This window comes from Methylovulum psychrotolerans, from assembly GCF_002209385.1.
GTDB lineage: Bacteria > Pseudomonadota > Gammaproteobacteria > Methylococcales > Methylomonadaceae > Methylovulum > Methylovulum psychrotolerans.
The window spans coordinates 2,653,067-3,575,812 of sequence record NZ_CP022129.1; the positions used below are offsets into that span (position 1 = coordinate 2,653,067).

829 protein-coding genes, 7 tRNA genes, 1 rRNA gene, 1 other RNA gene, 7 pseudogenes and 1 riboswitch (2 of these 846 only partly in view) are annotated in these 922,746 nt (G+C 51.5%); of the genes and pseudogenes, 375 read left to right on the top strand and 470 right to left on the bottom strand.

Features of this window, described 5'->3' with window-relative positions:
* Window positions 1-337, top strand: partial view of a zinc-dependent metalloprotease family protein gene (locus CEK71_RS12040; RefSeq protein ID WP_157679173.1) — the 3' end only. It extends 1,127 nt beyond the left edge of the window; 337 of the gene's 1,464 nt are visible here — the last part of the coding sequence; its start codon lies off the left edge, out of view; the stop codon is at window positions 335-337.
* A 531-nt stretch (window positions 338-868) separates the two neighbouring features.
* On the opposite strand, the gene CEK71_RS12050 is transcribed toward CEK71_RS12040, so the two are convergent.
* The 3 genes from CEK71_RS12050 to nadC all read right to left on the bottom strand — a co-directional run bounded on the left by CEK71_RS12050 (window position 869) and on the right by nadC (window position 2,393).
* Window positions 869-955 (bottom strand) — tRNA-Leu (locus tag CEK71_RS12050).
* 114 nt (window positions 956-1,069) lie between these two features.
* Window positions 1,070-1,558 (bottom strand): flavin reductase family protein, encoded by a 489-nt coding sequence (locus CEK71_RS12055; protein ID WP_088619620.1) that lies wholly within the window; start codon window positions 1,556-1,558, stop codon window positions 1,070-1,072.
* Window positions 1,551-2,393, bottom strand: coding sequence for a carboxylating nicotinate-nucleotide diphosphorylase (gene nadC / locus CEK71_RS12060; protein WP_088619621.1), 843 nt, complete (start codon window positions 2,391-2,393; stop codon window positions 1,551-1,553). Before nadC ends, CEK71_RS12055 begins: the two co-directional genes overlap by 8 nt.
* A gap of 185 nt (window positions 2,394-2,578) precedes the next feature.
* Here nadC and CEK71_RS12065 point away from each other — a divergent pair, with 185 nt between their 5' ends.
* From CEK71_RS12065 to CEK71_RS12075, 3 genes are all read left to right on the top strand, one after another.
* Window positions 2,579-3,979 (top strand): mannose-1-phosphate guanylyltransferase/mannose-6-phosphate isomerase, encoded by a 1,401-nt coding sequence (locus CEK71_RS12065; RefSeq protein WP_088619622.1) that lies wholly within the window; start codon window positions 2,579-2,581, stop codon window positions 3,977-3,979.
* A gap of 59 nt (window positions 3,980-4,038) precedes the next feature.
* Window positions 4,039-4,932, top strand: a complete 894-nt coding sequence (gene galU / locus CEK71_RS12070) for a UTP--glucose-1-phosphate uridylyltransferase GalU (protein ID WP_088619623.1) — start codon at window positions 4,039-4,041, stop codon at window positions 4,930-4,932.
* A gap of 584 nt (window positions 4,933-5,516) precedes the next feature.
* A complete protein-coding gene (locus CEK71_RS12075) occupies window positions 5,517-6,257 on the top strand; it encodes a PEP-CTERM/exosortase system-associated acyltransferase (RefSeq protein ID WP_157679176.1) in 741 nt (246 codons plus the stop codon).
* Between the two features lie 334 nt (window positions 6,258-6,591).
* Here the strand turns inward: CEK71_RS12075 and bamE are convergent, their stop codons facing one another.
* From bamE to CEK71_RS12090, 3 genes are all read right to left on the bottom strand, one after another.
* Entirely contained in the window at window positions 6,592-6,942 is a 351-nt protein-coding gene (gene bamE / locus CEK71_RS12080; RefSeq protein WP_088619625.1) for an outer membrane protein assembly factor BamE domain-containing protein, read from the bottom strand.
* A gap of 156 nt (window positions 6,943-7,098) precedes the next feature.
* The gene (locus CEK71_RS12085; protein WP_088619626.1) at window positions 7,099-7,806 is read right to left on the bottom strand and encodes a TIGR00266 family protein; all 708 of its coding nucleotides are present in this window, start codon (window positions 7,804-7,806) and stop codon (window positions 7,099-7,101) included.
* 92 nt (window positions 7,807-7,898) lie between these two features.
* Window positions 7,899-8,816, bottom strand: coding sequence for an AEC family transporter (locus tag CEK71_RS12090; protein ID WP_088619627.1), 918 nt, complete (start codon window positions 8,814-8,816; stop codon window positions 7,899-7,901).
* 165 nt (window positions 8,817-8,981) lie between these two features.
* Between CEK71_RS12090 and CEK71_RS12095 the strand changes: the two genes are divergently transcribed.
* Window positions 8,982-9,386: a rhodanese-like domain-containing protein gene (locus tag CEK71_RS12095; RefSeq protein WP_088619628.1), complete on the top strand. Its 405-nt coding sequence runs from the start codon at window positions 8,982-8,984 to the stop codon at window positions 9,384-9,386.
* Between the two features lie 37 nt (window positions 9,387-9,423).
* Here CEK71_RS12095 and CEK71_RS12100 read toward each other — a convergent pair whose 3' ends face one another.
* The 5 genes from CEK71_RS12100 to CEK71_RS12120 all read right to left on the bottom strand — a co-directional run bounded on the left by CEK71_RS12100 (window position 9,424) and on the right by CEK71_RS12120 (window position 12,996).
* Complete coding sequence (locus tag CEK71_RS12100) at window positions 9,424-9,771, bottom strand: hypothetical protein (protein ID WP_088619629.1); 348 nt, start codon at window positions 9,769-9,771, stop codon at window positions 9,424-9,426.
* A gap of 427 nt (window positions 9,772-10,198) precedes the next feature.
* Complete coding sequence (scpB, locus tag CEK71_RS12105) at window positions 10,199-10,756, bottom strand: SMC-Scp complex subunit ScpB (RefSeq protein ID WP_088619630.1); 558 nt, start codon at window positions 10,754-10,756, stop codon at window positions 10,199-10,201.
* Window positions 10,757-10,772: 16 nt separating this feature from the next.
* Entirely contained in the window at window positions 10,773-11,591 is an 819-nt protein-coding gene (locus CEK71_RS12110) for a segregation and condensation protein A (protein WP_088619631.1), read from the bottom strand.
* Between the two features lie 113 nt (window positions 11,592-11,704).
* Window positions 11,705-12,358 (bottom strand): site-2 protease family protein, encoded by a 654-nt coding sequence (locus tag CEK71_RS12115; RefSeq protein ID WP_088619632.1) that lies wholly within the window; start codon window positions 12,356-12,358, stop codon window positions 11,705-11,707.
* A gap of 14 nt (window positions 12,359-12,372) precedes the next feature.
* The gene (locus CEK71_RS12120; RefSeq protein WP_088619633.1) at window positions 12,373-12,996 is read right to left on the bottom strand and encodes an L-threonylcarbamoyladenylate synthase; all 624 of its coding nucleotides are present in this window, start codon (window positions 12,994-12,996) and stop codon (window positions 12,373-12,375) included.
* Between the two features lie 577 nt (window positions 12,997-13,573).
* Here CEK71_RS12120 and CEK71_RS12125 point away from each other — a divergent pair.
* The 3 genes from CEK71_RS12125 to CEK71_RS12135 all read left to right on the top strand — a co-directional run bounded on the left by CEK71_RS12125 (window position 13,574) and on the right by CEK71_RS12135 (window position 15,520).
* Window positions 13,574-14,188: a GTP-binding protein gene (locus tag CEK71_RS12125; protein ID WP_088619634.1), complete on the top strand. Its 615-nt coding sequence runs from the start codon at window positions 13,574-13,576 to the stop codon at window positions 14,186-14,188.
* Between the two features lie 271 nt (window positions 14,189-14,459).
* Window positions 14,460-14,990, top strand: coding sequence for a hypothetical protein (locus CEK71_RS12130; protein WP_088619635.1), 531 nt, complete (start codon window positions 14,460-14,462; stop codon window positions 14,988-14,990).
* Window positions 14,987-15,520 (top strand): hypothetical protein, encoded by a 534-nt coding sequence (locus tag CEK71_RS12135; RefSeq protein ID WP_088619636.1) that lies wholly within the window; start codon window positions 14,987-14,989, stop codon window positions 15,518-15,520. Before CEK71_RS12130 ends, CEK71_RS12135 begins: the two co-directional genes overlap by 4 nt.
* A 59-nt stretch (window positions 15,521-15,579) precedes the next feature.
* On the opposite strand, the gene CEK71_RS12140 is transcribed toward CEK71_RS12135, so the two are convergent.
* Window positions 15,580-15,873, bottom strand: a complete 294-nt coding sequence (locus CEK71_RS12140; RefSeq protein WP_088621595.1) for an HU family DNA-binding protein — start codon at window positions 15,871-15,873, stop codon at window positions 15,580-15,582.
* Between the two features lie 408 nt (window positions 15,874-16,281).
* Here CEK71_RS12140 and pqqD point away from each other — a divergent pair, with 408 nt between their 5' ends.
* The 3 genes from pqqD (at window position 16,282) to CEK71_RS23195 (ending at window position 18,584) form a co-directional block, all read left to right on the top strand.
* Window positions 16,282-16,551, top strand: coding sequence for a pyrroloquinoline quinone biosynthesis peptide chaperone PqqD (pqqD, locus tag CEK71_RS12145; protein WP_088619637.1), 270 nt, complete (start codon window positions 16,282-16,284; stop codon window positions 16,549-16,551).
* Window positions 16,532-17,665, top strand: a complete 1,134-nt coding sequence (gene pqqE / locus CEK71_RS12150) for a pyrroloquinoline quinone biosynthesis protein PqqE (RefSeq protein WP_088619638.1) — start codon at window positions 16,532-16,534, stop codon at window positions 17,663-17,665. The genes pqqD and pqqE overlap by 20 nt, the downstream gene beginning before the upstream one ends.
* Before the next feature lie 142 nt (window positions 17,666-17,807).
* Window positions 17,808-18,584: a hypothetical protein gene (locus CEK71_RS23195; RefSeq protein WP_088619639.1), complete on the top strand. Its 777-nt coding sequence runs from the start codon at window positions 17,808-17,810 to the stop codon at window positions 18,582-18,584.
* A gap of 97 nt (window positions 18,585-18,681) precedes the next feature.
* On the opposite strand, the gene CEK71_RS12160 is transcribed toward CEK71_RS23195, so the two are convergent.
* From CEK71_RS12160 to ygfZ, 4 genes are all read right to left on the bottom strand, one after another.
* Window positions 18,682-19,701, bottom strand: coding sequence for a COX15/CtaA family protein (locus CEK71_RS12160; RefSeq protein ID WP_088619640.1), 1,020 nt, complete (start codon window positions 19,699-19,701; stop codon window positions 18,682-18,684).
* A 155-nt stretch (window positions 19,702-19,856) separates the two neighbouring features.
* On the bottom strand, window positions 19,857-20,993 hold the full coding sequence (locus CEK71_RS12165; RefSeq protein ID WP_088619641.1) for a DNA cytosine methyltransferase: 1,137 nt from the start codon (window positions 20,991-20,993) through the stop codon (window positions 19,857-19,859).
* Window positions 20,990-21,637 (bottom strand): Eco29kI family restriction endonuclease, encoded by a 648-nt coding sequence (locus CEK71_RS12170; RefSeq protein ID WP_088619642.1) that lies wholly within the window; start codon window positions 21,635-21,637, stop codon window positions 20,990-20,992. The genes CEK71_RS12165 and CEK71_RS12170 overlap by 4 nt, the downstream gene beginning before the upstream one ends.
* A 78-nt stretch (window positions 21,638-21,715) precedes the next feature.
* The gene (ygfZ, locus tag CEK71_RS12175) at window positions 21,716-22,678 is read right to left on the bottom strand and encodes a CAF17-like 4Fe-4S cluster assembly/insertion protein YgfZ (protein ID WP_088619643.1); all 963 of its coding nucleotides are present in this window, start codon (window positions 22,676-22,678) and stop codon (window positions 21,716-21,718) included.
* A gap of 680 nt (window positions 22,679-23,358) precedes the next feature.
* On the opposite strand from ygfZ, the gene CEK71_RS12180 reads away from it, so the two are divergent.
* Window positions 23,359-23,802, top strand: coding sequence for a hypothetical protein (locus tag CEK71_RS12180; protein WP_088619644.1), 444 nt, complete (start codon window positions 23,359-23,361; stop codon window positions 23,800-23,802).
* Window positions 23,803-23,861: 59 nt separating this feature from the next.
* On the opposite strand, the gene rnd is transcribed toward CEK71_RS12180, so the two are convergent.
* From rnd to CEK71_RS12200, 4 genes are all read right to left on the bottom strand, one after another.
* A complete protein-coding gene (rnd, locus tag CEK71_RS12185; RefSeq protein WP_088619645.1) occupies window positions 23,862-25,025 on the bottom strand; it encodes a ribonuclease D in 1,164 nt (387 codons plus the stop codon).
* Between the two features lie 57 nt (window positions 25,026-25,082).
* Window positions 25,083-25,640: a DbpA RNA binding domain-containing protein gene (locus tag CEK71_RS12190; RefSeq protein WP_088619646.1), complete on the bottom strand. Its 558-nt coding sequence runs from the start codon at window positions 25,638-25,640 to the stop codon at window positions 25,083-25,085.
* Window positions 25,641-25,751: 111 nt separating this feature from the next.
* On the bottom strand, window positions 25,752-27,050 hold the full coding sequence (locus tag CEK71_RS12195) for a peptidylprolyl isomerase (protein WP_088619647.1): 1,299 nt from the start codon (window positions 27,048-27,050) through the stop codon (window positions 25,752-25,754).
* Entirely contained in the window at window positions 27,047-29,758 is a 2,712-nt protein-coding gene (locus tag CEK71_RS12200; RefSeq protein ID WP_088619648.1) for an LPS-assembly protein LptD, read from the bottom strand. Before CEK71_RS12200 ends, CEK71_RS12195 begins: the two co-directional genes overlap by 4 nt.
* 119 nt (window positions 29,759-29,877) lie before the next feature.
* Here CEK71_RS12200 and CEK71_RS12205 point away from each other — a divergent pair, with 119 nt between their 5' ends.
* The 4 genes from CEK71_RS12205 to CEK71_RS12220 all read left to right on the top strand — a co-directional run bounded on the left by CEK71_RS12205 (window position 29,878) and on the right by CEK71_RS12220 (window position 32,489).
* Window positions 29,878-30,885: an aminoglycoside phosphotransferase family protein gene (locus CEK71_RS12205; protein ID WP_088619649.1), complete on the top strand. Its 1,008-nt coding sequence runs from the start codon at window positions 29,878-29,880 to the stop codon at window positions 30,883-30,885.
* Complete coding sequence (murU, locus tag CEK71_RS12210; protein WP_088619650.1) at window positions 30,885-31,556, top strand: N-acetylmuramate alpha-1-phosphate uridylyltransferase MurU; 672 nt, start codon at window positions 30,885-30,887, stop codon at window positions 31,554-31,556. The genes CEK71_RS12205 and murU overlap by 1 nt, the downstream gene beginning before the upstream one ends.
* Window positions 31,557-31,619: 63 nt before the next feature.
* Window positions 31,620-31,706: transfer RNA gene (locus CEK71_RS12215), tRNA-Leu, on the top strand.
* Between the two features lie 93 nt (window positions 31,707-31,799).
* Window positions 31,800-32,489 (top strand): O-methyltransferase, encoded by a 690-nt coding sequence (locus CEK71_RS12220; RefSeq protein WP_088619651.1) that lies wholly within the window; start codon window positions 31,800-31,802, stop codon window positions 32,487-32,489.
* A gap of 87 nt (window positions 32,490-32,576) precedes the next feature.
* Here the strand turns inward: CEK71_RS12220 and CEK71_RS12225 are convergent, their stop codons facing one another.
* The 4 genes from CEK71_RS12225 to CEK71_RS22620 all read right to left on the bottom strand — a co-directional run bounded on the left by CEK71_RS12225 (window position 32,577) and on the right by CEK71_RS22620 (window position 36,605).
* The gene (locus CEK71_RS12225; protein WP_088619652.1) at window positions 32,577-33,890 is read right to left on the bottom strand and encodes a metallophosphoesterase family protein; all 1,314 of its coding nucleotides are present in this window, start codon (window positions 33,888-33,890) and stop codon (window positions 32,577-32,579) included.
* 456 nt (window positions 33,891-34,346) lie between these two features.
* Entirely contained in the window at window positions 34,347-35,330 is a 984-nt protein-coding gene (locus CEK71_RS12230; protein ID WP_088619653.1) for a GTP pyrophosphokinase, read from the bottom strand.
* Window positions 35,327-36,382, bottom strand: a complete 1,056-nt coding sequence (locus tag CEK71_RS12235) for a nucleoid-associated protein (protein ID WP_088619654.1) — start codon at window positions 36,380-36,382, stop codon at window positions 35,327-35,329. Before CEK71_RS12235 ends, CEK71_RS12230 begins: the two co-directional genes overlap by 4 nt.
* A gap of 70 nt (window positions 36,383-36,452) precedes the next feature.
* Window positions 36,453-36,605 carry a hypothetical protein gene (locus CEK71_RS22620; RefSeq protein WP_157679179.1) on the bottom strand — a complete coding sequence of 51 codons (153 nt, stop codon included), beginning with the start codon at window positions 36,603-36,605 and terminating at the stop codon, window positions 36,453-36,455.
* A gap of 521 nt (window positions 36,606-37,126) precedes the next feature.
* Here CEK71_RS22620 and dusA point away from each other — a divergent pair.
* The 3 genes from dusA to hemH are packed head-to-tail and all read left to right on the top strand — an operon-like array spanning window position 37,127 to window position 39,651.
* Window positions 37,127-38,104, top strand: a complete 978-nt coding sequence (gene dusA, locus CEK71_RS12240; protein WP_332455508.1) for a tRNA dihydrouridine(20/20a) synthase DusA — start codon at window positions 37,127-37,129, stop codon at window positions 38,102-38,104.
* Window positions 38,105-38,133: 29 nt separating this feature from the next.
* The gene (gene folE / locus CEK71_RS12245; RefSeq protein WP_088619656.1) at window positions 38,134-38,676 is read left to right on the top strand and encodes a GTP cyclohydrolase I FolE; all 543 of its coding nucleotides are present in this window, start codon (window positions 38,134-38,136) and stop codon (window positions 38,674-38,676) included.
* A gap of 9 nt (window positions 38,677-38,685) precedes the next feature.
* Complete coding sequence (gene hemH, locus CEK71_RS12250; RefSeq protein WP_088619657.1) at window positions 38,686-39,651, top strand: ferrochelatase; 966 nt, start codon at window positions 38,686-38,688, stop codon at window positions 39,649-39,651.
* A gap of 78 nt (window positions 39,652-39,729) precedes the next feature.
* Here hemH and CEK71_RS12255 read toward each other — a convergent pair whose 3' ends face one another.
* The 7 genes from CEK71_RS12255 to CEK71_RS12280 all read right to left on the bottom strand — a co-directional run bounded on the left by CEK71_RS12255 (window position 39,730) and on the right by CEK71_RS12280 (window position 45,931).
* Window positions 39,730-40,203 (bottom strand): YchJ family protein, encoded by a 474-nt coding sequence (locus tag CEK71_RS12255; RefSeq protein ID WP_088621596.1) that lies wholly within the window; start codon window positions 40,201-40,203, stop codon window positions 39,730-39,732.
* 384 nt (window positions 40,204-40,587) lie between these two features.
* Window positions 40,588-41,373, bottom strand: coding sequence for a hypothetical protein (locus CEK71_RS12260; RefSeq protein WP_157679181.1), 786 nt, complete (start codon window positions 41,371-41,373; stop codon window positions 40,588-40,590).
* Window positions 41,374-41,526: 153 nt separating this feature from the next.
* A complete protein-coding gene (locus CEK71_RS12265; RefSeq protein ID WP_088619659.1) occupies window positions 41,527-42,675 on the bottom strand; it encodes an NAD(P)/FAD-dependent oxidoreductase in 1,149 nt (382 codons plus the stop codon).
* Complete coding sequence (locus CEK71_RS12270) at window positions 42,641-44,590, bottom strand: LodA/GoxA family CTQ-dependent oxidase (RefSeq protein ID WP_088619660.1); 1,950 nt, start codon at window positions 44,588-44,590, stop codon at window positions 42,641-42,643. Before CEK71_RS12270 ends, CEK71_RS12265 begins: the two co-directional genes overlap by 35 nt.
* Window positions 44,591-45,076: 486 nt before the next feature.
* Window positions 45,077-45,454 carry a hypothetical protein gene (locus tag CEK71_RS12275; protein WP_232463630.1) on the bottom strand — a complete coding sequence of 126 codons (378 nt, stop codon included), beginning with the start codon at window positions 45,452-45,454 and terminating at the stop codon, window positions 45,077-45,079.
* An 18-nt stretch (window positions 45,455-45,472) separates the two neighbouring features.
* Window positions 45,473-45,646, bottom strand: a complete 174-nt coding sequence (locus CEK71_RS23200) for a hypothetical protein (protein WP_170065136.1) — start codon at window positions 45,644-45,646, stop codon at window positions 45,473-45,475.
* A gap of 45 nt (window positions 45,647-45,691) precedes the next feature.
* Complete coding sequence (locus CEK71_RS12280; protein ID WP_198328198.1) at window positions 45,692-45,931, bottom strand: thioredoxin family protein; 240 nt, start codon at window positions 45,929-45,931, stop codon at window positions 45,692-45,694.
* Between the two features lie 320 nt (window positions 45,932-46,251).
* Here CEK71_RS12280 and zwf point away from each other — a divergent pair, with 320 nt between their 5' ends.
* From zwf to CEK71_RS12320, 8 genes are all read left to right on the top strand, one after another.
* Window positions 46,252-47,721: a glucose-6-phosphate dehydrogenase gene (gene zwf, locus CEK71_RS12285; RefSeq protein ID WP_088619663.1), complete on the top strand. Its 1,470-nt coding sequence runs from the start codon at window positions 46,252-46,254 to the stop codon at window positions 47,719-47,721.
* Between the two features lie 59 nt (window positions 47,722-47,780).
* Window positions 47,781-49,601, top strand: coding sequence for a phosphogluconate dehydratase (gene edd, locus CEK71_RS12290; RefSeq protein WP_088619664.1), 1,821 nt, complete (start codon window positions 47,781-47,783; stop codon window positions 49,599-49,601).
* Window positions 49,594-50,205 carry a DUF1287 domain-containing protein gene (locus tag CEK71_RS12295; RefSeq protein ID WP_198328201.1) on the top strand — a complete coding sequence of 204 codons (612 nt, stop codon included), beginning with the start codon at window positions 49,594-49,596 and terminating at the stop codon, window positions 50,203-50,205. Before edd ends, CEK71_RS12295 begins: the two co-directional genes overlap by 8 nt.
* Window positions 50,206-50,501: 296 nt before the next feature.
* A complete protein-coding gene (locus CEK71_RS12300) occupies window positions 50,502-51,155 on the top strand; it encodes a bifunctional 4-hydroxy-2-oxoglutarate aldolase/2-dehydro-3-deoxy-phosphogluconate aldolase (RefSeq protein ID WP_088619665.1) in 654 nt (217 codons plus the stop codon).
* A 171-nt stretch (window positions 51,156-51,326) separates the two neighbouring features.
* Entirely contained in the window at window positions 51,327-52,628 is a 1,302-nt protein-coding gene (gltA, locus tag CEK71_RS12305; RefSeq protein ID WP_088619666.1) for a citrate synthase, read from the top strand.
* Window positions 52,629-52,672: 44 nt separating this feature from the next.
* Entirely contained in the window at window positions 52,673-52,924 is a 252-nt protein-coding gene (locus tag CEK71_RS12310) for a type II toxin-antitoxin system RelE/ParE family toxin (RefSeq protein WP_157679187.1), read from the top strand.
* An 88-nt stretch (window positions 52,925-53,012) separates the two neighbouring features.
* On the top strand, window positions 53,013-53,255 hold the full coding sequence (locus CEK71_RS12315) for a hypothetical protein (RefSeq protein ID WP_088619668.1): 243 nt from the start codon (window positions 53,013-53,015) through the stop codon (window positions 53,253-53,255).
* Window positions 53,252-53,653: a type II toxin-antitoxin system VapC family toxin gene (locus CEK71_RS12320; protein ID WP_088619669.1), complete on the top strand. Its 402-nt coding sequence runs from the start codon at window positions 53,252-53,254 to the stop codon at window positions 53,651-53,653. Before CEK71_RS12315 ends, CEK71_RS12320 begins: the two co-directional genes overlap by 4 nt.
* Window positions 53,654-53,861: 208 nt before the next feature.
* Here the strand turns inward: CEK71_RS12320 and CEK71_RS12325 are convergent, their stop codons facing one another.
* Complete coding sequence (locus CEK71_RS12325; protein ID WP_198328203.1) at window positions 53,862-56,510, bottom strand: ABC transporter substrate-binding protein; 2,649 nt, start codon at window positions 56,508-56,510, stop codon at window positions 53,862-53,864.
* Window positions 56,511-57,002: 492 nt separating this feature from the next.
* On the opposite strand from CEK71_RS12325, the gene CEK71_RS12330 reads away from it, so the two are divergent.
* The 3 genes from CEK71_RS12330 to CEK71_RS12340 all read left to right on the top strand — a co-directional run bounded on the left by CEK71_RS12330 (window position 57,003) and on the right by CEK71_RS12340 (window position 62,043).
* Window positions 57,003-58,742 carry a multicopper oxidase domain-containing protein gene (locus CEK71_RS12330; RefSeq protein WP_088619671.1) on the top strand — a complete coding sequence of 580 codons (1,740 nt, stop codon included), beginning with the start codon at window positions 57,003-57,005 and terminating at the stop codon, window positions 58,740-58,742.
* A gap of 240 nt (window positions 58,743-58,982) precedes the next feature.
* Window positions 58,983-60,656 carry a DUF1800 domain-containing protein gene (locus CEK71_RS12335; RefSeq protein WP_088619672.1) on the top strand — a complete coding sequence of 558 codons (1,674 nt, stop codon included), beginning with the start codon at window positions 58,983-58,985 and terminating at the stop codon, window positions 60,654-60,656.
* A gap of 13 nt (window positions 60,657-60,669) precedes the next feature.
* Entirely contained in the window at window positions 60,670-62,043 is a 1,374-nt protein-coding gene (locus CEK71_RS12340) for a DUF1501 domain-containing protein (RefSeq protein ID WP_088619673.1), read from the top strand.
* Window positions 62,044-62,207: 164 nt separating this feature from the next.
* On the opposite strand, the gene CEK71_RS12345 is transcribed toward CEK71_RS12340, so the two are convergent.
* Window positions 62,208-62,717, bottom strand: a complete 510-nt coding sequence (locus tag CEK71_RS12345) for a hypothetical protein (protein WP_088619674.1) — start codon at window positions 62,715-62,717, stop codon at window positions 62,208-62,210.
* Between the two features lie 263 nt (window positions 62,718-62,980).
* On the opposite strand from CEK71_RS12345, the gene CEK71_RS12350 reads away from it, so the two are divergent.
* Window positions 62,981-63,586 (top strand): peroxiredoxin, encoded by a 606-nt coding sequence (locus CEK71_RS12350; protein ID WP_088619675.1) that lies wholly within the window; start codon window positions 62,981-62,983, stop codon window positions 63,584-63,586.
* Window positions 63,587-63,749: 163 nt separating this feature from the next.
* Here the strand turns inward: CEK71_RS12350 and pepN are convergent, their stop codons facing one another.
* The 4 genes from pepN to CEK71_RS12370 form a co-directional block, all read right to left on the bottom strand.
* The gene (pepN, locus tag CEK71_RS12355; protein WP_088619676.1) at window positions 63,750-66,401 is read right to left on the bottom strand and encodes an aminopeptidase N; all 2,652 of its coding nucleotides are present in this window, start codon (window positions 66,399-66,401) and stop codon (window positions 63,750-63,752) included.
* A complete protein-coding gene (locus CEK71_RS12360; protein ID WP_088619677.1) occupies window positions 66,401-66,817 on the bottom strand; it encodes a DUF423 domain-containing protein in 417 nt (138 codons plus the stop codon). The genes pepN and CEK71_RS12360 overlap by 1 nt, the downstream gene beginning before the upstream one ends.
* Window positions 66,817-67,338, bottom strand: a complete 522-nt coding sequence (moaB, locus tag CEK71_RS12365; protein ID WP_088619678.1) for a molybdenum cofactor biosynthesis protein B — start codon at window positions 67,336-67,338, stop codon at window positions 66,817-66,819. The genes CEK71_RS12360 and moaB overlap by 1 nt, the downstream gene beginning before the upstream one ends.
* 282 nt (window positions 67,339-67,620) lie before the next feature.
* Entirely contained in the window at window positions 67,621-68,976 is a 1,356-nt protein-coding gene (locus tag CEK71_RS12370) for a DegQ family serine endoprotease (RefSeq protein ID WP_088619679.1), read from the bottom strand.
* A gap of 418 nt (window positions 68,977-69,394) precedes the next feature.
* On the opposite strand from CEK71_RS12370, the gene CEK71_RS12380 reads away from it, so the two are divergent.
* The 10 genes from CEK71_RS12380 to CEK71_RS12425 all read left to right on the top strand — a co-directional run bounded on the left by CEK71_RS12380 (window position 69,395) and on the right by CEK71_RS12425 (window position 77,409).
* Window positions 69,395-69,694 carry a DUF6763 family protein gene (locus CEK71_RS12380; RefSeq protein WP_088619681.1) on the top strand — a complete coding sequence of 100 codons (300 nt, stop codon included), beginning with the start codon at window positions 69,395-69,397 and terminating at the stop codon, window positions 69,692-69,694.
* Between the two features lie 15 nt (window positions 69,695-69,709).
* Complete coding sequence (locus tag CEK71_RS12385; protein ID WP_088619682.1) at window positions 69,710-70,555, top strand: P-loop NTPase family protein; 846 nt, start codon at window positions 69,710-69,712, stop codon at window positions 70,553-70,555.
* A 21-nt stretch (window positions 70,556-70,576) separates the two neighbouring features.
* On the top strand, window positions 70,577-71,641 hold the full coding sequence (gene metA, locus CEK71_RS12390; protein ID WP_088619683.1) for a homoserine O-succinyltransferase MetA: 1,065 nt from the start codon (window positions 70,577-70,579) through the stop codon (window positions 71,639-71,641).
* 827 nt (window positions 71,642-72,468) lie between these two features.
* Window positions 72,469-73,272 carry an ABC transporter permease gene (locus CEK71_RS12400; protein ID WP_232463631.1) on the top strand — a complete coding sequence of 268 codons (804 nt, stop codon included), beginning with the start codon at window positions 72,469-72,471 and terminating at the stop codon, window positions 73,270-73,272.
* Window positions 73,269-73,934, top strand: a complete 666-nt coding sequence (locus CEK71_RS12405) for an ABC transporter ATP-binding protein (RefSeq protein WP_088619685.1) — start codon at window positions 73,269-73,271, stop codon at window positions 73,932-73,934. The genes CEK71_RS12400 and CEK71_RS12405 overlap by 4 nt, the downstream gene beginning before the upstream one ends.
* Window positions 73,931-74,068 carry a hypothetical protein gene (locus CEK71_RS22625; protein ID WP_157679190.1) on the top strand — a complete coding sequence of 46 codons (138 nt, stop codon included), beginning with the start codon at window positions 73,931-73,933 and terminating at the stop codon, window positions 74,066-74,068. Before CEK71_RS12405 ends, CEK71_RS22625 begins: the two co-directional genes overlap by 4 nt.
* A 26-nt stretch (window positions 74,069-74,094) precedes the next feature.
* A complete protein-coding gene (locus CEK71_RS12410) occupies window positions 74,095-74,487 on the top strand; it encodes a hypothetical protein (RefSeq protein WP_088619686.1) in 393 nt (130 codons plus the stop codon).
* Window positions 74,488-74,589: 102 nt separating this feature from the next.
* Window positions 74,590-75,117 carry a hypothetical protein gene (locus CEK71_RS12415; protein WP_088619687.1) on the top strand — a complete coding sequence of 176 codons (528 nt, stop codon included), beginning with the start codon at window positions 74,590-74,592 and terminating at the stop codon, window positions 75,115-75,117.
* Between the two features lie 27 nt (window positions 75,118-75,144).
* Complete coding sequence (locus tag CEK71_RS12420) at window positions 75,145-76,743, top strand: protein adenylyltransferase SelO (protein ID WP_088619688.1); 1,599 nt, start codon at window positions 75,145-75,147, stop codon at window positions 76,741-76,743.
* Between the two features lie 135 nt (window positions 76,744-76,878).
* Window positions 76,879-77,409 (top strand): SRPBCC family protein, encoded by a 531-nt coding sequence (locus tag CEK71_RS12425; protein ID WP_088619689.1) that lies wholly within the window; start codon window positions 76,879-76,881, stop codon window positions 77,407-77,409.
* A 52-nt stretch (window positions 77,410-77,461) separates the two neighbouring features.
* On the opposite strand, the gene CEK71_RS12430 is transcribed toward CEK71_RS12425, so the two are convergent.
* Entirely contained in the window at window positions 77,462-78,121 is a 660-nt protein-coding gene (locus CEK71_RS12430; RefSeq protein ID WP_088619690.1) for a response regulator, read from the bottom strand.
* Between the two features lie 373 nt (window positions 78,122-78,494).
* On the opposite strand from CEK71_RS12430, the gene CEK71_RS12435 reads away from it, so the two are divergent.
* From CEK71_RS12435 to CEK71_RS23925, 16 genes are all read left to right on the top strand, one after another.
* Complete coding sequence (locus tag CEK71_RS12435) at window positions 78,495-80,303, top strand: methanol/ethanol family PQQ-dependent dehydrogenase (protein ID WP_088619691.1); 1,809 nt, start codon at window positions 78,495-78,497, stop codon at window positions 80,301-80,303.
* 66 nt (window positions 80,304-80,369) lie between these two features.
* Window positions 80,370-81,212 (top strand): methanol oxidation system protein MoxJ, encoded by an 843-nt coding sequence (gene moxJ, locus CEK71_RS12440; RefSeq protein WP_088619692.1) that lies wholly within the window; start codon window positions 80,370-80,372, stop codon window positions 81,210-81,212.
* 15 nt (window positions 81,213-81,227) lie between these two features.
* Window positions 81,228-81,704: a cytochrome c(L), periplasmic gene (gene moxG, locus CEK71_RS12445; protein ID WP_088619693.1), complete on the top strand. Its 477-nt coding sequence runs from the start codon at window positions 81,228-81,230 to the stop codon at window positions 81,702-81,704.
* A gap of 13 nt (window positions 81,705-81,717) precedes the next feature.
* Window positions 81,718-82,005 carry a methanol dehydrogenase [cytochrome c] subunit gene (locus CEK71_RS12450; protein WP_088619694.1) on the top strand — a complete coding sequence of 96 codons (288 nt, stop codon included), beginning with the start codon at window positions 81,718-81,720 and terminating at the stop codon, window positions 82,003-82,005.
* 234 nt (window positions 82,006-82,239) lie between these two features.
* Window positions 82,240-83,256 carry an AAA family ATPase gene (locus tag CEK71_RS12455; RefSeq protein ID WP_088619695.1) on the top strand — a complete coding sequence of 339 codons (1,017 nt, stop codon included), beginning with the start codon at window positions 82,240-82,242 and terminating at the stop codon, window positions 83,254-83,256.
* Window positions 83,257-83,309: 53 nt separating this feature from the next.
* Complete coding sequence (locus CEK71_RS12460; RefSeq protein ID WP_088619696.1) at window positions 83,310-83,912, top strand: hypothetical protein; 603 nt, start codon at window positions 83,310-83,312, stop codon at window positions 83,910-83,912.
* A gap of 9 nt (window positions 83,913-83,921) precedes the next feature.
* Window positions 83,922-84,776: a DUF58 domain-containing protein gene (locus CEK71_RS12465; RefSeq protein WP_088619697.1), complete on the top strand. Its 855-nt coding sequence runs from the start codon at window positions 83,922-83,924 to the stop codon at window positions 84,774-84,776.
* Window positions 84,773-85,720, top strand: coding sequence for a nonribosomal peptide synthetase MxaA (locus tag CEK71_RS12470; protein WP_232463632.1), 948 nt, complete (start codon window positions 84,773-84,775; stop codon window positions 85,718-85,720). The genes CEK71_RS12465 and CEK71_RS12470 overlap by 4 nt, the downstream gene beginning before the upstream one ends.
* Window positions 85,717-86,697, top strand: a complete 981-nt coding sequence (locus tag CEK71_RS12475; protein ID WP_088619698.1) for a vWA domain-containing protein — start codon at window positions 85,717-85,719, stop codon at window positions 86,695-86,697. The genes CEK71_RS12470 and CEK71_RS12475 overlap by 4 nt, the downstream gene beginning before the upstream one ends.
* A complete protein-coding gene (locus tag CEK71_RS12480) occupies window positions 86,694-87,254 on the top strand; it encodes an MxaK protein (RefSeq protein WP_088619699.1) in 561 nt (186 codons plus the stop codon). Before CEK71_RS12475 ends, CEK71_RS12480 begins: the two co-directional genes overlap by 4 nt.
* Window positions 87,255-87,272: 18 nt before the next feature.
* Window positions 87,273-88,280, top strand: a complete 1,008-nt coding sequence (locus CEK71_RS12485) for a vWA domain-containing protein (RefSeq protein ID WP_332455513.1) — start codon at window positions 87,273-87,275, stop codon at window positions 88,278-88,280.
* 224 nt (window positions 88,281-88,504) lie between these two features.
* Window positions 88,505-88,645 (top strand): hypothetical protein, encoded by a 141-nt coding sequence (locus CEK71_RS22630; RefSeq protein ID WP_157679193.1) that lies wholly within the window; start codon window positions 88,505-88,507, stop codon window positions 88,643-88,645.
* Window positions 88,642-90,225 (top strand): calcium-binding protein, encoded by a 1,584-nt coding sequence (locus CEK71_RS12490; protein WP_088619700.1) that lies wholly within the window; start codon window positions 88,642-88,644, stop codon window positions 90,223-90,225. The genes CEK71_RS22630 and CEK71_RS12490 overlap by 4 nt, the downstream gene beginning before the upstream one ends.
* Before the next feature lie 494 nt (window positions 90,226-90,719).
* Window positions 90,720-94,637 carry a beta strand repeat-containing protein gene (locus CEK71_RS12505; protein WP_088619703.1) on the top strand — a complete coding sequence of 1,306 codons (3,918 nt, stop codon included), beginning with the start codon at window positions 90,720-90,722 and terminating at the stop codon, window positions 94,635-94,637.
* A gap of 352 nt (window positions 94,638-94,989) precedes the next feature.
* Window positions 94,990-95,130 carry a hypothetical protein gene (locus tag CEK71_RS22635; protein ID WP_157679196.1) on the top strand — a complete coding sequence of 47 codons (141 nt, stop codon included), beginning with the start codon at window positions 94,990-94,992 and terminating at the stop codon, window positions 95,128-95,130.
* Complete coding sequence (locus CEK71_RS23925; protein ID WP_088619704.1) at window positions 95,127-97,283, top strand: beta strand repeat-containing protein; 2,157 nt, start codon at window positions 95,127-95,129, stop codon at window positions 97,281-97,283. The genes CEK71_RS22635 and CEK71_RS23925 overlap by 4 nt, the downstream gene beginning before the upstream one ends.
* A gap of 46 nt (window positions 97,284-97,329) precedes the next feature.
* On the opposite strand, the gene mobA is transcribed toward CEK71_RS23925, so the two are convergent.
* Complete coding sequence (gene mobA / locus CEK71_RS12515) at window positions 97,330-97,920, bottom strand: molybdenum cofactor guanylyltransferase MobA (RefSeq protein ID WP_088619705.1); 591 nt, start codon at window positions 97,918-97,920, stop codon at window positions 97,330-97,332.
* Between the two features lie 303 nt (window positions 97,921-98,223).
* Between mobA and CEK71_RS12520 the strand changes: the two genes are divergently transcribed.
* Together CEK71_RS12520 and nhaD (CEK71_RS12525) are read left to right on the top strand one after the other, a co-directional pair.
* Window positions 98,224-98,619, top strand: a complete 396-nt coding sequence (locus tag CEK71_RS12520) for a hypothetical protein (RefSeq protein ID WP_088619706.1) — start codon at window positions 98,224-98,226, stop codon at window positions 98,617-98,619.
* Between the two features lie 185 nt (window positions 98,620-98,804).
* Window positions 98,805-100,241: a sodium:proton antiporter NhaD gene (nhaD, locus tag CEK71_RS12525; protein ID WP_088619707.1), complete on the top strand. Its 1,437-nt coding sequence runs from the start codon at window positions 98,805-98,807 to the stop codon at window positions 100,239-100,241.
* 46 nt (window positions 100,242-100,287) lie between these two features.
* Here the strand turns inward: nhaD (CEK71_RS12525) and CEK71_RS12530 are convergent, their stop codons facing one another.
* Window positions 100,288-100,740, bottom strand: a complete 453-nt coding sequence (locus tag CEK71_RS12530) for an ATP-dependent zinc protease family protein (RefSeq protein ID WP_088619708.1) — start codon at window positions 100,738-100,740, stop codon at window positions 100,288-100,290.
* Window positions 100,741-100,764: 24 nt separating this feature from the next.
* On the opposite strand from CEK71_RS12530, the gene CEK71_RS12535 reads away from it, so the two are divergent.
* Entirely contained in the window at window positions 100,765-101,070 is a 306-nt protein-coding gene (locus tag CEK71_RS12535; RefSeq protein ID WP_088619709.1) for a GIY-YIG nuclease family protein, read from the top strand.
* Window positions 101,071-101,274: 204 nt separating this feature from the next.
* Here CEK71_RS12535 and ttcA read toward each other — a convergent pair whose 3' ends face one another.
* From ttcA to CEK71_RS12560, 5 genes are all read right to left on the bottom strand, one after another.
* Window positions 101,275-102,138 (bottom strand): tRNA 2-thiocytidine(32) synthetase TtcA, encoded by an 864-nt coding sequence (ttcA, locus tag CEK71_RS12540; RefSeq protein WP_088619710.1) that lies wholly within the window; start codon window positions 102,136-102,138, stop codon window positions 101,275-101,277.
* A 93-nt stretch (window positions 102,139-102,231) separates the two neighbouring features.
* Complete coding sequence (gene fabB / locus CEK71_RS12545) at window positions 102,232-103,452, bottom strand: beta-ketoacyl-ACP synthase I (protein WP_088619711.1); 1,221 nt, start codon at window positions 103,450-103,452, stop codon at window positions 102,232-102,234.
* A gap of 11 nt (window positions 103,453-103,463) precedes the next feature.
* Window positions 103,464-103,979, bottom strand: a complete 516-nt coding sequence (fabA, locus tag CEK71_RS12550; RefSeq protein WP_088619712.1) for a 3-hydroxyacyl-[acyl-carrier-protein] dehydratase FabA — start codon at window positions 103,977-103,979, stop codon at window positions 103,464-103,466.
* A gap of 87 nt (window positions 103,980-104,066) precedes the next feature.
* A complete protein-coding gene (locus CEK71_RS12555; protein ID WP_232463633.1) occupies window positions 104,067-105,998 on the bottom strand; it encodes a transglycosylase SLT domain-containing protein in 1,932 nt (643 codons plus the stop codon).
* A 109-nt stretch (window positions 105,999-106,107) separates the two neighbouring features.
* Complete coding sequence (locus tag CEK71_RS12560; protein WP_088619713.1) at window positions 106,108-107,469, bottom strand: adenosylmethionine--8-amino-7-oxononanoate transaminase; 1,362 nt, start codon at window positions 107,467-107,469, stop codon at window positions 106,108-106,110.
* Window positions 107,470-107,572: 103 nt separating this feature from the next.
* Between CEK71_RS12560 and CEK71_RS12565 the strand changes: the two genes are divergently transcribed.
* Window positions 107,573-108,808, top strand: coding sequence for an AAA family ATPase (locus CEK71_RS12565; protein WP_088619714.1), 1,236 nt, complete (start codon window positions 107,573-107,575; stop codon window positions 108,806-108,808).
* A 3-nt stretch (window positions 108,809-108,811) separates the two neighbouring features.
* Window positions 108,812-109,498, top strand: coding sequence for a hypothetical protein (locus CEK71_RS12570; protein WP_088619715.1), 687 nt, complete (start codon window positions 108,812-108,814; stop codon window positions 109,496-109,498).
* 188 nt (window positions 109,499-109,686) lie between these two features.
* On the opposite strand, the gene CEK71_RS12575 is transcribed toward CEK71_RS12570, so the two are convergent.
* The 8 genes from CEK71_RS12575 to CEK71_RS12610 form a co-directional block, all read right to left on the bottom strand.
* Window positions 109,687-110,883 carry an efflux RND transporter periplasmic adaptor subunit gene (locus tag CEK71_RS12575; RefSeq protein ID WP_088619716.1) on the bottom strand — a complete coding sequence of 399 codons (1,197 nt, stop codon included), beginning with the start codon at window positions 110,881-110,883 and terminating at the stop codon, window positions 109,687-109,689.
* 22 nt (window positions 110,884-110,905) lie between these two features.
* Window positions 110,906-112,345, bottom strand: a complete 1,440-nt coding sequence (locus CEK71_RS12580; protein ID WP_088619717.1) for an efflux transporter outer membrane subunit — start codon at window positions 112,343-112,345, stop codon at window positions 110,906-110,908.
* A 2-nt stretch (window positions 112,346-112,347) separates the two neighbouring features.
* The gene (locus CEK71_RS12585) at window positions 112,348-114,003 is read right to left on the bottom strand and encodes a DHA2 family efflux MFS transporter permease subunit (protein ID WP_088619718.1); all 1,656 of its coding nucleotides are present in this window, start codon (window positions 114,001-114,003) and stop codon (window positions 112,348-112,350) included.
* 191 nt (window positions 114,004-114,194) lie between these two features.
* Window positions 114,195-116,015 carry a sigma 54-interacting transcriptional regulator gene (locus CEK71_RS12590; RefSeq protein ID WP_088619719.1) on the bottom strand — a complete coding sequence of 607 codons (1,821 nt, stop codon included), beginning with the start codon at window positions 116,013-116,015 and terminating at the stop codon, window positions 114,195-114,197.
* Complete coding sequence (locus tag CEK71_RS12595) at window positions 116,012-116,788, bottom strand: M90 family metallopeptidase (protein ID WP_088619720.1); 777 nt, start codon at window positions 116,786-116,788, stop codon at window positions 116,012-116,014. The genes CEK71_RS12590 and CEK71_RS12595 overlap by 4 nt, the downstream gene beginning before the upstream one ends.
* Window positions 116,789-116,928: 140 nt before the next feature.
* Window positions 116,929-117,717, bottom strand: coding sequence for an SWIM zinc finger family protein (locus tag CEK71_RS12600; protein ID WP_232463634.1), 789 nt, complete (start codon window positions 117,715-117,717; stop codon window positions 116,929-116,931).
* A gap of 40 nt (window positions 117,718-117,757) precedes the next feature.
* Window positions 117,758-118,534 carry a DEAD/DEAH box helicase gene (locus CEK71_RS12605; protein WP_232463635.1) on the bottom strand — a complete coding sequence of 259 codons (777 nt, stop codon included), beginning with the start codon at window positions 118,532-118,534 and terminating at the stop codon, window positions 117,758-117,760.
* The gene (locus CEK71_RS12610) at window positions 118,531-118,731 is read right to left on the bottom strand and encodes a hypothetical protein (RefSeq protein ID WP_198328205.1); all 201 of its coding nucleotides are present in this window, start codon (window positions 118,729-118,731) and stop codon (window positions 118,531-118,533) included. Before CEK71_RS12610 ends, CEK71_RS12605 begins: the two co-directional genes overlap by 4 nt.
* A gap of 82 nt (window positions 118,732-118,813) precedes the next feature.
* Here CEK71_RS12610 and CEK71_RS12615 point away from each other — a divergent pair, with 82 nt between their 5' ends.
* The 5 genes from CEK71_RS12615 to CEK71_RS12635 all read left to right on the top strand — a co-directional run bounded on the left by CEK71_RS12615 (window position 118,814) and on the right by CEK71_RS12635 (window position 125,256).
* Window positions 118,814-120,475: a tyrosine-type recombinase/integrase gene (locus tag CEK71_RS12615; protein WP_088619722.1), complete on the top strand. Its 1,662-nt coding sequence runs from the start codon at window positions 118,814-118,816 to the stop codon at window positions 120,473-120,475.
* A 275-nt stretch (window positions 120,476-120,750) separates the two neighbouring features.
* A complete protein-coding gene (locus CEK71_RS12620) occupies window positions 120,751-122,346 on the top strand; it encodes an alkaline phosphatase (RefSeq protein ID WP_088619723.1) in 1,596 nt (531 codons plus the stop codon).
* Between the two features lie 131 nt (window positions 122,347-122,477).
* Window positions 122,478-123,188, top strand: a complete 711-nt coding sequence (locus CEK71_RS12625) for a hypothetical protein (protein ID WP_088619724.1) — start codon at window positions 122,478-122,480, stop codon at window positions 123,186-123,188.
* Window positions 123,189-123,344: 156 nt separating this feature from the next.
* Window positions 123,345-124,124, top strand: a complete 780-nt coding sequence (locus tag CEK71_RS12630; protein WP_088619725.1) for a pentapeptide repeat-containing protein — start codon at window positions 123,345-123,347, stop codon at window positions 124,122-124,124.
* A 10-nt stretch (window positions 124,125-124,134) separates the two neighbouring features.
* Window positions 124,135-125,256, top strand: coding sequence for a methyltransferase domain-containing protein (locus tag CEK71_RS12635; RefSeq protein ID WP_088619726.1), 1,122 nt, complete (start codon window positions 124,135-124,137; stop codon window positions 125,254-125,256).
* 173 nt (window positions 125,257-125,429) lie between these two features.
* On the opposite strand, the gene CEK71_RS12640 is transcribed toward CEK71_RS12635, so the two are convergent.
* The 5 genes from CEK71_RS12640 to CEK71_RS12660 form a co-directional block, all read right to left on the bottom strand.
* Window positions 125,430-125,930, bottom strand: a complete 501-nt coding sequence (locus CEK71_RS12640; RefSeq protein WP_088619727.1) for a hypothetical protein — start codon at window positions 125,928-125,930, stop codon at window positions 125,430-125,432.
* Between the two features lie 411 nt (window positions 125,931-126,341).
* Entirely contained in the window at window positions 126,342-128,255 is a 1,914-nt protein-coding gene (locus CEK71_RS12645; protein ID WP_198328206.1) for an adenylate/guanylate cyclase domain-containing protein, read from the bottom strand.
* Complete coding sequence (locus tag CEK71_RS12650) at window positions 128,242-128,892, bottom strand: methylamine utilization protein (RefSeq protein WP_232463636.1); 651 nt, start codon at window positions 128,890-128,892, stop codon at window positions 128,242-128,244. The genes CEK71_RS12645 and CEK71_RS12650 overlap by 14 nt, the downstream gene beginning before the upstream one ends.
* Window positions 128,893-128,904: 12 nt before the next feature.
* A complete protein-coding gene (locus CEK71_RS12655) occupies window positions 128,905-129,798 on the bottom strand; it encodes a hypothetical protein (RefSeq protein ID WP_088619729.1) in 894 nt (297 codons plus the stop codon).
* 127 nt (window positions 129,799-129,925) lie between these two features.
* Window positions 129,926-131,395: a sigma-54-dependent transcriptional regulator gene (locus CEK71_RS12660; protein ID WP_088619730.1), complete on the bottom strand. Its 1,470-nt coding sequence runs from the start codon at window positions 131,393-131,395 to the stop codon at window positions 129,926-129,928.
* 145 nt (window positions 131,396-131,540) lie between these two features.
* Here CEK71_RS12660 and CEK71_RS12665 point away from each other — a divergent pair, with 145 nt between their 5' ends.
* Both CEK71_RS12665 and CEK71_RS12670 read left to right on the top strand, forming a co-directional pair.
* The gene (locus tag CEK71_RS12665; protein ID WP_088619731.1) at window positions 131,541-132,221 is read left to right on the top strand and encodes a PspA/IM30 family protein; all 681 of its coding nucleotides are present in this window, start codon (window positions 131,541-131,543) and stop codon (window positions 132,219-132,221) included.
* Window position 132,222: 1 nt separating this feature from the next.
* Window positions 132,223-133,533 (top strand): hypothetical protein, encoded by a 1,311-nt coding sequence (locus tag CEK71_RS12670; protein ID WP_198328208.1) that lies wholly within the window; start codon window positions 132,223-132,225, stop codon window positions 133,531-133,533.
* A 171-nt stretch (window positions 133,534-133,704) separates the two neighbouring features.
* Here the strand turns inward: CEK71_RS12670 and CEK71_RS12675 are convergent, their stop codons facing one another.
* The 7 genes from CEK71_RS12675 to CEK71_RS12705 all read right to left on the bottom strand — a co-directional run bounded on the left by CEK71_RS12675 (window position 133,705) and on the right by CEK71_RS12705 (window position 139,224).
* The gene (locus CEK71_RS12675; protein WP_198328210.1) at window positions 133,705-134,289 is read right to left on the bottom strand and encodes an AAA family ATPase; all 585 of its coding nucleotides are present in this window, start codon (window positions 134,287-134,289) and stop codon (window positions 133,705-133,707) included.
* 346 nt (window positions 134,290-134,635) lie between these two features.
* Entirely contained in the window at window positions 134,636-135,406 is a 771-nt protein-coding gene (locus CEK71_RS12680; RefSeq protein ID WP_088619732.1) for a Crp/Fnr family transcriptional regulator, read from the bottom strand.
* 590 nt (window positions 135,407-135,996) lie between these two features.
* Entirely contained in the window at window positions 135,997-136,152 is a 156-nt protein-coding gene (locus tag CEK71_RS22645) for a hypothetical protein (protein ID WP_157679205.1), read from the bottom strand.
* 132 nt (window positions 136,153-136,284) lie between these two features.
* Complete coding sequence (locus tag CEK71_RS12690) at window positions 136,285-137,715, bottom strand: FAD-binding oxidoreductase (protein ID WP_198328213.1); 1,431 nt, start codon at window positions 137,713-137,715, stop codon at window positions 136,285-136,287.
* Window positions 137,675-138,250: a BON domain-containing protein gene (locus CEK71_RS12695; protein WP_088619734.1), complete on the bottom strand. Its 576-nt coding sequence runs from the start codon at window positions 138,248-138,250 to the stop codon at window positions 137,675-137,677. The genes CEK71_RS12690 and CEK71_RS12695 overlap by 41 nt, the downstream gene beginning before the upstream one ends.
* A 9-nt stretch (window positions 138,251-138,259) precedes the next feature.
* Window positions 138,260-138,844: an SIS domain-containing protein gene (locus tag CEK71_RS12700; RefSeq protein ID WP_088619735.1), complete on the bottom strand. Its 585-nt coding sequence runs from the start codon at window positions 138,842-138,844 to the stop codon at window positions 138,260-138,262.
* Window positions 138,845-138,858: 14 nt separating this feature from the next.
* The gene (locus CEK71_RS12705; protein WP_088619736.1) at window positions 138,859-139,224 is read right to left on the bottom strand and encodes a YraN family protein; all 366 of its coding nucleotides are present in this window, start codon (window positions 139,222-139,224) and stop codon (window positions 138,859-138,861) included.
* Between the two features lie 139 nt (window positions 139,225-139,363).
* Between CEK71_RS12705 and rsmI the strand changes: the two genes are divergently transcribed.
* The 18 genes and pseudogenes from rsmI (at window position 139,364) to ftsZ (ending at window position 158,875) form a co-directional block, all read left to right on the top strand.
* The gene (rsmI, locus tag CEK71_RS12710) at window positions 139,364-140,218 is read left to right on the top strand and encodes a 16S rRNA (cytidine(1402)-2'-O)-methyltransferase (protein ID WP_088619737.1); all 855 of its coding nucleotides are present in this window, start codon (window positions 139,364-139,366) and stop codon (window positions 140,216-140,218) included.
* Window positions 140,219-140,534: 316 nt separating this feature from the next.
* An RNA gene (rnpB, locus tag CEK71_RS12715) (RNase P RNA component class A) lies at window positions 140,535-140,883 on the top strand.
* Between the two features lie 384 nt (window positions 140,884-141,267).
* Window positions 141,268-141,735: a division/cell wall cluster transcriptional repressor MraZ gene (gene mraZ, locus CEK71_RS12720; protein WP_088619738.1), complete on the top strand. Its 468-nt coding sequence runs from the start codon at window positions 141,268-141,270 to the stop codon at window positions 141,733-141,735.
* Between the two features lie 13 nt (window positions 141,736-141,748).
* Window positions 141,749-142,675, top strand: a complete 927-nt coding sequence (rsmH, locus tag CEK71_RS12725; RefSeq protein ID WP_232463637.1) for a 16S rRNA (cytosine(1402)-N(4))-methyltransferase RsmH — start codon at window positions 141,749-141,751, stop codon at window positions 142,673-142,675.
* Window positions 142,676-142,948, top strand: coding sequence for a cell division protein FtsL (gene ftsL, locus CEK71_RS12730; RefSeq protein ID WP_088619740.1), 273 nt, complete (start codon window positions 142,676-142,678; stop codon window positions 142,946-142,948).
* Window positions 142,949-142,955: 7 nt separating this feature from the next.
* A complete protein-coding gene (locus tag CEK71_RS12735; RefSeq protein ID WP_170065190.1) occupies window positions 142,956-144,806 on the top strand; it encodes a peptidoglycan D,D-transpeptidase FtsI family protein in 1,851 nt (616 codons plus the stop codon).
* A gap of 10 nt (window positions 144,807-144,816) precedes the next feature.
* Complete coding sequence (locus tag CEK71_RS12740; RefSeq protein ID WP_088619741.1) at window positions 144,817-146,301, top strand: UDP-N-acetylmuramoyl-L-alanyl-D-glutamate--2,6-diaminopimelate ligase; 1,485 nt, start codon at window positions 144,817-144,819, stop codon at window positions 146,299-146,301.
* Window positions 146,298-147,647 (top strand): UDP-N-acetylmuramoyl-tripeptide--D-alanyl-D-alanine ligase, encoded by a 1,350-nt coding sequence (locus CEK71_RS12745; RefSeq protein ID WP_088619742.1) that lies wholly within the window; start codon window positions 146,298-146,300, stop codon window positions 147,645-147,647. The genes CEK71_RS12740 and CEK71_RS12745 overlap by 4 nt, the downstream gene beginning before the upstream one ends.
* Before the next feature lie 27 nt (window positions 147,648-147,674).
* The gene (mraY, locus tag CEK71_RS12750; RefSeq protein WP_088619743.1) at window positions 147,675-148,757 is read left to right on the top strand and encodes a phospho-N-acetylmuramoyl-pentapeptide-transferase; all 1,083 of its coding nucleotides are present in this window, start codon (window positions 147,675-147,677) and stop codon (window positions 148,755-148,757) included.
* Between the two features lie 5 nt (window positions 148,758-148,762).
* A complete protein-coding gene (gene murD, locus CEK71_RS12755; RefSeq protein WP_088619744.1) occupies window positions 148,763-150,136 on the top strand; it encodes a UDP-N-acetylmuramoyl-L-alanine--D-glutamate ligase in 1,374 nt (457 codons plus the stop codon).
* Window positions 150,133-151,329 (top strand): putative lipid II flippase FtsW, encoded by a 1,197-nt coding sequence (gene ftsW, locus CEK71_RS12760; RefSeq protein WP_088619745.1) that lies wholly within the window; start codon window positions 150,133-150,135, stop codon window positions 151,327-151,329. Before murD ends, ftsW begins: the two co-directional genes overlap by 4 nt.
* Window positions 151,326-152,375, top strand: a complete 1,050-nt coding sequence (gene murG, locus CEK71_RS12765; protein WP_088619746.1) for an undecaprenyldiphospho-muramoylpentapeptide beta-N-acetylglucosaminyltransferase — start codon at window positions 151,326-151,328, stop codon at window positions 152,373-152,375. Before ftsW ends, murG begins: the two co-directional genes overlap by 4 nt.
* An 11-nt stretch (window positions 152,376-152,386) precedes the next feature.
* Window positions 152,387-153,808, top strand: a complete 1,422-nt coding sequence (gene murC / locus CEK71_RS12770) for a UDP-N-acetylmuramate--L-alanine ligase (protein ID WP_408630489.1) — start codon at window positions 152,387-152,389, stop codon at window positions 153,806-153,808.
* Window positions 153,809-153,811: 3 nt separating this feature from the next.
* Window positions 153,812-154,684, top strand: a pseudogene (murB, locus tag CEK71_RS12775) (UDP-N-acetylmuramate dehydrogenase); the annotation flags it as partial.
* Window positions 154,685-154,687: 3 nt separating this feature from the next.
* Window positions 154,688-155,626 (top strand): D-alanine--D-alanine ligase, encoded by a 939-nt coding sequence (locus CEK71_RS12780; RefSeq protein ID WP_088621605.1) that lies wholly within the window; start codon window positions 154,688-154,690, stop codon window positions 155,624-155,626.
* Complete coding sequence (locus CEK71_RS12785; protein WP_088619748.1) at window positions 155,626-156,402, top strand: cell division protein FtsQ/DivIB; 777 nt, start codon at window positions 155,626-155,628, stop codon at window positions 156,400-156,402. The genes CEK71_RS12780 and CEK71_RS12785 overlap by 1 nt, the downstream gene beginning before the upstream one ends.
* A 36-nt stretch (window positions 156,403-156,438) precedes the next feature.
* Window positions 156,439-157,665, top strand: a complete 1,227-nt coding sequence (gene ftsA, locus CEK71_RS12790; protein ID WP_088619749.1) for a cell division protein FtsA — start codon at window positions 156,439-156,441, stop codon at window positions 157,663-157,665.
* 40 nt (window positions 157,666-157,705) lie between these two features.
* Window positions 157,706-158,875 carry a cell division protein FtsZ gene (gene ftsZ / locus CEK71_RS12795; protein WP_088621606.1) on the top strand — a complete coding sequence of 390 codons (1,170 nt, stop codon included), beginning with the start codon at window positions 157,706-157,708 and terminating at the stop codon, window positions 158,873-158,875.
* Between the two features lie 100 nt (window positions 158,876-158,975).
* Here the strand turns inward: ftsZ and CEK71_RS12800 are convergent, their stop codons facing one another.
* Entirely contained in the window at window positions 158,976-159,668 is a 693-nt protein-coding gene (locus CEK71_RS12800) for a hypothetical protein (protein WP_088619750.1), read from the bottom strand.
* Window positions 159,669-160,208: 540 nt separating this feature from the next.
* On the opposite strand from CEK71_RS12800, the gene CEK71_RS12805 reads away from it, so the two are divergent.
* Window positions 160,209-160,421, top strand: a complete 213-nt coding sequence (locus CEK71_RS12805) for a hypothetical protein (RefSeq protein ID WP_088619751.1) — start codon at window positions 160,209-160,211, stop codon at window positions 160,419-160,421.
* Window positions 160,422-160,762: 341 nt separating this feature from the next.
* On the opposite strand, the gene CEK71_RS12810 is transcribed toward CEK71_RS12805, so the two are convergent.
* From CEK71_RS12810 to CEK71_RS12855, 10 genes are all read right to left on the bottom strand, one after another.
* Window positions 160,763-161,332, bottom strand: coding sequence for an amino acid kinase family protein (locus tag CEK71_RS12810; protein ID WP_088619752.1), 570 nt, complete (start codon window positions 161,330-161,332; stop codon window positions 160,763-160,765).
* The gene (gene pabB / locus CEK71_RS12815) at window positions 161,319-162,713 is read right to left on the bottom strand and encodes an aminodeoxychorismate synthase component I (protein ID WP_088619753.1); all 1,395 of its coding nucleotides are present in this window, start codon (window positions 162,711-162,713) and stop codon (window positions 161,319-161,321) included. Before pabB ends, CEK71_RS12810 begins: the two co-directional genes overlap by 14 nt.
* A 460-nt stretch (window positions 162,714-163,173) precedes the next feature.
* The gene (locus CEK71_RS12820; RefSeq protein WP_088619754.1) at window positions 163,174-163,536 is read right to left on the bottom strand and encodes a hypothetical protein; all 363 of its coding nucleotides are present in this window, start codon (window positions 163,534-163,536) and stop codon (window positions 163,174-163,176) included.
* A gap of 435 nt (window positions 163,537-163,971) precedes the next feature.
* On the bottom strand, window positions 163,972-164,382 hold the full coding sequence (locus tag CEK71_RS12825) for a hypothetical protein (protein WP_088619755.1): 411 nt from the start codon (window positions 164,380-164,382) through the stop codon (window positions 163,972-163,974).
* 49 nt (window positions 164,383-164,431) lie between these two features.
* The gene (locus CEK71_RS12830; protein WP_088619756.1) at window positions 164,432-167,557 is read right to left on the bottom strand and encodes an efflux RND transporter permease subunit; all 3,126 of its coding nucleotides are present in this window, start codon (window positions 167,555-167,557) and stop codon (window positions 164,432-164,434) included.
* Window positions 167,554-168,696 (bottom strand): efflux RND transporter periplasmic adaptor subunit, encoded by a 1,143-nt coding sequence (locus CEK71_RS12835; protein WP_088619757.1) that lies wholly within the window; start codon window positions 168,694-168,696, stop codon window positions 167,554-167,556. The genes CEK71_RS12830 and CEK71_RS12835 overlap by 4 nt, the downstream gene beginning before the upstream one ends.
* Window positions 168,693-170,063: a TolC family protein gene (locus tag CEK71_RS12840; protein WP_232463638.1), complete on the bottom strand. Its 1,371-nt coding sequence runs from the start codon at window positions 170,061-170,063 to the stop codon at window positions 168,693-168,695. The genes CEK71_RS12835 and CEK71_RS12840 overlap by 4 nt, the downstream gene beginning before the upstream one ends.
* 444 nt (window positions 170,064-170,507) lie before the next feature.
* Window positions 170,508-170,960: a single-stranded DNA-binding protein gene (locus CEK71_RS12845; protein WP_088619759.1), complete on the bottom strand. Its 453-nt coding sequence runs from the start codon at window positions 170,958-170,960 to the stop codon at window positions 170,508-170,510.
* Window positions 170,961-171,034: 74 nt separating this feature from the next.
* Window positions 171,035-172,042: a DUF475 domain-containing protein gene (locus CEK71_RS12850; protein ID WP_088619760.1), complete on the bottom strand. Its 1,008-nt coding sequence runs from the start codon at window positions 172,040-172,042 to the stop codon at window positions 171,035-171,037.
* Between the two features lie 191 nt (window positions 172,043-172,233).
* Window positions 172,234-172,968, bottom strand: a complete 735-nt coding sequence (locus CEK71_RS12855) for an SIMPL domain-containing protein (protein WP_088619761.1) — start codon at window positions 172,966-172,968, stop codon at window positions 172,234-172,236.
* Between the two features lie 476 nt (window positions 172,969-173,444).
* Between CEK71_RS12855 and CEK71_RS23205 the strand changes: the two genes are divergently transcribed.
* The 4 genes from CEK71_RS23205 (at window position 173,445) to CEK71_RS12870 (ending at window position 176,487) form a co-directional block, all read left to right on the top strand.
* Complete coding sequence (locus CEK71_RS23205; RefSeq protein WP_170065191.1) at window positions 173,445-173,588, top strand: hypothetical protein; 144 nt, start codon at window positions 173,445-173,447, stop codon at window positions 173,586-173,588.
* 72 nt (window positions 173,589-173,660) lie between these two features.
* Window positions 173,661-174,188, top strand: coding sequence for a cupredoxin domain-containing protein (locus tag CEK71_RS12860; RefSeq protein ID WP_408630490.1), 528 nt, complete (start codon window positions 173,661-173,663; stop codon window positions 174,186-174,188).
* Complete coding sequence (locus CEK71_RS12865; RefSeq protein WP_088619762.1) at window positions 174,185-175,810, top strand: b(o/a)3-type cytochrome-c oxidase subunit 1; 1,626 nt, start codon at window positions 174,185-174,187, stop codon at window positions 175,808-175,810. Before CEK71_RS12860 ends, CEK71_RS12865 begins: the two co-directional genes overlap by 4 nt.
* 2 nt (window positions 175,811-175,812) lie before the next feature.
* Window positions 175,813-176,487: a c-type cytochrome gene (locus tag CEK71_RS12870; RefSeq protein WP_088619763.1), complete on the top strand. Its 675-nt coding sequence runs from the start codon at window positions 175,813-175,815 to the stop codon at window positions 176,485-176,487.
* Between the two features lie 84 nt (window positions 176,488-176,571).
* Here CEK71_RS12870 and CEK71_RS12875 read toward each other — a convergent pair whose 3' ends face one another.
* A complete protein-coding gene (locus tag CEK71_RS12875; protein ID WP_088619764.1) occupies window positions 176,572-176,778 on the bottom strand; it encodes a hypothetical protein in 207 nt (68 codons plus the stop codon).
* A 519-nt stretch (window positions 176,779-177,297) separates the two neighbouring features.
* On the opposite strand from CEK71_RS12875, the gene CEK71_RS12880 reads away from it, so the two are divergent.
* From CEK71_RS12880 to CEK71_RS23210, 11 genes are all read left to right on the top strand, one after another.
* Complete coding sequence (locus tag CEK71_RS12880; protein WP_088619765.1) at window positions 177,298-180,114, top strand: SpoIIE family protein phosphatase; 2,817 nt, start codon at window positions 177,298-177,300, stop codon at window positions 180,112-180,114.
* Window positions 180,114-181,277 carry a PhnD/SsuA/transferrin family substrate-binding protein gene (locus tag CEK71_RS12885; RefSeq protein ID WP_088619766.1) on the top strand — a complete coding sequence of 388 codons (1,164 nt, stop codon included), beginning with the start codon at window positions 180,114-180,116 and terminating at the stop codon, window positions 181,275-181,277. Before CEK71_RS12880 ends, CEK71_RS12885 begins: the two co-directional genes overlap by 1 nt.
* A 201-nt stretch (window positions 181,278-181,478) precedes the next feature.
* Window positions 181,479-181,757 carry a hypothetical protein gene (locus CEK71_RS12890; protein WP_088619767.1) on the top strand — a complete coding sequence of 93 codons (279 nt, stop codon included), beginning with the start codon at window positions 181,479-181,481 and terminating at the stop codon, window positions 181,755-181,757.
* Between the two features lie 226 nt (window positions 181,758-181,983).
* Entirely contained in the window at window positions 181,984-185,679 is a 3,696-nt protein-coding gene (locus CEK71_RS12895) for a pyridine nucleotide-disulfide oxidoreductase (RefSeq protein ID WP_088619768.1), read from the top strand.
* A gap of 87 nt (window positions 185,680-185,766) precedes the next feature.
* Entirely contained in the window at window positions 185,767-187,086 is a 1,320-nt protein-coding gene (locus CEK71_RS12900; RefSeq protein ID WP_088619769.1) for an AAA family ATPase, read from the top strand.
* Between the two features lies 1 nt (window position 187,087).
* Window positions 187,088-187,648 (top strand): hypothetical protein, encoded by a 561-nt coding sequence (locus CEK71_RS12905; protein ID WP_157679211.1) that lies wholly within the window; start codon window positions 187,088-187,090, stop codon window positions 187,646-187,648.
* Between the two features lie 21 nt (window positions 187,649-187,669).
* The gene (locus tag CEK71_RS12910) at window positions 187,670-188,830 is read left to right on the top strand and encodes a glycosyltransferase 61 family protein (protein ID WP_232463639.1); all 1,161 of its coding nucleotides are present in this window, start codon (window positions 187,670-187,672) and stop codon (window positions 188,828-188,830) included.
* Window positions 188,831-188,948: 118 nt separating this feature from the next.
* The gene (locus tag CEK71_RS12915; RefSeq protein ID WP_088619771.1) at window positions 188,949-191,339 is read left to right on the top strand and encodes a Lon protease family protein; all 2,391 of its coding nucleotides are present in this window, start codon (window positions 188,949-188,951) and stop codon (window positions 191,337-191,339) included.
* Window positions 191,340-191,410: 71 nt separating this feature from the next.
* Window positions 191,411-191,935 carry a YhfG family protein gene (locus tag CEK71_RS12920; RefSeq protein WP_088619772.1) on the top strand — a complete coding sequence of 175 codons (525 nt, stop codon included), beginning with the start codon at window positions 191,411-191,413 and terminating at the stop codon, window positions 191,933-191,935.
* A gap of 87 nt (window positions 191,936-192,022) precedes the next feature.
* Window positions 192,023-192,607 carry a Uma2 family endonuclease gene (locus CEK71_RS12925; RefSeq protein WP_088619773.1) on the top strand — a complete coding sequence of 195 codons (585 nt, stop codon included), beginning with the start codon at window positions 192,023-192,025 and terminating at the stop codon, window positions 192,605-192,607.
* Window positions 192,608-192,731: 124 nt separating this feature from the next.
* Window positions 192,732-194,558 (top strand): pentapeptide repeat-containing protein, encoded by a 1,827-nt coding sequence (locus tag CEK71_RS23210; RefSeq protein ID WP_198328218.1) that lies wholly within the window; start codon window positions 192,732-192,734, stop codon window positions 194,556-194,558.
* Between the two features lie 130 nt (window positions 194,559-194,688).
* Here CEK71_RS23210 and CEK71_RS12935 read toward each other — a convergent pair.
* The 3 genes and pseudogenes from CEK71_RS12935 to CEK71_RS12940 all read right to left on the bottom strand — a co-directional run bounded on the left by CEK71_RS12935 (window position 194,689) and on the right by CEK71_RS12940 (window position 197,871).
* A pseudogene (locus CEK71_RS12935) lies at window positions 194,689-195,751 on the bottom strand (IS701 family transposase).
* A gap of 282 nt (window positions 195,752-196,033) precedes the next feature.
* Window positions 196,034-196,156 (bottom strand): hypothetical protein, encoded by a 123-nt coding sequence (locus CEK71_RS23930; RefSeq protein WP_269766548.1) that lies wholly within the window; start codon window positions 196,154-196,156, stop codon window positions 196,034-196,036.
* 158 nt (window positions 196,157-196,314) lie between these two features.
* Window positions 196,315-197,871 carry a complex I subunit 4 family protein gene (locus CEK71_RS12940; protein WP_088619774.1) on the bottom strand — a complete coding sequence of 519 codons (1,557 nt, stop codon included), beginning with the start codon at window positions 197,869-197,871 and terminating at the stop codon, window positions 196,315-196,317.
* A 677-nt stretch (window positions 197,872-198,548) separates the two neighbouring features.
* Here CEK71_RS12940 and CEK71_RS12950 point away from each other — a divergent pair.
* On the top strand, window positions 198,549-198,827 hold the full coding sequence (locus CEK71_RS12950; protein ID WP_088619776.1) for a PepSY domain-containing protein: 279 nt from the start codon (window positions 198,549-198,551) through the stop codon (window positions 198,825-198,827).
* A 344-nt stretch (window positions 198,828-199,171) separates the two neighbouring features.
* Here CEK71_RS12950 and CEK71_RS12955 read toward each other — a convergent pair whose 3' ends face one another.
* From CEK71_RS12955 to corA, 3 genes are all read right to left on the bottom strand, one after another.
* Complete coding sequence (locus CEK71_RS12955; RefSeq protein WP_088619777.1) at window positions 199,172-199,879, bottom strand: hypothetical protein; 708 nt, start codon at window positions 199,877-199,879, stop codon at window positions 199,172-199,174.
* Between the two features lie 180 nt (window positions 199,880-200,059).
* The gene (locus tag CEK71_RS23935) at window positions 200,060-202,177 is read right to left on the bottom strand and encodes a cytochrome-c peroxidase (protein ID WP_088619778.1); all 2,118 of its coding nucleotides are present in this window, start codon (window positions 202,175-202,177) and stop codon (window positions 200,060-200,062) included.
* 184 nt (window positions 202,178-202,361) lie between these two features.
* Window positions 202,362-203,003 (bottom strand): copper(I)-binding protein CorA, encoded by a 642-nt coding sequence (gene corA, locus CEK71_RS12965; protein ID WP_088619779.1) that lies wholly within the window; start codon window positions 203,001-203,003, stop codon window positions 202,362-202,364.
* An 823-nt stretch (window positions 203,004-203,826) separates the two neighbouring features.
* On the opposite strand from corA, the gene CEK71_RS12970 reads away from it, so the two are divergent.
* The 13 genes from CEK71_RS12970 to CEK71_RS13030 all read left to right on the top strand — a co-directional run bounded on the left by CEK71_RS12970 (window position 203,827) and on the right by CEK71_RS13030 (window position 212,574).
* The gene (locus tag CEK71_RS12970; RefSeq protein ID WP_088621610.1) at window positions 203,827-205,425 is read left to right on the top strand and encodes a nitrite reductase; all 1,599 of its coding nucleotides are present in this window, start codon (window positions 203,827-203,829) and stop codon (window positions 205,423-205,425) included.
* Entirely contained in the window at window positions 205,425-205,727 is a 303-nt protein-coding gene (locus CEK71_RS12975; protein WP_088619780.1) for a c-type cytochrome, read from the top strand. Before CEK71_RS12970 ends, CEK71_RS12975 begins: the two co-directional genes overlap by 1 nt.
* A complete protein-coding gene (locus CEK71_RS12980) occupies window positions 205,724-206,074 on the top strand; it encodes a c-type cytochrome (protein WP_232463640.1) in 351 nt (116 codons plus the stop codon). The genes CEK71_RS12975 and CEK71_RS12980 overlap by 4 nt, the downstream gene beginning before the upstream one ends.
* A 259-nt stretch (window positions 206,075-206,333) precedes the next feature.
* A complete protein-coding gene (locus CEK71_RS12985) occupies window positions 206,334-206,750 on the top strand; it encodes a HEAT repeat domain-containing protein (RefSeq protein ID WP_088619782.1) in 417 nt (138 codons plus the stop codon).
* Window positions 206,751-206,756: 6 nt separating this feature from the next.
* A complete protein-coding gene (locus CEK71_RS12990; RefSeq protein WP_088619783.1) occupies window positions 206,757-207,299 on the top strand; it encodes a DUF2380 domain-containing protein in 543 nt (180 codons plus the stop codon).
* Window positions 207,300-207,306: 7 nt separating this feature from the next.
* The gene (locus tag CEK71_RS12995; RefSeq protein WP_157679214.1) at window positions 207,307-207,849 is read left to right on the top strand and encodes an Imm42 family immunity protein; all 543 of its coding nucleotides are present in this window, start codon (window positions 207,307-207,309) and stop codon (window positions 207,847-207,849) included.
* A 20-nt stretch (window positions 207,850-207,869) separates the two neighbouring features.
* On the top strand, window positions 207,870-208,193 hold the full coding sequence (locus tag CEK71_RS13000) for a hypothetical protein (protein ID WP_088619785.1): 324 nt from the start codon (window positions 207,870-207,872) through the stop codon (window positions 208,191-208,193).
* A gap of 149 nt (window positions 208,194-208,342) precedes the next feature.
* Window positions 208,343-209,509: a cytochrome D1 domain-containing protein gene (locus CEK71_RS13005; RefSeq protein ID WP_088619786.1), complete on the top strand. Its 1,167-nt coding sequence runs from the start codon at window positions 208,343-208,345 to the stop codon at window positions 209,507-209,509.
* A 3-nt stretch (window positions 209,510-209,512) separates the two neighbouring features.
* Window positions 209,513-210,562: a siroheme decarboxylase subunit beta gene (ahbB, locus tag CEK71_RS23630; protein ID WP_232463641.1), complete on the top strand. Its 1,050-nt coding sequence runs from the start codon at window positions 209,513-209,515 to the stop codon at window positions 210,560-210,562.
* Window positions 210,562-211,005, top strand: a complete 444-nt coding sequence (locus tag CEK71_RS13015; RefSeq protein ID WP_088619787.1) for an AsnC family transcriptional regulator — start codon at window positions 210,562-210,564, stop codon at window positions 211,003-211,005. Before ahbB (CEK71_RS23630) ends, CEK71_RS13015 begins: the two co-directional genes overlap by 1 nt.
* Window position 211,006: 1 nt before the next feature.
* A complete protein-coding gene (ahbB, locus tag CEK71_RS13020) occupies window positions 211,007-211,480 on the top strand; it encodes a siroheme decarboxylase subunit beta (RefSeq protein ID WP_088619788.1) in 474 nt (157 codons plus the stop codon).
* A 120-nt stretch (window positions 211,481-211,600) separates the two neighbouring features.
* Window positions 211,601-212,095, top strand: coding sequence for a hypothetical protein (locus CEK71_RS13025; protein WP_157679217.1), 495 nt, complete (start codon window positions 211,601-211,603; stop codon window positions 212,093-212,095).
* A 17-nt stretch (window positions 212,096-212,112) separates the two neighbouring features.
* Window positions 212,113-212,574, top strand: coding sequence for a hypothetical protein (locus tag CEK71_RS13030; RefSeq protein ID WP_088619790.1), 462 nt, complete (start codon window positions 212,113-212,115; stop codon window positions 212,572-212,574).
* 62 nt (window positions 212,575-212,636) lie between these two features.
* Here the strand turns inward: CEK71_RS13030 and CEK71_RS13035 are convergent, their stop codons facing one another.
* Genes CEK71_RS13035 through CEK71_RS13045 form a run of 3 tightly spaced genes read right to left on the bottom strand, consistent with a single transcriptional unit; the run spans window position 212,637 to window position 218,419 of the window.
* Window positions 212,637-214,097, bottom strand: a complete 1,461-nt coding sequence (locus CEK71_RS13035) for an efflux transporter outer membrane subunit (RefSeq protein WP_088619791.1) — start codon at window positions 214,095-214,097, stop codon at window positions 212,637-212,639.
* Window positions 214,094-217,267 carry an efflux RND transporter permease subunit gene (locus CEK71_RS13040; RefSeq protein ID WP_088619792.1) on the bottom strand — a complete coding sequence of 1,058 codons (3,174 nt, stop codon included), beginning with the start codon at window positions 217,265-217,267 and terminating at the stop codon, window positions 214,094-214,096. Before CEK71_RS13040 ends, CEK71_RS13035 begins: the two co-directional genes overlap by 4 nt.
* Window positions 217,268-217,270: 3 nt before the next feature.
* Window positions 217,271-218,419: an efflux RND transporter periplasmic adaptor subunit gene (locus CEK71_RS13045; RefSeq protein WP_088619793.1), complete on the bottom strand. Its 1,149-nt coding sequence runs from the start codon at window positions 218,417-218,419 to the stop codon at window positions 217,271-217,273.
* A gap of 162 nt (window positions 218,420-218,581) precedes the next feature.
* On the opposite strand from CEK71_RS13045, the gene CEK71_RS13050 reads away from it, so the two are divergent.
* The 3 genes from CEK71_RS13050 to CEK71_RS13060 all read left to right on the top strand — a co-directional run bounded on the left by CEK71_RS13050 (window position 218,582) and on the right by CEK71_RS13060 (window position 226,069).
* Window positions 218,582-219,280 (top strand): TetR/AcrR family transcriptional regulator, encoded by a 699-nt coding sequence (locus CEK71_RS13050; protein ID WP_088619794.1) that lies wholly within the window; start codon window positions 218,582-218,584, stop codon window positions 219,278-219,280.
* Window positions 219,281-219,506: 226 nt separating this feature from the next.
* Entirely contained in the window at window positions 219,507-221,909 is a 2,403-nt protein-coding gene (locus tag CEK71_RS13055) for a calcium-binding protein (RefSeq protein ID WP_088619795.1), read from the top strand.
* A gap of 221 nt (window positions 221,910-222,130) precedes the next feature.
* Window positions 222,131-226,069, top strand: coding sequence for a beta strand repeat-containing protein (locus CEK71_RS13060; RefSeq protein WP_088619796.1), 3,939 nt, complete (start codon window positions 222,131-222,133; stop codon window positions 226,067-226,069).
* 152 nt (window positions 226,070-226,221) lie between these two features.
* Here the strand turns inward: CEK71_RS13060 and CEK71_RS13065 are convergent, their stop codons facing one another.
* The 3 genes from CEK71_RS13065 to CEK71_RS13075 are packed head-to-tail and all read right to left on the bottom strand — an operon-like array spanning window position 226,222 to window position 230,348.
* A complete protein-coding gene (locus tag CEK71_RS13065) occupies window positions 226,222-229,542 on the bottom strand; it encodes an NAD-glutamate dehydrogenase domain-containing protein (RefSeq protein WP_088619797.1) in 3,321 nt (1,106 codons plus the stop codon).
* Complete coding sequence (locus CEK71_RS13070; protein ID WP_088619798.1) at window positions 229,539-229,988, bottom strand: ATP-binding protein; 450 nt, start codon at window positions 229,986-229,988, stop codon at window positions 229,539-229,541. Before CEK71_RS13070 ends, CEK71_RS13065 begins: the two co-directional genes overlap by 4 nt.
* Window positions 229,989-230,009: 21 nt before the next feature.
* Complete coding sequence (locus tag CEK71_RS13075) at window positions 230,010-230,348, bottom strand: STAS domain-containing protein (protein ID WP_088619799.1); 339 nt, start codon at window positions 230,346-230,348, stop codon at window positions 230,010-230,012.
* Window positions 230,349-230,869: 521 nt separating this feature from the next.
* Here CEK71_RS13075 and CEK71_RS13080 point away from each other — a divergent pair.
* On the top strand, window positions 230,870-231,652 hold the full coding sequence (locus CEK71_RS13080; protein ID WP_088619800.1) for a methyltransferase domain-containing protein: 783 nt from the start codon (window positions 230,870-230,872) through the stop codon (window positions 231,650-231,652).
* 62 nt (window positions 231,653-231,714) lie between these two features.
* Here CEK71_RS13080 and CEK71_RS13085 read toward each other — a convergent pair whose 3' ends face one another.
* The 9 genes from CEK71_RS13085 to guaB form a co-directional block, all read right to left on the bottom strand.
* Window positions 231,715-233,856, bottom strand: coding sequence for a TonB-dependent receptor plug domain-containing protein (locus CEK71_RS13085; protein WP_088619801.1), 2,142 nt, complete (start codon window positions 233,854-233,856; stop codon window positions 231,715-231,717).
* Window positions 233,857-233,862: 6 nt separating this feature from the next.
* Window positions 233,863-236,259 (bottom strand): EAL domain-containing protein, encoded by a 2,397-nt coding sequence (locus CEK71_RS13090; RefSeq protein WP_088621612.1) that lies wholly within the window; start codon window positions 236,257-236,259, stop codon window positions 233,863-233,865.
* Entirely contained in the window at window positions 236,252-236,767 is a 516-nt protein-coding gene (locus CEK71_RS13095) for a YfiR family protein (RefSeq protein WP_157679220.1), read from the bottom strand. The genes CEK71_RS13090 and CEK71_RS13095 overlap by 8 nt, the downstream gene beginning before the upstream one ends.
* Before the next feature lie 122 nt (window positions 236,768-236,889).
* A complete protein-coding gene (locus CEK71_RS13100; RefSeq protein WP_088619803.1) occupies window positions 236,890-238,191 on the bottom strand; it encodes a M18 family aminopeptidase in 1,302 nt (433 codons plus the stop codon).
* On the bottom strand, window positions 238,188-238,574 hold the full coding sequence (gene msrB / locus CEK71_RS13105; protein WP_088619804.1) for a peptide-methionine (R)-S-oxide reductase MsrB: 387 nt from the start codon (window positions 238,572-238,574) through the stop codon (window positions 238,188-238,190). Before msrB ends, CEK71_RS13100 begins: the two co-directional genes overlap by 4 nt.
* Before the next feature lie 245 nt (window positions 238,575-238,819).
* Entirely contained in the window at window positions 238,820-240,736 is a 1,917-nt protein-coding gene (locus tag CEK71_RS13110) for a putative inorganic carbon transporter subunit DabA (protein ID WP_088619805.1), read from the bottom strand.
* A gap of 5 nt (window positions 240,737-240,741) precedes the next feature.
* On the bottom strand, window positions 240,742-242,205 hold the full coding sequence (locus CEK71_RS13115; RefSeq protein ID WP_088619806.1) for a complex I subunit 4 family protein: 1,464 nt from the start codon (window positions 242,203-242,205) through the stop codon (window positions 240,742-240,744).
* A 325-nt stretch (window positions 242,206-242,530) separates the two neighbouring features.
* Window positions 242,531-243,313 (bottom strand): Stf0 family sulfotransferase, encoded by a 783-nt coding sequence (locus CEK71_RS13120; RefSeq protein WP_157679224.1) that lies wholly within the window; start codon window positions 243,311-243,313, stop codon window positions 242,531-242,533.
* A gap of 312 nt (window positions 243,314-243,625) precedes the next feature.
* Window positions 243,626-245,092 (bottom strand): IMP dehydrogenase, encoded by a 1,467-nt coding sequence (guaB, locus tag CEK71_RS13125; RefSeq protein WP_088619808.1) that lies wholly within the window; start codon window positions 245,090-245,092, stop codon window positions 243,626-243,628.
* Between the two features lie 352 nt (window positions 245,093-245,444).
* On the opposite strand from guaB, the gene CEK71_RS13130 reads away from it, so the two are divergent.
* The 7 genes from CEK71_RS13130 to tadA all read left to right on the top strand — a co-directional run bounded on the left by CEK71_RS13130 (window position 245,445) and on the right by tadA (window position 251,437).
* On the top strand, window positions 245,445-245,924 hold the full coding sequence (locus CEK71_RS13130) for a hypothetical protein (protein WP_088619809.1): 480 nt from the start codon (window positions 245,445-245,447) through the stop codon (window positions 245,922-245,924).
* A 10-nt stretch (window positions 245,925-245,934) separates the two neighbouring features.
* Window positions 245,935-246,951, top strand: coding sequence for an anthranilate phosphoribosyltransferase (trpD, locus tag CEK71_RS13135; RefSeq protein WP_088619810.1), 1,017 nt, complete (start codon window positions 245,935-245,937; stop codon window positions 246,949-246,951).
* A gap of 287 nt (window positions 246,952-247,238) precedes the next feature.
* On the top strand, window positions 247,239-248,039 hold the full coding sequence (trpC, locus tag CEK71_RS13140) for an indole-3-glycerol phosphate synthase TrpC (RefSeq protein ID WP_088619811.1): 801 nt from the start codon (window positions 247,239-247,241) through the stop codon (window positions 248,037-248,039).
* 54 nt (window positions 248,040-248,093) lie between these two features.
* Entirely contained in the window at window positions 248,094-248,762 is a 669-nt protein-coding gene (locus CEK71_RS13145; protein ID WP_088619812.1) for a DUF2914 domain-containing protein, read from the top strand.
* Window positions 248,763-248,905: 143 nt separating this feature from the next.
* The gene (locus CEK71_RS13150) at window positions 248,906-249,301 is read left to right on the top strand and encodes a hypothetical protein (RefSeq protein ID WP_088619813.1); all 396 of its coding nucleotides are present in this window, start codon (window positions 248,906-248,908) and stop codon (window positions 249,299-249,301) included.
* A gap of 81 nt (window positions 249,302-249,382) precedes the next feature.
* The gene (guaA, locus tag CEK71_RS13155) at window positions 249,383-250,969 is read left to right on the top strand and encodes a glutamine-hydrolyzing GMP synthase (RefSeq protein ID WP_088619814.1); all 1,587 of its coding nucleotides are present in this window, start codon (window positions 249,383-249,385) and stop codon (window positions 250,967-250,969) included.
* Between the two features lie 3 nt (window positions 250,970-250,972).
* Window positions 250,973-251,437 carry a tRNA adenosine(34) deaminase TadA gene (tadA, locus tag CEK71_RS13160; protein ID WP_088619815.1) on the top strand — a complete coding sequence of 155 codons (465 nt, stop codon included), beginning with the start codon at window positions 250,973-250,975 and terminating at the stop codon, window positions 251,435-251,437.
* Window positions 251,438-251,462: 25 nt separating this feature from the next.
* Here the strand turns inward: tadA and CEK71_RS13165 are convergent, their stop codons facing one another.
* Entirely contained in the window at window positions 251,463-252,572 is a 1,110-nt protein-coding gene (locus tag CEK71_RS13165; protein WP_088619816.1) for an AAA family ATPase, read from the bottom strand.
* A gap of 353 nt (window positions 252,573-252,925) precedes the next feature.
* Between CEK71_RS13165 and CEK71_RS22650 the strand changes: the two genes are divergently transcribed.
* Window positions 252,926-253,072, top strand: coding sequence for a hypothetical protein (locus tag CEK71_RS22650; RefSeq protein ID WP_157679227.1), 147 nt, complete (start codon window positions 252,926-252,928; stop codon window positions 253,070-253,072).
* Between the two features lie 319 nt (window positions 253,073-253,391).
* Here CEK71_RS22650 and CEK71_RS13170 read toward each other — a convergent pair whose 3' ends face one another.
* The 9 genes from CEK71_RS13170 to purH all read right to left on the bottom strand — a co-directional run bounded on the left by CEK71_RS13170 (window position 253,392) and on the right by purH (window position 262,554).
* A complete protein-coding gene (locus CEK71_RS13170; RefSeq protein WP_088619817.1) occupies window positions 253,392-253,559 on the bottom strand; it encodes a type II toxin-antitoxin system CcdA family antitoxin in 168 nt (55 codons plus the stop codon).
* A gap of 56 nt (window positions 253,560-253,615) precedes the next feature.
* Window positions 253,616-254,845: an NAD(P)/FAD-dependent oxidoreductase gene (locus tag CEK71_RS13175; RefSeq protein WP_332455516.1), complete on the bottom strand. Its 1,230-nt coding sequence runs from the start codon at window positions 254,843-254,845 to the stop codon at window positions 253,616-253,618.
* A 43-nt stretch (window positions 254,846-254,888) separates the two neighbouring features.
* Entirely contained in the window at window positions 254,889-255,812 is a 924-nt protein-coding gene (locus CEK71_RS13180) for a PhzF family phenazine biosynthesis protein (RefSeq protein WP_088619818.1), read from the bottom strand.
* A complete protein-coding gene (nirD, locus tag CEK71_RS13185) occupies window positions 255,809-256,150 on the bottom strand; it encodes a nitrite reductase small subunit NirD (protein ID WP_088619819.1) in 342 nt (113 codons plus the stop codon). The genes CEK71_RS13180 and nirD overlap by 4 nt, the downstream gene beginning before the upstream one ends.
* Window positions 256,151-258,682 carry a nitrite reductase large subunit NirB gene (nirB, locus tag CEK71_RS13190; RefSeq protein WP_088619820.1) on the bottom strand — a complete coding sequence of 844 codons (2,532 nt, stop codon included), beginning with the start codon at window positions 258,680-258,682 and terminating at the stop codon, window positions 256,151-256,153. It lies immediately after the preceding gene.
* 392 nt (window positions 258,683-259,074) lie between these two features.
* Window positions 259,075-259,254 (bottom strand): AbrB/MazE/SpoVT family DNA-binding domain-containing protein, encoded by a 180-nt coding sequence (locus tag CEK71_RS13195; RefSeq protein ID WP_088619821.1) that lies wholly within the window; start codon window positions 259,252-259,254, stop codon window positions 259,075-259,077.
* Between the two features lie 16 nt (window positions 259,255-259,270).
* Window positions 259,271-260,548: a phosphoribosylamine--glycine ligase gene (gene purD, locus CEK71_RS13200; protein ID WP_088619822.1), complete on the bottom strand. Its 1,278-nt coding sequence runs from the start codon at window positions 260,546-260,548 to the stop codon at window positions 259,271-259,273.
* 287 nt (window positions 260,549-260,835) lie between these two features.
* Complete coding sequence (locus CEK71_RS23940; RefSeq protein WP_269766549.1) at window positions 260,836-260,961, bottom strand: hypothetical protein; 126 nt, start codon at window positions 260,959-260,961, stop codon at window positions 260,836-260,838.
* A gap of 33 nt (window positions 260,962-260,994) precedes the next feature.
* The gene (gene purH, locus CEK71_RS13205) at window positions 260,995-262,554 is read right to left on the bottom strand and encodes a bifunctional phosphoribosylaminoimidazolecarboxamide formyltransferase/IMP cyclohydrolase (protein ID WP_088619823.1); all 1,560 of its coding nucleotides are present in this window, start codon (window positions 262,552-262,554) and stop codon (window positions 260,995-260,997) included.
* Between the two features lie 281 nt (window positions 262,555-262,835).
* Between purH and CEK71_RS13210 the strand changes: the two genes are divergently transcribed.
* From CEK71_RS13210 to lysA, 4 genes are all read left to right on the top strand, one after another.
* Window positions 262,836-264,074, top strand: coding sequence for an ATP-binding protein (locus CEK71_RS13210; protein WP_088619824.1), 1,239 nt, complete (start codon window positions 262,836-262,838; stop codon window positions 264,072-264,074).
* Window positions 264,071-267,418 (top strand): tetratricopeptide repeat protein, encoded by a 3,348-nt coding sequence (locus tag CEK71_RS13215; RefSeq protein ID WP_088619825.1) that lies wholly within the window; start codon window positions 264,071-264,073, stop codon window positions 267,416-267,418. The genes CEK71_RS13210 and CEK71_RS13215 overlap by 4 nt, the downstream gene beginning before the upstream one ends.
* 102 nt (window positions 267,419-267,520) lie before the next feature.
* Window positions 267,521-267,646 carry an LPS translocon maturation chaperone LptM gene (lptM, locus tag CEK71_RS23650; protein ID WP_103973786.1) on the top strand — a complete coding sequence of 42 codons (126 nt, stop codon included), beginning with the start codon at window positions 267,521-267,523 and terminating at the stop codon, window positions 267,644-267,646.
* 6 nt (window positions 267,647-267,652) lie between these two features.
* On the top strand, window positions 267,653-268,900 hold the full coding sequence (lysA, locus tag CEK71_RS13220; protein WP_088619826.1) for a diaminopimelate decarboxylase: 1,248 nt from the start codon (window positions 267,653-267,655) through the stop codon (window positions 268,898-268,900).
* A gap of 468 nt (window positions 268,901-269,368) precedes the next feature.
* Here the strand turns inward: lysA and CEK71_RS13225 are convergent, their stop codons facing one another.
* From CEK71_RS13225 to CEK71_RS13245, 5 genes are all read right to left on the bottom strand, one after another.
* Window positions 269,369-270,694: an alginate export family protein gene (locus CEK71_RS13225; RefSeq protein ID WP_088619827.1), complete on the bottom strand. Its 1,326-nt coding sequence runs from the start codon at window positions 270,692-270,694 to the stop codon at window positions 269,369-269,371.
* A gap of 163 nt (window positions 270,695-270,857) precedes the next feature.
* Window positions 270,858-272,573, bottom strand: a complete 1,716-nt coding sequence (locus CEK71_RS13230; RefSeq protein ID WP_408630491.1) for an ABC transporter ATP-binding protein — start codon at window positions 272,571-272,573, stop codon at window positions 270,858-270,860.
* A gap of 54 nt (window positions 272,574-272,627) precedes the next feature.
* Complete coding sequence (locus CEK71_RS13235) at window positions 272,628-273,644, bottom strand: ABC transporter permease (protein WP_088619828.1); 1,017 nt, start codon at window positions 273,642-273,644, stop codon at window positions 272,628-272,630.
* A gap of 361 nt (window positions 273,645-274,005) precedes the next feature.
* Complete coding sequence (locus CEK71_RS13240; RefSeq protein WP_088619829.1) at window positions 274,006-275,397, bottom strand: CmpA/NrtA family ABC transporter substrate-binding protein; 1,392 nt, start codon at window positions 275,395-275,397, stop codon at window positions 274,006-274,008.
* Between the two features lie 425 nt (window positions 275,398-275,822).
* Window positions 275,823-276,716: a LysR substrate-binding domain-containing protein gene (locus tag CEK71_RS13245; protein WP_088619830.1), complete on the bottom strand. Its 894-nt coding sequence runs from the start codon at window positions 276,714-276,716 to the stop codon at window positions 275,823-275,825.
* Window positions 276,717-276,923: 207 nt separating this feature from the next.
* Between CEK71_RS13245 and CEK71_RS13250 the strand changes: the two genes are divergently transcribed.
* Window positions 276,924-277,760: an EAL domain-containing protein gene (locus tag CEK71_RS13250; protein WP_088619831.1), complete on the top strand. Its 837-nt coding sequence runs from the start codon at window positions 276,924-276,926 to the stop codon at window positions 277,758-277,760.
* Window positions 277,761-277,972: 212 nt separating this feature from the next.
* On the opposite strand, the gene CEK71_RS13255 is transcribed toward CEK71_RS13250, so the two are convergent.
* The 8 genes from CEK71_RS13255 to CEK71_RS13290 form a co-directional block, all read right to left on the bottom strand.
* Window positions 277,973-279,016 carry a sulfate/molybdate ABC transporter ATP-binding protein gene (locus CEK71_RS13255; protein WP_088621615.1) on the bottom strand — a complete coding sequence of 348 codons (1,044 nt, stop codon included), beginning with the start codon at window positions 279,014-279,016 and terminating at the stop codon, window positions 277,973-277,975.
* Between the two features lie 38 nt (window positions 279,017-279,054).
* Window positions 279,055-279,900, bottom strand: coding sequence for a sulfate ABC transporter permease subunit CysW (cysW, locus tag CEK71_RS13260; protein ID WP_088619832.1), 846 nt, complete (start codon window positions 279,898-279,900; stop codon window positions 279,055-279,057).
* A gap of 12 nt (window positions 279,901-279,912) precedes the next feature.
* Window positions 279,913-280,740 carry a sulfate ABC transporter permease subunit CysT gene (gene cysT / locus CEK71_RS13265; protein WP_088619833.1) on the bottom strand — a complete coding sequence of 276 codons (828 nt, stop codon included), beginning with the start codon at window positions 280,738-280,740 and terminating at the stop codon, window positions 279,913-279,915.
* A gap of 160 nt (window positions 280,741-280,900) precedes the next feature.
* Complete coding sequence (locus tag CEK71_RS13270) at window positions 280,901-281,905, bottom strand: sulfate ABC transporter substrate-binding protein (RefSeq protein WP_088619834.1); 1,005 nt, start codon at window positions 281,903-281,905, stop codon at window positions 280,901-280,903.
* Between the two features lie 29 nt (window positions 281,906-281,934).
* A complete protein-coding gene (locus tag CEK71_RS13275) occupies window positions 281,935-283,455 on the bottom strand; it encodes an OprO/OprP family phosphate-selective porin (RefSeq protein ID WP_157679230.1) in 1,521 nt (506 codons plus the stop codon).
* 114 nt (window positions 283,456-283,569) lie between these two features.
* The gene (locus CEK71_RS13280; RefSeq protein ID WP_088619836.1) at window positions 283,570-283,740 is read right to left on the bottom strand and encodes a YezD family protein; all 171 of its coding nucleotides are present in this window, start codon (window positions 283,738-283,740) and stop codon (window positions 283,570-283,572) included.
* Window positions 283,741-284,137: 397 nt separating this feature from the next.
* Window positions 284,138-285,847 carry an LruC domain-containing protein gene (locus CEK71_RS13285; RefSeq protein ID WP_088619837.1) on the bottom strand — a complete coding sequence of 570 codons (1,710 nt, stop codon included), beginning with the start codon at window positions 285,845-285,847 and terminating at the stop codon, window positions 284,138-284,140.
* Between the two features lie 114 nt (window positions 285,848-285,961).
* Complete coding sequence (locus CEK71_RS13290; protein WP_088619838.1) at window positions 285,962-286,339, bottom strand: hypothetical protein; 378 nt, start codon at window positions 286,337-286,339, stop codon at window positions 285,962-285,964.
* Between the two features lie 332 nt (window positions 286,340-286,671).
* Here CEK71_RS13290 and CEK71_RS13295 point away from each other — a divergent pair, with 332 nt between their 5' ends.
* The 3 genes from CEK71_RS13295 to CEK71_RS13305 all read left to right on the top strand — a co-directional run bounded on the left by CEK71_RS13295 (window position 286,672) and on the right by CEK71_RS13305 (window position 289,312).
* A complete protein-coding gene (locus CEK71_RS13295; protein WP_088619839.1) occupies window positions 286,672-287,001 on the top strand; it encodes an Hpt domain-containing protein in 330 nt (109 codons plus the stop codon).
* A 34-nt stretch (window positions 287,002-287,035) separates the two neighbouring features.
* Window positions 287,036-288,454: a sigma-54-dependent transcriptional regulator gene (locus tag CEK71_RS13300; RefSeq protein WP_088619840.1), complete on the top strand. Its 1,419-nt coding sequence runs from the start codon at window positions 287,036-287,038 to the stop codon at window positions 288,452-288,454.
* Window positions 288,455-288,538: 84 nt separating this feature from the next.
* Window positions 288,539-289,312: a TatD family hydrolase gene (locus CEK71_RS13305; protein WP_088619841.1), complete on the top strand. Its 774-nt coding sequence runs from the start codon at window positions 288,539-288,541 to the stop codon at window positions 289,310-289,312.
* 16 nt (window positions 289,313-289,328) lie between these two features.
* Here the strand turns inward: CEK71_RS13305 and CEK71_RS13310 are convergent, their stop codons facing one another.
* From CEK71_RS13310 to CEK71_RS13335, 6 genes are read right to left on the bottom strand one after another with little or no spacing between them, the layout of a single operon-like run.
* Window positions 289,329-290,384 (bottom strand): NAD(P)/FAD-dependent oxidoreductase, encoded by a 1,056-nt coding sequence (locus CEK71_RS13310; RefSeq protein ID WP_088619842.1) that lies wholly within the window; start codon window positions 290,382-290,384, stop codon window positions 289,329-289,331.
* A 4-nt stretch (window positions 290,385-290,388) separates the two neighbouring features.
* The gene (locus CEK71_RS13315) at window positions 290,389-290,952 is read right to left on the bottom strand and encodes a hypothetical protein (RefSeq protein WP_088619843.1); all 564 of its coding nucleotides are present in this window, start codon (window positions 290,950-290,952) and stop codon (window positions 290,389-290,391) included.
* On the bottom strand, window positions 290,953-291,912 hold the full coding sequence (locus CEK71_RS13320) for an AAA family ATPase (protein WP_088619844.1): 960 nt from the start codon (window positions 291,910-291,912) through the stop codon (window positions 290,953-290,955).
* Between the two features lie 35 nt (window positions 291,913-291,947).
* Window positions 291,948-293,093 carry a lipopolysaccharide heptosyltransferase I gene (gene waaC / locus CEK71_RS13325; RefSeq protein ID WP_088619845.1) on the bottom strand — a complete coding sequence of 382 codons (1,146 nt, stop codon included), beginning with the start codon at window positions 293,091-293,093 and terminating at the stop codon, window positions 291,948-291,950.
* Entirely contained in the window at window positions 293,090-294,106 is a 1,017-nt protein-coding gene (gene waaF, locus CEK71_RS13330) for a lipopolysaccharide heptosyltransferase II (protein WP_269766550.1), read from the bottom strand. Before waaF ends, waaC begins: the two co-directional genes overlap by 4 nt.
* On the bottom strand, window positions 294,099-295,022 hold the full coding sequence (locus tag CEK71_RS13335) for a branched-chain amino acid transaminase (protein ID WP_088619847.1): 924 nt from the start codon (window positions 295,020-295,022) through the stop codon (window positions 294,099-294,101). Before CEK71_RS13335 ends, waaF begins: the two co-directional genes overlap by 8 nt.
* 640 nt (window positions 295,023-295,662) lie before the next feature.
* Between CEK71_RS13335 and CEK71_RS13340 the strand changes: the two genes are divergently transcribed.
* Window positions 295,663-296,658, top strand: coding sequence for a sterol desaturase family protein (locus tag CEK71_RS13340; RefSeq protein WP_088619848.1), 996 nt, complete (start codon window positions 295,663-295,665; stop codon window positions 296,656-296,658).
* Between the two features lie 147 nt (window positions 296,659-296,805).
* Here the strand turns inward: CEK71_RS13340 and CEK71_RS13345 are convergent, their stop codons facing one another.
* From CEK71_RS13345 to grxC, 4 genes are all read right to left on the bottom strand, one after another.
* Window positions 296,806-299,232 (bottom strand): fatty acid cis/trans isomerase, encoded by a 2,427-nt coding sequence (locus CEK71_RS13345; protein ID WP_088619849.1) that lies wholly within the window; start codon window positions 299,230-299,232, stop codon window positions 296,806-296,808.
* A gap of 62 nt (window positions 299,233-299,294) precedes the next feature.
* Complete coding sequence (locus CEK71_RS13350) at window positions 299,295-299,894, bottom strand: MBL fold metallo-hydrolase (protein WP_088619850.1); 600 nt, start codon at window positions 299,892-299,894, stop codon at window positions 299,295-299,297.
* A 45-nt stretch (window positions 299,895-299,939) separates the two neighbouring features.
* Entirely contained in the window at window positions 299,940-300,173 is a 234-nt protein-coding gene (locus CEK71_RS13355) for a DUF1289 domain-containing protein (protein WP_088619851.1), read from the bottom strand.
* Between the two features lie 4 nt (window positions 300,174-300,177).
* The gene (grxC, locus tag CEK71_RS13360) at window positions 300,178-300,438 is read right to left on the bottom strand and encodes a glutaredoxin 3 (protein WP_088619852.1); all 261 of its coding nucleotides are present in this window, start codon (window positions 300,436-300,438) and stop codon (window positions 300,178-300,180) included.
* Between the two features lie 505 nt (window positions 300,439-300,943).
* Here grxC and gcvH point away from each other — a divergent pair.
* From gcvH to mazG, 4 genes are all read left to right on the top strand, one after another.
* Window positions 300,944-301,324: a glycine cleavage system protein GcvH gene (gcvH, locus tag CEK71_RS13365; protein WP_088619853.1), complete on the top strand. Its 381-nt coding sequence runs from the start codon at window positions 300,944-300,946 to the stop codon at window positions 301,322-301,324.
* Window positions 301,325-301,399: 75 nt separating this feature from the next.
* Window positions 301,400-301,759, top strand: a complete 360-nt coding sequence (locus CEK71_RS13370) for a diacylglycerol kinase (protein ID WP_088619854.1) — start codon at window positions 301,400-301,402, stop codon at window positions 301,757-301,759.
* Window positions 301,760-301,770: 11 nt separating this feature from the next.
* Window positions 301,771-302,706, top strand: a complete 936-nt coding sequence (locus CEK71_RS13375; protein ID WP_088619855.1) for a carbohydrate kinase family protein — start codon at window positions 301,771-301,773, stop codon at window positions 302,704-302,706.
* Window positions 302,707-302,719: 13 nt separating this feature from the next.
* Complete coding sequence (gene mazG / locus CEK71_RS13380) at window positions 302,720-303,511, top strand: nucleoside triphosphate pyrophosphohydrolase (RefSeq protein ID WP_198328225.1); 792 nt, start codon at window positions 302,720-302,722, stop codon at window positions 303,509-303,511.
* Between the two features lie 223 nt (window positions 303,512-303,734).
* Here mazG and CEK71_RS13385 read toward each other — a convergent pair whose 3' ends face one another.
* Complete coding sequence (locus tag CEK71_RS13385; RefSeq protein WP_088619856.1) at window positions 303,735-304,868, bottom strand: ISAs1 family transposase; 1,134 nt, start codon at window positions 304,866-304,868, stop codon at window positions 303,735-303,737.
* Window positions 304,869-305,032: 164 nt separating this feature from the next.
* Between CEK71_RS13385 and CEK71_RS13390 the strand changes: the two genes are divergently transcribed.
* From CEK71_RS13390 to CEK71_RS13405, 5 genes and pseudogenes are all read left to right on the top strand, one after another.
* A complete protein-coding gene (locus CEK71_RS13390) occupies window positions 305,033-305,842 on the top strand; it encodes a hypothetical protein (RefSeq protein ID WP_157679233.1) in 810 nt (269 codons plus the stop codon).
* Between the two features lie 308 nt (window positions 305,843-306,150).
* Window positions 306,151-306,543: pseudogene (locus CEK71_RS24315) on the top strand (RHS repeat-associated core domain-containing protein); the annotation flags it as partial.
* An 18-nt stretch (window positions 306,544-306,561) separates the two neighbouring features.
* Entirely contained in the window at window positions 306,562-307,167 is a 606-nt protein-coding gene (locus CEK71_RS23220; RefSeq protein WP_198328227.1) for a hypothetical protein, read from the top strand.
* A gap of 250 nt (window positions 307,168-307,417) precedes the next feature.
* Window positions 307,418-307,631 (top strand): annotated as a pseudogene (locus CEK71_RS13400) (efflux RND transporter permease subunit); the annotation flags it as partial.
* A 145-nt stretch (window positions 307,632-307,776) separates the two neighbouring features.
* Entirely contained in the window at window positions 307,777-310,899 is a 3,123-nt protein-coding gene (locus CEK71_RS13405) for a calcium-binding protein (protein ID WP_088619859.1), read from the top strand.
* Window positions 310,900-311,002: 103 nt separating this feature from the next.
* Here the strand turns inward: CEK71_RS13405 and CEK71_RS13410 are convergent, their stop codons facing one another.
* The 46 genes and pseudogenes from CEK71_RS13410 to CEK71_RS13625 form a co-directional block, all read right to left on the bottom strand.
* Window positions 311,003-312,205 carry an NAD-dependent formate dehydrogenase gene (locus CEK71_RS13410; RefSeq protein ID WP_088619860.1) on the bottom strand — a complete coding sequence of 401 codons (1,203 nt, stop codon included), beginning with the start codon at window positions 312,203-312,205 and terminating at the stop codon, window positions 311,003-311,005.
* A gap of 159 nt (window positions 312,206-312,364) precedes the next feature.
* Window positions 312,365-312,817 (bottom strand): hypothetical protein, encoded by a 453-nt coding sequence (locus CEK71_RS13415; protein ID WP_088619861.1) that lies wholly within the window; start codon window positions 312,815-312,817, stop codon window positions 312,365-312,367.
* 359 nt (window positions 312,818-313,176) lie between these two features.
* The gene (locus CEK71_RS13420; RefSeq protein WP_198328233.1) at window positions 313,177-313,995 is read right to left on the bottom strand and encodes a DNA adenine methylase; all 819 of its coding nucleotides are present in this window, start codon (window positions 313,993-313,995) and stop codon (window positions 313,177-313,179) included.
* A 60-nt stretch (window positions 313,996-314,055) separates the two neighbouring features.
* Window positions 314,056-315,558 carry a hypothetical protein gene (locus CEK71_RS13425; RefSeq protein WP_088619862.1) on the bottom strand — a complete coding sequence of 501 codons (1,503 nt, stop codon included), beginning with the start codon at window positions 315,556-315,558 and terminating at the stop codon, window positions 314,056-314,058.
* Window position 315,559: 1 nt separating this feature from the next.
* Entirely contained in the window at window positions 315,560-317,806 is a 2,247-nt protein-coding gene (locus CEK71_RS13430) for a phage tail protein (protein WP_088619863.1), read from the bottom strand.
* Window positions 317,803-318,249 (bottom strand): NlpC/P60 family protein, encoded by a 447-nt coding sequence (locus CEK71_RS13435; protein WP_088619864.1) that lies wholly within the window; start codon window positions 318,247-318,249, stop codon window positions 317,803-317,805. Before CEK71_RS13435 ends, CEK71_RS13430 begins: the two co-directional genes overlap by 4 nt.
* The gene (locus CEK71_RS13440; RefSeq protein ID WP_088619865.1) at window positions 318,246-319,112 is read right to left on the bottom strand and encodes a baseplate hub domain-containing protein; all 867 of its coding nucleotides are present in this window, start codon (window positions 319,110-319,112) and stop codon (window positions 318,246-318,248) included. Before CEK71_RS13440 ends, CEK71_RS13435 begins: the two co-directional genes overlap by 4 nt.
* Window positions 319,109-319,717, bottom strand: a complete 609-nt coding sequence (locus CEK71_RS13445; protein ID WP_088619866.1) for a DUF2460 domain-containing protein — start codon at window positions 319,715-319,717, stop codon at window positions 319,109-319,111. The genes CEK71_RS13440 and CEK71_RS13445 overlap by 4 nt, the downstream gene beginning before the upstream one ends.
* Window positions 319,714-324,741 carry a tape measure protein gene (locus CEK71_RS13450; protein WP_088619867.1) on the bottom strand — a complete coding sequence of 1,676 codons (5,028 nt, stop codon included), beginning with the start codon at window positions 324,739-324,741 and terminating at the stop codon, window positions 319,714-319,716. The genes CEK71_RS13445 and CEK71_RS13450 overlap by 4 nt, the downstream gene beginning before the upstream one ends.
* 21 nt (window positions 324,742-324,762) lie before the next feature.
* A complete protein-coding gene (locus CEK71_RS13455) occupies window positions 324,763-325,281 on the bottom strand; it encodes a hypothetical protein (protein WP_088619868.1) in 519 nt (172 codons plus the stop codon).
* Between the two features lies 1 nt (window position 325,282).
* Complete coding sequence (locus CEK71_RS13460) at window positions 325,283-326,821, bottom strand: hypothetical protein (RefSeq protein ID WP_088619869.1); 1,539 nt, start codon at window positions 326,819-326,821, stop codon at window positions 325,283-325,285.
* A 28-nt stretch (window positions 326,822-326,849) separates the two neighbouring features.
* Window positions 326,850-327,221: a hypothetical protein gene (locus CEK71_RS13465; RefSeq protein WP_088619870.1), complete on the bottom strand. Its 372-nt coding sequence runs from the start codon at window positions 327,219-327,221 to the stop codon at window positions 326,850-326,852.
* 2 nt (window positions 327,222-327,223) lie between these two features.
* The gene (locus CEK71_RS13470; RefSeq protein WP_088619871.1) at window positions 327,224-327,646 is read right to left on the bottom strand and encodes a hypothetical protein; all 423 of its coding nucleotides are present in this window, start codon (window positions 327,644-327,646) and stop codon (window positions 327,224-327,226) included.
* Window positions 327,646-328,002 (bottom strand): hypothetical protein, encoded by a 357-nt coding sequence (locus CEK71_RS13475; protein ID WP_088619872.1) that lies wholly within the window; start codon window positions 328,000-328,002, stop codon window positions 327,646-327,648. The genes CEK71_RS13470 and CEK71_RS13475 overlap by 1 nt, the downstream gene beginning before the upstream one ends.
* Window positions 327,995-328,453 (bottom strand): hypothetical protein, encoded by a 459-nt coding sequence (locus CEK71_RS13480; RefSeq protein ID WP_198328235.1) that lies wholly within the window; start codon window positions 328,451-328,453, stop codon window positions 327,995-327,997. The genes CEK71_RS13475 and CEK71_RS13480 overlap by 8 nt, the downstream gene beginning before the upstream one ends.
* Window positions 328,453-328,842, bottom strand: coding sequence for a hypothetical protein (locus tag CEK71_RS13485; protein ID WP_157679242.1), 390 nt, complete (start codon window positions 328,840-328,842; stop codon window positions 328,453-328,455). The genes CEK71_RS13480 and CEK71_RS13485 overlap by 1 nt, the downstream gene beginning before the upstream one ends.
* A gap of 3 nt (window positions 328,843-328,845) precedes the next feature.
* Complete coding sequence (locus tag CEK71_RS13490; RefSeq protein ID WP_088619874.1) at window positions 328,846-329,982, bottom strand: SU10 major capsid protein; 1,137 nt, start codon at window positions 329,980-329,982, stop codon at window positions 328,846-328,848.
* Window positions 329,982-330,590 carry a hypothetical protein gene (locus CEK71_RS13495; protein ID WP_088619875.1) on the bottom strand — a complete coding sequence of 203 codons (609 nt, stop codon included), beginning with the start codon at window positions 330,588-330,590 and terminating at the stop codon, window positions 329,982-329,984. The genes CEK71_RS13490 and CEK71_RS13495 overlap by 1 nt, the downstream gene beginning before the upstream one ends.
* A gap of 349 nt (window positions 330,591-330,939) precedes the next feature.
* Window positions 330,940-331,212: a hypothetical protein gene (locus CEK71_RS13500; RefSeq protein WP_088619876.1), complete on the bottom strand. Its 273-nt coding sequence runs from the start codon at window positions 331,210-331,212 to the stop codon at window positions 330,940-330,942.
* Entirely contained in the window at window positions 331,209-332,915 is a 1,707-nt protein-coding gene (locus tag CEK71_RS13505; RefSeq protein ID WP_088619877.1) for a hypothetical protein, read from the bottom strand. Before CEK71_RS13505 ends, CEK71_RS13500 begins: the two co-directional genes overlap by 4 nt.
* A gap of 127 nt (window positions 332,916-333,042) precedes the next feature.
* Window positions 333,043-333,258, bottom strand: a complete 216-nt coding sequence (locus CEK71_RS13510; protein WP_088619878.1) for a hypothetical protein — start codon at window positions 333,256-333,258, stop codon at window positions 333,043-333,045.
* A 2-nt stretch (window positions 333,259-333,260) separates the two neighbouring features.
* Complete coding sequence (locus tag CEK71_RS22665; RefSeq protein ID WP_157679245.1) at window positions 333,261-333,434, bottom strand: hypothetical protein; 174 nt, start codon at window positions 333,432-333,434, stop codon at window positions 333,261-333,263.
* Entirely contained in the window at window positions 333,434-334,801 is a 1,368-nt protein-coding gene (locus CEK71_RS13515; RefSeq protein ID WP_088619879.1) for a phage portal protein, read from the bottom strand. Before CEK71_RS13515 ends, CEK71_RS22665 begins: the two co-directional genes overlap by 1 nt.
* Window positions 334,798-336,387: a hypothetical protein gene (locus CEK71_RS13520; RefSeq protein WP_088619880.1), complete on the bottom strand. Its 1,590-nt coding sequence runs from the start codon at window positions 336,385-336,387 to the stop codon at window positions 334,798-334,800. Before CEK71_RS13520 ends, CEK71_RS13515 begins: the two co-directional genes overlap by 4 nt.
* Complete coding sequence (locus tag CEK71_RS13525; protein WP_088619881.1) at window positions 336,387-336,974, bottom strand: DUF3486 family protein; 588 nt, start codon at window positions 336,972-336,974, stop codon at window positions 336,387-336,389. Before CEK71_RS13525 ends, CEK71_RS13520 begins: the two co-directional genes overlap by 1 nt.
* Window positions 336,975-337,044: 70 nt before the next feature.
* Window positions 337,045-337,275: pseudogene (locus CEK71_RS13530) on the bottom strand (hypothetical protein); the annotation flags it as partial.
* Window positions 337,276-337,290: 15 nt separating this feature from the next.
* Complete coding sequence (locus CEK71_RS13535) at window positions 337,291-337,623, bottom strand: hypothetical protein (RefSeq protein WP_157679250.1); 333 nt, start codon at window positions 337,621-337,623, stop codon at window positions 337,291-337,293.
* Window positions 337,624-337,708: 85 nt separating this feature from the next.
* On the bottom strand, window positions 337,709-338,128 hold the full coding sequence (locus CEK71_RS13540) for a M15 family metallopeptidase (RefSeq protein WP_088619884.1): 420 nt from the start codon (window positions 338,126-338,128) through the stop codon (window positions 337,709-337,711).
* A gap of 65 nt (window positions 338,129-338,193) precedes the next feature.
* Window positions 338,194-338,520, bottom strand: coding sequence for a hypothetical protein (locus CEK71_RS13545; RefSeq protein WP_088619885.1), 327 nt, complete (start codon window positions 338,518-338,520; stop codon window positions 338,194-338,196).
* An 83-nt stretch (window positions 338,521-338,603) separates the two neighbouring features.
* A complete protein-coding gene (locus CEK71_RS13550) occupies window positions 338,604-338,843 on the bottom strand; it encodes a hypothetical protein (RefSeq protein ID WP_088619886.1) in 240 nt (79 codons plus the stop codon).
* A complete protein-coding gene (locus CEK71_RS13555; protein WP_088619887.1) occupies window positions 338,840-339,538 on the bottom strand; it encodes a BRO family protein in 699 nt (232 codons plus the stop codon). Before CEK71_RS13555 ends, CEK71_RS13550 begins: the two co-directional genes overlap by 4 nt.
* A 266-nt stretch (window positions 339,539-339,804) precedes the next feature.
* Complete coding sequence (locus CEK71_RS13560; protein WP_157679252.1) at window positions 339,805-340,506, bottom strand: hypothetical protein; 702 nt, start codon at window positions 340,504-340,506, stop codon at window positions 339,805-339,807.
* 3 nt (window positions 340,507-340,509) lie between these two features.
* Window positions 340,510-340,908 carry an HNH endonuclease signature motif containing protein gene (locus tag CEK71_RS13565; protein WP_198328237.1) on the bottom strand — a complete coding sequence of 133 codons (399 nt, stop codon included), beginning with the start codon at window positions 340,906-340,908 and terminating at the stop codon, window positions 340,510-340,512.
* A 92-nt stretch (window positions 340,909-341,000) separates the two neighbouring features.
* Complete coding sequence (locus CEK71_RS13570) at window positions 341,001-341,441, bottom strand: Mor transcription activator family protein (protein WP_088619889.1); 441 nt, start codon at window positions 341,439-341,441, stop codon at window positions 341,001-341,003.
* Complete coding sequence (locus CEK71_RS13575; protein WP_088619890.1) at window positions 341,422-342,018, bottom strand: hypothetical protein; 597 nt, start codon at window positions 342,016-342,018, stop codon at window positions 341,422-341,424. The genes CEK71_RS13570 and CEK71_RS13575 overlap by 20 nt, the downstream gene beginning before the upstream one ends.
* Complete coding sequence (locus tag CEK71_RS13580; protein WP_157679254.1) at window positions 342,015-342,299, bottom strand: hypothetical protein; 285 nt, start codon at window positions 342,297-342,299, stop codon at window positions 342,015-342,017. The genes CEK71_RS13575 and CEK71_RS13580 overlap by 4 nt, the downstream gene beginning before the upstream one ends.
* A 3-nt stretch (window positions 342,300-342,302) precedes the next feature.
* Window positions 342,303-342,629 (bottom strand): hypothetical protein, encoded by a 327-nt coding sequence (locus CEK71_RS13585; RefSeq protein WP_088619892.1) that lies wholly within the window; start codon window positions 342,627-342,629, stop codon window positions 342,303-342,305.
* A gap of 14 nt (window positions 342,630-342,643) precedes the next feature.
* On the bottom strand, window positions 342,644-342,835 hold the full coding sequence (locus CEK71_RS13590; RefSeq protein WP_088619893.1) for a hypothetical protein: 192 nt from the start codon (window positions 342,833-342,835) through the stop codon (window positions 342,644-342,646).
* Window positions 342,836-342,837: 2 nt separating this feature from the next.
* Window positions 342,838-343,566, bottom strand: coding sequence for a DUF3164 family protein (locus tag CEK71_RS13595; RefSeq protein WP_088619894.1), 729 nt, complete (start codon window positions 343,564-343,566; stop codon window positions 342,838-342,840).
* Window positions 343,553-343,771, bottom strand: a complete 219-nt coding sequence (locus CEK71_RS13600) for a hypothetical protein (RefSeq protein ID WP_088619895.1) — start codon at window positions 343,769-343,771, stop codon at window positions 343,553-343,555. Before CEK71_RS13600 ends, CEK71_RS13595 begins: the two co-directional genes overlap by 14 nt.
* Window positions 343,771-344,490 carry a DUF2786 domain-containing protein gene (locus CEK71_RS13605; protein WP_157679256.1) on the bottom strand — a complete coding sequence of 240 codons (720 nt, stop codon included), beginning with the start codon at window positions 344,488-344,490 and terminating at the stop codon, window positions 343,771-343,773. Before CEK71_RS13605 ends, CEK71_RS13600 begins: the two co-directional genes overlap by 1 nt.
* The gene (locus CEK71_RS22670; protein ID WP_157679258.1) at window positions 344,471-344,758 is read right to left on the bottom strand and encodes a hypothetical protein; all 288 of its coding nucleotides are present in this window, start codon (window positions 344,756-344,758) and stop codon (window positions 344,471-344,473) included. Before CEK71_RS22670 ends, CEK71_RS13605 begins: the two co-directional genes overlap by 20 nt.
* Window positions 344,759-344,763: 5 nt before the next feature.
* Window positions 344,764-345,384 carry an ATP-binding protein gene (locus CEK71_RS13610; protein WP_088619897.1) on the bottom strand — a complete coding sequence of 207 codons (621 nt, stop codon included), beginning with the start codon at window positions 345,382-345,384 and terminating at the stop codon, window positions 344,764-344,766.
* Between the two features lie 21 nt (window positions 345,385-345,405).
* Window positions 345,406-347,559: a hypothetical protein gene (locus tag CEK71_RS13615; RefSeq protein WP_088619898.1), complete on the bottom strand. Its 2,154-nt coding sequence runs from the start codon at window positions 347,557-347,559 to the stop codon at window positions 345,406-345,408.
* A 28-nt stretch (window positions 347,560-347,587) separates the two neighbouring features.
* Window positions 347,588-347,827, bottom strand: coding sequence for a hypothetical protein (locus CEK71_RS13620; RefSeq protein WP_088619899.1), 240 nt, complete (start codon window positions 347,825-347,827; stop codon window positions 347,588-347,590).
* A gap of 25 nt (window positions 347,828-347,852) precedes the next feature.
* Entirely contained in the window at window positions 347,853-348,650 is a 798-nt protein-coding gene (locus tag CEK71_RS13625; RefSeq protein WP_088619900.1) for a hypothetical protein, read from the bottom strand.
* Between the two features lie 123 nt (window positions 348,651-348,773).
* Here CEK71_RS13625 and CEK71_RS13630 point away from each other — a divergent pair, with 123 nt between their 5' ends.
* Window positions 348,774-349,160 carry a helix-turn-helix domain-containing protein gene (locus tag CEK71_RS13630; protein ID WP_088619901.1) on the top strand — a complete coding sequence of 129 codons (387 nt, stop codon included), beginning with the start codon at window positions 348,774-348,776 and terminating at the stop codon, window positions 349,158-349,160.
* 489 nt (window positions 349,161-349,649) lie between these two features.
* Window positions 349,650-350,588 carry a helix-turn-helix domain-containing protein gene (locus tag CEK71_RS13635; protein ID WP_232463642.1) on the top strand — a complete coding sequence of 313 codons (939 nt, stop codon included), beginning with the start codon at window positions 349,650-349,652 and terminating at the stop codon, window positions 350,586-350,588.
* A gap of 56 nt (window positions 350,589-350,644) precedes the next feature.
* Here the strand turns inward: CEK71_RS13635 and msrA are convergent, their stop codons facing one another.
* The 6 genes from msrA to CEK71_RS13665 all read right to left on the bottom strand — a co-directional run bounded on the left by msrA (window position 350,645) and on the right by CEK71_RS13665 (window position 356,809).
* The gene (gene msrA, locus CEK71_RS13640; RefSeq protein ID WP_088619903.1) at window positions 350,645-351,679 is read right to left on the bottom strand and encodes a peptide-methionine (S)-S-oxide reductase MsrA; all 1,035 of its coding nucleotides are present in this window, start codon (window positions 351,677-351,679) and stop codon (window positions 350,645-350,647) included.
* Between the two features lie 25 nt (window positions 351,680-351,704).
* On the bottom strand, window positions 351,705-352,643 hold the full coding sequence (locus CEK71_RS13645) for a LysR family transcriptional regulator (protein WP_088619904.1): 939 nt from the start codon (window positions 352,641-352,643) through the stop codon (window positions 351,705-351,707).
* 241 nt (window positions 352,644-352,884) lie between these two features.
* Window positions 352,885-355,008, bottom strand: a complete 2,124-nt coding sequence (locus CEK71_RS13650; RefSeq protein WP_088619905.1) for a molybdopterin-containing oxidoreductase family protein — start codon at window positions 355,006-355,008, stop codon at window positions 352,885-352,887.
* Window positions 355,009-355,082: 74 nt separating this feature from the next.
* On the bottom strand, window positions 355,083-355,766 hold the full coding sequence (locus tag CEK71_RS13655; RefSeq protein WP_088619906.1) for an SAM-dependent methyltransferase: 684 nt from the start codon (window positions 355,764-355,766) through the stop codon (window positions 355,083-355,085).
* Between the two features lie 93 nt (window positions 355,767-355,859).
* Window positions 355,860-356,363, bottom strand: coding sequence for a DUF2380 domain-containing protein (locus tag CEK71_RS13660; protein WP_088619907.1), 504 nt, complete (start codon window positions 356,361-356,363; stop codon window positions 355,860-355,862).
* Window positions 356,360-356,809 carry a cupin domain-containing protein gene (locus CEK71_RS13665; protein ID WP_088621619.1) on the bottom strand — a complete coding sequence of 150 codons (450 nt, stop codon included), beginning with the start codon at window positions 356,807-356,809 and terminating at the stop codon, window positions 356,360-356,362. Before CEK71_RS13665 ends, CEK71_RS13660 begins: the two co-directional genes overlap by 4 nt.
* Window positions 356,810-356,988: 179 nt before the next feature.
* Here CEK71_RS13665 and CEK71_RS13670 point away from each other — a divergent pair, with 179 nt between their 5' ends.
* Both CEK71_RS13670 and CEK71_RS13675 read left to right on the top strand, forming a co-directional pair.
* A complete protein-coding gene (locus CEK71_RS13670) occupies window positions 356,989-358,350 on the top strand; it encodes a sensor histidine kinase (protein WP_088619908.1) in 1,362 nt (453 codons plus the stop codon).
* Complete coding sequence (locus CEK71_RS13675; protein WP_088619909.1) at window positions 358,347-359,015, top strand: response regulator; 669 nt, start codon at window positions 358,347-358,349, stop codon at window positions 359,013-359,015. Before CEK71_RS13670 ends, CEK71_RS13675 begins: the two co-directional genes overlap by 4 nt.
* A 166-nt stretch (window positions 359,016-359,181) precedes the next feature.
* On the opposite strand, the gene CEK71_RS13680 is transcribed toward CEK71_RS13675, so the two are convergent.
* Window positions 359,182-360,408, bottom strand: coding sequence for a hypothetical protein (locus tag CEK71_RS13680; protein ID WP_088619910.1), 1,227 nt, complete (start codon window positions 360,406-360,408; stop codon window positions 359,182-359,184).
* Window positions 360,409-360,839: 431 nt separating this feature from the next.
* Between CEK71_RS13680 and CEK71_RS13685 the strand changes: the two genes are divergently transcribed.
* Both CEK71_RS13685 and CEK71_RS13690 read left to right on the top strand, forming a co-directional pair.
* Window positions 360,840-361,052 carry a hypothetical protein gene (locus tag CEK71_RS13685; RefSeq protein WP_088619911.1) on the top strand — a complete coding sequence of 71 codons (213 nt, stop codon included), beginning with the start codon at window positions 360,840-360,842 and terminating at the stop codon, window positions 361,050-361,052.
* A 145-nt stretch (window positions 361,053-361,197) separates the two neighbouring features.
* Window positions 361,198-363,837, top strand: coding sequence for a nitrate reductase (locus tag CEK71_RS13690; RefSeq protein WP_088619912.1), 2,640 nt, complete (start codon window positions 361,198-361,200; stop codon window positions 363,835-363,837).
* A gap of 135 nt (window positions 363,838-363,972) precedes the next feature.
* On the opposite strand, the gene CEK71_RS13695 is transcribed toward CEK71_RS13690, so the two are convergent.
* From CEK71_RS13695 to CEK71_RS13710, 4 genes are all read right to left on the bottom strand, one after another.
* A complete protein-coding gene (locus CEK71_RS13695) occupies window positions 363,973-364,317 on the bottom strand; it encodes a hypothetical protein (RefSeq protein ID WP_088619913.1) in 345 nt (114 codons plus the stop codon).
* Between the two features lie 94 nt (window positions 364,318-364,411).
* Window positions 364,412-364,984, bottom strand: a complete 573-nt coding sequence (locus tag CEK71_RS13700) for a hypothetical protein (RefSeq protein WP_088619914.1) — start codon at window positions 364,982-364,984, stop codon at window positions 364,412-364,414.
* A gap of 168 nt (window positions 364,985-365,152) precedes the next feature.
* A complete protein-coding gene (gene nadA, locus CEK71_RS13705) occupies window positions 365,153-366,241 on the bottom strand; it encodes a quinolinate synthase NadA (protein WP_088619915.1) in 1,089 nt (362 codons plus the stop codon).
* 89 nt (window positions 366,242-366,330) lie between these two features.
* Window positions 366,331-367,671, bottom strand: a complete 1,341-nt coding sequence (locus CEK71_RS13710; RefSeq protein ID WP_088619916.1) for a sigma-54 interaction domain-containing protein — start codon at window positions 367,669-367,671, stop codon at window positions 366,331-366,333.
* A 287-nt stretch (window positions 367,672-367,958) separates the two neighbouring features.
* Here CEK71_RS13710 and CEK71_RS13715 point away from each other — a divergent pair, with 287 nt between their 5' ends.
* A complete protein-coding gene (locus CEK71_RS13715) occupies window positions 367,959-368,465 on the top strand; it encodes a disulfide bond formation protein B (RefSeq protein ID WP_088619917.1) in 507 nt (168 codons plus the stop codon).
* An 89-nt stretch (window positions 368,466-368,554) separates the two neighbouring features.
* Here the strand turns inward: CEK71_RS13715 and CEK71_RS13720 are convergent, their stop codons facing one another.
* The 7 genes from CEK71_RS13720 to CEK71_RS13750 form a co-directional block, all read right to left on the bottom strand.
* Window positions 368,555-369,625 carry an aminoglycoside phosphotransferase family protein gene (locus CEK71_RS13720; protein ID WP_198328239.1) on the bottom strand — a complete coding sequence of 357 codons (1,071 nt, stop codon included), beginning with the start codon at window positions 369,623-369,625 and terminating at the stop codon, window positions 368,555-368,557.
* A gap of 67 nt (window positions 369,626-369,692) precedes the next feature.
* Window positions 369,693-370,565 carry a DUF3226 domain-containing protein gene (locus CEK71_RS13725; protein WP_088619918.1) on the bottom strand — a complete coding sequence of 291 codons (873 nt, stop codon included), beginning with the start codon at window positions 370,563-370,565 and terminating at the stop codon, window positions 369,693-369,695.
* The gene (locus tag CEK71_RS13730; protein ID WP_088619919.1) at window positions 370,565-371,929 is read right to left on the bottom strand and encodes an AAA family ATPase; all 1,365 of its coding nucleotides are present in this window, start codon (window positions 371,927-371,929) and stop codon (window positions 370,565-370,567) included. The genes CEK71_RS13725 and CEK71_RS13730 overlap by 1 nt, the downstream gene beginning before the upstream one ends.
* Before the next feature lie 15 nt (window positions 371,930-371,944).
* Window positions 371,945-374,260, bottom strand: coding sequence for a type I DNA topoisomerase (topA, locus tag CEK71_RS13735; protein WP_088619920.1), 2,316 nt, complete (start codon window positions 374,258-374,260; stop codon window positions 371,945-371,947).
* A gap of 82 nt (window positions 374,261-374,342) precedes the next feature.
* Window positions 374,343-374,810 carry a DUF494 family protein gene (locus CEK71_RS13740; protein WP_088619921.1) on the bottom strand — a complete coding sequence of 156 codons (468 nt, stop codon included), beginning with the start codon at window positions 374,808-374,810 and terminating at the stop codon, window positions 374,343-374,345.
* A 19-nt stretch (window positions 374,811-374,829) separates the two neighbouring features.
* Window positions 374,830-375,882, bottom strand: coding sequence for a DNA-processing protein DprA (gene dprA, locus CEK71_RS13745; RefSeq protein ID WP_088619922.1), 1,053 nt, complete (start codon window positions 375,880-375,882; stop codon window positions 374,830-374,832).
* A gap of 53 nt (window positions 375,883-375,935) precedes the next feature.
* Complete coding sequence (locus CEK71_RS13750) at window positions 375,936-377,072, bottom strand: LysM peptidoglycan-binding domain-containing protein (protein ID WP_088619923.1); 1,137 nt, start codon at window positions 377,070-377,072, stop codon at window positions 375,936-375,938.
* 98 nt (window positions 377,073-377,170) lie between these two features.
* Between CEK71_RS13750 and def the strand changes: the two genes are divergently transcribed.
* From def to rpsI, 8 genes are all read left to right on the top strand, one after another.
* Entirely contained in the window at window positions 377,171-377,677 is a 507-nt protein-coding gene (gene def / locus CEK71_RS13755; protein ID WP_088619924.1) for a peptide deformylase, read from the top strand.
* Between the two features lie 2 nt (window positions 377,678-377,679).
* The gene (gene fmt, locus CEK71_RS13760; protein WP_088619925.1) at window positions 377,680-378,606 is read left to right on the top strand and encodes a methionyl-tRNA formyltransferase; all 927 of its coding nucleotides are present in this window, start codon (window positions 377,680-377,682) and stop codon (window positions 378,604-378,606) included.
* A complete protein-coding gene (gene rsmB / locus CEK71_RS13765) occupies window positions 378,603-379,889 on the top strand; it encodes a 16S rRNA (cytosine(967)-C(5))-methyltransferase RsmB (protein WP_088619926.1) in 1,287 nt (428 codons plus the stop codon). Before fmt ends, rsmB begins: the two co-directional genes overlap by 4 nt.
* Window positions 379,867-380,439 (top strand): DUF4390 domain-containing protein, encoded by a 573-nt coding sequence (locus CEK71_RS13770; protein WP_088621621.1) that lies wholly within the window; start codon window positions 379,867-379,869, stop codon window positions 380,437-380,439. The genes rsmB and CEK71_RS13770 overlap by 23 nt, the downstream gene beginning before the upstream one ends.
* A complete protein-coding gene (locus CEK71_RS13775) occupies window positions 380,421-382,574 on the top strand; it encodes a sensor histidine kinase (RefSeq protein WP_088619927.1) in 2,154 nt (717 codons plus the stop codon). The genes CEK71_RS13770 and CEK71_RS13775 overlap by 19 nt, the downstream gene beginning before the upstream one ends.
* 13 nt (window positions 382,575-382,587) lie before the next feature.
* Window positions 382,588-383,952: a sigma-54-dependent transcriptional regulator gene (locus CEK71_RS13780; RefSeq protein ID WP_088619928.1), complete on the top strand. Its 1,365-nt coding sequence runs from the start codon at window positions 382,588-382,590 to the stop codon at window positions 383,950-383,952.
* Window positions 383,953-384,071: 119 nt separating this feature from the next.
* Window positions 384,072-384,500 (top strand): 50S ribosomal protein L13, encoded by a 429-nt coding sequence (rplM, locus tag CEK71_RS13785; RefSeq protein ID WP_088619929.1) that lies wholly within the window; start codon window positions 384,072-384,074, stop codon window positions 384,498-384,500.
* An 11-nt stretch (window positions 384,501-384,511) separates the two neighbouring features.
* Window positions 384,512-384,904, top strand: a complete 393-nt coding sequence (gene rpsI, locus CEK71_RS13790) for a 30S ribosomal protein S9 (RefSeq protein ID WP_088619930.1) — start codon at window positions 384,512-384,514, stop codon at window positions 384,902-384,904.
* A 162-nt stretch (window positions 384,905-385,066) separates the two neighbouring features.
* Here the strand turns inward: rpsI and CEK71_RS13795 are convergent, their stop codons facing one another.
* From CEK71_RS13795 to CEK71_RS13810, 4 genes are all read right to left on the bottom strand, one after another.
* Entirely contained in the window at window positions 385,067-385,909 is an 843-nt protein-coding gene (locus CEK71_RS13795) for a 23S rRNA (adenine(2030)-N(6))-methyltransferase RlmJ (protein ID WP_088619931.1), read from the bottom strand.
* A gap of 41 nt (window positions 385,910-385,950) precedes the next feature.
* Window positions 385,951-386,700 carry a YdcF family protein gene (locus CEK71_RS13800; RefSeq protein WP_198328242.1) on the bottom strand — a complete coding sequence of 250 codons (750 nt, stop codon included), beginning with the start codon at window positions 386,698-386,700 and terminating at the stop codon, window positions 385,951-385,953.
* A gap of 13 nt (window positions 386,701-386,713) precedes the next feature.
* Complete coding sequence (locus tag CEK71_RS13805; RefSeq protein ID WP_088619932.1) at window positions 386,714-387,508, bottom strand: RMD1 family protein; 795 nt, start codon at window positions 387,506-387,508, stop codon at window positions 386,714-386,716.
* Between the two features lie 218 nt (window positions 387,509-387,726).
* Window positions 387,727-388,137, bottom strand: a complete 411-nt coding sequence (locus CEK71_RS13810) for a hypothetical protein (protein WP_088619933.1) — start codon at window positions 388,135-388,137, stop codon at window positions 387,727-387,729.
* A gap of 290 nt (window positions 388,138-388,427) precedes the next feature.
* Between CEK71_RS13810 and CEK71_RS13815 the strand changes: the two genes are divergently transcribed.
* The 4 genes from CEK71_RS13815 to CEK71_RS13830 all read left to right on the top strand — a co-directional run bounded on the left by CEK71_RS13815 (window position 388,428) and on the right by CEK71_RS13830 (window position 395,944).
* On the top strand, window positions 388,428-390,281 hold the full coding sequence (locus CEK71_RS13815; protein WP_088619934.1) for an alkaline phosphatase family protein: 1,854 nt from the start codon (window positions 388,428-388,430) through the stop codon (window positions 390,279-390,281).
* A 157-nt stretch (window positions 390,282-390,438) separates the two neighbouring features.
* On the top strand, window positions 390,439-390,933 hold the full coding sequence (locus tag CEK71_RS13820) for a transcriptional repressor (RefSeq protein ID WP_088619935.1): 495 nt from the start codon (window positions 390,439-390,441) through the stop codon (window positions 390,931-390,933).
* Between the two features lie 110 nt (window positions 390,934-391,043).
* Complete coding sequence (locus CEK71_RS13825; RefSeq protein ID WP_088619936.1) at window positions 391,044-395,111, top strand: hypothetical protein; 4,068 nt, start codon at window positions 391,044-391,046, stop codon at window positions 395,109-395,111.
* Window positions 395,112-395,209: 98 nt separating this feature from the next.
* Complete coding sequence (locus CEK71_RS13830; protein ID WP_088619937.1) at window positions 395,210-395,944, top strand: M48 family metallopeptidase; 735 nt, start codon at window positions 395,210-395,212, stop codon at window positions 395,942-395,944.
* A gap of 21 nt (window positions 395,945-395,965) precedes the next feature.
* Here CEK71_RS13830 and CEK71_RS13835 read toward each other — a convergent pair whose 3' ends face one another.
* The 4 genes from CEK71_RS13835 to CEK71_RS13850 form a co-directional block, all read right to left on the bottom strand.
* Window positions 395,966-397,855, bottom strand: a complete 1,890-nt coding sequence (locus CEK71_RS13835) for a potassium transporter Kup (protein WP_088619938.1) — start codon at window positions 397,853-397,855, stop codon at window positions 395,966-395,968.
* Window positions 397,856-398,015: 160 nt separating this feature from the next.
* A complete protein-coding gene (gene cpdA, locus CEK71_RS13840) occupies window positions 398,016-398,822 on the bottom strand; it encodes a 3',5'-cyclic-AMP phosphodiesterase (protein WP_332455518.1) in 807 nt (268 codons plus the stop codon).
* Window positions 398,823-398,827: 5 nt separating this feature from the next.
* Entirely contained in the window at window positions 398,828-400,141 is a 1,314-nt protein-coding gene (argA, locus tag CEK71_RS13845) for an amino-acid N-acetyltransferase (protein WP_088619940.1), read from the bottom strand.
* A 226-nt stretch (window positions 400,142-400,367) separates the two neighbouring features.
* Window positions 400,368-401,192: an ABC transporter ATP-binding protein gene (locus tag CEK71_RS13850; RefSeq protein WP_088619941.1), complete on the bottom strand. Its 825-nt coding sequence runs from the start codon at window positions 401,190-401,192 to the stop codon at window positions 400,368-400,370.
* A gap of 333 nt (window positions 401,193-401,525) precedes the next feature.
* On the opposite strand from CEK71_RS13850, the gene CEK71_RS13855 reads away from it, so the two are divergent.
* The 8 genes from CEK71_RS13855 to rapZ all read left to right on the top strand — a co-directional run bounded on the left by CEK71_RS13855 (window position 401,526) and on the right by rapZ (window position 407,659).
* Entirely contained in the window at window positions 401,526-402,503 is a 978-nt protein-coding gene (locus CEK71_RS13855; RefSeq protein ID WP_088619942.1) for a KpsF/GutQ family sugar-phosphate isomerase, read from the top strand.
* On the top strand, window positions 402,503-403,027 hold the full coding sequence (gene kdsC / locus CEK71_RS13860; protein ID WP_088619943.1) for a 3-deoxy-manno-octulosonate-8-phosphatase KdsC: 525 nt from the start codon (window positions 402,503-402,505) through the stop codon (window positions 403,025-403,027). The genes CEK71_RS13855 and kdsC overlap by 1 nt, the downstream gene beginning before the upstream one ends.
* Before the next feature lie 15 nt (window positions 403,028-403,042).
* A complete protein-coding gene (lptC, locus tag CEK71_RS13865) occupies window positions 403,043-403,615 on the top strand; it encodes an LPS export ABC transporter periplasmic protein LptC (protein WP_088619944.1) in 573 nt (190 codons plus the stop codon).
* Complete coding sequence (gene lptA, locus CEK71_RS13870; RefSeq protein ID WP_088619945.1) at window positions 403,599-404,171, top strand: lipopolysaccharide transport periplasmic protein LptA; 573 nt, start codon at window positions 403,599-403,601, stop codon at window positions 404,169-404,171. Before lptC ends, lptA begins: the two co-directional genes overlap by 17 nt.
* Window positions 404,172-404,174: 3 nt before the next feature.
* Complete coding sequence (lptB, locus tag CEK71_RS13875; RefSeq protein WP_088619946.1) at window positions 404,175-404,900, top strand: LPS export ABC transporter ATP-binding protein; 726 nt, start codon at window positions 404,175-404,177, stop codon at window positions 404,898-404,900.
* A gap of 19 nt (window positions 404,901-404,919) precedes the next feature.
* Window positions 404,920-406,371 carry an RNA polymerase factor sigma-54 gene (locus CEK71_RS13880; RefSeq protein WP_088619947.1) on the top strand — a complete coding sequence of 484 codons (1,452 nt, stop codon included), beginning with the start codon at window positions 404,920-404,922 and terminating at the stop codon, window positions 406,369-406,371.
* Window positions 406,372-406,438: 67 nt separating this feature from the next.
* The gene (gene hpf / locus CEK71_RS13885; protein ID WP_088619948.1) at window positions 406,439-406,729 is read left to right on the top strand and encodes a ribosome hibernation-promoting factor, HPF/YfiA family; all 291 of its coding nucleotides are present in this window, start codon (window positions 406,439-406,441) and stop codon (window positions 406,727-406,729) included.
* Window positions 406,730-406,792: 63 nt separating this feature from the next.
* Window positions 406,793-407,659, top strand: coding sequence for an RNase adapter RapZ (rapZ, locus tag CEK71_RS13890; protein WP_088619949.1), 867 nt, complete (start codon window positions 406,793-406,795; stop codon window positions 407,657-407,659).
* A gap of 120 nt (window positions 407,660-407,779) precedes the next feature.
* Here rapZ and CEK71_RS13895 read toward each other — a convergent pair whose 3' ends face one another.
* The 4 genes from CEK71_RS13895 to minC are packed head-to-tail and all read right to left on the bottom strand — an operon-like array spanning window position 407,780 to window position 409,848.
* Window positions 407,780-407,977, bottom strand: coding sequence for a winged helix-turn-helix domain-containing protein (locus tag CEK71_RS13895; protein ID WP_088619950.1), 198 nt, complete (start codon window positions 407,975-407,977; stop codon window positions 407,780-407,782).
* Window positions 407,978-408,006: 29 nt separating this feature from the next.
* Window positions 408,007-408,273: a cell division topological specificity factor MinE gene (gene minE, locus CEK71_RS13900; protein ID WP_088619951.1), complete on the bottom strand. Its 267-nt coding sequence runs from the start codon at window positions 408,271-408,273 to the stop codon at window positions 408,007-408,009.
* Window positions 408,273-409,082: a septum site-determining protein MinD gene (gene minD / locus CEK71_RS13905; protein WP_088619952.1), complete on the bottom strand. Its 810-nt coding sequence runs from the start codon at window positions 409,080-409,082 to the stop codon at window positions 408,273-408,275. The genes minE and minD overlap by 1 nt, the downstream gene beginning before the upstream one ends.
* A gap of 22 nt (window positions 409,083-409,104) precedes the next feature.
* Entirely contained in the window at window positions 409,105-409,848 is a 744-nt protein-coding gene (gene minC / locus CEK71_RS13910) for a septum site-determining protein MinC (RefSeq protein WP_088619953.1), read from the bottom strand.
* 690 nt (window positions 409,849-410,538) lie between these two features.
* On the opposite strand from minC, the gene CEK71_RS13915 reads away from it, so the two are divergent.
* The gene (locus CEK71_RS13915) at window positions 410,539-411,255 is read left to right on the top strand and encodes a hypothetical protein (protein ID WP_088619954.1); all 717 of its coding nucleotides are present in this window, start codon (window positions 410,539-410,541) and stop codon (window positions 411,253-411,255) included.
* Window positions 411,256-411,333: 78 nt separating this feature from the next.
* Here the strand turns inward: CEK71_RS13915 and CEK71_RS13920 are convergent, their stop codons facing one another.
* Window positions 411,334-412,854 carry an MGH1-like glycoside hydrolase domain-containing protein gene (locus CEK71_RS13920; RefSeq protein WP_198328244.1) on the bottom strand — a complete coding sequence of 507 codons (1,521 nt, stop codon included), beginning with the start codon at window positions 412,852-412,854 and terminating at the stop codon, window positions 411,334-411,336.
* Window positions 412,855-412,911: 57 nt separating this feature from the next.
* Between CEK71_RS13920 and CEK71_RS22675 the strand changes: the two genes are divergently transcribed.
* Entirely contained in the window at window positions 412,912-413,157 is a 246-nt protein-coding gene (locus CEK71_RS22675; protein ID WP_157679260.1) for a hypothetical protein, read from the top strand.
* Window positions 413,158-413,865: 708 nt separating this feature from the next.
* Here the strand turns inward: CEK71_RS22675 and CEK71_RS13925 are convergent.
* From CEK71_RS13925 to CEK71_RS13945, 6 genes are all read right to left on the bottom strand, one after another.
* Window positions 413,866-414,015: an entericidin A/B family lipoprotein gene (locus CEK71_RS13925; protein ID WP_088619955.1), complete on the bottom strand. Its 150-nt coding sequence runs from the start codon at window positions 414,013-414,015 to the stop codon at window positions 413,866-413,868.
* A gap of 176 nt (window positions 414,016-414,191) precedes the next feature.
* Window positions 414,192-414,395, bottom strand: coding sequence for a hypothetical protein (locus tag CEK71_RS13930; protein ID WP_232463643.1), 204 nt, complete (start codon window positions 414,393-414,395; stop codon window positions 414,192-414,194).
* A 128-nt stretch (window positions 414,396-414,523) separates the two neighbouring features.
* Window positions 414,524-414,670, bottom strand: a complete 147-nt coding sequence (locus CEK71_RS22680) for a lmo0937 family membrane protein (RefSeq protein ID WP_103974740.1) — start codon at window positions 414,668-414,670, stop codon at window positions 414,524-414,526.
* Between the two features lie 207 nt (window positions 414,671-414,877).
* Window positions 414,878-415,057, bottom strand: a complete 180-nt coding sequence (locus CEK71_RS13935) for a CsbD family protein (RefSeq protein WP_088619957.1) — start codon at window positions 415,055-415,057, stop codon at window positions 414,878-414,880.
* A gap of 199 nt (window positions 415,058-415,256) precedes the next feature.
* Window positions 415,257-415,574: a small metal-binding protein SmbP gene (gene smbP / locus CEK71_RS13940; RefSeq protein ID WP_088619958.1), complete on the bottom strand. Its 318-nt coding sequence runs from the start codon at window positions 415,572-415,574 to the stop codon at window positions 415,257-415,259.
* A gap of 64 nt (window positions 415,575-415,638) precedes the next feature.
* A complete protein-coding gene (locus tag CEK71_RS13945) occupies window positions 415,639-415,815 on the bottom strand; it encodes a CsbD family protein (RefSeq protein WP_088619959.1) in 177 nt (58 codons plus the stop codon).
* A 340-nt stretch (window positions 415,816-416,155) separates the two neighbouring features.
* On the opposite strand from CEK71_RS13945, the gene CEK71_RS13950 reads away from it, so the two are divergent.
* The 6 genes from CEK71_RS13950 to CEK71_RS13975 all read left to right on the top strand — a co-directional run bounded on the left by CEK71_RS13950 (window position 416,156) and on the right by CEK71_RS13975 (window position 421,144).
* Window positions 416,156-416,575: a hypothetical protein gene (locus tag CEK71_RS13950; protein ID WP_157679262.1), complete on the top strand. Its 420-nt coding sequence runs from the start codon at window positions 416,156-416,158 to the stop codon at window positions 416,573-416,575.
* Between the two features lie 129 nt (window positions 416,576-416,704).
* A complete protein-coding gene (locus CEK71_RS13955) occupies window positions 416,705-417,583 on the top strand; it encodes an ADP-polyphosphate phosphotransferase (protein WP_088619961.1) in 879 nt (292 codons plus the stop codon).
* A gap of 39 nt (window positions 417,584-417,622) precedes the next feature.
* On the top strand, window positions 417,623-418,759 hold the full coding sequence (locus CEK71_RS13960) for an MlaE family ABC transporter permease (protein ID WP_088621623.1): 1,137 nt from the start codon (window positions 417,623-417,625) through the stop codon (window positions 418,757-418,759).
* 2 nt (window positions 418,760-418,761) lie between these two features.
* Window positions 418,762-419,550, top strand: coding sequence for an ABC transporter ATP-binding protein (locus CEK71_RS13965; RefSeq protein WP_088619962.1), 789 nt, complete (start codon window positions 418,762-418,764; stop codon window positions 419,548-419,550).
* Between the two features lie 4 nt (window positions 419,551-419,554).
* The gene (locus CEK71_RS13970; protein WP_088619963.1) at window positions 419,555-420,553 is read left to right on the top strand and encodes an MlaD family protein; all 999 of its coding nucleotides are present in this window, start codon (window positions 419,555-419,557) and stop codon (window positions 420,551-420,553) included.
* A 6-nt stretch (window positions 420,554-420,559) separates the two neighbouring features.
* Complete coding sequence (locus CEK71_RS13975; RefSeq protein ID WP_088619964.1) at window positions 420,560-421,144, top strand: PqiC family protein; 585 nt, start codon at window positions 420,560-420,562, stop codon at window positions 421,142-421,144.
* Between the two features lie 307 nt (window positions 421,145-421,451).
* Here the strand turns inward: CEK71_RS13975 and CEK71_RS13980 are convergent, their stop codons facing one another.
* A complete protein-coding gene (locus CEK71_RS13980) occupies window positions 421,452-422,528 on the bottom strand; it encodes a replication initiation protein (protein ID WP_088619965.1) in 1,077 nt (358 codons plus the stop codon).
* A 749-nt stretch (window positions 422,529-423,277) separates the two neighbouring features.
* Between CEK71_RS13980 and CEK71_RS13990 the strand changes: the two genes are divergently transcribed.
* The gene (locus CEK71_RS13990) at window positions 423,278-424,780 is read left to right on the top strand and encodes a phenylacetate--CoA ligase family protein (RefSeq protein WP_088619967.1); all 1,503 of its coding nucleotides are present in this window, start codon (window positions 423,278-423,280) and stop codon (window positions 424,778-424,780) included.
* Between the two features lie 958 nt (window positions 424,781-425,738).
* Window positions 425,739-426,881: a DEAD/DEAH box helicase gene (locus tag CEK71_RS13995; RefSeq protein ID WP_088619968.1), complete on the top strand. Its 1,143-nt coding sequence runs from the start codon at window positions 425,739-425,741 to the stop codon at window positions 426,879-426,881.
* Between the two features lie 128 nt (window positions 426,882-427,009).
* Here the strand turns inward: CEK71_RS13995 and phoU are convergent, their stop codons facing one another.
* Window positions 427,010-427,723, bottom strand: a complete 714-nt coding sequence (gene phoU, locus CEK71_RS14000; RefSeq protein WP_088619969.1) for a phosphate signaling complex protein PhoU — start codon at window positions 427,721-427,723, stop codon at window positions 427,010-427,012.
* 777 nt (window positions 427,724-428,500) lie between these two features.
* On the opposite strand from phoU, the gene CEK71_RS22685 reads away from it, so the two are divergent.
* Together CEK71_RS22685 and CEK71_RS14015 are read left to right on the top strand one after the other, a co-directional pair.
* Window positions 428,501-428,692, top strand: a complete 192-nt coding sequence (locus tag CEK71_RS22685; RefSeq protein ID WP_146054612.1) for a hypothetical protein — start codon at window positions 428,501-428,503, stop codon at window positions 428,690-428,692.
* Window positions 428,693-428,934: 242 nt separating this feature from the next.
* A complete protein-coding gene (locus tag CEK71_RS14015; RefSeq protein WP_088619972.1) occupies window positions 428,935-429,492 on the top strand; it encodes a DUF1003 domain-containing protein in 558 nt (185 codons plus the stop codon).
* Window positions 429,493-429,593: 101 nt separating this feature from the next.
* Here CEK71_RS14015 and CEK71_RS14020 read toward each other — a convergent pair whose 3' ends face one another.
* The 14 genes from CEK71_RS14020 to CEK71_RS14085 all read right to left on the bottom strand — a co-directional run bounded on the left by CEK71_RS14020 (window position 429,594) and on the right by CEK71_RS14085 (window position 443,963).
* Window positions 429,594-430,139, bottom strand: a complete 546-nt coding sequence (locus CEK71_RS14020) for a general stress protein (protein WP_088619973.1) — start codon at window positions 430,137-430,139, stop codon at window positions 429,594-429,596.
* Window positions 430,140-430,306: 167 nt separating this feature from the next.
* The gene (locus CEK71_RS14025; RefSeq protein ID WP_088619974.1) at window positions 430,307-430,654 is read right to left on the bottom strand and encodes a hypothetical protein; all 348 of its coding nucleotides are present in this window, start codon (window positions 430,652-430,654) and stop codon (window positions 430,307-430,309) included.
* 222 nt (window positions 430,655-430,876) lie between these two features.
* Entirely contained in the window at window positions 430,877-431,248 is a 372-nt protein-coding gene (locus tag CEK71_RS14030) for a hypothetical protein (RefSeq protein WP_088619975.1), read from the bottom strand.
* Between the two features lie 374 nt (window positions 431,249-431,622).
* On the bottom strand, window positions 431,623-432,066 hold the full coding sequence (locus CEK71_RS14035; RefSeq protein WP_088619976.1) for a host attachment protein: 444 nt from the start codon (window positions 432,064-432,066) through the stop codon (window positions 431,623-431,625).
* 108 nt (window positions 432,067-432,174) lie between these two features.
* Complete coding sequence (locus CEK71_RS14040; RefSeq protein ID WP_088619977.1) at window positions 432,175-432,492, bottom strand: chaperone modulator CbpM; 318 nt, start codon at window positions 432,490-432,492, stop codon at window positions 432,175-432,177.
* 6 nt (window positions 432,493-432,498) lie between these two features.
* Window positions 432,499-433,440 carry a DnaJ C-terminal domain-containing protein gene (locus tag CEK71_RS14045; protein ID WP_088619978.1) on the bottom strand — a complete coding sequence of 314 codons (942 nt, stop codon included), beginning with the start codon at window positions 433,438-433,440 and terminating at the stop codon, window positions 432,499-432,501.
* 167 nt (window positions 433,441-433,607) lie between these two features.
* Window positions 433,608-434,450: a response regulator gene (locus tag CEK71_RS14050; protein WP_088621624.1), complete on the bottom strand. Its 843-nt coding sequence runs from the start codon at window positions 434,448-434,450 to the stop codon at window positions 433,608-433,610.
* Window positions 434,443-436,860 (bottom strand): PAS domain S-box protein, encoded by a 2,418-nt coding sequence (locus tag CEK71_RS14055; protein WP_157679264.1) that lies wholly within the window; start codon window positions 436,858-436,860, stop codon window positions 434,443-434,445. Before CEK71_RS14055 ends, CEK71_RS14050 begins: the two co-directional genes overlap by 8 nt.
* 79 nt (window positions 436,861-436,939) lie before the next feature.
* Window positions 436,940-440,893: a PAS domain S-box protein gene (locus CEK71_RS14060; protein ID WP_198328246.1), complete on the bottom strand. Its 3,954-nt coding sequence runs from the start codon at window positions 440,891-440,893 to the stop codon at window positions 436,940-436,942.
* Between the two features lie 127 nt (window positions 440,894-441,020).
* The gene (locus CEK71_RS14065; protein ID WP_198328248.1) at window positions 441,021-441,767 is read right to left on the bottom strand and encodes a Crp/Fnr family transcriptional regulator; all 747 of its coding nucleotides are present in this window, start codon (window positions 441,765-441,767) and stop codon (window positions 441,021-441,023) included.
* Window positions 441,768-442,231: 464 nt separating this feature from the next.
* On the bottom strand, window positions 442,232-442,666 hold the full coding sequence (locus CEK71_RS14070) for a ferritin family protein (RefSeq protein ID WP_088621627.1): 435 nt from the start codon (window positions 442,664-442,666) through the stop codon (window positions 442,232-442,234).
* A 56-nt stretch (window positions 442,667-442,722) separates the two neighbouring features.
* Window positions 442,723-443,244, bottom strand: coding sequence for a hypothetical protein (locus CEK71_RS14075; RefSeq protein WP_088619980.1), 522 nt, complete (start codon window positions 443,242-443,244; stop codon window positions 442,723-442,725).
* 16 nt (window positions 443,245-443,260) lie between these two features.
* Window positions 443,261-443,665, bottom strand: coding sequence for a BON domain-containing protein (locus CEK71_RS14080; RefSeq protein WP_088619981.1), 405 nt, complete (start codon window positions 443,663-443,665; stop codon window positions 443,261-443,263).
* A gap of 70 nt (window positions 443,666-443,735) precedes the next feature.
* Window positions 443,736-443,963, bottom strand: a complete 228-nt coding sequence (locus CEK71_RS14085) for a DUF883 domain-containing protein (protein ID WP_088619982.1) — start codon at window positions 443,961-443,963, stop codon at window positions 443,736-443,738.
* A 442-nt stretch (window positions 443,964-444,405) separates the two neighbouring features.
* Between CEK71_RS14085 and CEK71_RS14090 the strand changes: the two genes are divergently transcribed.
* From CEK71_RS14090 to tmpT, 4 genes are all read left to right on the top strand, one after another.
* Entirely contained in the window at window positions 444,406-444,693 is a 288-nt protein-coding gene (locus CEK71_RS14090; protein WP_088619983.1) for a sll1863 family stress response protein, read from the top strand.
* A gap of 155 nt (window positions 444,694-444,848) precedes the next feature.
* Entirely contained in the window at window positions 444,849-445,007 is a 159-nt protein-coding gene (locus tag CEK71_RS14095; RefSeq protein WP_088619984.1) for a DUF3309 domain-containing protein, read from the top strand.
* A gap of 279 nt (window positions 445,008-445,286) precedes the next feature.
* On the top strand, window positions 445,287-453,968 hold the full coding sequence (locus CEK71_RS14100; RefSeq protein ID WP_088621628.1) for a GH36-type glycosyl hydrolase domain-containing protein: 8,682 nt from the start codon (window positions 445,287-445,289) through the stop codon (window positions 453,966-453,968).
* 118 nt (window positions 453,969-454,086) lie between these two features.
* Window positions 454,087-454,737: a thiopurine S-methyltransferase gene (gene tmpT, locus CEK71_RS14105; protein WP_088621629.1), complete on the top strand. Its 651-nt coding sequence runs from the start codon at window positions 454,087-454,089 to the stop codon at window positions 454,735-454,737.
* 47 nt (window positions 454,738-454,784) lie between these two features.
* Here tmpT and CEK71_RS14110 read toward each other — a convergent pair whose 3' ends face one another.
* The 10 genes from CEK71_RS14110 to atpD all read right to left on the bottom strand — a co-directional run bounded on the left by CEK71_RS14110 (window position 454,785) and on the right by atpD (window position 462,864).
* Complete coding sequence (locus tag CEK71_RS14110) at window positions 454,785-456,074, bottom strand: YhjD/YihY/BrkB family envelope integrity protein (protein WP_088619985.1); 1,290 nt, start codon at window positions 456,072-456,074, stop codon at window positions 454,785-454,787.
* 92 nt (window positions 456,075-456,166) lie between these two features.
* Entirely contained in the window at window positions 456,167-457,051 is an 885-nt protein-coding gene (locus tag CEK71_RS14115; protein WP_088619986.1) for a F0F1 ATP synthase subunit gamma, read from the bottom strand.
* Window positions 457,048-458,604 (bottom strand): alternate F1F0 ATPase, F1 subunit alpha, encoded by a 1,557-nt coding sequence (locus CEK71_RS14120; RefSeq protein ID WP_088619987.1) that lies wholly within the window; start codon window positions 458,602-458,604, stop codon window positions 457,048-457,050. Before CEK71_RS14120 ends, CEK71_RS14115 begins: the two co-directional genes overlap by 4 nt.
* Window positions 458,588-459,394, bottom strand: coding sequence for a F0F1 ATP synthase subunit B family protein (locus CEK71_RS14125; RefSeq protein WP_088619988.1), 807 nt, complete (start codon window positions 459,392-459,394; stop codon window positions 458,588-458,590). Before CEK71_RS14125 ends, CEK71_RS14120 begins: the two co-directional genes overlap by 17 nt.
* A gap of 3 nt (window positions 459,395-459,397) precedes the next feature.
* Window positions 459,398-459,679, bottom strand: a complete 282-nt coding sequence (locus tag CEK71_RS14130; protein ID WP_088619989.1) for a F0F1 ATP synthase subunit C — start codon at window positions 459,677-459,679, stop codon at window positions 459,398-459,400.
* Between the two features lie 28 nt (window positions 459,680-459,707).
* The gene (locus tag CEK71_RS14135; RefSeq protein WP_088619990.1) at window positions 459,708-460,415 is read right to left on the bottom strand and encodes a F0F1 ATP synthase subunit A; all 708 of its coding nucleotides are present in this window, start codon (window positions 460,413-460,415) and stop codon (window positions 459,708-459,710) included.
* The gene (locus CEK71_RS14140) at window positions 460,399-460,707 is read right to left on the bottom strand and encodes an ATP synthase subunit I (protein ID WP_232463644.1); all 309 of its coding nucleotides are present in this window, start codon (window positions 460,705-460,707) and stop codon (window positions 460,399-460,401) included. The genes CEK71_RS14135 and CEK71_RS14140 overlap by 17 nt, the downstream gene beginning before the upstream one ends.
* Complete coding sequence (locus CEK71_RS14145) at window positions 460,697-461,041, bottom strand: AtpZ/AtpI family protein (RefSeq protein WP_088619992.1); 345 nt, start codon at window positions 461,039-461,041, stop codon at window positions 460,697-460,699. Before CEK71_RS14145 ends, CEK71_RS14140 begins: the two co-directional genes overlap by 11 nt.
* On the bottom strand, window positions 461,034-461,426 hold the full coding sequence (locus CEK71_RS14150; protein ID WP_232463645.1) for a F0F1 ATP synthase subunit epsilon: 393 nt from the start codon (window positions 461,424-461,426) through the stop codon (window positions 461,034-461,036). Before CEK71_RS14150 ends, CEK71_RS14145 begins: the two co-directional genes overlap by 8 nt.
* Window positions 461,410-462,864, bottom strand: a complete 1,455-nt coding sequence (gene atpD, locus CEK71_RS14155) for a F0F1 ATP synthase subunit beta (RefSeq protein WP_088619993.1) — start codon at window positions 462,862-462,864, stop codon at window positions 461,410-461,412. The genes CEK71_RS14150 and atpD overlap by 17 nt, the downstream gene beginning before the upstream one ends.
* 520 nt (window positions 462,865-463,384) lie before the next feature.
* On the opposite strand from atpD, the gene CEK71_RS23225 reads away from it, so the two are divergent.
* On the top strand, window positions 463,385-463,675 hold the full coding sequence (locus tag CEK71_RS23225; protein WP_198328250.1) for a hypothetical protein: 291 nt from the start codon (window positions 463,385-463,387) through the stop codon (window positions 463,673-463,675).
* Window positions 463,676-463,725: 50 nt separating this feature from the next.
* Here CEK71_RS23225 and CEK71_RS14160 read toward each other — a convergent pair whose 3' ends face one another.
* The 10 genes from CEK71_RS14160 to argH form a co-directional block, all read right to left on the bottom strand.
* Window positions 463,726-464,355 carry a Crp/Fnr family transcriptional regulator gene (locus CEK71_RS14160; protein ID WP_088619994.1) on the bottom strand — a complete coding sequence of 210 codons (630 nt, stop codon included), beginning with the start codon at window positions 464,353-464,355 and terminating at the stop codon, window positions 463,726-463,728.
* 336 nt (window positions 464,356-464,691) lie between these two features.
* Window positions 464,692-465,078 carry a hypothetical protein gene (locus CEK71_RS14165; protein WP_088619995.1) on the bottom strand — a complete coding sequence of 129 codons (387 nt, stop codon included), beginning with the start codon at window positions 465,076-465,078 and terminating at the stop codon, window positions 464,692-464,694.
* 220 nt (window positions 465,079-465,298) lie between these two features.
* Window positions 465,299-465,688, bottom strand: coding sequence for a hypothetical protein (locus CEK71_RS14170; protein ID WP_088619996.1), 390 nt, complete (start codon window positions 465,686-465,688; stop codon window positions 465,299-465,301).
* A 286-nt stretch (window positions 465,689-465,974) separates the two neighbouring features.
* Window positions 465,975-466,050: transfer RNA gene (locus tag CEK71_RS14175), tRNA-Glu, on the bottom strand.
* 39 nt (window positions 466,051-466,089) lie between these two features.
* Window positions 466,090-466,165 (bottom strand) — tRNA-Glu (locus tag CEK71_RS14180).
* A gap of 29 nt (window positions 466,166-466,194) precedes the next feature.
* Window positions 466,195-466,270, bottom strand: a tRNA-Ala gene (locus CEK71_RS14185).
* A gap of 48 nt (window positions 466,271-466,318) precedes the next feature.
* Window positions 466,319-467,722 (bottom strand): glutamate--tRNA ligase, encoded by a 1,404-nt coding sequence (gene gltX, locus CEK71_RS14190; protein WP_088619997.1) that lies wholly within the window; start codon window positions 467,720-467,722, stop codon window positions 466,319-466,321.
* A gap of 4 nt (window positions 467,723-467,726) precedes the next feature.
* Window positions 467,727-468,194, bottom strand: a complete 468-nt coding sequence (locus tag CEK71_RS14195; protein WP_232463646.1) for a tetratricopeptide repeat protein — start codon at window positions 468,192-468,194, stop codon at window positions 467,727-467,729.
* 49 nt (window positions 468,195-468,243) lie between these two features.
* Window positions 468,244-469,521 (bottom strand): serine--tRNA ligase, encoded by a 1,278-nt coding sequence (serS, locus tag CEK71_RS14200; RefSeq protein WP_088619999.1) that lies wholly within the window; start codon window positions 469,519-469,521, stop codon window positions 468,244-468,246.
* Window positions 469,522-469,669: 148 nt separating this feature from the next.
* Window positions 469,670-471,058, bottom strand: coding sequence for an argininosuccinate lyase (gene argH / locus CEK71_RS14205; RefSeq protein WP_088621631.1), 1,389 nt, complete (start codon window positions 471,056-471,058; stop codon window positions 469,670-469,672).
* Between the two features lie 333 nt (window positions 471,059-471,391).
* On the opposite strand from argH, the gene CEK71_RS14210 reads away from it, so the two are divergent.
* A complete protein-coding gene (locus CEK71_RS14210) occupies window positions 471,392-472,213 on the top strand; it encodes a UDP-2,3-diacylglucosamine diphosphatase (protein ID WP_088620000.1) in 822 nt (273 codons plus the stop codon).
* 92 nt (window positions 472,214-472,305) lie between these two features.
* Here the strand turns inward: CEK71_RS14210 and CEK71_RS14215 are convergent, their stop codons facing one another.
* Both CEK71_RS14215 and CEK71_RS14220 read right to left on the bottom strand, forming a co-directional pair.
* The gene (locus CEK71_RS14215; RefSeq protein ID WP_088620001.1) at window positions 472,306-473,355 is read right to left on the bottom strand and encodes an MJ1255/VC2487 family glycosyltransferase; all 1,050 of its coding nucleotides are present in this window, start codon (window positions 473,353-473,355) and stop codon (window positions 472,306-472,308) included.
* Entirely contained in the window at window positions 473,355-473,876 is a 522-nt protein-coding gene (locus CEK71_RS14220) for a phosphatase PAP2 family protein (RefSeq protein ID WP_088620002.1), read from the bottom strand. Before CEK71_RS14220 ends, CEK71_RS14215 begins: the two co-directional genes overlap by 1 nt.
* A gap of 398 nt (window positions 473,877-474,274) precedes the next feature.
* Between CEK71_RS14220 and CEK71_RS14225 the strand changes: the two genes are divergently transcribed.
* Window positions 474,275-475,663 carry a DUF2252 domain-containing protein gene (locus CEK71_RS14225; protein ID WP_088620003.1) on the top strand — a complete coding sequence of 463 codons (1,389 nt, stop codon included), beginning with the start codon at window positions 474,275-474,277 and terminating at the stop codon, window positions 475,661-475,663.
* A 171-nt stretch (window positions 475,664-475,834) separates the two neighbouring features.
* Here CEK71_RS14225 and CEK71_RS14230 read toward each other — a convergent pair whose 3' ends face one another.
* Together CEK71_RS14230 and CEK71_RS14235 are read right to left on the bottom strand one after the other, a co-directional pair.
* Complete coding sequence (locus tag CEK71_RS14230; protein ID WP_088620004.1) at window positions 475,835-478,630, bottom strand: NACHT domain-containing protein; 2,796 nt, start codon at window positions 478,628-478,630, stop codon at window positions 475,835-475,837.
* Between the two features lie 83 nt (window positions 478,631-478,713).
* On the bottom strand, window positions 478,714-479,430 hold the full coding sequence (locus tag CEK71_RS14235; protein ID WP_088620005.1) for a PmeII family type II restriction endonuclease: 717 nt from the start codon (window positions 479,428-479,430) through the stop codon (window positions 478,714-478,716).
* Window positions 479,431-479,542: 112 nt separating this feature from the next.
* Between CEK71_RS14235 and dcm the strand changes: the two genes are divergently transcribed.
* Window positions 479,543-480,772, top strand: coding sequence for a DNA (cytosine-5-)-methyltransferase (dcm, locus tag CEK71_RS14240; protein ID WP_088620006.1), 1,230 nt, complete (start codon window positions 479,543-479,545; stop codon window positions 480,770-480,772).
* A gap of 183 nt (window positions 480,773-480,955) precedes the next feature.
* Window positions 480,956-482,209, top strand: a complete 1,254-nt coding sequence (locus tag CEK71_RS14245) for a glutaredoxin family protein (RefSeq protein WP_157679266.1) — start codon at window positions 480,956-480,958, stop codon at window positions 482,207-482,209.
* Between the two features lie 60 nt (window positions 482,210-482,269).
* Here CEK71_RS14245 and CEK71_RS14250 read toward each other — a convergent pair whose 3' ends face one another.
* Window positions 482,270-484,312: a TonB-dependent receptor gene (locus tag CEK71_RS14250; protein WP_088620007.1), complete on the bottom strand. Its 2,043-nt coding sequence runs from the start codon at window positions 484,310-484,312 to the stop codon at window positions 482,270-482,272.
* A gap of 338 nt (window positions 484,313-484,650) precedes the next feature.
* On the opposite strand from CEK71_RS14250, the gene CEK71_RS14255 reads away from it, so the two are divergent.
* Complete coding sequence (locus CEK71_RS14255) at window positions 484,651-485,301, top strand: FlgO family outer membrane protein (RefSeq protein WP_088620008.1); 651 nt, start codon at window positions 484,651-484,653, stop codon at window positions 485,299-485,301.
* A gap of 71 nt (window positions 485,302-485,372) precedes the next feature.
* Here the strand turns inward: CEK71_RS14255 and CEK71_RS14260 are convergent, their stop codons facing one another.
* From CEK71_RS14260 to CEK71_RS22690, 3 genes are all read right to left on the bottom strand, one after another.
* The gene (locus tag CEK71_RS14260; RefSeq protein ID WP_088620009.1) at window positions 485,373-486,317 is read right to left on the bottom strand and encodes a formylglycine-generating enzyme family protein; all 945 of its coding nucleotides are present in this window, start codon (window positions 486,315-486,317) and stop codon (window positions 485,373-485,375) included.
* Window positions 486,318-486,380: 63 nt separating this feature from the next.
* A complete protein-coding gene (locus CEK71_RS14265; RefSeq protein ID WP_088620010.1) occupies window positions 486,381-487,166 on the bottom strand; it encodes a Stf0 family sulfotransferase in 786 nt (261 codons plus the stop codon).
* Between the two features lie 37 nt (window positions 487,167-487,203).
* Complete coding sequence (locus tag CEK71_RS22690) at window positions 487,204-487,359, bottom strand: hypothetical protein (protein WP_157679268.1); 156 nt, start codon at window positions 487,357-487,359, stop codon at window positions 487,204-487,206.
* Between CEK71_RS22690 and glnE the strand changes: the two genes are divergently transcribed.
* A complete protein-coding gene (glnE, locus tag CEK71_RS14270; protein WP_088620011.1) occupies window positions 487,358-490,231 on the top strand; it encodes a bifunctional [glutamate--ammonia ligase]-adenylyl-L-tyrosine phosphorylase/[glutamate--ammonia-ligase] adenylyltransferase in 2,874 nt (957 codons plus the stop codon). The genes CEK71_RS22690 and glnE overlap by 2 nt on opposite strands.
* A gap of 76 nt (window positions 490,232-490,307) precedes the next feature.
* Here the strand turns inward: glnE and CEK71_RS14275 are convergent, their stop codons facing one another.
* The 9 genes from CEK71_RS14275 to CEK71_RS14305 all read right to left on the bottom strand — a co-directional run bounded on the left by CEK71_RS14275 (window position 490,308) and on the right by CEK71_RS14305 (window position 496,941).
* Window positions 490,308-491,396: a HupE/UreJ family protein gene (locus CEK71_RS14275; protein WP_088620012.1), complete on the bottom strand. Its 1,089-nt coding sequence runs from the start codon at window positions 491,394-491,396 to the stop codon at window positions 490,308-490,310.
* The gene (locus CEK71_RS14280) at window positions 491,393-492,604 is read right to left on the bottom strand and encodes a tetratricopeptide repeat protein (RefSeq protein WP_088620013.1); all 1,212 of its coding nucleotides are present in this window, start codon (window positions 492,602-492,604) and stop codon (window positions 491,393-491,395) included. Before CEK71_RS14280 ends, CEK71_RS14275 begins: the two co-directional genes overlap by 4 nt.
* Window positions 492,585-493,793: a DUF4331 family protein gene (locus CEK71_RS14285; RefSeq protein WP_088620014.1), complete on the bottom strand. Its 1,209-nt coding sequence runs from the start codon at window positions 493,791-493,793 to the stop codon at window positions 492,585-492,587. Before CEK71_RS14285 ends, CEK71_RS14280 begins: the two co-directional genes overlap by 20 nt.
* Window positions 493,794-493,966: 173 nt before the next feature.
* Window positions 493,967-494,503 carry a hypothetical protein gene (locus tag CEK71_RS14290; RefSeq protein ID WP_088620015.1) on the bottom strand — a complete coding sequence of 179 codons (537 nt, stop codon included), beginning with the start codon at window positions 494,501-494,503 and terminating at the stop codon, window positions 493,967-493,969.
* Window positions 494,504-494,579: 76 nt separating this feature from the next.
* A complete protein-coding gene (locus tag CEK71_RS22695; RefSeq protein WP_157679270.1) occupies window positions 494,580-494,756 on the bottom strand; it encodes a hypothetical protein in 177 nt (58 codons plus the stop codon).
* Window positions 494,757-495,251, bottom strand: a complete 495-nt coding sequence (locus tag CEK71_RS14295; protein ID WP_198328252.1) for a DUF3782 domain-containing protein — start codon at window positions 495,249-495,251, stop codon at window positions 494,757-494,759.
* A gap of 337 nt (window positions 495,252-495,588) precedes the next feature.
* Entirely contained in the window at window positions 495,589-496,050 is a 462-nt protein-coding gene (locus CEK71_RS14300; RefSeq protein ID WP_088620017.1) for a hypothetical protein, read from the bottom strand.
* On the bottom strand, window positions 496,010-496,336 hold the full coding sequence (locus CEK71_RS22700; protein ID WP_157679272.1) for a hypothetical protein: 327 nt from the start codon (window positions 496,334-496,336) through the stop codon (window positions 496,010-496,012). The genes CEK71_RS14300 and CEK71_RS22700 overlap by 41 nt, the downstream gene beginning before the upstream one ends.
* Window positions 496,337-496,626: 290 nt before the next feature.
* Window positions 496,627-496,941 (bottom strand): response regulator transcription factor, encoded by a 315-nt coding sequence (locus CEK71_RS14305; protein WP_088620018.1) that lies wholly within the window; start codon window positions 496,939-496,941, stop codon window positions 496,627-496,629.
* A gap of 433 nt (window positions 496,942-497,374) precedes the next feature.
* Between CEK71_RS14305 and CEK71_RS22705 the strand changes: the two genes are divergently transcribed.
* Window positions 497,375-497,767, top strand: a complete 393-nt coding sequence (locus CEK71_RS22705; protein ID WP_157679274.1) for a hypothetical protein — start codon at window positions 497,375-497,377, stop codon at window positions 497,765-497,767.
* Between the two features lie 44 nt (window positions 497,768-497,811).
* Window positions 497,812-499,500 (top strand): NHL repeat-containing protein, encoded by a 1,689-nt coding sequence (locus CEK71_RS14315; RefSeq protein WP_088620020.1) that lies wholly within the window; start codon window positions 497,812-497,814, stop codon window positions 499,498-499,500.
* A gap of 145 nt (window positions 499,501-499,645) precedes the next feature.
* Here the strand turns inward: CEK71_RS14315 and CEK71_RS14325 are convergent, their stop codons facing one another.
* The 6 genes from CEK71_RS14325 to CEK71_RS14350 form a co-directional block, all read right to left on the bottom strand.
* Entirely contained in the window at window positions 499,646-499,846 is a 201-nt protein-coding gene (locus tag CEK71_RS14325; protein ID WP_088620021.1) for a hypothetical protein, read from the bottom strand.
* A gap of 88 nt (window positions 499,847-499,934) precedes the next feature.
* Window positions 499,935-500,123, bottom strand: coding sequence for a hypothetical protein (locus tag CEK71_RS14330; protein WP_088620022.1), 189 nt, complete (start codon window positions 500,121-500,123; stop codon window positions 499,935-499,937).
* 17 nt (window positions 500,124-500,140) lie between these two features.
* Entirely contained in the window at window positions 500,141-500,944 is an 804-nt protein-coding gene (locus tag CEK71_RS14335; RefSeq protein WP_088620023.1) for a hypothetical protein, read from the bottom strand.
* Window positions 500,945-501,427: 483 nt separating this feature from the next.
* The gene (locus CEK71_RS14340; RefSeq protein WP_088620024.1) at window positions 501,428-502,069 is read right to left on the bottom strand and encodes a response regulator; all 642 of its coding nucleotides are present in this window, start codon (window positions 502,067-502,069) and stop codon (window positions 501,428-501,430) included.
* Window positions 502,066-503,373: an ATP-binding protein gene (locus tag CEK71_RS14345; RefSeq protein ID WP_088621633.1), complete on the bottom strand. Its 1,308-nt coding sequence runs from the start codon at window positions 503,371-503,373 to the stop codon at window positions 502,066-502,068. Before CEK71_RS14345 ends, CEK71_RS14340 begins: the two co-directional genes overlap by 4 nt.
* Window positions 503,374-503,389: 16 nt before the next feature.
* Window positions 503,390-504,064 (bottom strand): metal-dependent hydrolase, encoded by a 675-nt coding sequence (locus CEK71_RS14350; RefSeq protein WP_088620025.1) that lies wholly within the window; start codon window positions 504,062-504,064, stop codon window positions 503,390-503,392.
* Between the two features lie 106 nt (window positions 504,065-504,170).
* Between CEK71_RS14350 and CEK71_RS14355 the strand changes: the two genes are divergently transcribed.
* The 3 genes from CEK71_RS14355 to CEK71_RS14365 all read left to right on the top strand — a co-directional run bounded on the left by CEK71_RS14355 (window position 504,171) and on the right by CEK71_RS14365 (window position 507,626).
* Window positions 504,171-505,541: a phosphohexomutase domain-containing protein gene (locus tag CEK71_RS14355; protein ID WP_088620026.1), complete on the top strand. Its 1,371-nt coding sequence runs from the start codon at window positions 504,171-504,173 to the stop codon at window positions 505,539-505,541.
* An 80-nt stretch (window positions 505,542-505,621) separates the two neighbouring features.
* Window positions 505,622-506,410 (top strand): hypothetical protein, encoded by a 789-nt coding sequence (locus CEK71_RS14360; protein WP_157679276.1) that lies wholly within the window; start codon window positions 505,622-505,624, stop codon window positions 506,408-506,410.
* A 202-nt stretch (window positions 506,411-506,612) separates the two neighbouring features.
* Entirely contained in the window at window positions 506,613-507,626 is a 1,014-nt protein-coding gene (locus CEK71_RS14365) for a tryptophan--tRNA ligase (RefSeq protein WP_198328254.1), read from the top strand.
* A 176-nt stretch (window positions 507,627-507,802) separates the two neighbouring features.
* Here CEK71_RS14365 and CEK71_RS14370 read toward each other — a convergent pair whose 3' ends face one another.
* From CEK71_RS14370 to rlmE, 9 genes are all read right to left on the bottom strand, one after another.
* A complete protein-coding gene (locus CEK71_RS14370) occupies window positions 507,803-508,099 on the bottom strand; it encodes a transposase family protein (RefSeq protein WP_232463647.1) in 297 nt (98 codons plus the stop codon).
* A gap of 60 nt (window positions 508,100-508,159) precedes the next feature.
* Complete coding sequence (locus CEK71_RS14375; protein WP_088620029.1) at window positions 508,160-509,197, bottom strand: CHAT domain-containing protein; 1,038 nt, start codon at window positions 509,195-509,197, stop codon at window positions 508,160-508,162.
* 14 nt (window positions 509,198-509,211) lie between these two features.
* The gene (locus CEK71_RS14380) at window positions 509,212-509,589 is read right to left on the bottom strand and encodes a hypothetical protein (RefSeq protein ID WP_088620030.1); all 378 of its coding nucleotides are present in this window, start codon (window positions 509,587-509,589) and stop codon (window positions 509,212-509,214) included.
* Window positions 509,590-510,036: 447 nt separating this feature from the next.
* Window positions 510,037-510,121 (bottom strand) — tRNA-Leu (locus CEK71_RS14385).
* A gap of 5 nt (window positions 510,122-510,126) precedes the next feature.
* Window positions 510,127-510,879 (bottom strand): preprotein translocase subunit SecG, encoded by a 753-nt coding sequence (gene secG / locus CEK71_RS14390; RefSeq protein ID WP_088620031.1) that lies wholly within the window; start codon window positions 510,877-510,879, stop codon window positions 510,127-510,129.
* Window positions 510,880-510,895: 16 nt separating this feature from the next.
* Entirely contained in the window at window positions 510,896-511,642 is a 747-nt protein-coding gene (tpiA, locus tag CEK71_RS14395) for a triose-phosphate isomerase (protein WP_088620032.1), read from the bottom strand.
* Window positions 511,643-511,696: 54 nt separating this feature from the next.
* On the bottom strand, window positions 511,697-513,040 hold the full coding sequence (glmM, locus tag CEK71_RS14400) for a phosphoglucosamine mutase (RefSeq protein ID WP_088620033.1): 1,344 nt from the start codon (window positions 513,038-513,040) through the stop codon (window positions 511,697-511,699).
* A gap of 134 nt (window positions 513,041-513,174) precedes the next feature.
* Window positions 513,175-515,076 carry an ATP-dependent zinc metalloprotease FtsH gene (gene ftsH, locus CEK71_RS14405; protein WP_088621634.1) on the bottom strand — a complete coding sequence of 634 codons (1,902 nt, stop codon included), beginning with the start codon at window positions 515,074-515,076 and terminating at the stop codon, window positions 513,175-513,177.
* Window positions 515,077-515,213: 137 nt separating this feature from the next.
* Window positions 515,214-515,831 (bottom strand): 23S rRNA (uridine(2552)-2'-O)-methyltransferase RlmE, encoded by a 618-nt coding sequence (rlmE, locus tag CEK71_RS14410; RefSeq protein WP_088620034.1) that lies wholly within the window; start codon window positions 515,829-515,831, stop codon window positions 515,214-515,216.
* Between the two features lie 50 nt (window positions 515,832-515,881).
* Here rlmE and yhbY point away from each other — a divergent pair, with 50 nt between their 5' ends.
* Window positions 515,882-516,148 (top strand): ribosome assembly RNA-binding protein YhbY, encoded by a 267-nt coding sequence (yhbY, locus tag CEK71_RS14415; RefSeq protein WP_088620035.1) that lies wholly within the window; start codon window positions 515,882-515,884, stop codon window positions 516,146-516,148.
* Window positions 516,149-516,305: 157 nt separating this feature from the next.
* Here yhbY and greA read toward each other — a convergent pair whose 3' ends face one another.
* The 5 genes from greA to carA form a co-directional block, all read right to left on the bottom strand.
* Window positions 516,306-516,782 (bottom strand): transcription elongation factor GreA, encoded by a 477-nt coding sequence (greA, locus tag CEK71_RS14420; protein ID WP_088620036.1) that lies wholly within the window; start codon window positions 516,780-516,782, stop codon window positions 516,306-516,308.
* 57 nt (window positions 516,783-516,839) lie between these two features.
* Window positions 516,840-520,058, bottom strand: a complete 3,219-nt coding sequence (gene carB / locus CEK71_RS14425; protein ID WP_088620037.1) for a carbamoyl-phosphate synthase large subunit — start codon at window positions 520,056-520,058, stop codon at window positions 516,840-516,842.
* Between the two features lie 45 nt (window positions 520,059-520,103).
* Window positions 520,104-520,478 (bottom strand): type II toxin-antitoxin system VapC family toxin, encoded by a 375-nt coding sequence (locus tag CEK71_RS14430; RefSeq protein ID WP_088620038.1) that lies wholly within the window; start codon window positions 520,476-520,478, stop codon window positions 520,104-520,106.
* Window positions 520,475-520,708 (bottom strand): hypothetical protein, encoded by a 234-nt coding sequence (locus CEK71_RS14435; RefSeq protein ID WP_088620039.1) that lies wholly within the window; start codon window positions 520,706-520,708, stop codon window positions 520,475-520,477. Before CEK71_RS14435 ends, CEK71_RS14430 begins: the two co-directional genes overlap by 4 nt.
* Window positions 520,709-521,022: 314 nt before the next feature.
* Window positions 521,023-522,147 (bottom strand): glutamine-hydrolyzing carbamoyl-phosphate synthase small subunit, encoded by a 1,125-nt coding sequence (carA, locus tag CEK71_RS14440; RefSeq protein WP_088620040.1) that lies wholly within the window; start codon window positions 522,145-522,147, stop codon window positions 521,023-521,025.
* 272 nt (window positions 522,148-522,419) lie between these two features.
* Between carA and mtnA the strand changes: the two genes are divergently transcribed.
* From mtnA to CEK71_RS14485, 9 genes are all read left to right on the top strand, one after another.
* Window positions 522,420-523,445 carry an S-methyl-5-thioribose-1-phosphate isomerase gene (mtnA, locus tag CEK71_RS14445; RefSeq protein WP_088620041.1) on the top strand — a complete coding sequence of 342 codons (1,026 nt, stop codon included), beginning with the start codon at window positions 522,420-522,422 and terminating at the stop codon, window positions 523,443-523,445.
* Entirely contained in the window at window positions 523,442-524,164 is a 723-nt protein-coding gene (cysZ, locus tag CEK71_RS14450) for a sulfate transporter CysZ (RefSeq protein WP_088620042.1), read from the top strand. The genes mtnA and cysZ overlap by 4 nt, the downstream gene beginning before the upstream one ends.
* A 167-nt stretch (window positions 524,165-524,331) precedes the next feature.
* A complete protein-coding gene (locus tag CEK71_RS14455) occupies window positions 524,332-524,820 on the top strand; it encodes a protein YgfX (protein ID WP_088620043.1) in 489 nt (162 codons plus the stop codon).
* 99 nt (window positions 524,821-524,919) lie between these two features.
* The gene (gene hfq, locus CEK71_RS14460) at window positions 524,920-525,162 is read left to right on the top strand and encodes an RNA chaperone Hfq (RefSeq protein ID WP_088620044.1); all 243 of its coding nucleotides are present in this window, start codon (window positions 524,920-524,922) and stop codon (window positions 525,160-525,162) included.
* Window positions 525,163-525,218: 56 nt separating this feature from the next.
* Window positions 525,219-526,484, top strand: coding sequence for a ribosome rescue GTPase HflX (gene hflX, locus CEK71_RS14465; protein WP_088620045.1), 1,266 nt, complete (start codon window positions 525,219-525,221; stop codon window positions 526,482-526,484).
* A gap of 227 nt (window positions 526,485-526,711) precedes the next feature.
* Window positions 526,712-527,941: an FtsH protease activity modulator HflK gene (gene hflK / locus CEK71_RS14470; RefSeq protein ID WP_088620046.1), complete on the top strand. Its 1,230-nt coding sequence runs from the start codon at window positions 526,712-526,714 to the stop codon at window positions 527,939-527,941.
* Window positions 527,938-528,798 carry a protease modulator HflC gene (gene hflC / locus CEK71_RS14475; RefSeq protein WP_088620047.1) on the top strand — a complete coding sequence of 287 codons (861 nt, stop codon included), beginning with the start codon at window positions 527,938-527,940 and terminating at the stop codon, window positions 528,796-528,798. Before hflK ends, hflC begins: the two co-directional genes overlap by 4 nt.
* Window positions 528,799-528,884: 86 nt before the next feature.
* Complete coding sequence (locus CEK71_RS14480; RefSeq protein WP_088620048.1) at window positions 528,885-530,087, top strand: ATP phosphoribosyltransferase regulatory subunit; 1,203 nt, start codon at window positions 528,885-528,887, stop codon at window positions 530,085-530,087.
* Between the two features lie 48 nt (window positions 530,088-530,135).
* Window positions 530,136-531,428: an adenylosuccinate synthase gene (locus CEK71_RS14485; RefSeq protein ID WP_088620049.1), complete on the top strand. Its 1,293-nt coding sequence runs from the start codon at window positions 530,136-530,138 to the stop codon at window positions 531,426-531,428.
* A gap of 157 nt (window positions 531,429-531,585) precedes the next feature.
* Here CEK71_RS14485 and pnp read toward each other — a convergent pair whose 3' ends face one another.
* From pnp to CEK71_RS14535, 10 genes are all read right to left on the bottom strand, one after another.
* Window positions 531,586-533,664 (bottom strand): polyribonucleotide nucleotidyltransferase, encoded by a 2,079-nt coding sequence (gene pnp / locus CEK71_RS14490; protein ID WP_088620050.1) that lies wholly within the window; start codon window positions 533,662-533,664, stop codon window positions 531,586-531,588.
* A gap of 81 nt (window positions 533,665-533,745) precedes the next feature.
* Window positions 533,746-534,015, bottom strand: coding sequence for a 30S ribosomal protein S15 (gene rpsO / locus CEK71_RS14495; protein WP_088620051.1), 270 nt, complete (start codon window positions 534,013-534,015; stop codon window positions 533,746-533,748).
* Window positions 534,016-534,165: 150 nt separating this feature from the next.
* Window positions 534,166-535,068, bottom strand: coding sequence for a tRNA pseudouridine(55) synthase TruB (gene truB / locus CEK71_RS14500; protein WP_088620052.1), 903 nt, complete (start codon window positions 535,066-535,068; stop codon window positions 534,166-534,168).
* Window positions 535,069-535,110: 42 nt separating this feature from the next.
* Complete coding sequence (locus tag CEK71_RS14505) at window positions 535,111-535,392, bottom strand: hypothetical protein (protein ID WP_088620053.1); 282 nt, start codon at window positions 535,390-535,392, stop codon at window positions 535,111-535,113.
* On the bottom strand, window positions 535,364-535,750 hold the full coding sequence (gene rbfA, locus CEK71_RS14510) for a 30S ribosome-binding factor RbfA (protein WP_088620054.1): 387 nt from the start codon (window positions 535,748-535,750) through the stop codon (window positions 535,364-535,366). The genes CEK71_RS14505 and rbfA overlap by 29 nt, the downstream gene beginning before the upstream one ends.
* Window positions 535,751-535,753: 3 nt before the next feature.
* Window positions 535,754-538,525: a translation initiation factor IF-2 gene (infB, locus tag CEK71_RS14515; RefSeq protein ID WP_088620055.1), complete on the bottom strand. Its 2,772-nt coding sequence runs from the start codon at window positions 538,523-538,525 to the stop codon at window positions 535,754-535,756.
* Between the two features lie 12 nt (window positions 538,526-538,537).
* Window positions 538,538-540,052: a transcription termination factor NusA gene (gene nusA, locus CEK71_RS14520; RefSeq protein WP_088620056.1), complete on the bottom strand. Its 1,515-nt coding sequence runs from the start codon at window positions 540,050-540,052 to the stop codon at window positions 538,538-538,540.
* On the bottom strand, window positions 540,042-540,542 hold the full coding sequence (gene rimP / locus CEK71_RS14525) for a ribosome maturation factor RimP (RefSeq protein WP_088620057.1): 501 nt from the start codon (window positions 540,540-540,542) through the stop codon (window positions 540,042-540,044). The genes nusA and rimP overlap by 11 nt, the downstream gene beginning before the upstream one ends.
* A 124-nt stretch (window positions 540,543-540,666) precedes the next feature.
* Window positions 540,667-540,743: transfer RNA gene (locus tag CEK71_RS14530), tRNA-Met, on the bottom strand.
* A gap of 109 nt (window positions 540,744-540,852) precedes the next feature.
* Window positions 540,853-541,497, bottom strand: coding sequence for a uracil-DNA glycosylase (locus CEK71_RS14535; protein WP_088620058.1), 645 nt, complete (start codon window positions 541,495-541,497; stop codon window positions 540,853-540,855).
* 198 nt (window positions 541,498-541,695) lie between these two features.
* Between CEK71_RS14535 and CEK71_RS14540 the strand changes: the two genes are divergently transcribed.
* Window positions 541,696-543,918, top strand: a complete 2,223-nt coding sequence (locus CEK71_RS14540; protein WP_088620059.1) for a CHASE2 domain-containing protein — start codon at window positions 541,696-541,698, stop codon at window positions 543,916-543,918.
* Window positions 543,919-544,013: 95 nt separating this feature from the next.
* Here CEK71_RS14540 and CEK71_RS14545 read toward each other — a convergent pair whose 3' ends face one another.
* Window positions 544,014-545,240 (bottom strand): aspartate kinase, encoded by a 1,227-nt coding sequence (locus tag CEK71_RS14545; protein WP_088620060.1) that lies wholly within the window; start codon window positions 545,238-545,240, stop codon window positions 544,014-544,016.
* A 189-nt stretch (window positions 545,241-545,429) separates the two neighbouring features.
* Window positions 545,430-546,095, bottom strand: coding sequence for a thiopurine S-methyltransferase (locus tag CEK71_RS14550; protein ID WP_088620061.1), 666 nt, complete (start codon window positions 546,093-546,095; stop codon window positions 545,430-545,432).
* 644 nt (window positions 546,096-546,739) lie between these two features.
* On the opposite strand from CEK71_RS14550, the gene CEK71_RS14555 reads away from it, so the two are divergent.
* On the top strand, window positions 546,740-547,129 hold the full coding sequence (locus CEK71_RS14555) for a glycine zipper family protein (RefSeq protein WP_088620062.1): 390 nt from the start codon (window positions 546,740-546,742) through the stop codon (window positions 547,127-547,129).
* Window positions 547,130-547,312: 183 nt separating this feature from the next.
* Here CEK71_RS14555 and CEK71_RS14560 read toward each other — a convergent pair whose 3' ends face one another.
* Window positions 547,313-548,026 carry an NUDIX hydrolase gene (locus CEK71_RS14560; RefSeq protein ID WP_088620063.1) on the bottom strand — a complete coding sequence of 238 codons (714 nt, stop codon included), beginning with the start codon at window positions 548,024-548,026 and terminating at the stop codon, window positions 547,313-547,315.
* Window positions 548,027-548,185: 159 nt separating this feature from the next.
* Between CEK71_RS14560 and CEK71_RS14565 the strand changes: the two genes are divergently transcribed.
* Complete coding sequence (locus CEK71_RS14565) at window positions 548,186-549,208, top strand: SPFH domain-containing protein (protein WP_088620064.1); 1,023 nt, start codon at window positions 548,186-548,188, stop codon at window positions 549,206-549,208.
* A complete protein-coding gene (locus CEK71_RS14570; protein WP_088620065.1) occupies window positions 549,205-550,128 on the top strand; it encodes a diacylglycerol kinase catalytic domain-containing protein in 924 nt (307 codons plus the stop codon). The genes CEK71_RS14565 and CEK71_RS14570 overlap by 4 nt, the downstream gene beginning before the upstream one ends.
* A 51-nt stretch (window positions 550,129-550,179) precedes the next feature.
* On the opposite strand, the gene CEK71_RS14575 is transcribed toward CEK71_RS14570, so the two are convergent.
* The 7 genes and pseudogenes from CEK71_RS14575 to CEK71_RS14605 form a co-directional block, all read right to left on the bottom strand.
* Window positions 550,180-550,827: a phospholipase D family protein gene (locus CEK71_RS14575; RefSeq protein WP_088620066.1), complete on the bottom strand. Its 648-nt coding sequence runs from the start codon at window positions 550,825-550,827 to the stop codon at window positions 550,180-550,182.
* Between the two features lie 45 nt (window positions 550,828-550,872).
* Window positions 550,873-550,992: pseudogene (locus CEK71_RS24320) on the bottom strand (IS701 family transposase); the annotation flags it as partial.
* Between the two features lie 129 nt (window positions 550,993-551,121).
* Window positions 551,122-551,331, bottom strand: a complete 210-nt coding sequence (locus CEK71_RS14585) for a hypothetical protein (RefSeq protein WP_232463648.1) — start codon at window positions 551,329-551,331, stop codon at window positions 551,122-551,124.
* 400 nt (window positions 551,332-551,731) lie between these two features.
* Window positions 551,732-552,466: a response regulator transcription factor gene (locus CEK71_RS14590; RefSeq protein ID WP_232463649.1), complete on the bottom strand. Its 735-nt coding sequence runs from the start codon at window positions 552,464-552,466 to the stop codon at window positions 551,732-551,734.
* Window positions 552,447-554,066: a sensor histidine kinase gene (locus tag CEK71_RS14595; RefSeq protein WP_088620068.1), complete on the bottom strand. Its 1,620-nt coding sequence runs from the start codon at window positions 554,064-554,066 to the stop codon at window positions 552,447-552,449. The genes CEK71_RS14590 and CEK71_RS14595 overlap by 20 nt, the downstream gene beginning before the upstream one ends.
* A gap of 5 nt (window positions 554,067-554,071) precedes the next feature.
* Window positions 554,072-554,671, bottom strand: coding sequence for a hypothetical protein (locus CEK71_RS14600; protein ID WP_088620069.1), 600 nt, complete (start codon window positions 554,669-554,671; stop codon window positions 554,072-554,074).
* Window positions 554,672-554,678: 7 nt separating this feature from the next.
* A complete protein-coding gene (locus CEK71_RS14605; protein ID WP_088620070.1) occupies window positions 554,679-556,133 on the bottom strand; it encodes a sensor histidine kinase in 1,455 nt (484 codons plus the stop codon).
* A gap of 548 nt (window positions 556,134-556,681) precedes the next feature.
* On the opposite strand from CEK71_RS14605, the gene CEK71_RS14610 reads away from it, so the two are divergent.
* The 8 genes from CEK71_RS14610 (at window position 556,682) to CEK71_RS14645 (ending at window position 568,444) form a co-directional block, all read left to right on the top strand.
* Window positions 556,682-558,502 carry a diguanylate cyclase domain-containing protein gene (locus CEK71_RS14610; RefSeq protein WP_232463650.1) on the top strand — a complete coding sequence of 607 codons (1,821 nt, stop codon included), beginning with the start codon at window positions 556,682-556,684 and terminating at the stop codon, window positions 558,500-558,502.
* Between the two features lie 46 nt (window positions 558,503-558,548).
* Window positions 558,549-559,538, top strand: a complete 990-nt coding sequence (locus CEK71_RS14615; protein WP_088620071.1) for a M23 family metallopeptidase — start codon at window positions 558,549-558,551, stop codon at window positions 559,536-559,538.
* A 186-nt stretch (window positions 559,539-559,724) separates the two neighbouring features.
* Entirely contained in the window at window positions 559,725-561,353 is a 1,629-nt protein-coding gene (rmuC, locus tag CEK71_RS14620) for a DNA recombination protein RmuC (protein WP_088620072.1), read from the top strand.
* A gap of 766 nt (window positions 561,354-562,119) precedes the next feature.
* The gene (locus CEK71_RS14625) at window positions 562,120-563,724 is read left to right on the top strand and encodes an NAD-binding protein (RefSeq protein WP_088620073.1); all 1,605 of its coding nucleotides are present in this window, start codon (window positions 562,120-562,122) and stop codon (window positions 563,722-563,724) included.
* Complete coding sequence (locus CEK71_RS14630) at window positions 563,721-564,416, top strand: potassium channel family protein (protein WP_088620074.1); 696 nt, start codon at window positions 563,721-563,723, stop codon at window positions 564,414-564,416. The genes CEK71_RS14625 and CEK71_RS14630 overlap by 4 nt, the downstream gene beginning before the upstream one ends.
* A gap of 334 nt (window positions 564,417-564,750) precedes the next feature.
* Window positions 564,751-566,121, top strand: coding sequence for a sodium:proton antiporter NhaD (nhaD, locus tag CEK71_RS14635; RefSeq protein WP_232463651.1), 1,371 nt, complete (start codon window positions 564,751-564,753; stop codon window positions 566,119-566,121).
* Between the two features lie 41 nt (window positions 566,122-566,162).
* On the top strand, window positions 566,163-567,734 hold the full coding sequence (locus CEK71_RS14640) for a DUF4118 domain-containing protein (RefSeq protein ID WP_088621637.1): 1,572 nt from the start codon (window positions 566,163-566,165) through the stop codon (window positions 567,732-567,734).
* Window positions 567,734-568,444 carry a response regulator gene (locus CEK71_RS14645; RefSeq protein ID WP_088620076.1) on the top strand — a complete coding sequence of 237 codons (711 nt, stop codon included), beginning with the start codon at window positions 567,734-567,736 and terminating at the stop codon, window positions 568,442-568,444. The genes CEK71_RS14640 and CEK71_RS14645 overlap by 1 nt, the downstream gene beginning before the upstream one ends.
* Before the next feature lie 176 nt (window positions 568,445-568,620).
* Here CEK71_RS14645 and CEK71_RS23945 read toward each other — a convergent pair whose 3' ends face one another.
* A complete protein-coding gene (locus tag CEK71_RS23945) occupies window positions 568,621-568,755 on the bottom strand; it encodes a hypothetical protein (protein ID WP_269766554.1) in 135 nt (44 codons plus the stop codon).
* A 90-nt stretch (window positions 568,756-568,845) separates the two neighbouring features.
* Here CEK71_RS23945 and CEK71_RS14650 point away from each other — a divergent pair, with 90 nt between their 5' ends.
* Both CEK71_RS14650 and CEK71_RS14655 read left to right on the top strand, forming a co-directional pair.
* Complete coding sequence (locus CEK71_RS14650; protein WP_088620077.1) at window positions 568,846-569,121, top strand: cupin domain-containing protein; 276 nt, start codon at window positions 568,846-568,848, stop codon at window positions 569,119-569,121.
* Between the two features lie 207 nt (window positions 569,122-569,328).
* Complete coding sequence (locus tag CEK71_RS14655) at window positions 569,329-571,020, top strand: multicopper oxidase family protein (RefSeq protein ID WP_088620078.1); 1,692 nt, start codon at window positions 569,329-569,331, stop codon at window positions 571,018-571,020.
* A gap of 16 nt (window positions 571,021-571,036) precedes the next feature.
* Here CEK71_RS14655 and CEK71_RS14660 read toward each other — a convergent pair whose 3' ends face one another.
* From CEK71_RS14660 to CEK71_RS14685, 6 genes are all read right to left on the bottom strand, one after another.
* Window positions 571,037-572,269, bottom strand: coding sequence for a (Fe-S)-binding protein (locus CEK71_RS14660; protein WP_088620079.1), 1,233 nt, complete (start codon window positions 572,267-572,269; stop codon window positions 571,037-571,039).
* Window position 572,270: 1 nt separating this feature from the next.
* Entirely contained in the window at window positions 572,271-572,714 is a 444-nt protein-coding gene (locus CEK71_RS14665) for a hypothetical protein (protein ID WP_088620080.1), read from the bottom strand.
* A 7-nt stretch (window positions 572,715-572,721) separates the two neighbouring features.
* A complete protein-coding gene (locus CEK71_RS14670; protein WP_088620081.1) occupies window positions 572,722-573,681 on the bottom strand; it encodes a DUF364 domain-containing protein in 960 nt (319 codons plus the stop codon).
* A 20-nt stretch (window positions 573,682-573,701) separates the two neighbouring features.
* Window positions 573,702-574,565 carry an SIR2 family protein gene (locus CEK71_RS14675; protein ID WP_088620082.1) on the bottom strand — a complete coding sequence of 288 codons (864 nt, stop codon included), beginning with the start codon at window positions 574,563-574,565 and terminating at the stop codon, window positions 573,702-573,704.
* 755 nt (window positions 574,566-575,320) lie between these two features.
* Window positions 575,321-575,740 carry a transcriptional regulator gene (locus tag CEK71_RS14680; protein ID WP_088620083.1) on the bottom strand — a complete coding sequence of 140 codons (420 nt, stop codon included), beginning with the start codon at window positions 575,738-575,740 and terminating at the stop codon, window positions 575,321-575,323.
* 239 nt (window positions 575,741-575,979) lie between these two features.
* A complete protein-coding gene (locus CEK71_RS14685; protein ID WP_088620084.1) occupies window positions 575,980-577,113 on the bottom strand; it encodes a replication protein in 1,134 nt (377 codons plus the stop codon).
* Window positions 577,114-577,379: 266 nt separating this feature from the next.
* Here CEK71_RS14685 and CEK71_RS14690 point away from each other — a divergent pair, with 266 nt between their 5' ends.
* From CEK71_RS14690 to CEK71_RS14700, 3 genes are all read left to right on the top strand, one after another.
* A complete protein-coding gene (locus tag CEK71_RS14690) occupies window positions 577,380-577,925 on the top strand; it encodes a carboxymuconolactone decarboxylase family protein (protein ID WP_088620085.1) in 546 nt (181 codons plus the stop codon).
* Between the two features lie 60 nt (window positions 577,926-577,985).
* Entirely contained in the window at window positions 577,986-578,618 is a 633-nt protein-coding gene (locus CEK71_RS14695) for a pyridoxamine 5'-phosphate oxidase family protein (protein ID WP_088620086.1), read from the top strand.
* Window positions 578,619-578,887: 269 nt separating this feature from the next.
* On the top strand, window positions 578,888-579,229 hold the full coding sequence (locus tag CEK71_RS14700; protein WP_088620087.1) for a zinc ribbon domain-containing protein YjdM: 342 nt from the start codon (window positions 578,888-578,890) through the stop codon (window positions 579,227-579,229).
* Between the two features lie 143 nt (window positions 579,230-579,372).
* Here CEK71_RS14700 and CEK71_RS14705 read toward each other — a convergent pair whose 3' ends face one another.
* From CEK71_RS14705 to nifB, 7 genes are all read right to left on the bottom strand, one after another.
* Window positions 579,373-579,948 carry a nitrogen fixation protein NifQ gene (locus CEK71_RS14705; protein WP_088620088.1) on the bottom strand — a complete coding sequence of 192 codons (576 nt, stop codon included), beginning with the start codon at window positions 579,946-579,948 and terminating at the stop codon, window positions 579,373-579,375.
* Between the two features lie 2 nt (window positions 579,949-579,950).
* Window positions 579,951-580,301: a 2Fe-2S iron-sulfur cluster-binding protein gene (locus CEK71_RS14710; RefSeq protein ID WP_088620089.1), complete on the bottom strand. Its 351-nt coding sequence runs from the start codon at window positions 580,299-580,301 to the stop codon at window positions 579,951-579,953.
* A 25-nt stretch (window positions 580,302-580,326) separates the two neighbouring features.
* Complete coding sequence (locus CEK71_RS14715) at window positions 580,327-580,614, bottom strand: 2Fe-2S iron-sulfur cluster-binding protein (protein ID WP_088620090.1); 288 nt, start codon at window positions 580,612-580,614, stop codon at window positions 580,327-580,329.
* Between the two features lie 39 nt (window positions 580,615-580,653).
* On the bottom strand, window positions 580,654-581,937 hold the full coding sequence (locus tag CEK71_RS14720; protein ID WP_088620091.1) for an FprA family A-type flavoprotein: 1,284 nt from the start codon (window positions 581,935-581,937) through the stop codon (window positions 580,654-580,656).
* Window positions 581,930-582,352: an ArsC/Spx/MgsR family protein gene (locus CEK71_RS14725; protein ID WP_088620092.1), complete on the bottom strand. Its 423-nt coding sequence runs from the start codon at window positions 582,350-582,352 to the stop codon at window positions 581,930-581,932. Before CEK71_RS14725 ends, CEK71_RS14720 begins: the two co-directional genes overlap by 8 nt.
* 10 nt (window positions 582,353-582,362) lie before the next feature.
* Window positions 582,363-582,641: a 4Fe-4S dicluster domain-containing protein gene (locus CEK71_RS14730; protein WP_088620093.1), complete on the bottom strand. Its 279-nt coding sequence runs from the start codon at window positions 582,639-582,641 to the stop codon at window positions 582,363-582,365.
* Between the two features lie 114 nt (window positions 582,642-582,755).
* Window positions 582,756-584,246: a nitrogenase cofactor biosynthesis protein NifB gene (gene nifB, locus CEK71_RS14735; protein WP_088620094.1), complete on the bottom strand. Its 1,491-nt coding sequence runs from the start codon at window positions 584,244-584,246 to the stop codon at window positions 582,756-582,758.
* Between the two features lie 577 nt (window positions 584,247-584,823).
* On the opposite strand from nifB, the gene CEK71_RS14740 reads away from it, so the two are divergent.
* Complete coding sequence (locus CEK71_RS14740; protein ID WP_088620095.1) at window positions 584,824-586,068, top strand: HD-GYP domain-containing protein; 1,245 nt, start codon at window positions 584,824-584,826, stop codon at window positions 586,066-586,068.
* Between the two features lie 140 nt (window positions 586,069-586,208).
* On the opposite strand, the gene CEK71_RS14745 is transcribed toward CEK71_RS14740, so the two are convergent.
* Window positions 586,209-586,457 (bottom strand): hypothetical protein, encoded by a 249-nt coding sequence (locus CEK71_RS14745; protein ID WP_088620096.1) that lies wholly within the window; start codon window positions 586,455-586,457, stop codon window positions 586,209-586,211.
* Window positions 586,458-586,733: 276 nt separating this feature from the next.
* Here CEK71_RS14745 and CEK71_RS14750 point away from each other — a divergent pair, with 276 nt between their 5' ends.
* From CEK71_RS14750 to CEK71_RS14760, 3 genes are all read left to right on the top strand, one after another.
* Window positions 586,734-587,108 carry a lysozyme inhibitor LprI family protein gene (locus tag CEK71_RS14750; RefSeq protein WP_088620097.1) on the top strand — a complete coding sequence of 125 codons (375 nt, stop codon included), beginning with the start codon at window positions 586,734-586,736 and terminating at the stop codon, window positions 587,106-587,108.
* Between the two features lie 12 nt (window positions 587,109-587,120).
* Window positions 587,121-587,858 (top strand): N-acetylmuramoyl-L-alanine amidase family protein, encoded by a 738-nt coding sequence (locus CEK71_RS14755; RefSeq protein WP_088620098.1) that lies wholly within the window; start codon window positions 587,121-587,123, stop codon window positions 587,856-587,858.
* 128 nt (window positions 587,859-587,986) lie between these two features.
* A complete protein-coding gene (locus tag CEK71_RS14760; RefSeq protein WP_088620099.1) occupies window positions 587,987-588,481 on the top strand; it encodes a hypothetical protein in 495 nt (164 codons plus the stop codon).
* Window positions 588,482-588,587: 106 nt separating this feature from the next.
* Here CEK71_RS14760 and CEK71_RS14765 read toward each other — a convergent pair whose 3' ends face one another.
* Window positions 588,588-588,923 (bottom strand): ArsR/SmtB family transcription factor, encoded by a 336-nt coding sequence (locus tag CEK71_RS14765; protein WP_088620100.1) that lies wholly within the window; start codon window positions 588,921-588,923, stop codon window positions 588,588-588,590.
* A 112-nt stretch (window positions 588,924-589,035) separates the two neighbouring features.
* On the opposite strand from CEK71_RS14765, the gene CEK71_RS14770 reads away from it, so the two are divergent.
* A complete protein-coding gene (locus tag CEK71_RS14770; RefSeq protein ID WP_088620101.1) occupies window positions 589,036-589,785 on the top strand; it encodes a glucose 1-dehydrogenase in 750 nt (249 codons plus the stop codon).
* Between the two features lie 363 nt (window positions 589,786-590,148).
* Here the strand turns inward: CEK71_RS14770 and CEK71_RS24165 are convergent, their stop codons facing one another.
* Window positions 590,149-590,487 carry a transposase gene (locus CEK71_RS24165; protein ID WP_088620102.1) on the bottom strand — a complete coding sequence of 113 codons (339 nt, stop codon included), beginning with the start codon at window positions 590,485-590,487 and terminating at the stop codon, window positions 590,149-590,151.
* 407 nt (window positions 590,488-590,894) lie between these two features.
* On the opposite strand from CEK71_RS24165, the gene CEK71_RS14780 reads away from it, so the two are divergent.
* The 5 genes from CEK71_RS14780 to CEK71_RS14800 are packed head-to-tail and all read left to right on the top strand — an operon-like array spanning window position 590,895 to window position 593,913.
* A complete protein-coding gene (locus CEK71_RS14780) occupies window positions 590,895-591,140 on the top strand; it encodes a hypothetical protein (RefSeq protein ID WP_157679278.1) in 246 nt (81 codons plus the stop codon).
* A gap of 37 nt (window positions 591,141-591,177) precedes the next feature.
* A complete protein-coding gene (pyrF, locus tag CEK71_RS14785; RefSeq protein WP_088620104.1) occupies window positions 591,178-591,915 on the top strand; it encodes an orotidine-5'-phosphate decarboxylase in 738 nt (245 codons plus the stop codon).
* 49 nt (window positions 591,916-591,964) lie between these two features.
* Window positions 591,965-592,693, top strand: coding sequence for a sulfite exporter TauE/SafE family protein (locus tag CEK71_RS14790; RefSeq protein WP_088620105.1), 729 nt, complete (start codon window positions 591,965-591,967; stop codon window positions 592,691-592,693).
* 8 nt (window positions 592,694-592,701) lie between these two features.
* Window positions 592,702-593,664, top strand: coding sequence for a sigma-54 interaction domain-containing protein (locus CEK71_RS14795; RefSeq protein ID WP_088620106.1), 963 nt, complete (start codon window positions 592,702-592,704; stop codon window positions 593,662-593,664).
* Between the two features lie 57 nt (window positions 593,665-593,721).
* Entirely contained in the window at window positions 593,722-593,913 is a 192-nt protein-coding gene (locus CEK71_RS14800) for a CPXCG motif-containing cysteine-rich protein (protein WP_088620107.1), read from the top strand.
* Window positions 593,914-594,023: 110 nt separating this feature from the next.
* Here CEK71_RS14800 and CEK71_RS14805 read toward each other — a convergent pair whose 3' ends face one another.
* The 4 genes from CEK71_RS14805 to CEK71_RS14820 form a co-directional block, all read right to left on the bottom strand.
* Window positions 594,024-595,529 carry a phytoene desaturase family protein gene (locus CEK71_RS14805; protein WP_088620108.1) on the bottom strand — a complete coding sequence of 502 codons (1,506 nt, stop codon included), beginning with the start codon at window positions 595,527-595,529 and terminating at the stop codon, window positions 594,024-594,026.
* Between the two features lie 414 nt (window positions 595,530-595,943).
* Complete coding sequence (locus tag CEK71_RS14810; protein WP_088620109.1) at window positions 595,944-597,536, bottom strand: aldehyde dehydrogenase family protein; 1,593 nt, start codon at window positions 597,534-597,536, stop codon at window positions 595,944-595,946.
* A complete protein-coding gene (locus tag CEK71_RS14815; RefSeq protein WP_088620110.1) occupies window positions 597,533-599,038 on the bottom strand; it encodes a phytoene desaturase family protein in 1,506 nt (501 codons plus the stop codon). Before CEK71_RS14815 ends, CEK71_RS14810 begins: the two co-directional genes overlap by 4 nt.
* Window positions 599,039-599,101: 63 nt before the next feature.
* On the bottom strand, window positions 599,102-599,674 hold the full coding sequence (locus CEK71_RS14820; protein WP_088620111.1) for a methyltransferase family protein: 573 nt from the start codon (window positions 599,672-599,674) through the stop codon (window positions 599,102-599,104).
* Between the two features lie 486 nt (window positions 599,675-600,160).
* Here CEK71_RS14820 and CEK71_RS14830 point away from each other — a divergent pair, with 486 nt between their 5' ends.
* Entirely contained in the window at window positions 600,161-600,874 is a 714-nt protein-coding gene (locus CEK71_RS14830) for an ABC transporter ATP-binding protein (protein ID WP_088620112.1), read from the top strand.
* Window positions 600,865-603,315 carry an FtsX-like permease family protein gene (locus CEK71_RS14835; RefSeq protein ID WP_088620113.1) on the top strand — a complete coding sequence of 817 codons (2,451 nt, stop codon included), beginning with the start codon at window positions 600,865-600,867 and terminating at the stop codon, window positions 603,313-603,315. Before CEK71_RS14830 ends, CEK71_RS14835 begins: the two co-directional genes overlap by 10 nt.
* A gap of 198 nt (window positions 603,316-603,513) precedes the next feature.
* Here the strand turns inward: CEK71_RS14835 and CEK71_RS14840 are convergent, their stop codons facing one another.
* The 6 genes from CEK71_RS14840 to CEK71_RS14870 form a co-directional block, all read right to left on the bottom strand.
* Window positions 603,514-604,224, bottom strand: a complete 711-nt coding sequence (locus CEK71_RS14840) for a hypothetical protein (RefSeq protein ID WP_088620114.1) — start codon at window positions 604,222-604,224, stop codon at window positions 603,514-603,516.
* Between the two features lie 648 nt (window positions 604,225-604,872).
* Window positions 604,873-605,079 carry a type II toxin-antitoxin system RelE/ParE family toxin gene (locus CEK71_RS14850; protein ID WP_088620116.1) on the bottom strand — a complete coding sequence of 69 codons (207 nt, stop codon included), beginning with the start codon at window positions 605,077-605,079 and terminating at the stop codon, window positions 604,873-604,875.
* Window positions 605,079-605,336, bottom strand: a complete 258-nt coding sequence (locus tag CEK71_RS14855) for a type II toxin-antitoxin system ParD family antitoxin (protein WP_088620117.1) — start codon at window positions 605,334-605,336, stop codon at window positions 605,079-605,081. The genes CEK71_RS14850 and CEK71_RS14855 overlap by 1 nt, the downstream gene beginning before the upstream one ends.
* Before the next feature lie 193 nt (window positions 605,337-605,529).
* On the bottom strand, window positions 605,530-605,820 hold the full coding sequence (locus tag CEK71_RS14860) for a type II toxin-antitoxin system RelE/ParE family toxin (RefSeq protein WP_088620118.1): 291 nt from the start codon (window positions 605,818-605,820) through the stop codon (window positions 605,530-605,532).
* Between the two features lie 2 nt (window positions 605,821-605,822).
* A complete protein-coding gene (locus CEK71_RS14865; protein WP_088620119.1) occupies window positions 605,823-606,281 on the bottom strand; it encodes a hypothetical protein in 459 nt (152 codons plus the stop codon).
* A gap of 227 nt (window positions 606,282-606,508) precedes the next feature.
* Window positions 606,509-608,212, bottom strand: coding sequence for a glycoside hydrolase family 17 protein (locus CEK71_RS14870; RefSeq protein WP_232463653.1), 1,704 nt, complete (start codon window positions 608,210-608,212; stop codon window positions 606,509-606,511).
* Between the two features lie 567 nt (window positions 608,213-608,779).
* Between CEK71_RS14870 and CEK71_RS14875 the strand changes: the two genes are divergently transcribed.
* From CEK71_RS14875 to CEK71_RS14885, 3 genes are all read left to right on the top strand, one after another.
* Window positions 608,780-611,020 carry a glycoside hydrolase family 3 N-terminal domain-containing protein gene (locus CEK71_RS14875; RefSeq protein ID WP_232463654.1) on the top strand — a complete coding sequence of 747 codons (2,241 nt, stop codon included), beginning with the start codon at window positions 608,780-608,782 and terminating at the stop codon, window positions 611,018-611,020.
* 18 nt (window positions 611,021-611,038) lie between these two features.
* Complete coding sequence (locus tag CEK71_RS14880) at window positions 611,039-612,307, top strand: sugar MFS transporter (protein ID WP_088620121.1); 1,269 nt, start codon at window positions 611,039-611,041, stop codon at window positions 612,305-612,307.
* Window positions 612,308-612,581: 274 nt separating this feature from the next.
* Window positions 612,582-613,172: a Uma2 family endonuclease gene (locus CEK71_RS14885; RefSeq protein WP_088620122.1), complete on the top strand. Its 591-nt coding sequence runs from the start codon at window positions 612,582-612,584 to the stop codon at window positions 613,170-613,172.
* A gap of 54 nt (window positions 613,173-613,226) precedes the next feature.
* Here the strand turns inward: CEK71_RS14885 and CEK71_RS14890 are convergent, their stop codons facing one another.
* From CEK71_RS14890 to CEK71_RS14925, 8 genes are all read right to left on the bottom strand, one after another.
* Window positions 613,227-613,880, bottom strand: coding sequence for a hypothetical protein (locus CEK71_RS14890; protein WP_157679280.1), 654 nt, complete (start codon window positions 613,878-613,880; stop codon window positions 613,227-613,229).
* A gap of 217 nt (window positions 613,881-614,097) precedes the next feature.
* Window positions 614,098-614,574: a hypothetical protein gene (locus CEK71_RS14895; RefSeq protein WP_088620124.1), complete on the bottom strand. Its 477-nt coding sequence runs from the start codon at window positions 614,572-614,574 to the stop codon at window positions 614,098-614,100.
* Entirely contained in the window at window positions 614,571-614,978 is a 408-nt protein-coding gene (locus tag CEK71_RS14900) for a GFA family protein (RefSeq protein ID WP_088620125.1), read from the bottom strand. The genes CEK71_RS14895 and CEK71_RS14900 overlap by 4 nt, the downstream gene beginning before the upstream one ends.
* 202 nt (window positions 614,979-615,180) lie before the next feature.
* Window positions 615,181-615,552: a hypothetical protein gene (locus tag CEK71_RS14905; RefSeq protein WP_088620126.1), complete on the bottom strand. Its 372-nt coding sequence runs from the start codon at window positions 615,550-615,552 to the stop codon at window positions 615,181-615,183.
* Between the two features lie 220 nt (window positions 615,553-615,772).
* Entirely contained in the window at window positions 615,773-616,306 is a 534-nt protein-coding gene (locus tag CEK71_RS14910; protein ID WP_088620127.1) for a hypothetical protein, read from the bottom strand.
* A gap of 179 nt (window positions 616,307-616,485) precedes the next feature.
* Window positions 616,486-617,385: a LamG domain-containing protein gene (locus CEK71_RS14915; RefSeq protein WP_157679282.1), complete on the bottom strand. Its 900-nt coding sequence runs from the start codon at window positions 617,383-617,385 to the stop codon at window positions 616,486-616,488.
* A gap of 189 nt (window positions 617,386-617,574) precedes the next feature.
* Complete coding sequence (locus tag CEK71_RS14920) at window positions 617,575-618,675, bottom strand: FG-GAP repeat domain-containing protein (RefSeq protein ID WP_088620129.1); 1,101 nt, start codon at window positions 618,673-618,675, stop codon at window positions 617,575-617,577.
* Between the two features lie 239 nt (window positions 618,676-618,914).
* Window positions 618,915-619,802 carry a toll/interleukin-1 receptor domain-containing protein gene (locus tag CEK71_RS14925; RefSeq protein ID WP_088620130.1) on the bottom strand — a complete coding sequence of 296 codons (888 nt, stop codon included), beginning with the start codon at window positions 619,800-619,802 and terminating at the stop codon, window positions 618,915-618,917.
* A gap of 165 nt (window positions 619,803-619,967) precedes the next feature.
* Between CEK71_RS14925 and CEK71_RS14930 the strand changes: the two genes are divergently transcribed.
* The 3 genes from CEK71_RS14930 to CEK71_RS14935 all read left to right on the top strand — a co-directional run bounded on the left by CEK71_RS14930 (window position 619,968) and on the right by CEK71_RS14935 (window position 621,459).
* Window positions 619,968-620,156 carry a phage integrase N-terminal SAM-like domain-containing protein gene (locus CEK71_RS14930; protein ID WP_232463655.1) on the top strand — a complete coding sequence of 63 codons (189 nt, stop codon included), beginning with the start codon at window positions 619,968-619,970 and terminating at the stop codon, window positions 620,154-620,156.
* Between the two features lie 23 nt (window positions 620,157-620,179).
* The gene (locus tag CEK71_RS23950) at window positions 620,180-620,311 is read left to right on the top strand and encodes a hypothetical protein (protein WP_269766556.1); all 132 of its coding nucleotides are present in this window, start codon (window positions 620,180-620,182) and stop codon (window positions 620,309-620,311) included.
* Between the two features lie 146 nt (window positions 620,312-620,457).
* The gene (locus CEK71_RS14935) at window positions 620,458-621,459 is read left to right on the top strand and encodes a serine/threonine protein kinase (RefSeq protein WP_088620131.1); all 1,002 of its coding nucleotides are present in this window, start codon (window positions 620,458-620,460) and stop codon (window positions 621,457-621,459) included.
* Here the strand turns inward: CEK71_RS14935 and rnhB are convergent.
* The 7 genes from rnhB to efp form a co-directional block, all read right to left on the bottom strand.
* Window positions 621,440-622,045 (bottom strand): ribonuclease HII, encoded by a 606-nt coding sequence (gene rnhB, locus CEK71_RS14940; protein ID WP_088620132.1) that lies wholly within the window; start codon window positions 622,043-622,045, stop codon window positions 621,440-621,442. The genes CEK71_RS14935 and rnhB overlap by 20 nt on opposite strands.
* A 7-nt stretch (window positions 622,046-622,052) precedes the next feature.
* Window positions 622,053-622,823, bottom strand: a complete 771-nt coding sequence (gene lpxA, locus CEK71_RS14945) for an acyl-ACP--UDP-N-acetylglucosamine O-acyltransferase (protein WP_088620133.1) — start codon at window positions 622,821-622,823, stop codon at window positions 622,053-622,055.
* A 2-nt stretch (window positions 622,824-622,825) separates the two neighbouring features.
* The gene (gene fabZ, locus CEK71_RS14950) at window positions 622,826-623,269 is read right to left on the bottom strand and encodes a 3-hydroxyacyl-ACP dehydratase FabZ (RefSeq protein ID WP_088620134.1); all 444 of its coding nucleotides are present in this window, start codon (window positions 623,267-623,269) and stop codon (window positions 622,826-622,828) included.
* A gap of 47 nt (window positions 623,270-623,316) precedes the next feature.
* Window positions 623,317-623,823 (bottom strand): OmpH family outer membrane protein, encoded by a 507-nt coding sequence (locus CEK71_RS14955; RefSeq protein WP_088620135.1) that lies wholly within the window; start codon window positions 623,821-623,823, stop codon window positions 623,317-623,319.
* Window positions 623,824-623,919: 96 nt separating this feature from the next.
* Entirely contained in the window at window positions 623,920-626,235 is a 2,316-nt protein-coding gene (bamA, locus tag CEK71_RS14960; protein ID WP_088620136.1) for an outer membrane protein assembly factor BamA, read from the bottom strand.
* A 78-nt stretch (window positions 626,236-626,313) separates the two neighbouring features.
* Window positions 626,314-627,294, bottom strand: coding sequence for an EF-P lysine aminoacylase EpmA (gene epmA / locus CEK71_RS14965; protein ID WP_088620137.1), 981 nt, complete (start codon window positions 627,292-627,294; stop codon window positions 626,314-626,316).
* Window positions 627,295-627,864 (bottom strand): elongation factor P, encoded by a 570-nt coding sequence (gene efp, locus CEK71_RS14970; protein ID WP_088620138.1) that lies wholly within the window; start codon window positions 627,862-627,864, stop codon window positions 627,295-627,297.
* An 83-nt stretch (window positions 627,865-627,947) separates the two neighbouring features.
* On the opposite strand from efp, the gene epmB reads away from it, so the two are divergent.
* Window positions 627,948-628,967, top strand: coding sequence for an EF-P beta-lysylation protein EpmB (gene epmB / locus CEK71_RS14975; protein WP_088620139.1), 1,020 nt, complete (start codon window positions 627,948-627,950; stop codon window positions 628,965-628,967).
* A gap of 225 nt (window positions 628,968-629,192) precedes the next feature.
* Window positions 629,193-629,504, top strand: a complete 312-nt coding sequence (locus CEK71_RS14980; RefSeq protein WP_088620140.1) for a ComEA family DNA-binding protein — start codon at window positions 629,193-629,195, stop codon at window positions 629,502-629,504.
* A gap of 199 nt (window positions 629,505-629,703) precedes the next feature.
* On the opposite strand, the gene CEK71_RS23665 is transcribed toward CEK71_RS14980, so the two are convergent.
* The gene (locus CEK71_RS23665; RefSeq protein WP_232463656.1) at window positions 629,704-631,146 is read right to left on the bottom strand and encodes an HD domain-containing phosphohydrolase; all 1,443 of its coding nucleotides are present in this window, start codon (window positions 631,144-631,146) and stop codon (window positions 629,704-629,706) included.
* Complete coding sequence (locus tag CEK71_RS14990) at window positions 631,118-631,978, bottom strand: hypothetical protein (protein ID WP_088620141.1); 861 nt, start codon at window positions 631,976-631,978, stop codon at window positions 631,118-631,120. Before CEK71_RS14990 ends, CEK71_RS23665 begins: the two co-directional genes overlap by 29 nt.
* Window positions 631,979-632,211: 233 nt before the next feature.
* On the opposite strand from CEK71_RS14990, the gene CEK71_RS14995 reads away from it, so the two are divergent.
* A complete protein-coding gene (locus tag CEK71_RS14995) occupies window positions 632,212-633,345 on the top strand; it encodes a hypothetical protein (protein ID WP_088620142.1) in 1,134 nt (377 codons plus the stop codon).
* 9 nt (window positions 633,346-633,354) lie between these two features.
* Here the strand turns inward: CEK71_RS14995 and CEK71_RS15000 are convergent, their stop codons facing one another.
* Window positions 633,355-634,035, bottom strand: coding sequence for a hypothetical protein (locus tag CEK71_RS15000; protein WP_088620143.1), 681 nt, complete (start codon window positions 634,033-634,035; stop codon window positions 633,355-633,357).
* 515 nt (window positions 634,036-634,550) lie between these two features.
* Here CEK71_RS15000 and CEK71_RS22715 point away from each other — a divergent pair.
* The 3 genes from CEK71_RS22715 to radA all read left to right on the top strand — a co-directional run bounded on the left by CEK71_RS22715 (window position 634,551) and on the right by radA (window position 638,041).
* A complete protein-coding gene (locus CEK71_RS22715) occupies window positions 634,551-635,198 on the top strand; it encodes a hypothetical protein (RefSeq protein ID WP_157679286.1) in 648 nt (215 codons plus the stop codon).
* 639 nt (window positions 635,199-635,837) lie between these two features.
* The gene (locus CEK71_RS15010; protein ID WP_088620145.1) at window positions 635,838-636,665 is read left to right on the top strand and encodes an NAD-dependent epimerase/dehydratase family protein; all 828 of its coding nucleotides are present in this window, start codon (window positions 635,838-635,840) and stop codon (window positions 636,663-636,665) included.
* Window positions 636,662-638,041: a DNA repair protein RadA gene (gene radA / locus CEK71_RS15015; RefSeq protein ID WP_088620146.1), complete on the top strand. Its 1,380-nt coding sequence runs from the start codon at window positions 636,662-636,664 to the stop codon at window positions 638,039-638,041. Before CEK71_RS15010 ends, radA begins: the two co-directional genes overlap by 4 nt.
* On the opposite strand, the gene CEK71_RS15020 is transcribed toward radA, so the two are convergent.
* Together CEK71_RS15020 and CEK71_RS15025 are read right to left on the bottom strand one after the other, a co-directional pair.
* The gene (locus tag CEK71_RS15020) at window positions 638,038-638,682 is read right to left on the bottom strand and encodes an FHA domain-containing protein (protein ID WP_088620147.1); all 645 of its coding nucleotides are present in this window, start codon (window positions 638,680-638,682) and stop codon (window positions 638,038-638,040) included. The genes radA and CEK71_RS15020 overlap by 4 nt on opposite strands.
* Before the next feature lie 107 nt (window positions 638,683-638,789).
* Complete coding sequence (locus CEK71_RS15025) at window positions 638,790-640,043, bottom strand: HlyC/CorC family transporter (protein WP_232463657.1); 1,254 nt, start codon at window positions 640,041-640,043, stop codon at window positions 638,790-638,792.
* Window positions 640,044-640,286: 243 nt separating this feature from the next.
* Between CEK71_RS15025 and rpsF the strand changes: the two genes are divergently transcribed.
* The 18 genes from rpsF to CEK71_RS15115 all read left to right on the top strand — a co-directional run bounded on the left by rpsF (window position 640,287) and on the right by CEK71_RS15115 (window position 658,374).
* Complete coding sequence (gene rpsF, locus CEK71_RS15030) at window positions 640,287-640,727, top strand: 30S ribosomal protein S6 (protein WP_088620149.1); 441 nt, start codon at window positions 640,287-640,289, stop codon at window positions 640,725-640,727.
* A 28-nt stretch (window positions 640,728-640,755) separates the two neighbouring features.
* The gene (gene rpsR, locus CEK71_RS15035; RefSeq protein WP_088620150.1) at window positions 640,756-640,980 is read left to right on the top strand and encodes a 30S ribosomal protein S18; all 225 of its coding nucleotides are present in this window, start codon (window positions 640,756-640,758) and stop codon (window positions 640,978-640,980) included.
* 60 nt (window positions 640,981-641,040) lie between these two features.
* Window positions 641,041-641,910, top strand: a complete 870-nt coding sequence (locus CEK71_RS15040; RefSeq protein WP_232463658.1) for a DUF2232 domain-containing protein — start codon at window positions 641,041-641,043, stop codon at window positions 641,908-641,910.
* Between the two features lie 37 nt (window positions 641,911-641,947).
* Window positions 641,948-642,397 carry a 50S ribosomal protein L9 gene (gene rplI / locus CEK71_RS15045; protein WP_088620152.1) on the top strand — a complete coding sequence of 150 codons (450 nt, stop codon included), beginning with the start codon at window positions 641,948-641,950 and terminating at the stop codon, window positions 642,395-642,397.
* Window positions 642,398-642,499: 102 nt separating this feature from the next.
* Window positions 642,500-643,780 (top strand): lipid IV(A) 3-deoxy-D-manno-octulosonic acid transferase, encoded by a 1,281-nt coding sequence (waaA, locus tag CEK71_RS15050; protein WP_088620153.1) that lies wholly within the window; start codon window positions 642,500-642,502, stop codon window positions 643,778-643,780.
* A 132-nt stretch (window positions 643,781-643,912) separates the two neighbouring features.
* Window positions 643,913-645,295 (top strand): MFS transporter, encoded by a 1,383-nt coding sequence (locus CEK71_RS15055; protein ID WP_232463659.1) that lies wholly within the window; start codon window positions 643,913-643,915, stop codon window positions 645,293-645,295.
* 89 nt (window positions 645,296-645,384) lie between these two features.
* On the top strand, window positions 645,385-645,984 hold the full coding sequence (locus tag CEK71_RS15060) for a GNAT family N-acetyltransferase (protein WP_088620154.1): 600 nt from the start codon (window positions 645,385-645,387) through the stop codon (window positions 645,982-645,984).
* Window positions 645,974-646,849: a carbon-nitrogen hydrolase family protein gene (locus tag CEK71_RS15065; protein ID WP_088620155.1), complete on the top strand. Its 876-nt coding sequence runs from the start codon at window positions 645,974-645,976 to the stop codon at window positions 646,847-646,849. Before CEK71_RS15060 ends, CEK71_RS15065 begins: the two co-directional genes overlap by 11 nt.
* Before the next feature lie 166 nt (window positions 646,850-647,015).
* Entirely contained in the window at window positions 647,016-649,121 is a 2,106-nt protein-coding gene (locus tag CEK71_RS15070) for a tetratricopeptide repeat protein (protein WP_088620156.1), read from the top strand.
* A 363-nt stretch (window positions 649,122-649,484) separates the two neighbouring features.
* The gene (locus CEK71_RS15075; protein WP_232463660.1) at window positions 649,485-650,795 is read left to right on the top strand and encodes a TolC family protein; all 1,311 of its coding nucleotides are present in this window, start codon (window positions 649,485-649,487) and stop codon (window positions 650,793-650,795) included.
* A 35-nt stretch (window positions 650,796-650,830) separates the two neighbouring features.
* Window positions 650,831-651,976 (top strand): efflux RND transporter periplasmic adaptor subunit, encoded by a 1,146-nt coding sequence (locus CEK71_RS15080; protein ID WP_232463661.1) that lies wholly within the window; start codon window positions 650,831-650,833, stop codon window positions 651,974-651,976.
* The gene (locus tag CEK71_RS15085; protein WP_088620158.1) at window positions 651,976-655,029 is read left to right on the top strand and encodes an efflux RND transporter permease subunit; all 3,054 of its coding nucleotides are present in this window, start codon (window positions 651,976-651,978) and stop codon (window positions 655,027-655,029) included. Before CEK71_RS15080 ends, CEK71_RS15085 begins: the two co-directional genes overlap by 1 nt.
* A 217-nt stretch (window positions 655,030-655,246) precedes the next feature.
* On the top strand, window positions 655,247-655,486 hold the full coding sequence (locus CEK71_RS15090; RefSeq protein ID WP_088620159.1) for a hypothetical protein: 240 nt from the start codon (window positions 655,247-655,249) through the stop codon (window positions 655,484-655,486).
* On the top strand, window positions 655,474-655,887 hold the full coding sequence (locus CEK71_RS15095; protein WP_088620160.1) for a type II toxin-antitoxin system VapC family toxin: 414 nt from the start codon (window positions 655,474-655,476) through the stop codon (window positions 655,885-655,887). The genes CEK71_RS15090 and CEK71_RS15095 overlap by 13 nt, the downstream gene beginning before the upstream one ends.
* A 171-nt stretch (window positions 655,888-656,058) precedes the next feature.
* Window positions 656,059-656,346 carry a type II toxin-antitoxin system TacA family antitoxin gene (locus CEK71_RS15100; protein WP_088620161.1) on the top strand — a complete coding sequence of 96 codons (288 nt, stop codon included), beginning with the start codon at window positions 656,059-656,061 and terminating at the stop codon, window positions 656,344-656,346.
* Entirely contained in the window at window positions 656,346-656,834 is a 489-nt protein-coding gene (locus CEK71_RS15105) for a GNAT family N-acetyltransferase (protein ID WP_088620162.1), read from the top strand. Before CEK71_RS15100 ends, CEK71_RS15105 begins: the two co-directional genes overlap by 1 nt.
* Before the next feature lie 62 nt (window positions 656,835-656,896).
* A complete protein-coding gene (locus CEK71_RS15110; protein ID WP_088620163.1) occupies window positions 656,897-657,403 on the top strand; it encodes a hypothetical protein in 507 nt (168 codons plus the stop codon).
* 20 nt (window positions 657,404-657,423) lie between these two features.
* Complete coding sequence (locus CEK71_RS15115) at window positions 657,424-658,374, top strand: Fic family protein (protein ID WP_198328256.1); 951 nt, start codon at window positions 657,424-657,426, stop codon at window positions 658,372-658,374.
* A 91-nt stretch (window positions 658,375-658,465) separates the two neighbouring features.
* Here CEK71_RS15115 and CEK71_RS15120 read toward each other — a convergent pair whose 3' ends face one another.
* The 4 genes from CEK71_RS15120 to CEK71_RS15135 all read right to left on the bottom strand — a co-directional run bounded on the left by CEK71_RS15120 (window position 658,466) and on the right by CEK71_RS15135 (window position 661,055).
* Window positions 658,466-658,642: a DUF2281 domain-containing protein gene (locus CEK71_RS15120; protein WP_232463662.1), complete on the bottom strand. Its 177-nt coding sequence runs from the start codon at window positions 658,640-658,642 to the stop codon at window positions 658,466-658,468.
* Between the two features lie 19 nt (window positions 658,643-658,661).
* Entirely contained in the window at window positions 658,662-659,009 is a 348-nt protein-coding gene (locus CEK71_RS15125) for a hypothetical protein (protein WP_157679288.1), read from the bottom strand.
* Window positions 659,010-659,083: 74 nt separating this feature from the next.
* Window positions 659,084-659,293 (bottom strand): hypothetical protein, encoded by a 210-nt coding sequence (locus tag CEK71_RS15130; RefSeq protein WP_157679290.1) that lies wholly within the window; start codon window positions 659,291-659,293, stop codon window positions 659,084-659,086.
* A 151-nt stretch (window positions 659,294-659,444) separates the two neighbouring features.
* Window positions 659,445-661,055, bottom strand: coding sequence for a tetratricopeptide repeat protein (locus CEK71_RS15135; RefSeq protein ID WP_088620167.1), 1,611 nt, complete (start codon window positions 661,053-661,055; stop codon window positions 659,445-659,447).
* 306 nt (window positions 661,056-661,361) lie between these two features.
* On the opposite strand from CEK71_RS15135, the gene CEK71_RS15140 reads away from it, so the two are divergent.
* Complete coding sequence (locus CEK71_RS15140; protein WP_088621643.1) at window positions 661,362-661,667, top strand: DUF3240 family protein; 306 nt, start codon at window positions 661,362-661,364, stop codon at window positions 661,665-661,667.
* Window positions 661,668-661,775: 108 nt separating this feature from the next.
* Here the strand turns inward: CEK71_RS15140 and CEK71_RS15145 are convergent, their stop codons facing one another.
* The 3 genes from CEK71_RS15145 to CEK71_RS15155 all read right to left on the bottom strand — a co-directional run bounded on the left by CEK71_RS15145 (window position 661,776) and on the right by CEK71_RS15155 (window position 664,911).
* Entirely contained in the window at window positions 661,776-662,822 is a 1,047-nt protein-coding gene (locus CEK71_RS15145; RefSeq protein WP_088620168.1) for an NAD(P)-dependent alcohol dehydrogenase, read from the bottom strand.
* A gap of 145 nt (window positions 662,823-662,967) precedes the next feature.
* On the bottom strand, window positions 662,968-663,945 hold the full coding sequence (gene cmoB / locus CEK71_RS15150) for a tRNA 5-methoxyuridine(34)/uridine 5-oxyacetic acid(34) synthase CmoB (protein ID WP_088620169.1): 978 nt from the start codon (window positions 663,943-663,945) through the stop codon (window positions 662,968-662,970).
* A gap of 321 nt (window positions 663,946-664,266) precedes the next feature.
* The gene (locus tag CEK71_RS15155; protein ID WP_088620170.1) at window positions 664,267-664,911 is read right to left on the bottom strand and encodes an MlaC/ttg2D family ABC transporter substrate-binding protein; all 645 of its coding nucleotides are present in this window, start codon (window positions 664,909-664,911) and stop codon (window positions 664,267-664,269) included.
* A gap of 242 nt (window positions 664,912-665,153) precedes the next feature.
* On the opposite strand from CEK71_RS15155, the gene hemB reads away from it, so the two are divergent.
* Genes hemB through CEK71_RS15170 form a run of 3 tightly spaced genes read left to right on the top strand, consistent with a single transcriptional unit; the run spans window position 665,154 to window position 667,479 of the window.
* Window positions 665,154-666,161 carry a porphobilinogen synthase gene (gene hemB, locus CEK71_RS15160; protein WP_088620171.1) on the top strand — a complete coding sequence of 336 codons (1,008 nt, stop codon included), beginning with the start codon at window positions 665,154-665,156 and terminating at the stop codon, window positions 666,159-666,161.
* Window positions 666,158-666,988 carry a shikimate dehydrogenase gene (gene aroE / locus CEK71_RS15165; RefSeq protein ID WP_088620172.1) on the top strand — a complete coding sequence of 277 codons (831 nt, stop codon included), beginning with the start codon at window positions 666,158-666,160 and terminating at the stop codon, window positions 666,986-666,988. The genes hemB and aroE overlap by 4 nt, the downstream gene beginning before the upstream one ends.
* Complete coding sequence (locus CEK71_RS15170; protein ID WP_088620173.1) at window positions 666,985-667,479, top strand: SixA phosphatase family protein; 495 nt, start codon at window positions 666,985-666,987, stop codon at window positions 667,477-667,479. The genes aroE and CEK71_RS15170 overlap by 4 nt, the downstream gene beginning before the upstream one ends.
* A gap of 344 nt (window positions 667,480-667,823) precedes the next feature.
* Here CEK71_RS15170 and CEK71_RS15175 read toward each other — a convergent pair whose 3' ends face one another.
* Window positions 667,824-668,540, bottom strand: a complete 717-nt coding sequence (locus CEK71_RS15175) for a YebC/PmpR family DNA-binding transcriptional regulator (RefSeq protein WP_088620174.1) — start codon at window positions 668,538-668,540, stop codon at window positions 667,824-667,826.
* A 349-nt stretch (window positions 668,541-668,889) separates the two neighbouring features.
* On the opposite strand from CEK71_RS15175, the gene CEK71_RS22720 reads away from it, so the two are divergent.
* The 9 genes from CEK71_RS22720 to CEK71_RS15215 all read left to right on the top strand — a co-directional run bounded on the left by CEK71_RS22720 (window position 668,890) and on the right by CEK71_RS15215 (window position 679,999).
* On the top strand, window positions 668,890-669,030 hold the full coding sequence (locus CEK71_RS22720) for a hypothetical protein (protein ID WP_157679292.1): 141 nt from the start codon (window positions 668,890-668,892) through the stop codon (window positions 669,028-669,030).
* A 660-nt stretch (window positions 669,031-669,690) separates the two neighbouring features.
* On the top strand, window positions 669,691-670,872 hold the full coding sequence (locus CEK71_RS15180; protein ID WP_088620175.1) for an acyl-CoA dehydrogenase family protein: 1,182 nt from the start codon (window positions 669,691-669,693) through the stop codon (window positions 670,870-670,872).
* Between the two features lie 122 nt (window positions 670,873-670,994).
* Window positions 670,995-672,221, top strand: coding sequence for a bifunctional 3,4-dihydroxy-2-butanone-4-phosphate synthase/GTP cyclohydrolase II (locus tag CEK71_RS15185; protein WP_088620176.1), 1,227 nt, complete (start codon window positions 670,995-670,997; stop codon window positions 672,219-672,221).
* A 441-nt stretch (window positions 672,222-672,662) separates the two neighbouring features.
* Window positions 672,663-674,057, top strand: a complete 1,395-nt coding sequence (locus tag CEK71_RS15190) for an FAD/NAD(P)-binding protein (protein WP_232463663.1) — start codon at window positions 672,663-672,665, stop codon at window positions 674,055-674,057.
* A 748-nt stretch (window positions 674,058-674,805) separates the two neighbouring features.
* On the top strand, window positions 674,806-675,048 hold the full coding sequence (locus CEK71_RS15195; protein ID WP_088620177.1) for a glycine zipper 2TM domain-containing protein: 243 nt from the start codon (window positions 674,806-674,808) through the stop codon (window positions 675,046-675,048).
* 101 nt (window positions 675,049-675,149) lie between these two features.
* The gene (locus tag CEK71_RS15200; protein ID WP_088620178.1) at window positions 675,150-677,021 is read left to right on the top strand and encodes an intermembrane phospholipid transport protein YdbH family protein; all 1,872 of its coding nucleotides are present in this window, start codon (window positions 675,150-675,152) and stop codon (window positions 677,019-677,021) included.
* On the top strand, window positions 677,021-677,218 hold the full coding sequence (locus tag CEK71_RS15205) for a YnbE family lipoprotein (protein ID WP_088620179.1): 198 nt from the start codon (window positions 677,021-677,023) through the stop codon (window positions 677,216-677,218). Before CEK71_RS15200 ends, CEK71_RS15205 begins: the two co-directional genes overlap by 1 nt.
* Before the next feature lie 9 nt (window positions 677,219-677,227).
* Window positions 677,228-677,566 carry a YdbL family protein gene (locus CEK71_RS15210; protein ID WP_088620180.1) on the top strand — a complete coding sequence of 113 codons (339 nt, stop codon included), beginning with the start codon at window positions 677,228-677,230 and terminating at the stop codon, window positions 677,564-677,566.
* A gap of 96 nt (window positions 677,567-677,662) precedes the next feature.
* Window positions 677,663-679,999: a fatty acid cis/trans isomerase gene (locus tag CEK71_RS15215; RefSeq protein WP_088620181.1), complete on the top strand. Its 2,337-nt coding sequence runs from the start codon at window positions 677,663-677,665 to the stop codon at window positions 679,997-679,999.
* A 51-nt stretch (window positions 680,000-680,050) separates the two neighbouring features.
* Here the strand turns inward: CEK71_RS15215 and CEK71_RS15220 are convergent, their stop codons facing one another.
* From CEK71_RS15220 to gpmI, 3 genes are all read right to left on the bottom strand, one after another.
* Window positions 680,051-680,851 (bottom strand): OmpA family protein, encoded by an 801-nt coding sequence (locus CEK71_RS15220; protein ID WP_088620182.1) that lies wholly within the window; start codon window positions 680,849-680,851, stop codon window positions 680,051-680,053.
* An 18-nt stretch (window positions 680,852-680,869) separates the two neighbouring features.
* The gene (locus CEK71_RS15225) at window positions 680,870-681,250 is read right to left on the bottom strand and encodes a DUF4398 domain-containing protein (protein ID WP_088620183.1); all 381 of its coding nucleotides are present in this window, start codon (window positions 681,248-681,250) and stop codon (window positions 680,870-680,872) included.
* Between the two features lie 427 nt (window positions 681,251-681,677).
* Entirely contained in the window at window positions 681,678-683,330 is a 1,653-nt protein-coding gene (gpmI, locus tag CEK71_RS15230; protein WP_088620184.1) for a 2,3-bisphosphoglycerate-independent phosphoglycerate mutase, read from the bottom strand.
* Between the two features lie 421 nt (window positions 683,331-683,751).
* On the opposite strand from gpmI, the gene CEK71_RS15235 reads away from it, so the two are divergent.
* Window positions 683,752-684,561: a ParA family protein gene (locus CEK71_RS15235; protein ID WP_088620185.1), complete on the top strand. Its 810-nt coding sequence runs from the start codon at window positions 683,752-683,754 to the stop codon at window positions 684,559-684,561.
* On the top strand, window positions 684,558-685,463 hold the full coding sequence (locus CEK71_RS15240; protein WP_088620186.1) for a ParB/RepB/Spo0J family partition protein: 906 nt from the start codon (window positions 684,558-684,560) through the stop codon (window positions 685,461-685,463). The genes CEK71_RS15235 and CEK71_RS15240 overlap by 4 nt, the downstream gene beginning before the upstream one ends.
* A gap of 434 nt (window positions 685,464-685,897) precedes the next feature.
* Here CEK71_RS15240 and CEK71_RS15245 read toward each other — a convergent pair whose 3' ends face one another.
* From CEK71_RS15245 to CEK71_RS23670, 6 genes are all read right to left on the bottom strand, one after another.
* On the bottom strand, window positions 685,898-687,121 hold the full coding sequence (locus CEK71_RS15245; RefSeq protein WP_198328258.1) for an ABC transporter permease: 1,224 nt from the start codon (window positions 687,119-687,121) through the stop codon (window positions 685,898-685,900).
* Entirely contained in the window at window positions 687,118-687,798 is a 681-nt protein-coding gene (locus CEK71_RS15250) for an ABC transporter ATP-binding protein (RefSeq protein ID WP_088620187.1), read from the bottom strand. The genes CEK71_RS15245 and CEK71_RS15250 overlap by 4 nt, the downstream gene beginning before the upstream one ends.
* Window positions 687,798-688,946 (bottom strand): efflux RND transporter periplasmic adaptor subunit, encoded by a 1,149-nt coding sequence (locus CEK71_RS15255; protein ID WP_088620188.1) that lies wholly within the window; start codon window positions 688,944-688,946, stop codon window positions 687,798-687,800. Before CEK71_RS15255 ends, CEK71_RS15250 begins: the two co-directional genes overlap by 1 nt.
* Window positions 688,947-688,949: 3 nt before the next feature.
* Entirely contained in the window at window positions 688,950-690,392 is a 1,443-nt protein-coding gene (locus CEK71_RS15260; protein ID WP_088620189.1) for a TolC family protein, read from the bottom strand.
* Window positions 690,389-690,571 carry a hypothetical protein gene (locus CEK71_RS15265; protein WP_088620190.1) on the bottom strand — a complete coding sequence of 61 codons (183 nt, stop codon included), beginning with the start codon at window positions 690,569-690,571 and terminating at the stop codon, window positions 690,389-690,391. Before CEK71_RS15265 ends, CEK71_RS15260 begins: the two co-directional genes overlap by 4 nt.
* A 365-nt stretch (window positions 690,572-690,936) precedes the next feature.
* Window positions 690,937-691,530 (bottom strand): hypothetical protein, encoded by a 594-nt coding sequence (locus CEK71_RS23670; RefSeq protein WP_232463664.1) that lies wholly within the window; start codon window positions 691,528-691,530, stop codon window positions 690,937-690,939.
* Here CEK71_RS23670 and CEK71_RS23675 point away from each other — a divergent pair.
* The 3 genes from CEK71_RS23675 (at window position 691,477) to CEK71_RS15290 (ending at window position 693,201) form a co-directional block, all read left to right on the top strand.
* Window positions 691,477-692,139 carry an RHS repeat-associated core domain-containing protein gene (locus CEK71_RS23675; protein ID WP_232463832.1) on the top strand — a complete coding sequence of 221 codons (663 nt, stop codon included), beginning with the start codon at window positions 691,477-691,479 and terminating at the stop codon, window positions 692,137-692,139. The two genes, CEK71_RS23670 and CEK71_RS23675, sit on opposite strands and share 54 nt — an antisense overlap.
* An 18-nt stretch (window positions 692,140-692,157) precedes the next feature.
* On the top strand, window positions 692,158-692,631 hold the full coding sequence (locus tag CEK71_RS15285; RefSeq protein ID WP_088620192.1) for a hypothetical protein: 474 nt from the start codon (window positions 692,158-692,160) through the stop codon (window positions 692,629-692,631).
* Between the two features lie 138 nt (window positions 692,632-692,769).
* The gene (locus CEK71_RS15290) at window positions 692,770-693,201 is read left to right on the top strand and encodes a hypothetical protein (RefSeq protein ID WP_088620193.1); all 432 of its coding nucleotides are present in this window, start codon (window positions 692,770-692,772) and stop codon (window positions 693,199-693,201) included.
* A 93-nt stretch (window positions 693,202-693,294) separates the two neighbouring features.
* Here CEK71_RS15290 and CEK71_RS15295 read toward each other — a convergent pair whose 3' ends face one another.
* From CEK71_RS15295 to CEK71_RS15310, 4 genes are all read right to left on the bottom strand, one after another.
* Window positions 693,295-694,245, bottom strand: a complete 951-nt coding sequence (locus tag CEK71_RS15295; protein WP_088620194.1) for a PAS domain-containing protein — start codon at window positions 694,243-694,245, stop codon at window positions 693,295-693,297.
* Window positions 694,242-697,202 carry a chemotaxis protein CheB gene (locus tag CEK71_RS15300; protein ID WP_232463665.1) on the bottom strand — a complete coding sequence of 987 codons (2,961 nt, stop codon included), beginning with the start codon at window positions 697,200-697,202 and terminating at the stop codon, window positions 694,242-694,244. The genes CEK71_RS15295 and CEK71_RS15300 overlap by 4 nt, the downstream gene beginning before the upstream one ends.
* Window positions 697,203-697,397: 195 nt before the next feature.
* Complete coding sequence (locus CEK71_RS15305) at window positions 697,398-698,042, bottom strand: MarC family protein (protein ID WP_088621648.1); 645 nt, start codon at window positions 698,040-698,042, stop codon at window positions 697,398-697,400.
* Between the two features lie 88 nt (window positions 698,043-698,130).
* Window positions 698,131-700,221 (bottom strand): catalase, encoded by a 2,091-nt coding sequence (locus CEK71_RS15310; RefSeq protein ID WP_232463666.1) that lies wholly within the window; start codon window positions 700,219-700,221, stop codon window positions 698,131-698,133.
* 276 nt (window positions 700,222-700,497) lie between these two features.
* Here CEK71_RS15310 and CEK71_RS15320 point away from each other — a divergent pair, with 276 nt between their 5' ends.
* The 7 genes from CEK71_RS15320 (at window position 700,498) to CEK71_RS15350 (ending at window position 707,685) form a co-directional block, all read left to right on the top strand.
* The gene (locus CEK71_RS15320) at window positions 700,498-700,848 is read left to right on the top strand and encodes a four-helix bundle copper-binding protein (protein ID WP_088620197.1); all 351 of its coding nucleotides are present in this window, start codon (window positions 700,498-700,500) and stop codon (window positions 700,846-700,848) included.
* 19 nt (window positions 700,849-700,867) lie between these two features.
* Window positions 700,868-702,196, top strand: coding sequence for a PQQ-dependent sugar dehydrogenase (locus CEK71_RS15325; RefSeq protein ID WP_232463667.1), 1,329 nt, complete (start codon window positions 700,868-700,870; stop codon window positions 702,194-702,196).
* Between the two features lie 24 nt (window positions 702,197-702,220).
* A complete protein-coding gene (locus CEK71_RS15330; RefSeq protein ID WP_088620198.1) occupies window positions 702,221-703,042 on the top strand; it encodes an alpha/beta fold hydrolase in 822 nt (273 codons plus the stop codon).
* Between the two features lie 343 nt (window positions 703,043-703,385).
* On the top strand, window positions 703,386-703,637 hold the full coding sequence (locus CEK71_RS15335; RefSeq protein WP_232463668.1) for a DUF2171 domain-containing protein: 252 nt from the start codon (window positions 703,386-703,388) through the stop codon (window positions 703,635-703,637).
* An 85-nt stretch (window positions 703,638-703,722) separates the two neighbouring features.
* Window positions 703,723-704,292, top strand: coding sequence for an EF-hand domain-containing protein (locus CEK71_RS23680; protein WP_232463669.1), 570 nt, complete (start codon window positions 703,723-703,725; stop codon window positions 704,290-704,292).
* Between the two features lie 366 nt (window positions 704,293-704,658).
* Window positions 704,659-706,755 (top strand): hypothetical protein, encoded by a 2,097-nt coding sequence (locus CEK71_RS15345; RefSeq protein WP_088620200.1) that lies wholly within the window; start codon window positions 704,659-704,661, stop codon window positions 706,753-706,755.
* A gap of 621 nt (window positions 706,756-707,376) precedes the next feature.
* On the top strand, window positions 707,377-707,685 hold the full coding sequence (locus CEK71_RS15350) for a hypothetical protein (RefSeq protein WP_232463670.1): 309 nt from the start codon (window positions 707,377-707,379) through the stop codon (window positions 707,683-707,685).
* Window positions 707,686-707,741: 56 nt separating this feature from the next.
* On the opposite strand, the gene glgC is transcribed toward CEK71_RS15350, so the two are convergent.
* From glgC to mfd, 8 genes are all read right to left on the bottom strand, one after another.
* A complete protein-coding gene (glgC, locus tag CEK71_RS15355; protein ID WP_088620201.1) occupies window positions 707,742-708,965 on the bottom strand; it encodes a glucose-1-phosphate adenylyltransferase in 1,224 nt (407 codons plus the stop codon).
* A 198-nt stretch (window positions 708,966-709,163) separates the two neighbouring features.
* On the bottom strand, window positions 709,164-709,742 hold the full coding sequence (locus CEK71_RS15360; protein ID WP_088620202.1) for a hypothetical protein: 579 nt from the start codon (window positions 709,740-709,742) through the stop codon (window positions 709,164-709,166).
* Between the two features lie 5 nt (window positions 709,743-709,747).
* Window positions 709,748-711,124 (bottom strand): AAA family ATPase, encoded by a 1,377-nt coding sequence (locus CEK71_RS15365; RefSeq protein ID WP_088620203.1) that lies wholly within the window; start codon window positions 711,122-711,124, stop codon window positions 709,748-709,750.
* Between the two features lie 41 nt (window positions 711,125-711,165).
* Entirely contained in the window at window positions 711,166-713,442 is a 2,277-nt protein-coding gene (gene rnr / locus CEK71_RS15370) for a ribonuclease R (protein WP_088620204.1), read from the bottom strand.
* A gap of 457 nt (window positions 713,443-713,899) precedes the next feature.
* On the bottom strand, window positions 713,900-715,201 hold the full coding sequence (locus CEK71_RS15375; RefSeq protein ID WP_088620205.1) for a DEAD/DEAH box helicase: 1,302 nt from the start codon (window positions 715,199-715,201) through the stop codon (window positions 713,900-713,902).
* Window positions 715,202-715,420: 219 nt separating this feature from the next.
* On the bottom strand, window positions 715,421-716,428 hold the full coding sequence (moaA, locus tag CEK71_RS15380) for a GTP 3',8-cyclase MoaA (protein WP_088620206.1): 1,008 nt from the start codon (window positions 716,426-716,428) through the stop codon (window positions 715,421-715,423).
* A 205-nt stretch (window positions 716,429-716,633) separates the two neighbouring features.
* On the bottom strand, window positions 716,634-717,191 hold the full coding sequence (locus CEK71_RS15385; protein ID WP_088620207.1) for a DUF2058 domain-containing protein: 558 nt from the start codon (window positions 717,189-717,191) through the stop codon (window positions 716,634-716,636).
* Window positions 717,192-717,214: 23 nt separating this feature from the next.
* Window positions 717,215-720,670: a transcription-repair coupling factor gene (gene mfd / locus CEK71_RS15390; protein WP_088620208.1), complete on the bottom strand. Its 3,456-nt coding sequence runs from the start codon at window positions 720,668-720,670 to the stop codon at window positions 717,215-717,217.
* A 488-nt stretch (window positions 720,671-721,158) separates the two neighbouring features.
* On the opposite strand from mfd, the gene CEK71_RS15395 reads away from it, so the two are divergent.
* A complete protein-coding gene (locus CEK71_RS15395) occupies window positions 721,159-721,545 on the top strand; it encodes a Rho termination factor N-terminal domain-containing protein (protein ID WP_088620209.1) in 387 nt (128 codons plus the stop codon).
* 43 nt (window positions 721,546-721,588) lie between these two features.
* Here the strand turns inward: CEK71_RS15395 and CEK71_RS15400 are convergent, their stop codons facing one another.
* Window positions 721,589-722,806 (bottom strand): hypothetical protein, encoded by a 1,218-nt coding sequence (locus CEK71_RS15400; RefSeq protein ID WP_103975015.1) that lies wholly within the window; start codon window positions 722,804-722,806, stop codon window positions 721,589-721,591.
* Window positions 722,807-723,064: 258 nt separating this feature from the next.
* Here CEK71_RS15400 and CEK71_RS15405 point away from each other — a divergent pair, with 258 nt between their 5' ends.
* The 9 genes from CEK71_RS15405 to CEK71_RS15445 all read left to right on the top strand — a co-directional run bounded on the left by CEK71_RS15405 (window position 723,065) and on the right by CEK71_RS15445 (window position 734,635).
* Window positions 723,065-725,266: a hypothetical protein gene (locus CEK71_RS15405; protein WP_170065142.1), complete on the top strand. Its 2,202-nt coding sequence runs from the start codon at window positions 723,065-723,067 to the stop codon at window positions 725,264-725,266.
* Window positions 725,267-725,418: 152 nt separating this feature from the next.
* Window positions 725,419-725,673, top strand: a complete 255-nt coding sequence (locus CEK71_RS15410; RefSeq protein WP_088621650.1) for an exodeoxyribonuclease VII small subunit — start codon at window positions 725,419-725,421, stop codon at window positions 725,671-725,673.
* Window positions 725,645-726,541 (top strand): (2E,6E)-farnesyl diphosphate synthase, encoded by an 897-nt coding sequence (gene ispA, locus CEK71_RS15415; RefSeq protein ID WP_088620212.1) that lies wholly within the window; start codon window positions 725,645-725,647, stop codon window positions 726,539-726,541. The genes CEK71_RS15410 and ispA overlap by 29 nt, the downstream gene beginning before the upstream one ends.
* A 318-nt stretch (window positions 726,542-726,859) precedes the next feature.
* Window positions 726,860-727,477: a GspH/FimT family pseudopilin gene (locus CEK71_RS15420; protein ID WP_088620213.1), complete on the top strand. Its 618-nt coding sequence runs from the start codon at window positions 726,860-726,862 to the stop codon at window positions 727,475-727,477.
* Window positions 727,474-728,010 carry a type IV pilus modification protein PilV gene (gene pilV, locus CEK71_RS15425; RefSeq protein WP_232463671.1) on the top strand — a complete coding sequence of 179 codons (537 nt, stop codon included), beginning with the start codon at window positions 727,474-727,476 and terminating at the stop codon, window positions 728,008-728,010. Before CEK71_RS15420 ends, pilV begins: the two co-directional genes overlap by 4 nt.
* The gene (locus CEK71_RS15430; RefSeq protein ID WP_088621652.1) at window positions 728,007-728,780 is read left to right on the top strand and encodes a PilW family protein; all 774 of its coding nucleotides are present in this window, start codon (window positions 728,007-728,009) and stop codon (window positions 728,778-728,780) included. Before pilV ends, CEK71_RS15430 begins: the two co-directional genes overlap by 4 nt.
* A gap of 2 nt (window positions 728,781-728,782) precedes the next feature.
* Window positions 728,783-729,379 (top strand): pilus assembly PilX family protein, encoded by a 597-nt coding sequence (locus tag CEK71_RS22725; RefSeq protein WP_157679294.1) that lies wholly within the window; start codon window positions 728,783-728,785, stop codon window positions 729,377-729,379.
* Between the two features lie 185 nt (window positions 729,380-729,564).
* Window positions 729,565-734,229 (top strand): pilus assembly protein, encoded by a 4,665-nt coding sequence (locus CEK71_RS15440; protein WP_157679296.1) that lies wholly within the window; start codon window positions 729,565-729,567, stop codon window positions 734,227-734,229.
* Between the two features lie 10 nt (window positions 734,230-734,239).
* Window positions 734,240-734,635: a type IV pilin protein gene (locus CEK71_RS15445; RefSeq protein ID WP_088620215.1), complete on the top strand. Its 396-nt coding sequence runs from the start codon at window positions 734,240-734,242 to the stop codon at window positions 734,633-734,635.
* Between the two features lie 251 nt (window positions 734,636-734,886).
* Here CEK71_RS15445 and CEK71_RS22730 read toward each other — a convergent pair whose 3' ends face one another.
* Both CEK71_RS22730 and CEK71_RS15450 read right to left on the bottom strand, forming a co-directional pair.
* Window positions 734,887-735,060 carry a hypothetical protein gene (locus CEK71_RS22730; protein WP_157679298.1) on the bottom strand — a complete coding sequence of 58 codons (174 nt, stop codon included), beginning with the start codon at window positions 735,058-735,060 and terminating at the stop codon, window positions 734,887-734,889.
* Between the two features lie 325 nt (window positions 735,061-735,385).
* Window positions 735,386-736,429, bottom strand: a complete 1,044-nt coding sequence (locus CEK71_RS15450; RefSeq protein ID WP_088620216.1) for a hypothetical protein — start codon at window positions 736,427-736,429, stop codon at window positions 735,386-735,388.
* A gap of 353 nt (window positions 736,430-736,782) precedes the next feature.
* Here CEK71_RS15450 and smc point away from each other — a divergent pair, with 353 nt between their 5' ends.
* The 3 genes from smc to CEK71_RS15465 all read left to right on the top strand — a co-directional run bounded on the left by smc (window position 736,783) and on the right by CEK71_RS15465 (window position 741,872).
* Window positions 736,783-740,310: a chromosome segregation protein SMC gene (gene smc / locus CEK71_RS15455; protein ID WP_088620217.1), complete on the top strand. Its 3,528-nt coding sequence runs from the start codon at window positions 736,783-736,785 to the stop codon at window positions 740,308-740,310.
* The gene (locus tag CEK71_RS15460) at window positions 740,310-741,176 is read left to right on the top strand and encodes a cell division protein ZipA C-terminal FtsZ-binding domain-containing protein (protein WP_088620218.1); all 867 of its coding nucleotides are present in this window, start codon (window positions 740,310-740,312) and stop codon (window positions 741,174-741,176) included. Before smc ends, CEK71_RS15460 begins: the two co-directional genes overlap by 1 nt.
* Before the next feature lie 246 nt (window positions 741,177-741,422).
* Window positions 741,423-741,872, top strand: a complete 450-nt coding sequence (locus tag CEK71_RS15465; protein ID WP_088620219.1) for an ankyrin repeat domain-containing protein — start codon at window positions 741,423-741,425, stop codon at window positions 741,870-741,872.
* A gap of 117 nt (window positions 741,873-741,989) precedes the next feature.
* Here CEK71_RS15465 and CEK71_RS15470 read toward each other — a convergent pair whose 3' ends face one another.
* Window positions 741,990-743,381 (bottom strand): ammonium transporter, encoded by a 1,392-nt coding sequence (locus tag CEK71_RS15470; protein ID WP_088620220.1) that lies wholly within the window; start codon window positions 743,379-743,381, stop codon window positions 741,990-741,992.
* Between the two features lie 356 nt (window positions 743,382-743,737).
* Here CEK71_RS15470 and CEK71_RS15475 point away from each other — a divergent pair, with 356 nt between their 5' ends.
* Window positions 743,738-744,919: a hypothetical protein gene (locus CEK71_RS15475; RefSeq protein WP_088620221.1), complete on the top strand. Its 1,182-nt coding sequence runs from the start codon at window positions 743,738-743,740 to the stop codon at window positions 744,917-744,919.
* 574 nt (window positions 744,920-745,493) lie between these two features.
* Here the strand turns inward: CEK71_RS15475 and CEK71_RS15480 are convergent.
* Window positions 745,494-746,846 carry a leucine-rich repeat-containing protein kinase family protein gene (locus CEK71_RS15480; protein ID WP_088620222.1) on the bottom strand — a complete coding sequence of 451 codons (1,353 nt, stop codon included), beginning with the start codon at window positions 746,844-746,846 and terminating at the stop codon, window positions 745,494-745,496.
* 567 nt (window positions 746,847-747,413) lie between these two features.
* Here CEK71_RS15480 and cobS point away from each other — a divergent pair.
* Genes cobS through CEK71_RS15495 form a run of 3 tightly spaced genes read left to right on the top strand, consistent with a single transcriptional unit; the run spans window position 747,414 to window position 749,211 of the window.
* The gene (cobS, locus tag CEK71_RS15485; protein ID WP_088620223.1) at window positions 747,414-748,160 is read left to right on the top strand and encodes an adenosylcobinamide-GDP ribazoletransferase; all 747 of its coding nucleotides are present in this window, start codon (window positions 747,414-747,416) and stop codon (window positions 748,158-748,160) included.
* The gene (cobC, locus tag CEK71_RS15490) at window positions 748,145-748,708 is read left to right on the top strand and encodes an alpha-ribazole phosphatase family protein (protein ID WP_088620224.1); all 564 of its coding nucleotides are present in this window, start codon (window positions 748,145-748,147) and stop codon (window positions 748,706-748,708) included. Before cobS ends, cobC begins: the two co-directional genes overlap by 16 nt.
* A gap of 5 nt (window positions 748,709-748,713) precedes the next feature.
* Window positions 748,714-749,211 carry a bifunctional adenosylcobinamide kinase/adenosylcobinamide-phosphate guanylyltransferase gene (locus CEK71_RS15495; RefSeq protein WP_088620225.1) on the top strand — a complete coding sequence of 166 codons (498 nt, stop codon included), beginning with the start codon at window positions 748,714-748,716 and terminating at the stop codon, window positions 749,209-749,211.
* Between the two features lie 5 nt (window positions 749,212-749,216).
* Here CEK71_RS15495 and CEK71_RS15500 read toward each other — a convergent pair whose 3' ends face one another.
* On the bottom strand, window positions 749,217-749,849 hold the full coding sequence (locus CEK71_RS15500) for a glutathione S-transferase (RefSeq protein ID WP_088620226.1): 633 nt from the start codon (window positions 749,847-749,849) through the stop codon (window positions 749,217-749,219).
* 123 nt (window positions 749,850-749,972) lie between these two features.
* A riboswitch (cobalamin riboswitch) is annotated at window positions 749,973-750,173 on the top strand.
* A 120-nt stretch (window positions 750,174-750,293) separates the two neighbouring features.
* Here CEK71_RS15500 and CEK71_RS15505 point away from each other — a divergent pair.
* Complete coding sequence (locus CEK71_RS15505; RefSeq protein ID WP_088620227.1) at window positions 750,294-752,141, top strand: TonB-dependent receptor domain-containing protein; 1,848 nt, start codon at window positions 750,294-750,296, stop codon at window positions 752,139-752,141.
* A gap of 108 nt (window positions 752,142-752,249) precedes the next feature.
* Window positions 752,250-752,816, top strand: a complete 567-nt coding sequence (locus CEK71_RS15510; protein WP_088620228.1) for a hypothetical protein — start codon at window positions 752,250-752,252, stop codon at window positions 752,814-752,816.
* Between the two features lie 58 nt (window positions 752,817-752,874).
* Here the strand turns inward: CEK71_RS15510 and CEK71_RS15515 are convergent, their stop codons facing one another.
* Together CEK71_RS15515 and CEK71_RS23240 are read right to left on the bottom strand one after the other, a co-directional pair.
* Window positions 752,875-755,319 carry a beta strand repeat-containing protein gene (locus tag CEK71_RS15515; protein WP_088620229.1) on the bottom strand — a complete coding sequence of 815 codons (2,445 nt, stop codon included), beginning with the start codon at window positions 755,317-755,319 and terminating at the stop codon, window positions 752,875-752,877.
* Between the two features lie 25 nt (window positions 755,320-755,344).
* Window positions 755,345-755,482, bottom strand: coding sequence for a hypothetical protein (locus CEK71_RS23240; protein ID WP_198328260.1), 138 nt, complete (start codon window positions 755,480-755,482; stop codon window positions 755,345-755,347).
* 22 nt (window positions 755,483-755,504) lie between these two features.
* Here CEK71_RS23240 and CEK71_RS15520 point away from each other — a divergent pair, with 22 nt between their 5' ends.
* The 4 genes from CEK71_RS15520 to uvrB all read left to right on the top strand — a co-directional run bounded on the left by CEK71_RS15520 (window position 755,505) and on the right by uvrB (window position 760,720).
* Window positions 755,505-758,009: a glycogen/starch/alpha-glucan phosphorylase gene (locus CEK71_RS15520; RefSeq protein WP_088620230.1), complete on the top strand. Its 2,505-nt coding sequence runs from the start codon at window positions 755,505-755,507 to the stop codon at window positions 758,007-758,009.
* A gap of 2 nt (window positions 758,010-758,011) precedes the next feature.
* On the top strand, window positions 758,012-758,482 hold the full coding sequence (gene trmL, locus CEK71_RS15525; RefSeq protein ID WP_088620231.1) for a tRNA (uridine(34)/cytosine(34)/5-carboxymethylaminomethyluridine(34)-2'-O)-methyltransferase TrmL: 471 nt from the start codon (window positions 758,012-758,014) through the stop codon (window positions 758,480-758,482).
* Window positions 758,483-758,543: 61 nt separating this feature from the next.
* Window positions 758,544-758,681, top strand: a complete 138-nt coding sequence (locus tag CEK71_RS23245) for a hypothetical protein (protein WP_198328261.1) — start codon at window positions 758,544-758,546, stop codon at window positions 758,679-758,681.
* Between the two features lie 35 nt (window positions 758,682-758,716).
* Window positions 758,717-760,720, top strand: a complete 2,004-nt coding sequence (uvrB, locus tag CEK71_RS15530; protein WP_088620232.1) for an excinuclease ABC subunit UvrB — start codon at window positions 758,717-758,719, stop codon at window positions 760,718-760,720.
* Window positions 760,721-760,722: 2 nt separating this feature from the next.
* Here uvrB and CEK71_RS15535 read toward each other — a convergent pair whose 3' ends face one another.
* Window positions 760,723-761,133, bottom strand: a complete 411-nt coding sequence (locus CEK71_RS15535; protein ID WP_088620233.1) for a thiol-disulfide oxidoreductase DCC family protein — start codon at window positions 761,131-761,133, stop codon at window positions 760,723-760,725.
* A gap of 86 nt (window positions 761,134-761,219) precedes the next feature.
* Between CEK71_RS15535 and mepA the strand changes: the two genes are divergently transcribed.
* Together mepA and CEK71_RS15545 are read left to right on the top strand one after the other, a co-directional pair.
* Window positions 761,220-762,050, top strand: a complete 831-nt coding sequence (mepA, locus tag CEK71_RS15540) for a penicillin-insensitive murein endopeptidase (RefSeq protein WP_088620234.1) — start codon at window positions 761,220-761,222, stop codon at window positions 762,048-762,050.
* A gap of 135 nt (window positions 762,051-762,185) precedes the next feature.
* Entirely contained in the window at window positions 762,186-763,112 is a 927-nt protein-coding gene (locus CEK71_RS15545) for a choice-of-anchor A family protein (protein WP_088620235.1), read from the top strand.
* Between the two features lie 86 nt (window positions 763,113-763,198).
* Here CEK71_RS15545 and CEK71_RS15550 read toward each other — a convergent pair whose 3' ends face one another.
* From CEK71_RS15550 to CEK71_RS15615, 14 genes are all read right to left on the bottom strand, one after another.
* A complete protein-coding gene (locus CEK71_RS15550) occupies window positions 763,199-764,548 on the bottom strand; it encodes an esterase-like activity of phytase family protein (RefSeq protein WP_088620236.1) in 1,350 nt (449 codons plus the stop codon).
* 284 nt (window positions 764,549-764,832) lie between these two features.
* Window positions 764,833-766,281 (bottom strand): pyruvate kinase, encoded by a 1,449-nt coding sequence (gene pyk / locus CEK71_RS15555; protein ID WP_088621653.1) that lies wholly within the window; start codon window positions 766,279-766,281, stop codon window positions 764,833-764,835.
* Window positions 766,282-766,285: 4 nt separating this feature from the next.
* On the bottom strand, window positions 766,286-767,299 hold the full coding sequence (gene gap, locus CEK71_RS15560; RefSeq protein WP_088620237.1) for a type I glyceraldehyde-3-phosphate dehydrogenase: 1,014 nt from the start codon (window positions 767,297-767,299) through the stop codon (window positions 766,286-766,288).
* 251 nt (window positions 767,300-767,550) lie between these two features.
* Entirely contained in the window at window positions 767,551-769,800 is a 2,250-nt protein-coding gene (locus CEK71_RS15565) for a methyl-accepting chemotaxis protein (RefSeq protein WP_088620238.1), read from the bottom strand.
* Between the two features lie 69 nt (window positions 769,801-769,869).
* A complete protein-coding gene (locus CEK71_RS15570; RefSeq protein WP_088620239.1) occupies window positions 769,870-773,082 on the bottom strand; it encodes a hybrid sensor histidine kinase/response regulator in 3,213 nt (1,070 codons plus the stop codon).
* Between the two features lie 20 nt (window positions 773,083-773,102).
* Window positions 773,103-773,600 carry a chemotaxis protein CheW gene (locus CEK71_RS15575; protein WP_088620240.1) on the bottom strand — a complete coding sequence of 166 codons (498 nt, stop codon included), beginning with the start codon at window positions 773,598-773,600 and terminating at the stop codon, window positions 773,103-773,105.
* Window positions 773,601-773,616: 16 nt separating this feature from the next.
* Window positions 773,617-773,979: a response regulator gene (locus CEK71_RS15580; protein WP_088620241.1), complete on the bottom strand. Its 363-nt coding sequence runs from the start codon at window positions 773,977-773,979 to the stop codon at window positions 773,617-773,619.
* 70 nt (window positions 773,980-774,049) lie between these two features.
* Window positions 774,050-774,979 carry a response regulator gene (locus CEK71_RS15585; protein WP_088620242.1) on the bottom strand — a complete coding sequence of 310 codons (930 nt, stop codon included), beginning with the start codon at window positions 774,977-774,979 and terminating at the stop codon, window positions 774,050-774,052.
* 704 nt (window positions 774,980-775,683) lie between these two features.
* Complete coding sequence (locus CEK71_RS15590; RefSeq protein ID WP_088620243.1) at window positions 775,684-777,834, bottom strand: RelA/SpoT family protein; 2,151 nt, start codon at window positions 777,832-777,834, stop codon at window positions 775,684-775,686.
* Window positions 777,835-777,847: 13 nt separating this feature from the next.
* Window positions 777,848-778,087, bottom strand: coding sequence for a DNA-directed RNA polymerase subunit omega (gene rpoZ, locus CEK71_RS15595; protein ID WP_088621654.1), 240 nt, complete (start codon window positions 778,085-778,087; stop codon window positions 777,848-777,850).
* 155 nt (window positions 778,088-778,242) lie between these two features.
* Window positions 778,243-779,415: a phosphoglycerate kinase gene (locus CEK71_RS15600; protein WP_088620244.1), complete on the bottom strand. Its 1,173-nt coding sequence runs from the start codon at window positions 779,413-779,415 to the stop codon at window positions 778,243-778,245.
* Between the two features lie 30 nt (window positions 779,416-779,445).
* Entirely contained in the window at window positions 779,446-780,003 is a 558-nt protein-coding gene (locus CEK71_RS15605; RefSeq protein ID WP_088620245.1) for a thioredoxin family protein, read from the bottom strand.
* Window positions 780,004-780,012: 9 nt separating this feature from the next.
* Window positions 780,013-780,996, bottom strand: a complete 984-nt coding sequence (gene mch / locus CEK71_RS15610) for a methenyltetrahydromethanopterin cyclohydrolase (RefSeq protein WP_088620246.1) — start codon at window positions 780,994-780,996, stop codon at window positions 780,013-780,015.
* A gap of 38 nt (window positions 780,997-781,034) precedes the next feature.
* A complete protein-coding gene (locus tag CEK71_RS15615; protein ID WP_088620247.1) occupies window positions 781,035-782,126 on the bottom strand; it encodes an ATP-grasp domain-containing protein in 1,092 nt (363 codons plus the stop codon).
* A gap of 412 nt (window positions 782,127-782,538) precedes the next feature.
* On the opposite strand from CEK71_RS15615, the gene CEK71_RS15620 reads away from it, so the two are divergent.
* The 6 genes from CEK71_RS15620 to CEK71_RS15645 all read left to right on the top strand — a co-directional run bounded on the left by CEK71_RS15620 (window position 782,539) and on the right by CEK71_RS15645 (window position 787,975).
* Window positions 782,539-783,024 carry a flavin reductase family protein gene (locus CEK71_RS15620; RefSeq protein ID WP_088620248.1) on the top strand — a complete coding sequence of 162 codons (486 nt, stop codon included), beginning with the start codon at window positions 782,539-782,541 and terminating at the stop codon, window positions 783,022-783,024.
* 434 nt (window positions 783,025-783,458) lie between these two features.
* The gene (locus CEK71_RS15625; protein WP_088620249.1) at window positions 783,459-783,848 is read left to right on the top strand and encodes a hypothetical protein; all 390 of its coding nucleotides are present in this window, start codon (window positions 783,459-783,461) and stop codon (window positions 783,846-783,848) included.
* A 17-nt stretch (window positions 783,849-783,865) separates the two neighbouring features.
* The gene (locus CEK71_RS15630) at window positions 783,866-784,546 is read left to right on the top strand and encodes a DUF2760 domain-containing protein (protein WP_088620250.1); all 681 of its coding nucleotides are present in this window, start codon (window positions 783,866-783,868) and stop codon (window positions 784,544-784,546) included.
* Window positions 784,543-786,687 carry an Hsp70 family protein gene (locus CEK71_RS15635; protein WP_232463672.1) on the top strand — a complete coding sequence of 715 codons (2,145 nt, stop codon included), beginning with the start codon at window positions 784,543-784,545 and terminating at the stop codon, window positions 786,685-786,687. Before CEK71_RS15630 ends, CEK71_RS15635 begins: the two co-directional genes overlap by 4 nt.
* Before the next feature lie 149 nt (window positions 786,688-786,836).
* Window positions 786,837-787,451 (top strand): hypothetical protein, encoded by a 615-nt coding sequence (locus CEK71_RS15640; RefSeq protein WP_157679302.1) that lies wholly within the window; start codon window positions 786,837-786,839, stop codon window positions 787,449-787,451.
* A 26-nt stretch (window positions 787,452-787,477) separates the two neighbouring features.
* Complete coding sequence (locus tag CEK71_RS15645) at window positions 787,478-787,975, top strand: pentapeptide repeat-containing protein (RefSeq protein ID WP_157679304.1); 498 nt, start codon at window positions 787,478-787,480, stop codon at window positions 787,973-787,975.
* 567 nt (window positions 787,976-788,542) lie between these two features.
* Here the strand turns inward: CEK71_RS15645 and CEK71_RS15655 are convergent.
* A complete protein-coding gene (locus tag CEK71_RS15655; protein WP_088620254.1) occupies window positions 788,543-789,223 on the bottom strand; it encodes a helix-turn-helix transcriptional regulator in 681 nt (226 codons plus the stop codon).
* 53 nt (window positions 789,224-789,276) lie between these two features.
* Entirely contained in the window at window positions 789,277-789,651 is a 375-nt protein-coding gene (locus CEK71_RS15660) for a VOC family protein (protein WP_088620255.1), read from the bottom strand.
* 292 nt (window positions 789,652-789,943) lie between these two features.
* On the opposite strand from CEK71_RS15660, the gene CEK71_RS15665 reads away from it, so the two are divergent.
* Window positions 789,944-790,183 (top strand): helix-turn-helix transcriptional regulator, encoded by a 240-nt coding sequence (locus tag CEK71_RS15665; RefSeq protein WP_088620256.1) that lies wholly within the window; start codon window positions 789,944-789,946, stop codon window positions 790,181-790,183.
* Window positions 790,184-790,309: 126 nt separating this feature from the next.
* Here the strand turns inward: CEK71_RS15665 and CEK71_RS15670 are convergent, their stop codons facing one another.
* The 6 genes from CEK71_RS15670 to CEK71_RS15695 all read right to left on the bottom strand — a co-directional run bounded on the left by CEK71_RS15670 (window position 790,310) and on the right by CEK71_RS15695 (window position 799,898).
* The gene (locus CEK71_RS15670; protein WP_088620257.1) at window positions 790,310-792,565 is read right to left on the bottom strand and encodes a methyl-accepting chemotaxis protein; all 2,256 of its coding nucleotides are present in this window, start codon (window positions 792,563-792,565) and stop codon (window positions 790,310-790,312) included.
* Window positions 792,566-792,606: 41 nt separating this feature from the next.
* Complete coding sequence (locus CEK71_RS15675) at window positions 792,607-795,528, bottom strand: hybrid sensor histidine kinase/response regulator (protein WP_088620258.1); 2,922 nt, start codon at window positions 795,526-795,528, stop codon at window positions 792,607-792,609.
* Window positions 795,525-796,028: a chemotaxis protein CheW gene (locus CEK71_RS15680; RefSeq protein ID WP_198328262.1), complete on the bottom strand. Its 504-nt coding sequence runs from the start codon at window positions 796,026-796,028 to the stop codon at window positions 795,525-795,527. The genes CEK71_RS15675 and CEK71_RS15680 overlap by 4 nt, the downstream gene beginning before the upstream one ends.
* A gap of 146 nt (window positions 796,029-796,174) precedes the next feature.
* Window positions 796,175-797,056: a response regulator gene (locus CEK71_RS15685; protein ID WP_088620260.1), complete on the bottom strand. Its 882-nt coding sequence runs from the start codon at window positions 797,054-797,056 to the stop codon at window positions 796,175-796,177.
* Window positions 797,057-797,107: 51 nt separating this feature from the next.
* Window positions 797,108-798,133, bottom strand: coding sequence for a sulfate ABC transporter substrate-binding protein (locus tag CEK71_RS15690; protein WP_088620261.1), 1,026 nt, complete (start codon window positions 798,131-798,133; stop codon window positions 797,108-797,110).
* Between the two features lie 157 nt (window positions 798,134-798,290).
* Window positions 798,291-799,898, bottom strand: a complete 1,608-nt coding sequence (locus CEK71_RS15695; RefSeq protein WP_088620262.1) for a vanadium-dependent haloperoxidase — start codon at window positions 799,896-799,898, stop codon at window positions 798,291-798,293.
* A 162-nt stretch (window positions 799,899-800,060) separates the two neighbouring features.
* Here CEK71_RS15695 and CEK71_RS23955 point away from each other — a divergent pair, with 162 nt between their 5' ends.
* Window positions 800,061-800,189, top strand: a complete 129-nt coding sequence (locus CEK71_RS23955; RefSeq protein ID WP_269766558.1) for a hypothetical protein — start codon at window positions 800,061-800,063, stop codon at window positions 800,187-800,189.
* Here the strand turns inward: CEK71_RS23955 and CEK71_RS15700 are convergent.
* The gene (locus tag CEK71_RS15700; RefSeq protein ID WP_088620263.1) at window positions 800,170-801,246 is read right to left on the bottom strand and encodes a glycosyltransferase family 9 protein; all 1,077 of its coding nucleotides are present in this window, start codon (window positions 801,244-801,246) and stop codon (window positions 800,170-800,172) included. The two genes, CEK71_RS23955 and CEK71_RS15700, sit on opposite strands and share 20 nt — an antisense overlap.
* Before the next feature lie 163 nt (window positions 801,247-801,409).
* Here CEK71_RS15700 and ssb point away from each other — a divergent pair, with 163 nt between their 5' ends.
* The 5 genes from ssb to ettA all read left to right on the top strand — a co-directional run bounded on the left by ssb (window position 801,410) and on the right by ettA (window position 807,066).
* Window positions 801,410-801,910, top strand: a complete 501-nt coding sequence (gene ssb, locus CEK71_RS15705) for a single-stranded DNA-binding protein (RefSeq protein ID WP_088621656.1) — start codon at window positions 801,410-801,412, stop codon at window positions 801,908-801,910.
* Between the two features lie 158 nt (window positions 801,911-802,068).
* Entirely contained in the window at window positions 802,069-802,968 is a 900-nt protein-coding gene (locus CEK71_RS15710; RefSeq protein WP_088620264.1) for a hypothetical protein, read from the top strand.
* Between the two features lie 181 nt (window positions 802,969-803,149).
* Entirely contained in the window at window positions 803,150-804,082 is a 933-nt protein-coding gene (prmB, locus tag CEK71_RS15715; RefSeq protein ID WP_088621657.1) for a 50S ribosomal protein L3 N(5)-glutamine methyltransferase, read from the top strand.
* Between the two features lies 1 nt (window position 804,083).
* Window positions 804,084-805,172: a chorismate synthase gene (aroC, locus tag CEK71_RS15720; protein ID WP_088620265.1), complete on the top strand. Its 1,089-nt coding sequence runs from the start codon at window positions 804,084-804,086 to the stop codon at window positions 805,170-805,172.
* A 229-nt stretch (window positions 805,173-805,401) separates the two neighbouring features.
* Complete coding sequence (gene ettA / locus CEK71_RS15725) at window positions 805,402-807,066, top strand: energy-dependent translational throttle protein EttA (RefSeq protein ID WP_088620266.1); 1,665 nt, start codon at window positions 805,402-805,404, stop codon at window positions 807,064-807,066.
* A gap of 122 nt (window positions 807,067-807,188) precedes the next feature.
* Here ettA and CEK71_RS15730 read toward each other — a convergent pair whose 3' ends face one another.
* Window positions 807,189-807,902, bottom strand: coding sequence for a PEP-CTERM sorting domain-containing protein (locus tag CEK71_RS15730; protein ID WP_088620267.1), 714 nt, complete (start codon window positions 807,900-807,902; stop codon window positions 807,189-807,191).
* 807 nt (window positions 807,903-808,709) lie between these two features.
* Between CEK71_RS15730 and CEK71_RS15735 the strand changes: the two genes are divergently transcribed.
* The 9 genes from CEK71_RS15735 (at window position 808,710) to xrtA (ending at window position 819,662) form a co-directional block, all read left to right on the top strand.
* Window positions 808,710-810,290 (top strand): peptide chain release factor 3, encoded by a 1,581-nt coding sequence (locus CEK71_RS15735; RefSeq protein ID WP_088621658.1) that lies wholly within the window; start codon window positions 808,710-808,712, stop codon window positions 810,288-810,290.
* 237 nt (window positions 810,291-810,527) lie between these two features.
* Window positions 810,528-811,514: an AAA family ATPase gene (locus CEK71_RS15740; RefSeq protein ID WP_088620268.1), complete on the top strand. Its 987-nt coding sequence runs from the start codon at window positions 810,528-810,530 to the stop codon at window positions 811,512-811,514.
* Window positions 811,514-812,419, top strand: a complete 906-nt coding sequence (locus tag CEK71_RS15745; protein WP_088620269.1) for a DUF58 domain-containing protein — start codon at window positions 811,514-811,516, stop codon at window positions 812,417-812,419. Before CEK71_RS15740 ends, CEK71_RS15745 begins: the two co-directional genes overlap by 1 nt.
* Window positions 812,420-812,449: 30 nt before the next feature.
* Window positions 812,450-812,956, top strand: a complete 507-nt coding sequence (locus tag CEK71_RS15750) for a DUF4381 domain-containing protein (RefSeq protein WP_088620270.1) — start codon at window positions 812,450-812,452, stop codon at window positions 812,954-812,956.
* A complete protein-coding gene (locus tag CEK71_RS15755) occupies window positions 812,953-813,927 on the top strand; it encodes a vWA domain-containing protein (protein WP_088620271.1) in 975 nt (324 codons plus the stop codon). The genes CEK71_RS15750 and CEK71_RS15755 overlap by 4 nt, the downstream gene beginning before the upstream one ends.
* Window positions 813,927-815,774 (top strand): VWA domain-containing protein, encoded by a 1,848-nt coding sequence (locus tag CEK71_RS15760; RefSeq protein WP_088620272.1) that lies wholly within the window; start codon window positions 813,927-813,929, stop codon window positions 815,772-815,774. Before CEK71_RS15755 ends, CEK71_RS15760 begins: the two co-directional genes overlap by 1 nt.
* 182 nt (window positions 815,775-815,956) lie before the next feature.
* Entirely contained in the window at window positions 815,957-816,724 is a 768-nt protein-coding gene (locus tag CEK71_RS15765; RefSeq protein ID WP_088621659.1) for a S1 family peptidase, read from the top strand.
* 36 nt (window positions 816,725-816,760) lie between these two features.
* On the top strand, window positions 816,761-818,152 hold the full coding sequence (locus CEK71_RS15770; RefSeq protein ID WP_088620273.1) for a TIGR03013 family XrtA/PEP-CTERM system glycosyltransferase: 1,392 nt from the start codon (window positions 816,761-816,763) through the stop codon (window positions 818,150-818,152).
* The gene (gene xrtA / locus CEK71_RS15775; protein ID WP_088620274.1) at window positions 818,067-819,662 is read left to right on the top strand and encodes an exosortase A; all 1,596 of its coding nucleotides are present in this window, start codon (window positions 818,067-818,069) and stop codon (window positions 819,660-819,662) included. Before CEK71_RS15770 ends, xrtA begins: the two co-directional genes overlap by 86 nt.
* 298 nt (window positions 819,663-819,960) lie before the next feature.
* On the opposite strand, the gene tnpB is transcribed toward xrtA, so the two are convergent.
* Complete coding sequence (gene tnpB, locus CEK71_RS15780) at window positions 819,961-820,209, bottom strand: IS66 family insertion sequence element accessory protein TnpB (protein WP_157679306.1); 249 nt, start codon at window positions 820,207-820,209, stop codon at window positions 819,961-819,963.
* Complete coding sequence (gene tnpA / locus CEK71_RS15785; RefSeq protein WP_088620275.1) at window positions 820,197-820,487, bottom strand: IS66 family insertion sequence element accessory protein TnpA; 291 nt, start codon at window positions 820,485-820,487, stop codon at window positions 820,197-820,199. Before tnpA ends, tnpB begins: the two co-directional genes overlap by 13 nt.
* 228 nt (window positions 820,488-820,715) lie before the next feature.
* Here tnpA and CEK71_RS15790 point away from each other — a divergent pair, with 228 nt between their 5' ends.
* The 11 genes from CEK71_RS15790 to CEK71_RS15840 all read left to right on the top strand — a co-directional run bounded on the left by CEK71_RS15790 (window position 820,716) and on the right by CEK71_RS15840 (window position 835,765).
* The gene (locus CEK71_RS15790; protein ID WP_088620276.1) at window positions 820,716-822,365 is read left to right on the top strand and encodes a cyclic peptide export ABC transporter; all 1,650 of its coding nucleotides are present in this window, start codon (window positions 820,716-820,718) and stop codon (window positions 822,363-822,365) included.
* Window positions 822,365-824,749, top strand: a complete 2,385-nt coding sequence (locus CEK71_RS15795) for a penicillin acylase family protein (RefSeq protein ID WP_088620277.1) — start codon at window positions 822,365-822,367, stop codon at window positions 824,747-824,749. The genes CEK71_RS15790 and CEK71_RS15795 overlap by 1 nt, the downstream gene beginning before the upstream one ends.
* A gap of 349 nt (window positions 824,750-825,098) precedes the next feature.
* Window positions 825,099-826,151, top strand: a complete 1,053-nt coding sequence (locus CEK71_RS15800; protein WP_157679308.1) for an efflux RND transporter periplasmic adaptor subunit — start codon at window positions 825,099-825,101, stop codon at window positions 826,149-826,151.
* 3 nt (window positions 826,152-826,154) lie between these two features.
* Window positions 826,155-829,220 (top strand): efflux RND transporter permease subunit, encoded by a 3,066-nt coding sequence (locus tag CEK71_RS15805; RefSeq protein ID WP_088620279.1) that lies wholly within the window; start codon window positions 826,155-826,157, stop codon window positions 829,218-829,220.
* Window positions 829,217-830,563 carry a TolC family outer membrane protein gene (locus CEK71_RS15810; RefSeq protein WP_157679310.1) on the top strand — a complete coding sequence of 449 codons (1,347 nt, stop codon included), beginning with the start codon at window positions 829,217-829,219 and terminating at the stop codon, window positions 830,561-830,563. Before CEK71_RS15805 ends, CEK71_RS15810 begins: the two co-directional genes overlap by 4 nt.
* Before the next feature lie 516 nt (window positions 830,564-831,079).
* The gene (locus tag CEK71_RS15815) at window positions 831,080-832,342 is read left to right on the top strand and encodes an SBBP repeat-containing protein (protein ID WP_088620281.1); all 1,263 of its coding nucleotides are present in this window, start codon (window positions 831,080-831,082) and stop codon (window positions 832,340-832,342) included.
* A 552-nt stretch (window positions 832,343-832,894) separates the two neighbouring features.
* Window positions 832,895-833,122: a hypothetical protein gene (locus CEK71_RS15820; RefSeq protein WP_088620282.1), complete on the top strand. Its 228-nt coding sequence runs from the start codon at window positions 832,895-832,897 to the stop codon at window positions 833,120-833,122.
* Window positions 833,119-833,910, top strand: a complete 792-nt coding sequence (locus tag CEK71_RS15825) for an energy transducer TonB (RefSeq protein ID WP_088620283.1) — start codon at window positions 833,119-833,121, stop codon at window positions 833,908-833,910. The genes CEK71_RS15820 and CEK71_RS15825 overlap by 4 nt, the downstream gene beginning before the upstream one ends.
* A 95-nt stretch (window positions 833,911-834,005) precedes the next feature.
* A complete protein-coding gene (locus tag CEK71_RS15830) occupies window positions 834,006-834,680 on the top strand; it encodes a MotA/TolQ/ExbB proton channel family protein (RefSeq protein ID WP_088621660.1) in 675 nt (224 codons plus the stop codon).
* Entirely contained in the window at window positions 834,658-835,068 is a 411-nt protein-coding gene (locus CEK71_RS15835) for an ExbD/TolR family protein (protein ID WP_088620284.1), read from the top strand. The genes CEK71_RS15830 and CEK71_RS15835 overlap by 23 nt, the downstream gene beginning before the upstream one ends.
* A gap of 352 nt (window positions 835,069-835,420) precedes the next feature.
* Entirely contained in the window at window positions 835,421-835,765 is a 345-nt protein-coding gene (locus CEK71_RS15840; protein WP_088621661.1) for a FecR/PupR family sigma factor regulator, read from the top strand.
* A 56-nt stretch (window positions 835,766-835,821) separates the two neighbouring features.
* Here the strand turns inward: CEK71_RS15840 and CEK71_RS15845 are convergent, their stop codons facing one another.
* The 4 genes from CEK71_RS15845 to CEK71_RS15865 all read right to left on the bottom strand — a co-directional run bounded on the left by CEK71_RS15845 (window position 835,822) and on the right by CEK71_RS15865 (window position 840,624).
* Window positions 835,822-836,043: an MbtH family protein gene (locus tag CEK71_RS15845; protein ID WP_088620285.1), complete on the bottom strand. Its 222-nt coding sequence runs from the start codon at window positions 836,041-836,043 to the stop codon at window positions 835,822-835,824.
* A 132-nt stretch (window positions 836,044-836,175) separates the two neighbouring features.
* Window positions 836,176-836,682 (bottom strand): RNA polymerase sigma factor, encoded by a 507-nt coding sequence (locus CEK71_RS15850; RefSeq protein ID WP_088620286.1) that lies wholly within the window; start codon window positions 836,680-836,682, stop codon window positions 836,176-836,178.
* Between the two features lie 741 nt (window positions 836,683-837,423).
* Window positions 837,424-838,836 (bottom strand): class I SAM-dependent methyltransferase, encoded by a 1,413-nt coding sequence (locus CEK71_RS15860; protein WP_088620288.1) that lies wholly within the window; start codon window positions 838,834-838,836, stop codon window positions 837,424-837,426.
* Between the two features lie 573 nt (window positions 838,837-839,409).
* Window positions 839,410-840,624 carry an argininosuccinate synthase gene (locus CEK71_RS15865; protein ID WP_088620289.1) on the bottom strand — a complete coding sequence of 405 codons (1,215 nt, stop codon included), beginning with the start codon at window positions 840,622-840,624 and terminating at the stop codon, window positions 839,410-839,412.
* A 148-nt stretch (window positions 840,625-840,772) separates the two neighbouring features.
* Between CEK71_RS15865 and CEK71_RS15870 the strand changes: the two genes are divergently transcribed.
* The gene (locus CEK71_RS15870; RefSeq protein ID WP_088620290.1) at window positions 840,773-841,003 is read left to right on the top strand and encodes a transcriptional regulator, XRE family protein; all 231 of its coding nucleotides are present in this window, start codon (window positions 840,773-840,775) and stop codon (window positions 841,001-841,003) included.
* A 43-nt stretch (window positions 841,004-841,046) separates the two neighbouring features.
* Here the strand turns inward: CEK71_RS15870 and CEK71_RS15875 are convergent, their stop codons facing one another.
* Window positions 841,047-844,154 carry an HD domain-containing protein gene (locus CEK71_RS15875; RefSeq protein ID WP_088620291.1) on the bottom strand — a complete coding sequence of 1,036 codons (3,108 nt, stop codon included), beginning with the start codon at window positions 844,152-844,154 and terminating at the stop codon, window positions 841,047-841,049.
* Between the two features lie 250 nt (window positions 844,155-844,404).
* Between CEK71_RS15875 and CEK71_RS15880 the strand changes: the two genes are divergently transcribed.
* Window positions 844,405-845,283 carry an Rpn family recombination-promoting nuclease/putative transposase gene (locus CEK71_RS15880; RefSeq protein WP_088620292.1) on the top strand — a complete coding sequence of 293 codons (879 nt, stop codon included), beginning with the start codon at window positions 844,405-844,407 and terminating at the stop codon, window positions 845,281-845,283.
* A 426-nt stretch (window positions 845,284-845,709) separates the two neighbouring features.
* Here the strand turns inward: CEK71_RS15880 and CEK71_RS15885 are convergent, their stop codons facing one another.
* The 5 genes from CEK71_RS15885 to CEK71_RS15905 all read right to left on the bottom strand — a co-directional run bounded on the left by CEK71_RS15885 (window position 845,710) and on the right by CEK71_RS15905 (window position 852,177).
* Window positions 845,710-846,840 (bottom strand): PhnD/SsuA/transferrin family substrate-binding protein, encoded by a 1,131-nt coding sequence (locus CEK71_RS15885; protein ID WP_088620293.1) that lies wholly within the window; start codon window positions 846,838-846,840, stop codon window positions 845,710-845,712.
* Between the two features lie 4 nt (window positions 846,841-846,844).
* On the bottom strand, window positions 846,845-849,541 hold the full coding sequence (locus CEK71_RS15890; RefSeq protein ID WP_088620294.1) for a SpoIIE family protein phosphatase: 2,697 nt from the start codon (window positions 849,539-849,541) through the stop codon (window positions 846,845-846,847).
* A 576-nt stretch (window positions 849,542-850,117) separates the two neighbouring features.
* Complete coding sequence (locus CEK71_RS15895) at window positions 850,118-850,597, bottom strand: FKBP-type peptidyl-prolyl cis-trans isomerase (protein ID WP_088620295.1); 480 nt, start codon at window positions 850,595-850,597, stop codon at window positions 850,118-850,120.
* A gap of 81 nt (window positions 850,598-850,678) precedes the next feature.
* Window positions 850,679-851,005, bottom strand: coding sequence for a rhodanese-like domain-containing protein (locus CEK71_RS15900; protein ID WP_088620296.1), 327 nt, complete (start codon window positions 851,003-851,005; stop codon window positions 850,679-850,681).
* Between the two features lie 5 nt (window positions 851,006-851,010).
* Entirely contained in the window at window positions 851,011-852,177 is a 1,167-nt protein-coding gene (locus CEK71_RS15905; RefSeq protein ID WP_088620297.1) for a pyridoxal phosphate-dependent aminotransferase, read from the bottom strand.
* A gap of 107 nt (window positions 852,178-852,284) precedes the next feature.
* Between CEK71_RS15905 and dksA the strand changes: the two genes are divergently transcribed.
* From dksA to CEK71_RS15935, 6 genes are all read left to right on the top strand, one after another.
* On the top strand, window positions 852,285-852,719 hold the full coding sequence (dksA, locus tag CEK71_RS15910; RefSeq protein WP_088620298.1) for an RNA polymerase-binding protein DksA: 435 nt from the start codon (window positions 852,285-852,287) through the stop codon (window positions 852,717-852,719).
* 54 nt (window positions 852,720-852,773) lie between these two features.
* Complete coding sequence (locus tag CEK71_RS15915; RefSeq protein ID WP_088620299.1) at window positions 852,774-853,211, top strand: SRPBCC family protein; 438 nt, start codon at window positions 852,774-852,776, stop codon at window positions 853,209-853,211.
* Between the two features lie 24 nt (window positions 853,212-853,235).
* On the top strand, window positions 853,236-854,114 hold the full coding sequence (gene gluQRS, locus CEK71_RS15920) for a tRNA glutamyl-Q(34) synthetase GluQRS (protein ID WP_088620300.1): 879 nt from the start codon (window positions 853,236-853,238) through the stop codon (window positions 854,112-854,114).
* A 2-nt stretch (window positions 854,115-854,116) separates the two neighbouring features.
* Window positions 854,117-854,683: a metal-dependent hydrolase gene (locus tag CEK71_RS15925; RefSeq protein ID WP_088620301.1), complete on the top strand. Its 567-nt coding sequence runs from the start codon at window positions 854,117-854,119 to the stop codon at window positions 854,681-854,683.
* Window positions 854,684-854,754: 71 nt separating this feature from the next.
* Window positions 854,755-855,339: a DUF4303 domain-containing protein gene (locus tag CEK71_RS15930; protein ID WP_088620302.1), complete on the top strand. Its 585-nt coding sequence runs from the start codon at window positions 854,755-854,757 to the stop codon at window positions 855,337-855,339.
* Between the two features lie 597 nt (window positions 855,340-855,936).
* Window positions 855,937-858,054, top strand: coding sequence for a TonB-dependent receptor (locus CEK71_RS15935; RefSeq protein WP_088620303.1), 2,118 nt, complete (start codon window positions 855,937-855,939; stop codon window positions 858,052-858,054).
* 13 nt (window positions 858,055-858,067) lie between these two features.
* Here the strand turns inward: CEK71_RS15935 and CEK71_RS15940 are convergent, their stop codons facing one another.
* The 11 genes from CEK71_RS15940 to CEK71_RS15985 form a co-directional block, all read right to left on the bottom strand.
* Window positions 858,068-858,433: a hypothetical protein gene (locus CEK71_RS15940; RefSeq protein ID WP_146054676.1), complete on the bottom strand. Its 366-nt coding sequence runs from the start codon at window positions 858,431-858,433 to the stop codon at window positions 858,068-858,070.
* Window positions 858,434-858,673: 240 nt separating this feature from the next.
* Window positions 858,674-859,156: a hypothetical protein gene (locus CEK71_RS15945; protein ID WP_157679312.1), complete on the bottom strand. Its 483-nt coding sequence runs from the start codon at window positions 859,154-859,156 to the stop codon at window positions 858,674-858,676.
* Between the two features lie 207 nt (window positions 859,157-859,363).
* Window positions 859,364-859,741: a hypothetical protein gene (locus CEK71_RS15950; RefSeq protein WP_157679314.1), complete on the bottom strand. Its 378-nt coding sequence runs from the start codon at window positions 859,739-859,741 to the stop codon at window positions 859,364-859,366.
* A gap of 104 nt (window positions 859,742-859,845) precedes the next feature.
* On the bottom strand, window positions 859,846-860,067 hold the full coding sequence (locus tag CEK71_RS15955) for a hypothetical protein (protein WP_088620307.1): 222 nt from the start codon (window positions 860,065-860,067) through the stop codon (window positions 859,846-859,848).
* 69 nt (window positions 860,068-860,136) lie between these two features.
* The gene (locus CEK71_RS15960; RefSeq protein ID WP_157679316.1) at window positions 860,137-860,526 is read right to left on the bottom strand and encodes a hypothetical protein; all 390 of its coding nucleotides are present in this window, start codon (window positions 860,524-860,526) and stop codon (window positions 860,137-860,139) included.
* A gap of 136 nt (window positions 860,527-860,662) precedes the next feature.
* The gene (locus CEK71_RS15965; protein WP_088620309.1) at window positions 860,663-861,253 is read right to left on the bottom strand and encodes a hypothetical protein; all 591 of its coding nucleotides are present in this window, start codon (window positions 861,251-861,253) and stop codon (window positions 860,663-860,665) included.
* A 47-nt stretch (window positions 861,254-861,300) separates the two neighbouring features.
* Window positions 861,301-861,939 (bottom strand): RHS repeat-associated core domain-containing protein, encoded by a 639-nt coding sequence (locus CEK71_RS15970; RefSeq protein ID WP_232463673.1) that lies wholly within the window; start codon window positions 861,937-861,939, stop codon window positions 861,301-861,303.
* Between the two features lie 222 nt (window positions 861,940-862,161).
* Entirely contained in the window at window positions 862,162-862,566 is a 405-nt protein-coding gene (locus CEK71_RS15975) for a hypothetical protein (RefSeq protein WP_088620311.1), read from the bottom strand.
* The gene (locus CEK71_RS15980; RefSeq protein ID WP_157679318.1) at window positions 862,563-862,952 is read right to left on the bottom strand and encodes a hypothetical protein; all 390 of its coding nucleotides are present in this window, start codon (window positions 862,950-862,952) and stop codon (window positions 862,563-862,565) included. The genes CEK71_RS15975 and CEK71_RS15980 overlap by 4 nt, the downstream gene beginning before the upstream one ends.
* Before the next feature lie 166 nt (window positions 862,953-863,118).
* Window positions 863,119-863,292: a hypothetical protein gene (locus CEK71_RS22735; protein WP_157679320.1), complete on the bottom strand. Its 174-nt coding sequence runs from the start codon at window positions 863,290-863,292 to the stop codon at window positions 863,119-863,121.
* A 134-nt stretch (window positions 863,293-863,426) separates the two neighbouring features.
* Window positions 863,427-863,684 carry a DUF7660 family protein gene (locus CEK71_RS15985; RefSeq protein WP_198328263.1) on the bottom strand — a complete coding sequence of 86 codons (258 nt, stop codon included), beginning with the start codon at window positions 863,682-863,684 and terminating at the stop codon, window positions 863,427-863,429.
* A 461-nt stretch (window positions 863,685-864,145) separates the two neighbouring features.
* On the opposite strand from CEK71_RS15985, the gene CEK71_RS15990 reads away from it, so the two are divergent.
* From CEK71_RS15990 to CEK71_RS16005, 4 genes are read left to right on the top strand one after another with little or no spacing between them, the layout of a single operon-like run.
* A complete protein-coding gene (locus tag CEK71_RS15990) occupies window positions 864,146-865,228 on the top strand; it encodes a substrate-binding domain-containing protein (RefSeq protein WP_198328265.1) in 1,083 nt (360 codons plus the stop codon).
* 23 nt (window positions 865,229-865,251) lie between these two features.
* Window positions 865,252-866,409 carry a toxic anion resistance protein gene (locus CEK71_RS15995; RefSeq protein WP_088620314.1) on the top strand — a complete coding sequence of 386 codons (1,158 nt, stop codon included), beginning with the start codon at window positions 865,252-865,254 and terminating at the stop codon, window positions 866,407-866,409.
* Between the two features lie 31 nt (window positions 866,410-866,440).
* Window positions 866,441-868,015, top strand: a complete 1,575-nt coding sequence (locus CEK71_RS16000; RefSeq protein WP_088620315.1) for a VWA domain-containing protein — start codon at window positions 866,441-866,443, stop codon at window positions 868,013-868,015.
* 2 nt (window positions 868,016-868,017) lie between these two features.
* Window positions 868,018-868,626 (top strand): hypothetical protein, encoded by a 609-nt coding sequence (locus tag CEK71_RS16005; protein ID WP_088620316.1) that lies wholly within the window; start codon window positions 868,018-868,020, stop codon window positions 868,624-868,626.
* On the opposite strand, the gene aroQ is transcribed toward CEK71_RS16005, so the two are convergent.
* The 16 genes from aroQ to gyrA all read right to left on the bottom strand — a co-directional run bounded on the left by aroQ (window position 868,627) and on the right by gyrA (window position 887,158).
* Entirely contained in the window at window positions 868,627-869,172 is a 546-nt protein-coding gene (gene aroQ, locus CEK71_RS16010) for a gamma subclass chorismate mutase AroQ (protein ID WP_088620317.1), read from the bottom strand.
* Between the two features lie 44 nt (window positions 869,173-869,216).
* The gene (gene gloB / locus CEK71_RS16015) at window positions 869,217-869,981 is read right to left on the bottom strand and encodes a hydroxyacylglutathione hydrolase (RefSeq protein WP_088620318.1); all 765 of its coding nucleotides are present in this window, start codon (window positions 869,979-869,981) and stop codon (window positions 869,217-869,219) included.
* A 29-nt stretch (window positions 869,982-870,010) separates the two neighbouring features.
* Window positions 870,011-871,750, bottom strand: coding sequence for a BatD family protein (locus CEK71_RS16020; protein WP_088620319.1), 1,740 nt, complete (start codon window positions 871,748-871,750; stop codon window positions 870,011-870,013).
* A 156-nt stretch (window positions 871,751-871,906) separates the two neighbouring features.
* Window positions 871,907-872,131: a FeoC-like transcriptional regulator gene (locus tag CEK71_RS16025; protein WP_088620320.1), complete on the bottom strand. Its 225-nt coding sequence runs from the start codon at window positions 872,129-872,131 to the stop codon at window positions 871,907-871,909.
* A 2-nt stretch (window positions 872,132-872,133) separates the two neighbouring features.
* Window positions 872,134-874,461 (bottom strand): Fe(2+) transporter permease subunit FeoB, encoded by a 2,328-nt coding sequence (gene feoB, locus CEK71_RS16030; protein ID WP_088620321.1) that lies wholly within the window; start codon window positions 874,459-874,461, stop codon window positions 872,134-872,136.
* Window positions 874,461-874,694 (bottom strand): FeoA family protein, encoded by a 234-nt coding sequence (locus CEK71_RS16035; protein WP_088620322.1) that lies wholly within the window; start codon window positions 874,692-874,694, stop codon window positions 874,461-874,463. Before CEK71_RS16035 ends, feoB begins: the two co-directional genes overlap by 1 nt.
* A 478-nt stretch (window positions 874,695-875,172) precedes the next feature.
* Complete coding sequence (locus CEK71_RS16045) at window positions 875,173-875,478, bottom strand: integration host factor subunit beta (protein ID WP_088620324.1); 306 nt, start codon at window positions 875,476-875,478, stop codon at window positions 875,173-875,175.
* A gap of 233 nt (window positions 875,479-875,711) precedes the next feature.
* Window positions 875,712-877,373 (bottom strand): 30S ribosomal protein S1, encoded by a 1,662-nt coding sequence (gene rpsA, locus CEK71_RS16050; protein WP_088620325.1) that lies wholly within the window; start codon window positions 877,371-877,373, stop codon window positions 875,712-875,714.
* An 86-nt stretch (window positions 877,374-877,459) separates the two neighbouring features.
* Window positions 877,460-878,116: a (d)CMP kinase gene (cmk, locus tag CEK71_RS16055; protein WP_088620326.1), complete on the bottom strand. Its 657-nt coding sequence runs from the start codon at window positions 878,114-878,116 to the stop codon at window positions 877,460-877,462.
* A gap of 2 nt (window positions 878,117-878,118) precedes the next feature.
* Entirely contained in the window at window positions 878,119-879,441 is a 1,323-nt protein-coding gene (aroA, locus tag CEK71_RS23250; protein ID WP_198328267.1) for a 3-phosphoshikimate 1-carboxyvinyltransferase, read from the bottom strand.
* Window positions 879,442-879,543: 102 nt separating this feature from the next.
* Window positions 879,544-880,425 carry a prephenate dehydrogenase gene (locus CEK71_RS23255; RefSeq protein WP_198328596.1) on the bottom strand — a complete coding sequence of 294 codons (882 nt, stop codon included), beginning with the start codon at window positions 880,423-880,425 and terminating at the stop codon, window positions 879,544-879,546.
* Window positions 880,425-881,528, bottom strand: a complete 1,104-nt coding sequence (hisC, locus tag CEK71_RS16065; protein WP_088620327.1) for a histidinol-phosphate transaminase — start codon at window positions 881,526-881,528, stop codon at window positions 880,425-880,427. Before hisC ends, CEK71_RS23255 begins: the two co-directional genes overlap by 1 nt.
* A 28-nt stretch (window positions 881,529-881,556) precedes the next feature.
* Window positions 881,557-882,162 (bottom strand): Uma2 family endonuclease, encoded by a 606-nt coding sequence (locus CEK71_RS16070; RefSeq protein ID WP_088620328.1) that lies wholly within the window; start codon window positions 882,160-882,162, stop codon window positions 881,557-881,559.
* A 4-nt stretch (window positions 882,163-882,166) separates the two neighbouring features.
* Complete coding sequence (gene pheA / locus CEK71_RS16075) at window positions 882,167-883,252, bottom strand: prephenate dehydratase (RefSeq protein ID WP_088621663.1); 1,086 nt, start codon at window positions 883,250-883,252, stop codon at window positions 882,167-882,169.
* A 22-nt stretch (window positions 883,253-883,274) separates the two neighbouring features.
* Window positions 883,275-884,354 (bottom strand): 3-phosphoserine/phosphohydroxythreonine transaminase, encoded by a 1,080-nt coding sequence (serC, locus tag CEK71_RS16080; RefSeq protein WP_088620329.1) that lies wholly within the window; start codon window positions 884,352-884,354, stop codon window positions 883,275-883,277.
* 164 nt (window positions 884,355-884,518) lie between these two features.
* Window positions 884,519-887,158 carry a DNA gyrase subunit A gene (gyrA, locus tag CEK71_RS16085; RefSeq protein ID WP_088620330.1) on the bottom strand — a complete coding sequence of 880 codons (2,640 nt, stop codon included), beginning with the start codon at window positions 887,156-887,158 and terminating at the stop codon, window positions 884,519-884,521.
* A 232-nt stretch (window positions 887,159-887,390) separates the two neighbouring features.
* Here gyrA and CEK71_RS16090 point away from each other — a divergent pair, with 232 nt between their 5' ends.
* A complete protein-coding gene (locus tag CEK71_RS16090; RefSeq protein WP_088620331.1) occupies window positions 887,391-887,753 on the top strand; it encodes a DUF6164 family protein in 363 nt (120 codons plus the stop codon).
* Window positions 887,754-887,974: 221 nt separating this feature from the next.
* Here the strand turns inward: CEK71_RS16090 and rrf are convergent.
* From rrf to hslV, 11 genes are all read right to left on the bottom strand, one after another.
* A 5S ribosomal RNA gene (gene rrf, locus CEK71_RS16095) occupies window positions 887,975-888,090 on the bottom strand.
* Window positions 888,091-888,220: 130 nt separating this feature from the next.
* Entirely contained in the window at window positions 888,221-890,245 is a 2,025-nt protein-coding gene (locus CEK71_RS23960) for a calcium-binding protein (RefSeq protein ID WP_088620332.1), read from the bottom strand.
* A 534-nt stretch (window positions 890,246-890,779) separates the two neighbouring features.
* Complete coding sequence (ubiB, locus tag CEK71_RS16105; RefSeq protein WP_088621664.1) at window positions 890,780-892,339, bottom strand: ubiquinone biosynthesis regulatory protein kinase UbiB; 1,560 nt, start codon at window positions 892,337-892,339, stop codon at window positions 890,780-890,782.
* A 69-nt stretch (window positions 892,340-892,408) separates the two neighbouring features.
* Window positions 892,409-893,026, bottom strand: a complete 618-nt coding sequence (locus tag CEK71_RS16110) for a ubiquinone biosynthesis accessory factor UbiJ (RefSeq protein ID WP_088621665.1) — start codon at window positions 893,024-893,026, stop codon at window positions 892,409-892,411.
* 30 nt (window positions 893,027-893,056) lie between these two features.
* The gene (locus CEK71_RS16115; protein ID WP_088620333.1) at window positions 893,057-893,974 is read right to left on the bottom strand and encodes a DUF4435 domain-containing protein; all 918 of its coding nucleotides are present in this window, start codon (window positions 893,972-893,974) and stop codon (window positions 893,057-893,059) included.
* A 1-nt stretch (window position 893,975) separates the two neighbouring features.
* Window positions 893,976-895,226: an AAA family ATPase gene (locus tag CEK71_RS16120; RefSeq protein WP_088620334.1), complete on the bottom strand. Its 1,251-nt coding sequence runs from the start codon at window positions 895,224-895,226 to the stop codon at window positions 893,976-893,978.
* Window positions 895,227-895,268: 42 nt separating this feature from the next.
* Complete coding sequence (gene ubiE / locus CEK71_RS16125) at window positions 895,269-896,018, bottom strand: bifunctional demethylmenaquinone methyltransferase/2-methoxy-6-polyprenyl-1,4-benzoquinol methylase UbiE (RefSeq protein ID WP_088620335.1); 750 nt, start codon at window positions 896,016-896,018, stop codon at window positions 895,269-895,271.
* Window positions 896,019-896,033: 15 nt separating this feature from the next.
* A complete protein-coding gene (locus tag CEK71_RS16130; protein ID WP_088620336.1) occupies window positions 896,034-896,429 on the bottom strand; it encodes a gamma-butyrobetaine hydroxylase-like domain-containing protein in 396 nt (131 codons plus the stop codon).
* A 129-nt stretch (window positions 896,430-896,558) separates the two neighbouring features.
* Entirely contained in the window at window positions 896,559-896,840 is a 282-nt protein-coding gene (locus CEK71_RS16135; protein ID WP_088620337.1) for an antibiotic biosynthesis monooxygenase, read from the bottom strand.
* A gap of 161 nt (window positions 896,841-897,001) precedes the next feature.
* Window positions 897,002-898,333 (bottom strand): ATP-dependent protease ATPase subunit HslU, encoded by a 1,332-nt coding sequence (gene hslU / locus CEK71_RS16140; protein WP_088620338.1) that lies wholly within the window; start codon window positions 898,331-898,333, stop codon window positions 897,002-897,004.
* A gap of 17 nt (window positions 898,334-898,350) precedes the next feature.
* The gene (gene hslV, locus CEK71_RS16145) at window positions 898,351-898,896 is read right to left on the bottom strand and encodes an ATP-dependent protease subunit HslV (RefSeq protein ID WP_088620339.1); all 546 of its coding nucleotides are present in this window, start codon (window positions 898,894-898,896) and stop codon (window positions 898,351-898,353) included.
* A gap of 313 nt (window positions 898,897-899,209) precedes the next feature.
* On the opposite strand from hslV, the gene CEK71_RS16150 reads away from it, so the two are divergent.
* Complete coding sequence (locus tag CEK71_RS16150; RefSeq protein WP_088620340.1) at window positions 899,210-899,731, top strand: DUF1097 domain-containing protein; 522 nt, start codon at window positions 899,210-899,212, stop codon at window positions 899,729-899,731.
* Window positions 899,732-899,871: 140 nt separating this feature from the next.
* Here the strand turns inward: CEK71_RS16150 and CEK71_RS16155 are convergent, their stop codons facing one another.
* Together CEK71_RS16155 and CEK71_RS16160 are read right to left on the bottom strand one after the other, a co-directional pair.
* The gene (locus tag CEK71_RS16155; RefSeq protein ID WP_088620341.1) at window positions 899,872-903,858 is read right to left on the bottom strand and encodes a non-ribosomal peptide synthetase; all 3,987 of its coding nucleotides are present in this window, start codon (window positions 903,856-903,858) and stop codon (window positions 899,872-899,874) included.
* Complete coding sequence (locus CEK71_RS16160; protein ID WP_088620342.1) at window positions 903,855-907,133, bottom strand: non-ribosomal peptide synthetase; 3,279 nt, start codon at window positions 907,131-907,133, stop codon at window positions 903,855-903,857. The genes CEK71_RS16155 and CEK71_RS16160 overlap by 4 nt, the downstream gene beginning before the upstream one ends.
* A 208-nt stretch (window positions 907,134-907,341) precedes the next feature.
* Between CEK71_RS16160 and CEK71_RS16165 the strand changes: the two genes are divergently transcribed.
* The 4 genes from CEK71_RS16165 (at window position 907,342) to CEK71_RS16180 (ending at window position 920,084) form a co-directional block, all read left to right on the top strand.
* Window positions 907,342-913,221, top strand: coding sequence for an alpha-2-macroglobulin family protein (locus tag CEK71_RS16165; RefSeq protein ID WP_088620343.1), 5,880 nt, complete (start codon window positions 907,342-907,344; stop codon window positions 913,219-913,221).
* Window positions 913,222-913,241: 20 nt separating this feature from the next.
* The gene (pbpC, locus tag CEK71_RS16170) at window positions 913,242-915,539 is read left to right on the top strand and encodes a penicillin-binding protein 1C (RefSeq protein ID WP_088620344.1); all 2,298 of its coding nucleotides are present in this window, start codon (window positions 913,242-913,244) and stop codon (window positions 915,537-915,539) included.
* 83 nt (window positions 915,540-915,622) lie between these two features.
* Window positions 915,623-916,681: a heparan-alpha-glucosaminide N-acetyltransferase domain-containing protein gene (locus CEK71_RS16175; RefSeq protein ID WP_088620345.1), complete on the top strand. Its 1,059-nt coding sequence runs from the start codon at window positions 915,623-915,625 to the stop codon at window positions 916,679-916,681.
* A gap of 46 nt (window positions 916,682-916,727) precedes the next feature.
* Window positions 916,728-920,084 (top strand): tetratricopeptide repeat protein, encoded by a 3,357-nt coding sequence (locus tag CEK71_RS16180; protein ID WP_088620346.1) that lies wholly within the window; start codon window positions 916,728-916,730, stop codon window positions 920,082-920,084.
* Window positions 920,085-920,314: 230 nt separating this feature from the next.
* On the opposite strand, the pseudogene CEK71_RS24325 reads toward CEK71_RS16180, so the two are convergent.
* Window positions 920,315-920,434: pseudogene (locus CEK71_RS24325) on the bottom strand (IS701 family transposase); the annotation flags it as partial.
* A 634-nt stretch (window positions 920,435-921,068) separates the two neighbouring features.
* Between CEK71_RS24325 and CEK71_RS16185 the strand changes: the two are divergent.
* The 3 genes from CEK71_RS16185 to CEK71_RS16195 all read left to right on the top strand — a co-directional run.
* The gene (locus CEK71_RS16185) at window positions 921,069-921,284 is read left to right on the top strand and encodes a YgaP family membrane protein (RefSeq protein ID WP_088620347.1); all 216 of its coding nucleotides are present in this window, start codon (window positions 921,069-921,071) and stop codon (window positions 921,282-921,284) included.
* 30 nt (window positions 921,285-921,314) lie between these two features.
* Window positions 921,315-922,592 (top strand): NAD(P)/FAD-dependent oxidoreductase, encoded by a 1,278-nt coding sequence (locus tag CEK71_RS16190; RefSeq protein ID WP_088620348.1) that lies wholly within the window; start codon window positions 921,315-921,317, stop codon window positions 922,590-922,592.
* A gap of 77 nt (window positions 922,593-922,669) precedes the next feature.
* Window positions 922,670-922,746: the 5' portion of a TolC family protein gene (locus tag CEK71_RS16195; protein ID WP_088620349.1), read on the top strand. Its footprint extends 1,258 nt past the window's final position; the window shows 77 of its 1,335 coding nt (coding positions 1-77); its start codon is at window positions 922,670-922,672; the stop codon falls past the right edge of the window.

Below are 922,746 nucleotides of genomic sequence, written 5' to 3' on the forward strand. Positions count from 1 at the left end.
CAATAAAGGCGTTATCGGCAAGCTGAATGATGTCGATATGTTTACGTTTTATGCCGGGGCGGGTGCGGTGAACATCACCGTGACCCCCGCCTGGGATGCGTTTTACCATAACAACCAACGCGGGGCCAATCTTGACATTAAGGCCACCTTGTATGACTGGAATGGCAAAGTGGTGCAGGCAATCGATCCTTTAGATGAAACCAAAGCGGTGTTGAGCGCCACGGTGCCTGCGGGACAATATTATTTGTCCGTCAAAGGCGTAGGCAATAGCGTCACTCCGTATTCCACCTACGATAGCTTAGGCCAGTATTTTATCAGAGGCACCGTTACGCCTTAAAGGTAAAGAGATTTAAAGGCAGGGCGGCGCTGCACTGCCGCCCTTGTTCCGGTCTGTTGGAGCAAACGGGGCGGCAAAGCGTCTGGCCTATCCGTTTATAAAATAGCGGCAGACTAATCCCCGCAGTGAATTTTTGGAAAATCAATATGGATAACGCAATTAAAGCTTCCTCCCCAGCCGTTTTTTTGGCCAGTTTAACCGCTCTCACGCAATTTATATTCGGCCTTAGTAGCAAGCCAGCCCCCTAAAGTAGGCCGATAAGGCAATCCACCTAGTATGCTTTTTATTGCCTTTTTTCCTGCAAATCGGCAAATGAACCGCCACGTTTTAACGCCGCTGAATTTTACAAGCAAGGGTAAGACTCGCCTTTTTATTGAGTTTCTCAGCTGCGGCTTACTTTAGCCCGTATCACGATTTGTATCACGCATTTGGGTGCATTGTGTGGGATTTTGTGTTTCATTGGGCAATAAAAAACCCGCCAAGCCTTGCAGCTTGCGGGTTTTGTAATTCTGTAACGCTTAAAGCAGCTTATGGTACCGAGGAAAGGACTTGAACCTTCACGAGCTTGCGCCCACTAGCACCTGAAGCTAGCGTGTCTACCAATTTCACCACCTCGGCAAAGGTTGCTGTAAAGCTATAGTGAGGGCGCATTATACTGACTGGGGCCGGATTTATCAACCCTAATTCTAAAAAATTGCTGTTCAGCTTAGGTTGCACAACGTTCGGGTAAGCTTATGGCGAAGGGTAAAGCTTGCTGCTGCCGTCCATATCGCCGGTTTGCCCATAGAGCATCGGTTTGCCGTCGTGCAGTTTTTGCGCCGCGACGACCTCGCAAAAGACCAGTTTATGGTCGCCTGCGTCGGCGTAATGGCTGACGCGGCAATCGAAATACGCTAAGGCGGAGGCGAGGATGGGTGCGCCGGTGCGGTCTTGTTGCCAAACAAAGCCGGCCATTTTATCGGGTAAATCGGTGCGGCCAAAATGCTCGGCAACCGCCAGTTGCTGGTGGTTTAGGACATTGACCGAACACACTCCGCCCGCTTGCAGTAATTGGTAGGAATGGTTGTGCGGGTTGACGCTGATGGCCAGCAACGGTGGCCGGAACGACACTTGCATGACCCACGCGGCGGTAAACGCGTGTTGCTGCTCGCCATTACTGACACCGATGATGTAAACGCCGGAGTTAATGTGTTTTAATAAGGCGGATAACGGTTCATTCATGGCAAAGCTCCAAATCAATACGCATGGACAAGTCGATGGCCTTGAGGTTTTTGGTCAAAGCTCCGATGGAGATATAGTCTACGCCGGTTTCGGCGACGCTTCTGATATTTGTTAAGGTGATATTGCCGGAGGCCTCCAATTCGGTGCGGCCTGCGGTTAAAGCCACGGCGCTGTGCAGGTCGGCCAGCGTGAAGTTGTCGAGCATGATGCGCTCAGGCCGGGCGGCTAGGGCTTCGGACAATTCCGCTAAAGACTCCACTTCGACTTCAATAGGGGCGGCGGTCTGTTGCCGTGCCGCCTGTACGGCTTGGGCGATGGAACCGGCGGCGATGATATGGTTTTCTTTGATTAAGACACCGTCATAAAGGCCCTGCCGATGATTATGGCAACCGCCGCAAATAACCGCGTATTTTTGGGCTTTTCTTAGCCCTGGCAGGGTTTTGCGGGTGTCCAGCACCTTGCAGCCTGTGCCTGCGATGGCTTCGGCGTAACGGCTGGCGATGGTGGCGGTGGCGGATAGGGTTTGCAGCAAGTTTAGGGCGGTGCGCTCGCCGGTCAGCAAGGCTCTGGCGTTACCGCTTAAGGTGCAGAGCAGGGTGTCGGGGGCGACTTGCGCCCCTTCGGCGACGTGCCAAACAATGTCAATATCCGGGGCTAGGGCGTTAAAAATGGCATTAAACCAAGCCTGTCCGCACAGTGTCGCGGCCTCGCGGGTAATCACCTGCGCATGGGCGGTTTGCCCGCTTGGGATGATGTTGGCGGTCAGATCGCCCGCCCCGATGTCTTCGGCAAGAAAAGCTTGGATGTCGGCGGTGCTGATAGGGTTAGGTATCATAGGTAGCTTGGGGGTTGGGGTGTAAACGCGACGGCTGCTGCTGCCGACAGTAAGGGCATTATGATAAGATGTTTTGTAGGTTCAGCCTATATGGTAGACTCACTTTATGAAAAGGGCTTCTGTTGCCCTTGGCACAATGCTGTAAATGTTAACCCCTTTTTACTGGTCTTTGTAAGGAAAATAGTATGATCCCCGTTGTTTTGTCAGGCGGTTCGGGTACACGGCTGTGGCCTTTATCGCGCGGGCACTATCCTAAACAGTTTTTGCCTTTGGTCACCAAACAAACGATGGTGCAGGAAACTTTACTCAGGTTAAGCGGTCTTAAAGGCCTAAAAGCCCCTATTGCGGTGTGTAATGAAAGCCACCGCTTTATGATGGCGGAGCAGCTCTGGGAAATCGGCATTAAACCTGCGGCTATTATTCTCGAACCGGTCGGAAAAAACACCGCCCCGGCGGTGGCAATGGCGGCACTGTCGGCCACCTCGCCGGATGATGTCCTGCTGGTGTTGCCTGCCGACCATGTGATCGCCAATATCCCTGCGTTCCATCTGGCCGTCAGCCAGGCCAAAGAATTGGCGCAACAAGGCTTTTTGGTCACCTTCGGGATTGTTGCCAGTACGCCGGAAACAGGCTATGGTTATATCAAACGCTCTGATACCGCGCACGGGGCGGCGTTTGCTGTCGAGGCGTTTGTCGAAAAGCCGGATCTGGCGACGGCTACCGATTATGTGCAAAGCGGCGCGTATTTTTGGAATAGCGGCATGTTTGCTTTTACGGCGGGGAGTTTTCTGGCCGAGTTGGCGGCGTTTAATCCGGCCATGCTGGCGGTGTGCCGCCAAGCCTTAGCCGCCGCCAAAACCGATTTGGATTTCACCCGTGTCGATAAGGCCTTGTTCAGTACCTGCCCGTCCGACTCGATTGACTATGCCGTTATGGAAAAAACCACCAAAGCAGTGGTCATTCCGCTGGATGCGGGCTGGAACGATGTCGGCTCTTGGTCGGCCTTATGGGAAGTGACCGATAAGGACGCGTTCGGCAACGCCATCAGTGGCGACGTACTGACCGTTGACAGCCACAACTCGTATATCCATGCCGGCAATAAATTGGTTGCGGCCATCGGTGTTGATAACTTGGTGATTGTCGAGACCGATGACGCGGTGATGATCGCGCCTAAAGACCGGGTGCAGGAAGTGAAAGATATTGTCGCCCAGTTAAAGGCGGCGCGGCGTAGCGAAGCCGATATCCACCGCAAGGTGTACCGCCCGTGGGGGCATTATCAGGCGGTGGATGAGGGCACACGCCATCAGACCAAGCGCATGGTGGTCAAGCCGGGTGGCAAATTATCGGTACAAAAGCACCACCACCGCGCCGAACATTGGGTGGTGGTCAAAGGCACGGCTCTGGTCACTAAAGGCGACGAGCAACTGTTGCTGACCGAAAACGAATCGACTTATATTCCGTTAGGTGTTGTCCATTGCCTGGAAAATCCCGGCGTCATTCCGCTGGAAATTGTCGAAGTGCAGTCCGGCAGTTATTTGGGCGAAGATGATATTGTGCGTTTTAATGATATGTACGGACGAGTTTAACCCCTCCTGCTACGCTCTGACGGTGTAGTGTTTATTGTGAATGCTGAAAGGAAAAATAAATGAGTAAAATAATTACCAAGGCCGTTTTCCCAGTGGCCGGTTTAGGTACACGCTTTTTGCCTGCCACCAAAGCCAGCCCGAAAGAAATGCTGCCGATAGTCGATAAGCCACTGATCCAATATGCCGTCGAAGAAGCGGTGGCGGCAGGTATCGACACCATGGTTTTTATCACAGGCCGTAGTAAAAATGCCATTACCGACCATTTCGACAAAGCTTATGAGCTGGAAAAAGAGCTGGAAGCAAAAGGTAAGAATGAATTGTTAAGCATTTTGCGCGGTATTGTGCCGCCGCATGTGTCGTGTATTTTTATCCGTCAGGCCGAAGCGTTAGGATTGGGCCATGCGGTGTATTGTGCCCGTCCTGTTGTCGGTGACGAGCCGTTCGCGGTGATTTTGGCGGACGACCTGATTGAAGATGCCGACCGTGGCTGTATGGCGCAGATGGTCAAGGTTTATCAGGAAACCCATAGCTCGGTGTTGGGGGTTGAACGTATTAATCCGGCTGACACCGGCAGTTATGGTATTGTTAAGACCGCTGATTTTGTCGGCGCGTGCGGCGTGGTCGAAACCATCGTCGAAAAGCCCAAGCCCGAAGACGCGCCGTCTAACTTGGCGGTGGTGGGCCGTTATATCTTAACCCCAGCGATTTTTGATAAGATTAAAACCACTGGCCGAGGCGCAGGCGGCGAAATCCAACTGACCGACGCTATTGCCGCACTGATGAACGACGAGCAGGTTTTGGCATACGAGTTTGAAGGCCGCCGTTATGATTGTGGCTCTAAGCTGGGTTTCTTAATCGCTACGGTTGAACATGGATTGCTGCATAAAGATCTGAAAGATGATTTTTTGCTGTATCTGAAAAAATTGGTTAAGACCCAAAAAATTGCTTCTTAACGGCTAAGCCGTTTTGTTAGGGATGGGCGGCCTATTTTTACCGCCCATTTCCTCCCCCGCATTTTCTACGCGCTGATAAACAACCGCCAGTCAGCCAGTCAAAAGCCCGCTCTTTAAAGACAAATAGCCATCCTGCAATCAGATTGGAAAATCAGACCCATTGTCGGCTAGTCACCACAATGAGCGGTTTTTATCCCTATTTTGAAATTATTCCTGCCGTTCCTGAAGAACTAAAGCAAGCAATTGATAAATGCGCGTTATCCAGACATGTTGCTTCGAAATGAATACCTGTCTGTGTGCCGAAAAACGTTCAAATAAGCCTGATACCACAGAGGCTATCAGTGAGACAGCACAGGGCGAATACTGCCAATGCGCAAAGTGGGGATGTGGAAGCAGATACAATGGGATCGTCAGGTACTGTCGCTCCCGCGTAATGGCGGTAGCTAAAACGTTACCGCGTCGCGAACTATTGCCCTTAGTCCGCTCAATTGTCAATGGCTTGACTTTTAAAAAAACAGTGTTTTTAACCAAGACAAGATATTGAATGAAATTCTTTAAAAATGGGGAAACCAAGGGTTATTAGTATGACAGATATGATGGATGTTTTTAATCAGTTTTTCGAAATGGTGCCGGCGGTTTCAGCAGAGCTTAAAGATGAAGCCTATAAATTGCGTTATCAAGTTTATTGTGTCGAAGTTACGGGGTTTAGCAACCCCGACGACTTTCCTGACAAACGGGAATACGATGAATATGATGAAAACGCCGTCCATTATTTAATCCGGCACCGCAAATCTGGGGAGTATGCGGCTACGACCCGGCTGATACTGCCCGATAGGGCTTGTCCGGCACGGCCATTTCCGCTAGAGGCTTTTTGTGACCTTGATGAGACGTTAGTGCCGCAAAGCATTAATCGGACAAAACTAGCGGAAGCTTCACGGTTTTGCATATCAAAAGCGTTTAAACAACGCAAAAATGATGCGCAGACCTTAACGGCAATTGATTCTGCCAATTGCGATAGCCAAGCTTATTTTACCCTCGCGGAGCGGCGGGTTTTTCCGCATCTGAGTTTCGCGCTGATTGCCTGTTTAATAAAAGGCTGCTGTGAAAATAATATCGATCATTTTTATGGCACACTAGAACCTGCTTGGTTTCGGTTTTTGTCATCAGCGGGTATCCATTTTACTAAAATAGGGCCGCTAGCAGATTATCACGGTTTACGTTGGCCGGGTGTTATAAAAGTCACCGATTTGCTGGAGGGTGTGGCGCAGAAAGATCAGCAACTCTGGAATTTATTGACGGACAAAGGCCGTTTTATTGGCGCTTAGGAACGCGCATGAAATAAAATCTGTTTTACAGGTGAAAACATCCCCCCCTTCCAGTCTCCCCTTGCCCAGGGCATAAGCCCTCTACACAACGCCCCCCAAAATTGCTTGGCGGTGGCCTTGAAACCGTCCAACTCCTTTTAGGAGTAAGCATCCATGATTGTAGGCATGGCCAGAAAAAACCACCGGCCCGCCAATAGGGCGGGATTGCTGAACGCCCGTTTATGACGCATTTGCTTGCCGCTTTCAATACCACAAAAATGGCTGCATAACGTCAGTGAAGCGTTACGGAAATTACAGGCTGCGTAATATCAGTCAGTAAGCTTCTACGCTCGCCTTATTTAGCCCGCTTAGTCGAGTTATAGTTAAACGAACTCACCACGCCGCGCTTATCAAACTTAATCACCAAGTCTTCGGTTTGGCTTTCGGAGAAGGCACTGTACTGATAATTGCCGTACGTCCACGTTTTCAGACCATTTTCAATACCTGTGCGCCACGGTGTGCCAAAGGTATTGGCGATGTCGGTTTGGGTAGTTTCGCCGATGCGGATGCTTTGCACTTGCCCGGCCGGAAATTCATGTCCCATTGATGCGCAAGCGGCGGTGGCCAGCACTAAGCCTACGCTTACGCCACGGCCTGTCCACCGCAGCATCTCAGAAAATACGGTATAGCCCATAGTAGATTTCATAACGGATTGTCCTATAAAAAGAATTACCCCGATTGTACATCAGGTTACTGGTAAATTTAAAAAAGCCTTTCTGTCTAAGCCGCTCTTGAACCGCTCTTAGAGCGTTTCTTAGGGCCGTTTCTTAGGACATTTTAAGGCCGCGCCTTTATCGTTAAATCAACTATCATTGCCAGGCAGCATTTTCAGCAGCCAACTGGCAAAGTTTTCCCGGTTGCGCGAGCAAATAATGACCTTGCCGCGTCCGGAAAATTTCAGCACCATGCCTTCGCCGCTGGTGACGCTGTTGACTAGCGAGCCGAAAAAACCGCCGCCGCTGGTGGCAACCGAAATCTCATGTTGTAAACGGCTATCCCAAGCGATCACATGGGCGTTATCAATAATAACGTCCTTGCCGGGCTCCACATCAATGACAAAACTGGAGCCAAAACCGGATACGGCCAGCTTGCCGGTGCCTGTCGCTTCCATGATAAAAAATCCGCCCGTACCGCCAAATAACGCCGAACCGACATTTTGGGTGCGGACTGTGAGGTTAACGCCTGTTTCCGCAGCAACAAATGCGCCATCGGTCAGCTTATAGCCCGCACTGCTGTTAACATCTAATACCTCAACCGCCCCGGGCAAGGTAGGCGAGAGCAGGCAATCGCCGTCGCCGCGCACCGCTTCGATATGTTCTTGGAAAAACGATTCGCCATTGGCAAAGCGGCGCATCAGCGCCGCGCCGATGCCGCCGGTCATTTTGCCTTTTAAATCTAACGTGGCCTCCATCATGACCATCGCATTGGCTTCGCAGTAGATTTTCTCGCCACGTTTTAGGCTGATATGTAAGAATGGGTCAACATCACCCGTAACGGTAAAAGTGGCCATGATTTTTGCTCCTTAAGAGGGTTTATAGGATTAAACAAAAGGCCAACAGGACAAAGCCGCCCCTTTATTGGCCCCAAAATAAAGGCTGCCGCTTAACTATGCACCAAAAAGCCATGCCACAGCGGTAACGCCAACAGACTGGCAAAGGTGGTGACCGTTACCGCCATCGCATAAAGCGGGCTGTCTAAGCGGAAGCGGTCACAAAAGACAATACCCAGTAACATGCTGGGCATGGCCAGATCCAAGACGGCGGCAGCCTGATGCGGCGCGTCCAAAGCCAAATGACTGGCCAAAAACCAAGCGCCAAACGGCATGGCGAGCATTTTTATCAGTAGAACAGGCAGCATATAGGGCATATTCCGCCAACTTACCGTCCGCCAATCCAGGGCTAAACCTAAGGAAAAAATCATCAGCGGCGCGGCGGCCGCGGACAGTTTTTGCAAAGCCCCGACCAACCAATCCGGTGCGGGTACGCCGCCCATATTCAGTGCTATTGCCAGCGCCGCCGTCCAAAATGGCGGCGCGTTCAACGCCAGCCACGGCGAGCGCGGTTTCTCTTCATCACCATAGTGGCGGGCAATCAGCAGGCCAACCGTAAACAGATAAGGCGCGGCGGAAATGACATCCATCTGGATCACTACTGACCGCGCCCAAGGGCCAAACGTTTGCTCGATAATCGGTAGCCCCAAATAAGTGACATTGGGGAAAGCACTGGCGAGGATGACCGTGCCGAGCCGCTTATTATCAAACCGGAACAACCATCCGATCAGCCAAGCGCAAACAACGGCAAAGCTCAGGCTACCCCAACCGAGCAGGGTGTATTGCAAAGAATGGATACCCATATCCGTTTGCCACAACACGTCCAAAATCATCGCGGGCATGAGCAGGTAATAGACTACACTGGTCAGTACCACGCGGGTTTGCATAGCGGACAGCCCGGCGGGCTGTAACAGCCGCCAGACCACACCGCAAGCCGTGAGCAGGGTCATTTGGATCAGGGTTGAATTCATGGCGCAGAGATAATTAGGTTAAGCAAATGGCGGTTTAATCAGGCTGTTAGGCGGCTTAGATTCGGGCTGGTCGGCATTAAATCAGACTTTGGCTTATTTTAACATTCACCAGGGCGACAAGTTCCGGTAATATAGGCACATTTAACCGTAAATTCCGGGGGTTCTATGCGTAATCTTGTAAAGTATTGTGGCTCAGGCGTTTTCGCCGCTTTGTTATGGGCTTTGACCAGTGTCGCGGTGCAGGCGGGCACGGGTGTCGCCGTGGTCGTGTCACCGCAACAGGCCGCTACCCTGCGGTCTAACCAAAAAGCCATTATTATTGACGTGCGCGAAGAGAGCGAATGGCAAGAGCAGCATATCCCCGGCGCTTTGCACATCCCGCTTGGCCAATTGGCCAACCGTTTAGGTGAATTGGATGCATATAAACATAAGCCGATTATTATGCAATGCCGAAGCGGCAAACGCTCCGCCGCCGCCCAAGCCAGCTTAAAAGCGGCGGGCTTTACCGAGGTGTATAATATGGAGGGTGGCCTGATGGCTTGGCAAGCGCAAGGCCTTGCCACCGAATAACCCCTTCCTTTCCGTTTTTACTTTTAAAAATATAGCGTTACGAAGTAACGCGTTTTATCCCGTTTGCCGCGCCGAGCATCGCAGGTTTTGTCGGGATCAGCCCGAAGGGGCGCGGCAGGGATGCCGCGCGTCGGCAGGAGGGCAGGAGCCCTCTCTGCCGACCCCCGACAAAACCGAGAAGCGCACGCAACCTTTCACGCAGCGTGTTGTACTTTTTCCCCAGCAGCGGCGACAACACGTCGGCCACGGCGGTCAGGCTGCATGAACGCGCGACGACCATGCCAAAACTCCACAACGCCAAGCCCAATGCCTGTGGCTTGCTGAGGGACGGAAAATGCATGGCAATCGTGTCGATCCATTGGTATAGTTCTGGATGGCGGGGCATGGCGGCACCTTCGGTAAACGGATGTTGATGACACTCATCAATTTACTCTCAACGCTTTGCCCCGTCACTTTTTAAAAACCTACACTTGTAAGCTCCCCCTGCCCCCTTCGGCTCCGCCTAGGCGAAGAGGCACTGCCATTAAGTTAAGAATTTTTTCTTTATATTTCAATAATGTAGAGATTTGGCTAATCCGCTCGTGGTGAGCCCTTCGGCAAGCTCAGGAGAGCTCTGTCGAACCATGGACGGATTAACCGCCCACCCTTCGACGACCATCAGAAGTCCCTGTGGGACAAGCTCAGAGCGAACGGTCAATCCTACTTGGCGTTATATCAAGATATAACATACTGATTAATAATACCAAACCCTTAACTTAATGGTAGTGAGGAGAGGGGGCTACCGTACTTTCGCCTGTACAACAAATTTTATTTCATGCGCGTTCTTTACTATTTTCGGTAATAGGCGGCAAATCCAGTTCTTGCAAGGCCTGTAAGGTCGGCAATTCGTTTAAGGTCGACAAGTTAAAATAATCCAAAAACAGCTTGGTCGTGCCGTACAGGGCGGGGCGGCCTGGGGCTTCTTTATAGCCCAATACCCTGATCCACTCGCGCTCCTGTAAGGTTTGGATCATGTTAGAACTGACGCTGACCCCACGGATGTCTTCAATATCACCGCGCGTGACCGGTTGCCGATAAGCGATAATCGCCAAGGTTTCCAGTAAGGCTTTTGAGTATTTCGGCGGTTTTTCCTCAAACAGCCGCGCCACCCAACGTGACAAATCCGAGCGCACCTGAAAACGGTAGCCGCTGGCGACTTTCACCAAGGCGATGCCGCGCGGCTGGTAAGCTTCTACCAAACCATCCAAGGCCGCTTGAATGTCCGCCAAATCGGGCTGTTCCAGCTCAGGAAACACCTCCTGTACCTGTTTGCAGGTCAAGGGCCGTTTCGCGGCAAATAAAATGGCTTCGATAATGCGCTGGAGTTCCACGTTGGCAGACGGTGCGTCAGGTAGCGTTGAAGGCAGCGCGGGTGGCTCGGACTCGCAGCTCGGCGAAGGGTTCGGCTTGGCTGATTTCGATGAGCCCTTCTTTGCCCAATTCAAGTATAGCAAGAAAGGCGACCACCACGCCGGATCGGCCTTCACGGTGGCTGAATAATTCTGTAAATAATCGGCTATCTGTGCCTTTAAGGTTTTCCAATATCGTAGACATGCGTTCACGGACTGATAATGCTTCTTTGGTTATGGCGTGGTGGCTAAGTTGTTCGGCGCGTTTTAGGATGCCCTTAAAAGCCAGCAACAGCTCGCTTAACTGCACATCCGGCAACGCTTGTACTACGTCTATCATGGAGGTGTCCACCTCGACGCTAAAAAAATCGCGTTCCATGCGCGGCAGTTCTTCCAAGGCTTCGGCGGCATATTTTATCGCCTCATACTCTTGCAGGCGACGGATTAAGGTCGCACGCGGGTCTTCTTCCTCATCTTCGGCATCCGGTGGACGCGGCAACAACATCCGTGATTTGATTTCCGCCAGCCATGCCGCCATCACCAGATAATCCGCCGCCAATTCGATTTTCAAATCGCCCATGAGCTGAATATACACCATATATTGGCGGGTGATTTGGGCGATAGGGATAGCGATAATATCCACGTTTTGCCGCCGGATCAGGTACAGCAACAAATCTAAAGGTCCGGTAAACAGCTCCAAAAAGACTTCCAGCGCGTCCGGCGGAATATACAGGTCATCAGGGATTTGCGTAAACGGCGCACCGTTGACCATCGCCAGGGCGATTGTGTCGGGGAGGGTCTCAGGTGTTTCGGTCATGTTTTTGATAGTGTCGGCAAGGCCAATGAGGTGTTAAGCAAACGGTGGGCTAAATGTCGGCACTCTCGGTTAAGCCCGTGCAATGGCCAAAGGCCCTTGCACGGGGTTCGGCGTTATAATCCCGCCAACGAAAAAAACAGCTTTTGGGCGATATACAAAGGGTACTGCAAAATGGCATCCAACACGCCCGTGTACAGTAGTGCCAAGAGGATAATAAAACCATACCGTTCAAGCTGGTTATACGGTACGGCTAAACGGTAAGGTAACACAGCGGTCATGATGCGGCTACCGTCCAAAGGCGGAATAGGCAGCAAGTTTATCAACAGCAAAGAGGTGTTGATAGACATCCCGGCAACCCCCATGTAAATTAACGGCATAGAAATCGCTTCAATACCGACCATAACGCCTAGCCGTGCCAGCAAAGCCCAGGCTACCGCCATCAGCAGATTCGCCCCAGGGCCTGCGGCGGCGACCAAGGCCATATCCCGCAAAGGTTTTTTAAAATACCGGCCATCGACCGGCACTGGTTTCGCCCAACCAAACACAAAACCCGTCCCGGTCAACAACAACAGGCCGGGCAAAATCAGCGTCCCCAGCGGATCAATATGCTTGAGCGGGTTTAAGGTCAAACGTCCGAGCATATAGGCGGTGTTGTCGCCGCATTTTTTCGCCATCCAGCCATGGGCGGCTTCGTGGCCGGTGATGGCAAAAATCACGGGCAAAATCCAGACAATAATGCGTTGGATTTGAGTCAAATCGTCCATCATAAGAATGGCCTCCTTTATTGGGTCAGCAAGGTGGCGATGCCTTTGCCTTGTCTGACGATGACGGGCCCGGTACGGGTAAATTCAATCATAGTGGTCGGCTCAAAGTGAATGATACCCGCATCGATAATCAAGTCCAGCTCATGGTCGAGTTTTTCCCTAATGTCATAAGGGTCGCTGAGCGGTTCGCTGTCGCCCGGCAAGGTTAAGGTGGTGCTGAATAAGGCCTCGCCCAACTCCTGCACCAGCATTTGCGCAATGGGATGATCGGGGATACGGATACCGATGGTCTTTTTCTTCGGGTGCTGCAAGCGACGCGGCACTTCTTTGGTGGCATCCAGAATGAACGTAAACGCTCCGGGGGTCAGGGCCTTAATCAGGCGAAAGGCATCATTGCCGATTTTGGTAAACATCGACACTTGCGTCAAATCTTTACAGACCAAAGTAAAATCATGCTTATCATCCAATTGCCGGATGCGGCGGATATTGTCCATCGCCTGTTTATCGCCGACATGGCAAGCCAACGCGTAAGAGGAGTCGGTAGGGTAAGCAATGACACCGCCTTGCTGGATAACGGCCACGGCCCGTTGGATCAGGCGCGGCTGCGGGTTTGCGTGATGAATTTCAAGATACTGTGCCATAGCGTTCTTATCAGGTTGGAATCTGGCTATTATAGCCCAGATCGCCCTAAGCTTGCAGATTGGCGGTGGCTGGCGGGTTTATCGAATGAATTTAGGCTGTGTGCCGAAGGTTTTTAACAGCAGATGTCGGGCCATTACAAAAACAAACATCATCTTAAATACTAGGATACAAATTCCGTCTATTGTCTGTGGCGTGTTAGCAATACGACCTAAGCGGCCAAGCCATACTGAGGCAGACAGCCGAGCCAACTCACATTCATCTTAATATAAAACAATAAGTTACTACTAAAAATAAAAACATCGGCAAGACTATTAGGTTTGGCAAAAATTTTGCTTAATTTTTGCCAAACCTAACTTTTAAATTTAGGATAGGGCGCATTACCCTTAGATAACATGAACGCTTATGCCCACACTGACACACACTATTCATGCCAAAAACACGAAAATAAAAGCCTTATGTTGTTAACAAACTATTTTTCGTTATTAGCTTGCATATAGCGCAAAAATTAACTACCTTACTTCACAAAAGGTAACGTTTAGCTATCATTTAAGTTCGTCGGCAATTTAGGAATTTACAATGGATATCCACCCGCATAAACAACACTTATCGGTTACTAATAACCCGCTAAAAATCATTATTGTCGGCAATGTCGGCTCAGGCAAAACTACCGCCATCTCCGCCGTCAGCGAAGTGCCGGTTATCGGCTCGGAAGCTAAAGCGACCGAACAGGCAGCCTTGCACCGCAAAGCCACCACCACGGTCGCCATGGAATACGGAGCTATCCATATTGACAAAACCAAGGTGCATATTTATGGCACCCCCGGCCAACGGCGTTTTGAATTTATGGCGGATATTGTCTGCAAAGGCGCGGCCGGCATGATTGTCATGATTGATAACGGCCACCACCAACCGCTGACCGAAGTCGATTATTTTCTCCAACTCCATAAAGACTACCTAAAAAAGCATCCGGCCATTATCGCCATTACCCATTACGATGATAACGCCACCAATACCCATCTGATCGAATACCACAGCTACATACGCAAACATGGCCTGCCCTGTGCCATTATGTGTGTCGATGCCCGCGAAAAAAACCAAGTCAGGCGGGTGATTGAAAAGCTCTATACGGAAATTAAAAGACGTCCTGCCTTAACTGCCCATGCACCAACCCTGACAAATCAGGCGGCATAGGCTTGTGAAGCCTAACCATATGTTTTTGCAGTCAAAATGACAAAATACTCAAGAGGGGCATTATGATAGCCATTTGCCGATATAATGTGACACACACGCCCTGTTAATGCTAGCCGTTGGGCATTCGGCTATAGCCCGAAGACAGGAAAGGCCTCCCCTTTTGGGGCAAATTCCGCACTAAAAATAGGCTTATGCCGTTTTTTAGGCAAATCGCCCCGCCGCCCTGGCATTTCTGTACAATAGCGGCTTTATTGTCTGCTTTCTATCCGTTGTGATTATCCGAATTTTCTTGCTGCTACTGGCCTGTGCGGTGCTGGCCTTTATCGCTGGCGATGTCTTGCTGCGGCTCAGGTTGCCGCTGCTACCCGAACTGGTTACCCAACTGGGCTTGGCGGTATTATTGCTCGCCTTCGGCTTATTGGTCATCAGCGGCTTGGTATTGCTCGGCAAACGTATCGGCTTGGCGGTGGCCGAGTATTTCTCGCAACCGCAAACGCATTTACGGCGGCTATGGTTCAAGCAAAACCAACAGTTGGCCATTGCGCAACGCTTCCGCCTGCAAAAGCTCAAGCTGCATTTTGGCTTTGAAAACCAACGCCAACGCTTGCTCAAAGCCGATAACCAACGGCAAATAAACCGCTTGGCAAAAGCCGTCGGCGACGAACTGCGCCGCCAGAAAAAACACCTGCCCAAACCTCTATATCGGCAATGGCGGCAAGAACTGCTATCCTGCCAGCACCGACAGGATGGCGCGGGCCTGTTAAAATTACAGCAAACCATCACCGCTTGGATGCCGACATGACGCGATTACACAACGCTTTTTTGTCCTTGCTACACATTTGGCAAGGGCTAAAAGACGAGAACCTGCACTGGCAAAGCAACCGCCACGCACAACAGGCGCGGCTACGCCACGCCCAAGCCTTGGCCGACCAAGCGCTGACAGCGGAGTTGGCGCAAAAAACGGCCCAATTGGCGCATGACCTCGCCCTATTGAAAACCCAACACGACACCGAACTGGAATTGCTGAAAACCCGTTGCCAGCAGGATATTAAAGATTATCGGCACTATTTAAAGTCCCTAGACCAACTCAAGCAGTCCATCGCCGCCAGTTATCGGCACTTACCCGAAGCGGTAGTTTTTACCATCCACCACCACGCCAAGCAACTGCTCAACCAGATGTGGGAATGCGACGATTTCCAGCAAAAAATGCACTATGAAATGCAGTTGCTGCACTTTATGACCACCGTCCATGACGAAGCGCGGCTACATAAAGAAGGCCAAGGCCAAAGCCGCCTACCCGAAAAAACCCTCAGCCTGCTCCAACAGGATTAGCGGCAAGAATGCTGTCACTTATCGGGCAGGGGTTGCCCGACAAGTGACTGCCCATACTTTTAAGCCTGCTTTGCCGAATCGGCGATGCGTTCGCGCAATTGCTTGCCCGCCTTAAAATGCGCGGTATAACGCGGCGGCACATGCAGCGTTTCGCCGGAAATAAAATCGCGGCCTTTGCGGGAAATGCGGTAATGTACCGAGAACACGCCAAAATTACGGATCTCCACCCGCTCTTTTGCAACTAAGGCCTCGGCAATATGGTCTAGGATACAGTTGACCGCTTCTTCGACGGCTTTTTTACGCAAATGCGGGCGTTTTTGGGCGAGGGTTTTAATCAGTTGGTTTTTCGTCATCGCAAATTTTCCTGTTAAAGTGCTTGCCATGTAGAGGCCGGTACGGGTCAGCAGACGTACGTAACCGCGTATCTGGGCCAATAACTGCGGCATATCACACAGTCACTAGGTGATATGCCACAGTGATTCTGCGCCGCTCTGTATAAAACACGGCAAGCTTATTGTTTTTAATGGTTTTTTCTTTCTCAACAGGCAATAAGTGCAATTGTGATACCAGTTTGGCAATACGCGGGGTGGAGGCGGGATTAAAAAGCTCAGGAGAAGGCAGAAAACACGCAGGCCGACACCCGTTCCGCCCGCATTTTACCCATAGCCAAAACTACTGCTTATAAAAACCGCTGATTTTGCGTAAAATTACGCCCTGCGCCAGGCCGTTTTAAAACGGCTATTAACCCAACCAAACTGCTTATGACTATAAACCCGCAACTGCCCCTCTCGTTTTCCCGCACCCATCGTCTGCAATGGGAAGAAGCCCAGCAAAAATTTGTCATCCTGTATCCTGAAGGCATGGTCGAGCTTAACCAGAGTTCGGCGGAAATTTTAAAATGTTGCGATGGTGTGCGGACGCTGGCTGATGTCGTCAGTGCCTTGGAAGAAAAATTTGCCACCACCGGCCTGCATCACGATATTAACGCTTTTTTGGAGGTCGCCTTAACCAATGGCTGGATACAACAATAATTCTGTAAACATCACCCCGCCGCGTTGGTTACTGGCAGAACTGACCTACGCTTGCCCTTTGCAATGCCCGTATTGCTCTAATCCCTTGGATTATGCAAGCTATAAAACCGAGTTGAGCACCGACGACTGGAAGCGGGTGTTAAGCCAAGCGCGGCAAATGGGTGCGGTGCAGTTGGGCTTTTCCGGCGGCGAACCGCTGACCCGCCAAGACTTGCCCGACTTGGTCAAACATGCGCGGGAGTTGGGCTATTATTCCAACCTGATCACCTCAGGTTACGGCATGACCGAAGAGAAAATCGTCCAACTGAAAGAGGCGGGGCTGGACCATATCCAAGTCAGCATCCAAGCCAGCAGCCAAGAGCTCAACGACCATATCGCAGGCACTGCCTCGTTTGCACACAAACAAGAAGTCGCCCGCCTGGTCAAAAAGCACGGCTACCCGATGGTGCTGTGCGTGGTGCTGCATAGGGAAAATATCCACCAAATGCCGGAGATTCTGGCAATGGCGAAGGACTTGGGCGCGGATTATCTGGAGCTGGCCAATACCCAATATTACGGCTGGGCGCATCTGAACCGGGATTTATTGCTGCCGACCAAGGCGCAATTTGAGCAGGCCGAAGCCATTGCCCAAGCTTTTAAGGAAACCGTCGCGGGGACAATGAAAATCTACTATGTCGTGCCGGACTTTTACGAAGACCGTCCCAAAGCCTGTATGAACGGCTGGGGCACGACTTTCTTGACCATCGCCCCCGACGGGGTGGCTTTGCCCTGCCATTCCGCCCGGCAATTGCCGGGGCTGGACTGCCCGAATGTCAACGACTTCAGCGTCCAAGAGATTTGGCACGAATCCAAAGCCTTTAATTTTTTCCGGGGCGATGACTGGATGCAGGAGCCGTGCCGCAGTTGCGACGAAAAAGCCAAAGACTTTGGCGGTTGCCATTGCCAAGCCTATTTATTGACGGGGGATATGTACGCCGCCGATCCGGTATGCAGTAAGTCGCCCCAGCATGGCGTGATACAGGAGGCTATTGATGCCGCGCAAGCGGCGACGGTAGCGGCAGAGGAAAAGCCTTTGGTGTTTAGGAACAGCAAGAATTCTAAGCTGTTTGTTTGAGGGTTATCCGCATGGGTTGCTTTAGGGGTGGGCAGGGAATTATTTCAACCCCATCCCTTTTATGGTTAGCCAGAGTATTCATAGTATATTCAGCTTACGGCCCTTATTATAAAAACAAAATAACTTTCATCGGATAAGGGATATGGGTGCTTTAGCCAAAACGTTGTGTTTAACCGCGATAGGGTTTTTGGCGGCTTGTGCGGTTAATGACCCTTACCGTTACAATAACTATTCTTCCTATTCTTATTCAAGACAATACTACCCATCAGGCGGTACTTATTGGACAACAGGGAGAACTTATCAGCAACCCGCTTATGGCGTGCCGAATAACGGCTATGACTATTATGAATACAGGGATAATCGCCAAGACTACTACCCAAATGGCGTAGACCGTGATGGGCGCGGCTATCAATGGGAAAATTATCAGCGCGGCGAAGCAGGCCGCGACCACGACCACAGGCACGAGGGAAGGGCTGACCGGGACGACGGCCCGCATGATAATGGCCATTCAGGTACGGGCGCTAACGGTTGGCAGCATTCCCAGCACCCGCCTTCGCCGCACGGCGATGGCAGAGGGGAACACCCAGAACCGATGCACCCTGAGCCCCCGGCCTTCCATGCCCAACCGCATCATAATGCCCCTATTCCCCGCCCCGAACCTGCGCCCATGCCGCAGCATGAAGTGCCAGCTTTCCGCCCCGAACCCGCGCCCATGCCGCAGCATGAAGAGCCGGCGTTCCGTCCCGAACCCGCGCCTATGCCACAGCATCAAGCACCAGCCTTCCGTCCCGAACCTGCGCCTATGCCGCAGCATCAAGCGCCAGCCTTCCGTCCCGAACCTGCACCCATGCCACAGCATCAAGCGCCCGCATCTTCACCTTCTGTGCGTCATCCAGGCCAACATCATGAGCATCAGTAGGTTAAGCTAGCGATAAGCACCAGCAAAAGCCCCGCTATCTGCGCGCTAGGCTCTGGCTTGCCAATAATTTTCCGACGCTGCTGAAGCAAGATACGGGTTAATAGGCGCTCTCTTCCTTTTGGGTAAAATTCCCGCCCACATCCCGGCGTTGCGCATAGCCTAAGCACATAAACAGGAAAAACTGGCAGCCGAAGATCATATTCGCCATCAGCAAATGGATGGGTTGGACGACAGCGGGCATCCCTAAACGGTCAAGGCAGACCCCCGCCAAAATGGCGGTGACGATCAGTCCGGCCAACGCATAACCCGTGCGCAATAACAGCGAGCCTGGGGCGACGTTTTTACGCAATTGCCAAACAACCCATAAATTCGTGAACAAAATCAGTGAAGAAAACGAGCGGTGGACATAAAAAATGATCGGGAAATCGTCGCGCCAGTATTGGCGTTCGATATAGCTGTGTTCATGGGCGATAAAATCCACCGCCTCACGCACTTGCGTACCCATCGCCACTTGCACCAACGTCATCGCCATCGCCACTTTTAGGACAGTCCGCACGGCTCTGGATACGTTGCTGCCGTCTAGCTGGCCGATCACGTCACGTTGCGAACGGGTAATGGTGTAAATGAGCAACGCGACAATGCCTAAGGCCAGCAACATGTGCAGGGTAATCATAATCGGCTTGAGGTTACTGGCCACTACTGTGGAGCCTAGCCAGCCCTGAAAGCCCACCAGAAAAAAGCTGCTTAAAGCCAAGTAAAAAATAGTTTTGTCGGTGCGTAAAAAAATCCGCGACGACCACGCGGTCAGGAAAATCAAAAAGCCGATACTCACCCCGACTAGGCGGTTGGTGTATTCTGTCCAGGTTTTCACCGGATTGAACTGGGTGCTTTCATAGCCGCGTTGGGCGTAGATTTCGTGGTAGTTGGCGGGCAACTGCGCTTCTTCGGTGGGTGGCACCCATTGCCCGAAACAGGTCGGCCAATCCGGGCAACCCATCCCCGCCCCCGATGCGCGGACAATGCCGCCGACGAGGATAACCAGATAAACCGCAAAGATAGTCAACGTACCTAAGCGGCGGAAACGGGCAATGGCTTGAGGGTCTAAAGATAGGGACATAGCAATAGGCAAAAATAAGGCGGCAGGTCAGGCAGTTGCCGACCGATGCCACGGTTAATGAAAGTTTGGTGTTCAGGTTTTGGCGTGACGGTAAATAACAGTACTTTGTGAGCTTTAGCGAAGCGGCTTGTTAGGCCGGAGCTTAACGACAAAAACTACTGCACTATTTTATTCGCCAATTCAGCACCTATTTTTTCAGCCAACAACACAGGCACCGCATTGCCGATCTGGCGCATAGCCTCGCCCCACGCGCCTTTAATAACAAAGTCATCAGGGAAGGTTTGTATCCGTTTCGCCTCAAAAGCGGTGAAATAACGGACGCTACCGTCATTGAAGCGGATCATATTTTCTCCGCCCGGAACACCATGCCCTCCGGCTTTGATGGTTTTTGACGGCCAATCAAAATGGCTGCCTGTATGTCCTGAATAGGTGCGTGCGCCAGCACGAAAAATATGGTCAATTATGCCGTGATTTGATGTCGGGTCCGGCACATCATACAAGGCATCGCGTATGGTTTGCCAAGGTAACAATTCCGGTTCAAACAGGCCATACCTATTCGATAACCGGGTTATTTTCTCTTTAAGTGCCCCCTTTAAAACAGGCCGTAATGCGGTAGGGATCTTATGGCGTTCCCAGTATTCCCCTGTTATGTACATATCCCAAAGCAACCTATCTTCTGAATGGGTTGCTGGCGGAAACGTCCATGATACGCCAAGGTCAGTCCGAATACCGACAATAACCACCCGCTCGCGGGTTTGTGGCACACCATAATCGGCGGCATTCATTAATTTGAACGTAACCGCGTATTTTTTCTGTGTGTAAGCAGACTGACTAATATGCCGCAGTTCATGAAGATGCTGCTCCCAATTTGAGCTGTCGGCCATAGCAAAATCGGGGTAACTTAACCTTAAGATAATATAGTCGAAATAATCGGCAAAACTTTGCCGCAGCAACCCCTTTACATTTTCAAAGACAAACGCTTTAGGGGCGAGCCGTTCAATGGCCCGTATAGCGTAGGGAAACATATCCCGGCTATCTTGATTGGCTTGATGTTTACCGCCCAGCGAAAAGGGTTGGCAAGGCGGCCCGCCAGCGACCACGTCAATTTGTTCAAGACTGTCCAAATCAAAATTTTTAATATCGCCAAAAAAAACCCTTTCTGGATCAAAATTTTCAGCGAGTGAATCACAGGCGTGCTTATTAAACTCCACAAAAGCGGCGTGCTTAAACCCCGATAACTCTAAACCTTTCGCTAAACCACCAGCACCTGAAAAAATTTCCAGCGTTTTCATAGTGAGAAGCCAGTATTTTGCAAATGACGCAAGATATTGGCAACAATGACGTTTTTCTCAGTAGGTACGCCGTTGCATTTATTCGCCCAAGCCCTCCCTTCGTGAATAACATCCCAATCTGACTTTGCCTGCCCGTATCGGCCACTGCCGGGATCATGGTTGCCAAAGCCATCAACAACCGTATTCCAAAGCGGCGTATTCAATCTGATTAAAGCCGCTTCGATTGTGCCGATCATATCAGAGCCGTCTGCTTCGAAAATGACGAAACGGCACATAAAGTCCTCAAGTGCCAGTTCCGCGCCCACACTGATGCTCCTACCATGTTCCCGAAGATGGCCAGCAAGTTCGCGGGACTGGTTTAAAAGATTATCAGAAGTACGGGCTTGTCTCCAGCCTTTAGGTACGGCCTTACCGACGTATATAGGATAGCTATAGGCAAGACGGTTCAATTCTGCATATTTTGTGTATAACGGATTTTTTCCTGTGTAATAGAGGGCATATACCCCGGTTCCCAAGAAGGATTCGGCTGGGGGAATGGGATGGACAGGCGTTCCGTTAAAAAATCTAACTGCATCTTTGACCAATTCTGCAAATGCTTCATTTCTATAGAGGTGTTTACTGCGATCAAACGGTTGTAACTTCATAGCGTCAATAGATCCTTCGTCAAGCGTTGTATCTTCTCATACTGGAATGCTTAATGCACTTTACGCCTAACCGCCACACTACACCCGCCAAGCCATACCGTCAGACGGCATAACCGCCATAAGACGGCCATCCGCTAAGGTTAACGGATACACCCCCGTTTCGGACAATTGCACTACCACCAACAGCTTGCAAACTGCCCCGTCCGCTTGCGCCGCCAGCACCTGCCCGACCGTCTCGCCTGCGCTATTGAGTACCGCACTGTTAGGCTCAGGCAAGTTGCCGTGGCTTTCGGCTAACAGCATACCGCGCTTACTTTTGCCTAAGTAATGGGTGCGGGCAATAATCTCTTGGCCGGTATAACAGCCTTTTTTAAAACTGATGCCGCCGAGCTTATCCAGATGGAACATTTGCGGCACAAAGGCTTCCGAGGTGGCGGGGCTAAGCCAGGGAAGGCCGCAATACAGGTCGCGTAGCCGCCAATGTGCCGAAGGGCTGGCCTGATAGCCTTGTCCGGTATAGGCCGTCCAACAGGCAATGGCGGCTTCGGGCGCGGCCAGGATAAGGACGCGGTTATCCAATTGGATCTGGCAGACCTCATCTGCCTGGCGCGTCGCCAACCAAGGCGCAGCTTCTTCGGTATCAGCCCCCAACAAGGCATAATGGTCGGTATTATCAGTAAACGTGACCGAAGAGCGGAGCACAAACAGGCTTAAGCGTTTTTTCAGGGTGTCCAGTAAGGCCAGCGGGACGATTAAATGGAATACTTCGGCTTGCCGGACAATTAAAAACGTGGCGATGGCACGGCCTTTTGGGTTACAAATCGCCGCCAAGCTGCTCTGGGTTTCGCTCAGGTCGTTAATATTGCAAGTGATTTGCCCCTGCAATAAAGTCGCCGCATCTTTGCCGCCTACCGTCAGTATCCCAAAATGCGCCAAAGGGTATAGGCATTGGCGGCCTTGGGAGCGGATAGGGAAAGTAATGTCGGTAGCGGTGAATTCGGCGTGAGCAGAGTGCAGGAAATTTTGCCAGATAGGGTTCATAGTTGTATTTAAGGGCTATTTTTATGGCCAATGGGGGCGGCTTTGGCTAAGGTTCGGGTACACACCCACCGGCCAGTGCGGTGCTATTTGCTCCGCCCCATTTAGGGCAAGCCAATTTATACCCAGAACAGTCAAGTTTCCGGTTAATCCTAAAACCGAAAACTTGACCGTTTAAAGTATATAGGGAATGCAAAGGCCTAGGACAGCTAAGCCTTTACTCTTTTTCCCTGCCTGTTCCTTGGCGTTTATCGGAGTATTTTAACATGGCAAGGTTTGAGCTTGATCGCCTATCGCTTAACAATTGCCATCTTATTCGGAAAAAAAATAAAGGCCACCGTGTTTTAAAACAAACAAAGCCCACTCCTCTCACTACTAAAATATTTTCAATAAAATCAAATTGTTAATATTTTATCTAATTTGTAAAGGTAAATAAGTCACTGTTAAGCGGTGAATATAACATAACCCTAATATTTATATGTGATTAAACTGGCAATCGACCAGAGCCATGGCGCATAAGTAACCGCTCATTGATCATTTAAAAATAGATGCACACTTACTTATAATCCTCGCATAATCAGATCGCTTGCACCATTGACCGCTGGTATTTTACAACCGAATCAAAGCAATCATCACTTAGCAGACCAATATTACGCTAACAAATTGATTCTTAGGATATATCTATGGAAGCTCCGGCCACTAAAACAACTCAACTTGCCTATAGCGATTTTTATTTTTTGGGCAGTTTTGCAAAAAACCCTGACTTTCAAGGCAATGCGTCATCCGCTATGGTTCGCTTAAATGTGGATAACCCTAACGAAGGTGAGGGCAGCCCATTTTGGAATATATGGGTTATCGGTTTTGATCATTGCGGTTGGCAAAAGGCCAATATTTCCATTGCCGCGCGCTTGGCACAAGTCAGCCACCTGACTGGTATCATCACCATTATTGCGGTATTTGCCTACGACGCTAACAAATCGGGCGGGCGCGGGGCGGAACAGCTTGTCGAACTTAATTTTTCTTTTGATTTTCAGCAAAATGCTTATTTTATCGAGCTGGAATTGTTAAATGCCCCCATTATCAGCAGACCGGACATTACCTATAGGGTCAGCCTGCTCACTATTTGAGCAGCCTTTGACCCTAAGCCTTAACTAACACACCGTAGCATTCATGGGCTAGCTGACTTTTAAGGCCGTGCCTGGATAATCGCCAGCTTATCCGCTTGTATCCCCAACAGCAATTCACCTTTTAACAGGCCAAGCAATTCTTCGCCTGCCATCGCATAACGCCAGCCGTGCAACAGCGGACAGTCGTTATCGTCCTCCAGCAGCAACAAGTCTTCCAAGTCTTTACGCGAGGCGAGGATGCTGGGGTTGAGGAGGTTTTCCTCGGCACGGATTCTGACTAAGGCGGTAAGAATATCCAAGATCGCCTCTTGCTGTTGGGTTTTCTTCGCCGCCCGCCCGTCATTGTGTAAGGGTATCGGCGGCTGATTTTTGGCGGCACTGATGAGTTGGCAGAGTTCTTTGCCATAGCGGCGCACGACATTTTCATTAATGCCGCGTACCGCCGCCAAATCGGCACTGGTTTCCGGTTGCAACTTGGCAATGTCAAACAGCAACTCGTCCCGCAATAGCCAGCTTTTCGGGCGGTCTTCTTGCTGGGCCATTTTCTCGCGCCATTCGCTAATGGCCTGAATGATGGCAAGCTGGCGGCCAGACAATTTGTTTTTGCCCTTAATTTTTAGCCACGCTTTGGCCGGGTCAACCGCATAAACGTCGGGATTGGACAACTCGGCAAAATCCTGTTTCAACCAATCGGCACGACCCAGTTCAGCCAACTTTTGCAACATGATCTGGTAAATCTGGCACAGATAAATCACGTCATCGGCGGCGTATTCGATTTGCGCTTCGGTCAACGGGCGCTTGCTCCAATCGGCGCGGGTGTGGGCTTTGCTAAGATTGATATTGAGCAAACTGGACACCAGCATGGCATAACCGGGATTATCCTGATAACCCAGTAACGGCGCGGCGACTTGGGTGTCAAAAATTGGCGCGGGCAGCTTGCCGCGCAATTGGTAAAAAATTTCCAGATCCTGACGGCAAGAATGAAATACCTTAACAATAGCAGGGTTTTCAAGCGCCGTAAACAATTCATCCAAATCCGGCAAGGCCAAAGGGTCTATGCAAGCCACCCACTCAGGGGTGGCTATCTGTAACAGGCAGAACTTCGGATAGTAGGTTTTTTCCCGCAAAAATTCGGTGTCCAAGGCCAGCCAAGCACTGTCGCGTATCAACGCACACACAGCGGTAAGTTTATCAGGGGTGTTGATATAGTTGATCGTGGTCATACAAGTTCAGAGGGATGATAAAAAAGCCGCCGGGGCAGCCGTGTGCAGGTGGCGGCATCAGTCCGTGCCGGTTTCTTCGGTGGCTTTGCTCATTTTGGGTGCGGACGGCTTGCCCCGGCGGCGGTGCAAATTACTGCGTTTTTTGTAACGCGGTTTAATGCGTTTTATCGCCAGTGGCCGCCCGTCGATTTCGACGGTTTTCAAATGCAGGAATATATCCGCCGGCATGGCATCAGGCAAATCAATTAAGGTATACAGGCCACGGACAGAAATATTGTGGATATTGTTCTTATCCACGCCCGATTCTTCGACCAACACCCGTTTGAGGGTATCGATACAAACTTGGTGCAGATGCCCTACATCCAAGCGGTAGCGCACCATTTTTAGGGTTTCGGCGGGCTCGGTCGGCAACAGGATAGCGGCGGGTGGCGGCGGTTGGATAAGATGCAGCAAAGCCGCCGCACATGACAGCAAGTCGGTGTCCAAGTCGGCGGCAAGACTTTTCAGGCGGACGCGGTCTTTAGCAAGCGGCACGGCCGCCAGAATCTGCTGTAAACGCGCCTTCAATAGCTCTGGGGTCAGGCTAGGCTCAAGGGCTTGATGGCTATTGTTCATCGTTGGCAACTAGTTATTTTAATGAGAGCACGTCAGGCTGACACGGCTGGGCTAGCGCAATACAAGGCGATACCGCCCGACACGTCAGCAACGCGGCTTTCAGGCTTGCCGTCAAAGCCTGGCCGGATTAATCTCCACATACGCTTCGTCACGGACGCGGCGTATCCATAACTCCGTTTCTTCTTCAATCTTGCGCTTTCTCAGCGCGTCCCGAACTTGGTTGCGGTGGTATTCGACGCTGTTATCCTTGCTTTCGCGGTCCAGCACCTGAATCAAATGCCAGCCAAATTGCGATTGCACAGGGTCGCTGACCTGCTTGATGTCCAAGTGGTTCATCGCCTCTTCAAATGGCTTGACCAGATCGCCGGGCGATACCCAATCTAACGAACCGCCTTTTAACGCCGAGCCTTTATCATCCGAATGCGACCGCGCCAGCACGGCAAAATCATCGCCGTCGAGCACCCGTGCCTTGAGGCCAAACAACCGCTTTTGCGCTTCGGCATCGTCAATCAGCTCATTGGTCTTAATCAAAATATGCCGGACTTTGGTTTTGGTGATGACGTGGTTATCGAGGCCCTTATTTTCAAACATTTTGATAATATGGAAACCGCTGGGGCTACGGATCGGCTCGCTGACCTCACCCGTGTGCATCTGGCTGACCCCGCCGCTAAAGACGGTCGGTAAAGTGCTGGCGGTGCGCCAACCTAAATCGCCGCCTTTTAAGGCATTGGCATCATCCGAATGGCTGATGGCGGCTTGGGCAAACTCTGCCCCGCCGCGTAATTTGGCGACCAGCTCATTGGCTTCGCGCTGGGCTTTTTGAATGTCATCGGCGGACGCGCCTTCTTTAATGGCGATCAGGATATGCCCCAGATGGTATTGGATAGTATCATCTGTTCCGACCTTACCTTGGGTTTCCAGATAATGGTCAACCTCCTGCTCAGTCACCTTAATACGCCCGCCAATTTCCCGGCCACGCAATTGGTTGACGGCAATCTCATCGCGCATATTGTCCAAAAAAGCCTTGTAGGTCATACCCTGCTTTTCCAACTCGCCCCGAAATTGTTCCAAGGTCATATTATTGCGCTGGGCAATATCTGCCGCCGAACTGTTGAGCTGGTCATCGCTGACGCTGATGCCCGCCCGTTCCGCCATTTGCCGTTGCAGCTTATCGACAATCATTTTTTCCAGCACTTGTTTGCGCAGCACCGATTCGGGCGGCATTTGCGTCTTACTGGCGGCAATACGCTGCATGATAACCGTCGTTTCTTTTTGCAGTTCCTGCTCCAAAATGACATCGTCCTCGACCACGGCGACAATGCCGTCCAAGGTTTCGGCATGCAGGCCCAAGCCCGTGCCCAGCACAAGCGCCAGTAAAGCAGCGGCGGTGATATGTGTGTGTCTACTCATTTGCCAGGTTTCCGGTAACCATAAATACTCTTCACGAAGAAATCATCCAATTGTTCGCCGACCCCCGTCAAGCCTTTCAGCTCAATCTGAAAGAAGATACCTGTGGTGGCCGTGCCTTCGACGGTATTGTTGCTAAGGACATCAGTGTTGTTAATGACATTGATGCTGTTGAGGTACTGGCGGCCAATAATACGGAAACGCCAGCAACAGTTTTCTTTCTCCAAACCGATAAAACCGTCTTGGGTACTATTATACAGCCAGGAATACTGCCAGCGTCCGACCATTGACCAGTTACTGTAAATCGGCCAGTGGAACGACATGTCGCTTTGGGTAATGTCGTTGCTACGGTTGGGGATTAGCGGGTTAAGCCGATACAGATAGCCCAAGTTAATCACTTCCCCCGGCTCTCCGGTCAGATGGATAGTCGCCTTGCCCCGGACAATCTTATTGCTGTGCGGGTCCCATTGTATACCCGAATCAATGGCGACATGGCGGTTAAATTGCGACGACATTTCTGTCACCAACGGCGAACTGCTCTGAGTTTCCACCGGACTGACCGCACATAAAACCGACGGATAGTCGCCGCATAAGGTCACATCGCGGTTACGGAAATAAAAAATCTCCCCGATGCTCAATTTCAGGCGCTCCAGCCCCGTGGCCGGATCGACCACCCGTGTGGTGAGAGCGGTAGTGACTTGGTTGGCATCTTGGATACGGTCCGAACCACTGAAACGGTTTTCGCGGAACATCGAACTGTACCAAAAGTCATATACCGACGTATCAAACAGCGGTATCTGGTTTTGGTTCACTTTCGGAATGTACAAGTAAAATAGCCGTGGCTCCAAGGTATGAACCAAGGTTTTATCGGCAAACTGAAAGTTCTTCTCCAAAAACAACCCGGTATCCGCCGACATAATCGGCACGGTGCGCGACACTTCCTTAGACAAACCTGCGGTGGCCTGATTGGTCAGCACATAATCGGTGTGCTGCAAAGAGACCTTAGGGGTCAGATAAGCACTGGCGGTTTGCATGGGGAAACTGACCGAGGGCTTGAAATTAAAGCGCTGGCCATTGACCAAGCTATCATGCTGAAAATAGACCGATTCGTTTTCCAACTGCACATCCAAGGGGACGACGGCATTAAACGAATGCGCCAAATTAAGGTTAATTTGCGGCAAACGGCGGTAAGGAATTTGGCTACCCGATAAGGTCGGGTCAATGGTCTGATAGTTTTCGGCCCGTGCGGTCAGCGCCACACCTTCGCGGATATAATTGATGTCCGCTTGGCTTTTGACAAAACTGAAGTTAGGAAAGTTTAAGGCATTGCCCAATTCGGCAAAGTAGTTTTTATCAGAAACGTAATTCAAGTCCAGATTAGCGCTGATATTGGGCGAAAACTGGGTGCTGTTTTTTATCGAGCCTTGATAACGGGCGCGGCTCAGCACCTCATCATTGGGCATATACTCCAATAAGACTTTGCCGCGCGAGGTTTCGGTCAGGTAGCGGAAATCACTGCCCAGCATATAACCGCGCTTGGAGAAATATTTCGGCTTAAGGATGACATCGTAATTCGGGGCCAGATTCCAGTAATACGGCGTAGACAAATGAAAGCCGCCCGTTTGGGTGTTGCCGAACACAGGCGCTAAAAAGCCCGACAAGCGTCGGTTATCTATCGGGAAGCTCAGATAAGGCGAATAGAATACGGGAGCCCCCTTAAATTCCAACCACGCATGTTTCGCAGAGCCCTTGCCTTTAAATTTGTTCAGTTTCAGCTCGGAAGCATGGATCGCCCAATCCTGATTACCGGGGCGGCAACTGGTGTAAGTGACGTTTTGGTAATGCGACAGGCTTTTGTCATCCCGATACACCGCTTCGGCATAACCGCGTAACGGGGTCGCCGGATACACGAACAAGGTATCACGCAGTTTGGCCTGGTCGGTCGCCAATTTTATGTTGGCGGAATCGCTGTGCAACGCCAGTTCGTCGTCGCTGTAATAGACATCACCGTGCAAATCCAAGGTTTCCGACACGCTGTCATAATTGGCGGCATGGGACTGGGCATGTTGGTCGGCGCGGTTCATCTCCACCTCACCCGAATAATTGCCGATTTCATTATCCAATATTTCCGAATAATTGGCTTTGACATCCATCGGGAAGCGCTCGCGCAGCCGTTCAACCGGGGTGAAGTTTTTTTGCGTCCCCACCGCCGCCATACAATTGGCCCAAGGGTCTCTAGGAAATTGTGCCGCCAAGGTATGCAGCACCTGCTCTTGCTGAACGCTAAAGGCCGGATCAAGCAAGCGGATATGCCAACCCTGCACATCGTCCTCACGGCTATCCGCACTGCATTGGGGGTCACTGGCGCAGGGCTTAATGGCAGGCCTGACCACAGGCTCCGGCACTTTCAACACCCGCGCCGTAGGCGGCGGTACGGCTACCGCTACAGGTGCGGGCAAGGGAGCCGCTACGGCAGGCGCGACCGGAGGCGGAAGCGGCGGAGCGATGGCAGGCGGCACTACCGTCAGCGGTGCAATCGGCTTGGGCGGCGTACTGGCAGCGGCCTCTGGAATTGCAGCCGGGCTGGCATCATCCAAACACACCCACTCATTGGTGTCCTTATCCTGCTGGCAAGCCCATGCTGAGGTGTCAGCATGGCCGTTCGAGGCGGTCAGTGAAGGTAAAAAAACCAGAAACAAGCGACGTAGCATAGGCGGCATCAAGTTTATTAGCGTGAGAGTCGGTAAATCGAATAGAATGCAGAATACGCATTCTACCTCAATTCTATTACTGTCAGATAACTAATCTGCCCTATTACCTAAGCCCGAACATGTCCGAAGACCTAAGAACCCTGACCTTACGCGATTGGCTGGAAAATGACCTGTTACTGGAGGTCACCGCTTTCCGACCTGCCTCCAGCGATGCCAGTTTCCGCCGCTACTTTCGCATCACCACCCCCGATGCCGTGCTGATTGCCATGGATGCGCCCCCTGCCACCGAAAACCTGCCCGCCTTCATTAAAGTTGCGGGCTTGCTGGCGGCAACCGGGCTGCAAGTGCCCACCATTCTCGGGCAAAACTTGGAAGACGGCTTTTTACTGCTGGAAGATTTCGGTAGCCAAGCCTTTTTGGACACCGTGGCTAAGGTCGGCCCCGAACCCTACTACCCACAAGCCTTGGCTAATCTGCTTAGCCTCCAGACCCACACCGACAGCCGCCATTTCGACTTGCCGCGTTATGACGAAGCCCTGCTCAAACGGGAGCTTGCCATTTTTAACGACTGGTTCGTCGGGCAATGGCTGGACATCGAGCTGCCCGCCGCCGTCATGGCCGACCTGGAACGGGTGCTGATTAGCTCCGCCTTGGCGCAACCCGTGGTCTGTGTGCACCGGGACTACCATTCCCGCAACCTGATGGTGCTGGCTGACGGTACCTTGGGGGTCTTGGATTTTCAAGATGCCGTCTTAGGCCCCATCACTTACGACGCGGTGTCCTTATTGCGTGATTGCTACATCACTTGGCCGCCTGAGCAGATTGCGCACTGGCTGGCAGACTACCATCAGCACCTGCAACAAGCCGGACAGTTAACCGCCAGCTTAGCGGAATTTACCCGCTGGTTTGATTTAATGGGTCTGCAACGGCATCTGAAAGCCATCGGCATTTTCACGCGCCTGCATTTACGCGACGGCAAATCCGGCTACCTGAACGACATCCCCCGCACCTTAGGCTATGTCCAAGCCGTCACCGCCGCTTACCCGGAATTGGCGGCTTTCGACCAACTGCTGCACAGCCAATTACTGCCCGCTTACCGCCAAGCTGCCCAGAGGATAACCGCCTGATGAAAGCCATGATACTCGCCGCCGGACGCGGCGAACGGATGCGCCCGTTAACAGACCATACCCCCAAACCGCTGCTCAAAGCCGCCGATAAGCCATTGCTGGAACATACCCTCAGGCAACTGGTCAGTGCCGGATTTACCGAGATTGTCATCAACTACGCCCATTTGGGGCAACAAATTGCCGACTATTTTGGTACGGGTGCGGCTTGGGGGGCAAGCATCCGCTACTCGCCGGAAGGCGATTACGGCTTGGAAACCGCAGGCGGCATCATTAATGCCCTGCCCTTATTGGGCGACGGGGTGTTTCTGGTCGTCAACGGCGATGTCGCCACCGACTTCCCTTTCGCCAGCCTGCACCAGCAAGCCGTCGATTTGGCACATCTGGTACTGATTGACAACCCGCCACACCATCCGGCGGGCGATTTTGCTTTAAGCCCTGACGGTAAAGTCAGCGAACACGGCGCAACTAAACACACCTTTAGCGGCATCGGCCTGTACCGCCCCGAACTGTTCCGAGGCCAAGCCCCCGGCATCAGCAAACTCGCCCCCCTACTCCGCAGAGCCATGACCGCCGGACAGGTCAGCGGCCAGTATTATGGCGGCTTTTGGATGGACATCGGCACGCCGGAACGGCTGGCGTTTTTGGATGGCTATTATCGGCAGGGAGCCTGAACGCATAAAAAATTAAAAATCCCTTGCCCTTTTCAAAAAGTCGCCCTATAATAGCTCATCTTTGCCGGGGTGGCGGAACTGGTAGACGCGCCGGATTCAAAATCCGGTGATGGTGACATCGTGCCGGTTCGATTCCGGCCCTCGGTACCAAAGAATACAAAAGGCTTGACAAGAAATTGTCAGGCCTTTTTTATTGCCTGCTATAATCCCAGCCGTTTCCAACCCACTACAAGGAACGGCGCCATGAGCGAACCGCAACCCCCTACCGCCAACAACCCTAGCGTACTGATTCCCGTCAATCCCGCTATCGAAGCCTACCAACACGGCCTGCTGCACCCTACCGACCATCCGGTCTTAGCGGACATGGAAGCCTTGGCGGAAAAAAACAATTTCCCGATCGTTGGCCGTCTCGTCGGCGCGTTTCTGGCAACCCAAGCCAAAATGATCGGCGCTAAGCGGGTTTTTGAATTTGGCAGCGGCTACGGCTATTCCGCCTACTGGTTCGCCCAAGCGGTCGGCGCACAAGGCCAAGTCATCTGCTCCGAAGCCGACTTCCTTAACCAAGAAAAAGCCCAAATGTATCTCAGTACCGCCGGATTATGGGATAGGATAGAATTTAAAGTCGGCATGGCGCAGGAACAATTCGCCAAAACCGAAGGCCTGTTTGACATTTGCTATAACGATGTCGACAAAGGCGACTACCCCGACATCTGGCAAATGGCCAAAGACCGTATCCGCCCAGGCGGGCTGTACATTGCCGACAATGTCTTATGGCGCGGGCGGGTAGCGTTGGAACAGTACACCGACGTGTTCAGCGGCTGGACTGAGGCCATCAAAGAACACAATCGGCAAGTCTTCAACGACCCCGAATTTGACGCTTTTATCAACCCGACCCGTGACGGGGTCTTGGTGGCGCGGAAGAAAACGCCATAATGGAGAGCGCCGCCAAGAACGGCGGCACCGAAACAACTATAAAGCGTTGCGGCAGGGCTTAAGCCCGCCACAACCGCCGGGTAACGCTTAAGGCAGGCGGATACTGCTGTCTAAACGGACAACCGGATCAACCATGGTATCGTCAAAACCATAAGTGTTCATATAGACTTTGCCGTCTTGCAAAATGCTGATCTTCGCCCATGAATACATACGGTCTTTAGGGTTGCCGGTCGCGACAGACGTTTCAAACGGTGAACCACCGGAGCCGACCAACACTTGGTAAGCAGAACCGGCTTGGCTGAAACCGTTGATTTTTTGCAGGCTGTAAATATGCTCATGGCCGCAGAAATAAGTGGCTTGGTACTTCACCATAATATCCCAGAACACATGTGCCGCCGCAGAATCCTTGTCATTCAAAGAAGACGTGCTGGACGGCGCTGAACCTAAATAGTTATAGAAGAAAGCTGGTTTATGGCCGAACGCGAAGAAATGCGCAGCGCCTCTAGCTTTTGCGGCACTGAAATCATTTTCCAACCAAGCATTGGGCGCGTAACCGTCTTTACCCACCGCATCGGTATTGATGACGGCAAAATGTGACGTGCCAATATCAAAAGAGTAAGTCAATTGCGACTGGTCTGTCGTCACGCCATCAGGGTTGACCGCATAAGGTGCTGGCGTAGTCGCCAACGTGGCCGGATCATAGTAAGGGTTATTGTACGGATTGAAGTTAGTTACCGTCAGGCCTAATTTAGTCAGACGGTTGCCGTCCATAATCAAATCGCCCATATTGTCTTTCCAAGCCGTTTCGTTCTCGGCTTGGGCAGATTTACCGCAACGTTTACACTGCACTTCATGGTTGCCGGGCACAGGCACCACATAAGTGCCGGTCTCCATCAGATTAGCGATCATACCGCGCCAAAACCCATACTGCTTATAAAACTGCATCAAATCCGAATTGGCGACATCCGTCACCGTCGGGCTAGTAATCGCCGCTTCACCGACACCGTTTGAGGTTCTGGCCACAGGCACGCCCGCTTTACCATAACCCATAATCATATCGCCGTTAAAAAACATTAGATTGGTTTTTTGGGCTTGGATAGCGCTTAAAATCCGCGCCCACGCTTTAGAATTTTGCAGCCATTTGCAATCTTGTCCTGACAAACCAGGGTTAGGCGTAATACCTGTGCCGGATGGGGTTTGGCAATAACCTTGGCCGACCAAGCTGGCGTTTTTAACACTAGGGTCTAAATTGACAGGGTCTTGACGTGAGTCGCCCACCGTCGAAAAGCTTAACACTACCGGATTAGAAGCGGCATGGGCAGGTGCGCTGACCAGCAAGGCGGTAAACAACGCAGCAGACAAGGTTTTTAAGGCAGGTGCAAACAGCTTAGGGGTAATCATTAAAAAGTCTCCAGTCTTGGAATGATTCAGATTGAACCGTAAAGCTTAGTGCATAATTGTGACTGCTTGATTAAGGGGCGGCAGAGTGCCCTCCCTACCTTTATGCCCTTTGGGGTACACCTACCGCGCCCCCAGAGGAAGAACACCTTAATTATAAGGACTATTTGCCGATGCCTTTTTATGCGCATTGCTGAAATGAGGCATAAAAGCACTTCCTATAACGCATTATTTGCCATATTATGCGTTATAGAAACAGGAGCTATAACTTATGAAATGGAACTGGCCGTATTTAATTCAGCTTAGGCACGGATACCCCCATGAGCATAACCCAAGCCGACTATGCGCAGATTGATGCCCCCAAATGCCCACGCAAAAACACTTTTATTAAGACATCAGAAGCGTTGGGCATTACGCTTAAGCAATTGGCGTATTAAGAAAAAACCTGTTATCGGCAAGCTAATCAGCCCAAGTGCTTATCCCTAAATCAACAGCGAATGATTCTAGCGAGCTTTTAGAGAGAGGCCAATCACTGAGTAAGCGTTGTTTTTTCTTTTTTAATAACCAATATATAAAAAGCGCAGTGCTCTGCTGATATAACGAATGTTCAGAATAGCGGCTTTTGATAGTTTCGGATAAGAATGGATTATTATCTAGCAGTTTTTGAATACTATCTATAAGGGAATCATCAATAAATTGCTCAAACACATCCCAAATGACAAGGGATGACTTTTGCATACAGGAAGTGAGTCCAGTAAAAACAAAATACAGGTTATCAAGTTTTTTTAAAATGGCATGTTTTTCTAACGGGCCATCATTAAGCTGATGAGTAACATCGGTAAAAAAACCATCTGTCGTTTCAATAAGAGCCATACTTTTGGCAACCGTCCGATGCACTATAGGCTGTATAATTCTTTTGGCCTTATAAATGGCATCATGGGTTAGTTCGGCATGGGCGTGCTGTAGAAGCGTCCTAATTTGCACCTCACATGATGTAGATTCGGGGATAGTTACGCCTTCGCTATTGATGTCTTTTTTGGGCCTCAAAATGTAGTGGACAGATTGATAAGTAAACAGTAACGGGGATGTTTCCTTATCCTTATCGAAGTGCTTACAGGCATCAAAATCCCAGTCGTCTACATTTTGGATGATTTCGCAAATTTCCGTAATGTCATCTAAAAGCAGAACAATAAATCTAACCCCAACTTTATCCTCGATTTGACGGTAGGGGTCAGAATAGCTTTTACCTGGGCGATAAAAAGCCTTGTCGATGAGTGAATTATCATCTTTTAACCGATGTTTGGCAGGTGTTTTCAGAAAAGAATCCAGATTTTTACCTTTCTTTAATAATTCTTGGGTTGTTTTTAGTATAACATAACCTCCCCAAGCATTATATGCAGGCTTTTCGCTCTCCCATAACCTCCTGAATTCTGATTCTGTCATTCTTGCCGAGTTATTCTGTCTTTTATTATTACCCTTGTCCATTCAGCTGGAGTTCCTGATTCGTCAGGATCACCCTCCATGTACTCAATGCTAACCAAATTTCTAAATATTTCTGAGGGTGCCGTTATATTGACATTCTTACTAAAACTTATCTTCCTAAACTTCAAGTGCTTATCAATATAGATTGTGTCTTTTGTAAATGCGGCAGTTGGTAATCCAGACTCTTCCATATATTCAGCAAATACGTCTTGAGTATCCACGTCAAAGTATTTCGAAGCAAAATCTGACGAGCTAATTGTAGAGGATGTATCAACTTTTAAATAGATGGTTAGAGCATTAAACAGATCGTTTTTATCCGTTGCGGCAATATCAAGCTTGGCTATGAAAGAGCTGGCAGATTCATAAAACTTTTTTGTTGTTCTTGCACTGGTTTGAAGGTAGCCGCAACCAAGAAAATCTGCATAGAAATACTGCGCAGCAGCTTTGCCTTCCGCTTGGCTAATTTGGTAGTCAGATACCATGACCGTCCATTTTTTATTCAAATCTGTACTTGTTTCATCATAACTGGCTTTTTCAAAGAAGCCAGCAGTTTTATAAAGACGGGTTCCTGGCGTAAGCAAGGCTTCTTCGATATATTTTAGAGAAATCTCGTTTGTTTTCTTATTTAGCTCTTTTTCATAAGCGCTATGAATTTCTGCTTTGATAATCCCCAGAAATTTCTTTAGTGGATGGCCTTGTTTACCATAAAATATAACGATTATCCCGCCTGGAATTGATTTTCGTTGTTGGGCATCTGTAAGTTTTTTCGCAATATCACAGGCGCGCCAGGATTTTTCGCGAAAGCTAAAATGGGATCCATCCGATTTTAGCGGCGAAAAATTTTCCTGGCGATTATTGCCTTCGGCTGCCCGCCTTCGTCCTGCTCCGGCCGCGATACACAACTCCCCTTCGGTACGCTGTGCACCACTGGCCTGCGCAAATGACTTGACGCCGTTTCGGGATGGCCTTGCATGTTGACTACGCTTCCGCTTGCGCTCCAACTCCGTCAACACGCCCGGCCCCTACGGCTACGCGGGGGGCGTCGTACACCGCTCCACTTCCGTTTCGCTTCCTGTACTCCTTCTAAGAAGATACAGCAAACGCATCTCTTTCCTGAACAATCATTTGATCAACTAGTTTTGGCAAGTCGCCTTGCTCTTGATTAACAATCTCCATTTGAACAGCTTTAGAGCCTTCACCTAATGCATCTTTGACGCGAGATTTAAACGTTTCCATTGCATTGTGGTCGAAATTTGTATATTCGTGGCTCTGTGTAGGAGCAACTTTGTTCCCGTCTTGGTCTCGTTGATATATTTAATGAATAATAATTCGATCAATAGAAAGATTGAGTAACTGCATTTACGATCCTAATTGTTGAATATTTTAGAGTGTAGAAAAGTTTTATATGATTGACTTAATTACTGAACTATTAACTATCTGTTTTTTTGCCATTAAGACATCTGTCCTTTCCGATATAGCTCATGATTTACCGCCGCCTAACTTACAGCTAAGCTTCCCCGAACAAGCAGCGCGAGTTTAACAACATAAAACATACCTTGCTATGAACTATTACCATTTTTTTAAAATAATCGAAAGTTTTTTAAAACGGGTAAGTAACCAAATTTTGGGTTTTTTAGCACAGATTGTGGAATATTGGAGAACTGTACAGCCATATAGGTTTGTTTGTTCCGGAATGTGGCTGACTTGGGTACTATATGCAACTAGACTATAGAACAGTAACTAACTTAATGAATAACATGCCCTCCCCCCGCACCCTCTGCATAGCACCGATGATGGATTGGACAGACCGGCACTGCCGCTATTTCCATCGCCTACTCTCCAAAAACGCTTTTTTATATACCGAAATGGTTACTACCGGGGCGTTGATCCACGGCGATCATCACCGCTTTTTGCACTACCACGCCGCCGAGCATCCGGTGGCTTTGCAATTGGGCGGCAGCAATCCGCGTGAATTGGCGATTTGCGCGAAAATGGCCGAAGATTATGGCTATGACGAAGTCAACCTCAATGTCGGTTGCCCCAGTGACCGAGTCCAGAACGGGCGGTTCGGCGCGTGTTTGATGGCGGAGCCGGAGCTGGTCGCCGAGTGTGTGGCGGCAATGGCGGCGGCGGTAACGATTCCGGTCACGGTCAAATCGCGCATCGGCATTGATGATAAGGACTCTTACGAAGAATTGGTGCATTTTGTCGGCACGGTGGCAGCGGCGGGTTGCCGGACGTTTATTGTTCATGCGCGGAAAGCGTGGTTAAGCGGCCTGTCGCCGAAAGAAAACCGCGAAATCCCGCCTTTGCGTTATGATGTGGTCTACCAACTTAAAATTGACTTTCCGCACTTGGAAATTATATTGAATGGCGGTGTGACTTCTTTAGCGCAAGCCGAAACCATTTTGGAGCAGGTTGACGGGGTGATGATCGGGCGTGAGGCCTACCAAAACCCGTTTATCTTGGCGGAAGCCGACCAACGCCTGTTTGCCGATAACCGCGCCAGTTTAACCCGGAGCGAAGCCATCCATGCCCTACTGCCATATATCAGCGGCCAACTGGCATTAGGGTTACGCCTGCACAGCGTCACCCGACATATTTTAGGCTTGTTCCATGAGCAATACGGGGCGCGGGGCTGGCGGCGTTACCTGAGCGAACACGCCAATAAACCCGGCGCGGACGAGGCGGTGCTGTTGCAGGCATTAAAATTTACCATTCCTGATGTATACTGATCGGCTTTTTTATAACGGGACCAAATAACGTGGAAGAACATTTCGCCAAAATTATCGAAGCGGTTGGGGAAGATTTAAGCCGTGAAGGTTTAATCGATACCCCTAAACGAGCCGCCAAGGCGTTTAAATTTTTAAATAACGGTTATGAAAAAACCTTAGAAGAAGTCCTGAACGGGGCAATTTTTTCTGCCGATACCGAAGATATGGTCATTGTTAAGGATATTGAACTGTATTCCTTATGCGAACACCATTTATTGCCGTTCATCGGCAAATGCCATGTCGGCTATCTGCCCCAAGGCAAAGTGATGGGGCTGTCGAAAGTCGCGCGTATTGTCGATATGTACGCCCGCCGTTTGCAAATCCAAGAAAAACTCACCAAACAAATTGCCGATGCCATTGAGCAAGCGACCGGCGCGCGCGGCGTGGCGGTGGTCATTGAAGCCAAGCATTTGTGCATGATGATGCGCGGCGTAGAAAAACAAAACTCGGTGATGACCACCTCGGTGATGACCGGAATTTTCCGCCAACACATCAGCACGCGTACCGAGTTCTTAAACTTGATTAACCGATAGAGGATACTGATGCCCGCCCCAAAGACTGCGATTATCCTGGCGAACCTAGGCTCGCCCAGTGCACCCACCGTGCCTGCCGTGCGGCGGTTTCTGAAAGAATTTCTTTGGGATCCACGGGTGGTTAACTTACCCAGGCCGCTGTGGTGGCTGATCTTACACGGGGTGGTCTTGCCGTTCCGTCCGGGCAAATCCACCAAAGCCTACCAAAAAATCTGGGATGCCGACAAAGGCTCACCGCTGACCTTTTTCACCCGCCAATTAAGCGCCGAACTGGCCGCGCAACTGGCTGGGCGGGACATAACCGTCACTTATGCGATGCGCTATGGCGAGCCATCCATCGCCAGCCAATTGCGCGTACTTAAGGAACAGGGTATAGAAGAGGTGCTGGTCTTGCCCTTATATCCGCAATATTCCTCGACCACCACCGCATCCATTTATGATGATTTGGTGAAAGAACTGGACCAATGGCGGCACTTGCCCAGTTTCCGCTTCATCAGCGATTATCACCAACACCCGGCCTACATTGCCGCCGTCGCCGACAGCATCCGCCAAGCGTGGCGCGAACAGCCGAAAAACGCCTTGCTGGTGATGTCTTTCCACGGCTTGCCGGAGCAATTGACCAAATGGGGCGACCCGTATTTCCACCACTGCCATAAAACTGCCGCCCTACTGGCCGAGCAGTTAGGCTTAAGCGAGCAGGATTGGAAAATCGTCTTCCAATCGCGTTTTGGTAAGGCCGAATGGCTGAAACCCTATTGCGTGGACACCCTGCAAGCCCTACCCGGATTAGGCGTTACCACCGTCGATATGGTCTGCCCCGGCTTTGCCGTCGATTGCCTGGAGACCTTAGAAGAAATCGCCATGGAAAACCGAGCCATATTCATGGAAGCAGGCGGCGAAGCCTACCGCTATATCGGCTGCTTAAATGACAGCGCTGCCCATGCCCAGGCCTTGCTTGCGGTGCTGGGTCTTTAGGCTAACGCCGAAAAGCTGCTCGTGGTGAACCTGTCGAATCACTAACAGCTTTTGGCTGCTTGGGGCTGGGTAAAAACCTCAGCCACAACAGCGCTTAAACTTCTTACCGCTCCCACATGGACACAAGCCGTTCTTGCTAGGTGCTGCCGCCGTTTTCGCCGTATCGGCCACCACCCCATCGACATAAAACCAGCGGTTGGCGACTTTGCGAAACCGGCTAGTTTCGGCCATCACCGCGTCTTTACCATGTTGTCTGTAATAGGCATTAAAGCTCACTTGGCCTTTACTGTCGCTTACCCCCCCTTTTTTCGTGCCGACAATCTCCAAGCGCAACCACTGGCTGGGGTCATTTGCCAAATCCAACCCAACCGGGCGGGTACTGACATCCCACGTCGCCAACAGATACGCGCTGTGCTGCAAGGCAAAAGCACTAAACCGCGAACGCATCAGAGCCTCGGCAGTGGGCGGGATGGTGCCGCCGTTATGGAAAGGGGCGCAACAGTCGGCGTAACTCAGGGCAGAACAGCAAGGGCAAAGAGTGGGTGGGATCATGGGCATTATCGGTTAATAGCTTTTAAACTGGAGGCGTTAGCCAGTGGAGGCATCCTACAAGGCTAAGCAGTTCAGGTTGCAGAAATGGCTACCGACAATGGTACGCGCGTCTTTGCTTAATGCCAACCAAACCGCTTACTTTTTCAAGACGGTAACAAACTGCCATCCGCTATTCTGGCGACAGCATCTTTCCCAAACAAGCCCTAACTTTAAGTCAGTTAGGTTTGGGCGGGGCAAGCCTCCACCGACTCAACCACAACTCGCCGATGCCATGCGCGAGCATAACTACAGCTTGCAATACTGGCTATACTTAGTGGTGCAAAAGTCTTTTTGCAAATGAGCTGTTATATCCTGTCACGGTTCTTACTTGGGCTGAAGTTCACATCAATTAAGTTGGAGAATCTCCTTTATGCAGACTGCTTCAAATAGGGAAAACTCATACGGATCGACAGACTGTAGCATTTGCTCGCCTTGCTCAGGTGTCATATCAAATTGATAGGCATAGCCCTTGGCGAAGAAGCCTAAGTCGAGTTCACTCTGATACTGCTGATGTTTGTGAATAGCCGAGAGACGGGCCATCTTTTTTATGTAGGCGTTTTTTCTGAGTTGAAGGCGGGCATCAAGCGTGGCCGTAATGGCATTCTGTACATTCAAGGCAAAAAACGCTGAGCCGAGATGGGAGAAATATAAAAAAAGGTAACTGACGGCTAAACCGATTGAAAGTTGAAGTAGCACAACTTTGTGCGGCTCTAAATTTAACTGGCCACTACCATTAACCAATGTAAGTAACCAGATGACTAAAGGGACAAGCATGAGAATAAGCAACCTTCCCCCTACATCTGAATACAGGGCCACCAACTCTTGCACAACGTTTCTGCCAGGGCTTCTCTGTTTCTGTGCTAATTTGACCAGCAAAGTTACGATGGCGATTGCCGGAAACATTTGATAAGCCACTTCATTAACGAACGCTGAACGCTGCGGATAACCCAAAGTTACAGAAGAAACAAAGTTACCTACAATGAGTAATAATAAAGTCGCGATTGAGATTAGGTTGTCATATTGGGCTAATATGACATTGCCGCACGAAATACATTGGATTGTGTTTTCTGGGTTTTCGGTAGCGCATTTGGTGCAGCGATTAGATTTATGTGTCGGTTTGTGCTTTGGCATAACTGTGTTCGGATCTAAGTATATGTAGTTGAGGCCTAATTACGGGCAGGGGCATACCGCTTGACAGGCTTTAGCGAAGCCGCTTGCCGTCATTATAAGCTGATTTTCAAAGCCGCCAACAGGCAGCGCGATATTATTGGGCACTTCGGCGCATCAACCCGTTAAGGCCGTTACCACACCCCGCCGCCGCCAAAACGGCAGCTCTGCCCAACGGTTTTCCAAGCCATAATAATAATGGCGGTTTTGTAAATACGCTTGGTATATGTCGCCCAGATGCCGTGCGTAGGCGGCGGGGGCGGCGGGGTTGCCGTTTAAGGCGGCGGTGATGGCTTGGCCTGCTTGTATGCCAGTATACAACGCGTTGGCGATGCCTTGGGAAGACAGCGGGTCGAACGACAGGGCGGCATCGCCGACGGCTAGCCATTGCCTGCCGATAAACTGGTCCAGGCGGCCACTGGAAGCGTCCACGCCCTGCGGTTTGGTGCAGACGGCATAGCGGTATTGGGCGCATAAAGCCGATAAATGCCGGGTTTGCGCCAAATGTCCGGTAAATCCGGCGACGGACAGCAGTTGCCGCTTATCGGCCAAATCCAAATCGGTCAGATAGGCGACTAAACGCCCGCCTGTAGGCAGCAACGCGCTATACCACCAACCCGCTGGGGTGGCTTCAAGCCAAGTACGCCCGTCATAGTCGCCCGCTTCCGTCGTTTGTAACACACTGTAAAAAGCGGCCAGACGGTCGGCAGCGACGCGGGTACTGCCTTGACCACGCGCAATGCGGCTACGTCTGCCGCCCGCATCGACCAGCCAGCGGCACTGGAGCGGTACGGTTAAGCCGGACTGGTGGGCGTTTAACGCAAAATCTTGCCCAGGCGGGTGCGCTAAGACCTCTATACGCGTGTCTTGGCGCAACTCGGCCCCTGCCGCACAGGCAGCAACCCATAACAACTGCTCGAAGCGCCGCCTATCCAATTGGTAGCCTTGGCCTTGCAAGTGCCGGAAGAAATCTTGGCAGTGCAATTGCGCCGATCCCCAAGCGGATAAACTGCCGTGACTGAGCCGATGCCCATCCGCCAAGAAACCTTCCAAGACCCCCAACTCGCGTAACAGCGAACGCGCCGACGGCGGCAAGCCTTCGCCAATACGGAAGGCTTTGCTTGCCGCATCGGCGAGTAAAACCCGCTGGCCCGCTTTGGCTAGGGTCAGGGCGGTGGCCGCGCCTGCCGGCCCCGCCCCGACGATGACCGCATCAAATCGCTGCACGCGCTTATTTTTTGGTGTGGCGGACAGGTAACGGCGCATCTTGGGCTTCTTGAGCCGTAAAATTCGCGCCTTTGGACGCTTTTGTCCGGGGCGTGGCCATTAAGGTGACGGCTTGCGGTGTCAAGGTATCCGCTGGGGCGACATCCGGCCCGTAAGAAGCCACCAACATCACAGCGGGAAAGTCGGGGTCATCCGGCAAACCAATCCGTTCTTCCAATAAGCCCATAGAACCAAAAATACGCACCATTTGCTCCATTTGTTGGGCGGTGCTGCCCTGTAACGGCTGGTTCCAATTGGTGCGGTTAGCAAAAGCCTCTTGGCGGACTGCTGGGCTTTGGCCGGGATCGGTGACGATAGCATAATCGCTGTCGCTCAGCACTTGGTTGGGAACGCGGGCCGGCCAGAAAGTGGGTTGGAAAGGGTCATAAGCAGTATCATAACCGGCACGGCAATAGGCGGTGTCAGCTTGCCAAGGCAAGCCCATCCAACGGCCTATGTCGCCGGGGCCTTGCAGGTACAACGGGCCGTCAGCCGCTAAGGCTTGTTGTTGGTCTAACGTCGGCCCGTAATTGGGTTCGGGGACATCAGCGGGGCGTTCTTTTATCCGAAACGGCAGCTTGTATAGCGTCAAATGGCGCATCGGCCACGTCATTTCGCAGCCAGGGTGAAAGGCATCCGCCAAACAGAAGTCCAGCGCCGCCCGGTCTAGCATCGCGGGCTGCTCCGACAAGGGCACGTCGTCTAGGCTAGCAGGTGGCAAAATCATGCCCCAATCGGCGATAAAAGCGCCCGCCACCCACTGTTGCAAGATGCCGTATTGGGTAGCGGTAATGGTGGCGTTCTGGCGGGGGCTATCACCGGCAGGCACATCCATCGCATCGCCATAGACCCAAGGCCACGGCAATTGGTTGCTGTCTGTCTTAATGGGGCTACGGAAACTGTTAAAAATTTGGCGGCGCAGTTCTTGGTATAAATCGTATTCGCCAGGGGCGGGTTGCCACGTCAATTTGGCGATGTACTCAGGGTCTTCAAAATCATTCTGCCCGCCAAAACCAAATTGGGTGGCAAAACCTTGGTTAACCCATTGCAAGCCTGACAATCGCTGCAAAATCGGATAGACATCCTGCGTAAAGGAAATGGGCGACGGGGCGGTTAACCAGCCCGCTTGCACATACAAATCATAGAGCAGGTCATACAAAGTACGTTCGGCCTTAAGCTGCGGCGCGTAATCCGGCGGTGCGGTCACGACCCAAGCCGATTCTACTGGGATGGGGCGGCCCGCAATACTGACCGTGGCGCTGACCGGGCCATCGGACATATCATCATACCAACCGTCGGCATTGATAAAGCTGTTCGGATCACTATCAATATAGATAGGGCTGCCAGTCGGGGAAGCGGACACGCCATGCCCGCCCAAAAACAACAAACGCCCTGCGTCATCGGTACGCAATTCGCCCAAATAGACCGGAACACCTGTAAACATGCCCTCAAACACAGCCCCGGCGGCGTTTTTGCCGCCGACCGACTGCACCCCGCCATCAATCACCAAGCTTTCGCGGGCGGCAGGGTCGGTTATTGTGGCATTGCGTAACGGCAATACCGTGGTGGCGGCTTCGGGAATATCCATAGCAATTTGCCATTGGTACCATGCAGCTTTGCGGTTGGCGACATGGGCAGTCCATTGGATGTCCGCCGAATCGGCGGTCAATTCGCCGACGACTTCGCCAGCGGCGTTATAGCCGTAAATGCGGAACTGCGCGGCTTGGCGTTTGAGCGCCCCTTGAGGATCACGGTAAAACCCCAACGGTGCCGCTGGCGGTTCCGTTACTTGTGGGCCGATAAAAAATTCGTCCGCACTGTTACCGACCCGCGCAATACCGATAGCGGGATGGATAGCAGCCCGCACAATTTCAGTGTCTGTTGCCGTCGCTGGTGAATTCGCTTTTTCTGACATATCTTATCCTCAGGTTATGGGGCCTGAGGCAATATTTTCTGCCGAAACACGGCCAAGAAAAGGTTGCCTAGGCTATTATTAGGGTGAGTCGTATCAGCTAAGGACGTAAATAACAACAGTCCAGCAGCTTCCACTACCATAGCAATAAAAACAATCCATTAATATTAACTACTACCTAAAAAATGGTGAATCTTTCACCAAAAAACCCAATGCGACTATATGCTTTTGATTTACATGCAGTTTTTTTAAGAAGAAATTCACCCTGTAAATCAGGCAGGCAAAAAAAAGCCGAAGCCCGCATAAGCTATTCGGCTAAAAGGCCAGGAGGATGGCTGGAAATGGCAGGATGATAGGCGTTGACACGAGAACGTGTAGGCAAAAAACGGTTTTTTGGCTACAAACTCAACGCATCGCCTAAGCAGGGGCAATAAGGGATAGCACGCGTAACAAGATGCTATCCCTGGCATAGCCCGTCAGGGTACAAGCTTAGCTTTTGCCCGGCAGCATCCCTACCGAACCCGGCTTGATACGCTTGCAGGTCACCACCACATCTTCAAGATGGCATTGTTTTTTACCTGCATTAACGCCGCCGCAGTCTTGGCAAACGGCTTTGCCGTTATCCTTAATCGCCTCGACATGCCAACCATAGCCTTGCGATTGGCAAAACTTCTTGCTGTATTTATTCAGGTTAAACGGTTTATTGGCATGGGCAATCGCTTCGGGCTCGGCGGCACAGCCGGGGGCGGGCAAGGTGTTAGCCATTAAATCCCGATACACATACTCGGTCGCAGAGGCCGGCCCTGCCAAACCCAATCCCGCACCCAGCACTATTGCGGCCCAAAAGGCCATTCTCTTGGTTGTCATTAGCATCTCCAGCCGCCGTTAATTTAAGACCCGAATGTTCATTTGGGCATTTTCTTCTTCCACTTGCTGCTTAATCGGCGCGAATTTCTCATTTTCGCTTTGTTTGATAATGGCGATGCCTGTCACTATCGCCAATACCGTCCCGCCGACATACAGCCAGAACCTGTCTTGCTTAGTTTCTTCCCCGTTCATAATCTCTACCCCGTTATTATTGTTTTAAGTCGCTGTTGCTTTAAATCACGCTGGTTTTAAATCACCTAAGGCCGCCCCAAAATTGATATGGAACGCTTGGCCGTTCAACAGCAGCGCGGGTACTGACTGCACCCCTGCTGCGGCCGCTTCTGCAATACGTTCGGGCTGTTCGCCCAGATGCACAACTTCCACCGTATATTTTTGGTGGTCAATGGCATCGGCGACCAATTGCTCGGCCCCTACACAAACAGGGCAACCCGCGTGGTAAAAAATGGCTGTACTCATTATTTGCTCCTTAATAAATTAGTATCGAGTCGATACTATATGGCAATGCTTATATCCTGTCAATTATTAAAAGCACTTAATTTAACGGTCGCCCCACTTTATCGCGCTTACTAGACCAGCGCCTCAAGCACCCGCTTACCCGCCCTATGGCAAACCAATTAACGCACCATTATGGTACTTTTGTGGCCCGGCAAAAAGCCCGCAAGCACTAATCAATACAGCATCCTGAAACAATTTCTGAGATAATAAGGCCTAGTTATGCACGGCATATTAATTGCTCACTTCCCACATCGGCCTTCCTATTTACCCGGCGACTCGTAATGACAGACAAAAAAGCCTTTAAACCTTGTGATTTGGTGCTCTTCGGTGCGCTTGGCGACTTATCGCGCCGTAAGCTCCTCATCTCTTTATATCGGTTGGAAAATGCCAATCTGATAGAACCAGACACCCGTATTATTGGTGTTGACCGCCATGAACATGACAATGCGCAATTTGTGGCGATTGCCTATAAGAGCTTGCAAGAATTTTTAACTGACGAATTGGATGATGCGATTTGGCAACGCTTTTCGGCCCGCTTGGCGTATTTGCAAATCGACTTGACCCAAGCCGAGCAATACAAAAAGCTGAAAACCGTTACCGACAGCAAAACCCGTGTTCTAGTCAATTATTTTGCCGTGTCGCCGTTCCTGTTTAAAAGCATTTGCCAAGGCCTGCACCAGTCGGGCATTTTGACCCCCGAATCGCGGATGGTCATGGAAAAACCGATTGGCCATAACCTAAAATCGTCTAAGGATATCAACGATGAAGTCGCCAAGGTGTTTAATGAAGACCAAGTGTTCCGTATCGACCATTATTTAGGTAAAGAAACGGTCTTAAACTTGCTGGCGTTACGGTTTGCCAACTCGATTTTCACCACCAATTGGAACCACAATACCATTGACCACATTCAGATTACGGTCGCGGAAGAGGTGGGTATTGAAGGGCGTTGGGAATATTTCGATAAGACCGGGCAGTTGCGTGATATGGTGCAAAACCACTTATTGCAGATCCTGACCTTTATTGCGATGGAGCCGCCCGTTAATCTGGAAGCCGAAAGCATCCATAACGAAAAAATCAAGGTTCTAAAAGCCTTGCGGCCCATTACCGTCAATAATGTCGAAGAAAAGACCGTGCGCGGCCAATATACTTCCGGCTACCTAAAAGGCAACGCCGTGCCGGGCTATCTGGAAGAAGAAGGCGCCAACACCGAAAGCACCACCGAAAGCTTCGTCGCCCTGCGCGTCGATATTGACAACTGGCGCTGGGCGGGCGTGCCGTTTTACCTGCGCACCGGCAAACGCATGTTCGGTAAACGCACAGAAATTGTGGTGTATTTTAAGCAATTGCCGCACAATATTTTCAAAGACAGTTTCCGCGACTTGCCGCCCAATAAGCTGATTATCCATTTGCAGCCGAATGAGGGCGTAGAAATTGAGATGCTCAATAAAATTCCGGGTATTGACGAGCATATCAAACTGAAAAAAACCAAGCTGGATTTAAGCTTTTCCGAAGCCTTTAAGCAAAGCCGGATTTTCGGCGGCTATGAAAAACTGGTGCTGGAGGCCATGCGCGGCAATCCGACCTTATTCTTAAGCCGAGCGGAAATTGAACAGGCTTGGGCATGGATCGATTCGATCCAAGATGCGTGGCGGCATTCCAATTCCGCGCCGAAATCGTATCCGGCGGGCTCTTGGGGGCCGGTCGCTTCGGTCGCGCTGGTCGCCCGGGACGGCAGGGCCTGGGAAGAGTAAACGCCCTCCCCTGATTGCAACCCTTTTCAAACTTTCGCAGTGATACAGTAGGATTATCCATGCACCCATTATTAGAAAAAGTCACCAAAGAAGTTATTGACCGTAGCCATAGAAGCCGTGAAGCCTATTTGGCGCGGATAGACAACGCCATCGGCCAAGGCCCGCACCGTGGTATTTTAGGTTGCGGTAATCTGGCGCACGGTTTCGCCGCCTGTGGCGCGGGCGAAAAGCTGGATTTGGCGGGCGATAAAAAAGCCAATATCGCCATCATCTCCTCTTATAACGATATGTTGTCGGCGCATGAGCCGTACAAAGACGCGCCAGCCCTAATTAAGGCCGCCATCAGCGCGGCGGGCGGGGTCGCCCAATTTGCCGGCGGTGTGCCCGCCATGTGTGACGGTATCACCCAAGGCCTGCCCGGCATGGAGTTGTCGCTGTTCAGCCGTGACGTGATCGCCATGTCCACCGCTATCGGCTTAAGCCATAATATGTTCGATGGCGCGTTATACCTGGGTGTATGCGACAAAATTGTCCCGGGGCTATTGATGGGCGCCTTAAGCTTTGGCCATTTGCCCGCCGTGTTTGTCCCTGCCGGCCCTATGCCCAGCGGCATCACCAATAAAGAAAAGGCACGGGCCAGACAACAATACGCCGAAGGCAAAATTGGCCGCGCCGAGTTGTTGGAATCCGAATCCAAATCCTACCATAGCCCCGGCACCTGTACCTTCTACGGTACGGCCAACAGCAACCAGATGATGGTGGAAATGATGGGCCTGCATTTACCGGGCAGTTCCTTCGTCAACCCCTATACGCCTTTGCGTGATGAGCTGACCAAAAGAGCCGCCGAGCAAGTCCTCAAATTCACCGCCTTAGGCCAAGATTTCCGCCCTATCGGCCATGCCATTAACGAAAAGGCTATCTTAAACGCCTTGATTGGCCTTTTAGCGACAGGTGGCTCGACCAACCACACCATGCACTTGGTCGCTATTGCCCGCATGGCAGGTATTATCATCAACTGGAATGACTTTGATAACCTGTCCAAAGCCATCCCGCTGATCACCAAAATTTACCCTAATGGTCCGGCTGACGTTAACCATTTCCAAGCCGCTGGCGGTATGGGCGTACTGATAGGCGAACTGCTCAAGCACGGCATGATGCACGAAGACATTTTGACGATTGGCGACGGGCGGGGCATGAGCCAATACACCCAAGAGCCAAAAGTCATTGACGGCAAATTGGTTTGGGAAACCGGCCCTGCGGCTTCGCTAGATCCCGAAGTGATCGCCACGGTGGAAAAACCCTTTGCCGCAGGCGGTGGCATCCATTTGATACGCGGCAACTTAGGGCGCGGCATTTCCAAAGTCTCCGCCGTCTCCGAAGACCACCAAGTGGTCGAAGCCCCTGCCGTGGTGTTTGACGACCAAGACGAAATGATGGCGGCCTTTAAGCGCGGCGAACTGAACCACGATTTCGTCGCGGTGCTGCGCTTCCAAGGCCCGCGCTCCAACGGGATGCCGGAACTGCACAAACTGACCCCCGCCTTAGGCCTGCTCCAAGACAAAGGCTACAAAGTCGCCTTGTTGACCGACGGGCGCATGTCCGGCGCGTCCGGCAAAGTGCCGTCCGCTATCCACATGTACCCCGAATGTATCAACGGCGGGCCATTGGCGAAAGTGCGCAACGGCGACATCATTTATCTGAACATTAAAACGGGCGAAGTGAATGTCTTAGTGGACGAAACCGAATTTAATGGCCGTTTGCCTGAAGAAAATTCCGCCAAAAACCATCATTTTGGTATGGGGCGGGAGATGTTCGGCGGTTTCCGGCAAGGGGCGACCACCGCCGAAACCGGGGCAAGCAATTTGTTTGTGATTGACTAAAAGCAAGGGACAGACGGTGGCTTATAAAGCGGCTTTACGTTTTGTCGCCTTGCTAGCCTTGCCCTTAGTAACCCGTGCCGAGCCGCACTATAGCCCGCTGGGCTTGGTGCAGGCGGCGCGGGCGCAAATCGGTGTGACCGTCACTTATGATCCGGCCTACCGCACCTTACGCTATCCTAACGGCGATGTGCCGATGGCGGGGGGCGTGTGTACCGATGTGGTCATCCGCGCTTTGCGTAGCAGCGCGGGTCTGGATTTACAGCAAGCCGTCCATGAGGATATGCAGGCGCATTTTGCCCGTTACCCTAAGCAATGGCGGTTACACAGCACCGATAAAAATATCGACCACCGCCGCGTCCTGAACCTGCAAACCTATTTTCAGCGTCGAGGCTATGCCCTGCCCCTGTCAACAGTGGCGGCAGATTTTCAGGCCGGGGATTTGGTGACGGCGACCATACCGCCTAACTTGCCGCATATTATGGTCGTCAGTACGAAAACCACGCGCACTGGCCGACCTTTTGTAATACACAATATCGGTAATGGCGTACAGGAAGAAGACCGCTTGTTTGAGTTTAAAATAACCGGACATTATCGGCTGCATTGATCGCCGGACAGCCTGTTGCGCGTTTTTGGCAAACCTTGGCAATCCCTAAGGAACGCGCAGAAAATAAAATCTGTTGTACAGGCGAAAGTACAGCAACCCCCTCCCAGCCTCCCCTTTGCCAAGGGGAGGGGCTTTTCCCCTGACTTTCGTCTGTACGGACGGGAAAGGCATAAGCTCCCTCCCCTGTGAAGGGGAGGGCTAGGGTGGGGTTTAACGTGCACAGATACCATAGAACGCCAACTTAAGGTTATGCGCGTTCCTAAACCCACACTTTAAAAATAACTTTTGGTAACGACATGACGACCCAAACCCACTGGAAAATTTCCCCTAAAGACGTATTAAACGCCGGCCCTGTGATGCCCGTCATGGTCATCCAAAATCTGGACGATGCCGTGCCCTTAGCGCAAGCCTTAGTCGCGGGCGGCATTCGGGTGTTGGAAATTACCCTACGCACCCCTATCGCCTTACAGGCCATCAAGCTGATTAGCGATAACGTCAAAGATGCTATCGTCGGTGCCGGCACCATCACCACCCCCGAACAGCTGAAAGCCGCCGAAGATGCAGGCGCCGTGTTTGCCATTAGCCCCGGCCTGACCCCTAAGCTGTTGGCGGCGGCGCAAAGCAGCACTATCGCGCTGATTCCCGGTATCGCCAGCTTGTCCGAACTGATGTTGGGCATGGAATATGGCTTGGACCATTTCAAGTTTTTCCCTGCCGAAGCCGCAGGCGGCATTCCGATGTTAAAAGCCATTGCCGGCCCCGTACCTTATGTGACCTTCTGCCCGACTGGCGGCATTTCGCCAGAAAATTATCAGGCGTACCTGGCCTTAAGCAATGTCGCTTGTGTCGGCGGCTCTTGGTTGGCCCCTGCCGACGTGGTCAAAGCCAAAGACTGGGCGAAAGTGACCGAACTGGCACAAGCTGCCATTGCCAATGCTAAAACGGCTTAAAGAAACCCTGCCGGACGCTTGCCGTCCTGCCGTACAGGAGGTTTAGGCGGATGCTCTAAGCACCGCCTAACTATAACAGAGAGAAAATCCATCACCGCGCAGTTCAGGCGGGTGGCCGCACTTAACGTTCACTGCCGTATAGGTAGCTTAGCAATAAAAGAGAGAGAAACCATGACCCAACCACGCAGTCTTGCCTTAAATGAGAACGGCCAAGCCGTCTGTGAATTACCCATCCTAACCGGCAGCACAGGCCCTAACGTCGTTGATGTCCAGTCTTTGTATAAACACACGGGCATGTTCACTTATGATCCGGGCTTTAACTCCACCGCGAGTTGCCGTTCGACGATCACATTTATTGATGGTGAAGAAGGGGTGCTGCTGTATCGCGGCTATCCTATCGAACAGCTTGCCGAACAATGTAATTTTCTCGAAGTTTGCTATCTGATCCTGAACGGCGAACTGCCCACCGACGACGAACTGTCCACTTTCCAATACAACATCACCATGCACACCATGGTGCATGACCAATTGAACAACTTTTTCAAAGGCTTCCGCCGTGACGCGCACCCGATGGCGATTATGGTCGGGGTTGTCGGTGCCCTGTCGGCGTTCTACCATGACGCGCTGGACATCCGCTCCAAAAGCGACCGCGAAATGTGCGCCATCCGCCTAATCGCTAAAGTACCGACCATTGTCGCCATGTGTCATAAATACAGCATCGGTATGCCATTTATGTATCCGCAAAACAAACTCAGTTATGTGGAAAACTTTTTGCGCATGATGCACGCCACGCCTTGCGATGACTATGTGGCTAATCCGGTACTGGTGCGTGCTTTAGACCGCATCCTGATCTTACATGCCGACCACGAACAAAACGCCTCCACCTCCACCGTGCGGCTGGCAGGCTCTAGCGGCGCCAATCCGTTTGCCTGCATCACGGCAGGTATCGCCTGTTTATGGGGCGCGGCACATGGCGGTGCCAATGAAGCGGTCTTGAACATGCTGGAAAAAATCGGCGATAAGTCGCGCATCCCCGAATTTATCAAAAAAGCCAAAGACAAAAACGACCCGTTCCGCCTGATGGGCTTTGGCCATCGGGTCTATAAAAACCACGACCCCCGCGCCAAACTGATGCGCACCACTTGCCATGAAGTCTTGAACGAGCTGGGTCTGCACGATAACAAACTGTTTGAATTGGCGTTGGAACTGGAACGCATCGCCTTAGAAGACGAATATTTCATCGAGAAAAAACTGTACCCGAATGTCGATTTCTACTCCGGCATTGTCTTACATGCCCTAGGCATCCCGACCAATATGTTTACCGCCATGTTCGCCATGGGCCGGACAGTCGGTTGGATAGCGCACTGGGATGAAATGATCGCCGACCCGGAACAAAAAATCGGCCGCCCCAGACAGCTATACACCGGCGCAACCCGCCGCGACGTACCCGCCGGACACCGTAAGTCCAATTAACCGGACGGGGGCGGCTCGCGCCCCTGCGGTTTTGAGCCACGCTATTGCTATTGCTTCATGGGCAATGGCGTGTTGGTGCTTGCCCTAAACATTGCTGCTTTGTCGTGCGCTTCTTAACGGTTATCTACGCCATTCATGCTTTCCAAAAGAAAAGCGAACAAGGGATAGCGACCTCTAAAAATGAAATTGAGTTAATTGGCCAGCGTTTAAGAAAAGCAAAAGAGCCCCAGATCAATCTTTTACTCGAAGAACGTGGTTTGAAACAACGGGAAGCGGCGGAATTGCACAGTTTTTGAACACACCCCATAATCCGGTACAATCGGTTTAAGTTAATATTTATGCTTAGTGGTACATTGTCACATCATTTTCTTAGGAGATAAAACTATGTATGCCCACAGAACTATTCAGCATCTTAATGGCCTGCACGTTCAACTTGAACTTCCCTCCGAATTTGCCGATTGCCAAGAAGCGGAAATCATTGTGCTACCCATTATAGCCACTCAAACCAGCCCCGAAAGCTGGGCAGCCCGCGTGTTAGCCATAGCGGGGTCGCTCAGTGACGATTTTCCAGACGATATTGACAGCTCTGATTTAGGTCAAGACGTGCCTAGAGCCGAGTTCGAATGAGCCGTTATTTATTGGACACCAATATCTGTATCGCGTGGTTAAAAAATGACGTGGCTATCGTGCAACGCATCATCGCGGCAGGTGAGCATAACATCACTCTTTGCGCACCGGTGAAAGCGGAGCTATGGTACGGGGCGTGTAAAAGTCAGAAAGTTGCTGAAAATCAGGCCAGTTTAGCTCGGTTATTCAACGACTTCCCCAGTCTGCCGTTTGACGATAAAGCGGCGCTCAAGCAGGGGGATATTCGCGCCCAATTAGCAAAACAAGGTACTCCCATAGGCCCTTATGATATGCAAATTGCCGCCATCGCCCTTGCACACGGCTTAACCGTTGTGACTCATAACACCCGCGAGTTTGCCAGAGTGCCCGGTTTGGTGCTGGAAGATTGGCTGTCCTGATCGTTACGCACTCAAAACGCCAATTCGGAAAGTATCCAGCTTACTTTTGCCAGACCCTTACGGAACCCATTTTTTTAGTTTGTGCATAGGACATGGCAATTCTCCTCTATGTATCTGATAAACATACGTTATTGTATAGAACATTGCAATACAGATAACGATGCGGCAACCAAGGTTTTCCCAAACAACCCTCCCCTATTCCCGCCAATTATACACGGTGCTTCGCTAAGGTTTTACTGACCAAGGCGATCAGTTCTGCGACATCGAAAGGCTTGGTCAGGTAGGCGAGAAACCCGGCCTGTAAACCTTCTTTGATGACGTTCGGCATAGCGGCGGCACTGACCGCAATCACAGGGATAGTGGCGGTGGCGGGATTGGCTTTAAGCAAATGCAAAGCTTCCAAGCCACTCATGCCGGGTAAATTAATGTCCATCAAAATCAAATCTGGCCGATACTGACAGATTTGCGCCAAGCCGCTTTCGGCATCCTCCCTAATCAGCAATTCCACATCAGGCAGCCTACGGAACACATGGCGCATGACATTGGTATTGATTACACAATCATCGATATAAATGACCTGGCCGCTGATTTTTTCAGGGCGGCTTGGCGAAAACGCGCTTATCTGCACCACAGGTAAACTCTCGGCTACCTTTTCTCCTACAGCTATGGGTAAATCAACCCAGAAATGGCTACCGACACCTATCGTGCTGTTAAAATGGATACTGCCTTGCATCGCTTCAATCAGGCGCTTGCAGACAACCAAGCCAATGCCAGTCCCTTCGATGCCTTTTTTTTCCGCCCCCAAACGTTGGAAGGGTTGGAATAAAGCTGCTTGATCCGCTGCCGCTATCCCTAAGCCAGAATCCACAACGGAAATACGCACAACATCGCCATCAATAACGCAAAATAAATTCACCGTACCGCCATCGCGGTTATATTTGATGGCGTTGGACAGCAAGTTCAACAAGACTTGCCGGAGCCGCGAAAAATCAGCCCGTACCGCGATGTCGCTGTAGCAACCTTGGCTAAGGGTAAGGCCGCGTTCCGCCGCAGTCGGCGACATCAGCGCGACGGTTTCGTCCAGCAACGGCGATAAGGTGAAAGTTTCCAAGCACAGTTCAAATTGGTCACTTTCAATACGGGACAAGTCCAGAATTTCATTAATCAGGCCCAGCAACTGCTTGCCGCTGGTCATAATATGGCCAACGGCCATTTTTTGCTCTTCCGCCGCCGCCAATCCACCCATCGCCAAAAGCTGCGAAAAACCAAGAATGGTGTGGAGCGGGGTACGCAGTTCATGGCTGACATTGGTCAGGAATTCAGATTTGGCACGGCTGGCGAATTCCGCCGCTTCTTTAGCTAATAACAGTTCCTGTTGGGCTTTTTTGCTGGCGGTAATGTCTTCGATCAATGCCCAGGACACTTTCCGCCCGGTGTGGTCATGCAAAATAAAGCCGTTGACCAGCACCGACACACGGCTACCATCTTTGCGTATATATTCCTTCTCAAAAGGGCCAAAACGTCCGGTGCTCCCCATCAATTCAGCCTGAACCAGATTTTGTTGCACATATTCCGGGGCAGTTATGTCCAGATAGGTCATGGTCAAGAACTCATCACGCGTATAGCCGATGATGTCTTGCATCGCTTGGTTAACATCAATAAACTGGCGGCTGGCAAAATCCGTATAGGCCATGCCCGTGGGGGAAAGCTGGAATAGGGTGCTGAGCTTTTCTTCGTTGAGCTGTAACCTGGCTTCCATTTGCTTACGGCGGCGGATTTCACGTTGCAAATGGTAATTGAAGGCCAACAGGGCAAAAATGAAAAAAGCCAAAACGGCAGCCAAAGCAATGGCGACATAAAGGTAACGGTAAAATCTGCTGATTTCTACGGTCGGGTTCGGGTCATAGACAAAACCGGACAAGGCATAATTCGGCTTGAGCAGGCCTAAATGCACATAGGTATCGGCAATGTTCCGCCAGCGCCCCTGGTTGCTATGGCCGAGCGGCACCAGCGTAGGCAAGAGCAAATCTTGCATCGCCTGATATTCAAAGTATAAATGGCCGTCGGAATGTTTGGAGCCGGCGTTTTTGATGACGGCAATGGTCTCATCAGGATGCGCCATCGCATAAGCCCAACCTTTGAGGCTGGCGCGTAAAAAGGCTTGCGCCCGTTCTGGATGCGTAGCGATTTCCTGTTCGCTAGTGAACAGGTTGTCACCGTAAAAATCAATCCCGTAATTGATTGGCTTAAGTTCGGTGATAGGGAAGCCCCGTTGTTGGAAATAATAGGGCTGTTCGGTGCTGTAAACGGCAATGGCGGCAAATTTGCCGACCATCAGGCCATCAAGGTCATTGGTCTGATCCAAAAAATCAAAATGCGCCAAAGAACCCGTTTCATTGAGTAACATGGCCAAGACCGCCGGAGTCTGGTTATTTTGTTTGACCATGATTTTTTTGCCCACCAACTGCTGAGGAGACATGATACCGGCCGATTTTGCCACCGCCAGAATATCGGGCGCGTGTTGGAAAATCACCGACAACAACACCACAGGTTTGCCTTGCTGCCTGTCAATCAGCAAACTGGGGGTGCCTGTGGCATAGTGCGCCCGGTTGCCGACCACTTCAGCGACATAGTCAACACCAGGGCCACCTTCGCGCAGTTCAACAGCAAGCCCTTCATCACGGTAATAGCCTAAGGCTTGCGCCATATAATAACCGGCAAACTGATAGGAATGCTCCCATTTCAATTGCAAGACAACCGCATCCAACGCCCAGACAGGGTTGGCCACCGACCAGAAAAGGACAGCGCAAGCCCAGCGTCTTAGCGATATACCGCCGCGAATGCTTGTTTTCAGCATGAATGGCAAGCTATTCTTAAATTCACTCATGAGTCTTTGGCAATGGCAAGGAAAGACATATTATTATAAGTAGGTGTGCCGCTATTTTTTTAATATTTTTGAGCAGGCACCGTTAAACCGCGTCGCACCCAAATGACCGGGATGTACGCCCATACTGACGGCCTGCTCATTTTTCGGATCCGCTTACAGCCTACGCCTGTTTTATCTATTGCACCGACATTCTGCAAACTCACGCTGTGCACCTGCACACCCAGCCATTGACACTTGCCATAATGCCGTTACGTTAGGCACACGCCCTGCATTTGCCAGACCCGCCAGCGGTCCGGGGCGGCTTTGCACCCTAGTGGGGGCGGCCTATCAGGACGGGAATTACCGCTCTAACGATATGGGAAAGACTTAGCGCCCTTATTGCGTTAAAATAGGGGGTTAGTCTGTATCTGTTTACCTTAGCGGCGTTTATTTTCGTCAATCGTGTGTTTTTGAGGACATCTTATGCGTAAAAAACTTCTTACCTACACCGGGGGCGCGGTATTGCTCCTGACCCATTCCTTAAGCCAGGCGACCACTGACTTGCCGCCGACGGCGAAAGTGGAGATGGGAAAACCAGAAGAGGTCTGTTCAAACTTTACTGCACCCGAATGGCGCAAAGAACAGGTCATTGACGGCGTGACCATCCAAGCCTCCAATTTGTGTAACCCAGACAACCCGGCTGATATTGCCGCCTTTGTCAAAGGCACCAACAATATCTCTATGGACACCCTGATGGCGACCCAACTCGCCGCCGATGCGATTACGATGTCCGACGATATGGACGGCGACGGCGACCCGGACAAAATCATTATCAAGCTGGAAATCGTCGAGTTGAATGGCCGCTCCCCTGACGTGAAAAGCCCCATTACCACCTTCGACATCGCCCCCGGCATCCAGCCCACCTTTTGGGTTTATGCCCCTAAAACCCGCGATATGTCAACCTTAAGCCTCTACGAGCCGGAAGCCAACCCGCTGTTGCGGGTACCTTCCCCGGTCATCCGGGTCGAGCAGGACGATACCGTCTGGATAGTGCTGGAAAACACCCATTACCTGCCGCATTCCATCCATTTACACGGTATCGACCATCCGTTTATGGACCATTCGGGTAGCGGTAACGACGGCGTGGGGCAAACCAGCAATATGGACACCATGCCCGGTGAAACCAAGACTTATGTGATTAAGCCACGCCAACCCGGCACCATGTACTACCATTGCCATGTCCAACCACACACCCATATCCCTATGGGCTTGCAGGGTATTTTTATTGTTGAAGAAAACCGTCCGAATAACTGGGTGCAAACCCTGAATGTCGGCGCAGGGCAAGTGCGCCATCCGTCCGTTGCTGTGCTGGAAAAATACGCCCGCGAATATGACCTGCATTACCAATCGGCAGATAAGGAACTGCATGAAGTGGTCGCCCGTTCCGCGAACGACCCGCGCCTGATCGCCAAGCACATGAATATGGAATATGACATCACCGATGCCACCGACGATTATTTCATGCTCAATGGCCGCTCCTTCCCGTATACCCTGCGTGAATCGCTGATTGAGATGGAGCAGGACAAAAAAGTCAAATTGCGGGTCTTAAACGGCCATACCGAAGACTTGGCGCTGCATATCCACGGCCATAAACCGACCATTACCCATTATGACGGTGTCGACAACGGCCCTAGCTCTTACATCACGCGTGATGTCCACGGCATGACCCCCGCGCAACGTATCGACTTGGAACTGAGCGGTGTTGACGACGGCCTGCACAGCTTCGGCCAAGGCATCTGGATGTTCCATGACCATGTCGAAAAATCCTTTACCACTAACGGCAACGGTGAAGGCGGCGACATTAGTTTAGTCGTTTATAAAGATTTCTTAGATGAACGCGGCATCCCCAAAGCGCACGGCATGAGCTTGGAGCCGTATTTCACCAAAGGCTTTTGGCAACGCAACTACCCTATCTGGCAAGATTATGACGCGTGGCGCAGCTTAGGCCTACCCGACTTGAACGCCGATTATAAACCCGGCAAAGTGGCGGTGCAGAACGCTCCGGCCAAATCCAGCGCCGACGCGCCAGCCGAAACAAGTTCAGCGTTCGGCAAATTGCTGCAAGGCCTGCTCTTGGGTCTGTTAAGTTATGCGGCAGTGGTCAAACGGCAGGTGATCCAAGCGTATGCCATGCAACTACTGAAAAAAACCTCGGCCAAATAACGCTATTCTGGGGGTGTGGCCAACACGACCACGCCCCCAGAAGAAGACCGGGGCGTTGTCCACAAAACGCATGTCTGTTATCTGATAAATACAGGCAGATCCAGAAAAACCAGCCTTACGCCCTCTGCCAATCTGCCTTGACACTTCCCTAAAGTACACTAGACTTGTTCACTGAGCCTGCGTTTTCGTCTCTTTGGGACGCGGTTGATTTGATTTGCCACACTAACGGAAGGATTGCCAATGAAAAGCCTAAACAGCCGCCAGGTTGCGGCAAACACCCTCAAGCTAGGGCTATTGCTCAGCCTATTATTGCCAGGTATCGCCCAAGCCGATGCCTTGGCCGACTGTTTCGATCCGCTAGCGGCACCGGTTTATCCGACCACCCCGAATGTACCCGCCGTTACCACCCAACCGGCAGCGGTACGCTTTTTAAATATGGCGACTTTCGGTGCGTCACCACAAGATGTTAACCATCTGAGCAAAATGACCTTTCAAGCGTGGGTAGACGAGCAATTGGCGATGAAAGCGTCTTGTCATTTGGCTACCCTCAACGAAACCCAAGACAATAACCAACGCGAAAACCGCATCGAAGTATGGTTCCGCCATGCGGTAACGGCTCCCGACCAATTACGCCAACGGGTCGCTTTCGCCCTTTCGGAAGTCTTCGTCGTATCCGATGTCGGCTCCGGTATCAGCACCAATGCCCTGGCCGTTTATTATGACATTCTGGTGCGCAACGCCTTCGGCAATTTCCGCGACATCCTCGAACAAGTGACCTTATCGCCCGCTATGGGCAAGTATTTGTCCACCCTGCATAACCAAAAAGCTGACCGTAAACTCGGCATCCGCGCCGACGAAAACTATGCGCGGGAAGTCATGCAGTTGTTCACTATCGGCCTGGTGCAATTGGACACGACCGGAACGCCAGTCTTACAAAATGGCATAACCGTACCGACGTATACCCAAACCGATGTCGAAAATTCCGCAAAAGTCCTGACTGGTTGGGGGCTGGCCGACTCGGTGTCGTTTTTTGACGGTATCGAATGGCGGCAAAGCATGGTATCTTTTGAAGGTTATCATGACCATAGCGCGAAAACCCTGCTGACCAATGTCGCCGTTCCGGCGGCTGGTAAAGCCCCGGCAGATTTAAAAATCCTGCTCGACACCCTATTTAACCACCCTAACGTCGGGCCGTTTATAGGCCGCCGCTTGATCCAACGCTTAGTCACCAGCAACCCTTCACCCGCCTATATCCAACGGGTCGCCGAGGCCTTTAACGATAACGGCGCGGGGGTCAGAGGCGATATGAAAGCGGTCATCAGTGCCGTGTTGCTGGACCCGGAAGCGGTGGGCGGCGCGAAAGTCAATCCCAAGTTCGGCAAATTGCGCGAACCGTTACTGGTTTTAACCCATTTATGGCGGGTCTTAGGCGGCAAAGCCCACGACGGGCGCTTGCCGTATTATTATCCCGAATCGTCTATCGGCCAAGCCCCCTTATCATCGGGCAGCGTCTTCAATTTCTTCCGCCCCGATTACGCCCCCAGCGGTAAAATTAATGACCAAGGCCTGTTCGCACCCGAATTCCAATTAGTCAACGATGCCAACAATACCCGTTTTTATAACGAGTTGTTCAGCCTGACCCACTGGCACTATGTCGGTTATCAATGGGCCGACCAGTCCAGTGTACTAATTAACATCAACAATCTCGCCAAACGTGCGCAAACCCCGTCCAACTTGGTCAATTATTTAAATCTGGTGTTTACCGGCAATAAATTGCCCGCTACGGTGACAACGCCGCTTATCGCCTATCTGCGTGACCTTAGTTTTAAAGATAATGCGGGTAACGGTGTCAACCGCTCTTTAGAAGCGTTGTATCTCGTTTTGAGCTCACCCAATTACCTTATCCAACGTTAAGCAAGGAATTACTATGTCTGCATCTAAAGATTGGTCACGCCGTCATTTTCTGCAAAGTGCGGCGGCAACGGCGGCAGGGTTAGCAAACCGGAACGCCGCGCTGGGTTTGTTAGCGGGCGCACAGGCCGCCGCCACACAAGCCGCCACCGAAGATTACCGCGCCTTGGTGTGCATTTTTCTGGCGGGCGGCAATGACGGTTTTAACGTCTTGATACCCTCCGACACCACCCGTTACCAAACCTATAAAACGGCACGGGGCAATTTGGCGTTCAGCACCGACCAATTGCTGGCCTTAAATGCCTCAACCAGTAAAACTTATGCGGTTTCGACCAGTGCCCCAGGTTTCCAAGCGCTCTATAATAAAGGCCAGTTAGCTTTTTTAGCCAATGTCGGCACACTGTTAGAACCTACCAGCAAAAAAGCTTATCTGGCAGGCACTAACTTGCCGCCACAGCTTTACTCCCATAGCGACCAGTCCGACCAGGGTATGGCCAACGAATTGGATGCCTTGCAAAAACTGGGTTGGGGCGGGCGTATCGCCGATTTGCTTAGCCCCCTTAACGGCACCAGCACTTTACCGTTGGGTGTGTCGATTGGCGGCAATAATTTGTTTCAAATCGGCTCTACCGCCGTGCCGTATTATATGGGCACTTCTGGAGTCAGCAATTTTTATGTGACATCTAACGGCAACACCGACCCCCGCACCAGAGCCTTTAACAAAATGCTCGCCGCCTCGGTAGCGAACGGCGGTTTATTGGAACAAGAATTTGGCCAATCGGTGCAAAAAACCCTCGGCCTCAGCCAGACCCTGATTGCGGCACTGGCAAAAAGCTCGGTCGGATCAGGCATTTGGCCCGGCAGTTACTTAGCGCAACAATTGCAGATGGTCGCGCGGATGATTAGCGTCCGCAACACCTTCGGCGTCAAACGCCAGGTGTTTTATGTGGTACAGGGCGGTTATGATACTCATGATGACCAACCAAACCGCCATAATGCCTTAATCAACGATTTATCGGCGGCGGTGGCGGCCTTCCATAGCACAATGGATGAGTTTGGCATCGGCAACGGGGTAACAAGCTTTACCTTATCTGATTTTGGCCGCACCCTCACCTCTAATGGTGACGGCAGCGACCATGCTTGGGGTAATGTGCAGATGGTTGCAGGCGGTTCGGTGTTAGGCGGTAATGTCTACGGGACTTTCCCCAACCAAACGATTGATGGGCCGGACGATGCCAGTTATGGCCGCCTAATCCCGACCACATCCATCGACCAGTATGGGGCGACCTTAGCGCGGTGGTTTGGGGCTAACGACACCGACTTGGCGACCATTTTCCCGCACCTTAGCCGCTTTAACAGTGCGGATGTGGGCTTTATGAGTCTGGCCTAACAACCTAGTGGGAAAGCTTAGCCAAGGAAAGGGCTTGTAAAAGCGGGATCAGTAGAAATATTACAGAGCAGCTAGCCCCCAAACGTATTGCCGATACAGGTTTGTTAATTTGGCAATGCGTGTCGTCTATATCGGGGCTAGCCTTGCGGGTTTAACGGTTAGGCCTAAACCACGTCGAGATTTTCGTCGTCATAAAGGCGGGTTTTTTTCCAGCCTAAAAACTTTTCGTCGCGAAATTCCAGGTCGTTATCAATGGCAAACTCATAACAACTTCTGAACAGGCGGGCGGTGCGGAAGGCGTGCAGTTCGTCGTCGGCGGTGACGCGCTCGACATTACCGACTTGAAAGGTTTTGTTTCTGGCCTTGCCGTTGCAGACCCAGAAAACGGTGTAGCACAAATAGCTTTTGTCTTTGCGGTGGTCGAATTTGATGGTTCGGGATACGCCGGTCAAGCCGGTGGTGGTCTTGTTTTTCGGCGGTTTGAGGAAGCGGGTCTTACTGCCTTTTAAAACCACCAGCATTTGGTCGCGCCAAGTAATGGCAGCTTGTAGGGACTTATTGCGGTTGCCCCACAATTTATGCGAAAAATAACGGCTGCTCTCTTTACCACGCCTGACGATGCGGACTTGATACCCGAACACATCAGGTTCGGTGATATGTTTATTTTTTTCCATGGAAATGCCCTTCCCCAATTATAGTTATGTTTACGCACTTAGCGGCAAGGCTATGCCGCCTTTTGCGCATAGTTTTAAAAAATCGTTAACTTATCTGTAACGATACTGTAATAAATTATCGCTAAAGCCTGTACAAATGCAAGCAATAATTTCAACACTGGACAAATCTTGACTGATCTAGTGTAGAATAAGCCCCACGCCACTTTGACAGTGGCTAATCAAACCCAATAAAACTTTATTTTTCAAAAACTTGGAGATAAGCAATGAGCGTATTAGTTGGTAAGCAAGCCCCTGATTTTACCGTACCTGCCGTTTTAGGTGACGGTCAGATAGTTGATTCTTTCAGCTTTTCTGAAGCGACTAAAGGCAAATATGCCGTCGTATTTTTCTATCCGTTGGATTTTACTTTTGTTTGCCCTAGCGAGCTGATCGCCCTTGACCACCGCATGGAAGAGTTCACCAAGCGTGGTGTTGAAGTGATCGCGGTTTCTATCGACTCCCATTTCACCCACAACGCTTGGCGCAACACGCCGATTAACAAAGGCGGCATTGGCCCTGTGCGTTACACGATGGCGGCCGATTTGGCGCACAGCATTTGTAAAGCCTACGATGTGGAAGCCGCTGCCCCTGCGGTCGCTTACCGTGGCACGTTCCTGATCGACCAAAGCGGCCTGGTGCGTTACCAAGTGGTTAACGACCTGCCATTAGGCCGTAATATGGACGAATTGTTGCGTATGGTTGACGCGCTGCAATTCCATGAGGAGCATGGCGAAGTGTGCCCAGCGGGTTGGACTAAAGGTGATGCAGGTATGAACGCCAGCCCTGCCGGTGTGGCCGAATACCTGGATAAAAACGCTGACAAGCTGTAAACAGCCAGCGCCACTAAACAAGGCGGGGTGCTTAAGCACCCCGCCTTTTTTTATGGGTTTGCCATTTCCACCACTAAGGAACGTGCGTGGCTAAAATAAGTTCGGCAAATCTTATCGTGAGGCTGGAGCGCAGGCAAGATGCCCGCGCTCCAACTACCCCTTCTTAAGCTAAGCTCTTACTGGCAATTTCATAGACATCTTTAGAGATCGCTTCGGTAGACATAATCCGCTCCAGTTGCGCCGTCATCAGAGCTTGGCGGCCGGCATCGTAGCGCCGCCACGAGGTCAACGCACTGATCATGCGCGAAGCGACTTGCGGGTTTAAGGTATTAAGGGCAATGATTTGGTCGGCTAAAAATTGGTAGCCTTGGCCGTTGGCGGCGTGGAAATGCAGCGGGTTGGCTTGGCTAAACGCACCGATTAACGCGCGTATCCGGTTAGGCGTACCTAAATCAAAGGCCGGATGCGCCATCAACGCCTGTACCGTGGCGAAGGTATCAGGGGCGGGGCTAGCCGCTTGCAGGGCGAACCATTTGTCGATCACCAAGGCTTCATGTTGCCACTGTTGGTAAAACTCCGCCAAGCATTGCCGTCTGGCGTAATGCGGGTTATTGACCATCACCGTTAAGGCCGCCATTTGGTCGGTCATATTTTTGGCGGTTTTAAATTGCTGGTGCGCCCAGTTTTTCAGCGCCGGATCGTCTAAAGCGCACAAATAATTCAGGCAGGTGTTTTTAATGCGGCGGCGGCCTATCGCCCCGGCATCAAAGCACCCCGATTCGTCACGGTGGTTATTCAGGTACAAGGTCTGCAAGGCGTTTTGTAACTGTTCGGCAAGGGTAAGTTTGACAAACTCCCGCGCGGTATGGATGGCGACCACATCGATAACCGGCATTTGTTCGGCCAGATAGGTTTCCGACGGCAAGCTCAATAACAGGGAGAAATACGACAAATCCTCCCAAGGCTGTGCCAGAACCTGCCGGAAGGCCTCGATGATAATCGGGTCTAGCCGGAGTTCGCGGTTATTTTGGACATCGGCAATCAGGCCAGTAATGGCTTGGCCGATTAATTGCTGCCCGGCCTCCCAACGGTTAAAGGTATCGCTGTCATGGCTTAACAGAAACGCCAATTCCGTCAGGCTACGTTCCATAACCAGCTTCACGGGCGCGGAAAAGCCCCTTAACACCGATACCGCCGGTTCGCTGCTCAGACCCGTAAAGACAAAATCCTGTGCCGCTTCGGTCAACGCTAAAATCACTTCCTCGGCACTGTCAGCGCTGCCCTGTAATTGGCAAGGGGCAATAGTGCCATCAGGATAAATCAGCCCCACCTTCACGGGGATATGCAGTGGCTCTTTAACGGCTTGCCCAGGGGTAGGCGGGCACTCTTGGCTGATGCTTAAAGTCAACGTCTGGGCTTGGCTGTCGTAGCGGCGGCTGACCGTCAATACCGGGGTGCCGGCTTGGCTGTACCAGCGGCGGAACTGCACCAAACCGACCCCATTGGCCGCTTCCATCGCCTTGACAAAATCCTCACAAGTGACGGCTTGGCCGTCATGGCGGGCAAAATATAAATCGCTGCCTGTACGGAACCCCTCCGCACCTAGCAAGGTATGCAACATCCGCACAACTTCCGCGCCTTTTTCATAAATGGTCACGGTGTAGAAGTTATTGATTTCAATATAAGCCTCAGGGCGGATCGGATGCGCCAAGGGGCCGGCATCTTCGGCAAATTGGCGGGTACGCAACATGGTGACATCTTCAATGCGTTTGACGGCTTTGGAGGTGCGGTCGCCCGTAAATTCTTGGTCGCGGAACACGGTAAAGCCTTCCTTAAGGCTAAGCTGGAACCAATCGCGGCAAGTGATGCGGTTACCTGTCCAGTTATGGAAATATTCGTGGGCAATCACCCCCTCGATATGCTCATAATCGGAATCGGTGGCGGTATCGGGGCGGGCCAGAACAAATTTGGTGTTAAAGACATTCAGGCCTTTATTCTCCATCGCGCCCATATTGAAATGGCTGACCGCGACAATCATATATAAATCCAGATCGTATTCGCAGCCATAAACCTCTTCATCCCAACGCATGGCATTTTGCAAAGACTGCATGGCATGGGCGCATTTATCGACATCCTGCGGTTCGACAAAAATCTGGAGGCTAATGTCGCGCCCCGATTGGGTAGTGAAATGATCTTCGATGCACTCCAGTTGCCCGGCCACCAGCGCGAACAGATAGCAAGGCTTGGTGAACGGATCTTCCCACGTCACCCAATGGCGGTTAGCTTCCAACTCGCCGTGGGCAATTTTGTTGCCGTTAGACAGCAACACCGGATAACGGCTTTTATCCCCGACTAGGGTGGTGGTAAAAGTCGCCATAACATCCGGGCGGTCGAGGAAATAAGTGATTTTACGGAAGCCTTCCGCCTCGCATTGGGTGCATAACATGCCGTTGGACAAATACAGCCCTTCCAGGGCGGTATTGATTTTCGGGTTGATGGTATTCTCAATCGTCAGCACAAACGGCTGCTGTTGCGGCACGTTGTAAATGGTCAGGCTATCTGCGGCCTGCACATAATCGGCCGCCGCCAGTTCCTCGCCGTCATTGAGGATAATGCGTTGTAGCGTAAGGTTTTCCCCGGCCAACACTAAAGCCGCTGACATCGACAGGCTAGCCGGGTTGCGGCTGAGGGTCAGCCGTGCCGTCACTTCGGTGCGCTCTTCGTCTAAGACAAAATGTAAGGCAACCTTATGGATAAGATAATCGGGGACGGTGTAATCTTTTAAATAAGTCGTTTGAGGGCTGGCGTCGCGCATTAGTTGTACCTGCTGTGTTTCTTGGGAGCGGCGAAAGTGGAAGGGTTCTTATTGAAGGCGAATAGGGCAAGCAATAACCAGGCAAGCAGAAAACAAACCCCGCCAAAGGGTGTCACCATGCCCAGTACCTTTTCATCCGTTACCGCCAATAGATATAAGCTACCCGAAAATAGTAAAATGCCAACAAACATTAACCAACCTGCCCAAACTAAGCGCTTAGCGGTCGGAGTCTGTTGGTGGAGCAGACCAATGGCCAGCAGGCCCAAGGCGTGCCACATTTGGTAAGTCACCCCTGTTTGGTAAACCGCTAGCAATTCGGGGCTAAGGATGGCCTTTAGGCCATGTGCGCCAAACGCCCCGAAACCGACCCCTAAAAAGGCGCACACGGCACCGAGCGCTAAAAATACGGAAGGCATTATCGTTCCTTTAGGCGCGGCATCAGCTGCACGAGGTTACAGGGACGGGTGCGGTGGTCGAGTTGCTCTTTGATCAGGCTGTCCCAGGCCGTGCGGCACGCCCCGGCGGAACCGGGCAGGCAAAACACATAAATGCCGTTAGCCACCCCCGCAACCGCCCGCGATTGGATGGTGGAGGTTTTAATCTCTTGGTAAGACAGCATCCTAAAGGTTTCGCCAAACCCCTCCAAGACCTTATCCAACAACGGCAGCACCGCTTCAGGTGTGCCGTCACGCCCGGTCACGCCCGTACCGCCCGTACTGATGATGACGTTAACCGCCCCGTCAATCAGCCAATTGGCGACGGCGGCGCGGATATGGTAAATATTATCCGGCACTATTTTTTTGGCGATAATGCTATGACCCGCCAGCGTGGCCAGTTCCGCCAAAGTGTTGCCGGAAACGTCATCGGCCTCGGTGCGCGTATCGGAGACCACCAAAATGGCGAGGTTGAGGGGGATAAAGTGTTTTTCGGGGTGCATGGGTGTACCGCTAGTGGTTTAAGGGGTAGGCGACTCTGGCTGACACAATAAGCCGTTACAAATCCCTACTATACCAATAAGCCCCATAAGATTGTATCCTTAAATGACGGCACTTAACCCTAATCCGGCAAAACGCTGGCATTTGGGTTAAAAGACCACCGCATTGCGCCCGACTCAAGCCCGCTTAACCCCGCTTTTAGGTGTAAAGCCCTAGCCGCCTTATACGGTCGGCTAAGGGCTTCCCATCGGTCAAATTGCCCACTCGCTTATTAAGGTACTGTGTTACTGCAACACCACAAAAAAGCCTTCTTGCCCGCGTTGGATGTTAATCAGCAAAGAGCCGTTAGCACTGATGACTTGCTTTAACTCATCCAAGTTACGGATGCGGTAACGGTTGGCCGACACAATCACATCACCTGGCCGTAAGCCGACCCGCCAAATTTCGGAAGATTGGTCGATTTTTTCAATCAGCACCCCTTCTATTTGGTTTTTGTCGGTGGAACTTAAGATCGTGCCGCGTAATTTCCGGTGCAGCTTATCACCTGCCAATTGCGGCCGCTCCGGCTTACCTATGGTGGCGGTGGTATGTTTTTTATCATTGCCATGATAATAATCGATATCGACATTATCACCGATTTGCATCAGGCCGATAATATTGCGGATGTCGTGGCTGTCTTTAACAGGCCTGCTGTTGGCGGCGACGATAATATCACCCGGCTCCAGCCCGGCCTTTTCCGCAGGCGAGCCGCTTTCAATACGGCTAATGACCGCGCCGTGCTTGTTTTCCAAATTAAAGGCATTGACCAGTTCCGGGGTCAAGTCTTGGGTCGTCACCCCCAACAGCCCGCGCCGTATTTCGCCATGCTTAAGCAGCGATTCTTTAATCGCCATGACCATATTGGCCGGGATGGCGAAGCCGATGCCGACATTGCCGCCGTTAGGCGCAAGGATGGCGGTGTTCATACCGACAAACTCGCCGCGCAAATTGACCAAAGCCCCGCCGGAATTGCCGGGGTTAATCGATGCGTCGGTTTGGATAAAATCTTCGTAACCCTCGATGCCCAAACCGGAGCGGCCTAAGGCGCTGACAATGCCCGACGTGACGGTTTGCCCTAAACCAAACGGGTTGCCGATAGCCACAACAAAATCACCAACCCTAAGATTGCCGGAATCGGCGATAGGCAATTGCGTCAGATGGTCGGCGGGGATGCGGATAATGGCCACATCCGCTTCCGGGTCGGTGCCGACCAGTTCGGCATTGAGTTGGCGGCCATCATTTAAGGTGACGCTGATTTTATCCGCTTTATCAATGACATGGTTATTGGTCAGTACCAAGCCTTGGGCACTGTCGATAATCACCCCTGAGCCTAAACTGTTTTTTTGTTCTTGTTGGCGGCGCGGCTGGCTGGGCAAATTATAAAAATGCCGGAAAAAGGGGTCTTGCAACAACGGGTTTTGGCTGACTTCGATATGGGTCGACGTGGAGATGTTGACCACGGCAGGCATACTGCGCTCCAGCATGGGAGCGAGCGACGGTAAGGCCTGACCTTCGGCAAACAGGGGTAAAGCGCAGTAGCTTGCTGAAGACAAGCCCAAATACAGCGGCACCAGGGCTAATAATAACAAACGTGATTTCATGGGATACAGTCCAGTGAGTTGTCAAAAAATTAAACAGACCTGATAGACAATATAGGTTTAAAAATGTTTAATACAAGGGGCAAGAAGGCTAGGTTTTTAGGCGGACGGCCTGCCAAGGCAACAATCAGGTAAAGGCGCGTGATAACATCCGCCCTTTAAGTACGGCGTTTAGCCCTAAAACAGGGCAGCTTCGCCAACAGCTAAAACACGTATTCCAAGCCTGTTTTTGCATTGCCAAGTACCTGCCGCCCCAAACCGAGGCCTAAGTTCCGCTCCCTGCATGGCCCGGCCAAATACCCCTTCTGCCCCCGCGCTTAAGAAAATGTTTTGGCATTTTCTTAAGCGATACTCATAATATTGCCATTGCCGTCGCCTAAGTGGCGGCGGCAGCCATTTAAAACCCCCTGAGGCAATCGACATGACCACCGTAGCAGACCCCATTATTGGCAGTTGGTACAAAGACCTGGAAAACAACCTTACCTTTAAGGTCGTCAACATTGAAGAGAATGACGACTCCATTACAGTACAATATCTTAACGGCGATATAGGCGAATATGATCATGATAGCTGGTATAACTCAACCTTCGATTACATCGAAGACCCGGAGGACTGGAGCGCCCCGTTCGACGATATTGAAACCGATGACCTGGGCTACTCGGATACCGATAGGCATGAGCCCAACCCCGAAGACATGGACATCGACGACTATCTGGATTAATGGGGAAACGACCAAATGAAAATGCTTCCACAGGAATTCCTGGACTGGCAATCGAAGCGCATCACCTTATTGGCGATGTCCGGTGCAGGCAAAACCACGCTAGCCAATAAACTGCCCAAAACCAAATGGTTCCATTATTCCGGCGACTACCGGATCGGCACCAAATATTTGGAAGAACCCATTCTTGACAATATCAAACGCCACGCCATGAGTGTGCCGTTCCTGCGGGATTTGCTGCGCTCCGACTCCATTTACATGAGCAGCAAAATCACCGTCGATAACTTGGCGGCGGTATCGAGTTTTTTAGGTAAGCTCGGTAACCCCGCGCTGGGCGGCCTGTCCTTGGCGGAATTTAAGCGCCGCCAAAAACTTCACCATCAGGCGGAACTTGCCGCCATGAACGATGTCCCGGAGTTTATTCACAAAGCTGAGGACATTTACGGCTATAAGCATTTTATCAACGATGCCGGCGGCAGCGTTTGCGAATTGGATAGCCCTGAAGTGCTGGAGACCTTGGCGCAACACACCTTGATCATTTATATCAAGATTCCTGACAGCCTTGAGCAAACCATTATCGAACGCGCCAAATCTGACCCGAAACCCTTGTATTACCGGGAAGCCTTTCTGGACGAAAAACTGACGGACTTTATGGCCTTCAAAGGCTATGGCAGCCCTAACGACATACCGCCGGATGAATTTGTCTCGTGGGTATTCCCTGAACTGTTCAAATCCAGATTGCCGCGTTACGAGGCCATTGCGGCCCAATACGGCTATACCGTCAATGCCGATGAAATCGCCACCGTAAAAACCGAAGACGATTTTATCCGGCTGGTTGCCGATGCCATTGCCAGACAGCAATAATGAATAACGAGTACCGCTTACATGCCCTTAGTTGCCCACACTGATCTACCCACTTTCCAACGGCTGCGCGAAGAAGGCGAAGAAGTCGTTGATGCTGAACGCGCCAAACATCAGGATATCCGCGAAATGCACATCGGTTTGCTCAATATGATGCCCGATGCCGCGTTAGAGGCGACCGAGCGGCAGTTTTTCCGGTTGGTGGGGGCGTGTAATCAAATCGTCCAATTCCACATCCACCCTTTTACCATCGACGGCCTTAAACGCAGTGCCGAAGCCCAAGCCCATATCGACAAATATTATGAGCCGTTTGCCAAAATCCGCGCCGACGGCTTAGATGCCTTAATTATCAGCGGCGCGAATGTGACCCGGGAAAGCTTACCGGAAGAGGAATTTTGGCTACCCCTCACCGAAGTCTTTTCGTGGGCACGGGAAAATGTCGCCTCGGTGCTATGTTCGTGCTTGGCGACCCATGCCGTCATCCAATACCGCTACGGCATTGCCAGAACCCGCTTGCCCGCCAAGCGTTGGGGCGTGTTCCCGCATAAGGTGATTGACCGCAGCCACCCGCTGGTCGCGGAAATCAACACCCGTTTTGATGTGCCGCATTCGCGCTATAATGAAATTTTCCAAAGTGACATGGAGCGGCACGGCCTGAAAATTTTGGCTGCCAGCGCCACTGCCGGAGTCCATCTGGCGGTTAGCGAAGACGGCTTCCGCACCGTCTTTTTCCAAGGCCATCCCGAATATGACGATATTAGCTTATTAAAAGAATACAAACGCGAGGTCATGCGCTTTTTCCGCGCCGAGACCGATGAGTACCCGCCGTTTCCGGAAAACTACTTTAACGCCGAGGCACAAGCCCTATTTCACGGCTACGAACGGCACGTCCGCACTGTGCGGATTACTGGGCAGGCTTTGGCGGCGTTTCCTGAGCAAGCCGTCTTGGCGCATTTGGACAATACATGGCGTGACACCGCCAAAGCGGTGTTTAATAACTGGCTGGGCAAAGTTTACCAACTCACCAACCAAGACCGGCGTTTGCCGTTTATGGCCGGGGTTGATCCGAATAATCCGCTGGGCTTATGATTCGACGGGCACTTGCCAATCGCCACAATTAAACCTCTAAGTCACGCTGTAGCACATCCTAAACGCTTAGGCTGATGGTTTGGCAGGGCTAAATATAGGCCATGGCAGGCAAGCCTTTCCGGCTTTTTATGCCTGAACCGTAGATAAAAAAATGCAGACGCGGACTTATTTTCTGCCTTTTACTTAACCGTACGCCATTAAATTCGCTTATAAAGTTTGCATTAACCTTAAGATGTGCTAAATTTTTCCGCACGGCATGATAACATTGGCTATATAAAATGTCGGTAAAGGGCATCCTGATGTCGCCAGTTTATCCAGACTTTAAAGAGCTTCACCTTTTTGTCATATAAAGCGGCTACAATAACAAGATGCCCTAATGGCCGAAAATAAGCCATCTACCACAAGAACACCTTGGTTTACAAAGCTTTTATTCGGCGGAGAGGGTGTGTCATCTGCCAATAATGGCCTTTACATAATGGATGTCAGACCCGATATCCTCTATAATCAGCCGACGGCCTGTCTAAAAAGACGGATCAGCAAAAATCAGAGGCTCCAACAGGTTAAGGATTTCTGACCATCGCGAAAGGCTTTTAGTCTGTTCCAAGCGCTTAAAGGTCTTGTAAGCCTTACGTCTCTTCCCTATGTTATCGGCCTGACTTGCCTATGCTGCATTTTCCGGTTAGGCACAGGGGTAAGCCTTAACCGGCACTTTTATCCCCTGCCCATTCCTTTGGCGGCGCTCTCCCTTTGCAACACTTGGCCGCTCCGATTCTGCCGCGCCTGCACCGGCCTTAAGCCAATCACTATTAGCCAACCTTACATCCGCAATGACAACTTATCCTGATAAGCCATTAAGAACCCCACTGCTGGTCACGATTTCCGTCTGGCAGGCACTGTTTCTACGCGAAGCGAACACCCGCTTGTCTTCGGGGCGTGGCTCGACGGTATGGTTATTGGGGGAACCCATTCTCCATACCGTCATCATGTTGCTGTTATTTACCTTCCTGCGTGTCAAAGTGGTAGGAGGCATTGACGTGCTGGCGTGGCTAATTATTGGCCTGACCTTCTTTAAAGTATTTAAAAATCCGGGTACGCAAGGACAAAATGCTATCAGCGCCAATAAGGTTCTGTTTACCTACCGCCAAGTCAAACCCGTGGATACGGTATTGGTGCGGGTTTTTCTGGAAGGTTTTTTGGTCTTGCTGGTAATCCTTATTATTGCCAGCGCCGCCATTGGTTTATTCAATGTCGCCTTGTGGCCTGATGATATGGGAATGGTGGTCTTGGCATTTTTTGGGCTTTGGCTGATGGGCTTAGGCTACGCACTGATCACTTCGGTCGCCATCGATCTGATACCTGAACTAGGGAAAATCTTTAATATCATGATGACCCCCTTGTATATGGGGTCAGGTGCGATTATCCCGCTCTCTGGCATTTCCGAGCCCTACCGTAGCTGGCTCATGTATAACCCTATGGCGCATGGCCTAGAAGTGGCGCGGGCCGGCGTATCCTCATCTTATCATGTGATACTTGGCACTAATATTGCTTATCTTTACGAATGTGCCCTAGTGGCGATTTTTTTTGGCTTGGCCTTACATCTCCGTTTCCAAACTAAACTGTTGACCCAATGATTATTGTCGATAATATTTATAAGCGTTACCAATCTAGCCATGGCCCGGGCAAATGGGTTTTGGAAGATGTCTCCTTTGTAATCCCGCGTAATGTCAGTGTCGCGCTGATAGGGCGTAATGGCGCAGGAAAATCGACCTTACTGCGTCTGGTCGGCGGTGTCGATAAACCTAACCGCGGGACGGTCGAGCACCGTTGCCGGGTATCTTGGCCTATGGGGTTTGGTGGAGGTCTACAGCCTTCCCTGACCGGGCGGCAAAACGCCAAGTTTATCTGCCGTATCCATGGCCATGAAGACGATATCCCTGACCGCATAGCGTATATCCAAGATTTTGCCGAAATTGGCGACTCCTTTGATGAGCCGGTCAGAACGTATTCCGCCGGCATGAAATCCCGCTTACAATTCGGGCTATCGTTAGCGTTTGACTTTGATGTCTATATTTCCGACGAAGTGACTTCAACAGGTGATGCCAGTTTTAAAAAAAAGGCTAACGCGGCGTTCAAAGACTTGGTCGGCAGATCTAGCTTAATTATGGCGTCCCATGGGGAGGGAACGCTAAAAGACTTTTGTTCAGCAGGTATATGGTTGGACAAAGGCCACGCCCACTGGTTCGACAATGTGGACGATGCCCTAAAAGCCTACAAGGACAGCCTTAAATTATGAAAAAGACCCACAAAACCGGCCCGCTGGCCGCGCTCAAAAAACATCCGGTGCTGGCCGCCGCCGTGGCGGGGGCCGTGCTGGCCGGGGGGTACTGGGGCTTTCCAACCCCGCCCAAGCCCCTAGCCCCGCCCTGACCGCCAGCGAGCAAAAACAATGGCAAGTGATTTGGAAACAATGGCAAGGCCTGCTGGCAAAAGCCATCAATGGCTTAGGGAAAGACCAACAAAACCAAGCCTTACAAACCACTTTAACGGCTATGTTACACGAGTCCAACACCGCTTTCCAAGCAGGTTTGACCGCCAAAAACACCACCGATAACGATCCTGTGCGCGAGTTTTTCAGCCACTCATGGACGACCCTAACCCCGCAACTGAAAGCCTTCAGCCAAGATCTGCCCGGCTTAGAGGGCTTTAACTATCTCGGCGCTATCGCCGCTACGGATGTGCTGTATGAGCTGGACACTAAAGCCGCGCCCTTAGGCATTACCTTATCATCGGATGGCTTACGGAAACTGGCACGGTTATTGATTGCCGGAAAGCAACAACGGACTTAAGCAGGGGCTGTTGCCGCTCAGCGATGCGTTACTACAGGATATAACCTGGGGCGGTTGTGCCGCCCCTATCATAAGTTTATGACATGAGAGGACGGAGACACCATGAACAAAAACATGTTACTGTTGCTGGTTCTGAACACAGCCCTGCCCACTGCCGCCCAAGCCGAAGAAGTCTTTAAATGCGTAGTTGATAACAAAACCGTTTATCAATTTGACCCTTGCCCGACCAATGCGGCGAAAAAAGTGGAAATTGACATCAAACAGGAAGATCCGGCTAAAGAAGCCGAGGCACAAGCCAAATTACAAACGTGGGAACAAGAGTTTAAAAAACGCGAAGCGGCGGAACAGCAAGCCCAAAGAGAACGCCAAGCCGAATTGGATAGGCAAGCCGCCATTGCCGCGCTAAACCGTAACGCCATCGCCCAAGAAGAATTGGCTGCCGCCGCCCGCCAACGCAATATTTATGGGCAACCGCTTTATGGTGGCGGGTATCGCCCGCCTTATTATAATAATCTGTATCCGGGCGGTTTATTTACGGGCGGCTTTGGCTATCCCATACATCAAGAACCGGTACAGCAGCATACGCATGAACAGCACCAAGAACCGGCCCGCCGTGCGCTTGCCCGCTAGCTTTTTTATCCAACCCCAACCTTAGCCATGACCACAAAACTCCGCCTAAACTTTGATAACGCTTTCATCCGCACCTTACCCGGCGATCCTGAACCGCTGAACTTCCGCCGCCAAGTCTTAGGTGCGTGTTATTCTAAAGTGCTGCCGACACCTGTTAGCCAGCCGCAGTTAGTCGTGTATGCTTGGGAAGTGGCGCAATTAGTGGATTTGCCCGTATCCGCCTGTGACAGTGCAGAGTTTGCCCAAGTATTTGCGGGCAATGCCTTAGCAGACGGCATGGAACCTTATGCGCTATGCTATGGTGGCCACCAATTCGGTAGTTGGGCGGGGCAGTTAGGCGACGGACGCGCCATTAATCTGGGTGAAGCTGTCAATGCCGCTGGCGAGCGGTGGACATTGCAACTGAAAGGCGCAGGCCCCACCCCCTATTCGCGCTCGGCGGACGGCTTGGCCGTGTTGCGCTCCTCGGTACGCGAATTTTTATGCAGCGAAGCCATGCACCACTTAGGTATCCCAACCACCCGCGCCTTAAGCTTGGTGCTGACAGGCGATACCGTCATCCGCGATATGTTTTACGACGGCCACCCCAAAGCTGAACCCGGTGCAGTGGTCTGCCGAGTCGCCCCCTCGTTCACCCGCTTTGGCAGCTTCCAACTGTTTGCCGCACGGGGCGACTTAACAGCACTTAAGCAACTGGTGGATTACACCATCACCACCGACTTTCCGCACTTAGGCGCACCCTGCCCGGCCGTTTATCTGCAATGGTATACCGAAGTCTGCCGCCGTACCGCCGAAATGATAATACATTGGCAACGGGTCGGCTTTGTCCATGGTGTGATGAACACCGACAACATGTCTATTTTGGGTTTGACCATAGACTACGGCCCTTATGGTTGGCTGGAAAATTTCGATCTGAACTGGACTCCCAACACCACCGATGCCAGTGGTCGCCGCTACCGTTTCGGCAACCAACCGTCAATTGCTTTTTGGAACCTAGGGCAATTGGCAAACGCCATTTTCCCTTTACTGGAAACCGACGACATCAGCCCTTTGCAAGCGGCGCTGAATAGCTACCAGCAACACTTTGCCGAAGGTTGGCAAGCCATGATGGCCAGCAAACTGGGTCTACAGCAATTTGACCCGGCAAGTGATTATGATCTCTGCACAGACTTATTGACCCTGTTACAAAGCGTCGAAACCGATATGACAATCTTCTTCCGCCGCCTGGCCTTACTGGACAGCCATGCCGACACAAGCGACGACGTGCAACTGATGGCCCCACTGTTAGAGGCCTATTACCTGCCCGAACAGCTTACCCCCGCCTACCAAGCCCAATTGGGCGCATGGTTGCGGGCCTACCTCCAGCGCCTGCGCCGCGACAGCTTGCCGGAAGCACAACGCCGCCAAAACATGAACGCGGTCAACCCCAACTATGTGCTGCGCAACTACCTCGCCCAACTCGCCATAGACCAAGCCGAGCAAGGCGATTTCAGCAAAATCCATGAACTGTTGGAACTGTTGCGCCACCCTTACGACGAACAGCCGGATAAAAGACACTTTGCCGCCAAACGTCCCGACTGGGCCAGACAGCGGGCGGGATGCTCTATGTTATCGTGCAGTTCTTGAGGAGGCGGGCTGGTCAGCCGTTAAATTTCAGCCCGTTGTCAGGCGAAAAATAGGAATTTACCCTGCCAATATCAGGAAATTTGCCCAATATTTTTCAGCTAAAATTATCAATAATAGGCTTTTTGGTTATTGATTATGAACAAATCTGCTTACGCCTGTTTAAGCTTGCTCTGCTTACCCCTACTTAGCTTCGCCCATGGCCCTACCCCGCAAAAAGCCAAGGAAAGCATCACCATTAACGCCCCGGTCGCAAAGGTTTGGGATACCGTCAAACAGTTTTCCGATATTGCCCATTGGCATCCCGATGTAAAGCAAAGCACAGGGGACGGCAAACATGAATCAGGCGGAACCCGTACCCTAACCTTACAAAACGACGGGCAATTAGTTGAGGAACTGGATTTTTATAGCGATAAAGACCACGAATACAGCTACCGCTTAAAAACCGAAAATGCCCAAGCCTTTCCGGTCAGCTCTTATTCCATCACCGTGCAAGTGCTGGCCGGCGATACCGCCAATAACAGCACCGTCTTGATGAAAAGCCGCTTTTATCGCGGCGACACCAGTAACACGCCACCCGCCAACCTGACTGACGAAGCCGCTGTCAACGCAATGGTCAGTTTTTTCAAAAACGGTTTAACCGGCTTAAAAGGCACGGTAGAAAAATAACCGTCCCGTCCATGCGCAACCACCGTCTGTTACGCGTGGACAGTCATTACCCTTACAAAACCTCCTGCGCCGTAATCAAGCCTTGCCGTGTCGCCAATAAGGTCAGCTCGGCAAGCGTTTCCACGCCCAATTTTTCCTTAATCGCCGTACCGTGGTTACACACGGTCTTATAACTCAAACACAGCTTTTCTGCCGCTTTGTGGGTGGTGTAACCATTGGCAAGCAAACAGAACACATCAAATTCCCTAGGCGAAAGCTGTTTGATACGCTCAGAACTGTCCAGCCCCGAAGTCATGGTAATCGCCAATTGCTGGGCAAGTTCGGAGTCGACAAATGTGCCGCCTTGAGCGATTTTACCGACAGCAGTCACCAGAATATCAGGGCTGCTGTTTTTGGTGATATAACCTTTCGCGCCCGCCTGTAAGGCACGGGTAACGTAAACCAATTCGTTATGGATACTGAACACCAATATTTTCGCATGGTTGTCACGGTTAATCAGCCGCCGGATGGTTTCAAAACCACCGATACCGGGCATGGACAAATCCAAAACCACTAAATCCGGCTGATGTTGATTGTATAACTGGCAAGCAGTTTCGCCACGGTCTGCCTCATACACTTGGCCGATATTTTCCGCTAAGGATAAATAGGTTTTATAGCCTGCCCGGACTACAGCATGATCATCCACCAATAACACACTAATTTTTGCCGACACCCTGAAACCCCACTAAGAAAACAATCCGCCTATCATGCCGACTTTTATCGGCGGCGGCTATGGGAGGATTTCCTTTTCTTCGTGCGGTAGCCAAGCCCAGGAGCGCGGGCAAGCTGACAGTCACACTTAATGATTTGCCTTAACGGCATAACGGAATTTTTCCTACCCATTTTCCGTTCTTTTCCCCGTATTTTTACAGGCTTATTCCGTAACGGCAAGACACCTGCCTCCCGTATCATGCCCGTCCAGCATAGCCTGATGTCCGAACAACCCAACAACCCTCCGCTTTGATCAAGTAAGCCAATGGCTTTTGGGTTCTCCGGGCAGAAGGCTAGGCCTTATTGAATAACATAAATAATATTCTGGAGGAATTATGCAGATTTTGAAATTGGCGGTTCTGGTGGGGCGAACCGCATTGGCAACGGGGATTCTCGTGGCGTTAGCGCAACCCGCCCAAGCCAATAAGGAGCTGGACAAACTGTCACGGCAAAACACCAACTGGGTTATGCAGACGAAAGACTACAGCGCCACGCACTTTAGCGAACTCTATGACATCAATGTCACCAACGTCAAAAATCTGAAAGTGGCTTGGTCATTTTCGACAGGTGTCTTAAACGGCCATGAAGGCGGCCCTTTAGTCGTTAACGGCATCATGTATGTCCATACCCCTTACCCCAACAATATTTTTGCTATCGACCTCAACGAGCCGGACAAAATTTTATGGGAATACAAGCCGAAACAAAATCCGGCGGCACGGGCGGTCGCCTGCTGCGACGTGGTTAACCGCGGCCTGGCCTATGCGCCCGAAGGTAACGGCTATCCGGCGACTATTTTCCAAAACCAATTGGACGGGCATATCGTCGCCATTAACGCCAAAACCGGCGAAGTGCTTTGGAAAATGGAAAACTCCGATATTGCTATGGGCTCAACCCTAACCGCTGCCCCGTTTGTGGTGAAAGATAAAGTCATCGTCGGCAGTTCCGGCGCGGAGCTGGGGGTACGCGGTTATGCGACCGCTTACAGCATTAAAGATGGTAAACAACAATGGCGGGTCTATGCTACCGGCCCTGACGAAGACATCAAACTAGCCAAAGATTTCAATAAAGCCAACCCCCATTACGGGCAATTCGGTTTAGGCCTAAAAACCTGGGAAGGCGATGCTTGGAAAATCGGCGGCGGCACCAACTGGGGTTGGTATGCGTTCGACCCTGACCTCGACATGCTCTATTACGGTTCCGGTAATCCTGCCCCATGGAACGAAACTATGCGCCCTGGCGATAACAAATGGACGATGACTATTTGGGGACGCGATGTCAACACGGGCGAAGCCAAGTTCGGCTACCAAAAAACCCCGCATGATGAATGGGATTATGCGGGAGTCAACTATATGGGCTTATCCGAACAAGTCGTCGATGGCAAAAAAACCAAATTACTGACCCATCCTGACCGCAACGGTTTGGTGTACACCTTAAACCGCGAAAACGGCGATCTGGTCAACGCCTTCAAAATTGACGACACCGTTAACTGGGTGAAAAAAGTCGATTTAAAGACCGGCTTGCCCGTCCGTGACCCTGAATACTCAACCCACATGGATCATGAAGCCAAAGGCATTTGCCCATCGGCAATGGGCTACCACAACCAAGGCATCGAATCTTACGACCCTGCCAAAAAGCTGTTCTTCATGGGCATCAACCATATCTGTATGGACTGGGAACCGTTTATGTTGCCCTACCGTGCCGGACAATTCTTTGTCGGTGCCACCTTAAACATGTACCCCGGCCCTAAAGGCACTTTAGGCCAAGTCAAAGCCATGAACTCGGTCACAGGCGAATTTGAATGGGAAGTGAAGGAAAAGTTTGCCGTATGGGGCGGTACAACCGCCACCGCTGGCGACCTGCTGTTCTACGGCACCTTAGACGGTTACATCAAAGCCTTAAATTCCAAAACAGGCGAAGAATTATGGAAATTCAAACTGCCGTCCGGCGTTATCGGCCACCCCATCACCTACCTGCATAACGGTAAGCAATATGTCGCCATTTATTATGGCGTAGGCGGCTGGCCCGGTGTTGGCTTGGTGTTTGACCTGAAAGACCCAACGGCTGGTTTAGGTGCGGTAGGTGCGTTTAAAGAGTTGGCGCATTACACGCAAATGGGCGGCGGGGTCATGGTGTTTGCACTATAACCGTTTAACGGCGTACCGTGGGCAGCCTACTTGGCCGCCCCGATACCCATCAGAAGAGAACCCGAAATGCCATTTAACCTAAAAACCCCTAGCTTACTGTGTTGTCTAGGTTTAGCCATGTCAGTCGCCCATGCCCAAGACAATGCGCTAAAAGTCTGTGCGGCGGAAGATGAGATGCCTTATTCCAACCGTAAAGGCGAAGGCTTTGAGAACAAGCTGGCGCAATGGCTAGGTAGCGAGTTGCATAAAAAAGTGACGTTTGTCTATTGGACAGACCCGCGCTATTACCTGCGCGACACCCTCGATAAAGGCTTATGCGATGTCGCCATCGGTGTCGATACCGATGACCCGCGCGTAGCCACCACTGCCGCCTATTACCGCTCCGGCTATGTATTTATCGCCCGGCAAAGCGACCAGTTAGATTTGTCTAATTGGCATAGCGAAGCCTTGACCAAAGCGCAACGCATCGCCTTTGTGCCGGGTTCGCCCGCCGAAACCATGTTGCGGGCGATTGGGCGTTATAACGACTTGTTCAATTATTCGCAAGAACTGGTCGGCTTCCGCTCCAAGCGCAACCAATACATTAAGTACGAAGCGGAGAAATTGGTCAACGAAGTGTCGTCAGGCCACGCCGAACTTGCCGTCTTGTGGGGGCCATCAGCCGGACGTTATGTCAAAGCGTCGGCAACGCCTTTGACCATGACGGTTATTCCTGACAACAACACCCGCGCCGACGGTGCCAAAGTACCCCACCATTACAGCACGTCAATGGCGGTACGCAAAGGCGATACTGCCTTACTGGCACAATTGGACGGGTTGATCAAAACCCACCCACAGGACATCAAGCAATTGTTAATGGCAGAAGGCATCCCTTTACTGACCGAACAAGGCTTTGCCGTCGTTCCGTAACCCTATAGGACAACCATGACTTTCAAAAGAACCTGCTTGGCGGCATTCGTATTAGGCGCACTGCTGCTGCCTACCGCCCAAGCCGATATTACCCTACACAACGCCATAACGGGCGAAGCGTTGGATTTGAGCTTCGCCAAAAAAGGCGGCAATACCGAAGCCTTCAAGCAATTTATGCAAGACGGCAAAAACCCTTACAACGGCAACCAAGACGCTGTAGCAAAAGGCAAAAGCCTATATATGACCGGCTGTTCCGGTTGCCACGGCCACGAAGCCGAAGGCAAATTAGGCCCCGGCCTAGCGGATGATTACTGGACATATCCGCGCAACGCCACCGACCACGGCTTGTTCGAACTGCTGTTTGGCGGTGCGAACGGCATGATGGGGCCGCAATATGTCAATTTCAACACCGATGAAATGTTACAAATTATGGCCTTCATTCGCGACATTTATAACGGCGACCCAAAAAAGGCCAAATGGCTTAATAAATAACAAGGAGACAACCATGAAACACTTGCTTTTATCCGTGGCGATTCTGGCGGCAGCTAGCGTGCCCTTTTCGGCATCGGCTTATGACGGTACCAATTGTAAAGAACCGGGCGTTTGCTGGGAACCCAAACCCGGCTATCCCGATAAAGTCGCGGGCAGTAAATACGACCCAAAACACGATGTTAACGAACTGAACAAACAAGTGCAATCCGTTAAAGAAATGGAGGCGCGTAACCAAAAACGCCAACAGTATTTCAGCAAAAGCGGCAAATTTGTTTATGACGTAGACGAAATACCCCAGTGATTTGCTAATAACTTGCTAATGCGTTACCCGGCATAAAACCCCAGCCGTACCTTATGCCAATGCTTGAAACAATGCGCCAGCCAATTGCCAAATAACGTGAATTTAGCAACCGGGCGCGTTGTCCCGCCCATTATCGGTACGGGGTTTGCGATAACAGGCATCCATCCTTGGCTTTATGTTGACTAATATAACTCATACGCCGGAAAGTCTTCTTGCCGGCGTTTTTTTACCACTATGACAGATCATCTACTTAACGGCTGGCGCGACAAAGCGTTACAGTTTGAAGACCAGCTCGGAACCCTTGTCATCGGTCAGGCCGACGCTATCCGCCATAGCATCCTAGCGGTGTTTGCGCGTGGGCATGTCCTGCTGGAAGGCAATGTCGGAGTGGGAAAAACCACCTTACTCAGGGCGTTGGCCCAAGGCTTAGGCGGTGCGTACCAACGGATCGAAGGCACTATAGATTTAATGCCCTCCGACCTGATTTACTACACTTATCTCGATAACAACGGCAAACCGCAAGTGGATGCCGGCCCATTATTGAAACAGGGCGAACAGTTAGCGACTTTCTTTTTTAACGAAATTAACCGCGCCCGTCCGCAAGTCCACGCCTTACTGTTACGCACCATGGCAGAGCGGAGCGTACAGGCCTTTAACCGGACGTATCACTTACCCCATTTGCTGGTGTTCGCCGACCGTAACCGTGTCGAAAAAGACGAAACCTTTGAACTGCCCGCAGCGGCAAAAGATCGGTTTATGTTTGAGATCACCATCGACACACCGACGGACGACACCGTTTTACAAGACCTGATGTTTAACCCGCGTTACCACGACACCGACCGTTTATTGGCAACGCTGCCGAGCGGACAGTTGCAATTTGACGCACTCAACGGTATCGCCGAATTAATCCAAAGCCACATCCAAAGCACCGCCGCCCTCAAAGCCTACGCCCTAACCTTATGGAAAGCCTCGCACCGGCCCGCCGAATACGGCATCCGTATAGACGATGTGGACATGGCGGAATTGATCCACGCCGGTGCCAGCCCGCGCGGCATGGCTTATTTCATCCGTGCGGCCAAGGTTCGGGCTTGGCTGGCGGGGCGCGACAACCTGTTACCCGAAGACTTACGCGCGGTTTACCCCGCCACAATGGCACACCGTATCTTTTTCAACCCGATTTATGCCTACCGTAACGACACGCTTATGCCCGCTTTTATCAGCCACATCCTGCAACACATCGCCGCCCCGTGAGCATAGCTAGCATACGCCGCCGCCAACCCCAATAGCCTTTATCATCCGTCTGTATGAACAACAAAATAGCCACCAGCACCGCCACCGCATTCGCCTTAAGCAGCTTAAGTTATGCAGGCTTAGGCTTATTTTTGACTCTTATTGCCGAAGGTTTGGATAACCGCGAACCCGAACCTTACGCTGCCTATTATGTCGGCGCCATCAATGAAGCCATCAGCCCGAAATTTTGGGATTTATTGGTTGTCACCAGCTTGTTACTGCTATGCCTGACCCTGCCCGCCATGTATCTGTCCAAACATAAGCCCGCGTGGTTAAAGCCCGCCCGCTATTTATGCCCAGCCACTTATCGGCTACTGAGCTTAACGTTTATTTTAGGCGCGACCGCTTGGGGCATTTTAGCGGCACAGCTTATCCTTAATCTGGCGGGCGGCCTCTATCCGCAAGCGTGGGGCAACCTGTTCTTAGGCTGTAGCGGTTGGCTAGTCTTATTGATATTGCCATTCCTCAATGCCGCCGTGTGGCTGGTAGGACAAGCCGTCACTCAAGTGGCTAATCCCTTGGCGGATAAATTATTTGCCCATTTAGGCCGTTATCGTTGGCCTGCTTACAGTGTGTTCACAGGCTTGGTTGTGCTGCTCATCGTCAACCAACAATAAGCGGCACAGATGAACCCACGGCCCCCTCAATTATTCCAATACCGCCTGTCTGTGCCTAGCCATCGGCTATTCCCTGGCGGGCATCGCGGCCTTCGCACCAATAACGGCCAATTGTTTAACCGCCATGAACCCTTAATGGCGCATCCCGACCCCAGACGCATTGATTTACGGGCAAGTGTGTTGGATGTGTCCGGCACTTACAAAGTGCGGGCCTATCGGCAACCTAGCGTCTTTGACGTAGTGGTGTTGGCGGATATGTCGGCCTCTATGGGCCAAACCGGCCAAACGCCCCAGCAAACCATCATGCTGGACGGCATCCGCTCCATCGCCCAATCGGCATTCAGTTACGGCGACCGCTTTAGCTTTATCGGCTGCGGGGCAAGCACGGAAAAGCCTTGGTTGCTGGGCAATTGCCGACATCTAGGCAGGCTGCAAGCCTTCGTCCGGCAATGGCAACAGCACCGTTTGACAGCAACCAGCCTGTGCTGGCAACCAGCCCTACCCCATTTACCCCTACAGCGTTCTTTAGTGTTTATCCTCTCTGACTTCCACTTTAACGCTGCCCAGCTAAAAACGCTATTGCAAGCCTTAGCCCGCCATGATGTCGTGCCATTGGTGTTATGGCAGGCTGAGGATTACCTTAACTTACCGAATTGGGGGCTGGTCAATTACCAAGATGCTGAAAGCGGCTCAATGCGGACACTGTTCATGCGCCCAGTCTTACGGCAAAAAATCCTCCAGGCTTTTGCGCAAAGGCGGCAGGACTTGCAACAGCTTTGCCGTAGTTACGGCAACGAGCCGTTATTTCTTACCGACAGTTTTAACCCCATGCAACTACAACGTTATTTTCTGAGCAAGGCATGATGATGCGCTTTAAAATCCGCAGCCAAAGCCTGCTCCAATCTTACCTACCCGCTAGGCTTACCGCCCGCCTGTTGCTGCCGCTATGCTTAGCCACAGCCTGCACGGGTACAACACCGTCGCACAATAACGTTACCTTGCTAGCCCCGCGCCCGTTCGGCTATGTCATCGGCGACACCATCCGCCACCGCCTGATTATTGACACCCACAACGGTGTACAACTACAGCGTAACAGCCTGCCCAAACTAGGCCCTATTAACTATTGGCTGGACTTAACAGACCTGACAGTAAACGCCCAACCCCGCAACGGCGGCTTCCATTACGAAATTGACCTGCTCTACCAAGTCTTTTACGCCCCGCTGGAAGTCAAAATGTTAAGCATACCCAGCTTTAACCTGCCTTTAGCGCAAGGCAGCAATACCGCCACACAAACCGTTCCCGCTTGGCATTTCACCGTATCGCCGTTACGCGAATTGGCGGTCAGAAAAGATAATGGCGGCGACTATATGCGCCCGGATACACCCGCCCCGTTTCTCGACAACACCGTACTGTTACAAGGCTTGTTACTGAGCACGCTGACCGTACTGGCTAGCGCCGCCTATTTGGCCTATCTCTACGGGTATGTGCCGGGCTTTCCAAAACGCTCCCTCTTCAAACAAACGGGCAAAAAACTGGTTAAATTAACGGACGCACAAATCGGCGAAGCCTTAAGCCTATTCCATCAGGCTTTAAACACCCTCAATGGCACACCCGTCTTTCAAGCAGGATTGACGGAATTTTACCGCCAGCATCCGCCTTATCGGCTAGCCGAAGAGCCGTTAGCAACGTTTTTCCAAATGTCAAACCAACATTTTTTTGCCGACGGCATCGCCAACCCCATCGGAGCCTTACATGCCTTACGGCAATTGTGTAACTTATGTTTAGCCATTGAACGGGGACAACGATGAGCTTGGCATTTACCACACCTTGGCTATTGGCAGGTTTAGGCTTAGCGCTATTGCCCTTAACCAACCCTGGCATACGCCCCACTCCTTACGCGTGGCTGGAAATGTTGCCCGCCGACCCGCTCTCGGGCCTAATCGCCGCCGCCTTACGGTTATGCGCGGTGCTGGCATTGACGGCATTAATCTTAGGCTTGGCAGGCCTGCACCGCACAGAGCAAAGCCGCGAGCGTATCGGTCACGGGGCCAATATCGTCCTGTTGCTAGACCGCAGCAACAGCATGGACAACACCTTTGCGGGCAAAGCCCCGGACGGTTCCGAAGAATCCAAAGCGACGGCAGCGCGACGCTTGCTCAGTGACTTCAGCCAACAACGCCCGCACGACTTATTCGGCATCGCCGCCTACAGCACTGCCCCGCTCTTTGTCTTACCGTTGACCGCCAATAAACCGGCGCTACAAGCGGCGATCAACGCCACGGCCACCCCTGCCCTAGCGTATACCCATGTCAGCAAAGGTCTGGCAATGGCCTTAGATTTTTTTGCTCAACCCAACCTGACGGGGTCGCGTATCGTGCTGTTGGTTTCGGACGGGGCGGCAGCCATAGACCCTGACAGCGAATTGCGCTTGCGCCAGTATTTCAAACAACAACAAATCCGGTTGTACTGGCTATTTTTGCGTACCGCCAACAGTCCGGGCATTTTCGACCTACCCCAAGAGGCGCGTGACGATAACGCTCAAGCCATGCCGGAACGCCATCTGCACTTGTTTTTTAGTAGCTTAGGCATCCCGTATCAGGCTTACCAAGCCGAAAATCCCGATGCCATGCGCCAAGCCATTGCCGACATTAACCGCCTGGAACACGCTCCCCTGCATTACCGCGAACGTATCCCCCAACAGGATTTGTCCGGCCTATGCTATCTCTGGGCAACAGGCTTGTTGGCCCTATTGTTAACCGCTAAATTTTGTGAGGCACAACGGTGATAAGACCCCTAACACATAAGCTCTTAATCGGCGTGCTGCTCATTAGCGGCGGGGTAATGGCGGCACAATTAGGCGCATTATTAAGTATCGCCCACAGCAATGGCCTGATTGCCGATTTCAATGCCGGACACACCAACAAACTGAGCAGCTTCGGCACTGCCGCCCCGGAAGTCCGTCTGGCACAAGCCGTATCTTGGCAAAAACAGCGGCGTTACGAAGAAGCCTTGGCCTGCCTGAACGGATTGCTTGATACCCCAGACCCGGCGTTGCAGGCCACGGTACGCTACAACCTCGGCAACCTATATCTGGCTCAAGCCGTTGCCAAAACTGAAGCCGCCGCATTTAATGACGCAATCCCTTTAGCCAGTTTAGCGAAACAGGCTTACCGTCAGGCTTTAGCCTTAGATAGCCATTATTGGGATGCCAAATATAATCTGGAGGTCGCCATGCGTTTATTGCCGGAAATGGCGAGGATTAATAGCGAGGATGACCGCCCCTTTAACCAAACCTCACAGCTTTGGACGACTGTGCCAGGGTTCCCCAGAGGCTTACCGTAAAGCCGCTACCCCTACATTATGCCCGCTTTTTATCCGCACAATACCCTGTTAACCGACAAACTGCCCATGTTTTCAAGCAAAACTTATCAAGATTACCGCTTTTTCTGTCTCGCCTTCGCTGTGCTGGCCATGCTGGCCTTATGGGTACGCCCCACGCAAGACCAAGCACGACCCGTCTATAACTACACCTTCATCATTGACATTACCCGGAGCATGAACGCCACCGATTATAAAATCGGCGACCAACCCGTCAGCCGCTTGCAGTATGTGCAATACAGCCTGCGCGGCCTATTGGCAAAACTACCCTGCCAGTCGAAAATTGGCTTAGGACTGTTTACCGAACGCAGGGCAACGTTATTGTTTGAGCCTATCGAAGTCTGCCAAGGCTTTAATGAAATCGACACGGCACTAGCCAAAGTGGATTGGCGCATGGCTTGGGCCGCCGACAGCCGTATCGCCAGCGGCTTGCTCAACAGCCTGACCCTGCTGCAACAGCGTGACACTAATCTAGTATTTATGACCGATGGCCAAGAAGCCCCACCCGTCAACCCACGCTACCGTAGCGACTTTTCCGCCCTGAAAGGCAAAGTGCCGGGCATGATTGTCGGGGTCGGCGGCCTGCAAGCCGTGCCTATCCCAAAGTTTAACGCACGGGGCGAACCGGATGGTTTCTACCGCGCCGATGATGTCCCCCAGCGTTCGACATTTGGCGAAGCGGATCTGAATCCTGAAAAAATCCCCGGTTATAACGCCCGCAACGCCCCGTTCGGCGACGCAACCGCTGTTGGCAACGAACACCTGTCCGTCTTACAAGAAAGCTACCTCCAAGACTTAAGCTTGGCAACCGGGCTATATTACCAGCGTTTAACCAGTGCGGACGCGTGGGCGGATGCCCTGCAAAGCCCGACTTTCGCCAAGCAACAAAGGCTTCACGTCGATGTGCGCTGGCAAGCAGCAAGTGTGGCTTTATTCTGCTGCCTGCTAGTGTATGTGCCGCTTGGCAAGATGCGGTTAAAAGCCGTTTAGTAGCCAGTTTATAAAGCCCCCATCATCTCACCGTAATAAATCTACCCTTCTTATAGCCCGCTCCATAACAGCGCCGTTAATTTATAGCTATTTAACTGTGTTAGCCAACACACGGAATATCCCTAAAAAAAGCGGATACTGGGCAAACGATTTATAGCGCTTGTATGGGTCATGTATTCACAAGCAACGCGCTATACGCGTTAAATCCTTATTAGGAGAGAAAAATGACTGTTACTACCTTCAATACCCTACCGCAAGCTTATAGGGCTGACAGCAATCCCAAACGTGCGCCAGTTACCCCACTATCTGTTGTTTTATCCACACCAATAAAGAACCCTAACTTAGGACAGGAAAAATCATTATGAGCACTTATACACTGACTAACAACTCGGACAATTTTGTTGGCAAATTGGCCGATGACGCGTTTAAGGGAACTTATAATGATGGCGGTACCGGCACCTGGACTGCTCTTGACAGTCTCAATGGCGGTGCGGGTTTTGATTCCCTAAGCATAACCCCGTTAGGCGTTGCCGCGATTACTATTGATGATGGCTATTGGAGCCATGTCAGCAATATCGAAAAAGTGCTGATCGGCAGCACCGGCCCCGGGGCGCAAACGTTAACCACGGGCGCACTTTTTGAAACCGCCTTTGCGGTTGCAGGGCTTACCTTAAAGACGAATTCGGATGCAGGCGCGGTTTCGGTGAATATGGGTTCGTTTACCGGCGACACTTCGCTCACCGTCACTTCTACGGCGGGCGCACAGGCTATTATCATGGGTACGGGCACTAATACAGTGATTGCGGATTCTTCGGGCGGGGCGCAAACCATTACCAGTAACGGTGCTAACGCGATCACCATGGCGGTAAAATCAATGGCGGGGGTGCAGACCATTTCAACGGCGGATGGTGCGGATGTGATAACGGCTACCACCACAGCGGCCACCAACACCATCAGTACGGGTGCTGGAGACGATACTGTCCATATCTTAGCCGCAGCTACGGGTGGCTATATCATTAACGCGGGTACAGGTGATGATTTAATCAGTGGTGGCGGCGGGAATGACTCAATAGACGGAAGCGATGGCAATGATAAGCTGAACGGTGGTACGGGAAATGACATACTGGTCGGCGGTCTTGGCACAGATGTCCTGAACGGCGGTACAGGCGCTGATACGCTGACAGGCGGTGATGGTTCCGACCTCTACGTTATCGACAACGCCAGTGACATCATCATCGAAACTAATGCCGATGCCAGCGTGGGTGGTATTGACCGGGTGTATAGTTATTTGAACGCTTACACGCTGGCCACCAATCTGGAAAATGGCATACTGCTGTCCACGGGTGCAGCTGACCTGACGGGCAACGGTCTTGACAATAGGCTGTTTGCGGGTGCAGGTGACAATGTCCTTGATGGTGGCCTAGGTACCGACACCATTTTTTACCTTTACGCCGCCAGTGCCGTTAGTGTCAGTTTAGCGGTGGCGGGTAGCCAAAACACCCTGGGGTCCGGCTCGGACACCCTCATCGGCATTGAAAACCTGACGGGCAGCAACTATAGTGACACGCTGACGGGCGATGCGGGAGCCAATATATTGGTTGGGCGTGCGGGGTTTGATACTCTGACGGGCGGTGGCGGCAATGATATTTTTGGCTTCAACGCCTTATCCGATATGGGTACGCTTAGCGGCGCAACTGATGTCATCACCGACTTCGTGAGCGGCCAAGACAAAATCGACCTCTCCACCTTAGATGCCAATACCGCCACGGTCGCCAATAATGCTTTCTCCGGTTTTATCGACAATACGGCCAGTTTCACGGCGGCCGGCCAGCTGATGTTTTTGGACGGTGTGTTATACGGCAACACCAATGCCGACAGCTCGGCAGAGTTCGCCATCCAATTGACCGGGGTAACCACACTGGCTACTGGCGACATCCTATTGTAACGGCTTTTTGGTAAACCTTATTCAGCCCAAAGCCTATAGCCTTGACCAGCATTCGCCCCGAAAGATCCTTCTTTTCGGGGCAAATCCCCTCTATCCACCCAAAACCCATTAGCCTTTGGTTTATCGGCTGATACCCAAGCCTTTTACTACAGGCTTCTGGATATTTTCTATCTTCCAAACCGTAGACTATCTGCCGAAAAAGCCAACGCATTATGTTGACTAACGCACAGAATCCCCCTGAAAAAAGCAGATACTGGACAGACGATTTATAGCGTTTGTATGAGTCATGTATTCACGGGCAACATGCTATATGCGTTAAAACCTCATCAGGAGAGCACAATGGGCATGACTATGACTACCCGCACCGCAGGACAACAGGCTTATATGGCTTGTATCAATAGCAAAGACAATTTTGCATGTATAAGGATAGCCTATCCGCTATCGGTTTTTACGTCCACAGTGGCGACGGACAATAACTTAGGAGCAAAACTAGTATGACTACTTATACACTGACTAACAATGTGGACAATTTTGTCGGCGGGCTTGGCGATGACACTTTTGCAGGAACTTATAATGACGGGGCGACCGGCACTTGGGGTATTCTTGATTCCCTTGATGGCGGCGCGGGTTTTGATACCTTAAGCGTAACGCCTATTGGCACTGCCGCGATCACTCCGAATGACAGTTATTGGAGCCATATCAGCCATATTGAAAAAGTGGTGATCAACACCACCGGCCCCGGGGCGCAAACCTTGACCACAGGGGCTTTTTTTGAAGCCGCTTTTGCGGGAGGAGTTGCCTTAGATACAAGCTCAGGCGCTGGTGCAATTACGGTGGACATGAGTTCGTTTACCGGAGCCGCCACACTCACCACCACCTCTACGGGCGGGGCGCAGGCTATTGTTATGGGTATGGGCCCTGCCACAGTAATGGCAACATCCGATGCCGGCGCCTTGACTATCAGCGGTGTAGGCCTGACTTCGGTACAGGCCACTACCACAGGGGCGGGGGCGCAGACGATAGGGGATAGCAGCGGCGGTGGTGCGCAACTGGTCATGGTGACGGCGGCGGACATTGGCGGAGCGCAGACCATTACCAGCACCAGTACCAATGCGGTCAAGGTGATTGCCACCTCAACGGCGGGGGTACAGACTATTTCAACGGGTGCGGGTGCGGATGTGATAAACGCCGCAACCACCGCTGCCATCAACACCATATCCACAGGAGCAGGTAACGATACCGTTAACATTTCGGCGGCGGCGACAGGTGGCTATACCATTAATGCGGGTATAGGTGATGACTTCGTAAACGGTGGGGCGGGGAATGACGCTATCAATGGGGGCGACGGCAATGATAAGGTGCGTGGTGGCGCAGGTAACGACACGCTGACGGGCGGTTTGGGTGATGATACCCTGAACGGTGGGGCTGGTGCCGATACCATGACAGGCGGTGACGGCTCTGACAACTACAATGTTGATAATGCCGGTGATATCGTTATCGAAACTAACGCCAACATTGGCACCGGAGGTGTAGATATAGTCAACAGTTCCATTAACGCCTATACCCTAACCGCCAATGTGGAGACGGGGCGGGTGCTAGCGGCGGGGGCAGCCAATATGACCGGTAATGGCCTTGCTAACCTGCTTTATGCGGGTGCGGGCGACAATGTCCTTGACGGTGGCCTAGGCGTTGACACCGCCTCTTACCTTTATGCCGCCAGTGCCGTCACGGTCAGTTTGGCGGTGGCGGGCAGCCAAAACACCCTGGGGGCCGGCTCGGACACCCTTATCGGCATCGAAAACCTCAATGGCGGCAACTATAACGACACGCTGACGGGCAACGCGGGGGCTAATGTCCTGAATGGCGATGCCGGTGCCGACACCATGACAGGCGGTGACGGTGCCGACACTTATTATGTCGATAATATTGGTGATGTGGTCACGGAAACCAACGCCGCCAGCACGGGCGGCATCGACATGGTATACAGCAGCCTTAACGCCTATACCCTAACCGCCAATGTGGAGACGGGGCGGGTGCTGGCGGCGGGGGCAGCCAATATGACGGGCAATAGCCTTAATAACCTGCTTTATGCGGGCGCGGGCGACAATGTCCTTGACGGCGGCCTGGGCGTTGACACCGTCTCTTACCTTTACGCCGCCAGTGCCGTCACGGTCAGTTTGGCGGCGGCGGGCAGCCAAAACACCCTGGGTTCCGGCTCGGACACCCTCATCAGCATTGAGAAATTGAATGGCAGCAACTATAACGACACACTGACGGGCAACGCGGGGGCTAATGCCCTGAGCGGTGGGCTCGGTGCGGACACTCTGGTGGGCGGCGACGGCTCTGACAGCTATACTGTCGATAACGCCGGTGACGTGGTCACAGAAACCAACGCCGCCAACGCGGGCGGCATCGACACCGTGAACAGTAGCCTTAACGCCTATACCCTAACCGCCAATGTCGAGACGGGGCGGGTGCTGTCGGCTGGGACGGCTAACCTGACAGGTAATAACCTTGATAACCTGCTTTATGCGGGCGCGGGCGACAATGTCCTTGACGGCGGCCTGGGCGTTGACACCGCCTCTTACCTTTACGCCGCCAGTGCCGTCACGGTCAGTTTGGCGGTGGCGGGCAGCCAAAATACCCTAGGGGCCGGCTCGGATACCCTTATCGGCATCGAAAACCTCAACGGCGGTAACTATAACGACACACTGACGGGCAACGCGGGGGCTAATGTCCTAAATGGCGATGCCGGTGCCGACACCATGGCAGGGGGTGACGGTGCCGATGCTTATTATGTCGACAATATCGGGGATGTGGTCACGGAAACCAACGCCGCCAGCACAGGCGGCATTGACACCGTGTACAGCAGCCTTAACGCCTATACCCTAACCGCCAATGTGGAAACGGGGCGGGTGCTGTCGGCGGGGGCGGCCAATATGACGGGCAATAGCCTTGCTAACCTGCTCTATGCGGGCGCGGGCGACAATGTCCTTGACGGCGGCTTGGGCGTTGACACCGTCTCTTACCTTTACGCCGCCAGTGCCGTCACGGTCAGTTTGGCGGTGGCGGGCAGCCAAAACACCCTGGGGTCTGGCTCGGACACCCTTATCGGCATCGAAAACCTCGATGGCGGTAACTATAACGACACGCTGACGGGCAACGCGGGGGCTAATGCCCTGAGCGGTGGGCTCGGTGCGGACACTCTGGTGGGGGGCGACGGTTCTGACAGCTATACTGTCGATAACGCCGGGGATGTGGTTACAGAAACCAACGCCGCCAGCACAGGCGGCATTGACACCGTGTACAGTAGCCTTAACGCCTATACCCTAACCGCCAATGTGGAGAACGGTCAACTGCTGTCGTCGGGGGCGGCCAATATGACGGGCAATAGCCTTAATAACCTGCTTTATGCGGGTGCGGGCGACAATGTCCTTGACGGCGGCTTGGGCGTTGACACCGTCTCTTACCTTTACGCCGCCAGTGCCGTCACGGTCAGTTTGGCGGTGGCGGGCAGCCAAAACACCCTGGGTTCCGGCTCGGACACCCTCATCGGCATTGAGAAATTGAATGGCAGCAACTATAACGACACGCTGACGGGCAACGCGGGAGCTAATGACCTGAACGGGAGCGGCGGAGCAGACACTATGGCGGGTGGAAATGGCTCTGACTACTATTATGTTGATAATGCCAGTGATGTGGTCACGGAAACTAACGCCGCCAGCACGGGCGGCATCGACACGGTTTTCAGCTACCTTAACGCCTATACCCTAACCGCCAATGTGGAAACGGGGCGGGTGCTGTCGGCGGGAGCGGCCAATATGACGGGCAATAGCCTTGCTAACCTGCTCTATGCGGGTGCGGGCGACAATGTCCTTGACGGCGGCTTGGGCGTTGACACCGTCTCTTACCTTTACGCCGCCAGTGCCGTCACGGTCAGTTTGGCGGCGGCGGGCAGCCAAAACACCCTGGGGTCCGGCTCGGACACCCTCATCGGCATTGAGAACCTGACGGGCAGCAACTATAACGACACGCTGACGGGCGACGCGGGAGCCAATATATTGCTTGGGGGTTCGGGGTTTGATACCCTGACGGGCGGTGGCGGCAATAACATTTTTGACTTCAACGCCTTATCCGAGATGGGTACGCTTAGCGGCGCAACTGATGTCATCACCGACTTCGTGAGCGGCCAAGACAAAATCGACCTCTCCACCTTAGATGCCAATACCGCCACGGTCGCCAATAATGCTTTCTCCTCATTTATCGACAATACGGCCAGCTTCACGGCAGCCGGCCAGCTGATGTTTTTGGACGGTGTGTTATACGGCAACACCAATGCCGACAGCTCGGCAGAGTTCGCCATCCAATTGACAGGGGTAACCACACTGGCCATCAGTGACATCATATTGTAACGGCTTGCTGTAAAACCCTACCCAACCTAAAACCCGTAGCTTGACAAGGCATTCGCCCCGAAAGAGTCTTCTCTTTGTGGCGAATGCCCTCCATCTACCATGAAACCTATAGCTTAAAGTCCATTATCTACAATTTTTGGTTAACTTGGAGTTATCCGATACCCCGAAAAGTCTTTTACTACAGACTGCCGTACACCCTCACCTTCCGAAAGAGCCAACGCATTATGTTGACTAACGCACAGAATACCCCTGAAAAAAAGTGGATACTGGACAGACGATTTATAGCGCTTGTATGAGTCATGTATTCACGGGCAACGCGCTATACACGTTAAATCCTTATCAGGAGAGAATAATGGCTGTTACTACCCTCAATACCCCACAGCAGACTTATAGAGCTTGCCTTAATTCCGAATGTGTACAAATAACCCTATTTTTGGTGTGTATAACCGCACTGGCGATGGACAATAACCTAAACCAAGGAGAAGCCCTATGACCACTTATACCTTAACCACCAATACCGACAATTTTGTCGGCGGTCTTGGCAAGGACGCTTTTAAGGGGACTTATAATGACGGGGCAACCGGTACCTGGGGGCTGCTTGACACCCTTAACGGCGGTGCGGGTTTTGACACCTTAAGCATAAACCCCATTGGCACTGCCGCAATCACTCCTGATGACCGTTATTGGAGCCATGTCAGCCATATCGAAAAAGTGGTGATCAACACCACCGGCCCTGGGGCGCAAACCCTGACCACAGGGGCGTTTTTTGAAGCGGCCTTTGCGGGTGCAGGGGTTGTCTTAAAGACGACTTCGGGCGGGGGTGCAATTACGGTGGATATGAGTTCGTTTACTGGCACCACCACCCTAACCACCGTAACTACAGGTGGCGCACAAGCCCTCACTATGGGTACAGGACCTGCCACCGTGACGGCAAAATCCGGCGCGGGGGCATTGACCATCAACGGCGCAGGCCTGACCTCGGTACTGGCTATCACCACAGGGGCAGGTGCCCAAACCTTAGGGGATGGCAGTGGCGGCGGCGCACATCTGGTCACGGTGACGGCAACGTCTATTGGCGGCGCACAGACGATTACCAGTACCAGCACCCACGCAGTCACAGTGCAAGCACATTCGACAGCGGGTGTGCAGACCATTCTAACAGGTGCAGGGGCGGATATGATTAACGCGGCCACCACAGCCGCCATTAACACCATTGCTACGGGTGAAGGCGATGATACCGTCAATATCGCAGCGACGGCCACAGGTGGTTATAACATCAACGGCGGTCTAGGTAATGACATAATAAACGGCGGGGCCGGCAACGACTCAATTGCCGGCGGCGACGGCGACGATAAACTAGACGGCGGGGCGGGTAATGACACCCTGACAGGCGGCTTGGGCGATGATGTCCTAAACGGTGGAACGGGTGTTGACAGTATGACGGGAGGCAACGGCTCCGACCTCTACGTTGTCGACAATGCCAGTGATATTATCATCGAAAGCAACGCCGATGCCAGTATGGGTGGTATTGATCGGGTCTATAGCTACTTGGGGGCATACACGTTAGTGGCTAATCTGGAAAATGGTTTGATCATGTCCACAGATGCGGCTAACCTGACGGGTAACAACCTCGATAACCTGCTGTATGCAGGGGCGGGTGATAATGTCCTGGATGGCCGTCAAGGTTCTGATACGGTCCTATACACTTATGCAGGCAGTGCCGTTACGGTCAACTTAGCGGTGACGGGTAGCCAAAACACCCTAGGCTCTGGCCTGGATACCCTTATCTCTATCGAGAACCTGTTGGGAAGCGACTATAACGACACGCTGACGGGTAATGCCGGAGGCAATATACTCAATGGCGGGCTTGGTGCCGATACTCTGATAGGCGGCGACGGTAACGACCGCTACACGGCCGACAATAGCCGCGATGTCATCATTGAAACCAACGCTACCAAAGCAGGGGGCATCGATATTGTGTACAGCGATTTGAGTGCTTACACTTTGGGGACGAATATCGAAAATGGCCGGGTGAACGCCACGGATGCGGCTAACTTGACCGGCAACAGCCTGAATAATGTGCTATATGCGGGGGTGGGCGACAACGTCCTTAACGGTGGCCTAGGCATCGACACGGCTTCTTATCTTTACGCCAGCAGTGCCGTTACCGTTAGTTTAGCCGTAACCTCCACCCAAAATACCCTAGGTTCCGGTTCAGATACCTTAATCGGCATTGAACGCTTAACAGGCAGCGACTATAACGACACCCTGACAGGGAATGCCAAAGTTAATGTCTTGACGGGAGGGATGGGAGCAGACACCCTAACGGGTGGCGGCGGCAAAGACATTTTTGATTTTAACGCCTTATCCGACATGGGCGCACTTAGCGGCAATGCCGACATCATCACCGACTTCGTCTGCGGACAGGACAAAATTGACCTTTCCACGCTTGATGCCAATACCGCCACTACCGCCAACGACGGGTTTAGCGGATTTATAGACAACACCACCAGCTTTAGCGCGGCGGGACAATTGATGTTTTTAGACGGTGTGTTATACGGTAGCACCAATACTGACAGCTCGGCAGAATTTGCTATCCAATTGACCGGCATAACGGCGTTAGATAATAGCGATATCCGTTTATAATGGGCTGATTGCCGGACAGAACCAACCTGTCCGGCATGAAACCCTATCACCTAACCCGCTCCAACCCCTCCAACTCCGCCATAGTATTCACATTGCTGAACAGCTCCGGCTGAGCGCCAAAATCCACTGTCACCGTGGCGTATTGCGCCAACCAAGTCTCCACTTTCCGTTGCCCACTGGCCAAATACGCTTGCAAATCCGTTTTTAATGCGGTCTTAACCGCCAAAAACACCGGATGCCAACGCCCCCCTTCAACCGCCACCGCCACATCGGCATTTTGCGCACGGCGGCAATCCACCAGCCTTTGCAAGTGTGCGGCCTGCATCAACGGCGCGTCGCAAGGCATAACCAACAGCGTATCCGCCTGGCTGTGCAGCATCGCCGTCAGGATACCTGCTAAAGGGCCATCAAAACTGTCGGTCAGGTCGCTGATAACAGGCCAGCCAAATTGCTGATAGGCTTCAATATTGCGGTTAGCATTAATCAGCAATTCCGTCACCACCGGACGCATGGCGGCAATGGCATAACTGACTAAAGGTTGCCCCTGAAAAAGGATCAAGCCCTTATCCTGATGCCCCATACGCCTAGCCAAGCCACCTGCCAGAATCACACCGGTTATCGCGTCTTTATTTTTCATAAAAATCGGTTATATCCTCATAAAGCCTTATTAATAATAACGTCGCCGCACTTTGTACCGTTAACGTTGCCTGCCAAGTATAGGCTTATTGCCATCTCACCTGAGAATCCTGAACGGATTTCAGTTAAAATGCCCCTATAGCCTAAAGGGGCTTAATCCTTAGGCAGGGGCATAAAATAATTCGGCATTGACCAGTCTGGCCTTCCGGTCTTTAAGAAACCTGAACAGTCTTCCGTTTATTTTATCTCCAGCCCTTACTTTACCGCCCCGTGTAGGGGCCTTTTATTCTGTCAGGCATTATCCATGAAAGCATCACCCCTATCGTTTATTGTCACCCTCGCCTTGATCGCCGTAACCTCGGCTTGCTCGACGACACCTGAACCAGCCCCCGCCGCCGCTACGGAGACGGTTCGCATTAACGACTTCCCTACCCGTGACCGTGTCGAGTATGTCCTCAACTGTGTCGCCCAACATGGCGGCTTAAGCTACATCAACCAGTACGCCTGTGGCTGCAAAATCGACAAAATTGCCGAAAAACTCAGTTTCAGCGATTATGAATCGGCAAAGACCTTTAGCTATCTGAAAGGCACACCCGGCGAAAGCGGCGGGGTATTCCGTGATCCTAAACAATCTAAAGACTTACGCGCCCAACTGAAAGAAGCCGAAGCATTAGCGGAAAAAAGCTGTTTTGTGAAATAACGCCGCTTTGTCCGTCCGTCAAGTAGGGAGAAACAACACTCCCTACCCTTTAAACCCCACCTTGCCCAGACGGCCAAACTTTTGCAAAATGCCTTGCAGAAGTTGATTTCCCTGCATTTTTGCTAGCAGTACCCCGCTTATTGCAGTAAAGTGTGCCTCATTCATTAGCTTATTTTTAAACTTGTATGGTCAGACGTTTTCTCCAAATCCTGTTATCTTGCCTCGTCATCGTCGGCTACCCGGCTTTTGCCTTAGCCGATGAAGCGGGCAGTGCGGCCTTAACGCCGCTCAACCTTACCGGACACTGGGTCGGTTATCTTGCTATTGCCATTTTTGCTTTCGCCTATGTGCTGGCAATGCTCGAAGAAGTTACGGAACTGCGCAAATCCAAACCGATGGTACTCGCCGCCAGCTTAATTTGGGCGTTTATTTCCGTCATTTACGTCGCCGACGGGATGAGCGCGTTATCTGGACAGGCTTTCCGTACCGCCCTAGAAGGCTTTGCCGAACTGTTTTTGTTCATCATGGTGTCTATGGCCTATCTTAATGCCATGGAAGACCGGGGCATTTTTGAAAACCTACGGATCTGGCTATTAAGCAAAAGCTTTAGCTATCGGCAACTGTTCTGGATCACCGGCTGGATGTCGTTCTTTTTATCCTCGGTATGCAACAACCTGACCACAGCACTGTTGATGGGCGCGGTTGTCTTGGCAATGGGAAAAAGCAATAAACGCTTTGTCAGCATCGCCTGTGTCAATATCGTCGTCGCCACCAATGCGGGCGGCTCGTTTAGTCCTTTTGGCGACATTACCACGCTGTTGGTCTGGCAAAAAGGGGTCGTACCGTTCGGCAGCTTCTATTCATTATTAGTGCCTGCTATGGTGAATTTTGCCTTGCCAGCGGCGTTGATGCACTTTTGGGTCCCCAAAGAACAACCCGCCGCCGCCATTGAAGAACCACAAATGAAGCGCGGCGGTATTACCATGATCGTGCTGTTTTTACTGACCATCATCACAGCGGTGTGCTTTGAAAACTTCCTGCATCTGCCACCGGCAGCGGGCATGTTAATGGGCTTGACTTACCTGAAATTTTTCAGCTACTACCTGCAAAAAACCCCGGGGCAAACGGCATTGCTCAATGCCGATGACATCGACATGCCGCCCGATTTAATTAAAAAGCAAGATTTTGATGTCTTTGAAAAAGTCGCCCACTTAGAATGGGATACCCTGTTGTTTTTCTATGGCGTAATGATGAGCGTCGCCGGTTTAAGCTTTATCGGCTATCTGGGCTTCGCGTCAAACTTTTTATACGACCAAATCGACCCGACCGTCGCCAATATCCTGGTCGGCATTTTCTCGGCGTTTATTGATAACGGCACAATTATGTATGCCGTACTGACCATGCACCCCGACATTTCCCAAGGTCAATGGTTGTTAGTGACCTTAACCGCCGGGGTTGGCGGCAGTTTGCTGGCGATTGGTTCGGCGGCGGGCGTAGGGTTGATGGGACAAGCCAAAGGCCTGTATACCTTTAGCAGCCATTTAAAATGGATGCCGGTGATTTTAGTCGGCTATTTTGGCAGTATCGGCATACATTTCTTGCTTAACCAGCGCTTCTTTTAAGGATTTAAAGCGGTGGGCTAATGGCGGCACACCCACCGCCATTAGCCTATTCCGAGCGGGGCTTGCCTTGCAAATAAGACGCGCCAGGGGCGACTTGAAAGTGCGCGGCCATTGCCGTGCGGCCTATGAGCATCCGAAACAGCATACTGTCACGGTTGGTCAAGGTCATTTCAGCCGTGATGACTGACGTGCCTATAATCAACTGCGTGTCGATCACATAACGGCGCTGCTTATGGCCACCCGAATCCGATACCATCCGCCTGTCCTTAACCGGTGCGTGGCATTCTATGGCAAGCTCGGTATTTTTTTGGCGCGGATGAATGGCAAACATCACCCACGGCGCCCCATCCTTAAGATACGGTTCAATGGTAAACGCATGTAAAGCCGACGACCTGGCCCCCGTATCAATTTTGGCTTTAATCTGCATAATGTTCAGCTCAGGCAAAGCCACCCATTCCCGCCAGCCTAGCATAGGCTTATCTGTTATTATTTCCGACATGATTTCCCCCACCTATCCATAGCTATGAATTGGTCTGTTTATATTATTTTATGTAGTGATGATTCGCTTTATACAGGCATTACAACCGATGTACCCAGACGCTTTACGCAACACGCCAACCGGCAAGGTGCGAAATATTTTCGGGGACGGCATCCCAAGCAACTGCTGTATGTTGAACATAACCATAACCGCAGTTCCGCCAGCCGCCGCGAAAGCATGATTAAGAAATTATCTCGAATGGAAAAGTGGCAATTGATTCAGTCCGGGGCAACACAGCCCGCCTCAGACAGTGAAAAATTACCACAAGATGGCGAAAAAAACGACTTTTAAATAGTAGGGAGGTAAAATATGTGCGAGAAAATGCAATCTTTTGATAATCCAACCAAGCCTCTTCAAAGGGGCTTGGCTGGGGATACTGAGGAAGAGCGGCGATAACCGCTTAAATACAAGCCTGAGGACGGGGTTTAGAAAAGTCGACTACAACGGCTACGTCATTCTGAGCCTGTTTGCAGATCTCATGCCCGCACCCTAAACCTATTGCGCCAATACGCCCAAGCCACTATCCAACTCGTCCATAGCTTCTTCCGACACGGCTTCACGCCCTAACTTCAAGTCCATAAAATTAAATAGCCTAGGATCGGCCAATTGTGAGGGGGCGACGTTTTGCAAGCTGGTGAAGATGGTCTCCAAGCGTCCGGGAAACTGCTTGTCCCAGCCTTTTAGCATCACCTTCATGGCTTTGCGCTGCAAGTTCTCTTGCGAGCCGCACAAGTTACAAGGAATAATCGGATATTTTCTAAACGCGCTATAGCGTTCAATATCCTTTTCACGGCAATACGCCAAGGGCCTGATAACAATATTTTTCTTATCGTCGCTCAACAACTTAGGCGGCATGGCCTTAAGTTTGCCGCCATAGAAAATATTCAGGAAAAAAGTCTCCAAAATATCGTCACGATGATGGCCTAAGGCAATTTTTGTCACCCCGTTCGCTTCGGCATAACCGTATAACGTACCGCGCCGCAAACGCGAACATAAGCCGCAAGTGGTCTGGCCTTCGGGGATGACGCGCTTAACGACGCTATAAGTGTCTTTCTCAATGATATGGTAAGGCACACCCAGTGCTTGCAGATACTCAGGCAGAACATGCTCAGGAAATCCCGGCTGTTTTTGGTCGAGGTTAACGGCAATCACTTCAAAGTCAACCGGGGCGGTTTTCTGCAAATTGAGCAGAATATCCAACAGCGTATAAGAATCTTTACCGCCGGACAGGCACACCATGACCTTATCACCGTTTTCGATCATCTTATAGTCGGCAATGGCATCGCCGACATAATGCCGCAAACGTTTCTGTAATTTATTAAACTGGGTTCTGGATTTTTGCGAAAAGTCGTCTGACATGGTCAGAAAATAAAAGTTAGGGGGATAAACTGCGAAAGGGGTTCTTGGCGGCTACCCGGCTTGGCGTTGCCGCCTAGCCGGGTAGCATCTAGGCTAGCCGTTAAAACGTTCAAAAATCAGCGTGGCGTTAGTGCCGCCAAAACCGAAACTATTGGACATAATGGTATTCAGGGTCACATTATCCTGACGCTCAAGCACAATAGGGATGCCCTCAGCCGCCGGATCCAACTGACTGATATTGGCGGACGCGCTCAGGAAATTCTCCTGCATCATCAGCAACGAGTAAATCGCCTCGTTGACACCCGCCGCACCTAAGGCATGGCCCGTCAAGGATTTGGTGGAACTGACCCAAGGCATGTCTGCACCGTCGAACACAGTGCGTAACGCACCCAGTTCTTTGGTATCACCTACGGGCGTACTGGTGCCATGCGCATTGATATAGTCAATCTTATTATGTACGGTCGCCATCGCTTGCTGCATACAGCGCACCGCCCCTTCACCCGAAGGCTGCACCATGTCGTAACCGTCGGAGGTCGCGCCATAGCCCGTCAATTCGGCATAGATTTTCGCACCCCGTGCCTTGGCATGCTCCAACTCTTCAAGCACCAATACGCCGCCACCGCCGGAAATGACAAAGCCGTCACGGGTCTGGTCGTAAGGTCTGGAGGCCGTGGTCGGCGTGTCGTTATATTTGCCGGACATCGCGCCCATTGCATCAAACAACACCGACATCGTCCAATGCACTTCTTCACCGCCGCCCGCAAACACCACATCTTGCTTGCCCATTTGGATAAGCTCCATCGCATGGCCGATACAATGCGCACTGGTCGCACACGCGGAGGTGATAGAGTAATTAACCCCTTTAATTTTATAAGGCGTTGCCAAACACGCGGTGTTGGTGCTAGACATGGCTCTAGGCACCATATAAGGCCCGACTTTTTTCACGCCTTTGCTGCGCAGAATATCGGCGGCCTCAACCAGATTAGAGGTGGACGGACCACCGGAACCCATCACCAAACCTGTCCGGTAGTTGGACACTTCCGTTTCTTCCAAACCGGAATCGGCAATGGCTTGCTGCATGGCGATATAGTTAAACGCCGCACCGTCACCCATAAAACGCTTAATTTTACGGTCGATAAACGCATCTAAATCAATGTTAATCGCCCCATGAATTTGGCTTCTGAAGCCCAATTCCTTATAAACGTCCGCAAATACGATTCCAGAACGGCCTTCCCGCAGGGAACCGATAACCTCAGTTGGGGTGTTGCCGATACTGGAAACAATTCCCAAACCAGTTACCACGACTCTTCTCATTGTTATAGCCTCTAGAAATCTTCTGTAGATGTAAACAAGCCGACCCGTAAATCGGTCGCCTCATAAATTTTCTTGCCGTCAACTTCCATGGTCGCATCGGCGATGCCCATCACTAACTTGCGCATAATAAGACGTTTTAAACTGACCCGATAAGTCACTTTTTTCGCCGTCGGCAGCACTTGCCCGGTAAACTTCACCTCACCGACCCCCAGTGCCCGACCTTTGCCGGGACCGCCCATCCAGCACAAATAAAAACCCACCAACTGCCACATGGCATCCAAGCCCAAACAGCCCGGCATAACCGGATCGCCTTGAAAATGGCAGGCAAAAAACCATAAATCAGGGGTTATATCCAATTCCGCGATCATCTCGCCCTTGCCATATAAGCCGCCTTCATCGGTGATCAACGTAATCCGATCCATCATCAGCATATTAGGTAGAGGTAATTGCGCGTTTTTGGGGCCATATAATTCCCCCCGTCCCGACATCAACAATTCTTCGCGCGTAAAACTATGCTGTTTCCCCATTTTTATACCTTATGCCTCTAATGATGATTATTCTTATTATGGAACCGTATATTATCTAACATAGCTCAAGAAAAATCAGCTCAAATTTTAATTGCCAGACAGTTCCGCCAACATATTTTGCAATTTCAGACCATTAGTCTGCAAACGGTACTGATAAATAATCGCGTAAGACAACACCGATGTCACATATTTGCGGGTTTCTTTATACGGGATGGTCTCAACCCACATATCGGCAGACATCTGCCGATTCGGCAACCATTTCGCCACCCGTCCGGGGCCTGCATTATAAGCCGCCGTCGCCAAAGCAAAATGGCCGTTAAAACGCCGTAACAGTTCGGCATAATAATAACTGCCATAACGGATATTCACCTCAGGCTTAAACAACTGCGCCTCACCCTGCCATGTTTCACCAAGCTTAGCCGCCATCTCCGCGCCAGTATCGGGCATCATCTGCATCAGGCCTTTCGCACCGACCGGCGATAGGGCTTGGCTGTCGAGCATACTTTCTTGGCGCATCAGCGCGAACACCACCGCCGGATCCAAGCCCCGCTGCTGGGCATTAGCCCGCACTTCCGGCACATACAGCAAGGGGAAGCGCAAGGCCAAATCGTCCCAATAATCGGCCTTGACCAAGGTCATAATGGCAATTTGCCGCCATTGCCATTGCTCCGCCTGTTTAGCGGCAATCCTAAGCCGCTCTTGATCCAGACCTTCCACCGCAAACCGCCATTGCCGCTGCGCCTCTGCCTCGCGCCGCATCGTCCGCCATTCTTGTACGGCCTTAAATTCCGGCTGCGCCAATAAACTGGCAAATTGCCCTTCGGCGACCACAACGGGACTATCCCCCATAGTATAGCCGTTACCCAGAATATCTGTGGCTAAAAATCCATAAAAATTGCGTTGCGCCGATAATTTTAAGTAAACGGCTTGCGCTTCCTGCCCTTGCCCGGTCGCCGCCAACATCCGCGCCCGCCAATATTGCCAAGCGGGTTCCTGCAACACTGCCCAAGGCAACGCCGCCAGCGCATCACGGACATGCTGCCAATCCTGCTCCCACAACGCCGCCCTAATCCTGGCTTCGCGGATTTTTTCATCGGGTTGGCGGATTTGTTGCAAACGGCGGTAAGCGCGGCTATCCCTATGCAGATACAAAACCATCGCCAACTTGCTTTCAACCTTATCCAGCACTTCCTTATCCACCATCAGATATTGCTTGCGCCCATCCCAAAGCACGATAGCCGCGTCAATATCCACCGCCGCCAATTTAGCGACCCCTTCGGCAAAAATGCGGCTAGTTAAGGCATCGTTACTGACCCATAAGCCGCTATCCTTCACCATATACGGCTTTTTATACACTTGCAACCACAGTTCGGCGGTTTTTTGCTCAGACTTATCCAGCAAGCGCCGCAAATATTCGACCAGCAAAGCGTTGCCCTGATTCACCGCTAACTCAAAACGTTGCCATACTAAGGCTTGGGTAAAGTCCGGCGATTGCATGAACACTGCGAACAAAGGGTCACAGGCTGACGGCTGGCTAGTGCCGCTTAACCATAAACGCTTTGCTTCAAGCAAGGCCTTATCTTTATTGCCCGTCTCATGCACCGCCCAATAATACAGACATTCCCGTGCGGTATTGCCCGTGTCCTGATAGAATTCGGCAAACTCCTGCCACCGCTCATGCTTGGCCAGATAATCCAGCCATTTGCCGCGCAATAACGGCGCGTAACGGGTCTTATCATACTGCTGCAAAAATTCCGTGACCTTATCGGTTTTTTGCAAATGCTTTTTTAACCATTCATATTGTAAATGCGGATACAACGGATAATCGGCAAGACTGTCACTCAAAGCCGAAAACGCCGCATCATCGCCTTGCTCAAGAAACTTTTCCGCGCGTAAGAACACCGTGCGTTGCTCTTCCATAGCAGGTTGGGGCCGCCAGTTTAGCCAAACAAACAGCGCAATGGCTGCGGCTATGGCTAGGGTACCTGCCGCAGCCTTATAGAAATAGTTAACAGCCATGTTGCTCCCAACCCGCTTATCCGTACCCACAAGGGGACCCACTCAAAATATCGGTATTTTGGCAGGAAAACCGTAATGGTGCATTAGAAAATGCGTATAACCGCGTAGGCTAGCCCTTAACGGCATAAGCTATTCCCTGCCAAGCCACCTCCGCGAGCAATTCCAGTTCGGCGGCGGTAATGACATAAGGCGGCATAAAATAAATGACATTCCCCAAAGGCCGTAACAGCACCCCCTTCGTTAACGCATACTGATACACCCTAAGCCCGCGCCGCTCCTGCCACGGAAACGGCTCACGGGTCGCTTTGTTCTTAACCAACTCTATCGCCACAATCATACCCGTCTGGCGCACTTCGGCAACCTGCGGATGGTCATTAAAACGCGCTGTCACCCTAGCCAAATCGGCAATCCGTTGCCGATTTTGGCCGATAACATCCTGTTGCCGGAAAATCTCCAGCGTCGCCAACGCCGCCCGACACGCCAAAGCATTGCCCGTGTAACTGTGCGAATGTAAAAACGCCGTCAGCTTACTGTAATCGGCATAAAACGCCTGATAGACCTTATCGGTGGTCAACACCGCCGACAACGGTAAATACCCCCCCGTCAGGCCTTTAGACAAACACAAAAAATCCGGGCTAATCCCCGCCTGCTCACACGCAAATAACGTCCCCGTCCGCCCAAAGCCCACGGCAATTTCATCGGCGATCAAATGCACCCCATAGCGGTCGCAAGCCGCCCGCAACAAGCTTAAATACACCGGATCATACATGCGCATACCACCCGCGCACTGCACCAAGGGCTCGACAATCACCGCACAGACACTGTCCGCGTGTTGCTGCAACGCCGCCTCCAATAAGGCAAAGCGGCGGCTAGAGTAATCCGCCAACGACTCGCCCGCCTCACGGAAATAACAATCCGGCCCCGGCACTGTAATGACTTCCATCAACAACGGCGCGTAAGTCTCCTTATACAGCGCGACATTGCCCACCGCCAACGCCCCTAAAGTCTCGCCGTGATAACTGTTCTCCAATGTAATGAACTTAGTCTTCTGGGTTTGCCCGCTGTTGCGCCAATAATGGAAGCTCATCTTTAACGCCACCTCCACCGCCGCCGAACCGTTATCGGCAAAAAAACACCGTTCCAAACCCGTCGGAGTCACCGCCACCAACTGCTCGGCCAGCTTAATGCCCGTCTCATGGGTAAAGCCCGCGAAAATCACATGCTCTAAGGTATCCAGTTGGTCTTTTAAAGCCGCATTAATCGCCGGATTGGCATGACCAAACAAATTCACCCACCACGAACTGATCGCGTCCAGATAACGCTTACCGTCAAAATCCTCCAGCCACACCCCCTGCCCCGATTTGATCGGAATCATCGGCAGATTCTCATGGTCTTTCATTTGCGTACACGGATGCCACAACACCGCAAGGTCACGTTGGGCTAGGGTTTGGTTATTTGGGGTCGGGTTCATAAGCTCGGTAAGTCGCAGGCTAACGCCATTGCAGATTAGTTTATTGTCATTCTTGCTATGTTATGATGAAAGCCATTCTTGTCAACAGCCAAAACCTTAACGCATGATCCGCCAACTGCATATCAACAATTACAAATCCCTGTTTGACCTGACTTTAGAGGTCGGGCGATTTAACGTCTTGATTGGCGAAAATGGTTGTGGGAAAAGCAATATCTTAGAAGCGATAGCCTTGGCAGGAGCAGCGTCGGCGGATAAATTGGACAATGAATTTTTGGTGTCGCGGGGGATTCGGGTAACTGACCCGCAATTGATGCGGTCGGCTTTTAATGAGGAAAGCGAGAGGAAACCTATAGGAATACACATAGATTTTCAGGAGTTAGATATATTAGCAAGATATATTTTAACCAATGACAATCAGCCTTATTCGAAATGGACGTGGCTAGAATTTGAATTGGCCTCTTTATGGTTTGCCATTAACGAACAAAAACAAAAATTAATCCTATTCACTAATGGAATTAAAGAAGAAACGCACACAACAATCCCAATTAATGAAATACAAGACGAGCTTGCTGCTTCGGAAAAAAGGGTATTGGATATAGCTACGAGAGCATTTTGCACAACTATTGATGGAGCAAAAAAAGACCTTGACCACCAGATTTATACTAAATCCGGAGAAAATAAATTAAAAACTTTCCTAATCTACTCCCCAGAAAACACCGCCCTAAGAAACTTCGCCAAAGAAGGCCAAATCGAACCCCTAGGCATCAACGGTGAAGGCCTGCTGAAACTATTAAAAGTTATCCAAAGCAAATCGCCTGAGCAACGCGAAGAAATCCACGCCACGCTACAGCTTTTCGATTGGTACGATAATATCGGCATCCCCAAAGACCTCGCGTCCATCGAGGACAAAGTCACTCTCACCGACCGTTATTTAAGCCGGGAGTTTGACCAACGCAGCGCCAACGAAGGCTTTTTGTTCGTGCTGTTTTATATCGCCCTGATGGTCTCGGACGACACCCCGAAAATCTTCGCCATTGATAATATAGATGTCGCGCTCAACCCCAAACTGTGTACCCAACTCATCAAAGAACTGGTGCGCTTAGCCAAGCAATACGATAAACAAGTGTTTGTCACCACCCACAATCCCGCGATTTTGGACGGTATCGACCTAGGCGACGACGAGCAACGCCTGTTAGTGGTGTCACGCAACAAACAAGGCCACACCCGCGTAAAACGCATCACCGTAGACGATAAGCCCCGCTCATCCGGCAACGAAGACCTGAAATTATCCGAAGCGTTTTTACGCGGCTACTTAGGCGGCTTGCCGAAAGGGTTTTAAGCCATGCTATTTGGCTTAGCCTGTGAAGGCGTGACCGATCAAATCACCTTAGAAAATATCCTCTGCGGCTATTTCGGCATTGCTGATTTAGACCAAGAGATCACCCGACTACAGCCGCCGTTTGACGAAACCACCCAAAAACAAAAAGCCGATGGCCTAGGCGGCGGCTGGACGGCATTACTCCAACATTATCTCAACAGCCAACGCTTTCGCGACGATGTCCTTAACACCCGCTTTATCGTCATCCAAGTCGATACTGACGTATCCGAACGCCGTGGCTTTGACGTGCCGCAAACCGACACCCACCAGCAACCACTCAGCCCAGAGCAACTGATAAACCAAGTCATCATCAAACTCACCGCCATTATCAACAGCGGCGAAGCAGGTTTTTATGAACAACACGCCGACAAAATCATTTTCAGCATCAGCGTCCATTCCTTAGAATGCTGGCTGTTCGCCCACCATAAACCAGCCCCCTTAGCTCACACCGAATTGTCCGGCTGTTACGATGCCTTAAAAGCCATCGAACCGCGCCTAAGCAAAAACTACCGCTGCTACAACAACCTTAGCAGCCAAATATTCCGTAACCGCCCAGCCATTCAATCGGTAGCCGCCAAAGATCCCAGCTTCCGCGTCTTCATCCGCTCTTTGGCAAGCCTTGAACCGCAGATATTAGCTGCACTGGCTTAAGTTTTGCCAATTGAAATAAAGTGGAGCGCGGGCATCTTGCCCGCAAAAGGCCGACAAGCTAACAAATGCCGTCACAAATTGAGCGACCTAAAGCGGAGTGCAAAGGTCTTTAGCCTTTGCACGATGGCTTATAACCGTGTGTACCCGTTCCGCCCCGGCACTCCGCTTAACAAAACCATAAACCCCACCTACCCCCTCACCTGCCGATTTTCCCCAATAATCTTCTTCACCAAAGCCTCCGCCCCCTGCAACTGATGGTCATAAACCTCAGTCTTATAAGCGGCGGGCAAACCCGTCAAAGGCTGCGGGATAGGCTTACCAGGCTGGCGGGTATCAATACGCACAGTCGCCGACAAACCGGGGCGTAACGGATGGGCTTGCAACTCTTCGGCCCGTAAGCCGATACGCACCGGCACCCGCTCAACAATATGGATATAGTTGCCCGTGGCATTATCCGGCGGCAACAGCCCAAACACGCTGCCCGTACCCGCCTCCAAACCCAGCACCTCACCGTGATACACCACCTCAGAACCGTATAAATCAACGCTAATCTGCACAGGTTGGCCGGGCTGGACATGAGCCAGCTCATTTTCGAGAAAATTAGCCTCTACCCATAAATAATCCAACGGCACAATCGCCAATAACGGCGTATCAGGGCGCACTTGCTCACCCGGCTGGATACTGCGCTTAGCGACAAAACCCGACAAGGGCGCGACAATATCTTGCCGGACATTATCCAAATACGCTTGTTTGAGTTCGGCAATCGCCTGCAAAACTGTCGGATTATCGGCGACCGTCGTGTTCTGCACCAAAGCCTTCGCACCCGCCAATTCAGCCGCAATTTGCCAAACATCCGCTTCTTGCTCGCGGATCAGGAACTCGCTGTCCTCAAGCTGTTGCGCCGAAACCGCACCATCGTGGGCGACGCTACGGTAACGCGCCAGATCATGCCGGCTACGCCCCAGTACCGCCTCTTTGCCCGCCAGTTTTTGCCGGAACATCTCGGCATGGTTGAACAAGGTTTCAATCTGGCGCACCCTGTCCGCCAAATTCGCTTCGGCCCGCTCCAAGGCAACTTGGGTTTGCAAGCCGTCAAGACGCACCAGCACATCGCCTTGGCGGACATACTGGGTGTTATCGGTACGCACATCAACTACCGTGCCGCTGGTTTGCGCCTTGAGCGGCACAATGTTGCCAGCAATATAGGCATCGTTAGTCTCAACACCAGCACTGCCGACCTGCCGCGCATACAAGCCATAGCCCAAGCCGACCAACAACCCGACTAGTGTGACTAACCACAGCCGCCAGCGGCGATGCTGTTGGCGTTGCGGGACACTAAAGTGGCGCTGAGGTTTGGGGGCTTGTTTATCATCTAAATCCGTCATGGTCGTTTACTCCTACCGGACATTAAGGGGTGGGCATTTGATAGCCGCCGCCTAGGGCTTCTATCAATCCGACTGCCGCCAGCAAATGGGCGGCGCGGCGTTCGCTACTGAGCAACCGTTGCCGGAGCAATGCCGATTCAGCGACAAGCACGCCATCACGGGGGCTAAGCCCCGCCTGATAACGTTGGTCGGCCAATTGTGCTGCCCGCTTTGCCGCCTCTAAGGCGCGTGCTTGGGAAGCGTCGTGGGCGACGGTTTGCCGCCATTCGGACACGCTATCGGCGACTTGCTGCACAGCCGCCAACAGCGTGCCGTTGTAGGTTTCGGCGGCAATATCGTAAGCGGCCTGCTGGTTTTTTAACGCCGCCGCCAAGCGTCCGCCTTCAAAAATCGGCAGGCTCAAGGTCGGCCCTACGCCATAGGCTACACTGGCACCATTGGATAAAAACAAATCTTTCAGGTTAAGGCTACGCAAACCGGCAAAACCGACTAAATTAATGTCAGGGTAGAAACGGGTCTGCGCCACTTTAATCAGCTTAGCCGCCGCCTGCACTTGCCAAAGGGCCGCCGCCACATCCGGGCGATGCACCAACAACCCCAACGCCACCGCATCGGGCGGCGGCAGTGTGCCCGCTATCGCGCCGATTTCCGGGTGGATGCCCTCCCCCCAATCCGGGCCTTGTCCGGCCAGCCCCGCAAGCCGATGACGCAGTATGTGGGCTTGGTTGCGGATACTGGCCTCCTGTTGCCGCGCCGCCTCCACTTGCTGCCCACTGGCATATACGGGATCTTGGCTAGTCAGCCCACGTTGCCAACGCACTTGCGCCAATTGCTGTTGCCCTTCGGCTTGCCCGGTCAGCTCATGGTACAAATCAAGGTCTTCTTGTGCCGCGCACAACCGGATATAAGTGCGGGTGATGGCCGTGCTTAACAGCAGACGCGCCATGGCCAGTTCCGCCGCCTGAGCGTGTTCTTTACCTAACATGGCTTCCAACGTGGCCTTATCCTTACCCCATAAATCAATGTGGTAACGGAATACAATAGGGTCGATGTAGGCACCAGTAAAAACTTTGCCACCATTCGGGCCGTAAAAATCCGTACCTGAAAACTGCCGTTGATGCAGATCAACGTTAGCATTAACGCTAGGCAGTAACTCTGCTGCCTGAGAATCACTCAGGGCTTCGGCCTGAGCGACACGGGCGGTCGCCGTGTGCAGGCTGGGATTATGTTGTAAAGCCTCGGTGAGCAAACGGTTTAGCTCGGCATTGTGTAACACCAGCCACCATTGCGCGTTAGGCCATGCCCGAACAATTTGCTCGGCTTGGGCATCACCACCTAAACTAGAGCTGACGCTGGGCATAGCCAGCAACTTAGCGCGACTAGTTGCTTTGGGCAATAATGCGCACGCTGTCAATAACGGCACACTGACCAACAAAAGCAACAGGTTCTTCAACACCTTCATGGCTAGGGTTCCTCCATCAAATCTTCTAACTCGGTCTGGCGCTGGTCTTCCTTACGGCTCAGCTGCGGTTTCGGTTGCACCGGAACGGCCAACCAAACCAACCCCGCCAAGCCCAAAAACAGCCACGCCGATAACCTAAACGTATCATCCAAACCCAGCACCGCCGCATGTTGCCCGGCCAATGCCGCCAATTTAGCGGTAGCTATCTGACCATGCAGGCCGGCTTGGTCTAAACGCGCCAGAAGCGCCATTGACCCGCTATCGTGCAAGGAAAGGCTGTCAATTAAACGGCTTTGATGAAAGGCACTCCGTCGCTCCCAAAACACACCAAACAGCGGCGATGCCGCACTGCCGCCCAGTACGCGTAACATGCCACCCAACTCTACGGCTTGAGTCTGGCGTTGCGGCGGCAGATCCGATAAAAACACAGCCGTCAACGGCACAAACAACCCGCCTAAGCAAAAACCTTCCAGGATTTGCGACCACAAGGGCTGGCTAAAAAAACCGCCACGGCCAAAAAAATCGTAGCGGCTTGTCCACCAGCAATACCCGGCAAAAGCCAGCATATTGATACACGCCAACAGCCGGGCATCGAAACGGTGGACGATACGGTGCATGATGCTCGCCATCGGCTTTGCTAAAAACACCAACGGCAACAATACGCTGCCCGCCAAAAAAGAGGTATACCCGGCAATCACTTGCAAACGCACCAGCAATACCGACAACAGGCCGTACATCACCATAAAGCCGATGCTCAGCATCAGGCTCCCGATGACGAAGTTGCGGCTGGCTAACAGGCGCAAGTCCAGCAACGGCACAGGTTCTGCCAATTCCCAAACCACAAAATAAGCCAGCATCAGCAATCCCACCAATAATATCCCGATCAGGCGTGGCGAATTAAACCAATCCGCATCCTGGCCTTGGTTTAGCACGGTCTGCAAACACAGTAATGCGGCGGCCAATAACAGCAAACCCACACCATCAAACGGCAGCTTGCGTAACGGTACCTGGCGGTCAGACAGCAATGCCCACGCCAGTGCCGCCGCCAATAACGGCAGTGGGATATTCAAATAAAACAACCATCGCCAGCCCAAATGGTCGGCGATCCAACCGCCAGCGGCGGGGCCTAAGGTAAACGGGCTAAGCGCGGCAATACTCCAAAGCGACACCGCAAAGGCTTTGGCGGATTCAGGATATTCGCGCATCAACAGGGTTTGCGATAAAGGAATGGTCAAGCCACCAAAAAAACCCTGCAACGCCCTGCCCTCCAAAAACCAAAACACATCCCCGGTGACGGCGCACAGCAACGAAGCCAAGACCATGCCGACCATGGCCAAAATATATAACCTGACTTCGCCGACCGTCGCCGCCAGCCAAGAACTGACCGGCAAGGCCAGAGCTAAGCTAACGAAATAATAAGTTTGCATCCAGCTTGCGTGGCTAGGGCTGACCCCCAAATCTCCTGTAGCATGGAGGCTGACGGAGGCAAACGCGCCCGTATTGAACAGCACGAGAATATTGCCCAGCAACAGGCCAAGGTTAAGAAAGAAAAACGACACCCCAATCAATGGGCTTTTACCTGCTTGAGCCGTGTTAAGGCTATCGTGGGTTAAGGTCGCCCAAGCGGCACGAGCGGTTTTATCAGTGTTTTGGGTCATGACTTAGGCATCTTTTTAAGCGAAGTTACCTAGTCAAATGCAAAGCCTATGCCGACACACAAAAATACAAATAAAATCAATATAATCAAATGACTATAAAAATAAATTTAAGAAGGAAAGAGAAGGGATATATTGAAAAATACTAAATATCGTAAAATAACGAAATATCGTGATTTCACTAATGACTTAATTTAACCGTGGCTCTTCACAATACCGAGCTTTTGCATCCGTGAGCGCAAGGTATTCGGATTCATCGCCAAGATTGCCGCCGCGCCTTTGCTGCCCGAAATCACCCAATCCGTTGCCGCCAAAGTACGCAGAATATGTTCGCGTTCGACCGCTTCCAAGGTGCGTAATGGCTGGACTAGGGCACTTGCGTGGACGCGCGGCGATACCAACGGAGCTATCTCCAGCCACGGCCCCGACGACAAGATGACCGCCCGCTCGATAACATTCTGTAATTCGCGGACATTGCCGGGCCACTGATACTGGCGTAACTGCTCCAAACCCGCTGGGTCAATGTCGGTCAATGGCTTAGCGAATTTCTTAGCGTATTTGCCCAAAAAGAAACGCGCCAATAGCGGAATATCCACCAGCCGCTGCCGTAAGGGCGGTACGTCGATAGGGAAGACATTCAGGCGATAGTACAAGTCGGCGCGAAACCGCCCCGCCGCCACCTCCTCGGCCAGATTGCGGTGGGTGGCGGCTATCACGCGCACATCCACTTTTAGCGTTTCACTGCCGCCCACCCGCTCAAACTCCTGCTCCTGCAACACACGCAACAATTTTGCCTGCGCCGACAAAGACAACTCCCCCAGCTCATCAAGAAATAAACTGCCCTTGTCAGCCAGCTCGAAACGGCCTTTACGCTGTTGGATAGCCCCGGTAAACGCGCCTTTCTCATGGCCAAACAACTCGCTTTCAAGCAAGTCGGCAGGCAAAGCCGCGCAATTGACCTTAACTAAAATCGCTGTGCTACGGTCGCTGGACTCATGCACAGCGCGGGCCAACAATTCTTTGCCTGTCCCCGTTTCACCCAACAACAGCACAGGGGTATCGGTACGCGCCACCCTGCGCACCTGCGCCATGACCGCCCGCATTTCTTTAGAACCACTGACAAAATCGCCCGGATTATGGTCATCGTTAATGACCTCCTGAAGATAACCTTTTTCCTCCTGCAAACGCTGCAACTTTTCTTCCGCTAAATAACGGTCGTTCACATCCCGCAAAATGATCGTACAAAGTTTTTGCCCGCCCGCTTCCAATGGCGAAAATGTCGCCTCAATCGGAAACTCCTCACCATCCGCACGACGGGCACTAAGGCCTTCGGGAACCCAAGCCTGGTTTTTTGCGGCGGTGCTATCAAAAGCAATAAATTGTTTGAACAAGGGATAGCAAGCAGGGGCGACAAAGCGTTCAATCGGCTGGCCGATAGCAAAATCGGCGGCACAGCGGAAGATTCTGGCCGCCGCCGCATTAAACAAAGTGATCGTCTGCTGCGGGCCGATAGTGACAATCGCATCCATAGCCGAACCGAGGATAGTAGAAATCCGTTGTTCGCTTTCGCTCAAAGACTGCATCATCAGCCGCTGTTCGGTACGGTCGCGTTGGGTTTCCACCACCGCCACTACCTCGCCTTGCGCGTTGCGGATCGCCCCTGCGTCAATCACCAGATACAGTCGCCGCCCATCCGGCATCAGACACCAATTTTCGGTGTGGCAAATATCCGTGCCAGCACTAAAAGCGCTGGCTTGCTCATACAAGTCGCTGATGTTGCCCAGGGTGCTGTCCAACAGCAAATCCGCCAGACACGGTCGGGGTTCCGTGTAAAAACCGCGCCAATGTTGCTTGGTGCCGACCATGGTTTCCGCTTTCAGCTCGGTCAACTGCTCGCAGGCTTTATTCCAAATCATGACCTGATGCTGAGCATCCAATACGAAGGTAGATACTGGGGTATGCTGCAATAAATGCTCGGCGAAGCGGTTGTCGGCTAATAAGGGAGTCTGGATCATGCTGCACTGAGCCTCAAAAACGGGTCTTGGCGATAATATAAACACAGTTGCCGATAAACGCCGTGAAAATGCCCATGCACAATGTCCGGGGCACAAAAGAAATACTCGCTAAACACCGCGAAAAACTCGGCGGGGCTGGTCGCCGCGTAAGGGTTCACGCAGGTCGGATGGTGATGGTTTAACCGTCGGTTCAATTCCTCATAAGCGGCACTGAGCGTCGTTGACCATTCGGGGATGGGCATAGTGACATGCAGCGGCGGCATACCATTAGCGGTACCGTTCAGCATATCCAGCTTATGGGCAATTTCGTGGATAATCACATTATGCCCCGGTAAGCCCTGGACACTATCGCGCTCAACCTCATCCCACGCGACAATCACCGGCCCACGGCCCCACGATTCGCCGCTTAATACCCGCTCTTCATGATGGACTACCCCCGCCGCATCAGTTTCATCCCGGCTCACCCGAAATACGCTCGGATAAACGACAATATCCGTCCATTCGGCAAATAGGCTGATACCTAAATGCAGGATCGGCAGGCACGCCGTAGCAGCCACCAACACCCGCATCTCTTCGGTGAGCAGTAAGCCTTGGACACCAAAGATGCGTTTACCGTGCAGCAACAAGGTGCTAAGCTCACGCAGATGGGCTTTTTCAACCGCCGTCAGCCCGACCAACAACACCAGTTTGCTGGTAACAGCCTCCCATATCTCATGCTTAATGGCATAGCGGTGCAGCACATAACGGATGTAAGCGCGTTTAAAAAATCGCATTGCTAAAATCCTGTTGGCTTTCTGACAAGAAAGCGGGCTCAAAATAACGTAGACCCTTTCCCTTCCATTCAGGCAGATTAACGGTAATGGCGGGCAAGATGCCCGCACTCCACGATAAGGGCGATACAGTCATAGCCGCTTCAAAATGTTTTTACGCATCCTAAATAAAAATCCTCCATAACCTCAATAAAGGAGCTTTGTTTTTGCCAAAAGCCAGGGAAATCACCGCCTTTCTTAACCAGCATGGCAGGAATAATCGCTACATGGCTGGCTTCTAGGCTTTTAGGTAAAGGCTGTTGGCCTTGCCAGAAACTTGTTAGGCTGGTTGCTTCAGGCAAGTTGATAGGGATAGGGCGGGTGTAAAAGCTGTCCACTGGCGGCAATTCAACCGCCCCGCCCGTTTTGGCCTCGCTCAGCACCTTGCCCAAGGGCGAATCGGCTAAAGCCTGGGCCAACTGTTCCGCAGTCAAGCCGCGCATGGCAAATAACAAAAATGGGTCTTGGTCGAACTGCGCCGCCAAACGGTAACAAACCCCAGCAATGTGTTTACACGGTACGGCATAATCAGGGCAATTGCAGGAAACCTTAAAATCTTGATAACTGTTCGGCAGCAAATGCACACCCACATCGGCAAAGACACTTTCTATGTTTTCGGGGATTTCATTCAGCAACAGCTTAGCGATAAAATCCGCCCGGCGCGTCAGACGTTGGATAACCGCCTGCCATTGCGCCCCCGTCAAATGCGTCATTTCGACATGGACGTTATAAGTCGGTTCCTTGTAAACGCCAAAATACGGGTTAATGTTGCCGCGCAGCTTGGCATCCACCCCACCCTGCTGTAGTAACCAGTGTTTAATGCGGTTATCGGTCGAGTAAGAGCGCCCGCGCTGCAAGCGTCCGCTATCGGTAAAATCTTCCAGGGCCGCCATAAAACGTTGCCCCCACCAAGTTTTTGCCCGCCTGCTCATATTAGCCTTCCATAATCGTTTGTTTATTCAGGGCAATCAGTTCCTTAAATGCCTGATTGTCGAGCTTGGTCAACCAGCTTTCATCATTACCGACAATACTCTCGGCCATTTTTTGCTTATCGCTGATCATTTGGTCAATACGTTCCTCCAATGTCCCCAAGGTAACAAACTTATGTACGAAGACATTCTTTTGCTGGCCGATACGGAAAGCCCGGTCGGTGGCTTGGTTTTCCACCGCCGGATTCCACCAACGGTCAAAATGAAAGACATGGTTGGCTTGCGTTAAAGTGATACCGACCCCGCCCGCTTTCAGAGACAGGATAAACACCGCCGAGCCGTTGTCGGGATTTTGGAAATCGGCAACCATCTGCTCACGCTTGCTACGCTGGGTACCGCCATGCAGATAATAGGTCTTATAGTGCTTTTCACGGCTCAAATAACGGTTTAACTGCCCGCCTATTTCGGTGAACTGGGTAAATACCAGCACACTGTCGCCCTCCGCCATCGCCTCTTCGAGCATTTCGCCGATACGCTCCAGCTTATGCGAACGCTCCGGCGTAAACGCACTGCCGTCCTGCAAAAACTGCATGGGGTGGTTGCAGATTTGTTTCAGCTTCAGCAAGGTCGATAACATCAATCCTTGGCGTTGGATGCCTTCGGCCTCGTCCAATTGCTTGACCACATCCTTAACGACCGCCTCATACAAAGAAGCCTGCTCCTTGCTTTGGACAAAGTCTTGAGTGTCTTTAGGTAGCCACATACCATGTATTATGTTCATACCAGACACCACTTCTTCTTATATTTGTTGCCGTTACTGCCAGTAAAAACGGCGTTTTTGGCTGGGTAATTATTCATTTTAGGAACCGAATGCGCATGAGTCTCTAATGTTCTTCTGTCGTCTTCATTATCGCCCATAATAAACAGCGACTGTTTGTTATAGGGATGACTTTTTAAAGTGTCGCGCCAGTTTCTCATTATCTCCCAAGCCTGCTGTAACTGGACATCCCCAGAGATAAACCACATAATCTTAACATGCCCTATCCCCTATTCTACCGTTATGACCCAAGCCTTATTAAACCTAGACGAATTGGCCTTGCTACGCGGCTGGCTACACGGCTTGCCGATGGAAGCTTTAGCAGATTTTTGCGGCGGCGACTCCCCCGCCCCCATTATAGAAGAATGCCGCACCCGACTCATCCTAAAAGCCCGCCGCCTCCAGATGGCTTGGGGAACTGGCTGGCTGGAACGTGGCTTACCCGCTGACCCGCTAGCGTTGGCCTTAAGGCGGATAGATGTAGTGCAGGCAGCAGAGGACATCGTACCGGGCACCGCCCAGCCCTTGGCCTACTGGTTGCGCGATAACTGGTTGGACAAACTCGCCCCGCTCAACCTCGTGACCGTCGCCGATTGGCAACAAGCCTATCAAGCAGCGGTCGGCAAAACCTGGTGGGATGACATCGCAGGCCTAGGCTCAGTCACCGCCAAAGCCATAGAGACGGAACTGGCGGGGCATTTCCTAGGGCTATTGGTAAAAGCCAAACCACCCGTGGCGGTGATTGCCTACCAAACCGCCATTGTGCCTTTGGCGCACTTTCTCGTCCCTGGAGCCATGGACGGCAGCGCAGGCAATAACCGTTCGCCCCACAGCCCGTTCATCCCCGCCAGCGACGATTACCAAGCCCTACAATGCTGGCTGGCACGGCTGGCACCGGACAGCCACACCCACCGCAGCTATCGGCGCGAGGCCGAACGCTTACTGTTATGGACGGTACTGGTCAAACACAAAGCTTTATCGTCACTAGACATGGTCGATATGGGCGACTACCGCTTATTCTTAGCCGACCCGCAACCTGCCCACTTGTGGGTCGGCGCACCGCAAAAAAAAGGCCACGGGGCTTGGAAGCCTTTCACCGGCCCGCTATCGTTGCGCAGCCGCCGCCTGAGCGAAACTATCCTCAATAGCCTGTTCACCTTTTTAGTCAACCAACATTATTTACTGCATAACCCTTTGCAGGCCTTGCCGAAACTGAAAAACCCCAACAGCAACCGTCCCCTCGACATCCACCGCTCGTTTACTGAAGAACAATGGCAGTTGCTGAGCGGTTTTCTTGACCGCAGCCAAGCCCTTAGTGACGGTACGGAACAATTGAAATGGCTGCGTACCCGCCTGCTGGTGCAATTGGCCTACACGACCGGACTGCGCCTACATGAATTGGCCAACGTCACCCTCGGTGATATTGAAATCCGCCAACGCCAAGGTCAGACCCAATACTGGCTTACCGTACTGGGTAAAGGCCAAAAACTGCGCGAAGTCCCGCTACCCTTATCATTATATAGCTTAATGCTCGACACTTATCGGCAACTCACCGGCACCCCCTTAGGCCGCGCGGCCCCAGACAGCCCACTCATCCCACCCTTACGCGGCCCAGACAGTAACTGCCTGACCCCGTTGGCAATCCATAAAATTGTCAAAGAAGCCTTTACCTTAGCCGCCGACCATCTGGCGGCAGCACACCCCGAAACGGCGGAAAAACTGCGCCAAGCCAGCACTCACTGGCTACGGCACACGCACGGCTCCCTCGCCGTCGACAGGAACATCCCGCTGACCATGATCCGCGATAATTTAGGCCACAGCAACATCGCCACTACTTCCTACTATGTCCATGCCGACGACGATGCCCGGCACGGCGCTTTTGCCGAAGGCTTCGGGGCAGATTAGTGCTTTTACCCGCCCAGTTAAAGCTTAATAAACCCCGTCCATATTGAAAGCCGTAGTTTCAATGGACAGTCGAGGATTAACCTGCAACGCCCTTAAGTTAAACTACAGATTTCAAAATGGACAGGGTATATCCCGCTTTTTAAATGGGTAGACGGTAAATTGTCACAAAATTTTAACCATCCCTTAATATTTCCTACTTGTTAAGTTCCTACAATGGGCAATGGAAGGCCATAGCTGCCTGCCTACATACCATACTTAAAACACTGGGAAAACTTATGAAACTGAAAATCTCTACATTAGCCGTTGCCGCTGTATTGTCAGCCGGCACTTCGCTGGTTAGCCATGCCGCAACGCCTAATTCGTTCCCTGCTCCAGCGTCAGACCGTACCACTTGGTTTAACGCCGGTAAAGCGACTGTCGATAAAATTGCCGCGCAAAAACCATTGCCAGGTAAAGCGAAAAACGTCATTCTGTTTGTTGGCGACGGCATGGGCATCTCCACCATCACCGCAGCGCGTATTTTGGCAGGCCAACAGCCTAACATCATTGATGCCACTAACACGACCCCAGGCAGCAGCGGCGAAGAAAATTCCTTAAGCTTCGAGTTATTCCCTAACTTGGCTTTATCAAAAACATACAGCGCCAACCAACAAACGCCTGATTCCGCGCCGACTATGACCGCTATGGTCACTGGCGTAAAAACACTGGACGGCGTATTATCGCTAGACCAAGATGTTACCCGCGGCAACTGCGCCACTGATACCAGCACCCACAAACTGCAAACCGTTTTAGAAATCGCCGAGAAATACGGCAAAGCTACCGGTATCGTTTCTACTGCGCGTATCACCCACGCCACCCCAGCGGCCAACTACGCCCACACCCCAGAACGTAACTGGGAAGCTGACGCTAACCAACCAGCGGGTTGCGCAGTACCTGACATTGCCCGCCAATTGATCGAATTCAACACTGGCAACGGTATCGAAGTCGTTTTAGGTGGTGGCCGCGATTATTTTAGACCTAACACCTCTGTTGACCCTGAATATTCAACAGCCAAAGGCAAACGTAAAGATGGCCGTGACCTGACCGCTGAATGGACAGCCAAATACGGCGCCAACAGCAGCTACATCTGGAACCAAAGCCAATTCAACAACATTAACACCACCACTACCACCCATTTGTTGGGCTTGTTTGAACGTTCGCACATGCAATATGAAGCCGACCGTTTAGCTGACACCGCAGGCGAACCTAGCTTAGCGGAAATGACCGACAAAGCGATCGGCATTTTGTCAAACAACAGCAAAGGCTTCTTCCTGCAAGTTGAAGGTGGCCGTGTTGACCACGCCCACCATGCCGGCAACGCTTACCGCGCTTTGACTGACGCAATTGCCTTGTCAAACGCTGTGCAAAAAGCCGTTGATACCCTGACTGCCAGCGGCGAAATCGACAACACCCTGATTATCGTTACCGCTGACCACAGCCATGTATTCACAATCGGCGGTTACCCACAACGTGGTAACAACATTTTGGGTAAAGTGATCGATCCAGGCGCGTCTGCTTATACTTTGGCTTCTGACAGCGCCCCTTACACCACCCTGTCTTATGCTAACGGCTTAGGCTACCACGTTGGCGTAGCAGGCGACGACGTTTACAGCACCCCCGTACAAATTGGCCGTTTCACCAATATGAGCGCGGTTGACACCACTGATGCCAACTTCCACCAAGAAGCCACTGTACCATTGGCAGGCGGCGAAACCCACGCGGGTGAAGACGTTGCCATTTTCGCCAAAGGTCCAGGCGCTAACCTGTTCCAAGGTATTGTTGAGCAAAACGTGATCTTCCACGTCATCAACAAAAAAATGAAATTGCAATAAAATCCCCTCCCTAGCAAGGCATCATGCCTTACATTTAAGGATATAATTTAGCTGGATGCCCTACGGGGGTGCGCAATGCACCCCCCGTTTGTTTCTGGCATCCGCCTTTTCAATGCGCTCAGGAACTTGTTATGAAAAAACTGCTCATCCCCTCCTCACTCCTTTTGCTGACCGCCTGCGCCAGCACCGCCCCTACCTTGCCGGACGGACTCGCCGCCCTCACCAACCCCAGCACCTTAAGCTGCCGCTTCACCAAGCAAAGCGACGCCGACCCAAAAACCCCTGCAACTAACTGGTACTTTTGGCGACAAGCGCAACGCACCGAAACCCGCGACGAACGCTCTAACCAAGGCGAAATCTGGCAAAAAATCAAGGGTGAACAATTCTTTTACACCCGCCTTTTTTACAATGAACAAGTTGCCCTAGACTTCATGCCAAGCGACTTAGCCGCCATCGGCAACAAAGTATCCTGGTCGCAGCTGACCTCGTTAGTCGATCCCGACAGCTTAGGCAAAACCTTAGCCCTGCAAAACAAAGCCACCGTTAACGGCATGGCCGTCGAATCCTATAGCGGCACAATCAACGGTGTCGGCACCGAAGTCGATTGGTTACCCGCCCTCAAACTACCCGCACGGCTTGTTAAAAAACAAGCGCAAGGCACACTCTCACTGACCTTGGCGGAATGCTCGCCAACGCCGCAACAAACCGTAAAACCCATTAGCGAAAACGAACTGAACGCTATGCGCCATTTGGACTATACCGATTTGGGCGATATGGAAACCGATCCTATGGCACAACACCTTGAGCAACTCATGGGCGACCACCACCACGATCACCATTAGCCCCCCATCACCAAGCATTGGTTTGCCCGCGCGTCTGTGCAAGCCTGCGCCGACAAACCAAACTCGCCTGCCCAATCTATTGCAATAATCCAGAACTGGGGCTAAAGTTCAATGTCTATCCACTGGCATTCAACCGATTAACCTGGAGCATTGTGCATGAAGATTACCCCTTATTGGCTGGGTTTGGCCTTAGCCATCATCGCCCTCCCTGCCACAGCCGCCGACCTGAGCCGCGCCGAAGTCGAACAACGGCTGGCCAAAGCCGACCCGCAACACCCTGCCGACTTGCGCCGCAAAGACCTGACGGGCGTGGACTTATCCAACCTTAACTTCACCCACGCCGACTTATGGGGCGCCGACTTACGCCGCGCCAACTTCAGCAACAGCGACCTGTCCGGCCTCAACCTGGATTTAAGCGTCATGTCTAAAATCAACCTGTCCGGGGCTAATCTTGCTAATACCAGCATCTTCGGAGTCCATATCGGCGGCGCCGATTTAAGCCACGCCAATTTAAGCGGTAGCCGCTTCATCGCCAACCTCGACCGCTCCAATTTAAGTTACGCCAACCTCAGCCATGCCAACTGGGGCGTGGATATGCAAAACCAGCCGATGGGCTTAATGCGGGTCAGCCTAAACAATGTCAACTTAACCGGGGCTAACCTCAGCCATGCCAATCTGAACCGCGCCCTGATGCGTTATGCCAATTTACAAGGCGCGACCCTGAGCAACGCTAACCTGTCCGGCGTGGATTTATCCGGCGCAGATTTAAGCAACGCCAATCTGACGGGCGCGGATTTGTCCAGTTGCCTATTGGAAGACACCAATTTTTCCGGTGCCGATTTGGCAGGGACACATTTTTCGGGTATGACAGATAAAAACCGCCTCAAAGGCTTTAGCACCAGCAAACACGCTGACGCGGCCATCTTTAAAGATTAAGGACACCACCATGACGATAGAAACCAGCGTCTTAGAACGGTACTCTGCCGGGGCGCAAAGCGTCCAAGCTGACTTATGCTGTCCGGTCGATTACGACCGCAGCTTATTGGCACTGTTGCCTCAGGAAATCATCGACAAAGATTACGGCTGCGGCGATCCCTCGCGTTATGTCAAAGCGGGCGATGTGGTACTGGACTTAGGCTCCGGTTCCGGCAAAATTTGCTACATAGCGGCGCAATTAGTGGGCGATACAGGCAGGGTTATCGGTGTCGATATGAACGACGACATGCTGGCGCTGGCGCGTCAATACCAAGCCGAAATGGCCGAAAAACTGGGGTCTGACCGGGTGACGTTCCTCAAAGGCCAAATCCAAGACCTCGCCTCCGACTGGGCGGCACTCAACACCTATCTGTCGCAACATCCGGTCAGCAGTGCCGAAGACCTGCTCAGCCTACGCGCTTGGCAAAGCCAACAACGCCAAACCGCACCGTTGATTAAAGACAACTCCGTAGATTTAGTGGTCTCCAACTGCGTACTGAACCTGGTACACGACAGCGACAAAGCCCAACTAATCCGCGAAATATTCCGCGTCGTCAAACCCGGCGGACGGGTGGCGATCTCCGACATTATCAGCGACGAACGCGTCCCCGCACATCTGCAACAAGACCCGCACCTATGGAGCGGCTGCATCTCCGGGGCATTACAAGAACACGACTTTTTGGAAGCCTTCATCAAAGCCGGATTTATCGCCGTCAGTTACGACAAATGGGAAAGCCAACCCTGGCAAGTGGTCGAAGGCATAGAATTCCGCGCCGCCACCATCACCGCCATCAAACCGGCGGGCAATGTCTGCACCGACAAAGGCCACGCCGTCCTCTACCGTGGCCCCTATTCAGAAGTCTACGATGACGAAGGCCATGTCTATTACCGGGGCCAACGCATGGCAGTGTGTGAGCGCAACTACCAACTCCTGACCAGCGGCGCCTACGGCAGCGACTTTATCGGCATAAGCCCCGCGCAAGAACAACCCGGCAAACCCTGGGACTGCGCCACCGGCACCCTACGCCCCGTCAGCGCAACTAAAAACGGTGTACATGAGGATAAATGCGCACCTGGGGGCGGCTGTTGTTAATGCCAAAGCTCTCAGTATAAAACCTACAACCATTAGCAAAATCAAGGCAAAAAAAGGGGTACGCCAACATGGAATACCCCGTTATGCACAGAAAATCTGGGCATCTTCGCTACAATACCTTAAAGCCTGTGGCGATTAACTGGCCGCATAACGCGGCTGGCAGGGAGGTTAGCCTAAATGCGGTTATTAAAGAACTGCACGACCAATCTAGGCTGAAACGCATAACTGCCATCGCCAGCATACTCATGCCATCCCACTAAACGATAATTAACCGTTTGCCCCGCTGTACAAGCATCAACACGTTGTATAAAAGACGGTATGGCCGAATTATGGGTTGTAACGTTGAATACGATACTGTTGTAATGGTTAGGGTCAGCGGCATAAGGCGCTGTGTTATCCAGAGTGATACTGATGCCGCCTTGGACGACACCCAGCGTGTCCCCGGCTTTAGGGGTCAACAGAATACCGGCACTACCCGCTGCAACCAAATAACCGGCTTCCGGGCAAGTGACAGTAACTTTGCCTAAGTTTGTGGTGTTTGAAAAGTCCGTGGTCGTGATCGGCACGGATTTTGTTGATTGGTAGTAATCAAAATCGCCCGCTAAAAGCGATTGGCTAATGCCCAAACCCAAACAAAGGGCAGAAAATAATACAGTGTGTTTAGTCAGTTTCATGGTCGTTTTCCTCTTAGAGATAAAATAGTTATTCTTCAATATGAACAATATTTGCTCTTCAAATATCGAAAATAATAATAACCTGTTGATACTCCATAAAAAAGTAAATACCGCACAGCACCCCCAGCAATTATGACCCTACCCTAATGCGTAAACAACACAACGAAGGCACAGGGTTTAAGTATTGCCGATAAACCTTACAGTAGCTATAGTAATCGGGCAGAGATAGCTTTAGTCGCTTTTTAGTAACCAGGACTTCTTTTGTGAGTCATATTCCTATACCTATACTATTTAATATACTTAAGTTTTTTCAATCTCTAACGCTTCACTCACAAATTTATAGGTGAATTTAACTAACGCCCACATATCAAAAACGGCAAGTATCCACCAGAAAAAGAACCCCATTACTTCTCACTTAGCCAAATCATAAACCCCATCAAACCCCACCCTGCCCCCATCGCTTACCAACTCCGCAATCCGCCGCAAATACAACGCACTAGCCGCATCCTGATACTGCTCAACCAATGCACCAAACATCACCTGCGCCTGTTGGAACTGTTGCCCACGAAAAGCCGCCAAAGCCTCGGCGAACCCCGAACACAACTGCCGTTGCCGGACGCTTAATTGCTTATGCTCGGCGATCACCTCATAAACGGCGACGGGCTGTTGTTTGCCCTGTACCCTGACCTTATCCAATTCCCGACAGGCGAACAGGCTGCTGACATGCTGGTAGGTGAATTCGGAAATCAAAATCCCGCTGCCGTAGTATTTGTTCGCCCCTTCCAAACGTGCCGCCAAATTGACCGTATCGCCGATCATCGTGTAATCCAAGCGGTCAATAGAACCGATATTGCCGACTACCGCCGGCCCCGTGTTGATGCCGACGCGCATAAACAGCAAGGGCAAGCCGCGCCGTTGCCAGTCCTCGCGCAAATCCTGCAAAATCCGCTGCATGGCTAACGCGCAAGCCACGGCTTGCTGGGCGTGGGCGGTATCGGTGACGGGTGCGCCCCAAAACGCGACGATGGCATCGCCGATGAATTTGTCTAGCACCCCGGCATGGGCACTGATGGCGGCACTCATTTCAGTCAGGTAGCCGTTCAGCAAGGCCACCAAGTCTTGCGGCGACAGTTGTTCGGAAATATTAGTAAACCCCGCCAAATCGGTGAACAGCGCAGTGATTTCGCGGGTTTCGCCACCCAGCACCAGTTCATGGTTAAGCAATTCTTGGGCAACCACGGGCGAGACTACTTTACCCAACAAAGTGCGGATTTTTTCCTTTTCCAACAATTGCGTGCCCATTGAATTAAAAGCCAAACCCAATTGTCCTATTTCATCGGTGCTGTCAATTTGCACTTGATGGCGGTAATCGCCCTGGCCGATGGCTTGCACCCCCTGCGCCAAAATCTGTACTGGCTTGCTGACGGATTTGGCCAACCACGCCGCCGCCAAACTGGCCAAGCCGATGCTAAATAAGGCAATGACCAACAATAGCCACTGCAAGCGGTAAAAGTTTTCTAGGGCTTTAGACCAGGGGCGTTCAATCAAGGCGACTAATTTACCGTCGGCTTGCTGCTCTAAAGTCACCAATCGGCTGAGATAGCGTTCTTGCCCGGTATGCCAAAAAAAGCCGTCGCTCTGGACAGGGTATAAGGGCAGTTGTTGTGGTGTCGGGGCGGGTAAGGTGGTCGCGTGGACTTGCAGGGTTTGGCCGTGTTCGCTTAACAAACTGATTTCCACTTGAGTCAATTGCTTAAGCTGCGCCAAGACTGGGTTATCAACCAAAAACCCCAGGCACAGCCAAGCAATCGGCTCAGGGGCTAATATCGGCACCACAATCACTTGGTAAGGCTTTCGCCCGACCAGCATCAAGCGGCTGGCCATGCCCTCGCTTTCGGCCTGCTCCAGCAACGCCGGAGAGAAAAAAGCCTGTCCGGCCTGTTCCGGCCTTAAGGTGTCGATTTTTACGGTATGGTCCAACGCCACCAAAAAAGCGGCATCGGCTTGGGCGCGGGCACTTAAATTGATTAACGCCGAGGTGATGGTGTCATGGTCTTGGGTAGCGATCACCCGCTTAAACGCATAATCGCTGGCTAAAGCCGTAGCCTGTTGGCTTAAATCTTGGCTGCGTTCACTCAGCAGCCGCAAAAACACCCGCTCCGTCACCACTAACTCATGGCGGATAGTTTCTTCCGTGTTTTGCCGGAAAATATGGTTAACCACCGCAAACACCCCCGCCAACACTAGCAGCAACAAGCCGATGATGTAAAACAACAAGCGGCTGCGGAAGCGGGTAAAGTGCCGGAACCGCTTAACGGTAGCCAATATTAAGGCCGAGTTCCGTCGGCAAGCGGATCGCCCGGACATTTTTTTTCAAATTCATGGTCAGCGTTAGTCCGGCATTATGGGGGGTATTGGCCGCAATAGTTAAGGTATCGGGAGTGAGGCTTTTTAACTGCGGATGCCAAGCGGACAACACATAATCAGCACCATCAGGCAATTCAAGCCTGGCGATGCCGTGGCTGTCGGTCAGCGCAAAAAAGGGGCTGTCCACCACCAACACATAAGCCGACATCCAATCATGGATATTGCAGCCTAAGTTGACGACCCCGGCCTTGTCAAACACCACCGGTTTGGCGGGCGAGCCTTGGTAAAGCGGCAGCTCAAAAACTTTAGCCGCCGAAAAAGAATAGACATGGTGGCGGATTTTGTCATGATTGGGGAATGACACGGGGGTTCCCGTCCTGACCACCGTCAAATGGTTGACAAATTCCTTGTCAATCTGGTCAATGATAATCTCTTTAGGCTTGGCAGGTTTAGGGGGCGACGTTTGCGAACTGACATACACCGCCGCCTGGGCAATCGGGTCGCCGTCATTATCGGTTACCTTAACCTGCCAAGTTTCTGCTTGGGCCACGCCCCACAATAAACCTAAAATCACCAGCAGCCGTTGGGTTTGCATAAGTCACTCGCCTCAATAACTGTAATGGATGCTGAATTGGACTTTATGGTTAGCATAACTCGCCCCTAAAGCTTGCGTCTCTATATAACTGTAATTTAACGCAGTCGCCGCATGTCCGCCCAATAAGGCATAACTTAGCCCCACATTATAAGTGTCGGTGTTGCCGTAGGCGCGATAAATCCAACCGGGCAGCGCGTCATCATCGCCAATGCTGCGCACTTGATCCAACACGGCGGGCGAGAAACTGCTCTCCGAATTATTGCTGACAATGTCGCCCCAGCGGTGGTTATAACCCAAATTCAATTGCATCCGCCCATTAACGGCAATATTACTGCCCAGTTCAACAGTATGCCCTTTGATGTCAAAAACGGAATGAGGGTAATCCTTACGCCTGATATTGGCCCTGGCGGCGTTGCGGTCATCGAAACGGTAGCCCATATAAAGTTGCTGGAATTCGCCGTGCCAAAAAGACAGGCGCAGCCCCGCCGTCAACTGGTTGCCGGAGCGCAATTGGCTGTCGGAAAAAATTTCCCCATCCGCCACATCTAAGCGCAACATTGGGGCTTGCTGGCCTAAGCCAAACTTATGGGTCAGCACGCCTTTGCCGCCGACACTGTATTGGTTAAGCTTCTGGAAGTTCTCGTGAGTCTCGCCGTTCCATTCCAACGTGGTATATAGCCGTGAATAGTTATCTAACTGATAAGCCCGGCCACCCGATAACAAGCCTTTGCCAATAAAATCGTCCAATTGCGAGGCGGTAAAAAAAGACTGGTTGATATTGCTGTCAAACTCGCCCACCGCCGCCGCATCGGCCAACCACTCTACCCATTCGGCGCGGCCAGCCGGGGTATGTAAGGCGGTGGCAGATAATATGATGGCAAAGATCAGCGGCGGTATTTTACGCATGGAAGAAGCCCGTTAATGTCAGTCTGCTAACGTTATATCATAAAAACACCCGCCTTTGAACGCTTCTTTACAACGGTATTTCTGCCTGATAAGACGCACTGCCCGACCTGCCCTTTGCCAAAACACCTTACCCATCCGATTCCATATATTTCTTTACCGTCCGCCTATCAAGCCCGGCAATTCTAGCGACCGCCTCAAAGCTATCCAACTGGCCGTATAAAAATCGGCAGTAGTTTTGCATCAACTGCTGTGCCGAAAGGTATCCGCCATCGGCTGCCCGAAACCCGGCCTCAGCGGCACTAACCGCCGCCGCTAATGGCGTGGCCTGATACGTCCCGGTCAGGCATATACGCCGTACACATTGCTCCAATTCCCTGACGTTACCCGGCCAAGGATAATCCGCCGGTACGGTTGCACGGATTTTGCTTTCAATATGGGCGACCAGCCCGTCATCGGGTGTAGGTATGACACGCCGTAACAAACGAGCGATCAGCCCCGGCAATTCGTTAGGGTTTTCGCGTATCCGCTGGCTTAAGGAAGGCAAGATAATGACATCGGAACACAGGCGGTAATAGAGGTCGGCCCGAAACAAGCCTTGTTCCAATAACTGCCCGATAGGGCGGTTGGTCGCGCTAATCACCCGCCCTTCAAAACGGTGTTTTTCGTGGCTACCCACCGGACTGTAGACCCGCTCTTGGATAACATTCAATAGCTTGACTTGAATCGTGGCATCAATATCGCCGATTTCATCAATAAACACCGAACCATGCTTGCTGCATTTGGCGAACAAGCCCGGATGGTTGTCAATCGCCCCAGTAAACGCGCCTTTCTTATGCCCAAACAATTCCGATTCCAGCAAACCCGTGGCATATTCCGATAAATTGATGGCCTTAAAAGAGGCGGAAAAACTTTCGACAAACCGCCACGCCGCCAGATCAAAAGGGATATAACCCGAACACCCCACCGCTTTCGCCACCAAACTCTTACCCGTTCCGGTCTCGCCCAACAACAGCAAAGAAAAATCTTCCATGCGGCCACAAAGATAATTCAGATACCACGCCGGATTAAAAGTAAAAATGTTATTCCACAGCCGCATCCGCAATTCATAAAGTGCCGGGCAATCGCCTGAAACCGTTTCATCAATAAACGTAAAAGCCCGCTGCACCTGAAACAACAAGGCGATATAGTGCGCGGTTTCGGGCGGATTAAACCCCGCTTGCTCAAATTCGCCCATCAACTCACGCGCAAACGCCAGCTCAATCGCCTTATCCCCCGCTTGTTTTTGGGCGTTAATATGCCCGTTGAAACGCTGCCGATAACGGTGGAAGACATAAAACAACCACGCCAAGCGCAGGTTTTCTTCGGTTTTACCCTGATAATGGCGAATATCAAAAACCGCTTGCCGCTCCAGCGCTTTAAATTCCCTGTCCAGCTTGGCCTCAATCAACTGAAGGCGGTCGGCAAACCCCAAGCCTTCCGGTGCTAGCCCTAACACTTCCCAATCGGCTTTTTCCCGCTCCAACCCAAACGGGTTCAAAAATACCAGCCCGGCAACTTTCGCAAAAAAAGCTGCCTGTTCCGCTGTTAATATGTACATTTTTTGTTTTCCATGTCAGCATATTTTGTAAAAAAATTATAGCCAAAGCCAATAAAAAAATCTATCCAATTGTTTTTTAATAACTAAAAACATGGCATCTGTCTTGCTTTAAGCATTACAACCCCAAATGTAACAGGAACACACCATGAACAGCTTAAAGCGACTTTTTATCTCCTTGAAATCCCAAGTCGACGTTATTGTCGATGACTTTGAAAACCATGAGGCCGTAGCGGGCGTAGCCATTAAAGAGTTGGAAGAATGGCGGGGTAAAACCCGCATCCATCAACACCGCCTGCAAACCCTGATCGGGCAATTCGAGGCAAGTTTAGCCGAACTGCATAAAGAAGCCGACACTTGGGCGGCGCGGGCAATCAAAACCAAAGAGACAGACCAGCCAAAAGCCTTAGAATGCGTCAAGCGTATGGTCAGTGCCCAGCAACAAATCAAAACCTTGGAAACCCAACTCCAGAACGCCCAAAGCCAACACGCCCAATTAGCCGCCGACCTCAACACCGTCCAAACCCGCTTACAGACGCTGAATACCCAAAAAGCCGTATTTGCCGCCCGACAAAACCGCCTCCACTTACAAACCGCCTTAAAAAGCGGCGACAGCAATCCGCTCGCGGAAGCACAAAAAGTTTTTAACCGCTGGGAAGAAGCCATCACCGGGGCGGAATGCGGCTACCCCGATCCCATCAGCCAAGACCATTTTGCCGATGCCTTCGTCCAAGCCGAGGAAACTCTAGAGCTGAACAGAATTTTAGCGGCATTAGCCGCCCAAACCACCCCATCTGCCCCTAAAGCCGATGCCGGACAGGAGCATTAACATGTACGCCTATAAACTTGACAGCAACCCAGAACCTATTTCGGACACGGCAACCCACCCGCCCGCGCTTGCGACACAAATCATCGGCTACCTACGCTGGGCAGGCACCGGGCTGATCGTCATTTCCGCCATTGGCTTTATGCTGCAAAGCCGCGCCGATTTGTTGCCCGCTTACCGCTATTGGATAGGCTTAGGCCTCACCTTACTATTGTGCGCGGGCGGTATGATCTGCCGTTACGGACTTAAAGAAACGACCGGGGCGAGGATTTTCTTTGCCTTAGGCGTGGCGTTTTTACCCGTGCAAGTGTCGCAAGTCAGCGCCATGCTCTATGCCTTTAGCCAAGGCAGCTTGGCATTGCAACTGCCCTACCATTGGCTACAATTTGGCAATGTCAGCCCCTTTTTAATCGCGGCCGATTTTATCATCACCGTTTTGTTATTGGTGTTGGTCGGTTACGCGGGCTTTGCCATGCTGGCGAGGCGACAAGTCAAACGCTTGCTACAGGCCTTATTATTGGGCAGCTTTTTGTTACTGTTGCCCGTTCGGGATGCTTATTGGCCACCCATACTCATCACCCTGTTATTCTTCGCGCTCCGGGCAGTAGAACAGCAATTAAGACAAGACAGTACCCTGCGGTTAGGTGAAGGCCTAACGGCGCGGGTTCTGCTAAGCCTGCCGTTATTGATCTTGATCGGGCGCAGCCTGCTGCACCCGGCTTCCTGTTTACTGGGCATCGTGCTGGCGTTTATCACAGCGGTCATCTGTATCCTTGACCTTAAACACTATACCAAGTCCGCCAGCATTATCGACGCTGGCCAATTTGTCGGCACCTTAGCCGCCTTACTGGCTTGGCTCAACGTCACCGACACACTGCTCGGTTTAGGCTACCAGCACTACGGATTATTGTTACCCGCCGCCTTGCTGCTCTTCATTCTGTCGATGTATGTCGACCGCTATTCTGCCACCTACCGCCTCTTGGGTGCGGTATTGGCTTGCGGTTTAATCACGGGCAGCTTATTGGACGGGCAAGCCTTCGCGCCCTTATTAGCCTTAGCGACAGGCCTCAGCCTCAGCGTGGTAGGCTTAAGATACCACGAAAAAGTACCGTTTTTCGCCGGGCATCTGTGTTGTTTAGGCGGGGTGTTATTTTATTGCGGTTATGCCATCGACGCTTACCAGCAAGCCCCGTGGTTAAGCACCATCGGCTTAGGCCTGGCCGTACTACTGGCGGCATCGTATTTGGAAAAACGCCAACAGCATATTATCAGAAAAGTGGACGCTTACTGGCATGAGCTGCAAAGCTGGGGGTAAATGCGGGAGCGGGTCGCCATGCTTCTGTGCTGGCTTGGTAATCCGCTTGTAAGGCAAAAATAGCTATAAAGGCAAACGACAGGCTATTGTGCAATGGCTGAAGACCATTGCACTCCGTTCGGCGCGGCCTCTCTGGTGGAGTGCAAAGGTCTTTAGCCTTTGCCGAGGGCTTTAGAAATACCTACCCTTACCATTCAGGACGGCCTCTCCGATCAGGTTTTTCGACCAAATCTCCCCCATGCCATAATTGTCAAACCAATGCTCGAGCGCCTTTTTATCAGGCCTTTTAAACGTAGACACGCCTTTTTGTTGATCCACGACAATAAAATCTTCGGGTTCAAACTGATTGGCAAAGGCTGCCGATTGCGTCGAACAAATGACCTGGCTTGTCTTTGCCGCAGCTTTGACCATTTCAGCCAGCACATTCAAAGCCGCAGGATGCAAACCCAATTCCGGTTCATCAAGGACAATCGTTTTGGGTTGGGACATTATTGGCTGAAGAAATAATACTGCCAGACAAATGAAACGGGCCGTACCATCTGAAAGCTGATTCGCAGAAAAAGGCGTATCATAGTCAACATGAGTCCATCGCAATAAAAGGAATTCGTCGCCTTTCTCGCCCCTAGGTTCAAGGTAGAAGTCATGAAAAAACGGGGCAACCGTTTTAATGGCTGAAATAATCTCTTGATAACGGGTCGAGAAATGTTTTCTCAGATACAGAAGGAATGGCGCTAAATTGCTGGCATCCGCATCCAAATAAGTAACTGTGAACGGCCAAGTATTCGGCTTTTACAATTCACCGTAGGGTACGCTGTACCCTACCAAAAAACCGAAAACTTGACCGTTTGAAGTATACATCCGTTCTTGACGCGGATTTACTGAGCAGACTCGCCTCATTGACGGTATATTGTCAAATATCAATCCTGGGCAATTTTAATGGTAAGTACAGACTAATGACTGAAATAGGCCAATTGCGGACAGCTACGTTACCGTCATGAGTGACTGCACTTAAACGGATAGCTGCCTGACAGTTTGCTAAATATGCTTTTTCAAAATCTGCACCCTTTGTCCTTAAGTACACTTTTTATTGATGTTTCACTGCCTACAGCGTTGGAAGCGTCGCAGTGGGGATGGCATCGGTATTCGTAATCACTCGGCGCTGCGGCAGGTAATCAAGGAGCAAATCTGTTTCCTTCTTGACCACGCTATAACACTCGCAACTCAGAGCTTCAAGCTTTGGTCGGTCAAGCACCTTGATCAATCCGCGCGAATATGAAATCACGCCTAGCTGCTGCAATTTTAATGCGGCTTGGGTAACACCTTCGCGGCGAACGCCGAGCATGTGGCTGATGAATTCCTGAGTCATGGTCAAGTGATTGTGAGACAGGCGATCTATGGAAAGCAGGAGCCAACGGCAGAGCTGCTGGTCGATAGAATGGTGCCGATTGCACACTGCGGTCTGAGAGATTTGCGTGATCAAGGCCTGAGTGTACCGGAGCATTAGCATCAGCAACTGGCCGTGGCGGTTAAACTCCTCTTTCACCCGCAGTCTGGGGAGTCGATATGCGTAACCGGCGCTCTGTACCATCGACCGGCTCGGAGTGCTCTCGCCGCCCAAAAACAAAGTGATACCTAGCAACCCCTCATTGCCCACCACAGAGATCGCGGTCGATGCCCCGTTTTCCATCATATACTGCAACGAAACTATGGAGTCGGTGGGAAAGTAAACATGGCGCATGGGACGCCGGGATTCATATAGGAGCGCACGCAAAGGCAGTGGCACCAGTTCCAGGTACGGGAACAAGCGGCTTTGAACGTCAGGCGACAAAGCCGCCAAAAGATGATTGTGTTGCGGCTGTGGTTTGACGGACATTTCGGCGTTTTTGGAACGGAGTAGTTAACAGGCTGTTAAGATTCGATACAGGATGGTATAAGTATAGCTAATCCGATATAAAAAGATGTCCTGTAACCGCCCCAGTGAAGAGGTCGTCAACGGAACATCGTGCTTGGTTGCGGATGGATTTAAGCTGTGCCCATTTGTGTTCGATAGGGTTAAGGTCTGCCTTGCTTGGAACGAAAGCACCGTAACCCGCCCAGACAAAAGACATCGGCAAGGGGGTTGCTGAACTTCCATAAAAGGAAGAAAAAACATTGTTTCTGAACAGAATTTCCTTAACTTAATGGCAGTGAGGGTACAGCGTACCCTACCAAAAAAACCGAAAACCTGGCCGTTTGAAGTATATTTACTCCGCCCGCATCGCCCAACCAAAACCAAGCGTTTCAATTCTGCCTTCAAAATCGCCCAGGCTGGAATTTTGTGGCAGGCTGCAAGCTGGCTTGGGCATCATGCAGGCCGAGGCTTGACGCAAAAACTGTCAGTCTTGATAGGCGTGGTTTTTGACAAACTCCAGCAACAGCGCGTAGCCTTCCTGTTGGTGGTGGTATACCGAGAAGATCAGGCGGTCACGCTGGTTTAACCGCGCCCGAGACAAATTGTCCCCAAACTTTTTTCACTTCCGCCGATTTAAAATCATCGTCCTCCTCCTCCAAGTATTTTTTCAGCTTGGCAAAGCCTGGGATGGTTTTGGGGTTGAGTTCGTTGTAGATCAGGACTTTCATGGGCGTGTTTTTCTGTAAACGGCTATGCGCTGGATAATGATTAGGTTAACAGCGTTTATCATTGCAAGTTATTTAATGATAAGGAGTAAACGCCCCGTTTGTTTTTCTGGATAACATCAAGTTTCAACCTTCCTATCCTAAAGGCAACATTTTCCCCGCATTCAATATCCCCTTAGGGTCAAACTGCCGCTTAATCGCCCGCATCAGTTCTAGGGAGTTGGCATCCAGCTCCCTATCGACAAAATCACGTTTTTCCAAGCCCACACCATGTTCGCCGGATAGTGTGCCGTTGAGTTTTAGTACCAGCGAAAAGACTTCATCCAAACACTGGTGTGCCCTCGCACTTTGTTCGGGGTCGTCGGGGTTGAGCAGGAGGTTGACGTGGATGTTGCCGTTGCCGGCATGGCCGAAGTTGATGATGGGCAGTTGGTATTGTTTAGACAATTCATCCAAGCCTGCTATCAGGGTGGGGATTTCGGTGACGGGAACGACCACGTCTTCGTTGATTTTTTTCGGGGCGACTTTGCGCAGGGCAGGGGAGAGGGCTTTGCGGGTTTGCCACAAGGCTTGCACTTCTTCGCGGGTTTGCGCGACGCGGATGTCTAACAGGCCGTCATTCTTGGCACTGTCGGCGACTTTTTGCGCGGCGCTGTCCAGACCTTCGCGTTGCCCGTCGACTTCTATCATTAAAATTGCCCCGGCATTTTCGGGCAGGTCGCAAGTGGAGTATTGGCGGATCATGTTAATGGCGTTGCCGTCGATAAATTCCAAGGCGCAAGGCACGACGGGTTGGGCCATGATGGCGGCGACGGCTTTGGCGGCGGCGAATACGTCTTGATACACGGCGCGGAGGGTTTTGGTGGCTTCGGGCAGTGGCGTAAGCTTTAGGGTGGCTTCGGTGATGATGGCTAACGTGCCTTCCGAGCCGATAATCAGCCGGGTCAAGTCGTAACCCACCACGCCTTTGCTGGTGAACACGCCGACGCGCAGGTCTTTGCCTGCCCCAGTGACGGCGCGTAGGCCTAGGGTGTTTTCCCTGGGGGTTCCGTATTTGACGGCTTTAGGGCCGGCGGAGTTGTAGGCGAGGTTGCCGCCGATGCTGCAAAATGCCGCGCTGGTCGGGTCGGGGGGCCAGAAGAAGCCGTGGGCTTTGACGATGTCCTGTACTTGTTGGTTGGTGATGCCGGTCTGGACGCGGATGTAGCGGTTGTCGGGCGAGAATTCCAGTACTTGGTTCATGCGCTCCAGCGATAATACCAAGCCGCCTTGCAGCGGCACGGTGGCACCGGTGGTGCCGGTGCCACGCCCGCGTGCAGTTAGCGGGATATTGAACTGGTTGCAGGCTAACACGGTGGCAACGACTTGCTCGTGGCTGGTCGCAAAGGCCACGGCTTGCGGCAGGACATGGCGGCGGCTGTTGTCGTAGCCATACGTCCAGCAGTCGGCGGGGGCGGTGAGCAATTCGGCGGCGGTAAAAATGTCCGCTAAGGCCGCCAGAAAGCTGGCGGGTAACGGCGCTTGCTCAGTCGAGGTATTCAAAGACGGTGATGATTTGTTTGACATTGGGTTGGTATCTGACCAAGTTGATGACGACTGTCCCTTCGTTGCGGTGGACTTTGCCCATGAGGTAAACCACGCCTTGTTCGGTGTAGGCTTTGACCATCGTAGGGCTAAAGCCGTTGAGGGTGCGGATTTTGTCCAGGGCGGCGCGGACGTTTGCCGCCAATTGCGCATCATTGGCCCGCGAGCTTAAGTCGCTGGGCGGGGCAATGGTGATTTTGTTATAGACGATTTTTACGTCGTCCACTGAGCGGACAAGGTTGACGGCTTTGGCCCTAAGGGCTTCGCTGGGGGCTTCGCCTGTCAGTAAGGCCGCGCCGTTGAAGGCGTGGACGTTGATATGGGTTTGCGCCAGCAGTTCTTTATCGCCACTGAGTTCGTCGAGGCTATCGGCTTCGATGCTGCGGTCGGTGATAATTTGCGCCCGGCTACGTCGGCCTTGGGCGAGTTCGCGGGTGATTTCGCTTTCGTCAATCGGGGCGGTGACGCAGCCGTTCAGGATCAGCAGTCCGGTCAGTAACAGGAGGTATTTGTTCATGGTTGCTCCTTAGCCAAATAATTGCTGGTCGATTAAATCGCACAGGCAATGGGTGATCAGAATGTGGATTTCTTGGATGTGGGCGCGTGAGCTGGAGGGGACGCGGATTTCTATGTCCAACTCGTGCAGTAGCGGCGACACCATGCCGCCGTTGTGGCCTGTTAAGGCCAGCACCGAGATGTCTTTGTCATGCGCCACGGCAATGGCTTTACCAAGGTTGGCGGCGTTATGGCTGTCGCAGTAGACGACCAGAATGTCGCCGCTTTGCCCTAGGGCACGCAGTTGTTTGGCGAAGATTTCGTCAAAATGGTGGTCGTTGGCGATGCCGGTTAAGGTGACGGCATCGCTGCTCAGGGCGATGACGGGTAAAGACGGGCGGTCGCGCTCATATTGGTTGAGCAGGGCCGAGGACAGCAGTTGCGCACTGGCGGAGGAGCGGCCATTGCCGCAGGTGAAAATTTTTCTGTCATTCAATAGGCTGGACACTAGCCGCTGCGAGGCGTATTCGATCAGTTCGCAGAGGTTGCCCATGGTGTCTTGCTGGGCTTGGATACTGTCCGAGAAATGGTTGATGATTCTGTCTTGTAAGCTCATGGAATTCTGTTGGGTTAAAAAGCGTTTTTTATCCAGTCCAACTGCCCGTCACCGGACAGGGCGACCACATCAAAGCGGAGTGGGCAATTACTTTTGTGGGTCGCTAAATAGACGTGTGTTGCCGCTATTATACGCGATTGCTTGGCGGTTGTGACGCTCTCTAGGGCACTGCCGTAGCGGGCATTTTTGCGGAAGCGGACTTCGGCAATCACCAGGGTGTCCCGGTCGGTCATGACTAAGTCCAGCTCGCCGTAGCGGCAACGGAAATTACGGCAGACCAGTTGCAGGCCGTGTTGTTGCAGATGCGCTAAGGCTTGCTGTTCGGCCTGTTCGCCGCGCAATAGATGCGGGGCTTTGGTCTTGCCGAGATTAAACAGCATGGCAAACCACCAGCGAAGTCCGGCAGATGGCGGTGATGCTGTTATAATCGCCTGTTAGGCCGTGCGGATATGGCTTGTTATCATTGCGGCGCGTAGTCATAACGTAGGTGGCGTGCCTTGAAAAAGTGGAGAATTGCGAATGGTCAATCAATGCGGCAAATTATACGTTGTTGCGACACCGATAGGTAATTTAGGCGACATCAGTTTTCGGGCCGTCGAGACCCTCAAGCAGGTCGATCTGATCGCAGCGGAAGATACCCGCCATGTCGGCATGTTATTGCAGCATTATGGGATTAGCAATAAGCGGGTGTCTTTGCATCAGCACAATGAGGACAAGGCTTCGCAAGTGTTGTTGGAAAAGCTACAAGCGGGGCTGTCCATTGCCTTGGTGTCAGATGCCGGAACGCCGTTGCTAAGCGATCCGGGGATGCCGTTAGTAAAATTGGTGAAGGAGGCGGGGCTAGACGTTGTGCCTATCCCTGGCGCGTGTGCCTTGATTGCGGCGCTGTCGGCGGCGGGTTTGCCGGTCAGCCAATTTACGTTTGAAGGCTTCACACCCCGAACTTCATCGGCACGGAAAACGTTTTTTAGCGAACGGGCTTTAAGCCCGGTCACCTGGGTGGTTTATGAATCCAGCCACCGTATCTTGGCCTGTTTGCAAGATATGGCGGCGGTGTTGCCTTTGGATAGGGAGATTGTTATTGCCAGGGAGTTGACCAAGCTGCATGAGACGATTGTCAAAACCACATTGGCGAAGGCGTTGGCGTTGGTCGAAAGCGACGAGAATATGCGCAAGGGCGAGTTTGTGGTGATTGTTGATGGGGCGGTGATCGACAAATCTGAGCAAGAGCTGAGTCCTGAGCACTTGCGGATATTGGCTGTTTTGCTGAAGGAATGCTCGATTAAGACTGCCGTGGCGTTGGCGGTTGAGATTACCGGGGTGCGGAAGAAATTGTTGTATCAAGCGGCGTTGGCTATGCAGGGAGAAGCTTAAGCTGAAGGCTTTGCCCCGCGCGTAGCCGTTTTGTATCGGGCTTTATCGGCACTTATTTGCGTTTGCAGTAGGAAGCATTGCGCGTTTTCGATAACTTAATCCGTACTGAATTGTTATCCACCGAACAGGGGCAAGCGATGGAACTGACGACCAGATGGAAAGAAGAGGGTGTTCAACTTGGCATCCGACAAGGCGAAAACCTGTTGTTTAAACGGCGGTAGGTGGCGGAGGCCAGCGGTAAAAATAAATGCAGATTTGTATTTTGTTGAAGTTAGGTAACATTCAGAGAAACAAATATGCTATACTGGTGGATGGAAGAGTCGACTGAGCAGTCGCTGTTTTATCCTTGTGATGAAATGGAGGAAAGTCCGGGCTCCACTGGGCAGGGTGCCAGGTAACGCCTGGGAGGTGTGAACCTACGGAAAGTGCCGCAGAAAATAAACCGCCCGTCATCAGACGGGTAAGGGTGAAAAGGTGCGGTAAGAGCGCACCGCGCAACTGGTAACAGGTGTGGCAGGGTAAACCCCACCCGGAGCAAGATCAAATAGAGGGACAGACGCGTGGCCCGCGCGGTTCCTGGGTAGATTGCTTGAGCTGTAAGGTGACTTGCAGCCTAGATGAATGGCTGTTCTCGACAGAACCCGGCTTACAGGTCGACTCTTTCTTCCTACTAGATATTTCCCGTGTTTTGCATAGGTGATTTGTGAATTAATACCACTCCTTAGTTGTACAGGCCTTTCTTTATATGACAAGGCCGTGACAAGGGAATGTTAAGCCCCGCTAGCCCCTCCTTTTATAGGCTCTTTATAAGCTCCTATCTTTTTGCACTAAATCGGTTCATTTTATTGATAAATCTTGATATTTAGGATTGCCTCCGGCAATTTCCCTCGTCTTTTCATTAAGGGTTTGTAAGTTATTGTCATGAAAGCAAGATTTCAAGCCAAAATCATTCTTGACTAACGGTCGAATGAAATCTATAGTGCGCTTAATCGTGGGTAAAAGTGGTATAAACGGGTGAAAAATGGATTTTTTGGGGCTTTGGGTGATTTTTGTTCCGTGGCATCAGCACAATCAATCTTGACGACAAAGGGCGTATGGCGATGCCCACCCGTTATCGGGAAGCGTTGCAGCACTGTTGCCAGCGGCAACTGATTGTCACGGTCGCCGTCAATGAGCGGTGTACGGGCGAGAGCGGGTGTTTGTGGCTTTATCCGTTACCCGAATGGGAAAAACTCGAAAATACTATCAGGCAGTTACCTACCTTAAATAAAGCCGCCGGCAAGCTCCGGCGCTTTCTGATCGGCAACGCTTCAGAATGTGAAATGGATTCCCAAGGCCGCGTATTGTTACCCGAAAAATTGCGCTCGTTTGCCGGTATGGACAAGAAAGTGATTTTGGTCGGGCAACTCGATAAGTTTGAAATCTGGCATGAGGCCGCTTGGAATGCCAAAGAGCAGGAGTGGATAGACAGCACCGATAATGAAGGTGTGGAGGATTTGGGGCATTTATCATTTTAAAGGGGATAAACAAGTGGAACATTCGCCCGTCATGCTGGCGGAAGCATTGGAGCAATTGGCAATACAAACGGACGGATTGTATATCGATTGTACGTTTGGCCGTGGCGGGCATAGCCAAGGTATTTTAAGGCAATTGGGCGGCGGCGGACGTTTATGGGCATTGGATAGGGATTTGCAGGCCATCCGCTCGGAAATTGCCGGACAGTTACAAAACGATCAGCGCTTCACGCTAAGTCACGCGTGTTTTTCCCAACTGCACACGCTCGCCGCCACCGCCGATATGGTTGGCCAAGTTGACGGCATTTTAATGGATTTGGGGGTGTCTTCGCCCCAACTGGACAATCCCGAACGCGGTTTCAGTTTTTTGCACGATGGCCCTTTAGATATGCGCATGGATGCCTCGGCAGGCCTGTCCGCCGCGCAATGGTTGGCTCAAGTGCCGGAAGCGGAATTGGTGCGGGTTTTGTTTGAATACGGTGAAGAGCGGTTTGCCCGCCGTATTGCCCACGCCGTTATTGAACAACGCCAACAAATACCCCTAACGACCACCCGGCAACTGGCCAAGCTCATCGAAGGGGCTGTGCCGTTTAGGGATAAGCATAAACATCCGGCCACCCGTTCTTTTCAGGCGATACGGATTGCCGTTAATCAGGAACTGGACGAACTGCAACAGGTATTGGGACACGCCTTGGCCGTGTTAAAGCCGGGTGGCCGATTGGTGGTGATTTCTTTTCATTCCCTTGAAGACAGAATGGTCAAACGCTTTTTTCGCGCTGAAGCGGGCGCAAAATATAATCCCGGCAAATTTCCCATCAGAGAAGCTGACATTGCTAAAGGCTTGTTAAAAAAAGGCGGTAAGGCGATTAAGGCCAGTCCTGAAGAAATCGCCCATAATCCCCGTTCACGGAGTGCCGTTATGCGTGTGGCGGAGAAAGCCTAAATGGCGGGCTGGCGTGTTTTGGGTATGGGGTCGTTGTTTGTAGCCTTATTGGTGTCGGCGATAGCGGTGGTCTATTATCAGTATCGGGCACGTTTGGTGTTTATTGAGATTCAGCAACAGCAGGCGGCACTTGACCAATATGAGATTGAGTGGGGGCAAATGCAGTTGGAGATCACTATGCTCTTGGAGGAAAACCGGGTCGAGTCTGCCGCGCTTAATCAACTGAAGCTTATTTTGCCTAAGCGCGAAGAAACCATTTATCTAAAACCTTAATAGCCGAATGATCGACTTTCGCTTGAAAAAAAAGGCTCCTGAGCCGAATACCGATTTTACGGGCAGAAGACGGGTTTTGCTGGCCTTCATGATGCTGTGCATGGTGGCGTTGGTGGGGAGGGCGGTGTATCTCCAGTTAGTCTATCAATATGACAGTAAATTGGAGAATGTTTACGAGCATGTCGGAACTCAGGCCATTATGGCTTCACGGGGCATGATTCGGGACCGTAACGGTGCGCCTTTGGCGGTCAGTACGCCGGTGCATTCCATTATCATTAACGCCTATGAAGTAAAAAAAACCGATGAGGCGCGGCTTAAGCAAATGGAAAAGGCTTTCCGTAAGCAGAAAAAAGACCAGCTACATCTGGAAAAAGAGATGAAGATGACTGAAGACGAAAAGCTTCAGGTGCTTAACAGCTATAACAAGGAAAAAGACCAAAAGCTTGCCCAGATCGAAACACTGCTAGGCCTGAAAGCGGGTAAGGTGGCGGATTTGGTTAAAGCCGATAAGCCTCGCCAGTTTGTCTATTTAGCGCGGCGCATAGCCCCGTCGATTGGCGACCAAATTAAGGCGTTAAAGCTGGCGGGGCTGTTTGTCGAACCGGAATATAAGCGTTTTTACCCTACCCGTGAGGTGGCGGCACATTTGTTGGGCTTTACCGATGCCAAGGATGTCGGTCAGGAAGGTGTCGAGGCAGGTTATGAGAAGGTCTTGCAAGGCATTCCCGGCAGTAAGCGGGTCATTAGGGACGGGCAAGGCCATGTTGTTGCCGTGACCGATATGAAAGAAGCGGTCAAAGGTAAGGATGTCGAATTAAGTATTGATGAGCGCATCCAATACCTTGCTTATCGGGAGTTGGAACGGGCGGTGGCGGAAAATAAAGCCAAGACCGGGGTGTTGGTGATTTTGGATGCCAAAACTGGTGAATTGTTGGCGGCGGCGAACCAACCTTCTTTTAATCCCAATACCAAACAAAAAAGTTCATACCGTAACCGTGCCATTAACGATGTCTTTGAGCCGGGTTCGACAATCAAGCCCTTTGTGGTCGCTGCGGGCCTTGAAGGCGGTTATGTCCACCCGAACGATATGTTTTATACCACCGGCAGTTTTGCCATAGGCCGCCGCACGGTTAAGGATGTGCATAATTACGGCACAATGGATTTGACCAAAGTCATTAAAAAATCCAGTAATATTGCCGTCAGCCAAATGGCCTTGCGGATGCCGCCTAAATATTTTTGGGGCGTGTACCGTAAATTGGGGCTGGGCAGTTCGGCGAAAATCGGTTTTCCTGGCGAAGCCAACGGTAGCCTAATCGATTATCACCGCCTCAATGATTTTGCCCGGGCTACTTTATCGTTTGGTTACGGGCTGAGCACGTCGGCTTTGCAATTGGCTAGGGCGTACACGGCTTTGGCTGATGATGGGGTGTTGCATTCGGTCACTTTGCTCAAACGGGACGAAGATGATGAGGCGCAGCGGGTGTTTTCGGTAAAGACCGCGCGTAGTGTCAGGGCAATGATGGAGCAGGTCATTACTAAAGACGGTACGGCTTATGAAGCGCGGGTCGATGGCTATACGGTGGCGGGTAAGACAGGGACGGTAAAAAAATCCGGTGGCCGCGGCGGTTATATCGACAAGAAATATTTTTCCGTGTTTGCCGGTATGGCACCGGCAAAAGACCCGCGTTTGGTGATGGTCGTCATGATTGACGAGCCGTCGGCAGGCCAATACTACGGCGGTCTGGTTTCAGCTCCGGTGTTTTCCAGGGTGATGACCGGGGCGTTACGGATACTGGATATCGCGCCTGACAAGCTCGATACCATGCCTATTTTATTAACCCAACAACAACTCCAGTAAATCCGTGCCGATGAACCTGCATGTCTTATTAGATGGACTCGCTCCCCCTCCGCCTGATCATGAGCTGGCTATGCTCACGGTGGGCGGATTGGTGTTGGACAGCCGTCAGGTGCAGACGGGAGATGCGTTTGTCGCTTTGCAGGGTAGCCAGCAACATGGCTTACATCACGCGGCGCAAGCTATTGCCCAAGGTGCGGCAGTTATCCTTTATGACCCCGCTGGTGAGGGTGCGGCCTTAGCCGCCGCCATTAGCGCCGTGCCGATTTGGGCTCTTGACGGTTTGGACGTGCGCTTGGGTGAGATTGCCGCCCGCTTTTATGGGCAGCCTTCGCGGCAGATGGCGGTGATCGGCATTACCGGCACGAACGGTAAAACCTCATGCAGCCAGTTCTTGGCGCAACTCCTGACAGACTGCGGCATTATCGGCACTTTAGGCTGGGGAAGTTGGGGGCAGTTGTTGGCGACCGCCAATACCACCCCCGATGCTTTAGCCGTGCAACGGATGTTGGCCAGTTTACAGCACCAAGGTAAGCAGGCAGTGGCGATGGAAGTTTCTTCGCATGGTTTGGCGCAAGGACGGGTGAACGGGGTGGCTTTTACAGGGGCGGTATTTACTAATATCACCCGTGACCATCTGGATTATCACGGCACGATGGCGGCCTATTTGGACGCTAAGCTGTTGTTGTTGAAACAGCCGGGTTTGGCGTTTGCGGTCATTAATTTGGATGCAGAGGGCAGTACACGGATGTTGGCCGAAACGCCGGAAGGGGTGGTCCGTTGGGGGGTCACACGGCAAGCCAGTCGCTTGGCGGCAGACGAGACTTTACAGGTATTGGACAGCCATACCCATAGTGCCGGCTTGGCGTTGACGGTGGCTTGGCGGACTTTCAGAACAACGGTCAATATTCCCTTATATGGCGACTTTAATGCCGAAAATGTCGCCTTGGTGTTGGCGGTGCTGTTGGCGATGGGCGAGCCGTTTGGGCAAGCCGTCGCTAAACTGGCGAGCCTACAGGCAGTTGCCGGACGGATGGAATGTTTCGGCGGCGGTGCTAAGCAGCCCCTCGTGTTTGTCGATTATGCCCATACCCCCGATGCCTTGGACAATGTGTTGCGCAGTGCGCGGGGACATTGCCGCCAGGCTTTATGGGCGGTGTTCGGTTGCGGCGGCAACCGTGATGCGGGTAAGCGGCCACTTATGGGTGCGAGTGCCGGACAATGGGCGGATCATGTGCTGGTGACGGACGACAATCCCCGTTTTGAAGACAGCGCCGCTATTATTGCCGATATTCTGGTGGGTTGTAAGGCCGGAAACACGCAGGTGCTGGCCAACCGGGAGCAGGCCATACGCCATGCGATAAGCCATGCCAGTCCATTGGACTGTATTGTTGTGGCGGGTAAAGGCCATGAAGATTATCAAGAAATTAAAGGGGTGCGTTATCCGTTTAGTGATCGGCAAATTGTGCTGGCGGCGTTGGCGGAGCGGGAGTTATGAAGATGTTATTAAGTGAAATCGCCGCCATGGTCGGCGGGCAACACCACGGCGCGGATGTCGCTATCGCTTCGGTGAGTATTGATACCCGTACCTTAAGTGCCGGAGCCTTGTATGTGGCAATTAAAGGTGAGCGTTTTGACGGTAATGATTTTGTCGGCCAAGCGGCACAGATGGGGGCAGGGGCCGCGATTGTCCACGCTGGGGTAGTGACGGAACTGCCGCATATTGTTGTTGCCGACAGCCGTTTGGCGTTGGCGGAATTGGCGGGGGCCTGGCGGCGTAAAGCGTCTGTGCAGGTTGTCGGCGTGACTGGCAGTAACGGTAAGACGACGGTTAAGGAAATGACCGCCGCCGTTTTAAGCGTGGCGGGTGAAACCCTGTTTACCCAAGGTAATTTGAATAATGATATTGGCGTACCGCTGACCTTATTGCGCATTAATGACATCCACCGCTTTGCGGTTATTGAAATGGGCGCGAATCACCCTGGGGAAATTGCGTATACCAGCCGCTATGCGCAGGCCAATGTGGTGGTTTTAAATAACGCCGGGGCGGCCCATTTGGAAGGTTTCGGCGATTTGGACGGGGTGGCGCGGGCTAAGGGCGAGATTATCGAAACCCTGCAAGCCGACGGGATTGCCGTTCTGAACCGCGATGACCGTTATTTTTCGTATTGGCAAGCTGTGGCCGGGGCTAGGAAGGTTTTGACGTTCGGCTTGCATGGGCAGGCTGATGTTTCTGCCGATGGCATCCATACCGAATTGTTCGGGCAAGGTTTCCGCACGGTATTCCGTGTACACACCCCGCAAGGGACAGCCGATGCAGTGCTGAATCTGGCTGGCCGCCATAATGTCTTGAACGCTTTGGCGGCGACGGCGGCAGGTTTGGCCTTAGGTTTGGAATTGGCGCAAATCGTTACGGGCTTAGCACAAGTGCAGCCAGTGAAAGGCCGTTTGCAGCCCTTATGCGGGCCGTTGGGCAACCGGATTATTGATGACACTTATAACGCCAATGCGTCGTCCTTAAAAGTAGGCTTGGACGTGCTGATGGAATGCGGTGGTGTGCCTTGGTTGGTTTTGGGGGCGTTTGGCGAGTTGGGGTCTGATAGCGAGGCCCTGCACGCCGACATTGGCAGGTTGATTAAGGCTAGCGGCGTGGAGAGGGTATGGGCTACGGGTGAACATGCCCGTTTTGCCGTAGACAGTTTTGGGGCTGGGGCGGCGTTTTTCCCTGCCCAAGCCGATTTAATCGCCGCTGTGCGGCAGGCGTTGCACAGTGAGGCAAGCATTTTAGTTAAGGGTTCACGGGCGCAGCACATGGAGCATGTCGTTGCTGCTTTAATTGGATAATTTGGAAATTAGGCTAGGAATTAAGCAATGTTACTTTATCTGGCGGATTATTTATTGAGCGTCGACGGTGGTTTTCGGGTTTTCCATTACCTGACCTTCCGCGCCATTTTGGGCGTGTTGACCTCCTTATTAATCTCATTGATTATCGGTCCTTGGATGATACGCCGTTTGCGCGGCAATAAGATAGGCCAAAGCATCCGGGAATTGGGGCCGCAATCGCATTATGAAAAAGCCGGTACGCCAACAATGGGCGGCACGTTAATTTTGGTCGCCATTGCGGTCAGCACTTTGTTGTGGGCAGATTTGGGCAACCGATATATCTGGGTGATTTTATTGGTGACGATGGGTTACGGGGTCATTGGCTTTATTGACGATTACCGTAAGGTCATTAAGCGTAACAGCGATGGCCTGTCGGCGAAAGCTAAATATTTAGGGCAGTCGGTCATTGGTCTGACCGCCGCCATTTTTCTGTACAAAACGGCTTCGATCCCGGCCGAGACGCAATTTTTTATCCCGTTTTTTAAGGATGTGATGTTGGATATGGGGCCGATGTATGTTGTCCTCAGCTATTTCGTCATTGTCGGGACCAGTAACGCGGTCAATCTGACGGACGGCTTAGACGGCCTGGCGATTATGCCGACGGTGATGGTGGCGGCGGGTTTGGGCGTGTTTGCTTATGTGTCGGGCCATGCCACCTTTTCGCAATATCTGGCCATCCCTTACTTGCCCAATGCCGGTGAGCTGATTATTTTTTGTGCCGCCATTATTGGGGCAGGTTTGGGATTTTTATGGTTTAACACCTATCCTGCTATGGTTTTCATGGGTGATGTCGGCGCGTTGGCGTTGGGCGGTGCCTTGGGCGTATTGGCAGTGCTGGTCAGACAAGAAATTGTCTTGGTCATTATGGGCGGGGTGTTTGTGATGGAAACGCTGTCGGTCATTATCCAGGTCGCCTCTTTTAAGATGACCGGCAAGCGGGTGTTCCGTATGGCGCCGATACACCACCATTTTGAATTGAAAGGCTGGCCGGAGCCACGGGTGATTGTCCGTTTTTGGATAATCACCGTGATTCTGGTTTTGATTGGCTTGGCGACCTTAAAATTGAGATAAGTCCCATGCAAACGCAAGCAGTGACCGACGCATTAAACACCCATTTTGCCCTAGACCCGCTCAGTTCGAAAATATTGGTGGTCGGGCTTGGCAATACCGGCTTGTCGGTGGCGCGGTATTTACAGAAATTACAGTACCGTTTTGCCATTATTGACAGCCGCGACAAGCCGCCAATGATTGATGAGTTTCTTGAGCAAATGCCCGACACGCCGCTATTTACCGGCGGGTTTGACGATGCGGCCTTTCAGGTGGCGACGCATCTGGTGGTCAGTCCCGGTTTGTCGCTCAATGAAAAGGCCATCATGAAGGCCATTGCCAACGGTTCGCAAATTGTCAGTGACATTGATTTGTTCGCCTGCTCAGTGACTGCGCCGATTATTGCCATTACGGGATCTAATGGTAAAAGCACAGTGACGACCATGGTCGGCGATATGGCGAAAGCGGCGGGTAAGCAGGTTGCGGTTGGCGGTAACTTAGGTGTGCCCGCTTTGGATTTGCTGGACAGTTCGGTAGATTTATATGTGTTGGAACTGTCCAGTTTCCAATTGGAGCGGACAGCGGTATTAAATGCGGCGGCGGCGACAGTGTTGAATGTGAGTGCCGACCATCTTGACCGCCATGCCGACATGGCCGAATACGCCCAGGAAAAACAGCGGGTGTTTCGTGGTGACGGGGCGATGGTGCTTAATTTGGACGACCCGGTCGTTGCTGACATGCAGGACGCTAGCCGCGTGACCCATACTTTTTCGATTAGGACACACGCCGATTTTTATTTGGCAGGCCCTGAAGGCGAGGAATATCTCATGCACCATGACGAGCGTTTGCTGGCTTTGGCGGATTTGCCGCTGGAAGGCCGCCACAATGCCGCGAATGCGTTGGCGGCGCTGGCTTTAGGTGTTTCGGTGGGCTTGGACAAAACGGCTATGTGCAAGGCCTTGCGCACCTTTAAAGGGCTAGAGCACCGGATGCAGCGGGTTGCCGAAATTCGCGGCGTGACGTGGGTCAACGACTCTAAAGCCACCAATATCGGCGCTTGTGTCGCCGCTTTGCAAGGCTATGCGCGTAAGGTGATTCTGATTGCGGGCGGACAGGCTAAAGGTGCAGACATGAATGAGTTGACACCAGTCATTAAGGAAAAGGCTAAAGGCGTGGTATTGATGGGCAAGGATGCGCCGCTAATAGAAGCGGCTTTGCAAGGTTCTTGTGTACCCGTGTATTCGGCGGAAAATATCACCCAAGCCGTGCAGATTGCCGCCAGCTTGGCGAGTAGCGGTGATAGCGTCTTGTTGTCGCCCGCCTGTGCTAGTCTCGACCAGTTTAAAAACTATCAGGATCGGGGCAATAAATTTACTAAGGCTGTGTTGGCATTGGTGCCATGAGTAAAAAGGGCAAAAAACCGGCGGCTGAACCGTTTCATTATGATGCCAATTTGGTGGCGGTATGTGCGTGCTTATTGCTGATCGGTTATGTGATGGTTACGTCATCGTCTTTGCATTTGGACACCAAAGCGTCATTGAGCGCCAGTACCTTTACGGTGTGGGGGTATCCGCTTAAGCAGCTTATCCATATTTCTTTGGGGCTAATTATGGCGCGGTATATTGTCATGATACCGATGCGTAATTGGCAGAAAATGGCGCAGTGGCTGTTTATAGCGGGTTTAGTGCTATTGGTGGTGGTGCTGTTGCCGGGCATTGGGGTCAATGTTAACGGCAGTACCCGTTGGTTGCAATTGGCGGGGATCAGGATCCAAGTCTCCGAGTTGGTCAAGTTTGCCGCCGTAGTTTATATGGCCCGTTATGTTAACCGCCATCAGCAGGAGTTGCGGGAATCGGCGTTTGGTTTGCTCAAACCGTTGCTGGTGTTTTCGGTCGCCAGCCTGTTATTGTTGTTGGAGCCGGATTTCGGTTCGGCAGTGGTAATTTTGATGATCGCTATGGGCATGATGTTTTTGGCGGGTGCACGGGTCTTACAATTTGGTTTGTTGTTCGGTGGCCTGATCATTTCGGGGGCTCTGCTGGTGTATTTTGAGCCGTACCGCATGAAGCGGGTGACGAGCTTTCTTAACCCTTGGGAAGACCCGCGTAATACCGGCTTCCAGTTAATCCAGGCCTTAGTGTCGTTTGAGCGCGGTGAGTTGACGGGGGTAGGTTTAGGCGGCGGTTTGCAAAAATTATATTATTTGCCGGAAGCGCACACCGACTTTTTGTTTTCGGTGATCGCCGAAGAGTTAGGTTTATTGGGTGTGGTGGCAGTGATTGGCCTGTTCGCGTTATTGGTGTGCCGGGCTTTTTCGATAGCGGTGGCGGCGGAAAAGGCGGGTGAGCAGTTCTCGGCATTTATTGCCTACGGCTTAGGTATTTGGTTTGGATTTCAGGCTTTTGTCAATATGGGTGTCAATATGGGGATTCTCCCTACCAAGGGACTGACTTTGCCGCTGATGAGTTACGGTGGCGGCAGTATGATGATTATGTGTTGCGCGGTGGCACTGTTGTTTCGGGTGCATAGCGAAGTGACCGAAATTAATGCCAATACTTTGCCCGAACCGCGTGTTAAAGCGAAGGCGAAAGCATGAAGCGGATTGTTATTATGGCGGGCGGTACCGGCGGGCATGTGTTTCCGGCCTTAGCGGTGGCGCAGTCTTTGCGTGCTAAAGGCTGGCAAGTCAGTTGGTTAGGTACGCAAAAAGGCTTGGAAAGTCGGGTGGTGCCTGAACAGGGTATTGATATTGATTGGCTGGCAGTGGCGGGGGTACGTGGCAAGGGTTTGTTGTCCAAGTTGGCCGCCCTGTTTAAGTTAGTGGCGGCCTGTGTGCAGGCCGCGCGTATCTTACGGCAACGCAAACCTGATGTGGTGTTGGGTATGGGCGGTTTTGTTGCAGGGCCTGGTGGCCTTATGGCGCGGGTGTTGGGTATTCCTCTGGTCATCCATGAGCAAAACCGTGTGCCAGGGACGACTAACCGTCTGTTGGCCAAAATGGCCAGTCAGGTTTTGGAGGCGTTTCCGGGCAGTTTCCCGAAAAAAAACCAAGCCCAGTGTACCGGCAATCCCTTACGGTCAGCGTTTGTACAGCATCTGGCTGCAAAACCGGCCGCTAGTGACCCCCTGCATATTTTCGTGGTGGGCGGTAGCTTAGGGGCACAGATATTAAACGAAATCGTTCCTGAAGCCATGGCATTATTGTCACAGGTGCGCATAAAACACCAAACAGGTGCGGTTATGTGCCAACAAGTGACCGAACATTACCGCCATCTCGGTATTGACGCTGAAGTGAGCCCTTTTATTGACGACATGGCGGCGGCTTATCTCTGGGCGGATTTGGTGGTTTGCCGGGCAGGAGCCATGACGGTCAGTGAAGTTTCGGCGATGGGGGTGCCGGCGATTTTTATCCCCTTACCCGGTGCGATTGATGACCATCAGACCGCTAATGCCCGTTATTTGACCGAAGCCCAAGCAGGATTATTATTAATGCAGAAAGACTTGACTGCCAGCCGTTTGGCGGAAAATATCACCGAAGCCCGTCAGCATTTGGCGGCTATGAGCCAAGCGGCCCGCCAATGCGCCCGTTTGGATGCGACTGAAGTTGTGGCGGAAATTTGTATGGCGGAAGCAAAGCCATGAGTTTCCGACAAATCCGCACGATGGTGCAGGCGCTGGGCAATATTGAACGGATTCATTTTGTCGGTATTGGCGGTACGGGCATGAGCGGCATTGCCGAAGTGCTGTTTAATTTAGGCTACCAAGTGTCCGGTTCGGACATTAAGGAAAGCCCCGTCACCCAACGTTTGGCGGGCTTGGGCGTGAAGATTTTGATCGGCCATAGCCGTGAAAATATTCTCAATACTGATGTGGTGGTGGTGTCCAGTGCTATAGACCGCAGCAATGCCGAAGTTGACGAAGCCTATGTCAACCGCATTCCGGTAATCCCGCGTGCGGAAATGTTGGCGGAGCTGATGCGTTTCCGCTTCGGCATCGCCGTGGCCGGCACCCATGGCAAAACCACTACCACCAGTCTGACCGCCAGCATTTTGGCAGAGGGTGGGTTAGACCCGACTTTTGTGATCGGCGGGCGTTTGAACAGTGCGGGTACTAATGCCAAGCTGGGCTTGGGGCATTATCTGGTGGCGGAAGCGGACGAGAGCGACGCGTCGTTTTTGTATTTGCAGCCGATGATCTCGATAGTCACCAATATCGACCAAGACCACATGGCGACCTACCAAAACAGTTACCAGCGCCTGAAAGAGACGTTTATAGAATTTTTGCATCACCTGCCATTTTACGGTTTGGCGGTGTTATGTTTGGACGATGACGGCATCAGGGAAATCCTCCCCGAGATTTCCAAGCCAGTCGTGACTTACGGAGTCAATGAAGAGGCGGATGTCCGCGCCGTCGATATTGAGCAAGATGGGATGCTTACCCGCTTTACCGTCATACGGCGCGGCGGTCATCCTGAGTTGGCGGTCACGTTGAATATGCCGGGTTGGCATAATATGCTCAACGCCTTGGCGGCGATTGCCGTAGCGACTAAACTTAAAGTGGATGATGCCGCTATCGTCAAAAGCCTGTCGGCATTTAAAGGGGTCGGCAGACGTTTTCAGATCAATGGCGATATTGCCTTAGGGCAAGGCAAGTTGACCTTGGTTGACGATTACGGCCACCATCCGCGTGAAATTGCCGCCACCTTGGAAGCCTTACGGCAAGCGTGGCCGGCACGGCGTTCGGTGGTGGTGTTCCAGCCGCACCGTTATACCCGCACCCGGGATTTATTTGAAGATTTTGTCCAAGTACTGTCGACAGTCGATGTGCTGATTTTAATGGAAGTGTATGCCGCTGGCGAGACCGCCATTCCGGGAGCCGATGGCCGGGCGTTAAGCCGGGCGATACGGGTGCGTGGCCAGGTCGATCCGGTATTTGTCGAGCATTGGGAAGAATTGCCGTCCATTTTGGCGGGTATCGTCCATGCGGATGATGTCGTTTTAACGATGGGGGCGGGCAATGTCGGTGCTGTGGCCGCGCAATTGCCGCAACTGTTAACGGCTGTGTTGGCAGGCTAAGCGATGCAAGGACGTTTATTATTGGCTGAGCCGCTGGCGAAGTATACCAGTTGGCGGGTTGGCGGCAGTGCTGACCGCCTGTATATCCCTCACGATAAGGCCGATCTGATTGCTTTTATAAAAGGTTTGCCCGCCACCGAACCGCTGTTTTGGTTAGGCCTGGGCAGTAATTTGTTAATCCGTGACGGCGGTATCCGTGGCACGGTGATTAACACTAAAAACCGCCTGAAAGAAATGCGATTGACCGCCGAGGGTGGGTTGTATGTCGAAGCGGGCGTACCTTGTGCTTTAGTGGCAAGGTTTGCTGCCGAACACGGCTTATTGGGCGCGGAATTTTTGGCGGGCATTCCGGGTACGATGGGCGGAGCCTTGAAGATGAATGCCGGGGCGTTTGGCGGCGAAACCTGGCCAATTGTCCGCCAAGTGGAAATGCTCAGCCGCGACGGCGAGATTACCCTGCGTGGCCCACAAGATTTTGCCATTGCTTACCGTAGCGTCAAAGGCGCGGCTGGCGAATGGTTTTTATCGGCTTGGCTGCAATTGCTGCCTGGCGATACCGCTAGCAGCCAGCAAAAAATTAAGGCGTTATTGGAGCAACGGGCGAAAACCCAGCCGACTAACCAACCGAGTTGCGGTTCGGTGTTTGTCAATCCGGTCGGCGATTATGCGGCCCGGCTGATCGAACAGGCTGGCCTGAAAGGCTTTCGGTTGGGAGGGGCACAAGTGTCTGAAAAACACGCTAATTTTATCGTCAACACCGATAATGCCACGGCGGCGGATATAGAAAAATTAATTGGGCTGGTGCAACGTAAGGTTGCGCAGCAGCATGGTGTGCTTTTAAAGACAGAGGTTTGCATGGTAGGCGAAGAAACGGCAGTAATGGATACCCCGGCGCACCGGTATGGCAATCCTGAAAAGTTTGGTCGGGTGGCGGTGTTAATGGGCGGTTCGGCGGCGGAACGGGCAGTATCGCTCAGAAGCGGCGCAGCGGTGTTTGCGGCCTTGCAAGAGGCGGGGGTCGATGCGGTGGCAGTAGATGTGACGGCTAGCCCTATTGATGCCTTAGCGGGCCTACAAGTGGATAGGGTATTTAACATCATCCACGGGCGCGGCGGTGAAGACGGCGTGTTGCAAGCGGTCTTGGAAGTTCTGGGCATCCCTTATACGGGTAGCGGGGTGTTAGCTTCGGCCTTGGCAATGGATAAGCTACGCACCAAACTGTGTTGGCAAGGTTACGGTTTGGTAACGCCGAGATGGCAATTGCTGCAAAGCGTGGCGGATATTGATGGCTGTATCGAAAAATTAGGTTTTCCGGTTATCGTTAAGCCTGCCCAGGAAGGTTCCAGTATCGGTATGAGCAAAGCCCATAATCGGGAAGAACTGGTCGGCGCTTTGCAAACGGCTTCGGCGTTTAATTGCGATGTTTATGCCGAACAATGGGTGACGGGGCAGGAGTATACGGTGGGGATTTTAAACGACGAGGCGTTGCCCGTTATCCGTTTGGAAACGCCGCACAGTTTTTACGATTATGAAGCCAAGTATCACGCCAACACCACCCAATACCATTGCCCGTGCGGGTTGCCTGTTGACCAAGAGCAAGCCTTGCAACAAGTGTCGGTGACCGCCAGTAAGGTGGTCGGCATTAAGGGCTGGGCACGGGTTGATGTGTTTATCGACGGCGACGGCCAATACCAGCTTATAGAAATCAACACCGTGCCGGGCATGACCGACCACAGTCTGGTGCCGATGGCGGCACGGCAGGCGGGGATGGATTTTAAAGCCTTAGTTTGGCAGGTGTTGGAAACCAGTCTGGCGTAATGAGCAGAATTGGCGTAAAACTCTTATTGGTCGCGTTATTGTTAGGGTCTGGAGGGCTTTGGCTGGGAATCCACACGGGTAAGATCAAGTGGTCGTTGAAAATGGCCTCTTTACCCATAAAATATGTCAGGATTGAAGGGGTTTTTCAATATTTAAGCAAGGACGACATTAAAACGGTCTTGGAGCCGTTAGCGACCACGAGTTTTTTGGAAGCCAATATGCAGGCGCTACACCTTGCCGTGGCGGCTTTACCCTGGGTGGATAGCGTCGCCGTCCAGCGTATCTGGCCGGACACCATCGACATTAAAGTGACCGAGAAAAAACCCTATCTGCGCTGGGGCAAGGATAGCCTGATTACCGAAAAAGGGGTGATTTTTACTCCGAAAAGTTTGGCTCAGCACCAGCATCTGATGGTGGTCACGGCACCGGAAGCACGTCGGCTGGAAGTGCTGGAAATTATGAAGGGTTTGAAAACCGCCTTAGCCGATGAATCGTTGGAACTGGCGGAGTTTACTATTAACAGCCGTTGGTCATGGACGATCAAATTGACGACAGGATTAGAAATCTTATTGGGGCGGGAAGATCAGCTTAAAAAATTGCAACGGTTTTTACGGACGATACCGCTGTTAGGTAAACAACAAATTGATGCGATGGCGGTGGTGGATTTGCGTTATCCTAATGGTTATGCCGTTTCTTGGAAAGCGCAAGCCCCTCCTGCTATTGACTGGGAAAATATGTATGCCCCAGAAGCAACGGGCGTTGCCGAACAACAATGACATAAACAGGCATACTAAAAATCGACAGAGTAAACAATGGCAAGAAAATCAGAACGTAATTTAATCGTTGGTCTGGATATTGGCACTTCCAAAGTCGCGGCTATTGTCGGCGAGTTGAGCAGTGACGGTAGCATTGAAGTTATCGGTATCGGCACGACAGCCTCGCGCGGCCTTAAAAAAGGCGTGGTGGTCAATCTGGAATCGACCGTGCAATCGATACAACGCGCCATTGAAGAAGCCGAACTGATGGCGGGTTGCCAAATTAAATCGGTTTTTGCGGGGATTGCCGGTAGCCACATCAAAAGTTTGAACTCGCATGGCATTGTGGCGATTAAAGATAAGGAAGTGACCCAATATGATATTGACCGCGTAATCGATTCCGCCCGCGCGGTGGCGATTCCGGCCGACCAAAAAATCTTGCATATTTTGCCGCAGGAATTTGTCATTGATTTGCAGGACGGTATTAAAGAGCCTATCGGCATGTCCGGCATCCGGTTGGAGGCGAAAGTCCACATGGTTACGGGCAGTGTCAGCGCTTCGCAGAACATTGTCAAATGTATCCGTAAATGTGGCTTGGAGGTTGAAGATATTGTTTTGGAGCAATTGGCCTCCTGCAATTCGGTGCTGACCGAAGACGAAAAGGAATTAGGTGTATGCCTGATTGATATGGGCGGCGGCACCACCGACATCGCCATTTTTGTCGAAGGGGCGATTAAACACACCGCCGTGATACCCATAGCAGGCGATCAGGTCACTAATGATATTGCCGTGGCCTTGCGGACACCGACCGTCAATGCCGAAGAAATTAAGCGCAAGTACGCTTGCGCCTTAACGCAATTGGCCAGTGTCGATGGCGTGATCGAAGTGCCGAGCATCGGCGACCGGGCCCCGCGCAAAATCTCCACGCAGAATTTGGCCGAGATTATCGAGCCCCGTTATGAAGAGCTGATGTTATTGGTACAGGCGGAAATCCGCCGGAGCGGTAACGAAGAATCGATTGCCGCAGGTATCGTCCTGACGGGCGGCAGCGCGAAGGTTAGGGGTCTGATTGAGCTGGCCGAGGAGATTTTTCACATGCCGGTGCGCATGGGAGGCCCCGAAAATGTGACGGGGTTGGCAGAAGTGATAAAAAACCCTATTTATTCTACAGGCGTGGGCTTGCTAATGTATGGCAAAGAGCATCAGAATATCGTCAGAAGCACCGATTCAGAGCAAGACGGGTGGTTTGCAAAAATGAAGAGCTGGTTTCAGGGCAATTTTTAAAGAATAACTTTGTAAAAATTTTTTGTTAATGGGTGGTTTTATGAAATATGAATTGGTCGATATGTATAATGAAACTGCCGTCATCAAAGTTATTGGTGTCGGCGGCGGCGGCGGCAACGCCGTCAATCACATGGTCGGTTGTCAGATTGAGGGCGTAGAATTTATTTGTGCCAACACTGATGCACAGGCGTTACGGAAGTTAAACGTCGGCACCATCATCCAGTTGGGTGTGGAACTGACCAAAGGTTTGGGCGCGGGTACGAACCCCGAAATCGGCAAACATGCCGCGCAAGAAAATAAAGACCGTATCAAAGAAGTGCTGCAAGGTGCGGATATGGTATTCCTGACCGCCGGTATGGGCGGTGGTACGGGTACAGGAGCGATTCCGGTCATCGCCGAAATTGCCCGCGACATGGGTATTTTGACTATCGCCGTCGTCACTAAGCCGTTTTTGTTCGAAGGCAAAAAGAAACAGGCTGTTGCTGAACAAGGTATTTTGGAACTGGAAAAATATGTCGATTCTTTAATCACTATCCCTAACCAAAAACTGTTGCCGGTTTTAGGCACTAATGTGTCTTTAATGACTGCTTTTAAAGCCGCCAACGATGTCCTGTTGGATGCCGTGCAAGGCATTACCGAGCTGATTGTCCACCCTGGCATGATTAACGTCGACTTTGCCGACGTGCGTACCGTCATGTCCGGCATGGGCGCGGCGATTATGGGCAGCGGCTCTGCCTCCGGCGAACATCGGGCGCGGGAAGCGGCCGAAAAAGCCATTGCCTGCCCGCTGTTGGAAGACATTAACTTGCAAGGCGCACGCGGTATTTTGGTGAACATTTCCGCTTCCGACATGGGCATCGCCGAATTTGACGAAGTCGGTAACATTGTCCATGAATTCGCCTCCGAAGATGCCATCATCAAAATCGGTATGGCGGTCGACGCGTCTTTAGGCGATGAGCTGAAAGTGACTGTAGTTGCCACAGGCATGGGGCAAACGGCGGCTATGGCGGCCAGCAAGTCCAATGTCAAGCCGCTGCATAAACCCAGCAGCAACCCTTACGACGATCTGGACAAACCGACCGTTATGCGTAACAAGGGCGACCATAAAGCCGAAGGCCGCGAAACCCGTTTTGGCGCGCAACCTGCCAAAAAAGAAACCGATCTCGATTATCTGGACATCCCCGCGTTTTTAAGACGGCAAGCGGACTAAGCTGCCCGTTTGTTGTTCCCCGCCATACCAGCAGGATGGGGTTTTTAACCCCGTCCTTCGCTTTTTTCCGCACTGTATTTGCTTCACTTTTTTGCTGAAGTTAACGCCCTTCAGGCTGAATGCTATAAGAGTTAGGCTTTATGAGCGCCGCGCCTGTTTTGCCGTCGTAGATGTAAACGGTGGCAGAGGCGGTCGGCAAATGCCGCTCTACAAATTGGTAAGTAAATAACGTTACTGCCAACTCTTCAGTGCCGTTAGCATTCATGTCCGGCACAATCGCTGTGCCTTTTAGGCTGCTGTCGGTTGCAAAAACTTTTACCCAAGGCGTATTGCCTGCCTTAGACACATCCGCTGCATACAGATAGGCGTTGTCATTCATATAATCTGTAGCACCAATACGTTTATAAGTGCTTTTAACCGCCATCACCACGGTATTGCCAAGGCGTTTGAAATCGACGGATTTATCATAATCGCTTAAGGAAGAATCTTGTATGGCAACCCCCACCAGATACATTTTGAAAAAATAGTCAGGAGTAGAGAATAACTTTGTGCCTGTAGTCAACGCGTAAACATCAAAATGGGTTTTTTCGCCATCGAATAAACGCGTATTGAACGGGTTAGTGTTGGAGTTAAAAGGCTGCCAATAGGGCACCAGAATTTCCAAGCCGGGGTTACTGGCGACATATTCCCCCGTTAGTGCAGCCGTGTTAATGAAATTATTATCCCGCGCCTTGGCGGGTGCGATACTGAACACGCAAAGGGCGGCGGCAAACAAGCATCGGCTGGTAGGCATAGGATGTCCTTGGTAGGTGAAAATTGTCTCAGAACAGCCTATTCTGTGAGGCTTTTGTCTGTTGTTCAAGCTTTTTTAGGCGGGCGTGTCGGAGCGGTGGATCTTAAAATGACATTAGAAAATAGGCATTTTTTTTAACATATCCATCAGGTGCGGTTAAACCTAAATAACCGCGTTGACTAACCGCCAGTTTTCTTGGCTAACCCCGCTGTCAAACGGCAAAAAGTGCGCCTTATCCCCACCCCGCCTAAAACCACCCGCCTAGCCACATCCAGACAATTCCTAAGAAGCTAACGTAAAAAATAATTATTTTTCTGAAAACTAACGCGATTAATAATCTTTTAATAAAAAAGCAACTCATTATAAAAGTTACTAACGTCTTTTATGATTATTATTTTGCTTGACCTAACATATTTTCTCATGATAAAAATAGGCCGTTGTTTTAGCGACAGAAAACAACCGGCCCGCCATTCGAGCCGCTCCCTTAGAGGAAGGGGAAATAACAACTATTAATTTCAATGACCAAGAGAGGACTTTAAAATGAGCGAAACAGTAAAAGAAGACAATTCTTTGTGGTATATCGTTGGCGGTTGTATCGTCGCCATGATTGCGATTGTTATTTTCCTGAGAGGCGAAAAATCAGAACATTTGAAAAGCGGTGCGGTTGCGCAATTGCAAGCTGAAACGTTTGCTAACATTGAAAAAAGACACACGCAAAACAACGTGACCGAAGCCCAAAAAGCCGGCAAGTAAGACACATAAACCTCTCCGCAGCTTCAGGTAGCGGAGGGGTTTTTGCCCGTTACCCAGCGGCCATCAGAAGTCGGGTAGGGCACTAAAAAACAGCGATTAGCAAAAAACAGCACGGATTCTTGCGCCTTAGTCGGCTTATTTTAAAAGTTAGTCTCCACCATTTAAGCGCAACTTGGCAGTCCCAAGAAGTGGCTTGTTAAGTGTGGTATCGGGATAGCGTGTAACCGGATCAACCCCAAGGCGTTTTTACTACCTTCAGCCGGTAGGGTGGGCAAAGTGCTTTTTGCCCACTATTTTTTTGCGCCTGACGTTAAAGTCCGTCGCCTAGTAGCCTCAAGCCTTTAAAACGCAGCGCATTGGAATTGCGCGGCACTGATAATGTGGATAGGGTAAGCCGCCACAGCGGCAAAACCAGGAAAAGCCTTATCGACAACCCCCCGCACTGCCAACTCCCGCCAACTTAACTTTGCGTCTACCGTTATGGATTTGACCAGCACCAAGGCCTCGGCGGCTAGGGTATTGGCTAGCCAAGCGGCTAGGCTGTCTGAGGTAATGTCCCAACTGGCCGGAATGCCCGCCCGGTCGAGTTCGGCGACATCGGGTGACCAAATGAGGGTGCGCGGAGAGGGATTGGCTTGGCGGAGGCTGGCTAAGGAACCCGTCAGCGCGAATTCAGGTTTCAGGTCATGGCACAGCAAGGCCATTTGCTGCATGGCTAACAGCGCCATCGCATGGGCGGCAGTCTCGCTGAAGTGCCAGATTTGTTGGCTTAAACGCACTTGCTCGGCGAAATCGCCGCCGCCCGGCACCACCACCACCGCTTGGTTAGGAAAGTTTGTGGCTATGCTATCCAAACAGCCGCGCAAGTGCTGCGCCTGCGCCAAACTGCCGCCCAGCTTAACGACAATCATCGCCGCTAAATTGCCGTAAAACGCTTAACAAGGCGGCGGCTTTATCGAAACATTCTTGATATTCTTCTTCCAACACCGAATCGTTGACAATGCCGCCCCCCGCCCAATAACGGATGGTATCGCCGGACTGCACGAGGGTTCTAATGGCGATATTGCTGTCCATATTGCCGTCAAAACCGATATAGGCAATGGCGCCGCAATAAATGCCGCGCCGCTGCGGCTCCAATTCTTCTATCACTTCCATTGCGCGGATTTTCGGCGCACCGGTAATGGAGCCGCCGGGAAAGCAGCTTTTTAATAAATCCAGCGCGTGTTGGTCGGCGGCCAAAGTGCCGGTGATGGTGCTGACCAAATGATGCACGGTGGCATAGCTCTCCACCGCAAACAAGGTCGGCACTTTGACCGAGCCGATAGTGCAGGTTTTACCAATATCATTACGCAATAAATCGACAATCATCAGATTTTCGGCGCGGTCTTTCGGGCTATTTTCCAAGAGCACGATTTGTTGGCGGTCTGCGTCGGCATCGGCTTTGCGCGGGCGTGTGCCTTTTATAGGCTTAGTTTCGACGCTACCCTGTTGCAATTTTAAAAACCGCTCCGGCGACGAGCTTAAGATGCGCACTTCGGGCAGGTTAAGATAGGCGCTGAACGGGGCGGCATTAACTTGCCGCAACAGCTGATACGCCGTCCATGGGTCGCCCTCGCAACGGGCGGCGAAGCGCTGGGTCAGATTGACCTGATAACAATCGCCTTCTTTCAGATACTGCTTAATGCGCCGGAAAGCTTGGGCGTAGTAGGCACTGTCCATATTGGGTGAAATGTCGCCCAGCACTGCAAACGGGCGGGGGAGGGTGGTATCGGGCAAGGTACTAAAACGTGCCAATAAACGCTCACAGTCGGGCAGATCCAGGCCTTGGGCAACCAAAACGCTTTGCTGTTGTTGATGGTCGACAATCACCGCCCACTGGTAAATGCCCACCGCCATTTCGGCAATATGCTCGGCATCTTCGGCAATGACGGGCAACTGTTCCAAACGCCGCGCCAGATCATAAGAAAAATAGCCGATAGCCCCGCCATTAAACGGCAGCACCGGTATATTTAGCGCCCGCCCCGCCCAAGCTTGCAACTGTTGTTTGACCAACAGGAAAGGATCGGCCCCGCTATAACTGACCCCTTGGGGTGTGCTGATGGCCGTGGTTTCGCCATGTGTCAACAGGGTGCACAGCGGTTCGGCGGCAATAATATCATAGCGGCCCTGTTGGCTGGATGGAGAGCCGCTATCGAGAAAAACCGCCCAAGGCTGGTCTGCCCACGCTGAAAACAGCGCGGCACTGTCTGCAAAATACGGCAGCGGAAAAGTGTTTGGAAGTGATACCGACATTAAAAAGGCGTGTAATGGGGGAATGAAGGTTGTGCCGAAACGCAAGCGGTAGCTTGCCGGACGGCAAAGCCAATAAGAAAACGGACGAAAAACGCTGAGCCTATGGGTAAGGTTTTGCTAGGAGTGCTGGCATTAATAGGCACAAGCAATTTAGCAGACCGTTTCAAAAACGTCTACAGCAAGCAATGAATTGCTTGGCAATCTTAGCCTATTGTAACACTATTTCCCGCCAAACTGTCCGCGATGACGCAATCGGTTCTGGAATGTGCTTATAAGCCTAGCCGTGAATAAAGCATAAGCCCATTTAACTGGCAGTTTTACCAGCCCGGTAAGCTAAAATTTAGCCACAAAAAAGCCCCGTGCCGTAAACGGCACGGGGCTTTTGCTCAGCCGTCGGCAGATTATACTTTATTTTAAAAACCAATCCCTTGATAATCTGTCGGCGGCAATAGGAAACATTTTACAAAACTAACTTCGCTTCCAATGCCATAACGCTACGGCGAGCCAGCGCCAAATTGCTTTTTGCCTTATCCAGTACCACATAAAGGAACACGCCTTCATATTTTTCAGTCGGGCGGATGATGTGGTATTGCTTGCCCAGTGTCAGCAAAATATCTTCAATGTCGTCTTTCAAACCCAATGCTTTCATTGTTTTTAGCTTTGAGCGCACGACTTCGGAGTTGCCTGCTGCCGCCAACTCTACGTCAAGACCCGTTCCAGCGGATGCTAACAACATGCCGCTGTTACCGTCAACCACCGCAGCGACTATTGCGCCGTCAATAGATGTAACCAATTCTTCTACCGTTTCTTTGATGTTACTCATTATTTTTCCTCGCAACGTATCCACGAAAAGACTATAACCGCTAGCCAACAGGCAGCCGCAATAGGCGGATACAAATTAAAATATATAAAGGGGTTGGTTTTTGTAGGCTTGGCGAGTCGTTTTGCAGGGCAAGGTTAAAACAAACTTTGAAAAGCCGCTTTAGCCATACTCGGTATTTTCAGCAATTATCGCGCCAAAAACAGAGGTCTACCGGCAAAATACAAATAAAAAGCATAAGACGTTGAATGGTAAGCTTATTTTTATTCTTGATAAGAAAAAGCAAAACTTGATAGGTGCTGCAATCACTATAATTGGTTTAAATAAACCAATTATAGTGTGCATTTGCCCACATTGCGGTGGATTTGCACCAATTAAGGCTTTGGGGAACTTAAGCAACTGATCTGGTGTTTTTATATAAAGACAAAAGTTTATAAGTTAATCTGTCGTTTGCCCATGATAATTAAGCTTGGCCAGCAAGCGCAGATCAATGGCATGGGTATCCATGTCCAAGCGTTTGACTATCGCGCTGATCGGCAAACACCGTAAGGATTCTATTGGCCCAAAGCGCAAAGCGAACAGGCGGTTTTGTTTTTGCGGGGGATAACGCCCCATAATCGCAGCGCAATGGGTATCAATCAGCCCCCTCGCTTTGTGCAATTCGGTACGGCAAGCAGGGCTTAAGGCAGTATCGACAGGCGCCACAACAGGCGGGGCGGCAACGGGGGCGGTAATACCGCGTGCCTTATCGCGCAACGCCGCCAACTTACGGCTTTGGCTGGGGGCAACTAAGGTGCTGGCTTCTTGTACGGTGACGCGTTGGCGTGGGGCAGTGGGTTTATCGGTCATACAGTTTTGCTGGTGTTAAAAAAACGGTTATGGCATATAAGCCAATAATTTACCCCTGCCGAATGTCCACTTCATCCAACTCTTGGTCATCCAAGTTCGGTAAAGCGACGCGGGGCGCAAACAAGCGGTACAAAACCGGGACTAACAAAACCGTCATCACCGTTGCACTAAACAGCCCCCAGACAATCACTGTCGCCAACGGCCTTTGCACATCCGAACCCAAGCCGGTCGCTAACGAAGCCGGCACCAACCCTAAAATCGCTACCAAAGACGCGACTAAGATAGGCCGGACGCAGCGCACCGCCCCTTCGACAATCGCCTGTTCCAAGGCAATGCCCGCCAAGCGCAATTCGGTGATGGTGCGGACAATCAACACCCCGTTCATAATCGACACGCCAAACACGGCGGCAAAGCCGACTCCAGAGGAGACGTTCAAATTCATATCGCGCAAATACAGCGCGGTAATGCCGCCGACAAAGGCGAACGGAATCGCCAGCAACAGCACTAACGCCGCCCTGACCGAGCCGAACGTCACCAGCAACAGGGTAAAAATCACCCCGATACTGGCAGGCACCAACACTTTAAAATGCTCCGCTGCCCGCGCCAGATTCTCAAACATGCCTAACCACGCGACACGGTAGCCGTCCGGCACGGTAATCTGCTGACCAAACAGCCGCTGTGCTTCGGCGACAAAACTGCCTTGGTCGCGCCCGACAATATCCGTCCGCACTGTCAGCCGTCGCCGCCCGTCATCCCTGGCAATCAGGGTCTGGCCGTCGATAATGTCAATATGGGCGACTTGCGCCAAGGGGATGGGGATACCTTCGGCATTGTACACGGGCAAACGCCCGATGGCGGCAGGAGAGCGCAAATGTTCTTTGGCAAACCGGGCGACAATATCAATGCGCCGCTCACCCTCAAATAAATTACCGATAGGCGAGCCGCCGATGGCGACATCAATCAGCCGCGTCACATCCTCAACGCTGACATTATAGCGGGCGCACAACGAGCGTTCAGGGCTGATGACCAATTGTGGCTGCGGGCCTTCCTGTTCGATACTGACATCGGTAGCCCCCGGCACTTGGCTGAGCAAGTCTTTGGTTTTCCGCGCCAACCCCAATAACACCGCCGAATCAGTGCCGGAAAATTCGACCGCCAAATTCGCGGACGTGCCATTGGCATCTTCGGTGACACTATCAATAATCGGTTGGGTGAAATTAAAGCGGGTGGTCGGAAACTCCGAACGGAAACTGTTGCCTAACGCCGCCACCAATTCCTGCTTACGCTGGAACTGCACCCATTCGTCACGCGATTTCGGGCCGATCAGCATTTCCAAACGGCTGGGCGGGAACGGGTCGGTACCGCTGTCGCCACGCCCGGCCTGCACCACCATAAAATCAATATCAGGATATTTCAACGCAATTTCGCGCAAGCGTTGGCCGAACTTCGACGTTTGCTGTAAAGACGTGCCTTCCGGGAAATTGGCGCGTACCCAAATCACCCCTTCATCCATATACGGCAAAAACTCGCTGCCGAGCTTGGGCAAAATCACCACCAACACCGCCACCAACACTGCGACGGAACTGCCGAGCGCCAGCCAGCGGAAGCGCAGCAAACGCGCCAGCAACGCCGCATAGCGCGGATACGCCCACGTTAACAGCGGATTTTCCCAATCGCTATAGCCTTTTCTAAACAGATAACTGGCAAAAGTCGGCACGATAAACAGAGCGTAAATCATCGCCCCGACTAAAGCGAACAAAATGGTCAACGCCATGGGGCGAAACAGCAAACCCTCAATATGGGTCAGCGTCAACAACGGCAAAAACGCCCCGACAATCATTAAAATCGAAAAAAACACTGGCCGTTCGACCTGTAACGAAGCCTGCAAAACGGTTTTGGCAACCCCGGTCTTATCCTGCCTGAGCTTGGCCTCATGCAGCTTATGGGCGATATTTTCCGCCATAATCACCGAGCCATCGACGATAATGCCAAAATCTATCGCCCCAATAGACAGCAAACCAATAGGGATACCGAACGCCTTCATCATCACCAAGGCAAATAACAACGAAAACGGGATGGTCAAGGCCACCAACAAAGCCAGCGACGGCCGGCCTAAAAAAAACAACAGCACCAACGTGACCAGCGACACCCCTAACAGGACACTGTGTCCCACCGTATGCAAGGTATTGCTGACCAACTGCGAGCGGTCATAAAACGGCTCGACACTGACCCCTTCCGGCAAATCGACCTCATTCAGCGCGGTAATGACCGTCTTGACATTCTTTAACGTGTCCGAGGTATTCTCACCCCGGCGCATCAGCACAATCCCTTCAATGGCTTGGTCGGTTTGGTCCTTGCTTAAAATACCCGCCGGAATCTTGGCATCCACCTCGACGTCGGCGACATCATGGACATAAATCGGCGTGCCGCCGAAAGATTTAATATAAATATTGCCGATTTCCCCGACACTTTGCAGCGAGCCCTTGCCCCGGATCACAAACGACATGCTGCCGCGCGACAACACGCTGCCGCCCGCGCTTTCATTATTGGTTTGGATGGCATCGACGACATCATTGAGCGACAACCCGAAGCGCTGCAATTGCGACGGGTTCATCAGCACTGCATATTGTTTCTCAAAACCGCCAAAATTCGAGACATCGGCCACCCCGGCGGCGCGTAACAAATGCGGAATCACTACCCAATCATTGATAGAGCGCAATTCGGTCAGATCATAGCGGCCATCCGAGACCAATTCATAGCGCAAAATTTCCCCATACGCCGTCGCCAACGGCCCCAATTGCGCGGAGGCTCCAGTCGGTAAATCGACATTCGCCAACTTCTCTTGGACACGCTGCCGCGCCCAATAACTTTCCGAGCCTTCTTCAAACGTCAATTGCACCACCGACAGACCGAAAATCGTCCGCGAGCGTATCGTCTGCACTTTCGGCACGTTACGCATTTCGATTTCCATCGGCACGGTCACTTGCCGCTCCACCTCCTCGGGGGCGCGGCCCGGATACACCGTGATGATCTGTACCATCTGCGAGGATATGTCAGGATAGGCATCAATCTGCATATTCAGAAACGACCACAAACCCAGCAAAATTACCGCGACCGTACCGCCCAACACCATCAGGCGGTGGTGCATGGCTTTGCTCAGCAGTTGCGGGATCATAACTTGGCTCCAGACAAAGGCCGCCGATTATCCGCCTCTTCGTTTTGCAGCGACTGCACCAGCATAGGCTTTAACAGAATCGCGCCATTACCGATAATACGCTCGCCTTCGCGCACCCCTTTCAGGATTTCGATACGGTCATCAATACTTTCGCCGACGCTCACTTCGGTGATGCGCCATAAACCCTCTTGCGCACCAATTAACACATAATCGGAATTGCCGCTGTGCAGCACCCCGTCGGTAGGCACTAAAATGGCATCGCGCGGGTCGGTGCCTAGGCCAATTTCGGCATACATGCCGGGTTTAAATTGGTCAGCGGCATCGTTCAGCTCAAAAAACACCCGCAAAGTATGGCGTTCCGCCGATAAGGTCGGCGCTAAGCTGCGCACCTTACCCGCAAACACCTGATCTGGCAAACCGTAAAAACGCGCCGCACACGCTTGCCCCACCGCCACCAAACTGATGCGCAATTCGGGCACGTCGGCCATAATCAGCGACACCCCAGGGCTGGAGCTTTCCAGCAATACAGGATCAACCCCTTCCTGTAACAGCTTGCGCTCTAACGCCGCCCGGCTACGGCTGGAGACGGTCAGCGCCGTTTCCGCCTCATAAACATCTTTTTGCCCGCCCAGTTGTACTTCCATCAGCGTCGCCTCGGCGGCGGTCAAATCCCTAATCGCCTCCGTCCCCGTGGCGACCAGTTTTCTCAGCCTGTCCACCGCCAGCTTTTGCGAATTATATTGCGCGGCGGTCAGCTCGCGGATTTTTTCCAGCCGCTTGGCATTAAAATCCTTTTCCGCTTGCGCCCGTTGCCAATCGGCATACACCCCCGATAATTCAATGCTATTGAATTGCCAACGGTCTTCTTTAGGCGCGGAACCGACGGGTAAGCGTGCCACCACTGCCCCGGTCACCACCAATAAAGGCGTGGTTATGCGCTGCTTTTGGACGCTGGTGATGCTGAATTTTTGCTCCAACAAACTGCCCGCCTTGACGCGGATCAAACGGTTGCCCGCCAACTCAACCACAGGTGACGAAACCACCGTTTCGGGCTTGGTATCCGCCCCGGCATTCAGGCTAAGCAGCGCCAACACAGCCACACCTACCCTTAAGCGGCGGCATAAGAATAACCCCATCATCGTACTATTTCCTTACCCATCGCAGCGTTAAGCTGATACAAAGAATGCCAATAACTGGAGCGCCCGCTGATATGGACGCGGTAAGTCTCCAGATAAGCCCGTTGTGCGTCCAGCACCTCAATCAGCGTTTTACCGCCTAGCTCATAAGCTTGGGTGATTTTATCGCGGACATTTTTGGCCGCTTCCAATTGCCCCGGATCGTCGCTGGTTAAAAATTGGTAGGCTGACGCGAAAGTCTGCACCGCTTGGTCTATTTCGGCACGCAAATCGACCAATTGGGCTTGCAAATTCAGTTGGGTTTGGTTGTACACCGACTTGGCCTTACCGATATTGCCCTGGTTACGGTCAAACAGCGGCACACTGACGCTCACCCCCGCCATCCAGGAATCGGCATCGGGATAGCCAATGGCCTGTTGCTGGAACTGGCGGGTATAACCGACGCTGGGCGTAATGGCCGGATAAGCCTTGGTTTCCTCCCACTTAATGTCGGCATTGGCCTTAGCCAACTGCTCACGCAACGAAGCCAAATCAGGGCGGTTTTCTGCCGCCCATTGCAAGGCCGATTCGATACTGATGGGTTTCGCCAAGTTGCCGACTTCCAAACTGCCCTTCACCTTAATCGGCGTGGCTTCGGCGATACCTAACAACGCCCGGAAACGGTTACGCGCCGCCGCCAAATCCAACTCCCGCGCATGGACATCCCGGCGGCTACTGAAAATGGACAAACGGATACGGTCGGTCTCGATAGTGCCGACCCCGCCAAACGCCACCCGGTTACGGATGATATTTTCCATTTTAGCCAGATTGTCTAAGTTTTCCTGCGCCAGCTCCAACATCGCCTGCATTTCCAGCACATCGTAAAACGCCGAAATGGTCGCGGCAATCCTGACCCTAACGGTATTGGCAAAATCCGCCTCGGCAACATCCACCCCCTTTGCTCCCGAAACCATCGCCGCCGCCCGTTTGCCAAACACAAACCAATCAATCGGCATAGCAACGCTAATGTCAAACTGCGGCGGCCCGCCTTGCCGCGTCACGGTAAACGTCCGTGTCAACGGCATAAGCTGGATGTCGGTACTGACTTGGGGATTGGGCAATAATCCGGCGGTGAGTAAATCGGCTTGCGCCTGATTAATGCCTTCAAACGCGGCGGCGATGCGCGGATCAGCTTGTAAAGCCGTCTGTACCGCTTGGTTTAAGGTAAATTCTTGGGTTTCGCTGGCTAGCTTAGGTTTAATCGCTGCTGGCGTAGTACCTGCCGCCTCAAGAAAATGCCCGGCATTCAGGTGTGCATCCTGACGATAAACCGACAACGGTGTCGGTGCGTAGGCTTGACTGGCACAACCGCACAGCAGCAGCCACGCCACGCGGCATGACCCGAATAAAAAAACCTTTATTAATCGGGGGGTAGTGTTATTCAAATCAGTCATAGATATTTAGGCGGTTGCTTAACTCAAAACGCCCCACTAGGGTAACATCCTGAGTGGGGCGCTTAGCAGGGAGACGCTTATCCTAGGGGCGCGGGCAGCTTGCCCGCAAAAGTTTATGGCTCTTGCCAAACTTAGCCATGGGCGTACCTTAGGAACGTGCATGACATAAAATCTGTTGAACAGGCGAAAGTACAACAACCCCCTCCCAGCCTCCCCCTTGGCAGGGGGAGGGGCTTTTTCCCCTGATTTTCGCCTGTACTAAGGGGAGGGCTGGGGTGGGGTTTAACACGCTGAGGTGCAATGGAACGCTTACTTAATTTTATGCACACGCCTTATCTCATGCCCGTGCCTTATTATAAAGCACAATAACCAAGCCCATTATTAAAACGGGATGTCATCATCATAAGGCTCGTCAAAATTATCATGGCTGGCGGTTTGCGGCTGTGGCGCATTACCCCGCGCTGACGGTGCCGGACTGCCATAACCTGTCCCTGCTGAGGTCGCAGGCGCACCGCCCTCATTGCGTTTACCGACCAAATCGAGGATGTTCGCGTTCAATTCCAACGAAGTCCGCATCGTACCGTCATTGGCTTTATACTCGCTTTGTGACAACTCCCCGGACACAAACACCTGCTGGCCTTTTTTCAGATAATTCTGCAAATTGCCCTCAGCGCGTTTGCCGAACACCGCCACCCGAATCCACAAGGTTTGCTGCTTATCACCAAAACCAATATTATTGGCGACGTTAACATTCAACACAGCCATACCCGCCGGGGTATAGCGCACTTCGGCATCACGGCCTACCGTGCCGGTAAAACTAAATACATTACTCATAACAATCTCTGGGGGGGTTAATAATTCATCTATTATCGGCGGCTTTGCAGTACATCGCCAATAGTGCGGATAGTTTAATCGTTTTCGGCCTGTTTATAGCGTATCGACGAAAACACCGACAAGCCAATCAGCACCGCACCGATCAAGCCAGTGACAATTTCAGGAATTTCATGGGTCATACTCACCAACATAATCGCCGCTAAGCTACCTATCGCATAATGGGCGCCATGCTCCAAAAACACATACTCGTCCAAGGTTCCCTTGCGCACTAAAAACACCGTTAGACTTCTGACAAACATTGCACCTATCGCCAAACCCAGCATGATGATGACCACGTCTTGGGTAATCGCGAACGCGCCGATCACACCGTCAAAAGAAAACGACGCATCCAATACTTCCAGATACAAAAAGCTCATGACGCTGCCTTTTTTCAGCACTTCCGCCAGCTCTTCACCTTCTTCCTCGTCCTCAAACAGGGCTGACATGCTATCAACAACGACAAACAGCATCACCCCGAAAACACCGGACACCAACGCCTCGTGGCGGATCGCTTCGGGCAATAAATACTGGGTCGTCATCAACACGCCCAACGCTAAAATAATTTCCAGCGACTCCAACTTGCCAAAATCCGACAGTTTCTTTTCGATATAGCCCAGCCAATGCAGTTCCTTACCCGTATCAAAAATAAACGAAAAGAACACCATCAACAAAAACATCCCGCCGAAAGCGGCAATCTGGACATGCGACTCGGTCAAATGCTTGGCATACGTTTCAGGATCATGCAGCGCCATTTGCGTCACGCCGATAAAATCAATCCCCGTCGCCATCGCCACAATAGCGATAGGGAACAATAAGCGCATCCCAAACACTGCGATTAAAATCCCCCACGTCAGGAAGTATTGCTGCCAGCGCTCATCCATTTTTTTCAGGATAGAGGCGTTGACCACCGCGTTGTCAAAAGACAAGCTGACCTCCAGCACACCCAAAATCAAAGCAATCGCCGCCCCCGTAGGCCCGCCCCAATAAAAAGCAATCGCCAGACACACGATGGTGATAATAATAGAAAGTCGAAAATGCTGCATAGAATATCCTTAACTGAATGGTTTAACCCGCAACTATAAGACCATTTTCGGTAAAATCAATCATTAAATGGTGGCAAACGTTGAGGGCGAAATAGAGAGTATTGTATTGTTTTTTTAGAGGAGGTGAGAATGGTTAAGGCGATAAAATTATATTTTCACAATCGGGAATGACAGATCAATGCACGCTTAGTCTACTTTGTTTCAAGCTTGAAAATAACATTAACCCTCTTTTCGATCTTAATCGTCGCAGGAATAAATATTATCTCCCCTCCGCTAGCCATCATAGATTTTTTGAACATACTGTCTAAAACGTCGCGCGTATTAGACATACCAAATTGATCCTCCATGCTATTAAAGCCCCGGTCTGATATGGCATACACAGATCCTAGTTTAGCACCTATACCGCTAGCCATATTTTCAGCCTGCATTTTGGCGTTAGCGCAAGCGTCTGCCGTCAAAGCGGTTTCCAACGCTTTACGTTGGGCTACCTCGAATTGGACATTGATGTTAGTGACATTCCTATATTTCAATAATTTTTCGATTAATGCCGAATATTGGCTAAGCCCATGTAATTTTATGGAAAATTTTTGCTTAACCTCATATCCGAGGATTTTTAACTGCACATAATCTTTTTCTTGGCGAACCGCCCTCTTATCAATCTCGTAAGTTTCGATATCGTTTGTCGGAATTGCCATGATTTTGAATAAGCCGATCAATTCGATGCTCCGCTTTGTCAGTATGTCGAGAGATTTTTCTGGATTCTCATCGAACGCTTCCACATCAAAAGTAATGGTCGCCAAATCGGGAGGTACTTCTTTAATCGCCGTACCCACGGCAAAAAGAAAAGGAAAATCAGGCCACTGAGATGCGGCGGCAATATTCCATTGCAACATCAATACAGCCATAACAATCATGTGTTTTTTCATATTGCCGATTCCTGTGCAGGGGAGGTTGTGGTCACATAAAATATGCTGACTGTTATTTTACCTTAACTATAGCGTAACACCTGAAAATAACGGTGTTGCAAACTTCTTTCATTTTGAAGCCTATGGTTTAAAAAACCATTACCGCTAAGGCTTTCGGCATAGTTTGAGAATTAAGGCGATAACCCAACATCTAATAAACCCTATCGAAACAATCCTTTTTGCCAATGTAAACAAGTTTTAAGCGAAAGTAACGCCATCCGTTATCCAAACTTAAAGGTAAGCTAAGCCGCATCAGTCAAAAAAACAAAAACCCTACATTAAAACAGACAAAGCTAATATTTCCCCCTATAATTACCCCATCACTAATAATGATTTTGCAACACCATAAATGATGCTGTGCAAGCTTGGCCATCCTGCCTAAAGCCTGATAGCAATCCTGCTTTGCCCGGCATCGGTTAATCTAAAGAGAGGATAATATGCAGTCTATAAGTGAAGAAGAGCGCCAACAGATTCTAGAAAGTTCGCCGGTCGGCACTTTTGCCCTCATGTCAGCGGTGATCGGCGGTATGGTCGTGGCTTGGCTGTTTTTGTATTACGGCGTATTTTTGCCGCGCGGCTAGGGGGAGATGATGCAAGTAGACACCGCAAAAATCCTCGCCCAGCTACGCACTTGGTGCACCGAATTTAACGCCATCCATATCGACCCCTTAGAAAAGAAATGGATCGCCATTTCCTTGGCCGTGGTCGGCCTGTTCGTCGCCATCATTACCCTAGATGCCTTGTTCCACGGCATTAACCCGCCCAGCAAGGTGGAGACCATCGACTCGGCCAGCTTGCACCTTAGCACCGAGTTTGCCGAAGACAAGCTCGGCGTACAAACCGATGCCCAAGGCGTTATCACTGTCCGCATGGTCGCTGGCCGCTATTCGTTTTTCCCTAAGCACATCACCGTACCCGCCGAAACCCCGCTGACTTTCCGTTGGGTCAGCATGGATGTGCTGCACGGCGTACATATCCCCATGACCAATATGAGCACGATGATCGTGCCGGGCTATGTCGCGGAAATCACGACTACTTTTCCTAAACCGGGCGAATATCCTTTGCTGTGCAATGAGTATTGCGGTTTAGGCCATAACCACATGTGGAGCAACATTTCGGTCATTGCCAAAGAAGATTGGCAAGCGTCGGTTAAATCACCTGCCCAAGGAGAACAAAAATGACGACTGCGGCGACTAAAAAACTCGCGTTAAGCCATTTATGGGTGGCGTTTGCCGCTTTTATAGTGGCTTGTTTTATGGGCGAATACCAAGTGCTGGAGCGGAGCGGCTTTATTTCCGCCTTAGATTCCGCCCCGGTCTATTTCGCATCGGTCAGTACCCACGGGGTGCTGATGGCGTTTGTCCTGACCACTTTTTTTATCATGGGCTTTGGTTATTACATTGCCACTACCACCTTAAAGCAACCGTTATGGAACCTGCCGCTGGCTTGGGGCGGTTTCTGGCTGGCTTTATTCGGCGTGGTGTTGGCGGCGGTGCCCTTACTGACGGGTAAGGCATCGGTGTTGTATACGTTTTACCCGCCTATTGTCGCCCATGCCGCGTTTTATATCGGCGCTACTTTGTTGGTGGTCGGCTCGTGGGTTTGGTGCGCCATCATGCTGGTGATGTTTAGCCAGTGGAAAAAAGCCAACCCCGGCCAAACTGTGCCGCTGGCGATGTTCGCCACCGCCGCCAATGCCATGTTATGGCTGTGGACTAGCGCGGGCGTGGCCTTAGAAGTTTTGTTCCAGTTAATCCCGTTGTCGTTGGGCTGGATAGATACTATAGACCCCGGCCTCGCCAGAACCCTGTTCGCGTGGACTTTACACCCTATCGTGTATTTTTGGCTTATCCCCGCTTACACGGCGTTTTATGTGTTCGTCCCCAAACAAGCGGGCGGTTATTTATTCAGCGACGAAATGGCGCGGATTGCTTTTATCGTTTTGGCGGTGTTTGCCTTGCCGATAGGTTTCCACCATTTATATATGGACCCTGAGCAAGCCAAAGGCTGGAAGTTGCTGCACGGCATCGGCACGTTTGTAGTGGCTTTACCAACCCTAGTGACTGGCTTTACGGTGATTGCTTCGTTGGAAATCGCCGGACGCTTGCGCGGCGGCAAAGGCCTGTTTGGCTGGATAGGCACCTTACCGTGGACCAACACCATGGTGCTGTCGGTTATTTTGGCCTTATTGATGCTGATTTTTGGCGGCTTTGGCGGTATCGTCAATGCCAGTTACGCCATGAATGCGATGATCCATAACACCGCTTGGGTGCCTGGACATTTTCATCTGATTTTCGGCGGCACGACCATTATTATGTATTTCGCCATTGCCTATTATCTCTGGCCTATCTTAAGCGGCAAGCCGCTGTATTCGAATGAAATGGCCTTAACGCAATTATGGTTATGGTTTATCGGTATGGCAATTTTAACGACCCCGTGGCATGTTTTAGGCCTGTTAGGCCAACCGCGCCGGATTTCCAGCGTGGTTTATAACAATCTGCTGACCTTGGCCTGGAAACCTTACGAATTGGCGATGATCTTTGGCGGCTTAGTCCTGCTCGGCTCCGCTTGTTTGTTTATCTACAATCTGGTTAAAACCCAGTTAAACCCGACTGCCGAAGCCTTTACCGAAGAGTTGGAATTTGCCGAGCCTATCCATGCCGTCACCGCCCTGCCTGAGTACCTGAATAGCCTGACGCTGTGGAACAAGGTGATTGCCGTGTTAATGGTGATCAGCTTCGGTTATCCGATTTTGCAGTTCTTTATTATGAAAACCTTTGGCTCTAGCGCGTGGGGATATTAATCATGAAACAGCTCTTCTTAACGCTCGCCTTACTGGCCCCGTTAGCGCTCCAAGCCGAACCTGCGTCTAAAATCGCCTGGACACCCGACACCCTGAACTTCGTCAAAAAAGGCGACCCTAAACAAGGCAAGGTGTTGGCGGAATCGTGCCAAAGCTGCCACGGACAAAACGGCGAAGGCTTAGCCGCCGAAACCCGCGACGGTGAAACCCTGCCCGCTATCCCGGCATTGGCCGGGCAAACCGCCACTTATACCTATAAGCAATTGCGCGATTATTTTAACGATAGCCGCAGCAACGACTCTATGACGGGTATTGCCAAAGGCTTAAGCGAACAAAACGCCGCCGATCTGGCGGCGTGGTTCGCCTCATTACCGATGCCGGAACACAAAGCCACCAAAGCCGCGTCGGCCAAGGCGGAAAAACTGGTCTCCGAAGGCGACGGCAAACGCATCCTCCCCCCTTGCTCAACCTGCCACGGCAGCCAAGGCCAAGGCGAGAAGATGGACATCCCGGCACTGGCAGGGCAACAGGCGGATTACTTCGCCAACACCCTACTCGCCTATAAAAAAGGCGAACGCCATAACGACATCTACAGCCGGATGCGCTTAATCTCGCAACAATTGACGGAAACGGAAATTAGGGAATTGGCGGATTATTATGAGGGCTTGAAGAAATAAGGCTGGCGTAAATTCGCCGGGAAAGGCCTTTCGGGTTTTTAAAGCCTGAAAGGCCTGCTTCGCCATAGGCTTAGAAATATAACATCAGCAAAAGTCACCATAACCGTATACGCCAGAAAAATAATCGGCTACCGTTACGTCTTGCTCTCCGCGCTTTAACACAACGATATTAGCCTGCTCTGCCGCTTGCACAATTAGCGGACTGTGTACGCTGACGATAAACTGGGTGTCAATAAAACGCTCACTCAAATACCACCATGATGGTGCGTTACCACTGGCATAGCCACTCATTGGTGTGTAAAGGCTTTTTTACCTTGCATTTAATCCCCCACAAGATGGCAGTTTTAACTGGCCTATCCAAATCATCTTAAAAAACATTATAAATTATAAGGCTTTGTAATGCCCTCCTATAAGTAATATGACGTATTGCGGAACTGCTTCACAAAATTAATAATGTCCCCGTCTACACCGAAACGCACACCTTGCCGAAGAGGTGTTAAACCCAACGCTTGCATTTAACCCATTACCCCCAAGCTTAAAACAACTTCAAACCCTCATCGTTGTGCAATTATCCAACCTTATCTCCTCATCCTTATTAAGGGGCGGAGCCTACAGGAATGGCCGAAACAGCGGCTCAAAAAACGTCCGATTGTTTGCCAGCATCTGACCTGACAGTGACTAAAAGCCCGTTAGGATTAACGTTATCTTATAAAGCAACGGGTTGATTTTTCTTGGGATACAAAAGACGCTCAAATTATTGTTAACAATTTGAATACTCCGTAATAGCCACCTCACCTTGAGGAAAATGCCATGAATACCACCGTGCAATTAGCTGAAAGCCCACAACCGCCTAGGCAAAAAGACAAACCCAAAATCAATTTTTTATTGGTCAATATGTGGGGACGCTACACCTTGGCCTTGTTATTGATTGCGGGTCTTACGACCTCAGCCTTTTTCATTATGAGCGATTTGCTTAAGATTAACGAAAAAAGCGGTGCGATAGTGAATGTTAGCGGTCGGCAGCGGATGCTCTCGCAACGGGGCGCTTTGCTCGCCTTGCGGTTGATTGCCGAACAAAACCCGGTCATTAAAGCCCATGTGCGTGATGAATTGACGCAAATGACCGAACTAATGTTGAAATCCCACGAGGGGCTGGTGAAAGGCAGTGAGGAAATGGACTTGCCGTCGACAATGTCCGACGCGATGCACAACATGTATTTTAACCCGCCGAAAGCCCTAGACTTGCAAGTACGCAATTTCATCACAATGCTCCAGACGCTGATTAGCGACTCTTACCAGCCGAACACCACACTGGACAACCCGCATCTGCAATACATCTTAAAAGAAGCACCGAACCGCCGCTTGTTAAAGACACTGGATGAAGCCGTTAACCAATACGAAGCGGAGGCTGCCAGCGAAATCCAAAAAGCCATGCGCTGGGAAGAATATGTTTTCATTACGACTTTACTGACCCTGTTCTTTGAAGGTTTGTTAATTTTTAGGCCGATTATCAAACGGGTCAAGATTGCCACCAACGCTCTGATGAAGGAAAAACAATTCAGCGAAAACATCATCAATACCTCGCAAGCGTTGATTATTGCCGTAGACCAACGCGGTGATATTGTCCTGTTCAATCAGTACAGCCAAGAGCTGTCGGGTTGGCAAGCGCAAGAGGTGGTCGGCAAAAACTTTTTCGAACTGCTGATCCCTGAAAGCGATCAAGAACAGTTACGCACAACATTCCACGCCATGTTTGCAGGTCAATCCGCCAGCCAATTGGAATCGCCGTTAATCATCCGCAGCGGCCAGCAATTGCTGGTCGAATGGTCGAACACCTTGATTAAGGATCCCATCACCCGCCAACCTGCCTTGCTAATTGCCACCGGGATTGATGTGACTGCCCGCCACCTGGCATTGACCGAGCTGTCGTCCGCTTTGACTAAATCGGCGGCTTTAAGCAACCGCTTACAAGAGGAAGTCTCACACGCGGGCCTATTGCAAAAAGCCATGATGCCGCCGCCAGTGTTCCAACTGCCGGGCGTTCACGGCCAAGTCAAACTGACTACGTCCACGGAAGTGGGCGGCGACTATTACGACTATTACGAGGTGGACGGTTGCCATGCCGTGTTTTTGGTCGGCGATGTCAGTGGTCATGGCGTGGCGGCAGGTACGCTGGTCAGTGCGGCGAAAATGAGTGTGCATCAATTGGTTAACCAAGGCGAGACCGACCCCGCCGCCATGCTGGAGCATATCAACAACGCTTTGTTGGCAGTTAAGCACGAAAGCATGTTCATGACGATGATGTGCTTTAGCTTGGATAGCCGCAACGGCCATTTACGCATTGCTAATGCTGGGCATGTGTTTCCGTATTTATGGGTTGCTGCCGAAAAAGATTGGTGTGCCATCGAAGCGGAAGGCTTGCCGTTAGGTAAAGTTGAAGAGCCCGGCTATACCGAAATGAGCTTAACCCTACAGCCAAATGACCGCTTGTTTATCTTTACGGACGGTATTGTTGAAGAAGAGTCGCCGACAGGTGCCGCCTTTGGGTTTGATGCGATTGAAGACTTGCTTTACCAAGCGTTGGACGCGCCCATGGAAGACATTCTGGAACTGTTTTTTGGGCAATTACAGACCCATTGCCAAAAAGATACCTTTAGCGACGATGTCACGCTGATGCTGATCGAACACACCCAACGCATCGCCTATTCCACGCCAACCCCGGCTCATACGCCTGATAAGCAAGAACTCATGCAAATCAGCGGCACGGATTTCTTAAATGACCCCAATATTGGTAGCCAAATTTCCCGCCAACATATCTTGGTTCTTTTTGATGACCAACAATTGCTGGAACTGTTGCCCTTTTTATGTATTGAAGGGGTGCGCCGGGTGTTGCCCGCCCAGCACGCCTTTTTACGCGAATTGGGTTGGCAAAAACTCTTGCAACAACACGCCATAATAGCGGGTGACGATATATTCCAATGGCTGCCCCATCCTGAATTGCAACGGCAGTTTATTTTGTCGCACAGTGATGATAAGCAATTTGTCTTGCAGGAAATGACCGGCTTGCTGCAAGAAGAAACCAAAATCCCTGAAGAGTTACGCGAGATTATCATTTTGCTCGCCGACGAGTTATTGGAAAACAGCCTGTACGGTGCCCCTAGGGATAGCCAAAACCAGCCGTTGTATCCTAAGGGAACAGAACGGGATGTTAGCCCCGCTGAGGGCATACGCATTGATTTGGTAAAAGATGACAAATGTCTGGGGATTATGGTCACTGACCACTGGGGCACTTTTACGCCCGTTATCTTCCTGAAACGGCTGTTGCTGAACAGTGCCCAAGCTGGGTTGGAAGCGGGAATCGGCGGGGCAGGCCTGTATCTGATCTGGCGGATTTGTGATTATTTGCAAGTGCGCGTCTTCCCGAACCAAAAAACCCAAATCACTTTGTTATGGTCGCTCACTCACGAATCTGATCATGATAACGATAGCGGCTTCCAATTTTTCTATCATAACGAGATCAACGAAGTCATGGCGGAGGCCGATGTTTTGGAGCATTTTGAAAGCTATAGCGAAGACCTGCCCCATCCGGTAGCCGCTAATCCGAACCCAACAACTGGAGAGATGTGATGGTCCAAGCCCCCAATTTAACGATTGCCACGGTACATAGCGATGACACGCTGCACGAATTTAAATTGTCCGGCCAAATTGATGTCACTGCCGCCCCGGTCATCGACACACTGGCCAGCCGTAAGCTTGCGGCAGCGAGCCGGGTAATTTTGGATTTCGCCGATATTGACCGCATTAATTCTATGGGGCTGGCGCAGCTTATGAGGGTGTTGGAGCAATGGCGTGGTCAAGCAATCCGCATAGAAGTGCGGAACTTAAACCGTGTCGTCAGCATGTTATTCAAAATGACGGGCTTAAACCGTTATTTTAGCGACACGCCAGAAGCGGGTGACGCAGTAAAACCCGCCGCAAGCAACGATAATGCGGCCAAGTTACGCTCGGTGAAACGCATACGCCCCGTGGCCGAACCCGTCAACAGCAATCGGCTGGATTTTTCGGTCAGTTTGCAAAATAGCCAACAATTGGCGGGCTGGTATGTTTTTAATACATTTTTGCAACGGCATCTGGAAAAAGCCATTCATCTGGATGTCAAGCAACCGGGCATCAACCAACCTTTACACCAAAACGCTTTGGTTTTCGCCAAACCGTTCGATGCTTGTATCCTGATGGCTAAACACCAGTTTATTCCTATTGCCAAGCCCCTAGACGAAACCGACGAAGTCAGCATTATCGTGCGCAACGATATGCCGCCTAAAAGCATTGCGGAATTTTTGGCCGCCTCGGTCGTGACCGCCAGCGCAACGGATTTTATTTATGTCTTGGGGCAGTTTTTATGCGACGAATGCGGTTTAGCGTCAACTGGCTTAAGCTATACCTTTACCGGCAACGACATCAAAGCCTTGCAAACCTTGTTAAAAGGCCAAGCGGATTTGTTGTTTATGACCAAACGGAATTACCACCAATTATCGCGCCTAAGCCGCGAAGGCACCCGCTTGCTGGAAGAAAGCGAAACGGCTATGGCTTATCCTATGCTGTTGCTCTCACCCAGCTATGCCAGTTTGCAAAACACCCTCGCCGACACCCTGCTGGCCATGCAGGACGATGACAAAAGCCGCCAAATCTTAGGCGATCTGGGCTTAGCTGGCTGGTGCCTGCCTGAGCAGACCGAGTTGGATATGTTGTTGATGCTTTATAACCGTTATGCCAAGGCAAGTGTGGCATAACGCAAGGCAGCGCTTGCGCGGCCCTGTTGGTGTTTAGGGTCTGGCTGGGGGAAAAAATGGCTTAAATACGTTGCCGCCAAAAGGTGTTTAAATTATTTTTAGGTTAATTATCAAAAGGCTATTTGATGTGCTGCCTGTTTTGTGGGATATTCACGTTTTTAGCAGCGACCTTGTTTTCTTTGTGGCGGTTTAGTTATACTTATGGATAACCTACTGATAATCGCATTCATTCTGTTAATTGTCCTCGCCAATGCGCTGGTGTCATTCGCTGTTGTGTGTGGCGACGCTTTTGAGCCTAGGCAAAAATCTTTCCAATTGCTTTTGATTTGGTTAGTACCCGTTTTCGGTGCGGCTTTTTTATGGGCGGTATTGCGTGAAGAACGGCCTTTTAAGTTTAAAAAGGGTTATGGCACAGATGTCGATGATGATCTGGGTTATCTGCCTTTACGGCAGCATGGTGATTCAGATGTTGATGATTGAGGTTTGGGCCGGTGCGCTTTGTTGCATAACCATCAGGGTTTGTCGCTAACCTGAACCCCGTCAAAATGCTTCCCATTCCCGCTCCCCAGCCATTAGCGGTGGCAAAATCCGCCATAATTCCTTACAATATAGCCATTTCCCTTTCTCTTTCAGCCAGTCCATCAGTGCAAATTTTGCCGCGTGATAGCTAAGTTGCACATTAATGAGACTCTCAGACCCCAACTCTATGGAACACAACACTTTTACACTTGGAATCCCTGACTTTACTTATGCTGACTTGTACGATGCCAACCGCCTGAAAGATTTGGCGGGGGTGTTTGACGCTTCTGTGCAACGCCATGATGCCGAGCTGTTCGGGCAGTTTGCCGCGTATCGGCAAGCGCAAGGCGAAGGGTTTGCGCCGGAGGCGGTTTCTGAACTGTTGGTCAATATGGCCCCTTATGTCGGCCAGTTTGTCGCGAAGTTATTCAATGTGACCGAGCAGCACGATGCGCAAAGGGCGACGATTGCCGATGAAGTTGAGACTATTTTCACTTATAAGAATGAAGTGGTCGAAAAGCTCGGCGTGTATTTTAAAGGCCAAACGCTTGATGGTTGGGATCTTGCCGCGCTGGATGCCCAGTTAGAAAGCCTGACGCTGGCGGGTTTTCCCGAAGCGGCGGCGGATACTGACCCAGAGCGCCGCGTGGCGCGGGTTGGGGCGGTGATTGGGTCGCTGTCGGCGCATTATAAGGCGGTGGCTAAGGGTAAAGATGGCGGTTACGAAAATGCCGATTTGGCGGTGCAAAGTCTGCGCGAACGCTTGGCGGCGGATGCGCAAGCGGCGGTGTGGTTTGCCGACAGTTTGGCGCAACCGGAAGCGGCCGATTTTGTCGCGGGGCTGATGGATTGCGTACAGCGCTGGAGTTTTGCCGCAAGCCATAATAGTGCCATTGCCGATCACTGGTTGAGTTTTAAATTTCCCGAAAAGCGCGATTTTGATGATTTGGTTGCGCATGATACGGTGGATAAGGGTTTGTTTAGCGCGTGGATGGGTGAGCATCGCCGCCGCCGTGATGGCTTTAAATTGACCGATCCGCGATATGGCCAGCGTCAGGTGTTGTCGGAAGTTAACCATTGCATTTATTGCCATGAGCGCGATACTGATTCTTGCTCTAAAGGGATGCGCAATAAAAAGACCAATACTTATAAGGTCGATCCGCTGGGCGAAACCACAACGGGTTGCCCGTTGGATGAAAAAATCTCGGAAATGCACTTGGTGAAACGCCGTGGCGACAATATCGGCGCGTTGGCGATTATTGTCGTGGATAATCCGATGTGTCCGGGCACGGGGCATCGGATTTGTAACGAGTGTATGAAGGGCTGTATTTACCAAAAAACCGATCCGGTTAATATTCCGCAAATCGAAACCAATGTGCTGACCGATGTGCTGTTCATGCCTTATGGGTTTGAGATTTACAGCTTTTTAACGCGCTGGAACCCGCTCAACATTAAGCGTCCGTATATGTTGCCGTACAATGGCAAAAATGCGCTAGTGGTGGGTTTGGGGCCGGCGGGTTATACCATGAGCCATTATTTGCTGAATGAAGGTTTTGCGGTGGCGGGTATCGACGGTTTGAAATTGGAGCCGTTGCCTGTGGAACTGACGGGCGATGCTGATCATCTGCCGACACCGATTGCTGATTTTAAAGACTTGTACGAAGATTTGGACAAGCGGATTTTGGCGGGCTTCGGCGGTGTCGCCGAGTATGGCATTACCGTGCGTTGGGATAAGAATTTCTTAAAAGTCATTTATCTGACTTTGCAACGCCGCGCGGCCTTCCGCAGTTACGGCGGTGTCCGTTTCGGCGGTACATTGACCATTGAAGATGCGTGGCAAATGGGCTTTGACCATATTTGTATCGCGTCTGGCGCGGGGCAACCGACGATTATTGATTTGAAAAATAATCTGATGCGCGGTATCCGTAAGGCTTCGGATTTCTTGATGGCCTTGCAATTGACTGGGGCGGCAAAATCGTCGTCTTTGGCTAATTTGCAAGTGCGTTTGCCAGCGGGGGTTATCGGCGGCGGTCTGACCGCGATTGATACCTCAACCGAGCTGATGGCGTATTATCCGGTACAGGTAGAAAAAATCTTGCACCGTTATGAAATCTTGGTGGCGATGTATGGCGAAGAGACGGTGCGCCGCCGTTATGATGCCGAAGAAATTTTGATTTTGGATGAGTTTTTAACGCACGGTAAGGCGATTAAGGCCGAGCGTGACCGCGCGGTAGCGGCGGGTGAGTTGCCTAATTTCCAACCGTTAGTGGAAAGCTGGGGCGGGGTGACGTTGTTCTACCGTAAGGGTATGAAAGACGCGCCAGCGTATCGGCAAAACCATGAAGAAATTGCCGAAGCCTTGGAAGAGGGTATTGCGTTGGCGGAGGGCATGAGTCCGGTTAGTGCGCACGGCGATGAGTTTGGGCATTTAAACGCGGTCGAATTTGACAAGTTGACGTTGGAGAATGGCCGTTGGCAAAATGTCGGGCAAACAGTCACCGTACCGTTGCGGAGTTTGTATATTGCTGCGGGTACGTCGCCCAATACCATTTATCAAAGCGAATACCCCGACACCTTTGTCATGGATAAGTGGTTCTTCCAACGTTATGAGCCGCAATGGAGCGAGGGCGGCGAAGTGGAGTTGGTCGCCATGCACGACACCACCGCGCCCAAGTTGGGCAAGCCTGCGCCGCTGACTTCGTACCAAAAAGACGGCAAGTTCATCAGTTTCTACGGCGATAACCACCCGGTATATGCGGGTAACGTGGTAAAGGCGATGGCCAGCGCGAAAAACGGTTATCCTTACGTCGTGCAATTGTTTGCTAAAGAACTGGCTGGCCTTGACCCTGCCCAACAGCCTGCGCGTGATGCGGCAATGGCGGACTTGTTCGCACGTTTGGATGATGCGTTTAAGGCGACTATTGTCGCCATTAACCGCCTGACCCCGACCATTATCGAGGTGATAGTCAAAGCCCCGCTGGCGGCGGAAAAATTCCACCCTGGCCAATTCTACCGGGTACAAAACTACGAGGCCTACGCGCCTGTGGTCGAAGGCACGGTCTTGGCGGCGGAAGGTTTGGCGCTGACAGGGGCGGAAGTCGATAAGGAAAACGGCACGATTTCGTTAATCGCCTTGGAAATGGGTTCTTCGTCCAGACAATGCGCCCATTGGCAAGTCGGCGATCCGTTGGTCATTATGGGCGTAACGGGTACGCCGACCGACATACCGACCGGACAAACCGTGTTGCTGTTAGGCGGCGGTTTGGGTAATGCGGTATTGTTCTCCATCGGTAAGGCTTTACGCGCGGCGGGCAATCGGGTGGTGTACTTTGCCGGTTATAAGTTTGCCCATGACCGTTTCAAAGTCGAAGATGTTGAAGCCGCTGCGGATTTAATTATCTGGTCGGTTGATAATGGCGAGGGTGTCCAGCCCATCCAACCTAGCCGTCCGCAAGATAAAACCTTTGTCGGCAATATTCTGGAAGCGATATTGGCTTACGCGACAGGTGAGTTGGGCGAGCAGCCGATTGCCTTGGCGGATGTCGACCATTTAGTGGTGATTGGCTCTGACCGGATGATGTCGGCGGTGAAAGAAGCCCGTTATAACGTCCTGAAACCGTACTTAGGCAAGGTGCAACATGCCATAGGCTCGATCAACTCGCCGATGCAGTGCATGATGAAAGGTATCTGTGCGCAGTGTTTGTGTAAGCATGTCGATGCTGAATCGGGTAAGGAGTATTTTGTTTATTCCTGCTATAACCAAGACCAAGATTTGGATAAGGTGGACTTCCCACATCTGAACGCGCGGTTACGGCAAAACAGTGTGCAGGAGAAATTGTCTAACCTGTGGTTGGATTATTTGCTGGTGAAGCAACAGGCGTAGATGCTACGTTTGTGAGGTGAAAAGAGGCGTGGCAAGGTTGCTTGTTACGCCTTTTTTTATGAATGGATATAATTTAAGGCCTTGGCTATGCGGATAACAATTGAAAATTTTGGCCCGGTTAAGCATTTTGAGTTTGATACCGAAAAGGATTTGTTCTTGATTTTTGGTAAGAACAGTGTCGGGAAGTCTTATGCTATTTCTTTGGTGTATTTGTTGTTGAAGGAGTTTAAGGAGCCTCGTTCTGGTGAGTCGGACGCTCTTTTGTTAGTAATAAGAGATGTCAAGGCATTAGGCCTGGATAAGGAAATCCCTTCAAAAAAAGAGCTTGCTACCAATATTAATGCCCATTTGGTTGCATTTTTTAATGAGTCTTTTGTTGGCAGTTTAAACCGTTCGTTAGTTAATAGCTTCAATCAAATAAATAATCTACAAAGCCAGTTAACCGATGATAAACTGAAAATAACTTTAGGATTCCCTAGGTTAAGGGTTGAACTGATTATGGGGCTAAAAACAAGTGCGGTTCCTATGGTAATGGAAATTAGTAGCTGCCAATTTCAACAGCATTGTATTGATAATAATATAAATAAACTCGTGGAGAATGGTCATGGATATTTAATGGTATTTACTAACATGGCCGCTAGTTTTTATAACGAACTGCCGGACATTAGCGAGGTTTATTATTTACCCGCCTCCCGTTCGGGTTTATATCAAGGGTTAGCGGCTTTTTCGCCTATTATCGCCGAGCTTTCAAAATTCAGAAATCTTATTTCAAAGCCGATTAATTTACCCGCCATTTCCGAACCCGTAGCAGATTATTTTTTACGCTTGTCTGAAATAGATAGCCAAAAGCACAGCGGGCTAGATGCGTATACCGACACCATCGAAAACACTATCTTGCAGGGCAAGGTGGAGTTTAACGATGATAGCAAACGCTTGGCTTTTAAACCTAACGGTCTGCCGCTACAGTTAGATTTATTGTCGGTTTCCTCTATGGTGTCGGAAATAGCCCCCATTGTTTCTTACTTAAAATATATTGTGCCGAATGCGGAAGCGTCCGGTAGCCAAGCCAAGCCCTTGCTCTTCATTGAAGAACCTGAAGCCCATTTGCACCCAGAAACCCAAGTTAAGCTAATGGAAGTGTTTGCCCGTTTGGTTAATGACGGCAAAATTAAGTTGGTCATGACTTCCCATAGTAACTATATATTTAATAAAGCCAGTAACTTAGTGATGGATGGTAAAATCCCCCTCGATAAATTTGAGGCGCTTTTATTCAGGATGACCGAGGCGGGCAGTGTCGCCGAAAAAATGCCCACCGATGCCTATGGCATAGACGATGATAATTTTATCGACACCGCCGAAAGCCTGTATGAAGAAAAGTTAGCCATTATCAATAAGATGAATGGCTGATATGTTCGCTAAAATTCATAACGAACCGGATTTGTACGGCATCATTTGCCACAGCGGTTGCGAAGAAAATAACGCGCTTGTCGAATTTGCCGATGATCTGAAATGTGCAGGTGAGCTAGATGAGGAGCGGGTGCTGATTTTAAAGCCTGATGCGTTTTATAGCTCGAAGCGTATGCACAATCCGCCGCCCGCCCCCGATTGTTTGGTGTTGGTCAAGTGTGCGGCGGCGGGGCATTATGCGTTGTATTTAATTGAATTAAAAGATGTTAATTCGACTACATCGTTGAAGTACAAGGAAATTGTCAGAAAGTTCGAAACCATGATTGAGCTATTTTTCGGGCAGTTTGCCGCTATTTTCGCTGGCTATACTTATACGGCGATTAAGTTTTACTTGGTGTCAACGTATCCCAAAGGCGGCGAAGGGCTGTCGGAAGCGGAATACCGCAAGAAAATACTCGGTTGCCATTTGGATACTTATGCCAGTGCCAAGCCGTTGGTTTTGTTTGGCAAAGCGGTGTTAATCGAGCCAAAACCTTCACCGCTGACGTTATCGGCTTGTTAATTCATTTTGTCATGGGCGTTAATGATGCAGATAAGCACTAAAAAATCCGCGCTGGTCGTACCGCAAACGTTCGCTAATGATTTCGGCAAAGGCGGGTTGAATTTTGCCCACGGGGTGGTGCGCAGCGAGGGTGATCCGGTGTATTTTTCCCATATGCGTAAGGGCAAACCTTTGCTGAATGCGGCGTTGCAAGCGTCGTTGCTTGACGCGGAACCCGCCAAGCTGGCGGGTAAATGGTTGTATCTGGGTGGGGTGTACAATCATTTTGGGCATTTTGTTGCCGAGTCCATCCATCGGGCTTGGGCGTGGCGGCAGTATGGGCAGGATTGTTGTGGGGTAGTGATGTTACCGAAGCTAAAACGCTTCCAAACCCGCTACCGTATGCCTGACTATGCAAAAGATTTGCTCGGTTTATTTGGGCTTGAAGAACGGCATCTGCACTTTGTCACCGAATTGACCGAGGTTGAGGAATTGCTGATCCCGGAACCCGGTTCCCAGTTATTTTTGCTGCCGTCTGAGGAATATATACGCTTTTTAGCGAGCTTGGACTTGCCCCGGCACTTGGCGGCTCAGCCATTACCCGAAGGTTTTACCCCTAAGGTAATGGTGTCTCGCCAACATTACCGCCTGTATGGAGCGATTGCCGGCTTAGGTGCATTGGAACAGCGTTTGGCGCAGGAGGGTTATTTTATCTTTTGCCCAGAGCAATACCCGGTCGCCACACAGCTAAAAGTGTATTTGCAAGCCGAACGGCTGATTTTTGAAGAAGGCTCGGCACTGCATTTGCTGGAGCTGCTTGCTGAAATTAAAGCCGAGGTGTTGGTTATCGAGCGTCGCCTGAATGCTAAGGCTAGCCCTTTTGATAGCGTTTTGGCTATGCGGGCACCGCATTACCGCAAATACAGCCAAGCAGTGGCTTTGCCGCCGCTGTCTACCGCAAAGTTTGCCGGTGCTAATACTTTATCCGTCCTCGATCTGACTGCCTTGGCCGAGTTTTTGGTACAGCACGGTTTTGCCTCCCCCGCGTTGCTTCAAGGCTTTACTTGGCAGCCCCAAGCGAAAAACGATGTGCTGGATTATTTGTTGGTGCGCTCTAACCCGCCCGCGCCTGGATTTGATGGGTGTGTATTGGGGTATTTGCAGAGTGTGCAGGAGATTTTTAAAAATTTGGCGGAGAAATAGCTTAAGCGGCTATCGTCAATCCTGCGCTTAAGCATTTAGGCCGAGATACCCATATCAACCACCCCCCTAAAAATGGTAAAATCAACGGTTTAATTATTATCCGGCTGCTATTTTACTCATGACTTCTACCGAAAAACTGCCCATAACCGCGTTAAAGCTCCCTGTTGATCTGGACGGTGTGGATTTTCCAGCCCTTGCGCCAGTGCCGTCGGGCATTTTAGGGCAAGACCGGGCGCGGGCGGCGTTGGCTTTTGGTATTGCCATGCCACAGTCCGGCTACCATATTTTTGTTATGGGCGAGCCGGGTATGGGGCGTTTGACTATGATTAACCAGCATCTGGACAGTTTGGCGGCGGCATTGCCTACCCCGGCTTCGTTCGCTTATGTCGATAATTTTGAGAATTCCCGTGAGCCGGTGGCGTTGGAGTTGCCTGCCGAGTCTGGGCAGCCGTTCCGCAAAGACATTGAAGCGTTGCTGGATAATCTGTTGCACATCTTCCCCGCCGCATTTGAAAGCCCGGCTTATCAGCAAAAAAAGACCGCGATAGAGCGGCAGTTTAATCATGATTATCATCGGGTTATTGATAGTGTCGATAAAAAGGCGCGGAGCATGGCCATTGCCCTGTTCAGGGAAGATGACAATATTACCTTTGCGCCGATTCGGGATAATAAGACCCTAAATGAAAAGCAGTTTAACCAATTGCCGGAAGCGGAGCGGGAGACCTTTCACCGCCAAGTGGAAGAGCTGGAAGACTTTCTGAGTGACGGGCTGTTAGAGTTGCCGTCATGGCGGCGGGCGGTGTTGGAAAAGTTTAAGCAATTGGATAACGACACTATCGGCCAAGCTTTGCAACCGTTATTGGCCGAACTGCATGACAAGTATTTGGCGATTGACGATGTTATCAGCTACTTATCGGCTTTAGAGCAAGAGCTGTACACGACTATCGGCGATTATCTGATGCCCGTTCGGGGCGAAGTGTTATCAATGGCGGCGAAACGCGCCCGCTTGCTTGAGCAATACGCCCCGCATATCTTAGTAGACCATTCGCAAGACAGCGGTGCGCCAGTCATTTACGAAGCCCACCCGACGTATCAAAATTTATTCGGGCGTATCGAATACGCCAGCGACCAAGGCTTGTGGGTAACGCACTACCAGCGTATATGCAAGGGTTCGTTGCATAAGGCTAACGGCGGTTATCTGATTTTGGACGCGGAAAAGCTGGTCGATTACCCGTTTGTTTGGGACGCACTAAAACGGGCATTAAAATCCGGTTATATTGATATTGAGTCGCCGTATTCGGAAATGGGCATCAATACCATGAGCCTAAAACCGGAAGTGATTCCGCTGAACGTAAAAATTATTCTGGTCGGTTCCAGCGACATTTATTATCTGCTGGAAGAGTTGGATAATGAGTTTAACGAAATGTTTAAGGTGTTGGCGGATTTTGATGATGATATTCCCATTACTTCCGCCACCCGCGCCCATTTTGCCGCGTTGATGCAAAAACAAGCAGCCGATTCGGGGGCAAGGCCGTTGACGGCGGCGGCGGTGGCCTGCCTGATGGAGCATAGTTGCCGTTTGGCCGAAAATCAGCACCGTTTTTCGGCGCGTATTAATGATACGTTAGAGCTGATCGGCGAGGCGAACCTGTTCGCCAAGCACAGCGCGTCGGCTTTGTTGGAACGCGCCCATATCGAGCAAGCTTTAGCGGCGCGGGAGTACCGCAATGGCGGGCTGTCGCAACGTATTCTTGATGATATGCTCGACGGCACTATCTTGATTGATAGCCACGGCGAGGCGATAGGCAAAATTAATGGCCTGACGGTGCTGACTTTGGGGGGCAGCAGTTTCGGCGCACCCGCCCGTATCACCGCGACGGTTTATCCCGGCTCGCGTGGGATTGTCGATATTGAGCGCGAGGCCGAATTAGGCCAAGCGATACATTCTAAAGGCGTGATGATTTTGACAGGGTATCTGGGGCATTATTACGCCCAGCAATTCCCTTTGGCGATTTCCGCCAGCATCGCCATCGAGCAGTCTTACAGTGCGATTGACGGCGACAGCGCGTCGCTGGCGGAACTGTGCTGTTTGATTTCGGCGCTGACCCGCACCCCGATTAACCAAGCTTTTGCGGTGACGGGTTCGATTAACCAATACGGGGAAGTGCAGGCCATTGGCGGGGTGAACGAAAAAATCGAAGGCTTTTTCCGGCTCTGCCAAGCACGGGGTCTGACCGGACAGCAAGCGGCGATTATTCCGGCGGCGAATAAACGTAACCTGATGTTAAAGCAGGAGGTGATTGATGCCGTGGCACAAGGGCTATTTGCTGTGTACGCCGTCTCCACCGTTGATGAAACCTTGGAACTGTTGACCGGACACCTGGCCGGAGAACCTGATGCCGAGGGCAATTATCCTGAGGGCAGTATCAACTATAAAGCCATTTCCAGATTGAAGGAGATTTCGGAAATGACAGGGGATGATGATGACAAGGAAGAAGGGGAATCGTAAGCTTTATAGGCAGTTAGGGGGATTATGATAGAATCAAGCCTATGGTACACACGCATCATGAGGGGCTTTTAATGGTTATTGATCTAACTGATTTGAGCAGCATTGGGCAGCTAAAAGCTCAGGGTGATTTTAGGTCTGTAAAAAGCTTGGTAGCAAAAGCCTTGGGCTTCGCCATAAAGGCCAATAGCTGGGACGGCTTGTATGGACAACTCTGTAAAATACGCGCTGCAATCATAGAAAACCATCAGCAGTTGTGCGTATTAGCGAATAATGACGCGGCTATTAGGGCTTGGGGCTTCGATAAAGCAAAAAAAGCCTTATCTGTCCTGCTGGGCGTTAAGCTACCCGCCGAAAACTGGCCGCAACTGCTTAGCAGGTTTCAACAGGTCATGTCGGCATTTCTACCTAATGAGACCTTAAACGGCAATAGCCCGCTTTATACCCATGAAGAAAAAGTGCGGAAATTTGACCAAATAAAATTTCAAAATTTTGTCAACAGTTCAAAGTTAGAAGGGATAGACGTTACTAAAAGCCATTTAAGCATGGCTGAATTAGTAAAAAAATATACGGAAATTGGTAAAAACGTGCATGGTTGATAAATATGGGGCAGATGCGTCCTGTTTCACATCGTACCCCTGTCAATTCGCCGCCATAGTACCCTAGTCCTAATCAAGAGACTACCCATGCCTGCTGTTATCCAGCCAACCCGCTACACCGCCGATGAGTATTTGGCCCTCGAGCGTCACGCACCGTATAAAAGCGAATTTCATAACGGGCAATTGTTTGCCATGACCGGAGCCAGCCGCAAACATAATCTGATTGCGGTTAATATTGCGCGTGAATTAAGCCTCCAGCTTAAAAAACGCCCGTGTGAAGCCTATATTAACGCTATGCGCATCCAAGCCGCCGAGGCGCGGCATTATTATTACCCTGATGTCGCGGTGGTCTGTGGCCCTGCGCAATTTGCCGACAGCCAGCTTGATACCTTATTGAACCCGACGGTACTGATTGAGGTGCTGTCGCCTTCTACCGAAGCTTTTGACCGTGGCGGCAAGTTTAGTGATTACCGGAAAATCCCCAGCCTGTGCCAATATGTGTTGGTGGCGCAAGACCAGCCGTCTATCGAATGTTTTACCCGTCAGGATAAGGGTTGGGTATTGACCGAAGTGGTAGGGCTGGAGGCGGTTATGCCATTGGTAAGCATCGCTTGCTCGCTGAGTTTGCGGGAGGTTTATGATAAGGTGTTCGAGGATATACACGGGTTATAGCTTATCCTCATCTATCCAGGTTTTTTAACTACATTTAGTTAGGAAATAAGGCGGTTTGGTATAGAATGCAAGAAAAAAACGGGGGTGGATATGCAGGTTTATTGGCTTTGCTACGGGGGAGAACATGGCTGAATCGACACAAAATAACGCGCCGCCAGACCCTTCCTTAATTAAGGTTTTAGATGCTTTAAAACGCCATGCTTGGCTAATAGCCGTTTTATTCGGCGTGCTGTTTATCATTGCTATAATTATTTTAGCGATTGCTTTTCCTAAGCCAACTTCATTTCAATATCTTGTATTTAGGGTTGTTTTGTCATTGGCAGCGGCAGGTGTTGCCGCTGTCATTCCTGGCATGATTAAAATCAAAGCAGAACCTAACACTAAATTTTTTATTCATGCTGGCGGTGCGGTGGCAGTCTTTTTGATTGTATACGCATTATCACCTGCTGGATTATTGGCTAATCCCAAAGAGGAAACGACTTCCGTACCGAAATTATTGCTAGATAATGTCGATGATTCGCAAGGCGATGATTACGTCATTAGCTTAACGCCTTCTAAGCGCGTCCACTTAGCTCGTTTGGTTAACCCTAGTGACGGGCAAATACGCATTGAGGTGGCTAAATTTCCAGAAAATTTTCTTTATACTAGTTTGAGTCATGAATCAACGCTAATCAAGCCCCAAGAAGAAAGACAATTTAGTGTTGTATTTATTCAAGCTTTCCCTAATGCTTCTGACTACTTTTTTAATATAAAAAACGACAAAAACCAAGAATTTCATATCAATGTTAAAATGGAAGGCAACTGGCAAAAACATTATCAAGAATTGAGCCAAGCTTTTAACCAAAAGCTTTCGCAACTTAAGAATGCAACGCCAAAGCAAATTTATCTGGTGGCGCAAGCAATTACCTATAGCGATTATGGTAGCGTGGAGAGTGGCATTGATAAGGCGCTGATAGCACACTTTTTGCTCAGTGAGCAACAGATTCAAGCCGCTGCTTATGCCTATGCACAAGCCGAACAAAGCAATCCTGGAATTGTTAAGCAAATGGCAGGGCAAGCACCAACTGAAGTTATGGTGGCGTTGGCCGATATTCATGCCGCTGATAACCAATACCGACAAGCCACCGATTGGTATAACACTGCCGCTCTATTGGGCAATGCCGATGCACGATATGCTTTGGCACAGCTTTATGAAACTGGCCGAAGTGTTCAGGCTGATACTGGAGCCAAACAAGGACATATAGAGGCTGTGCAGAAATTAGATGGGGGCGTTGCGCCAGTGCAACCTTCACCACAAACACAATTAGGCTTGAATGTCATCCCTCAAGACGTATTGAAATTTTTACGGCAAAAGGGCAATTGTCCTCATTGTATCTTACCAAAGCTGTCTGTCATATTAGCCAAAATCCCTATTGACAGTATGGATAAAGCTGTGGTTGAGAACCGATTGGTGCTTGCTAAATATAAACGTAATTCTAAAGGTAACTATAGTCACTTTTCTAAAGAGATTACTTATTTTTTAGCCATGTTTCAATATAGCACAAAGGATACGGCTAACTTTTTGTTGGTGGAAATAGAAGAGGCGGTTGAAGGTTTAGATTTGCTTGTGCTTACGGATGATAACCTCCGATGGGCTGACCTCCGATGGATTGACCTTCGATGGGCTGACCTCCAAGGGGCTAACTTTCAAGTGGCTGACCTTCAAGAGGCTAACCTCCAAGGGGCTAACCTCCAAGGAGCTAACCTCCAAGGGGCTGACCTCCAAGTGGCTAACCTCCTAGGGGCTGACCTCCAAGGGGCTAACCTTCAAGAGGGTAACTTCCGATGGGCTGACCTCGAAAAGGCTGACCTCGAAAAGGCTAACTTTACAAACGCTAAAATCTCTAAATATCAATTATCTATGGCAAAGAACTATAATAAAGCAATTCTAAAAAACCTCAATCCACCCTAAAAATAAATCTCGGCTCTATATGGGGTTTAGGGTCTTTTTACCGTTAATAAATATAACGACTATAAATCTACCCGTCATTCCGGCAATCCCTGCCGAAATGACGGGTATTTTGGAAGTTGCCAAGTAGAAGTTACGCATTGACGACAGGCTGAAATTCTGGGTTGAGATGCGCCATGGTCGGCATCAACGTGCCGATGAAGCCCGCGACGACTTCATTAAACAGGTTGCGTTGGACGCTATAACAGTTGTCTATCAAGGACATGGCACTGAGTTTCTGGAACTGGACATAACCGCAAAGGGCGGCGAACAGGTGGTTTTTGACGGCGGTTTTGGTGCGCACCTGGAAACGCTCGATATTGCAGACCTGCTTGATGGCGCGGTGGTACTGTTCAATATGCCAGTGCTTGCCGTGTTGCCCAAGGAACTCTTTCCGTCCAAAGGACGCAAGCTGTTCTTCATCCGCCAAATAAACGGCGTAATGGCGCGGCTGGTCTTTCAGCCATGTCCTGAACAGCTTCACGTTGCCGAAATCCTTGAGCCAAACGGCCAGCCCGTCATCGGGGATGTCCAGCTTTTGCACCTGCACCCAGCGGCCTTTGTCCACGGAGACGGTGCGGTTGCTTTCCACGGCGAACAGCCAACTTAGCCGGTGGTTTTTTACCCGCTTCAGGTTGTCAATGCCGCTGTACCAACTGTCCCCGGTCACAAATACCCACAAGGGGCACTAGGGCCGGTTCCAGACCCCAAGCCACGACATCTTCCAGCATCTCGCGGAAATAGTCGTTTTTGGTCTTGCCTTCCGATTTGTCGTAGACGCGGAAGTTGATGGGCAGGTGCTGCCCGTCGGTGTCCGAATAGTAGAGCGTGATCAGGTTGATGCCCTTCACCGAACGGTGGTGCTTGCCCGACCAGAAATGGCCGACAAACGCCAAATATTGGCTGTAAGGCTTGTCCAGCACGCTGTCGTCAACGCTCAATGTGCCGCCTTTCAGGTTCAGCAAGGGTACGGATTCGTTATACAAATCCTTGCCTTCGTAGCGTTCCCGTTGCAGGAAGCGGGTCGCGCTATCGTGGGAAATGTCCATGACTTCCGCCAGACGGCGGCAACTGCCGTATTTGGGTTCGCCCAACAAGAAACCGATGTACATCGGCAGGGTGCAACGGGCTGAGGTGGGACGGGTGATTGTCCTTATCATGATCTGCTCTTCTGCTGGCAATTGTATGTGACTTTTTAAAAGGCATATAGCCAAGCCAATATAATTTGATATGATAATAGGCTATTGTAAAAACGATCATCTTGAATGGAAAACGAATGGCTTATCCAGCGGCATTCAGAAAAAAACTGCTTTCAGTGATGAAAGAACAGGGCCTGACCATCCCGGAAGCCGCTTTTCCCCCAAGTTCTGAGGCAATGCTTAAGGGCATTGAATTCTCGAAGCCGCCTACGATGCAATCTCTCGATTCTTGTGCGCGGTTTACCGTAAAGCGGTGTCCCAATAGCCGTAGCCTCCGCCATAGCCGCCAGCCGGATACACGGCACACGCACTCAGCGTACACAACAACAATAACAAAAAACCTTTTTTAATGAACGTAGCCATGATGAAATCCTTAAATAGGATGAAGTTTGTAACATCATCTGCTTATCTGGCTGAATAGGATATGAATACTTTGGCTGTGGGGGATTTATTTATGTTGCAGGCCGGATCCGGCGGCTTTCTCAACTAAAAAGTGGGTTTAGTCGCCGTTAAAGCCCACCCTACGGTGCTTTAGGCGTTGCGCCGCTGGCTTCGTCGCGTTGCGACTGGTGTATCGGAAACGCCTGTACCCACACCGTCACTTCGGCACTGATATAATTCAGCCACGGGGTGGTGTAAAAGCCACTGGTGACCAACAGTAAGGCCAGCACTAAGGTGATCAGGCGTTCTTTGGGGGCCGGTTGCGGGACGCGGCTGTAAGGTTGCGGGTGGCGTTTGGCGGTGGCGATAAACATTTGCTGGAAGGCACGGAGCAATAACGCCGCCGCCAGGACATTGCCCAACAGCACCACAATCGCCACCGCCCAGCCATATTCTTCGATAATCCCCTCGGTCAACAAATGCGCCGAATCAAAACCCGGCGTACCCGGCATGACCATGGTGCTGAATGCGGACAGTAAAAACAGCACGCCGATGGTGGTGTGTTTGTCTAACAGGCCGCCCAAGCGCGGCAGGTAGGCGGTGCGGGTGCGCTGGTAAATCAGCCCAACGCTGAAAAACATCCCGGCACTGGCCAGCCCGTACGCAATTGCCAACAGCAAGCTGCCCTGCAACCCGAAGGCATTAAAACAAAACACGCCGATAATCAGCAAGCCGCTATGGCTAAGGGCGACAAACGCCAGCAAGCGGCGGACGTTGATTTGCATCATCGCCAACAAAGCCCCGTAGACGACACTAATGAGGCCTAAAATCAGCACAAACGGCGCCCATTGCTCAGCCACGCCGGGTAAAATCGGCAAGATGAAGCGGATTAAGGCGTACAGCCCCAATTTTAAGCCGACCACAAACACCCCCGCCGTAGCAACCGTACCCTGTTCGGCCAGTAGCGGTAACCAACCGTGGAACGGGAACAGCGGCATCCGTATCGCGTAGCCGAAGAACAGCAGGATAAAAATCAGCACTTCGTCGTGCAGATAGGCGTTGTTTTCTTTAAGGATCAGCCAATCAAACGTCAAATCATGGTCGGAGCCGACCAGCCCGAAGGCCAAGAACAAAAAGCCCGCCAAGACCATCAGCAAGCTACTGCCCCAATATTGCAGCAACAGCGTCACCACCCAACGGCGGTTCTGCCCCGTGCCGGCCCAGACGGTCAACAACATCAGCGGCAATAGTTCCAACGCCGACCACAACCAGAATTGCATCAGGTTTAAGGCCGCAAACGCACCGATCAGAATCGTCTCATAAGCCAGCAGGCAGGCGACAAAGGCTTTGTTGTTGACGTGGCGGGTAATGACCGTGTACACCAAAGTCAAAAACGCCAGCACGGCGGTGAGCGGGATAAACAGGATATTCATGCCGTCCACGCCGACGCTGTAACTCAGCCAGCCGACATGGACGCTCTCCAGCAACTGCACCCCCGCCGCGCGGTGGTCGAACACCAGCAGCAGGTAAATGCTCAGGGCGACGTTTAATAAGGTGCCGACAAAGCCAAACCGTAGCGAGGCCTTAGGCGAATGCGACAGTAAAATCGCAATCATCGCCAGCAGGGGGATGAGCGTCAGGGTGGTCAGCACCGGAAACGCGGCGCTGTGTGACCAGAGGGTTTGTGGGGCTGTCATGGGCTTGGGCGGTTGGGTTTGGGCAAGTTTATGCCATGCCGGGAAGGGCTATTTTAAGCGTAAAAGGCTTGGGAGCACAGGGAATTGCTATGCTTGTCTGGCGCGGCAATTTAAAAGCCGCTGTTACCGTAGTGTGTGGTTTGGGGATGGGGGGGGCGAAAAGCCTCAGCAAATTACCTGTATGGTGTTGGCTTCATGATCCTCAGGTATCTTTTTATGGATAGATCTAAAAAAAGAGATTCATCACCTGATTCTGTCTTAGTAAAGGTTAAAGCCTTTGGTCTCCAACGCATCCATAGGCTTTCAGTTTTGACAAAAATCATCAGTAGCCATTAACCCCGCAAAAGATGTTGCAGGCACAACAGTATTTGCGGGGTTAAAGGAAGCCTAAATAAAAGTAAGTTATGATATAGAACATTGATAATAAATAACTATTTTTTATTTAAAAAGTGGCTTGGTAGTTGCATTAGTCAGGTTAAGGACATTTCGCTAGGGCTGGCGGGCATCAATAAGCCCGTAAACGGTAACGCTAAACGTTCTTACCTTATAGCCGATGTTATATACGCGGGCAGTTGTTTGGCAAATCGCGGTTAAGCTCCCTTGGTAAAAAAGCTTGGCTTTTAGATGGGCTGTATGGCGTTGGTTATTCACTGTATCCCTAAACCAGGAATTCTATTATGAAAACGTTAAACGCCTTAATCGCCAGTGTGTTGATGTTCGTGTCGTTGCAAGCCAGCGCCGCTGTGATTAACAAAACCCAAGCCGAAACGATTGCCGAGACCGCCGTACAAGGCGGCACGGTTTTACAGGCGCACTTTGATCGCCGTGACCATGGTATTCCCGCCCATTGGGACATTGATATTGCCAACCCAGGTGCAAACCCCACGATGGAAGCGGCGGTATGGGTTGATGCCAGCACAGGTACGGTTATCAAAATTATTTATCAAAAATTGTAAAGGCTGGCGGTTGCCGGGCGGGTATTGGTGTGCCTTGCCCGGCTTTGATGCCGAAGGCTTCCTATAGCTAGCAATCCGCTTCCCCCCCTCGTTGGATTGTTAGCGCCTCTCCCTTCGTCAACCCACCTATAGTTATGAGTACTTGTACCCATGGGTGTAGATGGTGTTGATCCCGCCCTATCTCTGTTGGGTGTATGTCTTACTGTTCCGTGTTATGTCGGCAAATCGGCGGTAACACGGGTATTTTTAAGGCAGATGCCCAATGGCTTGCCCTGCGCGTTGCAAAACCGCCTTTTATCCGCCATCTTGGCGTGGCGATTTACCAGACTAATTCCGGCTCCCCGCTAAATACTGCCCGCCGTATCAACTTTTGGCGCGGCCTTAACAATAGTCACTTGATATTCAATATCCTGCACCATCTTACCGTAACTCGTCCCGGGGTTATGGTATTCGGCCCGAAACTTTATTTTATGTGTGCCTAGAGGCAAGGGCTTTAGCATTACCCAGTAGCCGTCGGTGGCGGATGGGTACATTTTCGCGGCCATGGCGCTGTTGGGTGCGAACGCCAATAAATCGAAGCAGTCGGGTGAGCTGTACCGATGGAAAGCGGGGTTAAGGCTTTTTTCCTTATCTACGGTGACGGTGAAGGCGCGTAAATAATCGTTATTCATGGCGGCGTTTTTTTGCACTTCGCCGCACGTCGGGAGCGGTTGGCCTTGGGGCGGATAGTAGAGCATGTTTATGACCGGAAAGAAGATATAGTGGTCACTGGGTATTGTACAGGTGCGGGTAATCTTGGAAGAGCCATAGCCGCCCGCCAGAAACCAGACCCGCCCCACTTGGTTGATATGACACTGGCTACCCGTGCGGTCTACCACGGGACTGTCTTCTTGCGGCATAGAATTGGCCCATTGCCACCAATTATTGGCATATTCGCCTAGGGATTTTCCATAAACTTTGGCATCGGGCGCGACCATAAGGCCGGAACTGGTTGCCGCGCTGGCGGCACTGGCTGAAGCGATCAGCAATAAGAGGCGGGCAGAGTTTTTCATGGAGTGGCATGGCGAAAGCGGTTGATGGTACTTGCGATGTTAGCAAGTTTTGGGCAGTCGCGCATCTGCTAGAGGAAGGTTTTTCGGCAATAGCTTGGGGGGCTAATCAAACCTTTCGCCACGGAGGCTGCACAGGCTCCGTGGCGAAAGGCAGATGAGTTTAGCCGCTGAGCTTAAGCCTCAAGGCTTAAGATAATTCGCCAGCGGCTTTAATGGCCCTAATGCTGCATCCCGGCCATTTTTACCGACCGCCGGGATAACCAGGTGCAAGTCCGCCGCCTGTTCGGGGTGGTGGGGGTCGGCGGTGGTTTGCTGGCCGTGCGGTACGGTGAGTTGGGGATGGTCGAAGGGGGCGCGTTCCCAGCGGACACGTTCGTCGGTCAGGGATTTTAAAAACGCCACCAAATCGGCTTTTTCCGAGTCAAAAATGCCTTGTGGGAAGACCAAGGTGGCAAAGTGGTGGGGGTTGTTGAAATTGCCGCCCCGGAAGTAAAAGTCCACCACTTGTTCCAAGGTCAGCAAACTGCCGTTGTGCATATAAGGGCCGGTCAGTTCGATATTGCGCAACGACGGCACTTTAAACGCCCCGTTTACCGCCACCATAGCGCGGCCTTGGCGGCGTTTTTGCAGTTCCGCTTCCAACACCAGCGGGGTCGGTATTTTGGCATAGACGGAACGGGTGTAGCAGCTGCCTGTGATGTAAGGGTCGTCCAGCAGTTCGCTTTTGAGATAATCTTCGGCAAAGGTGTTGTCCATATCGCAGGAATTGACGATGATCGGGTCTACCAGCGGTGTGCCGTCGCGGAGTTTTTGCAGATATTGCCGACTAAACGACAACGGGTTGCCGTACGGGTCTTTACCGCCTAGCCCGATGTCGGTTTCGGTAGGGGCGACGCTGGTATTGAAATAGCCTTCATCCAGCATACCGTTGACCACGCCGTTACCCGTTACCGAGCCGTTGATGGTTTTGCGGTTGACCAGGCGCAACGAGGCGAAGTTATTGGCGGGGGTGACGACCTTAGGATGGGCGGCGGTAGATAAGGTCGGGCCGGCGTGGCAGATAGCGCAATGGGCGTTCAGGAAAATGACCAAGCCGCGTTTTTGTTTGGCATTGAGGGCTTCCGGCATTTGCGGGTAGCTGCCGGGGATGCGCAGGCTATCGAAAGGCGTTTGGTCGGAGACCAAGGTTTGTTGGTACAGTTGTAAGGCCAAGCCAAAAAAGAAGGAGAAGTTAGCTTCCAGTTGCGAGTAGGCGGGTTGGCCAACTTCGCCCGTACCTGCCCAATAGCGCGGGGCAAAGGCGGACTTGATCAGGGCGGCATAAGTGGTGTTTAAGCCTTTGCCGGAGCTGTTGCGCAAGCCAGCCAAAACGCTGTCTTCGGCATGGACGGCTTGAGTGGCGAGGGGCTGGCGGGGCAGCAGTTTGCGGCCAATCTCAGGGAACGCCCGTTGTTGGCAGGACATTTCTGAGCTGTTGACGGCAGGAGCCACCGCTTGCGAGGCTAAGGCGGCGTTTTCCAGTTGGATGGCCTGTGGGCTGACCGTGCCGTCGGCCTGTTGGACCCAAATCCGCGCATCAGGGTCGCGTAAGCCGAAGGGCGAAACGCCGTTGAAAATATTATTGGCCCGACCATCCCAGAAGTTACGGAAATTAAAGCCCGAATTAATCACACTGGGGGCTTGGCGGTTCTGGACTTGGCGGGTGTTGCCGGCCTGCGCATGGAAAATAGTGTCGGTGGTCGGGGTGCAGTTATCCTTAGGGCTTTTCACTGGCCCTAAGTTGGCAAAATTGGCGCTAAATGTTCCTGCCGAGGACACGACATCATCGGTGTTAAATAACACGGCGGACTTACGGTCTTTTGGGTCGGCCAGTTGGTACAGCGGGAAATCGCTACGTTTAAGGGTGTAATTGGGGCCACCGGATGCGCCTGAGGCGGTGTTTTCGAAGGTTAAGCCGCTGGCGGCATTGCTATGCAGCTTGCCGGGTGCCAGTTGGTTTTTATAGCGTCCGTCCACCCCGGCGTGGAAATGGCAAGAACCGCAGGCCATGCCGTCGCTGCCGACTTGGGTATCCCAGAACAGGGCTTTGCCTAATTGGATGGCGATGGTTTTATCGGTCACGATGGGGCTGTCGCCATCCAGCAAACCGGGAGTTGTGGGCATGGCGACACCTTGCAAGGACGGCGGCGTATCACCATGGGCGCTCACCTTATGACTGAGCAAGAGGCCGAGCAGCAAGGCCAGACCGGGCAAAAAATAAGGGGCCGGTAAACTATCGGCGCGTTGGCTTGTGTTCATAAAATGACCTGTTGCTGGTTTTTTGCGGTTAGCGGCTTATTTAAGGATGGACGGGTTAGGGACGGGCATGAAGTAAATTCGTCAGATACTGGTAGAGCGTGGGCATCTTGCCCGCAAGAGTGGCCAAGATGCCCGCCCCCTACCAGCATTGGCGGGGTTATTTCATGCCTATCCCTGAATACCGTTAGGGGGTTGTAACGGTAACGGTGGTGTCGATGTTAAACGATTTGATGGTGGGGTCGACAGTCGCGTCAGGGTTAAAGCCACCGACCACAAACATATAGCTGCCAGTGTGGCTAGCCGTAAAGGTCATTTGCAACTGGCCGGGTACGCCGTCTTTTTTGCCGTTAATGCCTTTGACGTGTTGGGTATTGCCGTCTAAGTCATAACCAAACTTTTGGATGCGCATGACAATATCGCCAATGCTGGCACCGGTTGATTCGTCGGTCGCGCCGAATTTGGTAAAGTTGGCTTGTTGCGGATAAAAATGGTCGACCACATAGCTGTTTGGGGCAGTATCGTCTTTGCCACGGAACCAGATGGAAATGCCCGGATGGATGCCTGCGGTTTCCGAGATCAGGGTAATGGTAACGGTTTGGCCTTTTTTCGCGGTGAAGCTGCCCCAGTCCGATTTATGCGTCCAGCCCATATCGCCGAAAGCAGGATCACGCCAGCCTTTACTGGAGACGGTGAAAACGTCGTAGGTCAGAGTATCGGTAAAGGCGGTGACACTGCCGGGTTGGGTTGCCGCATAGCTTGCCGAGGTAGCGAGCAGGGCAGAGGTGAATAAGAGGGTGCGGGTTAACGGTTTAACAATGAATGGCATCGAAGTGTTCCTGTTTATAGTTAGTGTCAGCCTATCGGCCAAGCCTAATCACCATGTTGAGGGGGAGGTGTGGGCAAGGTTTTGATAAAGCCAATGGATAAGCGTGTACCGTTAGCGTTGTCGCCCAGAAGACCTGTTAAGCCAGTCTAAGCCCGTCAGAGAAAACAGTACAAAAGTACCAAAAGCATGAACTATGCCAGTATAAAAATATGAATTAAATTAATAGATTGGTGATTGTTAAAACAGTGGAATAGGTCAAATGCCCTATTTTTTGTAAGGAATAAGGGATATGCCGCAATTTATGGGTCTGGCGCAGGGTTTTTGGCCGGACAAAGGCAGAGGATATTCGGTAACGCCTTATATTTAATATATTATTATTTAATGATATATGTTATTTAACCTAGTTTAATTAGAGGGCAGGAATTTATGCTGTTGGCCTTGTCCGCTGAACACCGGGAAACAAAAAGGGCGGATTATGCCACTACGGCGGCTGTTGGCGAGCGTGCGTTCGGGTAGGCTGTCTATTGCCCACCGTGTATAAAAACCTAGTCTATTGATAATTAAGTTATTTTAATTTTATTAAAAAGTATATAGCCGTGCAACGAAAACCCATAAACCCATGCCGCATAAAGGCTTTAGTCTCTACGCCCCGCGAATAATTTGCATCTTCTTAGCAGTCATTGCTACTATCTCGCACCCGCTGGGGTTTTATCTTAAACCCACCCAACGATTTTCCCTTAAAAAGCCACCATCGCATCATAATACTTGAGCTTTGGGCAAAAATTATATAGTATTGACTCGATACCAACAGGAGCTCTTGATGATGAAAAAATTGACTACAAGCCCTTATTTAGCCGCACTGGCCGGATTAACCGCGTTGTTGCTACCCTTAGGCGCGTCCGCCGAACTGGATGCCGCCGCTGCCCACACGCTGTATGAAAACAATTGCGCCAGTTGCCACGGCTCCGACCACGGCGGCTTTCTCGCCCCGGCACTCAATGCTGAGACCCTGAAAGGCCGTAGCCCCACCGCGTTGCGCACTATCGTCATGGCGGGCAGTTTCGACACCTTGATGCCGCCGTTCTACGGCAAGCTGAATGACGACCAGATCCGTGGGGTCATCAAGCACCTGCAAACCACTCCCAAGCTGCCTAATCCGGCCTGGACTATCGACGATATGAAAGCGTCGTTAAAAGTTTATGTCAAAGACGAAAGCACCTTACCTGCCAAGCCCACTTATGCCATTGACTCGATAGACGATGTGATCGGCGTGGCGGCGCGGGGCAAGTACGGGCGCGGCGAAGGGGCCAAAGCCGTCTTCATCAACAGCAAAACCCACCAACAAATCGGCGAAGTACCGACGGGTACGGCGGCGCACATTATCGACTACAACCCAGCCAACCCCCGTTGGGCTTACATCAAAACCGACACCGCCGAAATCTTCAAAGTCGATTTATACTCCATGCAAGCCGTGCGCAGTATCAAGACGGGCTTTAACGGCCCCGGTTTAGGCGTATCACGCGACGGCAAATACATCATGGCCGGCTCGTTTGTGCCGCATAACGCCGTGATCTTAAACGCCGACACTTTAGAGCCGTTAAAAACCTTTGAGTTGGAAGGTATAGACCCCGACGGCAAACAAGTCAGCTCCGACTCCGGCATGATTATCGGCACACCGTTTGCCGACATTTTTGCTATTGCCTTGGAAAACGCCGGACAAGTCTGGGTAGTTGACCTGACAGAAGGCTTCCCCGTCACCCGCATCACCGATGTGGGCCGCCATTTGCATGATGCCTTCCTGACCCACGGCGGCAGCAAGCTGATGATCGCTTCTTACGATGACAGCATTGTCGCGGCGATTGATTTGAAAGAGCGGAAAATCATCAAAAAACTCGAAGCCGGTTGTGTGCCGCATGTCGGTGGCGGTTCTGCCGTAGTGGTTGATGGCCGTACCTTAGGCTTTGGCACCAACTTTGGCGATTGCGACAAAACCGTGGTCAGCGTTTGGGATCTGGACAAAATGGAAGTGGTCAAACAAATCCCCGTTGCAGGTGGCACCGAATCCCCCGCCGCCCATGCCAACGCGCCTTATGTCGCCGTAGATATTATTTCCAAAGACCGCCGCGCCCGCACCATCCAATTGATTGATAAGAAAACTCTGGAAGTCGTTAAGACATTGGATGTCGGCGGTCACGCTTACTTCCCCGAATACAGCGCCGACGGCAAATTCCTCTACGTCAGCGCAGGTTACAGCGGTGATGAAGTGGTCGTGTATGACGCGGTCACCTTAGCCAAAGTCGCCTCTATCGGCATGGAAAGCCCGGCGGGGATTTTCTCGCATGGCCGCGTCAGATACATGACCCGTGGCCTGTCGCCTGATGATCTGGCGGCCCGCGATGGCGGCCTGCAAGGAGCCAAATAATGAAACGCTGGCTACTGACAGGCGGCTTACTGTTGGCGGCACACGCCACCCATGCCACCAACCTCTACGCCGGACAAAGCCGGGCGGCGGCGGTCTGTTCACAATGCCACGGCATTAGGACACCCTCCGCCGACGCGCCTTTTCCGACCTTGGCCGGACGCGATGCCGAGTACCTGCAAACGGCACTGAAACAATACCGCGACAAAACCCGCAAATCCGACATCATGAACGCCATTGCAGGCTCGTTAACCGACGAGGATATTGCCAATGTCGTTGCGTATTACGCGAAGCTGAAACCTTGAAACCTTATTGGTACAGGGTGATGTTGACCGCCAAGCCAGCGGCATTGTCCGCTGGCTTGGCGGTGGGCTTGCTGTTGCCTTGCATCGGCACAGCAGACCCCACGCCCGCCCGGCAAACCGAACTGCGGAACTTGCTGAAAAACGACTGCGGCGCGTGTCATGGCCTGACCCTACAAGGCGGCATGGGGCCGACCTTATTGCCTGAGCGCTTGGCGGGCAAGCCGGATGACTTGTTGGTGACGACGATTTTGGAGGGACGCAAGGGGACGGCTATGCCGCCTTGGCAGCCGTTTATGAGTAGGGATGAGGCGGAGTGGTTGGTGGGGGTTTTGCGTAAAAATAAATAGTTGCGTAGGTCGGGCACGCTTTTCTGCCCGACAGAAACCGCTCAGTTTACCGCCCCTTTTACTAAGCCATAAGCCGTAAAGCGGGTGTTTTTAAGCAGGCGATAGTGGTAAATGTCGGGCAGAAAAGCGTGCCCGACCTACCCGAAACCTGCGGGCTTCGTTGTTTTTATTAATGACAAGCAATTGATTATTAAATAATATTTATTATATTTATGGTAGTGATGGCTATCATGGCATCATTGCTCCGCCCGTACCTAGGATGACAATAACGGAACTGATTGGCGAGTATTTGCAGTGTTTTCGCCAAGGCGATAGTGAAATGGCTTTTTTCGGGTTACTTGATATAGGCTGTGAGGCGTTACCCGAACTGGTTTTACAATTCCAACAGGAACAAGATAACGCTATCCGTGAATTTTTGGTTGAAGTTATTTGGCAATATCGGCAGGCATCCGCTATCCCGTTTCTTGCCGAACGGCTTTACGACCCAGCCCCTGCTATCCGTAGGCAAGCGCTCAATGGTTTAGTGACGTTGGCTTCCCCGCAGGTGCTTGAGGTATTGACGGTAGCAAAAGCACATTGGCGGTTACAAGCAAAAGATACTGAGGCATTTGCTGATTGGCTTGATGAAGCTATCGGGCAGGTTGAATCCACGCAAGATAACATCTCTATTAAGTGAAGCATAATGAAACCCCTCTATTTTTTACTCTTACTCGCCCTATCCATCGCCCACGCCGAAACCCGTATCGCCGTTTTAGATTTTGAGCTAAACGATATGACCATGAAGCCGGGGATAGCGGAAGAAGTCGCCCGCACGGCAAGCATTAAGCCGTTGCTGGAGGGGGAGTTAAAAAGCGCGGGGTATGCGGTTATTGCCGTGCCGTTAGCCGCGCAACAACAGGCTAACAGTGGTTTTGGCTATTTGTTCGACCATGACGAAGTGGCGGCGGCTTTAGGTAAAACGCTAGGGGCGGATTATGTCTTGGTGGGGCGGTTACATAAGCCCAGCTTTTTATTCGCTTATTTAATGGGGCATTTAATCCGCGTTAAAGACGGGCAGTTGCTGGGCAATTATATTTCCGAGACCAAAGGCGGCGATAAAAAACTGACGCTTAAGGCGGTTGAAAGCCTGACGGTTAAGATGGATGCGGATTTGGATAAACGCTATACACCGCCGCCGCCAGTACGGAAAGGCACTTTGTCTTTGCCAAATCCTGAACACATTTAGGTTAATTATGCTGATCGGCAATCCTCTTTCTTTCGCCATCGAGTGCTATCACGAACCCTTAAATACCCGGCACGTTTTTGGGCGCATGTGTCTTTGGGTTGCGGGTAACAGGTTAGGAGATATTACCGAGCCTGATTGTATGCTAAATCCAACAGCAGCGAATTTATCAAGATTGCTGGAGCGATTATCAACCCTGAATGATCCGGCTTTATTGCAACTGAGTGACCGTGAAGCGTTCGATTTTCTTAATCAAGTCCTGTATTTAGATGACGACAGAACCAATGATGAAATACAGCAAGATGCAGAACGGTATTGTAAATTTCATTTTTTAACTCTTGGTGGCGAATCATTTGAGAGGACAAAGTCGTTTATTGTACTGGTTGGCGAAGAGGTTGCCTTGTTATTCACGGATAATGTGGATATTTTTCACAGTGCGCATTTACCTAAAAGCGAATTTATCGACGTTGTCGAGCAGTTTTATAGCTGGTTTAAGAATGAAGAGCTAAGCAGATTCGCTAAATGCGGAGGCACTAGAATAGACAAATTATAAGAATTTAGGGGATATGGCTTATGTTTAAAACCGATACGATTTGGGTCGAAATTGAAGCAGGAATTACGAATTATCGAGTCCGCACTTTTAGAGGCAAAGCTTCATCGAAAGATGTAGAGCGATTGACCGCAGGGCATGGTATTGAATTTATTCAGTTGCTCGACTGCTACTGGTATAACGATGCGGATGATGAATCTGAAACAGGTAAACCTCAAGGTACATTTGAGCATCTTGGGCAAGGGCCTTATGCTAATTTCACTGGGGAAATATTCCTCCGTTGCTCAACGATATTAAATGTCGCCATATTAAAAGCAGGCTTTGAAGGTGAGACTGTCAACTCTTAAGAATACGTTAACTTTTTCGATAAGGAAGCTTCCATGCTAAGCACAGGAACCGATTTTTGACTACAACGCCACGGAAATGGCCGAAATTTTTGCAGATGTGCAAAAGTTGCCTTGAACGTTTGAATAATTAAAACAAAAAAACCAAACCCATGAACAAACTCCTCCCCACCCTAGCCCTAACCCTCTTCGCCCTCAGCGCCCAAGCCGATCCCCGTGCCACGGGGGATTTAGGCCTGGTTATCGAACGCGAAGACAGCGCCGCCCTTATCATCAACACCTCCGAGCCTAAGCAGTTGGCGAAAATCGACGGCTTGGGGGATTTATCCCATGCCTCGGTGGTGTTCTCGCGCGGCCAGCGTTATGCGTATGTGTTTGGCCGTGATGGCGGCTTAAGCAAGATTGACTTGCTACAGGATAAGCTCGATAAGCGCATTATCCAAGCGGGTAACAGTATCGGCGGGGCGATTTCCCAAGACGGTAAGCTGATTGCGGTGTCCAATTACGAGCCGGGCGGGGTGAAGGTGTTCGCCGCCGATACCTTGGCCTTGGTGGCTGACATTCCCGCTGAGTACGCGCCGGGCAAACGTTCGAAAGTGGTCGGCTTGGTCGATGCGCCGGGGCAGAAGTTTGTCTTTAGCCTATTCGATGCGGGCGAGATTTGGACGCTGGACATGAAAAATCCCCAAAAGCCCGTGGTCGAAAAATTCAAAAACATCGGCAAAGAACCCTACGATGCCTTGATGTCGCCGGAAGGGCGGTTTTATATCGCCGGATTGTTTGGCGAAAGCGGTCTGGCCTTATTGGATTTATGGGATACCGCCGCTGGCGTGAAGCGCATTTTGCCGACTTACGGTAAAGACGACCCTAAGCTGCCGGTCTATAAAATGCCGCACTTAGAAGGCTGGGCGATGGCGGGGGATTTGTTGTTCGCCCCGGCGGTCGGCAAGCATGAGGTGTTGGTGGTGGACAAGCGCACTTGGACTTTGCTGAAAGCCATTCCGGTGGCCGGGCAACCCGTGTTTGTCATGGCGCGGCCTGATGCCCGGCAGGTCTGGGTCAATTTTGCCATGCCCGATAACAACCAGTTACAAATCATTGATACCAAAGACTTGACGGTCAGCACCACCTTAAGCCCCGGCAAGGCGGTGCTGCACATGGAATTTACCCCACGCGGTGAGCAAGTTTGGGTGGCATTGCGCGATGATAACCAAGTGGTGGTCTACGATACCGCGACCTTGCGGGAAGTCACGCGCTTGCCTGCCCGTCACCCTAACGGGATATTTTTTAGCGCTAGGGCGCATAAGATCGGTTTTTAAGCCATGCAAATAACGCTGACGGAGTTACATAAGCGCTTATTAAACGATTTCCAACGCGATTTCCCTTTAACACCCAGCCCTTACCGCGCCCTTGCCGGGCATTTGGGCGTGGACGAGGCGGCGGTGTTGGCGGCGTTTGCCGAATTGGACCGGCAGCAATTGGTTAGCCGAATCGGCGCGATTATCCCACCCAACCATATCGGTGCCAGCACCTTGGTGGCGATGGCGATACCGCCCGGACAATTGCAGGCGGTGGCGGATAGGATCAGTGCCTTTCCTGAGGTTAACCATAATTATGAGCGCGAAAACCGCTTTAATCTATGGTTTGTCGCGGCCGCCTCCAGTGCAAAGCAGTTACAGACGGTACTGGCCGCAATTGAACAGGCGACGGGGTTCGCGGCCTTGCGCTTGCCCTTGGTCGATGATTTTTTTATTGATTTGGGTTTTCAGTTAGAGTTTTGCCAGTCCAGCACCCTCCCGCCTACGGTGAGCCTATCGAATCCGCTTGCGGTGAGCCTGTCGAATCCGCCTGTGGCTCGACAAACTCAGTACAAACCTGATACGCAGGATTTGGCATTATTGGCGCAAATTGCCGATGGATTGCCCTTGTGTCCCCGGCCTTATGCGCAGCTTGGTCTCCAAATCAGTATGGACGAGGTGGAGGTTATCCACCGTTTAACGGTGTTAAAAGCCCAAGGGCTGATTAAGCGCCTAGGGGTGATCGTCAAGCACCGCCCCTTAGGCTACCGCGCCAATGCGATGGTGGTCTGGGATGTCCCCGATGCGCAGGTCAAGCAATTGGGCGGGCAAATCAGCCAATTTAATTTTGTCACCTTATGTTACCAACGCCCTCGCCATGCCGAATGGCCTTATAATCTGTACTGCATGATCCACGGTAAAAACCGCGCCACGGTGTTGGCGCAATTGGCACAGTTAAGCCAAGCCTGTGGCTTGGGCGAGTTTGCGCGGCAAGTATTGTTCAGCCGCCGCTGTTTTAAACAACGCGGGGCGGTTTACCAAGCCCCACCGACTTCGGTAACGGCTAACGGCTAATGGATGATCTCGACCGCGCCATCATTAACACCCTGCAAGACGGTTTTCCTATCAGTGACGCGCCTTACGCGCAAGTGGCGGCAAGCTTGGCTATCAGTGCTGAGGCATTGCTGGCGCGTCTGCAAGCTCTGTTGGCGGACGGTACGCTAACCCGCTTCGGGCCCTTATATAATGCCGAGCAAGCGGGCGGGGCGTTGACCTTGGCGGCGGTGCAAGTGCCGGAAGCGCGGTTTGACGAAGTCACCGCGATCATCAACGCCTTCCCCGAAGTCGCCCATAATTACGCCCGCAGCCACACGCTGAATATGTGGTTTGTCTTGGCGACCGAAACCCCGCAACAACAGCAGCACACCCTCGCCGCCATTGCCGGACAAACAGGCTTGCAGGTTTATAACATGCCCAAGCTGAAAGAGTATTTCGTTAATCTGAAATTGGAAGCCTGACATGGATGCAACCGACCGCCGCCTAATGCACGCCACCCAAGCCGGCTTGCCGTTGACTTTGGAGCCGTACCAAACCCTTGCCGAACAACTAGGCTTAAGTAAAGAAGAAGTCATGCAGCGTTTGAGCGCCATGCAAGCGGGCGGCATCATCCGCCGCATTGGCGCAGTGCCGAACCATTATAAACTGGGCTACCGTTTTAATGGCATGACGGTGTGGGATGTGCCGGATGAGCAAATAGACAGGCTGGGCCAACAAGTCGGGCAACTGCCTTTCGTCAGCCACTGCTACCACCGCCCCCGACATTTACCCGACTGGCCTTACAACTTGTTTGCAATGGTACATGGCAAGCACCAGCAAGATGTGGACGCGCAAATCCAACACATCGCCGCTGTGCTGGGCGAGTGGTGTCGCGGCAGGGAAGTGCTGTACAGCACGAAAATCTTGAAAAAGACTGGGTTCCGTAGCGGCCAGTAGCTTGCAAGCTAGTTTATACGGATACCGTCGTTACACAGTACCATAGATGACTGAGTGTATTCGCTTCAGCTGCAAGCAACAAATAAAAAGCCGATTTTCTGGTTTTAATGAAGCAAAACGTTGGATTTCGAAAGGCTATCAACCATGGCATTTGTTAACGAAGCGATCTCAGAAGACAATAAGCGCAAGCTCCGCGCGGAAGTCAGTTTTACCGAGTTTGGGCTTAAGGCGGGAATGATACCTAAATTTTCCCGTGTACCTTCTTGGTGGACGGTAGACCGTGAGCGGGGCGTTTATTTGTTTCAATTAGACGGCTACGGCGAAGGGCCGCAGTTAACTTTTTGTGTTTTAGGGGTGGACGGCCAAACCGTTGTGTTTGGTATGGGCCAAAAAGGTTCGGGTGACGATGAAATAGGTTTGCATCTTACCTATAACATACATCAGTTGTTCATCCCCCCGGCTTTAGAGCTGCGCCACGCTCAAATAAAGCAGCTAATTTGTGAAAGCTTGGAAGAAGATGCCTATTTTAGGCCTTATGCAGACGGCGGCACGGTAGCTCTGCCAAATACCACAGCGCGAGGAAATATCCTCTCTTTTAACGTTGAATTTAAATAATTTTTAAGCTATCGGTCATGGTATTTGTTAACGAAGCAATATCCGAAGACGATCAACGTAAGCTCGCCGCTGAGGTCAGCTATGCCGGACTGAAACCTAGGCAATGGATACCTCCATTTACCCGACCTTATTGGTGGGCGATAGACCGTGAGCGTGGGGTCTATCTATTTGCTTTAAATGGCAAATATTATGAACAATTGCCTTTTTATGTGCTGGGGATTGCCGGACAGACTGTTGTGTTTAGTGCGGAAAGGAAAAGCCAGGGCGAATTTGCGAAAGGCATCCATTGTTTTTATGCAATTGATGAGCTGCTTATCCCGGCCAGTCTGGAGCCGCGTCGGGATGAAATCAAACAACTCATTTGTGAAAGCTTAAAAGAAAAAACGCATTTTCAACCCTTCGCAAACGGCGGTACTGCTGACCGACCAAATACAACCGACCGCATAACCATTTTCTCTTTTAAAGTCGAATTTAGGTAATTCATGAATTTAACGCCCCCGTTCAATTCCAGGAATCGTTGCCAATTGGCCGCTTTATAACATCAAGGTTTTTTCTCTTCCGCGCTAGCCATTTCCCAGCCACCGCCCAAGGCTTTATACAAGGCGACCAAGGCCGTTGCGGTGTTGGTTTCGCCTTGGGCGCGTTGGTTTTCATCTTGTAACAGGCGTTGTTCGCTATCCAGTACGGTCAAAAAATCGGCTATCCCTTCCTGATAACGCAGCCGCGCCAAGTCGCGGGCTTTTTTGCTGGCTTGTGCCGCCGAGACCAGCCAGGCTTGCCGCGTCCGTTGTTTGTTATAGGCGACTAAGGTGTTTTCGGTTTCTTCCAAGGCGTTTAAGACCGTTTGCTGGTACTGGGCGAGGCTGGCTTCGGCGTGGGCATCGGCGGCTTTGATGCGGGCGTAGACGCGGCCTAAATCGAACGCCGCCCAACTGATTTTCGGGCCTATGGAATAGGAATCGGAGCCTGCGCCCGTGAAGCTGGACATATTGTAGCCTTCCAGGGCGATAGAGCCGACAAAGCTCACGCGCGGGAACAAGTCGGCGGTGGCGACCCCGATCCGCGCGGTGGAGGCGGCTAAAGTCCGTTCCGCCAGACGGATGTCGGGTCGGCGGCGCAGTAGGTCGGTTGGGCTACCGATACGGATGGTTTTTGGGATGGCGGGTAACGGCACGGGTTGCGACAGTTTGCCGATTAACGCGCCGGGCAATTGTCCGGTCAGTACGCCCAGCCGGTGTATGGCTTGGTCAATGCTGCTTTGCAGCGGCGGCACGGTGGCGCGGGTGGCATCGAGTTGGGCTTGCGCACGGGTAGTGTCCAGTTCGGTGCCGCGCCCCAGCTCGAATTTGGCGGTGGTGATTGCCGCTGTTTCGGTTTGGTTGGCGATGTTTTTCTCGATGACCGCCAATTGGTTCTGCAAGCCGCGCAGTTCAAAATAATTTCTGGCGACTTCGGCGATCAGGCTGACGCTGAGGTCGCGCAGGGTGGCTTCTTGGGCTTGGGTTTCGTCATTGCTGGCCTCGACATCGCGGCGGACGCGGCCAAATAAGTCGAGTTCCCAAAAGGCATCAAAACCGGAATTGTACAGTTTCAGTTCGCGCGGCACGAAATTGCGGTTATTCAGGGCGCTGATACTGCGTTTTTGCTCGGTATAATTGGCGTGGGCGGTCACGGTCGGCGCTAGGTTTAAGCCCGCTTCGATATACAGCACCCGTGCTTCGCGCAGGTTGGCGCGGGCCGTTTGCAGGTCATAGTTATGCTGTAGCGTTTGCCTGACCAATTCGGTCAACTCTTTATCATGGAACAATTGCCACCAAGCGAAATCGACGTTTTGCGCCGAGAATTCGGGGTGTGTGCTCTGGGTGAAGTTGCCCGGCGTGGCAGTGGCGGGGGCTTTATAATCAGGGCCGACCGCACACGCGCTCAGTAGACCTGCGCAGCCAACCGCCGCGCCGATCAGGCGGGCGGCTTGGGTTAAGGTGAAGCGTGTCGGCGCTCTCATGGTATCACCTCGGCAGGGGAGGGTTGGGCGGGTGGCCGTAAGCGCTGGGCGATGGCTTGTACCACGACATAAAAGACCGGGGTGAGTAACAGGCCGAATAAGGTCACGCCCAACATGCCGCTGAATACGGCAGTGCCTAACAGCCGCCGCGATTCCGCCCCCGCACCTTCGGCGACCACCAGCGGAAACACCCCCATGATGAACGCGAAGGAGGTCATCAGAATAGGCCGCAGGCGGATACGCGAGGCTTCCAGCACGGCTTGGAAGCGGTCGAGGCCACTTTCTTGGCGTTGCTTGGCGAATTCGACGATCAAAATCGCATTCTTGCTGGCTAGCCCCACCAAAACGATGAAGCCGATTTGGGTGAAGATGTTATTGTCCATATTGCTGATCCAGAGACCCGCCATTGACGACAGGATGCACATCGGCACGATCAGGATCACCGCAAACGGTAATGACCAGCTTTCGTACTGTGCCGCCAAGGCCAAAAATACGAAAATGACGCTGAGCGGGAACACCAATAAGGCGACATTGCCCGCCAACACCTGTTGCAGGCTCAGCTCGGTCCATTCAAAATCGAAGCCGGGCGGCAACTCGGTAGCCATGAGCTGATTCATCATCGTGATGGCTTGGCCGGAACTGACATCGGGTAAGGTGCTGCCGTTGATTTCGGCGGCCGGATACATATTGTAGCGGGTGATTTTATCCGGCCCGGTGATTTCCTCCACGTTAACCAGCGAACTTAGCGGCACCATGCCGCCTTGGCTGTTGCGGGTCTTCAGTTGGGTGATGTCTTCGGGTTTCATGCGGAAGGGCGCGTCGGCTTGCGCCACCACTTGGTAGGTGCGCCCGAATTGGTTAAAGTCGTTGACGTACAGCGAGCCGAGATAAATTTGCAAGGTGTCGAACACGTCTGACAGCGGTACGCCCATCGCCTTGACGCGGGTACGGTCAACATCGACAAACAACTGCGGCACGCTGGTGCGGAAGGTGGTGAACAAGCCGACTAAGCCCGGTTGTTGGTTGCCTTTGCTGACCAGTTCGGCATTGGTGCGTTGTAGTGCGGCAATCCCGGCATTGGTCCGGTCTTGGATTTGCAGCTTGAAGCCGCCCACCGACCCCATGCCCCGGATCGGCGGCGGCGCAAACACGGCGATAGTCGCACCTTCAACCGCCGCGAGGCGTTGCTGGAGCTTTTTGATGACGGCATTGGCGTGCAGCTCAGGGTGGCTGGCGCGGTTGTCGAAACTGTCCAAGCGGGCAAACAGCGTGGCGACATTGGATTGGCTGGAGCCGCTCAAAATCGAAAACCCGGCGTAGGCGTTGACATGTTTGACCCCCTCGGTATCGAGGATAATGCGCGAGGCCTGTTGGACGACGGCTTGGGTACGGCCTAACGAAGCGGCATCGGGCAATTGCGCATACAAAATCAAATAGCCTTGGTCTTGTTGCGGGATAAAGCCAGTCGGCACTTTATCAAAGGCCACGAAATTTAGGCCGTTCAGCCCCAGATACAGCACCAGCACCACGGTCGCCATGCGGATCAGCCTGCCGACCAAGCGCGTGTAGCCGGTGCCGAACCAGTCGAAACAGCGGTTAAAGCCACGAAAAAACCAGCCGAACAGGCCATCAATCAGCCGCGTCAGCTTATCTTTTTCGCCGTGGCCGCCGAGCATTAAGGCGCATAAGGCCGGGCTTAAGGTCAGTGAGTTGAAGGCGGAGATGGCCGTGGACACGGCGATGGTCAGGGCAAATTGTTTGTAGAACGCCCCGGAAACCCCGGTGATGAAGGCGGTCGGCACAAACACGGCGGCCAGTACCAAGGCGGTGGCGATAATGGGGCCGACCACCTCGTCCATCGCCAAGCGGGTCGCGTCGCGCGGCGACAAGCCTTCGGCGATATGGCGCTCGACGTTTTCGACCACGACAATCGCGTCATCGACGACAATGCCGATGGCCAGTACCAAACCGAATAACGATAAGGTGTTTAATGACAGGCCCAGTGCCGCCATGACCGCGAAAGTGCCGATTAGCGACACCGGCACGGCGAGCAAGGGGATTAAGGTCGCCCGCCAATTTTGCAGGAACACCACCACGACCAGCACCACCAGCAACAGGGCTTCAAACAAGGTCTTGATCACCGCGTCGATAGATTGCTGCACGAACACCACGGTGTCATAGACCATGTTATAGTCCAAACCTTCGGGGAAGCGGGTTTTTAGGTGTTCCATCGCTTCCACCACGGCTTTTTTGGTGTCCAGCGCGTTGGAGCCGGGCAACTGGAAGATCGCCAAACCGACGCTAGGCTCGCCGTCCAAAAACAGCCCGGAGTTGTAATCCTTAGCGGCCAGTTCAATACGGGCGACATCTTTCAGGCGGGTCACTTGCCCGTCCGCGCCTTGTTTGATGACAATATCAGCAAATTGTTCAGGCTGCATCAGCCGCCCTAGGGTACTGACCGTGTATTGGAAATCCGCGTCTTGGGGTGTCGGTTGCTGGCCGACCACGCCCGCCGCCACTTGGACATTCTGTTCGCGGATAGCGTTGACCACATCGCTGGCGGTCAGGCTGCGGGTGGCGATCTGTTCGGGGTTCAGCCACAGGCGCATACTGTAATCACGCGCCCCAAACACCAGAATATCGCCTACCCCCGGCAACCGCGCCAGTGTGTCCTTGATTTGCAGCAAGGCGTAATTGCTCATATAAATGCTGTCGTAGCGTTTATCGGGGGAGAGCAGGTTTACGACCAAGCTTAAATCGGGGCTGCGTTTTTTGACGCTGATGCCTTGCCGCCGGACTTCTTCGGGCAAGCGCGGTTCAGCCAAGGCGACCCGGTTTTGCACCAGCACTTGGGCTTTATCCAGATTAGTCCCGGATTTGAAGGTGATGGTCAGCACCATATTGCCGTTATTGGTCGACTGCGAAGACATGTACAACATATCTTCGACCCCGTTCACCTCCTGCTCGATAGGGGTCGCCACCGTTTCGGCGACCACTTGGGCGTTGGCCCCGGAATAGCTGGCGCTGATGACCACCGTAGGCGGGGCGATTTCAGGATATTGCGCGATCGGCAAGGCAAGCAAGGCCAAGCCGCCGACCAACAAGATGAGGATGGATAACACCGCCGCGAAAATGGGGCGGTCAATAAAAAAGTGGGCGAATCGGTTCATGGCTTATTGCCCCGTCTGGTTGGCCGGGATGGCGGTGCGTTCCGGTGTGACGGTGATGCCGGGCTTGAGTTTTTGCAAGCCTTCGACCACCACCCAATCGCCGGGCTGTAAGCCGTCGGTGATGACCCGCGTTTGGCCGATAGCCGTACCCAGCCCGACTTTGCGGTACTCGGTTTGGTTGGCGGCATTGATGACCCAAACAAAGCGTTGCGCCTGATCGGTGGCGATGGCCTTATCGGGCAATAACAGTGCCGGGTAAGGCAGACTGCCGCGCACCCGCAGCCGCGCGAAAAAACCGGGGCTGAGCAAGCCGTCCGGGTTGGCGAATACGCCGCGCAAGCTCACTGTACCGGTCGCACTGTCTGCACGCGGGGCCAAGTAATCGAGCTTGCCCTGATGGGGGTAACCGGTCTCATCGGCGACCGCCAGTTGCAGCAGCATTTGCCCGATAGCCATGCCGCCTTGGGCGAGCAATCGCCGGTATTTCAGCGCCGAACGCTCATCGGCATCGGCATACAGATACACCGGATCGGTGGAGACCATAAACGTTAAGCGCGTTGCATCGGTTCCGTCCCCGCTGACCAGATTGCCTACCGTCACCAGTTCGCGGCCAATCCGCCCATCTATCGGCGCATAGACTTGGGTGTAGTCCAGATTAATCCGCGCCGTATAGACATTGGCTTCCGCCGACTTGACCGCAGCGGCAGCCTCATGCAGGCCGGTGCGGCGCGTATCATACTCTTCCGTGGCGATGGCTTTGGCCTGGAATAGCCGCTCGGCACGTCGCCAATCGTTTTGCGCCTGCTCCCACCGCGCTTGCGCCCGTTCCCGCTCGGCTTCAGCATAATTTAACTGCGCTTGGTAGGGCTTAGGGTCGATGACAAACAGCAGGTCGCCTTTTTTTACTTTAGTCCCGGCGGTGAAGTTGACCTTTTCCAGATAGCCGCTGACCCGCGCCCGCACATCAACCGCCCCGACCGCTTCAATATGGCCAGTAAATTCGTCCCATTCGGTGACGGTTTGTGCTAAAGGTTGGGCGATTTTGACAGTGGGGGGCGCTGCTTGGGGGGCTTTGCCGGGTTCCGCCTTGTTATTGCAGGCACTGAGCAGCGCCACTGCCAGTACGGCCAGCCAGCAAGTGTGTTTTTTCATCCTGTTTGCACCCCAGGGTCAAGTCAGATTAAATGATAATACATATTACCATTTAATTTCAGATAAAATCTATATCTGAACGCCGTAGGCCTTAAAATTCATAATTTGAAAAGCCTCGGATACGAAGTGAGGGGATATTTCATTTAGCAGGCAAATAACACAATGATTAAATGCGGAAGGCCGCGTAAGGGCGAAGAAACTCTCAGTCGGGACAGGTTAGTGGACAGCGCCTCCCAACTTTTTCTTGAATATGGCTATGGCAACCTGTGCTTGGAAACCGTCGCCAAAGAGGCCAGGGTGTCGATGCGGACGATTTACAGCCAGTTCGGCGGTAAGGCCGGGCTGTTCGGGGCGGTGATCAAGCGCTGTAGCGACCGTTTTGTGACGGTCTTGGCGGAGAACAATGTCTTGGAAGGCCAGCCGGAAGCGGCCTTGCTCGATTTCGCCAAACACTTTCTATACGGTATCACTAGGCCCGATGCCGTGCGTCTACGCACCATCCTGTTAGGCGAAGCCTTGCGTTTCCCCGATCTCGCCACCCAGTTTTATGAGCAAGGGCCAGGACGCACCCAAGTGCATTTGGCGCAATTTTTTGCCCGCCAACAGCAGGCGGGGCATTTTCTCGGCACCGACCCGCAAGTGCTGGCCGATTATTTTTTAGGGGCGTTCCGTAGCGAACGCTTCCAAAAACTCCAACTCGGTTTAGCCCCGACCCCTGACGAGGCTGAAATTGAGGCTTGGGCGCGGCAAACCACCACTTTGTTTTTGTATGGCAGTTTGAAAGCTGGGGTGGATGGGAATGGCAATAAGGCGGGTATGGATGAAGAAAGGGGGGAAAGAAATAATTCAGACAACCGCTAAAGGCTACGCGCTTTGGAGCGCGGGCATCTTGCCCGCACTCCCAGAAGCAGACGGCTTTACGATAAGACTTGCCGTGGTTATTTTTAGCCCACTGCTAACCCACTGTTAAAAAACGGCAAAATTTTTATCCGCTTGTGACATATTTACTCGTTTTACGTTTTTGTACGGTTTACACTCTAGTTTCGGGTATTGGTTTTTTTCAGCACACAAGCTAAGGCGGTAAACAATGGCAACTTATGTCGGTAGTATCTATGGTGATTATTTTTTCGCCTCGAATGCGGACGATAGTCTTTATGGCTATGGTGGTAATGATACGCTGTATGGAAACGGCGGCAATGACATGCTCAGCGGTGGGATAGGCAATGATTATCTGAATGGCGGGTTGGGTAACGACACCTATCTGTTCGCCCCTTATGACGGTACGGATGCGATTATTGATGATGGCGGTACGGATACCGTCACGTTCAGCGATGTCGCGTCTACAAGCGTTAGCGTCAGCCGGACGAACGGCGGTTATAATTTACAACTGAATTATAGCGGTAGTGTCAGCCAGTTGACGGTTTGGAGTTATTTTGGCTCGGCCGACTCCCGCATTGAGCAATTTAAGTTTAGTGATGGGGTGGTGTGGAGTTGGACGGATATTAAGGCGCATATCCACCAAACCCCCACTAGCGGCGATGACTTTTTATATGGCTATGACGACAGCAACGACACGCTGAATGGCTTGGCGGGCACTGATTCGCTGTATGGCTATGGCGGTAACGACACGCTGAAAGGCGGTGCGGGCAATGATAATATGGACGGCGGCTTGGGTGACGACACTTATCTGATCGCTAAAACCGACGGGTCGGATTGGCTGAGCGATTATGGCGGCACCGATGTCCTTAAGTTCACCAATGTGACGGTCGCCGACCTGACCACGGTCAGCCGCACCAATTTCAACGATTTGCTGCTGGGTTATGGTGGCGGCAACGAAGTGCGGTTAGCGGATTATTTTGCCTCGGCCTCTTACCGCGTCGAACAAATCCAGTTTAGTGACGGGACGGTGTGGGGTTGGGATGACATTAAGGACAAAGTGTTGCAGGCGACGGCGGGCGATGATGCCCTGTATGGCTATGACGGCAACGACACGTTAAGCGGACTGGCCGGTGCCGATCTGTTGTTCGGTTTTGGCGGCGACGATAGCCTGAACGGCGATGACGGCGGCGACTGGCTGTATGGCGGTGACGGCAATGACACCCTGAATGGCGGGGCGGGTAATGATACGCTGAATGGCGATACAGGCAACGATATACTGAATGGCGGGACGGGCAATGATATACTGAATGGCGGGTCAGGGGATGACACTTATCTGTTCGCCAGTAACGACGGGCAAGATGGGCTGGGTGATTACGGCGGCGGTATGGATACTGTCAAATTTACGGATGTCACCGCAGCAGACGTTACCGTGAGCCGCGATCCCTATAATAATTTGGTATTTGCCTACGGTAACGGTAGCCATCTAACGGTCGGGGCTTATTTTTATAAGGACAGCTACCGTATCGAGCAATTCCAATTCAGCGACGGGACGGTATGGGGTTCGGACGACATTAAGGCGAAAGTTTTACAGGCGACGGACGGTAATGATTTTTTGGTCGGCGATGACAGCAACAATGTCCTGAACGGTTTGGCGGGCAATGATACCTTGATCGGCTACGGCGGCAACGATACTCTGGACGGCGGCATAGGCGATGATACGATGTACGGCGGCACAGGCGATGATACTTATTGGGTCGATAGCCCCTTAGATGTCGTGTTTGAATATGCTAACCAAGGTAACGACAGCATCTTCAGTTCGGTGGACTTTAGTTTATCGGGGGCGGGGGTGTTCAATGTGGAGAACCTTAGCTTACTGGCAGGTGCGACGGCAGCGAAAACGGCGGTCGGTAACCAGTTGGACAATGCCTTAACGGGTAACGCCAATAATAATAATTTGTTTGGCGGCGACGGCAACGACACCCTCTATGGTAATGACGGCAACGACAGTCTGATGGGCGGGGCGGGCACTGATATTTTGCTTGGCGGTAATGGTATCGACATTGCCCAATACTACACCGCCACGGCGGGCGTGACCGTCAACTTGGCGATAACAACCGCGCAAGGCACGGGCGGCGCGGGGGTGGATACCCTAAGCGATATTGAAGTTGTCAACGGCAGCGCCTATAACGACACCCTGATGGGCGATGCCAACAACAACACCTTACTGGGCGGTGCGGGTAACGACGTGCTGGACGGCGGTTTGGGCGCCGATGTGCTGAAAGGCGGCTTAGGCCAAGACACTTTTGTTTTTGGCAGTGCCTTAGGCGCGGGTAATAAAGATGTTATCACCGACTTTAGCGTCACCGACGATGCTATCCGCTTAGACCACAGCGTCTTTACCGCCCTGACGGGTACGGGCGCGTTGGCGGCGGCGGAATTTAACGTCATCGGTAACGGTAGCGTCGCGGACAGCACCGACCGTGTCCTCTACAACACCGTGTCCGGCGGCCTATTTTACGATGCCGACGGCAGCGGCGCGGGCGCGGCGGTGCTGGTCGCGCTGTTAGGCAAAGGCTTGGCGATGACGGCGGCGGATTTTATGGTGGCCTAGGGTTTGTGCCAATCAGCCCGGTGCGCAGGGTAAAAACACCAGATGTTGTTATGGCCTAACAGGGGCGGCTTCTAACGGGGCCGCCCCTGTTGTTTTTTGGGGGCGGCGGATAAAAGCACCCCGTTGATAAAGCCGTTTCTCGCCATTGTCATCAATATAGTCTATATTTATTGCCATAGTAGTTGGTTTTTTCTAACGGCAAACCTCACGGTGAAAGGCAAATGGCGATTTATAACGGCGATAACAGTAGCAATTATTATACAGGCACGACGGGCGATGATGAGATTAATGGCTTTGGCGGTGACGACACCCTGTCTGGTGGGGATGGTAACGACATTCTGAACGGCGGTGCGGGCAATGATACGCTGACTGGCGGAGCGGGTAATGACGTTTTGAATGGCGGAACGGATTTTGATTATCTCTATGGCGGGTTGGGTAACGACACATACCTAATCAGTAAAAATAGCTTAGGAGCGCTTATTTCGGATGACTGGGGTACTGATGCGCTCAAGTTTACCGACCTTGCCGCCGCCGACATTACGGGGGTTAGCCGGACGAATTACGGTGCCGATTTGGTGTTGACTTATGGCGTTAATGGCATATTGACAATCGGGTATTATTTTTGGTCCGCATACGGCAGTATCGAGAAATTCAAGTTTAGTGACGGAACCGTTTGGGGCTGGGCGGACATCAAAGCAAAAATAGTCCAGACCCCTACCAGCGGTAATGACGATTTATACGGTTATGATGACAGCAACGACACGCTGAACGGCTTGGCGGGCAATGATGCGCTGCATGGCTATGGCGGCAACGACACGCTGAACGGCGGGCAGGGCAATGATTATTTGGAAGGCGGGTCTGGTGACGACACTTACCTGATCGCCAAAAATGACGGCCAAGACACTATCTTAGATTATAGTGCCATAGACTCTAACGGCGTGCCTCAAAAAGACAACGATACCGTCCAATTTAGCGATGTCGCCAGCACCGACATTAGCCAAGTCAGCCGCATCAATAATGGTAATGATTTGTTATTGGCCTATCCAGGGGGCCAATTGACCCTAACAGATTATTTTTCTTTGGTAAACGCGCTTATTGAACAGTTCCGCTTCAGCGACGGTGTGGTGTGGGGTTGGACAGATGTCAAGGCGCAGATCATCCAGATACCTACCAGCGGTAATGACACTTTATATGGCTATGATGACAGCAACGACACGCTGAACGGTTTGGCGGGTAATGATACCCTCATCGGTGAGGGCGGTAATGATACCCTGAACGGCGGCTTGGGTAATGATACCCTGAATGGCGGGTATGGCAACCATAACACCTATTTGATCGCCAAAAATGATGGCCAGGATACGCTTGCTGATCCTAACGGTAACTATACCGTCAAATTTACCGATATGACCGCCGCCGACATCACCCAAGTCAGCCGGGTAGGTAGCTCAAGCGCCAGTTTGCTGCTCAAATATGGCAGTAACAGCCAATTGACGATTCAAAGGTATTTTGTAAATCCTTTTGCGTTAAATGACCGTACCGAACATTTCCAGTTTAGCGACGGCACGGTTTGGGGGTGGGAAGACATCAAAGCCAAAACTCTGCCCCCAGCCACTGCCGGTAATGACTCTTTATTAGGCGCTGATGGCAGCGACGACACGCTGAACGGTTTGGCAGGCAATGACAGTTTAAGCGGTTATGGCGGTAACGATAGCCTGATTGGCGGGCTGGGTAACGATGGGTTGTATGGTGGGGACGGCAATGATACCTTGGACGGCGGTTTAGGTAATGATTGGTTGGACGGCGGGGACGGCAACGATACCTTAAACGGCGGTTTAGGTAATGATTACCTAACTGGCGGCTTGGGGGATGACACGTTTCTCATTGCCAAAAACGACGGCCAAGACACGCTTGTCGACACTGGCGGTAACGATACCGTCCAATTTACCGATATGGTCGCCGCAGACATTAGCCACGTCAGCAGAGTGGGCTACTATGGCACTGATTTGCAACTAAACTATGGTAATGGCGGTCAATTGACGGTGAGTTTTTATTACTACGCCGCTAGCATCACAGAGGATTTTCGTATCGAGAAAATCCAGTTTAGTGACGGGGTGGTGTGGGATTGGGCGACTGTAAAAACTAAAGTGATCCAGCAGACCGCTGGCGATGACACGATATACGGCTATAGCGATAGCGACGACGTGTTGGACGGCTTGGCGGGCAATGATTCGCTGATGGGCTTTGCCGGCAATGATACCCTGAAGGGTGGTGCGGGTAACGATTATCTGTCCGGCGGGAACGGCAATGATAGTCTTAATGGCGGTCAGGGTAATGATCACTTATCGGGTGATGCAGGCGATGATACCTATTTGATCGCCAAACATGATGGCCAAGATACGATTAGCGATTATGGCAGCGGCAATGTGCTGAAGTTCACCGATGTCGCTACTACTGACCTCGTGCGGGTAAGCCGCGTTAGCTATGATTTGGTGTTGAATTATGGCGGCGGCAACCAAGTGACGGTCACCGATTTTTATTATGCTGCGCCCGGTATCGGCCAATTCCAGTTTAGTGATGGCATTGTTTGGGATGTGGCGGCCGTGAACGCTAAAGTATTGCAAGGTACAGCGTGGAATGATGTCCTTTATGGTTATGCCGGGCAAAATAATACCTTGGACGGTTTGGCGGGCAATGACCGTTTGCTGGGCGATAACGGTAACGACACCCTAAATGGCGGAGCGGGCAACGATACCCTGAATGGCGGGTCTGGCAACGATAGCTTGAATGGCGGTACAGGCAACGACACGATGGATGGCGGCTATGGTGACGACACCTATCTCATTGCCAAAAATGACGGGCAAGATATTATTTTCAGCTATAGCGGCCACGATGTGGTTAAGTTTACCGATAGGGTTGCTGCCGATATTGCTTCTGTCAGCCGTGTGAATAACGATTTGATACTGGGTTTTGGCAATAGTAACAGCTTGGTTCTCAGTGATTATTTTTATAGCAATAACTACCATCAGGAGCAGTTCCAATTTAGCGACGGCACACTGTGGGCTTGGGCCGACATTGAGCCAAAAGTGTTACATGCGACGGCGGGCAATGACACTTTGCGCGGCTATGACGACAGCGATGACACGCTAAATGGCTTAGCGGGTAATGATGTGTTATTGGGTGGTGCCGGCAACGACACCCTAAACGGCGGGGATGGCAACGATGCCTTATATGGTGGGTATGGCGATGATGTCTTGAATGGCGGCGCAGGCAACGACACGATGCAGGGTGAGTACGGAGATGACACTTACTGGGTAGACAGTGCGTTAGACTCTATTTATGAAGACAGCAATAGGGGTAATGATAGCGTCTATAGTTCGGTGAATTTCAACCTACAGACTTCTGATCATTACGCATTGGAAAACCTCATTTTATTGACTGGAGCGCAGACGGCTATCGGTAACCAACTGGATAACGTCCTGACGGGTAATGCCGCCGATAACACCTTGTTTGGATATGTCGGTAACGACACCCTCAATGGCAATGACGGCAACGACAGCTTGGTGGGCGGGGCGGGTGACGACACTCTTAACGGCGGTAATGGCATCGATATTGCCCAATACTACGGCGCGACGGCGGGCGTGACCGTCGACTTGGCGATAACAGCGGCGCAAAATACGGGCGGGGAGGGCGTGGATACCCTAAGCGGCATTGAAGTCGTCAACGGCAGTGCCTATAACGACACCCTGACGGGCGATGCCAACAACAACACCTTGTTGGGCGGTGCGGGCAACGACGTGCTGGACGGCGGCTTGGGTAGTGACGTGCTGCAAGGCGGCTTAGGCCAAGACACCTTTGTCTTTGGCAGCGCCTTAGGTGCGGCCAATAAAGACACCATCACCGACTTTAACGTCGCCGACGACACCCTACGCTTCAACCACAGCGTCTTCACCGCCCTGACGGGTACGGGCGCATTAACGGCGGCGGAATTTAAAATCATTGGCAACGGCACTGTTGTGGACAGCACCGACCATATCCTCTACAACACCGTGTCCGGCGGCCTGTTTTATGATGCCGACGGCAGCGGCGCGGGCGCAGCGGTGTTGGTCGCATTGCTGGGCAAAGGCTTGGCGATGACGGCGGCGGATTTTATGGTGGTTTAAGGCCCGCTTACATAAACCTAAGTCCTGTTGCGGGGAGGTTTTTTCTCTCCGCAAGCGCGGGCAAGATGCCCATCCCTAAGTGAGGGTTGAGAACGGATAATATCTGTAACCGCAAAGCCATCATGGTTCTACGCGCCATGATGGCCCTGACCTCACCCTGCCACCAATTTCGCCAAGGCCTTAGCCAACACCACCAGCGGCAATAAATCCAGCGGTGGGGCGTTGCTGACTTCTTGATAAACCCGCCGATACTTTTCCAATAAAGGTGTGTTGGCGGCTAGGGCGAAATAGCCGGCGCAACTGGAGGCCGGGCTGGCTTGGATGGTTTGGCTCAGCCTGCCGACCGTCTGTTTCAGTTCGGCTTTCAGGTCGGTGGCGACAGTGCGCTCCCACGCATCGTGGCAGGGTACGCCCGCTAGGCGTTCGAGCATCTTGCTAACGCCCAAATACTCGGCGGTGTCATTGTAGCGTTGCAGCATCACGCTGATAGCTTGGTTGTCCGCTAGGGCGACCAGTAAGGGGAAATCATCCAGACAGGCCAACAGGGCGATGGCTTCCGCCAAATCGGCGGGAATGCCTTGTTGCAAATAGGTTTGGCGCAATTGCACTAACACTGGCGGCGGCTGTTGCCGTAGGCAGTCAAAATAGTCTTGCAGATAGCCACGGTAGCGGCTGATGGTGGCGCTGTCGGGGCGTAAGGGCTGAGTTGCCAACGTCCATTGGCAGGCGGTCAGCAGGGTGGTTTCCAGTTGCAGCCATAAGGCGTATTGGCTGGCCGTGGGAATATGATTATCCAGGGCGGCAATGGCGGCGCGTAAGGCATCGGCGTTGAAGATCCGGTCAAAACTCAAATAACAAGCTACCGCCTCCAGGACATTGTCGGCTTCGGCGGTGAGGTTTAAAAAGCCACAACCTGCTTGGTTGATGATCTTATTGCTGATCATCGTCGCCTTAATCTCTTTGGCTAAGGGGTGGTTGCGCAAATGGGCGGCGTAATGCCCGGACAATTGCGCCGGAAAATACCCCTGCAAATAACAGCCGCAGCATTCGTCGTTGAGCAACTCGGCTTGCTGGTGGATGCGCCATGTCAGATAGCGTTTGCTGGCCGCCAGCAGCACTGCCCATTCGGGGCGGGTGAGGCTTTGTCCGGGGCGTTGCAACAAGACCTTATTGGGCGGGAACGACTCGACCGCCTTATCGAGGAAGCCCGCCGCTTCCAAGCGTTCGGCCAGATGCAGATAAGCTTCGATAGCCCCTGCCCCGCGCAGTTGCTCCAACGACAGGCAGCCGCTTTGGCCGATATTGTTGGCTAAGACCAGATGGCAAACCGCTTCGGTCATATCGGTGAATAAGGCTTGATAATCGTTGATGACGGCTTTTTTCTGCAAGCCCGTCAGAAGGATTTTTAAATTGACCTCATGGTCGGAGGTGTCCACCCCCGCCGAATTGTCCACGGCATCGGTATTGATGCGCCCGCCGCGCAAGGCAAATTCAATCCGCGCCTTTTGGGTAAAGCCTAAATTCGCGCCTTCGCCGACCACCGCTGCCTGTAAATCACAGGCGTTAATACGGACATTATCATTGCTGCGGTCGCCGACTTCCTCGGTCTTTTCGCTGCTGGCCTTAACGTAAGTACCGATGCCGCCCAGCCATAACAAATCCACCCGTGCCGCCAATAAGGCGCGGATCAGGGCTTCGCCGTCCAAGACCTTATAGCGCAAGCCCAGCCACTCGCGCACGGCGGGGGAGATGGGAATGTCCTTATCCGCCCGCGCATACACGCCGCCGCCTGCGGAAATCAGGCCACGGTTATAGCAATCCCAGGTTGAGCCGGGCAAGTCAAACAGGCGTTGGCGCTCGTTAAAGGCACTGCCGTCAGTGGGAGGGTTCGGGTCGATAAAAATATGCTGGCCACTGAACGCCGCCAATAAACGGATATGCGGCGACAATAACATGCCGTTGCCAAACACATCGCCGTCCATACTGCCGATACCGACCACCGTAAAGGCTTCTTGTTGGATGTCTTTGCCAAGTTCCCGGAAATGCCGTTTGACGCATTCCCATGCACCCCGTGCGGTAATGCCTAAGGCTTTGTGGTCGTAGCCGTAGGAGCCGCCGCTAGCGAAGGCATCGCCCAACCAGAAATGGTAGTCGGCGGCGACACCGTTGGCAATATCGGAAAATTGCGCTGTGCCTTTATCCGCCGCCACCACCAGATAAGGGTCGGGGTCGTCATAAGTGACCAGGTTGGGCGGGGCGACGATTTGCCCGTCCACATAATTGTCGGTCAAATCCAACAGGCCGTGCATCAGTTTAAGGTAAGCTTTTTTCCCCGCCGCTTTCACATCCAGCTTGCCGCCGTTCTTTTTCACGACAAAGCCGCCCTTGGCTCCGGTCGGGATAATCAGCGCGTTCTTGCTGATTTGGGTTTGCATCAGGCCTAAAATTTCGGTGCGGAAATCATCCTGGCGATCCGACCAGCGGATGCCGCCGCGTGAGATTTTGCCGCCGCGCAAATGGATGCCCTCCATATCGACGGCATGGACATAAATTTCATATTGCGGCTTCGGCATGGGCATATCAATCACGCCTAAGCTATTAACCTTAAAAGCAATAAAATAATCGTCTAACTGGCGGCGGACATGGAAGTTACTGCGCATAGTCGAATCCAGCAGATTAAACAGTGTCCGCAAAATGCGGTCATCGTTCATGTCCGCCACCGCTTGGAGGCTTTTCAGCAACTGCAAACGCAAAGGGAACAGGGCCAACTCTTCACGGCGCATGGCGGATTGCCAAGCCGGATTGGGGCGGAACCGCGCCTCAAAATAATTGAACAGGCTATGCGCCACACTGGCATTATTAATCAAGGCATGGTTAACGCTGGTGCGGCTGGTGTGGTGGTCGAGCTGCAAGAAGTAGTTGCGGTAGGCGCGGAGCAGGTCAATATCCTGCCAGGCCAGTCCGGTCAGCACACACAGTTTATTGAGGGGGTCGTTCTCAATCTTGCCGTCCATCACCGCCTGCAAACAGGCCAACAGCCGGGGCCGCAACAGCCTAAAATCCGCCTGTTGCCCACGCGCGGCCTTAATGGTAAAACTTTTGATAAAAAACAGCTTAGCGTCCATTACCACCTTAAACTGCACCTGATCCAGCACCCGCAAGCCGACATGTTCTAACAGCGGGATATATTCATCCAAAAAGCGTTCTTGCTGGCTGTAAAAATGCAGCCGAAACTCGCCGACGTTTTGGCAAGGCCGTAACAGGCTGACGCTGTGGGCTTCGTCGTCCGCTAAGCGTTCCAGATGCAGCATATCTTGCAGTGCGAAACGCGGCGATACCAAGGCCTGATAGTCGCCGCCCAATAAGGGCGGGTAGGTTTGGCTAAGCCGCGCCGCCGTGGCCGACCCCAAGGCGCGTGCCGCCAAGTGCTGAAAGTGCTGATGCCAAGCTAATGAGAGTGCGTCCGTATTCATAAAAATTTAATTATCTCCAGCACGTTACCGTCGGCCTGTTGGGTATAAGTGACCGAGTCCATAAAGGTTTTAATAAAAAACAAGCCCATGCCGTGGTCTTGGGGGTTGTCGAAATCAGGTGCCGCCACCGTTTCCAAATCAAAGCCTTGACCATGGTCATAGACCTTAATGGTCAGTTGCTTGTCTTCGATGTGGATACAAATCCTGACCGTATCCTTGGCCTCTTTAGTGTCTTTAAGCTCTTGGCTATTTTTATCATGGGCGTGCTTAATGGCGTTGGCCGTCGCTTCGGTCAAGACCAGGTTAAGGTGGTAGGCCAGCGCCGTCCGGTCGCCCGTATAATTGTCCAATTCTTTGGCGATATGTCCGCCGATACTGCCGATCAGATCCAAATAACGGGTTTGGGTCGGGATAATGACATCGACCTGAATAATCGCCGGACTCATCGCATTTCTCCAAAGTAAGGGCTAGGCTTGCGCGGTAAGCGCTTCGTCAAGGTCGGTGTAAATTTCAAACACCCGGTTTAGGCGGGTGATTTCAAACATCGACAATACCGGCGGCTGAATGTTGACCAATACCAATTTGCCGCCGTGCAGCGCCGCCTGTTTATGGCCCGATAATAACGCCCCCAAACCGGAGCTATCGATAAAGCGCACCTGCGCCAATTGCACTATCAGCGTCCCGCCGCCTTGCTCAAGCTGCTGTAACAGCTCGGTTTTTAAGGCGATAGAATTATGCGCGTCAATCCGTTCCTCTTGGACGGACAAGACCTGACAGCCGTTATGGTGTTCCAGCGTAAAATTCATGGTGATTTCCCTTAAGGTTTTAGTGATTGTTATACCACTGGCGGTGACTTAAGCAAACTAAACAATGGCAGTAAGGTATTGGTGCATGGGAAGCCGGACAAGTTCAATGCGGAGGATTGTGCGGTTACAATAAAATAACTAAACGTATGGCAGGATGTGGCAGGCAGATTGTTTGGAAAGATTCTATTGTAAATAGGGCGATTGCAGCTAATATTATAGGCAGGGGATGTTTTGTCTGCGAGGTGCCTTGAAGGCTTTTGAATGGGGTAAAGCCCATCATTTTAAAGCCTAACCTTATAGGGGTTTTGCGGTTTCTTTACCATTAATGAATATAAGGTCTATAACTCCCCGTCATGTCGGCAATCCCTTTATGCGCCTGAGGGTATGCCGGAATGGCGATGCTTTCTATGCACTTATAATACGAATTCGCCAGACTTTTCAAACTACTTATGTTATTATTTTAAAATCACCGCGCTTTAAGCGAAGGGATTACTTATTGTTAATATTAAAAAGGATAGATAATGCCCTTACCGAAAGGCTATATAGATAGCGATGCCCTCGATAAAATTGCCGAATTGCTCGGAGACATCAAGCAATCCAGCTATGCCGCTATGGATATCCAACCAAGCCATAAGGTTTTTGATTTAGGTTGCGGGCCAGGTACCGACACCATTCCGCTCGCTTCGCTTGTCGGTAGGGAAGGGCTGGTGGTCGGGGTTGATTATGATGCCGATATGCTGGTACACGCCCAGCAACGTGCCGAACAGGCGGGGGTTGCTACTTGGGTCAGGCATGAGCAAGCCGATGCAATGGCTTTGCCGTTTGCAGACAATTATTTTGATTCTGCACGCAGTGAGCGGGTTTTCCAGCATTTACCGGAACCTACACAGGCCTTGTCCGAACTGGTGAGGGTAACCAAGCCCCAAGGTTGGGTGGTTATTATCGATCCCGACTGGGGGAGTTTCTCTATTGATAGCGAGGACACCGACATAGAACGGCGGATAGCCCGTTATGCGGCGTCACCGGCGTTGAATAACGGTTATTCAGGCCGCACCTTGAACCGTTTGTTTAAGCAACAAGGCTTAACGGACATCCGTGTCCAAACCTTTCCCGTTACGGTCACTAGCAATGCCTTCCTGCGTTTGTCGATACAGGCGGATAGGAACGAACAGGCCATGCTCGAAGCCGGCCTGCTTAGCCCGGAAGAGCTTCAGCAATGGCGGAGCAGCCAAGCCCAAGCAGATGCCGAAGGGGTGTATTTTGCCGCCGTTAATATCATACTGTGTGTAGGCAGAAAACCTTAGGAAGGGCTACGCAATAACAATGCGTTAATTTTTAAGACAAGCTTTAGGGATAGCCTAAACATTTAAAAATCAATAGAAGCCTCAAAATAAAAGCTCCGGCCTGCTAAAGGCAAGTTTTGTGGGAACGATGAAACGGCGGGTTCGAGCGGGTGTACGCCAAACGCATTGCGCAAGGAGGCGGAAAAGTTAAGGTGTTTCAATAGCTTTTTACCGCGCAGGGTCAAGTCCACCGTTTCGTAATCGTTCAGCGGGCGGAAATCGCCTATGGCGCTAGTCCTGCCGCCTATCCAGTTAATTTGGGGTTGTAAATGCCACTGGGGGGAGAATCGCCAACCCAAAGCGGCGTAAACATGGTGCTCAGGTACGCCAGTGACGCGCAGGTTGGTCGCTTCGTTAATGGCATGTTGCCACGCATAGTTGCCTTTAAGTTGCCATTGTTGGCTTAATTGCCAATCCCATTCAAATTCCGACCCATAGCCGTTTTGGTTGCCGATGTTTTGGTATTGCGGGGTGGAGGCATCGCTTTTTGCCACCGCTAAGATCAGATTGTTGATTTCGTAATAATATAAGTTTACCGTTGTCCGTAAAGCCGACCAAGGCCGATAGTCAAAAGACAATTCTGTGGTGTTGATGGTTTCCGGCTTTAGGTTTCTGTTACCCAAGACAAAAGGATTGTTTTGGGTGCCCAATTCAGAAAAATTAGGGGCGCGGAAGGCCCGTCCATAAAGCAGTTTGCTGGTCATCTGCTCGGTCATATCCCAAACCAAAGCGACCCGCGGGTTTACCGTGCCGCCAAAATCGGAATAATTGTCGTAACGCACCCCTGAAGTCAGTTGCCAGTCGCGGGCTATTTGCCATTCGTCTTGGGCGACCAAAGAGCCGACGGAGCGGCTGGTATCTGCCAAGTAGATATAGGGCGTACCCGTGAGGTTGGTCAATTGCCCGTCTATGGCCGTTTGCGCGGTGTTAGTGATAACGCCTGGGCCAAAGTTTTTGCTTTCCGTTGCAGAAAATTGCTCGTAACGGTAAGCCGTATTGGCGCGTAAGATGTGCTTGTCCAGGCCACGGTAAATAGAGGTAAACTCCAGTGACGGGATATTCTCCACCCGGCCAACGTTAGCATTGACACCGTTAGGAAAATTGATTAATGCCACCGGATCCGTGGTATTAATATTGCCGTCAGCACCAATTGGCAGGCGGGCGTTATTAGGGAACAGTTGCAGTTGCGCGAGAAAATCAGAGTGCAGATAACTGGTATGGGCGATAAACTCCCAGTCAGTAAATTCATCTTCTGTCGAATAACGCACATCACCCAGATATTGTTCGCCATTGGCTAGCCCATTAGGGTCTAATGCCGAGGCATTGCCGCCCCTTACGCCGTCATTAATCGAATTGAACGTCCAAAAGCCGATGTCCCAATGCTTGCGTTCTAGGTTCAGATGCGCGTTTAAGGTTTCGTTATGGGTGCTTAAGGCCCCGGGCGCGAGGGAGGCATGGGTGCCAAAGGCATTGTCTAAGGTGGTCTGCACATCCTGATGGATAATCCGGCCATTATCGCCTTGGCTATGTTGGTATTGCAGGCTGGTGGCGACTTTCCAACCGCCCCATTCGCCGCCATGTTGCGCCCAAGCGTTTTGGCTATCCCAATTGCCGGCCCGTACCCCGACTTTGGTGCCGTTAATGTCATCGGCTTTTTTGGTGATGATATTGATGACCCCGGCAAACGCATCCGCCCCATAAAGGGCCGAACCGGGGCCGCGGATCACTTCCACGCGCTGGATGGCGGCCAGCGGCAATTCTGTGGTGGTCATCAGGGAGCCGCCAAACGGGGTAGTGATGCGGGTGCCGTTCAAAAGGATCAGCACTTCTGAGTTATTGCTGTTACTGATGCCGCGTATGCTATAGCTATAATCGTAATCGCCGGGTTTCAAGGTGGCATGGACACCCGGCACGGTTTCCATCACTTCATGCAGTTCGGTAGCACCCATAGCCTTAATCTGGTCGGCAGTGATGACACTGGTGATCGCTGCCGATTGGAAAATAGGCTTAGGGGTTCCGGTGGCGATGGAGACAGGTATATTGGCCAATTCCGCAGGCGACAAGGCAAAATAATCGTCAACTTCAGCTTTTGCGCAAACCTTGTTGGGGCTGGTGCAAAAAGCAAACAGTAGAAAACTCGCGGAAGTGATGGCCTTGATGTTCATTAACGGTCACATGGAAAAGGGGATTATCAGTTTTAACTCATTCAAAGGCACTGGTTTGCCAATACCGTAGCCTTGAGCATAATCTACACCTAACTCTTTAAGCAAGTTAAATATTTTTTCGTTCTCAACAAATTCTGCAACCGTTTTTTTACCCATCATTTGTCCGACTTCGTTAATGGCTTTGACCATGGCGAGGTCTATCTTATCGTCCAAAATGTCTTTGACAAATAAGCCGTCGATCTTTAAAAAATCCACCGGCAGATTTTTTAGGTAGGCGAAAGACGATAGGCCGCTGCCAAAATCATCCAAAGAGAACGAGCAACCTTTATCACGCAATTGCTGGATAAATTTGGTCGCACTGGTCAGATTGGCGATGGCGGCGGTTTCGGTGATTTCAAAACAGATTTTATGGGTGGGGATTTCCCAGACCGCAAACTGCTCAAGGATAAATTTAAACAAGGTTTCATCCGAGAGGGATAGCCCTGATAAGTTGACTGAGCATAAGGCCAGTCGGTTAAGAAAGCCGGGGGTGGTGGCAATCCATTCGAAGAGGTTTTTAATGACCCAGCGGTCCATCAGCGGGGCGAGGTTATAGCGCTCGGCGGCAGGTAAAAAGGCCCCCGGCGGGATAATCAGGCCTTGGGTATCGCGGTATCTGATCAGGGTTTCAAAATGCAGTTTTTCATCACGGTGGGCGATACTGGCAATCGGTTGCCCATACAGGCAAAACAAGTTTTGTTCCAAGCCTTGTTCGATACGTTGCACCCACTGCATTTCGCCGTGGCGCAGGGCCAACTCCTTATCGTCAGGGCGGTAGACATGCACGCGGTTACGGCCCTTGTCTTTGGCCGCGTAACAGGCGGCATCGGCTTCTTTCAGCAGGTTGACGGCATTGCCGCTGGTGTCGGTGATGGAGGCGATGCCGATGCTGACCCCGACCGAAAAGCGTCGGTCATCCCAGGCAAAATGAAAGTCGCGGACAAAATCGCGGATTTTCTCGCTGGCGGCAATGGCTTGATCGACGCTACAGTTATACATCAGGACACCAAATTCGTCGCCGCCTAAGCGGGCGATGAAGTCGTTCCGGCGCAGTTGTTTTTTCAGTAAGTCGCTCAGTTGCCGGAGCAATTCGTCACCCGCCATGTGGCCGCAGGTGTCGTTAACAATTTTGAACTGATCAAGGTCCAGATAACACAAGGCATGTTCGGAGTTGTCGGTATGGGCCAAGGCGATGGCTTCTTTGATGGCTTTGTCGAATTCACTGCGGTTAGCCAGTCCGGTTAGGGCATCATGGCTGGCTTGGTAGGCGATTTGCTGGCTGAGGTTATAGGCTTCGGTGACATCTTCGCACACTAACAGCAGGCTGTTCTGCTGCTTATCGTAGGCGACTAACCGGGCTGTGGCCCTGACCCAAATAATCCGCCCGTTTTGGCAAACTTGCCTGAGCTCTTGTTTATGGACGATGGATGGGGACGTAAGGCACTGCTGCATCAGTTCGTGCATCAGCGCCAAATCGGCAGGATGGACAAAATCCAGAATCGAGCAGTCTTCTAAGGCACTGACCGCCGCGCCCAAATAATGGGCGCCCGTCAGGTTGGCCGACATGATCTGCCCCTGCTCACTGAGGTTAAAAATCATCGTGGGGTTATCGTCGTACAGGGCCAAGTAACGGTCTTTGGCGCGGGTCAGCGCCTGATTTTGGGTCTCCACCTTATCGATCAGTTCGTTAAAGGCATCGACCAGCAAACCCAGTTCATCTTGGTAGTGCTTGTTGGCGCGTAAAGAATAGTCTTTGGTCTCGCTGATGGTTTTGACGGTGGTCACCAACTGTTTTACAGGTAAGGCAATCAGTTTAATGAACGGGGCGGTCAAAAAGAACGCCAAGACCGAACCGCACACCAAAACGAGAAACACCACGACGGTGAACTCTATTTTATGCCAGTAGGCTTCGGCATAATTGGCATGGACGAGGATACTCCCTTGCGGGCCGTCTTTATCGGTAATGGGTTCCGTCACCCACAGCAGGCTATGCTCATAATGGCTAGATAGCCCGGCACTGGTAGGCGGGCAATGCCAAGCAGTAGGTTCTGATGCTTTGATAAAATCGGCAAACAATAGCCCTTGTTTGTTATAGACGCAGGCGGCCTGCACGGCGGGTTGGAAATTCAGGGCCGCCAAGTTTTCTTCCGCTAAGCCAGGGTCGCCGAACATCAGCGCGGCGGTGCTGCGGTTGCCGATGACGGTCGCTAAGGTGGTCAGGTCGTTCTGGGCGACTTTTTTAAATTCTACCGTCTCCAGCATCAATAAAAAGAACCCCGCCAAGAACAAGGAGATGATACTAGGGAATAAGACCGTCAGCAGCAGTTTGCCGTGGATGGACAAGTTGCGGATTTGATTAATCATGGCCATCACCGTCAATAACGTCGGCAACTTCAAAGAGTTTGGCACTGACTTTCAAGTCGCTACGCCTTAGTGCCTGCCGATTGATTTGTAATTTAATCCGGCCATCTTCATTGACAAAGCCAATCATGCCGCCTTGCAGCGCAAAATTTTCGCTCTCACCGACAATTAAAACATTTTTTGCGTCTTGCACGGGGATATGCTCAATGGCCGAACTGATAAAGAGAATATGGCATATTGTGGATTTGCTGATGCTGACCAGTGCTTCGGCGCTGTCTAAACGGATCACTTTAATCGCTTTGTCGAACGCTTGGTGCTGTTGGATAGGGTCTATTAGGCCGCCAAACGGATCTTTGCCAAAGATGCACAGATTAAACTTGGCGGAGGTGTCCGGTGGCCAAGTGATAAATTTAGTGAAATTATAAAGATAACCTGCCTTAACTTTATATTCGACATCATCGGCACACACAGGTGGCGACAATAATAGCCCACCAAAAACCAGACACAGCACTGGAGATCTTACGGTTTTTATTATCGTACCTAGCAAACGCTGGTGGCAGTAAGAGAAAAGGGGGTGCAAAAGGCCGGCCTACAAATAGAATTAATTGGGGTGCTCTAAGTATAGTTGCATTATTAGCCACAAAAGAATCTTTTCAGAGCCAAAATCATATAATTGTGATCCAGTACCCCTGCGCTTTCGCGGAGGCTGTGCATGGCCCACATAGGATTACCGACATCGACACAACGGATGCCCAGTTTTGCCGAAGCAATAGGGCCTATGGTGCTGCCGCAAGGCAGGTCACAGCGGTGGGAATAGTATTGGTAAGGTACCCCCGCTTCTTGGCAATAATGGGCGAACAGGGCTTCCGAGCCGCTTTCGCTGCTGTAGCGGCGGCTGGCGTTAACCTTAATGACCGGGCCGTTATTGACAATGGCTTTGTGTTCGGGTTCGTAAGCCAACGGGAAATTAGGGTGGTAGGCGTGCGCCATATCGGCGCTGACCATCAGGCTACGCGCCAAGGCTTGGTGGTAGGCTTCGGGGGAGGTGCCGGTGGCGAGGGCGATGCGGTTGAGGACATCGGGCAAAAAACTGCCCGCCGCGCCTTTATGGCTTTCGCTGCCGATTTCTTCATGGTCAAAAAAAGCGCAGACGACGGTATTGCCGCTGTCTAAGACGCTCGCGTCCAAGAAAGCAGTCAGGCCGGCATGGCAAGAGGCCAGGTTGTCTAATTGGCTGTCGGCATAAAATTCTTGGTTAGCCCCCCAAAACGCGCCGGGCTGGGTATCATAGACCGCCAAATCCCACGCTAGGATTTGTTCGGCGCTACTGTCCAATTGTTCTTGGAGCAGGCAGGTAAAATAATCCGGCGGCAGTTGTGCCTCCGTCCATTTGCTTAACAGTAAGGGCAGCTCGTTTTGTTTTTGCAGCTTGAGCCCGTCGTCGTTGACCCCCCGGTTTAAGTGGATAGCCAAATTGGGTAATCTGAGCAGGGCCTGTTCAAAGCGCAACAAACCACTGGCGATTTGCCCGTCGGCGGTTTTGTAGCTGACCCGTCCGGCCAAGCTCAAATCGCGGTCGGTAAAGGTCGCCAGAATCGGCCCGCCATAAATTTCCACGCCCAAGCGCACAAAGCCTTCTAAGCAACTGCCGGCATTAGGGCGGATCCGCAGGCCCGGCGAGTCGGTGTGGGCGCCCAGGATTCTAAAGCCGGTGTCATCAAGCGGCTGCTCGCCTAAGGCAAAGAAAATGATCGAAGAATCGTCACGGACGACATAATAATGTCCGCCCGCCCGCAATTGCCAAGGGGCCGTTTCGTCTAAGGCAACAAAGCCGAGGTTTTCTAAGCGTTCGGTCAGGTTAGCCACCACATGCCAAGGGCTGGGGCTGGCATCAATAAAGGCCAAAAGTTCTTGGGTGTGGTGATGGGCGTTCATAAGGCCTCTTGCAAATTAAGTGCCGCAGAGTTAATGCAGTAACGCAACCCGGTCGGGGCCGGGCCGTCGGTAAAGACGTGGCCCAAATGGGCGGCGCAACGCCCGCAGGTGACTTCGACACGGCGCATACCATAAGTGGTGTCGCTGTGTTCGGCAACGCTGTCGGGGCTGAGCACCTCCCAAAAACTGGGCCAGCCGGAACCGGAATCATATTTAGTAGACGAGGCAAACAAGGCGTTGCCGCAGCAGACACAATGATAAGTGCCGACTTTTTTGCAGTCGACATATTTGCCGGTAAACGGCGGCTCCGTGCCTTTTAAACGGCAAATGCTGTATTGTTCGGGAGTGAGGGTGGTTTCATCTGGGGGTTGGCGATCAGTCATCAACGGCTTCCTGAGAGTGTGGCAACGCTTGGCGGTCGGTCGGTTAGTGGCTTATCCGCGCCGTGCCTGAATTAATGAAAGGTGTTCAGTTAAGGTGTAATGCCGCTTCGGCGGCGTTATTGCACTTGACTTTTGAGTTAGCGTTATACTACCAGATAATGGCTTTTTGTACAGATAAGCTATTGTATAACAACATTATTCGTAGTGTTTATAGTGAATGGCAGCAGGTGTCCGAACGGCCAAGCTTAAACAAGGCTTGCCAAGGTTTCTAGGCCATGCCAAGCCAGCAGGCCAGTCATTGTGTCATAACTGGCCACTAAAAACCAAGTGTCGGCACTGAGAAAAATGCCCCGCGCTTGTAACAGGTGACGCGTTTCTAGCCGGTTGAGCTGTGTTACCAACAGCTTAAGGCGATGTGTTTCCTCTGGGCTGTCGGCATTGGCAGTGAGCAGCAGGATTTTATTGGCCGTTGTCTGCGCCAAACCTTGGGCGGTTAACCACTGGGCTAAACGGTCGATGTCCGCCTCTGTGCTAACTGATAACAACGGGTTGGGCAGTACACCTAAGCATTCTGCCAAAAGCTGTGCCAAGACTAGCGGTGCGGCCAGCATCGCGCTCAGATAGCGGCCTATTCCGTGCGCCAAGCCAGCCCGGCCAAGTAGGGTGGAACTGGCGGCAGCGGGTCGGATCAGCGTTGCCAAGAGGCCATTGGCATAGTTAGCGCTATGAATAATATGCAGCGGCGCTAATGCCGTACACGGGAGATTAGGCTGTGTCGCCAAGGCTTGCTGGTAATGGTGGCGGTCGGCAGCTTGCCAGAGCCTTGCGCGTACGCTTAAAGGCAGGGCATCCAACAGCGCCAGCAATTCCAGCAGGTCGGTTTTTGGCCAATCTAGCACCTGTCTGGCCGTCAGGCCTAGATGTTGGCAGAGCCGGAATAAGCGCCAAACACTATCGCCTGGCGCGGGGCTACGGGCCAGGCGGCGTTGCCTCAGTACCAGCACATCGGCCAGATGCTGCCAATCAGGGCGGCATTGGCGTTCTGAACCGGAACGGATAATCAGGGCTTCGGCCTGTTGGCTAAGATATTCCGGCAAGCCGCCTTGGTATAGGTGCAGGCGTACCCAAAATTCCGATAAGTTTTTTTGGAAATAGCTCTGTAGGGCATGGGCGTTGGCTTCAATTTTCCATAAGTCATGGCACACTTGGTTGAGCCATAGCCTGTCCAGCGTCAGGCGAATGGCCAAGGTGTCCGCCAAGACGGTGGCGGATGCAGGGTTAAGTCCAGGCAAAAGCGGCAACTCTTGGCTTAAATGGCGCAAATAGGCCGCCCATTGGCCGGGCGGTATATCGAGGCTGTGCAGTTGCCAGACGATGGCCGTTATCGCCGTGTCCGGCAGTTGGGCAATAATGTCTTGCCAGTCCGGCAATTGCTGTAAAAACAGTCCGGCATCTTGGCGGGCGAGGAGCCGCCACGTTCCGTACCCGTCCGCCACTTGGCCGTGTGCGCCCCAAGCACTGGGCGCGGCCGCCAGCGCGGTGCAGATTTGCCGCAAATGGCCATCCACCAAGGTCTTCAGATCCGTGCCGCTGAGCGCTTGAACAACATCGCGTAAACTTGCGGCGCTACCTAAGGTGGCCAGTAAACGGGTCAGTTCGGTATCGGCCAGTTGCCTTAATTCGGTATGTATAAAGCCGCCTGCCCCCTCGTCACGCGTGTCGGGGTCTGTAGCCCCGTCAGGTATCTCCAGCATCTCTACCAAGGCCGCCCATAGGGCTTGCAGCATTGGGGCTTCGGGTTCCGCCGCCAATAATTGGCGGCGTACGGCTGCCGGCACATCCGCTTGAATATGCCGGAACGCCGCGCGTTCTTCAATATGCCAAGCCAATTGGCAAGGGTTAAGGGCAGATAAGTCAAAGAGTAGGGCAATCCGGCAGACGGCTTGGCGGGTGGGGGCAGATGCCGATAGGGGGGCGGTTTGGCAACCCAAATCAGTGCCGAAGGCGGCCGCGAGGTCGTCATCGGTAATGCGGCCTTGCCAGTACAGTTCGCGGTAACGGGCTTCGGGTAAGGTGTCGCCAGAAGGGAGCGCGGCTGTTGCCGCTAACGCGTGGAGTAGTGCCTGGACGTGGGCGGCATCGTTTGGGCTAGGCGTACGCATCGGTTCTAAGGCTCCCTGAAGGCCTGTTGCCAGTGTGCGGTAGTGCTGGCGGACAAGTCCAGCAAACCGTTGGGTTGTAGGCCTAAAGCCAGCAACGTGGCGACCAGCACCCCGGCCGCCAGTTGTTCGGCAGGGCGCAGATCCGCCCAGGTTGCACGGTCGGGCTGGGTGCTGATAAACAGTAGGCTGAGGGTGCGGATAAGGTAAGCGGCGGTGATTAACAGGCTCAGTGCCACGGCCAGCCATAACCAGCCCGCTTGTTGGTAAAAAGCCGTCAGGGTCTGCACCTCGGCGACAAACCCTAAAGTACCCGGTATGCCCATGGCGGCGAACAGACTGAACGCCATCAGTGCCGACCAGCGTGGCATAGCCTGCACCAAGTTACCGTAATCTTGGCTATGGCGGTTATGGGTGCGTTGGTACAGTTGCTCGCCTAGCAGCAACAAGGCCGCGACGGTCAGGCTATGGGTGACCATTTGCAGTAGGGCGCTGTCGGCTCCGGCTTGGTTCAGGCCGCTGATACCCAGCAAGACCATACCCATTTGGCTGATCGAGGCATACGCGGTCATGGCTTTTAAATGGCTTTGCCGCCAAGCCAGCAAGCTACCGTAGAGCATTCCTATCAAGGCCAATAAAACCAGCAGCGGTTGCAGGATACGCGCGGCATCGGGCAAGATGGGCAAGACCCTGAGCAAACCATAAGCCGCCATTTTTAACAGCACCCCGGCAATAAGGATGCTGACGGCGACCGGGGCTTGGATATAAGCGGACGGCAACCAGCCGTGGGCGGGGAAAATCGGCACTTTGATGCCAAAACCCAGCAAAAACCCCAACAATACCCAGATTTGCTGTTGCACGGGCATAGCTTTGGCCGAATGTCCCAAGGCGGTCATCAGCGAACCGTTGGCGGCAAGATGGTATTGGCTGAGCGCCAAGAAACTCAGCAGCAAAAACACCGAGCCGGTTAAGGTATAGAACACGAAGCTAAGGCTGGCTGTGTGGCGGCGTTTGCCGCCCCAACGGCTGATCAGAAAAAATAGCGGAAATAAAGTGACTTCCCAAAAGATATAAAACAGCACCCAGTCTTGGGCAAGCAAGACCCCCAACATGCCAAACTCTAACAGCAACAGGCACAGATGATAGGCTTTGGCTTGGTTGTCTACGCTTGCGGAGGCCAACAAGGCCACTGACGTCAGCAGGGTGCAGAGCACCAACAAGGGCATGGATAAGCCGTCTACGCCTAGGGAATAAGCGCTGCCTGATGTTGGGTTGACGGCGACATATTCGGTCAACTGTAAAGCGGCGTTATGGGGGTCGTAATGGCCCAACAGCCACAGGCTGAGCAGCAAGGTCACGGCGGCGACCCCTTGGGCTGCGGTACGCACCCAATGCGGCTTATCGCCAGGCAAGCCCGCCAGTAAAAGACTGCCCAGTGCCGGAGTCCAGAGCAGTAGACTGAGTATCCCCATGATATTAGGCCTTTCAATCTGATGCGATCAGGTAGTTTGTTTAGATAAAGGCGATGCCCTATTCGGTCGGCAGATTGTCCGGGCCATCGGCAAAGGCCTGTGCGCTCAGTTTATAAGGGTGGTATGGTTGTTGTGCTACATCCCACCTGTCCCGAAAGCCATAGCCTAAAGCGTCCCGTCATGGCATTTACGGCGCATCACCCGCCGATTTTTGCTGAACGCTACGTTTGTCGTGGGCGGGGAGGCGTGTTGCAATAAACTACGGCTTTCAGTATGGTTTTGCTCTATAATTAATGCTATATTTACTTATAGCGATTTATTCGGGTTAGGCATGTTTGTTCAACGACAGCTCAATGGCAAAGCGCCGTGTCCATTGGTCATTGCGCTGGTCACTGATTTTTTTGATAATCGAGCCTTGGACCGGCATATAGACCGTGTTGGGGTTGGCCGCGACGTAGGCGGCAATGCGTTGCAGCACTTTAACCACATTCTCGGCAATGTCTTCGTAACTAATGCACAGCGGGTAAATGCTGTTTTCATAAAAATAGCTTTGCCAACCCTTTTCTTGGACGACGATATGGTCATACCAATATTTGATAGTGGCGTAATCATACTCTAAATCGTGCAGCTTCGCCAAAGCCTCAGGGCTATGTTCGGTGTCGGTGTGGAACACCCCGGTCGCCGTGGCTTTATATAACGACACGGCCTGCGCGGCCAAATTACGGCGGGTCAGGTAGATATATTTAAACCCCGCCAAATAAACCCGGTCATCCATGTAGCCGGTAAAGTTTTCAAACTGGAACCAGCTAGTTTTTAAGCCGGACACACCGTTATCCGTTTGGCGGTTGCGCAGGATGTGACGGAGATATTCGTCAGGCGTACGCCCCGGCGCATCCTTAATGTGCTTGGCCAAACCATCTTGGTTAAGCAATTCGTTAGGTTGGCCAAATCGGCTGATACTGCTCATTAAGTCACAGAGGTAAGTGCTGCCTGAGCGTGGGGTCATGGCGATAACATAGCGGCTGGCCGGATCCGCTTGCGCTTGCAGGGCGTTTAAGCGTTTTATGTCAATAGTGGGGTTATAAAAAATTTCCGCAATTTTGTTCATTATGACCTTTTTTATAATTGTAAATGCGTCAGTGGGTGGGGGCTGTCGGCGCCGGAATTTGCTTGTCGTCAGCAAATAGCTTGGCGGTTGACAGTCTCCGGTCATCCGTCAATATAAGCAGCGGTAAAAATTCACATATTCTAACGTATAAAGCCACAATTATTAATCGTATATGACAAAAATATGAAAAAATCCATAATTTTTTAACGATTAGCCACTCAGGTGGTCGCTAAAGGCACGGGAGATGCGGTCATAACCCTTGCTGTGCCCTTAGGCCCCTGCCCAACGTGCGCCTGTTCCCGGCACTAAGGCCTATTCCGTGCGGTAGTTAGGCGCTTCTTTGGTAATGGTGACATCATGGACATGGCTTTCGCGCATTCCGGCACTGGTCACCCGCACAAACTGCGCTTTCTCGTGCAGGGAGTCGATGCTATGGCTGCCGGTATACCCCATGCTGGCGCGGATGCCGCCGAGCAATTGGTGGATGACCGCCAATAAGCTGCCTTTGTAAGGGACGCGGCCCTCAATGCCTTCGGGGACCAGTTTTTCGACCGAATCGGCTTCTTCCTGAAAATAACGGTCACTGGAGCCTTGCTGCTGCGACATTGCGCCCAATGACCCCATACCGCGGTAAGATTTGTACGAGCGGCCTTGGAACAGCTCAACCTCGCCGGGGGCTTCTTCCGTACCGGCAAACAGGCCGCCCAGCATTACCGCATACGCGCCTGCCGCCAAGGCTTTGGCGACATCGCCCGAATAGCGGATACCGCCATCGGCAATCAACGGTACGCCTGTGCCTTTGAGCGCGTCGGCGACATCACTGACGGCGGTGATTTGCGGCACACCAACCCCGGCGATGATGCGCGTGGTGCAGATTGAGCCAGGGCCGATACCGACCTTAACCCCGTCCGCCCCGGCTTCAACCAAAGCCAACGCGGCGGCGGCGGTGGCGATATTGCCGCCGATCACTTGCACATCGGGGTAGTGTTGCTTAACCCAGCGGACTTTATCCAACACGCCTTGGGAATGCCCATGGGCGGTGTCGACGACAATCACATCCACCCCGGCGGCGACCAATGCGGCGACCCGCTCTTCGGTGTCATAACCGGTGCCGACTGCCGCCCCGACCCGTAAGCGTTCTTGGCTGTCTTTGCAGGCTTGCGGATAGTCTTTGGCTTTTTGGATGTCCTTAACGGTAATCATGCCGCGCAAATGGAAGCCGTCGTCAACGACCAGGACTTTTTCGATGCGGTGTTTGTGCAGCAACGCCACCGCCTCTTTCGGGTCGGCGTGTTCGCTGACGGTAATCAGCCGCTCCTTAGGGGTCATCACTTTCGAGACCGCTTCGTCAAAACGCGTTTCAAAACGTAAGTCGCGGCTGGTGACGATGCCGACCAGTTGGTCGCCGACCACGACCGGCACCCCGGAGATGTTTTTGGCGCGGGTCAACTTAATGACATCGCGGATACTGGTGTCCGGCGACACGGTAATCGGGTCTTTAATCACGCCGCTTTCATATTTTTTCACATGGCGGACTTCCCGCGCCTGTTGCTCGACCGTCATATTTTTATGGATGATGCCGATGCCGCCCTCTTGCGCCATGGCTATCGCCAAACGGGCTTCGGTCACCGTGTCCATCGCCGCCGAGACCAGCGGGATATTGAGCGTGATTTCGCGGGTCAATTGGGTTTTCAGTTCTACGTCACGGGGCAGCACAGTCGAGTGCGCCGGAACCAATAAAACATCATCAAACGTGAGTGCTTCCTGAATAATTTGCATAAACCACACCTAAACAAGCAGTAAAATAACTCTCTATTATACGGCTACCCCGTGTATTTAGTAACCTTAAAGATAGCCCGATAAGCCAATTGCCCCACAAATGCGCAATAGACTAGAATGCGCGTGAATAAAATGCTAAAGTTTGGGGCTTTCGCATGTCACTCGGTGTCCCCGTTTTTCGTGGCCCAGCCCCGATGGGGCGGGTTAAGTGGCCGGCCCGCTTTAGGGTTTACCGCTGGTTGAAAACCTGGGCATAGAGTATGAGTCACTGGCTTTAGACCCATCAAGCCCGTGCCCCGTTCAACTGTCCGCAAGCCGTGCGCCCTTTAACCTTGCCAACTTGTTAACGCTTATGAAGACTTTAACCTTACCAAAAACCGTGTTTGCCGCCCTGTTGTGCGGCGTAGTGGCCTTAACCGTCACCGCCTGTTCCGACGACAAACCGGAAAAACCGACCGCCAGTGCCAGTGCCGCCGCACCTGCCAAACCGACCCATAACCCTAATCCGTTCGACCATTCCGGTGACATTAAAGTGACCGACAGCGAAAAACAAAAATTTGAACAAGAATTTGCTGCCCAATGCGTCGCGCGGGAAGTGCATAACTCAGGTAACCCTGAAGACAAAGCCCGTTTTGACAAACCATGCACTTGTATCGCGACTTTTTTAATGAAAGACCTGACTTATCAAGAGGCCGAAAAGTTCTTGACCGAGCATGAAAACCCCCAGTCGCTGCGTATCAAATACGAAAACGCCGCCTACCATTGCTTGCAAGAAAAAACGCCGCCCAAAGAGCCGGACTTTTCCCGCCCAGCCCCCGCTGCCGTACAGTAATACGGGCAAGATGGATATTAAAGCCGCCCTCCAGACCGTTTTAGAGCGCCAAGACCTCAGCCTTGCGCAAATGCGCACGGTGATGCGCCTGATTATGTCCGGCCAAGTGACCGATGCCCAACTGGGCGGGTTTTTAATCGCCCTGCGTTGCAAAGGCGAAACGGTTGATGAAATTACGGCGGCGGCGCAGGTGATGCGGGAGTTGGCCGAACCGGTCCATATCAGCGGTGCCCATGTCATCGACACCTGCGGCACGGGCGGCGACGGGGCCAACACCTTTAACATTTCCACCACTTGCGCGTTTGTCGTTGCGGCGGCGGGCGGGCAGGTCGCCAAACACGGTAACCGTTCGGTGTCCAGCAGTTCCGGCAGTGCCGACGTGCTGGAAGCGGCGGGCCTTAACCTCAACCTGAACGCCGAACAAGTGGCCTTATGCGTCAACACCTTAGGGGTGGGCTTTCTGTTCGCCCCTAACCACCACGGGGCGATGCAGCATACTCGCCAAGTGCGTAGGGATATGGGGGTGCGGACGCTGTTTAATGTCTTGGGGCCGTTGGTCAATCCCGCCGCCGCCCCCAACCAGCTGATCGGCGTATTTGCCAAAGACTGGCTGGTGCCCTTGGCGGAAGTGCTCAAACAGCTCGGTAGCCAGCATGTGCTGGTTGTCCATGCCGACGACGGCCTGGACGAGCTGAGCATCGCCTGCGCTTCCAGTGTCGCCGAACTGAAAAACGGCCAAGTGTCCACCTATACGGTCAGCCCCGAACAGTTTGGCCTGCAACGCGCCAGTTTAGACAGCTTGGCGGTGGCCGATGCCGCCGCCAGCTTGGTCATGGTCAAGGCGGTGCTGGACGGACGGCTAGGGCCTGCCCGCGATATTGTCCTGCTCAACGCCGGGGCGGCTTTATATGCCGCCAACGTCGCCACCGATTTGGGCGCGGGTATCACCTTGGCACGGCAAGCGATTGATAGCGGTGCGGCCCGCACAAAAATGGCGGCTTTGGTCGAGTTTAGCCAGCGTTTTTAAGCCTGCCGCCGCCCCACGCCGAAGCGGCCATTACTGCCGCCTATTCGCGCAAATTCATATAATTGCCTAAATAATCAATTGGTTATATAATTAACAAAGGCCTTTTCGGTCGTATAGGTTTGAGCCTATGCCAATAGCCTTAGGAAATAAGCCGGGGTTTAGGATAAACGCGGTGCAGGCTCTGTTTTACCGGGTGGCCTGTGGTCGGTTTGATTTTGCAACCCCACGGCCCGTCCGCCTCCTTTCCATTTTTTGCCCCTTACTGATACCCTTAGGATACCCCCAAGATGAGCAACGAACCTGATATTTTACAAAAAATCCTGAGCCAAAAAGTCATCGAAATCGCCACGCGCAAGCAAGCCATGACGATTGCCAACTTGGAGGACATGGCGGAATCCGTCGCCAGTCCGCGCGGCTTCGCCTATGCCCTACAGCGGCAAGTGCAGGCGAAAAAACCCGCCATTATTGCCGAAATTAAAAAAGCCTCGCCCAGCCAAGGGGTCATCCGCGAAAACTTTGAACCGGTCAGCATTGCGCGTGATTATGCTATGAGTGGGGCGACCTGTTTGTCGGTGCTGACCGACAAGGCATTTTTCCAAGGTTCCGAAGTGTATCTGCAAATGGTCAGGGAGCGCTGCCCGTTGCCGGTGCTGCGCAAAGATTTTATGATTGACGTTTATCAAGTCTACGAAGCGCGGGCCTTAGGGGCCGACTGCATTCTGCTGATTGTCGCGGCGCTGACCGACGGGCAAATGCACGAACTGGAAGATGTCGCCAACCAATTGGGCATGGATGTGTTGGTGGAAGTCCATAACGCCGACGAGCTGACCCGCGCCCTGACCTTAAAGACCCGCTTGTTGGGCATCAACAACCGCAATTTGCGCACCTTTGAGACTTCCTTACAAACCACCTTAACATTGCAGGCGGCCATCCCTAGCGACCGCATCATCATCACCGAAAGCGGCATCCATAGCCATGACGATGTACAATTGATGCTCGATAACGGCATTTATGGCTTTTTAGTCGGCGAAGCGTTTATGCGTGCCGACAGCCCCGGACAAAAAATGCGTGACTTGTTCGCGCTCTAATGGCTTTGTCTGACCAAGCTGTGCTCTTGCATTTAACTGACCGTGGGTGATTTTATGGCTGAGAAAAAAAATCTGACAATTAAGGTCAAATATCCGACTGCCGCCAAAACCAGTAAGGCCTTATCGCCCAGTGCCGCCGTGATTACCGTTTGGAATGTCCAACGGATCGGCTTGGCGGCGGCATTGCTGGGGTTTTTGCTGCTGATCGTGTATGCGTTCAGCGATGATGATACGCCACCGCCCGCCGTAGTGGCGGACAGCCCTAGCGCCCAAGCTGCACCCGCAGTGCCTGCCGCGCCTAAAACGCCCGCCGCACAACCACCGGTAGTAACGCCTGTGCCTGTCGCGGCAAACCCGTCGGTGGCCGCTGCGTTGCCGCATGAGCAAGCACGGATACGGCGGGCAGTGCTGGCGGCGCGTATCACCGATAAAGAACCGGCAGACGAAATTGTCCGGGGCGTGACCGTGCCGCCAGGACAATTGAAAACCGCCTATTACTTCAACGAATTGCGTGGCATGACCGGAAAAATACTCTATCATGAATGGCTCCGTGATGGGGTTTCGGTCATGAAAGAGCCTTTGCAGGTCGGTGCCGACCGTTGGCGGGTCAGCTCGCATAAAACCTTTGATGATAAGGCCGCTGGGCAATGGACGGTAAGGCTTTTGGACGATACCGGCAAGCTGTTGGACGAAAAAACGTTTGCTGTCAGTGTCGGGCAGTAAGTAAAAATAACGGCAACTTGAACTCCCCGCCGCGGCCTTCTGTCTTACGCGTAGTTTCCCGCTGTCGGCACTGTTCAGATTTTATTCATGAAGGCTTTAGTAGACTGAAGCCAATTTTATAACCAACCCATGCAGGACATTTTATGAACAAACTCTCCATCTGTATCGCCCTTACCGGAGCCGTGTTACTGTCTGGTTGTGCGAGCCAGACGGGCTGGACCCCCACCGTTGATACCTATAACGACCCTAGAGCTTCCCGTCTTAACCAAGATATGCAAGAATGTCAGCAACTGGCGGCACAGGCTTCCGGCGGCACGGCTAAGGAAGCGGCGATTGGCGGTGGTGTCGGTGCCGTGGCCGGTGCGGCGGGCGGTGCTATGCTCGGCGCTATTGCCGGTAATGCCGGCACCGGCGCAGCCTTAGGCGCGGTGGTCGGCGGTCTTGGCGGTGCTGGCCAACAAGGCCTTGAATCCGACAAACGCTATAAAAGCGCCTATAACAACTGCCTCAGTGGCCGCGGCCATCGGGTCATCCGCTAAAGCGTTTTGCCAACACCGTATTTTAGGGGGGCTGCGTGCCCCCCTTTTTATTGACGAACCTTTCATCTGACGAGTATCACTGTGACGCAAACAGCAACCGACATCCACGCCCATAAAATCCTGATTTTAGATTTCGGCTCCCAATACACCCAACTGATCGCCCGCCGCATCCGCGAAATCGGCGTGTATTGCGAAATTTATTCCTGCGAATGTAGTGCGGCGGAAGTGGCAAATTTCGCGCCTAACGGCATCATCTTGTCCGGCGGCCCGGAAACCGTCACCAGCGCCGACACGCCCCGCGCCCCGCAAATCGTCTTCGAATTGGGCGTACCCGTATTGGGGATTTGCTACGGTATGCAGACCATGGCGGAACAACTGGGCGGCAAAGTCGAAAGCTCCAGCCACCGCGAATTTGGTTATGCGCAAATCCGGGCGCGGGGCCATTCCAAACTGCTCAACGGCATCGAAGACCATCTGTCACCCGAAGGCTTCGGCCTGCTCGATGTCTGGATGAGCCACGGCGACCGCGTGAGCGTCCTGCCCGAAGGCTTTAGCCTGATCGCCAGTTCCGAAGGCGCACCGATTGCCGGTATCGCCAACGAAGCCCAAGGCTTTTACGCCGTGCAATTCCATCCCGAAGTGACCCACACCCACCAGGGCGGGCGTATCCTATCGCGCTTTGTCTTGGACATTTGCGGCTGTGAGGCCTTATGGACAGCCGGACATATCATTAATGACAGCATCCAAGCGGTACGCGCCAAAGTCGGTAGCGATGCGGTGGTTTTAGGCCTGTCCGGTGGGGTCGATTCCTCCGTGGTCGCGGCCTTGCTGCATAAAGCCATCGGTACGCAACTGACTTGCGTGTTCGTCGATACTGGCCTGTTGCGCCTGCACGAAGGCGACCAAGTGATGGCGATTTTTGCCGAACATCTGGGCGTTAAAGTCATCCGCGTCAATGCCGAAGCCCGCTATCTCGCCGCCTTGGCAGGGGTCAGCGATCCTGAGCAAAAGCGCAAGGTTATCGGCAACCTGTTTGTCGACATCTTCGACGAAGAAGCGGCGAAATTGACCGATGCCCGCTGGCTGGCACAAGGCACCATTTATCCCGATGTTATCGAATCCGCCGGGGCGAAAAGCGGCAAAGCGCATTTGATCAAATCCCACCACAATGTCGGCGGCCTGCCGGAAAACATGACCCTAAAACTGGTCGAGCCGTTGCGCGAGCTGTTTAAGGACGAAGTGCGCAAAATCGGCTTGGAATTGGGCCTGCCCGCCGAAATGGTGTTCCGCCACCCCTTCCCAGGCCCCGGCCTAGGGGTGCGGATCTTAGGCGAAGTCAAAAAAGCCTATGCCGACCTGCTGCGCCAAGCCGATGCGATATTTATCGAAGAATTGTATCGCCATGACCTGTACCACAAAGTCAGCCAAGCCTTTGCCGTGTTCCTGCCCGTCAAATCAGTTGGGGTAATGGGCGACGGGCGGCGTTATGATTACGTCATCGCCATCCGCGCCGTCGAAACCATCGACTTTATGACCGCACGGTGGGCGCACTTGCCTTACGAGTTCTTGGACCTGATCTCCCGCCGCATCATCAACGAAGTGGCGGGCATTTCCCGCGTCACCTACGACATCTCCGGCAAACCGCCCGCGACCATCGAATGGGAATAAGGCATGGGGATAAGTGCCAGCCCCGACGATGAAGCTTGGCTGCGTTATGCCATTCGCTTGGCACAACGCGCCGAAGCCCAAGGCGAAGTCCCGGTCGGCGCGGTGGTGGTCAAGGATGGCCTCTGCATCGCCGAAGGCTGGAACGCCCCCATCGCCCAACACGACCCCACCGCCCACGCCGAAATCATCGCCCTACGCCAAGCGGGCTTGGCGGTGCAAAACTACCGCCTGACCGATGCCACCCTGTACGTCACCTTAGAGCCGTGCGTGATGTGCATGGGCGCAATCAGCCACGCCCGCATTAAACGCTTGGTGTTCGGCGCTTTCGACCCCAAACGCGGCGCAGTCTGCCACGCCCTCAGCCTGACCGACGCGGCGTTTTTAAATCACCGGGTCGAATGGCAAGGCGGGGTGCTGGAGGAGACGTGTGGGGAGTTGTTGCGGGAGTTTTTTCGGGCTAGGCGGTAGGGTGTTGTTAATGTCGGTGCTTGCCTTAACGTAACTCAATATTGGTTTGGGTCAGGTTATACAGCTGTTCCTTATCAAAAACCGTGGCGATGATTTGCCCCTGATTGCTTTTTAGCGCACTTTTGCCCATCCGAAACAACACACCTTCGGTGTCCGTACTGGCAATAGCGACTTTGGCAAAACTGTCGATACAATCCCAATTATGGGTAGTGGCGAACACCTGAATATCCAGCCGCTCGGCCATTGTGAACAGCCATGACCAGATTTTTTCTTGGGTGCTGTAATGCAGGCCATTTTCAAACTCGTCAATCAACAAAAAGCCGCCTTGGGCGGAAACCAATTTAATGGCGATTTGCAGTATCCTGACCATGCCGTCGCCTAAGCTTTTGAGCGGCACGGGGCGGGGTAAGCCTGCAAGTTTGACTTTGGCGATGTGCTGCGGTTTACCCGCCGCATTGGCGCGTTCGTTGGCGACAAACACCAGATGCTCGTAATCCGGCAGGATGATTTTTAATGCCTCAGTGATGGTTTGTTCATGTTCGGTGTAGACAATGGCATCCCATTCATTGGCAAGTTCGTCCACGGGGATGAAATGGGTAGGAACGAGACTACAATTTACTAATTCAAATGGCGATTCATGATAAATATCTTGCCTGATAAAATGCCACTTCCCAGGTTTTTCTGCAACTAAGGCTTGCCCAATAATCCTTGTTTGAGGTTTTTTATTTAACCAATCTTCATTGAATTCAGAAAACAGCGTTTTACCCATGAGATCATCTTGCACAATAAACACACGATAGACAGAAAGAGTGTGTTGATTGTCGATAGATTCGCCAATAATAAATTTTACTAATTTTTTGTTGGAGGGTTGCCGACCTGTAAATAGCTCCTCATAAGGAAAGTGGACATTTGATTCTTGATCATTTGCCTCGGCTAACGGAAATTTCTCATCATGGCTTTCGGCTATCTCTTTCAATAAATTAAAATTAGCCCCACCCGCATAAATCCGCAACGCCTCAAGCACGGTGCTTTTCCCTGAATTATTTTTTCCGACAATCAAATTAAGCCGCCCCAGCTTTTCTACGGAAAAATCTTCCAGCATCCGAAAATTGTTAATGACCAGTGAATTTAACATGATGATGTTTTATAAAAGATAAAAGGTGTATTCCGGTGACCAAAACTTGTTTTTCTTTGGTATACTTGATGCCGATTTGCCCTAAGTTTATAAGAGAGACAAGTCCAAGTCACGCTGAACTATTACAGGTATAAATTTTCATTGGTTTTAGCCGTATCTCTTAGTAGCCTAACAAGCCAGTCAAAGGGCTATCCGTCATTCCCGCTTGCGAAGTTTTTAGTTTTTACAGGTAAACGGCTTTGCTGTAGGCCATCGGGGGGGCTTACAAGTGTAGGTTTTTAAAAAGTGACGGGGCAAAGCGTTGAGGGTAAATTGATGAGTGTCATCAACATCCGTTTACCGAAGGTGCCGCCATGCCCCGCCATCCAGAACTATACCAATGGATCGACACGATTGCCACGCATTTTCCGTCCCTCAGCAAGCCACAGGCATTGGGCGGCCTTGATGTCTATTTTTGCCAATATAGGATTGCCTTTATTGACCTAAAGGCCCCACAATAACCCGAAAAAACCGTCACCCATGTCCCCGAACATGTGTTACCTATGTCCCACGTCCATACACTCCCCCTTGCCAGGGGGAGGGGCTTTTTCCCCCATTTTCGCCTGTTCGACGGGGAATATGCTCCCTCCCCTGCGAAGGAGAGCCCTTCGGCTTCGCTCAGGAGGGGCGGGGTTTAATTCGCGAATGTTAAAAGATATATGCACACCTACTTAATTGCCGGGTGAGGGCAGTGGCGGTGTGCTATTTGGGTGTCCAGTAAAAAAGGGATTAAGCGTTTGGTTTTGGGGTTTTGATTTTCGTAGACATCAAACTGAGCCATTAGAAACGCCGTATATCATCAGAAAATACCCCGTGTTCATCAACATGCCGATTATAGTTGGCGATAGCGGCTTGGTTGTCGGCTAGCCAGTTGGCCACCTGTTTGAGCTCGATTTGTTCGGCTGGCTTTTGCTCCAAAGCGGCTGATGTATCATATAGTGCTTGCATGGCTATAATGTTCCTGTGGGTTTATGCTGGGTATAGTATATGCGCCTATAATAGACTTATCCAATCCCAACATATTGTTTACCAAACACTAAGCCTTCGCGTATTCCGGCAATATCCTGGCCTTGTTCCAATAATTCCTGATACCAAGAGCCATCTGCCGTGTCACCATACAATACCGCCCCGACCAGTTTGCCCGCTTTAATGACCAGTTTTTTATAAACACCTAAGGTTGCGTCAGTAAAATGAATGGTTTCGCTATGGGCATCGCCGAGAAAATTGCCGACGGAAAATAAGTTGATGCCTGTCACCTTCAATTTAGTGGCGGTGGGCAAGGTCAGGTAATGTGCCGTACCGTCCGCGCTCAGGTGGTTGGCGCAGACTTTGGCCTGCTCAAATAAGGGCGCGACCAAGCCAAAGGTATCGCCGCGATGCTGGATACATTCGCCGACGGCATAGATGCTGGGATCATAGCTTTGCAGGGTGTCATTAACGACAATGCCCCGCTCGCAATACAGGCCGGCTTGTTGCGCTAGGCTGATATTAGGGCGTACCCCGACCGCCATCACGAAAATATCACAAGGCAGTTCGCTGCCGTCGGTAAAGCTGACGGCGCGGATATGGCCTTGGGCATCACTTAATAAGGCTTGGGTTTGCGCGGCCATTTTGAAATGGATGCCGCGCTTGACCAAGGCCGCTTGCAAGAGCTTGGCGGCGGGTTTGTCCAACTGGCGGTTAAGTAAAACTTCGTTGTTATGGACGACAGTCACATCCATGCCGCGTTGCACCAAGCCATTGGCGGCTTCCAGCCCTAAGAGGCCGCCGCCTAAAACCACCGCTTTGCTATGGCTGCGGCTGTAGGCGAGCATGGTTTTTACATCGGCAATATCCCGAAAACTGACCACCCCCGCCAAATCATTGCCCGGCAAGGCGGGTTTGACGGCATTGGAACCCGTGGCGATTAACAGGCGGTCATAAGCGGCGCTGGTGCCGTCTTGGGCGTGGACTTGTTTCTTGGCGCGGTCAATGCGTACGACGGCTTTGGTTTCGCCAGCATGAAGGCGGATACCGTGGTGGTCGTACCATTCGCGGTCATTAATGACAATATCGCCGAGATTTTTTTCCCCGCACAACACCGATGACAACAGGATGCGATTGTAATTGCCGTAAGGTTCGGCACCAAATACGGTAATCTCGTATTGGTCTGGTGCGGCGGCGAGCAGTTCCTCCACCGTCCGCATTCCCGCCATGCCATTACCGATCACAACTAAGCGTTTTTTCACATTCATTCCTTGCTAAATCACTTTAGGGCTGACCTTGCTTAAAGGATGCTTAGGGCAGGTCAGGGATGGTCATTGTCCCTTTAGCGACCAGTACCGCTTCGCCGCCGACGCGTAAGGTCAGGCTGTCCATGCCTTTATGGTCCATTTCCAGATTCACTACACTACGGCGGTGCTTGTCTTCGCCACGGTCTACTGAAAAGGTGTAGGTGCCTTTTTGCATGAAATCAAACGAACACAAGTAGGCGGCAAAAGCCGACATGGCACTGCCGATGGGCGGGTCTTCGTAGATGCCAATGCGTGACCCTAATAAACGGGTATGGAAATTGGCATCAAGGTGCATAGTTTTTGGCGCAAACAGCAATATTTCTTGGGCGGCGGTTTGCGGGGCACTCGATTGGCTCCACGCCATCGGGTTAAAGCGGGCTTTCCTGACGGTTTCGTAAGCAAATACCGGAACGATCAAGTAGGGAAAGCCGCAAGAAACTAACCGTGCCGTGTATTTTTTGGTATCAAAATCCGCCGTCCGTAAAGACAGAAAACTGGCCAGTTCTTCGGTGCTGGGGGCGAAACGGTCAACAATCGGCGTAACGTTACGCGAAAACTGCACAAGGGTCGGCTTACCTTGATAAGCGGAAATGTTCACTTCGACACTGCCGGCGTTTTGCTCAAAGATCACAGGCGTGGTGGTCTCAGTGAGCTTAATATCGCCGATGCTTGCCAAGATGTAGGCGGTGGCGATAATTGGGTGGCCGGCAAAATCCAGCTCCCGTTGCGGCGAAAATACCTGCATCACGCGCCTGCCTGTGCGCTTGTCGCGTTTTCTCACGAACACCGTTTCCGACAGGTTCATTTCGTTGGCGACTTTTTGCATTTGTTGCCGGGTCAGGTTTTCGGCATAAGGAAACACCGCAATTTGCGCCCCGCTAAAAATCTGCCGAGTAAAGACATCGGCAATATAGTAATGGTATTTCATACGCTGGGCTCCGGAATGCCGACCGAGACGCGGGCATTATCTATACGCACGGGATAGGCGGGGATACGGACACTGCTATCCTCGAGACACTCGCCTGTCGTAAGGTGGAAATGCTGTTTATATAAAGGCGAAGCGACCATGGGCTGGCCGCCAATATCACCGATTAGCCCCCGCGCCAAAACATTGGCTAGTCCGAACGGGTCGAAATTATGCACCGCATACACCGATTCGGTTGCGGGCAGGTAAAAAAGGGCGATTTGTTGGTTTTGTACCAGTACACACACGCCGGAATTGGGTTGTAGATCTTCTACCGCACAGACATCAAACCAGATTGTCATTTACGCTACCTCCACTAATTGAAAATGGCGACGTTCTTCGGGATTAGCAGGGCGGATTTGGCCGCGCTCCTCGACAAATACGATATTGTCGTCCGTTTGGTCGCTGTTGATGAAGTGACGGAAGCGTTTCAGCTTATCGGCATCTTCCAGCGTAGTCTTCCACTCGCATTGATAAGTGTCAATAACATGGGACATTTGCTGCTCCAGTTCGGCACACAGCCCCAGCTTATCGTCAATGACCACCGCTTTAAGGTAATCCAGTCCGCCCGCCAAATTTTCCAGCCATACCGAAGTGCGTTGCAGGCGGTCAGCGGTACGGATGTAAAAAATCAGCACCCGGTCGATGTAAGCGATAAGGGTGTCTTTATCCAATCCGGTGGCGAACAAGTCGGCATGGCGCGGTTTCATGCCGCCATTGCCGCAGACATACAGACTCCAGCCGTTTTCGGTGGCGATCACACCGATGTCTTTGCCTTGGGCTTCGGCACACTCGCGGGTGCAGCCAGACACGGCAAATTTGATCTTATGCGGCGAGCGTAAGCCTTTGTAACGGTTTTCTAAGGCAATCGCCAAGCCGACGCTGTCATCCACGCCATAGCGGCACCAAGTGCTACCGACACAGGATTTGACGGTGCGTAGGGATTTGCCGTAAGCATGGCCGGATTCAAAACCGGCATCCACTAATTCTTTCCATATAGCAGGCAGTTCCTCAAGCCTTGCACCGAACAGGTCAACCCGCTGACCGCCAGTGATTTTAGTGTACAGATTATATTTTTTGCCGACTTGCCCCAGCACAATCAGCATATCGGGGCTAATTTCCCCGCCCGGAATCCGTGGTACGACCGAATAAGTGCCGTCTTTTTGCATATTGGCAAGAAAGGTGTCGTTAGTGTCTTGCAAGCCGACATGTTCGGTTTTAAGAATGTAATCGTTCCAGTGCGAAGCTAGGATTGACGCGACGGCAGGCTTGCAAATCTCACAACCTAAGCCCCGGCCATGCTTTGCCAGCAAGGCATCGAACGTCCTAATGCCTTCGACTTTAATCAGGTTGTATAAGTCTTGGCGGGTATAGGCGAAATGTTCGCACAAATCGGTATTGACTTCGTAGCCTTGCTTGGCCAATTCGCAATTCAATACCGACTTTAACAAGGGTACGCAGCCACCGCAGCCTGTGCCCGCTTTGGTTTCGGCTTTTAGGGCATTGACCGTAGTGCAGCCTGCTTTAATTGCCGAACAGATAGTGCCTTTGCTGACTTCGTAGCAAGAGCAGATTTGTGCGGAAGCGGGCAGGGCATCAGGACCTAGACCCACCGCTTCGCCGGCGTTGCGCGGCAAGATCAGGCTATCGGGGTGTTCGGGCAGGGCTATACCGTTTTGGCAATATTGCAGTAGCGTGCCGTATTCGTTGGCATCGCCAACCAGCACCGCCCCTAGCAGGCGGGTTTTGTCTTCACTGACTACCAGGCGTTTATACACATCGCTGCCACCGTTTTGATAGGTAAAAATTAATGCGCCTTGGGTTCTGGCATGGGCGTCGCCGATACTGGCGACATCCACGCCCATCAGTTTGAGCTTGGTGCTCATATCCGCGCCAGTGAACAGGGCTTCGCTGCCGTTCAGATCGGCAATAACGGTACGCGCCATCGCATAACCGGGAGCGACCAGCCCAAAAATCATGCCGTTCCATAAGGCACATTCGCCAATGGCGTAAATGTCAGGGTCAGAGGTTTTGCAGTGGTTATCAATGACAATGCCGCCGCGTTGGCCGATGTCTAAGCCGCAACCTTTGGCAATATCGTCACGCGGACGGATACCTGCCGAAAACAGCACTACATCCGTCTCTAGCTCTTCACCGTCGGCAAAGCACATCTTGTTCACGCAGGTATCACCGTCGATAATTTGGCTGGTGTTCTTATTAGTGTGGACAGTGACACCTAAGGCTTCGATTTTCCGCCGTAACATCGCGCCGCCGCCTTCGTCGATCTGTACCGCCATCAGGCGCGGGGCAAACTCCACGACGTGGGTGTCCAAACCCAAATCTTTTAAGGCTTTAGCCGCTTCCAAGCCGAGCAAGCCACCGCCGACCACGGTACCGACTTTACCTGTCCGTGCCGCCGCCGTCATTGCTTCCAAATCTTCAATGGTACGGTAGACTAAGCAGTTTTTACGGTCGTGGCCGGGTACGGGCGGCACAAAAGGATAAGAGCCAGTCGCCAGCACCAATTTGTCGTAACGGATACTGACACCTTTGGCGGAAGTGACGGTTTTATGCTCGCGGTCAATTGTCGCTGCCCGGTCGCCCAAGTGTAGGGTGATGCCGTTATCGGCAAAAAAGCCTTCGGGGATCAACGACAGGTCTTCGGCGGTTTTGCCTGAGAAAAACTCAGACAGATGGACGCGGTCATACGCTGGCCTGGGTTCTTCGCAAAAAGTTACGATGTCGTATTGGTCTTTTCCGGTGCTGGCCGCCAGCCCTGCCAAAAAATGTTGGCCGACCATGCCGTTACCGATAACCACTAATGTTTGTTTCATAACAACCTCTACAGGAATTGTCAGGCAAAAAAAAAGGTGTCTTCGCGCATAAGCCATGCTTATGTGCGAAAGACACCTTTGTCTGGTCAGTTCAGCTTTGAACTGTGATTGTTTACTCCTGCTTTGGAGTTTGAATAACAATAAGCAATTCGTGTGCCTACTTTTATGAGGAGCTTGTTTGCCTTGTTAATGCTGGGTTTTGGGGAATTTTAGCCGCTAAGAAAGCGGCTTTAGGCTGATTTTTCGCGCTATTCTGGTGCAGTAAACTGTTTTTTTAGTGCGGGTGCTGAGGGTTAAAATGGGGGGTAGAGCGGAGTGCAAAGGTCTTTAGCCTTTGCACGATGGCCTATAACCGTGTGTACCAACGTTCGGCCTAACATCGGATCCTATAGCTAAAGTTGCTCCTGTCTCTGTAGTTTACCAACATCTAATTCGTTATGCCGATTGCTGTCAGTAATGCCGTCAAGCAACGTCGCCAATATAAAAACGGGGTTTGCCGATTCGATAATGATACGCCCGTTCTCGGCACAAACTTCTATGCCTTGCTCTATATTTAATTGGGTGGCTTGCATGTTCTTACCGCAGGCCCTAAGCCTTAATCGCCTTAAAGCCAATATCGGTGCGGTAATAAATGCCATTCCAGTCGATTTTCGCCGCCAGTTCGTAAGCTTTGCGTTGTGCGGTGGCGATGTCTTCGCCTAAGGCACAAGCGCATAATACCCGCCCGCCTGCGGTAACGATGTCGTCGCCGACTTGCGCTGTACCCGCATGAAAAACTTTGCTGTCGTTGGCATCTTCACCCGGCAGGCCGGAAATGACCGCGCCTTTTTGGTAATGGTCAGGGTAGCCGCCCGCCGCCAACACGACACCTAAAGCCGCCCGTGCGTCCCATTCGCTGGTGGTGGTATTCAACTCGCCTGCCAAAGCCGCTAGGCACAACGCCACTAAATCGCTGTTCAGGCGCATCATAATCGGTTGGGTTTCGGGGTCGCCGAAGCGGCAGTTGAATTCCAAGACCTTAACCGAACCGTCCGGGGCGATCATCAGCCCGGCGTATAAAAAGCCTGTGTACGGAAGGCCGTCTGCCGCCATACCGTTTAAGGTTGCGGCGATGACTTCGCGCATGACGCGGTCGTGGATTTCGGGGGTGACGACCGGGGCGGGCGAATACGCGCCCATCCCGCCCGTGTTAGGGCCTTGGTCGCCGTTATCGCGGGCTTTATGGTCTTGCGAGGTCGCCATCGGCAGGGCGTGTTTGCCGTCGGCGATGACGATAAAGCTGGCTTCTTCGCCTTGCAGGAATTCTTCGATAACGACACGGTGTCCGGCTTCGCCAAACGCGTTGCCCGCCAGCATGTCTTCAACGGCATTCACCGCTTCTTGCTCGGTTTGCGCGACAATCACGCCTTTGCCCGCCGCCAGCCCGTCGGCTTTAACGACAATCGGCGCACCGTGTTGCTTGATGTAAGCAATGGCTTGGGCTTTATCGGTAAAGCTTTGGTAAGCGGCGGTCGGGATGTTATGGCGGCTTAAAAAGTCTTTACAAAACGATTTGGAGCCTTCCAATTGCGCCGCTTGTGCCGTAGGGCCAAAGCATTTCAGCCCGGCGGCGTGGAATTGGTCGACAATGCCCAGCACCAACGGCACTTCAGGGCCGATAATAGTCAGGCCTATCGCGTTGTCTTGGGCGAAAAACAGTAAGGCCGGAATGTTATCGACGGCAATATCGACATTTTCAATGCCGCTTTCCAATGCCGTGCCGGGATTGCCGGGGGCAACAAAGACTTTTTTGACCAGCGGGGATTGGCTGGCTTTCCAAGCAAGGGCGTGTTCGCGTCCGCCGCTGCCGACGATGAGGATATTCATAATGGATGGTCTCGGGTTTTAGCTGGATGTGGGGTCTGTGGGCTGGAGCATCACGGCCCTCAGTTACTCACAGTGGTGTTATTAATATGGCTAAGTAACGTGCATAAAATTAAGTCGGCGTTGCATTGCACCTCAGCGTGTTAAACCCCACCCCAGCCCTCCCCTTGGCAGGGGAGGGAGCTTATGGCTTCCCCATCATACAGGCGAAAATCAGGGGAAAAAAGCTCCTCCCCTGACAAGGGGGAGGCTGGGAGGGGGTTGCCGTACTTTCGCCTGTTCAACAGGTTTTATTTCATGTCCGCGCCTTTCAAAACGTCGCGCAATGCCTTGGCATCAGATTTTTTCGCTGCAAGCACAGCCAAACCCTCTTGAAGGCCAGTGGCAGATTGTGGCTTGGCGGTATCTTCGGGCATGGGGTTTCCTTTGTGACCGTACAAGGCAATGGATTAATGCCGGAAATGCCGCATTCCCGTAAACACCATCGCAATCCCATGTTCATCGGCGGCGGCGATGACTTCGCCGTCGCGCATGGAGCCGCCTGGATGGATGATGGCGGTCACGCCCGCTGCGGCGGCGGCATCAATACCGTCGCGGAACGGGAAGAAGGCATCGGAGGCCATGGCCGAACCGGACACCACTAAACCCTCATCAGCGGCTTTAATGCCCGCGATTTTCGCCGAATAGACGCGGCTCATTTGCCCCGCGCCCACGCCGATGGTCTGGCTGTTTTTGCAATACACAATGGCATTGGATTTGACAAACTTGGCGACTTTCCACGCAAACAGCATATCACGCAGTTCTTGCTCGGTCGGTGCGCGTTGGCTGACGACTTTCAGGTCGGCGGCGGTGATGGCACCTTGGTCTTTATCCTGTACCAGCAAACCGCCCGCGACGCGTTTAAAGTCCAATGACGTGCCTTCTTGCTCAGGCCATGCCCCGCACTCCAAAACGCGGATATTCTGCTTAGCGGCAAGCACGGTTTGTGCCGCTGGGCTGATGACCGGGGCGATAATCACCTCGACAAACTGGCGGCCTATAATTTCAGCAGCGGTTTCGGCATCGAGTTCGCGGTTAAAGGCGATAATGCCGCCGAACGCCGAAGTCGGATCGGTTTGGTAGGCCAGATTATACGCGCCCAGATTGTCGTCCGCTTGCGCCACGCCGCAGGGGTTGGCATGTTTAACAATCACACAGGTCGGCAAATCGGTAAAGGCTTTGACGCATTCTAACGCGGCATCGGCATCGGCGATATTGTTATAAGACAGCTCTTTGCCTTGCAGTTGCTTGGCGGCGGCCAGCGTACCGGAAGCGGGGGCTTTTTCACGGTAGAAGGCCGCGTTTTGGTGCGGGTTTTCGCCATAGCGCAAGGCTTGGTGATGCTCAAATTGTAAGTTTAAAGTCTCAGGGAAGGTCGTGCCGTTGAGCTTGCCCAAATAGTCGGCGATTTGCGTGTCATAATTGGCGGTATGGGCAAAGCATTTGACCGCCAACTGAAAACGCGTCTGACCGCCCAATTGGTTGGCATTGGCGCTCAGCTCGGCAAGGATAGTCGCGTAGTCTTCTGGGTTGACCACCACCGCCACATCGGCATGGTTTTTCGCCGCCGCGCGTAACATGGTAGGGCCACCGATGTCGATGTTTTCAATCGCCGTCTCAAAATCACAACCGGGTTTGGCGATGGTCGCCGCAAACGGGTACAGGTTAACCACCACCATATCAATCGGCAAAATGCCGTTCGCCGCCATAACCGCCTCATCAATGCCCCGACGGCCTAAAATGCCGCCATGCACTTTCGGGTGCAAGGTTTTAACGCGCCCGTCCATCATTTCTGGAAAGGCCGTGTAATCCGACACTTCCGTCACGGGTATTTGGTGTTCCGCCAAGGTTTTGGCCGTACCGCCCGTCGAGAGGATTTCAATCCCCAACTGGTTCAGTGTCCGGCAAAAATCAACGATGCCGGATTTATCGGAAACGCTGATTAACGCCCGTGTGATTGTTTTGTTCATGTCTGCCTTAATTATTAAAGAGTGTACAAAGGTTGGGGGCGGCTTTATAAAGCCGCTGCTGGATGTATTATAAACGGCTAGGGCATTCCTTCAATGGCTGATTCTTAGTGGCCGATGACTTTCTTATCAAAAGGGTCAAACAGACAGAAACCATTCGGGAAGCTTTTTAATGTTGAAATACAGATTGATCTCTCTATTTTTAAAAATATAGCAAACTTCCTATACAATTTATTTTAACTATAGCATAATTGCTATATATTAAATTTACTATAGTGAATATCATGAATATTGAAGCTGAAAATACCAACCTTAACGACTTTCCAAGTAAGATTACACCTCATATTGGCACCGAAGTGACGGGTGATAAATTTTTCCCGCGCAAAGCCTTGGCCGAAGAATTTGATAGTACAATGACCCGTACTAATGGTGCCAAGCTATTCGGTTTGCGTCGGATTGGCAAATCCAGCGAAGCGGCGGCGTGTTGCGAGCGCTTACAAGAAAAGGGTTTTGTCGTGGTTAAAGAAGATGCGCAAGGCATGGCCACTGAAGTTGATTTGTTACTTGCCATTTTACGAAAATTGCCAACTGACGGCTTATATGCACGGGCAATAAAACTGGTTGCTGACAATAATGCCATCACTAAAACGGTTTGTGACATGATTTCCAAAGCTACCATTGGAAAAACCGAAGATATATTGGCCTATATCGGCCCCATCATGGCCGCGGTTGAGCAAGCGATAGACCGCAATGAGCGGGTGGTTTTGGTGATTGATGAATTCCCATGGCTGTGCCGGAGCATTTTGCAAAGTGATGAGGCTAAAGGCATGGCTAGGGTCGATATGCTGTTGGCGGCTTTGCGCCGCTGGCGTAACAAAGGGATGTGCATGATGTTGATGGGTTCAATAGGCATGGTTGCTTTGGGTCGTCAATATAATTTGGATTTAAGCCACTTGAACGATTTGAGTCCGCTTAATACCCCGCCTTTTGAACCAGATGAAGCCAAGGCATTGATAGATGCGTTGGCTGTTGGGGGCAACATTCAAGATTGGACAGCAGATCATACCGCCACCTTACTTGCTGAAACAGTCGCTTTTTATCCGGCTATTTTGCAAAAAGGTTTCGAGCAAACGACTCTAGGCGGCAAAGCCGTCAGCGTTGGCCGCTTTGCTGATTTATTTGCTGATAAAGTCCGCCCGGATTTTGACGACACTTATTACCAGCAATTCGACAAACGGCTTAAGTTTTACCGTGAGTTACCCGCCCCGCTGCCTGGTTTGCTCAATGCTGTTTTGCTTGCGGTGATGAAAAACAACGGGGCAATTGGGCGTGATTCCGTGCATGAGATGCTTGCCCAAGCAACCGAAGTGTCTGATGCTGACTTAGGTGATGCCCTGAATATCTTGCGTGAAGACGGATTTTTGGCGGTTCGGGCGCATCGTGATGGTAGCCAGCAATGGCGGCCCGCTTCGGATTTGATGCGGGCTTGGTGGCAACAGCGTCGTGGCGGTATACAACGATGAAACACGAACGTTTGATTGAAACTTTTAATACCCACCGCATGTCGGCGGCGGTTGTGCAAGCGGTCGCCACTGCCCGTGATATGGAACTGGAGGAGGTGATGCAAGCCGTGCGCCGTGCCGCAAATCAGCCGCAACAGATTCCGCAACATCTCATTGTTTACGGCGAGCGCGGTTCCGGTAAATCATTTTTGATGCGCATGGTCGAAATTGCCATTGAGCGGCTAGTGCAGGAAGAAAACCTGCCCGTTGTCGCGGCCCTATTGCCCGAAGAACAATACAACATCCGCACCGCCCCGCAACTACTGTTAGCCATTGCCGCCAAAGTACGCGGTGCGGGATGGCAAGACTCTGCATTCACCTTAGATTTCCGCCCGCTACAAGAAGCCTGGGAAGCAGCCGTCAGCGAACTCGAAGCCGCGTTAGATCAGCGTTTTGGTCAAGGTTTTGGCATCGTGGTCGCTATGATAGAAAATTTCGACACGCTCACCCGTAACTTATTTGGCAGCAGTAACGCCACCCAGAAAAAAACCGCTAGCACCCGTGCCATCGAGCAAAGCTCAGCCGAGCAATTGTTGCGTAAATTGATGAACACCAAAGGCTCGCGCTTGATGTTGGTCGCTGCCGCTACTGGCACGGTCGATCAAGATTATGAACGCCCGCTGTTTCAGGCGTTTAAAACCGTGGATTTGCGGATCTGGACTAGTGATGATTGCATCGCTTATTTCAACCGCCGCCGTGACTTGGAGCAACAAGCCCACTTATCCCTTCCAGAGGAAGCCCGCGCCCGAGCCATTGCCGAATTCATTGGTGGCAATCCGCGTCTTGCGCAATTGTTGGGTGAAGTGCTGGCGACCTCTGATGCGCATGGCATCGCCGCCACATTGGATGCGTTAAGTGACCACCTTGCTGACTACTACCGCCGCCGCCTTGATGACCTGCCGCCACAAGCCGCCGCTTTGCTGGATGCCCTAATCCGTAAAGGCGAACCCTGTACCCAAACCGAATTGGCGGCACGGGTTGGGGCCAATTCCCAAGCGCAAATTGCCGATGCCTTTAGTTACCTGCTGTCCAGCCGATTGTTGGTTGCTGGGGCGGATAAGCGCGGGGCGGGTAGGCTATACCGTTTGCAGGATCGGTTGTTTGTGCATTTCTATCGCCGCCGTTATGGTGAGCCGGAAAACGCGCAAGGGCTGGCGCCCATTGCTGAGTTGTTGGAAAGCTTTTTTACGCGAAACGAGCGCGAGCAGCAAGCGCGGCGGCATTTGGAAGCCGGGGAGTGGGCCAATGCGAGGCTGTTTGTAATCAATAACCCGATGGCGAAATTGCCGTCCGATGGCTTTTGTCCGTATCGGGATGAGGCCACAATCGGGATGCCATCGGAATTGTTCCAATTGGCTGGTTTAAATGCGGATGAAGCGATTAGGGCGCAAACCGAGTTAAAAGCACATCCCGATTTGGCCGTTAAGTATTGGCACGATAAGGCTAATGGTGCGGGTTCTGCCTTAAGCAGAGCAGCGTCCTGGCTGTTGGAGGCGAATGCGCTCTGCCGCTGCCTGATGGATAGCCAAGCCGAAGAGGTATTGGTTAAAGCATTACACCTATCTGAGGCAAATGGCGATAGCGATGCGCAAATTTTAGCATTAAGCGAAATGGCGACATTTTATGTGCATCGGCTAAAAGATCAGGATAAAGCTTTAGGTTTAGCCGCCAAAGCAGGGGAGTTAGCCGGGCAAGCACAAAATAACTGTGTCCGCGCAAAAGCTCTCCATTGCAAGGCTTGGAGTGTTTCGACAGCCGAAATGGGGGGGGGGCTTGAAGCTATTGGAATATTAGATGCGGCCTATGGTTTGGCATCGGATAGGGGGTTACAAGTCCATATCCTACTTCTTAAGTCGCAGGTGCTTGATAAGCTTCAGCGTTACGGTGAAGCTCTCGCCGTATTAATACAAGTCGTGGATTTGGCGTTAATAACAGGTTTGGTTTATATTCGAATTGAAGCACTGGCATCAATGGGTGTTGCGCTATTTAATCAAAAAGACTACGAAAAATCCGAGGCGGTCTGTAACCAAGCCTTACAACTGGCTGTTGATATAAGCGATCAAAGAAGCCAATGCCGCCTATTATGCTTGCAAGCGGGTAACCTGCGTGAACTGAAACGCTTGGATGAAGCGTGTGATATTGCCCGTAAAGCGGCCAAACTTGCCAAAACACTTGGTGATTTGGAAGCTCAGGGGGTGGCATTATTAATTGTCGGCTTTGTGTTGATTTGTCATGGCAAATTTAAAGAGGCCAATAGCGAACTTGAACAAGCGGAGAGTCTAGCGAAAAAAGTGGGTAAGGTTCATCTACAATTGAAGGCTATAATTGATAGGGCTTGGTGTTTGGCACTGGACAATCAATACGAACCCGCAATTAAGCTGGCTCAGATGGCTATCGATACGGCGATCCAAACAATGGCCCATGCCGATCAACATGCTGATGCGCTCAGGTTGACAGCTTGGTGTCTTGGCAAGCTAGGCCGTACAGACGAAGCATTGGGTACATTTGTTGCAGCTTTCGATATGGCTAAGGTAGCGGGTCAAAAACAACTGCTCATCGCAATTTTAGAAGACCAGTTCGATAGCTTAGGATGGCAAGCATTAGCCCTTGCAAGAGTGACCATCGCCGAATTGCTCAATACCGCTTTTATTAATGACTTATGGGCTGCCCGCCAGATTTTCTTTGAATCCGCGATGTTGGAGCAAGCCGCTGATGTTGTGGATGTTTTTGCCACTTGCCTAGTTGACGTTAATAGCGATGACAAAGCACAATTGTTGCAGGCCCTGCTTGATGAAGTTCAAGGGGCGGTTGCCTATAATGATTGCTGGGAGGCGTTCACCGCTTGCTTGCTACAGCATCCACAAGCCCTATCGCTCTTGACGGCGTGGCAGGGTTTTGAGGGGGTAGGCTGGGTGTGGGGCTGGCAAGTCAAAAACCAAGGCCGGGCAGAAACCTACGCGCTAGTTGTGCGCCAATTGTCCGCTATCGAACGGCTTATAGAGATATTACCTGTAGAAAAAGCTCTCAATCATTATTTGGGCGAGTTGGTCAACGGGTTGGTGAACAGTTGCGATGATGCGGGTTTTCTGCAAGATTTTGCCGAATTGTTGGAAGGGCGTTTTGACGGCCAAACGGTTTCCGCCGAAGTGCAACGGCTCCGCGCTTTTGCACAAGTCCATGCGGCTAAGGATAAAGAGCAAGTCCTCCAACGCCTAGATCCAGACTTGGCTCTCGCTATTCGTCTGATTTTAGGTTTACCTGAACCCGATGATGTGCAGATGAAAGGTCGGAAGAAAGGGCGTTAAATGAAGTCGGAGGGTAGTTTGTATATCCGATATTTATTTCCCCAATGTCGTTTAGATTTACGCTACTATAAGCCATTACCCACACTTGCGAACGCCAAGAACATGTCTAGCCCTAAAATAATCTTATTTTTACTGTTAAACTTATTGCTTACCGCTTGCGGTCAACCTGGGCCGCTTTATCTGCCGGATAAAGCCCCACCTACCCCTACACAACCGGACAAAAAATAACAAACTATGGACTATTTTAATTATCAAAACAATGAGCTGTTTGCCGAAGCGGTGGCCGTGCAGGATATTGTTTATCAATTTGGCAGCCCTTGCTATATCTATTCGCGTGCGACGCTGGAGCGGCATTGGCGGGCGTTTGATAGCGCGTTTGGTGCTATACCGCATTTGGTGTGTTATGCGGTTAAGGCTAATTCTAATTTAGGCGTGTTGAATGTGCTGGCGCGGTTGGGGTCGGGGTTTGATATTGTCTCGTTGGGGGAAATGGAACGGGTTTTGGCGGCGGGTGGTGATGCGAAAAAAATCGTCTTTTCCGGGGTCGGTAAGCGTGAGGATGAAATTCTGGCCGCGTTAAAAGCGGGTATCCGTTGTTTTAATATTGAAGTTAGCGGTGAGTTGGACCGGATCAATAATCTGGCCGGACAATTGGGCGTGGTCGCGCCCGTGTCGTTTCGGGTGAATCCCGATGTCGATGCCAAAACCCATCCGTATATCTCGACAGGCCTGAAAGAAAATAAATTCGGTATCGACATTGATACGGCCATCGCCGAGTACCGCCGTGCCGCCGCCCTGCCGTATATTAAGGTGGTGGGTATTGATTGCCATATCGGTTCGCAATTGACCGAAACGCGGCCTTTTTTGGATGCGTTGGATAAGTTGCTGGACTTGGTGGCGACCTTGCGGGAAGAGGGTATCCATCTGCACCATTTAGATTTAGGCGGCGGTTTGGGCATTTGTTATAAGGATGAGCAGCCACCCCAGCCTGCACAATATATCCAAGCGGTGTTGGAACGTTTGGGGCAGCACAGTTATGAGATTCTTTTGGAACCGGGGCGCGCGATTGTCGGTAATGCGGGGATTTTGGTCACGCAAGTGGAGTATCTGAAACCGACCGCTAATAAGAATTTTGCCATTGTCGATGCGGCGATGAATGATTTGTTGCGCCCGTCGCTGTACGGGGCGTGGCAGGAAATTATTCCGGTCAGTCCGCATGATGATGCGCCGTTAGTGCATTGGGATATTGTCGGCCCAGTGTGCGAAACCGGGGATTTTTTGGGTAAAGAGCGGTTGCTGAAACTGGCGGTCGGCGATTTGCTGGCGGTGCGCTCGGCGGGGGCTTATGGTTTTAGTATGAGTTCCAATTACAATTCTAGGCCACGGGTCGCCGAGGTGATGGTTGACGGGGCGCAATGCCATTTGGTGAGGGCTAGGGAAACCTTGGCGCAATTGTGGGCGGGGGAGAGCTTGTTGCCGTAGTAGGGTCTGGATATTTTGCTTTTGCTATCAATTTCTTAGCGTAGGTCGGGCAAGCGGTTCTGCCCAACATTTCCCACTATCGCCAGTTGCAAAATATCCGCTTTAAGGTAAATGCTTAACGATAAGACACGCCAAGCCGCACGGCTTGTGTCGGGCAGAACCGCTTGCCCGACCTACGCGAAATAGGTCGGTTTATTTTTTAATGCATTGATTGCCAACGCCGATAAAGCGGGCATGGATGTTGATGCCATTGCCGCCATTGTCCAGTTAGATGCTGCTGAGGTCGCGGCGATTTTGGCAAGCTGTGCCGATAAGGCGCAGTAGCGGGGGGGGGGAGCCGAAGGAGGAGGCAGGAAAAATGCGCGGTGCTTCGTTTGGCCGCTTTCCCATTCCCGCCCCTGAAGTGAAGGGTGGGAACGGGGGCAGAAAACGGATGCCTAGCTGTATTGGCTTGTCGGCACAGGCGGTTTAAAAGCTGATGTTGCCTTGCAGCCAGATTTTTTGGGTATCGGTGCTTTTAAAGGTCGGGTCGAGGTTGTCGCCGGCGTGGTAGTAAGCGTATTTTGCCAGCAAGCTATAATGCTTGCCGAACTTTTGCACGGCTTGGAAATTCCACTCGTCGCCGTAATCATAGCGGCCACCGTCATCGGTATAGGCATGGTAAATGCCGCTGACCACTAAGTCGCCGCGTTGGAACGGAACCATCACGGTACCGAAGACATCGCGGATACCGTTGCTAGGCGTGGTTAGGAACAAATCCGCCCAGCCTTGGAAGGCGTGGTTAGTGCCTAAAGGGGTGTCAAAGGTTTTGTTCAGGCCGGAACCGTCCAGTTGTTCCATGGCCCCTTGGAACATGATGTTATAGGCGCTTAAGCCGCCCATGACGTTGTAGCGTTCGGCTTCGTACCCGGTCGGGCCATTGCCGTAGTTGCTTTGATGGCTCCATTCCGCGGTGTAAGCCAAGCCAAAGTGGTCGCTGATTTTGTACGAGTCTAGCGGTTTGACGCAGCAAGTGGCGCGTAAGCCGTAAGTTTGGCTGGATTTTTCGTAGTTGGCTTTTTCGGTGTAGTCTAACAAGTAACCATAACCAATCAGGTTGCCGTAATCGCCCATTTTGTAGTTCAGGTTTAGGATCGGGGCTTGGACGTTATCGGTGGTGCCGGTAAAGGTTTGTACGTTGGCGATATAGCCCGCGTTCACGACCAAACCGAACAGGGTTTGGTTGTTATGGGTCAGCAGTACCGAATCGTAAGTTTGTTCCATTTGCCGCCAGCCGACGTTACCGATAAAGCGGTCATCGTCCAATTTGATGCGCTGTCTGCCGAGTTTAATGAGGTTGTCGGGGATGCCGGAGTAGGCCAGCCAGAATTGGTTCAGCTCGCTGCGGTCAGGGTCGGCGACTCTTGAATATAACGGGTTGCCGTTGGGCAAGGTGTTGTTATATTCGTCTTCTATCGCTAAATTACCTTCATATTCGGCGTAGGCTTGTAAGCCTACGAAGGTCGGGGTGAGGTAGCCTAAACGCAGGCGGGCGGTATTGGCGTTGGCGGTTAACGGTTGCTTGGCGGCGGGCAACACCGTGCCGGTCGGGGCAAAGCGGTTGTCTTCGTTAACGTTTTCATAACGGTAGTTCAAGTCGAACTTAATCGCGCCATTATGGCCGTAGTGGTAAAAGTTAAGCGCGTCCTCGATTTGTTGGGTCAATCCCGCCGAGGCAGGTAGGCTGACGACAGATAGTGACAAGAGTAGGGCCGAGATGGAACCCGACAGTTTCTTTTGTTGTTGCTTAGGCATAAAGCCTCCCTTTGTTGGTAATGAAAAAGATATTGGTGGGATAATGGGTCGATGTTCCCATCAGCCCATCACGTCTTGGGTTTACCGAAAGACGGGATGGGTTTTCCGTTCATACTATATAGCTAGCTTAGGTAAAGCTCTTGTGAGGTCTCGCTATGGCGGCTTAATGGGTGTGGTCGCACTCGGTTAAAAAGGTCAGAATGCTTTCGCGGTAGTGGTAATAGTCGTTATGGGTCAATAAGGCTTTACGGGTGCGCGGGCGGGGCAAATCAATCTCTTGGATTTTGCCGATTTTGGCATGGGGGCCGTTGGTCATCATGATCACGCGGTCGGCCAGCAGAATCGCCTCGTCGACATCATGGGTCACGACAATGGCGGTCACATGGGTGCGCTCCCAAACTTCCATCAGCACTTCTTGCAATTCCCAGCGGGTTAAGGAGTCGAGCATCCCGAACGGCTCGTCTAAGAGCAACAATTTGGGCGATAGGGCGAAAGCACGGGCAATGCCGACCCGTTGGCGCATACCGTTGGACATGTCGCCGGCTTTTTTGCGCAGGGCATCGCCTAGGCCGACGCGGGTCAGATAATACTCAACAATGTCTTCCCGTTCCGATTTGCTGGCATGGGGATAAACTTTATCGACACCGAGCATGACGTTTTCAAACGCGGTCAACCACGGGAACAGGCTAGGGGCTTGGAAGACTACGCCTTTATCAGGGCCGGCACTGTCCACTTCGCGGTTGTCGAGGATAATGCCGCCCTCGGAAATTGAAGTCAAACCTGCCGCCATCGATAATACGGTGGATTTGCCGCAGCCGGAATGGCCGATAATGGAGATGAATTCGCCTTTTTTCATTTTCAGGTCAAAACCATCAACCACTTTTACCGTACCGTTACCGTTGGCTTTAGGGTAGATTTTCGACAATTGCGAAAACTCCAAGTAGCGGGGCCTGCCCAGATTATCCTGTTCTGGCTTTAAGGTCGGTGCGCCAGATTTCCAATCGTTGCTGGTATTCGGGCGGACATTGGGCAGGACGATCTTGTCGCCTGGGGTGTCTTGGGTTTTTGCCATGCCGATAGCCATCAAGTATTGGGTGATTTCCGCCCGCAAACGTTTGAATTCTTCGTTATGGTTTAAGGCCGTGCGGTCACGCGGGCGCTCAATCGTCACCGGAAAATCGGGGCCGAAAGTGGCATCAGGGCCTAGATTGAGCGGAATGACGCGGTCTGCCATATAAATGGCCTCATCGACATCATTGGTGATGAGGATGACGGTTTTCTTTTCTTGCTCCCAGATGGACAGGATCTCATCTTGCAAGTTACCGCGTGTCAAAGCGTCTAAGGCGCTGAGCGGTTCGTCCAATAACAAAATGTCCGGGTTTGCCGCCAAAGCCCGCGCCACGTTGACACGTTGGCGCATCCCGCCGGACAGTTCGGCGGGTTTTTTATCCATGGCCGCGCCTAGATTCACCATGCGCACATATTTTTCGGTATGGGCTTTACGTTGCTCGACCGTCCAGTCCTTAAAAATTTCATCGACCGCTAAGGCGACGTTTTCAAACACAGTCAACCACGGCATCAGCGAATAGTTTTGGAACACCACGCCGCGATCGGGCCCAGGGCCAGTAATGGGTTTGCCTTGTTTTAACACCTGACCGCTATCGGCTTGAATTAAACCCGCCAAGGTAGAGATTAACGTAGTTTTTCCGCTACCCGAAAAGCCGACAATAGCAATAAACTCGCCGTCTTTAATTGACAGGTTGATATTCTTTAAGATCGAGGTTTTGTCTTTGCCGTCACCGTACGATTTACAGACATTAATCAATTCGACCAGCGGCAATTCCGGGTCATTGGAAGGCGTGTTAGGGATTGATGACATAGCAGTGTTAACAAGTTTAAGTTTTGCGGCTGCGCTCATGGCGGGCTCCGGGGGTTACAGTGATCGGCCAAAAGAGAAGACTTTTTGGAAAGACTGCATGATACGGTCGAGAATGAAGCCGATAATGCCAATGGTGAATACGGCGACCATAATGCGGCCTAGCGAGTTGGAGCTGCCGTTTTGGAATTCGTCCCAGACGAACTTGCCCAAACCGGGGTTTTGCGCCAACATTTCGGCGGCGATCAACACCATCCAGCCCACGCCCAGCGACAGTCTCATGCCAGTAAAAATATACGGCAATGCCGAAGGCAAGATGATTTTTTGGATTTGGGTCACATAGTTCAAGCGCAACACTTTGCCGACGTTGACTAAATCCTTGTCAATGGAGGATACGCCCACCGCCGTGTTAATCAGGGTCGGCCATAGCGAACACAGGGTGACAGTAATGGCGGAGGTCAGGAAGGATTTTTCAAACCACGAGTCATCGGTACTCACATACACAGAACTGACGATGAGGGTAACTATCGGTAGCCAGGCCAGCGGGGATACAGGCTTAAAAATTTGTATGATCGGGTTGAGGGCAGTGTTGATGATACTGCTCATACCGCAGAGGATGCCTAAGGGAATGGCGACCAGCGTCGCAATGATAAAGCCCGCAAATACGGTGCGCAGGCTAGTCAAAATTTGGTCAAGATAAGTCGGTTTGCCGGTATAAGGGCGTTTTTTCACTTCGGCGTTAGGGTTTTCCGCGAGCATTTTATCGTCACGCGCTTGTTGGCGTTGGTAAAATTCGACTTCTTTTTGGCGTTCGGCGTAATGCGCCTCCAGTAAGCCGCCCGCTTCCTCCCAAACGGCTGAAGGGCCTGGAATCGCACCTAAGCTGGTATGGACTTTAGAGGCGGAGAAGCTCCACATCCCTAAAAACAGCATGAAGGCAATAATGGGGATACCCATAATCAGCCATAATTCGCGCAGTTGTTGGCTGGGGTTTTCGCCCGTCGCCAGTTTTACCAGCGGGACAAACCATGTCAGCCCGGCGATATTGAGAAATTTGATTAATTGATGGCTCATAATGACCCCTAGCAGGCGTGCGCCGCTGATAAAAATAGAATGTGTCGTAAAAAAAAGTGCATCCTTGCACTAAACCTAACCGCCTTGTCTAACCAGGAACACTCACTTACGAGTTGGATGATGCTGTAACATATACTTCAAACGGCCAGGTTTTCGGTTTTTTTGGTAGGGTACGCTGTACCCTCAGGGGCATAAATGCGTACCTTTAAAAAATCCTCATAAAAATCAGTGTAAAAGGTACGCGCAGCGTACCCTACGGTGAATTGTAAAAGCCGAAAACTTGGCCGTTCACAGTATAGTTGCTTTTTAGGGGTGGGGATTCCTAACGTGCGGGCAAGATGCCCGCGCTCCCTGCTAGGGGTTAGTCAACCACTTTACCGCCGACCACTTTTTGTTTGCCTTTCAGGCCAATCGGGAATTGTTCCAAATAGGCGTTAGGCTTGTTGGCATCAAAGGCCATTTTGTCGATAAAGAAGTTTTGCGAAGGTTTGATGCTGGTGTCGGCAGGAAAATCGGCCGCCTGGGCTTTGCCTTCGGCAACCAGTTCTTTGGCGGCAGCTAAGTAAATGTCCGGGCGATAGACTTTTTTCGCGGTTTCCATGTACCAGTTATCAGGCTTAAATTCGCTGATCATGCCCCAACGGCGTAACTGGGTGAGGTACCATACCGCGCTGCTGTAAGAGGGGTAGCTGGCACCGTTACGGAAGAAGGTGTTAAAGTCGGGTAAGGGGCGTTTGTCGCCTTTTTCATATTCAAAGGTGCCGGTCATACTGTTGGCTAAGACTTCGTAGTCCGCGCCCACATACTGTTTTTGCGCCAACATCTCAATGGCTTCTTTGCGGTTTTTGTTGTTGTCGGCATCCAACCAGATAGCGGCGCGGATTAAGGCTTTAACCACGGCCAAATGGGTGTTGGGGTTTTTGTCCGCCCACGCTTTGGTCACGCCAAAAACTTTTTCCGGGGTGTCTTTCCAGAGTTCGTCATCGGTGACGACGGGAACACCTATGCCTTTAAACACGGCTTGTTGGTTCCAAGGTTCGCCGACGCAATAGCCGTTAATAGTGCCGGATTCCAAGGTCGCAGGCATTTGTGGCGGTGGGGTGACGGAGAGCAGGGCATCGGCATCCAATTGCCCGGAGGTGTCTTGGGGTGGGGCATAAAAGCCCGGTTTAATGCCGCCTGCCGCCAACCAATAGCGTAGTTTTAGGTTATGGCTACCAATTGGGAAGGTCATCGCCATATTGAATGGCTTGCCCGCACTTTTGAATTTGTCGACTACAGGCTTTAGGGCATCGGCTTTAATGGGATGTACGGGTTTGCCGCCTCCCATCGGTACGTTCGGTTTCATTTGTTGCCAAACGTCATTGGATACGGTGATGGCGCTGCCGTTAAAACCCATGCTGAACGCGGTGACGATGTCGGCTTGCGCACCAAAGCCGACGCTCATGCCCAAGGGGGCGGGGGCTAGCATGTGCGAGCCGTCCAATTCGCCGCTGACCACGCGGTCCATGACCACTTTCCAGTTGGCTTGCGCTTCTAATTGGACAAACAGGCCTTCGTCTTCAAAGAAGCCTTTTTCAAAAGCGACCGCGAGCGGGGCCATGTCGGTCAGTTTAATGAAACCGAATTTAAGGTTTTCTTTTTCAATGTTGGCTACGGCAATGGCATCAGAAGCAAAAGCCAAAGTCGTCAAGGCGGTAACGGCAGAAAGTGCAGTTACCCATTTTTTGAGGGTCAGTCCGGTTTTTTTCATGGTGGCTTTTCCTGTATGGAATTTCGGGCAAAAAAAAAGGCGTCTCCAAATCGTAGGTCTACATGAGACCATTCGATTTTTCGACGCCTTTGTCAAATACTCAACAGTGAGCTAAGGTTTTGGTTCCGTCTTTAGAACCATTGCAAATAATAAAGCAGGACTTGTGCCAAATTTTTTTATTTGGAAGGTGCGGTAAGTTTTTTAATATAAAACAATACCTTGTTTTTCTATGTCAACAGTTTGGCAGGAGGGTAATGGGCTGAAAAGCGACAATAAGTGCTGTTTTCGCTTCAATTTCGTGCGGTTATGTAGGGTTTCTGCACCAATCCCGAACGGTTGCAGGGCTGTTGGCTAAAGCTCGATGATGGAGTGAAAGGTCTGACCCGTGCAGATGGCCCAATTATTTTCTGCCTGTTCTATAAACGTTAATAGTCCTTACCCGCCAACAGCAGTTCTTCAATAAAATGCTGGCTGTAGAGCGGCAGATAATTTTGTTTTAAATAAGCGATTTTGGTGCTGGACAGGGGAATCAGGTGTGACAGGTCACGGGCGCACAGGTCTTGGTCGATGTCGGCATCGTAAGCCATGCCGGCGATAAGGCCTACGCCCATACCTAAGCGGACGTAGGTTTTTATCACATCGGTATCGGCTGCGGCTAAGATAATGTCCAGTTCATAACCCGATTGCTTAAAGGCGGACTCAATATTGGAACGCCCGGTAAAGCCGAAGCTGTAGGTGAGTATCGGTTGCGCCGCCAAGCGTGCGTAAGTCAGTTCGCCTTCGCAGAGCGGGTGGCCTTTGGGCATGACCACGCTATGGTGCCATTCGTAGCAAGGTAACGTGACTAAGGCAATATCAGTAGCGACCCTTTCGGTGCAGATGGCAATGTCAGCCTTATGCACATGCAGTTGGTGGATCAGTTGTTCGGGCGAGGCTTGCACCATGTAAATCCGTACGCCTGGATATTTTTTTCGGAACCGTTGGATGGGTTTGGGCAAAAAATATTTGGCTTGGGTGTGGGTGGTGGCGACATGGATAGTGCCTTGGTTGCTGTCGAGAAAATCGGCGGCAATCGTTTGGATGTTAAGCTTGGCCTGGCAGATGGTGGTGACTTCCGACATCACCCGTTTGCCTAAGGGGGTTAAGGCCATTAATTTTTTGCCGCTACGCTCAAATAGCGGCGAGCCTAATTCTTCCTCAAAGAGCTGTAATTGCCGGCTGACGGCCGATTGGACGACATGCATTTTGTCGGCGGCTTTAGACAAGTTCAGTTGGGTTTCCTGCAAAATGCGCAGCAGTTCGATTTGGCTTAAGTTCATGGTTTTTCAAAGGTCGTCTGAGTGTGGCGGTTAACGCAGGTTTATTATATCTGTTTATTCGATATAAAAATCTAAACATATCGTTTTGTTAAAAATAAAGATGACTTTATTATGTTGACCAACAGCAAAAAGACGGCACTATGGTACGCTTATAAACGTCTTGCCAGTCCGGCTTAGACAACACAACATTATAATTAGGAGAAAAAAATGCCTTTACAACAGCTTGTTAATCATTTCAATGAGCGTTTCGCTAACGAACACCATTCCGACCTGCACCCTTTTATTTTGGAAAACAACCGCGTTAGCGGTCTGTTTGGGCCTATCCGTATCAGCAGCACCTTTACGCCTGTCCGTTCCGGCGACAACCACGAAGTGCTGACCGGACATATCGCCCAATTATCGGTGGCACCTTATGATGGTTTCCAACATGCGTCGCACGACGGCAAAAAAAATGCGGCGGATTTTCAATCCATCATCAACCTTGACCGTTTGTCCAGAACTGTCCACATGCTGAATTATCTGCCGTTTTCCCATTTGGGTGGGGTTTTGTTCTTAGATGTGGATCCCCGCCACGTTTTGGGGGTCAGCAGTAACCATGGCGCGTATTTTGAAGAAGTGATCGCCAAATGCGGCTTGGCAACAAAAAATGTCGTGATTTCCATCGCGGTTAATAATTTTTATGCCTTGCACCATGATGAACTGTTGGAAGGCCTGCAAAATTATCGCCAGCGCGGTTATAAAATCGCTTTGAATATCGGCCATTTATATGCCGCTAATGGTTTGGTGGATCTGATTTCTAAGCTTTCTCCCGATTATCTGCGGGTCAACGCGCCAGGTTCAGGCCAGGGCGATTTGGATGTACAAATTACTTGGCCTTCGGCGTTAAGCTCGTTAAAAGAACTCATTGACTTGCTGGGAGGACAAACGGTTCTGCAACAAGTGGATGAAAAAGAGCAGGCGTTCATCGTATCCTCAGTTGGTTTTAATTTAGTGCAAGGCCGTTATTATGATCTGTTGGCGGTCGATCACTTAAGATGCTTGTAAAGTCTCCATGTGGGCAATATGATTGCCCCCGCCCTCTAAACCCTCTTCTTCGTGAAGGGGGTTCTTTTTTTCTCCGCTATTTTACTCACCGCCATGCTCTGTAAGGCGGTTCACCGTCTCTGATCACCGTCATATCCTAAAAGTAACACTCTCCCTAAGCTATCGGCAAAGACTGAAAGCCTTTGCCGATAGCAACCATCTTCTGTCGGCGTTTAATGGAACCAATGCGCATTACGGATGCGTAAATTAACTTTATCGCCGCGTTGCAAATCTAAGCGTCTGAACTGTTCGTTAGGCATTTCTGCATAGACGGTCGCTTGTTCGCCTTGGGCGGCATTCTTAACCAATTCAACACGGATCAGCGCCCCTAAATGTTGCCAGTCTTTTAAGACCGCATGGGCTGCCGTGCTGTCGTCGGCTTTTTGTACCTCAATATCATGGGGGCGGACATGGGCGGTTTTGCCGGATTTATCGGCAATCGGCAAGCCTGAGCTGTGCAACCAGATGGCATCGTGGTCATCCGGCGCAAAGATGTTGGTCTGGCCGATAAAACGCGAGACAAAGGCATTGGCGGGATGGTCATAAATGTCGCTGGGCGCACCTTGCTGTTCAATCCGGCCTTGGTTAAGCACCACCACTTGGCTGGCGACTTCCATTGCCTCTTCTTGGTCATGGGTAACAAAAATACTGGTGACGTTTAGCTCATGGTGCAGGTTTCTTAGCCATTGCCGTAAGTCTTTACGGACACTGGCATCTAAAGCCCCAAACGGTTCATCCAACAACAACACTTCCGGCTCTACCGCTAAGGCCCGCGCTAAGGCGATACGTTGGCGTTGGCCACCGGACAATTGGTCGGGGAAGCGGTCATGCAGCCAGTCCAGTTGCACCAAATTCAATAAGGCATGGACTTTTTTGGCGATGTCGGCTTCACTGGGGCGGTGTTGTTTCGGTTTGACCCGCAAGCCGAAGGCGATATTGTCAAACACGGTCATGTGCCGGAACAGGGCGTAATGTTGGAACACAAAACCGATGCCGCGATGGCTGACGTGCTGCTCGGTCTTGTCTTCACCATTAAGTACCACCCGCCCGGAATCGGCTTGTTCCAAACCGGCGATGATGCGTAATAGGGTGGTTTTGCCGCAACCGGAAGGCCCGAGCAGGGCGACCAATTCGCCTTCGGGGATTTCAAGGTCAATATTGTTCAGGGCGGCGAATTGCCCGAAGTTTTTGGTGATATTAGACAGTATGATGCTCATAATAAGTTGCCCGCAAATAAGGTGTAAAAGACGGCGGCTTATTTGCCTTGCCGCCATTCCAAAATGGATTTCAGAACCAAGGTGACAATCGCCAACCCTGCCAGTATTGAAGCGCTGGCGAAAGCGCCGACAAAATCGTATTCGTTATAGCTGACTTCGACATGTAAGGGCAGGGTATTGGTCAGGCCACGGATATGGCCAGACACCACTGAAACCGCGCCAAACTCGCCCATTGCCCGCGCATTACATAGCAATACGCCGTACAGCAACGCCCATTTGATGTTCGGTAAGGTGATTTGGAAGAACATTTGCCAGCCGCTCGCGCCTAAAGACAGCGCGGCTTCCTCTTCTTCGCTGCCCATTTCCTGCATCAGCGGGATCAGTTCGCGGGCGACAAACGGGAAGGTGATGAACAAGGTCGCTAAAACAATCCCCGGCACGGCGAAAATAATCTTGATGTCATGATCGGAGAACCAATGGCCGAACCAGCCTTGGGCACCGAACATCAACACGAAAATCAGGCCGGAAATGACTGGCGACACCGAAAACGGCAAGTCAATCAAGGTGGTCAACAGGCTTTTACCTTTAAATTCAAAGCGCGTGATCGCCCAAGCCGCACAAACCCCTAATACCGTATTTAGCGGCACGGTGATAAAAGCGGTCAGTAAGGTCAGGCGCAGTGCCGCCAACGCGTCGGGTTGTGCCAAAGCGCTGATGTAGGCTGTCCAGCCTTTGGCGAAAGCTTCACTGATGACTATCCAGAGCGGCAGGCATAAAAATAGCAGGATAAAGCCGAGGGCGGTGGCGATTAGCCCCCATTTGAGCCAAGCCGGATCATGTAAAGCCCGTTTGGTCATAGTTTGGGTGTGGGTAACGGCATTCATTAGCGCATCTCCTTATAATTGCCCGGAACGTTTGCGTACCCAGAGCTGCAATAAATTAATCACCAGTAACATGATGAAAGAAATCACCAGCATGGTGAGGGCAATCGCGGTCGCACCGGGAATATCGTATTGCTCCAGCTTGGTAACAATCATCAGCGGGACAATTTCGGAGACGTAAGGCAGGTTCCCGGCGATAAAAATGACCGAACCGTATTCGCCGATACCCCGCGCGAACGCCAGCGCGAAGCCGGTTAGCAGGGCGGGGAAAATGTTCGGGAAAATGATTTTGACAAACACTTGCAAGCGGGTTGCCCCCAAGCTGGCGGCGGCTTCTTCCATAGATGAGTCAAATTCCTGCAAGACCGGTTCTACAGTACGCACGACAAACGGCAAGCTGATGAAGATTAATGCGACGACGATACCTAAGGGCTTGTAGGCAACTTGTATGCCGAAGCTGTGCATCAGCCATTGGCCGATCAGGCCGTTAGGTTGGTAAATGGTTGCCAAGACGATACCCGCCACGGCGGTGGGCAAGGCAAATGGCAAATCGATCAACGCGTCAAAAAAACGCTTGCCGGGAAAGGAGTAACGTACAAACGACCAAGCAATGATAAAGCCAAACAGGCTGGCAATGCTGGCGGCCGCAAAGGCGGTGCTGAAACTGACCCGGAAAGAGGCCAGCACACGGTCATGGGTAATGATTTTATAAAAATCCGCCGCACTGAGTTCAAAACTTTTGAAAATCAGGGTACTGAGCGGAATCAGCACGATCAGGCATAAATACACTATCGTAAAACCCAGCGTGGGGCGAAAGCCCGGCATAATGTTACTTTGTCTCATGGTTAACCTTCGTTTTTGTGGTCAGGTTATGGGGTTCTGATGCCGGAAACGGCTGACCTGCAAACCGTTGTTCTGGTTTAAACGGCCTTAGCCACGCAGGGCTTGCGCCCTGCGCCGCTAAGATTTTAATGTTGCCGGATAGCAGACAAAATCGGCGGGTTTAAGGCGCGTAAATCTGGTCAAAAATGCCGTTATCGTCAAAATGCTCTTGTTGCACGGCTTCCCAGCTACCGAAACGGTCTTTGATGGTGAACAGCTCCAGTTTTGGGAATACGGCCAGATCGGCAGGGTCGGCGTATTTAGGCTCAATCGGACGATAATAATGTTTCGCCGCCAACTTTTGTCCGGCTGGCGTGTACAGGTAGTTTAAGTACGCTTCGGCCAAATCTTTCGTGCCGTGCTTGTTGACGACGGTATCGACGACCGCTACAGGCGTTTCGGCAAGGATACTGGCAGGCGGCGCGACGATTTCAACTTGGTCGCCGCCCATTTCTTTAATCGCTAACAGGGCTTCGTTTTCCCAGGCCAACAGCACGTCACCGATGCCGCGTTGCAAGAAGGTTGTGGTCGCACCGCGTGCGCCGGAATCCAGTACGGGGACGTTTTTATAGAGTTTTTTGATAAACTCTTTTGCCGCTTCTTTACCGCCATATTGCTTTTCCGCGAACGCCCAAGCCGCCAGATAGTTGTAACGGGCACCGCCTGAGGTTTTCGGGTTAGGTGTCACTACGGACACGCCTTCTTTAACCAGGTCATCCCAGTTTTTGATGCCTTTGGGGTTGCCTTTACGCACTAAGAAGACAATAGTCGAGGTATACGGGATGCTGTTGTTCGGCAGGCGGCTTTGCCAGTCTTTCGGCAATAGCTTGGCTTTGTCGGCAATTTTGTCGATGTCGTAAGTGATCGCCAGCGTCAAAACATCGGCATCCAAGCCGTCAATTACCGCGCGCGCCTGTTTGCCGGCACCGCCATGGGATTGTTGGATGGCAACGGTTTCGCCGGATTTTTCTTTCCAATATTTAATAAATTCTTTGTTAAAGTCTTGGTAGAGCTCACGGGTGGGGTCATAAGAGACGTTTAATAGGGTGCGGTCGGCAAATGCTACCGTGCCTAGGCTTAAGCTAACGGCAAGTACCGCCAATTTTAGGGTGGCTGTAAGGTTCATGTCATGTCCTGGGTAAGGCTTTAAAGGGATTAAAATACGAACTGTAGACGGGTCGCAAAGGCTTTTTCTTCAGGACGGTTACCGCCTGAAGCGGCCCCACCCGTAAAGCGGGTATCTTCATAATCCGCCATCAAGCGGGTGTTATTGTTCAGATACCAGTTGAAGCCGACCGCCCAAGCGGTCGCTTGGCTGACCGAATTGCTGGCGCTTAACAGTTGAAAAGTGTTTTTGTCGACTGACAATTCGCTCCAACGGGCGGCGAACTGCAACGCGCCCCATTGGCCTTTTGAGGGGTTAAATGCCGCGCGTGGCTTGACGCTTTGGAAAGTATTGTTTTCGCCAGTCAGGACATAAGAGGCTTGGATTTGCCAAGCGGAATTGTCTTGTTTGATGTGGGTGCGGCCTGCATCGCCCGTTAACTGTTGCGAAGACAGGACATATTCGCCCATCAGGCCGTAAGGCCCCTTATACCAGTAGGCTTGCGGATAAATACGGTAATGTTCGCCATCGGCAGCAATACCGCTGACTCCGGTTTTCAGTTTGGTATAATCGACAATGGTGTTTTGGCCAATGGCGCTTTTTAAGTTAAGGGCGCCGCTGGCGAATGATAGGCTGTCGTTTTGGGGCTGGACATAACTGGCCGCGACACCCGCGCCGAAGCCCTCCAGCGCATTGATGCCGGAATTTTGGAACGGATGCAGCCACAAACGCCCTGCCACCTCTTTATTGTCGGCGACAGCTTTGTAGGAGTCTTCTGCCCCGTTATCGCCGCCGCCGTTAAAGACACCGACTTCATAAGTGGCAAAGTTTTTGAAATCAATAGGGCCTGCGTATTCGGTCTTTTGGCCGGGCGCACCAAAACTGCCGTGCAATTTAATGCCGTTGTCACGGTTGCTGGCAAGGTAAGTCGGGTAAGCGCGTTCGACAAAGGTGCCATCAGTGTCGCCTTGCAGACGCTCTAAGCTCAGTGGGGTTTTTTGTCTGCCCACCGTCAAAGCCGCGCTATTCCAGTAATGCAAATCAATATAGGCATCCGCCAATAGGGTTTTGCCATTGCCAAAATCGGGCATGAGTTTAAAATCGTTGTATTTCCAAAACCGTCCTTCTAGCCATAAACGCGCTTGTCTGAGATCAAAACGGTTATTTAGTGCCGAACCTGAAGGATCGTCTATAAAAAAGCGTTCGTCGCCTTGTATTGAGCCGCGCAGACGCACGGAATGGTCGCCATCCGCCGAGGTAAAGCTGATGCCTTTGTTGCTCACGTCCAGCTTAGGTGCGGTTTTCGACGCTTCCAAGGCGATTTCTTTGTTCACTTCGTTTTGGCGTTCAAGGATTTTGACTTTTTGGTCTAAGGCTTGGACGACAGGGTCGGGTTTGCTGGGGGCATTAAGGTTAGGGGTAACGTTTAAGCGCTCTTCTAACAGCCGCAGACGTTTTTCCAGCAGGTCGATTTTTTGATCTTTCGCATCGGCGAAAGCCGTGTCCAGGCTGGCGGCGGCCAATAGGCCATGAATAGCCGCCGTGAGCAGCAAACGGTTTGGGTTTTTCATAAGTTCACCTTGTGGGTAATTTCCGGTTATCCGGTCTGTTTTATTGACTTTCATGATGACAATCCTCGGTTATCCGCTAGATTTAAGCCAATGGCTTGAGGTGAGGATGGGGTTTTATAATGCGTCTGGGCGTAGTTTCTCTTTGCGTTCAATTTGGACAATTTTGCTGTCGTGGATAACGATTTCCACTGAGCCAAACCGTATGCTTTCCAGCATCTGCATGATCTGCCGGGCAATTTCAGCATTCCGCTGTTTTTGGTGGTGGTTGCTCTCAGTAGTTGCCATATTGCTAATCTTAATGTGGTTCGATCAGTGTAAATATCGGGCTAAAACGTCTGTTTAGTGGTTTCGGAAACAGGATAAGCAAATTTTTGCCGATAAGAAAATGACCAAATTCGATGAATTTATCTGCTTTTTAGATACACTGGGCGGGGCGGCGGGCGGAGCTTGAAAGAAGGGTGGGAATAGGCAAGACAGGAAATGAAAAACAGCCGTTGTAAGGTCGGATAGAGCGAATGGGGAGAGGGCTTGCTATATCCTAATCACACGCCTTAAAAGACGGTGTGGTTAAGACGCTTTATGCTCTGGATTTTCAGGCAGGGCGGCGAAGTCAAACGCGCTAATCAGCAGGGGATGCTAAAAAGCGCGCAAGCTTTTCTAGGGAGGGACTGTTGAATCAGCGTTATTTGCCGATATACAGATAATTCTTATTGGTAGGATGTAAATACCAATCGGTATTCTGTACCCCGCTGCTTTCCGCCCAAGAGCCAAAAAAGCCGTAAGCGGTGGTCACATCTTGGGTTTCTAGCGGATACTGCCAAGTGTCAGGAATATCCAAAGCCCAAGGCAAATTATTGGCTGTCCGATAATAATGGCCTTTGCTAGGATCGGACGCATCATCCCCCGTGCCAAACAGGCTACGGTCAGCTAATGCGGTCGGTTGCATATCAACCAAATGGGTTTCTTTGCCGCGGTTAATCGCCGAGAAAATGAACGGGTTATAAGGCGGTGCAGTCAGGTTAGCCTTAGGTTTAGTGAAGGTGATATGCGCGGTGTAGCGCGGGCCTTGCACCGTTGGGCATTGGCTCCAGGTGTTAAAGTAACTGCATGGAAACGTCTGGCTGGGCAACGTTCCCGGTTTCAGGTTTGGGGAAATGATCAACACCGCTTCGGGTTGGTTAGCCTCAGGTACTAAGGCGACCGGAGTCCCGTTATTGGTCATTAGTGTTGCAGCGGGGCTACCGTCGGCATTTTTTAGCACAATATCACTACTGGCCACACCCGGAAAATGCAGGCCGAAACCACGGTCATATACACCGCCCCGTGCCATCACTTGATAAATGGAATCCACATCAGTGACTTGTCCCGCCGCATTCAGGGTTTCGATAATACGGTAATTCATCACCACATCATTCATATCGTAATCGCCTCTCAGTGGCCATTGGTCTTCAAAAGCCAATTTGCCATAGCCAGTCGAACTGGGATAAAAGCGTTGCGCAGAACGGGTCGGATCGTTGGGGAATGCGTCCAGATAATCCGGGACGGTGTCCTTGTCGGTATCAATCAAGTTCAAATCGGCCTTAGGGGTCAGGCTATTGAGCTGGCTGGTATCAACCGCACTGAACGGTGTCACATGGATAGCAATGACCACATCGTTAAAATCATTGTCGCTGCCTTGGCCGGGGGTGCGGTTCATGTCCTCAAAACCCAAGACCAACAGCCCGTCGGAAGGGTTGGATAACAGCACGGTATGTGCTTTATAATTGTTAGTACCGACATTCACTTCTGGATTCAGCTTTTGGAGGGTGCGGAAAATGGCGTTGGCGGATTGGTTAGGATTGTCCGCACCTAAGCTTGGAACCCAGCCATTGCCTAATAAGGTGAAGCCCAGCGCGTCGCCGGCATGGAAAGTGCCTAAGTCCAGGGCGTTGCCGTATTTTAAAAAAGCGGTGGACGGGTTATAAATGGCTGATGTGCTGCTGGGGAACAAAATCTTGTCTTGCACTTGAGTGGTTTTGGTCGGCATATTTTCGGCGCTGAATTTGAAAAAACCCAAGCCGTTATGGTAGCCCGCACCGCTATAGACAAACGCGACCTTAACTTCTGCGTCACGGACTAAGAAAATGTTCGCCCCTTGGTCGTCGGTGAGCAATTTCTCGGAATTTTTGTTGATATTCTGCCCTTCCGGCAATTTACGGAGTACGCGTGACAGCAAATCCGATGGTAAGCTCTTGCTCATATCGAAGATGGCGTTTGGCACGCCTGTGGTCTTGTTGTACGGGCCAAAATATTGCCAATCGGTTTTCGCATTAGCGTGGCTACTGATGCCAAACGGCCCGGCCAACAGTAAGGTGGCGAATTTTAGCCATGATGTTTTTGATGTCTGTGCCATAAATTTCTCTCTGTGCAAATCTGGTTGATAGTGTCATTTGCGGCTTGAATCCGCTCTGTTTTTTCTTATGCTTCCGGCACTGTGTTTGGCCATTTTGGCATTGTGTCCGCTGTATTAGAAGTTATCAATGACGGTATTGACTTTGTTTTTAGTAATAGATACTTTGACTTCTTTAAACGAATCTAACCAACGTGATCTGACGACGATTGTTTTTAACGAAGCGGGAATCCGCAATTTGCCGTTGTAATGGCCTGAACTGTCCACCATGCGTGAATCCAGCAAACGTAAGCCGCCTGCGCCTTGGCTATAAAAGCTTAAACCACTTTCTTCATTAGCCCCAGTATTAATCTGAATATCGACGGCCACGGTTTTTTGGGTTTTATAGGCAAACGAGTCGCCGACATTGAGGCTATTCATATCGGCAAATACAGCGCCTGATGCCAAGGATGATAAGAGGATCAATCCGTTCAGCAAGTTAGTATAGGTAGTCATAAAATAAATCCTGTATTATAAAATAATTTTTAGGTTACTGAGTCTATAGCAAACGGTGTGCCATAAATTTATTTATTAATTATCAATTGCTTATGTGGATTTTTCTGGGTGACTGTCCTGATAGTTTCGCAAAATGCAAATAACCAAACTGCAAAATGCGAAAAACGGCGCGGCTGTTGCAATTTGAAAATGCGAAAAAGTCAGAAGGATGGTTTCAACGGGCATTATCAACAGTAAGAAAGGCTAAATTTGCGGCTTTAATAACAACGCTATACACTGGTCGGTGTGGAAATTTCTGGCCGAAAGCTCCCTTAACTCGTGAGGTAAATGTTATGCCTATTATCGACTTTGCCGTATTGGCGCATTTGCAGGCAGAGTTGCCTGAGGATTTGTACCAAGAACTGCTGGCGCTCTTTCTGGAACAAGGCGGACAGCGGGTCATGGCGATTGAACAGGCCATTGCAGAACAGAATTTTGCGGTGTTGGCGCATGAGATCCATGCTTGCGTCAGCGAGGCGGCGACTTTTGGCGCGATGCAGTTGGCGGCTTTAGCCAGCCATAGTAATGGCCTTTGCCGTCAAGGAGAAAAGGCACAGGCCTTTGCGGCGGCGGCCACAATCAAGCCAGCTTGGCTGTTAGTTTATGCCGAACTGAACAAGTAGTCGTGGTAACTTAACCTAATCCTATACTGACATTATGCCGACAACGTCCTTGCCTACTGTCTTACTGATTGAAGATAGCCCAACCTTGAGCTTGTTATATAAGGGGTATCTGCGCCATGAAGATATTCAGCTCTGCCATAGCAGCACAGGGGCGGAGGGCTTGGCGTTCATCGACGGGCAATGTCCTGACGTGGTGGTGCTGGATTTGAATTTGCCGGACATGGAAGGTATGGATATCCTCAAGGTCATCCAAAAGCAAAACCTGCCCTGCGCCGCCATTGTCATAACGGCTTATGGTAGTATTGATGTTGCCGTTGATGCCATGCGTTACGGTGCGTTTGATTTCATCGAAAAGCCTTTTTCCGGCAAAAGGTTATTGGTCACTTTACGCAATGCCTTAAACAGCCGCTCTTTGCAGCGGCAAATCGAGCAACTTAGCCAAGATTTCCGCCCTAATTATCATGGTTTTATTGGATCATCCTTGGCGATGCAGAGGGTTTACCGCATTATTGACAGTGCCGCGCCCAGTAAGGCGACCGTGTTTATCACCGGAGAAAGCGGGACAGGCAAAGAAGTCTGTGCGGAAGCGATCCACCAACAAAGCCCGCGCAGCAAGCAGCCGTTTATTGCCTTGAACTGTGCCGCCATACCGCGCGATTTGATGGAAAGCGAAATTTTTGGCCATGTCAAAGGCGCGTTCACTGGCGCGTCAGGCGAGCGCAAAGGCGCGGCAGAGCAGGCGGATGGCGGCACGTTTTTTTTGGATGAAATTTGCGAAATGGACATTGACCTACAAGCTAAATTGCTACGATTCATCCAGACCGGAAAAATACAAAAAGTCGGTGGGACAGGTACAAAAACCGTCGATTTGCGCTTTATCTGCGCCACTAACCGTAATCCGTTGGATGAGGTGGCTGCTGGGCGCTTTCGGGAAGATTTGTTTTACCGCTTGCACGTCATCCCCCTGCATTTGCCGCCCTTGCGGGAACGCTCGGAAGATGTGCTGCTGATTGCCCGCCAGTTTTTGCAGACTTACAGCACCGAAGAGCATAAGGAATTTGTCGGTTTGTCGCCAGAATGCGAAGCCATTTTTACCGCCTACCCTTGGCTGGGCAATATCCGTGAATTGCAAAATGTCATGCGCAATATTGTTGTCTTAAACCAGGGCCAATGGGTGGAAGCCGAGATGTTGCCGGAGCCGTTAAGATCGGTACGTCCACAACCACAGCAGCTATTGAAACCGCACAAAACCGCCCAACCGGACACACCACCCCCACCGCAGGAGATTTTGCCTTTATGGCAGGTGGAAAAAACCGCGATAGAAAATGCGCTGCGTTATTGCCAGGACAATATACCTAACGCCGCCGCGTTGCTGGAGGTCAGCCCGTCAACGATTTACCGAAAGATTCAGGGTTGGCAGAAAAACGGGCAGGACACTAAGACAAAGCCATAAGAGAAAGTCAGTTAAAGGCGTTGGCGATATGCGTAAAACTTGCTACAGTGCTGGTATCTATTTTTTACAGACGTAGGCTAGCCCATGTTGATTGACTCCCATTGCCATCTTGACCGTATCGACCTTAAACCCTACCAAAATGATTTTGGTTGCTTTATGCAAAAAGTAACCGATAGCCAAATCGAATATCTGCTGTGCATCGCCATCGACTTGGAAGCTTATCCCGCCATGTTGGCCAAGGTTGCCGATTACCCGCAAATCTCGGTCAGTGTCGGGGTGCATCCTAACGAGCATGAAGGCCACGACCCTAGTGTCGAAGAATTGATTGAACTGGGGCAAAACCCCAAAGTGATCGCCATAGGTGAAACGGGCTTGGATTATTTCCGTTCGGAAGGCGATTTAAGCTGGCAGCACCAACGTTTCCGCACCCACATTGCCGCAGCAAAAGCGTTGAAAAAACCGTTGATTATCCATACCCGCGAAGCGAAGGATGATACTTTGAAGATTTTGGCGGAGGAGGGCGCGGCAGATGTCGGCGGTATTATCCACTGCTTCACCGAAGATTGGGAATTCGCCCAACGGGCGATGGATTTGAACTTTTATATCTCTTTTTCCGGCATCGTCACTTTTAACAACGCCACGGCTATTAAAGATGTCGCCCAACGCATCCCAGCCGACCGTTTCCTGATAGAAACCGATTCGCCTTATCTAGCCCCCGTACCGTTTCGCGGCAAAACCAACTACCCGCTCTACGTCCGCCACGTCGCCGAACATATTGCCCAATTGCGCGGCACAACGTTTGAAGAGGTGGCGCAGTTGTCTAGGGATAATTTTTATCGGTTGTTTGGGATGGCTTGAGTAGCGGTGGGTATATTTAGGCAGGGTAATGCGCGGCATAGTGGCGGCTGATGGCGCAGGGTGCGGGGGTGTTGTTCAGCAGGCTGTCGGCAAAGCGTTGGCTGTACCAAGGTATCTGTAAGCTGCCTTTGGCTCCGAAGCCGTTAAAAATCGCCAGTTGCGGGTGTTGGGGGTGGTAGCCGAGGAAAGGCTGCTTATCTAAGGTGCAAGGGCGGATGTTGGCGTGGTGGGCGGTCAGTTCGGCTTGTGCTAGGTCGGCGGACAGAGCGGCAAGTCCGGCCAGCAGTTGCTGCCGCCCTTGTGCGGTCGGTTCGGTATCGGTGGCGTTATGGGTAAAGGTTGCGCCGATACGGCTGTGCTGGCTGTTTAAGGGCAATAGCCAATGGCCGTAATTGAGCAAGGCATCGGGTAGGAACTGGTGGTGCGCTAAGGTCAGGATTTCGCCTTTGGCGGGTTGGAAGGGTAGCCAGCTAAACCAAGGGTTATGCTGGGCGTGGTAGCCTTCGCAAAAAATCAGCCGCTTCGGCTTAATGTCTTGCCAGCGTAAGGGGTTTAGGTGGAGGTCGTCAGGGTGGAAAGCCGCTTGCCGATAGCTGTTTTGGGCAAGCAAAAATCCGCGTAGGCAGGCTAACAGCGGGCGGGTGAGCAGGTAGCCGGTTTGTTGCTGTACTACTGCGCCGTCTGGGTTGCTTAGGCCGTAGGCTGAGGTGTTGGGCGGGTAAAGGGTGGCTAGGTAGGCTTGGTAAGCATCATCGCGCAGGCGTTTTTCGGCTTGCTGGTATTGGGCTGGGCTATGCAAAAGCCGCAGCATGGGTTTTTCGATATAAAACGGTTGCCCGAAGACGCTGGCAAGCTGTTGGTAGCAGTGTTTGGCAACGGGTAGTAGGGTGTCCGCTTCGGTGGATTTGACCAAACGCAGTCCAGTGACGGGGTTGATCAGCCCGGCGGCGATTTGCGAAGCGTTTTCTTGGCCGTTATCGACGACCAGCACCGAGCTGCCGCGTTGGATGAGTTCCCAAGCCAATAGGCTACCCGCTAGGCCTTGGCCGATGATGAGGAAATCGACGGGCATGGCTTTAAGTAAACAGGTAGGTCAGGGCGGATTTTAAGCCGTCAAAATGCGGGTGTCCGAAATTGTAGGGGGCGTTAGGGTAGGCGGTTTTATAAATTTGGTGCAGAATGGCTTTGTGGTTTTCTTTGGATTGAAAGCTGGAGCAGTTTAGAAAGTGTTGGATGCACTGCCGTTCTGTAGGGGATATGCTGGATAAAATCAACGATTCCAAATAGCCTGTACCCGTTTCTGGGTCGCACATAATATAGGTTTGGCTGATGTCCTGAAAGCCCAAGTCGGCTATCATCGCGGTAAGTGCGGCTTGAGCGTTGGCTCGGCCACCGTATTTGCTGTCGTTTGTCGGGTCATCCGCATCGACAATAAACAATATTTTTTCAATTTGGTCGGTCTGTGCAGCTTGTTTTAAGAAAGAATAGCTGTCGGTTTTGAAAAAATTGCTTTTCGAACCCATGCCCCGAAACTCAATTAATGCTGTTGCTAGCCCTAAGTGTTCCAGCAATAAGCGGATGAGTTCATTATCGGCGGTTTTTTTAGCGCCGCCTTCGTGGACGATAAAAATCGACTGCATTTATCGCACCTCATACCCTTGTGTCATGCTGTCTAGGAGCATGTCATAATCTAAGGAAATGGTTTTGACTTCTGCTTGTTTGTTTTTTACCAGAATCGTGTAGCTAATGTCTGAGTCAGCTTGTTTTTGTGCCGCCCGCACCAACGCTTCCAGCATTTCTTTGGAGTGGGTGGTGGCAAACACTTGGCAGTGATTTTGTTTGGATAGGCTTAGGATGATGTCCCATAAGCGGTCTAATTGGCTGTAATAAATGCCGTTATCGATTTCGTCTATGAGCAAATAGCCCTTTTCACATTCATACAAGGCGCAGATAATGGAAATGTAATGCCTTAAACCATCACCAAATTCGCTGATGTCGCGGTATACACCGTTTGTTTTACATTGGGGTTTGTCACCGATGACTTTAAAGTTTTCGATGCTGTCGTCAAAAGCCCGAACGTAAGCGTTCAGTTCGCTTTCTTTATCTTGTTTTTGGATGGCTTGAAAAGCGCTAATCAGTTGATGATCTGCCCAACCATAGTTATCGATAAACTCAATATTGCTGATACGCTTATTGGTTATATTTAAGTCTTTGCCATTAATGGTGGTCAATACACCTTGAAAGATAAAATGATATTCTTTTATGCCATTTTCTTCCAGGATAGAAAATGCGGTATCGCTCACATTAGACTTAGCCGAATAGTTTCGCGTCGTGTCTATTAGCTGTTGGGCATTGGATTCGCTAGCTTTACTGGCCAGGAGGTTTAAGTTTTCGCGGGCAAATTTAATGTCATAGATCGCCATTATCATCGTATCAATGCTCTTCGAATGGACATTGATATAACAAGCCTCCAACAATGCGGTTTTGCCGATATTATTCTTGCCGCCAATCAAATTGACGCGCTTAAACCCCGATGCCTGAAAATCGCTGAAACATTTAAATTGCTTAATGGCAATATCGGTTAAAAAATGTCCGTCCATTTAACGCTCTCCAGTACCGGGGCTTTTCCCTGTTATCAATCAATATCAATCGAGAAAAAATCGTCAGAATCAATATTCTCCAAAGAGTTGGCGATGTCGTCCAAGTCCTTGTCATTAATGTCGCGTATCGGCAGGGCTTGTTTGCCGATGATGGCGGCACGGCTTTGGGTGGAGGCGGGCGGCAGGTGTGCCAATAAGTCTTGGGCGATGGTGATAATTTCTTGCGGGTTGATGTCCCGGATAGAAAAATCCTGCTTATCAAGCTTATGCGGGTTAACCGCTGAGGACGATTTAACCACCTTATTAATGTCAGTCTGATAGACGCGGCTGATGGGGGTGGGGCCAAAAATGGTGATGGAGGGGCGGTTCAGCCCCCAAGCCATGTGGGTGGGGCCACTGTCATTGCCGATGACCAAATCCGCATGGGCAATCAGGGCTTTTAGGCTGTTTAAATCCAGTTTGGGCATAATCTGCACGTTATCGGATTGGTCGCACATCCATTCGGCATTTTTACGCTCTTGATCAGTCCCCCAGACAATCAGGCAGTTTTGTTTCAAGGCATCGGCAATCTTAACGTATTTTTCAATTGGGTAGTTACGGCTTTCCCAGGTCGAACCGATGACTAAGACGATATTTTTTAAATTTTTGTGCAGGTAGAGTTCTAGGCGTTCGTCTTGGTCTTTAAAGAACAAAAAGGGTTTTTTCGCTAAAATTTGTTCGCGGCTAATCTCTATGCCTAGGGGTTGGGTCAGGACAGTGGCGTTGCGGTCGATGGTGTTGGCATCGTAGGGGATGGCCACTTTGACGTTATATAACCAAGAGGCGAATTTTTCGCGGGCGGAATCGGCATCAAAGCCGGATACCCGGCTACCCAGCAAACGTGCGGTGATGGAGGATTTGAGCAGGCCTTGGGCATCAATGACCAAGTCATAATGCTTGGCGGCGTAGCGGCGCAGGCGTTTGATTTCGCGTAACAGCGAAGTTTTGTCGTTTTTTAGGGCTTTAAGGTTGACGGTCAGGACATTATCCAGATCGGGCTGGTATTGCAGCACTTCGGCAAAGCGATGTTCGACAATCCAGTCGATTTGTGCATCCGGCTGATGCGCTTTTATAAATTGCAAGGCGACCATTGCATGAACGATATCACCGAGCGCGGACAATTTGACAATGGCAATTTTCATGGTGGCAGTAACTCCTGCACTTGTTCGGGCCTGATACCTTGCAAACAAGCGGTATGGCCGAGCGGACAGACACGTTTGAAGCAAGGCGCACAAGCCAAATTGAGGGAAATAATCTGGGCTTTCGCAGTCAGTGGCGGTGTAAAGCCTGGATCGGATGAGCCGTAAATGGCAATAACGGGTTTATCCAGCGCGGCGGCAACGTGCATTAGGCCGGAATCGTTGCTGACTACGGCATCGGTCAGGGATAATAAATCGACAGCTTCGGCCAGCGAGGTTTTGCCCGTAAAATCAAGGCAAGCGTTTAGGGTTGCCCGGTTAATGTCGGCAGCGACAGTTTGGTCTTTGGCCGAGCCAAACAGCCAAACTTGCCAGCCTTGCTTAAGCTGATGACGGGCCAATTCGGCGTAATGTTCCGTGGGCCAGCGTTTGGCTTCGCCGTATTCGGCACCCGGACACAAGGCGAGAATCTTCTGGGCGGCTAAGCCCTCGGCGTTGAGTTTAAATTGCACTTGTACCGCGTGTTGTTGTGCCGGACTGATGGCCAAGCGGGGCAACGGGTAGGGCGTTGGCAAGTGAGCACCCTTAGGATGGCCTAGCGCGGCAAAGCGTTGCACGGTCATGGGCAGTTGTTGTTTGTTGAGCTGCCGGGCATCATTGAGCAAGCCCCAACGGCATTCACCGACATAACCGGTGCGTTGCGGGATGTCGGCAAAAAACGGCGTTAACGCGGATTTCCACGAATTGGGTAAGACGATTGCTTGCTGATAAGCATTTGCGCGTAACTGCTTGCCCAGCGTGACGCGTTCCCATAAGCCCAGTTGCCCATGCCCTAAGGGCATGGTAATCGCGCGGTTGACTTCCGGCATCCGCTCCAGCAAGCCGAATGTCCATGCTGGTGCCAGCACGTCAATCAGACAGTCGGGCGCGTTAGCTTGTAACGTTAAGAACAAGCTTTGCGCCATCACCATGTCGCCGACCCAAGACGGGCCGACGACGAGTATTTTCCTAGGCAACGTAAGTCAACCAGTCGGCATGGCTATCGCCACGGCCATGGACGGCATCGAAATACAGGGCTTGCAACTGTTCGGTGACAGGCCCCCGGCTACCGCTGCCAATAGTGCGGTTGTCCAGTTCCCTAATCGGCGTGACTTCGGCGGCGGAGCCGGTGAAAAAAGCTTCGTCGGCGACATAAATCTCATCACGCGTAATGCGTTTTTCCACTACTTGATAACCTTGCTCGCGGGCGATGGTCATGACGGTATCGCGGGTAATGCCTTCTAACGCCGAGGTGGTTTCTGGCGTATAAATTTTGCCGTCCCGGACGATGAACAGGTTTTCCGCACTGCCTTCGGCGGCAAAGCCTTCATGATCCAGCATCAGGGCTTCATCGTAACCGTTCGACAGGGCTTCTTGCAAGGCCAAAATGGAGTTGATGTAGTTACCGTTGGCTTTGGCTTTGCACATGGTGCTGTTGTGGTGGTTACGCGTATAAGACGAGGTGCGGATGCGGATGCCTTTTTCGATGCTTTCCGCGCCCAAATACGCGCCCCAAGGCCAAGCCGCGACCATAACGTGTACTTTCAGGTTATCGGCACGCAAGCCCATGCCTTCTGAGCCATAAAAGCACATGGTACGGATGTAGGCGCTGTCCAGTTGGTTTTTGACCAGCGCGTCGCGTTGCGCTTGGTTTATTTCGTCTTTCGTGAACGGCATTTTCATGTTCATGATATGCGCGGAACGGAACAGGCGGTCAGTGTGCTCCTGCATTCTGAACACCGCTGTGCCTTGGGTGGCGTGATAGGCGCGGATACCTTCAAACACGCCCAAGCCGTAGTGCAGGGTATGTGTCAACACATGGACTTTCGCTTCACGCCACTCAACCCATTGTCCATCCAGCCAAATAACGCCGTCTCTATCGTCCATCGTCATCGTTTTTTCTCCACCTAGCAGTAGTCTGAGTTATAAATGGTCTAGTTTACTATAAACTCCATGACAGCAATACCGCGTTTATTGCTTAAAATGCGTTATTGTGGGCAATGGCTAATGATAAACGGAGAATAGCCTTTTTAGCTATAGGGGAATTGGAGTTTTGGGCGATAGGTGGGGCGGTATTCTGCCGTAGCACCTAGGCGCTTGAAGCTGTCCCACTGCCCGTTCCCTGTTGCTAGGCAGGCATTGCCGTGCCATTTCGATAACAATATGTATTTAATTGGTTGACAATTACGGTATTGTTACGGTTTTTTGGTGCTATTTGGCGCATAATTGCACCTGTATGATACATTCCCTCGTACGAATTCATGAAATGTCCGGCAAAAAAACCGTTATGGTCAAGATTATTTGCGGGCGGCTTCGCATTTTTTCCTAAAAATACGCCTAAATCGGTTGAAAAATAGATATTGGCTCATATATTGCTGGGTATTAACTAAAGTCTGTTACGCATCCTGCGTATTTTTGCTTGCTGGTTCGGCCTGAACCGTAGGGCGTTGTCCCTGTCATACCATTGTCACCTAGCCCTTTTATGCTGATGTTCGGGTCTTGAATGCTTGCATCCGTTTTAATGGAGGTTCCCATGTTAGAATTAATGACGTTCTTAGACACTTTTAATTGGCCTACTACGCTGTCAGGCGAGGGTGTGGCGGTTATCCTGCTGGCTTTTTTCGGCGTGTGTTACGGTCTGGAACAACTTTTTCCGCACCGTAAGCCGATTAAGCGGCGCGGCTCTTATGGCACTAACCTTGGCTTGTTTGCCGTTAACAACACAGTACTGTCGTTATTGTCGGTGTCGTCGCTGTTTCTGCTCGCCCAGCATTATGCCGAGCAAGGTTTGCTGCGCTATATCAATCATCCTGCTGCGCAAATGATCGTCGCCTTTTTGGTGCTGGATTTACTGTTATACCTGTGGCATCGGGCTTGCCATAGTTTTGATGGCTTGTGGTTGTTCCACCGCGTCCATCATAACGACCCGTATCTGAACACCTCAACGGCGTTGCGGATACACATTTTGGAACTGCTCATCACTAACTTGCTAAAAGCGGGGTATGTTGTGCTGCTAGGTGTCGACCAACTGATGATGATGGTTAACGAGATGCTGATTACTTTGTTGACCTTGTTCCACCATACCAATATTGCCTTTAAAGGTGAGCAATGGCTGGGTAAGTTGTTGATTATGCCGTATCTGCACCGTGCCCACCACTCTACCGAGCGTTACGAGCATGACAGCAATTACGGGGCGGCCTTATCTGTCTGGGATCGTCTGTTCGGTACGCTTAACGAGCGCGAGCCTGAGGCTATCGGCCTTAACGGCCATCAACCACAGGAGCTTATCAGTTTGTTTAAACTCGGCTTTAATATCGCAACCCCGGCTTCTGTGCCACAAAGCTTACCTGTCGAATTGGAAATGATGATTGCCGAAGCGGCTTATTACCGCGCCGAAAAGCGCGATTTTTCGCCGGGCTATGAATTGCTGGATTGGTTGGAGGCTAAAAATGATATTTTTAAACTCGTCTATGGCCATGAACCCAACCAAAAAAAGCAGGGTAAGTATGGTTTGCTGGTATTGGGTTAGCTTTGGTGGCTGACCGTATCTTGTTGTCGGGACGTTGCTCTGCAACGTCCCGCTGCCTAATAGCGTAATGGTGATAAGGGAGGGCATAAACGCTTTTCTGTGGCTCATCAGGAACGGCTTTTATGCCCTGTTATACCGTGTATCCCCCTACCGCCGTCCGTAGCGGCTCAAGTCAAATATCCCCCCATTTTCGGGTCGTCCGTCGCGGTGTTTTTGGTTAAAGCCGTCATAGCTTGCCCAAAATTGCGGATCGTTACGCGCCACGCCATACTTATTATAAAACTGCGCCATTGCCGTATCGGTTTGGGCTTGCTTTAACTGGTTGGCAAAGTCGGGCAATTGTTCGCTGGCGACTTTAAAAAATTGGTTGGGGTAGCTGCCTACCAAGCCAGGCAATACCGTCAGGGTGTCTTTGTCCGCTTGCCAACCTTGGCCGTCATCAAACATTACGCCGACATGGCTTAAATAGCGGTTGCGGATTAAGGTGTATACCGGGTCTTGGTCGGGGGTGGCGGTGGTGATACGCAAAAACGACACTTCGGGTAAGGCGGTGATTTCCGAGCCCTTTAGCGCGTTTAATTGGGCGATAAAGCCGTCGAATTGCGGGTCGGGCAAGGGGGTGGGCACTGGTACGGCCACGATCGGTTCGGGGACGCTGGCTTGGGTGCAGGGTTCTTGTGGGCACGGTGCGGGCAGGGCAGGCGGATTAGCGGCCGCTATGGGCAGAGGCGCGACGATTTTGGGCAGCTTGCCGAGCAGTTCGTGCGGATAATCTTGGCTTTGGTAACTGACGGCAGATTCGCTTTGGTTGGCAAAGTCCGGTGTGCTAAAAACGCCTAGCCATCGGTTGCCCAAAGCTGGATACCAACTGGCATGAACGGTAGGGCGGACGGCTTTGGGCAGAAAGTGCAGGAAATTATTTTCCGCTTCGCTACGCAGCAGGCCTAAGGTTAGGCGGGTGTTGAGGTGGTGGGCGCTGTCGCCGTAGAGATTAAAGTCCGCCACCAGCAAATAGTACAGACGCTCGAACAGCGGGTAGTCGATGACCCAAGCGGTGTCCGGGGTCTTGCCCTGTAGGCCTTTGACAACGGACGCGTTGTCGTTATGGCGGAACAGGGTCAGCAAAGCGTTATCGTTACTGCCGCCGCCATCCCACAGTTGTTTGAGGTCAATGGCTTGGTTATTGAGCAGGACGGTTTCGGTAAAAGTCGCTTTATTGGCGAGATACTGTTGCTGTAAGGATTTTAGTTCAAACCATTCGGCAAAGCCGCCGCTCTCACCGCTTGCGGTCGGCAGGCGTAAGAAAGGCGCGTTGGCGCTTAAAAATTGGTTGGTTTGGGCATTCAGCTCGGTGCGCGGTTGCCAAAACGCTATCCAGACCTGATCGCGGAAGCCGTTTGCGCCCTCTTGGCTGTTAAGCGCGGGGCTTTTGAGCATGGTTGAGAGAAAATAGTGGGCATCGTCGAGCAAAAATTGGTAACGGGCGGCAACGGGCAAATCCTTAAAACTGCTGAACGGCTGGGCATAAGGGGAGGTAGCGTAGTCGGGCGGTTGCGCCACGGTGGTTGCCGGGCTTAAAAACAGCTCTTTGAGCCGCGCCATTTTGCCGTCGCTGAGTTCGTAAACGGCATGGGTTTTGTCGGCCAGCGTTTCGGTGACGGGGCGCAGGCGATAGTAAAACTGGCCAATCGCCGGGGCGGTGAAGGGATGCAGGTTATCCAGCTCTTCAATGGCCTGTCCGGGCGGCGTTTTGGCACGGACGAGCCGGTAAAATTCGTTGGCGGCTTGGTCTTTAATATGCAAATGCCCTGTGAACAGATGCTCGTAAAGATACCGTGCGGTCAGTTGCATGGCGGGGGTAGTGTCGTTTAAAAATTGCTCCCATTTGCCGATTTCCGCTAAGGCAGGCTCAGATAATACTGGGGGCAGGCTATTTTTCGCGCCGTCTTGTAGCCAGTTTAATAAAGTTTCCTGCTCACTAGGGTTTAGATTAGGCAGGGTGTAAGGCATTCCTGCAAAGGGTTGGGTGTGCTGGAAATCGGCAAACTCCGCAAGAGTGGGGCAGTCGTCGCTGTGGTCAGGGTCGAGTGCGTTGCCGTTGTCCGGCAAGGGCGGATTGCGCTTTAAGACCAGTAATTTCGCCATCAGCGAATTGTTGAGGTTAAGTTCAGGGAAGTTGGCTTTTTCGTTTAATACTGCAAAAAAGCCCTGTTTACGCCAATCCTCGGTGCTTTTGCCGTCAATGAACAAGCGGCTGGGGGGGATGGCGTGCAGGCGGGTTTCATAAAGCGGTTGTTTGCTGGCACCGCGTTGCAGGCCTTCATAAGAAGTAAGTTGTAGTTGGCAGGGCGCGTCAAAGCCAGCATGGCAGGAAGCGCAGCGCGATTCCAGCAAGGGCTGTACCGAGGCATAATTGAGCCTGCCTGGCTTGTGCTTGGAATTGATCGGAATGAAAGTGGCTTTGCCCGCATCCTTGTCTGCCATAAGGCTACTGAGGCTAATGCCTTTGTAATAGGCAATGCCGGTAGCCGCTAAGGCCAGCAGTAACAGAGAACTAAACTGTAGTTTACGCATATTTCGGTTAAGGTGTCGTGCAGAACATCAGCCGTCCGCCGTGGCAGACGGCTAGATGAAGGTTAAAGTGAACGGGCAAGATGATGCAGCACTTCGCTGCCATGGCTAAATACTGGCCAGCCATCCCCGGTCAGCACAGCTTGTAGGCCGGGTAGGCTGGCGAGGCGTTTGACCGATTGGATGGCCAGTTTGCGGTCAGCCAGCTTGCCATCCGGTAATAGGCACAATTCGCCACCGACATGACAACGGATCAGGTCGCCCGTAATCAGCGTGGTGTGTTCTACTAATAAGGCCAATTCGCCAGGGGTCTTGGAGCCGTTGAGCGTGTAGGCGTTAAGGCCAGGGACGATTTCATCGCCATCATATAACCAGCGGTTACAGATAATAGGGAAGGTGTCCTGCTCCGCCGCAGGCCCTAGCAGCACCGCCCCGGTTTGGCTGGCGAGTTGCTCGCTGGCGCGGCAATGGTCGCTGTTAGTGATGACGATAAAGCCCACCCCGCCCAATTTTTGCAGATGCTGGTGGTCGTGGCCAGATAAGGGCAGGGGGTCAATGACGACATTGCCGCCCTCGCGTACCCACACATAGCTATGGAAGTCTATATCGCGCTCTTCGTTAAAGACAGACCAAGCGAATAAATCTTTTCGGTGTAATGCTTTCATCGGCGACCTTGTTGATTATGATTATAATGGGCTTGCCTACCCCGGTTATGCGTGGCCTTCATACGCTTGTCGGCGTTGCTTGGCATTGGTTAAAATCGCTTGGCGGGTGTGGTTGTCTATCTGGGTCCATTGGGTGATTTCTTGTAGTGACCGGAAACAGCCCAAGCAGATGTCATTATCGTCCAAGCAACAGATACGGATGCACGGGGACGCTATAGGCGCGTTGATATGCTGATAATCGCTGGCTGGCCGTGGGTCGCCCTGGTGGGTATTGCGCATAACGCTAACCTCCGTCTACGAGTAAAGGATCCAGTTTTTTCTGCTGCTCTAGGGCGTACAGGTCATCAAAACCGCCGACATGCAGCTCGCCGATATAAATTTGCGGTACTGTCCGCCGCCGCGTTTTTGTCATCATGGCTTCGCGTAGCCCAGGTTCAGCATCGACATTAATTTCAGTATAGGCCGCGCCCTTTTTGTCGAGCAGACGTTTTGCCATAATACAGTAAGGGCAAATGCGGGTGGTGTAGATGAGTATCTCAGGCATAGGCGGATAATGTTTGTTAAACTATACGGGCATTCTATCGGTAAAGGTATTGTTATTCAATGTCGATAGGTGGCGGCATGGGCGCTCGGCCTGCCGCCATCGGGTCAGAATGGAACGCAATTACTAACTGGCGTTACGCAGTAACGTGCTTTACCCCCGTTTGCCGCGCCGAGCATCGCAGGTTTTGTCGGGATAAGCCCGAAGGGGCGCGGCATGGATGCCGCGCGTCGGCAGGTGCACCCAAGGGCATAAAGGCAGGAGCCCACTCTGCCGACCCCCGACAAAACCGAGAAGCGCAGGATCAAGCGGCAATTGGGCCGCCTTTTCTTTGGATACTTTCTTTTGGCGGAGCAAAAGAAAGTATCTCGCCTTCGGGTGCGAGAACCCGATTAAAAAAACGTCGCGACAGCGACTCATCGCTACATTTTTCAATATCGAAAAATAACTGCGTAACATCAGTTACTAACGCTTAGGCACGTCAACACCCGCGAGATGAGAAATTAACATGAACGATTTACCCGAAAATTTAAAATATGCCCGCACCCACGAATGGGCGTTATGGCAAGAAGACGGCGTTGTCCGTGTCGGCATTACCGATTTTGCCCAACAACAATTGGGCGATTTGGTGTTTATCGGCCTGCCTGATGTGGGGCGTAACGTGGCGGCAGGCGAGCAATGCGCGGTGGTGGAGTCGGTCAAAACCGCTTCCGACTTGCACAGTCCGGTCACTGGTGAAATTGTCGACATCAACACCAGCTTGCAGGACGAACCTGAGCAAATTAACGACAGTCCGTATCAGGCTTGGATATTTGCGGTGCGGGCGGCGGATGCCGCTGAGTTGGACGCGCTGTTAGATGCGGCGGCTTATGAAAACACCTTGGATTAATGCCCTAAAAGTGGCGGCAAGATAGCGTAGTATGCCGCTTTTCCACCTTATATATAGCAAACACCCTAATAAAACATGGCTAACCAAAATGCAAAAGGCCTAAAGCGCCTCGTTAATGCGTGCTTTTTTTCCGCCGCCGGATTTAAGGCGACTTGGCAACACGAAGAGGCGTTCCGGCAAGAAGTGATCTTATTTGTGGTAAGCACCCCGGTCGCCATCTGGCTGGGTGAAACCGTGATTGAAAAGCTGCTGTTGATTGGCAGCATGGTTTTAGTGATGCTGGTCGAGCTGCTCAACACCGCCGTTGAATCGGTGGTAGATCGGGTCGGCTTTGAGCATCATGAGCTGTCAGGACGCGCCAAAGACATCGGTTCGGCGGCGGTGATGATGTCGTTGGCCTGGGCGGCGGTCACTTGGGCTTTAATTTTACTGTAAAGGACAAAACAATGAGTGCGTTAATCTGCGGTTCTATGGCTTACGACACCATCATGGTGTTTCATGACAAATTTAAAAACCACATCCTGCCGGAAAAAGTCCATATCCTTAATGTGTCTTTCTTAGTGCCTGTATTGCGCCGCGAGTACGGCGGCTGTGCCGGCAACATCGCCTATAACTTAAACTTGTTGGGCGAGGAAGCTTTGATTATGGCGGTGGTCGGGCATGATTTTGAGCCCTACAGCTACTGGTTGAGCCAGCATGGCCTATCGAGCGACTATATTAAAATCCTCGACAGCCAGTATACCGGACAGGCCTATATCACCACCGATGAAGAAGGCAATCAAATCACCGCTTTCCATCCGGGAGCGATGGGGGCCTCACATCTGAATGTTGTACCCGCCGACCGCGATGACATTACCATCGGCATCGTTTCGCCCGACGGTAAAGACGGGATGCAGCAACATGCCGCCCAATTCGTCGAGCAGGAAATCCCGTTTATTTTCGACCCCGGCCAAGGTATGCCGATGTTTGATGGCGCGGAACTGCTCACCTTCATTGACCAAGCTACTTGGGTGACGCTGAACGATTATGAGTCTGAGCTGATGCAAGAGCGCACTGGCTTGTCGTTAGAAGCCATTGCCGACCGTGTGGAAGCCTTGGTCGTCACCTTAGGGTCGCACGGCTCGAAAGTCTATACTGGAGGCAGTTGCATCACCATCCCGCCCGCCCAACCGCACGCGCTTAATGATCCGACCGGTTGCGGCGACGCTTACCGCGCCGGGTTGCTGTATGGCCTGATGAACGATCTCGATTGGCCGACCACCGGACGTATCGCTTCCTTAATGGGCGCGATTAAAATCGAGCATCACGGCACCCAAAACCACCGCTTCGACATGGCAAGTTTTAAGCAACGCTACCATGAAAATTTTGGCATTTCCTTCTAAAACGGGCTAGACCATGCTGAACAACACCCAACAATTGCTGGACTTAATGGTACAGTTGCGTGACCCAAAGCAAGGTTGCCCCTGGGATCTCAAACAGGACTTCACTACCTTAATCCCTTACGTCATTGAAGAAGCTTATGAGGTGGTGGATGCCATCGAGCGTAATGATTATGACGACTTGCGCGGCGAGCTGGGCGATTTGCTGCTGCAAGTGGTGTTCCAGGCGCAAATCGCCAAAGAACGCGGCCTGTTTGATTTTGAAGACGTTGCTGGCAGCATCAGCAATAAACTGATACGCCGCCATCCCCACGTTTTCGCCGATGCGGTGTTTGCCAACGACGAGCAACGCCACCAAGCCTGGGAACATGCCAAGGCTTTAGAGCGGCAAGAAAAACAACCGGACACCAGCAGTGCCTTATCCGGCATTGCCGCCAGTTTGCCCGCCTTAATGGCGGCGGAGAAAATCCAAGACCGTGCCGCCCGGCAAGGCTTTGACTGGCCTGAGGCGGAACCCGTTTTCGCCAAGGTGGAAGAGGAGTTGGACGAAGTGCGGGGGGCTTGGGAATCCGGCGATTTGGCGCATATTCAGGAAGAGATTGGCGACTTATTGTTCGTCGCCGTCAATCTGGCGCGGCATTTAAAAGTCAACCCCGAAGTCGCCCTTAAACAAAGTATCCAGAAATTCACCAAACGTTTCCAGTACATCGAGCAACAAGTCGCCGTCTCAGGGCGCGGCATGACTGACTGCGAACTGGCGGAGCTGGATGCCTTGTGGGATGAGGCTAAGGTCGTTTTGGCCAAGTAGGATGGGGGAGTAAGGGCTTTCGGCTTTTGCCGAAAGCCTTAAGGCATGGGTGTGGCCAGTAAAATAGCTAAAGCCCGCCCCCGCCAACCCGCTTTAAAACAGAGTGCAAAGGTCTTTAGCCTTTGCCAGTGGCTTTAGGGCGCAGCGCAAACCTATAAATACTATACTCCCAACCGCTTTACTTAAAGCCCTGCTAGCCATTCAGGGGAAGCGCATAAAAATGTCATAAGGAAAAAACCACTTTTTCCCTAAATTTATCGCTTATGGCGGACATAAAACGTTTTCGTTTGACGCTTAATTTCGATGCCTCGTTTTTTAGCAGGTTGATGGCGACTTGGCGGACACTATTAAAGTTTTCAGGGGCATAACCTTTGCGGATGCGCGAGTCGTCCTCCCTAAAAGTCACGTCCAAAACCCAATGCAGGGAGTTTTCTATCCCCTTTATGCCCCTGAGGGTACAATGCCCCCGTACCGCATGGGCGAAAGGTTTCACCTCCGCCAGCGAGCAGATGTAATGCCGCCGTTCAGTGGTCATTTTGCCATTGACGAAACGTTCGCTTTCGACCATCCCGATACCTTTCAGCCCCTTCCATTTTCCGGTATCGGGCAGGGTGTCCAGGCAAGTGGACAGGTAGAACCGCCGGGTCTCGATGCGCCCATGCCCGGCATAAGTTTCGGTATGGGCCTGTAATTGGCACAACTCCGGTTTGTCGGCGGTTATCGCCTGCGCGAAATAATCGGTGATGGCCTCATAGAGATACTTTTGGTTGCCCTTCACCGCAATGGCGTAATCGGCCTGTTTTTCAATGATTTTTTCCGTAATGCCGGTTTGGCAGCCGATCGCGTCGATAGTGATGATGCAGCCTTTGACTTCGAGCAAGTCCAGCAGGGCGGGGATGGCGGTAATTTCGTTGGACTTCGCCCCAGTCTTGACTTGGCCCGGCGAGATACCGGCTTGGTTCGCCCACGCGCTGACCCTATGGATGGCCCCCAGCTTGTTCTTCCGGTCGGAGGAACGGCGGGCGGTCTTGCCGTCAATGGCGACGACTTCGCCCAGGGAGAGTTCGGCCACGCTTTGCGCCCAAGCGATGAAACATCCGGTCAATTGCTCGGGCACGATCCGTGAGACCACCCGTGCGATGCAGTCGTGCGAGGGGATGCCGTTCGCCAAAGGGATCCATTGGCGGAGCCAAGCCTGCTTTTCTTGACCGAATGTTTCAATGGCCTCCCAGCCTTCCGCGCCGCTGATGACCGCGCACACCGTCAAAATCAAGATATCCACGAGCTGGTGCCGTTTGTGCCGTTCGATACGCGGGTCTTCCAACGTAGAAAAGGCTTCCTGTAAACTCAAGGCCATGCTTTCTTCCCAAAAAGCCTAGTATCTCATTTTTTAAGTCAATTTATATGCGCTTGCCCTGCTTGATAATGCGGGTGGTGGTGATCTTCTTGAAATGATATCCCACGAGGGTATTCATTGGGATATGGAGACAAAAGGTAAGTCTGATAGTCATGATAATCAAGATGTTAACGGAAAAGGGTATCCCTATGATCAAGGTAGGGAACGGACTAAAAAGAAGGTTAGAAATGACTTTAATAACTATAGAAAGCAACGGTGTGGTTGTGAATAACAGTCCTCTATTGATGGCTAAACTAGGTATTGTTTGTTTTTACTTAACATTATGGCAAGAAAGCTTTGCAGATTCGGCAACGTCTTGTATTAGTTTTGACAATTATAGGCAATATGTTACTGATGCTTGGTGGGTATCGGATGCTGCTCTTCGTGAGCATAAGCAGCATCAAGGTATTAAGTCACAAGTATTGGTAAATAAAAAACCAAAGCTATCGGATGACCTGTTTCCAATTACCGGACACGCATTAACAAAAGGTGATGGCGATGTGCTTATATTTCAAAGGCTTTTTAAAGGTTGGGCAGGTATATCAGATACCGCCTATTTAACGCGAATAACTATAGCGGTTCCGTATCATTTGAAGGGGAAGGGTAGTATTCAAATTAAAAAAAACTCTGATGTAACCGTTTTTGTAATAGATGGAATGCCGTCTTTTCGTGAGTTTTGTATGGGGTATGCTTTAAAAGGGACTATAGAGTATGTCGTTTATCCTTCTGAAAAACCGTCTTCTGATCCGAGTGATGATGTTTTTTTCTCAAGATTATTGCATATAGATAGGGGCATCAAGGCACAGATTTCTTTAACTGCATCACTTGTCGACTCGATGGGGTCATTAGAAAGCAAATGCGGAAGTTGCGTATTTAATGCAGACTTAGTGTTTAATCATGGTAATATGGATTTGATTAACAATGAGATAAAGTAAAAGTTATTGTGTTTTTGTTAGGGTGAGGATTCATAACCAATACAATCCCTACCGCAGGCGCGGCGGCAACAGCCCGCTATGACGACCAAGACCGTCTGCTCGATTACCCTTCGACAAGCTCAGGGCAGGCCTCTTTATATAGCTACACCGCCAACGGCGAGTTGCAAAGCAAGACCAAAAACGGGCAAACCACCCAATACGCCTACGATGTCCTGGGCAACCTCAAACACGTCACCCTGCCCGACACCACCGCCATCGGTTACCTTACCGACGGGCAAAACCGCCGTATCGGCAAAACAGTCAACGGCGTGTTGGTACAGGGTTTCCTCTACCAAAACCAACTCAACCCCATCGCCGAACTGGACGGCAACAACCAAATCGTCAGCCGCTTCGTCTACGCCAGCAAAGCCAACGTGCCGGACTACCTGACCAAAAACGGCGCAACCTACCGCATCATCAGCGACCACCTCGGCAGCCCCCGTTTGGTCATCAACACCGCTAACGGCAGCGTCGCCCAACGCATCGACTACGATGTCTGGGGCAACATCACCCAAGACACCAACCCCGGCTTCCAGCCCTTCGGCTACGCGGGTGGCCTGTACGACCGGCACACCAAACTTGTCTGCTTCGGCGCAAGGGATTATGATGCCGAAACCGGACGCTGGACGGCGAAAGACCCGATCGGGTTTGGGGGAGGGGACAGTAACCTTTATGGGTATGTGGTCGGGGATCCGGTTAATTTTATTGATCCTCTAGGATTATGTAAGAATGACGAGTGGCCTAAGTATCCTGAATATGATGGAAATCCTGACGACCCTATTGAGCCATTACATCCCGAATGCTCAATTCCCGCATTAAGAGTTGTATGTACTTTGGCAGGGGAAGGCTCTAATAGACGAGGAGCTACCCGAACCACAAATCCTAAACACCATCCAAATGCAAAAAGTCCTGAACCACCAAATGCAAAAGATCTTTTTGATAAATCTATTACCGACAAAAAAGGTAGGCGTTGGGCTATAGACAAAGATGGCATAATACATAGATTCTCTAAGCCAAGTAATGGGGAAACTCATTGGAATGGCTCTACTGGTGGAGACAAACCCATCCGAATGGAAGATATTCCTAATGATATAACTGATGTTACGCACCCCATCCCAAAAAGAGTATCATTGACGGATGGAAAAAGAAAAAATAGAACTCTACACAGACTACCTGATCTGCAATCAAGGCTTTGCAACGGCGACGGGCTTGTCGGCGACAGCCCTCCCCATCAGGGGAGGGAGCCGGATTCCATTGCAACTTGTTGTTTTAAATTAATTTGTTAAAACTTTCAATACCCAGTAGCTGAACTATTTATCCGAATGTTAAAAACTTGATGATCGAGTTTCAGGTTTTAAAAATCTGAAAGGCCTTATGGAATCAGGTGTTAAGCAAACGACAGGCTAAAAGTTGGCCTTTAAACTCAACAGCCTGTGTTGCTTAATGGGCGACGGTCTCTATGAACACTGCATTCCTACCCTGAAACTAAACGCTTGCCGTTAGCCTTTCTTAATATTTAGCCGATTCTTCCTGGAAGCCATCCGCCAAGGTTGCGCCCAACGCCCGCCCCGTCATGATGACCGCCACCATCGCCCTGCTCGGCCTCGTACCCTTCCTGTTCGCCAACGGCCCAGGTTCGGAGGTGCAAAAAACCCTAGCCATCGTGGTCATCGGTGGCCTAATCACCTCAACATTACTGACCTTGGTGATGCTGCCAACGCTGTATCGGTGGTTTGAGGAAAAGCGGTGATATAAGCCGCACCAATATCACCGCCATACCAGAATAAATGCCAAAAAAATCTGAAAAACATTGCAATGTACCTTGGTTATTAATATACTAACAATAAAAATCACCAAAGACCTATCAGAACCCCATAAAACTCTGGAGATAAGCGATGGCAACGTATAACGGCGACAATACTAATAACATTTATATCGGTACAAATACGGATGATACTATTTATGGCAACGGCGGGGATGATAGCCTTAATGGTGTGGATGGCAACGATCAAATCTATGGTGGTGACGGCAATGACATCCTGAATGGCGGCCTAGGCAATGATTACCTGCAAGGCGATAACGGGGCGGACACTTACTTGATCGCCAAAGCGGACGGACAAGATGAAATTGGCAATTACCACTCCGACAACAGTATGGATGTGGTCACGTTCACCGATATGGCCAGCTCCGACATCACTTCCGTCACCCGTGCCCAAGACGGAAGCGACAACTTGATTCTGACCTACGGCACGGGCGGGCAACTGACCGTGGACAATTACTTTTCCGATGCAGCCTACCAAATTGACACGTTCCAGTTCACCGACAGCGTTTGGGGGTTAGCGGACATCATTGCCCGCGCCTCGGCCATCACCGGTACCGCGGATAGTGATTTCTTGTCTGGTTTTAATGACTGGTCAAACACGCTTTTGGGGTTGGGCGGCGACGATTACCTGTTTGGCGGCATCGGTGATGATGTGCTTATCGGTGGTGACGGCAACGATTGGCTACAAGGCATGGAAGGCAACGACACTCTGATAGGCGGCACGGGTAATGATATAGTGAGCGGCGGATACGGGATTGACACCTACCTGATCGCCAAAGCTGATGGACAGGATGAGATTGACGACACCCTAGATGACAGTGCCGATGTAGTCATTTTCACCGATATGACCCGCGCTGACATCACTTCCGTCACCCACTCCCAAGATGGGAGAAATAGTTTGGTCTTAACCTATGGTACAGATGGGCAACTGACCGTGGATGGCTATTTTAACGATACGCCTTACCGAATCAACACATTCCAGTTCACCGATGGCACTTGGACGTTGACAGACATCCTCATCCGCACCTCAGTCATCACTGGCACTGCAAATGATGACCTATTGTTTGGGTTTGATGCCTGGTCAAGCACCATTTCCGGGCTGGGCGGCAACGACACCCTGTATGGCGGCAGCCTTGCCGATACGCTTATCGGCGGTGACGGCAACGACATCCTAAATGGTGGCTTCAGCAACGACTACCTGGAAGGCGATAATGGGGCGGACACCTACCTTATCGCCAAGGCCGACGGGCAGGATGAGATTAACAATTACGACACCGATGGCAGTGTGGATGTGGTCACGTTCACCGATGTGGCTTTAAGTGATTTGGCGGGTATCAACACAAATGGCACCAACCTATACCTTAATTATGGCACCGCTAGCCAGTTGGTGGTGGACAATTATTTTTACGGCGACGCTTATCAAGTCAACCAATTTCAATTTGCTGGCGGCGATGTGCTGGCCAATTTTATCATCGGTACAGACAGTAGCAACGATACCCTGACCGGCACTAACGCCAATGATGCGATAAGTGGCCTTGGCGGTGCTGACACAATGGCCGGTGGCTTAGGCAATGACCTTTATTTTGTCGATAATGCTGGCGATGTCGTGACGGAAGCCAGTAGCGCGGGTACGGATACTCTACTGTCCAGCATCAGTTATACCTTAGCTGCAAATGCCGAAAACCTCATCCTTACCGGCAGTAATGCCATCAATGGCACAGGCAACGACCTTGCCAACATGCTCACGGGCAATGCGGCAGCAAATGTCTTGGCCGGCGGCTTAGGCAATGACACTTATATCGTTGACAATGCCGCCGACAATGCCATCGAAAACAGTGGCGAAGGCAGCGATACCGTACAAGCGTCAATCACTTACAGCTTGGGGGCCAATGTCGAAAATCTCACCCTGACCGGAACGGCAACCATCAACGGCACAGGCAATGGCCTTACCAATACCTTGATCGGTAACAGTGCCAACAATACCTTAGATGGCGGCATGGGTGCAGACACTTTGGTAGGCGGTTGGGGTGACGATCTCTATGTCGTTGACAATGCCGGGGATGTGGTCATGGAAGATACGGACGGAGGCATCGACATCGTGCAAAGCTCCATCTCCTGGACGCTGGGCGCAAATTTGGAAAACCTGACCCTGACAGGCACCGCCGCCATTTACGGCATCGGCAACAGCCTTGCCAATACACTGATCGGCAATACGGGAGCAAACCTCCTTGATGGTGGTGCCGGCGCGGATAATCTAAAAGGCGGTTTGGGTAATGACCAGTATAGGGTGGACAATATTGGCGACAAAGTATTTGAAAATGCGGGGGAAGGCACAGATACTGTACAAAGTTTGGTCAGTTACAGCTTGGTCGCCAATGTCGAAAACCTCATCCTCCTCAATGCTCCGGGAGCCATCAACGGCACGGGCAACGAATTGGCTAATATGCTGACGGGCAACACGGCCGCCAATGTCTTGGATGGCGGTGCCGGAGCGGACACGCTGACAGGGGGGTTAGGCAACGACTCCTTTATCGTGGACAATGTCGCTGATAGCGTGGTCGAAAACAGCGGTGAAGGCACCGACACCGTGCAAGCTTCGGTTTCTTACATCTTGGCGGCCAATGTCGAAAATCTGACCCTGACAGGCTCCGCTACCCTCAACGGCACCGGTAACACATTGGCTAACGTGCTGACGGGGAACAGCGCGATGAACATCCTCAACGGCGGCGCGGGGGCGGACACCCTGACAGGGGGTGCTGGCAGCGATATTTTCGTGTTCGGGACAGTGACGGGCGGTGCGGACAAGGTGCTGGATTTTGTCTCCGGCACCGACAAATTACAAGTGTTGGACGGGGTGGCTGGCTTATCGATAGGCAACGGCGATCATAGCATCAACAATGCCGCGCTCATTAATGGCCACGGCAGTTTTTCCACATTATCCGAGCTGGTGGTGGTCACTCCCAACATCATCGGCGCTATCACGGCCGCCAATGCCGCCACCGACATCGGCAACGCCACCAGCAACTATGCCGTGGGCAATACCCGCCTGTTCGCCGTTGACAACGGCGTGGACAGTGTCCTGTACTTGTTCAAATCAGCGGGTGCGGATGCCGTGGTCAGTGCCGGTGAACTGACCTTACTGGGCACATTGCAAGGCACGGCACAAACGGCTTTGGCAGATTATTCATTTGCTTGATAGATAGATATGGCGTTTCTTCGCATTTAAAAAAGTACGTCCATCGCGTTAAAGGGCTGCGGGGCTAACCCCGCAGCTTGACTTTCAGCTCAAGTGCCTGCCATCAATCCTTCTTAAATTTCGCCGCTTCTTCGGAGCCGCCTGTGGCATTGCCTTTGCTGTAGGAATGCGCACCGACCCCCGCCAGTTGCCCGCCCTGCACGACCAAATATTCATCACGGATAGGGCGACCTTCAAAATAACATTCCAATATCTCGCGGGTTCCTGCCGCATAACGGGTCTGTGCCGACAGGCTAGTGCCGGAGATATGCGGGGTCATGCCGTGGTTGGGCATGGTGCGCCAAGGGTGGTCGTTCGGAGCCGGTTGCGGGAACCAGACATCGCCTGCATAACCCGCCAGCTGGCCGTTTTCCAGCGCGTTGACTATCGCGTCGCGGTCACACAATTTGCCACGGGCCGTATTAATCAAATAAGCCCCACGTTTGAAATTCTTTAGGGTCTGTTCGTTAATCATGTGTTCGGTTTCTGGATGCAGCGGACAGTTCAAGGTCACGACATCACAGACTTGGGTCAGGCTTTCCAAACTGGCGTGGTAAGTCAGATTAAGTTCCTGCTCGATGGCTTCCGGCAAACGGTGGCGATCCAGATAATGCAGCTTCACGTCAAAAGGTTTCAGCAAGCGCAAAACCCGCAGGCCTATCCGGCCAGCGGCGACTGTGCCGACATTCATCGCTTCCAAATCGTAAGACCGCGCCACACAGTCGGCGATATTCCAGCCGCCTTTCATCACCCAATTATAAGACGGGATATAATTGCGCACCAATGCCAGCGTCATCATCACCACATGTTCGGCAACGCTGTTGCTGTTGCAGTAGGTCACTTCGGCAACGGTGATGCCGCGCTCCATAGCTGCTTGTAGGTCGGTATGGTCGGAGCCGATACCTGCCGTCACAATCATTTTCAGGTTTTTGGCCTTAGCGATACGCTCGGCAGTCATATAAGCAGGCCAGAACGGTTGGGAAATGACGATTTCCGCGTCATGCAGTTCTTGGTCGAGGACGCTGTCGACCCCGTCTTTGCTGGAAGTCACCACTAACTGGTGACCGTTCGCTTCCAGATAACGCCGTAAACCTAACTCACCGGACACGCTACCCAGCAATGCCCCAGGTTTAAAATCTATCGCCTTAGGGGTAGGCAGTGTTTGCCCGTCCGGGTAACGTTCCGGTTGCGGCAAATCATCACGCGCATAAGCAGTGGGATAGCCGTCGATAGGGTCGTCGTAAAGCACACAAACAATTTTAGCCATTTTATAGCACCTTGATTTTTATTGGATGACTGGACATATCCTGATAAGGGTATGCCCAGAAGTATCCCGGCCGGGTGCGGCTATTGTCTGCTTTAGGGTGGCGGTGCGTCTAATCGTTTCGAAGTATGGCTTGATAACCTACAGCTATGGCTGTTACGGTCAACCTGCCTGCCCGTCCGGTAAATCTCTAAAAGTGGACAATAACACCACCACCGCCGCCCGTCCGAAACCATAGCTGGTGATCAGCAGGCTTGCCAGCAGATATACACGAAATACCCCCGGAAAAAACCCTTCCGCCGGAGTCGGGCTATCTAATGACGGAAACATCGCCTGCAACATAAACAAACTGGAATTGGTAAAGGCACCGACCACCATGCACCAGCGCACCGGAGAGGGCAACGGCACTTTTGCCGCATAAAACCCGAACAGCAACGCGCTCATCAATAAAAAATCCAGATGCGCTTGAAGTACACGGGTAAACTTGCCCGGAAAAATCAGCTTGATTAGCGTTAGGTCAAACTTCAAAAAAACCAAGCACCAGGCCAGGCACAAAGCCATTAATAGCCATAAGGTAGCCCCTCTGAGCAGCAGCACGTTTGTATTTTGGTTCATTAGCCCCTCTCTTGGATTAAAACCGTTCAGCCTTTAAGATTGCCTACTATAAAGTAGCTGGGCTGATTGATCTTGCCTGAAGCGGAATAATAGCTTGACTGTGGCGGCACTATCACCTGACAACATGCTATATTGCTATAGGGTTAATTACGTTTTTTGGAGTGGGCAATGAACACTGACTGATTGCTGAGAGTATTCTTTCACGCTTGGCGGCTAAACGTCATTTTTCACAAAATAACGTAACATATTGATTTTAATTGTTTTTATAAAAAACAGTGAAAAATCATTTCTTGCAAATACTTTCACGCTTTTAATTTTAAAGTGACTATATTTTTAGCAAAATTTGCAAATACTTTTCGCTAAAAATTCTTAATCAGCAGCTCTTCAGACTCTTTTCTAACCCCGCCTTTCCCGATATTTCCGCATGAATATTTGATGGTGAGCATCTCTATATTTAGCCCATCGAATACTTGCTGCATCTTCTCGTGGTTATTTACCGAGATTATTATTTTACCTTTCATACTCTTTGCCAGTTGCGCCATTTGCACATATTCATCAATGCCGAACTTCATGCCATAGCCTGCTGTTTGCCAATAAGGCGGATCGCAATAAGCCAATGTATCGGCACTATCGTATCTGCCTATGCAATCCGCCCACGGCAGATTTTCGATATAAACCTTATCCAGCCTTGCCGTTAATAGCTCTATATCTTGTTTGAATCTAGCTGCTGATAGACCCGGAGCCGTTGACCTGCCATAACCAAATGACGGGGCGGTCATCCGGCCACCGAAAGCCATCCTGTTAATTGCGTAAAATCTGGCAGCTCTTTGAATATCCGTAAGCTCGCCTGGGTTTTGTGATTTGAGCTTGTCAAACAGCCATCTGCTATGCAGCATTCCGATTGCCTGTTTGCTTAGTTCATCTGGGTGAACTTGAATGCAGCGATATAGGTTAATCAAGTCGCCATTGAAGTCATTGATCACCTCGGCTTTTGAGCGGGGCTTTTTTAGAAAAACTGCGGCACCGCCGCAAAATGGTTCAACATAGCAGGTATGCTTAGGGAATTTCTCGATTATTTCGGTGGCTAATTTACTTTTCCCACCCATCCAGCGCAAAATTGGCTTTAATTGTTTGTTGCCTTTCATTAAAAATTTCATAATAGTTGATTGGCTAATCATTGTCGCTCTAGCAGTAGTGCATAGCAAGTGCTAAACAAAAAACAATATAAAAATCAATTATTAATTAACTTTTAATACCTCAAAAACAAGCCAACAAGCAGAAGAACTTGTATTAAAGCTTGTTCCGGCTACCGTTCCATCTCCTACCCCATTCCCGTTTATGTATAAATTTGTAGTTCCGCTAAGGGTTAATAGAAAAGTGCCTACTAAATTTGTTGGGACACTAGAAGTTGGAGTACCTCCTTGCTGTACTTTCTGATGTAAACTGGCGCTTACAATTGTCAACATATTATGGTCAGCAATTACAAAGTTAAAATTAATGCCCCCATTCGATAGCTGTCCTGTTGCTTTAATTATAAAAGTGCCGACGGGCAGCGTAAAAACTCCATGATTATTGGCTGGAGACGACGAAGATGCAGGAGGAGGAGAGAATCCGGTTAGATTACTCCAATTACTTAAACTCTGAACATAAGTCAAAACAGTTGAACTGCCCGTAGTATTTTGAAAATTCATATTAAAGAGGGCGTACCCTAGTATAATAGAACTTCCTGCTGAAACCGTAGACCATTGAACGTTATAATCAGTAGAATTTATTTTACTTAAAACTTGCCCGGTAGTGCCGCCTGAAGGTAGCCCCCTATCCCCGGATGCAACATCTGCCGAAGTTGCCCCCACACTTTTCCCCGCCGCATTACCCAGCAACTGTAAAACAAAAGTCGACCCATTGCCGACAATCGCATAACCGTTAGTCGCCGCCAGCGCGGCAATGGCGCTCAATTTAGCGTTTATGGGTTGATAAACCGAATTGGCCCACGATACCAAGATCGCCCATACCGGATATTTAGACGTACTAGCAATATCACCAGTAGAATTTGATTTGTTGCTGATATTTTCAGGAACATAACCAAATGCCCCCTCAAGCACAGCCCAATTTGCTGCCGTTTGCCCCGGCGTATCAGTCAGCGCACGGATTGACGTGTGCGACTCATAATAAACTCCACCTAGCGTACCGCCTACAGACAGATACCATACATCACCCTTTAAAATAGCTCCGCTTGTGCCTGATCCGCCAGATGATGGCCAAATGTTGCCAGAAGCGTCATAAGTACCGCAATCTTGCAAAAGCCCAGTAGTCGCTGTATCTGTATAAGTTTTTGCCGCTGACAAAACCGCTGCATCTGCCAAAGTCGCAAACTCGGTGGTGGCAATCTGCATGGTTGACGTGAGGGTAGGTGCTGTCGGAGCAGTCGGCGTACCCGTCAATGCAGGGCTATCAATCGTTGCCCGTAGCGATATTTGCGCCTGCAACTTACCAAGCGCGACCAACGCATTATCAGTCGCCACAATAAGGGCTGAGCTGGCAAAGCCAATCCCGGTCAACATCATGGAAGATAAGCTAGGCGCAGACAGCCCACTAACTAAATCCAAAACCGCCTGAATAGCTTGCTTGATAGACGTAAAATTATTCCGCACCGAACTGATGGTAGGAATAGTTCCGGCAACTTCATCAAAATCCTGAGGCTTTGACGGGTCGATAGCATCTATATAATCCTGAGCGGCCATATCAGTTCCCCCACTGCCAGAAAATTTCACCAGCCCGCGTGCCTTGCAGCGGTGTAGACAAAACAATCGAATAACGCACGGCATCGGCTAGACTTTGCAAGCCCTGGCCATACTGGTTGTAACTCAAAAATTTTAGATTCAGGGTGCTGCCAATATCTTTGGCTTGATATGGGATTTTAAATATCCGGCTATCACAGCGTACAAACGCCGCCCCCGCTGCCGCGCCCCGGCTTGACCCGTACAGCCCGCGCCGCAAATACGGCAAAGCCTGTAAAGTAAACACATCAGTGCGGTCAGGCATGGCGGGGAAGGCCGCGCAATGGATAGTCTTCGTATTAGCCTCAGTATCATAGACGTATGTTGAGATAGTGCGCGATACGCCTGCATTAATGCCCGCCGTACACATTATCGCACCGCCATCATAGTAGCCAGTATCCCGCCCTAAAGCATCAAACTGTATCTCCCCAGCCGACACGACAGCCGTGGCGATAGCCCCCGTTAAAGTGGCAGGGTTTGGCGTGGTCAAATCATAATAAGAACCGACCAACTTAGCGTCCGTATACGACACAAACTCAGTGCCGGCCAAGCATAAAGACCGGAAATTCTTTGCGTCGTCATGTGACGCACCGGCTAATTTTCCGCTAGACAAAGCGACCTTTAAAAGATGGGAGCCATCATAATCAGGATCACTGCCGCTGGCGAAATCGGCAGTTAACGACCCGATTGTCGATGACCCGTTCATGGCCCCCATCAATTGATAATTGTCATCCGAAAACGATGCCCATACCTGACAGCCGCCATACCTTTCGTCCGGATGGGCAATGGCCACCCAAACCTCATAACCATTTTTAGCCAATACACCAGGCGCATGAAACAGCACGGGCGGGTCAATGTCACCGACCCCGACATTCCACGGTATGCGGGTATCAAAAACATCATCAGCCGCATAGCCGACCGTATGGCCCAGGCCGTCAGGCAGCTCTTCAAAAGTTATCGCTAAAGTATCATCATTATCGGAAACGGACGTAATCAATACAGGCACATCATCCAAGCCCAGACCCTCATCGATAATATAAACCACGTCCATCGGCTCAAGGTAAGCATACTGCCATCCAGTCAACGTGCCATCATAGCTGTCAATAACGTATATTGACCGCTGTACTTGGTTTTGCGCTACCGTTTGTGCAACTGACATTAGGGTTATCTCATCGGCGACAAACACTTGCCCAGGCCGGTAGTTAGACGAATCAATATCTGCCGTTTCACGGTATTCGGGCGTTTTCATTTTGTTGTACTCTTTTGCCCGTGACTTAAATTCAACAGTAAGCGCATTAAACGTATCGGCTTGATTGGTCTGAGAGCAAACAATCGGATCGGTATCGCCATCGACTAAAAAATCATCATCCGTCAGATGTATATCTAACGGGGCCACCGGCAAATAAGTGCGTCCATTAGCCGTATGGCTGGTTTGCGAATAAGGGACAAATTTCAATGCCCCGCCAGTACCCTCAGCATTTTCCGTCCACACGATTGCTGAATTGGCAATCGTCGCCCATTTGGTCATCAGTTCATGGGCGGCGATCTGTTCAGTAAGGGCGGGGCTGATAACGATGCCGTAGCTTTGGCAATAATCGTCAAGCAAGCTTAGTGACAGCAAGCGGGCGGCACCAAAATCACAACCCCACTGGGCATTCAATAACAGCCCAGTGATGGCATTGGCCACGGTCGCATCGCCGCCCGGTTCGGTGCTGTAAAACCCGCCCACCTCAACGCTGTGGTTGCCCAGGCTCGCTGAATTGGTCAGCTCATAATCATGCGCTGCGAGATAAGCAAAACCTTTATAAGCCAGGGCATGGGTAGGGTGCTTGCCCTCCATATACGTCCACGGCTCTTGGCCATCCGCCCCGTCAAATTCCGCAAACCCTTTCAAATCAGGCGTGGCATAAACATCCTTATTAACCCACAAACGATTATAATTAACGCCATAGCCGCCGCCTTCACCGACAAGCAACAATACCGTCGCATAATAAGTGTAGTTAGCCGCCGCACTGCCGCCGCCGCCCTTACCGCCTTGAGATGATGGGTGCGAAACAGAGTAAAAATCCATATAGTCAATCAGGATGAGGTTGCCACGGTTCGTGCCGATATAAACCGGCGACGTCACCCCGTAACCCTGACTCATGACTTTAAATGAGCCGATCTTAGTTTCGGTCGTATTGGCTCCGCCGCCGCCGCCAAACAGACTCATAGTTGCCCCTTAGCAAAATAACTGTAAAACGCCCTTTCACGCCGCTTTAAATCTGCCTGAAGCGCATTGTCATAAACCACGCCCGCCTTCTCGCCCCGCAAAGCATGGATGATTTTGGGGTAATCAACGACAATGCCGCCATGCGAAAATGTCCGGCCATACTTGAATACGACCAAATCTGCCTGTTGGGGCGATTCAACCCGCACACAATACCGCTCGACGATCTGCAAATACCGCTCTTCGTTGCGGTGCAGCGCCCAATCGATTGGATAATCATCAATAGATTCGCGTCCAATCAGCCCGCAAGCGATATAAACTTCCAACGGAAATTGGCCGCAATCCACGCCCATGCCTTTAATTGCTTGATTGTGCGCCCACGGCGTATTAAGCCAAGTTTCAGCTTCGGTAATCACCGCTTGGCGTTGCCCTTGCTCAACACTCATAAATTTTCCTCATACACCGGCACAAATTTAAAGGTACGGCGATGGGCAAGATTATCAAATGTACCCCCGCAGACCGCTTCAGACAAATCGCAACCTGCCACGGCAATAAAGCTATCACCAGGGCCAGGCGTATAGTCAAACGCCTTAGCAAAAACAAAATGACCAACGCTATACGCCTGCACAGTGCGCATAGCCCCTGCATTTTGCCCACTGGTAAAAGTCACCGTGCCAAAGCGGTAATAGTTATCGGGCTGGCTTAAGCCACAAACCAAGGCCTTTTTACTGGCGGTTGTGACCGTGCCGGTATGGCTAAAGTCCGCCTTATTTTTTCCGCACCGACCGTCAAAGAGGATATTTAAGCAACTGGGTGTAATCGTATTCAGCGGTACCATCTTATTGAGCAGCTCGGTATCGGCCACAACATTGAACGCTACTTGTGTGCGCGATGGCTTCGGTTCGGCAACCCGACCCTCGAAACTGTAAATCACCCCCGTTGCCGCCACATTGACATTACCGCCATTATTGACCGCAAAATAGGCCCGTTGAATTAACATCCTCGCGCCCCGAAACCCACCTATGCGGACAAAATGCGGGAGCGGCAAGCCCTGTAGCGTTTTGTCCCGTCTTGTGGTCAGCGTCACACTGACATTATCGACCTCAATACCGATGGCCTGCTTAATGGTGTCGCGCTCTACGGCAAAAGAGTCATGTATAAAAGCATGGCCATCCCAAACTGCATCAAAATCGGGGGCGGATGTCAGGCGGATGGCGGTGCCGTCCAGCAAGGTCAACGTATAAAGGTTAGCCGTGATAAAGCGGCCACTGGCCAGCAAGGATTGCAAAGGTGCCGAAACAGATTTCATAGTTTGTTAACTGGGCTACCAATAAAAGAAAAATCGGCATAATCGAACACGCCAACCGCAGATTCGTTAAAATCAGGGATAGCCGCATCAAAACGGCAGCGGTGATAATAGCCCCCTGACCACTCGACCCGTGCGCCATCGGGCGGCGCACTGTCAAACGTCACCAGCCCGGTGCCGTCAATGCTGTAACCGCCCGTTTGCAGCTCACCGCCGACAAACAGGCTGACATCGTCTTTGGGGTTGTTGACCAATTCAATAAAGCCATAATTTTGCTCAATAACCCGCAACTGGAAAGTCGTCCTGGAACCATCGCCATTACCCAAAAACATAGATTCAACAAAGTTATAACGTGGGCAGTCATACAGCCAAGTGTCTTCTTGGCCACCATGCGCGATAATAAAGCCCATCAGCTGATTAAGCTCACCATACCCCAAGTCGTTTTGCAGGAAACTGATCGGCACGGTGAAATGCCATAAGGGATATGCGCTGAAGCGTTGGCGAATTTCCCGACCGCTGGCCGTAGTTTTCATGACCGTGGCAAATTCAGGGTTGCGCTTCCTGTCCATTGCAAAGCCGATAAAATTCGGCAAAATTAAATCACTCATTTTGCAGTCCTCGGCACTTTTGCGCCCTTGACTTTTTCACGGACGACTTTAGCTATCGTATCGCTATTGCGGTGCAGCAGCTTCGCGACACTGGCATCATCGACAGCGTCAATATACAAATGAATATCGCCCTCATGGTTATGGGTGACGGATGATGGCTCAGGAGCCGCCTGGGTGGCTGTTAAATTTGTCGCCTTTTGTCCGGCAGATTGCCCATTTTTAACGATTTGCCCAGCCGATTCGGCGGCTTGGTGGGCGATGCCCGTCACAGAGGCGGGCAGTGCCCAGTTGCCGTGCAGTTGGCCGCTGTCAACCAAGCCGCTTACCACGGACGATAATTGTGATGATTTGTCCGGCAAACCCCGTTCCTGAACGAACGAAACGACTTTGCGGAAATTATCAGCAACCCCAGCAGGTAATACTGATTCTTTTTCATGTAGGATATAAGGGCTGCCGTCTTCCCTAACTTGCCACTCGCCGCCCTTTGCCGACCCCAATGCCAATGTCCCCGCAAATGCAGCCATCCCAGCAATAGGAGCCAACACGACATTAAAAGGGAATGGCACCATTTCCATAACTGAAGCGAACGCGCCCTTGGCGGCCTTCCAAGCCGAGCCTAGTGCCGATTCTGCGTTGGCCGTCTTTTCAATGGCAGCGCGTTCCACGTTGCCTTCAGTAGTCGCGACGGTCTGCAATTGCTCACCGACAACTTTAACCCCGACCTTGGTGGCTTCTTTGCCGCTAAATCCCATGGCTTCCCATAACCACTGGCCAGCCATTTCAGCTTGCTTAGCCGCCCACAGCATCCCATCCCACGCCTTACTTGCCCAAGAAATGGATTTTTTCTTGTTTTCTTTCGCTGCAAATCCCAGCGTTTCCCATGCCCACTGCCCGGCAAGCATTGCCTTTTCTTTAGCCCATAACAATCCTGCCCAAATCACATCACCGTTTTTAAGGGCTTTTTCTTGTGCGCTGTTAGCCTTAAGCTTGGTTAATTTCCACGCCCATTGCGCGGCATCCATTGCCCGCTCTTGCATAAACGTTGAGGCGTAACTTACCAAGATCGAGTTTGCCATATTGCGCACGGCATTGCCGATGGTTTGCTGTCCGGTCAGCACCCCGTTGGTCATTTGCGACATGGCATTTTTAAGCGGAGTGACCATGCCCTCAAACATCGCCTTGCGGTTTTTCTCTTCGGTCTGGGCTATCTGTAGGCGTTCCGCCATCGCCGTCCGTTCCGCTGCTGCGCGTTCATTCAGGTTTTGTGCAACTGCCAGCTTGTCGCTATCCAACAGCTTGCGCTTTTCGTCGAGCAGTTTTTGCTCAATCGCTAGCCGTTCATCAGCAAACCCGCGCAATTGCTCAAGATGTTCGCCCTCGGTGATATTGCCCAGGTCAAGTTCCTGCTGGGCCGCAGACTCACGCAACGCCAGTTCGTCCAAGGCCGCAGCGCGGTCAGCGTTAAGCTGCTCGCTGGCTAATGCCTTTTTATCGGTATCCTCCTTTTTCTTGATGTCTATCGCAACGGCGGACTGTTCAAGCTGAGCCGCTTGGGCATCCAGCCCTAGGCTTTTAAGTTTGGCTTGGGTATCAGCTTCCTGTGCAACTTGTTGGCTTTCTAACTGGGCTATTTTGGCATTGGCGGCTTGTCGCTCTTCAACGGAGCTGTTGGCACCGGACACAGTAGCGGCCATACCAGTTGGGCTTGCTGATAAGGCAGATGTATAGGCGGCTTGATGACCCATGCCGGTGTTAATATTTTGCTGGTACTGGTCACGGGCCGCATTCAATGCCGCCTGTATTTGCGGCGTGGTCATCGTTGCCGCATTACCGCCCTTGCCCTTATGGTAGCTCTCACCCGTATTAGGATTAGGCACAACTGCCTGCTCTTTTGCCAAGTCAAGTTGCGCCGCATTAATATCGGTACTTTTTCCGGTGATGAAATTTTGTAGGGCGGGGCGTTTTGCGGCCACCAGATATTCGGTAAAAATCTTTTCTTGGGTGGCGGCATCGAATTTTGTATCGGCACTTAATTTAAGTTCCGCCACCGCCGATTTCAGCGTATCAGCAATGACTTGATATTTGCCTGCCGCGCCGATCCGGTCTTTATTGGCGATAGACAGGGCTTGCCGAGCCTGAATCTCGGCAATGGTCATAGACTCCAAATCAAGTGGTTTTTCGCTAGGCAGGGTAGTGTTTTTGATGGTGCCGCGATTATAGACATTATAGTCGCCGCCGCTTTCGCCACCCGCCACCAATCCGGCCAAGGAACTTGATGTGGCAGTTGATTTTGATAAGGCCGCCATTTCAGCTTTTGCAACCTTGAGCTGTTCATCAAGCGAGGCCTTTTGCAAGGTATCGGATTCCAAAATAAAGGCGCGTTCAATTTCCTGTTTTTTGGTTTCCTTTATTTTGGTCAGCTCAAGCGACTTTTGTTGATATTCGATTTCATCAATCTCATCAGCATTAAGTGATCTTTTTAACGCCAGTTCCTTATCTTTATAAGTATTTTCAAGGTCTTTTAATTGGCCATCATGGGTATTTTGCAGGGCATCTTGCAGGTTTTTTGCGGCATTCAGGTTAATATCCAAATCCGCACGGATTGCCGCTTTGGTATCGTCCGCCGCCTGTTTTTGTTCATCAGCCCTGAATTTGACACGGGCAGCTTCAGCGTCAGACAAGGCTTGAGCTTTCTGATTATCAATAATCGCTAGCTTGGCGGTCAGCTCCGGCCCCTTGGTCGCTTTTGACGAAGCCGCGCTTGTTTTTGTCAGTGCGGCGGCTTCGGCATCAAGACGCTCAAGCGTCAGCTTTAGCGCCTGTTCATTATAGGCTTTATCTATTGCCAGTTTTTTGGCGGCATTATTACCGGCCATAGCAAGCGCGGATTCATAGGCATTTTTTGCCAATTGCTCCCTGAGTTTAAAGCTGCTCTCAACTATTTCTTGATCTGCTTTTGCCTGGGCTTCCTCCATTTTTGCATTGGTCTTGCCTGAGCCTGCCGCTTCTTTTTCTTTAATGGCGGCTTGAATAGCCGATAATTTTGCTTGGTAAGCATTTAGCCTCAGCAAATCTGCATTGATGGCCTCGCTCCCAATCAAGCCCTCTTGCACTTGTTTTTGCAGCGGCGCTATTTTATCGCCAATAGCTTTTATCGTTGCCTGGGTATCGTTTAAAGCAGCATTAAGCTCATCTGAAGATAATGCAGAAGCGTCAAAATTGGTTATCTTGTCAATTTTCTGGGCTTCCAGCTGCTTCATTCTTTGCTCTAGCACATCCAATGCTTGCAGCAAGTTATCGCGCTGTGTGGCAACTCCACCTACATTTAACAATTTTCCAAAACTGAATGTTTCCAGTTCTTTTATTTTTGCTTTCAGCGCGTCGATGCTCGCACTGGTTTTAGTAAAATCAATATCAACTTCAAGTGCAGACAGTTTTTTTACTTCCACCGCCGACAAGGCAAGCGCGTCAGTTAATGCTTTAGCCCTTATTTCCGCCTTTCTTTCTGAGCCAGTGATTTTTTCAAGGATGCTATAAAGCCCATACAACGCAATGACTGCTACGCCGACCCAGCCACCAATAAACGCAAAGGCCGCTTTTCCGGCAGCGGCAAAGCGGGTCATTGCCACGCCTGACATATTAGTGGCCTCAGTCAATGCGGCAGTGGCCACAGTCTGTGCGCCCGTTGCTTGTGTAACTTGCTGAGATATGGCGGCTTGTTGTCTGCCCAAAACTGCCATATTAGCGAGTATTTGAGAGCGTTTAATCTCTTCAGCCGATAAGGCCGCTGTTGCCCTTCTAAGTAAATAAGTGACTGATGTTGTCTGTACCGTTGCTTGCAGCGCGGCTATTTCTGCGCGTGTCTGGGCAATGGTGGTATTGGTTAAAGCCAATTTAGCCGCTTCTGCGGCAATATCTGCTTGGACCAAGGCCAGATTAGACTCATTTAAGGCAAGATTGGTTGATATGACATTCAGGTTGCGCTGTGCATATTCGATGAGCGCGGCGATATGCGCCCGCTCAACCGCTATGGCATCGCCTTTCATGGCAATATAAGCAACAAATGAACTTAAAACTTTTCCGGTTAACGTAGCGGCTATTAATGATAAGGTGGCAACAATGCCATCCCCGTTGTCTTTTATCCACCCATATGCGGACTTTCCAGAATCAACCAACCCCAGCAAGCCGCTGGCTATAGGCTTTTCCAGCTTCTTGGCCATCTTGACGTATTCGTTTGCCAAATCAGCGTATGATGCAGAAATATTTCCCGCCGTTGCTGCCGCCGCCCCTTCGTAAGATTTTAGGGCGGTAACAAACTTATTGCCAAATTCTTCTGACGTGACCGTGCCGGTCCCGATTAATTTACGCAGTGCACCAACTGACATGCCAAATGCCTTGGCAATCTCATTGGCAAGCCCCGGCATTGGCTCGGTAATTTGCTTAAACTCCTCCATAGCCACAATACCGGTTCCCAGTGCTTGGGCTAAACCATATACTGATTGCGCTATCTGGGCTTGGGATGCGCCAACTTTTGATCCCGCGTTACTAAACCCCTCCAAAAGCTGTGTTGATTGCTGGCGGGTAATAATACCGCTTTGCTCCAATGCCAAAAAAGCAGCATACGACTCGGTCAGCATTGATACGTTTTTATGATGCCGACCTGCCAAATCAACTAAATAGGCTTCTGATGCCGCGTAATCTGTATTGCCATGGGTTAGCCCCATTAGCCGGGTTCGCAGGTCTTGGGCAATCCTAACGGCATCCGCTAGTCCGTGGACAAAAGCAAGGAGGGCAGCGAACGAAAAAGCATAGGCAATTTGTGCCCCAATACCCGAAAGCATTTTTTTCAAACCTGAAAGCGATGTCTCGGTTTGATTAACGCCCCGCTGAAATTTGTTAAGGCTGGCGTCGGCTGTTTGTGAGCTATTGCGGAATTGGTTCAGTTGATTTTCAGCCGCCCGTGCAGCACCATTAAACTGATCGGTAATAAATCGCAATATTAGCCTAAGCGTCAAGTCTCTCATTTTCTATTCTCTAAAATTGCATTAATGCCGGGTAGGGTGCGGTTTACCGGCCATAGCCCGCATCTTGTCAAAAAAGGCTTGGGGGGCATTGTGTTGCGGGCCTTCATAGCCCAGATAAGCGGCGACCAATAAATGGGTGGCGGGGTGCATTTCCATATAACCCTGCATTTCCTTGATTTGGCTCATTTTGATATGCCGATCTATATAATCGTATGTCCAGCCGAACGACGCGCTCAAATGCGCATACAAATACCCCCAATCGGTCGGCTTGCCGCTGCTTTTGCTGGTGGCCTGCTCTAAACCGCAAGCGATCGGCACCGCCAATAAAAAAGCCGTCAGCTCATCCGCAGATATACGGTTAAGTGACGGCGCGGCCTGGCCAAAAAAAAGGCCCAGCAAATGGGTGATATGTCGGCCTTGGTCAGCGGGGGTTTGGCAAGCCGCCAAGGCGTTATAGGTAGTGATGATAAGTTTCAGATCATGCAGCACCGGCTCCTCCATGAGCCGTTGTTGCTTGGCCAGTATGACGGAGACGGGCATATTATGAGGACGTGCTGATCGACCCCACAACGCCCGTTGTCCGGTCGGCAAACATTTGGATGTCAAACTTCATTGCGGTTGGGTCTTGTTTCAACGGGATGCCGGTGCCCAAACATTTGCAATTGCGGTAGGTCACCGTGATGGACTCGCCGTCCATTTCATTTTGCAGTACCAGCATGAAAGTTGGGCTTTTGCCCATCAGCTCATTATTGATGGCGATAAAATTGCCGCCTTGTTCTTCCACCAGTGCATCAATAAAAACAGTGTCGCCGCCATTGGTGTAATCAAAATAGTAGACCCCCGCCGCTTCATTGACATAGTATTGGTCGGTGGCAATTGATAGCGGGCTGCTTTGGGCAATACGCTGAAATGGCAAGCCGCCTTGTGTGCGCACCCCCAAATCTTCCAGATAATCTGCACCATCCGGCAGGGACAACACAATTGAGAAATAATCGAGGACATATTGTATGCGTACAACATCGCCGACGTCGGCGGCGGCAAAAGTATAGAACCCTAAGCCATCCGACAGCGCTTGGCCTGATGTCGGTGTACCCGTACTAACAACGGCCAATGCTTCCCCGACACCGATACCCGTCATTGCCGTACCGCTATTTGTCACTAAGAATACGCCGTCATCACTGATATAGAGCGAGTCACCGGGCGCATCGACATAAAGGTCGTAACCCGCGTCCGGTAACGTACCTTTCATGGCCGTGACAGTTTGGCCATCACAATAATACTGGAAGGTCATTTTTTGGCCTGCCGAACCAACCGTTTCCGCTGGGTTTAAAATAATAGCCCCCCAAGGCGAAGCCATAAAATGACCGGTTGCAGGCACTGCACTGTTAGTAAAAGTTGACCGTATCATCGCCACACCATCCGTCCAACCGGATGCCTGCTTCTTAACCGCGTACGTTGTTGAAGCCACTTTCGTCACATTAAAAGCCAGCGATGGCGGGATTTTGCCTTGCACTGTAACCGTAGTGCCATTGCTGTCAAACGCAATGGCAAATGTCTTATTGACATCGGCGGCGGCAAATGTGTATTTGCCTGCCGATACAAGATAATGCCCCGCTACCGGAGTGCCGGACGTGTCCTTGGTTGCCGACGTGCCATTGATGGCCACAGACGTGTCGCTATCCCACCGCGACAAATTCAGGGTGATAACGTTTTGGATTTTAGCTTGCAAATTGGCATGATCGGGGATGGCATGACCGACATTGTCGATTAGGGCGCGTTGCTGCTTGGCCTGGGTTTCCGCGCCGTAATACAAGTTGTTAAGCAGTGCGCCCGTGAACGCATCAACCGTAAATGACAGGCTTAATTTTTTCTTACCGCCGCGCAATGAGATGGCGTATTGCCCAGCACCATTGCTTTCTTTGATGTCCATCTTGTCGTCAATTGAGTCAATGCCCACAAAAGCGGGTATTTTCATCGTTTGCGGTGGATTAAGCGCAGCCCCATCCTTGTCTGTCATCAATTTAATAAAGCCGTTAGACCCACCGGACGGGGTCAATTGTGGTGTCGTTGCGTCGCTCATAATTTGTCCTCAGTGATGTTTAAATTGTTTATTTAGCCTGGACGGCAAGTGACGACATGTCTTCAGCTACGGCAGCGGTTTTACGGTCGCGGCTGACAACAACAGGCTTATCGGCAGCGCTGGCCACCGGCAACGCTGCTTCGGTCACTGCGGCCACCAGCGGCGAATTATTCGTGGCATTAACAACGGCCTGCCCTTCGCCTTCTGGATTAGTGGCTTTGGCTGCCTCGCGGGCAAGGTGTTGCTCATACCCCTTTGATGATACCCAGCCACGGCCAAACACTTCGCTGCTAAACCCCGCCTTAGGGATATGGATGATGCCGTTTTCATCGGCGGTGTAAGTGACCCCCAGCACGGTGACTGAGTTTTCGCCTTCTTTAATGATCCCGATCATGGTCATGGTCATGCCCTGTAATAATAGTTAAATACGACTTCAATTTCGTAAAACGGATGCTGTGTACCCAGGTCGGTGACAACCCCAAAATCTGAAAAGCCATCCGACACCGGGCTTTTCTTCAAAAAATCTATCAGCAGCCGCGCCGCCTGGTCGGCAACCACAACACCATCACGCACCCCGTCGGTAGTCTCTTTTTCAATGACCTGGATGACGATGCTGCCCTGCGCCAGCACCCGCGATGTTGTCTTGTTGTATTTTTGCCGGGCGGCGATATAACAAAACAACGGCCTGTCCTTGGCGTTCGGGCTACCCTTGTCATAGCCGATCAGATGGCCTAGGGGCTTGCCATAGCGACCCGTAAAAAAATCGGTGATGGCTGCATCGGCGGCAATGGCGTCACGCACCCGCACCAATAGGGCGGCTGACATTACGCCCTGCCTATTTCAAAAAACACCTGGCTTTCGGTTGTCGGGTAAGCCAAGCCCACCGCCTCGCGGGTCAGGCTGGACAACAACCCATCAATGGTGCGCTGGTATTCTCTGGCTTTGGCGATCAGCGGCGAAGTGGTGTCCGAGCCGACCGACTGCTCAATGGCCGCCATCCGCGAAGCCATGAGGACGGCCAATTCGGTCAACAGCGGCTGCGGTAGGGTGATGTCCGCCGGACTGATGCTGCGTTTTACCAGTTCGCCATCAATATAAATGTCCGCCCTGGACAAATGCGCCTCGTCAACAGTCAACGCGGCATCGTCCGGCAAATCAGTCAATTGTGCATATTTAGGCATACTCAATAACTCCCGCTAAGACAGAAAGGGCGCGTTCGCCCATGCGCTGTTCGCGCCCTGCGCCGTCGGCAAAAAAGAACGGCATCGGGGCGGTGCCGGGGTGGTTGACCTTACGGCGCAAAATGTAACCGCCGCCGCCCGATGTCGGGATTTTCAACGCCCTGCCGTTTTTGGGCAAGATCACATGGGGGCGTGTGCCTTCTTCGACATACAAGGCGTATTCGGCATTGGCATAAATCTCGGCACTACCATCGCCCAAAGGCCGCCAGCCGACGGACTGCTCCAACTGGCCTGTACGGCTGGTAAAGCTTTTGCCTTCAGCAACCCAGTCCAGTGTGTCGTCGGTATAGCTTTCGGCGGCAGCATTGGCGATCAGCTGGGCGTTGGCCGGATTACGCAAAGCAGCCAGCACCGAGGGCGTATCGCCTAAATCCAGCCCAATGGTCAGCATTAGCTACCTTCCGCCGTGTCGGCCTTAGTTTTTTTGTCCTTGTCCTTGTCCGCACTGCCGCCCGCCGTCGCTTTCGCGCTATCGGCCACTGCCGCTCCTTTGGTTTCCGCGCCATCACCTTCAGCCGCTGCACTGCCGCTGTCGGCACCGCTGCCGGCATCGTCGTTAATGCCTGGACCACCAGCACCTGGCGTTTTGTCTTCAGGCTCCCCGCCGTCTTCTGTTAGCGTATAGCCCGGCAGACCACCTTGAGCAATACGCTCTTCGATAAAAAGCAATTTACGGCCACTAATAGTGGCTTCGCCGTTGCGGTTAAGCTGTATCAGACCTAGTGGGGTGCTGATTTGCGATAACGCAAGACCGACTAACTTGCCCGTTCGTCTCATCATGGCTTATTCCTCCAAATTATCGATAATGGCGTGGGCGGCACCGCCGTTTAACAGTTCCAGTGTATACTCGCCTAAAATGCGCCGCGAAATATTGTCCGCGCCGGGCAGGGTTGCATCCCACTCACCCAAGCTGCGCCCGCTCATCGGCTCAAGATACATTTTTTCAGTATCCAGAAAAGCAATTTTGGTGCGCGGAAAACTTGGCTCGACAACAATCGTTGATATTGCACCCATCGGCAAATCGGATTGGAATTGGCTGACTGACGACCCAATTGTATTGTCAGCCCTTAGCACAAACATTTTTGCTTCTTGAAAAGCGGTGATACGCCGCGCCTGATTTGTATTGCAGACAATGGCGTTGGGTGTGCCGCCGCTCTTAAAGATAGCTTCCACAGCGTCATTCATCGTCGCCGATTCCAGCGCAACCCCGGCAGCGTTAATGCGGTTAGTGACCAGTTGCAATATGCCGCCCATCGTGCCTTTTTCTGTCGCCGACCGCTGTACCCTGCGCCCATAAATCGTTGCATTATTCATGCGCCGGATAACTTTCAGCATAGATTGCTGTAAGTTAGTGTCAACCACATCCGACATACCGCCTAAGCCTGTATTGACCAGCGTGTTCGAAACCATAAAGGTATCGTCGAAAATTTCGGTATAGTTATAGTTGACGGCGGGAGGCGTGTTTGCGTTAGGGTCTGGGTTTGACCCTTCCGGGCGCGGACGGCTGACAACACGGATCAGGATATTATCAGCCAAAGCCGCAGCCGTACTGCCGCCGTAGCCACGCACCACAGTCAGATTGTTACCGGATACCGCCGTGACCTTCATGACTTCATCCGTGCCTTCAAAAGCCAATATCATGTCGGCAACAAAGCCAGTAGCATCGACCAACGCCAGCGTGGTTACGCTGTTGGTATGTGTCCCTGACACATAACCCAGTTCCGGGGTCATAGTAAGCTCCGTCCATTCATGCTTATTTTGCGTCACCGGGGTGCGGCTATTAAGCGTCACCAAGCCGCTGGCCAAACGCCGGACGGCTAGCGATAAGAGGGCGGGGGAATTTGCTATCAACACCGCCAGCTCATTGTCAAACGAGCGTAACCGATTATTAAAATCGAATGAATTCTGCTGTGTCGCCATTATTGTTTGACTCCGTTATTGATTTTTAACATACCCAACACATCGCCTCTTTTTGCCGCGTCTTGATAGGCCTGCTGGGTTTTTTCGCCATCCGCCAGCGGCTGGTGCGGCGGCGCACCGGAACCCGGTTGGCCTTGGGGCTTCGCCCAATGCGGTTTGCTGGCCAGCAAGTCTTTCACGGCATCGGCAGGTGATTTGCCGCCAATCGTGACAACGCCATTGGTATCAACCTTACCTTGCCCAGACAGCAGGGCGGCAACGTCGCTAGGGTCGATTGCATCGGCGGCATGGCTTAAGATCGCATTGCTTATCAGCGTTTGGTGATACTGGCCTTTAACCACCTCCAGCTCTTGGGTTTTGGTGTCCGCCAGTTCTTGCAACTTGCCTTCGCTTTTCAGCTTAGCTTCCTTAAAGGCTTCTGGGCTATCATAGCCCGTGGCTTCTTTAAATTGCGCCGACGCCTCAGCCCGTGCTTTTGCGGTCGCCGCTTGCTCAATGGCGGACGGATCAATAGCCGCAGCGGGTGCGGGTGCGGCAGGATTTTGCGGGTTGGCGGCGGCGGGATTAACTGCCCCTCCTGATGGGTTTGCGGGGTCTTCTGTGCTCATACGGAGTCCTATGCCAGATAAAAAATCTAGGCTAAAGAGTACCGGATTTTAGGTGCAAAATTAACGCTGAACAGGTTCGGCGCAGGCTTGTTGACGGGGTTGTTTTGAAGGGGTTTACAGGGTAAAAGCGGCTTATTTAAACAGTGTTTAAATAAAAAGTATTGACATATTTAAAAAGCATAAATCCTTAGCTGTTTGCGATTTCAGGCGTTTTTTATCTTATCCTTATCCTGATATTACTTTTTTATTATCTCGATTCTAATTTTAAATCAAAATCTTATGGGGTAAATTTTGGCCGTTTCTTTTCCGGTTTTCTAGCATAAAAAATACGGCGCGGCATTATTTGCGGCTATGCGGCCAATTTTTTTTCTTCTGTAAAATAGGTTTTTGTATCGGGAAATAACCGCAAAAAACCCGCCTTATCCAGCTCCAAACTGTCATAACTGTATACGGCATCTAGCGGAAAAGTACGCGTCCGGCCTGACAATGCAATGGCACCTGACACGCCATTTTTACCCTCATCGATATAGACGACAGCGCACCCGCCAACATCAAAAAATTGCATATCCTGGCCTGCCAAATCGCCCGGATTTAACTTAATTTCTTCTGGTACAAACGTCATTGTTCACTTGCCTTGCGGTAGATTTCCCGCATTTGTTTGTTGATTGCCGATACTTCTTTACGCTGCTCCGCCGACAATTTATTGCCCGCCGACCTCGTGATAGCCTGGCGCTGTTCGTACAGGCCATGCACCGATTCTTTTGCCGCGACCATTGCCTGGGTGTGTATTTGCACCTCGGCAACAATGCCGTGGGTGCGCACTTCCAGCATCGCGTCAAAATAGCCGTCGCTAGAATTAACGGCAGTTGCATAACCGTTGCGCATCCTGCCCGCCACCGGGAAGCTATCTTTGACCAATTGAAAGGCCTTGTCAACTTCCTTGGCATTATTGACAATAATACTGCCGCGCAACACATCGCGTATCTGCGAAGCGTCACCGTCATACAAGGCATTAATTTTTGCCAATGCTCTGGCCTTATCCTTTATCGGTGTCAGTTGCGCAATGCCGCCCGATTCTTTCGCCAACCGCTCTAACTCCGAATCAAACCCTGGCTTGGCTTCAGCTGCCTTGGCATAGATTTCGTCTAGTGTCAGCTTGGGCTTGTAATGCCCCAGTCCGATGGCCTCTTGCTTAGACAGCAGCCCGGCTCCGTCCGTGCGCACAAGTTTCTCCAAAGGCGTACCATCTGCCATTGCTTGTTGCGCCCATTTTGGCAAAAGCTGGCCGCGTTGCTCAGGCGTGACCTTGCCGATGAAATCGGCGTAATTGTGGCTGCCCGGCTGCTTGATCGGCGTTACCCGTGGCACCAGCAGGCACATACAGTGCGGGTGGGCTTTGTGCCTCGGCACAGCATCTTTGGTAAAAATTCCTTTACCCAGCCCCATGTCGATATTGGCGTAATAGTCGCAAATGTCCGGCACTTTGTGCGAACTGGAGACCCGCCACTGATAGCCGATTATGGTAGGGTCGGACTCGGTCGTATTGATGACGGCGTTATGCCCCGCGTCCGCCATCTCTGTCCGCGAAATACGCTTGAGGTTGTAAAGCTGCTTATCGTAGATTTTCCAGTGGACAGCGCGGTCTATGGCGGCATAACGGCCATTGTCCACGGCAGTTTTAATCTGCGACAAAAGCCGCTGCGCGTCGTGGCGGGTACCGGTGACCGCCAGCCCGTTGATGTAGGCCTCAGTATCCGCTACCACCTTATCCCATTCTGCGCGGTCGAAAGGTTCGTTGATCAGCTCGCGTCCGGCATCAGCCAGCTTATGCACCCAATCGGCCTTATGGGCGCTGACTATGGCAAACCTGTCGCCAGCGGTACGCTCGATTTCTCTCTGCATCGCATACAGCACTTTACCTGTAGCGTGACCTTGCCGGACACCCGCCTTAAGCACATCGGATACGGCGGCTTGGGTGTCGGTGCGCCAATGCCATAGCCGCGTGGACAAATTTAGCCCATCCGGCCACTTGGCGACAAAAGCCTGCTCCGCCGCCGCCATAACAGCCGGGGATTGCAAACTGGCCGCCGTTAACGGTTTTGCCGACCCGACCACTACAGCCCTGGCAATGGAGGTCTTAATGGTGCCGTCAATGCCGCCCAGATAATCGGCCAATACTTGCTCGGCATCGCCTTGCAACTGATAGCCTTCCGCCTTTAGCTTTTCGGCCAGGCGCAGGGCGAAGGCCTGCGCCCCGTCTGCCAACTTGCCGTCGGCACTGACAATCTCTTGGGCAAGGCGCTTGTAAAGCTGGTCGTAATCCATTATTTCCTAACGGGCAACGTGCTGTTATGTACCCACTTACTCAGCTCAAACAATCCCAGCAAAAGCAGTATCTGCATGGCAGGGTGGGCTATGATATTGTGGACAGTCCAGTTTTTATATAAGCCTTTCATTTTTTAGGCTCCGGTATATTTGCCCGTACCGCACAGTCTTTTGCCTCAAGCAGTTTTCGCATTGCCACATCCTTTTCCTCACAATCCGGCAATAACGCATCCATACCCTTGGCTAGGCTATGAAACGGTTTTGATATTTTCTGTAACCCTTCAGGCAGATGCGCATAGGCAAAAAATCTTATTAATTTATGCTCTTTGTAATCACCACTCACAATTATCCCCAACCATTAAATTTAATATTTGTCGAACTAACGACCAGCACAGCTGCGATCAGATACCACCCGCAGCCATGAACCCGTTTGTACATCAAAAAAGCCGCCGCCAACATAATTGACGTAGGCCCCGCAACGCCGATAAAGAAAATAAATGTTTCAAGTAAATAAGGCATTATGCCCCCGCTTGTTGCGCCATCCGGTTGCCGTAAATATCCCCCCCGGCATCAATCTCATCGTCAATCTCTTTCATGACAGTCGGTGAAGTGTCATTACCCAGTATTTGTTTAGCCGTGCGTTTTTTAATGGCTTTATCAAACTTACTGCCCATGCCGAGCGTCACTGAATCCATCGCCACCGCAATGGCCTGCGCCAAATCGGTTAAGTTAAAATCATTGGCGTAACTGATATTGCCCTCAAACACCTGCGCCATCCATAAATACACCAGGATGGCAACTTCGCATTCAGCCGACTCGCACATTTCTGCCATGCCCCGCAGCGAACTGTTGGCCTCCTGAAAATGAAAAGATAAGGCAACACCGGACTGCTGCACCCCACCAACAAATTCCAGATTAGCCACGCGGTAAAGGTCATCGATGACTGCCGCTATGCGATTCATGTAGTGTGCGGTCGGCTCGGAAGGCGGCGATATGAATTCAGGCTTACCGCCGCCCGTGGGATTGTAAGGCAGGCCGTTTTCGGTGCCGATGGTCAGATTTTTTAACGCCGCCCGTTCAGCATCACTCACGACGGGCATAGCTAAGATGGCGAAAGTCTGGCCGCGCTCCAAATCCCTCAGCTCAGAGCGCAAGTTAAACAATTCCCAGTTCAGCATCACCAGATCATAAACCCATGATTGGCTAAACGAATCGCTAGGATTAAGCGGCTTGGCGATATGCAGCCGAACCACCGGCACCCTGCCCAAGTTATGGACTCCCTGGGCGACAACATCCATGCCTTCCTTATCGCGGCTAACTTTCCATTCTGTACGGGTAAAATTCCGGTAGCGCAGCTCGTCGTTATCCAACTCGCTAAAGGTGATGCTGGTCAGCCCCTGGACATCGCTTTGCTCATCGACCAGCTGGCTTTTCATGCGCAAGACCAGATAAGGCAAAGTCTGATCGGCACGGGTTTGTGCGGGTACCGACGAACGGTCAACGATAATAAAAACCGTCCCCAGAATCATCGCCAGCCGCTGGAAGCTAGACAGTACGGTATCCAACTTGCCGCCCTTGCCGTCGGCATTTTTCATGAACTGGGCATATAAGTCGTCAGTAGTGCGGTTCGGCGAGTTGCGCCATAAAAAGCCCATGAACACATCGACAATCTTGCGGGTAAAATTTGGGTACACCGCACCCTGCCGCCGCCGCTTAAATTTATCGTCGCTTTCGCGCGGATGCCTATCCAAATACAGTCCGGTAACAAATCCGCCCTTGCCGGAATAACCGTCCAATAAAAATTGGTCGGTCTGCTTATAATTCCCGAAGCCGTATTGGTCGCTAAACTGATAAGGGTTTGTGGTAGTGTCGGTAGGGGCTGTCATGATATAAACCTAAAGTGCATGTTTCCGTAAGCGGCCAACACGGGCTTGTTTGTCCGCGCCGCAAAATCCGCCAAAGCTAAGCCGATGGCATAGTCGCCGTGGCGCTCGACCCCCTCTTCGTTTTCGGTAGTGGTGTCCGGCAATTTGATGATACCGTCAATCCTCTCCAGGTCCCGCAGGTCTGATTCATGCTCCAAGTCTCTGGGAATGTCGATCATGTCATCATCAAACAACTGCACAAACGCCCCCATATTGTCCCGATACCACGCATTTGACAGCGTGACCTCAATCACCAGATTCCATTGATCCCATGTCTCTTCCGCTAAGTTTTGACCTGGTCCGGTCGCATCCATCGCCCCGCCGCTGAAATTGGGCAGCAACGGGATAAGATGCCAAAGGATTTGCTTTTGCTGGGCAATCGGGCAATTGTGCAGCTCGATGACAAACGGCACCCGGCGGCGTAGGTCGCCCATCTTAATCAACGGCACAATCACCGACAAATGCCCCTTCCGGGCAAAGTCCATGCCGAAATAATGGGTTTCCTGCTTTTTTAAGTAAGCGATGCACGGGTCAAGCTGCTTTCTTATCCACGCATCAATCTCTTTAGCACGGCTATGGACAGGCCAATACTTAAACTCATCATCCAGCGACAGGCGCAAGATTGGCCGTACTTCTTTCATCGCCCGCTCGATCAGCAGCCCAGGGATGGCCGAGCCGTCACCGTCACGCGGCACAGCATCCAGCTCTTCACGCATGGCGCTTTTTCTGGGGCCGTAGGCTTTGCGGATGCGCATATACCAGTCTTTTTTGCCTTCTTCAGTGCAAGGCTTGTTCTGCATAAAACACACCCGCTCGTACAACCCATTGGCGACGCATTCATCAAAAGTGATTTTAAAGACCGCTGCCGCCGCACCGTATTGGCCGTTACGCACATCGGCAATCAATTGGTTAAAGGGATTTTTAACGCCACGGTGGGTAGAGATAATCCGAATCTTACCGCCCCAGATTAACAGCGCGGTCGCGGACTCGATCACTTTGCGCACATCTTTATGTAGGGCCGCCTCGTCGATATTGACAATGCCTTGCAGTCCGTGGACGTTTTCGGGGCGGCTGGACAAGGCGACAATCCGAAATCCCGATGCGAAACGCACCCGAAAAGCGGTGATCTCCTGGGTAGCCTCGCCGCGCTTGGCTTGGTCGGTGAAGATAAATTCCTCAATGGCCGACACGCCGCCACCCTGTGCGGCCACAATCACCCGCGCGAACTTGGCGACGTAGCCGATAAACTCCATGCCTTTTTCACGGGTGTCGCCGATATAAAAGACGTTGGAGCCGCCTGCCGCTTTGCTTGATGCGGCAGTGATGGTGTCGTCCAACGCGGTCGCTAAGGTAATGCCGGAGCGGCGGCATTTTTCGGCGATGGCAAGGTCAACCGAATGGATAAGCTGCACCCATTCGGTTTGGTGCTTCATGAACACGCCGCTGTCCAGCGGATTAAAGTTCTCAGGAATGGTGCGGACACTTTCCGGCAACTCGTCCCATTCGACAATGCGCTGCGTGTCGCCTAAAGCTGCCAGTGCCGCCATTAAACGCCGCCCTGTAGGACTTTAGCGCGTAAGAATCGGGCGGTGTCTTCGGTCAGACCCAGCATCTTAACGGCTTCGTCAGTATTGGCCGCCGCCTCTTCACGCGCCTTCTGAGCCGCCGCGCTTTCGATTTGCATAATACGCCGCTGGCTCAGGCTTGCGGACTGCTCAAGCTGCTGCTGACTGGTCGTTAGGCCCTTGATCATATCAACCACCAATTTCATCTCTTTAGTGTCAATATTATCCTTAGCCATCGCGCCGCGCACTAGCGGCATGAACTTCATAATCATGACGCGCAGCAGCTCCGCCGTCACTTGCCCAACTTCACTCTGATTGCTGATTTTAAGCTCTGCCATCATCAGCGAGGCCATCCGATCGGTTTCGACCAGTTCCGCTGTCATTTCTTCAAACGTCTGAGCATAACGATTAACCGCCGATCTGCTGATTTTAGAATGACCTTCCTCTTCCAAAATAGCGTTAATTCGCTGTGTGGCCTCCAGTTGACTACAGCGCGGATCAAGCAACAGAGCCTGCAATTGACTCAGAATGTCAGGTGGCAATCGCTCGACTGTAGAAGGACGACCCATGCCGCTACTCCGGTTGCGCACGGGCAATGCCCGGTACTACTGACGTGCCACTGGCAACATCCACACCCTCATTACGCAATAAGGCAATGGTCATGCCGCTATGCTCCGTAGTGGACACTAAGCCCAATTGCTCCAGCCATGCCAAATCAGCTTTGATGACAGATGTCGGGGCGGCATCGCCCATATTTTGCAATGCCATTTTTAATAAATCAGCACTGGCACGGTAGCCAGATGCAACCTGTAACGTTTTTAATAAGTGCAGGCGACGGATTTCAGCGGCCAAATCAATTTGCTTAGTCATTTTTGCCTCATCGGATTATCCAAAAAACCAGTTCCGCCAGCGGCTCCGGCTCAATTCTTTTGTCTGCCCCAGCAACTCGCCCAGCAGCAGGTTATTTTGACGGCTTGTCTCCATAATCTCATCAATGCGCTCATGAATGCGCGTCAGCTCATCACGCGTCGGCAGGCCTTTTTGTTCGCCTTCCAGCCGGGCAATCCTCTGGCATTTTTCTTCAATCTTTTTGTTAAGGTCGTCGATGGATTTTGTTGTTGCCCGCTGCCTGTTGCCCGAAAACGTATAAAACGCTAACCCCAACGTAGTCAGCCACTGTAGCCCCATCAGGCTGTTTCTTATAAATTCCCCGTCCACGCACGACTCCCTAGGCGTAAAGTATTTGCAAATAATCGCCAAAAACTAGCTATAAAGGCCAGTTTCTGGCAAATAGTTTCACGCCTTAGATAGGCTTTTTGCCCGCTTGCAGATCGCGCAGCGTCAGGCCGTTGGTAAACTGGCAGTGCGCATATTCTTTAAACGTTTTCCAGTCGCCCGCCCATTCCAACCCTACTGATTTGGCAATGGCACCGCACCGCTTAAACGTCGCAATATCGGTATACTGCGCCTTACCATGCACAATAGGTACAAAATCAAATGCCACTCCATAGTTGTGGAATGATTTGCCGCCACTGGCATTGGTCACGATCTTGCCGGGGTTGCCATTACGGCCTTGGGCGTACAGGGCATCTTGCTTTTCTTTGTCGCGGTAAGTGCTGGTGATGATTATGTCAATACCGGCTCCTCGGCACTTTTCGATAAACGCCCGGCATCTCTTTTCGGTTTCCGGGGTCAGGTCTTCCAGTTTTCTGCTCTCAATCATGGTGCACAATCTCTCTGCTAAAAAAGGTGGGGAGTTTCCGCGTTTCAAACGCAAAAGGGCAAAACTTACTTAATGGTATGGGTGGCGGTCATACGGGCGGCAATCGCCCCCACCACCCCGATGCAAGTCATGATGTCACCGGAGTACGGTGCGACCTGCGCCCAATCGTAGCCCAGCAAATGCGCCACTGCAGGCAAGGCGGCGGTGATGGCGGCGATGATGGTCTTGGACTGCCACCACGGCTTGGTCATATCGGCGGCAAAGTCAGCGGCCAAGTCGGCGGAAAAGGTGACGGATTTATCAGGCGGTAATGGGGCAGTTTTGGTGTTATCGGTGTCGCTAGGCATGGCGGTGGCTCCGGCAAAGGCTAGGTTAATAGGCAGTGCCAGCATAAACCATCAGGCAAAAAAAAGCCGCGCTGAACAAGTTCGGCGCGGCTTCGGGGTGGTAATACAGGCCTTTTAAGCCATTGCCCTTATCGGCTTGGGATCAGCCCGCCGACCACTTGGGCGAACACTGCCAAGGCCTCGCGGTTGATGCTCCCGCACGGTGCCGTCAAGTCTGATTGGCTCAAGTCCTCGACCAGTTGCAGCATTTTCTTAGCTTGGTAGAGTTGGGTCTCTTCGTCGTCGGTCAGCACCACTGCGCCGGACTGGCCGGAGTGGCTTAAGCGGTGGCCGCTGCGAATGGGGAAAGGTAGGACTCGCGCGTTCATGCCGCACCGCCTTGGCGTTGGCGTTTCATCTGAGAATTGACGCTGTGCACCGTCCGCCCCAGTTGCCGGGCAATACGATCATAGCCATAGCCTTCAGCACACATCTGCATTAGTACATCATGTTCTTCGGTTGTCCAAGTACGGCCAGCCCTGTCGGTTAGGGGTTTTTTTTCAGCATACTTTGGCACGGTCGCTGCCTTGCCCATCGCCAAATAATCGGCGGCGGAGATAATCAGGGGTGTGGCGCTGAGGATGTCGGCCACTAGGTCTTCTATACCGGCTTGCAGGGCGGTGCGGTAGTTTTGGAATTCGGTCAGGGTCAGCGGGGTGGTGATGGGGGTCAGCAGGGGATGTGGGGGCTGTGCGCCGTAGCCGCCTGTCTTGCGGATGGCAGGGAGGACTTCGGCGGTCAGCCATTTCTTGACAGCTTTGGCCTCAGATTTAGTGCTTCTGAGTACCGATGACCATAAGCCTGATTCGTTGATAATTATTGTTCCCTTATTGTTAAATCCAGAACCGCTAATTTGGCGGTTCTGGATTTCATCTTCATCCAGCTTTAATGTCATTTTATGAGCATCGCTATATTCCAGAATCTTAGCGACCTCCATAGCGATAAACCACGGATCGCCATGTTCATCAGTAAGGACGGTTAATTGATGAGATTGAAACTGGAAGATTTGTAATTCGGTATTCATGATAGTCACCTAAATAAATCCAAGAAAGACCACCGAACAACACTCTCACATGTTAGGCGGCGGACGTAAGCGAAGTGTGAGAGACCGTTACTTAGGTGAAAAACGGCGAGCGTTAGCTCCAACGCCTACGCCCACCAAAACTGGTAGGCATAAAAAAAGCGCGAAGTGCGCTTATACGCACCTAAGAATAATCAGGCTCTCACACCCGACCGCCACAATGTGGTGACGGCAGGGAAAATTTAGACCTGATTCGCGCTTTTGTCAAACTATTTAGAAAATTCGTTTTTATAAGCCCTTATTTCAAAAAGATGCCCATATCCAGACCTCTCCAAATCATCTATTAAATCGAGCGCTACTTCTTTTTTCCCGCTCAATTTATATAACAGTAACAATCTATCCAAGGGCTTGCATGAACTCATATCTACTGACAATTTTCTATTCCTGAAAAGCCCAACAATATAGAGCGCATATTTTTCAATTTGTTGAAGCTCGGCATTATGTATCCCAAGCTCACGAATAGTTTTTGCCCCTGAGTAGCCTTTATCCCAGTATAATTCGATGGCGGTACTCAATACATCAAACAAGGCCTCATCAGAATCACTTCGGGTTGCCCTATCTATCCATTCATCTAGCACTAACTGGCAAAGTTCGTAATCTCTTTTTTTTGTCAGATCAAAAAGCTGCTTAAGAAGTGGCGGCACATCAGTATATGCCGATAAATATTTATCTATAATTGGGCGATGTACCTCATAAGGCCCTTCAATCAACTCTTTTTTCCTCCATGACTGCATCATTCCATTGGTTGTTTTTGCCACTTCATTATTGATTTTTAGCAATTTGGTTTGATATTTAGACGGCAAACCTAAAAACCATTCCTTTAAATCGTAAGCGCCCATCATGCCTTCATTGCTTGTAAACCATATTTCTTCTTTTCTGCCATTAAACATTGTTCCAATTCGTCTTGGCATAACTTACCCCCTGCAAAACGAATGGGCCACATACCGCTTTTTACCACCAGCAATAAGGGTGTAGCACCCACCACGCGGCCCGGTATAATATCCATTGTTTTGCGTGGGAGCCGAATGGGGTTGCCCCACTTGGCAACCCTTTCTTTCCCACTTGTCCTTAGCCTTACCTTCGGTCTCGGTCTGCCACTGCATATTTTCCGGGGCATCTTTACCGCCACAGGCAAGCGGCTCAACATGGTCAATTACATAGCCTGGGCATGATCCGTGGTCATTGCCGTTACTGGGGCAAGGGTGCGACCGCTTGAACAGGTCTTTTGCCGCCTGACTGCGCTCTTGCTTGGCCTCAACCGCTGATGCCGCCAAGGCAAGTATGATAAATATGGATATAAGTAGCTTTTTCATAAGACCCTCTTTTATTTAAGAGCAAAAAGTATAGCCAATAGCCCACCATAATTATATTAACTATTACCTTTTTTGGCCTTTACGGGATTTTTTCACAACCCGCCAAACAAATCCCCCTGCCGCCAGTCCGCCGCCAGCTTGGTGGACGGCTGCATTTCTATCTTTTCGATACTTCGCAAGGCTTTGCAGATGCCGCGCTCAGTCATTTTGTACTTTAACGCCAACGCACTATCAGTAAACCCGTCACGCCTGTCCTTAAGCATGGCGGCATTGCGTAACAGTAGTCTAATCTTGTCGCAGCGCGGTAAAGGAATAAACTCCATATCGCTATAATGGTTGCACAGTTTTTCGGCATCGGCTTGGCCGATAACATCAACCAACCAATGCCCGTCAAGCGACTTGGGTATCCAAAACCGTGTGCCGCCCTTGCTGCCGACCAGGGCAATTACCGCCTCCAGGCTAACCACGGTCAACATCGTTTTGATGCTGTCCGGCAGATGCTCTTCCAAAAAGCTAAACGGATGGTTTTCCATTATTCACCTTACTGTCTCTGGCCTCACGAATGGCGTTTTCAATTTTGGTAATTTGCGGCAATAGGGCTTCATCCTGGCTTTGCTGATAAAGCTTTTTGATATGCACCAAGTCAGCACTCAGCTTGCCGATGACTGTGTCTATTGCGTTTTTAGCCGCTTGCGGCGGGCCTTGGTGGTCTTTCCAGCGTTGCTCAAACAACCAGCCTTGGGCATATTTGCGCGACTGCCCCGGGACCAGCTCCCGCCGCGCCTCCTTACCCGCCGCCTCAATGATTTTCTGGTATTGCTCATCGCTCAAGTCGCCCAACTGCTGCCAATTCCGCGCCGCCTCGTTTCGCCCGGTCTTCAAAGCAAAAGCCTGCCAGAAGGCGTTAAAAAACCGCTTCTGACGGTCGTTTAGGGCTTCGTACCAGTCTTGGCTCTTGCGAGCCTTCGGCTGATCCGGTTTAGGATCTCCGTAACCGGCTTTGGTCAGCTCCGCCCACAGCCACTCGGCATGGGCGATCGCGGGTGCAAACTTGTCTTGGCCTGGACAGGTTCTGATAATCATTTCCTGGACAAATTGCACTTTGTTCATTGGATTTTCCGTATTTCCGCACCGCTTGGCAGCCATATACGGTTAACGCCTAACGGACGATGCCACTCAGGATGTTTCAATATCCCGCCACCAGAGGCTACGATTAAAGCATTGCGTATTTTCTCATGGTCGCCGCAGCTAATCGCCGACTCGTCAATCTGAAAATCATGCTTGCCAGTTGGTTCCACTTCTAGCGGCACAAGCAGCACATCAGCAGGCCACCAGCGATAAGGCGTACCAATTATTTCCGCCTGAGTCATATCCAGCATATAGGTTGCCATAAGTTACCGCCCCAAAAAATCCGCAGGCTCATCAGTGGCAGAAGCCGAACACTTATCAAATAGGTCTTTTTCTATCTGCACAAAAGCTTCGTGACCAGTCAGTTGTATGCTTTTAACTGGCTTGCCAAGTGCCTTGGATACGGCATCCATATAACGCCCCAACTCTACCTCGCTCAGCTTTAAAATGTGCAGCCCGTCAGGATGGCATTGCGCCATTACCGCCCCGCCGCCATTGCCTTTAAACAGCGCCGGATAAATCTCTTTTTTTTGCGCATCAGACCAAGGCATAAAGCCAGTGCGCCCACTTTCACCCATCACAAATTCAGACATAGCATCCCCTCAATTTATTGGTTTTCCAGTTCCCAGTCTTTACAACACTGGGCATTACACCAGCGACGGCCAGGCTCTACGGGTTCATCACAAAACAGGCATTTGCCGGTGGCCACCGCATTTGGTTCATCGCGGTGGCTACCGTACAAGGCTATTTTTTGCTCAAACTCGGCCTTGCTTGTCACTAAATCAACGTCATCAGCCATGATTACAGTCTCGCAATATCCAGTGGGATACTGATCCATTCGGCCTCTGGCGTGTCGCGGTACCAGAATTGCAGGTAAGACTTGCTGCCGACAACCTGAATGCTGTCGGCAATGTCTTCCATTGCTGATTTCCAGATAGGATTCTTAATTTTGTAGCGCCGTAACTCCAGCACTTTTTTAGCGTCAATATAGCCAGTTTTGTCAACTTCAAAGGTCTCATTAATCAACACCTTAATCACTTCGTCTACGTCACTGCTATGATCTTTGATTAGGCCTTTAAGCTTTTGCATGGCGCAGTTCAGTTTTTCGGTAAAAGCAATCCTATCCTGAATGCGTAAATTGATTTTTTGCGTGGAGCTGTAATTAATTAGCTGAATATTGCCCTTCCAAGGCTTTTTGTCCTTTTCGCTAATGCCTATTTTGGCCCCGTGTTCGTTGTTGCTGATTTCAACAAAGGCCTCTATATCCGAAAACACTTCCTGCTTGAACGCTTCAATCAGGGCGGACAACTCCAAGGCTTTTTTAATATGCTGGCCAGTCAGATCGTGGCGGGCGAGATCAACGGCACCAATAATGTCTAGCGGACACTGCCTACCTTTGGCATCAAGCAAAAAGGTGATGGCGACAGCTTCCGTGCGCTGTTGTTCGGCTTGTTTTTTTTGCTGCATCACGGCGGAATAAATGCCGCGTATGGCGGCAAGGCTGGATGAAATGGGGTTAGTGGTTTTCATGGGTTTCCTCAATAATCATAGAATCGTGTTTTATGCCGATATGCTTAAGCGTTTCCGCTAAGCTGCATATCAGATAGTCTGTTTTTGTCACCAAAGAAGATGCGGTAAAGTTGCCGATGATCCGGTAGCCGACTTGCTTTTCTCCAGTCACCGGGGCTGGTAGTTCGTAAAGTTCAATGATGTATTTAGGGGTAGATGCAGACATCAGAACAACTCCGCTTGACGTTGGTCAGTCAAGGCGGGTTTTTTGGCCGCTTTGGCCTGCACGGGTTTATGCAGCTTTACATCCGCTGCGGCATTAATCCCGGCAGCAATGGCATTATGGTCGCTGGTTTTTTTGGGTTGTGCGCCGGCCCTGTTGTCGATCTTTAGCTTATCGCCCCATTTGTTAGTTTTATAGGCGGCGATGGCGGTCTTTTCTTGCTCGGTACCGGAAAAATCAGCCACCTGCTCCGATATGCGCCATACCCACGCCTCACAAAACAGCGCGGCCATGCGGGTTCTGTTAGCAGGTTTATAGCGTTTTAGGGTGGCGGTATAGTCTGTCTTGGCTTTATTAAGCAGTCTGCGCAGCACGTCAAACGTGTAAGCCGCCAAGTCGGGCTTTGCGCCAATACCAATAAATACAGTAGTGCTGGCTGAATAGCCGCCGCCCGACTTGAAAACCCAACCGCAACCAAAGCTCTTGGCGATGATGGCAGCTAGGCTGCACAAGTAAGTGGGTGGCTTATATTTGCCGCCTGACTTACTGAGCGTTTCTTTAACAGAGGCCGCATCGACATCCGCCGCCGTCAGATTGTATTTTTCCAGCAGTTTTTGGGCTTGACGCTTAGCGGCTTCGGCCTCTCCTGAGTTACTTGAATTTGCCAAGGCTAGGCAGGCGGCTATTTTTCTGGCGATTTTTTTAAGTTCGGCTTCGGTCATTGCGGACTCCTTTTTGTTTAACGGATAGCGCGGCCATTTGGCGAAGCGAACGCAAGGCCGATAAGGTATCAAATGGCCGCACCTTACAGAGAAAGGCATCTATTTCTTCGCGATCCCAGTATCGCGTCGTGCCTTTATCCCCCAACAGCACAGGCTGCGGCGCATCGGCACGGCGGGCAAGCTGGAAAAAACCCTGCAATGACATCATGTGGCGGTCAGTGATTTGCACGGAGTTTTCCAAGTTTTGGGTGGGTTGTATTTTTGCCATAGCACCTACTCTATAAATTTCATCACGGTGTCAATGCCCACCGTAGTGATGTTGTTGGCCTTGATGTAATCGCGGCAATTTTTGATGTGGCTCATCATTTCGCGCATGTCGAAACTTGAGCCGTAAATGATGCTGAACGCATCAGGGTCAAAGTCGTCCGAAACAAGCTTAAACATGTCGCCCTCAGTCAATGGCTCCAACTTGATATGGGTCAGTCGACTTTTTACGTCCGGGTGGCGGTCTTTCAGCGCATCGAACAGTTCCGGCAGGCCTGCCAAGATAATGCTGCTGCCCGCGTCCATGACGATCTTTAGATAGGGATAAATCGCATGGGGCAAGTCCTGGGCCTCATCAATAATAATGGTGGCCGGATGCTCGCAGCGGTAATCAAGATAGCGGTCTTTGTGACGTGGATTGGCATCCTTAACCCCTGCAATCCTGGCCAGCAGCTGATAAAGGCTGCCCAGCGAACGCACCCTGACCGTGGTCGAGGTATTTTTCATCTGCTTAAGCAATGCGGTTTTTCCACAGCCATAGTTAGCGGTGATCAGCAGACTGTCCTTGCGGTCAATATGGCTCCTAATCGCACCCAGGCAATGCGCCCTGGCTTCATCGGTCACAAACATAATATTTCCTTTTTTCTAGGGTTATCCTGCATACGGCAGGATTTTGGTGGGGTTAGTCTCATCCAGATACCGCTTGACAGCCGACGAAAACAATCTGAACCCAATCACAGTGCCGGGAGCCATCGCATACTTGCCGGACTCTTTGTCCAGCAGCTCATTGGCTATCGTCAGGGTCAGGCCTTTTTTGACGTATTCGTTGAGCATCTTTTGGTCAACCAACATTTCAAAACCATCTTCTTTACTGCTTAACCGGCTGGCGATGCGGGTGGCTTCGGACTCCGAGTCGATCTTGTCTATTTTGGCCTTGCGGCTATCCGCTAATTTGGCCGATTTGGTGGGCGACACTAACGGATAGGCTTCGCCCAGAAATTTGCCGTCTTTGTCGCGGTTAAAAATCGCCAGCTTGTTATCGATCAAGCTGATTGTTATGTCGGTGCTGTCTTGGTTGCTCCACAATTGGCGGTCGTCAACGTAATACTTACCGGTGCGGAACGTGATGACCCCCTTCTTGCTGATGGTGGCGGTATGTTTTTCGTAGCCATAGCGGGTGCTGGCTTCTATATCTTTGGCGGCGAAAATGAAGGTGCTGCCTTCATACGCTCGTAAATACTCACTCCAACGCTCGTTGGGTATCCACTTGGCAGGCTTGCCGTTTTCGGTAAAGCGGTGTTGGCGGCTGTTGTGCAGGTGCATGTAATGCTCGGTCAGGCCGCTGGCGTTCAGTTCTTCCAGAGATATAGCCAGATAGTGCATGTCCTTTTCCTCCATCTTGTCGCCGTTTTTACACATCACCCGCTCGACTTTCGACACCCTGTCTTTAAAACGGTCAATAATGATCATTTCAAAGTCGTGGAAACGTTTGTGCGATGCCTCCAGGTGCGCTTTGTCACGCGGCTCACCTGCCCGTGCGTAATCGTCGATGAATTTAAAGCCGTCCGGGTAGGAATAGCCGGTTGTCCATTGCGAGCCGGTGTTCAGTTCATTCATGGGGCGGCGTAGGTTTAAAAATCCGCCCGCATTATCTGGCCTCAAAGCCATCGGCTTTTTCACAAACGTATTGCCGGCCAAAAACCGCTTGAAGATGTCGATGGAGTTCTCGCTGCTTTCTGACAAATAGGCCCGCATCGCCAACATCACCCGACTGCCCATGTCAAAAAACTCGATGTACACCACGGTTTTCCACTTGCCCTCATGGAGGATTTTGAAGAAATGCGACTTGACCCCGTCCATCATCACCAATGCGCCCACGTCTTCAGCCTCCCAAAAGCTCGGCGGCTTGACATCGGCATCATCGTCGGCACCGCCTTTCAGGTAATGCTTAAGGTCATGCGCCCTCACCACTGACCGCAGTTGGCTTTCGGTGATCGCGCAATCGAACTCTTGCTCCAACAGCAGCTGGAAAACCCCAATGCGGCGGCGCTTGCGGGTGATAAACTCACTGCTTTGGCGGTTACAGGCATTTTTTACCCGTTCGATAAAGCGGGTGATAACCGCTTCCGGCAGGCTGCTTTTCTTGCCAGCACAAGCCCTGCCGTCCATACCCTGATGCTTGTCCAGTAAGGCTCTGGGTATCACGCCCAGCTCGGCATAGCGTTTGCGGTAATACAGCGCTAAGGCGCGTTTGTTATCGCCTGTCTTACCCAGCAACTTGCGGTGCAGCAGGGTTTCAAAATCAGCGGACTCTACGGGGTCCAGTTGCCCCTGCATGATCTCGCCCGTTTGTGCGTCAACCAACCTGCCGCCGACCAATACGGTTTCTACACCCATATCTTTTCGCGGAAGTATTGCAGTTGCTTGCGTTTGTAACAGAAGGTCTGGTGGTGGCGTAAGGTTGGCCGTACTACTTTCCGCCATGCCGACCACCACAGCGGCGGACAGCAGGTCTTCAAGGCCTGTAGCGGCGGGTGGCGGGGACTTAAGCCCAACAAAGGACTCAGGCGCACCAGCACCGCAATTGACCATAACGCGCCGATCAGGCTGCATAAGTGTGGGGATGACAACTTCAACATTTTCTAATCCTTCCGCTTCTTCTTGTGTGGCGGGTTTATTGTTGGTTACGTCCCAAAGGATAAGGTAAGCGGGCTTGCCTTTGTTTTGGGTGCTTTGGCGGATGACAAGGGCTTGTCTTTTGTAGCACTTGGCCGCAATGGCTCTTCTAAGGCTTGTATGAGACATTGCTGTCATCCGCATCAACTCTTTCACGCTAAGCCACCTGACGCTCATCTTCGCAATCCTTATCGGTGGCAGGCTGGGCATTGGATGCTTCTATCAGTTTAGCAACCAGCTCCAGACCGTTAGAGCCGTTAGTTATCCCCATCAACACCCGACGGGCATAGCTGGGGTCTACGCCCGTATCCAGGCAATACCGATTAAACGATGTGCCTTTAAGGACAAAGCCTGCCCGAACTGCATCAACAAGGGGCTTGCCTGTGGTGACTTGCATGGTAAATCTCCCTGTTTATCAGTGTTTATCGGTAAGCTGGGCCAACAAAAATATTGTCCAGCGTAGGCTCTGAGGCATCCACTTCAACCAGCCTAATGCCGTGCTGGCCAATCAAAGGCGGCAACAAGGTAAATCCTCCGGTCAAGAAGTAGGTCAAGGCGTTGCGGTTATACAGCTCAAACCGCAAGATAATGTCGGTAAGCGCTTGCAGGGCGCAGGTAAACAGGCCTGTTTCTTCGATGTAATCATCGGTCAGACCATTGCAGGGGTATTGTCGGCAAGCGGCGATAATTTGGCTCAGGTACTCTTCTGTTAATAGGCTTGTGTCCAACTCATACACCACATGGCCGACGTTTTCCCACTCGACCATACGATATTGCTTGGCGGGTTCTGTAGTGGGAGGTACAAAATTATCGGCAGGTATGGCCTTATAGAAGCGCATGGCGGCATCTATAAGGGGTGATGGGTCAAGGGCGAAAATACCGTTGTCGACGGCGTATTGCTCCAGGGCGGCAAGGGCTTCTTCCTTGGCTTCACCTAAAAATAAATGCAGGCTAGGCGATGCGGCAAGGTCATTCAGTATCCAGCCTGATTTTTTCCCCAGCTCAAAATCAACAAACCGGGTTATGCCTGCCCCGGCCTTCGTTACCACAACGGCATCACGCAATATGTCAAAGCGCTGTTCTCTTTTAAGCAAGTCGGCAACTTGCAATTTAAGCCGATCGTCTTCGCTTTGGCTTATTTCGGTAATGTCTTTTTCGCGCAGGGTTACTGGGTTTTTTGGTGGCGCAGGAAGGGTGACTCGGGCGGTTTCTGTGATCATAAAATCCTCGGCTTTGATTTGTTGGCTGGTTTTCGCTATTGTTTGTCCGGCTAGTCTATTTTTTAGACTAGCTTGGAAACATATTAATTCGTAACTACGAACAAATCAACAGGAAAATTCGGAATGACAACATTAAACGAAAGAATTCTAAAGGTAAGAAAAGACAAGTCTCTGAAGCAAAATGAATTTGCTGAATTAATAGGGGTTTCAAGAAGTACGCTTTCGGAGGTTGAAAGCGGAAAAACAAAGCCATCTACAGACATTATTGTCGGAATTGCGAACAGCTTTGATGATGTAAATACAGACTGGCTTTTGACGGGAAAGGGGGATATGTACAGAATTAAACAGCCGCTAACTCCGATATCGGAGCATCAGGCGCAAGTGATTGTGCAATTGTACGGAGACTTAAACAAAGAACAGCAACAAGAGATTTTATCAGCTATACAAAAAGAAAAACGACTGAACGAACTAGCTGAAACAGTTAGCCAGTTACAAAAAAAGGTAGGTTGAAGGGGCGGTGGTTGACAGGCAAGTCACATAAGCAAATAATTAGCAGGAGGTATTTATTTTTGAATATTTGCATGATAACCGCCCCAATACAAAAACAAAAGTATAGTAGCTAGGCGATACTATCTTACCGGTCCTCTAGCTCTTGGCTTATACTTGCGGTGCTGCCAAAAATACGAATCGGCTTTGCGCTCAAGTCATGCGCAAATATGCCGGTGCATGGCTATTTAGGAATGGCTATTTAGGAATGGCTATTTAGGAATGGCTATTTAGGAATGGCTATTTAGGAATGGCTATTTAGGAATGGCTATTTACAGAATTTATAAGTTAATGAAATTAAACCGATAAATTCCGTAAATACCCACAAAATCCCATAAAAACGTGAAAGAATTAGCGCAACAATGCCAAAATACCCGTAAAGAATACTCTCAGCAATCAACTGACACGAGGTTTTTGCACAGCTTAAAGGAAGCAATGCCGTCAACACGGGGCGTGAAATATTCAACCGAAGATTTTGCGCCGCCTGAGCGGCTAGACTGGTTGCGCGAAGTGATAGGCCGGGAATATGCCAATGTTGAGATTACGCCGCCCGATGCCGGGGTGTTTAACGAGATGGTTATTTATGCTTGGGAGCAACTCCGTTTGTCGGTCATCCGCTCCGATGCCATTACCCTGCAACGCTTGCCGCGCGAGCCGGATTTGATCAGCCAGGATGCCTATTTCGCCGTCATCCATTTGTCCGGCTGCTACCGCTTATTGCAAAATGGCCGGGAAGTTTTTTTACAGCCCGGCGACATGACCTTATACGATGCCACGCTACCGCATCACATCGTTTGTCCGCAGCCCTTCTCAAAACTGCTGGTTTCCATTCCGCGCCCCTTGCTCAGGGAACGGGTTGCAGGCATCGAACACTGCACGGCATTGCACATTCCGGGGCGGCTGGGGATCGGGTCGGTAGCGGCTGGCTTTATCCGCTCTTGCGCCCATCAAGCCGAACAATTACAGGCGGGGGAGTTTTCCCTGCTCTCCGAACACGCGCTGGATTTGTTGGTGCTGGCACTGGCCACCGTGCGGCCTAGCCATTTCAAGCTGTCCAAAAGCCGCGCTATGGCACTGCACCGGGTTAAGGCGTTTATAGAAAATAATTTGTCTTGCCCAAGCTTAAACCCCGCCGCTGTCAGTGCAGGTACAGGCCTGTCGCCTAGGTATATCAGCCTACTGTTTAAAGAAGAGGACAATTCACTGATGCGTTATGTTTGGCAACGCAGGCTGGAAAGTTGCCGGAAAGAGCTGTTAAACCCTATCCATGCCGGACACCGCATCTGTGACATCGCCTTTCGCTGGGGCTTTAACGATTTGTCTCATTTTAGCCGCCTGTTTAAGCAGCACTTCGGGTGTTCGCCTAGCGACTACCGGGAAGGCCATAAATAGGCATCTGCCAAGCTCATAATTGGGTAGGCAGTAAAGCAGCCCCCTGCCCTTTTCGCCTACTTGGCCGTTGCCTCACTTAACCATTGCCAAAATGGTTGCGCACCTTGATAGCCCGTATAGCGGGCCACTTCATGTTGTTTTTGAAACAAAACCATGGTGGGGGTGGCGAATAATGCCTGATTAAGTGTCCAGCCCTTAGGCGGTGCGGTCAGATAGGTGGCGACAATGGGCAAGGGGTTGTGCCAAACCGACAACACGTCTTTGTCGAATCGCTTGCAATAGCCGCAGTCAACGCTTTCAAAGACAATCAGTTGCTCTTGGCTGTTAAGCACGATGGCTTGCCAACTTTGCCCAGCGCCGCCAGGGTTTGCGGCTAGTTGTGCGCTCTGGGCATGTCCGCCCTGCATGGGCTTATTGGGGTCGGCATAGGCGATGCCGGTCCCGCCCAAACCGCAATAGCCCAGCGGGTTTTTCTCTAAATAATCCTGATGATAGCTTTCGGCGGAGGTATAGTTTTTTAAGGGGGCAATTTCAGTGGTAATGGGCAGGGCAATGCCTGCCGCTGCTAAATTGTTTTGGTAGATGGCGCGGGTTTGCTCTGCCCAGTGGCGTTCTTCATCGGTACGGTAAAAGATCGCGCTACGGTAGTTGCTGCCAATATCGTTGCCTTGGCGATTGCCTTGGGCGGGGTTGTGGTTTTCCCAAAACTGGATCAAGACTTGTTCAAGGCTGGTTTGTTTGGGGTCGTAATAAACTTTAACCACTTCGGCATGGTTGGTTATGGCCTTACCTTCCTGTATGGCGGCTTCGGTGTCATGGAGCGTTTGGTAACTGGGTTGGACAAGGTCGCCGCCCGCATAACCCGCCTCAACATCCAATACGCCCGCTAAAGCTTGCATACGTTTTTCAGCCCCCCAAAAACAGCCCATGCCTAAGACGATATAAGGGGTATCGGCATTGACAGCCGCTTTATTCAAGGAAGGATTACGGCTTTTGCCCTCCAGCAAGCCCGGATTCAGAAACACCCAAACCGCGACGGCTAAAACACCTATCATAAGCAAAGACCCTAGGGCGCGATACCGTCTGTTCATAAATCTGTCCTGCTTTGAAGGTAAGTTACGTTAAAAATTGCGATGGCTGCTTCCCTATAGCGATCAATGAATCAAACCGCTGTTGCAAATCTAACTGTTGGGCTATGCGCCAAGCGGCATCCTGTATGGGGGACAGCAAATCCTGACGGCGGACAATCAGCCCTACTTCCCTTGCTAGCTCAGGCGTTAGCGCTAGTGCGGTGACTTCCTGATGAAGCTCAAACTGGCTTAACAGGCTGTGCGGCACGACACTGTAAAGGCCTGCACTGCGGACGTGGGCGTAGAGCGCGAAGATGGAATCTGTTTCCAACATGACATTGGGGGTGACATTGGCTTCGCGGAACGCGGCATCAATCAGGCGGCGGTTTTGCATATTTTGGGTCAACAAACATAAGGGGAATCCGGCAATATCGCCCCACCCCAAAGGCTTGTTAAGCAAACTGGGGGCAGGATTACGCGCCAGCACCACATACCGCTCCCGGTATAGCGGTAAGGTTTTAAAGCCCTTGAGCCTGTGGTCTTCCAGATAGGTTAACCCTAAATCCAGTTCAAAGCTATCGAGTTGGCGCATCAATTCTTCTGCGCACAGTGATACCAGTTTGATGGCGATGCCGGGATATTCGGCTTGCCAGGGGCCGGTTAACAGCGGAGTGACGGCCAGCGTGGTCGGAATGGCGCCGATCCGTAAAACCCCGGTCAGTTGTTGGCTATACTGGGCAGCCGCTTGGCGCATCCCTTCCCAATTCTGGGCTAAAATACGCGCCCATTGCAAAACCCGCTCACCTTCTTCGGTAAAACCTTGATAACGCTGGCCGCGCTTAATAATGGTAATGCCCAGTTCTTCTTCAAGGTGCTGTATCGCGGTAGACAAGGCGGGTTGGGAAACATGGCTAATTTCAGCCGCGCGTCCGAAATGGCCAGTTTTGGCGAGTGCGAGTAGGTAATGGATTTGCCGGATAAACATGTGGGGTATGCTGTATTGTTATATAGTTAATTATATAACGCAATTGGTAATGCTACGGCATTGTATTGAGGATTTGCTGATGGCGAACGGCAAGCGAAGGAATAAGTGGGAAATAATTCGGGCAAACGGAGCGCGGGCAAGATGCCCGCGCTCCAAAAACATTGTCTATGCCTATCGTGCAATGGCTAAAGGCCATTGCACTCCATTCTGTGTATATTGACCAACTTTTTTCTGCCCGTCGCTAAGCCACCGCCTCCAATTGCACCAAATTATCCGAAAAAGACGGGGCGTTGCCCATATTGACCAATTCAGCCGAGCTGATACTGTTCACCGTGCCGGTGTTTAATTGCCGCCAATAGCCCAAGGTCGCCACAATCAAACCCGGATTAACATCAGCCGTGATTCTGGCATCGCCTTCAAACGCGCCCCTATCATTAAAAACCCGTACCTTATCGCCGTGCTTAATGCCGCGCTCGTCAGCATCAAGGGCGTTGACCAGGACAAATTGCTCGCCTTGGCCTTGGATTTTCTGCGCCATATTAGCGTAGCAGGAGTTAAGGAAACCGTGGCTTTTCGGTGACACGATACTTAAGGGGAATTTTTTGGCCAGTTCAGGGTTGGTGGCGGGAGTTTCCCGCGACGGCACATAATCGGGTAAGGGATCTAACAGCTCACCTGACTGGAAGCCGTCGTACATTTGCCGGAACGGGCCGGCGACAAAGTTGGTCGCCCCTTCGGCTTTGAGTTGGCATTTGCCGGACGGGGTCGGGAAGTTACCCGATTTATGGGGGGCGCGGTCATCTTTGGTACCGACCTTCAGGCGGGCAAAGCCGTGTTCGCGCAAATACGCCAGATCAATGCCTTCACAAGCGGGGGCATTCCAATCGACGTAATTCTCCAAACATTCGCTATCAGACCAGCGGAAATTTTCTTCCTGATACCCTAAACGGGCCGCGAGGCGGCGGAAAATTTCGTTATTGGGAATGGCCTCGCCAGGGGCTTCCACGCATTTGGCGTTATAGGTCAGGTATAAATGCCCCCATGACAGAATCATGTCTTCCATTTCCGCGCCCATCGCGGCGGGCAGCAGAATATCGGCATACGCGGCGGTATCGGAAATGAAATGTTCTGCCGACACTAAGAACAGGTCTTCATTCAATAAGCCTTGGACAATCTTATCGGTTTCCGGGGCTTGGGTAACGGGGTTGGCATTCCAACACATCATGGCTTTAATCGGTGCGCCAGCGGGTGGTTGGTCGGTCAAGGCGCGGCCTAACTGTAAGGCGTTAATGACGCGGGTGCCTTCGGGGATTAAGTCCGGGCGGCAAATCACGTCAAATTTATACGGATGCTCCCAGACCGGAAATTGCAAGGCCCCGCCACCGACATAACGCCACGCGCCAGTCAATGCGGGTAGGCAACTGACGGCGCGGATGGTCTGCCCGCCGCCTTTATGCCGCTCTAAGGCTACACCTAAGCGGATCGCCGCTGGCTGGGTGCTGGCATATTCGCGGGCTAAGGTACGGATAGTAGCGGCGGGTATGCCAGTAATGGTTTCCGCCCATTCGGGGGTGCGGGTTTGGGCGCGTTCTTTCAGTTCGTCAAAACCAACGGTATAGTTATCGACATAATCCTGATCGAGCAAGCCTTCTTCGATGATGGTATGGATCATCGCCATAGCTAATGCCCCATCCGTACCCGGTTTGGGGGCGATATGCCAATCGGCTTCTTTGGCAGTTTTTGAGGCGTAAGCATCAATCACCACCACTTTCGCGCCTTTTTTCTGGGCTTCTTTGACGATATGCCAATGGTGCAAATTGGTGCTGACCGAGTTGCAAGCCCAAATAATAATGTATTTGGCATGGATGAAGCTTTCGGGGTCTACGCCTGCTGTTGGGCCTACGGTCAGTAACCACGCGGTACTGGAGCCTTCGCCGCAAAAGGTGCGCTCGGTGACGGTCGCACCCATGCGGTTAAAAAACGCATCGCCGCCGTTCAGGCCATGCACCAAGCCTTGGTTGCCCAAATAGCTGTACGGCACAATCGCTTGTGGGCCGTGTTCGGCAATAATGGCTTGCCAGCGGCTGACTATTTCATCTAACGCCTCATCCCAACTGATACGCGTAAACTGTTTGCTGCCTTTAGGGCCAGTACGGCGCATTGGGTATAACAAGCGGTCGGGATGATAATGGCGTTTTTCGTAATCCTTTAACTTAACGCATAAACCACCCCGCGTCATCGGATGCTCGGCATTACCCTTAACGCCAGTCAATTTGCCGTCGGTCACTTCAAACACCATAGAGCAGGTGTCAGGACAATCATGCGGACAACCGCCATGATGGGTGGTTTTTACTGCGTTAGCCATGTTTTTATTCCTTTCAGGTTAAAAGTGTGCGGATAATAGCGCAACCGGGTTGCTTGCACCAATTTAATACATTTTCAAGAGGGTTTTAGCACCCATAGTGTGTTGCCACCACGTTGAAATTCATAATCAACCCGTCTTTCTTCACTGTTAAACCCTTGTTCAGCAAGCTTAGCCTTGACTATCGGCAAATGCGGGGAAGGCGAACCATTTAATGACAATAATGGAAATACCCGCACTTCTTTGGCGACCCGTAACATGTCCAATAAGGCTTGGATATGGAATTCCGCCGACAAATGGTCACTGTACAAAAACAGAAAATGCGACGATAAGGCAAGCCCAAAACTTTGGTCGGGAAACGGTAACGACGGCAGTTCCCCGGTGACATACCGCCCCGCCTGTTGGCCAGCCTCGAAATCGGCAAGAAATAGCGCCATCGCCGACATTCTGATTTGCCCCAACTGCTCTACCGAAGTGATGCTGTCCCAGACAAAATTGTCTTGGTTTTTGAACGTTTGCGCCATGACCACCGGATAGGTTTCGGCAATACGGGTCTGAATTTGGGCGCGGCCAAACGCATAAATCGGATCCAGCGAAACCACATCGCCGCCACGTTCGGTCAATTGCGCGTTAAAACTGGCGGGGCCGTCGCCACAGCCCAGTATCCGCTGTTGCAGGTCGGCCTCGCCCAGCGCAAACATATTGACATATTCGTGATATGACCGTCCCCACGGTACTATTTTATCGAGTGTAAAGCCCATCGTTATCTGTTGGCCTGTTAGGTTAAGCTAAAACCGGTTAAGATAACGCTAGCCCAGCAGTGGCACAAGGTTTTTATCTGCCTCGTGTTGTCATTATTTGCCAATAATTGCGCTGATTTTTTTCGCCAACGCGCTAACCGCGTGTTCGCTGACGCTTGGGTGGCTACCTTTCAGTTCAATATCGACACTGGCGGCCAGCGTTTGCGTTTTGGCGTTGACAATATGCACCTTGAGATAGGAATACAAAAAACTGGGCTTGCTGTGTTGGCCGACAATAACCCAATCGGCATTATCTTGATGGCCTAATTGGGCGGCAAGATCAGAGAAATGGAACAAATACCCGAACCCGCCGTTAGCGGCGGCTTGGCGTTCTGGGCTAATGGTTACCACGTCATAAGCGTTATCGGCTTGCTGTAATGCCGCCTCTAACAAAGGCCGGAACCCCGCCGTGCGCTGTTGCTCTTGCGGGGTATTGGGTAAAGAGCTGATGTCGTCCAGTTCAAACGCCAAAACCGCAATGCGTTGGTTGGCTGCGCTACAAGGGCTGAAAAGTGCGGACACTGCCCAAAAAATTGCCGCGACGGTAAAAGGCTTCATGATACGGCTCCTAAGGCAGGTTGGTTTTGGTACAGGCTGATAAAATCGGCCATACTGAGACTGGCGACAGTCTGTTGGTCGTCATCAAGAATTTCGTATAGCACACCTGTGCTGCCGCGTATGCTAAAAAAGACTACCGTATCGGTAGGCCCGCCACCTTCACGGTGCGGGTCGTTGCTAGGCGGGCTGACGGTATAACTGCCCAAGCCCCTCACTTCTTTCAGCGTACCGTCTGGCCGATACAGCCGATGCTCGCCTTGGATAACAAAAGTATGGTTTAAGGCTTTATGCCGATGCAAGACAATCTGTTGTTGGGCGGTAAACTTAAACAACACGTCAATCGTGGTGTTCGCTTCGTCAATATTCAGGATGTAATAGGCTAAATGGGCAAAGCCGTCAAGGGTTTGCCAGTTGATAAGAGTATCGTCAAATAAATGCGTTGCCATAGGTGGGTTGCTCACGGTTAGGTTTAGGACAAGCGCAGTGTAAAGGCTTAGCCCGCCGCCGTAAGCCGAGATTTGCCCGAAAAACACGGGCAATTTGCCCGCCGTTACTCCCCCCGCTTTCCAGATCACCGCCCTACCCTTAGAATGGTGGCTTGTCTGGGCTGCTGGGTTTTCTCCTCATGAACTTACTCCATCATTTGTTATCGCGAATTGTCGCCGTCGCCTTACTGTGCTTATTGGCCAGTACGGCTTATGTGTTGGCTGACAATGACCGCACCGCCAAACAGGCGACTTGGCGTATTACCGAAGCCTTGGCTAAGCAACTGAGCTTCCAGCAATTGCAAATCAGCAGCGGTTTTACTGGCGCGTCGCCATTCCCTGATTTTAGCTTGTGGAAACAGACCCGCCCAATCGCGGGGCTTTGTGTCAAATTTACCGCCGCTAATAGCCAACAGGCACACAGTTTATGCACGGGCGAAGAGCTTGCCAGCCCCGCTGTGCCGCCTTATTTTACCACCCTGTACCGCTGGTTTTTTACCCCCGGCTTGGCAATGACGCAAACCATTACCTTGAATGGCCGGACTTATGGCCTATTGACGGTAACACCCAGTGCCGATTTGGAAGTCACCCAAGCCTGGGAGAATAGCCGCCGTTTGCTGGGGCTGTCGGTAACGACGGTGTTTGCTGTGTGCGTGTTGGTGTATCTGAGCATCCGCCGCGCCCTGTATCCGGCACAGACCATTGTGCAAGGCTTGGCGGCTCTGGAACGGGGTGAGTTGGCCTACCGCTTGCCGCCGTTTGCCTTAGCTGAATGGCAACGCATTGCCGAAGCCATTAACCAACTGGCGGCCAGCCAAGCGCAATTGCTCGGCGAACGCCAACGGCTAGCAGTGCAATTGCTGAATCTGCAAGAAGAAGAGCGGCGTTATTTGGCGCAGGAACTGCATGATGAATTTGGCCAATGTTTGGCCGCTATTAATGCGGTGACGGCTTCCATTGCCCAAACGGCGGCGCAACACTGCCCGGAAATCTTGGCCGACACCGGACACATCAGCCAAATCACCGGACACATGCTCAACAGCGTCCGTAGCTTATTGGCTCGCTTACGCCCCGCCGAACTTGACGAACTGGGTTTAGCCGCCAGTTTGCAGGGCTTAATTGCCAATTGGAATGCCCATAGCGGCACTAAAACCCAGTATCGGCTGACCATCAGCGGCGCTTGCGGATGCTTGCCCGAAGCCTTGGCGCTGACCCTGTTCCGTATCAGCCAAGAATGCCTGACCAATATCGCCAAACATGCCGCCGCCACCACCGCCGACCTGACGCTGGCTGTCGGTATGGATACGGTCGATTTAACCGTTACCGATAACGGCAGCAGTAGCCACCTGCCCTTGCCGCCAACGAACGGCATCGGTTTGCTGGGTATCCGTGAGCGGGTCACGGCCTTGCAGGGGCAGTTAAGCTTCCGGCTTAACCAACCGCAAGGCTTGCAAGTCGCCATTAGCCTACCTTTGCAGACAACCACCGGAGCCGCCTTATGAGTATCCGCATCTTATTAGTGGACGACCATGCCATTGTCCGCGCCGGCTATCTGGCGTTGTTGGCAAAGCAAAGCGATTTGCAGGTGGTCGCCGAAGCCGCTGACGGCAACCAAGCGTACCAAGCCTTCAAGGCACATAGCCCGGATGTGGTCATCACTGATTTGTCGTTGCCGGGTATCAGCGGTTTGGAAGTGATCGCGCGTATCAAACAGCGTGATGCCAAAGCCAAAATACTGGTGTTCAGTATGCACCAACAACCCAGCTTTGCCTTACAAGCCACCCGCGCGGGAGCGTTAGGCTATATCACCAAAAGCAGCCCGCCAGAGGAATTATTGCGGGCTATCCACGATGTTTATGCGGGCCACCCTACCCTCAGTGCCGATATTGCCCAGGCGTTAGCCTTGGCGCAAGTGGGCGGCGAACGCATGGCCTTAGAGTCCTTAACCGTGCGCGAGTTTGAGATCCTACGCTTGCTGGTCGAAGCCAAAAGTGCCGAAGAGATTGCCCAAATCCTGAACATCAGTGCAAAAACTGTCTGTAACAGCCATTATCTGATTAAGCGCAAGCTGGGCGTGGACAGTGACATAGCCTTGACCCGCTTAGCCTTACGCTTAAATGTGGTCAGTTTATTGGACGTATCGGCTATGGCGACACATTCCCCATAGTACAGAGCCGAATCTGCACCCTTCCCGCCACCCGCCAGCGGCGGGGACTATCGCGGCTAAGCCCGCTTCGTTATGGTCGGTTAAAGCGGCCAGTTGTGGGCATCGTCTATCACTTGTAAATGCGCGTAAGCCTGAACAACTGCGTAATTCCAATATGATTGGGCTACTATTTTATTGAGCTGGCAGATGCTTTAATCTCACTGTAGGTGTAGGTAAAGCTAGGGTCGTAATAGGTGTTGTTCCATACCGTCACCGCCCGTCCGGTTGCCGCCGCCACCGCTGTGGGGCTGGGTTCGGTGTAAGTGCCGGTCATATCGCCATCCAAGGTGGTATTTACCCAAGCCGTTGTGCCTGCCATAAGCACCGATACGCCCATGCTTGAGCCGAGTACACCTAATGGCAGGGTCGGGAAGTTGTCAACCCAACCGACGACAAAGGAACCGGCGGGTGTGGCGGCTATCTGAAAACTGCCTATATTGCCTGACGGGTCGGTGATGTAAGGGGCTACAGGGTCTATTTTCCAAATGTTGCTACCTGCCTTTAAGGTGGCGGCTTGTAGGGGGGCGGGGCCGACAACAGGATAATAGCTATTATAAACCGCTACCGCCGCGCCTTTGGCCGACATGGCGATGCCCGTAGGCACGGCTGGAACGCCGCCGTCGATAGTCGCTTTTGCTGTCCAACTCCCATCGGTCGGCGACCGGCGTGACCACTGCACACCCAACAAGGCATCGCTGAACACTGCGATGGCGGCACCGTTATCTGGAATGGCAACGACGGGAGGGGTGCCATAGGTCAGCGAACCCAAATCAGTCAAACCCGTCCAGACCCCGGCGGTATTCCGGCTGGTAACAATGGCCGGACTGCCGCCCCGGATGGCTCTAGACGGAGCGCCCAGCGCGACTGCCGCCTCTCCGCGCTTATTCACCGCAAGTTGGATAAAGGTATAGCAACCCTCGCCTATTTTTTGGGGGGTATCCCAGCCGCCCGCCGCTTTGCCCAGTGCCGTCATGATGGCACACGAGGCCGTCGTGCTGGTGGTGGTTTTTTCAACCCAAACCAAGGTTGCGGTCGGCGTTGCCGGGAGTGTGGTCTGGTCGTCGTAACGCACCTGGGCATTCAATACGGTTGTTCCCGTTGTCGCGGGAATTGCGGCCGGTACGCTCCACTGGCCGTTACGGTAAAAGCTGGCTTGAACATCGGCTAACGCTGCGGCATTTGGCTGTACCGAAAATAATGCCACTGCTTCACCGAGTGACGACTGTGCCAAAGCCAATACATTAGCGGTCTGGCCTGTTACCGACGGCACTAAGGTAACGGCGTTCAGCCATTTGTTGTTCAGCCTGACGCGGGCCTGCACGGCAGTTGTGCCTTTTAGGGGTACAGCCGACATACGTGTAAAAATAGGACATAGCAGCTATCCTAAGCCGCATTGCAGAGGCCATGCAAAATTCAATTGCAACCGGCTATCTTTCCATCCCGTCGACGATATTAATTTTTACGACGAATTGTCGGCACAAGGCGCGGATGTTCGCCCCTTCTTGGCAGGCCAATAGGACAAATTCTTTTCGGGCTGACATTAGGGTGACCTCTTTCCAAGGCATGAACTTTTTCCGGTAGGTTAAAATTCACGCATTCTAAAGTGTTACCCATGTCCCCGAACATGTGTTACCTATGTCTCCAGTCCATACAGGGGAGGCTGGGAGGGGGTTACAGAGATACCAATATTAAATGTTAAAAGATATATGCACTCCCTCTTAACGCGTTACGCTCCGAAACCAAGATATTCCGGCACAAACCTTACACGACAGGAAGGAAGCAACCATGCAAGCCATTGAATTTGAAGCAACCGCAGTCAACCATACTATCCATTTGCCGGATTCCGTACCTGATGGTGTGAATTTGCGGGTTTTAGTGTTATTAGACGAAATAGCCGCACCCCACAATACAGACCTTAAAACCTTATTGGCAGGTATCACCGAAGGCTTAACAGATGAGGATTTGACGCGTCCGTATGATGTAGGTAGGGAGCTTTAAGTGGGCTATTTACTAGATACCAACGTCATTTCAGAATTGCAAAAAGGCAAACGGACTCCCCCCAGCGTAAGCCATTGGTATAGCAGTACGGCTGACGCGCGTACGCTTTTCCCCAAAACAAAATACGAATGACTAAACTTTTATTATGACCCAAACCATCAACACCACCTGCCCCTACTGCGGCGTAGGCTGCGGCGTTAACGCAACAGTTAGCGCCAGTAACCGCCACATCCAGATTAAAGGTGACCAAAGCCATCCCGCCAATTTTGGCAGGCTTTGCTCTAAGGGTTCGGCACTGGGTGAGACCGTCGGGCTGGCGGAGCGCTTGCTGGAGCCGCGCATCAACGGGCAAACCGCCAGTTGGGAAGCGGCTTTGGATCTGGTCGCCGACACCTTACTCAAAACCATAGCGGCACACGGTAAAGACAGTGTCGCCATTTACGGCTCAGGGCAGTTACTGACCGAAGACTACTATGTCGCCAATAAGCTGATGAAAGGCTTTATCGGTAACGCCAACATCGACACCAATAGCCGCTTGTGCATGTCCTCTTCAGTGGCGGGGCATAAACGCGCCTTCGGTTCCGATACCGTACCCGGCTGCTACGCCGATTTCGAACACGCCGACCTTATTGTCCTGATCGGCTCCAACACCGCTTGGTGCCATCCGGTCAGTTTCCAACGTATCCGCACCGCCAAAGAAGCCAATCCGCGCTTAAAAATCGTCGTCATCGATCCGCGCCGCACCGCCACCTGCGATATTGCCGACCTGCACCTCCCCTTGGCGGCGGGTTCCGACACCACGCTGTTTAACGGCCTGCTCACGCATTTGTCAGCCTCGGCCTTGGCGGACGGCTATATCCGACAACACACCCAAGGCTTTGCTGAAGCTCTAACCGCCGCCAGCAGCGCCGATATGGCGCAAGTGGCGGCCGATTGCCTGCTCAATCCTGCCGATGTGGCCTTATTTTTCGCTTGGTTTACCGCCACCGAAAAAGTCATGAGCCTCTACAGCCAAGGGGTTAACCAATCCACGTCGGGGACTGATAAAGTCAACGCCATCATCAACTGCCATTTGGCGACCGGACGCATCGGCAAACCGGGCATGGGGCCATTTTCCCTGACCGGACAACCCAATGCCATGGGCGGGCGCGAAGTCGGCGGCTTATCGCACCAACTGGCGGCACACATGGATTTTGCCACCCCTGGCGATATTGACCGGGTGGCGCGGTTTTGGCAAACCGATAATATCCCAGCCCAAGGCGGCTTACCGGCGGTAGCCCTATTCGATGCCATCTACGAAGGGAAAGTGAAAGCTGTCTGGATTATGGGCACCAATCCGGTGGTCAGCCTGCCCAATGCCGATAAAGTCAAACAAGCTCTGCAAGGCTGTGATTTTGTCGTGGTCTCCGATTGTATCGCCGACACCGACACCACCGCCCTAGCGCATGTATTACTGCCTGCCCAAGGTTGGAGCGAAAAAAACGGCACAGTGACCAACTCCGAGCGGCGGATTTCCCGGCAACGCAATCTATTTAACGGCGCGGGTAACGCCAAACCGGATTGGTGGATTATTTGCCAAGTCGCCCAACGCATGGGCTTTGGCAACGCCTTCGCCTTCCAACATCCGGCAGAGATTTTCCGCGAACACGCCGCCCTGTCCGGCTTTGAAAACCATGGCAGCCGCGATTTTGACATCTCTGCGTTCGCGGACATCAGCTTAACCGATTACGATAACTTCCAACCCATGCAATGGCCCGTCAATGCCGAAAACCCACAAGGCACGGCGCGGCTGTTTGCCGACGGGCGGTTTTTCACCCCCTCCGGCAAAGCCCAATTTATCGCCATAACCCCTAGACCACCCGCCAACCTGCCCGATACCGATTATCCGCTGATCTTAAATACGGGCCGCCTGCGAGACCAATGGCACACCATGACCCGCACCGCCCTTGCCAGCAAACTTAACCAGCACAAACCGGAACCGTTTGTCGAAGTACATCCCACCGATGCCGAACGCTTCGGGCTGGCACACAACAGCTTGGCGACGCTAGACAGCCGCTGGGGCAGCATGACGGCACGGGTACACATTACCGACGGCCAAAAACTCGGCAACCTATTTGTCCCTATGCACTGGACGGCACAATATGCCAGCCACGGGCGCATGGGGGCGTTAGTCAATCCGGCGGTCGACCCGGTCTCCAAACAACCGGAATGCAAACACACCCCCGCGCGGATCCGTACTTACCCAGCGGCGTGGTACGGGTTTATCTTAGCGCGACAACCGTTAACCCTTAGCGGTACGGCGTATTGGGTAAAAGTAAAGGGCGAGCAATTTTACCGCTATGAACTGGCCGGCGAACACCTGCCGACCACTTGGCAAGCCTGGGCGCAAAACCAGCTTGGCGAAGACGGTACGGGGCAATGGCAGGAATATCAAGATGCCAGCAACGGCAATTACCGCGCCGCCCGGCTAGTCGGCCAGCAATTAGATTGCGTGGTCTTTATCGCCACCCACCCCAACCTGCCCGAACGCAACTGGCTGACCAGCCTGTTTGTCAAAGCCGCCTTAAGCGATGCCGAGCGGCGGGCTTTGTTGACCGGCAAGCCGCCCTTAGGCGTTGCCGATGTCGGCACGATAGTCTGCGCCTGTTTTAATGTCGGCGAAAAAACCATCCGCACCGCCATACAGGAACAAGGCCTGAAAACGCCACAAGAAGTCGGGCGGTGCTTAAAAGCGGGGACTAACTGCGGCTCTTGTGTGCCGGAGATTAAGACCTTGCTGGGATAGGCCTAGGAGCGCGGGCATCTTGCCCGCGCCCCATCGATGAAAACGCTGCACGATAATAACTATGCCGATATTATTTTTTATGCGCCACAAAAAACACGACATTCTAGAATTTTCAGCTTAGCCAAAAGCCCCCCCCTAAGGTTGGCCACCACTCCAATGGAAATTCTGCCCATCCTTATCAGCCGCCCCAGGAACGACATGCCCGCCTTTTTTCACAGGCACTTCGGGCAACACCACCTGATAACCGTTACGCGACATACAGTCTGCATACAAGTAAGAGTTATTACCCAGCGGAATATCCACCTTAATCACCCCACCTGGCTTCGCACCGCCAGGCACCTGCGTAGACACTTTCTGTTGGTTAGACTCGTCATAACACTGCCTAGCCTGCTCTTTATAAGCCGCCGACTGAGGGTCATCCGTTGTGCTGCAAGCCAACAAACACGGGATAATCCCTATCAAAAAAACGCCTTGTTTCATAATACCGTCCTGATTGAAGAAAAAAAGCCGATATGAACAAGCTATACCTACGCGGAAAGTGCCAACCGAGTAGCCACAACCCCTCAAACCGCCGTTAACGCGGCAAATACTTATATTTATCAATCAACGACTTGACCTGACGCTGATCAATCCCTGCCCGTTTCGTAAACACCCCTAAGGTATCCACTTCGGCTTGGGTTTCCAGAAAGCTTAAAACGACATGGTAATGTGGGCGGTTCCAAAAATCATGGATGAGGATTTTGCAGTGTTCCGGCGTGTTTAAAATGGTGTTCAGCGTACAGGCGACCCGGAAACGCCCATCTATCAACACCAGATCATGCTCGCTTTTTTGCCGGAAAATGCGGAAGGAATAATCCGGCCAGACATGTTTTTTGCAAAAACTCGCCGGATAGCCCCAATAAAAAGTCTTGCCTATGTCAATGATATGGAACAACAAGCGTCCGGCGCTGAGGGCTTCGGAAATCACCGGATTGGGCTTAAGGTTTTCGTCAACAAACTCAGCAGACGACTCCACCGAGTCTATTTGCCGGATAGACGGCACACTGGCCGCATACAAGGTGCTGGCTCCTGCGCCAAATTCCAAAAAGTTGCTGGCCGAATCAATATGGCTGTGCAGGACGTTAAGTTCGGCGACGGTCATGGTCATGGCTTACCCCCCTGACGGGCTAACACGGCGGAGGCTTGTGCTGTTGACGGAATTCTGTCGTTTCTTTTTATAAAAATCATAATTTCCAACCCGTTATAATAGTTTAATTATCCCTATCCCAAGTTTTTCCAGTACCGCTATGCCGCCAAACCCTGCTTGGCGAAAAGACTAACTCGCCACCAACATCGCATCCAAGGCCTTTTTGGCAAACTGGGCAACATCGGCAGGGACGGCAATCTGATTAATGACCTCACCCGCCGCCAAATTCTCCAACACCCATGCCAAATGTTGCGGGTCGGTGCGGAACATGGTCGAACACATGCACAAGGTCGGCGACATAAAATGGACGTTTTTGCCCTCGCCTTTGCATTCTTCATGCAGGCGGTTGACCAAGTTCAATTCTGTCGCCACCAGCCAGCGCGTATCCGGTGCGGCGGCGCGGACAGTCTTTAAAATATATTCGGTAGAACCGACATAATCGGCTTTTTGGCACACCTCAAAACACGCTTCGGGGTGGGCAATGACCTGGGTTTCGGGATAACGCGCCAGAAAATTGTCGATTTGCTCCGGCTTAAAGGCCTGATGTACCGAGCAATGGCCATTCCACAAAATGATTTTGGCGTTGAGGATTTGCGCCTCAGTCAGACCACCCATCGGTTTGTTAAAATCCCAAGTGACCATTTCCTCCAACGGAATGCCCATCCGGTAGCCCGTGTTGCGCCCTAAATGCTGGTCAGGGAAAAACAGCACTTTCGGTTTTTGGGCAAAACTCCATTCGAGGATTTTTTGCGCATTCGACGAGGTACAAACAATCCCGTCATGCTGGCCGCAAAAAGCCTTTAAATCCGCCGCAGAATTGATATAGGTAATCGGCGTAATTTGGCTATCCACATCCAGCACTTGCGCCAATTCCGCCCAGCACTTTTGCACTTTCAGCAAATTAGCCATATCCGCCATTGAGCAGCCCGCCGCCAAATCCGGCAAAATGGCAATTTGTTCGGGGCGCGATAAAATATCCGCCACTTCCGCCATAAAATGCACCCCGCAGAACACGATATATTCCGCCGCCGAGTTTGCCGCATCCCTAGACAGCTTTAACGAATCGCCGGAGAAATCGGCATGTTTAAACACCTCATCGCGTTGATAATGATGGCCGAGTATCACACAGCGCGACCCTAACTGCGCTTTAGCGGCGGCAATCCGCACATCGCATTCGTCATCATCGAGTAAGGCGTAATCTTGAATGGGTAAAGACATTGTAAATGATTCTCAAAAAAATAATTCTATGTAACGCCATTTTAAAAGTTTCTGGCGCGGATGACCAATCTGATTGCCTAACTCCCCTCTCATAAGCCATAGCGCTTGCGCTTACGCCATAAGGTCGCACGGCTCATACCCAGCAAATCCCCAGCATGGCCTAGCGAGCCGTTACTTTGTTGCAAGGCTTGGCGAATAGCGACGGCCTCCTCTTCGGCAGACAAACGCAACTTATTCGTCAGCGGGGCAATGGCTGGGGATTCGGTGCTGGTGGGTTCGCGAAATTCCGGCGGCAATTCGGCCACTTTCAAGATAGAACCGCGTCCGACCGCAAACGCATATTCAATGACATTATGCAGTTCACGGACATTGCCCGGCCAAGCGTAATCCAATAACAAGCGCATCGCCAAAGGATCTATTTTGTCAATTTTGCGCAGATTTTCCCCATTGTGCACTTGGATAAAATGCCAAAGCAACAAACTGATGTCCTCGCGGCGTTCGCGTAAGGGCGGCAAAAAAATCGGCACGACCCGCAAGCGGTACATCAAATCTTCGCGGAACTCGCCTTTTTTGACCTGCTCGCGCAATGAGCGGTGCGAAGCGGCGACCAGACGCACATCCACGCTCACCGAACGGTCACCGCCGACCGGAATAAAATTGCGCTCCTGTATCACCCGCAACAGCTTAGCCTGTAAATCCAGCGGCAACTCGGCAACCTCATCCAAAAACAAAGTGCCGCCATGCGCCCGCTGGAACATGCCATGATGATCCTTAACCGCCCCCGTAAACGCCCCGCGCACATGACCAAACAATTCGCTTTCCAACAAACTGCTCGATAAGGCGGCGCAATTGATCGCCAAAAATGGCGCGTTACGCCGCGCACTGAGCTGATGGATAGCCCGCGCCACCAATTCCTTGCCCGCGCCGCTTTCGCCCCTGACCAGCACGGTCGCCGTAGTTTCGGCGGCGTTCTCGATAATCTGGAACACTGCCTGCATGGCCGGGGAGCGGCTGATGATACCGTAAAAATTTTGCTTGGTGGTTTTTTGGATGCTCGGCACGGCCTCCTTCGCCAACGCTTGCCCACACGCGTTTAACAAGCCTAAGCCGCCGCTGACTGCCCCATACTGGTCATATACCATCTGCACGGATTTTTTCAGGCAAACCGTCTGCCCGTCTTTATTGATTAAACTAAGCACCTGCCCGTCTTCCTCGGTGGTGATGGCATATTCCGGCGCACACCGCTTAGCCACCACATCGCAAGCGGGCAAGCCCGTCAATTGCGCCATCGCCTCACTCCAATACAGGATATGCTGTCCCTTATCGACACAATACACGGGACTGCCCGCCACTAAGGCCAATAAGGAAGCCAGAAGTTCATTATGGTCAAAATGGGCTAATAAAGGTGAAAACGCGGGAATTTGTTTCATAAAAAAGGTTCAGAGTGTGGCAAATAAGCAAAGCGGCCGGAAGTTACCCGCCTATTGTACTGGCAAAGCCCGCCGCTGCGGCCAAGCCGACAGGTTTTCTTCCTTAAGCCAGCCGATGTTACACTATTTGCTTTTTTATACAATCTTGCCCTAACTAGGCATAAAAGAGGGTTAACAGCAAGCAAGGGTTTACCCAGTGGAGACTCCCTTCCCTACCGCAACGGTAGCCGCTTCTGCCACAACGCAGTATTTTAATTTATTCAATCTAAAAATCAGGTGAATGTCACATGTTGGAGTCATTAAAGTTTAACCCCCGGATCTGGTTTCTGCTGGGTTTTTTGGGCTGCGTGTTTTTGCTGAGTATGGGTGCGTATTTTCAATTGGTTGATGGCTTAGAACCCTGCCCTTTGTGCATTTCCCAACGTATTGCCATTGCGGCGACCGGGCTGTGTTTTTTGGTCGCCGCCCTGCATAACCCCAGCCGCAAAGGCGTAAAAATCTATAGCTTGATCGGCGCGACACTGGCCTTGTGCGGCGCGGCGGTATCTGCCCGCCATGTTTGGATACAGCATTTACCGCCCGACAAAGTCCCCGAATGTGAACCGCCCTTGGAATATGTGTTCAATAATTTCCCGCTGACGAAAACGCTGAAACTGATGCTGAACGGCACAGGCGACTGCGCCGAAGTCAACTGGCAACTGTTAGGCCTGAGTATGCCCGCCTGGACATTAGTGGCGTTCTTGCTACTGGCGACCTTAAGCGTGCTGCAAATTTGGAATAACAAAGCGGAGTGATAGGCAAGCATTGGGAGCGCGGGCATCTTGCCCGCAAGAGCGGGCAAGATGCCCGCGCTCCAAGCCTCCCTTCCCAAGCGATAAGCCGCCTATATCGGCAACGCCGCAAACGCATCCAAATCCTCAACCGCCGTCGCCGTGCGGCGGATCAATTCCAGATTACTGGCGGTCGGCATCATATCGCCCACCGCCAAGGTCACCACCATCGCCTCAAACGCATACACCAAATGCGCCCGATAGCGCCCGTTAAGCTGTCCGATATCGACATCGGTGATGCCGTGGCTGTGCAATTGCCGGGCATAACGGGCCAACAGCCCGGTTTCGCATAAGCGGCGCTGCTCAGGTTCTAAAGCCGTCGCCAAAAAATACGCGACATCGCTGACCCCTTCGCCGATACGCACCAACTGCCAATCTAACAGCCCCGCCTGATGCTGCTGCCAAAACAAATTGCCCGGATGGCAATCATGATGCACCAGCGTTTGCGGTAAGGCCGACAAAAAACGCATGGCGCGGCGGCGGTTGCGGGCGTAATGCAACGCCGCCTGATGCAGCCCGACCGGCACCGCCGCACCAGAACGCCGTAAGCCCTGTTGCATCAGCGGCACCGCCAGCACCGTCCCTAAATGGTCTTCCACCTGCCGCACCCTACCCGCCAACCAACGGTAACGCGGCACCGTGCCGTGCTGATGCCAAAAACGCGCATGAAACCGCGCCAGACCATCAACCACCAAGCCCGCCTGCGCCGCCGACAACACATCATGCGGATCGCCCGGCAACGCCCCGTGTTCCTCAATATCGGCCAGCACCAAGATAGAACCCAAGCCCCAACGGCTTTGCGCCGCCAAACACACAGGCAAAGCAATCGGCACCGCTTTGGCAAGTTCTTGGTAAAAACGGATTTCGGTTTCGAGCAACTGCGGCAACGCGGTGATAAACCGCGCCCGCCATGCTAAAGACGGCAATTTGACAAACCAACGGCGCGGCAACGCCGTCTCAGCTTGATAGGTGACAGCCAAACGTATCCGCGTGGTCGTACCCACCTCGACAGAGACGCGGTCAACCTGGGTCACTAGGGTATGGGGTTCGTGCAACTTAACAACACGCTGCGCCCAAGCCACCGTCAGGTCTTCGGGTTGGCTAACAACAATGTTTTGTGGCATTTTAAAAGAAAAATCCGATGTGGCTTGATAGACTCAGGAATACGGCTTAGGCTTCAGGGTACTACGCTTATGTAAGAGCCATGAATTTTTTCATAAAATCGGCAAATAAAGCAACAGCGGCATTATTTGCAAAGGTAGAATCGGTAATCAATTTAGCTTGATCAAGAATGGCACTCATCGGGCTACCCGGTTTTTTACGCTGTCCGGCACAGGTGATAATGGCTTTTTTGCGTTTGCCCATTTCAGCGATAGGGTCTTTTTTACCCCTCCCATCTACATCCCATTGAAACGCACTATCAACAAACGCGCCAGCATCTGCCATTAACTGCTGGCAGTCAACTTCAAACATAGGCAACAACACATCTTCAAGCGTTCCTTGATGCGCACTTGCCCCCCAAATATAGGCGGCTTTATCACCCGCAACGGCACCAAACGGATTGTTTGGCAAAACGTCCCATTCACCAAAAGTCCATGACGGTTCGTCATCAATAACCGCAAAATCCTGCTTTATTTTTTTGAACCATGCTGCCGCCCCCACATCATCGGCATCATACAAAAATAAATAGCTTGCTTGCCTGACCACAGCCGTGGCTTGCCCCGGAAAAACTTGGCACTGTTTAAACAAGGTCAAAAATTTACCCAGCAACTCTTTCACCTTAGCAACTTGCGTGCTGCCGCCGCTATTAAAAAGCAGTATCATGTCCTGGTCTTTTTGCCAGACACTATCCGGCAAAAAGAATTTACGGGCCATATCCAAACTCAAATCTTGTGCCGCATAGTTTTTCACACTGGTGCTAAACAATTGGTTAAACGGCGCCGGATGCTCGCTAAATTTCCATTGTGTCCGGGTAAACCCCAAGCAGACTTTAAGAACCTGCTGCACAAAGGCAATATCATGCGCCCCTTCACAAAACACCAGCAGGGCGTTCACTTCGCCCATTATTTAGCTCTCCGCAAATCCACATCGCCTGCCTCCAAGAGCTTTTTAAATTCCGGGCCAGTAAACTCCCTAGCGACAATATCAGCGCCTTGGCACACTAGGGTATGAAAAGCAAAGTCCTGAATATCAGGCACATTTTCCACAAACGCATCCACACATTCTTTGCTATGGCTGGTCAGAAAAACCTGGACGTTAAATTCTATCGACAAAGTATGGATAAATTGGCAAAACTTGCCAATCAGCTCAACATGAATGGCATTTTCAAACTCATCAATTAAGACAATACCATTTTGGGCAGAAGCAAACAGCAAAGAAATAAAGAAAATACGTTGCAAACCCTCGCCATATTCCATCAAATCCAAAGCATTGTCATAAGCGCTATCCGTCACCAAAAAACGTTGCCATTCATCGACCAAACGAATATCACTGATACCCGGCACAACATCACGCCGGATAAATTCAAAAATCTTCGGCAAAGCTTTGGATTGGGTGCTTTTATGGTAAAAAGCCGCATACCGGGACGGTTCGTTAAGGAAAAAAGGGCTGCTAAATACTGCCGGACACAATAATTTGATTGATGTGGCCTTAGATTCCCTATCACGCCCCTTAAAGAGGCGCGTTGATGATGCCTGATGAATATCTGCAAAAATAGCGGTTAATTCCACGCTTTGTAAATAACGGGACCGGTCGATTTCCAGACTGTCTTCTTCGTAATGGCGCATCACGACAGACGTATCCTGATTATCAAAACGGGCTTTTAGCGCAAAGGATTCGGGCAATTGCTGCAAAAACCATTCAGGATTCAACTTATCTTCCGAGACTTTTCCGCGCCGACGGATAACTTCCAATAAACCGCCAAAATCATTTTGCTTAGACAGTAAGTAAACCGCTTCCAACAAAGTGGTTTTTCCTGAATTGTTAATCCCTGTAAAGAGATTGATACGCGCTATTTTGGTGATTTTAAGGTTATGGAATTTTTTATAATGGCACAATTCCAATTCCGTAAAATGCCGATCAATTCGGCCATGAAAAACCGTTTTTTGCTCAACCCCAGAAAAACCAGCCACTGTAGACTTATCGATAATACCTTGTAAACGGTTTAAGGCATTTTCCAATTCGGGCAAGTTTTGAGGCTGAATAGCCATTTGCGCCAATACATCGACATTTTTGGTTATTATCTGAATAAGGGCTTCTTGTACATCGCTAAAACCCAAATCACTAATCGGAAGAGCCTTACCATCTATGTCTAACTGGTGCAGTTGATCAAGACCACTGGCTAGATTGCTGATAACAATACGTTGGTGCAACCGCTCGAACTGACCAGCTACCCGGTGTAAAAGCGTACCTATTGAGAAACTGGGCATAATTTATACCCCCCCTCACTTAGGCCCCTCAGCATCCGCCGGATCCCCCTCATAAGGCGTGGCATATTTACAATCCTTTTGCGGACAAACCTTTTCCGCGCCATTGCGCTTAGTCACTTTCACCGTCAAAATCGGCCATTCGCAAGTCGGGCAGCTTTCCTTAAGCGGCGCGTTCCACAACGCGTAGCTGCATTTAGGATAACCCGAACAAGAATAAAACACTTTACCGTTACGCGATTTGCGTTTCAGCAAACTGCCTGTTTTACATTGTGGGCATTCGACATGGGTATCTAAAGGCTTTTCCAGCGGCTCGATGTGGCGGCATTTCGGATACCCGCTACAGCCGATAAACTTGCCATATTTTCCGGCTTTCAGCACCAAAGGCGAGGCGCATTCAGGGCAAACCCGACCTTCGACCACCTCAGCGGCCTTCTCGGTGCTATCCCCGTCATCACCCAAATTGCGGGTGTACGAACATTCGGGATACTGGGTGCAACCGATAAACCGTCCGTTGCGGCCTAGGCGTATTGACAGCGGGCTAGCGCAGTCGGGGCATTTTTCGTCAATGGCTTCTTGGGTAATGTCTTTGCGCTGGACGCTGCCCTCTTTTTCGGTGATTAAGGACGTAAACGGCTGCCAAAATGCCCGCATCAGCGGAATCCAGTCTTTTTCCCCGCGTGACACCGCATCCAACTCATCTTCCAGATTGGCGGTAAAGTCGTAATCGACGTATTTGGTGAAATGCTCGGTCAAAAAACGGTTGACGATACGCCCGACATCGGTCGGATAAAAGCGCTTAGTGTCTAAGGTGACATATTCGCGGTTTTGCAGCGTCGAGATAATCGTCGAATAGGTAGAAGGCCGGCCTATGCCGTACTCTTCCAAGGATTTAACAAGGCTGGCCTCGCCGTAGCGCGGCGGCGGCTCGGTAAAGTGCTGGTCAGCAATCACATCGTTAAGCGGCACGGGGCGGCCTTCCTGCATAGTCGGCAGAAAGCTTTCCTTGTCGTCGCCTTCGTTGCTGTCGTCCTTGCCTTCCAGATAAACGGTCATAAACCCAGGGATGGCGATAGACGAACCCGTCGCCCGAAAAACATGCTGGCCCGCCGCACAGCTCAAATCCACGGCAATGCGATTCAGCGTGGCATGGATCATCTGGCAAGCAATGGTGCGCTTCCAAATCAGCTCATACAGCTTAAACTGCTCGGCATTCAGATAATTTTTTATCGACGCGGGCAAACGGCGGCTAGAGGTAGGGCGGATCGCCTCGTGGGCTTCTTGGGCGTTTTTCGATTTGGTCTTAAATAGCCGGGGTTCCGGCGGCACATTGTCCGCGCCATAGTTTTCGGCAATCAAAGCGCGGATGTCTTGCACGGCATCTTCGGACAAATTGACCGAATCGGTACGCATGTAAGTAATCAGCCCCTCGGTGTCGCCGCCGATGTCGATACCCTCATAAAGCTGCTGGGCGACCATCATGGTGCGCTTGGTGGTAAAGCCCAGTTTCCGCGCCGCTTCCTGTTGCAATGTCGAAGTGATGAACGGCGGGGCTGGGTGGCGTTTTTGTTGCTTTTTTTCCAGTTTGGTAACTAACAACTGCCCGTCAGCGGCCTCTATCAGCACTTGCCTTACCTGCTCGGCGCGGTCTTGGTCGGTGATGCTGAATTGGCTGATTTTCTCGCCGCCAAACTGGATCAATTTGGCCTTAAAGTGCTGCTCGTCGGCAGTCAGCGCGGCGTTCAGCGTCCAATACTCGCGGCTTTTGAAAGCCTCAATCTCCAGTTCACGCTCGACAATCAGCCGTAACGCCGGGCTTTGCACACGGCCTGCCGATAGCCCCCGGCGGATTTTTTTCCACAATAACGGTGACAAATTAAAGCCGACCAGATAATCCAAAGCGCGGCGGGCTTGCTGGGCATTAATCAGATTAGTCGCCAGTTTACCCGGATGGGCAATGGCTTCGGTCACGGCCTTTTTGGTGATCTCATGGAACACCACCCGATGCACGGGTTTGTCTTTAAGCAATTTTTTATCGTTGAGCAGTTCATATAAATGCCAAGAAATGGCCTCACCTTCCCTATCCGGGTCAGTCGCCAGATACAGAGTGTCGGCGGCTTTTAAGGCCTTGCTGATCGCCAAAACATGCTTCTGGTTACGCTCAATGACTTCGTATTTCATGGCAAAGTCATGTTCTGGGTCAACAGCGCCCTCTTTAGGCACCAGATCGCGGACATGACCATAAGAAGCCAAGACGTGAAAATCCTTGCCCAAGTATTTTTCAATGGTCTTTGCTTTAGCGGGCGATTCTACGATGACAAGATGCTTGCTCATTTAATTAAAATCTACAGTAAAAGGGGTCGTATCCTCTAGGCCAAGAGGTTGGGATAAGGCAGGCGGATTTGACTAAGCGCGTTTAGTGCAGATAAGTCGGCACTAAGTCATAGACAATATCTTCCATTCGGGAAAAAGCAATTTCTTCGTTCGGTTGGCTAAGCAATACCATCAGCACAATCCACTTGAGCTTTTCCATTGAAATTTCCTCATTTTCCAAGGCCATCGCCCTATCAATGACAATCTCGCGGTTAGCCGGGGTCAAAATGCCGTTATGTTCTAAGAACATAATCAGATTGCGGCACTCAATATCCAGCTTGGCTTGCTCTTCGGCGCAGAAAATGCGGAACGCCACCGACGCGCTCGGCTTAATCGCCCGTTGCAGACTGAGCGACTCCAGCCAATCAAACGCCTTGCTCACCTCACAGGATTCAAAGCCCGCTTCCTCAAGTTCGACTTTGATGACATCGCTATCAGGAAGAATTTCTACTTCATCTTCCATATAGTTCTCAAATAAATACATCAGGACATCAAAAATATTTTCTTTCATGGTTCGCTTAAGGTTTGGATTATTTTATTCTTGTATAGAAACCGCCAGCGGTCGCTTCTACATATCCTTGCAGTTCTAAAATGAGTAGCATTGAGGAGATAATTTCAACCGATAAACCTGCATTTTCGACTAGATTATCAATGGAAGTTGGGCTGAACATGACTAGATTCAATAATGTTTGTTGCTCCAGGTCAAGCATTGTTTGTGGTTGGACTTGTGAATAATTCACATCTTGTTGAATATATTGATGTAATTCTTCAAGAATATCTTGCGTTGTTTCGACAAGCTTTGCACCTTGACGGATCAGGGCATTGCAGCCCCGCGCCAAAGGATTATGGATGGATCCGGGGATGGCGAAAACCTCACGGTTTTGTTCCAAGGCCATTCTGGCCGTAATTAACGAGCCGCTTTGTTTGGCCGCCTCCACCACCAGCAAACCTTGGCACAAACCGCTGATGATACGGTTACGGCGCGGAAAATGGTTGGCCATTGCCGTCGTGCCGGGCGGAAACTCCGACACCATCGCCCCGGTGTTGACAATCTGGGTTGCCAAATCCTTATGCTTAGCGGGATAAACCCTATCCAAACCCGTACCCGCCACCGCAATGGTATAGCCTTGGGCGTGCAAAGCCCCTTCGTGGCTAGCGGCATCAATCCCCAAAGCCAAGCCGCTGGTGACGACAAAACCGGCTTGGCACAGGGCTTTGGCGAATTCAAAAGCGGTGGCTTTGCCCAATTGCGACGGGTTGCGGCTACCCACTATCGCTAATTGCGGCAACGCCAACAGTTCCGGCTTACCGCGCACGAACAGCAACGGCGGCGGGTCGGCAATTTCTTGCAATTGCGCCGGATAGCCGGCATCCGCCAAGGTCAAGACGCTGTTATTAGGTTGGGCCAGCCAAGCCAAATCTTGCTCGACCACCGCCCAATCCGGCTTTCTGATCGCATCAACCACACTGTTTTTTAAGCCCAGCGCCGACAACGCTTGGTAAGACTCGGCAAATACCTGCTCTGGCGTGTGGGTCGCCAATAACTTAAGGTACGTCCGGCAACCCACCCCCGGCACACGCAACAGCGCCAGCCAGTAGCGGATACCGTCATCATCAGTGGGTGCGCTTAGCAGGCTCAGGGGGTCTTCGCTTTGTCTAAGACATGGATGGCCTGGGTGGCTTTCATCACCAAGGCATAGCTGACGCGGTCAAAAGCCCGGAACACCATCAGCACCCCGGCTTTTTCATCAGGCAACTTCACCGTATCGTTTTTAATCGGGCTAAGGGCATCGACTATCACCTTACCCCTTTGGTAAATCTCCAACTCATGCCCCACTTGCAAACCGTCTTTCTCGCCCTTGTCAATGACCACCGTATTATACAGGCCGATTTGTGTCACCCCACCTTGGACACTAATGATATTGGTGCTAATCTTTTTTGAGGGTGGCCTAGGGAAATAATTTAAGGCGATATCCGCTTCGGGATTCGGCATCAAGCGGTCGCCATAGCGAATCTCTGTGTTCATCCGTTTAATCATCAACGTAGCGGGATCACCTGCCTGTAACAAATCGGTATCGGCGACATATTGCGCCTCATAGCCCAAAATCTCACCTGTTTCGGGGTTTTTATAAACCTCGCCAGGGCGGTAAATGGTATAACCCATTTGCGTACCTTTCGGAATCGAACGGACATAGACTTTATCACCCACCCCCGCGACCAGATGCTCGCCTGCCACATCAATCACATAAGGGGAACCAGCCAGTTCATCCATACCGACTACCCGTGGTGTCGTCAGGTATTGCATAATCTTACTGTTCGGGATGAGCTTAATGGCCTGCGCCAGATTAGTGGCGCGAATGCACGGCATCAGCTTACCGTCAGCAGTGACCGGAAATTGGGTACGCCCTTGTTTAGGGTCATCTTCGTTCAGGACACAGGTCGACTGGATATTCAACTCGCCGCCAGACTGGCCGGGATCAATATAATCGGGGCCTCTGACTAGATTGACCTGCGGCGCGCCATTGACCATGGCAAAATAAATGGTATCTCCAGGATAGATAAGGTCAGGATTGCGGATTTGGCTATTGTAACGCCATAATTCGGGCCATTGCGACGGATGCTGTAAGAATTTGCCGGATATATCCCATAAGGTATCGCCATGCACGACGGTATATTGGTCAGGATGGGCGGGATTGATTTGTAACTGATCGGCGCACACATTCATGCTGATAATCGCCGTAAGAAACAATCCTGAAAATTTACGATAAGCCATAGTGGTTCCTGCGGGAGTCTTTTTTAGTGTGTTTGAATTCAAAGTTTAGATGAATTCGGATAGAATTCCAGTATTCAATTATTATAGTGGAGAGTTTGTTGAGTATTCTAACTATTCTCGAGTTTCCCGACGAGCGTTTACGCAAAAAAGCGGCGCTTGTCGGGAAAATCGACCAAAACATCAAAAAACTTGTCGATGACATGTTAGAGACCATGTATGCAGCGAAAGGGATCGGCTTGGCCGCCACCCAAGTCAATGTGCATCAACGGGTCATCGTCATAGACCTGAGTGAAGAAAAAAATGCCCCCCTCTGCCTGATTAACCCGCAGATTATCGAAAAAAACGGGGTTGAGGAATCGGAAGAAGGCTGTTTGTCCGTGCCGAGCTTTTACGAAAAAGTCCAACGCGCCGAGCATATTATCGTCAGAGCCTTAGACCGCGAAGGCCGCGAGTTTACGCTGGAAGCCCGCGAACTGCTGGCGGTGTGCATACAGCACGAAATGGACCATCTCGAAGGCAAGCTTTTCGTCGACTACCTATCGCCGTTAAAACGCCAACGAATTAAAAAGAAACTGGAAAAGCTTCATAAACTGGAAAAAACTTAAGCATGAAAATTATTTTTGCCGGAACCCCCGACTTTGCCGTGCCCAGCCTGCAAATGCTGCTCACTTCGGGGCATGAAGTCTGCGCCGTCTACACACAGCCGGACCGCCCGGCAGGCCGTGGCCGCCACCTCCAACCCAGCCCCGTCAAACAAGTAGCGGTGACCGCCGACATTCCGGTGTTGCAACCCTTAAACTTTAAAGCAGACGCCGACCTGCAACAGCTACGCCGTTTTAACGCCGATCTGATGGTCGTGGTCGCCTACGGCATCATTTTGCCGCAGACCGTGCTGGATGCGCCGAAATGGGGTTGCCTGAATGTCCACGGCTCCTTATTGCCGCGCTGGCGCGGCGCGGCCCCTATCCAACGCGCCGTCATGGCGGGCGACGGGGAAACCGGAGTGACCATCATTAAGCTTGTCCTTAAACTGGACGCAGGCGACATGCTGCATAAAGAAGTCTGCACCATTAGCGAGGCCGACACCTCCAGCGACCTCCACGACCGTTTAGCGGCCTTGGGTGCGGTGGGGCTGGGCAAAGTCTTGGCACAACTCGAACAAGGCACGGTACTCGCCGAGCCGCAAGACGAAGCCTTGGTCACTTATGCCGAAAAACTCGACAAAAGCGAAGCGCTCATTGATTGGACGCAGGCCGCTACCGCCATCGCCTGTAAAGTGCGCGGCCTGAACGCTTGGCCCGTGGCGCAAACCCTATACCGTGGCGAAATGCTGCGCATCTGGCGTGCCGAAGCCCTTGAGGACAATACCGGCACCGCCCTTCCGGGCGCGGTCGTCTGCGCCCACAAACAATTGGACATCATGACCGGAAACGGTAAATTACGTTTGTTAGAAGTGCAGTTGCCGGGTGGCAAACGCATGGCTGTTGAGGCCTTTCTCAACGCGCATGATCTTAACGGGGTAATACTGGGTTGAGTACCAATACACGCGCCATCGCCGCACGGGTGCTTGCCAATGTCATGGACAACGGACAGTCATTAACGGTAAGCCTTGATAATACCTTAGCCAGCGTCGCGTCGCACCAAGACCGCGCCTTTATCCAAATGCTCTGCTACGGGGTCTGTAGGCATTACCACCAACTCGATGCCCTCTTAGACGAACTGGCGACCAAACCCCTAAAAGACGTGGAAATTAAAGCCCTGGCCCTCATCGGCCTATACCAGCTTAAATTTATGCGCGTCAAGCCCCATGCCGCCGTTTCCGAGACCGTCTATGCCATCCGCAAGAAAACATGGGCCAAGGGCTTAATTAACGCCTTGCTGAGGACATACCTGCGCGAGACCGAACGCCTGGAAGCGCTCACCGCCGATAAGGCGCACAGCCACCCCGACTGGCTGCTTAAGCGCATCCGCCAAGATTGGCCGGAGCAAGCCGAACAGATACTCTTGGCGAACAACCAGCAAGCCCCAATGGCACTGCGCATCAACCGCCTTAAGACCGACAGCGACACCTACCAACAGCACTTGGCAGAACGCGGCCTCGCTGCCGACACCGTCAGCTTTTGCCCTTCCGCCCTGGTACTGGACAAAGCCGTGGCGGTTGACGAATTGCCCGACTTTGCCAGCGGCGCCGTGTCGGTGCAAGACACCGCCGCACAATTGGCGGCAGGCTTATTAGACCTCCAGCCTGGGCAACGGGCATTGGATGTCTGCGCCGCCCCTGGCGGTAAAACCGCGCATATCCTCGAACAGCAGCCGCAACTGCAAGCCCTGACCGCCGTCGACATTGATGCCGCCCGTTTACAACGGGTCGCCGCCAACCTGCACCGCCTCGGCTTATCGGCAACCTTGGTAAGCGGCGATGCCGCCCATCCGCAGAGCTGGTGGAACGGGCAACCGTTTGACCGTATCCTATTGGACGCGCCCTGCTCGGCAACAGGCGTCATCCGCCGCCACCCTGACATTAAGCTATTGCGCCGCGCCGAAGACATTAGCGCCTTGCAAACCCTGCAACAGCGCATCCTTAACGCCATCTGGCCGTTACTGGCTCAGGGCGGGCTGTTGCTTTATGCCACCTGCTCGGTGCTCAAGCAAGAAAACGAACAGCAAATCCAAGCCTTCCTCGCCAGCCATGCGGATGCCGAAGAACTGCCCTGCCCTGAAGACGGCTGGGGCATAGCGGCCAGTGTCGGGCGGCAAATCTTAACTGGTGAGTCAGGCATGGACGGCTTTTATTATGCCCGCTTGCGTAAGATTTAGGGGCTGGCTGGCATGGCTAGCCCTGCTGTGCTTGGTATCGCCGCCGCTTTGGGCAGACTGTTGCTCCGCCAGCGTCAAAAACGCCGAGCTGATCCGTCATGGCCAAAGCTACCTGCTCAACGCCGAAGTTAACTACCAACTCAGCGCCAAGGCCTTGGAAGCCCTGCAAAACGGCGTACCGTTATTTTGGGAAATCGAGCTGCAAATCCGACAACCCCGCGCTTTCCTCTGGGCAAAAACGGTGGCGCAAGCGCAGATCCGCTACCGCCTGCAATACCACGCCTTACTCAACCTCTACCGTGTCGATAACGAAAGCGCCGGCGTGGTGGCGAATGTCTCCTCATTAGCCGCCGCTTTTGACTTAATGGCCAATGTGACCAACTTCCACCTTACCGACAATGCCGACTTTGCCCCAACACCGGACACCGTCGCGGCCATTAAAATCGTGTTTGACCGCAATGCCCTGCCCCTGCCTTTACGGCCAGTGGCTTACCTCAATCAGCAATGGTACTTATCCAGTGATTGGACCTTATGGCCGCTAAAAAACTGAAACTACCGCTCAACCTGTCGGCCTTCGTCATGTCCGGGCTGATTTTGCTGTCTTTACAACTGATGAGTTCGGCCACCCAAGAATCTTCGCAACTGGGCGAAATGTATTCTTGGCTACTGCTGATGAACGCCATCGGCTCAGCGGCCTTGCTGTCGCTGGTCGGGGCGAATATCTACACCCTGACCAAGCAACTGAAAAAACGCGAGGCCGGCTCTAGGCTGACCACGCGCATGGTGTCCTTGTTTGTGCTGCTGGCCCTAGCCCCGGCCGCCATCGTGTTTTATTTCTCCATGCAGTTCCTCCATCAAGGCATAGACAGTTGGTTTAACGTCGAAATCGACCGTGCGATGGAAGACTCGCTGGAACTCAGCCAAGCCTCCTTGGACCAACGGATGCGCTGGCATTTGAAACAAACCCAACAACTGGTGCCGTCGCTGGAATTTTCGCCCAACCACCAATTGACCACCGAAATAGACCATTTACGCGAACTGTCGGGGGCGGCGGAAATGACCCTGTTCTCGCAACCCGGCACCATCCTCGCCTCCAGCAGCAACAGCCCCAGCGACATTCTGCCCAGCTTGCCCGATAAATACATCTGGATACAATTGCGCCAACAGCATTCCGATTTTGTCGCCGTTACCCCTATCCGCGACGACGAACTGATGATCCGCGTCATCGTCAAAATCCAAGCCGCGCAACCGCTGTACCTGCAAGCACTGTATCCCGTACCCGTACGCATTGCCGATTTGGCCGACTCGGTGGAGTTTGCCTTTGTCCGCTACCAGGAAATGAGTTTCTTACGGCACTCCCTAAAACTCAGTTTTTCGCTGGCCTTATCGCTGGTGCTGTTAATGAGCTTGCTGGCGGCGATTTGGGTCGCCTTCATCAGCATCCGCCATATTACCGCCCCCGTCAAAGCCTTGGTAAAAGGCACCAAAGCGGTCGCCTTGGGCAATTATGACCAACAGCTGCCCGTTATGGCACAAGACGACTTGGGCTTTTTGGTCGAATCTTTTAACGACATGACCCAACGCATCGCCCGTGCCAGCTACGAAACCCGCATGGCGGGCTTTGAAGTGGAAAACCAACGCGCCTACCTGGAAACCATCCTCGCCAACCTGACCGCCGGCGTCATCAGCTTTGATGCCGACTTTAAAATCCGCACCGCCAACCAAGCCGCGTACCGTATTTTCCGTATCCAAGTCAACTACTGCATAGGCTACACCTTGCTGGAACTGGCCGACACCAGCGCCGAACTGGCCGAACCGCTCAAATCCATCCAACGCCTATTGGGACAGGCCGACGACATTTGGGAGCAACGCCTCGCCTTTTTAGGCGCTAATGGCCGCCAAGAATTGCTCTGCCGGGGTACGCCGCTGTTTAGCCAAGACGGCTTACGCGTCGGCGCGGTCGTGGTGTTCGATGATGTCACCGACCTGATCCAAGCGCAAAAAAATGCCGCTTGGGGCGAAGTGGCGCGGCGTTTGGCGCACGAAATCAAAAATCCGCTCACCCCTATCCAATTGTCGGCGGAACGCCTCCAGCATAAGCTGGCGGACAAATTGTCCGAAAGCGACGCCACTATTTTAAAACGATCCACCACTACCATTGTCCAACAGGTCGAGGCCATGAAAGAAATGGTCGATGATTTTTCCGAATACGCCAAACCCTCCAAAAAACAGACCGTCGCCATTGACCTGCCGCGCCTAGTACAAGAAGTGTTGGCCTTGTATGTCCTTAAATCTGGCGTAAAATTCAAAGCCAACTATGAAGCGGCGGAAGGCTTGTTTATCGAAGGCGACCCCATCAGTATCCGGCAAGTGCTGCACAACCTGATCAAAAATGCCCTAGAGGCCATAGAGACACAAGGCCTGATTGAAATTAACCTGCACCGCGTACAAAAAAACAGTGCCGATTTTATCGAAATCGCCCTGTATGATGACGGCCCAGGCATAAAAGAAGAACAAATCGAGAAGATTTTTGAGCCTTACGTCACCACCAAAGCCAAAGGTACCGGCTTAGGGTTGGCAATCGTCAAAAAAATTATCGAAGAACACGGTGGCGCGATCTGGATAGATACGCGCCGAAAAGTGGGCGCAGGATTTATCATCCAACTGCCAGCCTGTAACGCATAAAAAGAAGGTCATGATGGACATACAGACACCCCGTTTATTAGTCGTCGACGACGAACCGGAGATCCGCCGCCTCGTTAGCGAAATCCTTGAAGATGAAGGCTACGAAGTTACTATGGCGGAAGATGCCGGCACCGCCCGGCAACTTAAGGCCGCCACCAACCCTGACCTGATCCTGCTGGACATTTGGATGCCCGACACCGACGGCATTACCCTGCTCAAAGAATGGGTGGCAGAAGACACCCTCACCTGCCCCGTGGTGATGATGTCCGGGCACGGTTCGGTGGAGTCCGCCGTCGAAGCGACCCGCTTGGGTGCTTATGACTACCTGGAAAAGCCCCTGTCCATGGCAAAACTGCTGCTGATCGTCGAACGCGCCTTAGAAGCAGGCTATTTGCAACACGAAAACGCCGGGCTTAGACAGGGCGCGGCCATAGACATAGAACCCGTCGGCAGAAGCGCCGCCGTCGCCCGCACCAAAGACCAACTGAAACGCTTGGCGCAACATGATGCCCGCGTCCTGTTCGTCGGCGAAGCGGGGACAGGCAAAGAGCTGTACGCCCGTTTTCTGCACAATAACAGCGCCCACCGCGACGGCCCGTTTATTGATGTCGCGGTAGGCAGCATCTCGCCGGAAAACTCTGCTGTCGAATTTTTTGGCAAAGAGTGCGGCGGCAAAGTTTATCCGGGCTTATTGGAACGCGCCCACAAAGGCACCTTGTTCTTGGGCGAAATTGCCGGCATGGACAAAGAAACCCAATTGCGCCTGCTCAGTGCCCTAGAGTCCAGTTCTTTCCTGCGGGTCGGCGGCAGCGAAGCCGTACGCGTCGATGTCCGGGTCGTCGCCTCCACCCGCATCAGCCTGGATGAAGAGGTTAAATCTGGCCGCTTCCGGCAAGACCTCTACTATCTGCTGAACGAAGTCACCATCGAAATCCCGCCGCTGCGCACCCACAGTGAAGACGTACCCGCCCTGCTGGGCTTTTACGTCGATTATTTCGTCAACCAAGACAAGCTCGCGTTCCGGCGTTTTTCGATGGCCGCGCAAAACTTCTTGCGTAATTACGGCTGGCGCGGTAATGTGCGCGAACTAAAGAACTTGGTGCAACGGCTAATGATATTAGGCGTTGGTGAAGATATTGAATTGGAAGAGGTCAAATCTGCCCTAGGCACGGTCATGGGTGACATCGGCGGCACCGCCTCGTCAGTGCCGGACTTTTTCAACCTGCCGCTGAAAGAAGCCCGCGACCATTTTGAAAAAGCCTATCTGGAATACCACTTCGAGCGCACTGGCGGCAGCGTCGCCAAACTCTCTGCCGCCGTCGGCATGGAGCGCACCCATCTCTACCGCAAACTTCATTCCTTAAACATCAAACTCTAGGAACCACGGCTGATTAAACGTAGCTGGACTTATTTTTACAAATAAACGTTGTAAATACCCGTAATGTCCAGTAAAATTGTCAGTCTTTTATTGAGGCTTTACAGAAAGACTAAGTAACGATGAAAACATTCAGTGCAAAACCAGCAGAAGTAAAACGCGATTGGTACGTAGTCGATGCAGAAGGAAAGACGCTAGGTCGCCTTGCTTCTGAGATTGCACGTCGTCTTCGCGGCAAACATAAACCAGAATTCACACCCCATGTCGATACCGGCGATTATATCATCGTCGTCAATGTCGAAAAGATAGGTGTCACCGGAACTAAAGAAAAAGATAAGCTGTATCAGCATCATACAGGCTATATCGGCAATCTTAAGACCGTCAGCTTAGGTAAGTTAAGAAAAACATTCCCAGACCGCATTCTTACGACTGCCGTTAAAGGCATGTTACCTAAAAATCCACTAGGCCGCGCAATGTTCAAAAAGCTTAAAGTTTACGCAGGCCCAGAACATGAACATCAGGCACAACAGCCTAAAGTTTTAGAATTATAAGCGAGTAAACCATGGCAGCAGCTCAGTATTACGGAACAGGTCGTCGTAAAAGTGCCGTAGCGCGCGTTTACGCAACAAAAGGTACCGGAAAAATCACCGTCAACGCTAAAGCGATTGAAGAATACTTTGGCCGTAAAACCGACCAGATGGTATCCCGTCAACCTTTAGAGTGCGTTGATATGGTCGGCAATTTTGACATCAACGTCCTTGTTAAAGGCGGTGGTCCATCAGGCCAGGCAGGTGCTATCCGTCAAGGCTTGACACGCGCCTTAATGGAATACGACGAAACCTTACGCCCAGCCTTACGCAAAGCAGGTTATGTAACCCGCGACTCGCGTGTTGTTGAACGTAAAAAAGTCGGCTTGCACAAAGCGAGAAAACGTCCACAGTACTCAAAACGTTAATCTTAACCCCGGTTACGGTAACGTTGAAAAAGCCCGCATTATTGATAATGCGGGCTTTTTTTATGGGCAGGGTTTTACCGATGCGTAAAACCATAAGTTGGGCTGCCCGTGGTTTGAACCGCCCAACATAAGAACCTAGCAACACTCTGTTAGCTTTTTGCACTACGCCCCAGCCAAAACCTCCACCCGATACCCGCCTGCCCCATCATCCCCCAGCATCTGCGCCAACCAAGGCACAGCCTCGGCCATATTCGCGGCCAATGTCCACGGCGGATTAATGACAATCATACCGCAAGCCGTCATACCCGGCGTTTCCGAATCCGGTTTTACCGCCAGTTCAAACAAGTGCATATCGGCAATGCCCGTGCGTTGTAATGCCCGCTCTAAAAGCTGGTTGCGGCGGCGGCTGACGACCGGATACCACAGCGCGTAAGTGCCTGTGGCAAAACGCTTGTGCATTTTCACTAAAGTATCCACCACTTGCTCGTAGTCGGTTTTTAGCTCATAAGACGGGTCGATCAACACCAAACCGCGCCGTTCGTGCGGCGGCAACAGACCGTAGGCGAGTTTTAAGCCATCGTCCGGGTAGACGGTGATGCGGCGGTCTTTGCTGGTCGTCTTCTGCAAAATACGCTGTTCGGTGGGGTGCAACTCGTACAGGCACAGGCGGTCTTGGGGACGCAACAGGGTTTTGGCGAACCACGGCGAGCCAGGATAGTGGGTCAGTGCGGGGCTGGTGTTGTATTGCTTGACCAACTGCACATAATCAGTGATACAGGCGGGATAATTACTGCCCTGCCATAAGCGGCCTATGCCGTCGTCGAATTCGCGGTTTTGCTGGGCATAATCGCTGGTTAAGGTATAGTCACCCGGCCCCGCGTGGGTATCGATATAGCAAAAAGCTTTGTCTTTTTGTCCCAAATAACGTAGGCAGTGGACTAAAACAGTATGTTTGAGGACATCGGCAAAATTGCCGGCATGGAAGGCGTGGCGGTAGCTAAGCATGATTAGGGATAAGCAAAAGGGCTAAGTGGAAAAAAGGGCGGTCAACTGAGCCGATACCATAACAGCCCCAACAGTTCATGCAGCACCAGACACGAGTGTTCAAAGGCTTTGGCTGAGGGGACGTAGCTGAGTACCGACGCTTGCACAGTATGACCGATAAAGGCCGTCGGGGCGGCTAAGACTTGGAAACCCGCTTCGGTAAACGCACGGACAGCACGGGGCGTATGGTAGGCTTGGGTAACTAAGAGGATTTTGTCTATGCCCTGAGCTTGCAACAACGCCCGGCTATACAAGGCGTTTTCGGCGGTGTTATGGCTGGTGGTTTCTTGCCAAGCTACAGGCACATTGAATTCGTTTTGCAAAACTGCCGCCATGCTGTGCGCTTCCGAAGCGGATTCGCTAAAGACCTTGCCCCCTGCCACCAAAATCGGTAACTGGGTCGCCCGCGCCAGTTTCGCGGCATAGCGCAGGCGTAACAAGGTCGGGGCATTCACCGTTTCCGGCTGCTGGTATTCCGCCCCCCAATGGCTACCGCCCCCCAGCACGACAATGGCCTGCGGCTGAAAAGCCTTCAGTGCATCGGTGCTTAACACCGGATAGCTTTCCACAGCATCAGCAAGCAGCTTACTGACCATGGGTAAACTTAACAGCGTCAGCAACACCAAGCTAAGCACCGTCAACGGCATACCGAGACGGTAATGGCGCAAGCACAGCCCAGCCGCCGCCATTAACAACAAGCTGGCAGGCGGCAACAGCAGCCGTTTCAGTAAATAAACCAGGGTTATGTCCACGCTTGGCAAGCTATTAAAAAAGCTTCCCTAGCAAGGTCATAACAATCTCAAACGCAATCAAGCCGATCACAATCAATTCCAATATCGACGAATGGCGGTGTTTTTGTTCATCGGCAAGCATCTCAAACAGTTCATGGATGGTTTCCAGTTTTTTCGACAAGACTCTCGTGCGCGGGGCAATTTCCAGATATTTGGCGGTGATGCTGTAATATTCCTCGTATTCAGGGTATTCCCAAAAGAAATCCGGGGTGTCCAGCAAATCATAATTGAGGATGATGTCACTTTTGGTCAAAAACAACTGGCCACGGATTTTGGCGATTTTATGGCGGCTGAGTTTGATGCTGCCGTTTTCCGCCAAGGATTTGGGGATGTAGTTGGTGTTGTTAATGGTGGTGATGGCATTGGTCTCGAACGAAGCCAGCTTAATGGATTGCGCCATGCCTTGCGAGAGCGAAAACAGCAGGATAGGGTCGGAAGACTCGACTTCGATATGGTCTTCGATAATGCGGGTGCTAGGGCATTCCAATTCAAAGGTAAAATTATCCTCTTCCACCGCCTGCAAGGGGTTTTCGGCATTGTTTAACAGCAGATGGTGCAGCTTGCTTTGTTGCTCATTGCTGACATTCCAATGCACCACCGCACCATAAGAAAACACCACCGACCACGAGTGGTTGTCTTCAATTAGCAAAGCCCCTTTAATGATGCGGATCAGGGTGGTTTCCGAAATCACTTTCGCCAACGCGCTAATATCAAAAGATTGGGCGAGACAAAAAGCGGCACATTGCTTAAATGCGGGTTGTTCGGACATAAGACGCTCGTAGGTAAAGTCAGGATGCGCTATTTTACGGCGTGTGCGCTAATTGCGGCGGATTTTTTGCCGATTTGCGGATTGTTTCCGGTTTTTGAGGAAAAGTAGGCGTTCGCCCGTTTAAAGCCGCCGCCCCACCCTAAGTTCGGCCAAGGCTGAAGACTATTGCAGTCCGCTGTAAGCCTGCACGGTATCCGTACCCGCGCAGGCCTTGCACCTTATTCGGAGATTTTCACCAGCCACCCGGCAGTATTTTCGCAATGCGGCGATTTAGCGTTAACTTTAACATTGATACGCGCGACGGTGTTACGCAAGCTGGCAGGCAACTTGGCTTTGACCAGATAGAACGGGTCTTTAAATTCCGCCTGCGCCTCCACTTCAATGCCTTTAATAGTGACTTCAATCTGGTCAGGGTGATTGATGTTAATCACCACAAAAGAAATTTCGCTTTCCGGTGCCGCCGTGGCCATGTTCTCAGGAAAAAATTTCGCCAGCTTAGGCTTCATACAAGCCCCGCCGCCGCCACCGCCACCCATAGCACCGCCGCCATGACCACTGTGATGTTCGGTGGCCTGGGCAGTGCCCATCGCCAATAAAGCCATAAAGGCGACTGTCATCATTTTGTACATAACTTATCCTCTCTCTAGTGTCCGTAGCCCGCTGAATCTACGTTAATTATTTTAAATAGCGGCTTATAAATCATCTGTCCGCACCCGAACGATGCGCGGTTGCCAAGTGCTTAATATAGCGATACCAGCAAAAAACACCAGCTTTATGGCCGCGATGCCCAAGTGCTGATGCGCCTAGAGCAGCCGCTGTCATTAGCGGGTAACAAATGCCTGTCATCCTTATTGGGATTACCAATAGACGTGTAATCCAACTATCCGTCTTTCAACCTAACTGATAAGGGCTTATTTTAATGAACGGTAAGAACGCATTTTTTTATTCGGCGTTGGCGCTAGGGGTAGCTGCCGCGATCAACAGCGGGGCCGCGTTAGCCGCCGCACCTGTGACACCTATCCAACACGTTATTGTCGTGGTCGGCGAGAATGTCACGTTTGATGCTTTGTTTGGCGCTTATAAGCCAGCCAAAGGCCAAACCATAAAAAACTTATTGTCACGCGGCATTATTAACGCTGACGGCACCCCCGGCCCAAACTTTGCCAAGGCGATGCAGCTCCAAGCCAGCAACCCTAGCGACCACTATACCGCCAGACCTGTGCAAGGGGCGCCTTATGCGACCTTACCGCAACCCTACCAAACCGGCATCCTGGATCCGGCAACCTTACAAAACGTCGCGCCCATTGCCGATGCCCGTTTTCCCGCCGACTTGCCTAACGGCCCGTTCCAAATCACCAAATACGTCCCTTACGGTTCTGCCGGGTCGGCAACAGGCGACCCAGTGCATCGCTTTTTCCAAATGTGGCAACAAACTGGCGGCACTAACCGCAGCCACAGCCTGTTCACTTGGGTAGCCAACACCGTCGGCCTAGGTGGCGACAACGGCGCAGGCGGCCCCACTGCCGCTGACTCCCAACAAGGCGGCGAGCTGATGGGCTTTTTTAACATGTCGCAAGGCGACGCGCCGATCTTTAAGCAACTGGCGCAAAACTACGCCTTAAGCGATAACTACCACCAAGCGATTATGGGCGGCACAGGAGCGAACTTTTTCTCCATCGCGACTGCCGACGTAGCGGTTTACAACACCAACGGCGTGTTAACCGCACCACCTGCCAACCAAATCGAAAACCCCAACCCACAAGCGGGTACGGACAATTTCTATACCCAAGACGGCTATGCAGGCGGCTCTTACGTTAATTGCTCCGATGCCAACCAACCTGGGGTCAAATCCATTTTGCGGATCTTAAACGCCCATAACCGCGCCAGCAATTGCGCGAACGGCGCGTATTATCTGGTCAATAACTATGACGTACCGTATAACGTCGATGGCACCGCCAAAGCCTTGGGTGCGGATAAATTTGTGTATCCGCCGCAAACTGTGCCGACTATCGGCGAAGCCTTATCCGCCAAGGATGTCAGTTGGAAATGGTATACCGCAGGCCGTGATGCCAACGACTTGCTGAATGACGACCTGTACCCCACCATCCATGCTTACGTTAACTCTTTAGTGCCGACTTATATTCCTGAGCCGACCCGCACCCAAATTGTTGACAGCAAAACCCTGGATACCATGCGTGCAGTAGTTTATAACAGCATTGGCGACCCGCACAACGCTTCTGCCAATGTGGTTAATACCCCAGCCTTGCGGGCACATCTGCAAGGTATGGACAGCTTTTTAGCCGATATCGACCAAGAAACCTTACCCGCCGTGTCGTTCGTGGTGCCGAAAAACTTGGTCAGCGGCCATCCCGGCTATTCTGCGCCCGTGCGTTATGAATTGTTTATCAACGATTTAGTAGCGGCAGTCCAAGCCAAACCCGCCTTGTGGGCAAACACGGCGATTATCGTCACCACCGATGAAGGTGGCGGTTATTTCGACAGCGGCGTGATCCAAAACCTGGATTTCTTCGGCGACGGCCCGCGGATTCCTTTGTTAGTGGTATCGCCTTATGCGAAAAAAGGCTATGTCGACCATGTTTATCACGACCATGCGTCAATTTTGAAATTTATCGAATATAACTGGAGCCTAAGCCCTTTGTCCGCGCGTAGCCGTGACAACCTGCCTAACCCAGTCGCCGGTCCAAACCCTTACCTGCCTGCCAACCAACCCGCTGTTGGCGACTTGACCAGCTTATTTAACTTCCCTAAATAAGCCGCTTATCGGTACTGCCGTGGGCGGCAGGCCATTATGGCCTGCCGCCCACGCTTTCGCCTATCCCCTTCCCCGCAAAGCTTTTTCCCGCCTGTCATAGACGGCGTGTGCCATCAGTTATATTATAACATCTGTCCTTTAACTGCTTGCCGTACCCATGACCATACCTGCCGAACCGCCTCCCCATACTGATACGCTTGCCCATAACCACCAGCAATGTGTCGATGATGCCCTAAAAATTGCCGACCAATTATGCACCGAGCGGGGCGTACAATTGACGGCCATCCGCCAACAGGTCTTGGCTTTGATTTGGGAAAGCCATAAGGCGGTCAAAGCTTATGAGCTGCTAGACCGGATCAAACCCTTACAAGCCGCCGCCAAACCGGCGACCATCTACCGCGCCTTGGATTTTTTGCTCGCCCAAGGCCTTATCCATCGGGTCGAAAGCCTAAACGCCTTTGTCGGTTGCAGTTGTTCGGGGCATCAGCATGAACAGTTGTTATTAATCTGCAAACAATGTGAGCAAGTTGAAGAACGTATGGCAGCGGGGGTTATGCAGGTCTTGGCCGAAGAATTCCGGCAAGCGGGCTTTTCCGCCCATAGCAAAGCCATTGAAGTACACGGCCTCTGCCGCCGTTGTAGCCAGTTATAAACGTCTTGCCTGCCATTTGGGCAATCCCGCTAACGCCCACAATCCCCATCTTTTGTACAAGCCCGGCACTTCGTGGTATTGTTGGGCACTATTACTTTCGGGAGCAACCCATGCAACGGCTAGTCTGGTTAATCTGTCTCAGTCTCGGTTTATCTGCCGCTTTGGTTAGCGCCAAGCCGCTCAGCCACGAGCAAGTCCCTGATCCCCTCAAGCCCTGGATAGCGTGGGTCTCGGAGCCTAACCCCGAAGGTAACTGCCCGTTTTTATATACCGATCCCGAACAAAAACGCTGCCTGTGGCCGACCGCCATCCAGTTTGATTTATCCGCCCAAAAAGGCCAATTCACCAGCACTTGGCAGGTCTATAAAGACGTTTGGGTGGGTTTACCCGGCGATGCCGCACATTGGCCGCAAAACGTCATGGTCAATAAGCAAACCGCTTTGGTGATGGATAGGGAAGGCATCCCTAGCATCAAATTATTGGCAGGCGCACAGCCGCCGTCCACTTATCAGATTACTGGCGAGTTTTTCTGGGAGCGCATCCCCGACAACCTAAGCCTACCTGCCGATACGGGCTTAATTCAGCTCAGCATTAACGGCGAGGCCATTAACACCCCAACCCTACGCGAAGGCCAATTATGGCTAAAAGACAGCGAAAGCGGGCAGAAAAAGCCTGATAACGTCCAGAATAGCCTCGACATCCAAGTCTTCCGCCACTTTACCGACAGTGTGCCTATGCAAGCTATTACCCGTATCATCTTAGATGTGGCGGGCGAACAGCGCGAGTTAAAACTACCTAAGCCTCTGCTTGACGGCTTTATCCCACTGACCTTAGACAGTCCCCTGCCTGCACGGCTGGAAGCGGACGGGCAGTTATTGCTGCAACTACGCCCCGGACACTGGCAAATTGACCTGACCGCGCGTAGCGTCAGCGAACTGACTAACTTGCCCCTCCCCGCCATCGGCGCCGACTGGCCCGCCTCAGAAATTTGGCTATTCCAAGCTGACCCAGAGGTGCGGGTGGTCGAAATAGAGCAATTGCCCGCCATAGACACCCGCCAAAACAATGTACCGGAAGAATGGCAGCATTTGCCCGCCTATAGCATTAAAGCCGGACAAGCGATGGGGGTTAAAGTCATCCGGCGCGGCGACCCAGAACCCGATGCCAACCAATTGGTTATCAAACGGAAATTATGGCTGGATTTTGATGGCGGCGGCTATACCGCCCATGATACGATCATAGGCACGATGGCGCGGGACTGGCGCTTAAACACCTTAGCGTCCAACCAGCTTGGCAAAGCCACGCTAAACCATCAAGACCTATTAATTACCCGCCAAGCAGGCAGCGATAAACAAGGCGTGGAAGTGCGCCCAGGTGGGATTGATCTGCAAGCCGACAGCCGGATTATCGGCAATATTGGCGAGTTGGGCGCAGTCGGTTGGGAACAAGACTTTCAACAGGCCGAAGCCGAACTGAACCTGCCGCCCGGTTGGCGGCTATTAGCGGCTTTTGGTGTTGATAATGTGCCGGACTGCTGGCTATGGCGTTGGACGCTATTGGATTGGTTCTTGGTGCTGTGCGCGGCAGTGGCGGTCGGCAAACTGTGGCAACCTTATTGGGGGGCATTGGCCTTAGTGGCCTTGGTGCTGATTTGGCAAGAACCCCACGCGCCGCAATTCGTTTGGCTGCATATCTTGGCGGCAACGGCCTTGCTTAAGGCCTTGCCCGAAGATAAATTCTTAAACTTTCGGCGGGTGCTACAAGGCTACCGCCTGATAGGCTGGCTGGCTTTAGTGTTACAAGCCTTGCCATTTATGACCGAACAAGTCCATAACGGCTGGTACCCGCAATTGGAAGCCCATGGACAAACGGTTGAAATGCTAGCCTCCCCCAAATCGGCCGCCACCCCTTCTCCAGTACAAGAAAGCTTAAGTCGGTACGATACGATGTACAAAAAACCCATGATGGCGGATGCCGCACCCCCATCTGCCCTACCCCCTTTCGAACGTGTAGATTCCACCGCCAAAGTGCAAACCGGCCCCGGCCTGCCGCAATGGCAATGGCATACCGTGCATTTGTCATGGAACGGTGCGGTCACTAGCCAACAACAGCTCAGCTTATGGTATTTGTCGCCGCGCCAAACCGCCTTGCTGAATTTTTTACGCGTCTTATTCGTCGCGGTACTGGCCTTGCTGATGTTCGGGGTCGCCGATAAAATCCTCCCCAAACCACCCCGCTGGCGGACACTGTCGCCCGCTGGCGTAGGCTTGCTGCTATTGTTGCTATTAGGGAGCCATTCGCCTGACAGCTATGCCGACTACCCCAGTGACGCGCTGTTGCAGCAATTAAAAACCCGTTTGGAAGCGGTAGACAAACCCGATTGCTTGCCCAATTGTGCCGATATTCCGCAGATGCAGATGCGTCTGGACGAAGAACACCTGGAGATCACCTTACAAATCCACACCGCCGCTTCGGTGCTGTTGCCGCTGCCCGCCGACTATGGTCAATGGTTCCCGCATGAGGTTTTAGATAACGGCGCACCTGCCACTGCCCTGTACCGGGATAACAACAGCCTATGGATGCACTTAAACGCGGGCGGGCATCGGGTCGTGTTACGCGGCACACCGCCCTTGTTAAGCCAATTCACCTTGCCCTTGCCGTTAAAACCCAAACGGGTCGTGCTGGACAAATCGGGTTGGGAAGTGGTCGGCCTCCAAGACGACGGCGTAGCGGACAGCCAGTTACAATTTAGCCGTACCGCCCCGCAACGCACCGACGGGAAAACTCACCCCCTCGAAACCGGCCCCTTACCCGCATTTATCCGCGTCGAACGGACAGTGCAACTGGGCTTGGATTGGCGTGTTGAGACCCGCGTCGTCCGCGAGTCACCGCCCGGCAGTGCTGTACTGTTAAAAATCGGCCTGTTACCCGGAGAAGCGGTCAGCAGTGCCGGCATACACGTTAAAGACAATGCCGTCGAAGTCAATATGGCGGCGCAAGACAGCGAACTGACGTGGCAATCGACTTTAGCGCGTATCCCGACCCTGATGCTGACCGCACCCGCCACCGAGCAATGGACAGAAGTTTGGCGCGTCGATGCCAGCCCCATCTGGCATTTGGAAAGCCAGGGTATCGCCCCTATCCATAGCGCCTTCATTGACCAATGGCAACCGGAATGGCGGCCTTGGCCGGGCGAAACCGTCACCTTGCGCATTACCCGCCCCGAAGCCGTCAATGGCCAAACCTTAACCATCGACGACAGCCAATTAGATCTTACCCCTGGGCAACGGCAACAGACAGTGACGTTACGTTTGCGCCTAAAAAGCTCACAAGGCGGACAGCACACGCTAACCTTACCTGAAACGGCGGCTTTACAATCTGTAACCATCAACGGGCAAAGCCAACCCTTACGCTCACAAGGCCGTAAATTAACCCTACCGATCACCCCAGGCCAGCAAGAGGTCGAACTGCATTGGCAAGCCGAACAACCGCTAGGCATTATCACTAAAACACCATCGGTAGATTTAGGCCTGCCCAGCGTCAACAGCCGCTTGACCGTTAACTTAGGTGCCGAGCGGTGGGTATTATGGGTAGCCGGCCCCACCTTAGGGCCGGCGGTGTTATTTTGGGGCGTGTTGTTGGTTATCCTTATGGTGGCATTAGGCTTGGATAAAATCCGCCTAACGCCCTTGCGGCATTGGCAATGGTTTTTGTTATTGCTCGGCCTCAGCCAAGTGCCGATGGCAACCGCAGGCATCGTCATCGCCTGGCTGGTATTGCTGGGTTGGCGGCACGGGCAAACAACGCAAACACGATACTTTAACGCCGTGCAAGTGCTAGTGGTGCTCACCACGCTAGTGGCCTTAGCCGTCTTGTTCGGCGCGGTCGCGCAAGGCTTGTTAAACTCACCCGATATGCGTATCACCGGCAACGGCTCCACTGCCACTAACCTCAATTGGTACCAAGACCGCAGTGCCGCGCAAGTACCGCAAGCTTCTATCGTCTCCTTACCGCTTATCGCCTACCGCCTGCTGATGTTAGCCTGGTCGTTATGGCTGGCAATGTCCTTGGTAAACTGGCTAAAATGGGGCTGGGGCTGTTTTGCCAGTAATGGCTTATGGCGCAAAGCCCCTGCCGCCCCCGTTGCAGTAGAGCCGCCCAAAGACGGAGCGGCGTAAGAACGCGGACACCGTTTCCCAAGCTTCGGCTTTGGGAAACGGCGGCAATATTAACGTAATGGCAGCAGGCCAATAGCCACCGACAACCCTATACCACTATGGCAAACTTACCTTTTTCCTACAGCATCCGCCGTAGCCCACGGGTCAGCCGGATGCGCATTACCGTCACCCCTGACAAAATCGAAGTGGTCGCGCCGCCCAAAGTTGCCGAAGCCCTGCTGCACCAGTTCGTCAACGACAAACAACAGTGGATTCTACAAGCCCGGCAAAAAGTCGCAGGTAACAACCGCCCTGCCGCCTTTCCGTTACCCGCCACCTACGGCGAAGGCACACCTATCCCCTATCGGGGCGGCCAATACCCGCTCCGCCTTGTCCGTTACCCCAATAAGCGCGTCAAAATCAGCTTCAACGGCGAATTGACCGCGCAAATCCCCGCCCACTTACCGCCAGAAGCCCATAGCGCCGCCTTAAAACCCGCCTTAGTGGCATGGCTCAAACAACAAGCCCGCCAACACGTCGGCCAAGCACTAGAGCGCCATACCGCCACCCAACAGCTCATCCCGCAGTCAGTATTGATTAAAACCCAAAAAAGCCGCTGGGGCAGTTGCGGCATACACAACGACATCAACATCAACTGGCTGCTGATTATGGCCCCACCGGAGGTGCTGGAATATGTTGTCGTCCACGAACTGTGCCATATCCAAATCCGCAACCACTCGGCGCAGTTTTGGGCCTTAGTCGCCGAACACCTGCCCGGCTACCAAAGCCAACGACAATGGCTAAAACAGCAAGGCGGGGAGTTGTTGCGCTATGGATTTGGGTTGATGGGATAAGCGTTGTCAGCAAAAACTACCCTACACCTCAAACTGCACCCCTAACTCAACCACCCTCTCCGGTGGGATTTTAAAGAACTGAATAGGCGAAGAAGCGTTACGGAACATGAACAGGAATATTTTCTCCTGCCAAGGGTTCAGGTCGGCCTTATCCGAAGGGATGAGGGTTTCTTTACCGATAAAAAATGAGGCACTGGCCATGTCAATGTCCAAACCAAGCAGACGGCATAAACCGAGAATTTTCGGTACGTTAGGGGTTTCCATAAAACCATGCCGGGCGGTCACGCGATAAAAGCCCTGCGCCAATGCGTCAATGTCGACGCGTTCCTTGTCCAAGAGGGTCGGCACATCCTCGGTGGCGATGGTCAACAGCACAATCCGTTCATGCAGGACTTGGTTGTGGGCATAGTTAATTTGCAAAGCATGGGGCATACTCAGGTTACGCGCACTCATATACACCGCCGTACCGGGTACACGCGCCAGCGGCGGCTTGGCGCTGAGGCTGTCAATAAACTTGGTTAAGGACATGGCGGCTTTTTGCAAGTGATAAGTAACCACCTCACGGCCTTGCCGCCAAGTGGACATCAGCAAAAACAACACCCCGCCAATTAGCAAGGGAAACCAACCGCCTTGGGGGATTTTCAAGACATTGGCCCCCAGATAGGCACTGTCTATCACTAAAAATACTGCTACCAGCGGATAGACCCATTTAGGCTGCCATTGCCAACTATCTAGGGCGACAATCAGCGTCAGCAAGGTGGTGATCATCATGGTGCCCGTCACCGCCAAACCATAAGCGGCGGCGAGGTTGCCGGAAGAGCCAAAACCCAGCACCGTACAAATGACCAATAGCAACAGTGTCCGGTTCATGGTCGGCACATAAATTTGCCCGATGGCTTCGGTTGAGGTATGTACCCGCTGCATACGTGGGATATAGTCCATTTGCATGGCTTGGCTAGTAATGGAAAACGCCCCCGAAATGACCGCTTGCGAGGCGATGACGGTGGCGCAAGTCGCCAAACCGATCAAAGGATACATTGCCCAAGATGGGGCTAACAGGTAAAACGGGTTAAGGATGGCGGTCGGGTCACGCAAGATCAAAGCACCTTGGCCAAAATAATTGACCGCCAAGGCGGGTAAAATCAGCGAGAACCAGGCCAATTGAATCGGACGCTTGCCGAAATGCCCCATATCGGCATACAACGCTTCCGCGCCAGTTAAGGCCAACACCACCGCACCCAAGGCAATAAAGGCGTGCCAGCCGTGTTCAAGAAAAAAATGCAGCCCGTACAAGGGGTTTAAGGCTTCCAGCACCGCCGGGTTTTGGCTGATGCTCAGGCCACCCATGACGGCCAGCACGCCAAACCACACCAACATAATCGGCCCGAATAACAGGCCGACTTTTTCAGTGCCATAGCTTTGGAACATAAACAAACCGATCAGTACAATAATGGTAATAGGCAAAACATAGGCTTCTAAACCCGGAGCGGCAACCTGTAGGCCTTCCACCGCACTCAACACGGAAATCGCCGGCGTGATAATGCCGTCGCCATAAAACAACGCCGTACCGAACAACCCCAGGGCAATAATGACATTGCGCTGGCGTTGCTGGTTACGGTGGCGTAAAGCCAAGGCCATCAGCGCCATAATGCCGCCTTCGCCACGGTTGTTGGCGCGCATGACAAACAGCACATATTTAATTGAAATCACCATAATCAGCGACCAGAAAATCAGCGACAAGATGCCGAGGATATTCTCCGGTGTGGCCGCTACTGCATGGGGGCCGTTAAAAATTTCTTTCATGGTGTACAAGGGGCTAGTGCCGACATCACCGTACACCACCCCGATAGCCCCCAACATCAGGGCCATCAGCCCGTTAGAAGGTTGGTGTTCATGGGTTTGGCTGCTCATGTTGTCCTTTATGTAAAAATTATAGATAAGGCCATTGTCGCATTGATGCGGATAAATACGGTATTTATCAACTTATGGCTCTGTTAAATCCAATGAATAAACCCTACCAAACGTCCTTTTTTGGCAAGGCCATCAATACGTCCGATGGGATTGGTTGGCTTTAATAGCCATGCGGGGTATGTTGCAAGCCGACCAAGGCTTCGGGGAGACGCTTGACTTGGGTGGCGATGCGGCCATCCGTGTAGAGCTGCAAATGGCGGTAGGCGGGAGACGTTTCATCTAGGGCGAAACCTAGGCTTTTTGGCTTAAATTGGAAACAGGTCGAAGGCGTGCCGAGGATACGCACATTGGCTATTTGCGCCTCCATCTCTTGATGGATATGGCCGTTTACCAGTGCCTTAACTTGCCGATGGCTTTTGAGGATTGCCCAAAAAGCGTCGCTATTGCTAATCATCATAGTATCCATCCAATAGCTTTCGGTGGGCAAGCTATGGTGGTGGACGGCAACTAAGGCATGACGGTCAGGATATGCCTTAAGGCTTGCCGACAAAAAACTTAGTTCTCCGGCATCTAAATAGCCGCCTTCTTCACCGATGATTTGGCTGTTCAGATTAATGATTTGCCAATTGCCCAACAGCACCTGTTTACGGCAACTGACCAGTTCAGTATTGAGAACGCGCTGCATCAGGGCGTAATCGTCGTGGTTGCCCGGCAAGCATACCGTGGGGACACCGTACTGGCTGATATGCTGTAAAAGATATTGGTAGCTGGGGCTGATGGGGTCTTGCGCCAAATCCCCCGTAAGCATAATCAGATCAAAGCGGGGATGGTCGGCAAAAGCCCGCGCCAAAACCGCCCGAAAATAATATGCCGTATCCACGCCCAGCAACGTCGCATCGGAACTGGCAAGGATATGGGTGTCGGATAATTGCAATATTGACAGGCATTCGGTGGCTAATGTCATCATTAGAGCTATTCAAGGTCTTTACAAAGAACTTTGGAATTTCTTTGCGGGTTATAAAGCGCCTTAAGCGGCTCAGGCAGGCTATCAACATCCGAAGCCGTAAAGCCCCGTTCGATAAACCAATGTGCAGTCTGAGTCGATAAGACGAATAAGGTTTTTAAGTGCAACTGCTTGGCTTTGCGGCAAGCATAGTCTAACAGACGGTTAGCGCGGGCTGAACGCTGGTATTCCGGGTGTACGGCCAGACAAGCCAGCACCCCAAAATGGCGTTGCAGATGCGCATGTAAGGCAATACAGCCAATGACTAGGCCATCGCGTTCGATGATCAGATAATCGCCGATTTCCATCTCGATTTTTTCTCTGGAACGTTTTGCCAAAATACCTTGTTGTTCGAGCGGTTTGATCAGCTCTAAAATGCCGCCGATGTCATTCAGTGTGGCCGGGCGCAATTCCTCAAACGGGGTCGAGCTGATGAGCGTACCGATACCGTCACGCGTAAACAATTCCAGCAACAAGGCGCCGTTTTGGAAACGGTTAATCAGATGTACCCGCGCAATGCCCGATTGGCAAGCATGGCGGGCGGCCCTCAGCGGCTGGCTGATGGTTTCGGGTAGGTCAGGATGCCGCTCCAGCAATCCTGACACTTCAGAGCTGGTCAATTGTTGGAGCTGTTCGCCGCTATCGGGACTAACGCAGTTCTGTTCGGTCAAAAAAATCAGTTTTTCGGCTTTTAAGGCAATCGCCACCGCCGTCGCCACCTGTTCGGCGGATAAGTTAAAGATTTCCCCGCTAGGCGAATAGCCAATCGGCGAAATCAGCACCACATTGTCTTGGTCGAGTTGCTGGTGGATGGCCTCACTGTCAATCCGGCGCACCTCTCCGGTGTGGCAATAATCGATGCCGTCAATAACCCCTAGCGGTTTGGCGGTCACAAAATTGCCGGAGGCCACCTTAATTTTTGCCCCTGCCATCGGCGAATTCGCCAAGCCCAAGGACAGCAACGCTTCAATCTCGACCCGCACTAAGCCTGCCGCCTCTTTGACGCACTGTAAAGCCGGCCCGTCAGTGATGCGCAGATGCTTATGGAAACGCGGTGGCGGACCGTCCTTTAGACGCTGATCAATTTGCGGGCGGATACCATGCACCAATACTAGGCGGATACCTAAACTGTTAAGCAAAGCAAAATCATGGACATGATCTTGGAAATCGTCCGCCAGCACGGCTTCGCCACCAAACGCAACCACAAACGTTTTGTTGCGGTGGGCGTGGATATAAGGCGATGAGGCTCTGAACCAATTGACGTAATGGTTTTTTTGTTCCATGTAGGGCTAGCGGTTTGTATTAAGGGCTGGTTAGCTAAAAGCTGAGGGCTAGCGGCTGGGGTAACGGCTTAAGGCCTACAGGGTTTGTTTTGTTAGCAAAAGTGGCTATGGGGTAAATTCGGGGCAACGTTGATCTCAGGCAACTACCCACCTGCTAAAGAAGAATCCGGCAACGCCAGACCCTTCCCTTAAAAAACAGCTCAACTTACGCCGCCGCCCTTCCGGCCTAATGCCCGCGCATTGCCAGCAAATCCTCGACATAATCCGCCGCCGGATAATGAAAATGCACCGGTCCGTCAGCAGCCCCGGCCATAAACTGCCGCGTCCATTCCGAGGACGATTGCCGGATCTCGGCAGGACTGCCTTGATCAACCACTTTGCCCTCGGAAATCACATAAATGTAATCGGCAATTTGTGCGGTCTCAGCCACATCGTGCGAGACAATAATGCTGGTCAGCCCTAAGGCGGTATTCAAGGCTTTAATCAAATGCACCAAAACCCCCATAGCAATCGGGTCTTGCCCAGTAAAAGGCTCGTCATACAGTATCATCATCGGATCTAAGGCAATTGCCCTAGCTAAGGCGACGCGACGCGCCATCCCCCCGGAGAGTTCATTAGGCATCAAGTGGCGGGCCCCGCGCAAGCCCACCGCTTGCAGCTTCATCAGCACCAGGGTGCGGATCATCGACTCCGGCAAGCGGGTATGTTCGCGTAACGGAAAAGCCACATTATCGTAAACCGTCATATCGGTCAATAACGCACCACTTTGGAACAACATACCCATGCGCTTACGCAATGCATAAAGCTCTTTACGGCGCAACTGGTGAACGTTTTCGCCCGCCACCGTTATTGACCCTTGAGCCGGACACAATTGCCCCCCTATCAGCTTTAGCAAGGTCGTTTTACCCGTGCCGCTAGGCCCCATAATGGCCGTTACCTTACCGCGCTGGAAATCCAGAGAAATGTCATCAAAGATTTTTTTATCACCGCGTAAAAATGACAAATGCCGGACGCAAACCAAGCTGTTTTCGGAATAATCGCTGTTAGCCATATTGCTTAAAGACTGCTCTAGGGAATTTTAAAGGTGTTATTTTGTCTGACTATGCTTTATGAAGTCAATTTATAAAACACACTTGGGGGAAAATACGCAAAAACCTTGTTCTGCAATGGTTTTTACACCCGTGCTATGGGGCTAAAATAAGATTATTAGTTTCTCATGCAGCACGAAAAATATAAGCATGGCATAATAGCACTATTTTGACGCAGACTTATCGCCATAAGGCTTAAAAAAAGCCGCCAGAGGCTTTAACAACTATCCATCAAACTGTTTTTTTATGGAGTTTTTTGTCATCATCACATTAATGCACACGCTGGGAGGCAGAAAATGAAATTAAACGATTACAAACTCTGTGAGCTAGGCAAAGCCGTTATTCAAGTAGAGGCACAAGCCATTGCCGACTTGGAAGTGCAAATCAACGAAAACTTTGTTATGGCCTGTAAACTGTTGTTTGCTTGCACAGGACGGGTAGTCGTGATTGGTATGGGCAAATCGGGGCATATTGCCAGCAAAATCGCCGCAACGCTTGCCAGTACCGGCACACCGGCTTTTTTTGTCCATCCGGGCGAAGCCAGCCATGGTGATTTGGGCATGATCACGAAAGATGATGTTGTGGTGGCTTTATCCAATTCGGGCGAAACCGAGGAAGTGCTGACTATCCTGCCGATCATCAAACGGCTCGGCGTACCGCTAGTGGCGATTACCGGCAACCCCAATTCAACTTTAGCCAAATGCGCGACCACCTACTTGAATGTCGCAGTCAAGCAAGAAGCTTGCCCTTTAGGCTTAGCCCCCACTTCCAGCAGCACTGCCGCTTTAGTGATGGGCGACGCGCTGGCGGTATCGTTACTGGAAGCACGCGGCTTTACCCGTGACGACTTCGCCTTGGCGCATCCGGGCGGTAGCTTAGGCAAACGCCTTTTGCTGCGGGTCAGAGATATTATGCACGTCGGTGTCGCCATGCCGTCCGTACCCGAATCGGCGTTAATTAGCCATGCCCTATTGGAAATGACCGAAAAGCAACTGGGGATGACCGCCGTCGTCGAAGCCAATAACCGTGTTATTGGGATTTTTACCGACGGTGATTTGCGGCGGATGCTGGGTAAAAACCTGGACATCAACAGCACGTCGATCACAGAAGTGATGACCCCGCATTGCGCGACTATCACCGCCGATGTCTTGGCCGCCGAAGCCATGCAAATTATGGAGCAGAAAAAAATTAACGCATTGATTGTCGTAGACGCGCAGCAATGCGCCATTGGCGCCTTAAATATGCACGATTTGATACAAGCGGGTATCGTCTGATGGAACAGGCCGTTACCAAAGCAGCAGCCATCCGGCTGCTGATTCTTGATGTTGACGGGGTCTTGACCGACGGTAAACTGTTCTTTGACCAGCAGGGTAATGAATACAAAAGCTTTCATGCCCAAGACGGCCACGGCATTAAGCTGTTGCGCCGCACCGGCGTGGAAGTGGCGGTTATTTCAGGACGTTCCTCGCCGATTGTCAGCCTGCGTATGAACGCTTTGGGCATTAGCCATGTCTATCAGGGACACGAAGACAAACGCGCCGCCTTTGCCGAACTGTTGGCAAAACTGGCGTTAACGCCCGAACAAGTCGCTTATGTCGGCGATGATTTATTAGATTTGCCCATTATGTCGCAAGTGGGCTTGGCAGTGGCCGTCCACGATGCCGTGGCGACCGTCAAAGACCTGGCGCACTGGCACACCAGCCGATGTGGCGGGTGCGGGGCGGTACGCGAAGTGTGCGACCTGATCATGCAAGCGCAAGGGCACTATGATGCCATTGTTGACACTTATCTGACCTAAAGTGCCCCGCCCGTCATGAACACATTGAAAGAGCAATCTGGCTATTTCTATCTGGTATTTGCTGCACTGGCCAGTTGGCTATTAGCTAATCTGATCGAGGTCGAAGATACCGGCAACCGTTTGTCGCCGCCCCACAGCCCTAACTTTTTCAGTAGCGGTTACCAGAAATGGACAATGTCTGCTGACGGCAACCCCGACAACCACTTATCAGCAGCCCATATAAGCCATTACAGCGACGACAAGACCACCCATCTGCAACAGCCGTTGCTGACCTTCCAACAGCCCGACCAGCCGCCGTGGCTTATCCAAGCTGAAGCAGGATTGGTCTCGGCGGATGGCAAAGAGGTTATTCTGGAAGGACGGGCGACCATTAGCCGTGAGGCTTATGGCAATAATAAGGCCTTAAAAATTATCACTTCTAATCTTAAAGTTAAGCCAGACATTCATTACGCAGAAACTGCCGACCACGCAGTGTTGCAAAGCTTGCCCCATACCACCTCAGGGACTGGCATGAAATTGGTTTTTAAGCAGCCGATTCATATTGAATTACTGGCCCATGTGCAAGGGAAATATGAAACCAAACCATAAACAACGCTTTTTTTTCCGCGCTATCTTGTTGTTGGCCTGCCACTACCTGCCTACTGCTGCGGCCTTGGAGAGCGATGCCGATCAGCCCATCGCCATTGACTCCAACACCGCCACTTACGACGAGGCCAGCAAAACCAGCACCTATACAGGCAATGTGATATCCGTCCAAGGCAGCATCCGCGTCAATTCCGACAAATTGGTCGCCTATCAAAAAAATGGCGAAATTGACAAGCTGGTGTTTACCGGCAACCCCGCCAAATTTAAGCAAACCCCTTCCGCCGGCGGTGAAGATATTCTTGGCAACGCCATGATTGGCGAATATTATCCGAAGAAAAACCTGCTGGTCTTACAAAACCAAGCGGTCGTCGTCAATGGCAATGCCACTTACGCCAGTAACTTGATAGAATACGATATTAAAAGCTCACTGGTAAAAGCAGGTGAAAAATCATCCGATACCAAACGTGTCCATGTTATATTAAAGCCTAAACCTAAAGATAAGCCGGAATCGGACAAGCCCGAAACAGAAACTAACCCGCCCCCCACAGACAAGCCTTAAATTATGGCAACATTAGTAGCCGATAATCTGTTTAAAGCCTACCATAAACGCCAAGTCGTCAATGGTGTGTCCTTGGTGATCCATACAGGCGAAGTGGTGGGCTTATTAGGCCCCAATGGGGCGGGCAAAACCACCAGTTTCTATATGCTAGTCGGCCTGATTAAAGCCGATGCCGGAACCATCCGCCTAGGCGATAAAGCCATTACCGATTACCCTATGCACCGTCGGGCGCGTTTAGGTGTCGGCTATTTGCCTCAGGAGCCATCGGTATTCCGTAAACTAAGCGTCGCCGATAATTTACGCGCCGTTTTACAGATCCGTGGCGATTTAAGCGCCAGCCAAACAGAACTGGTGATTGATGATTTATTGCAGGAATTTAACATCCTGCATTTACGCGACCAACAAGCCTTGAGCTTGTCCGGCGGCGAGCGGCGGCGGGTGGAGATTGCCCGCGCCTTGGCGACCCAGCCACAATTCATCTTATTGGATGAGCCTTTTGCGGGTGTTGACCCTATTTCGGTGGATGATATAAAAAAAATCATTGTCCATTTGAAAGAACGCGGCATTGGCGTTCTGATTACCGAGCATAATGTGCGGGAAACGTTAGGCATTTGTGATCGGGCGTATATCCTCAACGAGGGGCGGGTCATCGCCGAAGGGGGCGCGGCGGCTATTGTTGCCAATGAAGAAGTGCGCAAGGTTTATTTGGGTCAAAATTTTAGTCTTTAAGCCACAGTATTAAACAGCAATGAAACAATCCTTACATCTCAGGCAAGGCCTGCAACTGACTATGACGCCGCAATTGCAGCAGGCGATTAAGTTGTTGCAGATGTCAACCTTGGATTTGCAGCAGGAAATCCAGCAAGCGCTTGAATCCAACATGATGCTGGAGATCAGCGACGACGACAACAATAACACCGGTGCGGCCAGTGAGTTGCCGACTGAGAAAAAAACCGAGCAATCCGACACCCAAACCAGCGAAGGGTCGCAAACCGACATTCCTGACGAGTTGCCGGTAGATTCCTCATGGGAAGACATTTACGACACGGTGATGGAGTCTGGCAGCCACAACAACGAACAGGTGGAGTTTGAGACCCAACGCAGCAACAGCGCGACCCTGCTCGACCATCTGTTATGGCAAATGGAACTGACCCGCTTTTCCGAGCGCGACCATGCCATCGCCATCGCCATCATTGACTCCATCAACGAAGACGGCTACCTGACCAGCAACCCCGAAGAAATTTTCCAAGGCCTGCAATCGCAATTAGACGACCTCGATGTCGAAGAAGTCACCGCCGTCCTGCACCGCATCCAAAACTTCGACCCGGCCGGCGTGGCCGCGCTGGACTTAAGCGACTGCCTACGCCTGCAACTGTTGCAACTGCCCGAATCCACCCCCTACCGCGCCGAAGCCTTGGTCATCGTGTCGCAGTATTTGGATTTGCTGGCGACCCACGAGCAAACCAAGCTCATGCGCAAACTGGGGCTGACGGAACGGCAACTGGACTTAGTGGTCGCCCTAATCAGAACTTTGGAGCCTAAACCCGGTTCACGCATCCAAGAACATGATTCCGAATACGTCATTCCCGATGTCTATGTCGTCAAGCAAAACGGGGTCTGGCAGGTCAACCTCAACCCTGAAATCGCCCCGAAGCTACGGATTAACCCGTTCTATTCGGCGATGATCAAACGCGCCGACAACAGCAAAGACAATGCCTGTATGAAAGACCATCTGCAAGAAGCCAGATGGTTTATCAAAAGCCTGCACAGCCGTAATGACACCCTATTGCGCGTCGCCCGTTCGATCATCGAAAAACAGACCGCTTTCTTAGAACATGGCTCGGTCGCCATGCGCCCGATGGTGCTGCGTGACATTGCCGAAGAACTGGAATTGCACGAATCGACCATCTCACGGGTGACCACGCAAAAATACATGCACACCCCGAACGGCATTTTTGAATTTAAACACTTTTTTTCCAGCCACGTTTCGACCGACGGTGGCGGCGAATGCTCATCCACCGCCATCCGGGCGATTATTAAAGAATTAATCAGCAATGAAGATCCAGCCAAACCGCTAAGTGATAGTAAAATTGCCGATTTTTTAAACGAAAAAGGCATCCATGTCGCAAGAAGGACAATTGCCAAGTATCGTGAAGCGATGTTTATCGCATCATCAAGCCAGAGAAAACGGATTCTATAACTCCACCATATTAAAGAAAAAATCCGCCCTCAGGCTTAAAACCATCAATTCATAAAGGAGTTTTACCATGCAAGTTATAATAACAGGTCATCATCTTGAAATAACAGAAGCGCTAAGAGCCAATATTGACGCAAAATTTGCCAAATTGGCGCGTCATTTTGACAACGTCACTGATGTGCATGTTATTTTAAGTGTAGAAAAGCTGGTGCAAAAAGCCGAAGCCACTCTGCAATTGAGCGGGGCCAAGTTATTTGCTGAAGACCATCAGGACGACATGTATTCGGCAATTGATAATATGGTCGACAAACTCGACCGCCAAATCACCAAACACAAAGAAAAAACCAATAACCATCGGTAAGCTTTCGGTGCAAGATGGTGGCGGACAACTTCCTTACATTCACAGCATCTTGCACCTGATTTTATGAAACTACTCATTGTTAGCGGCCTATCCGGTTCCGGCAAAAGTATTGCCTTAGATACCCTTGAAGATTGTGGCTATTACTGCATAGACAATCTGCCAGTCACTTTACTGGCAGATTTCATCAACCACGTCATGCTGGTTGACACCCAGACCTACGCCAAAACCGCCATCGGCATTGATGCCAGGAACCAAACCGAGAGCTTGGCGAACTTTTCCGACAGCATGGGGCTAATCCACAGCAAAGGCATCGATTGTGAAGTCATTTTTATGCAGGCGGAAGAAGCCACCCTGCTCAAGCGCTACAGCGAAACCCGCCGCAAACACCCCCTGACCAATGTTAACGTCCCCTTAAAAGAAGCGCTGAAAATCGAGCGGGACATGCTTACCCCTATTGCCCGCCACGCCAGTGTCATTATCGACACCAGCCGCACCCATTACCACCAATTACGCGAACTGATTAAAGACCAAATCGGCGAACGGAATATCAAGCATATCTCCCTACAGTTCCAATCCTTCGGCTTTAAACACGGTGTGCCCCTAGATGCCGATTTTGTCTTTGATGCCCGCGCCTTGCCTAACCCTTATTGGATTCCTGAACTGCGCGGCCTGACCGGCAAAGACCAGGAAGTCATCCGCTTTTTACAAGAACAGCCTTTAGCCAGCGAGTTGGCCCAAGACATCACCGACTTTCTGGCACGCTGGATTCCGCGTTTTGAGGCCGAAGGCCGCACTTACCTGACGGTAGCCATCGGCTGCACAGGCGGCCAGCACCGCTCGGTGTATCTGGTCGACAGCCTAATCAGTTTGTTTAACAACACCTATTCCAATGTTATCGTCAGGCACAGGGAATTGCTGAACCGGGCCTAAAAGGCCACTCAGGAAGCCACAGACCCAGCCTAGCCTAGCCTAGCCAATCATCCAGATACAAAAAAGCCCAAGAAAGGTGCAAAGCGCACCCATCTTGGGCTTAAGGCAATAGCTTGCCGATTATTTCAACGCCAAAGTTTCAGTCCGGCCTTTCATTTCAAAAACCAGCTTATCTTCTTTCGACAGCCAGCCAATCGCACGTTGGATATCATTTTTATTGATGCCCGTTTCTGTGCTGATTTTTGACACACTGGTCGGCCCGTTATCATTGAGATATTGCCATACCGCACCTGCCGCTTCACCAATTACATCAATCATAGCAATCACCTTTAGGGTAGTTAGAGAGGTTAAACATTTTTTGTCGGATGATCCGGCAGCACAATATTCAATTCCAGCGTTTCCTGATCTTCATCTTGCTCGAAATTAAAAGAAATAGCTTCCTGATCGACATTGACATATTTTTTGATCACTTCCAGCAATTCCTTTTGTAACTGAGGAAGATAAGAGGGCTGATGGCGCGAAGAACGCTCATGAGCCACAAGAATTTGCAAGCGTTCTTTAGCCAGCGATGCCGAACTGGTTTTAGTGATTCTAAAATAGTCAAGTAAACTCATCATTTGCCTCCAAAAAGCTTCGCTAAGAGGCCTTTTTTCTCATCAATAAAACGATGGGGTTTATCTTCTCCCAAATAACGGGCCACAATATCGGCATAAGCCTGCCCTGCGTCACTCTTGTCGTCAAGGATAACCGGTACGCCGGAGTTTGAGGCCGTCAGCACCGATTTCGATTCGGGGATGACACCAAGCAAATGTAAGGACAAAATGTCCTGGACATCGTCGACACTCAGCATATCGCCCAATTTTACCCGATCCGGCGCATAACGCGACAACAATAAGTATTCCTTAATCGGCTCTTCATTACGTTCCGCCCGACGCGATTTACTGGACAATAAACCTAACATACGATCCGAGTCACGCACCGACGACACTTCAGGGTTCGTCACCACAAACGCATCATCCGCAAAATACATAGCAAGATGAGCGCCTCTTTCGATACCGGCCGGCGAATCGCAAACCACATACTGGAAGTCCTTGGACAATTCCTCCAACACCTTGCCTACGCCTTCTTGGGTCAACGCGTCTTTGTCGCGGGTTTGGGAAGCAGGCAAAATATACAACTGATCGCAATGCTTGTCACGGATCAGGGCTTGGTTAAGCGAAGCCTCGCCGTTAATGACGTTGATAAAGTCATAAACCACGCGGCGTTCGCAACCCATAATCAAGTCCAGATTACGCAAGCCCACATCAAAATCAATGACCGCTGTTTTGTGACCCCGTTTTGCCAGCCCCATAGCGATGGCAGCACTGGTTGTGGTTTTGCCAACACCGCCTTTACCCGATGTTACAACGATAATTCTTGCCACAAGTGTTCCTCTAAGTAGGTTTTTAAGTAATCTCTTTAATGATTAAAGCGTGTTCTTGTAAGTAAATCTGCACAGGCTTATCGCGCACCACATCACGCATGTCTTCGCTGATTTTATAAATGCCGGCAATGGAGATCAGTTCCGCCGCTAACTGCGAGCAAAAAATGCGTGCGCCGGTATTGCCTTGGACACCCGCCAAAGCCCGGCCGCGTAAAGAACCATAAACATGGATATTGCCTTCGGCGAGAATCTCTGCACCCGCACTGACTTGGGCAAGGATAATCAAATCGCCTTCGGCATAAAGCCGCTGGCCGGAGCGCACAGGATGGGTGATTAACGTGGTCTCGACCTTAGTGGCCGGTACAACTGGGCTTTCCGCCGTTTTTTGCGGTGCAGCCTCCGCTTTTTTAGGTTCGGTAGCCAAACTGTTATGGACAGAGTAGACCGGGATGCCTAACTCTAAAGCGTGTTTGTTTTGCGCATCGTTACCCCCGCGTATACCTATCGGCAACAGCCCCGCCTTACGGATAATGGCGGCCAAGGTTTTTATATCAAGGGCGAGATTCTGCTTGTTCAACCACTGGACATCAAACACCACAGGGGAATTTTTAAAAAAATCCGGCGCGAGTTGGGTTTTTTTTTGTAACTGCTGCTCAATTATAACAAAATCATCGCTTGATAAAACTAAAACAGGTACAGAAAAAGTGCTGCTCTTAAATTCAAGTGCAGGCGCGTTATGAGGCGTGTTTTGAGCGTCTGTCGGCATCCGTCACCATCGGGTTAATCATAAGTTGTGATTCATTCTAGCATTGCTAAGAAAAAAAATCATGTTTTGCATGGCGGCAAACGTTTTTTAACGCCAACCTGCCCTAGCCAGCCCTTATCGTACAGAAATGCCATGAAGTTAAGACGGAAACAATCACTTAGCGGGCATACCTATCGTCACCAGCGGGCTGGCATATTCGATTTTTCTCCCCATGCCACCAGACACTCCCTCCCTATACAACGGCAAAACTGCCCTGCCTTTCACCGAACCGTTTTTTCAGCAGGGCATGAAGCAATTCAACGGCTACAGCTTTCCCAAACCTGACCCACTACCACACTGGCGGCTTGCACATTCTTCAGCTTCGTAATGCTAATTGCGGTAAAATTACACAACTGACGGTAAGCGCAGTAATTTTGCCTTGCATCGCCGAAACAGCCTTTTGTGAAACGCTGGCCGAACACTTTATTTATGCGATACGGCCTCGTCTTTCCGGTATTTTTTACTATAATTAATAGGGGGTTACACGATCTCCTTATAGCATCCTGATAAGGGCGGATTAAGCCCTTAGCAAAACATGCGGCATTACGGCCTGTGCCTTACTCACCGCTTAGATTACACAGAAAACAATGCGGCCGCCTATCGCAAACCCGACATAGCGGGATTCCATCGGCGCATAATAGAGGGTTAAGTATGATTGATATGAAAAAACGCCGGAGGCAAGTCACTTGGCAATGCTTCACACCACATTTGAATGAAGCACAGTTGATTAAAACCATCCAAATTTTGGAACAAAACTTTCAAAATGACAGTGTCAGTAGCTTAATTGCCTACATTACGCATATTTGTACGGAATTTAATCTCGACACCACAGTGCGCAAAAGCCTCTATGGCCAATTTCATGAGCTGATGGCTGAGAACAATACGCTGCCAGACCCTCTGTTATCGCTTCAGCAATCCAGTGCTGGGACGGCGGTTGCCCCAGCGGAAAACATACCGGAAGACAACGCCATAACTAGCCCTGCCCCAAGCGCAGAACCGGACAGCTCTGCCCTGCCTAATGACATTTCTGCACAGGCGTGGATGTTCGAGTATTTTGCCAGCCAGTTATTAGCCAATCTGCCAGACCCAATGGATTTTTTTGACGCGCTGTGGGAATTGTCCATCAATAAAACCACCACCAGCCGCGAAACCGAAGAGCAAATCGCCCAATGGCTAAACAATACCAACAGTTTTCTATGGGCAATTGGCTTAACCGAGCAAAACTTCGCCGAAATTGCCCAACTGATGTGCACGGCTTTATGCGAAGCCTTAGGCGCTGCCCATGCCGGCCAACACATCCAGAACACCTTGGAGAAATGCGAACAAACCCCACAAGCCAGACACTTCTCACCCAAGAACTTTTTCTAAGGGCGGGCTTGGCGGTGGGCTTAATCTCCGCACTTCGGCAAGTGCCGCCACAAAGGGGATCTAGGAATAGGTGTGGCCTTAACGCCGCCATTCATCAATCAACGCCGCAACCAAGGCCGTCCAGGTTTGGTGGGAAGCCCCTAAGCCCTTACCTGTCTCGGCATGGAAGTATTCGTGGAATAAGATATGGTCGCGCCAATACGGGTCTTGCCGGAAGCACGGATCAGCACCGTAAATAGGCCGATGGCCTTGGGCATCGGGAACAAACAGCCGGATCATGCGGTTGGCCAGTTCTCTCGCCAACGCCCCCAAGGTCATGGCGACCGGATACGGGTTGTCATCCAAGACCACATCCAACACAAAGGTCGGCCCCAAGGCCCTATCAAGCTTGCGTAACGCCTCGATCATTAGGAAACCCGCCGGAAACCAGACCGGGCCGCGCCAGTTGGAATTGCCGCCTTTAAGCTTAGATTCGGCTTCGGCGGGCTCATACCGCACTTCACTGGCTCCGTATTTAAAAGGCTGGCCCGCATGTACCTTGGACAGGCTACGCATACCAAACTGCGAGAGGAACTCATCCTGGTCGAAAACACGCACCAACAGCCGCTTAATTTGCTGCTGGTTAGGCACGCTCAATAAATAAGTGCTTTGCTGGCCCTGGTTCAGGTAATGGCAGCTGAATTGGGTAAAGTGGTTGCGGTTTGCTAGGAACCAATTCAAGTTCGCGCTAAAGCTAGGGAATGGCTTCAGCCAACCCTCTTCCAACCGTTCCACGGCAAACAGCGGAATTAGCCCGACCAGTGAACGCACCCGAAATTTGTCAAAACTGTCATCAGGATGCCTGAGCACATCGTAAAAAAAGCCGTCCGTCTCGTCCCAAAGTTGGTAATCGCGCCCGCCCATCTGTTTCATGGCGGCCCCGATGTAGACATAGTGCTGCAAAAACTTGGTCGCCAAGCCTTCGTAAGCCTTATTTTCCCCCGCCAGTTCCAAAGCCATCCGCATCATATTCAAGCAAAACATCGCCATCCAGCCCGTCGCATCTGACTGTTCCAGCACCTCGCCTTGCGGCAAGGCTTGGCTGCGGTCAACCACAGCAATATTGTCCAAGCCTAAAAAACCGCCCTCAAACACATTGTTGCCGTGATTATCGACTTTGTTTGTCCACCAAGTAAAATTAATCAGCAACTTATGGAAACAGGTCTCCAAAAAATTGCGGTCGGTTTTGTTATGCAGGCGTTTTTCCATATTGTAGACCCGCCATACCGCCCAAGCATGGACAGGCGGGTTCAAATCGGAAAAATCCCATTCATAAGCGGGCAATTGCCCGTTAGGATGCTGAAATTGCTCAAATAACATCAGCCACAATTGGTTTTTGGCAAAAGCCGGATCAACCAAAGCCATCGGTACCGAAGCTATCGCCAAATCCCAAGCGGCAAACCAAGGATATTCCCATTTATCAGGCATCAACAGCACCCGCATGGAATTGAGATGCTCCCAATGTTGGTTACGGATTTTTTTTCGGGATGAAGGTGGCGGAGAATTGGGCAAATCGCCATGCAGCCACTGGTGGACATCGAACAAATATAGCCAAGCCAATATAATTTGATATGATAATAGGCTATTGTAAAAACGATCATCTTGAATGGAAAACGAATGGCTTATCCAGCGGCATTCAGAAAAAAACTGCTTTCAGTGATGAAAGAACAGGGCCTGACCATCCCGGAAGCCGCAAGCTGTCCGCATCGATCAGATCCCGGCTCCGCTCAACTGCCCGCTTTTTTTAACCATGTTAATAATCTAAAAAATTCGTTTATTATCGTCCATATAGCCACAAAAACCCTTAACTTAATGGCAGTGACCCCATCCCTCCCCATCAGGGGAGGGAGTTGCCCACCTTAACAAGCCTTAGCTCTCCGCTAATCTTCCCCACTATTTAGAGGTGACTTTATGAAAAACTTGATGATCGAGTAATAACTGACGTTACGCAGTAACCTGTTTGCCGCGCCGAGCACAGCAGGTTTTGTCGGGATCAGCCCGAATACCCGCAGGGGCGCGGGAGGGATGCCGAGCGTCGGCAAGTGTACCCAACCCGATTAAAAAAACCGTCGCGGTAGCGACTCATTATTTGTTTTTTTAAACCGCAGAATATGTCTGAGTAACATCAGTAACTAAGAGGAATCTATCCAAGACAAAAAAAGCCGCTTAAACGTTAACCGCTGAGGCGACAATGACGCTGACAATTTCCGCTACCGCAAAGGGCAGGAAAATCAATTGGGGGGGCGTAGGGTCGGTAAGCAATACTGTTGAACAGCCTATATGTAAGCAGTGCTGAACTATTTGCGGCAACAGCCACAAGAAACCGAGGAAGAGGATGAGAAAGTTATCGCCCTTGATGTATGATTGCTCATTTACACTGACAAAGCAGAACTGAAGAATTTTTTAATCATCAATAGTTTCAGCAATCCGCTATCGCGTATGGCTGGCCTTTATTTCAAAGGGCTTATCACGCTTGGAGGCAGATTTTGTTAATGGTTAAGGCGGCAAGCCCAACCAGTAGCAACTGGCCTGCGGTAACAAGACGTTACCGCAAGCATGGCAACCGCCCTATCACATACCTTTTTTCACGTCTTTGGCAGCACCTTCAACATGGTTGCCGCCGCTTTCTACGTCTTTGCCCATGCCTTCAATCGTGTTGCACGCGGTCAATGTCGCCATAAAACCCAATACTAATGCCCAAGCTAACAGTTTTTTTGTCATGATAATACTCCAAAAAGTGTAAATAAATGCCGGTTTGCCGATATGGCGTACCGGAAGCCGTCAGTAAAATAGGCTGACTGGCTGTTAATGTCAGTGGCCTATAGCCACTGTTTTTTTCGCGTATCCCTAAATTTAGGAAGTACCTTATCGAATCTGCGTTAACCGTGGACAAGCTGTCAGTTATTTTTGCTGGCAAAAACTAACAGCCCACAGCCGGCGACCATTGCCGCCACCCCTGCCCAAATCGGAATATCGATGGTTTGGGTGTCTTTAACTGTCAGCTCTAACGGGCCTATCTTGGCTTCTTGAGTGTCCTTGGTGTAGCTAAATTGGTTATATACCAGACCCAGCAGACCCGCTGCGATCAATACGATTGCCATTATCTTGATTGTGCCCACGATCCTGCTCCTAAAAATATGAATGCGGCTGTCAGAATAAGTGGCCGGAAGTAACCGACAGCAAGCAAGACCCTTTGCCCTACTGTTAGGATAATACTTCCCGCCTCTTGCTAAAGTCCCCGTCCTTGAATGACCCGCACCAAGATGACGATGATGGCGATAACCAGAAGAACATGGATAAACCCGCCCAATGTGTAGGCGGAGACTAAACCCAATATCCAAAGGATGATTAATATGAGTGCTATGCTTTCAAGCATGTGTGCTGCTCCGTAACAGGCCGCCCGTTGGCGGCGATAAAAACCACAGATAAATAAATGAAGTTATTGCCAAAAGCGAAAACACGCTTTATCTACCCAGCGGCCAACTTCCCATTTATCCCTAAATGACACTATTTTTCGGGCAATACCGTTATTGTGTAAGAATCGGTCTAACGGATTTAATTACCTGTCTGGGCAAACGGCACTTTAACAGCAACCTTTTTTAAGGGTTTCTTTTAGGTTGCCGGTGTCAGCCGGTAGTTTACCGGGCGTTTTTTGGACATTGCCGTCGGCTTCTATGGCTTTGCAGTCAGGTATCTTGCCTACGGCTTGTTTACCTCGGCCTTTGGCAGGTTCGCTTTGGCCGTGTGTTGGTTTTTTGTCCATAACGATCTCCATGGGTGTTTGTCATCCGAACCGTGCAAACATTTCCTATTGCCTTGACTAAAGAGTACCAACAAACCTGAACAGCGTCGGTGCGGCAACGTACATAGGGAAAATATTTAGGTAAGGGAAAACTTTAAATACTTAGCTAAACGCGTAAAACGGCGGGCTATACTATGCCCGCCGTATTGGCTATAGCGTATTATTGCGCGTCTTTTAAATGGCTGACGGCTTCTTCGGCAGATTTTTTCGCCAACTCGGCGTGACCCATTTTGCCGTGGTCAACCGCATCGTTCAGGCTTTTAATACCCGCAGTCAAATGCTCGCTGGCGGCACTGGCATGGGTCTTGGCGGTTTCCGCATGTTCGGTGATGGTTTTGCCATCGGTGGCTTTAGCCGCCGCTTCTGCGTGCTTAATCGCTTCCGCGATATGGCTTTCGGCAGCATAAGTGGCAAATGGAGCGCCTGCCAGGCTAATGCCTAAGCATAAGGCGGCTATTTTCATGGTGTTATTTTTCATTATTATTTCCTGTATAAAACGATTGGCTTGCGGTCATATCTAAAAATGGCGGCACTATGCCGGATCAGATGCTGTTTTTAAGGTCTTCTTTCAGGTCACCGAGACCGGACTTAACTTTACCGATATTTTTTTGCAGCTTGCCTTCCTCTTCCATCGACTCATTGTCCAGTACCACGCCAACCGCTTCCTTGACTTTGCCTTTGGTTTCTTCGACCCGGCCTTTCACTTGTTCTTTATTCATCACTAGCTCCCGATAATTAGTCCTGTCATGGCGACATTGCCATAAGCCTAAGCGCCGGATAGTTTCCCCACCGCTTGGTTACACACATTACAGCTAAACCTGGCCCTGTTCGGTACGGCAACACACAGAGCGCGTTTTTTCTTCCTCCCGTCCAATAACTTAGATTAGGTTGGCTTACACCAGCCTTATGGCGGTCAAAAACGGTATTTATGTACGCCAGCGTACCGACACCGCCGGAGGTTTTTCGCTAAGCTCGGTGCAGACTTATACAACGAAACCGTATCTTGCCAAGCTTGGCATTGACCGGATCCCCGTCCTTTTTTTGTCATTGGAAAAACTTATGAAAACATCTGCCACCACCACCACCCACCTCATCGTCGGTTCGTGCTTTGCTTTAGCGCTAGCCATCATTATTTTCTCGACCGCCCAAGCCGAAACGGTCGCCGTTACTGGGTCAAACGCTGCCCCAGAACCTAAAATGATGGAGCATTGCCAAGCTATGCAGGCGCAGAAACAAAAGCTGCTTGACGATATAAAAGTCCAAGACACCGAGCTCACCGAACTGCTTGCCAAAATGAACACTGCGCCGGATGCGAAAAAAGTCGGCCTGCTGGCGGCTTTGGTCACGCGCATGATTGAGCAGCGCATCGCGATGGATGCGCGTAAAGCGAAAATGGAAGACATGCTGATGCAACACGTCCAAATGGGCAAAGATGCAATGGCACAGGATCCCATGCCCAAAGCGACCGACAAAAAATAGGCTGGTTACGCGCACGGTTCTTAGGATACGATAGGGCTTTTAATCACCAAGGGCATCCCGTCCACAGCCGCACACTGGCCTAAACGGCAGGTCGGCCGGATGATTTGCTCAGCAGGCAAGGATAAGAAAATGGGCATCAATACGAAAGATTTCCGCGTATCCGAAGGCGATAACGTCAACCTCAAACACTGGCCGACGCAGACGGACCCGGTTTATGCATCAAAAAAGGCTTACCACCAATGGCTTGACGAACAAGTGGCGGAACTGAATGCCTTGCAACAGTTGCAATATGCCGCTAACCGCTATGCGGTGTTGGTGATTTTCCAGGCGATGGATGCGGCGGGCAAGGACAGTTCTATCCGGCATGTGATGTCGGGGGTTAACCCGCAAGGCTGCCAAGTGTTCAGTTTTAAACACCCCAGTGCGGCGGAACTGGATCATGATTTTCTCTGGCGTACCACCCAATGTTTGCCGGAACGCGGTAGGATCGGCATATTTAACCGTTCCTATTACGAGGAAGTGCTGATTGCGCGGGTGCATCCGGAAATCTTGCACAGCCAAGGCTTACCTGACGAATTGCTGGATGAAAAAAATATCTGGCAGGAGCGCTATAAATCCATCGTCGATTTCGAAAAGCATCTGCACCGCAACGGTACCCGGATTATCAAGTTTTTCCTGCACCTTTCGAAAGAAGAGCAGCGCAAACGCTTTCTTGAGCGTATCGACACGCCGGAGAAAGTCTGGAAGTTCAGCATCGCCGACACGAAAGAACGCTATTATTGGAAACAATATATGCAGGCTTATGAAGCTTGCCTAAGCGCGACCAGCACCAAAAACGCCCCGTGGTATATCGTGCCTGCCGATGACAAAAAAAATACCCGCCTGATTATCGCCCAGATTATTGTCGATACCCTTAAAGGATTGGATATGCGCTATCCTAAAGCCGATGCCGCCCGTCAGCAGGAGTTGCTGGCGATACGCCAGCAACTGATGCAAGAAGATGCCTAGGCGTTCATGGCAAAGCAGCAGGCAAGCACACCCCATAACATGACGGCCACCCTAACCCCCTGTTCCATCAACTTAAAGCAAACGGAAAGCACCTTAGAAGCGGCCTTCTCAGGAGCCTGGGTGTTGGCGGCGGATATACCGCCCCTCACCGCGGTTTTGGCGCAATTGGACAATAAGGGCGTTAAGCGCCTGGTGTTTGCCATGCAGGGCTTAGGCAAATGGGATAGCCTGCTGATGACCGAGCTGATCCGCCTGATTGATGAGGGCAAAAAGCGCGGCATTGATGTGGACACCCGCACCTTACCCGAAGGGATACAGGGTCTGCTAAGCTTGGTTTATGCCGTTCCTGAACCGGTCGGGAGGCAGCGCAGCGCCGCCCCGACCCAATGGCTGGCCGTATTAGGTACGGCGGGTTTAGAGTTATATCAGGACGGCCAAGCCTTCATCGGCTTTATCGGTGAGTTGGCTCTTAGCCTGGTGGCTTTGCTGCGCGGTAAAGCCCGCCTGCGCCCCGTTGATTTTTGGCGGCAAATCCAAGACTGCGGCCCTTCGGCGTTGCCTATCATCACCTTGATTAGCCTGTTGGTCGGGCTGATTTTGGCGTTTGTCGGCGCGGTGCAACTGGCTTTATTCGGCGCGGAAATTTATATCGCCGATATGGTGGGTTTGGGCATGTCGCGGGATATGGGCGGCCTGATGGCGGCGGTCATCATGACAGGCCGCACCGGGGCAAGCTTCGCCGCACAATTAGGCACTATGCAGGCCAATAGCGAGATTGACGCGCTGAAAACCATGGGCTTTGAGCCTTTGCCGTTTTTGGTGCTGCCCCGCTTACTGGCGCTGATCTGTATGATGCCGCTGCTGTGCCTTTATGCCGATGTGGTGGGCATTGCCGGCGGCGCCTTGGTGACGGTGAACTTTTTCGACATCTCGTTAGTACAGTACATTGAGCGCACCGCCTCAGCCATCCATCTTAAGGACTTTTCTATGGGCATCGTCAAATGTGCGGTTTACGGCGTGTTGATCGCGCTGTCCGGTTGCCTGCGGGGGATGCAATGCGGACGCAGCGCCTCGGCGGTCGGCGACGCCACCACCTCCGCCGTGGTCACGGGCATTGTCTTTATTGTCATTGCCGATGCCGTGATGACCCTGATCTGCAACCGCTTAGGCATTTGACGATGGCCACGCCCTGCCTGACCATTAAAAACCTGACCTTGGCTTATGCTGATTATGTCATTCAACAAGACCTTAATTTCACCGTCAATCAAGGGGATATTTTTATTATCATGGGCAGTAGCGGCTGTGGCAAAAGCACCTTGTTGATGAATCTTATCGGCTTAATGCAGCCCGTCAAAGGCGATGTGCTGTATGGTGAAGACAGCTTATGGCAAGCCGACCACCAAACCCGGCAGCGGCTATTGCAGCGCACTGGCGTATTATTCCAAAGCGGAGCCTTATTAAGTTCCATGACCCTGTTCGAGAATGTCGCCCTGCCGCTCACCGAGCATACCCGTTTGGCTGCCGGGCGCATCCGCCAACTGGTCAACTACAAATTGGCTTTGGTGGGCTTGGCGGGCTTTGCGGATTTTTATCCGGCCGAACTGAGCGGCGGTATGCAAAAACGCGCGGGCTTGGCGCGGGCGATGGCGCTAGACCCGGAAATCCTGTTTTTTGATGAACCCTCGGCAGGGCTAGACCCGCTCAGCGCCAAACTGTTGGACGATTTGATCCGCAACCTGCGCGACCACCTGGGCACGACCATCATCATGGTCACGCATGAATTGGCGAGCATTTTCGCCATCGGCACCAACAGCGTGTTCCTCGACACCGAAACCAAAACCATGATCGCCACCGGCCCGCCCCAACAATTACTGGCCGAGTCTAAAGACCCGAAAATCATCCGCTTTCTGACGCGTGGCGAAACCGCCGCCCGGCCAACAGACAGCCCCAAAACTCCTGCGGTGTGACATAATGAGCAAGCCAGTTAACCCTTACAGCATCGGTTTATTTATGGTCGGGGCGTTGATCTTGCTGGTCGGCGGCATTATGGTGTTTGGCGGCGGCCAACTGCTCAAGAAAAAAACCGAATACGTCATTTATTTCGACTCCGCCTTAAACGGCCTGAATGTCGGTGCGCCCGTCACCTTGCAAGGCGTGCAGGTAGGTACAGTGAAGGAAATTTCTCTGGAGCTGGACCAAAATGCCGCGCGTATCATTAAGCCGGTGGTGATCGAGCTGGACTCGGAAATGGTCTTGGATGCCAGCGGGCAACCCTTTCAAGCCGCCGCCACCACACAAGAACGCCAACAAAACGCCAAACGCCTGATTGATGCCGGGCTAAAAGCCCAATTGCAAACCCAAAGCCTGCTGACCGGGCTACTGTCCGTGGAATTTAACTTCCATCAAAATGACCCGCTCAAGCTGACCGGACTGCACTACAAAGGCCTGGCGGAATTGCCCGCCGTGCCGACCACGGAAGACCAGATCAGAAGCACCGCCGATGAAATATTGCAAAAAATCCGCCAGTTACCGCTTGAAGCCATTGTCAAGGACCTTGCGGCGACCTTAAAAGCGGTGCGCGACATCGCCACCTCGGATGAACTAAAGAAAAACCGCGCGGCCTTGACCAAAACCTTAAATGAAACCGAAAAGCTCATCGCCACGATGAACCGCAATCTTGCGCCCTTATTGACCAATATGAACACAACGGTCACGGACACCCAAACCCTAGTGCGGCAATTCACCCACGACATTAAGCCCGTGCTGGCCGCCACCGAAAAAACCTTAGGGACGGCTAACAGTGTCTTGCTCGAGTCGAAAACGTCGTTAAGTTCGGTCACAACCTTGGCCGCCCCCGACGCACCGCTCTGGCAATCGCTGGAAGCCTTGCGGGAAGCGGCGCAATCCACCAAAGAACTGACCGATTACCTGCAACGCCATCCCGATTCGATAGTGTATGGAAAGGAGTAAAAGACCATGAACGCCCTACCCGTACTGATGGTGTCGGCGCTGTTATTGAGCGCGTGTATGCACCATGACAGCAAGCCCATCGAATTTTACCGGCTCACAGCGGATGTAGGCCTTAAGCCGCCGCCGCCCGCCCCTATTCCCGAAGGCATGATCGGCTTGGGGCCGATACACATACCCGACTATCTGAACCGCCCGCAAATGATGGTTGGCCTTAGCGAACACCAGTTTAAGCTGGCCGAACACCACCGTTGGGCAGAACGGCTGGACCAAAACATTGCCCTCGCCCTGTTCAAAGCCCTGCCCGCCCAGTTGGGCAGCGACCATCTTGTCCGCTATCCTTGGCCGCAACAGCAGGCTGTGGATTACCAAATCAGCATCGACATAGTGGAATTCCATGTCGGCGCCAATGGGCAAAGCCGCCTGATCGCCCAATGGGCCATCAAACATAAAGGCCAGACGGTCATAGACAAACGCTCGGAGTACCAAGCCGCCGCCTCAACCTCCGATTACAACAGCATGGTCGCCGCCCAAAGCCAATGCCTCAGCCAGTTAGGCCAAGAAATAGCCGCCGCGTTGCGGCATAGCCCATAATATTTATCTGGGTTTTAGCGGCACTAAAATATCGGAGAAAAAGGCGTTCCATGCCGCCAATAAGACCTGAATACACCGTGAAGGCTTTAGGGAGATAGCAGTTTTTTGACATTTACGCCGCTGCACCCTACCCTGAATTTATTAAAAGGGCAACAGACAAAAAGCCCATAAATTAACGCCAGGTGACTCGTTACACTTAAAGGCATGCCCAATATAGGTTTTTACATAAATGACCTTAAACGTGCTTTTATAAGCCTTAAATCCAACGCCACACCCACACCGGACAAATCACCCATTGCCGATAAAATCATTTTCTGGCCGTTTGGTAGCTCTCCATCTGCTTACGGTACATAAATGCATCATAGTCTTTTTCGCTCTTAAAACCTTGACGCTCCCAAACGGTCATTTTTTTCTTAACCGCCGGGGCTGCCTGTTGCTCCAATTCCCAATCATGCCCCCAGTCTTCTTTCAGGGCATTGACTAAAAAACCCGCATAAGACTTATCCGCCTTACCGTTACTGTACAATATATTTCTTTTAACGTAATCATAGCCTTGCTTTTTTTCGTATGCCGCCACGGAAGACAGCACTGTCTTCTTTGAACGGTGCTGTTCAGGAATTAAGCTAAGTAAGCCATCAAGCGGCGGCAAAGCCCCCTCCCCGTTATCCTTATCCGCCGGGTTCATAATCACGGCCTCATGCGTCAAAATGAGCAAGCGGATCGCTGTCACACGGCGGCCACCCTTAATTTCTTCAAAATTGAAATAAAGGTCAGATTTTTGCGTCAATTCTTTTTGCACAGCCACCAAAATAAAGCGCTTAAAATCGGCATACAACTGATATTGGTCAGGCCTAAGCCCCAAAACCTCCCGCAAAAATTCTAAGTCAAATTCCCTTTCCTTCAACTTTTCATATTGCTTCAATAACGTATAAATCCTGATGGTGTATTGGCTTTTAAAGCTCAATAACATCTCCAATTTACTCGACGTAAAATTGCCTTTAAGCTTTAACAAATAAGGTTTTAATAAAGGGTCAAAACTCAGGTTGACCTCTCCTGAACCATCAACATATTTGGCTGACGAGACCCAACCAATTTGCAGCAAACCATCCGTTTCATCAATATTGACAACCCGCTTCAATAAATTTTCAGTGGTTTTTTTACATTCCCTATAGGCCGAAGCCTTATCGACCCCCAAAAACTCGGCAAGCTCGCCAACACTGATGCAATACGGCTTGAAATCCTCATCATCAGGCTGAATCCTAGAGATCATCGTCAAAATCAAACGTTGCTCAGCTAGCGGCAAATTATATCTGGCCTCAACCAACTGATTCGATTGAGTGACAATCAGTGAAGTAGGTAATGGAATTTTCTTTTTTATCAGCATAAATTCATTAAACGCCCGCCAGAACAAAAATTAAAAACATTAAGTTTTAAATATAACACCATAATTTATGCCACACAAGAAATACAGTGCAAATTTCTCATATTTCAGCCCCAAAAGCAGTGCAAATTTCTCATATTAAGCCCACCTACCACACCATTAGCCCAGCTAAAAACACCCTAAATAGGTACAAAAATAAAATTTAACCAATTGATTTATATAAATTTAACCGTAATGTAAAAATAATTTCGCATTCAGCAATAACCTAAAAATTACCATAATGAAAAAGCCCGGCCTTTAAGCAAAAGCCTCCCCAAAAACCACCGCCATTGCCGCCAAAAACAGAAAAAAGCCGCCAGCAGGGAGCTAATATTCGCCTCACAGAACCGCCGAATCCTGATTACGATGCAAATTTCTCATAGTTCAGTGCAATTTTCTCATAGTTGACTGCAAATTTCTCATATTTCAGTGCAAATTCCTCATATTTCAGTGCAAATTCCTCATATTTCAGTGCAAATTTCTCATATTTCAGTGCAAATTCCTCATATTTAGGCTTGTAACCCCATGATTCACAGAAGGAAAAACGGTCCGAAAACATATAAAACAATTAAAACATTTAAAACAACTACAACAAGGCAGTTTGTCGTCAGTTTTTTTGAGAAACCAAACTATCTTGGCCAATCTTGTTATACTATCCCTGACAGCTAAGACGCGTACCTAAAAACCTTAAGCCCTATTGCCCGGATGACTATATGTCCGATTTGCTATCACCCCCATCAGAAGACGTTTTTAAGCGCTTTACCGCCACCTCGCTGGATGCGTTGCTCGCAGAACAGAGCATCACCCCTGAAGAACAGTCTTTGGCTTTATTTCACCGTTGCGCCGCCGAAGTGCCCGCCTACCGTCAGTTTTTACAAACACGGCAGGTTAATCCCGACGCTATCGGTTCTTATGCGGCGTTCCAAACATTACCGCTAATGGACAAAACCAGCTACATGCGGGCTTATCCGTTACCCGCCCGCTGCTTCGGCGGTAGCCTTAACGGCACTGACCGTGTGGCGGTATCATCCGGCTCCACCGGACAGCCAACCTTTTGGCCACGTTCCGCCGCCGATGAACTGGCGGTGGCGGTGCGTTTTGAACAAGTGTTCCGTGATAGCTTCCAAGCCCACCAACGCCGTACCCTAGCGGTTGTTTGCTTTGCCTTAGGCAATTGGGTAGGCGGTTTGTTTACCACCTCCTGTTGCTGGCAGCTTGCGCGTAAGGGCTATCCGTTGATGGTGGCGACACCGGGCAACAATAAGGCGGAAATTTTCCGTATTGTCCGCGAACTGGCGGGGCATTTTGACCAGACCGTGTTATTGGGCTACCCGCCATTTGTGAAAGATGTGCTTGATGCAGGCATTGCCGAGGGCATCAATTGGGCGGATTACCAGACCAAGCTGGTGTTTGCCGGTGAAGTGTTCAGCGAAGAATGGCGCAGCTTGTTGGGCCAACGCATCGGTTCGCAGTCGCCCTGTTTTGATTCCGCTTCGCTGTACGGCACCGCCGACGGCGGTGTGCTCGGCAATGAAACGCCTTTCAGCATCGCCATCCGCCGTTGGCTGGCACACCACCCTGATGCCGCGCGTAGCCTGTTCGGCGAATCCCGCCTGCCGACCCTAGTGCAATACGACCCTAGCAACCGCTTTTTTGAAAGCCACGACGGCACTTTGGTGGTTTCGGGAGACAATGGCGTACCCTTGCTACGTTATCACATTGCTGATAAAGGAGGCTTGCTGAGCTTCAAGGCGATGCGAAAATTCTTACAGGCTCATGGTGTAGGGGGTATGTCAGAATTGGGCTTAGAGGTGGGTTTTCAGCCGCGTAACCTACCCTTTGTCTATGTATTTGGCCGTGCCGATTTCACGGTGTCCTATTACGGCGCCAACATTTACCCAGAAAACATTACGGTAGGCCTTGAGCAACCGGAACTGATGGCTTGGCTGACGGGAAAATTCGTCCTGGAAACCGCAGAAACGCCAGGCGGCGACAAATATCTGCATATCGCGGTGGAACTGCTGCCCAACATAAACCCCGAAGCGGTAAGCGTGTCCGCCATAGCGGCATCGGTCCGTGTGCAGTTGCTGCGCCTGAACAGCGAATTCGCCAACTACACGCCGCTTGAGCGGCAATTGCCCCACGTCAGCTTGTGTGCTTTCGCCGATCCGGCGTATTTTCCGATAGGGGTGAAGCACCGCTATACGCGCGGGTGAGTTTTTCGCTTGCCGATGGGGTCCGGTTCATCGGTGCTGCCACTAAGTTAGTATAATCTATATAATATATTGATTTTTAATGATAAGTTTAAAATATCGGATAGAGGGGTTATCAGCAAGACACTATCGGCATCATGTTACATAACAAAAATACCTGAAAAAGTGTAACAACTTGTTACACTTTTTTGTCATCCGGCAGGTAGGCTTTGGCCGATCCCATATTTATTAAACTTGACAAGCCCTGTAACAGGCTTATAATGGCACTGGCTAGAAAAATATGATTTCGCTTTGTTTACCGACCCGATGTCCCCTCTGTAATTCCTCGCCCTGTTCTTCAGTTAGTCATTATAAAATTTATTGGCATTGTCAATGAATCTTCATTGAAAACCGCATTAACAAACAATAAAGCTAAGCGACAGTTGTCGATGGCTTTTAACCCATACTATCCAATTTTCAACAAAAAAATAGACGAATGACCCCATCTAATAACTATAGTGCTTACTTTCAAGCGCAACTTCAAGTTACCCCCCCCAAAGCAGCCCAACCCGTTAAAGAAAAATCTAAAGTAGTTATACGATACAAGCGCAGTTGGACGAAAGAAGCCGGAACATTGGCTTAAAAAACCTTAATCCGTTCCAAGAATTTGGGTCATATAGGGCTTGCCTTGGTATAGCCGATGGGCTGGTCTTGTCGATAAGGCTACGGCTTTATATAGGCCTTTTGGCCAATTATGCGGCCCGCACCCGTTGCGCTTAAGTTAATGTTGACAGGATGAAAACTGTCCAGATAATTCTGGCTATGCCCCACCAAATTCTCCAATTTCCTTTATAGGGTAGCCGCTTACTATGATAGACTGCCGCCTAAGATTCCCTAATGGCTCTGTCATCACTTAATAAAGTCAATATCAGCGCTGCTGATCCGATAGTTGCCCCATCACTTTTCCCCTTCGAGACATGTAATGCCATTTTCCCATCTCGGTTTATCCGAAGCTTTATTGAAAGCGGTCGCCGATTCCGGCTACACGACACCTACCCCCATTCAGAGTAAAGCCATACCCGCCATTTTAACGGGGCAGGACTTATTGGCCGCCGCAGAAACCGGCACAGGCAAAACGGCGGGGTTTGCCTTACCGATTTTACAGCGCCTGGCACAAACCGATTATGGCCGCAACCGTCCGGTGCGTGCGTTGATTTTGACCCCCACCCGCGAACTCGCCGCCCAAGTCGGCGAATCGGTACAAAAATACGGCGCTTATCAACAGCCGCGCTTAAAATCCGAGGTGGTTTTCGGCGGCGTGAAAATCAATCCGCAAATGATGCGCTTACGCGGCGGTGTCGATATATTAACGGCCACGCCTGGGCGGTTATTGGATTTAGTGAGCCAAAATGCCCTAAAACTGGATAAAGTTGAAATTCTGGTGTTGGACGAGGCCGATAGGATGTTGGACATGGGCTTTATTAAAGACATCAGTAAAATTCTGGCGTTGTTGCCTAAAAAACGCCAAAACCTGTTGTTTTCGGCCACTTTTTCGGCGGACATACGCAAACTGACCAACGGGTTGCTAGTGAATCCGGTAAAAATTGAGGTCGCCGTGGAAAATGCCGCCGCCGATACCATAGACCAGATTGTCTATCAGGTGAATAAAACCGACAAAACGGCGTTGTTGGCACATCTGGTGACCAGCAAAAACTGGCGGCAAGTGCTGGTTTTTACCAGCACCAAGCATGGCGCGAACAAACTGGCCGAAAAGCTCAACACTGCCGACATTAAAGCGGCGGCCATTCACGGCAATAAAAGCCAAGGGGCCCGCACCAGTGCCCTAGCGGGTTTTAAAGCCGGCGACATTCGGGTCTTAGTGGCGACCGATGTGGCGGCCCGCGGTATCGACATCGCTAAGTTACCGCATGTGGTGAATTTTGAACTGCCCCGCTCTTGCGCGGATTATGTGCACAGGATTGGCCGGACAGGCCGTGCAGGACAAAACGGCCAAGCGGTTTCGCTGGTGTCGCAGGATGAATATCAGGCTTTGAAGCTGGTTGAAAAATTGATAGGCACACAAATACCGCGTGCACAGATAGACGGCTTTAAAACCACCGCGTAAATTATCCTGTAAGCGTCTTGCCCGGCAACGCCAAATAAAAGCGGGGGCGACTTAAGCGAATAAGTATGCCCCCGTCTTGCATCACAATAGCTGGACCCGCCTATAAGCCACGGCAATGGTCTGTAAGTTTAGGCGTTTAACTTTTCTTCCAGTTCCTGTTGGCTCAAATGCCTGACGGCTTCGCCTTTGACCATAAAAATCAGGTGTTCGCAAAGGTAACAGGCGTGGTCGCCAATGCGTTCCAATGCCCGGACTGCCCATAGGCTGTGTAAAGTTCGGGTAATGTTGCGCGGGTCTTCCATCATGTGGGTGACCCATTGCCTGACAATGCCGGCATATTCAAGGTCGACTTTTTCGTCCATGGCTGTAATCACGGTGATGCCGTCTATGGACATTCTGGCAAAAGCGTCCAACGCCCCGTTCAGCATCTTTTTGACCAATTCGGCCATGTGCAGGATTTCGTGGTATTGGTCATGCTTGCCTTCTGTATCAGATAACTTGATAGCCACTTTGGCGATCCGTTCCGCATGGTCGCCGGCGATTTCCAACTCGCTGATAATTTTGATGACCGTCAGCAGCAACCGCAAATCAAATGCGGTGGGTTGCCTCAAGGCGATGATCTGCGTGCATTCCAAATCAATTTCTACCTCCATATCATTGATCAGGTTATCCCGTCTCATGACCAGTTCGGCGGTTTCCATATCGTTCGTGGTGAACGCTTGGATAGCTAAGGCCAATTGCTGCTCAACCAATCCTCCCATTACCAGTACCTTATGGCGTATTTCTTCGAGTTCCGTATTAAACTGCCGGGATATATGTTGGCGTATTTTGCTGTCGTCCATAGGGGGTGTTTTGTGGTTGATTTCAAGCCGCCGCGATTTTAAGGCGCGACGGGATTACGGCACCGACTGTTGGCGGGTGCTGCTTGTGCGGAAAACGCGGGTAAAACGGCGGGCCGATTTTGACATTTGAACGATAAGTGATGAAAGATTTCGTATCTACCTCCGTTAATGTTGCTGCACTTGCCCAATGGTCGCTTTATCTCCGTCAGTTGCCAGCCGCGAAAATCGGCGATGGCCGCAAGCGGAACGCCAGCCAAGTAAGCGTTGGTGGGCAATTCGTGTCGGGATAAACGGCAACAGCCGCCCTTTATATTGAGCTAAAGCCGGACGGAAATCAAGCGGCATCCGTTGGGCGGGTGCGAATTTATGGAGGGCTTGTAACGGCTTAAAGGCGGAAAACGCTTCGCTTTACCCAGCACTGGCCCGTAACGGTAAAAAAGATGTTTTTCAAAAAATGGCCGGACTTACTTCTTGTAAGTATCTGTGGCAGAAACTTATTTTATCCCATTGGTTAAGCTATCCGTGCGTTAGCGTACAGACTACAGCGCGTGATAAAAGCTATAGTTTTCTGCAAGCCGATAGCAACAAGATCGGCGGATGTTTTATGGAGAGGCCGTTACCCTTGCCCATTTTGCAAGGCTAACAATGCCGGATAAGCCCAACGATAAGTCTTGGCTTATCCGGTACTGCGCTCGGCTTGGACAAAAAAATGTCAGGCCAAGCTCATGGTACTTAACCGCACTCAGCGATATCTATCGCTTTAACAGGAGTATGAAAATGGACAAAACTTCGAAGATAACCCGCTTTTGTATAGGCCTTTTATTGATCACTTGGCTACCCGGCTGTGTGGTCGCCGACCGCTGTTGGAACTGTCATCGGCGGCGGTTCAGCTACGAAAATACTCTCCCATCGGATAGCCAAAAAATAGCCCAGAACAATCAGCAGAAAGCCCCTGTTAAAGGCCAATGATTGCCGCAATGCTGGCCGCCCCAATATTGATAACCGCCCGATAGGGTATAAGCCCCTGATTTTCACCTGTACGATGGGGAAGTTGCCCCTGCTAAGGGATTCTTCGGCTTTGCTCAAGAACCGGGGGTGGGTCGGACACGCTGAGAGGTAATGAACGCCTGCTTGATGTTATGCACATCCCTTCACCACCATCCCCAAACCCCGCAGGCAAATGCCGCCCACCTAACCTTTAAGCAAACATTATGGCAACTCAAGTTACCCAAGCGGAAGACAATCCTGCACTCAGCACTGTTATCGAACGGAACATCCGCACTATCATCCGCCTGCGGGTGAAAGCGGCCAGCGAACGGAATCTGCAAGACCGGATGGCGGATGCCATCACCGCATTTTCTGGGCGCATGATTTTTGTCTATGTGCATATCGTGTGGTTTGGGTTGTGGATTTTCCTTAATGAGGGTCATTTGACAATACCGTCTTTTGACCCTTTCCCTTACGGGCTTTTGACCATGGTCGTATCATTGGAAGCCATTTTCCTGTCGACTTTTGTCCTTATCAGCCAAAACCGCTTATCTGAAGAATCGGAACGCCGCGCTGATTTAGGCTTGCAGATCAGCTTGCTGACCGAACATGAATTGACCCGCGTCCTACAGATGTTGGATGCCATCCAAGGTAAATTGGGTATTGAAGACGATGAGAATAGCGAATTGGCCGACCTTGAAATGGAAACCAAACCGGAAGATGTGTTGGCAGAAATAGAACGCCTAAACCAACAAGCGAAGAGAAAAAAAACCAAGTCATGAAAACGAAGCCAACCTTGGCTAACCATAACTTTCTGGGTAGCCAGGGTTGGAAAATTAACAGGCCTAAATACGGGGGAAAGGAGTTATCCGTAGTACAGGCCTTAAGCCATGATCGATAATTTGGCTGTTTCTTCGTGATGCACATTGGCCTCTTCGGCTTTGTTCTGCATTAAGATGCCCCGGGCTTTTTCAACTTCTTGCACCGAGCCGTGGACAATAAGGATGAATTTGTCGGCTTTCAGCGCGGTTTCATACCGCAAGACGCTGTCTTCAGGAATGCCGATACTCGCTAACGCCCCACCTAAGGCTGTCAGGCCACCCGTGATGACCGACATTTCAAGGGCGCCTAATATCCAGCTGACCAGCGGGCCGCCGACCATGACAGGGCCTATGCCCGGAATGAGGAAGAAGGCGGAACCGAACAGGATGCCCCATACCCAGCCCCAAAATAAACCGAACTTGCCCCATGTCGCCATGCGGTCGCCAGTGTTGTAATAACCGACGACATTTTCTTCGCTATGATAATCTTTGCCGATAACAGACAATTTTTTCATGTCGTAACCACATTTTTCCAGATCTTTGACGGCATGTTCGGCATCTTCATGATTGCTAAACAGCCCGACGGCTGAATTGTATTTTTCTAACATAGTATTGCTCCAATGATGTTGATGAACGATACGGCATTAAGAATGGGTACAAACTGCGGCTGATCTGGTTAAGTCCGCTATCTTTTGTCCCATAAGCGCCTGTAAACCGTTGCGTGAAGGGGGGATGGGTTTTCTTGCCTCCCCCCCTCATTTTCTCTGTCGCCGAATTATTTAGGCTCTGCCATTGCTTCGTGGGCAAGGGCTTTTTTCTCATATTCAGCCACTAAAGCTTCCTCGTTAACCGCTAAGGCAATTTGGCGGTTCGCCAAAAGGCGTTTGCTGGCATTGTTAAGCACGGAGGCGGCGGCCCTTTCGTGGGTCGCCAAACTTTGATGATATTGGGCATGGCCTTTTTGGATGGCGGCCTCTGCTTTATGGTCAACGGCGGTTTTTTCAGGTGTGGCGATAGCGGCCTGTTGCCCAGAAGCGGCCGGTTCTTCGGCCCATAAAGGCGCAGAAGCCAAACCCATAAAAACCATACAAGCCAAACCAATATAAGTATTTTTGTTTATCATGTCGTTCTCGTCAGATTAAGGTTAATAAAACCGAGGGCGGTTGCGTACTATGCGTTTCACACCGCCTGGATCGGATTTGTAGTGCGTCACATTTTTTGCAGATTAGCCCTTAGACGGCCTTATCTGCGCGGTTATTATCATTTGTCTGCCCGGTGGCGTCTGTTCGTTGCCATACAGAAAACCACATTATTTTTATGTAACCCGTAGAACTGGCAATGGCCATCAACGCCGCTGGCCGGGCGGATAAGCTATGTGGTTGCCACGGTTAAATTTTTGGTAACGTGGGGCATATTCGCGCTGATACCAGTCATGTTTGACGAAATAGACCCGTTCATTACAGGCGTTGTATTGGCTGCAATAGCGCCGCCATTGCCGGGCGTGGCCGGGTCGGACACGCAGATAAATGGGCGGGCGGTTGCTGGGCACAAATTGGGCGGCTACCGGTTGGCGATAATAGACCTGCGGCGGCGGATAACCGCCGACATTAAGCCGCCCATAGAAGCCGGACTCACCGACCCTGATAGAGGCGGCTTCGGTGGTGCAGGTCAGCAAGGTGGTGACGGCGAGTAGTGCCGCGCCCAGAAAAAGTTTCATTACATATCCTTGTTTATTGTCAGTAAGTGACCGACATGATCCGCCCCTAGCGGTAAAAATTCTGTACGCTGGGGTACATAGGCGGACAATAAGCGTTGTAGGGGCGAAAAAATGCCCTCCTAGTGTTTGGAGAGCATTATGAAACGCTGATATCCGGTTTGCCGGACAGTAACATACCCGGCCCGATGATTAGGAACGGGCATAAAATAACCAGAGGCGGTTTTCTCTTTGGAGCGCGGGCATCTTGCCCGCCCTTGCGGGCAAGATGCCCGCGCTCCAAGACCTTTAGCGTATTTTCCACCCATTCCCTAGCTGGAGACAGGGCATGTTTCTAGTTCAGGGGCTGCAATGCAAGGCTGCCGTTGGCCACAGGCTTAAGCATTCGGCAAATATTCGGGCAGGTGCGCGCGGATGTCGGCAAGGCTGTGCGAGGCGATATTTTTTGCCAGTTCAAACGTGACGGCTTTTTGCACGGATTCTGGCAAACAGTGGCGTAATAAGCCCAGCAACGACGGTTCGGCAATGATCAGCAATTGCCCGAATTGATTATCGTTGTGGGCCGATTCCAACAGCGCGGCAATCGTGTGGGCAAACAGGTCGGCTTCGTGATGTTTCGGGTCAGTGGCTTGTTCAAAAGCGTGGGCGCTGCCGTCGGTGCTTTTTATTCTGCCGGGCAGGTCAGAGGTGATGTCCCGGTCATGCAAACGGCCTTCGGCATGGCCTAAGCCTTCGAGTTCAATCAAAGCTGATGAAGGCGTTTCGGCGGTAAAAATCCGCGCCTGGGTGTTGTCGGCAACGATGATCCATGTTAATTTCATAGCATTTTCCAGTTTGGTTGGTTGGGTAACAGGCCTATTCCCAACCCGGCGATTGGCGGTTTTTAACCAGCCAACAATAAAGGCAAGATAGGCGGTATTTTGACAAACTTAGCCGTGACGGCTTATTTTTAGCTGCCTCCGCAGACGTTCAAGCTCCTCCATTAAGTCCAAGGCCAAAGCGATACCTGCCAGATTTACGCCTAAATCGCGCTCTAAATTGAACGCGGCACGGACGCGCGCCAAACTGGCACCCGAAAACCGCCACGACGGCATTTCTGCGCCATCCGGTTCGATAATGCTCTCCTCCACTAAACGGACTAGCCAATCGGCTTGCACCCCGCAGCTTGTGCACAATTGCTCCAGCGTCAGGGTGTCGTCTTCAATGACCGTACCCGTATGGATAATAAACAGATTATTGGTATTCATCGGTATTTACACTCCCATGGTCTGGCGGGGGTTAAAATCAAACGCTTGTTGCAAATGCTGGTAAGCGGCTTTTTCCGCATCGGTTAGGGCGGGCGGCAAGACAACTTGCAGGACGACAAAGAAATCCCCAGGCGGTTTGCCGGGTATGCCGCGTCCCGGCAACCGTAATTTGCCGCCTTGCTTGGAATTGGGCGGCACTTTTAAATCCACCAGCCCGTCCGGCGTCGGCACTTTGATTTTCGCACCCAACGCTGCTTCCCAGGGGCTGATAGGAAGGTCCAGATAAATGTGTGCTTCAACGAGGCGGTACAGCGGATGCGGATTAAATTCCACCGCCAAGATCAAATCGCCCGCCGGGCCGTTACCGAACCCCGCATGGCCTTGGCCGGCCAGTTTGATATGCTGCCCCGGCTTAATGCCTTTAGGGATTTTGACATTCAGGCTGCGGTGTTTAAGCTGCACTTGGCCTTGGGCATTGCTGGTCGGGGTGCTTAAGGAAATGGCCCGTGTGGCGCCTTGGAAACTGTCCTCCAGATCAATATAGATTTTCGCGTGGCTGTCTTGCCCTTGTTCAGGACGGTTTGACCTTGCATCGTCAGAACGGAAACCGCCTTGGCCAAAAATCTGGGAAAAAAAGTCGCTAAAATGCGCCGAGTCGCCAGATCCTGCCGCACCGCCAAATTCAAAACCTTCATCCCAATGGGGCGGCGGCTTAAAATCTTGGCCTGCTTGCCAGTTTGCACCGAGCTGATCGTAAGCCGCGCGTTTTTCAACGTCTTTAAGCACCTCATAGGCTTCGCCCAAGGCTTTGAATTGTGCCTCGGCATCCGCCTCCTTGCTGACATCGGGATGGTATTTGCGGGCCAGTTTACGGTAGGCCCGCTTGATGTCGTCTTGCGTGGCATCACGCGCTAGCCCCATGATTTGATAATAATCTTTATACGTCATAATAAACGTCCTAAATGCTGACAATGAAGTTCCCGCCCGTTACCCGGCGGATAAGGCGGTAAAATAGCGGTTGTTAGGTTTTAGGGCTTTTGGCTAAATAAAGTAGGCGTTCATTGCCCCGCCGCGCTCCAAAGCACAAGCCGCCGAGGTTATTTCCTGCCCCTTCTTTAAGGCGTTATGTTGCCCGGACGCATGGTTTCGGTCACATCTTTGCCGATGCCCCGATAGCCGATAAAGCGTCCCGACGGATCGAACACCGGTTCCCCGCTCACCATCAAATATTGCCGCTGACCGTTAGGTTTGTTCCTGCTGTAGACAAAATCCAGGAACGGTTTCCGGGCCGCCAAATTGGTTTCCAAAACCAGGCGTTCGGCTTCGTCCCAGATGATGCCTTGCTCTTCGACATTATCCAATACGTCATTATTAATCCGAATGCCCAGCATTTCATGCACCGGCCCGTAAACCATAGTGAATTGCCCGTTTGCGTCCTGCTCCCAATACCAATCTGATGACAGCTCGGTTAAGCGGCGGAAACGCTCTTCACTGGCGGACAGCTCAATGGTGCGTTCCGCGACTATTTGTTCCAAAGATTGGTTATAATATTCAAGATTTTTATACAACAGCCGCACTTCCAGCATATTACGGATGCGGTTTTGCACTTCAATGAGATCAAACGGTTTGCTGACAAAATCTTTCGCGCCCACCGTGAGCGCCCGCAATTTATGGTTAGGTTGGGCCGTGATCACTAAAATCGGCAAATAACCATCCGTTTCGATGCGTTTAAGCCCTTCCATCACCTGAAAGCCATCCATGCCCGGCATTTGCAAATCCAACAGGATCAGGTCGTAACGGTTTTTCTGATAGAGCCCGCAGACTTTGGTGGGGTCGGTAGTCGAGGCGATACAGGTATAACCCGCACCTTCCAACATCTGTTCAAGCAACAGCACATTGGATAACTGGTCATCAACTATCAAGATACTGGAATTAAGGATTTCTGCTGTGCTAATCATGGTCATTGTCCGGTTTATGGATAGCGCTCAAGCCTGTTTCAGAGCATGTCAGTACGTCATCCAAGGCATTTATAAACTCATTAATCTTGATCGGTTTGGTCAGATAACGGAAGAATCCGGCTTGTAAGCCTCTCTGGATGTCACCCGGCATCGCATTGGCGCTCAGGGCGATCACGGGAATATCCGCCGTGGCCGGATCTTCACGCAAAATATTTAACGTGTCTATGCCGCTGATGCCTGGCAGATTAATGTCCATCAGAATAATATCGGGATGATGGATACGCGCAAGCGTAACGCCTATCCGGCCTGTCTTGGCGCTGAGCATTTTGATGTTTTTATGGTTGGTGATAATTTGCTCGACCAACAACAAGTTGGTCGGATTGTCTTCCACATAGAGCAGCGTGAACAGCAGCTTGTCCTCTTGGGCATTCGGCGTAACTTCGGCAGGCAAAGGCGCTATGATAACGGGTCCGGAAAACGTTGGCCGGACCAGTTCGACCCAAAAGACACTGCCCACGCCGACCGTACTTTCCACGCCGATATGGCCGCCCATCAGTTCGATAAGCCGTTTACTGACCACCAAACCGATACCGGTGCCTTCTTCAAGACCGTTTTCTTGTCCTAGGCGGTTGAAAGGCTGGAACAGTTGTTCGAGTTTGTCGGCGGATAGGCCTTCACCGGTGTCATGGACACTGATGCGTATACGTTCCGTTGTGTTTTGGCTATAGGTGACGGCAATCGTGCCACCGGCACGGTTATATTTGATGGCGTTAGACAACAGGTTAAGAAACACTTGCTTTACCCGTGTCCGGTCGGCATTCACAATACAAGTGTCATCAAACGGCGGGTAACTCATGCTGATGCCGCTGGTTTGTGCTTGCGGTTCAATCATAGCCTGACAATCGTCCAGCACATCACTCAAGGAAATGGATTCCAAGGATAAGGAAATCTTGCCGGATTCGATCATCGCCAAGTCAAGGATTTCATTGATGAGCTCCAACAAATACCAGCCGGCGTGGAGAATCTGGTCGATACTGGTCTTTTGGCGCGGTGTAAGCGGCGGCGTGCCCGCCTCAAGTAACTGGGCAAAACCGAGGATGGCATTCAGTGGCGAACGCAATTCATGGCTCATGCTGGAGAGAAAATCGGATTTTGCCCGGTTGGCATTTTCTGCCGCCGCCTTGGCTTTGTTCAGTTCCGCTTCGATACGCTTGCGTTCGGTAATATCGCGGATGGCGCTGGATACCAAGCGGCCTTTTTTGGTTTCCAGCGGGCTGAGGCTAACTTCAATCGGAAATTCGCTGCCATCCTTACGTTTGCCGAACAAATTCAAGCCGCCATCCATTTCGCGCGGTTGCGGTTCGGTCAGATAACCATCGCGCAAGTTGCTGTGCAGGTGGCGGAAACGGGACGGCATGAGCATTTCTACCGGTTCGCCGAGCAGTTCGGCACGGCTGTAGCCAAACAGTGAAATCGTCAGGGCATTCACCAGCACAATCAGGCCTTGCTCATCGACAATGACAATGGCATCGGGGGCGGCTTCCAATAAGGCGCGGAATTGCTCCTCACTGTCGCGCAAAGCCTGCTCGGCGGTTTTTTCGGTCGTGACATCCAGAGCCACTAAGGTGGCGTGCTGAGGCTGCTGAAAATTGCCTTCCCCGGCAAAGCGGATATGCTTGCGTACGCGTAACCAGCGCACTTGGCCATTAGGCCATACCACCCGATGATCCATAAGGAAAGTCCTTGTCCCCCTAGGGGACAGCGCATGGGCGATGCACTGCATCACATCGGCGCGGTCATCAGGGTGGAAGCTGGCATGTATTGCTGCACGCGGCAAGGTCAATTTTACGTTGCCGAAGCCAAACATCTGTGCCGCTTCGGCGGAAAGGTGCGCCATCCCTGTGGTGTAATCAATATCGGCAAGCCCTAAACCGGCGACTTGCACACCTAGGGCCAGACGTTCCTCGCTGGCTTTCAGGGCCTGCAAGGTGTGCATCCGTTCGCGTAACAGCACGAAACGTTCTACGGAGTTCTCCACGGCCCGGGTCAGGCTTTCGGGAGTTATCCTGTGCTTGCCGATATAATCTTGTGCGCCGGCACGGAGCAGTGCCGGGCCTTTATCCTTAACCGCCCCGATAACCACTACGACCGGACACGGCGGCAACTCCGTACCCTCGCACAACACAGCCAATATTTCCTCGCTGTTCATGTCCGGCAGGTAATAGCTTAGGATAATGCATTCGTAAGGCCCATCGGGCTTATCATAGGCTTTTTGCAAGGCTTCGGCACCGAGTTTGGCTTCGGTGAACCGATAGCGGCGTTCTGAACCTAAGACCAATTTTTGCCGAAGCTCGGCACGGTCATCATCATTTTCTTCAACCAACAAAATATGCCAGAGTGTATTCTTCATATTGCCAACAGAGGTTCAGGTGCACGGTATGGGTTAATGTTAGCCAGCAGCCACAGAATAGGGTTAACCATCAGGCAGGTCATTCCACTTTAATCATCCGAAGCGGCGGCTTCGATAATTTCAACGCCAAATCTAAGGTGTTCATAAATTCATTGACCCGGATCGGTTTGGTCAGGTAACGGAAAAATCCGGCTTCCAAACCTTTGGCAATATCACGCGGCATAGCGTTGGCGCTGAGCGCGATCACCGGAATATACGATGTTAGCGGATCTTGCGACAAGATTTCCAATGCCATAATGCCGCTAATACCGGGCAGGTTAATGTCCATCAGGATAACATCCGGTTGCGCGTGCCGGGCAATTTCAACCCCCCGGTTGCCGTCGCGTGCCGACAGCAAGCGGATGTCCGGCCTGCTGGCCAGCAAGGTCGCAATCAACAACAGGTTAGCGGAGTTGTCTTCGACACACAGTACGGTATGCAGCCGCGTGTCATCGGGCGACAGGGGTTGGGCCATGGCCATAGGTTCACTGTCACCGTCGGTGCTGTGCGGTTCGGGCGTGACATTGAGTTCCACCCAAAACACACTGCCCACGCCAACCGCGCTAACCACACCAATGTCGCCACCCATCAGTTCAACTAAGCGCTTACTAACCACCAGGCCAATCCCGGTACCTTCTTCGATGCCGTTTTCTTGGCCTAAGCGGTTAAAGGGCTGGAACAGTTGCAAGATTTTTTCTTCCGATAAGCCTTGCCCGGTATCCCGAAAACTGATGCGGACACATTGGGTCGCATTGATATCGCAGGTCACCGTCACTTCACCCGCCGGGCGGTTATACTTGATGGCATTGGACAATAAGTTAATAAATATCTGCTTGACCCGTGTCCGATCGGCTTTGACAAAACAGGGGCTGTCAAAATGCGGGAATATCATGCGGATACCGCTTTTTTGCGCTTGTGGTTCGATCATCAATTGGCAATCGCCCAGCACTTCCGCCAGCGATACCGGTTCGGGCGACAACGAGACTTTGCCAGAATCGATTAAGGTCAGATCCAGGATTTCGTTAATCAACTCCAGCAAATACCAACCGGCCTGCAAAATTTGGTCAATGCTGGCTTTTTGGCTGTCCGTCAGCGGCGGTTTGCCCGCTTCGATCAATTGCCCAAAACCCAAGATGGCATTCAGCGGCGAGCGCAATTCATGGCTCATGCTGGAGAGAAAATCGGATTTGGCAAGATTGGCCTTTTCCGCGACAGATTTGGCCAACTCTAAGGCGATATTGGTTTCCTGTAAGGCGTGGTCGAGGAGTTTGCGCTCAGTCACATCCCGCGCCGCCGCGAACACACCTTGCAGGTTCCGGTCACGGTCATAAAAGGTGGTGGCATTGTAGGACACCACGGTTTCTTTGCCATTGCGGGTACGCGCGGTCAGTTCGTAATTGGTGACGTTCTTTTCGTTCAGCACCAAGTGAATGGCCGCTTCGGCGCGTTCGGGGTTGGTGAAAAAGTTTTTGAACGGTGCGCCAATCAGCTCGTCACGGGTACAGTCGGTGAGCGCTTCCATCTGCTTATTGACATCGGTGATGATGCCGGCCGGATCGGTAGTCATAATCGCGTCGATATTGGCTTCGATCAGCGAACGGGTATAAAACTGTTGGTCACGCAAGCGCTGGTCGAGCTTTTTCTGCTCCTCTTCAACCTGTTTGCGGGCGGTGTTGTCAGTGCCTATCAGCAGATAACCGATAATGGCCTCTTGGGCATCGCGCAAGGCCGTGACCGAGACCACCGCCGGAAAGCGGCTGCCGTCTTTGCGGATGTAGGTCAGTTCGTAAATGTCTTCGATGCCGCGCGAGGCCTTGAACACCAAGGCCTCAAAACCGGGCGTGATCGTGGTTTCCAACTCGGTGCTCAAGGCTTTGGCGCGGGCGATGACCTCTTGCGGGTCGGAAATGTCGGCGGGGGTGATTTTGTTCATCACGTCAGCGGCGGCATAGCCCAACATACGTTCCGCCCCGACATTAAAAATTTGGATGACACCCTTGGCATCGGTGGCGATACTGGAAAAATTGGCGCTGTTAAAAATGGCGCTCTGCAAAGCCCCCGCCTTAATAAGTGCGGCTTCCGCTTGTTTGCGGGCGGTGTTGTCGGTGCCTATCAGCAGATAACCGATAATGGCTTCTTGGGCATCGCGCAACGCCGTGACCGAGACCACCGCCGGAAAGCGGCTGCCGTCTTTGCGGATGTAGGTCAGTTCGTAAATGTCTTCGATGCCGCGTGAGGCCTTGAACACCAAAGCTTCAAAGCCGGGCTTGATGGTGGTTGCCAACTCCACGCTCAAGGCTTTGGCGCGGACGATGACCTCTTGCGGGTCGGAAATATCGGCGGGGGTGATTTTGTTCATCACGTCGGCGGCGGCATAGCCCAACATGCGTTCCGCCCCGACATTAAAAATCTGGATGACACCCTTGGCATCGGTGGCGATACTGGAGAAGTTGGCGCTGTTAAAAATGGCGGTCTGTAAAGCCCCCGCTTTGACCAGCTCTTCTTCCGCCTGCTTACGGGTGGTCAAATCACGCAGAATGCCGGTAAAATAACGCTGCCCATCCAACTGCATTTCGCTCAAGGAAATTTCCAATGGGAACAATCCCCCGGCCTTGTGTTGGCCTATGCCTTCGTGTTGCGGCCCCATGCGGCTACTTGCCCCGTCACCGCAGGCATTTAAGCAGATACGGCTTTGTTCTTTTGCCCATTCGGGCAGTAATACCCTAAAGTTTTGGCCGATCAGTTCGGCGGCAGTGTAGCCAAAAATGCGCTCGGCCGCTGGGTTGACGGTTTCAATGCCGCCGTCCTCGGCATGGAACGTGATGATACCGTCCAACACGGTGTTGAGGATGGTCTGCACCAAAGCGTTACTGTCGTGTAAGGCTTGTTGCACGGCATAGTCGGCGGTGACATCGCGGAACACTAGCACCGCGCCGATCACTTGGCGGTCATGGTCACGGATTGGGGCGCAACTGTCGGCAATATCGTATTCGTTACCGTCTTGGGCAATCAGCACCGTATGGTTGGCCAGACCTTGCACCGTGCCATGCTCCAAGGCCGCCATGACCGGAATGGTCGCGGCTAAGCGGGTGGTTTTGTTGATAATTTGAAACACCTCGTCGATAGGCCTGCCGATAGCGGCGGCTTGTGTCCAGGCGGTGAGCTTTTCCGCCACCGGGTTGAGCAGGGTGACCCGTGCCATGGTATCGGTTGCGATCACGGCATCGCCAATGGAATTGAGGGTAACGGCAAGTTTTTGCTCGTTGCTTTGTAAAACGGCGTTGAGTTGCGCCAGCTCTTTATTCGCGCCTTCCTGCACTTTTAAAAAATGCTGGGTTTGCAGATGCGTGACGTGCTTAAGCCGCTGTTGGGTTTGCCGATAAATCAGGTAGGCAAAAGCCGTCGCCGACACCGCCGTTATCAAGCTGCTGAGGATAATAATGCTGAATAAGCGGCGCATAGCAGCCTGAAACTCGGCTTCGCGCTGCATTAAGGCGGTTTCTTCGCTGTTGATGAAGCCGCCCATTTCGCTACGGATAGCATCCATCCAGTGTTTACCTTCGCCACTGGCTACCGCCGTAACTGCCGCCGCCATATCGGCATGGCGGCGCAACTCAATAACGTGCGCCAACTCGGCTATTTTGGCCTCTACCAACGGCACTATTGTCGCCAGATGCTGTTGGGTTGCCATAGCATTGTCGCCCAAGGCCAGTTGCCGCAATTCTTGCAAATGTCCCCCGATCTGTCCGCGTACCGCCGTATAAGGTGCCAGAAAGGTTTCATCGCCCGTCAGCACATAGCCGCGCTGCCCGGTCTCGGCATCTTTCAATTCCGATAACAAACCGTTCGCGTGGCTGATCACAGTATAGGTATGCGCCCTTGCCGCCGCCGCCGCCTCAGTTTGCTTAAATACCCAGAAAGCCAGCGTCGTCACCAGCACGGCGGACAGCACCGCGCCCGCCAGAAAAGCCAAAGCCTTAGCGGACGTTTTCAAAGGCAAGTGTCCCTATGTTGTGCCGCTATCAGGCGGGCTAAGAATAGCAGGGCGGTGCTTGGGTTCATGACGTTACCTTTTTTGTTCTTGTTTAGTGGTTTAGGGCCGGTAAAATAAGTGGGCAAAATTAATTCGGAAATTGCTTGGCTGTGTCCGTATCACTCAGCAAACGATAAAATTCTTTCTTGACCACGTCATAACACTCGCAGGTACGCGATTCCAGCCCCGACCGGTCAAGCACGGTGATATGCCCCCGGCGGTAACTGATTAATGCGGCCCGTTGCAGATTGCCGGCGGCTTCAGTAATACCCTCACGGCGTACCCCCAGCATACTGGCGATCAATTCTTGGGTCATGGTCAATTCGTTGGACGGCAATTTATCCAGCGTCAACAACAGCCAGCGGCATAATTGCTGCTCTACCGAATGGTGGCGGTTACAGACTGCCGTTTGGGACATTTGCGTCATCAGGGCTTGGGTATAACGCAGTAACAAACGCATCAGCGGCCCGGTACGGTTGAATTCTTCCATCAGATGACGCGCCTTAAGCCGATAGCCAAAGCCGCCCGTATAGACGGTCGCCAAACTGGGGGTGGTGTTGCCGCCCATAAACAGGGATATGCCGACTATGCCTTCATTGCCGACCCCGGCAATCTCCGCCGCCGCGCCGTTTTCCATCACATAATGCAGGGAAACAATGGCAGTGGTGGGGAAATACACATGCTGCAACTGTTCGGCATACTCGTAAATAACATCCCCTAGGCGCATAGGAACCAGTTCCAGCTGCGGGGCAAGGCGCGTAAAGACGTCTTCCGGCAACGCGGCAAGAAGATGGTTTTGTTTGGGGTTATGTTGTGCGGACAACTTATCTGCCATGCTTTTGTCCTTGAAGCTTAACGCGGGTGAAAATCAAAATTGCGGCGTATGTAACAACGAAGATAACCTTTTGATAAGAAAATAGTGGGTGGCCTAAACAAAAATATTTACAACCCGTATCCTGCCTCGACCTTGCGGGGTCGACTATAAAGCTGCGTCAGTTTGGTAAAAGTAAAGCCCATTAAGTTCCATTTGCCGTTTTAATGTACTCGCCTCGCGGCGGCATGAACAGATAAACGTCAAATATTAACAGTAAAGCCCGCTTGCCTCTGTGCGCTAGCGCACAGAGGCAAAAGCAAAAATGGCCGGGCCGGCAATCCAACAGCTTTACATACCAAAAGCGCGTACCTGTCAGGCACACGCTTTTGGCCGCTTAAACTGAGGAACGGGCAGAAAATAACCTCGGCATACGCTTATCGTGAGAACGTTTGCCTGAATTATGTCCTACCCATTCCTTAGCCTGTTTAGGCAACTAACAACAATTCCAATGTCCCAATATGCGCGTGTTGGGCAGGCAGTAACTTGGTCTCAATCAACGCCCGAATATCTGCCAGCAGTTCGGTGTCTTCCAAGGCAGACTTATAATCATCCGCACCGCTTTTTTCCCCTTCCAGCAAGGCTTTTAAGACCGATTCTTTACCTAACCAATTGGCGCCGCCCAAAACTATTTTTGCCCATGCTCCCCAAGCGCCTGAGCTTTCGGTAGGCTCGCCTGCCAAACGCTGGTTAAGCGCTTGTAAACTGGCTAAGGCTTCTTTGTGCTCTTCGAGCAGCGGCATCAACACTTCCGACTCGCCTAAGCCGACATCGGCTTTCAACGTATCCAATGCTTGTTGGTAAGTTTCTGTGGCCGATAATTCATTTTTCAGCAATTTTTCAATATCTTTAATGTGTTGCATAACATAACCCCGTGGTGGATAAAACTTGGTAAGATGGAGGAACAGCATCATCTGGCTTAAGCGCTGACTGCGGCTTCAGTCGTGACGGAAATGTCTTCGGCGTGGGCGTGCTCGAAGATTTTTTTGGCGACATCACGCTCTTCGCTAGTGGTCGCCCGCACTGAAATCAAGGCATTACCACTGCTGATTTTGCCCTCGTAGCGTTTGGCTTCATATTCGGGGATGCCCAGGCCGATTAATGCGCCGGTCAAACCACCCGTGGCTGCACCCACTGCCGCCCCGCTCAAAGCGCCCATGATCGGGCCGGCGGCGATAAATGGGCCTAACCCAGGAATCGCCAAACTGCCGATGCCGGCTAACCAGCCAAATATCGCCCCCGCACCTAGGCCCAGCGCACCGCCAATGGCACCGCCTTCGGGTGATTTAGTGTGTTTTTCATGGGCAAAATCTTGGGTGGTGGATTTGTCCGGGAACAGCACGGAGATGTCGTTGTTAGAAAAATCAGCCATTTTTAAGTGGTTGACGATAAGTTCTGCTTGCTCCATTGATTGGGCGATACAAAATACGGCTTTAGTCATGACGTTCTCCTGGCCTTTATGGCGCTTTATTATCTAATTGGTTATCTACCTGCATTACGCCCCGTGTTTGTGTGGCGATTTTTTGCAGTTTGGCACTTTCCGCCGCATTGGCCACCGGCCCGCGCAACGTCACCACGCCATTGCGGGTGATGATTTTTGCATTTTTGGCATCCAATGACAGCCATTTGTTTTTAACCACGGCCTTACGGATATGTGCCGTAATGCGGATATCCGTTTTCGTCTCTTTTTGTTCTTCCGGGGTTAAGGTGGTGCCGGACTTGTCGCGGGCATTGGTTTCGGTATTATCTAATGCGGGCCCGGCCGCCAAATAAACGGCGGTCTCATGGTCTGCCTGTGCTATCCCTGTTGCCAGCAGGAAACTGCCGGTTAACGTGAACATCAGCAATAAGCGTCTGGACATAGTGTTCTCCTTAAATGATGGTTGGGTCATGTTGAAGGTTTTCCATGACCGTGTTATCCCCGAATAGGCGCTATTTTGTGCCGACAACCGGGGTGGTGGCTGGGTGGGCGCTTAATAGCCGACTTAACACAAAACCCATCCCTACCGCCACGCTGAGTGTGGCGACTGGGTTGTCGTTAATATAGCCCCGGCAATCTGCCATGAACTGCCGCTCCGCGATTTTTAACTGCCGGGTTTTTTTGTTGACTAACGCCGCCGCTTGGCAATGTTCAGGCGGTAATTCATCTGTTGTTTGCATCATCATGCCTTGTAAAAATAAAAGCCGCCAACCGCATCAAAAATGCCTATTGCGTGGCTAACACCTTATTTATTTATTGGTTAGGGGGTGTTTATTACTGTTGGCTTGTAGCAAGCGAGGCCTAAAAAAACGCCTTTAGACAAGTTGACGGGTAGATTAAAGGAAAACAAGCAGGAAGTCGGTGCGTTATCGCACTTAGGGGAATACAGATTGAAAACTTTAAGAAACCCCCGCACCCTCAGCAATGCATCGTAGGGTTTCCAAGTGGCCGCGTTGGTCGGATGCCGCCGTCTCCAAAGTACCCTCACCCCGCTGTGTTCGCTACCGAACCGACGTTAGCAATTCTTGCCGTTAAGCTATTTTTGCGTCGCCGATATGGCAGGCTTGCCCATCCTATCAGAGACAGGCAATAGCTACTTTTTAAAAACCTAAGAGAAAGCCGATGAAAACCAAAAACGACTATATAGATAGCATGGCTGCGGAATTAAAAGCCTGGGGAATGCAGATCGATGTGCTGACGGCGCAAGCCGAGCGGTCGGTCGGCACGGCGAAACTGAAATATACCCAAGAGCTGAATTCGCTACGCGGCCATCAGCAAGCGGCCACGCTGAAAATGAGGGATTTGGAGACCGCCAGTGATGACACTTGGGAAAACATCAAAGAAACTGCCGATAAAGTGTGGGATGACCTTAGGACAGGCCTTAGCTCCGCCACCGCCAATTTCAAATAACGTCGTTAAGGGACGGGCATGGCATCAGCCCGTCACTGAAGGCCATTCTGATTGTCGCAACTTGAATGGCCCGCCCCGCGTGGCGATTTCAGGACGGCCTTGTCGGCCATGATGCTTTAACTCCCCCCATAATCCCCCACTTTAGGAGCACTACCATGTCACTAGGCACTATTTTACTTATCGTCATTATCCTCATGCTGATCGGGGTAATCCCTACTTGGCCGCACAGCCGCAATTGGGGTTATGCGCCCAGCGGTGGTTTGGGGTTGGTCCTTATCGTTATTCTGGCACTGATTGTTTTAGGCCGAATCTAGCCGCACCAGACCAGCAATCTCCAGCTTGCCAGTATCCGAAGCCGGAGATTCTGGGATTGGGCCCTTAAGCCAGTGAGCAAAAATTTTTTGCAGGATTATCCTCCCTATTTTTCCGCAATATTAAGAAAGCATCGTCATTTTGCACCGACGGCCCCTTCTTAAGCCTGTTTAACAATAGGCACATCGACTGACATGGCCTTTTTATTTCGCGTGGGTTTGGCGGCCAGCCCCAATCCCCCGTTGAGTATCCACCACATTGACAGCCCCAACAGCACATTTATGATCAAGCACTTATCACAAAAACCGCGTGCCAGAATCCTCCATCCGGGCGGCGAAGATCCCATACGCTTTGAATTGTTCAGCACCGAGCGGCTGGAACAACACGCGGTCAGTTTGGCGCAGGCGCAGAAAGTCAGTGGCCAAAAACAAGGCCAAAAACTGATTCCGCGTGTGCATGATAATGCCCAAGTGTTGTTTGAAGCCTATCAGGTGGTCGCCAAGGCGGTGCGTGAGCAACACGCCATCACCCCCGCCGCCGAATGGTTACTGGATAACTTCCATATCATTGAGGAGCAGGTCGGCGACATCCAAAACGATTTGCCGGAAAGCTATTATTTGGAATTGCCGAAACTGGCCGATGGGATGCTGGTAGGGTTTCCGCGCGTTTACGGTATCGTCTGGGCCTTGATTGCCCATACCGACAGCCGTTTTTCCGCTGAACTGCTGGCGCATTTTATTAAGGCTTATCAATCGGTCGACCCGTTGACGCTGGGCGAACTGTGGGCGATACCGATCACTTTGCGGATGTTGCTGCTCGATAACCTGCGCCGTTTGGCGGTGCGGGTCATGTCCTCGCAAACAGGCCGGAAGCTCGCCGATGATTTTGTCGACCAAGCCGAACAAATCGCCGCGTTGGCCGATAAGCCGGACGCGCCGTTGCCTACGCCCGTGTTGCCCGCCACGCCGCTGCGCCAATCTTACGCGGTGCAAATTCTGCAACGTTTGCATGACCCGCATTCGGGCGCGATGCCATCCTTGGATTTTCTTAATGAGTGGCTGACGGGTATAGGCCTTAGCCTTGATGATGTCGTGCATTTGGAACATGCCGACCAAATCGCCGACAATGCTTCGGTGCGTAACATCATCACCAGTATGCGGGCGATTTCGGCTTTCGATTGGAGTCTGTTTGTCGAAGAAATTAGTTTGGTTGATGGCTGTTTGCGCACTCACCCCGGCTACACGGCGATGGATTTTCTTACGCGTGACCGTTACCGCCATGCCGTTGAAGATTTGGCAAGGCGCTCGCCGCATACCGAATTGGCCATCGCCCAGCAAGTGCTGGCGCAAACCCAGCGCGTCAGCGAACAGACCCAAAGCAACGGACGTTTACAGGAGCCGGGCTTTTATCTGATTGGTGCGGGCAGGTATGAATTTGAGAAAACCGTCGGTTATCAAACCACGTTCCGGCAACGTTGTTTGCGCACCACCATCGCCAACGCCGGGCTGGCCTATATGGGCGGGCTGATGGTATTGACTGGCTTGGTGTTGGCCTTGCCTTTAAGCCTCAGTTACGCGGCGGGCCTTAGCGGCCTGCAATTGGGTTTGCTGGCTCTGTTTGGGGTGTTTCCGGCCTCCGATATGGCGGTGTGCTTGGTCAACCACCTTATCAGTATTGGCCTGCCGCCCCGGCATTTACCGCGTTTGGAATTTAAGGGCGGCGTACCTGAACCGTTAAGTACGTTTGTGGTGGTGCCGACGCTGTTTATTAACGAAGCGGGGGTGCTAAACCAAGTCAGACAAATGGAAGTCCGGTATTTGGCGAATCCCGAAGGGCGGGTGTTTTTTGCCTTGTTATCGGACGGTTGCGATGCCGATACCGAAATGTTGCCGAATGATGCAAGCTTGCTGGCCTGCGCCTTGGCGGCGGTAGCCGCGCTCAACGCCAAATACGGCGGGGAACGGTTTTTTGTCTTCCATCGCCGACGGCTGTGGAATGCCAGCGAAGGCAAGTGGATGGGCTGGGAACGTAAGCGCGGCAAGCTGCATGAATTTAACCGCTTGTTGCGGGGCGCGACTGACACCAGTTTTTTGCCGATTGACGGCCACGCCGCCGCCACGCCGTCCGGGGTGTGCTATGTCATTACCTTGGATGCCGACACCAAATTGCCGATGGGGGTGGTCAGCCAATTGGTCGGGGTCGCCGCTCATCCGCTGAACCAACCGGTGTTTGACGCGGCTTGCCAGCAGGTGGTGGACGGCTACAGTATCCTCCAGCCGCGCGTTACCCCCACCTTGCCGCTGCGGCAAGAACATTCGATGTTCCACCAAATTTTTGCCGGCACATCGGGGACTGACGCTTACGCCAGTTCCGTGTCTGAAGTGTATCAAGATTTGTTTGCCCTGAGCACCTACAGCGGCAAAGGCCTGTACCATGTCGATAGTTTTGAGGCCGCCTTGGCAGGGCGGGTGCCCGATAACACCCAGCTCAGCCATGATTTGTTCGAGAGCGTGTTCGCCCGTTGCGCCTTGGTCAGTGATATTGAATTTTTTGAAGAATTCCCATCCCATACTGAGGTTGCGGCATCGCGGGAGCATCGCTGGGCACGGGGCGATTGGCAGTTATTGCCGTGGATTTTTGGCCGTGGCGGTAAGGGGATGCCGATCATTGGCCGCTGGAAAATGCTCGATAATTTGCGCCGCTCGCTGTCCGCACCCGGCACTTTTTGCGCCTTGGTCACCATCTGGGCGATACCGAACGCCCCGCTGGCGGTATTGCTGGGCTTTGTCCTGACGGCCTTGGCGTTTCCGGCCATTTTAGCCATCACCAGCGAATGCAGCTTACCCCGGCGCGGCATTACCTTACTGACCCATGTCCGGGTGGCGGTGGAAAATATCCTTTTGGCGATCGTCAACAGTATTGTCGCCTTGACCTTACTGGCCCAACACGCTTGGCGGATGTTGGACGCGATAGGCTGCACCCTGATCCGGCTGTTTATCACCCGCCGCCAATTGCTGAAATGGGTCACGGCCTTACAGGCCAAAAACGCGTCCGGCCATACCCTGAAAAAACTTATCCGCCCGCTCGTTGGTTCGTCCATCGTCGTCGGTACGGCGGCGACCGTGGTGCTGGTGTTTAATCCTGCCGGCATGGGCATAGCCGCGCCGTTTTTACTGTTATGGTGGCTGGCACCTATCGCCGCCCGCGCCTTGAGCCTGCCGCCCCATTTGGATAACGCCGAAGCCTTATTAGCCGCCGATAGCGCCCAACTGCGCTTGATAGGCCGACGGATTTGGCGGTTTTTCACGACCTTTGTCACAGCAGAGGAGAACCACCTGCCGCCGGATAATTTTCAGGAAGACCCGGAACCCGTGATCGCGCACCGCAGTTCACCGACCAATTTTGGTTTGTATTTGCTGTCGGTGGTGGCCGCCCGCGATTTCGGCTGGCTAGGCCTGACCGACACCGTCCAGCGTCTGGAAGCGACCTTAGCAACTTTGAGCGCCCTGCCGCGTTTGCACGGGCATTTTTACAATTGGTATGACACCCAAAGCTTACAGGTGTTGGAACCTAGCTACCTGTCGACCGTAGACAGCGGCAATCTGGCGGGGCATTTGTTGGCCTTATCGGAAACCTGCCAAGAGTTTTTGGCCAGCCCTCCATTAGCGCCGGCCAATGCCTTGCTGGGGCTGGCGGACACCCAGCAGTTGTTACTGGCGGCCCTCGCCCAGATGACCGATGATAAACGGACATTGACCGTAACGTTTAAGGAATTGCAGCAAAAAAGCCTGAGCATCGGCGATCTGTTGGCCAGCCGCCCCACCGATACCGAGGCGTGGGGTTCCCTGTGGCGGCAATTGACCTTAAGCACCGAAACCCTGCACGACTTGGCTAGGGCTTATGCCGCTGAACGCGGTGAAATAGCGGACAATGAAGTGTTGGTTTGGGCTAAGTTGTTACGCAACGATACCCGTTCCCATGTCTTGGATATGCGCACGTTGTTGCCATGGCTGCCCGGCTCAGGACGTTTTATCGGCAGTACGGTGACGCAAACGCCGTATTTGACCTTGGATACACCGCTTAACGGCTTAGCGGCTTTGTATAGCCAAGTCTTGGCCGAGCTAAATGGCCTAGAGCCAAAATCGGCGGATGCCCATGCGTTGGCCGTGCTGTTAGGGCAAGCCAGAGACCAAACCGACAGCCTTACCCGACGTTTGGCTGCCTTGGTCATGCAGGCAGATAAGCTGTTTTATGATATGGATTTTAGCTTTCTGTATGACCCGGAATGCCAGTTATTTTCCATTGGCTACCGCGTCACCGAAGGCATCTTAGACCCCAGTTATTACGATCTGCTGGCTTCCGAAGCCCGGCTGGCCAGTTTTATCGCCATTGCCAAGCGCGATGTGCCGGGTACGCATTGGTTCCATTTAGGGCGCAGGGTGACCCGCGCCGCCAAAGGTACGGTGTTGTTGTCGTGGTCGGGGTCGATGTTTGAATACCTGATGCCGTCTTTGGTAACCTTTACGCCACGCTACAGCTTGCTCGACCAAACCTGCCGCTTAGTCGTCATGCGCCAGATTGAATACGGTAAGGAATGTAATGTGCCGTGGGGGGTGTCCGAATCGGCCTTTAATAGCCGTGACTTGCAATTCACTTATCAATATTGCGCGTTTGGGGTGCCGGATTTGGGCATGAAACGCGGCTTGGATGATGACTTGGTCATTTCCCCTTACGCCACCGCCTTGGCGGCCATGTATCTACCCCATGCCGCCGTGGAAAATTTCACCCGCTTGGAAAACGTCGGGGCGTTGGGGCGGTACGGTTTTTATGAAGCCTTAGATTTCACGCCCAGCCGTCTCGCGGAAGGGCAAAAATTCGCGGTGGTGCGCTGTTATATGGCGCACCATCAAGGCATGTCGCTGGTGGCTTTCGCCAATGCCGTCCATGACGGGCTGATGCGCCACCGTTTCCACCGGGCACCATTGATCCAAGCCGCTGACCTGTTATTGCAAGAACGGATTCCGCGCGGCGCCGACACCAACAGCTTGCCGGTTTTACAAGGTTTGGCCGCCGTCAAAGATTCGGTGCAACCGCCGGTGCGGCGCGTACCGTCACCGACTTCGCATGTGCCTTCCGCGCATTTGTTGTCGAATGGCCGTTATGCGGTGATGGTCACCGCCGCCGGTTCGGGTTATAGCGCGTGGCGCAATCTGGCGGTGACACGCTGGCGTGAAGATGTCACCCGCGACAGTTGGGGCAGTTATATTTATCTGCGCGATGTCGGCACCGGCCAAGTGTGGTCGGCAGGTTACCAACCCACCGTCGCACAGCCCGATACTTATGAGGTGTTATTTGCCGAAGACCGGGTGCGCTTGATCCGCACCGATGGCGATATTATCAGCACCTTAGAGATTGTCGTCTCGCCGGAAGACGATGCCGAAATTCGCCGCCTGAGCGTGACCAATAAAGGCCCGCGCACCCGCGAGATTGAAATCACCTCTTACGCCGAGATTGTCCTGGCCGCCATGCCGACCGATATTGCCCATCCGGCCTTCGCCAATTTGTTCATCCATACCGAACATTTGCCGCAAGCCCACGGGCTGCTCGCCTACCGCCGCCCCCGCACCAGCACAGGGCCGGTGTTATGGGCGGCGCATGTGTTGGCGGGCCGGCAAAATGGCCAAGGCTTTCAATATGAAACCGACCGCGCCCGCTTTATTGGCCGTGGCCAAACCCTGCGTGAACCGATTGCGGTGATGGACGGCAGGCCGCTCAGCAACACGGTCGGGGCGGTGCTAGACCCGATTTTCAGTTTGCGTACCCGCTTGCGTATCGCCCCCGGCACAACCGAACATGCCACGTTCACCACTTTGATTGCCGGCACCCGCCTAGAAGCGGAAAATTTGGCCGACAAATACCACAATGTCGCGGCATTTGAGCGGGTCTCGTCCTTGGCGTGGACACATGCGCACATCCAACTGCATCATTTACGCACCAAACCCGATGAGGCGCAATTGTTCCAGGATTTGGCCAACCGCCTGCTGTTTGCCGACCCGTCGTTGCGCTCCAGCAGTAAGCTGATGCAGATGAACACCTTGAATGTCACTGGCTTATGGCGTTACGGCATTTCCGGCGACCGCCCGATTATCCTGTTGCGGGTGACCGACCATGAAGACCGGGGCATTGTTGAACAATTGCTCCGCGCCCATGAATATTGGCGTATGAAAGGGCTGGCGGTCGATTTGGTGGTGCTGAACGAAAAGGAATCGTCCTATGTTGAAGATTTGCAAGCCTTACTGGAAAGCATGGTACGCGAAAGCCTGGCCCTGTCAACGCATCAGGAACCGGAAAACCAAGGCGCTATTTTCGTCATGCGCGGCGACCAACTGCCGTTAGAAGAACGGGGGCTGTTGCTGACCGCCGCCCGCGTGGTGCTGGTCAGTAGCCGTGGCACCTTGGCGGAACAATTATTAAGGCGGCCGCGCCCCAACTCCGCTTTCGCCGCCCCGAAAGCTCTGCCCGGCCCCCGTCGCCCCGCACCCGCCTTGGCTTTGCCGCCGCTGGAGTTTTTCAATGGCTTGGGGGGCTTTGCCGAAGACGGGCGCGAGTATGTCATTGTCTTAGATAATGGCCAGTGGACACCCGCCCCGTGGCTTAACGTCATCGCCAATGCCGGATTTGGCTTTACTGTGTCGGAACTGGGCAGTGGTTGCACTTGGTCGGGCAATAGCCGTGAAAACCAATTGACCCCATGGTCTAACGACCCGGTCAGCGACCCGCCCGGCGAAGCGTTTTATATCCGTGATGAGGAGACTGGCGAGTTATGGAGCCCGACCGCCTTGCCGATTCGGGTGGACAATGCCAGTTATGTGATCCGGCACGGCCAAGGTTATAGCCGTTTTGAGCATGTTTCGCACGGTATCCATAGCGAATTGCTGCAATTGGTCAGCCCTGATGACCCTATCAAAATCTCCGCCTTAACCCTGACCAACGTCTCTGGCCGCCCGCGCAAACTGTCGGTGACGGCCTATATCGAATGGGTATTGGGCGCGTCACGCAGCGTCACCGCGCCGCACATCATCACCGAACGGGATCCGCTTACCGGAGCCGTATTTGCTTATAACGCCTGGGATGCCGAATGGGGCGAACACATCGCCTTTGCCGATCTGGGAGGCGTGCAGGCGAATTGGACGGCCAACCGCGCCGAGTTTATTGGCCGCAACGGCAGTTTGGACACTCCCGCCGGGTTGCTGGGTGCCAAGCCGCTCAAAAATCGCGTTGGGGCAGGGCTAGACCCTTGCGCCGCCTTGCAAACTTTGATTGAACTCACCCCTAACGGGCGTACAGAAGTTATTTTTCTGTTAGGGCAAGGCCAAGACCGCAGCCAAGCCAGCGAGCTGATACGGCGTTACCGTGCCATACCCGTTGCCGATACCTTGGCGCAAGTGAGCCAAACCTGGGAAAAAGTCTTGGGTAAAGTCCAGGTGAAAACCCCGGACCGCGAATTGGATATTCTGTTAAACCGCTGGTTGCTGTATCAAACCCTGAGCTGCCGGATGTGGGCGCGGGCAGGCTTCTATCAAGTCGGTGGGGCTTATGGTTTCCGCGACCAACTCCAAGACAGCATGGCCTTGGCCGTGGCGCGGCCAGATTTGACCCGTGCCCATCTGCTCCGCGCGGCGGCACGGCAATTTGCTGAAGGCGATGTCCAACATTGGTGGCATCCGCCGACAGGCCGGGGGGTACGCACCCACTTTTCCGATGACCGGATCTGGTTGCCTTATGTGGCCGCACACTATATGAAAGTCAGCGGTGACACGGCGGTGCTGGATGAGGCTCTGCCCTTTCTGGAAGGCGAGTTGCTGAAACCTGAACAAGAAGATGCCTATTTCCAACCCGCACTCTCTACGCAACAAGCCAGTTTATTTGAACACTGCGCCCGCGCCCTGGATATCAGCTTGGCGACGGGGGTACATGGCCTGCCGTTAATGGGCAGCGGCGATTGGAATGACGGCATGAACCGCGTCGGCGAGCAGGGCAAGGGCGAAAGCGTGTGGCTGGCGTGGTTTTTAATCGCCACCCTCAACGAATTCGCCACCGTGGCGCAGGCGCGGGGCGACACCGAGCGCAGCAGCCGTTGGTTGGCACACGCTGGGCAATTAAAAGCCGCCGTAGAAGCCGAAGCATGGGACGGCGCCTGGTATCGGCGGGCGTATTTTGATGACGGCACGCCATTAGGTTCCGCCGCCAATGCCGAATGCCGGATTGATTCCATCGCACAAAGTTGGGCGGTGCTGTCCGGCGTGGCCGATGACGCACGCGCCCGCCGGGCGATGAATTCCGTCCAGGAATATCTGGTGCGCGACGGTGAAGAATTGCTGTTACTGTTCACGCCGCCTTTCGACAAAACTGAACACGACCCTGGCTATATCAAAAGCTATCCGCCGGGGGTGCGTGAGAACGGTGGCCAATATACCCATGCGGCAGTCTGGTCGGTGATCGCCTACGCTATGCTCGGAGACGGCGACCAAGCCGCCGAATTGTTACGGATGCTCAACCCTATCAGACGCACCGCCACCCGTACTGGCGTTTATGCCTACAAGGTCGAGCCTTTTGTGTTGGCGGCGGATATTTATGCCGAACCGCCGCATAGCCGCCGGGGTGGTTGGACGTGGTATACCGGGGCGGCAGGTTGGTATTACCGCGCCGGCTTGGAAAATGTCTTAGGCCTGCAAGTCCGTGCCGGTACCTTAATTTTTAACCCTTGTATCCCTAAAGCCTGGCGCACTTACAGCCTGGTGTATCAGCATGAAACCAGCCGTTACCAGATCACGGTGGAAAATCCTAACGGCGTTATGCGTGGCGTGACATTGTTGGAAATGGATGGCAAACGCCAAACGGCAGGTGGCATTACCTTACAGGATGACGGGCAAATACATGAGGTTCGGGTGGTAATGGGCTAGCAATACCTATAAAATCAGCCAGGAAACGTTGATTGGCATGGCCGATAGCACACAGTATTTCGGTAGCCGCCAGAAAACGGCGTTATAGCTAAAGTAAACCTCATGGGAGACATTGATCGTGGATACAGCGTTTTGGCAGCAAAAGTGGGAAAATAATGACATTGCCTTTCACCAAAGTACCACTAATCCGCTTTTGGTAAACTATTTTAAGGCACTTTCCCTAACCAAGGGTAGCCGTGTCTTTTTGCCTTTGTGCGGTAAGACCCTTGATATTCCTTGGCTACTGGCCAATGGCTATCGTGTTGTCGGTGCTGAATTGAGCAAAATTGCCATTGGGCAATTATTTTCTACATTGGGGGTGGCGCCGAAAATATCCGCACTGGGCAAGCTAGAGCGCTACAGCGCCGAAAATATCGACATATTCGTAGGTGATATATTTGACTTGTCTGGCGAGTTGCTGGGCGTGGCCGATGCCATTTATGACCGGGCGGCGTTGGTCGCCCTCCCGGAAGCGGTACGCAACCGATACACCGCACATTTAATGGCGATAACCGCTACAGCGCCGCAGTTGCTCATTTGCTATGAGTACGACCAAAACGTGCTGGCGGGCCCGCCTTTTTCAGTCAGTAATGAGGAAGTACAGCGGCATTATAATGCCGCTTATGAGTTGACCCTTATAGCAAGCACAGCCGTTGCCGGGGGGCTGAAAGGCCAATGTGCGGCACAAGAAAACGTTTGGCTGCTAAAAAATGACCGCTCCGGGTCTTGATTCAGGCGGACATCTGCTGCATCCTCCCGGCAAGTGCGGCTATCCCCTTAGGTCGGTGTGGTGGGAAGGGCCGCTATTTTTGCGGTGACCAGCTCGCGTAAATTACGTTCTTGCAACACGGCGCCGATACTGCCATCCAACTCGCTAAACAACGCTTGCAGGCTATCGGTTGCCTGTAGGGCGGGCTGATCGCCGTCGCTGCGTATTGCCCGGATAATATCGCGCAATAAAATGGTGTCGGTATCGTGTGCCGGCCTATAGGTTTTGGTGTCGCCGTCAATAACCACGACCAGGCCGTGCTGTTGCAGGCAAGCCAATAAGGCGGCGACCGGCTCCCACGGCATGTTTATTGTCTCTGAGAGGCTTTGCAAGGTGCAGGCCGCCCCGCCTTGCAGATATTGCCGCCCGATCAGATGCATCAGCAGCAAACCCAGCTGTTCTTGGGAGCGGATGCTCAGGCGTGGGCTACGGCTGGCATAGCTCAGATAATGCGGAAACTGGATATAAAACGTCATCACGCCGCCCAGCAATAAGATCAGCCAACTGAGGTACAGCCAAATCATAGCCACCAAAATGACCGCAAAACCGGAATAAATGGCGCTGTATTGGGCGGAGTCGACAATAAAAACCGCGAAGATAAAGCCCGTCGCTTTCCAGACCAAGCCTGCACACACCCCGCCGATCAAGGCCGGGCGCAGTTTGACCGGGGTATTGGGAATAAACGCATAGACAAAGGTGAAGGCGGCAATCATCAGCACATAAGGCAGGATTAGCCCCGCCAGATAATACACCGTGCCGAACGGTTCTAACGCGATCAGGCGTTGCACTAAGGCGGTGCTGGTCATGGAAGCGGCAATGCCTAGGCCGGAAAACAGCAGTACCGGCCCTATCATGATAACACTGAGATAATCGCTGAAACGGCGGTATAAAGAGCGCGGCTTGGCGACCCGCCAAATATGGTTAAAGCACTCCTCCACTTGCTCCAGTAAAGATACCGCTGTGTAAAACAGCGTCAGAAAACCGACGAAGCCGAGGACACCGACTTGGATATTATCGACAAAGGTGATGATTTTATCGGTCACTTCCTGAGCATTGCCCCTTAGCGGTGCCAGCAATTCGGTCAATAACGCCTGGATTTGGTTATGTACGCCAAAGGCCTTAAGGATGGAAAAACTCACCGCCAGCAAGGGCGCGAGCGCGAGTAAGCTGGTATACACCAAGCTCATTGCCCGAAACTTAAGGCCGCCTTCGTTGAATTCGCGCAAGCTAATGCGTAATAAGAGTTTCAGCCCCGCAACGGCGGTTTGGCGTTGTTCAGTAAAATTAAGGTGAGCCATAAGTATCGGATGGGCGGTGAGGGAGCGTTAACATGCCTTGATGGCTGTCAGGGGAGGCAAGCCGGGTGGTACTTAGCGTTTATTTCGCCCAGTCATTTCGCCAATGACTCGTAACCGGCGATGACATCAAATAATTCTTCGTCAATCGCGCTCTGGCGCAGGCGGTGGAAGGTACTGTGCAAATTTTCCAGCAGGCCGTCGATGTTTTTATCGGCGCGTTCCATCGCCGCCAAGCGGCTGGCGTTTTCGCTGGCCAGGGATTCGGCGCAGGCGCGGAACAGCGAAATAAACAGATATTCGCGGATTAAGGCGCGTAATGTGGCCGTGCCGCCGCATAAGGTTTCGGGCAGGTTTTTGGTCGGCCAAGGAATGTCCGCCAAGCCTTGTTGCCATTCTGAATCCAGGGGCAGCAGGCGTTGGCTGGCCGGTTCATACAGCGAACCGCTTTGCGGGCGGTTATGGAAGACATACAGCCGGGTATAGCCGGCTTTGGCGCGGTGGGTTTCGCTGTCGATTTGAATCTGCCCGACCAGCGGCGCGATAGCTTTGACCGAATTCGGCACACTGAACAGCCCTAACGGCGGCAAACCTGCCGCCGCCAAACGGTCATGGACACGTTCGCCGACTGCCCAGACATGGGCTTGGCCGGGCAATGCCGCGAGTGCGGCTAGGGTGTAATCGGCGATCACATCATTAAACTGCCCGACCAAACCTTGGTCGGAGCCAAACACAATCACCCCAAATAAGCCCTTGTCGTTGGGTTGTGCCTCAGCCGCCGCCGGAATGCCCGGCGGGCTGGCACGAAAACACGCCCCTAAACCCAACTCAATAGTGCGGGTGTAATCCTGCAAGGCGCGTACCGAATTTTCATATTGCCCGACGCTGGAGGCCGCCAAGGCTTTCATGGTGCGGACTACCGATTGCAGGTCTTCGGCGCTGCTGATTTTCCGGCGCAAGCTGGCCGGGCTATCGCTCATGGCGTTTTGTCCTTGCCCGTCTCAGCTGGGGGCTGGAAACGGGTCAGGGCCAGGCGGGCAATATCCAGTAACCGCTTGCGGTCTTCATCGCTGAGCTTATCGGCATTGGCAAAACGTGTACAGATTTCCGCCGGAATGTTTGCCGCCGCTGCCTGTACGGCTTGTTCGGCGGCGGGCATTTGCTCAAGCGGCACGGCATCGAAAAGGTCGGCGGTCAGCGCTAACAAAATGAGGATTTGCGCGGGTACGGAGACCGGGGCGAATTCAGGTTGCTTAAGGCAAGCACGGATGCGCCGCCCGTGGTCAAGGGTTTTGCGGGTGTGGTCGTCAAGACGGGCACCGAAACGGGCAAAGGTTTCTAACTCCTCGAATTGTGCGTAAGCCAGCTTAAGGTCGCCCGCCGCCGCCCGAAAGCTGGCCCATTGCGCTTTACCGCCGACCCGCGACACCGATTTGCCGATGTCAACGGCAGGTAATACGCCCAATTCAAACAGCGACGGCGACAAATAAATTTGCCCGTCGGTGATCGAAATCAGGTTAGTCGGAATATAGGCGGACATGTTTTGCGCTTCCGTTTCGGTGATGGGCAAGGCGGTCAGCGAACCGCCGCCCAATGCCGCGCCCAAATGGGTCGCCCGCTCCAGCAAACGGGAATGGATGTAAAAAATGTCGCCAGGGAACGCTTCCCGGCCCGGCGGGCGGCGCAGCAACAGGGACAGTTCCCGATAAGCGCGGGCATGTTGGGTCAAGTCGTCATACACAATCAGCACGTCACGGCCTTGTTCCATGAAATGCTCGGCAATGCTGGTGGCGGCATAAGGTGCGATATAGGTAAGCCCCGGCGGGTTATTGCCTTCGGTCACCACGACTACCGTGTAGGCCAAAGCCCCTTGCTCGCGCAACACCGCCACGGTTTTCGCCACGGCGGAAGCCCGCTGGCCTATCGCGCAATAAACACAAAGCACATTTTGGTCGCGTTGGTTAAGGATGGTGTCGATAGCCAATGCCGTTTTGCCGGTTTGCCGATCGCCCAAAATCAACTCGCGTTGGCCGCGCCCGATAGGGATCAGCGCGTCGATGACTTTAATGCCAGTCTGTAGCGGCACATTGACGGGCGATCTGTCCATAATGGCGACGGCAGGGCGTTCGACGGGGAGCCGCGCCGTGGTGTGTACAGGGCCGTTACCGTCGAGAGGCCGTCCGAGCGGGTCGATGACGCGGCCTAACAAGCCGTCGCCTACGCCTACGTCCATTACCCGCCCGGTGCGGGTGACTTCATCACCTGCGCGTAATTGCCAATGCTCACCGAGCAACACGACACCGACTTCATCCTCATCAATGTTAAACGCAATGCCAAAGACATCGCCGGGGAATTGGACCAGCTCTTCAAAACCGACTCCCGGCAACCCTGACACTTTAGCGATGCCAGTGGCGACGCTAGTCAGCGTCCCGACCTCGCGCAAGCGCAGTTGCGGCGTGAAGGTTTCCCGGACTTGGCTGAGTTCGGCAAAGGCGGCGGTAAAAACCGCTTCCAGGTTAGCTTCCCTGTTCATTGGCGTTGGGTTGGGGCTGAGTTTCAGGTGCGTCGGCGTTAGGCAGCAGCGCCGCAACGGCCTGTTCCAGTGAGGTCAGATAATCGTCAATGCTCCACGCCACTTTTTGGCCATTGACGCTCAGCTCAAGGCCGCTGACCAAGTCCGGGGCGGTGACAAACTGGAGGGGGACTTGTGCCGAAAAGGTTTCGTTGACCGCCTGTTGGAGCGCCACACGTTGCGCCTCCGGCAATGCCACCGCACTGCGTAGCAGTGCAGGTTCGGCGGCGCTTTGGCAGGCTTGCGCCAGCACGGCCTTATCTTGCCCCTCTAAGGCGCGGAGGCGGCGTATAAACAACTCGCCCAAGCGTTCTTCCAAACCCGTTTCGGCCAGATCCGCCAAGGTTTTGCGGGCAATGGCAAAGACTTCCTGCTGGGTACGTTGGCGGATCGCCTGATGCAGGTTTTGGGCTTCGCTACGCAAACTCTCCAGACGTTGGGCGCTTAAGGTATCCGCCGCCTGCCGCGCCGCCGTCATCAGCCGTTGCCGTTCGGCTTCGGCATCGGCCACGGCCTGCTGTAACCGTTGGGCGCGTTCTTGGCCGAATACTTGATTGTTGTGCTGGAACTCGTCGTACTGCTGTTGGGCTTGCGCCATCTTGGCGGCTGCTGCGCTCAGTTCCGCCGCAATACGTTTTTCCCGCTCGTCAATTGCCTGGAGAATAGGGCGGTATAAAAACCGTTTCATCAACCCCACCAGAAGCAAAAAATTAAGGGTTTGGGCACCGACAGTGAACCAATCGATCAACATGGCTTATTTTCCCACGGTTTGGGCGATGACATGATTCCAAAACGGGTTGGCAAAAATAAGGATCATGGACACCACAAAACAGTAAATGGCGGTGGATTCAATCATCGCCAGACCGACAAACAAAGTGCGGGTAATGGTAGCGGAGGCATCGGGCTGTTGGGCCAGTGAGGTAAGCGCAGTCGAAACCGCTTTTCCTTCCGCCAAGGCCGGCCCCAGACAACCGAAACTGGTGGTCATACCAGCGGTAATGATAGAGGCCATTGCAATGAGGGTGGTGTTATCCATAGTTTATGTCCCGTAGTTCGTGGTAGTTTCAAGTTTTGGCGGCTGGCAAGGGGGGCGATGGAGTCTTGCGTTTGCGGTCGCCCAGCGCGGCGGCGATATAAACCGCCGCCAGAATGCTAAAAATATACGCCTGCACCATACCCGTAAGCAAGCCCAGTAAGGTCATGACAATCGGAAACAGGAACGGCGTGATGGTCAGCAAAATAGCGATAATCATCGCCCCGCTCATCATATTGCCGAACAGCCGGACGGCCAGCGCTAAGGTGCGGGAAAGTTCGCTGATTATATTAAAGGGCAGCATAATCCAGGTCGGCTCAAGGAACGTCTTCAGGTAGCCGCGCAAGCCTTGGTTTTCGATACCGAACCACGGTACGGCGACAAACACACATAAGGCCAGCGCCACGGTGGTCGACAGCGACCCGGTCGGCGGTTCATAGCCGGGAATAACGGTGCACAGGTTGGCGGCGGCGATGAACAGGAACAAAGTGCCGAGAAAACCGAGATAGTTTTTGGGGTGGCGTAAACCCACTTCGGCAATTTGTTGCACGATTCCGGTGACAATGATTTCTAAAAAATTCTGCCAGCGCGAGCGTTGCAAGGATGTGGACAACTGACAGGTAATCAGCTTTGCGCCGACCGTCAGCACCAGCAACAACCCCCAAGTATACACAATGGTGGCGTTGAGTTTGACAAAGCCGTATTGCCAAAAGATGATCTCATCAGGACTCAGGTGCATGGCAGGCCTCCGTAGTTAAGCCTTTGGCTTGGCTGAGCCGGACGACCAACACCCGCATCATGACAAAGCCCAGCAGGCACAACACCAGCCGTTGCCAAGCGTCGCCCGCAACCCAGTAAAAGCCCGTTAGGGTGATCCCGGTACGCAACAGTAAGCTGACCAGAAACCACAGAGCGGGCTGTTTGGCGGCCACCGCCTTGCGCACCGTCCACCACAGCCCGCCAAAAAACACCGCACCGAGCAGTATGCCTGCCAACCAAGCCAGTAAGCCTAGCGTTATGTCATTCATCATCTTCCTCTTCCTCCTGTGCTTCGTGCATGGCTTTATCTTCTTTATCCACCCAAACCCACGCGTTAACGCAGCCAAGCACCAACCCTGCCATCAGCAGCGCCAACGTCCAAGAGTGGCTACTGGGGTAATGTTTGTCCAGCCATATCCCTAAGGCCGCACCTAACAGCGTCGGCACCACCACCGACCAACCGACCAGACCCATCATTCCCAGCCCCACCCAAACACCTTGCTTGCGTTGCCGCCGCGCCTTGAGTTTACGCGCCGCTTTTGCGCCGATAGTTTGGCCGAGCGGGGTCGGGATGTTACCGCCTTTAGGCGGTGTTGGTTTAGCCATGATGGAACCCCACTAAACGGCGGATAATGCCGCTTTCCAATTTTGCCATCACCGAACGCACATTTTGCGCCTGTTCGTCCAGGGTCAAAAACTCTTGTTCGACCAAGTCACGCAAACGCGCCAAATCTTTACCCGCTATCGCACGGCGCACCGACACCAAGACTTCTAAGCCCGTTTTGACCAACACGCCTTCATCGACCGCCAGAAACGCCTCCCCCGCGTCGGTTTCATAAACTAAAATGCCGGGCGGCAGGGCAGCCACGCAATCGAGGCGGTGCGGCAGCAAGCCAAATGAACCTTGGTGGGTTTCGGCGACAATGCGCGACACGCCGCCCGTTTCGGTAAACACTTGGAAAGGCAGCAGCACCTTAAGCGACATCAGCATGGACGGTACTCACTGGCGTTGGGGTTGCGGCGGCTTGGGCGGGAGTTGGGGGCTTCGCTTCGCCTATCGCGCCGATCATATACAAGGCGCTTTCGGGGTAATCTTTGAATTCATCATGGAGAATCCGCTCACAGCCGTCCAATGCCTCTTCCAAGCTGACCAGCTTACCTTGTAGGCCGGTGAACTGTTCGGTGGTAAAAAACGGCTGGGTAAGGAAACGCTCCAAGCGGCGGGCGCGGGCGACCACATTACGGTCTTCTGGCGATAACTGCTCAAGGCCGAGCATGGCAATTATGTCTTTAAGTTCTTCATATTGTGCGAGCGTCCGGCGGATGTCTTGCGCCAAACGGTAATGGCGTTCGCCGACAATACCCGGTGTCGCCATTTTAGAGCTGGATTGCAGCGGGTCAATCGCCGGGAACAGCCCTTCGCCCGCCCGTTTGCGTGACAGGACAATGGACGCGGACAAATGCGCGAAGGTATGCACTGCCGCCGGATCGGTAAAATCATCGGCAGGGACATAGACGGCCTGGATTGAGGTAATCGCCCCAGTATCGGTGTTGGCGATGCGTTCTTCCAGCCCGGCCAGCTCGGTACTCAGGGTCGGCTGATAGCCCAGCCGGGATGGCATCTGCCCCATCAGGCCGGACACTTCCATACCTGCTTGGATAAAGCGGAAGATATTGTCGATTAACAGCAATACGTCGCGGTGTTCGTCGTCGCGGAAATATTCCGCCATGGTCAGGGCGGCATGGCCGACCCGGAAACGGGCACCGGGCGGTTCGTTCATTTGTCCGAAAATCATCGCCATGTTCGGCAACACCCCAGCGGCTTGCATGTCGCGGTACAGCTCTTCACCTTCGCGGCAGCGTTCGCCGATACCGCAAAAAATACTCACACCTTCTTGGTGGCCGATCATATTATGGATCATTTCGGTGAGCAAAACGGTCTTGCCCACCCCTGCCCCACCAAACAGCCCGGCTTTGCCGCCCCGCTCCAAAGGCATCAGCACATCAATGACCTTAATGCCAGTAACGAAAATTTCCGCTTGGGTGGAACGCCGCGCCAAGGGCGGCGGCGCATTGTGTACAGAACGCCATTGCACCGCCGCCAAGTCGCCTTGGCGGTCAATGGCATTGCCGAACACATCTAACATGCGTGACAGCAAGGCTTTGCCGACCGGGGCTTGCAAAGGCCCACCCGTATCCAGTACTGCCATGCCACGGGCCAAACCTTGGGTCGGCGTTAAGGCAATGCCCCGCACATGTTGCGCATCCCGTTGCGCCAGCACTTCAAGCAAGACCGGTTGGGCAGCAGTGCCGGTGCGCAAGAGGGTATAGATGGCGGGTAACTGTTTGTCAAAGCGCATATCCACGACACTGCCGCGCACCGCGACAATCACCCCGGCGTTGGCTGGTTGAGTGGCCTTATTTTCCATATTACCTCCCGCTGATATAGCATGAGTTTAACGCAGACAAACCGTATCTATCAATAAATTCCTGCTAATGGCGACATCCTGCGGATGAGCCAATAAGCTAATACCCGACAAAGCGCCTTCGCCAACATTATTTTTAATTATAGAGGCCGGGTTAACGCTTATCTGTGCGTTGGCGCACTGTTTATATAGAGGCTGAAGTTAGCTAAAACGACATTGGCCCTTTGCTAATCAAAGCCTGTTTTTAACGCATGCGTTTATTCTGTCGTGTGGTCAGCTTTGGACTTTATACTCGATCATCAAGTTTTTAATATTAGAATAAGCAACTTAGCCATTAGATATTGGATTAGTATTTTAATTAAGTAAAAACAACAAGTTGCAATGGAATCCGTCCCCCTCCCCTGCGAAGGGTGTATGGACTGGAGACATAGGTAACACATGTTCGGGGACATGGGTAACACTTTAGAATGCGTGAATTTTAACCTACCGGAAAAAGTTCATGCCTTGGAAAGAGGTCACCCTAATGTCAGCCCGAAAAGAATTTGTCCTATTGGCCTGCCAAGAAGGGGCGAACATCCGCGCCTTGTGCCGACAATTCGAGACCTTAACCCTATCGAACACAAATGGGCACAGCTTAAATCCATCCGCAACCAAGCACGATGTTCCGTTGACGACCTCTTCACTGGGGCGGTTACAGGACATCTTTTTATATCGGATTAGCTATATAGATATTTGCGCAATCGCCTCACCGATACCGGATGACACCCCTGTAATTAGCACCGTATTTTTCATCACTTTTCCTCCGTTGAGTTAAAGTGTCATGATGCTGCATTTATCGCCAATAGACCTGACACATTTGTGACACTAACGGCGGTCAGCCAACTTTTTTCTGATCCGGCTTAATGATTGCCGCTCAATGCCCAAATAAGAGGCGAGATGCGTTAAAGAAACCCTGCCAAACAAATCGGGATGCTGCCGGACAAAATTCAAGTAGCGCTGTTCGGCCACCTCCACCAGACACGCCTCTATTCGCGCCTGCTGCGCGGCCAGCACCTGCTCTTTATATCGCCGCCCATAAGTCTCCAGATTTTTAAAACGGCCAAACCCGTCCGCCATCGCCGTATACGGCAAATCAACGATGATACAAGGCTCAAGGCACTGGAAAGCATAGCGGGAAGGCTGGCGGGCGACAAAGGCGGCGCAATCGGTCGCGTAATCGTTTTCTTTGACAAAGCCCATAGTAATGTCGTTGCCGTCACTGTCAATATAAAAACTACGCAGCAAACCCGCATAAACAAAGCCTATCGCGTTTTGGACAACGCCGGCCTGCAAATATAACGCCCGACTTTTATAATCAGCCACCACAACGCTTGCCGCCAAAAAATCCTGCTCCGCTTCGGTAAGCTCAGGACACAAAACCCGATAAGCGTTGAGATAAGCGGGTATGGCCTGCTTGGCCAAAGTTTCGGCACAGGGCAGTAGCACTTTATTCATAGCAACAGTTACCAAACACAAAGGGATAAGATGAGCGGGCAGGCCACAATGGAACCGTCCCATCAGGGAAGGACAACGCTGGCAAAGCAGTGACTAAGAAAATTACCAAACCCGAAAATGGGTGGGAAGGGGAACGGAGTATCAAAGACGGGGGATAGAATAGAAGCTGGTTTTTTTACTTATTATGGGACTGCTTTAGAAAACCCATCCGGCAGTTATCATAAACCTACCCGCTTAAAAGACCGCCACCCCCGCTTTCGCAGACCGGGTGGTGGAAACAGCAAAAAGCCACACCAAGAGAACCCCGAAAAGCCTCCCGGTATGGCTTAAAGAATCTTACAACAGACCTTTCAGATCTTGGAAGCCTTTATAAGCATTTCTCAATTCTTGCTCTGCTTCTTGTAACGCGTTGTCTTTAGCGTGGTTTTTAGCAGCTTTCAATTTGTTGTTAGCTCTTGAACGGGCCATATCAACTTTATCGTTAGCGTTGATTTCTTTGCTGGCATCCAGGGCATCTTTAATTAATTTAGAAACCGCTTCACCATCGGAACCGCTGGCAATCGCATCAATCGCTAACTTTACTTTAGCAGATACCATGTCAATTGCTTCCACAGGGGCGTAAACGACTCTGCCTGGATCAGTTTCAGCAACAGCGATTGATGAAACACCGCCTAAAGCCGATGCAATCACTAAAGAAAGTAAGATTTTTTTCAAGTTTTTCATGTTTCACTAGTCCCCTAGTTGTTATTTTTCGTAAAAATTTCGCCTGCACAGCCATTGTTTACAGCCATGTGACAAAATTATTCTAGCATATTTTAGGCGTTTTCAATCGTGCAAACTGCGTAAAAAACCACTTTTTTAGCAATATTTTTAATAGCCCCCCATCAGGCCCAAAATCGGCAAAATAAGTCCGCCAAAATAGGCCTGACAGGCAAACAACTACTTATTTGTGGTTTGCGTCGTAAGTTTCTTTCATTTCTTTGTAACCGGTCAGCGCTTCACGCAATTTGGCTTCAGCAGCGGTCTTGTCACCTTCTTCAAAAGTGTCACGCGCAATTCTCAGCTTATCGTTAGATTTTTGGCGTTGGCGCTCAGTCAACTCATAACGGAACTCTTTTTGCAGCTGACGGGCATCGTTAATCGCCTTAACGATGTCTTTTTTATCAGCGCCTTTTTCGGCTAAGCCAACCGCTTCTTCAATTTTAGCAATAGTGCCTTCTGCCGCAGCTTTAACCGACGCTTCACCAGTTGCTTCAGCGAAAATAGGGGATGAAGCCAACACCATAGTTGCGGCCATAGCCATAGAAAGAACGGTTTTTTTCAATTGTTTCATTAAATTAAGCCTTTTAGTTAATATATAATTTTGATAGTGAAGTTAGCGTGCCAACAATACCCTACGAAAAATAGGAAATAAAATCAAATAGCTATCTTCAGGATCGGATTCTAGCATAAAAAAACGCCCTAAAACCGAATGTAACCGTCTTAACGGGCAAAAAATATCGCGATATTTCTACGGTCGGTAAAGGCTGCAAGGGCATAGCGCAAACCGCCACCCGCCGGACAAGCCGACAAAGTGACGGGCATAAAAAAAGGTTATCAGAATGATAACCTTTTGTGTATGGCGTCCCCAAGGGGGTTCGAACCCCTGTTCTCGCCGTGAAAGGGCGATGTCCTAGGCCGCTAGACGATGGGGACTAAATTGGGATTAGTCCGGCCTATAAAGTAACAATAATGTGGCGTCCCCAAGGGGGTTCGAACCCCTGTTCTCGCCGTGAAAGGGCGATGTCCTAGGCCGCTAGACGATGGGGACCAGACACTATTACTAACTTTAAAAAACGGTGGTGGAGCCAAGGAGGATCGAACTCCTGACCTCTTGCATGCCATGCAAGCGCTCTCCCAGCTGAGCTATGGCCCCGTCCAGTAAAGCCAGCCATTTTACAGGATAATTTCATCCTGTAAAGCATTATTTGCTATTTTTTATAAACTCAATCGCTTTTTGTAGTCTGGCTAAGGTTTTTTCCTTACCTAACAATGACAAAGTTATATCAATCGCTGGCGATACGCCAGAACCGCACACAGCCACCCGCAACGGCTGCGCAACCTTGCCCATACCTAAAGCCAAGGTTTCGGCCAGCCCAACAATGATGTCGTGCAACTGTTCGCCCTGCCAATCATTAACGGCGGCAAATGCCTCATAAATATGCGCCAGCACGCTATCAGAGCCTTCAGTAAAGGCTTTCTTCGCCGCCTTCTCGTCGTAACTGTCAAAATCTTTATAGAAGTAGACACTGGCATTAGCCATCTCCACCAGCGTTTTGCTGCGCTCGCGCTGGGCTTTGACCACTTCCGCCAGAGCCGGGCCATCGGCAGGATCAATGCCGCGTTGCCCGATATGCCACAGCAAATGCTTAGCGACCAACTCAGGGTCGCTATGCATGATGTAGTGGTGGTTTAACCATAACAGCTTGTCCATGTTAAAGGTCGAGGCCGCACCGTTAACATCAGCCAAGTCAAAAAACTCGACCATTTCGGCGATGGAGAAAATCTCCTGGTCGCCATGCGACCAGCCCAAACGCACCAGATAATTAAGCAAGGCCTCCGGCAGATAACCGTCATCGCGAAATTGCATCACACTGACCGCGCCATGGCGTTTTGACAAGCGTGCGCCATCGGCACCCAAAATCATCGGCAAATGCGCGTAGAACGGCACAGGTGCGCCCAATGCCTTAAGAATATTCATTTGCCGGGGCGTATTGTTGATATGGTCATCGCCACGGATGACATGAGTCACGCCCATATCCATATCATCGACTACCACTGTCAGGTTATAAGTCGGCGTACCGTCGCCCCGCGCGATAATCAAATCGTCCAGTTCCTTATTGGCGACGACAATCTCACCTTTCACCAAATCGGGAATGGCCACCACCCCATCAAGCGGATTTTTAAAGCGCACCACCGGCTCCCTGCCCTCAATGGCGACGGCATGGTCGCGGCATTTGCCGTTATAGCGCGGTTTTTCCTTATTCGCCATCTGTTCGTTGCGCAATTGCTCCAGTTCTTCTTTACTGCAATAGCAATGATAAGCGTCGCCTTGCGCCAGCAATTGGGCAATCACTTCCTTATAGCGGTCAAAGCGTTGGGTTTGGTAATACGGGCCTTCATCATAGTCCAGACCTAACCAGTCCATGCCGTGCAAAATGGCATCGACCGATTCTTGCGAGGAACGCTCTAAATCAGTGTCTTCAATGCGTAAGATAAACGTGCCGCCCTGTTTACGCGCATACAGCCAAGAAAACAAGGCGGTACGCGCACCGCCGACATGCAGGTAGCCCGTAGGGCTGGGGGCGAACCGAGTAATGGTAGTCATAAAATTATTTCGTCAGTAAGATTTTTTTGGCATATTCGCCAGGGATTTGTTTCGACGCGCTTAAGCGCATCCGTTGGTAACTAAAAGCTACCCCGCCAGCCGCAACCGGATTTTTGCCTAAAATCGCCAGCGCCGCCGTGTGGCCTTGTGCCGCCGCTTTTTCGTACCAGTAAGTCGCTTCTTTGACATCGTTTTTTACGCCCACGCCGCTGTCAAACAAGGCGGCGACCAGCACTTGCGCGTCAAGATACCCTTGCTTGGCGGCTTTTAACAGCCATTCGGCGGCTTTGGCTTCGTCTTTATCAACCCCGTTACCAAGCAGATACATCGCCCCCAGCTTAGCTTGGGCGGCGGCTTGGCCTTGGGCGGCGGCGTGTTGCGCAACGGCAAAAGCCGTCGGCTCCTCCGCCCACGCTTGTGGGGCCAAAGCCAGAGCCAGGGCTAACAGAATAAAACGGATTTTTTTCGGCATAAAGTCACTCCTTAAGGGCATTAGTCAGTATTGTTTTAGCAAAACGGCCTTAGCCGATCACCGTCACACCGCCCATATAAGGCAGCAACGCTTCAGGAATATGGATACGGCCTTCGGCATCCTGATAATTTTCCATAATGGCAATCAGCGTCCGCCCTGCCGCCAAACCGGAGCCGTTCAGGGTATGCACCAATTCCGGTTTGCCCGTTTCAGGGTTACGCCACCGCGCTTGCAAACGGCGGGCTTGGAAATCTTTAAAATTGCTGCACGAAGAGATTTCCCGATACGCGCCCTGCCCCGGCAACCACACTTCCAAATCGTAAGTTTTGCTGGAAGAAAACCCGGTATCGCCCGCACACAACAGCATCCGGCGGTACGGCAAGTTCAGCTTTTGCAAAATGCTTTCGGCATGACGGGTCAGCTCTTCGTGCGCTTGCGCGGAATCTTCCGGTTTGACGATTTGCACAATTTCGACTTTTTCAAACTGATGCTGGCGAATCATCCCGCGCACGTCACGGCCATAAGCCCCCGCCTCGCTACGGAAACACGGGCTATGGCAGACAAATTTCAGCGGCAGCTCCTTCGCCTCAACAATCGTATCCCTGACAATATTCGTTACCGGCACTTCGGCGGTCGGGATCAAATACAACGCCGGATCATCGCTGGCCTTAAACAAATCGGCGGCGAATTTCGGCAATTGCCCCGTACCGTACAAACTGTCGGCATTGACCAAAAACGGCACATAGGTTTCCGAATAGCCATGCTCGCCGCTATGGGTGTCCAGCATCAATTGGATAATTGCCCGTTGCAGACGCGCCAGTCCACCGTTCAGCACGACAAAGCGGCTCCCGGCGATTTTTACGCCCAATTCAAATTCCATGCCCTTGCTGACACCCAAATCAACATGGTCTTTCGGGGTAAAGTCAAAACTGGGCAACTCGCCCCAACGGCTTATTTCCACATTAGCCGACTCGTCCTTACCGTCAGGCACGGCCTCGTCGAGAATATTGGGGATACCTTCCATCAACGCCGTCATAGCGGCCTGAACATCCGCCAACGCCACTTCCGCCGCCTTCAAATCATCGCCCAACTGTTGGACATGCGCCATTAACGCCTCGACGCTCTCGCCCTTCGCTTTCGCTTTCGCTTGGCCAATCGCTTTCGAGCGGCTATTGCGTTCGTTTTGCAATTCTTGCGTCTTAACCTGAATCGCCTTACGGCGGCTTTCTAAAGCCTCGTAAGCGCTGGCATCAAAAGCAAAATGACGGCGTTGTAATTGTTCCGTAACCAAAGCCAATTCAGTTCTAAATAAACGGGGGTCTAGCATAAGTACCTTACAGTGTATAAATGTTAAAAATAGGGCGAGACAGGATATGGCGCAAAGCGGCAAAATTGTAACGGATTACCCGCTTGCCCGAAAACCTTTCAGGGGCAGACACCCAACAAGCCGTCAGCACCGCCCCTAAAGCCCAAGCCTAGACTAAACGTTGCCGCGCCGCTTCAATCGCCAGCTTGACCGTCTCCGGCGCAGTACCGCCGATATGCCGACGCGCCGCCACCGAGCCTTCCAAGGTCAAATAGCCGAACACGTCTTCGGTAATCAACGGCGAAAAGCCTTGCAGTTCAGCCAGCGTCAGCTCAGACAAATCCCGTTGGGTCTCCAGCCCCAAGCGCACCGCCAGACCGACCACCTCATGGGCATCGCGGAAGGCCATACCCTTGCGCACCAGATAATCCGCCAAATCCGTCGCCGTGGCAAAACCGCGCTTGGCGGATTGGTACATATTGGCTTTTTTGGCGGTGATATGCGGCACCATATCGGCATACGCGCGTAAGCAGTTAACCAGCGTGTCGGCAGTATCAAACAACGGCTCCTTATCTTCCTGGTTATCCTTGTTATACGCCAAAGGCTGGCTTTTCATCAGCATCAGCAAAGCCACCAAATGCCCTGTTACCCGACCCGATTTACCACGCACCAACTCCGGCACATCGGGATTTTTTTTCTGCGGCATGATAGACGAACCGGTACAAAACGCATCAGGCATGTCAATAAAATCAAACTGGGCGCTAGACCAAAGGATCAGCTCTTCGGAAAACCGCGACAAGTGCATCATAATCAGGCTGGCGACCGCCGTAAACTCAATGGCAAAATCCCGGTCACTGACCGAATCCAAAGAATTTGCCGACGGGCGGCTAAAACCCAACAGCTCAGCCGTCAAATAGCGGTCTATCGGATAACTGGTCCCCGCCAAAGCCGCCGCGCCCAGCGGCATCACATTCAAACGTTTGGCGCAATCGTCCAAACGCTCGCGGTCACGGCTGAGCATCTCAAACCACGCCATCAAATGATGCCCAAAAGTAATCGGCTGGGCGACCTGTAAATGGGTAAAGCCCGGCATGATGGTGTCTGCGTGTTGCGCCGCCAACTCAACAATAGCGGTCTGCAAACGGGTCAATTGCGCGGTGATCTGGACTATCTCACTACGCAAGTACAGGCGGATATCGGTGGCGACCTGATCGTTGCGCGAGCGGCCAGTATGCAGTTTTTTGCCCGCAATACCAATCAGGTCGGTCAAACGCGCCTCGATGTTCATGTGGACATCTTCCTGCTTGATCGACCAGACAAACTCGCCACGGTCAATCTCGCCGCCGATTTGGGTCAGGCCGCCGATAATGGCATCACGCTCGGCTTCGGTGAGGATGCCCACGGCGCACAACATAGTGGCATGGGCGATAGAGCCTTGAATATCCTGAGCCGCCATACGCTGGTCAAAATCCACCGAAGCGGTAAAGACCTCAACAAACGCATCGGTTGCTTGTGCAAAACGGGCACTGGAAAGTTTTTCAGAATTAACAGAAGTCATGGTGTTTTTAAAGCCATCGGAAAAATTCGCCAATTATACCGCTTAGCGGCCAATCCATGTTTAAAAACACCGCAAAAACTCCAGATCGGCATATCGCCGCCGCCTCCATTGCACACAATTTATCCTTATCGGCTAAAGCAATCCACGCGCTACCGTCACAATAAATTAATATTAATGATTTATCATTAACACACCGTTTTTACTGTAAAATTTAAAAATTTGCATGGCCTGGAATGGCAATAGCCCGACCCATTGCTGCTACCTGAAGACCTACCTAAAGACCGGCCGCCGCACACAGCCACCATCCCTCATTAAACCAGCGCAAACCCACTTATGAGCAAAAAAATCAAAGCACCTTACAAAGCCGTGTTTGTTTCCGACATTCATCTTGGCACTCGTTCTTGTAAAGCGGAGTTTTTACTAAAAACCTTAAAAAGGCTGTCGTTTGATGAAATTTATCTGATCGGCGATATTATTGACGGTTGGAAAATCAGGCGTGGCTGGTATTGGCATCAAGACCATACCAATTTTTTAAGAAAAATATTGAAATACTCGAAAAACAAACGGGTCGTTTATATCGCGGGCAACCACGACGAGTTTCTGCGCAATTTTTTATCGCATGGCGATTTGAATATCGGCAATGTGGAAATTTACGATGAAATGGTCTACAACAGCGCATCCGGCAAAAGCTATCTGCTCACCCATGGCGACAATTACGACATCGTAACCCGCTACCATAAACAAATTGCCGTCTTGGGCGATATTGGCTACGAAACCCTGCTGTCTTTTAACCGCCATTTTAATTGGATAAGACGGCATCTGGGTTTTGGCTACTGGTCTTTATCCAAGTTTGTCAAAAACAAAGTCAAATCGGCAGTGTCATTCATCACCCAGTTTGAAATTGTAGTCGCCAACGAATGCCAAGGCCGGGGCTTAGACGGCGTAGTGTGCGGGCATATCCATTCAGCCGCCAATAAATACATAGACAACATCCATTACCTGAATTGCGGCGACTGGGTGGAATCGTGTACCTTGATTGCCGAAGATTGGAATGGCGAATTCCATATCATCGAATATAACCGGCTAGCGGAAACCATACCGCTACTGACAGATGAATCATTGGTGGAAGATATGGCTGACGAAGCGTTAGGCTAACCCGCCAAAAGCAAAGGGCGGCGGAACATCCCCCTGTTCCGCCGCCCTTTGCTTTATTTAGGGTAACTCGATGTTAAGCGTACATCCCCATCTTAAGCCTTAGACAAATCAAGCTTGATGACATTGACGCCGTCCCACACTTTTTCGACAAAATCAGCATCCATCTTCGGCATACCGTCTTGCAGCCACTGCACCAGAACCTTCGCCACATTAGGATAAGTGATGTGCGTGGCATGGTTGTCATGCAGCCACGGCTCAATCACCGCCTTATCCATCGTCTTCATGGTATGGCCATAACCCAGTTCTTTTAAGGCGGCGGCGTTGGAAATTTGCTCCATTTGCGAATGCAACGGCTTAACCAAGATTTTTTTGCCTAATTGTAAAGCTTCGCTCGCCAACTCAAAACCCGCGTTACTGATAATACCGCCGCAATCATATAAATCTTTTTGGAAGCCAGTGCGCGATAACGGGTTACAGGTGATATGCGGGTAAGGTGATGCCACCACCTCAGGTGCATAAAGATGAAACTCAAAATCCGTGAACCCCGCCAACAAATTGATAACGGCAGCTTGGTCTTCAAAAGGCAAATACACAATGATTTTATTTTTGATAATGCGGGTAGGCGTTTCGGGGGTTTCAATAATCGGCGGTAGGATCATTTCGCCGAAATGGTGCCAATGCAATCCCACGCCGATATCGGCTGGGGCGAAATACTTCATGACCTGATTGGCGATCGGATCAGCTCCCGCCCTAGGGATAGGATAATTGAACGCATACTGATGGCCAATGCCCAGCACGGGCTTTTTCTGGCGCTTAGCCGCCCAAGCAGTAACCGGCTCGAAATCGGTCAAAATATGGTCATAGCCACTTAAATCTAAGGTTTTTATGTCCTTTAAAAAAGTCAGGGGCTTCGCATCCAAAGCGGTTTTCAAATAACTGACTTGGCCTTTATGGGTATTAAACGTTAGCCCAGTGCGGATTTGGTAGTCATTGAAAACTTCCATATCAAAAAATTTATCGATAGGCCGCCCGGTAAATTGAAACGTAACTTCTATACCTGCCAATTGCAGTTCTTTTGCCATGACCCTAGCGCGGGTGATGTGGCCATTACCCGTTCCCTGAACCCCGTAAAAAATTCTCATCAGATGATTTGTCCTAAACTAAAAAGTGCTGTGCAGATACCCAAAATACCGCCCATTAAGGTATCCGTCGGAAAATGTACCCCCAAAACAACCCGAGACAATGCGACCGCCGCCGCCCAACCATATAGCGGCACCAACAAGGCAGGAAAAAAATACGCCAGCAAGGTCGCGACCATAAACGCCGCCGAAGTGTGCCCAGACGGGAAGCTAAACTTATCGGAAGGTTTAATGATGCTGCGAAAATTCTTTAAGGCCGCTTCTGGACGGTTGCGTTTAAAACTATTTTTCAACACAAAATACAAAGGCCGTTCCACTAAAAACGCTAACAGCATGGCGCGTAGCAAGGGGCTTTCGAGGCCTTCGCTAAAATACAGTACGGCGGCGATCAAAACATACAATTGCCCGTCGCCTGTTTTCGACAAATAACGGCTAATGTTAGACAGCGTGCTATGAATTTTGGCGTTAAGCAACCAAGTAAACATAAACACGTCATATTTGTGTATGGACAGTAATAGCTTCATGTCGTTATCCTCTCAATAGATAAGCTGCCGAGGCTATCCTTAGACTTTGCAGCAAAGAAATCTTACGATTTTTTATTCTAATTATTGTTGTTGTGGGTTCTTAAGATTAAAGCGATTCTGTGACAAGGAAATGAAGCTTTGTTTACGATTTAATGACAGTATTGTTTAGCCGAAACCAAATACTAGCCAAAACATTGGCTTATCCTTTTTTAGCTTAGCTTAACAAGCACTTATTGCTATCGGTCGGGCGGAAAGCCCGCCCATAAGAAAACCGTGCGGCTAACGGTAAGACCAAGGGCGGCGCAAATTTGCAATTAAATGATTTCATCAAAATGTCATGTACTCTAGCTAGAATCCTCAGGTTTTACCTTTAGCCCCTTAACACACCGGGATCCTTTATGACATTACGCAATATAGTTGCCGCCGGACTCATTCTAGCCAGCCTAGCCTCCATAGCCCCTAGCACAGCCGAAGCCGCGGCAAGCCGCAAGGCATGGCTGGTGCAACAAATCTATAATTACAACCACCCTTTTGCCGCTAACCTACCTACTGAGTTGGCGACCAAAATGACCAAAATGTCAGTCAGCGCCTTTAGTTTTTATCGCGGCACCGCGCATTTGTTTTATGTAGATACGAAAAATACCGTCTCTTGGCCCGCTTCTTTGTACACCAACACCACCACCAATGGGGTCTGGTTGGAAGGTGATTTGCACATGCAGAACATGGGCGGTTCACGCGATGCCAACGGCAATGCGGTATTCGACAGCAATGATTTTGATGAAGGTTACTGGGGATCTTACACTTGGGATTTACGCCGTATGGCCGTCGCCATTTTACTGGCGGCAGAAGAAAACGCCATCAGCAGCAGTGACCGCCAAACTTTAGTGAAAAACTTTATCGACAGCTATGCCACACAAATGGCCGCTTTTAAAGGCAACGACAACGAATTGACCTACCGCCTGACCACCAGCAACACTAATGGGGTGGTAAAAGACACTATCCAGGCCGCCGACGGCAAAACCCGCTCCAACCTGCTGGCCAAATACACGACCGTCAGTTCCGGTCTGCGTTACTTCCAAACCATCAGCGGCTCTTTACAACCCGTCAACAGCAGCACATTTTCGGCCCTTAATTCCGCCATGTCCGGCTACATCAGCTCTATCGCCGCATCCAAACGCTATAGCAACAGCTATTACCTGCTTAAAGATGCAGCCTTGCGTTTAGGCTCAGGCACGGGCAGCCTAGGCCGTTACCGTTACTATTTGTTAATCGAAGGCCCTACGTCAGCAACCAGTGATGACGTGATTTTAGAAATGAAACAAGAAACCAACAGCGCCGTCTCCTTGGCTGCCGCAGGTAACATGCCGACTTGGGTTTATGATTCGCACAACGGCGAACGGGCCATCAAAAGCATGAAAGCACTGCTCAGCAACACCGATGTCTTGGCCGGCTACACGACCATGAGCAGCCTGCCCTTTGCCTTATCCGAACGCTCGCCTTACCAAGAAGATTTCGATTACACCCTGCTCACCACTTACACGAAATTTAATGACGCGGTCAACTATATGGGGGCTATCCTCGCCAAAGACCACGCTTTAGCAGATAAGGATTACGATGCCACCCTGATTCCCTACAGCATGGACAAAGAAATCACCGATGTGATTAACGGCAATGTCTCTGGCCTGAAAACCGAAACCCTGAACTATGCACTGAATTATGCCGCCCAAGTCAAACAAGATTATGCTGATTTTGTCAGCGCCAAAAACAGCGGCCTCACCCTTTACTAAAACGCAGTAACATATCCCCCGTTTGCCGCGCCGGACACCTCAGGTTCGCTCAGGGCTAACCCCAAAAGGCGCGGCAAGTATCCACGGGGCGTAAGGCTGCCCCTGCCCTCCGACAAAACCGAAGGGCATACAATCTGACATCTGCACCCTGGCTTGGCTGGCAAACCTGTCTCATGCCCATCCTTTGCCACACCCGCCTCTTTCCCGGACTATTTTTATGCCCTCCCATGCGGGCAGCAAACCTTCGCTACGCGCCGCCGTGATTTTATAGGCCCAAAACCATGCCAATAAGGTTTCTTTTAATAATTCGCTATCGACGGCTTCCGTTTTCCTCCAAAAGAGCAAACGTTTCTGTTGTGTTAACAGGGAATTTAATTGCCTACAAAAGGCCTCCCAACGCACCGTTAACAAAACGTCCAAATCATATAAAATGATAGCTCTGGCGGCTTGGCGGATGCTGATGCCATTAGCTTGGGGACTTTCAATAGCGGCCAATAATTCCTTGAATAACGGCGCTAACGGCGACATCCCTAAACGGCCAACAACTTCTTTTAAGTCAGGGATGCACTGCTTGGCAAGCTTAATATCCATCACCCGCTCAAGGCCTTGCATGTAGCCTAAATCAAGGCCGCAGTCTAGCGAAAAATCTAGGGAACGGACATGTTCAAAGGCATGGGCGATAGCATAGACCAAAGCACGGTCTTGGCTACGGCTAGGCGTAGGGAGGGGGGCAAGGTCAAGGATCTGTTCAAGTGCCGGACAAAGGTCAGGATCGAAATCAGAATCGAAGCCACGTTCAAGGTCTAACGAGTAAAAATACCCTGCAAGATAAAGGGCGATGGCGGCCCGGTCAGCCGGATTTTTTAGCAACCCATAACCGAATCTGACCGCTAACGGATGGAGGTCGGACAATTGCCGTAGATAATGGTTGCTATGGCTTACATCCTGCCAAACCAAGGCATAATTGCCTTGCTCCCAACACCAAACGGCATAAGGCGGCTGGGGCGAAGCGGTTATGCCCTGTTGAGCCTCTGACACGGTTGGCAAACGGTAATGTTGGCCCGTTTTTTGGCTTAACCACAGACAGAACGCTTGGGCATCAGCCGCCTTTATGCCTAAAACGGCTTGTTGCGCCTTATTTGGAACACAATCTGCCGGATACTCGGTGCCGCCTGTCGCGTCTACAAACAATTGGTATTCGGCGCAACTAATCCATCCCGCTGTAATCTCGGTTTGGCGATTGAGTGTTTGCAGTGTTTTCAATCGGTTATTTAAGCGGACGTTAGCGGCCAATTGCCGCAAACCTGTATCGCCACTTACTACGTTTTCTGCCAACGTTGTGCGTAACGCTTGTAAAACCGGCTCATCCACTGCCAATGCCACGTCTGCACAATCACTGGCCAAGCTTAGGCTAGCCCAAGTATTTTGCTGTAAACAGGCACGGACAATCGCGCTGGCATTCGCTTGGGCACTATAAAACCGGAGAGTTTCATGCCACACGTTATCCGCAACCAAAGCTTGCCATGTTTGGTCGGGGGGATATGCCAACCAATGGCAGGCGGTCAAATAGTCTTGCAGCGCCAAATGGGCAAAACGCCAACCTTGGGCTGCGTCACCAAGCAACAGGCCGCTGTGAGCGGCCACGGCTGTCAAAAACTGCCCACCCAAGATTTGGGAATCAAAACCTAATCGCCTTAAGGGTTCGGCGATCAGCCTTAACGCCTCTGCCTCTGTTATATCACTTTGATAATGGCCCCGCATCGCCGCCGCCAAAGGCTGTAACACGATCTGCTTTTGTGCGGCGGTTAAATTATCATAAAAACCACCTGCCCGCCCCTGCCCTAAGGCTAGGGTACACGTTTGGGCAAATAACGCCACCCGTTGTTCAGGTACTTGCTGATGCCGGCTGTACACAACCGCAAGCATCGTTAATAATAAAGGATTAGCCTTTAGTATATCCAAAGCAGGCGGGTGGCGCAGGCAAGCTAATAACTCATCGGCTTTACGCTCACCCGCTGTTCTATCAGCCTCTACCAATGCCTGTTGTCCATACCAACGGCAAGCAAATTCGCGCACTTGCGGCCCGGCAAGCGGCAAGATTTCCAAACAATCGGCGTGTTGCAAAGGCGTATCCCAATAGCCTTCCGGGCGCGAGGTAACGACAAACAGGCAGTGGCGGTAATGACTAATTTGCCGATCTATCCATAAGGCAACACGGCGGCGGGTGGCTGTATCGGCGATGTCAGCCAAATCATCCAACAATACAATGGCTTTGCCTTTATGCAACTGTTTGGCAAACCACTGGGCAGGCGGGTTTAAGCCGGGATAACGGTTTTGATTGCTAAAATGCGCTTGCGCAAGCTGGGCCAAATCCATTTGCCCAGCCATAATAGCGCCGACATGCCCGCGCAAGGACAGCCACATAGGGGTACGCGCCGTAGCCTGATACATAAGTTGCCGATTGGCGGCAAACGTTACGGCAATATGCCGCAATAAGGCACTCTTGCCGCCGCCCGGTACACCGAGGACCGCCAAAGCCTGTTTTTCCGGCAAAAAAGCCCAGATAGGGCGATTGCCTTGTAATGCCTTACCCCTAAAGCAAGCCGGTTTATTGGGAGACAGGCAAGGCGATAGATTTAATTGGATATAGGTTTTTTCGCCAGCCAAAGCCAAGATGCCGGGGACAGATAAGCCTGAAGAAGCCAATACTTCGCCCCCAAACAAGACCTGTCGCTTATAGCGTAAGGTAAAACAGCAAGGCGAAAACCATTGAATCCCGATCAGCGTCAGCCGGCTGAAAGCGTTATTAATTATGCCAGGTAAGCTATCAGCCACTTTTTTGCCCAAATAAGGCATAACCACCGCCATTGCCATGCAAGCCAAACCACTAATGCAGGCTATAGGATCAGAGCTTAACGCTTGTAGCCATTTATTAAATTGGGGATTTATCTTATCGATACCTTGCATGGGATTACCTGTTTTTTTATAGTTACCTGCATTCAGTTATACATCTGCGGCGAAAAGACACAACCGCCCATCATAAGGCATAGCTATCCCACCAAACGCTTAATCACCTCAGTTTGGGCAAGAATATCCGCCACTTCATTGAGCATATCCGCCCCTTTGGCCTCGACCGCGACATCGGCGATGGCTTTTTTCAGTTCCGAATAAAAGCTAGGGTCGCCCGTGAGCCGGTACCAAAAATCTTGGCCAATATATAACGAGTAATCATGCTTATCGCGCAGACTTTTATAATGGCTGCTTTCTTGGCCGGGTTCACCGTATAAAATCCCCACCACCAAATCATGCTGCTGTACAGGCAGGTTATTGGTCTTCCCTAAATTCTTGGCTTGACGAAAATGGTTGTGGATCGTTTCGACATCATCCTTATTAATCGTGTTCGGCCCCAATTTCGCTTGGCAATATTTTTTCCGGCCATCGAGCGCATCGGTAAACTCAATATCAATGCCTTGTACCAAAGACCCATAAGAATTCAGCACCCCCGAAATGAAGGTCTGCATATTCTGCCCAAACGATGTGGTGATGGATGAGCCCAGCACCCTAGGATACAATAAAGCCTTAGCCACCGATTGCGGGGTCAGCTCACCCGTCAAAAACGCCGCTATATAGGGGACGAGAAACGGGTTAATGTCAAACTCGCTGGGATTAGCCAATTTTAAGGTGTTTTTTATATGGTTAGGGATAATCACCTCCCTAAACCAGGTTTTTACCTTCTCTAAAATCGCTTGTTTTTCTTGTTCGGTCATAATCTATTATCTGCATGAGGGGATAAGGATGATTTTGGCATGAATATAGCCCAACATAAATTCGTAAAGTCAGATAGAATAACCATCACAACAACATTACACATGGTTATTAATGAGAGATTTTTATTCAGTATCGGAAGTTGCCGATATGTTAGGGACAACCACAGAAACCTTAAGGCGCTGGGATAAATCAGGCAAACTGACCCCAGTACGGCATCCTATCAATAATTACCGGGTCTATACGGCACGAGACTTGGCACAGTTTGAAAAAATCGGCTGCCTGCCCAAACCGGCTCCTGAGCAAGCCAGCTGTGCACCTTTACGGCAATATAATGCCATAGAACTGTTCGCAGGTGCGGGTGGTTTGGCACTGGGCTTGGAAAAAGCCGGCCTGAGCAATATCCTGCTCAGTGAAATCAATAAAAATGCCTGCGCCACCTTACGGCAAAACCGCCCCCACTGGCATGTTATTGAAGGTGATGTAACCGCGATTGATTTTACCCCTTACCAAGGCAAAGCCGATGTTTTAACCGGCGGCTTTCCCTGCCAAGCTTTTTCCTTCGCGGGCAAACGCTTAGGCTTTGAAGATGCCAGAGGCACGCTGTTTTTTGAATTCGCCCGAGCCGTCAAAGAAACCCAGCCGTTGCTGTGCTTGGCTGAAAATGTCCGGGGCTTGCTGGAACATCAAAGCGGCGAAACCATTGCCGGGATGATCTCGGTATTGGATGAGCTAGGTTACGATGTCGTGCCGCCCCGCCTGTTAAAGGCCATTTTTTACCGCGTCCCGCAAAAACGCGAACGGGTCTTTATCGTCGGCCTGAAAAAAGGCGCGGGACTCAAATTTACTTGGCCTGCGGAAAACCAAGAAATATTCACCATTAAGGATGCCTTAAAAAAAGGCCGTCTCTACCCCAACGACGTACCCGCCTCCGCCGGACAAGCCTACCCTAAGGGCAAACGGGAGATTATGGAACTGATCCCGCCCGGCGGCTATTGGCGGGACTTGCCGCTGGATTTGCAAAAAGACTATATGAAAGGCTCGTTCCACTCAAGCGGCGGCAAAACTGGCATGGCACGGCGAATTTCCTGGGATGAGCCCTGTCTGACCTTAACCTGCGCCCCCGCGCAAAAACAGACCGAACGCTGCCACCCTGATGAAACCCGCCCGTTTACGGTCAGGGAATACGCCAGAATCCAGACTTTTACCGACGATTGGGAATTTGCCGGCTCGTTAACCTCGCAATATGCGCAAATCGGCAACGCCGTCCCAGTTAACCTTGCCGAAGCCGTCGGCGGGGCGATTGTCAGAACGCTGAACGAATTTTATAGCCGACATAACTAAAGGATACCCATAACACAAGAGCGCGGGCATCCTGCCCGCACCTCTTGGCCTGTGCGGCACTGCCTTCAATTCCTGGTTCGGCAAGGCTCTCCACGAGCGGCTATTATACCCTTGGATGCCTGCTCCCTGTAACCGTTTACCCCCGTCCCATTTCGCCAACAACGTGATTGAGAGGATTTTTTGATGACGGCATTAACAAAGTCCCTGACAGTTCCGGTAAAATCGGCAGCAGGCTATCAGCACAAGCCCCACCCACCCCGCTTTTGCATTTTAGCATGGCTATTGCTGGCCTTTTTCGCACCCCTTTCCGGTACTGCCTTTGCCGAAGCAGTCAAACCCATACCCGGCATCGATATTGAAGTCTTCGTCAAAGAAGGCTGTCCGCATTGCGCAAAAGCCAAACTTTTTCTGGAGGCTTGGCAGCACGAACAGCCACAATTGCATTTGCTGATCCGCGATATTGCCGACGACCCGACCGCATTGGAGCGCCTCGAAGCCATCGCCAAAAGCCAACAAACTGCCGCCAGGGTGCCGGCGTTTTATTTGCGCCAACACTTGCTGGTCGGTTATGCCGACGAAACCAGCACCGGGAAACTGCTTAAGGCAGAGTTAGCACAACAGTCTGCCGTCACCACGCCAACCGACAATTCAGGCAGTTGCGAAGCAGCCGATATGCTGTCCTGTACCGCCCCTCCCCTGGCCAAAGACGACTTTGAACTGAATGTTCTGGGTAGGCACATTACCTTAGCACAAGTCGGCTTGCCGCTGTTTACAGTCACCATGGGGCTGTTAGATGGTTTCAACCCCTGTTCGATGTGGGTGCTGATCCTGATGATTTCACTGCTTACCCCCATGCACGACCGGAGACGGATGCTCGCCGTAGCCGGCACGTTTGTCGCCGTCGAAGGCATCGCCTATTTTGTGTTTATGGCGGCGTGGCTGAATCTGTTTTTACTGATCGGCCTATCACGGCTGTCGGAAATTGTGATTGCCGCCATTGCCATACTGGCGGGCGGCATTAACCTCAAAGACTTCTGGGCTTTTGGCCGCGGCCCTTCGCTGTCTATCCCCGCCTCAGCAAAACCGGGCATTTACGCCAGAATCAGAGGAATTTTACAAGCCGAAAACCTATTGGCGGCCATAGTGGGGGCGGTAGTGCTGGCGGTGCTGGTGCAGGTCGTTGAGTTCTTATGTACCTCAGGCTTCCCCATGCTCTACACCCGCATCCTGACACTGCACCAAACAGGCTCCTTAGGCTATTACAGCTATCTGCTGCTCTACAATATCGCCTATATGCTGGATGACATTATCGTGCTGGGCATCGGCATCATCACCCTCAGCCAACGCAGGCTACAAGAAAAGGAAGGCCGCTGGCTGAAGTTGCTCAGCGGCTTGGTGATGGTGGGATTGGGCTTATATTTGCTGGTGGCGGGATAAAAAGCCAGCAAAGCGGCCGCAAACATCACCGCCACTTAGCAAGCTATCGGTTTTACACTGTCAATAACTGACCCTAACCCCAAGCTCCGCGCCCCGCCCCGGCTCCGGCGCAAAATTGCGCAGGTATGAAGTCGAGTTGCGGATATTTTCATCCAATAAGTTATTAGCCTTGGCGAACAGCAAAACCTCCATCCCTTTAAACTGTTTAAGTTGATATTGGGTGGAGAGATTGACCAGCACATACCCGGCAGTAGCGCTGTCGAACGCCCCCGGATGGTCTTGGGCTTCGCCACGCGTTACCCGCAAATTACTGCTCCATGCGTCCTGAAAATGGTCTATTTGAAAGCCAAAGCGTAACGGCGGCATTCTCGGTACATCGCCGCCACCGACAAATTGGCCGCGCGTGTAATCACTGAACAAACTCAGTTCGACCAATCCGTAGTGGTTTTCCATGAGCGGAAAAATGAGCTTACTTTCGTAACCCATAAAAGCGGCATCGGCTTGGCGGGTTTGCACAACAGGTGCGCAAGCGCTACCGACCGGACAGGCCGCACCGTCTTCTGTAACAAACACGCCACTACGCTGTTGGTAAATATAATCATTCGCCCAATTGTGGAACAGGTCAAGCTCCGCCCTCAGCCAATCGGCAGTAAACTTATAGCCCAAGTCCAAATTATACGACGTTTCTTCATGCAAATGACTATTGCCTATTTCAAAGCTGCGCGTGGCATCGTGATAACCATGCACCAACAACTCCTGCACCTGTGGCGCCCGTTGCGAACGGGTCAGCGCCAAATTCAGGCTATTCTGCCGGTTAATTTTCCACAAGCTAGCTGCGGAGGCGCTGACCGGCAGATAATTAAGGCTGTTTAGCCCCTGCGGATCTAACGTGGTATCTTCGACACGGAAACCGAGCTGGTTATTGAGTGTTCCCAGAGAAAAAGACTCCACCGCAAACACCCCGTAACTGTGCGTCAGGGTTTCCGGCACAAGGGTAGTGAGGGTTGATTTGTCTATGGCGGTAAAATCACTGGCAATGGCCTGAAAGCCGAGCGCACCGTGCAGGCCGCCTATCGGCTTGTGGGCCAATTCCAGACGGCTCTCGTAGGTTTTATTGGTAAAATACGCCGCTTCCACACTGTTCGGGACTTCAGTATGGCGATAGTCGGTATAACCGAGCTTCATGCGCAGGGCTTCGGCAAAATAGAAGGGATTTTTCAATTCGCTTTTAAAATCGTATTTGCTTTGTTTTAGCAGTATGCGGGTAATCTCGCCACCTGTACCATCGGGCGCTATGCCATAATTGCTCTCCAAACGATTAATGGCGACCCCAGCAAAACCCGGCGCACCGATCAGCGATAAACCTGCTGAGCCGCTAATGGCACTGGCGGAGCTATTGGCAAGAACGCCCTTGGTGTTTTGCAAGTTGGTCGGCAACGTCAGGTCAACTTGCCGCGCCGCATTACCATCTATGGCCGTCCCACCAATATCAACATTGTTGCGGTCACGGAAAAAACCATCTAAATGGTAAGCTAAGTGGCCTTTGCCGCCCTCCAATTTCATAGTGGTGGCGGTTTCATCAGAGACAGAATCAAAACGTTGCTCCAATGCCCCACCTAGCCGTTTTTCAGGCCGTTTTTCGGGTATCCGGTTATCGATGACATTGACCACACCCCCTATCGCCCCGCTGCCATAAAGCAACGTTGCCGGGCCACGCAACACTTCTATACGCTCGGCCAATAAGGGCTCAACGCTAGTGGCATGGTCAGGGCTAATAGCCGATGCATCGTTGCTGCCGATACCGTTCGCCAATACCCGCACCCGTGGCCCGCTTTGTCCGCGGATGACAGGCGTGCCGACCCCTGGCCCAAAGGATTGGCTGGTGATGCCGAGTTCATTTTTCAGCGTCTCACCGATGCTGTGCCCAACTTTCAGACGCAATTCGTCATCACTCAACACAGTAACGGGTACAGGCGTGTCGGCGAGACTTTCTTCTATAGGCGCAGTAACAATCACTTGTTCCAATTCAGATATAACATTGTCTTTGGCATAGGCAGGCATAGCCAAGACCGAAACATACAGCAAGGCAAATTTTTTCTTCATAACACGGATTGAGTAAGGTTAAATAAGGGCTGATCTAAATGATATGTTATAACATATCATATTGCAAGGCCAAAACCAGCCAATAACATAACGCCATCATAGCGCGGTTAATCAGGGATTTTTATGACAGCCGCTGACCTTAACTTGCCTCACACGCACCGATAGGCTAGTATTTCCGCATATTTGCTGTTCAAGTAAAAGGCGGGGTTATAAAAAACGTGACCATAATGATGCCCAAGCTTAGAAATACCCGTATTAGCCCCAAAACCACGAACCGCCCGTATAATACGCCGCCCACTTAGCCATGCCCTACTTTTATTATCGCAAGGAAAACTACCATGCTTAAAATCTCCACCCTCCTCATTCCGGCGTTGCTGGCAACAACCTTGAGTGGCTGCGGTTTGTTCCGTACTTACGAAGTCAAAGATGCCAATCTGGTTACGGTCAGCTACGATGCGGTGGGTGACATGCAAAAACGTCTGACCCAAAAACTGCCGAAAAACTCGCTGATTATCGTCACCACCCTGCTCAACGTCGATAACCTGAACAAAACTTCGGCGTTTGGGCGCATCGTCTCCGACCAAATCGCTTCGGCCTTCCACCAATCCGGCTACCAAGTTATTGGCATGGAACTGCCGATTGATTTGTTTATTATGAAGGAAGACGGTTCATTGCAATTGTCTGACGACACCAAAAAACTGCTCAAACGTTACCATGCGTCCGTCTTGGTCGGCGGTGTTTATGCCCCTGGAAAAAAGAACTCCTACGTTTCCCTACGCATGGTTGACACCATCAGCAAAGCCATTATTTCCTCAACAGACGTATCGATACCGATGGGGCCAGATGCCAAACTGCTGATGACACCTAAAGAAGTCGGCTCTGCCGGAGCGCGGGGCGAGACGGTGGCCGAAGCGGCCAGCCCTGAGGCGGCGGCGACAGACACCGCCAAACCCGCCGCTGAGAAAACCACTACCGACAGCTTGGAATAATATTCGTCCGGGAACGGTGGCTATCTTGGCCGTTTCCCACAATAATAGCCTTTTGTAGTTGCCAGCCCAGCCTAACGGCCTAAAACCAAGCGAAAGCCCAAGTTCGCCTGCCGAGACCATGCCGTACCCCAATTACGGTAAGCGGCACGGACTCTGGGCGCGTCGGCGTTCCAGCCACCGCCCCGCAACACCAGCAAATCATCAAAACCAGGCTTATCTTGCAAACAGCCCTCGCCTCCGGTAGCCTCGCCTTCCTTATAGCGCGAACACGTCCACTCCCAGACATTCCCCAGCATATCGTACAAACCCCATGGATTAGGCAACAGCGAGCCGGTCAACGCGTAAAAAAACCGCCCGTCGTCGCATTGGTGGGCTTGCGCCCATGCCAGTTCTTTAATGGTTTTTTGGTCGGCGACATTGGCATAGCGGCAAGCAATATCAGGGTTATTGCCCCAATAACGGGCGGTCGCCGTACCCGCCCGCGCGGCATATTCCCATTCCGCTTCGGAAGGCAAACGGTATTGCTGGTGGCTGGTTTGGTTTAGCCAGGCAATATACGCCTGCACATCATAAAAACTGACGCAGCCCACCGGATAATCCGGCTTAATCGCCAAATCCTTAACAGGCCGCCGCCATTGCGCCCACTCCCACCACTGCCAACGCGCTTCGGCGGTATGGTCATAACTCCAACAGCCAGTTTCCTCGCTATTGCGTTCGGCATCGGAGACAAATCCGGTAGCCTCGACAAAACGCGTAAACTCATCGACGCTGACTTCGTATTGGCTTAACTTAAAACCTTGCACACACACCCGACGCTGCCCTTCGTTATCGCCACGCCCTACTTCAGACTCAGGGCTACCCATCACAAAACAACCGGAAGGCAAAGTCACCAACGGCGGTAACAAAGCCGGACCGTGTTGTTGCAACGGTTTTTTTAAAGTGCGGACTAGCGGTTCGGCAAGCGCAGGCACGCTAAACCCTACAGCCAGCAGGACAAAAATGAGCATAATCGGCATAAAAAAGTGAATGTCTGGGCAAAAGGCAAGTATCGCACGTTCACAGACTCACGCACACCCCACTTAATGCGCCAAACTCAGCCCCAATTGGTTTTGGAAGCGTTGCGCCCATTCGCGGCTACGCCCGTCGCGTAATTTCTGGATGACGGACGGAGCGGGCGGCAACAGGATATTATTAGGGTCAACATCAATATAAACGGCAAGGCGTTTGAGCACAGTCAGAATATCGTCTTCAATATCTTCATAACTGAGGCAATAAGGATAGATCCGCCGCTCATAAAAATAGCGTTGCCAACCTTTTTCTTGGGCGACAATATGCTCGTACCAATATTTAATGGCCTGATAATCATAGTCCAGCGCCTCAAGCTTGGTTAAAGCAGTTTCGCTATGGGCAACATGGCTATGGAACACCTCGGACGACGTCGCCCGATATAAAGACACGGCTTGTGCCGCCAAATCGCGGCGGGTCAGATAAACAAATTTAAAGCCATTCAGATACCTCAAATCCACCATAGCTTGGGTGAAGTTTTCAAACTGAAACCAACTGGCCTTAAGGCCGGAAACATTGTTGGCGGTTCTGGAAACGCGGATACCGTTACGCAGATACTCATCGGGAGTGCGCCCTGGCATATTTTTGCCGATGCGGTTAGCCACGGCAATCGCCCCTAATATCTCCTGGGGTTTGCCTAAGCGGCGGGTATTTTTAATGACATCGCATAAATAAGTGCTGCCCGAACGGGGGGTCATCGCGATAATATAGCGGCTACGCGGTTCGGGCACCGCTTCTAAATCCTGCAATACTTGCCCATTTAAGACAGGATCACTAAAAATGTCTGTAATAGTATTCATAAAAGAAGATGACGTTTTATTGCCGGGCCGTTGCGGCCTAGCTTATAGTTTTTTTAAATTGCCTGGTGAGTTTAGTTTTAACAAGCAAAATATCCGCCAAGGCTTTTACAATACTATACCGACCGTTAATATTAATATCTGTGAGGTTTTTAGGTATGATAAGGTGAATTTTACCCAACTTTTCTTTTGCCATGTCACAAACACCCAAGCCTCCGCCTGAAGGGCCGACCTTACCCGCCGACTTACACTATTCTGTCACTCTGTTTATGCAGAAATGGCAGGAAAAGTTCAACACCCCCAATTCCGCTATCTATAACGCACCACAATTGCCGCCTAGTCTGCCCCAAATATGGGCAAGCAGTCAATTTGTTGCTGAAAGTTGCTTACGGCAACCACATTTATTATCGGATTTGCAACAGTCTGGCGATTTAGCCACGCCCTACACCGGGCAGACCTATCATGACAAACTCCAAACCCTTAAGCCCGCCGACGAAGCCGAACTGATGCGCGGGCTGCGGCAGTTCCGGCGGCGCGAAATGGTCAGGATAGCTTGGCGGGATTTGGCAGGCTGGGCACCTTTGGCAGAAACGTTAATGGACTTGTCCTTGCTGGCCGAAGCCTGCATCCAATACGCATTAGTGTTTCTGTACGGACAGGCCACCCGCAGACGCGGCACACCCGTATTGCCGGACGGCACCCCTCAGCAGCTGGTGGTGTTGGGCATGGGCAAACTGGGCGGTTACGAACTGAATTTCTCGTCCGATATTGATTTGATTTTTGCCTACCCCGAAGACGGCGTATTGCCCGACAAAAAAGCCACCAGCTACGGTGAGTTTTTTACCAAACTGTGCCAAAGCCTCGTCAAAGTGCTGGACGACATCACCGAAGAAGGCTTTGTGTTCCGTACCGACACCCGCTTAAGGCCGTTCGGTGACAGCGGCGCCATCGTCATGACCTTTGACGGCATGGAGCATTACTACCAAACCCAAGCCCGCGAATGGGAACGCTACGCCATGATTAAAGCCCGCCAAGTTGCAGGCGATATGGCGCAAGGCGCACCGCTCATGGCAATGCTCAATGCCTTTGTCTATCGGCGTTATCTGGATTACGGCGCGTTTGCCGAACTGCGGGCGCTCAAACAGCAAATCATGCAGGAATTGCGGCGTAAAGACCGCCCGGATAATGTCAAATTGGGCGCAGGCGGTATCCGCGAAGTGGAGTTTATCGGTCAAGCCTTCCAACTGATACGCGGCGGCAGCGAAAAATCCCTGCAACAACGCTGCATCCTCAGCGTCCTGCACAGACTGGGCGAACTGAACCTGCTCGCCCCCGCCGATGCCGAACAACTGGGGCAAAATTACGGCTTCTTACGGCGGGTCGAAAACCATATCCAAGAATATCAAGACAAACAGACCCATACCTTACCGACCGACCCTTTAGCCCAACAAAGCCTGGCCTTTTCGCTGGGCTATCCCGATTGGGCCAGCTTCACCGCCGAACTGGCTACCGTCAGGGCGCAAGTCCACGGCATTTTTGACCAAGTCTTTTCCCTATCCAAACAAGAGACAGGCGACAACCAAGCCCAACAGCTTTGGGCAGGCACAGCGGACACCGACTGTCTGCTCGCTAGCCTAAAGCATTACAGTTTGACCGACCCCGAAAGCGGCCTGACCGCCCTCAAGCACTTCAAACACGCCGCCGCCATCAAACGGCTCAGCACCAAAGGCGCGGCAGTGCTGGATCGGCTCATGCCGCTGCTGTTCGTAGGTCTAGCCAGCGTCAATAATCCCGACGAAACCCTAAAAAGGGTGCTGGGCTTATTTGAAGCCGTCGCAAGCCGGACGGTCTACCTGTCCCTGCTCGCCGAAAATCCCGATGCCTTAGCGCAAATGTTACGGCTGATATCCGCCAGCCTCTGGTTTTGCGACTCTCTGGCGCGTTTCCCCATTTTATTTGACGAACTGCTCGACCCCCGCGCCCTGTTCACCCCCTTGCAAGCCGACGATGTGGACGCACAACTGCACCATCTGTTAAGCCCTATTGCCGTCCAAGACCTCGAACAACTGATGATCGCCTTGCGCCAATTTAAACAGCAACAAGTGCTGAAAGTTGCCGCCGCCGACATCATGGGCATCATCCCGCTCATGGTGGTCAGTGATTACCTGACCGCCATCGCCGAAAGCATCACCCGGCAAGTGCTGCACCGCGCTTGGCTGCTCCTCACCGACAAACATGGCACGCCGCCGGACAGCGACAGCGATAACAGCGGTTTCGCCATCCTCGGCTTCGGCAAATTTGGTGGCATCGAACTGGGCTACAGCTCGGACTTAGATTTGGTGTTCATTTGCACTTACACCGACGGCAACGCCCTGACCAACGGCAACAAACCCATCCCTACTTGCCAATTCTATGGCCGCTTAGGGCAAAAAATCCGCCACATTTTCGATACCCGCCTGTTGTCGGGCATCCTCTACGAAATAGACCTGCGCCTGCGCCCCAGCGGCGACTCCGGCTTACTGGTCACGCACATCGACACCTACGAAGATTATCTGAAAAACCAAGCCTGGACATGGGAACATCAGGCCTTGGTGCGCAGCCGCTGCATCGCTGGGGATTTACGCCTAAAAACCACCTACGACGCTATCCGCTACCGCATTCTCAGCAAACCCAGGGTGTATGAGTCCTTAAAAACCGATGTCCAGACCATGCGCGAGAAAATGCGCACCGCTCTGGCCAGCAAAGCCGTCGGTAAATTTGACCTAAAACACAGCAAAGGCGGTATTGCTGACATTGAATTTATCGTCCAATTTTTGGTGCTGGCTTACGCCTTTAACTACCCTAGACTAACCTTTTACACCGACAACATGCGCCTGCTAGACAGCTTGGCCAGTACCGCAAAACTGCCGCAAAGCACCGTCGACACTTTAAAAACCGCCTACTGCTTCTATCGGGATAAAGGCCATAAACAAGCCCTACAAGACAACAACGCCTTAATCGACGCAACCGAGGTGGCGGAGCTGCGCCTATTGGTCGGGGGAATTTGGGATCAGTTATTGGGGGAATAACGGTCATGGCAGAGGTATTGAAGCGCGAAGGCCTTTACCTATAACCTAACAGCCACAAACGCCAGCACTCGAGACCTTACCCCACCGCCGCCCATAAATACACCATCCCTGCCAGCGAAATCACCAAAGAGCCGCCCCGCATCACCGCCAGCCGATACTGGCGCGGCTTATCGGCAGGACTAAAACGCGCCAGTTGTTGCAGGGCAAAAAAGATCGGCAAGACAATCACTTGATGCCCCAATTCCACGCCCAAGCTAAAAGCGGCAATCGCCCAGCCGATAGTCTGTACGGGCATTCCCGCCATTGCATCCAGCAAACCGCCCGCAAAACCTAGGCCGTGGAACAGGCCAAAAAAGAACACCGTCAACAACCGCAAACCACCACGGCTTTGCTGCGGCCAAAACACGTTGACCAAGGCGACCAAGACAATACTGCCCGCAATCATCGGCTCAACCACTGCCGAGGGCAAACGCACGATGTCCAGCACCGATAAGGTCAGCGTCAGGGTATGCGCCAAGGTAAAGACGCTAATGACCTTGATTAAATCCCAAAGCGTCACGGTCGCCAGCACCAAGGCGATGATGAACAGCAAATGATCGTAACCCGTAAGGATATGGTTAACACCGTGCGCCAGATAAGCGCCGAACATGCGGCTCAGATCGTTGGCGGAACTGTCGGCAAGCGTCAACGTTAACGGCTGTTTCGCGGTCAGTAACTGGCCTTGCTGCTGGGCTTGGCCTTGCGCCAACATCCGCACCACAAAACTGGCTTCCCACGGATTGCCGGGCGCGTACATAAATTCGTTGAGCAGATTCTGGCTGATGCGAAGTTGTTTGGGCGCTGCCGCTAATGGGTAAACAAAGGTGTAGAGGATATGCTCGCTGCCCGCTTCGCTGATGCCCTGCACCTGCCCCACCAATTCCTGTTGGTCGGCTTGGATATGGACATGCCGTAAGAAATACTGGGCATGTTCCCGCCAAGCTTCGGCTAAGGATTGGCTTTGGCTATCGGCAAAGGCGCTGCTGACAAACACCTCTTCAGTAGACACCTTCGCCTGGACAATTAATTGCCCAGACGCTACGTCAATAGCTAACGCGCCTTGGGAAACCGGATGGGCGAAAACCAGCACGGGCCATAGCAATAATAACATCAGGAATCTGTTCATCGGTGGGCATGAAAAGCGTTATACGATGGGTTAATCGCCACCGTTTGTTGAAGGAATTGCCGACCTTGGGCAAGCTCACCCACCCGTGAATAGATCAGCCCCGCATGGTAAAACAGATGGGCATCGCGGGTTTTTAACGCTAAGGCCTTCGCCATCATATCCCGCGCCTGGACAAAGTCACCGTGTTTATACAAAGCCCATGCTAAGGTGTCATAAGCATAAATGCTCTGCCGGATAGCCAAATCTTGCTGCGCCCAGCGCACCGCTTCGGCGGGGTTTTCTTGGGAATCGCTATAAAAACCCGCCAAATGGTGCAGATAATGGGCATTACCCGCCGCCACCGATTGCAAATAAGCCGCCAAGGCTTTAGCGTGCCACGGTTTCGCCAACTCGGCTTTGCCCATAAAGGCATAGACATCACCTAAAGCCTGAAAAAACTCCGCCCTGGGCGTTTGTTTAAGCACTTTTTGGTACAAAGCTATCGCCTCATCATAATGGCCTTGCGCGGCAGCCAGTTCGGCCAAATGCTCTACCGCCACAAAACTGTCCGGCTGTTGCTTTAAGGCCGCTTGGTAAAATTGTCCGGCCTGTAGCCAGTCACCGCTATGAAAAGACAACTCGCCTAAGCGCACCTTAAACCACACATCATTGCCTGCCCGCTTTAATAACGCGACTGCTTGGGCGGTATCGCCATGCAGCTCGGCCAGCCGGGCTTGCCGCGCCAACACAGGCGGCGCGTCTGCCCCTTGCTGTACCGCCAATTGTGTATAACTACGTTCCGCGTCCGGGTAATGGCCTAATTCCAAGTGCGCGTCACCTATGGTCGCTAAAGCCCCCAACTGGCGCGGGTCGGTGCGGTACGCTTGCTCCGCCAACACTAAAGCTTCGCTAAAATGATGATTTTCAAATTCACTGACCGCCAAAGCCGCCAAGCCGCCGACATTAGGCGGGGCAGGCACAGCCGCCAGCGAAGCGCGGGCGGCTTGTTCGGCGCGTTGCAAATAGACCAAATCCCCGGTCTCGCGCAGGTATTTGATATACAGCGCGGACAGGCGGTTATGGGCCGTAAAGTCCAGCGGGTCTTGCCGGGCGCGGGCTTCAAGAAACGCCAGCGAAGTATCCGCCGCGCCGCCGACCAGCGGCAGCGCGACTAATACCCAAGCCAAAACGGCAATGAGCGCACGGTTTTTAGTTGCGCGTATTGTCATCCAAAGTGCCTGTAGGAAGCGGCTGGTGTGAAGCGGCGAAGAACGGGAATTTATCACGGAACGTCACGTCATTGGCGTTGACATTGTCGCCGGTGGTCAAACCCTCGTTAGTGACCAAAAACAGCACAGTGTCGATCACATCATCAACGGGGCGGCGACCATTAGGAAAGCCTGCCCCGGCATTATTGCCGCCTTGTTTGCCACTATTGGCGACTGCCGTATCCAAACGTAACAAATCGCCGTGTGTCACCGCCACACCCGCCAAGATGCCGATATGGGTATTATCCGTACCTAAAGCAGTTAAGGTACCGACAATATCGCCCGCAAACATGCCCGCCGCATCATCAACGGTACTGGCGCGGTTATATTCATTTTTACGCGGGAACGGGACCAGCACGGTGTTGATGGTCGGCACACCCATACGGTCTATTGGCTGATACGCGCCAGAATTAACCGGATCAGCACTCGCTGAGCGTAAGGTATGGGTACTGCGCAACGTGGTGGCACTGACACCGATAACACTGCCTGCCGAACCTTTCAACAAACTGACAGGAACGCTTAAGGCGATCATTTGCGAGTTATAGCCCGCAAAAGTATCGCGGCCACGGCTTAATAAGCTAATATCGGGCGCACCGCCCAGGACGGAAGCGGCAAAGCGGTTAAAACCGGGAATGTCAAAAAAGAACGGGTCATCAACCACCCCGGCAAAAAAGGCTATCCCGGTCGCCGCGTCGGTTTTTACCGCAGGTGTAGGAGCGGTAGCGGCGGTGGCGGATGATACGGTGGTGGGGGCATAAAAGCCTAGTTTATTGGTACTGCCTTTAGTGACCAACTGAACAGTGGCGCGTTGGGATTTACCGCGCGAGGCCTGCTCGTTGAAATTCACCGTGATGAATTTGTCAGGATCGGCATCGCCAGTGTTTTCGATATTGAATTGATAGCGGACATTCGAGTCAAAGCCGCCGAGGTTGCCGTTTTCACCGGGAACGATAAAACCGTGGACATCAAAAGCCAAAATCACTTTGCTATTGTCATTCGGATCTAAAAACGCATACACATCGGCAATGTCACTGGCGACATCGGACTCCACTAAAGGGGCTTCGGCATGGTCGGCGGCAAACAACGGCGTGGATAAAGCCAACGCGACCGCTAAGGCCAACGTCGATAAAGGATTCTTAATGGGTTTCATGCTAGTTTCCTATGGGTTAAGGGATTAAAGACACCGATAGGAAAATAAAAACCATCCTATCACCTGTCTTTACGCCAACCTTTAGGAAATGGATGCAAAGGATATGAAATTTTTTTTAAAAGGAAACGGCAAAAAACGTTTATTTTGTTGGCTAACATGACAAAAAAGCCCGCTCATTCAAAATCAAGGCTGCACAAATGGTCAAAAAAAGCCTGTTTATTATGGGTATTTTCTTGTGGATAAAGGCGCATCAGTTCAGCATAGGCTTGCTGCAATTTCAGATGGGAACTGGCCACCAAAGGGTCGTTGGCATCAAACCCGTTCGTGCCAGATGGGCGTTGTTCCAGATAAGCTTGCTGCTCGGTGACGGCCTTAACCACCAAAAAATGCGCCAAAGCCAACCGTGCCGGGACAGACAAGCTTTGCAAACGCGGCAAAATATCGGCATAACGTCCGGCGACCGCTGCGCTTTCAGCTTGCGCCATCTGGCTGGAAACCCTTGCCACCAAAGCCAAGTCGGTCAGCTCAAAAAATAGCGCGAGAAATTCCGTCTCCTGCGCATCCATAATCGCGCTGGACACCGGATCAAACCGCGTTTGCTGATGCGGCACCGCACGGTAAGCCTGCTCAACCGTTAACGGCTCCGCCCACGCGCTGCCGACAATACCAATACCGACAGCGATTAATAAAACGAATTTATAGGCCTGCATCTGGATACCTTGTCGTATTAAAATGGAAATCTTCTTTCAGAGCTTACAGACCTGCGTAGAGTTCAACACCAGCGGCTTATGCTTGGGAAGCAGACCAACGTTGATAAATAGCCGCCAGCTTTTGCATATCGCCATCGTAAGTGAGCAATTCCAAATGGTAGTATTTGGCGGTGGCAAAATGCAGAAAATCAATCGCCACAAACTTGGAAAATATTAGCTTTACTGGCTCCACTATACTTTCTAAAACTGCCAATCAGCGTGGGCTAAAGCAAAACGGCTTAAAATCCTTGGGTACACATAATGAAAATTGCTCATCATGGATTTTGGCAAAATACAAACCTTGCGCCAATACTTTTTGCTGTAATTGTTGGCTGGCATCTACCGCCGCAAGAATGCCATAGAGTTTCTTATCCGCCAGTCCTGGAAACAGCACACGAAAATCACGGCATTGCTTCAACAACTGCTCAATGCCCTCTTCGCGCAGATGGCTTTTTACTTCCACGATAATCGCCGTATTGATTTCACCGTTCGCGTAAGCCAACACATCAATTTCCTGCTCATTACCGTTTTTATCCCTCACTCGCACACTAGGGTTGATAGTGGTCATGCCAAATTTTTCGGACAGAATTTTGGTCATGGAAGGCAAGGCTAAACCTTCGGTAAAACTGCCGAATTTATTGGCAATACCGCCAATTTGTTTGCTAAGCTCTTTAATGGCCTTATCGACCTCTTTACGCGAAGCCGCCAATTCTTCATTGAGTTTCTTGCGTGAAATTGCCGACTCCTAAGCCATTTTTTGATGGTTGATGGCTAAAACTAGCAACAAGGTCTTTTAATTCTTGGTCAGTCATAGTGATAGATTAAGGGGGGGGCATAAGAGTAGACGTTATTATACGCTAAACGTTGTAGCAAGAATCTTTTGCAATGCTCACCATAAAAGCGATCAAGTTCACCAACCGCTTTTTAATAGCCTGATTTAGAAAATTAAATAAAAGACCCGCCCGATGGCCTACGGCGAAGCCGCTTACCCATAAAAACAAAAACTTCGCCAGCCGGAATGGCGGCTAGTCCCTTTGATTGGCTTGTTAGAGGTTTGCAAGATCAACCTTTGACATTGGTACGGCACTTTCCATTACTATCTTTAGTGCTAGAGATGGATCAATAACGCTTTTGCCTGCCTCTATGGCTTCTTGAATTGCCAGGCCATAAAGGATTGGCCAATCGACAGGGTTGGGGCAAAACAGCTTTACTGTTGGAAAAAACAACGGCCAAATAGCTTTTAAGTAGTTGATTGGTGTATCACTAGCCCTATTATTCTCTGATATGCGGGGGATGCCAAACTGCTCACCACCCAGCACTGATGCAGTGTGTTGAAAAATTTCGTTGATATCAGGAAATTCATTAGCACCCGCACGCTGTGCGGCTCCAGCTGCCAAACCCCAAACGGAATGTTGATTGTTTGCAAGAGCATCATTTAACAGATCGCCAAAGAAGTACTGCTTACCATCATTGGTTGCGATGATTTGAAAAGCAGCTGTTTCCGGCATGTTTTTCGCTAAGGCTTGGGCACTGAAGATTGGCTTGGCATGAATAACCAGCTAAAGCACCTAAAGCGCATAGTAATGATTCGACATGAACACCTTTTTCGTTTTTCATGCTATCAAGTAAGCGCTGAAATATCTCTTTACCGCCAAGCTTTGCGCCCACTAGGGGATCATCTTTGCTTCGTTCGCGTATCGCATGAATTAGTGCCTCAGTTTTTGGATCCATCTGAGATTCCTTAAATTCCGGCGGTTTTGAGCCAGACAGCTTTTCAAACATTTTCTTAAACATCCGCAGTTTCTCCAAACAGGTAAATCAGGCGTGGAAGGGAATCCCTAACGTAATGTAGACAGCCTAAATGACGCAAAATATTGCGTCATCCGTTTATCCATAGTTATTTTAAAGATATATAGTTCTTTTCTTTTACAAACTTAGCGGAATTTAGCACATCCTATAACTTATGCAATACCCGCCAGATAATTTAGCTGCCCAGAAACCTAAGCAGTTAGGAAAATAAGTGCTTGGTTAAGCGCTTTGGCTTTTACTGTTCTCTTAGGAAATAAAAAACACCCAAACCACCCTCACCCCTTCATAACCCCCAACACCATAGCAATATGCACCAATTCGGCGACACTAGCGACCTTCAGCTTAGTCTTAATTTGCGTGCCGTAATTGGCGACGGCCTTATAACCCAAACACAACTCCTCGGCGATTTTATGGGCGGTCAGGCCTTTGGCCAGCAGCAAGAAAATATCAAACTCCCTAGCCGACAACGTATCAATAATAGCCCGATAATCGGCGGCTTGGGCAGCGGGCGGCGCGTTCAGCAAGCCTTGCTCGATATAAACCCCACCCTTGGCGATGGTTTGGATGGCCGCCACTAAGACATTAGGCACACTGCTTTTGCTTGGGAAGCCGCGCCTAAATTCTCCCTATAATTGGCTAAGCCCTTAACCAGCAATTCCCAAGCAATTTCTCCACCGCCAAACCTTACTTTTTCTCACAAACTCAACTATTCTTAAGCAAACATTAAATTTTGATAACCTAAAGTTTATGCTATTCGATCTGTTGTTTCCGCTACTGATGCTGTCATTTGGAACCCAGCTATTACAGCCTTGTATCCCAATCCTAATCAGCAAAAAACCTGCGCTAACAAGCAATACACTGAAAATCATCACAATGGTGCTGTTATACCAGTTTATACTAAGCCTATTATTAGCATCCCTTTTCTTAGGGGTCACCGCTTATGGGAGAACATTGGGGGCTATCACCTTTGGTTCCAAGCTTTTTTACCTAAGCCTTTCTATATTGGTGATAGCGACTGTGCTAATGGTAATTTCAAGCCGTTCTCTTTATCAAAAAGATCTCACCAGTTGCACTTTAGCTGGCATACCTATCCAGTATCTCCGGCCAACACTGTATAAAGCCCTAGATAATCTCGGCTTGCATTATCAAGAAAACCTTTGCCAAATTACCTTACCTGATTTGGCTATCGCCATAGAAGTCCGCTTAAGTGATCACGCCATTTGTTTTCGGGTAGCCCAACCTATCGACAAAATACTGCTAAAGCGCTTATGCCGGGCGTATCAAGACCAATATGCCGCCGATGCTGTACCGCTCCTAAAAAACCGGAGCATTATGGCAGGGCTTACCGGAATAGCTTGCATTCTGGGTAGTGTGTTTTTAATGGTTAACTGGGCCGCCACTCATTTTAGCCATTAAATGCCAGGGCTTGTTTCCGTACCCCCCCCTCCAAAGGAAAGACTATGAACCAAAACATCAAACCGCTGACCGCGTTACTGATACTGCTGTTCTTTGGCGGCTTGCTGTGGGGAAAATTTGCCGCCCATAATGCCGCCGTTTCAGTGCTGACCTTTTCGCATCTCCATAAGCATCCTAATGGCACCGCCTATATCATGCTGGACAACCAGTTGTTCGGCTTTAACGACCAAGCACTGCTAACCAGCCACATCGACTTAGCGAATTTTGGCATAAACAGCGGCACAGCCCTCACCGACTTCGCTTTTTTTGCCAATGGCGACCTGCTGATCCGCCGCCATGTTAAAGACAACGGCCTTGTGTACAACCTACAACGCTATTTGCGCCTAAAAAACATGCAGGACGAACACAGTACCGATGCAAACAATGGTTTATTCCGTTGCGATCCGGGCAATTTTCACTGCCTAGCCTTTACCAAGCCGCCACTCAATTTAAACGATGCTTATTCACTGGCCATAGACTGGCAAACCGATCAGGTGTTTATTGCCGATACTTCCAGACACATAGTGCGTTTGTTTTCCGGCACAGGTGAAGAACAGGACACCAAAGAGGGCTTCCTTTTCCCAAACCAAGTCTACTTTCAGGACAACAAGCTGTATATCGCCGATACCAACCATCATCAACTCAGCGTTATCGGCGTTAACGGCAACCGCTTCGGCGACGTTAAGACATTTATGCCCGCCAACACCGCAGACGGTATCGCCAAAGGCGATGTCTGGCCATCCGGCTTTTTATTGACCGAAGGCCAATGTTGGATACGCAACGCCAACGACAATATGGAATTTGGCGGCATTTATGTCTTTAAAGATAACGGCATATTCATCAAACAGCTAACCTTACCTGCCAAGGCCGACCCTTTCGCCCTCTTAAGGTTGGGCGATAAAGTTCTGGTCAGCGATTTTAATTTAGATGCCATTCATCAATTCGACTTAGACGGCAAAGCGTTGGCTGACTTCCAACACCCTATTTTTAACGGCTTGCTGGCAAAACTTAGCGGACAAAAAACTGACTATCAAAACATCGACTTGGCTTTTACCATCGCTTTCGCGCTCTGCCTGATCGGCGGCTTTGGCTACGCGCTATACCAAGAATCCAAGCAACGTCCTGAAACCATTATTGCCGAAACACCACAAGACCTGCCGCCGCCGACACTGGATGGGCTTGACATCTATTGGCTAAAACCACGCTTTAGCTATATTGCCTTGCTCTCTTCCTTACCTATTCTGTTAATAGCTTGGCTAGCGTTTATAAAATACCTGATCAATATGCCGCTGATGGATTTTATCGGCAAAATCTACCCCGTATTTTTCGCCTTTATTGTATTAGTGGTATTTTCAATCCGCCAATTAAGCCAAAAAATCGGCATTAGCGACCAGTTTTTTATTGTCGCATCTAGCTTGGGCAAACCTGCGCTCTGCGCAAAAACACACATTCTTTACAGCGGCAAATTTATCGCCATCGGCACCTGCATCCTCAACCTCAAACAGTTGTCCTATCAATTTAGCGAGGATGAGCTTGGGCAATGGCTTTATCCGGCGGTCAAACAAGGCCGTCAAGTTGACTTATCTGTTATCACAAGCTTGGCGTTAAGGAAAAAAAGCGTTTGGTTAACCGTGTTGGTTTCTAGCGTGTTCTTAGCCGGTTTCTTCGTTTATTTAGGGATCAAAAACGGCTAAGCCACTTTCCCCCAACACCATAGCCTGACGAATCGTCAGGCAAAATGATCGGCTTTTAGCAGTTGAAAATTTTTTTTGGCGAGACTACGAATTTCCACAGGAAGACATTCATAGCAAGCCCAAAAGCTGGAAGCCGTTTTGTGTTTCAAAGGTCTTTCGTCAGTCCGGCTTCATGTTCGGCAAGCGCCGCGTTGATAAGAAAATCTAGTTTTCCGGCATTGGAATCGTCTTTCAATTTTTTATCCCAACGTGATTGATCGAATTCAATAAGCCAATCGCGGAGCTTTGAAAATGAAGCGTCATCTAATTCCGCAATATGTTGCTCTAATAGCTCTATTTGAATCATAAATACCTCGCTTTATAAAAGTCGGGCAACGATTGATCCGTTGCTCAAACCCTTTGGCTCTTATCGCCCAAACTTATAAACCTGCCGATCAGCGTGGGCTAAAGCAAAACGGCTTAAAATCCTTGGGCACACACAATGAAAATTGCTCATCATGGATTTTGGCAAAATACAAACCTTTCACCAATACTTTTTGCTGTAATTGTTGGCTGGCATCTACCGCCGCAAGAATGCCATAGAGTTTCTTATCCGCCAGTTCTGCAAACAGCACAAACATCATGTTTTCATTATATTTTTCTATTTTTTTAACGACTCATTCATAACCAACTCGGCATAAGCTGCTTGTCTGGCTTTCTCATACGCTTCCATTTTTTTCTTATAAGACATATAAGGATTTATTATGTCCCATATTTTTACAGTCAAAACAAAGCATATAAAAAAAGCAAAGATAAAATAAAGCCCACTCACGAACAAATTATTTTCCATAGCTTTTGTTATGAATGCTGTAACCATAGCTACTATAAAACAGATATTCAAAATAATAATAGCTCGCGTAAAGTCTTTATTTTCTGGTTCTTCTATCTCGCTATCAACTTGCGCCCAACGGCGACGCTCTATAACCGTTTCTTCTTCCGTTTTTATTGCCAGTTTTCTTTCTGCTTCCAATTCTTCGTCAGTCATTGGCGGTTTGCCAACCATATCCAAAAGCCAGTGATAGGCCTCTAAACTCGTTAGAAAAACATTCATTGTAGAACCGTCATTGAATGTTAGCCCTGCCGTCAATTGTGTATTTCTGACTTCAGTGATCACTGAATCAATGGCAGATGTTTTTTTTCCCGTAGTGCCGCCTATGACTGCACCAGCCCCGCCAAGAATTATGCCACCTACGATAGCTCTACCAACTGCACTATCCGTATCTGATGTGGTAATTGACTGTCCAGATTCGAACCTAGTGCTTGTGCTTGAGTCCACCAAAATCTGCAATTTTGACAGCGTATCTAAACGGACACCGTTTAGTAGAAAAACACCATGTGTTTTAAACATCCGCTCAACTTTCGCAGGAACGCGGTTTCCATTCTGAAATACAAAAATACCGTCCATAATTTATCCTCATTTTTTTGTTGTTTTCCATCACTCTGCTCTAACGTTCCAAGAACAGTTACCCTTAGTAAGGACGTGTAATGTAATGCCTTGATGTTAAATCTCGTTTAGTAGTAACCACCCATAAAAAATTCAAAGTAATGTAGACAACCTAAATGACGCAAGGTATTGCGTTATCCATTTGCTCATAGTTATTTTAAAGAGGTACAGTTCTTTTCTTTTATAAACTTGGCGAAATTTAGCACACCCTATAACTTATGCAATACCCGTCAGGTAATTTACCTGACCAGAAACCTAAACTGTTAGGCCAAGTCAGGGAAAAAATCCGCTTTAAGCATTACAGCATTCGTATAGGACAGGCCACACGGATTGGATTAGGCGATTTATCCTGCATTTTGGCAAGCGGCATCCGAGTAAAATGGAGGGGTGTTTCTTAGCCGACTTCTTCCTTTATTTAGCGATAAAAAAACACCCAAACCGCCCTCACCCCTTCATAACCCCCAATACCATAGCAATATGCGCCAATTCGGCGACACTAGCGACCTTTAGCTTAGCCTTAATTTGCGTGCCGTAATTGGCGACGGTCTTATAACCCAAACACAGTTCCTCGGCGATTTTATGGGCGGTCAGCCCCTTAGCCAACAGCAGGAAAATATCGAACTCCCTAGCCGACAACGTCTCAATAATAGCCCGATAGTCGGCGGCTTGGGCGGCAGGTGGCGCGTTCAGCAGGCCTTGTTCGATGTAAACCCCACCCTGAGCGATGGTTTGGATGGCGGCGACCAGAATGCCGGGCGCACTGCTTTTGGTGATGTAACCTTTCGCACCCGCCGCCATGGCGCGGTTAACGTAGACGCTTTCATCGTGGACGCTAAACACCAGCACTTTTGCTTGGCTGTCGCGTTGGCAGATACGGCGCAGGGTTTCCAAGCCGCCGATGCCGGGCATGGACAAATCCAATACCGTCACATCCGGTTGCAGTTCCCAATACAACTGGCAAGCGGCCTCGCCGCGTTCGGCTTCGGCCACTACCATTAGCGTCGCCTCCGAGGCCAATAACAGCCGGAAGCCCGCACGGACAATGGCATGGTCATCAACTAACAAAATTTTGATAAGTCCGCTCATGATAAGGGAATAATGGCACTAATCCGCAAGCCTTGTTGGGCTTGGGTGTTGATGGAAAAATCGCCGCCTAAGCTTTTGATGCGCTCGCGCATACCCAGCAGACCAAAGCCCGCTTTCAGGTTGGCAAGCGTACAGCCTTGGCCGTTATCGGCAACCTCCAAGCATAATTGCTTACCGTCCCGAATCTCTAAGCGGACGCTCGCCTCGCTGGCTTCGGCATGGCGGACGATGTTAGTCAGGCATTCTTGCACAACCCGAAACAATTGGATGGTCATAGCGGTCGGCAGCAGATCAACGGCATCGTCACAATGCAGCGTCACCGCTAAACCGGGCTGGCGGTCTGCCCAGTGGTTGAGTAAATCTTCCAGCGTCGCCTTTAAGCCCAGTTCTGCCAACACCAAAGGGTGCAAGTGGCGCATCATGGAACGCACCACAGCAATCAGGTGGTCGCAGATACTGATAATGGTATCGGTGATCTGTCCGGTGTCGGCCTGGGGATTTTTGGCAGTCACCGCCATCACCTTAATGGCCGTCAAAGATTGCCCCAACTCATCATGCAACTCTTGCGACAAATGCTGGCGCTCCTCTTCCTGAATCTGCAAAGAATGCAGGGTCAAGGCGGTGTTTTCCTGTTGCGCGGCATCCAGCACTTCGGTCAAATGGTTAATGGCCTTGGCGATTTGGTCGTATTCCTGTATGGCAAAATCGGGCAGTTTTTGCCGGTAATGGCCTTGGCCTATCGCCGCCACCCCATCAACAATCACGGCAATGGCCTGAAAAGCCTTTTTAAACACCAGATTGACGGCACAAAACGTCAACAGCGCCATCACACATAACGACACGAAAAACGCCCGGCTTTCCTTCCATGCCTCGCTGATTTCGTCTATCGGGTCCGCCCTAATAATCAGCGTCAATTGTTGCCCGTCGGCGGTGGTCACTTGTTGGCCGACATCGGGGTATTGCGCCGACACCAAGCTGACAAACCAAGTCGGCGGCGCGTCGCTGATGTGTTTGGGTACGGCACTAAAGCGCAGCACTTCGCCGCTGGCCTTCTGCAACTGGATATGTAAGTGGCGGGTTTGCTCCAGCGACACAAAACGCGGCAACCAAGTGCCGACATCAACCGCGCTCTGCCCGCCCTGCGGGAAGTTCAGTTGGATAAGCTGGGCGGCAAGGTTCAGCGACGAATCTATCTCCTTGCTGACCGCTGTCCGTGCTTGCCAAACGGCGACCGCACCGCCCAGCACCAAAATCATCAAGCTAGTCAGAATAATGCGCAGGTTAATTTGATGGCGTAAACTCATAGGCACCCCCCAACGGCTAATGGATAACATGCCACTGGCTCAAAGCAATAGCTTGCCAGACCTGCTTGGTGGGTGGGGCAACCCATGCCAGTAAGGCCGTTGCCGCCAATAATAATAATGATACGGAAAAGTTCCTATAATGGTATAGCTTCAAAGCCGTACCAAACGATTTTTTCATGCGCTTATTACTTAAATCAACACTGTACAGCTCATCTAAGAGCAAATGGACAATAAAGCCAAAGGCGACAAATAAACCGTTCAACCATACTTGCAACACACTCCAATGCAGTAAATAATAGCTGATATCCGCCGCCATTAGGCCAAAAAACGCCGCCGCCAACAGCGAGTGGAACACGCCGCGATGCTCGGTGAAACGGTTAAATAAGGCGAACAGGCCATAGCGCGTCAACGGATACGCCGCCAACGCCAGAGCCAGGACTATATAAGCATCATAGCGGTATTGTAGGGTTTTAGCGGTTAGGCTCACCGACATTAACGCTAAGACGGTAAATAAGAGGCGCACTGGCCTGGAATTACTGGCATCAATGTCCGGTAACATGCCGCCGACTGTCCCTAACAAGGTCAGCCACAGGGTTTGATCCATGCTAATTAAGCGTATATACGCCATCAGCGAAGCCGCTGCCGCACTGGCAACGGCGGCTACAGCGACATGGGTTTTAAAGTTTGCCATAAATTCTGTTGAAAGGGCGCGGGTAAAATGTATTGGTCATAAAATAGTTGCCTATTATACTGGCGGATGCTTACTGATATTTTCTTAATACTCTACTATAATTCTAATGATGCCATTAACTTGCTTTAAAGCCTATGATATTCGCGGACGCTTACCCGATGAGCTGAATGCCGACATCGCCTACCGTATTGGCCGCGCTTATGCCGAACACCTCCAACCTAAAGCGGTGATTGTTGGGCGCGACATCCGTCTGTCCAGTGACGAAATGGCGGCGGCTCTCAGCCAAGGCCTAGTGGATGCAGGGGTTAACGTCTATGATATTGGGCTATGCGGCACCGAAGAAGTTTATTTTGCCACTTTCGCCTACCAAAACCAAGGCGTGGCAATGGACGGCGGCATTATGGTCACTGCCAGCCATAACCCCAAAGACTATAACGGCATGAAGCTGGTGCGCGAACTCAGCAAACCGATTAGCGGCGATACCGGCCTGCATGACATCAAAGCACTGGCCGAGCGCAACGCCTTTGCCGCCCCCAGTGCGACACCCGGCACCATCACAGCGATAGACATCAGTGCCGCCTATACCCAACATTTATTGGGCTATCTGGGTGGACAACCGCTGCGGCCTTTAAAAATCGTCGTCAATGCGGGTAACGGCGCGGCCGGACATGTCATCGACTGGTTGGAACCTGCCTTGGCTCCGTTAGAATTTATTAAGATCCACCATGCCCCGGACGGCAACTTCCCTAACGGCATCCCTAACCCGCTGTTGCCGGAAAACCGCGCCAGCACCGTCGCAGCGATTGTCGGCCAACAAGCGGATTTGGGCATTGCCTGGGACGGCGATTTTGACCGCTGTTTTTTCTTTGACGAAACCGGACGCTTTATCGAAGGCTACTACATCGTCGGCCTGCTCGCTGCCGCCTTCTTGAAATTGAACCCCGGCGCGAAAATCGTCCATGACCCGCGCCTGACCTGGAATACTATCGATATTGTCGACAGCTTGGCCGGCACCGCCATCCAAAGTAAAACCGGCCACGCTTTCATTAAGGAACGGATGCGTAGCGAAGATGCCGTGTACGGCGGTGAAATGAGCGCCCACCATTACTTCCGCGACTTTGCCTACTGTGACAGCGGCATGATCCCCTGGTTATTGGTCGTCGCCTTAATAAGCCAGACGGGCAAATCCTTATCACAGCTAGTGGACGAACGGATGCGGCTCTTCCCTGCCAGCGGCGAGATCAACCGCACTATCGCTGACCCGGCGGCAATTTTGGCCAAAGTCGGGCAACACTACCAAGCGGATGCCTTAGCCGTCGATTTTACCGATGGCCTAAGCATGGAATTTGCCCAATGGCGCTTTAACTTGCGTTGCTCAAATACTGAACCACTGGTCAGGCTCAATGTCGAATCCCGCAACGACACCCCGTTGATGCAGGCGAAAACAGCCGAGCTATTGGCTTTATTAAGCGCTTAAACCAGCCCTAAAAGCACTTTCCCATTAACATAATGCCTTTTGATAGCTTAAGCCATAAGCGACCGTGGCGGGATAACCGTATGAACATACTGGATGAATTAAGACAGAAAGCCGAAGAAAAAAAACGGGCGCTGCACGAGCATAAAACCCAGGAAGCCCAGCATGAAAAAACTTATCAAAAAATATTATTGCCCAAAATGCAATTTTTGTTTGATAGCTTCCAGGAATTGATCGAGTATCTCAATTTTCTCGAAGAACCGGTGCTGGTACCGCATTATTCTCCTAAATACCCGCATTTTGGCACTTTGTTTCAAAGAAACTACAAAATCAATACGGATGGGCGTATGGGCATGGCCGATTATAATCGGCTCATGCAAATTAATGTCCGTTTCCTGTGCGAAGCAGAAGGCAGTTTTAGCTATACCTTAAACGGCAAATCCCTCATTGATAAAGAACATGCTTTCTTATTTGATAGGGGCTTACGTTTCCAACAAAAAAATAGGGGCATGGACGGGGCTTTATTTATTGTCGAGCGGAAAATTCCAGTGCATTTCCGGATCATGGTCGACTATAAAAAAGCCGTATTAAAAGTAGGTATTTTTAACCATGAAAACTTCCAAGTTTTTCAAAAAACCTTTATGCCGGAACAATTGGACGACTGCTTCTTAGATACTTTGCTCGGCTATTTTATGCGCCGCGACAACCGCTTTATCCATCCTGACATTTCCGCCCAAGATAGGGCCGCCATCTTGGACTATATCGCCCCTTTCCACAATGGCGGAGACGGAGACGGCGAAGCCATGCTTGCCGAACCCACCCCCAAAATTGCCGACCCGATCAAAAACCTGTTCAGTAAATTCCAACGCTAAACGCACGGTACCGCAAGTGTTTCAGGCATCACGGTACCGCCACCCTTTTCATTGCTAGCCCTAGTAAGCTTGCCAAACCAGCGCTAACCATGACTTTTTAGGCATTTTTCTTGGCAGAGCGTAACATCAGACTGTAACTTGCACGAAATTTAGGTAAGATTGTCGTCCACATTAACCCCATCGAACGACTGAGTCACAGATAATGAAGAAAGCCATTGTTTTAACAGGTATCACCACTACCGGCACCCCGCACTTGGGCAACTATGTCGGCGCAATACGCCCGGCCATTGCCGCCAGCAAAAACGCCGATGTCCTGCCGTTTTATTTTTTAGCCGATTACCACGCGCTGATTAAATGCCAAGAGCCGGAACGGGTCAGACAATCCAGCCTAGAAATTGCCGCCACTTGGCTGGCCTTAGGCTTGGATACCTCTAACGCGGTATTTTACCGCCAGTCGGATGTGCCGGAAATATTGGAACTATCATGGCTGCTGACTTGCGTCGCCTCCAAAGGCTTGATGAACCGCGCCCACGCCTACAAAGCGGCAGTGGCCGATAACGAGCAAAGCGGCGAACACGACCCCGACAAAGGCATCACCATGGGGCTGTTCAGCTACCCGATTTTAATGGCCGCCGACATATTGCTGTTCAACGCCAATAAAGTCCCGGTCGGTAAAGACCAAATCCAACACATCGAAATGGCCCGCGATATGGCGGCGCGTTTCAACCATATCTATGGCGAACATTTCATCCTGCCGGAAGCCTTGCTGGAAGAACACGGCGCGACCTTGTCCGGTTTGGACGGGCGTAAAATGAGCAAAAGCTACAACAACACTATCCCGCTGTTCGAGCCGGAAAAAAAGTTACGCAAACTCATTAACAAAATCAAAACCAACTCGCTGGAACCGGGCGAACCCAAAGACCCCGAAGGCTGCACCCTGTTCAGCATTTACCAAGCCTTTGCGACCCCGCACGAAGTTACCCACATCCGCCAACGCTATGCCGAGGGCATCTCTTGGGGTGAAATGAAACAAGTGCTGTTTGAACATATCAACAACCATATTACCCCGGCGCGTGAGCGATACGAAGCCCTGCTCCAAGCCCCTGAGCATATCGAAGAACAGTTACAGGAAGGGGCGCAAAAAGCCCGCGACATCAGCGTTCCCTTTATGCAAAAACTGCGTAAGGCGGTGGGGATTAGCCGAATCTCCTCATAAAAAACAGCAAGAATTAACTCTGCCATTCCCTAAGCGAAGCCAAAAAACCGTTCCCTAAGCGAAGCCGAAGGGAACGCCCCCTCCTGTACGAAAGGTATCGACAACCCCAAGTACACCCTAATACACCCTAAATATATAGGGCCATCTGCAATTACATCATTCATTAGACATCTTTCCTAAATGTTGCCATATCTCAGGTTAACCAGTGCGGCCACCAGGCTCCATGTCAGGGAGTAGTTTTTGTGTTTGCCCCGGTAAACGTCCTTGACGATCCTGAAAATCTTGCAGCGGCGGTTGACATGCTCAATGAAAACCCGCTGTTTTGAAAGGGCTTTGTTATGGGCTTTGTCCTCCGCAGAAAGCGGTTTGCCTTTTTGTTTCTTGATGGGCAATACCGAATTTTGGTGGATGGCCAGCTTGACGGCTGACTCTCTAAATTCGGCGCTATAGGTTTTGGCTTTTTCTTGGCTCATAGTAGGATCACACTCTTTTCAGGATATTTTAAATTGTGTGTCCGGTTTAGTGTAGCCACATCAGACCAGCGGGGTAAGCGGGGTGTGGTCGCCGTATAAGCGCAATAAATGCCATTGCGGCTGATAAAAGGGGTTAATTTGCATCAGGCTTTGCTCGTGCCGATACAAGGCATGGCGGGTATAACACACCGCCCGCTCCAGCCCGCTACCGTCCGCCAAGCGTTGATACAATGCTTCCGCCGCCAAGCTGGCGATGGCATCGTTAACAGGCTGCGCCCAGCCTAACACCGCTGGCACCCCCGCATCGACCAAGGCGGCGCATAAGCTCGGTAACGCCAATTCGCTGGCTTGGGCGGTTTTGCAACCGGACAAAAACAGCAAGCGCGGAAACCGACCCTGCTCATTAAACATTTCCGCAATAGCCGCCGCATCGGTCGCTTGCTTTCGCCCTAACTCGTCTTCTAATAAGAACACGGGTACGCCGTCGACAATATCGGCATGGCCTGTGATATGGATAACATCAAACAGGTCATCCGCCGCCCCATAGCTGAGCCGCTCGCTTAAGCCGCTTAAAGAGCCGCTCTCTTCCACCACCAATTCGATGTTACTCTTGCGGGTCGCGTCTAAAATCCGGCCTTCTTCCTGCTCAAATTGCAGCACGGGCAGGACATTCTGCGGCGAGCTGGCCATAAACAGCAAGCGCAAGGGGCGGTTTTTCGCTTCGGCAGCTTTATGGGTGGTAGCCACTTGCCGTAAGGGGGTAAAGGCGTGGATTTGGTCAGCGCATAAAAACCGCCCGTTATGCAACAGCTCCCACGCCAACTCACCCAGCGGATGCAGGGTGTCGATAGCCAGTACCGTATCTTTGCTATAGGCCTGTAAAACCCCTTCCGCACCATCCAACCAAGCAAACAGCTCCTTACCCAGTTGCTCTAAACCTAAGCCCCTGTGGTAATGCGCTTGGCTACGCGCGATAAAGCCGTCCAATTCGCTAGCGGACAGTTCGCGGGTCTGCGGGGTGGGGTTGCCGTCGGTAAAAAACCGCAATTGGTAGCGGTCGGTGTTGGGCTTAAAGACCGTTATGCGCAAGCTCTGCATTGGGCATCCTATCCTTAGCGGTTTTGGGAATGGAGGTCTTTGAGCATTTTTTCGATATGCCCCGCCGAACCGGACATTTCCACTGTGCGGTTCTTTTCAGTGATTTTGACTTCGACTTGTTGGTTAGACAAATTCTCTAAAGCCTTCGCTATTCGAGTAATAGCCCCACCCTCACTCATGCCGACAGTTACCGCCCCACCTGTCCCTAAGGCGACAACCAACACCGTCACCATCGACATCTTGGCAGAACCACCCGCCCTTTGCGCGACAGGTTCCGGCGCAGCAAGCACTTCAATAGTGTATAGCTCTTCCAGTTGATAACGGGCAAAAGCCTTCTGCACCAAAGCAACCGCCTCAGCTTCGCCAGATGGACAGGTTAAGTAGATTTGCATGGTCAAACCCTTCAAGTGATTGGTGGCACTTATCTTAAAGTAAGACGGGCTTGCTGGCTAGGTAATAATAGCCAAACATAAAAATTCTGACGACGAAGAAAATAGTGCGGACTACAAATTTTCGCCTGTACGACGGGGAAGCCATTTGCTCCCTCCCCTGCCAAGGGGAGGGCTGGGGTGGGGTTTAACACGCTGAGATGCAATGGAACGCCTACTTAATTTAATGGTATAGCTTGCTGTTGCAGCTTATCGTTGCACAAGAGTCATCGTGCAATGGCTAAAGACCATTGCACTCCGGTTGGTGCAGACTATCTTCGGCGCAGAACGCAAAAGGCTTTGTCGATAACCCATGACCAATACCCCCAAACCCCCCAGCCAATAAAAAAACCCGCGAAGCCTTACGGCTTGCGGGTTCTTGTATTGCTTGGGCTGATTAAAACCCCTATTTGGTACCGATGGCCGGACTCGAACCGGCACAACTTGCGTCACCACCCCCTCAAGATGGCGTGTCTACCAATTTCACCACATCGGCTTTAACTATTTTTTCTCTGCTTCTTTTTTGGCTTTGGCAGCGGCGGCAGCTTTTTTCTTGTCTTCTTTTGCTTTCGCGGCGGCTTCTTTTTTTGCTTTGGCAATGGCCTTTTTGTCGGCTGGTTTTTGCTCAGCTTCGGCAGGTTTGGCTTCTTCGGCTTTCGGCACTACCACAGGCTTAACGGCTTCAACTTCTGGAACCTTAGTTTCTTCCAGTGGCTTAGCGGCTTCAGTAGAACCTTCGGGCGCTTTAACTTCTTCTTGCACCACAGGGGCGGCGGCATCTGGCAATGGTTTAACCTCAGCACCACTTGGGGTCGCTTCACCTGTCACGGGAGCGGCCTCAGGTTGGGCGGCTACAGGCGGCTGCACCTGTTCAGGCTGGACAACAGGCGGGTTGCTCAAGGCATTTTCCACCGCTTTGTTAATATCCGCAGCAGGGGCTGGCGGGGTATTAATGTCTGCTGGCGGAATACCGATAGGGTCTTTTTTAGCGGCTTCCGAACTCATCAGGTCGTAAGCGGCGCCTTGCCGTCCGTTTAATACCGCCAAGCCTAAGCTGGTCAGGAAAAATAAGGTCGCTAAGGTTGCTGTGGTTCTTGATAAGAACGACCCTGCCCCTTGCGCCCCAAAGACCGAGCCTGATGAACCGGAGCCAAATGAAGCCCCGGCATCAGCACCTTTGCCTTGCTGGATCATGATCAGGCCAATTATGCCCAGACCCAGCAACACATGAATTACTATAATGATTTGATACATGAAAGTTTAAACTACTCTACACTGAATGGTAAATCTTTAAGAAGGATTCCGCATCCAAGGAAGCCCCACCGATTAAGCCGCCATCAATATCCGGCATGGCAAACAGGCCTTTGGCGTTATCAGGTTTCGCACTGCCACCGTATAATATTTGTATTTTTTCGGCAATGGTCTGATCTTTTGCGGCGATGTATTGACGGATATGCTGATGGACTTCTTGCGCCTGTTCATCACTGGCGGTTTTGCCTGTGCCTATGGCCCATACTGGCTCATAAGCGATGACGGCGTTGTTAAACGCGGCAATGCCAGCCAACTCAATAACGGCATCAAGCTGTCCGTCAACGACAGCAAACGTTTGTTCTTGTTCGCGTTGTTCCAAGGTTTCACCAATGCACAAAACGGGGATGATGTTTTGGCTTTGGGCTTGGCAGAAACGGGCGGCGACTGATGCGTCGGTGTCGCCATAGTAGCTGCGCCGTTCGGAATGGCCGACTAACGCGTATTGGCAACCGAATTCGGCCAACATGGCGGCGGACACTTCACCTGTATAGGCACCGGAAGCTTTGTCGGCGACATTTTGTGCACCTAAAGCCAAGCGGCTACCGTTGATAATTTCGCCGATACTAGGTAAATAAACGTAAGGGGCGCAAACGGCAATCCCTGCGGTATTGTCGCCTAAGCCAGCCATAATACCCTGTGCAAGCAATTCAACACTAGCACGAGTCCCATTCATTTTCCAATTACCGATAACCAGTGACTGACGCATCATTACCTCCACATAGAATAAAGCCGCCTATGATATAGGCTAACAGGATTGAGTTCAAGTGCCGATTGCACTCTGTACCGCTTCGGCAAGCTGTTGGGCATAATTATTGACCTTTTCTTCATGCTCGCCCTCAACCATGACACGAATTAACGGCTCTGTTCCTGAGGCCCTAAGCAATACCCTGCCCGTGTCACCCAAGGCTTTTTCAACGGCTTTGACTGCCTGTTGTATGCCTTCGTGCCGGTCGATATCCACTTTGTGTGCCGTTCTCAGGTTAATAAGAACTTGCGGATATTTTTGCATGGCCGATTTCAGTTCATGCAGGGATTTGCCGCTGTATTGCATTTCCGCCAACACTTGCAGGGCGGCGATAATGCCGTCACCCGTGGTGGTTTTGTCTAAACAAATGATATGGCCGGAGTTTTCGCCACCTAAGATGCCGTTGTGGGCTTCCAGCATTTCCATGACATAGCGGTCGCCGACTTTGGCTCTCAGCAGCGTAATGCCCAGTTTTTTTAGGGCGTGTTCCATGCCAAGATTGGTCATTAAGGTTCCGACCACGGGCCCGGCCATTTGTCCGGCGGCTTGCCTGGAGCGGGCGATAATGTAAATCAACTCGTCACCGTCAACAATTTCGCCTTTGTGGTCGACCATAATCAAACGGTCGCCATCGCCATCTAAGGCAATGCCCAAATCGGCTTGGTTTGCCAACACGGCGGCGGCCAAGGTGGCCGGATGGGTCGCACCGCAATGGTCATTAATATTCAGGCCGTTCGGTTGGATACCGATAGCAATGACTTCCGCGCCGATTTCGCTGAACACATGCGGGGCGATATGGTAAGTCGCACCGTGGGCGCAATCGACGACGATTTTCATCTGCGCAAAATCCAGGCGGGTCGGAATGCTGGCTTTGCAGTATTCGATATAGCGTCCGGCGGCATCTTCTAAGCGTTTGGCCTTACCTAGTTGCGCCGATTCGACGGTGGTCATGGGCATGTCCATATAACGCTCGATTTCGCATTCGATGTCATCAGGCAATTTACAGCCTTGTACCGAGAAGAATTTCACGCCATTGTCGTAGTAAGGGTTGTGCGAGGCGCTAATGACAATGCCCGCTTTGGCGCGTAGGGTTCGGGTCAGATAGGCGATGCCTGGGGTCGGCATGGGGCCTAACAAACGTGTACCGACTCCGGCAGCGGTCAGCCCCGCTTCCAATGCCGACTCGAACATATAACCGGAAATGCGGGTATCTTTACCCACCAGCACAAAATCTTGCTGGTCATTGGCAAACACCTGCCCAGCAGCCCAACCGAGCTTTAACAGAAAATCGGCGGTTATGGGCGCTTCGCCAACCTTGCCCCTGATACCATCCGTACCGAAATACTTTTTTGTCGCCATAGTGTCTGCTCCCTTTTTGTTATTTTTTGTTATTTTAAGCTTCATCTCGGAAAAATTAGCTAAAAAAAAGGAGAGGTTTTCAGCCTCCCCTTTTTATCTGCGAATTTTATCGATTTTAGCGATTTTATCAATAATTAACTTTGTTCAGCCGGATTAGCGATAATGTTGCCTTCTTTCAGGTCATCAATCTTAACGCCACCGCGCGGCGGCGTATCTTGCCAGCCTTGCGGGTCACGCACCGGGCGACGCGCCATCAAATCTTCGATTTGGTCTTTATCAATGGTTTCATACTTCATCAAAGCAGCCGCCATCGCATGAAGAATATCTAAGTTTTCTTTGATAAGCCGTTCGGCACGTTCGTAGTTACGGTCAATAAAAGAGCGTATCTCTTCGTCAATGGTATGCGAAGTTTCTTCGGCAACGGTTTTATGTTGGGTTACGGAACGGCCCAAAAATACTTCGCCTTCTTCTTCGCTATAAGCCAAAGGCCCTAAGCGTTGTGACAAGCCCCATTTAGTGACCATATTCCGTGCCAATTCGGTGGCGCGTTCAATGTCGTTAGAAGCCCCCGTGCTGACCTGCTCCCAACCAAAAACAATCTCTTCGGCAATACGTCCGCCGTATAAGCTGGAGATCATGCTGTCCAATTTTTGTTTGCTGGCGCTGTATTGGTCTTTTTCGGGTAAGAACATGGTCACACCCAAGGCGCGGCCTCTGGGCATGATGCTGACCTTATAGACCGGATCATGTTCAGGCACTAACTTGCCGACGATGGCGTGGCCCGCCTCATGGTAGGCGGTCATTTTCTTTTCTTTGTCGCCCATGACCATCGTGTGCCGTTCCGCACCCATAATCAGCTTGTCCTTGGCTTTTTCCAGATCAAACATACTGACGACGCGCTTGTTCATCCGCGCCGCAAATAACGCCGCCTCGTTGACCAAATTGGCCAGATCGGCGCCGGAAAAGCCCGGCGTACCTTGGGCGATGTATTTGACTTCAACATCGTCGGCCGCAGGCACTTTTTTCATGTGGACATTAAGGATTTGCTCACGGCCACGGACATCGGGCAAGCCGACCGTCACTTGACGGTCAAAACGGCCCGGACGCAACAAGGCCTTATCCAACACGTCAGGACGGTTGGTGGCGGCGATGACGATAATGCCTTCGTTGCCTTCAAAACCGTCCATTTCCACCAGCAATTGGTTTAAGGTTTGTTCGCGCTCATCGTTGCCGCCACCCAAACCCGCGCCGCGTTGACGGCCTACAGCATCAATTTCGTCGATAAAGATAATACAAGGCGCGTGTTTTTTCGCTTGCTCAAACATGTCGCGCACCCTAGAGGCACCGACACCGACAAACATTTCCACGAAATCAGAACCGGAAATGGTGAAAAACGGCACTTTCGCTTCGCCTGCAATGGCCCGAGCCAACAGGGTTTTACCTGTACCCGGAGGGCCTATCATCAATGCGCCTCTAGGAATTTTACCGCCTAAACGCTGATATTTGGCAGGGTCTTTCAGGAAATCAACCATTTCCTCCACTTCTTCTTTCGCTTCGTCACAACCTGCGACATCGGAAAAAGTGACTTTGATTTGGTCTTCTTCGAGCATCCGCGCTTTGCTTCTGCCAAAGCTCATCGCCCCACGGCCAGCGGCGCCGCCGCCCTGCATTTGCCGCATAAAGAATACCCAGATGCCAATCAGCAACAGCATAGGGCCAAAGGACATCAGCAAATTCATCAGCAAGGAAGGCTGTTCGGGTGGCACGGCCTTAATTTCCACGCCGTTCGCCAACAAATCATCAACCAAATGAATATCAGAAGGCGCGTAGGTTTTAAACACCTGCCCACCCTGCATTTTGCCCTTGATGACATGCTCGTCTATCATCACTTGCTGGACTTGGCCTGCCTTTACCGACTCAATAAATTGAGAATAGGACAGCGCCGAATCGGCCCTCTCGCTTTGAGAGCCAAAATTATTAAACAGGGACATCAGCACAACGGCAATGACGACCCACAAGACTACATTTTTTATCATATCGTTCACAAACACGCCCTAGGCTTGAACCGCTCGGTTTAAAACATTTATTAAATTATATCAGGACTTATCGTCCAGACTGTGGTTATTTGTAGGCGGACAACACTTGATAGCATAGATCTATGGGCTACCAAAGATTATTTAAAGCCTTTCGCCAAAATATAAACTTCATTACTGCGCGGCCTTGAGGCTTTCGGCTTACGGATGACGACCTTAGCAAAAGCCTGTTGCACTTCCCGATGGAACGCCTCAAAACCTTCCCCCTGAAATAACTTGACTAAAAAACTGCCGTTCTTCGCCAATACGGTTCTTGCCGTATCCAAAGCCAGTTCCCCCAAATAAATGGCGCGGGGCTGGTCTATGCTGTTATTGCCGCTCATATTCGGGGCCATATCCGACATAACCAAATGGATGGGGGCATCATCCAGCACCCTGTACAGTTCCGCCAGCACTGCCTCTTCGCGGAAATCGCCCTGAATAAAATCAACACCTTCCAATGGCTCCATCGGCAAAATATCCAATGCCACCAAGCGGTTATTTTTACCGATTAAGGGCTTGGCAAACTGTGACCAGCCACCTGGCGCCGCCCCTAAGTCGATCACGTTCATGCCCGGCTTAATCAGCTGGTCTTTGTCTTGGATCTCACTCAATTTGAATACCGCCCGCGAACGGTAGCCCTGCGCTTGCGCCATTCTGACGTATTCATCATCAAAATGTTCCTGCATCCAACGGTTACTGCTTTTAGTTCGTGCCATAGGCCTTGTGTTTTAGTGTAAAATAAGCTTTTGATTTTCAGGAATAGAGAGTGAACTCTGTAGATAAGAAACAATTACGCGCCAATGCCCATACCCTAAAACCCGTAGTGATGATTGGCCAGTCAGGTTTGACCGATGCCGTCCTTGCGGAAATTGAACTGGCATTGGACAGCCACGAGCTGATTAAGGTCAAAATACGCGCGGAACGCGATGAACGCAAGTTGATTAGCGAAAAAATTTGCGGTGCGACGGGTGCTGAGCTGATTCAGGCGATAGGCCAGATTGCGGTGCTATACCGATTGAACCCCAAGAAATAATAGTTTGGTACGGGGATAAGGCTTTGCCGATGGTGCGGAGCGTTTTACGTCCGACCGTGCGGTGGAGGTTAACAACCCCACCGCGTACACGGCCCCACCGTCTGGTCGGGCCGTCTATAGGCGTTAAATAGCTTTTAGAATAACCAGTTACACTGTATCAGATATATTCGACCGAGAGTATTTCATACTCGACATTGCCCGCCGGTGCCTTAACCGTCACCACATCACCGACTTCTTTGCCGATTAAGGCACGCGCAATGGGCGAGCCGATAGAAATGCGGCCATCTTTAATGCTGGCCTCATCTTCGCCAACAATTTGGTAAACCACGCGCTTTTCCAAATCCACATCTTCTATTTCCACCGTCGCGCCAAACACGACCTTGCCGTTGGCATCGAGTTTAGTGACATCAATCACTTGGGCGTTGGACAACTTGCCTTCAATTTCGCCAATCCGGCCTTCAGCAAAGCTTTGTTGCTCGCGGGCGGCATGATATTCGGCGTTTTCTTTTAAGTCGCCGTGAGCGCGGGCTGTCGCTATTGAAGCAATAATGCGTGGTCTGACCACGGTCTTTAATTCTTCCAATTCGGCGCGTAATTTTTCCGCGCCTTTTACCGTCAGAGGTACTTTACTCATTTTTCAAAAACTCCAATTTATTGGTTTTGTCTTGGTTTTTTATTATCAAGCCCAAGATCACTTTAAACTTTTATGCAAGTCCTGCAAACACGACACATCACCCGCATCCAGCTCGCCTAAAGCAAAACAGGCGGCCCGTGCCCCGGCCATAGTCGTGTAATAAGGCACCCGGTTCTGCAAAGCGGCGCGGCGCATGGTGAAGGAATCGGAAATAGCCTTTGTGCCGATAGTGGTATTGATGATCAGTTGGATTTGACCATTTTTAATCATATCAACCGTATTAGGTCGGCCTTCATTGACCTTATAGACCAGTTCGCAAGGGATGCCTTTTTCCTTAAGATACTTAGCCGTACCGCCCGTGGCGACAATTTCGTACTTTTTATCGACCAACATGCGGGCGATTTCCGGGGCTTTCGCCTTATCGCCGTCGCGGATACTGATCAACACCTTACCGCTGGCATTCAGATTGACACCTGCCGCCCGTTGCGATTTGGCAAAAGCTTCGCCGAAGGTTTTACCCACGCCCATAACTTCGCCCGTCGATTTCATTTCCGGTCCTAATAATGGGTCGACACCAGGGAATTTCACGAACGGGAACACCGCTTCCTTAACGGAATAATAATCGGGGATACGCTCTTCGGTCACACCTTGCTGTGCCAAGGTTTGACCTACCATTACCCGCGCGGCGATTTTCGCCAACGCATAACCGGTGGCTTTGGAGACAAAAGGCGCAGTCCTGGAGGCTCTAGGATTCACTTCCAGCACATAAATGTCTTCGCCCTGAATCGCAAACTGGGTGTTCATCAAACCGCGCACCCCCAAAGCCTCAGCCATTCTGGCCACTTGTTCGCGCAATTGGTCTTGCAGATGCGCCGGCAAATCATAAGGCGGCAACGAACAGGCCGAGTCACCGGAATGCACCCCGGCTTGCTCGATATGCTCCATCAAACCGCCAATTAGGACGCGCTCGCCGTCATAAATGGCATCCACGTCCATTTCTACGGCATCATCTAGGAAGCGGTCAAGTAAGACGGGCGAGTCGTTAGAGACACTCACCGCTTCTTTCATATAGCGTTGCAAACCTTCTTCGTTGACGACGATTTCCATCGCCCGGCCACCTAACACATAAGAGGGGCGCACCACCAACGGATAACCCAGTTCCTTTGCGGCACTGATGGCCTGATCGACCGAACGCGCGGTGGCATTCGGCGGCTGCCTCAAATTTAACCGCTCCAGCAATTTCTGGAACCGCTCGCGGTCTTCCGCCAAGTCTATCGAGTCGGGCGAGGTACCGATAATCGGCACTCCCGCCGCTTCTAAGGCGCGGGCCAATTTCAGCGGGGTTTGGCCACCGTATTGGACAATCACGCCCTTAGGCTGTTCCAGATGGACAATCTCCAAGACATCTTCCAAGGTCAACGGCTCAAAATACAAGCGGTCAGAGGTGTCAAAATCGGTGGAGACCGTTTCCGGGTTGCAGTTAATCATAATGGTTTCGTAACCATCTTCCCGCAAAGCTAAAGCCGCATGGACACAGCAATAGTCAAACTCGATGCCTTGGCCGATACGGTTAGGGCCGCCGCCGAGAATAATAATCTTTTCCCGGTCGGATACCCGCGCTTCGCACTCTTCTTCATAGGTTGAGAACAAGTACGCGGTATCGGAGGCAAACTCCGCTGCGCAGGAGTCAATACGCTTATAGACTGGCCGGATGTTTTGCTTGTGGCGGGTATTGCGCACTTCAGTTTCTGAGGTGCCCAACAGCTTCGCCAACCGCACATCGGAAAAGCCTTTGCGTTTGAGCTTATATAACTCGCCTGTTTTCAGCGTTGACAAGGTTTTGGTCGCCAAGGCCTTTTCAGACAGCACCAAATCTTCCAGTTGCGCCAAAAACCACGGGTCGATTTTACAAACATCATGGATTTCGGTCAGGCTCATGCCGATACGGAAAGCATCGGCCACATAACGCAAACGGTCAGGGCCGGGGTGGCGCATTTCCCTGTGGATTTTATCCAAGGCTTCATCGGCATTCAAATCAATAATTTCATCCAAACCGCTGATGCCGATCTCCAAACCGCGCAAGGCTTTTTGCAAAGACTCTTGGAAGGTGCGGCCTATCGCCATCACCTCACCGACCGATTTCATTTGCGTGGTCAGACGGTCATCGGCTTGCGGGAATTTTTCAAAGGTGAAACGCGGCACTTTGGTCACGACATAATCGATGCTCGGCTCAAACGATGCAGGGGTCGCACCGCCAGTAATTTCGTTTTGCAACTCGTCCAAAGTAAAGCCCACCGCCAACTTGGCGGCAACCTTCGCAATCGGGAAGCCCGTGGCTTTGGAAGCCAAGGCCGACGAACGCGACACCCGTGGGTTCATTTCAATGACGATCAAACGGCCATCGACCGGATTAATCGCCACCTGCACGTTAGAGCCGCCCGTATCCACGCCAATCTCACGCAATACTGCCAAAGACACGTTACGCAGGATTTGATATTCTTTGTCAGTTAGCGTTTGCGCAGGGGCAACGGTAATCGAGTCGCCGGTATGCACCCCCATCGGGTCGAAGTTTTCAATCGAGCAAACGATGATGCAATTGTCTTTGCTGTCGCGCACGACTTCCATCTCGTACTCTTTCCAACCCAACACCGATTCTTCAATCAGCAATTCGTTAGTCGGCGACAAGTCCAAGCCACGTTCGCAAATCTCCATGAACTCTTCTTTGTTGTAGGCAATACCGCCGCCACTGCCGCCCATGGTAAAGGACGGACGGATGACTGTCGGATAGCCGACTTCTTTTTGCGCCGCAAAGGCTTCTTCCATGGTATGCGCGGTTTTTGACTTGGCGACCTCAAAACCGATACGCGCCATCGCATCGTTGAACAATTGGCGGTCTTCGGCTTTGTTAATCGCTTCTTTGGTCGCGCCGATCATTTCGACATTGTATTTTGCCAAAACCCCGTGCTTGTCTAAAGCCAAGGCGCAATTGAGCGCGGTCTGCCCGCCCATGGTCGGCAAAATGGCATCGGGACGTTCTTTGGCGATGATTTTTTCCACGGTTTGCCAGTCGATAGGCTCGATATAAATCGCGTCCGCCATATCGGGGTCGGTCATAATCGTCGCGGGATTGGAGTTAACCAAAATCACGCGGTAGCCCTCTTCACGCAACGCTTTACACGCTTGGGTGCCGGAGTAATCGAATTCGCAAGCCTGACCAATAACGATGGGGCCTGCGCCTAATAATAAAATGGATTTTATGTCGGTTCTTTTGGGCATATTTTTGCTTTGTTAATATAATTAATCAGTTAAACCCACCAAGCCCTAACAGTTAACTATGAAGGGGGTTATTACATTTAAATGGGCAATCTCCGCAAAGTCTTTTACATTACGCGTTATGATTGTTGCGTTATAGCACAAGGCTGTTGCGGCTATAATGGCATCACCTAATGACATTTTACGTTGTTGGCGCAGAAGGATTGCCCTATCGATAATGCTGTTATTTATTTCAATTAAATTAATAAATTGAAAACAGCTTACAAAATACTGCCTAGCTTCATCGTTCAATCGATGGAAGCCTAAAACTTCAAGCTGGGTGATTTTTGAAACGGCACTGTCTTGGTCGAAGATAAAGGGACGCAAATAAGCATATTCCGATAGCTGTGAATAAATCAGGATATTACTGTCCAGCAGCCTCATTCGTTTCTAAAGGGTAAATGCCTATCTTGGCGGCTATCATTAAATTCTTGCAAAAAACCATCAAAGTCAGCCATATCGACACCACGCTCAATAATCTGCCGATGATAAGCAAGGCTTTCATTATTATCTTCTTTTTTTAACGTTGAATACCTGATGCCCAACCTCTGTAACAACGGCAACAAAAGCATCTCATCTTCGTTATTTTTGAGTTCTAGGGTTACTTGCAGCATATCTAGCCTCCAAAGTTATTTTTATTGCCTTAAACGCCATGAGAGGCAATTTGCTTTGCTTCAACTCAACTGCTAGCCTTAGGTGGACAATCTAGCTTGATACTTTCAAAAATAGGCTTGACAGATAATAAACAGCGCGTCGCTTTGCATGAAAAAAATGAGTCAACAGGGAAAAATATCAGTTTGAGCAACTCCCTCGAGAAAACGGCCTCATATCCCTTAAGCCTATCCCGTATATTTTGACTCGTTGCAATTGATAATGTATAGCCACCGCACGATGGCCAAAAACACCATTATCCCAGCAAAACACGCATTTAATGCGCAGCCATCATCACCATAAACTCATCAAACAAACCTTCCACATCATGCGGCCCCGGACTCGCTTCGGGATGCCCCTGAAAACTGAAAGCCGGCACGTCCGTCCGCCTGATACCCTGTAAGCTACCGTCGAATAACGAGCGGTGGGTGGCGATCAGGTTATCCGGCAAACTGGCCTCATTAACGGCAAAGCCGTGGTTTTGGCTGCTGATCATGACATGCCCGGTGGCGAGATTCTGTACCGGATGGTTAGCGCCATGGTGGCCGAATTTCATTTTCTCAGTCTTCGCGCCACTGGCTAAAGCCAACAATTGGTGGCCCAAACAAATGCCGAACACCGGAATCTTGGTCGCCAAAATGTCACGGATAGCATCAATAGCATAAGTACAAGGCTCTGGATCGCCCGGACCGTTGGACAAAAATACCCCATCGGGGTTCAGTGCCAACACGTTGGCGGCAGGGGTTTGGGCAGGTACGACCGTGACACGGCAACCGCGCTTAACCAGCAAACGCAAGATATTACGCTTGATGCCAAAATCATAAGCCACGACATGCTTGCCCAGATTTTCACCCGGCAAATGCCCGTCTTGCAACGTCCAAGTGCTTTCTGTCCAGGCGTAACTGTCGGCGGTGGTGACTTCTTTCGCCAAATCCAAGCCTTTTAGGCCCGCAAAGCCAGCAATGGCCGCCGTGGCGGTCGCCACATCAACTTCTTCACCCGCCACTATCGCGCCACGTTGCGCACCTTTGTCGCGTAACAGGCGGGTCAGTTTGCGGGTGTCGATTTCGGCAATCGCCACCACGTTATTGTCCAGCAAATACTGCTGCAAGGTTTTCTCGCTACGCCAGTTACTGGCCAACAACGGCAAATCCCTAATCACCAGGCCACTGGCGAATACGCCCACCGATTCGTCGTCTTCGGCGGTGGTGCCGACATTGCCGATATGCGGATAGGTCAGGGTGACAATTTGCCGGGCGTAAGACGGGTCACTGAGAATTTCCTGATAGCCGGTCATGGCGGTGTTGAACACCACTTCGCCGACCGAACAGCCGTCTGCCCCTACCGAGACACCGCTAAATACCGTACCATCTTCTAACACTAATAAAGCAGACTTAGTCAAACACGTTACCTCAAATATGCAAAACGGGATGAACCCAGAAGGACGCATCCCGTTATCAATAAACGAACTGTAACACTATACAAAATTATGCCGTTTTGGTCATTAACAATTTTGGGTAATCTTAAAAACAGTTAGCTTACCGCACCGCCGCCGACAAAACTTCAGCGGTGATCCGCAAGTCTGTAATAAAATGCCGTTATAGTTTCAGGCCTGTTGCCCTAGATATCCGCAGCGGCCCACGCAACCCTAATTTTTACTGACAATTGCTATCAATGACTAAATTAACCGTACAAGCCCTAGAATGGACAGGCTCCGCCTTAAAAGTGCTGGACCAACGGCAGTTGCCGGACACGATCGCTTATGATGTGTATGATGACGCGGCGGGGGTGCATGATGCCATCGCCTCCATGCGGGTGCGCGGTGCGCCTGCAATAGGCATAGCGGCAGCTTATGGTGTGGTGTTATCGGCCTATCGCCATTATCGGGACACGCCTAATCAATGGCAAGCTAAGGTAGCGGCGGACATGGCGTTTTTGGCGCAATCCCGGCCTACAGCGGTGAACCTGTTCACCGCCTTGGCAACCATGAAAACGGTGCTGGACAAGGTTTCCGAACAGCCGTTGGCGGACTTATTAGCCTGTGCAAAAGCCATCCATGCCGACGATGTTGCGGCAAATCGCCGCATGGGGGAACTTGGCGCAGATTTAATCGGTCATGCTAAAGGCATCCTAACCCACTGCAATACCGGGGCTTTAGCGACAGGCGGTTACGGTACGGCCTTAGGGGTCATCCGCAGTGTCCGGCAACGCCAAGACGTGGCGGTGTTTGCCGGCGAGACCCGGCCTTGGTTACAAGGTGCGCGGCTGACCGTTTGGGAATTGGCGCAAGAAGGCATTCCGGTGACCCTCATCGCCGATTCGGCGGCGGCATGGCTGATGCAATCCGGGGCGGTTGACTGGGTGATCGTCGGCGCCGACCGGATTGCCGCCAATGGCGACACCGCCAACAAAATCGGCACTTATGCCTTGGCGGTGCTGGCACGGCAACATCAAGTCAAGTTTATGGTAGTCGCACCAACGACGACCATAGACTGGAGCATCGCGTCCGGGGCGGCGATTGACATTGAACAACGCCATGCCCGGGAACTGTTGCCCGCCTGTTACCACACGCCCGACTCGTTGGTCACTGCTTGGAATCCGGTCTTTGACGTAACCCCCGCCGAACTGATTACGGCACTGGTCACGGAACGCGGCGTGGTGATGCAGCCCTCGTTAACCACTATGGAAGCCTTGCAATGAGAGTAAGCAAACAAACCAATAACCCGCTGGCGGCGACCCGCTATTTTTTCCAAGGTGTCGGCCTGCTGATGCGGCCTGAGTTACGGCCTTTTTTGCTCATGCCCTTGCTGATCAATTTTCTCATCTACGCCGTGGCCTTGGTATTGGGCTACCACTACATGGACGAATTGATCCGGCACTTTATCCCCGCGTGGCTCAATTGGCTAAGCTGGGTGTTATGGCCGTTATTTTTCATCTGTTTTTTTATTGCCGGGTTCTTTACCTTTACGGTGGTGGCAAATATATTAGCCGCGCCTTTTTACGGTAAGCTGGCGGCTAAGACCTTAGCGCTGGTGAGCGGCAACAATGCTGTTACGGTAGCGGAACTGCCCGTCGCCAAGGTGATGGCGGCCGAACTGAAACGGGTGCTATACCTAGCGACCCGCGCCCTGCCCTTGCTGGTGCTGTTTTTAATCCCAGGCCTTAATGTCATCGCTCCCTTTTTATGGGCATTATTTGGCGCGTGGGGCATGGCCTTGGAATATATGGCCTTTCCGCTAGAAAATGCCGGTTTCTTGTTTCCTGAGCAAAAACAACTGGCTAAAGATATGCGCTTAGGCTCTTTAAGCTTTGGCGGCATCACTATGATGGGGCTGACTTTGCCAGTCGTGAATGTCCTCGTCGCTCCAGCGGCAGTTATTGGTGCAACCCTTTATATTAAAGCGGTGCAAGAACAGTAACGGGCAGGCTTGAATTGGCAGGCGATTAGGCTATATTGCCGTAAAGTGCTCTAAAAATTGGCAACAGTGATGAAATTAATCTTTTGGCGGCCTGAGGTAAAGTGGGTGGTGCAACGCACAAAAGCCAGCCTTCCCTAAAGCAACTTAAACCAGTGCAGTGCGTAGCCATGACCGAATTTCCTTTAATTTGCTCAAAACGCTTAAAAATAGCCTTAACGGGCGGTTATACGCTGGCGGTGTGCGCCTGTTTCAGCAACGCCCTGCCACTCATGGTGCAAGGGTTGCTGGCAACGGCAGTGCTGAGCCACTATCGCCGCGCCCTCAGCTGTTGCCGGCCGATGTGGCGTACCTTAAGATACAGCACGGCTTTGGGCTGGGAAGTGGCCGATAGCGGCGATTTTAGCGCGGTGCAAATTTTACCCACGACCGTCATGACCACTTTTGCATTATTTTTGCATGTTGAAATTCGGGGCAACCATACCCATATCAAACCCACGGGCCTGTTTGACCGCATCATCCCGCCTAATCGGCATACGCTATTGCTGTTGCCAGATAGCGTATTAGGCCAAGGCGCGTATCGTCGCCTTGTTGTCAAACTAAAAACCACATATAAAATTAAAAGCAAGTCATCGAATCTATTGGTAAAATCTACCTAACCGACACAGCAAGCGTTTTGTTTGCCAGATTATGATTTGTATTGACTGATAATTGCAGTTATCTTAACCAGCATTTCTATAAAAATAAGGAGAAATCGGATGTCAAAAGGCCAAAATTTGCAGGACAACTTTTTAAACACCCTCAGAAAAGAACATACCCCCGTATCTATTTTTCTGGTCAACGGCATCAAGCTGCAAGGCAAAGTCGATTCGTTCGACCAGTATGTGATTATGCTGAAAAATACCGTCAGCCAAATGGTGTATAAACACGCCATTTCTACTATCGTCCCCAGCAAAGCGGTTAAAATGACCCGCGAAGGCGATGACAGCAGCGATGAGTAAGATGATGCCACATCGCCAACTTATCCCCTTATCCTTCTGCTTTAATGAGGCACTAATTGTTTGACCGTCCTGATTCAGGTGAACGGGCTGTTCTTGTTCATCTGACCTTTCATACCGGACAGGAAGATCTTGCAGAACTTAAAGAACTGGCTAAATCCGCCGGAACTGATCCTGTCTATGTTGTCACTGGTAGCCGCAAACGCCCCGATGCCAAATACTTTATGGGCACGGGCAAACTTGACGAGCTAAAACTCGCCGTCCAAGACTATGCCGCCGATGTCGTACTCGTCAACCATCCGCTATCGCCCAGCCAAGAACGTAACTTGGAAGGCTATCTGGGGGTGCGGGTAGTCGACAGAAACGGCTTGATCTTGGATATTTTTGCCCAGCGGGCGCAATCTTTTGAAGGCAAACTCCAAGTCGAATTGGCGCAGCTTAAGCATTTGTCAACCCGTTTGGTACGCGGCTGGACGCATTTGGAGCGGCAAAAAGGCGGTATCGGCTTAAGAGGGCCAGGTGAAACCCAGTTGGAAACCGACCGCCGCCTATTAGCCGGGCGCATCAAACAAATCCAACAACGCTTGGATAAAGTCGACAAACAACGCCACCAGGGGCGCAGCCAACGCAAAAAAGCCGAAATCCCTACCGTCTCCCTGGTCGGCTACACGAATGCCGGGAAATCGACGCTATTTAACCAACTGACCGGGGCGGGCATTTATGCAGCAGACCAATTGTTCGCCACCCTAGACCCGACCTTGCGTAGCGTCCAACTGGCCAACAATAGCGAAATTGTCTTAGCCGATACGGTAGGCTTTATCCGCCACCTGCCGCATGAGCTGGTCGCCGCGTTTAAATCGACCCTACAGGAAGCCAGCGAAGCGGAGTTATTGCTGCACGTTATTGATGCCCACAGCGATGACCGTGATACCATCATTGCCCAAGTCAACCTAGTGCTGACCGAAATACAAGCCGATACCGTCAAGCAAATCGAAGTGTTCAACAAAATCGATCTGCTCGACGGCATCCTGCCGCATATTGACCGCGATGATGCGGGCAATCCGGTGCGGGTTTGGTTATCGGCGGAAACCGGTGCGGGCATGGAGCTTTTAGTGCAGGTTCTCGTGGAGCTGTTTGCCAGCACCAAAGTGACCCGCCGCTGCTTTTTGACCCCGCAACAAGGCGGCATCCGCGCTAAATTATTTACTTGCGCAAAAATCATTGCCGAGGATATTGATGAACTGGGTGCCAGCGAACTGGTCGTACAAATAGATGTCAAGCACTTAGGCCTGTTAAAAGAAGTTAAGACCGAAGAGCTGCCTTAACGAATGGCCTTAGCGGGCTTTGGCACAGACAGGCTACGACAGGCTAAACCTCAAAGCACTTGGAGATGTCTTACCTATCTCCGGGTGTTTTCGTGTTTTTAAGGCATTTACGCTAAAATAGCCGATAAGTATTGCTGCCTGTAAAGGCAAACGCTTTCATGCTGAAGGCCGACAACACATCCTACGGGATCAAATAACAGTAAAATAATCCATACGGAGCATAAAATATGTCGTGGAATGAGCCTGGCGGCGATAAAAAAGACCCCTGGAGCGGGCGGGGAGACAAGAATGGGCCTCCCGATCTTGATGAAGCCCTGCGGTCTTTACAAGAAAAATTAGGCAAACTGTTTGGCGGTGGCGAGGGCGGCGGCAATTCAAGCAACGATTCCAGCCCCCCAATGAAAGGCCTGACCGCCATTGCCGCCGGTGTGGCGGTTTTTTTATGGGGTATAACCGGCTTTTATGTCGTCGATGAAGGTAACCACGGCGTCGAGACCCGTTTCGGCAAATACACCACCATTACCCAATCCGGCCTGCATTGGCATCTGCCCGCCCCTATCGAACAAGTCAATATCGTCAACGTTAAGCAACAACGTTTTATCGAAGTCGGATACCGTAGCGCGGGCAGCGAACAAAGCGGTTCGGTATTGAAAGAAGCGCTGATGCTGACCAAAGATGAAAACTATGTCGACGTGCGCCTTGCGGTGCAATACCAAGTAAAAGATGCCAAAGACTTTATTTTTAATATCGTCAACCCGGCCGCCACGCTGAAACAAGTTACCGAAAGCGCCCAGCGCGGCGTGATCGGCAGCAGCACCATGGATTTTGTCTTAACCGAAGGCCGTAGCGAAATTGTCACCCAGATCAAAAAAGAAATCCAAGACGTGATGGACAGCTACCATTCCGGCATCCAAATCACCAGCGTCAACCTGCAAGATGCGCAACCTCCCGAACAGGTGCAAAACGCCTTCGCCGATGCCATTAAGGCGCGTGAAGACGAACAGCGCCTGATCAACGAAGCCGAAGCCTACTCTAACGATGTTGTGCCTAAAGCGCGTGGGGCGGCGGCCAGAAAGATGCAAGAAGCGGAAGGCTACAAAGAACAAGTCATCGCCCAAGCCGAAGGTGAGAGCAGCCGTTTTGCCAAATTATATGCCGAATACAGCAAAGCCCCCGACGTAACCCGCAAACGTCTCTATATTGACGCAATGGAAGCGGTGTTCTCGGAAACCAATACCGTAATGGTTGATGTGAAAGGCGGCAACAATATGATGTATTTGCCGTTAGATAAAATGCTGCCGCATAAACCCGCCAGCCAGCCTGCCAACAGCAATCCGGTGCAAAACAGCAATGAACCCGCCGCAACGCCAGCCGCCGCCCCTGCGTCCGCAGCCGTCGACGAGCATAGTGTTGACCGGGCTACCAGTCGTGGTCGTGATGTAAGGGGCCGTCAATGATACAAAATAAAATAGCCGCCGGCGTTGCAGGTATCCTGCTGATCGCCGGCATGATGAGCCTGTTTACCGTCAAGGAAACAGAAAAAGCCATTAAATTCCGCTTTGGTGAAATCATTAAAAGCGATTACGCACCTGGCCTGCATTTTAGGATACCGCTGATCAACACCGTCAAATTGTTTGATGCGCGTATCCAAACCATGGATTCCAGGCCGGAACGCTTTTTGACCGCCGAAAAGAAAAACGTCATTGTCGACTCGTTCGTCAAATGGCGGATTGGTGATGTCACTAAATTTTATACCGTCGTGGCGGGTGATATTGACCAAGCCAATTTGCGCTTGGACCAAATCATTAAAGACGCTTTTCGCGGCGAATTCAGCAAACGCAACATCAAGCAATTGGTATCCACCGACCGCAGCGCTATCCGGGAAATTTTGATCAATAATTCCAAGTCCATAGCGGCTAGTTTAGGTATGGAAATTATTGACGTGCAAGTCATGCGCATCGATTTGCCTGACGAAGTCAGCGCCTCGGTGTTCAGCCGTATGGAAGCCGAACGTGAGCGGGTCGCGCGGGAATTCCGCTCCCAAGGCGCGGAAGCGGCGGAGCGGATACGCGCCGATGCCGACCGCCAGCGCGTCGTCACCTTAGCGAACGCCTACCGTGATGCCGAAAAATTACGCGGTGAAGGCGACGCGAAAGCCTCAGAAATTTATGCCCAAGCCTACGGCCAAGATCCTGAGTTTTTTACCTTCTACCGCAGCCTGAATGCGTATAAGAAAACCTTTACCAATTCCGGCATGATTGTGCTGGATCCTGACTCTGATTTCTTCCAATATTTTAAGAAACAGACAAAATGAAGTAAGCTATCGCCTCTACAGATTTTCAAAACACCAAAACGCTCCGCCTGTGCGGGGCGTTTTGTTTGAGTGGGACTTAAAAACACATGCAACAACAAAACTCGTGGCTTTTGCCCGAAGGCATTGAAGAAACTTTGCCGACTGAGGCCAAACATCTGGAAGCACTGCGCAACAAGCTTCTCGAGCGCTTTGCCTGCTGGGGTTATGACCTCGTCATACCACCTTTTATCGATTTCCTCGATTCGCTGCTGATCGGTTCAGGCCATGATTTGGACCTGCAAACATTTAAGCTGACCGATCAAATCAGCGGTAAAATGCTCGGCATCCGTGCCGACATGACTCCGCAAGTCGCCCGGATAGATGCGCATAACCTTAAGCACACCTGCCCTACCCGCCTGTGTTATGCCGGGACGGTGCTGCATACGCGTGGCGACCCGCTGGAAAAGACCCGCAGCCCTATGCAAATCGGCGCGGAACTGTATGGCCATGCGGGTAAAGAAAGCGATTTTGAAGTCATTTGCCTGATGCTGGAAATGCTCGCCGTCACTGGCCTGCAAAATGTGCATCTGGATTTGGGGCATGTCGGCATTTACCGCGCCTTAGCCGAGCAAGCCGATTTGTCCGTCGCCCAAGAAAGCGAACTGTTCGCCATTTTACAACGCAAAGCCAAACCGGAACTGGCGGAACTGATGGACGGTTATGCCATCAACGGCGACTTGAAACAACTCTTTTTGGCCTTGCCGGAACTCAACGGCGACCACACCGTATTGGTAAAAGCACAAACCTTATTGGCTCAAGCGGGCGATGCCGTCAACCAAGCCCTAGCAGACTTGACCGCCATCGCCGGACAACTAGCCAACCGTTTCCCGCACTTGGCGATCAGCTTCGACTTGGCGGAACTGCGCGGCTACCATTACCACACAGGTATGGTCTTCGCCGCCTTTGTCCCTAAGGTAGGCCGAGAAATTGCCCGGGGCGGACGTTACGACAATATCGGCAAAGTCTTTGGCAGGGCGCGTCCGGCCACCGGTTTCAGCGCCGACTTGAAACTGCTATCGGCACTCAGCAAACAAAGCTTTTCCTGCCCGCCCCGCGAACTGATTTTCGCGCCTTATCATGATGATGCCGACTTAGCGACCGCCATCAGAGACTTACGCGCCCAACAACGGGCAGTTATCCAGCAACTGCCGGGGCAAACCGGTGGGGCGGCCGAATATGGCTGCACCGCCGTTTTAGTGCAAGAACAACAACACTGGGTTGTTAAACCTTTAAATTCGGCAACGGCCTAAGGCCTTTGCCCTACCCGCTGCATTTATGCAGCCGTAATTGGAGTTATTATGGGAAAAAATGTCATTGTTATCGGCACTCAATGGGGTGACGAAGGAAAGGGCAAACTGGTCGATTTATTGACCGAACAAGCACAAGCGGTGGTACGCTTCCAAGGTGGCCATAACGCGGGCCATACCTTGGTCATCAAAGGCGAAAAAACTGTTTTGCATCTGATCCCTTCGGGCATCCTCCGCGACAATGTCCAATGCCTGATCGGCAACGGTGTCGTGCTCTCCCCCAAAGCTTTACTGGAAGAAATTGAGATCCTTGAAAAAGCCGGTATCAACGTCCGTAACCGCCTGTTAATCAGTGAGGCTTGTACCCTAATCCTGCCCGTGCATGTCGCCATTGACCAAGCCCGCGAAAAAGCGCGTGGCAGCAAAGCCATCGGCACGACCGGACGCGGCATAGGCCCGGCCTACGAAGATAAAGCAGGCCGCAGAGGTTTACGCGCGGGGGATTTTAAAAATCCTACCGCCTTCGCCGAAAAGCTGAAAGAGTTATTGGAATATCACAATTTTATGTTGACCGAGTATTTCCATGTCGATGCCGTCGACTACCAACAAACCTTAGACGAAGCCTTGGCGTTTGGTGAGCAGATCAAGCCAATGCTGTGCGATGTCAGCGAAACGCTGTACCAACATCAAGCCGAAGGCAGCAACCTATTATTTGAAGGGGCGCAAGGCGCGTTATTGGATGTCGACCACGGCACCTTCCCCTACGTCACCTCTTCCAGCACCACCGCAGGTGGTGCCGCCACCGGTAGCGGCGTAGGCTTGCTGAACTTTGACTATGTCTTAGGCATTACCAAAGCTTACTCAACGCGCGTCGGCAACGGCCCTTTCCCTAGCGAATTGCACGATGCCAACGGCGAACACCTCAGCGCCAAAGGCTTTGAAGTCGGTGCCACCACCGGACGCAAACGCCGTTGCGGTTGGTTTGATGCCGTCGCCATGCGCAAATCCGCCAAATTGAACAGCTTAAGCGGCATTTGCCTGACTAAGCTGGATGTCTTAGACGGCATGGAAAGCGTCGGTATCTGCACAGGCTACCGCCTAAAAGGTGAAATCACTAATATCGCGCCGTTAGGGGCAGACCAATACGGAGAATGCGAGGCGATTATTGAACAAATGCCGGGCTGGAGCGACCCCACAGCCGGTATCACCGACTATGACGCACTGCCTGCAAACGCCAAAGCCTACATCAAACGTATTGAAGACCTGGTGGGCATTAAAGTCACTATTTTGTCCACAGGCCCTGACCGTGATGAGACTATTATCCTTGAGCATCCGTTTGCTTAAGAACGTATGAGAAATAACCAGCGAGACTTGTCAGGTTACTAAAACCTGAAAAGTCTCGCTGGTAACTTTAGCGCTATGGCTATTTTCCGGCACGTTTTAACGGGTAATAAAAAAGGGTCTTTCGACCCTTTTTTATTACCCGTTAAAACCGATAAACTTATTCTTTATCCGCTTCTTTCATGCTCAATCTGACCCGGCCTTGGCGGTCGATTTCCAGCACTTTTACGCGTACCATATCGCCTTCGTTCAGCTTGTCGCTGACTTTATCGACATGTTCATCGGAAATTTGCGAGATATGCACCAAACCGTCTTTACCTGGCAAGATAGTGACAAATGCGCCAAAATCCATCAGACGGACAACTTTGCCTTCGTAGACTTTGCCCACTTCGACTTCTTCGGTGATTTCGGCAATCATGCGGCGGGCTTCTTCGCCAGCGGCTTTATCAACCGAGGCAATCTTCACTACACCATCATCGCTCAGATCAACGCTGGCACCCGTGACTTCGGTAATGCCGCGAATCGTCGCGCCACCTTTACCGATAACTTCGCGGATTTTGCTAGGGTCAATTTTGAAGGTAATGATGCGCGGTGCGAAGTCGGACATTTCTTCGCGGGTTGATGACAAGGCTTTGTTCATCTCGCTGAGAATATGCAAACGGCCTACTTTCGCTTGTTCCAAGGCAGTTTTCATGATTTCGGCAGTGATGCCGTCAATCTTGATGTCCATTTGCAAAGCGGTAATGCCCTGTTCGGAGCCTGCCACTTTAAAATCCATATCGCCTAAATGGTCTTCATCGCCCATGATGTCCGACAAGACCGCAAAACGGTCGCCTTCCTTAATCAGACCCATAGCAATACCGGCCACTGGTGTACTGATAGGCACACCCGCATCCATCAGCGCCAAAGAACTGCCGCACACGGAAGCCATTGAGCTGGAACCGTTCGATTCGGTAATCTCAGACACCACACGGATAGTGTAAGGAAATTCTTCCATATTGGGCAATACGGCGGCAACACCGCGTTTCGCCAAACGGCCATGACCAATTTCACGGCGCTTAGGTGAACCGACTTGTCCAGTTTCGCCAACGCTGTAAGGAGGGAAGTTGTAGTGGAGCATGAACGGTTCTTTATATTCACCCGCCAAAGCGTCGATGATTTGGGCATCGCGCTGGGTACCTAAGGTGGCAACCACTAATGCCTGGGTTTCGCCGCGTGTGAACAACGCCGAACCGTGGGTTCTTGGCAATACGCCCGTTCTGATACTGATCGGGCGGATAGAATCTAAGGCGCGGCCATCAATACGTTTGCTGTCATCAAGGATAGCGTTACGGACGATTTTCGCTTCCAGATGCTCGATAATTGCACGGATAGCATTGGCGGTATAATCACCGTCAGCCGTCAATTTTTCAACTACGGCATGTCTGATTGCCTTAAGTTGCTCTTGTCTGATCAGTTTTTCGGCGATTTGATAAGCTTCGGTGATGCTGGCTTCGACTTCGGCTGTCACTTTGCTGACTAATTCGACATTGGCTTCAGGGGCTTCCCAAGATACCGCACCTTTGCCCGCCGCATTGGCGAAATCATTGATGGCATCAATCGCCGTCTGCATTTGTTCGTGACCAAACAGCACCGCACCGAGCATAACTTCTTCGGACAAGCCGACCGCTTCGGATTCGACCATCAACACCGCATGGGCAGTACCTGCAACGACTAGGGTCAGCTGTGAGGTTTTTAGTGCCGCAGGTGATGGGTTTAACAGATAGCCGCCGTCCTGATAACCGACACAGGCCGCACCGATAGGGCCGTTAAAAGGCAAACCGGATACGGCCAAAGCCGCTGACGCGCCTAACAGGGCCGGAATTTCTGGGTCTACTTCTGGGTTTAAAGACACCACAGTAGCGATAATTTGAACTTCGTTAGTATAGCCTTCAGGGAAAAGCGGGCGTATCGGTCTGTCTATCAAGCGGGACGTTAGCGTTTCTTGCTCGCTGGGCCGCCCTTCGCGTTTGAAAAAGCCCCCTGGGATTTTTCCGGCCGCATAGGCTTTTTCTTGATAATTGACGGTTAACGGGAAGAAATCCCCGCCAGTGGCTTCTTTTTTAGCAACGACAGTCACCAATAAGGTGGTGCCGTCAACGTCGATTATCACAGCGCCGTCAGCTTGACGTGCTATCTCGCCAGTTTCCAATGTTACTGTGCGTGCGCCGTATTGAAATACTTTCCTGATAGGATTCACTATAAGATTCCTTTGTGTAGAGGTTCGGGTAGGGGTATTGCAACAATACCCCTACTGAGGTTGTAGCGTTTCTTGGTTGGCTTATTTACGCAGACCCAGACGTTCGATCAATGAACGGTAACGGGCAATATCTTTGTTTTTCAGATAATCTAACAGCTTACGGCGTTGGTTAACCATACGCAACAAACCACGGCGGGAGTGGTTGTCTTTTTTGTGTGCCGCAAAATGCGGAGTCAAATGGGTGATATGGGCAGTCAGTAAGGCAACTTGCACTTCTGGGGAGCCTGTGTCGGTTTCTGATAAACGGTAAGCTTCAACAACGGCTTTCTTTTGTTCTGCGGTAAATGGCATTTTTTGATAATCCCTATAAGATTAAAGTATAAAAAATAAAGCCGCCTTAGGCGACTTAAGAAAATCCTGCCCCGCGATAGGGTGTAGGGCAGGCTGGCAGGGCATAAAAATTTATGCCCTTAAAAGGCAGAGCGGTGGATTTTCGCCCCTCTACCCGTTAATATTAAACAACTTTTTCGGGGCTATTTTACCATCCAATAGCATTTCCCCCAAACCCAAAAACAACGGGCCTTCATATAAGCGGACACTCCCTTCGATGCTGGCCGGATAAGCAATCGTTTGCCCATAACGGATACTGATCGCTTGCGCCTCGGATAACTGCACTGACGGCAAGCCTGCTAAAGGCTTATCGACTGCAATTAAGGTAGCCAATAAGGTCGGCATGTCCATCGCCGCCAATTCTTCCAAGGTTTTGGCCTCAGTCAGGGAAAACTGCCCAGCCGCCAAGCGCCGCAAAGCCGTCACTGTGCCGCAAGTGCCTAAGGCATGGCCGATGTCTTCCGCTAACGAGCGGATGTAAGTGCCTTTGGAACAGGCCACTTCCAGCATGAGCTGGTCGGCGGTCGCGCTGAGCAAAACCAGTTCATAAATATGGATATGCCGGGCTTTGCGCTCAACCGTAATGCCTTCCCTAGCCAATTCATAGAGTTTTTTGCCCTGATGCTTTAAGGCCGAATACATCGGCGGCACTTGCTCGATGGCACCGGTAAACTGCCGCAAACAGGCGGCAATAGCGTCCTGGGTCAATGGCGGTACAGGCAGGGTGGCAATCACCGCCCCTTCGGCATCGCCCGTGTCGGTCATCACCCCTAACTGCACCGTCACCTGATAACGCTTATCATCGTCCAACATCAGCGCCGACACCTTAGTCGCCTCGCCAAAACACAGCGGCAGCAAACCGCTGGCCAAAGGATCTAACGCCCCGGTATGCCCGGCTTTATTGGCATTAAACAAGCGGCGGACTTCCTGTAAGGCTTTGTTGGAAGACACGCCTAAGCGTTTGTCCAACAAAATGATGCCGTGGATATTAAGGCCAGAGGTACGTTTGCTCATTGATTAAAAAACGCTGTAAAAATACCGATAGTTGACTGATAGTCACATATCATCAATATTAAATTGATAACCGGAAAAATAGGTAAACGCTTTGGGGTTTCTTTGCCAAATGTCATTCAATATCGGCGTAATCAGCAATTCCGATTTGGCTTTTTCCGACTGTAACGGCAATTGCTGGTTGTTCGCCAGCACCTGCCGCAATAAATCACTAGGCTGTATAGGCAGGATGTGCGTGAATAATTTCAGCCCTACTACATCAATCGCTAACTCTTTTAAATCGGCGTATCCGTTGACATTATGATTCGTCTTCCGGCAAATCTTCAACCGGCAACTCCTTCGCCACCTCGCTTAACAACGCCGCCACCCGCATCCCCGTATCAAACGAATCGTCGTAATGGAAACGCAACTCAGCAATATGGCGCAGGCGCATCCGTTTGGCAAGTTCGTGGCGGATTTGCGGGGCCAGTTCGTTCAGGCATTTTTGGTTGGCGCGTTTGCCTGCTTCATCGGTATTCAATACCGTGAAGTAGACTTTCGCGACGGCGAGGTCACGGGTGACCTCGACCTCGTTAATGGTGACAAAGCCTAAGCGCGGATCATCAATATCCCGTTGCAGAATGAACGACAGCTCTTTCTGCATTTGCGAGGAGACACGGTCTTTACGACCATACACGTTACCCATACTTTACAATACCCGTTTGACTTCAGTGCGTTCAAAGACTTCGATTTGGTCGCCCGCCTGCACGTCGTTGTAGTTTTTCACGCCGATACCGCATTCCATGCCCATTTTGACTTCTGATGCATCGTCTTTAAAGCGGCGTAAGGATTCTAACTGGCCTTCAAAAATCACCACGTTTTCGCGTAGGACGCGGATCGGTAGATTACGTTTAACAAAACCGTCAATGACCATACATCCGGCAATCGCACCGAATTTCGGTGAGCGGAACACATCCCGCACTTCGGCAAGACCGACGATATGCTCCCTGATTTCAGGGGCTAACATACCGCTGATGGATTTTTTGACTTCATCAATCGCATCATAAATGACGCTGTAATAATGCAAATCCACACCTTTTTCTTCGATCAGGCGGCGTGAAGTGGCATCGGCACGGACGTTAAAGCCGATCAGGATAGCGCCCGAAGCCAAAGCCAAATTGACATCGCCTTCGTTGATACCGCCGACCCCGCCAAAAATCACCTTCACTTCCACTTCGTCGTTGGACAAAGCCACTAACGAGCCGCGTAAGGCTTCCAAACTGCCTTGCACGTCGGTTTTAATGACCAGATTAACGCTGGCAAGCTCTCCGGCGGTCATGCGCGAGAACACTTCATCCAGTTTAGAGGCTTGTTGCGCGGCTTGACGGCTGAATTTCTTCCGGTCTTCACGGTGTTTCGCCAAATCTTTAGCGACCCGTTCGTTTTGGACGACCAAGAACTCGTCGCCCGCAAACGGCGTACCCGACAGGCCTAAAATTTCCACCGGCACCGAAGGGCCGGCTTCTTTAATGGCTTTGCCGTTTTCGTTAAACATCGCGCGGACGCGGCCATATTCATGGCCACATAAGACCATTTGGCCGTTTTCTAAGGTACCTTTTTGGATTAGCACCGTCGCGACTGCACCACGGCCTTTATCCAAACGCGATTCAATGACGATACCGGATGCCGCCCCTTCAACAGGCGCTTTTAACTCAAGAATTTCCGTTTGGACAATCAAAGCCTCGATCAGGTCGTCGATGCCCGCGCCAGTTTTGGCAGAAATCTTCAAGAATTGGACATCACCACCCCACTCTTCCGCCAAGACGTTAATAGTCGACAATTCCTGCATCACCTTGTCGGGATTGGCTTCCGGTTTGTCGATCTTGTTCATGGCGACAATAATCGGCACATTGGCGGCCCTTGCGTGTTCCACCGCTTCTTTGGTTTGCGGCATCACGCCGTCGTCGGCGGCAACCACCACGATGACCACGTCAGTGACATCAGCACCCCGGGCCCGCATAGCGGTAAACGCGGCGTGGCCTGGGGTATCAAGGAAGGTGACCGCACCGTGGTCGGTTTTGACCTGATACGCACCGATATGTTGGGTAATACCGCCCGCTTCGCCAGCGGCGACGCGGGTTTTACGGATATAATCCAGCAATGAGGTCTTACCGTGATCGACATGGCCCATAATGGTAACGATAGGGGCGCGGGGCAATTCCACGCGGTTATCTTCCATCAGCACTTCGGCGAGCATTTCTTGTTCAAGGTCGTCGTCGCTTTGCATGATAGGTTTATGGCCCATATCTTCAACTAAAATCACCGCCGTTTCTTGGTCGATGCTTTGGTTAATGGTCGCCATGATGCCTAGCTTCATCAGATGCTTAATGACCAGCGCGGCCTTGACGCTCATTTTTTGCGCCAGGTCAGAGACGATAATCATCTCAGGAATGGTGACTTCTTTAACAATCGGTGCGACCGGCATTTCAAACTGGTGACGGTTTTCCGAAGGCATAGCGACACGCGGACTTTGCTTGCCTTTCTTCTTGCCTTTTTTATTGTCTTTACCTGATGAAGTCCGCGCAGGTGCAGCAGCACCTTCTTCTTGCTTTTTCTTATACAGTTCTTGCTGTTTGGCGGCGGCTTGTTGCCTGACTTTTTCGGCGTTCTTTTTGATGGATTCTTCGAGACGGCGTTCTTTTTCTTGCTGTTTTTTTCTGACTTCGTCAGACTCTTTCGCTTTGATGGGCTTATCCTGCTTAACTTTTTTATCGTCCTTAATTTTTATCGTCGCGAATTTATCTTCGGGATCATTATCGTCGATCAAATCAGCATCGACTGCTGCCACAGGACGCGCCGCATCCGCACCTTTAGCCTTAGGCGCATGGTCAGGCTTGGCTTTGGGTTTATCTTGTGCTGTTTTTGTCGTCACGGTCTCAACCTCAGGAATAGATACAGGCTCATTAACCAGTTCCACCACTGGCTCAGGTACTGGTTCTGTGAGGGTCTCGACAACCGCAACCACAGCCTCTTGCGCAGGTTCAGATCCAGCCGCCCCAACCTGCTCAGGCACTACAGCCTCGACAACCGGCAACAGCGGTGCTGCTACGGTTTCGATAAGCGCCGGCTGCTGGACAACTTTAGGCACTTCCGCTTCCTTGTGCTCAGGGCGTTTGATAAAGGTTTTCTTTTTACGCACTTCAACGCTGATGGTTTTTGCAGAATTGCCGGGTGCGGTGGCCTGCTTGATTTCCGTTACTTTCCGGCGCTCTAACGTCACCCGTCTAGGTGATCCGGCGGTATTGTCTTCGGGCTTACCGTGACGCTTGCGCAAATGCCCAAGCAATTGCATTTTTTCATCTTCACTGATGACATCATCAGGGGAGCTGGCAGATAATCCTGCTTCTTTCAGTTGTTCTAATAATCGTTCCAAAGGTATTTTTACCACCTCTGCTAACTGCCGTACTGTTTTATCGCTCATTTGCTCCCCCTTTTACTCACTCTTTGCCTCGGCAAACCAAGGCTCACGCGCCTTCATAATCAATTCTGCCGCTCTTTCTTCAGTGATCCCCGAAAAATTCAACAAATCATCAATTGATTGCTCTGCCAAATCATCCATCGTCACAATACCTTGGCTCGCCAACTCGTAAGCCAAATCATCATCCATACCCGCCATTGCCAACAAATCTTCCGCAGGATGCACGGTTTCCCTCGTTTCCTCGGCGGCAATCGCGCTAATCAGTAACGCATCTTTGGCACGGCTTCTCAGCTCATTGACCAAATCCTCATCAAAACCTTCAATATCCAGCATTTCACTGACCGGCACATAAGCGATTTCTTCAACCGTATTAAAGCCCACTTCCGCCAAAATCAAGGCCACGTCGGCATCAATATCTAATTGATCCATAAACATTTGCTTAACTTTGCCGATTTCCGCTTCGCTGTTCAGCTCGGCTTTTGAGGCATCGATCACGTTCAATTCCCACCCGGTCAATTGCGAGGCTAAGCGGACGTTCTGGCCACCCCGACCGATAGCTTGGGACAAATTATCCGAACCTACCGCCAAATCCATGCTGTGCTTGTCTTCATCGACAATAATCGACTGGATTTCCGCAGGCGACATGGCGTTAATGACAAATTGCGCCTCGCTAGGATGCCAAAGAATAATGTCGACCCGCTCGCCCGCCAGTTCGTTAGTGACAGATTGCACTCTTGCGCCGCGCATACCCACGCAGGAGCCGACCGGATCTAAGCGCGGGTCATTGCTTTTAACCGCCAATTTGGCCCTAGAGCCAGGATCACGCGCCGCGCCCATAATAGAAATAGTGCCTTCGGCAATTTCCGGCACTTCCAAACGGAACAAAGCCACCAATAATTCGGGCGCGGTACGGCTGACGAACAGTTGCGGGCCACGTTGCTCCAGACGCACATCTTTCAGATAGCCCCTAATACGGTCGCCGATACGGATGGCTTCACGCGGGATCATATCTTCCTTAGCAATAAAGGCTTCGACATGACCGCCCAAATCCAAGAACACGCTGCCTTTTTCAATACGCTTAACGATACCCGTCACCAACTCACCCATACGCGATTGATACGCATCGACGATTTTCTTACGCTCGGCTTCGCGGACTTTTTGAATAATCGCCTGCTTGGCATGTTGGGCGGCAATTCGGCCAAAATCCACCGAATCGATCTCTTCCTCAACCACATCGCCGACTTTGATAGCCGGATCATCCAGTTGCGCCACTTCCAACAGCACTTGCGTGGTCGGAAATTCGACATCGCCGACGCAAGACGGATTAGGTGCAACCACATCCCATTGCCGATAGGTTTTATAATCGCCTGTTTTTCTGTCGATGGCGACCCGTGCTTTAATGGTGTTGATATGGCGCTTAACAGTAGCCGCTTCCAGTGCCGACTCTATCGCTTGAAAAACGACATCCTTATCAATTTCCTTTTCATTGGAAAAGACCTCTACCACCAATAAAATTTCTTTATTTGCCACTTCGAGCTCCTTTTTCGATGCTTTGATTAAATAAACTATTATCAGGTACCAAACGCGCCTTACTCATCGCACTGAACGGCACTGCAAAAATGTCTTCCCCTTCCTTAAGGGTAATCACATCATCCTCGACACCTTCAATCGAGCCTTTGATTTTTTTACGGTTGGCGATAGGCTTAAATAAATTGACCAAGACGGTGCTGCCGATATAGCGGGCAAACTGGCTGACCTTAAAAAAGGGCCTGTCTTCGCCCGGAGAGGAAACTTCCAAGTGATAGTTGTCGGGAATAGGGTCTTCAACATCTAAAATGCCACTGACCTGATGGCTGACCTTAGAACAATCGTCAACTAAAATGCCCTTGTCACTATCAATATAAATTCTTAACAGACCGTGCTTCGGATGCGGATGATAGTCGATGCCGACACATTCATAACCTAAACCTTCAACAACTGGCTCGATCAAGTTGACCAAATGCTCAGGAGCCTGCTTCATTGTTTTCCCCACTTACTTGCGCACAAAAAAAAAGAGCCAAAGGCTCTTCCATTAACAACCGATTGTAAGCTTCCACTATCCGAAGCCCTAAAAATAAAAAACCCCAAAATGGGGTTCCTTGATCTGGTAGCGGGGGCAGGATTTGAACCTACGACCTTCGGGTTATGAGCCCGACGAGCTACCAAGCTGCTCCACCCCGCGATTGATTTGAGTATTATAGACAGTTTATTTTATTTATCAAGCTATTTTTTAAATTTGTCATACAAATCACTTAATAAATCTGCTAGCGTCCGTCCACCTACGCGCCAGCCTATTGTTCTGTAAGCAATAACTGCTTAATAGCCGCAAAAACTTCGTGAAACATCGCCTGGGTCAGGCGTTTAGTTTGGATATTATAACGGCTGGTATGGTAAGAATCGACCAGCATCCGCCCGTCCGGTAAACGGTGCTGAACGTTATGCCCAAACCGCGCGTAACTGGCTTTTAAGCCATAAGCCTTTAAAACCGCTTGATGGGCAATCGTCCCTAAGGCTAAAATCACCGCATCGGGCGGCAAAGTTTGCAATTCGGCGGCCAGATAAGCGTTACACTGCTTAATTTCCCCTGGCGTGGGCTTGTTTTGCGGCGGCAAACACTTAACTGCATTCGTAATGCGGCAATTGCGCAACAGCAAACCATCATCTAATGAAGTAGACACAGGGCTGTTACCAAAACCGAAGGTATGCAAGGTCTCATACAGTAACAGCCCGGCATAATCACCCGTAAAAGGCCGGCCTGTAGCATTCGCCCCGTGCATCCCCGGAGCCAGCCCCACCACCAGCAACCGCGCGGCGGCATCGCCAAAAGGCGCGACGGGCAAAGCATGATAAGCAGGATACTGTTGCTTGACGGTACAGAGAAAATCCGCCAAGCGCGGGCATTGGCGGCAATCTTGGGCAAAAGGGGTTGCGGTCACGGTCGTTTAGAAAGTAGCGGAAATCCTGCCATAATAAATGACTTTGGCATATTATCAAGGCAAACCTGCCTGAACCTCAAACCGCAGCCCTCATAACAAAAACGGGGGACGCTTAGGACTCGGCATTTACCAGACAGGTTTTATTGACATACTTATTACCCCACTCCTTAGCCCATTCTTTCAAACAACTACCTACCGATGCAATTCAGTAACAAATGGTTATCGTTTTACCGGATTTTGCTCTGTATGGGCATCACCTTAACCCTCATACTCAATATCGCCAACAAACTGCCGTTGCCTACCTTGGAACGTATGGAGCATATCCTTTACGATTTGCGCCTAAGCAAAACCGTCGTTAACACCATAGACCCGCGCATTGTCATTGTCGCCATTGACGAAGCCAGCCTTGCCCAAGAAGGCCATTGGCCCTGGCCCCGTGATAAGGTCGGCTATCTGGTCGATATGCTGTTTGACTATTATGGCATCAAACTGCTGGGTTTTGACATGACGTTCTCAGAGCCGGACACCAGTTCCGGCATTAACACCTTCAACCGCCTTGCCAACCAAGAACTGCACAATGATGCCACCTTTTTAGCGGCATTTAACAAGCTAAAGCCGCAACTGGCCTACGATGAGGTATTCGCCAAAAGCTTAAGCCGCCGCCCAGTGGTGTTAGGCTACTATTTCAGCCACATCCAAGAAAAATACCCCGAAATCGGCCAATTGCCATTGTCAGTCACCTCAACCGCCACCCTGCCCTTTAGCAACCTGTTAGATAGCCCCAAAAGCTATGTGGCGAACTTGCCCGAATTACAGACCGCCGCCGCCTCAGCAGGTTTTTTTGAAAACCCTTATATCGACAAAGACGGCATCTACCGGAAACTGCCGCTGCTGCTTGAATACAAAGGCCAGCTCTACGAATCCCTGGCCTTAGCCTTATTTAGAAGCCTGCTCAATTACCCGCCCATCCAATTTGAGACCAGCGAACAATATGGCAACAGCCGCTTAGAAAGCTTGCACATTGCCGGCATCCGTGTACCCGTTGACGAAGCAGCGGCAATTTTACTGCCCTTTCGTGGCCGCGAAGGCTGCTTCACTTATATCTCCGCCACCGAAGTCCTCAACGGCACAGTCGACAAGGCCAAACTCCAAAACAAAATCGTCCTGATCGGCTCCACCGCCGTCGGCTTATTAGATTCACGCGCCACCCCCGTCCAGCACATCTATCCGGGGGTGGAAATGCACGCCAATATTCTGAGCGCCATGCTCGACGAAACCATCAAATCGCGCCCCAACTATATCGTCGGCTTGGAAGTGATCGAATTGGTGCTGATTGGCCTATTGATTATCTTTGTGTTTCCGCGCCTGTCCGCCGCTTGGTCGGCCATTGGCTTTTTAGCGATTTTATCCGCCAGCGTTTGGGGCAATATTTATTGCTGGACACAGATGGGCGTGGACACTATTTTGGCTGCCCCTCTCGTACAACTGTTCTCGCTCTATGGCATCCAGATATTTTTTGGCTTCTTCCTGGAAAGCCGGAAAAAAAAGCACATTAGCGCCATGTTTGGGCAATACATCCCACCCGAACTGGTCGAACAAATGAGCCGTTCGGACGAAGCCTTCACCTTACAAGGGGAAAGCCGCAAAATGACCGTGTTCTTTTCTGACGTACGCGGCTTTACCAGCATCTCCGAAACCCAAGACCCCAAAGCCCTCTGCGAAATCATCAACGCCATCTTTACCCCTGCCACCCACCTGATACACGAAGCCAACGGCACCATCGACAAATACATCGGCGATGCCATTATGGCGTTTTGGGGCGCCCCCATGCACAACCCCCAACACGCCTCAAAAGCCATACAATCCGCCTTGGCTATCGTCACCATGCTGGGCGCGTTACAAAAGGAATTTATCAATCGAGGTTGGCCCATCATTGATATGGGCATAGGCATTAACACCGGAACAATGAATGTCGGCAACATGGGCTCGCAATTCCGCATCGCCTACACCGTCATGGGCGATGCCGTCAATTTAGGCGCCCGCCTGGAAGGCCTGACCAAACAATACGGGGTAAAAATCATCGTCAGCGAAACCACCCGCCACGACGCGCTCGAATTTGCCTACCGCGAATTGGACCGCGTCCGCGTCAAAGGCAAACAGCAACCCATCACTATCTACGAACCCCTAGGCTTGATAGACACTATCAGCCCCGAACAACACCAGGCGTTAAACAAACTGGATGCCGCCCTACACGCTTACCGCCAACAGCAATGGCCAGCCGCCACCGGGCTATTTACGGCTTTAGCCGGGCAATACCCCCATGACAAACTCTACCAGATATACTTAGAGCGCATTGCCTTTTACCAACAAAATCCGCCCGCTGCCGATTGGGATGGTGTAGAAACCCATACCAGCAAATAGCCTTTTATAAACCTACCCTCCAGAAACGCCGAAGGGGTAAAAAACCGTAGCTTCTTACCCCTTCCGAAAACCCATCTGCCAGCGGCAAAGCGGATTTAAGCCCCTACAGGCTGATCCAACTTAAATGCCGCATGTAAGGCCCTGACCGCCAATTCCATATACTTTTCGTCAACCACCACCGAAATTTTAATTTCCGACGTGGAGATCATCCGAATATTGATACCCTCAGAAGCCAAGGTTTGGAACATCGTACTGGCAATACCCGCATGGGAACGCATACCCACGCCGACAATAGACACCTTAACAATACCGTCATCACCCGTGACCTTTCTCGCGCCCAAGTCACCGCAGGTTTGCTCCAAAATAGCTTTGGCACGTTGATAATCGTTGCGGTGGACAGTAAACGTAAAATCAGTGGTCGCATCGTCGGCAATATTTTGGACGATCATATCCACTTCAATATTAGCATCGGCAATCGGCCCCAAAATTTTAAACGCCACGCCCGGCAGATCCGGCACACCCGTAATCGTCAGTTTTGCCTCGTCCCGATTAAAGGCGATGCCCGAAATTAAAGCACTTTCCATTGATGATTCCTCGTAAGTAATGAGCGTACCATTACCCTCTGTAAATGATGATAAAACACGCAGGGCAACACTGTATTTGCCCGCAAATTCGACAGAACGGATCTGTAAAACCTTTGAACCCAAACTCGCCATTTCCAGCATTTCTTCAAAGGTAATGCGTTCCAAACGGCGGGCTTTCGGCTCAACCCTAGGATCGGTGGTATACACGCCATCGACATCGGTGAAAATCAGGCATTCGTCGGCCTTTAATGCCGCCGCCAACGCCACCGCCGTGGTATCCGAACCGCCGCGCCCTAAAGTCGTGATATTGCCGTCCTCGTCAACGCCCTGAAAACCCGCCACGACCACAACCTTACCTTCATTAAGGTGGGCATGGATACGGCTATCGTCAATCTTGCGGATACGCGCCTTGGTATGGCTGCTGTCGGTCAAAATCCTCACCTGTCCGCCCGTATACGAACAAGCGTCACAACCTATCTCATGCAGCGCCATGCTTAACAGCGCCACCGTCACCTGCTCCCCGGTCGAAATCAAGACATCCATTTCCCTCTCGGTAGGCTGCACCTGCATTTCTTTTGCCAAACCGATCAAACGGTTGGTTTCGCCGCTCATCGCCGACACCACCACCACTATCTGATCGCCCAAGGCCTGGGCTTTTTTAACTTTTTCAGCGACCGCCTTAATACGTTCTACCGTACCTACCGACGTGCCACCAAATTTATAGACATAAAGTGCCATTTTTAAACCTGTTAATGTGATTTGCTGCGAAGAATACGAAGACCCTCTCCGAACCCGCTATGGTAAAAGGTTTTTGGATTTTATTAAACAATTATGACAAACGCGATGCTTTAAAAGCCGCGTAAACCCATCAAACCAGACAGCCTGCGTGCCCGTCAACACAAAAAAAACCACCCTCTTTAACCGCATTCATTTGCTGGAAAGCCGATAAACCTTGTATTCGGTACGCTCTGGCGGCTGCTCCGGCCATTCTGGATTGCGCTCAAAAACACTTTCCACATGCGTCAACTCAATAGCGAAACCTTCTGCATACAAAGCCGTAATCTCTTCGCCAACCCCCAAGGCCTCACCCAAGGTCTCATCCGCTTGCGCATCTTCCGTCGTCAGCAAAAAAACCTGGGCGGCCTGCGATACAATCGCCTGCAAATGGGCAATGTAAAGCATACGAATCGCTTCCGGCAAAGCCGTCAGCGCGGCGCGGTCATAGACCGTATCAATCTGCCCAAGCTCCGCCAGCGTCAGGGAGAAAAAATCCCCGCACAGAATACTTAAGCGGCCCTGCCGCCATAAGGTAAACTGCCCTACCCGCCGCCGCGTAGGCTTTAAATGGTTCTCCCGAAAAAACGCCCGGACGGCAATAGGGCTTAACTCAACACCAATCACCTCATGCCCCTGCTGTGCCAGCCAAATCATATCCAAACTCTTACCGCACAACGGCACAAACACCCGGCTACCCCGCACCAAACCAAGGCCAGGCCAAAACCGCATAAGTAACGGGTTTACCGATTTTTGGTTAAAATCCGTCTGCTGATCGCGCCAGCACTGTAACCAAAGCAAATTGTCCCGACTGGTCATAATGACTCCAACGTCAACGATAGTGTAGAATGTCAGAGAACGCCCTTAAATGGGATAAAGACATCAAGAGGAATGAGCAAGTATCTTATTGCATCATAGCACCCGAAGAACCAAATTCAGCCTATTGAACAATCCTTGCAAGACAAATAAGGCAATTTAGCCCACTGATTGAACCGTATTCATGGCTATTTGTCAGATAAGCACATTCCGATCAACCTCACCGCCGTTTCCCTGTTTCCAAACCCGCCAACGTTTCGATTCGGATTGACAGCCGCCACCAGTAAAAAACAAGCCCAATTTTAATGCCTCTGCCCGGCCAAAACCGCTCTCCCTATCAATACCCCCCTGATTAACGGAAGCTTAAAAGTAAATGACGACAAAACACTTTTTTTAATCTTCTCTTAATCTTTTACTCAGCTTAAATTCATCTTCGCAGCTTACACTGTCTTTGCATCGTGAATTAACCTGCCCACGCACTTGAAAAAGCCCCGTGATTTATTGTTAGGAATACCCGCCGGAACGGGTTAGCTCAGGAATATCGCCCGCATTTATGACATAACAGACCGATAAATGCGGATTAATCTAAAACTCTTTATAAGAACATACTTATAAATATTAATTTATAGCCATTTTTGGAGAACATCATGAAAACAACTTATTTATCAACAATAGTCGTGCTTTCTGCATTAGCCACTGGCTGTGCATCCATGAGCGGCTGGAAACCTGTTGTCGATCCCCGTATGGATAGACATGCAGAAACCGTTGGGCGCGACATGGGAGAATGCAAGGCGCTGGCTGAACAAGCATCGGACATCACAAAAGAAATCGCTTTAGGCGCCGGTGTCGGCGCGGTGACTGGTGCCGCAGGTGGCGCAGCCGTTGGCGCTGTCGCGGGCAGTGCGGCCACGGGCGCGGCAGGCGGCGCTATTTTGGCCATTCCCGCCGGCTTGTGGGAAGGTTATCAAGCTAACGAGAACTTTAAACGGGCATTCAAAAACTGTATGCGCCAGCGCGGCCATACCGTCGTCAACTAAAAGCAACCTTGAAGAACAGCCCTTTTTGGCGAACGCACCGTTCCTGAAAAAAAACTGACCTTGCTTGCGGGCGTAGCATCAGACAACCCATAAAAACGGTGTGCCTGATGTGTGCGCTCAATACCTACCAAAATGTAAACGTTTTGGACAAGCCATAAAAAAAGCCTATACGCAGCAAAATACTCAGTCTTCCAAGTTGCGCACAAACGTATAACTGCCAGAGGCCTGTTTCATCCGGTATAACGTGGCCGGACGGCCTCCTTCCGAACGTTTTTCTCCGGTATCCAGCAATAATCCCGCTTGCTCGATGCGGCGACGGAAAGACTTTTTCTGCAAGCGTTTACCGATCAACACCTCATGCAAGCGCTGAAGCTCCGGCAGTGTGAAGGTTTCCGATAGCGCGTAGGCGGGCACAATCGAATAAAGCGCCTTTTGCCGCAGACGCTCCCGCGCCAAACCAATCATAGCCTGATGGTCGAACGCCAAATCCATTTGGCCGACAACATCCACAGCCAGCCATTGCACATCGGTGACGCTGGCAATATGCGCAGCACAACTCTGAAACCCCATCAAAGCGGTATAGGCAACCGTCACTGACCAACCGCGCTTATCACGCCCGGCATTGCCTATGCTTTGCAGTTGCTCCAAATAGGGCGGCTCGACATTGGTCTTCTCTTTAAGTTTGCGTAGCACAGTCTCTTCCAAGGTTCTATCCTGTGCCAGATCGACAAAACCGCCAGGCAATCCCCACTTACCTTGTTCAGGGTGCTGTGAACGCTTGACCAACAGCACTTTTAAGCATTCTTCATGATAAGTAAACATCACCGCATCAACGGTCAGCAGCGGGCTGTCAAATTGGCGTTTATCGTATTCGGCTAAAAATTGTTTTTCATCCATTGTAGCGGTCTATAGTCCTGGCCAGTTGCCGACAAAAATCGACTAAAAAAGCATTGTCTCAAATTTTGTGTCTTTTTGTCACTTATAGGCTTGACGCACAGGTGTCTATAAGTCACTATAGCCACTAAGTGACTTATAGACCCAATTAGGAGACAGACCATGTTAGGCATAAAATACTTCAAAGCAGATTCTTCAACTTTCGTCATCCAAACAGTCAACGGCAATGCCCGAAAAAAAGGGCAAGGTTTGAGCTTTTTTTACAACGTCGCCACCGCTTCGATTGCCGCCGTCCCAGTCAGTGCCCAGGAAGCCCCATTCATTTTCAAGCTCTTGACCGCCGACTTTCAATCGGTGACCGTACAAGGCCAAGTGACTTATCGGGTAGCCGCGCCAGAAAAAATAGCCGAAATGCTCAATTACAGCCTGAAAAGCGACGGCAAAACCTACGTCTCAGAAGACCCATTGAAACTCTCCGACCGGGTGATCCGCATCGTGCAATCGATTGTCCAGAACAAAGTACAAAACACCAGCTTAAGGGATACCTTAAAACTGGCCCAAACCTTAGTTGCCCTGCTCCGGGAACAACTTATCGGCGATTCTTCGCTAGCGGCGTTAGGCATCGCCTTGCTGGATGTGTCGATCAGCGCCGTCCAACCCACCACGGAAACCGCCCGCGCCTTAGAAGCGGAAGCCAGGGAAGCCCTGCTGAAAGAAGCCGATGATGCCATTTATAATCGCCGTAAATCCGCAGTCGAACAGGAACGCACCATTAAAGAGGCGGAACTGCAAACCGAACTGTCGATACAGCAAAAAGAACAGGAAATCGCCGAATCACGCCTCCTCAATGAACGCGCCATCCAACGCGGCAAAGCCGAAACTGAACGCGAACGCTTACAGGCAGAGATTGCCAGCGAAAGCCAACGCAAGGAATGGGTGCTGTTAAATAGCGAAAACAGCCGCCAGCAAGCCGATGCCGAAGCTTACGCGATTACCGAACGCATGAAGGCGTTTAGAGAATTGCCCGTGGAAAACCTTAAGGCTATGGCACTGGCCAAAATGGACCCCGAACAACTGATGGCGATGGCCTTCGAATCCCTGGCGCAAAATGCCGGCAAGATTGGTGAACTGAACATCACGCCGGATCTCTTTGGGCATATTATGAAAAAATCGGTGCGCCCATGAGCGGACATTATCAACACCGCTTTATTCTGGTGGTACGCAAAACCCGATTGCAAGAATTGATCGAACGCTTCAATACCTGGCCGCAAGCCCGGTTTTACTTGGAACACAATCAGGTGGATGCCCAGGATTATCTGGATGAACACGATATGTATCAACGGCGGTTACAAGAGGCGGAGCGGACGCTGAAAGCATTAGGCCGCTTCCAATTACTGGAACGCCACCTGCTGCCCAATTACCAGTTTAGCCCAGACGACATTGTGATCACCATCGGTCAGGACGGCTTGGTCGCCAATACCTTAAAATACCTCAACGGCCAGCCCGTGATTGCGATAAACCCTGACCCAAGGCGTTGGGACGGCAAACTGCTGCCATTTGAAATCGGCGACTTACACGCCGTGGTGCTGCGCACCGTGGCAGGCAAATCGGCGTGTAAAACGATTAGCTTTGCAGAAGCAAAGACTAACGACAGCCAACAGATGCTGGCGGTCAATGACCTGTTTATCGGCCCCAAAAGCCATACCTCGGCCCACTACCGGCTATCATGGAACGGCCACCAAGAAACCCAATCATCATCAGGAATTATCATTTCCACAGGCTTCGGCTCCACAGGCTGGTTCCAGTCGCTCCTTGCCGGTGCCTTGGGCGTTTCAGGCACTACATCCCATCCGCTCAAAGAGGGCTTTGCCTGGCACGAAAAACGCCTACAATTCACCGTCCGCGAACCGTTCCCAAGCCGAACCACAGGCATTAGCATGATTTTTGGCGTTATCACCCCCAACACACCGCTCAAGCTAGAGTCCCTAATGCCAGAAAATGGCGTGATCTTCTCAGATGGCATCGAATCCGACTTTCTGGCGTTCAATTCCGGCACGGTGGTGACTATTAATTTAGCGGCGATTCAAGGGCAATTGATCGTTTAAATGTAGAATAACTGATTGAAGGGTAAACAAACGGCAGTCGGCTTTGGCTTCTTAAATCTTAAGATTTTCCGGCCACAAAAAATAAGGTCCGTATTTCGGGCTTTTGCGGAATTCTCCCCCTGCTTCCTTACCTTTTGCCGTCAGGTAGTTTTTACCTTCGCGGATTTCCATATAACCCGATGCGATTAAGTCCTCGGTCAATTTGCTGGTTTTGATGCCCAGCTTCTGCGCTAATTTTGATGAAGTGAGCTTGCCTGCCGTTTCTTCCGCTTCAACCTTGCTTTCTGTGTCGCTGGTAGCAACCCGTTCTAATGAAATGCGGACTTCATCGCTGATGCGGATAATGCGCTGGGCTTCTTCATAGGCTTCTTTGTACAACTCGCCATCATCGGCGCGATAAATCAACACGCCCATTTCGTTATTATTGACTTGACTGAACTCGTAAAGGTTAAGGCTGGTGATAATGCACAGCTCTTCGTTCAAATAGCATTTGGCGTGCAGGTTTTTGCAAAAGCTGGTGCGGACGTATGACAGCTCTTTTAACCAATTGATCTCTTCCGGCTGTAACTCGCTTTTGCCGTAAACAATCCGCACGTCTATTTTCATCCGGTCTTTATCGCTTAACAGTTCCTTCATCCTATCATTGAGCTTTAAAAACGGGCTGATCAATATTAAGCGGTCTTTCGCGTTTTTTATCATTTCTTCAAGGAAATAATTTGTCCCGCTAGTATTTAAGAACTGATGTTACGCAGCCCTTAGTTTTTGCAACTCTTCATAAGCCATTTGGTTGGCCTTGACGAACAGCTTGGCCCGCATAGCGAAATGATTGGTTTTATGTTTTATCTTCAGGCATTCGAGCTTGAAGCGGCTTCCGGGATGGTCAGGCCCTGTTCTTTCATCACTGAAAGCAGTTTTTTTCTGAATGCCGCTGGATAAGCCATTCGTTTTCCATTCAAGATGATCGTTTTTACAATAGCCTATTATCATATCAAATTATATTGGCTTGGCTATAATGGATGTGCCTGTACCCAGCATGATAACAGTGGTGTTGGCGATGGGGATGTTCCAATAGTAGTTTTGGTCTTTGGCTTCGGTTAAATACAGCACCCGCCCGTCTTTTTGCATGACGCGACACTTTTCTAGGTAGTAAATATTGGCACGTTTAGAATGTAGGATGGCTTTTAGATCAGACAACTGTTCCATTAATGGCTGGCCCTGATAAATAGTAAATTTAGGGAGGACGCAGGAAACGGAACTTAAATCCGATGGTTTAATGGTTGTTTTTTTCCTCTTTTCTCAGCGTCGTTTGTGACGATATAAAAACCGCGATAAAAGATAGCATTTTAAACCGATTAAATATATAAATTAACACTTAAAAAATAACAACCCATTATTTTATTCTGATTGTACCTGATGATGGGGGGGCAGACTGGGACTGGAGCCAATTGGCTTTTCTGGACGGGATTTAAAGGTATTATGACAGGACATCCGTCCTGCTTTTGCTTATACGCCGTACTACTTGTTTGATAACATCTAATACGCTAACTTCCACTTTCGGCATCAGCTCCGTAGGAGACTAGCCTATTTTTTGACGCGGCCACTATCACGAAGCATCCATTTTGTAGCCGAATCCGCGTACGGTCTTAAGCAATTTCAGTTCATGCCCATCATCAATTTTACGGCGCAACTGGCGTATATAAACGTCCACGACATTGGTTAAAGGGTCAGAACTGTAACCCCACACCTGCTCCAGAATCCGGGTGCGGCTTAACATTTTCCCGGACATGCGCATCAAGCATTCCAATAAGGCATATTCCTTAGGGGTCAGCTCGATAGCGGCCTCACCGCGCCGCACTTCATGGGTTTCCCCATTCAACACCAGATCGGCTACACGCAATTCATTCGACGCTTCCGGCTTGCTGTCGCCGCCACGCTGCCGCCGCATCAGCACCTCGATACGCGCAAGCAATTCTTCAAAAGCGAAGGGTTTGGTCATATAATCATCGGCGCCTGAACGCAGGCCGGTGACTTTATCCTGCACGGTATCCCTGGCCGTTAACATAAGGATGGGCGTATCAACCCCCTGAGAGCGCAACAGCCCGCACACCTCCCGGCCATTCATATCAGGCAAGCCCAAATCCAAAATAATCACCTGAAACTGCCCGACACTTCCGATTGTGATGGCTTCCTGTCCGCTTCGCGCCACCTCTACGGCATAACTTTCGGCCTTTAGGCCACGCCGGACAAAATCGGCAATACGCACATCATCCTCCACCAAGAGGACGCGCTTGTAACCCATACTTTGGGCGTTATCGGCGTTAAAGTATTTCCCGCTCATTGACAAAATTATCCTGTCCTATCGAAATCAAAGGGAGTGTCACCGTAAACGTCGACCCCTGCTGTTCAGTGCTGGCCACGCTGACCTGCCCGCCGTGTGCTTGCAATATGGCTTTAGCCATAGGCAAGCCCAAACCCGAGCCGTCATTCCGCGAACTCAGGGCATTATTGCTACGAAAATGGCGGTCAAAAATACGCTCCAAATCTTGGGCGGGGATGCCGATGCCTTGATCACTGAGGCTAATAATCGCTTGGTGGCCATCCGCCGCCAAGCAGACGGCGATATGCCCGCCGGGCTTTGAATAGCGGCAGGCGTTGTCACCGAGAATAAACAGCACCTGCCGAAGCCGTTGTTTATCCCCACGCACCCAAAGCGCTTCGCCAAGTGTATTCAGCGCAACGGTCAAAGCATTTTCCTGCGCCATAACCTGAAAATCCTCGACTGCACTGGCGACTAACTCCAGCAAATTGACATGATCCCATTCAAAGTGCAAATGGGCGGTTTCGGCACGGGCCAAGAACAACAAATCATTAACATACTTAGCCAATTGCATAGCCAATTCGACAATACGGTGCAATGCTTCTTTATACTCTTCGGCAGGGCGATCATCACCGCGTAACGTCACCTCGGCTTCGCCACGGATAACCGTAATCGGAGTGCGCAGTTCGTGGCTAATGTCGGCCAAAAACTCCCGCCGTGTACTGTCCATGTGCTGTAACTGCCCATTCAGTTCATGTAACTCAAGTGTGCGTTCGGCGACCTTTTTCTCCAGCAGGACACGCCCCTCGCGCAGTTTGTTTTGTTGCAGCGCAATCTCTTCGGCCATTTGATTGAAATGCATGGCGAGATACGCAAATTCATCGTGGGTATTGAGTTGAATACGATAGGGCAGGTTGCCTGAGGCAATTTCGTCCGTACCTTTCATTAATGCTTCGATAGGTTTTCGGACACTGCGCAAGAGTAATATGCCGGCGGTAAGGCTAAACAGTGCGGCTGTCACTGCCGCCATAACGGCAATTCGGCGCGAAAGCCCAACCAATTTGTCCAATTCTGCCTTGGCCGTTTGGGCTTTGGCCCGTTCGGCATTAATGGCGACATCAATGAGCGGCTGAAATTTACCGTCGATTTCTTGTTCCGAGAATTGTGCAAAAGCCTGCACAGCCAAACTGCGTTTACCTTGTTGGCGCAAGCGTTCAATTTCATCAAAGCGGTATTCGCTGGCTTCCAAAAAAGCCGTGAAATGCGCCACCCTTTCCAATTCGGCGGGCTTATCTTGCTCACCTCCTGGAGCTACGTCGCTGGCAGGGGTTTGTATCGCCGTATTTCTGAGCTTGTCCATCGCTTCGTAAAGCCGCTGTTTAGAAGTCTTAATCCCGGCTTCAGTAGCAGGACTATCCGTTAGCAAGCTATCCATGCGCTGTTTAAAGTACCGATACGCCTCTTGAGATAAACGCCCATAATCATCAAATGCTTGGTAGGCGGTTTGGCTACGCTGGAAATAAAGACCGACTTGGTTTGAACCCCAATATAGCACCGTCCCTAACAACAAAACAAAACAGAAAGATAGGCTAATAGCCACCAACAACCGAAGACGAAACATAGCCGCTAGTTTCCGCCGTTCTCATCCATTTGTTTTTCCATAGACCTGATGGCCTCCAGCTTTTCCCGCAACAGACGGGCCTCATCTTTATTGCTTTCCATTTTATTACCCTCCACTTTGGGAGTTTTGGGCGGTTTCGATTCCAGCACAGATTGGACATTTTTTTGTTTACGGTCTAAAGTGCTGATTTTTCTCGATACTGATCCTAACCGTTTCAGCGCTTCCAAATCAATAGCCACTAATCGGCGTACCTGTTCATCAGCCAAGCTAGCCGTCGGAATAGCCGCCACGCCACTGATGATAGCGCCAATGTCGCCACAGGCATCGGAAAGCAGCCGCCCCACCATAAGATGTAATTGTAACCCTATTTGAGGGGACGATTTTTGCCGATCCAGTAAAGCTTGGCACAGTTCAGCGCGTGAGGCGGGCGGGGTGTTAGCCATGTTCGCCCCGAAACCCAGCAATTCATTAAGGTCTGACTGTGTATATGGGTCATTATAAGCGGGCGCGGGAGTCTCTTTAGTACCCGAACCCCATTCGGCACAGCCAACCATCAGTAAGGCAATGTAAGCCAAACTTATCCATTTTATCAGTGCTAACAACATATCGCTTTCATAACTCCTTTAACGGTATCCGAACCTGGATCCGGGCGCCTTGTTGGTCTTCACGGGGATCAATAATATCGACACAGCCTTGGTGGTTGGCGACATATTCTTTAACAATAGCCAAACCCAACCCCGCTCCTTCGTTAGCGTCATCAAGCATCCCCTTTCCACGGAAAAAAGGCTCAAAGACACGGCTGCGGTCTTCTGGCGCAATTCCCGGCCCTTCATCTTCAATCTCCAATTCTACCTGCCCACCTGCCTCACGCAACATGATGCGTATTTCTCCGTTCACTGGCGAATACTGCACCGCATTGGCAAGCAAGTGGCCGATAATACCGCGCAACTGCTCCTGAACACCAGACATTGCAACAGGCCTGAGCAGTTTCTTTATACTCAGCGATTTAGCGGCAATAGGCTCTTGATAATCCATAATAATCGCTTCCAACACCTCTTTCAGATTAACGGTTTGCGGGTGCTGTATGGCCGACATAGCATTAATTTGGCTATATCGGGCTAATTCTTCAGACACAGTGTGCAATTTTTCAATATTCGCGCACAGCACCAAGGCCATACTCTGGCGCATAGCATCGCCTTGCGCCTCGGCATCGCTAGCTAGCCATTGCGCCCCTTCGCTGATTTCCTGTAGCGGCGTTTTTATTTCACAAGCAACATTATGGATAAACTGCCGCTTAGAAAGGGCCAATTCCATTAAATGCGTACGCAGCCATTCGAGACGCTCGCCCAGATAGCGCAAATCCGTAGGGCCGCTGACCACAATCGGCTCAGCCAGTTCCGTCGAACCTAGACGGCGGATAGCCACATCCAATTGCCGCATGGAACGCGATAACACAACTAGCAGCAACACAATAAAAATAAATGACACCACCAACAACACCGCACCTTTAATCAATAGCCCTTGCTCAAGAATTTCCGACTGCTGGCGCAATTCATTAAACTCATGGTCGACATGGCTTTCAAACTCACGCGAGAGGGTGTTGGAAGATTCTCGCAGCCCCTGAAAAGCCTCATTCACAGCAACACTGGCATTATCGCCCGCTGCCGACCCCATAATCTGCTGATAAATAAGGTTTTCTTTTTCTGACAATTCATTGGCCAGCAAAGCTATTTTATTGTCGACGTGTAATTTCAGTAACTCACTTAATGCCTGTTTGAATGCCGACCGGGTATTTTCGTAAGATTCGCGCTCATAAGGCTGACGTAACGCCGGATCTGACAACAAAATGAACAGCCGCGCCTTACGTTCAACATCGGAAGACTTTTGTAACACCAAACGGATTGCCTTCGTCTGTGCAAAGACCTGATAATTGATCGCCCTGCCCAAGATGGCCGTCTCGCGCATAGCAAAAGCCGCATACATCACACCCAAAAACAATGGGATAACGGCAATCACAAAGCCTAAAATAATCAGGGATTTTAACGATATTATTTTTTTGAATTTCATCCGCAATATGAAAAAGCAAGCACTAAAGGCTTCATTAAGGGGGTTTAAAAAACTTAAAACACGCCATAAGACTATATCACCAAACCTATACCGATTTGAAAAATGTTTGCCGTACAGGCAAATTGGGCTATCACAGCTTATTGGAGCTTGGCACACACTTAGCGGATAGGTTTAGGCCAATAACAATATCCCTACTTACCACACTAATTTTAAGTATTTTTGCACACCTAGCTTAGTTCCATGGGATATTTTGCTATACTTAAAATCACATAGCCTATCAATAAAAGCTACCCACGACTAAATAACGGGTAGACTCTATCGTTTTTTATTAACCACCCAGTAAATAAGAGCGAATATTAAAAAAACGTTGCACCATTACCAACCATATTGATGTATGGGGTATGGTCAAAAATGGCTTCTTTGGTTTAAAGACCTTGGCAAAGGCAATTATGTTTAATGAATGCAAGCATGTTATTCACGCTTTTTTAAGCGTTTGTTTTCTGCTGAGTATAAACCCTGCTTGGTCAGCCGCGCAGGAACCTGTCAGCTTGCAATTAAAATGGCAACATCAGTTCCAATTTGCCGGTTATTACGCTGCTAAAGAAAAAGGTTTTTATAAAGATGCCGGGCTTGATGTCCGTATTATTGAAGCCGCTCCAGGCGTGGATGTTGTCCGAGAAGTCATGGCTGGCAGGGCGCAGTTTGGTGTTGGCACCAGCGAACTAATCCTCAACCGCTATCGCGGCGATGCGGTTATTGTCCTTGGAGTCATTTTTCAGCACTCGCCTTTGGGTCTGATTACCCTTACCTCATCAGGAATCGACAATATCCATAAATTAGTTGACCGTAACGTGATGATCGAATCGGGTTCATCAGAATTATTCGCCTATTTCTTTCAGGAAGGCTTTACCCAAAAAGCTTTCAACTTACAGCACCACAGCCAAAACATTAACGACTTGCTGACGGGTAAAACCGATGCGATGTCGGTGTATATAACTGATGAGCTTTATCCGCTCAAACAACAAGGCCATACCTACAACCTATTCAGCCCACGGATGAGCGGCATCGATTTTTATGGTGATAACTTCTTCACACTGGAAAGCGAATTGGCAGAGCATCCCGAACGGGTAAAAGCCTTTAGGGAAGCGACCTTACGCGGTTGGCGTTACGCCATGCAAAATCCTGACGAAATTATCCAACTCATTTATGACCGCTATTCGCAGCAACACAGCATCGAACATTTACAGTTTGAAGCGCGGGCGATGTACGCACTGATGCAGCCAGAACTGATAGATCCTGGTTATATGAACCCGGGGCGCTGGCAGCATATCGCCCAAACTTATCACCAGCTAGGGCTATTGCCGGCCCATTTCGATGCCGATGCGATGCTGTATTTACCTAATAGCGAAAATGACGTGAAAAAACTCGAAAGGACGCTGTACTACACGGCAGCGGGGCTATCGCTGTTAACCCTGTTTTTAGGGGTTTTATTCCGCTTCTATCGTACAGTGCGCGTTAACGAGGCCAGGCTCAACATCATGTTCGATCATGCCCCACTGAGCTTGATTGTGTTGGATGACCAAAACCGGATCCAACGCTGGAATGCCGAAGCCGAAAAAACCTTTCTCTGGCAGGCTAAAGATATTGTCGGGAAGAGTATTTTTGTCATCATTCCTTTAGCAATCCGCCCGAAAATTGAAGAAATTCTCACAACTGTACACAAAGAACGCACGATTGCCCGCCACGAAAACGCCAACCTTAAACAAGACGGCACCGAAATCCTTTGCGAATGGCTGAACGCCCCCTTTAAAGGCAAACAAGACCAAGCCGGTTTTATCATCTGTATGGCCCGCGACATTACCGAAGATAAACAGTTAGAGCAAAAGCTTAAGCAAGCCGCGCATTATGACAACCTGACATCGCTACCGAACCGCGCCTTGATTTTTAACGAGCTAAAACATTCGCTCACCCTTGCCGCCGCCGACAACACCAAAGTGGCAGTATTATTTCTTGATTTGAACGGCTTCAAGGAGATTAACGACAACTTAGGCCACGAATCGGGGGATATCCTGCTGATAACCATCGCCCAACGCCTCCCCAATGCCATCCGTGCGGGCGATTATGTAGGTAGGCTGGGCGGGGATGAGTTTTTGGTCATTCTGCAAGACATCGGGTCGCTAAAAAACGCGCAACGGCTGGCCGATACTATGCAGGAGCTGATTAGCCAGTCTTGTCTAATTAAAGAACGGGCAGTCACCATCAGCGCCAGCATCGGTATTAGTCTGTATCCTGACGATGCGACAGAAATCAATGCCCTGATTCACTTGGCCGACCAAAACATGTACCAAGCCAAACAGTCGGGGCATTAAGCACCAGTGCACCTACCATCAGCCGTTTCCCCCTGAAGGCACGCTAATGACAAACCCGTTACCACTGCGCATTTTTATTGCCTTGTTTTACTTAGCGCTTTCTGTCCCAGCGGCGGCGGAGGACACCCCGCTACTGTCTATGCCGCTGGCGTGTACGGTCGGGGAGACCTGTTTTATCCAAACCTATGTCGATGCCGATAGCAGCCCGGCTTACCGCGATTACCATTGCGGAGCGCTCAGTTATGATGACCATAGAGGAACGGATTTCCGTCTGAAGTCTATGGCGGACTTAAACGCCGGCGTGCCGGTGCTGGCAGCGGCTGATGGCGTGGTCAGGGCAGTGCACGACGGCATGGAAGACATTAGTGTTCAGATTTTAGGTAAGCAGGCTTTACAGGGCAGGGAAGCGGGCAATTCGGTGGTGATTGTCCACAGCAAAGACTGGGAGAGCCAATATGCGCACCTGAAAAAAGGCAGTGTCGCTGTCCAGCCCGGACAAACCGTAAAACGGGGTACGGTATTAGGGCGGGTAGGACTGTCAGGTAACAGCGAATTGTTGCATCTGCATTTTGAAATCCGCCATAAGGACAAGCCTGTCGACCCGTTCGTCGGCCTGACGGCTGGCGACACTTGTTCACTAGGTAAGCGTCCGCTATGGCAAACGGACACCTTGAAAAAGTTGCCCTATATTGCTACTGGGCTTATCTCAGCCGGGTTTGCCGACCATCCGTCTGCGCCTGATGAAGGGCTAGCAGTCACACTAGCCGCCGACGCACCTGCCTTGGTTTTTGCAGTAACCGTGTTTGGTGTCCAGACCGATGACGAACAAAAGTTGGACTTTTTCACCCCTGACGGGGCTGTTCTGGTGCATCAAGACAAGCGGATAGAGAAAAATATGGCGCAATACCATAGCTTTATCGGTAAAAAACGCCCACCAGCCTTATGGCCTAAAGGCAATTACCGGGCCGTTTACCAATTACTGCGTAAGCAACAGCCTATTGTTAACCAAGCGTTCAGCTTGCGCGTTGGCCCTTAAAAGTCCTGATCCACCAAAAGACGCGTCAGGCTAGTGCTGCTTAGAAGCGTATAGCCATCCCATCAGACCAGATTAGACACCTCATGAGTATGGTTTGATGATGCAATCCACACAAAACAAGTAAATGCCAATCGTCCCCTAATCAGATACAATCAGAAAACATCACCGCGACAAGCAACCGACCTTATGACCGCCGCCCTGCTATTGATTATTCTTGCTTTTCTGCTTAGCATTTTCATTATGCTGTTGTTAGCCCTTAGCCGCCTCACTAAACTGCTGAAAAACCATTCCGACACAACTTTTGACGATATTAGCCGCTTACTGCAAAACAACGAAAACAGCCTGAACCAAGGCTTTAGCGAATCCAGAAAAGAACGGCGTGAGGTCAGCGCGGAAAACCGCCGCGAACTTCAAGACGTGTTTAAAAATCTGCAAGATACCCTACTGAACCGTATTGCCGAGAATAGCACCCTACAAAACCAACAGCTCAACGCTTTTAGTGCCGCGTTTGGCGAATTGTCAGAAAAGCTCATCAACCATTCCAACGATTTCAGGCACAGCGTCAGCTTGTCTTTTCAAGCCTCCAGTGACAGGCTCAACCAAAAACAGGATGAGTTCCGCGATAAGACCGTCCAACAACTGGATATTTTTGCCGCGACCATTAAAAATGATGCTTATACTAATCGTCAGGAATTGAATACAACGTTACAAGCGTTTGAGGGTAAATTTTCCGAAGGCATTAAGGCGTTTAACGAGCAACTGCGCTTAGAGTTTGCCGAATTGAACAGACAACAGGCGGAGACCAACCGACAAGCAAAACACAGCCTGACTGACGTACAACAGACCATCGACAAACAACTGCAAGCCATCCGCGCAGACAACACCCTGCAACTGAACGAAATGCGCCGGACGGTGGACGAAAAGCTGCACGAGACCTTAGAGAAGCGGCTGGGCGAATCGTTTAAGCAAGTTAGTGACCGTTTGGAGCAAGTCCATAAAGGCTTGGGCGATATGCAAAATTTGGCAATTGGGGTGGGAGATTTGAAAAAAGTCCTTTCTAATGTTAAGGCACGGGGCATTTTAGGCGAATATCAACTGGGCAACATCCTCGAACAAATCCTCACACCCGACCAATATGCCATGAATGTGCCCACCAAACACGGCAGTCGTGACGTAGTTGAATTTGCCGTCAAATTGCCCGGCCAAGCCGATGAAAAAACCGTCTGGTTACCGATAGATTCAAAGTTTCCGCTGGAAAGCTACCAAGCCTTGTTGGGTGCATGGGAAGAGGGCAATATCGGGGCAATTGACGCGGCGCAAAAACTCCTACTTAGGGCGGTAGAAGGCTTTGCCAAAGACATCAGCAGCAAATATATAGACCCACCGCACACCACCGATTTTGCGATCATGTTCTTACCGATTGAGAGCCTGTACGGAGAAATCCTACGCCACCCAAAACTATTTGAACGCCTGCAACGCCATTACCGGATTACCATCACTGGACCGACCACCTTATCGGCATTGCTGAACAGTCTGAACATGGGCTTTCGAACGTTGGCGGTACAACAGCGCAGCAGTGAAGTGTGGAAAGTGCTGGCGGAAGTAAAGACCGAGTTCGTCAAATATTCGGAGCAACTGGCGGCAGTGCATAAGCACCTGAATTCTGCAACGAATACCTTAGAGACTCTACAGACCACCCGCACTAAAGTCATGGAGCGCAAACTGCGTGGTGTTGAGGCCTTGGAGCCGGGTTCTGATAAGAACCTGAAGCTGCCGGGGATTATAGAGGATGACGAAGAAATGGACATCAAATAAACTCGCCTTGCTATGGTGCAAACGGGCGGCTATCTCAGCGTTATTAAGCGAAAAACCAAATCCTCTACACCGACCACTTCAACGTGCAAGCACTGCCAGGCGCTCCGCAAATGGAATGTCTACAGCTCCTCCCTTAAAACCCATGTCCGGCACACACCGAAAAACGGCAAGGCACACAAAATGCTTGCCCTAACTGCGGCAAAGCGTTGTTTTAGGTAAACGGGATACGCCCTTTATCATCCAACACCTGCCTCCACCTAGCTTTAATGCTTTTTAACGGCTCCATCTCAACATCCGTATAGGCCGTTATGGCATACTGCTCTTGGGGCGTAAGTCTCAGCACGTTAGGCATACAGCCGCAGGAAACCAGAAGCTGGCCACAAAAAGGGCAAATTTCATCTACACAGAACGCTTTATGTAACTGGCTTTCTGAGCATGCGCAATGGGGGCACTGTTTTGACATAGGCACAACATCCTTTGTTAATTATAGTTTTTTGTTAACTTTCCAGGCCGTCAAGCGATACAACCAACGGCCTTACCTTGTTTGATAGCCTATCAGGCTTAAAAAAAACCGGGCAGGACGACCAAAATCCGCCATCCGATGATAGATAACGAGTTGTCATGCTAACACGATAAATTGACTTAAAATAGTAAATATGTCACAACATCGGCATCCCGTTCTAACACTTTACCTTTTTTGTTTTTAAAACATTTAGTTATGGTAATTTAAACGACCTATCCTTTTGGCTTTAGCGGTTAATCCCTTATGTTCTCCAGACTACTTGTCTCCATCGCTTATTTTTTGCAAGATTCGCCATACTACCGACACACCAAACAATTTTTCTATAACTTATTAGAAAACCCCGACAGCCGTTTAAAAGCGAATTTTGATATTGTCATGATCGCCTTAGTCATGTTCAGCGTATTTTTGCTGATTTACGAGGTTGATACGCCGTTAACGGCCTTAGATATGCAATTCGAGCAAACGCTGATACTGATTTTCACCTTGGAATATTTGTTGCGCGGCTGGCTGTATAACGACTGCCATAAAATTATCTTGGCGCACTACGAAAAAACCCGCTACCTTAACATCCCCTTTAGCCTAATAACGGTGTTGGGGAAAATTTTTGCGCAAAAATGGGCTTATATGTCCTCACCTCTGGCGTTAATTGACTTATTGGCGATTTTGCCCAGTTACCGGCCTTTGCGGATGTTGCGCCTATTTCTGATTTTTCGGCTGTTTAAGCTGTTCCGCTATTTCAACAGCCTAAAATTGTTCACCGAAGTTTTAGCCAGTAAGCGTTTTGAACTGTACACGTTAGCGATTTTTTTAAGCTTTGTGGTCTTTATCGGCAGCACCGCCATTTATCTGTTTGAAAAACCGACCAATAGTAGCCAAGTCGCACATTTGTTCGATGCGGTTTATTTCACCATCGTCACCGTCTCCACGGTCGGCTATGGTGACATAACCCCGCACACGACGGGTGGTCGGATAGTGGCGATGGTGTTGATATTAAGCGGCTTGGGGGTGTTCTCGTTCCTGACCTCCATCATGGTGTCGGCGTTTAATGATAAAATGCAGGATATGCGCGAAAACCAGACCTATACCGAACTCAAACGGTGCCGCGATTATGTGATTATTTGCGGTTTCGGGAGGGTAGGCGAACATCTCGCGGCACGGCTGAAGGCTGAGCGCCAACATTTTGTCATTATCGATATCAATGCCGACAATGTCAGCAAAGCCAAGCGCCTAGGTTATTTGGTCATTCAAGCGGATGCCAGCAAAAATGCGGTATTGCTCCAAGCAGGCCTTAACCAAGGTGCGAACAGCGTGGTCTGCACCACTGGCAATGATGTCGTCAATGTCTATATCACCTTAAGCAGCCGACATTTAAACCCTGATATCCGCATCGTTTCCCGCGCCAACAACCCGGATACCATCAAAAAACTGTACCAGGCAGGGGCTAGCGACGTGATCCAGCCTTTTGCCATCGCGGGCTTAGTCGCCGCCGAATATATCGGCCAACCCGTCGCTTTTGAAGCCATTTTCGGTATCTTAAAACAAGAAAAACAATACATGATTGACACCCTAACCGTTACCGGCCCCTCTTTTATCGAAGCTAAAACCTTAGCCGAGTTGGATTTTATCGGCAGGAAGCTCGTGTTACTCGGTATCGTCAGTGATAATCCCGCGCATAACCAACATAAAAACCGTTACCAGGTCAGCCACCAGCACTTTTACTTTAACCCGCCCGCACATTTTGTCCTGCACAGCGGTGATGTATTAGTGCTGTTAGGCCGCGATGTCAGCATCGGGCATCTTCGCCAACAAATTGCGCGTAGCCGCTTTAACAATAGCCGTAAATCATGAAACATATTGCCGTTTTTGGGTTTAGCCTCATGTCGTTAGAGCTGATGCAACGCTTGCAGCAAGCCGAGCATAGCCTCGTGTTTATCAGCCAAGACTGCGCCGAAACCGCCCTGATGACCGCACAAGGATTTACTTGCCAAACCCTGGATTTCCGTAACGACGACCAACTGCAAGCGATAGGCATAGGCGAACATATCGACACGTTGTTCTGTTTTTTCCCTACCGATTCCGACAACGTGTTTTTAACCATTTCCGCCCGCGCCCTCGCTAAAGACTTGACCATCATTAGCATTGTTGATGATCCTGAATCGGCAGAAAAATTATTGGCGGCGGGGGCGAATAAAATTATCGACCCTTATGAGATTTGCGGGCGTAAACTCCATGAAATGCTGACCCGACCCGACATTTCTAATATCCTTGACCATACCGTGTTCGGCCAACACGACCTAAACTTGGTGCAAGTGCCCATCCCTCCGGGTTCTTACTTAGAAAATACCGACCTCAGCGGGCTGGACTTGAACGCCCAGTATAATGTTATCCTCATCGGCGTAGTCGATACCGACCAAGGGGAAGAACTGCATTTTGCCCTAGACGATACATCCCGCCGTCTGACGGCAGGAGATATTTTGGTGGTCTTAGGGGTTACTGCGGATATTGAAGCATTTAAGGCCGGGTTGTCCGTGGCGGGTTAAGCCCTTGGCGGCGGACTTGTAGAGTCCGGCGTTAAGCACACGGCAGGCTAAACGTCGGCGCACCGGGTTTAAGCCATCCTGCCAAGGCTAAAGACCTTTGCGCTCCGTTCAATTCCTGACGGCATCCATATCTCCCCTAAACCTATAATCCCCATCTTTACGCTTTTTTTACATCCATGCCGCTAAAATTATCAACGAACGTCAGCCGGGGTTGTCCATAGGGATAATGCCAAATAGGGTCGGCATCCGATAGTTTTAGCAGAAGGGATATTATGGTGTATTGTAATGTGACAATCAGCGCAAAATGGGCCTACGCGCTTATGGCAGGCCGACAATGACAGCGATCTTACAACCTCTTGACCTGACCCATCATTGGGCCGGGTATTTTTCCTTGGCCGTCATGGTCATCGCCTATATTGCGGCGATGTTTGAAGAATCTACGCATTTGCGCAAATCCAAACCCATGCTGCTCGCGGCGGGTTTGATTTGGTTTGTCATTGTCCTGGTCTATCAGGAACAGGGCGACGACGCGCTGGCGGTGGCGGCTTTTAAAAGCAACTTACAAACGTATATCGAATTATTGTTGTTCATCATGGTATCCATGACCTATTTGAACGCGATGGAAGACATGCGCATTTTTGATGCCCTGAAAGTCTGGCTAGTCAGCAAAAACTTAAGCTACCGGCAATTGTTCTGGCTGACCGGCTTCTTGGTGTTTTTTATGTCCAGCGTCGTCAATGGCCTGACCGCCGGCCTTCTTATGGGGGCGGTGGCGGTGGCCGTAGGTAAAGATAGCCCGCGCTTTGTGTCGTTAGCCTGCATCAATATCATTGTCGCCACCAATGCGGGCGGCTCGTTCAGCCCCTTAGGCGGGATTTCGACGTTGTTTGTCTGGCAGCACGGCAGATTGGGTTTTACCGACTTTTTCCAACTGTTTATCCCTTGTCTGGTCAACTTTCTGGTGCCGGCCTTGGCGATGCACTTTGCCCTGCCTAAAGACAAACCGGATATTGCCATAAGGACAGTCCAGTTGTCGCGGGGCGCGAAACGGATTATTTTTCTATTTGGTGTAACTATCGGCTTGGCGGTCATTTATGATATGAAACTGCACCTGCCCGCAGCGGCGGGCATGATGGCGGGCTTGTCAATATTGCAGTTCTTTTATTTTTATCTGCAAAAAACTACGCCGCCAGACAGCCAAAAACCTGCCGACAACGCCTTATTTTTAGGCGGCGGCGATGTCGCTTTGGCCGATCCGGCCAATAAGTTGGATATTTTCGATAAAATAGGCCGCCTGGAATGGGACACCCTGCTGTTTTTCTATGGGGCGATGATGGGCATAGCGGGTTTAGGTTTTATCGGTTATCTTGATGCCATCTCGCAAGTGTTGTTCGGACAATTAAGCCCGACCCTCGCCAACATCCTGATCGGCCTGTCGTCGGCTTTTGTCGATAACGGCACCTTAATGTTTGCGGTGCTGACCATGAACCCCGACATCCCCCAAGGCCAATGGCTGTTACTGACTTTAACCCTAGGGGTAGGCGGCAGCTTATTGGCGATAGGCTCCGCCCCCGGCATCGGCCTGTTAGGCCAAGCCAAAGGCCAATACACTTTCAGCAGCCATCTGAAATGGTGTCCGGTCATCATACTGGGTTACTTTGCCAGTATCGGGGTGCATTTTTTGGTTAATGCCAAGTCTTTTTAAAAGCATGGCTCCCGTTGCGCCACCAACCTTGGAATAGCCACTTGCTTAACACTGCTTACGAGCCGCCCCCAAACCGCCCAACCAGCGGGCAACCGCTGGGTAACCGCCGCCTTAACCGTTGGCAAAACTATTTATGGGGCATCGCCGCGCCGTTTATCTGCACCTTGGTCGATTGGCCATTACGGCATATTTTAGGCCCGGCCAGTATTCTGATAACGTATCTGTTAGGGGTGTTTTTGGTCGCCAGCCGCTACGGGCGGGGCGCGTCGATCATCGCGTCGTTTTTAAGCGCCCCGGTGTTTGCCTTTTATTTTGCCCACCCGATATTTTCCTTCGCCATCAATGACCTGGAAAACATCATCGGTTTGGCGGTCATGATTGTGGTCGCCAATGTCACCAGCAATTTTTTAGAAAGCCAACATCTGCAAGCCGCACTCGCGAAACAACGGGAAAAACGCGCCAATGCCTTATACCGATTAAGCCAAGCCCTAGCCGACGCACCCGACCAACAAGCCGTCGCCATTATTGCCGTCAACCATATCCATGAAGATTTTGCCGCCTGTTCAGTGGTGGTGTTTGCCGACAGTAACGGGCAACTGCATTACCCTTCAGCCCGGCCATTGGCGCACTCGCTACGCGGAGCCGATTTGGCTACCGCCCAACAAATCTACACACGCCAGCAACCCGCCCAGCTATCCCCAACGGCAAAAACCTGTTATTACCTCTTAGAACGCCCACAGCTTATCCAAGGGGTACTGGTCATCCAAGCCAGCAGAGCGTCTGGCCTGAGCGACCGCGAAGCCGTGACATTTTTCGACACCTTCAAAAACCTGATTGCCCAAACCCTAGAACGCCTGAGGTTAACCGAACAAGCCCATAAAGCCAAACTACAGGCCGAAACCGAAGCCTTACGCAATGCCCTGTTAAGTGCCATCTCCCACGACTTACGGACACCCTTGACCCATATCATCGGCGCCAGCACCGCCTTAGTGGAAAGCCGTGGCGATTTTTCCCCAGCCGAACAGTTGGATTTTAACAAAGTGATTCTTGACGAAGCCCTGCACATATCAGAACTAACCAGTAAAATCCTCGATATGGCCCGGCTGACAACAGGCGAGATTATCCTGCACAGAGAATGGAACGCCTTGGAGGAAATTGTCGGCAGCGCCTTAAACCGATTGGAAAAAAACCTCGGTGACCGCCCGGTCACGATTTGCCTGCCGGATGACCTGCCGCTGTTATGGATAGATGCGGTGTTACTTGAACAGGTTTTGGCCAACCTGATCGAAAATGTCATTAAATACACCCCGCCCAACAGCCCTATGGACATCAGTGCCGAACGCTTGGCCGCTTCAATAACCGTCACGGTATCCGACTACGGCCAAGGCATCCCGAAAGGCATGGAAGAAAAAATCTTTGCTAAATTTTATCGGCTGGAATCGGATTCCCTACAAAGCGGGGTGGGCTTGGGGCTAACCTTGTGCCGGGCAATTATTGAAGCCCATGGCGGCACCATCTATGCCCGCCAACAGAGTCCAGGCGCGGCCTTCGTCATAGAATTGCCCGCCCACCAGCAACCGCCGCTAAACTGGCATGAAGCCTTGGATGCCTGATGAACAAAACCGCCCCCTTAATCTTGGTGATAGAAGACGACCCGCAAACCCGCCGCTTGCTGAAAACCAATCTCGGCAACCGGGGCTGGCAAGTGCTGGAGGCTGAAGACGGCAAAACTGGTATTGCCCATACCAAGACCGCCCACCCGGATTTGGTCATCCTCGACTTAGGCTTGCCGGATATAGACGGCATTTCCGTCACCAAACGCTTACGGCAACTGGCCGACCTGCCGATTTTAGTGCTGTCCGCGCGTAGCCAAGAACAAAACAAAATCATGGCTTTAGATGCCGGAGCCGACGATTATCTGACCAAACCGTTCAGCATCGGCGAACTGCACGCCCGTCTGCAAGCCCTGCTGCGGCGGGTCAACCGGGCGGCGGGTTGCTTGGCGATATTCCAAGCGGGCGAACTGCAAGTGGATTTGACCCGCCGCAAAGTCTTTCTGGGGGCAACCGAAGTGCATATAACGCCCATCGAATACCGCCTCTTAAGCATCCTGATCCGCCACGCGGGCCTGGTCGTTACCCATAGGCAATTGCTGTTGGAAGTCTGGGGGGCTGAGCATATCAATGACCAACATTATTTGCGGATTTATATGGGGCAACTGCGCCATAAGCTTGAAGCCAACCCCGCCCGCCCACGGTATTTGCTGACCGAGGTTGGGGTGGGTTATCGGCTGGCGGATGATGGCAATGAGGACGGAGGCTGACAATGTTAATGGGCTAGTTTGGCGTTTGCCCAGCAGATGCAAACGGCTAAACCACGGTAATTCTCTCAACAGTGTTGAGAATTATCCATTGCCTTGATAAGGCTCAAAAAAACGGCTTCATGCCCCAGCAGTTTTGGGAAAAAAATGTATATTATCCAGAGTGCTAAGCGGATTCATTATTCTTCTTGTAACGCTAACGCTTTGCTTAATAAGCCGAGCTGTACCATAAGGCTATCCCATTCGCGTAGGGTGGTTTCGGTATATCCTCTCTTGACTATTCCATCAACCATATAGACTTTAGCATAAGCCATTGCACTATTAGCTTTAGATTGCACAGCATAGCCGCCAGCGCGTAAAAATGCTAAAATTGAAAATCTATCCGTTATTTATCAAAGGAAAACATGAGCCAAATCACTATTGAGCACAACCCTAGCGAAGAACGTCTGCAAGCTTTAGGCGTGGCGGGCTGGTCTATCTGGGAAAAAGAAATCTCCACTTTTCCTATCGACTTTGACGAAACCGAGACTGCCTATATATTAGAAGGCGAAATTATCGTCACTCCGGCTGGCGGCGAACCCGTGCGCATTTTGCCCGGCGACTTGGTGGTGTTCCACGCCGGTTTGGACAGCCATTGGGAAGTGGTCAAACCTTTGCGTAAGCACTATAGCTACGATTAGGCCAACGACGCTTTAGCATCCTAAAAAGGCATCTTACGGATGCCTTTTTTATGGCCGGACACTCGGTTTTTAAGGCAAAACGGTGACCTTTAAAAAAGTATCGCCCCGATAACTTGAATATTAATAGTTGCTAATATAAAATCCTTACTATCATTGGGTTATTTGTGCCTGATGCTTAGCTAAGACCCTGTCGTCTGAGGAGATTTTATGTTTGCCAATAATAACAATAACTATTCCCGCCGCCGTTTTCTAAGCCATACGGGTTTGGGGATGCTGGCGTTTGCGGGTATGCCCAACCTGTTACAGGCAATGGAAGGTATGCAAGCCATGCCGAAAATGCCGCCCCGCCTCGCCAACCCGCAGTTTAAACCCGATGTCGAAATCGAACTGTTCTGTAAACCTGCCGCCGTGGCGATTTTAGTCGGCCAACAAACCCAAGTGCTGCAATATACTGCCCGTTTGCTGCAAGGCCCTAAGGATACCTTGACGGAAATCGCCGGATCGTATTTAGGGCCGATTATCCGCCTGCATAAAGGCCAAAAAGTCCGCATACTGTTACATAACGGCTTGTCCGAAACGACGGTGACACACTGGCATGGCCTGCATGTCCCTGCCGAAATGGACGGCCATCCGCTTTACGCCATTGCTCCGGGCGAAAAATTAGTCTACGAATTTGAGGTGCTAAACCGTGCAGGGCTAAACATTTACCATCCGCACCCGCATGAAAACACCGCGAAACAGGTTTACCACGGTTTGGCGGGGGCATTAGTGGTGAATGATGACGAAGAAGCCGCCTTAGGCTTACCCTCCGGTGATTATGAAATTCCTATCGTTATTCAAGACCGCCTGTTCGATGCGCAAAACCAATTGGTATATGTCCGCCATCAGCATGACCGGATGACGGGGTTTTATGGCGACCGCATATTGGTTAACGGCAAAGCGGATTTTCAGTTGGATGTGGACAGCCGGGCTTACCGCTTGCGGTTTATGAACGGCTCGACAGCTCGGATTTATAAACTGGGTTGGGATGACGGCACACCCATCACCGTCCTCGGCGTGGACGGCGGGTTGCTGGAACAGCCGGAAAACAAACCGTATATAATGCTCGCACCCGGCGAGCGCCTGGATGTTTGGGCGGATTTCAGTGGCCGCCCCGAAGGTTCGCAACTGGTGATGCGCAGTTTGGCGTTTAGCGGCGTGTTGCCCAGCATGGGCATGATGATGCAACGTGGCGGCTTGGCGGTGGGTAGCGAGTATCCTATTTTTACCGTTAAAGTCACGCGTAAAGTCAGTGACAGCCCTAAGCTTCCCCATACTTTAGCCAAACCGCACCGTTACGCTATCGCCGACACCGCAAACCCCAACCGCCCTGTACCGATAGCCATTACCGAAGCCCACATGGCGATGCTGTTGAATGGCCGCAGTTATGCTTATAACGATGTCCAAGACAGTGAGCGCATTCCGGTCAATACCGTGCAATTGATGGAAATTTTTCATGCCCATGGAGGCGGTATGGGGATGTCTGAGGCAAATCCCAAGCAAGCGGCAGACCATCAGAATGGGGGCATGGGTATGATGGGTCACGGTATGGGTGGGATGCGGCAGGGCGGCATGGGCGGTGGTATGGGTATGATGATGTCAATGGCGCACCCTATCCACTTGCATGGGCAAGCGTTCACTATCATCAGCCGCACTATCGCCACTGGCAATGAAGAGCATTATGCCACGGTGCGCGATGGCTTTATCGACAACGGCTTAAAAGATACCGTGTTGGTGATGCCCGGCGAAACCGTCCGAATCATTAAACCGTTTCAGGATTTCAAGGGCGTGTTTATGTACCATTGTCATAACCTTGAACATGAGGATATGGGCATGATGCGGGATTTTTTGGTGGTGTAAGCTAACGCTAAGCCTTTCACAAAGGCAGTTGTTGCGCCAAAAGTTGCAAAGGGTTCCCAATATTTAGCCCGTAGGCATTAAGGAAAATGGTGCAACCGAAATTACTGCTGACCGTACCATCAGCAGGCGTGTTAGCTATCGCCTGCTGTTTAAGCTTGCGTAATTGTGCGGCGTTGTCGGGGTGGGTAAGCATGTAACTGCCACCCGCACCGCAACAAATGGCGTTATCGGCAAGGGGGAGGACAGTTAAGCCGGGGATTTTTTGTAATAGCTTATAAACATTTTGCTGGTTTTTCAGGACATGGCGTTGGCTGCATGGTTCATGTACGGCGACGGTTTGCCCTAAAGGCCGTAACTGTAAACTATCCGGCCAGTGTTGCAATAAAAAAGCGTTAATGTCCTGCAAACGGTGCTGGAATTGCCGGGCGGCTTCGCTGTCGGCACTTTTGTAGCTGTCTAGCATAGCGCCGCAACCGCTGGCGGCATAGACTACGGCATCGACAGCCAAGGCGTTAAACACTTTAAGATTTTGTTCTATAAGGTCGGTGGCGTAAGCGCCATTATGCTGGTGTATCGCCCCGCAACAAACTTGTTGTGCAGGAACGGTAACATCGTAGCCAATGGCATTCAATAACCGGGTAGCGGCCTGCAAGGTAGTACGGTCAAAATACTCGGCCAGACAACCTGTAAATAGAGCCACCGTACCGCGTACGGGTTGTGGGCTAGGATAATAAGCTTTCAGCGGTGTGAGGGCAGGCGGGGTTAAGAGGCTTTCTGCGTTGCGGCAACCGAGCGCGTCAAGCAGGCCGCTACGGCGCAACGGTTTTTGCAGGCCGGATTTAAGGTAGCCGCTTAGCAACGGCAGCAAACGGTTGCGCCAAGCTTTATGGGCGATAAACCAAAAAGCCAGTTTTTTTTGCCAAGGCGGCGTTTTTGCCAAGAGGGCTTGGGTTTGGTCGAATAAGTCGCCATAAGCGACCTGGCTGGGGCATATCGCTTCACAAGCGCGGCATTGTAGGCAATTGTCCAAATGTTCGCGTTCTTGGGTGCTGATGGTTTGGTTTTCGACGGTTATTTTGCTGATGGTACGCAAACGCTGACGGGGGGTTTCTTCGTTGATAGACTGTAAACGGAAGGTGGGGCAAGTGCTGACACACAGCCCGCAACGTAGGCATTCGCCAGCATCGGGGATGTATGGCCCGGAAGTTAGGTTGGCCGGGTTAGCGTTAAAGTCCATAAATTCAAACACGTCAGGACTCCATGACGGTGCTATAGGCGCGGCGTAGCAATTCCATTTCCGCAGGTGGCCTGCCGCGCAGTTCAGGCAAAGTCCGCAATTGGCAAGCACGGCTTTGCAGCAACTTATGGGGAGGGTCGAGCAACATGAACCGCGCCATGTAGACGGTGATGATGCCGTTCGGGGTGTCAATCTGTACGCTAAATTCGGCTTCTGCGTGTAACAGATCATTATCCAGTTGTAACTGTTGGTTAATGTTCTGGATAAGTGCCGAAGGGTGGACGCTGACTTTGCTGTCGGTATACTCTTCAGGTTCTAAAGCACTGGATAGCGCAGGTAACGGCTGGGGGAAACACACACTGCCATTGCTGTGCTGGACAAACAGGGTCAAGGCGCTAATGTCGCCTTTGTAGTAAAGCAAGAGACGGTAGTTGCTAAAGGGGTTATTGCTATTCATGGTAAGCCTAAGTCAGATTGCCGTAATTGTCCCATAATGGCTTATAACTGCTGTCCAGCCTTGATAGGCGGCTATGGATTTCTTCCAAGAGCCTATAGCCAGGAAAACGGCTGGTGTTGCCTGCTTTATACCAGTTGTCCATCGCTTCTGTCAGGTGGTTTTTCTCAGCCGCACAAGCGGCTATTTGTTGTTTTAGCCAAGCCATGCTATTGCTTGGGCTCAGATCGGCAATACGGTAACGGACAGCGTTGTGAAAAATCCGTACACCGCCACCTTGGGCGGCGGTATGGTAAAGGGCGTTGGCATCAATAATGTCCACACCCGCAAGATAATCAATGCCGAATTCATGCAGCTGCGGCAACCAAGGCGTAGTTGACCCCATTAATACCGTTTTGGCGGTGGCGGACAGTTCGGCCAAACGCGGAAAGGTTTTATTGGGGATGGAACTGGCGGTTAAAAACACCCAATCGGCTTTCGGCAAGATAAATTCGCTGGCGGCATCGGGCAAGTCGCCCGCCACGGGTTGTTTTTCCAATACGGTCAGATGAAGTTGTTCCTGATAACGTTCGATGCCAGGATAATGCCCGACCACTACCACATTTTGCCCTTGCAGTTGCGGTAAAAAATGCTCGAATACGGCAAGGTTAGGCTGCTCCTGCTGTTCCAGCAATACTGATTCTGGCAATGGTTTGGCGTTAATGCAGCTGTTAATCGCTGCCATCGCCACAGTCGCTTTATAGGGCTCCCAGTCCGTAACCCATGCCGCTAGGTCGGTTATGGGTTTGCCTGTCAAAGTACCCGACCAAGGCAGGGTACGGGTTGCAATAGCCGGACTCATTGCCAGGCCGCTGGTGCCGTTTTGGCTTTGGCATACTGTCCATACCAAACCTATCATCAGCGTGTCGACGGTGACATTGCTATTGCACTGGTCTACCAGCAGTTCATAAATCCGTTGTCTGGGGTTCATACGTTTTTTGTCATTGGATATCAGGCGGTTTTTTTCTGCGGTTGGTTAAAACCCACCACTTCCAACCAATCTTCTATGTCGGCATTAACAATTTCTAGGCCGACTTTTTTACAGAAGCGCACTTCCTTATCGGTAGGGTTTTTATTTAATATCCAGCCTTTGTGTTCAGCCCCGTCTCTGATAATGTCGCTCATGACCATACGTTCGGAGTCACGGTTCAGGCGCATTCCTAAAAAGAGATATTGCTTGTCTTTGCGGTAGTTTTTAAGGAATTCAGGGATGGCGAAACCGCCCATTAATTCGGTGATGTAATCGACATAATCGGCGTCGGAAGCGACATAATTGCCTTCCGGTTTGGGTGTGCCCATCGGTTTGAACAAAATTGGGAGGGTCGGATCGACTTGTTCTTGGGGAATCTCAAAATATTCTTTGCCGTCGAAATGGTAAATCCGGTAACGGTATTGGCTGGCGGTAATTCTGGCGACCCCGACAATTAAAGTATGTTCTTCGTTAGAATAGCTTTCTTGTAATTGCGTATCGCGGTTTATGTCGATGACGTAGGTAGGTTTCCAGTGCGCCAACCAATCGTGGGTTGCTGCGCGGGTCCATTCGGTTTGGCCATAGAGTCTGGTTAGAAATTGGCCAAGGAAGTTACGGCCTCTTTTTAGTTCCAAATTCATTGCAGCTCTAGGGAATTCATACATCAGTTTGGGTGCCATGGGTCGGCCGTCATTCATTGCCAAAATGAGACTGTCGCTGTCGGCAGGCATAGCTTGTCCTGTCAGTTTGTTTTTGGCATCGAATAAAACGCCTGGGCCTAGGTAAGGTATGATTTTATTCTCGTAAAGACCGTTTAACAGTTCGGCAAAAATTGCTGAGGACATGGACAATTCCTTTATTGATTAAATATAAAGGATCTATGCAATTATTAATCCAAGTTTGATATTTTTTATATTAAATGTTAACTAATTGTTTTAATTTAATTATTAAATTTAGATAATGCAGACGGTAAATAATAGGATTGTGGTTTTTATGACAATGTTATTTTGGCGTTGAATTTCTGACAAATTTGGTTTTTTGAGTTTGACTGTATTTTTTGGACGATTGTTAATGTCAGTCGCTTTTGGAAACATGGAAATGTTGTGAACATGATTTTTAAATGGGTGTCATTTTGTTTTGCATTGCCGAGTGTTTTTGGGGGCTTTTTTTGTGCTTTCCGTTTAATTCCCTTTAAAAGGATAAATAAGGAAAAGAATAAAGAAGGAGGTCTAAAAAAATAGCAATTTTTATTATTTAAATCATATAGTTATAATTTCACTTGCGACCTATACCTACCGACATCTGCGACCTATACCTACTGCCTACGGGTTACCTGCGACCTATACCTACCGCCTTTTTACCCAGTTGCGACCTATACCTACCGCTACTGCGACCTATACCTACCGCCTTTTTTATCTGTTGCGACCTATACCTACCGCCTCGGCCTGTGGATAACTTTTTTTTCCGGCTATTTTTTCCTGCTTTTTACCCAGTTGCGACCTAAACCTACTGGGTTCTGCGACCTATACCTACTGCCTCCATTTTTTGCTGGCGGCTTTTTTTGCTTAAACGTATCCATTTTTTTGTGCAATTTTTAGGGTTAGGGGATAGGTTTTGCCGTTATGCTGAGTTCGTCGAGAAATTGGTTTACCCAATGGCCTACGCGTGGCAAGCAACCGTTTAGTGAAGCGTGTTTTTCCGGAATTTTAAAAAAATCGGGTTCGTGCAGATAAGGATTGCTGATTTTGCCGACATCTAGGGCATCGTGGCTTAGGTCTACTATGCGCCCGTCGATTATATTGTATTGGTGCTGGTAATTGCCGTGGATTTCCCCACCGAATAGTTGGTTCATGAATAGGCTTCCGTATTTGCATGAGCCTGATAGGTCTTTTGGCGGCAGTTTTTGCCGTTCATTGGCTTGCTCACACCATTTGCGGAACACAAAAGCTTTCGCTAAGGCGAAGTTTTCATAAGAATAATCTATTTGTGCAGGTTTGCTGCTTGTCCAATCGGTGGTCATTTTAGGGAGTCTCCGTTAATGGTATGCCCTTCAATGGTTAATTGTTGGGGATGTTGGCTAGGATTTTGTTTTTATTTGAGTTGCGACCTATACCTACCGCTAGGGTTGGTTTTTGCCGTATTTTACAGATTGTTGTTTTTGATTGAGGGGTTTCCTTTAGTTGCGACCTATACCTACTGCCTTAGTGGATTTGATTTTGGCGGTTTATTCTTGATTTTTTCTGTAGTTGCGACCTATACCTACTGCCCTTGCTGTTCTGTTTTGTCTTTTGAATCTTTTTGGCGTTTATTGGCAGCTTTGACATCTTTGACAAATTCCGGATGTGGTGACAGTGAGTATTTGATGTCAAGGATTTTGTTTTTTTCCCCCCGAATATCTTCTAGTTTGCTGAAGGCGGTTAGGGCGTGGTTGTTGATCAGCTCCGCCAAGGCATCTTCAAATTTTCTTACCGCATCATTGGTGCGTTTATATTCTAAAAGTCCGCTGTCGCGCCGGATGGTTGATAGCCATATCTGATAAGGGACAGTATAAGACGCGTTAGTGTAGTTGTGTGAGAGCTTTTTATGTATCCAACGCGCCAACTGAGTGCTGTGTGACATCATTTGGTGATAGTTAAATTGACGGAAGCTAAGGGAATCTATGCTTTGGGTGACTAATGGATGGAAATGGGCCACCCATTTGGCGGTTGGGTCGTCTTTTATCTGTTCTTTTGAGACAGCCGCTAAGGAGGGTAGGTAGTTGGTTTTGGCAAAGCCTTTGCCGTCCGGCAATAAAATTTCGATGTGGCTACCCGATAAAATATTTAGGCTTTTGACAATTTCGTAATAGGAGCGGGAGTGGCCGCGTTTTTTTAGTTCTGTCCTTAATAAATGTAAAGAAAAGACCACGCCGCTTTTAAATTCCGGTTTGTCAAAAAAGCCGCGTTGTTGTTCCGAGGCGATTTTTCTTAACGCATCTTCCACGAGTTCTTCATTGGCGCTGGGGTAATAAGCCTTATCTATATCGTCTTCGCTGTCGATAATGGCGGGTGTGACCCGGATTTTGTATTCTTTATGCCGATAAACAAAGGTTTTTTCCAGACGCGGCAGAAAGCCTTCTTTTGTCCTTAAGCCGTTCATAGCCTGTTGCGATATGGCAAATTTAGGTAAGCTGTCCCACAGTTCTATGGTATTGGACAGCTTATCTTTTTCATCATGGGTGTTGCATAGGAAAGTTTGGAACAGGTCAAGTTGGTCGGACTTAAAGGCGTTGGAAGAAGGTAAGTTGATATCGCCTTTTTCTTTAAGTAAAACCATACTTTTTTTCGAGCTTTTGCCCGGTTTTTCAGGAGGGGTACGCGATGTTTCTTTTTGGGTGGGCAAATTTTTTGGCATTTTTTTTCTGGAGTCGGATGACATTTTTTATGCGCCCATTGTAAGAAATGTAGCAGTGGAAGTGAAGTGTAGCAAGTTGTTGCCGGATTAAACAAACTTAAATCGGGTCATGGTATGGCGTGGCGGATGATTATTCTATTTATTGTAATAATATATTGTAATTTGTGGCTATTCTTATTTTAAATGAAATTTAATACAGTATGTCTACCCGAACTGAATCGGGTCACTATTATCAGTTAACCATTAAATATTATAGGAATCCTATCATGAGCCGTATCAATACCGTCACCAAAGAAACTGCCGATGCCGAACAACAGGCTTTATTTACGGCTATCCAGGCTAAATTGGGTATGGTACCTAATTTCTTAAAAATACTGGCCAATTCCCCTGCGGCTTTGCGGGCTTTTTTGGGGCTGCATAGCATCGCCAATGAAGGGAGCCTTGATCCGCAAACCCGCGAGCGTATTGCTTTGGCGGTGGCGCAACAAAATGCCTGCGATTATTGCGTGTCCGCACATACCGCCATTGGCCGTAAAGCAGGCTTGGACAATGCCGAGATCCATGCTAACCGTAGCGGTACTAGCCATGATGCCAAAGCGGCCGTAGCGGTTAAATTTGCCCGCTCTTTGTTGGAAAACAGCGGTGAAGTCACTACTGCGGAAATCATTGAGGCCCGTGCCGCCGGGTTTTCTGATGCGGATCTGGTTGAGATCATCACCCATGTGGCGATGAATATTTTTACCAATATGATCGGTAAAGCTAGCCATGTCGATATTGATTTTCCTAAAATTGATCTGAAGCTTGTGGCTTAAGCATTTTTGACCCATGCCAGGGCTACTTTGAGTAGCCCCGGTTTTTTTAGGAGAATAGCGATGGCTATGGCTTTTTCGGAAATAACGTTTACCCCTAGTGTGAAAGCGGCTCAGAGTTTATACGGTAGCCGAGCCAAAAATAGCCGCTTTGAGGTTGCTGAGGAGCAACGCAATGTCTTAACTGAAGCGGAGATGGCGTTTATTGCCCAACGTGACAGTTTTTATCAAGCCACCGTTTCCGAAACGGGTTGGCCTTATGTACAGCATCGCGGTGGCCCGGTCGGTTTTTTAAAAGTGCTGGATGGGCGAACTATCGGTTTTGCTGATTTTCGCGGTAATCTTCAATACATTAGTGTCGGCAATCTTATGGCGAATGACCGTATTTCGCTGTTGTTTATGGATTATGCCAACCGTAGGCGGTTAAAGCTGTGGGGTAGGGTGCGTGTCGTCCATGAGCAGGATGATCCTAGCTTGCTCGCCCGTTTAGAAGTGCCGTCTTACCGCGCTAGGGTAGAGCGTGGTATTGTCATCGAAGTCGAGGCCTACGATTGGAATTGTCCGCAACATATCACACCGCGTTATAGCAAGCCCGAAGTGGATAGCTTGCTTGCGCCTTTAGTTGCGGAAATTGCCGACTTAAATGCGCGGTTGGCGGCGATGGTACATTTATCAGGCAGTGATTTAATTGGGTAATGTCATGATGACATTAAACGCATTTTCTAAATGCCGCCCTATCTCAGGTTAACTAGAGTCATTTTTCGTTGGGTTTTGCGTCATTATTGACCTGCTCCGGCGACTATAATCCTTAGCATCTCATTTTTCTGTCAATTTATATGTATTTATCCTGGTTTTTCCTGCGATTAAGTAGACAATAAATGCCCTGATCTGGCATTATGGGCAGTTCAATAAACCTTGTCTCCGACAAGGTTAAGAAACTCTTACAGTAAGGTAAAGAAACCACCATGAGTACACTCCCCCCCTGCCCCGCCTGCGCTTCAGAATTCACTTATGAAGACGGCAGTATGTATATCTGCCCTGAATGCGCCCATGAGTGGCCGCAAGACGGCAGCGCTGAAGACAGCAGCGACAGCCGTGTTATTAAAGATGCCAACGGTAATGTCCTCCAGGATGGGGATAGCGTCACCGTCATTAAAGATTTGAAAGTGAAAGGTTCGTCGTTAGTCGTGAAAGTCGGCACTAAAGTCAAAAATATCCGCTTAGTTGACGGTGACCATGACATCGACTGCAAAATCGACGGTATTGGCGCGATGAAGCTTAAATCGGAATTTGTTAAGAAAATCTGATGTTGTTGGCTGTTTGTTTGGTTTACCCAAGATGTGGGGTAAGCCTAGCCAAATGAGGGCTTGGAGCGCGGGCATCTTGCCCGCGCTCCAAGGGCGAAATAGTCTTATGATAAGACTCGCCAAGATTATTTTATGCATGTCCTTTAGTTTTCGTTACCATAGCATTTGCTATAGTCGATGCACAGGTCGCAAGAGGGTACGCGGCATAAGTACAGCCCTTCAGATTCGCAGAGCTGTTTGTAGAGGAATTTCTTCCATTTCATATCTTTAGTATTTTTTGCCGCCAAGTCGGGGAAATTATACTGTAACAAGGCGCTCAGTTGCGCCCTATTCCATAAGCCCATGTCTTGCCAGAGATGGTCGCTGCCAAGGCAGGCGGCGACAATGATGTCGGTGATGATGCCGCTATCCTCGGCAACGGCGTAGTGCGCCAATAAGCCGACCAAATCGTCTTTTTCCAGCATCCGGCTGAAATCTACGGGGATACCTGATGGGGCTTGTTCGGGTAAGGCCGCATCAGGAAAATAGTGCTGTTTTAAGTGTTTGAATTGCCCTGCCGATAAGCCGAAATAATCCGGTAGCGCACCTTTGCCCTGCCACCAACTCGCCAGCATATAAGCTAGCCACTCGCCGTTAGGGGTGGGTAAAGGTCGGGTGGTCAGGTCTTGGTAAACGCCAAAGACCGGGTCTTCAGCTCGTCGTTGCGGCAGGGCAGACATGCTTAGTACTCGACTAAGATGTCTTCGTCTCTGACGATCATCTGGCAAGCCAAACGCCAAGGTGACGGTAAGTCATCGACAATCATTTGTTCCAGCTCTTCTTTGGTGATTTTGCCATGCTGTCTCAGAATGGACTTTTCTTTTTCGGTTAAAGGGCCGCCCATGCGTCCGGGTTTTTTGTCGACGCTGGTGACTTTCACTAAGCAAGTGCCGCAGTCGCCGTCTTCGCATTCAAACTCGATGGGGATTTTGTTTTCGCGGGCCAGCTTTAATAAGCTTTGGGTGTGGCTGCCCGCTACCGCATAAACGGTTTTGTCTTTATATTCAGGATTGGAAAAGGTAACTAAGGCCATGATCTTCTCTTTAAGTAAAGGGTTATCAAACAGGTTTGACGCAGATTTTGCCGCCCAGCACTTGGGCTTGGCAGGCTAGGCGGTTGTGTTTGCCCGCCATATTTTCGCGTAATACCTTGTCTTCCAGTACTGACGGCTCGGTCAGGTTGTTCCAGCCATCGGTGACTTTCATAATGCAAGTACCGCAATCGCCTTCGCGGCAACCATAAGTGATGCCTGAGCCAACTTTTTCGGATATTTCGATAATGCGCGTACCAGCCGGTGCGGAGACAGTGATGTTAATGTCTTCAAAGGTAATCGTTGCTTTCGCCATGGGTGTTGCTCCTGTGGGAGGTTGTTAATATTATGGTTACTATGCCAAATCCGCCATATCGATGACCTTGCTTTGCCTTAAGCCGTTAAGTTCTTGCGCCAACTCGCGCCCGAAGCCCCGGCACAGCTCAATTTCTTCATCGGTGGGGATCAGTTTTATGCGCAGCCCTGGCACGGGGACCCGCAGTTTTAGGCCGCGTAAGCGGTCTTCGACCATCTTGACGGCTTCGCCAGTCCAGCCGTAAGAACCGAATACGCCACCCACTTTCGATTTGAGGTTAATCACCACCAAAGATGACAATAAGTCCCAAACCGGCTTGACCGCGTCGCCGTTAATGGTGGGGGTGCCGAAGACGATGCCGTCGGCCCCTTCGATCAGATCGACAAACGGGGCAAGTTCGCTACCTTCCAGGTCATACAAGGAGACCCGGACTTGGTCTATGCTCATCGCACCTTCGTATATGGCTTCTGCCATCCGCCGCGTATTGCCATAAGAACTGATGTAGAAAATCAATAAGGTTTTTTCGCCGTCGTGAATGTCGCTGTGCAAAGCGGATTGCGACAGTTCGCGGTAACGTCGCACATAGCGGTGCGGGCGGTCACGCAGTAACGGCCCATGCGCGGGGGCGATGTTGGTCAGCGGCAATAACGGCTCTATCAAATCCAATGCCCGGTTCACATAATCTTTGAAAGGGCGCATGATGTGCGCGTAGTAATATTCAAACGAGAAGCGGAAGTCGCCGACTTCATCGTTAAACAAGCGGTTATCACAAAAATGGCAGCCGAATACATCACCGGAAAATAAGGTGTTTTCTTCCGGCAAATAAGTGCATTGGGTATCGGGCCAATGCAGATAGGGGGTATGCAAAAATTGTAGCGTCCTATCGCCCAGTGTTACGCTGTCGCCCGTCAAGACAGGGGTATAAGCAAGGTCATCTTGCTTGAGCAAGGCCTTGACCATGGTTTGGGCTTTTTGCGAGATGTACAGGCGGGCTTGCGGGGCGCGGCGCATCAGTTCCGGCAAAGCTCCGGTGTGGTCGGGTTCCAGGTGGTTTAAAACGATGACGCTGATTTCGTCATAACAGGCAACGGTTTCCAAACGGGCAAAAAAATCGGCGGCAAAGTTTTCCTTCACCGTGTCGATAATGGCGACTCCGGCACTGCCCCTGACCAGATAGGCGTTATAACTGGTGCCGTTGGCGGTTTTCAGGATAATGTCGAAAGTTCTTAAGTTCGGGTCTAATGCACCTATCCAATGGACGCGCTCAGATAAAGCCACTGCTTGGGGAATACCGCCGAGGCTGAGTATCGGGGGCTTATTCATGGCGGCAGGTGGGCTGTGCCGCCGTTTTGGCACAGCTTTGCAGGTCTTGCGAGGTGTCGGCACTGGCTAAGCCTAGCCAAGCGTCAACCTTCGGTAAGTCAAACCCCGCCATTAAGGTATCGCCGACCTGCATGAGCGGGCGGCGTATCAGTAACGGTTGCGCGACCATAAAGGCCAAGGCAGCTTCGCCACTGAGGCCACCCGGATCGATTTCGCGGTTTTTGATGGCAGGGGCGCTGTAGTTAAACCAATCACGCACCGGCAAACCGGTAAAAAAAGCGCGTAACGTTTCTGGCCGCCAAGCTTCGGTCAGCAGATTTTTGGCAATGACCTGATGGCCTGCGGCCACCAGCATTTGCTTTTGCCGCGCGTTGCTTGCGCAACCGGGTTTTTCGTAGAAAATGACCGTAGCCATTGCCAAATCCTCAGTGTGATTGCAACTCGGCCATCGCTTCCGCCATTTTTTCCGGCGGAATTCCGGTCAAGGAGCCAGGCGGGTTAACCGCTTCGCCCTGGGCATTTAAAATCGCGCCTTCAATCGGACAAATGCTCGCGCATTGATAGACGGGAAAGTCCCCTTCACATTCGGTGCATTTGTTGGGGTTTACCTTAAAATGTGGTTTCGCTTCGTAAATGGCTTTACTGGGACAAACCGGTTCACAGGCAAAACAATTCACGCAAGACTCTATGATTTTTACAGCCATAACCAGCTCCTTAAGTTGGGTTTACCCCAAGTTTTGTCTAGTACGCGGCCGGAAAAATGTTGGGCTGCCAAACAACCTACAGCCCAACGTTACCCCCCACGGTACACTTAACTGTTAAGCGCTCGCCCGCATTGCTTCGGGTTTAGCGTCTAATTTGCCTGCCGCCGCCATTTCTTTGTAAACTGCCATAACGGCCTCTTCGATAGGCTCCATAGCATGTTCGCCGTTCGGCATGATGCCGGCGTTTTCCAGCAACTCCCACGGTTCATAACCGACTTTGGAGCATAACACCGCCTCGCAACCTTCCAACGTCCGCACTGTCCGCTGTAAGACACTTTCGCCGTCACCACAAGTGCTGTCGCCGCCGCAATATTGGTCGGCTTTACGGTGGCTGATAAAACGCACACCATCGGGCGAGGCCTCATAAATCAAAAACTCTTTGGCATGACCGAAATGGACGTTAATGACCCCCTGCCCGCTGGTCGCCACCGCCATCAGCACCGGACGGGTCGCTAATTTAGGTTCGGCTTTAAATTGCGTCGATTTCTCGGCCTTTTCCAAACGCTTGCTGTCCATTTCCGCTTGGATTGCTTGATGGATGACTTTGCGTTTTTCCATCGCTGCCTGATAATCAATCTCCATTTCTTCAATCTTATCCAAGGTAAACTCATCGCCCCGGTCTTCGCCCAGCAAGCCCACCGCGTCAGCACGGCATTGGCGGCAGTGGCGCATCATGTTCATGTCACCGGAGCAGGCATCTTGCAGATCCTGCAATTCGTCATGCGTCGGGCCACGTTGCCCCATTACGCCGTAAAATGTGCCGTGTTCGGCTTCGGCAATCAGCGGCATAACGTTATGCAAGAATGCGCCCTTAGATTTGACCACGCGGCTGACTTCCGCCAAATGCTGGTCATTGACCCCTGGGATCATCACTGAGTTGACCTTAACCAAAATGCCTTTGGCGATCAGCATTTCCAAACCTTTTTGTTGCTGGTCAATCAGAATCTTCGCGCCTTTTTTGCCTTTAATGCGGCGGTTATTCCAGTAAATCCACGGATAAATTTTCGCGCCGATTTCAGGGTCTACGCAGTTGATGGTAATGGTGACATGGTCGATATTGTGTTTGGACAACTCCTCTACGGCATCAGGCAAGGCCAAGCCATTGGTGGAGACGCACAATTTAATGTCCGGTGCTTCTTCGCTTAAGCGACGGAAAGTCTCAAACGTACGCTCTGGATTGGCTAACGGATCGCCGGGGCCGGCAATACCTAACACGGTCATTTGCGGAATGGTTGCCGCTACGGCCATAGTTTTTTTAACGGCCTGATCGGGGGTTAGCAATTCTGACACCACACCTGGACGCGATTCGTTAGCACAATCGTATTTGCGGTTACAATAATGGCATTGGATATTACAAGCAGGTGCTACCGCAACGTGCATACGCGCAAAATAGTGATGGGCATCTTCGGAGTAGCAGGGGTGGTTTTGCACCTTCTCGCGGATTGAATCGGGCAGTGCATCCATTTGATTTTCGGTAGTACCGCAAGAACTGGCAGAACAACCACTTTTAGCCGCAGGGGCTTCGTTTAAGACGGGCAATTGCATGATAATGACCTCGTGAAATGTATTTACGATAGGTCAAAGCATACGCCGTGCCAAAGTCGAAAAATATTTTAAGCTAATGATTTTATTTAATTATTTTTTGTTTTCTGCACGTTCAATAAGAGATTGTCCTAAATATGACAGCCATCTATTAAAGTTTTGTCGTGAATGGCACAATGCACTCTGGGCAAGCTTAGCCCGCAAGTCGGCTATCAAAAGCTTACGCGTTTAACAGTGCCATAAAGTTGGATGGTTTCAGCTTATTGCCGACAGCCTTAGCCCTATGCAAGCACTAGGTTTTGCCCAGTAATGGCGGCTTGTTTAAGTGATATTTAGGGGCTAAATGGCAAAGACGCATATAGATAGCGGTTTTAGCGGTTTTTGAAATATAATGTGCCTTTACCTACAGAACTAAACGCTACAGCCGCCGCCTATAAGATTTATAGGGTGTTTTCTAAATGGTGCCGATGCTTTTTAGGTTTCCCGTAAACAAAAAAACAGCAGGGGCAAGAGCTGCTAGGTTTGCTGTATCTTAAACGGCTAAGCCGTTTTTACTCTACTACTCATTATTGAATTTGCTATGATTGAAATTGATACAAAAAAATTGGTAATTGGCATGTATGTGGCTCGTCTTGACCGGCCTTGGCTGGAAACCTCTTTTTTATTCCAAGGTTTCCGCATTGAAAACAATCATCAAATAGAGCAACTGCAAACCTTTTGCAAAACCGTTAAGATAGATGAAGAGCAAAGTTCGCCCTTAGTATCCTTTGAAGCCTTTAAGCCGTCGACAGGCCGCCTTAACGGCACACCGCCGCCGCCCACCGCCGCCCCGCAAGACCAAAAAGCCCGCTTTTATGAGGACATGGCGCAAGCGAAATCGGTTTATGACAACGTCTCCGGTTCCTTAAACAAAGTCCTGACGGAGTTTCGCCTCAATAACTACATTGCCATACCCGAAGTTAAATCTTGTGTGCAAAGTGTCATCGGCAATATTATGCACAATCCTAATGCCTTGGTGTTGTTAAGCAACCTGCGCTCAAAGCATCAGCATTCCGCCAAACATAGCGTTAACACCTGTATTTACGCGACGCTATTTGGCCGTTATTTGGCGTTTAACCCGGAGCAACTGGCTACTTTAAGCACGGCGGCTTTACTGCATGATGTCGGCGAAATAATGCTGCCTAAAACGATTGTTGACAAAAAGCCTGATGAGTTGACTGCGGAAGAAATTGCCCAATTGCAACTGCACACCCAATACGGCGCGGACATGCTGCGTAAAATTACTGAGCTGCCTGCCGAAGTGGCCGAAGTGGCCCATTCACACCACGAAAGAATAGACGGCAATGGCTATCCGCGTGGCCTAAAAGAGACTGAAATTACGCTAATGGCGAAAATAATCGGCATTATTAATGAGTATGAAAGGCTGACCAATAATCCTAACCCTAAGCTGCAATTATCCAGTTCTGATGCGCTAAAGGCCATTTATGCCCTGCGTGATAGCTGTTTTGACGCTGGCTTGGTCGAAGGCCTTATCAAATGCTTAGGGATTTATCCGATCGGTAGTGTTGTGCTACTGAACAATGGCTCTACGGGCATCGTTATCGGTATGCGGCAGGACAATCACTTATTGCCGACAGTGATGATTATCCGTGATCCGACGGGTGAACTGCGCCATCCGCCCAAAGCCATTAACCTTGATAAATTCAGGGATAAGGAAGGTAAGCCGATATTGTTGATCAGTAAGGTGCTTGAGGTTAACAGTGTCGATGATGACCTGCGTGACTATATTTTGGCGGAACTGGTGACAAAAAATAAGCCGATGTAAATGTTTGGCTGCGGATACGCTGACCGCCAAGCTTTACTGCCGCGCCGTGGTTATAAAAAACCCATCAAGCAAAAAGTGCTATGGGGTTTTATCTTGGCTTGGCAGTTTTGTTAAGCGTCCTTGTCCCTCTTAAGGTCTGCTTAATAGCCAAACCTTCCAGAGGGGCCGCGATAACTGTCGTGGGTGTCGTGGTCGGCAATTAGGCCTAGCCTTTTCGTGACTTCACGCTCCCAGGAGTCCGGTCTCTTACTGCCATTAGCTATAGTGAGCAAGGCGTAGCGGATTAGGTCTTCCGCCGTATCCGCCAATACGGGCTTGCCGCTACGTTTATGGAGTTTCAGCATATATTCAAATTCGCGGAAAATGTCGTCGTCAATGTGGATTTGCATTATTACACCTATTGAAGTTTTTTAAAGAGGCTAAGCGTTTTTGGCAAAGCTTAACATTCGGCACTATTTTTATCCATAAGAGGACTGCTGGGGTCTTAGCTGTCTGGTGACTTATGTTGGTTGATGGTTAGGGGGGGCATTTGCTGTCCGGCCTTTTATCAAAGGTCTTCCGGTACTGTTCTCCCAGCCGGATGGTGAAAATGATTAGCTAAAACGGTAGTTATTGGCTGATAATAGCCTTTCCGCCCCCCTCACCTACTACTTAAGGTCTATTGTATGAACAAGATTGCCCTGCTTGCGTTGCTGATCCTGCCCTTACTTGCCCATCAGGCATACGCCACTTGCGATAAGCCGACTAACGATTTTGAGGGCATCTATTGCCTTGACAAAATTTATTTGGCGGCCGACCAAGAGTTAAATGATGTCTATAAAAAACTGAGAGGGCAATTGAACGCGGCAGGCAAAGAGGCGTTAAAAGCCGGGGAATTAGACTGGATATCCAGCCGCAGCAACCAATGTTCACACCATCAGGAAGGGGAATTTTTTGTTAATTTGGATTGCGCTACCAAAACGACGGTTGATCGCTTGCGCTTTTTGCAAGACCGTCTCCGCGAATGCACCAGCTCCGGTTGCCAAAATAGCAAGTTGTAAGTACTCTCCCCTATGCTGATAAAATGTCCTTACGGCTTATGTGTACTTGGCTTAACCCTGTTACCCGTCTTGCCAAGCTTTGCGAAGCCGCCTATTGTGGCGATTGATGCCGGGCATTCCATCGCCCATTCGGGGGCGACCAGTGCGTCCGGTAAACCTGAGTTTGATTTTAACGCCGCACTGGCCACCATTTTCAGCAATTTTCTGGCAGCACAAGGGGTGCAGGTCATTAAAATAGGCCATGATGGTATGATGGCAGATTTGCTGCAAAGGCCACAACTTGCCAATGCCGCAGGGGCGGATTTTTTCTTGTCCGTACACCATGACTCCGCGCAACCACGCTACTTTAGGCCTTGGCAATGGGAAGGTAAAACGTTACAGCATACTGACCATGCCGCCGGATTTTCTTTATTTGTCTCCAGAAAAAATCCCCATGTCGCCGAGAGTCTGCGGTGCGCCTCGGCATTGGGCAAATCCTTGCGACAAGCAGGCTTTTATCCTTCCCAACATCATGCCGAAGCGATTGAAGGCGAAAATAAATCCTGGGCAGACCAAATTAACGGCGTATTTTATTACGACAATCTAGTGGTGCTAAAAGCGACGGTTATGCCTGCGGTCTTATTAGAAGCGGCGGTTATTGCTAACCGCCAAGACGAAGACAACATCACCAAACCGCAAGTCCGCCAGCAAATGGCGGTAGCGGTCGCCAAAGGCCTGTCGGCGTGTGGTGTCCTGCCGCCATCCCACTAAGAAACGGACACGGAATAACACGGACAAAGGCTAGGCGGTACAAGCCTTGGGTCGCGGGCGTTTTATCCACCAGGCCGTGCAGGTTTTTATACCCCTTTCTAACAGCCTATCCCATTAAGGACATCGTTATGCTGAAAAAACTCTTGCTAACCCTGTTAGCCGTTCTGGTCATTTTTGAAGAATGGTTATGGGATATCCTTACCGCAACCGGACAATGGTTAGCCCGGATACTCAATTTGGAGCGGTTCGACCAATGGCTGATGGCCGCACCACCATCACAAGCCATGTTAGCTTTATTAGTGCCCGTGCTGATAGTCACCCCTATCAATCTGTTCGCGCTCTTTCTGCTGACCCACGGGGCTATTTTAGAAGGTATTCTTCTGGAGATTGCCGCCAAATTATTGGGTACCCTTTTAGTGGCACGGGTATTCAAACTAGTGCGCCCCGCCTTGCTCACTTTTGTATGGTTCGCTAAGCTGTACAGCACTATTGTCGGCCTGCTGCAATGGGCGCATGAGCTGGTGCATAATTCCGCTCTCTACAAGCTCAGCGTTAAGGTAAAAACGGCAATCAAACAGCAAATCGGGCTATTTCGGAAGTATCTTAAGGCGTTTTTCAACTAAGCCTTATCCATCAAGTACGGCTATATTGAAACGCTAGGAAAGCCCAGATAACCGCTCCAAAGCAAATTTTTACGTTATGTTGAACGTATTGTATTGTCACAATGGCCTACACTGCTTTCTGCTGTTGCGCGTAAGCTTCAATAATAGCCAGAATCATAGGCCCAAACCGCTCTTTCAGTTCAGCACAACGTGTTGAGTTGATTAATTCCACGCCTTTGCGCTCGCTACGGATCAGACCTGCTTCGCGCAAGATACGAAAATGTTGGGATAAGGTGGATTTAGGCAATAACCGCTTTTGAATGGTTAAAAACGTCGAACAGTTTTTAGCGCATTCCGCAGTGGCCAGATCAGCGTAGATTTCTATACGCACAGGATCAGAAAAGGCATGTAAGATGCCTTCGACAGTGACGTCTTCTATAGGTGGGTGATAAGGGGTTCTCATAGAGCGGATCATACCACACTTGACAGCATCGCTTAATAGTTCCATAATTCCGAACTAATGAATTAATCAATTCATTGCGGTAATCTAATCTTTCAATCTATAGGGGTGTTTTATGAGCAAGCTTTCCGGAAAAATCGCGGTTATCACTGGCGGCAACAGTGGTATTGGCTTAGCGACCGCTAAGTTATTTGCCCAAGAGGGCGCTACCGTCATTGTCACTGGGCGTAGGCAAGCGGAACTCGAGGCGGCTGTTGCTGAAATTGGTCATAATGCCGTTGGTGTCCAAGGTGACGTGTCAATATTGGCCGACCTTGATAAGCTCTATGCCGAGGTCAAAACTAAATTTGGCCATATTGACATCGTTTTTGCTAATGCGGGCATAGCTGAATTGTCCCCGATTGGTGCCGTGACCGAAGCGCATTTTGACAAGCACTTCGACATTAATGTCAAGGGCTTATTGTTTACTGTGCAAAAGGCCTTACCGTTGCTGGTGGACGGTGCTTCGGTCATCCTCAACTCGTCGATTGTGAATGCAAAGGGTTTTGAGGGCTTTGGTGTGTATTCCGCTACCAAAGCCGCCGTACGGTCTTTTGCACGCACTTGGACGGTAGAATTAAAAGCCCGCAAAATTCGTGTTAATGTCGTTAGTCCTGGCCCTATTGAAACCCCGATTTTTGACAAGATGGGCCTGTCGGTAGAACAGACCGATGCTATGGGAACGGCTATGGCAGGGTTGGTGCCTTTAGGCCGTTTTGGCCACCCAGAAGAAATCGCCCAGGCCGTGCTCTTCTTGGCTTCTTCTGACAGCAGTTATATTGCCGGCATTGATTTATATGTCGATGGCGGTATTGTCGCGGTTTAAAACCCAGTCCAACTAGACTGGAGCAGTTATGCAATAGCGCCGACAATTGCTAGTATGGCGAATCCATTTTCTTGGCAACACGGGCTCCCGTTTCAAAATAACCGTGCTTATGGGTCTTGCCAGATAAATTTGTCCTCACAATGTCTGAAATTACTGGGTTAGAGCTTGTCTGAGATATTGCACTAAACTTTAATCATATTGAAACCTGTAGCTTTCGTTTGGCAAACTACCTGCGCTTACCCGAACATCGCAGTTTCTCCTCATCCGGGTCTATGGACGTTTTAGTCCAAAGGCGGTCGGCCAACTCAAGGGTTTGCGTTGATGGCTTCCTCAAAAACCTCGGCCTGGGCGATCAGTTTGCTTTCATCGTCGTAACAGGCGTGGTAAGTGGACATCCTCGCGGAACCATTGCCAGACATGTTCGACGGGCATGAAGTTGGGGCTGTAGGGCGGCAACGGCATCAGGGTGATGCCCAGTTCCTGCGCCGCCTGTCTGACTTGGCGGCCGCGGTGGTAGGAGGCGTTGCCCCAAATGAGGGTGATGTGGTCGGTGGCGGCAAAGCACGCCCTGATCCGCCGGAGGACTTCCACTGTCGCGTCCCCGTTGGCTTTGGTGGCGGGGAAAAGCCGCACTTGGGCGCGGTTGTAGAGATACGCCCCGAAAAACGACACTTTCGCCAGCCCCGGCGAGTTGGAACTGATCCAGGCGCGTTGGCCTTTGACCGTCCAGCCGTAGCCTTAGTCGGTTAAGGTTTATTTAGGCCACAATATGTTGCATCAATCTGCCTGTTGACGAAATGAATTTATGCACGTTCCTTATTGAAACAGCAAAATACTGAATTATGTGGCTATATATTGCAAATGGTCATAAACTTCGTTTTTCGATTATCACAGCATTTTTTATAAAGTGATAGGGGGAATCCGCAATATTTGTCCGCGTCGACTATGATAGGGGGCGAAGCTGGCATAAACGCATGAATTAATGATGGGATTTTTGTTGGTGGCAGGCTTATGTAGTTTAACTGGCTTTAGATTCTATATTAGTACGCATCGCATATCTTATTTAACTGATGTTACGCACCCCATCCCAAAAAGAGTATCATTGACGGATGGAAAAAGAAAAAATAGAACTCTACACAGACTACCTGATCTGCAATCAAGGCTTTGCAACGGCGACGGGCTTGTCGGCGATGCGCCGACCCCCGACAAAACCGAGAAGCGCAGGATCAAGCGGCAACCGGGCCGCCTTTTCTTTGGATACTTTCTTTTGGCGGAGCAAAAGAAAGTATCTCGCCTTCGGGTGCGAGAACCCGATTAAAAAGCCGTCGCGACAGCGACTCATTATTTATTTTTAAACCGCAGAAAACGTCTGCGTAACATCAGTTAAACATTATGTCGCCAGTATTTTTGTCCACCAAGCCCATCCCCGTCCGTGAACGCCTGATTATGGCTTTGGATGTGTCCAGTATCCCCGAAGCCCAAGCCTTGGTTGAAGAGCTGGGCGATTCGGTGGTGTTTTATAAAGTCGGCATGGAGCTGTTCATGTCCGGCGATTATTTCGGCTTTATTGAATGGCTTAAGCAACGCAACAAAAAAGTCTTTGTCGATTTGAAGTTTTTCGACATTCCCGCTACCGTGGGCCGCGCCATTAAGGCCTTAAGCAGCAAAGGCGTGGATTTGGCGACCATCCACGGCAACGATGCCATTATGGAAGCCGCCGCGCAAGCCAAAGGCGACCTGAAAGTCTTGGCGGTCACGGCCTTAACTAGCCTTGACCGGGGCGACCTGGACGATTTGGGCTTCCAATGCGATATCCGCGAGCTGGTGCTGTCCCGTGCCAAACGCGCCTTACAGTTAGGCTGTGACGGCATCGTCTCGTCAGGCCTGGAGGCCGCCATGATTAGGGAGCAACTGGGCCAACGTTTATTGGTCATCACCCCCGGCATCCGTCCGGTCGATAACCGCGAAGAAGAAGACCAAAAACGCGTGGTCAGTGTCGAAATGGCCTTTGAAGGCGGCGCGGACTATATCGTCGTAGGCCGCCCCATCCGTGACGCGGCTGACCGTAAAGCCATGGCGGAGACCATCCAAGCGCAGATTCTCAGCGTCTTGGCGACTGCAAACCCTTAAAATAATAATAACATGTTAACTATTGACTCGGTAGTGCGGCGGGATTTGTATGCACTTTGACCCCGCTTTTACCAGTTCCTATCTGGTGGCTTTTATCATGGGGCTGGTCAGTAGCCTGCACTGCATCAGCATGTGCGGGTCGATCATCGGCACCTTGACCTTAAGCCTCAGCCCGGAAATCCGCCATAAAAAAGCCCTGCTGTTGCCGTTTGTCTTTAATTACAACCTAGGGCGCATCACCAGCTACACCATTGCCGGGGCTTTAGCGGGGCTGATCCAATCGCTGGCCATCCTGCAAATGGGCGAAATCCACGGCCATCGGCTGTTGCAGATTTTATCGGCGCTGGTTATGGCGGGGGCGGGCCTTTATATCGCTGGCTGGTTCCCGCGTTTTGCCTATATCGAAAAAGCCGGGATGCACCTATGGCGGAAAATTGAGCCGTTCGGGCGCAAACTCATTCCGGTCAAGACCCGCAGCCATGCTTTTTTATTCGGCATGGTGTGGGGTTGGCTACCGTGCGGGCTGGTTTATGCGGCTTTAGCACTGGCGGCGACCGCAGGCGATGTCAGCAAAAGCGCGTTAACTATGCTGGCATTTGGTTTAGGTACTTTACCCGCCGTCATGGGAGTAGGTATAATGACAGGAATACTGACACGGCTATCCCGAATGCAGCGCTTTAAACAAGCGGTTGGGTTATTTATGATCGTCCTGGCCTTGTTAGCGGCGTTGCCTTGGTTAAACCCTTTGGCAATAACCAACCATTCAGCTTTACATTAGAGGTCGTCATGGATCATTTTAGTGCTATTATCGGCCAATCGCCTGAACTCGATTCCTTAATCCGCAGTGCCAGAATTGCCGCCGCCACCGATGTCACCATTTTAATCAAAGGTGAAACAGGCACCGGCAAAGAAGTTTTGGCTTCGGCCATCCAAAAGGCCAGCCCCCGCGCCACGAAAAAATTTGTCGCCATCAACTGCGCGGCCTTGCCGGAAGGCCTGATCGAGTCCGAACTGTTCGGCCATAAAAAAGGCGCGTTTACTGGGGCTACCGCCAATTCGCCCGGTTTGTTCCAAGCCGCCGACGGCGGCACGCTATTCTTGGACGAGATCAACTCGCTGCCCTTAGTGGTGCAAGGCAAACTGTTGCGCTTTTTGGACTCCGGCGAATGTCTGCCTGTGGGCGAAACCACGGCGTATAAAGTCAATGTCCGCGTCATTGCCGCCACCAACTCTGACTTAAATGACCAAATCAAAGCGGGAGAGTTCCGCCAAGATTTATATTACCGCCTCAATGTCGTGCCGATAGAACTGCCACCCCTGGCAAAACGTAGCGAAGACATTGAGCATCTGATCAAACACTTCCTAAAGCAGTTTGCCGCCCAGCATGGCATTAAGCCGCCGCAATTCAGCAAACCGGCCTTAAAAGTCTTAAAAGCGTATAAATGGCCCGGCAATATCCGCGAATTGCGTAACTTGTGCGAGCGTCTCAGCATTCTGCTGTCGGGCCGGACGATTGAAATAGATAACCTGCCTAGCGAGTTCCGCGTTAATCCCCAGGCTAACCCCGGCAAAAATACCGGCTTTATCTTACCGGAAACCGGCTTGCAGTTAGATTCGTTAGAAGCGGACTTAATCAACCAAGCCCTCAGCCGCACTAAGGGCAACCGTAGCCAATCCGCCAAACTACTGGGCCTAAGCCGCGACACTTTGCTATACCGGATGCACAAACACGGCTTTACCGCCAACTGACCGCCCGCTTTAGGGGGCGCAAACCTTTTTTGCGCCCCTATACCCCATCGCCTCTATATGCCCCAGCTCCAATCCGCCCTCATCCAATGCCCTTACTGCGGCGAAAACCTCGACATATTGGTCGACACCTCCATTGACGAGCAGGATTATATCGAAGACTGCCAAGTCTGCTGCCGCCCGATAGAAATCTATGCCAGCGCCGATAACGGCGAGATTATTGAGCTGTGGGCGCGTTCGGACAGCGAGTGAGTTTTGCTGCTATTGCCATGCTTTAGCACTTGCGCAGCATTGCCTGTGCGTGTATTTCTCCTAGCTGGAATGACGGAAGGACACTGAACCCCAATAAGGCCAGTTTTTTCTTATTTCCCTACCATACCCAAATCCGCCAAAATCTTATCGCGCACCAATTGCCCCGATAAAGTCACCATCGGCATTCCGCCCCCCGGATTGACGCTACCGCCGACAAAGTACAGGTTTTTTAACACCTTGCTGCGCTGGGCATTTTTAAAGCCCAGATTCTTAAACCGATCCGCCACCACGCCGTAAATCGAACCTTGGTTAGAATAGTATTTCGCCTGAATATCTACAGGGGTCCAGCTTTCTTCGCAAACGATATGTTGGCGCAAGTCCGTCAGCCCCATGCGCTCTAGCTTCAGCAAGACCCGTTCGCGCATGGCGTGGTAGTCCTCGGCGGTTAAGGGTTTGTTGGGGTCGATATGGGGGATATGCGGCAAGATTTTAATAATCTCGCAACCTGCGGGGGCTTGGCCAGGATCACTTTTGCACGGGGCGACCAGATAAATGGTCGGGTCTTCCGAGAGCTGGTGGTCGTGGAAAATGGCTTTAAAATGCTCACGGGGCTGGTCGGAATAAAAGAAGTTATGGTGTGCGAGCTGGCTGTAGATGCGGTCTACACCCAAATGCAGCACCAGCCCTGAGCAACTGGGGGCGAATTTGGCGATGCGGCGGATTTCTTGTTCTTGGTTAGCCATTAATTTTTGGTATGCCGGCAGCACTTCCATATTGGAGACGACAATATCGGCGGCTAATAACTGCCCGTCTTGCAAGCGTACCCCGCTGGCACGTCCGGCGGCATGTTCAATGGCGGTGACTTCGGTATTGACGCGGATAGTGACCCCTAATTCTAGCGCCAGTTTTTGCAAACCTTGCGCCATGCTGTACATGCCGCCTTGGATGTACCATAAACCATAGCCGAACTGGATATAAGGCAATAAGTTCATGAGGGCGGGGGCATCGTAAGGCGAAGAGCCGACATATTTTATAAAATAATTCAGCACATCGACCAATTTAGGGTTTTTGATAAAGCGCCTGACCCCTTGATCCATAGAGCGGAACACATCAAATGCTTGCAAGCTTTTCAGCGGCCCATAATGGCTGAGCAATTCCCAAAACGAATCTAAGCCGTGGGCAAAATAGCCCGCTTCGGTGACATCGCACAGTTGTTTGGAATAGGCGAGAAATTGCGCGAACTCTTCGGCGCTATTGTCGCCGAGCTTCGCCAACTCCTGCGCCATGACCGACGGGTCGGCACTTAAATCTAAGGTGCTGCCGTCAGGGAAAAAATTCCGCCAATGCGGCTCTACGGTTTGGATATTGACGTAATCCGCCATCTCTTTGCCCGCCCGGCTGAACAGGGCGCGGAAGATATGCGGCATGGTTAAAATGGAGGGCCCTAAGTCGAAAGAAAAGCCGTCTTTTTCCAACACATTCAGCTTACCGCCGACTTTATCATTTTTTTCCAGCAAATCGACACTAAAGCCTTCCGTCGCCAAGGAAATGGCGGCTGACAGGCCACCTAGCCCGGCTCCGATAACAACGACATGGGGTTTCTGGGTGCTTTTCATGCAAGGCTCTCTATGCGGTTAGGACAGTAATTTGGTTTTTGTGGTATTTGGGGCGGATAATACGGTCGCCGCCACGCATTAGGCGATATAGCGTGGCGTGCAAAGGTCTTTAGCCTTTGCACGATGGCCTTAAGGAACGTTCATAAAATAAAATCTGTTGAACAGACGAAATTACAGCAACCCCCTCCCAGCCTCCCCCTTCGCAGGGGGAGGGGCGTTGTCCCCCTGATTTTCGCCTGTATGACGGGGAAGCCATAAGCTCCCTCCCCTGCCAAGGGGAGGGCTGGGGTGGGGTTTAATACGCTGAGGTGTAATGGAACGCCTACTTGATTTTATGCTCGTTCCTAAAATTGTGTGCTAACCTCTCAGTTCATCGCCGGACTCTATAACATTAAGCCCCACAGCAAACCCCGTTTAGCGCGGATAGCGCCGGATAAAAATCCAGCCGTTACGCCAATGCTGGGCCATGTTCAACGACGCATAACCCCTAAAAGCCTGTAAGGCCGCCCAATTCCTAAACAGCCGTTGCTTTAGGCTACCCGCACCGAACAGCATATCGACAAAGCCGCGCATGTCCAGATAGCCCTTATCGGAATAAGGAAACCAATTCGGCTCTTTCGGTAAACGGCTATGGCTGGTGAGGCCAGCGACGGTGTAGGTAAACTGGCGTAGGCCTTCGCTACCGTGGTAGCGGCCAAAGCCGCTGTTTTTTACCCCGCCGAACGGCAAACCCGCATGGCCGATATTCTTAATGACATCATTCACCGCCCAATTGCCGACCTGCAATTGCCGGGCAATCCGTTCGGCTTTGTTTATATCGCGGCTCCAGACGCTGGCATTTAAGCCATAATCGCTGGCGTTCGCCAAGCGCACGGCTTCTTGCCCGTCGCTAAAGGCCATAATCGGCAACAAAGGCCCGAAGGTTTCGGCCTGCATCAGCAACATGGTGTGGTTAACATCCCAAAGGACAACCGGATGCAGGTAACGGCCTTGCAAACGTAAAGGGCCGGACGCTTTCGCACCTTTGGCAATGGCATCATTATAATGGGCTTCGATAATGGCGACTTGGGCTAGGCTGGTTACAGCACCCAAATCGCCGACCGGGCCGTGGCCGACATTAAGCTGTGCCGTAGCCGCCACCAGCCGGGCGACAAAATCGGCATAACAAGCGGCTTCCACATAACAGCGCTCAACTGCCACACAGACTTGCCCGCTGTTGCTGAACGCGCCGTACAGGGCGGCATTGGCCGCCCGCTCCAGATCGGCATCGGCGAACACCAGCATGGCATCTTTACCGCCCAACTCTAAAAGCACCGGAATGGGGTGTTGTGCCGCCCGCGCCATAACGGCACGGCCTGCGGCGACACTGCCGGTAAAAAACACCAAATCAGGCCGCGCATCCACTAAGGCCATCCCCTCAGATGCCGCGCCAATCACTTGTTGCACCAAGCCGTCGGGCAAATCCAGTTGCCCCAGCAAGCGCATCAGCAACGCACCGACGGGCAGGCTTAATTCGGACATTTTAAACACACAGGCATTGCCGCTGACCAAGGCGGTCACTAATGGGGCTAAGGTCAATTGTAAGGGAAAATTCCACGGCGAAATCACCGCCACTACGCCATAAGGGCGGCGCTCATAAACCGCTTGGGCTTGCGGAAACGCCAACGGCGCGGTGTGGACAGGGCAAGGGGCAAGGCTGGCGGCAGCGTGGCGCTGATAATAACGCAACAATTCCAACACCGGGTAGACTTCTCCCAGCAAGGCCTCGGTTTTGACTTTCCCGGTCGCCGCCATCAGCACGGCGATAATATCATCCAACTCCGCCATCATCACCGCAATCAGCCGCGCCACGCGTTGGCTACGCTGTTTAGCGTCAATTTGCGCCCACACCAACGCCGCTTGGCGGGCGGCATTCATGGCGGCCTCAATGTCGGCGAGGCTGCTGATCGGGTAATTTTGCTGGGCTTGCCCGTCTAAGACCGAGTAAGCCGTGATAAATCCGCTCATAACCCAGACCCGAACTTCACCCGATGCTTGCGGCAAATCAGCTTGGCGGAAATATGCGCCGATTCGTAAATCGTCGGCAAGCCGCTGCCCGGATGTGTGCCGCCGCCGACCAGATAACATTGCCCCAATTCTTGAAATTGGTTGTGTGGCCGCCAATAGAGCAACTGACTAAATTTATGCGCCAAGCTAAAGGTCGCGCCTTTATAAACATTCTCATCGCTGGCCCAGGTTTGCGGGGTGATGATTTTTTCACATTCGATATGGTCGCGGATACCGACTAAGCCTAAACGCTCCTCCAACACCGTTAAAATCTGCCCGCGTTTTTCTGCACATAAGCTAGGCCAGTCTAAGCCGCTATCGTTATTAGGCATAGGCACTAAGATATACAGGGCGGATTTGCCCGCCGGAGCTAAGCTGTCGTCACTGGCGCAGGCGTTCTGCACATAAAATGAAAAATCGCTGCTGAGGGTTTTGTTATGGAAAATATTGTCGATATTGGTAGTGTAATCGTCAGCAAAGGCAATGGTATGGTGAGGCAGGTCGTAATAAGTGTCCAGACCTAAATACAGCATAAACGTCGAGCAGGAATAATCGAGGGCTTGGATTTTTTCTGGGCTGTACTGGCGCAGTGTCCCGTGCGGTACGAGTTGGGTCATGGCGTAGGCAAAATCGGCGTTCACAATCACCTCATCGGCGAATAACTCGCTGCCGTCTTCCAAACGCACCCCTTGCACCACCTTGTCTTTAATAATTAAGGACTGCACAGCGGTATTGGTACGGATGACCCCGCCTTGCTCGGTGATGACTTGCGCCATAGCGGCGGCGATTTTATTTAAGCCGCCTTTGACATGGTAAATGCCGTACTCATGCTCCAGATAAGACAGCATGGTAAATAAGGCCGGACAATCCCAAGGCGACATGCCCAGATATTTGGATTGGAAAGAGAACACCAGGCGCATTTTTTCTTCTTGGAAATACTTGCCCAGATTAGTAAACACGCTGTGGTTGAGCGCCAAGCTAGGTACGGCGCGGAGCAAATCCCAAGAGAAAAAGGCTTTCAGGCTGCTATAGTCGCGTTTGATGCAGGGATAGAGTTTTTTAAAACGCTGGCCTTCGCGTTGCAGGTATTGGTCATAGCCATCACTGCCTTCGGCAAAGCTTTGCGCCAGTTCTTCGCGCATTTTGGCACGGTCGGAGTAGACATTGACGGCGCGGTCGGCAAACAACAGGCGGTACATCGGATCAAGCTTGATAAAATCCAGATAAGCATCGCTACGCCGTCCGCATAAGGCGAACATATCATCTAAGACATGTTTCATCAGCAAAAAAGTCGGGCCGGTGTCAAAGACAAACTCCCCCAACCGGATCGGACGGTTACGCCCGCCGACTTCGGCATTTTTATCCAAGAGGGTGACGTTAAAGCCATGATGGCTTAACAGCATTCCGGCGCACAAGCCGCCTGGGCCGGCACCGATGATGACGATATGTTTTTTTTCTGGCATAGGGGCAAGGTAAGGGCGGTTAATAAACGGGTATTGGCTGAGGGGTAAGCGGCGGATCTGGGATTAATAAAGCCAAGGGAGCCATTTTTTCGTCCGTTGGCGGTACGCGTTATAAGCGGGGCCAAAATGGCCGCTTAATAGGTTTTCTTCATAAGCCATGCGCCGCTCTAGCGCCCACGCCAACGGACAGGCGAGGGCGAGTAACGCCAAACCGTCACCCATTGCTATGCCAGCGGCGATAAACGCGCCCAATAGTCCGGTATACGCCGGATGGCGGATGTAGCGGTAAGGGCCTTGCTCAATCAAACAGTGTTGGGGTTGGATGACGGCTTGGGTACTGAACCATTGCCCTAAGCGGATAATGGCATAATACCGTAAGCCCAAGGCCATGAGCATTAGCCCTAAAGCCAAAGCTTGGCGCGGCAGGTAAGCCAGCGGTAAGGGTAGCCAGTGCAAGTGCTTAAAGGTCAAGGCTAGCGCTAATGCGCCTAGTATAACCCACCATATCCCTCTAGCGGAACGGAAACGGGCAGGATTGGCCGACAAATCGGGAATGCGGTTTTTTAGGGCCATAACGGTTTCCGCCGCCGCCCAAGCGCTGCCTAGCAGCAGCCAAAAAGTTTGTATTAAGGTCACTGATGTTACGCAGACATATTCTACGATTTGAAAAACAAATATTGAGTCGCTATCGCGACGGTTTTTTTAATCGGGTTCTCGCACCCGAAGGCGAGATACTTTCTTTTGCTCCGCCTCGGCAATTGCTCTGTCTCCAGACCACCCTGAGGTGGCATTGCTCTACCTCCTGCATCCTTGCAGTCGAAAAGAAAGTATCCAAAGAAAAGGCGGCCCAATTGCCGCTTCTTCCTGCGCTTCTCGGTTTTGTCGGGGGTCGGTAAAATGGGCTTCCTGCCCATTTACCGACGCGCGGCATCCATGCCGCGCCCCTTTATGCCCTATGGGTATTCGGGCTAATCCCGACAAAACCTGCGATGCTCGGCGCGGCAAACGGGGGTAAAGCACGTTACTGCGTAACGTCAGTTAAGGTCATTCGGGTAAGAGTCAGCATCATAGCCAAGGCATGTTAGAATGTACCTGTTTTTTTCGAGAACACCAGTTTAATTTATGCCCGACCTTATCCAGCTTAGCCATGTCCACAAAGCTTACGCGCTTGGGCAGTTCAAACGGCCTGTGTTAAATGACATTTCCTTAACGGTGGCGGCGGGGGAGTTTGTCGCTATCGTCGGCCCTTCGGGTAATGGCAAATCGACCTTACTGAATATCCTGACGGGCATAGACCGCCCCTGCTCAGGCCAAGTCACCGTTAACGGCAGCGCCTTGGAAGGCTTGAGCGAAGAGCGCTTGTCGGTATGGCGCGGCCTGAATGTCGGCATTGTCTTCCAGTTTTTCCAATTATTGCCGTCCTTGACCTTATTGCAAAACGTGTTATTGCCGATGGATTTTGTCGGCCTGTTACCCAAGCGTGAGCGGCTGGCACGGGCGCGGTATTTATTGGCCTTAGTCGGCTTAGAAGCCCATGCCCAGCATTTGCCGGGGCAAGTGTCCGGCGGGCAACAGCAACGGGCGGCCTTAGCCCGCGCCTTGGCGAATGATCCGGCGTTGATTATTGCCGACGAACCGACCGGCAATCTTGACAGCCACACCGCCGAAGCGGTGTTCCGTTTATTTGCCGATTTGCGCCATGAGGGCAAAACCTTGGTGATGGTGACGCATAATGATGAGCTGGCGCAGGCGGCGACGCGGCGTATCTGCTTACAGGACGGACGTATCCAAACCGACGGCCAGCAAACCCCGGCGATGGGGCCGCCATGTTCTTAAGCACTTATCTTTGGCAAAAAGTTGCCGCCGATTTATTAATCCATAAATCCCGCACCGCCTTGGCAATCACCAGTATTGCCATTGGTGCATTTATTATCGGCACCTTGCTGGGCATGATGGATTTGCAGCTTAGCCAGATGGACAGCGCCCACCGCCAATCGCAGCCGTCGCATATCAGCCTGATATTGCGCCAAGATGCCGACAACGCCCTTGCCGACACCCTCAAGCACGTCGAAGGGGTGGCCGATATTGATGTGCTGACCCCGTTTACCGTCCAATATAAACTGCCAAATGCCGAGCAATGGCAAACCGGCACCGCTTTATTCCGCCCCGACTACGCTGCGCAACGTTATGACCGCATGACCTTAGTGTCGGGGGCTTTCCCCAGCGGCCAAGACATTGCCGCCGAACGCCTAAGCGCCCAAGCGGCGGGGCTGCATAGCGGCGATAAGATAAGCTTAGCTACCGCAACAGGGTCGCAAGATTTCGCGCTGCATGGCATTATCCGCCACCCTTTCGTTAAACCGCCCGCCTTTGGCGGGCAATTGTATTTTTTCCTCGACCCCGAATTGGGGCCACTGTTTGGTATTCCGGCGCATACTTTCCGGCAAGTGCTGGTGCAAATCCAAGCCCCTTATAGCATAGAAAAAGCCCGCACGGTCGCCGCGCAACTCCGCACCACCTTGGCGGCGCACGGTATCGCCGTCAACGCCACCTTATTACAAGACCCCGAACAGCATTGGGGGCGGGGCATTTTTTCCGGCATCCATTTGGTGTTGACCGTTATGGCATGGGCCTCGTTGCTGTTAAGTTCGGTGCTGATTTTAAACACCGTGGCGGCGTTGATTACCCAACAAACCGAGCAAATCGGCATTATGAAGGCGATAGGGGCGCGGCGCTGGACTATCGCCAAAATCTATCTGGCGCAAGTGCTGATCTTGGCGTTGTGCGCCCTAGCCATTGCCTTGCCGCTCAGTTGGGCAGGGGCTTTTTATAGCAGCCGCTGGCTGTTAGGTTTGTTTAATATCAGCCTGGACGGGTTCGCCTATTCGCCCCGCGCCTTAGGCCTCACCTTAGCGGGTGGCTTGCTCGCCCCGCTGGCGGCGGCGTTATGGCCGGTATGGCGCGGTGCGGCCTTGCCTGTGCGGCAAGCCCTTGCCAGTTACGGCTTAGGGGCGGATTTTGTCGGCACAGGCGGGCTGGCGCGGCGTTTGGAAGCGTGGGCAACCCGTTGGTTACCGACCCTGTACGCCGTTGCCTTGGCTAATCTGCTACGCCGTAAAGCCCGGTTACTGTGGACACAAAGCGTCTTAACCATTGCCGGGGTGCTGTTTATCGTCATCATGAGCTTAGCCGCATCGGTTAATCTGACCTTAGATAAGGAGTTGGCGCGTAGCCGCTACACCTTGCGCCTAGGCTTTAGCCAAGACCAAGCCGCCGCCACGGTCACGGATATTGTCCATCGCCTAAGCCCCGCTAGCCCCGTCGAATTCTGGAACCGCCTGCCCGCCGAATTTTCCCGCAATGGCGTATTGCTGCGCCAGTCCGGCAGTTTGGGGGTGCAAATGCTCGCCCTGCCCACCAATACCACCTTATACCAGTCGCTGATTACCGCAGGGCGGTGGTTTAACGCCAGTGACGAACAGCAAAACCATCTGGTGCTAAACGCCGCCACCGCCGAACTGAACGGCATTCAGGTTGGTGACTGGGTGCAAGGTACGCTACTGCCGCCTGCCATTAACGGCAAAGTCGCCCCCGCCCAAGATTGGCAAGTGATAGGCCTGTACCGCTGGTTTGCCGGGGCGGGCTATACGGTCGAACCCGTATATGCCCCGTTAAGCACCATACAGGCGCAAACCCACACCAGCCAGCGGCATTCTTTCGCCTTATGGGCGACCGACATCAAGGACTTAGCGGCAGAAACCGCCTACGCCGACACCGTAAAAGCCGCCTTCCGGCAAGCGCAGATTAAGCTGGATGTTTACACCACCTTCGCCAAGTTGGAACAACGCCAATTTGCGCAAAACCAATTCCGCCCGATGACCGCCATGTTATTGGGCTTGGCGGTGCTGATCGCCGCTGTGGGGGCGATTGGCTTATCCGGCACCTTGGCGATTGGTGTCTTGCAGCGTACGCGTGAGATTGGCGTACTCCGCGCCATCGGGGCCAAGTCTTCGGCGATTTTTAAATTATTTATGCTCGAAGGGCTATGTCATGGCGTATTGGCGTGGCTGCTCAGCATCCCGCTCGCCTACCTGCTCGCCGAACCCTTAGCCAAACAGCTTGGCATCACCATGCTGGGCATCCATTTGGATTTTGTCTTCGCGTGGCCAGCGGTGGCACTGTGGCTGGGGGCGGTGTTGCTGCTGGCGGTAGTGGCCGCTTACTTACCCGCCCGCACCGCCACCCGTATTGTGGTGCGGGAAAGTTTGAATTATTGACGTTATAAAAGACGCTAAGTAGGCGTGCATATTGAAATGGCCTAATAAAGCCGGACACTTCTAAAGGCAGGTTATAATGTCAGTAGAGGTGAAAAAATGAGCAAAATTGCCAAGGTCACCATTAATTTAATTAATGATGACAACTAATGACTTATATGAATACAGCAATTCAGGTGAATAGCGTGGCGATGGCAAAATTTAATTTACAGCATCGCCATTTTGATCGGGTTCAAAAAAATTAAACCCTATCAAAGAAGGTAGCGCTACAGCATACTGTCCTTTAATATGCTTGCCCTCATCAACCCAAAAACGCATAAAGTCTTTGCCTTTTTGGCTTAATTTAGCCAGACTGCCACCATCTTCAATGAATTTTTCCAGATCCTCACTATCATAGCCATGACGGTCAATCTGTGATAATAGCTTTATGGACAACTCGCTAAAAGTCTCGCCTCGCTGTTTGCCATGAAGGGCAAGTGAGTTGATAATATCCTCTATTTTGAAAATGTCAGATTTTTGCTTTGGTTGTGGTTTAGCCGTATTTGTTAAAGAAACCCAATACCATGCCTCCTTAGGCTGATAATGCAATTGATCAAACGCCATAACGGCATTCCTGATTATTTTTGCATATTCGTACTCATTTGTGTCCAACGAACCCTGCAACCGGGCACTAAGCCTAATAGTTAAAGGCTTGTAAGAATGGGTTAAGTGGATGTAAATTGTTTCCTCTTGGAGCGAGAGGGTAAATGACCTATCTGGTCGTTCGGAATGATGGACACTAAATTCGACCAGAACAAGGTTTAATTCCTTATTTATTATGGCAGCTATTGCATAGCTGCCATAATGGTCGTCCTTATATTTCTCTGCGCCTTCGCTTTTTAAGTCATATTTTGCATACATAAGCTTTTTCATCGCTCCCGCGCTTCGGCGTTATGGCCATTAATGTGGCAAGACTCATTCCGTAGGGAAGGTGTATTACGCCGTATGGAAAAACATCTGTGTTCACAGATATTATAATCTGATGTTGCGCGGATATTCTGCGATTTTAAAAAACAAATAATGAGTCGCTATCGCGAAGTTTTTTGAATTGGGTTCTCGCACCCGAATGCGAGATACTTTCTTTTGCTCCATCTCGGAAATTGCTCTTGCATTGCTCTACCCCCTTTACGCCCCTGAGGGTGTGCATCCTTGCAGTCGAAAAGAAAGTATCCAAAGAAAAGGCGGCCCGATTGCCGCTTGATCCTGCCCTCCTGCCGCGCCCCTTTATGCGGGTATTCGGGCTTATCCCGATAAAACCTGTGATGCTCGGCGCGGCAAACGGGGGTAAGGCACGTTACTGCGTAACGTCAATTTTTAAGTCCAATTTTGGGTGGGAATTGTTTTTATTCCTACCAAAATTGCTGGTTAGCGTCCGTTATGCCTTTTTAAAACAGGGCGGTTAAAAACGTCGTTCTGTGCCAAAATGCAATAAAAATGCTTAGTGAAATAGGGCGTTTACATCACGGGAGCCGTGCATAACCCTGACAATATCTGCACCGTCTTCCAGCGGAAAATAGAAAATCAGAAATTGCCAACGGGAAAACTACGCAAACCGTCAACGAGTTCTGCACAGCTTTCGCCTAAGCTTGGAAAGTCGGCAATCAGTTCGCATTTTTCTTGGATCAAATCAAGAAACCTATCGGCATTTTTAGGGCTGTCTTGGGCGATATAAAACCAGATATTATCAAGGTCTATTTCGGCTTGGGGGCTTTTCAACAAACGGGGCATTAAGATACCCCACTTTCTCTTTCTGCGAGCCGTCCCCGTGCCTTGATAGCTTCAATGTCAAGGGGGGTAGAATCTCCGCTATCTATCCCCCTTTGTATCTCTTTTCGTCGCTCCCCCATGCGTAACTCACGCATCTGATCCCGTTCCTCCAAAAGTCGCAAAGCGTCACGAATAACCTCGCTTGCCGAATGATAATGGCCGCTTTCAAGCTTATTTTTAACAAGCTCTTCAAAATGAGGGGTCAGGGAAATGTTCATAAATGTAAACTCCAATTCAGACGTATAACAATAAATAGCATTTACTGTTATAGCCTGCTCTTCAATAAAAGTCTATAAAAATGAGAACCGTTTTTGTGTTGGCTGTTCGGGTCGGAAGTGTTACGGGGACGGGCATTGGGAACCGCCAACACAAAAAACGGTTGGCCGTCGGCAGACTTAAAATGGGTTATGGTTATTTTGGAAAGCGTTTATTCCATTTTCGTGAACCATGCAGGACACGTAGAATTTCCACCCTATCTTTTTTAATCCTATAGGCGACAATGTAAGGTGTTGCCGTAATGATAAGCTCCCTTGTTCCTTTTACTCGCCCTGTCCGCCCTATTTCTGGGTATTGACTAAGCAAACCGACTTGATTACGGATTGCGTCATAAACGCTGTATGCTGCGGTAATACTGTCCTGTGCGATATATTCCAATACATCGCCTATTTCTATTTCCGCCCGTTCTTTCCAGTGAATAAGCAAAATCAGCTATCCTTATTCGCTTGGGCGGCTATCTTATCCAATCTGGCTTTAAGGTTGCCCATAACCACATCATGGGGAATAAACACCGCGTTTGGTGCATCCGCTTCAATAATGGCTTGTTCCACCTGCTCACAAAACCAAGCATCATGTTCAGCGGCTTCATGTACCCGTTTAAGGGATTCGGCACGGTCGGGGCGTTTGCGGTCTGTTTCGGCAGTGTAGGCGCTGGCATCAACATCAAAATGGCTAATGCCTAATTTTTGCAAATAGAGCATGACAGTTTCCAATTTGCGGAACAGGCGTAATTTTCCGCTACGCTGTGCGGCAAGAAAGGTGTCTGCCATACCATATTTTACCGACAACGCCCAGCCGCCCGCTTGACCGATAACATGGGCGGCATGGATTGCCCCAATTTCAACTAAACGGGATAGGGTGCTGTGGTCTATTGTTTTGCTGGTCATAAGAAGAGCCCGGATATTGTTTGCTGATTTATAATTTTCACCGCATTTAATAATAAAATGCAATAGGAATCTTTTGGATAATGTTTTTCTTTGTGCCACAAATCAAGATATTTGACATAAGTTAGCAGCCCCAATAAATCAATGGCTTATTTGTGTCATAAATTAAGGACAAAAGAAGCCATGAAGGGCTGGGGAAAATCATATTAAGGCTAGCCCCCCCAAAAAACTTAAGCACGCGGTAACGCTAAAGCCGTTTGCCAGCGCCAAGGCAAAAAAGGCACAATCAAGCTAAGCACACACAGCAGCCAAAGTTGCAATTGCTGGTTATACAGCGTGTAGCCTAAGGCAACGGGCAGGGCTTGCCAAAACTGGGGGTGGGCTTGGATGAAGTCGCCACCGCTCATAAAATTGGCGGTTTCGCCGAAGATTAAGGCCGGAATGCCTAAGGCCAATAACATGGCGATGTTGCCGTCATAGGGGTGACGGGCGACCATGCCCAGCAGGGGTGCAAATGCCAGCTTATGCCCGCTAAGGCCGGGGCGGTTTAGCTGTTGGCAGAGCCAGAGCGCGGCTATCCCTAACGCAGGGATGGTGAATTGCTCGACCGGAAAGCTGATATAGCGGCCATTAAACGCCAAGATATAAGACTGATATAGCGCCAAGCCCATAAAGGCCAGATAACCTAGCCGTAACCCGCCTGCCAAGACGGGGGCTGGGGGCTGTTTGGCCAGTATATCGTAACAACGTCTGCCCACCCCCGCCGCTAAGGCGGCATTCGCCAGCACCATTGACACCGCATAGCTGTGCTGCCAAGTATTGTAGCTGGTACGCCAGAGAAATTCCGCCAAGTGGCTCAAGCACAAGCTCATAAGCAACAGCAGGGCTAACAAGGCCGCTAAGCGCGGTAGCGGTAAAACGGCCAGTTTGTGCAGGTTGAAAGCCACCACTACGGCGCACAATAAGACGGCCGCGGCAAAACCGAACGGCCAATGCGGGCGTTCGCTGACCGGGCCCGTTAATGGGAAGACGGCTTGGCGCGAGGTCGAGAACAAGCCCCAGTTAGCCCCCACCACCCCTTCATGATGGCTTTTCCAGGCTTGGTTAAAGGCCTCGACGATGTTGTAATCTAACTGGCGGTGCTCAGCGAGCCGGATCAAACCACGGATGAAGGTGGCTTCGTTAACGACGCTGGGCACGGCTAAACCGCGTTGGCGGCCTACCGCAGGCCAACCCGACTCGCCAATCAGGATAGGCTTGTTTTCACCCATACGGCGCATTTGCGCTTGGACTTGTAGGATGATTTTATCAATATGCGCCAAAGCGTTTTCTATCGCTACTGGCTCGTCTTCCCAGTAAGGCAGGATGTGTAGGGTGATAAAATCCACTTCTTTAATTAATTGCGGGTATTTCAGATAAATGGACCACACGTCGGCATACGATACCGGCTGCTTGATGGCTTGTTTGACTTCCCGGATATAAGCGACCAACCGCTCCACCGTCATATCATTACGCAACAGGACTTCGTTGCCGACAATGACCCGCTTCACGACATCGGCATTGGCATTAACCGATTGGATCAAGGCGGTAATCTCTTTGCGGTTGCCGTCGGGGCCATCGCCTAACCAGCCGCCTTGGATCATTTCTACGCCGTATTGGCGGGCAAAGCCGGGCGTAGGTTCTAAGCCGCCCAGAATCGAGTAGGTACGGATGGTGTGGGTTTTGTCGGCCAATAAGCGCACATCGCCTTCAATATGCTCGGGCAAAGGGAAGGTATTGTCTATCGGGCTATAACCGTCATGATAAGGGGCAAAAGACAGGCTTTTCAGCTTACCCGCCGGCACATCGGCGCCGACTTCTTGGGGCTGGTTGGTAAACCAAGCCGCCCCGCCGTAGACAAGGGTGATGAACAGCAAACATAGCCAGATTTTCATTGATTCCATAAAGATAGCGGGACGGATTAACGGTAAGATGCAGATGGGGGAATTATACAGGCGGGCGGTTTGAACGCTTTAGCACGGCAAATATCGTGTATACTTTTGCCCCTGTTTAGCAATAAGTCAGTGTGCATAATTTTGGGCTCTATTTGGGCTTTAGCCGTGGTAGGTCGGGCAAGCGGTTCTGCCCGACGTTTTAGCACAACTACCGAATTAAGTAGGTGTGCATATATCTTTTAACATTCGCGAATTAAACCCCACCCCAGCCCTCCCCTTCGCAGGGGAGGGAGCATCTTCCCCGTCGAACAGGCGAAAATGGGGGGAAAAGCCCCTCCCCCTGGCAAGGGGGAGCCCTTCGGCTTCGCTCAGGAGGGAGGGGGTTACAGAGATACCAATGTTAAATGTTAAAAGATATATGCACTCCCACTTACCCTATTCGCCTTAATTAGACCTTACACAGGCAAAAGGTGCAGTAAACCCGACAGTTTATGTCGGGCAGAACCGCTTGCCCGACCTACCTGAATGCCCATACCCTGTATAACCCTGTAATTGAAGGAAAATAAGTTGAACATCAAGAGTGTCTTGTTAGCCATTGCCGCCTTTGCCCTGTCATCGTGCGCTTTGAAGACCAAAACCCCCGCCGAAGATGCGGTCAGCATTAAAGTCAGCCAATTGTTGGCGCAAATGACCGTGGCGGAAAAAGTCGGGCAAATGACCCAAGTCGATTTTGCCTTAGTCGCCGCGCCGAAAGATAAGCTGGCCGACTACCCGGTTGATACGGCAAAGTTAGAAACCGCCATCCTTAAGTACCATGTCGGCTCTATTTTAAACACGCCTTACGACCAAGCCCAGCCCTTAGCGACCTGGCGGCAAATCAGCCTGGCAGTCCAGCAAGCCACCGCCCAAAGCCGCCTAAAAATTCCGGTCATTTATGGCATTGATGCCATTCATGGCGCGACTTACCTAAAAGCGGCGACCCTGTTTCCGCAAGCCATTAATATGGCGGCAACTTTTAACCCTGAACTAAGCTTTCAGGAAGGCGAAATCACCGCCCGCGAACTGCGAACTGCGGGTTTGCTATGGAATTTTTCCCCGGTAATGGATATTGGCCGCCAACCCTTATGGCCGCGCCTGTGGGAAACCTACGGCGAAGATGTGCAGTTAGCCAGTATCTTAGGCAGCGCCTATATAAAAGGCCATCAGGGTAATGATTTTGCCGCCCCCGATAAGGCGGCGACGTGCCTTAAGCATTTTGTCGGTTATAGCTTCCCTATCACTGGCCGCGACCGCACCCCCGCGTGGTTGGGCGAGCGGATGCTGCGCGAGTATTTCCTGCCGACGTTTGCCGCTGGCATTAAAGCCGGGTCGCCGACCGTGATGGTCAATTCCGGCGAAGTGGACGGCATTCCCGGCCACGCCAACTACCGTTACCTAACCACGATTTTACGCGAAGAAATGGGCTTTAAAGGCTTTGTGGTGTCCGATTGGGAAGACATCAAACGCCTGTATACCCGCGACAAAGTGGCGGCATCCCCGCGCGAGGCGGTGAAAATGGCGGTCATGGCGGGCGTGGACATGAGCATGGTGCCTTATGATTTTTCGTTCAGCGAGTTGCTGCTGGATTTGGTCAATAGCCACGAAGTGCCGATGTCACGCATTGATGAGGCCGTGTCCAGAATTCTCACCGTCAAATACCAAACTGGCCTGTTCGGCCCGGCGCAGACATTTCTGCCCGCCGCCGCTAATTTTGCCACTCCCGCCGCTGCCGCCAGCAACCGCCAAGCTGCCCGCGAGTCGATTGTCTTGGCGAAAAATGCCCAAAACGTGTTGCCGCTAAAAAAATCCGCCAATATCATCGTCACCGGCCCTACGGCGAATCTGCGCAATGTCCTCAACGGCGGCTGGACCATCACTTGGCAAGGCAGTGACGAAAGCGTTTATCCACAAGATCAGCCTACGGTTTTGGAAGCCTTAAAAACCAAGGCCACAGGTAAAATAGGCTATGTGGAAGGCAGTTCGTTCGATACCGTTAAGGACATCGACAAAGTCCTGGCCGAACTAAAAAACTATGATTATGTGTTGCTGTGCTTAGGTGAAAAACCCTATACCGAAACCTTAGGCAATATCGATTCGCTGGCCTTAGAACCGGCTCAAATGCAGCTCGCCACAGCCGTGCTGGCAGCGGGTAAGCCCGTCGTGCTGCTGATGCTCGGTGGCCGCCCGCGCCTGATTACCCCTATTGCCGAACAGGCCGCTGGCGTAGTATTGGGCTTTTTGCCGGGCATGGAAGGCGCGGCGGCTATCGCCGATATTTTATATGGCGATTACAACCCCGATGGCCGCTTGCCGATTTCTTACCCCAAACACGCCAATAGCTTCAACCATTACGACCATAAGCCAGCGGAGGCGTTTGAAAACAATACCTACGACCCGCTCTATCCCTTTGGCCACGGCTTAAGTTATAGCACGTTTGTCACGCGTGGCCTAACGCTGGAAAAAAACCGCTTGGCGATGGGCGAAAACCTAAAGCTCAGTGTCCAGGTGGCAAACACCGGTTCCGTTAAAGGCAAAGAAACCGTTTTGGTGTACCTGCGCGATGTCGCCGCGTCGGTCAGCCGCCCGAATAAGCAACTGAAAACCTTTAAAAAAGTGGAACTGACCCCTGGGCAAAGCGAAACCCTACACTTTACCTTAACGCCGGACGATTTGTCGTTTATCGGCGTAGACTTACAACGGCTTATCGAACCGGGTGATTTTACCGTGATGGTGGGCAACGAAACGGCGGCTTTTTCGGTCGCCCCCTAACCTCAGCAGGATAAGCTTATGCCCCCCGCCCGTGCAAAAAACCCGTACTTCGGTGCCTTATCGCTATTAACCTCGTTATTTTTTATCTGGGGCTTCATCACTTGTCTGAATGATATTTTAATCCCACATTTAAAATCGGTATTTACCCTGAATTATACCCAAGCCATGTTAATTCAGTTTTGCTTTTTTGCCGCGTATTTTCTGGTGTCGATACCCAGCGGTGCGATAGTCAAAAAAATCGGTTATAAACGCGGTATTATCATCGGCCTGACGGTCACGGGCGTAGGCTGCCTATTGTTTTATCCGGCGGCACAGTTGCGCTTGTATCCGCTGTTTTTAGCGGCGTTTTTTGTCTTGGCCTCCGGTATTACCCTGTTGCAGGTCGCCGCCAATCCCTACGTCACCTTATTAGGCGACCCCGCAACCGCCTCCAGCCGTCTGACCCTGACCCAAGCTTTCAACTCGTTAGGCACTACCATAGCCCCTTATTTGGGCGCGGTGTTTATCCTCGCCACTGCCGTTAAGACCACGGCAGAACTGGCCCAGTTAGATGCCGGACAACTGGCGGCTTATCAATCCGCCCAAGCCAGCGCGGTACAGCAGCCTTATCTGCTGCTGGCGGCGGTGCTGTTTGTGGTGGCCGGGGTATTCGCCGCCATCAAACTGCCCGCCATTACCGATCAAACCGAAGCCCAGCCCCTGCTGGGCACAAGTCCGGTCAGCCAAAGCAGTGCCTGGCAGTATCGGCATTTAGTTTTGGGGGCGGTGGCGATTTTTGTTTATGTCGGCGGGGAAGTCGCCATCGGCAGCTTTCTGGTCAGCTTCCTGACTGACCCAAACCTAGCGGCCTTAACGGAGCAAAACGCCGCCAAGTATGTGGCGTTTTATTGGGGCGGGGCGATGGTCGGACGGTTTCTGGGTTCCGTCATCATGCAGGCCATCCCCGCGCGTAAGGTCTTGGCCTTTAACGCCCTGACCGCCGCCTTGCTGGTGTTGGTTACGATGCTGGGCAGGGGCGATTGGGTGATGTGGACGATTTTGGCGGTCGGGCTGTTTAATTCCATCATGTTCCCGACCATTTTCTCTTTAGCCTTAACAGGCCTAGGCCAACACACCGGGCAGGGTTCAGGGATTTTATGCGCCGCCATAGTCGGCGGGGCAATCATCCCCCTCCTGCAAGGCCTATTCGCCGACCACATCGGCCTGCAACAGGCGTTTTTTATCCCTATCTTGTGCTATTTGTATATTGCTTATTATGGGTGGCGCGGTTGTGCGGTTCGGGCTTAGGGGGAGTAGGTTGATGGACATGGGGGGAGCTTAAAAAAGTCTTAGGAATGTATACTTCAAACGGTCAAGTTTTCGGTTTTTTGGTAGGGTACGCTGTACCCTATGGTGAATTGTAAAAGCCGAAAACTTGGCCATTCACAGTATACATAAAATAACCTTCGCATAATCAGTAACCTAAGACCTTTATCGTCTGCCTGAATTATTTTTACATATTCATTAACAAAAATCGGCCTCAATACCCTATAAAATCCAGCAACTATTTTGGAGCAACCGCATGTTAGCGACAAAAAATATCAGCTTAACCAGCGTGGAAGACTATTTGCAATGGGAGCTGACCAGCGAAGTGAAGCATGAATTGATTGACGGGTATCTGTATGCAATGGCGGGAGCCAGTGCTAACCATGAAAGGATAGCGGTCAATATGCTGTCAGCATTCAACAATCACTTAAAAAATTCGCCTTGCGAGCCTTTTGGTTCTGACATGAAATTGCGGGTCAAGGCAAATTTTTTCTATCCCGATATAATGGTGGTGTGCAATTTTGACGATTCGGCACCTTTTTTTACGGATACGCCGCTTATCATTGTTGAAGTCTTATCAAAATCGACCCGTAAAACGGATGAGACGATTAAATTGATGTCATATATCAACATTCCCAGCCTAAAAGAATATGTGCTGATCGAACAAGACTTTGTCGATATTCAGGTGATAAGAAGAAGCGAAGGGTGGCTACAAAAACATTATTTCTTGGGCGATGAAGTCACTTTTGAAGCCATAGGCTTAACCTTATCCGTCGCTGACATTTATCGCCGTGTACAAAATGACGATATGACGGAATTTTTGCACAACCCCACCGGGCAGCCGTGAGATACCGACACATTTCTGGATTGTTCTTACCCATCGGCAAAAGTAATCCAACAGCTATTGCTGACTGGTAATCAGCATATCAATGTTGGTTGAATCACAAGCGTAGTCACCCTTTTTATCGATGACAACATACAATTTCGTTTCTTTTGTTACCCGAATATCTGACGCAATAAAAGTCGAACCCATACCATTTGCCAATACGCCTGACTGTAATATGGCTGAATCCTGTTTTAAATACCACTTAATGCCATCGCCACAATCAGGATTGATGTCGGAAACCCTGCCCAATAAGCTGATGGCGCCTGAAACTGGGCTTGCCCAACGAAGGATTACCTGATTTTGAAATCCCGGATGGGCATGGAAGATGCCCTTGCGCAACCGAAAATGACTGGTGTTATCTTCAAAAATAAAAGCTTTCTTTGGAATGGAAATACCCGCTAAGGTTGATAAATCTGCCCAACACTCTTGAGGATATTTGCCGCATGGGGGTAAGGTATGTTTTTGTAAAAGGGTGTATTTGGCAGGGTCATCATTGCCAGGAGTATTTTGCATAAATGCCCATACCCCCCAAGGATTCGAAGGCACCCCATTCATCACTGAACGGGACAAGTTCCATGATTTTGCCACCCCTGCTATTGCAAGATTTCCAAATGACAACAATGCAACCGCCCCTATTAGGGCAAAAGTTTTAAGCGTATTTTTTGACATCGGTTTTCCCTCTAATTGATTGCCCAACGTAAAGGTAAAAGGGGCACGCTGCTAACGAAAGCGAAGCCGCCGAACCTTGATAAAAAAACAGAACTTCAAAACCACCAACGGGCGGCGCGTCCATTTGACTGGCTTGTTGGGCATAACGATGTGTAGTAAAGCCCAACCTCCAAACAAAATAACAAATGGATGCCGATTGACGAACCCACCTTACGGGTTAATAAACATCAATAATAACCGCAAAACCCAAAACAGGAATAACCATTAATTCCATTCTGGCGTTTGACGCGTAGTATGCGCCTTTTTGCATCACGGCTTCTGTGATTTTATTAAGAAGCGTAGCACTGATTACCGCGCATCTTGTTGGATTATCCTCACCCCTATTGATTTTCCATATTGGTAAAGTAGGCGTTTCTTTCCAGCCATTATAGTTTTCATAGCCATTGCCAACTACACTGTCAAAAAATTTAATTCCCTGAGTTTCAATGTTTTTTATGGTTGATTCGGCTAGTTTAAACACTGCCACATCACATCCATCCCATAAATCACCTTCGGTTCCCATCGCTACTGGATAAGCCACTTTTATTGCCGAGGGTAGCACCCTTAATTGATGAATATACTGAAAAATATTATTGGTATTAAAAAGCACTATTAGCAATGCTAAAAATACTAAATAATATTTGTAACTACTCATGGATAACCTAAAGATGGCGGGCCTTCTGGATATTGAGGCAGGTTATCTGTGATTTGTAACCAAGGTTGCTTTGAAGATACCCAAAAGTGCATGTCAGGTTTGAACAGTGACGGCTCGTCGAGGCTGCCGGCTGTTAAGCCGATGACCCCAGCAGAAACACGCCGCGAGAAAATGCTTGAACCGCAATGCGAACAAAAACCGCGCTCAAGAGTTTCTGAAGAGTGAAATGTGCTGATTGGGCCAGAGATAGCAACATGCTCGATGCGCATGAGTACGCGGGCATTGAAAGCAGCGCCGATAACTTTTTGACAAGCCCTACAGTGACATACCCTCTGGTTCAAAGGCTCAGAGGTCGTTTCATAACGCACGGCACCACATAGACAGCCACCACGGAATAAAGTCATTCAGCATCCCCCCTTTCTACAACAGCCTAACGTTATGGTAAGGCGACCACCGCTAACAGAAGCTAGGCGAAGCCGCTTACCTTGAATTAAATTTGTATTTCAAAACCGCCAACGGGTCGCTTTGACTGACTTGTCGGGCTTGGCAATGCCGACAAACCCGCTACCACCCAACCAAAACAGATTAAATTGCCTTGATGTGCGATTACTCTATTGAATACATTTCTTCTCTTTGATACTCGTCTTCTTTAGTTACCTCAACAAGTTTTCCAATTTTACAATTTAGTAACTGAATAGATTTAATTTGCCGCCCTTTAATACTAATATGTGCAGGATAGCAGTAACCGCCGTGTTGACAAAAATTATCATCAACATAGCCAGATTTTTTAAATATGACTTTATTGTATTGTGTTACCGAATCAATTATTTCGCCCTTCTCCAAAACGCTTTGCGGGCTTTCCATTGCTCCAATATTGGTAAGAACTTTTGCGTTGCAAGACTCTGATGCTTGAACACTTCCCCATAAGAAAAATGATACTGCAAATATTGAGATGTATATCGCTGTGATTTTCTTCATAGTTTCCTTTTATATTTTGATGCACAACGTTACGGTGAGGGGCACACCGCTCTGAGAGCTTAACCGAAGCCGCCGCACCTTGATAAAAAAACAGAACTTCAAAACCGCCAACGGGCGGCGCGTCCCCTTTGACTGACTTGTTGGGCTTGAGGGTGCTGACTTTGCCCAAACAATAGCAACCCCCCAAGCTTGCCTTGTCGGATTTGGCTTGAACCCTAGATTACCAAATTACGACATATTCATTATTTAGTAACTCTTCCGTTGGCCCATTATGCTCCCCAGAAAGGATGCATTTGCTTGAAGATGAAACACCACGGATAAGTTCGGCCAGTGCTATAAGTGTTGAGAACGCCTGAATATGCTCCGCAATAGAATGTTTGCTTGGGAAACAGAGATCATTCCAAAATACTATTTCAATTTCGTGTGTTCCCTTCTCTACATCGATCCAAACATAGAAGCAAATATCTCGCTCTGAAAATAACGATCCTCGAATGCTATGCTGCGTACTAGCTTCGGGCAATTCAATAAGCCGGAGCTTGGAATTAGAGTTTAACGGTTCCGGGATTTCAAGCGACTCTCCAGCCCAAGTTAGTATTTCCGGAGAAATAACGTGGGATTCGATTGCCTCAATTGAGGGGATTAAAGATTTATTATTCAGGTTGGTTATAAAAATTTCTGTTGCCATTCCATCATAGGGAAGCAATATATGTTTGGCCTTCTGCCAAAGATTTCTTGCCCTCAGTTCTGGTTCCATATTTTTGCCCAATGTAGAGTTGAGCAACTTAGGTAGCGGAAGCGGACTAAATTGTTCTAACGTTACGGTAAGGGGCTGCCCGCGAGATTGCTGACAGCGAAGCCGCTTACCCGTGATAAAAAACTGACTTCGCCAGCCATTATGGCGGGCAGTCCCTTTGACCGACTCGTTGGGCTTGATTATTGATGCGCTTTGCCGGAAAGGATTGTATTGACTTGATCGCCTGGATTGACAACTAAGCCCTTTTGTTCGCAATTCCATGAACTAGTTGTGGTATTGGTGCTGATAAAAGTAATTTCTTTTCCGGTCGTTTTATTAGAGCAAGTAACATTAAGGCTTGTATAACCTTCGCTAGAGCCTGCAATTTGTTGGTTTATACGATATAACTGCCGGATTTCTGCTTTGGATAAAATGCGGTTATAAAGCCTTGCATCATCAATTGTGCCTTGAAAAAAACGCCATATTGTTCCAAAATTATTGTCGGCACCTAAAATAATAGGGTTACTTGATGGAACGATAACACCGCCTATATTTACAGAACCTTTTAATATTCCATTAACATAAAGTTTTCCTCCGTTAACATTTGAATGTGTAAAGACTATGTGAAACCATTTGTTTAGCGGGGCTTTATTTTTACTGACAAGATTAGAAAACACATAATTATTTGTACCTCCTACAAGAAATCCATTATCTAAAATCAAAGCGTATGTATCTTGATTGATTTCTGATGCGCTATTAGGTGCATATTGATACCACTTCGTAACTATTCCTTGAGTATCGTTTGATTCGCCTTTTCTATAAGCCCAAACAGATAATGTAATATCGGTAAAATTACTTAAGTTTTGGTCGCTTGGTATTTCCACATAATCTGATGTCCCATTAAAATCCAAAGCCTTACCTGTAAGGCCTTGTACGCACTGAGTTCCATTTTTGTTGCCATTATGTTGATTTCCGCTAACATCATTCGCGCTACAATCGTCAAAATTCCAATGTGCAACCAACCCCTTATTTAAATCGGCAAATGCTGTACCACTAATCATCAATGCGGTAAGAATGATTGCTGTTTGTGTTCTGTTCATACGCTTATTCCTCATATTGTTGCCCAACGTTACGGTAAGGGGCGTGCCGCTCACTGAGCTGAAACGAAGCCACCGAACCTTGAAAAAAACAGAACTTCAAAACCACCAACGGGCGGCGCGTCCCTTTGACTGACTTGTTGGGCTTGAACATGTCCGCCAACCACCACCTAAATAAAAAATGGTAAAAGCCTAAGGTGTCGTATTAATAAGCACACTAACAGTGCTATCCCAATTCGCAACGATCACATCGGGTTTTCCATCACGATTTACATCGCCGACTACAATGCCTAAGGGATTGACACCAGTACCATAATCAACATGAGCTTGAAAACTGCCATTGCCATTACCAAGTAAAATGCTCATAGTAGCGGCACTATAATTTGTATTAATTAAGTCAGGCTTGCTGTCATGATTCATATCGTAAATTTCGACATCTGAAGGACAAGCTCCAGCAGGATACTCAACTTTAGATTGAAAAGTACCGTTTCTGTTGCCTAGGAACACACTTAGAGTGTTAGCAACGCAGTTTGCATTAACGACATCAAGCTTACCGTCTCGGTTGACATCACCAATTTGTAAATCCCAAGGCTGGGTTCCAGTAATATAATCAACATGGTCTTTGAAAGTACCATTTCCATTTCCTAGCAATATATTTACTGAGTTGTCATCGTTTGTAGTAACCAAATCTGGCTTTCCGTCACGGTTAAAATCGCCTATTTGTAATCCCCCGTTACCGCTGCTCGTCGGATAATCAATTTTGGTTTTGAACGTACCATTACCATTGCCTAGCAATACGCTCACAGCACCACTTGCGCTTGAAGTAACCAAATCAACCTTCCCATCGCGGTTTAGATCGCCGATTCTTAGTGCAGCAGGGTTTGTCCCTGCGGGATAATCAATATGTGCTTTAAAAGTACCATCACCTTTACCTAGCAACACCGTAGCAACATTAGCTATTCGAGTTGATGCAGCCAGATCAAGGTTTCCATCACGATTTAGGTCAGCAATTCGTAAATGACCAGCTCCGCCGCTAGTTGGATAATCCACATGGGCTTTAAAAGTGCCATCACCGTTGCCCATCAATACACTTATGCTGTTATTATTTGATGTGACTAAATCTAACTTGCCATCACGATTTAAATCACTAATTTCTACACCATCTGCACTACCGCCTATGACATAGTCAGTTTTAGTTTGAAAAGTTGGGGTAGCAGCAAGCAATTCAACTCCGAAATCTGGTGCAAGCAAAGCAAGTGTTCCTGCAACTACCGTAAATGAAGCTTTAAACATTCGTTCTCTCCTTTTTTGCCCTCACCATAAAGGATTTAGCATATCTGAGGGGATGATATGCCCAACGTTACGGTAAGGGGCGTGCCGCCAACGAAAGCGAAACGAAGCCGCCGAACCTTGATAAAAAACCAAACTTCAAAACCGCCAACGGGCGGTGCGTCCCTTTGACCGACTTGTTGGGCCAGGTAATGACCGCCAGCATTCAACCATAAACAAATACTAGTTTATTTGCCTTTGATTCATAAATTTTCTTTAGTTTTGGTTTCATTTATAACCTCAAGCAACCTATATCCTGTCAGGATGGATAAATGTTCTATGGGTTCGCCAGTGAGATTATGTTGATAAACATCCCAATCCGTTATACATAAAAAACGAAGCCTGACCTTATAGTTTTGTGCGGGGGCATTTTCTAACCAATCAGCATTTTTATCCTCAGCATATATGTTTTCAACACTTTTAATATCTGGACTTGTGAAATTGAATTTTCTTGAAATGGCATCTCCAAGGGTTAGCTTAAAGTTAAGAGCTTCACTTGAAGAAACCGGTTTAATCTCATCCTTGAGACTAATGTCGGCAATAATTTCTTTTCCGGCATATTTTTTTGGACGTAACTTAACCTTTCGAAGCAAGTCTGAAATATCAGAGGTAACTTCTTTAGGCTCGGTTATTTTGATTTCATCAATAGCTGAACGAATACCCTGCACTATGTTTGTAAAAGCCTCATCGTGATTATCCCAGCTAGTTACAGCTTTCGCATCTTTTGGCAAGGCTTGTAATTTTCCAAAAGGAGCACCCTGCCAATCGACCGAACGTACAATTATTGGAATTACTCGCGCCTCCCCTTTTTCATGACGTTCCATTGCGACTTGCAATTCCTTTCCATAGCAATATTCGGACGCAATAAAATCAGAGCTTACCAAAAGTAAGATTATGCTAGCTGATTGAAGCTGCTGATTAATTTGATTTTCCCATTCTGTACCACTTGATATTTTTCTGTCATGCCATTCGGAAATTACACCTTGGCGCTTCAAAATAGATAGGTGTTTTTCTAATTCATTCCGAATCTCTTCATCCTTATGTGAATAGGAATAAAATAGCTTTACAGCACTTTTTGTTGAATTTGACATTTATTTACCAAGAGCTTTAGATGAATCAGAAAGTAATTGCCCAACGTAATGTAGACAGCCTAAATGACGCAAGATATTGCGTCATCCGTTTGTCTATAGTTCTTTAAAGATGTAAAATTTCTTTTCTTTTATAAGTTTAGCAAAATTTAGCACATCCTATAATTTATGCAATACCCGTCAGATAATTTACCTGTCCAGAAACCTAAGCTGTTGGACCAAGTCAGGGAAAAAATCCGCTTTAAACATTACAGCATCCGTACAGAACAGGCTTACACAGATTGGATTAGGCGGCTCTGCATTTTGGCAAGCGGCATCTGCGTGAAATGGGGGCGGCTGAGGTCGGTCAATTTTTGACGCATTGAACAGTGGAGGGCAAGGTGTCGGCCTCACTCCAGAACCAAGCGCGTTCGGCGGTGTTATTTTTGTACAAAGCGGTTTTGGCTACCGAACTGCCTTGGCCGGATAACGTGGCGCTGGCAAAGGCTTTAAGGATCTATCCGGTAATTTAGCAAAATGGCCGTTTGATTGGCCTATTAGCGAAACAAAGGCGTTTAATCAGTTGAGTTCTGCCCTAAGCGTGGTATAACTCGCACACTACCGTGGGCGGTTGAGTAACGCCGCCACCTTGAACTGACTTAAGATTTATACACACTTTATGACCACTTCCCTTGCGCCTTTTTATGCCTTATCCCCCGATATTATCCTCAACGCGCTGGAGAGCATCGGCTTAACGGGGGACGGGCGAATGCTGGCCTTAAACAGTTATGAAAACCGTGTCTACCAAGTCGGTGTTGCGGACGCGGGCACGGTGGTGATGAAGTTTTATCGGCCTGGGCGTTGGACGGATGCGGCGATTTTGGAAGAACATGCTTTCGTGCAGGCTTTATATGAAGAAGAGCTGCCCGTTGTACCCGCATTGGCGTTTGGTAATGGGGCGACGCTGCATGAGCTGGAAGGTTTCCGGTTTGCGGTATTTCCTAAGCAAGGCGGGCGGGTACCCGAACTGGCGGGAGCTGCAAAGCTGGAGCGGATGGGGCGGCTGATCGCGCGGATTCATGCCATTGGCGCGGAAACGCCATTCCGGCACCGGCCTGGTTTGGATGTTGCCCAGTTCGGCGTAGCGGCGCGGGATTTTCTGCACAATAACCGCTGCATTCCGGCGGAATTTGCCGAAACTTACCATACGGTGAGTACGGAGTGTTTGGCAATGGCGCAAGCCTGTTTTGAGCGGGCGGGCAAACCTGCGCAACTGCGCTTGCACGGCGACTGTTATCCCGGCAATGTCTTGTGGACGGATGACGGCCCGCATTTTGTCGATTTTGACGACAGCCGCACAGGGCCGGCCATGCAGGATTTATGGATGTTGTTATCCGGCGAGCGGGAAGAAATGGCGGTGCAATTGGGGCATTTGTTGGCGGGCTATCGGATGTTTTATGATTTTGACAGCCGGGAGCTGCATTTGTTGGAAGCGTTGCGCACTTTGCGCCTGATCCATTATTCGGCCTGGTTGGCGAGCCGCTGGGATGATCCGGCCTTTCCGACGGCCTTCCCGTGGTTTACTTGGCCGAATTATTGGCAAGAGCGGATTGCCGAATTGCGGGTACAGCTGACCTTGATGGCTCAGCCGTCCTTAGCGGTCAGCCGTTTTGATGACTGACCACGGCGTTTTCTGCCAACCACGTCCTGAGCGGGTTAAAGCTTTTCCGGTGGATGTCGAGGAAGCCATGCTGGCGGATTTCGGCAAGATGTTGCGCCGTGCCGTAGCCTTTGTGCTGGTGGAAGGCATAAACGGGGTAACGCTTATGGTAATCATCCATCAGCCTATCGCGTTCGACTTTGGCAAGGATGGAGGCGGCACTGATGGCGGCGACTTTGCTGTCGCCTTTGACAATCGCCTGGGCAGGCATGGTCAGCTTGGGCAAGCGGTTGCCGTCCACTAAGACTTCATCCGGCACCACCGTCAGCCCGGCCACGGCGCGTTGCATCGCTAACAAGGTCGCTTGCAGGATGTTCAACTGGTCAATCTCCTCGACACTGGCCGAAGCGATACACCAGCTTAAGGCCTGTTCTTGAATCTGCACAAACAGGTGTTCGCGTTTGGCGGCGGTCAGGGTTTTGGAGTCGGCCAGCCCGGCAATCGGGCGGTCAGGGTGCAGGATAACGGCGGCGGCGAACACCGCGCCCGCTAAGGGGCCGCGCCCGGCTTCATCAACCCCGGCCATAAGCGGTAAGGCGGTGTCCATAGCAGGCTTAGCGCAGGATGCCACGGGTGACGTTACGCAAAAAACTGACCATATCCGACACGGGTTTGCTGTCGCCCGCCATGTCTTCCATTTGCTCTATGGCATCTTCCAAACGGAGATTGGTTTTGTAGATGATTTTATAGGCTTTACGGATCAGGCGGATGTCATCGGCACTGATGCCGTTACGCTCCATGCCCACCGAATTAATGCCGTGCGGGCGGGTCGGTTTGCCGCCGACCATGATAAACGGCGGCACGTCTTGGGTGATGGCGCTGCCCATCGCCGCAAAGCTGTATTCGCCGATTTGGGTAAACTGATGCACCAGCGTAAAGCCGCCCAGAATGGCGTGGCTGTTCAGGCGTACATGCCCCGCTAACGATGCGCCGTTCGCCATAATAACGTGATCGCCGATGAGGCAATCATGGGCGACATGGGTATAGGCCATAAACAAATTGTCGCTGCCGATGCGGGTGACGCTACGGTCTTGCTTGGTGCCACGGTGCATGGAGGTAAATTCGCGGATAGTGTTACGGTCGCCGATTTCCAGGCGGGTCACTTCGGCGGCGTATTTTTTGTCTTGCGGGTCTTCGCCTATCGACGCAAACTGGTAAATGCGGTTGTCTTTACCGATACTGGTAGGGCCTTTAACGACGACGTGCGAACCTATCTGGGTGCCGCTGGCAATTTTAACGTCGGCACCAATGACCGAATACGCACCAATGGTGACGCCTTCAGCCACTTCAGCCTTGCGGTCAATCAGGGCGGTAGGATGTATCAAGGTCAGTCCACCACAGCAGCACAGCGGATTTCGGCACTGGCGACAAATTCGCCATCCACCTCAGAGTGGCAATCAAACGCCCAGATATTGCGTTTGCTTTTGACAAAGTTGACATGCAGCATCAATTGGTCGCCCGGCACGACCGGACGCTTGAACTTGGCCTTATCAATACCGACCAGATAATAGATCATGCCTTCCAGTTCATCACCGGCGGTTTCCGATGCCAACAAACCGGTGGCCTGCGCCATCGCTTCAAGGATCAGGACACCGGGCATAATCGGTTTTTGCGGAAAGTGGCCTTGGAAAAACGGTTCGTTGTAAGTGACATTTTTAACGCCGAGCAAACTAACCCCAGGTATACACTCCACCACTTTATCGACAAGGAGAAAGGGATAGCGGTGTGGTAAAAATTCTTGTATTTGTAAAATATCTAATTTGATAGACATGATGAAGGTGCTTTTATCTAGGGGTTAGTGATACGGGTAACGGGTGATCAATCGGGCATGGAAGACAGTTTTTGCTGGACTTGCGAGGTCACATCAATTTTGTCGCTGGCATAGCTGACCCCATCATGCAGCACTAAATCAAAGTTTTGCTCTTTGGCAATGGCTTGGATGGCTTCAACAATCCGGCGTTGGAATTTGGCCAGTTCTTCATTGCGGCGGGCGTTAATGTCTTCGCTGAACTCCTGTTGCGAACGCTTGGCATCGCGCTTTTTGTTCATCAGGTCTTTTTCCATGTTCGAGCGTTCGGAATCGCTCATGATGGCAGCGTCCCGGGTCATTTTTTCTTCTTTGCTTTGGATGTCTTTCATCAGCGAGGACAACTGGTGTTCGCGTGAGGAAAATTCCATTTCCATACGTTTTCTGGCCTTTTCGACCATCGGGGATTTTTCCAAAATCGCCGGAATATTAACTACGCCAATTTTTAGCTCCGCAAAGCTGACATTGGCATTTGCCGCCAGTAACACGCCCAAAAATAATCCGATTTTGTTTTTCATTGTTAAATCAATCTCCAATTCATTAAATAGTAAGTTCTGTTAACGGTAGGTGGTTCAATTATAGGGGATAAGCAAAGCAAATCCCAAGACCTAAGGCTAGAAATTTTGCCCGAAGTTAAATTGGAACAATTGGCTTTGGTCTTGTACTTGCACCGCATTGCCGTTGTTGTCGATGTAGGTGGTCGTGCCGGTCTTTAAGGGCTGCGCGACACTGATCGATAAGGCCCCAAACGGCGATAGCCATTCGCCGGACAGGCCTGCCGCATATTTCAGATTATTGACCGTAAAGGCATTGCTGATGGTTCCTGCATCCATAAACGCCCCTAAGCGCACCGATTTGACATCGGATAAGAACGGTACGGGGAAAAACAGCTCGGCGTTGCCGATAATTTTGCTCGAACCGCCCAACGGATAGCCATTGGAGTCGCGCGGCCCTAAGGAGTTGTTGCGGTAGCCGCGCACCGAACCGGTACCGCCGCCGTAATAGTTTTCAAAAAACGGCAGGGCGCTGGTTTTGCCGTAACCATGACCATAAGCCGCTTCCGCCTGTATCCTGAAGGTAAAATCTTTCGCCAACGGGAAATACAATTGGTGCTTATAGCCGACCTTATAATATTCCAAATCACTGCCGGGTGCCGTAATCAGGCCTGTTAAACGCTGTTGCCCACCCTTGCTGGGGAAAATCGCCCGGTTTAAGGTATCGTGTGTCCAGCTTAAAGTCGGCGATACGGTTAAAAAGCTATTGCCTTGATTATTGATAAAACTGCTGATTTGTTGCGACGAATACACCGTGGTGCTCAACTGGGTGTGCTTGCCTTCCAAACCGAAGCGCACTTGGTCGAACTCATTTAACGGGATACCGAAATCCATGCCCGCATTCAACACCTCGGTCGAATAGTTGGCAATATTAATTTGTCCGGCGTTCCGCTTGGTATAGCCCGCCGTATAACCGACGCTGACCCCGTCTTTGGTAAAATAAGGGTTAAAAAAGCCCAATTGGTAACTGGTCAGATAGGAGCTGTTATTAAAGCCGATGTTAACCCGTTTACCCGAACCGAACACGTTGTCTTGGGAAATGTTGGCGTTAAAGACAATCCCCTGCACCTGCGAAAAGCCCACCCCCGCCGACAAGTTACCCGACGCTTTTTCGGTCACGCCAAAATTGACATCAATTTGGTCGTTGGTGCCGACCACGGGCGGGGTTTCGACATTGACTGACTCAAAATAGCCCAAGCGTTCCAAACGGGTTTTTGAGCGCTCAATCTTAGCGCTGGAAGCCCAACTGGATTCCATTTGGCGCATTTCCCGCCGCAACACTTCGTCGCGGGTTTTGGTGTTGCCGCTCATATTAATCTGATGGACATAAGCCCGCTTGCCCGGATCGACGAAAAACGTCATATCCACAGTCTTGTTCGCTTCGTTAACGTCCGGGACCATATTGACGTTGGCGAAGGCATAGCCGTCGTTGCCTAGGCGGTCAGAAATGGCTTTAGAGGTTTCGGTGGCGCTTTTGCGGGAGAACACTTCCCCCGGCCCTATGCCGACCAATTTGATCAACTCTTCCGGTGGGGCAATCAGATTACCCGCCAGTTTAACCTTTTCTACTGTGTAAACCGCGCCTTCCTTGACGTTTATGGTGACATAAATATCTTTTTTATCAGGGGTAATGGCGACTTGCGTCGATTCAATGGCAAAATTGATATAGCCGCGGTCCAAATAATAGGAGCGCAAGGTTTCTAAGTCCGCCGCCAGCTTTTGCTTAGAATATTGGTCATCTTTGCTGTAAAACGACAGCCAGTTGCTGGTGCTGAGTTCAATGGTGCCCAGCAGAGTTTTGTCGTCAAAGGCTTGGTTGCCGACAATATTGATTTGCTTGATCTTGGCGACCTTGCCTTCGGAAATGTTAATGGTAATGCCGACCCGGTTACGCGTCAGGTTCGCGACCTCGGTCTTGATTTTCAAACCGTATTTGCCGTGGCTAAGGTATTGGCGGTTAAGTTCCTGTTCGACCTTATCCAACACTTGGCGGTCAAAAATTTTCCCTTCCGACAAACCGATCTTATCCAAGGCCTTTTTTAAATCGTCTTTGGACAAATCCTTATTGCCTTCAAAAATGATTTTGGCAATGGAAGGCCGCTCGATCACCTTAACCATCAAGGTGTTACCCTGCCTTTCTAAGGTGATGTCCTTAAAAAACCCGGTCTTAAATAAAGCCCGAATGGCAGGGGCGACTTTTTCTTGGGAAAAGCGTTCGCCGACATTAACGGGTAGGTAGTTATACACTGTTCCGAGCGAAATACGTTGCAGACCGGTGACTTTAATATCACTGACAACGAATTCTCCGTCACTTTTAACCGCCTGGGAAACAAGCAAGCCTAGCAATAACCAGCGAGAAAAAGGATGTAATTTCATGTAAACAGCGAAAAGTAAAACAATTTTAGTGAATAGGGGGCTGGTCGGGATTATAGCACAGTAAGAATTGAAAAGACCTTACGCTCTGTCAACAGCAAAGCTCAGCGTCTCGCTGAGTGCCGTCGCTGTGCCTGACAGCAACAATAATACCCTGTCCAAACCCATGGCGATGCCGGCACAATCGGGCAGGCCTGCCGCTAACGCCGCCAGCAAACGTGAGTCTTCGATAACGGCGGGGAGGTTTTGTTCCTGCCGTTGTTGAATTTCCTTATTAAAGCGCCGTGCCTGCTCGTCGGCATCGGTCAGTTCATAATAACCGTTACCCAACTCAACGCCGCGCATAAACAGCTCGACCCGCTCGACCGTTAACGGATTATCGGGGCTAGGACGCGCCAAAGACGACTGGCAGGCCGGATAGGCGTAGACCATACATAAGCCTTGAGTGCCCAAAAACGGCTGCACCTTATGGCTGAACAACATATCTAACCACAATACATGGTCTTCACCACATAAAGCCACCGCTTCCGGCAAGCCGTTCGCCACCGCATAAGTGCAATAGTCGGCAGAGTTAAATTGCAGCGCGTCCAAACCCGTATGGGCGCGGAACACCGACTGATAACTGTGCCGTTGCGGCGGCTGCAAGCCTTGGTCGGCAAATAGCACGGCGAACAAGTCCGCCACTTCGGCCATTAAATCGTCCAGGGTAAAGCCCACCCGATACCATTCCAATAGGGTAAATTCGGGATTATGGAAGCGTCCGGCCTCACCGTTCCTAAAGGCCTTACCTATCTGGTAAATCGAACCGCTACCCGCCGCCAACAAGCGTTTCATGGCAAACTCCGGCGACGTTTGCAAATACAAGGTCTGCCGTAAGGGCGGGCTATGATAGTCGGTGCTAAAAAAATCCAATTGCGGGTCAGTACCCGTGCAATGCCCCAATAACGGCGTTTCCACTTCCAGCACAGCGCGGGCGTGGAAAAACGCCCGAATGTCCTGCAACAAGCGGGCGCGGCGTTGCAGTGCCGCCACGCTACAGGAAGGTTGCCAATCCGCCTGCATTTAGTCTTTAACGCGGGAAATATATTCCCCGGTGCGGGTATCGACCTTAATCACCTCGCCGATTTGCACAAACAGCGGCACACGCACCACAGCCCCAGTGGTCAGTTTAGCCGGTTTACCGCCGCCGCCGGAGGTATCGCCGCGCACACCCGGATCGGTTTCAACAATTTCCAACTCGACAAAGTTAGACGGTGTCACCGCTAAGGGTGCGTCATTCCATAAGGTCACGAAGCAAAAATCTTGGTCTTTCAGCCATAAACCGGCATCGCCGACGATTTTGGCATCGGCCTGATATTGCTCAAAGGTATCTTGCACCATAAAATGGCGGTATTCGCCATCGTTATACAGATATTGCATTTCCACATCAACTACATCCGCGCCTTCCAGCGACTCGCCCGATTTAAAGGTGCGCTCAATCACCCGGCCTGTTTTTAAGTTTCTGATTCTAACGCGGTTAAACGCCTGACCCTTACCCGGTTTGACAAACTCATTTTCAATGATTGCGCAAGGGTCATTATCGAGCATGATTTTTAACCCGGCTTTAAACTCATTAGTGCTATAAACAGCCATTTTATCCTCAGTGTGACACAATAATTAAAAGTTGCCCATTATAATGGAGGCAACCCTCCAGAGAAACTTTAAATACCCCAGCCATGACCGAATACGCCGACGAGACCGCACATTTTGCCCAAAACTGGCAACAACAACTCAGCGGAGCCTTTACCCGCACCGAAGACCTGTGCGCTTACCTACAGCTACCGCCAGGGCAATTGCCCGCCGCCCTGACCGGGCCACAAAGCTTTGCTTTGCGCGTGCCGTTAAGTTTTGCCGCCAGTATGGAAAAAGGCAACCCCCACGACCCCTTACTGCGGCAAGTGCTGCCTATCGCCGATGAGCTACTGGCCGTGCCGGGCTTTACCACCGACCCGGTCGGCGATTTGCCCGCCCTGGCCGAAATCGGCGTATTGCACAAATACCACGGGCGGGTACTGCTGATTAACACGGGAACTTGCGCCATCAATTGCCGCTACTGCTTCCGCCGCAACTTCCCCTACGCAGACCTGCAACTGGGCAAACAAAAGCAACAGGCGGCCTTAGCTTACATCGCCGCCGACCCCAGCATCAGCGAAGTGATTTTAAGCGGCGGCGACCCCTTGCTGCTAAACGACACGCAACTGGCGGCCTTGTGCCGACAACTTAGCCAAATTGAAACGGTTAAACGTATCCGCATCCACAGCCGCCTGCCCATCGTTTTGCCCGCACGGATAACGGACACCTTACTGGACATTTTGGCCAACAGCGGCAAAACCCTGGTGCTGGTCGTGCATTGCAACCACCCCAACGAACTGAACCCCCGCGTCGCCACCGCCCTGCACCGCCTCAAACGCCACGGCATCACCGTCTTTAACCAAGCCGTGCTGTTAAAAGGCGTTAACGACAACGCCCCAGCGCTCTGCCAGCTCAGCGAAGACCTGTTCAGCTTGGGGGTTATCCCCTATTACCTGCATTTATTGGATAAAGTCCACGGTGCGGCACATTTTGAAGTCGGCAAAACCGAAGCCCAACAACTGCTCCATGCCCTACAAACCGCCCTGCCCGGCTATTTGGTGCCAAAACTGGTCACCGAACAGGCCGGGGCGGCGTTTAAGCAGTATGTCAGTGAGTTGGGCTAGCGGTGGAGGGCAATGGCCTTTAGGCGTTGCCGAGGGCTTTAACCCACGCCTGACCTAACCTGTCAGGTACCAGGCAACGTTTCGGGCCTGATTTTTTGCCGACTCGCCTATAAATATCAAAACACGGGTTGTATTGTCATAGTATGTTGCTACACTTTCTCATGGGGTATTCGCAGTAATTACCACCTATCCCCAACCCTTTTATTGACCGTTTGAGAGGCAACTATGAAAAAATTAACCCTGTTGTTTTGGCTGGGCTGTTTGGCCTTAGCCCCCGCCGCCTTCGCCGCCCCCGTTAACATCAATACCGCCGATGCCCAAACCATCGCCGACTCCCTAAAAGGCATAGGCCTGAAAAAAGCCGAGGCGATTGTCAAATACCGCACCGAAAAAGGCCCGTTTAAAGCCGTGGAAGAACTGACGAACGTCAACGGCATTGGCGAGAAAACCATCGAGAAAAACAAAGCGGACATCCAACTGAGCGGCACACCCGCCGCTCCCGCTGCTGCCGCCCCGGCGGGGAAAAAAGCCCAGTAAGGGCTATGTCGTTAGATTAAAAAGCTAGGAGACTGTCGGACTTGTTTTGCTATCTTATTGATTTTATTTACTATTTTCAGGTTTTATTGAAAATTAATGTTATTTATAATCAATCACTTGGGCATCAAGTCCGACAGCCTCCTAGACTCTCAATATTAATCAGCATCTTCGTGGTAAATAGCCTTTTACAAAATTAGCCTTAAGCAGCCGAGTCAATGGCGGAAATGACGGCAAAGTCTTGTGGACGGGTTGCGAGCAATTCCAAAAAGATGCGGCCCAATTGAGGGTCTAGCCACTGCTCGGCAATTTCCTGCTTAATAACATCGATGGCGGCGGTAAAATCCAAGGTGGGCTTATAAGGCCGGGGCGATGTCAGGACATCAAAAATATCGACAATTTGGAACGTTCTTGCCAACAGCGGAATCGCCTCGCCTTTAAGGCCGTCAGGGTAGCCGCTGCCGTTCCAACGTTCATGATGCGAACGGATAATCTGCACCGTCGACTCCATTTCCTTTAAGCTGGCGCATAATTGTGCACCAACATACATTTTCGCCCCCGCCTCAAAGCCATTTTGCGCCGTGGCCAACACAAAACCCAAACCCGAACCATTAAGAATGTCGTAGACATACGTCATCATCAGCGGGTCGTTATCAACAATAAGAATCCGCGAAATGCTGGGTTTTGCCTCAACATAGGTGGCTCCACTGTCGCGGACAAAATTTTCCACATCGCTTTTCAAAAAACGACGGTGTCCACCTGGCATAACTTTAGCAACCAACACGCCTTTTTGGGCCCATGATCTGACCGTTACCGGAGACACCATCAATAATTCCGCTACCTCGTTAGGTGTCAGGTAGATTTTATTGGAATTGATATTCGGGTGTTTCGAGACTTTGTCCTTGTAAGGGTATTGGGCTAACAACTGTTTAATCAACAACGTCAATAAAGCCCCAATACGCGGCTCCAAGATTTTTAAGGTCGGATGGCTGTTAAAGGTAAATAACAGATTCTCAACCGCCCCCCGGTCTTGCTGATATACCGCCAGCACTGCGGCGGACACTACGCCTTCGTCAACTAACACAGGCACAACATCATCGGCGGCGGCAAGGCAGGAAAAATCAAAGCGCACCAGGGTTTCAAACAAGCGGCGGACAGACGGGATAAGGGCTTGGGCTTGATGTAAGTTTTGGTAAAGTGCCTGTACCTTGGCAAGGTTACCAGACAAGGCTAGTGCCCCTTGAATATCCGCCATTGCGGGTAATGGGCAACCGAATAAGCGGGCGGTGGCAAAGGCGGCGATTTCGGTATCGGCCAGCCAGTGTTCGGCATGGTCTAGGGCTTGTTGCCGGGTATTAGGGCTGCATACGCTATCCATGCCGATGAGCAAGCAATGGAGTAAGCGGTGGCGCTGGCTCCACTGCTGCAAGCAAACCATCAGCGCGTCAAGCGTAGCGGGCGGGGGATTAAGCAAGCGTTTTTCGGCAGGATGGGCGAGGATGGCGGTTAACTCCCGCGCACAGTCCAAACGCACGCCATTTTCTACGCGGATGGCGTGCCAGCGGTTGTTCTGCCGATACAGGGCGGTGTCCAGTTCGACAACTAATAAGGCTTCGTCAATCATAGTTGCTACAGGTAATATCATAACACTTTGCTTGGGCTTCGATTTTTTCTAAAAGAGCGCGATCTAGAAATTCCAAACTCTCCCAGTTTTTCTTTGTAGGCAAAGCTACTTCGGCAATGGCTTGCCTGTCAAGGCTACCGTAGATATGTATTTCGATAAACTGGTCTTGCGCCCGATCACCGTTAGAAAATAACAATACACTGGCAAAATCTTTGGTATCTGACTGGATTCGTGTAGCTAATTTAGCAACAGCGAGCTGGGCTCGGTTAGGCCAGTCAGTCCAGTAACCCACGGGTAAAGGATCAAATGCACGGATGTCATGACGTTTGACAAAATCATAAGAATTTTCCTCCAAAACCGTCGCCTTACGCCGTACAGTAATATCTTTCAATATCATAGCGCATTTACCATAAGACACCAGGCCTTTATTATCCAGCGTTAAGGCTCCATAAAGGAGTTCGGGGGCTAATGTGCCGAACAACTCGCTTTCCGTACTGCACCGCTGGCGGTCATTAATCAGTTCGGCAACTTTGCGGGTGGCACTGGCTGTTTGTTGCCGATAATTGGCATAAAGCTGGTTCTCGGAGTCGAGCAGGCCATATAGAAAATATGCCGATGTATTGATAATAGCCCGTGAGTCGTTGGTTATACTGGCTTCAAAAGCCGCTAAGGCTTGCTTTACCCCCCGTTGTTCTGCTTCCGCCACAGCGGCTTGGTAACGTTGTTCCAAGGCCTCGCGTTCGTGTTGCTGGTTGACTAAGCGGCGGTTAGGTGCGCCTAAATCAGAATGACAAACAAAACAACGATCTGCCGTCCAAGCGGTGAGGGCATTACACTCTGGGCAACTATCCATGCGGGCTACGCTAATCAATGGGTTAATTTCCCCCAAATACTAATACAACTGCCGGCAAATTACCACTTAAAGTTTTTGCAGTGCCTAAAGCTTGGTGGGGCTTCTCTTGGCGCACAATATCCGCGAACAAAAACCGCCCCATCCCCCATCAAATTACGGAAATCACCTTATTGTTACCCGCCCCGCCAACTTTTACACTGGAGCCCTGTAAAATTTTTGATAGGGGTTAAACCATGTTGGCAACGTATTTGGCAGGATTATGGCGTATCGCATTGGTAATGTTTGATTATCGGGGCTGGTATCGTTGGTTATCGGGACAACCGCCGATAGATGTGGCGATTATCACCAATATCCGTGACGAGGCCGAAGGCCAGGTATTTTGGGGCGATAACTGGCCAACGTCGGGGCATTCCAATGGTGCGCGGATTTATTTAAATGGGGTGGCGGGGCAAGTGCGCGGCATTGCGGTCACGGCCGAAGAGCTGATGACCAAAGAAGGGCGGCAACGCGCCAAAAGCATTTTTATTGATGCCGTCATCTGGGCGCAAAAACGCGGCGCGAAAGTCATTTTACTGGCCGCGTCAACCAAGCGCCTGTTTGGTCGGGACGGGCACGAATTAAAACAACGTTTCCCCGATTTGCTGTTTACCATTGGCGATAACGGCACGGCGACTTTGTTATGCCAAGATGTCGATAATGCCTTGGCAAAGTCAGGTCTTAACAACAGTAACGCCAGGGTGTTAGTGTTAGGCTGTTATGGGATTTTGGGGGAGGCCGTCACCGCGCATTTAACCCAGCGCCAGTTTGATGTCGTCGGTTTCGGCGCGAACAAAAAAGCCTTGGCGGACATGGCGGCGCATTACCCGATAGCAATCGCCGATACGATGGATGCTGTAGGCCGTGTCGATGTCGTGATTGCCTGTACCCACAATGCCGATACCCGCCTGACCCGCGCCAGCATCAACGCGTTAAGGCAACATAACCGCAAGTTGTTGGTGGTTGATGTCGCCGAACCCGCCAATTTGGACGAAGCGACTTACCAACAGTGCCAAACGTGGGTGATCCGCCAAGATGCCGGTAACGCCCATTCGCCGTTATTAAGCTATGTGTTAGGCGGCATTTCATCACGGATGCTCAACTTGTCGCCACAAGTGGTGTTCGGCTGCTTCGCCGAAGCCCTGACCTTGTACCATAGCATTTACCGCGAGCATAACCATGTTTTGCTGAACCAAGATTGGTTTCAGGTCAATCCGGCCAACCGCGCCTTTATTGACAACGCCTTTGCCTCAGTGGCTATCCAGTGCCCTGACCGCTGCTGCTTTAACAAACCGGTCGCGGCGTTTACGTTGGAAACTTTGTCTGGTTAACTCATCCGGTCAAGCCGCTTGTTGGCGCAGTCCGCCGCTACCGTCCAGCACCGCTGCAATTGCCGAATAATCGATGGTATAGTGGCGGTTGGCCAGAATATGGTTAGCCAAGCGGATAATCGCCCGCCAATACCCGCGCTCGTTAATAAATGTAAAAGCCGCCCCGAACAGCGCGTCAATCTTTTTCGTCCGCGCTTGCGCATCCAGCCCTAAACAAGTCAGATATTCTTCCACCAACCATAAATCCGCCGCCCCGCCATAATGGTGTAAGGCATTGATATTTACGAGCCGGGAGTTAATGATTTCGTCATCACGCAAGGCGATATAATTGGCTTCCGCCAATGGCCCGACCAGCAAATTGACGATATCGGCATCAAACGCTTTCAGGTAGGCTTGTTTTTGGTGATGGGAAAAGCCACGGGTGGCTTCCGTCACTGACGACGGCAGGGTATGGATTAAGCGGCCACCGTCGACTCTGGCAATCCAGGGCGTGGTCAGGGCCTTATGCTGGCTGGGCGGGTGGTTTAAGCCGGAAATGAGGATTTGGAAGCAGACGGGGGGCAACTGCTGGTGTTTATTGCCGAAATAAATCGCCGCCGCATGACCTGCTTCATGGATGGCGGTTTTTCTGCTCAGTTCTTGCACATCTATGGGTTGGGTGGTACGTTTTGCCAGATAGCTACGATTCATTGATAGAACCTCGGTTAAAAAAAGAATGCGGACAAAGGAGTTGTCCGCATTGTCGAGAGGAAGGAAGGTAACCGTGTTGAGCAACAGTTGCGGCAAAGTGTAAAGCGAGTCCGTCCCCTTGAAAATGTGGCATTTTGTCACGCGGCAAAATGCCGCTGTTTTTGGCATGAAATTCGCATAATAGGGTTTATTTGTGTTTGATAAATAGCCGTTAAATAAGGCTTATTGGCCTTTTAACGGCCTTGCCTTAAGGCATATCACACAAAAAAGCGGCATATCACACAGTGGCCGGACAGGCTGGCAGCAAAGGATATGATTTAGGTGTGGAGGGGCTTGGCGCAGGCAACACTCAACGATGGCATAGTAAACGGATAGGATGTGCCAAATTCTGCTAAACTTATAAAAGGAAAGCAATTTTATATCTTTGAAAAACGATAGACAATCGGATGCCGCAATAGCTTGCGTCAATTAAGCGGCCTACCTTACGTTGGGCTTTTAAATTTAGGATACAGGCAATGTTAAAATTTTTAGGTATGGCAGGCGTATTAGCATTAACCTTTTGCAACACGGCAACTGCTGGAAAAACCCTATCATGGAATCTGTCACGAGACATGATGATAGGCATCACCACCAATCCAACAGGCGTATGGGCATTCATGCAAAATACTTCTGGTATCGACCAGCCCGCTAACTACACGTTATTGCCGCAATATTACTCGCCGTGTTTCGTTAATACCCCTTTGCTACATTGTTGGCGAGAAACCGATGCTAATGGGACATATCCTGTTGTTGGAGTAGCAAAAAAAACCTTTACCTATCGCTTAACGACCCACACACAAGGGATTCCTCTTTTACATCCAGGCCTGAATATTCCAGTGATTCTAAGATGGAAAAGTCCAATAAATGGGAAAGTTAATATTATGGGTAGGGTTTCCGACATTGATTATATCAGTGGCGTTGGCGATGGCATTAACTGGTCACTCAAAAATAAAGACGCTACCGTCATAAAGTCCGGCACATTAGATAACGGCGAAGGCGCGGCGTTTTCAGCGCACAATATAGTGATGCGCAAAGGAGAAAGTCTGTATTTTTCAGTTGACATGAAAAACAACCTTAATAGTGATTCAACAAATTTAGATATTATCATTACCAGTCGGCAATAATCGATGGCTTTAGCGTTAGGCTACACATCGAGGCAATCCAAGCGCTTTTGGTCGGTGGCTGTTTAACCTTAGCGGTGCTGGCCAATCAAAGGGCCGTGCCGGCTGTCTTTTCATAGGTAAGCGGCTGCGCTATCGGCCAGCGGGGCGGGAAGCCAAATTAGTTTGGCTTTGGCAATTCGCTGTCACTACCCCATGACCCCAGCCATGCGTCAATGGCTTCATGCGGTACGGCGTAGCCTGTCAGTTTGTAATGTTGCCAACGTTCCATATCTTCCGATTTTTCACACCTGAACATCTCTTTCAGTCTACTATACTGTGAACGGCCAAGTATTTGGCTTTTACAATTCACCGTAGGGTACGCTGTACCCTACCAAAAAACCGAAAACTTGGCCGTTTGAAGTATATATTCCGTCGTTGCCTTCATCATCTCTAGCTGTTATGTGGACTCACCCATTACCATTCTTATGCTATTGTCAGCCCCATCGCCAAGCTTTCTCAAGATAACCTTACCCCCTGTTTTTGGGCAGCTTTGTCGCCATGCAAAAAATATCCACGCCCAGGCGTTAAATTTACCTGTACAGGCGATAAAATATCGGCCAATCTTGGCTATTTTCAATAACCCCACTTAAAAACCTCACTATGGCAAACATCCTTATTATCGGCTGCGGCGCTGTCGGTTCCGCCTTGGCGGCTGTGCTAAGCAGCCAAGGCCATACCGTCACAGGCTTGAAACGCCAGCCGCCCAGCCACAGCGACGGTATACATTATATCGCTGCCGACATTACCTCTGCGGCGGCTATCGATGCGTTAGACATAACGGTGGATGTGGTGTTTTTTATCGTCGCCGCCGGGGGGCGTTCCGAGCAAGGCTATCGGGCACTTTATGTCGATGGCCTTCAGCATGTCTTGGCAAAGTTTAACCGCCAACAGTGGTTTTTTGTCTCCTCTACCAGCGTCTACGCGCAAAGCCAAGGCGAATGGGTGGACGAAGACTCGCCCGCTGAGTCGGCCGTGATAACAGCGCAGCTAATCCGCCAAGCCGAACAAACGCTATGGACGGCGAACCCTACCCATGTCGTGGTGCGTTTTTCCGGCATTTACGGGCCCGGGCGTGAGCATTTGTTGCGCATGGCGCGACAAACTCCGGCCATCCAACAACAACCCGCGTATTTCACTAACCGTATCCATCAGGAGGATTGTGTCGGGGTGTTGGCGTTTTTGTTTGGCCTGTGGTTAGCAAAAACCCCTTTGCAGCCGTGTTATCTCGCCAGCGACGACGACCCCGCACCGCTCTGGGAGGTGGTGTCTTGGCTAGCGGCGCGGCAAAACAGCCCAGTCCCTATCGCCAAGATTGCTGCTGCGGACGCGGATGCCAATAAGCGCTGCCGGAATGCCCGCCTGAAAGCCTTGGGCTATGCTTTCCGCTATGCCAGTTATCAAGATGGCTATGCCGGGTTGATCCTATGAGTAAAAAAATCAAAACCGCGTTTGTCTGTGACCAATGCGGCGCGGATTATCCGCGCTGGGGTGGGCAATGCACCAGTTGTGGGGAATGGAACACCATTAAGGAAGTGCGTTTAAGCGCCGCGCCGAAAGAACATGGCAACCGGGCGATGGGCTATGCGGGCAGCATCTCGACAGTCAAGCTGTTATCGGATGTCGATTTGGCGCAAACCGAGCGCATCCTTACCGGTATTACCGAGTTTGACCGGGTGTTGGGCGGCGGCATTGTATTGGGTAGTGTGGTGCTGATTGGCGGTGCGCCGGGGGCGGGCAAAAGCACCTTATTGCTTCAGGCCATTGCCAATATCGCTGATCGGGGCATCCGGGTGTTGTATGTGTCGGGTGAGGAGTCTTTGCAGCAGATTGCCGAACGGGCGCGGCGGCTAAAATTGCCTGCCAACCAGATTATGATGCTGGCGGAAACGTCGGTGCAGCGTATCTGTGAGGTGATGGACGAGGTGAAGCCGCAGATTTTGGTGATAGACTCTATTCAGGTGATGCACACCCAAGATGCCGAGTCCGCACCCGGTTCGGTGTCGCAGGTGCGCGAGTCGGCCAGTTATCTGACCCAATACGCGAAACGCCAGCAAGTGAGCATTTTCATGGTCGGCCATGTCACTAAAGACCAGTCCTTGGCCGGCCCCATGACCTTAAGCCATATCGTCGACACCCAGGTGATGCTCGGTTCTACCGATGATGCCCGTTACCGGGTGTTACGCGCCGATAAAAACCGTTTCGGCAGTGTCGGCGAGTTGGGCTTTTTTGCGATGGACAGCAGCGGTCTTAAGGAAGTGAAAAACCCCTCGGCGATGTTTTTAAACCGCGCCGAAACGCCCGCCTCCGGCAGTGTCGTAACGGTGTTATGGGAAGGCACACGGCCTTTACTGGTGGAGATACAAGCGTTGGTGACTGATTGCCAATACGGCAACCCGCGCCGCTTAGCGGTGGGGTTTGACCAGAACCGTCTGGCGATGCTGTTGGCGGTGTTGGCGCGGCACGGCAATATTATGACCGCCCAAGACGAGATTTATGCCAATGTGGTGGGCGGCATTAAGGTTAGCGAAACGGGTTCGGATTTGGCGATTGTGATGAGCGTGGTGTCCAGCCTAAAAAATAAGGTGATCCCGCATGATGTGCTGTTTTTTGGCGAAATTGGCCTGAGCGGTGAAATCCGCCCGGTCGCGAATGGCCATGCGCGGCTGAACGATGCCGCCAAGCATGGCTTTAAAAAAGCAGTGGTGCCTAAGGCCAATGCGCCCAAGCAGAAGCTGGCACAATTGCAGGTCTATCCGGTATCGACCTTGGCGGAAGCCTTGGATATTCTCGGTGACTTGGTTTAACCCAAGAAAAACAGCAAGGACGTTTGGTTGACGACAAGCACATCATTGTTGTTCAGTTTCATATAATGGTTGCCTAGCGGCTGGTTATTGAGGGTTAACAGACCCTTGGCCTCCAAAGCCGAAACGTAGTAGCCGTCCCGACGCTTGGAAATGACCACCACGCCGCTGCCCGTATTACCCAAGCGGGTCATGGCTTTTTTAAGCGGCAGCACTTTGCCGATGCTAGTCCCGCTCATCACCTGAAGATTGGCGGGGGGCAGGGTCACAAAGCCGTCATCGGCATCAAAGCCACCGACATGGGCATTAGAATAATCGTAATGGTTTTCGTCTGTCGTGTCCGGCTCGGACGTTTCCGTAATGCTATAGATAATGTCATGCTTACCTAGCGTGATGGTGTCGTTATGGTTCAGGTCGCATTCTTTGACTTTTTGGCCATTAACGATCAGCGGAAAATTTTCGTTTAATTGCTTGATAGTGCTGCCGCCGTTATCGCGGCTGATGATGGCGGCGTGGGCAGGAGCCACTGCCAGACTGTCGATAGTCAGGTCGTTGGTCTCGTCTCGGCCAATATGGACTACGCCTGTTTCGAACAAGAACGAGTCGATTGCCTTATATTTAAAGAAAACGGTAAGCTTTGCCATTGGTCTGGTATATTTAGCCTGAATTGACTTTAATTATAGACGGTATTTTTTCAACTATTCAAGAAAATACACTATTAAACAGTGAATTTTCCACTTTGTGCCGACTATTATTTTCTAGGCAAAAATTTCACCAATTTGACCGTGTTTTTATTGCGTTTTATCACCTCCAATTGGTAACCGTGCAGGTCGATACTGGTGCCGGGTTCAGGGATAGTCTCCATCACCTCAATAATCAGGCCATTTAAGGTTTTCGGGCCTTCGGTCGGTAACGCCCATTGGGTGACGCGGTTGAGCTCCCTGATGGTGATACCGGCATCGACCAGATAACTGCCGTCATGCTGCGGTTGGGCGGCGGCCACCTCATCGGTGATCAGTTCGCCGACGATTTCCTGCAACAGGTCATCTAACGTCACCAGGCCTTGGACATCGCCATATTCGTCAACCACCAAACCAATGCGGATTTTTTCTTTCTTAAAATTCAGCATCTGGGTATGCACAGGCGTGTTTTCCGGGATAAAAACCGGTTGACTGAGCAAATTAATGATAGTTTGCTTGTCAAAATACGGCTGGTTAACCTCAATCAGGACTTTGCGCAGGTGTAAGAAGCCGATGATGCGGTCAATGCTTTTTTTATACACCGCCAGTTGGGTGTGCGGGCTGTCTTTGATTTGGCCGACAATTTCTTCTAACGGATCTTCAAGGTCAATGCCGACAATTTCGTTGCGCGGGGTCATGATGTCTTCAACCGTTGCCGATTCCAAATCCAAAATGCCTAAGAGCATTTTTTGGTAACGCGGCGGCATCAGGCTTTCGGCCTCGGTGATGATGCTTTTCAGTTCGTCACGGTTAAGCGAGTCGGGGGTGTTTTTGTTGACATCAACCCCAACCATCCGCAGCAGCAAGTTGACAAAGATATTGACGAACCAGACTACCGGGTAGAGTATTTTTAATAAGGGCTCGTAAATCCACGCGGCCGGAAAGGCCAACAGTTCCGGTTTTATCGCCGCTAAGGTTTTGGGTGTCACTTCGGAAAAAATCAGCATGACCAGCGTCAAAACCCCCGCACCAATGGCGATGCTGGATTCTTCTTGGGGAAATAGCCGGATAGCTAAAATGGTGGTGATGGAGGCGGCAAAGGTGTTGACGAAATTATTGCAGAGTAAAATCAGGCCGATCAGGCGGTCAGGACGCTTAAGCAATTGGTGGGTTTTTATTGCGCCCGGATGCTTAAGTTTGACCAAATGCCTTAAACGGTAACGGTTAAGGGTCATTAAGGACGTTTCCGAACCTGAAAAGAAAGCGGACAGGATCAGCATGAGGAGAAGTACGCCTAACAGCATACTAAGGGGCATTTCGTTCAAAGAAGGTTCTCTTAGGTTACTAAAACTGTTTTAGTTTCTACTATGCAGATTTTTTGTCAAGCACCAATATCCACAACAGCCCTATTGTTTTCGGTTTTTGCCAGCTTATCTTTCAATGGTATAGATAATGCTTTGTTGATAGGGGAAAAAACTTTATAATGGGCAGTTCAACGGAGCCGTTCGCTCCTCCTTGCTTTACCCTTAGGCAATCTTAAGGGAAGGCTTTACCCGAAAGGAAAACTAATGCGACATTATGAAATTATCTTTTTAGTCCATCCTGACCAAAGTGCGCAAGTGCCCGCAATGGTCGAACGTTATAAAGCGACCATTGAAGGCGCTAACGGGACTATCCACCGTTTGGAAGATTGGGGTCGCAGACATTTGGCGTATCCTATCAAAAAAATCCACAAAGCCCATTATGTCCTGATGAATGTCGAGTGCGACCAGCCGACGCTGGACGAACTGGAAAGCGGCTTCCGTTTTAACGATGCCATTTTGCGTAGCATGACCCTGTTGCAAAAACATGCGGTCACTTCGCCTTCTCCGATTGCCATCGCCACTGCCGAAGGCAACAAACAGGCCGAATCTAAAGCGAAAGAAGCCGCTGCGAAAGAAGCTTTGGCCCTGGCTGACGATTTGGACGACGACGAAGAGTTCGATGCCAACGAAAGCATTTCTGAATAAACATTAACTATTTTAGTAGAGACGTATTATGGCTCGTAACATCAGACGCAAAAAATTCTGCCGCTTCTCCGAAGAAGGCGCCCAAATCGACTATAAAGACCTGGACTTGTTAAGCGATTACATTACCGAAACAGGCAAAATTGTCCCTAGCCGCATCACCGGCACCACGGCCAAATATCAACGGGAACTGTGTGTCGCCATTAAACGCGCACGCTTTATCGCCTTGTTGCCGTTCTGCGACGCACACAAATAACCGGATTGGCGGGCGATGAACTTTCTGGCGGCATACATTATGCGGGGCAGGGTACAAGCCATGGCTGTGGCCTCGTCCTTAGCGTTGTTGTCGCTGTTGTTCCCGCCCGTGAGTATCGTAAGCTCAGCTTCGGTGGCGTTGGTCACGTTGCGGCGGGGAGCGACCGAAGGCCTGTATGTGCTGGGCTGCTCCAGCTTGGTTGCGGGGCTATTGGGCTGGGGCTTGTTTGGCGATTTCCAATTCGCCTTGCTCTACGTGCTGGCGCTCTGGTTGCCCGTCTGGCTGATCGGCATTATCCTGCGCGAAGGCCGCCAGTTATCGGTGGCGGTGGAAATCGCCGTCCTGCTGGGGGCTTTGGCGGTGGCGGGCTGTTATGTATTCAATCCTGAAATCTCGGCGACTTGGTTGACGGTGTTTGGGCGCATGATGGATCCTGCCAACTTGCCGCCTGATGCACCGATCGCCGACTTTAAGCACACCGCCGCCATCATCTCCCATTACATGACAGGCATCGTGGCGACGGGTTCGGTTTTTAGCCTGTTGTTCGGTCTGTTTTTGGGGCGTTGGTGGCAAGCCAACCTGTACAATCCGGGCGGTTTTAAGACCGAATACTTGGCGTTGCGGATGCCGACCCGTTTTGCGGCGGCCAGCTTACTGGTCATTGCGGCGGCACAAGCGTCATCCGGCGTACTGTCGGAAGCGGCTTGGAATATTTCCGTCCTGCTGCTCGTCCTGTACGGCATCGTCGGCACGGCCGTACTGCACGCCCTGTTTGCAGGCATGAAACTGGCACGTTTTACCGTACCCATGCTCTATATCACCTTGTTCCTGATACCCCATGCCATTTTATTGGCGGCGGTGGTCGGCTTGGCTGATGCGTGGCTGAACTTACGCAAACATCAATCTAAACACACTACGCCAAAAGCGTAAATCATGGGGCCACCCCCCACACACGAGGTATTATAAGATGGAAGTCATTCTTCTTGAGAAAGTAGCGAACCTGGGTAATCTGGGCGATAAAGTCACCATTAAAGCGGGTTACGGCAGAAATTATCTGATCCCACAAGGCAAAGCCACCCCTGCGACCACCAACAAAATCGCCGAATTTGAAGGCCGCCGCGCCGAGCTGGAAAAAGCCGCCGCCGAAAAATTGCTGGCCGCCCAAGCCCGCGCCGCCGCACTGGGCAAGCTGGAAATCGTCATTGCCCACAAAGCGGGCGACGAAGGCCGTCTGTTCGGTTCTATCGGCACCCACAACATTGCCGAAGCCATTACCGCGCAAGGCATTGTGGTCGGTAAGCATGAAGTGCGTTTGCCACACGGTACGATCCGCCACATCGGCGAGTTTGATATTGATGTGTCAGTCCACACTGATGTCGTCGTCACCATGACGATTAAAATCGTCGCCGAAGCGTAAAATCCGGCTAGGATAGGGTGGTCACGCAAGTGCATCGCCCTGTCTGGCCAATAGCTTCTGGGTATAAGGGCTTTAACGCCATTTATTGAGCTAGCTGCCGTTATGCGTATCCTTTATACCTGCCTGTTTTATCTGCTGTTGCCCGCTATTTTGTTGCGCTTGGCGTGGCGGGGCATTAAAGCCCCCGCTTACCGCGAGCGTTGGCAGGAACGGCTGGCGTTCTACCGCCACAGCTATCCCCATCCGGTCATTTGGCTGCACGCGGTTTCGGTCGGTGAGACCGAGGCTTTACTGCCGCTGGTCAAACGCTTACTGAGCGAGTATCCGCAAGAACATCTGCTAATCACCACCACCACCCCGACCGGCTCGGCACGGGTTAAAGCCGCCCTGCAAGATCGGGTCAGCCATGTTTATTTGCCTTATGATTTGCCGGATATCCTGCACCGCTTTACACGCTGTTTCCAGCCTAAGCTGGCGGTCATCATGGAAACCGAAATCTGGCCCAATCTCTTTGCCCACTGCGGGCAACAAGGTATCCCCTTATACTTGGTCAACGCCCGTTTATCGGAACGTTCGGCGCGGGCTTACCGACGTGTGCCGTCTTTAATCCGCCCGACGCTGGCGCATATCACCTGTATTGCCAGCCAATCCGCCGAAGACAGCGCCCGTTTTCTTGCCATTGGTGCGACTTGCCCGGTGCGGACGCTCGGTAATGTGAAATTCGATACCGAAATTGCCGCCGACCTGCGCAGCCAAGGCCAACACTTAAAAAGCCGCTTATTTGCCGGACGCTTTGTCTGGTTACTGGCAAGCAGCCATCAGGGTGAAGAGGCCCTAGTCTTGCCGCTGTATCGGCAACTCAAGCAACATTTGCCCGAACTGCTGTTGCTGATCGCCCCGCGCCACCCCGAACGCTTTAGCGAGATCGGGCCGCTGTGCCAACAACAGGGTTTGACGTGGCTAAGCCGCACATCCGGCCAAGCTTGCAGCGCCGCTACCGATGTGTATGTCGTTGATACCTTAGGCGAGCTGAAACTGTTTTATGCGGCGGCGGATGTCGGCCTAGTCGGCGGTAGCCTTGTTCCCGTCGGTGGGCATAATGTCTTGGAAGCCGCCGCCGTGGGCGTGCCCGTGCTGTTTGGCCCGTATATGGCAAACTTTAAAGCCGTTGCCGAGGGTATCTTGGCGCATAATGCCGCTGTGCAATGCCAAACCGTTGCCGATATTGGTGCGGCCATTTTGGCGGTCTACAACCGCCCTGACTATAAAGATGCCCTAATCGCCCAAGCTCTGGCCTTTGTCCAAGCTAACCAAGGGGCGACCGGGCGGTTGTTCGGCTTACTGGCTGACGAATTGGCGCAAACCCCCAGTGTAGCCGAATAAGCAGCGGCTCCAGTAATGCCGATAGTCCTAATCGCCGCCCATCAAGGCTTGCCCAAGGCCACTATAGCCCCTATCATGTGCGGATATAATCAGCGCCGCCGCCCTTCCCTGTTTGCCTAGGAGACCCAAGTCTTGAATACCGTACAAGATATAACCAGCCCCATGACCGCCTCAGAACGCTATGCGACATTCTCGCTAGCGGGTATTTACGCCCTGCGGATGCTCGGCTTGTTTATGATCTTGCCCGTATTGTCCTTGTTCGCCCAACAGTTGGAAGGCACCACCCCCGCCTTGCTCGGCTTGGCGATGAGCATTTACGGCTTGCCGCAAGTCTTGCTACAAATCCCGTTCGGTTTGCTGTCCGACCGTATAGGCCGGAAAAAAGTGATTGTGTTCGGCTTGCTGCTGTTCTTGATCGGCAGCGTTATCGCCGCCCTGTCCAGCACCATCCAAGGCGTATTGGTGGGCCGTGCCTTCCAAGGTGCGGGGGCGATTTCCTCGGCGGTCATGGCGCTGGTCGCCGACCTCACCCAAGAAGTCCACCGTACTAAGGCGATGGCGACCATCGGCATCAGCATCGGCCTGTCGTTCGGCGTAGGCATTGTCGTAGGGCCTATCATCGCCCATTTTGGCGGTGTCCAAACCGTGTTTTGGGCGACCGCCGCCCTTACCGTGCTGGCGATGTTGACGCTGATTTGGGTCGTACCCAACCCCAACCGCCTAAAACTGCACCGCGATGCCGAATTCGTCCCCGCGCAAATGTTCCAAGCTTTAAAAAATCCCGATTTATTGCGTTTGGATTACGGCATTTTCATCCTGCACATGATTTTAATGGCGATATTTGTCGTCATCCCCACCGATATGCGCAACGCCGGCCTCGCCGCCGGACACGAATGGCAGGTCTACCTGCCCGTGTTCGTCTTATCGATGGGCTTGGTCGTGCCGTTTATCATCTTGGCGGAAAAAAAGCGTAAAATGAAAGCGGTGTTTTTAGGGGCAATTAGCGTCATTTTGCTGGCCGAACTCGGCTTATCGCAAACAGCGGGGAGCTTGCCCGCCATTATCGCTTGCTTAGGGCTGTTTTTCTGCGGTTTTAACTTATTGGAAGCGACTTTACCGTCGTTAGTATCAAAAACCGCCCCCGCCGATTTAAAAGGCACGGCGATGGGCGCGTATTCCAGTTGCCAATTTATGGGGCTGTTCATCGGCGGCTTGGTGGGCGGTTGGTTTAAAGGCGCTTATGGCGAAACGGCAGTGTTCCTGTTCTGCGCCGCCGCCGCGCTGAGTTGGCTGTTAGTCGCCTTGCGGATGACCCCGCCGCGTTACCTCGCCAATATGCTGATTAGCTTAGACGGCTTGGACGCAGCCAAAGCCAGCGACTTAGCCGCCGCCATGCTAGCCGTCAGCGGCGTGGCGGAAGTGACCTTAAGCGTTGATGATGGCGTGGCGTATTTGAAAGTGGATAGCCAAGTATTGGATAAAGCGGCGTTGCAAGCGGTGGTGGCTGCGGCATAAGGCCGCCTTCCGCCCTCAAAATCCCAACACAAACCACGCAAATCCCCGCCAATTCGGCTAAAATGCCCGTTTTGCTTAGGAGGATGGCAATGGCCCCCAAGATCCATATTCAACGCTATAGCGGTGCGGCGTTAATCCCTTTTATCCCCGATTTGGCGCGGTTACGCATTGAAGTGTTCCGCGATTTCCCGTATTTGTACGACGGCACCTTGGACTATGAACAAAAATACCTGCAAACCTATATCAATAACCCGTCCAGCGTTATTGTCTTAGCCTTGGATGGCGAGAAAGTGGTCGGCGCGTCTACCGCCCTGCCGATGCGCGACGAAACGCCGGAACTCCAACGGCCTTTTTTAGACAACGGCTACGATTTAAACGAGGTGTTTTATTGCAGCGAATCGGTGCTGGACAAAAACTATCGCGGCCTCGGTATCGGGGTGCGGTTTTTTGAAGAGCGCGAAGCCCATGCCGACTATTTGGGTGGCTTTAAGCACATCACGTTCTGCTGTGTCGAACGCCCTGCCGACCATCCGCGCCGCCCCGCCAATTATGTGCCGCTGGATAATTTCTGGAACAAGCGCGGCTATGTCAAACACCCCGAACTGCATACCAGCTATCTGTGGAAAGACTTGGACGATGCCGAGGAAACCGCCAAACCCATGACTTTTTGGTTGAAACATGAACGTTAAAATCGCCACCGCCCAATACGACATCAGCTTTCTTGCCGACTGGCAAGCCTATCAGGACAAAAGCCGCCGCTGGGTAGCGGATGCCGCCGAACAGGGGGCAAAAATCCTGCTGTTCCCTGAATATGCCAGCATGGAACTGGCCTCCCTGTTCGGAGAGGCGATCTATCAGTCGCTGAGCAAGCAATTGGAGGCCATGCAGACCCTGCACGACGCTTTTCTGGCACTGTTTAAGGCGTTGGCGCAACAGTACGGTTGCCTGATCCAAGCCGGGACGTTTCCGGTCAAACAAGCGTCCGGCGAATACCGTAACCGCGCCTATTTGTTTTTTGCCGACGGCAGTATCGACTATCAGGATAAGCTGATGATGACGCGCTTTGAAAACGAGCATTGGTTCATCAACAGCGGCACCGAACTGAAGGTGTTCGCCAGCCCTTATGGCAAATTGGCGATTAACATCTGCTACGACAGCGAATTTCCGATCTTGGCACGGCAACAAGCCGAAGCAGGTGCAGAATTGATTTTAGTGCCCAGTTGCACCGACACCTTAGCGGGGTATCATCGCGTTAAAATCGGTTGCCAAGCCCGCGCTTTAGAGAACCAATGCTATGTCGTGCAGTCCTGCTTAGTCGGCTTAGCGCCTTGGTCGGAAGCCGTCGATATTAATATCGGCGCGTCCGCCATATATACCCCAGTCGATAGGGGCTTCCCCGATAACGGGGTTTTGGCGGTAGGTGAGCTGAACGCCGTGCAATGGGTGTTCGCCGACCTGTCTTTAGGTGGCGGAATCGCGACGGTCAGGGAGCAGGGGCAGGTGTTTAATTATCGGGATTGGCCTTTGCAGTATCGGGCGGAAATGGTCGGGTAGAAAAGGCGGTTGAGGCTGTAGGGTAAGACGGCTCCCTCCTGATGGGTGTACAGGAGGGAGGCCATCCACTTAGGCAAACCTTAGCACTTCGCCTAGCTTTCCCCTTACCTAAGCCACACCTTAGTGTTAAAATTGCCTGCATCCTCAATGTCAGTCCCGTCCAGTTATGAACCGACAAAACCACCAAGGCACAGGCTCCAACATCGGGCGCGACCAAATTAACACCGAACGCCAAGCCAACATGGGCGACGGCAGCATTTATAACGAAAACGTTACCCACATCCACTATGCCGGAACCGCCATCCTCCGCCACCTGACCGCCACGCCGTTCATCCCCGATGTGTTCCAAGGCCGCGAGGATGATTTGACAGCGATACGCGCCAAGCTGGAAGCAAGCAACCAGCCCTTGTTGTTGGTCAACGGCCAAGGCGGTATCGGCAAAACCTCGTTGGCGGCGAAGTATTGGCAAACTTACCAAAGCCATTACGCCCACACCGCTTGGCTGTATGCCCCCAGCCGCTTGGACGATGCTTTGCTGATGTTGGCCTTGCCTTTGCAAGTGGGCTTCCCTGATGCTATGCCCACGGCGCAACGTTTGGAGGTGCTGCAAGCCGCCGTCGCCAACCTCACCGCACCCTGTTTGCTGATTATCGACAACGCCAATAATGCCGAAGAGCTGGGGCGACACTGGGGCTTTTTACATGCTTGCACCCACTGCCATATCCTGCTCACCAGCCGCCTGAACGGCTTTAACGGTGCTGACCATTACCCGATTGCCGCCTTGCCGGAAGATGTGGCCTTAAGTGTCTTCAATAGCCATTACCCGCAGCACCGGACAGAAGATGACGGGCTGTTTTTTGGCATTTATCAAGCGGTGGGCGGCAACACGTTGGTGCTGGAGCTGTTGGCGAAGAACTTGGCGGCGGTGAACGTCAACAAAGTGTTTTATTCGCTTAGCCAGTTGCTGGAGGATTTGCAACAAAAAGGGCTGTTGCAGTTGGCGAAAACCAAAACGGTTAACGTGATGGGCAAAGGCGTGTTGCCCGTCTTACAGGCCGCCAACCCCACCGCCATCATCGCCGCCCTGTATGACGAGTTGGAGCAGATAACACCGCTCAGCGCAGCCGAACAACGGCTATTGAGTAACTTGGCGGTATTGCCTGCGGAAAACTGGGCTTATGAGGATTTGGCGGACTTGCTGTTAAACCCGGATGACGACGAAGAAGCCTTCTCCGACACCCTCAGCGGCTTGGCGGCACGCGGTTGGCTGGAGAATAGCGTCCAAAATGGGATAAGCCACTACAAAACCAGCCCAGTGGTACAGGAGATTACCCGTCATAAAAACGTCGAACACTTGCAGGGCTATTGTGCGGGCTTGGTCGTTAAACTGACAGATAAACTGGATTATGAAGCTGGCAGCGGGCATTTGCTCAACACCAGCTACGCGGACGCGGCGGCTTACTGCCGCCATGCCGAAACAGCTACAATTTGGTTGCCGGGGGATAATAACCTTGCCGTGTTGCACGAACGCATTGGCCGCTACCACCTGACCATCGGCAACCTGGACAAGGCCTTAAGGGCTTTTACCGATGATCATACCGTCATGGCGGCACTCCACCAGCGCGAACCGGATAACCTGTACGCTAAAAACAGTCTAGCAATTGCCTGTCAATACTTAGGCAATACCCACACCACGCTGGGCGACCTGCAACAGGCCTTGCGCTGGTATCAAGACTACCACCGCCTGGAACAGGAACTCCATGCCGCCGCCCCCGGCCATCTGGGCTTTAAAGACGGCTTGGCGGTTGCCTGCCAATACTTAGGCAACACCCACACCACGCTGGGCGACCTGCAACAGGCCTTGCGCTGGCGTGAAGAAGACTACAGGTTGTCGCAGGAACTCCATGCCGCCGCTCCCGGCCATCTGGGCTTTAAAAACGGCTTGGCGGTGGCCTGCCAACATTTAGGCAACACCCACACCACGCTGGGCGACCTGCAACAGGCCTTGCGCTGGTATCAAGACTACCACCGCCTGAAACAGGAACTCCATGCCGCCGCCCCCGGCCATCTGGACTTTACCAACGGCCTAGCCGTTGCCCTCAATAGGTTAGGCTGGCATTACGAACAACAAGGCAATCTCCCCTTAGCCTCGGACTATTATCGGCAAGCCCAAGCCCTATTGGCGGACTTAGTCGCCAAGTCGCCACTTTATGTGGAGTTTAAAGATAGATTATCTTGGGTTAATGGGCGGCTGGAAAAGCTAAAGGCTTAAACTCGATGATCAAGTTTTTCATAAAGTCACCTCTAAATAGTGGACAAGATTAGCGAAGGGCTAAGGCTTATCAAGGTGGATTGCTCCCTCCCCTGATGGGGAGGGCTGGGGTGGGGAGAATAAAATCAATAACTTATGCCTATGGCTAAGCGATTTTAAGCAGTCTATTTTTTTAGTCTGTTTAATGGAAAATGTTGTTTAGATTCTCCCTACCCCAACCCTCCCCATCAGGGGAGGGGGCTGTGTCACCTTACAGCTTGTTTATTTTAATAACAAAAACATGAATATTGCGTGTTGTCTTAAACAATAGCATCTGTTTTCTATAGTAAATAAACAGCGGCATAGCCGCATTGAGTGAATGTTATGGCTACTATTGCCCCTATCCGCCAGCGTTATAAAACCCTATCCTGGCATTCTTTATGTCTGGCGATGCCCTTAAGTTTTGCGGCTTTGGCTGGCGAAGAAGCTGCCAAGCCGCCTGTGCTCAGCGTCGAGCAAACCTTAGTCTCGCACCAAGACCCGGTACAGATTAACCCTAAATTAAGCCTAAGCCAGTTGGTGGAACAAACCTTGGCCAAATACCCGGACGGCCATTGGTTGGATGCCTTGGAAGAAGAGGCCAAAGCCATTAGCCGCCGTAGCGAAAGCTGGATGGCGGGTGCGCCGCAGGCGGGCTTGCGTTACCAAGAAGCGACCAGCGGCACCTTGCATTATATTGATGCGCAAGTGCAAGTGCCGTTGTGGAACATCGGCCAGCGCGATGCCGAGGCGACGGTCGGCGCGAAAGCGGAAGAGAGTGCGCAAGCGCAAACCGTGGCGACCAAGTTGCGCATCGCCGGACTGGTGCGGGCGGCGTTGTGGGATATGTCGCTGCAAAAAATCCGCTACGAACAGGCACAGGCGGAAATCGCCATTTTTAGCCAGTTATTGGCGAAGATTCAGCGCCGGGTCGAGTTGGGCGATTTGCCCCGCGCCGACGAATTGCTGGCACAAACCGAATTGCTGCAAAAACGCGCGGTGCTGACCCTGGCGGAAGCCGAGCTGATGCACGCGCGTAAACGCTATGCCAGCCTGACCCAAACCACCCAAATCCCCGCCGTGTTTGGTGAAAAACTGGTGGCCCTGCGCGAAATCCAAGCCAGCCATCCGGCTTTACAGGCGGTCAACAGCCAAATTGAGCGCAAAGAAGCGGAGTTGGAGGCCTTGAAACGGGTAGGCTCCGGGCAAAGCAATGTCGCGGTCGGCATCAACAGCGATAGCTTTACCTCAGACCCGCGCAGTAACAAGACTGAAAGCTTTAACATCGGCGTTAACGTGCCGTTCGGCGGCAGCGCCCATATCCAACCGCATATCGCCGCCTTGAATGTTGAGCTGAACCGCCTGATTGCCGAGCGCGAGTTGCTGTACCGCAACTTAGAGCAACTGCACCACGAGGCTGAGCATAACTTGGAAGTCAACCGCGTCGAGTTGGGCATCGCCAACGAGCTGAAGCAAGTCGCCGAGCAGCATCTGGGCATGTCCAACACCGCATTTTCAGTAGGCGAGATTGATTTGATCGACTTATTAAAAATCCAATCCCGCACCCAACAGGCGATTTTAAACGCCAAGGAACGGGCGTTGATGTTGGAGCGCGACCAAGCGTTTTATAACCAAGCCGTGGGAGTTATGCCATGAGCAGGAATAAGAATACTATTATGATAGGCACTAACATGGCAAACGGCTTAAAACGCCTCCCTCTTATTGTCGGCTTACTGATCCTAAGCCCGCCCGCCCTGGCCCTAGACAACACCATCAAACTCTCCGCCGAACACAGCAACAATCTGGGCGTAACCTTGGGCAAGCTGGTTCCGGTCACACAAGTGCCCATACTGTACGCCCCGGCGAAAATCGTCGTGCCGCCCGCCCATGAGTATGTGGTCAGCTCATCGCAAGCGGGCCTGATTACCCAATTGGCGGCGGCGGTCGGCGATAAGGTCAAGCAGGGCGAGGTCTTGGCGACCTTGAACAGCCCGGACTTATTATCCATGCAGCAACTGTTTTTAAAAGCCGCCAGCGAACTGGGCCTGAGCGAAATGGCTTACCAACGCGACAAAAAACTCTTTGACGACGGTGTGATCCCGGAGCGGCGCTGGCAAGAAACCCATAGCCAATATACCGCCTTACAAGCAGTGGCGAATGAGCATCAGCAATTGCTGGAGATTGCCGGCATGACCCGCGCCGAAATCGACACCTTAAGAAAAACCCGCCATTTGTCGGGTATGCTGGCGATTCACGCGCCCATCACCGGGGTGGTGTTGGAGCGTCCGGTAATGGCGGGGACACGGGTGGATAACCTGACCCCCTTATACCGCATCGCCAATCTTGATGAGCTGTGGCTGGAGCTTAACATCCCGCAGGAGCGTATCGGCGAGCTGAAAATCGGCGATAAGGTGTTGGTGGAAAAACCCGCCGATAGCCAAACGGCTGGGCAACATCCGGGGGCCTTGCCCATCACGGCGCATATCACCTTATTAGGGCAGGCTGTCAACCCCGATAACCAAACCATTTTAGTCCGTGCCGCCATTAAAGGGGCGCAGACCGACATCCGCCCCGGCCAGCGCATTAACACCCAGATTATCCAACCGCACAGCCAAGCCGTGTTTGCCGTGCCGAACACCGCGATTGCCCAGCAAGCCGGCAAGGCTTATCTGTTTGTGCAAACCCCTGAGGGCTTCCGCGCCAGCCCGATTACCGTCATCGGTAAACAGGGCGAAGAAACCACCTTCAGCGGCGACTTTACCGGCAGCGAAACCATCGCCATCACTGGCGCGGTGGCCTTAAAAGCCAATTGGTTAGGCTTAGGGAGCGGCGAATAATGGGTAGCCTGATCCGTTTTGCCTTAAGCCAGCGGCTATTGATGATGATCTTGGTGCTGATGCTGGGCGGCGGCGGTTACTACGCCTTCCAGCACATCCCCATTGATGCCTTCCCCGAAGTCTCGCCGACCCAAGTGAAGATTATCGTCAAAGCCCCCGGCATGACCCCCGAAGAAATCGAGGCGCGGATTACCGCCCCTATCGAAGTCGAATTGCTGGGCATTCCGCACCAAACCATGTTGCGCTCCATCGCCAAATACGCCCTGACCGACATCACCGTCGATTTTACCGAAGGCACCGACATTTACTGGGCGCGTCAGCAAATCGCCGAACGCCTGAACGGCTTATGGAGTTCTTTGCCCGCCGACATCCAAGGCGGCATCGCGCCGATGACCACGCCGCTGGGCGAAATGTTCATGTTCACCATTGAAGGCGGGGATTTAAGTTTAATGGAGAAACGCTCACTGCTCGATTGGGTGATCCGCCCCGCCTTGCGCACCGTGCCGGGCGTGGCCGATGTCAACTCCTTGGGCGGCACGGTACGCAGTTTCGAAGTCATCCCCGACAACACCCGCCTCTCGGCGCGGGGCATCAGCATGGCGCGGTTGATAGAAACTTTAAAAACCAATAACCGTAATGACGGGGCAGGGCGGCTGAGCGACGGCGAAGAGGCTTTGATCGTCCGTGCCGAAGGCCGTTTAAAAACCGTAGACGACGTGCGTGGCCTGGTTGTGGAAAATAACAATGGCGTGGCGGTAACGGTCGGCGATATTGCCGAAGTCAAAATCGGCGCGTTAACCCGTTACGGCGCGGTCAGCAAAAACGGCGAAGGCGAAGCCGTAACCGGACTGGTGCTGAGTTTGCGCGGGGCCAACGCCCGGCAAACCATCGTCGGCATTGAAGCCAAGCTGGCGCAAGTCAGTAAAAGTTTCCCGAAAGGCGTAGAGGCTAAGGTGTTTTACAACCGGGGCGACTTGGTCGATAAGGCCGTAGAGACCGTGCTGCACGCCTTGCTGGAAGCCATTGTGCTGGTGGTGGTGTTGCTGTTGCTGTTCCTCGGCAATCTCCGCGCCGCCGTGGTCGTGGCCTTGGCCTTACCGCTGGCGGCCTTGTTCACGTTTATTTTGATGCACTACATGGGCATGTCGGCCAACCTGATGAGCTTGGGCGGGCTGGCGATTGCCATCGGGATGCTGGTCGATGCCGCCGTGGTGGTGACCGAAAACCTCATCACCCACTTGGCGCATACCCAAACCGCGCAACGCCTGCCGCGCCTGCACGTCATCTACCGCGCCACCCGCGAAGTCGCCGCTTCGGTCACGTCGGGGATATTAATCATCATCATCGTGTTCTTGCCGCTGTTGACCTTGCAAGGCTTAGAAGGCAAGCTATTCACCCCCGTGGCCCTGACCATCGTGTTTGCCCTCAGCGGCTCGCTGATCTTATCGCTGACGGTGATTCCGGTCATCGCCTCATACCTGCTCAAAGAAGTCTCCCACGAAGAACCGTGGCTACCGCGCCATTTGCAAGCCCTGTACAAACCCAGCTTAGCGTGGTGCATGGACAACAGCAAAAAAGTCTTTGTCGGCGCGGGCGCGTTAATGGCCGTCACCGTCGTGGTGTTTATGCAAATCGGCAGCACCTTTATGCCGACGATGGACGAGGGCGACATTATCGTCCAGTTAGAAAAACTGCCCTCTATCACCTTGGCGCAATCGGTCATGCTCGACGGCCAGGTGCAGAAAAACTTGCTGAAAAACGTCCCGGAAATCGCCACCGTGGTGTCGCGGGTCGGTTCCGACGAACTGGGCTTAGACCCGATGGGGTTGAACGAAACCGACACCTTTTTGGTGTTAAAGCCCAAAGACCAATGGCATACCCCCGATAAAACCCATTTGATCGAAGACATCCGCAAAGTCATGGAGCAAACCCCCGGTATCGCCTTCGGCTTTACCCAGCCCATAGAAATGCGCGTTTCGGAAATGCTGACGGGCACACGCGGCGATGTCGCGGTCAAACTGTTTGGCCCTGACTTGCAAGTGCTGAACGAAAAAGCCGCCGCCATTGCCGAAGTGCTGAAAAGCCTCACCGGGGCCAGCGACGTGTTCGCCAAGCAAAACGAGGGGATGCAGTTCTTGCAACTGAGCATCAACAAAGCCGCTGCGGGGCGTTTGGGCTTGGATAGCGACACCATAGAAACTCTGCTGCGGGCGCAAATCGAAGGCCTGAATTTAGGTATCGTCCAAGAAGGCATCAAACGCACACCATTGATTTTGCGTGGCAACAGCAACACCGCCAACTTCGACAACCTGCAAATCACCCTCGCCAACGGCAGTCATGTCCCCGTCACCGAAGTGGCGCAACTGCGCAAAGTCGAAGGCGTAGTGGCGATAGGCCGCGAACACGGGCAACGCTTCGCCGTGGTGCGCAGCAACGTCCAAAACCGCGACTTAGTAGGCTTTGTCGAAGAAGCCAAGCAAGCCGTCGCCGCCAAAGTACCGCTGCCGATAGGCTATACCCTGGAATTCGGCGGCCAGTTCGAGAACCAACAACGCGCCGCCGCCACCTTGTCGGTCGTCGTGCCGGTGTCGCTAGGTTTGATCTTCTTACTGCTGTTCTCCACCTTCGGCTCGGTACGCCAAGCCACCTTGGTGTTGTCGAACATCCCCTTAGCCATGGTCGGCGGCGTATTCGCGCTATGGCTGTCCGGCGAGTATTTGTCCGTCCCCGCCTCGGTCGGCTTCATCGCTTTGTTAGGCATCGCGGTACTGAACGGCGTGGTCATGGTCAGCTACTTCAACCAACTGCTGGCGACAGGCATGGACATCGCCAAAGTCGTCCTCATCGGCTCCGCCCGCCGCTTGCGCCCGGTATTAATGACCGCCAGCATCGCCGCCTTCGGCCTCATCCCCTTACTGTTCGCCACCGGCCCCGGCTCAGAAATCCAACGGCCTTTGGCGGTGGTGGTAATTGGCGGTTTGGTGTCATCGACGTTTTTAACCTTGTTCTTATTGCCGATTTTGTTTAAACGCTTTGGGGTGGCGAAGGGGTAAAGTATAGATACCATCAGTCATTGGGCGACCCCAGAGCGGAGTGCAATGGTCTTTAGCCATTGCACGATGGCCTACCCGTGTGCATCAAGCTTTAGCCTACCATTTACTTCCAAAACCTATATTAACCAGCGTGCAAAAGCCTTTAGCCTTTGCACGCTGGCTTAAGTACGAGTACACTTCAAAAAAACCAGCAATAACATCCAAAGTGAGAACCGTTATGACCGCCCACTACTACGAAGCCGTTGCCGAACTATCGCCCGACCACTGCCTGCATTTGCAACTGCCGCCGGAAATCCCCGCAGGGCCGGTGCGGGTCACCATCATCTATGGCCGCGCCGCCCCTGCCACAGGCCAAGACATCAAAAACTTGCTGGCCGCAATGCCCGATGTCGGCGAGGATACCGATTTTGCCAGGCCCCGTGATTTAGGCAGGGAGGTGCAGGAATGGGATTCTTAATCGATACCAATGTATTGTCGGAATTGCGCAAGAAGGAACGAGCCAATCTCGGCGTTCAACACTGGTTTGCCAGTGCCGCTGGCGAAAGCCTTTATCTGTCGGCATTAGTGATTGGCGAAGTGCGTAATGGTATCGAACGCTTACGCCGCCGCGACTCGGTCGCCGCAGACCATCTGGAACGCTGGCTAGCCAAAGTAGAAACCGACATGGCCGGACGAATTCTGCCAGTAACCACTCCCATTGCCGACCGCTGGGGATGTCTTAACGTACCCGACCCGCTGCCGGTCATCGATTCGCTGCTTGCGGCTACCGCACTGGAGCATGATCTGGTCTTGGTGACGCGCAATGTCGATGACGTAAAGCGCACAGGCGTTAGATTGTTAAACCCGTTTACGGTTTGAATAGGTCGCATATCGCTCCCGCCGCGCATTAATAAAAAAATTATCAGATCCAGATTTATAAATCCATTTACACCTGACACAAATCGCAAACGCAGTTTATCAGCCGCAAGCAGATACACATTGTGTATCCGCCTATGTTATGATTGCCATAATACTAAAGAGGTAATTGCCATGCCTGACAAACACACCCTAACCGACAACCAAACCCATGCCGTTAACCTGCGTGTCCGCCATGACATCCGCAGCCTGATTGATAGGGCGGCAAAGGCGCAAGGTAAAACCCGTTCGGATTTTATGATTGATGCCGCCCGCCGCGCAGCGGAAGAGTCCCTGCTTGACCAAGCGCTCGTGCAAGTTGACCCGGCCACTTACGCGCAGTTTCTTGAAGTGCTGGACTTACCGCCTAACGGCGAGGGCTTTGCAAGGCTTATGAACGCGCCTAGGCCTTGGGATAAATAATGCTGTCTTCGCCCTTGCTGCTGGCGGCGGATCATCAGCTTGAACATTTTGCTTGTGGTACCGACAGCCTTGATGATTGGCTAAAGAAACGGGCATACCCCAATCAGCTCAGCGGAGCCTCCCGCACTTATGTGGTTTTAGACGAAGCAAGGGTTGTCGGCTACTATTGCCTAGCGTCAGGCGCACTGGCATTAAACGATGCGCCTAGCCCTGTGCGCCGCAATATGCCCAACCCTATCCCCGTCGCCATTCTTGGCCGTCTTGCCATTGACCAATCTTATCAGGGCAAAGGGCTAGGGGTTGCTTTGCTGCAAGATGCCACCTTGCGCACCGCCCAAGCCAGCGGCATTCTTGGCATACGCGGCCTGCTGGTCCACGCGCTGTCCATTCAGGCTAAAGCTTTTTATGAGCATCATGGTTTTATCGCCTCACCGACCCAGGAGATGACCTTAATACTTTCTTTGAATGGAAAAATACAAAGCCGATAAGAAAGCGGGGTGTGGGGCAAAAACATGGGTAGAACCTACACTTTCCTCAACGGAAAAACAGTATGGATAACATCATTCGGATAACACCTTGTTTTCAGTTCAATGAATATGACAGCTTATCCGAAGCAGTGGCGGTAGCGGCCAATAGTGCGGAAGCCACCCAGGACAAGGCCGCTTTAATTAATCGCAAGGTCGTAGTGAGCTATCAGTTTAACGGCCACACGCTGGTACTTAGTGTAGCGGACGGCTGGCATTTAACCGTCTCGCTGGGTGCAACGGCGATTAATTGGGATGTCGTGCCTATCGCGCCCCACATACTGGGTGACATGACAGGGCAAACCCTAATGTTTGAATTTTCTGATGGCGAGCTAATGCATTGGGATTGGCAAGCCTTATTGGATAACCTCGTCGGCAAGCAAATAGCCCTCGCGCCCAGCGAGCCGTGGTTGTTTATTTTGGTTAGGGGTGGTGATGAGTATATGATAGATTGTTATGCAGACGAACTCACCCTAAGCGTCGGTTTTTGGTTTTTACCGAAGCATAACCCCGCCGAAACAGGCGTTTTATAAACAGCATCCGCTACCCGACCATGACCCACCCGCCCTTATCCGCCGAACAACAAGCCGAACTGACCGAACTTAAGCGCCGTTTTATGGCCTTGGCGATGACGGCGGCACATAGCCCGGTGGATTACTCGGCACTGTACCCGCACACCGATGACCTCACCCTGTTAACCGCACAATTGACGGATTTGCAACGCTGTTTGGAGAGTTTCCGGCCTTTGTCGCCGGAGCAGGTGGTGCATTTGCAGGAGGTGTTCGACACCGAATACACCTACGAATCCAACCGTATAGAAGGCAATACCTTAACCCTGATGGAAACGGATTTAATCATCAATAAAGGCTTGACGGTAGGTGGCAAAAATATGCAGGAGCATTTGGAAGCGGTTAACCATAAACAAGCTATCCACTATATCCGTGACATTGTCCACCACCAAGAGGATTTGACGGAAGACACCTTAAGAAAAATCCACACCCTGATTCTGGCGGGCATTGATTTTAAAAATGCGGGCTATTGGCGCACTGACCGTGTCCGCATCCTCGGTAGTCGCCATGTCTGCCCTAACCCCGTAAAAATCCCGGCATTAATGCAAGACTTTTTTAGCTTTTACCAAGCCCATAAAAACACCCTGCATCCGGTGCTGTTGGCCGCAGAAATGCACGAACGGCTAGTGACCATCCACCCGTTTATCGACGGTAACGGCAGGACGGCAAGGCTGGTGATGAACCTGATTTTATTAAAACACGGCTACCCGATCACCATTATTTCTTCCGAAAACCACGCCCGCCATGCCTATTATAAAACCTTAGAGACCGCCCAGTTATCCGACCCTAAAGACAACAACGCGTTTGTCCGGCTGGTGGCGGGGTATGTGAAACACTGGCTGTTGGTTTACTTAGATATGCTGTCCGGCAGCATCGGCGAAGCCAGCCACGATAAAGGCTATTATTTTTTTAAGCGCATTGCGGTGCTGTTATAAGACATAAGTAGATGTGCATAGTTTCGTGAATATGATACTCCCCATGTTTCAGGCCAGTAGTTAAGATAGAATGCCTTAACAGAATAGCCCATCAGTCTACTGCCTCGCGCTGGGCATCAACACCCAAATCACCGTTGTTAATGTCATCGGGGAAATCGTCGCTCAAACCACCCGCTATCGCCGCGAGAAACGCTTCGGTATCGTTCTGCTGGTTTATATCGGCAGGTTTCGGTGCGTAACGTTGTTCCAGAAATTCGATGAAATCCAAGGCTTCACGCGCCGCAGTTTCAGGGAGTTTGAGGCTGTGTTGATAAATGGTTTCGGCCAGCCCGGTAGGGTACGCTGTACCCTACCAGGCTGTGCCAGACGAAGCTGAGGCAATAATCGTTAGTGCCGATGATCTCCCAAAAATCCTCTTCATCTTCCTCGACTACGGCATTGCTGGGGTCGTAGAAGATTTCAAAGCCCGCCCCGGCTTGCCCGCGCAAAACACAGGGCGAAAAACCCCTATCCATAAACGGGGTAAATGCTGGGTCTAACTGCAAATCAAAACCCAGCGCGTCTATCGCCGCTTGCAATTGGCTTCTGTCGGGTACGGCGGTTTTGTTCAGGAAAGCGAATTGGGTATTGGACATAACAGGCCTGTGGATGGGGGTAAGCATTGCAAATACGCCGCGCCAAGGCGGCGCAGCCGTTGGCAAACCCAAGCTTAACTGGCTTGGGCAATGAGTCGGGCAATCAATGCCTGCTTATCGCCAAACACCGTTGGGTATTGCTCGGCGAAGGGTTTAAGCAGCGTTGCGGCTTCTTGTAAATAAACCAAAGCTTTTTGGGATTCGTGCCAATCTAAATAGGCCGCCCCTAAATTAGCCAGGCTATTGGCTAGCTTAGGCGCATACACGCTAGGATCAGTCGCCACCAGTTGCCGCCGGATACCCAACGCCTCTTGGTACAGCCCTTCCGCGAAGGAGTACAGGAAGCGAAACGGAAGTGGAGCGGTGTACGACGCCCCCCGCGTAGCCGTAGGGGCCGGGCGTGTTGACGGAGTTGGAGCGCAAGCGGAAGCGTAGTCAACATGCAAGGCCATCCCGAAACGGCGTCAAGTCATTTGCGCAGGCCAGTGGTGCACAGCGTACCGAAGGGGAGTTGTGTATCGCGGCCGGAGCAGGACGAAGGCGGGCAGCCGAAGGCAATAATCGCCAGGAAAATTTTTCGCCGCTAAAATCGGATGGATCCCATTTTAGCTTTCGCGAAAAATCCTGGCGCGCCTGTTCCTTGCGGCGGCTGGTGTCGGCTTTGACTAAGTTGGCCAAATTATTCAGCGTCGTCGCCACATCCGGCAAATACACCGCCGGATTCGCCGCCGCCAGTTGCCGATAATTGCCCAATGCCTCTTGGTACAGCCCTTCCGCTTCCTTGCGGCGGGCGGTGTCGTCACTTACCAAGTTAGCCAAATTATTCAGCGTCGCCGCCACATACGGCAAATACACCGCCGGATTCGCCACCGCCAGTTGCCGATAATTGCCCAAGGCCTCTTGGTACAGCCCTTCCGCTTCCTTGCGGCGGGTGGTGTCGTCACTTACCAAGGCGGCCAAATTATTCAGCGTCATCGCCACATCCGGCAAAGACACCGCCGGATTCGTCGCCGCCAATTGCCGATAATTGCCCAATGCCTCTTGGTACAGCCCTTCCGCTTCCTTACGGCGCTGGGTGTCGACTTGGGCTAAATTGGCCAAATTATTCAGCGTCGTCGCCACATTCGGCAAATACACCGCCGGATTCGCCGCCGCCAGTTGCCGTAATTGCCCCAACACCTCCCGGTATAACGCTTCCGCAGGCGCATATTGGTTATGGTCTTGCATAAACCGTGCAAAAGCGAAGACATTATCCGGTGTCCGCGCCGATTTCAGGGCTTGGTTAAAATAGCCGCTGGTTTGGGCGATGCGTTCGGGTTCGGGCAGGTTGTAGTCCAGCGCGGTCAGTTGGGCTTTTAGGATAAATTCGGTGGCGTTATCTTCCAAATGGGCGGTGTTTTCGGCTTGCCGATCCTGTAAACGGGCTTTTTCGTCTAACAAACTCTGCTGATCTTGCCCCATTTTTTCGGCATCTAAGATAGCCCGCGCGGCGGCATAGTCGCCCGCGTCAAAATGTTGCTTCGCCAAGCGTAGCCGTTCGGTGTTGATCTTCAGCTTGCTAAACTCTTCCGCCAATTGCAGCACGTCGCGCTTAAAATCGGCCATTTTTTGCTGGAGTTCGGCCAGTTCTTGGCTAAAGCTGGGGTCTTCGGGGTGATCTTTGGCATGTTGCTGGGCGGTAGTTAAGGCTTTGTTTAAGGCCTGATACTCCGCCGATTTATAGTAATTGTTGGTCGTGTTCTGATTGACGGTATTGCCGTCGCCGTGGATACTGATATTATCCCCACCCACCGCTTGCCCGTTATGGTCGGCACGGACTGTTGCCGCCGGGGCCGTATCCGTAGCGGCGGGCGGGGTGGGCAGAGTGACGGCATTACCGCCGCCCGTAATGCTGACTTGGTTACCGCCGACCGCCACCCCGCCATTATCGGCACTGATCGCAGGCCCTGGCGCGGGTGTAGCCATCAACCAGCCGACCAAGGCTAAAGGCACGGATACGCCTATCCCGCTAAAAATCCATACCGTGTTTGTCTTCCACCAACCCATGCCCACCTCCCCGAAGGTATTAGTAACCGTTTATTAGCTTAAAGTATTTTCCGGCCATGGCAAGGTTTTTTCTGGGGGTTGAGGTGAAACGGCCTGAGGTTTTAGACCTTAGCCGCTGTAAGGCTTATAAGGGTTGCCAATAGGCTCTATTGTGTTTTGAGGGTATGGGCAGAAGGCATTAAATTTTTAACGCCCTTAATTGCCCATCGGGGTATAGTGCCTAAAAATAGCGGTACGCCATACGGATTTTTTTCCTTAAACCGGGGTCTACCCCCTGCATTTTTCCAACCCACCCAAGGTAACATCATGACCCACCAAGAGTATCTGCTCACCCTGAACGTTCCCCCCAGTTTGGAGGAGAGTATGGTTGACTGTTTGTTGCTGTTAGAGTCCGCGCACGGTTTCAGCAGTTTTCCGGTTAACGCCCACCACCATGAAAACAAAGGCTTGTCCTTGGCCGAGCAGGTCAGCGGGCGGCAGAAAAAAGTCCGCTTCCAAATGCCCGTGAATGCCGAAGGGCTGGCGGTGTTGTTGACGCGCTTAAAACAGGATTTTGCCGGGACGGGCATCCAGTATTGGGTGTTGCCGGTGATTGAGCGTGGGGAGATTTGAGGGGGCTTGGCATGACTCACCGCGAAGGGCGCGATGCGCCCTTCTTCAAGTAGGAGCGCGGGCATCCTGCCCGCTAGTGCGGCCAAGCTGGCCGCGCTCTTAGGGGGTTTAGCTGCGCAAACTCGCCAAATCAATCACGAAGCGGTATTTCACGTCGCTTTTCAGTACCCGCTCAAACGCGCTGTTGATGTCTTGGATGGCGATCAGCTCAATGTCGGAGGTGATGTTGTGTGCGGCGCAAAAATCGAGCATTTCTTGGGTTTCTTTAATGCCGCCGATTAATGACCCGGCGATGCTGCGCCGTCTGAAAATCAAGGCGCTGACCGATGGCGAGGGGTGCGGTTGGTCGGGTACACCGACCAGGCATAAAGTACCGTCGCGTTTGAGCAGCAGGGTATAGGCATCGAGGTCGTGCGGGGCGGCGACGGTATTGAGGATAAAGTCGAAGCTGCCGTTATGCGCGGCCATTTCATCAGGGTTTTTTGACACTACGACTTCATCCGCGCCTAGGCGTTTGGCATCGGCGATTTTGCTGGGCGTGGTGGTGAACAGGACAACATGCGCCCCTAAGGCTTTGGCGAATTTAACGGCCATGTGGCCTAGGCCGCCCAAACCGACCACGCCGACCTTATCGCCTGCGCCGACTTGCCAATGGCGCAGCGGCGAGTAGGTGGTGATGCCGGCGCACAGTAGGGGCGCGGCGGCGGCGGGGTCGAGGCTGTCGGCGATGTGCAGGACAAAATGCTCGTCGACGACGATGTTGTCGGAGTAGCCGCCGTAAGTCGTGCCGCCGTTTGGGTCGGGGCTGTTGTAGGTAAACACGGGGTTGTCGCAGTATTGTTCCAAGTCGTCTTGGCATTCGCTGCAAATGCGGCAGGAACCGACCAAGCAGCCGACCCCGACCGTATCGCCGATTTTAAACCGGGTGACAGCACTGCCGACGGCACTGACTTTGCCGACAATCTCATGCCCCGGCACCATCGGAAACGCCGCGTTGCCCCATTCGTCCCGCGCTTGGTGGATGTCGGAATGGCAGACCCCGCAAAACAGGATGTTGATATGGACATCGCCGGGCTTGAGGGCGCGGCGTTGGAATTGGAACGGGACTAGCGGCGAGGTGGGGCTATGGGCGGCGTAGGCTAAAGTAGGGTGCATGGGTGGCTCCTGGGTTAATGGATGGCGGTCAGGCCAACAAAGCGTGTTGCTTGGATAGGGCTGGCGGTGTTTAAGTTCAATGGTCAGGGAGCGCGGGCATCTTGCCCGCAAAGGCGGGCAAGATGCCCGCGCTTCCAGGAGAATTTTACGCCGGGTTATTGGCGATCACTATCGCCCGTTTCGGGGCGGGCAGGCCTTCGGCGGTCAGGTTCGGGTTGTTCGGGTCCAGGTAATCTTGCAGGGAGTTGAAGCGCATCCAGGCGGTGCTGCGCTGTTCGGCGACGCTGGTGACGGTGACATCGACGACGCGGACGTTGGTGTAGCCGCAACGTTGCAGCCAATTGACCAGGGTCGGGCAACTGGGCAAAAACCAGACGTTGCGCATTTTTGCGTAGCGGTCGGGGGGCAGCAGGGCTTCGCCTAAGCCGCCGTCAATTACGAGGGTTTCCAAAATCAATTCGCCGCCCGGTTGCAGACAGCCTTTCAACTCCAGCAAATGGTCGATGGGTGAGCGGCGGTGGTAGAGCACGCCCATGGAAAACACGCTGTCGAACAGTTGCAGGTTGGCGGGCAGGTCTTCCATGCCCAGCGGCAGTACATACACAGGGGCGGTGCCGTGAAGTTTTTTTATGGCGTGGAACTGCATGACGTTTAACAGCATGGGGTCGATGCCGACCACGGTTTTTGCCCCGGCCCCGAACATGCGCCAGCAGTGGTAGCCGTTGCCGCAGCCGACATCGAGGACGCGGCGGTGGGTGAGGGGGGCGATGTGGTCTTGCAGGCGCTGCCATTTCCAATCCGAGCGCCATTCGGTGTCGATAAAAATGTCGAACAGTTGGTAAGGGCCTTTGCGCCACGGGTGCAGGGCTTGCAGGTGCTGTTCCAGATTTTTGCGCTGGAGGGCGGTCAGGTCTTCGGCACAGCCGATTTCTATGGCATCGGTGTCAGTGCGGGTATGGCTGTGCGAAAATTGCGGGATGGCGGCAATGGCCGCCTGCCACTTGGGCAAATCGCCGTGGCGGCTGGGGTCGAAGGCGGCCGCCAGTTGGGTTTGCAAAACCGCCACCCAAGCGTCGGCGTTGGCGGCTAATAAGTCGTGGAATAAGGATTGGTAGTCGGGCATTAGGGGGTAAAGGGTTGGTGGGCTGGGTTCACCGTCGGCTTAGGCCTTCGGGGTGGTGCGCTTAGCCGGGAGGGTTGTGGCTCCGGGCGATAGTAGGCATAAACAGCTGTTATACACGCCGGATATGTAATGAATATTAAAATCGGCGGCTCAAAGCGTATTTTTTCGTGATTTTTTTCTACTTAGGATGCTTATGCGGCGCGTTTGACAACTGATAGTTTTTAAAACCGTACCCTTCACCCCGTACCCTTCGGCTTCGCTCAGGGAACGGAGTGAAGGGCACGGGCGAACCGTCCGACTGACCGTTACGCGCTTTCCGGCTTAAGATTTTTTCCCAGGTGCCGCCGCCAAGGCTTCGGTGTTGCGTTTTGCCAAGCTGTCGATGACCGCGCTTAACGAGCCTTTGGTCTGCATTTCATTATTAAAGGTGGTGCGGTAGTTGGTCACTAAGCTCACGCCTTCAATCATAATGTCGTAGGCTTTCCATTCGCCTTCGTGCAGGGCCATGCGGTAATCGATGGCGATAGGTTGGACACCCGGTTGCAGGACTTCGGTTTTGACGATGACTTTGGTGTCGCCAGGGGCCATTTCCAAGGGTAAAAAGCGCACCGACCATTCTTTAAACTCGACAAACGCGCGTGAGTAGGTGCGTACCAATAAGACTTGGAACTCCTGTTTAAAACGGTTGCGTTCGTCCACCGTTGCGGTTTTCCATAATTTACCCAGCACTAAGGCGGCGATGCGGTCGAAATCGACGCGCGGATAAATGACCTGATTGACAAAGTCGTTAATTTTGGCAAAGTCTTTGGTAAAGCTTTTATCCTGCATTTGCGATTGCAATTGCGCCGAAGCCGTTTCAATGGCTTGTTGGGGCGCTTGCAAATCGGCGGCGAACAGGGGCTTTAGGGGGGCGAGGGTTAACAGTAATGCGAAAAAAGTAATCTGTATGGTATGTTTGGCCTTCATAAAATCCTCTAAGATACGGCGGTTGAAATTTACGACTTTTGAAAATGGGTTTAGTTTCTTAAGCAGGGTGTCGGCAGTAAAAATGTTCGGGTGCTTAGGGGTGGGGTTTGGGTTTACAATAGGGGGTTATGGCAAGGTTCTTTATCTGAATGTTAAAAATTTGAACATCGGGTTTACTGTCACTGATGATTACCCTTTCCTCGGTAATACCCACGCCCGCCCAACTGCATCAACGGAGTAAAATGACGTATCATAACATTACCTTACCCACACGCATGAGAAGAATGCGTTACCACGATTTTTCCAGACGCTTGATGCGTGAGCACCGCTTAGGCGTGGATGATCTGATCTGCCCGCTGTTCGTCACCGAAGGCGAGGGGTTGCGGGTGGGGGTGGCTTCCATGCCGGGGGTCGAGCGGCTGTCTTTAGACCTGCTGCTGGCTGAGGCGCAAGCCCTGTATGCCTTAGGCATCCCCGCCATTGCCTTGTTTCCGGTGGTCGCCGCCGAGCAAAAATCCTTGGATGCCGCCGAAGCCTATAACCCCGACGGCCTGGTGCAACGCGCTGTCCGCGCCCTAAAACAAGCGGTGCCGGGCTTAGGCATTATCACCGATGTGGCGTTGGACCCTTACACTGTCCACGGCCAAGACGGGCTGTTGGACGCGAAGGGTTATGTCGTCAATGATGCCACCGTCGCGGTGCTGGTCAAGCAGGCCTTGTCCCATGCCGACGCGGGCGCGGATGTGGTCGCCCCGTCCGACATGATGGACGGGCGCATCGGCGCGATCCGCCAAGCCTTGGAAGCCGGGCAGCACCACAACACCCTAATTTTGGCCTACGCCGCCAAATACGCCTCGGCGTTTTACGGGCCGTTCCGCGATGCGGTCGGTTCGGCGGGCAACTTGGGCAAGGGCAACAAATACAGCTACCAAATGGACCCGGCCAACGGCGACGAAGCCCTGCGGGAAGTCGGGCTGGACTTGCAAGAAGGCGCGGATATGGTCATGGTCAAGCCGGGTTTGCCGTATCTGGACATTATCCGCCGCATTAAGGACACTTATGCTGTACCCACCTTCGCTTACCAAGTCAGCGGCGAATACGCCATGCTCAAAGCCGCCGCACAAAACGGTTGGCTGGACGAACGCGCGGTGGTGCTGGAGTCCTTACTGGCCTTTAAACGCGCGGGTAGTGACGCTATTTTAACCTATTATGCCAAGGCCGTCGCCCAATGGCTGAAGGAAGCCGAATGACCGACTGTTACGCCGTGTTCGGCCAGCCCATCAGCCATAGCAAATCGCCGCGCATCCACAGCTTTTTTGCCGCCCAGACAGGCCAAGACCTCAGTTATACCGCCCAAGAAGTCGCCCCCGAACACTTTACCGCCCGTGTCGGGGATTTTTTTGCCGCTGGTGGCTTGGGGCTAAACTGCACCGTACCGCTGAAAGAATTGGCGTTTGATTATGCGCAGGTAAAAACTCCCCGCGCCGAACGCGCCAAGGCCGTCAACACGTTAAAACGCTTGCCGGACGGTGCGGTATTGGGCGACAACACCGACGGCGGCGGCTTGGTGACGGATTTGCTGGACAACCACCATCTGACTTTAGCAGGCCAGCGGATTTTGCTGTTAGGCGCGGGCGGGGCCAGCCGGGGTATTCTCGCGCCGTTGCTGGAGCAGTGCCCGCACAGCCTGCGCATCGCCAACCGCACCGCCGCCAAAGCCGAACAACTGGCGGCGGAATTTGCCGATTTGGGCGCGGTGTCCGGCGGCGGTTTTGCCGATTTGGCGGGGCAACACTTTGACCTGATCCTCAACGCCACCTCGGCCAGCCTCAGCGGCCAATTGCCCCCATTGCCAGCAGGGCTATTAAGTCCTGGCGGGGTCTGTTATGATTTGGCTTACGGCAACCAACCCACCGCCTTTGTGCGTTGGGGGCAAGCCCAAGGCGCGGCGCACAGTTTGGACGGTTTAGGGATGCTGATCGAGCAGGCTGCCGAAGCCTTCCGGCTCTGGCGCGGCATCCGCCCCGACAGTGCGCCATTAATTGCATTATTTGACCATGAAAGGACATCTTTATGAGCCGCGAACTCTGGTTACTCAGGCATGGCGAGGCCGAACAATTCACCACTAAGGCGGACGTAGACCGCAACCTGACCCACCACGGCGAACACGAAGTCCGCCATATAGCCAAAACCCTCCATAAAACCGGCCTGCGCCCCGATGCCCTCATCACCTCGCCCGCCGCCCGCGCTTATCAAACCGCCCGCCTCGTCGCCCCCACCCTAGGCTGGGATGAAACCGCCCTGGCAGCAGACAGCCGCCTGTATTTCCAAGGCCTGGTGGCGGTTAAAACCCTTTTGGCCGAACTGCCGCCGTCTTTAGGACGGGTGCTGCTGGTTGGCCATAACCCGGATTTTGAAAACCTGCTGCTGGAGTTGGTGGGCTTTGATAACCTTCGCTTCCGGGGCGATTTGATGCCTACCGCCACTTGGGTGCGGATAGAACTGCCGGATGACTGGCAGCACTTGGCGGCGGAGTGCGGGACGCTGTTGGCCAGGGAAGTTCCGTAGGTCCCTGCCCGCTGTTTTGCCCGACGTAAGCCCGTGCAGTTTGCCAGTCCTTTAGCTACGCCATAGACCGTACAGCGGGTGTTGTGCTGGTTCCCAAGCTCCGGTTTGGGAACCGCTTACGCGAAGCTCTCGCTTCGGGAATTTAAAAAAACCAGCGGCTGCCCTAAAACCGCTTGCGCGGTCTACCTGAACAGCGCCGGAAAATGTTAGTGTCCAGAATTCCCGAAGCGAGAGCTTCGGAAAGCTGGGTTCCCAAGCCGGAGCTTGGGAACCAGCGTCTGTAATAGTGTTCAGGGCGGGTTTTATGAAAAACTTGACCGTTCAGAGTATAAATGAACGCCTACTTAATATTCCGCATCATGATAAACGTTTTGGACATCGTCCAACTCATTGAGCATGTCCAAAAAACGTTCAAATAAGGCGATGTCGTCGCCGCTGAGTACGGTCGAGCTTCTGGGCAGGAATTGGATTTCGTCCACCTCAAAATCGACTTCGCCTAAACTGTCGGCTAAGGCCTGCTTGGCTTTGAAATAATCGGCGGGCGGGGTGAAGACGGTAATCTTGCCGTCATCGCTTTCCACGTCGGAGACATCGACATCCGCCGACAACAAGGCTTCCAGCACGGTATCTTCGTCGCCATGTTTAAACGCCAAAATCACCGAATGGTCGAACATGTGGCTGACCGCGCCTTGGATGCCGATTTTCGCCTTGGTTTTGGTAAAGCATTGGCGGACATCGTTAAATGTGCGGTTGGGGTTGTCGGTCAGGCAATCGACAATCACCATACAGCCGCCGGGGCCGAAGCCTTCGTAACGGGCGGGGGCAAAATCTTCGCCGCCGCCGCCTTTGGCTTTGTCTAGGGCTTTTTCGATAACATGGGCAGGCACTTGGCTTTTCTTCGCCCGTTCAATCAGCCCGCGCAAGCTTAAATTGCCATCCAAATCCACCCCGCCGGACTTGGCGCAGACATATATTTCCCGACCATACTTGCTATAAACCTTGGCCTTAGAATCCGCCGTTTTGGCCATGGACTCTTTACGGTTTTGATAGGCTCTACCCATTTCGCTGTGGCTCCGTTAATTTAAAGATAAATAGACGGATTTTACAGATAAGTAATTGGTGAGGGAAATTTTTTCTGGCGTTGGGTTAAGGCCGTGTCGGGCGGGTAAGCGGTTTTGGCTGATCTGCCTGCACCGCATCCGGTTTTGCCTAACACGAAAATAAAGTTCCAGGCTACCCGCGCCTACCTGGATACGACCCAGCCTGCGCGTAGACCGACAACAAAAGCAAGGGCGGTCGGATCAGTAGGCGCACGTCCCACCAACTCATCCGGCCACTCTATAGCCAAGCCAATATAATTTGATATGATAATAGGCTATTGTAAAAACGATCATCTTGAATGGAAAACGAATGGCTTATCCAGCGGCATTCAGAAAAAAACTGCTTTCAGTGATGAAAGAACAGGGCCTGACCATCCCGGAAGCCGCCCTTGCTTGGAACGAAAGCACCGTAACCCGCCCAGACAAAAGACATCGGCAAGGGGGTTGCTGAACTTCCATAAAAGGAAGAAAAAACATTGTTTCTGAACAGAATTTCCTTAACTTAATGGCAGTGAGGGTTGGGGTGGGGAGAATCTAAATAAGGCTTTTTTCATTAAACAGACTAAAAATAGTCTGCTTAAAACCTCTTAGTCATGAGCATAAGTCATTGATTTTATTCTCCCCACCCCAGCCCTCCCCATCAGGGGAGGGAGTTGCCCACCTTAACAAGCCTTAGCTCTCCGCTAATCTTCCCCACTATTTAGATGTGACTTTATGAAAAACTTGATGATCGAGTTATAGGCTTATGTTTTTAACAAATGCCCCACCCTATGTAGACCGGGCCTTATGAAAAACGTAATGATCGGGTAACAGGGAATCGCGGCAACTTCCCGGTACTCTGCTGGAGTAGCAGCAATTAGTGTATGCACCGCTGCCAGTCCAGCAGCCAACAAGGTTGCTTCATTAATTGTTAATTAAAAACAATTACTTATAATTGGCCTGATAACTGCATTAGCTTGTTTGCATACCATCAGGTGTTCGCCCTGTCTGGCCACTTGCCTAGTTTGGCCAGTATTGTAAAGGCAGGTTATGGTGTGGATAAGCCAACTATTGCTAATTTTGGCTTATCTACCGGATAAATCATTCAAATAAGCTCATAAGGAGATTTATTATGTCCGCTCAGGATTACGACAAAATACGCACAGACATCCGAACGCTCGTTAACGATGTGATTAAGGCCAATGTGGAACAGACCGACCAGGGGGTATTCCCTAGAGATAATCTGAACGCACTCGCTAAAGCAGGCTGGAATGGCATCTTGATTCCTAAAGAATATGGCGGCTTAGGCTTAGATCATCTGGCATTTTCCATCGTCTGCGAAGAAATTGGCCGGGTTTGCGCCTCTACGGGTTTGGTGTTTGTCATGCACACAGGGGCTGCGCAAACGATTAACTTATTTGGCAATCATGACCAAAAACTACGTTGGCTTAAACCTGCGCAAGAGGGGTTGCTGGGTACTTATTCAACCAGCGAAAAAGCCTCAGGCGGACATTGGTGGTTTAATTTTAGCGAAGCGGCACGCGATGGCGATAGCCATTATCTGCTTAATGCCGATAAATCCTTCACCACCAGCGCTGGAGCCGCCGACTATTATCTGTTTCAAACCCGCTCCCCAGGCGCACTGGGCCCTACTGACATCAGTTTTTTCATTGTTGATGCCAAACTCGATGGCATCACGCATGGTGTTTGGGAAGCGCTGGGTGTTAGGGGCAATCACAGCGGCCCCATTTCCTATAAAAATGTCCGTGTTGATAGCCAAGACCGCCTTGGTGAAGAAGGTAAAGGCAAGGACATTGTCTATGATGGGGTGACACCTATTTACCTGATTGGTTTAGGTTCCGTTTGGCACGGTGTCGCCAGGGCAGCCTTAGAAGCTGCCGCTACCCATCTTACCGGCACTATACACCGCGATTTCAACCGCAAATTATCCGATTACCAGGTGCTTCGGCAACAACTCGGCGAATCGAAAGTGCTGGTGGAAAGCTTGCGCCCGTGGCAGCACGATTTGGCCCGCCAACTGGACCAATTACAAGCGGACGGGCAACCGCAGGGGCAATTGCTGTTGCCGTTAACCGAGTTTAAGGTACATGCGTCGGAAGTCGCCAATATTTCGGCCCGCAATGCCATGGATGTCAGCGGCGGTTACGGCTATAAAAAAGGCCAGATAGAGCGCATTTTCCGTGATGCCAGGGCGGGCATAGCGATGGGGCCATCCAACAATATCGCCCGCGAATGGATAGGCAAAGATTTAGTGGGCTTGCCTTTAGAATTATTTGAAGCAGGTGGCGAATAAGCTGAATGACTAAGGAACGGGGGCTGTTTAAAACACCCCGCCCGCCTAGCGGTTGGCCAACGCCCCAATAAAGGCGGAGCGGGGCCAGCCGCCTTACGGCATTTACTTTTAAGGTTATCGCCATGATTTACGATATGATCGAAACAGCCATTCAGGCCATAGCCAACGGCGGCTTTGTTGTCGTTGCCGATGACGCTGGCAGAGAAAATGAAGGCGATTTGATTATCGCCGCCGAGAAAATAACGCCCGAACTAATGGCGTTTTTAGTCCGTCACAGCAGCGGTGTGGTCTGCGTGTCATTGCCCGAAGAGCGGGTCGATGCCCTAGGGCTTGAACCGATGGTTGCCCGCAATACCGATCCCTACGGTACGGCCTTTACCGTTTCGGTGGATTTGAACAAAGGCACCAGTACCGGCATATCCGCCGCCGACCGGAGCGCCACCATCCGCGCTTTGGCAGATCCCACCACGGTCGCCGCCGATTTTGCCCGGCCTGGGCATGTGTTCCCTTTACGCGCGAGAAAACACGGGGTCTTAAAACGGCCTGGACATACCGAGGCGGCAGGTGATTTAGCGCGTATGGCCGGATTGTATCCGGCTGGGGTGCTGTGCGAGCTGGTCAATGACGACGGCAGTATGATGCGCGGCACGGCGTTGCGGGCTTTTGCCAAACAACATCAGTTACCGTTTATTAACATTGCCGACCTGATTGCCTACCGCCGCCGTAACGAGCAACTGGTGGAACACGTTTCCGAAGCGCGGCTACCCACGGCGATAGGGACTTTCACCGCCCATGTGTACCGTTCGGTATTGGACGGCTTTGAACATCTTGCCTTGGTTAAAGGCAAAATAACCGGGCAACAGAATGTTTTAGTCCGTGTCCACTCGGAATGCTTGACTGGCGATATTTTGGATTCTTTACGCTGTGATTGCGGTAACCAACTGAAAATGGCGCTGGGCAAAATTGAACAGGCGGGCAGCGGCGTTTTAGTTTATCTGCGCGGCCATGAAGGCCGGGGCATTGGCTTAGGCCATAAGCTCCGTGCCTATGGGTTGCAGGATCAAGGGCGGGATACCGTGCAAGCTAATGAAGAATTGGGTTTGCCGATAGATTCCAGAAGCTATGATGTCGGGGCGCAAATATTGACTGATTTAGGGGTAACGACGATGCGCCTAATGAGCAATAACCCGGCAAAATTCAGCCAATTATCGGGCTACCGGCTCAAAATCGTTGATCGGGTGCCATTAGAGCCGCCCCCCAACTGCGAAAATATTGTCTATTTGCGTACCAAGTCCGAAAAAATGGGTCACATGCTGAGTTTAGGTACTTTGGGGCTTGGGAAGAGCTGAATGTCTTATGCCATAAATGCGCTGCCTTAAGAAAAGCGTATCTTAGGATCGTGCATGAAATAAAATCTGTTGAACAGGCGAAAGTACGGCAACCCCCTCCCAGCCTCCCCCTTGGCAGGGGGAGGGGCTTTTTCCCCCTGATTTTCGCCTGTACGACGGGGAAGCCATTTGCCCCCTCCCCTGCCAAGGGCGACTGCATGGATGCACACCCTCAGGGGTGTAAAGAAGGTAGAGCAACGCAAGGAGCGGTTGCCGAGAGGGCTGGGGTGGGGTTTAACACGCTGAGGTGCAATATAACGCCCACTTAATTTTATGCAAGTTCCTTAGAAAAAATCAACACGAAACAACGCCAATATGCCGCCCCCTCCATTACCGCTGGGCGGCACTATTGGCGTTGTCATATCTATAAACCATGAAAACGCATTATGTTAAAGGTGAGTTGTGAGCTATACCCATAAAATCGCTATTATCGGCGCAGGTTTTAGCGGCACGATGGTGGCCGTGCAATTGTTACGGCAAACCCGGCAGCCGCTGACGGTGTATTTAATTGAACCTAATTTGCGGCAAGTCGGGCGGGGTAGAGCCTATAGCACCGATCAGGATTGCCATCTTTTGAATGTGCCGGCCCATAATATGAGTGCCTTGCCGGATGAGCCGGCACATTTTTTTACCTGGGCGAAAGTCAGGGAAAGCGGGCTGTTAGAAAATCGCTGGGTAACAGAAGTGGCGCCAAACGCTTTTTTACCCAGACGCGTTTATGGCGACTACTTAGTTGATTTGTTGGATAAGACCGAACAACAGGCCGCTAATCATTGCCGTTTGGAAAAAATAACCGCTAACGTCATTGGCATCACCCTAGAACCAGGACATATCGCACTTAAACTGGACACGGGCGGGCTGTTGTCGGCGCAAAACGCGGTCTTGGCGATAGGCAATTTTCCGCCTAGCGATAGCTGGGTAAACGGCACTGATTTTACGGCCAGTGGCCGCTATTTCAGTAACCCTTGGCAAACTGACGCGCTGGCGGCGCTGCTGGAAACCCGTTCGTGTTTGTTGGTGGGCAGCGGACTGACAATGGTGGATTGGGCTATCGCCCTGTCAGAAGCGGGCTATCAAGGCCAAATCCATAGCATATCAAGGCACGGCCTGATGCCGCAAGTGCATCGGCCGTGCCAGAAAAGGCTTACGCCGCTTGCCTTTGCCGCCCCCACATCGGTACGCCGTTGCTTGCGGCAAATCCGGCGGCTTATTCAGGTATCTGATCATGATTGGCGGGCGGTGCTTGATGCGTTAAGGCCTGTCAGCCAAAGCCTATGGGAGGCTTTGCCCTTATCCGAACAGCGGCGGTTTCTCCGGCATTTGCGCACTTATTGGGATTGCCATCGCCACCGTTTGGCGCCTGTGGTGGGTAGTCGGCTAGACGATCTGCTCAATACCGGGCAATTGCGCCAACACAGCGGGCGGGTCTTAGCATGCCATGACAACGGGCAAGGCGTTGAAGTGGTGTTTCGGGCGCGAGGCCAAACAAAAACCCAAACCTTGGTAGTCGGTGCTGTGGCGAATTGTACCGGATCTGAAAGCAATTACCGTAAACTGACTAACCCTCTCGTCCAAGATTTGCTTAACCAGCACCTAATACGCCCTGATCCCCTGATGCTTGGCTTGGATGTGGCGGCGGACGGGGCGCTGATTGATGCCGGGGGCAAGGTGTCCAAACAGCTCTTCACCTTGGGGCCACCGCAAAAAGGCCGTTTATGGGAAACGACGGCAGTACCGGAACTGCGTGGGCAAGCCGAAAAATTAGCCCGCCTATTGTTAGCCGCCGGTGAAGCTTGAGTACGCCCAAGATGGTTGAGCTTATCAGCATGTCCTAATACCGCTTATCTTTACATTGCCGCCACCTTTACTACAAGCCTTAAAGGTGGCGCTTAAGCCTAATCAAATCATTTCTGTATAGACTTCAAACGGTCAAGTTTTCGGTTTTTTGGTAGGGTACGCTGTACCCTCAGGGGCATAAATGCGTACCTTTAAAAACCATCATAAAATCAGTGCAAAAGGTACTACAGTAAATAAACTTGACCGTTCAGAGTATATACTTCAAACGGCCAAGTTTTCGGTTTTTTTGGTAGGGTACGCTGTGCGTACCTTTAAAAAATCCTCATAAAAATCAGTGCAAAAGGTACGCACAGCGTACCCTACGGTGAATTGTAAAAGCCGAAAACTTGGCCGTTCACAGTATATATTGAAATCTGTACCTTTTGTTTGACAAGATACCCCCCATCCCCAAACCCACAACCTACTTTAATGGCAAGACTACGCCTGCCATTCAGCTACGGTAAAGGCTCTTAGTCGTAAGCTGTTATTGCCTCAGTACGGCAGGGCAAACACAGCGCGGTGTTTGAGGCACGGTCTTTCGCCTATGTGCGTTAACGGACGGACAGGCGGGAACCGGAGCGATAAACTCAAGCTGACGGTGGCAATATAGCCTAAGGGCTACTGCCTAAGTGCAGGAACGGCGGGATCACTCGCCGCCCCCAAATCAATCGGCCTAATACGCCGGAAACCCCATATAAAGGATGACATCATGAAAAACAGACAATCAGCTATAAAAACCACTCTTATTGTCGCTATGTTTATTAGCCTGACCGGTTGCGCGGGGATGTCCAGACAAGGCCAGGGTACTTTGCTCGGTGCCGGTGCGGGCGCGTTAGGCGGTGCGGCCCTGACGGGCGGTAGTGCGGTAGGGACGATTGGCGGTGCGGCGGTGGGCGGGCTTCTCGGTAACGTTATTACCCAACCCCGCGCAAGAGGCCGTTACAGAAGATAAGTGGGCGTTAAGGCCACACTGAAACAGGTTTTTCGAAAAAATTAGCCGAATCCAGATAAGCTGCACTATGATGGGCAGTATTTTCACTGCACGTTCTGCCCATGAAGCCCTCTACAGCCGCCAGCCTTAAGCCACCACACCGCATCAGGAACAGCCTAATTGCAGTCTGTTGTGGTATGGTGCTGGTGGGCGTTGGCGTTTGGTGGAACCGTGCCTTTATCATGGAAGAGGTGTTCGTGCGCTTGCTTGCCCGGACACCTTTGTTAGCGCCGAAACTGTCCGGCTTACAATTTGGCTTTAGCCAAGCCAATTTGGCGGAAATGACGTGGGGACTGGAAACTGGGGCAGGCTTGTTATCCGCCAAATTGGCGGATGTCACCCTAAGCTACGATCTGAGTGTCCCTAAAGTGTCGGCAATCGCTATCGGGCAGGCACAGCTTAACTTTGTTTACCATGCGCCTGATAAAGCCGCCGTTAACAGTGCTACCCCCTTCGGCACCTTGGCTTATCCGCTGGAGCAAGTCAGTATCAAACAGTTGGATTTAACCGCTATGAGCCCATGGGGGTTAAGCCATATCGTCGGGCAGGCCGACATCAGCCGTGCCAGCACGGGTTTACTCCAAGCAAGCTTTGCAACAGCTGACCAAGCCTTAAGCCTTGTTTTTAGTGCGGGTTTGCGCAGTGCCCAAGTGTTGGGCAAACAACAAACCGGCGCAACCGTGTTTACCTTGGATATTAGCCATCTGGATCAAGCGGATAAGCAGGCGCATTTACAAGGTGATATGGGCGCATTAGGGCAATGGCTAACGGCCAGCCCTTTGGTGCCTGAACAGGCAAGGGCAAAAATGGCCGCCTTGGCAAAAGCGTGGCTAACGCCTGAATTGGCCTTGGCGAAAGTGACGGCAACTGTCCAAGCAACTGACAAAGCCGCCAGCCCACACGGGGTGATATGGCTAACCCGTGATGGCGGTTATCTTGCCAAGACCGAATGGGCAATGGCCGCGTCGGGTGCCGTGAATGCCACGGCCTATCTGGATATGACGGCGGCAACCCTGCTCGGCTTTATCGGGCCTTGGCAACCCGAAGTGACGCGCGGCTGGCAATTGCACGGCGGGCAAGTCCAAGGCGCGGTACAATTACGTTGGCAAGCCCAGCGGCCTCTGGCGGGTACGGCGCATTTTAGCGTCTTCGACTTGGCGGTAACGGCGGATCAGACCGAACTTAATCAAGTGACAATCATGCTGGATGTGGCCGATCTCAGCCGTCAGGCGGTGGCGGTCTCGGTCACTGTCCCAGCGCTGGCGTTCGGTAAAAAGATGGCGCTACGCGACCTTAACCTTAAGGCCGACTATCAAGACGGCAAATTGACGGTAGGCCAAGGCATAGGCACCCTGTTTGGCGGCCAACTGGCCGTGTTGCCGGCGACTTTTGACCTTAAGCAACGCCCCATTTTATTGACGCTACAAGTGCGCGGCGTTGATGTGGCGCAACTGCTGGCTACCCTCAATGCCGATAGCCTGTCGGGGAGCGGTACTGTCGATGGCGAACTGCCCTTGAGCATTTCCGCCACGGCCATCGAAGTGCTTGACGGTACGCTGACCGGTACCCGTCCAGGGGTGTTACACTATCAAGGCCCGGTTGCCGATAAGGAGAACGTGGCCTTTAGGGCGTTACGCAATTTGCAGTACCACAACTTACAGGCCAAGGTCAATTACCGTCCTAATGGTGACTACCATGTCGGTTTGCGTTTGGAAGGCAGCAATCCTGAGGTGTTGTCAGGGCATCCGCTAGCCTTTAACCTTAATTTAAGCGGACAGTTACCCGAACTGCTCCAAAGGGGTATCATGGCGGGTGATTTTGAGCGGGCTATCCTCAAAGAAGCCAAAAGCCAAGCCACCCCTATTAAACAACCTGTTACCCCCACTCATGGGGATCATCCACCTAAGCCGCCGCCAGCGGAACGGAGACCATAATGAAATGGACAACTGCAAAACGTGTGCTTATTTTGTCGGGTGCTTGGCACTTGTTCGGCTGTGCGCCAACGGTTAAATTTGAAGCTCCCGACAAACCGATAGAAATCAATATGAATATAAAAATCGAACATGAAATCCGCTTGAAGATTGAAAAAGATGTCGATGATCTGATTTCCACGCAAAAAGGCTTATTTTAGGAGACATCAATGAAAAAAATACGCTTGCACTGCTTACGGCCTGTGCTGTTAGGGCTATTACTGGTCTCTTTACCGATTGCCGCCGCCGATTTGGATCAGGCCAAAGCGGCTGGGTTCATTGGCGAAAAAATAAGCGGGTTTTTGGGGGTGGTCAATCCGGCTGCGCCTGCCGATGTGAAAGCCTTGGTGGAAAGCATCAATGCCCAGCGGTTGGCGGAATATCAGCGCATAGCCAATAAAAACGGGGTCACTGCCGACACCGTCGCCAAACTCGCCGCACAGAAAATCATCGGTAAAACCCCTACAGGGCAATTTGTCGAAACCGGATCGGGTTGGCAACAGCGTTAACCGGACTCGTTGGGGGCTTGTCCACTCAAACCCAGAATAACCTTTTGCAAGCCTGCGCGGATAAGGCCTATCATCCGCTAACCGACAAGGGACACTATGCGCAAGCTGCTGCTCTGTTTATTGCTATTATTGCTGGCAGGTTGCGCGGCTTATACCCGTTACCAACTCGACCAACAGTATGGCGCCGCCGATCCCGCCCGTTTCGATCACCCCATCAGCACTGCGTCTGCCGTCAGTTACCGCCGTGATGTCAAACCCATCACCGATAGCCGTTGTGCGGTTTGCCACGGCTGTTTCGACGCGCCTTGCCAATTACAAATGGGCAGTTACGAAGGCATTACGCGTGGGGCGAGCAAAGAAAAGATTTATAGTGACTTAAGGCTATCGATGATGACGCCGAGCCGCTTGTTTACCGATGCCCAAACCAATCAGCAATGGCGTTTGCGGGGCTTTACCCCGGTGCTTAACGAACGCCAGCCTGACCCGGCCACCAATCGGGAAGCCAGTGTCATGGCTAAGCTGTTGCAATTGAAAAAGCAGCACAGCTTCCCTAAAGCAGGCCTGTTGCCCGCCGGGCGTTTTGACTTTTCTTTGTATAGGGACCAAGCGTGTCCGGTGCTTGAAGAGATGGCCGATTATGCAAAAGACCATCCCGAATGGGGGATGCCTTATGGTTTGCCGCCGTTAACGGATAAGGAACAGCAAACGTTAGTGCGCTGGTTGGAGGCGGGGGCACCTGTTGAAGCGCCGCCCACTTTGGCCAAAAACCAGTTAGATGAAGTGCAGCAGTGGGAAGTGTTTTTAAACGGCGATAGCCTGAAGGCACAGTTAATGGCCCGCTATATTTACGAACACTGGTTTTTGGCACACCTGCATTTTACTGATTTGCCGGAAACGGCATTTTTTGAGCTGGTGCGCTCGACCACCCCGCCCGGCCAAGCCATCGGCCTGATCGCTTCGCGCCGCCCCTTTGACGACCCGCAAGTGGCGCGGGTCTATTACCGTTTGCGCCCGCTGCAAGGGACGGTGCTGAGCAAAACCCACTTGCCTTACGCCCTGAATGCGGCACGGATGCAGCGCCTTAAGGGCTGGTTCCTGGACGCACCCTATACCGTGACGGCCCTGCCTTCGTACACGCCGGAAATCGCCGCCAATCCGTTCGTTGCCTTCGCGCAACTTCCGGTGCGCTCACGTTATCGGCTGATGCTGGACGAAGCGCAGTTTACTGTGATGGGTTTCATTAAAGGCCCGGTTTGCCGTGGGCAAGTGGCGATTAATGTCATCAACGATTATTTCTGGATCGGTTTTGCCCATCCCGATAACCCAGATCAGAACAGCCAACAGTTGCTGACCGCCGCCCTCCAGCAAACCGACCTGCCTATCAGCGACCAAAGCTTGGGCAGTGTGTTAAAATGGCGGACGTATGCGGCACAGGAAAACCAGTATCTACAGGCCAAAAGCAGCCTCATGAATAAGGTCTTGAGCGGGCAACACGCCCCTAATTTGTCCCTGTTGTGGGATGGTGACGGCACCAATGCCAATGCTGCCCTGACCGTATTCAGGAATTTCGACAATGCCAGTATCGTCCAAGGCTTTATTGGCGAACAGCCGCAAACGGCGATGATTATCGGCTATCCTTTACTGGAACGCATCCATTACTTGCTGGTGGCGGGGTTTGATGTGTTCGGCACGGTTGCCCACCAATTGCAGGCACGGCTGTATATGGACTTTTTGCGCATGGAAGGCGAACAAAATGCCCTGGCCTTTTTGCCGCTGTCCATGCGCGGCGCGGTGCAAGATAAATGGTACCGCAACGCGCCTGATGCCGTGTTGGCGCATTTGCATGATAAACAGCGTTTGTATGTGCAAAATACCGGCATCCTTTATAAGACCCAAGAGCCGTGGCCTGAGTTTACGCGGCTTTGGAAACGCCATCTCAGTCCCGTGTTGGACACCCGCTACGAGTTGACCGACACTACCCTACCGCTTGATTTGCTGAAACAATTGGCCGCGCTTAAGGGCAAAGCCGTTTCTTACCTGCCGGAAACCGTGTTCATCACCCTCAGCGACGCGCAACACCCCGCCCAGCATTTCACGCTCATACGCAATAGCGCCCACAGCAATGTTTCCGAACTGTTCAAAGAAGAAGACCGCCGTTTGCCCGATGAAGATACTTTGACGTTAGTACCCGGTTTTCTGGGCGCTTACCCAAATGCTTTTTATCGCTTAGGGGTACACCAACTGCCGGATCTTATCAACACCATACAGCATCTCAATTCTGAAGACAGTTATACCGATTTGAGCGCCCGTTTTGCTATCCGACGCACCAACCCGCAATTTTGGCCACATACCGATTTGCTCCATGCCGCTTACCGTAAAAGCTTTCCGATAGAAGCGGGCTTGTTTGATTTTAACCGCTTTGAAAATAGGTAGGGGCGGGCAGATGCCCGCGCTCCCAGCCTCTTACCGCCGCTGCGTTAAAGCCTAACGCTGAGTGATGTTACCGTTGGCATCGGACAGGATAATTTCCACACGGCGGTTCAGTTGGCGGCTGCCGGCATCATCATTGCTGGCGATAGGGGAACCCTCGCCATAGCCGTGCGTGCTGATGCGCTCGCCGCCGATACCGTCATTGAGCAACGCCGATTGTACCGAGTCGGCACGGCGTTCGGAGAGGTCTTGGTTATGTTCGTCACTGCCCGTACTGTCGGTATGGCCTTCGACGGATACCTTGTAGTTAGGGTATTGTGACAAAAAATCCGCCAGTTTTTGGACATTGCGGACACCGCCTGATTTCAGCTGCGCTTTGTCGACGTTGAACAAGACATCGCTTAGGGTGATGACCATGCCACGGTCGGTTTTCTTGGCGTTCAGGGCATCAAGCTGGCGTTGTTGTTCGGCAATGAGCGCGTGGTCACGGTCTATTTCTGCCGTTCTGGCATCTAAGCGCACCGCATTACGGTTAGCGGCAGCATTGGTGACGACCAATTCTGCGGTTTTGCGGTTGGCGACTTCTTGGGCAATATTGACTTGCTGTGTCGTGAGGTACGCTAATTGGTTAACGGTGCCGGCATCTTCGTCATTAGCGAAAGCGGTATCCGCTTTCGTTAAAGATTCCCCCGCCGTTTGCAGTTCCAAAGCCGCCAACGAAGTCACATCGGCATCGCTACGCGCGGTATTAAAGTTGCTATGGGCGGCATCCAGAGCCGGATTGGGTACGGAACCACAGCCTGACAACAGTGCCACAGCGATCAGGGAGAGGGGGAAAAAGTGATGGTTTTGCATAAGGGGCTCCAGTGTGGGTTAGTGGGCGCTACGGTCAAGTTCTTGACGTAACACACGGTTATCTTCCTGCAATGCGCCAGCGGCGGTATGGGCTTTGGCAGAGCGGGCGGTGGCGCTGGCGAGCTGCGCATCAACTTGTGCCTGCTCCGCCAGCTGCCGGGCGATCACATAGTCTTTGTCGTCCATCGCCCGGTTGGCGGCATCCATTTTATCCATCGCCGATTTAAGCAATATAGGCGCTAATTCCGTTCCCCCGGCACTGCTGGCATTATCGACAGCGGCTTTGGAAACGGCCATCTGTTCTACGGGCGGCGGAACACTGGCGCAGCCAGCGATCAGTAAGGCAAGCGCCGCACTGCTAAGCAGAAGGCTCGCTTTAGGGTGGGTCATTTTGTTCATAACATATTATCCATTGGGTTATATAAGCATCGGACACAACCGTTAAAAGTTCACGGTTGCAACAATTGTTGCGTTCTGATGGACTATAAAATAATTGCCAGAAAGCAACGGATTTGAAAAACCATTGGCTTTATTAGACACTTTTTTGGGGGCTTTGACGGTACGGTAGCGTACATAGGCGGTTATTGCCGTACAGCGGTGCTGTGGCATTAACTGATAGCGCTGTCCGCATGATAGGGATCAGGCAGGGGGAGCTTATTTAACCCTATCCGTCCCACTTCTTTTTGATAGAGCGGGCAAACGGTTCGGGGAATTTTTTAACTTGGCTTTATAGGGAAAGTTCAGGGGCTTTTTTGGCGGGGATAAATAGCATGGCGGAGGTTACGGCTCTTGGGGCGCGGGCATCCTGCCCGCGCCCCAAGGATTATTAACCGACGGCCACTAAACTCGCGGCATAATCTTCGGGTGGCTCAAAGCCTAACAAGGTGATGCAGGTCGCGGCGAGGTTGGCAATACCCGCGTTGGGCACGTCAGCCAACCGGGCGTTGGCCAGCCCCGATGGGTCATAGACAATACCCGGCACCGGGTTTAATGAATGCGCGGTCTTAGGTTTGTAGTTGCCTTGTTCATCCAGCACCAAAGCGCCGGTTTTCTTATCCAGTTCGCACATATCGTCGGCATTACCGTGATCTGCCGAGCACACCATAATGCCGTTAGTTTGTTTCAGGGCGGCCATAATCTTGCCGACCCCTTCATCTACGGCCTCAACCGCCAATTTGACTGCATCCACCCTACCTGTATGGCCCACCATGTCGCCGTTCGGGAAATTCAGGCGGATAAATTGGTATTCGCCGCCCTCAATCGCCTTTACCACCGCAGCGGTGATTTCATCGGCTTTCATGCGGGGCGCATCTTCGAACGGGCAGACATCAGACGGAATTTCTTGCCATGTTTCGGTAGCAAACTTACCCGAATTATTGCCGTTGAAAAAATAGGTCATGTGGCCGTATTTTTGCGTTTCCGAAATGGCCAATTGCTTGACACCGGCATTGGAAAGGTATTCGCTCATCGTGCGGTCAATCGCTGGCGGTGTCACCAGATAACGCGCCGGCACACCCAGATCACCGTCATACTGCATCATCCCTGCATACATCACATCGGGTTTGCCGCCCCGGTCAAATTCCTTTAACTCATCGGCTTCAAAGGCTTTGGTAATTTCCAAGGCCCGATCACCGCGAAAGTTAAATAAAATGACGCTGTCGCCATCGACGATCGGCCCTACCGCTACGCCGTCGCGCTCAATGACAAAGGCGGGCAAATCTTGATCGAGAATGCCGGGCATTTCCGCCCGGAACGTTGTCACGGCTTCTTGCATCGACGCAAACGTCCGGCCTTCGGCTTTGACATGGGTTGCCCAGCCCCGCTTCACCATATCCCAATTGGCATCATAACGGTCCATCGTGATATTCATGCGCCCGCCACCCGATGCCACGCAATAATCGACTGTGCCGTCGGCATTGAGCGCATCCAAAAAAGTTTCGAAGCGTTCCACATACTCCAATGCCGAAGTCGGCGGCACATCGCGCCCGTCAATCAAGGCATGTATCCGCGCACGCTTAACGCCCTGCTCTTTCGCCTTGCGTAACATGGACTCCAGATGGTTAATATTGGAATGGACATTACCGTCCGATAACAGGCCGATAAAGTGCAAGGTTGATGCTTGGTCATGGACATGGGTAATCAGCTCATGCCATACCGAACCGTCGGCATACATCGCACCGGAGGCAATCGCTTTACCAATTAAGGCCGCGCCTTGCTCAAAAATCCGCCCGCAACCGATGGCATTATGGCCTACTTCCGAATTGCCCATATCCCCATCATCGGGTAAACCTACCGCTACGCCATGCGCCCGCAATTTTGTGTACAAGGCATTTTCATGCAGCCAATCTAAATTCGGCGTATTGGCCTGTTTGACAAAATCGCTGGCCGGGTTTTTACCGATCCCCATCCCATCCATAATGACCAATACCACAGGTCCTTGCGGGCCGGTAAAAGCCACATTTTTTTTCAACTCAATCATTGCAAACTCCAAATTACAGGTCTATGTAGATAAAAATTTTCTTAGGGCCGCTGACAACGTTAGGCTATTGCATCGCGGATACGGAGGGGATGGGTTTTTGTATAATCAGTGTGATCCGATAGGGCGGGTTGACGGAAACCGACTGTGATTTTGCCTATGTACACCGCGATAACCGCTGCTTAAACGTTACCCACCGCCGCTGATTTTTAGCGCGTGGGCACTAAATAGGGGACAGAAAAGAGGCCTGATAGCCCTATAAACCGCTCTATTCATGGTATGCCAAATAGTATTTTAAAGCAACTTGCGCAAGGTATAGGCCCGGCAGATGTGCCGGCCGCGCGGTCAACAGCATTTTAAAGGGCTGTCTTTTTTATCCCTACCAACCTATAATGGACACAAATTTTACTCATACCGTACACACATGTCAGCTAAAAAAACCGTAACCATTGCTGTATCCAACCATAAAGGCGGCTGCGGCAAAACCACGACTGTGATTAACCTTGCGGCGGAATTGGCAAAATTAGGCCTATCCGTATTGGTTATTGACCTTGACCCCCAAGCCAACGCCAGCCTGCATATCGGCAAAAAACATCCCAGCGAAGTGTCGGTGACCTGTGCGGAACTGTTGCTCTCCGAAATCGAAAAACTGCCCTTAGCCATCCATGAAGATACCCATATTGAAGGGGTGTCGTTAATTTATGGCTCACTCTTGTTGGGCAGGACAGAAGACGAATTGAAGGATGTCGTGCCTAGGCCTTCGGAGGAATTGCGCGATAAGATACGGCCTCTGCAAGGCATTTATGACGTGATCTTAATCGATTGCCCGCCCAGTTTGAAACTGTTGACCAGCAATGCCCTTGCGGCGGCCAGCCATTTGATTATCCCTATCGAATCCGGTTCGCAATACGGCATGTACGGCGTTACCGATTTGCTGAGGTTGGTTGAAAAAATCCGCCGCATTAATCCGGCCTTAGAATTGATTGGCGCTTTATTAGTCCGTCATGATGAAAGGCAAACCGTCTGTAAATTAATTGAGGGCGCGGCGCGGGAGCAGATCGGTAAATTGATCGACATTAAAATCCCCACCAGCACCAAAGTCAACCAATCGGCGATTGCGCAAATGAGTTTGCGCGAGTTGGACAGGACATCGAAGGTGGCTAGGGAATATAAAAGGTTGGCGGAATTATTGGTTGAACGCCTGCAACTTACGGTGGGAGATGAGCCTTTATGAAAAAAGACTTAAAAGGCATGCTGCAATCCAAGCTACAGCAAAATAACCTGCGCCATACCGCTTCAGGCCAAGAGGTGGAATTTGCCGAAGGCAGGGAATACCGTTTGGTGCCGGTTGACAGCATTGAGGCCAACCCTTACCAGCCGCGCAAGGTGTTTCCTCAGGACGAATTGGACAAACTCGCCGCGTCCATCGCGGAGATTGGCCTATTGGAGCCGATTTTATTGCGTAAAGCGGGTGATGGCTATCAGATAGCGGCAGGCGAGCGGCGCTGGCGGGCGCATAAGCTGCTGCATAAAAATACGGTCGAAGCGATTGTCACCAATATCTCGGACAGCGATATGGCGGTGTTTGCCTTGGCCGAAAATGTCGATAGGGAAGATTTAAGCGATTATGAAATCAGCCTGGCCATACGCCAAATTGAAGGCTTGTTTCCGACTAAAAAGAAACTCGCCGAATCCCTAGGCTTGGTCAGGGAAGACATGTACCGCTATTTTGCCTTTAATGAGTTGCCGGATTTTATCTTGGCCGATTTGGAGGCCAACCCCAGATTACTGTCCCGCTCCGCCGCCAACGACCTGAAAAAAGTCTTGAAAGACCATAAGGACTCGCCGTATCTTGACCAAGTGAGTGCCGAGGCGTGGGATTTATTGGTGGCTAAGGAACTCGACCAAACCAAATTGGCCGATTTTATCAAAAGAAAAATAAAAGAGGTAGCGAACAACATCGATACCGATGTGCAGATGGCGCAGTATTTTTTTCGGGACGGCAAAAAAGTCGGCAATATTTCTTCGACCAACCATCATTTTACCATTAAACTCAGCGCCAAACTGCTCGACGAAGTGCAAGAAAAACGCCTAAAAGACTTTATAGAACAGATGTTGGCAGATACGGCGTTGTAACTGGGGGCAGCGGGCCTAAAAAAGTGTAACAAGTTGTTACACTTTTTAGCTGGGCTTTGGCTATCGGGGTGAGTCTTCGTGCAATGGTCTTTAGCCATTGCACGCTGGCCTAACCGAGTGTACCAACCTTTAGCCTGCCGTTTGCTTAACGCCTGACCCAAGCAGGTGTATACTGTGAACGGCCAAGTTTTCGGCTTTTACAATTCACCGTAGGGTACGCTGTGCGTACCTTTTGCACTGATTTTATGATGGTTTTTTAAAGGTACGTATTTATGCCCCTGAGGGTACAGCGTACCCTACCAAAAAACAGAAAACTTGACCGTTTGAAGTATAGCTATTGTTAATGTGCGTGAATAACCCTAGCCTTTGGCCGTCCGTTACGGCGCCAAGTAAAGCCGACTTCCGTCTTCTGGCAAGGAAAATTGGCTCCCCCGCTACTGAAACCGCAAGGCTTCAATAGGCTTCAAATTAGCGGCTTTCCGCGCCGGATAAAAGCCAAAAAACACCCCGACACTCGCCGCCACCCCAAACGCCAGCAACACCGAGCTAAGCGTCACCACTACCAGTGTATCGTTGATTTGGCTGTAAAAATAAGCGCAGGCAACCCCTAAAGCCGCGCCGATAAAACTCCCGGCTAGGGAAATCATCACCGCTTCGAAGAGAAATTGCAGCAAGATGTCGCTGTTTTTTGCGCCGATAGCCATGCGGATGCCGATTTCGCGCGTCCTTTCGGTGACCGATACCAGCATGATATTCATGATGCCGATACCGCCCACTAAGAGCGATACCGAGGCGATGGCGCCGAGCATGGTCGACATGGCGGCGGTGGTGCTGGCGGCGGCTTGGGCAACGGCGGTGAGGTTGCGGACGGAAAAATCATTGTCTTTATCGGCATGGATACGGTGCCGGGTGTGCAGTAAATCATTCATTTCCTGTTCGGCTTTCGCCATCACGGCGGCGGACTTGGCTTTCACCAAAATCATCCGCACCATGCCGGGGAATTGGTTGCCGAACAATTGCCGTTGCGCAGTGGTGATCGGCACTAACACGGTATCGTCTTGATCGCGCCCATCCAAACTTTGGCCTTTTTGCGCCAAGATGCCGACTATCAGAAACGGGCTGTTTTTGACCCTGACAATTTTCCCGACCGGGTTTTCATCGCCAAACAGGTTTTTCACCACCGTTTGCCCCATCAACAGCACCCGCGTCGCCGCACGGATGTCGCTGTCTTTAAAACCTTCCCCGGCCACCAATTGCCAATCGCGGACTTCAATAATGGCTGGTGTGGTGCCCGCGACTTGGGTGCTCCAATTATTGGATGCGTAAATCAGTTGTGCAGAATTGAAAATATTCGGCGCGACGGCGGCGATTTGCGGCAATTCGCTGATGGCTTGGGCATCGGCTAAGGTTAATGTCGGCACGGTGCCGGAACCTTGCCGGGTGCCGCCCGCCGAGGTTGAGCCGGACAACACGATAAACAAATTGCTGCCCATGGAGGCGATGGACTCATTCACCATCAATTCCGCACCTTGGCCGATAGCCATCATCATAATGACCGCGCCGACCCCAAACACCATTCCCAGCATGGTCAACAGGGTGCGCATCCGGTTGGCCAGCATGGCCGCCCAACCTTCCCCTAATAAGGCCCCGATAATCATGTGCGGGTATCGCTGGCGATTTGCCCGTCACGCACCAGGATCATGCGCTGGGCATGGGCGGCAATATCCGGTTCGTGGGTGACGAGGATGATCGTGATTTTTTGCTCAGAGTTCATCGTTTGGAAGATTTTCATAATGTCTTCGCTGGTTTGGGTGTCCAGATTACCGGTCGGTTCATCGGCGAGAATGAGTTTGGGATCGGTCACCAAGGCTCTGGCGATGGCGACACGTTGTTGTTGTCCGCCGGACAATTGGTTGGGACGGCGTTCGCCAAATTCTGCCAGGCCGACCCGGCTGAGCATTTGCAGGGCTTTTTCGCGCCGTTCGGGTTTACTTTTACCCGCATACAGCAAGGGTAAGGCAATGTTCTCTAATAACGAACTGCGCGGCAATAAGTTGAAGCCTTGAAAAACAAAGCCGATCAATTGGTTGCGCAGGTTAGCCAGCTCATCCGAGCTTAAGCTGGCGGTGTCGCGGTCTTGTAGGTAATAATGCCCGGCGGTGGCGGTATCCAAGCAGCCGAGGATATTCATTAACGTCGATTTGCCGGAACCGGAATGCCCCATGATGGCGACAAATTCGCCGCTGTCGATGTTAAAGTTAATGTCCTTAAGCACCGGGACATTGGCCAAATACTGTTTGTAGAGGCCGCTGACGGATATGAGGGGGCGGGGCATCAAAACGCCTTGATACGGAAGTTTTGCTTGTCCGCCGCCGTTTTTTCAGCGCCTGGCTTGGCATTGCTATTTTCCAATATTAGCGCGTCACCCGCTTGTAAAGCCCCGCCAATGACTTCGGCATATTTGCCGTCATTAATGCCCAGTTCCACAGGGATTGCCACCGCTGCACCCTTTTCCAAACGGTACACCGTTTTGGCAGATTTATTGGCAACGCTGCCGACAGGGCGAAACTTTAAGGCCGCTAAGGGCAGTTTCAAACTGTCGCCCCTTTCTTCAATAACGATATTCACAAACGCCGTCATGCCGGGCAGTAAAATTTCATCGGGATTGCTGACATCAATCACCACATCGTAGGTCACGACATTTTGCAAAACGGTCGAATCTAGGCGGATACGCCGGACGGCGCCGGTGAAAACACGGTCTGGGTAAGCATCGACGCTAAAGTTGACCGCTTGGGCTTTGCGTACCCCGCCGACATCGGCTTCAGCGACCGAGGTGTCGATTTGCATGGTTTTTAGGTCTTTGGCAATGGTGAACAGGGTGGGGGTTGTAAAGCTGGCAGCGACCGTTTGGCCAATATCAACACTGCGCGACACGACCACACCGGATACCGGCGATTTGATAATGGTATACCCCCGATTTGTCTTATCGCGTTTCAGTAACCCTTCCGCCGCATCGACCAAGGCTTTTGCCACCGCCAAGGCTTGCACGGATTGGTCGAGTTCGGATTTGGCGATGTAATCTTGGGCATACAAGCCGTATGAACGTTGCGCGTTCAATTGCGCCAACTTCAACGATGCTTGGGTGTTGGCGAGATTGGCTTGGCTTTGTTCGAGTTGGGCGTTAATCAATGAAGGGTCAATTTCTGCCAGTATCTGGCCTTTGGTCACACGGTCGTTAAAATCCACATTCAGTTTATTGACCACGCCGGAAATTTGTGTGCCGACATTGACCAGCACCACGGGATTTAAGGTGCCGTTGGCGGAAATGCTGGTGGTGAGTTTGCCTTTAACGAGGATTTCTGTGCGGTAGTCGGGCTTTTTTTCTGCCGTCCGCCATGGGCCGAACCAATAGCCCCCGGCAAGGACCGCTGCCAGCACCAGCAAAATAATGGCGATATGCCGACTAAACCAAGAGCGTTCCATAGATTACCTTGAGGGCAGGGAAGCAAAATCCAGCCGCCCTAGGGCTTGAGCCAGTTGGGCTTTTTGGGTTAACCAAGTGTATTGGGCTTGGATGATTTGTAGGCGGGCGGTGGCGTGGCTGGCTTGGGCGCTTAACAGATCAATGATATTGCCCGCCCCGGCCTTATATCGCCCCATTGCCACCCGCTCGGCTTGGAAAGCGCTCGCCAGCAAATCTTCACTGCTTTTAAAGGTGTCGTGGGCGATGTTGACTAACTGATAAGCCTTCCAGACATCCAAACTGACCGTTTGGTCGAGCTGGTCAAAATTCGCACGTTGTACGTCCAGCTTTTCTTTGGCGCTGCGGACTTGATAAGTGACATTAAAGCCCGTAAACAACGGCACACTGATTTGCAGCCCTACTGTCCAACTTTGGGTTTCGCTAGGCAAACTGGTTTGGTTGTAGCCCACGGTGCCGACTAAAGACAGGCTCGGCAGATGCCCCGCTTCGGCGGCTTTAACGCTGGCTTCCGCCGCTTGGATAGTGGCTTCGGCGGCCGCCAAATCCGGGCGTAAGGTTTTCGCTTGGGCAATCAATTGGTGGATATTATGGTCTTGCTCAAGGCTGGGTTTGGGTACCGAGGGCGGCGCGATTTGCAAAGGATAGTCGGCTTCTAGCCCTAAAGCATTTGCCAAACTGCCGCTGGCAACCCTGGCTTCACCGGCGGTTTTTTGGCGGTTGAGACGGGCTTGGGCAAACGCCGTCTGCGCCAGTAACGCGTCAGCCAACGCCGCCGCACCGATTTCATGGCGGGTTTTTGCCGCCTTCAAGGCTTCCCCTGTTGCGTTCTCCGACACTAAAGACGCATCGGCGGCGGCTTGGCTGGCAAATACTTGGTAATAGGCTTGTATCGCCGAGAACATCACCGTTTGCAGTACCGCGTCTTGTGTCCAATTGGACGCTTCCAAGGTTTTTTGCGCCGTCTCCAGCACCGCTTCCCGCCCGCCAAAGTTATAAAGCAAATAATTTAAACTGATGACGGGGGTGAAGCGGTTAATGGCTTGTGCCGCACTGCCGGAACTGGTGTTGCTGATGGTCGTTGACTGTAAATTACTGCTGCTCGACGAATTGATGCCGCGTGACAACGAGGTCGTTAACGTCACCGTCGGTAAATATGCGGCTTTGGCAATGCCGACTTGTCCGGCCTGATAGCGTGCATTCGCCCAAGCGAGGCGGGTTTGCGGATTAAAGCACAAAGCTTGGTTAACGACGTCCACCAACGTCCACGCCGGATGGCTAATAGGATTGAGGCGGCAAGGATCATCCGCCCCGTGCTGTTGTTGGCCTGGGCTTGGGCTGACTTGCCGATGCGTGGCGAAAGGGTCGGCAAATCTGCTGTTTTGATCGGCATTGCCGACTAAGGGGCAAAAAACCATGCCTAATCCCGCCCATAAAATAAGCTTCATAACGACGGCCCGGCCAAACTTTTAGCGATAACGGCCACGGCAATTTCGGCGGTGGCGGGCAATGGCACGCTACCCACCAATCGGTAATGCGCCAAAAATGCCCGCCCTGTCCATAAACCATCGCGGCACTGAGTGCCCCAAGGCCGCTTGGCGGTACGCTCATTTAAGTGTTCGGGCATAAAAGTGCATGGCTTGGGATGAGATAATGTGAAAAATGTCTGTCTGGGCGCGGGAACAGCCGCTTATTGTGCCGCCATGATTCATTGGCATTGCAGTTTGTCTGAAATGAACGGCGAAGTCTGTGCGTTATCGCGCATTAAGATGAATGTGCTTAGGGCTGGGCTGAATTCAGCAACGGATAGTGCGATGGTTTGGTTTGGTGTGAGGTGGGCTTGTTTTGCCACACTAAGGGATAAGCCACAAGCGGACGGTGGTTGGCCCTTTATGACCCCTGAAATATATAGGGCGTGGGAATGGGAAAAACTTGGGGTGGCAGCTTAAAAAGTGTAACAAGTTGTTACACTTTTTAGTTTGCCTTTGGCTGTCAGGAAAGCCCCTGTTCAATAGGGGCGGCGGCGGTTTTTTGGTGGCTCATGTCACTTTGCATACCGACATAATAGATGACTGTGCCATCGTCACCGTCACCGTCACCGTATACCGCTGTGATGCTAGTCCAAGCCGGATAATCCTCACCGTTTTTGCGCCACTCAGTAAGGCGGATCGCAGCCTGAACCTGTTCGGGATTGACGGCAACAAAACCCGTTATGTCTATGACGGGTGGCGCCGTAGGGTATTGAAAATACAAAGCGGCAACGAGACGCGTTATCTTTACGATGCCAACGACCATCTCATTTACGAACAAGCCGCCGACGGTAGCCAGCGCAACTACGTTTGGCTCGGTGACATCCCGCTGGCTGTGCTTGACTAGGATGCCGCCGGCACCATTACCGCCCGTTACTACATCGAAACCGACTTCACCAACACCCCACGCTTCCTGCGCCGCGCAAGTGACAACACCACGGTTTGGGAATGGCCCGTCGCCCCTTACGGCAACGCCAAACCCACCGGCCCGGTCACGTTCAATCTGCGCTACCCAGGCCAATATTTTGATGCCGAATCCGGCCTGCACTACAACCACACCCGCTATTTCCAGCCCCGCACCGGACGGTACTTGCAGCCTGATCTTATCAAGCTGGAAGGTGGGGTTAACGTGTATACTTATGCCAACGGCAATCCGGTCAGCTATACTGACCCGACTGGGACTTACGGCATGTCTAGCGAAGTTGGGGGTTTTCTCAACGATGCGTTGTCATCGTTCGAGTCCAACTCAATAGCAGACGCTATCCGAGACGAACACTTTGATAACGTCACTTTTAAGCAATTAAAAAATATTGCTTTTATTGTCGGAACTGCGCCGATTGGAGGAACTGGAACTGTAATCAAAGTAGGATTTAGTGAAATCAAAACAGTTTTAACAACAGCCCAACAAGCCTATAAAGGGAGTACGGTAATTGGACACGCTTTATCCAAACATTCTGGTAGAAACCCAGAGATATGGGGAAAAATTACCGGTTCGATGAAAACCTGGAATGCTCAGGAAATGCAACATCTCAGAGATATTTTTCGTGGCCCAGGTGATTTTAAATCAGTAACAGATAAAGGCATTACTTTTTTTGAAAAAAGATTAGATGATGGCCGGGGATTGCGATTAAATATGGACAGAACGTTTAAAGGCTTTGTTGATTGAGAATATAGAGATAATTATATGTCTAATTTATTAGAAATTGTTTTTGAAGGAGTCGCAAAAAGTAGCGTTATTCCGCTTTTAATGCAGATAATTAATGATCCTAAAAATATTTGTAGCATTGATTGTTCTGAAAATATTTCTTTTGCAACTAAAAATATTTTTGATCCGCAATTTTTAAATGCCGTTCTTGAGCATGATGGCGATATTTGTTTATTTTTGCATCTGGAATCCCTTGGTATTAATACGGAAATATTGCCTTTAGTGTTATTACGGATCATTAAGTATGGGTATCAATATGATATAGACTTTAGTTTTGACATTAATAAAACTGAAAAGACAGATATGGCATCGCTAATAAAGAATTTGTTTAGTTATGCTTCAAAGCTAGCCAATGATTTTGTAGTTGTAAACTATTATGGTGGTATGGAGCCAGCGTCTGATACAAATACAAGATATTTTACCAATGATAAATTAGGTCCTTTGCTCCCATAAACCTGAGCGAAATAGCCCGGTAGGGTACCGCTGTGCGTACCTGCATTAACGATATAACAACAATACCGTAAAAAAGGTACGCACAGCGTACCCTACCGGGCTTGGCCGGATTGCGTAGAGTTAAGGCGGTTATTAGTAATGAACCTCAAAATTATAGAAAAACACTTTGGCTCGCACTTGGAAAAATATTGGCAGTTGAGTGATATAGCACCATTTCTTTTTGTCTATATTGAGTTGCTCCTTTTATTTAAAAACGAGTTATCTCAGGTGGAGTTGAATGTCGTATTGGAACGGCAAAAGCAATTGCGCGGAGAAGAGTTTACGGATAACGGTTTTGATGAGCTTATGAATTTAAGTCGCAAAGAGGTGGATCGAGACATCGGAAACAATACTAGTACAACGCGGAAAGGAATGTTAAACAGGTTGCTGTTTTGTGCGTTGCTGGATACAGAGGAGAATGATTTTTTCTACTTAACTGAACCGGTATTCGAATTTGTTCGGAAAATGGAAATTTCGCCTGATCAACTAAAGCGGATTTTGGAATCAGCGTTTGTTGGGTTAAAGATTTGAAGCCCGATAGGGTACAGCGTGTCTACCCGGCTACTTGGCTGTCCCAGCAAAAAGTGTAACAAGTTGTTACACTTTTTGGTTTGCCTTTGGCTGTCAGGAAAGCCCCTGTTCAATAGGGGCGGCGGCGGTTTTTTGTTGGCTCATGTCACTTTGCATACCGACATAATAGATGACTGCGCCATCGTCGCCGTATACCGCCGTGATGCTGGTCCAGGCCGGATAATCCTCACCGTTTTTGCGCCGGTTCCATATTTCGCCTTGCCAAGCCCCCGTGGTGTTGACGGTATGCCACAAGGCGGCATAAAAGCCCTGATCGTGCCGCTCTGACCGTAATAGGTTAGGGGTTTGGCCCAAGGCTTCGGCGGCGCTAAAACCGGTAATGTGGGTGAAGGCTAGGTTCACTTTTAAAATCACCCAGTCCGTATCAGTGACCCAAATGCCTTCTTGCGATTCAAAAGCCGTTGCGGCAATTCGCAACTCTTGCTCGATTTGCTTACTTTTACTGATGTCGGTTAGGTTGACGCGTAAGGTTGGCTCGGCATTGGCGGGGTTGTGGCGCAGGCAATCGAGATGGGCATGGAACACCGCACCATCGGGACGGAGCATTTGCAGGTCAAATGCCTGTTTGTCTGCGGGGGCGGTGGTCATCAGGTTCAAAAACAGGCGGTACCAGCGGTCTTTGTCAGGGGCGGCGACAAACTGCGAAAACCGCCGCATCAGCAATTTTGTGCGGTCAACTTTTAACAAATCAGCTCCGGTCAGATTGATTTCACTCATCAGGCCGTCGCGGGTAATAGTGATATAGCCGACCGGGGCAAACTCATAAAGGTCGACAAAACGGTCGCGGGCTTCTTCAAGGGCGGTATGGGCCCTGCGTAACTCTTCATTTTGCATTTCCAGTTCGATTTTATGGACTAACAGTTCATGCAGCAGGATTTCGTTAGGTTGGGCGATCAGTGCTTCCGGCGATAAGCTGACCACCAGCCTTTCGGCTTCTGTCCGCAGCGTCTGGCGGGCTTCATGCCCCGGATATTTTTTGGTCATGCCTTATTCTCCAAGGATTCAGGAACGGGTACGGTATCGATTTCTTCTGCCGTCAATAAAATCAACGACGGCTCGCTGGTTTTGCCGACAATGCGGCGGGCATCCAAGCGGATTTTATGCCGGCCTATCGCCGGAAAATCATGTTCCACCAAATAGCCCTCAACGGCTTGGTCGCGCGGTAAGATAATTTCTAACAACTCGCGCAGGGCGGGGATGTTCCATTGTCGGTTGCCCAGATCGTAAATTTTGCGCCCCACGGTGTCGGCCAGCGTCACATGAAAATAGCGGTAAAAAGCGCGGTTGGCCGTCACGACTTGTAAATGGCTATCCAGTACCAACAGCGGTTTGTCCAACGTATCCACAACATTTTCCGCCAGCTCGCGGGCCAGTTGCACCGCCGTTTCTGCGGTTACGCGCTTACTGATGTCGGTGAAGGTCAGTACCACGCCTTCAATGATATTGTCCAGTGTCCGGTAAGGCTGGATACGGACGAGGAACCAAGTGCCATTATGGGTATGTACTTCTTCTTCAAAAGGTGTCAGGCAATCCAGCACCTGTTGCGCCTTCACCAGTAAGTCTTCGCCGTCGAAATTGGCTTTGATGTCGGCCAAAGGCCGCCCTACATCCGAAGCCACCAAGCGGTAAAGCTGGGTGGACTCGCGCGTGAAGCGCCGGATCAGCATTTTTGCATCCAAAAACACTGTGCCGATATGGGTATTGTCGAACAAGTTCTTCATGTCATTTTGCATACCCGCCAGTTGCTCAATTTTGGTTTGCAGTTCGGAATTGACGGTGATGAGTTCTTCGTTGACCGATTGCAGTTCTTCTTTTGAGGTTTCCAGTTCTTCATTAGTCGATTGCAATTCCTCATTGGTGGATTGCATTTCTTCGTTAGTCGATTTAAGCTCTTCATTAGAGGCTTGTTGCTCTTCCATACTGGCCTGATAGTTTTCTTTCAGGTAGGCCAGATCGCGTTCCAGTCCTTCAATGCGCCCCAGTTCGGCAGGTTTGGCAAGCCGTTTGCGGGTCGGTTTCGTCGGGCTGGCAATATCTTGAAAACTCACCAGCAACAAGTTTTGCGCGGCCTCTGTGCCGGATAATGGCCTGACGCTGAGGTTAACGGTGCTGAAACCGCCATTGGTTTTCACTTGTAAGGCTTTATTGAGGGTGGCTATGCCATCAATGGCCGCCACACGCAGGGCGGCACGCAGTTCCAACTCCAAACCTTCGCGGGCCATTTCAATGATATTGAGGCTGGCTTGTCCGGGGGCCGGACGTAGGTATTTGCCGGTGTCGCCATGTACATACAGGAGGTCGCCTTTGCCGTCGGTGATGATTGAGGCGGGCGCGTAATATTGTACCAGCACCCGGCGGGCCAGTTCGGCAAAATTGGTTTCCTTAGGTTTTTGCATAACTTCCTCGGCGGGCTTGTCGCCCGTCTTTGCGGCCCATGACACCACTTGGGTCATGACCGTGCGGGCAGTGGTGGGGGAATGGATGGCACGGTAAAATTTCCATTTGCGGTTCAGTGCGGCAAATAAATCGGTATAGTTGCCGATGCTTTCTGAGGGCGACAAAAACAGCACCCCGCCCGGCTTAAGCGCGTAGTGAAAAGCCGGGATCAGGCGGTTCTGCAATTCCGCTTCCAGATAAATCATCAGATTGCGGCAACTGAGCAAATCCAGTTTGGTGAACGGCGGGTCTTTCAGCACATTCTGTAGGGCGAACACCACCATATCGCGGAGTTCTTTTTTGACCCGATAGCCTTTGTCTTCCTTAATAAAAAAACGCCGGAGCCGTTCCGGGCTGACATCTTGGGCGATAGTGGGCGGATAAATGCCCGCACGGGCCACGGCAATGGCCGCTTCGGCCAGATCGGTACTGTAAATTTGCACCTTAAAGTCTTGCTGCGACTTGTCCATCAGTTCGCGCAATAAGATGGCGATGGAGTAAGTCTCTTCACCCGTGGCACAGCCTGCCACCCAAACGCGGAACACATAATTGTCCGGTTTATCCAAGCACAGTTTCGGCAAAATATCGTGTTCCAATACCGCAAACGCCTCAGGGTCACGGAAGAAATTGGTGACATTAATCAGCAGTTCTTTGAAGAGGGCCTGTACTTCAGCGGGGTTATTTTTGAGGTAACGCACATAAATGTCCGCGTCTTCGATCGTGTGTTGCGCCATACGGCGTTCGATGCGGCGGCCAATGGTACTTTTTTTGTATAAGGAAAAATCGTGGCCGGTGCTGGTGCGCAATTGCAGGAGAATCTTATTGATCCAGCCCGTTGGCCGCAGCGGGGAGGGGGTTGTTATATTAGCAGACAGGCTGCGGGTATTGTTTAACAGGGCTTCCGGCATTTTGCCGACCGCCAAAACGTAGCTGGCGTAACCCGCTTGGATGGCGCTGGCAGGCATCCCGTTATATTTTGCCGTCTCCGGTGTCTGTACCAAGGTTATGCCGCCCACACCTAAAATAGTCCGCAAACCTTGTGTGCCGTCGCTACCAGTGCCGGATAAAATGATGCCGACTGCCTGTTCTTGCTGGTCTTCGGCCAGTGAGCGTAAAAACGCATCAATCGGCAAGCGATGCCCACGCGGTTCATCCGGTATGCTCAATTGCAGCTTACCGTGGAAAATCGCCATGTCACGGTTTGGAGGGATGACGTAAACGGTATTGGCGGCAACCGTCATTTGATCCTCGGCTTCCAGCACTGGCATCGTGGTGGTGCGTTGCAGTATTTCGGTCAGCAGGCTGGGGTGGCTGGGATCCAGATGCTGCACCAGCACAAACGCCATGCCGCTATCGGCGGAGGCGTTACGGAAAAATTCTTCCAGCGCCTCCAAGCCCCCAGCCGATGCGCCGATGCCGACAATAGGGAAGGCAGCGGCGGCCTGTTCCGCTAGTTGGGACGTTTTTTCTGGCGGCACAACGGTTGGCGGTTGAGTTTTTTTCACTTGCGCGACGCTTCCATTGTAAGGTTAACCGAGCTTTTGCTAGGCGGGGTGGGCATATTACCATTTATGGGTTTGTGGCTTGGCGGTAAATGTCGGTTTTCTGCGCCTATTGGTTTATGAAACTTGCCGGGGTTCTGGGTTTCGGCACTACGTTAACGTAAACGCCCCTTTACCGTTGCCAGAAAAACATAGCTTTCAAGTCGCCGTTTTTAGCAAAACCGGAAATAGCTCGCCCAGACCTGTAGCGATAAATTCCACTGCGATGGACGTTAAAAATAAGCCCATCACCCGCGTCACCACGTTCATGCCCGTACTGCCCATAACATCGGCAATTTTCGGGGCGGCCAATAAGGTCAGCAGCACAAAAACCGCTACGGATAAAATCACACTGCCGACCAACAAAAAATGCCCTAAAGAATGTCCGCTATGCCCATAGACAATCATCGTGCTGATGGCACCCGGGCCGCTCAATAAGGGAATCGCCAAAGGCACTACTGCAATGGAATCTTTTTCGAACGATTCGGCCTGTTCTTCCGGGGTATGGCGGGCGCGGTCATTATTAGCATGAAGCATTGAAAACCCCATCATCATTATCAATAAGCCGCCCGCCACCCGAAACGACGGCAGGCCAATACCCAAAAAATGCAATATCGGCTCACCTGCCACTAACGTAATGGCCAATACCGTCGCCACCGAAAAAGCACAGGTGATAGCGGTGCGCCGCCTTTCTGCTGGCGGGCGGTCATTGGTCAGGGCAATAAACATCGGGATAACGCCGATGGGATTAACCACGGAAACCAGCCCGGCCAACAGTTGCAAATAGTCGTGCCAATTCAGCATCTGTTGGCCGCCTGTTTGCAAAAGCCCCTGCTTACCCATAATAATGCTGCTTTCATGCCAATAAACGTGTTGCCAAAAGAACCCTATTCTAAGCTAAAGTCCTGACATTTACCTCGCGATCCCATTGGCGGGTTTTAGCGGCGGCAATGAACAGCGCCAAGGCTTCAATGGCAATCACCCCGGCATCGGCGGTAATCCCCGCTGTTTTTAATAAATCTGCCCCGCCCTTATCAAAGACGATGGCTTTCAGATGGCCGAAAGCATCGCGGACGAAATCAATGGCGGCGGCTTCTTTACCTAAACGCACGGCATGGGCTGGGGAGAGGATAATGGCGATAGCGTCGAACAGGACAGACGGCGTCCCCGCCAATTGGCCGTCCACCGCTAACATCACATCGTCAGAAAGTTTCACCGCGCCAATGGTCAGGGCGATTATCTTTACCTTTGCACCCGCCGCCGCCACGCCTTCTTTGACCGCCTTAATGCTTGCCGTGTCCGAGCCGTCGGCCAGCAAAATGCCGACAGTCCGGCCTTTCAGCGTGTCCTGCATTTTGCCGATAAGCTGCAAGGCGGGTGATGCCGCCAGGGTTTGCACAGGCATAGCCGTGACGGGTGCGTTAGGCAAGGCTTCCATGCCTAAGCCGGAAGCGACGCGGATGGCGAGGTTTTCGTTGATATGGCGCAAATGGCCGACAATGGCCGAACGGATGTGCGGATGGTCGAGTTTTGACAATTCAAACACCAGCGCGGAAGCCAGATGCGCTTGTTCGTAGGCGCTTTGGCTAAGATAAAATTGCCGCGCTTGGCTGTAATGGTCGGCAAAGCTTTCTGCCCGAATCCGGCCTTTGCTGCCGGCTTCATCCGCCGCCACGCTGCGAAAGCCCGTGTGGGCTTGTTCGCGCGGCGAATCTGCCGCCAAGCTATTGGGTTCGTAAGATACCCGCCCGCTCGGTTGGGCCATTTGCGCATGGCCGTCGCGCTGCTGGTTGGCGAACGGGCATTGTGGGGCATTGATCGGTATTTGGTGAAAGTTGGCCGAACCCAAGCGGGACAGTTGCGTATCCAGATACGAAAACAAACGGCCTTGCAATAAGGGGTCGTTAGAAAAGTCAATGCCCGGCACGACATGGGACGGGCAGAACGCCACCTGTTCGGTCTCGGCAAAGAAGTTGTCGGGCCAGCGGTTTAAAACAAACCGCCCGATCACTTGCAAGGGCACCAGTTCTTCGGGGATTAATTTGGTCGCGTCCAGATGGTCAAACGGGAAAGCCTCGGCTTGGGCGGCGGTGAACAATTGCACAGAAAACTCCCATTCGGGAAAATCGCCCGCGCTGATGGCTTCGAACATATCACGGCGATGAAAATCGGCATCCGCCCCGGCAATTTTAACCGCCTCATCCCAAAGCGTCGATTGCAGACCCAATTTAGGCCGCCAATGGAATTTCACGAAAGTCGCTGTGCCAGCGGCATTCAGCAAGCGGAAGCTGTGGATGCCAAAGCCTTCTATCATGCGTAGCGAGCGCGGCAACGTGCGGTCGGACATAATCCACATCACCATGTGCATGGTTTCTGGCGTTAGGGAAATAAAATCCCAGAAGGTGTCATGTGCCGACGCGGCCTGCGGGAAGCCCCGGTCAGGCTCCATTTTCACGGCATGGATAAGGTCGGGGAATTTAATGGCATCTTGGATGAAAAACACCGGGATATTGTTGCCGACCAGATCCCAATTGCCTTCTTTGGTATAAAACTTCAGCGCGAAGCCCCGGACATCACGCGGGGTATCGGCAGAGCCCGAACCGCCTGCCACGGTCGATATGCGTGCGAACAAGGGGGTTTGTACGCCGACTTCGGTCAGCACTTTGGCGGTCGTATAGTTTTCCAGGGAGTGGGTCAGCTCAAAAAAGCCGTGTGCGCCCGTACCCCGTGCATGGACTATGCGTTCGGGAATGCGTTCGTGGTCAAAATGGGTGATTTTTTCGCGCAGGATGAAATCTTCCAGCAAGGTAGGGCCTTGCGGATGGCTTCTTAGGGAGTTTTGGTTATCGGCAATCACCACGCCCTGATTAGTGGTCAAGGCGGGGTGTCCGGCGGCAGACTGATGCCACTCGCCGCCGTTGCCTATCGTCAGGAGGGCTGCTTCTGGTGCAGATGGAATGGCGGTTGTATCTTGGGTCATCATATTGCTCCAAAGGGTGTTAGGCGGCGGCAGGGTGGCCGTCAGGGAATGGCACTAGACAGTAACAGCAAAACGCTGTGTTATCGGTACGCTATGACACATAAGCCCGCTTTATCCTTACGCTTATTGTGCGCTAACGTACCGACCGGATAAGTTTTTGCCGCTAGAGTATCCGCAAGGTTATAACGCGGCCTTAGCCCGTCCCCATAAGCGTTATTTTGGTCAGGATAGCCCGCTATTTTGGCCGCACTTGTCGCCATACCCCACTAAGGAAATCAGATGAATCCAGTTGCCCATTCCGTAGAAGCCATGCAAGCCTGTATAACAGCCTGTTGCCATTGCCATAAGACTTGCCTGCAAACCGCCATGAACCATTGTCTTGAGGCGGGAGGCCCGCATGTGGCGGCGGAACATTTCCGCTTGCTGATGAACTGCGCCGAAATCTGCCAGACTTCAGCCAATTTCCAACTCAGCAGCTCGCAATTTCATAGCCAAGTATGCGGGGTTTGCTCCGAAATTTGCGCTGCCTGCGCGTTGGATTGCGAAAAAATTGGCGGGATGGCCGACTGTGTTGACGCGTGCAAGGCCTGCGCCGAAAGTTGCCGGCAAATGGCGGCTATGAAGCATTAAGCGTTTCCGGGTGATGGCCATGTCTCTGCAACAAACCGCATTCGCGGTTATGGTGATGGCGTTAGCGGCGTGTGGCGACGTGGCACAATTGCCGCTTTCGGCAGGTATTGGCCGCCATCCCCAATTACCCCCGCCCCATCCGACCCTCATTCCTACGATAAACGTTGCCCCCGCCATAGGTTGGCCGGCATCCGGTCAACCTATGGCCGCCTCCGGCATGACGGTAAATGCCTTCGCCCAAGGGCTAGACCATCCCCGCTGGCTTTATGTCTTGCCGAACGGCGATGTTTTGGTCGCCGAGACCAATGCCCCGCAACGCCCCGAAGATGGCAACAGCATCAAAGGTTGGGTAACGGCACAGTTCATGGCTAAGGCGGGTGCTGGCGTGCCCAGCGCCAACCGTATCAGCTTATTACGCGACACCAATGGTGACGGTATCGCCGAAACGCGGACGGTGTTTCTCAACGGGCTGAATTCGCCTTTCGGCATGGCGTTAATCGGCCACGATTTCTATGTTGCCAATACTAATGCGCTGATGAAGTTTTCTTATCAAGACGGTATGCAGCAAATAACCCAACCGGGCATTAAAATTCTGGACTTGCCTGCCGGCCCCATTAATCACCATTGGACGAAAAACCTGCTGGCCAGCCGGGATGGTTCCAGACTTTATGTCACTATCGGCTCCAACAGCAATGCGGGGGGAAACGGCATAGACAACGAGCTGGGACGTGCCGCCATTTGGGAGGTGGAGTTAAAAAACGGTAACTACCGTATCTACTCCTCCGGTTTGCGCAACCCGAACGGCTTGGCTTGGGAACTGGATAACGGGACGCTGTGGACAGTGGTCAACGAACGCGATGAAATCGGTAGCGATTTGGTGCCGGATTATCTGACTTCCGTCACGGATGGGAGTTTTTTTGGCTGGCCTTACAGCTACTTTGGCCGCCATTGGGATGAACGTGTGCAACCCCAGCGCCCGGATTTGGTCGCCAAGGCCAGTGTGCCGGATTACGCGCTGGGCTCACATACCGCTTCATTGGGCTTGGTGTTTGCTAAGAACGCCTTATGGCCTGCCCCCTTTAACAATGGCGTTTTTATCGGTCAGCACGGCTCGTGGAACCGTACGCCGCGTAGCGGCTATCGGGTTATCTTTGTGCCGTTCAAAAACGGCCAGCCGTTTGGGATGCCTATAGACGTGTTGACGGGGTTTGTCAACGAAGATGGCGAAGCGTTTGGCAGACCGGTGGGCATCGTCTTGGATAAAACAGCGGCATTACTGGTCGCCGATGATGTCGGCAACACCGTCTGGCGGGTGACACCCCCGACCGGACACAAACCATCAAACTAACCCATAAACCTAAGGACAACGACTATGAGCCTATTCACCACGACCGACGGTACAGAACTTTATTATAAGGATTGGGGCTCAGGGCAGCCTGTGGTGTTTAGCCATGGCTGGCCCCTTAGCTCCGACGCTTGGGAAAACCAAATGGTTTATTTGGCCGCCAACGGTTACCGTTGCATCGCCCATGACCGGCGCGGCCATGGCCGCTCCAGCCAGCCTTGGCAAGGTAACGATATGGACACTTACGCGGACGATTTGGCGGAACTCATTGCCAAACTGGACTTGAACGCCATCACCTTAATCGGCCATTCCACTGGCGGGGGCGAAGTGGCCCGCTACATTGGCCGCCACGGTAGCGGGCGGGTCACTAAGGTCGTTCTGATCGGTGCGGTCACGCCAGGGTTACTGAAAACGTCCGACCATCCTGACGGTATACCCATGAAAGTGTTCGATGCTATCCGCGCTGGGGTCAGTGCCGACCGGGCGCAGTTTTTCAGGCAATTGGCAAAACAGTTTTACGGGGCCGACAGGCCGGAGGCGAAAATCAGCAAAGGCCTACGGAACGCCTTTTGGTTCCAAGCCATGCAAGGTGGCCTGAAAAATGAGCTGGATTGTATCAAAGCGTTTTCGGAAACGGACTTTAGGGAAGACCTGAAAAAGTTCGCTGTGGAAACGCTGATTATCCACGGCGACCAAGACCAAATGGTCCCGATTGACGCGTCGGCACATGCGTCATATCAGTTGATTAAAAATGCGGTGTTAAAAATCTATCCCGATGCTCCTCATGGGCTCCCCGACACCCACAAAGACGAACTGAATGCCGATTTGCTGGCTTTCCTCAGAAATTAAGGGCGGTCGATGCGGTAAGGGCGGCGGATTTTTTACTTGCCGCCACCTACCTGACCGCCAAACCGATTAACGGCTGCCGCACATTGGCGGCAACAGCCGCCGAAACCCCTATAGTATCTAAGAGTAACCATTTTTAAGAGTAACCGTTTTTATGTATGCCGCCGCACAGATAGCATTTAACCCGTTGTGTATATTGGTACTGCCGACAAGCGCCATTTTAGTGCCATTCACCCAATAAGAATACAGAACGAAGTGTTGTGGGATAGCGAATGACGTGCGTTGCAATTGTCTGTAGCCGCTAAAAATAAGCCACCCAAACTGCCCGGACTATGTCCAAGGAAACATGATGATAAATATTGACGAGATTAAACCCGACACGCCTGTTGTTTGCTCCCAAGACGGTCAATTTGCCGTTGTCGAGCAAGTGGAGGAGCAAGGCAATATCATGCTGAAGCCAGATGAAAATGGTCAGCACCATTATATTCCGCTCAGTTGGGTCATCTCGACTGAGGGTGGCAAAGTGAAAGTAGACCGTCCCGGCGATCAGGCCATGCAAGAGTGGTCGACCGTGTCGCCCAATTACATCGTTGATTAAAGTGACACGATAGATAAAAGCCGCCGCTTTTAAAACGGCGTTTTCAACAATTAGCCTATTTCATGCCCTAAAAAAGGAAACCGTTATGAAAAATCAAAAAAGCCTTCCCCTTTGTTTGCTGGTTATAGCTGCCAGCTTGGGTTTTGCCAGCCTGTCCGTAAAGGCTGAAACTGAAGCTTCCCATCCGAATTATCGCTATATCAAACCCATAGCCGCCGACCATAAGACCGTCCCTGCCAGCCCAGCTGTTCTTGCTAGCCCAGTTACCCCTGCCAGCCCGGCCGCCCTTGCCAGCCCAGTTGCCCCTGCTAGCCCGGCTGCTTCTGCCAGCCCGGTCGCCCCTGCCAGCCCGGTTGCTTCTGCCAGCCCAGTTGCCCTTGCCAGCCCAGCCGCCGCTGATAAGCCCATCACATTAGCGGAAAAAACGCCACCCGTTGAGCCGGTTACCAAACCGACGGATGGCCATGGTGCATTGCCTACATTTGCCCAGGCTGACAGTGACGGTGACCATTACGTCACTAAGGCCGAACTGAAAAACTATCCTTATCTGCTGCAAGTCTTCGATAAGGTCGATGCGGGCGAAGATGGCAAATTGGAACAACACGAATACCAAAATTTGGAAATGGAAACCAAACGGGAAGGTGAAGTACGATAATTCGGCTTGTCGTCAATGCATAACGTCTGTCTGTTATCTCTCTAGTTTAAAATAGTTGCGGTAAGTAGGTGTGCGTATATTTTTAACATTGGCAAGCAAAAACCGTCATTCCGGCACTCATAGGAGCGCGATAGCGAATTCTTAGCGAATTCTTAGCAAATCCTTGCCGGAACGGCGTTTTATTGATTTTGTAGTCAAAATAAAGGACATTAGTCCTGAAAAATTAGGTTAAAAAACTTTTTCACACCTATTGACGACTCAACAACGCTTTAACTTGATTTATTCAATACTTAAAAAACAGATCCTGTGGTAAAATTGGTTGAGCAAGAGTGTGTCGTGCAACCCAATACCCAGGATAAAATAACGATGAAATCCTTTATAAAAATCCTTGTCGGCAGCCCTTGGCTGTTGGCTATGAACTTATCGGTAGCCCAAGCCGACATTTATGCTTACAACGACAGCATTGTCAGTGGTTGGAGCGATTGGAGCTGGGATACCACCACCCTCGTCACCAACGACACCCTCTTGAAGAAATCAGGTACCGCTTCAGCGCATGTCAACATCGCCAAGGCTTGGAACGATTTCGCGCTGCATTGGGATACGGGCGGTGTAAACCTGAGTTCCTTGTCCGCACTCAAATTTGACATCAATCCGGGCGGGAATGTCGCAAAGGTGGCGGCACTTTCCGTCACGTTGCAAAACGATACCGGCTTGAGCAATGCCGCCAAGCTTTCTGCCTTCGCCACACCGCCGCTGGCCGCCAACACCTGGTCTAGCGTCACCATTCCGGTCAGTAGCCTCGGCGGTTTGGCCTTGGTGAACCGTCTCAACCTGCAAGACGGGCTAGGCCAAGGCGGTGTCGTCTTCAATGTTGACAATGTGGTCTTGGTTTCCGCCGCCCTAGCGGGCGGTTGCCAAGCGTTGGCCGTGGATTCTGGCGCCGCTAATGCGGGCAAGCCCATCAACGGATTTTTGAACGACCAGTACACTTGGTCTGACAGCACCTGCAAACCGCGTAACGTGGCACTGGCCCTCAACGATGCCAGCAAGGGCGGCAATGCCAAGCAGTTCACTTATACGCTGCCGAACGGCACAATACGGACGGTGAACCCCAGTTCTAACGGCGCGGCAGGCTTCGGCTATGTCGTTGCGCACTTGAGCAACCCGTCTTTCGCCGCCGCTTATGGCAAGGACGATTCGCCGCTGGGTTCCGGCAGCGGCGCCACCAGCAATAAGCTATTTGTCGGCAACCATCACGCCATCCATGAATATACGCTCAATTATGTCCGCTATGGCCTGACCCAAGCGGCGCTCACCAACCTATCCATCGAGCCGTGGACGTGGATCTACGGTCCGGCAGACACTAACCGCCAGTATGTCACGGTTTATAACATGCCCGTGCGTATCCATTGGATGCTGGCTACAGGCCGCAATTATCCGGTCTGGTCGGTGACGTTCGACTTATCACAGATACCCAACCATGCGGTGGACTCCGATTTCCGCGCCCCTTATGGCGACATGAATGTGGAGGGGGGCACCGGCGCGGATATGGTCGGTGGTGTCGGCTGGGGCGACAAATATGTGTTCGCCAGTGCGGGAAAACCATTTACGATGAATAACGCCTGGGATTATTCCCAACTCAATCAGGGGGCCCCCTATGATTATTTATGGACATCAAGCACCGATGCCGAAATGGGGCTGGCCGGAACGCAGCTCATCGCCAACCAAAACGCGGGGGGCTACAACAATTACCAAGCCCAAGTCTGGCGTGGCAAAACCAGCGCGAATATGGGGCAGCTTTGCATTAATGACCAAGGGGCGGGGCCTGGGTATAACCACAAAATGCCTTGTACTAGCGATTGGGCTTACCAACTGGTGCAATACTCGGTTGCCAATGCGGCACAGACCACCAGCAACAAGCGTTTGGCCTGGGGTGCAGACTGGGGGTCTTTGGGCAATGGGTCGTTTATCGGCACTAACGGTTATGGCGTCCACGGCTGGCCTAAAGTGAGCTACAGCACTTATATCGTGCTGGACCCGCATTCGGCTAAGCCGACCCAAGCCATCGCCCAGCAAGCCAAGACCATCAGCTTGACCAGCTTGACCACCAGCATAGGAACCGTGCGTACGAAAGGCGTGGCGGGTGTGGGGCGTAGCGATAACCAAACCTATAGCCCGGTGGGGTATAGCCCAATCTATGGCACTTGGGAGCTTGATGCCGCCAATAACAATGTCCTCTTGTACTTCGGTGTGTCCAACACCGCACCCACCACCTTAGACATGCCGATCATCGTTGCCCACAACTACACCCTGGCCACGCCACCCGTGCAAATAACCTTAGATGGCGTGGCCTTAGTGGCCGACACCGATTATTTTGTCAGTGTACGTCCCGCCCAATCAGAACTGTGGGTCACGCTAAACAAGAAGCTGGCCGGCAAACACAGCATCCAGATAAGCAACTAGGTTCTATGGGCTTTCAGTGGCGGGTCGATGGGGAGTATCCCGACCCGCCAGCCCAATGGCCATGCGAACGCCAAAAATAGTCACCCACTCATTCAGCCCCCCGCTACCGAATTGCTTACATTGGCCTTATCGCCGCCGACAAACCGGACCGGTTGTTTAAACTCGATTATCAAGTTTTTAACATTCGGATAAATAGTTCAACTACCGGATATTAAAAAGTTGAACAAATTAATTTAAAACAACAAGTTGCAATGGAACCCGTCCCCCTCCCCTGATGGGTGTATGGACTGGAGACATAGGTAACACATGTTCGGGGACATGGGTAACACTTTAGAATGCGTGAATTTTAACCTACCGGAAAAAGTTCATGCCTTGGAAAGAGGTCACCCTAATGTCAGCCCGAAAAGAATTTGTCCTATTGGCCTGCCAAGAAGGGGCGAACATCCGCGCCTTGTGCCGACAATTCGTTGAGCCTTTGGAGTTGAGCCGCCACCCCTAAGGTGGCCATTATTGACAGGCCGCGTTAGCGACCTGTTTTACCGCTTTGAGCGGTTCACACCATAAAGCCCCCAGCTTTGCTGGGGGATATTTACTCGGCTACGCGGCGTTTGGTTTAACAATTTGTTTAAGATCCATTTTACGATTCGCCAAGATGGCCCTGCTTTGGTCGTCAAGCTGTTAGGTTCGGCCTTATTTTCAAACTTCTTACCCTTAAAAAAAGCCCTCGCAGAATTGGAAAGCGGTAAGACGATTATTTTTGACTTTACCGACGGCTACCTGATAGACCATACCGTTATGGAATTTATTGATGAATTTAGCCGAAGCTATGAAGCGCAAGGCGGACATTGCCAAATGGTCGGCAAGGCTTTGGAGACGTTTTCAGACCACGCGCTGGCGGCACGGTTAATGACGGCGGATAATAGGCGATGACAAAGGGCGGCTTAAGGCTGGGTCGCCGCCAACGCCGCGCTGGGTGAGGGCGGGGTTTACGGTATAAAGCGGTAGCCCTTCGGAATGACGGTGATGCCGGATTCCGAACGGGTGAAGCGGGCGGCATCGGCGGCGGCATCAAAGCCAATCTGCTCGCCAGGCGGAATATGCACGTTCTTATCGACTATACAACGCCTTAACAGTGCCCCTGCGCCTACTGACACACCCGAAAACAAGATAGAGTCTTCCACCACCGCATGTTCATGCACCTGAACTTGCGGAAACAAAATCGAATGCCGGACGTTACCGCCACAGATAACGCTACCGCTGCTAATCAGGGAGTTAACCAGTTGGCCTTCGTGGCCGGAAGTCCCCCTGACCATTCTCGCAGGCGGGTTTTGTTCGTGGTAAGTGCGGATCGGCCAATCCCGTTGGTACAAGTTCATCGGCGGCACCGGGTCCAGCAGATCCATATTCGCCGCGTAATAGGAGTCAATGGTGCCGACATCACGCCAATACTGGTCGGGCGTAACCCGACCCGCCTCGCCGCCGAACCGATAAGCGCAGACCTTATGGGTTTGAATCAGCTTTGGAATAATGTCTTTGCCGAAATCATGGCTGGATGAAACAAGATCGTGGTCGGCCTGCAAGGCATGGCAAAGCAACTCCCTATTGAAAACGTAGATGCCCATTGACACCAAGGCGCTGTGCGGATTGCCGGGCATGGGTTGCGGTTGCTGGGGCTTTTCGTGAAACTCGCTAATGCGTTGGTCATGATCCACCGACATCACCCCAAACGCACTGGCACTGGCTAGCGGCACTTGCATACAGGCCACGGTCAGTTCTGCTTGCTGGTTATGGTGGAATTGCAGCATGGCCGCATAATCCATCCGATAAATGTGGTCGCCCGACAAAATCAGCACATAATGGGGGTCGCTGCGTTCGATAAGGTACATGTTCTGGAAGATGGCATCCGCCGTGCCGACATACCAGGATTCTCCGGTACGCATCTGGGGCGGCACCAGCATGATGTATTCGGAAATTTCCGAGCTGAAAATCGCCCAGCCATCCAACAAATGCTTTTGCAGCGATTGGGATTTGTATTGGGTCAGCACCAATACGCGCCGCAGTTTGGAGTGCAGGCAATTCGTCAGGGTGAAGTCAATGATCCGGTACTTGCCGCCAAACGGCACGGCCGGCTTGGCACGGTCGGCGGTCAGCGGATGCAGCCTTGTGCCGATGCCGCCAGCCATGATGATGGACAAAGTTTTATCGAACATAAACCACCTCTGAGAGATTTGGGATTGTTGGTTAAAACATCAGGGAGAACGCTATTCTAAACGATTGATACCTAGTATTGCACTTTAGTGTTGGATTGTCTTGTTTGGAAAGCTAAGTAGGGTAGGCTGTTTATGCCTTGTTTTTAAACTCCCTGGCTTGGTTTTGTGTTGATGGATTGTGTTTGGCCACAGGGTTTTTCAGCTTGTTAAAAGGCATTTTTCAAGTTGAGACGTTTTGCAAAACTGTACTTTTTGTACGGTGCCACACATGCCATTTAAGAGCGGGCTCAGCTCAGCATTCAATTCGTCGAGCATTTTGGTATCCGTATCGTTTTTGCAGACAATAAGTAGGCTATAACGCGGATCGCTATCCACGGGTTGCCCAGTTTTGCGGTACAGCCTTTCGATGACAGCAATGGAACCGTTCCATTTTTTATGAAACTCATCGCGAAGATTCTGCCAAGCCTTTTGCTTTATGACTTTTTTTCGCTCCCTTTTCCATTTTTCAGAAAGCGTCGGATCTTGGTTGATCTCCGCTAAAGCTGAGCAAATTTTACCAGCGCATTCTTTAAAGCTCTCCCTAAGATCCGACAGCTCTATGAATTGCACATGCAGTTCTTGCTCAAGAAAATAATCGGCTTTACTGATTATATGGGTTTTAAAGCCTAGCTGCTCGGCGATACCGTCTGCATCATCCAATTTATACGCCATCAGTACCGATTTTTCAGTACCTTTTGCATGTTCAAGACAGCGTAAATAAGTCGATTTATCCAGCATGACCGTTACAAGTCGCTAAAATAAAGTTCTTCGTAAGCGGCATTTAACAAGCTTCTGGATTCAATTAATTGCTGTAACCTGCCTTCCGATTCAAAGTTAAGCAATTCTCCACCAATATCCACAAAATGCACCGAAAGAAAATCTTCCATTACTTCAATCGGCAGCTTTTTTATCTTAACTTCCAACGCCTTAACAAGGTCAGAGCTGTGCGTGGTGATGACGATATTAACGCCGCCTTGCGCCAATAACAACAACACCTCTACCAGCTTGACTTGCCAATCGGGGTGCAAATTGGTTTCCGGCTCGTCAATGAAGATGAAGGAGCCTGCGGTGATGATGTTGTATTTTAGCAGGGCTTGGATCATGCCCAAGTTGGTCATACCGAACGACATGAGATTTTTGGAGATTTCCCGCCCGCTTTTGTCCTTAAAGCTTAACTCATCGCCCTTGAAGATAAACTCGCCGCCTAGGGTGCGGGCTAACAAATCGGTAGCGGATTTAAAAGCCCCTTCGGTTTTGGTTTTGGTTTTTAAGGCGGTATCTAAATCATAAAAATATTTTGGTACGCCTGTTAAAACGTCATTTTTATGCTGAAAAATGGTCTTGTTATCTTGGGCGGAGTTTAAAGCATCCCGTACTTTCCAATAAGCCGGTGACTCAAAAAATATAACGTTAGACAAATTGGCGACTTCGTTAATAAACTCAGTGGGCATACCTAGATGGAAGCCATTGTTGTCTAATTTTAAACAAAATTCATCAATTCTGATTTCCAGTTCATCTTTGCCAAAAGAAATTAAGTCACTTAACGAAGAAATTTGAAAGTTTTCTTTAAGCTCGTTTTCAAGATGCTGGCGAATATCGTCAGAATAATATTGCGCGGGGGATTTTGCTTGCTTTAAAAAATCCTCAAAATAGCTATTGATAATTTCAGCATTATTTTTTGAGATCGCCTTAGGGTTATTGTCATATTTCTGGCAAAAAGATAAAAAAGACTGGTAGATTGCCTCCATAGCTACCATTTTGGCTGCCGTAAACGCAAAAAAATCAATTATTTTTAAGTCGTTGGCCCGTTCAAATTCCTTTTGCAACTGAAGAAGACCATCTTTTATTTCCTGAATATCGCCACTTATACTTTCGGCCTCTGATTGCTCTTGAATTCCGAATCCCCTAATGACATCCAATCGCAACCGAATCTTCAAAATCATCTGATTGATCGAATCATGGTAAATATTTTTATTCACCACATTCAAAATCGAATACAAAGACTTGGTAAAAAAGCTTTTGCCCGTACCGTTCGGCCCCGTGATGACGGTGATCGGGCGGATATGGAAGTTAGCTTCTTTGATTTGCCCCAAGTTTTTGACGCTGACTTCAAGCTTCATAACCCATCTCTGTCTCTAGTTAAGCGCAGGAGCGTGTAACCTTAAACGCTTTTAGGCTTCTTCTTACGCTTTCTCTTCGGTTTGCCTGTCGGTGCACCGCCATCAGCCTTCTTAACCGAAGCCTGTTTTTGCACCAGCTCAAAATCCATTTTCTTTTCGTCCAAATCAACCCGCACCACGCGGATTTTTACGCTGTCGCCCAAACGGAAGTTAGTGTTGGTGCGTTCGCCTTTTAATTGGTGGCTGGTCGGGTCGAAGTGGAAATAATCTTGGCCTAGGTTGCTGATATGCACCAAACCTTCGACATAAATGTCCGCCAGTTCGACAAAAAACCCGAACGAAGTGACGGCGGAGATGATGCCGCTGAATTCTTCGCCGATTTTGTCCATCATAAATTCGCACTTGAGCCAACTGACCACGTCGCGGGTGGCATCGTCGGCGCGGCGTTCGTTAGCGGAGCAATGCTCGCCTAATAACACCATGTCAGGCACGCCATAGAAGAAGCTGGCGACGTTTTTGCCTTGTAGGCAATGGCGGATAGCCCGGTGTACCAATAAGTCGGGATAGCGGCGGATAGGCGAGGTAAAATGTGCGTAAGCCTCAAGTGCCAAGCCGAAATGGCCTTTCAGTTCGGGACTGTAGACCGCTTGCGACATGGAGCGCAACAATACGGTCTGGATCAGGTGCGCGTCGGGGCGGTGGCGGACGGCTTCGACCAAGTGCATATAGTCCAGCGGGGTCGGTTGTGCGCCGCCGCCGAATTTCAGCCCCAATTCGCCGAGGAAGGTTTTTAGGTTGAGTAACTTATCAGCGCTGGGGCCTTCGTGGATACGCAACAGTTTGGGGATTTTTTTGCCGTTGAGGAAACGTGCCGCCGCACTGTTGGCGGTGATCATAAACTCTTCAATCAGCTTATGGGCATCGTTACGGGTAACGGGAACGATTTTTTCGATTTTGCGGTTTTTGCCAAAGACAATGCGGGTTTCTTGGGTGTCGAAATCCATCGCCCCGCGCTGTTCGCGCTGCACACGCATGACTTTATACAGCGCGTACAATTCGCGCAAATGCGGCATTAAGGCCGTGTGTTTTTGCGCCAGTTCGGTATCGCCTTCGACGAGCATTTTCGCCACTTCGGTGTAGGTCAGGCGGGCATGGGAGCGCATCACGGCTTCAAAGAAGCGGCTGCGGCTGACATTGCCTTCGCCGTCGATCAGCATCTCACAGACCATGCACAGACGGTCGACATGAGGATTGAGCGAACACAAGCCATTGGAGAGGATTTCCGGCAGCATGGGGATGACTTTTTCGGGGAAATACACCGAGGTGCTGCGGTTTTTGGCTTCGTTATCCAGGGCGGTGTTGATCTGCACATAATGCGAGACATCGGCGATAGCGACCAGCAGCTTCCAGCCTTTCGGGGTCTTTTTGGCGAATACGGCATCGTCAAAATCGCGGGCATCTTCACCGTCAATGGTCACTAAAGGTGTGTCGCGCAAATCGACGCGGCCTTCTTTGGCCGCCTCCGGCACTTCGGGGCTGAGTTGTTTGATCTCTTCCTCAAGCTCGGCAGGCCAGCGGTGCGGCAGTTCGTGCGAGCGGATGGCCATTTCGATTTCCATACCCGGCGCGAGATGGTCGCCCAGCACTTCAATGATGCGGCCTATCGGCTGGCGCAATTTGGTCGGCTGATCGACGATTTCGGCAATAACGATTTGCCCTTGTTTGGCTTTGCCCACGCCGTCTTTTTGCAGCAAAACGGTTTGCGAAAGGTTTTTATTGTCAGGGATGACGTAAGTGAAGCCGTCCTCCTTATAGAGCCGCCCGACAATCTGGTGGGTGTTGCGTTCCAAAATCTCCACCACCGCGCCTTCGCGGCGGCCTTTTTTGTCGATGCCGACAATCCGCACCATAGCACGGTCATTGTGCAACAAGGGGTTCATTTCGCGCGGGGATAAGAATAAGTCATCCGAGCCGTCATCCGGGCGGATAAAGCCGAAGCCGTCGGCATGGCCGATGATGCGGCCAACAATTAAATCTTTGTTATTGACCAGACAATAGCGCTGTTCGCGGTTGAACAGCAATTGGCCGTCCCGCTCCATCGCCCGCAAACGGCGGCGTAAGGCTTCTAGCTGGTCTTCGCTCTCCATCGTAAAGGCTTCGGCAATTTCTTTGCGTAACAAAGGCTTGCCCGAATGCTCAATGAGTTGAAGGATGAGTTCGCGGCTGGGGATGGGATTTTCATACTTCTCAGCTTCACGCTGGGCGTATGGGTCTTTTGTTGAACTGAAATCAACGTCTTTTTTAGACTTCGAGGGCATTTAAATAATGAAATAAGGTAATGGCTACAGTCAGCTGATGTTTATATGATACATGCTTAGGCTATTGATTAGAATTTAAAATCATCACTAATCGGCAAGACGGGCATATAGCGTCAACGCGGCTTAAGAAATGGGTTGCCAGCGTGGTGGGCTGGGCAACGGGGAAGGCTTAGGGCCGTTTGCTTGAAACAGGGCGGCGAAGCGTTTGGGTAATAAATTATACTCACTATAATCGGTTTTGCACGTCGGATATAGCGGAATTTTCCTGATTTTGCCCGATAGCGGCAACAGAATAGGGTGGGATTTAAGCTTAAGCGGGACAATTCAGGCAGTTAAGGCCGGGAGCTTGGCGTACAAATCGCTGTTTGTACGCCGCTAAACCTGTCGACAACGGGCTATTTAGGTCACGCCCGGCGGGGATTATCGCCCTGCCGGGAGGGCTTGCCCTACAGCAAGCTTACACCCGGCCTGTGCGGCGGGGGGCGGGCTTGGCCGCACCACGCGGGCCTTGAGGGCGGGCGCCATCGCGGCCAGCGGGGGCTTTGGGCTTATGCCGAAAATCTTTTTTGCCAGTGGTTTTACTGGGCGCGGCTTTTTTCGGCGCATCCTGTACGCGCAAAGACACCGGCTCATAGCCCGTGTCAGCAACACGGGTGATTTGCCGTTGCAGCAGCTTTTCAATGTCCGCCAACAGTTGCGCCTCTTCAGGGCTGACTAAAGACAAAGCTTCACCGCTGGCTCCGGCACGGCCAGTACGGCCAATCCGATGCACATAATCTTCCGGCACTTGCGGCAAATCATAGTTAATGACATGCGGCAGGCTGTCGATATCCAAACCCCGCGCGGCAATATCGGTGGCCACTAAAACGGTGACTTTGCCGTTTTTGAAGGCATCTAAGGCTTTGGTGCGCGCCCCTTGGGATTTATCGCCATGCAAGGCGGCGGAACGGATGCCGTCTTGGATCAGCTGTTTTTCCAGGCGGTCAGCACCGTGTTTGGTGCGGACAAACACCAGAACTTGTTTCCAATTGTTGCTGCCGATCAAAAAGGACAGCAGTTCCCGTTTGCGTTCACGCGGGATGCCGTAGACGCGCTCGGTGACGGTATCGGCGGTGGCATTTTGGCGGGCCACTTCGATTTCGACGGGTTTGTTTAACAATTGCGCCGCCAAGGTTTTAATGCCGTTGGAGACGGTCGCCGAGAACAACAGGTTTTGGCGTTGTTTAGGCAGGTAGGCCATAATTTGGCGGATGCTGGGCAAAAAGCCCATGTCGAGCATCCGGTCGGCTTCATCCAGCACCAGAATGTCAATATGCGCCAGACTGACATTTTTTTGCTGGACGTGGTCGATCAAGCGGCCTGGCGTGGCGACGACAATATCGCAGCCGTGCTTGAGGTTACGCGTCTGCATCTTGATGCTGGCGCCGCCGACCACCACTTCGGTGTGCAACGGCAAATGCTTGCCATAAATGCTGACGTTTTCGTGTACCTGCATCGCCAACTCACGCGTGGGGGTGAGAATCAGGGCGCGGACACGGCGCGGTTTTTGGTGGATCACATCGCTATCGGAAAGCAGTTGCAGCAACGGCAAAGTAAAGCTGGCGGTCTTGCCCGTTCCGGTTTGTGCCCCCGCCAAGACATCTTTGCCTTGTAAAATAATCGGGATGGCACGCTGTTGGATAGGGGTCGGCTCGGTGTAACCTTGTTCGGCTACGGCTTTAAGTAAGGCTTCGGACAGGCCGAGTTGGGAGAAAGACATTAAAAACCTCTGAAAATGATGGGGTTCTGTTAAGAAAAATGGGCAGGAATGGGCAGGAGATAACTTTGTGGCTTAAGGCATTTAGCCTTAAAAATTATATCCTGCGCATTCCTCGGTTAAGCGTGGCAAACTTGCCGCCACGGCTGGATAAGGCTGGTTGGAGGTGTCCCTTGAGGGTGCGGGACAATACAGCTTGCTTGTTCTGTTTGGTCGGCAGGCTTAGCCGCCAGTCATGTTCATATAGCGCAAGATAACTGGCTGTTCGTGGATGTTAAATTCGTGTTTTTCGGGCTTGATCTGCATGGCGGCGATAATCGCCTGAGTTAAGGCCGTACTGTCACCCGGCTGGCTACGCAACACCTGTTTCAAATCGACCGAATGCTCATTGCCCAGACACAGCAGCAAACGCCCTTCCACGGTCAGGCGCACCCGGTTACAGGTGCTGCAAAAGTTTTCGCTATGCGGGGAGATAAAACCGACCCGCGTTGTGGTGCCGACGACGTTAAAATAATGCGACGGCCCGCCCGTCTTCATGGTGCTGGGTTCGAGCGTAAAGGTTTTTGCCAAGTCCGCTTTAATCCGGTCACTGGCATAATAAGCGTCCGAGCGGTTGTGCTGTGCCGCCACCACGCCTAAAGGCATTTCTTCGATGAAACTGATGTCCACGCCTTGGGCAATGGCGAAACTGACCAACGCGCTAACTTCTTCGTGATTACGGCCTTTGAGTATCACCGCATTGAGCTTGACCCGCTCAAAACCCACTGCCGTGGCGGCTTGGATACCGTTAATAACTTGCTGCAAATCCCCGGTGCGAGTAATGGCCTTAAATTTGGCGGCATCAAGGGTGTCCAAACTGATATTGACGCGTTTGACCCCCGCCGCCTTTAAAGCCGAGGCCATTGCCGCCAATTGCGAGCCGTTCGTGGTCAGCACCAGCTCTTCCAAGCCCGGCAAAGCGCCGATTTTTTGCAACAGCTCCAACGCGCCTTTACGCACCAGCGGTTCGCCGCCAGTAATGCGGATTTTTTTTACCCCCAAGCCGGTAAACGTTTGAGCCAGGGTATAAATTTCTTCCAAGCTGAGGATTTGCGCACGCGGCAAAAACACCATATCTTCCGCCATGCAGTAAACGCAGCGAAAATCACAACGGTCAGTAATGGAAATGCGCAGATAATCCACCGTTCGGCCAAAACGGTCTATCAGTTGGGGAGGGACAGCAGCGGTCATAACAACATTTAAAAAAAGCGGATGTTAATATTAACACAGTTAGAGCCTGCTGCGGCAGTTGTGTTCATTAAATCGTTATTTTTGGGGATAATAGTTTGCGTAAAGAGGGCAATGCCTATCATGCCGTTTGATATTTCCTGCTCCGCAATGTCCTGCCAATTCGCTGATTGGCGTTTCGTCTTTTGTTAAATTGATGATGATGTGCTTACCACAGCAAATCATCCGGCACCGCAAACGCCGCATAAGGGTCATCTTCGGCGGGCTTGGCGGCTTCCGCTTCGGCGGGGAAATACACAATCACACAGTCCGGCAGGCGTTCGCGGATTTTTTGCGCGGTGTCGGCGTTGACAACCTCGTAAGCCCGCTCAAATTTAACCACGGCGGCGCGGCCTTTGCTGATGTGGTTGCGCAGGGTTTCGCTAATGTACAAGGTTTTGACCTTGTTGTTATCGGTGAAGCGGTAGGCGACACCGTCAGGGTCTTGGCGTTGGCGGTTTTGTTCGACCAGTTGCTTGACTTGGGCGGCGAGCTCTTTGTGCGCCTCTTGTTGGCGGCGTTGCTGGTTCAGTTCACGGTCGCGCTCGGCTTTTTCCGCCTGGGCTTTTAAGGCCAGCTCTTTGGCCTCATCAACGACGGTGACATTGTTTTTGGTCTGCATTTTGGTTTGCTTGCGCTTGTCGGCTTGGGCTTTTTTTGCTTGTGCGGAACTGGCGAGACCGGATTTTAAGAGCTGTTCTTGTAAGGATAATTTAGGTTTGCTCATGGTTTTAGACTTTATTAGATGGGCTAGGCTGATTTTGCCGCAGGCTTAGGCAAGGTCAAGCGTTGCAGCAAAGCGCCGATAAATTCCACTTTTTGGGCGACATCGGCAAACGTTTGGGTAAACTTTAATTTGTCCATGCCGTCGAGTTTGTACACTTGGGCTTGGGTTTGGATTAAGGTGATCAATTGCTCGGCGTTAATGGTCGGGGTGCTGCTAAAGACGATGCGCCCGCCTGTGGCACCCGCTTCAATTTTCTTAATGCCCAATTGTTCCGCCTGTTGTTTCAGTTCGGTGACGCTGAATAGGGTTTTAACGGCTTCCGGCAGCAAGCCGAAGCGGTCGATCATTTCGATTTGCAAGTCCCGCAAGTCTTCGGTGCTGTCGGCACTGGAGATGCGTTTGTATAGCACTAGGCGGGCGTGGATGTCGGGCAGGTAGTCTTCGGGGATGAGCGCGGCGGCTTGCAAATCCACTTCGGGGCCTTTGTCCATCGGGGTGTCTAATTCCGGTTGTTTGCCGGATTTGAGCGCGTCCACGGCGCGTTGCAACAATTCGGTGTATAAGGTAAAGCCGATTTCTTGGATTTGCCCGCTTTGGTCGTCGCCGAGCAATTCCCCAGCGCCCCGGATTTCCATATCATGTGAGGACAGCATAAAGCCCGCGCCCAAGTCGCCGGAGGCTTCAACCGCTTCCAGGCGTTTTTGCGCGTCTTTGCTCATCAGGTTTTTCGGCGGCACGATAAAGTAGGCGTAGGCGCGGTGGTGCGAACGTCCGACCCGGCCCCTCAGTTGGTGCAGTTGCGCCAGACCCAGTTTATCTGCACGGTTGATGATGATGGTGTTGGCGCTGGGGATGTCGATGCCGCTTTCGATAATAGTGGTGCTGAGCAGCAGGTTAAAGCGTTGGTGGTAAAAATCCAGCATGATGCGTTCCAGATCACGTTCGGGCATTTGTCCGTGGGCGATTTGGATACGTGCTTCCGGCAACAGGGCTTCCAGTTCGCGGGCCATTTTATCCATGGATTTGACATCGTTATGGAGGAAGAATACCTGCCCGCCCCGGCGGATTTCGCGTAAACAGGCTTCTTTAATCTGTGCGTCCACCCAGGTGCTGATGAAGGTTTTGATGGCGTGGCGGTTGGGCGGTGGGCTGGCGATAATGGAAATGTCGCGTAGCCCCGATAAGGCCATGTTTAAGGTGCGCGGAATCGGCGTGGCGGTCAGGGTCAGCATGTCCAATTCGTTGCGCAGCTTTTTAAAATGTTCTTTTTGCCGTACCCCGAAGCGGTGTTCTTCGTCAATCACCACTAGCCCTAAGGCTTTATATTTTAATTCTTTGGATAATAGGGTGTGGGTGCCGATGACAATATCGACCAGGCCTTTCGCCAAGGCTTCGGCAATGTCTTTAAGCTGTTTGGCGGAGGCGAAGCGGGACATGACTTCGATGCGCACCGGCCAGTCTGCGAAGCGGTCGCAGAAGTTTTGGTAATGCTGTTGCGCCAATAGCGTGGTCGGTACCAGTACCGCGACTTGTTTGCCGCTTTGCACGGCGATAAAGGCCGCCCGCATCGACACTTCGGTTTTGCCGAACCCGACATCGCCGCAAATGACCCTATCCATCGGTTGCGGGCTGGTCATATCGTCCAGTATCGCTTCGATGGCGGTGCGCTGGTCGGGGGTTTCCTCAAACGGGAACGCGTCGGCAAAGGTCTGGTAGTCGGTGTTGGTAATGGCGAAGGCATGGCCTTGTTTGATGGCGCGTTGGGCATGGATTTCCAACAATTCGGCGGCGACATCGCGGATTTTTTCGATGGCTTTTTTCTTGGTTTTGCCCCATTGGTCGCCGCCCAATTTATGCAGCGGCGCGGTGTCCGGGCTCATGCCAGTGTAGCGGCCTATGACGTGCAGGGTAGACACGGGAACATAGAGCTTATCGTTATTGGCGTATTCCAGCATCAAAAATTCGGCGGGAATACCGCCGACCGCCAAGGTTTGCAAGCCGAGGTAGCGGCCTACGCCATGTTCCTGATGGACAACGGGCGAGCCGATGCTGAGTTCGTTCAGGTTGTTGACAATGGCTTCCAGCTCCCGCGCGGCCGATTTCCGGCGGCGGCGTTGCTGTTGGACTTTTTCGCCGGACAGCAGCGGTTCGGTGATGATGGCCAGGGCGGGGTTAAGCAACCATAGGCTCTGTTCGACGGGGGCGACCACCATGCAGACTGGCGCGTCGGTATCCAAAAACTGTTGCCAAGATTCGACCCGTTTACTGCTGATTTGGCAGGCGCGTAGCCTGTCTAACAGGGCTTCCCTGCGTCCGGCGGATTCGGCGACCAACAGCACTTTGCCGTTAAAGCCCGCGATAAACTGCTGCAAGCGTTGCGCAGGCTGGTCGAGCTTGGTGTTGAAGGTCAAATCCGGCAGGGTTTGGCAAGGGCCGTCGGTCGGGCAGCTGTCTAAGACTATCCGCGCAAAGCGGTTAGCCTTGTCGGCGAGCTCGTCGGCAGATAAGAACAGGCGTTCGGGCGTTAACAGCGGGCGTTCCAAATCGTATTTGCGTTGCTCGTAACGCTCTTGGGCATCGCTGTAAAACGCCACCGAATGGGCGGTGAACTGGTCGCTGACCACCAACACCGCCGAGCTTGGCAGGTAATCGAACAGAGTGGCAGTTTGGCTGACGAACAGCGGCAGATAGTATTCGATACCGTTAAAGGCTACGCCTTTGCTGACATCGGCATAAAGGGTGTTTTTCAGCGAGGTTTGCGGAAACACCTCCCGGAAGGTTTGCCGGAACTGTTTGATGGCGGCATCGGTAAACGGAAACTCGCGGGCCGGAAACAGTTGTATCTGGTTGATTTTTTCTAAAGAGCGTTGGCTTTCGGGGTCGAAGGTGCGGATGGATTCGACGGTTTCATCAAACAATTCAATGCGGAACGGTACGGAACTGCCCATCGGGAACAGGTCGACAATCGCCCCGCGCACGGCAAATTCGGCATGTTGGTAGACTTGCGACACGCATTGGTAGCCGACGCTTTCCAGCTTGACGCGGTTAAGTTCCAGATTAAAATCGTCGCCGACCCGAATGGCGAAACTGTTCGCCAGGACATGCTCGCGCGGGGCGAGGCGGTGCATCAGCGTGGTGATCGGTACGACTAAAGCCCCGCGTTTGACTTCCGGCAACAGCGCCAAAACTTTCAGGCGTTCGGAGGTGATTTCCGGCAGGGGCGAAAACACATCGTAAGGCAAGGTCTCCCAATCGGGGAAATGCAGGATCGAGTACTGTTTGTTCAGGAAAAACGCCAGCTCATGTTCTAAGCGTAAGGCCGTTTGGTTATCGGGGGTGATAATCACGAACAGGCGTTGCTCTTTGGCAATCGCCGTCGCCAATGCCAAGGCATCGGCACACCCCGTCAAACCCGACCAGACGAGGGTTTGTGCAGGCGTTTGCGGGATTGCTGGAGAAAAGATTAAAGAATGTGCCATGCGGGAAAGCGGTCAAAAAAAGGCGATTATACAACAGGCGTTGGCGGGTGAGTTGAAAAGTGGTGGTAACGGCTGGGCTAGGGAGCTTGTATTGCGGTGGTCGGTAAGTTTCGGTCGCCACTGATGGGCATTTGAAGCGAAAGGTAGCTATGGCTTCGCAAGGAAAATGACCATTGTTTGAGTGGCTTAGAGTTTTTATTATAAACTATTGATTGTTAATTATTTTTAAAGATATGTTTGGCGTTTATTGTTAGTGACAAGCACTAAGCTTGGGTAGATAATAAAAGCCAAATCCGATGTATAGTTGGCTAAAAAGCGTAAGCCGTAACGGGAAAACCGCCTTTTCGGGCCGTGATAAACGAAGCTTGGGCGATTGAATAATAAAGGTGAGAACCGGATATCTCCGGTTGTATGCTGAATGGCGGTGCTGCTTTGGCAGCTTTATTGGATACAGTAACTTATACGGCCTAACGCTAACAGGTAAGCAGATGGTAGAAAATACATGTCGCCAACAATGGATTGCCGAAGCGGCCTATTATCGGGCCGAGGCCAGACAGTTTGTCGGGGGTAATGCGCTAGAGGATTGGTTGGCGGCGGAGGAGGCGTTTATCCGGGCGCAGGTAGCCCGTTATCTTACGATAGCCGAGGAAGATGGCGGCATGACCCTTATGGGGTTGCAGCAATTGGCAGAAAGTTTAGGGGTTGAAAATTCCGCTACAATTGAGCTGAAAAGCGAGCTGATTCAGGCTATTCAAGCCGCTTGCCATCATCATCCGTGTTTCCGTTCGGCTATTTATACGCAGTGTGGTGAAAAAGATTGCCAATGGCGTGCGGAATGCAAAAAATTAATCGCCCACTGGTGTGCGCCGTTTTAACAATCACTAACTGGCGAATATCCTGCTGACGCAGTTAGGCCAATTACTGGCCTGCCCTACCGCTATTTTGCCCTTGCCGCGTCCCAAGTTTCGGCAGCAGTGGATAGTCCGCCATTTTTGCGGCGGCACGGTCAGGGTATAGCCAGTTGAGGCCATCGAGTTCCACGGCATCTTTGGAGACGGTGGCATTGCCTATGCCGACGATAGGCAGGGGTTTATCAGTTTGCACGACAGATAACAACAGGTTGTGGCCGGTGCGCTCCAAGATGATGGCGTTGCGTTTGAGGGTGATGCTGTTGTCAAGGTAGCTAAGGCCTTCCAAACCGTAACCGATGGCGCCGCTATTGGCGCTGGGCGGGCCTTTTTCCAACACCGAGTCTTCAATCAGCAATTCGCCACCGTTCGGGATGTCGATGAGACGGCTATCTTCTGCCGCCAACGAGGCGATGATGCTGTGCCGGATAGTGGTCTTACGCGCCCGGGATTTGATTTCATGGCCTTGGGAGACGGCAGCCAACATCAGGCTGTCTTCAATCAACAGCTCGCCGCCGCCAATATACAGGCCATGCGCCCGCCCGTCTTTGCCGAGTTTTTCAAAGCGGCTATCGGTAATGTGGATGGTTTGTTGGGGCTTATTGTCAGATAAAATGCCTTGCTCAGCATCATGGAAATAGACGTGGTTAAGCTGTAGGCCTAGCCCTTCCGAACGGAGGCAGGCACCATTCTGATCGGGGACGGCGATGTTTTTGCACTCAATATTACTGATGCTGATGTCCAAGCCTTTCGTCAGTATCGCCGCCTTGCCTTCGGCGCTGATACCATCCAGGACTACCCGGCCACTGCCGATGACGTGGATATGGTTTTGGTTAAGCACCAAGGCTTCCCTGTAGACACCAGGGCCGATTAGCAAGGTTTGCTGGTCTTCCAAGTCGGCACTGGCGGCGGCTAAGGTAAAGTAAAGTTTATCGCCGATTTTGATACGGTTAGCGGCAATAGGCGGTGTAGTTTCGGGTAAGGATTGCCAAGGGGCAAAGTTGGTGGCGATGTCGGCATCAAGCCGTTGCCGCCAGCGGGCTTGCTCTGCAAGCAGGGTGTTGGGTGCGGTTGTTTGCCTTATTGCCAGCATTAGCCTGTCATAAGCGCTGGCGAAAGCCTCACGATCATAGCTATAAGCGGCCATTAAGAGCAGGTTGATGGCGATACCGCTGCCTAGCAGATAATAAACTGTCCAGCGGCGCAGGATATCAAGGAGTTTTGGCATAAGTAGGGAGGTTAAGTTAAGGCAGGTCAGGTGTAAGCGCATTTGGGGATGCGCCTAATGGACATTGTCTGCCAGCTAATAAGTTATGGATTTGTTGGCAATGGGCTAAAATACGCGAAGCTATAATGTGCCGCTATTATCCTAAGCGTTGTCAATACCAGACAACGTCTCCCATTGCCGTCCGCCTTCATTATGTCGCTGATTAATTATCTTTTTACCCATTGCTGCGCTGTCGTTTTTCTTATCTTGGCAGGTTTTATGGCGAGCGTCCATGTTTTTGCGCCTGTGCCGCTGGTGTTGTTAGGTCTCTATTTGGGGGTATTGGCCTATTACCCTAAAGCTTGGCTGGTGGCGGTGCCCGCCTTGTTGCCGATTTTGGACTTAAGCTTATGGACAGGCAATTTGTTGTATAACGAATACGATATTTTGCTGTCGGCAACTTTGGCGGTGCTGTATTGGCGTAAGGATGTTGAGGAGCAATTGCCGTCTCCGCCTTACCGATGGCTTTATTGGGTTCTGTTGGCGGCGTTTAGTGCCAGTTTTTTGCAAAACGTTTGGCCGCTGTTCCAAGATACCGTACAGCCCGACGACATTTATCAGGGTAATTGGAATAGCCTGCGCCTTGGTAAGGGCTTTTTTTATGCTTGGCTATTATGGCCGTTTATGCGCCGTGAGTTGCTGGTAAGCCCTGAGCGTAGCCAGCGTCTGTTGGCTACGGGTATCGTCGCCAGTTTATGGGTGTTTGGTCTTTTGGTGCTGTGGGAACGGCATGTGCTGGGGGCGTTGCTCAGTTTTCATGACCGTTACGAAGCGTTGTCGGCTTTTTTAGATTTTGCCAGCACTTACCGGATTACCGGCTGGTTTACCGATATGCACGTCGGCGGCGAAGCGGTGGACGGCTATTTGGTGTCGCTCACGCCTTTAGCGGTGTACCTGCTGACGCGCCCGTTACGGCCATTGGCGTTCAATGCTGTCCTGCTGGCGGTCGGGGCGGGGTTTTATGCGATTATCGTCACGTTTACGCGTACCACGATTGCCAGCTTTTCCCTGTCCATGCTGGTGACCTTAATCGTCTTCTTGGTAGGCCGGCGGCAGACCCTGAAAAAAACCGGCACGGCCTTGGCAGCGCCGCTGCTACTCTTGGCGGTCGGCCTGTTCGGTCTGGTGTTGGGCTTTAAAATGGCGGGTTATCAGGCATTATTGGTGGGTTTGTTGGCGGTTGTCGCCGCCACCTTATGCACTTACTACGCGGTAGGGTGGGGATGGGTTTGGCAAGTGTTGGCGGGTTTGGCCTTAGCGGGTTTGGCGGCTTGGGGGATCAGCGATTCGGCCTTGGAAAGCAAATGGCATACTTATACAGAGGCTGAAGCCCTGCGGCTGGCCGTGCTGTTGGCGGTTGCCCAGGTCGGTTTAGGGCTGTTGTTAGGCAGAACCGCGCGTAAGCTCGCCATTGCGTTAAAAAACCTGCAAGTCGCGCTGATTTTTGTCGGTTTGTTTGCATTATTGGCGATAGGCATGAGTTCGGAGCGTTTTGAAGAACGCTTTGCGCAAGTGGGCAATGATTTATCGACCCGCGAACAGCACTGGCAACAAATGCTCTCGTTCCGTACTCCCGATAGCTTAAGCAGCCTGCTCATTGGTGAGGGTATCGGCACAATACCCAGTTTGTTTTACCAAAACACTTTGTTGACGCGCCGTTTACCGGATTTTCATGTTGCCGAAGACAGCGGCCAGCCGGTTTTACTGTTGGGTCCCAGCGATATGACGCTAATCCAAAAACTCATTTTGCCGCCGCACCAGCATTATCAACTGACGGTCACTGCCCGCTTTAAATCCATCTCCGAGAGCCTGGGGCTACGCGTTTGCAAAAAACATATTTTATTTAGCGACCATTATCCGCCCAGTTGCCTCGATACGGCCTTTAAGCCTGCGCAAGCCGACCGTTGGGAAACCTTTCATTGGGAGTTTGACCATGCCGGGCATAGCCTGTTGGATTGGCCGACCACGCTGATTATTCATAATTCAGGTGTCTTGCCCGTCGCTATCCGTGCGGTTGCCCTAGATGGCTCCAATGGCGAACATTATATCAGGAACGGCCAGTTTGCCGATAAACTGCAAAGTTGGTTATGGACGATAGATTTTGACCATTTGCCTTGGCATAGCAAACAGTTGTTTATCCATCTTTGGTTAGAGCAGGGGTGGGTAGGGGTGGGGGTGTTTGTGGTGTTGGTCGTGTTGGTATGCCGTCGGCAACTGGGCTTATTGGCTAAGGGCGAAACCGTGCCTTTAGCGTTTTTACCGGCGTTAGCCGCTGTGCTGTTGGAAGGGCTGACGGGGACGATGCTGGACGCGCCCAGGGTCAGTACCCAGATTTATCTGATTTTGTTTGCCGCCCTGCAATGGCCGGAGGTGGATAGGCCGTTAAAGCAAGCCAAACGGCAGAGGCTAACGCGGCGTTGACAGTGGTGTTTTTTTCTTGAACTATCAGGCTTAGGGTTTTTCAGCAGGGCAATGCACTGGGTTTAAGGATGCGTCATGATGATGTGCCGACCTCGCCGCCAATTTCATATATAATGTTGGGTCTTAACATTGTCTTTTTATCCGCCCTTTACATGCCGAAAAAGAAATCTGCACTCCCTTTTGAAGACGCGCTTGCCGAGCTTGAGCAACTGGTCAACCGCTTGGAACAAGGCGACGTTTCCCTGGAAGAATCGTTACGGTCGTTTGAGCGCGGCGTTAGCCTGACCCGCACTTGCCAACAGGCTTTGCAAGAAGCGGAGCAAAAAATCCAGATTCTCCTAGAAAAAAACGGCACTCAATCCCTGGAGCCCTTTACTGATGAGCCAAGCGCTAAAAGAATATCTTAGTTTCTGTCAACACCGTGTCGAACACGCACTGGAGCAACGTTTGCCCAAACCGGACATTTTGCCGCAACGGCTGCACCAGGCGATGCGTTATTGTGTGCTGGACGGCGGTAAGCGCACCCGTCCGCTGCTGACCTATTGCACCGGCAAAACCTTAGGCCTGCCGCCGGACAGTTTGGATGGCGCGGCCTGTGCGGTCGAGTTTATCCATGTCTATTCGTTAATCCATGACGATTTGCCGGCGATGGACGATGATGCGCTGCGGCGCGGTAAGCCCACTTGCCATGTCGCTTTTGACGAAGCGACCGCCATTCTGGCCGGGGATGCTTTACAGGCCTTGGCGTTTGAGGTGCTTGCCCACGACCCCAGTATTGCTGCCAGTGCCGCCAACCGTTTGCAAATGCTGACGGTTTTGGCAAGGGCCAGCGGCTCACAAGGCATGGTCGGCGGGCAGGCGATCGATTTGGCGGCGGTCGGCACCCAGCTGAGCTTGCCGGAGTTGGAAAATATGCACATCCATAAGACCGGGGCGTTGATCCGTGCCAGCGTCAACTTAGCGACGTTAGCCAAGCCGGATTTAGATCCGGTGCTGGCGACCAAGCTGGACCATTATGCCAAATGTATTGGCCTGTCGTTTCAGGTGAAGGACGATATTCTCGACGAAGAAAGCGATACTGCGACCTTGGGCAAAACCCAAGGCAAAGATAAGGATAACAACAAACCTACTTATCCGGCCTTGTTGGGCATGGCGGGAGCGAAGCAAAAAGCGCGTGAGTTGCATGAAATGGCTTTGGCAAACTTGAGTGTGTTTGGTGATGAAGCCGACTTGTTGCGTGATTTGTCATTGTATATTATTGAGCGCAGCCATTAAGCGATGAAAAAGAGGCGGTTAATCCGATGCTTGCAACAGCCGCTTTTTAAGGCCAACTTTAGGGCTTTAAATATAGGTTTATTTTTTGGATAATGTGAAAAATCACCTGTTATTTACGGCAATAGACACTATACTTAAGCAACTAAAAAGGGTTTAGGTAGTCTTGCTGAAAAAAACCTCCCAATAGCCTATTTCAGTAACCCTTTGCTAATTTTGTTATCCTTGTCGGAGATAAAAACGTGACTTTCCTATATTGCCGATTAGCGTTTCCCTGTGCTTCGGGTCAGTTGGCAACAGCGGATTTTTATTGGTGTTGAAATGATTGCAAGTACCTGTTTTGTAGCTTCGTTACCCGTCTGTCACCCAAAAGGCCGGCTGCTGGCGGGTTTTGGTTTGATCGAACTCATGATCACGCTGGTGATAGCGTCTATCTTTCTGGGCTTGGCTTTACCTAGTTTTAAAAAGTTGACTAGCGATACGCGTCTGACGGCGTATACCAATGATTTTATGACGGCGTTACTGCAAGCCAAAAGCGAAGCGGTGAAGCGTGATGCGGCGGTTACGGTCTTATCGGCCAGTGGCACGCCCGGACAATGGGAAGCGGGGTGGTATGTGTATGTTAATGCCAGCCCGTTTACTAATGGCGGGGTCGGCAATTTTGACTTGGCTAACGACAGCTTATGCTTACCCGACCAAAACTGCCTATTGCGTGTCCACGACCCCTTGTCGGGAGGCTATACGCTGAGAACCGTCACGGGTGGTACGCCTTTTGATATGGTTATCACCTATGTGGGTAACGGCCTTACCTTGATTGCCCCCATTCAGGAGACATTTACCCTCTGTGATGGTACTCAAGACAACACCCAGTCCCGGCAAATTGCCATCAACGCGATTGGCCGGGCTCGCTCCTCTTCCGGTACGGGGAACTGTCCATGATGCTAGCGCGTGGCATAATGCCTAAAGCCTTGGGCTTTACCTTAATTGAAGTGCTGGTCACTATGCTGTTGTTGTCAGGCGGTATGTTGGGGTTTGCCGCTTTGCAGGGCGTTAGCCTAAAAAACAACCAAAAGGCTTTGCAGCACAGTATCGCCACCCAATTGGCTTATGATTTGGCTGACCGGATGCGTGCCAACCATGATCCCAGTGGTTCGCCTCTTGCTGGGCCTGTTTATGCGAGCTTATCGCCTGCTAATGCGGTTCAGCAGCCCGCTTGCATCCCTATGGGGGCGGGTACCGCTGGCTGTCCGCGCGACATAATGGCGCAAAACGATCTTTTTGAGTGGTATCAAAGCGCCACTCTCAATACCCAATTGCCGGGTGTTATCGCGAGCGTCGTTAATGCGGGGGCCACTGCCACTGGCAGTACAATGTACACCATTACCATTAATTGGGACAGTAACCGTGACGGCTTTGTCGATACTACTCTCAATGGCACGGACGATTATTACAGAATGAGCCTGTATTTATGAAACAGTATGGTGGACGGCGTTATCAGCATGGCATGACGCTTATTGAACTCATGATCGCCATGCTGATAGGTATATTTTTGCTGGGTGGCCTGACTCAGATATTCACCAATAGCCGACATGCCTACAATCTCCAGCAAGCGGTGGGGCAAGTGCAGGAAAATGGCCGGTTCGCCTTGGATTTTCTTAGCAATGACCTGCGCATGTCAGATTTTTGGGAATGCCGTGCGGTTAACTTGGATGCCCCTGGGTTGCCGCCTGTTAACCCGATTAACGGCACCGCTGATCTTGGTGTAACCGGTACCGATGACATAGGGGTCAACAATGCCGACAGTATCACGGTTGCGTGGACGCTTGGGAAGTGGACACCAAATAATTTAAAGTGTGTGGATGATGGAGCCGTGTGGGTACGGTATACGGTAGGTGTCTCCAGTAGCGGTAACGGCACGTCGTTGTTCCGGCAAACTAATATCGATGCACAACCCATAGAGCTGATTGAAGGGGTCAACAATATGCAGATTCTCTACGGTGAAGATACGGACCCGGCCGCGAACAGGGATTATTCCCCCAATTATTATGTGCCATACGGTTTGGTGCAAAATATGTCCAATGTCGTCAGCATCAGGGTTAGTCTGTTATTGTCAAGCCTTAATAATGTCGCCACCCAGCCAGTCGGCTATGTTTATCAGGGCGTGACCGTTAGCAACCCTGGCGACTTTAAACTCTATCGGGTTTTTACCACGACTATCGCTTTACGCAATCGGATACCATAATAATGCTTAAAGCCAACCCTTACCGACCTCAAAACCCTTGCCGACATCAGAAGGGCGCGGTACTTGCCATTGGCTTGGTTATGCTGTTGTTGCTGACGCTCATCGGCATTAGCGGCACCCAATCCACCGGCCTCGAAGAACGGATGGCGGGTAACGAACAAGACGAAAATCTCGCTTTCCAAGCTGCCGAAGCCACCATTAAGGCCGCCGAACAGCAGTTGGAGTGGGCGGCCGGACATGCGGTCGTTATCAATTATACTCAGGAGGGCATAAACGGCTACTATACGGTGGACAGCCCGGTATTAAACGACCCGGCATCAAATTATTTGTCGGTAACGCAGACAGCGGCCTTTTGGGAAAACAACCCCAGCATAACGTATAGCGACGGGACGCTCGTTGATGTTAACTTGGACAATCCGCCCAAGTATTTTATCCAATTTCTTGGTCAGCATATTAGTCCCAATACAACCCAGAATAACAATAATAATACTTGTGTTTATAGGATCATGGCTTATGCGCGTGGCCGTAGCGCCAGTTCTTTAGCCATAGTTGAGTCTATATATGCGATTGGGGCGAGCGTTAGGAATGGCGGGTGTTAATTGATGGCTTTGATTTATTTTTCAGTGGCAAGTGCTGTAGTCGGGGCAAACTTTTACAGTAAGCCACTCAATATTAGGTTAGGTAAGGCGGAGTAGCCTTATAATTGGCAAAGTTTTTTTAACGGCCAGCCAGATTTCTGCTTTTTAATGTTATTCCCATGCTGATTTCGTCAGTGGAGAAACTTATGAACAACACCATCAGGATTCAATTGAGGCTTTGTGGCTATTGGCTGCGTTACCCCGTGGCTGTTTGCGCCTTGCTGTTTACGGCGGTCTCGTTTGCTGGTCAGGTTGCGCAGTCGCCGCTGTTTTTGACCAATGCCGCCAAGCCAATTGTTATGCTGAATATGTCCAGAGACCATCAGTTGTATTTTAAGGCATTTGATGACTATTCCGATATTGATGGTAACGGCATACCCGATACCACTTACATGAATAATTTTGACTATTACGGCTACTTCGACAGCAGTAAGTGCTATACCTACAGCAACAACGAATTTGAGCCTAGCGCCACTGCCCAAACCAGCCGCTATTGCCCCGCTGGCAACTCTTTGTGGAGCGGTAACTTTTTAAACTGGGCGACCATGACCCGCATGGATGAGATCCGTAAAATTCTCTATGGCGGTTTGCGCTCCACCGACAGCGGCACGGTTACGGTATTGGAGCGGGCGTTCATCCCCAATGACGGGCACAGCTTTGCCAAATATTATGTCGGTGTGGACAGCACCGAACTGACCAAGCTGACCCCGTATACCGCCGCGCAAGTTGCTAGTGGCATCACCCTTTGTAACACGACGGCGACGGCGGGTTCGGTGTTGTCACAAAACTCCGTCGATCCGCCAAAAGTCCGGGTGGTTAAAGGCGACTACCGCTTATGGGCGGCTAACGAACGCTGGCAATGTACTTGGTCGGGCGAACACAGCGCCAGTAACTCCAATAACTCGACCTATTCCGGTATGGCTTCGGCGGGCAGTAGCCCCAGTGCAACAGACGCCGTCGTCTTGGGCGACTATATTGCGCGGATTTTGGTTTGTGTCAGCGGCAATGTCGGTAACGAAACCTGTAAGACCTACCCTAACGGCAATATCAAGCCGATTGGGTTGCTGCAAACCTATGGCGATGATAATTTAATCCGTTTTGGCCTGATGACCGGCTCTTATAGCAAAAATAAATCCGGTGGGGTGCTGCGGAAAAATGTCGGTACGATGGCCGATGAAATCAATGTCACTACAGATGGGACATTCAAGGTCGCCCCTTCCGGTGCCACGACCAGTTACGGTATTATCAGCACCATTAACAGACTGAGGACGTATGGGTATAGTTATAGCGACGGTACATATAATAGCGGCGACAATTGCAATTGGGGTTTAAATACCTTTACCAACGGTAATTGCACCAATTGGGGCAACCCGCAATCGGAAATCCTTTTGGAATCCTTGCGCTATATTGCCGGCAAAACCGCGTACACGACCTTTTCTGCCAATGATACGACAAAAATTCCCGGCCTGACCACTGCGGCATTTTCTGACCCGATTTCATCTACCGAATGGTGCGCTTCGCTGAATATTATCCAATTTAACGCCAGCGTCAGTTCTTACGATAACGATGATTTTAACAGCACCAATCTTGCGGATATAGCGATCAGCGATCTTAATGCTGAAACTGACACGGTCGGGAGCAGTGAGGGCATTACTAACAATAGCTATTTTATTGGCGAAAGTGGCACCGATAATAACCAATTATGCACCGCAAAAGTGCTGACCAGCTTGAGTGCCGCCAGAGGGGTTTGCCCCGAAGCCCCGCGCCTTTCCGGTACGTATTTGTCCAGCGGTCTGGCGCATTTTTCCCATATCAATGATATGCGCCCTGCGATGACCGGCAACCAACTGATCAATTTTTATGGGGTTGCCTTGGCCCCCGCCATTCCAAAATGGCAAATACCGATACCGGGCACCAATAAGTTTATTACGCTATTGCCGGCCTGTCAGAATACCGGCATCACCGCTGGCGGGACGGGTAACTGCGCCCTAATGGACTTTAAGGTGGTTAGCCAAACCAGCACGGGTACCAGCAATTCCGGCAAGTTGTACGTCAATTGGGAAGACAGCGAGCAAGGCGGTGATTTTGACCAAGATATGTGGGGCACTATCGAATATACCGTTACGTCTAGCCAAGTCATTATAAAAACGGGGGTCATTGCCCAATCGACCAGCTTTCCGATGGCGTTTGGTTATGTTATCAATGGCACAACCCAAGACGGCTTCCATGCCCATTCCGGCATTTACTCATACAAATATACCGATCCTACCGGTGTGACGGCCTGTAATACCTGTAGCATCAGTAGTCCGCCCGCATTTACCAGTGTGACCTACACTATCGGCACGGCTACTAACGGGCAAAGTTTGCAGCAACCGTTGTACTATGCGGCCAAATGGGGCGGTTTTGTCGATGCGGGTGGGGATAAGGCCATCACCTCGCCATCAGAATGGGATGCCAATCAGGATGGTCTTCCTGACCGTTATTATGCGGCCACTTCACCGCAAAAATTGGCGACCTCGCTGGCCGATGCTTTTGCTGATGTCTTGCGTACCCCGTCTTCGGCCTCGTCGGTCGCCACGAACTCAACCCAATTCCAAACGGACAGCTTTGTTTATCAGGCAACTTTTAACAGTACCGATTGGAGCGGGCATTTATATGCGTATACGCTGGTAACAGAAGATTCGAATGGTAATGGTAAACTTGATACGGGTGAAGATACGAATGGCAACGGTAAGCTCGATGCCGGCGGTATCGGCAAGGCAGTATGGGATGCCGGACAAGTCTCCGAAGACACCAATGGTAATGGGGTCTTAGATGCGGGTGAGGATAGTAACAATAATGGGCTGTTAGATGCCTTAATCCCCGCCGCCGCCGCCCGCCGTATCTACAGCTATGATCCGAGCAAAACCGGTCTTAGGGGTATTGAGTTCCTTTGGGGAGGTACATCCCTCACTTCCTTGAATGACGCACAAAAGACCGTCTTGGACAATGCCAGTTTTACAGCGACCAGTACTTCTAGTCCTATTATCGATTACTTACGCGGTGACCGCAGCAAGGAAATTAAGTTGTCGCCGACGGGCGTTTACCGTACCCGCACCAATTTGTTGGGTGATATTATCAATTCCGACCCCTTATTTGTGGGGCGGGATAATCAGGGTTATACGGCATTGCCCGGCAACGAAGGAAGCGATTATACGGCTTTTACCCACCAGAACCGTACTGCTATGCTATATGTCGGTTCCAATGACGGCATGTTACATGCCGTTAATGCCACGACGGGTGCGGAGGTGTTCACCTATATCCCTAATGCCGTTATCTCGGCTGAATTTGCCAGTTTGGTTCTGCCAAATTACACCCATAAATATTTTGTCGATGGCTCGCCACAATATGGCGATGCTTATTTTGACAATATTTGGCACACAATACTGGTCGGCAGTATGGGGGCGGGTAGCACGACGACAGTCGGGGGGGCGGCAGGTACGGGTGGCCGGGCGGTGTTTGCCTTGGACATTACCAATCCTGATGGTTTTGCGGACATTGCCACGGGATTGAGCAATATTTTATGGGAGTTTTCTAACCGCGATGATACCGATTTAGGCTATACGATTCCTAAAGCCAGTGTGGTGCGTATGGCGGATGGTGGCTGGCGGGCGATCGTCAGCAATGGCTTTGACAGTGCCAGCGGTAATGCGGCATTGTTCATTCTGGATATAAAAACGGGCGCGGTCGTCAAGAAAATAGTGCTCGACAGTACCGGCAGCAATGGCTTGGCCGCACCCGTCACGGTTGATGCCGATAATGATAGGATTATCGATTATATTTATGCGGGGGACTTAAAAGGTAATCTCTGGAAGATTGATGTGACTAGCGGCAGCACCAGTGCTTGGGCCGTGTCTAATGGTGGCACACCACTCTTTGTGGCGCAGGATAGCGTCGGCAACCGCCAGCCCATTACCGAAAAACCGGCGATCACTCAAGCAAATGGGTCCGGTCAAAATGTTGGCTTTATGGTTTATTTTGGTACGGGTAAGTATTTTGAAACTGGGGATAACTTGGTGTCAGGGTCTTCACCCATTCAAACCTTTTATGGTATTTGGGATAATTGTTCTAAGGCCTCGGTGGGCTGTAGTAATGCCATTACAGGAGGGCGGGGCGCTTTGCAGCAACAATCCATCATTTTTGAAGGGCCTTCTAATTTTACTTATAAGGCATCGGATGGCTCACTCCAAACAGTTAACATTAGGGTTGTCTCCAATTGTGATGTTGCCTACGATGGCACTACGCCCAGTACGACCGGTTCACCTTGTACGGCCAATGTTAATCGGCGCGGCTGGTATATGGATTTGCTCCAGCCCAGTTTGGCGGCGCAAGGGGAGATGTCGTATACCGAACCGCAAGTGCGTAATGGCTTGGTCATTTTCGCAACGAGCATCCCTATTAACGAAACCTGTACTCCAGGTGGCACGGGTTGGCTAATGGAGCTTGATGCCTTTTCAGGGGCGAGGCTCTCCGGCAGTGCCTTCGATGTCAATGGTGACGGTAAAATTGATGCCAGTGATTTGTCGACGCTTTCTGGTGACCAGGTAGCCGATTCGGGTATGCAATCTACTGTCGGTATCATTAAGACACCCACCATAGTCGCCTGTGAAGCGACTATGGATTGTAAGTATATGAGCGGCAGTAACGGCGCACTGATGGTTGTACATGAAGCAAATAGCGGCCCTGGCTGCATTCCGACGGCCAGTGACCCTTGTAGCAACTCTACCGGTAATGCTTCGGGGTTAAAGCGTCTTCTTTGGAAGCAATGGTAGTTTGAATCTTATGAAAAAAAGCAACGTAAAATTAAGCCAAGGCGTTACGCTGATTGAGCTGATGATAGCCATCGTTATTATCAGCATTCTCGCCAGCATAGCTTATCCTAGCTATCAGCAACACATAATGCAGGCGCATCGGGTCGATGCGCAAGCGACCTTAGTGAGCTTGTCAAATTTAATGGAGCAGCAGTTCACCCAAAGCGGCAGTTATGCTAATGTTAACGCGCCTGCGGCCAGCAATTATTATTTATATATTATCAATGCCACTAATACTTCTTATGTTTTGAGTGCTACGCCTATTTCTGGTAGCGCCCAAGACGGTGATGCTTGTGGTACGTTGACGTTGGATAATTTTGGGCAAAAATCAGCTGATCTCGCTACCGGATGTTGGGGGACTTTATAGAAAAACACCGGGCATACGGGCTTCATGCTGAAAATAGTGAATTGACCCGCTCTGACGGTTAAGAGGCCGTAGGGGCGGGTAATGCTGAGCACGACAATGCTACGGTTTTTAGGCCGAATGTGCGGCTATGGTTCAGGATAAAGGAGCGGCTAAGCCAAAAATGTTTCTTGCTTAAGGGTGTATACCCTGCACCTTTTTTGTATAATCGGTGCGGCTTGGCACGCTTATCAGATAAGGCTTAGGCTAGAGGCTTAATCAGCCTTCAGTGTCCGTAGCCCCGTCACCATCAGGTATACCCCCAGCATAATCAGCCCTATATCGGCCATTTTGTAAGGGTCGGTGACCAGCACTACCGTGCCGGACGCGAAGGCGAATAAGCCTAGGCCATAAAAAAACCGTCTGAAACGTTTAGGTAGGGTCTGCATTTTGCCATCCTCAAATAAGCCCGCGCCCGGTCTGGGTTAGGTAGTAAAGACAGTCACAGCAACGGCTATCCTTAAGGACAGTGACTTTGCGAATGCCACAGAATAGGCCGTGCCTATCCCAAGCACGGCTAATTATACCATAGTTCAAGGCTAGCTTGTATAGTAAGTGGCTTTTGCTGGCATTCCCCCGCGTGTTGCCATGCAAAGACAGTTTCGGCCAGTTGATAAGGCTACAACCCTGCAAAGGATAGGACTATTCGCCGCCCTGCTGGGTGGCGAAGGCTTGCCGAAGGAGGTCTCGGCAGGTCGGGTATCCTCCTCCTTTTTAAGAAAAGCCAATAAACTGCCGATACGGCGAGTCTTGTTTCCAGGTAAAGCTTTCCGTGTAATAGTGCATCAGCCCCAAATAACCGATCAGACCTATGGTGATTACCTTGCGGATTTCCACACCAAAAAAGAACTCAGTTAACTGGCCGACCCAAAAGTCACCATAAGCTTGTAACACAAAGGCCAAGGCAAACGATAAGGCGGGCAAGACCACCACTATCGGCAATTGGCAGGTCTTACTGAGACGGTACAGGGCATTTTGTGGCTGTTGGTGGTGTTTGTTGTAGTCATGGGTGACATAAAAGATATACGCGGTGACATCGTGCACCAGACGCGGCACCAGAATCGCCAGAAAATAATACTGCTGCGCGTAGAGATAGAAGCTGCTTAAGATCAGCAAGACGTTGGCCCATAAAAACCCTTTGCCGAACGCCGTTTTCACATAACGTTGGCATAAGAGCGCACTACCTGTCAAACCGACGCATAAGCCGGCGATCAGGTGTTGCAGCCACTCGGTTTGCTGCACATCCAAACTATTTTTCAAAAAAATGCCGATATAAATAAAAATCCCCGCCGTGACGCTTAAGCCTAACAACAGGTGGTAAGCCCATGCGGGTAGGCGGCATACGCCCCGTGCCACGCCATGTTGCTGTTTTAAGACATGCAGGACTGTCCAAGTGGCGACTAAGATATAAAACGCCTTATAGGGAATAAATAAGCTGCCGATGCCGAAAAAAGCCGCTAAGGCGATGGTCATCAGGACAATTTTGCGCTGGTAGTGCTGCCAATAATCACCGTTGCTGACTAGCAGCACCGCACTGGCGATAATATGCGGCGTACCGAAAAGGATTTGGAACAGCAAAAAATGGTTGGGGCTGCTGGGCAAATGGGTTTTCAAATAGCTTTGCCATAGTCCGGTGTCGAGCAGTTGTAAGGCCAGGCAGAGCGGGATAATCAGATATAAGCTTAATAATAGCCGGAACGACACGGTGAGCTTGCCCGGGCGTGTCTGGTCTTGGACAGAAGCAGTAAGTGCGGACATAAAAGTACCTTTAGGGGGCAGAACGTTTGGTAGGCCGCGCCAGTCTTGGGCATCTTGGTTGGTGTTCTTTTCGGCCCGAAGCCTGGAGCGGTGTTGCGTAATATTGCTTAGTGGCCTAGGTTTGCCGTCCCGCTGCCATTTTTGCGGACTGGTAGGCCATGCCCGCGCAAATTAATGACAGCGGCATGACGGCTGGATTGCCATGCAAACCGATTTTGGCGGGCATAAGTTAAACCGATTAAGCCATTCTATTCAAGTGTTGATTCAATACGACCATTAAAAAAGTCGAAATTAAGACCGCTATCGTTGATAATGATAGCTTTTGCGTAAAGTGCCGGAACTGTTTGCTGTTTATGAAGTTGGAAAAGATCAAGCTGTCAGGATTTAAGTCTTTTGTTGACCCAACGACCATCCCGATTAACGGCAATTTAACGGCGATAGTCGGCCCTAACGGCTGCGGGAAATCCAATATTATTGATGCGGTGCGCTGGGTGATGGGCGAAAGCTCTGCGAAACATTTGCGTGGCGGCAATATGGCGGATGTCATTTTTAACGGCTCCTCAGGCCGTAAGCCGGTCAGCACCGCTTCGGTGGAACTGGTGTTTAATAATAGCGAAGGCAAGCTGGGCGGCGAGTATGCCCAATACGCGAGCATTGCCATTAAGCGGCAAGTCAGTCGTGACGGGCAGTCGCAATTTATGCTCAACGGCGCGAAATGCCGCCGTAAAGACATTACCGATTTGTTTCTGGGCACGGGGCTAGGGTCACGCAGTTACGCAATTATCGAGCAAGGCACTATTTCGCGCATGGTCGAGGCCAAGCCCGAAGACCTGCGCCTGCACATCGAAGAAGCGGCGGGGATTTCTAAATACAAAGAGCGGCGCGGCGAAACCGAAACCCGCATGAAGCACACGCGGGAAAACCTCGAACGCTTAGACGATTTGCGCGAGGAAGTCGATAAACAACTTAAGCATCTGCAAAAACAGGCGGAAAAGGCCGAGCGCTATACGGCGTTAAAAAAGCACGAACGGCAAACCAAGCTGGAACTGTTAGCCTTACGGTGGGCGGCTTACCAGCAGGCCGCTGAGGCCTTGGAGGCGACCCTGCACGAAGTGGCGGCCGAGTATAACCGCTTGTTTATGCAGTTGCGCGACTTGGACGCCGCCATCGCCACACAGCGGGTCGAGCATAAAGCCGGCCAGCACCAGCTAGACCAGACGCAAGGCGATTATTATAGCCTTGCCGCCGAGGTCAGCCGCTTAGAGCAGGCTATTGCCCACCAACGCCAGAGCCATCAGCAAACCTTGCTGGACATTGAGCGCACCCGCCAACAGCTTGGGCAAGTACAACAAGAATTGGCTAATGATACCCAAACTTTAGCCGAGCTTAAGGATGGCTTGGTGCTGGCGGAAGCGGCGTTAGAAGATGCGCAAGACCGTCAGGACGACTGGCTGGACAAACAGCAGGACATGCAGCAGCAACGCCTGTTATGGCAACAGCAATGGGACCGCTACCGTACCGAAAGCGCGAAATACCGTGAGCAGGCCGAAGTCCAGCGCGTTAAAAGCGAGCAGTTGGCGCACCAAAGCCGCCAACTGCAAAGCCGCTTGGAGAAGCTGTTGGTAGAGCGTGGCGATTTATCGGCCAGTGCTTTGGCCGGCAATATTGCCGAATTGGACGGGCAACTGCAAGCGCTGGCTGACGAACGCGAACACTTGCATCTGCAATTGGAACAGCAGCAGCATAGCATCCGCGAGCATCGCCAACACAGCAAGGCCAATCAAGAAGCACTGCACGCCCGCCGCTCGGAATTGCACAGTACCAGCGGGCAGATCACCTCATTGGAATTGTTGCAGCAACACGCGATGGGTAAGGCTAACGATAGCCTGCAACAGTGGTTAGTCAACACTGGGCTGGCTAACAACCCGCGCTTGGCAGAATATCTCGATGTGCAGGCCGGTTGGGAAACCGCCGTCGAAACGGTGTTGGGCAACACCTTGGAAGCCGTTTGTGTCGACGCGCTTGCCCCATTAATGGGCGAGTTAGGGGCATTAAAGGACGATTCGCTGTCCTTATGGCAAATCTCCGGGACGCTGTCCGCAGCGGTGATTGCTGATTCAGGACGTTCTGTCGGTGCGCCGCGCCTACAAGATAAAATCAGCGCGGCCTCGGCACTGGACAGTTTGTTAATTGGCGTGTATTGTGCTGAAAATTTGCCGGAAGCATTGGCTTTAGCTGGACAATTACACGCCCATGAGTCGGTTGTTACCCGTGACGGAATTTGGTTGGGCGCGGGTTGGCTAAAAATTAGCCGTACCCAAGACAGTAAAACCGGAGTTTTGCAACGGGAAAAAACCTTGCGCACCTTAAAACAGCGCCAGCAATTGATAGAAACCGAGCTTGAGCAATTGGCGCAGCAGCAGGCCGATAGCGAGGCGGCCTTAAAATCCGCCGAGCAGCAGCGCGAATGGCTGCAACAGCAACTCAATCAGGTGCATAGCGAATGGTCGCAAAAAAATGCCCACTTGAGTGCGCAGGCGGCACGGCTAGAACAGCAACAGCGGCGTTTGCAACACGTCCAGCAAGATATTGACAGTCTCCGTGAGGAGTTGGCGGAAACGGTTGAGAATTTGGCTGAAGCGCAACTGGCCCAAGAGGCGGCGGCTGAAGTGTTGTTCGGCCAGGAGGGGCGGCGCGAACAGTTGGACGCGCTCAACCAACAGTTGCAGCAACAGCAGCAGCGCTTCGACAATGCGGTCAATGAGGCCAGGCAGCAGTTGTTCGACAGCAAAACTAAGTTGGAAAATTTACGCGCCTTAGAGCTGGCTACCCATAAACAGCGTAGCCGTTTGCAGGAGCAACAGGCGCAGGCACAGGGGTATTTGCACGAACTGGAAAGCAAAGCCCGGCAAACCTTATCGCCCTTAGATGCCGAACAAGCCGAACTGCGCGAAAAGTCCGCCGTCACACACGATTTGGAAGTCGTTTTGAAAAGTCTGCGGCAAAGCCAAGACGCGCGTGAGGCGCAACTGGTGGAGTTAGCCGAAGCGCATACGCGTGGGCAACGCGCCCTAGAAAAGCACAAAGAGCGGCTGGACGGCCTGCGCTTTGAGTTGCAGGAAAACCAAGTGCGCCAACAGGCCATTAACGAGCAATTGGCCGAAATGGCCACCGATGTCGGGCAAATTATCAGTACGCTGCCCGCCGATGCGCAAGAGACACTCTGGAAAAAAACCGCCGACGAACTGGCCGGACAAATCGAACGGCTCGGCACGATTAACCTGTCGGCCATTGAAGAATATCAGGCACAAGCCGAGCGGATGGCGTTTCTTAACGGGCAACATGCCGACCTCAGCGAGGCCTTACAGACCTTAGATCAGGCCATCAGCAAAATAGACCAAGAAAGTCGGTTACGTTTTAAGGAAACTTTCGATAAAATAAACAGCGGTTTGCAGGAAAAGTTCCCAAAATTGTTCGGCGGTGGCCAGGCTTATTTGGAGTTGACCGAGCAAAATGTCCTGGAGGCGGGGGTTAACATCATCGCCAGGCCGCCAGGCAAGCGCAACAGTTCTATCCATTTGCTGTCCGGCGGCGAAAAAGCCCTTACCGCAGTCGCTTTGGTGTTCGCTATTTTTGAACTGAATCCCGCGCCTTTTTGTTTGCTGGACGAAGTGGATGCGCCTCTGGATGACGCCAATGTCGGGCGGTTCTCAAAAATGGTCGAGGCGATGTCCGAGACCGTGCAATTTTTATATATTTCACATAATAAGGTTACAATGGAAATTGCAAAACAGTTGGCAGGTGTGACGATGAAAGAACCCGGGGTGTCCCGTATGGTCGCAGTTGATATTGAAGAAGCAGTCAGTCTGGCGGAAATCTAATGGATAAAGAATTATTACGAGTAGTCATTATTGCATTTGGGCTTATTATCATCGTGGGCATGTTGGCATGGCATTTTTTTAGAAATAAAAAATCCTTCCAAGATATGATGTTTTTTGGTAACCAAGAACTCAAGGGCAAAATTGACGAATCCATCGTCGTGCATGGCGATAATGATGAGTTTGATATTGTGCCGAAAGGCCGAAAAAAGCTGATTGATACCGATGAGTTGATCGAAAAAATCAAAGCCCGCTCCAGGCCTAAAGCCAAAGCCCCGGAACCTGAGCCGGAAGCCGAAGCCGAGGAGCCAGTGGAGAGTATGTTCGGGGATTTTGACGGGGAATTTGACTTTGCTGATGAAGGGTCTTTTGCCAAAGAAGCTGAGCCGCCTGCCGAACCGCCTTTAGCCAGAACTGAATTATTGGATGCCGACGAATTGTTCGGCGAGCCGGATAAAGACCCGGAGGCCCCGCGTTTTGTCGCCCCCGATATTATCCAATTTCGGGTTATGGCGCGGGCCGCGGAAGGCTTTAACGGCTTGGATATGCTCAAGGCGTTCCGTATCGCGCAATTGGAGTACGGTAGCCTAAAAATATTTGAACGCTATGATGCCAATAATTTGGTCGATTTCGGTGTGGCCTGTATGGTCGAAGGCGGCACTTTCCCCGACCACGATATCGACCAGTTTTATTGTCCGGGTTTGGTGTTCTTTATGCAGCCCGCCTTGCTGGATGAAGCCGTTAAGGTATTTGACGACTATCTGGAAGCCATCAATATCGTCGCCGTGGAACTTGACGGCGACTTGCTTGACCATGAGAAAAATCCGCTGACCAATGCCACGATAAAAATGATCCGGCAGAGCTTGTAGCCCGTTAAGCCCTCGTTTGCCTATTGTGGCCTGGGTTAAACGATAGGCTAAAATTGGCATTAAGGCCAATGGTTTGTATTGTAAGGGCTTGTTGTTGCCGCTTAGGCATGGGCGACAGCAAAGCCGTATCTACGGCGCAGACGGCGTAAAAATTGCCTTTCCGCTACAAAAGCCAAGAGATGCAGGTCTGTTCCATACCCTCAGCGGCCCCTACCCCTTCCTGAAAATCGTCAATACCAGTCGAAAATGCGTAACCGATTGATTTATTGTGGTGTCAATGAGTATTTAGCGGCCCAAAATCCGCTGCAATCAGTAACTATTATGTTGACACTTGAAGAGATCCTTTCTGATGTGGCTGATTTGCCAAGCTTTGAAAATGTAAAAAACATTGGAGTTAACAGCCAAGGAAATAATGGGAAAGCCCCCTTACATTGGATGGCTACATTAGGAGATACAATTGCTATCCAATTGTTATTGGAAGCTGGGGCGGATGCAAATTTAGCAGACAATGATGGAAATACACCGTTACATGAAGCCATATCTTGCCGTCAAGAACGGGCTGCAAAAATTCTTATAGAGGCCTGCGCTAATTTGGATTATAAAAATAAAGCTGGAATGACTCCGCTTGAGATTGCTGAATCCGATAACTACCAACCTACGATTGAACTTTTTTCGGTTACGTCGCGAAATTTATAAAAGCCGGGTAGCCGATAAGTTATAAAACCCCGCCCGGCGGCTAGGCCTTGGGGGCATAAAAAAACCGCCGCCCTTAGGTTTAAAGGGGCGGCGGTTTTGTTTGCCAGGAATGGCCGCTTAGTTATGGTAAGCGATTTCGCCATGCTCGTTGATATCCAAGCCTTCACGTTCAGTCTCTTCGCTAACCCGCAGGCCGATGAGCATATCGACCAGTTTATAAGCGATAAACGCCACCACGCCCGACCAGACTACCGTCACCGCAACGCCCCAGAGCTGGCTTTGCAACTGGGTAAAGATACTGTATTCGCCAAAACCGTTGCTGACATAATCATAAACGCCAGTGCCGCCCAAGGCGGGGCTGGCGACAATAGCCGTACCTATAGAGCCGAGAATACCGCTGATGCCGTGGACACCGAATACGTCCAGAGAGTCGTCATAGCCCATCGCATTCTTAAATTCCGTCACCGCCCAGAAGCAGACCGCGCCCGCGACCAAGCCCAGCGCCATAGCGCCCATGGGCCCCGCCCAACCACACGCGGGGGTGATGGCGACCAGCCCGGCAACCGCCCCGGATGCGCCACCCAACATGCTGGGAGTGCCCCGCGCGAACCATTCAGTAAGCATCCACGCCAGTGCCGCCGCCGCCGTCGCCAGTAAGGTGTTGGCAAACACTAGTCCCGCCGCGCCGTTGGCTTCCAAGTTGGAGCCGACATTAAAGCCAAACCAGCCGACCCATAACAGCGCCGCCCCGATCATAGTCATGGGGACGTTATGTGGGGCCATCGATTCCTCACCGAAGCCGACCCGTTTGCCGACCAGTAAGCAGCCGATCAGGCCCGCGATACCGGCGTTAATATGTACGACCGTGCCGCCCGCAAAATCCAACGCGCCTTTTTGAAAAATAAAGCCGGCCGTGGCACCGGCTTTAGCTGCCGCATCCGCATCGGTATAGGCATCAGGCCCTGTCCAATACCAGACCATGTGGGCAATAGGCAGATAGGAGAAGGTAAACCACAGCAAGATAAACAACAGAACGGCGGAAAATTTCATCCGTTCGGCAAATGCCCCGATAATCAGCGCGGGGGTAATCGCCGCGAAGGTCAGTTGGAACATGGCATAAACATATTCGGGGAGATAGACGCCCTTGCTGAAGGTTGCCACCACCGAATCGACGGTGATGCCACCGAGGAAGGCTTTGTCCAAGCCACCGAAAAAAGCATTGCCTTCGGTAAAGGCGATGCTGTAGCCGTATAATGCCCATAGCACCGCGATCATGCAGAAGGTCATAAACACCTGCATCAGCACCGAGAGGATATTTTTCGCTCTGACCATCCCCGCATAAAATAAGGCCAAGCCGGGGATGGTCATTAAGATGACCAGCACTGTGGCGACAATCATCCAACTGGTGTCGCCTTTGTTAGGGACGGGGGTGGCCTGTTCCGCTACCGATGCACCAGCATAAAGTAACAGGGGCAATATGGCGGACAGCCGCCTTAATGGTGGGTTCATACACTTCTCCTAAGATGGGTTTTAAGTAGTGGGCCGATAGTATAAAATGATAAAATATCCCTATATTCAAAAGCTTAAGCAGAGTTCGTGCCAGTTGTCTAAATCTTGGGCATACCTTAAAAATAGTGGCGTTTCTCAGAAAAACGCACCAATGCAATGCAAATTAACCGTTATATGCACCATCAGCTAACAATATGGCTGTATTGCCGACAGTGACAGCGCTTGCTTTGCTGATAGGGTTAAGGCGGCATAGGCTGACAAACCTATTTTGGGTGATGCCGCTTTAAATTGGCTTAATAAATGCTTGTTATTTAAGGTTAAGATATCACCTTTACTCCGAAGTCAGCGAGCCGACCATGACACAAACAGCAGAAGGCACTTTTAATCCAGCATTTCATTTTCTGGGATTAATCCAAAAAACCATCGCCGACGGTATCACCCGCCATTGCGTCCATCCAGGTTGCCCGGAAGTCTATCTGGTGCCGACCGAACACACCTATTATACGGCGACGGCGAATATTGACGCGTTGACCGCGCTGTGTTTGGCCGCCCCGTTCGATTTGAACGTCGAATTGTTGCCCGATTGGCGACCACCCGCCGCCGCCAAAGATAACGATGTGCAGGCCGGACGGATGCTGATCCACCGGAAAACGGTTGCATCTGGTAGCGGGCTGGTCGCCCGTCCGCTGTCAGAGTTGATGTGGTTCGCCACCTTATCGGCTTCTAACGGCCAGTTACTGCAAGGTTGCCATGCTGACGTTGCGGTACGCTTAAAAGAAATGCCGGATTTCTCACGTTTTTACCATCGCGGCTATGATTTGGTGTTGGCGGATTTTTTGCTGAAAAAACGTGCCGACTTACCGACGGCGGCACAAGCGACGGGTATTCCGTTGCCCCATGTCTTCGAGTTTTACAATGCCTGTGTTGTGGTCGGCTTGATCGAACAAGGCAATGTGTTCGAGCCTGCCCACTATCTGCTGGGTTTATTGGATAAGGCAAATGCCGATAAGCAAAGCCGTAGTTGCGCCCTGACGGGTAGTAAGCCTTTAATCATTGTGCCTAACGAAGGTAAATATTACACAGAATTGGATCTGCTCGGCATTGCCAAGCTCTGCTCCACGTTATTGGCGGGTATGGAAGTGAGCATTGTTGACCATAACCAAGACAAGGAAGAAGTGGTGCAAATCGGGCGGACGCGGGTACGCCGGAAAGTGGCTTCGGCGTTGCCGTTATTGCCGTCCCATCCGCTGGCCGACTTGCTGTTCCGCGCCGCCTTATATGCCTCGCAAGGCCGCCTGCTGTATGGCTACGACCTTGATACGCCCGTCCGCCTTCACGATTGGCCGTCCAAAACCTTGCTGCGGGAATCCGCCACGGTGATGGCGGAACGCTATATCTTCCCGCTAACCGCCTTCATGACCGCTAATCCCGCCATGAGCCTCCCCGATATCGCCAAAGCCACCCAGCAATCTCTGGCGAAAGTGATTGATTTCCATAATGCTTGTGCCGTGCTGGGCTTGTTGGAACATCCGGCTTAACAGGGCTGATGCTTTAGGGAAAAGAAAAACCCGCCAATAGGCTATATGGGCATATAATGCCTATAAGTAGGCGTTCATCTATTTTTTAACATTCGTGAATTCAACCCCGTCCCCACCCGCCCTTTAGCAGGGGAAGGAGCAAATCCCCTGCACCTAGTACCCTTCGGCTTCGTTCAGGGGGCAGCAAAGCTAAAAATGTCAAAAGATATATGCGTACCTACTTAGTCATGGCGTGTCCGGCTTAAGGTTTTTGCTAAAAACAACCTAATGGCGCCGCTCGAATGGCGAACTTTGTTTTCATCATCTAGGCGGCATTATTTATGAACAGGATTGTTATAGCAGGACTTTTTTTTATCAGCTTAGCGGGTTGTGTGGAGCAGCCAATACAAGGCGGGGGTGCTGGTGGGGGGTATAGTAGGCGGCTTCCGGGATGGTCAGGCCCTGTTCTTTCATCACTGAAAGCAGTTTTTTTCTGAATGCCGCTGGATAAGCCATTCGTTTTCCATTCAAGATGATCGTTTTTACAATAGCCTATTATCATATCAAATTATATTGGCTTGGCTATATTTAGACGCTACGCTAGCGTGTACTTTAGCGTGGCTTCTTTGGTAACCTCAATTAGCCGCCTGGTGATGTCGGCAAAAGAAGGCCGCCGCTTACTGTCATCCGCCAAACATGCCGACTGTAACTCTGTAAGAAGCTTAAGGGCATTCAGGCCTTTAGCTGTGGGATGGCAGCGTTCAAGCAATTCTTCTAAGAGGCAACCAAAAGCTCTGACTTCAAGCCGCTCTAGCCCATCGGCAATGTCCTTATCATGGGTCGGGTAAAACGATGCCGCACCGAAATCGCCAAGCAATGCCCGTCCCTGAGCGCAATGCAGAATATTATGGCCATAGAGGTCGCCATGCAGGATGCCTTGCTGATGCAAATGCTGGGCGGCCGAAGCAATGCCTTCTGCTATCTGTAAGACCATCGGCAAATCGAAACGGGTATCTGAGGGGTAAATGTCGCGCGTGCAAGACGCAAAGCTAGGAGACCCTGCCAGCGTGCTGAATGCCGGGCTAATCAGTTCCAGCACTAAGCCGCTGATACCCGACGGATGGCCGCTCACCCTGCCCAACACTGTAATGAGATTGGGATGTTGTCCGGCCGCGACGGCTGCCGCCATTTCAGAATGTGGCAAGCCGTCACTGGTCACCGCACCTTTGAACAGCTTGGCCGCAACATGACAAGAGCTGCCGTCAGGCTTGTGATAGTTAACGCGATGAATAAACCCAGACGCGCCCTCGCCTAACAGATGCTCACAATCTAGGCTATCCCAGGGAATATCGGCAACCGAAGCCGTCAGTATCCTGTTTTCCCATTCAGCCCCGAAGGGATTGCCGGAATAGGCCAGCCACGATAAGCGCGGCAAAGACAATAACCAAGCCGGCAAACTATTAAGCCGATTGGCGGCGATACGGAGTAATTCAAGCCGTTTGCAGTTGGCCAGGGAGTCGGGTAAGGTTTGGAGATGATTGCCGGCCAACATTAACTTTTGCAGTTGGGTGCAGTTCCCTATTGCCTCAGGCAGCGCTCCGATCGCGTTATCCGTCAGAATCAACCACCGTAACGCAGCAGGGAGCGCCTTGGCGGGCACTGTGCGGATGCGGTTGGCCTTAAAGCCGATCATGCTCAGTTCAGGGCAACTGCCCAGCACTTCCGGCAATACTGTGAATTGGTTATCGGAGCAGAACACGATACGCAGCTTACTCAGCCGCGCAAAATCATTGGGGAGTTCAGAGAGCGCGTTGCCGGATAGGTCAAGAATCTCCAGCGTATCCGCCAGGCTCATAATCTCGCGGGGGAAACGGCTTAGGCCACAGGACAGTTTCAGATGGCGAATACCGGCAAGCGCACCGGAGCGGAGTTGGTCGATTGTTTGCATTGCTAAGCCTTTGACATTACTGAAATACCCTGCGTGTCTATTTAACGCCGGAAGCGGTTTTTCTACATTATCAGCGAAGGGTACGCTGCGTATATCCTTAGCCGCCAAGTAAGAGAGGTATGGCCTATCTTACTTGGCTAGGCCGCTGTCCGCAAACGCCTGTGATGCCACAACCACTGACAAATAAGCCCGGAAGTGCCGCACAGACAGTTTACTGTTTGTATTACGGCCTTGAATCTGAGTAAGTGGCCCGGCTGCCTGTCTCAGCTTGCGTCACTTTGGGGTGCTGGTGGATTAAAGTCTGTCCGAAGTGGTGGCTACCTAAAAATGGTCTAGACTATTGGCCTGTTATCCAAGGTTGAGGGTTTAGGGTAAAATGTCCCGATAAATCTGAGTCTATTCAGTTGATCGATAGGGGTTAAAATCAGTGCGTTTAAAGCGGAAAACCCTAATAACGCTATGAAAGACATTTTTATTGATTTTTTGAAATCGGACATTCTTGCCCTTAAGTTTTGCTGCCTTGTAGTTATTCTTAAGTGAGCAGAAATTCATCTATTTTTTTCTTTCATGTTTAAACTAAAACACTTCCAACTGGCTTTAAGCTTTTATACCCGCTTACCCACCCCGCAAAATCTAGATTACCAACAACTGCCCCAGGCCAGTGTTTATCTGCCGTTGGTGGGGTGGGTGGTGGGGCTTGGGTGCGGGTTGGTGTTTGCTGGAGCGGCGTTGTTATGGTCGCCATGGACGGCGGCTATTTTGGCGGTGGTGGCGGGAATTTTTTTAACAGGGGCGTTCCATGAGGACGGTTTTGCCGATGTTTGCGACGGTTTTGGCGGCGGTTGGGGGCAGGAGCGGATTTTGGAGATTATGAAGGATTCGCGGGTGGGGGCTTATGGGGCTATCGGCATTGGTTTGTTGCTGCTGTTAAAAATCAGCGTGTTGGCGGCACTGCCGATGGCTGTTGTGCCGTGGTTGTTGTGGGCGGGGCATAGTGCTAGCCGTTTGCCGCCGTTGTTGTTGATGCGCCGTTATGAATATGCGCGGATCGGCGCTAGCAAGGGTGCGGCAGGGGTGTTTAAGCCGGACAGTCGGGCGTTGGGCTTTGCGGCGTTGTGTGCGCTGTTGCCGTTGCTGGGTCTGCCGCTGTGGTGTTGGTGGGCGGTGTTGCCGATGTTGGCGGTTAACGCGCTGTTGGGCGGGTATTTTTACCGTCAGATCGGCGGTTATACCGGGGATTGCTTGGGGGCGGCGCAGCAAGTCGCGGAGGTGGTGTTTTATTTAGCGGTGAGCGGGTTATGGACATTTATTTGATTCGCCATACGCAAACGGCGGCGGCACCTGGTTTATGTTACGGGCGTACGGATATTGGTTTGACGGCGGGTTTTACTGAGGAGTTGCAGAAAATCCGCGCTAAGTTGCCGCCGTTGGCCAGCGATTGTTTGGTGTTTTCCAGCCCTTTGCAACGGTGTCGGCTGTTGGCGGAGGCGTTGTCGGGGCAGGTGCGTTTTGATGACCGTTTGTTGGAGATTAATTTCGGGGCTTGGGAAAATACGCCTTTTACTGCGATTGACGAAGCGGCGTTGCGGTATTGGACGGAACATTTTGTCGAGAGCACCCCGCCGGATGGCGAAAGTTTTACCGATTTATGGCGGCGGGCGGGTGCGTTCTGGCAGGATTTGGTCTGTCATGAGGCCAAGCAAGTCGTGGTGGTGACACATGCGGGGACAATCCGGGCGTTGTTGGCGCAGGTGTTGGATTTGCCGTTGGCGAATGCTTTTCAGTTCCGTATCGGGTTAAGTTCCGTGCATAAGCTGCATTACACGCCTGACTATACTTATATCGATTATCTTAACCAATAAGTGCTATGAAGACTCTTTTTATCGGCGGTGTTAAAAGCGGTAAGTCGCGCTTGGCGGAGGCGTATATTTTGGCGCAGGCGGGGCAGGTGCAGCCGTATTATTTGGCGACGACCGAGTTGCTGGATGTGGGGATGCGGGCGCGGATTGCCGAGCATCAGGCGCGGCGGCAAGCGGCGTTTAGTACCTTGGAGGAGCCGCTGGACTTATTGGCGGCGGTACAAGGTTGTACCGCGCCCGTGTTGGTGGAGTGTGTGACCATGTGGCTGAACAATATGCTGTATCACCACTATGGCGAGGCGGAGATTTTGGCGCGTTTGGCGGCGTTATTGGCATGGCCTGGCGATTTGGTGCTGGTGCATAATGAAGTGGGTTTAGGCGTTATCCCGGATAATGCTTTGGCGCGGCAGTTTGTCGATTTGTCGGGCAAGGCCGCGCAGATGATGGGCGCGGCTTGTGATAAGGTGTTTTTTTGCAGCGCGGGCTTGGCCTTGCCGATGAAGTGAGGCGGTCAGGGGAATAGTTGGGGTTCGCTCGCCGCTGTCCAATCGGGATATTTGCGCATGATGGTGTTGAAGTGTTCGGAGGCCAAGAAATTGTCTAGCCACTGCTGGACGGCAGTATAGCCGCTGTGTTGGAACCAGTGCGGGTCGACGGCGGCGAATTGGCGGACGAACGGTAAGATAGCGGCATCGGTTAGGGAAAAGTCTGCACCGCTTAACTGCGCGTGCTGTTGCAAGCGCCCATTCAGTATCGCCAAAAATTTGCTGCCTTGTTGCCGATAATACGCTAAAGGGTAATCGGGATAGCGGTCGGCGTATTTGTAGCGGTCTAAAAAATATTTAAATTCGCCGTCGTTTTGGGCGATGAGCGCAGGGTCGGCGAGCCTGAGCCAGTGGGCGGGGTCTTGTTGGCCTAATGCCCAGTGCATAATGTCCAAACTTTCTTCTAGCACTATGCCGTCGGGTAAGTGCAAGACGGGGACGGTAGCCTTAGGTGAGAGGGCGAGCAGTTCTGGCGGTTTGTTTTTTAACGCCACTTCCCGAAGTTCGGTGCGGATGCCGCTATAAGCTAGGGCGAGTCTTGCCCGCATGGCATAAGGGCAACGGCGGAAGCTGTAGAGAATGGGTAGGGTGGCGGACATGGTTACGGATGGGTTGAAAAAGAGCTTATTAATCCAGAAGGGAAGGGGGAAAGCAAGTTTTCCTTGTCTTCCAGCCGTTGCCAGACGGCAACTTTAAGTTGCTATTCGGCGACAAAAACCTATAATGTTCGCTTGCTTTTAGGTTCCGGCGGATAAATGTCTGTCGGTTAAACGGGAAGTCGGTGCTTTAAGCCGACGCTGCCCCCGCAACGGTAATTCAGTAAAGGCTTGTCGAAATGCCACTGTGCTTTGTGCATGGGAAGGTGACAAGTCAGGCTCCTGCCACTGTTAAGCCCGGAGACCGGCCTAAAAGCGTATTCGGCACAGCGGCGGGCTGTTCTGCGAAATAAGGCTATGGCGCACTCCCTTGTGCGTAGGCCTGCTTTTGTGTCTGTCCGCGCTGTGATTCTCTTTTCACGATGCGCGGGCGGCGCAGAGGACATCATGCAAAAAATTATAGCCACTCCTTTTTTAAGTCTTATTATCCCTTTTTCTAGCGTTTATGCCGGGCAACCCGTCGATTTGCCAGGCGTTGTTGTGACCGCGACCCGTGCTGAAACCTTGCAAAACGAACTGGCGGCAGGGGCTACCGTCTACACGCGGCAAGATATTGAGCGCTTGCAAGTCAAAACCTTACCCGATTTGTTTAAAGGCACGCTAGGTGTTGATATTGCCCAGAGCGGCGGCTATGGGCAAACTACCGATTTGTTTTTGCGCGGGACTAACCCTGGGCATGTCTTGGTGCTGATTGACGGCATTAAGGTCGGCTCGGTCACTACCGGGACAATGCCTTATGAGTTGATCCCTATTGACCAAATCGAGCGCGTGGAAATCGTTAGGGGGCCGCAATCGAGCTTATACGGTTCGGAAGCTATCGGCGGGGTGATCCAGATTTTTACCCGCAAAGGCAGTCATGGTGATGATAAGCCGCATGTCAGTTTGCAAGCGGGCGGTGGCTCTTATGACACGGCCCATACTGCCGGGACGGTCAGCGGTAATCTGGGCAGCAATTGGTATAATTTGGGGGTGTCGCATATTGATTCGGCAGGCTTTAATGCTAAACAACACAGCGACCCTGACCGTGACGGTTATGAAAATACGGGGGTCAATGCCCGGTTTGGCCATCGGTTTGCCAATGCTGCCGAAATTGAGGGGTTTTTTCTCCGGTCACAAGGCACTAACCAATATGATTCCAGTTTTGGCGGCAATAATTCGGCGTTTATCAATCAAGTGTTTGGCCTGACCGGGCAGATGGATGTACGAAAAGATTGGCATACCTTATTACGCTTGGGCCGCAGTACCGATGATTTGGACACTTTTTTCCCGGACGGCAGTTTCGAGAGCCGTTATAACACGACCCGCTGGAACGCCAGTTGGCTGAATCAGGTGCGCTTAAGCGATGCCCATCAGTTGACGGTCGGTGCGGATTACCGTTTGGATGAAGTGGCGAGCGGTGATTTGGATACTTATAGTCCGGGTTTTAATACTTATAGCCAAAAGTCGCGTTATGATGCCGGGCTGTTTTCGGAGCTGCATAGCCGGGTGTTGGAGCGGCATTTTCTCAATGCTTCGGTGCGGGGCGATAAGAATGAGGCTTTTGGCGATTATGTGACGGGCAGTGTCGGCTGGCGTTATAACTCAGTGCTGGGCATTAACCCTTTCGCGAGTTTCGGTAATGCTTTTAAGGCTCCGACCTTTAATGAGCTGTATTGGCCGAATACCGGGTTTGGCGGCGGCAATCCGCACTTAAAGCCGGAAGAGTCGCAATCGGTTGAAGTGGGGGTGTCCGGGGTGCATAAACAAGTGCAATGGGAGTTACGCGCGTATCATACCGATGTCGACCAGCTTATTTCCGGCTGGCCGCCTGTCAACGTCAATAAGGCGCGTATTGAAGGCATTGAAGCGCAATTGGTGACGGATTTCTTGGGCTGGCATCATAAGCTCAATCTGAATTTGTTGAATCCGGTGGATGTGGCGACGGGCCTGCGTTTGCAGCGCCGTGCCGATAAGTCCTTGTCATTTGATTTGTCGCGCTCTATCGGGGTGTTTGATGTTGGGGCGGCGGTGTTGGCGCAAGGCGACCGCCCGGATATTGACTACAATACTTATCCTTATCAACGCGTCAGTCTGCATGGTTTCGTTACCGTAGATTTGCGTGCCGCTTGGCATATCAATAAAAACTGGCTGCTCAGCGGTAAATTGAACAATTTGCTGGATGAAAATTATCAGACAGCCAATGGTTATAATACCCCTGACCGAAACTTTTTTGTCTCAATCCATTATAACGATTAAGCTACACGGTATGGGTGTTGTTTGGCCGTTTGGTAACGCCCCGCTGAAGCCTTGAGTAGGGCTTAAATACGGGGTGATGACAGTTTTTTATGTAATTTGGAGAATCTTATGAAGTTGACTATGAATAATACGGCTATTTTGCCATTGTTGGCCTTGATGGCGGCGACCCGCGTGCATCATTTCGGTTCGGCGTGGTCTTTGCCGGACGCGTCGCTGGCGGTGTTTTTTCTGGCAGGCCTGTATGTGAGCCAACGGGCTTGGCTGGCGGGTCTGTTACTAGCGGCAGGATTGTTGGATTATCTGGCGATTAACCAATTTAACGTCAGTGATTGGTGTATGTCGCCTGCTTATGGGTTTCTGATCCCGACTTATGCGGTTATGTGGTTGGCCGGGCGGTATTGCCGCTTGTTTATGGCGGTGGGCCAACAGGGTTGGCTGTTGTTGATGGCGTTGGCGGCGGCTTCGGCTACGGTGGCGTTTGTCATTTCCAACGGCAGTTTCTTTCTGTTCTCAGGCCGTTATGCCGATATGCCGATGGTGGATTATAGCCTTTCGGTCAGCCAGTATTTTCCCGCTTATGTTGGTGCGGCGGTGGCTTACGCAGTGGCGGGTTTTGCGGTGGTTAAGGCCGTTGGGGTGTTGATGGCGGCGGTTGGGCAAGAAAAAGCCGTTTAAGCTTTTTGTAACCCGCCCAAGGTCAGGGTGTCCCTGGCCTTGGGCGGGTTGATCCCGTTTAGGCGATAAAGCCGTAATCCGCCAAGCTGGTGTTGGCGTTAGTGCCGAGAATGGCGATGGTCGTCAATTCGCTGGCTGTCACTTGCGCGTCGGCATTGGCGGCGGTAAATAAGAAAATGCCGCTGGCCGTGCCGTTATCGACCACGAACAAGGCGGTGTGGCCGACCGTATACGCGGCGGTTGCCGAGCCGATGGCGGCGGCGGCAGAGCTGGTGGTGATGCCGCCGCTGATGTTTTGCTGCATAATCACCAATTCCGCGCTATTGGCAAAACCGCCTGTACCGGAAGCCCTCACCACACCGCCGTCCACTAAGGCGTTGCCGTTACCGATATGGATGCCCGCTTGGCTAACCAGCAATTTATCGGAGCCGGAGGCAAAATCGTTGACCGCATCAAAGCCTACGGCGCTGTTAAAGACAAACATATCGGCTCCCGCCCCGCCGGTCAGTTTATCCGTACCCGCCCCACCTGTTAGGGTGTTGGCACTAGCGGTGCCTATCAAGGTGTCGTTAAAGCTGCTGCCAGTCAGGTTTTCAAAATTTAATACTGTGTCTGTCCCTGCCCCTAGGGTGTTTTGTGCGCCGCTGATACCCAAGTTGACGCTGATACCTGCGCTGGCGTTGGTGTAGGATACCGTGTCGGTGCCGTCCAGGCCATTCAGGATGTTGTTGCCGGACGTACCGGAGAGGGTGTTGTTGAGGGTGTTGCCCGTGCCGTTTAATCCCCCTGCGCCTAATAGGTTCAAATTTTCCAGTTGGTTGCCTAGGGTATAGGTGATGCTGCTGTTAACGGTGTCTAGGCCTGAATAATCGCTGATGACATCGCCGGCATTATCAACAAAATAGGTGTCGTTGCCTTCGCGCCCGTTCATATAGTCGGCACCGCCTGCCCCGTTCAGAACATTGTTGCCGACATTCCCTACTAAAATATCGTTGCCTGCTTGGCTACCCGTGAGGTTTTCGATATTGCTTAAAGAATCCCCTGAGGCATCGCCGCCTGTGGCGGTGTTATCCCAAAGCCGAACCGTTACGGCGAAGGCCGAATCAAGGTAGCTGGCGGTATCGGTACCTGTGCCACCATCTAAGCTATCTCCGCCTGTGCCGCCCGTTAAAATATCGTCACCCGTACCGCCGTTGAGGGTGTCATTATCGCCGCCGCCGAATAATTGGTCGTTGCCGGCGCCACCCAATAGTATATCTCTTCCGTCATTGTTATTGCCGCTAGGGCTGCTGCTTAGGTAGCCATAAAGCAGGTCGTCGCCCTGTTCGCCGAACAGGCGGTCATTACCTGTGCCACCGGATAGCTTATCGTTACCTAGGCCAGCAAAGAGGTCGTCGTTCTTGTTGTTGATGTCTGGATTGGTATCACCCGTGAGGGTGTCGTTGGTGTTGGCGGCCGCTAAGATGGCATTGCTCGCCGTCAGGCTACCTGGCAGGACATGGAGGAAAAAAACGGCATTTTCAAAACCATTAGCATAATAAATAAGCGCGGAATCAAGCGTGGTCGAGAGAAAGCTGAGGGCTTTAATGGTGTCGAAATCGCTGATACCCAGCGCGGTCACATCAATTTTATCTTGAGTGACATCGAAATCGGTGATGGAGTCATTTTGCGAACCGCTTTCGGAACGTAAGATAAAGGTGTCGGTGCCTGCTCCGCCTGTCATAAAGTCATCGCCTGCGCCGCCATCGAGTATATCGTTGCCGTCACCGCCGAACAATTGGTCGCCCTGAAGTCGCCCTATGCTATTATAGCCGCTACTGCCGCCATAGAGCCGGTCGTTACCTGCGCCTCCGTACAATGAGTCAATGCCGTCTAAGGTGCCGTTAATTTGTCCGGCGGTGTTGCCATAGAGAATATCGTCGCCGCTTTCGCCGAAGAGGCGGTCATCGCCGAGGCCTCCTGAGAGGATGTCGTTACCGAGTCCGCCGAACAGGTCGTCTTTCATGTTGCCGCCGTTCAGGGTGTCGTTGCTGATGTTAGTGGCAAAGATAAAATCTGCGGCGAACAGGTCGTCTTTGCGGATGCCGATCATGAGGGAGGTTATCCAATTGTCATTTCGATAAAAGCCCAGGCCTGCGTTATTGTTGTTATCTTCGACTAAGATATTTTGTAGGGTGGCAAAATCGGCAATGCCCAACTGCCTCAGGTCAATGCGGTCTACACCCAATTCGAAATCGGAGATAGTGTTACTGGCAGGGGTGTTTTCGGTATCAATGACGAAGGTATCTTGCCCTGCTCCGCCGATGTAATAATCGCTGCCGTTGCCGCCGTCTAAAATATCGTTGCCATTGCCGCCGTAGAGGGTATCATTGTCGTCACCGCCGTAGAGGGTGTCGTTACCGTCAAGCCCTACCAGTACATCAATCCCACCTAGACCAAAAATTTGGTCGTTACCTGCCGTGCCGTTCAGTTGTTCGCCTGCATTAGTGCCTGTGATTGCCATAAGATTATCCTTGTTAAGTAAGGTGTTAAAGAGGAGGGTAGAAGCTTTGCAAAGCTTGGCGGGTGTCGCCGCCATTATCCGCTTGAAGCTGGGCGATATTCAAGAAATTATTAGACAGAATATTTTTGTGTAACTTGGTAAAATGTTCCGTGAACTTTTTCATGCCAACTGTCCGTGAGTTAACTATGCCTAATAAAATATTCAAGAAAAGCCAACCCAAGCCCAGTATTACCTTAGTGCCTAGTTTGGGTTTGGATGTTGATGACCTTGTTACCGATTTTAAGCGTAATTATAGCCATCGTCTAGGCCGCGACCAAAACTGCCGCTCGCCACATTATGCTTACGAGGCTTTATCGCTGACCGTCAGTGACCGTCTGATAGAGCGGTGGAAAAACACTTACAATGCCTATCGTGACCAGGATTGCCGCCGTGCTTATTATCTGTCGATGGAGTTTCTGATGGGGCGGACGCTGAGCAACGCCATGCTCAACCTCGGCATCAGCGATGCGGTGCACAAAGCCATGCATGACGTAGGGTTAGAGTTGGAAGAGTTGTTGGAAAGCGAACCTGACGCAGGTTTGGGTAATGGCGGCTTGGGACGCTTGGCGGCTTGTTTTATCGACAGTTGCGCGACTTTACAATTGCCTGTGACCGGGTACGGCTTGCGTTACGAGTACGGGATGTTTACGCAAACTATTGCCAATGGCGAACAGGTGGAAAAACCCGACCATTGGCTGCGCTATGGGAATATCTGGGAAATAGAGCGTTCTGAATACGCTTACCGTATCAAGTTTGGCGGCCATACCGAGCGGCATATTGACGAAAACGGGAATGTGCGGGTGTGTTGGTTGGATACCCATGATATTTTGGCGATCCCTTATGACACCCCTGTACCCGGCTATCAAAACGGCACGGTCAACACCTTGCGCTTATGGAAAGCGGCCGCTACCGAAGAGTTTGATTTGCAGGAGTTTAATGCCGGTGACTATGCCGAGTCGGTGGCGGCAAAAAACACCGCCGAAAACATCACGATGGTCTTGTATCCTAACGATGCCAATGAAAACGGTAAGGCATTACGCCTGCGCCAACAATATTTGCTGGCTTCAGCCAGTTTGCAAGATGTGATTGCCGGTTGGGTGCGCGATCATGGTCGGCATTTTGCCCATTTTGCCGAAAAAAACTGCTTTCAGCTCAATGATACCCACCCCAGTATCGCGGTGGCGGAACTGATGCGCCTGTTAATGGACATTCATGGCTTAAGCTGGGATGCGGCTTGGAAAATTACCCGAAACACGATGGCGTATACTAACCATACTCTGTTGCCGGAAGCATTGGAGCGTTGGTCGGTCGGCCTGTTCAAGCAGTTGCTGCCTAGGTTGATGGAAATTATTTTTGAAATTAACGCCCATTTCTTGGCCGAAGTGTCCACACATTGGCCGGGTGACAATGAGCGCTTAAAACGTATGTCCTTAATTGAGGAAGGCCCGCAGCAATATGTCCGCATGGCGTATTTGGCGATAGTCGGCAGTTATTCGGTCAATGGTGTGGCGGAACTGCATTCTAAGCTGTTGCAACAAGGCTTGTTCCGGGATTTTTATGAGCTATGGCCGCAAAAATTCAATAACAAAACCAATGGGGTCACGCCCCGCCGCTGGTTGGCGGCCTGTAACCCTGAATTGGCTGAGCTATTGACCGAAACCATCGGTGATGGCTGGATAACGGATTTGTCAGAGTTGCAAAAACTCAAACCGTTTGCCGAGGATAAAAAATTCCGCAAACGTTGGCATACCGTCCAACAGGAGGCTAAACAGCGGTTGATTGATTTTAAAAAGCAGGAATTGGATGTGGACTTAAAGGTCAATGCCTTGTTTGATGTCCAGGTTAAGCGTATCCATGAATATAAACGTCAGTTACTGAATGTCCTGCATGTTATCCATCTGTATGACCGTATCAAACGCGGTGACATCGCCAATTGGACGAACCGTTGTGTGTTGATTGGCGGTAAGGCCGCGCCGGGGTATTTCATGGCGAAAAAAATCATTAAATTGATTAATAATGTCGCTAATGTCATTAACCATGACCCCGAAGTGGGCGATAAGCTCAAGCTGGTGTTTTTGCCGAATTACCGTGTCTCGGCAATGGAAAAGATTTGTCCGGGCACGGATTTGTCGGAACAGATTTCTACGGCGGGTAAGGAAGCGTCCGGCACGGGTAATATGAAGTTTATGATGAACGGAGCCTTGACTATCGGTACTTTAGACGGTGCGAATATTGAGATTAGGGAAGAGGTGGGCGACGATAATTTCTTTTTGTTTGGCTTGACCGAAAGCCAGGTAGAAGAACTGCGCCACCATTACGACCCGGTGGCGATGATCGAAAACGATGTCGATTTAAAACGGGTGTTGATGCTGCTGGAATGCGGGCATTTTAGCCAATTTGAACCGGGTATTTTTGATGCGGTGATCGCCTCGCTGAAAAGTCCGCAAGATCCGTGGATGACGGTGGCAGATTTCCGCAGTTTTATCGATGCCCAAAAACAAGTGGAAAAGGCTTATAAAGACCAAGACCGCTGGACAAGAATGAGTATCTTAAACTGCGCGGGTAGCGGTAAGTTTTCTACTGACCGGACGATTAATGAATATAATCAGGAAATATGGAAACTGACCCCTGTGCCGATCAGCCAACCTTAAGCATGTTCCATATTGTTTTATACGAGCCGGAAATCCCCGCCAATACCGGCAATATTATCCGCTTATGTGCCAATGCGGGGGCATCGTTGCATTTGCTTAAACCCTTGGGGTTTGCGATGGACGATAAGAAGTTGCGCAGGGCAGGGCTGGATTACCACGAATGGGTAACGGTGCAAACCCATGACTCGTTGGCGGATTTTCTGGCGGCGGTTAAGCCGGCGCGGCTATTTGCGCTGACCACCAAAGGCCGCCAGCGGGTTTGTGATGCGGCTTTTCAGGCGGGTGACGCGCTGTTGTTCGGCCCTGAAACCCGTGGCTTGCCGCCTGAGGTGTTGGCGGCTTGCGGCGAACCGCAGTGCTTGTATCTGCCGATGCAGGCGGAAAGCCGGAGCCTGAATTTGTCCAATACCGTGGCGATTGTGTTATACGAAGCGTGGCGGCAAATGGATTTTGCCGGGGCTTTGGTGAAGTAAAGGCATACCTAGCGCCCGCTAGCGGTGCGGGCCGGTTTTAGCCACCAATGAGGCTGTTTTTATGTGGATTATTATTTTTATCATCGCCGTGCTGTTTGTCTTAGGCAGTGCCTTGCTGTTATTGCGCTCGGCGAACATGCCAAAAATCCCCGCACAGCTAAAATCAAAGCCTTATGATGACGATGATAGCGGGTGGTGATGTGTTTTTTGTTGTTTTCAGCCTAACGGAATCCCGTGCAAAAACCGTTTAAAATCCATAGCCGTTTCCAGCCTGCGGGCGACCAGCCGACTGCCATCCGGCAGTTGGTTGAGGGTTTGCAAGATGGCGAAGTCCACCAGACCCTGTTAGGGGTCACGGGTTCGGGCAAAACCTTCACGATTGCCAATGTCATTAACCAAGTGCAGCGTCCGGCGCTGATTATGGCACCTAATAAGACCTTGGCGGCGCAGCTCTACGGGGAAATGAAGGAGTTTTTCCCGGAAAACAGCGTCGAGTATTTCGTTTCCTACTACGACTATTACCAGCCGGAGGCCTATGTCCCCGCATCCGATACCTTCATCGACAAAGACGCGTCGTTGAACGAACACATTGAACAAATGCGTTTGTCGGCCACCAAAGCCTTGTTGGAGCGTAAAGATACCATTGTCGTGGCGACGGTGTCGGCGATTTATGGCTTGGGGGAACCGGAGTCGTATTTCCAGATGGTGCTGCATTTGGTCAAAGGCGATTTGTTGGAGCAGCGCACTTTATTGCGCCGTTTGGCGGAAATGCAGTATACCCGCAACGATGTCGAATTACGGCGGGCGACCTATCGGGTGCGCGGTGAGGTGATCGACATTTTTCCGGCGGAGTCCGACAGCGAAGCGTTACGGGTCGAGTTGTTCGATAATGAGGTGGAACGCTTATCGTTGTTTGACCCGTTAACGGGGGAGATTATCAGCCGTATCGCCCGTTATACCGTCTATCCGAAAACCCATTATGTGACCCCGCGCGAGCAATTGCTGGCGGCGGTGGATGCGATTAAGCTGGAGTTGAAAGAGCGGGTGCTGCAATTGGAAGCCGCCAATAAGCTGGTCGAGGCGCAACGGCTGGAGCAGCGCACCTTGTTTGATATTGAGATGATTTTGGAAGTCGGCTATTGTTCGGGGATAGAAAATTATTCGCGCTATTTGTCCGGTGGGGCTCCGGGTGAGCCGCCGCCGACCATGTTCGATTATCTGCCCGACGATGCCATTGTGGTGATTGACGAAAGCCATGTGACTGTGCCGCAAATCGGCGCGATGTATAAGGGCGACCGTTCGCGTAAAGAAACCTTGGTGCAATACGGTTTCCGTTTGCCGTCGGCTTTGGATAACAGGCCGTTGACTTTTGCCGAGTTTGAGCAAAAAACCCCGCAGCGCATTTATGTCTCGGCCACACCGGGGGCTTATGAAAAAGCCCATTCCGGGGTATTTGTCGAACAGGTGGTCAGGCCGACAGGGTTATTGGACCCTGTGGTGGAGGTGCGTCCGGCAGTGACCCAAGTCGATGATTTGCTCTCGGAGATTCATAAGCGGGGGGTGTTGAAGGAAAGGGTCTTGGTAACGACGCTGACCAAGCGCATGGCGGAGGATTTGACCGAATACTTGACCGAGCATGGCGTTAAGGTACGCTATCTGCATTCGGATATTGATACGGTCGAGCGGGTCGAGATTATCCGTGATTTGCGCTTAGGTCAGTTTGACGTGCTGGTCGGCATTAACCTCTTGCGCGAGGGCTTGGACATTCCTGAGGTGTCCTTGGTGGCGATACTGGATGCCGATAAGGAAGGTTTTTTGCGCTCGGTGGTGTCTTTGGTGCAGACTATAGGCCGCGCCGCGCGTAATGTCAGCGGCAAGGCCATTTTGTACGGTGATAAGATTACCGCGTCTATGGCTAGGGCCATTGATGAAACCGACCGCCGCCGCGAAAAACAGCATCTGTTTAATACCCAGCACCAGATTGAACCGAAAACCATTTTTAAATCCATTACCGATATTTTGCAGGTCGCCATCCCCGGTTCCGGCGGTTCGGGTAAGGCCGTCGCTAAGGTGGCTGAGGCCGGTGCCGATTACACGGTCATGACCCCTAAGCAGTTAGCGAAAACGCTTAAGCAATTGGAGGAGTCTATGTATCAGCACGCGAAAAATCTGGAGTTTGAGCAGGCCGCTAAAATCAGGGATGAGATAAAGCGCTTACAGGTGCAACTGTTGGTGTGAGGCTAGTCGGGCTTACCGATCCTGCATTGGCCGTCTGTGCATCTGCCGCCGCCTAACCGACTGCCTATACCCAATCTGTACCGGGCAAACAGCCGATAGAGCAGGGCAAAGGCGGGGCTGAGCAGCGGCCAGCCAGTCGGTGCCAGCAGCCAGCCCAAACCGACGGCTTGGTAAGCGGCGCGGAACACTGGCATACCGATGAGCAGGGTGCCGTCTGCCTGTAGGCCATGGATTTCTGCCAGCATGTCCGCGTAGGTTTTACCGTAGGCTTCGGCTTGGAAGTCTGGCGCGTTGATGTCTTGTAAGATTAAGCGGCCTTGGCGGTTGCAACGCCGTAGCCAAGCCACTTCGGCTTGGCATATAGGGCAGAGGCCATCGTAAAACAGGGTGAATTGGGGTGGCGGTATGGTCATCTGGGTTCCTGTGGGCGAACGGTTGTTGGGTAGTGTAAAATAATTTTTCTTTTACCGTGATTATATCGGGTGTAGCCGTGTTAAAAATGAAGCTTTGGGGCGTTGCTGCCCTGTTATTGTCGGTGCAGGTGCAGGCTAATTCCTGGTCGCAAGTCACACAACCCGCCATAATTGCCGATACGCCGCAAAGTATCGGCACTTATACCAGCGGTTGCCTGAGCGGGGCGGCCATCTTGCCGAAGGAGGGGTTAGGGTATCAGGTGATGCGCCTGTCGAGAAACCGTTTTTATGGCCATCCTGAATTGACGCAATTTATCGAAAAACTCGGCCAAGCCACGGCGGCGCAAGGTTTGGGGGCGTTGTTGGTCGGTGATTTGGGGCAGGTGCGCGGCGGCCCTACGTTAAGCGGCCACCGTAGCCACCAAACGGGTCTGGACGTGGACATTTGGTTTATGCTGTCGCAACAGGCGATGCAGCGCAGTTTGACGCTCAGCGAGCGGGAATCGTGGAGTGCGCCGTCGGTTCTGGCGGCGGATGGCGATAGCATTGACCTTAGGCAGTGGACGGGCGCTAATGCCAAAGTGCTGGAGTTGGCGGCTACTATGCCGGAAGTGGACAGGATTTTTGTCAACGCCAGCGTCAAGCGCGAACTTTGCCTGCGGCGGGTGGGTAATAGCCCTTGGTTGAGAAAAATCCGCCCGTGGTGGAAGCATGACGACCATTTTCATGTGCGTTTAAAATGTCCTGCCGGTAATGCCCATTGTGCGGCACAGGAGCCTTTACCTGCCGGTGACGGTTGCGATGCCAGTTTGGCTTGGTGGTTTTCGGATGAGGCGAAAAACCCTGCTAAAGGCGGCAAACCGTCGCCGCCGCCACCGCCATTACCCGCCTTATGTAGCCGTGTATTGGCACAATAACCAGAACTTAGGCGTTTTTTATGCGATGAAATTCACATTTTAGGACATTACTCTTTGACAAATCCTCTGTATAATAGTCGGCTATTAACGGGTTGTTTATAACTACCCCGCCAGCCATTTATTTGAGGATAAACAATGCGTCTAGCAATGACTTTAGCCGCCACTTTATTAGTGGCGGCGGTATCGCCTGCCCAAGCCGGATTGGTCGGGGCAGCGGCCAACTACAATGTGTTTGTGTTTAATAATTTCACTAGCGCCAATTCGGATACTGAAGGTAATTTGGCGGCGGGCGGTAATGTCAATATCAGCAATTATTCGGTGGCATCGAGCATTGCCGGGAATGGTTCGCAATCGCCCAATGCTGCCAGATTGGTGGCGGGCGGTACGGTCACTGCCACGAATGGTGGGGTAGGTAATGGTCAGAACGGGGCGGTTTATTCGGTAGGCGGCGCCAATTTGAGCAGTTTTACCGCGACGGGCGGTTCGTTTGTCCAAAGCTTGGTCAATTTTTCCACGTCACAAAGCCAATACCAAAATTTGTCGACGGCTTGGAGCGGTTTGGCGACGACCGGTACGACCAGCAGCGCTTATGGTACGGTCAATTTAAGCGGCACGAATGTCGGCCTGAATGTGTTCTCTTTGAACGGCAGCACGTTAACCGGCAGCAATACCATTAATATCACTGCACCCAGCAATTCGACGGTATTGATTAACGTGTCGGGTACGGGCGAATTTTTCCAAAATGGCCAAGTGTTTTTGACCGGTGTCGATCCTTCCCATGTCATTTACAATTTTTATAATTCGACGGCGGTGACCTTAACCGGCAGCAAAAACCCGATGGGGTCTATATTAGCCCCTTGGGCGGCGGTGACGGGCGGTTACGGGGCGTTATACGGGCAATTAATCGCCAGTTCGTTTAGCGGTAATATCGAATTCCATAATTATTTGTTCGGTGGCACGATTGCCGACGCTAATAGCGTACCTGAGCCAATGGGGCTGTGGTGGTTTGTGTTGGGCTTGGCCGGATTGGCTTGGCATGGACGTAACCCTAAGCGTGCCTAAATAGGTTAGCATAGAAAATCAGCCATAAAAAAGGCCGCATCACGCGGCCTTTTTTTTGCCTAAGGATAGGGCTTTAACGATTTTGCTTAACCGCGGTCGCTTTTGTCGATTGGGTTGATGGTGATGGTTTGTGGGACGTAGCTAGGCAATTCGCTAGGGTCGACCGCGAAGACAAAGAATTTGTTCGGGTTGGCAACGCCGTTAAACGTCGGCAGGAAATCGTTGTCGTTAGCGATGAATAAGGTGTGTTTGGTCACACCGCCAATAACTACGTCTGGGCCGAAGGCGACGCCTTCCAATTTAGCCGGCACTTGTGTGGAAGGTACGCCATTGGCGTTTAATTTTGCCAAGACATCTAAGAACAGGGTTTTAGCGACGACAGGGGCGCTGGAAGTGATGGCGGGAGTACCGGTAATTTCCGTAGCGCCTGCCAAATCGATTTTAAACAGTTTTTTAACCACGGCGGCATCACCGTTGCCTAAACCGCTGCCGTCACGTTCGTCAACCAAAAATTCATGGCTATTGATGGCCAAAATGTCACTGACGCTAGAGCCGTCAGTTAGTTTATAAGCGTATTCGTGGGTAGTGCCACTGGCAATGTCAATGGTGATGATACGCAGATATTTTTTGGTGTCTTGGATCAAGTTTTGTTGCATCATGCCGATCAACGTGGTGCCGTCTGGTGTGATCGCCAATGCTTCCATGCCTTTATTGGCAATTCTGCCGACGGTGTTGTTGGCAATTTCAGTGTCACCGACCGCGTTTAAGTTTGTCGCCGCATAGTAAGAAGGCAGAGTGAAGGCTTTGATGATGCGGCCAGTGTTGCGGTGGAATTGATAGACATAAGGGCCGTATTCGTCAGTGATGAAGACGCTGGCACCGTCTTTTGACACGCGGATGCCTTCTGGATCAAGGCGGGCATGGCTTGGGCTAGTGGAGGCGCGTGTGCCAAAGTTATCGGAACGGCCTGTGTAGTAAAAGCTGGTGGCTGTGTTTAAGGCCGGTGCGCCGCCTGCTGCATAAATGCGTGGCTGGGCACTGGACAACAACGTGGTCGCCGTTAATTCGGATGATAACAGGTAAGGCATGGAGCCGACGGTTAAAGAATCGTAGCTAGGGTTAACCGCCAAAGCCAGATTCAGAGTTTGGAAACGGTTGATGTAAGATGTGGTGTTGTCAATCGCCGCGTTATAAGCGATGGCATTCGGGCCACGGTCAGGCAGGGCAATAAAGGTGTTGCCGCCAGCATAAGCCAAACCGGAGCCGATACCGCCAAACAAGTTGCCCGCCACGCCGTTTTCTAAGGCGCCTGCGGTTCTTGCCGAAAGGTCTTGGTAGTTGCCATCAATGGAGCCGATGGCGATTAAATCAACCGCTTGGGAAGCAGGGGCAGCCATTAATAATGGCAATAAAAAAGGCAGAAGTTTTTTGGTCATGACGGGTCTCTGAAAAGTTAGGGATTAACGCTTTGCTCTAAAGCCCTACGATTATCGTCTATGCGTGTTACTGGAATATGAATTGGCTGTGCGGTATGGGTAACGATTAAACGTTTTTACTTGGAGGGTAGGAGGGTAACGTGCGGGGAGTGCGAAAGCCTTAGCTCTTGCAGGTAGCCTATAAGCTGGGCTTCATTTTGTGTGTGTGGGGATTAACTTTGCAATCAGTGGTGGCTACCCCCGCTACTTTGCGTAGCGGGGGCAGCTAATCGGAGCGGGGAAGCTTAGGGCGTGAGGCCTTGGCCGACCACGATCACTTTCAGGGCGTTTGTGCCGCCTTTAACGCCTGTCAAATCACCTTTGGTGATAATGAACTTATCGCCGTCTTTGGCAATATTCCATTTTCTCAGTTCTTTGACGATGCTGCGGTTAACTTCGGCATGGTCTTGGGTTTCTTCCAGCTTGAAGTAAATAGGGAAGACACCGCGTAACAAGGTGGCTTTGCCCAACGTTTCTTCAACGCCGCTAAAGGCAAAAATAGGGATGGCGGAACTGATTCTGGACATCCATAACGGTGTGGAGCCAGATTCGGTCAAGGCCACAATGCCTTTAATTTTGGTGTGGTTCGCCATATACATGGCTGACATGGCAATCGCTTCGTCATCGCGGTCAAATTGGATGTTGATGCGATGGTCAGATTCGCGGACGATAGGCTGTTTTTCAGCTTCGACACAAATCCGGTGCATGGCTTCAACGGCTTTGATCGGGTGTTTGCCCGAAGCGGTTTCTGCCGACAGCATGATGACATCGGTACCGTCGTACACGGCATTGGCCACGTCGAATACTTCGGCACGGGTCGGAATCGGGTTATCAATCATCGATTCCATCATTTGTGTCGCGGTAATCGCCACGCGGTTTAATTCGCGGGTACGTTGGATCAGTTTTTTCTGCACGGCAGGTAAGTTAGCATCGCCAATTTCCACGCCCAAATCACCCCGTGCGACCATCACTGCATCAGACGCTAAGATAATTTCGTCCATGACCGGCTCGACAATCGCTTCGGCGCGTTCAACTTTAGAGACGATACCTGCATAGCAACCTTGGGCTTCTAATAAGCGGCGGGCTTCGTTCAGGTCTTCGGCGCAACGTGGGAAAGACACGGCGACATAATCACATTTGATTTTGGCAACGGTGATGATGTCTTCTTTGTCTTTATCCGTTAAGGCTGCTGCCGATAAGCCGCCGCCTAACAGATTGATGCCTTTGTTGTTGGACAGGTCGCCACCGACGGCAACAGTACAGTTGACGCGCATATCGACAACATCAACTACATCTAAGACAATCCGCCCGTCATCGAGCAACAAGCGGCTACCCGGACGCACTTCTAACGCCAGCGGTTCGTAAGTGATGCCGACTTGGGTGTTGTCGCCCGCGAGCGGGTCAAAATTAATGTCAAGGGCGAAATCTTGGCCTTCAATCAAGTTAACTTTCGTGTCTTTGAAGCGGGCGATACGGATTTTCGGGCCTTGCAAATCGGCCAGAATACCGACCCGCCGGCCGGTTTTTCTGCTCAGCGCACGAACGGCTTCGGCTCTGGCGATATGGTCTTCAGCAGAACCATGAGAGAAGTTTAGACGCACGACATCAAGCCCTGCCTCAAACAAACCCTCAAGCACACCCGGCTTGTCAGTCGCAGGCCCGAGTGTGGCTAAAATTTTGGTCCTTCTTAACATGGTTTTATCCTGCATTGATTAAGGCAATAGAAGTATCGAGCATACGGTTTGAGAAGCCCCATTCATTGTCATACCATGACAGGACTTTGACAAAGTTGCCGTCCAAGACTTTAGTCAGCGGCGCTTCGTAGATGGAAGACGCTGGGTTGTGGTTAAAGTCGGTGGAAACCAGCGGTTTTTCGTTGATTTCTAAAATGCCTTTCAAAGAACCGGCGGCAGCGGCTTTCAGGACTTCGTCGATTTCGGCTTTGCTGGTGTTTCTTGCCGCAGTGAAGGTCAAATCAACAACAGAGACGTTGATGGTTGGGACACGCATGGCGAAACCGTCCAATTTGCCGGCCAATTCAGGCAGTACCAAGCCGACTGCCGCTGCTGCGCCAGTTTTGGTTGGGATCATGGATTGGGTGGCGGAACGGGCGCGGCGCAAGTCACTGTGATAAACGTCGGTCAGCACTTGGTCGTTGGTGTACGAGTGGATAGTGGTCATTAAGCCGTGGACAACGCCGATGGCATCGTGCAACGGTTTAACCAGCGGCGCTAAGCAGTTGGTGGTGCAAGAGGCGTTGGAGATGACGGTGTCGGTCGCTTTCAGGGTGTCGTGGTTAACGCCGTAAACGATGGTGGCATCAACATCGTCACCGCCGGGTGCTGAGATGATGACTTTTTTCGCGCCTGCGGTGATGTGTGCAGAGGCTTTGGCTTTGCTGGTGAACAGGCCGGTACATTCGTGGACAACGTCAATATCCAAGTCGCCCCAAGGCAATTTGGAGGGGTCGCGTTCGGAGAAAACTTTGATTTTATCGCCGTTGATCACCATGAATTCGCCATCAACGCTGACATCAAAAGGGAATTTGCCATGCACGGAGTCATATTGGGTTAAATGTGCATTGGTGTTGGCATCGCCTAAATCATTGATGGCGACAATTTGGATTTCATCAGTGCGGCCCGCTTCGTATAAGGCGCGGACGATATTCCGGCCAATACGACCATAACCATTGATAGCAACTTTAATTGGCATTTAATTTCTCCAGAGAGTGATGGGACAAAATTGACACAAACGTGTACAAATAGACATAAACCTTGCAACTATATCAAAATATGCGGCACTTCGTCCATTGATGATAGACGTTGGTAGACGCGTACCTAAGGCTTGGGCGAAAACGCTTTAAAAAATAACTACCTATCTTTAGGGTCAAAAAGAGTTAACAACGCTTGGTTTAATAGCCTGCGCCGGACGGGTAGTCCGGCGCAGGCTTGGGCGGATGGCGGCTACTCGCTGTCTTTGGGTAGGGTGAAAACCTTGACTGAAGATACCAGCAAATCGGATAAGTTCACCAGATGCTCGGTTTGTAGGCTTTGATCCTGTAATTGTCCGTAAGTCTGTTCGGTGCTTTTTTCAATTTGCTTAGCGCGTTGTACCAGACGTTGCGAGATTTCTGACTGGTTGGTAGAACTGCTGGCGATGATCTGTACCAATTGCACCAGTTCGGCGGTGGTGTCGCGGGTTTCGCGCATTTCGTCACCCGCTTGTTGGGCGAGTTCGGTACCGCGCACCACTTGGCTGATGGCATTGTTCATGGTGGTAACGGTATCGGCTGTCTCCACTTGGATATTGTTAACCAGCGAGGAAATTTTCGAGGTCGCCTCGCGGGAGTTTTCCGCCAGTTTTTGTACTTCGTTGGCGACCACGGCAAAGCCGCGTCCTGCCTCGCCCGCTGACGCGGCGTGCATGGCGGCGTTGAGCGCGAGGATGTGGGTGCGTTCGGCAATGTCGTTAATCAAGTTGACCACGCCGCCAATTTCTTGCGAACGCTCGCCCAGCCGTTTGATCCGTTTTTCGGTCTCGCGGATCGTGTCACGGATAGAGGTGATGCCGTTAATGGTGTCCAATACCGTTTCTTGCGCCTTATCGGTGTTTTGAATGGCTTTTTCGGCGGCTTGGTTGCAGTCGGTGGCCAATTTGGCAATGGCGAGCATGGCGGACGAGGCGGCGACCAACTCAATGGAGGCCTGTGCGATCTCGCGTTTTTCATCGGTGGCCACATCAATGACCAGTGCCGATTGGCCTTGTACCTGCTGGGAGACTTGGGCGACTTCATCGGCAATTTTGGTGACGCGCATTAACACCCGTCCGGTTTCTTCGGCGAGCATGTTTAACGCGTCGGCGACGGGGCCGGTGACGTTCTCCGCCACTTCGGCTTTGACGGTCAAGTCTTTTTGCGCCAGTTTCGCCACCGACATCAGCAGTTCGACAATGGAGTTGTTGAGCACTTCGTTTTCTTCTTCAATGCCTTGCCGAATGGTTTCGCGTTGGTCGACCATGCTGTCGAATTGGCGGCTTAAGATGCCGATTTCGTCTAAAGATTGTAGGTTGGCGCGGATGCTGTTGTCGCCTGCCGCCAGCTTTTGCATAACTTCGACCAAGAGGCCGATAGGTTGGGTAATGGAACGGATAATGAAGGCGGCAACCGAGGCGCAGGTTAAGATCAGGCCTAAGATAACGATGGAAACGACCAATAATTGTTGGTTGGCGGCTTTTATCTGCCGGTTAAACATGGCATCCAGTTCGGCGGTGCCAGCGTCAATGACGGCAAACATACCGTCAATGGCTTGGGTGTACTGTTTGTAGTAATCGGTAGAAGAATAGCTAGGGGTCGGTTTGTTAATAATTTCCGCATCGGAAAGGGCAATGGCTTTATTGACGGTTTCGGTAGCGGTTTTCAATTGCCCCAATAAGTCCGTTTCCAGTTTACCGTTATATTTGACGACCTTGTTAAAATCGCGGGTCGCCTCATAAGCTTTGGCGTTGGCGATGCTGGTCATCAGGCTTAGGCGGCCACGGTCTTGCAAAGTCAGCACGGTGGGGATAGTGGTGGGGTCTTTGCCTTGCGCCGCTTTTGCGGTCCTTGCCAATAAACCTGTACCCCAGCCTCTGGCTTGGCCTAGGTATTCGGTCAGCACAGGACTGTCAACTAAGGTGGCGCGCATTAAAAAATAGGATTCGGCATAGGGGTCGAGTGACAATTGCGAGTCGTCGACCACCAAATCCAGCACTTCCAAGACCTTGGCGATAAGTTGGGTATGGCTATCGAAGTTTTCGGGGGGGGTAACAGACTTGTCGGCCACTTTTTTGGCGATAACAGGCCAGTCTTGTTTAACGGCATCCCATGTTTTGTGCAGTTCGGCATCTTTGATGGTTTTGCTTAAGGCATCGAACTTGGCGATTTGTTGGTCGACCCGCTCTCGGCTGGCCTGTTCTTCAGCCGCCATCGCGCTGTTGCCGCTCAGTAAACCGGTCGAGGAGCCACGGTGCCTGGGTAGGGCCTGTAATAGTGTGAGCAGTTCTTTGGCCTGATAAAGGCCTTGTTGCTCGTGCTTGGTGAAATTGATTTTATCCTGTTGGTTATTGACATAGGAATAAAAAGCGACCCCTAATAAAAGCGATGCAAGCACCGCTAAAAGGCCGAATTTTTTTCTTAATGACAGGCGGCTAAACAGTTTTATCTTTTCTTGGGGCATGATTCTGGCTCAATGATAGTGTAATGGGGCAATGCGTGCCGTCCATGGCTAAGCCGGGCGGTGGCGGTTTTAGGCCGTTGCGTGGCTGTCGATCAGGTGCTGCATTTGGGCTAATAAATCGTCTTCGCGGACGGGTTTGACCAAATACAGGGATATTCCTGCGGCTTCCGCCATTTTTCGGTGCATCTGTGTGGTTCTGGAGGTGATCATAATCACGGGCAAGCGGCTGAATTTGTCTCGGATACGGATATGTGACGCAAACTCTATACCATTCATGCGCGGCATTTCCAAGTCGGTCAAGACAATATCGGGCGTGAAGGTATCCAATTGTTCGGCGGCTTCAATGCCGTCCCGCGCAGTTTGGACGTGGTAGCCGGCATCTTGCAGCAGTTGTTCCAAGGCGCGGCGTTGGCTAAGCGAGTCGTCAACGACTAGGACTTTAGGCAGGTTGGCGGTGAGTGGCAGCGGATCGGCAAAATTCAGGAAGGCGGCATAGTCAGCGTTGCTGTCTGCCATTAACAGCAATTCGGGCAAATCCACCACGGGTGCGACCGCCCCGTCGCCGAGAATGGTCGCGCCGATAAAGCCAGGAATTTTCTTAATATAAAAGCCAAAGTTTTTGATAACAATGTCCAAGCCATCGGCAATGCTGTCGACCATAACCGCCCAGCTTTGCTGGAGGCCCTGCACTAAGAGGGCGGTTTGGTGAAATTGTCCGACCGGACGCTGGTCGGGCAAGTGTAACAGTTTATTGAGGGTGATGACCGAATAAAGGCTATCCTCTATCAGCAGTTGTTTGCCGTCGGGGCTGTCACTGAAATCATCAGGGGCCGCAAACAGGATTTGCCGGATACCTTTGTTGGCGAGGGCGATACGGTAAGGGCCAATGTGGGTCAGTAAGGCATGGGAGCGGCTTAACGGGAGCGGGATTTTCATTTCTACGGTCAAACCCACACCCGCTACCGAGTGTAGCGCCAAGCTGCCGCCTTGTGCCTGTATTTGATAGTTCACCACATCCATGCCCACGCCCCGGCCTGAGGTTTGGGTGGCTTCGGTGCGGGTCGAAAAATTAGGCCGCAGGATAACTTGTTGCAACTCCGCTTCGCTGGCTGTTTGGCCGGGGCTAAGTACCCCGCGCTGTTCGGCGACTTGGCGGATGGCGGCATAATCCAAGCCCCGCCCGTCATCCCGGACGCGCACCACGATATAGTTGCCGTCGCGGGCGAAGTCTATGGTGATGTTACCTTGTGCGGATTTGCCAAGGCTTAGGCGTTCCTGCGGATCTTCAATGCCGTGGTCGACGGCGTTGCGTAACAAGTGCATGATAGGGTCGATCATGGCGTTAGGGGTGTTGCCGTCCACCATCATCTGTTCGCCAGTCAGCTCCAATTCGCAGTCTTTGCCGGTCAGGCGGCAAGTTTGCCGTAAGCTTCTTTGTAGGCGGTGGAAAATCGACGAAATGGGCACTAACCGTGCCGCCATAATGGTTTCTTGGGTTTCCGTGACCAACCGTTGCTGGTCTTCCAGTAAGCGGTACATTTCCGCCAAGTCTTTGCTGGCATCCAAGTTCATTTCGCGGGCATCGAACGCCGCTTCTACCATCCGGCGGCTGGCAGTATGGAGCTCGTTGTATTGGTCCATTTCTAACGCATCGTGCAGCGGTTTGTCGGGGCTTAATGACCGCCCGGACAAGTCTTTTAAGTCGGTCAGCTGTTCCAATTCGTCGCCTAAACGGCGCAACAGCTCAAATTGCTCTTGCATCGCTTGCAATTGGTTTTTCATACGGCGCAGGCGTTCGTTGGCCTGACTATTGATAATGATATTTTCGCCTGCTTGGCGGAACAGCTGTTCGAGTTGCTCGGCCTCGATTCTGACCATCGGCGCCTGTTGTTTGTCTGCCGCATCTGTGGGGACAACTTCGGTGGCGGCGGCTTCGGCGGGCGTTGCCAAAGGTTGGGGTGGCGGGGCGGAGGCGGCGATTTCATCTAAGCCATTCAGCTCGATGCGCTTTGCCCAATCTAAAATAGCCTGCAAGACGGCAGTGGCATTATCGGGCGGCGGACTTTGCCCAAGCAGGGATTCGCTCATTGCTTCAAGACAATCGGCCGCTTCGATTAAGGTGTAGAGCAAGCCAGCTCCGGGTAAGGTGTGTTGTTCGGCGCAGGCGACCAGCACGTCTTCGAGGTAATGGGTGAGTTGGGCGACGCCTTTGATGCCGACGGTGTTGGCCGCACCTTTGACGTTATGGGCTATGCGTTGGGCGGTGTCTAAGTCCGCCAAGCTGCCGCCCGTTTTTAAGGCTTGCAGGGCGGTGGAAAAGGCTTGGGTTTGGACGGGCAGTTCCTGCAATAAGATGGCGAGCAATTCGTGGTTGACATCATCAGGTAAGGCGAGGGTGACATCTTCCGGCGTGGCGAGTTCGATGCGGCCGATGGCCGGTGCGCTGTTGTCGGCATCGCTACCAGTGGTTTGGAGCAGGGTCATCAGGATGGCGGCGGCTTCCATCGTGATCGGTTGCGGCCAATCGGTATGGCCCAGTTGCGCGAGCATGGGCATACCCGCCCCGGTTTCGTTAAAACCGGACAAATAGCGGGCGACATTGGCTATCCAGTCTTGTAAGGCTTGTAATTGCGGGGCGGCAAAGCGTTCGGGCTGGTCACGGCAAAGCTGGACATTGCGGCCGATATGTTCGCAAATTAAGGCCAAGCCTTCAAATCCGGCCATTTTCGACGCGTTCACATAGCGTTCCAAATTATCGGCAAGGCTGGCTAGCGGATCAGTTGCGCCAGCGGTATCCAGATCAATGGCGCAAAGCAGGCGTTGGATCAGTGCCGCTTCCATTTCCAGTAACTCGACCAACTCCATCGTTTCTTTTGATAAAGAGCTAGAGGTAGCACCGTCCTCAGCCGCTTCCGGCGTTGCTTCTTCTTCATCTATAGGCCATGCGCCGGCAGTCAGGTCGGTGGTCAATTGCTCCGCTAAGGCGGTCAGTTCGTCCTCGGTCAGGGCGATCTGTAGGTTGGGGTAGCTGATGATGCCGATGATGTCGGGAATGGCCGATTCGGCCCCGAAGCTGTATTCGCTAAAACATTCCGACAGGCGTGCCAAAGCGGTTAATAGCCCGGTGGTGACGCTAGCGGTTGGTAGGGCACTTAAGGCTTCGACAATCAGCAAGCCGACATCCTGTAAGCTATAAAAGCCTTCGGCGGCGGCCTGTTCGGCAAGCTCTCCGATGCTTTCTAGGGTATTGCTAATGTCGCTGGGTTCGGCGGTTTCCATCATGCGTTGGTTTTTGGGTTAGCTTATGAGTTGCCTAACGTTGCAAACAATGCCCCAAATTCGGCTTGCAGCCAAATTTGGCCATCATGCGAATAAGCGTGGCTGACGCAAGGTTGTAATAGCTCAGGCAAAGGCGGTAATGAGGGCAATGGCGTAGCCATATCGGGTAACAAGAGCGGATAACCGTCTATCCATAGGGCGACGGTTTTTTCACCGCGCCCTATGGTCAACAAATAACGTTTTTTAGGGGGGCTGCCAACCGTATTGGGCAGTAAATACAGGTCAACAACAGGGACAATCGTGCCGCGCATATTCAATAAGCCGCTAAACCAAGGCTTAACTCTGGGTATGGGATTGACGGGCAGGTGGCCAATGACTTCGCAATGTAAGCTAATGGGCAATAAAAACCCCAAATCGCCGATACGGAAACCTAAAACGGTGGCGGCGATTTCTGGGGCATCGGCAAAAGAGCTGCTTAATGCCGAATATTTTTCGGCTGTGTTCGGATGTTCAACCGCCATCTGTCATTATCCCCAACTAAAATGCCGCCAGTACGTCGGTTATTTCAGCCGCTTCAAAGGGTTTACTGATCAGGTTTTTCGCCCCTTGCATCATGGCCCACACCTTATCGGCTTTTTGGTTCCGTGAGGTGACGAAAATAACCGGAATGTTTTTAGTGTCGGGATGGTCGCGTAAAGCACGGCAAGCCGCAAACCCGTCCATGCCCGGCATGATGATGTCCATAAAAATAATGTCCGGTTTTTCTGTTTTGGCTTTAGCGACGGCCTCGTCGCCGTTATTGGCGGTCACTACGACGCAGTCGGTATTTTTTAAGGCGTTTTTTAGGTTAGTAAGGTCGGTTTGCGAATCGTCGCAAATCAAGATTTTTTGAATGGCCATAACGTCGGTTCCTTTTCTAAGATAAGGGTGTGCCGTTCCGCCTGTGCCAGCGGATACGGCACGAGCCTGTTTAATGTCGCACAAGACTGGCTTCGCTGGCAAGCGTTGTTTGCTCTTCTTGTTTGCGTGCGGTTAACCAAGCTAAGACCCGAATACTGAGTTTTTGGAAAGCGTCGTCTTGGACGGGTTTGGTCAGGTAGGTGGTGCAACCTGCCATAACGCCTTTAACTTCATCTAAGGGAGAGGTTTTTCCCGAAATCATAATAATGGGGGTTTTTTTATAGCGCGGATTGTTACGCAATTGGGTACAAGCTTCGTAACCGTCCATACCCGGCATCATGACATCCAAGAAAATAAGGTCATAGTGTTGGGCTTGCGCCATTGCCAAGGCGGTGATGCCGTCAGTGGCAAAATCGATGCCGCCGATTTGGGGCAGGCCGGACAGCTTTAGCTCCAATGCTTTTTGGATAGACAAGCTGTCATCCACCACTAGGGCGCGGTATTGATGGGGATCACTCAAAGCCGCTTGCATGGTTGGCGTTGGTATGCTGGGAACGGGAACGGCTTGTACCAGCTCTAGCCTGGGCGATGAGACTGGCTCAGGGCCCTGCGGGGCTTTGGCAATCGGTGGCGGTATCCTGTCCAGTACCGCCATAAGCCTGGCGGCGGTCAACATGCCCCGGATATGGTGCGGTGGTGGGTTATCGAGAGGCCCTTGGCTGAGAGCAATAACCGCGATGCTGCCGCCTGCGTTATTAATAAGTATGTCTTTTTTTATTAATGCTAAGGGGTTGTCATAATTGACCAATAAAATATGGATGTTGGTTTCGGTGGCGGCAACTAAGCGGTAAGTTTGCTTGTCAGTTTTTTGCTGTTGAAACAATTGCTTAAGTTTGCTTTCTAGAGCTGCTCCGAAGCCTAAGGCAGAGACCGATAAAGGGGTGTTAGGGCGCATATCAGAAAGGTGTTGATGTTCTTGGCGCAGACTGTTCGCTTGCATAAGAAAGCTCCTATTTTTTAAATCCGGCTAAATAGCTTATGTTGGATAGCTATCTGTCATTTATATCAGTATTCGAGGCCTATAAAGCGCGTGGAAAAGGCGTTAATCTATAGTGCCGTTGCAAACACTGTCCACCGATTTTTAAATCGGCGGCACTTAGGGCTTTATGGCCTGGATACAGCAGTATGGGTTTTTTAAAGTTGGGTTTGCCTATCATCATGCAATAATGATGCCCGTATTTTTATTTAATATATATCAAAAGGTTGTCGTTTTGAAGAATAGTATAGGTGTTAGGTTTGTGATTTATGCACCATAATGATTGGTAATATCACCCATTTTTGCTTTATTTTGGTGCAACTTTGGTTGCAATAGTGCTGTGATGGTAAAGTGTGCGGGCAAACAGGCAAATTTAAGGTGTAGGTAGGCTGCTGGCGGACACTTTGTCGGTTATCCTACATACGGTGGGGCGAGTAGGAAACGGCTGTTCTGTAGTGGTGCAAAGGCTTTTAAACCATAGCCGCCGCGTCCCGTCAAGCTTTTCAGTTGAGTGGACTATTGGTAAGAGGCGTTGATAAACCCAAGCTGAAAGCAGGAGTAGCTGTTTAAAAAGTATTTGCCACAAAGCCCACGAAAAGCCTGATCGGTAAGGCTCTGCATTCTCGTGGCCAATGCGTTTGAAAGAATGGGTCTCAGTATCGGTGCGCTTAGGCTTTGACCCGGGTGATTTTTAAGACAATAGGCAATTCTTTTAAGCGGCGCATGATTTTTGCCAAATGCACACGGTCCCGTGCGGTCAGGGTAATCAGATCGATACAGACGCGGTCGTCTTGGTCGACGACGTTGACATTTTCGATATTGGAGTCCATGTCGGAAATGGTCGAGGCGATAGTGGCTAACGCGCCGCGCTGGTTCATGATGTCCAAACGCAATTCGGCAGGGAAGTCGCCGATGATGTCTTGGCTCCACTCGACATCCAGCCAACTGGTGTCTTTTTTGCGCAAGACTACGCGGTTGCGGCATTCATGGTGATGCACGACAATGCCGGTGCCGGGGTTGAAAAAGCCGATGATGGAGTCGCCGGGAATGGGGCGGCAACACTTGGCCAAGGTGATGACCATGCCCTCGGTGCCTTTGATAATCAGCGGCGTTTTGGGGATTTGTTCGTTATTGTCAAGCTTTATATTGGCGTTGATGTCGTCTTGGGTCAGTTGTTTGGCGACTAAAAACGGCATTTTGTTGCCTAGGCCAATATCTTCCAGCAGTTCATCTAGTGACGGTAGGTCGATAATTTTCAGCAAGGCTTTAATGCGTAATTTGTCGATGTCGTCAAGATGCAGGTTCATGCTTTGCAGTTCTTGTTCCAGCAAACGGCGACCCAAGTTGATGGCTTCTTGTTGCTTAAAGTTTTTTAGGTAGTTACGGATGCTGGAGCGGGCCTTAACGGTGGTGGCATAGTTTAGCCATAGGGGGTTAGGTCTGGCCCAAGCGGCGGTAATGACTTCTACGGTCATGCCGTTTTCCAGTTTGGTCTGTAAGGGCACCAGTTGCCGGTCGACCCGTGCGGACACGCAGGCGTTGCCGATGTCGGTATGGACGGCGTAGGCAAAATCGACGGTGGTCGCCCCGCGCGGCAGTTTGATGATCGCACCCTTAGGGGTGAAGACAAACACTTCCTGCGGGAACAGGTCGATTTTTAAGTTGTCGATAAACTCCAGCGAATCGCCTGCTGATTTTTGGATTTCCAATAAATCACGCAGCCATTCGTTAGCCAAGGCTTGGGCTTTTTCGGTTTTGTCGTCGTCGGATTTGTACAGCCAGTGGGCGGCGATACCGGATTCGGCCATGCGGTGCATGTCATGGGTACGGATTTGTATTTCTATGGGAGTGCCAAAGGGGCCCATCAATACCGAATGCAACGATTGGTAGCCGTTTTCTTTGGGTAGGGCGATATAATCCTTAAAACGCCCTGGGATAGGTTTATAGAGGTTATGGATGACTCCCAGCACCCGGTAGCAGGTGTCGACCGAGTCGCAATAAATTCTGAACGCATAAATGTCAAAAATATCCGATAAGAGAATTTTCTTATCGGTCATTTTTTTGAAAATGCTGTAGAGGTTTTTTTCCCGCCCCGCGACTTCGCAATTTAAGTGGGCTTCGGATAAGCGGTTTTTTATCGAGCTTTCGATGGTTTCCACAACTTTGCGGCGGTTGCCGCGTTCTTTTTTGACGGCTTTGTCCAGTTCTTGGTAGCGGTCCGGGTACATGGCGGCAAAGCTGAGCGATTCCAGTTTGTGCCGGATGTCGTTCATGCCTAGGCGGTTAGCGAGCGGGGCATAAATTTCTAGTGTTTCGTGGGCAATGCGTTCGCGTTTTTCGGCGGGCATTGCGCCGATGGTCTGCATATTATGCAGACGGTCGGCGAGTTTGACGATAATGACCCGCAGATCTTTGGCCATCGCCAAAAACATTTTGCGGACGTTTTCGGCCTGGGCTTCGGCGCGTGACTTATTGTCGATTTTGCCGAGTTTGGTCACGCCGTCAACCAGTTCGGCGACTTCTACGCCGAACTCATTGGCAAGCTGTTGTTTGCTGATGTTACAGTCTTCTATGACATCGTGCAGAATGGCCGCCATAATGCCGTTGGCATCCATGTGCATTTCGGCGAGGCTAATCGCCACCGAAATCGGGTGGCAAATATAATCCTCGCCGCTTTTGCGCACTTGCCCCTGATGGACATTGGCGCCAAATTGGTAAGCGCGGACGCAGTCATCGATCTGGCTTTGGTCAAGATAGAGCGACAAGGTGTCGCATAAGCGGCAGATTAGGACATCTTGGGGACGTTCAAGCACGGTCATAGGCAAGGGGCAATCAGAATGAGGGTGGATAATCCTGGATTTCGGTGGTGCGGTGCAATCGCTTGATGTTTTCGTTAGTGACATGCCCGGCGGCGATCTCACGCAAGGCCAGTACGGTGTCTTTATCTTTGGCGCGGGGCAGAAACTCGGTCGCACCTTGGCTGAGCTGGCGTGCCCTCGTACTGGCGAGCAGCACCAGCTTGAAGCGGTTTTCCACATGTTCTAAACAATCTTCGATAGTAATTCTAGCCATTTTTAATCCTGTAATTAAATGAAAATCGGCGGCGGTGCGCCGTAAAAAATAAAAGTCCACCACACCTTACACCTGCTATGACTATAACAGAACTGGAAAAGTGCAGTGAACTTATATTAATTTGTCAGTGTGCCATTATAAATAATGGCGGAGGCTTATTGTCTGGATTTTAAGATGGCGACGGCCGGCAATTCTTTGCCTTCCAAAAATTCCAAAAATGCGCCGCCGCCTGTCGAGGTGTAGGACACGTCATTTTCGATGCCAAACTGGTCAATCGCTGCCAGGGTGTCGCCGCCGCCGGCAATGGAGAATGCAGGGCTTTCGGCAATGGCTTTTGCTAAGGTTTGGGTGCCGTGGCTGAATTGTTCGATTTCAAACACGCCGACCGGGCCGTTCCAGACGATAGTGCCGGCTGATTTTAACAGCTCGGCGTACTGGGCGGCGGTTTCTGGCCCGATGTCCAAGACCATATCATCAATTTCAATATCGGCGACTTTTTTCACGGTGGCGACAGCGGTGTCGGAAAATTCTTTGGCGCAGACCACGTCAACGGGGATAGGAATATCTGAACCGGCTTTTTTTGCCGCTGCAATCAGGCTTTGGGCTTCGGCGATCAAATCCGGTTCATACAGGGATTTGCCGACCGGAAAGCCGGCCGCTGCGATAAAGGTATTGGCAATGCCGCCGCCGACAATCAGTTGGTCGACTTTTTCTGACAAGGATTTTAATACAGTCAGTTTGGTGGAGACTTTCGAGCCGCCGACAATCGCCACTAACGGTTTGGTAGGGGTTTCCAAGGCCTTACCGAGCGCGTCCAATTCGCTGGCCAGCAAGGGACCTGCGCAAACGATGGGGGCAAATTTGGCGACGCTATGGGTGGAGGCTTGCGCACGGTGGGCAGTACCAAAGGCATCCATGACGAAGATATCACACAATTTCGCCATTTTTTGTCCCAACTCGTCGCTGTTTTTTTCTTCGCCAACATTAAAGCGTACGTTTTCGCACAGGACAACTTCGCCCGGCACTATCGCTAAGCCTTCCAGCCAGTCTTTTTCCAGTCTGACCGGTTTGCCCAGCAAGCTGGCCAGACGTTCGGCGACCGGTTTTAATGAGGATTCTTCATCATAAATGCCTTCGGTAGGGCGGCCCAGATGGGACATGACAATCACGGCGGCTCCGGCTTCCAAAGCTTTTTCAATCGTGGGCACACTGGCTTGGATACGGATATCGCTGGTCACTTGGCCATTTTTTACGGGTACGTTCAGGTCTTGGCGGATTAACACCCGTTTGCCCGATAATTCCAGATCAACCATTCTTTGAATTGACATATTTTACTCTCGCTTGTGCTGTTAAATTAATTAATGGGTTTTCCATTTGATGGAGCAGCCAATACTGGGTATTTGCTGCGCTGGCCCCTGTCCGGTAGCGGCAATGGTTTGCATGGCTATAAATAGTTCGCGTATTGTATCAGGCGCGGCGGCTTGTTTGCGACTGGCATCTAAGCGGCCACGGTATTGCAATTGCAGGTTAGCGTTATAGCCGAAAAAATCCGGTGTGCAAACCGCCCCGTAGCGGCGGGCGACGTTTTGGCTTTCATCCAACAGGTAGGGAAACGGGTACTGGTGTTGCGCCGCCGCTAACCGCATATTCACGAATGAGTCGTCGGGATAGGCGGCGGTGTCGTTCGACATAATGGCGACCGAGCCGATGCCGATGCTTTGTAGGGCAAGGGCATCGCGCACTATCCGGTCGTGGATGGCTTGGACATAAGGGCAGTGCTGGCAAATGAACATGACCAACAGGCCTTTAGGGCCACGGCAGTCGGCCAGCGACCAGGTACATCCGTCCACGCCCAACAGGGCGAAGTCGGGAGCGGGTTTGCCAAATTCGCAGACGGGAGGTTCTAAAGCCGCCATAACCAGACCCTACGCGCCGAATGACAGGTTGAGCAGTTCGTTGTCCAAGCGTCCGGCGCGGAAGCTTTTGCCGGAGTCGACGGCGGTGACAATGACGCTGGCGGGGCTGAACAGCATGGCATCAATCTTAAAGAAGTCGTATTGGTATTCTTTAAAGATTTTGGCGAACGGTTTGCCATAGTCTTTGGAGGTGGAACTGGGCAGTTGGTTAGCCAGTTGTTCCGCCGCGTCGTCGCCGCCTTTGACAAACAGGTGGACTAAGCCCGCAAACAAAATCGCGTCGTTGGTGCGTCCCATAGCGCCAACAAAGTTAGGGTGCGGCGGACAGACGGGGGCACTGCCGCTGCCGTCAATAATATTTTCCAGCGGAAAGTGCAGGGCATGGGCTTTGTGCATGGCCACTTCCAAGACCCGTCCTACCACTTGTACGCACCCAGCCAAGCTGCTGGTGGGGGTGACGATAATGGTCAGTTGCGCAGGGGCTAGGCCACAGGCGGCGGCGATTTTTTCGACGATTTCCACCGGCGGCAGTTTGTCGTTTTCAATGACCAGTACGGTTTGCTCGTGGCTGTCCTGATAGGCCAATTCTTTGTACAGTTCTTCGACAGGTTGGCTAACGCCGTCTTTGGTTTTGGTGGCCATAGCACGGGCGGGGCCTGAGCCTAGGGCGTAGTATTTTTCATGCGACAGGCTCCAGCCAGCATATTGGCTGCCCAAGCAGGCCAGCACGGGATTGGTGCTATAGACGTTGACGGTCAACGGCCAGTTATCGGTATAGTTGCTGTGCGACAAGCTGACGGTGCCCATGCCGCCCAGGCAGATTTCGGTGATGATGCGGCCTGCTTCCAAGCCGCCCGGCGCATTGATGCCGGCATCAATTAAGGTGCAGCCATTGTCTAGGGTATGCAGGTGCAATCTTAATTTGTCGGCATTATTAAGCAGTTCTTGTACTAAAGGCTGGGCAAGTTTATTGACGCTAGCGGTAAATTCCATGGGGCTGAAAACCTGTTTGTTCTGTTAATAAAGAGGGGTTATAGGCAAGGCAATTGGCGCAAAAGGGCGCGTTGTTGATATTGTAACTGTTCGTACACCATTTGTGCGGTTTTCTGGCGCACAAGTAGGCTGCAAATGGGCTGTCCGGTATGGCAGATAGTCCCCGCAGGCGGTAAATCCGCGCAGTTTTGTGGCCAAGCTAGCGTGTCTGGGATATAAACTGTTTCTTTTGCGTAAATAATCTGGTAGGCACACGCTTCAGTTCCGGCCTTGTCTTGATGATAAATTGTCGGCAGGTGGCCTGCACAAGCGTGGCGGTGCAGGCTGAGCAAGTCGCCGCCATAAAGCTGCATACTGGCCGAGGGGCGCGGGTTGATTTCCAGTAGCCATAATGCCGTGCTGTCTTGGATAAAGTCCAGCGAATTGAGGCCTTTGAGGCCGAGTATCGGCACCAATTGGCTTAACCACGCCGTTATTAAGGCTTTATGCCGTGCGCTTAATGCTGTGCAGTTAATGAGTCCGGCAAACAAAAAACCGTCCGAGCCGGCCGCCGTTGTCCATTGCCGATGAAAGCCCAGCACTTGCAGGTGCTGCCCGTCGGCGAGAAATAATACCGAGTGGGGTAGTCCGGTTTGGTATTTTTGCCAATAGTTCTCTGCTAAGGGTTCCGCTTGCCAATGCCGTATGCCTAGCCCGCCTTGGCCGCATAGAGGTTTGCTTAACCAGCCGCCATCAGGGGCGGGCGGGGTAAATACGCTGTCCGGGTAAGGGATTTGTAAGCTGTCCAGTACCGCAAAAAAGGCTTGTTTGTTAACGGTATTAACGAAAACAGCCGGGGTATTGCCTATTAAGTGTAGCCGTTGGTTTAGATAAGACAAACTTTCTGGAAAAGATTCAAAGCCGCTGCCATAAATCAGGTCGTGGAGCGGATACTCGGCGAGTAAAGGCTCTAGGGCAGGGAGCAGGTCGTTTAGGCTTAGGGAGGCGACTTGCCGCCACGCGGTGGCATAGCGGCGGGTGTCGGTGTCGGCAAACAGATCGATGACGACCGCCTTAATACCTGCTTGGTAGGCGATTTGTGCCAGCATCCGTGCGGATGTGGCAATAATGAGCAGGTAAGGGGAGGGCATGTGCTAGGGAATCTGAGGTGTCAATTAGGAACGTGCATAAAATAACGTCGGCAAATCTTATCGTAAGGTGGTTTGTTATTTGGAGCGCGGGCATCTTGCCCGCAAGGGCGGGCAAGATGCCCGCGCTCCAAGATCCCTACGCTTTAGCGTTGCCTGGGTTATTGCCTATCTATTTCTTAAGGCACTTGGGCGGCTAAGGCGGCAAATAGGGCGTTGTGGCTAAGTATTGTCCACGAAAACATCTTTAAATAGTGATATTAATTTGGCTTGCGGCAATTTGCCGCAATGGCGGTGGTGTCCGGTTCGGAGAAAATACCTGACTACGGCGTTTGTCAAGAATCCGCCCATGCTATACTGACACCCTCTGCAATACTCGGCAGAAGCTTCTAAAATTAATAACTGGAAAAGATAAATGACTGTTAGCGTTGATGATTTCAAAAAAGCGTTGCAACTGTGGGGCAGCGGTGTTTCGGTAGTGACGACCTGCTCGGAAAAGTTCGGTAATCAAGGCATGACGGTCACGGCCTTTACCAGCGTGTCGGTCAGTCCGCCGCAAATTTTGGTGTGTTTGAACGCCTTGGCAGATACGGGCGAAGGCATTGGCGAAAGTGGGCGGTTTGCCGTTAATGTTTTGACTGACGCGCAACAGGAGATGTCCAATCAGTTCGCAGGCGGCAGTAGCCAAGCGCAACGGTTTGCCAACACGCCTTGGCAATTGGGCGGGAGCGGTGTGCCGGTGCTGACTGAAAGCTTGATGTCGTTGGAATGCACGGTGGTTGAGAAAGTCCGTGCGGGTACGCATTGGATTGTGGTCGGTGAGGTGCAATACAGCCATTGCCGCGAAGGTGCGCCTTTGCTGTATTACTGTGGCGCTTATCGGCAGTTGGCGGACAGTTAGGTGTTCCGCCTTAGGCCGATTGTCTAAGGCGTGCACAATTGGGCGGATGTTGCCGCACTGCCATTAAGTTAAGGGTTTTTGTGGCTATATGGACGATAATAAACGAATTTTTTAGATTATTAACATGGTTAAAAAAAGCGGGCAGTTGAGCGGAGCCGGGATCTGATCGATGCGGACAGCTTCCCCAGCCCTCCCCATCAGGGGAGGGAGCCGTTTCACCATACTGGCTTGGGTTTTTGATCAATTCCCCACACTATTTAGGGCGTTTATGAAAAACTTGATCAGTGTGAGAATAAGCTACCCAGCAACCGCCCTAAATGGGCGGTTGTTGTTTAAGGCAGTGCATAGCTTGCCAAATCGGTTATTCATTTTCAGGCCGATAGCGTAAAATCCACATTTCTTAGATTCGATTAATCTATCTTTTAAGGAAGACCATGAAAAAAATACTTTTCTTGTTGGTGCTGATGCTGGCCAGTTTCGGTGCAGGGGCGGATGATGCCAAAAACGAGTGGCATAACACTGTGTTGTCGGATGCGACGATTGGTGAAATTAACCAAGCCACCTACAAATATAAAAAATGCGTTTCTGACGAAATGCAAAAACCTGCCTACGCGCTGATGGACACGCGCTTGGCGACTGACACCATCACGCGGATGTGTGAGCCGGTGTTAGGCAAAATGCGCGATATTTATCTGGCACAAAAAATCCCTGGCATTGTCGCCGACCGCCATTTAAAGCAACTGCGCCTTAATGTCACCCGCAGCGTATTGCAAACGATGATGTTTGCCGAAGCGGCGCGTAAATCGGGTCAACAATCAAAATAATAAAACCCATTCCAGTTATGAATAGTCAATATACCGTAGATTTAACCCTGCAACCGACCACCTTAGACTTATGGCATGTCAGCTTGGCTGCTGCCGTGGTCGCGTTAGCGCTCATTTTAGTCACTGTGCTGTTGGCGATGGTCATCCGCTTGTCACGCCGCCGCCCCGAAGCCCCGCTAACCATCGCCGAGCCGATTGTTAAAGTCGTGGAGGTCGAGAAAATCGTCGAAGTGGAAAAGCTTGTCGAAGTCGAGAAAATCGTTGAAGTGGAAAAAATCGTCCAAGCCCCGGCTCCAGAGCCCGTGGTCTTAAAAGAAGCCACACCCGATGCCGCCCTGCAATTGCTCGGCCTGTTGCAAAAAGAAGCGCGTTTCTTGGATTTTGTTAAAGAAGACATCACCGTGTACAGCGATGCCGACATCGGCATTGCCGCACGGGTCGTCCATGAAGGCTGCAATAAGGCACTGAACGAACACTTTACCTTAGCCCCTGTGCGTAACGAAGCCGAAGGTAGCCGCCTGACTTTGCCTGCGGGCTTTGATGCCGGGGCGGTGCGTTTGACTGGCAATATTGTCGGCAATGCCCCGTTTACGGGTACGCTGATCCATAAAGGCTGGCAAGTGACCCAGATCCGTTTGCCCAAATTAACACAAGGCTATAACGCCGCTATCGTCGCCGCCGCTGAGGTTGAATTATGAGTTTGTTTGATCAATTTAAAAAAATTCCGGGCAAGTCCCAAGAACCCCAAAAACCAGAGCAGCCCGTTGCACCTGTGGCCGTTCCTGAGCCGTTAGCGTTAGAACCCTTGGTTGCCGAAACGCCTGTACAAGAAGCCCCACAAATGGCGGCAGAAGGGCCCGAAACAGCCGTTGAAACGGTGGCCGAGCCTGCTGCCGTTACTGAGACTGAGGCGGCTAGCGACACTGCACCTGCTGTTACTGAGGCTGTTAGCGACACAGCACCAGCACCTGCCGCCGCGCCCACACCGAGTACCGAGGATAGCCCAGGTCAACGTTTTACGGTCGGTATCGACTTAGGCACGACCCATTGCGTGTTGTCGTATTCAAAAACGGGTGATGAAGATGAGGAATTTGTCCAACAGGTGATGGCGGTTCCGCAACTGACTTCACCCGGCATGGTCGAAGACAGCTATCAATTGCCGTCTTTTCTCTATCAAGCTCATGAATCCGAATTGGCGCAAGGTTCCACGTCGTTGCCATGGACAGCCAAACCGGATTATCTGGTCGGGGAAATCGCCCGCAACTTGGGCAGCAAAACCCCCATCCGTCTGGTCTCCAGCGCGAAAAGCTGGTTATGCCATGCCGGGGTCGATTGTAAGGCGGCTATCTTACCCGCCGACGCACCGGACGAAGTTACCCGCGTGTCGCCGTTCCAAGCCAGTGTCGCGTATTTGCAGCATTTGCGCGATGCGTGGGAATATCAGCATCCACACGCGCCTTTATCCGAACAGGATGTGGTGATTACCGTACCCGCCTCGTTTGATCCGGCGGCGCGGGAATTGACCGTGGAAGCGGCGCGTTCGGTCGGCTTAGGCCAAGCCATTCTGTTAGAAGAACCGCAAGCCGCCGTGTATAGCTGGATTGAAAAAAGCCATGGCGACTGGCGTAAGCAAGTCAACTGCGGCGACATTATCCTGATCGTCGATATTGGCGGCGGCACCACCGACTTGTCGTTGATTGCCGTGACCCAACAACACGGTAATCTGGAACTGACGCGGGTGGCGGTCGGCGACCATATCTTGCTGGGCGGCGACAATATGGACTTGGCCTTGGCCTACACTGTCAAAGCCAAACTGGAAAAAGACGGTGGCCAACGTTTGCAGCCTTGGCAAATCCAAGCCCTGACCCACAGTTGCCGCGATGCCAAAGAAAAGCTCTTCACCGACTACAGCCTAGACACCATCCCGCTGGTCATTGCCAACCGCAGTTCGTCGTTAGTCGGCGGCTCTTTGCGCACCGAACTGACCCGCGACGAAGTCAACCGCGTGTTGGTGGAAGGCTTCTTGCCGAAAGTCGCCATCACCGACCGTCCGGTCAGCCGCACCCGTTCCGGTTTGCGCACCGCCGGGTTGCCGTACGCGCAAGATGCGGGCATTACCCGCCATTTGGCGGCGTTTTTGGCAAAACAACAAGATGCCACCAACGATTTGGCGGACATTAACTTGCCCGCCCACGCCACCTTCCTGCATCCTTCCGCTGTGCTGTTTAACGGCGGGGTGTTAAAAGCGGGGGCGTTGGCCGAACGATTGATGCAAGTCCTTAACTCTTGGCTGATCGCCGAACAAGCCCCCGAAGCCCGTTTATTGGCGGGTGCGGATTTGGATTTGGCGGTGGCGCGGGGCGCGGCTTACTACGGTTTCGTCCGCAAAGGCCGGGGTGTCCGTATCAAAGGCGGTACTGCTGCGTCCTATTACGTCGGCGTGGAAAGCTCCATGCCCGCCGTACCCGGTTTGCCGCCGGAATTGGAAGCCTTGTGTATCGCCCCGTTCGGTATGGAAGAAGGTACCCAAGAAGAGTTGCCTGATGATGAATTCGGCTTGGTGATCGGTGAACCCGTCCGCTTCCGCTTCTTCGCCTCCAACAGCCGCCGCGACGATCGCGTCGGCACCCGCCTGGATTTCTGGAGCGACGACGAATTGTCGGAACTGGCGGAAATTGAGATTACCTTGTCGGATGCGGGACGTAGGCCGGGCGAAGTTATCCCCGTGCATTTGTGCGCGGCGGTTACCGAAGTCGGCACCTTAGAGCTGCACGCGGTCTCGCAGAAAGATGATAGCCGCTGGAAGATTGAGTTTGATGTGAGGGCGGGGGAGAACTAGGCTTATTGGGACTATCTACATCCTATCGGTAATCGTTGGTTGCCGATAGGGTGGGATGGCTCTTGTGTCAGCGTTTTTGTGTCGGCTTAGAAAATTGGAGGCGGAGCTGGGCTGTTAATTTTTTGTAAAGATTGTGGTAACGAATGGCTATGAAAAAGACGATAGAAAGCCTCGGCACAGATTATTACGATGTACGGTACGTTATTAATCATATAGGGATAAACTATTATGAGGCTAATGCTCTAGTTATCCGTAAGGATACCGGTGAAGAAACCCGGTATAGCTGTATTAGGTGCGGTAACAATAGTGAGGACATCGAAAATGAAATTTACATAGCCCTTTTACAGCACCATGATATTTTTATGGCAAAGCCTCATGATTGGGATTCTGCGACTAAAAAGTTGCTGGCGCGTTTGAATGCCCTACAAAATCATAAAATCGGCTTTCTTATCGGGTTAAGAGAAAGCGTTGAAGAAGGGCGGTTTGAAGACTATATAGAAAAAAACTATGCGGCCTTTTTACAGCATGTTACGGATGAAACTAGGCAGTTAGTCATTGGCATTGAAGCTCTTGAGCCAAAAGAAAGGCAGTCCTTGTTAATCGCTGATGATGAAGTCTATAAGAATCCTATAGATATTTGGAATTTGGAAGAGCTTACCCTGAAAAATCGGATATTCACGTTTTTTAATAATCCTTCCGAACAGGAAATTGAGTTACATAATATTCATGTTGAAAGGATGCGGGGCTGTGATTCTGGCGGGTAGGCAAACTGAGCGGCTGGGGGGATGTGTTGATTAAAATTGCCTTTGTAGATGGGCATCAAGTTGTTGAGATAGATGCTCCAACATTAGCCGGTGTAAACCTTGATGATTTCTCATTGCATAGGGCCTTATTGGAAAATCAGAATTTGTCTGGAGCCAGTTTTAAGGGGGCCGACTTAAGGGGGGCGTTTCTTACTTCTGCTGTTATGTCCGGTTGCAACTTTGAGGAAGCCTTGTTGATGACAGCCTTTATGGACGATGCGATTATTGACAATGCCAATTTTTATAAAGCAAAGCTAATGAGTACTGTCTTTAAAAGAGCCATTTTGACAAATGCAAATTTTTTGGATGCTGATGTATGCCACGCTGATTTTGAAAACGCAGACTTATCTAATGCGAATATGGAATGCGCAAGAATCGGATCGGCCTCATTTAAAAATGCCAAATATTCCTCAAAAACGCAATGGCCGATGGGGTTTGACCCTAGGGAGGTAGGTGCGGTTTTAGTGGGCGATGGGGCAGAATGATTTTATGGTAAAAATAATATGTTGCGTGTTGATGTTCTTTTGGTTTGGTAGCCCTATAGCCAAACCAAGTTATGAACCTCAACAAGATGCACTCAATAGAATGGCAATACAAGTCGATACGATACGGACGGGTATTAAGAAAAATGGTGGTTAATCAAGGATTGGTTTATGCCAACGGCAATAGCATTCCCTTAGAAATTGTGGAGGTTGAGGTTTTAAAAACGTATAGGGGAAAAAGCCTAATGACAAAAAACAATTAATTTGTACTTGGATTGGTAGCGGTGAATTCGCTTTTGATCCGCCTTTGGGTCGGGAATTGTTAATTTATGGTATCCAAGTGGGTTCATTGGTTCAAGTGCCTATGATTCGATACATTAGAGGAATCCCTGAAAATGAGTCGGAAATCTATAAAGTATTAAAATTAAAGAGAAAAGTAAATAATAAGCGTAATGTATTTTCAACCTTTGCTTATGATCGTAAGGTTATACGCAATGCGTGTAATAAGCCTGTCGTTTGGCCTGAATAATACGGTAAGGTAAATCCGCACAGTCAGCCTTGTAGGTTACCTCACTGGCAAGTCATGCGTTTGATAAAATCCTGCAAACTTTGGCCTTCACTATCCGCAAAAGTCTCGTTTTCCGCTTGGAGGCTTTGAATCCGGTCGAGGCGGAAGTTGCGGAAATCGTCGCGCAGTTCGCACCAACCGACTAAAGTCCAGGTGCTGCCCCAAAAATACAATCCCAATGGACGGATACGGCGCAGGCTGTGTTCGCCGTCTGCACGGCAATAGGCCAGTTGTAACACGCGTTTGTGGTCGATGGCTTTGCGGCAAATATCCAGATGACTATCTATGTCTTGGCGGTGGCTGAAGCGTAGCGCAAACAGTTTGCTGTCTTCGATTTTATGGCGTAATCCGGCGGGCATCACGGCGGTGATTTTGTCCAGGGCGGTTTGGGCGGAGTGGCCCAGTTCGTTGCCTGTCCAGGTTTTGCTCATCCGCGCTCCGATGACCAAGGCCTCGATTTCGTCGGAGGTGAACATGATCGGCGGGATGTCGATAGTATGCAGCAAGCGGTAACCGACTCCGGCTTCTCCTTCAACGGGTACGCCGGATAGGCTCAGATCCTGAATGTCGCGGTAAATGGTGCGCTCGGACACTTCCAGACGCTCGGCGAGCTGTTTGGCGGTGACTAAGCGCTTGTTGCGCAAGAGTTGGACTATTTGAAAGAGGCGGTCGGCGCGGCGCATGGTGTGGTTTGCCTAGGTGGCCGACGCGTCGGCCACCCGTAGCTTAAGAGTGGTTAGGATGGGGAGTATAAGCCAATACGGTTGCCTTCGCTATCTGACAGCAGTGCGAAGTAGCCGCATTCGCCGTCATGAATCGGCGTTTTGGGGAGGATGGGGCTACCGCCGTTTTGCAGGCCTCTGTTCAGCGGCAGATTTAAGTCTTCGCCGCCGTTGAAGTAGACTACGGTGCCGGTTGAGCTGGGTTGGTAGCACTCGCCCTGTGCCAGCATCCCGCTGACTGCCCCTTCTTCGCTGGCGAAAATCGCCATTTGCAGGCCATTCATTTCATCGTCTTTGAAGGTGGTTGCCAATAGGGTTTGGTAAAAGTTTTTCGCGCGTTGCATATCGGTTACGGGAATATCAAACCAGCTTGCTACATGAGTGTTCATCTGTTGTCTCCGGGGGTTAAGTGTTAATGAGCGGCTATGGTATGACAGGCCTACTGACAGCGTGGTGTCAGTAGTGTTTTAGTGGGGCGCAATAGTTGACAGGTGTTTAACAGATTGTTCAAATTGATTTGACAGGGCGACTACAAGGGGAAGTTATCATAAAATCTATTATTATCGATTTTTATTGACAAATCCGGCTAAATTTCCTATAAATCTGCTATAGGAGAATTATAGGAAACGTGTTGTCGCTACGGAATTTCCGTCTAATCCTTGCCTTGATGACCCTGCTGTTTTGGGGGCGGCGATCCGTGCCGCGCGTACCCAAGCGGGGTTGCGGCAAATTGATGCCGCCTTAAGTATTGGCGTGGCTTTACAGACGTTGGTTGATATTGAAGCCGGACAGGCCGGGGTTAGCATCGGCAAAATTCTGCAAGTTGCGCGGGGTTTGGGGGTGACGTTATTTGTGTTGCCCCAGTCGCAACGTGATAATGCCCAGCGGCGTTTGGCTGGGCTGACTAAGCCGCTGTTATGAGGCTTGAGGTGCGGGCTAACGGGGAGCTTAGGAATAAATTCAGGCAAACGCTAAAGGGCTTGGAGCGCGGGCATCTTGCCCGCTGTTGCGGGCAAGATGCCCGCGCTCCAAAAGTAAAGTTAGGCATTAAGCCGCGACTTCGGGTAAGGTGAAAATGCCTACCGATGACACCAAGTCGCCGGATAGGTTGACCAGTAATTCGGTTTGGCGGCTTTGGTCTTGGAGTTGGCTGTAGGTTTCTTCGGTGCTGTTTTGGATTTGTCGGGCGCGTTCCACCAGCCGTTTTGAGACTTCGGATTGTTGGGTGGAACTGCTGGCGATGGTTTGTACCAGATGCACCAGAATGGCGGTGGTGTCGCGGGTCGCCTGCATTTCGTCGCCTGCTTGTTGCGCCAGTTCGGTGCCGCGGACGACTTGGCTGATGGCATTGTTCATGGTGGTGATGGTGTTGGCAGTTTCGGCTTGGATGCTGTTGACTAGCGAGGAGATTTTTAAGGTCGCTTCGCGGGAGCTTTCCGCCAGTTTTTGCACTTCGTTGGCGACCACGGCAAAGCCGCGTCCGGCTTCGCCCGCTGAGGAGGCTTGCATGGTGGCGTTTAGGGCGAGGACATGGGTGCGTTCGGCGACATCGTTAATGATGTTGACGATGCCGCCGATTTCTTGTGAGCGTTCGCCTAAGCGTTTGATGCGTTTTTCGGTTTCGCGGATGGTGGTGCGGATGCTGGTGATGCCGTTGATGGTGTCGGAAACGGTGGCTTGGGCTTTATCGGTATTGTTGATGGCCTTCTCGGCGGCAAGGTTGCAGGAGGCGGCCAGTTTGGCGACTTCCAGCATGGCTTTGGAGGCGGCGCCCAGTTCGTGGGCGGCTTGTTCGACTTCGCGTTTTTCATCGGCGGCGACATCAATCACCCGTGCCGATTGGCTTTGCACTTGTTGGGAAACGTGGGCGACTTCGTCGGCGATTTGCGTCACCCGTTGCAAGACGTGGGCGGTTTCGTAGGTCAGCAGGTTTAAGGCCTCCGCCAGCGGACCGGTAACGTCGCCCGCCGCTACGGCTTGGACGGTCAAATCTTTTTGCGCGAGTTTCCCTACTGACACCAGCAGTTCGACAATGGAGTTGTTGAGCCATTCTTTTTCCTGTTCTATTTTCCGGCGCACGGCTTCGCGCTGGTCGACCATCAGGTCGAACTGGCGGCCTAACAGGCCAATCTCGTCATGGGTTTGTAAATGGGCGCGGACGCTGTTGTCACCTGCGGCCAGTTTTTGCATAACGTCCACTAATAGGCCGACGGGACGGGTGATGGAGTTGGTGATGTAGAGGGCGACCAGGGTACAGCCCGCAATGAGGGTGATGATGACCACGGCTAAGGCGAGCAGGGTCAGGCTGGCGGACTGGATTTGGCGGCTGAAGATAGCATCCAGTTCATTCACGCCGAGGGTGATTTCGTTATACATTTCGTTAATCGCTAAGCTATGCCGCGAAAAGTAGTTGGCGGGCGGGTAATCTAAGGCCGCTTGGGTGATGATTTGGGTGTCGGCCAGTTCGATGGCCTTTTTGATTAAGGCGGTCGTGGTGTTGAATTGGCTATTTAGGGATTCTTGGGCTTTCGGGTCGGCTTGTTTGTGCTCGGCATTGAGGAAATGGTTAAAGTTCTGCTCGGCGGTGTCTAAATGCTCATTAGCGATGCTGAGCATCAGGATCAGGCGACCCCGGTCGCGGGGCAGGTTGCCGCTTAGGGTGTCGGCAGGGATTTTTTTGGTGGCCCGTTCGGCGGCTTGTAACAATAAGCCCGTACCCCAGCCGTTCGCTTGGTCTATGTACTCGGCGATAAGGGGGGCATCGACGAGGATGGCGCGGATCAAGAAATACGATTCGGGGTTGGGGTCTAGCGCTAGGCCGTAATGGTCGATGATGACCGTTAAAATATCCCGCACCTTGGCGATCAGCCACGCATCTGAGCGGAACAGCTCCGGCGGCGTTACCGAGTGGTCTCTGGCTTTGCGGGCGATTTTCGGCCATTCTTGCTTAAAGTTTTCCCAAAGTTCCTGCACTTCGGTGTCGCCGATAGTTTGGCTTAAGGTATCGATGTCAGTTATTTTTCGCTCAATGGCATGTTGGGCGGCTTGGCTTTCGGCGGCACCGTTACCCATAAAGCCGACCGAATAGGCGCGGTGTTTGGATAATAATTGGCTGAGGGCGAGCAGTTCTTTGGCTAAGCGCAGGCCTTGTTGTTCGCGTTTGGTTTCGTTGATTTTATCCCATTGGCTATCAATGACGGAATAGAAGGCGGTACCGACCAGAACTAAGGCCAGTAAGGCTAAAATAGCGAATTTTTGCCGTAATAATAAGCCGCTAAACGGCGTAATGTGTGCTTGTGCCATAATGTTAACTCGTGTGGATTAAGGGGTTTTGCCGTCGATAGTCAAGCCGAAGGGGCGGTGATTAGGCGGTGTATCGTCGCCAGCAGGTCCTCTTCGCGTACGGGCTTGACCATATAGGCATTGACCCCGGCATCGCTGGCCAGGGTGCGGTGCATCTGGGTGGTTCTTGAAGTGACCATGATCACGGGCAGGGCGGCGGTGGCGCGGCTGATGCGGATGTGTCCGGTCAATTCAATGCCGTTCATGCGCGGCATTTCCAGGTCTGTCAGCACCAGGTCGGGGAGGGTTACGGCCAAGTGTTCGGCGGCTTCTACGCCGTCGCGGGCGGTGCTGACCTGAAAGCCGGAGTCTTGTAAGAGTTGTTCGAGGGCGCGGCGTTGGCTGAGCGAGTCGTCTACCACCAAGATGCTCGGTAAGGTGGGCGCGGTTAGGGGTAGGGCGGTGTCTTGCCAAGCCGCTGCGCCGCCTTCGGCCAGCCGCAGCAGTTCGGGCAGATCCAGCACGGGGGCGACGCTACCGTCACCGAGAATGGTCGTGCCGATAAAGCCGGGCGTTTTTTTAATGTAAGCGCCAAAGTTTTTGATGACGATGTCCAGGCCGTCGGTCACCCCATCCAGTAAGATGGCGGTGGTGGTTTGCTGATGTTCGACCAATAAGGCGAGGCGCGGCACTTGGTCGGGTTTGCGGTAGCCGGGTAGGCCTAGCAGTTGGTCTAGGGTCTGGGCAGGATAGCGGTGGCCGTCCAGTTCGGCGTATTGGCCGTCTTCGGTGATACTGAGCGGGTTTGTACCCGCTAAGACGATTTGCCGGATACCGTGGTTGGCGAGCGCCAGATGGTAGGGGCCGATGGCGGTCAGCAAAGCATGGGCGCGGCTGAGTGGTAGGGGAATTTGTAAGGCCACTGTCAGCCCTTGGCCTGGCTCGGAGTGTAAGGTGAGGCTACCGCCTTGCGCCTGTACTTGGTAGTTCACCACGTCCATGCCGACCCCGCGCCCGGAGGTTTGGGTGGCTTGGCTGCGCGTCGAAAAGTTTGGGCGGAGGATGAACTGTGTTAAGTCGTCTTCGCTGGCGGCTTGATCGGTCGACAACACGCCGCGCTGTTCGGCGGCGGCACGGATGGCGGTAAAATCCAAGCCGCGCCCGTCATCACGCAGTTGGATCAGGAGGCCGTTACCTTCATGGGCAAAGCTCAGGTGAATGGTGCCATATTCGGGCTTGTTGAGGCGTAAGCGCTCTTCGGGGCTTTCAATGCCGTGGTCGACGGCGTTGCGCAATAAGTGCATGAGAGGGTCGGTCAGGGTATTGAGGGTGTCGCCGTCTACCCTGAGGTGTTCGCCGGAAAAGCTCAGCACACAGTGCTTGCCGGTAAGGCGGCAGGTTTGCCGTAAACTTCTTTGCAGGCGGGGGATCAGGGTGGCGGCGGCCACCAATCGTGTCGCCATAATGGCTTCTTGGGTTTCGCTCATCAATTGTTGTTGTTCGTCCAGTATCTGTTTTATTGCGTCCAATTCTTGGCGGGCATCCAAGCCGATTGTCCGGGCATCGAACGCCGCTTCCACCAGTCGGCGGCTGGCGGTGTGCAGTTCGTTGTATTCGTCCATTTCTAGCGCGTCGTGCGGGGTTGCCGGGCTAGTGGCGTTACGGCCTGACAGGTCTTTTAGGTCTATCAGTTGCTCCAGTTCGTCGCCTAGGCCGCGTAACAGCTCGAATTGTTCTAGCAGGTTTTGTAGCAAGTTTTTGGCGCGGCGCAGGCGTTGGTTGGCTTGGCTGTTGAGGATGAGGTTTTCGCCCGCTTGCCCGAACAGTTGGCCGAGTTGTTCGGCTTCGATTCTGACCATGGCCGCTTGGGCTTTCTCAGCGTTGGCGGTGGCGGGTGCGGGCGATGAAGCCTCGGCGGCGGGCACGGCAGCGGTATCAGCAAGCGTTTGCCCGGTCGTGGGCAAAGCCGTCAGGCTGTCTGGGCCTTCGCTCTCCAGCCGATTTGCCCAGCTCAAGATGTTTTGTAAAACGGCCAAAGCATCATCGGGCGGCGGGCTAAGTCCGAGCAGCGATTCGCTCATGGCTTCTAAGCAATCGGCGGCGGCGATTAAGGCGTGCAGCAAGCTGTGGCCGGGCAGTTTTTGTAGTTGGGCGCAGGCGACTAAGATGTCTTCGAGATAATGGGTGAGCTGAGCAATACCTTTAATACCGACCGTATTAGCCGCGCCTTTGACGGTGTGGGCGAGGCGTTGTGCGGTGTCCACATCCGCCAAACTGCCGTCTGCCTGTAAGGCGTGCAGGGCGGCGGATAAGGTTTGGGTTTGGATAGGCAGTTCTTGCAGGAGCAGGTCCAGCAGTTCTTGGTTAACGTCTTCGGGTAAGGCTAAGCTGGCATCTTCGGCGCTGGCGGTGCGTTTATGCGCCGTTGGTGTTGCTGGCGTGTTAACGCCGCCGATGCCTTGCAATTGCGTCAGCAATAGCCCGGCGGCTTCCATATCCAAGGGTAGCGGCCAATCGGGGTTGCCCAGTTGCGCGAGCAGGGGCATTCCGGCATCCCGGTCACCGATGTTCGCCAGATAGTCTTGGACGGCGGCAATCCAGCTCTGTAAGGCCTCTACTTGGGGGGCGGCAAACAGGCTGGGGTCAGCAAGGCATAGTCTGATGTTATGCTGGACATGCGCACAGCTCAAGGCTAAGCCGTTAAACTCGGCTATGCTGGCGGTATCTTCGTAGCTGTCAAGGGCGGTGCTGAGTTCGGCTAAATGTCCGGCGTAATGGTCGGGTGTATCCAGGGTAATGGCGGTTAGCTGCTGCCCAATAAACGCCGCCTCCATCGCCAATAATTCTGCGTGTTCCAAGAGGGTCGCGGTGGGCGATAAGGTATCATCCAGAGCAATCGCCAACAGGTAATCTTCGGCATACCCGTCTGCGCTTAGGTCTGCAATGCTTGTGCCTAAAGCGGTATTGGCGATGACCGTGTTCATAATCCCGCCTCCGGGCAGAACGATAAGCCGCCTAGCGCATTGAAGAAAGCCTCAAAATCAAGCTCCAACCATGTTTGGCCACCCTGTATATAGGTCTGACGGATAAACGGTGCGACGCTATCGGGCAAGGCGAAGGGGCTGGCTGGGGCTTCGTCTATGTCGGCGACTGGCTGCGGGTAGTCGTCTATCCACAAGGACAGGGTTTTGTCGCCGTGGCCGATGGCAAGCAAATGGCGTTTTTGCGGCGGGTGGGTGGTGCTGTCAAATAAGCGGTGTAAGTCGATAACCGGCACGATAGTGCCGCGCCTGTTTAACAGGCCGCTGAACCAAGGGGCGGTTTTGGGAATCGGATTGACGGGTAATGCCCCTAAGACTTCGCAATTGCCCTGGGCGGGCAACAAAAACCCCAAGCCGCCGACACGGAAGCCTAAAGGGTTGGCTGGGGCGGTGTCCGCATAGCCGATGGGTGCTGTAGCCGTTGAATTGAAATTGGTCGCCATGATTAATGTCATTGTCAATATCGGCGGCAAGGCCTGTGTTTAGGCTATGCCGCTGCCGAAAAAGATACCCGTTAAAGCCACGCCCTGCCGGTTTGGTATTTGCAGGGGGGATCGTAACGCATAAAAAGAGGGCTGTTGGTGGCCGTCTAATGGGTCACGGGTTGGCGTTGTTCTTGTCGGCGGGCCGTTAGCCAAGCGACGATGCGGGTGCTGAGTTTTTTAAAGGCCTCTTCTTGGACGGGTTTGGTCAAATAAGTCGTGCAGCCCGCCATTACCCCCTTCACTTCGTCCAGCGGCGAGGTTTTGCCGGACACCATGATAATCGGGGTCTTTTTATACTGCGGATTGCGGCGTAATTGGGTGCAGACTTCATAACCGTCGATATCCGGCATAATCACGTCTAAGAAAATCAAGTCATAGTGTTGCTGTTGCGCCATTGCCAAAGCGGTCGCACCGTCTTGGGCAAAGGCGATGCTGGTGATTTGTTCTAAGGTGGATAGTTTGTGTTCCAAGTCTTTTTGGACGGGTAAGCTGTCATCTACCACTAATACCCGATAACCGCCCGTGGCAACTGCCGGAGCCGGGCTTATCGGCGGTATTTGCGGTAATGGTGGTGCGGCCATGGTTTGCGGTAATACCCGTTCCGATAGTCCGGCAAGCGGGCTTAGCCTGTCGAGTGCGGTTATCAGTCTGGCGGTGGTCAACAGGCCGCTGAGATGGTGGGCAGGAGGAGGGTCTATTGGCCCTTGGCTGATGGCTATGACTTCAACGCCGACCTTTTTGCTCAGGATCAGGTCTTTTTTTCTTAACGCCAAGGGGTTGTCGTAATTGACCAGCAGCACATGCAGGACGGGCTCGGTGGGAGGTACCAGCACATAGAGGTTTTTATGGCGGGGCTGTTGTTGGAATAAGGGTTTGAGCTTTTCCTCCCATGCCGCCCCGAAACCGATGGTGGCCACCGCCACGCGGGTTTGCGGCCTGGGTTCGGCAACGGTGGGAGCGTCTTGGTGCAGACTGTTTGGGTACATGGCAATACTCCTATGGGGTTAACGATGAAGCCTGTGTAGGGATAACGCGGTTTAGGAACCGCTCCATTTCAGAAAAGACGGCACATAGAGTTGGTCGAAAATACCGTTATCGTCAAAATGTTCTTTTTGGGCTTGCTCCCAACTGCCGAAGCCTTCTTTAACAGTAAAGAGCTTCATTTTGGAGAAGCGGTTCAGGTCTGCCGCATCGGCATATTGGGGGGAGATGGGGCGGAAATAATGTTTGGCGGCCAATTTTTGCCCGATAGGGGTATACAAATACTGTAAATAGGCGGTTGCCGCTTCTTCGGTGCCATGTTTTTTAGCGATGCTGTCAACCACGGCCACCGGCAGTTCGGCAAGAATGCTGGTGGACGGCGCGACGATTTCCACTTGGCCTTCGCCCAGTTCTTTAACCGCTAAAAACGCTTCGTTTTCCCAGGTCAACAACACGTCGCCCACGCCGCGTTGCAAGAAGGTGGTGGTGGCGGCACGCGAGCCGGAATCTAGGATGGGGACGTTTTTATAGAGTTCTTTTAAAAAATGTTTCGCCGCTTCTTTGCCGCCGTATTTTTTTTCCGCAAATGCCCAGGCGGCCAGATAATTGTAACGCGCCACGCCGGAGGTTTTCGGGTTGGGGGTGACCACGGTAACGTCGGCCTTCACCAAGTCATCCCAGTCTTTGATGCCTTTGGGGTTGTCTTTGCGTACTAAAAAGACCACGGTGGAGGTGTAGGGGATGCTATTGTTAGGCAGTTTCGTTTGCCAGCCGTTGGGCAATAACTTGGCTTTTTCCGCCACTTTATCGATGTCATAAGTGATTGCCAGGGTCAGCACATCGGCTTCCCGCCCTTCAATCACTGAGCGTGCCTGTTTGCCGGAGCCGCCATGGGATTGTTCTATTTTGACGGTTTCGCCGGATTTGGTTTTCCAGTAACTGATAAAGGCCTTATTAAAATCTTGAAAAAGCTCACGGGTAGGATCGTAAGACACGTTGAGCAACGTCTGGTCGGCGGTGGCGGCATTAGCGGCGAACAGGCCAGCGAAGATTGCTATGGTGAGTTTGGTGGTAAAAGTCATGATGTTTCCCTTAGGCGCCGTGATGTCAGATTTTTTAACATTAAAATAAATGGCCCAGCCTCTAGGCTATTAGGTGGTTAAGGCAGTTAACCATAACAAGTTGCAGGATGAAGCGCTTATCACCTTGATAGGAAAGCGCCATCCCGCAGATGTCCGGCTATAGGCCAAAAAATCCGGAAGTGGCGGAGTTGGCGGTTAAAATGGCTTTTAAATATTTGTTGTTAGGGGTGTTGGCATTGCCCCAGAACACGCTCAGGCCTGCCGCCGCCGGATCGGTTTTGGTATTGATGATGGCATCGGCCACAGTCAGGCCAAGGGTTTGGCCTTGGTAGTCGTCATTACCAAAATGTACGCCCAAGTAAATGCGGCTCCGGCCATTTTCTAGCTGTAGCTTAGAAAAGCTGCTGACGGTGCGGGTGGTGGCATCGCCACCAAACACTAATGGGTCTACTTGGCCTGTGCCGTTATTGGTGCCGATTAGCCACGGTAAAGTGGTCAGGGTTACAGGTGTGCCATTTTTCTGGATATTATCGGACTTGAAAAAAGCCCGCAGTATCTCTGCCCCCGCCGCGCCGGTCGCGCTATGTCCGCCCGTGTTGGAAGGATGGGAAGGGGTGGTTGCCAGAGGTTTCCAAGTATAAGTGCTGACGCTGCCGTCCGGGTTGGCGTTGAGGGCGGTAATAGGCCGCCAAAACGTCAGGTCGTATTTGGATTGGAAGGCGGCAATACGGGCATCGGCCAAGGCATTGGCCAACACGGCAAATAATTTGGCGTTTTGGTCTAGGGTCAGGTTTCGGCTGGCCGAGGCAAGCCGGGCGGCTTCGTTAACAAAGAGTTCCGCGTCGGACTTGTAAAACAGCGCCTGTAAGGTTTGGTCGTGGCTACGGTTGCCCGGATTGGCCGAGTCTTGCCCGTGGGTTTTGACAAAATCCAACTCGGCATTGTATTCGTCGCTACCGATGGTGAGGGCGGGAGGGACGGTGGCGACCAGCAGTTGTTTTTTTACGGTGGTCAAGCTAAATGGCGTGACGTTTTTCCAGTTAAAATCAATGCCTGCCGCCGCTTGGATGGCTCCAGACGCGTCAAAGCCAGTCGGTGCGCCGGTGATGGGGTCGTTAACGCCTGCCGCGCCGTTGCTGGGCCGCCATAGGCCAATCCCTGGATTGCCGGTGGCATTAGGGATGACCGTATTGGTGGTGGAAACGCTCAGGTTGCTGGAGGGGGTATAGGTGGTTCTGATGGCGGAAAAATCTTCCGCCCTGGCCGCTAAGGCTGCTGCGGCGGCAGCTTGGCCGACGGCAATGCCAGGATCGGCAGCCGTTACGCCCAAAGCCGCCAAATCGCTGGCCAGTTGCGTGTTTAACCAATCCCGGGTGGGGTTCCAACTGCCACTGGCCGGATTAGGCAATGCCCCCAGTAATACGTCATGTGCCGCTTGTGCCGCCGCCGCCGCCGCCGATTTAGCGGTTGCCCCGGTGGGTGCGGCGGCGTTGTAGTAATAGCTGGTGGGGCTAAAATGATCGAAAACGTTGACCGCATCGAAAACGGCGCGGGCTTCGATGGCTTCGATACGGGTGGCGACATTGGAATTTTGCGCCAAGCTGGCGGTGCCGGTGGTCAGTGAAGTGGCGGCTTTGGTCGCCCAAACGGTGTACTTGTTCCAATCGGTGACGGTATCGGCGGTCGCGGAAACGGTGAATAAGGAAGCGGCAATAGCCACAGTCAGTGTCGTCAGGCGTAATGGGGTAGCTGTGTTATTTTTCATATAAACCTCTATTGAATTTTGAAAGTCTGCATAATGCACAACACCGACAGTAACGTCCGGTCATTACTGTTGTGTACTTTTCAATAGTCAATTTATATGCCAATATGTAAGTTATTGTATTTGCTTTGTTTCTGTTGAGTAAGGGCGGGTAATGGTGTTGCTGTGACAACAGTAGTCAAGCAAGTGCTGTTTGTCGGTAAGGCTAAAAGCTTACTGGCAACCGAATATGCCGCCCGAAAAGCGTGGCATTTTTACCGCTTGTCCGGCTCGGCTATGTTGGCTGGCACCTAGTAGGTTCTGCCAAGATCGTATCCAATTTCCGCATAATGTCCGTGACTTTTATCGCCGCCATATTGGCGCGGCATTGCTTGAGGTCGGTCTGGAAGGTGGCGAAGTTTTCATTGGCGGGGATAAGGGTATGGCTTTGTTCTTGTCCGTACGGCCCCCAGCGGCGCGGGTGGGCACTTTTTAAAGTGGAATAAAATCCCAATAAGGGCTTGTTGAAGGCGCGGGCGATATGCAGGGGGCCGGTGCTGTTGCTGATCAGCAGAGTGCAGCGTTGGATCAGGCACAGCAGTTCTTCTAAAGAAAACTGCCCGGTCGCATCGATGAGGGGTTTGCGGCAGTGGCGGCTTAGTTGCTGGTACAAGGGGCTTTCTTTGGCGGTGCCGGTAATGATGACCGTGCCGGGTAAGGGGTAAGCGTCGATCAGGTCGCCGTATAGGTTAAGGGGCAGATCGATGGCGCTGCCGTTACTGCCGGGATGGATGAGGGTAAAGTGGCGGAACTGGTGGTGTTGTAAGAAGGTTTCGACTTTGGCCGCCGCCACTGCACTGGTTTGGAAGTTAAAGGGGATGGCTTGGCGGTCAGGGGGATTAATCCAGCCGTGCAGCAGGTCAAGGTTATAGTCCAGTTCGTGTTGGCGTTGGTGTTTGCGCTGTTGCCAAACCCAGTGGTTCGCGTATAAGGCATAGAGGCGTTCGGTGCGGGTCAGCCGGTGCGGGATGCGGGCGGCAAAAGCCAATTTGGCTAAAACGAATTTAGGGTGGATATTAAAGGCCATATCATAGTGTTGGGTTTTGATTGCGTCGACAGTGCTGCGGTAAGCGTCGCCGGAAGGCTTGATGCTGTCTGGCAGGATCAGCACTTGGTCGGCATCGGCATAGCATTGCGCTAAGGGGGCACTGTAGGCGGGGACGAGAAAATCGATGCGCAACTGCGGATAGTGTTGTTTTAGCAGGGTGGTTAAGGGCAGGGTGTACAGTAAATCACCGAGATTGTCCTTGCGCAGGAATAAAATTTTTTGGATGTCGGTAAAGTTTAACGGGGTGCAAAACGGTAGCATCATGTCTCCAGGGCGAGGTATGCAAATGGCTAAAAGCTATTTTATGGTAAAACGTTATCATGATGGGTGGAACTTTTGGGGCGAAAAGTCTGGCTTTACATGGCAAATATCGGCAAATGATGCGAAGATAACCGCAACTTTTAGGCCTTATATATTATGGAGTGTTATGCTGAATAAAGTCATGTTAATCGGGCGGCTTGGCGCTGACCCGGAAGTGCGTTATATGCCGTCGGGTGCGGCGATTACGACTATCCGCTTGGCGACCAGTCGGCGCTGGAAAGATAAGCAGACCAATGAAAACCGTGAGGAGACCGAATGGCATCGGGTGGTGTTTTTTGCGCGTCTGGCGGAAATTGCCGGAGAATATTTAAAAAAAGGCAGTCAAGTTTATGTGGAGGGGCGTATCCGTACCCAGAAATGGCAAGGCCAAGACGGCCAAGACCGTTACACCACCGAGATTGTCGCCGAAGAGATGCAGATGCTGGGTAGCCGCACTGGCGGCACAGGTGAGTTTGACACCCAAGCCCCCGCCCAAGCCGCCCCGCCGCCCGCCCGTCCGGCTTACCAAGCCCCGCAGGCGCCATCACCCGCGCCGCAATATAACAGTCCGGCCATGCCTCCTGCCCCGCCGACTTATGATGATTTTGATGATGATATTCCATTTTAGGCTGATTAGGCTAAAGCCAGTTAAATGTCATGCACTACTGGCAGAAACGGCTTAAGGACTTTATAATCAGGTCTTTTTGTATGCCCATAGGCTGCCGGAACGTTATTGGGCGGTTGCTTTAGCCTGTTTGGGGCGGTTTTTTTAGATCATCGGATACCATGTCAATTAAACGATCTTTTTTCCTACTGTTGCCTGTGTTTGTCACGGGGTGTGCTTATAACCCGTTCGGGGAGAAAGAGCCCGCGCCTGTTTATCAAGAGCGGCCTGTTATCGTTCAAGCACCCGAACCGGTGCCGGCACCTGCGCCCGCACCTGTGCAGACCATCGAAATTAATAAGATGCCGGATATGCCCGCCCCGACAGTCACGCCTTTGGAGCCGGAGCCGTTAACGCCGGAACAGACCCGGCAAATGCTGACCCCGGAGCAAGAGCAAGCGCTCAATGCTTTGGAGAAACCGACCAGCTTAGACCCCAGCAGCACATCGCTGTTGCCGTCGCCGTCGGCGGTCGCGCAGCCGCCCCAGCCTGCACCTTTGACGATGGCGATGAATGCAGTACCGCCAGCGCCTGCCGAACCCGTTCTGCCTGTGCCGAGTATGGAGCCGGGCACTATTGTCCCACAACCGGCCGCCGCCGTGCCGCCATCGGTAGCCGCCCCGGATGTCGTCGCCATGGTCACGCCGCCCGCACCGCCACCGCCGCCACCTGTATTCGAGCCATTGCAGACGTTTGCGCCGTTATCGGCAGTGACGCAAACCTTGGTGTTGGCGGCGGACAAGAGTGTCGCGCGGGGCAATATTGATTCGGCCTCGGCGACGATAGAGCGGGCGATGCGGATTGAGCCGAAAAATCCGACCTTATTATATAAATTGGCGTTGTTACGGTTAAAGCAATCCAAACCCGTTTTGGCGGAAGATTTGGCAAAAAAATCGGCGCTGATGGCGACTAACGACAAGCCGCTGAAAAAACATAGTTGGTTACTGATCGCCCGCGCCAGAGAAATGCAGAACGATATGGACGGTGCGGAAAAAGCGCGTAAACAGGCCGAGAAGTTTTGAGGTTTTGCATATACTTCAAATGGTCAAGTTTTCGGTTTTAGGATTAACCATTTGGCCGTCTCCAGACCACGGACGGATTAACCGAAAACTTGACCGTTCAGAGTATAGCTGCGCGTAACTGATTTTCTTAATGGCGGCATTTCCGGCGCTAAAAATTTACCCCTTTAATTTTCCTGACATCATGCACAGCACCCCTTCTGAAGTCTTAACTACCTTAAAAACCTTACGCGACTATATCCGTTGGGCCGCCAGCCGCTTTGCCGAGCATCAAGTCAGTTTTGGCCACGGCACAGTAGCCGCTCTTGATGAGGCGGCGGCACTGATCTTGCACACGGTTTATCAGCCTTATGATCTGGCCGAGGCTTATTTGGACACCGTGTTGGCCTTGGATGAGCGGCAAAAAATCCTTGATATAATAAGCCGCCGCATTAACGAGCGTATTCCTGCCGCTTACCTGACCCATGAGGCCATCTTTGCCGGCTTGGCTTTTTATGTCGATGAGCGGGTGCTGGTACCCCGGTCGCCGATTGCCGAGCTGATTGCCCAACGGTTTGACCCGTGGGTGGACGAAGACCAAGTAATGAATATCCTCGACTTGTGTACGGGCAGCGGCTGTATCGCCATTGCCTGCGCTTATGCGTTCCCAGAGGCTTATGTCGATGCCGTAGACTTGTCTGCCGACGCGCTCGCCGTTGCCACAGTGAACGTCAGCCAGCACCAGTTGGGTGACGCAGTGACCTTGTATGAATCGGATTTGTTTGAAGAACTGCCGGAAACCCGCTACGACATTATTGTCAGTAACCCCCCTTATGTCAGTATAGAGGAATGGCAGCAGCTCCCTGCCGAATTCCACGCCGAACCGCAATTAGGTTTGACCGCTGGAGAGACGGGTTTGGATATTGTGTTGCGTATCCTCGCCGATGCCGATAACTATCTGACCGATACGGGTATTTTGGTCGTTGAAGTCGGCAATAGTGCCGCCGCGTTGCAAGACGCTTTCCCCGAAGTGCCGTTCTATTGGCTAGAATTTGCGCGGGGCGGTGATGGCGTGTTCTTGCTCACCGCCGAACAAGTCAACCTTTACCATAAACAATTTTTAGCCGCTTTGTCATAATATGTCCGGAAACACCATAGGAAAACTTTTTACCGTCACCAGTTTTGGCGAGAGCCATGGGCCTGCCATCGGCTGTATCGTCGATGGTTGCCCGCCGGGTATGGCCTTGTGCGAAGCCGATCTCCAGCATGATTTGGACCGCCGCAAGCCCGGCACTTCCAGGCATACCACGCAACGCCGTGAGGCCGACGAGGTAAAAATCCTCTCCGGCGTGTTTGAGGGCAAAACTACGGGTACGCCCATAGGTTTGCTGATTGAAAACACCGACCAACGTTCGAAAGATTATGGCAAAATTGCCGAGACTTTCCGCCCCGGCCATGCCGATTATACTTACCAGCAAAAATACGGCTTCCGCGATTATCGCGGCGGTGGCCGTTCGTCGGCGCGGGAAACCGCGATGCGGGTGGCGGCGGGCAGTATTGCGAAAAAGTTTTTGTTTGAACAGGCGGGTATCGAAATCCGTGGTTATTTGTCGCAATTGGGGCCGATAAAAATCGCTAAAGTGGATTGGTCGGTCATCGACAGCAATCCGTTTTTCTGCCCGGATGCCGATAAGGTGGCGGAAATGGAAAGCTATATGGATGCCTTGCGCAAAGAAGGCGAATCCATCGGGGCGCGGATTGAGGTGGTCGCCAGCAATGTGCCGCCCGGTTTGGGCGAGCCGATTTTTGACCGCTTGGATGCTGAGCTGGCTTACGCGCTGATGAGCATTAATGCCGTGAAGGGTGTGGAAATTGGCGACGGCTTTGCCTGTATCGATACCAAAGGCACGCGCTTTCGTGACGAAATTACCCCCGAAGGCTTTTTAAGCAACCATGCGGGCGGCATTTTGGGCGGCATTTCCAGCGGCCAAAACATCACCGCCAGCATCGCCTTAAAACCCACCTCCAGCTTGCGTTTGCCGGGGCGGACGATTAATACCCACGGCGATGCCACCGAGGTGATTACCGAAGGCCGCCATGACCCTTGTGTCGGCATCCGTGCCACACCGATTGCCGAAGCGATGGTGGCGATTGTGCTGATGGACCATTATTTGCGCCATCGGGCGCAGAATCTGGCGGTGGCTTCGGGCTTGCCGGTGTTGCGTTAGGGCAAATATATACTGTGAACGGCCAAGTTTTCGGCTTTTACAATGTAGGGTACGCTGTGCGTACCTTTTACACTGATTTTTATGAGGATTTTTTAAAGGTACGCACAGCGTACCCTACCAAAAAAACCGAAAACTTGACCGTTCGGAGTATAGCAAGGCATTTTTGTAGTATAGGGCAGGCGCGGGGCGTTTGTCCGGCAACTTTTTAACCACGATATAGACGGACATTATGGCGCAATATATCTATTCCATGAACCGGGTCGGTAAAATCGTCCCGCCGAAAAAATACATTCTGAAAGACATTTCGTTGTCTTTTTTCCCTGGCGCGAAAATCGGTGTGCTGGGCCTGAACGGCTCCGGTAAATCGACGTTGCTGAAAATTATGGCGGGTATCGATAAGGAAATCGAAGGCGAAGCCGTGCCGCTAAAAGGCATTTATATCGGCTATTTGCCGCAAGAGCCGCAGTTAGACCCGAATAAAACCGTGCGCGGTAACGTCGAAGAGGCGGTGGCACATGTTAAAACCGCTTTGGCTGATTTGGATGCGGTATATGCCGCTTATGCCGAAGAGGATGCCGATTTTGACAAATTGGCGGCGGATCAGGCGCGGTTGGAAGATATTATCAACGCGCTGGACGGGCATAATATCGACCGCAAGCTGGAAGTGGCGGCGGACGCATTGCGCTTGCCGGATTGGGATGCCGAGGTCACGACCTTATCGGGCGGGGAAAAACGCCGCGTCGCCTTATGCCGTTTGCTGTTGTCCAACCCCGATATGCTGTTGCTGGACGAGCCGACCAACCATTTGGATGCCGAGTCGGTGGCTTGGCTGGAGCGCTTCCTGCATGATTATACCGGGACGGTAGTGGCCGTCACCCATGACCGTTACTTTTTGGATAACGTTGCGGGCTGGATTTTAGAATTGGACCGCGGTTCCGGCATTCCGTGGGAAGGCAATTATTCCAGTTGGCTGGAGCAAAAAAGTGCCCGGTTGCTGTTGGAGGAGCGTCAGGAGTCTTCCCGGCAAAAGACCATGAAGGCGGAGTTGGAGTGGGTGCGCACCAACCCGAAAGGCCGTCATGCCAAAAGTAAAGCACGATTGGCTCGGTTTGAAGAGCTGTCGGCGGTGGATGTGCAAAAACGTAATGAGACCCAAGAAATTTATATCCCGCCGGGGCCGCGTCTGGGCGATGTGGTTATCGAGGCTAACAACATCAGCAAGGGTTTCGGCGATAGGCTGCTGATTAATGAACTGAGCTTTAAATTGCCGCCTGGCGGTATTGTCGGCATTATCGGGCCGAACGGGGCGGGTAAATCGACGCTGTTCCGTATGATGGCAGGGCTAGAACAACCGGATTCGGGTACGCTGACCATGGGGCAAACCGTGCAGTTGGCCTATGTCGACCAGTTGCGCGATGATATGGACAATACCAAGACGGTATGGGAAGAAGTTTCCGACGGGTTGGACGTGATTACGGTCGGCAAGTACGAAACGCCGTCACGCGCCTATCTGGGGCGTTTTAACTTTAAAGGCGGCGACCAGCAAAAACGCATCGGCGATTTGTCGGGCGGTGAGCGTAACCGGGTGCATTTGGCGAAATTACTGAAAACCGGCGGCAACGTGCTGTTGTTGGACGAACCGACCAACGACTTGGACGTGGAAACCTTGCGGGCGTTGGAAGAGGCGTTGTTGTCTTTTCCTGGTTGCGCCGTGGTTATTTCGCATGACCGTTGGTTTTTAGACCGTATCGCCACGCATATCTTGGCTTTTGAAGGCGATAGCCAAGTGGTGTGGTTTGAGGGTAACTATGAAGATTACGAGGCTGACAGGCATCGCCGTTTGGGTAGTGATGCGGATAACCCCAAGCGCCTGAAGTATAAAAAATTGGCGTAAGGAAGGCAAAAAAAAACCGCTTTTATAAGCGGTTTTTTTGCATCCAATAGATGCTTGGCGGTAATCCTGAACGGCTCTGGCCAATAATGGCCGATGGGATAGGGGGATACCGCCGCTATGCCTTAAGAATAGCGTCTTTTACGCAAAGCCGCCATGCCAAAAAAGCCGATACCCATAATGATCAGGCTGGCTGGCTCAGGCACTGGGCTGCCTTCGGTATAAGTATAGGTGATCAAGCCGGAGCAAGAGCCAGTAGTGGTTTGGTTGGCGAGGATGTTACCGCCGCCGCCAGTGAACGAGCTGGTGGTTGCGGTGTTACAGCCGATGCCCAATGTGCCGGTACCGATGAAGTCGCTTAACGTTACGCCAGTCAGCAGAGTGTCATTAGTGCTGTAATCGTAAGTTTCTGTTCGTGTGCCTAAGTTAAGGTTGCCTCCTGCCGCTAAAGTGACATTTGTGCCTACTGTTTTTAGATAAGCGGTGTTGTTGCCGGTAGTGGCAAGAACGGTGGTGAACGCATCGTAAATGTTGCCTGAACCTGCAAAAATGTCAAAAGACCAATCTAAGGTTGATGTATATTTGAACGTTTGCGATCCTGAGGCATTGTTATGCAAGGATGTGGTGCTGACTGAAAGGCCGGTCAGGTCAATGGTGACGCCGGTCAGTGTGCCTAAACTGGAGTTGAATTGGTTAAAAATCCCAGTTGAGTTGCCATTATTTAGTTCGGTGGTTGTGGGGCCCAAACTAAATGAGGTGGTCACTGTCGCGGCGCTGGCCAGCGAAGAAAGCGCCAATCCGCCTACAACCAAAGCTGAAGCAAGAATATTTTTTTTCATGTTGTTGACTCGTTTAATAAAATTAAAAACTTATGCTGGGTTTGTTCCCGCACATTACTTAAATATCTTTAGCCAATCAGAGACCGCCTTGATGAAGCCAATGTAGAACTTTAAATATTACCCAATAGCAATATGGTTTTAGCAATATCCATACCAATAATATTCTGCCGATAACAGGCTGATTTTCAACGCGCTTACTTTAATGGCAGTATTGATTGTAAAATAAACTGACAGCAATTCCTGCTGCTGGTTTTGAAAGTAAAGTAGTGGCTTGCTATTGCCACCGAATGGTGTTTTGGCCTAAGTGGTTTCGTCCGTCCGGTATCTTTTAAGCAGGTTTTACCATGATAGGTGGGTTATGAATTGCCTGATAGGCGGATTTTTGTATACATCCGTCCTTAAATGCCATGAAGAATTAAGGACGTTAAGCGGGTTGGATCTATTGGCGAAAGCGAAGGGGTTAGTGTGCCAAACCGTTTCATGCTTTGGTAAGCGGGTTAGCATTTAAGGGTAGGAAGTGGTATGGATCAATTTGTCGGGGGGGTACTGGTAGTGGATTCTGAAGTATGGTGCTGTGTCATGTAAATAAACCTGACAGTCTCCGGCAAGCAGGGCAAGGTATGGTTAAGCAGGCGACCCCGCTGTCAAGTGTGCCGACAATCAGTAATGGATGGTAGGGCGGTGGGCAGGCCAGGCCAGGCCAGGCCAGGGCGGGGTGGTTTTGACGTAGATGAAGATAATCCCCCCACACGGACGGGCGAATCAGTTATAATCCGTTATTTCCGCATTAAAACAGTCAAACAAGGCATGTCAGAAATACGTTCAGAACTTCAACGGCGGCGCACTTTCGCCATTATTTCCCACCCTGACGCAGGCAAGACCACGATTACCGAAAAGCTCTTGCTGTTCGGTGGCGCGATCCAGTTGGCGGGTTCGGTCAAAGGCCGCAAAGCGGCGCGTCATGCCACGTCTGACTGGATGGAAATGGAAAAGGAGCGGGGCATTTCGGTCACCACGTCGGTGATGCAGTTTGAGCATAACAATGCCATTATCAATTTGCTGGACACACCCGGCCATGAAGACTTTTCGGAAGACACTTACCGCACCCTGACGGCGGTGGACTCGGCGCTGATGGTCATCGACGTGGCGAAAGGGGTTGAGGAGCGGACGATCAATCTGATGGAAGTGTGCCGTTTGCGTACCACGCCTATCCTGACCTTCATCAATAAGCTTGACCGTGAAGGCCGCGAGCCGATAGAGCTGATGGACGAAGTGGAGAACGTGCTGAAGATCCAATGCGCCCCGATTACCTGGCCGATTGGTATGGGCAAACGCTTTAAAGGCGTTTATCATTTATATAAGGACGAAATCCATTTGTTCAGTGCCCAGCATGGCGGGCGGATTGCCGAGGCTGAGGTCATCAAAGGCTTGCATAACAGCAAACTCGACGCGTTGCTGGGCGATCAGGCGGCGGAGTTGCGCGATGAAATTGAGTTGGTCAAAGGGGCCAGCCATGAGTTTGCGTTGGAGGCTTATTTGGCGGGCAAGCTGAGTCCGGTATTTTTTGGTTCGGCGATCAATAATTTCGGGATTTTGGAATTGTTGGACGCGTTTGCTGAATACGCGCCGTCGCCCCGGCCCCGCGAAGCTGAGCAACGCAGCGTCGCGCCCGATGAGGATAAGTTTAGCGGCTTTGTTTTTAAGGTGCAGGCCAATATGGATCCTGCGCACCGTGACCGGGTGGCGTTTTTGCGGGTGTGTTCGGGCAAATTCGACAAGGGCATGAAAATCCATCATGTCCGTTTGGGCAAATCGGTGCAGGTATCCAATGCCATCACCTTCCAAGCCGACACGCGCAAAAGTGTCGAAGAAGCCTATCCTGGCGATATTATCGGCCTGCATAACCATGGTACTATCCAAGTCGGCGACACCTTTACCCAAGGCGAGGTTTTGAAATATGGCGGCATCCCGTATTTTGCCCCGGAATTGTTCCGCCGCGTGGTGCTGAAAGACCCGTTACGCGCCAAAGCCTTACAAAAGGGTTTGGTGCAGTTGACCGAAGAAGGGGCGACGCAGTTATTCCGGCCTTTAAAAAATAATGACCTGATCTTAGGCGCGGTGGGGGTGTTGCAGTTTGATGTGACGGCGTTCCGCCTGAAAGCGGAATATAATGTCGAATGCGTTTACGATGCTGTGCCGATTTCCACGGTGCGTTGGGTCAGTTCGGATAATGCCGCCAAGCTTGAAGAGTTTAAGAAAAAGGCCTTTGACAATCTGGCCGAAGATGGCGGCGGCTATTTGGTCTATGTGGCGAACAGCCGCGTCAACCTGCAACTGACCGAAGAGCGTTGGCCGGATATTAGGTTTAGCTCGACCCGTGAATTGTAAGGGTAGGGGGCTTGAAAAATATGAAAATGCCCAAAACTAGGCGGTTATGCCGCGCTTATGGCTAAATAGTGCTTTAGAGGGGGCGGGCATCTTGCCCGCCCTCCAAAGAGGCGACCGCTTTACGGTTATGCCGAGATTATACATGCACATTCCTAAGTAATCTGAAAACCCGATTTTGGGTTAAGGGATTTAAACGCTATCCGCCGCCCTTATTTTCTTAACAATGACTGAACCCTTATGTCTGAACAAAACAGTGATGCACAAGCCGCAGTAGGCGGGTTAAAAGATTTTATTAACCAGCAGGTGATCGGTCAGGAGGTGCTGGTTGAAAGGATGCTGGTGGCTTTGCTGGCGGATGGCCATATTCTGGTCGAAGGTGCGCCGGGGCTTGCCAAGACCCGCGCGGTTAATGTCCTGAGCAAAGGTATCCAAGGCGATTTCCATCGGGTGCAGTTTACCCCGGATTTGTTGCCCGCCGATTTGACCGGTACAGAAATCTACCGCCCGCAACAAGGCACGTTTGAATTCCAAAAAGGCCCGTTATTCCATAACCTGATTTTGGCCGATGAAATCAACCGCGCCCCCGCTAAAGTACAGGCGGCTTTGTTGGAGGCGATGGCGGAGCGGCAAATTACCGTCGGCAAAGCCACTTATCCCTTGCCGATGTTGTTTATGGTGATGGCGACCCAAAACCCGATTGAGCAGGAAGGTACTTATCCGTTACCAGAAGCGCAATTAGACCGCTTTTTGCTGCATGTGAAGGTGGATTATCCCAGTGCCGAGCATGAAAAGGCGATCTTGCATTTGGTGCGGGCAGAGGCGCGGCAAGCCGTCGCCACCCGTAAGGCGGCAGTGTTTGCCCCCCTCAGCCAAGAACTGTTGTTTACCGCCCGCAACGAAGTGCTGGACTTGTACATGGCGGACAATTTGGAAGCCTATCTGTTGCAAATTATTTTGGCGACGCGCAATCCGCAGGCATACGGTGATGATTTGGCCGGCTGGCTGCAATACGGGGCTAGCCCACGTGCCAGCATTGCCCTAGACCGTTGTGCCAGGGCCAAGGCCTGGCTGGCGCAACGTGATTACGTCGCCCCGGAAGATATTCAGGGTATGGCTTTTGATGTGTTGCGCCACCGCTTGATTTTATCTTATGAAGCCGAGGCTGAAGGCGTGACCACCGATGGCCTGATTGCCGAACTGATTGCCAGAATCCCTGTCCCTTGATGATAAGCAAAGCCTTTCCCAGCACGGTCGAGCCTAGGGTAACCGTTACCCTAACCAGCCTTATTGAGCTGGCGGGCTTTGCCGTGCGCATTAAGCTGCACCATCCGCAGTTTCGGGCCCGCCAAAGCGGCGGTTATGTGTCGCGCTTTAAAGGCCGGGGTATGGAGTTTGAAGAGGCGAGAATTTATCAGGCGGGTGATGATATCCGTAGCATCGATTGGCGGGTGACGGCACGGACAGGGACGACCCATACCAAAGTCTTCCGTGAAGAGCGTGAAAAACCGGTATTTATTTCCGTGGATAACCGTGCGGCGATGCACTTTGCCACGCGAGGCGTGTTTAAATCGGTTTTGGCCGCTAAATTGGCGGGGCTGTTGGCTTGGACGGCACAGCAGCAAGGCGACAGGATAGGCGGGCAGTTGTTTACCGAGCAGTTTTGCTGCGAACTGAAGCCGCAAAACGGGCGGCCAGCGGTATTGCGGTTTTTGGATTTGCTGGTGAAAGGCACTTGTGGGGCGAGTGCGGCGATTGTCTCGCTGGAGCAGGTGTTGGCACGGCTCACCCATCATGCCCGCCCGGGCAGCTTGGTGTATGTTATCAGTGATTTTCGCGGCTTGGATGCGAAGGCGGAGATTCATCTCGCCAAATTGTCGGAGCATTGCGATGTGGTGCTGGTATTTGTTTATGACGCGCTGGAAAAAGCCCTGCCCACTTATCAAGGCCGTTACCGCTTTACCGACCAAGTCCGCGAAGTCGTTATCGACAGTGCCGATAGCCCGCGTTTGCAGGCTTATCAGCAGCATTTTGCCGACCGCCAACAGCGCTTGGAACAATTGGCAAAAAAGCCCGGTTTGGCCTTAATCCAATGCAGTACCACCGACGACCCGCTAGCCTGTTTACGATGATTTTCCTGTTGGTTTTTTCCTGAGCCTATTATGCAGCCTACGCAATTGGAACTGAAAGGGCTACATTTGCCCGAAGCCCTGTCATGGTGGCCGCCCGCTTGGGGCTGGTGGCTGGTGGCGGCCGCCGCTGTGTTGGTGCCGGCGCTCTTGTTTGCCTGGTATCGGCGGTTGACCCGCCAAACGGCGGTTAAAACCGCGAAAAAACTGCTGGCGGCACTAAAACAGAATCCTGACTTGGATAATGGCCAAAAATTACGCGAACTGTCCGTCTTGCTAAGGCGAGTGGCGATCAGTATCGCGCCTGACCCTAGCCAAGTCGCGGGGTTAACCGGAGCGCGGTGGTTGGCGTTTCTCGACCAAGGTTTGCCCGACGCGCCTTTTAGTTTAGGGGTCGGGGCGGCTCTTGCCGATGGCCCTTATCGGCGCAGCGTTCTGGGCGATGCCCAGATAGCGCAACTTTTCACCCTTTGCGAGGCTTGGCTGAAAGACTGTGTCCCAGCCTACCGCCGCGCCAAACGACAAAAAAAATCCTTATGATCCATTTGGAATGGCCTTGGTTATTGTTGGCCTTACCCGTGCCGCTAGCGGTCTATTGGTTGCTGCCCAGTCATCGGGTATTGGAGCAGGCGGCCTTGAAAGTCCCGTTTCTGGAAGACTTCGACGATGGGCATACCTTAGTCATTAGCCAAAAAAAATGGCCGTTGTGGTTGGCGGCAGTGGCTTGGGGTCTGTTAGTGTTGGCCTGCGCCCGTCCGCAGTGGTTGGGCGAGCCGATTGAACAGGCGGTCAGTGGCCGGGATTTGATGCTGGCGGTGGATTTGTCCGGCAGTATGGAGGCGCAGGATTTTATTTTGAATAAGGAGCCGGTCGATCGGTTGACTGCCGCTAAGTCGGTGGCGAATGATTTTATCAACCGTCGGGTTGGCGACCGTATCGGCTTGATTTTGTTCGGTAGCCAAGCGTATTTGCAAACCCCGCTGACCTTTGACAGAAAAACGGTCATGACCTTGTTGGACGAGGCGCAATTGGGTTTGGCAGGCGATAATACCGCTATCGGCGATGCCATTGGTTTGGCGGTCAAGCGATTGGGTCAGCAGCCGGAAAATAGCCGTGTTTTGGTGCTGATGACCGACGGTGCCAATACGGCGGGTGAAGTTTCGCCGTTAAAGGCGGCGCAACTGGCGGAATCGAAACATTTGAAGATTTATACGATTGGTATCGGTGCGGATGAAATGCTGGTGCGCAGTTGGTTTGGCAGCCGTAAAGTGAACCCGTCGACAGATTTGGACGAGGGTACCTTGGTAAAAATTGCCGAAAGCACGGGCGGGCGGTATTTTCGGGCGCGTAACACCGATGAGCTGAACAATATTTACCGCTTGCTGGATGATTTGGAACCGGTCGAAAAAGACAAGCAGTATTATCGGCCACACAGCGAACTGTTTTATTGGCCTCTGGGCTTTGCGTTGGCGTTGGCGGCGGGGTTGTGTGTCCGGCGGGTGAGGTTGTGATGGATTGGGATTGGGCGGCTTTGCATTTTATTAGGCCTTGGCTGTTGTTGGCGTTATTGCCGGTTATGGCGTTGGCGGTTTTGTTGTGGCGCAGCAAATTGCAGCAAGGGCTTTGGTCGGCGGTTTGTGATGAAGCTTTGTTACCGTATTTGTTGCAGCATAAGGCCGTGCAGCCAGCCAAAGGCTTATTCGGTGCGGGCGTTTTGGCGGGCGTTTTGGCGGTGTTTGCCTTAGCGGGGCCGACATGGCGGCAATTGCCTATGCCGGTGTTCAGAAATGCCTCTGCGGTGGTGATTGCCTTGGATTTGTCGTTGTCTATGGATGCCCAAGACATTAAGCCCAGCCGTTTGGTGAGGGCGCGTTACAAAATCGCCGATTTGTTAAAGCAGCGCCAAGACGGGCAGACCGCGTTGCTGGTGTATGCGGGGGCAGCTTTTACGGTGACTCCTCTGACGGATGATGTCCAGACTATCGCCAGCCAATTGTCGGCCTTAACTACGGACATTATGCCCAGTGCGGGCAGCGATACGCCAGCGGCAATCGCTAAGGCGGTCGAATTGCTTAAGCAGGCTGGTTTGCCAAAAGGGCAGATTGTTCTGGTCACCGACGGCATTGACGGACGTACTATCCCACAAATGGTCAAGGCCTTAAGCGGTTATCAGTTGTCGGTATTAGGGGTGGGTACGCCGGATGGCGCACCGATTCCAGAGGCGGGCGGCGGTTTTGTCAAAGACCGGCAAGGCGGGATTATTATCCCAAAATTGGCGGCGGGGCCACTGGCGGAGTTGGCGCAAGCCGGGCAGGGCATTTATCAGACCATCAGTGCTGATGACGGCGACATTAAGAATTTGCAGGCGTTGTTAGGACAAGCCAGCCAACAGGATGGTAAAGCCAGTAACGGTACCATTCCGGTCTGGGATGATAAGGGGCCATGGCTGTTATTGTTGATTTTGCCGGTGGTGGCCTTAGGTTTTAGGAAAGGTGTGTTGGCTATCGGTATGTTGGCACTGTTGCCCCTGCCGCAAAACAGTTATGCGGGCGGCTGGCAAGATGCATGGCAAAGCCCTGACCAACAGGCACAAGCGCAGTATCGGCAACAGCATTATTCGGAAGCCGCCCGGCAATTTACCGATAAGCAATGGCAAGCGGCGGCACATTATCAGGCCGGGGAATACGATAAGGCGGTGGAGGCTTACCAGGCCGACCCGCAAGCGGGTAATGCCGATTATTTTTATAATTTAGGCAATGCGCTGGCGCAATCAGGGCAATTGGAAGCCGCCCTTAAATCTTATGAGCAAGCCTTAGCCATCAAGCCTGATGATGCCGATACCCTCTATGCTAAGGATCTGGTGGCCAAAGAATTGGCTAAACTTAAGCCAGAGAACCCGCAGGATAAGCAGGATAAGCAGGATAAGCAGGACGGCCAATCGTCACCACAAGATAAATCCCAGCAAAGCCAAAGCCAAGGCCAGAATCAAGAACAAAGTCAAGATCAAGGACAAGAAAAGCAAGGCAGCACCGAGAACGAACAAAAGCCGCCGCAAAAGCCGGAACACCCAGACCAGCCAGAAGTTGGGCAGCCAGACCAAAAGCCGCAAAAAAGCCCTAACCAGGATGCTAAAGGGCAAACTGTGCCAGACTCAAAAGCAGCGGCGCCTAAACCGGATGCCGAGCAGTCTAAACAGGCCAAAGATCTTGGCTCGGTCGAATCGGCCGAGCAACACCAAGCTGAGGAGCAGTGGCTAAAGCGTATTCCTGATGATCCGGCGGGATTGTTAAAACGCAAATTCAAATATCAATACGGTCGTGGCGGGCAGCCAAGCACTCTGCCTGAAAAAGAATGGTAAGGTATCCGCCCTTTGTGAAAGTGCGTCCCCAGCTTTGCGTTTTTCTGACAAAGTTTGTCATTAAACGACCATCTGCAACCTTTATACTGCCCCGAACGCTTATAGGCAGTGAATTCAAGTTAATAATACCCAAAAAAATGGGCAATTATTATCCGTTTTTAAAAGATGAAATAGGTCACACTATGATAAAGTTACTGGGCGTATTGTTAAGCGGCTGGCTGGCGGTGGGCGCGGCTACCGTGCAGGCGGAGTCAAAGTTACCCGATACCTTGGCGAAAATAAAGCCCGGCATTGTGGCGGTAGGCACTTACTTGCCTAAACGCAACCCGCGGGCCAGCTTTATGGGAACGGGATTTGTGATAGCGCCGGGTAATCTGGTGGTCACTAATGCACATGTCATCCCGGAACTGTTAGATCGCGAGCATCTTGAAGAAGTGGCTGTTTTTTATCGCCAAGGCGATGAAGAGCGGATGCTGCCCGCCACCGTGGCCGCTACCGATAAGGCGCATGATTTGGCAGTGTTAAAAATTAGCGCAACCTTAACCGCGCTGCCATTAGGTGATGCCGCCGCCGTCAGGGAAGGGCAAGTTTATGCGTTTACCGGCTATCCCATCGGTATGGTGCTGGGTTTGTTTCCGGTAACGCATAGGGGCATGATTTCTGCTATTACGCCCAATGTAATCCCGACCATAAACGCCGGACAAATTAATCCGAAGCTGATTTCGCGTTTGGAAACGCCTTATAAGGTGTTTCAGTTGGATGCGACCGCCTATCCGGGCAACAGCGGCAGTCCGCTTTATGATGCGGATAGCGGCAAGGTGGTCGGGGTGATCGATAAGGTGTTTGTCCAAGAAAGCAAGGAGAGCGTGCTCTCCCATCCTAGCGGCATCAGTTATGCTATCCCTGTCACCCATTTGGATAATTTGCTTAAAGATAAGCAGTTGCGTTGATTTTTTGGCCGTGCGATTTTTGAAAAAGGTAGAATTGTGATCCGTATATTCCGACATTATATCTCTAGGGCTTATTTGTCTTTGCTGATAATTGAGTCCTTGGTATTTTTCGCTGCTATGTATTTTGGTATCGGCATCCGTTTTCTGGCTGGCCCAGACTGGTATAGTGTTGAGGAAAGTCTTATTTCCAGTGCTATTTTTGCCGCTACCATGACCTTGTCCTGCTCGGCGATGGGCTTGTACCGGCGTAGTTTAAGTTTGCAGGACTACAATTTATTGGCGCGTACTAGCGCCAGCTTTGTTTTGGCATTGCTGGCCCTGATTGTCATTTATTATTTTATTCCTACCTTGTTAATAGGGCGTAGCGTTTTGGCTATCGCTATGGTGTTGGCATTGGTCGGTATGGTGGTGACCCGCGAGTTTTTTTATAAATTTGCCAATTTGGAAAAGTTTAAAAAACGCATGTTGGTGATCGGCAGCGGCATTAAAGCCAGTAAATTGGGCGAAATCAATAATTCGTTTATCCATAAAGGCTTTGTGGTGGTGGGATTTGTCAGTTTGCCGGGCGAGGATGTGCAGGTCGATAGCCAGCAGTTGATCTATTCCGACAGCGTTAATATCCGTGCGATCGCCGAAAACCTAAGGGCCGACGAGTTGGTGGTGGCCTTAGATGATAACCGCCGCTTTATGCCCTTGAAGGGTTTGTTGGACTGTAAGATGTCAGGCCTGAGGGTTATTGATATGGTCAACTTTTACGAGCGGGAGCAAGGTATTATTTCGCTGGAAAACACCTATCCGGGTTGGCTGATTTTTTGCGACGGATTTACCCAAGGCGGTTTCAGGGCACTAGAAAAAAGGCTGTTTGATTTGTTTGCCAGCACGTTGCTGTTGCTGGTCACTTGGCCGGCGATGTTAATCACCGCCTTGGCCATTTATCTTGAAAGTGGCTGCGCAGGGCCGATATTGTATCGGCAGGTGCGTGTCGGTGAGGACAATAAAAATTTCGAGGTGTTAAAATTCCGCAGTATGCGCACCGATGCCGAAAAAGATGGGGCACAGTGGGCGCAGGCTCAAGATAGCCGCGTCACCCGGGTGGGGGCGTTTATCAGAAAGTGCCGCATTGATGAATTGCCGCAGATTTTTAATGTCTTTAATGGCCAAATGAGCTTTGTCGGCCCCCGTCCGGAACGGCCTGAATTTGTCTATGGTTTTGAAGAAAGAATTCCTTATTATCGGGAACGGCATCGTGTTAAACCGGGTATCACTGGATGGGCGCAGTTATGTTACCCCTACGGTGCAAATGAAAACGATACTATCCAAAAACTTCAATACGATTTGTACTATGTCAAAAACTACAGCTTATTCTTGGACTTATCTATTATGTTCAATACCGTCGAAGTGGTTTTATGGGGTAAGGGCGCACGCTAATAGCCTCCGTCATTTACCGAACGGCTGGAGCCGTACCTTAGGCTATTTGCTGTTGTTAGTGCTGTTATCGGGTGGCTGTTTTTTTGGTACTTGGTCGTCAATCATTGAAATTTGGGCACGCTCTAAGACCTATACCCATGGCTTTGTCATCGTTCCGATTAGTCTTTGGCTGATTTGGTCGCGCCGCGATTATTATCTCCGGTTAGTGCCGACAGTCGCTTATAGCCCATTGCTGGCGGTTTTGGCCGGAGGCTTTTTGTGGTTGTGCGGCGACCTGAGCCATATTGTGATCATTAAACAAGTGGCGGCTGTGGCGATGCTGGTGGCGGGGATTTGGGTGGTATTAGGTCATACGGTGACGTTGAGCCTGTCTTTCCCCTTGCTGTTCCTATTTTTTATGGTGCCCATGGGTGAGGAGTTGATTCCTGCCCTGATAGAATTTACTACGACCTTTACCGTGAAGCTGATCCGCTTGACCGGTTTGCCGGTCTATCGTGACGGCCATTATTTTACCTTGACTTCGGGGAGTTGGTCGGTCATTGAGGCCTGTAGCGGCATCAGTTATCTGATTGCCTCCGTCACTTTGGGCTTTGTGTTTGCCTATCTGAATTACAGCCACTATTGGAAACGTGTCTTGTTCATGCTGTTAAGCGTGGTCGTGCCGATTGTTGCCAACGGCTTCCGTGCCTATATGATTGTCATGATCGGACATTTGAGCGACATGACGCTGGCGGTCGGGGTTGACCATCTGGTTTATGGGGGGGTATTTTTTGGTGTGGTGATGCTGCTGCTATTTTATTTGGGCTCGTTTTGGCGGGATCCGCCATTTACCCCGATTGCCATTGTTCCTAGAAAAGCGAGTGTTTCCAGTACGCCGCAACAATTGGCGGTCAGTGTGCTGTTGCTGGCGGGATTTGGCATCTGGCAGCCATTAGCGGCTACTTTGCTCGACAAACAAGGGCAATTGGCTTTGCCTGCTTATGTGGCAACCCAAGCACTGGGTGATTGGCGGCAAACTGCCGATCCTAAATGGTTGTGGGAGCCGAAATTCCCGCGTGCCGCCGAGCATAGCAAAGCATTTTATAGCGATAGCCATGGCAATAGTGTTGGCCTGTATTATGCCAGCTTTGGTAAGGAAGAACAGGGGGCGGAGTTGGTCAATTCCGAAAACGCCCTGGTTTCCGCCGTGGAAAGCAGACGGTTGCGCATCAGTGCTACCGATACGCTGGCATTTGCTTTAGGCCAGCAGACAGTGACGCTCAATGTGACGGTTTTGAAAGAAAATAGCGGGCAAGTCTTGGTGGTGATGGACAGTTACCAACTGAGCGGCGAAATCAGCAATAACCGCTATTGGGTTAAGGCCAGGCAATTGGTCAAACATTTAAGCGGCGATACCTCCCCTGAACTCAAGCTGGTGCTTTGGGTACAACCTGACAATGATGATATAGCTTCTGCCAAGCGGCTATTGACGGGCTTTTTGACGGCTTGGCTTAAGCAACAGTCTATATAGTCTTGCTCTAATATCCTGCTTCTGAAAACAAACGGGCGCCGCCTATTTTCCTATAGGCCGCCAAAGATGCGGGGGAGCCTATAAAATGAGATGTTCCCTGCGGAACCTATTTTGCAAAATCCAGAAAATTTAGGCCAGGATTCTCCTTGTGCTTGTAAAAATCCGCCTAATTATCGATAATTAAATTAATGCTACGAGGCCGTGCCTAGGGGGTTGACGACCCGGACGATGCCATAAAACCTACAAGGACAGCCTTAAATTATGAAAAAGACCCACAAAACCGGCCCGCTGGCCGCGCTCAAAAAACATCCGGTGCTGGCCGCCGCCGTGGCGGGGGCCGTGCTGGCCGGGGGGTACTGGGGCTTTCCCACAACAACAGCTTCAGGCGGTTGCCCGCCCGGTTGCGGAATACGAACGCGGAGCCCGCGCACGGCTTATGCCCCAACGCCTGCTGGACGATGGCCGACAGGCCGTCGGCGCCCTTGCGCATGTCAACAGGCGACACCGCCAACCAAATGTGCGGCGGCCATGGGATCAGCCCAGGCATCGCCACAGCTCCGCCAGCCAAGCCGCCGATACGCCCGGCGGCAACTCAAGGCTGTGGCCGCCCGCGTGCCGCAGCACAAAAGGTTCGGATGCCGGCACTTGGACTTGTACCGGAATGAAGGCCGGAGGCGGCAATGCCGGTTGCACCCGACGGTATTCGCACAATCGTGCCGCAAAGGTTTTGGCGTTCAGCTGCTGTTGTCGGCAATAATCCGCTTGCGGCAGGCCGCTGGCCTGCCATGCTTCAATATGCCCCATCCACTTCTTTGATAATCCCATCGTTATTCCCCATATAAAAGGGCAAGGATGACAGTTCGTATCAGGTTTGCCTAGGTGGCTGGGTTAGACGTTTACAGTTTTGTCCATCAATCCAGGCCATAAATAGTTGCGACAAAATTGTCAGGTGAGGTAACAGGCCATTAAAACGTCATTAACAAACCCGTTCTAACAAAACTAACCCGTGCTTAGCGTTGGTCAAAGCATTAAACAACCCACTCAGGAAACACTATGTTCGGTTATTTATGGCGCACCTCTTGGCAGGCGATAGTATGGGTATTAATCATCGGCATCACCAGCGGTTTGGGCAGCGCGGCCTTAATAGCGACCATCAACCAAGCTTTGTCGGTGCCCAGTGAGGCGTTGTTAGGGCAGTTTGTCGGCTTATGCGCCTTGGTCTTACTGAGCGAAACGCTGTCTTTTAGCCTGACCAGCCGCTTGAGCGAAGCGACCATCTACAAGCTGCGCATCCGTATCAGCCAATTAATCCTCGGCTCGCCCTACCCAAATTTGCAAAAACTCGGCAAGGCCAAATTATTGGCGAACCTGACCACCGATATCGCCACGCTTTCCCAAGCGTTTATGTTATTGCCGGAGATTTGCATACATGGGGCGGTCGTGGTGGGTTGTCTGGCCTATTTGGCGTGGCTGTCTTGGCAAATGGCGTTGGCGTTGACGGGTATTATCATCGTTACGGTCGGTACTTACCGGTTGTTGACCCAAACCCCCGGACGGGCTTTTGTCAAAGCGCGGGAAGAATATGATAAATTGGGGCAAAGTTTCCGCCATCTGACCGAAGGCATCAAAGAACTGAAATTACACGCCGAGCGGAGCCGCGATTTTATGACTAGAAGCTTGGCGGCCAGCGCGGAAAACCACCGTCGGCTGACGCTGTTTGCCAACGTCACCTTTATGCTGGCTAATAAATACACTTTTCTCGTGTATTATCTGGCGATAGGCCTGATCCTGTTTGGCGGGATTTGGCATCAGGCCGCGCCGGAGGTGGTCAGCGGCTATGTGTTGGTGTTGCTGTTTATGACTGGCCATCTGGCGGGCTTGACCCATAGCTTACCCGCTTTCGTGACGGCACGGATTGCCCTGGACAAAATCACCCAATTGGGGGAAGCGCTGCAAACTGAACCGCTGGGCACACCTAATGCGCCGTTGCCGAAACAATGGGCCACCTTCCAGTTCTTGACCTTGGACGAGGTCACCCACAGCTTCCACCGGGAAAAGGAAAACCGCCGTTTTACCTTAGGCCCCATCAATCTGGAGTTTAGGCCCGGTGAACTGGTGTTTTTGGTCGGCGGCAACGGCAGCGGCAAGACCACCTTGGCGATGTTGTTAATGGGGCTTTACCATCCTGAACTGGGTGAAATCCGCTATAATGGTGTCCGCATCAGCGCGGCGAACCGGGCGGCCTATTTGCAACAGTTTGCTGTGGTGTTTGCCGATTTTTATCTGTTCGACGAGTTGTTCGGCTTCGATGCCGACAAAATCACTTATAAGCTGATGGATTATCTGGAGCGCCTGCATTTGCAGCATAAATTGACGCTGAATAACGGACGGTTTTCCACCACCGCCTTGTCGCAGGGTCAATGCAAACGTTTGGCCTTACTGGTGGCGTATCTGGAAGACCGCCCGTTTTATATTTTTGACGAATGGGCGGCCGACCAAGACCCCGAATTCAAAGAACTTTTTTATACCGAACTGCTGCCGGAGCTCAAGGCCAAAGGCAAAACCGTGTTGGCAATCACCCACGATGACCGTTATTTCCATCTGGCCGACCGCTGCATCACACTGGAAGAAGGCCAGATTAAGGCCATCGACTATCCGCCCGTCACCACACCCCGTCCAATGGTTGAATTTGGGGAGTATTAATGCGCCTGTGCCGCTGGTTTATCGTTTATCCTCTGGCCGTTGCCGTGGTACTGGCCGCTATCGGCTTGGGCGGCGGCTGGTGGCTGTTGCGGCAATCCCTGCCGGAATTGGCCGGTACCCTAAGTGTCGCCGCCTTATCCGCCCCCGTCACCATCACCTCAGACCGCTACGCCATCCCGGTCATCCAGGCCGAAAACCGCCTGGACGCGATACGCGCCCTAGGCTTTATCACCGCGCGTGACCGCTTGTTCCAGATGGATTTGCTGCGCCGTAAAAGTGCCGGGCGGCTGTCCGAGTTATTTGGCGCCATGACGGTCGGTGCTGACACCGCCGCGAGAATTTATGGTTATCCCCACATTGCCCAAGCCGCGTTAGCCAAGCTGCCGCCTGAGCATCAGCGTTATCTCGCCGCCTATACCGAAGGCGTGAACAGTTTTATCGGCCAGGCTAAAGCCCTGCCTTTTGAATTCACCCTCTTGAATTATCGCCCAGAACCTTGGCAAGCCTCGGACAGTTTGCTGGTGGCGTTGGGGATGTCCGAAATGCTGACTGCGTGGGCCGAAACGGAAGAGCGCATGTTAAGCGTGATGACCCAAACCTTGCCCGCCGAGGTCGTGGCGTTTCTGACCCCCGACACCGACCGCTTTACCGACAGCCTGTACCCTAAACCGTCTTGGCGGCCTGCCCAAGCTGTGCCCACCGCCGCCCTTGAGAAATTGCTGCTGCCCGCCGCACCGCCAGCACAGGCTGATGCGACCTTGGTGCGGGAATTTGTCCGTGGCTCCAATGCTTGGGCGGTCAGCGGCACAAAGACGGCAGACGGGCGGGCGATTTTGGCAAATGACATGCACTTGGACTTGTCCGTACCCAACATTTGGTATCGGGCGGAACTTAAGTACGGCAACACCCATAGCGTCGGCGTAGTGTTGCCGGGCACGCCCGTGTTTGTGGCCGGCAGCAACGGCCATATCGCCTGGGGCAACACCAATCTGACCGGGGATTTTTTAGATTTGGTCAGTTTGGAGATCAACCCCGCCAATCCTGGGCAATATAAAGTCGGCGACCATTGGCAAGACTTTAGCCATAAGCAAGAGCGCATCATTATTAAAGATGCCCCCGCCAAAGACCTTGATGTGCAAATGACGGTGTGGGGGCCGGTCACCGTTAAACCCTTATTGGGCAAGCCCGTCGCCATCCATTGGACGGCGTTGGAGGCGGACAACCTCGGCTTGGGGTTGCTGGATTTGGAGCCGACTGCCACGCTGCCGGACGCGCTGGCGGTGGTCAACGCTATCGGCGGCCCACAACTGAATGTGCTGTTAGCGGATGACCAAGGCCATATCGCCTGGACGCTTATGGGCAAAATCCCCCGCCGCATCGGCATGGACGGCTCGGTGAGCCGCTCTTGGGCAGACGGTAAGGTCGGCTGGGACGGTTATGTCAACCCCCAAGAATTACCCCGCGTAACCGACCCCGCCCAAGGTTTTTTGGTGTCGGCCAATGACCGCCGCTTGGGCAAAGACTATCCCCATATCATCGGCCACCAATTTGCCCCAGGGAATCGGGCTTACCGCATCAGCGAACGGCTAGGACAAATGCAGGAGACCAATGAATGGGCTTTGTTTAATCTGCAAGGGGATACGGAAATGGCGCTCTATGGCTTTTACCAGCAACTGGCTTTGGGGCTGTTAAGCCCGGCGACCGTCCGCCAACGCCCGGAACTGCAAGAGCTGCGCGATTACCTGATGGCGTGGGACGGGCGGGCGGACACCGACAGCCTAGGCTTTGCCTTATTGCAGCAATTCCGTAAGCAATTGGTCAAAACCGTGCTGACACCGTTTTTGAATGCCTGCAAAAGCGCCGATAACAACTTCTCCTACTCTTGGCTTTACGTCGACACCCCCTTGCAAGCCCTGCTCAAACAAAAAAGCCCGGCCTTATTGCCCGACCCGACGCACTATAAAAACTGGGATGACTTTATCATCGGGCAATTGCAAGACAGTGCGCAACGGCTTAAGACCCAAGCCAAAACCAGCCAACTGGCCGGATTAACCTGGGGGAAAATCAACAAAACCCGCTTGCTGCACCCTACTTTCGGTGCCGTGCCGATTATCGGCGACTGGCTGAACATGCCGGAACAACCCTTAGCCGGGTGCGGCGGTTGTGTCCGCGCCAACGGCCCCGGTTTTGGGGCCAGCGAACGGCTGGTGGTATCCCCCTCCCATCTTGACGACGGCATCTTACAAATGCCCGGCGGCCAATCCGCCCACCCCTTATCGGCGAACTACCGCGACCAACAAGCGTTTTGGGTGCAAGGTTTGCCGCTGCCTTTGCTGGCCGGAACGGTGCAGCACACGCTGATGCTAAGTAACCGCCCCCAATGACCATCTGCCCAAACCGACAAGGGACGTGCATAAAATAACTTCAGCATCCTCATTTTTGGAGCGCGGGCATCTTGCCCGCCCTTGCGGGCAAGATGCCCGCGCTCCAAGACCCGTACCCTTTAGCGTTTGTCTGAATTATTCCCTAGCCATTCCTAACGCAAATACGGCGTGAGGTTTTTGGGGTGTTAAGCGTCTTAGCAAGAGCCACGGATAAATCCCTTAGTAAAGCTTTTCAAGCTTGTTACATCTAGTGGCGCGGACGCTCCGGCTTTAACTGTGCGTTCTTAACGTTTACATCCGCACACTAAAGCCTTATAGCTGGCATTGATAACCAACAGGAATCCGCACATTGTCTATTACTCACGCAGGGCTTGCCCTTGTTTGGCTCAGCCTGGTGTTGTGTCCGCAGGTGCAGGCCGAAGGCCTTATCGCCGTCACAGTCAAGCCGTTGGCGCAACTGGAGGTTTATCCCGAATCCGCCGCCCCGGCCATGACCGTCAGCCTCAATGACGCACCCATCACCGCGCAAATCGACGCACAGCTTACCGAGATGGCGGTGCGGGTCGGCGATGCCGTTAAGGCCGGGCAGGTGTTGGCACAATTAGCCTGCCAAGATTTTGAGTTGGAGCGGACACGCTTGCAAGGGGAGCGGCAAGCCAGCCAAGCGCGGCTGGAATTGGCGGGCTGGCAGTTGCAACAAACCGAAACCTTGGCGGCGCAGCAAACCGTACCGCAAGAACAAGTGCAGGAAAAACGCGCCCAACTGTCGGTATTGCGCGGCGAATTGGCGGCAAATGCCGCGCGTATCGACACCACCACCCGGCAAATCGGCCATTGCAGCGTCAAAGCTCCCTTTTCTGGCGTGGTGACGGCCCGCCTGATAGGCATAGGCCAGTTTGTCACCCGCAGTACGCCGTTATTGCGCTTATTGGATACTGGCCATTGTGAAGTGTCGGCACAAGTCCCCAGCCGCGAAGTGGCGGCGTTAACCCAAGCCAAAACCCTAACGTTTGAGTACAACAGCCAGCACTATCCATTGCGCTTACGGACGATTGTGCCGACTATACGCCCAGAAACGGGCAGCCAAGAAGTGCGCTTGGATTTTAGTGGCCGCAAAGCCGAGCCGGGGGCGGCAGGGCGTTTAGTGTGGCGCAACCCCGCGCCGCATCTTGCCGCCGAGGCGCTGCTCAAGCGCGGTGAACAATGGGGGGTATTTACCGCCAGTGCCGGGATGGCGCATTTTCAGCCCTTACCTGATGCCCAGCCCGGCCACCCCGCCCTGATTGCCTTGCCGCCTGACACGCCTATTGTCGTGTCAGGGCAATATGGCCTAAATGACGGGATGCCGGTCACAGTGCAAACCGACACTCCCCCTAAGGCCGACAGCAAGGGGCAACCCTAACCCATGTGGCTGACCCGGCTTTATGATAATTCTGTCCTCGCCAACTTGGCCTATAGTCTGGTACTCATTTTGGGGGTGTTGGCCTATATGCAATTGCCTAAGGAAAAAGCCCCCGATGCCAATTTGAATATCATTGAAATCAGTATACCGCTGCCGGGTGCGTCCACCGAAGATGTCGAACGGTTGGCCATTGACCCTATTGAGCGGATGTTACGTTCTAAAATCAAAGATATAGAACACGTTTTCAGCAATGCCCAAAGCGGGGCAGGGCAGGTGACGGTGGTGTTTCAGGATATTAAGCGCCCCCTGTATGAACGCCGCCTGTTGGATGTGCGCCGCGAATTGCAAGCCTTGGCGCAAACGGAATTGCCCAAGGACACCGTACCGGATGTCATTGAAGTTAATAGCACCAACCCGGATTGGTTCAAAGTATTGGTGTACGGGCCGGGTGAAGACGATAACTTCCGCCGCCAAGCGCGGCAAGTGCAACGGGATTTACAGCGTTTGCCCGGCGTGTTGCGGGTGGACACCAAAGGTTTGGAAGACCCGGAACTGCATGTCGTCTTTCACCCTGAGCGTTTGGCGGGCTTGGGCATTGATCCGACGGCGCTGGCCGATACGGTGCGGGCTTATTTTCGCGACCTTGCCGCCGGGATGGTGGAGGTGGATGGCCGGGAATGGCTGGTGCGGGTGACGGGTACGGACAACGCCGCCGCCCAACTGGCGGCTTTACCGATTATCGCCGCGCAAGGCACAGTGAAACTCGGCGACCTGGCCGACATCAGCCGCACCAGCAAAAAAGTCAAATTGGGCGCCCGCTTCCGCGACCAAACCGCCGTTGTGGTGATGCCGATGAAGCAGCCGGGAGCCAATACCCTGGACGTAATCGACAGCATTAACGCGTATATCGGCCAGCGTAATCGGCTAAGTGCCGCCACGGGGGTAAAGTTATTCTTGTTGATTGACACCTCGGATGCGATACGCGACGCGCTGGCGGTTATGGAAGGGCATACTTGGTCGGGGATGGCGTTGGTGGGGGCGGTGACGTGGCTGATGCTCGGCACCCGCTTGGCCTTGCTCACCACGCTGGCGGTGCCGTTTGCCCTATCGGGGGTGTTTATCGCCCTGCAACTGAGCGGACAATCGCTTAACCTGAGCGTGTTGCTGGGGGTGGTGATTGTCTTAGGCATGTTAGTCGATGATGCGGTGGTGGTGATTGAAGCCATCGGCCAGTATTTGCGCCGTGGCTTAGCGCCGCTAGTGGCGACGGTGGCGGCGTTACGCGAAGTGTGGTTGCCCGTCGCCACCTCGTCATTAACCACTATCGCCAGTTTTATGCCGCTGATGTTGGTGGGCGGCATATTTGGCACGGTCATGGGAGTCGTGCCGCAAGTCGTCTGCGGCGCGTTGCTCATCAGCTTAGTGCAAGCCTTATGGATATTGCCGACCCATGCGGCGGCTACCGTCAAACTGGGGGCGGAAGCGTGGTGGCGGGAACGGCTGCGCCGTCGCCTGCAAAAACACTATACCTTGCTGTTGCTGCGGGTGTTGCGCAGGCCGGGACGCGCGTTACTGGCGGTGGCGGCGATTTTTCTCTTGGCGGGCGCGGCATTGGGGTTGGGGTGGGTGCGCTTTGATTTTTTCCCGGAAGAGCCTAATTACGGTTTTGTTGTGACCTTGGAAATGCCCAACGGCACACCGTCCGCGCGTACCTTGGACAAATTGACGGAAATCGAGCGGCGCGTGGGCGGCCTGTTTAACCCCGGCGAACTGCGGGCCAGCGCTATCGAAAGCGGGGCGGTGGTCATTGACGGCAAATATTTGTATGGCCATCAATACGGCGACATCTGGTTTAACTTAAATACCGATGCCAAACGTGATGCCGCCGCGCTCATCCCCTTAGTCAAACCCGTCTTGCAAAGCATTACCGGCACGGTGGGCGTTTGGGTGGAAGGCGACGCGCCCAGCCATACCGGCAAACCCATTAAGCTGATGCTGTCCGGCGTGGGCGGCCAGGAACTGGAAGCGGCCATTGCCGAATTAAAAAGGCTGCTCGGCAGTTTGCCTAGCGTCCATGACAGTAAACTGACCAATGTCGCGGGCTTGCCGGAACTACAACTGCATTTGGATAGTGCCGCCATCCAAAGGGCGGGGCTAAACCCCGACGCAGTGCTGCGCACGGTGCAATTGTTAGCGGATGGCGAGAGCGTCGCACGTTTTACTGACCAAAGCGAACCCGTGGGGGTGCGGGTCAGGGCGCACAACGGCAACGCCACCGACATCGCCGTCTTCTTGTGGCACACTGTCACCCGCGCCGACGGCAGCGTCGTGCCGCTAAGCCAAGTGCTGGTTGCCGAACAGCGCATCGGGCCGGCCAGTATTGTCCATAGGGATTTCCAGCGTATTGTGACCTTACAGGCCGACATCGACAAAAGCCAAACCGACACCTTAACCATCAATCAGCAGATTAAGGCGCGTTGGGCGGCGGTTAGCGGGCGTTATCCGGGGGTACAAGTGAATTTCGGCGGCGAAATAGAAGCGGTGAACAAAGGCTTAAGCCAATTAGGGCAACAGTTTGTGCTGGGCATCGGCCTGATTTTCCTAATTGTCGGCGCCCAGTTTAAAAGCTATGGCCTGCCTTGTTTAGTATTGCTGAAAGTACCGATGGCCTTTGCGGGCGTGGTGTTGGGCTTGCTGCTGTCACGCGAACCGATTAGCCTGTACACCTTATACGGCGCGGTCGCCTTGGCGGGGATTGCCGTCAATTCGGCGATTTTGCTGTTCTCCGCCGCGCATGACCGTTTATTGGGCGGTATGGGGGTAGTCCATGCCGCCGTCTACGCGGCGCGGCGGCGCATGTTGCCTATCCTGATCACCTCGTTGACAACGCTGGTCGGCTTATTGCCGTTAGCACTGGCGGCTGACCGCTCCGCTACCTTATGGCGGCCTGTGGCGACCGCCATTGTTTGGGGGGTGGGGTTCTCAACGCTGTTGACGCTATTCATCGTGCCGTTGCTGTATCGTCTGGCGATGGGCGGGGCAAGGCCGAAGCCACAGGCGGCGCGATGATAGACCGCAATAACCGCTTATTCTATCTTGTGCCATTGCTGCTCAGCCTTGGTGTTGCCCCGCCTAGTCTGGCCGATGACTTAGTGGCGGTTTACCGACAAGCCGCCCAAGAAGACCCGCAATTGGAAGGGGCGCGGGAAGCCTTGGCGGCGGTGCAGGAAAACCGTGACCAAACCCGCGCGGCGTTGTTCTTGCCTAGTGCCGATTTTAGCGCCAACGTTAACCAAGATCGCCAAAGCGTGCAATTTGGCGGTGCCGCCACAGGTTCAAGCGGTAGCAGCACGTTCGTGTCCGGCGGCTACACCCTGACCCTGACCCAACCGATTTTGCATTATGAGCGCGTTATGGGCAAGCAACAGGCCGATAAGCGCGTCGCTCAAGCCGAAGCCGAATTCGCCGCCGCCGAAATCGCGGTGTTGTTGCGGGTCGCCGAACGTTATTTCGAAGTGTTAGCCGCCGCCGATAATCTGCGCTTCGCCCAAGCGCAACGGGACGCTTTGGCGCGTGGCTTAGCCGAGACCCAACAACGCCAACGGGTCGGTTTTTTGGCGACGGCGGATGTGCAAGAGGCTCAAGCGGGCTATGACCGCGCCCTGTCCGATGTCGTTGATGCCGAACACCAGTTGCGCGATGCCCAAGAAAGCTTACAGGAAACCACCGGCCAACAGTACGCGCAACTGGCGGTGTTGCGCGACGACATCCCTCTGGTTGCGCCAGAGCCTGCCAGTGAAGCGCGCTGGGTAGACCAAGCCTTGGTGCAAAATTTAAGCCTGCGGGTCAGCGAACAACTGGTTGAAATCGCCAAGGCGGCGATTGAACTACAAAAATCCGGGCATTTGCCCACCCTAGATGCGGTCGGCAGCCAAAGTTTTTCCACTAGCGGTGGCCGTTTCGGCTCGTCGGATGTCGAGGACACCATCGTCGGCCTCAGCCTGACCGTGCCGTTGTATCAAGGCGGTCAGGTCAATTCTAAAATCAGGGAAGCCGAACATCGGCACAGCCAAGCCAAGGCCAATCTCAAACAAGCGCAACGCGCCGTACATCGGGAGGCCAGCAACGCCTTTCTCGGCGTGGTCGGCGGCATCAGCCGCGTCAAGGCCTTACGGCAAACGGTAAGCTCCAGCCAAACCGCCCTCGCCGCCACCCAAGCCGGGTTCCGGGCGGGGCGGCGCACCGCCTTGGATGTCATCATCGCCGAACGCGAACAACTCCGCGCCCAAAACGATTACGCCCGCGCCCGTTATGATTATTTGCTGGCCACACTGCGGCTGAAACAGGCGGTAGGCACCTTATCGCCGGAGGATTTGGTAAAAATCAATGGCCTGTTGGTAAACCACAGCTAAATCAGTGTGCAATGGCCTTTAGCCATTTTTCGAAAGGGAATAGGTGAACGGTTACTCCAAATCGGCGGCAAAATATTTTAGAAGTGCAAAAGGTACGCACAGCGTAGCCTACGGTGAATTGTAAAAGCCGAAGATTTGGCCGTTCACAGTATATATAAACATCATGCGCTTAAAGATTCTTTGCGAAAAAGACAAAACCGTCATAATTTAAAAAAACCCCATAAAACTATATTTATAATACGTTGATTTTAAACAGTAAAAACTTTTTCATCACTTCATATTAGTATGGTTTTCAAAAAATCCTTTCTGTCAATGCGTAACTTCTATATTCTATGAAAGGGGCAAACCCGGTCACTTTTTAACATGATTAGCCTACCTGTTTTCCGCCAAACGTTCAGTTAAAAATTTTGGGCTGTTTTATGAAAAACGTGATGGTCGGGTACCACATTGATAAGCCCTGACATGTTGTTTCTACTCATATTTATTTAAATATAAAGACGTAACCAGGTACAGATTATGAACAATTATAAACTCTACAAGCTTTACGGATTCTTATGCGCCGCGTTCCTTGCCTTTACCCCCGCTAATGCCGCCCGCGCAGCAGATACTCCCCCAGTAACCATCGGCTACACCCAACATTACGGGTCTCCCCTTGATGAGCAATTGACGGGTATTGCGCATGACCCGTTGGGCAATGCCTTTATGGTAGGAAATAGGCTAGACCCCAGTGCCAGCACCTACGGTATCGACGGGTTTGTCCGCAAATACGATGCGTTCGGGGCACTCCTCTGGCACCGAGGCAAGGCTTCCGCATCGGCCAACGGTATAGCGACGGACAAAAACGGCAATTCGTATATCGTGGGTGCCTATACTGCTGGCGCATGGCCCAACCAGCGCGACTACATTTATCTCCAAAGTTTCAATGCAACGGGAAGCCCATTGTGGACAAAAAAATTCACGATTCCAGTCGCAAGTGACCGTACGCTTTTAACGGCCAACGCCATTGCCACCACCCAAGATAATAATTCTATTGTCATCCTTTTCGAAAAAGCCTACTACCCGTATCAAAATCGGCAAGTTTTTATCAGAAAATATAATCTGTCAGGGGAGTTGTTATGGGAAAGTCAGGCGAGTTCCACCTCGTCGCCCTATGCGGCCCGCCCAAGCTTGGCCACCGATGCCGACGGCAACAGCTATGTTGCAGCCAACAGTGTCGCTTTCCAACAATGGAATACCAGCCTTACCCGGCTGGATGCCCAAGGTACCGCCACATGGACTGTTCCCTTCTTTCCGACCAGTTCGACTAAGCTCACTTATGTACATGCCTTAGCAGCCGATAGCGCGGGCAATGTGTACCTCACGGGGATCACCAGGGGCAACCTCGCGGGCGACAACAAAGGCTCCGATGATGTGTTTTTGCGTAAATACGGCCCAGACGGCACCGCACTGTGGACGAGCCAGTTCGGTACCGACAGCAGCGATTATGGCAATGCCCTAACCCTTGATTCTGCGGGAAATATCTATGTCGCGGGATCAAGTATGGGCTCATTAAACGGCACAAACCGGGGTTCCTATGATGCCTTCGTCCGCAAATACAATGCGTCCGGCAAACTGGTGAGAAGCCAGCAATTCGGCAGTAGCGACTTCGATATCGCCAATGCTGTCCGTGTTGGTGACGACGGCGCGGTTTATGTCGGGGGAAATACTAACGGCAATTTTGGCGGAACAGCCAAGGGTAAATTAGATGTTTATCTTCGCAAATACGAGCTATTTCGATGAAGCCTGCGCAGGATGTATCGATACCGTCACTAATTGAGCGTTAAGCAAAGGACGGAGCAAATGCGGACACACACGGTCAGGTTATGGCCTAAACCGTGTGTGCCAACGTTCATCCTGCCATTTTTACAAACAATATATAAATAAAATTGTTATGGCTCTATATGGGTTTTACTAAAGAGGCACGGCAAAAAGACCCAAAAAGACCCTGAAACCCATATAAAGCCTATTTTTAATACATAAAATTGTATAGATACTTGTCTCAGGGCAGGGAGTGGCCGTATTACATTGCACTATGTTGTTTTAATTAAATATTATGAACTATTCATTTTAATTTTTAAAACTTGAACATCGGGCACAACAGATTTTATTTCCCGCCTATTAGTAAGCCGTATTAACATTTAGCCTATTTTTATTTTTAATTAGGGTGGGGGATTTATCGCCCCGTTCGTCTTAAGTTAAACAACGATAGGCAAATCGTCATTAGCACTCACAAGATTTGTTCGGTTACATCGTCAATCGTTAATCTAAGGGTCTGAGGGAGAAAATAACGTTATGAACATGGCCTGCCAACAACAGCAGAAAAAGCCCCGCGCCATCAACGGCCCAGGGGCAGAACCCAAATTTCCTGCCGCCCGCTATTTCCAAGTGCATTTTGAGCATTTGCAAGCTCAGCTTGAGGACACGCGGCAAAGCCTCGCGGGCTTGCACGAGCAACTGGCCGAATTAAACGGCAAGCTGCAATTTCATACCGAGCCGTCCCGATCTGACTTAAAGAAATGACAGTTTATTTTGTCGGGCCCAGCCCTAAATACTCAGGCCGCTTGCCAATACCATCAATAACCTTGGCAGACGGCTGGCAACGTCCTCTGGCGATTGCCGCCGTTGCCGTGTTAGCGGCACTGTTGCACGGCGCTTGCCTGTTTTGGTATCTGGAACGCCCCGCGCCCCAGGCCATCAGCAAAGCCGTGCCGTTACCGACTATTGATATTGCTTTGGCCGGGCCCAGTCCGCCAGCGGTTACCAAAACCGCCGCGCCACCGCCACCGCCGCCTGCTAAAGCCGAACCCAAGCCGCTTGACAAAAAACCTGCGCCAAAACCTAAGCCCAAGCCTGTCCAGAAGCCGAAAATAGCCAGCGAAGTCAAAAAGCCCGCAGCGGAACCGCAAGCCAAGCCCGAAGCTTTACCGGATGTGCCGGCCCCTGCCGCACCGCCAGTGCCCGCCAGTCAGGCCGCTCCGGCAAGCAGCCATCAGGACAAGCCGACATCAGCGAGCCAGAATAACACCGTGACTTCTGCCTCCGCCAACGCAAATTATTTAAATAACCCCGCCCCGGTTTATCCGCGCATGGCACGGCAACGGCAGTGGGAAGGGAGAGTCTTGCTGCGGGTGTTTGTAACCGCTGAGGGCAATTGCGGCGAGTTGTCGGTACAGCACAGTAGTGGCCATGATGTGCTTGACGAGGCGGCGTTGGAGGCGGTCAAACAATGGCGGTTTGTGCCGGGCAAACGCGGCGACACCGCCGTCGCCAGTTGGGTAAACGTGCCGATTGAGTTTAAGTTGGATTAAGTCTACCGGAGCCGCAGCGCGTGTTCTAGGCAGGGAGGCACTGTGCCTCATAATGAAAAATAACTATTGCGCAAAAGGGGGAAATGATTTTGGATATGTCAGAAGCAGGTATTGTCAATGGCACACTGTGTTTATTAGGGTGTTTTTCGTTATTGACGTGGAGCGTCATTTTGCTTAAGGCGCTGGAAGTAGGTTGGAATGCGTGGCGTAACCACCGTTTTATCCGCCAGTTTAAAGCCAGCAAAGCGCCGCAGGCGCTTGATCAGCAAGGCCTTAATGCCCAAGCGATGCGCATTTACCACGTCGGCTTGGCTATTCTTAAACGCTTGCCCGAACAGCAGCACTTATCGGTCGGGCAATACCAAGCGTGGCATGAATTATTGGAACGGGCGATGCGCCAACAGTTGCAAAAAGAAAAGGCCAGGATGGAATCGGGCTTAGGCTGGCTGGCAAGTTTCGGTAGCACCTCGCCGTTCGTCGGGCTGTTCGGCACGGTGTGGGGCATTATGCACGCCCTCAAAGACATCGGTGCGCAAGGTTCGGCCAGCTTAGACGTGGTCGCGGGGCCTATCGGTGAAGCCTTAGTCGCCACCGGCCTCGGCATCGCCGTTGCCATTCCGGCAGTATTGGCCTATAACTTTTTTCTGCGCCAAAACCGCGCCACCTTGGCGACATTGGAACATTTTGCCAGTGATTTCCTGCATGACACTATGCAGAACCATTTACTCCAAGCGACGGAATACGACGATGTCCATGCAACTGTCCAATAATGACGACGACGGCGAACTGAGCGAGATCAACGTCACGCCGCTGGTGGACGTGATGCTGGTGTTGCTGGTGGTGTTTATCGTCACCGCACCGCTGCTGACCCAAGTGGTGCGGGTCAAATTACCCAAAACCGAACAGACCGAACCCACCCCCGACCAACATGTCGCCGTGTTAAGCATCAATGCCGAAGGTATGCCGATGCTGGATGACAAAGCCGTGCCGCTGGTGGGCTTAGAGGCGGAACTGAAAGCCTTACAGGCTAAAGACCCTGAAATCAGCCTGCAACTCCAAGCCGATAAAGCGGCGGTTTTTGAGGCCGTCGCCAAAGTCATGGCCAGTGCCCAGCGTTCCGGCATCAGCAAATTATCGTTTGTGACCGTGCAGCAATAACCCGGCCATATAGTCGTCTGTAGGTCAGGCACACTGTTCGCCCGACAGAAGTCCCCGTTCCCTGAGCGAAGCCGAAGGGCGCGGGGGCTTCGACTAGGATAAGGCAGAGATAAAAAGGTTAAATCATGAATGGACGCTTACTAAAAGCGAGTGTTTTGAAACTGTCAATAATGAAAAATGTCCGGCAAAACAGCGTGCAGAGCCTCACTGCCATTAAGTTAAGGGTTTAGTGTTATTAATCAGTATCTTATATGTTTGTATAACGCCTCTTGCCGTCCCTGCCAATCTTCCACACTGCCCCTGCCATTCATCAACGTTGTAGTTTGATTGCAAATTATTTACAATGCAAAGCATGAAGCAAGCAAATGAACATCAACCCAGCACCCCTGAACTTGCAGAACACATTGACAGCCAAGCCGCCGCTTGGTTTGCCAGACTGCGTGCTGATTCTGTCACCCCCGAAGAAAAAGCGGCCTTTGCCCATTGGCTGCAAGAGGCTCCTGCCCATCAACAAGCATTTGATGAAATTTGTGCGTTGTGGGGCGACCCACTGCTCCGGCAGGCGCTCAAAGCAGCGGCACAGCCACCGTCCAGCCCTAATGACAAGGCGGGGCAGCGTTTTTGGTATCCTTTATTTATGTTGGCCTGTTTGGCTTTGCTGTCGGTTGTCTACAATGGGCTAGGGATGAGTAGCTGACAGCCCGCCTTGAAACGGGCTTGCTGTCCTTTGCGCCCCCCAGCCCCGATGAGTCTCTAAGACTGCGCGGCCTCTTCCATCTGTTTGCGCAAACTTAACGGGCGCATATCCGTCCACACTGTTTTTATGTAATCCAAGCAGGCTTGTTTGTTGCCGCTTTTATTAACGGCAGACCAACCGCCGGGGATTTCCTTATAATCCGGCCAAATAGAGTATTGCTCTTCGTGGTTCACCACAACCTGATAAACCGTATTATCTTCTTCGTCACCTAACGCCATTTTTTCTCTCCGATGTTGTTACTGTGTTCTTTTTGGGGATTATGAAAATTTCAGCCGCTTTACGGGTATTTAACCCCGGAAAAGCCTAGCCATAGCTAAGACGGCCCAACAGCCAAAAACCTCAGCCACTGCTTAGGCCGGCAACAAGTTTTTCATCCGCTTACGGCAATGCTGCAAACCTTTCATAATGTGCTTTTCAACCCCACTTTCAGAAATGCCCAAATCTTTGGCGATTTCGCTATAGCTCATGCCGTGGATATTATGCAGCGCAAACACTTGGCGGCAACGGGGCGGTAATTCATCAATCACCCCCCGCAAAATCGCCAATTTTTGTTGGTCTACCGCCTCCTGTTCCAGAGAGGGTAACTCCGCTTCAGGTACAACCGTCACATCTTGGCTTTGGGCATAATTGTCGGTGACTTTTTGGTGTTTAAGATAATCAAAAGCCAAGTTTTTCGCGATGCGGAACAAATAGCTGCGGGGGTTTTCAATCAACTGTTTTTTAACGCCTACAGAGAATTTGATAAAACTTTCTTGGACAATTTCTTCCGCCAGATCATGGCAATGGAGGATTTGGAAGACATGGTAAACCAATTCGTTTTTATGTTTTAGGTACAGGTTCTCTATAGTAATGTTCATGTTCTCTTCCGTTGTTCGCGTTAAATAACAAATGCTTGTTATGACAAATAGGCCATTGCCCGACGGCTGTATAGACTGGGGCCGAGCAGATTAACCCTCATAATTAACGGAAATGCAGGTTTTGTACCAGATTAAAAAATTAAAAATTAATGTTTTTATATCATGAGGTTAACGGCGATTAAAACACTTAGCGGGCATTTTTGCCAATAAAATCCAAGCGATATAATAAGCGATTTGCCATAGCCAGTGTGTTAAATAACATTGTTTAATTACTGTATTGACCGTGTGGTTACGCAGAAGGGTATATCGGATAAAAGCGGCCACAGTGTCCACATTGTTAATGGCCATTAGGCGGATGAGGTCGGGTAGGGGATTATGTTAAATTTTAGGGGAAAAGCCGCGTAGGTCGGGCAGACGGTTTTGCCCGACATTTACCCATGCCGCCAGAAGTGACGTAGACAACCCCTAAGGATTAAAGGGGGATAGCATAAGCAAAGGGTATGGCAAACCATACGGCTTGTGTCGGGCAAAACCGCCTGCCCGACCTACGCGGCTGCCCCAACCAATATTCCCCATCGCCACGGCAATTTTACCCATATAGTCCGGTAGGGTACGCTGTGCGTACCTTTTTTATGGTATTTTTGTTATATCGTTAGTGAAGGTACGCACAGCGTACCCTACCTGGCTTATGTAAACATCACTTTGGCGAAAATTAGAAACTTAAGAAACACAAACACCCCCCTAAAACGCCAACAAATAATGCAGCACATGCAAAATATAAATCAATTTCAAAAATCCCGCTTCATCCAAGCCGATAGTCTGTTGTTGGCCTTGAAACAATTGCCGTAAATTACGTTGCCCGTCGATTGCCGCGAATAAGCTTTCCAGTAATAAGGCAAATTCGGCAGGGATGGCAAAAGTATGCCCCATGACTTTGATAAACAAGGCTTCTTTAACGCCGCCTTGGCCGTCAAAGGTTTTGGTGCGGGTGAAGATTAACGGGCGGTTGGGTATCAGGTGCGGTATGGCTTGCCATACTTGGGCATTGGGGATAAAAAACCGTTGCACAGCCGCACTATCTAGACTATCCACCTGCGCGGCGGTTTTTCTTAACACAAAGTAATGCACTAGCTGGTTAAGCAGGTCGGTTTCGGCGGAGACTTTTTCCAGATTAAGGTAAGTGAAACGGTGGTTTTCCAGATTGATTACCGTGTAACCCAGTTGGGTGAATACGGGCGGTAATTCGGCCAGGTTGCGCATCCCCAATTCGGGCAGGTCGGCGGCGATGCGGAAGGGTTTGGAAAAGTTCAGCCATAGCCCGTCAGGTTTGAGGACGCGGCGGATTTCTTGCGCCAAGCCCAGCGGGTTACTGACAATATCCAACATATATTGAGTAATCACCACCGATAAGCTGGCATTTTTAAAGGGCAGGTTATTGACATTGGCGGTTAATAACTCGATATTGCCGGGCGGTTGCGTGGGTGGCGTTAGGGTGACGGCTTGCCAATGGGCATCGGGCAAATGGCAGTGTAAGGGTTCGCCCGCCATAAAAGTTTGTGCCGCCAGTAGTGTCGGTAAGGATAAGTCCACGCCATAAGCGCGGTCAAAATGCGGGGCGACGCTGTGCAGCAAGCCACAAGCACCGGCTCCCAAGACTGCCACGGCGGCCTTATCGGGGTGGTGTTCGTTGAGAGTGGCGGCAATCCGTCCGGCGACTTTGGCAAAATCTGCGGTATCCGCCCAATCTTGGTAAAAATACGGCAGCATATCCAGCAAGGTGGTGCCGGTTTTTATCATGCTCCACGCCAGCAAGTCGGGCGTTTGCGGGTTGGCTTGCAAAAACGCGCGGATCGCTTGGTAGGGTGTTGCTAAAACTTCGCGGTTGGTGCTTATTGCCGTTAATAGGGTGCTGATGCGTGCCGAAAATTCGCTGTCAGTTGTGGCTTGCTGTGTTGATAGTTTGTCGGCCATGGCGGTTAAGGCCTGTTCGGCTTCGGCCTGTTCTTGGAGATAGCCTTGCAGGGAGGCGGCGGCATCGGGAATAAACACGCGGATACCGTTAATGGCGGGGTAATGCTGGCCGCAGTGTTGGCAGCTTAGGGCATGGTCTGAGGTGTTGGTCAGGTCGCTGGCGCAGAGGATACAGTGGTACATAGGTGTTCCGTGTAGGGTTTGAAGTTGTTTTTAGGGTAGGGGCGGTAAGGCTTGGAACGGACGTTAAGTGAGTGTGCATGTATCTTTTAACATTTAACATTGGTATCTCTGTAACCCCCTCCCAGCCTCCCCCTTGCCAGGGGGAAGAGCTTTTTCCCCGCATTTTCGCCTGTTCGACGGGGAAGATGCTCCCTCCCCTGCGAAGCATAAGTATCTACACAAGTTTATGTATTAAAAATCATTATGTTAAGTAAATAATTGCGTTATTTCATATAGATAATTGCTGTTTTAAGCCGGATTTCTCTGGTCAAAGAAGTAAAAATCTAGCCGCTATCTGCAAGAATCTCTATATAACATATTGTTTTTAAAATAATTAAACTTGTGTAGATACCTATGCAGCAGGGGAGGGAGCGGTTAGCCAATGCGCTTGGGCTTTTATAAAGCTCCTCGCCCTATTTAGGGCTGATGGTATAAAAAGCTTAAGCATCAGCTAACCCCCAAAGCCGCCGTGCCAATTCCCAAGGCGTAACTAACGGCCAATTATACAAGCTAAATGGAAATTTGTTCTGGGTTTTATTTCAGACGCTTGGCGGCGGCGATCCGCATCCGTAACGCGTTCAGCTTAATAAAGCCCTCGGCATCTTTTTGGTTATACGCGCCGCCGTCTTCCTCAAACGTAGCGATGCTTTCGTCAAACAAGCTGTCGGTATCAGAGGCGCGGCCTACCACAATGACATTACCCTTATACAGTTTCAGCCTCACCTTACCGTTAACCGACACTTGCGACGCGTCAATCATGGTTTGCAGCATCTGCCGTTCAGGGCTCCACCAGTAGCCGTTATAAATCAACGACGCATAACGCGGCATCAACTCATCTTTTAAATGCGCCACTTCGCGGTCTAAGGTTAATGACTCAATCGCCCGGTGCGCTTTCAGCATCACCGTACCCGCTGGGGTCTCGTAACAACCGCGTGACTTCATGCCGACATAACGGTTTTCGACAATATCCAAACGGCCAATACCGTTTGCCCCGGCAATCGTGTTCAGCTTCGCCAACACCTCAGCAGGCGAATGCGCCACATCGTCAATGGCGACAATATCGCCTTGGCGGAAGGTCAATTCAATATACGTCGCTTGATCTGGCGCGGCCTCAGGCGATACCGTCCAACGCCACATATCTTCTTCCGGCTCTGTCCACGGATTTTCCAAAACGCGGCCTTCGTAAGAAATGTGCAACAAATTCGCGTCCATAGAATAAGGCGAGGTTTTGCCTTTTTTCATCTCGACCGGAATGCCGTGCTTTTCGGCATAATCCAACAGCGTTTGCCGTGAGGTCAGGTTCCACTCGCGCCAAGGGGCGATAACGTGGATGTCAGGACGCAACGCATACGCGCCCAGCTCAAAACGTACTTGGTCGTTACCTTTGCCGGTCGCGCCGTGGGAAATGGCATCCGCCCCGGTTTCGTTGGCAATTTCAATCAAACGTTTAGCGATTAAAGGCCGCGCAATGGACGTGCCTAACAGGTATTCGCCTTCGTAAACCGTATTGGCGCGGAACATCGGAAACACAAAATCCCGCGCAAATTCTTCGCGCAAATCGTCGATGTAAATTTCCTTAATGCCCATGCTTTGCGCCTTAGCCCGCGCGGGTTCCACTTCCTCACCCTGGCCCAAATCCGCCGTAAAAGTCACCACCTCGCAGTCATACACATCTTGCAACCATTTAAGGATAACGGAAGTGTCCAACCCCCCGGAATAAGCTAAAACAACTTTATTGATGTCCGACATAGTTCTCTTGATCTTGATGTTGAAAAATGGGGGGATTATACCTGAAAATGGCGCGGGGCAGTGTAGGGATTCGGTGGGGTTAACAGCAACTCTACGTCCGGCACGTCATGACCCACGCCGAATATGACAAAAACAATTGGGGAAAAAGATGCACCTACCACTTGATGTTGAAAAACTTGTTACGGCTTGGCAGCTACTTAGGTCGGTAGTGCCCGTTTCACCTATCGAATCAGACAGCGATTATGAGCAGGCCACGGCTTTGCTTAATCGCTTGCTGGATATTGTTTTGGATGATGCCAGCCATCCGTTGTATTCGTTGGTTTTAGTGGTGGGCGATTTGCTTGAGGCGTATGAAATTAATTGTGAGCCTATGGCTTAAGTTAAGGGCATGGCAAGGAAAGTCCCTACCATTATGCGGAAAATTAATCTGTTTTTGCGCTCTCTGGCTCTGCTGGAGCGAATTCAGTGCCGCGTAATTTTACCCATTCCGGTTCGTCTTGCATCAGTTTGTCTAAAAAGGCTATGAATTCTTGATATTTTTCTTTTATTTGCTTTTCGGATGTATCCTTATTGGCACGGTTTTTATAGACACGCTTAGCTAGTATATCTAAATTGCCTACAGTGATATTGTCACCGATTCTGGCTAAGGGGAATAACATGCGGGGGCTGATAAAATCTAAGGGGAAAATGGCTCCTGCCCTAGAATAAACATTTTCATTTGTCAAAGCAGGTAAAATACTAGGGTTATCCAGTTCCAATAACTTAAAGCGACTTAGGCAAGGGATTGTTGGTCTTTTTAAGCGGGTGTCCATACTCAAAAAGTCATAAATCCGATAGGATCTTTCTTTTATTAAATCTGCGCAGTGATTACAAATCATATCATCAGTAATTGGTTCGTCATCTTGTTTGCTAAGCACTGCCATTTCTATTTCATCGTCATCTTCATCTTTTTCTAATACATAAGATGATTTAAAGCCCTTGGATTTTAAATGACGCGACATTAGATCGGTTGTTGTGTTGTTCGGGGTTATATAAAATACTTTTTTATCTGTGAGGTCGTTAGTAATATTACTTTTTGCTTTACGCTGCCATGTTCCTATTCCTAGTCTCTCTCTTCGAAAAATTAGAATGGTGTTGCTGTCTATTAGTTCTTCTATCTTTCTTTTTCCTTGTTGGGTACGTATTGAAAATTCATGCCAACTACAAAAATAATTAGGATTGGGAGAATTCCATCCTTGTAATTCATATTCTGCTGAAATTTTTGCTTTATTCTCTTCATCTAAGGAATTGTAGTAATCTTGACCTTTTTGGCTTGCAAAAAATGCTTGAATGGTTTTACTAACACGATTAAATAATTCATTGCCTTTTTTAAGGCTATTCCGATTAATGGTAAGTATTTTGTCAGCTTCATCATCTAATAGATTTATAGAGACACTAAATAACTTAATAGCACGGCCAAGTTTCCCAACCCTCTGCCCTCTATAGAAATAATCCCCCTGATAGTCCTCTTTAAATACAAAGTCACTTAGTTCTAGATGCGTGTCAGGCGAATATAAGTAGTCTTTATTTTCTAAAGGCTCTAAATAATTTTTAGGGGTTATTTTTTCAGAAATATTTAAGTTGAAGTTGTCAAAATTCATGTTTCCTGCTAAATATCCATAGCCAAAAAATTTAATAATAGCATTGGCTAAATTTATTATATGAATGTCTTTGGTTGAGTCGTCTATCAATCCATCATAATTTTTAAAAAATTTGTCATTTGAGTCGCTTTTTATATAGTAATCTGGGATAGATGTTACATCTGTCTTATAAATAAAACTCAACTGACAACCATAATTCGAAAAATCCCAAGGCTTGGTTTTATTTTCGTTGGGGTTGTTTAATTCAATGCTGGTGGGTTCTGTGATGACCCGAAAATAAACATTGCCCTGTTCTTTTTCGTCCGTAGGATTTGTCACCCTAATCAGCAAGGTTTCGCCCGTATCAATACTGCGGGTTTCCAACCAGACTTCATCGGTCAGTAAGAAGACGCTGTGAAAGCCAATACCAAAAATACCCGAAGGCTTCATCCAGATCGGCATTTGGTCAATGATGGCTCTTTTTTTAAGGTTCTTTTTGGAACTGCCCATTTGTAGCATAAATTCTAAATCATCTTTGGATATGCCTGTCCCTGGGTCGGTGATGGTGATGCGCCAATAATTGTAGCGTTCCTCTTCTTTTGCCTTTTCTATCGACACGTCAATGGCATAGCGGCTTAAAATATCAAGCGTTTCTTTAGAGCGCGGCACACTATCACGTTTAAGATAGGGTTTAGGTTGCGGGGTGCAATCTTCACCGTGTTCGCGCCAGATTCTTATCAACGTGGCATCCACGGCATTTTGCAATAATTCCCGCATAGCTTGTTCTTTGTTTTCATACAAACCCGCACCTTGCAGCAATTCAAATATCCGCTCCCGATCAAGGGTAAAGTGCGGGCGTTCATTTTCACTGAACACTTGCCAGTCTTTTAAATGTGCTTTCAAGTCACCAACGGATGGCAATAAGCCAAAATCGCGGCTAGGCACAATGTCAAACCAACGGCTCATCTGGTCTTTGACTTCTTCGCGCAACCAGCCGAACCAGTTTGTGGTTTCGATGTAGCTTTCATAACTGGGGCATTCGGCCTCAATTTCGATACGGTCAGCATCGGCGCGGAAGTGGCGGATAGATAGGTGCTTATCATAATGGGCTTGGCTGGTGGCGGGTAGGTCGCCAGCCATTTTCATCATCACCGGACAAAAACGGTTATCATCCAAATCCAGCAAGTCACCCAAGCGCAATAAACAGGCGACAAAGCGTGGGTGGCAGTCATCGGTGCCGATACCGACTTGCTGTTGGGGCAGTTGCATGACTTCTGCAAAAGGTTTGCCGTGATAGGCGCAGATTTTACCCAATAGCCCGAATAAGCGGGCGGGGATTAATTCGGTACGCGGTGAATCCAAGCCTATTTCTGCAAAGGGTTGGGCAATAATGGTCTTGGCGCGGTCAGGGTGTTGGCTGCGGTAAAAATCGGCGACAATTTCGCGCAATAGTTTAACAGTATATAAGGGCGAAAAATCAACGGTGGCAAAAATCGAGCTGGCTGTGTGGCTATTGCTGGCAAGCAAGGCATTCATAAGGGTTAGGGTATCGCCGTATGCAGAATGCTTGGTTTTTTCGACATGTTTTTTTATAGCACCAAAATCTTTATTCAGTTGCCCGTCAGTGACTACCATGCCAATATCATGCAGATAGGCGGCTTCTAGCAGTAACCAAGTGTCGGTGGCACTCAGTTTTGCGATATTGGCCGCCCCTAAAAGCCGTTCGATATGCACCAATATTTGCCGTGAGTGCGATTCATCATGACGGCTGTAATGCGGAAAATAGGCACTGACGTTTTGTAGGGCTTTGGCAATCAGCTTTTCGTCAAACGACCACTGGGCTTCCAGCGGCTTGTAAATGGCATCATTTTTTGCACAGTCTTCTAAGTGTTTTATCAGTTGTGTCGCCATCAGTGTATTACCCGAATAATTGCATCAGCCCAAAAATTACGGTATTTTTCGCATATCTTCCGTTTAACAGCAACGTTTATTTTCAATTGGTGTTGAAAAATGCACGGCAGCTTAATCTTGAAAATGGAGTGCATTCCGTAGGGAGTAAGAAACCTTTTCACTTGCCTGCGATGCAGTTATGGTGTAGAAAAGAGCCATATTCTAAACATTCGCTATTGAGTAATACCCCCATAACGAGTAAAACCTAACCATGCCCAGCAAATACCTCAACCCTTACACCGATTTCGGTTTTAAAAAGCTGTTCGGTGAAGAAGCCAGCAAAGATTTGTTGGTGGATTTTTTAAACCAACTGTTGCCGCCCCAGCATCAAGTGGCGGAGTTGAGTTTTAAGAACCCCGAAAAAATGCCCGGCACAGCGAAAGAGCGCAAGGCGATTTTTGACATTTACTGTAAGAACGTCAATGGCGAGCAGTTTATCGTCGAGATGCAGAAAGCCAAGGTGAAGTTTTTCAAAGACCGTTCGCTGTTTTATTCGACTTTTCCGATTAAGAACCAAGCCCAAAAAGGCGGCTGGTCGTTCAAGCTACTGCCCGTATACATCATCGCCATTTTGGATTTTGTTTATGACGAACAAGAAGAGGCTGCCAAATTCCGCCGCGATGTTTGTCTGAAAGACCAGGACGGCGATATTTTCTACGACAAGCTGCATTTTAAATTCCTGCAAATGCCGTTGTTTAACAAACAGGCGCATGAATTGGCAACGCACTTTGACAAGTGGCTGTATTTTCTTAAAAATCTGGAGAACTTCGACCATATCCCCGCGATACTTAACGAGCCGATTTTTCAAAAAGGTTTTGAGATTGCCGAATTGGCACGTCTAAAGACCAAACAGCTCAATGACTACCACCAAAGCTCGCTGGATTATTGGGAAATGAAAAACGTGAGGGATGCGTCGTTTGAAGACGGATTTCTGGCTGGTATTAGGATCGCTAAGGAAAAAACCCTTACGGAAAGCGGAGGAGAGAGAAGCGAAGCCATCGCCAAAATGATGCTGGCAGAGGGCGAACCCTTGGACAAAATCATCAAATATACCCAACTGTCCGCCGAGCAGATTAAGGCTTTGGGGTAGCTTAGGAATGTGTATAAGTAGGTGTGCATATATCTTTTAACATTTAAAATTGTTATCTCTGTAACCCCCTCCCAACCTCCCCCTTGCCAGGGGGAGGGGCTTTTGCCCCTCATTTTCGCCTGTTCGACGAGGAAGATGCCCCCTCCCCTGCGAAGGGCGACTGCACGGATGCAGGAGGTAGAGCAACGCAAGGAGCGGTTGCCGAGAGGGCTGGGGTGGGGTTGAATTCGCAAATGTTAAAAGAGATATGCATACCTACTTAAATTAATTTCGCCAACAACTTAATGAGCAAGTTTTTCATAAAACCCGCCCCCCAAATTGTACGCAAAAAAAAGCCCAAACCCGAAGGTTTGGGCTTTTTGCCCTAAGCGATGTAAAGCCTTAAGAGGCCATCCTTAGCGGACAGCCTCCTTAAAAGCTCAAGCGTCAGCCGCGATAACGGTCATAAACCATTTGCAGCATTTGCACTTCGCCTTCTTCGGGCTTGCTCCAGCCTTGGATTTGGATGTCCTGCAAAATTTGCTTGCCTTGGTCATCTTCGGTCATGGCGGCGAGGATTTCGCCTAATGCTTCGGCTTGGTTTTGTATATGTGGGGCGACCAAGAACAAATGGCAGGCGAAGTCGGTTTGGCTTTCGTCCAATTTGCGGACGCTGTTTTTACTGAATGAAGACAGGCCTTCGTAGGTCTTTTTCAGCATAAACGCCAGGTCGGCTTTTTTCCGAATTAACGTCTGCAAGGCTTTAATTTCATTGCCTGAAAAATCAAAGGTCAATTTTGACGAATCCAAGCCGTTCTCATCGCACAAAAAGCGGCCCAGCAGATAGACAAAGCTGCTTTCGGTGGCGGTACTGACGCAGACATCGGCGTATTCCGCCAAAGTGCGGGTATCGTCGGAACGGGTCAGGATCACCACTTCGTCGGCTTCCGAAGAAGGGCGCATCACGGGGATAAAGCCGTGCCGCTTAATCATTAACGACGCTTCAAACGGTTTGGCAAACAGCAGGTCGGTGCTGTCAGGGTTTGGCGTGTCCACTGTTTGCTCAAAGTGGATGGCTTTTTTCATGCGCCGTTGCAAATAGGTATTGAGCAAATACCAGCCCGTCAGTTGTTGGCCGGACTGCATACTGGCGACAAAATTGAGCTTGTCGCTGGCGACATGGGCCACTGGCGCAGCGGCTTTGATTTCGACATGGCGGGGCGGCTCTGGATTGATGCCCTCAGCCGTACCAGCGGCGGCAGCGCCTTCGGTTTTGATAAAACGCCCCAAGCCGGTAATTTTAAAGAGCATACTGACCATGCGGTCGAGGTTTTGCACTTCAATGCGGGTTTTTTGCTTTTCCCAATTTTCAAAGACTTTTAATAATAACGACAAGCCCATTGAGTTGACCCGTTCCACTTGGCTGAAATCTAACAGCACATAAGAATTGGCGGGAATTTGCGTTAAAGAACCCAGCATTGTATCGGCGTGGGCATCAATGGCTCCGACTAAGTTAAAGGTAAAATTGTTGTTGTCGCCAGCGATTTGCTTAATGGTAAAATTATTGTTCATGCTCATGGGTTTACGCTCCTACAGGGTATGCGGCTTCATATTCAGTATGATAGATGAACTGAATGCCGGAATCGACGGCCATATCAATGGGGTTGTTTACATCCCATAAGGTTGTCACCTGCGTGCGTTTTTGCGGATGGACACGGATTTGCAGATAATCGGACAAACGCCACATCATATACAGGCCGACACCGCCGACCCCGGCTTCCACGCCATTTTCCATCGCATGGGCGATATTTCTTAAGAATACCCCAGGAGTCAATGTCCCCCAGTTATCGGTAATCATCAAACCTAATAAGCCGTCGGCCAAGGCAATGTCGATACGCACTTCTTCGTGCGCGGACAATTCGCGGGATTCGCCTTTGCTGTAGTAAGCCACCCCTTTACCGTCGCGTGGCGCGGCATAGAGGCTGTTTTCGGTCATTTCGTCTAGGATCACCATCAGCGCTTCGATATGGTCTTTCGGCAAATTGCCTTGGTCGTTCAGCCACGAGAAAATCTCTTCGGTGATGAAGGCCTTGTCTTCGGTATGGGTCAGATGGAATTGGCGGTATTGCGGTTGTCCGGGCATCAGCGCGTACAAGTCATCGTCAGCCGATTCATGGTGCTGGTTGAGCAAATGTTCCCAGCCTAAGCGTTGGCAGAAATCATCATTTTTCGGCAAGATCCGGCAAATGCCGTCTTGGCTGAAACGGGTCAGCAGGTCGGAATAGCCCTGTTCGGCCAAGAACACCACATATTCTTTGGAAATCCGTGGGATAGGGTGTTCGCCTTGGCGGTAGAAGCCTTCGGAGATACGGATGATGTCACTGACATCGGTGTTGGTTTGGGCAGATTGGCTGACCCGGTCAGTATGGCTGATGACCACAATGGTGATGTCATCAGTATACGCCGTGCCCCGGCAATGTACGCGTAAGGCATCCATCAGGATGTTACGCAGTTCTTCAGGGTCTTCAACATCGTAATTGGCGTTCAGTAAGAATTCCAAACGGTCATAGCCGAACGGCTCGCCGCTGGGGGATTCTTCTTCGACCAAACCGTCGGTGTATAAGAACAGTTTGTCGCCGACGTTCAGGGTCATTTCGACAGCGGACTGCAAATAATCCGAATCTAAGCTTTTACCTAAAGGTAAGCCGGACGCTTCAATCATTTCCCAGTGTTGGGCATCTTTACGCAACAGGTACGGTAAAACGTGACCCGCGTTGGCGAACACTAAGCGGCCACTACGCGCATCTAAGCTCAAACAGGCCATGGTCATCAGCAAGGATTGCTGGGCGGTCGCCTGCATGTTGATGTTAAGCGAGTTTAAGATTTCGCCAGGGTTGGTGAAGCCTTCATGGATCAGCGGATAGACACCCGCTTTGGCCGCGCCCACCATCGTACCTGCCGCCACACCGTGGCCGCTGACGTCACCGATGAACAGGATGCTATGGTGGCCACCGACTTTATAATAGTCGTAATAGTCGCCGCCGACCTCGCTGGAGGTCAGCAGGTTTGCCACCCCGGCCAGACCGGGCAGGGCAATGATAGGTTGGGGCAAGATTGAACGTTGCAATGTCGCGGCCAAGTTGACCTCGCCTTGCAGACGGTCGGACAATTGCGCCAATTCGGCGTTGGCTTGTTTGACTTGCAGCTCGGCCTCTTTACGCTCGGTAATGTCAAGGCCGGTCGCCAAGAACATCAGCGGCGTGCCGTGCGAGTCGGTAATGATGGTCGGGTTCCAGATAATGTTAAGCAAGTCGCCGGTACTGATACGCATCAGGGTTTCGATAGAATCGGCATATTGCACCTCGCCGGACATCATATCCGCGAACAGCTTACGCAGTTCGGTTTGGTCATGTGCGGGGATGAATTGCTCGAAAAAGTCATGGCCCTTAATTTCTTCTTCCGACCAGCCGCTGTTCTCTTCGGCGTAATGGTTGAACAGCACCACCTGGGCGTTGGCATCCAAGCCGATAATCAAGGCTTGAGTCGTGTTAATCACGTTATCCGCAAAGGCTTTTTCTTGGCGCATCTTAACCGCGCTGTCTTTTAATTTTAATACCAGCGGTTGCAGCAGCAAGGTGCCTACCATGATTAACGAGGCCAAGGAAATGGCGAACATCATGTGTTGTTTGCTGGCGGTGATACCGATCATCATCTCGCTTTGGCGTTGGTAAATCGAGCTGGCTTTGCCAATCTCTTCCAGCAACCGTGGCGATAAGGTGTAGAGCAGGGTTTTCAGCTCAGGATCGTCAGGGGTAAGATGGGTGGCGGAGCGTCTGTACAAATCCCTGACGGTGGTCAGGTAGGTGCGCATTTGCGGGTCCAGCGGCTTGGGGTTATCGAAGTAAATCAAACGCAGGTCTTGCGACAAAGTACCCGGAACGTGGACAAGACGGTCGCCCTCACGGATATAACGGTCACCGGCAATCAGCGAGGCGTGGTTTTGGTCGATTTGGGTCAGGTTGGAAATGATTTTGGCATCGATGCGGCGGATTTCATTGGCATCGGTCAAATAAATTTTTTCGATCAGCAATAAGTTGATGTCCTCAACCAACTGACCTTGCTCCGTACTCATTTTAACCAGACGGGCATTACCTTCTTGGCTACGGATATCGGTGATAAGAACCATATAAGTGACGGTGGCCACGGCCCCGAGCACTAATAAAACCGTTGCGTATTGGTCGGCAATGCGACCAATAAATCGTCGAAATAGCTCTTGCATCGCGACTTACTCCTCTTAATTTTATTATTGTTAGTTATATTTATTATGTTGCCGAGCCTGTAATAGCGGCTCCCAACACTATTACTGCGTGGGTCTCGGCTATTTGCATTAACTGCTTTAATCAGGTTATAGACGCAATTAGTTTACACCTTATCCACAAGAAATGCGTTAGAAAAATCACCCTAAAAGCCTGTGCAGAAGTTGAATATACTGGCAATGTCTAAATATGCCCGATATTCCCTTAAAAGGTAATAGATATTGGCCCGATAGCAAAAGGCAGGTGCAGGGATTCTAAAGCGCAGGCCTAAAAATAAGCGGCAACGGCTGCCTGTTGGTGGCGGAATACGCGCTTAAGCGACGGGATATAGGGGAGGCGCAGGCCGTAAAAAACAGCAACGGCCATTAACCATAAAAAAGTAAGGGTAGCGAAAGGCTTGTGGATTTTTAGGTAGGGACACAGTGGCTGTAATCGGGCGGGGCAAACCGAAAAGCCGCCCCGCCTTAGGTCACGATGTAACCTGATTACTGACTGTTAGGTTACATCAAGGTTTGGTAAGGCGTAGTGACGCTTGGCAATTAATGGTCGCAACCTGCGCCATGGATATGCCCGTGCGCCATTTCTTCATGGCTGGCAGGGCGCACATCCATAACTTCCACGTCAAAAATTAAGGCCATACCCGCCAGCGGATGGTTGCCGTCGATGGTGATGTCGTCGCCTTCAACCTGAACGACCGTCACAATGCCGGGGCCAGCGCTGACATCGGCGTGGAACTGCATACCGACTTCAACGGTGTCAATGCCTTCAAACATGGCCCGTGGGATGACTTGGACGCGGTCTTCTTCAAATTCGCCATAGGCATTTTCGGCTTCAATGCGGACTTTGAAGGTATCGCCAACTGCTTTGCCTTGCATAGCTTGCTCAAGGCCGGAAATGATATTGCCACCCCCGTGTAAATAAACTAACGGCTCACCGTCCGCCGAACTGTCGATGACTTCGCCTTCGTCATTGGTCAGCGTGTAGTGGATAGAAACAGCCATATTGTCAGCAACTTGCATGATAAAACCTATTGGGTCATTAAAAAGGCACATATCATATAGATTTACGGGGGGTTTGTCTGAAAAAAGTGTCCTGGTCGCTTACGAATAACGCGGCACCGAGCTGTCGCAATACAGCGACCAGGCATCAATGCCGCCTTGCAGGTTGGTGATGTCGGGAAAACCGGCATCGGCTAAAAAATGCGCGGCGCGTTGGCTGCGCATCCCATGGTGGCAAATCACTACAATCGCTTGCTTGGCATCCAGTTCATGGATGTGTTGGGGCAGTTGGTTTAAGGAAATACGCACGCTGCCGTCGATTCTGGCGTATTTGAATTCATAATCTTCCCGGACATCCAGCAAGAACAGCGGCTCGCCTTTCTCTAGTCTGGCTTTTAGTTCGAGTGCGGTAAGGGTTTTGACAGTCATGGCGGTTATCCTTTGGTAATGAAGTGTTGCAGACGCTGCATAGCGACAGCCATTTTATCGGTAGTTGTGGTATAGGCAAAACGTAAATGTTGCCGGGCGTTGTGGGTGCCGAAATCTTTGCCGGGGGTGATTGCCACCGCTTCTTGCTCCAGCAAGTCCAAAGCGAATTGGAAGCTGTCATCGGTAAAGCGTGAAGCGTCGGCGTAAATATAAAACGCGCCTTCCGGTTTGACCGGAATGCGAAAGCCTAAATCCAGTAAATGCGTGTACAAAAAATCCCGGCGCACCGCCAGTTCGGCGCGGCGGCGTTCCAATTCGGCGCGGGTGTCGGGGCTAAACGCCGCCAGCGCGGCATATTGCGAATGTGTGGAGGTGGCGATGAAAATATTTTGTGCCAATTTTTCGGCGGCGGCAACAAAATCCTCCGGCACCACCAGCCAACCGATACGCCAGCCGGTCATGCCGAAGTATTTGGAGAAGCTGTTAATGACAAACACTTCGTCGCTATAGTGCAGGGCGGTGGTGGCGGGCTGTCCGTAGGTCAAGCCGTGGTATATTTCATCGGAATAAAAACAGCCGCCCAAGCTGTTGACGGTGGCAATGGCCGCTTGCAGTGCGTCGGGGGCAATTAATGTCCCGGTCGGGTTGGACGGTGAGGCAATCAACACGCCCTTGCTGTTAGGCCGCCATTGCGCTTGGATTTGCGCGGCGCTCAATTGGTAGGCACTGTCGGCACCGACGGGCAAGGTGCGTGGGATAGCGCCGAACAAGGCGGCAAAATTGCTGTTACAGGGATAACAGGGATCAGCCATCAGCAGTTCCTCGCCTGGGTTCAAACTAATCCCTAAGGCCAGCAAAAACGCCCCTGACGCGCCAGGGGTAATAAAGATACGCTCCGGGGCGACCGTTACGCCGTGCTGCTGCCGATAAAAATCGGCGATGTGCTGGCGCAACGCGGGTAAGCCCGCCGCCGGGGTATATTTTACCTCGCCGGTTTGCAGTAAGGCGATGCCTGCGGCGACGATGCCGGGCGGGGTCGGGAAGTCCGGTTCGCCGATTTCCATGTGGATGACATCCCTGCCTTCGGCCTGCAATTGTTGCGCCCGTTTTAGTATCGCCATCACATAAAAGGCTGAAATGTCTAGCATCCTCGTTGCGGTTTCTTTGCTCATCGTCTCAGGAAAGGTGAAAAAATGCCGATGATACCAATAATCCTTGCTAACGGCCTGCTATTCTGCTAAAAATGCGCGGTTTTATTTAATTTTGTAGGAGTTTATGGATGGCTACTGGTTCTAACGTGGTTGCGTCGCCTTTTACCTTTAAGCCTTATGTGCCAGCAGAAGGCGAAGAGTACATGAATGAAGCCCAATTAAAACATTTTGAGGCTATCTTAAAAAACTGGAAAGCGGAATTGATGCAAGGTGTCGACCGTACGGTCAACCACATGCAGGACGATGCCGCCAATTTTCCTGACCCTAACGACCGTGCCACCCAAGAGTCCGAATTCAGCTTAGAATTGCGTACCCGTGACCGTGAGCGCCGCCTGATCAAGAAAATTGACGATGCCCTGAAAGAAATCGAATCGGGCGATTATGGTTACTGCGAGTCTTGCGGTATCGAAATCGGCATCCGCCGCCTCGAGGCACGGCCCACGGCAACCTTGTGTATCGATTGCAAAACCTTGGACGAAATCCGCGAAAAACAAATGGGCTAAACCTTCGGGCCGTCCTAAAGCCTTTTACCCGCCGTATTTTGAGGGTGTCTGATCATGCTGACCAACATCGACGGCAATGCGCCGGTAACGTGCAGTAAAAGCCTGCTCATCAACGCCACCCCTGCACAGGTTTGGGCGGTGTTAACGGCAATTAACCAATGGCCGGATTGGCAAAGCGGCATTAAACAAGCCCGGCTTAACGGGCCGCTGCAAGCCGGCAGCACGTTTGTCTGGCAAACGGGCGGGGCGACTATCCGCTCCACCCTGCACACGGTCGAGCCTTATAGCCAATTGGGCTGGACAGGCAAAACGATGGGACTTTATGCCATCCACAACTGGCATCTTGAGGCCGTCGGTGACCAGACCCAAGTGGCCGTAGAGGAGAGCATGGCTGGCTTATTGGCCAGTGTGTTTAAAAAAACCTTTAACAAAACCTTGGCGGACGGAATGCAGCACTGGCTGGCGCAGCTCAAGCAAGCCTGTGAGCAGTAGCCGGATATAGACCGTCGGTTTCCCGTGTCTGCCGATAAACCTCCCATCATTGGCCGTTTTGCGCCCTCGCCCACCGGCCCTTTACATTTAGGCTCGTTGTATACCGCCTTAGCCAGCTTTTTGCAGGCCCGCAGCCAACAAGGCCGCTGGTTGTTGCGCATTGACGATTTGGACACCCCGCGTAACCGCCCCGATGCCGTGGCGGCCATCCTTAACGCCTTGGATAATCTGGGTTTGCACTGGGATGGCCCTGTCGTTTACCAAAGCCAACAACTGGCGGCGTATCAGGCCATTTTAGCGCAGCTTGAGCTGCGCGGTTGCCTGTACCGTTGCGATTGCAGCCGGAAAATGCTCGGCGGCGAGGCCTATTCGGGGCGTTGCCGTCACCGCCAGATCCCCCCGGACAGCGACCATGCCCTGCGCGTAACAACCACCAACCAAACCATCCGCTTTACCGATGCCCTGCAAGGGCCGATAGCAGAAGAACTGCTCAGCCCGCACAGCGATTTTATCGTCCGGCGTAAAGACCATATCATCGCCTATCAGTTTGCTGTGGTGGTCGATGATTATTTGCAGCAGGTCAACGAAATCGTCCGGGGCTGCGACTTGCTCAGCGCCACGCCCAAGCAAATCTATCTGCACCAGCTCTTAGGCTATCCTATGCCCCGCTACCTGCATGTGCCAGTGCTGGTCGATGCCCAAGGTTACAAACTCAGCAAACAGACCCTAGCGACCGCCGTTGACACCCGTCATCCGACGACAGTGCTGTTTACCCTGTTGGCGCTATTACAGCAACAGCCGCCCGTGGCCTTGCAGCAGGCCAGTGTTACGGAAGTCTTGGCCTGGGCCATTGCCCATTGGCAACCGGAACGGCTCCGCAACCAGCAAAGCTTAGGGGTTTAAGTATGTCGTCACTGGTCGGCCATCTTGCCTGTGGGGTCGCCGTGTATCTGGCGCAACCCGCCCACCACCGCGCCCCACGCGCTTTATTGCCCGTGCTGGTCTGGCTCGCCATCTGCCCCGATTTGGATTATCTGGCGTTTTGGCTGTGGCATATCGACTTCCACCCGCGTTTTAGCCATTCTATCGCCTTTGCCGTAGCGACCAGCACCCTAGCGTATTTAGCCTTGTGGCGGTGGCGCATACCGTTTAGGGTTTTGGCTCTAGCGGCACTCTCGCATCCGCTGTTGGATTTCTTGGTGGGCGTACATCCTGTGCCTTTATGGTGGCCGTTTAGCCTGCCGGAAGCCCTCTCGCCCATCGGCCTGCTGCCCAGCGCGGGCCGCCTCAGTTTTAATAATGCCTATTTATGGCGCAACCTGTTCATCGAATGCGGCGTATTGCTGCCTGTTCTCGGCGTATTGGTCGCTAGGGCACGGGGTTGCCGCATCCGCACCGCGCCGCTCTGTGTGTGGCTGGTATTGCCTTTGTTTGTTGGCTGTTTGTGGTCGTCGTTAAGTTTGCATCGTTGATGCTGATTAAATGGAGGTGGACATCAGCAAGCGGCAATCATGTGTCAGTTATTTATAGCTTAGGGTATCAGATGGATATTTCACATTATGTGCAGAGTTTCGCTTGGGAACGGTTAAAAGACACGATAAAGTCCGGCATAAAAGAAGCCACCGATAATTTGGCTAAAGAAGCAGGTAACACGGTTTTTTTTGGTTTTATTTTAGAAACGCAACTAGACGGCGGCACGGTTTATTTCAGCTATGGCAGGTGTGCTGATGGCTTGAAATTGCTTGGGCTGCCTGCGGATTCGGCTGTATTTGCCGAAGGCGGCTTTTTTGTGGAGGACTCGCCCGTCTGGTCGCCTGGTGATTGGCGTTACGCGTCGATAGACGAGCAATTTTACCCAAAGTTTGAGCAGGCTTGGCAAGCGATTGCCGCTGACATTGTGCAGATTAACTATACTGAGCTATATAAAATATACCAAAATCCGCAGGCAGCGGCTGAATTTGATGCCGTGTGTTTGCAACAGATGACCAGAGCCGTTGTTGAGGCAAGCAAAGAAGGGGCGTTTGATGCCATTTACAAGACGGCGGATTTTAAAGTGTTGTGCTTGGAGCATGATGAACGCCTTGAGGAGGCGTGGGGACGTATTACTCAATCATCAAGTTTTTCATAAAGTCACCTCTAAATAGTGGGGAAGATTAGCGGAGAGCTAAGGCTTGTTAAGGTGGGCAGCCCCCTCCCCTGATGGGGAGGGTTGGGGTCACTGCCATTAAGTTAAGGAAATTCTGTTCAGAAACAATGTTTTTTCTTCCTTTTATGGAAGTTCAGCAACCCCCTTGCCGATGTCTTTTGTCTGGGCGGGTTACGGTGCTTTCGTTCCAAGCAAGGAAGCTGTCCGCATCGATCAGATCCCGGCTCCGCTCAACTGCCCGCTTTTTTTAACCATGTTAATAATCTAAAAAATTCGTTTATTATCGTCCATATAGCCACAAAAACCCTTAACTTAATGGCAGTGACGCTGTACCCTACGGTGAATTGTAAAAGCCGAAAACTTGGCCGTTCACAGTATATTCAGCGGGCGATCGCCCCTTCCCTTAGCCCACGTTTGGCATTGCCCCCAAACAGCCAACGGACTTTCTTAGCCATTACGCGATTATCTGCATCCAAACCCCCACATCTGCCGTATTGTTAACCAACAGGCAGGCGCAAAAACGACAAAGTCTTCGCCCTGCCGATTGTTCCACAGCATTTCCACAAGACGGCAGACCTTATGAAAAAAATCCCTTGGGCTACCCTGATAAAACCCTGTTCGCTAGTGGGTATCGGTGTCTATTTGAGCCTGCACTGCATGATGGCTCAAGCCCATCCACAACAAATGCCAGAGCCGACGGAAGAACTGACCCAATTGGACACCGTCGAAGTTGCAGGCCAAGCTTCTGATTTAATCGGCATTGCCGCGTCGGCATCGCAAGGTGTGGTGGGGCAAGAGGAATTAAAATATCGCCCCTTAGCGCGGGTCGGCGAATTGGTGGAAATTGTCCCCGGCGCGGTGGCGACCCAACATAGCGGCTCCGGCAAGGCCAACCAATATTTCTTGCGCGGCTTTAACCTCGACCACGGCACGGATTTTTCGGTCACGCTCGACGGCATCCCCATGAATATGCCCAGCCATGCCCACGGGCAAGGTTATCTGGATTTAAACAGCGTCATTCCTGAACTGATCGATAAAATCGAATATGGCAAAGGCCCGTATTACGCCGATGCGGGCGATTTTTCCGCCGCAGGCTATACCAAAATGCACACCCTACACAAACTGTCCGAAGGCTTGCTGAAAGTCACGGGCGGCGAATTCGGCTATTACCGGGGCGTACTCGCCAATTCGCGGCGTATAGGTGACGGGGATTTGCTGTTCGGCTCGGAAGTGAATTTTTATGACGGGGTTTGGCAACAGCCGGAAAACGCGGGCAAATACAACGGCATGTTGCGTTATACCATTGATAAGGATAACTGGGGGCTGGCGGTTAACGGCAAAGCTTACCATGCCACTTGGACGGCGACCAACCAAATCCCCGAACGGGCGATAACCGAAGGCCTGATCGGCTTATACGGCACGGGCGACCCTAGCGACGGCGGCATCACCAGCCGTTACAGCCTATCCGGCAATGCCTGGAACCGGAATGACCACGGCAAAAACGACCTGAACCTGTATGCGGTCTATAGCGAATTGGATTTGTTCTCTAACTTTACGGGCTATATCGACACCGTCCACGGCGACCAGATCGAGCAAAAAGAACACCGCGTCCAACTCGGCGGCAATGGCGAGCATACCCGTTATGACCGTTGGTTCGGCATAGACACGGACACCACAGTTGGCCTCCAAGTCCGCCATGACGACATTAACGGCCTGGCTTTAAACCACACCCAAGCCCGCCGCTTGCTCAGCACCGTGCGCGTCGATGATATTCGCGAAACCAGCGTCGGCCTGTATGCCAAAAACGAAGCCCGTTGGCTAGAAAAATTCCGCTCCATCGCCGGTTTGCGCGGGGATTTTTTTGCCTTCGATGTCCATAGCCGCACCTTAGCCGCCAATTCGGGTAGCCAAGACGCGACCTTAATCAGCCCCAAACTCAGCCTGATCGCCGGTCCGTGGCTAGATACCGAGCTGTTCTTGAATATGGGCTACGGCTACCATTCCAACGATGCGCGGGGTACAGTCACCCATACCGACCCGGCCACAGGCGAAATCGTGCATCCGGTCACCCCCTTAGCCCGCTCGCGGGGCGCAGAACTGGGGCTACGCAGCCAAACCTTGCCGGGCTTAAACAGCACACTGGCACTGTGGTGGCTGGAAAGCCAATCGGAACTGGTCTTTGTCGGCGACGGCGGCACCACCGACGCGGCGGGGCAATCGCAACGCTACGGCATTGAATGGACTAACGACTACAAACCCACCGACTGGCTCACCTTAGAGGCCGATTTTGCCTTTACCCGCGCCTACTTTACCGATGCCCCCGCCGCCCAAAGTCATATCCCCAACTCGGTGGGGCGGGTCATTAGCCTAGGCGCGACCGTCACCGACCCCTCCGGGCTATTCGGTTCCTTACGGCTACGCCACTTCGGCGACGTACCGCTAAACCGCGAAGGTACGGCATGGGCAGGCGACACCAGCATCGTCAACCTAGGGCTAGGCTACCAACACAAAGCCTACAAAATCGAAGTGGATTGTTTTAACCTGTTCGGCTCCACCAACAATGATATCGCCTATTTTTACGGCTACCGCCTCCAAGGCGAAACCGCCGGCCCCAACCCCGACGGCAGCACCGACGGCATCATCAAACACCCGGTGGAACCACGCATGGTTAGGGTAACGGCTTCGGTGAGTTTTTAAACGCCAAAAGCACCTAATCAGACAATAGCCACCATTTGCAATGCAAAGTAGGTTCTAATGCAATTAAGGCTTCGGATAAAACACCATCAATATCAAACACGACATGAAGGCCTGACATCGTTTTATCATGCCGAATCTCGATGAACTTTACTTTTTCGGAACAGATTGCCGCTATTTCATTGCCGCCGCAACGCAATACGGCTTGGAATGACCTAGCGGCGGCATTAAAAGAAAAATCAATTTCCGTATTGCCATCAGATGATGGTTTCACATAACGGCAATAAGCTGAATCACGATCTGATTCTATCGGCTCAAGACCAAAAGCCTGTAAAAAATCGTCAGTGCTTGGAAAAACTATATCACTGCTCCAAGTATCCACAATTACCTTGTAAAATAATAGGGTATTTTTTCGAGTATTTTGAACGTAATATCAAATTTAACTCATTGACCAAATGAAAAACGCCCCCTAGCACTTCATAATTTCCGAATCGATTGACATCGGAGAGATATAAAAACTACATAGTATCGATACCAATCAACGCCTGTTCTTAATTTATACGTTTATTTATCGCGTGACCAGCTTCGGACTCTATGACACACCCTTACCTGATTTTATGGATTAATCCGTTCCGTTATACCAAGCGACAAAACCTTCAGGGGTATTTTTCTTATCTAAAACCCCTTCAATTTTACAAACCAAATCGTTATGCGTCATTTTATACACATGGTCAATTTGATCACAATTCAGCTCAAATACAACAATCCACTTTTCAAGCCGCGCCAGAAAATTGGCGATAAATTCTTTAAGCGGAACTAATCCATTCACGATATTTTTTTCTTTGTTAATCACTTGTTCCCATAGCAATAGCGCATCACTATCGAGAGACAGAAATTCCCAATCAGAAATATCTAATTCGGTCGGAATAAAATTGTTTATATGTTTAGGCAAAGTCCGCTTGGTAAAGAAAACCGATTCTCCAAACGCAAACCTTTGAGGGTCTTGACTAAACGCCTCTCCTCCCCACAGACAAAACTGTTCATGAAGACCCATCGGGCCATCCTCACATATTTTAGGAATCAATATATCGAAGCATATTTCCATGAACATCAACACCTTTATTCCCGATCATCACATTTTCAACACTCGGATAAATAGCCCAACTATCGGATATTGGCAAGAAATTTAAAGTTAATCGTAAATAACAGATTGCAGCCCTCGTTTATCCCACCCGCATTGGCAAACTAAATCCTTAAAAGACCAACCCGTAGGGCTTTTCCCGCCATAGCAAAACGCCAATGCCAGTAAAGGCTATGGCGGATTGCCTATCAGCAAATCAGATTTGTTAGTCGGCACCAATATAACGCCAATTATTTTTGTATTAAGCTTATCCAGATAAATAGAACCAGTTCGGTCTGTACTTTTGAATAAAAAATTATTAATTATTTCATTGCCATTAACTGTTTCGAGATATTCGATAACATCCGACATGCCTATAGCTTTAATATCCGCTTTTTTCGCACAATTAAAGCGGATTTTAAGCTCTATAATTAGCTCAGCCGCATTAGAAACACCAGGCTTTTCGGACAATAATTCTGTTTCCTCAGATTCAATGATTTTAATAGCATCGCCAACCCAATGTAAAGAGGCATCCAAAGGCCTAAGAAGACAAAGGATACTATTTCTCATTTTTACCCCTTCCCCATATCAGTTCTAATATCGCGTAAAACACAATTGGCCGGCACCTCGCCGTAAGGGGCGAACGGCCATTGCCAGACGGGGGGGGGCTGGTGTTACCGGACAGGCGGCGCAAATAGCGCGGGGTGTTGGCGAAATCGGTTTCGATCAAATACACCCCAGCAGTTCCCCCGACGTTTTTGGTCGATGACCGCCAAGGGGATGTCATCCAGCCACACATAGCTGCGCTGGCTATAGCTGCCGGATGACCTTTCAAACAGCAAATGGCCTTTGTTGTCGTAAACGTAGCGGGTGGTGTCGCCTGTTTGGATCTTCACCGCCCGATGGCGGGCACCGTCATAAGCCTATTTGAGTAACCGGACTTCTTTCCGCGCTCGGCTTATGTATCATTGAATGGGCTTTGCTCGGGTTATTATATCGTCGAATGGACTGTCGAAAATGTCAGATGTGTTTTCCACAATCCTAAAACTCGCAGCTACAACCAAAAAACGGTTGCCGTTCGAAACCAGAACATGAATATATGACATCGGCACAGGATGATGAATTACTGTTTGCAAATACTGAAATTCTTCAACAGTAGGTTCAGTAATCTCCAAATTGGGAATATATCTAGGGGCAGACAAATAGTAAACTCCCGAACAAATAATATCAATATTTGTCGCCTCATCTAAACTTCTTGGACTGCGAATCAGCAATGAACCATGACTGACATGGTATTCCCATAATTGAAAAGTCTTGCCCAAAAAAGTACGCTGAGTAAGTATTTGTGTATTCATTTGTGTATCCCTCATTTAAATGGATTGGGGACGGTTTTCCCATTTAGCCAAAATTGTAGGGTATCCCAAAATTGGGGGTTTTGTCTTATCATTAAAAGCTCCCAATCTGTAACCCCTTCTCTACCTGACTATCGCATTAGCCAGTGATGGCGTCATAGGTGATACTGCCTATTCTTTCAAAATTCAAAATATTCGCATTTTTATTAAAATACGCCGTTTCTATGGTATTGCCGTCATTAATCGGACTAGAAAGCACATAGTCTTTATCAAACATCAATTTTACCCCAAAAGGAACGGCGGTATTTTGCATTCGAATAAATTCTATTGATCGGATGGTATGTGCCACGATGCCCACAAATAGATAAACATTAGTCACTTCATAATATTCCGTATCTAAAACTCTCGGCTTTGCAAATGCCTCGGCAGCAGTAAACTTATCGTTTTCCCTATTCAAATCCGCTTCTTCGACACCTGTCATCCACTGCTCCATCCTAAAATAAAATGACGGCCAAGGTAAAATGACATCGGGAAGCATTTCATACTTAAGACACGGCATACACAAATTATTTGTGTCAGTAGACACAATACAAAGACAGTTGGGGTCTTGCGTAAAAACAAATCCCATTGATATGTCAATCGCTAAAGCACTATCTTCAGCAAAAGGCGGCCACACGACAAGAAACAACCTGCTGATTGTTTGATGTAAAAGCGTGTTAAATTCTTTCATATTAGTGTAGAGGCTTAGCCAGTTGATACCAATTATTCGATGTTTTTTCAATTACGGTAACAAACAACAAAATTGACCGGATTACCTTTGGCGTATATGCAAACGTTAATACCACCTTCCAACCTCATCAAATCGGGCTGCAAATACCGTCCGGTGCACGGCGAAAAGTAACGGGTATGGTTGTAGTGCAAACCGGATTCGGCATCGAAATACTGGCCGGGGAAACGCAGGTTGAAGGTGACTTTTGTACCGTCGCCGTCGGGGTCTTCATTGGCCGGCACGTCGCCGTAAGGGGCGAACGGCCATTGCCAGACGGGGGCGCTGGTGTTGCCGGACAGGCGGCGCAAATAGCGCGGGGTGTTGGCGAAGTCGCTTTCGATCAAATACACCCCCAGCAGTTCCCCCGACGTTTTTTGGTCGATGCCCGCCAAAGGGATGTCATCCAGCCACACATAGCTGCGCTGGCTATAGCTGGCGGATGACCTTTCAAACAGCAGATGGCCTTTGTTGTCGTAAACGTAGCGGGTGGTGTCGCCCGTTTGGATCTTCACCGCCCTATGGCGGGCACCGTCATAAGCGTATCTGACGCTTGCACCGTTACGGGTATAACGCTTCATTTGCCGGGCGGCATCGTACTCATAAGTCGCCCCGCCTTGTCCGGTCACATAGCCGGAATTATCGTACACATAAGCGTCGTTAGAGCCTCCTAAGCCGCCGACAGGCGGTACGGGAGAAATGGTTTCATTATTGACACGGTAGTGTTAGCAACATAAGCCAATATGCCACTACGCGTTTGTGTTCCGAACATTATAATTCGTGAATCAACTCCGAAGTGCAATCGAAATTAAACGATAAAGCAGTTTGTCCACCCTACCAGTGCTGCACCGAGTATATCCACCATGCCAAGGTCATCCAGTACATAAACGGTCAATTTCTTCTTCAACAATCTTAACCACATTTATGTCATCATCAACATACTTTTCGAACCACCCATCAATCGTAACCATTGAGGCAGGCAACAATTCAATTTCTCCATACCTCAAAAAGCGGATAAACCAATTTTTAGGCACTTTTTTCCAATCAAACATAAATAGTGCGCTTGGAACAAGCCGAAGCTGCTTATCTCCTTTTATTGGGGCAATATATAGCCATGGTGTGCCATGCCGTGTTAAAGCACCTAGAACAAAATATTCATTACCTCGAATCAAATCAAACTCATAGCTAATAGGGTGAACCATTTTTTTGTATTCACAAATGCCATTTAAATCATCAACTTCTGATAATGCAAGATAACGACACTGAGTTTTAATCATTGAATGGGCTTTGCTCGGGTTATTATATCGTCGAATGGACTGTCGAAAATGTCAGATGTGTTTTCCTCAATAATAAAACCCGCTGCTACAACCAGAAAACGGTTGCCATTCGAAACCAGAACATGAATATATGACATCGGTACAGGATTACGAATTACTGTTTGCAAATACTGAAATTCTTCAACAGTAGGTTCAGTAATTTCCAAATTGTAAATGAATCTAGGTGCAGATAAATAGTCAACTCCCGAACAAATAATATCAATATTTGTCGCCTCATCTAAACTTTTTGGACTGCGAATCAGCAATGAACCATGACTGACATGGTATTCCCATAATTGAAAAGTCCTGCCCAAAAAAGTACGCTGAGTAAGTATTTGTGTATTCATTTGTATATCCCTCATTTAAACGGATTAGGGACGGTTTTCCCATTTAGCCAAAATTGTAGGGTATCCCAAAATTGGGGGCTTTGTCTTATCGTTAAAAGCTCCCAATCTGTAGCCCCTCCCCTACCTGACGCGGCTCTCTGAATCCCCTGCCAAATATCCACCCCATCTAAGTTAAAATGCACTCCGGTGCGCGGTGAAAAGTAACGGGTAGGTTATAGCGCAAGCCGGATTCGGCATCGAAATACTGGCTGGGGAAACGCAAATTGAAGGTGACTTTGATGCCGTCGCCGTCGGAGTCTTCACTGGCCGAGCAGATGCCATCAATAGTTACTGCCCCCAATACCACTTTGCAGGTAACTGTTTCAGCTTATGCCGGACGCTGTGCGCCCTTTAATAAGCCTCCATAAAATCAATGCAGAAGATACGCACAGCATTACTCTTGGCTGTGGTTTAAAGCTACTGCTTTGATACCGCTCATTCATATCCTTTTGCAGCATAAAGAATGTCGGCGATCATTTTCCAACTGGGCTGGTTGGGAAACTCTCCACCTGTGTTTTTGTATACATTTTCCATTGAATGAACCCATGCCGCCATTGCTTCAAGAAAGAGGTCTAAACGTGTATTTTCCCAATCTTCGGGATTGGACAAAAGGTCATTTTGCAAAGCTTCTACAAATTCGGCCAGTTTCTTGTTACTGTCGACTAAATTAATCTGTTCATGTAAATCCATCATTATTCCCCCTCTATTTCAAACCACCCTTAATGCAAATAAAACATCCAATATTTATCGCCGTAAATTCCCATAAAAGTTCTCTCGTCAATTATAGCTACCGGACGACTTTTCAAACAGCAGATGTCTGTTATTGTCGTAAACGTAGCGGATCGCGATACCTGTTTGGATCTTCACCGCCCTATGGCGGACACCACCCTAAGCATAGATGACGCTTGCACCGCTACGCGTATAACGCTTCATTTACCGGACGGCCTCGTGTCCGTAAGCCCCTACCCGCCTTGTCTGGCCACACAGCCGGAATTATCCTTAGCAACAAAAAGTAGCGTAAAGGTAATGGTTTCATTGCTGCCAACCTACTGATTTTTGGCTTCACCAAACATTGGGCCTTGCTATTACCCTATTTTAAGGTAATTATTAGCCACCCCAATGCAGCCAGCCACGCCGCTACCCATGAGGATTTTATGCTAAAACGCCTGCTCGCCCCTATGCTCACCTTACTGCTGTTGGTGGGCGTAAGTACGGCGATTTACCTGTCCGTTAAAGAACAAGCCAGCTTACAAGCCCCCGCATTACAAGAGCTGAAAGGGATTATCGGCTCTGAAAAAGAAGATTTTTTCCGCGACCCAGAAACGGTGGCGGCTTTAGCGAAAGCCCCGTGGCATTTACACGTCAGCATCGAAAAATCCGGCTCCCGCGAACTTTCCACCACGCAAGACCTTAAAAACCAATATGACTTTGCTTTTCCCGCCGGAATTGCCGCCGCCGAAAAGCTCAAGCGCGAGCAAAACGGCAAAAAAGCCGTGCAGCTTTTTTTCAGCCCGATGGTCATCGCCTCATGGCGGCCTATTGCCGACTTACTGGTCGCCAACCACATCGCCCAGAAACGCGGCGACAGCTACTACATCGTCGATATGCAGGCCTTATTTGGCCTGATTAGCCATGAACAACGCTGGCGTGACCTGCCCGGCAACACCGCTTACCCCGTTAACAAAGCCATCCTGGTCTCCACCACTGACCTGCGCACCTCCAACAGCGCCGCGATGTACTTAGCGTTGGCCAGTTACCTCCTCAACGGCAACGCGATTGTCGAAAATACCGCCCAGATTGACAAAATCCTCCCGCAATTGAGCGCGTTATTCTCCCGCCAAGGCTTTACCGAAAACTCCACCGAAATCCCCTTCCAAGATTATTTGACCATGGGCATGGGTAAATCGCCGTTAGTGATGGTGTACGAATCGCAGTTTTTCAGCGAAGCCAATAAAACCCCCAGTGCCATTACCCCAGAGATGGTCTTGCTCTACCCCGAACCGACCTTATTCAGCAAACATATCCTGATTCCGCTGACCGCCAACGGCGAAACCTTAGCCGCCGCCTTAGAGCAAGACGAAACCTTACAACAAATTGCCCAACGCTACGGTTTCCGCACCGCCCATAGTGCCGCCGCCAACAGCCGCACCGCCGCCCTGCCCAGTTTGGTCAATGTGATAGACGAACCCAGTTATGACATATTGGAAGCGATGATTAACCGAATAACCGCCCGTTAACGCCCTGCCTATCGAGAATCGTTATGACCGACACCGTTAGCCTGACCCCGCCCGAACCCGTCGCGGAAATCGCCGCCGCCCAAGCCTTATCCATGGTGCCGGTCTCCAGCGAACAGCACCAACAACTCGACGCCAAAGCCGCTGAGTTTGTCGCCGCCATCCGTGCCGCCGAGGTCAACAGCGACGCGTTTAAAGACAAGCTCAATCTCATCCACACCTTAGGTAGCCAAGAACTCAGGGCAGCGGCTGGCATGTCCAACCGGATGCTGGCAAGGCCTAGCCATAGCCTCAGCAACGGCGGGGTATTTGACGAGAAAGCCCCTATCGGCAAAAGCCTGCTGGAATTGCGTAAAACCGTCGAAGCCCTAGACCCTAGCCAGCAAAATTTAGCAGCACCACGCAAATTGTTGGGCATCATCCCCTTAGGCAATAGGCTCCGGCACTATTTCCTGCAATACCAATCGGCACAAACGCAATTAGATAACATCGTCACGGCGTTATATAACGGGCAAGATGAGCTGCGCAAAGACAATGCGGCCATCGAAATCGAAAAAGCGCACTTGTGGGAGGTTATGGGCAAACTGGAGCAGTACATTTACCTGGGCAAACAATTAAGCGCCGCTCTGACCGCCACTATCCCCACCATAGAACAGCAATCCCCCGAAAAAGCCCGCATCATCAAAGAGGAAATGCTCTTTTACAGCCAGCAAAAAGTCCAAGATATGTTGACCCAACTGGCGGTCAGCGTCCAAGGCTATCTGGCTTTAGACATGGTGCGCAAAAATAACTTAGAACTGATCAAAGGCGTAGACCGGGCAACCACCACCACCTTATCGGCCTTACGCACCGCCGTGATGGTTTCGCAAGCCTTAACCAACCAAAAACTGGTCTTAAACCAAATCCAGGCCTTAAACACCACCACCAGCGATATGATCGCCAGTACCGCGCAACTGTTAAAACGCCAAGCGGGCGACATCGGCAACCAAGCCGCCGACACCACCCTAGAGCTGGACAAACTGAAAGCCGCTTTCGCCAACCTCTACCAAACTATGGACATGATGGCGGATTATAAAACTAAAGCCTTGGCGAATATGCAACTGACCGTAACCGCCTTATCAACTGAGATCGACAAAGCCAACGTCTATTTGAACCGCAGCCGCTCACAGGACACAACGGCTTGATAACCCGACCCGCTACCCAAAGAGACCGCCCATGAACCTACTGCGCACCGCTTTCCTAACCGGTTGTTTTGGCCTACTGCTCTTAGTGGCGGCTTGCGGCAAACCCACCGAACCTAAGACCGCAACCAACACCTTAACCCTACTGGCGGGTTCCGAACTCAAAGACTTAGAACCGATGTGGGCCAACCTGCAAGAGCAGACCGGGATACACCTGCAAATCACCTATACCGGCACCTTAGACGGGGCGGAAATTCTCAGCGATCCCAAGCAACATTACGATCTGGCGTGGTTTTCTCATGCCAAATACCTCACTCTGATGCAGGAAAAGCAAAAACTCATCCAAGCACAGGAAAAAATCGCCATTTCCCCCGTCATCCCCGCCATTAAAGAAAGTTTGGCAAAAAAATGGGGCTGGCTAGACCATCCGCAAGTGACGTGGACGCAATTGGCGGAAAAAATCCGCTCAGGGCAACTGACTTACGCCATGACCGATCCTGCCGCCTCCAATTCCGGCTTTTCGACGGTCATGAGCGTACAAGCGGCGTTAGCCAATAAGGGCGACGCGCTGACCGCCCAAGATGTCGATGCCGAAAAACTAAAAAGCTTTTTCAGCGGCCATGTCCTTACCGCAGGCAGCAGCGGCTTTTTAAGCAGCCTATTTTTACGCAACCAAGCCCAAGTCGGCGGGATTTTCAATTACGAAGCCGAATTGCTGAAACTTAACCGCAACCCCTTATTGCAAGAAAAGTTGGTGTTGCTCTATCCGCAAGAAGGCACAGTGATTGCCGACTACCCCTTACTGCTCTTAGCCAAAGACCAAGCGGCGAATTATCAAAAACTGGTCGATTACCTCAAGTCCGCCGCCTTCCAACAATGGCTGATGGACACTACCGACCGCCGCCCGGTGAATCCGGCGGTGGCCTTAGGGGCGCAATTCCCCAAAGGTTATTTGCTGGACATGCCCTTCCCTAATACCATCGCCACCGTCAACGAAATCCTCTTTGCTTATCTGAACGAACAGCGCCAGCCCAGCCATACTTATTTTGTCTTGGATGTCAGCGGTTCGATGGCCGGCTCAGGCATCGCCGCCCTGCAACAGGCGATGGCAAATTTAGCGGGGGCGGACACCACCTTAACCGGAAAATTCGCCCGTTTCAGAAACCGCGAACAAGTGACCCTGATTACCTTTAACCATCAAGTCCAAGACATCCGCCATTTCACCGTTGATAAAGAAGGCCACGTCCTGCAAGACATCGACGCTTACGTTAATGGCTTAACCACAACAGGCGGCACAGCAATTTTTAGCGCATTGGATGTTGCATATAAGCAAGCCACCCAAGCCAGAGCCGCCGACCCAAAACGCTTTTACTCCATCGTCCTAATGACCGACGGCCTCAATGAAGACGGTATGAGCTACACCGATTTTGTCCGCCTCTATCAGCAACACGCCGACTCAGCGGCGGCTATCAACACTTTCCCGATTATTTTTGGTAATGCCGACCCTAGCCAATTGCAAGCACTGGCTGCCTTAACGGGCGGGCAAGTATTTGATAGCCGTACCAACTCCTTAGCGGCGGCGTTTAAACAAATTCGGGGTTATCAATAACCATGCGGCGCGTTTTCTTATACATCTACAGCACCGCCAATATCGTCGGCTGCCTATTGGCAAGCATGGGATTGTTGGCGTTCTTTGCCGGATTTATCAAAAGCTTTTGGCTGTTTATCGTCCTCGGTTTATACGCCCTAGGCTATTTGCTCACCCCCAAGCCGCACACAATCAGCCTTATCAACAGCAGCGAAAGCCTAGACCAAGACTTAAGCCCCAAACTGGAAGCCTTAGTAAAAAAAATAGGCAAACGGCTACCGCCTAACCTCTTAAGCCAAGTCCATAGCATTAAAGCTAAGCTGCTGTTGATTTTACCGAAACTGGCGGCAATGGAAACAGGCGCGTATGACCTGCACGTCATTCGGCAAACCGTGGTGGATTATTTGCCGCAAATGCTCACGGCTTACCTGCAATTGCCGCCAGCTTTCGCCAAACTGCATAAAATGCGCAACGGCAAAACCGCCCAAGAAACCCTCAGCGAACAGCTGGATTTATTAGACGCACAACTCGAACGCATTGCCATCAGCATCACCAGCCAAGATGCCGAAGCCCTGATCGCCCAAGGCGAATTTTTAAAAGCGAAATTCGCCCGGCAGGATGATTGGCTTTAGCTAATGCACCGCAAACAACGGCTCCCCCGCCACTTTATAGCCAGGCTTGGCTAATTTCTCCCGCACCAGCTTATCCACTACCGGCTGGCATTCGGGTTGCTGCAAGGGTTGCCACGCTTTGTGTAACGCAGTAATCAGCTCAGACATCAACGCGTACAGCTTAGGGCGGGTTTGGCTATTTAAATCCGGTACGCCCTCAAACGCGGCGGCATGATGTTGTTGCCATTCGGCAAATAATTGCTTTTGGGTAGCTTTTGACGCGGCAATCTGCGCTTTAAAAAATGTTTCCGACCACGCTTCCGGCAAACCTTCGGCAACCGCCTGCGCTTTTAGCTTGGTGATAATCATCTGCTCGCGGGCACTGTCTTCAATCTCCACCTTTTGGTTCCACTTATACCGCGCCACATCTTCCGCTAATGCCAGCCGTTGCGCCATTAACGACACCACGGCTTCTAAAGGCTGCACACTCTCGCAAAAAGCGACGGCGGCACTCGCCGGACGGATAAATACAGTGGTGGCCAATAAGGCCATAATCATTAAGCGCATAGGGATACCTCTCTAAATAAGGAGAAAGCGGACTAAACCGCAAATTAAAATGTGTTTTTCATCGCCCGCAAGCGGCTAAAAACCGCCAAACTGTCACCGCCGGGCAAACCGGCCGCCTGTTGTAAGGCCGCATTATCGGTGCGTAAAAACGGGTTAGTCGCCAACTCTTCCGCCAAGGTGGACGGCACAGTCGGTTGCCCTACGGCGCGTAATTGCCTGACCCGCACCATTTTGTCTTGCAAGGCTTGATTGCCCGGCTCCACGCTTAAGGCAAAGCGGCCATTGGCCTCGGTATATTCATGGGCACAATATACCCGTGTACTGGCGGGCAGGGTTTTCAGTACCTGCAAAGAGTGCCAAAGCTGGCCGATAGTGCCGTCGAATAACCTGCCGCAACCCATCACAAACAAGGTATCACCGCAAAATAAGGCCTCAGCCTCGGCGATATAATAGCTGATATGGCCGCTGGTATGGCCGTGGGTGGCGATAACTTGTACGCTAGCTTGCCCTAAACCGAAGCGGTCTTGGTCATTCACCGCGTGACTGAGGCCAGGAATCCGCGCCCTGTCCACTGCCGCACCGATAATCTGGCAACCCGTTAAAGCTTGCAAATACAGATTCGCGCCGACATGATCGTGGTGGTGGTGGGTATTGAGGATATGCGTCAACCGCCAGCCGCGTTGCGCCAGTGCGTCCAGCACTGGCTGCGCCACCGCCGGGTCGACCACCGCCGTTACCCCGGTTTCCGGCTCATGGAGCAAATAAATATAATTATCGTTTAAAACAGGTAACTGGACGATGCTAAGCATAAGTGTCAACCGATGGGAACTCACATTACTTACAGCCGATGCAAAGGCTGTAATTCGCTAGGTCTTTTGGCGGTCGCTAATTTAGTGCGGGCATTATTTTCGGTGAAAAATTGGAACAAATGCTTACCCTGCCAAGCTTGCGCGCCCCTACCGTATAAAGTCTGATTAAGCAGAATAATTTCATCGCGCAACCGCGCCTCGCACTGGTTAGCAATAGCCCCTAAGGTGTTGGCGTTAAATTGTAGGCTACCCCAAGCCAACAACGCTTTTTGCGCGGCGGCGGCATCATTATCGGCACAGGCGGTACGCAGTTGCTTGACAATATCCCGCAAACGCAACTGCCGGGCCGCTTGCACCTCATCGACAACCAGGACGGGCTTAGCCTTGCCCCGCCACAGATACACCAACGTCACCAGCCACCCCAAAGCCATAAACGCCGCCAGCGACCATGGCAACACAATGTCGGCTGATGCAGCGGGCGGCAGAGCCGGAGCCGCTACGCTAGGCGTTTGCGCCGCCGATGGCGGAGCGGCAAGCGTAGGCGGGGCAGGTACGCTAGCGGCAGGCGCTTCATTCGCTCCCGCTACGACCGTCAACACAACTTCGGGTAAGGTAGCGACCGCCATTTGCTGAGTTTGGGTGTTAAACCACGGCAAAGTCATTGCAGGCAACACATAACGGCCCGGTTTAGAAGGTATCAAGGCAATTTTTTCTTCCCGCAACGCCACCAAACCATCGGCATTTTTTTGCTCTTTCAAGTTCGGTTGGTCAGGATACGCTTTCAAGTCGGCATTGTTCAAGACTTGGGCCAATTCCGGCAATTGCCCAACGGTTGTGCCTTTGGCCTGAATTTTCAGGGTGCGGGTCAAGGGTTCACCAACGTGCATTTGTGCAGGGTCGCCCGACCAGGTTTCGGTCAGTTCCAATTGCTCGGCGGGTAACCAATGCTGTCCGGCCGCCGCCGCAGGGGCGGCTTTAATATCCAGGCTTACCGCAGGCGATTCCACCCGCTTAGTTTTCGCCACAGGTGGGCTGAAAAAATTATTGTACACCGAACGCCCGGCACTCAGCACCTCGGCGGTGAGCACTAAAGGCTTAACGGTTAAAGTGCCGCTTTTTTGCGCAAATATCGCGTACTTACGCTCAGTAACCGAATAGCCCACCCCATTCACGTCAGTATTGTAATTGGCATCTTCACCGATTTTCTCAATCACCGCATCCGCTAGCTCCGGCTCGGACAATTGCGCCCGAGAAATTTCCACACGGGTATAAACCCGTACCGTGTAAATAATTTGAGCTTGGTTATAGGTTTGTGTTGGGGTGGCTTCGGCGGTCAAAAACAGCTCGTCATTGCGTTTGACATCCGGCATTTTGGCCTCTTGCTGGACTTGCACGGTCAACGGTGTCGTAACATCCGCGCCAAAATGGATAGCCGGCACTTGGACAGTACCCGCCGTCTTGGCCATGACATTCAATGTCCATTGCAAAACTCGGCTATGCTGGCCATTCACCCATGAGGCGGTACTGCCATGGTCTTGATGGAGTATCGAGAAATCTTGCGCCAAGGGGCTAAAGTCAGGGTCATCATCCGGCTCTTCGGTCGCGGTAAACACAATCTGGAACGAATCATTCAGATTGACCGGATTGCGGTCTACCGTTACCTGAATCTGCGCGGCCCAACTGTACGGCACAACCGCCAGCAAGCACAAGCACAGCAACAAGCGCCCAAGGTGGCGCGGGTTAATCAACAACAGTTTGTTAGCGTTCATCAGGACAAGTCAACAGAGGGGCAAAAAAGAGGGGGACAAATGGATTATAAAGTATATAAAGCCAAATAACCCATAATTCAAGCCAGATCATTGCAGAGCTTGCCTGTAGCCACTCTTATCGGACTGCCCGGATCGGCTAAGGCTAGCCGGACACGCTCAAACCTTATCCACCCACTCATAAAGCTCGGTTAAGGTCGGGTCGCATTTGCAACAACTGCCGCCGCAATCGGCTTCCAGCGACAGCTTACGGACTTTACCCTTGCTGACCCATTTCGCCAACATGCCGCGCAAAGCATCAGGCTCGACACCGAAATGGTTAACCAAATCCTTTAAGGCCACGCGCCGCTGTTGCTGCAAAAATTCGCGCAATTCCAAAATCATCGCTACGCCTCCTGATGATGGTTTTTATCGGTATGCCTACCCGTCAACCACAGTCCTAACCAGACCAAAGCAAACCCCATCAGCAGGCCGTTAATCCACAGTAAAGAATAAGCCGGATGCTGGGCGTAAGTCATCGCCTGATAAAACACCGTCGCCGCCAGATACGCCAAGCCTGTTGTCCAGCACAGCACAAAAATCGTCCAGCCCCGGTTGGTCTCGCGGTAAATCGCGGCGGTGGCGGTTACGCAGGGCGCGTACAATAAAATGAACAGCAAATAGGCAAACGCCCCCGCCTGACCGTCAAAACTGTGCTGCATCGCGGTAAAGGTAGCGGCTTTAACTTCCTGCTCGGCAGCGGCGGCACTCAAATCATCAACCGTGCCGATGTCCAAACCTAACGGGTCTAAGGCATTGTCAGCCACTTTGCGTAAATTTGTCGGGATGGTCAACGCCGCATCAGTTAAAGCCGTCACCAAATCAAACGCCGCTGGCGGAGCCGCCGGGCTACCGCCATCCGCACCCAACTGGCTGTACAGCGCATCTAAAGTACCGACCACCGCCTCTTTCGCTAAAATGCCCGTAAAAATGCCCACCGTCGCTTGCCAATTATCATCACGGATACCCATAGGCGCAAACGCCGGGGTCAAACTGCGGCCTATCGCGCTTAACACCGACTTGTCGCTGTTCTCGCGGCCAAAACTGCCGTCAGTACCGATACTGTTGAGAAAATTCAGCACCAGCACCATCGGCACAATCACCTTACCCGCATTGAGTAAAAACGCTTTCAGCCTATCCCATGTCCTTAAACAGACACCGCTGACGGTCGGCAAATGGTACGCGGGCAACTCCATAATAAACGGCGAGGTTTCGCCTTTAAACAAGGTATGGCGCATAATCAGCCCGGTCATCACCGCCACCGCAATACCCACCAGATATAAGCCGAACACCAAATTCTGCCCACCGACCGGAAAAAACGCAGCGGCAAACAAGGCATACACCGGCAAACGCGCCCCGCACGACATGAACGGGTTCATTAAATTGGTCAGCACCCTATCACGCTGATTTTCCAAAGTACGGGTCGCCATAATGGCAGGGACGTTACAGCCAAAACCGACAATCATCGGCACGAAAGACTTGCCCGGCAAGCCCATCATGCGCATAAACCGATCCATAACAAACGCCGCCCGCGCCATATAACCGGAATCTTCCAGCGCCGACAAAAACAAAAACAAAAACCCGACAATTGGAATAAACGTGGCAACGACTTGCACACCGCTACCGATACCGTGGGTAATCAGTACATTCAGCCATTCAGGCCAGCCCCAACCGGTCAGCACCAACCCCAAACCATCAACCAGTAACGCCCCGACGGTTTGGTCGAAAAAATCGACAAAAGCCGTACCGATATTAATGGTGAACATAAACATGGCGTACATGACCAGCAAAAACACCGGAATGCCTAAAAAACGGTTCAGCACGAAACGGTCGATCATTTCCGTGGTATGGCGGCTAACCTCGTTGATTTTGCAAACGCAGTGCTGGGTCAGTTGATTGACAAAACCGTAGCGGGCATCGGCGGCAAGAATATCAATGTCATCATCCGTCGCGTCGGCAACCCGCGCTTGCAAAGCGGCGACGGCTGGCAAAATCGCCGCCCCGCCGATGGCTTGCGCCAAGGTGTCTTCTTCCAACAAACGCAACGCCAACCACCGCGCATCACAAGGGTAAGCGTCAGCAGTAGCCTGCACCGCAGGCAACAGTTCGCTGACCGCCTGTTCTAAATCAGGGCAATAGGGAATAGCAATATGGGGAATGGGTTGGCTCTGGGCGGCCGCGTTAATGGCGGTTTTTAAAGCGCCAATGCCATGCTTGGCAGAGGCGGTAATAGGGATGACCGGACAGCCTAGCTGTTTGGACAGGGCTTCTATGTCGATTTTAATGCCGCGCCGCTTAACGGCATCCATCATATTCAGCACCAAAACCATCGGCACCCGCATCTCGACCAGTTGCGAGGTCAGATACAGGTTACGCTCAATACTCGATGCATCAATAATATTAATGACCAAATCGGCTTGCCGTGAGGCGACATAATCCCTGGCGACCTTTTCATCCAAAGACACTTGGTCATCGGCAGCCTCTAAGGAATAAGTGCCGGGCAAATCGACTAGCTCAATCAGCTTGCCGTCATGGCTATAATCGCCGGATTTTTTTTCGACCGTCACGCCCGGCCAATTGCCGACATGCTGTTTCGCACCCGTCAAGGCGTTAAATAAGGTAGTTTTACCGCAGTTGGGATTGCCGACCACCCCTACCGTAAAATCCGCAGCCATCACATTTTCTCAATCAATAAGATCGCCGCTTCGTCTTTACGCAAGGTCAAAGAAAAACCGCGCAGCTTAATTTCCACCGGGTCGCCCATCGGGGCGAAACGGGTGACGCTAAACGCCGTGCCAGGGGTCAGCCCCATCGCCAGCAAGCGTTTACGATAGGCTTTGCCGGATTGCTCAAAACCGACTATTTTCCCTAAATCACCAACATGAAGATTTTTTAAACTGAGGGCCATAACCGTATCCTTAGAGTGCGTGTGAAAACCGAGGAGAACGAGAAATTATCAATAATCATTCTCATTAATGATCACTATATCACAGATGGCCAGACAGTCAAAAAACCAATGTAAGCGTGTGCTAATAGTCGCCGCCGTCAAACCACTAGCAAACGCCAGCTATTTGTTTAAACGCATATTTATTGATAGCCACCAAGACTTCGGCAGAAAACCTAAGCGTGACTATGTCTGTCAACCCGCGCAAAAACGCCGAGTTTTGGCATAAAAAGCCCTAACAGTATGAATGGGTTTCAAAGGGGAAGCACCGACGGGCGGCGCAGAAGCTAAGCCGGGAAAGAGATTTTAGCGGCTAAATGACGCCGTAACGGCAACAACCGCCGCAAAGAAGACGCTTAAGCACACAGGCTTAAGCGTAAAACACAGATAAAGCAAGGCTTGCACAGCAAAAGATTACCGCAGCCCGTATATCGTGCCGGATCTAGTCGATAATAACGCACTTGTCACGCGAAGCGTCTACGCGGTCACGCAGTTCCTTACCCGGTTTAAAATGCGGCACATATTTTTTTGACAGTGTTACCGACTCGCCCGTTTTCGGGTTACGTCCGACCCGTGGAGGCCGCATGTGCAAAGAAAAACTGCCAAAACCTCTGATCTCGATCCGTTCGCCAGTAGATAATGCCTCATTCATTTTTTCAATGATACATTTAACTGCCAGCTCCACATCCTTCAAAGCAAGATTTGGCTGTTGTTTAGCTAAGGCTTCAATTAATTCGGATTTTGTCACATTCTATCCTATGTTTAAATCCACACCCGTACATCCGATGGGTGAAACGCCACCGATAAAAAAGGTGGGGCAGCTTCTCCGTCAGCGACGAGGTTTACCAAAAACGATAGCGCTGCAAGCGCAGCACTGCCACCTATCAATAATTCCTCTAAAGAGAGAAGTTTCGTTTTATAAATTCGGGGAAAAACCGCAGGCGGAAGGCGCATCTTAAAGATGCGCCCCCTGCCTGAAGCTTATTTTTCTATTTGCTTAAAGATGTCAGCAAAAGTCGGTGAACTGCTAACCGGTTGTGCGTGGTCTTTAATGGTATGGGTTTCTTCATCTTGCTCTTTAGCTTTAATGGACAAAGAAATAGATTTACTCTTTTTGTCTACACCGATGAATTTGGCTTCTAAAGTATCGCCTTCTTTCAACAGGGTACGCGCATCTTCAACGCGGTCGCGTTGGATTTCGGAAGCCCGCAGATAACCTTCAACGTGGTCGGCCAAAGTGACTACCGCGCCTTTAGCATCGACTTCTTTAATCGTGCCTTTGACTAAGCTGCCTTTTTCATGGGTCGCCAAAAAGTTTTGGAAAGGGTCTTGCTCCAGTTGCTTAATACCTAAAGAGATACGTTCGCGTTCGGAATCAACGGCCAAAATAACGGTTTCCAGCTCATCGCCTTTCTTAAAGTCACGGACTGAGGCTTCGCCGCCTTCTGCCCAAGAAATGTCGGACATGTGCACCAGACCGTCAATACCGCCTTCCAGACCAATAAAGATACCGAAATCAGTGATCGATTTGATTTTGCCGGAGATTTTGTCGCCTTTGTTATGAGTCGCCGCAAATTCATCCCAAGGGTTGGTTTTGCATTGTTTCATACCCAAAGAAATACGGCGGCGTTCTTCGTCGATTTCCAGAACCATAATTTCGACTTCATCGCCTAACTGTACCAGCTTAGAAGGGTTGACGTTCTTGTTAGTCCAGTCCATTTCAGAAACGTGGACCAAACCTTCAACACCTTCTTCAATCTCAACGAAACAGCCGTAGTCGGTCAAGTTGTTAACTTTACCGAACACGCGGGTGCCGGCTGGGTAGCGGCGGGCAATGTTTTGCCAAGGATCTTCGTTCATTTGCTTCATACCCAAAGACACACGGTTTTTGTCTTTGTCGTATTTCAGAACCTTAACCTTAATTTCTTGGCCAATTTCCACACACTCGGACGGATGACGTACCCGTCTCCATGCCATATCGGTAATGTGCAACAGACCGTCGATACCGCCCAGATCAATGAACGCGCCGTAATCGGTCAGGTTTTTGACCACACCGACCACTGCCGCGCCTTCTTCCAGCGTTTTCAGCAATTCTTCCCTTTCGGCACTGTATTCTTTTTCGACCACAGCACGGCGGGACAGGACGACATTGTTACGTTTTTGGTCAATTTTGATGACTTTAAAGTCAAGGTCGCGGTTTTCCAAGAACGTGGTGTCGCGGATAGGCCGGACATCGACTAATGAACCTGGCAAGAAGGCGCGTAAAGCACCGACAGCAACCGTGAAACCGCCACGGACTTTACCGGTGATACGGCCTACGATAGTCGCTTCTTTTTCAAACGCAGTTTCCAGTTCGGACCACGCTTTATTTTTCTTGGCTTTATCTCGGGAAAGAAGGGTAGCACCTAAACCGTCTTCAAATAAATCCAGGGCGACTTCAATTTCATCGCCGATAGCGACTTCCAATTCGCCATCGTTATTTAGAAATTGCCATTTGGGGATGACACCTTCTGATTTAGAATGGGTGCTGACGATGACCATATCGTTTTCGATGTCAATTACAGTACCCATTAACATGGCACCAGGACTCATTTTGGTTCTGGTTAAACTTTCTTCAAGTAATGCAGCAAAGCTTTCGCTCATTTTCTATTCCCAAGCTGGTCGGAACACCCCAGCCTTAATTGTATATGTTAAGTTAAAAAAACTGCCCAACCCTACCCCGCCCATCCTTAACGGATAAAGTCCAAGATTTGGGTTATCACAGCGTCAATTGTTATCTCAGAAGAATCAATAAAAAGCGCGCCGCTCGCCATGCTAAGCGGAGCAGTTGCCCGCTCCCTATCGCGGCGATCGCGTTCTTCTATGTCTTTTGCTAAGCCCATAAGATTAGCATCAATTCCTTTTTCTTTCAACTGTTTATATCGGCGTTCCGCTCTTTTTATGCTACTTGCCGTTAAAAACACCTTATGGGCGGCATCGGGGAAAACCACTGTGCCCATATCTCTGCCATCCGCCACCAATCCTGGCAGCTGTTTGAAATCCTGTTGCTTTTGCAGCAGCACCGCCCGGACTTCCGGCAAGGCCGCGATGATGGACGCGGCATTGCCAGTGGTTTCCAACCCTAACTGCGCCGTTATGTCCAAGCCGTTCAGCTTGACCACCAATTCGTCGCCGCATTCAAACGCCAACACCAGCGCTTGCGCCACGCCAACAATAGCGGCAACATCGTCCAAAGCCACATTTTGTTGTAACACGGCAATCGCCAAAGAGCGGTAAATCGAGCCGCTATCCAGATAATGCCAGCCCAAGCGTTTAGCCAACAGGCGGCTTACCGTCCCCTTGCCCGCACCGCTAGGGCCATCTATGGTCAATACCGGAACCGCCATACTTAAGCTCCGGTGCAGACTAAATCCAAACCTAAAGCCTTAACCAAGTCTTTGAACTCAGGGAAAGACGTGTTGACGTTGGCACAATCCAAAACAGTAATCGGGGCTTGGGCGCGTAACCCGGCAATGGAGAACGACATGGCAATCCGGTGGTCGCCGTGCGATTCGACCACGCCGCCGCCAATCGGCTTACCGCCTTGAATAACCATACCGTCTGGGGTAGGCTGCGCATCCACGCCCAAAATCAACAAGCCGTCCGCCATCACTTGGATACGGTCAGATTCTTTCACCCGCAACTCTTCCGCCCCACTTAACCGGGTTTGGCCTTGTGCACAGGCAGCAGCGACAAACAGCACCGGAAATTCGTCAATTGCCAACGGCACCAAATGTTCAGGAATATCAATTCCCGTCAACGGGCTGTAAATGACATGCAAATCGGCTACCGGTTCGCCGCCCACTTCACGCTCGTTCAACACCTCAATGTTCGCACCCATTAAGCGCAAAATATCAATCACGCCGGTACGGGTCGGGTTAATGCCGACATGCTTTAACGTCACATCTGAGCCGGGGGCAATAGACGCGCCGACCAAGAAAAATGCCGCCGAAGAAATGTCGCTAGGCACATCAATGTCCATCGCCTTTAAGCTGCCTTCGGCGGAAATCATCGCCGTGCTGCCTTCGCGTGTGACCGGATAAGCAAAGCCCGCCAACATCCGTTCGGTATGGTCACGGGTCGGCGCCGGTTCGGTGACACGGGTTTCGCCCTGCGCATACATGCCCGCCAACAATAGGCAAGACTTCACCTGCGCACTCGCCATCGGCATGGTGTAATCAATCGCAGTCAACTGCCCGGCTTTGCCGGTAATCTGCAAAGGTGCCGTGCCTTGTTCGGTGGTCTTAATATCCGCACCCATTTTCGCCAACGGATCGGTAACGCGCTTCATCGGACGGCCTGATAAGGACTTGTCGCCCGTCAACACCGAATTAAACGGCTGTCCGGCCAACAAACCGCTTAACAAGCGCATCGACGTACCGGAGTTACCCAAATACAGCGCGTTTTTAGGTTCTTTCAAGCCGTGTTTGCCGACCCCGTGGATAGTCACACAACCGTTGCTAGGGCCTTCAATCTCCACGCCCATATCCCGGAACGCCTGCAAAGTCGCCAACGCGTCTTCCGCTTCAAGAAAACCCGTGACATGGGTCACGCCTTCCGCTAAAGAGCCAAGCATAATCGAGCGGTGCGACATGGATTTATCGCCAGGAACGCGGGTCTCGCCGCATAGTTTGCCGCCGGGTTGGATAGTAAAGGTGATGGATTTTGACATAGTGGTGTGTGGTTAATGAAAGGGTGGTTAAAAAATTAAAATTGATCTTAAACAGACACTTGGCGTATAAATATCACCCGCCGACATAATGTCTATCCTTGCTCAAACTGGCCGCTCAAACTGCTCCAAAAAACGTTCCCGCGCCGTTTGGGCATAAGCAAACGTGGCAAACAATTGCGCATAATCATCCGCTGCCAGCAGGGCGTGGATCTTTGCCAATTCCGTTCTTAGTTGCTCAATTAAAGGCAAAATCTCCTGTTTATTCGCCGTGCAAATCGCCGCCCACATGGTCGGGTCGCTGGAGGCGATACGGGTAAAATCCTTAAACCCTCCGGCGGCATATTTAAAAATCTCGCTTTGCTCGTCCTTATGCCCCAGCATATCGACCAGTGCGAAGGCCAGAACGTGCGGCAAGTGGCTAGTCGCCGCCAAGACGCTGTCATGGTGTTGCGCATCCATCAGCGACACAACCGAACCTAAGCCCTGCCAAAACGCTTGGACTTTCGCCAAAGCACTGGCATCGGTGTCTGCCACCGGGGTAATAATCAGGCGCTTATGCGCAAACAAGCCTTCCACCGCCGCCGACACGCCGCTTTGCTCGCCGCCGGCAATCGGATGGGCGGGGACGAGATTATCCGGCACATAACCAAACACCGCTTCTGCCGCCGCCAATACACTGCCTTTGGTGCTGCCGACATCGGTATAAACGGTTTCCACCGACCAATGCGGCTTCAATAAACCCAGCACCGCCGCCGTGGTCGCCACTGGCGTGGCAATCACCACACAATCGGCATGGGCGACAGCGGCGGCAATGTCGAGATAAAATTCGTCAATCACGCCGAGTTGCTTGGCAAGCTGGAGATTAGCCAAATCTTGGTCACGCCCAAAACCGACAATACGGGCCGCCAAGTTCTGCACCCGCGCCGTTCTGGCGACAGATCCCCCTATCAGCCCTACACCGATAACGCACAGCGTGTTAAACATCACCGCAGGACATCTGCCAAGGCTTGCAAAAACACCGCATTTTCAGCGGCTGTACCAATACTGATACGTAAAAAATTCGGCATTTCATAGTTCGCCACTGGCCTGACAATAACGCCTTTATGCAGCAGGGCATCATAAACAGGCAAACCTTCACGGCCTATATCAACCGAAACAAAGTTACCCGCCGACGGTATCCACGCCAAGCCCAAAACCTTAAAGCCCTCAGTCAATTGCTGCATCCCTTCGCTGTTATTGGTGATAGTATTGTGTAAATGTTCGCTATCCGCCAAGGCCGCTTCCGCTGCCGCCAAAGCTAAGCTGTTATTATTAAACGGTTGGCGGACGCGGTTTAAAATGTCGGCCAGTTCCGGGCTGGACAAGCTGTAACCGACCCGTAACCCTGCTAAGCCGTAAGCTTTAGAGAATGTGCGGGTAATGAGCAAATTAGGGTATTTTTGCAGCCAAGCGATAGAATCGCCTCCCCCCGCTTGCTGGACAAATTCAAAATACGCCTCATCCAACACGCAGATGACCGTCTCCGGCAGGGCGGCAATAAACGCCTCCAGCTCGGCTTGCGCCAACAGCGTCCCCGTCGGGTTGTTGGGGTTGGCGATAAACACCAGCCGTGTTTGCGCAGTGACAGCGGCGGCCATTGCCGCCAAATCATGACCATAATCGCGGGCAGGCACAACAATCGCCGTTGCCCCGACCGCTTGAGTCACTAAAGGATAAACTGCAAACGCATGTTGCGAGAACACCACGGCCAGTTCAGGAGTCAGAAACGCCCGCGCCACCAATTCCAAAATCTCATTAGAACCATTGCCCAACGTGATTTGGCTGGCATCTAAGCCGTACTTTGCCGCCAGAGCTTGCTTTAAATGAAAACCGCTACCGTCAGGGTATAAGGCCAAATCGGCGAGTACCGCCTGCATTGCCGCCACCGCCTTAGGGCTAGGGCCCAAAGGATTTTCATTAGAGGCCAGTTTAATAATCTGCGTCAAACCCAACTCGCGTTCCAATTCTTCAATCGGTTTTCCGGCTTTATAAGGGATGAGTTTTTGCACACCCGCAACAGCGAGTTGGTAAATAGTCGGTTTGTTCATGACGTAAATAAAATCGGTGATAATTCAATTAGTGGGCAAATATTTCGGCCAAGTCGATGGCCAGATCCGGGAATAGCCAAGGTGCCGCCTGATCATACCGGGAAAACATGGCGGTTAACTGGTATTTTTCTGTCGTTTCGTCCAACACAAATTGCGATACGGTCGCCTCGTAGGGATACACCAACCAATACTCTTTTACCCCCGCTTCCTGATAGAGCTGGAATTTAGTTTGGGTGTCTTTTTGCGCCGTACTTTTGGACAAAATCTCAATAATCCAGTCGGGTGCGCCTAAGCAGCCTTTAGGGTCAAGCTTACCGCCATCGCAGACCACACATAAATCCGGCTGCACCACTGTGTAAATGTCTTGGTTAGCGACCAACGACTTTTTTCGGTCATATAGGCGCACATCAAAAGGGGCATGGAATGCTTGGCAAGGCTTACCTTTCAAATACCCGCCTATCTCCACCAGCAAATTCCTAGAAATCCGCTGATGGCGCAAGTTCGGAGCCGGACTCATCAGCGACACTTTACCGCGCAACAATTCGACCGCCTCATCAAACCGCCACGTCAGATAATCAGCATAGGAGTAAGTGCGGCCTAAATCCAATTGCGAAAAGTGGCTTATTTTGCTCATGCCCCTAAAAAACCGCTTTCGGATAAGAGCCTAATATTTTCAACATATTCACCTTATCGCGTAAAGATATTAGGGCTTGCGCCACCGCACTGTCATTGGCATGGCCTTGAATATCAATAAAAAACACATAATCCCACAACCCTTGATGCGATGGCCTGGACTCGATATTCACCATATCCACGCCAAATGTCGCGAACGGCTCCAGCATCCGGTGTAAAGCCCCCGGCTTATTGCCTGTCGAAACCACCAGCGAAGTTTTATCCTTACCTGTCGACGTGGAAATTTGCTGGCCAACAATAATAAAGCGCGTGGTATTGTTGGCAATATCTTCAATATTTTTTTCGATGACAGGCAACTGATACACCTCAGCGGCGGCAATCCCGGCAATGGCGGCCACCCCTTTATTCGCCGCCGCCAGCCGCGCCGCTTCGGCATTGCTGTTGACCGCCGCCCGCTGCGCGTGGGGCAAATGCTTATCCAACCATTGCCGACATTGCGCCAAAGATTGCTGATGCGAATACACCGTCGTAATGTCGGCCAGATTTTCCGCCAAACTTAACAGGTTTTGATGCACCCTGATTTCCACCTCGCCGCAAATTTTCAACGGCGACACCAACAAGCGGTCTAAAGTATGGCTAATCACCCCTTCCGTAGAGTTTTCTACCGGCACCACCCCAAACGGGCATAACTGGGTTTCGACCGCATTAAAAATTTCATTAATCGTGGCGACCGGCACCGTTTTCACCGCATGGCCAAAATGCTTGAACGCCGCCTGCTGGGTAAATGTGCCTTCCGGCCCCAAAAAAGCCACTTCCAGCGGTTTTTCCAACGCCAAACAAGCGGACATAATTTCCCGGAAAAAACGGATCGCCGTTTCATCCGGCAAAGGGCCTTGGTTCAATTCTTGAATCCGCCGCAACACCAAAGACTCGCGGTCAGGCCGATAAAACGTCCCCTGCTCGCCCTGGGCCATTTTCGTCCTGGCGACTTCCTGCGCACATTTCGCCCGCTGATTCAGCAAGTCCAGCATCTGCGCATCCAGCGCGTCGATTTTTTCCCGAAGTTCAGCAAGTGGCGTAATGGCGGTCATAGCGGCGTTATCCTGTAAACAATTAATGGCTGCGTTCAAATTCCGCCATAAAGGCGATCAACGCTTCCACACCCGCATCCGGCATAGCATTGTAAATACTCGCCCGCATCCCACCGACTGAGCGGTGGCCTTTCAGCTCATACAAACCCTGCGCTTCGGCAGCACTGATAAACGCCTTATCCAGCCCATCATCCGCTAAAATAAACGGCACGTTCATCCGCGAACGGTAAGGGATGGAGACCGGATTATGGTATAAGGCCGATTGGTCGATAGCCTGATACAGCTTTGCCGCCTTAGCGATATTGCGTTGCTCTATCGCGGCGACCCCGCCTTGCGCTTGCAACCATTTCAAAACCAAGCCGACCAGATACCAATTATAAGTGGCGGGCGTGTTGAGCATAGACTGGTTTTTCGCCTGTTCGGCATAATTGAACACCGACGGCGTAGTTTTAGGGGCATGGCCGATTAAATCATCGCGGACGATAACAATCGTCACACCCGACGGCCCCATATTCTTCTGGGTTCCGGCATAAATTAGGCCGAATTGGCTAATATCGACCGGGCGCGACAGAATATTAGACGACATATCCGACACCAAAGGCAGGCCTTTACTGTCAGGAATATCAGGAAACTCCACACCGTGGATCGTTTCGTTAGACGTGTAATGCAAATAAGCCGCATCACTGTCGATGAACCAAGTGGCAGATTCCGGCACATGCGAATAATGCTCCGCCTCGGAACTGGCCGTAAGGACAACCTCACAATAATTTTGCGCATCACTGACGGCTTTTTCCGACCACGCCCCGGTCTTGATATAACAAGCCTTCGTCTTGCCGTTTAACAGGTTTTGCGGGATTAAAGAGAACTGCGCCGACGCGCCGCCCTGTAAAAACAACACCTTATAGTTATCAGGAATCGCCAACAAACTCCGCAGATCACTTTCCAGCTCTTCGGCGATAATGGCGAAATGCTTACCCCTATGGCTCATTTCCATCACCGACATGCCGCTACCCCGCCATTCCAACAGCTCTTGTTGGGCTTGTAGCAACACCGATTCCGGCAAAGTGGAAGGGCCGGCACTGAAATTGTAAACTCTGGACATTAGGATTCTCTTTGTATTTAGATGTGTATTTTATAAACCCAGTGCAATCATAGCAGAACCGCCAATAGGCTAACGCCTGCTTATTCATCAATGGAAAGAATGGCTTAATAGCAAAAGACAACACCCCTTACCAGGATGCCGTCCTTTTAGTCTACCAATCCTGCTTAAGAAGCGTCATCCTCAACATCCGCCTGATCAGCGTCTTCATCGACCCCATCATCCATCGCTTCCGCATCGCCGTCCAATAGCTCTTCTTCCGACTCTTCCGACTCTTCGCCCGCCAACCCGGCAATCCTATCCACGCCAATAACTTTTTCGCCTTTATCCAAACGGATAATGGTCACGCCTTGGGTGTTTCTACCGACCACCGAAATACCATCGACACGGGTGCGCACCAGCGTACCGCCGTCGCTGATCAGCATAATCTCATCGTTATCGTTAACCAACACCGCCCCGACCACCGCACCGTTACGGTCAGAAGTCTGGATAGCAATCAGGCCTTGGCCACCGCGCTTATGGCAAGTGAACTCTTCCAGCTTGGTACGTTTGCCGTAGCCATTTTCGGTAATGTTCAGCACTGTACCTTCGGTGGCGATAATTAACGAAATAACCTTATGGCCGTCTTGCACCCGCATTCCGCGCACCCCGGAAGCCGTCCGGCCCATGGAGCGGACATCGGTTTCGTTAAAGCACACAGCCTTGCCGGAACTACAGAACAACAGCACATTTTGCTGCCCGTCCGTCACCGCGACACCGACCAAGGTATCTTCTTCGCGCAAATCAATGGCGATTTTGCCGGTGCTGCGTTGGCGTTCAAACTCATTTAACGGGGTCTTTTTTACCGTCCCTGCCGAAGTCGCCATAAAAATAAACTTATTGTCGCTAAACTCACGGATCGGCAATAAGGCGTTAATTTTTTCGCCCTGCTCTAACGGCAACAAGTTAACAAACGGCTTACCCCGCGCGGCACGGCTAGCAACCGGCAATTGGTACACTTTCAGCCAATACACCTTACCCAAAGACGAGAAGCATAAAATCGTATCGTGAGTATTAGCGACAATGAGCTTGTCGATAAAATCAGTCTCTTTCATCGCCGTCGCCGACTTGCCGCGCCCGCCACGCTTTTGCGCCTTATAATCGCTTAAAGGCTGGGATTTGACATAGCCTTCATGCGACATAGTCACCACCCTGTCCTCTTCGGTAATCAAATCGCCATCCGACAAATCCAACTGGTTCTGGACGATTTCGGTACGGCGCTGATCGGCATACTGCTCTTTAATCGCCGCTAGCTCTTCCCTGATGATTTCCATCAGGCGGCTATCGTTAGCGAGGATATACAGATAACCGTCAATTTGCAGCAGCAACTCTTTATATTCGCCGACAATCTTATCTTGCTCAAGTCCGGTCAGACGATGCAAACGCAAATCCAAAATGGCTTGCGCCTGGGTTTCGGTCAGCTGATACTGACCGCCGTGGATACCAAATTCTACCGGCAAATCCTCAGGCCGTGAGCGGTCGGCATCGGCGGCTTCCAACAAGGATGCCACCAAACCGGCATTCCAAACCTTAGCCAGCAAACCGTCTTTGGCTTCTTCACGGCTGGAAGAGGTTTTAATCAGCTCGATCATTTCGTCGATATTCGCCAAAGCGACCGCCAGACCCTCCAAAACATGCGCCCGTTCGCGGGCTTTACGCAACAGGTACAGCGTCCGGCGGGTGATAATTTCCCGGCGATGGTCAATAAAGGCAGCAATAATCTCCTTTAAGTTCATGCAATGCGGGCGGCCATCCAACAACGCCACCATATTGATACCGAATACGGTTTCAAACTGGGTTTGTTTATAGAGGTTATTCAGCACCACATCCGGCACTTCACCGCGTTTGAGCTCAATCACCATACGCATCCCGTCCTTATCGGACTCGTCACGCAGACCGGAAATGCCGTCAATCTTGCCTTCCTTAATCAGCTCGGCGATTTTTTCCAGCAACCGCGCCTTGTTGACTTGATACGGCAACTCGGTCGTAATAATGGCTTGGCGGCTACTGTCGCCAATATCTTCAAAATGGCAACGGGCGCGTAAATAAATTTTGCCACGGCCTGTCGTATAAGCGCTATAAATGCCGGACGCACCGTTAATAATCGCCGCTGTCGGGAAGTCAGGGCCGGGAATATGCTGCATCAGTTCCTGCACCGTCACATCGGGATTATCGCACACCGCCAGACAGGCACTGATGACCTCACCCAAATTATGCGGCGGGATATTGGTCGCCATACCTACGGCGATACCAGAAGAACCGTTGACCAACAAGGTCGGCAAGCGGGTCGGCAGCACTTGTGGCTCGGATTCCGACTCGTCATAGTTAGGGATAAAATTGACGGTTTCCTTATCAATATCCGCCAATAATTCATGGGCGATTTTTGCCATGCGCACTTCGGTGTACCGCATGGCGGCAGGCGCGTCACCATCGACCGAACCGAAGTTGCCCTGCCCGTCAATCAACATATAGCGCATCGAAAACGGCTGCGCCATACGCACCATGGTGTCATAGACGGCGGTATCGCCGTGCGGGTGGTATTTACCGATGACATCACCGACAATACGCGCAGACTTCTTATAGGGCTTGTTCCAGTCATTGCCCAACTCGCTCATGGCATACAGCACACGGCGATGCACGGGCTTAAGGCCATCACGGACATCTGGAAGGGCACGGCCTACGATAACGCTCATGGCGTAATCAAGATAGGACTGTTTCATCTCGTCTTCGAGATTAACGGAGATAATTTCTTTAGCGAAGTTTGACATTGATCCCTATATAAACATAAACGCCGGATAACCAAAGATACCGACCGGTTTTTTTAACGGCTAAGCCACCTGAATGTCCACAAACACCCACACAATCCTTGGCGTGAATGTCCAAACACATCGTAACAAGCCCACTATTATAGCAAATAGCGGACAGGGAGTCGAAACCGTTATGGGTGTATATCCAGGCCATTTATAATGGCTGTTTTCTTGAAAAACTCCCTATAACACCATGGCCATCCTATTATTTTCCTTACGCGGCGTACCCGACGACGAGGCTTACGAAGTGCGCGGGCTACTGACCGAACAGCAGATCGATTTTTATGAAACCTCAGCAGGAAATTGGGGCATTTCCATGCCTGCCCTTTGGCTAAGAGACCACGCCCAATTGGCACAGGCCCGCGAATTACTCGCTAATTACCAACAGCAACGTTTTTTGGCGGCACGGGAAGCCTATCTGCAAGCCAAGCAAACGGACGGACAAGCTGTGCCCACGGGTGTTAAGGACTATCTGCGGCGCGGCCTCTACTGGCTAGGCAGCCTACTGGTCGCTTATATTTCGGTGAAATGGGTGTTAGAACTGGGGGGATGGTAAAAAGCCACGACGGATGGGATCGCGGGCATCTTGCCCGCCCATGATTCCGTTGTAAAGCCAAAGGGGGCGGCTCTTTGGCTCCACTCAGGGACCCAGAGGCGGGGCCGGACACGCTGTGCTGCAATGGAACGCCGACTTAATTTTATGCACGATCCTAACAAGCGGCAAAACCGCAGGCAAAAAAAAAGCCCCAACCGTCAGGTTGGGGCTTTCGTTTAGGAGCTTGGCGATTCCCTACTTTCGCATGGCAAACTGCCACACTATCATCGGCGCTAAGCGGTTTCACTTCCGAGTTCGGGATGGGGTCGGGTGGTTCACGCTCGCTATGGTCACCAAGCAATTCGGCAGACCTTAACCCTATCGAACACAAATGGGCACAGCTTAAATCCATCCGCAACCAAGCACGATGTTCCGTTGACGACCTCTTCACTGGGGCGGTTACAGGACATCTTTTTATATCGGATTAGCTATACCGTGTCGGTACCTTGGTCAGCATATTCGGATATGGTATCGCCGACGCTATCCACCCAATAACTGTCATTGCCATAACCGCCAGACATACTGTCATTACCCGGACCACCATTTAATGTGTCGTTACCGCCAAAGCCATACAACTTATCGTTGCCCGAATAGCCGTTCAGTACGTCATCCTTATTATCAGAACCAAATAACATATCGTCACCTGCGGTGGCTTGCGCAACTTTCAATGCAATAGTCGCCGCATTCCAAACAACCCCGTTGCTAAATAGGAGTTTTTCAATGCTAATGCTGTCGCCAGTGTAAAAATAGTTCTTTATGGTAACTTGGCTGCTACCATACTTCACAAGCAAACTGCCATCATATGTACGGCTAACCCCAGTAATGTCAGTGGAAGCCACATCGGTGAACTTTACGACATCCGAAGTACCGCCCTGATCATCAAGGGTATCCGAACCGTCATTTTTGGCGATCAGGTAGAGGTCATTGCCTAAGCCGCCATATAACAGGTCATTCCCTGCCCCGCCAGTCAATATATCGTTACCGTCAAGGCCATACAGACTATCATTGCCCGCTAAACCATTCAGAGTATCGCTACGGTCATTATAACCCACTAAAAGATCATTGCCGGTGGTCGCCTCCAATACCTTGAGATTGATAGTCGACCAACCCCAATTCACCCCATCGCTAAATTGAAGATATTCTACTGCCCCTGCTCCTATTCCTGAGTCAACATTGGCATTAGCGAAATAACCATGAATGACGACCTGATTAGCATTGCCATATTTCACCAGTAAATCCATACCCAAGCCATAATTACTCGCCAAACGGCTAACCTGGGTGATGTCTGTAGAAGCCACATCGGTAAACTTTATGCTATCAACGCCACCCTCATCATTAATGATATCCGAGCCGTCATTTTTGGCGATCTGATAAACATCATTGCCCAAACCGCCGTTCAATACGTCGTTACCTATACCGCCATTCAATAGGTCGTTACCCGCAAGGCCAGTCAGCGTATCATTGCCCGCGCCGCCGCTAAGGGCATCGCTGCGGTCGTCATAACCTGTTAACGTGTCATTGCCTGCCGTTCCTTGCGACACTTTTGGCGCAATGCTTGCCCATCCCCAATTCACGCCGTCGCTAAAATGAAATTTCTCGATAGTCGTTGTGCCTGATGCGTAATCGGTGCCAAAATAATAGCGGACTGTCAATTGCCCGCCATTGCCATACGTCAGCACCAAATCCGTACCAAACCCACCCCGCTTAACCTGGGTAATGTCTGTAGAAGCCACATCAGTAAAATTAACGGTATCCGCACCGTTCAGCTCAACAATAATGTCCTGCCCGTCATTTTTAGCGATCAGATAAGTGTCACTGCCTGCACTACCTTTTAGCGAGTCATTACCCGTGCCGCCATTCAAGATGTCATTGCCTATACCGCCATCCAATATATCGTCACCCGCGCCACCATTTAAGGTATCGTCACCCGTATAACCAGACAACGAATCATTGCCGTCCAAGCCGCTTAAAGTATCGTTATTATAAGTGCCATACAGCGTGTCGTTACCTGCGGTGGGCGCTACCGATGCCAACGCCTTAATGTCCGCCCAGTTCCATGTTACAGAATTGCTGAATTGAAGTTGTATATTGTAATTGGCTCCCAAAAAATAATTACCAACCGTTACGCGATTACTGCCATAAGTCAGCAATAAATCTAAACCCAAATAAGTCGAACGGCCTACTTGGCTGACATCTGTTGAAGCCACATCAGAGAATTTAATGATATTCGTACCGATATCATCGACAATAACATCATAACCGTCGCCTTTAGCGACCAGGTAAGTGTCGTCACCCGCCCCACCGTTGATGTAATCATTACCCGTACCGCCGCTTATGGTATCGTTGCCGCCATTGCCGTAGAGGTTATCGCTGCCGCCATTGCCATAAATAAAGTCATCACCCGCCGTGCCTCCGTAAAAATTATTATTGTTATCGCCGTTATATGTCGCCATTACATCACCTTAGGTTAATTGTGTCGGAAAAATGGTCTGTCAATTTTGCAATGTTGCGCCGACCCTAAAATGATAGGGCAAGCTAGCCTGTTACAACTGCTGGGGAATTTAATTCGCCCACTTAAGGCAGGGCTAGCGCCGACATTGCAAAATCCGCAGACGACCAAAGCATAGGTGAAAGCTACCTCAATATCCAGGTAATATGTCACACTCAAAAATGCTTTTATGCTTTATTTTGGTGCAAATTCGCACCATATAAAATCAGCTCAGCATAAAAGCTAGCATTAAGCCATAGCGAACAACAACTTACCTTTACCTAAAAAAACGATAAGCAAATAACCATCGTGTCTAAAACCCACAATTTTAATTTTTTTGTGTTCCTCAGCTTTGGGTTTAACTGGCAATATTGCAACTACGGCGTGTTTGCAACTTTTTGATGTTACACGGGTAAAAATGCGGGAGGGATTGAAGGGGTATAACGGGAAGGGTAAAACGAAAGCCAAGGAACGGCGGCTTGTGCCGCCGTCATCGCGCTTATTGGAATAGCACAGCCAAACTAATCAGCGTCGCACCCGCCAGCATCGCCCATAAAGTATGGCGTTGGTGGCTGTCGATTTGCTCGCGTAACAAGGCCAATTCGCGTTGTTGGGCTTCGGCCTGTTGTTGGGTATGGGCGGCGTTATCTAAGGCTTTATAAAGCAAAGAAGGGATTTCGGGGAATTGCTGGGCAAATTCAGGGAATTGCTTAAGCAATTGGTTGATTTTGGCTTTCGGCCCCATACGCTCATGGAACCACCCCTCCAAGAACGGCTTGGCGGTCTGCCACAAATCCAATTCGGGATACAGTTGCCGCCCCAAGCCTTCAATATTGAGCAAGGTTTTTTGCAGCAACACCAATTGCGGTTGTACCTGCATATCGAAACGGCGGGCGGTTTGGAATAGGCGTAACAGCAGTTGCCCGAAGGAAATGTCTTTTAACGGTTTCTCAAAAATCGGCTCACAAACGCTACGGATCGCCGATTCAAATTCTTCTATGCGCGTAGTGCGCGGCACCCAACCGGATTCAACGTGCATTTCCGCCACTTTGCGGTAATCGCGGTTGAAAAACGCCAAAAAGTTTTCCGCCAGATAATGCTGGTCGGATAAGGATAAAGAGCCGACGATGCCAAAATCAATGGCGATATACTTAGCGGGCAATTCAACAAAAATATTGCCCGGGTGCATGTCAGCATGGAAGAAATTATCCCGGAACACTTGTGTGAAGAAAATCTCCACGCCACGCTCGGCCAGCAATTTAAAATCCGCCCCCCCTGCCCGCAGTTTGTCTATATCGCCGACCGGGATACCATGAATCCGCTCCATGACCATGACTTTTTGCCGGGTAAACTCCCAGTGGACTTCGGGAATATAAATAATCGTCGATTTGTCGAAATTGCGGCGGATTTTTGCCGCGTTGGCGGCTTCCCTGACCAAATCCAGCTCATCCAGCGTGGTTTTTTCAAACTCGGCAACTACTTCCATAGGCCGCAAGCGCCGCGCATCGGGGGAAAACTTTTCGGCAATTCGCGCCAATTCGTAAATCAGCCCCATATCGGAATGGATACGCCCTTCAATATCGGGGCGCAACACCTTCACCACCACATCCTCGCCAGTATGCAGCGTCGCGGTATGCACTTGCGCCACCGAAGCCGAGGCCATAGGTTCGGGGTCAAATTTGGCAAACGCCTCATCAATCGACATGCCCAGCTCTTTTTCGATAATAGCGCGGGCAATGTCGCTGCCGAACGGCGGCACCCGGTCTTGCAGTTTGACCAGTTCATCGGCAATATCGTCGGGCAACAAATCTTTACGCGTCGATAAGGCTTGGCCAAATTTGACATAGATCGGCCCCAAATCTTCCAATGCTTGGCGAATCCTCACCCCGCGCGACACCGCCAGCTCATTTTTGCGGTTCAGCCAATAATACGGCGTACAGAGCGCTAAAAACCGGATCGGGCGGAAATAAGGCGTGTTTAAGACAATTTCATCGAGGCCGTGCATCACCAAGACCCAATTGATATGGATCAGGCGCATTAAAATTTTAGGGCGGATCACTGCGTTACCTTTGGTGGCGTAGAGTACCCACCTTAACAACGGTGGGTACATTTATTGTTTTTTATAGTTTTAAGGGTGTTCTAAGTTATTTTTCAGCCTATCCACGCGGCTTTGCAGACGGTCAAAGTCTAGCCGCAGATCGTCGATTTGCTGATAAAAAATATCCATTTCGGGTACGGCGGGCAAGTCGCGGGTTTCTTCCTGCAAAAACTCGGCGGCGTTAAGCCGGAAGGTTTCCAGCGTGTCTTTGCCCCAGTCTTGCCCAGCCCGGAAAAACTGACTCAAGTTATGGGCAAATCGTTCACCCGTATATCTGGCTAATTTGTCTTCCAGATGAATATCCAGCTTGGCGAACAGTTCCTGAAACCGCCGCCCCGTGTGCATATCACCTGCTATGACGACATCGCCGGAAAACACCGACCGCATCGGCTTAGCACTCAGCCCCATTAAACCGAACGCAAACAAAGACCCCGTCAACCGGGTATCGGGTTCGCCCGGATACTGGTCCAGCACTTGGATGGTATCGGCTGCCGGACACAGGTAGAGGGTTTCGTTAAACGGGGTAATGGTCACGGCGATGACTTTGCCCGCTAAGGGCTGCAAAAACTGCCCGGCATTCGGGTCTAGTTGCACATAACGGCTAAGGGCAAGTTCTAGCGTGCCGATAAGTAAGGGTTTAATAGGCATATTAAATAATTCTTCTACTAAAAACAAAATTTATGAAGTGACTTGCCGTAAGTATTCATATAAAGAATCAGGTGTCTCCGCATGAATCGAGAAAAGTTCTATTGCCTGATCATTGCTCAACTTATCACTAAATGAAAAATTGATTTTTTCTTTTAGGAAAGTTTTGGTGGTTTTCGAGTCTTTCAATATTAACTCTATAAAAGTAAGCACAAACCATAACTCATACTTTCCCCTAAATTCTTGATGATACTGGCATATAGCAAATTCAGCCTTTTTTGCCTCTAAAACAGTTTCTGGAACATCTAAAGCATTGGCAAATGTTTGTTTGAGGGTATCGAACGTGTAATGTGCCGATACGGCATTTAAATCAGTAAAACTAATAAAGCCTTTAGGGAACTTCTCATCTAAATTAACGCCCGTTTGCTCGTTTGTGCTGTTTTTAAGGCTGATTAAACACGCATACCAAGCATTAAATAATAGTGTTGCCTGATGAAATTCGTGCTGCCTATCCATAAAAAGCCTTACGCAGGTCTGATAAGCTTCATTGCGTTCAGATAAATGCAATGAGTTTTTTAAAATATCTTGGAATACCTCAATGGAGACATAAAAATTCTCGATAGCATAGCACGGCGTTTCAAAAATGGGCGGACTATGCGGCGTTAAGGGCAGATTAAAATCCCTGTCAATAAAAAAGGCTTTTTTGTAACAGTCGTATTCGGCATGTCCGGCAATTAGACGGTAGACCTCTAAAACCTTCTCCCTACCTCCGCAAAGCATGTTCTGGTAAGCGGCGGTAAAGCGTTTAATTCTAGGCACATAATAAGCGCTGTCTTTACCTTCATAAAAACAAAACAAGCTGTGCTCGTGTTTTTCGGTTAGATACATAAAGTCTGAATAGGCTGCGGTTGGCTGAAAACGGCCTTGTCTTAGCGCTTCTAAAAACTCCATATTACGCGGCGACCTGTTTAGAGCGCGTAATATACTCGCTTAACCCCACAGCATAACGGTCTAGCTCATTATCAAAAATAAACGGCGAATGGGTAACAGCCAGCAGAAAATCGCACTTGGTGGAGTTAATCATATCGGGCAATAATTGCTTTTGCCACGGCATACTCAGCGATAACTCAGGCTCATCAAACAACACGATAAAACGCTGGCCTTCCTCGGCAAGATAAATTTTCGCAAACATCGAAATGATTTGTTTTTCGCCGGAAGATAAATATTTAAGCTCAATCGCCGCGTCGGTTATATCCGATTTAACAAAAATCTTAATCGCGCTTTCGTCATAAAATAGTTGCTTACCCACCAGATACTTATTGCAAACATCCCGAAACTGCTTTACCGAATTATCCAACGCCTTTTGGGTGTCGTAAATTTCCAGCAATTTTTTCAGAAAATACATAAGCGAGGGGTTAGTCTCTTTCTTGTCGGCCACAATAGCCCGCATGGCGGTTTTATCTTCTTCGGGCAATTGCTTGCCTACCCTAGCTAATATAATTTCCAGCGCATTTTGGTCGATTGTATCTAACCAACGGTTATCCGTTTCGGAAAAGCCTTTAACCAATTGGCTTAAAATCTCCGAAGAGATTTTGGCAAAGCCTTCTTTTAATAAGCTATCAATTTTATTTTCGATACTGGCGAATTTTTTGGACACATCGTCCATACCGAACTGGATAACGGTGTCTTCTTTATTTAAACGCTCATCTTGTTCGTCGTAACCCAAGTTATGCAAATCTTCTTCTACGCGCCGAAATGTCGGGAAATAAAGAATATCCTTGCCTGAAATTCCGAATTGGATTTTTATCTTAGTATTATTTAATGTTGGATGTATATATTCTTTTATATCCAAGTCAGGATATTGATATTCTTCATCATCCCTTAGGGAAGAACGCAATCTTTCAGAAAATCCAATATTCCATACCATAGCAGATCTGTTTGCATTCATATGATACTTCATATCTTCTTTATGGATTTCAACCGTGTCGCTTTTTGAAAACTGTAAAACTAATTTATCAAAATGAAAATCGTATAGCTTCAAAAAATTCTGCGTTAACGTATAGTAAAGAAGATTCAAAACCTGAGTCTTGCCCAGCCCATTCTCCCCAACCAAAATCTTAATATTTTCATCAAACGGGATATGCACATCACTGGTGCCAAACAGACCATATATCGAGAAGGATTTAATGGGGCTAGGATTCATCGTGGTTATCTATAATGGTCTGTTGATGCACGGTTCAGGCGATCAGATTTTATACCCCCGATGCACCGCCACTATCCCTTGCGTCATATTAAAATATTCGCAACGCTCCAGCCCGGCGTTTTCCATCATCTGTTTCAGTTCAGCCTGTTTAGGGTGCATACGGATGGATTCCGCCAAATAACGGTAGCTTTCTTCATCTTTAGCGACAAAACGGCCAATTTTCGGCAGGATATTGAACGAGTAAAAGTCATAGACTTTCTCGGTGACTTTATCGGTAGGGTGCGAGAATTCCAGCACAATCACCCGTCCGCCCGGTTTCAGGACGCGGTACATAGAACGTAAGGCGGCATCTTTGTCGGTGACGTTGCGCAGGCCAAACGCGATGCACACACAATCGAACGTATTATCGGCAAACGGCAGGCATTCGGCGTTGACTTGCGCATAGCGGATATTCGCCGCCAGCCCGCGGTCGATCAGGCGGTCGCGGCCAGTACGCAGCATTTGCGCGTTAATGTCCGCCAGCACCACTTGCCCGTCGCTACCGACGCGCTCATGAAACAATGTGGTCAAATCGCCCGTGCCGCCCGCCAAATCCAAAACGTGCTCGCCTTTGCGGACGTTGCTCAGTTGTACGGCAATACGCTTCCAAATGCGGTGTATGCCTAAGGACATCAAATCATTCATGATGTCGTACTGTTCGGCAACGGAATCAAAAACCCCGCGCACCAGTTTGACTTTTTCATCGACGGCGACTTGCTTAAAGCCGAAATGGGTGGTGTTATCGGTAGTCATGGTTATTCCCCTATATTAATGCGAGTTCGTGCGTGGTGGGTTGCGGACAATGCCCGCCTCTGCCAATTGGTGCAGATAATCCGCCCACAAGGTTTGGTAATCGGTACCTAGCAGATATAACGCGTCCCATGTATAAATGCCTGTGTCATGCCCATCACTAAAGGCCAGCAAAATGCCGTAATTGCCGATAGGACGGATTTCTTTAATGGTCACGGCTTCCTTACCCGTTTGCAGGGTCTCTTGCCCTGGGCCATGGCCGACCGCTTCGGCGGATTGGGTATAAACGCGCAGATATTCGACAGGCAGGACAAAGACGCTGTCGTCGTCAAAGCTAATTTCCAGGCGGTTAGACAGTTGATGATGTTTAATCTCAACCGGCAGGCTATTGCAGGGGGTGATAGTTAGGCGCATACGATTGCTCAATGGTGTGTGGGCTGGGTAAGCTCAATAGGCTTAGCGTTAAGCCGCCCGTGCTTAGGTAGGCCAGCACAGGCGATACTTATGGCGCAATGGTGTTGCTTATTGGGCGGACAGCGAAGGCTACAACACGCCTGCCGCCAATAAATCCAAATACATAAATTCGGGGGCTTTCACACCCGCTTGTTGGCGTATCTTAACCAATTCGGGCGATTCAAAAAATGCTTTTGCATCCGCCACAGACGACCATTCGGAAAAATGCACGATATGGTTAGCGGAGTCGGTAAATTTCAAGACCTGATAATGCTGCTCACCAGCAGCTTTTCTGATGCCTGCCGCCTGATCGAAAATAATTTTCCACGCGCCGTAATCTTCGACTTCGTGGATAATGAGGACATGTGCCATGTTTATTCTGCCTTAAATCGGGCGTTTAAAAAACCTGTTTAGGATGGTGCATCAAACAAGGCCGCTAAGGCCTTGCGGGTTCCAAATACCTGCAAGGCCTAATCCGGCGGCTTGATATGCAACGGCTTGCAACGGCAGAACTGCCCCTGCTGATTGCCACGTTACAGAATATACCTGCTCAAATCTTCATCTTCAACAAATTCGCTCAGATGCTTATCGACATAATCGGCATCAATTACGATAGTTTTTTCCAGCAAATCGGGGGCATTGAAAGAAATGTCTTCCAAAAGCCGCTCCAAAATCGTATGCAGGCGGCGGGCACCGATATTTTCGGTTTTCTCGTTCACTTGCCAGCCAAGTTCGGCAATGCGCTGGATACCGTCGGGGGCGAACGACAAATCCACACCTTCGGTCGCCAGCAAAGCCATATACTGTTCGGTCAAAGACGCGTTAGGTTCGGTCAGGATACGCACAAAATCTTCTGCTGACAATGGGCTTAATTCAACACGGATAGGAAACCGGCCTTGCAATTCGGGAATCAGGTCTGACGGCTTGGCGACATGGAATGCACCGGAGGCGATAAACAGGATATGGTCGGTCTTAATCATACCGTATTTGGTGCTGACGGTACTGCCTTCAACAATCGGCAACAAGTCGCGCTGCACACCTTCGCGCGACACTTCGCCGCTGCCGCCGCCATGCTCGCCCCGTTTACAAATTTTGTCGATTTCGTCCAAAAAGACAATGCCATGTTGCTCTACCGCTTCGACGGCGCGTAACTTAATGTCTTCATCATTGACCAGTTTGGCGGCTTCTTCTTCCTGCAAAACTTTTAAGGCTTTGCTGACTTTCATTTTACGGGGCTTGGTACGCTCTGACCCCATGCTTTGGAACATGCCCTGCAATTGGTTGGTCATTTCCTCCATGCCCGGCGGTGCCATAATTTCCACACCCATTGGTGCGACATGGACATCAATTTCAATGTCCCGGTCGTCCAAATCCCCGGCGCGTAATTTATTGCGCATTTTCAAGCGGGTCGCTTCCTCGGATGAAGACAGGCTACCCGTAGGCGATAAGGGCAAAGGCAATAAAATATCCAGCAAACGCTCTTCGGCGGCATCGGCGGCTTTCACCTGCATCCGTTCCATATCATCCATGCGGGTCATTTTAATGGCGGAATCGACCAGATCACGGATAATGGATTCGACATCACGGCCAACATAACCGACTTCGGTAAATTTGGTGGCTTCGATTTTGATAAACGGTGCATTAGCCAGACGTGCCAAACGGCGGGCGATTTCGGTCTTACCGACCCCGGTAGGGCCAATCATCAAGATGTTTTTAGGGGTAATCTCATTGCGCAAAGCCGGATCGACATTTTGCCGCCGCCAGCGGTTACGCAGGGCAATCGCCACCGAACGCTTGGCACTGGCCTGACCGATAATATGTTTGTCCAATTCGCTGACAATTTCTTTGGGAGTCATTTGTGTCATGATTTCACTTGTCCGTCTTATTCGTTAGGTTCTGCGTCCAGCTCTTCGATACGAAGATTGTGGTTGGTGTAAATGCAAATGTCGGCTGCGATGTTTAAAGACCGCTCAACAATGTCACGCGCACTCAGTTCGGTATTTTCCAGCAAAGCCCGCGCGGCAGCTTGGGCAAACGCGCCGCCCGACCCTATCGCCATCAAATCATGCTCCGGCTCAATCACATCTCCTGTACCCGAAATAATCAACGACGTTTTGGCATCGGCAATCACTAACAGTGCTTCCAGCTTACGCAAAGCGCGGTCAGTGCGCCAGTCTTTCGCCATTTCCACTGCCGCACGGGTTAAATTGCCACGGTGCTTTTCCAGTTTGCCTTCAAAATGCTCAAACAAAGTAAACGCGTCGGCGGTCGCCCCGGCAAAGCCGGCGATAACTTTATCATGATACAAGCGGCGCACTTTACGGGCGTTGCCTTTCATGACCGTGTTACCTAAGGTGACTTGCCCGTCGCCGCCAATGACGACTTTACCGCCACGGCGTACAGAAAGTATGGTTGTTCCTCTAAACATGTTTTTATATCCTAAACGTTACCAAACCTGAACTCTATCAAAAATGTCCAGCCATTTTACAGTGTCTCATCATAAAAGTGCGAAAAAAGTCGCCCTAATCAAGCGAAGAGACCTGTTAGCTGTTAGAAATGCGGGCTGATTCACAGTAATTCAAGCTTTCCTTAGTTATTTACATTTTCTCTTCTCTTTAATCTCTGCTAACATCAGAAAAGTTCGGATTTTATCCTTCCCTGACCGAACGCCGGATTAACGCCGCCGCCTCGCGGGCTAATCCGGTCATATTATTATTGAGGCATTACCTGGAGATAGAATAATGAACAAATTGACTGCACTTTCCTTAAGTATTGGTGTGCTGGCCGGTGTCGCAACTTTTCTGGCCGTAGGGCCTGCCAGCGGGGTTTTCTTCATCTGGGCGGCAACCATTGCTTGGGCGGCTTATTTTCTGTTAGGCGGCAATCAAGAAGCTTTGGTAAACACTATTGTTTGCGGTATTTTCGGCGTGGCTATGGCCTGGATCACCGCCTTGCTGTTGACCGAAATATCCCCTGACACCTTGCTTGGCTTCCCGCTGATGGCCGCCATTACGGTAACGGTTGCGGTCATCGTCATGTGTCTGGCCGCCAGTTGCCCACGTTTGGCCGCCATTCCTGCCAGCGTGTTAGGTTACTCGTCAACTTTCGCCTATTTGCTGCAAACCCCTGATAAATTAAACCAAGATGTCCTGTTAGGCGTTTCCTTAAGCAACCCATTGCTGGTCATTTCGATTTCTATCGTGGTCGGTACTTATTTCGGCCAGTTCTCAGGCCAACTGGCCGCTAAATGGACTAAAGAATAAAGCTACCACCATTATTCCCCCTGCAAATGGCTATCGCTAAGGCCAGACCGTTAAAGGGGGGCGTAGTGACTTGTTGCCAGCGGGATGTGACGGATTAGGCTTGCCATCCGCACATCCTGCCCCATATCACTACCTTGGCATCACTTATGGATGTATTTCTCCAGCACCCGCTTAAAGATCCCTAACCATGCCATCAGGTAAGCGTCGTCTTTTAACTGCATATGTTCGCAGTCAATGGCATACGTTTCAGGTTTATCATTAAAAAGCTGTAGCCAAGTGTCTGCACCTGCCTGTTTCGAGTGGACAAACACCACTTTTTTCAAGCCATCCCGAATAGGCTCCGGTTTATAGAGCAACATCGCCTGCAAATAAATCGGTTCGATAGATTGCCAAAATAACCGTGCCGGCACCGGCTTACCCAAACCAAAATAAAAATTAATGACAAAGGCCATTTTTATTTTTTTCAGCCACCGCCGCGCATATACGACATAGCCTAAATAATGCAGTTGCCCAAGTTCCCTACGCCACCTCATTATGTAACTTGGCATATCGTGATTCTCGCCATCATAACTGAGTTGGGAAGGGTCGAGCAGAAACAGTAAAGCCACTTGTTTGCCTTGCGCACATAATTGCCGCGCCACTTCATACATAATCATCCCACCCACCGAAAACCCGCCTAAATGATAAGGCCCTACAGGGTCTATGGCTTGAATGCCGCGTATATAGTGGGCAGCCATATCCGCAATCGTCCGGTGGCGGGCTTTATAGCCATCCAAGGATTGGTGTTTTAACAGATAAAGCGGTTGGTCTGTACCGATGTGTTCCAGCAGCATCGAAAAGATTTTCCCATCGACACCCCAAAAAAATGGTGACTTAGTGCCGTCCGCTTGAAAAGCATTGAGGCTGGCCGAGGCATTTTGCTTGACGGCATTCCCCTGCCCTAACACTTCAGCCAGTAAGCTGACGGTAGGATATTGAAACAGCCACTCTACGGGTACGCTTTGCTTAAGCTTGGCTTCTATTTGGGTGCACAGCGTCAAAGCCAATAAAGAATGCCCGCCCAGTTCAAAAAAATTATCGTCACGGCCAATTGGGGCGATGGCTAAAACCTCCTGCCAAACGGCGGCCAATGCCGCTTCCACCGGCGAGGCGGGTGGCACATAGCGGCGGGCAACATTAAAATGCGTTGGGTCAGGCGGCGGTAAGGCCTTACGGTCGATTTTACCGTGGGCGGTCAGCGGCAAGCTCTCTAAAAACACCCAAGCGGACGGCACCATATAATCGGGCAAACCCGCTTTAAGGGCAGCACGCAACGGGGTACTGTCTTTGTCCGCCCCTAAGGCCGGGACAATATAAGCAATCAGGCGCGAGTCTTGGTCAGAACTGCCCTGCAACACCACCACGGCGGCAGTGACAGTCTCCTGTTGCAACAGGAGGGCTTCAATTTCACCCAATTCAATGCGGAAACCGCGCAATTTAATTTGCTGGTCGATACGGCCTAAATAGTCAAGCGTACCGTCAGCTAACCAACGGGCCAGATCGCCGGTCTTATAGAGACGGGCGGTAGGGTCGTCGCTAAACGGATGGGCAATAAACCGTTCTGCGGTCAACTCGGGGCGGCGCAAATAGCCTTTTGCCAATCCGGCACCGGCGATATACAACTCGCCAGGGATACCAATGGCTTGGGGCTGTAAATACCGATCCAAAATATACGCCTGTAAATCCGGCAAAGCCTTGCCAATAATGCTGTGTTGGCTTAAGGCATCGGCTTGGCTTACTGGGTAATAACTGACATGCACGGTGGTTTCGGTGATGCCGTACATATTCACCAAGCGGGGTGTCTGGTCGCCATGCCGGGCGAACCACGGCAGCAAGCTGGGGAAATCTAAAGCTTCGCCGCCAAAAATAATATATCTGAGTTTCAACGGGCTTTGGCCACCCAGTTCTTGGTCAATTTGCGCCAACTGCCGGAACGCCGAAGGCGTTTGGTTAAGGACAGTGACACCCTCACTGACGAGCAAACGATAAAACTCTCTCGGTGAACGCGATACCCAATAAGGCACAATGACCAATTTGCCGCCGTATAACCAAGCGCCCCATAGTTCCCATACCGAAAAATCAAAGGCGTAGGAATGGAACAGCGTCCAAACATCGTGCCCGTCAAAGCCATAGAGAGCTTCTGTGCTGGCAAACAATCGGCTGACATTGGCATGGGTCACCATCACCCCTTTCGGGTTGCCGGTGGAACCGGAGGTATAAATCACATAGGCCAATTGCCCGGCATTTAAGTCACTGCCCAAATCGGGGTTACTCTCCGGGCAGTCGGCAAACGACCCGGTCAAGGTATCCAAATAGATAAGCTCTGCCGCCGTTTCTGGCCATTCTAAATGTGTTTGGGTCAATAACAACGGGGCTTGGCAGTCTGCCAGCAAATACGCCAAACGGGCGGGTGGGTAGCTAGGGTCTATCGGTATATATGCCGCCCCTGCTTTTAATATGCCCAACAAACCGATAACCATACTCAGTGACCGTTCGGTGCCGATAGCGACTAATGAGCCTACCCGAACACCCCGCGTCAGCAGATAATGCGCCAGTTGGTTAGCCTTCGCGTTAAGGGCTTGGTAGCTTAGCTGTTCGCGGCCAAACACCACGGCAATGGCATGGGGCGTACGGGCTACCTGCGCCTCGAACAAATGGTGAATGCAGCGGTTTTGGGGATAATCGGCTGGCGTAGCGTTCCAACCAACCAACAGTTGCTGGCGCTCGGTAGCGGTCAACAGCGGCAATTCGCCAATGGGCCAATCCGGTTGCGCGACAATGCCCGCTAACAGGGTCTGCCAATGCCCCGCCATACGGCTGATGGTGTCGGCATCAAACAGATCAGTGCTGTATTCGATAAGGCCGACTAAACCGTCTGCTTGTTCGGATAAGGCCAGCGTCAAATCAAATTTGGCATTACCGCTAGCGACCTCAATAGACGAGGCTTGCAAGCCGGGCCAATCCGCCGCCTCCGCAGGCGGCTGTAACACCAGCATAACCTGGAACAGCGGATGCCGACTCCGGTCACGGGGCAACTGCATGTCCGCCACCAGTTTTTCAAAGGGCAGTTCCTGATGGCTATAGGCCTCCAAACACACTTTGCGCACCCGCCCCAACAGTTGGCGAAAGCTAGGGTCGCCAGACACGTCCGTACGCAACACCAGCGTATTGGCAAAGAAACCGAGCAGTTGTTCGGTCTCCTGACGGGTACGCCCGGCAATCACTGTGCCGACTACGATGTCATCCTGACCGCTATAACGGTGCAACAGCACTTGTAAAGCCGCCAACAGCACCATAAAAAAGGTACTGTTATGCTGTTGCGCCAAGCCTTTTAAACCAAGGGCCAGTTCTGCGGATAACCGTAGCGGCAGTTGTGCCCCCCGATAGCTGGGCTGTTGCGGGCGGGGGTGGTCGGTCGGTAAAGCCAATGCTACGGCTCCCGCTAACTGTTTCCGCCAATAATTGAGCTGTCTGTCCAATATGTCACCCTGCAACCATTCCCGCTGCCAGACCGCATAATCCGCATACTGGATGGGCAAGCCGGGCAAATCCGCCGCTATACCCAAACTAAAAAAACCATACAATGCCGCCAGGTCGCGGTTAAAAACGGCCAGTGACCAGCCGTCGAAAATACTATGGTGGACGGTGACCAGCAGGACATGTGCCTGCGCCGACAATTTCAACAATAGGGTACGGATGAGTGGCGCCTGCGTCAGGTCGAACGGTTGGTTTGCCGCCGCCTCCAGAATGATCCGTAGTGCACCGTCAGAATCCACCTCCATATCCGGCAATTCCGTCAAAGTACAGGCCAACGGCAAGGGCGGATTAATGACCTGGACGGCCTCCCCGCCCTGCCCGACCAAACCCGTGCGCAACACTTCATGGCGGGCGACCAGGGCATCCAAGCCGTGTTGCAAAGCAGGCACATCCAATACCCCGTCCAAACGGATAGCCCAAGCGATGTTATACAGGCTGCTAGATCCGATCAGGCGGTCTAAAAACCAGAGCCGCTGTTGGGCAAAAGAAACGGGGAAAAAATAACGGTCATCGGTGCTGGCCGAATCCGCTTCATTTTGGATAGATGTCATAGCTCTGTAATTTGATAAGATTTACGCCGTAATGCTTGGATAGGGGTATGTTTACTGGCATTATTTTGTTTTAGCACCACGTCTAACTGTTTAGCAAAGCTGCTGATGGTCGGCTCATCAAATAGCAAGCTCAGCGGCAATTCATTGTGGAAATGCTCCTCAATACGCACAAGCAATTGCATCGCAAATAGAGAATCGCCGCCCAATTCAAAAAAATCATCATGGACACCAATAGGACTAATACCTAAGACTTCTTGCCAAATCACCACCATCGCCTCTTCGGTCGCTGAACTAGGCGGCGCATAGTTATGCCCTAAACGCAGACTTAGCAAATCAGGTGCCGGCAATGCCTGCCGGTCTAGCTTACCGTTGGGAGTTAACGGCCATTCTGCCAATACCACAAAAGCCGAAGGCAACATATAATCGGGTAGCTCTGCCTTAACAAAAAGGGCTAAAGCACTGATGTCCGGTTGCCCCTGTTGCGGGTGCAGCAAATATGCCACTAAGCGTTTATCGCCCGGCTGATCTTCACGCGCCAGCACCACCGCTTCATGGATACCAGGATAACGGCGCAATACCGCTTCAATTTCTCCCAACTCAATCCGGTAGCCGCGTAATTTTACTTGATTATCGATACGCCCCAAAAACTCTACGTTTCCATCCGGCAGATAACGCGCCAAATCACCCGTGTCATATAAACGCGCGTGCGGCTTGTTGCTGAAAGGATGGGCAATAAATTTCCCCGCCGTTAATTCAGGCTGCTGATAATAGCCCTTAGCCAAACAATCGCCACCAATATGGATTATGCCAAAAACACCTACCGGAACCGGTTGGCGGTTACAGTCTAAAAGATAAATTTCAGTATTGGCAATCGGTCGCCCTATAGACGGAAATTCTGCCCAAGTGCGTATATCTTCAGGCAAATCAAACGCCGTAACAACATGACATTCGGTAGGGCCGTATTGGTTAACCAAGCGGCAACCGCCAAGATTTTTAATAAATTGCTTAATGGCAGGGGTGGCGTGCAATTTTTCCCCTGCCGTTATAATAACTGCCAAATGGCTGTCAATAAGGACGCTGGCATGGGTATGGGCGAGCTGTTGCAAGGCGATAAAAGGCAGATATAAATCTGTCACCTTATGGCTAACGATCGCCGCCAATAGTAAGCGCGGGTCTTTACGTTGGGCTTCGGTTATTAACACCAAGCCGCCGCCCGTGCTAAGGGCCGAAAAAATCTCTTGAAATGACACATCAAAATTTAGGCTGGTAAACTGCAAAACCCGCCGTTCTGGCCGCTGTTGCAAGCCGTCTGTTTGCCAATTAAGCAGATTCACTAAGGCGCGGTGCGGCATAGCCACACCCTTAGGCCTACCCGTAGAACCGGAAGTATACAGGATATAAGCGCTGTGTTCTGGCTGGCTTAACACTGCGGGGTTGTGGGTGCTAAAGCTACTGAGCAGGGCTTCTAACTGGGCAATATCGACTATCAGGGCTTGCGTATCGGCCAAATCCGCCACATATTCACCTTGAGTGATTAAGACGGGAACTTGGGCATCGGTCAGCATCAATTCCAGCCGCGCTTTCGGATACAGCGGATCTAACGGCACATAACAAGCCCCGGCTTTAAGAATAGCCAATACGGCGATTATCATGGCGGGACTTCTGGCTAAACAAATGCCTACGGCTTGTTCGGGGGCGACATGTAAGCTGATAAGATAATGCGCCAATTGGTTGGCCTTAGCGTTAAGGACTTGGTAGCTGAGCTGTTCGCGGCCAAACACCACCGCAATGGCCTGGGGCGTACTGGCCGCCTGTGTCTCGAACAGGTGGTGGATACAGCGGTCTTTAGGATAATCGGTTTGCGTAGCATTCCAACCGACCAACAATTGCTGGCGTTCGGCGGCGGTCAGCAGCGGCAGCTCGCCGATAGTACAGTCCGGTTGCCCGACAATGCCCGCCAGCAGGGTCTGTAAATGCCCCACCATGCGTTCGACAGTAGCGGCATCGAACAAATCGGTACTGTACTCGATAACGCCCGACAACCCATCGGGTTGTTCCGTCCATAACAGGGTCAGATCAAACTTAGCGCTGTCTTGGGCAACGGCGACCGGGGCTACGGATAACCCGGCCCATGCCCCGCCCTGCTCCCCACTCGGCGGCTCTAAGACCAGCATAACCTGAAACAGCGGATTCCGGCTGCGGTCACGAGGCAGTTGCATATCAGCCACCAACTTTTCAAAAGGCAGTTCCTGGTGGTTATAGGCCTCCAAGCACACTTTGCGCACCTGCCCAAGCAATTGGCAAAAGCTGGGGTTGCCGGACAAATCCGCCCGCAACGCCAGCGTGTTGGCAAAAAAGCCCAGCAGGTGTTCGGTTTCCTGGCGGGTGCGTCCGGCAATCGCCGTGCCGACCACGATATCGTCCTGGCCGCTGTAGCGGTGCAGCAGCACTTGCAAAGCGGCTAACAGCACCATAAAGAGGGTCGCATTGTGTTGTTGCGCCAAGGCTTTTAGGTCTTGGGACAGTGCCGCTGGTAGCCGGATAGCCGCTTGTGTACCCCGATAAGAAAGTTGTGGTGGGCGCGGGCGGTCAGTCGGCAAAACCAGCGTCGCCGCCCCGGACAACTGCCCCCGCCAGTAGTCAAGCTGTCTGGTCAGAACCCCACCCCGCAACCATTCGCGCTGCCAAACCGCATAATCTGCATACTGGATCGGCAAATCGGGTAAATCCGCCGCTACGCCTAAGCTAAATGCACTATACAAGGCCGCCAGTTCGTGCTTGAAAATAGCCAGCGACCAACCGTCGAAAACACTGTGATGAACAGTAACCAGCAGGATATGCGTTTGCGCCGACAGTTTCAGTAATAGGGTACGGATGAGGGGCGCTTTCGTCAGGTCGAACGGCTGGTTTGCCGCCGTCTCTAGGATGAGCCGCGCCGCGCCATCCCGGTCTGTTTCCATATCCGGCAACTCCGCTAACGTACAGGCCAACGGCATAGAGGGGCTGATGATTTGGACAGCCTCACTGCCCTGCCCGATAAATCCCGTGCGCAAGGCTTCATGGCGGTCGACTAGGGCATCCAAGCTGTGTTGCAGGGCAGGCACATCCAACACCCCATCCAAGCGGATAGCCCAAGCAATGTTATACAGACCGCTAGGGCCAATTAAGCGGTCTAAAAACCAGAGCCGCTGTTGGGCAAAGGACGCGGGGAAAACATATTTTTCAGCAGTGGCCGAAACAGATTGTGTGTAATTTTGGTCTTGGAAAATAGTCATTAATGATCCATTGTATAGTGAGTACAGATTTCGGGAGGATGCCAAGCGACCGGTAATTTCATGACAACCGAAAAGCGTATCATTTTGGCAGCTAAAAGCCAACTATCGGACTAGCCATTAGCACGATAAGCCGCAATAAAATTTCGCCAATCTTAAGTAATTAACGTATCATTTCGGCATTCCGCCAGCAACCCACCCGCCCTGTCTTATGACTAACCGCCCTCGTGTCCTGCTAAAAAATGTCTGGCTGTTGTTATGCCATTATTTCGCCTTACTGGTTAAAGGTAGCCGTTTCTGTTTAACAGGGCTGGTCGGCTCCCTCGCATGGCAACCGCCCCATTGGCTGGTATGGCTGGGGCAGCAATCCGACACGGGGCGGCAATGGCTCTTGGCAAAACCCACACATAGCCTGCTGGCAGGGCTGATAGCCCTCTTAGTCGCCACAAGCAGTATCCTAGGCATTTGGTGGTATGGGCAATTGCCTAAACCGGTCTTAACGCACTACCAAGTCAAAGCCCCTGCTGCCCCAAGCTACGATGACCAAGGCCATGCCAAACCGGAACCCTTGCAGATTGTCTTCGATGAGTCAGTCGCCCCCGTCGATAAGCTCGGCCAAGCCTTGCAAGCAGGCGTGACCTTATCACCGCAACTGGCGGGCGAGTGGCGTTGGGAAGACGACAAAACGCTCAGTTTTTACCCTAAAACTGATTGGCTGATAGACACCGACTATAGCGTCGGGCTGTCTGAGAACGCCTTATTGGCAAAGACGATTGAACTGGACGATTATACCGCCCATTTCCATAGCCCGCCCTTTACGGCGGAACTCAAACAAGCTGAGTTTTACCAAGATCCGACCCTCCCGACCCAAAAACAATTGGTCGCCACCGTCAGTTTTAGCCATCCGGTCGATAGCGCCGATTTTGCCGACAAAGTCCGCTTAGCCTTACCAGAAGGCCTACAGTTTCTTAACGCCAATGACCCGCCCGTCACCATCAGTTACGACGCTTACAAACTGAACGCCTACCTGCATTCGGCGGTACTGAGCATCCCTAAAGAAAACGCCACCTTAAAGTTAACCTTACTCAAAGGCATACGCTCTAGCCTAGGCGGTAACGGCACCGCCGCTCCCCTCAACCGCGACGTGGTCGTACCCGGCCTATACCGTTTGACCTTCGATAACATTAGCATGACCCTAGTCGATAACGAGCGGTTTGAGCCGGAACAAGTGCTCTTAGTCAATGCCACCGCTCCGGTCAGTACGGAAAGTCTAGCAAATAAAGTGCAGGCGTGGCTATTGCCGGACTATCCGCCCGATGCTAGCGAGGAAGAGCGGCAACGGCCTTATTATTGGTCAAACGACAAAATCACCAGCAACATATTGGCGGTGGCCGAACCGTTGGCATTAACCGCCCAAGCCACCGAAACCCCTTATGATACCGTCCACGGTTTTACCTTTAAAGCCCCGGTCGGACGCTATGTGTATGCCAAAATCAACGCAGGTGCCCAAGCTTTTGGCGGCTATCAAGCCCGCCAATCTGTAGGGGCTACCGTACAAGTGCAACCCTATCCGCAAGCCGTCAAATGGTTATCGCAAGGGTCGCTGCTGTCGCTCACGGGCGAGCGAAAACTCGCTTATATGAGCCGGGGAGTCAATGGCGTAAAGCTCACGATTGGCCGCTTGCTGCCCAAGCAATTGCACCATTTGGTCGATCAAAACGGAGGCGGGTTTTCCCAACCGGATTTAAGCGACCACGATCTCGATAGCTTAGTGGAAAATTTTGACGAGCAACGGCCTCTAGCGGCTGTCGAATTGGATAAGCCACAGTATGATAGCCTGGATGTAGGCCGTTATCTGCAAGACAAAACTGCCAACCGGCGCGGCGTGTTTATGGTGAAGCTCCAAGCCTATAATTCGGAAAACCCTGATGAAATGAGCGCCGTACCCGCCGATACGCGCTTTGTTTTAGTGACGGATCTGGGCATTATCGCCAAAAACAGCGTCGGTGGGGGGCAAGACGTTTTTGTCCAATCCATCGCGGGTGGCCAACCTGTGGGCGACGCGCGGGTCGATGTCGTCGGCAGGAACGGGCAAACGGTGTTCTCGCAACTCACCGACATGGCCGGACGGGTCAATTTCCCGCCGCTTAAGCAATTGGAGCGGGAAAAACAGCCGCTCATGTATGTGGTCAGTTATGGCGAAGATATGTCTTTTTTGCCAATTAACCGCGATGACCGCCAACTTAATCTGTCACGTTTTGATATTGGCGGGGCGGACAATGCCGTTTCCGCGAAGCAATTAGCGGTTTTTGCCTTTACTGACCGGGGCATTTACCGGCCTGGCGAAACTGCGCATATTGGTTTTATCGCGCGTACCGCCGATTGGCAAGGGCAATTGGCAGGCCTGCCATTAGCCATGGAAATTATCGACCCGCGCGGCGTATCTGTACTCAACAAACAGATTAACCTACCCGCCAGCGGCTTTGACAGCATCGACTTCAGCAGTGAAGACAGTTCGGCGACCGGCAGCTATCAGGCCAATTTCTATCTGATCACCCATAATGACCGCAGCCAACAAATCGGCAGCGTCGATTTTAAGGTACGCGATTTTGAGCCTGACCGCATGAAAGTCAAGCTCAAACTGTCCGAACAAACGGTGACCGGGTGGTTGCGGCCAGAAGCGGTGCAAGCCAAGCTTAACGCCCTGCAACTGTTCGGCAGTCCGGCGGCAGGGCGGCGGGCCGAAGGCGAAATGGTCTTATCACCCGCCCTACCCGCTTTTGCCCGCTATAAAGCGTATGTCTTCCGTAACCAAGCCAAACCGCTGGAGCGGCTTACCGAAGCCCTGACGGCCACCACCACCGATGCTGACGGCAATGCCGAACTCAAGCTCGATTTGCAACGTTTTGCCGCCGCCACTTACCAACTGTCTGTGTCGGGCAAAGTGTTTGAAGCGGCCAGTGGCCGCAGTGTGACGGCGGAGGCCACCGCCTTGGTGTCGAATGCGCCGTATCTGGTCGGGACTAAAACCGACGGCCTGTTGAAGTTTATCCCGCGTAATGCCGAACGGGCCAGCCATTGGCTGGCGGTCGCGCCTAACCTTGACCCCATTGCCGTCAGCGGCTTGACGCTGCAATTGATTGAGCGGCAGTATGTCTCGGTACTGGTCAAGCAAGAAGACGGCACTTACCGATATGAATCACGCCAGAAAGACCTCGTCCGTGCCAGCAAGCCGTATAGCTTGGCGGCGGAAGGAGCGGAGATTGCCCTAGACACCACTAAACCCGGCGATTTTGCCTTGACCTTAAAAGACGCGGCGGATCAGGAGTTGAACCGTATTGACTATAGCGTCGCCGGCTCTGCCAATATCAGCCGTTCGCTGGAGCGTAATGCCGAACTGCAACTGACCTTAGACAAAACCGAATATGCCCCAGGCGACACTATCGCCATTAATATCCGCGCCCCCTACATCGGTAGCGGCCTGATCACCATTGAGCGCGACCGCGTTTACCAGCATGTCTGGTTTAAGACCGACACCACCAGTTCGGTACAAAACATCACCCTGCCGAAAGATTTTGAGGGCAACGGCTATGTCTCGGTGCAGTTTGTCCGCGATGCCAATTCGGATGAAGTGTTTATGAGCCCCTTATCCTATGGCGTGATGCCTTTCGCCGTTAACTTGGACGCACGGCGTGAACCGCTGTTCTTTAGCGCAGAAAAAACCATCAAACCGGGGCAAACCCTCGCGATGCGCCTAAGCACCCCCAGCCCTAGCCGTGCCGTGGTGTTCGCCGTTGATGAAGGCATTTTGCAGGTGGCCGGTTATAAAAGCCCCGATCCGTTGGGCTTTTTCTTCCAAAAACGCGCCCTGCAAGTCGATACCACGCAGATTCTCGACATGATCTTACCCGAATTCCAGAAGCTAATTAACGCCGCCGCCCCTGGCGGTGATGGCGATGACGAGGACATGACGGGGAGACACTTAAACCCGTTCAAGAAAAAACACCAGCCGCCTGTGGCTTGGTGGTCGGGGCTAATCGACGTGGGCATAGACGGGCAAGCCCTGCATTACGCTGTGCCGGACAGTTTTAACGGTAAACTGCATCTGTTTGTGGTCGCCGTCAATGACGGCCATATTAGTGTCTACGACAGCACGACTGAAGTGCGCGGCGATATTATCCTTTCCCCTAACCTGCCGACCACGGTAGCCCCGGGTGATGAGTTCCAAATGAGCGTCAGCGTCTTTAATAACAGTCCTGGCGGCACGGCGGCAAAACAGCCGATTACTGTCACACTCCAACCTTTCCCTGGCTTACAAGTCATCTCGGCCAACCCGCTCACCGTAGCGGTTGCCGGGCAACAGGAAGGTGTCGCCGAGTTTACCGTCAAAGCCGAAAACCAGTTAGGGCCCGTGGATTTACGGATACAGGCCAATGCGGACGGCAAAAGCAGCAAGCTCCTGGAAAACGTTAGCGTCCGCCCGCCCGTGCCGTTCAGCACCCAACTGACACTGGGGCGTTTTGACAGCGCCACGAAAACCGTAGCCCCCACGCGGCAACTGTACTTGCAGCACCGTGATGTAACCGCCGCTGTCGCGTGGTCGCCATTGCTTTGGGCGCAAGGCTTGGGCGATTATCTGGACGGTTATGAACATGCCTGTACCGAGCAATTGCTCAGTAAAGCCATGCCGGCACTGGTCTTCAACCAAGACCGCCACAATGCCAGCTCAGCCCTGGCACAAGCCTTACAAATCCTCCAGGCCAGACAAAATGACGAAGGCGGCTTTGGTTTATGGGCCGCCAGTTTAGAAGTGGAGCCGCTCACCTCCATTTATGCCGTGCATTTTCTCCTTGAAGCCAAAGACCATGGCATTACCGTCCCCGGCGAGTTGCTGACGAAGGCCAACGGCTGGCTGGAAACGCTGGCAGGGGCTGACAGCGAAGGGCTGGACGGTATCCGCAACCGCGCTTATGCCATTTATCTGCTGACCCGCCAAGGTATCGTCACCAGTGCCTATCTGGCGACCCTGCAACAAGAATTGGACGGGGTGTATCGGGAACAATGGCCGAAAGACCTAGCCGCCGCTTATATCGCCGCCAGCTACCAGCTTTTGCAGCAAGATGCTTTGGCGGCAAAAATCCTCGGCACCGTACCGTGGAGTGACGGCAAAACCATCGCCAATGCTTACAGTTATTACGATCCGCTGATCCATGACGCGCAATTGCTGTATCTGCGTGCCAAACACTTCCCTAACGGACTTACCCGTATTCCCGATCAAGTGCTTAACCAAATGGGCGAAGCCATTGCCGATAACCGTTACAACACCTTATCGGCGGCTTATGTCACTTTAGCCTTAGATGCCTACGCCACGACGAACGCCAACGATAACCCGTTAAGCATTAGCGAAACAGGGGCTAAGCAAGCCGCGCGGCAATTGCCTTTAACAGGTGTGCGCACCAAAACGGCGGTCATTTCGACGGCGGCGACCGACATCACCTTTAGCAAAAGCCAAGCCCTGCCCGCTTTTTATTTGCTATCCGAAAACGGCTTCGACCGCACCGCCTTAGCCGCCAAAGACCAAGGCTTGGAAATTGCCCGCACTTATACCGACTTGGCAGGCAAGCCCGTCAGCCAAGTGAAAATAGGCGACGAATTTCTGGTTAAACTGGCTATCCGTAGCACCGACCGCGATACGGCTTCCGACATCGCCATTGTCGACCTGTTGCCCGGCGGCATAGAACCCGTGTTGAACAGCAAAAATACCCAACCGGAGACTGCCACCGCTAATGGAGACCCAGAAAAAGAAACAGAAAGTGATGCCGATAACCAAACTGAAGACGGTGCTGATACTTGGCAAGCCCCTTTAGGGGACAGCAAAGCGTCTACTTGGCAACCCAGCTATATGGATGTCCGCGATGACCGCGTCGTGCTATATGGTTCGGTTGGGCGCAGTGCCGGCACGTTTGTGTATCGGGTACGCGCCGCTAACGCTGGCCTATACACCATACCTGCCCCCTTTGCCGAAGGCATGTATGACCGTAAACTACAAGCGCGGGGTACAGAAGGCAAGCTACAGGTTGTCAAACCCTAAGCAAATAGGATGGCCTTTTCATGATCTACCGCCGTTACGCGCTCGGCTTGGCGGGCTGCTTATTGTTAGCGGCGGTAACGGCTTGCCGGTTCCTGCCGCACCCGCCCCTCGCCAGCTTCGCCCCGTCGTCAACCGCTGTCTTAGCGGCGGACGGTAGCTTATTGCGCCTTACTTTGGCTGCCGACGGCCAATATCGCTTATGGTCGCCGCTCGCCGACATCCCCGTGCCTTTACAAGAAGCCGTCAAGTTACAAGAAGACCAATGGTTCGCGTGGCATCCCGGCATCAACCCCATTGCTTTATTGCGCGGGGCATGGGCAACGTATAGCGGTGGGCATCGGCAAGGCGGCTCGACTTTAACCATGCAATTGGCACGTTTGCTGTACCGCTTAGACACCCGCCACCCTAGCGGCAAACTCCGGCAAATCTGCCTAGCCTTATGGCTGGAACTACGCTACAGCAAAGCGGCGATTTTTGAGGCCTACCTTAACCTCGCCCCTTACGGCCATAATATTCAAGGCGTATCCGCCGCCAGCCTGATTTATTTCAACAAAACCGTTGGCCAACTGGCTTTACCCGAAATCCTGACCTTAGCCATTATCCCGCAACGCCCTAACGCATCTGGTGGGCGTGATCCGGTACGCGCCAGACTGTTTGCCAGATGGCAGCAAAACCATACTGTCAGCACCATTGACCGCCAATTGCAAAACTTGCCTGTCCCGTTACGGCGGTTGGCGCAACTACCTTTCACCGCCCCGCATTTCACCACCCAAGTCCTTAGCCAAGCGGGGCAATCCCAGCCACACCAACTGCACACCACTCTGCAACCGGATTTACAACAGTTACTGCACCGCCATATCCAAAGCTATATCCGCCAATATCAGCACTATGGCCTGCGCAATACCGCCGCGATGTTGGTCGATACCCGCACAATGGACGTAGTGGCCTTGCAAGGTTCGGCAGACTTTTACAATCCGGCCATTTTGGGGCAGGTCAACGGCGTATTGGCGAAACGCTCGCCCGGCTCAACACTCAAACCGTTCGTCTATGGCTTAGCCTTAGACCAAGGTCTCATCCATCCTTTGAGCATCCTCAAAGACGCACCTACCGCATTTGGCGCCTTCCAGCCAGAAAATTTCGACGGGCGTTTTATCGGCCCCTTGTCGGTACGCGAAGCGTTAATCCGCAGCCGCAATATCCCCGCCCTAACCGTCGCCAGCCAATTAAGCCAACCGACTTTTTATAACTTCCTCAGCAGTGCCGGTATCAGCAAACTGCAAACGCCACAGCATTATGGCTTATCCTTAATATTGGGCGGCGCGGAACTGACCATGGCCGAACTGGTGACCTTGTACGCACTGCTTGCCAATCACGGCGAACTTAAGCCCCTCAACTATCTGCACCACCTAGCAACCAACCCAAGCCAAACCAATACCTTACACCTGCTCAGCCCCGAAGCCAGCTATTTGGTTTTGGATATGCTCGCCACCAACCCACGGCCTGACGGCCTGCCCTCGCGGGCGGCAGTGGCTTGGAAAACCGGCACCTCGTGGGGATTCCGTGATGCGTGGAGTATTGGCGTGACCGGCCCTTATGTACTGGCGGTATGGCTGGGTAATTTTGACGGCTCGGCCAACCCCGCGTTAGTCGGCATTAAAGCTGCCGCCCCGTTATTTTTTCGGCTGGTTGATGCCTTACATTGGGCGCGTCCGGCGGAGTTTACTGCTACCCGCCATCCGCCCGCGACCCTCAAACAGGTGCGCGTGTGCAGCGCCAGCGGCGAATTGCCGAACCGTTGGTGTCCGAAAACTGAACCGACGTGGTTTATCCCCGGAAAATCACCGATTAAGATCAGCACCCTGCACCAGCCCGTGGTGGTCGATAACCTGACTGGCAAAGCGGTTTGTCCACCCTATAATGCCGCCACGTCCCATACCGAAGTCTTTGAATTTTGGCCGTCCGATGTCATGCAGCTTTTCCGCGAGGCGGGCATCGCCAGACGCGCCGCACCCGAACAGCATTGCCAAACTTCCTTGGTAAGCGGCGAGCCGCCGCATATCCGCTCACCATTGACCGGCGGAAGCTACACGCTACGCCGCTCACGCCCTACCGAAACCATTGCCTTACAAGCCAGTAGTGCTGGCGATACCCAAACCTTATATTGGTTCGCCGACCAAACGTTTTTGGGGACAACAGCCGCCACCGACCCCAATGGCTTGGCGTGGCGGCCAGACCATCCCGGCCTCTACAGCCTCAGCGTTGTCGATGACCATAACCGTAGCCATCAGCGGCCACTCAAGATCGACATCATTCCATAACCGCGCATCGGCAATCCCACCATTGCATTCTTGGATATTATCCACTATGTTTACAGACATATCTTACCCGTTTACCGCTAGCCATGACCCCAATACCCCGTCCCCGCAATAATACTATCGACATCCTGCGCGGTATCGCCATTTTCACCATGGTTGCCGCCAACTTTAGTGCTTCGCTGCTCCAAGCCGAAGACAAGGTTTTGGCATTCCGGCTCTATGGCACGTTTGCCGCGCCCTTGTTTATCTTTCTGGCAGGCATGATGGTAGTCATGACCCAGACCCGCCACCGCCATTTTAGCCATTATTTGCACCGTGGCCTGTTAATTATCGGCGTGGCGTGTTTATTGGATATCATCATCTGGCAACTCTGGCCGTTGCTGGGCTACGACGTGCTGTACCTGACAGGCTTAGCCATTCCCTGTGTGGCCGTCCTAAGCCGCTATTGCCAGCCTATCGCCCGGCTTATCCTTGCCGCTATCTTGCTATTGTCGGCCCCAGCACTGCAAAAGCTGTTCGGCTATCGGGAAGAGTTGGTTAGCGTCGAGTTAGCGGCCTTAAGCTTTCCCGACTATCTGCACCTGTTGTTCTCGGCCAGCACCGCGCAACGGCTGCTCTTGGATGGCTGGTTTCCGCTCATACCTTGGCTGGGCTTTGCCTTAGTAGGCAGTGCCTTAGGGTCTTATACGGTTAAAGGTTACGCGCTGACCGCCCGTTCCTTATTGATAATAGGCTTAACAACGGCCTGTATCGGCATTGCCATTTGGCTTTGGCAACAACCGCATCTGGTCATCCGTGAAGGTTATTCCGAGCTATTTTATCCGCCCAGCATCGGCTACGCCCTAACCGCTTGCGGCCTGATCCTGACAGGTTTTTATGCCGTCGCCCACACCCAACATTGGGCCTTGCACCAACCTTTCCTTAAACTCGGCCATGCCAGCCTGTTCATGTACCTGTTCCACCAGCTCTTTCTCGTCACCGCCCTTAAACCGATAGCCGCTTTTAATAACTTGCCCTTAGTGCCATTTTTGCTGCTCTATGTAACCGTCATCAGCCTGATGGTCGCCATAGGCTACGGCTTGGCGGTATTTAAACAACGCCAGAAAAACCTGCCCTTCATCGTGCGGTTTCTCTTAGGCGGCTAGAGCAACCTGTCACCCGCACTGAACCTAATTAACCACGGATAGATGAATGGCTCCCAAAAAAATCGCCAGTAACGTCCCCTGCCCGTGCGGCAGCGGCAAAAAATATAAACAATGTTGCGGTGATAAAGCCTCGCTAGCTCCCACACCAGCACAACAAACTGATGCCGCCGTTACCCATTTTCTCAATGCCGGTTTGGCACACCAGCAAGCCGGACAATTGCCACAAGCGGAAACCTGTTATCGGCAACTATTGCAAATCCGGCCACACCACCCCGATGCCCTGCATTTGCTGGGCCTCATCGCCTATCAACTGGGCAAGCACGCTATGGCTGCGCAACTTATCAGCGAAGCGATCCGCCACCAAAGCGACAGCCCGTTATATTACAATAGTCTAGGCTTGGTGTTGAAAGAACAGGGGCAACTGGATGCCGCCCTTGCCGCCCACCAATACGCCTTGGTGCTCAAGCCCGATTACGCAGCCGCCCACAATAACCTAGCCGTCATCGCCCTTGCCCAAGGCGATACAAACACCGCTATCTTACATCTGCAACACGCCCTCGCTATTGATCCGCACTATATAGAAGCCCATGGCAATTTAGGTTGCTGCTATAAAGACAAGGGCGAATACCGCTTAGCCATTGCTTGCCACCAACAGGCTATGGCCTTAAATCCCCGGTATGCCCCTGCCTATAATAATTTAGGACGGACTTACGAAGCCGCAGGGGACTTTACCTCAGCCCTCGCCACCTACCAACAAGCGCTGTTACTGGACACCCCCTCGGCACTGATCCACCAAAACCTAAGCCGCGTTTATGAAACCCTAGCAGACTTAAGCCAAGCCATTAGCCACTTGCGGCAAGCCCTTACCATCAGCCCCAATGATTTCGAGCTACGCCACACCCTAGCTTTGACGCTGTTAAAGTCAGGACAATTTAGCGAAGGCTGGCAATACTACGAAAGCCGCTACCATCCTAGCCGCAACAGCACCAACATCGTTCCGCCTACATTGCCCTTCCAACAATGGCAAGGCGAACCCTTAACCGGGAAATCCTTATTAGTCTGGCCAGAACAAGGCTTTGGCGATGAAATCCAATTCTGCCGTTACATCCCCCACTTAAAAGCCCTAGGTGCGGCGTACATCACCTTAGTCTGTAAAACGCCGCTCAAAAGCCTGTTTGCCAGCCTTGAGGGCGTTGACCAGCTTGCCGTTACCGGAGAGCGCATCAAACGCCACGACTTTTGGACGTTTCCGCTCAGCCTCCCCCTGTATTGCCAAAGCACCTTAGCGACCATCCTCACTACCCCCTACTTAAGCGCCCCGCCCGAACGCCTCAGCCATTGGCAAACCAAGCTACCCAGCGCACCGTTGCGGGTGGGTTTGGTCTGGAAAGGCGCGGCAGGCCATAAAAACGATGCCAACCGCTCCATCAGTCACCTTAACATCTTAGCGCCGCTGTTCAGCCTCAAAGGTGTAGCCTTTATCAGCCTGCAAAAAGGTCAAGGCGAAGAGCAAGCGCAGGGCTTGCCGCTCACCCATCTCGGTTCCGACATCCAAGACTTTGCCGACACCGCCGCCATCGTCGCCCAATTGGATTTGGTGATTTGTGTCGACACCGTCATCGCCCATCTCGCGGGCGCCTTGGGCAAACCCGTGTGGTTACTGCTGCCCCATAACGCCGACTGGCGTTGGCTGACCGGGCGCGACGACAGCCCCTGGTATCCGCAAACCGTATTGTTCAGACAACGTCAAGCCGGGGATTGGGCGGAACTTATCGGGCGGGTTAAAGAGCGGCTCAAAGGATTGCTCGGATTAGCCCCGCCCGTATCGGCAACCGATCTGGCGGCTTTATTACGGGCCGGCTTAGCGCATCAGCAAGCCGGACAATTGCCGCAGGCGGAAGCCCTGTATCGGCAAGTGCTACAAACCCAACCGCACCACCCCGATGCCCTGCATTTTCTGGGTTTAATCGCCTATCAACTGGACAAGCATGATATTGCCGTGCAACTCATTAACGCCGCCATCCGTTACCAACCCAATAATCCGCTGTTTTACAATAATTTAGGCCTAGCATTAAGAGAATCATCACAACTAGAGCTAGCCCTTGCCGCCCATCAAAAAGCCTTGGCACTCAAGCCGGATTACGCCCAAGGCCACAATAATCTGGCCGTTCTCCTCAAAGCACAAAGGGATTTCACCGCCGCCATCAGACATTTTAAACAGGCTATCGCCATCGATCCGGGCTATATAGAAGCCCATAGCAACTTAGGCTCCTGCTATAAAGACATCGGCGACCTGGATTCAGCCACCGACTATCATAACCAGGCCATTGCCTTAAACCCACAGTATTCGGCGGCGTACAATAATTTAGGCCGCGTCTATGAAGCCCGCGTTGACCTGCCCCAAGCCATAGCGCACTTCCGTCAGGCCATCGCCTTAAACCCTGAGGACATCGAACCGCAGCATAACCTCGCGGTGGTGTTGTTAAGTGCAGGGCAGTTTAGCGAAGGCTGGCAACATTATGAAAGCCGCTACCATCCGAAGAAAAAAAACCGCAGCACCGTGCCACCCAAACTGCCGTTCCGGCAATGGCAAGGCGAACCTTTGGCAGGAAAGTCATTATTAATCTGGCCTGAGCAAGGCTTTGGCGACGAAATCCAATTTTGCCGTTATATCACTCTCCTGAAGAGCATGGGCGCAGGCTGTATTACCCTATTCTGTAAAAAACCGCTCCAGCCCTTGTTCGCCAGCTTGGCCGGAGTCGACCAACTGTTAGTGGCCAAAGAAATTAACAGCATCGAATTCCATGATTTTTGGACATTTCCGCTGAGTATCCCGCTCCATCTCCAAACCGCCTTGGACACCATACCGACTTATCCGCACTACCTGAACGCCCAGCCCGAACGTATTTCCTATTGGCAAACGCGGCTCCCAGAAGCCCCGTTTCGGGTCGGCTTGGTATGGAAAGGCTCGGCACTCCACAAAAACGACGCTAACCGCTCCCTCAGCCACCTCAACGCCTTAGCCCCTCTGTTCAACCTAGACGGCATTGCCTTTATCAGCCTACAAAAAGGCCAAGGCGAAGCCGAAGCGCACGGCCTGCCGCTCACCCATCTCGGTTCCGACATCCAAGACTTTGCCGACACCGCCGCCATCGTCGCCCAACTGGATTTAGTGATTTGTGTCGATACCGTCATCGCCCATCTCGCAGGTGCCTTAGGCAAACCTGTATGGGTGCTGTTGCCGTTTGCCGCCGACTGGCGCTGGCTGACCGGGCGCACCGATAGCCCTTGGTATCCGCAAACCGTGTTGTTCAGACAAACGGCAATAGGCGATTGGGAAGGGGTTGTACAGAGGGTTAGGGAAAAATTGCTGGCGTTGCTGGCGGATGGTAAAGTGCCATAGGATTGGGTTTTATAGGATTTTGTTCAGCATAGAACGGAGTGCAATGGTCTTCAGCCATTGCACGATGGCCTAAGTGAGTGTACCAACGCGGCTCTCTTTTTAAAGAGAACGGTAGTAAACTGGTATAGAGTCTTCTTTAGATTCATAAAGTGCATTTTCAGCATAGGGCGGTTGCGTTTCAGTGTAGAAAAGACCGCAAGAAATGGTAATACACCCATTATTAACTGATGTTACGCAGCCCTTAGTTTTTGCAACTCTTCATAAGCCATTTGGTTGGCCTTGACGAACAGCTTGGCCCGCATAGCGAAATGATTGGTTTTATGTTTTATCTTCAGGCATTCGAGCTTGAAATTTTTGCCAATATAGGATTGCCTTTATTGACCTAAAGGCCCCACAATAACCCGAAAAAACCGTCACCCATGTCCCCGAACATGTGTTACCTATGTCCCACGTCCATACACCCATCAGGGGAGGGGGCTGCCCACCTTAACAAGCCTTAGCTCTCCGCTAATCTTCCCCACTATTTAGAGGTGACTTTATGAAAAACTTGATGATCGAGTTTAAGCAGATGCAGGCTTGATGCCTGATTTTTGGCAGCTGTTGCCTATCTTCTTATATTTTTGGCTTGTTATTTTCAAGCACTCAAGAAACATTTTTTTGCAACCGTAAGAGAAATGACTTGTGAAGCACAGTCACGTTAAAAAGTTGTCTTTACCCCGTATTAATGGGCTGAACCAGTAGCCCATTGTCCAGACCGTTAGCAAAAATAGTTTTGCAGTGTCTCGTTGGCGTTTCATATTGAAACGTAAATTGTTTCACGTTTTAATTGAAACATATCCATCAGAAAATAAAAAGTTTATTATTCCTCATAAAAAACAGAAGATTGCTGAGGGGGCTACGGTTTTCTTGAATTTGGCACAGTAATAGCATTAGAATTTAATAATAGAGTTATTTATAAAATTTTACCTTTGAGGAGCCAAAATTATGACTATCGAGCGCGTCGTCAGAATTGTTGCCGGATGCTTCATCTTGCTGTCCCTTTGCCTAGGCGTGGCAGGCAGCCCGTTTTTTCTGCACCGTGATTGGCTTTGGTTTACCGCCTTTGTCGGGGCTAATTTATTGCAAAGCGGTTTTACCCAATTCTGTCCGTTGGAAATGGTCCTGAAAAAACTGGGCGTTAAATCATCCTGCCAATTATAGGCAGTCATATAATAAAAAGAGGAGTAGGTCATGGCTAAAATTGTAATTGTTGGGGCGGGTATCGGCGGCATTCCGATGTCTTTTGAAATGAAGGAACTGGCGCGTAAGGAAGATGAGGTGGTGGTGATCGCCGATACACCAACCTTCCATTTTGTCCCGTCTAACCCATGGGTAGGGGTCAACTGGCGTAAACCGGAAGACATTAAAGTCGAGTTGGTGCCGGTCTTTAAAAAGAAACAGATCACGTTTATCCAGCAAAAAGTGACCCGTTTCCACCCCGAAACTAATCAGGTGGAATTGGCGGACGGTGCGTTGGTGGCTTATGACTATCTGGTGATTGCCACCGGCCCCAAACTGGCGTTTGAGGAAATCCCTGGCTTAGGCCCCGAAGGTTATACGCAATCGGTTTGCCATGTCGACCATGCGGGTAAGGCGGGTGAATTTTGGGATGGCTTTGTTGAGGAACCGGGGCCGATTATTATTGGTGCGGTACAAGGGGCTTCGTGTTTCGGGCCGGCTTATGAATATATGTTTATTGTCGAAACCGATTTGCGTAAGCGCCAAATCCGCGACAAGGTGAAAATGACCTATGTCACTGCCGAGCCTTATATCGGCCATTTGGGTCTGGGCGGGGTTGGTGATACGCGTGGGATGCTGGAAAGCGAGTTGCGCAATAAGCATATCAATTGGATTTGCAATGCTAAAGTCGACAAAATCGAAGCCGGCATGATGTATGTCACGGAAGTGGATGACAGCGGGCAGGTGAAAAAACAGCATGAGTTGCCGTTTAAGCACAGTATGATGTTGCCTGCCTTTAAAGGCGTTGATGCGTTGATGGGTATTGATAAACTGGTGAATCCGCGCGGGTTTGTCTTGGTTGATGAGCATCAGCGTAACCCGACCTATAAAAATATTTATTCGGTGGGGGTGTGTATCGCCATTCCGCCGCAGGAACAAACGCCTGTACCGACGGGTGTGCCTAAAACCGGCTATATGATCGAGTCTATGGTAACGGCTACGGCGCATAATATCCGTGATGAGCTGGACGGTAAAGCGCCTAGCCATAAAGGGACTTGGAATGCTTTGTGTTTGGCCGATTTTGGCGATTCGGGCATTGCTTTCTTGGCCATGCCGCAAATCCCGCCGCGTAATGTGCAATGGGCGGCACGCGGACGTTGGGTGCATTGGTTAAAAATTGCTTATGAAAAGTATTTCATGCGCAAAGTGCGCAAGGGTTTGAGCGAGCCGTTTTATGAGCGCTTGCCGTTAAAAGCTATGGGCATTATGCGCTTGAAAAAGTCAAAATAAGCTGTCCGGCCAGTGAGGGCACAACCTTCACTGGCCTTTTTGTCGTTTTAGCCATTTAGCCATACTCTACGGAACTCATGAACTATTTAAAGACATTGCTTATCGGCGGTATCCTCGGCTCGATGACGGGTGTGTATGCCGCACCACCCGCTAC

Coding starts and splice junctions, on each gene's coding strand:
- CEK71_RS12055 (WP_088619620.1), bottom strand. CDS start 1,558: ATGAATGAACCGTTATCCGCCTTATTAAAACACATTAACTCCGGCGTT.
- nadC (WP_088619621.1), bottom strand. CDS start 2,393: ATGATACCTAACCCTATCAGCACCGCCGACATCCAAGCTTTTCTTGCC.
- CEK71_RS12065 (WP_088619622.1), top strand. CDS start 2,579: ATGATCCCCGTTGTTTTGTCAGGCGGTTCGGGTACACGGCTGTGGCCT.
- galU (WP_088619623.1), top strand. CDS start 4,039: ATGAGTAAAATAATTACCAAGGCCGTTTTCCCAGTGGCCGGTTTAGGT.
- CEK71_RS12075 (WP_157679176.1), top strand. CDS start 5,517: ATGACAGATATGATGGATGTTTTTAATCAGTTTTTCGAAATGGTGCCG.
- bamE (WP_088619625.1), bottom strand. CDS start 6,942: ATGAAATCTACTATGGGCTATACCGTATTTTCTGAGATGCTGCGGTGG.
- CEK71_RS12085 (WP_088619626.1), bottom strand. CDS start 7,806: ATGGCCACTTTTACCGTTACGGGTGATGTTGACCCATTCTTACATATC.
- CEK71_RS12090 (WP_088619627.1), bottom strand. CDS start 8,816: ATGAATTCAACCCTGATCCAAATGACCCTGCTCACGGCTTGCGGTGTG.
- CEK71_RS12095 (WP_088619628.1), top strand. CDS start 8,982: ATGCGTAATCTTGTAAAGTATTGTGGCTCAGGCGTTTTCGCCGCTTTG.
- CEK71_RS12100 (WP_088619629.1), bottom strand. CDS start 9,771: ATGCCCCGCCATCCAGAACTATACCAATGGATCGACACGATTGCCATG.
- CEK71_RS12110 (WP_088619631.1), bottom strand. CDS start 11,591: ATGACCGAAACACCTGAGACCCTCCCCGACACAATCGCCCTGGCGATG.
- CEK71_RS12115 (WP_088619632.1), bottom strand. CDS start 12,358: ATGATGGACGATTTGACTCAAATCCAACGCATTATTGTCTGGATTTTG.
- CEK71_RS12120 (WP_088619633.1), bottom strand. CDS start 12,996: ATGGCACAGTATCTTGAAATTCATCACGCAAACCCGCAGCCGCGCCTG.
- CEK71_RS12125 (WP_088619634.1), top strand. CDS start 13,574: ATGGATATCCACCCGCATAAACAACACTTATCGGTTACTAATAACCCG.
- CEK71_RS12135 (WP_088619636.1), top strand. CDS start 14,987: ATGACGCGATTACACAACGCTTTTTTGTCCTTGCTACACATTTGGCAA.
- CEK71_RS12140 (WP_088621595.1), bottom strand. CDS start 15,873: ATGACGAAAAACCAACTGATTAAAACCCTCGCCCAAAAACGCCCGCAT.
- pqqD (WP_088619637.1), top strand. CDS start 16,282: ATGACTATAAACCCGCAACTGCCCCTCTCGTTTTCCCGCACCCATCGT.
- pqqE (WP_088619638.1), top strand. CDS start 16,532: ATGGCTGGATACAACAATAATTCTGTAAACATCACCCCGCCGCGTTGG.
- CEK71_RS23195 (WP_088619639.1), top strand. CDS start 17,808: ATGGGTGCTTTAGCCAAAACGTTGTGTTTAACCGCGATAGGGTTTTTG.
- CEK71_RS12160 (WP_088619640.1), bottom strand. CDS start 19,701: ATGTCCCTATCTTTAGACCCTCAAGCCATTGCCCGTTTCCGCCGCTTA.
- CEK71_RS12165 (WP_088619641.1), bottom strand. CDS start 20,993: ATGAAAACGCTGGAAATTTTTTCAGGTGCTGGTGGTTTAGCGAAAGGT.
- CEK71_RS12170 (WP_088619642.1), bottom strand. CDS start 21,637: ATGAAGTTACAACCGTTTGATCGCAGTAAACACCTCTATAGAAATGAA.
- ygfZ (WP_088619643.1), bottom strand. CDS start 22,678: ATGAACCCTATCTGGCAAAATTTCCTGCACTCTGCTCACGCCGAATTC.
- CEK71_RS12180 (WP_088619644.1), top strand. CDS start 23,359: ATGGAAGCTCCGGCCACTAAAACAACTCAACTTGCCTATAGCGATTTT.
- rnd (WP_088619645.1), bottom strand. CDS start 25,025: ATGACCACGATCAACTATATCAACACCCCTGATAAACTTACCGCTGTG.
- CEK71_RS12190 (WP_088619646.1), bottom strand. CDS start 25,640: ATGAACAATAGCCATCAAGCCCTTGAGCCTAGCCTGACCCCAGAGCTA.
- CEK71_RS12195 (WP_088619647.1), bottom strand. CDS start 27,050: ATGAGTAGACACACACATATCACCGCCGCTGCTTTACTGGCGCTTGTG.
- CEK71_RS12200 (WP_088619648.1), bottom strand. CDS start 29,758: ATGCTACGTCGCTTGTTTCTGGTTTTTTTACCTTCACTGACCGCCTCG.
- CEK71_RS12205 (WP_088619649.1), top strand. CDS start 29,878: ATGTCCGAAGACCTAAGAACCCTGACCTTACGCGATTGGCTGGAAAAT.
- murU (WP_088619650.1), top strand. CDS start 30,885: ATGAAAGCCATGATACTCGCCGCCGGACGCGGCGAACGGATGCGCCCG.
- CEK71_RS12220 (WP_088619651.1), top strand. CDS start 31,800: ATGAGCGAACCGCAACCCCCTACCGCCAACAACCCTAGCGTACTGATT.
- CEK71_RS12225 (WP_088619652.1), bottom strand. CDS start 33,890: ATGATTACCCCTAAGCTGTTTGCACCTGCCTTAAAAACCTTGTCTGCT.
- CEK71_RS12230 (WP_088619653.1), bottom strand. CDS start 35,330: ATGACAGAATCAGAATTCAGGAGGTTATGGGAGAGCGAAAAGCCTGCA.
- CEK71_RS22620 (WP_157679179.1), bottom strand. CDS start 36,605: ATGGAAACGTTTAAATCTCGCGTCAAAGATGCATTAGGTGAAGGCTCT.
- dusA (WP_332455508.1), top strand. CDS start 37,127: ATGCCCTCCCCCCGCACCCTCTGCATAGCACCGATGATGGATTGGACA.
- hemH (WP_088619657.1), top strand. CDS start 38,686: ATGCCCGCCCCAAAGACTGCGATTATCCTGGCGAACCTAGGCTCGCCC.
- CEK71_RS12255 (WP_088621596.1), bottom strand. CDS start 40,203: ATGATCCCACCCACTCTTTGCCCTTGCTGTTCTGCCCTGAGTTACGCC.
- CEK71_RS12260 (WP_157679181.1), bottom strand. CDS start 41,373: ATGCCAAAGCACAAACCGACACATAAATCTAATCGCTGCACCAAATGC.
- CEK71_RS12265 (WP_088619659.1), bottom strand. CDS start 42,675: ATGCGCCGTTACCTGTCCGCCACACCAAAAAATAAGCGCGTGCAGCGA.
- CEK71_RS12270 (WP_088619660.1), bottom strand. CDS start 44,590: ATGTCAGAAAAAGCGAATTCACCAGCGACGGCAACAGACACTGAAATT.
- CEK71_RS12275 (WP_232463630.1), bottom strand. CDS start 45,454: ATGACAACCAAGAGAATGGCCTTTTGGGCCGCAATAGTGCTGGGTGCG.
- CEK71_RS23200 (WP_170065136.1), bottom strand. CDS start 45,646: ATGAACGGGGAAGAAACTAAGCAAGACAGGTTCTGGCTGTATGTCGGC.
- CEK71_RS12280 (WP_198328198.1), bottom strand. CDS start 45,931: ATGAGTACAGCCATTTTTTACCACGCGGGTTGCCCTGTTTGTGTAGGG.
- zwf (WP_088619663.1), top strand. CDS start 46,252: ATGACAGACAAAAAAGCCTTTAAACCTTGTGATTTGGTGCTCTTCGGT.
- edd (WP_088619664.1), top strand. CDS start 47,781: ATGCACCCATTATTAGAAAAAGTCACCAAAGAAGTTATTGACCGTAGC.
- CEK71_RS12300 (WP_088619665.1), top strand. CDS start 50,502: ATGACGACCCAAACCCACTGGAAAATTTCCCCTAAAGACGTATTAAAC.
- gltA (WP_088619666.1), top strand. CDS start 51,327: ATGACCCAACCACGCAGTCTTGCCTTAAATGAGAACGGCCAAGCCGTC.
- CEK71_RS12315 (WP_088619668.1), top strand. CDS start 53,013: ATGTATGCCCACAGAACTATTCAGCATCTTAATGGCCTGCACGTTCAA.
- CEK71_RS12320 (WP_088619669.1), top strand. CDS start 53,252: ATGAGCCGTTATTTATTGGACACCAATATCTGTATCGCGTGGTTAAAA.
- CEK71_RS12325 (WP_198328203.1), bottom strand. CDS start 56,510: ATGCTGAAAACAAGCATTCGCGGCGGTATATCGCTAAGACGCTGGGCT.
- CEK71_RS12330 (WP_088619671.1), top strand. CDS start 57,003: ATGCGTAAAAAACTTCTTACCTACACCGGGGGCGCGGTATTGCTCCTG.
- CEK71_RS12335 (WP_088619672.1), top strand. CDS start 58,983: ATGAAAAGCCTAAACAGCCGCCAGGTTGCGGCAAACACCCTCAAGCTA.
- CEK71_RS12340 (WP_088619673.1), top strand. CDS start 60,670: ATGTCTGCATCTAAAGATTGGTCACGCCGTCATTTTCTGCAAAGTGCG.
- CEK71_RS12345 (WP_088619674.1), bottom strand. CDS start 62,717: ATGGAAAAAAATAAACATATCACCGAACCTGATGTGTTCGGGTATCAA.
- CEK71_RS12350 (WP_088619675.1), top strand. CDS start 62,981: ATGAGCGTATTAGTTGGTAAGCAAGCCCCTGATTTTACCGTACCTGCC.
- pepN (WP_088619676.1), bottom strand. CDS start 66,401: ATGCGCGACGCCAGCCCTCAAACGACTTATTTAAAAGATTACACCGTC.
- CEK71_RS12360 (WP_088619677.1), bottom strand. CDS start 66,817: ATGCCTTCCGTATTTTTAGCGCTCGGTGCCGTGTGCGCCTTTTTAGGG.
- moaB (WP_088619678.1), bottom strand. CDS start 67,338: ATGCACCCCGAAAAACACTTTATCCCCCTCAACCTCGCCATTTTGGTG.
- CEK71_RS12370 (WP_088619679.1), bottom strand. CDS start 68,976: ATGAAATCACGTTTGTTATTATTAGCCCTGGTGCCGCTGTATTTGGGC.
- CEK71_RS12380 (WP_088619681.1), top strand. CDS start 69,395: ATGACCACCGTAGCAGACCCCATTATTGGCAGTTGGTACAAAGACCTG.
- CEK71_RS12385 (WP_088619682.1), top strand. CDS start 69,710: ATGAAAATGCTTCCACAGGAATTCCTGGACTGGCAATCGAAGCGCATC.
- metA (WP_088619683.1), top strand. CDS start 70,577: ATGCCCTTAGTTGCCCACACTGATCTACCCACTTTCCAACGGCTGCGC.
- CEK71_RS12400 (WP_232463631.1), top strand. CDS start 72,469: ATGACAACTTATCCTGATAAGCCATTAAGAACCCCACTGCTGGTCACG.
- CEK71_RS12405 (WP_088619685.1), top strand. CDS start 73,269: ATGATTATTGTCGATAATATTTATAAGCGTTACCAATCTAGCCATGGC.
- CEK71_RS22625 (WP_157679190.1), top strand. CDS start 73,931: ATGAAAAAGACCCACAAAACCGGCCCGCTGGCCGCGCTCAAAAAACAT.
- CEK71_RS12415 (WP_088619687.1), top strand. CDS start 74,590: ATGAACAAAAACATGTTACTGTTGCTGGTTCTGAACACAGCCCTGCCC.
- CEK71_RS12420 (WP_088619688.1), top strand. CDS start 75,145: ATGACCACAAAACTCCGCCTAAACTTTGATAACGCTTTCATCCGCACC.
- CEK71_RS12425 (WP_088619689.1), top strand. CDS start 76,879: ATGAACAAATCTGCTTACGCCTGTTTAAGCTTGCTCTGCTTACCCCTA.
- CEK71_RS12435 (WP_088619691.1), top strand. CDS start 78,495: ATGCAGATTTTGAAATTGGCGGTTCTGGTGGGGCGAACCGCATTGGCA.
- moxJ (WP_088619692.1), top strand. CDS start 80,370: ATGCCATTTAACCTAAAAACCCCTAGCTTACTGTGTTGTCTAGGTTTA.
- moxG (WP_088619693.1), top strand. CDS start 81,228: ATGACTTTCAAAAGAACCTGCTTGGCGGCATTCGTATTAGGCGCACTG.
- CEK71_RS12450 (WP_088619694.1), top strand. CDS start 81,718: ATGAAACACTTGCTTTTATCCGTGGCGATTCTGGCGGCAGCTAGCGTG.
- CEK71_RS12455 (WP_088619695.1), top strand. CDS start 82,240: ATGACAGATCATCTACTTAACGGCTGGCGCGACAAAGCGTTACAGTTT.
- CEK71_RS12460 (WP_088619696.1), top strand. CDS start 83,310: ATGAACAACAAAATAGCCACCAGCACCGCCACCGCATTCGCCTTAAGC.
- CEK71_RS12465 (WP_088619697.1), top strand. CDS start 83,922: ATGAACCCACGGCCCCCTCAATTATTCCAATACCGCCTGTCTGTGCCT.
- CEK71_RS12470 (WP_232463632.1), top strand. CDS start 84,773: ATGATGATGCGCTTTAAAATCCGCAGCCAAAGCCTGCTCCAATCTTAC.
- CEK71_RS12475 (WP_088619698.1), top strand. CDS start 85,717: ATGAGCTTGGCATTTACCACACCTTGGCTATTGGCAGGTTTAGGCTTA.
- CEK71_RS12485 (WP_332455513.1), top strand. CDS start 87,273: ATGCCCGCTTTTTATCCGCACAATACCCTGTTAACCGACAAACTGCCC.
- CEK71_RS22630 (WP_157679193.1), top strand. CDS start 88,505: ATGACTGTTACTACCTTCAATACCCTACCGCAAGCTTATAGGGCTGAC.
- CEK71_RS12490 (WP_088619700.1), top strand. CDS start 88,642: ATGAGCACTTATACACTGACTAACAACTCGGACAATTTTGTTGGCAAA.
- CEK71_RS12505 (WP_088619703.1), top strand. CDS start 90,720: ATGACTACTTATACACTGACTAACAATGTGGACAATTTTGTCGGCGGG.
- CEK71_RS22635 (WP_157679196.1), top strand. CDS start 94,990: ATGGCTGTTACTACCCTCAATACCCCACAGCAGACTTATAGAGCTTGC.
- CEK71_RS23925 (WP_088619704.1), top strand. CDS start 95,127: ATGACCACTTATACCTTAACCACCAATACCGACAATTTTGTCGGCGGT.
- mobA (WP_088619705.1), bottom strand. CDS start 97,920: ATGAAAAATAAAGACGCGATAACCGGTGTGATTCTGGCAGGTGGCTTG.
- CEK71_RS12520 (WP_088619706.1), top strand. CDS start 98,224: ATGAAAGCATCACCCCTATCGTTTATTGTCACCCTCGCCTTGATCGCC.
- nhaD (WP_088619707.1), top strand. CDS start 98,805: ATGGTCAGACGTTTTCTCCAAATCCTGTTATCTTGCCTCGTCATCGTC.
- CEK71_RS12530 (WP_088619708.1), bottom strand. CDS start 100,740: ATGTCGGAAATAATAACAGATAAGCCTATGCTAGGCTGGCGGGAATGG.
- CEK71_RS12535 (WP_088619709.1), top strand. CDS start 100,765: ATGAATTGGTCTGTTTATATTATTTTATGTAGTGATGATTCGCTTTAT.
- ttcA (WP_088619710.1), bottom strand. CDS start 102,138: ATGTCAGACGACTTTTCGCAAAAATCCAGAACCCAGTTTAATAAATTA.
- fabB (WP_088619711.1), bottom strand. CDS start 103,452: ATGAGAAGAGTCGTGGTAACTGGTTTGGGAATTGTTTCCAGTATCGGC.
- fabA (WP_088619712.1), bottom strand. CDS start 103,979: ATGGGGAAACAGCATAGTTTTACGCGCGAAGAATTGTTGATGTCGGGA.
- CEK71_RS12555 (WP_232463633.1), bottom strand. CDS start 105,998: ATGGCTGTTAACTATTTCTATAAGGCTGCGGCAGGTACCCTAGCCATA.
- CEK71_RS12560 (WP_088619713.1), bottom strand. CDS start 107,469: ATGAACCCGACCCCAAATAACCAAACCCTAGCCCAACGTGACCTTGCG.
- CEK71_RS12565 (WP_088619714.1), top strand. CDS start 107,573: ATGATCCGCCAACTGCATATCAACAATTACAAATCCCTGTTTGACCTG.
- CEK71_RS12570 (WP_088619715.1), top strand. CDS start 108,812: ATGCTATTTGGCTTAGCCTGTGAAGGCGTGACCGATCAAATCACCTTA.
- CEK71_RS12575 (WP_088619716.1), bottom strand. CDS start 110,883: ATGACGGATTTAGATGATAAACAAGCCCCCAAACCTCAGCGCCACTTT.
- CEK71_RS12580 (WP_088619717.1), bottom strand. CDS start 112,345: ATGAAGGTGTTGAAGAACCTGTTGCTTTTGTTGGTCAGTGTGCCGTTA.
- CEK71_RS12585 (WP_088619718.1), bottom strand. CDS start 114,003: ATGACCCAAAACACTGATAAAACCGCTCGTGCCGCTTGGGCGACCTTA.
- CEK71_RS12590 (WP_088619719.1), bottom strand. CDS start 116,015: ATGATCCAGACTCCCTTATTAGCCGACAACCGCTTCGCCGAGCATTTA.
- CEK71_RS12595 (WP_088619720.1), bottom strand. CDS start 116,788: ATGCGATTTTTTAAACGCGCTTACATCCGTTATGTGCTGCACCGCTAT.
- CEK71_RS12600 (WP_232463634.1), bottom strand. CDS start 117,717: ATGGCGGCCCTGGAAGATTTTACCGATAGCGGACGCTTGCAGCGCGGG.
- CEK71_RS12605 (WP_232463635.1), bottom strand. CDS start 118,534: ATGAACATAATACATGGTATGTGGCTACCTAAAGACACTCAAGACTTT.
- CEK71_RS12610 (WP_198328205.1), bottom strand. CDS start 118,731: ATGAGAAACTGGCGCGACACTTTAAAAAGTCATCCCTATAACAAACAG.
- CEK71_RS12615 (WP_088619722.1), top strand. CDS start 118,814: ATGACCCAAGCCTTATTAAACCTAGACGAATTGGCCTTGCTACGCGGC.
- CEK71_RS12620 (WP_088619723.1), top strand. CDS start 120,751: ATGAAACTGAAAATCTCTACATTAGCCGTTGCCGCTGTATTGTCAGCC.
- CEK71_RS12625 (WP_088619724.1), top strand. CDS start 122,478: ATGAAAAAACTGCTCATCCCCTCCTCACTCCTTTTGCTGACCGCCTGC.
- CEK71_RS12630 (WP_088619725.1), top strand. CDS start 123,345: ATGAAGATTACCCCTTATTGGCTGGGTTTGGCCTTAGCCATCATCGCC.
- CEK71_RS12635 (WP_088619726.1), top strand. CDS start 124,135: ATGACGATAGAAACCAGCGTCTTAGAACGGTACTCTGCCGGGGCGCAA.
- CEK71_RS12640 (WP_088619727.1), bottom strand. CDS start 125,930: ATGAAACTGACTAAACACACTGTATTATTTTCTGCCCTTTGTTTGGGT.
- CEK71_RS12650 (WP_232463636.1), bottom strand. CDS start 128,892: ATGCAAACCCAACGGCTGCTGGTGATTTTAGGTTTATTGTGGGGCGTG.
- CEK71_RS12655 (WP_088619729.1), bottom strand. CDS start 129,798: ATGCGTAAAATACCGCCGCTGATCTTTGCCATCATATTATCTGCCACC.
- CEK71_RS12660 (WP_088619730.1), bottom strand. CDS start 131,395: ATGTACATATTAACAGCGGAACAGGCAGCTTTTTTTGCGAAAGTTGCC.
- CEK71_RS12665 (WP_088619731.1), top strand. CDS start 131,541: ATGAACAGCTTAAAGCGACTTTTTATCTCCTTGAAATCCCAAGTCGAC.
- CEK71_RS12670 (WP_198328208.1), top strand. CDS start 132,223: ATGTACGCCTATAAACTTGACAGCAACCCAGAACCTATTTCGGACACG.
- CEK71_RS12680 (WP_088619732.1), bottom strand. CDS start 135,406: ATGTCCGTCAAACCACAGCCGCAACACAATCATCTTTTGGCGGCTTTG.
- CEK71_RS22645 (WP_157679205.1), bottom strand. CDS start 136,152: ATGAAAGTCCTGATCTACAACGAACTCAACCCCAAAACCATCCCAGGC.
- CEK71_RS12690 (WP_198328213.1), bottom strand. CDS start 137,715: ATGTCAAACAAATCATCACCGTCTTTGAATACCTCGACTGAGCAAGCG.
- CEK71_RS12695 (WP_088619734.1), bottom strand. CDS start 138,250: ATGAACAAATACCTCCTGTTACTGACCGGACTGCTGATCCTGAACGGC.
- CEK71_RS12700 (WP_088619735.1), bottom strand. CDS start 138,844: ATGAGCTTACAAGACAGAATCATCAACCATTTCTCGGACAGTATCCAA.
- CEK71_RS12705 (WP_088619736.1), bottom strand. CDS start 139,224: ATGCTGTTTAATCTCGGCAAGACCAAAGCCCCGCATCTATTGCGCGGC.
- rsmI (WP_088619737.1), top strand. CDS start 139,364: ATGGTCAATCAATGCGGCAAATTATACGTTGTTGCGACACCGATAGGT.
- ftsL (WP_088619740.1), top strand. CDS start 142,676: ATGGCGGGCTGGCGTGTTTTGGGTATGGGGTCGTTGTTTGTAGCCTTA.
- CEK71_RS12735 (WP_170065190.1), top strand. CDS start 142,956: ATGATCGACTTTCGCTTGAAAAAAAAGGCTCCTGAGCCGAATACCGAT.
- CEK71_RS12740 (WP_088619741.1), top strand. CDS start 144,817: ATGAACCTGCATGTCTTATTAGATGGACTCGCTCCCCCTCCGCCTGAT.
- CEK71_RS12745 (WP_088619742.1), top strand. CDS start 146,298: ATGAAGATGTTATTAAGTGAAATCGCCGCCATGGTCGGCGGGCAACAC.
- mraY (WP_088619743.1), top strand. CDS start 147,675: ATGTTACTTTATCTGGCGGATTATTTATTGAGCGTCGACGGTGGTTTT.
- murD (WP_088619744.1), top strand. CDS start 148,763: ATGCAAACGCAAGCAGTGACCGACGCATTAAACACCCATTTTGCCCTA.
- ftsW (WP_088619745.1), top strand. CDS start 150,133: ATGAGTAAAAAGGGCAAAAAACCGGCGGCTGAACCGTTTCATTATGAT.
- murG (WP_088619746.1), top strand. CDS start 151,326: ATGAAGCGGATTGTTATTATGGCGGGCGGTACCGGCGGGCATGTGTTT.
- CEK71_RS12780 (WP_088621605.1), top strand. CDS start 154,688: ATGGATACCCCGGCGCACCGGTATGGCAATCCTGAAAAGTTTGGTCGG.
- CEK71_RS12785 (WP_088619748.1), top strand. CDS start 155,626: ATGAGCAGAATTGGCGTAAAACTCTTATTGGTCGCGTTATTGTTAGGG.
- ftsA (WP_088619749.1), top strand. CDS start 156,439: ATGGCAAGAAAATCAGAACGTAATTTAATCGTTGGTCTGGATATTGGC.
- ftsZ (WP_088621606.1), top strand. CDS start 157,706: ATGAAATATGAATTGGTCGATATGTATAATGAAACTGCCGTCATCAAA.
- CEK71_RS12800 (WP_088619750.1), bottom strand. CDS start 159,668: ATGCCTACCAGCCGATGCTTGTTTGCCGCCGCCCTTTGCGTGTTCAGT.
- CEK71_RS12805 (WP_088619751.1), top strand. CDS start 160,209: ATGAGCGAAACAGTAAAAGAAGACAATTCTTTGTGGTATATCGTTGGC.
- CEK71_RS12810 (WP_088619752.1), bottom strand. CDS start 161,332: ATGATTGTCGTTAAGCTGGGCGGCAGTTTGGCGCAGGCGCAGCACTTG.
- pabB (WP_088619753.1), bottom strand. CDS start 162,713: ATGTCGGTATCACTTCCAAACACTTTTCCGCTGCCGTATTTTGCAGAC.
- CEK71_RS12820 (WP_088619754.1), bottom strand. CDS start 163,536: ATGAGTAACATCAAAGAAACGGTAGAAGAATTGGTTACATCTATTGAC.
- CEK71_RS12825 (WP_088619755.1), bottom strand. CDS start 164,382: ATGACCGATAAACCCACTGCCCCACGCCAACGCGTCACCGTACAAGAA.
- CEK71_RS12830 (WP_088619756.1), bottom strand. CDS start 167,557: ATGATCCCGCAACTGCTGAGCAAAGCCATGCACCACCGCCTGATGGTG.
- CEK71_RS12835 (WP_088619757.1), bottom strand. CDS start 168,696: ATGATGGGGTTATTCTTATGCCGCCGCTTAAGGGTAGGTGTGGCTGTG.
- CEK71_RS12845 (WP_088619759.1), bottom strand. CDS start 170,960: ATGAGTAATGTATTTAGTTTTACCGGCACGGTAGGCCGTGATGCCGAA.
- CEK71_RS12850 (WP_088619760.1), bottom strand. CDS start 172,042: ATGCAGCATTTTCGACTTTCTATTATTATCACCATCGTGTGTCTGGCG.
- CEK71_RS12855 (WP_088619761.1), bottom strand. CDS start 172,968: ATGAAAAAACACATGATTGTTATGGCTGTATTGATGTTGCAATGGAAT.
- CEK71_RS23205 (WP_170065191.1), top strand. CDS start 173,445: ATGCAGTCTATAAGTGAAGAAGAGCGCCAACAGATTCTAGAAAGTTCG.
- CEK71_RS12865 (WP_088619762.1), top strand. CDS start 174,185: ATGACGACTGCGGCGACTAAAAAACTCGCGTTAAGCCATTTATGGGTG.
- CEK71_RS12870 (WP_088619763.1), top strand. CDS start 175,813: ATGAAACAGCTCTTCTTAACGCTCGCCTTACTGGCCCCGTTAGCGCTC.
- CEK71_RS12875 (WP_088619764.1), bottom strand. CDS start 176,778: ATGAGTGGCTATGCCAGTGGTAACGCACCATCATGGTGGTATTTGAGT.
- CEK71_RS12880 (WP_088619765.1), top strand. CDS start 177,298: ATGAATACCACCGTGCAATTAGCTGAAAGCCCACAACCGCCTAGGCAA.
- CEK71_RS12885 (WP_088619766.1), top strand. CDS start 180,114: ATGGTCCAAGCCCCCAATTTAACGATTGCCACGGTACATAGCGATGAC.
- CEK71_RS12890 (WP_088619767.1), top strand. CDS start 181,479: ATGGATAACCTACTGATAATCGCATTCATTCTGTTAATTGTCCTCGCC.
- CEK71_RS12895 (WP_088619768.1), top strand. CDS start 181,984: ATGGAACACAACACTTTTACACTTGGAATCCCTGACTTTACTTATGCT.
- CEK71_RS12900 (WP_088619769.1), top strand. CDS start 185,767: ATGCGGATAACAATTGAAAATTTTGGCCCGGTTAAGCATTTTGAGTTT.
- CEK71_RS12905 (WP_157679211.1), top strand. CDS start 187,088: ATGTTCGCTAAAATTCATAACGAACCGGATTTGTACGGCATCATTTGC.
- CEK71_RS12910 (WP_232463639.1), top strand. CDS start 187,670: ATGATGCAGATAAGCACTAAAAAATCCGCGCTGGTCGTACCGCAAACG.
- CEK71_RS12915 (WP_088619771.1), top strand. CDS start 188,949: ATGACTTCTACCGAAAAACTGCCCATAACCGCGTTAAAGCTCCCTGTT.
- CEK71_RS12920 (WP_088619772.1), top strand. CDS start 191,411: ATGGTTATTGATCTAACTGATTTGAGCAGCATTGGGCAGCTAAAAGCT.
- CEK71_RS12925 (WP_088619773.1), top strand. CDS start 192,023: ATGCCTGCTGTTATCCAGCCAACCCGCTACACCGCCGATGAGTATTTG.
- CEK71_RS23210 (WP_198328218.1), top strand. CDS start 192,732: ATGGCTGAATCGACACAAAATAACGCGCCGCCAGACCCTTCCTTAATT.
- CEK71_RS23930 (WP_269766548.1), bottom strand. CDS start 196,156: ATGGCTACGTTCATTAAAAAAGGTTTTTTGTTATTGTTGTTGTGTACG.
- CEK71_RS12940 (WP_088619774.1), bottom strand. CDS start 197,871: ATGACAGCCCCACAAACCCTCTGGTCACACAGCGCCGCGTTTCCGGTG.
- CEK71_RS12950 (WP_088619776.1), top strand. CDS start 198,549: ATGAAAACGTTAAACGCCTTAATCGCCAGTGTGTTGATGTTCGTGTCG.
- CEK71_RS12955 (WP_088619777.1), bottom strand. CDS start 199,879: ATGAAAAACTCTGCCCGCCTCTTATTGCTGATCGCTTCAGCCAGTGCC.
- CEK71_RS23935 (WP_088619778.1), bottom strand. CDS start 202,177: ATGAACACAAGCCAACGCGCCGATAGTTTACCGGCCCCTTATTTTTTG.
- corA (WP_088619779.1), bottom strand. CDS start 203,003: ATGCCATTCATTGTTAAACCGTTAACCCGCACCCTCTTATTCACCTCT.
- CEK71_RS12970 (WP_088621610.1), top strand. CDS start 203,827: ATGAAAAAATTGACTACAAGCCCTTATTTAGCCGCACTGGCCGGATTA.
- CEK71_RS12975 (WP_088619780.1), top strand. CDS start 205,425: ATGAAACGCTGGCTACTGACAGGCGGCTTACTGTTGGCGGCACACGCC.
- CEK71_RS12985 (WP_088619782.1), top strand. CDS start 206,334: ATGACAATAACGGAACTGATTGGCGAGTATTTGCAGTGTTTTCGCCAA.
- CEK71_RS12990 (WP_088619783.1), top strand. CDS start 206,757: ATGAAACCCCTCTATTTTTTACTCTTACTCGCCCTATCCATCGCCCAC.
- CEK71_RS12995 (WP_157679214.1), top strand. CDS start 207,307: ATGCTGATCGGCAATCCTCTTTCTTTCGCCATCGAGTGCTATCACGAA.
- CEK71_RS13000 (WP_088619785.1), top strand. CDS start 207,870: ATGTTTAAAACCGATACGATTTGGGTCGAAATTGAAGCAGGAATTACG.
- CEK71_RS13005 (WP_088619786.1), top strand. CDS start 208,343: ATGAACAAACTCCTCCCCACCCTAGCCCTAACCCTCTTCGCCCTCAGC.
- ahbB (WP_232463641.1), top strand. CDS start 209,513: ATGCAAATAACGCTGACGGAGTTACATAAGCGCTTATTAAACGATTTC.
- CEK71_RS13015 (WP_088619787.1), top strand. CDS start 210,562: ATGGATGATCTCGACCGCGCCATCATTAACACCCTGCAAGACGGTTTT.
- ahbB (WP_088619788.1), top strand. CDS start 211,007: ATGGATGCAACCGACCGCCGCCTAATGCACGCCACCCAAGCCGGCTTG.
- CEK71_RS13030 (WP_088619790.1), top strand. CDS start 212,113: ATGGTATTTGTTAACGAAGCAATATCCGAAGACGATCAACGTAAGCTC.
- CEK71_RS13035 (WP_088619791.1), bottom strand. CDS start 214,097: ATGAGAGCGCCGACACGCTTCACCTTAACCCAAGCCGCCCGCCTGATC.
- CEK71_RS13040 (WP_088619792.1), bottom strand. CDS start 217,267: ATGAACCGATTCGCCCACTTTTTTATTGACCGCCCCATTTTCGCGGCG.
- CEK71_RS13045 (WP_088619793.1), bottom strand. CDS start 218,419: ATGAAAAAACACACTTGCTGGCTGGCCGTACTGGCAGTGGCGCTGCTC.
- CEK71_RS13050 (WP_088619794.1), top strand. CDS start 218,582: ATGATTAAATGCGGAAGGCCGCGTAAGGGCGAAGAAACTCTCAGTCGG.
- CEK71_RS13055 (WP_088619795.1), top strand. CDS start 219,507: ATGGCAACTTATGTCGGTAGTATCTATGGTGATTATTTTTTCGCCTCG.
- CEK71_RS13060 (WP_088619796.1), top strand. CDS start 222,131: ATGGCGATTTATAACGGCGATAACAGTAGCAATTATTATACAGGCACG.
- CEK71_RS13065 (WP_088619797.1), bottom strand. CDS start 229,542: ATGAATACGGACGCACTCTCATTAGCTTGGCATCAGCACTTTCAGCAC.
- CEK71_RS13070 (WP_088619798.1), bottom strand. CDS start 229,988: ATGAGTCCGGCGATTATTCAGGTCGATGTCATTATCCCGACCCAAACC.
- CEK71_RS13075 (WP_088619799.1), bottom strand. CDS start 230,348: ATGAATTTTACGCTGGAACACCATAACGGCTGTCAGGTCTTGTCCGTC.
- CEK71_RS13080 (WP_088619800.1), top strand. CDS start 230,870: ATGCCCTTACCGAAAGGCTATATAGATAGCGATGCCCTCGATAAAATT.
- CEK71_RS13085 (WP_088619801.1), bottom strand. CDS start 233,856: ATGAACATCAAGGCCATCACTTCCGCGAGTTTTCTACTGTTTGCTTTT.
- CEK71_RS13090 (WP_088621612.1), bottom strand. CDS start 236,259: ATGATTAATCAAATCCGCAACTTGTCCATCCACGGCAAACTGCTGCTG.
- CEK71_RS13100 (WP_088619803.1), bottom strand. CDS start 238,191: ATGAACGCCCATCACCACACCCAAGAACTTTTGGCCTTTATTGATGCC.
- msrB (WP_088619804.1), bottom strand. CDS start 238,574: ATGACTGATCGCCAACCCCCAGATGAAACCACCCTCACTCCCGAACAA.
- CEK71_RS13110 (WP_088619805.1), bottom strand. CDS start 240,736: ATGCGTACGCCTAGCCCAAACGATGCCGCCCACGTCCAGGCACTACTC.
- CEK71_RS13115 (WP_088619806.1), bottom strand. CDS start 242,205: ATGGGGATACTCAGTCTACTGCTCTGGACTCCGGCACTGGGCAGTCTT.
- CEK71_RS13120 (WP_157679224.1), bottom strand. CDS start 243,313: ATGAACAAAATTGCGGAAATTTTTTATAACCCCACTATTGACATAAAA.
- guaB (WP_088619808.1), bottom strand. CDS start 245,092: ATGCAAATTATTCAGGAAGCACTCACGTTTGATGATGTTTTATTGGTT.
- CEK71_RS13130 (WP_088619809.1), top strand. CDS start 245,445: ATGAAGACTTTAACCTTACCAAAAACCGTGTTTGCCGCCCTGTTGTGC.
- trpD (WP_088619810.1), top strand. CDS start 245,935: ATGGATATTAAAGCCGCCCTCCAGACCGTTTTAGAGCGCCAAGACCTC.
- trpC (WP_088619811.1), top strand. CDS start 247,239: ATGAGCAACGAACCTGATATTTTACAAAAAATCCTGAGCCAAAAAGTC.
- CEK71_RS13145 (WP_088619812.1), top strand. CDS start 248,094: ATGGCTGAGAAAAAAAATCTGACAATTAAGGTCAAATATCCGACTGCC.
- CEK71_RS13150 (WP_088619813.1), top strand. CDS start 248,906: ATGAACAAACTCTCCATCTGTATCGCCCTTACCGGAGCCGTGTTACTG.
- tadA (WP_088619815.1), top strand. CDS start 250,973: ATGGGGATAAGTGCCAGCCCCGACGATGAAGCTTGGCTGCGTTATGCC.
- CEK71_RS13165 (WP_088619816.1), bottom strand. CDS start 252,572: ATGTTAAATTCACTGGTCATTAACAATTTTCGGATGCTGGAAGATTTT.
- CEK71_RS22650 (WP_157679227.1), top strand. CDS start 252,926: ATGCCCCGCCATCCAGAACTATACCAATGGATCGACACGATTGCCACG.
- CEK71_RS13170 (WP_088619817.1), bottom strand. CDS start 253,559: ATGCAAGCACTATATGATACATCAGCCGCTTTGGAGCAAAAGCCAGCC.
- CEK71_RS13175 (WP_332455516.1), bottom strand. CDS start 254,845: ATGAATGTGAAAAAACGCTTAGTTGTGATCGGTAATGGCATGGCGGGA.
- CEK71_RS13180 (WP_088619818.1), bottom strand. CDS start 255,812: ATGAAATACCATTACTATATTGCCGATGTCTTTACTCGGCAGATTTTT.
- nirD (WP_088619819.1), bottom strand. CDS start 256,150: ATGACAATCTGGTTTGATGTCTGTGCGGTAGAAGATCTACAACCCAAT.
- nirB (WP_088619820.1), bottom strand. CDS start 258,682: ATGAAACAAACATTAGTGGTTATCGGTAACGGCATGGTCGGCCAACAT.
- CEK71_RS13195 (WP_088619821.1), bottom strand. CDS start 259,254: ATGCAAGCCACCCAATTAAATATAGAGCAAGGCATAGAAGTTTGTGCC.
- purD (WP_088619822.1), bottom strand. CDS start 260,548: ATGAATATCCTCATCGTCGGCAGCGGCGGACGCGAACACGCCCTTGCT.
- CEK71_RS23940 (WP_269766549.1), bottom strand. CDS start 260,961: ATGCCCGAAGATACCGCCAAGCCACAATCTGCCACTGGCCTTCAAGAG.
- purH (WP_088619823.1), bottom strand. CDS start 262,554: ATGAACAAAACAATCACACGGGCGTTAATCAGCGTTTCCGATAAATCC.
- CEK71_RS13210 (WP_088619824.1), top strand. CDS start 262,836: ATGAATATTGAAGCTGAAAATACCAACCTTAACGACTTTCCAAGTAAG.
- CEK71_RS13215 (WP_088619825.1), top strand. CDS start 264,071: ATGAAACACGAACGTTTGATTGAAACTTTTAATACCCACCGCATGTCG.
- lptM (WP_103973786.1), top strand. CDS start 267,521: ATGTCTAGCCCTAAAATAATCTTATTTTTACTGTTAAACTTATTGCTT.
- lysA (WP_088619826.1), top strand. CDS start 267,653: ATGGACTATTTTAATTATCAAAACAATGAGCTGTTTGCCGAAGCGGTG.
- CEK71_RS13225 (WP_088619827.1), bottom strand. CDS start 270,694: ATGCCTAAGCAACAACAAAAGAAACTGTCGGGTTCCATCTCGGCCCTA.
- CEK71_RS13230 (WP_408630491.1), bottom strand. CDS start 272,573: ATGTCATCAATCCCTAACACGCCTTCCAATGACCCGGAATTGCCGCTG.
- CEK71_RS13235 (WP_088619828.1), bottom strand. CDS start 273,644: ATGAGCCATCAATTAATCAAATTTCTCAATATCGCCGGGCTGACATGG.
- CEK71_RS13240 (WP_088619829.1), bottom strand. CDS start 275,397: ATGAAAAAAACCGGACTGACCCTCAAAAAATGGGTAACTGCACTTTCT.
- CEK71_RS13245 (WP_088619830.1), bottom strand. CDS start 276,716: ATGAACTTAAGCCAAATCGAACTGCTGCGCATTTTGCAGGAAACCCAA.
- CEK71_RS13250 (WP_088619831.1), top strand. CDS start 276,924: ATGCCTTTACAACAGCTTGTTAATCATTTCAATGAGCGTTTCGCTAAC.
- CEK71_RS13255 (WP_088621615.1), bottom strand. CDS start 279,016: ATGAGCATCATACTGTCTAATATCACCAAAAACTTCGGGCAATTCGCC.
- cysW (WP_088619832.1), bottom strand. CDS start 279,900: ATGAATGCCGTTACCCACACCCAAACTATGACCAAACGGGCTTTACAT.
- cysT (WP_088619833.1), bottom strand. CDS start 280,740: ATGAGACAAAGTAACATTATGCCGGGCTTTCGCCCCACGCTGGGTTTT.
- CEK71_RS13270 (WP_088619834.1), bottom strand. CDS start 281,905: ATGAACCTTACAGCCACCCTAAAATTGGCGGTACTTGCCGTTAGCTTA.
- CEK71_RS13275 (WP_157679230.1), bottom strand. CDS start 283,455: ATGAAAAACCCAAACCGTTTGCTGCTCACGGCGGCTATTCATGGCCTA.
- CEK71_RS13280 (WP_088619836.1), bottom strand. CDS start 283,740: ATGGCAACTACTGAGAGCAACCACCACCAAAAACAGCGGAATGCTGAA.
- CEK71_RS13285 (WP_088619837.1), bottom strand. CDS start 285,847: ATGGCACAGACATCAAAAACATCATGGCTAAAATTCGCCACCTTACTG.
- CEK71_RS13290 (WP_088619838.1), bottom strand. CDS start 286,339: ATGACTACCTATACTAACTTGCTGAACGGATTGATCCTCTTATCATCC.
- CEK71_RS13295 (WP_088619839.1), top strand. CDS start 286,672: ATGCCTATTATCGACTTTGCCGTATTGGCGCATTTGCAGGCAGAGTTG.
- CEK71_RS13300 (WP_088619840.1), top strand. CDS start 287,036: ATGCCGACAACGTCCTTGCCTACTGTCTTACTGATTGAAGATAGCCCA.
- CEK71_RS13305 (WP_088619841.1), top strand. CDS start 288,539: ATGTTGATTGACTCCCATTGCCATCTTGACCGTATCGACCTTAAACCC.
- CEK71_RS13310 (WP_088619842.1), bottom strand. CDS start 290,384: ATGCCCGTCGATTTCCTCATCATCGGCCAAGGCCTAGCGGGTAGCCTA.
- CEK71_RS13315 (WP_088619843.1), bottom strand. CDS start 290,952: ATGCAGTCGATTTTTATCGTCCACGAAGGCGGCGCTAAAAAAACCGCC.
- CEK71_RS13320 (WP_088619844.1), bottom strand. CDS start 291,912: ATGGACGGACATTTTTTAACCGATATTGCCATTAAGCAATTTAAATGT.
- waaC (WP_088619845.1), bottom strand. CDS start 293,093: ATGAAAATTGCCATTGTCAAATTGTCCGCGCTCGGTGATATCGTTCAT.
- CEK71_RS13335 (WP_088619847.1), bottom strand. CDS start 295,022: ATGACGATGGACGATAGAGACGGCGTTATTTGGCTGGATGGACAATGG.
- CEK71_RS13340 (WP_088619848.1), top strand. CDS start 295,663: ATGTTAGAATTAATGACGTTCTTAGACACTTTTAATTGGCCTACTACG.
- CEK71_RS13345 (WP_088619849.1), bottom strand. CDS start 299,232: ATGCGTAAACTACAGTTTAGTTCTCTGTTACTGCTGGCCTTAGCGGCT.
- CEK71_RS13350 (WP_088619850.1), bottom strand. CDS start 299,894: ATGAAAGCATTACACCGAAAAGATTTATTCGCTTGGTCTGTCTTTAAC.
- CEK71_RS13355 (WP_088619851.1), bottom strand. CDS start 300,173: ATGCGCAATACCCACCAGGGCGACCCACGGCCAGCCAGCGATTATCAG.
- grxC (WP_088619852.1), bottom strand. CDS start 300,438: ATGCCTGAGATACTCATCTACACCACCCGCATTTGCCCTTACTGTATT.
- gcvH (WP_088619853.1), top strand. CDS start 300,944: ATGAACGATTTACCCGAAAATTTAAAATATGCCCGCACCCACGAATGG.
- CEK71_RS13370 (WP_088619854.1), top strand. CDS start 301,400: ATGGCTAACCAAAATGCAAAAGGCCTAAAGCGCCTCGTTAATGCGTGC.
- CEK71_RS13375 (WP_088619855.1), top strand. CDS start 301,771: ATGAGTGCGTTAATCTGCGGTTCTATGGCTTACGACACCATCATGGTG.
- mazG (WP_198328225.1), top strand. CDS start 302,720: ATGCTGAACAACACCCAACAATTGCTGGACTTAATGGTACAGTTGCGT.
- CEK71_RS13385 (WP_088619856.1), bottom strand. CDS start 304,868: ATGGCCTTGAGTTTACAGGAAGCCTTTTCTACGTTGGAAGACCCGCGT.
- CEK71_RS13390 (WP_157679233.1), top strand. CDS start 305,033: ATGTTAACGGAAAAGGGTATCCCTATGATCAAGGTAGGGAACGGACTA.
- CEK71_RS13405 (WP_088619859.1), top strand. CDS start 307,777: ATGGCAACGTATAACGGCGACAATACTAATAACATTTATATCGGTACA.
- CEK71_RS13410 (WP_088619860.1), bottom strand. CDS start 312,205: ATGGCTAAAATTGTTTGTGTGCTTTACGACGACCCTATCGACGGCTAT.
- CEK71_RS13415 (WP_088619861.1), bottom strand. CDS start 312,817: ATGAACCAAAATACAAACGTGCTGCTGCTCAGAGGGGCTACCTTATGG.
- CEK71_RS13420 (WP_198328233.1), bottom strand. CDS start 313,995: ATGATTAGCCAATCAACTATTATGAAATTTTTAATGAAAGGCAACAAA.
- CEK71_RS13425 (WP_088619862.1), bottom strand. CDS start 315,558: ATGGCCGCTCAGGATTATATAGATGCTATCGACCCGTCAAAGCCTCAG.
- CEK71_RS13430 (WP_088619863.1), bottom strand. CDS start 317,806: ATGAGTCTGTTTGGCGGCGGCGGCGGAGCCAATACGACCGAAACTAAG.
- CEK71_RS13435 (WP_088619864.1), bottom strand. CDS start 318,249: ATGAGTGTTGAGCAAGGGCAACGCCAAGCGGTGATTACCGAAGCTGAA.
- CEK71_RS13440 (WP_088619865.1), bottom strand. CDS start 319,112: ATGAAATCTGTTTCGGCACCTTTGCAATCCTTGCTGGCCAGTGGCCGC.
- CEK71_RS13445 (WP_088619866.1), bottom strand. CDS start 319,717: ATGAGTGATTTAATTTTGCCGAATTTTATCGGCTTTGCAATGGACAGG.
- CEK71_RS13450 (WP_088619867.1), bottom strand. CDS start 324,741: ATGAGAGACTTGACGCTTAGGCTAATATTGCGATTTATTACCGATCAG.
- CEK71_RS13455 (WP_088619868.1), bottom strand. CDS start 325,281: ATGCCCGTCTCCGTCATACTGGCCAAGCAACAACGGCTCATGGAGGAG.
- CEK71_RS13460 (WP_088619869.1), bottom strand. CDS start 326,821: ATGAGCGACGCAACGACACCACAATTGACCCCGTCCGGTGGGTCTAAC.
- CEK71_RS13465 (WP_088619870.1), bottom strand. CDS start 327,221: ATGACCATGATCGGGATCATTAAAGAAGGCGAAAACTCAGTCACCGTG.
- CEK71_RS13470 (WP_088619871.1), bottom strand. CDS start 327,646: ATGTCAGCCGCCCTATTGGTGCGGGTGCGTGACGCCATTGCCGCCGAT.
- CEK71_RS13475 (WP_088619872.1), bottom strand. CDS start 328,002: ATGCCTAAATATGCACAATTGACTGATTTGCCGGACGATGCCGCGTTG.
- CEK71_RS13480 (WP_198328235.1), bottom strand. CDS start 328,453: ATGCTGACCATTGGGCTGGATTTAGGCGATACGCCCTCGGTGCTGGCT.
- CEK71_RS13485 (WP_157679242.1), bottom strand. CDS start 328,842: ATGATGAGACGAACGGGCAAGTTAGTCGGTCTTGCGTTATCGCAAATC.
- CEK71_RS13490 (WP_088619874.1), bottom strand. CDS start 329,982: ATGGCGACACAGCAGAATTCATTCGATTTTAATAATCGGTTACGCTCG.
- CEK71_RS13495 (WP_088619875.1), bottom strand. CDS start 330,590: ATGAGCACAGAAGACCCCGCAAACCCATCAGGAGGGGCAGTTAATCCC.
- CEK71_RS13500 (WP_088619876.1), bottom strand. CDS start 331,212: ATGACGTTTGTACCAGAAGAAATTAAGTTAAATCCGGGCGATTTGGCA.
- CEK71_RS13505 (WP_088619877.1), bottom strand. CDS start 332,915: ATGGATTACGACCAGCTTTACAAGCGCCTTGCCCAAGAGATTGTCAGT.
- CEK71_RS22665 (WP_157679245.1), bottom strand. CDS start 333,434: ATGCCTTATTTACTTGAAACATTTATTTTCTTTATCGGCGTTGCGGGG.
- CEK71_RS13515 (WP_088619879.1), bottom strand. CDS start 334,801: ATGACAGCCCCTACCGACACTACCACAAACCCTTATCAGTTTAGCGAC.
- CEK71_RS13520 (WP_088619880.1), bottom strand. CDS start 336,387: ATGGCGGCACTGGCAGCTTTAGGCGACACGCAGCGCATTGTCGAATGG.
- CEK71_RS13525 (WP_088619881.1), bottom strand. CDS start 336,974: ATGGGTCGTCCTTCTACAGTCGAGCGATTGCCACCTGACATTCTGAGT.
- CEK71_RS13540 (WP_088619884.1), bottom strand. CDS start 338,128: ATGATTGAGAGCAGAAAACTGGAAGACCTGACCCCGGAAACCGAAAAG.
- CEK71_RS13545 (WP_088619885.1), bottom strand. CDS start 338,520: ATGCTGGCACTGCCTATTAACCTAGCCTTTGCCGGAGCCACCGCCATG.
- CEK71_RS13550 (WP_088619886.1), bottom strand. CDS start 338,843: ATGAACGCGCGAGTCCTACCTTTCCCCATTCGCAGCGGCCACCGCTTA.
- CEK71_RS13555 (WP_088619887.1), bottom strand. CDS start 339,538: ATGAATACCGAATTACAAATCTTCCAGTTTCAATCTCATCAATTAACC.
- CEK71_RS13560 (WP_157679252.1), bottom strand. CDS start 340,506: ATGCCAAGACGAATTGGAACAATGTTTAATGGCAGAAAAGAAGAAATA.
- CEK71_RS13565 (WP_198328237.1), bottom strand. CDS start 340,908: ATGAAAAAGCTACTTATATCCATATTTATCATACTTGCCTTGGCGGCA.
- CEK71_RS13570 (WP_088619889.1), bottom strand. CDS start 341,441: ATGGAAAACCATCCGTTTAGCTTTTTGGAAGAGCATCTGCCGGACAGC.
- CEK71_RS13575 (WP_088619890.1), bottom strand. CDS start 342,018: ATGAACAAAGTGCAATTTGTCCAGGAAATGATTATCAGAACCTGTCCA.
- CEK71_RS13580 (WP_157679254.1), bottom strand. CDS start 342,299: ATGGCAACCTATATGCTGGATATGACTCAGGCGGAAATAATTGGTACG.
- CEK71_RS13585 (WP_088619892.1), bottom strand. CDS start 342,629: ATGTCTGAATTTGTGATGGGTGAAAGTGGGCGCACTGGCTTTATGCCT.
- CEK71_RS13590 (WP_088619893.1), bottom strand. CDS start 342,835: ATGGCTGATGACGTTGATTTAGTGACAAGCAAGGCCGAGTTTGAGCAA.
- CEK71_RS13595 (WP_088619894.1), bottom strand. CDS start 343,566: ATGAAAACCACTAACCCCATTTCATCCAGCCTTGCCGCCATACGCGGC.
- CEK71_RS13600 (WP_088619895.1), bottom strand. CDS start 343,771: ATGTCTGCATCTACCCCTAAATACATCATTGAACTTTACGAACTACCA.
- CEK71_RS13605 (WP_157679256.1), bottom strand. CDS start 344,490: ATGACCGAAGCCGAACTTAAAAAAATCGCCAGAAAAATAGCCGCCTGC.
- CEK71_RS22670 (WP_157679258.1), bottom strand. CDS start 344,758: ATGGCAAAAATACAACCCACCCAAAACTTGGAAAACTCCGTGCAAATC.
- CEK71_RS13610 (WP_088619897.1), bottom strand. CDS start 345,384: ATGTTTGTGACCGATGAAGCCAGGGCGCATTGCCTGGGTGCGATTAGG.
- CEK71_RS13615 (WP_088619898.1), bottom strand. CDS start 347,559: ATGTCTCATACAAGCCTTAGAAGAGCCATTGCGGCCAAGTGCTACAAA.
- CEK71_RS13620 (WP_088619899.1), bottom strand. CDS start 347,827: ATGCAAGTCACCACAGGCAAGCCCCTTGTTGATGCAGTTCGGGCAGGC.
- CEK71_RS13625 (WP_088619900.1), bottom strand. CDS start 348,650: ATGATCACAGAAACCGCCCGAGTCACCCTTCCTGCGCCACCAAAAAAC.
- CEK71_RS13630 (WP_088619901.1), top strand. CDS start 348,774: ATGACAACATTAAACGAAAGAATTCTAAAGGTAAGAAAAGACAAGTCT.
- msrA (WP_088619903.1), bottom strand. CDS start 351,679: ATGAACAGACGGTATCGCGCCCTAGGGTCTTTGCTTATGATAGGTGTT.
- CEK71_RS13645 (WP_088619904.1), bottom strand. CDS start 352,643: ATGTTTATCCGGCAAATCCATTACCTACTCGCACTCGCCAAAACTGGC.
- CEK71_RS13650 (WP_088619905.1), bottom strand. CDS start 355,008: ATGGCTAACGCAGTAAAAACCACCCATCATGGCGGTTGTCCGCATGAT.
- CEK71_RS13655 (WP_088619906.1), bottom strand. CDS start 355,766: ATGGGCTTTACACTCGATAAAATAGTACCGTGGGGACGGTCATATCAC.
- CEK71_RS13660 (WP_088619907.1), bottom strand. CDS start 356,363: ATGAAGCCTTTTACCGTCGCGGCAATTTTTTGGGCAGTGTCCGCACTT.
- CEK71_RS13665 (WP_088621619.1), bottom strand. CDS start 356,809: ATGGCAACGCATTTATTTGACGATACTCTTATCAACTGGCAAACCCTT.
- CEK71_RS13670 (WP_088619908.1), top strand. CDS start 356,989: ATGAACTTACTCCATCATTTGTTATCGCGAATTGTCGCCGTCGCCTTA.
- CEK71_RS13675 (WP_088619909.1), top strand. CDS start 358,347: ATGAGTATCCGCATCTTATTAGTGGACGACCATGCCATTGTCCGCGCC.
- CEK71_RS13680 (WP_088619910.1), bottom strand. CDS start 360,408: ATGTCGGCTGTACCCCTAAAAGGCACAACTGCCGTGCAGGCCCGCGTC.
- CEK71_RS13685 (WP_088619911.1), top strand. CDS start 360,840: ATGCAAGCCATTGAATTTGAAGCAACCGCAGTCAACCATACTATCCAT.
- CEK71_RS13690 (WP_088619912.1), top strand. CDS start 361,198: ATGACCCAAACCATCAACACCACCTGCCCCTACTGCGGCGTAGGCTGC.
- CEK71_RS13695 (WP_088619913.1), bottom strand. CDS start 364,317: ATGAAACAAGGCGTTTTTTTGATAGGGATTATCCCGTGTTTGTTGGCT.
- CEK71_RS13700 (WP_088619914.1), bottom strand. CDS start 364,984: ATGACCATGACCGTCGCCGAACTTAACGTCCTGCACAGCCATATTGAT.
- nadA (WP_088619915.1), bottom strand. CDS start 366,241: ATGTCTTTACCCATTCAAGATTACGCCTTACTCGATGATGACGAATGC.
- CEK71_RS13710 (WP_088619916.1), bottom strand. CDS start 367,671: ATGAAACAAATTCCCGCGTTTTCACCTTTATTAGCCCATTTTGACCAT.
- CEK71_RS13715 (WP_088619917.1), top strand. CDS start 367,959: ATGTTGGAGTCATTAAAGTTTAACCCCCGGATCTGGTTTCTGCTGGGT.
- CEK71_RS13720 (WP_198328239.1), bottom strand. CDS start 369,625: ATGCCACAAAACATTGTTGTTAGCCAACCCGAAGACCTGACGGTGGCT.
- CEK71_RS13725 (WP_088619918.1), bottom strand. CDS start 370,565: ATGGGCGAAGTGAACGCCCTGCTGGTGTTTTGTGAAGGGGCGCATGAT.
- CEK71_RS13730 (WP_088619919.1), bottom strand. CDS start 371,929: ATGCCCAGTTTCTCAATAGGTACGCTTTTACACCGGGTAGCTGGTCAG.
- topA (WP_088619920.1), bottom strand. CDS start 374,260: ATGAGCAAGCATCTTGTCATCGTAGAATCGCCCGCTAAAGCAAAGACC.
- CEK71_RS13740 (WP_088619921.1), bottom strand. CDS start 374,810: ATGAAAGAAAATATTTTTGATGTCCTGATGTATTTATTTGAGAACTAT.
- CEK71_RS13750 (WP_088619923.1), bottom strand. CDS start 377,072: ATGGCTTATCGTAAATTTTCAGGATTGTTTCTTACGGCGATTATCAGC.
- fmt (WP_088619925.1), top strand. CDS start 377,680: ATGAAAATTATTTTTGCCGGAACCCCCGACTTTGCCGTGCCCAGCCTG.
- CEK71_RS13770 (WP_088621621.1), top strand. CDS start 379,867: ATGCCCGCTTGCGTAAGATTTAGGGGCTGGCTGGCATGGCTAGCCCTG.
- CEK71_RS13775 (WP_088619927.1), top strand. CDS start 380,421: ATGGCCGCTAAAAAACTGAAACTACCGCTCAACCTGTCGGCCTTCGTC.
- CEK71_RS13780 (WP_088619928.1), top strand. CDS start 382,588: ATGGACATACAGACACCCCGTTTATTAGTCGTCGACGACGAACCGGAG.
- rplM (WP_088619929.1), top strand. CDS start 384,072: ATGAAAACATTCAGTGCAAAACCAGCAGAAGTAAAACGCGATTGGTAC.
- rpsI (WP_088619930.1), top strand. CDS start 384,512: ATGGCAGCAGCTCAGTATTACGGAACAGGTCGTCGTAAAAGTGCCGTA.
- CEK71_RS13795 (WP_088619931.1), bottom strand. CDS start 385,909: ATGCTTAGCTACCGCCACGCCTTCCATGCCGGCAATTTTGCCGATGTC.
- CEK71_RS13805 (WP_088619932.1), bottom strand. CDS start 387,508: ATGTCCGAACAACCCGCATTTAAGCAATGTGCCGCTTTTTGTCTCGCC.
- CEK71_RS13810 (WP_088619933.1), bottom strand. CDS start 388,137: ATGTACAAAATGATGACAGTCGCCTTTATGGCTTTATTGGCGATGGGC.
- CEK71_RS13815 (WP_088619934.1), top strand. CDS start 388,428: ATGAACGGTAAGAACGCATTTTTTTATTCGGCGTTGGCGCTAGGGGTA.
- CEK71_RS13820 (WP_088619935.1), top strand. CDS start 390,439: ATGACCATACCTGCCGAACCGCCTCCCCATACTGATACGCTTGCCCAT.
- CEK71_RS13825 (WP_088619936.1), top strand. CDS start 391,044: ATGCAACGGCTAGTCTGGTTAATCTGTCTCAGTCTCGGTTTATCTGCC.
- CEK71_RS13830 (WP_088619937.1), top strand. CDS start 395,210: ATGGCAAACTTACCTTTTTCCTACAGCATCCGCCGTAGCCCACGGGTC.
- CEK71_RS13835 (WP_088619938.1), bottom strand. CDS start 397,855: ATGAGCAGCCAAACCCATGAACACCAACCTTCTAACGGGCTGATGGCC.
- cpdA (WP_332455518.1), bottom strand. CDS start 398,822: ATGATGACATTAGCCACCGAATGCCTGTCAATATTGCAATTATCCGAC.
- argA (WP_088619940.1), bottom strand. CDS start 400,141: ATGGAACAAAAAAACCATTACGTCAATTGGTTCAGAGCCTCATCGCCT.
- CEK71_RS13850 (WP_088619941.1), bottom strand. CDS start 401,192: ATGGCTAACAGCGATTATTCCGAAAACAGCTTGGTTTGCGTCCGGCAT.
- CEK71_RS13855 (WP_088619942.1), top strand. CDS start 401,526: ATGAAATTAAACGATTACAAACTCTGTGAGCTAGGCAAAGCCGTTATT.
- kdsC (WP_088619943.1), top strand. CDS start 402,503: ATGGAACAGGCCGTTACCAAAGCAGCAGCCATCCGGCTGCTGATTCTT.
- lptC (WP_088619944.1), top strand. CDS start 403,043: ATGAACACATTGAAAGAGCAATCTGGCTATTTCTATCTGGTATTTGCT.
- lptA (WP_088619945.1), top strand. CDS start 403,599: ATGAAACCAAACCATAAACAACGCTTTTTTTTCCGCGCTATCTTGTTG.
- lptB (WP_088619946.1), top strand. CDS start 404,175: ATGGCAACATTAGTAGCCGATAATCTGTTTAAAGCCTACCATAAACGC.
- CEK71_RS13880 (WP_088619947.1), top strand. CDS start 404,920: ATGAAACAATCCTTACATCTCAGGCAAGGCCTGCAACTGACTATGACG.
- hpf (WP_088619948.1), top strand. CDS start 406,439: ATGCAAGTTATAATAACAGGTCATCATCTTGAAATAACAGAAGCGCTA.
- rapZ (WP_088619949.1), top strand. CDS start 406,793: ATGAAACTACTCATTGTTAGCGGCCTATCCGGTTCCGGCAAAAGTATT.
- CEK71_RS13895 (WP_088619950.1), bottom strand. CDS start 407,977: ATGATTGATGTAATTGGTGAAGCGGCAGGTGCGGTATGGCAATATCTC.
- minE (WP_088619951.1), bottom strand. CDS start 408,273: ATGAGTTTACTTGACTATTTTAGAATCACTAAAACCAGTTCGGCATCG.
- minC (WP_088619953.1), bottom strand. CDS start 409,848: ATGCCGACAGACGCTCAAAACACGCCTCATAACGCGCCTGCACTTGAA.
- CEK71_RS13915 (WP_088619954.1), top strand. CDS start 410,539: ATGATTGATATGAAAAAACGCCGGAGGCAAGTCACTTGGCAATGCTTC.
- CEK71_RS22675 (WP_157679260.1), top strand. CDS start 412,912: ATGGCTTATCCAGCGGCATTCAGAAAAAAACTGCTTTCAGTGATGAAA.
- CEK71_RS13925 (WP_088619955.1), bottom strand. CDS start 414,015: ATGACAAAAAAACTGTTAGCTTGGGCATTAGTATTGGGTTTTATGGCG.
- CEK71_RS13930 (WP_232463643.1), bottom strand. CDS start 414,395: ATGGCAATCGTATTGATCGCAGCGGGTCTGCTGGGTCTGGTATATAAC.
- CEK71_RS22680 (WP_103974740.1), bottom strand. CDS start 414,670: ATGCTTGAAAGCATAGCACTCATATTAATCATCCTTTGGATATTGGGT.
- CEK71_RS13935 (WP_088619957.1), bottom strand. CDS start 415,057: ATGGACAAAAAACCAACACACGGCCAAAGCGAACCTGCCAAAGGCCGA.
- smbP (WP_088619958.1), bottom strand. CDS start 415,574: ATGAAAAATAACACCATGAAAATAGCCGCCTTATGCTTAGGCATTAGC.
- CEK71_RS13945 (WP_088619959.1), bottom strand. CDS start 415,815: ATGAATAAAGAACAAGTGAAAGGCCGGGTCGAAGAAACCAAAGGCAAA.
- CEK71_RS13950 (WP_157679262.1), top strand. CDS start 416,156: ATGAAAACATCTGCCACCACCACCACCCACCTCATCGTCGGTTCGTGC.
- CEK71_RS13955 (WP_088619961.1), top strand. CDS start 416,705: ATGGGCATCAATACGAAAGATTTCCGCGTATCCGAAGGCGATAACGTC.
- CEK71_RS13960 (WP_088621623.1), top strand. CDS start 417,623: ATGACGGCCACCCTAACCCCCTGTTCCATCAACTTAAAGCAAACGGAA.
- CEK71_RS13965 (WP_088619962.1), top strand. CDS start 418,762: ATGGCCACGCCCTGCCTGACCATTAAAAACCTGACCTTGGCTTATGCT.
- CEK71_RS13970 (WP_088619963.1), top strand. CDS start 419,555: ATGAGCAAGCCAGTTAACCCTTACAGCATCGGTTTATTTATGGTCGGG.
- CEK71_RS13975 (WP_088619964.1), top strand. CDS start 420,560: ATGAACGCCCTACCCGTACTGATGGTGTCGGCGCTGTTATTGAGCGCG.
- CEK71_RS13980 (WP_088619965.1), bottom strand. CDS start 422,528: ATGCTGATAAAAAAGAAAATTCCATTACCTACTTCACTGATTGTCACT.
- CEK71_RS13990 (WP_088619967.1), top strand. CDS start 423,278: ATGTCCGATTTGCTATCACCCCCATCAGAAGACGTTTTTAAGCGCTTT.
- CEK71_RS13995 (WP_088619968.1), top strand. CDS start 425,739: ATGCCATTTTCCCATCTCGGTTTATCCGAAGCTTTATTGAAAGCGGTC.
- phoU (WP_088619969.1), bottom strand. CDS start 427,723: ATGGACGACAGCAAAATACGCCAACATATATCCCGGCAGTTTAATACG.
- CEK71_RS22685 (WP_146054612.1), top strand. CDS start 428,501: ATGGACAAAACTTCGAAGATAACCCGCTTTTGTATAGGCCTTTTATTG.
- CEK71_RS14015 (WP_088619972.1), top strand. CDS start 428,935: ATGGCAACTCAAGTTACCCAAGCGGAAGACAATCCTGCACTCAGCACT.
- CEK71_RS14020 (WP_088619973.1), bottom strand. CDS start 430,139: ATGTTAGAAAAATACAATTCAGCCGTCGGGCTGTTTAGCAATCATGAA.
- CEK71_RS14025 (WP_088619974.1), bottom strand. CDS start 430,654: ATGATAAACAAAAATACTTATATTGGTTTGGCTTGTATGGTTTTTATG.
- CEK71_RS14030 (WP_088619975.1), bottom strand. CDS start 431,248: ATGAAACTTTTTCTGGGCGCGGCACTACTCGCCGTCACCACCTTGCTG.
- CEK71_RS14035 (WP_088619976.1), bottom strand. CDS start 432,066: ATGAAATTAACATGGATCATCGTTGCCGACAACACCCAGGCGCGGATT.
- CEK71_RS14040 (WP_088619977.1), bottom strand. CDS start 432,492: ATGAATACCAATAATCTGTTTATTATCCATACGGGTACGGTCATTGAA.
- CEK71_RS14045 (WP_088619978.1), bottom strand. CDS start 433,440: ATGACGTATAAAGATTATTATCAAATCATGGGGCTAGCGCGTGATGCC.
- CEK71_RS14050 (WP_088621624.1), bottom strand. CDS start 434,450: ATGATTAGCACAGCAGAAATCCTTAATTCCAGTATCTTGATAGTTGAT.
- CEK71_RS14055 (WP_157679264.1), bottom strand. CDS start 436,860: ATGAAGAATACACTCTGGCATATTTTGTTGGTTGAAGAAAATGATGAT.
- CEK71_RS14065 (WP_198328248.1), bottom strand. CDS start 441,767: ATGGCAGATAAGTTGTCCGCACAACATAACCCCAAACAAAACCATCTT.
- CEK71_RS14070 (WP_088621627.1), bottom strand. CDS start 442,666: ATGCAACACATTAAAGATATTGAAAAATTGCTGAAAAATGAATTATCG.
- CEK71_RS14075 (WP_088619980.1), bottom strand. CDS start 443,244: ATGACTAAAGCCGTATTTTGTATCGCCCAATCAATGGAGCAAGCAGAA.
- CEK71_RS14080 (WP_088619981.1), bottom strand. CDS start 443,665: ATGTCCAGACGCTTATTGCTGATGTTCACGTTAACCGGCAGTTTCCTG.
- CEK71_RS14085 (WP_088619982.1), bottom strand. CDS start 443,963: ATGCAAACAACAGATGAATTACCGCCTGAACATTGCCAAGCGGCGGCG.
- CEK71_RS14090 (WP_088619983.1), top strand. CDS start 444,406: ATGAAAACCAAAAACGACTATATAGATAGCATGGCTGCGGAATTAAAA.
- CEK71_RS14095 (WP_088619984.1), top strand. CDS start 444,849: ATGTCACTAGGCACTATTTTACTTATCGTCATTATCCTCATGCTGATC.
- CEK71_RS14100 (WP_088621628.1), top strand. CDS start 445,287: ATGATCAAGCACTTATCACAAAAACCGCGTGCCAGAATCCTCCATCCG.
- CEK71_RS14110 (WP_088619985.1), bottom strand. CDS start 456,074: ATGGCTCACCTTAATTTTACTGAACAACGCCAAACCGCCGTTGCGGGG.
- CEK71_RS14115 (WP_088619986.1), bottom strand. CDS start 457,051: ATGAGCGATAGCCCGGCCAGCTTGCGCCGGAAAATCAGCAGCGCCGAA.
- CEK71_RS14120 (WP_088619987.1), bottom strand. CDS start 458,604: ATGAACAGGGAAGCTAACCTGGAAGCGGTTTTTACCGCCGCCTTTGCC.
- CEK71_RS14125 (WP_088619988.1), bottom strand. CDS start 459,394: ATGTTGATCGATTGGTTCACTGTCGGTGCCCAAACCCTTAATTTTTTG.
- CEK71_RS14130 (WP_088619989.1), bottom strand. CDS start 459,679: ATGGATAACACCACCCTCATTGCAATGGCCTCTATCATTACCGCTGGT.
- CEK71_RS14135 (WP_088619990.1), bottom strand. CDS start 460,415: ATGCACCTGAGTCCTGATGAGATCATCTTTTGGCAATACGGCTTTGTC.
- CEK71_RS14140 (WP_232463644.1), bottom strand. CDS start 460,707: ATGATGAATGACATAACGCTAGGCTTACTGGCTTGGTTGGCAGGCATA.
- CEK71_RS14145 (WP_088619992.1), bottom strand. CDS start 461,041: ATGGCTAAACCAACACCGCCTAAAGGCGGTAACATCCCGACCCCGCTC.
- CEK71_RS14150 (WP_232463645.1), bottom strand. CDS start 461,426: ATGCTGATGTCGCTTAAGGTGCTGCTGCCTTTCCAAGTGTTTACCGAA.
- atpD (WP_088619993.1), bottom strand. CDS start 462,864: ATGGAAAATAAGGCCACTCAACCAGCCAACGCCGGGGTGATTGTCGCG.
- CEK71_RS23225 (WP_198328250.1), top strand. CDS start 463,385: ATGTCAGCCCGAAAAGAATTTGTCCTATTGGCCTGCCAAGAAGGGGCG.
- CEK71_RS14160 (WP_088619994.1), bottom strand. CDS start 464,355: ATGAATAAAGTGCTACTGCCCTGTGCCGAAACTTTGGCCAAGCAGGCC.
- CEK71_RS14165 (WP_088619995.1), bottom strand. CDS start 465,078: ATGAAAAACTTGAAAAAAATCTTACTTTCTTTAGTGATTGCATCGGCT.
- CEK71_RS14170 (WP_088619996.1), bottom strand. CDS start 465,688: ATGAAACAATTGAAAAAAACCGTTCTTTCTATGGCTATGGCCGCAACT.
- gltX (WP_088619997.1), bottom strand. CDS start 467,722: ATGACTACCATTACTCGGTTCGCCCCCAGCCCTACGGGCTACCTGCAT.
- CEK71_RS14195 (WP_232463646.1), bottom strand. CDS start 468,194: ATGCCGAAAAAAATCCGTTTTATTCTGTTAGCCCTGGCTCTGGCTTTG.
- serS (WP_088619999.1), bottom strand. CDS start 469,521: ATGCTAGACCCCCGTTTATTTAGAACTGAATTGGCTTTGGTTACGGAA.
- argH (WP_088621631.1), bottom strand. CDS start 471,058: ATGACTTCTGTTAATTCTGAAAAACTTTCCAGTGCCCGTTTTGCACAA.
- CEK71_RS14210 (WP_088620000.1), top strand. CDS start 471,392: ATGAGCAAAAAAATCAAAGCACCTTACAAAGCCGTGTTTGTTTCCGAC.
- CEK71_RS14215 (WP_088620001.1), bottom strand. CDS start 473,355: ATGAGAATTTTTTACGGGGTTCAGGGAACGGGTAATGGCCACATCACC.
- CEK71_RS14220 (WP_088620002.1), bottom strand. CDS start 473,876: ATGAAGCTATTACTGTCCATACACAAATATGACGTGTTTATGTTTACT.
- CEK71_RS14225 (WP_088620003.1), top strand. CDS start 474,275: ATGACATTACGCAATATAGTTGCCGCCGGACTCATTCTAGCCAGCCTA.
- CEK71_RS14230 (WP_088620004.1), bottom strand. CDS start 478,630: ATGCAAGGTATCGATAAGATAAATCCCCAATTTAATAAATGGCTACAA.
- CEK71_RS14235 (WP_088620005.1), bottom strand. CDS start 479,430: ATGACCGAACAAGAAAAACAAGCGATTTTAGAGAAGGTAAAAACCTGG.
- dcm (WP_088620006.1), top strand. CDS start 479,543: ATGAGAGATTTTTATTCAGTATCGGAAGTTGCCGATATGTTAGGGACA.
- CEK71_RS14245 (WP_157679266.1), top strand. CDS start 480,956: ATGACGGCATTAACAAAGTCCCTGACAGTTCCGGTAAAATCGGCAGCA.
- CEK71_RS14250 (WP_088620007.1), bottom strand. CDS start 484,312: ATGAAGAAAAAATTTGCCTTGCTGTATGTTTCGGTCTTGGCTATGCCT.
- CEK71_RS14255 (WP_088620008.1), top strand. CDS start 484,651: ATGCTTAAAATCTCCACCCTCCTCATTCCGGCGTTGCTGGCAACAACC.
- CEK71_RS14260 (WP_088620009.1), bottom strand. CDS start 486,317: ATGCCGATTATGCTCATTTTTGTCCTGCTGGCTGTAGGGTTTAGCGTG.
- CEK71_RS14265 (WP_088620010.1), bottom strand. CDS start 487,166: ATGAATACTATTACAGACATTTTTAGTGATCCTGTCTTAAATGGGCAA.
- glnE (WP_088620011.1), top strand. CDS start 487,358: ATGTCACAAACACCCAAGCCTCCGCCTGAAGGGCCGACCTTACCCGCC.
- CEK71_RS22690 (WP_157679268.1), bottom strand. CDS start 487,359: ATGGCAAAAGAAAAGTTGGGTAAAATTCACCTTATCATACCTAAAAAC.
- CEK71_RS14275 (WP_088620012.1), bottom strand. CDS start 491,396: ATGAACAGATTCCTGATGTTATTATTGCTATGGCCCGTGCTGGTTTTC.
- CEK71_RS14280 (WP_088620013.1), bottom strand. CDS start 492,604: ATGACAATACGCGCAACTAAAAACCGTGCGCTCATTGCCGTTTTGGCT.
- CEK71_RS14285 (WP_088620014.1), bottom strand. CDS start 493,793: ATGAAACCCATTAAGAATCCTTTATCGACGTTGGCCTTAGCGGTCGCG.
- CEK71_RS14290 (WP_088620015.1), bottom strand. CDS start 494,503: ATGCAGGCCTATAAATTCGTTTTATTAATCGCTGTCGGTATTGGTATT.
- CEK71_RS14300 (WP_088620017.1), bottom strand. CDS start 496,050: ATGCCGGAAACAGCTGCTTTTCAAATCATCGCAACCAATGATGGTAAG.
- CEK71_RS22700 (WP_157679272.1), bottom strand. CDS start 496,336: ATGTTTAAGAAAATGTTTGAAAAGCTGTCTGGCTCAAAACCGCCGGAA.
- CEK71_RS22705 (WP_157679274.1), top strand. CDS start 497,375: ATGGTAATTTCAAGCCGTTCTCTTTATCAAAAAGATCTCACCAGTTGC.
- CEK71_RS14315 (WP_088620020.1), top strand. CDS start 497,812: ATGAACCAAAACATCAAACCGCTGACCGCGTTACTGATACTGCTGTTC.
- CEK71_RS14325 (WP_088620021.1), bottom strand. CDS start 499,846: ATGATTCAAATAGAGCTATTAGAGCAACATATTGCGGAATTAGATGAC.
- CEK71_RS14330 (WP_088620022.1), bottom strand. CDS start 500,123: ATGATGTTTGTGCTGTTTGCAGAACTGGCGGATAAGAAACTCTATGGC.
- CEK71_RS14335 (WP_088620023.1), bottom strand. CDS start 500,944: ATGGACGGTATTTTTGTATTTCAGAATGGAAACCGCGTTCCTGCGAAA.
- CEK71_RS14340 (WP_088620024.1), bottom strand. CDS start 502,069: ATGAGCGGACTTATCAAAATTTTGTTAGTTGATGACCATGCCATTGTC.
- CEK71_RS14345 (WP_088621633.1), bottom strand. CDS start 503,373: ATGAGTTTACGCCATCAAATTAACCTGCGCATTATTCTGACTAGCTTG.
- CEK71_RS14350 (WP_088620025.1), bottom strand. CDS start 504,064: ATGGCAAACTTTAAAACCCATGTCGCTGTAGCCGCCGTTGCCAGTGCG.
- CEK71_RS14355 (WP_088620026.1), top strand. CDS start 504,171: ATGATGCCATTAACTTGCTTTAAAGCCTATGATATTCGCGGACGCTTA.
- CEK71_RS14360 (WP_157679276.1), top strand. CDS start 505,622: ATGAACATACTGGATGAATTAAGACAGAAAGCCGAAGAAAAAAAACGG.
- CEK71_RS14365 (WP_198328254.1), top strand. CDS start 506,613: ATGAAGAAAGCCATTGTTTTAACAGGTATCACCACTACCGGCACCCCG.
- CEK71_RS14370 (WP_232463647.1), bottom strand. CDS start 508,099: ATGAGCCAAGAAAAAGCCAAAACCTATAGCGCCGAATTTAGAGAGTCA.
- CEK71_RS14375 (WP_088620029.1), bottom strand. CDS start 509,197: ATGCAGAGCTTGCGCATAACGGTCTTTAAGCCCAACACCGACCGCTAC.
- CEK71_RS14380 (WP_088620030.1), bottom strand. CDS start 509,589: ATGCAAATCTACTTAACCTGTCCATCTGGCGAAGCTGAGGCGGTTGCT.
- secG (WP_088620031.1), bottom strand. CDS start 510,879: ATGTATCAAATCATTATAGTAATTCATGTGTTGCTGGGTCTGGGCATA.
- tpiA (WP_088620032.1), bottom strand. CDS start 511,642: ATGCGTCAGTCACTGGTTATCGGTAATTGGAAAATGAATGGGACTCGT.
- glmM (WP_088620033.1), bottom strand. CDS start 513,040: ATGGCGACAAAAAAGTATTTCGGTACGGATGGTATCAGGGGCAAGGTT.
- ftsH (WP_088621634.1), bottom strand. CDS start 515,076: ATGATAAAAAATGTAGTCTTGTGGGTCGTCATTGCCGTTGTGCTGATG.
- rlmE (WP_088620034.1), bottom strand. CDS start 515,831: ATGGCACGAACTAAAAGCAGTAACCGTTGGATGCAGGAACATTTTGAT.
- greA (WP_088620036.1), bottom strand. CDS start 516,782: ATGAGTAAAGTACCTCTGACGGTAAAAGGCGCGGAAAAATTACGCGCC.
- carB (WP_088620037.1), bottom strand. CDS start 520,058: ATGCCCAAAAGAACCGACATAAAATCCATTTTATTATTAGGCGCAGGC.
- CEK71_RS14430 (WP_088620038.1), bottom strand. CDS start 520,478: ATGAGGCTGCTGGACAGTAATATCCTGATTTATTCACAGCTATCGGAA.
- CEK71_RS14435 (WP_088620039.1), bottom strand. CDS start 520,708: ATGCTGCAAGTAACCCTAGAACTCAAAAATAACGAAGATGAGATGCTT.
- mtnA (WP_088620041.1), top strand. CDS start 522,420: ATGACTAAATTAACCGTACAAGCCCTAGAATGGACAGGCTCCGCCTTA.
- cysZ (WP_088620042.1), top strand. CDS start 523,442: ATGAGAGTAAGCAAACAAACCAATAACCCGCTGGCGGCGACCCGCTAT.
- CEK71_RS14455 (WP_088620043.1), top strand. CDS start 524,332: ATGACCGAATTTCCTTTAATTTGCTCAAAACGCTTAAAAATAGCCTTA.
- hfq (WP_088620044.1), top strand. CDS start 524,920: ATGTCAAAAGGCCAAAATTTGCAGGACAACTTTTTAAACACCCTCAGA.
- hflK (WP_088620046.1), top strand. CDS start 526,712: ATGTCGTGGAATGAGCCTGGCGGCGATAAAAAAGACCCCTGGAGCGGG.
- hflC (WP_088620047.1), top strand. CDS start 527,938: ATGATACAAAATAAAATAGCCGCCGGCGTTGCAGGTATCCTGCTGATC.
- CEK71_RS14480 (WP_088620048.1), top strand. CDS start 528,885: ATGCAACAACAAAACTCGTGGCTTTTGCCCGAAGGCATTGAAGAAACT.
- CEK71_RS14485 (WP_088620049.1), top strand. CDS start 530,136: ATGGGAAAAAATGTCATTGTTATCGGCACTCAATGGGGTGACGAAGGA.
- rpsO (WP_088620051.1), bottom strand. CDS start 534,015: ATGCCATTTACCGCAGAACAAAAGAAAGCCGTTGTTGAAGCTTACCGT.
- truB (WP_088620052.1), bottom strand. CDS start 535,068: ATGAGCAAACGTACCTCTGGCCTTAATATCCACGGCATCATTTTGTTG.
- rbfA (WP_088620054.1), bottom strand. CDS start 535,750: ATGGGTAACGTGTATGGTCGTAAAGACCGTGTCTCCTCGCAAATGCAG.
- infB (WP_088620055.1), bottom strand. CDS start 538,525: ATGAGCGATAAAACAGTACGGCAGTTAGCAGAGGTGGTAAAAATACCT.
- rimP (WP_088620057.1), bottom strand. CDS start 540,542: ATGAAGCAGGCTCCTGAGCATTTGGTCAACTTGATCGAGCCAGTTGTT.
- CEK71_RS14540 (WP_088620059.1), top strand. CDS start 541,696: ATGCAATTCAGTAACAAATGGTTATCGTTTTACCGGATTTTGCTCTGT.
- CEK71_RS14545 (WP_088620060.1), bottom strand. CDS start 545,240: ATGGCACTTTATGTCTATAAATTTGGTGGCACGTCGGTAGGTACGGTA.
- CEK71_RS14550 (WP_088620061.1), bottom strand. CDS start 546,095: ATGACCAGTCGGGACAATTTGCTTTGGTTACAGTGCTGGCGCGATCAG.
- CEK71_RS14555 (WP_088620062.1), top strand. CDS start 546,740: ATGAAAACAACTTATTTATCAACAATAGTCGTGCTTTCTGCATTAGCC.
- CEK71_RS14560 (WP_088620063.1), bottom strand. CDS start 548,026: ATGGATGAAAAACAATTTTTAGCCGAATACGATAAACGCCAATTTGAC.
- CEK71_RS14565 (WP_088620064.1), top strand. CDS start 548,186: ATGTTAGGCATAAAATACTTCAAAGCAGATTCTTCAACTTTCGTCATC.
- CEK71_RS14570 (WP_088620065.1), top strand. CDS start 549,205: ATGAGCGGACATTATCAACACCGCTTTATTCTGGTGGTACGCAAAACC.
- CEK71_RS14575 (WP_088620066.1), bottom strand. CDS start 550,827: ATGATAAAAAACGCGAAAGACCGCTTAATATTGATCAGCCCGTTTTTA.
- CEK71_RS14585 (WP_232463648.1), bottom strand. CDS start 551,331: ATGGAACAGTTGTCTGATCTAAAAGCCATCCTACATTCTAAACGTGCC.
- CEK71_RS14590 (WP_232463649.1), bottom strand. CDS start 552,466: ATGAGCGGGAAATACTTTAACGCCGATAACGCCCAAAGTATGGGTTAC.
- CEK71_RS14595 (WP_088620068.1), bottom strand. CDS start 554,066: ATGTTTCGTCTTCGGTTGTTGGTGGCTATTAGCCTATCTTTCTGTTTT.
- CEK71_RS14600 (WP_088620069.1), bottom strand. CDS start 554,671: ATGTTGTTAGCACTGATAAAATGGATAAGTTTGGCTTACATTGCCTTA.
- CEK71_RS14605 (WP_088620070.1), bottom strand. CDS start 556,133: ATGAAATTCAAAAAAATAATATCGTTAAAATCCCTGATTATTTTAGGC.
- CEK71_RS14615 (WP_088620071.1), top strand. CDS start 558,549: ATGACAAACCCGTTACCACTGCGCATTTTTATTGCCTTGTTTTACTTA.
- rmuC (WP_088620072.1), top strand. CDS start 559,725: ATGACCGCCGCCCTGCTATTGATTATTCTTGCTTTTCTGCTTAGCATT.
- CEK71_RS14625 (WP_088620073.1), top strand. CDS start 562,120: ATGTTCTCCAGACTACTTGTCTCCATCGCTTATTTTTTGCAAGATTCG.
- CEK71_RS14630 (WP_088620074.1), top strand. CDS start 563,721: ATGAAACATATTGCCGTTTTTGGGTTTAGCCTCATGTCGTTAGAGCTG.
- nhaD (WP_232463651.1), top strand. CDS start 564,751: ATGACAGCGATCTTACAACCTCTTGACCTGACCCATCATTGGGCCGGG.
- CEK71_RS14645 (WP_088620076.1), top strand. CDS start 567,734: ATGAACAAAACCGCCCCCTTAATCTTGGTGATAGAAGACGACCCGCAA.
- CEK71_RS23945 (WP_269766554.1), bottom strand. CDS start 568,755: ATGGCTTATGCTAAAGTCTATATGGTTGATGGAATAGTCAAGAGAGGA.
- CEK71_RS14650 (WP_088620077.1), top strand. CDS start 568,846: ATGAGCCAAATCACTATTGAGCACAACCCTAGCGAAGAACGTCTGCAA.
- CEK71_RS14655 (WP_088620078.1), top strand. CDS start 569,329: ATGTTTGCCAATAATAACAATAACTATTCCCGCCGCCGTTTTCTAAGC.
- CEK71_RS14665 (WP_088620080.1), bottom strand. CDS start 572,714: ATGAATAGCAATAACCCCTTTAGCAACTACCGTCTCTTGCTTTACTAC.
- CEK71_RS14670 (WP_088620081.1), bottom strand. CDS start 573,681: ATGAACCCCAGACAACGGATTTATGAACTGCTGGTAGACCAGTGCAAT.
- CEK71_RS14675 (WP_088620082.1), bottom strand. CDS start 574,565: ATGTCCTCAGCAATTTTTGCCGAACTGTTAAACGGTCTTTACGAGAAT.
- CEK71_RS14680 (WP_088620083.1), bottom strand. CDS start 575,740: ATGACCACCGATTGGACAAGCAGCAAACCTGCACAAATAGATTATTCT.
- CEK71_RS14685 (WP_088620084.1), bottom strand. CDS start 577,113: ATGCCAAAAAATTTGCCCACCCAAAAAGAAACATCGCGTACCCCTCCT.
- CEK71_RS14690 (WP_088620085.1), top strand. CDS start 577,380: ATGAGCCGTATCAATACCGTCACCAAAGAAACTGCCGATGCCGAACAA.
- CEK71_RS14695 (WP_088620086.1), top strand. CDS start 577,986: ATGGCTATGGCTTTTTCGGAAATAACGTTTACCCCTAGTGTGAAAGCG.
- CEK71_RS14700 (WP_088620087.1), top strand. CDS start 578,888: ATGAGTACACTCCCCCCCTGCCCCGCCTGCGCTTCAGAATTCACTTAT.
- CEK71_RS14705 (WP_088620088.1), bottom strand. CDS start 579,948: ATGTCTGCCCTGCCGCAACGACGAGCTGAAGACCCGGTCTTTGGCGTT.
- CEK71_RS14710 (WP_088620089.1), bottom strand. CDS start 580,301: ATGGCCTTAGTTACCTTTTCCAATCCTGAATATAAAGACAAAACCGTT.
- CEK71_RS14715 (WP_088620090.1), bottom strand. CDS start 580,614: ATGGCGAAAGCAACGATTACCTTTGAAGACATTAACATCACTGTCTCC.
- CEK71_RS14720 (WP_088620091.1), bottom strand. CDS start 581,937: ATGAATAAGCCCCCGATACTCAGCCTCGGCGGTATTCCCCAAGCAGTG.
- CEK71_RS14725 (WP_088620092.1), bottom strand. CDS start 582,352: ATGGCTACGGTCATTTTCTACGAAAAACCCGGTTGCGCAAGCAACGCG.
- CEK71_RS14730 (WP_088620093.1), bottom strand. CDS start 582,641: ATGGCTGTAAAAATCATAGAGTCTTGCGTGAATTGTTTTGCCTGTGAA.
- nifB (WP_088620094.1), bottom strand. CDS start 584,246: ATGCAATTGCCCGTCTTAAACGAAGCCCCTGCGGCTAAAAGTGGTTGT.
- CEK71_RS14740 (WP_088620095.1), top strand. CDS start 584,824: ATGATTGAAATTGATACAAAAAAATTGGTAATTGGCATGTATGTGGCT.
- CEK71_RS14745 (WP_088620096.1), bottom strand. CDS start 586,457: ATGCAAATCCACATTGACGACGACATTTTCCGCGAATTTGAATATATG.
- CEK71_RS14750 (WP_088620097.1), top strand. CDS start 586,734: ATGAACAAGATTGCCCTGCTTGCGTTGCTGATCCTGCCCTTACTTGCC.
- CEK71_RS14755 (WP_088620098.1), top strand. CDS start 587,121: ATGCTGATAAAATGTCCTTACGGCTTATGTGTACTTGGCTTAACCCTG.
- CEK71_RS14760 (WP_088620099.1), top strand. CDS start 587,987: ATGCTGAAAAAACTCTTGCTAACCCTGTTAGCCGTTCTGGTCATTTTT.
- CEK71_RS14765 (WP_088620100.1), bottom strand. CDS start 588,923: ATGAGAACCCCTTATCACCCACCTATAGAAGACGTCACTGTCGAAGGC.
- CEK71_RS14770 (WP_088620101.1), top strand. CDS start 589,036: ATGAGCAAGCTTTCCGGAAAAATCGCGGTTATCACTGGCGGCAACAGT.
- CEK71_RS14780 (WP_157679278.1), top strand. CDS start 590,895: ATGGAAAAAGAAAAAATAGAACTCTACACAGACTACCTGATCTGCAAT.
- pyrF (WP_088620104.1), top strand. CDS start 591,178: ATGTCGCCAGTATTTTTGTCCACCAAGCCCATCCCCGTCCGTGAACGC.
- CEK71_RS14790 (WP_088620105.1), top strand. CDS start 591,965: ATGCACTTTGACCCCGCTTTTACCAGTTCCTATCTGGTGGCTTTTATC.
- CEK71_RS14795 (WP_088620106.1), top strand. CDS start 592,702: ATGGATCATTTTAGTGCTATTATCGGCCAATCGCCTGAACTCGATTCC.
- CEK71_RS14800 (WP_088620107.1), top strand. CDS start 593,722: ATGCCCCAGCTCCAATCCGCCCTCATCCAATGCCCTTACTGCGGCGAA.
- CEK71_RS14805 (WP_088620108.1), bottom strand. CDS start 595,529: ATGAAAAGCACCCAGAAACCCCATGTCGTTGTTATCGGAGCCGGGCTA.
- CEK71_RS14810 (WP_088620109.1), bottom strand. CDS start 597,536: ATGAGCGGATTTATCACGGCTTACTCGGTCTTAGACGGGCAAGCCCAG.
- CEK71_RS14815 (WP_088620110.1), bottom strand. CDS start 599,038: ATGCCAGAAAAAAAACATATCGTCATCATCGGTGCCGGCCCAGGCGGC.
- CEK71_RS14830 (WP_088620112.1), top strand. CDS start 600,161: ATGCCCGACCTTATCCAGCTTAGCCATGTCCACAAAGCTTACGCGCTT.
- CEK71_RS14835 (WP_088620113.1), top strand. CDS start 600,865: ATGTTCTTAAGCACTTATCTTTGGCAAAAAGTTGCCGCCGATTTATTA.
- CEK71_RS14840 (WP_088620114.1), bottom strand. CDS start 604,224: ATGAAAAAGCTTATGTATGCAAAATATGACTTAAAAAGCGAAGGCGCA.
- CEK71_RS14850 (WP_088620116.1), bottom strand. CDS start 605,079: ATGCCCCGTTTGTTGAAAAGCCCCCAAGCCGAAATAGACCTTGATAAT.
- CEK71_RS14855 (WP_088620117.1), bottom strand. CDS start 605,336: ATGAACATTTCCCTGACCCCTCATTTTGAAGAGCTTGTTAAAAATAAG.
- CEK71_RS14865 (WP_088620119.1), bottom strand. CDS start 606,281: ATGACCAGCAAAACAATAGACCACAGCACCCTATCCCGTTTAGTTGAA.
- CEK71_RS14870 (WP_232463653.1), bottom strand. CDS start 608,212: ATGAAAATCTGGCTATGTTTGCTGTTCATCACCCTTGTCTACGGCGGG.
- CEK71_RS14880 (WP_088620121.1), top strand. CDS start 611,039: ATGCCCCCCGCCCGTGCAAAAAACCCGTACTTCGGTGCCTTATCGCTA.
- CEK71_RS14885 (WP_088620122.1), top strand. CDS start 612,582: ATGTTAGCGACAAAAAATATCAGCTTAACCAGCGTGGAAGACTATTTG.
- CEK71_RS14890 (WP_157679280.1), bottom strand. CDS start 613,880: ATGTCAAAAAATACGCTTAAAACTTTTGCCCTAATAGGGGCGGTTGCA.
- CEK71_RS14895 (WP_088620124.1), bottom strand. CDS start 614,574: ATGAGTAGTTACAAATATTATTTAGTATTTTTAGCATTGCTAATAGTG.
- CEK71_RS14900 (WP_088620125.1), bottom strand. CDS start 614,978: ATGACTTTATTCCGTGGTGGCTGTCTATGTGGTGCCGTGCGTTATGAA.
- CEK71_RS14905 (WP_088620126.1), bottom strand. CDS start 615,552: ATGAAGAAAATCACAGCGATATACATCTCAATATTTGCAGTATCATTT.
- CEK71_RS14910 (WP_088620127.1), bottom strand. CDS start 616,306: ATGGAACCAGAACTGAGGGCAAGAAATCTTTGGCAGAAGGCCAAACAT.
- CEK71_RS14915 (WP_157679282.1), bottom strand. CDS start 617,385: ATGAACAGAACACAAACAGCAATCATTCTTACCGCATTGATGATTAGT.
- CEK71_RS14920 (WP_088620129.1), bottom strand. CDS start 618,675: ATGTTTAAAGCTTCATTTACGGTAGTTGCAGGAACACTTGCTTTGCTT.
- CEK71_RS14925 (WP_088620130.1), bottom strand. CDS start 619,802: ATGTCAAATTCAACAAAAAGTGCTGTAAAGCTATTTTATTCCTATTCA.
- CEK71_RS14930 (WP_232463655.1), top strand. CDS start 619,968: ATGCAATACCCGTCAGATAATTTACCTGTCCAGAAACCTAAGCTGTTG.
- CEK71_RS14935 (WP_088620131.1), top strand. CDS start 620,458: ATGACCACTTCCCTTGCGCCTTTTTATGCCTTATCCCCCGATATTATC.
- rnhB (WP_088620132.1), bottom strand. CDS start 622,045: ATGGACACCGCCTTACCGCTTATGGCCGGGGTTGATGAAGCCGGGCGC.
- fabZ (WP_088620134.1), bottom strand. CDS start 623,269: ATGTCTATCAAATTAGATATTTTACAAATACAAGAATTTTTACCACAC.
- CEK71_RS14955 (WP_088620135.1), bottom strand. CDS start 623,823: ATGAAAAACAAAATCGGATTATTTTTGGGCGTGTTACTGGCGGCAAAT.
- bamA (WP_088620136.1), bottom strand. CDS start 626,235: ATGAAATTACATCCTTTTTCTCGCTGGTTATTGCTAGGCTTGCTTGTT.
- epmA (WP_088620137.1), bottom strand. CDS start 627,294: ATGCAGGCGGATTGGCAACCTTCCTGTAGCGTGGCGGCACTGCAACGC.
- efp (WP_088620138.1), bottom strand. CDS start 627,864: ATGGCTGTTTATAGCACTAATGAGTTTAAAGCCGGGTTAAAAATCATG.
- epmB (WP_088620139.1), top strand. CDS start 627,948: ATGACCGAATACGCCGACGAGACCGCACATTTTGCCCAAAACTGGCAA.
- CEK71_RS14980 (WP_088620140.1), top strand. CDS start 629,193: ATGAAAAAATTAACCCTGTTGTTTTGGCTGGGCTGTTTGGCCTTAGCC.
- CEK71_RS23665 (WP_232463656.1), bottom strand. CDS start 631,146: ATGATATTACCTGTAGCAACTATGATTGACGAAGCCTTATTAGTTGTC.
- CEK71_RS14990 (WP_088620141.1), bottom strand. CDS start 631,978: ATGGATAGTTGCCCAGAGTGTAATGCCCTCACCGCTTGGACGGCAGAT.
- CEK71_RS14995 (WP_088620142.1), top strand. CDS start 632,212: ATGTTGGCAACGTATTTGGCAGGATTATGGCGTATCGCATTGGTAATG.
- CEK71_RS15000 (WP_088620143.1), bottom strand. CDS start 634,035: ATGAATCGTAGCTATCTGGCAAAACGTACCACCCAACCCATAGATGTG.
- CEK71_RS22715 (WP_157679286.1), top strand. CDS start 634,551: ATGTTAAAATTTTTAGGTATGGCAGGCGTATTAGCATTAACCTTTTGC.
- CEK71_RS15010 (WP_088620145.1), top strand. CDS start 635,838: ATGGCAAACATCCTTATTATCGGCTGCGGCGCTGTCGGTTCCGCCTTG.
- radA (WP_088620146.1), top strand. CDS start 636,662: ATGAGTAAAAAAATCAAAACCGCGTTTGTCTGTGACCAATGCGGCGCG.
- CEK71_RS15020 (WP_088620147.1), bottom strand. CDS start 638,682: ATGGCAAAGCTTACCGTTTTCTTTAAATATAAGGCAATCGACTCGTTC.
- rpsF (WP_088620149.1), top strand. CDS start 640,287: ATGCGACATTATGAAATTATCTTTTTAGTCCATCCTGACCAAAGTGCG.
- rpsR (WP_088620150.1), top strand. CDS start 640,756: ATGGCTCGTAACATCAGACGCAAAAAATTCTGCCGCTTCTCCGAAGAA.
- CEK71_RS15040 (WP_232463658.1), top strand. CDS start 641,041: ATGGCTGTGGCCTCGTCCTTAGCGTTGTTGTCGCTGTTGTTCCCGCCC.
- rplI (WP_088620152.1), top strand. CDS start 641,948: ATGGAAGTCATTCTTCTTGAGAAAGTAGCGAACCTGGGTAATCTGGGC.
- waaA (WP_088620153.1), top strand. CDS start 642,500: ATGCGTATCCTTTATACCTGCCTGTTTTATCTGCTGTTGCCCGCTATT.
- CEK71_RS15060 (WP_088620154.1), top strand. CDS start 645,385: ATGGCCCCCAAGATCCATATTCAACGCTATAGCGGTGCGGCGTTAATC.
- CEK71_RS15065 (WP_088620155.1), top strand. CDS start 645,974: ATGAACGTTAAAATCGCCACCGCCCAATACGACATCAGCTTTCTTGCC.
- CEK71_RS15070 (WP_088620156.1), top strand. CDS start 647,016: ATGAACCGACAAAACCACCAAGGCACAGGCTCCAACATCGGGCGCGAC.
- CEK71_RS15075 (WP_232463660.1), top strand. CDS start 649,485: ATGGCTACTATTGCCCCTATCCGCCAGCGTTATAAAACCCTATCCTGG.
- CEK71_RS15080 (WP_232463661.1), top strand. CDS start 650,831: ATGGCAAACGGCTTAAAACGCCTCCCTCTTATTGTCGGCTTACTGATC.
- CEK71_RS15085 (WP_088620158.1), top strand. CDS start 651,976: ATGGGTAGCCTGATCCGTTTTGCCTTAAGCCAGCGGCTATTGATGATG.
- CEK71_RS15090 (WP_088620159.1), top strand. CDS start 655,247: ATGACCGCCCACTACTACGAAGCCGTTGCCGAACTATCGCCCGACCAC.
- CEK71_RS15095 (WP_088620160.1), top strand. CDS start 655,474: ATGGGATTCTTAATCGATACCAATGTATTGTCGGAATTGCGCAAGAAG.
- CEK71_RS15100 (WP_088620161.1), top strand. CDS start 656,059: ATGCCTGACAAACACACCCTAACCGACAACCAAACCCATGCCGTTAAC.
- CEK71_RS15105 (WP_088620162.1), top strand. CDS start 656,346: ATGCTGTCTTCGCCCTTGCTGCTGGCGGCGGATCATCAGCTTGAACAT.
- CEK71_RS15110 (WP_088620163.1), top strand. CDS start 656,897: ATGGATAACATCATTCGGATAACACCTTGTTTTCAGTTCAATGAATAT.
- CEK71_RS15115 (WP_198328256.1), top strand. CDS start 657,424: ATGACCCACCCGCCCTTATCCGCCGAACAACAAGCCGAACTGACCGAA.
- CEK71_RS15125 (WP_157679288.1), bottom strand. CDS start 659,009: ATGTCCAATACCCAATTCGCTTTCCTGAACAAAACCGCCGTACCCGAC.
- CEK71_RS15135 (WP_088620167.1), bottom strand. CDS start 661,055: ATGGGTTGGTGGAAGACAAACACGGTATGGATTTTTAGCGGGATAGGC.
- CEK71_RS15140 (WP_088621643.1), top strand. CDS start 661,362: ATGACCCACCAAGAGTATCTGCTCACCCTGAACGTTCCCCCCAGTTTG.
- CEK71_RS15145 (WP_088620168.1), bottom strand. CDS start 662,822: ATGCACCCTACTTTAGCCTACGCCGCCCATAGCCCCACCTCGCCGCTA.
- cmoB (WP_088620169.1), bottom strand. CDS start 663,945: ATGCCCGACTACCAATCCTTATTCCACGACTTATTAGCCGCCAACGCC.
- CEK71_RS15155 (WP_088620170.1), bottom strand. CDS start 664,911: ATGAAGGCCAAACATACCATACAGATTACTTTTTTCGCATTACTGTTA.
- hemB (WP_088620171.1), top strand. CDS start 665,154: ATGACGTATCATAACATTACCTTACCCACACGCATGAGAAGAATGCGT.
- aroE (WP_088620172.1), top strand. CDS start 666,158: ATGACCGACTGTTACGCCGTGTTCGGCCAGCCCATCAGCCATAGCAAA.
- CEK71_RS15170 (WP_088620173.1), top strand. CDS start 666,985: ATGAGCCGCGAACTCTGGTTACTCAGGCATGGCGAGGCCGAACAATTC.
- CEK71_RS15175 (WP_088620174.1), bottom strand. CDS start 668,540: ATGGGTAGAGCCTATCAAAACCGTAAAGAGTCCATGGCCAAAACGGCG.
- CEK71_RS22720 (WP_157679292.1), top strand. CDS start 668,890: ATGGCTTATCCAGCGGCATTCAGAAAAAAACTGCTTTCAGTGATGAAA.
- CEK71_RS15180 (WP_088620175.1), top strand. CDS start 669,691: ATGTCCGCTCAGGATTACGACAAAATACGCACAGACATCCGAACGCTC.
- CEK71_RS15185 (WP_088620176.1), top strand. CDS start 670,995: ATGATTTACGATATGATCGAAACAGCCATTCAGGCCATAGCCAACGGC.
- CEK71_RS15195 (WP_088620177.1), top strand. CDS start 674,806: ATGAAAAACAGACAATCAGCTATAAAAACCACTCTTATTGTCGCTATG.
- CEK71_RS15200 (WP_088620178.1), top strand. CDS start 675,150: ATGAAGCCCTCTACAGCCGCCAGCCTTAAGCCACCACACCGCATCAGG.
- CEK71_RS15205 (WP_088620179.1), top strand. CDS start 677,021: ATGAAATGGACAACTGCAAAACGTGTGCTTATTTTGTCGGGTGCTTGG.
- CEK71_RS15210 (WP_088620180.1), top strand. CDS start 677,228: ATGAAAAAAATACGCTTGCACTGCTTACGGCCTGTGCTGTTAGGGCTA.
- CEK71_RS15215 (WP_088620181.1), top strand. CDS start 677,663: ATGCGCAAGCTGCTGCTCTGTTTATTGCTATTATTGCTGGCAGGTTGC.
- CEK71_RS15220 (WP_088620182.1), bottom strand. CDS start 680,851: ATGCAAAACCATCACTTTTTCCCCCTCTCCCTGATCGCTGTGGCACTG.
- CEK71_RS15225 (WP_088620183.1), bottom strand. CDS start 681,250: ATGAACAAAATGACCCACCCTAAAGCGAGCCTTCTGCTTAGCAGTGCG.
- gpmI (WP_088620184.1), bottom strand. CDS start 683,330: ATGATTGAGTTGAAAAAAAATGTGGCTTTTACCGGCCCGCAAGGACCT.
- CEK71_RS15235 (WP_088620185.1), top strand. CDS start 683,752: ATGTCAGCTAAAAAAACCGTAACCATTGCTGTATCCAACCATAAAGGC.
- CEK71_RS15240 (WP_088620186.1), top strand. CDS start 684,558: ATGAAAAAAGACTTAAAAGGCATGCTGCAATCCAAGCTACAGCAAAAT.
- CEK71_RS15245 (WP_198328258.1), bottom strand. CDS start 687,121: ATGATTATCGGGGCCTTATTAGGGGAAGGTTGGGCGGCCATGCTGGCC.
- CEK71_RS15250 (WP_088620187.1), bottom strand. CDS start 687,798: ATGCCCCGCCCCCTCATATCCGTCAGCGGCCTCTACAAACAGTATTTG.
- CEK71_RS15255 (WP_088620188.1), bottom strand. CDS start 688,946: ATGGAACGCTCTTGGTTTAGTCGGCATATCGCCATTATTTTGCTGGTG.
- CEK71_RS15260 (WP_088620189.1), bottom strand. CDS start 690,392: ATGAAGCTTATTTTATGGGCGGGATTAGGCATGGTTTTTTGCCCCTTA.
- CEK71_RS15265 (WP_088620190.1), bottom strand. CDS start 690,571: ATGCCCGAACACTTAAATGAGCGTACCGCCAAGCGGCCTTGGGGCACT.
- CEK71_RS15285 (WP_088620192.1), top strand. CDS start 692,158: ATGTCTAATTTATTAGAAATTGTTTTTGAAGGAGTCGCAAAAAGTAGC.
- CEK71_RS15290 (WP_088620193.1), top strand. CDS start 692,770: ATGAACCTCAAAATTATAGAAAAACACTTTGGCTCGCACTTGGAAAAA.
- CEK71_RS15295 (WP_088620194.1), bottom strand. CDS start 694,245: ATGACCAAAAAATATCCGGGGCATGAAGCCCGCCAGACGCTGCGGACA.
- CEK71_RS15305 (WP_088621648.1), bottom strand. CDS start 698,042: ATGCTGAATTGGCACGACTATTTGCAACTGTTGGCCGGGCTGGTTTCC.
- CEK71_RS15310 (WP_232463666.1), bottom strand. CDS start 700,221: ATGATGACCCAAGATACAACCGCCATTCCATCTGCACCAGAAGCAGCC.
- CEK71_RS15320 (WP_088620197.1), top strand. CDS start 700,498: ATGAATCCAGTTGCCCATTCCGTAGAAGCCATGCAAGCCTGTATAACA.
- CEK71_RS15325 (WP_232463667.1), top strand. CDS start 700,868: ATGTCTCTGCAACAAACCGCATTCGCGGTTATGGTGATGGCGTTAGCG.
- CEK71_RS15330 (WP_088620198.1), top strand. CDS start 702,221: ATGAGCCTATTCACCACGACCGACGGTACAGAACTTTATTATAAGGAT.
- CEK71_RS15335 (WP_232463668.1), top strand. CDS start 703,386: ATGATGATAAATATTGACGAGATTAAACCCGACACGCCTGTTGTTTGC.
- CEK71_RS23680 (WP_232463669.1), top strand. CDS start 703,723: ATGAAAAATCAAAAAAGCCTTCCCCTTTGTTTGCTGGTTATAGCTGCC.
- CEK71_RS15345 (WP_088620200.1), top strand. CDS start 704,659: ATGAAATCCTTTATAAAAATCCTTGTCGGCAGCCCTTGGCTGTTGGCT.
- glgC (WP_088620201.1), bottom strand. CDS start 708,965: ATGTTCGATAAAACTTTGTCCATCATCATGGCTGGCGGCATCGGCACA.
- CEK71_RS15360 (WP_088620202.1), bottom strand. CDS start 709,742: ATGCTGGATAAATCGACTTATTTACGCTGTCTTGAACATGCAAAAGGT.
- CEK71_RS15365 (WP_088620203.1), bottom strand. CDS start 711,124: ATGAAGCTTGAAGTCAGCGTCAAAAACTTGGGGCAAATCAAAGAAGCT.
- rnr (WP_088620204.1), bottom strand. CDS start 713,442: ATGCCCTCGAAGTCTAAAAAAGACGTTGATTTCAGTTCAACAAAAGAC.
- CEK71_RS15375 (WP_088620205.1), bottom strand. CDS start 715,201: ATGTCTTTCTCCCAACTCGGCCTGTCCGAAGCCTTACTTAAAGCCGTA.
- moaA (WP_088620206.1), bottom strand. CDS start 716,428: ATGACCGCTGCTGTCCCTCCCCAACTGATAGACCGTTTTGGCCGAACG.
- CEK71_RS15385 (WP_088620207.1), bottom strand. CDS start 717,191: ATGAGCAAACCTAAATTATCCTTACAAGAACAGCTCTTAAAATCCGGT.
- mfd (WP_088620208.1), bottom strand. CDS start 720,670: ATGGCACATTCTTTAATCTTTTCTCCAGCAATCCCGCAAACGCCTGCA.
- CEK71_RS15395 (WP_088620209.1), top strand. CDS start 721,159: ATGGTAGAAAATACATGTCGCCAACAATGGATTGCCGAAGCGGCCTAT.
- CEK71_RS15400 (WP_103975015.1), bottom strand. CDS start 722,806: ATGCCAAAACTCCTTGATATCCTGCGCCGCTGGACAGTTTATTATCTG.
- CEK71_RS15405 (WP_170065142.1), top strand. CDS start 723,065: ATGGCGAGCGTCCATGTTTTTGCGCCTGTGCCGCTGGTGTTGTTAGGT.
- CEK71_RS15410 (WP_088621650.1), top strand. CDS start 725,419: ATGCCGAAAAAGAAATCTGCACTCCCTTTTGAAGACGCGCTTGCCGAG.
- ispA (WP_088620212.1), top strand. CDS start 725,645: ATGAGCCAAGCGCTAAAAGAATATCTTAGTTTCTGTCAACACCGTGTC.
- CEK71_RS15420 (WP_088620213.1), top strand. CDS start 726,860: ATGATTGCAAGTACCTGTTTTGTAGCTTCGTTACCCGTCTGTCACCCA.
- pilV (WP_232463671.1), top strand. CDS start 727,474: ATGATGCTAGCGCGTGGCATAATGCCTAAAGCCTTGGGCTTTACCTTA.
- CEK71_RS15430 (WP_088621652.1), top strand. CDS start 728,007: ATGAAACAGTATGGTGGACGGCGTTATCAGCATGGCATGACGCTTATT.
- CEK71_RS22725 (WP_157679294.1), top strand. CDS start 728,783: ATGCTTAAAGCCAACCCTTACCGACCTCAAAACCCTTGCCGACATCAG.
- CEK71_RS15440 (WP_157679296.1), top strand. CDS start 729,565: ATGAACAACACCATCAGGATTCAATTGAGGCTTTGTGGCTATTGGCTG.
- CEK71_RS15445 (WP_088620215.1), top strand. CDS start 734,240: ATGAAAAAAAGCAACGTAAAATTAAGCCAAGGCGTTACGCTGATTGAG.
- CEK71_RS22730 (WP_157679298.1), bottom strand. CDS start 735,060: ATGCAGACCCTACCTAAACGTTTCAGACGGTTTTTTTATGGCCTAGGC.
- CEK71_RS15450 (WP_088620216.1), bottom strand. CDS start 736,429: ATGTCCGCACTTACTGCTTCTGTCCAAGACCAGACACGCCCGGGCAAG.
- smc (WP_088620217.1), top strand. CDS start 736,783: ATGAAGTTGGAAAAGATCAAGCTGTCAGGATTTAAGTCTTTTGTTGAC.
- CEK71_RS15460 (WP_088620218.1), top strand. CDS start 740,310: ATGGATAAAGAATTATTACGAGTAGTCATTATTGCATTTGGGCTTATT.
- CEK71_RS15465 (WP_088620219.1), top strand. CDS start 741,423: ATGCGTAACCGATTGATTTATTGTGGTGTCAATGAGTATTTAGCGGCC.
- CEK71_RS15470 (WP_088620220.1), bottom strand. CDS start 743,381: ATGAACCCACCATTAAGGCGGCTGTCCGCCATATTGCCCCTGTTACTT.
- CEK71_RS15475 (WP_088620221.1), top strand. CDS start 743,738: ATGACACAAACAGCAGAAGGCACTTTTAATCCAGCATTTCATTTTCTG.
- CEK71_RS15480 (WP_088620222.1), bottom strand. CDS start 746,846: ATGCAAACAATCGACCAACTCCGCTCCGGTGCGCTTGCCGGTATTCGC.
- cobS (WP_088620223.1), top strand. CDS start 747,414: ATGTTTAAACTAAAACACTTCCAACTGGCTTTAAGCTTTTATACCCGC.
- cobC (WP_088620224.1), top strand. CDS start 748,145: ATGGACATTTATTTGATTCGCCATACGCAAACGGCGGCGGCACCTGGT.
- CEK71_RS15495 (WP_088620225.1), top strand. CDS start 748,714: ATGAAGACTCTTTTTATCGGCGGTGTTAAAAGCGGTAAGTCGCGCTTG.
- CEK71_RS15500 (WP_088620226.1), bottom strand. CDS start 749,849: ATGTCCGCCACCCTACCCATTCTCTACAGCTTCCGCCGTTGCCCTTAT.
- CEK71_RS15505 (WP_088620227.1), top strand. CDS start 750,294: ATGCAAAAAATTATAGCCACTCCTTTTTTAAGTCTTATTATCCCTTTT.
- CEK71_RS15510 (WP_088620228.1), top strand. CDS start 752,250: ATGAAGTTGACTATGAATAATACGGCTATTTTGCCATTGTTGGCCTTG.
- CEK71_RS15515 (WP_088620229.1), bottom strand. CDS start 755,319: ATGGCAATCACAGGCACTAATGCAGGCGAACAACTGAACGGCACGGCA.
- CEK71_RS23240 (WP_198328260.1), bottom strand. CDS start 755,482: ATGAAAAAGTTCACGGAACATTTTACCAAGTTACACAAAAATATTCTG.
- CEK71_RS15520 (WP_088620230.1), top strand. CDS start 755,505: ATGCCTAATAAAATATTCAAGAAAAGCCAACCCAAGCCCAGTATTACC.
- trmL (WP_088620231.1), top strand. CDS start 758,012: ATGTTCCATATTGTTTTATACGAGCCGGAAATCCCCGCCAATACCGGC.
- CEK71_RS23245 (WP_198328261.1), top strand. CDS start 758,544: ATGTGGATTATTATTTTTATCATCGCCGTGCTGTTTGTCTTAGGCAGT.
- CEK71_RS15535 (WP_088620233.1), bottom strand. CDS start 761,133: ATGACCATACCGCCACCCCAATTCACCCTGTTTTACGATGGCCTCTGC.
- mepA (WP_088620234.1), top strand. CDS start 761,220: ATGAAGCTTTGGGGCGTTGCTGCCCTGTTATTGTCGGTGCAGGTGCAG.
- CEK71_RS15545 (WP_088620235.1), top strand. CDS start 762,186: ATGCGTCTAGCAATGACTTTAGCCGCCACTTTATTAGTGGCGGCGGTA.
- CEK71_RS15550 (WP_088620236.1), bottom strand. CDS start 764,548: ATGACCAAAAAACTTCTGCCTTTTTTATTGCCATTATTAATGGCTGCC.
- pyk (WP_088621653.1), bottom strand. CDS start 766,281: ATGTTAAGAAGGACCAAAATTTTAGCCACACTCGGGCCTGCGACTGAC.
- gap (WP_088620237.1), bottom strand. CDS start 767,299: ATGCCAATTAAAGTTGCTATCAATGGTTATGGTCGTATTGGCCGGAAT.
- CEK71_RS15565 (WP_088620238.1), bottom strand. CDS start 769,800: ATGCCCCAAGAAAAGATAAAACTGTTTAGCCGCCTGTCATTAAGAAAA.
- CEK71_RS15570 (WP_088620239.1), bottom strand. CDS start 773,082: ATGATGGAAACCGCCGAACCCAGCGACATTAGCAATACCCTAGAAAGC.
- CEK71_RS15575 (WP_088620240.1), bottom strand. CDS start 773,600: ATGGCGGTTGAACATCCGAACACAGCCGAAAAATATTCGGCATTAAGC.
- CEK71_RS15580 (WP_088620241.1), bottom strand. CDS start 773,979: ATGGCCATTCAAAAAATCTTGATTTGCGACGATTCGCAAACCGACCTT.
- CEK71_RS15585 (WP_088620242.1), bottom strand. CDS start 774,979: ATGCAAGCGAACAGTCTGCGCCAAGAACATCAACACCTTTCTGATATG.
- CEK71_RS15590 (WP_088620243.1), bottom strand. CDS start 777,834: ATGACCGTGCTTGAACGTCCCCAAGATGTCCTAATCTGCCGCTTATGC.
- rpoZ (WP_088621654.1), bottom strand. CDS start 778,087: ATGGCTAGAATTACTATCGAAGATTGTTTAGAACATGTGGAAAACCGC.
- CEK71_RS15600 (WP_088620244.1), bottom strand. CDS start 779,415: ATGTCAATTCAAAGAATGGTTGATCTGGAATTATCGGGCAAACGGGTG.
- CEK71_RS15605 (WP_088620245.1), bottom strand. CDS start 780,003: ATGGCGGCTTTAGAACCTCCCGTCTGCGAATTTGGCAAACCCGCTCCC.
- mch (WP_088620246.1), bottom strand. CDS start 780,996: ATGGAATTTACCGCTAGCGTCAATAAACTTGCCCAGCCTTTAGTACAA.
- CEK71_RS15615 (WP_088620247.1), bottom strand. CDS start 782,126: ATGCCCTCCCCTTACCTGCTCATTATTGCCACATCCGCACGGATGCTG.
- CEK71_RS15620 (WP_088620248.1), top strand. CDS start 782,539: ATGACTGTTAGCGTTGATGATTTCAAAAAAGCGTTGCAACTGTGGGGC.
- CEK71_RS15625 (WP_088620249.1), top strand. CDS start 783,459: ATGAAAAAAATACTTTTCTTGTTGGTGCTGATGCTGGCCAGTTTCGGT.
- CEK71_RS15630 (WP_088620250.1), top strand. CDS start 783,866: ATGAATAGTCAATATACCGTAGATTTAACCCTGCAACCGACCACCTTA.
- CEK71_RS15635 (WP_232463672.1), top strand. CDS start 784,543: ATGAGTTTGTTTGATCAATTTAAAAAAATTCCGGGCAAGTCCCAAGAA.
- CEK71_RS15640 (WP_157679302.1), top strand. CDS start 786,837: ATGAAAAAGACGATAGAAAGCCTCGGCACAGATTATTACGATGTACGG.
- CEK71_RS15655 (WP_088620254.1), bottom strand. CDS start 789,223: ATGCGCCGCGCCGACCGCCTCTTTCAAATAGTCCAACTCTTGCGCAAC.
- CEK71_RS15660 (WP_088620255.1), bottom strand. CDS start 789,651: ATGAACACTCATGTAGCAAGCTGGTTTGATATTCCCGTAACCGATATG.
- CEK71_RS15670 (WP_088620257.1), bottom strand. CDS start 792,565: ATGGCACAAGCACACATTACGCCGTTTAGCGGCTTATTATTACGGCAA.
- CEK71_RS15675 (WP_088620258.1), bottom strand. CDS start 795,528: ATGAACACGGTCATCGCCAATACCGCTTTAGGCACAAGCATTGCAGAC.
- CEK71_RS15680 (WP_198328262.1), bottom strand. CDS start 796,028: ATGGCGACCAATTTCAATTCAACGGCTACAGCACCCATCGGCTATGCG.
- CEK71_RS15685 (WP_088620260.1), bottom strand. CDS start 797,056: ATGTACCCAAACAGTCTGCACCAAGACGCTCCCACCGTTGCCGAACCC.
- CEK71_RS15690 (WP_088620261.1), bottom strand. CDS start 798,133: ATGACTTTTACCACCAAACTCACCATAGCAATCTTCGCTGGCCTGTTC.
- CEK71_RS15695 (WP_088620262.1), bottom strand. CDS start 799,898: ATGAAAAATAACACAGCTACCCCATTACGCCTGACGACACTGACTGTG.
- CEK71_RS15700 (WP_088620263.1), bottom strand. CDS start 801,246: ATGATGCTACCGTTTTGCACCCCGTTAAACTTTACCGACATCCAAAAA.
- ssb (WP_088621656.1), top strand. CDS start 801,410: ATGCTGAATAAAGTCATGTTAATCGGGCGGCTTGGCGCTGACCCGGAA.
- CEK71_RS15710 (WP_088620264.1), top strand. CDS start 802,069: ATGTCAATTAAACGATCTTTTTTCCTACTGTTGCCTGTGTTTGTCACG.
- prmB (WP_088621657.1), top strand. CDS start 803,150: ATGCACAGCACCCCTTCTGAAGTCTTAACTACCTTAAAAACCTTACGC.
- aroC (WP_088620265.1), top strand. CDS start 804,084: ATGTCCGGAAACACCATAGGAAAACTTTTTACCGTCACCAGTTTTGGC.
- ettA (WP_088620266.1), top strand. CDS start 805,402: ATGGCGCAATATATCTATTCCATGAACCGGGTCGGTAAAATCGTCCCG.
- CEK71_RS15730 (WP_088620267.1), bottom strand. CDS start 807,902: ATGAAAAAAAATATTCTTGCTTCAGCTTTGGTTGTAGGCGGATTGGCG.
- CEK71_RS15735 (WP_088621658.1), top strand. CDS start 808,710: ATGTCAGAAATACGTTCAGAACTTCAACGGCGGCGCACTTTCGCCATT.
- CEK71_RS15740 (WP_088620268.1), top strand. CDS start 810,528: ATGTCTGAACAAAACAGTGATGCACAAGCCGCAGTAGGCGGGTTAAAA.
- CEK71_RS15745 (WP_088620269.1), top strand. CDS start 811,514: ATGATAAGCAAAGCCTTTCCCAGCACGGTCGAGCCTAGGGTAACCGTT.
- CEK71_RS15750 (WP_088620270.1), top strand. CDS start 812,450: ATGCAGCCTACGCAATTGGAACTGAAAGGGCTACATTTGCCCGAAGCC.
- CEK71_RS15755 (WP_088620271.1), top strand. CDS start 812,953: ATGATCCATTTGGAATGGCCTTGGTTATTGTTGGCCTTACCCGTGCCG.
- CEK71_RS15760 (WP_088620272.1), top strand. CDS start 813,927: ATGGATTGGGATTGGGCGGCTTTGCATTTTATTAGGCCTTGGCTGTTG.
- CEK71_RS15765 (WP_088621659.1), top strand. CDS start 815,957: ATGATAAAGTTACTGGGCGTATTGTTAAGCGGCTGGCTGGCGGTGGGC.
- xrtA (WP_088620274.1), top strand. CDS start 818,067: ATGTCAAAAACTACAGCTTATTCTTGGACTTATCTATTATGTTCAATA.
- tnpB (WP_157679306.1), bottom strand. CDS start 820,209: ATGCCTGGGCTGATCCCATGGCCGCCGCACATTTGGTTGGCGGTGTCG.
- tnpA (WP_088620275.1), bottom strand. CDS start 820,487: ATGGGATTATCAAAGAAGTGGATGGGGCATATTGAAGCATGGCAGGCC.
- CEK71_RS15790 (WP_088620276.1), top strand. CDS start 820,716: ATGTTCGGTTATTTATGGCGCACCTCTTGGCAGGCGATAGTATGGGTA.
- CEK71_RS15795 (WP_088620277.1), top strand. CDS start 822,365: ATGCGCCTGTGCCGCTGGTTTATCGTTTATCCTCTGGCCGTTGCCGTG.
- CEK71_RS15805 (WP_088620279.1), top strand. CDS start 826,155: ATGTGGCTGACCCGGCTTTATGATAATTCTGTCCTCGCCAACTTGGCC.
- CEK71_RS15810 (WP_157679310.1), top strand. CDS start 829,217: ATGATAGACCGCAATAACCGCTTATTCTATCTTGTGCCATTGCTGCTC.
- CEK71_RS15815 (WP_088620281.1), top strand. CDS start 831,080: ATGAACAATTATAAACTCTACAAGCTTTACGGATTCTTATGCGCCGCG.
- CEK71_RS15820 (WP_088620282.1), top strand. CDS start 832,895: ATGAACATGGCCTGCCAACAACAGCAGAAAAAGCCCCGCGCCATCAAC.
- CEK71_RS15825 (WP_088620283.1), top strand. CDS start 833,119: ATGACAGTTTATTTTGTCGGGCCCAGCCCTAAATACTCAGGCCGCTTG.
- CEK71_RS15830 (WP_088621660.1), top strand. CDS start 834,006: ATGTCAGAAGCAGGTATTGTCAATGGCACACTGTGTTTATTAGGGTGT.
- CEK71_RS15835 (WP_088620284.1), top strand. CDS start 834,658: ATGTCCATGCAACTGTCCAATAATGACGACGACGGCGAACTGAGCGAG.
- CEK71_RS15840 (WP_088621661.1), top strand. CDS start 835,421: ATGAAGCAAGCAAATGAACATCAACCCAGCACCCCTGAACTTGCAGAA.
- CEK71_RS15845 (WP_088620285.1), bottom strand. CDS start 836,043: ATGGCGTTAGGTGACGAAGAAGATAATACGGTTTATCAGGTTGTGGTG.
- CEK71_RS15850 (WP_088620286.1), bottom strand. CDS start 836,682: ATGAACATTACTATAGAGAACCTGTACCTAAAACATAAAAACGAATTG.
- CEK71_RS15860 (WP_088620288.1), bottom strand. CDS start 838,836: ATGTACCACTGTATCCTCTGCGCCAGCGACCTGACCAACACCTCAGAC.
- CEK71_RS15865 (WP_088620289.1), bottom strand. CDS start 840,624: ATGTCGGACATCAATAAAGTTGTTTTAGCTTATTCCGGGGGGTTGGAC.
- CEK71_RS15870 (WP_088620290.1), top strand. CDS start 840,773: ATGCACCTACCACTTGATGTTGAAAAACTTGTTACGGCTTGGCAGCTA.
- CEK71_RS15875 (WP_088620291.1), bottom strand. CDS start 844,154: ATGGCGACACAACTGATAAAACACTTAGAAGACTGTGCAAAAAATGAT.
- CEK71_RS15880 (WP_088620292.1), top strand. CDS start 844,405: ATGCCCAGCAAATACCTCAACCCTTACACCGATTTCGGTTTTAAAAAG.
- CEK71_RS15885 (WP_088620293.1), bottom strand. CDS start 846,840: ATGAGCATGAACAATAATTTTACCATTAAGCAAATCGCTGGCGACAAC.
- CEK71_RS15890 (WP_088620294.1), bottom strand. CDS start 849,541: ATGCAAGAGCTATTTCGACGATTTATTGGTCGCATTGCCGACCAATAC.
- CEK71_RS15895 (WP_088620295.1), bottom strand. CDS start 850,597: ATGCAAGTTGCTGACAATATGGCTGTTTCTATCCACTACACGCTGACC.
- CEK71_RS15900 (WP_088620296.1), bottom strand. CDS start 851,005: ATGACTGTCAAAACCCTTACCGCACTCGAACTAAAAGCCAGACTAGAG.
- CEK71_RS15905 (WP_088620297.1), bottom strand. CDS start 852,177: ATGAGCAAAGAAACCGCAACGAGGATGCTAGACATTTCAGCCTTTTAT.
- dksA (WP_088620298.1), top strand. CDS start 852,285: ATGGCTACTGGTTCTAACGTGGTTGCGTCGCCTTTTACCTTTAAGCCT.
- CEK71_RS15915 (WP_088620299.1), top strand. CDS start 852,774: ATGCTGACCAACATCGACGGCAATGCGCCGGTAACGTGCAGTAAAAGC.
- CEK71_RS15925 (WP_088620301.1), top strand. CDS start 854,117: ATGTCGTCACTGGTCGGCCATCTTGCCTGTGGGGTCGCCGTGTATCTG.
- CEK71_RS15930 (WP_088620302.1), top strand. CDS start 854,755: ATGGATATTTCACATTATGTGCAGAGTTTCGCTTGGGAACGGTTAAAA.
- CEK71_RS15935 (WP_088620303.1), top strand. CDS start 855,937: ATGAAAAAAATCCCTTGGGCTACCCTGATAAAACCCTGTTCGCTAGTG.
- CEK71_RS15945 (WP_157679312.1), bottom strand. CDS start 859,156: ATGGAAATATGCTTCGATATATTGATTCCTAAAATATGTGAGGATGGC.
- CEK71_RS15950 (WP_157679314.1), bottom strand. CDS start 859,741: ATGAGAAATAGTATCCTTTGTCTTCTTAGGCCTTTGGATGCCTCTTTA.
- CEK71_RS15960 (WP_157679316.1), bottom strand. CDS start 860,526: ATGAATACACAAATACTTACTCAGCGTACTTTTTTGGGCAAGACTTTT.
- CEK71_RS15965 (WP_088620309.1), bottom strand. CDS start 861,253: ATGAAAGAATTTAACACGCTTTTACATCAAACAATCAGCAGGTTGTTT.
- CEK71_RS15975 (WP_088620311.1), bottom strand. CDS start 862,566: ATGATTAAAACTCAGTGTCGTTATCTTGCATTATCAGAAGTTGATGAT.
- CEK71_RS15980 (WP_157679318.1), bottom strand. CDS start 862,952: ATGAATACACAAATACTTACTCAGCGTACTTTTTTGGGCAGGACTTTT.
- CEK71_RS15985 (WP_198328263.1), bottom strand. CDS start 863,684: ATGATGGATTTACATGAACAGATTAATTTAGTCGACAGTAACAAGAAA.
- CEK71_RS15990 (WP_198328265.1), top strand. CDS start 864,146: ATGCTAAAACGCCTGCTCGCCCCTATGCTCACCTTACTGCTGTTGGTG.
- CEK71_RS15995 (WP_088620314.1), top strand. CDS start 865,252: ATGACCGACACCGTTAGCCTGACCCCGCCCGAACCCGTCGCGGAAATC.
- CEK71_RS16000 (WP_088620315.1), top strand. CDS start 866,441: ATGAACCTACTGCGCACCGCTTTCCTAACCGGTTGTTTTGGCCTACTG.
- CEK71_RS16005 (WP_088620316.1), top strand. CDS start 868,018: ATGCGGCGCGTTTTCTTATACATCTACAGCACCGCCAATATCGTCGGC.
- aroQ (WP_088620317.1), bottom strand. CDS start 869,172: ATGCGCTTAATGATTATGGCCTTATTGGCCACCACTGTATTTATCCGT.
- gloB (WP_088620318.1), bottom strand. CDS start 869,981: ATGCTTAGCATCGTCCAGTTACCTGTTTTAAACGATAATTATATTTAT.
- CEK71_RS16020 (WP_088620319.1), bottom strand. CDS start 871,750: ATGAACGCTAACAAACTGTTGTTGATTAACCCGCGCCACCTTGGGCGC.
- CEK71_RS16025 (WP_088620320.1), bottom strand. CDS start 872,131: ATGATTTTGGAATTGCGCGAATTTTTGCAGCAACAGCGGCGCGTGGCC.
- feoB (WP_088620321.1), bottom strand. CDS start 874,461: ATGGCTGCGGATTTTACGGTAGGGGTGGTCGGCAATCCCAACTGCGGT.
- CEK71_RS16035 (WP_088620322.1), bottom strand. CDS start 874,694: ATGGCCCTCAGTTTAAAAAATCTTCATGTTGGTGATTTAGGGAAAATA.
- rpsA (WP_088620325.1), bottom strand. CDS start 877,373: ATGAGCGAAAGCTTTGCTGCATTACTTGAAGAAAGTTTAACCAGAACC.
- cmk (WP_088620326.1), bottom strand. CDS start 878,116: ATGGCGGTTCCGGTATTGACCATAGATGGCCCTAGCGGTGCGGGCAAG.
- aroA (WP_198328267.1), bottom strand. CDS start 879,441: ATGTCAAAATCCATCACCTTTACTATCCAACCCGGCGGCAAACTATGC.
- CEK71_RS23255 (WP_198328596.1), bottom strand. CDS start 880,425: ATGTTTAACACGCTGTGCGTTATCGGTGTAGGGCTGATAGGGGGATCT.
- hisC (WP_088620327.1), bottom strand. CDS start 881,528: ATGAACAAACCGACTATTTACCAACTCGCTGTTGCGGGTGTGCAAAAA.
- CEK71_RS16070 (WP_088620328.1), bottom strand. CDS start 882,162: ATGAGCAAAATAAGCCACTTTTCGCAATTGGATTTAGGCCGCACTTAC.
- pheA (WP_088621663.1), bottom strand. CDS start 883,252: ATGACCGCCATTACGCCACTTGCTGAACTTCGGGAAAAAATCGACGCG.
- serC (WP_088620329.1), bottom strand. CDS start 884,354: ATGTCCAGAGTTTACAATTTCAGTGCCGGCCCTTCCACTTTGCCGGAA.
- gyrA (WP_088620330.1), bottom strand. CDS start 887,158: ATGTCAAACTTCGCTAAAGAAATTATCTCCGTTAATCTCGAAGACGAG.
- CEK71_RS16090 (WP_088620331.1), top strand. CDS start 887,391: ATGGCCATCCTATTATTTTCCTTACGCGGCGTACCCGACGACGAGGCT.
- CEK71_RS23960 (WP_088620332.1), bottom strand. CDS start 890,245: ATGGCGACATATAACGGCGATAACAATAATAATTTTTACGGAGGCACG.
- CEK71_RS16110 (WP_088621665.1), bottom strand. CDS start 893,026: ATGCCTATTAAACCCTTACTTATCGGCACGCTAGAACTTGCCCTTAGC.
- CEK71_RS16115 (WP_088620333.1), bottom strand. CDS start 893,974: ATGGAGTTTTTAGAAGCGCTAAGACAAGGCCGTTTTCAGCCAACCGCA.
- CEK71_RS16120 (WP_088620334.1), bottom strand. CDS start 895,226: ATGAATCCTAGCCCCATTAAATCCTTCTCGATATATGGTCTGTTTGGC.
- ubiE (WP_088620335.1), bottom strand. CDS start 896,018: ATGACTACCGATAACACCACCCATTTCGGCTTTAAGCAAGTCGCCGTC.
- CEK71_RS16130 (WP_088620336.1), bottom strand. CDS start 896,429: ATGCGCCTAACTATCACCCCCTGCAATAGCCTGCCGGTTGAGATTAAA.
- CEK71_RS16135 (WP_088620337.1), bottom strand. CDS start 896,840: ATGGCACATGTCCTCATTATCCACGAAGTCGAAGATTACGGCGCGTGG.
- hslU (WP_088620338.1), bottom strand. CDS start 898,333: ATGACACAAATGACTCCCAAAGAAATTGTCAGCGAATTGGACAAACAT.
- hslV (WP_088620339.1), bottom strand. CDS start 898,896: ATGTTTAGAGGAACAACCATACTTTCTGTACGCCGTGGCGGTAAAGTC.
- CEK71_RS16150 (WP_088620340.1), top strand. CDS start 899,210: ATGAACAAATTGACTGCACTTTCCTTAAGTATTGGTGTGCTGGCCGGT.
- CEK71_RS16155 (WP_088620341.1), bottom strand. CDS start 903,858: ATGACATCTATCCAAAATGAAGCGGATTCGGCCAGCACCGATGACCGT.
- CEK71_RS16160 (WP_088620342.1), bottom strand. CDS start 907,133: ATGACTATTTTCCAAGACCAAAATTACACACAATCTGTTTCGGCCACT.
- CEK71_RS16165 (WP_088620343.1), top strand. CDS start 907,342: ATGACTAACCGCCCTCGTGTCCTGCTAAAAAATGTCTGGCTGTTGTTA.
- pbpC (WP_088620344.1), top strand. CDS start 913,242: ATGATCTACCGCCGTTACGCGCTCGGCTTGGCGGGCTGCTTATTGTTA.
- CEK71_RS16175 (WP_088620345.1), top strand. CDS start 915,623: ATGACCCCAATACCCCGTCCCCGCAATAATACTATCGACATCCTGCGC.
- CEK71_RS16180 (WP_088620346.1), top strand. CDS start 916,728: ATGGCTCCCAAAAAAATCGCCAGTAACGTCCCCTGCCCGTGCGGCAGC.
- CEK71_RS16185 (WP_088620347.1), top strand. CDS start 921,069: ATGACTATCGAGCGCGTCGTCAGAATTGTTGCCGGATGCTTCATCTTG.
- CEK71_RS16190 (WP_088620348.1), top strand. CDS start 921,315: ATGGCTAAAATTGTAATTGTTGGGGCGGGTATCGGCGGCATTCCGATG.